The organism is Streptomyces griseoviridis, assembly GCF_005222485.1.
GTDB lineage: Bacteria > Actinomycetota > Actinomycetes > Streptomycetales > Streptomycetaceae > Streptomyces > Streptomyces hintoniae.
Map to the genome: position 1 here is coordinate 7530959 of NZ_CP029078.1, position 922746 is coordinate 8453704.

Here is a 922746-nt window from a genome sequence, read left to right on the forward strand (position 1 = left end):
GTCCCACCCAGCTCGGGGCGCCCAGTTCGACGGCGCTGTCGCGGTGGAAGAACCAGGCGCCGCCGTACCGCGGCACCAGCCAGTGGGCCAGCGCGAAGGCGCCCGCGAACACCGGCACCGCCAGCAGCCGCACCCGCCGCGTCCGCACCCTCCGGAAGTGCTCGGGCCGCAGACACAGCCCGAGCACGAAGTACGGCAGGAACTGCAGCAGCCGCTGCATGTCGAGGTCCTCGCCGATCGACGGTGACGTCGTCGCCAGCATCGCGACGACCAGCGCGACCGGCAGCGGCCACCGCAGGGCGCGCCACAGCGGGGTGGTCAGCCGCCACACGAACAGCGAGGCGAGGAACCAGGTCAGATAGAGCGGGTCCAGGAGGCTGATCGGCCGGTCGGGCGCGTGGTCCGTCCAGCGCGTGAACAGCGTGTACGCCGTCTCGAACACGATGTACGGGACGGCCACGCCGGTCACCAGGCGCCGGACGCGGCGCGGGCTGCCGTCGAAGCCGCGGGAGAAGTGGCCGGAGATCACGATGAAGGCCGGCATGTGGAAGGCGTAGACGACGGTGTACAGCGCGGTCACGGTCCGGCTGTCGTCGCGCAGCGGTTCCCAGGCGTGTCCGACGGCGACCAGCACGATCGCCAGGTACTTGGCGTTGTCGAAGAAGGCGTCTCGGGCGGGCGCCGGGGCCTGGGCCGTCGTCCGGCTCCCTGCCGCCGCGGCGGTCCGGGCCGTCGTCCGGGCCTGCGCCGCCGTGGTGGTACCGGCCGGCGCGGTCTCCGGTGCGGCTGCCGTCGGCCGGTCGGCCCGCGACGGGGGCGTCGTCCGGGCGGTCCGCGTGGTCTGGCTCACCACGCCTCCTGAACACCACGGGGAGGGCCCTCACGGTCGGATCCGGCTCTGGCGGGGTGCACGGCGGTGAGGTGGCGGAAGGACATCCCCGCCGCCTCACCGCTTTCCGGTGCCATAAACCGGAATGTGTGGGATCAGACGTTGACGCCGAAGTCGGCCGCGATCCCGGCGAGACCTGAGGCGTAGCCCTGGCCGACCGCGCGGAACTTCCACTCGGTGCCGTGCCGGTACAGCTCGCCGAAGACCATCGCGGTCTCCGTCGACGCGTCCTCGGACAGGTCGTAGCGCGCGATCTCCTGGTTGTTCGCCTGGTTGACGATCCGGATGAACGCGTTGCGGACCTGGCCGAAGCTCTGGCCCCGGTTGTCGGCGTCGTGGATCGAGACCGGGAAGGCGATCTTGTCGATCTCTGCCGGCACGGCGGCCAGGTTCACCTTGATCGACTCGTCGTCGCCCTCGCCCTCACCGGTGAGGTTGTCACCGGTGTGCTCGACCGAGCCGTCCGGGCTGGTGAGGTTGTTGTAGAAGACGAAGTGCCGGTCGGACGGGACCCGGCCGGACGACTCCAGCAGCAGCGCGGAGGCGTCGAGGTCGTAGTCGGTGCCCGTCGTGGTCCGCACGTCCCAGCCGAGGCCGACCAGGACGGCGGTCAGGCCGGGCGCTTCCTTGCTGAGCGAGACGTTGCCGCCTTTGGACAGGGAAACTCCCACGGTGCTCTCCTCCTGCTGCGGTCTGCGGGTAGCGCATCGGTCGATCTAGAATCTACAACACTGTAGAAGTTGGGCGGCGGGCGGGGACGGGCCACCTCACTACGATGGTCCGACGTCGAACGCGACGGCGATCGATCAGGGAGGCGGCGTGGAGCAGCGAGGCGGGAACCGGCGCGGGCAGGGCGAGCTGGAGGCCCAGGTGTTGACGGCACTGCGCGCCGCACAGGAGCCGGTACCGGCCGCCTGGGTCCTTCAACGGCTGGGCGGAACGCTCGCCTACACCACCGTCGTCACCATCCTGACCCGCCTGCACACCAAGGGCGTGGTCACCAGGCGGCGGGCCGGCCGGTCCTTCGAGTGGACGGCGGCCACCGGCGAGGCGGGCCTCGCGGCCCACCGGATGCGCCGGGTCCTGGACGGCGAGACCGACCGCGAGGCGGTCCTCGCGAGCTTCGTCTCCTCCCTGCCCCGCCAGGACGAGGAACTGCTGCGCAAGCTGCTCCTGGAAGCGGAGGGCGACGCGCCCGCGGCTGCCGAGAGCGGGGACATCTGAGCCATGGGCGTGTTCGTGTTCCTGCCGCTGGTGCTGCCCCTGACCGCCTGGCCCGTCGCCCGGCTGGCCGAGAACCGGCTGCATCCACGGGTGGCGACGCTGCTGCTCGCCGGCGTCGCCGGGGTGCTCGGCCTGTGCAGCGTCCTCTGCCTCGTGCTGCTGGCGATCGTCGGCACCGCCCAGCTCCCCGGCAATCCGCTCCCGGACGGCTGGGCCGACCCGGAGGTGCGGTCCGCGGTGCCGCACGACGAGGTCGTCGGCAAGACCGCCGTCGGCGCCCTGGCCGCGGCAGCCACCGCCTGCGCGGCGCTGCTGCTGCGCCACTACCGGGTGCGCAGGGCCACCGCCCGCGCGCTGCGCGGACTGCCTCCCACCCAGGTCGCCGTCCTCGACGACGAGGTGCCCTACGCCCACACCCTGCCGGGCGGCGGCCGGGCGGCCCGCATCCTCGTCTCCACCGGGATGCTGGCCGGCCTCACCTCCCGGGAGCGGCGCGTGCTGTTCGCCCACGAGCGGGCGCATCTCACCGGTCGTCACCACCGCTTCCTCCTGCTGGCGGGACTCGCCGCCCGCGCCAACCCGTTCCTGCGGCCGCTGCGGACGACCGTCGCTTACACGGTGGAGCGCTGGGCCGACGAGGAGGCCGCCCGCGCGGTCGGCGACCGGCGGCTGACCGCCCGTGCCGTCGCCAAGGCGGCGCTCGTCTCGCACCCGGCGCCCACGCCCACGATGGCCGCGGTCGGCGGCGAGCCGGGTCCCGTGCCGCGCCGGGTGGCGGCGCTGCTCGGCCCCGCCCCGATCGCCCGCACCTGGCCCCCGACCTTCACCACGGTCGGGATGGCCGTCTGGACCGCCGCCGCGGGCGCCGTCCTGTCCGCGATGTCGTCCGCGAACTCGGCGGTGACCATGTTCCTGATCCTGAAGACGGCCACCCCGCTGTGACCGGGGCGGTCCCTTCCTAGAGGTCGAACTCGTGCGGGGCCAGGTCGAGGGCGAAGCACGCCTCGCGGACGACGGCCTGCTCGGTCTTGTCGAAGTCGCCGTCGGCGCCGCCGATGACGATGCCGATCTGGACGACCGCGCGGGCCTCGGCCGGCTTCTTCTTCGCCTTGGCGATCTCCTGGAGGACGCTGACCTTCCCGAAGTCGAAGTCGGCGGTCAGCTTGTTCAGGTTCTCCTCGAAGCGTCGGCGCAGGTCGTCGGCCGGGAAGTTCTGGAGGACCTCGTTGCCCGCGATGAGCTGGGCGACGCGCTGCCGCTCGGCCGGGTCGATGGTGCCGTCGGCGGCGGCCACGAGGGCGCACATGGCCATGCTGGCGTCCCGGAACGCGCCGCTCTTGAGGTCGTTCTTCTTCGCGACGAGCTGGGTCTGCATCGTCGACGCGGAATCCTTGATGCGGTCCCACAGGGCCATGCGAATCTCCAGGTGTCCGGATCGGCAGTATCTACAACACCGTAGAAACTAGTGCGACGGGGGAGAAGTTCCCGCCGGTTCAGCGGTTCGGCGGTTCGGCGGTTCGGCTGAGCGCGGTGCGGGCGGACGCGCGGCGCAGGGGGCGGGAAACCCGGTGCGGCCGGTCGATCGCCGGCCGGGCAGAGCGCCGTTCCCGGTCCGCTTCAGGCCGGGAGAAGCGCCGGCCCGGTCCACCGTCCGGCGCGGGAGAAAATCCGGTGCCCGGTCCGGCCGGCGTCCGCCATACTCGCCAAGGACCGCGTGCCGCCCGGGAGTCGGGGGCGCGCCAGGAGACGAACGAGGGGGACCGGCCGTGCGCTACCGCACCGATGTCGTCGTCCCCCGCTCGCTCCACGAGGTGATCCTGGTGTCCTCGGCCGTCCGGTGCGCGCTGCGCGGCCCGCACCGGAAGCCCGCGACGACCCGCTGACCCCACCCCCGCCCCCGGCACCCGCACCACCGTGCCGGCGCGCGTCGGTGACCCCGCGGCCACGGAGCCGCCGTCGTCCGGGAATCGCGCCGTCCCGCGATCCGATCGCCGTCGTCCGGCCGATCCGATCGCCTTGGCTCAGCAGAGAGGCCGAACGGCCGTGCGCACCGAGACCGAATTCCTCGAAACCGTCCGCAACCTGGGCGTCCTCGCCCACGTCGACGCGGGCAAGACCACCGTCACCGAGCGGATCCTGTACGCCACCGGCACCACGCACCGGCGCGGCGAGGTCCACGACGGCACCACCGTCACCGACTTCGACCCGCAGGAGCGCGAGCGGGGCATCACCATCTTCGCCGCGGCCGTCAGCTGCGCCTGGGACGGACACCGGATCAACCTCATCGACACCCCGGGGCACGTCGACTTCGCCGACGAGGTGGAGCGCGCGCTGCGGGTGCTCGACGGCGCCGTAGCCGTGTTCGACGCGGTCGCGGGCGTCGAGCCGCAGAGTGAGTCGGTGTGGCGGCAGGCCGACCGGTACGGCGTGCCGAGGATCGCCTTCGTCAACAAGCTGGACCGGGCGGGCGCCGACCTCGACGCGGCCGTGGAGTCGATCAGGACCCGGCTGCACCCGGCGCCGCTGGTCGTCCAGTTGCCCATCGGCGCCGAGGACCGCTTCACCGGCGTCGTCGACCTGCCGCACCTGCGCGCGCTGATCTGGGACGACGGCGACGGCGACGGCGGTGACGGGGGCGGGGGCGACGGCGGCGGAACGGTCCGGCGGGTGCCGGTCCCCGACGAGCTGCGGGACGAGGCGCTGCGGCGCAGACGGCTCCTCGAAGAGGCGGTCGCCGCACTGCATCCGGCGGCCCTGGAGGAGTTCTGCGCCCGCTCGACGCTGTCGGCCGGGACGCTGACCGCCGCCCTGCGGGACCTGACGCACAGCGGTGACGGCGTGGTGGTGCTCTGCGGCTCCGCCTACCGCAACCGCGGCATCGAACCGCTGCTCGACGCCGTCGTCTCCTATCTGCCCTCGCCCCTCGACGTGCCCGCCGTGCGCGGCCTGCACGAGGGCGCCGAGCAGGAGCGCGCGGCCGACCCGGCGGCGCCGTTCGCGGCGCTCGCGTTCAAGGTGCAGGCCGGGGCGACCGGCCGGCTGACCTATCTGCGGGTGTACTCGGGAACCGTCAGGAAGGGGGACGTGGTGCGGGACGCGGGCACCGGACGCGGCGAGCGGATCGGGCGCATCCTGCGGGTGCGGGCCGACCGGCACACCCAGGTGGAACGGGCGGTCGCCGGGGACATCGTCGCCGTCGTCGGACTGAAGTGGACCCGCGCGGGCTCGACGCTGTGCGCGCCCGACGCGCCGCTGGTCCTCGAACCTCCGGGTGTCGCCGAGCCGGTGGTCTCGGTGGCGGTCGAGGCACGCCGGTCGACCGACACCGGGCGGCTGGCGTCGGCGCTCGCCCGGCTGACCGAGGAGGACCCGTCGCTGGTGGCGCGGACCGACCCCGAGACCGGGCAGACGGTGCTGGCCGGGAGGGGCGAACTGCACCTGGAGGTGGCGGCGCGGCAGCTCCGGGCCGTCCATGGAGTGGAGGTCAACGTGGGCCGTCCCAAGGTGAGTTACCGGGAGACCGTCGGACGGGGTGTCACCGGAGTGGTCTTCCGGCACGTCAAACAGGACGGCGGGGCGGGGCAGTTCGCCCATGTCGTCCTCGATGTCGAGCCGTGGGAGGGCGAGTTCGCGTTCCGCTCCACGGTCGTCGGCGGCCGGGTGCCGCAGGAGTACGTGCGTGCGGTGCGGGCCGGCTGCGAGGCCGCCCTCGCGGACGGGCCGCTCGGACACCAGGTGACCGGTCTGCGGGTCACCCTCACCGACGGGGCGACCCATGTGAAGGACTCCTCGGAGACCGCGTTCCGTACGGCGGGGCGGCTCGGACTCCGCGAGGCCCTGCGCGCCTGCGCGATGGTCCTCCTTGAGCCGGTCGCCGAGGTCACCGTCACGGCGCCCGAGGACGCGGTCGGCGTGGTCCTCGGGGACCTCGCGGCCCGCCGCGGCCGGATCTCGGGCTCGGCCGCGCGGGGCGGCGCGACGGTCGTCACGGCCACCGTGCCGCTGGCCGAACTCTTCGGCTACGCGACCAGGTTGCGCAGCCGCACCCAGGGCCGGGCCACCTTCACCACCCGCCCCACGGGCTACGCCCCGGCCCCGGCCACGGCCACGACTCCGGGAGCGGGAGCGGACCGCTGACGGGCGGGTCGGGGCGTGACGGGGTGGTGAGGGGAGGCGAGCGTGAGGGGGTGGTGAGCGGGTGGTGAACCGGGGCGGCGCGTGACGGCTGGCGAGCGGGGGCGGGGCGGGTGAGAAGCGTGACCCGCCCCGCTCACCACCCCACCCGAACCCGGCCCGCCCCGCGCCGCCCCCGTCCTCCCCTCCACCCCCAACCTCCCTGCGCCCCTCCTCCTCCACCTCCCCCTCCGCCCCTTCGGGAAGTGAACATCCACGTCCCCCGTGGGCCTCCGCCCCCCCTCGCGTGCCTCAACTGCTCGAACGCGGGCGGTCCGACATCCGCCCGGAGTGCCACGGGTGTTGCCGAAACCCTTGACGAGCGCATCTCTTGAGGTTTAACTCACGTCCTAAATTAAGTCATGAGTGCTATCCCCGAAGGGACACCGGGAGTCATGCGCAGCATCCGAGCCGCGGCCGTCGGCGCCGTCACCATGTCACTCGCCCTTGCCGCCTCGGCCTGCGGAGGCGGTTCGTCGACGGGAGGCGGGTCGAGCGACTCGCCCAAGACCCTCACGTACTGGGCCTCCAACCAGGGCGCGAGCATCGCCGTCGACAAGAAGGTCCTCCAGCCGGAACTCGACAAGTTCGAGAAGCAGACCGGCATCAAGGTGAAGCTGGAGGTGGTCCCCTGGTCGGACCTGCTCAACCGCATCCTCACCGCCACGACCTCGGGTCAGGGCCCCGACGTCCTCAACATAGGCAACACCTGGAGCGCCTCCCTCCAGGCCACCGGGGCGATGCTGCCCTGGAACGCGGAGAACTTCGCCAAGATCGGCGGCAAGGACCGCTTCGTCGACTCGGCGCTCGGCTCCACCGGCGCGGCCGACAAGGACCCGGCCGCGGTGCCGCTGTACTCGATGGCGTACGCGCTCTACTACAACAAGAAGATGTTCGCCGCGGCGGGCATCAGCAAGCCGCCGACGACCTGGGACGAGCTGATCGCCGACGGCAAGAAGCTGTCCAAGGACGGTAAGTGGGGCCTGGGCGCCGAGGGTTCGAACCCGTCAGAGAACATCCACCACGCCTTCGTCTTCGCCCGGCAGCACGGCGCCGAGTTCTTCACCGCCGACGGCAAGGCCGACTTCACCAACGACAAGGTCGTCGCCGCCGTCAAGCAGTACGTCGACCTGATGGCCAAGGACAAGATCATCGCGCCCGGCAACGCCGAGTACGCGCAGAACCAGTCCATCAGCGACTTCGCCAAGGGCAAGAACGCCATGCTGCTGTGGCAGTCCGCCGCCGCCAACCTCAAGTCCCAGGGCCTGAGCGAGGACGACTACGGCATCGCCCCGGTGCCCGTGCAGTCCGGCACCCCGGGCACCGGCGACCAGATCAACTCGATGGTCGCGGGCATCAACCTCGCCGTCTTCAAGAACACCCACAACGTCGACGGCGCGACGAAGTTCGTGAAGTTCCTGACCAGCGACGCCGAGCAGAAGATCCTCAACACCGCCTACACCTCGATCCCGCCGGTGAAGACGGCCCAGGAGGACCCGGCGTTCAACTCCCCGGCCAACGCGGTCCTCAAGGACACCCTCGCCAAGAGCGCCGCCGCGCTGCCGCAGGTCGCCGACGAGTCCCAGTTCGAGACGGCCGTGGGAACGGCGATCAAGGACCTGTTCGCCACCGCCGCGGCCGGCCGCGCGGTCTCCACGGACACCGTCAAGTCGGCGCTGCAGAAGGCCCAGCAGCAGATGCCCGCGAAGTGAGCCCGATGACCACCACCGCTCCCGCCGCGGCGGACGTGCGGAAGGACTCCCCCGGGGCGGCGGCGCATGAGCCGCGCCGCCGCCCCGGGCGGATCCGCCGCATCGGACTGCCGTACCTGCTGCTCCTGCCCGCCCTGATCCTCGAACTCCTCGTCCACCTCGTGCCGATGGTCATCGGCATCGTGATGAGCTTCAAGGAGCTGACCCAGTTCTACATCCGCGACTGGGGCACCGCGCCCTGGTCGAACCTGCGTAACTACCAGGTGTCGGTGGACTTCGACGCCCCGGTCGGCGAGGCCCTGCTCCACTCGTTCCTCGTCACCATCGCGTTCACCGTGCTGTCGGTCGGCCTGTGCTGGCTGATCGGCACCACCGCCGCCGTCTACATGCAGGACACCTTCCGCGGCCGTGGCCTGCTGCGGGCCCTGTTCCTGGTGCCGTACGCGCTGCCGGTCTACGCGGCCGTCATCACCTGGGTGTTCATGTTCCAGCACGACAACGGCCTGGTGAACCACGTCCTGCACGACCAGCTGCACCTCACCGACAAGCCGTCGTTCTGGCTGATCGGCGACAACAGCTTCTACGCCCTGCTCACCGTGTCGGTGTGGAAGGGCTGGCCGTTCGCGTTCCTCATCGTGATGGCCGGCCTCCAGAACATCCCCGGCGAGCTGTACGAGGCCGCCGCGCTCGACGGCGCGGGACGGTGGCAGCAGATCCGCCGGATCACCCTGCCGTCGCTGCGCCCGGTCAACCAGGTGCTCGTCCTGGTGCTGTTCCTGTGGACGTTCAACGACTTCAACACGCCGTACGTGCTGTTCGGCAAGACCGCCCCGGCGGCGGCCGACCTGATCTCCGTCCACATCTACCAGGCGTCCTTCGTCACCTGGAACTTCGGCACCGGATCCGCCATGTCCGTACTCCTGCTGCTGTTCCTGCTGGTGGTGACCGGCGTCTATCTCGTCCTCACCTCGCGCGGACGGAGGACCTCAGATGTCTAGCCAGTCGGCCTCCCCGATGGCGCCGCCGCGCTCCTTCCTCTGGTCCCGGCGGATCTTCCTGACCCTGCTCACCGGGTTCGTCCTGCTGCCGGTGTACGTCATGGTCTCCAGCTCCCTGAAGCCGCTCGCGGACGTCACCGGCAAGTTCCGCTGGCTGCCCAGCGGGCTGACCCTGCGCCCGTACATCGACATCTGGTCGACGGTCCCGCTCGCCCGCTACTTCGTGAACTCCCTGATCGTGGCGGGCGTCGCGACCGTCGCGTCGGTGGTGATCGCGGTGTTCTCCGCCTATGCGGTCAGCCGCTACGAGTTCCGCGGCAAGCGGGTCTTCACGGTCACCGTGCTGTCGACCCAGATGTTCCCCGGCATCCTCTTCCTGCTGCCGCTGTTCCTCATCTACGTCAACATCGGCAACGCCACCGGCATCGCCCTGTTCGGCTCCCGCGGCGGCCTGATCCTGACGTATCTGACGTTCTCGCTGCCGTTCTCGATCTGGATGCTCATCGGGTACTTCGACTCGGTGCCGCGCGACCTGGACGAGGCGGCCCTCGTGGACGGCTGCGGCCCGCTGGGCGCGCTGTTCCGGGTCGTCGTGCCCGCCGCCGTGCCCGGCATCGTCGCGGTCGCCGTCTACGCCTTCATGACCGCCTGGGGCGAGGTGCTGTTCGCGTCCGTCATGACCAACGACACCACCCGCACCCTCGCGGTCGGCCTCCAGGGCTACTCCACCCTCAACGACGTGTACTGGAACCAGATCATGGCCGCCTCGCTGGTCGTCAGCGTGCCCGTGGTCGCCGGCTTCCTGCTCCTCCAGCGCTATCTGGTCGCCGGACTGACGGCCGGAGCCGTCAAGTGACCGGCCCCGCTCATCCCGAAGGGACCTCCGTGACCATCGACCTCGCCGCACTCCCGCACGACTTCCTGTGGGGCACGGCCACCTCGGCCTACCAGATCGAGGGGGCCGTCGCCGAGGACGGCCGCTCCCCGTCGATCTGGGACACCTTCTCGCACACGCCGGGCAAGACCGCGGGCAACGACCACGGCGACGTCGCTTGCGACCACTACCACCGGTGGCGCGAGGACATCGCCCTGATGCGGCAACTCGGCGTCGACGCCTACCGGTTGTCCATCGCCTGGCCGCGCGTGATGCCCGGCGGCGACGGTCCGGTCAACCCCAAGGGCCTCGCCTTCTACGACGAGTTGATCGACGGCCTCCTGGAGGCGGGCATCACCCCGTCCGTCACCCTCTACCACTGGGACCTCCCGCAGGTCCTCCAGGACCGGGGCGGCTGGCCGGAGCGGGCGACCGCCGAACACTTCGCCGCGTACGCCGCCGTCGTCGCCGAACGGCTCGGCGACCGCGTCCACCACTGGGCCACCCTCAACGAGCCGCTCTGCTCGGCCTGGATCGGCCACCTCGAAGGCAGCATGGCCCCCGGTCTGACCGACCTGACGGCCGCCGTCCGGGCCTCCTACCATCTGCTGCTCGGCCACGGGCTCGCCGTCGACGCGATCCGCGCCAACGCGCCGGGCGCCCAGGTCGGCCTGGTCACCAACCTCTCCACGGTGCACGCGGCCACCGACCGCGAGGAGGACGTGCGGGCCGCCCGGCGGATGGACGGCCACACCAACCGCTGGTGGCTCGACCCGGTGCACGGCCGTGGCTTCCCGGCCGACATGCGCGAGGTCTACGGCGTCGAACTCCCGGAGCGCGAAGGCGACTTGAAGACCATCGCGGCCCCCATGGACTGGCTCGGCCTCAACTACTACATGCCGGCCACGGTCGCCGACGACCCCTCGGGCCCCGCGCCGCACGTCCGCGAGGTCCGCCGTATCGGCGTGCCGCGCACCGGCATGGACTGGGAGGTCGACGCGAGCGGCATCGAGACGCTGCTGCTGCGCCTGACCAACGAGTACGGCGCCCGCCGCCTGTACGTCACGGAGAACGGCTCGTCCTACCCGGACGTCGTCCGTCCCGACGGCACGATCGACGACCCCGAGCGCCAGGCGTACCTGGAGCAGCACCTCGCGGCCTGCGCCTCGGCGGCCCGCAAGGGGGCGCCGCTGGCCGGGTACTTCGCGTGGTCGCTGCTCGACAACTTCGAGTGGGCGTACGGCTACGAGAAGCGGTTCGGCCTGGTCCACGTGGACTACGAGACGCAGGTCCGCACCATCAAGGGCACCGGCCACCGGTACGCGGACATCGTCCGCGGCCACCGGGAACTGGCCCGCCGCGCGGCCTGACCTTCGAGGCGGCACGGCAAGACGCGGCGGCGAGGGCGGCGAGGGGCCGGGGAGACGGGCACGGGAGCCCGGGTCCCCGGCGCCGAGCCGCCGTCGCCCGCCGCACCGGGTGCCATCGGCGTGAACGCCTGGCCGCGGCGGGCGCGTTCAGAAATGTCATGAACACGCCAACATCAACACCGTCCGAACGCACGGAAACGCAGAACGCACGGAAGCGCACAGCGCACGGAAGCACGGAAGCACGGAACGCACGGAAGCACCGCACCCCACATCACCGCACCCCGCATCACCACGCCCCTTCCTGCTCCCTCCCTCCCTCCCTTCCCTCCCCGTCCTGACCCGAAGGAGAGCCGCATGCGGAACCGCATCCTCCTGGCGGCGCTGGCCACCCTGGCCACCGTCGCCGTACTGTCCCCGCCCCCGGCAGCGGCGGCGCCCGCCGCACGGGTGGCCGCCGCCCAGGCCGCCTGGGACACCGACCGCGCTGCCGCCGCCTACGCGCAGACACCGGCCGCCGTCACCGCCTCGGGCAGCGAGAACGCCGGCACCGCTCCCGGGCTCGCCTTCGACGGCGACGGCGGCACCCGCTGGTCGAGCAACTTCGCCGACGACGCGTGGCTGCGCGTCGACCTCGGCAGCACCATCCGCGTCGACCGGGTGGTCCTCGACTGGGAGGCCGCCTACGGCAAGCGGTACGTCCTGGAGGCGTCGAAGAACGGCACCGACTGGACGCCGTTCTACACGGAGACCGCCGGCACCGGGGGATCGGTCACCGCGAGCACGTACCCGCAGGAGGTCACCGGCCGCTACCTGCGGCTGCGCGGCCTCGAACGCGCCACGCCCTACGGGTACTCGCTGTGGAGCTTCAAGGTGTACGGAGGCGAGCCCGCGCCCGCCTCCACCACCCGCGCCAACCTGGCCCTGAACCACCCGGCCTACTCCAACTACTACCAACACGCGGGAAACACACCGGCGTTCGTCACCGACGGCGGCTACCCGGCCACCCTCAAGGGCGACTCCACCCGGTGGTCGAGCGACTGGAACGCGGACCGCTGGGTCGCCGTCGACCTCGGCGCGACGTCGACCATCGACACCGTCGACCTGTACTGGGAGGCGGCCTTCGCGGTCGACTACCAGCTCCAGGTCTCCGACGACAACCGCACCTGGCGCACGGTGTACCAGCCGACGGCGGCCGAGGTCGCCGCGCGCCGGGCGAACGTCGCGTCGCCGGCCGACGCGGCCGGACTGCACGACAGCGTGCGCCTGCCGCAGCCGGTCACCGGACGCTATGTCCGGATGCTCGGCAAGGAGCGCCGCTCCTTCTACAACCCGGCGCCCTACACGGCCCAGTTCGGCTACTCCCTGTACGAGTTCCAGGTCTGGGGGACCGGCGGCAGCGCGTCCGCCGCCTACCCGGCCCTGCCGGGCGAGCAGTCGGGCAGCTACCGCACCACCTTCTTCGACGACTTCACCGGCACCGCCCTCGACCGCTCCAAGTGGCGTGTGGTCAGGACGGGTTCGGAGATGGGGTCGGTCAACGGCGAGGCGCAGGCGTACGTCGACTCCACCGACAACATCCGCACCGAGAACGGCAGCCTGGTGCTGCGCGCCAAGTACTGCAAGGGCTGCACCAAGGCGGGCGGCGGCACCTACGACTTCACCTCGGGCCGCGTCGACACCAACACCAAGTTCGACTTCACCTACGGCCGGGTGAGCGCCCGCATGAAGCTGCCGGTCGGCGACGGCTACTGGCCCGCGTTCTGGCTGCTCGGCAGCAACGTCGACGACCCGTCGGTCTCCTGGCCCGCCTCGGGGGAGACCGACATCATGGAGAACATCGGCTACCGGGACTGGACCAGCACCGCCCTGCACGGCCCCGGCTACTCGGCGGACGGCAACATCGGCGCCCGCCAGACCTATCCGGGCGGCGCCACCGCCGACCAGTGGCACACCTACGCGGTGGAGTGGACGCCGACCGGCATGCGCTTCCTCGTCGACGACCGCCTGGTCCAGGAGACGACCCGCAACAAGGTGGAGTCGACGCGCGGCCAGTGGGTCTTCGACCACAACCAGTACGTGATCCTCAACCTCGCCCTCGGCGGCGCGTACCCGGCCGGCTGGAACCAGACGACCACCCCGTACTGGGGCCTGCCCCAGTCGAGCGTGGACCGGATCGCGGGCGGGGGAGTGCAGGCGGAGGTGGACTGGGTGCGGGTGGAGCAGAAGGGGTAGCGGGACCCGCCCCGTACCGGTACCGCGTACCGGTACCGCGTACCGGTACGGGGAACCGGTTCCGCGTACCCGTTCCGCGATACCCGTTCCCGGCAGGCGCGGCGCTCAGCCCCGGCCGCGCCCGCACCCGCGCCTGCACCCGCGCCCGCACCCCCATCCGCACCCTCCACCGTTTTGAAAACGAATGTCATCTAGGGATAGGTTGGCGACCGCCCCGGCGCCCGCGGCTCACCGTCGGCGCCGCCTTTCCGGCACCGCCGATCTTCCCTGGAGGCTTAATGCATATGATTCGCAAGTGCGCGACTACATCATCAGGCCCGCGGGCCAGGACGACCTCGGTGGGGCGCGAGCCGTGATGCTCGACACCGTGTACCGGGACTTCGGTACCGGCTACGTGCCGCGCTGGCACGCGGACATCGTCGACCCGGAGGCCGCCTACCTGGTCCCCGACCGGCACACCCTGCTGGTCGTCGCCGGTCCCGACGGGGAGATCGTCGGGACCGGCGCCCTGGACTCCCGGGGGCCCGCCCACCCGCCGAACCCGCCCGAGCTGGCCGCCCGCTACCCGTCAGGGCACACGGCGCAGCTGCGCCGCATCTACGTCCGCCCCGCGCACCGGCGGCACGGACTCGCCCGGCGGATGGTCGCCGAGCTGCTCGCCTTCGCCGAGGCGGACGGCGGCTACCGCTCCGTCTACCTGCACACGGACCCGGCCGTGCCGGGTGCCGAACCCTTCTGGCGGTCGCTCGGGAAGGTCGTGCTCGACGAGCGCGACACCCCCGGCGGCGGCCAGCGGATCGTCCACTTCGAGATACCCCTGGGGCACTGAAACCGATGCGCCGCCCGCACCACCTCCTGGCACTCCTGCTCGCCCCGGTCGTCACCGGCTGCTTCGCCTCCGGCGGCTCCGACGCCGCCTCCGGCGATGCGAAGTCCGGCTCCCGGCTCCGGGTCGCCCTCGCCTTCCCGCCCGCCGAGAACCTCTCCCCGTACGGCGCCGACGCCACCATCCTCAGCCGCCTCGGCGTCACCGAGGGGCTGACCTCCCTGGACGCCAACGGCACCGCCGCCCCCGCGCTCGCCGCCTCCTGGCGCCGCGACGGCGACAGCACCTGGCGCTTCACCCTGCGCGAGGCGACCTTCCAGGACGGCACCACGGTCACCCCGGCCGCCGTCGCCGCCGCCCTCACCCGCGCCGCCGCCGCGAAGCCCGCCCCCGCCGCCCTCTCCGGCGTCCACCTGAAGGCGACCGCCGCGGGCGGCACCGACGTGCGGATCACCACCGACCGGCCCGACCCGATCCTGCCGCTGCGCATGTCGAGCCCGGGGCTCGCCGTCCTGTCCGCCAAGGGGTACCGGCAGAAGGACCGCGTCGACCCCGTCGGAACCGGTACAGGACCGTTCAGGCTCACCAAGGTCACCGGCTCCACCGCCGCCACCCTCGACCGCTTCGACGACTACTGGGGCGGCCGCGCCCAGTCCTCCGGCATCGACGTCACCTTCGTCGCCGACGGCACCGCCCGCGCCGCCGCCCTGCGCACCGGACAGGCCGACCTCGCCGAGGCGATCCCGGTCGCGCAGGCCGCGGGACTCGACGCGGCCACCCGCAAGGAGACGGCCACCACCCGCACCACCAGCCTCCTGCTCAACTCCGCGTCCGGCCCCTTCAAGGACGCCGGGCTGCGCGCCGCCGCCCGCGAGGCCGTCGACACCGCCGCCCTCGCCAAGGGCGTCTACGAAGGCCACGCCGACGCCGGGGCCGGCGTCTACGGCCCCGCCGTCACCTGGGCCGAGGGCAAGCGCGAGCGGCCGGCCGGACGCGCCGGCGCCGGCACCCCCAAGGGCACCAGGATCACCCTCGCCACCTACGACAACCGGCCCGAACTCCCCGAGGTCGCACAGGTGTTGAAGCAGCAACTGGAGAAGGCGGGCTTCGACGTCCAGCTCAAGGTACGGGAGTACTCACGGCTGGAGAGCGACGCGCTCGACGGCGCCTTCGACGCCTTCGTGATGGCCCGCAACTCCCTCGTCGACACCGGCGACCCGGTCGCCGTCCTCGCCAGCGACTACACCTGCGACGGCGGCTACAACGTCGCCCAGCTCTGCGACAAGGACGTCGACCGGGCCGTCGCCACCGCCGAACGCACCGCCGACACCGGCGAACGCGAGGACGCCGCGATGGCCGCCGAGGCCGCCATCCTGCGCACCGACGCCGTCGTCCCGCTGGTCCACCAGCGCATCATCACCGGCGTCGGCAGCACCGTCCGCGGCGCCCTGCTCGACCCGTACGAGCGCACCCTCGTCGGCACCGGCACCCGGCGCTGACCCGTGCGGCAGACCACCACCGCGCTGCTGTGGCGGGCCGGCCTCGCGGTGGCCCTGGTGTGCGGCATCGGCCTGCTGCCCTGGCTCTCCCGCACCGACCCGGCGCTCACCGTCCTCAAGGCGCGCTCCGCCGACCGCGACCCCACCCCCGAGGTGCTCGCCGCCGTCCGCGACCAACTCGGGCTCGACGCGGGCCCCTTGACGCTCCTCGGGCGCTGGGCCGGCGGCCTGTTCCACGGTGACGCCGGACACTCCTGGATCTCGGGCGACGCCGTCACCCCCGCCGTCCTTGAGGCCCTCGGCGCCTCCCTGCTGCTGATGGCCGCCGCCCTCGCCGCCGCCGCCCTCACCGCCACCGCCGTCTGCGCCCGCACCCTCCGGCTCGGCGCCCGGCTGCGCCTCGACGCCGGGCGAACCGGCGGCAGCGGCGGATCCGCGATGCTCGCCGCGCTCCCCGAGTTCCTCACCGCGTCGGTCCTCGCCACCGTCGTCGGCGTCCAGCTCGGCTGGCTGCCCGCCCTCGGCTGGTACGGACCCCGCTGGACCGTGCTGCCGGGACTCGCCCTCGGGCTGCCCGCGGGCGCCGTCCTCGGACGGCTCCTCGACGACCTGCTGCCCAGCGCCTTCGCCGAACCCTGGGCGCGGGCCGCCGCCGCCCGCGGACTGTCCGGCCGCAGCATCGCCCGGCAGGCCGTACGCCGCTGCCTGCCCGCGCTGCTGCCCAACGCCGGACTCTTCGTCGTCGGCCTGACCGGCGGCGCCGTCGCCGTCGAGCAGATCTTCGACATCCCGGGACTCGGCCGCACCACCCTCCAGGCCGCCCTCGCCCAGGACCTGCCCGTCCTCCAGGCCGGCACCCTGGTCCTCCTGCTGCTGGCCGCCGTCTCCACCGGCGCCGCCCACCTCGCCGCCCGCCTCCTCATCGGCCCCGCCCTGCGCGACCGCGCCCTGCCCACCCTGCACCGCCGCCGGCCGCCCGCCCCCAGCCGCCTGCCCCTCCTCTACGGCGGCCTGCTGCTCGCCGTCGTCGCCGCCGGGCTGCCCCGCGACCCGCTCGCCCTCGACACCGACCAGCGCCTGCGACCCCCCTCCGCCACCCACCCGTTCGGCACCGACGCCCTCGGCCGCGACCTGCTCGCCCGGGTCTCCCACGGCGCCCTCGACACCCTGCTGCTCGCCTCGGGGATCAGCGCCGCCGCCCTCCTCGTCGGCGTCCTGCTCGGCCTGCTGCCCCGGCTCTCCGGGCCGCTCGTCGACACCGTCAACGCCGTGCCGCCCGTCCTCGGCGCCCTCCTCGTCACCGCCGTCGCCGGTGGCGGCACCGCCACGCCCGCGCTCGCCGTGGGCGTCGTCGCCTGGGCGCCGCTCGCCGCGCACACCTCCGCGCTGCTGCGCCAGGAACGCGCCGCCCTCCACCTCACCGCCACCGTCGCCCTCGGCGCGGGCCGCGGCCATCTGCTCCGCCACGAACTGCTGCCCGCCGTCGTGCCGCCGGTCGCCCGGCACGCGCTGCTCAGACTGCCCGGCACCGCCCTCGCGCTCGCCTCCCTCGCCTTCCTCGGACTCGGCGCGCAGCCGCCGTCGCCCGAGTGGGGGCTGCTGCTCGCCGAGAACCAGCCCTACGCCGAACGCGCCCCCTGGGCCGTCCTCGCCCCCGCCGCCGTCCTCGCCCTGCTCGGCGCGCTCGCGGTCGCCGCGTCCGGCGGAGTACGCCTGCCGAGAGGGCGGGGCCGCCGTCGCGCCACCGCCGAACAGACGTCCCCGGACAGTGAGTTGGTGACCGCCCGGTGAACCGCCTCACCCGCGCGCTGCCTCCTCGGCTCCGCCCGGCGGCCGGAGCCCGGCGCACCACGCCCCTGCTGCGGCTGCTGATCCTCACCCAACTCGCCTTCAACGTCGGGTTCTTCGCCGTCCTGCCGTTCCTCGCCGAACACCTCGGCACCGCCGTCGGCATGGCAGGCTGGCTCGTCGGGTTCGTCCTCGGCCTGCGCACCTTCAGCCAGCAGGGCCTGTTCGTGGTCGGCGGCGCGCTCACCGACCGCTACGGCGTCCGGCCCGTCGTCCTCGCCGGATGCGCCCTGCGCGTCGCCGGGTTCGGCTGGCTCGGCTACGCCGAGGGCACCGGCCCGGTCATCGGGGCGGTCCTGCTCATCGGGTTCGCCGCCGCGCTGTTCTCGCCCGCCGTCGAGTCCGAGGTCGCCCGGCAGGCCGTCGCCCTCGAAGAGGCGGGCGGCGGCCCCCGCACCCGCGTCCTCGCCCTGTTCACCGTCGCGGGGCAGGCGGGCGCGTTCATCGGACCGCTGCTGGGCGCCCTGCTGCTGGCCTCCGACTTCAGGACCGTGTGCCTCGCGGGCGCCGGGATCTTCGTCCTCGTCCTCGCCGGACACGCGTGGCTGCTGCCCCAGCACCTGCCGGGCCGCCGGCGCACCACCGCCAAGGGCGGCATCGGCCCGCTGCTGCGCAACCGCCGCTTCCTCGGCCTGTGTTGCGCCTACGGCGCCTATCTCCTCGCCTACAACCAGCTCTATCTCGCGCTGCCCGCCGAGGTGGAGCGCGCCACGGGCTCGCAGGCGCCGCTGGCCTGGCTGTTCGCGCTGTCGTCGCTGCTCGTCGTGACCACCCAGCTCCCGGTCACCCACTGGGCGGGCGCCCAGCTCACCGCGCGCCGCTCGATGGCGGCCGGCCTGCTGCTGATCTCGGCGGGCTTCGCGCTGGTCGCCGCCGCCCGCCCCGCCGAACGGACCGGCACGGCGGGGCTGTTGCCCGCCGCGGGGTTCGTCGTGCTGCTCACCGTCGGCCAGATGCTGGTCGCTCCGGTGGCCCGCGCCTGGGTGCCCGACCTCGCGGAGCCTGGCCGCCTCGGGCTCTACACCGGGGCGCTCTCCTCGGTCTCGGGTCTGATCGTGCTCGTGGGCAGCTCGGCGACCGGCACGCTCCTCGACCTGGGGCTCCCGCCCGCGGTGCCGTGGCTGGTGCTCGCGGCCGTCCCGGTCTCGGCGGTCTGGCTGCTGCCGCGCCGGCAGGCCGTCTGAAAGGCCGGCCAGGAGAGCGCGGGTGCGGCGGACCTCGCAGGCGCCCCGGCCCGCGGCTGGCTTCACGTGCCGTTCGCGGCGTCGGGCGGCCCGTTCAGGACGCCACCGGCTCCCGCGTCAGCTCCAGCATCAGCGCCACCTCGTCCGCCCGGCCCCGGCCGACGCCGTCCGCCACGGTCCTGGACGTCCCGCGCAGCCACAGCACATCGCGGCCGAACGACCAGACCAGGGCGGCCAGGGCGATCGACGTCACCGCGCACGTGGCCCAGAACGGCAGGCAGCCCGAGGCCGCGAGGAGCAGGAGGACGCCCTGGAGGGCCGCCACCGTCTTGCGGGCCGTGCTCGGCGGCAGCGGCGCGTTCAGCCAGGGCAGCACCCGCGCCGCGGCGACGAACGCGTACCGCATCCCGCCGATCAGCAGCACCCACGGCCCGAGCCTCGTCGACACGTACACGCTGAGCACCAGGATCAGGAACGCGTCGACCTCCATGTCGAACCGCGCGCCGAGCGGCGTCGAGGTGCCGGTGCGCCGGGCCACCTTGCCGTCCACGCCGTCCAGGATCAGCGCCACCGCCGTCAGACCGACGAACACCGTGACCGGCGGCGCGCTCTCGAAGGAGTCCGCGACCAGCGCCGTCACCCCGCCCACCAGGGTCGCCCGGCCGAGTGTCACCCGGTTGGCCGGGCCGAACGACCGCGGCCTGGTGCGGTGCAGCGCCCGGGAGAGCACCGCCCAGGTGGCGACGGCGAAGGCGACACCGGTCAGCCAGCCCGCGGGCCCCAGTCCGATCGCCGAGCCGAGCAGGGCGAGCAACAGGATCTGAACGCCCGCTCCCACCGCGGTCTCCTGCTGGACCAGCCTCGCGTCGTACGTGTTGTTCAGGGCCACCGCACATCCTCCGGCCGTATGACAGAGTCGATCAGCGCCGCGTACCGTCCGCGGCCTGTGCACACCTCGGTACGTGAACAACTTCCCGATCGTTCAGGAGGACGTCCGATGAAGCGGACCGCCCACGCGTTCTGGCTGGACCGTCCGGGCCAGGGCGCCCTACGCGCTGTCCAGCTGCCGCAGCCGGGCGCGGACGACGTCGTCGTGCGCGCGCTGTACTCCGGGGTCAGCCGCGGCACCGAGACCCTGGTGTTCCGCGGCGGCGTCCCGGCCAGCCAGCACGCGGCGATGCGCGCGCCCTTCCAGGAGGGCGAGTTCCCCGGCCCGGTGAAGTACGGCTACCTGAGCGTCGGCACGGTCGAGGAGGGCCCGGCGGCGCTCGTCGGCCGCACGGTGTTCTGCCTCTACCCGCACCAGACCCGGTACGTCGTCCCGGCCGCCGCCGTCACCGTCGTGCCGGACGACGTGCCCGCCGCGCGCGCCGTCCTCGCCGGGACCGTGGAGACCGCCGTCAACGCGCTCTGGGACGCCGCGCCGCTGATCGGCGACCGGATCACGGTGGTCGGCGGCGGCATGGTCGGCTGCTCGGTCGCCGCGCTGCTCGCCCGGTTCCCCGGCGTACGCGTCCAGTTGGTCGACGCCGACCCGGCCCGCGCCGCCGTCGCCGCCGCCCTGGGCGTCGACTTCGCGCTCCCCGCCGACGCCCTCGGCGAACGCGACCTCGTCGTGCACGCGAGCGCCACCGAACAGGGCCTCGCCCGCGCCCTCGAACTCCTCACGCCCGAGGGCACCGTCCTCGAACTGAGCTGGTACGGCGACCGCAAGGTCTCCCTGCCGCTCGGCGAGGCGTTCCACTCCCGCCGCCTGGTCATCCGCGGCAGCCAGGTCGGCACCGTCTCCCCGGCCCGCCCCGGCCGCAGTTACGCCGACCGGCTCGCGCTCGCCCTCGAACTCCTCGCCGACCCGGCGCTCGACGCCCTCATCACCGGCGAGTCCGCCTTCGAGGAGCTGCCCGAGGTACTCCCCAAGCTGGCGGACGGGGCCATTGCGGCCCTCTGTCACCTGATCCGGTACTCCTGACCTGAGAAAAGAGTGAGACCGGGCTGAACAAGGGGAACCCGACAGCCGTACTACACGGCACCCCCGGCACGGACCAGCAGGGGGACCAGAGGCTCCGCACCTGGAGGGTCGTCCGTTGTTCAGTGTCACCGTCCGCGATCACATCATGATCGCCCACAGCTTCCGCGGCGAGGTCTTCGGACCCGCGCAGCGCCTGCACGGAGCGACGTTCCTCGTGGACGCCACGTTCCGCCGCGAGCAGCTGGACGACGACGGCATCGTCGTCGACATCGGCCTGGCCACCCAGGAACTCGGCGCCGTCACGAGCGAGTTGAACTACCGGAACCTCGACAACGAACCCGAGTTCGCCGGCGTCAACACCTCGACCGAGTTCCTCGCCAAGGTCATCGCCGACCGGCTCGCCGAACGCGTCCACAAGGGCGCGCTCGGCGAGGGCGCCCGGGGCATCGCCGGGATCGCCGTCACCCTGCACGAATCGCACATCGCCTGGGCGAGCTACGAGCGTGCGCTGTGACCGACCTGACCGTGGACCGGGCCAGGCTCGGATACGTGCCCGCGCAGCACGCCCCCCTCAAGATCGCCGAGAGCGTACTCAGGATGTCCCTCAACTCCGTGCACTTCGTCCTGCCAGGCGGCGTCGACGACCCGGCGGTACCGAGCGGCGGCAACGCCTACGACCGCCGGATCTGCCTCGACCTCCCCGGCTTCGGCTGGCAGGTCCACAAGCACACCGTGGACGGCGCCTGGCCCCGCCCCGGAGCCGGCGCCCGCGCCGAACTGGCCCGCGTCCTCGCCGAGTTCCCCGACGACACCGTCGTCCTCATCGACGGCCTCGTCGCCTGCGGCGTCCCCGAGGTCGTCGTCCCCGAGGCGGCCCGGCTGCGGCTCGCCGTCCTCGTCCATCTGCCGCTCGCCGACGAGACGGGCCTCGACCCCGCCGTCGCGGCCGAGCTGGACGCCAGGGAACGCGACGTGCTGCGCGCCGCCCCCGCGGTCGTCGCCACCAGCGACTGGGCCGTCCGCAGGCTCGTCTCCCACCACGGCCTCGCCCCCGAACGTGTCCATGTCGCCGCCCCGGGCGCCGACATCGCGCCCCTCGCCTCGGGCACCGACGGCGTCTCGCGGCTGCTGTGCGTCGCCGCCGTCACCCCCCGCAAGGGCCAGCACCGGCTGGTCGAGGCTCTCGCCGCGGCGGCCGACCTGCCCTGGAGCTGCGTCTGCGTCGGCGCCCTCGGCCAGGACCCCGAGTACGTCGCCCATCTGCGCGAACTGATCCGCGCCCACGGCCTCGAGGACCGCATCCACCTGGCGGGAGCGCAGGCGGGCGCCGCACTGGACGCCAGCTACGCCGCCGCCGACCTGATGGTCCTCACCTCCTACGCGGAGACCTACGGCATGGCCGTCACCGAGGCCCTCGCACGCGGCATCCCGGTGCTCGCCACCGACGTCGGCGGACTGCCCGAGGCGGTCGGCCGCGCCCCCGACGGCGGCGTGCCCGGCATCCTCGTCCCGCCGGAGAACCCCGCCGCCCTCGCCAGCGAACTGCGCGGCTGGTTCGGCGAGGCCGACGTGCGGCGCCGGCTCAAGGCCGCGGCCCGCGGCCGGCGCGCCGCCCTCGACGGCTGGGCGACCACCGCCCGCAGCCTCGCCGGAGTGCTCGGCCGGCTACCGAGCGAACCCAGGAGGGCGGCATGAGGACGACAGCCGTGACAGAGCAGGCCGGCCTCCCCGGCCGGCCCACCGAGCAGGAGTTGGCGCAGCCGGCACCGGAGGCAGGAACCGGTGACGGCGTGATCCCGGGCGCGGGCCCCACACCGCGCCCGGGGGAGCGGGCCACGGTCAGGCTCCGCGAGGACGGGCCCGACGAACAGCCCAGGTACGCGCCCGAGTGGCTCCAACTGCGCGAGCCGGCCGACGCCGACGCCCGCGCCCACGAGCTGCTCGACCCGCTGCGCATCCGGCTCGCCAACCTGCCGGGACGCTCCGGACTCGTCGTCCACGACCTGGGCTGCGGCACCGGCTCCATGGGCCGCTGGCTGGCCCCGCGCCTGGACGGCCCCCAGCACTGGGTCCTGCACGACCGCGACCCCTACCTGCTGCACTTCGCGGCCGTCGCCTCCCCGAGGTCGGCCGCCGACGGCAGCCGGGTCACCGTCGAGACCCGGCGCGGCGACGTCGCCAGGCTCACCCCCGAGGCGCTGCTCGGCGCGTCCCTGGTGACGGCCTCCGCGCTGCTCGACGTCCTCACCCGCCCCGAGGCCGACACCCTCGCCGACGCCTGCGCCGGCGCCGGCTGCCCGGCCCTGCTCACCCTGTCGGTGGCGGGCCGCGTCGACATCGCGCCCGCCGACCCGCTGGACGCCGAGCTGGCCGAGGCGTTCAACGACCACCAGCGGCGCGGCGGACTGCTCGGCCCCGACGCGGTCACGGCCACCTGTGAGGCGTTCTCCGAACGCGGCGCGACCGTGCACGTCGTCCCGAGCGCCTGGCGGCTCGGGCCCGACGAGGCCGCGCTGACCGCGCAGTGGCTGCGCGGCTGGGTCGGCGCGGCCGTCGAGCAGCGGCCCGACCTGAAGGACCGTGCTGAACCGTATCTGCGGGCCCGTCTCGCGGCCTGCGAGGCAGGTGAACTCCGCGTCACGGTCCACCACAGCGACCTGCTCGCCCTCACCCGCCCCGGCGGTACGGCATGAGCGTGACGACGGTGACGGCGCGCGGCGTGCGCCGAGACGTACGGGCGGCGGGCCGCACGGCCGGCCTCCCGGTCGCGGCGAAGGCGACGCTGCCCGCGTCGACGGAGGACACCGCCGGCACCGACCCCACCCCCTCCGTCCCGCCCGCCCCCGCCGCCGTCGCCCCCGCCCGGATCGGTGTGGTCGTCGCCGCCGCGCGTCCCGGTGTCGCGCCCGGCGGGTCCCGCTCACGGACCGTGCTGCGCGGAGTGCTCGGCAAGCTCAACTCCCGCACCGTGCGCACCCACTTCGGGACCGTCGCCGGGGTCGTCATCCTCGCCGTGCTGCTGTGGCGGCTCGGCACCGGAGTCTTCCTCGACGGGCTGCGCCGGATCGACGCGCCGACCCTGCTGCTCGCCCTCGTCATCGGGCTCGCCACCACCGTGCTCAGCGCCTGGCGGTGGGCGCTCGTCGCGCGGGGGCTGCGCATCCGGCTGCCGTTCGGGACCGCCGTCGCCGACTACTACCGGGCCCTGTTCCTGAACGCGGCCCTGCCGGGCGGGGTGCTCGGCGACGTGCACCGGGCCGTCCGGCACGGGCGCAGCGAGGGCGACCTCGGACGGGGGGTGCGCACCGTCGTCCTCGAACGGGCCGCCGGGCAGGTCGCGTTGGCGGTCGTCGGGGTCGCCGTCCTGGTCACCCTGCCGTCCCCGGTGCTCACCGAGGCGCGTGACCTGGCGCCGCTGCTCGGCCTCGCGGCCGTCGGGGCGCTCGCGGTCGGACTCGCGCTGCGGATGAACGGGACGTCCTCGCGCCGGGGCCGGGCACTGCGCGCGACGCTCGCGGAGGCCCGCGAGGGACTGCTGTCCCGCCGCAACGGGCCCGGCGTCGTCGTCTCGTCGGTGCTGGTGCTCGTCGGCCATGTGGGGATGTTCGTGATCGCGGCCCGGGTCGCGGGATCGGGCGCCCCGGTCGCCGTGCTGCTGCCGATCGCCGTGCTCGCGCTGGTGGCGATGGGCCTGCCGCTGAACGTCGGCGGCTGGGGACCCCGGGAGGGCGTCACCGCCTGGGCGTTCGGGGCCGCGGGCCTCGGCGCGAGCAACGGCCTCGCCGTCGCCGTCGTCTACGGAGTGCTCAGCTTCGTGGCCGCGCTGCCGGGCGTCGCCGTCCTCGTCGCACGCTGGTGCGCCGCCCTGCGGACGGGTTCCGGGACGCCCGGGGCGCCGCCGGAACCCGCGGGCACTCACGCGCCGCGCGCGCTGCCCGCCTCCGGCTGCGAGAGCAGCGAGAAATACGCGCCGAAGGAATCCACCAGGCTCGCCAGGAGTTCCTTCCCCTTTTCCGCCGAACCGAGTGAAGGGCGCCCGATGACGCCCGAATCGGTATAGCCGGACATTCCGAGGGTCAAGAGATGACGACGGTCGTCCGCGACGAAATCGGAGGTCTCATATCCGGGTCGGAGAAATTCGGGATGGGCGTGCAGCAGGATGGAGGTCTCGATTTCCCCCGCGTGCATGTCGGTGAGCAGCGAGGTGACCACCCCCGCCCGCCCCCTGGCCGCCTCCCAGTCCTCCGCGGCGGGGAACAGCGCCATCCGCTCGCCGCGGGCCGAGGACTCCTGGACGACGTTGCCCAGCACGTAGTTCCCGCCGTGCCCGTTCACCACCACCAGGGCGTCGACGCCGGAGCGGCGGAGCGAGGCGGCTATGTCGCTCACCACCGCGTGCAGGGTCACCGCCGAGATGCTCACGGTGCCCGGCCAGCCGGCGTGCTCGTGCGAACAGGAGATGGTCACCGGAGGGAGGAGGTGCACCGGGAACGCCGCGGCGATCTCGCGGGCCACGGCACAGGCGACCAGGGTGTCGGTCGCCAGGGGAAGGAACGGACCGTGCTGCTCGAAACTCCCCACCGGAAGAACGGCGACCTGCGTTGAGACGCCCGCCGCCCTGGTCCGTACCTCTTCCGTGGTGTCCGCCGGCACCAGACCTTCCGCCGCCGTACGCGCGCCCGAACCACTCATTTCTTCACGGCCTTTCGTCTCTGTTTAGGAATCAGATCATGACAGAAAAAATCGGCGTACTCGTCAAGAAGTCAGCGCAGCGCACGGGCGTGGAACGGATCGTGAATGCGCCGCTGCCCACCGTGTACGGGGAATTCCGCGCGGTGGGGTACCTGGACCACGACCGCGGTGACGAGCAGGTGGCCCTGGTGCACGGCGACATCGGCGCGGAGGGCGTGCTGACCCGGCTGCACTCCGAGTGCCTGACGGGCGACGCGTTCGGGTCCCAGCACTGCGAGTGCGGTGACCAACTGGCGTCCGCGCTGCGGGCGGTGGTCGCCGAGGGGGCCGGCATCGTCGTCTATCTGCGCGGCCACGAGGGGCGCGGTATCGGTCTGCTCGGCAAGCTGCGGGCGATGGCCCTGCAGGCCGAGGGCCTGGACACCGTGGAGGCGAACCTGGCCCTCGGGCTGCCGGTCGACGCCCGGGACTACGGGGTGGCCGCCGGGATGCTCCACGACCTCGGGGTGAACTCGGTGCGGCTGATGTCCAACAACCCGCGCAAGCGGGAGGCGTTGGTGCGGCACGGCATCGAAGTGGCCGAGACCGTGCCGCTGTTGATAGCGCCGAGCGAGAACAACATCACCTATCTGCGCACCAAGCGGGAGCGGCTCGACCACCATCTGCCCCACCTGGACGCGGTCGCCCACCTGTCCTGACGGCGGCCGGGGCCCGGCGCCCCGGTCAGTCCAGGACGGCCTCGTGGACCAGCCGCTTGATGTCGGGGTAGAGCGTGTGCGACGACTTAGGCCGCACCTGCGTGTAGAACTGCACGCTCAGGTCGCGGCTCGGGTCGACCCAGAACGTCGTCGTCGCCACCCCGCTCCAGCCGTAGGTGCCCAGTCCGGTGGGCGCCTTGGTGCGGGACGGGTCGACGACCACGGAGACGCCGAGGCCGAAGCCGACGCCCTCGTTGCCGGGTTCGTCGTGGGCCGGCCGGCTGCCGAAGGCGCGCAGGTCGGCGCCGTCGGGCAGGTGGTTGCGGGTCATGAGGTCGACCGTTTCGGGGGCGAGCAGCCGGACGCCGTCGAGTTCGCCGCGGCGGCGCAGCATCTCGGAGAAGCGGTGGATGTCGTGCGCGGACGCGACCATCCCGCCGCTGCCCGACAGGAACCGGGGCCGCCCGTGCAGCGGGAGACCGGCGATCCGCTCGATGCCGCCCTCGTTGGTCTCGCCGTACAACTCCGAGAGTCTGGGCGCCTGTTCGGCGGAGACCTGGAAGCCCGCGTCGGTCATGCCGAGCGGCCCGAAGACCCGCTCGGCGAGGAACGTGTCGAGCGGCTGCCCGCTGATTACCTCAAGGACCCGGCCCAGCACATTGGTGGCGACCGAGTAGTTCCACTCGGTGCCGGGCTCGAACTGCAACGGCAGGCTCGCGTACGCGTCGACGGTCCCCGCGAGATCGGTGCCCGGCTTCACCGACGAATCGAGACCGGCCTCCCGGTAGCGGGCGTCCACCGGGTGCGTGTGGTAGAAGGCGAACGTCAGCCCCGCGGTGTGGGTCATCAGGTGCCGGATCAGGAGCGGTCCCGACGCCGGGCGGGTGCGCAGGTCCAAGCCCGAGCCGCCGACGTACACCCGTGGTTCGGCGAAGGCCGGGAGGTGGCGGTGGACCGGGTCGTCGAGGCTGAGGCGGCCCTCCTCGACGAGGGTGAGCGCGGCCACCGTGGTGACCGGCTTGGTCATCGAGTACATCCGCCACAGGGTGTCGGGCTCGACGGGCCGCCCGGCCGCGAGGTCCCGCCGGCCGTACGCGGTGAGGTGGGCGACGCGACCGCCGCGGGCCACGGCCACCAGGCTGCCGGGCAGGCGCCCCTCGTCGACCTGCACGGCCAGGTGCCGGTCGAGGCGGGCGAGCGCCTTCGCGTCCAGCCCGACCTCGTCCGGGTCGACCTCTTGTCGCAGCTGTGCCATCGCTCTCCTCCGAATGCGTCCGTCGAGGTCAGGTCCGGCTGCCCCGCCACACCCGCCTCAGACCTCATGGTCGCGCAGGAACAGCGGCCCGGTCCCCCGGTTGATCGGGTTTGATCGCCAGTTCGGAACGTTTCGGCAGAAGACGTCCGATCAGTGCGCCGACGACGGGCACCACGGCGAGGCCCGACAGCGCGACCGACGACGGCCACCACGGCGAGGCCCGACAGCGCGACCGACGACGGTCAGAGCGCCCCGGCCACACCGAGGACCGGCGGCTGACCGGTGTCGCGCAACCGCGGATGACCGCTCGCCGGCACGTCATGACGGAAATCAGCTCGTACATGCCCCGGTTCCCGGGCGCGCAGGCGTTGACCCTGCGGGAGATCGCCCGCCGGGCGGGCGTCTCGCACGGGGCACCCCGGCGCCACTCCCGCACCCAGCTGGAGCTGCTGTCCACGCGGGACCCCGGCGGCCACCGGCCGTACGCCGGGAATGCGGCCCCCGGCCGCGCGGGTTGAACCAGACATGACTGAGGACTCACTGCTCAAGCTGCTGTCGGCGGGCAACGGCGGGGTGCTGGTCACCCTGAAGCGCGACGGCCGCCCCCAGCTGTCGAACGTCAGCCACTTCTACGACCCGGACGAGCGGATCGTGCGGGTCTCCGTCACCGACGACCGGGCCAAGACCCGCAACCTGCGCCGCGACCCGCGCGTCTCCTACCACGTCACCGCCCCCGACCGCTGGTCCTACACGGTCGTCGAGGGCACCGCCGACCTCTCCCCGGTCGCCGCCGACCCGCACGACGACACGGTCGAGGAACTGATCCGGCTGTACCGCGCCGTCCTGGGCGAACACCCGGACTGGGACGAGTACCGCGCCGCGATGGTCCGCGACCGGCGCCTGGTGGTGCGCATCCCGGTCGAGCACGTCTACGGCATCCCCGCACGGTCCGACACCGACTGACGAGGTGACGGCGGCCCGTCTGCGAGCGGTCGGTGTCCGTCGTCGACCGAGGTCACGAGCGGATGCGCGCGGCCGGGAACCCATGGGACCGCGCCCCCGCCACCACGGCGAGCACCGGCACCAGCAGCACCGGCACGCTCCACGCCAGAGCCGTCGCGCCCAGCCGGTCGAGCAGCACGCCGCCCGCGATCCCGCCCCCGGCCATCGCCGCGTTCCACAGCGTCACCAGCATCGCCTGCGCCGCGTCCGCGCGGTCGCCGCCCGCCTCGGCGACCGCCGTCTGCAACAGCGTCGGCACCCCGCCTCAGCCGAGCCCCCAGAGCGCCGCCGCCGCGTACACCAGCGCGGGCAGGTCCGCGCGGGCCGCGAGTCCCGCCGCCGCGCATCCGACCAGCAGCACGGAGGCGACGGCCAGGGCGCGCGGGCGCCGGTCGATCCAGGCACCCGTGGCCCAGACGCCGAGCAGTGAAGCGCCTCCGAACACCAGCAGCACGGCCCCCGCCGAGCCGTCGAGGCCCGCGCGGTCGAGGAACGCGGTGATGTAGGCGTACAGGACGGTGTGGGCGAGGACGAACACCAGCGTCACGAACAGCACCGGCACCACCCCGGGGACCGTGAGCGCCGTCGCCATCGGAGCCCGGCCTCCCGCGTCCCGCGCGCCCCGGCCCGGCCGGTCGGGGACGAGCAGCGCGATCCAGCCGAGCAGGGCCGCCGTCACCGCCGTCATCAGGGCGAACGCGGCACGCCACCCCAGCGCCCCGCCGATGAAGGTGCCGGCCGGCACCCCCAGGGCGAGGGCCACCGGGACGCCCGTCATCGCGACGGCGACCGCCTTCCCGCGCAGCCCGGCCGGTGCCAGCGCGCGGGCGTACCCGGCGAGCAGCGCCCAGGCGAGCCCGGCGGCGACACCCGCCAGGAACCGGGCGGCCATGGTCAGCGGGTAGCTGCCGGACAGGGCGGTCACCGTGTTGGCGGCGGCGAACCCCGTCATCGCCGTCAGCAGCAGCCGTTTGCGCGGCCAGGCCGCCGTGGCCGCGGCGAGCGGGATCGCGGTGAGCGCCGTCCCGGCCGCGTAGACGGTCACCGCCTGCCCCGCCGCCGGTTCGCCGACCCCGAGGTCCGCGCTCATCCCCGGCAGCACCCCCGCCGGGAGCGTCTCGGTGAGGCTGGTGACGAAGACGGCGGTGGCGAGCGCGAGCAGCGCGGCCAGCGGGAGGCGGGCGGCCGTGGGTGTGGGTGTGGTGGACATGGCGAGCAGGGTCGGCCTTGACACCGGTGTCAGATTCAATGCGTCCGACGCCCCGTCCACCGTTCATCAACGCGAGGGTGCGCGCACGCGGCGGGCCCCCGGCGCCGTGGTGACCGGGGACGGGGGACCGGGGACTGGGAGCTGGGGACCTTGGACGTGGGACGGGGCGGCCGGGGGCCCGCCCGTGGTCAGGTCGTGGTGGTGACCGGCTCCCGGCGGGCCGCCGTGCGGGCCGCTTCCTCGCCGAGGTGCTCCGTCGGGACCGTGTGGGTCTCGCGTGCGGTGATCGCCGCGATCACCGGCGGCACGCAGAGGGCCGCCGTGAACAGCGCCACCGCCGACCAGCCCGTCCCGTCGGGCCCCGCTATCTCCGCCGCGAAGGTGACCGCGAAGCCCGCCACGGCGAAGCCGATCTGGGTGCCGATGGCCACGCCCGACAGCCGGACCCTGGTGGTGAACATCTCGCCGTAGAAGGAGGGCCACACGCCGTTCGCCGCGCTGTAGACGACCCCGAAGCTGACGACGCCCAGGAGCAGGATCAGCGGGTAGGAGCCGGTGGAGATGGCCCACAGGTAGAGGAACATCGTCACCGCGCTGCCGACCGCGCCGATCAGATACACCGGACGGCGCCCGACGCGGTCCGACAGCGTGGCCCACAGCGGGATCGCGGCGAGCGCCACGAGGTTGGCGAGCGCGCCGACCCACAGCATCGACGACCGGGACATGCCCACCGCGTCGCTGGTCGCGTACGCCAGCGCCCACACCGTGAAGATGGTGGAGACCGAGGCGATCAGCGCGCCCGCCACCACCCGCAGCACATCCCTCCAGTGCTCGCGCATCAGCACCACCAGCGGCAGCCTGACCACGCCCTCGGACGCGGCCTGCCGGGCGAAGGCCGGGGTCTCGTCGAGCCGGCGCCTGATCACGTACCCGACGACGGCGACCGCGATGCTCAGCCAGAACGGCACCCGCCAGCCCCAGGCCAGCAACTGGTCCTCGGGGAGCTGCGCGACCAGCAGGAAGACGAGGGTGGCGAGCAGCTGACCGCCCTGGGTGCCGCCGAGGGTGAAGCTGGTGAAGAAGCCGCGCCGGCCGGGCGGGGCGTGTTCGAGCGTCATGGAGCCGGCGCTCGCCTGCTCGCCCGCGGCCGAGATGCCCTGGAGCACCCGGCACAGGACCAGCAGCACCGGGGCGAGCGTGCCGACCTGGGCGCGGGTGGGCAGACAGCCGATGAGGAACGTCGACACGCCCATCAGGATCAGCGTGAAGACCATGATCTTCTTGCGGCCGACCCGGTCGCCGAAGTGGCCGAGGAAGAGCGCGCCGACCGGCCGCGCCGCGTACGCCACCCCGAACGTCGCCAGGGACAGCAGGGTCGCGGTCGCCGGATCGGACGCGTCGAAGAACACCTTCGGGAAGATCAGCGCGGCGGCGCTGCCGTAGATGAAGAAGTCGTAGTACTCCAGGGCGCTGCCGATCCAGGCGGCGGCCGCCGCCTTCCTCGGCTGGCCGGGCGGCGCCGCGGGGACGGCTGGCGTGGCGGGTTCGGACACGGCGGTACTCCTTCGAGGGCTCCGGCACGGGCGGAGTGAGCGGCGGGGAGGAGAGGAGGCCGGACCCCGGGGACGGCGGGACGGCGGGACGGCGAACCGGTGCGGACTAATGAACCCACTGGGTAGTTAGTCGCGATGGGTAGGGATGTTGCGCTCGCGTTTCCCCGCTGTCAAGAGGTCGTGCCGAAAGCCGTCCGGGGCCGGTCCAGGGCTCCGCGTCCGGGTCCGGAGGCAGGGACCTGAGGCCCGGTCAGGACGTCAGCTCCGGACGTCAGGTCCGGACGCAGGGACCTGAGGCCCGGTCAGGACGGCAGGTCAGGACGCCGGGTCAGGACGCCGGGTTCAGTCCGTCGCGCGGGCCGCCGCTCAGTCCGTCGCGCGGTCCGCGGTGAGGTAGGCGATCACCATGTCGCCCAGCATGGTCCGGTAGTGCTCGCGCTGGGCGGGGTCGACCAGGTCGCGGCCGAACAGCGCGCCGAAGGTGTGCCGGTTGGCGACCCGGAAGAAGCAGAACGAACTGATCATCGCGTGCAGGTCGACGGCGTCCACGTCGGCGGTGAACAGCCCGGACTCCTGCCCGGACGCCAGGATCCGGCGGATCACGTCGAGGGCCGGCGAGCCGATGCTGCCGAGCATCTCGGAGGCGGCGATGTGCTCGGCCTCGTGGATGTTCTCGATGCTGACCAGGCGGATGAAGTCGGGGTGGCGCTCATGGTGGTCGAAGGTCAGCTCCGCCAGCCGCCTGATCGCCGCGACCGGGTCCAGGTGCTCGACGTCCAGGCTCTGTTCGGCCTCCCTGATCACACCGTAGGACCGTTCGAGGACCGCGGTGAACAGCTGCTCCTTGCCGCCGAAGTAGTAGTAGATCATCCGCTTCGTGGTGCGGGTGCGGGCGGCGATGTCGTCGACCCGCGCCCCCGCGTAGCCGACCCGGGCGAACTCCCGCGTCGCCACGTCGAGGATCTCGGCCTTCGTGCGGACGGCGTCACGGATGCGGCCGTTCGGTCGTGCCGGTTCGTCGACGCTGGTCATCGGGTTCCTTCCGGCGCGGGGTGCGGTGCCGGTGATTGTAGAAGCCGGGCGCGGGGCCGCCCGTGGGGAGGGGCGGCCCGGCACGGGCCGCCGTCGCGCACGGGCTTCCCAAGCGGCGCCGTCGGCTGCTATCACTAACGTACTGGTTCGTACATTAGTCAGCCGCTGGGAGGGCCGCCGTGGCCAAGGACTCGTATCTCGTCGCACTGATCGGCTCCGGCATCGGCCCCTCGCTCACCCCCGCCCTGCACGAACGCGAGGCCGACCGGCAGGGGCTGCGCTATCTCTACCGGCTCCTCGACATCGACGCCCTCGGCGTGCCGCCCGAGGCGGTGGGCGACCTGCTGCGGGCCGCGCGCGACGTGGGCTTCGACGGACTGAACATCACCCACCCGTGCAAACAGCTCGTCATCGGCCACCTCGACGCGCTCGCCCCGCAGGCCGAGGCGCTCGGCGCCGTCAACACCGTCGTCTTCGAGGACGGCCGCGCCACCGGCCACAACACCGACGTCACCGGCTTCGCCGCCTCCTTCGCGCGCGGCCTGCCCGACGCACCCCTGGAACGGGTCGTCCAACTCGGCGCGGGCGGCGCGGGCGCGGCCGTCGCCCACGCCCTGCTCACCCTCGGCGCCGAACGGATCACCCTGGTCGACGAGCGACCCGAGCGGGCCACCGCCCTCGCCGACGCCCTCACCCCGCACTTCGGCACCGGCCGCGTCACCGCCGCCGCCCCCGACGCGCTGCCCGCGCTGACCGGCGCCGCCGACGGCATCGTGCACGCCACCCCCACCGGCATGGCCGCCCACCCGGGACTGCCCCTGCCCGCCCGGCTGCTGCACCCGGGACTGTGGGTCGCCGACGTCGTCTACCGCCCGCTGGAGACCGCGCTGCTGCGCACCGCCCGCGCCCTCGGCTGCCCGGTGCTCGACGGCGCGGGCATGGCCGCCTTCCAGGCCGTCGACGCGTTCCGCCTGATCACCGGGCGGGAACCCGACGCGGCCCGGATGCTCACGGACATCGGGGAACTGGCGGGCGCCGTGACCGCACCGAAGTGAAGCGAGGTAGACCATGCCCACCGCCAAGCCCGCCCCGCCGCGCACCTGCGTCGCCACCGTCTCCCTCAGCGGCTCCCTCACCGAGAAGCTGACCGCCGCCGCGCGGGCCGGCTTCGACGGCGTCGAGATCTTCGAGAACGACCTCCTCGCCAGCCCGCTCGACGCCACCGAGATCCGTGCCCGCTGCGCCGACCTCGGCCTCACCATCGACCTCTACCAGCCGATGCGCGACATCGAGGCGGTGCCCGCCGACCTCTTCGCCGCCAACCTGCGCCGCGCCCGGCACAAGTTCGAGCTGATGAACCGCCTCGGCACCGACACCGTCCTGGTCTGTTCGAGCGTCTCCCCGCACGCCGTCGACGACGACGCCCTCGCCGCCGGCCAGCTCGCCCGACTCGCCGACCTCGCCCAGGAGTTCGGCGTCCGGGTCGCCTACGAGGCGCTGGCCTGGGGCCGGCACGTCTCCACCTACGACCACGCCTGGCGCATCGTCGAGACGGCCGGCCACCCCGCGCTCGGCACCTGCCTGGACAGCTTCCACATCCTGTCCAGGGGATCGGACCCCCGGGGCATCGAGGACATCCCCGGCGAGAAGATCTTCTTCCTCCAGCTCGCCGACGCCCCGCCGCTCGCCATGGACGTCCTCCAGTGGAGCCGTCACTACCGCTGCTTCCCCGGCCAGGGCGGCTTCGACGTCGCCGGGCTGCTCCGGCACGTACTGCGCGCCGGATACACCGGACCGCTCTCCCTCGAAGTCTTCAACGACGTCGTCCGGCAGGCCGAGGCGGGACCCACCGCCGTCGACGCGCACCGCTCGCTGCTCGTCCTCCAAGAGGCCGTCGGCCGCGTCGAGTTGCCCGCGCCGGTGGTCCCCACCGGCATCGCCTTCGCCGAGCTCGTCACCCCCGACGCCGAACCCGTCACCGCCGTACTGGGCGCCCTCGGCTTCGCCCGCACCGCCCGGCACCGCGGCAAGCCCGTCGACCTCTGGCAGCGGGGCGAGGCCCGGATCCTGGTCAACACCGCGGGCGCGGCCCGCAGGGACGGCACCCAACTCGCCGCGATCGGCCTGGAGTTCCCCGACCCGGCAGGCGCCGCCCGCCGCGCCGAGGCCCTGCTCGCCCCGGTCCTGCCGCGCCGCCGCGCCCCTGGGGACACCCCGCTCGATGCGGTCGCGGCACCGGACGGCACGGAACTCTTCTTCTGCGCCACCGGCCACCCCGAACTCCCCGACTGGCGGACCGACTTCGAGGATCTCCCGGTGACCGGAGAGACCATCGGCCCTGACCGGAGCCCGGCCGCCGCACCGGGGGACACCTCGGCCGCCGTCCCGGGCCCGCTCCGGGTCGATCACCTCGCCCTCAGCCAGCCCTGGCACCAGTTCGACGAGGCCGTCCTCTTCCACCGCGGCGTCCTCGGGCTCGACGCGCGGGAGAGCGTCGACCTCGCAGACCCCTACGGACTGCTGCGCAGCCGCGCCGTGAGCGACCCGGCGGGGCGTGTACGGATCGCCCTGTCGGTGGGCCCCGGGCCCGCCGACGACACCGCGCACGCCCAGCACATCGCGCTGGCCACCGCCGATGTCGTCGCCGCGGCCCGCCGCTTCCGCGCGGCGGGCGGCCGGCTCCTCGCGATCCCGGCGAACTACTACGACGACCTCGCCGCCCGCTACGGCCTGCCGGACGACGAGTGCCGGACCTACCGCGACCTCGGCATCCTCTACGACCGTGACGGGCGGGGCGAGTTGAGGCACTGCTACACCCTGACCGTCGGCCGGGTCTTCTTCGAACTGGTGCAGCGGGACGGGGACCACCCGGGCTACGGCGCACCCGACGCCCCCGTCCGGCTGGCGGCCCAGCACGGCGCCCGCCACCTCGGCGGCTGACGCACCGGAGCCCGCCGGGCCGGGCCGGGCCGGGTCCGGCGCGGGCGCCCTACGCCCGCACGTTCCACTCCGCGATCACCGGGCGGTCGTGCTCCGTCGACAGCCGGCTCACCGTGCCGGTCGCGAGCTGGAACAACCGGCCCTCGGCGGGCGGGAGTCCGAGACGGCGCGCGGTCAGGACGCGCAGGAAGTGGGCGTGCGCCACCAGCACCACATCGCCCGTGGAGCCGGACAGCACCTCGTCCACCCGGGCCAGCACCCGGTCGGCGCGGGCGCCGACCTCGGCCGGTGACTCGCCGGGGTGGCCCTCGGGTCCCGGCGGCACACCGTCGCGCCACAGGTCCCAGTCGGGCCGGGTCCGGTGGATGTCGACGGTGGTGACGCCCTCGTAGCCGCCGTAGTCCCACTCGTGCAGGTCGGGCTCCGCCACCGCCCCGCCGAGGCCCGCGAGTTCGGCCGTGCGGACGGCCCTTTCCAGTGGGCTGGTCAGCACCAGCGCCCAGGTCCGCGACGAGAGGAGCGGAACGAGGGACTTGGCCTGTTCCTCACCGTGGGAGGTGAGGGGCAGGTCGGTCCAGCTGGTGTGCCGGCCCGACACGCTCCACTCCGTCTCGCCGTGGCGGACCAACAACAGGTCCCCCACGGTGTCTTACTCCTTCGACTCGACGGCGTGCCCGCCGAACTGGTTGCGCAGCGCCGCGACCATCTTCATCTGCGGCGAGTCGTCCTGGCGTGAGGCGAACCGCGCGAAGAGCGACGCGGTGATCGCGGGCAGCGGCACGGCGTTGTCGATGGCCGCCTCGACGGTCCAGCGGCCCTCACCCGAGTCCTCGGCGAAGCCCTTCAGCTTGTCGAGGTGCTCGTCGGCGTCCAGGGCGTGCACGGCCAGGTCGAGCAGCCAGGACCGGATGACCGTGCCGTCCTGCCAGGACCGGAAGACCTCGCGGACGTCGGTGACCGAGTCGACCTTCTCCAGCAGCTCCCAGCCCTCGGCGTAGGCCTGCATCATGGCGTACTCGATGCCGTTGTGGACCATCTTGGAGAAGTGCCCCGCGCCCACCTTGCCCGCGTGGACATAGCCGTACGGGCCTTCCGGCTTGAGCGCCTCGAAGATCGGCTGGAGCCGCTCGACGTGCTCCTTGTCGCCGCCGACCATCAGCGCGTAGCCGTTCTGGAGCCCCCACACACCGCCGGAGACACCGGCGTCGACGAAGCCGATGCCCTTGGCGCCGAGCTGCTCCGCGTGCTTCTCGTCGTCCGTCCAGCGGGAGTTGCCGCCGTCCACGACGACGTCGCCCGCTTCGAGGAGCCCGCCGAGTTCGTCGACGACCGACTGGGTGACCGGGCCCGCCGGGACCATCACCCAGACCACGCGCGGCGCTTGGAGCTTCTCGACGAGTTCGGCAAGGTCCTTCACATCGGTGACCTCGGGGTTGCGGTCGTAGCCGACGACGGTGTGGCCGGCGCGGCGGATCCGCTCGCGCATGTTGCCACCCATCTTGCCGAGACCGACCAGGCCCAGCTGCATGGCTGTCATGTCAGTTCACTTCCTTCAGGTCGCGGTAGGCGGCCACGAGAGCGCGGGTGGAGGGGTCGAGACCGGGGACGTCCACGCCGTCCGTGAGGGCGGGTTCGACGCGCTTGGCGAGGACCTTGCCCAGCTCGACGCCCCACTGGTCGAAGGAGTCGATGTGCCAGACGGCGCCCTGGACGAACACCTTGTGCTCGTAGAGGGCGATGAGCTGGCCCAGTACGGACGGGGTGAGTTCGCGGGCGAGGACGGTGGTGGTGGGGTGGCCGCCCTTGAACGTCTTGTGCGGGACGAGTTCCTCGGGGACGCCTTCGGCGCGGACCTCGTCGGGGGTCTTGCCGAAGGCGAGGGCCTGGGTCTGGGCGAAGAAGTTCGCCATCAACAGGTCGTGCTGCGCCTTCAGTTCACCGCTCAGCCCGGCCACCGGCTCGGCGAAGCCGATGAAGTCCGCCGGGATCAGCTTGGTGCCCTGATGGATCAGCTGGTAGTAGGCGTGCTGCCCGTTGGTGCCGGGCGTGCCCCACACCACGGGCCCGGTCTGCCACTGCACCGGCCGCCCGTCACGCTGCACCGACTTCCCGTTGGACTCCATGTCGAGCTGCTGGAGGTAGGCGGTGAACCTCGACAGGTAGTGGCTGTAGGGCAGCACCGCGTGCGACTGCGCGTCGTGGAAGTTGCCGTACCAGATCCCCAGCAGCCCCAGCAGCAGCGGCACGTTGGACTCGGCGGGCGCGGTCCTGAAGTGCTCGTCCACCAGGTGGAAGCCGTCGAGCAGCTCCCGGAACCGGTCCGGGCCCACCGCGATCATCAGCGAGAGACCGATGGCCGAGTCGAAGGAGTACCGGCCCCCGACCCAGTCCCAGAACGCGAACATGTTCTCCGGGTCGATCCCGAAACCGGTGACCTTCTCCTCGTTCGTCGACAGCGCCACGAAGTGCCGGGCGACGGCCTTCTCGTCCCCGCCGAGCCCCTCCAGGAGCCAGGCGCGGGCCGAGGTCGCGTTGGTGATCGTCTCGATCGTGGTGAACGTCTTGGACGCGACGACGAACAGCGTCTCCGCCGGGTCCAGATCCCGCGTCGCCTCGTGCAGGTCCGCCCCGTCCACGTTCGACACGAACCGGAACGTCAACTCCCGCGCCGTATAGGCCCGCAACGCCTCGTACGCCATCGCCGGGCCCAGGTCGGAACCGCCGATCCCGATGTTCACGACGTTCCTGATCCGCCGCCCGGTGTGGCCCGTCCAGGCGCCGGAACGCACCCGGTCCGCGAACGCGGCCATCCTGTCGAGGACCGCGTGCACGGCCGGCACCACGTTCTCCCCGTCCACCTCGACCACCGCGTCCCGCGGCGCCCGCAACGCGGTGTGCAGGACGGCCCGGTCCTCGGTCGTGTTGATCCTCTCCCCACGGAACATCGCGTCCCGCAGGTCGAACACCCCGGTGGCGGTGGCGAGTTCCTGGAGCAGGGCCAGGGTCGTGTCGGTGACCAGGTGCTTGGAGTAGTCGACGTACAGGTCGCCCACGCGCGCCACGTACCGCTGCGCGCGTTCGGGGTCGGCCGCGAACAGCTCCCGCAACCCCGGCTGGCCCTCGGCCCTGTGGTCCTCCAGGGCGGTCCACTCGGGGCGCCGGGTGAGCGTCGGGAAACCGGTCGGCGGATGGGACGGGCTGTCAGGCATGGGCGGGCGTCTCCTTGAAAGCCTCGCCCCGCAGGGCGACGGCGTACATCTCGTCGGCGTCCAGGCGCCGCAGTTCCTCCGCGATGAGTTCGGAGGTGGTGCGCACCTTGAGCGCCAGGGTGCGGGGCGGCTGCTTGGGCAGGGTGAGGGTGGCGAGCGGGCCCTCGGGGCGGTCGATGACGATCTCGCCGCCCGCGGTGCCCAGCCGTACGGCCGTCACCACGGGTCCTTCGGTGTCGACCCGGTCGACCTTCACCTTCAGCCGGGCCTCCAGCCAGCGGGCGAGCAGCTCCGCGGCCGGGTTGTCGGCCTCGCTCTCCACGGCCGCCGAGGTCACCGGCACCCGGGCCTGGTCGAGGGCCGCGGCCAGCATCGAGCGCCACGGGGTGAGCCGGGTCCAGGCCAGGTCGGTGTCGCCCGGCGTGTAGGCGTGGGCGCGGGCGTCGAGGGCCTCCAGCGGGCGTTCGACGGTGTACAGGTCGGTGATCCGGCGCTGGGCGAGCGCGCCGAGCGGGTCCTTGGCGGGCACCTCGGGGCCGTCGGCCGGCCACCACACCACGACCGGCGCGTCCGGCAGCAGCAGTGGCAGGACGACCGAGTCGGCGTGTTCGGAGACCTCGCCGTAGGTGCGCAGCACCACCGTCTCGCCGGTGCCCGCGTCGGCGCCGACCCGCACCTCGGCGTCCAGCCGGGACGTGGTGCGGTCGCGCGGGCTGCGGGCGTGCCGCTTGATGACGACCAGGGTCCGTGAGGGGTGTTCGTGCGACGCCTCCTCGGACGCCTTGATCGCGTCGTAGGCGTTCTCCTCGTCCGTGACGATGACCATCGTCAGGACCATGCCCACGGCGGGGGTGCCGATGGCGCGGCGACCCTCCACCAGCGCCTTGTTGATCTTGCTTGCCGTGGTGTCGGTCAGGTCGATCTTCATGGCCTGCGCCAGCTCCGTCCGTCTCGTGCGAGCATCTCGTCGGCTTCCTTCGGTCCCCAGGTTCCCGAGGGGTACTGCGCGGGTGTGCCGTTCCGTGCCCAGTACTCCTCGATCGGGTCGAGGATCTTCCAGGACTCTTCCACTTCCTCCACGCGCGGGAACAGGTTGGCGTCCCCGAGCAGCACATCGAGGATGAGCCGCTCGTACGCCTCCGGGCTGGACTCGGTGAAGGATTCGCCGTAGGCGAAGTCCATCGACACGTCCCTGATCTCGGTCGAGGTGCCGGGCACCTTGGAGCCGAACCGGACGGTCATGCCCTCGTCGGGCTGGACACGGAAGACGATCGCGTTCTCGCCCAGCTCCTCGGTGGCGGCGGCGTCGAAGGGGGAGTGCGGGGCCCGCTGGAAGACCACCGCGATCTCGGTGACCCTGCGGCCGAGCCGCTTGCCGGTGCGCAGGTAGAAGGGGACGCCCGCCCAGCGCCTGTTGTCCACCTCCAGCCTCACGGCCGCGTACGTGTCGGTCCGCGACGCGCGGTCGATGCCGGTCTCGTCCAGATAGCCGACGACCTTCTCGCCGCCCTGCCAGCCGGTCGCGTACTGGGCGAGCACGGTGTGCGCACCCAGGTCGTCCGGCAGCCGCACCGACCTGAGCACCTTCAGCTTCTCGGTGAGCAGCGACTCCGCGTCGAACGCGAGCGGCTCCTCCATGGCGGTGAGCGCGAGGAGCTGGAGCAGGTGGTTCTGGATGACGTCACGGGCGGCGCCGATGCCGTCGTAGTACCCGGCCCGGCCGCCGATGCCGATGTCCTCGGCCATCGTGATCTGGACGTGGTCGACGTACGACCGGTTCCAGATGGGCTCGTACATCTGGTTGGCGAAGCGGAGCGCCAGGATGTTCTGGACGGTCTCCTTGCCGAGGTAGTGGTCGATCCGGAAGACCTGGTCGGGCGCGAACACGTCGTGCACGAGCGCGTTCAGCTCGCGGGCGCTCTCCAGATCGCGGCCGAACGGCTTCTCGATGACCGCGCGCCGCCAGGAACCCTCGGGCGTGTCGGCGAGGCCGTGCCGCTTCAGCTGCTCGACGACCTTCGGGAAGAACTTCGGCGGGACCGAGAGGTAGAAGGCGTAGTTGCCGCTGGTGCCGCGGGCCGCGTCCAGTTCGTCGACGGTCTGCTTCAACAGCTTGAACGCGCTGTCGTCGTCGAAGTCGCCGGGGATGAACCGCATCCCCTCGGCCAGCTGCTGCCACACCTCCTCGCGGAACGGGGTGCGGGAGTGCTCGCGCACGGCGTCGTGGACGACCTGCGCGAAGTCCTGGTCGGCCCAGTCCCGGCGGGCGAAGCCGACCAGCGAGAAGCCGGGCGGCAGCAGTCCGCGGTTGGCGAGGTCGTAGACGGCCGGCATCAACTTCTTGCGGGACAGGTCGCCGGTGACGCCGAAGATGACGAGCCCGGAGGGGCCCGCGACATGCGGCAGCCGGCGGTCGCGCGGATCGCGCAGCGGGTTCTCCCACTCGGCGTCGGCGCTCACGGCCGCACCCGCGGTCCCGGAAACCCCAGGAGCAGTGGTCATTCCGGGTCGCCCCCCTTGTTCTCCAGTGATGTGCCGACGGCGGCCGGCGGCTCCTGCCCGGCCGTCCCGGACGGGGCGAGGCCCTCGTCCCGTCCGTCGGCGAGGCGCCCCCGTGCTCCCGCGGTCGCGGTTGCTTCGGTCACAGTGATCATCTTCTTTCCGGCGGTCGGGTCAACCACGCGCGACGGCGAGGGATTCCCGGGCCGCCTCGGCGACGTTCTCGGCGGTGAGGCCGAACTCGGTGAACAGGGTCTCGGCGTCGGCCCGACCCCGCTCGGCGGCCGAGGGAGACGGCGCGGACCGCGCCCCCTACGAACCGGTACCACGTCAGCGCCGCTCCCGCCTCGACGGCGACCCGCGCCCGCGCCCACGGCGGCGGAACCCGCGCGCGCCGCCTCCGGACGGCGCGCGTACCCCGGTACGCCCTGCCGGGTGAGCGCGAGGCCGTGCGGGGCCACGCCGTTCGGCTCGGCGGCCACCGCGAACTCGCGGACACCGCGGTGGACCGTTCGGCCGTACGGGTCGGCCCCGGGCAGCGGACCGCCCGCCGGCGCGACGGCACGCCGATCGAGTTCGATCCGTGCGAGGGCGTCGAGGGCGTCGAGGGCGTCGAGGGCGTCCAGGGCGTCCCGCCCCTGCGTGGTCATCTTCAAGAAATCCTCGATCGGGGCGGGACGGCGGGCCTTTTGTGTTCAACCTTAAAAGTCTGATTTTTCTGGGGGTAGGTCGGCGTGTGCCAGCCTGTGGTGAAAGTGGGACACCCACCCACCCCGGGCACGTGGACGAGGCGGCACGAGAAGGACATGGCGGACAGAACCATCCGAGGCGTGGACGGTGGCGGCGGAGCGGACGCCATCAGAACGTTCCCCTTCCCTGCCGAACTGAGCGTGTGCGGTGTCGGCATGCAGGTCGGACCCATGGGCGCGGACCGCACCTGGCACGCGGATGCCCCGTTGCACCGCGTCCACCGCATCGACTTCCATGTCGTGATGCTCTTCGACGGCGGCCCGGTCCGCCACATGATCGACTTCGCGGAGTACGAGGCCACGGCGGGCGACCTGCTGTGGATCCGCCCAGGACAGGTCCACCGCTTCTCCCGCACCAGCGAGTACCACGGCACCGTGCTCACCATGCAGCCCGGATTCCTGCCCCGCGCCACCGTCGAGGCCACCGGCCTCTACCGCTACGACCTGCCGCCGCTGCTCGGCCCCGACCCGGCGCAGCTCGCCGCCCTGCGCGCCGCCCTCGCCCAACTGCGCCGCGAGTACGAGGACGGCACGACCCTGCCGCTGAGCCTGCACACCTCGGTCCTGCGGCACACCCTCACCGCGTTCCTGCTGCGCCTCGCCCATCTCGCGGCCAGCTCGGCGGAGGCGGCCCGCCGGCAGGGCGACACCGTCTTCACCCTCTTCAGGGACGCCGTGGAACGGGACTTCGCCACCCGCCACAGCGTCAGCGGCTACGCCGACACGCTCGGCTGCTCCCGCCGCACCCTGGTCCGCGCGGTCCGCGCCGCCACCGGGGAGACACCCAAGGGCTTCATCGACAAACGCGTCGTCCTGGAGGCCAAGCGCCTCCTCGCCCACACCGAGCTGTCCATCGGCCGGGTCGGCGCGGCGGTCGGCTTCCCCGACCCGGCGAACTTCTCCCGGTTCTTCCAGCAGCACACCGAGCGGACGCCGGCCGGGTTCCGCGCCGAGCTGCGCTGACCGGGACCGTGCCGCCCACCCAACTCCCGTCCAACTCCCGTCCAAAGCAGGGGGAATTGCATCCTCGCCCGGTCGACCTCGTTGACGGAAAAGGAACCGGAGAAGGAACCGGAGAAGCGGAGAGCCCGCCGTCCCCTGGCATGTCACCAGGGAACGGCGGGCTCTGCCGCTACCGCGTCAGTGGCCGAAGTCGAACCAGTTGACGTTGACGAAGTCCGCCGACTGGCCGCTGGTGAAGGTGAGATACACGTCGTGGGTGCCCGTCACCGAGCTGATGTTCGCCGGGACGGTCCGCCAGGACTGCCAGCCGCCCGTGTTGGCCAGCGCGAAGCTGCCGACCGGGGTGGCCGTCCGGCTGTCGAGGCGGACCTCGACGAGACCGCTCACGTTCGCGCCCGCGCCGCTCGCGACCCGCGCGTAGAACTGGGTGGCCGCCGTGGAACCGAACTTGACGCCCTTGTAGAGCGCCCAGTCGCCGTTGGCGAGCGAGCCGATGTTCTGGCCGCCGCCGGTGTCCGTGGTGGTCTCCGTGGTGCTGCCCGACTGGCTGTCGTAGGACTCGGCCTGGATCGGGCTGTACGCGTCACGGTTGCCGGTCGGCGGCGGGGTGGTGCCGCCGCCGCTACCCGACTGGAGCACCTGGACGTAGTCGACCAGCATCGGGTGGCCCGGCTGGGTGTCGCCGTCGAGGCCGCCGCCGAACGCGTCGGGGAACCCGCCGCCCATCGCCACGTTCAGGATGATGAAGTACCCGTGGTTGGTGGCGTTCGCCCAGGTGGTCGCGTCGACCTGGGAGGCCGTCACCGTGTGGTAGTTGACGCCGTCGACGTAGAAGCGGAGCGCCTCGGGGCTGACCGAGCGGTCCCACTCCATGCTGTACGTGTGGAAGCCGGACTGGCAGGTGCTGCCGGGACACGCGGTGGAGTTGCCGATGCCGGTCGTCTCGTTGCACGGGCCGCCCGGGTTGGTGCCGCAGTGCAGCGTCGCCCAGACCTTGTTGAGGCCCTGGACGTTCTCCATGATGTCCAACTCGCCCACGCCGGGCCAGTTCTGGTAGTTGCCGCGGTACGGAGCGCCGAGCATCCAGAACGCCGGCCAGTAGCCCTCGGCCGCGACGCCGGTGACGTTGGGCATCTGGATGCGGGCCTCGACCCGCAGCTTGCCGCCGGCCGGCGGCTGGAAGTCGGTGCGGTTGGTCTCGATCCGGCCCGAGGTCCAGCGCCCGGCCGAGTCGCGCAGCGGGGTGATGCGCAGGTTGCCGCTGCCGTCCAGGGAGACGTTGTTGGTCGAGTTCGTCATCGTCTCGACCTCGCCCGTGCCCCAGTTGGCGGCGCCGCCGGGGTACGAGGTGCCGAGGTCGTACTGCCAGTTGCTGGTGGACACGCCGGTGCCCGCGGTGCCGTTGAAGTCGTCGAGGAACACCTGCGACCAGCCGCTGGGAGGCGTGGGCGCGGAGGCGTCGGCCGAGGGCGCGGAGACCGTGGCGGCGGCGGCCGCCAGCCCGAGGGTGGCGAACGCGGCGACGAGCACCCGTCGCAGCGGGCGCGGTCTGTGAGGGGTGACGGAGGTGTCACGCATGGGGGTGCCTCCTGGGTACGGAGTGGGTGCGCGGGTGCGGTCGAGAGCTTCGCCGAACGTCCTGAGAGCGCTCTCAAAGTGCCGCCAATGTGCTCTCCGGCACTGCCGTCGTCAAGAGGTAAAGCGAAGAAAACCCTTTTGTCGAGGGGGAGTTCACCCCATGAAGGGTATGAAGGGGGCGGAAGGCGCCCGACCGCGGGCCGGGCCCGCGCCCGGCGTCGAAGACGGGGCCCCGCCGATTCGACGGGACCCCGGTGAGGCGGCGGAGGGTGTGACGCCAGGCGTCGGAGTCGGGCACCGGACGCCGGACGTTGGGCGCCGAACGTCGGACGTCGGACGTCGGACGTCGGACGTCGAACGCCAGGCGCCTGACGCCACGCACTGGACGCCGGACGCCAGGCGCCTGACGCCACCCACCGGACGTCAGGACACCGAACGCCAGGGCATCGGCGCCTGGCGTGCCGCGTCAGATCGCGCTTCCCGCCTTCCAGCGTGCCCAGGAGAGGTTCCAGCCGTTGAGGCCGTTGGCCGGGTTCACGGTCCTGTCGCCCGAGTTCTTCACGATCACGACGTCGCCGAGCATCGAACTCTCGTAGAACTTGTAGCCGGCCACCGAGCTGTCGCCCGCCCCCTTGGTGTCGTGCAGGCCGACACAGCCGTGGCTGCTGTTGCGGCCGCCGAACACCGAGTCGGCCGCCCAGTAGTTGCCGTGGATGAAGGTGCCTGACGTGGTGAGGCGCTGGGCGTGCGGGACGTCGGCGATGTCGTACTCGTCGCCGAGCCCGACCGTCGAGGACTGCATACGGGTCTGCTCGAACCGCTCGCTGATCACCATGATCCCGGACCAGGTGGTGTGTGCGGAGTCGCCGCCGGTGACCGGGTAGGTGGCGGTCCGCGCGCCGTCGCGCCTGACCGTCATCTCCTTGCTGGAGAGGTCGACCGTGGAGATCTGCTCGCGCCCGATGCGGAAGGTGACGGTCTTGGACTGGACGCCGTAGACCCCGTCCGCGCCCTCGACGTCCTTCAGCCGCAGGGTGAGGGTGATCTCCGTGCCGGCCGCCCAGTACGTCTCGGGCCTGAAGTCCAGGCGGGTGTCGCTGAACCAGTGGCCGACCACCTCGACGGCCGGCTCCGCGGTCACCGTGATCGCCTTCTGGACGGCGGCCCGGTCCGCGACGGCGTGCGTGAAGTTCAGCGACACCGGCATGCCCACGCCCGAGGTCGAGCCCGCCTCGGGTGTGAAGTTCCCGACGAAGGTCGCGCCCGGCGCCTTGGTCGTGAAGGTCGAGGTGTGCGTGGCACCGCCGCTGACCTGGGCGGTCACGGTGTACTTGGTCCCGGAGTAGGGGTGCGCGGCCGACGTCCAGGTGGTCCCGGCGTCGTCGAGGGAGCCGGCCAGGGTGGAGCCGTCGTTGCCGGTCACCCGCACGGAGGCGAGGGTGCCGTGGGCGACGGTCACCTCGACGGGCCGGGTGAAGGCGGCCTTCCTGGTGCCGTCGGCGGGGGTGACCGTGAGGACCGGCTGCCGAGCCGCCGTGGCCTTCGCCGAAGCGGAGGGGGAGGCGGAGGCGGACGCGGACCCGGCCCCGGAAGCGGCCGCGGCACCGGGCGCCGTCGTCCCTGACGTCCCCTCGGCGGCACCGGCCGCGCCGGCGCACCCGGTGAGGACGGCGGCCGAGGACACGCCGAGCGCGGCCAGCACCCCGCGCCGGGACCACCTCTCCGGCTGCTCCTCGGACCGGCTGGATATGTGCGAGACGCCCACGGCAGACCTTTCTGGGATATTCCACCTGTCGTGGCTGCATCCTGCGCCCCGTACATGGGTCGAACCTGTGAATCCACCCCCGCCTCTCTGAGATTTCCGTGAGGACGGCCCGGGGGAGGCGCTGGGCACCGGCCCCGGGACGGTCGGGGCCGTGGGGGAGTGGGCGGCGCGGAGCCGTGCCGGCCGGTGGGTGGGGCGGGCCCCGCCGGGGTGCGGGCGTATCCGGAGCTGCTGCGGCTCGACCGGCCGGTGGGGACCTGGCTGCTGGTGGTCCCCTGGATCGCCGTGGCAGCGCTCGCGGGCCCCGGGGACGGGATCGTGCTCGGGCCGCTGCTCCTGGGGTACGGGGCGCTGTCCGGAGGGGCCGCCTGCGGGCTCAACGACGTGCCGGACGCGCGGTTCGACGCGCAGGTGCCGCGTACCGCCGGCAGGCCCGTCGCCTCCGGGCGGCTCGCGGCCGGGCGGGCGGTGGCGTTCTGTGGCGCGGTGAGGGCATTCGCTCCGCTGGTGATGGCGTTCCGGAGCGTGGAGGCCGGGGCGCCCGTCGCGGCGGTGTGTCCGTACCTGAAGCGGATCACCCACTGGCCGCACCTGTGGCTGTGGATCACCGTCAACTGGACGGCACCGCTGGTGTACGTCCTGCTCACCGGAGGGCTCGGGCCCGACGGCCGGGTGCGGTACGGGGCGCTGATCTGCTGGGCCGTGGGGACGGACGTGATCTACGCCTGCCAGGACCGGGAGGCCGATGTGCGGGCCGGGGTGCGGTCGGCCGCCGTGCTGCTCGGGTGGCGCAGCCGGTTACCGGTGGGTGTCGCGTACGCGCTCTGGGTGGCGCCGCTCGCCCGGTTCGGGGTGCCGGCCGGGCTCGGAGCGCTGTACTGGCCCGGACCGTGCCTGGTCGCGGGCCAGTTGGGCCGGCAGGTGCGGCGGGCCGTCCCCGTGGACGTCGCGGCCTGCGGGCGGGCGTTCGCCACCAGACCCCTCTGCGGGCTGCTCATCCTGGTCGCCGTGCCCGCCGGGCGGGTGGGTACCCTCGGCTGAGGGACACGGACCCTGGAGGTGCCGGTGGGGCTGCGGGACCGGATCGCGGCGGAACTCACGGCCGTCATACACGGCGGGGATCTCAAGCTGGAGCGGTACGCCGGGCCGCCGGGCGATCCCGGGCTGTTCGGGATCGCGCCGGGTGACCCGGTGTGGCGGGTGCACGGGCAGGCCACCGGGATGCTCACCGGCGGGTTCGCCGCGCTCATGCTCCAGTCGCTGCATCCGCTGGCCATGGCGGGCGTCGACGACCACTCCGACTTTCGCGCCGACCCGGTCGGGCGGCTGAACGGAACCGTACGGTTCATCACGACGACCACCTTCGGCTCCTCGGCCGCCGCCCGCGAGGTGATCGACCTCGTCCGGCTGATCCACACCCGGGTGCACGGCACCACCCCCGACGGCCGGCCCTACCGCGCCGACGACCCCGACCTGCTCACCTGGGTGCACACCGCGGAGGTGCGCAGCTTCCTGGCCGGCCACCAGAGCTACGCGCCGCGGGCGCTGCGGCTGACCCCCGCCGAGTGCGACGCCTACTACCGCCAAGTCGCTCCGGTGGCCGAGGCGTTGGGCGCGCGGGAGGTACCTCGCAGCTCCCGGGAGGTCGAGCGGTACCTGGCCCGGATGCGTCCCGGGCTCCGGGTCACTCCGGCCGCGTCGGACGCGCTGCTGTTCCTGCGCCGTTTCGGGCGCACCCGTCAGGAGCGGCTGGTCGTACGGCCGTTGATGAACGCCTCGGTGGGGCTCCTGCCCGACTGGGCCCGAGCCGAACTCGGCATCCACCGTCCGGCCGCCGTCAGGTCCTGCTGGGACCTGCCGGTGGCGACGGCGGTCGGACGCACCCTGGAGTGGGGCCTCGGGCCCTCCCGGATCCAGGCCGCCGCCCGCGGGCGGCTTGCGGGGGCGCGGCAGGGCTGACGTCGCGGCCCGATCGGAGTCTCAGGAGGTTCTGCTCAGGACGCGGATTCTCTGGAGGGCCGCGCTGACGGCTTCCTTCAGCTTGACGCGAGACTGTTCCTGCCGCATGGCGGTGGCCAGTTGGGCGGCGTGCTCGGTCGCCGCGACCCGGGTCGCTATGGGCGCGGGCGGCAGCATCGTGGCGAGGTACTGGTCGAACCGCTCGACGACGGACCGCAGTTCGGGGCGGATCGGCTCGGCGTCCGCCGCGGCGTCGTCGAGGAGGTGGCGCAGCCGGTGCAGCGGCGCGAACTCCGCCTCGCGGCAGGGTTTCTGGGCGCGCTCGCTGAGGTGCTCGGCGAGTTCCTTGAGATAGGTGGCCGGGTCTTCGAGGTCCTTGCCGACGTCGTCGCTCGCGCGCAGCCGCCTCGTCCAGGCCCACACCTGCCGGTGGTGGCGCAGGGTGAGGGTGGCGAGCACGATCCCGGCCAGCCCCGACAGCAGGCCCACGATCACGGGGCCCGGGGCGGCGCCGGACGCCAGAGGGGTCGAACTGAGCATCATCTGCGGTGATCCGTTCGTGAAACGCGCGTACAGCACCCGGCGGGTCGCCACCGTGGTGCGGGGACGGGAGAGGGCGGGAGGAGACGGGAGGGGGCGAGCGGGGGCGAGCGGTCGCCTGGGCGGTTCGGGCCGGCGGGGGCGTCCCGGTGGGTCGTGCCCCGCCGGTCCGGCTACTGGATCCTGGTGACGCGTTGCAGAGCGGGCAGGTCCGTGACCACGAACTGCCGGTACCTGCTGCGCAGTACACCGCCCGGGGGCAGGCCGCTGCCCTTGGCGGGGGTGCGCAGCCGCCGGATCGCGGCCTCCACGGTGGAGACGCCCATCAGGAGGGCCTCCGCGAGGTCGCGCTGGCTCAGGCCGAGGACGCTGATGTGGCCCGGCTGGGCCGGATCGGTCGTCCCGGCGATCCTGGCCAGATGCGCGAGCAGCCCGCCGACCCGCTCCATGGGGGTGCGGGTGACGGTGCCGTAGACCATCTCGTCGTCGCGGTTGCGGTCCTCCAGGCTGCGCAGCAGGGCGCGTTCGGAGTGCGGGTGGCGGGTGAGGAAGGCCATCATGCGGGTCGCCGAGCAGGACATGACCCAGGTGGTGGTCAGGCAGGTCGTCCTGACCGCCGCGTGCTCCTCGATCAGCTTGGCCTCGCCGAGGAGTTGGCCGACCCCGCGGAAGCGGGTGATCCGCGGGCCGCTCCCGCCGCCGTCGTCCGGGTCGTCGTCGGCGGCGAACGGGAAGCGGTCCTGGCGGACGCAGCCGCCCAGCACGATGTGCACGTCGCTGTCCCGCGGGCCGGTGGGCAGGGTCTCCTCGCGTTGGTAGACCCGGCTCACCGGTCCCCAGAAGCCGACGAGCAACGGCCACAGCTCGGGCGGGAGATGGGCGAGGAAGCTGCGCGCGGGCATGGTCTGGACGCCCTTGAGCACGTCACCGGTGCGGAACGCCCCGATGTCGGGGACCATCCCTCACTCCCCGGTGGTGGGCGGGGCAGGGCGACCGGACGCGCCTGCCGGGTGGCCGTCATGACGCGGAGTCAGGCCAGTGGTCATCGGTCTGAGGTCCTTCTGTTCGGAGGTACGGGATCCCGGGTGCGGCCGCCGGCTGGGGCGCGCACTCGGGCGACGGGTCCAGCGCCCTCTCCGTCGCGTTGTCGATCCGGGTGGTGAGTCCGGCTGCGAGGTGAAGACGTTCCGGGTGACGTTACTCCTTCGCCGGAGGAAATCGCCAGTCACGGATCGGGGAACGCCGACTTCGCGGTGCCGGTGGTGTGGACCACATCGGCCGCGCGGGTCATCAGGAAATTCCCTCGGATTTGTTCCTGGGGTTTCTCGGGGAAATTGCGGAGGCCGGTCCGCGATAAAAGGAGGCCCCGGGGGACCAACCCCGGAGCCTCCGGAAAGGGCCTGGACCCGTCGAGGCTCAGACCGAGAACCAGTAAACACCATGAGCGAGGAAAAGGTCACAGTGGGGTAGCGGTCGGTGCTTCCGACACCCTCACGGGAGGGGATTTTTCCCGTCATTGCTGTCGCCCGACGGCGGCGCACGGCGTATCGCGCGCTGTCTCGGCGACCTCGTTTGTCCCACTGGTTCGGTTTTGTTTCGGGACCTGTTTGATTCGGTCGCCGAGTGCGCCCCCTGTTGTCGCACTTCTGGGGGCGAATGTTCGATGTGTACGGCGCACGGGCGGTAGCGTGCATAAATCTACGCGCCCCCCGGCGGTGCTGATCACGGGCGGTACCGCAGCCGGGGCACACCGTGCCCGACCCTGTTTCCCGGCCCTTCACCCGTCCAGGAAAAGGCAGATCCGGCGAAATGCCGAATTGATTGCCCTTGGATTCTGGGGGTCCCTTCGGGGGTGCGCGACCGTGAAATGGGACCGGGGGGTGACGGCGGCCGTGCGCCGACTCGCGCACGGCCCGGCCGTGCGGGCCGCGGGAGACGGCGTGTCCGCAATCCGCGGCCGAACAACCCAGGGTAGCGATTCGGATACGGTGCACACACGCCGTCGAACCCCGCCGGTCACGGAATGTGGTTATTCGGATGACGTTGCGTCAGGAACCTTCGTCTCTCCGCCCGTCACCCGAAAACCGAACCGGACGGCCCAGGACGTCACAGCGCCCGTAGGGTCCAGCTCCAGCGGTGGACGCCGGTCGGCACCAGGTAGGAGGCGAAGGTGTCCGGGCCGCAGGACGCCGTCCCCAGACCCCGGTGCGCGGCGTCCAGATGCACCACGCACCCGGCGCGCGGCACCAGTTCGTCATGGTGGGTGACGGCGGTCAGGTCCGCGGCGCGGAACCGGGTCACCGACACCTGGCGCGGCGCGTCCAACTCCACCCTGAGCCCCGTCGCGTCCGGCGCCGACAGCGTGAACGCGCGCACCCCGTGCCGGCCGCCGCTCTCCTGCGGCCGCAGGTACGGCGTGAACAACGCGTCGACCGGCAGGGCGTGATGGCCCACCGCGGCGCCCGCCGCCCGGTCCGGATAGGACTCCCAGGGGCCCTGCCCGAACCACTCCAGCAGATCGAGCCCGGCCACCGTCTCGAAGACCGAGCCGACCCGGGCGACGTCGTCGAACCGCGCGGGCAGTTCCGCGCTCTCGTCGATCCGCAGCCCGCCCGCGACCGGCGTGAACACCTGCCGGTGCCGCACCACTTCGGCCTTCGCCGTGTACTCGGCGACCACGGTGACCCGTTCGCCGTCCCGCTCCACCGAGAGCAGCCTGCGCACCGGCGCGTCCAGCCCCCAGCTCCGCCAGCGCGCCGCCATCCCGCCCAGCTCGTCGTTGTCGGTGGGCGCCCGCCACAGGGACAGCACGGGCGCCGCCGTCAGCAGCGGATGGACCAGCAGACCGTCGTCGTCGAGCCGCACCGGGTCGCCGCCCGCGACCGGCGCGGCCGGCTCTCCCGCCGCGCGCAGCCGCACCCGCGGGGTGCACACCTCGGTGCCGCGCGGCGCCCACGGCTGGTCCTCGGCCGTCGTCACCCGCAGCGTCAGCCAGGCCTCGCCGCCGTCGTCGGGCAGTTCGAACGGCAGCGGCACCGCGGCCGTCTCACCCGGCCGCAGCGCGGGCAGCTGGGCCTCACCCGTCAGGGTCCTGCCGTCGGCGAGCGCCAACTCCCAGCGGGCCGCGAGCCATTCGAGACCCCGGAAGTGCTGGTGGTTGCCGAGGACGATGCCCTCGTGGCGGAAGCACTCGATGCGCAGCGGCGCGGCGATCTCCCGGTGCTCGAACAGCACCGGCTTGGGCGTGCGGTCGGGGAACACCACTCCGTCGGCGATGAACGCGCCGTCGTGGTCGGCCTCGCCGAAGTCGCCGCCGTACGCCCAGCGGTAGCCGGGCGCGGTCACCCCGTCCGCGTGGAGTCCGGTGCCCGCGGGCCCGGCCGGTCGTCCGTCGCTCACGCGTTGCAGGATCCCGTGGTCCCAGAACTCCCAGATGAATCCGCCCTGAAGGCCCGGGGTGGCCTCGATGGCGGCCCAGTGGTCGGCGAGCGTGCCGTTGCTGTTGCCCATGGCGTGCGAGTACTCGCACTGGATGAGCGGCTTGGTCTGGGACCCGGACAGGGCGTGCGCGAGGCACTCCTCCAGCGACGCGTACATCGGGCAGGCGATGTCGGACGCCACGTCCGGGTCGGCCCAGCCGCGTTTGGCGGCGCCCTCGTACTGGAGCGGACGGCTCGGGTCGTGGCGGCGCACCCAGCCGGCCGCCGCGTCGTGGTTGGCGCCGTAGTCGGACTCGTTGCCGAGCGACCAGATGATCACGGACGGATGGTTCTTGTCGCGCAGCACCATCCGCGCCACCCGGTCGACGAACGCCCCCAGGTAGCGCGGGTCGTCGGCGATCTCGTGCGCGTGGTCGTGCGACTCGATGTCCGCCTCGTCGACGACGTAGAGGCCGAGTTCGTCCGCGAGGTCGTAGAGGGCCGGGTCGTTCGGGTAGTGCGCGGTGCGGATCGCGTTGAAGCCGAACCGCTTGAGCAGCACCAGGTCGGCGCGCATGTCGTCGGCCGAGACGGTGCGCCCGGTCAGCGGGTGGAAGTCGTGCCGGTTGACGCCGCGCACGTACACTCGCTCGCCGTTGACCAGCAGATCCCGGCCGACGACCTCGACGTCCCGGAAGCCGACGCGCTGGCGCGCGGTGTCGGCGACCGTGCCGTCCGCGCGGTGCAGCCGCACGGTGAGCGTGTACAGCTCGGGCGTCTCGGCGTTCCAGGTCCGCACCTCCGGTACGACGGTCTCGATCCTGGCCTCGCCGAGGAAGTCGGAGACCCGCTCGTCCTCGGCGTTGACGCGGTCGAACTCCTTGTCCTGGGCGAGCGGCCGGCCGTCGAGGTCGCCGGTGACGTACCAGCCGGCGGGCAGCGCGCCGCGGGCGTCCCTGATCTGGCAGTCCACCCGCAGCCTGCCGTCGCGGCCGGCCCGCACCCCCATGTCGGCGAGGTGCAGCGGGTCGGTGGCGTACAGCAGCACCGAGCGGGTGATGCCGCCGTGCCACCACTGGTCCTGGTCCTCGATGTGCGAGGCGTCCGACCACTTCACCACCGTCAGCCGCAGGGTGCTCGGCGTGCCGGGGCGCACCAGGTGCGACAGATCGAACTCGGCGGCGAGGTGGGAGTCCTTGGAGATGCCGACCGGGTGCCCGTCCACGTGCACCAGGAGCACGCTCTCGGCGGCGCCGACCTGGAGCACGATCCGGCGTCCGGCCCACGCGGCCGGCACGTCGAACTCGCGCTCGTGGACGCCGGTCGGGTTCGCCGCCGGCGTGTGCGGCGGGAACTGCGCGAACGGCATCCGGACGTTGAGGTAGGCGGGCAGGTCGTCGGTGTCCCGCATGGTCCACACGCCCGGCACGGCCGACGTCGACCAGGTGTCCCGCGGCGGGACTTCGGGGGCGGGCAGCAGTTGGAAGCGCCAGTCGCCGTCCAGGGAGACGGCGCCGGTGCGCCGGTCGACGGCGTTCATCGGCAGCCGCCCCCAGGAGGTCACCTCCGGTGACTGCCAGGGGCGGAGCGCGAGCAGCGGGTCGGTCACTTGATGGCTCCCTTGGCGAGGTCGCCGATGATCTGGCGGGCGCCGATCGCGAACACGATGAGCAGGGGGATCAGGGCGAGCAGCGCGCCGGTCATGACCATTCCGTAGTCGGTGGTCCCGTGCGTCCCGTTGAGCTGGGAGAGCGCGACCTGGAGGGTCACGTTGTCCGGGTCGGTGAGGGCGATCAGGGGCCAGGCGTAGTCGTTCCACTGGCCCATGAAGGTGAAGATGCCGAGGAAGGCGAGGCCGGGCCTGACCACCGGGAGCGCGACGTGCCAGTACTGGCGCAGGAAGTGGGCGCCGTCGATGCGGGAGGCGTCGAGCAGTTCGTCATGGATGGCGCCCGTCATGTACTGGCGCATCCAGAAGATGCCGAACGCGTTGGCCGCCGCGGGCACGATCAGCGAGGTCATCGAGCCGATCCAGCCCAGCTTCGCCATGATCACGAACTGCGGGATGGCGGCGAGCTGGGCCGGCACCATGAAGATCAGCAGCAGCGTCGCGAACAGGGTCCGCTTGCCGGGGAAGTCGAACTTGGCGAAGACGAACGCCGCCAGCGAGTCGAACAGCAGCACAAGGAAGGTGACGCTCACGGCGACGAGCAGGGAGTTCCACATCGACCCGAAGAAGTCGATGGCGTCGAAGAGGCTGCGGAGGTTCTCCAGGAAGTGCGAGCCGGGCAGCAGGTTCGGCGGGTACGTGAAGATCTCCGACGACGTGTGCGTCGACATGATCACGGCCCAGTAGAACGGGAAGGCCGAGAGGAGCAGTCCGACGACGAGGACGGCGTGCAGGGCGACGCCCTTGCTGCGGGTTCCCTTGATGGATGTCATGGGGTCCGGGCCTTTCAGTCTTCGCCCCGGCGCTGCACCAGGCGCCAGTTGATGATCGAGAACAGCACGACGACGAGGAAGACGCCCCAGGCGACGGCCGCGCCGTAGCCGAAGTCGTTGTTGTCGAAGGTCTGTTGGAAGAAGTAGAGGACCATCGTCTGGCCCGCGTGTCCCGGACCGCCCGCGAACGTCGAGTCGTTGGAGGTGGTCTGGAGCAGCACCTGCGGTTCGGAGAAGCTCTGCAGCCCGGTGACGGTCGACACCACGAGCACGAACAGCAGCACCGGGCGCATCATCGGCAGGGTGATCCGGAAGAACGTCTGCACCGGTCCCGCGCCGTCCATGCGGGCCGCTTCGTACAGTTCGCCGGGAATGGTCTGGAGGCCCGCGAGGAAGATGATCGCGTTGTAGCCGGTCCACTGCCAGGTCATCAGCGTGGCGATGGCCGTCTTGATGCCCCACGGGGTGTTCAGCCAGGCCACCTGGTCCAGGCCGACCGCCTGCAACAGGGCGTTCACCAGGCCGAAGTTGGTGGAGAAGACCGAGCCGAAGATGATCGCGATGGCCACCACCGAGGTGACGTTCGGCAGGAAGTAGGCGAACCGGTAGAGGTTCTTGAAGCGGACCGCCGAGTTGAGCATCACGGCCGTGACCATCGCCAGGAAGATCATCGGGAAGGTGGCCAGCGCCCAGATGACGAGGGTGTTGCCGACGGCGGTCCAGAAGTCGGAGTCGCTCAGCAGGTACTGGTACTGGGAGAGGCCGGCCCACTCCATCGAGCCGAGGCCGTCCCAGCGGTGCAGCGAGACATAGAGCGAGAACCCGACCGGGATCAGGCCGAAACAGAGGAACAGCAGGTAGAACGGCGAGATCGCCGCGTACAGGTGCCAGTACTTGCGCACCCCGGTACGGGGCTTGCCGGCCGCAGGCGTCGTGACGGCGGGCGCCGGCTTCCGCAGGGTGGTAGCCATCAGTAGCTCACCCCCAGGTGCGCGGCGATGCGCCGGCATTTGCTCATCGCGTCGTTCCACGCCTTCTTCGGGTCCTTGCCGAGGACACCGACGTTCTTGATCTCGTCCTTGAGGGGCTGTCCGAGCGCCACGTCGAAGGGGCTGTTGTAGGCGATCTCGACCCGCTGCGCGGCCGGTCCGAAGATGTCCATCGTGACCTGCCCGCCGAAGAACGGGTCCGGTTCGCGCAGCGCGTCGAGGGCGTAGGAGGCGGGCGTGGACGGGAAGAGGCCCGCGTCGACGAAGCCCTGGGCCTGGTTGGCCGGGTCGAGCAGCCAGGTGATGATCTCGAAGGCCCGCTCGGGCTCACGGCACGCCTTGGTGATCGCCAGGAACGAACCGCCGTCGTTGGACGGCCGCACCGGCATCTGGGCGACCCGCCAGCGCCCCTTGGTCCTTGGCACCCCGCTCTTGATGTCGTTGGTCGCCCAGGAGGCGTTGAGCTGGCTGGGCAGCTTGCCGTCCTGGACCGCGGAGAGCTGGTCGGGCGTGCCGGTCACCAGGTCGGAGACGATCGCCCGCCGCTTGGCCTCGACGGCCAACGCCCAGGCGTCCCGCACGTGTTGCTCACCGCCGATGAAGTGGCGGTCCTTGTCGACGTACCGCTGGGCGCCCTGCCGCACCGCGTTCTCGAAGACCATGTTGACGTCCGAGAGGAGGTAGGTGCCCGGGATGCGCTTCTTGAGCTGCTCGCCCGCCGCGAAGAACTTCTCCCAGGTGTTCAACTCCGCCGACACGTCGTCGGGTTCGTGGGGGAGTCCGGCCTTCTGGAACACGGCGTACTGGTAGTAGTGCGCGACCGGGCCGCAGTCGATGGGGATGCCGACCACGGTGCCGTCGTCGGCGATGCCCTGGTCCCACTTCCAGGACAGGTAGCGGCTCTTGTAGCGGTCGGCGCCGAGGGTCCTGAGATCCACGAACTGGTTCGCGTTGGGCAGGTAGGACGCCATGTCCTCGCCCTTGAGGCCCACGATGTCGGGGATGTGGGACCGGCCGGTCAGCGTGGTCATCAGCTTCGACCGGTAGTAGCCGCCGATCTTGATGGCCCTGAGGTCGGTCGTGGCGCCGTAGCGGGCCTTGGCCTTCTTCAGGACCGTGTCGCCGAGACCGCCGTCCCAGTACCACAGGACCATGTTCCGGCCGGTCGAGCCGGTCGGAACGGCACAGCCGGTCGCCAGGCCGCCGAGCGTCGTGGCGGCCGTACCGGCCAGGCCGGCACGGAGCAGGCCTCTTCGTGAGAGCCGCACAGCTCCCACCGCCTTTCGGATCTGTTCGGGAGTTCGCAGGGGTGCGGGGGGTGAGTCAGTCGGTACCGCGATGCGGGGGGAGGCATCCAGAAACAAGCAGGGACAAGCAGGGACGAGCAGGGGTAGGTAGGGACAGGCAGGGACAGGGGTGGTGCGGAGCGGGGGGAGGGGGCGCGGGAGCGGGTGGCTCAGCGGGGCGGTGCCGGCGGGGTGACCGGGGCGTGCCGCACGGGTGGGCCGACGTCCGCCGGGATCCGGTCGGCCAGGAAGCCGTGGTCGCGCCTGAGCGCGGGGTCGGTGAGCGACCGCCACCAGCGGTCGACGCCGTACCAGCCGGGCGCGGCGAGCGCCCCGCCGTGGTGCCCGACCGAGAGGCCGGCCGCGAGCACCGCGAAGCGCAGCCGCTCCGCGAGCGGCCAGCCGCCCAGCGACGCCGTGACGAACGCGGCGCCGAACACGTCGCCCGCGCCGGTGGCGTCCAGGACGTCGACGTCGAGCGCCGGGACCTCGGCGTACTCGCCGGTCGTCTGGTCCACCGCCACCGCGCCGTCGCCGCCGCGGGTGATCACGGCGACCGGTACCAGCTCGGTGAGTGCGCCGAGCGCGGCGACCGCGGAGTCGGTGCGGGTGTACGCCATCGCCTCGGTCTCGTTGGGGAGGAAGGCGTGGCACAGGGCGAGCTGGTCGAGCAGGTCGCGGGACCACCGCTGGGTGGGGTCCCAGCCGACGTCGCCGTAGATCCGGGTGCCGTTCGCGGCGGCCTTGGCGAGCCAGGGCGCGGGCTCGGCCTCCAGGTGCACCAGGGCGGTCAGCGCGTCGGGCGGCTCGCCCATCAGCGCCTCCTGCGGATACGGGGGCTGCTGGCCGTGGGTGACCAGGGCCCGGTCGTCGCCGTGCGCGAGCGCGACGGTGACCGGGGTCGGCCAGCCTTCGGCGGTCCGCGAGAGGGTGAGGTCGACGCCCTCCTGCTCGGCGAGCACCTGGTGGCAGTGGGCGCCGTAGAAGTCGTCGCCGAAGACGGTGGCGAGCGAGGTGCGCAAACCGAAGCGGGACGCGGCCACCGCGAGGTTGGCGATCCCGCCGGGGCCGCAGCCCATACCGGCGGTCCAGATCTCCTCGCCCGGCGTCGGCGGCTTGCCGAGACCGGTCAGGACCAGGTCGTAGAAGAGCAGCCCGGTCAGCAGCACCTGGGGCCGGTCGTCGTCCACGCAAGCGTCCTCTCGTCAGAACGGTTCAATTCAGTGCACGGAATCGTGCGCCCTTGGACGAGATTGGTCAATAGTCGAACAGAACTGAGCATAGAAATGATTGAAGATGACGAGTAGTGTTCGCGTCGTGCTGGCAGAACGACGACATCAACTCATCCTGCGGGCCCTGCGCTCCGGTGGTCCCGCGGCAGTGACCGATCTCTCCGAACAACTGGGTGTGAGCCCGGCCACGGTCAGGCGCGACCTGGTGAAGCTGGAGGAGGACGGCCTGCTCACCCGCGTCCACGGCGGCGCCGTCGCGGAGGACGGCGACCAGCCGTTCGCCGAGGTCGCCGAGGTGCGCGTGGCCGAGAAGGACGCCATAGCGGAACACGCCGCGGGGCTGGTCCGCGACGGCCAGTCGGTGCTGCTCGACATCGGGACGACCGCCTACCGGCTGGCCAGGCAACTGCACGGCCGCCGCCTCACGGTGATCACCAGCAACCTGGTGGTCTACGAGGAACTCGCCGACGACGAGGGCATCGAACTGGTGCTGCTCGGCGGCATGCTGCGCCGCGAGTACCGCTCCCTCGTCGGCTTCCTCACCGAGGACAACCTCCGTCAGCTGCACGCCGACTGGGTCTTCCTCGGCACCAGCGGGGTGCGTCCCGGCGGCGAGGTGATGGACACGACGGTGGTCGAGGTGCCGGTCAAGCGCGCCATGATCAAGGCGGGCGAGAAGGTCGTCCTCCTCGCCGACCAGGCGAAGTTCCCGGGCACCGGGATGGCGAAGGTCTGCGGTCCCGAGGACCTGGACGTGGTGGTGACGAACGCGCCGGTCGACGCGGCGACCCGCTCCTCCCTCGAGGAAGCGGGCGTCGAAGTGGCCGTCGCAGGAAGGGTGAAGGCGTGAAGCTGACGATTCTGGGCGGCGGAGGATTCCGGGTACCGCTCGTGTACGGGGCGCTCCTGGGCGACCGGGCCGAGGGCCGGGTGACCCGCGTGGTCCTCCACGACCTCGACGCCGGACGGCTCTCCGCGGTGACCCGGGTGCTCGCCGAACAGGCCGCCGGGGTGCCCGGCGCCCCCGAGGTGAGCGTCACCACCGACCTCGACGAGGCGCTCACCGGCGCCGACTTCGTCTTCTCGGCGATCCGGGTCGGCGGCCTGGAGGGCCGCGCCCAGGACGAGCGGGTCGCCCTCGCCGAGGGTGTCCTCGGCCAGGAGACGGTCGGCGCGGGCGGCATCGCCTACGGGCTGCGCACCGTGCCGGTCGCCGTCGACATCGCCCGCCGGGTGGCGAGGCTCGCGCCGGACGCCTGGGTCATCAACTTCACCAACCCCGCGGGCCTGGTCACCGAGGCCATGTCCCGCCACCTCGGCGACCGCGTCATCGGCATCTGCGACTCACCTGTCGGCCTCGGCCGCCGGATCGCCCGGGTGCTCGGCGGCGACCCGAACGAGGCGTGGATCGACTACGTCGGCCTCAACCACCTCGGCTGGGTCCGCGGTCTGAGGATCGCCGGACGCGACGAACTGCCCCGGCTGCTCGCCGACCCCGACCTGCTCGGCTCCTTCGAGGAGGGCAAGCTGTTCGGCGCCGACTGGCTCCGCTCGCTCGGCGCGGTCCCCAACGAGTACCTGCACTACTACTACTTCAACCGCGAGACCGTGCGGGCCTACCAGCGGGCCGAGAAGACCCGCGGCGCCTTCCTCCGCGACCAGCAGGCGCGCTTCTACGAGGAGTTGCGCGACCCGGAGGCGGCCGCCCTGTCCGCCTGGGACCGCACCCGCGCCGAGCGCGAGGCGACCTACATGGCCGAGAACCGGGAGAGCGCGGGCGCGGGCGAACGCGACGCCGACGACCTCTCCGGCGGCTACGAGAAGGTCGCCCTCGCCCTGATGCGGGCCATCGCCCGCGACGAGCGCACCACCCTCATCCTCAACGTCCGCAACCACGGCACCCTCGCCGCCCTGGACGCGGACGCCGTCATCGAGGTGCCCTGCCTGGTCGACGCCAACGGCGCCCACCCGGTCACCGTGGCCCCGCTGCCCGACCACGCCACCGGCCTGGTCTGCGCGGTCAAGGGCGTCGAGCGCGAGGTGCTCACCGCCGCCGAGAACGGATCGAGGACCACCGCGGTGAAGGCCTTCGCGCTGCATCCGCTGGTCGACTCCGTGACCGTGGCCCGCCGGCTGGTGGAGGGCTACACGGCCGTCCACCCGGGCCTCTCGTACCTGAAGTAAGCTCCCGACGGAAAGCGCTTTCTCGCTCGGTGCTTCCCCGTCCCCACGCCGCTGACCTCTCCGCTTTCTCCCTGGAGACCTTCCATGCACGACGAACGCCGCCGGATCGAGGAGCGCGTAGCGCGCCTCCACACCCAGCGCATCAAGCCCGCGATCCACTCCGCCAGCGTCCCCTTCGAGGTGACCGCGTGGCAGGCACCGGGCGAGCCCGTCCCCTTCGACGAGGCCGCCGCCGCGACCTACACCCCCTTCGCCATGGACACCCCCTGGGGCCCGCCCTGGGGCACCACCTGGTTCCGGATGCGCGGCCAGGTGCCCGCCGCGTACGCGGGCCGCCGCGTCGAGGCCGTCATCGACCTCGGCTTCGTGGGCGACTGGCCGGGCAACCAGGCCGAGGCGCTCGTCCACCTCACCGACGGCACCCCGCTCAAGGCCGTCAACCCGCTCAACCAGTACGTGCCGATCGCCGACCCGGCCACCGGCGGTGAGCAGATCGACTACCTCGTCGAGGCCGCCTCCAACCCCGACATCCTCGCGGGCGACTTCGCCGCCCCGACCCCGCTCGGCGACGTCCGCACCGCTGGCGACCAGCCCCTGTACACCTTCAGGCGCGCCGACATCGCCGTCCTCGACGAGCAGGTCTTCCACCTCGACCTGGACATCCAGGTGCTGTACGAGCTGATGCTGGAACTGGGCGAGCACGACCCGCGCCGGCACGAGATCGCGCACGCCCTCGACCGCGCGATGGACCTCCTCGACCTCGACGACATCTCCGGCTCGGCCACCGCCGTCCGCGAGGCGCTCGCCCCGGCCCTGGCCAAGCCCGCCCACGCCAGCGCCCACGTCATCTCGGGCGTCGGCCACGCGCACATCGACTCCGCCTGGCTCTGGCCGATCCGCGAGACCAAGCGCAAGACCTCCCGCACCTTCTCCAACGTCACCTCGCTGGCCGAGGAGTACGAGGAGTTCGTCTTCGCCTGCTCGCAGGCCCAGCAGTACGAATGGGTCCGCGACCACTACCCCAAGGTCTGGGCCCGCATCCAGGAGTCCGTGAAGAAGGGCCAGTGGGCGCCGGTCGGCGGCATGTGGGTGGAGGCCGACGGCAACCTGCCGGGCGGCGAGGCGGTCGCCCGCCAGTTCATCCACGGCAAGCGCTTCTTCATCGAGCACTTCGGCATCGAGACCAAGGGAGTCTGGCTGCCCGACTCCTTCGGCTACAACGCGGCCTACCCCCAACTCGCCAAGCTCGCGGGCAACGAGTGGTTCCTCACCCAGAAGATCTCCTGGAACCAGACCAACAAGTTTCCCCACCACACCTTCTGGTGGGAGGGCATCGACGGCACCCGCATCTTCACCCACTTCCCGCCCGTCGACACCTACAACGCCCGCTTCAGCGGCGAGGAGATGTCCCGCGCGGTCCGCAACTACCAGGAGAAGGGCGGCGCCACCCGCTCGCTCGCCCCCTTCGGCTGGGGCGACGGCGGTGGCGGCCCGACCCGCGAGATCATGGAACGCGCCCGCCGCCTCAGGGACCTGGAGGGCTCACCGAAGGTCGAGGTCGAGCACCCCGACGCGTTCTTCGCCAAGGCCCGCGCCGAGTACGAGGACGCCCCCGTCTGGGTCGGCGAGCTGTACCTGGAGCTGCACCGCGCCACCTACACCTCCCAGGCCCGCACCAAGCAGGGCAACCGGCGCAGCGAACACAAGCTGCGCGAGGCCGAGTTGTGGGCGACGACGGCCGCCCTGCACGCCCCCGGCTACCAGTACCCGCACGCCCACCTCGACCGGCTCTGGAAGACGGTCCTGCTCCACCAGTTCCACGACATCCTGCCGGGCTCCTCGATCGCCTGGGTGCACCGCGAGGCGGAGGCCGAATACGCCCGCGTCGCCGAGGAGTTGGAGACCCTCACCACCGAGGCGGTGGCCGCGCTCGGCGACGGCGGCACCCGGGTGTTCAACACCAGCCCGTGCGACCGGGCCGAGGTGGTGCGCGGCCCCGGCGGCGAACTCGCCTACGTCGAGGTCCCGGCCGGCGGCAGCGCCCCGCTGGAGGACGCCCAGCCCGTCGAGCCGGTGACGGTGACCGGACGCGTCCTCGACAACGGCATCGTCCGCGTCGAGGTCGCCGAGGACGGCACCCTCGCCTCGGTGCGCGACCTGCGCGCCGACCGCGAGGTCCTCGCGGGGCCGGGCAACCTGCTGCGCCTGCACACCGACCTGCCCAACTACTGGGACGCCTGGGACGTCGACAAGCACTACAGGAACCGGTACACCGACCTCCTCGACGCCGACTCCGTCACGGTCGTCGACACCGATCCGCTGCTCGGCTCGGTCCGCGTCACCCGCTCCTTCGGCAAGGGCTCGACCGTCACCCAGACGATCACCGTCCGCGCGGGCAGCGCCCGGATCGACTTCGAGACGGACATCGACTGGCACGAGGCCGAGAAGTTCCTCAAGGCCGGATTCCCCGTCGACCTGCGCGCCGCGCACACCTCCGCCGAGATCGCCTACGGCCACGTCCAGCGGCCCACCCACACCAACACCAGCTGGGAGGCGGCCCGTTTCGAGGTCTCGGGACACCGCTGGGTGCACATCGCCGAACCCGGCTACGGCGTCGCCGTCCTCAACGACGCGACCTACGGCCACGACGTCACCCGCACGGTCCGCGAGGACGGCGGCACCACCACCACGGTCCGGCTCAGCCTGGTGCGCGCCCCGCGCGTCCCCGACCCCGGCGCCGACCAGGGCCGTCACCGCTTCACCTACGCCCTGCTGCCCGGCGCGAGCATCGAGGACGCGGTCGCCGAGGGCTACGCCCTCAACCTCCCGCTGCGGGTGGCCGACGCGGCCGGAGCCCCGCGCCCGGTGGTCTCCGTGGACGGCGACGGAGTGACCGTCGAGGCCGTCAAGCTCGCCGACGACGGCTCGGGCGACGTCGTCGTCCGGCTCTACGAGTCGCGCGGCGGCCGGGCCAGGGGCGTGCTGCGCACCGGCTTCGCGCTGGCCGGTGCCGAGGTCACCGACCTCCTCGAACGCCCCCTGGAGAGCGCCGACACCGGCGCCGACGGCGTCACCGTGGAGCTGCGGCCCTTCCAGATCCTCACCCTGCGGCTGCGGCGGGCCGAGGAGAGCTGAGGCGGGGCGAGGGCAGCCGCGGCGGACCGCGATTCCCCTCGCCCCGCGAAGAAGAAGGTGAGTTCCCAGGTCACGGCGGTGTTCCGGCCGCCGTGACCTGGGCCGGCGGAGTGCTAGCCGGTGAAGCCCGCCGTGATCCGGGTGAACTGCCAGGTGTCCTGGCTGATGCCGGAGCAGTTGTCCACCACACCACCGCCGGGGCACGGCCGGTCACGGTTGACGGCCCAGTACGCGAGCCGCGCGATGTGGTGGCTGTTGGACCAGTCGCGGATGCTCGTCCAGATCGCCGCGGTCGTGTTCTCCTGCTGGTCGGAGAGGCCGTTCATGCCGGAGATGCCGATGTGGGCGTACGCGGTGGCGTCGTCCCAGCCGAACGTCGACTTCAGCTTCGTCTTCAGACCCTCCGCCGCGTTCACGGTGTTGCCGTACATGTCGGAGCCGCCGCCGAAGTCGAACGGCATGATCGTGAAGACGTCGATGTTGGCGCCCAGCGACTGCGCCTGCTCGATCAGCCGGTTGCCGTAGTAGGTCGGACCGGTCGTCGAGGTGCCGAACGTGACGATCGTCCGCAGGCCGGGGTTGTTGGCCTTGACCGTCTTCAGCGCGGTGAGGATGCGCGCCTGCACGGCCTCGTTCTCGAACTCGTCGGTGTTCTCGATGTCCATGTCGATCGCCTTGAGCGAGTAGGCGTCGATCACCTTCTGCAACGCCCCGGCGAGCGCGCTCGCCGAGGAGCAGTTGGCGCCGAGCTTGCTGCCCTGCCAGCCGCCGAACGACGGCACGATGTCGCCGCCCGCCGAGCGGATCTGGTTGATCGCGGTCTGGTCGACCCCGCCGGTCAGCGGACGGCTGCCGTCCCACGACGGGTTGCAGCCGCCGGAGTCGAGCACGAACGCCATCGTGAACCACTTGACGCCGGTCGCGCTCATCACCGTCGTCGGGTTCGGCGGGTCGCCCCAGCCTTCGTACAGATAGGGGGCGGCCTGCTTGAAGGCGGTGCCGCCGCCGCTGCCCGCGTCCGTCGTGACGCTCACCGCGTTGGAGGCGCCGGACACGTTGCCCGCCGCGTCCCGCGCCTTGACGGTGAAGGTGTACGCGGTGCTGGGCGAGAGCCCGCTGACCGTGGCGCTGGTCGCGGAGACGCTGAGCAGCTGGGAGGACCCGCTGTAGATGTCGTACGCGGTGACGCCCACGTTGTCCGTGGCCGCGTTCCACGCCAGGGAGACGCTCGACGAGGTCTTGCCGGTCGAGGTGAGACCCGACGGCGTGCTGGGCGCCTGGGTGTCACCGCCGCCACCGCCGCCCGGACCGTCCAGGCTGATGTCGTCCGCGTAGTAGGTGCCCTGCGCGTACCAGCCGTGCACATAGATCTTGGCGCTGGTCTGCGCGGCGCCGGTGGTGAAGGAGACGCTGAGCTGGCTGTACGCCGACGGGGAGGTCGTCCACGTCGAGGCGCCGCCGTCCACGCCGAGGTAGACGTACGAGCCGCGCACCCAGCCGCTGAGGCTGTACGTGGTGTTCGGCTGCACCGCGACGGTCTGGCTGCACTGCGCGATGTCGCTCGAACTCGCCGCGCCCGCGAGGGCCTTGGAGCCGCCGTGCACGGGGGAGGAGACGATCGAACCGAGGGTGCCCGCGCAGGTCCACGGGGAGAGAGCACCCGACTCGAAGCCGGGGTTGGTGAGGACGTTGGCCGCCTGGGCGGTGCCCGGAAGGGCGACGGCGCCGGCGAGCGCGAGCGCCGCGGTGCCGAGGAACGCGAGAAGACGGCGTCTGTGCCGTCGGAGTGTGTTGCGCACGCGATCTCCCTGAAAGGAATGGGGTGTTCGGGAGTGCACGAAGGTGCGGGGAGTGCGGGGAGGTGCGCAACCAAGTTGGTATGGACCAATCCAGGTGTCAAGCGGAACGACGGGATTGGTCCATACCGGTGGACGAAGAAATGGACGAGGCGGTGGACGGGAGGCGGCTCAGAGGCGCAGCGCGCCTGCCGCCGACGACCCGGTCGAACCGACGGACTCGGCGACCGACGGCTCCACGGCCACCGCGGGCACCGACGGCAGCAGCGGCTCGGCCGGCTCCTCGATCCGCTGCGGCGGCAGCGTCACCGGGCGCAGCGGACGCGGGCCCGACACCACCGTGTAGTCCTGGCCGAGGAACGGCGGCGCCATCTCGCCCGGGTCCTCACCCAGCGCCAACTGCACAGCCGCCCAAGGGGCGTTGACCCCGCACAGCGACAGCTGGTGCAGCCCGCCCGCCGGGCGGGTGTTGACGTCCATCAGCACCGGGCGGTCGCCGAACATCCGGAACTGGATGTTGGACAGATAGTGCAGCCCGAACCCCTCGGCGATCAGCCGGGCCGGTTCCAGCCACTGCTCGTGCAGCGTGAACCCGCGCCGCCTGCCGTTCTTCGTGCGGCCCACGGCGAGCCTGATCAGGTTGTCGGGACCGGTCAGGCAGTCCACCGACACCTCCGGCTGCTCCAGCCGCGGCATGACCAGCCAGTCGACGCCGACGCCCGCGTCGGCCGACTCCAGCGCCTCGACCACCAGGTCGAGCGGAACGTACGGGCTCGGGAAGCCGCTCAGCTGGGTCATCGAGAACGGAGAGCGGGTGATCACCCGGAAGCCCACCCCGCCCGCGCCCGACGCCGGCTTGAAGCACGCCTTCTGGCCGTCCGCCTCCAGCGCCTCCACGGCCGTCACCAGTTCGGCCGCCGTCCGCACCCGCCACCACGGCGGCACCGGCACGCCGATCGCCTGGACCGCCTCGTACGCGATCACCTTGTCGTGGAAGACGGCCACGGCCTCGGGCGGCGGCGCCAGCAGCGCCGTGCCGAGAGCCTCGAACTCGGCGCGGTGCGCCACGATCGCCGACTGGTGCAGACGGGGCACGAACACGTCGATGCCGCGCCGCTGGCACTGGTCGAGCGCGAACTCGACGTACGCGGCCGGGGAGAGGCCCTCGGGCTCCAGCTCCGCGGTGTCGGCGGCGGCCAGTACGGGGGAGTCGGGGTCGCCGTGCGTGGCGTGGATCTCGACCGCGCGATCGCTGGGATTTCGCCGCAGCTGATCCATGAAGAACACGTTCTCCGCGTACGTGCGGTTGAGCCAGACGCGTACGCGAGAGACCATGCAGGCCGCCTTTCGGGTTCGCGGGCACGGCGAAGCAACCCGTGCCCGGGTAGAGAGAAGGGAGGGTCGCCAAACACCCCCGTGCGAAGGGAGTCAAGGCGGTGGTGTTGGGGCGATCATACGGCTTCGCCGGGGTACCCCGTGCAACGTGCGTGTTACGGAATTCCGGCCATTGTCCAGCCGGCCCGGGGCCCGCGTCGGACGGCCCCGCGCGGTGGGTCCCGCCGCGCCCGCCGCCCCGCCCGGCACCCGCCCGGTCCCTGCCCGGTGCCCGCCCGGTCCCTGCCCGTCCGTGGACGGGCGCGCTCCGGGTCGGGCCCGCCTTGTCCGGGAGCCCCTGGATGTGTTCTCTTGGTCGACGTCCAGAGTGCGCGGACGCGCGAGCTCGCGCGGGGGGTACGGAGGTGGCGGAAGGTGACGTCGAGGGCCGGTGGGGCCGGGCAGTTGCTCGCCATCAGCGATCTGCACATCGGCTACGCCGAGAACCGCGCGCTGGTCGAACGGATGCGCCCCGGTTCGGACGACGACTGGCTGCTGGTCGCCGGTGACGTCTCCGAGACCACGGAGGACATCCGCTGGGTCCTGAAGACCCTCGCGGGCCGCTTCCGCCAGGTCGTGTGGGTGCCGGGCAACCACGAGCTGTGGACCCACCCGAAGGACCCCGTGACGCTGCGCGGTGTCGCGCGCTACGAGCATCTCGTCGCCCTCTGCCGGGAACTGGGCGTCCTCACCCCCGAGGACCCGTACCCGGTGTGGGAGGGGCCCGGCGGGCCCGTCGTCGTCGCGCCGCTGTTCCTCCTCTACGACTACTCGTTCCTGCCGCCCGGCCGCACCACCAAGGAACAGGGCCTGGAGTACGCGCACGGCACCGGAGTCGTCTGCAACGACGAGTACCTGCTGCACCCCGACCCGTACCCGAGCCGGGAGGCGTGGTGCCGGGCCCGGGTCGCCGAGACCGAGCGCAGGCTCGCCGAACTGCCCGAGGACCTGCCCACCGTCCTCGTCAACCACTACCCGCTCGACCGGCACCCCACGGACGTCCTGTGGTACCCCGAGTTCGCCATGTGGTGCGGCACCCGCCTGACCGCCGACTGGCACCGCAGGTTCCGTGTCGAGGCGATGGTCTACGGCCATCTGCACATCCCGCGGACCACCTTCCACGAGGGCGTCCGCTTCGAAGAGGTGTCCGTCGGGTACCCCCGTGAGTGGCGCAAGCGGTCCGGGCCCCCCGGGCAGCTGCGCCGGATTCTGCCGAAGGAGGTCGGGACCGCGTGATCGAGGAGCTGCTGCCGGACGAGGTGGTGGCCGTGGAGGTGCACGGCGACGACGGCTCCGAGCCCGCGCCGCTGTACCCCGAGGAGGCCGAGGTCGTCGCGCGGGCCGTGGAGAAGCGGCGGCGCGAGTTCGCCCTGGTGCGGGCGTGCGCCCGCCGGGCCATGGAGAAGCTCGGCGTGGAGCCGGTGCCGCTGCTGCCCGGTGAACGCGGCGCCCCCGGCTGGCCGCCCGGCCTGGCGGGCAGCATGACGCACTGCGCCGGCTACTGCGCCGCCGCCCTGGTGCGCACCACCGACCTCGCCTCGGTCGGCATCGACGCCGAGCCGAACGGCCCGCTCCCCGACGGCGTCGAGGAGACCGTGGCGCTGCCGTCCGAGGTGGCCAGGCTGCGCGAGCTGGCGGCGCGGATCCCCGAGGTCCACTGGGACCGGCTGCTGTTCAGCGCGAAGGAGTCCGTCTACAAGGCGTGGTTCCCGCTGACCCGCCTCTGGCTCGACTTCTCCGAGGCCGACATCGACATCGCCCCCGACCCCGGCGAACGCACCCGCGGCACCTTCCGGGCCCGGCTGCTGGTCCCGGGCCCGGTCCTCGCGGGCCACCGCGTCACGCACTTCGACGGCCGCTGGAGCGCGCGGCAGGGCATCGTGGCGACGGCGATCGCGGTCCCGCACCCGCGGACCCACTGACGCTCCCGCGGGCCCGCGGGCGGGACGTCCCGGCGGCGCGGCCCGCCCGCGGTCGGCACCGGCGCCGGCGACGACCGCAGGAGTCCCCGACGCCGAACACCGTCGTCGTCACCTCCTCGCCCTCCGCGTCACGGGCCCGTGTGCCAGCTCCTCACGAGGTGGAAGAACTTCTCCTCGTTGCCCGTCAGGCCCGCCTCGTCGAGGGCCTGTTCCGCCTCGGCCAGGACCGAGGGCGGGATCACGGGCGGGCGCAAGGAGCCCGGTGGGCCGTCGAAGGCGGCTCTGACGGTGTGCAGCAGGCGCAGATACGCCTGGACGGCGGCGCGTTCGCGGTCGGTCAGTACGGCGGTGTGCATCGGTCGGCTCTCCCCGTCGTCGGCGTCGTCTCTCGCACGCCCGCCGCCTGGGACAGGGCGCGCTACCAGCTTGCCGCCCACCACTGACAATCGGTCCCGACCGCACTCGGGTTCGCCCGCTTAGCGGAGGCGAAACCCGCCCGCCGTCCCCCGGAAGAACCCCGCCGCAGGCCGGGCGGCGCCACCCGCGCGGCCCGCGGCGCAGGGCGGGCGGGCGCCGGTCGGGCCGGGGTCAGCCCTGCGGGCCGAGATAGCCGAGGGACGCCTCGATGCGGCCCGCGAGGTGGTCGCGCTGCACCGGGCCGCGCAGCGACGAACCCGCCAGCCACGTACGGCACTTGCTGGCCAGCAGCAGCCCGAAGGTCTCGGCCTCCTGCTCGTCGGCCAGGTCGAAGCTGCTGCGCGCGGCGACCCGCCGCACCGTGTCGCGCAGGGCGGTGTCGTCGACGTCGTCGAAGCCGTCACCGCCGCCCAGTAAGCGGGCCGCGACCTGCGCGCCCTCCACGTGGTGGCCGCAGTGCCCGGCGCTCATGTGCCACAGCTCGTGCCCCAGGATTACCAACTGGTGGTCGGGCGCGGTGCGTTCCTCGACGACGACGAGGTCGCGGTCGGCCATGTCGAGCCAGAGACCGCTGGCCGTGCCGGCCGGGAACGCCGACATCCGGAACTGCACGGGCCGCCCGCGCCGTCTGCTCATGGCCGCGCAGAGCGCGCCGTACAGCTCCGCCGGCGGTGCCGGGGCCGGGAGGGTCAGTTCCGCGACCAGTTCGCCGCACAGGCGGCGCATGTCCTTGCCGATGCCCACAGTTCTCCCCCGCATCACGACTCGGGCCGTTTGACGCTCTCCAGGAGCATGTCCAGCCACTCGGCGACCTTGTCGCGGTGCTGGTCGGTGGGGAGTTGGGCGGCCCGCCAGGCGATGCCGCGCACCCCGTGGTCCTGGAGCAGCCGCTCCAGCGGGTCGTCGAGGGCGGCCGCCGCCTCCCGTTCGGCGAGCTTCTGGAGCAGCTCCTGCTCGGTGGCCTGGAGGGCGCCGAGGAGCGCCTCCGGGTCCTCGGCGGTCAGGAACCCCGCGTGCACCCGGAAGAAGCGCTGGAGGGCGTCGCAGTGCTCCATGGTGGGCCGCCGGTCGCCGTTGATGAGGGCGCCCGCCTGCTGGCGGGACATGCCCGCGCCGTCGGCGATCTCCTGCTGGGTGTACTTGCGGCCGGTGGGTTTGAGCCGGGTGCGGCGCAACTGGCCGAGCCGTTGCAGGAACCGGGCCTGGACGTCGGGTTCGCCGGCCGGGCGGCCCCCGAGCAGGTCCTTGACGACGGGTTCGGGGACACCGGAGGCGGTGGACAGACGGCCGGTGTGGAAGACCTCCGCGAGCGGGACGCCGAGCCGGTCGGCGAGCGCGGTGACGCGAGCGACGACGGCCGGCAGGGCGGCGGTCGCCGTGGTGCCCGGACTCTCGAAGCCATCCGTCACCGACAGATCTCCTACTTTTCTCACAGGCCTCTCACAAGCCTTTGCCGTGAACCTGACGGACACTACCTGTTGGTACGAACTCGCATCCAGGTCTCGCCACAATTGTGGCCAATTCCAGCCGTGAACCGGCACGGAATGCCACGATAGTTGACATGGCTCAAGTCGGGGACGCAGGATCAGGGCGCCGCGTGAAGGCCGCAGAGGCAAGAGGGGTGACCTCCCGATGGCGTACCAGGCAGGAGGGCAGCGGCGGGCACCGCGGCCCGTCCCCGAGAGTCTTGAGGCCCAGGCGTACCTGCTGGACTACGCGTCCTTGCTGGAGGCCGTGCCCTTCCCGTCGGTGGTGCTCGACCACCGGTGGGACGTCGTCCTGTCCAACGACGCTTTCGCGTCACTTTTCCGTGACGTGGGCCCGCACCCGACCGCGATGCCCGGTGACAACCTGCTGCGGTTCGTCCTGTTCCACCCGGACGCCGACACCGTGCTGGGGCAGCACGAGTCGAGCTGGTTCCTGCCGACGCTCGCGCACTTCGCGGCGGCCGTCGAGCGGTACGCCCACGACCACGTGCTCCAGGCCGTGCGCCGGGACATCGCCCAGGACCCGATCATGGAAGCGGCCTACCGGCAGGGCCTGCCGCACTGGATCCGCGCGGTCGGCGAGCGGGCGGTCGCGCACGACGGCGCCGTCCGGCCGGTGCTGCACCCCGATCCGCGCTGGGGCGCGACGGACTGCCGGCTGGTGGACGAAACCCCGTCCACGCTCAGCGAGTTGGGGTACACCCGGCTGACGCTGGTGCTGCGCGAGTCCCGGCGCCCGCGCTCCCGCTCCGCCCGGCACTCGGCCGGCCATCTGCGGGTGGTACCCGCCCCCGGGTCCTGACGGGCACCGTCGGCGTTCAGGTCGCCGACGGCGCCTCGTCAGCGTCCGGGGCGGTCGGCCGGCCGCCCCGGACGCCGGTCCGGCCGGGAGCCCGGCCGCCGGCCCGGCCGCCGCCTTGATCCGCACCCTCCGGGCCTCCGGTCACCTGGCTGATCAACGCCCTTCACCACCATCAACGCAAGCCGTTTGCGTGTCTTGCGCTATTCTTGCGCTCATGACGCGACGACTTGCCGAGGTAGCGAAGAAGGTCGGGGTCTCCGAGGCCACGGTCAGCCGGGTGCTCAACGGCAAGCCCGGGGTCTCCGCCGCCACCCGGCAATCCGTGTTGAGCGCCCTCGACGTGCTCGGCTACGAGCGCCCCACCCAGCTGCGCGGCGAACGCGCCCGGCTCGTCGGCCTGGTCCTGCCCGAGCTGCAGAACCCGATCTTCCCCGCCTTCGCCGACGTCATCGGCGGCGCCCTCGCCCAGCTCGGCCTCACCCCGGTGCTCTGCACCCAGACCAAGGGCGGGATCTCCGAGGCCGACTACGTGACGCTCCTGCTCCAGCAGCAGGTCTCCGGCGTGATCTTCGCCGGCGGTCTCTTCGCGCAGGCGGACGCGCCCCACGACCACTACCGGCTGCTCGCCGAGCGCAACATCCCGGTGGTGCTGGTCAACGCGGCCATCGCCGACCTCGGCTTCCCGGCCGTCTCCTGCGACGACGCGGTGGCGGTCGAGCAGGCCTGGCGCCACCTCGCCTCGCTCGGCCACGAGCGGATCGGGCTGGTGCTCGGCCCCGCCGACCACGTGCCCTCGGCCCGCAAACTGGCCGCCGCGCGGGCCGTCGCGGGGGACATCCCCGACGACTGCGTGGTGCGCGCGATGTTCTCCATCGAGGGCGGTCACGCGGCGGCCGCCAAGCTCATCGACCGCGGTGTCACCGGGCTGATCTGCGCCAGCGACCCGCTCGCCCTCGGCGCGGTACGGGCCGCGCGCCGCAAGGGACTTGACGTCCCGTCACAGATCTCCGTGGTCGGCTACGACGACTCCGCGCTGATGAACTGCACCGAGCCCCCGCTGACCACCGTCAGGCAGCCCATCGAGTCCATGGGCAAGGCCGCCGTCGAGCTGCTCAACGCGCAGATCGCGGGCAGCGCCGTCGCCGCCGACGAACTCCTCTTCGAACCGGAGCTGGTGGTCCGCGGATCGACCGCGCAAGTGCCGCGTTACTGAGATCCACTCTTCTGTCAAACAATTACAGATTCTGCGCGACATCTTGCGAAGAGATGTCGTCGGTGCTTGAGTGTGCGGCGCCCACCGCTCCTGCCCAGAGGGGTCCACCGATGAGACACACCGGGATCCGCCGTACCGTCGTCGCGCTCAGCGTCTGTTCGCTCGCCCTCACCGCCGCAGGCTGCGGCTCGGGCGACGACTCGGCGAGCGGCAAGACCCGCATCACGGTCAACTGCATGCCGCCCAAGAGCGCCAAAGTCGACCGGAAGTTCTTCGAACAGGACATCGCGTCCTTCGAGAAGCAGAATCCGGACATCGACGTCGTCGCCCACGACGCGTTCCCCTGCCAGGACCCCAAGACGTTCGACGCCAAACTGGCAGGCGGCCAGATGGAGGACGTCTTCTACACGTACTTCACCGACGCCAAGCACGTCGTCGACATCAACCAGGCCGCCGATCTCACCTCCTACGTCAAGGAGTTGAAGAGTTACGACACCATCCAGCAGCAGCTGCGCGACATCTACACCGTGGACGGCAAGGTCTACGGCGTCCCGCGCACCGGCTACTCGATGGGCCTGATCTACAACCGCGCCCTCTTCGAGAAGGCGGGACTCGACCCCGACAAGCCCCCGACCACCTGGGAGGAGGTGCGCGCCGACGCCAAGAAGATCGCCGCGCTCGGCGGCGGCACCGTCGGCTACGCCGACTACAGCGCCCAGAACCAGGGGGGTTGGCACTTCACCGCCGAGATGTACTCCCAGGGCGGTGACGTCGTCAGCGCCGACGGCAAGAAGGCCACCGTCGACACCCCCGAGGGCAAGGCGGTCCTCCAGAACCTCCACGACATGCGCTGGAACGACGACTCGATGGGCAGCAAGCAGCTCCTCGTCATCAACGACGCCCAGCAGATGATGGGTTCGGGCAAGCTCGGCATGTACCTCTCCGCGCCGGACAACATCCCGATCCTGGTGAAGGAGAAGGGCGGCAACTACAAGGACCTGGCGCTCGCGCCGATGCCCGGCGGCAAGGGCACCCTCATCGGCGGCGACGGCTACATGTTCAACAAGCACGACACGCCCGCCCAGATCCGGGCCGGGCTGAAGTGGCTCGACCACATGTTCCTCAGCCCCGGCAAGGGCTTCCTCGGCGACTACGCCCGCGCCAAGGGCTCCGACGCGCCGGTCGGACTGCCCGAGCCGCGCCTGTTCACCGGCGCCGCAGACGCCAAGGACCAAGAGGTCAAGAAGGCCAACGCCAACGTCCCGGTGGAGAACTACCAGCCCTTCCTGGACGGCAACCAGAGCCTGGAGATGAAGATCGAGCCGCCCAACGCCCAGCAGATCTACTCCGTCCTCGACGGCACCGTCTCCGCCGTCCTCACCAAGAAGGACGCGAACATCGACCAGCTCCTCAAGGAAGCGTCCGGCAAGATCGACAGCATCCTGGCCCGGAGCTGACCCGACATGACGAAGACCACCGCAGCGCGGCGGCCCGTCGAGGCGGTCGCCGTGCGCCCGGTGAAGGCGCCGCCGCCGGCCGGGGGCCGGTGGCGGCGCCGCCTCGCCGAACAGGCCCGCGCCTACGCCTTCCTCGTCGGCGGACTGATCTGCTTCGCGCTGTTCTCCTGGTACCCGGCGATCCGCGCCGTCGTGATCGCCTTCCAGAAGTACACGCCGGGCTCGTCCCCCGAGTGGGTCGGCACCGCCAACTTCACCCGCGTCTGGCACGACCCCGAGTTCACCGCGGCCTGGCGCAACACCCTCACCTTCACGGTGCTCGCCCTGCTGCTCGGCTTCGCCGTCCCGTTCGTGCTGGCCCTGGTGCTGAACGAACTCCGGCACGCCAAGGCGTTCTTCCGGGTCGTCGTCTACCTGCCGGTGATGATCCCGCCGGTGGTCAGCGCCCTGCTCTGGAAGTGGTTCTACGATCCGGGGGCGGGCCTCGCCAACGAGGCGCTGCGCTTCCTGCACCTGCCCACCTCGAACTGGTCGAACGGCGCCGACACCGCCCTGGTCTCGCTGGTGATCGTGGCGACCTGGGCCAACATGGGCGGCACCGTGCTGATCTACCTCGCCGCCCTCCAGTCGATCCCCGGCGAGCTGTACGAGGCGGCCGAACTGGACGGCGCCAGCCTGCTCCAGCGGGTCCGCCATGTCACGGTCCCGCAGACCAGGTTCGTCATCCTGATGCTGATGCTCCTTCAGATCATCGCCACCATGCAGGTGTTCACCGAACCGTTCGTCATCACCGGCGGCGGACCGGAGAACGCCACGGTCACCGTGCTCTACCTGATCTACAAATACGCCTTCCTCTACAACGACTTCGGCGGCGCCTGCGCGCTCAGCGTGATGCTGCTCGTGCTGCTCGGCGCCTTCGCCGCCCTCTATCTGCGGCTCACCAGGTCCGGGGAGGACGTATGAGCACCCGTACCCTCGTCTCCCCGGCGACGCTGGCCCGCCCGCGCGGACGGGCCGTCTACTGGACGGTGTTCACCGGCATCGTCGTCCTCTTCGCGCTGGCCTTCCTCTTCCCGGTCTACTGGATGGTGTCCGGCGCGATGAAGTCGCCGGACGAGATCGCGCGGACCCCGCCGACCCTCGTCCCGCACGACTGGCACCTCGGCGGCTACACCGACGCCTGGGACCTGATGCAGCTCCCGGAGCACCTGTGGAACACGGTGGTCCAGGCGGCCGGAGCCTGGCTGTTCCAGCTGGTGCTGTGCACGGCCGCCGCCTACGCCCTGTCCAAGCTGCGGCCCGCGTTCGGCAAGGTGCTGCTCGGCGGCATCCTCGCCACCCTGATGGTCCCGGCGCAGGCCCTCGTCGTCCCCAAGTACCTGACCGTGGCGGACCTTCCGCTGATCCATGTCAGCCTGCTCAACGACCCGCTCGGCATCTGGCTGCCGGCCGTCGCGAACGCCTTCAACCTGTATCTCCTCAAGCGGTTCTTCGACCAGATCCCGCGCGATGTGCTGGAGGCCGCCGAGATCGACGGCGCCGGCCCGCTCCGGGTGCTGTGGTCGATCGTGCTGCCGATGTCACGGCCGGTGCTCGGGGTCGTCTCGATCTTCGCGCTGGTCGCCGTCTGGCAGGACTTCCTGTGGCCGCTGATGGTCTTCTCCGACACCGACAAGCAGCCGATCAGCGTCGCCCTCGTGCAGCTCTCGCAGAACATCCAACTGACCGTGCTGATCGCCGCGATGGTGATCGCCAGCATCCCCATGGTCGTGATGTTCCTGGTCTTCCAGCGGCACATCATCGCCGGGATCAGCGCGGGCAGCACCAAGGGCTGACGCGCCCTCCTTCCGAACAGAAAGGCAGGCACCGTGGGACAGCCCACCCATGCCAAGCCGGAGTGGTGGCGCTCCGCCGTCATCTACCAGGTCTACGTCCGCAGCTTCGCCGACGGCGACGGCGACGGCACCGGCGACCTCGCGGGCGTCCGGGCGCGACTGCCCTACCTCGCCGAACTCGGCGTGGACGCCCTGTGGTTCAACCCCTGGTACCTGTCCCCGCTCAAGGACGGCGGCTACGACGTCGCCGACTACCGCACCATCGACCCGGCGTTCGGCACCCTCGCCGAAGCCGAGAAACTGATCGCGGAGGCCCGCGAGCTGGGCATCCGCACGATCGTCGACATCGTCCCCAACCACGTCTCCGACCAGCACCCGTGGTTCAGGGCGGCGTTGGCGGCCGGTCCCGGCAGTCCCGAGCGGGACCTCTTCCACTTCAGGCCCGGTCGCGGGGAGCACGGCGAACTCCCGCCCAACGACTGGCCGTCGCAGTTCGTCGGCTCCACCGAGCCGGTGTGGACCCGGCTGCCCGACGGCGACTGGTACCTCCACCTGTTCACGCCCGAGCAGCCCGATCTCAACTGGGACCATCCGGCGGTCCGCCAGGAGCACGAGGACATCCTGCGGTTCTGGTTCGAACGCGGGGTCGCCGGCGTCCGCATCGACTCCGCCGCCCTGCTCGCCAAGGACCCCGACCTCCCGGACTTCGTCGAGGGCCGCGACCCGAACCCGTTCGTCGACCGCGACGAACTCCACGACATCTACCGCGCCTGGCGGGCGGTCGCCGACGAGCACGACGGCGTCTTCGTCGGCGAGGTCTGGCTGCCCGACACCGAGCGCTTCGCCCGCTACCTGCGCCCCGACGAACTCCACACCGCCTTCAACTTCGCCTTCCTGTCCTGTCCTTGGGACGCCGAGCGGCTGCGGACGTCGATCGACGCCACGCTCGCCGAGCACGCGCCGGTGGGCGCCCCCGCCACCTGGGTGCTCTGCAATCACGACGTCACCCGCACGGTGACCCGCTACGGCCGCGCCGACACCGGCTTCGACTTCGCGGCGAAGGCGTTCGGCACCCCGACCGACCTCGCCCTCGGCACCCGCAGGGCCCGCGCCGCCGCCCTGCTGTCGCTGGCCCTGCCCGGCGCCGTCTACGTCTACCAGGGCGAGGAGCTCGGCCTGCCGGAGGCGGACATCCCGCGCGACCGCATCGAGGACCCGATGTACTTCCGTTCCGGCGGCACCGACCCCGGACGCGACGGCTGCCGGGTCCCGCTGCCCTGGACGGCCGAGGCACCGCACGCGGGCTTCGGCGCGGGCGAGGAACCGTGGCTGCCGCAGCCGGCCGGCTGGGCGGCGTACGCGGCGGACCGGCAGGTCGCGGACCCGGACTCGATGCTAACCCTCTACCGCGAGGCGATCAGGCTGCGGCCCGCCCTCGGTGACGGACCGCTCGGCTGGCTCCCGGCCCCCGACGGCGTCCTCGCCTTCCGCCGCGCGGACGGCGCCGTCTGCGCGGTCAACCTGGCGGACGCCCCGGCCGACCTCCCCGCCCACACCGAACTCCTGCTCGGCAGCGGCCCCTTGGACGCCGAGGGACGGCTGCCGAAGGACACCGCGGTCTGGCTGCGCCCCTGACCTCGCGGCCGGACCGCGGCCACCTCGCGACGCCGTCGGCACCAGCCGGCGGCCCGCTTCCCCCGCACCCGACCACCCCACCCTCCCCGCACCCACCCAGCTATCCCCGCACCCCCCACGAAGGGATCAGCACATGCACAGGACTGTCAGGGGCATGCCCGCGGCGATGGTCGTCGCCCTCTCCGCCGGCCTGCTCACCGTGTCCGCCCCCGCCGCCCACGCCGCCGCGGGCGCCACCCTGCCCTTCACCTCCGTCGAGGCCGAGTCGGCGACCACCACCGGCACCAGGATCGGCCCCGACTACACCCAGGGCACCCTCGCCTCCGAGGCGTCCGGCCGCCAGGCGGTCCGTATCACCTCGGGCCAGCGCGTCGAGTTCACCGTGCCGCGCGCGGCCAACGCCGTGAACGTCTCCTACAGCGTCCCGGACGGCCAGTCCGGCTCCCTCGACGTGTACGTCAACGGCCAGAAGATCGCCAAGACCCTCGCCGTCACCTCCAAGTACTCCTACGTCGACACCAGTTGGATCGCCGGCGCCAAGACCCACCACTTCTTCGACAACGCCCGGCTGCTGCTCGGCCAGAACGTCCAGGCGGGCGACAAGGTCGCCTTCCAGTCGACCGGCACCCAGGTCACCGTCGACGTCGCCGACTTCGAGCAGGTCGCCGCAGCGACCGCGCAGCCCGCCGGATCGGTCTCCGTCACCTCCAAGGGCGCCGACCCCAGCGGCGGCGGCGACTCCACCCAGGCCTTCCGCGACGCCATCTCCGCCGCCCAGGGCGGGGTGGTGTGGATACCGCCGGGCGAGTACCGGCTCACCTCGTCGCTCAGCGGAGTGCAGAACGTGACGCTCCAGGGCGCGGGCAACTGGTACTCCGTCCTGCGCACCTCCCGCTTCATCGACCAGAGCAGCTCCGCGGGCGCCGTCCGAATCAAGGACTTCGCGGTCCTCGGCGAGGTCACCGAACGCGTCGACTCCAGCCCCGACAACTTCGTCAACGGCTCGCTCGGGCCGAACAGTTCGGTGTCGGGCATGTGGATCCAGCACCTCAAGGTCGGCCTCTGGCTGACCGGCAACAACGACAACCTGGTCGTCGAGAACAACCGCATCCTCGACACCACCGCCGACGGCCTCAACCTCAACGGCAACGCGCGCGGCGTCCGCGTCAGCAACAACTTCCTGCGCAACCAGGGCGACGACTCCCTCGCCATGTGGTCGCTGTACGCCGCCGACACCGACAGCAGCTTCGTCAACAACACCGTCTCGCAGCCCAACCTCGCCAACGGCATCGCCGTCTACGGCGGCACGAACATCTCCGTCAAGAACAACCTGATCTCCGACACCAACGCCCTCGGCAGCGGCATCGCCATCTCCAACCAGAAGTTCGCCGACCCGTTCTCGCCGCTCGCCGGCACCATCACCGTCGACGGCAACACCCTGGTGCGCACCGGCGCGATCAACCCCAACTGGGGCCACCCGATGGGCGCCCTGCGCGTCGACTCCTACGACAGCGCCATCAACGCCACCGTCAACATCACCAACACGACCGTCACCGACAGCCCGTACAGCGCCTTCGAGTTCGTCTCCGGCGGCGGCCAGGGCTACCCGGTCCGCAACGTCACCGTGGACGGCGCGACCGTGCGCAACACCGGGACCGTCGTCGTCCAGGCCGAGGCCCAGGGCGCGGCCACCGTGCGCAATGTCACCGCCACCTCGGTCGGTGCGGCGGGCGTCTACAACTGCCCTTACCCGAGCGGCACCTTCGCGCTCACCGACGGCGGCGGCAACTCCGGCTGGAGCAGCACCTGGTCGAACTGCTCCAGCTGGCCGCAGCCCGGCCAGAGCAACCCCGACCCGGACCCGGCCCGCAACCTCGCCAAGGGCCGCCCGGCCACCGCGACCGGCTCGCAGGACGTCTACACACCGGCCAGGGCGGTCGACGGCGACGCCACCTCCTACTGGGAGTCGGCCAACAACGCGTTCCCGCAGGCCCTGACGGTCGACCTGGGCTCCTCGTACGCGGTGCGCCGACTGGTCCTGAAGCTGCCCCCGGCCACGGCCTGGGGCGCCCGCACCCAGACCGTCACCGTCCTGGGCAGCACCGACGGCTCGACCTGGGCGACGGTCGTCGGCGCGACCGGCTACCGGTTCGATCCGGCCACCGGCAACACCGCCACCGTCACCCTGCCCGCGAGCACGAACCTGCGCCACCTGCGCCTGTCGGTGAGCGCCAACACCGCGTGGCCGGCGGCCCAGTTCAGCGAGGTGGAGGCGTATCTGACGTCGTGACGACGGGGACAGGGACCGGCGTCAGCCACCGGTCGAGCGCCGGACGGCCTCGACCACCCGCTCCGCCCCGTTCTCCGCCGCCGGAGCGGAAGGGGATCGGTTCGGTGGCGGCGCCGGAGCCGGCGAGCCGTCGCGCCCGGAACGGCCGCGGCCACTGGGCGAGAGCAGCCTGGCCCTGTCGTGAAGGACTCGTCCCGGGGGAGAGGGGTGTCGGGTCGGGCTCGACCGGTCGCGGCCGGAAAGCGGTGAATGGCCGAGAAGCTCCCGGACGCCGTCCGTGCGGGCACTGGTCCGGACCATGCGCTTCGCGCCAATATCATCCCCGCGCACCCCGCGGCGGACCGGCGCCCACCGCCCCGCGGGACCGACCCGTCGAACCTCGGTCACGTGCGGATATGGCGTCCCTTTCGGGCTTTCATCATTTCATTGCACGACCTTCACCCGGTGCGCACTTTCGGTCACGTGACGTGGTGGACATGTCACCGAGGGGAGACGGCCGGGTTCGCCGCTGCCTAGCCTCCCGGCCATGCGATCACCACTGATGAGACGTTTCGGCCTCGGTGCCGTCCTCGCCCTCGCCCTCGCCCTGTTCGGCCTGGCCCCGACCGCGAGCGCGGCCGACCCGGCCCCCGCCGAGCTGACCTTCGCCACCGACAGCGCCACCACCACGCCCGGCGGCACGGTGAACCTGTCGATGACCATCACCAACAACAAGACCTACGACATCTGGTTCGTCTACCAGACGATCGACCCGACGTACCTCACCACCCAGCGCCCCGACCTGAAGTACAGCTTCACCGGGTGCAGCCTCGCCACCGCCGCCGGCGCCACCCCCTGTTCCGGCACCGGCCCCGCCAACCTCGGCGGCAACTACGGCACGACCGTCCCGCCCGGCCAGAGCCGCACCGTCACCCTGAAGCTCACCGTCGCCGCCGACTCCGGCTGCAACGGCAACATCGGCTTCTACTCGTACTTCTACGCCGAGTTCAGCGACAGCTCGAACCTCAGCGGCGGCCCGGTCTACACCCCGGAGACGCGGGTCCTCTGCGCCTGACGGGCCGCCCGAAAGGGCTTCTGCCGTCAGCTGGTTGACCTGAAACGATCTATGAGCGGATCTTCGGCACGACCGGGACCGGCGACGCTCCCACCGGCGGGCCCCATGGGCCCGCCGGTGCGCCCCGCACGCCCCGGACCAGCGGGTGGACTCTCCAGGACATCGGACGACGTGCCGTGCCCCGGACGGAAAAATCAGCAATTGGGTTCCCTGCAAAGGCCGTTGGACACCTGCTCTTTTCCGTCATGTTTCGCGACATGACCATGAAAGCTACACACAGACACCACAATGTGACGCGACGGATGTGTCGACGACTGGCTTCTGAGGGGGCGCCGGCGTCGCGCCAGGGGGTGCGTCCGCTCTGCGGAGCCATGCTCACCCCTGCCCGGGGAGGGGACTTCACCGCATGAAGCGGACCATACGCACCGCCGTGCTCACGGTGGGCGCGCTCGTCGCCGCGCTGGGCCTGCCGGCCGGCACGGCCCACGCCGACACCGAACCCAGAGTCGACCTGAGGGTCCTCGTGGTGAGCGACGGCGGCCCGTCGACGGACGCGATAGCCGCCGAACTCACCACCGCCGGAACGCCGTTCACCAAGATCGACCTCACCCAGGCCGGACGGCAGACCATCGACGCCGGGTTCCTCGCGGACACCGTCGCCGGCCGGCCGCGCGCCAAGTTCCAGGCGGTCGTGCTGCCCAACGACAATCCGTTCGCGGCCGGTTCCACCGAGATGGCGGCCCTCGCCGCCTACGAGCAGACGTACTCCATACCGCAGGTCGACGCCTACACCTACGCGCGTCCCGAGGCCGGCCTCCAGTACCCGGTCTACGGCGGCTACTCGGGCAGCATCGACGGCGCCCAGGCGGCCGTGACCACCGCGGGCAAGGCCGGCCCGTTCGGCTACCTCGACGGGACCGTGCCCTTCGAGGACAACGACCCAGCCGTGAACGAGAGTTACGCCTACCTCTCGCAGCCGGTGGCCGGGGCCGACTTCACCCCCTACGTCGAGGCGACGATCCCCGGACAGACGGCCAAGGGCTCCCTGGTGGGCGAGTACCGGCACGACGGACGCCGCGAACTCGTCGTCACGTTCGTGTACAACCAGTACCAGCAGCAGTTCAGGCTGCTGGCCCGGGGCATCGTCGAGTGGATGACCGGCGGAGTGCACCTCGGCGCCTCCCGCAACTACTTCGCCGTCCACGTGGACGACGTGTTCGCCGCCGACGACCGCTGGAACAGCGACCTCAACTGCACACCGGGCGACGTCGACTGCACCGACCCGAACGCCACGCCCGACCCGATCCGGATGACCCCCGCCGACGTGGACCACGCCGTCGCGTGGGAGCAGGGCAAGAACTTCACCCTCGACTTCGCGTACAACGCCGTGGGCAGCGTCGACCAGCGCGAGGACAACGACGGCGTCGACCTCCTCGCCGACCGGCTGATCGCCAACCGCAACCAGTTCCGCTGGATCAACCACACCTACACGCACTCCTTCCTCGGCTGCGTGCAGAACACCGCCGTCGTCCCCTGGACGTGCGCCACCACCGCGGGCGGCGCCACCCAGTGGATCAGCCGCAGCGAGATCTCCGGCGAGATCTCCACCAACCGCGTCTGGGGCCAGGCCAACGGACTCCCGCTCCAGAACGACGAGTTGGTCACCGGCGAGCACTCCGGCATGCGGATCCTGCCGCAGCAGCCCGTCGACAACCCCAACCTGGCGCCCGCCCTCGCCGACAACGGCATCGGCTGGCTCGGCTCCGACAACTCCCGTGAGCCCGTCCAGCGCGCGGTCGGCCAGGCCACCACCGTGCCCCGGTACCCGATGAACGTCTTCTACAACGCGGGCAAGGCCGCCGAGCAGGTCGACGAGTACAACTGGATCTACACCAGCCGCGCCCAGGGCGGCAGCGGTGTCTGCGAGGACAACCCCGCGACCACCACCTGCCTGCCCGCGCCGCTCAGCACCAGCACCGGCTACGCCGACCACATCGTGCCGCTGGAGACCCGGATCGCCCTCGGGCACGTGCTGTCCAACGACCCCAAGCCGCACTTCATCCACCAGTCCAACCTGGCGGAGGAGCGCATCGCCTACCCCGTCCTCGACGGCGTCCTCGGCAGCTACCAGGACCTCTTCGCCACCAACACCCCGGTGGTGAACCTGCGGATGAGGGACATCGGCACCGAACTGAAGCGCCGCGCCGCCTGGCAGAGCGCCGTCCAGGCCGGACAGGTCACCGCCTACCGCATCGGCACCGCCGTCACCGTCAGCGCGCCCTCGGGCATCCAGGTCACGGCCACCCTGCCCACCGGGACCACCCTCGGCGGCACCGCGTTCGGCACCGCCTACGCGGGCGCCGTCTCCGGCTGGACCCCGTCCGCCGGCACCCCGCTCACCCTGACGCTGCCCGCCTCCGCCGCGGCCCCGGCCCCCACCGCGGCCCGCACCGCCCCGGCCACCGACCCCGCGCCCGGCACCCGGGTCCCCGCCGGGGTCGTCGAGCAGGTCCCCGCCACCGCGGACAACTGAGCCCCGCTCCACACCAGGGACCGCCACCGGCCCACCCGCGACCCGCCCAGCAGGGTCCGCGGCGACGCACCGGGGCGATCCGTGGTCCCGGCCGCCCACCAGGCGGCCGGGGCCGGCACGACCACCCACACCTCGGCCGTGGAGCACAGACGATGTCCCATCACCGCGGCGCGCGACGTACCGGAGCGACGCGCGTCACCCTGCTCACCGAAGGCACCTACCCGCACAGTCACGGCGGGGTCAGCGTCTGGTGCGACCAACTCGTGCAGGGCATGCCCGACGTCGAGTTCGACGTCGTGGCCGTCACCGGCACCGGCCGCGAACCCGTCGTCTGGGACCTGCCCGCCCATGTCTCGGGCGTGCGGTCCGTGCCGATGTGGGGCGCCCCGCCCGAAGGCAGCCTGCCGCGCGGCCGGGCCCGCCGCCAACTCACCACCGCCTACGAGCAGTTCCTCACCGCCCTGCTCGACCCGCGGGCCGAGGACGGTTTCGCCCCCGCCCTCTACGCCCTGGCGCGCGCCGCGTCCGACGACGCCCTGAGCCCCTTCCTCCGCTCCGACCAGGCCATCACCGTGCTGACCGGGCTGTGGAACCGGCCGGGACTCGCCGTCCGCGAGGCGGGGCCCACCCTGCACGACGCGCTCACCGCGACCGCCCTGCTCGAACACGCCCTGCGGCCACTGGCCGCCCCGCCGCCCGAGACCGGCGTCGCCCACGCGGTCAGCGGCGGGGTGGCCGCCCTGCCGGGGCTCGCCGCCCTCGAACGGCACGGCGTGCCGCTGCTGTTGACCGAACACGGCGTCTATCTGCGCGAGCGCTACCTCGGCTACCGCACCGCGCCCTACCGCTGGCCCGTCAAGGCCGTCGTCCTCGGGTTCTTCCGGCTGCTCGCCGGGGAGACCTACCGCAGGGCCGCCCTGATCACCCCGGGCAACCGCTACAACCGGCTCTGGGAGGAGGAGGGCGGCGCCGACCCCGAGGCCATCCGCACCGTGTACAACGGCGTCGACCCGGCCGCGTTCCCCGCCGCGGGACCCGAACCGCTCACCCCCACCCTCAGCTGGGCCGGCCGCGTCGACCCCATCAAGGACCTGGAGACCCTGATCCGGGCCTTCGCCCTGGTCCGTGCCGAACTCCCGGACGCCAGACTCCGGTTGTTCGGCGGCACCCCGCGCGGCGGCGAGGGCTACCGGGAACGCTGCGAGGCGCTCGCCGCACAGCTCGGCCACGCCGACGCCGTCACCTTCGAAGGCCGCGTCGACGACATCAAGGACGCCTACGCGGCCGGCAACGTCGTCATGCTCTCCAGCATCAGCGAGGGCTTCCCCTTCACCCTGATCGAAGCCATGTCGTGCGGACGGGCCACCGTCTCCACCGACGTCGGCGGGGTACGGGAGGCCGTCGGCGACACCGGACTCGTCGTCGCGCCGCGCGACCCGGCCGCGATGGCCGCCGCCGCCCTGCGCCTGCTCGCCGACGCCCCCCGCCGCAGGGCGATGGGCGAGGCGGCCCGGCTGAGGGTGATCGAGCAGTTCACCCTGCGCCAGACCATCGACACCTTCCGCGCCATCTACCTCGAACTGCCCCACCTCACACCGGAGAAGAAGACCGTGCCCGCACCGGCACCCCTGCCCGCCGCGACCGTCACCGGCACCGGGAGCCTCGCCCTATGAGCGGACCGATGTCCCTGGAGCCGGGCGGCGCCGAACAGGACACGCTCGCGCTGCGGCTGGCCGACGTCAGGCCACCGCGCCGAAGGCCGAGCTGGGCCCGCGGCGCCCTCGACGACACCACCCTCGCCATCCGGCTGCCCAGGCGGGGACCCGACGAGGCGGCGGTCAGCGAACTCGCCGCCGAACTCGCCGACCGCGTCGGACCCGCCGTCCACCCCTACGAAGTGGCCGCGCTCCTGGAGGCCGAGGGCCTCTCCGCCTCCCTGATCAAGGAGCGGTACGGCCACCCCAACCTGTTCTCGCTCGCCGCCGCCCTCTACGAACAGGTGCCCCGCACCTTCCCGCAGCCCGCGCCCGCGGCCGACCCCTGGCGCCCCGACACCGTCCGCTGCCTGCTGCGCGGTGTGCTGTTCGCGCTTCCCGGCCTCGCCTACCTGCTCACCGCACCCCTGTGGAACACCGGCTCGGACGTCCGCGCGCTGATCGTCGCGGGCCTCGTCTCCTGGGCGTGGGGCCAGGCCCTCGGCCACCGCGCCCACCTGCGGATGGCCACCGGACGCCGCGAGGCCGGCCGCACCCTGCTGGCGGGCGCCCCCGCCGGAGCCGCCCTGGCGACGGCCGCCGCCGCCCTCACCGCAGGCGGCGGCCCGGCGACCCTGGTCGCGGCGGCCCAGTCCGCCTACCTGGCCGCCGCAGGCGTCCTGCTGGTGCTGGCCCGGGAACGGCTGCTGCTGGCCGCGCTCACCCCGCTGATCGCGGGCGCCGCCGCCCTGCCCTGGTGGGAACCAGGCACCTTGATCAGGGCCGGCCTCCCGCTGCTCGCGCTGCTCGCCACCCTCGCCGTCACCGCCCACGTCCTGCGCACCGCCCTCGCCGTCCCGGCCGTCCCCGGCGCCACCCGGCCCCGCCCGCACTGGTCCCTGCCCTACGGCCTGTTCGGGCTCGCCGCCGCGACCATGGTGCTGCTCGAAGGGCGCCAGGAACCGTACGCGGTGATCGTGCTGACGGTCTCCATGGGACCGGCCGAGTGGCTCCTCTACCGCTACCGCGGACTGTCCGTCGCCGCGCTGCGCGCCACCGCCACCCCCGCCGCGTTCCTGCTGCGCTCGGCCGGCATCCTCGGCCTCTGCCTGCTCGGCTACCTCCTGCCGCTGCTGCCCGCCGCCCTGCTCACCGGCGCCGACCCGGTCACCCTGCTGCCGCTCGCCGCCACCCTGTGGACCGCGCTGCTGCTCCAGGCGTTCGGCGCCGCCTGGCCACCCGCCGTCATCAGCCTCGCCGCGGCGGCCTGCGCCACCGCCGCCCCGCTCCTCGGCCTGTCGGGCGACGCCGTCGCCCTCGCCCTGAGCTGCGGCGCCGCCACCGGCTGCCTGGTGGCATGCGCGCTGTGGCTGCTCGGCCGCCCCGCCCCGCACGCCTGACCGCGGCTGCCGCCGCACCCCTGCACCTCCGCGCACAACCGACCGGAAGGACACCGCAGTTGACCTCCGCACCGCTCGCCGCCGTCACCGGGGCCGAGGGCTTCATCGGCTCGCACCTCACCGAGGCCCTGGTCGCCTCGGGGCACCGGGTCAGGGCCATGGCCCAGTACAACTCCTTCTCGTCCTACGGGTGGTTGGAGACCCTGCACCCCGACGTCCTCGACCAGGTGGAGATCGTCCTCGGCGACGTCCGGGACCCCGGATCGGTCCGCGGCCTCCTTGAAGGCGCCGACACCGCCTACCACTTGGCCGCCCTGATCGCGATCCCGTACTCCTACCAGGCACCGCACAGCTACGTGGACACCAACATCACCGGCACCCTCAACGTCCTCGAAGCGGTCCGCGGCCTCGACACGCCCCGCCTGGTGCACACCTCCACCAGCGAGACCTACGGCACCGCCCAGACCGTGCCCATCACCGAGGACCACCCCATCAACACCCAGTCCCCGTACGCCGCTTCGAAGGCCGGCGGGGACCGGCTCGCCGACAGCTACCACGCCAGCTTCGACACCCCCGTCGTCACCCTGCGGCCCTTCAACACCTTCGGGCCGCGCCAGTCGATGCGCGCCGTGATCCCCACCGTCATCGGCCAGGTCGCGGCGGGGGAGCGCACCCTCACCCTCGGCGACCTGCGCCCCACCCGGGACTTCACCTTCGTCAAGGACACCGCGCGGGCCTTCCTCGCGGTGGGCACCGCACCCGCCGCCCAGGTCGTCGGACGCACCTTCAACGCCGGCACCGGCGGCGAGATCTCGGTCGGCGACCTGGTCGCGCTGATCGGCAAGGTCATGGACACCGCCCTCGACGTCCGCGAGGACGAGGCCCGCATCAGGCCCGCGGGCTCCGAGGTGATGCGCCTGGTCGCCGACGCGAGCCGGCTCACCGCCGCCACCGGCTGGCAGCCCGGCCACACCCTGGAGGAGGGCCTCGCGCACACCGTGGAGTTCTTCCGCGACCCGGCCAACCTCGCCCGCTACAAGACCGGCATCTACAACATCTGACCCGCCCGGCACGCCCGCGCGGATCCGGGCGGCTCCGCGAACGCCGTCCGCGGAGACCGCGCCCGTCCGCGCCTGTTCGCTCCCGTCTGTGCCCGTCAACGAAGGAGGGGCCCCATGCACGCAGTCATCCTGGCCGGAGGCAAGGGCGTCCGGCTGCGGCCGTACACCACCGCGCTGCCCAAGCCGCTCGTCCCCATCGGCGACCAGCACGCCATCCTGGAGATCGTGCTGCGCCAGCTCTCCACCGCCGGCTTCACCAGCTGCACCCTGGCCATCGGGCACCTCGGCGAGATCATCCGCGCCTACGTCGGCGACGGCTCCCAGTGGGGCCTGGCCGTCGACTACGCCACCGAGGAGAGCCCGCTGGGCACCATGGGCCCGCTGCTCAACCTGCGCCACCGACTCCCCGACACCTTCCTGGTGATGAACGGCGACGTCCTCACCGACCTCGACTACGCCGACGTCCTGAGCCGGCACAGATCAAGCGGCGCCCCGCTCACCATCGCCACCTACGCCCGCAAGGTGCACATCGACTTCGGGGTGCTGACCACCACCGACAGCAAGGTCGTCGCGTTCACCGAGAAACCCAGCGTCGACTACCGCGTCTCGATGGGCGTCTACGGCCTCTCCCGCGCCACCCTGGAGGCGTACACACCCGGACTGCCCCTGGGCTTCGACGAGCTGGTCCTCGACCTGCTCGCCGCCCAGACCCCTCCGCACGCCTACGACTTCGACGGATACTGGCTCGACATCGGACGCCCCGACGACTACGACCGGGCCAACGCCGAGTTCACCACCCGCAAGTCGCTTCTGCTCAAGGGAGCCTGAGCACGTCATGCGCATTCTCGTCCTGGGGTCCACCGGCTACCTGGGCGGCCATGTCGTCGAGCGACTGCGCGCCCTGACCGGCGCGCAGGTGCTCGGCGGCGGCCGCTCGGCCGACGCCGACCACCGCGTCGACCTCGCCACCGCGCGCCCGGAACAGCTGGCGAAGACCCTGGCCTCGGCCGCGCCCGACACCGTCGTCAACTGCGCGGGCGCGACCGGCGGCGACCCCGTCACCCTCGCCGAGGTCAACGCGCGCGGCCCCGCCGTGCTCTGCGCGGCCCTGCGCGACGCCGCCCCGGCCGCCCGCCTGGTCCACCTGGGCTCGGCCGCCGAGTACGGCCCCGGTGTCCCCGGCACCCCGGACACCGAGACGGCGCCCACCAGCCCGGTGGGCCCGTACGGCGCGACCAAGCTCGCGGGCACGGCCGCGGTCACCGCGTCCGGCCTCGACGCGGTGGTGCTGCGGATCGGCAACCCGGTCGGCCCCGGCGCACCGGCCGGCGGACTGCCCGGCCGGGTCGCCGCCCTGCTGCGCGCGGCGGGCCGCGACCCCCGGGCGGTGCTGCGCCTCGGCGACCTCTCCGCCCACCGCGACTTCGTCGACGTCCGGGACGTGGCCCGCGCGGTGGAACGCGCGGCCACCGCCCCGGGACCGCTGCCGCCCGTCCTCAACATCGGGGGCGGCGCCGCGGTGCCGGTGCGGGAGATGGTGCACGGCCTGGCCCGGCACGCCGGCTTCCCCGGCCGGATCGAGGAGTCCGCCGACGGCCCGGACGGCCCGGCCGGCTTGGCCGGCTCGGCCCGTTCGGCACGGGTGTCCTGGCAGTGCTCCGACATCACCGCCGCGGCCGACGCCCTCGGCTGGCGCCCCGAACACACCCTCGACGATGCGCTGGCCGCCCTCTGGGAAGGCGGCGGCACCCCGTGAGCCTGCTGGTCCCGCTCTACGTCCACCCCGCCGAGGACCCCGGCGCCTGGCACCGGCTGATCTCCGCCGCGACCCTCACCTACGGCGTCGTCCTCAACCCCGCGAACGGACCCGGCGAGCGGCCCGACCCCGCGTTCACCGCCGCGGCCGGGGCGCTGCGGGCGGCCGGCGCCCGGCTGCTCGGCTACGTCGACACCGACTACGGCATGCGCGCGGGCGCCGACATCGCCGAGGACCTGCGCAGACACCGGGAGTGGTACGGGGCCGACGGCTGTTTCCTGGACCGGGTGACCGCCACCCCGGAGGCGCTGCCCGCCTGCCGCCGGCTGGTGCGCGCCGTGCGCCGGTCGGGCACCGGGACCGTTGTCCTGAACCCCGGGGTCCACCCGGCGGCCGGCTACGCCCGCCTCGCCGACCTGACCGTCACCTTCGAGGGCCATTGGTCCACGTACGTCTCCGCGTTCAGCCGGCCCGCCTGGACCGCGCGGCAGCCGCCCGAGCGGCTGTGCCACCTCGTCTACGGGGTGCCCGAGGCGCTCGTCCCGCTCGCGGTGCGCACCGCGCACGAGCGGGGCGCGGCCGTCTGCGGCCCCGTCACCGGTGAACCCCCCAACCCCTGGGCCGAGTTGACGCCCGCCCTGACGGGAGCGCCACGATGAGGAAGACCGCACCACTGACCGCCCCGCTGATCGCCCTGCTGCTCGCCGCCGCCTTCCTCGCCGGATGCGCGCGGACCGGGGAGCGGGCGGCGCCCCGCCCGGCCGACGGGCTGTGGAGACCCGGGCCCGGCCTGGCCTGGCAGTGGCAACTGGACGGAAAGGTCACGCCGTCCGCGGACGTGCCCGTCTACGACATCGACGGTTTCGAGAACACGGCGGCCGACGTCGCCCGGCTGCACCGCGACGGCCGCAAGGTCATCTGCTACATCAATGTCGGCGCCTGGGAGAAGTTCCGCCCCGACCAGGCCGACTTCCCCGCCTCCGTGCTCGGCCGGACCAACGGCTGGGCGGGCGAGCGCTGGCTCGACATCCGCAGGCTCGACGTCCTGCGGCCCCTGATGGCGGCCCGCTTCGACATGTGCCGCGACAAGGGCTTCGACGCCGTCGAACCCGACCTCGTCGAGGGGTACGGCAACGACACCGGCTTCCCGCTGACCGCCGCCGACCAGCTCAGGTTCAACCGGATGATCGCGGACCTCGCCCACCGGCGGGGACTCTCCGTCGGCCTGAAGAACGACCTCCCGCAGATCCCCCAACTCCTCGCGCACTTCGACTTCGCGGTCAACGAGGAGTGCGCCCAGTACGGCGAGTGCGCGCGGCTCGCCCCGTTCATCGAGGCGGGCAAGGCGGTGTTCCACGTGGAGTACAAGGAGAAGCCCGCCGCGTTCTGCGCCGAGTCCCGCAGGCTCGGCCTCTCCTCGATGCAGAAGAGGCTGGACCTAGACGTCTGGCGCAAGCCCTGCTGACGGCGCGTCAGGATCGGCCGACCGGCGCCAGGTCACCTGCACCTGGAGGTGGCCCTGCGCGCCGGTGCGGGCCAGGACCGCGCCGACCTCCGCGTCCAGCTGGATGCCGAACTCCACGGTGATCTCGTCGGGCCGCTGCGGCAGTTCGCTCATCCGGCGCAGGGTCGCCGCCGCGGCCCCGCGCACACCCTCCAACGCCGACTCGAAGGAACCCGTCGCCCGCGCCAGCACGTCCGACACACCGGTCGCGTCCACCACACCGCCGTCGAAGGGGTCCATCCGCGCCACCACGGACCCCCCGTCCTCGAGATCGAACCGCAGCAACTCGCCCACGAGATACGCCCCCCGCCCGCTCAGCCGTCGTCCGGACGCGTTCTCTGTGCCCGGCGCCGGGCACCGCGAACCCTCCCCGGCCGCGCCCGCGGTGGCCCGAACCGGCCCTGTGGACGGCCCAGTTCCGGCCCGGGTGGCTGCCGGGTGCCCTTTCGGTGACGCAATCGAGGGGTCAGTATGAGAGGGAGCCCGCGGATGCGAGGCGACCTCTCCAACGCGCCGACTAGGGGGCAGCGGGACGTGACGACTACCGCGACCGAGTTCGAGTCCGATCTGGTCGATCTCAGCCGATGCGGGCTCCACGAGGTGATGACGCTCCACGACCCGCTGTTCGTGGACGCGTTGGACGTCCTGGTGCGGCATCTCGGCGAGAGGTCGGCGTTCCAGAGCGACAGCGGAGGCAGCAACAGCCCGTATCTGGCCGCGGACTGCGACGGCGCCGACCTCTAGCCCGGGATGACCGAGCCGCATGCGGACACCCGAACCGTGCTGGGCCGCCATCGCACGCCCGCGTCCGACCTGGACGACCTCGCCGCGGGCCGCGTCACGCCCGGCGCCGCCCGCCGGATCTGGGCCGTGGAGCGCAGCCGCCGGCTGCTGATGCTGCGCGCGGTGACGGATCTCGCCCGCCGCCGCGTGCCCGCGGGTCCGCTGCCGCCCGACTCCGCGATGGACCTGCTGCTGCGCGTGGACCGGGTCCGCCCCGACATCGTCGCCGAGCTGCTCGAACATCCCGGCACGGGCGTCTGGGCCGTCCGCACCCTGGAGCGGCTGAACTCCGCCGAGCGGCTCCCCGCGCCGGTGCCGCCGCTGTGGGCCGAGGTCGGGTACCTGCACTGCCTCGCCGCCGCCGGGGCGCTGCGCTCCGGCATCGGAGGAACGATTCGCTTACCGGTGCACGACACCCTGGTGACGCTGCCCACCCTGGGCCGCGTCCGCCTCCCCCGCACCCCGCCGCCAGGGCCGCCCGCCCTCGTCACCCTCCGCGTCCCGGCCCCCGGCACGGGCCCCGCGCTGCTGCTCACCGGTGACCGGCCGCTGGCCCTCCCCGCCGACCTGCGCCGCCCGCGCGGCCCGTGGGAGCCGCTGCACCGCATCGCCTGGAGCCCCCGCCCGCAGGACCCGCCGTTCACCCTGGAGGACGCCGACCCCTACCGCGGCTTCAGGGCGGGGCCCACGGCGACGGCCGCCCCCGCCCTGACCGGCCCCGAGACGCGCGGCTGGCACCTGCTGCTGCGCGCCGCGGGCGACCTCCTGCACACCCGCCACCCCCGGGCGGCCGGAATGCTCGCCGAGACGCTGCGGGTGCTGGTGCCGCTGCCCACCGCGCCCCGCTTCCGCACCGCGAGCGCCTCCTACAACGAGGCCGTCGGCAGCGCCCTGCTCTCGCTGCCACGCACCGCGCAGGACCTCGCGGTCACCCTGGTGCACGAGGCCAGGCACTCCGTGCTCAACGGCCTGCTCCACCAACTCGCCCTGATCGAGGGCGAGGAGCCGCTGCTGTACGCGCCGTGGCGCGGCGACCCGCGCCCGCTGTCCGGCCTGCTGCACGGCGCCTACGCGTTCGCGGGCGTCGCCGACTTCTGGCGCGTCGAGCGGCACGCACTGCGCGAACGGGCCGCGGAGCTCGCCCACTTCGAGTTCGCGGTGTGGCGGACGGCGGTCTCCGAGACCCTCGCCGTCCTGCTGACCGCGCCCGGACTGACCGACGTCGGACGGCTGTTCGTGACCCGCCTCACGGCGGAGGCCGCGACCTGGGACCAGGAGCCGGTGCCCGCCCGCCCCGCGGCCCTCGCCCGCGCCGAACTCGCCGACCTGCGCGCGGTGTGGCGGGTCAGGCATCTGCGGCCCGACCCCGCCCTGGCCGACGCCCTGGCCGCCGCCCGGCGCGGCGGCGCCGACCCGCGCACCGCCCCGACGGTCCGCTCCCTGACCCGGCCCGACCCGGGCGCCGTCGTCCCCGACCCGCGCGGCGAACTGCGCAGGCTGCTGCTGGCCGACCCCGACGCCCTGGACCGGCAGGCCAGGGCCGCCGGGTCCGCCGTCGGGCCCGGGGCGCCGGTCGCCGCGGACCTCCTGCTGCTGCGCGGCGCGGCCGCGGAGGCGGTCGACGCCTACCGGACGCTGCTCGCCGAGCACCCCGAGGCGGTGTCGGCGTGGGCCGGGCTCGGCCTCGCCCTGCGCGAGACGGGCGTCCGCACCGCGTCAGCCGCCCTCCTGGAGCGCCCGGAAGTGGTCAGGGCGCTGCACGCGCGGACGGCGCCCGGGGGAGACCCGGTGGAGACCGCCGACTGGGTCGGCAGGACCCCACGGGCACCCGAGCAGGTCTGAACCGCCCCCGCTACAACGGCATCGGGTCGATGTCGCAGTTCGCCACCCGGTGCGCCGCGGCAGCCGCCGTCGCCGGGTGGTCGGCGCCGAGCGTGCGGGTGTACCGGGCGACCGTGTCCGCGTGCAGGGCGTCGGCCTCCTCGGCGCGGCCCAGCAGCCGCAGCCCCGCCGCGAGGTTCACGGACGCGGCCAGGGAGGCCGGGTGGTCCTCGCCCAGCCGGCGGCGGCTGCGCTCCAGGGTGGCGGTGCTCAGCTCGACCGACGCCTGCACCTCGCCCAGTTCGTACAGGTCGGCCGCCAGATTCGTCGCGCAGGCCAGGGTGTTGGGGTGGTCCTCGCCGACCGCGTCGGAAAGGCCCGCGAGCAGCCGGTCGTTGAGCTGCCGCGCCTCCTCGCCGCGCCCGAGCAGCCGCAGGCAGACCGCGTGATTGACCTGCGCGCCCAGGGTGTGCGGGTGGGCGGCGCCGAACAGCCGCTGGTATCCCGCGCAGCCCTGCGCGCTCAGCTCCAGCGCACGCGGCAGGTCGCCGCTGTGCCGGACGTCGACGGAGTGGGCCAGCAACGCGGCCAGGGTGTCGGGGTAGTTGTCGCCGTAGCGGTTGCGGAACATCCGCAGGGCCTTCGCGGACAGCTCGATGGCCTCCGCGTGCCGGCCCGCCCGCCGCTCCGCCACCGCGAGGCCGCGGTACCCGGAGACCGTCGTCGGGTTCTTGGAGCCGTAGTTGTACTCGTAGCGCCCCACCACGTCCTGCTGCTGGTCGCGCGCCCCCATGTACTCGCCCGCCTCCTGCCGGTCGCGGACGACGCCCGCGAGGGTGCCGAGGGTCGACAGGGCGTTCTCGCCGAGCTCCTCCACCTTGCGGCGGTGGGTGTCCCGGTCCAGTTCGAGCGCCTCGCGGAAGTCGCCGGTGAGCCGGAGGTTCAGCGCCACCCGGTGGGCCACGATCAGGGTGGACAGGTCGTTGGGCCCGAACAGCCGCCGGCACGCGTCGAAGCACTGCCGGTCCAGTTCGGAGGCGGCCGTGAAGTCACCGCGCATCCGCAGGTCCCAGGCGAGCATCCCGGTGATCTCCAGGGTCATCTCGTGCTCGGGCCCGAGAGTCTCCGTCATCAGCTCCAGGGTGCGCTGGTCCAGCTCGTAGGCGACCCGGTAGTGGCCGAGGATGCGCAGCGCGTCGGTGTAGAGCTTCGCCGCCATCAGGACCGGCTCGGCCCGCTCGCCGTCGACCGCGTGCCAGGTCTCGTACGCCTGCTTGGCGAGGTCGAGGGAGCCCTGGTGGTCGCCCCAGGTGAACATGTACTGGATCTCGTTCAGGACGAGTTGGCGCACCCACGGGTCGGTGGACTCCACCGCGCGACTGCTGAGGACGTGCGGCAGCAGCTCGCCGTACTGCTGCCACTGGCCGGAGTCGGAGGGAGCGCCCGGGTCGCCCTTGGCGAGCAGCCGGTGGGCGCCGTTGCGCATCTGCTCCTTGAGGCTGTCCGGCATCTGGTTGATCAGCACCCGCTGCACCAGCCGGTGCAACTGGATCGTGTTGGTGGTGTGGTTGATCCGGGCGAGCGCGTACCGGTTGATCTCCCGGATGGCCCGGCCGAGCCGGATCGGGTCGCTCAGCGCGGCGGCGAGTTCGGGCGGCACCGGGGCGTCGCGGACGCCGGTCAGCAGCCGCCTGGAGATCGGCTCGGGCGCGAAGAAGGCGCACACCTGGAGGAGTTGGAGGGCCGCGGGGTGGTTCTTCTGGAGCCGGTCGAGGGAGACGTTCCACGCGGCGGCCACCGACAGGGGGTAGTCGGGGGGCGGGTCGCTGACCATCAGGTCGGCCGCCTGCCGTTCGAACAGGCGCAGGTACTCGTCGGCCGGCATGCCGGTCTCGGAGAGCCAGACCGCGGCCTGCTCGATGCCGAGCGGCAGGTCGCCGAGGGTCTCCGCCAGCCGGTTCGCGGTGTCGTCGTCGAGGTTGGGGGCGCGCAGCTGGAGCAGTTCGCGGCTCTCCTCGCGGGCGAACACATCGACCTCGAGCGGGCGGGCGGCGGTCGCCCACTGGGCATTGCGGGAAGTCACGAGAATGCGTCCTGGGCCGTTGGTGGGGAAGAACTCGCGAACGGCTTCGGGGACCTCCGCGTTGTCGAAGACGAGGAGCCAGTTCTTGTACGGCTCACCCACCCGCAGCGCCTCGATGACGGCGGGGACGGCGGTGTTGGCCTCGCCGGTGCCGACGTCGAGGCCCAGCCGCCTGGCCAGCTCCACCAGCACCTGCCGGATCTGCTGGGACTGCTCGGCGGGGATCCACCAGACCACCTGGTACTCGTGCAGATGGCGGTACACGTACTCGACCGCGAGCTGGGACTTGCCGACCCCGCCCATGCCCTGGAGGGCCTCGGGCAGGACGGCGGTGGTGCCTTCCTGGAGCCGCCTGTGCAGGTCTTCGAGCAACTGTTCGCGTCCGGTGAAGGCGCGGTTCCGTGGGGGCACATGGCCCCAGACGGGCGGCGGTTTCCGTGTCCCGTCGCCCCTTGTCGTCGCGGCATCGGACCGCACGCCCGTCACGGACACGTTCCCTCCATCGTCCTCGGGTGCTCCTGCCTCGCCCTCCACCGGCGGGCGAGTCGGGGTCTCGCCGAAGGGGAGGTCGGGGGTCGGAGCGCTGAAATCTTCGCCCTGTGTATCACTGTTGTGACGCTGAGTCTCCACCGGCGCGGGCGGCGGTACCGCTTCCTCCCCGTACCGCAGCCGCCGGTGCAGCAGGGTCGCGGCGGCGGTGTGCCGCCCGTCCAGCGCGGTCAGCGCGGGCAGCACCGGGGTCAGCCAGCTCCGGACGCCGTCCAGCGGGAGCCGCGCGGCACCGCCCGGATCGGTGACGAGGTCGCGTACCTGGCGCAGCGCGCCCCCGGTGGCACCCGGAACCGTGTTCGCCAGGTGGTCGAAGGCCACCCGCACAGCCCGCGCGGTCTCACCGCGGGTGCCCTCGGCCAGCAGCTCCTGCCGCAGCCCCGCCGTCGCGAACTCCAGGTCGACCCGGGCGGGGCCCGGCACCTCGGGGGCGTCCGGATCGCCGGGGGAGGGCAGCAGCAGCCCGCTCACCAGCAACTCGGCCAGATGCCACGGCCTGGCCTCGGGGAGCAGGGTGTGCCGCAGCAGCTGGAGGATGGTCAGGTTGAGCGGGATGGCGGCACCGAGCTGCGCCAAGTGATAGGCGGTGGGGCTCAGTTGGGCCCGCAGTCGACGGGCGTGGTCGGCCGCCGACAGCGGCTGCGGCGGGGACGGCGGCCGGGGCGGCAGCGTCGGGCCACCGGCGGACACCGGCAGCACCCGCATCGTGAACTCCGCGGGCCGCTCGTGCCGTACCAGCCGCGCCCACTGCCCCACCCCGTCGGGCGTCAGCTCGACCACCGGTACGGCGAGCCACGGCGGCTGCCGCTCCTCGGGGAACCCGGGCAGCGCGAAGTCGTCCGGACGGTGCCACCAGCGGGCGTTGGCGGCGGCCGGTCCTGGACTGCGCAGCCGGGTGCGCAACGGCACCGTGGGCAGCCGCGCCCACAGATGCTCGGGAAGCGTGCTGACGACGGCCGTGGGCATCGTCGCGGCCCAGCGGGCGAGCCGGTGGTGGGCGCTGCCGTCCCGCCAGTGGTGCGCGTACATGTCGGTGAGGACCAGCACCAGTTGCCGGTCGGACCGGCCCGGGACGCCGCCGCGCCGACCCCGGCCGGTCCCGTCGGCCCAGCGGCATACCCGGACGTCACGGAAGGCGCCCGAGCCGAGCAGCACCGCCTCGAACTGCCGCACCATCCGCGTCCACAGGCCCATCGAGAGGCCGCTGTCGACGACCAGCGTCAGGGACAGCCAGCGCTCCGGCGCCGGCCTGAAGCACGGCAGCCAACTGCCCTGCTCCGCGCGGGACTCGGCGGTCGCCTCCTCGTCCAGCAGCCGAACGCGCGCCGACGGCAGCCGCAGCCGCAGCGGACGCAGCGCCCGCTCGATCGGCCGGGACGCCTCCAGCGCGGGACGGGCGGCCGCCCTGGACCACAGGGGGCGCGCGACGGCGTCGAGCGCGACCCGCGCGGGCACCGGGGCGGGCGGCCCGACCGGCGCCGGCGCCCCGACGACCTCCTGCCCACCTCCGGGCTCAGGCCCGGACACCGCCGCCTCGGGCGGGAGTTCGACGGCGGGCGGCTCGGCGGCGGCGTCGAGGGCGGTGCCCGTGCCGTCGACGCTGCCCGTGCCGTCAGCGGTGTCGCTGCCGTCGGCGGTGGACGGACGCGCCGTGCGCGCGGCGCGGGTCCGTCGGTCGATCTGGGCGGCCAGCCAGACCACCTCGCCCGCGGCGTGCGCGGTCAGCCGCGCGCACACCTCCCCGCGCGAGGCGACAGCCGGCGCGCTGCCGTTGCTCGCCCTGCCGCGGCGGGAGGGCGGCAAGGTCATGCAGAACCAACTTCGTCGAGCCGTTGCCAAAGCGCGTGCAGGAGTCCGTTCAGCGCGCCCTCGCCCGGACCGCCGGGGGAGAGCCGCAGGTACTCGGCGTTCAGCAACTGGTCGGCCGCGAGGGTGCCGCCGGTCAGCGCCCGGGACAGGAAGTCCCGGATCATCAGCGCGCGTTCGTCGCCGTCGCCCTCGGTGAACTGCGCCGCCAGCATCTCCGCCAGCCGGTCCGCGTCCGGCGGCGGCATCTCCAGCGTCAGACAGCGCCGCAGGAACGCGGGCGGCAGCGAACGCTCGCCGTTGCTGGTGATCACCACGAACGGGAAGGCGCGGCAGCGCACCCGGCCGTGCCGCACCACATGGGTGTCGTCCGGGTCGTCGGTGTGCACCGCCACCTCGGGCAGCCGCGCCCGCACCCGGGACAGCTCGGGGATGCGGAACTCGCCGTCCTCGAAGGCGCCCAGCAGATCGTTGGCGAGATCGGTGTCGGCCTTGTCGAACTCGTCGACGAGCAGCACCCGGGGGGTCTCCCTCGGCAGCAACGCCGTTCCCAGCGGGCCCAGTTGGATGAAGTCACCGAGGGACGAGCCGTCCGCGCCCGGTCCGGGGCCCTCCGGCGGACCCGGGACGCCGAGCGCGTCACGGGCGGACGCCTCCTGCACCCGGCCGATCGCGTCGTAGCCGTACAGCCCCTCCTTGAGCGTGGACTTGCTGGTGATCGTCCAGCGCAGCACCCGCCCCAGGCCCAGTTCACGGCTGACCCGGTGCGCCAGGCTCGACTTGCCCACCCCGGGAGGGCCGGTGACCAGCAGCGGACGCCGCAGGAAGAGGGCCGCGTTGACCAGGTCGGTCTCCTCGGCCGACGAGGCGCGCACCCCGGCGCCGGGAGCGCCCAGACGGCGGCGGATCTCCGCGTCGTCACGGGGGACGGGCCCGGAGGCGAGGGGAGCGCCGTCGAAGTCCCGCCACGGCGGCGGGGGCGGCAACTGCTCGATGAGACGGCCGTCTCCGTCCGGTTCGCCGGTACCCCGGTAGATCCACCAGTCGTCGGCCCGGCCGGTGGGACAGGACGCGCCCTCGGCCACCCGCGGCTGCCGCGATTCGCCGCTCATAGCCACCCCCTCTCCCACAACCCTGGCGGGGTCCACTGGGCGGCCGCTCCCCGACCTCTCGGAACTGCCGCCGCGCACACTCAGGCAATTGGCTCCGGAATCTCCGGGAGCCGGTTCGGGTCGTCCCACAACACGGCGAGCCGGGGGCCGCAACCCCCGGCGTCATCGTCCCCCGGATGGGGAGCCGAGCGCAAGGACGTCAGCCTTCCCAGAACCTCCTCCAAGTCCCCCTGGAGCAAGCCCTCGTGGAGCGCGGCCGACGGCCCTGCCGCACCGCCCCCGCGGCTCCACAGCAGCAGCGGCAGACCCGCCTGGAGACCCACCAGCAGTTCCCTCCTGCCGTGCGGGTCGTCCGGCGCGGAACCCAGGGTCATCAGGACGATGTGCGGGGCACGGGCGAGATGCTCGTAGAGCGACTCGGCCCGCGCCCCGTCACCCCGGGCGCACTGGTGCGCGGTGGCCCGCGGCTCCGCCGCCGACAGCACGTCCCAGCGCTCGTTCCAGGTCCGGTGCAACTGCTGTGCGTCGATGCGCTCCTTGCTGCGCACCACCACCCGGTAGTCCACTCCGATCGGGGGCCCGCCGAGCCCGCCGCCCCACACCGAGTCCTCACCGAAGGCGCTGTGCCTCGACCACTGCTCGACGGGCTCGTTCATCATCGAGAGGGGCAGTATGAACTCCAGTACGAGACTGCCGCGATGGGTGCGCAGCCGGGCCTCCTCACGGTCGATCAGCGTCGCCACCCGGGCCCGCACCGAAGAGGCGGGCACCGAGGACTGCTCGCGTCTGCGCGGCTCCCAGGACGCCCCGCTGCTCGCCCAGCAGCTGATGTCGACCCGGTCGGGTGACGCCGTCGCCGGGGCGAGCCGGATCAGGAGATAGGCGGGGCGCACCGACTTGGACGCCGAACCGCCCGCGTGCGCACGGGAGTCGTCGAGTATCCGCTGCGCCTCCACGTGGTCCGCCGCCGTGCCGCGCACCTGGCGGCTGACCCAGGCGCGCAGCGCGTCCCCGCGGTCCGGCGTGAGGACCATCGCCAGCCCCTGCAGGAACCGCACGGTGCGTGGGGCGCCCTCGGCGGGGCGGTTGGTGTGGGTGAGCAGCTGGTGCGCGTCCCACGCGGTGTGCACGAACTCGGGCAGCGGGCCGAAGTGTTCGCCCGCGGCCTGCTGGTAGACGGCCGGGAGCTGCGGCACGCTCGTCCGGTCGAGCCCTTCGAGCAGCCGGTTGAGGCCGTCGAGCGCCGGGGCGTCGAGGACGGGCGGCAGCACCGGTTCGACGAGGGACAGCGCGTGCTGGGAGGGCAGGTCGTGGTGGGCGAGGTGGCCGACCGCCTCGGCGAGCCGCCGCCAGCCGTCGGGCACCGTGGCGAAGGCCCGCACCATCACCACGATGTGCATCTTCTTGTCGTCGAACTCCGGGACGGACAACCGCAGTCGGAGCCGGTCGAGGGCGTCGAGGACACAGAGTCTGCGCGCGTCGAGCGAGTCGAGGACCGAGACCCGCATCAGGGCGTCCGCGAGTCCGGCCGAGGCCCCCGGATCGGGGGCGGGGGGTTCAGTCATCGTCGGCCAGCCGGTCCGGCCAGGTCTTTCTGGCCTCCGCCGCGAACTCCGTCACGGCGAGGGTGTCCCCCTCCAGCCAGCGCACCGCCCTGACCAGCGCGGCCGGTCCGCGGGCGAACTCCCCGCAGCGGCCCACCAGATGGTAGAGCTGCACGCGCGGGTTGGCCGAGCGGGTGGTGCCCGCGGCTATCTCGGCGGGCAGTTGGCCGAGCAGCTGCGGGCCCGCGTCCAGCCGGAACGACTCCATGGCCAGCAGCCGGTCGACCAGCGGCCACAGCGCACTCGGCGGCGCCGCCGCCCAGTCATCGACGGCCCGCGGCGCGGTGGGCGGTGGGGCGGCCGGCAGCAGGGCCGGGTCGAGGACGTCGAGCGGGATCATCCAGGAGACCCGCGGGCCGCCGGGACCGTCCGTGCGCCGGGTGACCAGGACGGCGGCCAGCACCCCGACCACCCGCCCCTGTCCGAGGTCCCAGACCCCGGCGCCGCTGAAGCCCCGTTCCACCGGCGCGCCGACCGCGTCGAGGCCGTCGATCTGCCGCCACCGCGCGTGCGGGCCGCCCGCGCCCGCCACCCGGCCGCGCGTCCACACCCCGTCGGGGACGGCCGCCGGATGCCCGAACAGCGTGACCAGCGCCCCGGTCTCGGCGCCGCCCACCGCGACCGGCGCCGCCACCGCGGACGGCGGCGGTGGTTCCGCCAGTTCGAGTACCGCCAGATCCAGGGCGGGCGGCCGCCGCAGCCAGCCGCCCTCGACGACCCTGGCCGGCACCGCGCCGCCGTCCTCCGCGGCCGGGAAGTCCACCCGGACCGTGCCCTCGGGCGGCCGGTCCGCGTCCGGCAGGCGCAGGGCGGCCTCGACGACATGCGCGCAGGTCAGCACCGTGCGCTCGGTGAGCAGCAGGCCGGCTCCCGCGACGCCCGCGCCCTCGCGGCCGTGGATGCGGGCCCGCCAGCCGGCCGCGCCCGGCGGCACGGAGGCACCGGCATTCCGAGTCCCCACGTCGTCCCCCTCGTCAGCCGTGCGGAAAAATCAGGGTAAGCCGAAGCGAAGCCCTTGTGTACGGGTGAGTCGGGCGGGCGTCGCGTGATGCACTCCGAGGTGGAACGGGCGGCCGCCGGCCCCGCGCGCGCACCGCGCCACCGGCCGTCTGCCACCCCGCGCGCCCGCCGGACCAGGCCGGGCCGGGACGCGGGGTGCCGGGCGGCCCCGCGCACGCCCTCCTCGGCCGCCGGTCCCGCGCACCCCACCGCCGTCACCGACCCCCCGCGTACCGCCGACTTTCACATCGGCGCCACCCGGCCCTTCCCTGACGTTCGTTGCTCTTGCAACACTCGCTGCGCGCACCGTTCGTCATGATCCGACCATCCGCGCCCCCCAGGATGAGAGGCACCCACCCATGCCCGAGGTCAATCGGCGTCGTTTTCTCCAACTCGCGGGTGCGACAACGGCCTTCACGGCCCTGTCCGCCAGCATCGAACGCGCCGCCGCGCTCCCCGCGAACCATCGCACGGGGTCGATCGAGGACGTCGAGCACATCGTCGTGCTGATGCAGGAGAACCGTTCCTTCGACCACTACTTCGGTTCGCTGCGCGGAGTCCGCGGCTTCGGCGACCCGCGCCCGGTGACCAGGCCCGACGGCACATCGGTCTGGCACCAGTCCGACGGCGCGAAGGACATCCTGCCGTTCCACCCGGACGCCGACGACCTCGGCCTCGCCTTCATCCAGGACCTCCCGCACGGCTGGAACGACGGCCACGCCGCCTTCAACGGCGGCAGGTACGACCGCTGGGTGCCCGCCAAGGGGTCCACCACGATGGCGTACCTGACCCGTGACGACATCCCGTTCCACTACGCGCTCGCCGACTCCTTCACGATCTGCGACGCCTACCACTGCTCGTTCATCGGCTCCACCGACCCCAACCGCTACTATCTGTGGACGGGTCACACCGGCAACGACGGCCAGGGCGGCGGCCCGGTCCTCGGCAACGACGAGGCGGGCTACGGCTGGACGACCTACCCGGAGCGGCTGGAGGCGGCCGGCGTCTCCTGGAAGATCTACCAGGACGTCGGCGACGGGCTCGACGCGGCCGGCGGCTGGGGCTGGATCTCCGACGCCTACCGGGGCAACTACGGGGACAACTCGCTGCTCTACTTCAACCAGTACCGCGACGCGAAGCCCGGCGATCCGCTCTACGACAAGGCCCGCACCGGCACCGACGCCCGTACCGGCGAAGGCTACTTCGACCGGCTGAAGGCGGACGTCCGGGGCGGCACGCTGCCGCAGATCTCCTGGATCGTCGCGCCCGAGGCGTTCACCGAACACCCCAACTGGCCCGCGAACTACGGCGCCTGGTACATCTCCCAGGTCTTGGACGTCCTCACCTCCGACCCGAAGGTGTGGGCGAAGACCGCCCTGTTCATCACCTACGACGAGAACGACGGTTTCTTCGACCACCACGTCCCGCCGTTCCCGCCCGCCTCGGCCGCGCAAGGCCTCTCCACGGTCGACGCGGGACTCGACGTGTTCAAGGGCGCTGGCGGCACCGTCGCGGGACCGTACGGACTCGGCCAGCGGGTGCCCATGCTGGTCGTCTCGCCGTGGACCAAGGGCGGCCACGTCCTGTCCGAGACCCTCGACCACACCTCGATCATCCGGTTCATGGAGCGCCGCTTCGGCGTCCACGAGCCCCACATCTCGCCCTGGCGGCGCGCGGTCTGCGGCGACCTGACGGCGGCCTTCGACTTCTCCCGCGCGGACACCGGACGGGTCACGCTGCCCGCGACCGACGGTTACCGGCCGCCGGACCGCGACCGCCACCCCGACTACCGTCCGACCCCGCCTGCCAAGGGCGTCCTGCCCGTCCAGGAACCCGGCAGCCGGCCGGCCCGCGCCCTCAAGTACGCGCCGTACGTGGACGGTTCGGCCGACACAGGGGCCGGGAAGTTCACCCTCGCCCTCGCCTCGGGACCGCAGGCGGGAGCCGCCTTCCTGATCACCTCGGGCAACCGCGGTGACGGGCCGTGGACCTACACGACCGAGGCGGGCAAGACGCTCGCGGACACCTGGAACTCGGCCTACTCGGGCGGCTCCTACGACCTGACCGCCCACGGCCCCAACGGCTTCCTGCGCGTCTTCAAGGGACCCAACAAGGTCGCGGGTCCCGAGGTCACCGCCCGCCACCGCGGCGACGACCTCGAACTCACCCTCACCAACAAGGGCGCGGGCACCGCCACTCTGCGGCTCACCGGCGGCTACGGCCTGCCGGCCAGGACCTTCACGGTCCGTCCCGGCGCCACCGTCCGGCACACCGTGGTCCTCGCGGCGAGCCGGCGCTGGTACGACGTGAGCGTCACGTCCGACGCCGACCCTGGATACCTGCGGCGATTCGCCGGACATGTCGAGAACGGGCAGCCGGGCGTGAGCGATCCGGCGATCATCACACGGTAAAGGAGGATGAATACCGTATCTGCGGGGGTGGCCGGAAACCGATGCCGTCACGGTAGTGTGCGCCGGTGACCACGCAATCGAACACTCCCGCAGGCTGGTACGCGGACCCGCACGGTGCCGCGAAGACCCTGCGCTACTGGGACGGCTCCCAGTGGACCGAACACACCAGTCCGGACGGGCAGGGCACGGCCGCCCCGCAGGTCCCGCCGCAGCAGCCCGCCTCCGCCGACCCGCGCGTGCGGGGCCAGGTGCAGCGGCAGGCCGGGGTCGCGCCGAGCGGCCCCGGCGGCGGCACCGTCTTCACCGAACCGGTCCTGGTGGTCAACCAGAAGGCCAAACTGATCGAGCTGACCAACGAGTACAAGGTCATGGATCAGAACGGCAACCCGATCGGCTCGGTCACCGAGGTCGGCCAGAGCGCCCTGCGCAAGGTGCTGCGCTTCGTCTCGAGCCTCGACCAGTTCCTCACCCACCGCCTGGAGATCCGCGACGTCCACGGCGCCCCGCAACTGCTGCTGACCCGGCCCGCGAAGATCTTCAAGTCCCGGGTGGTCGTGGCCCGTCCGGACGGGACGCCGGTCGGTGAGATCGTCCAGCAGAACATGATCGGGAAGATCAACTTCGCGATGAACGTGGACGGCCGGCAGGTCGGCGCGATCAAGGCGGAGAACTGGCGTGCCTGGAACTTCGCGATCGTCGACCACGACGGCAACGAGGTCGCCCGGATCACCAAGACCTGGGAGGGCCTCGCCAAGACGATGTTCACGACCGCGGACAACTACGTCCTGCAGATCCACTACCAGCTCCCCGAGCCCCTGCTGAGCCTGGTCGTCGCCACGGCCCTGACCGTCGACACGGCCCTCAAGCAGGACTCACGCGGCTTCGGCTGAGCCAGGCGCGGCGGACCGGCGGCGACAACGCCGTGGCCCGGTGGGGCGGTCGGCCGCCCTGCCGGGCCTTTCCGTACGGGCCAGGGGCCCTACAGCGCTGTGAGATGCCCCGGTTCCTGGGGGCGGCGGGGGACCAGCGCCGGTTCCTGCGACGCCGAGTCCGGACGCAGCGCGAGGACGGCGGCCACCGGGTGCTCGTCGTCGTCCGCCGGGACCTCGGCGGGCGCCGGGGCCGCCCGGGTCAGCAGCAGCACGCCCCAGGTCGCGAGCCCCGCGCCCACCAGCGCGAGCAGGATGCCCGCCGCGCCGTCCCGCAGCCGCTCCCCGAGCAGCGTGAGCCCGATCACCGCGGCGGCGACCGGGTTGGCCAGCGTCACCACCGCGAGCGGGGCGCCGAGACCGCCCCGGTAGGCGGTCTGCGACAGCAGCAGCCCGCCGGTCGCGAACGCCGCCACCAGCAGCGCCACCCCGATCACCTGCCAGGTCAGCAGCGAGCCCGAGCGGTCCGTGGCGGCCACGGTCACCGTCTGGGTGAGCGCCGAGGCGACCCCGGAGGCGACCCCGGAACCGGTCGCGTGCCGCAGCCCCGGCCGCGCGCCCGGCCACGCCAGCATCCCGATCAGGGTCGCCGTCGCGCCCGCCAGGATCAGCGCCTCGGGCGTGCCGAGCACCTCGTCGGGGGCCGACCCGGACGCCGTCACGAGGATCGCGGCCAGCCCGACCAGCGTGAACGCGGTGCCCCGCCACTCCACGGCACTGACCCGCCGTCCGGCGATCCGCGCGCCCAGCGGCACGGCGGCGACCAGTGTCAGCGCGCCCAGCGGCTGCACCACGGTCAGCGGTCCGTACTTCAGCGCCACCACGTGCAGCAGCGCGGCCGAGCCGTTCAGCAGCACCGAACCCCACCAGGCGCCCGAGCCGAGCAGCGCGAGCAGCCCCGAGCCGGGGTTGCGGGAGGCGAGCCGCTCCTGGGCGACCGCGGCGGCCGCGTAGGCGACGGCGGAGCAGAGCGAGAGGGCGACGGCGACCAGGGTGGCACTCATCGTCCCGCTCCGGCCAGGACGTTCGCACCGGCCGGCGCGAGGTCGCCCGGGTCGCGTCCGGTGGTCCGGGTACGCGGCGGCGACGCCTTCCGGGGCTCCGCGCCCGTCGCCGTGGCACGCGGCGCGCGGATCACCGCGAGCGCCAGGCCGAGCAGCGCCGCCGCCGCGAGGCAGTCGAGCCAGTAGTGGTTGGCGGTGCCGACGATCACCAGCAGCGTCAGCAGCGGGTGCAGCAGCCACAGCAGGCGCAGCCGCGAGCGGGTCGCCACGATCAGGCCGATCGCGACCATCAGGGCCCAGCCGAAGTGCAGCGACGGCATCGCCGCGAACTGGTTGGAGAGGTGGTCGGTCCGCGGCGGACCGTAGACCGAGGGACCGAAGACCTTCCCGGTGTCGACCAGGCCGGTGGCCGCGAGCATCCGGGGCGGCGCGAGCGGGAACGTGAGATGCAGCACCAGGGCGGCGGCGGTGACGGCGGCCAGCACCCGGCGGGCCCAGACGTAGTGCGCCGGGCGGCGCAGGTAGAGCCAGACCAGGAAGGCCACGGTCGCGGGGAAGTGGACGGTGGCGTAGTAGACGTTCGCCGACTCCGTCAGCGTCTCGCCGTGCAGCAGCAGCGACTGGACCGTGCCCTCGCCCGGCAGCCGCAGCGTCCGCTCCAGGTCCCAGACGCGGCCCGCGTTGCGGAACGCCTCGGCGGTGTGGCCGGTGGCCAGCTGCCTGCCGAACTTGTAGACGAGGAACAGCCCTGCGACGAGCAGGAGTTCACGGACGAGCGGGGGCCGCGCTATCGCGCGTGACCCCGCTTCTCCAGGCTCGGTTCGGGCATTCATCCCCCGGCCCCTTCGCTGACGTGGTGCTGATGGTGGTGCGTGTCGTGCGGATGCGGCGTGTGCTGTGCGTGACGCATGTGCCGCATGTGCCGCATGTGTTGCGTGAGGTGCGCATGGTGCGTGGGATGCCTGGGGCAGGTCGCGCGCCATCGATACGACTTCGTTCCGATACGACAGTGTACCGATACGCAAGTGTACCGATACGATTCAGTACCGGTACACTTGCGTATCGATGGACTGACGGCAGACCAGCGCGGCGGGCCCCGGGCCCCGGACGACCGGTGAGGAGACGAGACGATGACGTCGCAGGCTGCGGACGGACCGGACACGGTCACCGCCACGCGCCGCTCCAAGATCACGCCGGAGCGTGAGCGGGAGTTCTTCGACGCCGTGCTCGAACAGGTCCGCGAATGCGGCTACGACTCCGTCACCATGGAGGGCGTCGCGGCCAGCACCAGGTGCAGCAAGTCGACGCTCTACCGGCAGTGGAAGACCAAGCCGCAGTTCGTCGCCGCCGCCCTGCGCTCGGCCAGGCAGGCGCGCTTCACCGGCATCGACACCGGCTCGCTCGCCGAGGACCTGCGGCGCGCGGCACGGGCCGCGGGGGAGTGGTCGGGCAAGGACACCCGGCTGCTCCAGGCGCTCGGCCACGCGGTCACCCAGGACCGCGAACTGCAGCAGGCGCTGCGCGAGGCCCTCGTCGACCCGGAGATCGCCGCGCTCAAGGCGATCCTGCGGCGCGGGGTGGAGCGCGGCGAGGTCGCCGCCGACCATCCGGCGCTCGAGTACGTGCCGGCGCAGATGTTCGGCGTACTGCGGGTCAGACCGGTCCTGGAGGGCGAGTACGCCGACCCGGACTATCTGGTCCGCTTCGTGGAGGCCGCCGTGCTACCGGCACTCGGCCTCACCTGAGACCCGGGTCGCCGTCCATGGGATGACTGGACGGTGGCCCGGCCGCGCCGCACCGTGGGGACGGGGGCGGCGCGCACCCCCCGGCCGGGTGGGGTTCCCCTTGAGCGGAGGGGCGCCCCACCCGGCCGACTGCTGTACGGGACGGGCCGGCCGGCTCAGACGGTCTGGCCGTCACCGCCGCCCGAGGACACCTTGATCCCCTTCGTGATCTCGTCGAGGACGCTCTGCTTCTCGCCGACGTCGACACCGAACCTGACCACCACGATCAACTGCGGGTTCGACGGCGCGGGGAAGGCGAGCGACTGGACGTAGCCGTCGTCGCCCTTGCTCGTGACGGCCTTCCAGCGGACCAGGTACCCCTTCTGCCCGGCCACCGTGACGGCCTTCGAGGCGAGCACGTCGTGCGAGGTGATCGAGCCGTACGTCTTGCCGCCGTAGGAGTCCTCGGCGTTCCCCGCGATGTCCGCCTTGGCGACCTCCTCGGCCGTCGAGCCCTTGGTGCCCAGCGCCTGGGCGGGCGCGGAGTAGGCGCCGCCCTTGGTGCAGGACTTGGAGGTGTCGCCCGGACACTTGTACGTGTCGTTGGAGGAGACCTGCGCGCCCACGCTCAGCTGCTGCCCGTACCAGCCGTCCGGGATCGGGATGCTGATGCCGCTGACGGAGTCGGTCACCGCGCCGCTCTCGATCTTCGGCGCCTCGGACTGGCCGGGGGCGGGCGACTCGCCGTCGCCCCCGCCGGAGCCGTCACCGCCGCCCGACCCACCACCCGGGCCCTGCCCGAACGGGCCGCCCTGGCCGCCCTCCGAACCGCCGGGCCCGCCGTTCTGCCCGCCGGGGCCGGGCCGCGAGGACGACGTGTTGTCGGACCCGCCGCCGTCGGTGAGGGCGTAGACGCCCACGCCTATGCAGGCCAGCACCACCACGGCCGCGCCGACGGCTGCGCCGACCCGCAGCCCGCGACGGGACGCGGCCGGCGGCTGCGCCGGGTACGCGGGGTAGGACGGGTAACCGGCGGGCGGGTACGCGCCGCCCGGATACCCGCCGGGGGCCTGCCCGGCCGCCGGGTAGCCGCCCGGGACCGGTCCGGCCGCCTGATACCCGTCGTGGGCCTGCCCGGCTGCCGGGTAGCCGCCCGGACCCTGCCCGGCTGCCGGGTAGCCGCCGCCCGGATAACCACCCGGCGCGTTCCCACCGCCCGGATGACCACCCGCGGGGTTCTCGCCGCCCGGATGTCCGTCCGCCGCGTTCCCTCCGCCCGGATGTCCGTCCGCGGGGTTCTCGGCCGTCGCGGGTCCGTCGCCGGGGTTGGCGTCCGTCGGGCCGGTGTCCTGCGGGTGCGGGCCGGTGGCCGGCGCCTGCGCGGGGGGACCCCCTACGGCGGCCGGACCCGCCTGCCGGGTCCGCTCCGTCCATGCCTTGCCGTCCCACCAGCGCTCGGTGGCGGGACCGTCATCCGTCTGCCCGGGGTCGGGATACCACCCGGAAGGAGTCTCCTGCGTCATGGCCCCACCGTATGAGGCGTCTGTGAAAGGGGGATGAGAGGCCCCCGGTTCAGGACAGCGGGCCCCGCCGGTCACGACGGGCGCCCATGTCCCGACGCGTCCCGGCACCGCGACGCCCGCTGTGCCTCACCGCCTCACCGCACCACCAGCCGCACCGGCGCCCGATCGGCCGGTGGCGGCAGCCGCAGCCCGGCCCGGCCGGGGGTGAGCGACCCCAGCACGCTCGCGTGCCGCGCCCCGGTGCTCACGGGCTCGGTGCCCGGCAGACCGTGGGCGGTCAGGAAGCCGAGGACGGCGAACGCGTACGCCTCCTTCGCGTCCGACGGCAGCCCCAACTCGTCGGAGGAGCGCACCGCGACCCCGGGCAGCAGTCCGGCCAGCGTGCGGAGGAGGACCGGGTTGCGGGTGCCGCCGCCCGAGGTGATCACCTCCGTCGCCCGCAGGTCCCGCATCGCGTCCGCGATCGTCACCGCCGTCAGCCGGGTCAGGGTGGCGAGGACGTCCTCGGGCGGCAGCGTCCCGCGACCGGCCAGCGCGGCGCGCAGATACCCGGCGTGGAACAGCTCCTTGCCGGTCGTCTTCGGCGCCGGGAGCCGGTAGTAGGGCTCCGCCAACAGCCTTTCCAGCAACGGCTGGTCGACCGCGCCGCGCGCCGCGAGCGCGCCCCCGTCGTCGTAGCCGAGCCGGCCGCCGCTGAAGGCCCGCGCCGCCGCGTCCGTCAGGGCGCAGCCGGGGCCGGTGTCGAAGGCGGTGCCGTCGGGGGCGGTGACGTTGGCGATGCCCCCGATGTTGAGGGCGACGGGGGTGCCTGGCCGGCCGCGCAGCCACAGCAGGTCGACGAGGCTCACCAGCGGGGCGCCCTGGCCGCCCGCGGCGATGTCCCGGGGCCGGAAGTCGGCGACCACCGGCAGCCCGGTCGCCTCCGCGATCCACGCGGGCTGCCCGAGCTGGAGCGTGCCGCGCACCTGCCCCGACTCCGCCCAGTGGAACACCGTCTGCCCGTGCGAGGCAACCAACTCGGCCCGCCCTGCGCACAGTTCGCGGTCGGCCCGGACGGCGGCCGCCGCGAACGCCTGCCCGATGAGGGTGTCGAGCCTGCACATCTCGGAGAGCGGGACCGACCCCGGGGGCAGCGCCGCCACGAGCGCCTCCCGCACCTCGTCGTCGTACTCCTCGCTCCGCGCGCCGAGCGGTTCGAGCACGAGGCTGTCCCCGACCAGCTCCAGATCGGCGGCGGCCGCGTCGACGGCGTCGTAGGACGTGCCGGACATCAGCCCGATCACCCGCATCGGCTCAACCCGCTTTCTGGCTCGACGACATGACCGCCCCCTGTCCGCCCGCGCGCTGTCAGCGATCGGCCACCGGTCGCTTTCCGCTCAACCCGCCCGGTACCGCTGCCAGTCACCGCCCGCCCTCCTCGACTCGCGCACCCTCCACGTCGGTCGACGGCAGCCGCCCTCCGTTCGCCCTTCGCGCGGTGGGGACCGCCAGGGCCGTCGCGCTCACCGCGCAGGCCGCCGCCGCGTAGTACGCCGGGATGTCCACGTTCCCCGTCCTGCGGACCGCTTCCGTGATGACGAGGCCCGCGCAGCCCGAGAAGACCGCGTTCGACAGGGCGTAGGCGAGCCCGAGTCCGGTGTGGCGCACGCTGGTCGGGAAGAGTTCCGCCAGCATCGCGGGGCCGGGCCCCGCCATCAGACCGACCACCGCGCCCGCCGCGCACACCGCCGCGCCCTTCGCCGCCGTCGAAGTCCCGCTGTCCTGGAGGAGGTTCAGCAGCGGAAGGGAGAGGACCACCACGCCGAGCGCCCCCGTCAGCATCACCGGCCTGCGCCCGTACCGGTCGCTGAGCGCGCCCGCCGGGACGATCGTCGCGGCGAACCCCAGGTTCGCCAGCACGGTCGCGACCAGCGCCTCACGGAAGCTCGCTCCCAGCGTGCTCTGGAGGTACCCGGGCAGCACGACCAGGAAGGTGTACCCGGCCGCCGCCCACCCCATGACCCGCCCGGCGCCCAGCGCGATCGCGCCCGCCACCGCGCGCCGCGACGGCCGCCGCGCCGCCGCCTCCCGCCGGAAGGCGGGCGTCTCGTCGAGCCGCAGCCGCAACCACAGCGCCACCAGCCCCATCGGCAGCGTCAGCAGGAACGGCACCCGCCAGCCCCACGCGCCCAGTTGGCCCTCGGAGAGGACCGTGGCGAGCAGCGCCGCCACCCCCGCGCCGCCGAGCAGCCCGAGCGCCACCGTGAACGACTGCCACGACCCGTACAGACCCCGCCTGCCCGGCGGCGCGAACTCCGTCATCACCGCCACCGCGCCCCCGAACTCGCCCCCGGCGGAGAGCCCTTGGACGATCCGCAGGAACGTCAACAGCCAGGGCGCCAGGGCGCCCGCCGTCGCGTAGGTCGGCAGCACGCCGATCAGCGTCGTCGCCGTCGTCATCAGCGCGATCACCAGGATCAGCACCGGACGCCGGCCGATCCGGTCGCCCAGCCGCCCGAACAGGGCCGCCCCGACGGGCCGGAAGAAGAACGCGAGCCCGAACGACGCGTACGTCCGCACCAGCGCCTCCGCCGCGTTCCCGCCGTCCGGCGTGAAGAAGCGCGCCGCGATCACCGTCGCGAAGTACCCGTAGACCCCGAACTCGTACCACTCGACGAAGTTGCCCACCGAACCCGCGGCCAGCGCCCGCACCGCGGGGGACCGCGCCCCGGTACGGCGTTGTCCGAAAATCAACGTCATCTCAGCGCCTTCTGACGGTACGTCACCCACGGCCAAACGGTCCGCGAGCGCGGGCGTCGACCGCCCTACACCGTCGTCACCCGTCACGGCAACAGGTACCCGGACCAGGCACCACATCGGCATTCGGGCGGCTACGCTCAAGGTCTGTACGTCGAACGGGCGACTTCGGGAGGTGACGGGATGACGGAGGTACGGCCCACGGAGGCCGCCCCGGGCTCCCTTTGGGAGCGCGACGACGAGGTCGCCGCCGTCGTACAGGCCATCGAGAACCTGTGCGCCGACAAGTCCACCTCCGGCGGTCTTCTGCTGATCCGCGGCGAGGCCGGAATCGGCAAGACGGCGCTCCTCGGCGCGGCCCGCAGGCTGGCCGAACGGCAGGGCTGCATGGTCTGGTCGGCCCGCGGCGGCGAGACGCTCAGGTCCGTCCCGTTCAACGTCGTACGCCAGTTGCTCCAGCCCGCGTTGATCTCGCTGATGCCGGAGGAGGCCCGCGAGTACTTCGGCGACTGGTACGACATCGCGGGACCCGCCCTCGGCATCGCCGACCCGGGAGACCGCAGCGCCGACCCGCAGGGCGTGTGCGACGGCCTGGTCGCCGCCGTCCGCAGACTCGCCCGGCGCGACTGGCCGCTGGTGCTGCTCATCGACGACGCGCAGTGGGCCGACGAGGAGACGCTGCGCTGGCTCGCCGCGTTCTGCGAGCGCCTCGACGACGTGTCCGTGCTGGTCGTGGTCGCCCGCAGGCCCGGAGAGATCACCGGCGAGGGAGCCCGTTACCTCGACTCCGTGGCCGCCGCGGCGGACGGCCCGACCACCGTCCTGAGCGCCCTCACCCCGGCCGCCACCGCCGGGCTCACCCGCGCCACCCTGGGCGACCACGCCGACGCGCCGTTCTGCCGCGAGGTGTGGGCCGTCACCGGCGGCAACCCGTACGACACCGTCGAACTCCTTGCCCGGGTCCGGGCCAGCGAACTCCAGCCGACCGAGAGCTCCGCCTGCGAACTGCGCGCCCTCAACCGCGCGGCCCGCGGCGGCGGACTCGTCGCCCGCCTCGAAGAACTCGGCATCGAGGCCACCCGGTTCGCCTGGGCCGCCGCCATCCTCGGCCACGGCATCTCCGTCGACCTCGTCGGCAAACTCGCCACCCTGGACGACGAGGACGCCGCACGGTGCTTCGAACTCCTGCGCAACGCCCGCATCCTGACCGAGGTCGCCGAATCCAGCCACCAACCCGCCAACGGCGAGCTGGAGTTCGTGCACCCGCTGATCGCCAGTGCCGTCTACAACTCCATACCGGACGCCCTGCGCACCGCGATGCACGGCATCGCCGCCCAGGTCGTCACCGACTCGGGGCTCGGCGCCGCGATGGCCTCACGGCACCTCCTCCAAGTGCATCCGGACGATGGGAACTCGTCGAGCAGTTGCGCGAGGCCGCCCGCGACCACCTCAAGGTCGGTGCTCCCGACGCGGCCCGCCGCTGCCTGGAACGCGCCCTGCTGGAACCGCCGTTGCAGCAGGTGCACGCCCGTGTCCTGTTCGAACTCGGCTGCGCCACCCTGCTCACCGCGCCCGCCAGGACCATCGGCCACCTCCAGACCGCGCTCACCATGCCGGGGCTCGACGCCGACACCCGGGTGGACGCCGTCGTCCGGCTCTCCCAGGCGCTGCTGCACAACGACCAGTTGGACGAGGCCGTCCGCACGGTCGAGGCGGAGGCCGCCCGGCACGAGGAGGGCTCGGCCCGGATGCGGCTCAAGGCCGTGCAGTACATGTGGGAAGGGCTGATCGCGGGCGACAACAGCACCCCGGGCCGCTCCGAGCGGCTCGCCGCGCTCGCCGACACCTGCACCGGTCGGGACAACTCCGAGCGCGCCCTGCTCATCCTGCGCGGCTTCGACGCCATGACCCACGGCGAGAACGCCGAGGAGGTCGTCGAACTGTGCGACCGCTCCCTCGTCAACGGCAGGCTCGCGCCAGGACTCGGCTGGACCGACGACGAGTGGGGCATCGAGCTGCTGATGATGCTCGCCAGCTCCTACGCCTACACCGACCGGCTCGACCGCGCCGAGGCCCTCTTCAACGAGAGCCTGCGCTCCTACGAGTCCGCGGGCTGGAGCGGCGGCCATCTCGCGCTCGCCCACGCCTACTTGGGCCTCGGCCACCGCAGACGCGGCCGGCTCAGGGAGGCCGAGGCGTCGCTGCGCGAGTCCCTGCGGCTCGCCGAGCGGGTCGGCCGCGGGCTGCCCCTGTACTGGTCGGCGACCTGCAACCTGGTCGATGTGCTGCTGGCCCGCGGCCAGGTCGACGAGGCCTGGACGATCGCCGAACGGTACGGCTTCGCACCGCCGTACCCGTCCACCATCGTGCTGCCCGACCCGCGTTCGGTGCGCGGCCGGCTGCTGCTCGCCGTCGGCAGGACCCAGGAGGCGGTCAACGAACTGGAGGCGGCGGAGAAGGCGGCCACCGCCCGTGGCCACCACAACCCGGTCCTCGTTCCGTGGGCCGCCGACCTCGCCAAGGCGCTGGCCGCCGTCGACCCGGTCCGTGCCGCCCGGCTCGTCACCGAACTGCGGGCCAGGGCCGAGCGGTTCGGCACCGACACCGCCATCGGGGAGGCCCTGCGCTGCGCCGCCGCGCTGGAGACCGGGCAGCGTGCGGTGCGGCTGGCCGCGCAGGCCGTCGCCTATCTGGAATCGTCACCGTGCCAGTACGAACACGCGGCGGCCCGCCTGGAGTACGGCATCGTCTCCCGCTCGGTCGCCGAGATCAACCGCGCCCTGACGCTGGCCCGTTCCTGCGGCGCGGACGGCCTGGTCGCCCAGGCACGCCAGTTGCTCGAGGACGGCGACGACCTGCGCTGACCACCGCGCACCGGTGACGACCTGCGCTGACCTCCCCGCCCCGGCGACGACCTGCGCTGATCTCCCCGCCCCGGCGACGGGCCGGGCTGCCGCGATCCCGGTCGCGGGCCGGTCCGCCGGGACACGCGCCCGCGTCAGCCTCCGTCGCCGTCCCGCCCCTCCCGTTCCTCCCGCTCCTCCCGTTCCTCCCGCCCCTCCCGTTCCTCCCGCCCCTCCCGTTCCTCCTCCGCCAGCACCCGCTGGGCCGTCGCGAACGCCGAGTTGGCCGCCGGGACACCGCAGTACACGGCCGTCTGGAGCAGGACGGCGCCGATCTCCTCCGGTGTGAGGCCGTTGCGGAGCGCGGCCCGTACATGCAGGGCCAGTTCGGCGTCATGGCCGTGCGCGACCAGCGCCGTCAGCGTGATCATGCTCCGCTCGCGGCGGGTCAGGGTGGGGTCGGCCCAGATCTCGCCCCAGGCGTAGCGGGAGATGAAGTCCTGGAACCGCGCGGTGAACGGCGTCTGCCGGGACAGCGCCCGGTCCACGTAGGGGTCGCCGAGCACCGCCCGCCGCACCTCCATGCCCCGCCCGTCCGGCCGGCCGAGCAGGCCACGCAGGGCGGCGACGACGGCCTCCGGCCGCTGCGCGGGCGCCAGGTGCGAGGCACCGGGGATCTCCAGCAGGGCCGCGCCCGGCACGGCGTCCGCGATCTCCCGCAGGTGGGCCGGCGGGGTCGCCGGGTCCTCGCGGCCCGCGATCAGCAGGGTCGGCGCCCGGATGGCGGAGAGCCGGGCGCGCAGGTCGAAGGCGGCGAGGGCGTCGCAGCAGGCCGCGTACCCGGCGGGGTCGGCCTCCGCGTGGTCGCGCAGCAGGCCGGGCACGGTGAAGTCACCGGCGAACCAGCGGGCCCCCGCGCTCTCCACCAGCCACCCGAGACCCTCCCGTCTGACCCGCTCGGCCCGCTCCCGCCAGGGCCGCTCGCCGCCGAAGTGGGCCGAGGAGCAGATCGCGGTGAGCGAGGCGACGCGCTTCGGGTGGTGCACGGCGAGATGCAGGCCCACCGCGCCGCCGAGTGACACCCCCGCGTATCCGAACCGTTCGATGCCGAGCGAGTCGGCGAGCGCGAGCACCAGCTCGGCCAGGTCGGCGACGGTCGCCCCCGGGCCGACCAGCGCGGCCGGGGAGCCGCCGTGGCCCGGCAGGTCCCAGCGCACCACCCGATGGGTGACGGACAGCTCGGGCGCCACCTCGTCCCACAGGGCGTACGAGGTGCCGAGCGAAGGGCCGAGCAGCAGCGGGGGCGCCGAGGCGGGGCCCTCCACGCGGTGGTTGAGGAGGCTCTCGGTCAACGTCGCTCCAGGGCACGGTCGGTGAGGGGGCCCGCGGCGCCGGTGTAGCGGGCGGGGTCGGTGACCTCGCTGAGGTCGACGTCCGTCAACTCGGGCTGTTCGGCGAGCAGCTCGGCCAGGGAGCGGTCCTCGGTGTGGGCGCGGGCCGCCAGTTCGGACAGCAGGGCCCTGGCACGGGCCCGACCGAGCACCGGGGCGAGGAAGGCGGAGAGCCGCTCCGACACGATCAACCCATGCGTGAGGGACAGGTGTTCGCGCATGGTGTCCGCGTTCACCCGCAGGTTCTCGACCAGTTCGGCGGCGTCTCGTGCCGCGCCGCCGACCAGTCGCAGCAGATCGCGCAACGGCTCCCACTCGGCGTGCCAGGCGCCCGCGGGCCGCTCGTCCTCGGCGGCCAGCGTCCCGTACAGGGTCGCGGCGAGCTGCGGTGCCCGCCGGGCGGCGGCCGCGACCAGGGTCGCCCTGACCGGGTTCGCCTTGTGCGGCATGGCGGAGGAGCCGCCGCCGCTGCCCTCGGCGACCTCGCCGATCTCGGTCCTGGCCAGGGTGAGCACGTCGACGGCCGTCTTGCCCAGCGCCCCCGCGGTGAAGGCCAGCGCGCCCGCGAGGTCGGCGACCGGGGTGCGCAGGGTGTGCCACGGCAGGGCGGGCTCCCGCAGCCCGACCTCCCGCGCGAAGGCCGCCACGAGGGCCCGCGGGTCCCCGGCGCCGTACGCCTCGAACGCGGCCAGAGTGCCCGCCGCGCCGCCGAGTTGGGCGGGCAGGGCGTCCCGTACCGCGGTGATCCGCTCGCGCGCGTCGAGCACCAGCGACCGCCACCCGGCCGCCTTGAGGCCGAACGTCGTCGGGACGGCGTGCTGGGTGAGCGTCCGGCCCGCGAGCACGGTGTCCCGGTGCGCCACGGCCAGCCGGGCGAGCGCCCGTTCGGCGCGGCCGAGGTCGGCCAGGACCGGTTCGAGGGCGCGGAGGGCGACCAGCATCGCCGCCGTGTCCATGATGTCCTGGCTGGTGGCGCCCCGGTGCACATAGGGACCGCACTCCGCGCCGACCGCCTCCGTCAGGTCCGCGACCAGCGGGATGACCGGGTTGCCCGCGGCCCGTGCGCGCAGGGCGATGGACGCGACGTCGAACCGTCCGGCGTCGGCCGCCCCGGTCACCGCCGTCGCGGCCTCGGCGGGGGCGAGCCCCAGCGCGGCCTGCGCGCGGGTCAGCGCGGCCTCCGCGTCGAGGAGCGCCTGGAGGTGGGCGGGGTCGCCGGTCGCGGCGGCGGCGGGCGAACCGGCCCAGCCGGGGGCGAGCAGGCCGGTGTCGGACGGGACAGCTCTCACGTGAACTCCAGGAAGACCGTCTCGCCTTCGCCCTGAAGGCGGATGTCGAAACGGTAGGTGCCGTCACCCCGCCGGGCCGCGACCAGCGTGTCGCGCCGTGCGCCGGGCAGCCGGGACAGCAGCGGATCGACGGCGAGCGCCGCCGCGTCGTCCGGCAGGTAGATCCGGGTGAACAGGTGCACGAGCAGGCCGCGCGCGAACACGCACACACTCAGGTGCGGCGCGCTCCGCCCGCGCCCGCCCGGCCGCAGCGTCCGCGCGTACCAGTGGCCGTCGGCGTCCGTCTGCACCCGGCCCCAGCCGGTGAACTCCACGCCGTTGCGGCCCAGATGGCCGCCGGTCGCCGGGTCGCGCCGCATCGAGCCGTCGACGTCCGGCACGTTCCCCTCCGGGTCGGGGCCCCACAGTTCGAGGAACGCGTCGGGCAGCGGGTCGCCAGCGCCGTCGTACACGTGCCCCTGGAGGGTGATCGTGTCCGGGTGCCCGACGGGCGCGATGTCACCGCCGCCGGGGAACGGCAGCGCGTACCCGTAGAACGGTCCCACGGTGTGCGACGGCGTCGGCGGCACCGATGGCGGGCCGCTGGTGTCGGTCCTCGTCATGGCGGATCAGCGTCCTTCCTCGATCCAGGTGGCGGCCGGGCCGTCCAGCACGATGTCCCAGCGGTAGCCGAGCGAGAACTCCGGCACCGACAGGCCGTGGTCGTAGGTCGCGACCAGCCGCCGCCTGGCCGCGTCGTCGGTCACCGACTGGAGGATCGGGTCGTGGCGGAACAACGGGTCGTTCGGGAAGTACATCTGCGTCACCAGGCGTTGCGTGAACGCCGCGCCGAACAGCGAGAAGTGGATGTGCGCGGGCCGCCAGGCACCGACGTGGTTGCGCCACGGGTAGGGTCCCGGCCGTACGGTCGTGAAGCGGTAGTGGCCGTCGGGGTCGGTGAGGGTGCGGCCGACGCCGGTGAAGTTCGGGTCGAGCGGCGCGTCGTGCTGCTCCCGCCGATGCGCGTAGCGGCCCGCCGCGTTCGCCTGCCAGATCTCCACCAACTGGCCGCGGACCGGGCGCCCTTGGCGGTCGAGGAGCCGGCCGGAGACGGTGATGCGCTCGCCGATCGGCTCGCCGTGGTGGTGCCGGGTGAGGTCGTTGTCGACGTCGGTGAGGTCGCGTTCGCCGAAGGCGGGGGAGCGCAGCTCGACCAGTTCCGGGTCCTGCCGTACGTCGATGGCCACCGGTGGCTGCCGCGGGTGGCGCAGGGCGGAGGAGCGGTAGGGGGCGTAGTCGCGGCGCGGATGGTGCTCGACGGGTGCGCCGTCGGCGACGCGCTGCTCGTAGGCGGCGCGGGCGGCCGCGATCTCCTGGTCGATGTCCCGCTGGGTGAGGGTCATGGCTGCGGGCTTCCTCCCGGTTCCTGCGCGGCGGACGGACGGGGTGCGGACGGCGCCGGCACGCCACGGGAGCACAACTCCCGTACGAGAAGTGGTGAGTTCACGGCGTCTGCTCCTCGGCGACCCGTATCTCGGCGGCCGTCTTCGCGGCGATCTCCGCGGCCGTGACGCCGGGCGCGGTCTCGACGAGGACCAGGCCGCCGTCGGTGACGTCGAGGACGCCGAGGTCGGTGATGACGCGGTCCACGCACGCCCTGCCGGTCAGCGGCAGCGTGCACCGGGTCAGGATCTTCGGAGAGCCGTCCTTGGCGGTGTGCGTCATCAGCACGATGACGGTGCGGGCCCCGTGCACCAGGTCCATCGCCCCGCCGATGCCGGTCACCAGCTTCCCCGGGACCGCCCAGTTCGCCAGGTCGCCGCGGGCGGAGACCTGCATGGCGCCGAGCACCGCCACATCGATGTGCCCGCCCCTGATCATCGAGAAGGAGAGCGCCGAGTCGAAGAACGACGCCCCCGGCACCACCGTGACGGTCTCCTTGCCGGCGTTGATCAGATCGGGGTCGACCTGATCCTCGGTCGGGTAGGGGCCGGTGCCCAGGATGCCGTTCTCCGATTCGAGGACCACCTGCACGCCGGGCGGGAGGTGGTTGGGGATCAGCGTCGGCAGCCCGATGCCGAGGTTGACGTAACTCCCGTCGCGCAGCTCGCGTGCCGCGCGGGCGGCCATCTCCTGCCGCGTCCAGGCCATCAGCTGCTCACCGTCCGCTGCTCGATCCTCTTGTCGGCGGCCTGCTCAGGGGTGAGACCCACCACCCGCTGCACGAAGATGCCTGGTAGATGAACCGCGTCCGGGTCGATCGCGCCGGGTTCGACCAGCTCCTCGACCTCGGCGATCGTGACCCGTCCGGCCATCGCCGCCAGGGGGTTGAAGTTGCGGGTCGACCTGTTGAAGACGAGGTTGCCGTGCCGGTCCCCGCGCGCCGCCCGCACCAGCGCGAAGTCGGTACGGATACCGCGCTCCAGCACGTGGTCGATGCCGTCGAACGCGCGGACCTCCTTCGGCGGCGACGACAGCGCGACCCCGCCCGCGCCGTCGTAGCGCAGCGGCAGCCCGCCCTCGGCGACGTGGGTGCCCACGCCCGCCGGGGTGTAGAAGGCGGGGATGCCCGAGCCGCCGGCCCGCAGCCGCTCGGCCAGCGTGCCCTGCGGGATCAGCTCAACCTCCAGCTCACCGGCCAGGTACTGGCGCGCGAACTCCTTGTTCGCCCCGATGTAGGACCCCGTCACCCGGGCGATCCGCCCGGCCGCCAGCAGCACCGCGAGGCCGGACTCCATCGCCCCGCAGTTGTTCGAGACCACCGCGAGGCCGCCGACGCCCCGCGCGTGCAGTGCCTCGATGAGCACGTTCGGCACCCCGCTCAGACCGAACCCGCCCACCGCCAGGGACGCGCCGTCGGGCACGTCGGCCACCGCCGCCTCGGCCGTGGCCACCACCTTGTCCATCCGCGAAGGCCCCTCTCGTACCCGAGCCCGGCCCGAAAACAGTCAGGGCACTGAGCATTTCGGTGAAGTTTCCTTCACGCTGCCATCGGGCGGGACGACCGTCAAGGTCCCAGGAAAAAGCGGGTACATGGCCACCGTCGAGCCGGAGACAGTCCGGCAGGAGCCAGGTATCGTTCAGTGCACCAACGAATTTCGACGCGTCGAACCCGGTGGCGCGCCACCCGCCGCGCCGGTGCCCGCCGGTGCCCCGACGCACACGACCTCGGGAGCGCACCATGGCCGCGGTGGATCTCACCACCCACCCCGGGCACCTGGCCCGGCGGCTCCAGCAGGCCCACTACCTGCTGTGGAACACGATGGTCTCGGAGGAGACCACCTCCCCGCAGTTCGCGGTCCTCAACGCCCTGGCCGCCGAGCCAGGACTCGACCAGCGGACCGTGGGGGAGCGGGTGGGGCTCGACCGGTCCACCGTCGCCGAGGTGATCAGCCGCCTCGGCCGCCGCGGACTCCTCGACAAGGTGCGCGACCCGGGTGACGGCCGCCGTTTCCTGCTCCGCCTCACCGACGACGGCCTGCGCGTCCACCGCAGACTGGCCGTACGCACCGCCCGCATGAACCAGATCTTCCTGGCCCCGCTCTCCGACGCCGAGCAGCAGACGTTCTTCGCGCTCATCCGCCGGGTCGCGGACGCGGCCGAGGGGCTCCGCAACCCCGCGGAACCCCTCGCCGCACCGCACTGAGCCCGGTCAGGACGCCTGCGCGAACACCACCCACACCTGGCCCTCGGCGAAGTTCACCGGCTGCCCGTCCGCCGTCGTGAAGTCCGTCCCGTCCGCCGGCTTCGCGCGCTTCCAGCGCGCCTCGTACATCCGGCCGTCCCGCAGCACGTCCGCCGTCCCCGACCCCACGGTCTCGGTGTACGGCGTGGTGTTGCCGAGGAAGTCGTGGAACCGCGACGCCCGCACCTTCACGTACTGCACCACCACGGTGGCCGGCGTGACCCGCTGCCCTTCGCTGGTCAGCGTCGGTGCGCCGTCCGTCGACAGCAGCCAGCGCCGCCGGTCGGCCGACCAGTCGAAGGTGAAGGAGGCGGACGGGTAGCGGACGGTCCGCGAGGTCTGCGGGGTGCCCCCGGCGGGCGCCGCGCCGAACCGGAACCCATTGGTCAGCGCGGTCGCGGTCGGCGCCGTCGGCATCAACCGGGCCGGACGCAGGAACAGGTTGTGCGGGGCGGCCTTGTCGGCGCCCCGGAAGAAGGCGCCCTCGACATTGCCGGGCTGCTCGGGACGGAGCGGCGCCTGTCCGATCAGCGGCAGCAGCTTGTGCTGCGCCCCCGAGAAGGCGAGCGTCGGCCGGTCGTACTGGCGCAGCAGTTCGAGATCCGACTCGCGGGCGCTGCGCACCGGTCCGACGACCTTCGGCAGCTTCGTCGCGAACACCGCCATCAGCCTGCTCAGACCGCCCTCGACCTGCTCGGCGTAGACGACGTCCGCGGCCCGCAGACCGGTCTGCGGGCGGGCCGCGCGGACATTGTCGATCTTCACGGCGAGCGGCGCGGAGGCGGCGGCCGTCCGCCGCGGGGGCGGTGTGTCCGACGGCGTCGCGGCCGGCGTCCCGACGGTCCTGCCCCGGCCGTCGTCCACCGGGGTGTGCGGTCCGCCCGCGCACCCCGCCGCCAGGGTGACCGTCACCGTCGCGGCCAGCAGCGCCGCCGTCGTCGTCACGCGTCGTGTGCGCGCCCTCTGTCCCATGCCCACCGTTGCCACCCAGTCCATGTTGTTCGATTGTGCGCTCATCACTTCATCGGTGGCCCTACCCCTGCCGTGCGGAGCGCGCGCGGCGAACACCGCCGAACGGGTGCACGAGTCCATCGAACGGCGCAAGAGCGCGCCGCCGGACGGACGACGGGTTGCCCCCAGGTTCCGGGGCAGGTCGGCGGGCCGCCGGACGAGTTGATCGGACGGTCCGTTGGTCGGACGGTCCGTTGGTCGGACGGTCAGATGGGCGGCTGTCCGGACCGTCGGCTGTTCAGCTTCAGGCGGGCCCGCGCGTCACTCCGCCGTTCCCAGGATCTCCGCGAGGTCGTAGCCGACCGGCTCCTCCAACTGCGCGTAGGTGCAGCTCTCCGGGGCGCGGTCCGGGCGCCAGCGGCGGAAGCGGGTGGTGTGCCTGAACCGCGCGCCGTTCTCCAGATGGTCGTACGCCACCTCGGCCACCCGCTCCGGTCTGAGCGGCACCCAGGACAGGTCCTTCTTGCCCGACCAGCGGCTCGGGGCGCCGGGCAGCCTGGCCGTCTCGTGCGCCGCCTCCTCGGACCAGGCCGCCCACGGATGCCCGCCGACGTCGTCCATGCGCAGCGGCTCCAGCTCCGCCACCAGCTCCGCGCGCCGCGCCATCGTGAACGCGGCCGACACCCCCACATGCTGGAGGACGCCCCGGTCGTCGTAGAGGCCGAGCAGCAGCGACCCCACCACCGGTCCGCTCTTGTGCGGCCGGTAGCCCGCCACCACGACGTCCGCCGTCCGCTCGTGCTTGACCTTGAACATGGCCCGCTGGTCCTGGAGATAGGGCAGGGCGAGCGGTTTGGCGACGACGCCGTCGAGGCCGGCGCCCTCGTACCGCTCGAACCAGCCCCGCGCGACGTCGATGTCGGTGGTCGCGGGTGCCAGATGCACCGGCGCCGACACCCCCGACAGCGCCCTGGCCAGCAGCGCCCGCCGGTCGGTCAGCGGCACGTCGAGGACCGAGGCGTCGGCCAGCGCCAGCAGGTCGAAGGCCACGAACGACGACGGGTTCCGCTCGGCGAGCGTCCGCACCCGGGAGTCCGCCGGGTGGATGCGCTCGGTCAGCGCGTCGAAGTCGAGCCGCCCCTCCCGGGCGATCACGATCTCGCCGTCCACCACGCAGCGCTCGGGCAGCCGCTCCCGCAAGGCCGCGACCAGCTCGGGAAAGTACCTGGTCAGGGGCTTGCCGGTGCGGCTGCCCAGGACGATGTCGGCGCCGTCGCGGAACACGATCGCCCGGAACCCGTCCCACTTCGCCTCGTACTGCATGCCCGGCGGGATCGTCGCCACCGACTTGGCGAGCATCGGCTTCACGGGCGGCATCACCGGGAGATCCATATATCGACTCTAGGAGCCGCCAGGTGCGGTTGCCTGTCGAGTACCGCCGCTCGGCGCTTGCCGCTTGCCGCCCGCCGCCGCCTGGCGCCTTCCGCCGCCCTTCGCACGTCGCCCGCCGCCGCGCACATGCGCCGTACCGCCGCCGGTCCTACCGTGGCCGCATGGGCGAAGCGGTGGAACTCGAAGCGGGCGGGCGCACCGTCCGGCTGTCCAGTCCGGGCAAGGTCTTCTTCCCCGAGCGCGGATTCACCAAGCTGGACCTCGCCCGGTACTACATCGCCGTCGGCCCCGGCATCCTGCGCGCCCTGCGCGAGCGCCCCACCACCCTGGAGCGGTACCCGGAGGGGGTCACCGGCGAGAACTTCTTCCAGAAGCGGGCGCCGAAGAACATGCCCGACTGGATCCCCACCGCCCACATCACCTTCCCCAGCGGACGCAGCGCCGACGAGATGTGCCCCACCGAGGAGGCCGCCGTCCTGTGGGCCGCCCAGTTCGGCACCCTCACCTTCCACCCGTGGCCGGTACGCCGAGGCGACGTCGACCACCCCGACGAACTGCGCATCGACCTCGACCCGCAGCCAGGCACCGACTACGACGACGCCGTCCGCGCCGCCCACGAACTCCGTTCCGTCCTGCACGAGTTCGGCGGTCTGCGCGGATGGCCCAAGACCTCGGGCGGCCGGGGCCTGCATGTCTTCGTGCCGATCGAGCCGCGCTGGACCTTCACCCAGGTGCGCCGCGCGGCCATCGCCGTGGCCCGGGAGCTGGAGCGCCGGATGCCGGACCGGGTGACGACCAAGTGGTGGAAGGAGGAACGCGGCGAGCGCATTTTCGTCGACTACAACCAGACCGCGAGGGACCGCACCATCGCCTCCGCCTACTCGGTGCGGCCGCGCCCGCACGCCCCGGTCTCGGCGCCGCTGCGCTGGGAGGAGGTCGGGGACGCCCGTCCCCGCGACTTCGACCTCGCGACGATGCCGGCGCGGTTCGCCGAACTCGGCGACGTGCACGCCGACATGGACGACCACGCCTTCTCGCTCGACGCCCTGCTCGACCTCGCCCGCCGCGACGAGCACGACCACGGCCTCGGCGACCTGCCGTACCCGCCCGAGTACCCCAAGATGCCGGGGGAACCCAAGCGGGTACAGCCGAGCCGCGCCAGGAAGGACAACTCCTAGCTCCGCTCCTACAGTTCCTTGACGCGGATGTCCCGGTACGACACCACGTCACCGACGCTGTGCACCTGGAGTCCGAGATAGCCGGAGGCGAAGCGGCGGCCGTCGGTGCCCGGGTCGTCGCCGCGCGGCGGGCTGAACTCCTGGCCGCCGCTGTTCTCGAACTCGTTGATCAGCACGCCGTTGCGGTAGACCGAGTAGTGCTGGTCGACCACCCGGATCTCGTAGTCGTTCCAGGTCCCCTTCTGGGTGACACCGGCCCCCGCGAGCCCCACCCGGTCGAAGCCGTAGATCGAACCCGTCTTGTACAGGTCGCCGTCGGGCCGGTCGAACACCTGAACCTCGTGCCCGTACTTGATGGCGACCCACTCGGGCCGCGACTCCTCGGGGTGCCCGTGCACCCACGGGAACCGGGTGAGCACACCGGAGTTGGCGTTGCCGTCGCCCGGGGCGTCGTCCCGCCACTGGAGCCGCAGCGAGAAGTCGCCGTACTTGCGCTGCGGGAACCAGAGCATGCCGAGGCCGTCGGAGGTGGTGCCGCTGGTCATCGAGCCGTCGCCGTTCAGCGCGAACGAACCGCCGCCCACCTGCTGCCAGTCGGCGAAGGACGCCGCGCTGCCGTCGAAGAGGGTGCGGTAGCCGTCGTTCTGGCCGGGCTTGCCGATGCCGGACTGCCTGGCCGCCTTCTGGACGGCGTCCGACTCACGCCGGTCGACCACGCCCTCCTTGAACAGCGCGTCGAGGACCGTCCCGACGTGCTTGAGGAACAGCGCGTGCGACGTCCACTCCTTCTCGTCCTCGATCAACTCGTTGATCCGGCACCGGTTGTTGGTCACCCGGTTCGGGACGCCCGTGTCGACCGTGCCGACGATCACCGTCAACCGCTCGTCGAACTCCGGGCAGTTGGGCGCGGGTACCCCGCCTCCGGCCACCACCGTGAAGCTCACGGTGCGCGGAGCGGAGGTGTTGCCCGCCTGGTCGCTCGCCCGGTAGGCCACCGTGTGCGGGCCGACCCGGTCGACGACCACGGGGGCGGAGTACGCCAGATAGGGGCCGCCGTCGAGCGAGTAGGTGATGCCCGCGACCCCCGAACCGCCCTCGTCGGTGGCGCTGACGGTGACCTTGGCGTTGCCCACGTACGCGCCGTCGGAGTTCCGGGTGCCGGTCACGCTGACGCCCGTCACCGGTGGCGTGGTGTCCTGCGCGGGCGGCGCGACGACGGTGAAGGTGACGCTCTTCTCCGCCGACACGTTGCCCGCCTTGTCGGTGGCCCGGTAGCGCACGGTGTGGACGCCGACCTGATGCACCATCACCGGCGCGGCGTACGGCTGCCAGCCGCCGGAACCGAGCGCGTACTCCACGGAGTTGACCCCGGACCCGGTGTCGGAGGCCGACACCGTGACCGTCGCCATGTCCAGGTACTCCCCGGCCGCGTTGCGCTCCCCGCTCACGGTCGCCGAGGTCTCCGGCGGCGCCGTGTCGTCGGACGGCGGGGCGACGACGGTGAAGGCGACGCTCTTCTCCGCCGACACGTTGCCCGCCCTGTCGGCCGCCCGGTAGCGGACCGTGTGGTCACCGACGGTGTCGACCAGGACCGGCGTGGTGTACGGCTGCCAGACGTCCGCGTCCCCGACGGCGTACTCGACGCGGTCGACGCCCGAGCCGCCCTCGTCGGTCGCGGTGATCGCCACGCTCGCCGAACCGACGTACTGGCCCTGCGCGTTCTGGTTGCCGCGCACCTCGGCTGAGGTCGCGGGCGCGGTGGTGTCCTCGCCGCCCGGCTCGGTCACCACCAGGACGCCCTGCATCTGCCCGTGGCCCGGGATCGTGCAGTGGTAGAAGTAGCGGCCCGGCGTGAGGGTGACCTCGGCGGTGTGCCGGCCGCCCAGGTCGTCGAACGGGTTGGCGAGGATGTTCAGTTGGACGTCGCCGTTGAACTCCGGGTCGGTCGTCGCGAACGTCAACGTGTGCGGCATACCGGTGGTGTTGCCGGTCGCCGTGCTGTTCTCGAAGACGATCGTGGCCCGGCCCGCGACCGCGGTCGTCGGCGCCGAACCGTACGTCGTGATGTCGTCGCCCGCCGTCCAGGTCAGCACCTGCTCGGCGGCCCGCGCCCCGCGCTCGGCCGGGCCCGCGCCCGCCGCGGCCGGCAGCCCGAGCACCATCAGCAGCGCCGCCAGCAGGGCGGTCAGGGCTCTGTGCCGTCCCATCACTGTCCTCCCCTCGCCAACTGGCCTGCGGCCGGGGTCGGTTCGCCGCCCCGGTAGGTGACGCGCCACAGCGCCGACTTGGCGTCCGAGTTGAAGAAGCCGCGTCCGTAGTCGAGGACGTACAGGGCGCCGTCAGGACCGAACTTCCAGTCCATGAGGTTCTTGATGCCGTCGTTGCCGATCGGCACGATCTTCTTCAGCGACTCCGAGTGGACCGGGAGTCCGCCGTCGCCCTGGGTCTTCGGGTCGGTGATCACCGCGTTGCGCGGCTGGTCGGCGTCGTAGAAGTCGCCGACGAACCACTTGCCGTCCCAGTAGGCGGGCCACTTGGCCGCACTCGTGCTCGCCTGGTCGTACCGGTAGACAGGCCCGTTCATCGCGGCCTGCCCGCCGCCCTTGAGCCACGGCAGCAGATAGCTGGCCTCCTCCTGCTTGTAGGAGGGCACGCCGGCCGCGTCGCGCGGGTAGTCGGGCGCTCCGCCCTGGGGCGAGTACCAGATGTTGTTGCCCGTCACCGGCGGCAGGTTCATCAGACCGTCGTTGTTCGGCGACTCGTTCTTCGGACGGTCGCAGTCGTACCAGCCGAGCGGCTTCGTCGGATCGGGCAGGTTGCGGTCGCGGTAGGGCTGCTTGTTGCCCATGCAGTACGGCCAACCCCGGTTGCTCGCCCTGGTGATGACGGCGAACGTGTCGTACTTGGCCGGACCCCAGGTCGTCGAGGGCGCCCCCGCGTCCGGTCCGACCCAGCCCGCGTAGAGGACGTCCGTGGTGCGGTCGACGAAGATGCGCGCCGGGTTGCGCACACCCATCACGTAGATCTCGCCACGGGTCTTGCCGCCGCCCTCGTCGGTCTCCCGGCCCGTGAACAGGTTCCCCTCCGGCAGGGTGTATGTGCCGTCGGGCTCCGGATGGACGCGCAGGATCTTCCCGTTGAGGTTGTTGGTGTTGCCCGCCGTGCGGCGCGCGTCGGCGAACGAGACGCCCTTGTAGTTCGGCGCCGGGTTGTTGCCCGAGTAACCGTCGCTGAAACCGCTGGAGTTGTTGTCGCCGGTCGCGATGTACAGGTTGCCCTTCGAGTCCCAGGCCATCCCGCCGCCCGCGTGGCAGCAACTGTGCACCTGCACGGGCCACTTCAGCAGCACCTTCTCGCTGCCCAGGTCCAGCTTGCCGGTGGCCCGGTCCAGCGTGAAGCGGGAGACGCGCCGCTCGGCGATCCGCCGGTCCCGGTCGAGACCCGCGTGCGGGGTGTAGTGCAGGTACACCCAGCCGTTCTGCTCGAAGCGCGGGTCCAGCTCGATCCCGAGCAACCCCTCCTCGACCTTGACGAGTTCGTCGCCGCCGCCCTTGTTGCCGAAGACGCTCAACTCGCCCGCGAGCGTCACCTTCCGGGTCCTCGGGTCCCAGATGTGGATCTGCCCCTTGCCCTTGCCGACGTCCGGGTCGTTCCAGTCGGTGACCACGGGCTGCGAGGAGTCGGCGCCGCCCCTGCCGATGTAGAGGACGCGTCCGTCGGGCGCGGTGACCAGCCCGTGCGGCTCCCCGATCTGGTCGTTGCGTCCTGGCTGGTTGGGCTCGGTCAGCCGCTCCGCCGCGTAGTTGCCGGTGATGGTGGCCTTGCAGTCGGCCCGCACCAGCCTGCTGGTCCACAGCAGCGCACCGCGCAGATGGGCCCGGAAGTCGGTCTCGTCGTAGGACGACACCGTGCCGCCCATCCCGGTGTAGAAGGACCGTCCGCCGTCGTAGTCACGACACCAACTCACCGGATGGTCGGCGCCGTTGGCGCTCGCGCCCGGCTGGTACGTCGACTCCCGCACCCGGGCCACCGTGTGCACGTCGCCCGACGGGTTCTTCACCCAGTTCGGCCACACGTCGGACCGCTTCCACTGCACCGGCAGATCCTTGGTCGCCGGATGCCGCCGGTCACCCACCTCGACGACCGCGCGCTGCGTGTTCGTCGGGCCTGACGCGGCGGGCCGGGCACCGATCAGACCGGTGAACCAGTCCGAGTACGGCTCCGCGCGCGCCGCGTCATGGACGCCGACGAACCCGCCGCCCGCCTCCATGTACGCCTCGAGACCGGCCTCCTGCTCCGGGTCGAGGACGTCCCCGCCACCGGTCAGGAACACGATCGCGTTGAACCGTCCGAGCCGTGTCGCGTCGGTGAAGACGGACGCGTCGCCGGTGGCCACCACGTCGAAACGCTGCTCGGCGGGCCCGCTCACCCCGATCCGCTCGATCGCCTCGATCCCGGCGTTCACCACCGGCGACTCCTCGCCGGCCGCGGCGGAGCCGTAGAAGATCAGCACCCGTACGTTCGCGCCGCCCGGCGGCGACTTGATGGACATCGTTGTCGACGACGGCAGCGGCGCGGGCCGCGCGCTCGCGGCCGGACCCGACAGCAGCCCCGCGGCCACGACCCCGGCCGTCACGGTGGCCGCCCAGATCCGTCGTCGCCCGGCTCTCCTCGTTCTCAACCCTCGTAAGTGCATGGGCACCTCCCCGGTCACAGCGAACGCAAAGGAAGCTAGACGGCTTTGCCCGGTCCGCCAATACCTATGACCGCGATGGCACGAACTTTGTCCTGAGTGTGGATAAACGATTGCGGTGCCGGTACCGTCGCACGGGTTCGTCACCGGCACGTCTGCGCAAAGTCCTTACCAGTGTGGGGAGTTACGCATGGACAGACGCGGCTTCAACCGACGGGTGCTGCTCGGCGGAGCGGCCGTCGCGACCTCGTTGTCCCTCGCGCCGGAGGCCGCCCGCGCGGCCGGACCGGTACGGACCGCACCGGCCGGGGGAGAGGTCCGACGCATCAGGCTGTACGCCGAGAAGCTCCCCGACGGGCAGTTGGGCTACGGCTTCGAGAAGGGCAGGGCCACCGTCCCCGGACCGCTCATCGAACTCAACGAGGGCGACACTCTGCACGTCGAGTTCGAGAACACCCTGGACACCGCCGTCAGCCTGCACGTCCACGGGCTCGACTACGAGATCACCAGCGACGGAACGAAGCTGAACAAGAGCGACGTGGAGCCGGGCGGCACCCGCGTCTACACCTGGCGCACCCATCTGTCGGGCCGCCGCGCCGACGGCACCTGGCGGGCGGGCAGCGCGGGCTACTGGCACTACCACGACCATGTCGTCGGCACCGAACACGGCACCGGCGGCATCCGCAAGGGCCTCTACGGAGCGGTGATCGTGCGCCGCAAGGGAGACGTCCTGCCGGACCGCACCCACACGGTCGTCTTCAACGACATGACGATCAACAACCGGCCCGCGCACTCGGGGCCCGACTTCGAGGCCACGGTCGGCGACCGCGTCGAGTTCGTGATGATCACTCACGGCGAGTACTACCACACCTTCCACCTGCACGGTCACCGCTGGGCCGACAACCGCACCGGCACACTGACCGGACCGGACGACCCCAGCCAGGTCGTGGACAACAAGATCGTCGGCCCGGCGGACTCGTTCGGCTTCCAGGTGATCGCGGGGGAGGGCGTCGGAGCCGGCGCCTGGATGTACCACTGCCATGTGCAGAGCCACTCCGACATGGGGATGGTCGGCCTCTTCCTGGTGAAGAAGCCGGACGGCACGATCCCGGGCTACGAACCCCACCACCCGCGGACCGCGCACGTGACGGGCGGGGACGGTGGGTCGGACGGGGCGGCCGGGTCGGACGGCGCGGAAAAGGTGGACGGTGCGGCTGTGGCGGGCAGTGCGGACGGGTCAGGTGGTGAAAGCGTGGCGGGCGGGACAGGCGGGTCCCACCACCACTGACGGAGCGGCCGGCCACGACCGACGAGCGGACCGGCCATCACGGGCGAGCGGACCGGCCACCACCGAGGAGCGGACCGGCCACCCCGCACGGTGGAACGGCCTCGGCCGACGGTGCACCGGCCGTCGCCGACGGCGGTTCCGGCCGCTCCCGACGGCGGGAGCAACCCACCCGTGCGCCACCGCTCGCGGCGCGGGACCCGCCACCGCCGACAGGTCCGAGACTCGCCGCCGCACCCGCCCGAGAGCGCTCTCACCTGCCCACTCGCCCGAGTTATCCTGATCGGCACCCCGCCGATGAGGAGACCCGAAGTGACCGACGCAGCGCCGCGCCCCACATTGGAGGCCGTGGCCGCCCGTGCCGGGGTGTCCCGGGCCACCGCCTCCCGAGTGGTCAACGGCGGGGACGGGGTCAGGGAACCCCTCGTGGAACGCGTCCGGCGCGCGGTCGAGGAACTCGGGTACGTGCCCAACCAGGCGGCCCGCAGTCTGGTGACCCGGCGCCACGACGCCGTCGCCGTGGTCATCGCCGAACCGGAGACCAGGGTCTTCGCCGACCCTTTCTTCGCCCTGCAACTGCGGGGCATCAGCAAGGAGTTGACCGCCCACGACAACCAGCTCGTGCTGCTGCTCACCGAGGGCCGCGACGACCACGCCCGGGTCGGCCGCTATCTCGCGGGCGGGCACGTCGACGGCGCGCTCGTCTTCTCGCTGCACCTCGACGACCCGCTGCCCGGCCTGATCCGGAGGGCCGGCGTACCGACGGTGTTCGGCGGCCGCCCGGACTGGAGCGACGACGACGCCGGCAGCGACGGAGACGGCGATGACCGGCTCCGGGTCCGCGCGGCCGAGGGCGAGGGCGTGAACGGCGCCGGCCGGATCGGCGGCCGGGAGGGCGGAGGCCGTCCGAGCGACCTCGGTGGCGTGATGTACGTCGACAGCGACAACCGCGACGGTGCCCGTACCGCCGTGCGCCATCTCGTCGGCCTCGGCCGCACCCGCGTCGCGCACATCACCGGGCCGCTGGACCAGACGTCGGCGGCGGACCGGCTCGACGGCTTCCGGGACGTCCGGGTCGACGTCGATCCACGGCTGATCGAGGAGAGCGACTTCACCCCGGCCGGGGGCGAGCGGGCCATGCGCGAGCTGCTCGACCGGCGTCCCGACCTGAACGCCGTCTTCGCCGCCAACGACCTCAGCGCGGCGGGCGCCCTGCGGGTACTGCGCGAGCGGGGGCTGCGGGTGCCGGAGGACGTGGCCGTGATCGGCTTCGACGACATGCTGCCGGTCGCCGACCAGACCGACCCGCCGCTGACGACGGTCCGCCAGGACATCGAGGAGATGGGCCGGCTGATGGCCCGGCTGCTGCTGAGCCGCCTCGACCAACGCGCCGCGCCCACGACCGCCACGGCCGCGGCGGACAAGGACGCGCCCACGGGCGTGGTCCTGCCGACGACACTGGTCCGCCGCGCGTCGGCATAGCGGGCGAGCCGCCGTCCGGCCACCCCGACGGCACGGTCAGGCGCACCCGCTCGGCAGGCCGGCCCCCGAAGCCGAAGCCGCAGCGGAAGCCGAAGCCGAAGCGGAACCGCAGCCGCAGCCTCAGCCGAACGTGCAGCCCCTAGCTGTACCCGTAGCCTCCTAGCCTCCTAGCCCCGTGTCCCCGCTCAGCCGCCCGGCCGCTCGCTCCTGATCACCGCGAACCTGGCGCCGTACGGATCGGCCAGCTTGGCGATGCGGCCCACGCCCGGGAGGTCCGTCGCGGGTGCTCTGACCGTCCCGCCCAGGTTCCGTGTGTCGGCGACGACGACGTCCGTGTCGGCGACCTCGAAGTACGGCAGCCAGTACGGGTGCGACCCGGCCTCCACCGGATCGGCGGCCAGCGGCACGATGCCGCCGAACATCGCCTCCTCACCGGCGCCCGCGGCGTTGACGCAGGTGTAGGTGCCGCCGGGGAACGGCACCGCGGCCGTCTCAAGACTCAGCACCGCGCGGTAGAACGCCGCGGCCGCCGCGATGTCCGGGGTGTACAGCTCGACCCAGGACAGCGCGCCCGGTTCGTTCGCCACGTCGAGCCCCTTGATCAGGCCGGGCTGCCAGATGCCGAACGGCACCCCCGCCTGGTCGGCGAGGACGGCCAGGTGGCCCTGGCCCATCACGTCCATGGGCGGGGCGAGGACCCGGCCGTGCGCCTCCTCGGCCGCCTTGGCCGTGGCCTCCGCGTCCGGGCTCTGGAAATAGACGGTCCAGGCGGGCGGCCCCTGCTCCGGGGTCGTCCCCATGGCTCCGGCCGCCGTCCTGCCGTCCAGCTGGAGGAAGCCGTAGCCGCCCGCGTCGGGTCCGGCGGACTGGAAGCGCCAGCCGAAGAGGGCGCCGTAGAAGGAAAGAGCGCCGTCGAGGTCGGTCGAGGTCACATCGAGCCAGTTCGGTGCGCCGTCGACGAAACGGGTGGTGAGCATGATCGCCCTCCTTCGGGAAGGTCCCGTCCTGTGCACTCACGAGTCTTCCACCGCCCACTGACAAGCGCGGCCCGAGCACCGCGCGCCGCCGTGCGCGCATGCCGTGCCCGGGGCACCATGCGGGTGGCCGGAGGCCCCGGAGGAGGGCGTTGATCGGGCGTTGATCGAACGTTTCGCGTCGCGCGGCACGATGAGGTCATGCAGCTCGAGACGATCACGCCGGCCGCGCCGGCCTGGCAGGCACAGGCCCTCTGCGCGCAGACCGGAGCGGAATTCTTCTTCCCCGAACCCGGCAGCTCGGTACGCGAGGCGAAGCGCATCTGCGGCATGTGCGAGATGCGGCCCGCCTGCCTCGACTACGCCCTCGCCCACGACGAACGCTTCGGCGTCTGGGGCGGGCTCTCCGAGAAGGAGAGACTGGAGATCCGGCGCACTTCCCGCTAGCACACGCCTGTGGGGCGTGCCGATGTCTCGGCACGCCCCACAGGCGTCGTACGGGGCCGGGTCAGGCGCGGCGTGCCGCCATCCGGGCCTTGCGGGCCGCGAGCTTCTCGTCGAACTTGGACGCCTCCGCGTCGAGGCCGCCCATGTACAGGCCGAGTTCCTCCTGCGCCTGGACGCCCTCGGGGCCGAGGCCGTCGATCTCCAGGACCTTCAGGAAGCGCAGGACCGGCTGGATGACGTCGTCGTGGTGGATGCGCAGGTTGTAGACCTCGCCGATCGCCATCTGCGCGGCGGCCCGCTCGAAGCCGGGCATGCCGTGGCCGGGCATCCGGAACTGCACGACGACGTCACGGACCGCCTGCATGGTGAGGTCGGGGGCCAGCTCGAACGCGGCCTTCAGGAGGTTGCGGTAGAAGACCATGTGGAGGTTCTCGTCGGTCGCGATCCGGGCCAGCATGCGGTCGCAGACCGGGTCGCCCGACTGGTGGCCGGTGTTGCGGTGCGAGATGCGGGTGGCCAGCTCCTGGAAGGCGACGTAGGCGACCGAGTGCAGCATCGAGTGCCGGTTGTCGGACTCGAAGCCCTCGCTCATGTGGGCCATCCGGAACTCTTCGAGCTTGTCCGGGTCCACCGCGCGCGTGGCGAGCAGGTAGTCGCGCATGACGATGCCGTGCCGGCCCTCCTCGGCCGTCCAGCGGTGCACCCAGGTGCCCCAGGCGCCGTCGCGCCCGAAGAGGGAGGCGATCTCGTGGTGGTAGCTCGGCAGGTTGTCCTCGGTGAGGAGGTTGACGACCAGGGCGATCTTGCCGATCTCGGTGACCGGGGACTGCTCCTTGCTCCAGGCCTCGCCGTCGTCGAAGAACTTGGGGAAGTTGCGGCCGTCGCTCCACGGCACGTAGTCGTGCGGCATCCAGTCCTTGGTGACCGCGAGGTGCCGGTTGAGTTCCTTCTCGACCACTTCTTCCAGGGCGTACAGAAGCCGGGCATCGGTCCAGCCGGCCGGACTGCCGAGGTGGGGAGAAGTTATCGTCACGGAAACTCCAGGGGGACGCGCAACAGCGGGGGAACGGGGATCACCGGCGAGCGGTGCCGGCAACCTACGGAATCGTAGGCTACGAAACCGTAGGTTACGTTGCCGTAGGTTAAGAGCGGTGTAAAGAGCCCTGATCAGCCCGGTTCCCCGGGCATGTCAAAAGTCCCGAGACCCGCAGGTCCTGGGACTGAAAGAGTGACGCGGTCACCCGTCAGGCGTACAGCTCCCTGACCCGCACCGAGAGGCACGTCACACAACCTTCGAGCTTCTCGAACTCGCTGATGTCGACGAGGACCGGCTCATGGCCGAGGCCCGCGAGCAGTTCCGCCGTCTTGGGTGCGCTCGCCGCCATCAGCAGCGCGCCGCCGCCCAGCAGCACCACATGCCCGCCGGACTCCTCGGGCACCGCAAGGAAGCGCGGGAACAGCGAGGGGTGGTCCACCACGCGCGGGTGCCCGACGACCGTCCCGTCGGGCAGCGCCGTCACCGCCGACTTCAGATGCAGCACCGTGCTCACCGGCACCGCCACCACCCGCGCCCCCAGCGGTTCGAACGCGGCCCGCAGCTGCTGCACCCCGGCCGCGTTGGTCCGCCCGCCGCGCCCCACGTACAGCGTGTCGCCGACCTTCAGGACGTCGCCGCCCTCCAGGGTGGCCGGCTTCCAGATCCAGTGGACCGAGCAGCCGAGGCCGGCCACCGCCTCCTCGACACCCGAGGTCTCCCCGCGCCGCGACCCGGCGCCCGGCCTGGCGATCAGCGCGACGTTCTTGTACATCACCACCGTGTCCTCGACGAACACGGCGTCGGGGCAGTCGTCCGCCGGATCGACCTCGACGGTCTCCCAGCCGTGCGCGCGCAGCGTCCCGACGTACGCCTCCCACTGCTCGACGGCCAGATCGACGTCGACGCTCGCGCGCTCGATGTGCGTGACCAGGCCGTCGGCGAGGCGCGGGCCTGGGCGGCGGACGAGAGCCTTCTTGCTGGGCACCAGGGGGTCTCCGTAACGGCGGGAGGGCGGCCCTGCGGCGCGGGGCGCGGGCCCGGTCCGCCATCATGCAGTGCCTTCCCCGGGCGGCAGAAGCCCCGTTGTCAGGCTGTGTCCGTCCTGGGACGCGTCATCCGATCTCCTCCGGGTCCGTCTCCACCAGCTCGCCGTCGAGCAGCAGCCAGCGGGTGACGCCGATCGACTCGAGGAACGGCACGTCGTGACTGGCCACGATCAGCGCACCCTGGTACGACTCCAGCGCCGTCGTCAGCTGCCGCACGCTCGCCATGTCGAGGTTGTTCGTCGGCTCGTCGAGCATCAGCAGCTGCGGCGCCGGTTCGGCCAGCATCAGCGACGCCAGCGTCGCCCGGAACCGTTCGCCGCCGGAGAGCGTGTCCGCCTTCTGGTCGGCCTTGGCGCCCCGGAACAGGAAGCGGGCGAGCCGCGCCCTGATCCGGTTGCCGGTGGCGTCCGGCGCGAACCTGGCCACGTTCTCGGCGACCGAGAGCGCGCCGTCGAGGACGTCGAGCCGCTGCGGCAGGAAACGCAGCGGCACGTGCGCGTGCGCCTCGCCCGAGACCGGTGCGAGGTCCCCGGCGATCGTCCGCAGCAGCGTCGTCTTGCCCGCGCCGTTGCGCCCGATCAGCGCGATCCGCTCCGGGCCGCGCAGTTCGAGTCCGCCCGCCACGCGCGCGCCGTGGGCGAGTTCCAGATCCTGGAGGGTCAGGACGGTCCGGCCCGGCGGCACCGCCGTGTACGGGAGGTCGACGCGGATCTCGTCGTCGTCCCGTACCGCCTCCACCGCGTCGTCGAGCCGCTCCTTGGCCTCGGCGAGCCTCTCCTGGTGCAGGATGCGGTGTTTGCCCGCCGACTCCTGGGCCGCGCGCTTGCGCGCCCCCATGACGATCTTCGGCTCGCGCTTCTGGTCCATCATCTTCTGCCCGTACCGCTTGCGGCGGGCCAGTTTGACCTGGGCGTCGGCCAGTTCGCGCTTCTGCTTGCGCAGATCGGACTCGGCGACCCGCACCATCCGCTCGGCCGCCTCCTGTTCGGTGGCGAGCGACTCCTCGTAGGCGGAGTGGTTGCCGCCGTACCAGTGGACCCTCCCCGCGCGCAGATCGGCGATCTGGTCGACGAGGTCGAGGAGTTCGCGGTCGTGGCTGACCACGACCAGGACACCGCTCCACGCGGTGACGGCCGCGTACAGGCGGCGGCGCGCGTACAGGTCGAGGTTGTTGGTCGGCTCGTCGAGGAGCAGCACGTCGGGGCGGCGCAGCAGCAGCGCGGCGAGCCGCAGCAGCACCGACTCACCGCCCGACACCTCGCCGACGGTGCGGTCCAACGTGAGGTGGCCGAGCCCGAGTTCGCCGAGGGTGGCGAGCGCGCGCTCCTCCACGTCCCAGTCGTCCCCGACGGTCTCGAAGTGCTCCTCGGCCGCGTCGCCCGCCTCGATGGCGTGCAGCGCGGCCCGCCGGGCGGCGATGCCGAGCGCCTCGTCGACGCGCAGCCGCGTGTCGAGAGTGACGTTCTGCGGGAGGTACCCGATGTCGCCCGCGACGCGCACGGACCCTTCGGCCGGTGCCAGTTCACCGGCGGCGAGTTTCAACAGGGTGGACTTCCCGGACCCGTTGACGCCGACGAGCCCGGTCCGGCCGGGGCCGAACGTCACGTCGAGGCCCTCGAAGACGGGGGTCCCGTCGGGCCAGGCGAAGAACAGGGACATACAGGTGAGGGAAGAAGACATACCGGCCTCGCGGTTGCTTGATGCGGTCAGGGGCAAACGCGTATCGAGACACCGGCGACCGACGGCTGGGGAGGAGGCCCTGGAGCAGGGGGTACGGAAAGGCTCCGCTGCTTCGGACGGCTCGAACGCCGAGGTCGCACGCTGCGCCCACACCCGTGGTGTGTGACGCGGTGGCTCAGGACCTCAGACGAGCAACGTCCTTCTCCGATCGACGGCAGCAGAAGCGTTCTCCAACGTACGAACGGGCCGGACCGCTGTCAACGCATTAACGTGATCACCGACCTCTCCGTGCGAAGGAGGCACCGTGTCCGACGGCTCGCTCTCGCTGCCCGCCCGGCTCTATCTGCTGGCCTGGGACGTCAGGAGGTCCGAGGTGACCGACGGCCCCCTGGTGCGGGCCGGCGCCCTCGTCGAGCTGTCCCGGCGCGGTCTGCTCGTCGACGACGACGGCATCGCCACCCCCGCCGACCTGGACACCGAGACCGGGGACGCGGTCCTCGACGGTCTCCTCGAACTGGTGCGCGAGTCACGTCCGCACCGCTGGCGGAGCTGGGTGACCCCGCACGCGCGCGTGACGCTCGACGCGGTGCGCGAGCAGCTCACCGCCGACGGCTTCGTCTCGGCGGAGCGCAAGCGGGTCCTCGGGGTCTTCCCCTCGGTCACGTACACGCTCGCGCGCCGGTCCGCGGTCACGGCGCTGAGCGAGGAGGCGGCCGAGCTGCTCACCGGGCCCGTGCCGGTGGCCGAGGTGTCCGACCGGGACGCCGCGCTGGTCGCCCTCGCGATGGCCGGGCAGTTGCTGCCCGCGGGCGAGCACGCGCGCGGGGAGGCGCTCACCGCGCGCGCCGGAGCGGCGGTGCCCGGCCTGCGGAGCGTCCTCGCCGAGCTGCGGCCGGCCATCGGGGCGTCGGCGACCTGAACCGGGACCCGGACCCGTCCGTAACGGTGTCCTAGCAGGCGTCCCGCATCAGTTCCGCCAAGTCATGGTCGAGGTCGAGGTGGAGGTGCTCGAACCCGGTGGGCACCAGTTCGGCGGTGGCCGCCAGGAACCGGCGGACCTCCTCCGAGCGGACGTGCACCACGGCGGTGCCCTCGGGCGCCCGGAACTCCAGGACGGTGCGGTCCCAGCCGTAGGGCCGCACCCGGACGTCGCCGTCCCCCTCGGCACCGCGCAGCCCGGCGGCGAGCAGCTCGCGCGCGAACGTCCAGCAGACGTCGACGCCCTCAAGGGTGGCCGGCGCGGGGAAGGTCATCCGGACGGCGAACGGGTCGCTCAGGTCGTAGTGCAGGGTGGCCGGGATGCTCGGCATGCGGGGCGCGGCCGCGACGAGGCGGGCCTCCACGGGCTGGTCGATGACAGTGGACAACGCCTTGCTCCCTCGTTCGCGACGACTGGACGTCCGTCCGGGCGGATGGGTCCGGGCACAGAGGAGGACGCAGGAATCGGCCCCCGCGTGCACACGAGATCCGAGTGACCTCCGTCACCGGCCGCCCGCCCGGCGCCGGTACGCCCGGACACCTGCCGGCCGCGCCCGCCGCGAGGCGCCGGGACGGCCGTCTCCGTCTGCGAACGGGACTGACGGCACGGCACACGCGACGGACGGCGTCACGCGCGGGGCGGACGCCCCGCCCGGCGGACGTACGGTCCCGCGGCCCGGCCGCCGTCAGCCGGGACAGCGCCCGCCACCGGCGGCGCGGCCCACGCGCGCGTGCCGCACTCGGTCGACCGGGGCCGGGTGGTCCGCCCGGCGCGCTGATACAACCCCGCGGGTCCCGGGTACCCGGGACGGAACGCGAAAGGAGTCACCCCATGCCACGCGGAGCGAGCCCCAAGCGGGAACGTCAGTACGAGCACATCAAGGAGAGCGCCCGGGAACGGGGCGAGAGCGCCGGGCGGGCCGAGGAGATCGCCGCGCGCACGGTCAACAAGGAACGCGCCAGGGCCGGTGAGTCGCGGACCGCGAGCCGGACCTCGACCGCGGACATCTCGTCCGGGCGGCGCGGCGGCCTGCGCTCGCACCGGGGCGCGGGCGGACCTACCTACGACCAGCTCTACCAGGAGGCCAGGCAGCGTGGTGTCCGCGGCCGTTCGGACATGAACAAGAGCCAACTGGAGCGCGCGCTGCGCCAGAAGTGACCCGGCCGCGGCGGCCTCGCGGGCGGACCGTACGCTCGTCGCCACCATGGAGAACGTGACGACCGTGACCGTACGGACCCCCGCCGGCTGGCCCACCACCGAGGACGAGGCCCGCGCCGTCCAGGACGAGCTGCGCGCCCGCGTGCGGGCGGGCGCGAGCGGCCCGCCGCCCGGCACCGGCGTGGTGACCGGCGTCGACGTCGCGTACGACGACGAGCGGGACCTTGTCGCCGCGGCGGCCGTCGTCCTCGACGCGGCCACCCTGGACGTCGTCGCCGAGGCCACGGCCGTCGGAGGGGTGGCGTTCCCGTACGTCCCCGGCCTGCTCGCCTTCCGCGAGATCCCCGCCGTACGGGCCGCCCTCGACGCCCTGCCGTGCCCGCCGGGGCTGGTGGTCTGCGACGGCTACGGACTCGCCCACCCGCGCCGCTTCGGCCTCGCCAGCCACCTCGGCGTCCTCACCGGGCTCGCCACCATCGGCGTCGCCAAGAACCCGTTCGTCTTCACCTACGACGATCCCGGCGCCCCGCGCGGCAGCGCGTCACCGCTCCTCGCGGGGACCGAGGAGGTCGGCCGCGCGCTGCGCACCCAGGACGGTGTCAAGCCGGTCTTCGTCTCCGTCGGCCACCGCACCGACCTCGACGACGCCTGCGCCCAGGTGCTGGCCCTGACCCCGCGCCACCGCCTCCCGGAGACCACCCGCAGGGCCGACGGTCTCTGCCGCAGGGCCCTTCAGGACGCGATCACCCGCCACTGACCCACCTCGCGGTACCCGGAGTCGTACACCGCCTCCCGGTCGCCGTCCCGGAGGGCGTAGTGGTGGACGTTGCCGCCCCAGTAGCGCAGGACGCGGCCCAGCTCGCCCGCACGGTCCTCGGCCGACGCGTCGTCGTCCAGGGTGACTTCGAGAAGGAATTTCATGCCTTCAAGTGTTTCATTGAACTCCTTGTTGGCACTTCTCGGTCGGCGGGCTGGGGGACATGGCGCCGGGAGCCGGAAAAGTCTCCAACCGGGTTCATCCGCAAGGGGGCTCAGGGGCGCCGGAATCCGGCCCGCGCGAACTGAGTATCCGTACGGATGCGTACATCGCCCGTTGTCGGCAAGGTGTTCGACATGACGACGCACCGCGCCCCCGAGTCCCTCGCCGCCCCGACCCGCCCCGTGACGGCCGCGCTGCTCCTGTCCGTGCTGGCGGGCGCCGGCTGGATCGCCGGAATGATCTACACGATGGCCGACTGGACCCTCTGACTCAGCGGACCGCCGCCACCCGGAACGTGATGCCCGCCGCGCACAGCCGTTCGGTCAGCGCGTCGCCCATCGCGACCGCCGTGGTGACCTGGCCCGCCGTCTCAGGGAGGTCGTCGAAGGCCAGGGACAGGGCGCCCTCGGCGAACATCTTGGCCGTCTCGCCGTAGCCCGGGTCGCCGCCGGAGACCTCCGTGTACACCCGCCTGCCGCCGCCCTCGCCCACGAAGCGGACCGAGAACCAGCTGCGGGCGCGCTTCTCGGCGCTCGGTCCCGCGCCGGGCCTGAGCCGGTCGCTCAGCCAGCGCCTGGCGGGCGGCAGTTGGGCCGCCGCGACGACCCCGCCGAGCGCCGCGACCCCGCCCGCCGCGACCGGCAGGTGCCGTACGGCCGCGTAGTGGCGGTAGCGGAAGTCGGGCCCGTACCGCTCCAGGGTCCGCGCCGACCTGCGCACGATCTGCGGGTCGATGGTCGGCAGCGGCAGCGCCCAGGCGCCGACCTCGGGGGCGAACCGGGGTGCGCCCGCGGGCGCCGTCGCCCGGCGGCCCACCAGCCGCGGTTCGTGCCGACGGCGGTCCCGCTCGGCGGCCCGCATCGCCCCTACGCGCGCGAACTGGGAGAGCGCGGACGCGAGGGTGCCGCCCGAGAAGGACGCGTCCGCCGAGACGAACCCGTCGACCGTCAGCGGCACCCCCTCCGGCAGCTGCCGCACCGTGAAGTACGCGCCCAGGTCGTGCGGCACCGAGTCGAAGCCGGCGGCGTGCACCAGCCGGGCGCCGGTCTCCCGCGCGCGTGCGTCGTGCCGGACGTACGCCAGGTCCACGAACTCGGGCTCGCCGCAGAGGTCGAGGTAGTCGGTGCCGAGGTCGGCGCAGGCGGCGACCAGCTCCTCGCCGTGGCGCACATAGGGGCCCACCGTGGTGGCCACCACGCGCGCGTGCCCGGCGAGTTCCCGCATCGACGCGGTGCTCGCCCCGTCGGCCCGCAGCACCCCGGGACGCGTCCCGCCCGGCAGCCGCTCGCGCAGCGCGTGCAGTCGCAGCTCGTCGCGCCCGGCGAGGGCCCACCGCAGCCCGTCGGGCGCGTGCGCGGCCAGGTACTCCGCGGTGAGCGTGCCGACGAAGCCGGTGGCCCCGAAGAGTACGAGGTCGTACGGACGATCGATTGTGTTCAGCCTGCTCATGACACCCCTCGGTCCGCGGCACGCGCCGTTGTCGGTGGCCGAGGCTAGCGTGAGGAGGGTGGGGTTCGGCGTCGGGCCCGGGGGTCGGTCACGGACGTGTCGAGCCGCCCGGGTGGGATCGGGTCGAGACCGAGCGGGATCGGGTCGAGGCTGGGTGAGATCGAGCGAGAATGGACTAAGCGCTTGCTCGTTCGGCTCTTGTGTTCACGGGAGCGGATTCTTAGCATCACTGGTGTTACATCAGTTGTGTCACAGGGCAGGGGGCAGCATGACGACGGCAACGACGCCGGGGCAGGGCCCGCTCACCGGCGTGCGCGTGATCGAGCTGGCCGGCATCGGGCCCGGCCCGTTCGCCGCCATGCTCCTGGCCGACCTGGGCGCCGACGTCGTCCGGGTGGACAGACCGGGCGGACCCGGCCTCGGGATCGACCCCGGCCACGACGTGACGAACCGCAACAAACGCTCCGTCGTCGTCGACCTCAAGGCACCGGACGGACCCGCCCGGGTGCTCGCTCTCGCCGCCCGCGCCGACATCCTCGTCGAGGGCTACCGGCCCGGGGTCGCCGAGCGGCTCGGCGTCGGCCCCGAGGCGTGCCACGCCCGCAACCCGCGGCTGGTCTACGGCCGGATGACCGGCTGGGGCCAGGACGGCCCGCTCGCCCCGCGCGCGGGCCACGACATCGCCTACATCGCCGTCACCGGCGCCCTCGGACTGATCGGCCGCCCCGGCGAACCACCGCCCGCCCCCGCCAACCTCCTCGGCGACTACGCGGGCGGCTCCCTCTACCTCGTCGTCGGTGTTCTGGCCGCGCTCCACCACGCGCGCGTGAGCGGCACCGGGCAGGTCGTGGACGCCGCCGTCGTGGACGGCACCGCGCACCTCGCGTCGATGATCCACGGCATGGCCGCGGCCGGCGCCTGGCAGGACAGGCGCGGCGCCAACCTCCTGGACGGCGGCTGCCCCTACTACGGCACCTACGAGACCGCCGACGGCGCGCACATGGCGGTCGGCGCCCTGGAACCCCGCTTCTACGACGAGTTCGTCACCCTCCTCGGCCTCCCCGAGCACGCCGGCGCCCGCACCGACCCGACCCGCTGGGACGCCCTGCGGGAGGCGGTCGCCGCCCGCTTCCGCACCCGCACCCGGGACGAGTGGACGGCCCTCTTCGACGGCACCGACGCGTGCGTGGCGCCCGTCCTGTCGCTGCGCGAGGCCCCGCACCACCCCCACCTCGCAGCCCGCGGCACCTTCACCGACCACGGCGGACTCCTCCAGCCCGCCCCCGCGCCCCGCTTCTCCGCCACCCCGACCGCCGTCCGCACCGGCCCCGCCCTGCCCGGCGCGGGCACCGCGGACGTCGCGCGCGACTGGGACGTACCCGAGCTGACGGAGGGCCAGGAATGAAACGGCGCGTCTTCACCCACGAGCACGAGGCGTTCCGGGCCACCGTGCGCAGCTTCCTCGCCAAGGAGGTGCTGCCTCACTACGAACAGTGGGAGAAGGACGGCATCACCTCACGCGAGGCCTGGCGCGCGGCCGGCCGGCAGGGCCTGCTCGGACTCGCCGTCCCCGAGGAGTACGGCGGCGGCGGCGTCCCCGACTTCCGCTACAGCGCCGTCCTCGCCGAGGAGTTCACGCGCGCGGGGGCGCCAGGGCTCGCCCTGGGGCTGCACAACGACATCATCGGCCCGTACCTGACCGGCCTGGCCACCGAGGAGCAGAAGCGGCGGTGGCTGCCCGGCTTCTGCGACGGCACGCTCATCACCGCCATCGCCATGACCGAACCGGGCGCCGGATCGGACCTCCAGGGCATCCGCACCCGCGCCGAGGACCGCGGCGACCACTGGCTGCTCAACGGCGCCAAGACGTTCATCTCCAACGGCATCCTCGCCGACCTGGTGATCGTGGTCGCGCGGACGACACCGGAGGGCGGCGCGCACGGGCTGTCGCTGCTCGTCGTCGAACGCGGCGCGGACGGCTTCGAACGGGGCCGCAACCTCGACAAGATCGGCCAGAAGGCGCAGGACACGGCCGAACTGTTCTTCACCGACGTACGCGTGCCCAAGGAGAACCTCCTCGGCGAACGCGACGGCGCCTTCCTGCACCTGATGACCAACCTCGCCCAGGAGCGCATGGGCATCGCCGTCGCCGGGATCGCCGCCGCCGAACACCTCCTGGAGATCACCACCGGGTACGTCAAGGAGCGCGAGGCGTTCGGCAGGCCGCTCGCGAAACACCAGCACATACGGTTCGAGATCGCCGAGATGGCCACCGAGTGCGCCGTCACGCGCGCGTTCCTCGACCGCTGCATCGAGGACCACGCGGACGGCACCCTCGACGCCGTCCACGCCTCCATGGCCAAGTGGTGGGCGACCGAGCTGCAGAAGCGGGTCGCCGACCGGTGCCTGCAACTGCACGGCGGCTACGGCTACATGGCCGAGTACCCCGTCGCCCGCGCCTTCACCGACGGCCGCATCCAGACCATCTACGGCGGGACCACCGAGATCATGAAGGAGATCATCGGCCGTTCCCTGCTCGGCTGACCCTCGTCCGAAAGGCTTACCAGTGAGCACCGAAGCGTACGTGTACGACGCGATCCGCACCCCGCGCGGACGCGGCAAGGCGAACGGCGCCCTGCACGGCACCAAGCCCATCGACCTGGTCGTCGGACTCATCCACGAACTCCGCGACCGGCACCGGGACCTCGACCCGGCCACCATCGACGACATCGTCCTCGGCGTCGTCGGACCGGTCGGTGACCAGGGCTCCGACATCGCCCGGATCGCCGCCCTCGCCGCCGGACTGCCCGACACGGTCGCGGGCGTGCAGGAGAACCGCTTCTGTGCCTCGGGCCTCGAAGCGGTGAACATGGCCGCGGCCAAGGTGCGTTCGGGCTTCGAGGACCTGGTGCTCGCGGGCGGCGTCGAGTCCATGTCCCGGGTCCCGATGGCCTCGGACGGCGGCGCCTGGTTCAACGACCCGATGACCAACCTGGCCGTTGACTTCGTGCCGCAGGGCATCGGCGCCGACCTGATCGCCACCGTCGAGGGCTTCTCCCGCCGGGACGTCGACGCCTACGCGGAACTGTCCCAGGAGCGGGCCGCCACCGCCTGGAAGGAAGGCCGCTTCGCCCGCTCCGTCGTCCCCGTCAAGGACCGCGCCGGGCTGGTCGTCCTCGACCGCGACGAGCACCTGCGCCCCGGCACCACCGCCGACTCCCTCGCCCGGCTCAAGCCGTCCTTCGCGGACATCGGCGACCTCGGCGGCTTCGACGCCGTCGCGCTGCAGAAGTACCACTGGATCGAGAAGATCGACCACGTCCACCACGCGGGCAACTCCTCCGGCATCGTCGACGGCGCCGCGCTCGTCGCGATCGGCAACCGCGAGGCGGGCGAGCGCGGCGGCCTCGTCCCGCGCGCGCGGATCGTCGCCGCCGCCGTCTCGGGATCCGAGCCCACCATCATGCTCACCGGCCCCGCGCCCGCCACCCGCAAGGCGCTCGCGAAGGCCGGACTGACCATCGACGACATCGACCTCGTCGAGATCAACGAGGCGTTCGCGGCCGTCGTGCTGCGCTTCGTGAAGGACATGGGCCTCTCCCTGGACAAGGTCAACGTCAACGGCGGCGCGATCGCCCTCGGCCACCCGCTCGGCGCCACCGGAGCCATGATCCTCGGCACCCTCGTCGACGAACTGGAGCGCCAGGACAAGCGGTACGGCCTCGCCACGCTCTGCGTCGGCGGCGGCATGGGCATCGCGACCATCGTCGAACGCATCTGACCCCCTCCCGACGGACCACACGGAGCGCCTCACCATGAGCACTGAGCCCACCACCATCCGCTGGGAGCGGGACGACACCGGCGTCGTCACCCTCGTCCTCGACGACCCCGACCAGTCCGCCAACACCATGAACGCGGCCTTCCGGGCCTCCCTCGCGGCCGTCACCGACCGCCTGGAGGCCGAGCGGGACTCGCTCAGGGGCGTCGTCCTCACCTCGGCCAAGAAGACCTTCTTCGCCGGCGGCGACCTGCGCGACCTCATCCGCGTCACCCCCGAGACCGCCCAGGAGCTGTACGACGGCGGACTCGCCATCAAGCGCGACCTGCGCCGCATCGAGACCCTCGGCGTGCCGGTCGTCGCCGCCATCAACGGCGCGGCCCTCGGCGGCGGTTACGAGATCGCCCTCGCCTGCCACCACCGGGTCGCCCTGGACACCCCCGGCACCAAGATCGGCTGCCCCGAGGTCACCCTCGGCCTGCTGCCGGGAGGCGGCGGTGTCGTCCGCACGGTACGGCTGCTCGGCATCGCCGACGCGCTCCTGAAGGTCCTCCTCCAGGGCACCCAGTACAACGCGCCGCGCGCCCTCGACAACGGCCTGATCCACGAGGTGGCCGCCACCCCCGACGAACTCCTCGCCAAGGCGCGGGCGTTCATCGACGCCCACCCCGAGTCGCGCCAGCCCTGGGACACGCCCGGCTACCGCATCCCGGGCGGCACCCCCGCCCACCCGAAGTTCGCCGCCAACCTGCCCGCCTTCCCGGCGAACCTGCGCAAGCAGACCGCGGGCGCCCCCTACCCGGCGCCGCGCGGCATCCTGGCCGCCGCCGTCGAGGGCGCCCAGGTCGACTTCGAGACCGCGCAGCTCATCGAGGCCCGCTACTTCGTCGAACTGGCCGCGGGCCAGACCTCGAAGAACATGATCCAGGCGTTCTTCTTCGACCTCCAGGCCGTCAACTCCGGCGCCAACCGCCCCCAGGGCATCCCCTCACGCCCGGTCCGCAGGGCCGCCGTGCTCGGCGCCGGGATGATGGGCGCGGGCATCGCCTACGCGTGCGCCCGCGCGGGCATCGACGTCGTCCTCAAGGACGTCACGGCCGAGGCCGCGCAGCGGGGCAAGGGCTACTCCGAGAAGCTGTGCGCCAAGGCCGTCTCCCGGGGCCGCACCACCCGGGAGAAGGCGGACGCGCTGCTCGCCCGGATCACGCCCACCGCCGACCCGGCCGACCTCGCGGGCTGCGACGCGGTCATCGAGGCCGTCTTCGAGGACACCGCGCTCAAGCACAAGGTGTTCCAGGAGATCCAGCACCTCGTCGCCCCCGACGCGCTGCTGTGCTCCAACACCTCCACCCTCCCCATCACTGCCCTCGCCGAAGGCGTCGAACGCCAGGACGACTTCATCGGCCTGCACTTCTTCTCGCCCGTCGACAAGATGCCGCTCGTCGAGATCATCAAGGGCGAGCGCACCGGCGACGAGGCGCTCGCCCGCGCCTTCGACCTGGTGCGGCAGATCAGGAAGACGCCGATCGTCGTCAACGACTCGCGCGGCTTCTTCACCTCCCGGGTGATCGGCCACTTCATCGACGAGGGCGTCGCCATGGTCGGCGAGGGCATCGAGCCCGCGTCGGTCGAACAGGCCGCGGCCCAGGCCGGCTACCCGGCCAAGGTGCTCTCCCTGATGGACGAGCTGACCCTCACCCTCCCGCGCAAGATCCGGGCCGAGTCCCGGCGGGCCGTCGAGGAGGCCGGCGGCACCTGGGCCGTCCACCCCGCCGAGGCCGTCGTCGACCGCATGGTCGACGAGTTCGGCCGCCCCGGCCGCAGCGGGGGAGCGGGCTTCTACACGTACGACGACGACGGCAGGCGGACCGGGCTCTGGCCCGGCCTGCGCGAGCACTTCACCCGGCCCGGGTACCGCATCCCCTTCCGCGACATGCAGGAGCGCATGCTGTTCGCGGAGGCCCTCGACACCGTCAGGCTCATCGAGGAGGGCGTCCTCACCTCCGTCGCCGACGCCAACATCGGCTCGATCTTCGGCATCGGCTTCCCCGGCTGGACCGGCGGCGTCCTCCAGTACATCAACGGCTACCAGGGCGGCCTGCCCGGCTTCGTGGCCCGCGCCCGCGAACTCGCCGACCGCTACGGCGAGCGCTTCACCCCGCCGCCGCTGCTGGTGGCGAAGGCGGAGAACGGCGAGACCTTCACGGACGCCTGACCGGGCCGCCCCGCCCCCGACGAACCCCTGACGGCGCGCCCCTGACGGCGCGCCCCGCCCGCGACCGGTCACCGGGCCCCGACGACGGACGGGCCCGGTGCCGGAAAGGTGGTGCCGGACGGGCCGGGTGCCGGAAGGGTGGTGTGCCGGGCGGGCCCGGCGCCGGAAGGGCGGTGCCAGGCCGCCGTCCCGCGCGTTCGCGTCCGTCACCCGGACTCGGGTGTCCCCGGCGACGGCCGCGTCCCGCCGTCCCTCGGCCACTCCCGCAGCTCCTCCCGCAGGGACCGCTGGAACGTCGTCAGCAGGGCCTGCACCACCAGCGGCTGCATCTGCGCCGTCAGCGACCGCACGTCCTGCGGCTCCCGGTCCGACACCGCGTCCCACAGCAGCCGCGTGAGTTCGCGCGCGGCCGCCCTGGAGTGGTCGCGGAGCACCTCGCGGGCGGCGAGGACCGTCTCCTCGGCCAGCGGGACGTCGAGCAGCCTGACCCCGAGCGGCAGCAGCCCGGTGTCGAGCCGGAACGCCTCACCCTCCCGCGTGACGACGTCCATCGCCGCGAGCCGCTCCACGGCCCCGTCGTCCAGCGGCCGTCCGGCCCGCCGCTCCAGCTCCGCCCGGTCCACGGTCTCGGTGGCCTCCGGTGTCCAGGACGCCACCACCGCCCGGTGGATCGCGAGGTCGTGCGCGCTCAGGTCGGCGGGCAGCCGCTCCAGATAGCGTTCGATCGCCGCGAGGGTCATGCCCTGGTGCTGGAGCTCCTCGATCAGCGCGAGCCGGGACAGGTGCGCGGGCCCGTAGCGCCCCACCCGGCGCGGGCCGATCACCGGCGGCGGGAGCAGCCCCCTGGTGCTGTAGAAGCGGACCGTGCGGACCGTGACGCCGGCCCGCGCGGCCAGTTCGTCGACCGTCAGGGTCGGCTCCTGGGCGTCGCTCGTCATGTGCAGCAGTATCGCTGTCTCACCAATGGTGTGAAACCCAGGGTGGACTTGTGCTGATCGTGTGAGATGTTCCGCTCTGTGAGGTGGGACACCGCGTGAGCGGTCGCGGTCAGGGGAAGGTGGCGCCTTGGTCTGTGCCGTCACCGAGCGTGCGGGCCGCGAACGTCCGGCAGACCCGAGCGCGCAGCCGCTCGGGCGCACCAGAGAGTGGAACACGCGTGAGCAAGGACGCCGTGCAGACGGCACAGACCGCGACCCCGACCGGCGCGGCCCAGGCACCCGTGGACGCGGGGGACGCCGGATACAGCAAGGGCCTCAAGGCCCGGCACGTCAACATGATCGCCATCGGCGGCGCGATCGGCACCGGCCTCTTCCTGGGCGCCGGAGGCAGACTGCACACGGCCGGCCCCGCGCTGGCCGTCGCCTACCTGGTCTGCGGCGTCTTCGCCTTCTTCGTGGTGCGCGCGCTGGGCGAGCTGGTCCTGTACCGCCCGTCCTCCGGGTCCTTCGTGTCGTACGCGCGCGAGTTCCTGGGCGAGAAGGGCGCCTACGTCGCCGGCTGGATGTACTTCCTGAACTGGTCGACGACCGGCATCGCCGACATCACCGCCATCGCGCTCTACACGCACTACTGGAGCATGTTCACGAGCATCCCCCAGTGGACGCTCGCGCTGATCGCCCTCGCGGTGGTCCTCGCCGTGAACCTGATCTCCGTGAAGATCTTCGGCGAGATGGAGTTCTGGTTCGCGATCGTCAAGGTCGCCACCCTCGTCGGCTTCATGCTGATCGGCATCTTCCTGCTCGCCACCCGGCACGAGGTCGGCGGCCACACCCCGGGCATCGGCGTGATCACCGACAACGGCGGCTTCCTCCCGCACGGTGTGATGCCGGTGGTCCTCGTGATGCAGGGCGTGATCTTCGCGTACGCCGCGCTCGAACTCGTCGGCGTCGCGGCGGGCGAGACCGCCGAGCCCGAGAAGGTCGTACCGCGCGCGGTGAACTCGATCATGTGGCGGGTCGCCCTCTTCTACGTCGGCTCCGTCGTCCTGCTGGCCCTGCTGCTGCCGGGGTCCGCCTACTCGGCGGGCCAGAGCCCGTTCGTCACCGTCCTGTCGAAGATCGGCGTCCCGGCGGCGGGCGACGTCATGAACCTGGTCGTCCTGACGGCCGCGATGTCCTCCCTGAACTCGGGCCTGTACTCCACCGGCCGCATCCTGCGCTCCATGGCCACGGCGGGCTCGGCCCCGAAGTTCACCGCCCGCATGAACCGCAGCCAGGTGCCCTACGGCGGCATCCTGCTGACCTGCGCGGTCTGCGTCCTCGGCGTCGGCCTCAACTATCTCGTGCCGAGCCAGGCGTTCGAGATCGTGCTGAATGTCGCCTCCCTCGGCATCATCAGCACCTGGGTGATCATCATGGTCTGCCACCTGGTCTTCGTCCGCAGGGCCAGGGAGGGCCTGGTCACCCGCCCGGCCTTCCGCCTCCGCGGCAGCCCGGTCACCGAGATCGCCACGATCGCCTTCCTGGTGGCCGTCCTCGGCCTGATGGGGAACGACCCCGAGGTCGGCCGCAAGACCCTGCTGCTGGTCCCGGTGATCGCCCTCATGCTCCTCGCGGGCTGGTTCGGCGTCCGCCGCAGGGTCACGGAGAACACCGCGCCCACACCACCGAACCCGCCGAAGTAGCAGGCGGAAGCCACTGTCAGTGGCAGCGCCTACGGTGGCGTCATGTCGGAGACTTCCGCCCCCGTCCACGACCACGGAGGCGGCGGAGCGGACACGCCCCGCCGCCCCCGGCCCGCGTCAGTGCCCGTGCTCGGCCGCGTGTACCGAGTTCGTCGCCTCGATCGTCTTCCACGACTTCGGCTGGCGCACCGGGCCCGCCGTCGCGCCGAGCGTCGCGCGGCCTCCGGTGGCGCCTGTGGAGGCGGGCTTGCCGGGCTGGAACAGCCAGGTGTCGAACAGCGTGTCCAGCGGCTTGCCCGAGATCCGCTCCGCGTACGCCCTGAAGTCGGCCACCGACGCGTTGCCGTACGCGTGCTCCTGCGGCCAGCCCTTCAGGATCGCGAAGAACGCGTCGTCCCCGACCGCCTCCCGCAGCGCCTGCACGGCCAGCGCGCCCCGGTCGTAGACGGCGATGTCGAACTGGTCGTCAGGACCGGGGTCACCCGGCGCGACCGTCCAGAACGGATCGTCCGCCGGATGCGACGCGTACACGTAGGCGGCCAGCTCCCGCGTGGTGCCCTCGCCCTCGTGCTCGGACCACAGCCACTGCGCGTACCGCGCGAAGCCCTCGTTGATCCAGATGTCCTTCCAGCCCTTCAGCGACACCGAGTCCCCGTACCACTGGTGCGCCAGCTCGTGCACGACCACCGACGCGTTGGAGCCGTTCGCGAACTGGCGCGGGCTGTAGTAGACGCGGGTCTGCGTCTCCAGCGCGTACCCGGTGGTGGTGTTCGGGACGTACCCGCCCGCCGACGCGAACGGGTACGGGCCGAACCAGCCGCTCAGCCAGTCGACCAGCTCCCCGGTCCGCTCCACGCTCGCCCGCGCCGCCCCGTCGTTGTCCCCGAGGTCGACGCTGTACGCGTTGACGACCGGGACGCCGCCCTCGGAGGTGCTCGTCGTGACGTCGAACTTCCCCACCGCGAGCGTGGTCAGGTACGTCGCCTGCGGCCGGTTCTGACGCCAGTTGTAGCGCGTCCAGCCCGCCTGCGAACTCGTCGACTGGAGCGTGCCGTTGGAGATCGCCTGGGTGCCGTTCGGCACCGCCACCGACACGTCGTAGGTGGCCTTGTCCAGCGGGTGGTCGTTGCTCGGGTACCACCACCAGGCCGCCTCGGGCTCGTCGGCGGCGACCGCGCCGTCCGGGGTGCGGTGCCAGGTGGAGAAGCCGTACGCGCTCTTCGTCGACGGCACCCCGCTGTAGCGGACCACCACCGTGACCGCCGTGCCCTTCGCCAGCGGCGTCCTCGGCGTGATCTCCAGCTCGTGCCGGCCCGAGGTCGCGAACTCCGCCCGCACCCCGTTGACCCGGACCTCGCTCACGTCCAGCAGGAAGTCCAGGTCGAACCGGGAGAGATCCTGCGTGGTGCGCGCCAGGATCGTCGCCGTGCCCTCCAACTCGTCCGTCGCCGGCTGGTACTTGAGGCGCAGATCGTAGTGGGACACGTCGTAGCCGCCGTTGCCGTACGCCGGGTAGTAGGGGTCGCCGATGCCCGGGGCGCCGGGGGAGTAGCTCGCGGCCGACGCCGGGATCGCCAGCATCAGGGAGGCCGCGGCGAGTGCGCCCGGCGCGAGGATTCTGCGGTGCACGGAAGCTCCAAGTCGTGGGGGATCGAAGGCTGTTCGAAGCCTATTGAGTCGCTGTGCCCGCGCCCTGTCCATCGCCCCCGCCGTCACACGATCGCCATTCGGCCGTCATGAGCCACCCCGTCCCGGAGCCCCGATCCGGCCACACCCGTCCCGTGCGCCGCCCCAACGCCCTCTTCTGCGCGGGAGTCGACCGGGGTACCGTCCCGCGCATGCCGACAACCCCGCGCTTCACGACCTGGAGAACGCTCGCGGCCGCGGCCGTCGCCCTCTTCCTGGCGGCCGTCCTCACCCCGACGGCGGCCCACGCGGCGCCCCGGGAGAGCAGCCCCGTCTACTCGTACGCGAACGCCGTCCGCGAGGCCGTATGGGTGGACACCGGACTCGACGCCGACGGCGACGGCAAGGCCGACCGGGTGGCCGTCGACATCGTCAGGCCGCGGGAGCCCGCCCAGCAGGGCCGCAGGATCCCCGTCATCATGGACGCCAGCCCCTACTACTCCTGCTGCGGACGCGGCAACGAGAGCCAGCTGAAGACCTACGACGCGGACGGCGCCGTCGTCCAGATGCCCCTCTTCTACGACAACTACTTCGTGCCGCGCGGCTACGCCTTCGTCGGCGTCGACCTGGCCGGCACCAACCGCTCCGACGGCTGCGTCGACGTCGGCGGGCGCTCCGACATCCAGTCCGCGAAGGCCGTGATCGACTGGCTGAACGGCCGGGCCCGCGCGTACACGACCAGGACCGGCACCACCACCGCCACCGCGGACTGGAGCAACGGCAGAACCGGCATGATCGGCAAGAGCTGGGACGGCACCATCGCCAACGGCGTCGCCGCCACCGGCGTCAAGGGCCTGCGGACGATCGTGCCGATCAGCGCCATCTCCTCCTGGTACGACTACTACTTCGCCCAGGGCGCCCCCCTCTACGGCTCGGGCCCCGACTGGCTCTCCGGATACGTCGAGAGCCCCGCCGCCCGCGCCAAGTGCGCCGCCGTGCAGCGCCAGTTGGTCGACGGAGCGCCCCGCACCGGCGACTGGACACCGCTGTGGACCGAGCGCGACTACGTCAAGGACGCCGCCAAGGTCAAGGCCAGCGTCTTCCTGACCCACGGCCTCCAGGACCTCAACGTCCGCACCAAGCACCTCGGCCAGTGGTGGGACGCCCTCGCGAAGAACGGCGTCCAGCGCAAGATCTGGCTCTCCCAGACCGGCCACGTCGACCCCTTCGACTTCCGCCGCGACGCCTGGGTCGACACCCTGCACCGCTGGTTCGACCACGAACTCCTCGGCTACGACAACGGCGTCGACCGCGAACCCATGGCCGACATCGAACGCCACCCCGACCAGTGGGTCACCTCCACCACCTGGCCCCCGCGCGACACCCGGGCCACCACCCTGCGCCCCGCCCAGGGCACCCTGCCGGGCGTCGGCACCCTCGGCGGCGCCCGCGGCCACGGGACCGAGACGTTCACCGACGACCCCGCGCTCGGCGAGACCGACTGGGCCGCCGCGATCGACACCCCGACCCCCGCCAAGGCCGGTTTCGTCACCGCGCCCCTCACCCGCGACCTGCGCCTCGCGGGCTCCTCGAAGGTCATCGTCACCGCGACCCCCAGCACCCCGACCGCCCACCTCTCCGCGGTCCTCGTCGACCTCGGCCCCGCCACCATCCGCGACTACGCCGACGGCGGCGAGGGCATCACCACCCTCACCGACCGCACCTGCGCGGGCGAGAGCACCCCGGGCGACAGCGCCTGCTACCGCACCACCCGGGCCAGGACCACCGACGTCGGGCAGACCGTGTTCAGCCGGGGCTGGGCCGACCTCGGCACCTGGGCCGACCCCGGCAAGGGCGCCCCGCTCACCCCGGGCAAGGCGTACACGATCACCGTCGACCTCGCCGCCACCGACCATGTCGTCCCGGCCGGACACCGGCTCGCGTTGATCGTCGCGGGCACCGACAAGGACCTCATCGACCCGCCGGCCGACACCCCCACCCTCACCGTGGACCTGGCCCGCACCTCCGCCGACGTCCCCCTCGTCGGAGGCGCCGCGGCCTTCGCGCGGGCGACCACGGGGACACCGCCCGCCGCGGTCGCGGACGGCGGGTTTGACGGGGTCCGCGCCCCGGCCACCGTCCACCGCGTCCCCTAGGGACTGACGGATCAGGCGGCCGGGAACACCAGCCCGGCCGCCTCCTCCGCGCACCCCCAGGCCACCGTCACGCCCGCGCCCCCGTGCCCGTAGTTGTGCACCAGCGACCGCCCGCGCGGCAGCACCTCCCGCTCCAGCCTGACCGCGTCCCTGACCGGCCGAAGACCCACCCGGTGCGCCAGCACCCGCGCCCCGGCGACCTCGGGCCGCAGCGCCGCGCACCGCCGCACGATCGCCTCGGCCACCGCCGGGTCCGGCTCCGTCGACCAGGCGTCCTCCTCGGCGGTGCCGCCCAGGACCAGGCGGTCCGGGTGCGGGAAGAGGTAGGCCATCTCGCCGTCCGGGGCGACCGCCGCGAGCCAGGTGGTGATCCCCGGGTTCTCCACGATCACCAACTGCCCGCGCACCGGCCGCACCGAGGCGTCCGGCACCAGCTCACGCGCCCCGAGGCCGGTGCAGTTGACCACCACGGGCGCCTCGGCCTCCGCCAGCGCCGCCACCGTCCGCTCCTCGACCACCCCGCCCGCCCGCGCCAACCGCGCGCGCAGCCACGGCAGATGAGTCGCCATGTCGATCAGCGGCAGCCGCGCCCACAGCCCCTCACCCGCGAACTCCTCGGCCGTGGAGGCCCGCAGCCCCGGCACCCGCGCCGCCCACGGCCCCAACTCGTCGAGCCGCGCCTGCCCCTTGACCCCCTCGACCAGCCGTACGCCCGTCTCGGCCGGCCGCCGCGCCAACTCCTCGTACACGGCGAGCGAGCGCAGCGACCACGCGCCGACCTTGGCCTCCGGCTCGATCCGGTAGGGCCACCACAGCGCCCCGGCGACCGCCGAGGTGGTCCGCTCGACGGCGTCCCTGGTCCACACCCGCACCCGCAGCCCGCGCTCCGCGAGGACGACGGCCGTCGTCAGGCCCACCACCCCGCCGCCTATCACGATCACATCGTCGTTCGGTTCGCTCTCCACCCCGTGGACGGTAGCGGAACCCGCCGGGCGGGCCGAGAGCGCGCAAGCGGCCACGGACCAGTCCGTGCCGGCGGGTCCCGGCGACGGCGCGGCGAGCGGCCCCGGGCACGCCGGTCCCGGCCGTCGGACGCCCCGCGGTCCGGCCGCCGGACGCCCCGGGCCCGGCCGCCGGGATCGCCCGGGGGCGCCCCGCGCCGGACGGTTAGGATCGGCGCCTGATGACTGCCACCCTCGTCGCCAAGAACCTCGCCGCCGGGCACGGCGACCGCTCCCTCTTCGCCGGACTCGACCTCGTCGTCGCGCCCGGGGACGTGATCGGTCTCGTCGGTGCCAACGGCGCGGGCAAGTCCACCCTGCTCCGGATGCTCGCCGGGCTCCTCGCACCGGAGTCGGGGGAGCTGGGGCTGTCCCCGCCGACCGCGACCGTCGGCCACCTCCCGCAGGAGCCGGACCGCCGGCCGGGCGAGACCGTCCGCGCCTTCCTGGCCCGCCGCACCGGGGTCGACGAGGCCCAGCGCACCATGGACGAGGCCACCCAGGCGCTCGTCGACGGCGCACCCGGCGCCGACGACGCCTACGCCACCAGCCTGGAGCGCTGGCTCGACCTGGGCGGCGCCGACCTGGACGAACGCGCCGAGGAGACCGCCGCCTCGCTGGGCCTGACCGTCGGCCTCGACCAGCCCATGACCGCCCTCTCCGGCGGCCAGGCCGCCCGCGCGGGCCTCGCCTCCCTGCTGCTCTCCCGCTACGACGTCTTCCTCCTCGACGAGCCCACCAACGACCTCGACCTCGACGGCCTCGAACGCCTCGAACGCTTTGTGAGCGGCCTGCGGGCCGGCACCGTCGTGGTCAGCCACGACCGGGAGTTCCTCACCCGCACTGTCACCAAGGTCCTCGAACTCGACCTGGCCCAGGGGCAGATCAACCTCTACGGCGGCGGCTACGCGGCCTATCTGGAGGAGCGCGAGGTGGCCCGCAGGCACGCCCGCGACGACTACGAGGAGTACGCCGACAAGCGCTCCGCCCTCCAGGACCGGGCGCAGACCCAGCGCTCCTGGATGGACAAGGGCGTCAAGAACGCCCGCCGCAAGGCCGCGAACGACAACGACAAGATCGGCCGCAAGTTCCGCAGCGAGGCCAGCGAGAAGCAGGCCGCGAAGGCCCGCCAGACCCAGCGGATGATCGAGCGCCTCGACGTCGTCGAGGAACCCCGCAAGGAGTGGGAGCTGCGCATGGAGATCGCGTCGGCGCCACGCTCGGGCGCCGTCGTGGCCACCCTGCGGGACGCCGAGGTGCGGCGCGGCGACTTCACGTTCGGACCGGTCTCGCTCCAGATCGACTGGGCGGACCGGGTCGCGGTCACCGGTGCCAACGGCGCGGGCAAGTCGACCCTGCTCGGCGCGCTCCTCGGCCGGATCCCGCTGGACGCGGGCGGCTGCGCGCTGGGCCCGGGTGTGCTGGTCGGCGAGGTCGACCAGGCCCGCCGGCTCTTCCACGGCACCGAGTCGCTGCTCGACGCGTTCGGCGCGGCCGTCCCGGACACCGAACCGGCCGAGGTCCGCACCCTGCTGGCGAAGTTCGGCCTGAAGTCCCACCATGTGCTGCGCCCGGCGAGCGGCCTCTCCCCGGGCGAGCGCACCCGCGCCGCCCTCGCGCTGCTCCAGGGCCGCGGCGTCAACCTGCTGGTCCTCGACGAGCCCACCAACCACCTCGACCTGCCGGCCATCGAGCAGTTGGAGTCCGCTCTCGACGCCTACGAGGGGACGCTGCTCCTCGTCACCCACGACCGCCGCATGCTGGACGCGGTCCAGGTGACCCGCCGCCTGGAGGTCGCCGACGGCAAGGTCACCGAGCGGTGACCCGCGACCGGCCGGTGGCGCACCGGCCGGTCCCCCGACCAGGGGCCCGGGGCGCGACGACCGTGTGCGCACCCCGGGCCCGCCGAGGTCAGCGGCGGCCGTTCTTCGGGTCGACGAGGCCCGCCCGGCGCAGGGCGTCCGCCATCGCGCTGTTGGCGGGCGGAGCCGCCTGCCGCTGGCCACCGCCCCGGCCACCGCGGTCGCCGCCCTTGCCACCGGCGCCCTTGGCGCCACCGCCGTTGCCGTTGCCGCCGCCACCGCCACCGCCCTGCTGCTGGCGCTGCCGCTGCTGGGGCGGGCGCCCGCCGCCGCGGCCACCGCGCTGCGGCCTGCCGTCGCCGCCGTCCTGCGGGGCCGCCTCGTCGTCGAGGCGCAGCGTCAGCGAGACGCGCTTGCGCGGGATGTCGACGTCCAGGACCTTCACCTTGACGATGTCACCCGGCTTCACCACGTCCCTGGGGTCCTTCACGAACGTCCTCGACATCGCGGAGACATGCACCAGGCCGTCCTGGTGGACACCGATGTCCACGAACGCCCCGAACGCGGCCACGTTGGTGACGACGCCTTCGAGGACCATCCCGGACTCGAGGTCGGAGAGCTTCTCGACGCCCTCCTTGAAGGTGGCCGTCCGGAACGCCGGACGCGGGTCGCGGCCGGGCTTCTCCAGCTCCTTGAGGATGTCGCTCACCGTCGGCAGACCGAACGTCTCGTCCACGAAGTCGTCCGGCTTCAGCGACCGCAGCACCGAGGTGTTGCCGATCAGCGCCCCGACCTCCTGGCCCGACGTCTTCACCATCCTGCGCACCACCGGATACGCCTCCGGGTGCACGCTCGACGCGTCCAGCGGGTCGCCGCCGCGGATCCGCAGGAACCCCGCGCACTGCTCGTACGCCTTCGGGCCGAGCCGCGAGACGTCCTTGAGCTGCCGGCGGCCGGTGAACGGGCCGTTGGCGTCCCGGTGCGCCACGATGTTCTCCGCCAGGCCCGAGGTGATGCCGGAGACCCGTGCGAGCAGCGGCGCGGAGGCCGTGTTGACGTCCACCCCCACGCCGTTCACGCAGTCCTCCACCACCGCGTCGAGCGAACGCGACAGCTTCACCTCGGACAGGTCGTGCTGGTACTGGCCGACCCCGATCGACTTGGGGTCGATCTTCACCAGTTCGGCCAGCGGGTCCTGGAGCCGGCGCGCGATGGAGACCGCGCCGCGCAGCGACACGTCCATGTCGGGCAGTTCCTGCGAGGCGAACGCGGAGGCCGAGTACACGGAGGCGCCCGCCTCCGACACCATCACCTTGGTGAGGTTCAACTCCGGGTGCCTGGTGATCAGTTCACCGGCGAGCTTGTCCGTCTCGCGGGACGCCGTGCCGTTGCCGATCGCGACCAGCTCGACCGCGTGCGCGGCGGCCAGCCGGGCCAGCTTGGCGATCGCCTCGTCCCACCGGTTGGCCGGGACGTGCGGGTGGATGACGTCGGTGGCGACGACCTTGCCCGTCGCGTCCACCACCGCCACCTTCACACCGGTGCGGAAACCGGGGTCGAGGCCGAGCGTCGCGCGGGTGCCGGCCGGGGCGGCGAGCAGCAGGTCGCGCAGGTTCGCCGCGAACACCTGGACGGCGTCGTCCTCGGCGGCGGTGCGCAGCCGCAGCCGCAGGTCGAGGCCGAGGTGCACCAGGATGCGGGTGCGCCAGGCCCAGCGGACCGTGTCCTGGAGCCACTTGTCACCGGGACGCCCGCGGTCCGCGACACCGAAGCGGTGCGCCACGACGCCCTCGTACGAGGACGGGCCCTCGGTCGCCTCCTCGGGCTCCAGGACGAGGTCGAGGACCTCCTCCTTCTCGCCGCGCAGCATCGCGAGGATCCGGTGCGAGGGCAGGTCGGTGAACGGCTCCGCGAAGTCGAAGTAGTCGGCGAACTTCGCGCCCGCCTCCTCCTTGCCCTCGCGCACCTTGGCGGCCAGCCGCCCGCGCACCCACATCCGCTCGCGCAACTCGCCGATCAGGTCGGCGTCCTCCGAGAACCGCTCGGTGAGGATGGCCCGCGCGCCGTCCAGGGCGGCCTGCGGATCGGCGACGCCCTTGTCGGCGTCCACGAAGGCGGCCGCCGCGGTCAGCGGCGTGACGGTCGGATCGCCGAGCAGCCCCTCCGCCAGCGGTTCGAGCCCGGCCTCCCGCGCGATCTGCGCCTTGGTGCGCCGCTTCGGCTTGAACGGCAGGTAGATGTCCTCCAGGCGCGCCTTGGTCTCGGCGCTCCGGATCCGCGCCTCCAGATCCTCGGTGAGCTTGCCCTGCTCGCGCACCGACTCCAGGATCGCCGTCCGGCGCTCCTCCAGCTCGCGCAGGTAGCGCAGCCGCTCCTCGAGCGTGCGCAGCTGCGCGTCGTCGAGCATCTCGGTCGCTTCCTTGCGGTAGCGGGCGATGAAGGGCACCGTCGAACCGCCGTCCAGCAGTTCCACGGCAGCCCTGACCTGCCGCTCCCGTACGCCGAGCTCCTCGGCGATCCTGCCTTCGATGGACCCTGTCTCCAGGGACCCGGGTGTCGTCACGATCCCGTACCGCCTTCTCACTGAGGTTGCGCCGCAATTGTGGCAGGTGGCACCGACAACCGTGGCTCAGGGCGCGGGGCTTCGCGGCGCGGGCCCGGCGGCCGCGGCCCCGCGCCCGCTCACCGTTTGCCGAGCAGGTCGCCGGGGAACGCGCCGGCCGCGGCCGCGGCCCGCGCGAACACCGTGCCCAGTTCGGTCAGCCGGGCCACCCCGTCGGCGCCGAGGTGTTCGTAGGGCGCCCGGTCCAGCCGGTCCGTCTCCGCCTCGACGCCGGCCCGCAGCGCGGCGCCCGCCTCGGTCAGTTCGCCTTCGCCGTCCAGCAGTCCGCGCCCGCGCAGCCGTCCGCTCGCCGCGTCCCAGTCGTCCTGGCGCCAACCGCGCGTGTTCAGGACCCACTTGGGGGTCATGCCGCGGCCGGTCGCGGTGTGCGTCACCACCGCCTCCAGGCCGTCGAGCCCGGCGGCGGTCAGCGCCGCGAGGTGTCCGTCGCCGCGGTGCTCGCGCAGCAGCGTCGCGGCGTGGAAGAGGGCGAGGTGCGCCTCCTCGGGGACCGGCAGGTCGGCGTGGGCGGCGTACAGCGGCCGTCCGGGGCGCCCGCACGCCTCGGTGGCGCGCAGCGCGAGGGCGGCGGCCTCCGCCAGCTCGGGCGAGGCGAGGGCGTCCACGCCGAGCAGCCGTCGCAGGGTCGCGTCGACGGCACGCGCGCGTGCGGCGAGGACCGCGTCGGGCCCCGCGATGTCCCAGACGGCGGGCACGTGCCGGGCGACCAGCTCGTACCGGTAGTTGTAGAAGGCCGCGGTGACGGTCCCGGCGCCGACCCGCCCCATCGCCGCGGCCCGGGTGGCGAAGTTGACCGCCCGGGGGTCGGTGATGCCGAGCGCCCCCATCTCCGTGGCCAGGTCGGGGGAGAAGAACAGGGTGGAGTGCAGGGTGTTCAGCGGGTTGTGACAGCGGCGGCCGGCGCGCGGCTCCAGAGCGGCGGTAGTCATGCCCCGCACGTTACCGACTGGTTGGTACGTCCAGAAGGGCCGGGTGCGAGAAGGGCGGAAGCCGGGCGGGCGATGGCAGAAAAGGTGGGGAACACGTCGTTGCGGACCTCCCGGGGCCCGCCGAGAATCGGGGCATGAGGCAGCGCACGGTTCTCGTCCTTCTCTTCGACGGCGTCCAGAGCCTGGACGTCACCGGTCCCGTGGAGGTCTTCGCCGGCGCCGAGACGGCCGTGCCGGGCAGCTACCGCATCCGCACCGCGTCCCTCGACGGCGCCCCCGTCCGCGCGTCGAGCGGCCTGACCCTGGTACCTGACGGCACCCTGGCAGCCCTCGGCGGTCCCGGCCGTCCCGACCCCGACGGCCGCCTCGGCCTCGGCGAGGAGGCCGCCCCGCACACCCTGCTGGTGCCGGGCGGCGTGGGCACCCGCGACCTCGACCCCCGCCTCGTGGAGTGGCTGCGCGTCCACGGCCCCCGCGCCGACCGCCTCGTCTCGGTCTGCACCGGAGCCATCGCGCTCGCCGCCGCGGGACTGCTGGACGGCCGCCGCGCCACCACCCACTGGGCGTACTGCGAGACCCTCGCCCGCGACCACCCGGCCGTCGAGGTCGACCCCGACCCGATCTATGTGCGGGACGGCCCGGTCGCCACCTCGGCGGGCGTCACCTCGGGCATCGACCTCGCGCTCGCGCTGGTGGAGGAGGACCTCGGCCGCCGGACGGCCCTGACCGTCGCCAGGCACCTGGTGGTGTTCCTGCGCAGGCCGGGCAACCAGGCCCAGTTCAGCGTCCAGCTCGCCGCCCAGACCGCCCGCCGCGAGCCGCTGCGCGAGGTCCAGCAGTGGATCACCGAGCACCCCGCCGACGACCTGAGCGTGGACGCCCTCGCCGCCCGCGCCGCCCTCTCGCCCCGGCACTTCGCCCGCGCCTTCGAGGCGGAGACCGGCGTCACCCCGGGCCGCTACGTCGACCAGGTCCGGGTCGAACACGCCCGCCGCCTCCTGGAGGACACCGGCGACGGTGTCGAGGAGATCTCCCGCGCCAGCGGCTACGGCACCCCCGAGGCGATGCGCCGCGCCTTCCTCAAGGCGCTCGGCACCCCGCCCGCCGAGTACCGCCGCCGCTTTCGTCCCGCACCCGCCCACCGTTAGGAAAGCCGATGCAGATCGCCGTCGTCCTCTTCGACCGCTTCACCGCCCTTGACGCGGTCGGACCCTACGAGACCCTCGGCCGGCTCCCGGACGCGCGGACCGTCTTCGTCGCCGAGGAGACCGGACCCGTCCGCACCGACACCGGGAACCTCGCGCTCGTCGCCGACCTGACCCTCGCCGAGGTGCCGCGCCCCGACATCGTGGTCGTCCCCGGCGGCCCGGGGCAGACCGCCCAGATGGACAACGAGGTCCTGCTGGAGTGGCTGCGCGCCGCCGACGCCACCAGCACCTGGACGACGTCGGTGTGCACCGGCTCCCTGCTGCTCGCCGCCGCCGGACTCCTCAGGGGCCGCCGCGCGACCTCGCACTGGCTGGCCCTCGACTCCCTGAGGCCGTTCGGCGCCGAGCCCACCGGCGAGCGGGTGGTGACGGACGGCAAGTACGTCACCGCGGCCGGTGTGTCGTCCGGCATCGACATGGGCCTGACCCTGCTCGGCCGGATCGCGGGCGACGAACACGCCCAGGCGGTGCAGCTGTTGACCGAGTACGACCCGCAACCGCCCTACGACGCCGGGTCCCCGCAGAAGGCGCCCGCGCACCTCGTGGAACGGGCCCGCGAGGCAAGCCGGTTCATCCCGTCGTAGTCCAGGTGAAGCGCGGGGCCCGGCGCTCAAGGAAGGCGCTGACGCCCTCCGCGGTCTCGCCGCTGCCGCGCGCCTGCTCCGTCCAGTGCGCGTCGCGGTCGGTGCGTCCGTCGGCGAACTCCTTCGCCGACGCCTGCGTCAGCTGCGACCGGGACGCCAGGATCGCGGTGAACTCCGCGACCCGCTTGGTGAGTTCGGCGTCGGGCAGCACCTCGTCGACCATCCCGGTGCGCAGCGCCCGCTCGGTGTCGATCAACTCGCCCGAGAACAGAAGGTACTTGGCGGCGGCGGGACCCACCAGCGCCACCAGCCTGCGCGTGGAGGAGGCCGCATAGACGATCCCGAGCTTCGCCGGGGTCACCCCGAACAGCGCGCCCCGCTCGGCGAACCGCAGATCGCAGGCGGCCGCCAACTGCGCTCCGCCGCCCACGCAGTGGCCGCGGATCACGGCCAGGGTCGGCTTGGGGAACGCGGCGAGCGCCTCCTCCGCCGCCACCGCGAGCCCCTGCGCGGTCGCCGAGGAGCCGCGCAGCGTCGAGATGTCGGCCCCGGCGCAGAACGTCCCGCCGGCCCCGGTGAGCACCAGGGCCCGTACGCCGGGATCGGCGGCGAGCCGGTCGAGCAGCGGCGGCAGCGCGGCCCACATCGCGGCCGTCATGGCGTTGCGCTTGGCGGGATGGTCGATGACGACGGTGGCGACCGCGTCGGTGACGTCGTGCAGCAACTGGGGCTCCATGTGCCGGATGCTAACCGCCCCCAGGGTGCGGTGATCAAGGAGGGGCGGGCGTCGGGAGCTGCCCGTTCGTTCCTGAAGGTGGTACGGGACGGACAGGAGCGGTCGTGCGGCCGACCACCTCTTGCGCGGGTGATCAGAAGTGTTCGATACCCGCTGACTTCTGTTCAGTCATCGGGAGCCGGGTCCGCCGTTGCCAACACTTCGACGTGTGGTGACAATCGAGCGCGAGGGCGGCGACCGGACGATGGAGAACCAGGGGCGCGGGTCCGGTCCACGCCCGGACCGGGGGGCGGAGGGGTTTCCGGGACCCGGAGCGCGCGATCCGCTGCCCTACGAAGGGGTCTGGCGGTTCACGGCGCCCGCCGTCGACGCGTCGGTCCCGCAGGCCAGGCACGCGGTGCGGGATCTGCTCCAGCGCCAGGGCGTGCCGGTCTCCGACGAGCTGACGCAGGGGCTGCTGCTGATCGTCTCCGAGCTGATCACCAACGTGGTCAAGCACGCGGCCCTGCTCTCGCCGACCCTCGCGGTGGAGGTCGCCGTCGGCCCGGAGTGGGTGCGGATCTCGGTGGAGGACAACCACCCCTACCGTCCGACCGCCCTGGAGGCCGACCACGGCAGGACCGGCGGGCGCGGGCTGCTGCTGGTCGGCGAGATCGCCCGGGAGGCGGGCGGGGTCTGCGACGTCGAGCACACCGCGGGCGGCGGCAAGGTGATCTGGGTCGCCCTGCCGCTCAAGCCCGGGGGATAGCCGTCACCAGCCGGCCGACGGGCCCGTCAGCTCCCTGACCGCGGGGCGGGCCGCGTCCAGGACCGTCATGAACCAGGCCGAGAAGGCGCCGGTCGCGTGCCGCTCGGCCAGCTCGGCCGGGGTCACGAACGCGGTCTCCCCGACCTCCTCCGGGTCCGGCCGCAGCTCGGCCTGGACCAGGCCGATGAATAGATGGTTGTACTCCTGCTCGACCAGGCCCGACGCCGGGTCCGGGTGGTTGTAGCGGACCGTGCCGGCCTCCGCGAGCAGCGACGGCGACACCCCCAGCTCCTCGTGGGTGCGCCGGGCCGCCGCCGCGAACGGCGCCTCACCGGGGTAGGGGTGGCCGCAGCAGGTGTTGGACCACACACCGGGGGAGTGGTACTTGCCGAGCGCCCGGCGCTGGAGGAGCAGCCGGCCGCGCTCGTCGAAGAGGAAGACGGAGAAGGCGCGGTGCAGCTGGCCCGGTGGCTGGTGGGCGGCGAGCTTCTCCGCGGTGCCGATCGTGACGCCGTCCTCGTCTACCAGTTCCAGCAAGATCGCGTCCGCGGTGCCGTTCGACGAACTGTGCGTCGCGGTGGCAGGAGTGATCGGCATACCCATCCTTCGCATCGGTCTTCGCGCCCCCAGTCTGCCGTACGAATCAGGCGCTCCCGGCACTTACCGGCGTGCCCGCATGTCCTGTGGGCGACCAAGGGTGGTGAAGGGCGAACCGCAGGCGCGCGTCAAGTGGAACGCGCGCCCCCGGTGGGCGCCGCCCTCTCAGTGGCAGAGCTTCGCCTCGTGTTCGGCGTGCCCGCGCGGCTCCAGCTGGAAGGTGCAGTGCTCGACGTCGAAGTGGTCGCCGACGCACTCCTGGAGTTCGTGCAGCATCTTCTCGTGGCCGATCGCGCTGAGCACGTCCGAGCGCACGACCACGTGCACGGAGAGCACCGGCATGCCGGAGGTGATCGTCCAGGCGTGCAGGTCGTGGACGTCCTCGACGCCGTCGAGGCCCAGCAGATGGGAGCGGACCTCCGCCATGTCGACGCCCTTGGGCGCCGTCTCCAGGAGCACGTCCAGGGTCTCGCGCAGCAGCTTCAACGTGCGCGGCACGATCATCAGACCGATGACCAGGGAGGCGATCGGGTCGGCCGCCTGCCAGCCCGTGGTCAGGATCACCACCGCGGAGATGATCACCGCGAGCGAGCCCAGCGCGTCCGCCGCCACCTCCAGGAACGCCCCGCGCACGTTCAGGCTCTCCCGCTGGCCGCGCACCAGCAGGGTCAGCGACACCATGTTGGCGACCAGGCCGATCGCGCCGAAGACGATCGTCAGCCCGCCCTCGGTGTCGGCCGGCGTGACGAACCGCTGGACCGCCTCCACCAGCACATAGCCGCCGACGCCGAGCAGCAGCAGGCAGTTGGCGAGCGCGGCCAGGATCTCCGCGCGGGCGAAGCCGAAGGTGCGGTTGCCGGTGGCCGGCCGGTTCGCGAAGTGGATCGCGAGCAGCGCCATGCCGAGTCCCAGGGCGTCCGTGGCCATGTGCGCCGCGTCCGCGACCAGCGCCAGCGAGTCGGCGAGCAGCCCGCCGACCACCTCGACCACCATCACCATGAGCGTGATCGACAGCGCTACCCGCAGCCGCCCGCGGTACGCGGCGGCCGCCGTCCCCGTGGTCGGCGCGTGCGTGTGCCCGTGCCCGTGGTCATGCCCAGCCCCCATGGCGGCAGCCCTCCTTCCCTGCGGTCTCCCTCGGTCCTGCGTCACAGTGAACTACGGGCAGGGGGTATCCGGCAACGCGGCACTGAACACCGTTGTCATATGCCCTGACCTGCGAAAACGAAGCGCAGGTCAGGGCAGCCTCAGTCCCCCGCGGGGCCCCTCGCGCCCACCTGCCCGCGAGGGCGGCGCGGCGCCCCGATGTCCCGGATGCCCGGTCTGGGAGCGCGGTTTGTCGACGGAGCCCCCGATCACCGATGATGATCTCGGCAAAGGCCGGTGAAGACGGTGCTGATCGGCCCGTGAACGGGCGGTGAACGGCCGTCCGCGGCGATCCGATAACCTCTGCCGACACGCCGCCCGCCTGGTGCAGCCAAGGGGCGTCCCCACATGCTCATGACCGGCGCCCGCGCGTCGGCACCCAGGGAGTGAGTCCGTTGTCGACCGCCATCCTCACCGGCCAGCCGGTGCCCGGATCGTCGATCGAGGGTGATCTGCGCTCCCTCGGCTTCGACGTCAAGGTCGCCGCGCACACCAGCGACGCGGAGACGCTGCTGGCGCAGGTGCCGGGCGAGGACCGGGTCGCCGTCGTCGACGCCCGCTTCGTCGGCCATGTGCACGCGCTGCGCCTCGGCCTCACCGATCCGCGGTTCCCGCTCGCCGCGATCCCCGGCGCCGTCACCGCGCAGCCCGCCGCCCGCAGGCAACTGGTCCGCGCGCTGGCCCGGGAGACCTCCGCGGGCGGCGCCACCGCCGTCGCCGTCGACAGCCTCCCCGACCGTGTCGTCACCGCCCTGGACGGCGACGGCGCCGAGGTGCGCCGCCCCGACCTCGGCAGCCTGGTCGCCGCCGTACCGGCCGACCCGCAGGCCCGCAACGAGATACGGCAGGCCGTGTCCGCCGTGGACGACGAGGCCGTCCGCCTGAAGTCGGCCGTGAAGGCCCGCGACGGCTTCTTCACCACCTTCTTCATCAGCCCCTACTCCCGCTACCTGGCCCGCTGGTGCGCCCGTCGCGGACTGACCCCCAACCAGGTCACCACCGCCTCCCTGCTCACCGCGCTGATCGCGGCGGGCTGCGCGGCCACCGGCACCCGCGCCGGCTTCGTCGCGGCGGGCGTGCTGCTGATCGCGTCCTTCGTGCTCGACTGCACCGACGGCCAGCTCGCCCGCTACTCCCTCCAGTACTCCACCCTCGGCGCCTGGCTCGACGCCACCTTCGACCGGGCCAAGGAGTACGCCTACTACGCGGGACTCGCGCTCGGCGCGGCCCGCGGCGGCGACGACGTCTGGGCCCTCGCGCTCGGCGCGATGATCCTCCAGACCTGCCGGCACGTGGTCGACTTCTCCTTCAACGAGGCGAACCACGACGCCAGTGCCAACACCAGCCCCACCGCCGCCCTCTCCGACAAGCTCGACAGCGTCGGCTGGACGGTCTGGGTGCGCCGGATGATCGTCCTGCCGATCGGCGAGCGCTGGGCGATGATCGCCGTCCTGACGGCGGTGACCACCCCGCGTCTCACCTTCTACGTCCTGCTCGTCGGCTGCGCCCTCGCCGCCGGCTACACCACCGCGGGCCGGGTGCTGCGGTCGGTGACCCGCAAGGCGCGGCGCACCGACCGGGCCGCCGAGGCGCTGGCCGACCTCGCCGACAGCGGCCCGCTCAGCACGCTCCTGGTACGGGCGGGCGCCGGCCGCCTCCGTCTCCCGGCCGCCGTCGCCGCGGCCCTCGCCGCCCTGCTCGTCGTCGTCCCGGCCCTGGTCTGGGGCGCCGCCTGGGCCACCGTCGGCTGCGCGGTGCTCTCCGTCCTCGCCTCCGCCGCGGCCGTCGCGCGCCCCCTCAAGGGCGCCCTCGACTGGCTGGTGCCCCCCTTCTTCCGGGCCGCCGAGTACGTCACCGTCCTGGTGCTCGCGGCCGAGGCGGACGTGAACGGAGCGCTTCCTGCGGCTTTCGGGCTGGTGGCCGCCGTCGCCTACCATCACTACGACACGGTGTACCGCATCCGCGGTGACGCCGGAGCGCCGCCGGCCTGGCTGGTGCGCGCCATCGGGGGGCACGAGGGCCGCACCCTGCTCGTCGTCGTCCTCGCCACCGTGCTCAGCGCCTCGCAGTTCACGGTCGCGCTCACGGTTCTCGCCGTGGCCGTGGCCCTGCTGGTGCTCGTCGAGAGCATCCGCTTCTGGGTGGCCTCCCACCTCGGGGGCGCGCCCGCCGTACACGATGAAGGAGAAACCGCATGATCGGCCTCGTGCTCGCGGCCGGCGCCGGACGGCGTCTGCGCCCCTACACCGACAGCCTGCCCAAGGCGCTGGTGCCGGTGGGGCCCGCGGGCATAGAGGACTCGATCACGGTCCTCGACCTGACCCTCGGCAACTTCGCCGAGATCGGTCTGACCGAGGTCGCCGTCATCGTCGGCTACCGCAAGGAAGCCGTCTACGCGCGCAAGGAGGAGCTGGAGGCGAAGTACGGCCTCACGCTCACCCTGATCGACAACGACAAGGCCGAGGAGTGGAACAACGCCTACTCCCTGTGGTGCGGCCGGGACGCCCTCAAGGACGGCGTGATCCTCGCCAACGGCGACACCGTGCACCCGGTCTCCGTGGAGCACACGCTGCTCGCGGCCCGCGGTGCGGGGCGGAAGATCATCCTCGCCGTCGACACGGTCAAGGACCTCGCCGACGAGGAGATGAAGGTCGTCGTCGACCCCGCCAAGGGCATGACGAAGATCACCAAGCTGATGGACCCCGCCGAGGCCACCGGCGAGTACATCGGCGTCACCCTCATCGAGGGCGACGCCGCCCCCGAACTGGCCCACGCCCTGAAGACCGTGTGGGAGAGCGACCCGCAGCAGTTCTACGAGCACGGCTACCAGGAGCTGGTCGACCGCGGCTTCCGCATCGACGTCGCGCCGATCGGCGACGTCCAGTGGGTGGAGATCGACAACCACGACGATCTCGCCCGCGGACGGGAGATCGCATGCCTGTACTGACCCGGCTGATCCCCTCGCCGCTCGTCGTGGACATCCGCCCCGGTGCCCTCGACGACCTCGCCGGTGTCCTCGCCGACGAGCGCATCTCGCACTCGGGCCGGCTCGCGGTCGCCGTCAGCGGCGGCTCGGGCGCCCGGCTGCGCGCCCGCCTCGCCCCCTCGCTGCCCGGCGCCACCTGGTACGAGGTCGGCGGCGGCACCCTCGACGACGCCGTCCGGCTGGCCGGCGACATAAAGGCGGGACACTACGACGCCGTCGTCGGGCTCGGCGGCGGCAAGATCATCGACTGCGCCAAGTTCGCCTCGGCCCGGGTCGGCCTGCCGCTGGTCGCCGTGCCCACCAACCTCGCGCACGACGGCCTCTGTTCACCGGTCGCCACCCTCGACAACGACGCGGGACGCGGCTCCTACGGAGTGCCCAACCCGATCGCCGTCGTGGTCGACCTGGACATCATCCGCGAGGCCCCGGCGCGGTTCGTGCGCGCCGGGATCGGCGACGCCATCTCCAACATCAACGCCATCGCGGACTGGGAGCTGGCCAACCGGGTCAAGGGCGAGAAGATCGACGGCCTCGCCGCCGCCATGGCCCGCCAGGCGGGCGAGGCGGTGTTCAGGCACCCGGGCGGCATCGGCGACAACGACTTCCTCCAGGTACTCGCCGAGGCCCTGGTCCTCACCGGCGTCGCCATGTCGATCTCGGGCGACTCACGCCCCGCCTCCGGCTCCTGCCACGAGATCAACCACGCCTTCGACCTGCTCTACCCCAAGCGCGCCGCCAGCCACGGCGAGCAGTGCGGCCTCGGCGCGGCCTTCGCGATGTATCTGCGCGGAGCCCACGACCAGGCCGCGGAGATGGCCCGGGTGCTGCGCGGGCACGGACTGCCGGTGCTCCCGGAGGAGATCGGCTTCACGGTCGCGGAGTTCGTGCGCGCCGTCGAGTTCGCCCCCGAGACCAGGCCCGGCCGCTACACCATCCTCGAACACCTCGACCTCAAGACCGACCAGATCAAGGACACCTACGCCGACTATGTCAAGGCCATCGGTAGCTGAACTCCGCCCGGTCGTCCACCCCGCGGGGGTGAAGGACCGGCGCAGCGGTGAGCACTGGATGGGGCGCCTCTACATGCGAGAGGTCTCCCTGCGCGTCGACCGCTACCTGGTGAACACCAGGGTCACGCCCAATCAGCTCACCTACCTGATGACCGTCTTCGGCGTCCTCGCCGCCCCGGCCCTCCTGGTGCCGGGGATCACCGGCGCCGTCCTCGGGGTGTTCTGCGTCCAGATGTACCTGCTGCTCGACTGCGTCGACGGCGAAGTCGCCCGCTGGAAGCAGCAGTTCTCGCTCGGCGGCGTCTACCTCGACCGGGTCGGCGCCTATCTGACCGACGCGGCCGTCCTGGTCGGCTTCGGGCTGCGCGCCGCCGACCTGTGGGGCAGCGGCCGCATCGACTGGCTGTGGGCCTTCCTCGGCACCCTGGCCGCCCTCGGCGCCATCCTGATCAAGGCCGAGACCGACCTGGTCGGCGTCGCCCGTCACCAGGGCGGTCTGCCGCCGGTCAAGGAGGCCGCCGCCGAGATGCGCTCCTCCGGCATGGCCCTGGCCCGCCGGGCCGCCGCCGCCTTCAAGTTCCACCGGCTGATCCTCGGCATCGAGGCGTCCCTGCTGATCCTGGCCCTGGCCGTCGTCGACCAGATCCGCGGCGACTTCTTCTTCTCCCGCCTCGGGGTCGCCGTGCTGGCCGGCATCGCCCTGCTCCAGACCCTGCTGCACCTGGTCTCCATCCTCGCGTCGAGCAGGCTGCGGTGACCGCCATGAAGGTCGGCGCCGTCATCATCACCATGGGCAACCGCCCCGAGGAGCTGCGCGCTCTGCTCGACTCGATCGCCAAGCAGGACGGCGACCCGGTGAGCACCGTCGTCGTCGGCAACGGCTCACCCGTCCCCGACGTCCCCGACAACGTCAGGACCGTCGAGCTGCCCGAGAACCTCGGCATCCCCGGCGGCCGCAACATCGGCATCGAGGCGTTCGGCCCCAGCGGCCGCGACGTCGACGTGCTCCTCTTCCTCGACGACGACGGACTGCTCGCCCAGCACGACACCGCCGAACTCTGCCGCCAGGCCTTCGCGGCCGACCCGAAGCTCGGCATCATCAGCTTCCGCATCGCCGACCCCGACACCGGGGCCACCCAGCGCAGGCACGTGCCGCGGCTGCGCGCCGCCGACCCGATGCGCTCCTCCCGGGTCACCACGTTCCTCGGCGGCGCCAACGCCGTCCGCACCCAGGTGTTCGCCGAGGCGGGCGCCCTGCCCGACGCGTTCTTCTACGCCCATGAGGAGACCGACCTCGCCTGGCGCGCGCTCGACGCCGGCTGGATGATCGACTACCGCTCCGACATGGTGCTGTACCACCCCACGACGGCTCCCTCCCGGCACGCGGTCTACCACCGCATGGTGGCCCGCAACCGGGTCTGGCTGGCCCGCCGCAACCTCCCCGCGCCCCTGGTCCCGGTCTACCTCGGCGTCTGGATGCTGCTCACGCTGCTGCGCCGGCCCTCGCGTCCCGCCCTGAAGGCGTGGTTCGGCGGGTTCAGGGAGGGCTGGAACACCCCCTGCGGACCCCGCAGGCCCATGAAGTGGCGTACGGTGTGGCGGCTGACCCGGCTGGGCCGACCCCCCGTCATCTGACAAGCTCGTCCCCGTGGGAGTCCGGCCCCGGTCCGGGGTCCGGACCCCATGTCATGTCCGCACCCGCTGCGCATTCCGAAGACGAAAGTGTTTCCCCTGGTGAGTGAGACAACGCACGACGGCACGGTCGCCCTCGGCACGCCCGTGTCGCCCGACGACGGCCTCACGTCGGCCCAGCTTGCCGACCGGTACGGGCTCACCGTGAGCGGCGCCCGGCCCTCGCTCGTCGAGTACGTCCGCCAGCTCTGGGACCGGCGCCACTTCATCCTCGCCTTCTCGCGGGCGAAGCTGACCGCCCAGTACAGCCAGGCGAAGCTCGGCCAGCTCTGGCAGGTGGCGACGCCGCTGCTCAACGCGGCCGTCTACTTCTTCATCTTCGGCCTGATCCTCAAGGCCGACCGGGGCATGTCCCGAGACGTGTACATCCCCTTCCTGGTCACCGGCGTCTTCGTGTTCACCTTCACGCAGTCCTCGGTGATGGCGGGCGTGCGCGCGATCTCCGGAAACCTCGGCCTGGTGCGGGCGCTGCACTTCCCGCGCGCCTCGCTGCCGATCTCGTTCTCGCTCCAGCAGCTCCAGCAGCTGATGTTCTCGATGATCGTGCTGTTCGCGGTCGCCATCGGCTTCGGCAGCATCCCCGACCTGTCCTGGCTGCTGATCGTGCCGGTGCTGGTGCTCCAGTTCCTCTTCAACACCGGCCTCGCCCTGATCATGGCGCGGGCCGGCGCGAAGACCCCCGACCTCGCGCAGCTGATGCCGTTCGTGATGCGGACGTGGATGTACGCGTCCGGCGTGATGTTCTCCATCCCGATCATGCTGGAGGACAAGCCGCGGTGGGTGGCGGACATCCTCCAGGTGAACCCGGCCTCCATCTACATGGACCTGATGCGCTTCGCGCTGATCGAGGACTACTCGGCCGCCAACCTCCCCGACCACGTCTGGGCGCTCGCCGGCGGCTGGGCCCTGCTGCTCGCCGTGGGCGGGTTCGTGTACTTCTGGAAGGCGGAGGAGAGGTACGGCCGTGGCTGAGCACCAGGAGACCGGGCGGACGGGTGCCCCCGTCCCGACGGTCATCGCCGACGAACTGCACATCGTCTACCGCGTCAACGGCGCCAAGACCGGCAAGGGCAGCGCCACCGCCGCCCTCAGCCGCATCATCAAGCGCGGCTCCGACGACACCGCCCGCGGCGTGCGCAAGGTGCACGCCGTCCGTGGCGTCTCCTTCGTCGCCTACCGGGGCGAGGCGATCGGCCTGATCGGCTCGAACGGCTCGGGCAAGTCGACCCTGCTGCGCGCCATCGCCGGGCTGCTGCCCGCCGAGCGCGGCAAGGTCTACACCGACGGCCAGCCCTCCCTGCTCGGTGTGAACGCGGCCCTGATGAACGATCTGACGGGCGAGCGGAACGTCATATTGGGCGGGCTCGCCATGGGCATGTCCCGCGAGCAGATCATGGCGCGCTACCAGGGCATCGTCGACTTCTCGGGCATCAACGAGAAGGGCGACTTCATCACCCTGCCGATGCGCACCTACTCCTCCGGCATGGCGGCCCGGCTGCGGTTCTCCATCGCCGCCGCCAAGGACCATGACGTCCTCATGATCGACGAGGCGCTCGCCACCGGCGACCGCAAGTTCCAGAAGCGCTCCGAGCAGCGCATCAGGGAACTGCGCAAGGAGGCCGGCACGGTCTTTTTGGTCAGCCACAACAACAAGTCCATCCGGGACACCTGCGACCGGGTGCTCTGGCTCGAACGCGGCGAACTGCGGATGGACGGACCCACCGACGAGGTCCTCAAGGAGTACGAGAAGTTCACGGGCAAGTAGCCCCCCGGACGACCGCAGCCCACGCGGGGCCCCGCCGGACTCCTCCGGCGGGGCCCCGCGTCTGCAAAGGAAGTGTCAACTCGGCCTCGGCGCAGGAATCTTGAGGCCAATCGGTGTGTTGTTGTGATGTGCGGGACACCCCGACGATCCTCGTTGCGTTGTACAACGTAAGCTGGTCCGGTGCTGAATCGCGGCAATCGGGGCGATAACGCGCGACACCCTCGATCGAGCAGGCCGCGCGCACGGTCGGGCGGCGTGTCCGAAATAGTGTGTATTGGGTCCGCAGTGTAGAACGGGAGATGTGACGGCAATGGCTACGGAAACTCCCCGGCTTCGCGCAGCACGTGCCGTCCCCGCCACGGGCGGCCGACGATGACCGGAACCCGCACGTCCCGCCCCGCGGACCCGGAGCGCGACACCCTCGACAAGGCGGCCGCCGAGAACTTCCCGGTGGCCCCCTTCTTCCTGCCCAGGGCCTGGCGCGACGACCTGATGGCCGTCTACGGCTTCGCCCGCCTCGTCGACGACATCGGCGACGGCGACCTGGCCCCCGGCGGCGCCGACGCCCGCCTCCTCGGTGTCGAGCCAGAGGACGCCGACGACCGGCTGCTGATGCTCGACGCGTTCGAGGCCGACCTCGGCCGTGTCTTCGACTCCACCCCGCGCCACCCCCTGCTGCGCCGCCTCCAGCCCACGGTCCGCCGCCGCGCCCTCACCCCCGAGCCGTTCCTCGGGCTGATCGCCGCGAACCGCCAGGACCAGCTGGTCACCCGCTACGAGACGTACGACGACCTGCTCGCCTACTGCGAGCTGTCCGCCAACCCCGTCGGCCGTCTCGTGCTCGCCGTGACCGGCACCTCGACCCCCGAGCGGATCCGCCTTTCGGACGCGATCTGCACCGCACTACAGATCGTCGAACACGTGCAGGATGTCGCCGAGGATCTCGGCCGTGACCGTATCTATCTGCCCGCCGAGGACATGAAGCGCTTCCACGTGCGGGAGAGCGATCTCGCCACCGACCACGCGGGCGCGTCGGTGCGCGCGCTGGTCGCATACGAAACAGAACGCGCCGTCGGCCTGCTGAATGAAGGCGCCCCCCTCGTGGGTAGCGTCCACGGCAGATTGAAGCTGCTGCTCGCGGGATTCGTGGCTGGGGGGAGAGCGGCGGTCCGCGCGATCGTCGCCGCCGAGTACGACGTACTTCCCGGCCCGCCCAGAGCCGGCAGGTTCCAGCTGCTGCGCGAGGCGGGCGTGACGCTGCGAGGAAAGGGGTGATCCGGACCGTGGAGTCGGAACAGCAGCTCGTGTCCGCACCGGTACTCGCCGCCTACCGGTACTGCGAGGCCGTCACAGGACAGCAGGCCCGCAACTTCGCGTACGGCATCAGGCTGCTGCCCACGCCGAAGCGGCGCGCGATGTCCGCGCTGTACGCGTTCTCCCGGCGCGTCGACGACATCGGTGACGGCGCGCTGCCGAACCCGGTGAAGGCGGAACGCCTGGAGGAGACCCGGGCGCTGCTCACCCGGGTGCGGGCCGGCGAGGTCGCCGAGGACGACACCGACCCGGTCGCGGTCGCCCTCGCCCACACCGCCGACGTCTTCCCGGTACCGCTCGGCGGCCTCGACGAGCTGATCGACGGCGTCCTGATGGACGTGCGCGGCGAGCGGTACGAGACCTGGGACGACCTGAAGGTCTACTGCCGGTGCGTGGCCGGCGCCATCGGGCGGCTGTCGCTCGGCGTGTTCGGCACCGAACCGGGCGCGCGAGGCGCCGAACGCGCGCCGGAGTACGCCGACACCCTCGGCCTCGCGCTCCAGCTCACCAACATCCTGCGGGACGTCCGCGAGGACGCCGAGGGCGGCCGCACCTACCTGCCCGCCGACGACCTCGCCAAATTCGGCTGCTCCGCCGGGTTCGACGGCCCCCTCCCCCCTGACGGCTCCGACTTCGCGGGCCTCGTCCACTTCGAGGTGCGGCGGGCCCGCGCCCTCTTCGCCGAGGGCTACCGGCTGCTGCCGATGCTCGACCGGCGCAGCGGCGCCTGCGTCGCCGCCATGGCCGGCATCTACCGCAGGCTGCTCGACCGCATCGAACGCGACCCGGAGGCCGTGCTGCGCGGCCGGGTCTCGCTGCCGGGACGCGAGAAGGCGTACGTCGCCGTCCGCGGCCTCTCGGGCCTCGACACCCGGCACGTGACGCGGCGGACCGTCAGGAGGCGTGCCTGATGCGCCACCCGCACGACGACACCCGCCCCGGCGCACGGCGGCGGGCAACCCCGCGCCCGCGCACCGCGTCCCTGACGGCGACGGCGGGCCCCGCCGCGTTCCCGAACGGCGGCCGGGCGGGGGAGGACGCGCGATGACCGACGGCAAGGCGTCAGGCGGACCGGGCACCGGGGCGCCCGCGGGCCACGGCAAGGACGCCGTCGTGATCGGCGGCGGGCTGGCCGGTGTCACTGCCGCCCTCGCCCTCGCCGACGCGGGGGTGCGGGTCACCCTCGTCGAGGGCCGCCCCCGGCTGGGCGGACTGGCCTTCTCCTTCCGGCGCGGCGAGCTGACCGTGGACAACGGACAGCACGTGTACATGCGCTGCTGCACCGCCTACCGCTGGTTCCTCGACCGGATCGGCGGGACGGCGCTCGCGCCGCTGCAGGATCGTCTCGACGTGCCCGTTCTCGACCTGGACCGCCCCGAGGGACGCCGGCTCGGCAGGCTCCGCCGCGACCCCCTGCCGGTCCCCCTGCACCTGGGGCGCAGCCTCGCCGCCTACCCGCACCTCTCGCTCGCCGACCGCGCGAAGGTCGGCAGGGCCGCGCTCGCCCTCAAAGGGCTCGACCTCACCGATCCGGCCCTCGACAGCCAGGACTTCGGCGGCTGGCTGACCGCCCACGGCCAGTCGGCGCGTGCCGTCGAGGCCCTGTGGGACCTGGTCGGCGTGGCCACCCTCAACGCCGTCGCGGGCGACTGCTCGCTCGCGCTCGCCGCGATGGTGTTCAAGACCGGCCTGCTCTCCGAGCCGGGCGCCGCCGACATCGGCTGGGCCAAGGTCCCGCTGGGCGACCTGCACGACCGGCTGGCCCGCGAGGCCCTCGACGCCGCGGGCGTGCGGACCGAGACCCGCACCCGCGTCAACGCCGTCTCCCGTGACGGGGACGGCCGGTGGAGCGTCCAGGTACCGGGCGAGCAACTGCGCACGGACGCCGTCGTGCTCGCCGTGCCGCAGCGCGAGGCGCACGACCTGCTGCCGCCCGGCGCCCTCGACGACCCCCAACGGCTCCTGGAGATCGGCACCGCGCCGATCCTGAACGTGCACGTCGTCTACGACCGCACCGTCCTCACCCGCCCCTTCTTCGCGGCCCTCGGCACCCCGGTGCAGTGGGTCTTCGACCGCACCGACGCCTCAGGACTCACCAGCGGCCAGTACCTCGCCGTCTCGCAGTCCGCCGCCCAGGACGACATCGACGCGCCCGTCGCCGCCCTGCGCGAGCGCTACCTGCCCGAACTGGAACGACTGCTGCCCGGTGCCCGCGGCGCCGAGGTGCGGGACTTCTTCGTCACCCGGGAGCGCACGGCGACGTTCGCCCCCACCCCCGGCGTCGGACGGCTGCGGCCCGGCGCCCGCACCAAGGCACCCGGCCTCTACCTGGCCGGAGCGTGGACCGCCACCGGGTGGCCCGCGACCATGGAGAGTGCGGTTCGCAGCGGTGTCAGCGCGGCCGACGCCGCGCTGAGCGCCCTGGGCCGGCCCCGCCCCCGTCGCCTCTTCGAAGTGGAGGAGGCGGCGTGACGCTCGACCAGCGCGCGGCAGGCCCCCGCACCCCCGGTACCGCAACAAGAGGAGAGACTGTGCCCACTGTGCCCCCGGCCTCGACCGCCGGCCAAGAGACCGCGGTGGACGTGACCGCGCTCCTGGAACGCGGCCGGACCCTGGCCACGCCGGTACTGCGGGCGGCCGTCGACCGCCTGGCCCCTCCCATGGACACCGTGGCCGCCTACCACTTCGGCTGGATCGACGCCGACGGCAACCCCGCCGACGGCGACGGCGGCAAGGCCGTGCGCCCCGCCCTCGCGGTGCTCTCCGCCGAGGTCACCGGCGCCGCCCCCGAGGCCGGGGTGCCCGGCGCGGTCGCCGTCGAACTCGTCCACAACTTCTCGCTCCTGCACGACGACCTGATGGACGGCGACGAGCAGCGCCGCCACCGCGACACCGTCTGGAAGGTGCACGGACCCGCCCAGGCCATCCTGGTCGGCGACGCCCTGTTCGCCCTCGGCAACGAGGTCCTCCTCGAACTGGGCACCGTCGAGGCCGGCCGCGCCACCCGCCGGCTGACCGCCGCCACCCGCGCCCTGATCGACGGCCAGGCCCAGGACATCTCCTACGAGCACCGCGACCGCGTCAGCGTCGAGGAGTGCCTGGAGATGGAGGGCAACAAGACCGGAGCCCTGCTCGCCTGCGCCTGCTCCATCGGCGCCGTCCTCGGCGGCGCCGACGACCGCACCGCCGACACCCTGGAGAGGTACGGCTACCACCTCGGCCTCGCCTTCCAGGCCGTCGACGACCTCCTCGGTATCTGGGGAGACCCGGGCGCCACCGGCAAGCAGACCTGGAGCGACCTGCGCCAGCGCAAGAAGTCCCTGCCGGTCGTGGCCGCGCTCGCGGCGGGCGGGGAAGCCTCCGAGCGGCTCGGCGAGATCCTCGCCGCAGACGCCAAGAGCAGTGACTTCGCGAACTTCTCCGAGGAGGAGTTCGCGGCCCGCGCCGCCCTCATCGAGGAAGCGGGCGGCCGGGAGTGGACCGCGCAAGAGGCCCGCCGCCAGCACACCATCGCCATCGAAGCCCTCGACGCCATCGACATGCCCGACCGGGTACGGGCCCAGTTCGTGGCGCTCGCCGACTTCGTCGTCGTACGAAAGAGATGATCACTATCGGCCGAATAATCCTCGCGTAGTCGCCGGCCGGTGTCCCGGGACACCCAGCACCGGCCGACGGCGGACCCACAGCAGCAGGTGACTTACACGACTGCACGAAGGGGAAGCCATGACAGCGACGACCGACGGAAGCACCGGGGCCATGCCTCCCCGAGCAGCCGCGGCCAGCGACACCGCAGGCACCACCCCCGAGACGGCCGGGGTGCACGAAGCCGCCGCACACGCCGTACAACGCGCCACCGACTTCCTCCTCGCCCAACAGGACCCCCAGGGCTGGTGGAAGGGCGACCTGGAGACCAACGTCACCATGGACGCCGAGGATCTGCTGCTCAGACAGTTCCTCGGCATCAGGGACGAGGCCACCACCCGCGCCAGCGCCCTCTTCATCCGCGGCGAACAGCGCCCGGACGGCACCTGGGCCACCTTCTACGGCGGACCGGGCGAACTCTCCGCCACCATCGAGGCGTACGTCGCGCTGCGGCTGGCCGGCGACCGGCCGGACGCACCGCACATGGCCCGCGCCTCGGCCTGGATCCGGGCCCGCGGCGGCATCGCCGCGGCGCGCGTCTTCACCCGGATCTGGCTCGCCCTGTTCGGCTGGTGGAGATGGGAGGACCTGCCCGAACTCCCGCCCGAACTCCTGTACTTCCCCAAGTGGTTCCCGCTCAACATCTACAACTTCGGCTGCTGGGCGCGGCAGACCATCGTGCCCCTCACCGTCGTCTCCGCGAAGCGCCCGGTGCGCCCGGCGCCGTTCCCGCTGGACGAGCTGCACACCGACAAGGACCGCCCCAACCCGCCCAAGCCCCTTGCCCCGCCCACCACATGGGACGGCCTCTTCCAGCGGCTCGACAAGGTCGTCCGCGGCTACCGCGCGGTCGCCGTGCGCGGACTCCGCACCGCCGCCCTGAACTCCGCCACCCGCTGGATCGTCGAACGCCAGGAGAACGACGGAGCCTGGGGCGGCATCCAGCCGCCCGCCGTCTACTCGGTCATCGCCCTGCACCTGATGGGATACGACCTCGACCACCCCGTGATGCGGGCCGGCCTCGAATCCCTCGACCGGTACGCCGTGTGGCGCGAGGACGGCGCCCGCATGATCGAGGCCTGCCAGTCACCGGTGTGGGACACCTGCCTCGCCGCCATCGCGCTCGTCGACGCCGGAGTCCCCGCCGACCACCCCAAACTCGTGCGGGCCGCCGACTGGATGCTCGGCGAGGAGATCGTCAGACCCGGCGACTGGGCCGTGCGACGCCCCCAACTCCCGCCCGGCGGATGGGCGTTCGAGTTCCACAACGACAACTACCCCGACATCGACGACACCGCGGAGGTCGCCCTCGCGCTGCGCCGGGTGCGCCACCACAACCCGGAGCGGGTGGACCGGGCCATCGGACGCGCGGTCCGCTGGAACCTCGGCATGCAGTCGAAGAACGGCGGCTGGGGCGCCTTCGACGTCGACAACACCAGCCCCTTCCCCAACCGGCTGCCGTTCTGCGACTTCGGGGAGGTCATCGACCCGCCGTCGGCCGACGTCACCGCGCACGTCGTCGAGATGCTCGCGGTCGAGGGCCTCTCCCACGACCCGCGCACCCGGCGCGGCATCGACTGGCTGCTCGCCGAACAGGAGCCCGACGGCTCGTGGTTCGGGCGCTGGGGCGTCAACTACATCTACGGCACCGGGTCCGTCGTCCCCGCCCTGACCGCGGCCGGGTTCCCCGGCTCGCACCCGGCGATCCGCCGCGCCGTCGGCTGGCTCGAATCCGTCCAGAACGAGGACGGCGGCTGGGGCGAGGACCTGCGCTCCTACCAGGACGCGGCCCGCTGGAGCGGCCGGGGCGCCTCCACCGCCTCACAGACCGGATGGGCGCTGATGGCGCTCCTCGCGGCCGGTGAGCGGGACTCCAAGGCCGTCGAGCGGGGCGTCGCCTGGCTCGCCGCGACCCAGCGGGACGACGGCTCCTGGGACGAGCCCTACTTCACCGGCACCGGCTTCCCGTGGGACTTCTCCATCAACTACCACCTCTACCGGCAGGTGTTCCCGCTCACCGCCCTCGGCCGCTACCTCCACGGGGAGCCCTTCGCGAAGAGGCCCTACCCCGAGGCCGAGGGGGGCTGATGAGCGCACAGCCCGACCCGGCCCCGCTGCTGATCGCCTGCGCGCTCGGCATCGAGCACCTCGCCCTGCGCGCCGGCGACCGCGGCGGCGCCGGCGGGCCGGTCACCGTGGTGCGCACCGGCATGGGACCCAAGGCGGCCGACCGCTCGGTCACCCGAATCCTCGCCGACCCGCACCTCGCCGACGCCGCCGTGCTGGCCACCGGGTTCTGCGCCGGGCTCGCCCCCGGCATGCACCCGGGCGACCTGGTCGTCGCCGAGGAGACCAGGGACCCGCGCGGGACCGTCCCGTGCGTCGGCACCGAACTGCTCGTCAAGGAACTGGCGCGGACACTGCCGGGACGCACCGTCCACACCGGGCCGCTGACCGGCTCCGACCACGTCGTGCGCGGACCCGAGCGGTCGGACCTGCTCGCGACCGGCGCGATCGCGGTGGACATGGAATCCGCCGCGACGCTTCTGAGCGCCGTCCGTACGGGACCGCGCCCCGTTGCGGCCGTCCGGGTGGTCGTGGACGCTCCAGAACATGAACTCGTCCGAATCGGCACGGTGCGCGGTGGAATATCAGCCTTCCGCGTCCTTCGTTCCGTCCTTCCCGCATTCTTCGAATGGCACCGATCCTTGTTGCTCCCCCGGAGGTGAGCCAGATGGCCATGCCGCTGCGCCAGTCCATCAAGGTCGCTACATACCTGGCAGAACAGAAGCTCCGCAAGCGTGACAAGTTCCCGCTGATCGTGGAGCTCGAACCCCTCTTCGCCTGCAACCTCGCCTGCGAGGGCTGCGGCAAGATCCAGCACCCGGCCGGGGTGCTCAAGCAGCGCATGCCGGTCGCCCAGGCCGTGGGCGCGGTCCTGGAGTCGGGGGCGCCGATGGTGTCCATCGCCGGCGGCGAGCCCCTGATGCACCCTCAGATCGACGAGATCGTGCGGCAGTTGGTGGCGAAGAAGAAGTACGTCTTCCTCTGCACCAACGCCATGCTGCTGCGCAAGAAGATGGACAAGTTCACGCCCTCGCCGTACTTCGCCTTCGCCGTCCACATCGACGGGCTGCGCGAGCGGCACGACGAGTCGGTCGCCAAGGAGGGCGTGTTCGACGAGGCGGTGGCCGCCATCAAGGAGGCCAAGCGGCGCGGCTTCCGGGTCACCACCAACTCGACCTTCTTCAACACCGACACCCCGCAGACCATCATCGAGGTCCTCGACTTCCTCAACGACGAGCTGCGGGTGGACGAGATGATGATCTCGCCCGCCTACGCCTACGAGAAGGCCCCCGACCAGGACCACTTCCTCGGCGTCACGCAGACCCGCGAGCTGTTCAAGAAGGCGTTCGCGGGCGGCAACCGGCTGCGCTGGCGGCTCAACCACTCCCCGCTCTTCCTGGACTTCCTGGAGGGCAAGGTCGACTTCCCGTGCACCGCGTGGGCGATCCCCAACTACTCGCTGTTCGGCTGGCAGCGCCCCTGCTACCTGATGAGCGACGGCTACGTGCCGACCTACCGCGAACTCATCGAGAAGACCGACTGGGACAAGTACGGACGCGGCAAGGACCCGCGCTGCGACAACTGCATGGCGCACTGCGGCTACGAGCCCACCGCCGTCCTCGCCACCATGGGATCGCTCAAGGAGTCGCTGCGCGCGATGCGCGAGACGGTCTCCGGGAACCGGGGGTGACCCCATGACCGCCGTCTCCCTCGGCGTGCCCCAGCTCCCGCCCCGGCCGATCGCCGAGCGCCGCCTCTCGCGGCGCATCGACGTCGGGCAGGTGCCGGTCGGCGGTGGCGCCCCGGTGTCGGTGCAGTCGATGACCACGACCCGCACCTCCGACATCGGCGCCACCCTCCAGCAGATCGCCGAACTCACCGCGTCGGGCTGCCAGATCGTGCGGGTGGCCTGTCCGACGCAGGACGACGCGGACGCCCTGTCGACGATCGCCCGCAAGTCGCAGATCCCGGTCATCGCCGACATCCACTTCCAGCCGAAGTACGTGTTCGCGGCGATCGAGGCGGGCTGCGCCGCCGTCCGCGTCAACCCGGGCAACATCAAGCAGTTCGACGACAAGGTCAAGGAGATCGCGGGCGCCGCCAAGGACCACGGCACGCCGATCCGCATCGGCGTCAACGCCGGCTCCCTCGACCGGCGCCTGCTCCAGAAGTACGGCAGGGCCACCCCGGAGGCGCTCGTCGAGTCGGCGCTGTGGGAGGCGTCCCTCTTCGAGGAGCACGGCTTCCGGGACATCAAGATCTCGGTGAAGCACAACGACCCGGTCATCATGATCGAGGCGTACAAGCAGCTCGCCGCCCAGTCCGACTACCCCCTCCACCTCGGCGTCACCGAGGCGGGCCCGGCCTTCCAGGGCACCATCAAGTCGGCCGTCGCCTTCGGCGCCCTGCTCTCCCAGGGCATCGGCGACACCATCCGCGTCTCCCTCTCGGCGCCGCCCGCCGAGGAGGTCAAGGTCGGCATCCAGATCCTGGAGTCCCTCAACCTCAAGCAGCGCGGCCTGGAGATCGTCTCCTGCCCGTCCTGCGGCCGCGCCCAGGTCGACGTCTACAAGCTCGCCGAAGAGGTCACCGCCGGCCTGACCGGCATGGAGGTCCCGCTCCGGGTCGCCGTCATGGGCTGCGTCGTCAACGGTCCGGGCGAGGCCCGCGAGGCCGACCTCGGCGTCGCCTCCGGCAACGGCAAGGGCCAGATCTTCGTCAAGGGCGAGGTCATCAAGACCGTCCCCGAGTCGAAGATCGTGGAGACCCTCATCGAGGAAGCGATGAAGATCGCCGCACAGATGGAGCAGGACGGCGTCGCGGCGGGGGAGCCGGCCGTCACCGTGAGCTGATCGAGCACGGACCGAAGGGGGCCCGAGCGTGACGATTCTGGAGACCATCCGGGGACCACGCGACCTGAAGGCGCTGTCCGAAGCGGACGTCGGTCGACTGACCGAGGAGATCAGAGAGTTCCTGGTGCAGGCGGTGGCCAGAACCGGCGGACACCTCGGGCCCAACCTGGGCGTGGTGGAACTGTCCGTCGCCCTGCACCGGGTCTTCGAGTCGCCGGTCGACCGCATCGTGTGGGACACCGGACACCAGAGCTACGTCCACAAGCTCCTGACGGGACGTCAGGACTTCTCCAAGCTGCGCGGCAAGGGCGGCCTCTCCGGCTACCCCTCGCGGGAGGAGTCCGAGCACGACATCGTCGAGAACAGCCACGCCTCCACCGCGCTCGGCTGGGCCGACGGACTCGCCAAGGCCCGCCAGGTCCGCGGCGAGAAGGGCCAGGTGGTCGCCGTCATCGGGGACGGCGCGCTGACCGGCGGCATGGCCTGGGAGGCGCTCAACAACATCGCCGCCGCCAAGGACCGCCCGCTGATCATCGTCGTCAACGACAACGAACGCTCCTACGCGCCCACCATCGGCGGCCTCGCCGACCACCTCGCCACCCTCCGCACCACCGACGGCTACGAACGCGTCCTCGCCTGGGGCAAGGACATGCTGCTGCGCACCCCGGTCGTCGGCGGCACCGTCTACGAGTCGCTGCACGGCGCGAAGAAGGGGTTCAAGGACGCCTTCGCGCCCCAGGGCATGTTCGAGGACCTGGGCCTGAAGTACATCGGCCCGATCGACGGGCACGACATCGGGGCCGTCGAGTCCGCGCTGCGCCGCGCGAAACGGTTCCACGGCCCCGTCCTCGTGCACTGCCTCACCGAGAAGGGCCGCGGCTACGGACCCGCCCTCGCGCACGAGGAGGACCACTTCCACACCGTCGGCGTGATGGACCCGCTCACCTGCGAGCCCCTCGTGCCGGCCGCCGCGCCCTCCTGGACCTCGGTGTTCGGCGAGGAGATCGCCGCCATCGGCGCCGAACGGGACGACGTCGTCGCGATCACGGCGGCCATGCTGCACCCCGTCGGACTCGGCCCGTTCGCCGCCCGGTTCCCCGACCGGGTCTGGGACGTCGGCATCGCCGAACAGCACGCCACCGTCTCCGCGGCCGGCCTCGCCACCGGCGGCGTCCACCCGGTCGTCGCCGTCTACGCCACCTTCCTCAACCGGGCCTTCGACCAGCTCCTGATGGATGTCGCGCTGCACCGCTGCGGCGTCACGTTCGTGCTGGACCGGGCCGGCGTCACCGGTGTCGACGGCGCCTCCCACAACGGCATGTGGGACCTCTCCATCCTCCAGGTCGTCCCAGGACTGCGGATCGCCGCCCCGCGCGACGCCGCCCAACTCCGCGCCCAGCTCCGCGAAGCCGTCGCCGTCGACGACGCCCCGACCCTGGTCCGCTTCCCGAAGGAGTCCGTGGGCCCCGACATCCCGGCCGTCGACCGGATCGGCGGACTCGACGTCCTGCGCCGCGACGAACGGCCCGACGTGCTCCTGGTCGCCGTCGGCGTGATGGCGCGGGTCTGCCTCCAGGCCGCCGAACTGCTCCAGGCCCGCGGCATCGGCTGCACGGTCGTGGACCCCCGCTGGGTCAAGCCCGTCGACCCCGCCCTGCCCGAACTCGCCTCCCACCACCGCCTGGTGGCCGTCGTCGAGGACAACAGCCGCGCCGCGGGCGTCGGTTCCGCCGTGGCACTCGCCCTCGGCGACGCCGACATCGACGTCCCCGTACGCCGGTTCGGCATCCCCGAGCAGTTCCTCGCGCACGCCAAACGCGCCGAGGTACTGGCCGACATCGGACTCACGCCCGTCGAGGTGGCCGGGCGGATCAGCGCGAGCCTGGCCGCCGGTCAACGGGCGGCAGGACCAGTCAAGGAGAAAGCTGAATGAGCAAGGAGTTCGACCTCGGCGCACTCTTGGCCGAGCGCGGAGCCGAGCGCTACGAGCTGCACGGCAAGTACCTCAACCACCAGCTCCCGCGCATGCTGCGCACCCTCGGCTTCGACAAGGTCTACGAGCGCGGCCAGGGCGCCTACTTCTGGGACGCCGACGGCCACGACTACCTCGACATGCTCGCCGGGTTCGGCGTGATGGGCCTCGGCCGCCACCACCCGGTCGTCCGCAAGGCGCTGCACGACGTCCTGGACGCCGACCTCGCCGACCTCACCCGCTTCGACTGCCAGCCGCTGCCCGGCCTGCTCGCCGAGAAGCTGCTCACCCACAGCCCGCACCTGGACCGGGTGTTCTTCGGCAACAGCGGCACCGAGGCGGTCGAGACCGCCCTCAAGTTCGCCCGGTACGCGACCGGCAGGCCCCGCGTCCTGTACTGCGACCACGCCTTCCACGGCCTGACCACCGGCTCCCTCTCGGTCAACGGCGAGTCCGGGTTCCGCGACGGCTTCGCCCCGCTGCTGCCCGACACCGCCGTACCGCTCGGTGATCTCGACGCCCTGGCACGGGAGTTGAAGAAGGACGACGTCGCCGCCCTGGTCGTCGAACCCGTCCAGGGCAAGGGCGTGCACGAGGCACCGCCCGGATACCTGCGCGCCGCCCAGGAGTTGCTGCACCGGCACAAGGCGCTCCTGATCGCCGACGAGGTGCAGACCGGCCTCGGCCGCACCGGTGACTTCTACGCCTACCAGCACGAGGACGGCGTCGAACCGGACCTGGTCTGCGTGGCCAAGGCGCTCTCCGGCGGCTATGTGCCGGTCGGCGCCACCCTCGGCAAGGACTGGATCTTCAAGAAGGTCTACTCGTCCATGGACCGGGTGCTCGTGCACTCGGCGAGCTTCGGCTCCAACGCCCAGGCGATGGCGGCCGGACTCGCCGTGCTGTCGGTCATGGAGAACGACCAGATCGTCGCGAACGCGCGGGCGACCGGCGAGCTGCTCAGGTCGAAGCTCGCCGCCCTCGTCGACACCTACGAGCTGCTCGCCGACGTGCGCGGCCGCGGGCTGATGATCGGCATCGAGTTCGGCCGGCCCAAGTCGCTGAAGCTGCGCAGCCGTTGGACGATGCTCCAGGCGGCCCGCAAGGGCCTGTTCGCGCAGATGGTCGTGGTCCCGCTGCTCCAGCGGCACCGGATCCTCACCCAGGTCTCCGGCGACCACCTGGAGGTGATCAAGCTGATCCCGCCGCTGATCGTGGGGGAGCGGGAGGTGGACCGGTTCGTCGAGGCGTTCACCGCGGTGATGGACGACGCGCACAGCGGCGGCGGGCTGATGTGGGACTTCAGCAAGACACTGGTGAAGCAGGCGGTCGCCAACCGGTAGGACGGACAGGAGCCGCCGGCCGGGAGCCGCGGCGGCGAGGGATCGGAGCCCCGCGGCCGGTGGCGGGGTGGGCGTGGGGCCTGGCGGCCGGTGGCCGGGTGGGCGTGGGTTCCGCGGTCCGGGTTTGCCTCTGAGGCAAGGAAATTGCCCCAGGGGCAAAACTGGGGCTGAATAGAGGGCATGAACGCCCCCGAGACCGACCCGGCGGGCGGGCCGGACGGTGAGGTCCTGCCCGTCGTCGCGCCGCACCTGCGCGAGCTGCGGCGCCGTGCCTCCCTGACCCTGGAGGCGGCGGCGCGCACCGCGGGCCTCTCACCGGCCCACCTCTCCCGGCTGGAGACCGGGCAGCGGCAACCGTCACTGCCGATGCTGCTCGCCCTGGCCCGCATCTACGGTACGACGGTCTCCGAGGTGCTCGGCGAGACATCCGCCGACCGGGACGCCATCGTACGGGCCGCCGACATGGAGCCGACCGCCGCGGGCGGCTGGACCTACTGGCAGGCCGGAGCCCCGGGGCGCGGCATGCAGGCGCTGCGCGTCCACGTGCCGCACGGCGCCCAGGGCGACATCGTCCGCGTCCACCCGGGCGAGGAGTGGCTGTACGTCCTCAGCGGTCGGCTCAGGCTCCGCCTCGGGGACTCCGCGCATCTGCTCGCGGCCGGGGACAGCGCGCACTTCGACTCGCTGACCCCGCACCGCATCGCCGCCCAGGACCCCGCCGGGGTCGAGCTGCTGTTCGTCCACACTCTGCTCCAGAGCCCCACGGCCACGCTGTGCCTGGGTCCCACCACCGGAGGTATGCCATGACCGACATGGAGGAGAAGTTCCCCCGCGCCCTGTGGGTACGGCTGATCATCTACATCGCCGTGGGCCATCTGTTCGCGGCCTTCATCTACCTGCTGTTCGAGGTGGGCGCCAAGTAGCGGCCGGCGGGGCGGTCAGTCGAGCAGCCGCTCGCGCAGCCGCTCCCGCGACCCCGCCGTGAGGCCGAGGCCGCGCTCCAGGTAGGTGTCGACGTCGCCCCAGGTCTCCTCGATCGTCTCGAAGGCCGCCGTCAGGTACTCCGCGCGGGCGTCGAAGAGGGGACTGAGCAGCTCCATCACCTCCGGCGTGTAGGCGGACTCGGCGCTGCCGCTGCGCCGCACCTTGTAGCGGCGGTGCTTCGCGTTCGACTCCAGGTAGTCGCGGACGATCGCCTCGCGCTCCACCCCGAGGGCGAGCAGCGTCACGGCTATGGACAGGCCCGCGCGGTCCTTGCCCGCCGCGCAGTGCATCAGCGCGGGCACGCTGTCGTCGGCGAGCGAGCGCAGTACGCGCGCGTGCTCCTCAGTGCGGTCCCTGATGATCGAGCGGTACGAGGCGATCATGCGCTGCGCGCCCTTGCCTTCGCCCAGGATCAGGCGAAGCTGCGCCAGGTCGCCGTCGCGGACCATCCGCCAGAACTCGGCGCCGTCGGCCGGGTCGGAGAGCGGCAGGTTCACGTTGCGCACGCCGGGCAGCTCGACGTCCGGGCCTTCGAGGCGCTGGTCGGCCTCGTTGCGGAAGTCGAAGACGGTGTGCAGGCCGAGGCTCGCGAGGAAGGCCGTGTCCTCGGCCGTCGCGTGCGCGAGGTGGCCGCTGCGGTACAGCACGCCGTGCCGCACCCGCCGGCCGTCCGTGGTGGGCAGTCCGCCCACGTCACGGAAGTTCCGTACCTGGGACAGCTCGGGCTCGGTCGACGGGATCTGCTGCGTCAAGGGGGCTCCCTCCCACTCGGCTCCGCCGGCGCGGCTCGATGGAATGGCCGGCGGGCCGATCCCGACGATACGACATACATACCGGCGTGCCATGAGTTGTCCGCAGGCGGTGCTCCACCGCCCGCCGTCGCTCGATGACGGCGTCGAGTGATCGCGTCTGTCGGGACATCGGGGCAACCTGCGGGGGCCCGGTGCCGGAGAGCCCGGCGCGAAGATCGCCCGGCTCTGTCGTATCTGAACCTTCTGTCCGCATTGCTCGTCTGGTTTGCGCTTCGGTCGGTTTCCTCACAACTCGCTCTGGAATGTGAGGGAGTGGAGAAGTGTCACGTGAGGAGCGTCATATTCGTGACCGTGCGTGGCTCATCATGTCCACGTAATTCGTGGGGTCCTCGCGGGAGTTAGGAAAAGAAGCGGCGGAATTTCTGCACACAGGGTCACGGTGAATTCAGGTAAAGGATCAAGGGAAACGGGACAGCGGGGAACCACGGCTTGTCCGTTCGCGTCTTCGTCGCTTACGTTCGCCACCAATCCGGACGGACGCCTAATCCTGCCGCCGACCGGAATCCCGGACCATTCACCCGTACTCGGCAGGAGCGGGGGACCCACAGGTACAACCGCCTGTTCCGGTCTCCGGAACGGCTCGGGGTAAAGCCGCGTCGCACGACGCGGCCGGGCATCTCCAGTCCGCACCCGACAGCTCACCTCGCAGGCGCCGGAGAGGAATTCGTCATGCCCGCGAAGGGTAAGCACCGCCGTCCGAAGGCCCTGCGCCTCACTCGTTCGATAGCCGTCGCCGGAACGGGTGGCGCCGCTCTCGCCCTCCCGCTCATGGGAGCCGCAGGCGCCCACGCCGCGACTCCGCAGTCCGTTTCCCAGTCGGTCTCCGAAAAGGCCGTCGCCTCCGCTCCGGCCGCCGGTGCGAAGTCGGCGACCGCGGAGAAGTCGTCCGCCACCACCCGGACCTATTCCGTGCGGGTCGGTGACTATCTCTCGAAGATCGCCGACGAGCAGAAGGTCAGCGGCGGCTGGCAGCGGCTCTACTCCGACAACCGGCAGGCGGTGGGCGGCGATCCGTCGCTGATCCACCCGGGACTCAAGCTCACGATCGGCGCGAAGGCGGCGACGACGGCCGACCAGTCGTCGAACAAGTCGTCGGACGCGCCGTCCTCCGCCGGTTCCTCGGACGCGGCGGGCTCGACGGGCTCCACCGGTTCGACCGGTTCCTCCAGTGCGTCGACCGCGCAGTCCTCCTCGGGCTCCTCGGACTCATCCGCCGCCACCGTTTCCACCGGCTTCACCCTCCCGGTCTCCGGTGCCTCCGTCGGCACCAGCTACCGCGCCTCCGGTTCCATGTGGTCGAGCGGCTACCACACCGGCGTCGACTTCGTGGTGCCGACCGGCACCGCCCTGAAGGCCGTGGGCGCGGGCAGCGTCGTCTCCGCCGGCTGGGGCGGCGCGTACGGCAACCAGGTCGTCATCCAGCTCGCCGACGGCCGCTACGCCCAGTACGCGCACCTCTCGCAGCTCTCCGTGTCGACGGGCCAGAGCGTGACCGCCGGACAGCAGATCGGCCTCTCCGGTGCCACCGGCAACGTGACCGGGCCGCACCTGCACTTCGAGATCCGCACCACGCCCGACTACGGCTCCGACGTGGACCCGCTCGCCTACCTCCGGGCCAAGGGCGTCACCGTCGGCTGACCCCGCCCCCCGTACGCGCCGAAGGCCGGACCCCGATCCCCGGGTCCGGCCTTCGGTGCGTGTGCCGCCATACGACGATTGCCGCCTCAACAGCCCTGCCCCACCTGTTATTCCTGGCTTGGGCAACACTTTAGGCGTGGCTTATCTCACCGTTCGTCAACCCTTTCCTACGGTCGCGTAGGACACATTCGAAGGTGTTCCATGGCGGGCGTGACAGACGATTCGAGGAGTGACGGCAGAACAGTGATCGGGTCGTACGTCGCGGTGGGGGACAGCTTCACCGAAGGCGTCGGCGATCCCGGCCCCGACGGAGCCTTCGTCGGCTGGGCGGACCGGTTCGCGGTCCTGCTCGCCGACCGGCGCCCCGAGGGCGATTTCACGTACGCGAACCTCGCCGTGCGAGGCAAGCTGCTCGACCAGGTGGTCGAGGACCAGCTTCCCAAGGCCGTCGAACTGGCCCCGGACCTGGTCTCCTTCTGCGCGGGCGGCAACGACATCATCCGGCCGGGCACCGACCCCGACGAGGTCGCGGAGCGGTTCGAGCGGGCCGTCGTCCGGCTCACCGAGGTGTGCGGCACCGTCATGGTGACCACCGGCTTCGACACCAGGGACGTCCCCGTGCTCAAGCGTCTGCGCGGGAAGATCGCCACCTACAACGGGCATGTGCGGGCCATCGCCGACCGGTACGGGTGCCCGGTGCTCGACCTGTGGTCGCTGCGGACCGTCCAGGACCGCCGCGCCTGGGACTCCGACCGGCTGCACCTGTCGGCCGACGGCCACACCCGGGTCGCGCTGCGGGCCGGACAGGTGCTCGGCCTCGACGTACCGGCCGACCCCGACCAGGCGTGGCCGCCGCTGCCGCCGCGCGGGACCCTCTCGGTCCGACGCGACGACGTGCACTGGGCCCGCGAGTACCTGGTGCCGTGGATCGGACGGCGGCTGCGGGGCGAGTCGTCGGGGGACCATGTGACGGCCAAGGGCGCGCTCTCCCCGGACGACATCAAGAGCCGGATCGCCCCGGTGGCCTGAGTGGCGGGGGCGTTCGGTTCACCCCTGCGCGGGCGGCTGCTCCAGTTCGCGGGTGAGGGCCGCGTCCGCCCAGCGCTGCGCCTGGGCGCGGGAGATCCCGCCCGGGTACGACGTCAGCTGCACGGCGAGGCCGTCGAGGAACGCGGTCAGCCGCAGCGCGGTGGCGGACGGGTCGGGACAGCGGAACTCGCCCGCCCGCACGCCCTCCTCGATCACCTCCGTGATGGCCGCCTTCCACCGCCGGTCCAGGTCCCGGGTCACCCGCTGGAGGGCCGGGTCGCGCAACGACGCCGCCCAGCCTTCGATCCACAGGCGCCAGCCCTTGGCCTGGCCGGTCGGCGCGTACCAGCGCACCGCGGAGCGCAGCCGGCGCAGCGCCGTCGTACGGCGGCCGAGCAGCGTGCGCAGATGGACCAGGTCGTCCTCGGCCGCGTGCGCGAACGCCGCCGCGACCAGGCGTTCCTTCGTGGAGAAGTGATAGAGCACCAGCGCGTTGCTCACACCGAGCGCCGAGGCGACGTCGGCGATCCGTACCGCCGCCACACCCCGCGCCTCGATCTGCTCGACGGCGGCCCGCAGCAACTCCGTACGCCGTTCCGCCACGCTCAACCGCACCCGTGCCACGCGGTCAGAGTATGCCGTTGTCGAATGCCGGGGCCGTGCGAGGTCGGTTCCCGGCCACCCTCCACCGACCGGACCCGGACCGGGACCGGCACCCGCGTCGACACCGGCCGCCGTCCGTCCTCGTCGGCCGCTGTCCTCCCGTGCCCGTGCCCGCGTCCGTGTCCCTGTCTGCGCCGGGTGTCCTCACCGGTACCAGCCGAAACGTTCCGCTATCACCGGCAACCGGTCCGCGACGAGGGCGTGGGCCGCGGCGCGCGGGGTGGTGCCGTCCGTCTCGGCGCGGGTCAGGGTCCGGTCGACCAGGGTCCGCATCGCGCGGCGGGTGTACGCGAACGCCTGCTCCGCGTCCGGGCCGATGTCGCCGAACAGGGTCCACCACCACCAGGCGTTGGTGCCGGAGTTGACCACCACGTCGGGCAGCACCGTCACCCCGCGCGCGGCCAGCGCCTCCTCCGCCTCCGGCAGCACGGGCATGTTGGCCGCCTCCACGATCCAGCGGGCCGTGACCGCCTCCTGGTTCGCCGCGTCGATCGCGTACGACACCGCGGCCGGAACCAGCACCTCCGCCTCGGCCGAGAGCCAGGCGTCGCCGGGCAGTTCGGCGTCGGAGGGGCGCAGCGCCGCCCGGTCGACGGTGCCGTACGCGTCGCGCGCCGCGAGCAGCGCCTCGACGTCCAGGCCGTCCGGGTTGGCGATCGTCCCCTTCACATCGGCGACGGCGACCACGGCGAGCCCGGCGCGGGAGAGGAAGCGGGCCGTCGCCCCGCCCATCGTGCCGAGCCCCTGCACCGCGACCCGGGCCTCCCGGTACGGCAGCTGGGCCCGGTCGAGGGCGGCGAGCGCCGACTCGGCGACCCCGCAGCCCCCGACCAGTTCGTCGAGGCCGATGCCGTCCACCTCGACGGCGAAGGCGTCCGCGAGCCGCCGTCGGGCGGCCGTCTCGTCGTCCAGGAGCGGGTACACGGCCTGGATCGACGAGACGAGTCCGGCCTCGGCCGCCGCGCGGTCCACCAGGTCCTGGGTGAGCCCGAGGTCCTCGCCCGTGGTCCAGACGTTCTCGACGGTCGGCCGCACGGCCCGCAGGAACCGCACCAGGACGCCGTACGCGGCGGGGTCGCGCGGGTCGCAGTCGATGCCGCCCTTCGCGCCGCCGAGCGGGATGTAGCGGCCCTGCGGGTCGTAGTGCAGCGCCTCCTTCATGGTCATGCCGCGGGCGAGCCCGATCACCTCGTCCAGGGTGCAGCCCGCCCGCATCCGCAGCCCGCCGCTGGCCACCCCGCGCACCAGCCGGTCGACGACCAGGAACCCCTGGCGGCCCGTGACGTGGTCGGTCCAGGTGATCGACATCAGGGGAGCGGGCGCGCAGGCGCTCGCGGAGGGCGTCGAAGGGGCGGTCACGGGGGCTCCTCGCTCGCGGTGGGCGGGGGGACCGGCCGACCGACGGTTACTGAATCGTCGGTCAGTATCAGAAGAGGGATCGCCCGCTGTCAACGGCGGTGGGCGCTCCCCGCGGGGCGGGCGCCCGTACGCGGGGCGTTCGACCGTCGTCACGCTCCGCCGTATCTTTGGGCTTTCCTTGGAAACCGCCCTGACAGCACCCGGCCGCCGGGTGGTGTCAGCGGGGGCGACCATAATGGAATGCCTCACCGACTCTCCATGGAGGTACCGTGTCCGGTTTCCGTTCCCTGAGCTCCGGGCTCAGCTCGCTGCAGCCCGCGGCCTTCGGCGCGGACCCGAGCGGCGAGCGGATGGCCCGCATCCGCAGATCACCGCACTTCAAGGACGGTGTCTTCCAGAACCCCGGAGGCACCGCGCGGACCCGGCCCTCCGGTTCGGCCAAGAGCCTGGCCAAGGTCTACATCGACAAGGAGACCCGGGCCCGCCGCGCACCCCAGGGCACCGTGCCGGTGCACGCCACCACGCTCGCCGACATCGCCGCGCCGCCCGCCGACGGGCTGCGGCTGACCTGGATGGGCCACTCCAGCGTGCTCGCCGAGATCGACGGGCAGCGGGTGCTGTTCGACCCGGTGTGGGGCGAGCGCTGCTCGCCGTTCCCGTTCGCCGGGCCCAAGCGGCTGCACCCGGTCCCGCTGCCGCTGGCCGCGCTCGGCCCGGTCGACGTCGTCGTGATCTCGCACGATCACTACGACCACCTCGACATGCCCACGATCAAGGCGCTGGCCGGCACGGACACGCTGTTCGCGGTCCCGCTCGGGGTCGGCGCCCACCTGGAGCACTGGGGTGTCTCCGCCGACCGGCTGCGCGAGCTGGACTGGCACGAGGCGACCCGGGTCGGCGACCTCACCCTGACCGCCACCCCGGCCCGGCACTTCTGCGGCCGCGGCCTGCGCAACACCCAGCACACCCTGTGGGCGTCCTGGGCCGTGGCCGGGCCCGAGCACCGGGTGTACCACAGCGGTGACACCGGGTACTTCGAGGGCTTCAAGGACATCGGCGCCGCGCACGGCCCGTTCGACGCGACGATGATCCAGATCGGCGCGTACAGCGACTTCTGGCCCGACATCCACATGACGCCCGAGGAGGGCATGCGGGCCCACCTGGACCTCCAGGGCGGCGAGCCGCGCGGTGTGATGCTGCCGATCCACTGGGGCACCTTCAACCTGGCCCCGCACCCGTGGGCCGAGCCCGGCGAGGGCACCCTCGCGGCGGCCCGCGCCACCGGCTCGCGCGTCGCGCTGCCCCACCCGGGCCAGCCCTTCGAGCCCACCTCCGAGACGGTCCCCGCCGACCCGTGGTGGCGCGGCGTCGCCCTGGCCCCCGCGGGCGGCTGGCCGGAGTCGGGCGCCGGGACGCCCGACGCGCTGACGGACACGGTGAGTGACGTCCAGGGGAAGAATTCCACGGGCACCGGAGAGCCCGAAACGGTCCAGGCGGGCTGACGACCGGACAGAAAACGGCAACCGGCGAGCGCCGGGTGAGGGCCGGGGAGCAGTCGCTCCCCGGCCCTCACGCATGTCCACAGACCGCTTCTGAGCAGCTCTGATCGATCCGATGCCGGAACCATCCGCTCGCGCGTCCGAAGTATCGATCGGCCGTACGACAGCTCATACCAGAGGGGGATGCTCGCGGGGGGAGTTTGCGAACTGCCCCGCGCGCCCGATCTGTTCGCAACTACTGTGAGTGCTCGTCGAGCGGGGGAAGGGCTTGACGTCGACGCGGCGACGCGTCGACCGGCCCGCGACCGCTCGACGACATCGCGATGGCACACACCCGGCCGCGCCCCACGCGCGTCCGGGCACCGACGGACCAGTTCGAGGAAACCGATGGCTCACCTCCGTGCACCGGCCCCCCGCGCAGACCGCCGCGACGGCGGGCGGCACGGGCGGCCGGTCGCCCGCACCGCGCCCGCGCTCCCCGAGGCCCACATACGTTCGCACCTGCGCAGGCTCGCCGTACTGCCGCCCACCGCGGTCGCCCTCAGCGCCTGCGCCGCCGTCCTGTTCACCGTCCGCTCCACCGGGGCGCACCTCGGGCCCACCCTGTGGGGCGTCCTCGCGGGCGCCTTCTCCGTGGCCCTCGCCGGCATCCTGATCGCCGCCGTGGCCGCCGACCGCGCCGCCCGTTTCCTCAGCGACCGCGTGCTCGCTCTGCGCCGGGGCAGCGCACGCGGCGAGGCCGACCTGCGCGCCCTGGTCGCGTCGCTGCGGCGCGGCGAGACCCCGCCCGCCCGCGCCCCCCGCGGCGGCCCGCCCGCCGACGCCGACGACTTCGACCTCCTCGCCTGCGACCTCGCCCGCGCGCACGACGGCGCCCTCACCGCCGTCGTCCAGGCCGCGCAGCTCTCCAGCCAGGCGGGCGACGAACAGAAACTGGAGGTATTCCTCAACCTCGCCAGGCGGCTCCAGTCGCTGGTGCACCGGGAGATCTCGGCCCTCGACGAACTGGAGAGCTCGATCGAGGACCCCGACCTCCTCAAGGGTCTCTTCCACGTCGACCACCTGGCCACCCGCATCCGCCGCCACGCCGAGAACCTCGCCGTGCTCGGCGGCGCCGTCTCCCGGCGGCAGTGGAGCAACCCCGTCCCCATGACCGAGGTGCTGCGCTCCGCCATCGCCGAGGTCGAGCAGTACAGCAGGGTCAGGCTGGTCCCCCCGGTCGCCGGCACCCTGCGCGGGCACGCTGTCGCCGACGTCATCCATCTGCTGGCCGAACTGGTCGAGAACGCCACGGTGTTCTCCGCCCCGCACACCGAGGTCCTGCTCCGCACCAACCTCGTCACCTCCGGACTCGCCGTCGAGGTCGAGGACCGGGGGCTCGGCATGCCCCTCGCCGAGCAGCGGAGGATGAACGCCCTGCTCGCCGACCCCGACCAGGTCAACGTCGGCCGGCTGCTCGCCGACGGGCGCATCGGCCTGTTCGTCGTCTCCCAACTGGCCCGCAGACACGGCATCGACGTCCGTCTCCAGAGCAACATCTACGGCGGCGTGCAGGCCGTGCTCGTCGTGCCGCAGGAACTGCTGGGCGCGGAACCGGGAGTGGGCACGGCGACGGCGGCCACGGCCTTCGGGCTCGGGACGGTCGTGGGGGCGGGGGCCGCCATGGCGCCGGGGGTGCGGGCGGGCGCGGGGGCGGAGGCTGGCATCGGCTTGGCGCCGGGCGCGGGCGCTGGCATGGCGCCGGGCGTGGGGGTCGGCTTGGCACCGGGCGCGGGCGCCGGTGTGAACGACGGCGCCGAGGCCGCGAGGTACCTGGTGGATGCCGGCGGTGCCAGGGCCGGGAACCACCGGGCGGACACCGTCCGGGAGGAGATCCCGGGCCATCCGGGTCACCCGGGCCACCCGGGCCACCAGGGCCACCAGGGCCACCAGGGCGACCCGGGTCACCTGGTGCACGCCGTCCACGCCGGACCCGTCCAGTCCGGACCCGTCCACGCCGGAACCGTCCCGGGCAGAGCTGACCAGGCCGAAGCCGCTCCGGCCGGGCCCGTCCAGGCCGGGCCCGTCCCGGCGGGCGCCGCTCCCGCGCACCGGCCGCCCCCGGCTCCCGCCGACCCCTCCGCCGTCGGCCCCCTCCCCGTCCGCGGCGCCCGTCAGGAGCGGGCCAACCCCGCCGAAGCCGTCCCCGGTGTCGGGCCCGATCACCGGCGGCTGCTCGCCGAGCGGCCCGTGGAACCCCTCACCCCCCGGGTCGGTGAAGCGCGCGGCACCCTGGACAAGCCGCAGCTGCCCCGGCGCCGCGCCCAGGAGCACCTGGTGCCCGAACTGCGCGGCGGGCCGCTGCCCCGCCCGTCCGACGAACCGCCCGTGGACCACGACCCGGGACTGATGGCCGCCTTCCGGCGCGGCGTCGGTCTCGCGGAGGCCAGGCAGCACCTGGAGGGCGACCGCCAGGACCCCGGCATCCTGCGGATGGAGTCCGCGTACACCGGCCCCGTCCACATGGACCGGGAGTCGCTGCTCGCCGGACACGCGCCGCTCGAGGTCCGGCCCGCCGACCCCGCCCGCCGCCACCCCGATCCGGCCCACGCCGGGAACGTCCCGCTCCCCGGGACGCCCCCCGCCGGATGACCACCCCAGCTCCCGCAGACCTTCGTACCCCAAGGAGACGATTCACCATGGCGAGCGATGCGCCGACCAGCCAGGTATCCGATCTCGACTGGCTGATGAGCGGCCTCGTGCAGCGCGTGCCCCACACCAACAGTGCGGTACTCCTCTCCTGCGACGGCCTCGTGAAGTCGGTCCACGGCCTCGACGCCGACAGCGCCGACCACATGGCGGCGCTGGCCTCGGGCCTCTACTCCCTCGGCCGCAGCGCCGGGGCCAGGTTCGGCGACAACGGCGACGTCCGCCAGGTCGTCGTCGAACTCGCCTCGACCCTGCTGTTCGTGACCACGGCCGGCTCCGGCACCTGTCTCGCCGTCCTCGCCGACCGGGAGGCCGACGCGGCCGTCCTCGGCTACGAGATGTCGATGCTGGTCAAGAGCGTCCGCCCGTACCTCACCACCGCGCCCCGCCGGCACGCCGTCGAACCACCGGCGATGAGGCCTTGAGCGTGGCGGCGGCCGGTGACGGGCCCTGGCTCGACGAGGCGGCCGGCCGGCTGGTGCGGCCCTTCACGGTCAGCAACGGCCGCACCCGGCCGACCATCGCCCTCGACCTCCTGTCGCAGGTGATGGTCACCGGAGCCACCCCCCTCGGCCATCTCGGCCCCGAGTACGCGCTGGCGCTCGACCTCTGCCGCGCGCCCGTCCCGGTCGCCGAGGTCGCCGCCCATCTGAAGCTGCCGGCGGCGGTCACCAAGGTGCTGCTGTCGGACCTCGTCGACTGCGGGGCGCTGACCACCAAGCCCCCCGTGTTCCACGACAACCCCACCGACCGGGCCCTTCTGGAGGCAGTGCTCGATGGACTACGACGACAGCTCTGACCCGTTCCCCACCGCGCTGAAGATCCTCGTCGCGGGCGGGTTCGGGGTGGGCAAGACGACCTTCGTCGGCGCGGTGAGCGAGATCGCGCCCCTCAGCACGGAGGAGCTCCTCACCACGGTCAGCGCCGCGACCGACCGGCTCGACGGGATCGAGAACAAGGTCGAGACGACGGTGGCCATGGACTTCGGCCGCATCACCCTCGACCCGCGACACGTCCTGTACCTCTTCGGCACACCCGGGCAGGAACGGTTCTGGTTCATGTGGGACGAGCTCTCCGAGGGCGCGCTCGGAGCGGTCGTCCTCGCCGACACCCGCCGGCTCCAGGAGTGCTTCGCCGCCATCGACTTCTTCGAACAGCGCGGTGTCGGCTTCATCGTCGCGATCAACGAGTTCGACGGCGCCCACCGCTACGACCCCGACGAGGTCCGCGCCGCCATGGACCTCGCCCCGGAGATCCCGGTGGTCCGCTGCGACGCCCGGATCTCCAGCTCGGGGGTCCAGACCCTGCTCACCCTCGTCCAGCACCTGATCGCCCACGCCCCGGCGCCCGCGCCGAGCCACGGCGTCCCCAGGTGAACCCCGCCCACCGCCAGGGAGCCAGGACATGAACCGCGTCCACCGCGACGGAGCCCGCCCATGACGTACGACCCGGCGTCGGGTCCGGCAGGCCGGCTGCTGCTCACCCCCGAGGACAAGGAGGCCCCGGCCAGGACTCGGCGGCTGCGCGGCCTCGGGCTCGGCGAGCGCCCCGACCCGTCCCTCGACGTGTACGCGGACCAGCTCGCGGAGCTGACCAGGGCGCCCTACGCCATGGTCAACTTCATCGACGACCGTGGCCAGTTCCTCGCGGGACTGCACATCCCGCCCCGGCCGCCCGCCGCCCCGGACGGCGACCGGGCCGCACCGGGCGCCTGCCGCAGGCTCGGCCGCGACCACGGGTTCTGCCCGCATGTGGTGGTCCGCGGCAGGGCGCTGGTCCTGGAGGACGTGCGCGACTACCCGCGCTTCGCCTGCAACCCGGTCGTCGACGGCTACGGCATCCGCTCCTACCTGGGCGCGCCCCTCATAGAGAGCACCGGCATGGTCCTGGGCACGGTGTCCGTCGCGGACGTACGGCCGAGGCCCTGGGGCAAGCCGGGTCTCGCGGCCATCAAGAAGTCGGCGGCGGAACTCGTCGCCAGACTGGAACACCGGGAGGAGGCACGGAGGCAGCAGCGGTGACGCCCGCCGTGCCGGGGCCAGAGACGGAGGGCCGACGCTCTCGATGCCCGTCCCACCGGAGCCGGGCGGAGTCGCCCGCCGTGCCGGGGCCGCATACGGAGGGCCCGCGCTCTCGACGCCCGTCCCACCGGAGCCGGGCGGAGTCGCCCGCCGTGCCGGGGCCGCATACGGAGGGGCCTCGCTCTCGATGCCCGTGCCACCGGAGCCGGGTGGAGACGCCTGCCGTGCCGGTCCCTACAGGCCGCGCCACACGTTCTCGTACGCCGCGTCCTCGACGGCCCGACGGCGCCGCACCCCCTCCAGCTCGGTCACCGCGCTGCCGACGGCCGCCAGCACCCGGTCGACCGGATCGTCCGGCTCCTCGGCGCCGGTCCCGTTCCCGTTCTCCGTCCCGGTCCCCTCCTCGGCCGCGGTCCCGGTCCTGGTCCCGGTCCCGTTCTCCGGCTCTGTTCCGGTCCCCAGCTCCACCGACTCTCCCGAGCCGCCGACCTCGCCCGTTCCCTCCGCCTCGTCCGTCGCCTCCGCGCCTTCCGTCCCCCTGGTCCCGTCCTCGGCCGGTGGCTCGTCGCGGATCCCGACCTCCACTGTCAGCGCCACCAGCACCCGCTCGCCGTCCGCGAGGCGCCGCTCGGCCCGCGACCGTTCCGGCGAGTCGACGAGCGCCGCCCTCCGGCCGCCCAACGAGATCCGGTGGTCCCGCTTCCGGGCGATCAGCCCGTCCCGCTCGAACTCCACGACGTAGGCCGACGAGAGACCGCGGCCCCGGCGCCACAGCCAGTCCTCGACCGTCTCGTACGGCTCCTGCCGCAGCAGCGCCCGCGCCGCCTCCGCCAGCAGCCGGTCAGCGGGCACGGTCTCCGCGCCGGGCACGATCAGATCGTCGTCCAGAGTGAGCGCGCCGGCCTCGGCGAGGTCGAGCAGTTCGGCGCCCGCCAGCGCGAGCGACAGATCGCCGGTCTCCACCGGACGGTCCTGCTCCCCGCCCATGGCGACGATCACGAGGTCCCTGGCGGTGTTCATGAGCGCCTCCACGTCAGCCGGCCGGGTGCGGGGCGACGGTGTCGGGACCGTCGTCCGGCGTCGGTTCCGGTCGCCGTCCGCCGTCCGTGTGCCGGGTGTCTTCCTGATGTCGTACTACGAGCATGTGGTGCGGGAAACCGATCCGCAGCACGGCCGCGGCCGACGCCGCCACCAGCACCACCCCCGCCGCCAGCAGCAGCGCGCCCCGGTAGCCGTGCTGGAGCAGCGGGGCCACCGCCAGCGGCCCGACGATCTGGCCGACGCTGTACCCGGCCGTCAACAGCGCGACCGAGCGGGGAAACCGCAGGTGGGCGCCTGTCTCCAGGGCGAGTGTGCTGATCCCGATGAAGGTGCCGCCGAACAGCACCGCCGAGACCAGCGCGGCGGCCGTGCCCCCGACGAGCGCGGGCAGCGCGATCCCCACCGCCTGCACCAGCAGCGCCGCGAGCAGCAGATCGGGCCGTGACCAGCGCCGCCCGAGCCACGCCCACACCGCCGCCGACGGCACGGCCGCGAGCCCGACGAGCACCCACGCGCCGTTGCCCACCCAGCCGGGGGAGTCCTGGCCGATCGCCGCCACCAGGAACGTCCCGGCGACGATGTAGCCGACGCCCTCCAGGCTGTAGGAGACCAACAGCGTCCCGAACCAGCGGTGGGTGCGGGGGCGGGGCCGCGCACGGACGGCCGCCGGCGCCTCGGGTGCGGCTTCCGGGCGCAGGTTCCAGGCCGCGCCGGCGAGGACGGCGGTGAGCGCGGCCGACGCCCACCACGCGGCCCGCCAGTCCGCGACCGACCGCAGGGCCAGCACCAGCAGACCGGACAGGGCGATCCCGGTACCGACCCCGCCGAACGCCGAGCCCGGCAGATGCGGAGGACGTTCGCGCAGGTGGTGCAGGACGGAACTGACGGCGACGACGAAGACCAGGGCGCTCGCCGCCCCGGCGACGAGGCGCAGCACCAGCCACCCGCCGACACCGTGGGTGAGGGGCATCGCGGCGAGGGTCGCCGTCAGCACCAGCAGCGAGCCGCGCAGCACGGCACGCGAGCGGACCAGGGCGGGAGCGAGGATGCCCGCGAGGGCTCCGACGAGGTAGCCGACGTAGTTGGCGGTCGCGAGATCCGCCCCCGCGGCGGCCGAAAGACCCGCCTGGGCGTGCATCAGCGGCAGGATCGCCGTGTAGACGAACCGGCCGACCCCCATCCCCGCCGCGAGCGCGGCCGCGGCCCGTAGGACATGGGGCCAGGGGGAGGGGACGGGGGTGGGTGAGTCGGGTGAGTCGGGTGACGGTATCGGGGTGCTCATGGGGGAGAGGCTCGGATTCCGTAGGAGGGGGGAGGGAGTGGGGGAGGGGAGGTGGGAGCAGGGGGCGTGGTGCGCGGGGCGTGCGGGGCGCCGGGTGGGCGTGCGCCGGGTCACGCGCCGGCGCGCTTCGCGTTCTCCGGGTGGGCCTCTTCGGGGTGCGGGTCATTGGGGTGGGAGGTGAGCGGGGTGACCTCGAAGGTCATCCAGTCGTGCAGCGGCAGGGTGCCGAGCACCTCCGCGTACAGCTCCTCCTCGTCGGCCGCCCGCCACAGGCCGACGCTGGCCGGCTCGCCCACCGGGCGCCACAGCCGTCCCAGACGCCCCGACGCGGCCAGTTCGGCCGCGCGGACCGCCTCGGCGGCCCGCCGTCGGTCGGCCTCCTCCTCGGAGACACCCTCCGGGACGGTCGTGGTGATCCGGACCAGGAACTCGCGCATGGCCTCTCCCGATGCTTCCGTGGGACGTCCCGACCCGTGCGAGGCCGGACGTCGCCGCCTCCCCTCATCGTGCCCCGGCCCCGGCGTCCCCGCCACGACCGGCTTCCTAGCTGCTGGGAGGCTCCGCCTACCAGGCGCCGTAGCATGGCGGGCGTGGAGCTGCGTCAGTTGCGATACTTCGTCGCGGTCGCCGATGAGCTGAACTTCGGGCGGGCCGCCGAGCGGCTGCTCATCGCCGGGCCGTCCCTCTCCCAGCAGATCAAGGTGCTCGAACGGGACCTGGGCGTCCGGTTGTTCGACCGCGACCGCCGTTCCGTCTCCCTGACCCCTGCGGGCGCCGCGCTCCTCCCGCACACCCGCGCGCTCCTCGACCGCGCCGACGACCTGCGCCGCAGGGCCCGGCGCCTGTCGGGTTCCGAACCGGTGCGGCTCGGTTACGTCAACTGGCTCCCGCCCGACCTGACCACCCGCGCCGCGGCCGTGGCCGAACTGCACGTCGACGCCTGGGTGGCGCCGTCCCACACCCAGGCCGCCCGGGTGGCCGCGGGCAGCCTCGACCTGTCGGTCTGCTGGGCGACCGGCGCCGACCTGCGGCGGCTCGGGCTGCGCTCCCGGCTCGTCGGCGCCGACCGCGTCCACGCCGTCGACATCGCCGTCGACGGCGGCTCCGACACCGACGGCCGCTCCCGCGCCGTGGCGGCCCGCGACACCGTCGTCCTCCTCGACGACGACGCGACCTCGTGGTCGTCGTGGAACGTGTACGGAGCGGATCTGGCCGCGTCGACCGGGGCCCGCGCGGTGCGGATCGGCGACGGCGGTGTGACCGGGCCCGCGTTCTTCGACCACGTGCGCCGACTGCGCTGTCCGGTCGTCAACTGCCCCAAGGGACAGACCAGTCCGCTCCCGCCCGACCTGGTCCGCCGTCCGATCCTGCCGCCCGAGGTGTACTGGACCTGGTCGCTCGTCTGGCGCGAGGCGGAGGAGCGGGCCGGTGTCCTCGGCGTCGTCGACGCGCTCTGCGACGGGGTCGGCGACCTCGGCGTGCACGCGCCGCAGGCGTGGCTGCCCGCCGACGACCCGTACGCGCTTCCGGGCTGACCACCGCGTCACGCGGTACCGGCCGTCTCCTGACGGGTCTGAAGTCGATCTACGACGGCGCTTAAGAAATCCTCGATGGACCTGGGGCGCCCGATACGGAAGATTGCACTGCGATTCCACCCCCCTCCCCGGTCGCGGGCCGCCTCGGCGTGCCCGCAGCGGGGTCTCACGCACGGGAGCCGCACAGTGAAGGCGCTGGTCAAGGAGAAGGCGGAGCCAGGGCTCCGGCTCGCGGACGTGCCGGAGCCCGCCGTCGGGACCGGTGACGTCCTGATCAAGGTGCTGCGGACCGGCATCTGCGGCACCGACCTGCACATCCGGGCCTGGGACGGCTGGGCGCAGCAGGCGATCCGCACCCCGCTCGTGGTCGGACACGAGTTCGTCGGCGAGGTCGTGGAGACCGGCCGGGACGTCACCGACGTCACCGTCGGCGACCTGGTCAGCGGCGAGGGCCACCTGGTCTGCGGCAAGTGCCGCAACTGCCTCGCCGGGCGCCGCCACCTGTGCCGGGCCACCGTCGGGCTCGGCGTCGGCCGCGACGGCGCGTTCGCCGAGTACGTCGCGCTGCCCGCGTCCAACGTGTGGGTGCACCGCGTCCCGGTGGACCTCGACGTGGCCGCGATCTTCGACCCGTTCGGCAACGCCGTGCACACCGCGCTCTCCTTCCCGCTGGTCGGCGAGGACGTCCTGATCACCGGCGCGGGACCGATCGGCCTGATGGCGGCGGCCGTCGCCCGGCACGCGGGCGCCCGCAACGTCGTCGTCACCGACGTCAGCGAGGAGCGCCTCGACCTCGCCCGCAAGATCGGCGCGAGCCTCACCCTGAACGTCTCCGACGCGACGATCGCCGACGGGCAGCGGGAGTTGGGGCTGCGCGAGGGCTTCGACATCGGCCTGGAGATGTCCGGACGGCCCGAGGCGCTGCGCGACATGATCGCCAACATGACGCACGGCGGCCGGATCGCCATGCTCGGCCTGCCCGCCGAGGAGTTCCCCGTCGACTGGGCGCGGATCGTCACGTCGATGATCACCCTCAAGGGCATCTACGGCCGCGAGATGTTCGAGACCTGGTACGCGATGTCCGTCCTGCTCGAGGGCGGCCTCGACCTCGCCCCGGTGATCACCGGGCGCTACGCACACGGTGACTACGAGGCGGCCTTCGCCGACGCGGCGAGCGGTCGCGGCGGCAAGGTCATCCTCGACTGGACCCTCTGACGAGACCCAAGGACTGATGATGTTCGACTCCGTGCGCGACGACCTGCGCGCCACCCTCGACGAGATCCGCGCCGCCGGCCTGCACAAGCCGGAGCGCGTGATCGGCACCCCGCAGTCGGCGACCGTCGCCGTCACCGCGGGGGGCCGGCCGGGCGAGGTCCTCAACTTCTGCGCCAACAACTACCTCGGCCTCGCCGACCACCCCGACGTCGTGGCCGCCGCCCACCAGGCCCTGGACCGCTGGGGCTACGGCATGGCCTCGGTCCGCTTCATCTGCGGCACCCAGGAGGTCCACAAGGAGCTGGAGTCGCGGCTCTCTGGCTTCCTCGGGCAGGAGGACACGATCCTCTACTCCTCCTGCTTCGACGCCAACGGCGGTGTCTTCGAGACCCTCCTCGGCCCCGAGGACGCGGTGATCTCCGACGCCCTCAACCACGCGTCGATCATCGACGGCATCCGCCTCTCCAAGGCCCGCCGCTTCCGCTACGTCAACCGCGACATGGCCGACCTGGAACGGCAGTTGAAGGAGGCGGCGGGCGCCAGGCGCAGGCTGATCGTCACCGACGGCGTCTTCTCCATGGACGGCTATGTGGCGCCGCTCGGCGAGATCTGCGACCTCGCCGACCGCTACGACGCGATGGTCATGGTCGACGACTCGCACGCCGTCGGCTTCGTCGGACCCGGCGGCCGCGGCACCCCCGAGCTGCACGGCGTCATGGACCGCGTCGACATCATCACCGGCACCCTCGGCAAGGCGCTCGGCGGCGCCTCGGGCGGCTATGTCGCCGCCCGCGCGGAGATCGTCGCCCTGCTGCGCCAGCGCTCCCGCCCCTACCTGTTCTCCAACACGCTCGCCCCGGTCATCGCGGCGGCCTCCCTCACCGTCCTCGACCTGTTGGAGTCCGCGGACGACCTGCGGGTCCGACTCGCCGAGAACACCGCGCTGTTCCGCCGCCGGATGACCGAGGAGGGCTTCGAGATCCTCCCCGGCGACCACGCCATCGCGCCCGTCATGATCGGCGACGCGTCGAAGGCGGGCAGGCTGGCCGAACTGCTCCTGGAGCGGGGCGTGTACGTGATCGGCTTCTCCTACCCGGTCGTCCCGCAGGGGCAGGCCCGGATCCGCGTCCAGCTGTCCGCGGCCCACTCCACGGACGACGTCGACCGCGCGGTCGACGCGTTCGTCGCGGCACGGGCCGAACTGGAGAGGGAGACGCGGCACGCGTCCCTGACGGGCGCGGGAGGCGCGGCGGGGGCGGCCGGCGGCGGCGAGGCCACCGGCGGCGGTGTGCGGGCGGAGCTGGACGGCTGACAGGCCCGGGACCGAGCAGCCCGGACATATTGCAATAATCGGCGCATGATCGAAGCGCGGCGGCTCCACATCCTCCGTGCGGTGGCTGACCACCGCACGGTCACCGCGGCAGCCGCCGCGCTTTACCTCACGCCCTCGGCCGTCTCCCAGCAGCTGACGGCCCTGGAGCAGGAGACCGGCCACCGCCTGGTGGAACGCGGCGCCAAGGGCGTACGGCTGACCCCGGCGGGCGAGATCCTGCTCGGGCACACCCACGCGGTCCTCGCCCAGCTGGAACGGGCCGAGGCGGAGCTGGCCGCCTACTCGTCCGGCGAGGCGGGCACGGTCACCGTCGCCTCCTTCGCGACCGGCATCGCCCAGGTCGTCGCGCCCGCCCTGATCCGCCTCGCCCGCTCCGCGCCCGGCATCCGCGTCCGGGTCAAGGACGCGGAGGGCGACGCCAGCCTGCCGATGGTCCTCGACCGGCTCGTCGACGTCGCGGTCGCCGTCGAGTACCGGGGCGCGCCGCCCGCCGACGACCCGCGCCTCACGCCGTTCCCGCTGTACGCCGAGCCGTTCGACGCGGTCGTGCCGGTCGACCACCGGCTCGCCGGAGCCGCCGAGGTGCCCCTCGCCGAACTGGCCAAGGACGCGTGGATCGGCCCGTACCCCGGCAACCCGTGCCACGACGTGGTCGTCCTGGCCTGCGAGAGCGCGGGGTTCCAGCCGCGCCTCGCACACTCGTCGGACGACTTCCGCGCCGTCGTCGCGCTCGCGTCCGCCGGGGCGGGCGTCGCCCTGGTCCCGCGCTCGGCGCTGCGCGGCATGGACCTCACCGGGGTGGTCGTGCGCCCGGTCGACGGGGTGGCGCCCACCCGGCGGGTCTTCGCGGCGGTCAGACGGGGAGCGGAGGGGCATCCGCTGATCAGGCCGGTGCTCGACGCGCTGGCGGAGGCGGGCCGCTGAGCCCCTCGTGCAGGCCGTCCCGGATCTGGGATACTCTCCCAGATATGAACAGTGAGGCGATCGGTGACGTCGACGCGGCCGAGGGCGTGGACGATGTCGGGGACATGACCGAAGGGCCCGACTCCGTCGACGCGCGGCTCGGTGCGAGGCTGGCCGAGCTGCGGGCCGAACGGGGCTGGTCGCTGGGGGAGTTGGCGGACCGCAGCGGCGTCAGCAGGTCCACCCTGTCCCGCGCCGAACGCGCGGAGACCAGCCCCACCGCCGCCCTCCTCAACCGCCTCTGCCATGTCTACGGCCGGACCATGTCCCAACTGCTCAGCGAGATCGAACCCGCGCCCGCCCTGCTCGTCCGCGCCCCCGACCAGCGGATCTGGCGGGACCGGACGGCCGGATTCGTGCGCAGATCCGTCTCCCCTCCGCACCCAGGACTCCGCGGCGAACTCGTCGAGGGCCGCCTCGCGGCAGGCGCCGACCTCGCGTACGACCGTCCGCCCGTGCCGGGACTCGAACAGCACATCTGGGTCCTGGAGGGCACGCTCGACGTGACGGCACAGGACACCGAGCACCACCTCGGCACCGGCGACTGCCTACGGCTGCGGGTGTGGGGACCGACCCGGTTCCGGTGCGCGGGCCCCGACGACGTGCGGTACGTCCTCGCGGTGGTGCTGCCGTGAGGGTGCGACGCGTCGGGAGCGCCGCACTGCACGCGCGCGTGGACGCGTTGGCGGAGCTGCTGGTGGACACCGTCGAGGGCGGCGCGTCCATCGGGTTCCTCGCGCCCCTCGACCGGCAGGCGGCGCTCGCCTGGTGGCGGGAGCGGGCCGAAGGGGTGGCCGCGGGACGGCTCGCGGTGTGGGTCGCGGAGGACGACGGGAACCGGGTGCTCGGCACGGTCGGGCTCGACTTCCCCGACAAGCCCAACAGCAGGCACCGCGCCGAGCTGGTCAAGCTGATGGTGCACCGCGACGCCCGGGGCCGCGGCCTCGGCCGCACCCTGCTGGCCGCGGCGGAGGAGTCGGCCGCGTCGACCGGCGTCACGCTCCTGCACCTGGACACCGAGACCGACAGCCCGGCGGAACGTTTCTACGACGCCGCGGGCTGGACCCGGATCGGCGCCATCCCCGACTACGCGGCGGCGCCCCACGGCGTGCTGCGACCGACGTCGATCTACTACAAGCGCGTCGGATCCACCCCTCCCACCTGCTGACTGTCAGTGGCAGCCGCTACCGTGCGGGGCATGCCGGATGCCGAAGATGTACGCCGTATCGCCCTCTCCCTGCCGGACACTACGGAGAAGATCGCCTGGAGCATGCCCACGTTCCGAGTGGCGGGGAAGATGTTCGTCACCCTCCCCGAGGAGGAGACCTCCATCGCCGTGCGCTGCCCCAAGGAGGAGCGCGACGAACTGGTCCTGGCCGAGCCGGGGAAGTTCTGGATCGCCGACCACGAGGCGCAGTTCGCGTGGGTGCGGGCCCGGATCGCCGCGCTGGACGGCGAGGACGAACTGCGGGACATCCTGGCCGACTCCTGGCGCCAGGCGGCCCCGCAGCGACTCCTCGACAGCTACCCCGAGTTGGGGCTTCCGGTCGCCGAGTGAAACCCCCTCGGCCGTTGTCAGTGGCGCGTGGCATGATCCGAAGGCGAGGTGAGGAGCCGGGGCGGGGGTCCCGGCGATCACCTGACGACGCGTGAGCGGTGCAGGAGCCGGGTCGGGGGCGGAACAGAGGTCGGGGCGGAGGCGTGCGCATGGGGATGCGGCGGGGGGACGAGGAGCGGTCCGACGACGGCCGAGAGGCCGGGGGCGGCTGGGAGGCCGGGGACGGCCGGGAGGCCGGGGATGACGGGATGGGGGGCGGGGGCAGGGGCGCGGGTTCAGGCGTGGGCTCAGCGGGCAGCGGTGCCGGCGGGGGCTCCCGCGGGCGCTCCCTGAGCGCAGAGTCGCAGGACGGGGGCTCCGAGGGCGGAGGGCCCCGGGGTGGAGGACCCCAGGACGGGGGCTCCGAGGGCGGAGGGTCGCAGGACGGGGGCTCCGAGGGCGGAGGGCCCCGGGGTGGAGGACCCCAGGACGGGGGCTCCGAGGGCGGAGGGTCGCAGGACGGGGGCGCCGAGGGCGGAGGGCCCCGGGGTGGAGGACCCCAGGACGGGGGCGCCGAGGGCGGCGAGCCGCAGGGCGGCAGTGGCTCGGAGGGCGGAGGGCCCATGGGCGGGGGCGCCGAGAGCGCGGGCGGGAAGGCCGCGGAGCCGCCTGAACCCCTCTTGCCCTCCGCGTCGACCATGGTGCCTGGGCCGCCGCCGGCCCTCTCGCCCACGTTCTCGCCACCCTCTCCCTCACCGCCCCCGGTCTGGTCACGGGACTTCGGGCTGTTCTTCGTCGCGCGGGCCGTCGCGCGGCTCGGTGACGCCATCCTGCCCGTGGCCCTCGCCGCCGGACTGCTCCAGCACGGGTACGGCGCCGGAGCCGTCGGCCTCGCGATGGCGGCGACGGCCGCCGCCTTCGCCGGGCTCGTCGTGTTCGGCGGGGTGATCGCCGACCGCTTCGACACCAGGAAGCTGATGATCGGCTCCGACCTGGTGCGCCTGGGCACGCAGTCCGTGCTCGCGGTCCTCTTCTTCACCGACCACGTGGTCCTCTGGGAGGTCTGCGCGATCGGCTTCGCCAACGGCGTGGCGGGCGCCGTGTTCCAGCCGGGTGTGGCCAGCACGGTTCCCCGGCTCGCCACCGACATCCAGGGCGCCAACGGCGCCATCCGGATAGCCGAGTCCGCCGCCCAACTCGTGGGCCCCGCCCTCGCGGGCGTCCTGGTCGGCCTCTCCTCACCGGGCGGTGTCTTCGTGGCGCACGCCGCCACCTACGCCGTCAGCGCCCTGTGCCTGCTGCTGCTCCGGCTGCCGCCCGCTCCCGTCCGGGTGTCGACGGGCAGGGCCGGTGCGGTGTTCAAGGCCGATCTGGTCGAAGGATGGCGGGAGTTCAGGGCCAGGACCTGGCTCTGGGGCGTGATAGCCGTCTGGTGCCTGTACATGATCGCCGTGTGGGGGCCGACGGTCCCGCTGGTGGCGACGGAGGTGGTGCAGCGGCACGGCGCCGGGGCCTACGGTCTGATCAACTCCGCGCTCGGCGCGGGCACGGTCGTCGGCGGCTTCCTCGCCCTGCGGCTGCGACCGCGCAGGATGCTGCGGGCGGGTGCGGCCTCTCTGTTCCTCTTCGCGGGGTTCCCAGCGACTGTCGGCGCGGGTCTTGGCGTCCCGGCGATGGCGGCGGGCGCGGCCGTCGCGGGGGCGGGCATGTCGTTCTGGGGGGTCATGTGGGCGACCAGCGTGCAGACGCAGGTGGCGCCCGACGTCCTCAACCGCATCCACGCGTACGACGTGGCGGGCTCCCTCGCGATGATGCCGGTCGGCCAGGCCCTCGCGGGCCCGGCCGCCCTGGCCCTCGGCGCCGACCACGTCCTGCTCGGCGCGGGCGTCATGAGCCTGATCGTGCCGGTGGCGCTGCTGTCGGTACCCGCGATACGTGACCTGGTCCGGGTGGACGGCACGAAGGTACGGGGCCCGGAGGAGATACCTGCGCGGGCCGAGCGGGCCGAGCGGGCCGAGCGGGTGAGGTGCGGGGAGGGCGAGCGAGCACCGTGAACGGGCGGTGCCCGGGGCCTCCGGGCTCCCAGGAGGGCCGTAGCTCATCGGGCGGGGTCGGCCCTCCGTGGGCAGGGGTGGCTCCCCGGGCGGGTTCGGCCCCCTGACAGGTCGCCGACGTCGGGCAGGGCAGCCCCCGGGCACCTCCCACGCGCCGGACGGATGCGGCTCAGGCCCCCGTGGACACCGTCCGCCGGGCCGTGACGAACGCCCCGATCCGCTCGCGCAGCGACCCCGCGTCCAGTCCGTGTGCGGTCACATGCTCCTCGACCGTGCCGTAGCGCCGCAGCTCCTGGCGTCCGACGCCCAGGCCGAGCACCCGGTGCGGCAGGTCGGCGAGGGCGTCGCCGACGGCGGCCGTCGACGTACCGGCCAGGTACGGCTCGACGAGGACGACGTCGGTCCCGGCCGACGCCGTGGCCCGGCGCAGGGCCGCCGCGTCGAAGGGCCGCACGGTCGTCGCGTACAGCACGGTCATGTCCAGCCCCTCGGTCGCCTCCAGCACGGCGTCCAGCATCGGCCCGACGGCGACGACCACCCCGGAACGGCCCTCGCGCACCGCGATCAGGCGGTGCCCGTCGACAGCACGCCCGGTCCGGTTGGCCTGGAGGGAGAGCCGGACGTACACCCGGTCGTCACCGGCGGCGACCGCGTGCCGCAGCAGGGTCTCGGCCTCGTCGGGGTGGCCGGGCACGTGCACGGTCCAGCCGTCGAGGGTGTCGAGCAGCGCCACGTCACCGGGCGCCATGTGGGTGAACCCGCCGGCCGGCCAGTCGAAGGACGCGGCGGCGCTGACCAGCACCGCGCCGACGCCCTGGTGCCCGAGATCCAGCTTGACCTGCTCGAAGGGACGCTCGACGAGGAAACTGGCGAAGGTGTGCAGGACCGGTCGCAGCCCGGTCAGGGCAAGACCCGCGCCGGCCCCGACGAGGAGCTGCTCGCGGATGCCGACGTTGACGACCCGGTCGGGATGGCGGCGCATCGTCTCCTGGAAGTCGGCGGCGCCGATCTCGGCGAGGACGACCGCGACGCGCGGATCCTCGTCCAGCAGCTGGGAGACGACGGGCGCGAAACGCTCGCGCATGGTGTCCATGACAGGCGGAACCTCTCTGAAGTGCGGTGCGGCAAAGGGGCGTTCAGGAGTTCTTCGGCTCCACGCGGGCGGACGACCAGGTGCGGCCTGCCCGGGTGCGCGAGGGTGAGGGCGTCGTACAGGGCGTCGTGGTCACGGCCGTCGACGGTGACCGTGGACCAGCCGGCCGCCTCGAACCGCGCGGCGATACCGCCGGGCCGGGCGTGACTGGCGGAGGCGTTGTCGACGACGACGGTGTGCAGCCGCTCGAGACCGGCGGGCCCGGCGAAGGCGATCGCCTCGTGGTTGCTGCCCTCGTCCAGCTCGGCGTCCCCGACCAGCACCCACACCCCGGGCTCCCTGAGCCCCTGGGCGCGCAGCCCCAGCGCCGTGCCGACCCCGATCGGCAGCCCGTGCCCGAGCGAGCCGCTGCCGATCTCGGCGCCGGGCACCAGCGTCCGGTCGGGATGGTGTCCGAGCGGCGAGTCGTAGGAGCCGAACCCCGGCAGCCAGTCGACGGGCAGGAACCCCTTCGCGGCGAGCACCGCGTAGTACGCCATCGGCCCGTGCCCCTTGGACAGCAGGAACCGGTCCCGCCCGGGATCGTCGGCCGTCTCGGGACGCACCCGCAGCACCCGGTCGTACAGCACCCACAGCACGTCGAGCGTGGACGTGGCGGCGGGCCCGTGCTTCTCGTCGCCGGTCATCATCCCCATGAGACGGGGCAGGTCCGCGTACCCGTAAGCCCGCCGCTCTTCCTCGGTGATCGTCGTCATGCCAATGATCGTGCTACCTCAACCGAACTTCAGGTCAAGACCGGTCGACCGGCCGACAGATCGTCGATAAAGGCGTGCGCGACCACCGACCCGAGTGCGGTATGGTTTCTGTGCACGTTCGGCCAGGGGAAACCCCAGGTCAGACGGGTTCGGGACGTGGCGCAGCTTGGTAGCGCACTTGACTGGGGGTCAAGGGGTCGCAGGTTCAAATCCTGTCGTCCCGACTGGAGACAGTCGTCACGGAGGGCCGGTCTCGGAGCAATCCGAGACCGGCCCTCGGTCATTTCTGGGGACCCGATGGGGACCAGCCTGCCTTGACCGGTGTCATCGGGTGAGGACAGCCGTCGCGGGAAGCGTGCGCGGGGCGCCTGACACGCTGAGGTGCGCGGAGAGTGCCGTGCCGACGGCTGTGATCTTGTGGATGACGGCAAGGTCTTTGACGGTCCGTGGAGGTCTCGGCGGGGACGACGCCGCGGTCCTCCGGTGAACAGGCTGCTCACGACCGGCGCAGCGCATCCTCCCGGCCGCTCCCGCCCCTGACCCACGTCTGTTCACCGGCCCGCGTGGAGGGCGCATCCGCACCGCAGTTCCGCGCGACGCGACCCACGTCCCTCCGTCTCCGCGCGACGGGACCGAAGAGGGCATCGCCGAGCCCTGGGCTCGGCTCAGCCCCGGCGCCCGCTGCACCTCGGGACCTGCGGAACCCCGGGCGGTGGGCGACGGCTGTCAGGTGCGCCAGCGGATGACCACCGCGCCGTCCGTTCCTGCTGCTCCGCCGCCACCCTTGAAGCTGCCGGCTCCCTCGGTACCGTTGTCCGCCCGGTGCCTTCTGCCTGCGCCGCCATTCCCGGTGTGGTCCTCAGTGCCTCTGGGCTTGGTGGCTCCGCCGCCCGCGCCACCGGGTCCGCCGGACCCGTAGAGGCCCCAGGTCGTGAGATGGCCGACACCCCCGGCACCCGGGCTCTTCGAGCGGCCCTCCTGACCACCGTCGCCACCAACCCCACTACGGTGGTGGGTGCCGTCGTCGCCGGGGCCTCCCGGTGTCCCCCCGCCGCCGTTGCCGCCCTTGTCTCCCGGCCGGCCGGGGGCGAAGCCGTGGCTCTTGATGTTCTTGCCCTGGCAGGTGGGTACATAGCGGGCGTCATTGGCGGCCACCGTGGTCGCCGTGCCGCCGGCGCCGCCCTCCGCGAGCGTGCCGCCCGCACCGCCGGCGCCGCCGTCCGCGTTCTTCTTCCCTCCGAGCCCCATGTGGCCGGGAGAGCCCTTCTTGCCGCCGGTGCTCCCGTCCGGGCCGCCGGGGGCGAAGACGAGCTGTCGGCCGCCGGTCAGAGTGACGGCGCTGCCGGCCTTGTCGAAGTCGGCCTGGGTGGCGGCAAGGACGGGCGCGGCCGTCCCGTCGACGCCCGGCGCCCCGTCAGAGCCGTTGCCGCCGTCCCCGTACGAGGAGACACCCTTGCCCCCGGCTCCTCCCTTGCCTCCGGCTCCGCCCGCGCCTCCTGCACGGCCGCCGCCCACGTGAAGGCGGAGTACCGAGCCCGCGGTGGCGGCTGTCAGCGTGCAGGACACGAATGAGCCACTGGCACCTCCCCCACCCGATCCGCCGGCGCCGCCCCCGCCGCCACCACCGCCGCCGTTGCGCTCGGAGATGCCGTTCCCGCCGCCGCCCCCGCCTCCCGCACCGCCTCCGCCAGCACCTCCGCCGCCCCCGGCACCGCTGCCCCACACCCACACATCGACCCTCTTGGTGCCCGCCGGGACCGTGAACTCGAAATCACCGGCTTTCGAGAATTTCTTGAAGCCCGAGGACGCCTGAGCGTCGGAGACGCCAGCCAGTGCGGGTGCCACCAGACCCGCCAGCGCCGTACCCGGCCGCCGTTTGGCCGACGGCACACTCCACGACAACGGCCTGCCGCCGCCCGCCCCACGCGTCCCGGCCGCTTCAGCGCGCCGCGACCTGCTCGGGAAGTTCATCCGCATCCCGCTACCACCTCTCCGCCCGCGCAGAACTCTGGATTGGTCACCATCAATCAGTAGAATGCCGCAGAAATAGGGCACTTGATTGGCCTGGCGCCCGTTACGGTGATTTCTGGACGAGGGGCGCGGAGTCTGCCGCCCTCGGGACCGGGTACACCCGGGCCGGGCTCGCGGGGGACCCCGCTCTCCCTGGGGCGGCTGGAGGATTCGTACCTTCACTGGCACGTCTTCCCCGCGCGCGTTCCGCAACCGTCCGCAGGCCGCGGCTCTGCTCGCCCGCGCCGCAGCCCTCAACCCCCGCCCCCGGCAGCGAACTTCATGAACCGGCAGGCCGGAGGCGGACGTTGGGCGCGGGGCTGAACCACCGGGCCGGGACGCGAGGTGGAGCTGGCGAAGCGCCGTCGGTCAGGCGCAGGTTCTGGTCCCTTCGGGGGGTCGGCCGTGGCCACGCGTCACTTGGAACGTCGCGTAGTCGGAGGTACTGCCCGGCTTCCTCCGGCCCACGTCCATGACCAGAATTTTGGTCCAGTCGCGGGAGGAAGCGGCGATGACGGTGGAGTCACCGACGGCTACGCCACTGGCTTTGCAGGTCTTGTTCGGGGTGTCGACGAAGAAGTCGGCCAGTCCGTTGGTGCTTGTTCCATGGGCGCTGTCACAGGTCAGAGAAACACTGCCGCCCACTTCGCCACCGCCGCCCCAACTGTCGCAGGTGCCGTTCAGCGCGGTGTTGCCGACGAGGCCGGTCAGCCGGATGGTGACGGTGTGATCAGCGGTCCGGCGCGTCTGCAACGTCGGGATCTTCAACTGCTCGGGCTCGGGGGTGAGCGTGGCGGACGCCGATGCCCTGACGGCATCCGTCTTTTCCGCGGAGGTTGGGGACGCCGAGGCGGGTGCCGACGCCGCGGGGCCTTTGGAAGCCGGATCTGGGGATTTCGACTGCTGGTTGAGCAGCAGCGGGAGGACCGCGGCGGTGGCGGCCGCGCCCACCGCCGTCACGAGGAGGGCCTTCCGCAGAGGCCGAAGCTGTGACCTCCTGGGGGCGGACGGGGCGGAGTGTTCCGTGGGCAGGGGTACCGGCCCCCGGGCCAGTCCGACGAGCGCGGTGTCCCCGGTGGACTGGCGCTGCGGTGGTGGCAGCACGAGATCGTGCAGTTCAGCCCGTACGTATTCGTAGATCCCGTCCATGGTCAGTGGTTCCGGAGCGCTGAGCGCGCGGAGCAGCGCGGCGGTGAAGACGCTGTGCGGTGCGCCCGGTTCGGCGCGGGACGGCTGGTCGGCCGCGGTGGAGGTCAGAGTGTAGGTACCGCTGGCGGGGAGCTGGCCGAATACGAGGCCGCGGCGCGTGGACATGACCGAGACGGCGAGGCCGGAGAAGCAGCAGTCCAGCAGCAGCACGCGGGCCCGCGCCCGGGACAGGGCGAGTTGACGCTTGATCGTGTTGATCGGAACGGCGGTGAAGCCGACCTGATCCGGATCGGTGTCCGTCACCGCGAGATGCAGCATGCCGTCGTCATCGAGCATCCCGTGCCCGGCGTAGTAGACGACCAACAGGTCCTTGGCACCGCGGGCCTGGGCGAGTGCGTTCCCGATACCGCCCGTGCTGACCGGTGCGCCGTCGAGGCCCAGCACCTTGACGTGCTCGCGGGGCAGGCCGGCGAGGAGGCCGCTTTCGGGGTGGGTGAAGGCGTTACGCAGATCCGCCACGTTGTTGTCGACGGCCGGCAGCGGAGAGATGTCCGGGTGCGTGAAGGTGCTCGCGCCGATGAGTACGGCCCGCGTCTCGGAGGCTCGGGGCAGCCAGGGCCGGTGCGGTGGCGGGCTATTCGTGGGGCTGGAGGGGGACAAGGCGCTCCGCCTCACGCATCACGGCCAGCGGGTCACTGGCCCTTGTCACGCTGATGCTGACCTCGCGGCCGTCCGTCGCCCGGATGGTGACCGTGACGTCCGAGCGGCGCTGGTTCAGCCAGGTGGACACCGATTGGACGAGGAGGGTGGCGGCACCGCCCGATCCCAGTGCGACGACGAGTACGTCGAGCCCGCCCCCCCATGTCACCTTCGGCGATGGGGCGTCGGCGCAGTTCCGTCTGTCCGCGGAACGCGTCGTTGTGGCCGAGCCATGCGCGCAGAGTACGGAGGAGTTGGTCACCGGAGGGACCGTGCGCGGATAACTCCACCATGGTTGCTGACTCTTCGTCGACAGTTTCCATGCGGCCAGTCTGCCAGCCGGACCGAGCCGCCACGGATCGTCAGGAGCGTTCTGCCGGCTCTTGGTAGGCTGGACGGATCTCGGTGGGACTTGGGCACTCACGCTTCCCACAGCGTCACCGCCCACGCGGCGCCGCGGCTTCTGCTCAGGATCAGGACGTGATCGCCGCTGCGCAGGCCGGCTGTGGTCAGGAGGCGGTCGAGGCTGAGGACGGCGCCCATCGGGCCGAGATTCCCCCGTTCGGCGAGTTGCTCCGCACAGATCGGGTGGATGGGCAGGCCGAGGGCCTGTTCGAAGAACGGGGACGCGTCTGCGGGGAGGTTCTGCAGCACCGCCGCGGCGACGTCATCCCTGGTGAGGCCCGCATCTGTGAGCGTCTCGTCGACGAGCTGGGCGAGCCGGGTGCGGCTTTCCATCGCCAGGTCGAAACCAAGGCGCTCCCGGACTGCGCGCTCCGCGCCCCATTCGTGCCAGGGCGCCTTCACGTAGTCGACGTGGACCCGGTCGTTGAAGCTGCCGTCCGCGCTCATCCGCGAGGCTTTGAGGGCCGGCCGGCCCTCGCGCACGATCGTCATCGCGAAGGCGCCGTCCCCCAGGACGGAGGCGGGGTAGCGGATGCGCTTGTCCTCGGCGGGCCTGGTGCCGAAGGCCAGCAGGATGCTGCGTCGCGCCGGGTCCGCCAGCAGCAGATCATGGGCCAGTGCCCACGCCGCGGACGGTCCCACACAGGCCAGACCGCCCACGGTGAACGGGACGGCTGATGTCAGCCCTGCCCCGGCCTGGACCCGGCAGGCGTCCGAGCCCGCGAGCCGCTCGGAGGCACGGGATTCGATGTGGATCAGGAAGTCCGGCTCATGCGGATGGTCGGCCAGGAGCTCCCGGCAGGCACGGATGGCCAGTTCGCAGGCGTCGGTGTCCGGGTGTATCGCCACCGTCCGGACCCCGCAGGCCTGGAGGGAGGCGAGCGCCTCCGCTTCGAGCCCGGCGCACGCCGGCAGGTCCGCGATCCGCACTCGCTTCTCTGGCGCAAGACAGTGAACAGCGCCGATCCCGATGCCCATCCGGTTCCCCAATCGCCTGGCCCACCGCAGTCGGCCGGCAGACCGCAATGACTTGCTTGTCGATCCCATCCGGCGCCCATGGGCATGCCCAGCACTCGATCGGGCGTCGCCCCCCGCCCGGCGGTGGTCCGTCGCTCCGGCACCCGTCCAGCCCCGGCGGGCCACCCTCAACTGGGCAATTTCACAACAAGCTTTGCAACGGGTACTTACCCCCTCATCTCTGGCAGCACACTCCCTGAACCGGCCAGGCCGTGAGCCACGTCGGACGAGGGCTGAGGGCGAAGGGGGATCCCTCCGGGCCTGAGCCGCCGGAGGGAAACCGGCCCGGCGTGCCCCGGCCCCGCGGCTGGTCGAGCCGCGGGGCCGGGCGAGCGTCGGATGCGGATGCGGATGCGGATGCGGGAGCGGGATGCAGGACGCGGGACGCGCGTGCTGGATCGTCGGACGTCGCCCGCGAAGTCCTCGCGGGCGTCCGGGTCAGCGTGGGGACATGGTCGGGAGCAGCTGCTTCCAGGCCAGTTCGCCGCCGGCCGCCTCCATCACCGACCAGGGGTTCCAGAAGTCGCGGAAGTGCGCGATCATGCCCTGCTCGTAGCGGACCACCGACAGGTACGTCTGGTGGTACTCACCCCCCGTGGCGACCAGCACGCAGTCGGCGGTGAAGCCCGCGACGACCAGGCCGTCCGCGGTGGCCGCGTAGAACTCGGGCTCGGAGAACTCGACCTTCAACTGGTCCCGGAACATCGTCATCTGGGTGAGCAGGGCCTCGCGGCCCTGCATCCGGGTGGGCAACCCCCAGGCCGGATAGGGGAATTCGAGGACGCCGTCCTCGGTGAAGCCGTCGATCCACTCCTCGATCCTGCCCTCCGACAGCAGATCGAGGCCGTGCCTGAACAGGTCCTTCAGCTCCTGGGGCGTGGTCATTGCGGTGCTCCTTGATCTCGCGGTTCTCGTGGTTCTTGCGCCTTTTGTGGTTCTTGCGGTGCTCGGGGCACTCGCCGTTATGGCATCGCCGGGCTCGCCAAGTTCGCCGGTCTCGTGGCCTGGTGGGTCAGGGGGTCCGGGTGACGATGCCGCCCAGGAGCCGGTCGATCGCACGGTCGGGCAGCAGCCTCCGCAGTACGCGGCTGCCTCTCGCGTCGCGGCCGACCGCGTACCGCGTCCTGGGCCGCTCGGTCACCAGGGCTCGGAAGATCACCCGGGCGACGTCGTCGGGGGTGGTGCGGCTGGTCAGCGCCGCGGTCTCGTTCGTGGCCATGAACCGGGGGAACGTGTGCCGGTACAGCTCCCGCACCTGCTCGGGGGCGCTCTCCAGGGCGCGGTCGCCGGCCTCGGACATCTTGCTCCACAGCGGAGTCAGCACGGCGCCCGGCTGAACGACCGTCACGGGCACGTTCTGCGGCGCGAGTTCACGGCGCAGCGCGTCGCTGAGCGCCTCCTTGGCGAACTGGGCGGCGGCGTAGGCGCCGAGGTAGGGGAGGGCGACGTTGCCGAGGCCCGAGGTCACGTTCACGATCCGCCCCGCGCCGGTCCGCAGCAGGGGCAGGAAGCCCTGGATCACCAGGAGTTGGCTCGTGACGTTGGTGTCGAGCTGGCGGCGCACGAGGTCGCCCGGCATGCACTCCAGCGGGGCGGTGACGGCGATGCCCGCGTTGTTGACCAGTCCCCGCAGTCCGGCCGCGCCGACCGACTCGGTGACCTCGTCGACGGCGGCCCGTACCGCCTTCTCGTCCGTGACGTCGAGGAGGACCGGGGTCAGCTGTCCGGTGGCGGCCGTGCGCAGCCGTTCGCCGTCCTCGGCGCGGCGGACCCCGGCGAAGACGTGGAAGCCGACCCGTGACAGCTGGAGCGCGCAGGCTTCCCCCAGCCCCGAGGAGGCCCCGGTGATGACGACGGCCCGGCCCGCGGGCGGCGTCGGACTCGACGGCTTCGGCAGCGACACGTGATTCCTCCGGGACGGGGTCGGCGGGGTGGCGGGAGCAGGGTGCGGCAGGTCCGCCGGTGGCCGGCGGCGGGCTCACAGTAGGGGGCGACGGCGGCCGGATCCGGGATGAACTCGCTTGTGGGGCTTGTCAGGTGAGGGTGGTGCGGCCGGAGAGGTGAAAAGCGGGACCAGTCGCACCCTGTGGGGTTGTGCTCACCGACCGATCATGGTCATGGTGTTCACGAAATCCCCACCTTCCGCCCCAAAGGAGGATGAATGACCGCTGCGGCGCAGGACGTCATCACCACGAAGCTCGAACGTACGTTCGACACGATGGACGCGAACCACGACGGCTACCTGGACTGGTCCGACTACCAGAAGCTCGCCGACCGCTACATCCAGGCGTACAAGCTCGACAAGAACGACCGCAGGGCCCGCGCGCTCGTCAACTTCTGCCAGATGTACTGGCTGGAGCTGCTGCGTCACTCGGGTGTGGACGGCGACCGGCTCACCAAGGACCAGTTCGTCACCGCCAACCGCCTCGCCGTCATCGACAGCAGCCGCCTCAACGTGACCGAGGGCGGCGGGCACGCGATCTTCGACGTCATCGACGTCAACGGCGACAACGAGATCAGCAAGGACGAGTTCGCCCGCTTCCTGCGGGACGTGTGGAAGTCCGACGCGCCCGACGCGATGGACATGTTCGCCAAGCTGGACACCGACGGGGACGGCGCGATCTCGCGCCAGGAGTTCATCCGCGTGGTGCGCGAGCACTTCCTCTCGAACGACCCGGACGCCCCGGGCAGCCTGTTCTTCGGGCACGTCTGAGCGGACCCGTCCGCACGGGTGCCACGGCCGCGTCCTGACGCGCGGTCGCGGCACCCCGTCGTGACGAGCGCGGCCCCGGCCGGTGAGCCGGGTCCGCGCCCCCGTTCCCTCCGTTCCCTCCGTTCCGTCCGTTCCCCTCGTCCCCGGCCGGGCCGGCCGTCGCGCGACCGCCGGTCGCCGTAGGCCCGCCGCCCGCGGGCGTGTGCGGCCCGCGCTCCCCGAACGACGCGGGAGCCAGGCCCGTCGAACCGTGAAAGGTCACCCCATGCTGACGCAACACCCCCACACGTCCGGTGAAGTGGGGACGTTCTACAACCGGCACACGGACATCTACGACCGTGCGCTCGGCGGCAACATCCACGTCGGCTACTGGGACGACGAGGCCGACGACAGCCCCATGCGGGCCGCGACCGACCGGCTGACCGACCTCGTCGCCGAACGCGTCGCCCCGGCCGCGGGGCAGCATCTGATCGACGTCGGCTGCGGGCACGGCAGCACCGCGGCGCGCATCGTCGCCCACCACGCCGTGCGGATCACCGGCGTCAGCGTCAGCGACTACCAGGTCGGCCTGGCCAACAGCCGCCCGCTCCCGGCCGACCTCCCCGGGCAGGCCACCTTCCAGCTCGCCGATGCGATGGAACTCCCCTTCCCCGACGGGTCGTTCGACGGCGCGTACGCCATCGAGTCGCTGATGCACATGAAGGACAAGCGGGCGGCCCTCGGCCACCTCGCGCGGGTCCTGCGGCCGGGCGGACGGCTCGTCATCGCCGAGCACCACCTCGAGGGCGAACTCGACGCCGAGGAGGCCGCCCGGATGGCCGACTCCTACGCCTTCTTCAAGATCGAGCTGACCACCGACCGGTACGGGGCGCTGCTGAGCGAGGCCGGGCTGAAGATCGTCGACCACACGGACATCACCGACAACGTCCGCCGCTCCTACGGCCCCATGGTCGAGGGCTGGCGGAACGCCGCACGCGCCGACTCCGACGCCGGGACCGCACGCGAATGGCAGACCGCGGCCGACCTCGGCCAGTGGTTCTTCGACGCCCCGCAACTCCGCTACGGACTCTTCACCGCCGTCCGCCCCTGAGCCCCACGAGCGCCGTCGAGGTCGTGAACATGTCCGCCCCGCCTTCCGACCACCGCTGCCCCTACCGCCTGGACGGCAGCGCCGCCGATCTGCACGGTGAAGCCGCGGCACTGCGGGCGCGGGGGCCCGCCGCCCGCGTCGAACTGCCCGGTGGGGTGCGGGCGTGGTCGGTGACCGACCCGGGCCTCGTCCGGCGGCTGCTGGCCCACCCCCGGGTCTCCAAGGACGCCCACCGGCACTGGCCCGCCTTCCTCGACGGCGACCTCCCCGCCGACTGGCCGCTGCGGGTGTGGGTCGACATCCGCACCGTCCAGACCGCCTACGGGGACGACCACCACCGGCTGCGCCGCCCGCTGGTCCCCGCCTTCGCCGCCCGCCGGGTACGCGGACTGGCGCCGTGGATCGAGGAGACCACCGGCACGCTGCTCGACGGCCTCGCGGCGGCGGCGGCCACCGCCCCCGACGGGGTCGTCGACCTGCGCGCGGGCTTCGCCACCCGGCTGCCGTGGCTGACGGTCTGCGCGCTGGTCGGCCTCCCGCGGGAGTTGCACGACGGCTTCCAGGCGGTCACCGACACGGTGTTCACCACCGATCTCACCGCCGAACAGGCCGCCGCCGTCACGGCCGGCGCCGGCAAACTCCTCGCGGACCTGCTCGCCCGCAAGACCGAGCACCCCGCCGACGACGTCGCCTGCACCCTGATCGACGCCCACCGCGCGGGCCTGCTCAGCGAACGCGAACTCGCCGACAGCGTCTGGATGATGATCGGCGCCGGATACGGCACCACGGCGAACCTCCTCGACCACGCCGTCGTCAACCTGCTCACCCACACCGGCCAGTTGGACCTGGTGCTGTCGGGGCGGGCGGGCTGGGACCAGGTCGTGGAGGAGACGCTGCGCCACCAGGCGCCGGTGGCCAACTTCATGATGCGGTTCCCCACCGAGGACCTGCACGACGAGCCGACCGGGCTGACGTTCGCCCGCGGCGACGCCCTCGTCATCAACTACGCGGCGGCCGGGCGCGATCCCGGGGTGCACGGACCGGACGCCGACGTCTTCGACATCACCCGCGCCACCGCCCGCGAGCACCTGGCGTTCAGCCCAGGACCCAACCACTGCCTGGGCGCCGAACTCGCCCGCCTCGAAGGGCGCATCGCGCTGTCCGCGCTGTTCGCCCGCTTCCCGCACCTCGAACTCGCCGTCGAAGCAGACCAGTTGACACCGCTGCCCTCCCTCATCTTCAACGGGCACCGGGAGATCCCCGTACGGCTCGAAGGAAACCCCCACAGGTGAACATGAACCAGCACGCGTCCTACCCGTTGACGGCGTACCAGCGGGACGTGTGGTCCGTCGGTTCCCGGGCGCCGGGGTCGCCGCAGTTCAACTGCGTGCTCCACGAACGGCTGCCGGGCGGGATCGACCGCGACCGGCTCGCCGACAGCGTGGAGCGGGCGCTGCACCGCCACGAAACGGTCCGGCTGCGGTTCGCCGACCGCGCGGGCGTGCCCTTCCAGCGGCTGACCGCGGAACGCGTCCCGGTCACCGTGCTCGACCTGTCGCGCACGTCCGAGCCCGCCGCGGCCTGCGCCGCGTGGATGCGCGACTCGCTGGCCCGCGCCCTGCCGCTCACCGGCGGCTGCCTCGTCGAGGCCACCGTCCTGCTGGAGAGCCGGGACGTCACGCATCTGCACCTCAAGGCGCACCACATCGTCGCCGACGGCTGGACCCTCGACCGGCTGAGCCACGAGATCCTCCAGGACTGTGCCCGCGACCCGCGCACCATCGCCCCCGCTGACATCCCCGAGGCGCCCTCCTACCTCGCGCTGGTCGAGGAGGACGCCGCCTACCGCGCCGGTCCGGACGGCGACCGCGACCGCGCCTTCTTCCGCGCGTACCTCGACGACCTCACTCCGGCCCTCTTCCCCCGCCCGGCGGACGCCCGTTGGACCGCGGACCGCGCGACGGACGCCCCGGTGGCCGACGGTGGTTCCCGGAACCGGGCCCGGCACTCCTTCGTGATCGACGGCGACCTCGTCGGCCGGGTCCGCGCGGCGGGCTTCTGGCCGTTCACCTACGTCGCGGCGATGCTCGGCACGTATCTGACACGGCTGCACCGGAGTGAGGAGGTCGTCCTCGGCGTCCCCTTCCTCAACCGGTCGGCGGCACGCAACGGTGACGTCCTCGGCCAGTTCGCCAACACCCTGCCGTTGCGGGTCGCGGCACCCGGCGGGCGCGGCGTCCGGGACCTGCTCACCGAGATCCAGCGCGCGACCGGCGTCCTGCGCCGCCACGAGCGGCTGGCGCTCGGTGACATCCTCCGCGAGGTACCCGCCCCGGCCGCGGGCCCGCGCCAACTCTTCGACGTCACACTCTCCTACGCCAACTGGACCAGGCGGCAAGGTGGTTCGGACCTCGTGCGGCGGCCCGTCCTGCTGGCACCCGCGCACGACCAGGACGCGCTCGGCGTCCTGGTCAACGCCTTCGACGACACGGACGACCTCCGCGTCGACCTCGACTGGGCCCAGGACGCCTTCGACGGCGACCTGACCGTCACCGCCCTGGCCGGTCATCTCACGGTCCTCCTGGAACACGGCCTCGACCTGCTGGACCGGCCGCTGTCCGAGGTGCCCCTGCTGACCCCGGCCGAACACCGCGACCTCACCGCCGGGCGCGCCCTCGGCCGGCAGGCGTCGTTCCCCGAACAGGCCACCCTGCACGGCCTGTTCGAGGAGCGGGCCGTCCGCACCCCGGACCGGACCGCGGTCGTCGCGCCGTCCGGGGAGACGCTGACCTACGCCGCACTCGACGAGCGCGCCAACCAGGTAGCGCGGGCGCTGCGCGCGGACGGCGTGGGGCCGGACGACCGGGTCGCGGTGCTGATGGAACGCGGGCCCCGGTTGCTGGTCGCGCTGCTCGGCATCCTCAAGTCCGGCGGCGCCTACGTCCCGGTGGACCCCGGGTACCCGGCCGAGCGGGTGGAGCTGCTGCTGTCCGACAGCCGCGCCAAGGTCGTGATCGTCGACGACGACGCGCCCGCCCACCCCCGCGGTGGCGCCCGCGTGCGGCCCGTCGGCTCCCTGCTGACCGGCAGCGCGGACCCGGTCGAGCCGCTGGCCACCTCCGGTGACCTGGCCTACGTCATCTACACCTCAGGGTCGACCGGGCGCCCCAAGGGCGTCATGGTCGAGCACCGCAGCGTGGTCAACCGGCTCGCCTGGATGCAGCACCGCTACCCGCTCGGCGCACACGACGTCCTCCTCCAGAAGACGCCGGTGTCCTTCGACGTGTCGGTGTGGGAGCTGTTCTGGTGGGCCGTCGAGGGCGCGGCCGTGGCCCTGCTGCCGCCCGGCGGGCACCGGGACCCGCGCGAGGTGGTGCGGGCGATCCGCGAACACCGGGTCACCGCCGTGCACTTCGTCCCCTCGATGCTCGGCCCGTTCCTCGATCTCCTTGAGGAGTCCGCCTCCGCCCGTGCCTCCGTCCGCACTCTGCGGCACGTCTTCACGAGCGGCGAGGTACTGCCCGCCGCCCGGGTCGCCCAGTTCCAGCGGCTCGCGGACCGATCCCGCGAAGAGAGCCAACTCCCGTACCGAGCTGAGCTGGTGAACCTGTACGGTCCGACCGAGGCCACCGTCGACGTGTCGTTCCACGAATGCCGCGACCGCCTCGACGCCCCCGCGCACGGCATCGCCCGGGTGCCCATCGGCCGGCCGATCGACAACACCAGGCTCTATGTGCTGGGCCCCGACGACCACCCGCAACCCGTCGGAGTCGTGGGCGAGTTGGCAATCGGCGGAGTCGGAGTCGCCCGAGGCTATCTCGACCGCCCGGAGCTGACCGCCGAGAGGTTCGGCGACGACCCCTTCGTGCCCGGCGGGCGCCTCTACCGCAGCGGCGACCTCGCCCGGTGGCGTACGGACGGCACCCTGGAGTTCCGCGGCCGGATCGACGACCAGGTCAAGATCCGTGGGCTGCGCGTCGAACCCGACGAGGTCGCCGCCGCCCTGCGCGCCGCACCAGGCGTCCTGGACGCCGTCGTGGTCGGTCGCACCGAGCCCGACCGGGGCACCGTCCTGGCCGGCTACTACATCGCCGCGGCCCCCCTCGACACCCGGTCGCTGCGCGAACGGCTCGGGCGGACCCTGCCCGCGTTCATGGTCCCGGCCTCCCTCACCCGGATCGACGCCATCCCGCTGACCCCCGGCGGCAAGGCCGACGCCCTGGCACTGCCCCCGCCCGGCGCACCGGCCGCCCCCGTCGACGGGCAGCCGCGCACCCGCGCCGAGACCGTCCTCGCCGAGATCTGGGCCGAGGTCCTCGGCCACCCGGCCGTGGGGATCCACGACGACTACTTCGCCCTCGGCGGCGACTCCATCCTGATGCTCAGAGTGCGCGCCGAGGCCGAGGCCCGCGGCCTGCGCTTCTCGCTCACCGACCTGCTGAACCACCCGACGGTGGCCGCCCTCGCCGCCCGCGCCGACGCGTGCGAGACGGGCGGGACCGGGACCGCCCCGGCGCCCTTCGCCCTGGTGACCGACGTCGACCGGGCCCGGGTGCGGGACGCCGAGGACGCCTTCCCGCTGACCAGGCTCCCCCTCGGCCTGCTCTACCACAGCCGCAGACACGAGACCTCGGCCACGTACCGGGACGTCTTCCGCTACACCCTCGACATGCCCTGGCAGGAGGCGAAGTTCCGGCGCTCCTTCGACCGGCTGACGGCCCGTCACCCGGCGCTGCGCTCCGCCTTCGACCTGGCGGGCGCCGAGCCCCTCCAGGTCGTCGCGGCCCAGGTGCGCGGCGGCCTGGAGATCGTCGATCTGCGCCCCCTCGACAGCGCGGCGGCCGAGACCGAGGTCCGCGCCCACATCGAACAACGACGCCTGCACCCCTACGTGTTCGAGCGGGCGCCGCTCTACCTGCTCCGCGCCCATGTGCGGTCCGACGCCGTCGACCTGGTGCTCAGCTTCCACCACGCGCTCCTCGACGGCGGCAGCGTCGCCACCCTGCTCAGGGAGCTGCTCCAGGACTACGCGCACGGCCTCGGCCTCGGCATCGGCCCGGTCGACGACACCGCGCCGCCCTCACCCGCCGCCCATGTCCCGCTGGAGCGCGCCGCGTTGGGATCGGCCGAGGCCCGGCAGCACTGGCGGCGGAAGCTGGCCGGCAGCGAGCCGCCGCCGGTCGAGGCGTTCACCCCGCACCTGCCGGCCACCGGCCACCGGCCGGCCTCGCGCCGGATCGACCTCGACGGTGATCTCCTCGCGCGCACACGGCACTTCGCCGCACGACACGCCCTGCCGCTCAAGTCGGTGCTCCTCGCCGCGCACGGCCTCACCCTCGCCATGCTGGCCGGCACCCATGAGGTGACCACCGGCCTGATCACGCACGGCCGCCCCGAACTCGCCGGTGCCGAGCGCACCGCCGGACTGTTCCTGAACACCGTCCCCGTCCGTCTGGACACCGCGCGCGACAGCTGGCTCGAGGTGGCACGGGAGAGCTTTCGCCAGGAACGGGAGAGCCACCCCCACCGCCGCTACCCGCTGAGCGCGATGCGGGAGGACCACGGCGGACCCGTCGTCGACACCGCCTTCAACTACGTCCACTTCCACCAGCTCGCGCCGGTCCTCGGCCTGCCGGGGCTGCGGCTGACGCGCTTCGACAGCTGGGAGGAGAACGACCTGCGGCTCATGGTGAACGCCGTCACCGAACCCGACGGCACCGGCATGTGGCTGCGCGTCGACTGCGACGGCACCACGTTCGCCGCCGAACAGGGCGACCTGTTCGCCGCCGGATTCCTCGGCATCCTGGACCGCATGGTCCAACAGCCCCACGAGCGACCGGACTTCGCCTTCCTCGCCCCCCGCCCGGCCATCGCGTCCCCGGTGGCGGGGACGACGGTCGTGGCGCTCATCGCCGACCGGGCCCGACGCACCCCGGACGCGACCGCCCTGGTCAAGGGCGACGAACGGTGGAGCTACGCCCGGCTGTTCGAGACCGCCGAGAACGTCGCCGGGCGACTGCACGCGCTCGGCGCCCCGGAGAACGCCCGGATCGGGATCGCCATGGACCGCTCCCCGCTGACCATCGCGGTGCTCCTCGGTGTCCTGCGGGCGGGCTGCGCGGTCGTCCCCATGGACGTCGGCTATCCGGCCGCCCGGCTGGCCTCGATGGTCGAACAGGCCCGGCCCTTCCGCGTCGTGGCCTCGGCCCGCCACGCGCGACTCGCCGGTGACCCGGAGCTGCTGCTGCCCGCCGAGACGGTGGCCGCACCGGCGCCCGCCTGCCCCGCGGACAGCGGACCCGACCCCGAGAGCACCGCGTACGTCCTGTTCACCTCGGGCTCCACCGGGGCACCCAAGGGCGTCGCCATGCCGCACCGCACCCTCGCGGCGCTGGCCCACTGGCAGGCCGGGGCGGCCAGCGCCGTCCCGGGCGGAGTGACCCTCCAGCACGCGCCGTTGAGCTTCGACATCTCCTTCCAGGAGATCTTCTGCACGCTCTCCTCCGGCGGCACCCTCTGCCTCGCCGACGACACCGAACGGCGCGACCCGCCCGCGCTGCTGCGCCTGCTGGAGCGCGAACGCGTCGAACAGGTCTACCTTCCCCCGGTCGCCCTCCAGCAACTGGCCGAGGCGGCAATCACGTTGGGCATCACGCCACGCACCCTGCGCTCGGTGATCAGCTGTGGTGAGCAACTGCGCGTCACCCCCGAGATCCGCGCGCTATGCGCCGCGCTGCCGGGCGTCGTGCTGGAGAACCAGTACGGCCCCACCGAGACCCACGTCGTCACCGCGTTCACCATGACGGGCGACCCGGCGGCCTTCCCCGCGCTGCCGCCGATCGGCCGCCCCATCGACGGGGCCGAGGTGCACGTCCTGGACGACCGGATGCGTCCGGTGCCGGTCGGCGCGCGCGGGCACCTCCACATCGGCGGCGGCTGCCTGGCCGACGGCTACGAGGGGCGCCCCGACCTGACCGAGGAGCGCTTCCTGCCGCACCCGTTCGCGGACGGGGACCGCAGGCTCTACCGCACCGGCGACCTCGCCATGGTGCTCCCCGGCGGCGACATCGTCTTCCTCGGACGCGACGACGCCCAGGTCAAGGTCCGCGGCTTCCGGGTGGAACCGGCGGAGGTGGAACTGGCCCTCACCGGCCTCGCGGACCGCTCGACCGGGCTGCGGGACGCCGCCGTCGTGGCCCGGCGCGGCCCGGACGGCGAGACCTGCCTCGCCGCGTTCCTGCTCGGCGAGGGCGACGAAGCGGACCTGGCCGCCGTCAAGGAGCGGCTGCGCGCCACCCTGCCCGACCACATGGTCCCCACGCACCTCCAATGGGTCACCCAGTGGCCGCTGACGCCCAGCGGCAAACGCGACGACGCCGCACTGCGCGAGGCTCCACTGACCGCCCCGCCCCGCACCCCCGACACCGGGCCGCGCGACGCCTACGAGCGGACCCTGACCGAGATGCTCGCGGACGTGCTGTCCCTGGAGCGGGTGGGCGTGCACGACAGCCTCTTCGACCTCGGCGGCACCTCCCTCAGCGCGATGCGCCTCGTGGTCCGCATCGAACAGCGCTACCAAGTCCGCATCCCGCTGGCCGAGTTCATCGCCACCCCCACCCCCGCGGGACTCGCCGCCCGGCTGCGCGACGGCGGGGCGGTCGCCGCCTGGGACCCGCTGGTGCCGATCCGTCCCGAGGGCAGCCGTCCGCCGCTGTTCATGGTCCACCCGATGGGCGGCAACGTCCTGTGCTACGTCGGTCTCTCCCGCCATCTCCCGCGAGAGCAGCCGCTGTTCGCGCTCCAGGCCGCCGGAGCCGACCCCGGCACCACTCCGCTGCACAGCGTGGAAGCCCTCGCGGCCGGCTACCTCACCGCGCTGCGCAGGGTGCGGCCGCACGGCCCGTACACCGTCGGCGGCTGGTCCTTCGGCGGGTTCGTCGCCTTCGAGATGGCCAGGCGGCTGCGGGCGGCGGGCGAGCACGTCACCCTGCTGGTGGTGGACACCACCGCCCTCGACCAGGGACCGCGACCCCCGCAGGACGACGACGGCCCGCTGGAATGGTTCTTCCACGAACTGCTCTGGACCCGGGACGGCGCCAACCCGCCCGAACCTCTCCTGCCCGCCGAACTGATCTCCACGGAAGCGAAGTTCGCCCACATGGCGCGGATCGCGAGCGAGCGGGGCGTCCTGCCGGCCGGCAGCTCCGCCGCCGTCGTCCGCCGCCTCTTCGGCGTCTACCGCGCCAACTGGCAGGCCACACTGGCCTATCGGCCTCCGTACGAGGAGCAGGACCTCACATTGCTCCGGGCCGCCGAGCCGCTGCCCGCCGTGCTGTCCGCCCTGCACGGCGCCGCCCGCACCCGCCACCAGGACCCGTGCAACGGCTGGACCGCAATGACCAGCGGCCGGATCCAGATCCTCGGCGTGCCCGGCGACCACCTGACGATCATGGAGGAACCGCAGGTCGCCCAGCTGGCCGGGACGCTCGCCGAACTGTGCGCCACCGCCGACCTCGCCCGCACCGCCCAGGAGAGCTGACGTCATGCCAACCGATGTTCCCCGCAAGGCCCTTGTCATCGGCGCCGGTATCGGCGGGCTGACCTGCGCGGTCGCGCTCCGGCGCCAAGGCATCGACGTCGAGGTGTACGAACGCGCCACCGAACTGCGCACCGCCGGCTCCGGTCTCTCGGTCATGAGCAACGCCGTCATCGCACTCGCCGGTCTGGGCATCGACCTCGGCCTCGGCAAACGCGGCCAGGCCGTCGAGTCGTTCAGGATCCTGGACCGGCGCGGCCGGCGCATCAGGGACCTGCCGTTCGCGGAGGCGTGCGCGCGGGCCGGCGCGCCCAGTTTCTGCCTGAGCCGCTCCGACCTCCAGGAAGCCCTGCTGGTGGAGGCGGCGGACTGTCCGATCCGGCTCGGAGCCACGGCCGTCGGCTTCGAGACCGGCGACGCGGGCGTTACCGTCCGCTTCAGGGACGGGAGTTCGGCGCGCGGGGACGTCCTGATCGGCGCCGACGGCTTCCACTCGGCCGTGCGACGCGCTCTCGTCGGACCCGAACAGGCCCAAGGCAGCGGCTATCTGATCCAGCTCGGCATCGTCCCCTTCCGCCACCCGCTGCTCACCACCGGCGCCGTGCGCCACTACTGGGGCGCGGGGCAGCGGTTCGGCCTCATCGACATCGGCCACGGCCGCTGCTACTGGTGGGCGGCCACGACCACCGCACCCGCCACGACCACTGCACCCGCCACCACCCCAGGAACCGCCACCGCCCGAGGACCCGCCGACGCCGCCGACCCCGCCCGCGTCAAGGAGACCCTCCTACAGGCCTACGCGGACTGGGCGCGGGAGGTGCCCGCGGTGATCGAGGCCACGCCACCGGCCGACATCCTCACCGTGCCCTCGCACGACCGGGCCTTCCTGGAACGCTGGGGCGAAGGCCCCGTCACCCTCCTCGGCGACGCCGCCCACCCCATGCTGACCACCCTCGCCCAGGGCGCGGGCACGGCCATCGAGGACGCCGTCGTTCTGGCCCGCGCCCTGGCCGGGCCCGCCGCGGCCGACGACCCGGCGGGCGCCCTGCGCCGCTACGAGGACCTGCGCCGCGACCGCACCAGGGCGATGGTGGCCGAGTCCCGCAGGATGAGCGACCTCACCCAGGGCGACAGCCCCCGCCGGCGGCTGCTGCGCGAGGGCTACCTCCGGTTGGTGCCCCGCTCCGTCCTCACCCGCCGGACCGCCGAGGCCCTCACCTTCCCGGCCGCCCACGCCGCCGAACCCGCCCGCGTGCGCCGCGAGTTGAGCCCGCTGGAGCGGCTGTACTGGATCGCCGACCGCACCTCGCCCCTCAACGTCGTCGCCCGCGTCCGCGTCCGCGCCGACGGAGCGTCCCTGCCGCTCTCCCTGCACCGCCGCGCCCTGGACGTCCTCCAGCTCCGGCACCCGCTGCTGCGCGTCGCGATCACCGACGACGGCACCGGAGCCCACCCCGCCTTCACCCCGCTCGACGGCACGCAGATCCCGCTCCGGCACGTCTCCCGCAACCCGCTCGACGCCGACGGCGACACCCGGTGGCAGCGCGAGATCGACGACCGCGAGCTGGCGGAGAGCGTCGACTGGCGGGCCGGGCCGCTGCTGCGCGCGCTGGTGGTCACCTCGGTGGGCGAGGGAGGCGAGGGCGGTGAGGGCGGTGAGGGCGGTGAGGACACCGTGCACGACCTGGTGCTGACGGCGGCGCACACCGTCGCCGACGGCAAGACCTGCCTGTCCCTGCTGCGGGAGTGGATCGAGATCGTCGCGCTCCTCGACACCGGCGCCGCCCCCGACGTCACGTCGCGGCGGGCGCTGCCCGCGACCGACGACCTGCTGCCGCGCCGCCACCGGGGCGCCGCCGGTGTCGCGGGGTTCGACGCGCTGATGCGGCGCGAACAGCGGGCGTCGGCCCGGCGGCCTGCCCGGCGGATCGCCGCCGACCGGCAGGTCCCGTTCGGGCAGCGGCGCACCCGCGTGGTCCACCGGACGCTCGACGCCGCGCAGTTGGAGTCGCTGGTGCGGGCGGCCGGGCGGCACGGCGCCTCGGTGCACGGCGCGCTGGCCGCCGCGCTGGTGACGGCGGTCGCCCGGGACGCGGGAACCACGTCGGGCGCGGACTTCTCGATCGGCTCGCCCGTCGACTTCCGCGACGACCTCAGGCCGCCCGTCGCCCTCGACGAGGTCGGCACCTATGTGGCCACCGTCCCCACCCGGGTCCGGTACGAGCCGGGCGGGTCGCTGTGGCCGATGGCCCGGGAGATCAGCCGGGACCTGGTGCGCCGCCGGGCCCGCCAGGACCACCTGGCGACGATCAGTCTGCCGCGCCGGACGGGCCCCGGGTCGCTGGCCGACAGCGCGTCCTTCATGCGGTTCATGGACGAGAAGGGCCCGGTCAACCTATGCCTATCCAACGTCGGTCGCTACCCGTTCCCCGACCGGGTGGGCCGGCTGCGGGTCGACGGCGCCCAGTTCCTCACCGGTGTCTCGGTGATGGGCGCGCTCGTGGCGGCCGTCACCACCTGCCACGGGCGGCTCGCCTGGAACTTCAGCCACATCGACGGGCTGATCCCGGCGGCCCGCGCACGGCGTGTCGCGGACGACGCCGTGCGCACGCTGCTGGCGGCCCTCGCCGAGTGACCCGCCGTCAGGCCGGCGCTTCCAGGTTGTCGCGCATCAGCCGGGCGATGTCGGCGAGGGTGTCCGCCCGGGTGAGGTCGTCGACGGCGATCGCGCACCCGGGGTCCTTCTCCAGCACGAGCGACAGCTCCACGAGGAACAGGGAGTCCAGGCCGAGGGAGGCGGGGGTGGCCTCGGGGGAGAGCAGTTCGGGCCGCACCTGGAAGCGGTCGGTCAGCAGCTCGGTCAGGACGTCGTACATGGCATCTCTCCGGAAGGGGGTCGGTGCGGGTGGGGGAGACGGGGCCACACCAGGGTGGTGGCGCCCCAGGTCAGTCCGCCGCCGAAGGCGGTGAGCAGGACGCGGTGGCCGGGGCGCAGGTCGCCTCGGCGCCACGCCTGGTCGAGCAGGAGCGGGATCGACGCGGCCGAGGTGTTGCCGACCTGTTCGATCCGGGCCAGCACGCGGTCCTCCGCGACACCGAGCCGCCGCGCCAGCATCGCGGTGATCCGCGCGTTCGCCTGGTGCGGGACGACCCGGTCCACGTCCCGCGGGCTCCACCCCGCGCTGTCCAGCGCGGTGCGGGAGACCTCGTCCAGGTGGAGCAGAGCCCGCAGGAACACCTCCTGCCCCACCAGTCGCAGATACGGGTCCGCGGGGACGTCGCCCGCCGCCGCACGTTCCTCGGAGCCGCCGCCGCGCACGGTGATCAGGTCCCGGCCGCCGCCGTCGCTGCCCAGCAGGCAGGGGCCGAGGGCCCCGGGTTCCTCCCGGTGCCCTCGGCGCAGGACGACGGCGCCCGCGCCGTCGCCGAAGAGCATGCGCGTCGGGTCGTCGGGGGCGACGCCGAGGGAGAGGGTGTCGGCGCCGATCACCAGGACGCCGTCCGCCGTGCCCGCGGCGATCAGTCCCTGCGCGACCGCGAGCCCATGGACGAACCCGGCGCAGACGGCCTGGACGTCCAGGGCGGCCGCGCCGGACAGCCCCAGCCGGGTGGCGACGTGCGGGGCGGTGCCCGGACAGGGCCGGTCGGGCGAGCTGGTGGCGACGACCACGGCGGAGACGGCGGTCGCCGACCGGTCGAGTGCCTCGCGGCCCGCCGCGACCGCGAGGTCCCCGGTGCTGGTGCCGGGGTCCACGACGTGCCGGGCGCGGATGCCGCACCGCTGGAACATCCACTCGGGCGACCGGCCCAGAGGCTCGGCCAGCTCCTCGTTGGCCACCCGGCGGGGCGGCAGCCATGACCCGAGTCCGGCCAGGACGGACGCCGGGACCCCTTGACTCCCCACTTCTGCACCCTCGGTCTCGGAGCGGCGACGCCACGGGCGTGATCGTCCCGCGCGGCCCAAGTGGTACCACGCCGGGCGGCGCCGCTCCGGGAGACGTGCCGGACACCCCCTAGGAGGTGACGTCCGCCCGTGCCCCCGCCGCGATCAGGAGCCCGGCCGCCTCGGTGTGGCCGCCCTTCCGCGCCCATTCGAGGGGGCTGTGGCCGGTGCCGTCGTCCTCGCGCAGGTCAGGGTCGGCGCCGTGGGCGAGGAGCAGCCGCACCACGTCCGTACGGCCCCAGGCGGCGGCCGCGCACAGGGCCGTCCCCTCGGTCTGGGCGCGGCTCTCGACGTCCGGGTCGGCGCCCGCGGCCAGCAGGCGGGCGACGGTCTCCGGGGTGCCGTCGAGCGCGGCGGCGTACAGCGGGGTTCCGCCGTCCCGGTCGGCGCCGTTCGGGTCGGCGCCCGCCCGCAGCAGCGCGCTCACCGCGCCGACGTCCCCGGAACCGGCCGCGCCGACCAGCCTCCGCGCCAGTCTCTTCCGTTCACGCCTGTTCATGGCGGCAGGGTCCCAGCCCCGGGCGCGGGTGCGCCGGCTCCGGGCGGGCGTCGACCGGCGCGGGCGTGGCGTCGACCGGCGCGGACGAAGCGTTGACTCTTTCGGCTAATCGAGTTAGCTTTTGGCTAAGGAAGTTAGCCGCACTGATCCGCAACCTCTCCGGGAGCTGTCATGACCGAGTACCTCGCCGTCGACGGCGGCACGATCGCGTACGAGGTGACGGGCTCGGGCCCGCTGATCGTCCTCGCGCACGGCATGGGCGACAGCCGGGACGCCTACCGCGCGGTGATCCCGCGGCTGGTCGCGGCGGGCCACCGGGTCGCCGCCGTCGACCTGCGCGGCTGCGGCGAGTCCAGCGTCGACTGGCCGGCCTGGAACCGCACCGCGCTCGCGGGCGACCTGCTCGCCGTGATCCGCCACCTCGGCGGCCCGGCCGTCCTCGTCGGCCACTCCGTCTCGGGCGGCGCCGCCACCATCGCCGCCGCGCGGGAACCGTCCCTGATCACCGGGGTCGTCGAGCTGGCGCCGTTCACCCGGAAGCAGTCGGTCCGCCTCGGTGACCTGCGGGTGAAGCGCTACCGGCAGGGCATGCTGCGGCTGCTCGGCACCGGCCTCCTCGGCAGCGTCCCGATGTGGCGCTCCTACCTCGACGTGGCCTACCCCGGCGTGAAGCCCGCCGACTGGACCGAGCGGCTCGGGCGCGTCGACGCCCTGCTGCGCGAGCCGGGCCGGATGAAGGCCGTCCAGAACATGGGCCGCCAGGCCCCCACCGACGCGGGCGCCCAACTGGGCAACGTCCGCTGCCCCGTCCTGGTCGTGATGGGCACCCTCGACCCCGACTGGGCCGACCCGCGGGCCGAGGGAACCGCGATCGTCGACGCGCTGCCGGCCGGACTCGGCCGCCTGGAGATGATCGAGGGCGCCGGACACTACCCGCACGACCAGTTCCCCGACCGGGTCGTCGAGTTGACGCTCGACTTCCTGCGCTCGGACGCCGCCCGTGCCTAGGGCGGGCCTCGACCCGGCCGCCGTCGTCGCGGCCGGCGCCGCCCTCGCCGACGAGGTCGGGATCGCGCACCTGACCATGGGATCGCTGGCCGAACGGCTGGGCGTGCGCACCCCGTCCCTGTACAAGCACGTCGGCGGCCAGGACGACCTCACCCGGCGGATCGCCGTCCTGGCGCTGACCGAGGCGGCCGACGCCGTCGGGCTCGCCGTCCAGGGGTACGCGGGCCGCGACGCCCTCGCCGCCGCGGCCCGCGCCTTCCGCGGCTTCGTCCTCGACCACCCCGGCCGGTACGCGGCGACGGTCGGCATGGAGTCGTCGGGCCCCGACGACCCGCTGGCCGCCGCTGGGAAGCGGCTGCTCAGCGCGTTCCTGGCGGTCCTGCGCGGCTACGACCTCCCCGACGCGGACGTCGACCACGCCCTGCGCACGCTGCGCAGCCTCTGCCACGGCTTCGCCACCTTGCAGTCGGCGGGCGGCTTCCAGTGGAGCGCCGACATCGACGAGAGCTTCGAGTGGCTGATCGCCTTCGCGGACCGGGGGCTGCGGGCCGCGGGGCGCGGGACGGCCGCGCGCTGACGCGGGCGCCCGGACGGCCGAGGCGGTTTTACGCCAAGTCGCGCCGCTGTTAAGGGAGTCGGCGATACGGTCGGCTCCCGGCCCCTCACCCGGAGGTGCCGGTGCGAGGGGGTGGGCTGTGGCGGAGATTTCCCGGCGGGCCGTGCTCGGCGCCGCGGGCACGGGCGCGGCGGCGGTTCTCACCGCGACGGGGGTCGCACCGCCGGCCGCCGCCGTCGGCACACGCGACGACATCCGACAGACGACGACTCGGGGGGCAGACACAACCATGGCCGTCACCACGGAGGAGAAGAAGTACCAGGCGTACGTGACCAACGAGGACAGCGAATGGGCGGCGCACGCCGTCTTCGACGCCTACTCCGACCCCGGTGACATGTGGGCCTTCGTGGACGCGGCCCTGCTCCGCCTGCGAGGCAGGTACCCGAGCATCACCTTCACCGGGCACGTCGAGCGCTTCGACGAGGTCATCACCGACATCGCGCATCCCTGAGCGCGACCGGCCGGGCCGTCGCGGGGTCCTCGGGGCGGCGGCCCGCCCGGGACCCCGTGCCCGGCTCGCCGTCAGCCGTAGACGGCCACGAGCCGCACGATGACCTCGCCGCGTTCGAGACGGCCGATGCCGTCGGCGATGTCGTCGAAGCCGATCGGGGTGGTGCGGGACGTGACCTTGCCCTCGGCCACCAGGTCGAGGACGGCCCGGCAGTCCTCGGCGGTGCCCGCCTGGGAGCCGATCAGGGAGACCTGGTTGAGGGTGAGCGTCTGGAGGTTGATCGTGCCCTCGCTCACCCCGAGCCCCACCTGCACCACCCGGCCGTCGCGCCGTACCGCCTCCACGGCGGCGGCCGTCGTGGTGCCGAAACCGGCGAAGTCCACGATCACGTCGAGGCCCAGCTCCGCGAACGCGCCGATTTCCGTGGCCACGCCCGCCACGCCCAGCTCGCGGGCGAAGGCGTGCACCTTCTCGTTCTTCTCCGCGACATGGACCTCCGCGCCGACCGCGAGCGCCACCTGCGCGCCCAGCGACCCGAGGCCGCCGAGGCCGATCACGCCGACCTTCGTGCCGGCGGTCACCCCGCCCTGCACGATCATCGCGTGGTACGAGGTGAGCCCCGCGTCCGTCGCCGCGGCGGCCTGGTCCCAGGCGATGCCGTCGGGCAGCGGGATCACCAGGTCCTCCCGTACCGCGACCCGCGGCTGGAAACCGCCGTTCGACGAGGTCCCCGGGCCCTCGATGGCCGCCGGGACGGCGACCCGGTCGCCGACCGCGAAACGGGTGGAGCCGGGCCCGGTGGCCGCGACGACGCCCGCGATCTCGTGTCCCAGGGTGATCGGGCGGAACGGCAGGAGCGAGGTGAGGGTGCCGTCCAGGAAGCCGACGTCACTGTGGCAGAGGCCGGCGGCCCGCACCGCGATGACGATCTCGCCGGGCCCCGCCTCGGGCTCCGGGACCTCGTTGCGGGTCAGCGGCTTGCCGACCTCGGTGAACTGCCATGCCTTCATCGCGTTCCGTCCTTCTGTACGGCCGCCCCCATGTCCGGCGGGCGCTGCCCGCGAGGACTGTTCGATTTCCCCGTAGCCGCTCGGCCGACGGACACTGTCGGCCTGCTGTGCCGCGCCGGCCGCGGGGTCGGCGCACAGAATAATGGTACTCGGTTCCGAAAATATTCGGCCAAGGAGGATCGGCCCGTATGAGCGAAGCCGGACGGGGGCGCGGACGGCCGCCCGTGTCGTCGCGTGAGGAGGTCGAGGCGGTGGCCGTCGACCTGTTCCTCGCACACGGGTACGCCGCGACCGGCATCTCCGCGATCACGGCGGCGGCCGGCGTCAGCAGGTCGACCTTCTTCCGCTACTTCCCGTCGAAGTCGGGCGTCATCTGGTCCGCGTTCGACGATCACACGGCACGGCTGCGCGGGCTGCTGGCCCGCGCGGAGGCGGACCGACCGGTGATGACGGTGGTCAGGACCTGCGTGGTGGAGGCGCTGCGCGCGTCGGTCGACGACCGGCGGATCTGGATGAAGCGTTTCGTCATCCTCGACGAGTCGCCCGAGCTGCGCGCGGAGGAGTCGGCGCAGTGGATCAGCTGGGCCGAGGCGGTCGCGGAGTACGTCGCGGACCGCCTGGGTGAGGACAGCGCGGGGCTGAGGCCCGCGAGCATCGGCGGCGCCGTCCAGGCCGCCTTCCTCGCCGCCCTGCGGAGCTGGAAGACCGCCACGGCCCCGGCGCCCGAACTCCTCCGCGAGCTGGACCGGGACCTGGTGCCGCTCTGCGACGTCCTCCAGGGGTGGATCGACCAGGAGTGAGCGGTGAGCAGACGAGCCGGGGGCGGGCGGGAGCGGGGGCGGGAACGCCGAACGGCCGGGCGGGCCACTGGGGCCGCCCGGCCGTCGGTCTGGTCGAACAGGTTGAACAGATTGAACAGGTCGGACAGGCCGAGACCGGCTTCCGACCGGACCGGCTGCCGACCTGACCGGATCAGATTCGATCCGGTCAGGTCCGGTCAGGTCCGGTCAGGTCGTGTCCGGTCAGATCCTGACGTGGATCAGACCAGGACGTGGATCAGACCAGGTCGAAACGGTCCAGGTCCATGACCTTCGTCCACGCCTGGGCGAAGTCCTTCACGAACTTCTCCTTGGCGTCGTCGCTCGCGTACACCTCGGCGACCGCGCGCAGCTCGGAGTTGGAGCCGAAGACCAGGTCGGCACGGGTGCCGGTCCAGGTGACGGCGCCCGAGGCGTCGCGCGCCTCGAACTCGTCCTGCGCCTCGGACGTGGACTTCCACGTGGTGCCCAGGTCGAGCAGGTTGGCGAAGAAGTCGTTCGTCAGCGTGCCGGGGCGGTCCGTGAGGACGCCGTGCTTCGATCCGCCGCTGTTGGCGCCCAGCACGCGCAGGCCGCCGACGAGGACCGTCAGCTCGGGCGCGGTCAGGGTGAGCAGGTTCGCCCGGTCGAGCAGCAGGTACTCGGCCGGCAGCCGGTTGCCCTTGCCGATGTAGTTGCGGAAGCCGTCGGAGGCCGGCTCCAGCGCGGCGAACGACTCGACGTCCGTCTGCTCCTGCGAGGCGTCCACCCGGCCGGGCGTGAAGGCCACCTCGACCTCGACGCCGCCGTCCTTCGCGGCCTTCTCGACGGCCGCGGTGCCCGCGAGCACGATCAGGTCGGCCAGCGAGACCTGCTTGGCGCCGGCCGCGTTGAAGGACGCCTGGACGCCTTCCAGGGTGCGCAGCACCTGGGCCAGGTCGTCCGGGTTGTTGACCTCCCAGGTGCGCTGCGGCTCCAGGCGGACCCGGGCGCCGTTGGCACCGCCGCGCTTGTCGCTGCCGCGGAAGGAGGACGCGGACGCCCAGGCCGCCGAGACCAGCTGGGAGACCGTCAGGCCGGAACCGAGGATCTGCTCCTTCAGGGAGGCGATGTCCGCGGCGTCGATCAGCTCGCCGGTGCGCTCGGGCAGCGGGTCCTGCCACAGCAGCACCTCGGACGGCACCTCGTCGCCGAGGTAGCGCACGACCGGGCCCATGTCACGGTGGGTGAGCTTGTACCAGGCACGCGCGAAGGCGTCCGCGAACTCCTCCGGGTTCTCGAAGAAGCGGCGCGAGATCGGCTCATAGATCGGGTCGAAGCGCAGCGACAGGTCGGTGGTGAGCATCGTCGGAAGCTGCTTCTTCGAAGCGTCGTGGGCGAGCGGGATGGTCGCCTCGGCGTCCTTCGCGACCCACTGGTTGGCGCCGGCCGGGCTCTGCGTCAGCTCCCACTCGAAGCCGAACAGGTTGGCGAAGAACTCGTTGCCCCACTGGGTCGGCGTGCTGGTCCAGGTGACCTCGAGGCCACTGGTGATCGCGTCGCCGCCCTTGCCGGTGCCGAAGGTGCTCCGCCAGCCGAGGCCCTGCTCCTCGATCGACGCGCCCTCGGGGTCGGGGCCGACGTGGTCGGCCGGGCCCGCGCCGTGGGTCTTGCCGAAGGTGTGGCCACCGGCGATGAGGGCGACGGTCTCCTCGTCGTTCATCGCCATCCGGCGGAACGTCTCACGGATGTCACGGGCCGCCGCGATCGGGTCCGGGTTGCCGTTGGGGCCCTCGGGGTTGACGTAGATGAGGCCCATCTGGACCGCGCCGAGGGGGCTCTCCAGCTCACGGTCGCCGGTGTAGCGCTGGTCGTCGAGCCAGACGGTCTCGGGACCCCAGTAGACGTCCTCCTCGGACTCCCACACGTCCTCGCGGCCGCCGGCGAAGCCGAAGGTCTTGAAGCCCATCGTCTCCAGGGCGACGTTGCCGGTGAGGATCATGAGGTCGGCCCAGGAGATGCTCTGGCCGTACTTCTTCTTGACGGGCCACAGCAGACGGCGGGCCTTGTCCAGGTTGCCGTTGTCGGGCCAGCTGTTCAGCGGCGCGAAGCGCTGCTGGCCGGCGCCGGCGCCGCCGCGGCCGTCGCTGATCCGGTAGGTGCCGGCGCTGTGCCAGGCCATCCGGATCATCAGCGGGCCGTAGTTGCCGAAGTCGGCGGGCCACCAGTCCTGCGAGGTGGTCAGGACCTCGGCGATGTCACGCTTGACGGCCGGCAGGTCGAGGGCGCCGAACGCCTCCGCGTAGTCGAAGTCCTCGCCCAGCGGGTTGGTCACCGCGGTGTTCTTGGCGAGGATCTTCAGGTTCAGACGGTCCGGCCACCACTGGCGGTTTCCGCCGCCCTGGGTCGGGTGAGGCGCGCGCCCGTGCGCGACGGGGCACTTCGCCTCTGCGGCGTCGTGGTTCTCAGACATGGGAATCCTTCCGGACTGGGCAGATCTGTGGTGCTCAGGTTGTGCGGCCGGTGGAGCAGTCGGGGCACAGGCCCCAGTAGGTGACCTCGGCCTCGTCGATCGAGAAGCCGTGGTCGTCGGAGGCGGTCAGGCACGGGGCCTCGCCGACCTCGCAGTCGACATCGGCGACGACACCGCACGACCGGCACACGACGTGGTGGTGGTTGTCGCCGACGCGACCCTCGAACCGGGCCGGATGCCCGGCCGGTTCGATACGGCGTATGAGTCCTGCGGCCGTGAGGGCGTGGAGCGCCTCGTACACGGCCTGGACGGAGATGTGGCCCACGCGGTCGCGCACCCCGGAGGCGAGGGCGTCGACCCCGAGGTGGTCTCCCGCCCTGACGGTCTCCAGCAGCGCGACGCGGGCTGCCGTCACCCGCAGGCCGGCACCGCGCAGCTCCTCGGCGGTGGTCGGGGTCTGGGGAGCGGTCATGGCGACCAACCTACCCTCATAAACACGAAGAGTTCAAGAAAACGAACGAGCCAAGACTTGGCTGAGATGTATGGGGTGATCTGTCCCGTTACGGGTCGTCCAGGGGGCGCCCGTCGGATGCCCATCGGGTGCCCTGGAGAAGGCGCCGGCCCCGCGGACGACGAACGGCCGGCGGGGCGCGGAACGGGTCCGCCGCCCTGCCGGCCGTCGGGCCGAGAGGTGGTGCCTGACTATGAGCGGGACGCGCGGCGGCGGGCCAGCAGCACCGTACCGGCGCCGAGTCCGACCACCGCGACCGCCGCGCCCGCGAGCGGCAGGGCGCTCCCCGCGCCGGTGCTCGCCAGGTCGCCCGTGCTGGTCGTGGACGCGTCGGAGCCGCCCGTGGTGGTGGCGGAACCACCCGTCGTGGAGCCGGTGGAGCCGGTGGAGCCCGTGGCACCGGTGGAGCCCGTGGAGCCGGTGGTGGTGGAGCCGGAACCGCCGGTGGTCGGGGAGGCGCCGGGCGACGGGGTCGCGGAACCGCCGGAGCCCGCGCCCGCGCCGGTCACGTCGAGCGAGATGGCGGCCTTGTCGTTGGCGGTCACCTTGTCGAACGGACGGGAGGCGCCCGCGAGGTTCACGGACCCTTCGGCGCCGGCCACCTTCTTGTCGATCCGCACCTTGAAGGTGTACGTCTCGCCGCCGTCCTCGTCGACCCACGACTGCGTGGTGCCGCACGAGTAGCGGCCCGCCGCCTCCTTGTCGCAGTAGCCGTTGCCCTTGGTGACCGTCGTGCCCTGGGGCAGGTCGATCAGCACCTCGGTCGCGGACTGGCCGATCGGGCGCAGCACCCAGCCGGGACCCGCGTTGGTGAACTTGACCTTCAGGTCGACGACATCGCCGACCGCGCCCTTCACCTGGGCGCCGGAGACCTGGAAGTCGGCGGTGTTGTCGGCCTTCACGGCGAGGTCGGCGACATCGAAGTCACCGTGACCGCCGGAGGTGGCCGGGGTGGCGTCCGGCTTCTCGACGAGCTTGAGGGCGGGGTCGGTGCCGCGCACCGGCTCCGCGCCGCTGTCGCCAGGGCCCGCGGGCTCGGTCGCCACGGACACCTGGAGCTGGTCCCACAGGGCGTGCTTCTCGGCCTTGAGCGTCCAGGTCCGCTCGGGCGCGTAGACGGTGCCCGGCTTGATGGTCTGGTCGAACTCGCAGACCACCTCGGAGTGGGTGGGCGACTCGTCGTACGAGGGGATCTCGTAGCGCAGGCAGTTGGAGGGCACCTCGGTGTGGCTCAGCCCGCGCGTCACCTCGTACGACAGGTACACCTTGTCGAGGGCCGCGCTGCCCGCGTTGGTGAAGGTGGCCGGTACCTCGAAGGTGCTGCCCGGCCGCACCCCTTCGAACGGTCCGAGCTTGCCGAGCACGAGACCGGGTGCGGAGTCGTCGTCGGCGGCGACGGCGGGGGCGGCACCCAGCGCCATCAGCGCGACGACGCCGACCGCGCCGGCGGTCTGGCGGAGCGTGCGGCGGCCGGAAGGGGTCTTGGGCATGTGGGGGTCCTCGGTGAAACATCGACAACAGGCGGGCGAACTGCGGGAGAACGACGCTCCCGGAAGTCAGACGACGACCACGTCCGATCGGTTGTACTCAGGAGCGGCCTCGTTCGGATTTCCTCGGTCATCGGGCCCGCCACCCGGCCCCCACCGGGCTTGCCACCGGGACAACTGCCGCCGTCGTGGACGGCACACCGTGCCGAAACCCGGCCGTGATAGAAGCGATCATGACCAACTCTCGCTCGCACCACGCCGGAACGGACGTCCGATGACCGCCGGCGTCGACACCCCCGACGGCCGCGGACGCACCGGCCTCGACCGCACGGGCCTCGACCTGACGGGCAACCCGCGCGTCAAGGTCAGGGACGTGACCCTGCTCTCCAGCCACTGGTACGTGGAACGCTCCACCACCTACGACCTCCAGCGCTCCGACGGCACCTGGAGCACCCAGCAGCGCGAGACGCACGACCGCGGCAACGGCGCCACCATGCTGCTCTACGACGCCGATCGCGAAACCGTCCTGCTCACCCGGCAGTTCCGCTACCCCGTCTATGTCAACGGCCACCCCGACGGCATGCTCGTCGAGACACCGGGCGGACTCCTCGACGACGAGCACGAGCACCCCGAACTCGCCGTCCGCCGCGAGGTGGTGGAGGAGACCGGGCACACCATCGGCGAGGTGCGGCACGTCTTCGACGTCTACATGAGCCCCGGTTCGGTCACCGAGCGGGTCAGCTTCTACGCCGCCGAGTACGGCGCGTCCACCCGCACCCACGAGGGTGGCGGACTCGACGAGGAGGGCGAGGACATCGAGATCGTCGAACTGCCCTTCCGCCGCGCCCTGGAGATGATCCGCACCGGCGAGATCGCCGACGCCAAGACCATCATGCTGCTCCAATGGGCGGCCCTGGAGGGGCCGTTCAGCGGCACGAGGCGCTGAACGGCCTTTCCGAGGTCGTCACCCCACGCACCCGGCGGGACCCACGCCGGTCAAGGCCCAGGCCCGCGGGCCTGACCGGCGGGCCGTGAACTCTCAGAGCACGCAGCCCACATGGGCCAGCGCCTGCTTGAGCAGCACACCGTGGCCGCCCGGCATCTCGCTCTCCACGGCGGGCGACAGCGCCTCCTGCGGGCTGAACCACACCAGGTCGAGGGCGTCCTGCCGGGGCCGGCAGTCACCGGTCACCGGCACCACGTAGGCGAGCGACACCGCGTGCTGACGCGGGTCGTGGTACGGCGTGACGCCCTGGGTCGGGAAGTACTCGGCGACCGTGAAGGGTTGCAGCGCGGCCGGGATGCGGGGCAGCGCCACCGGACCGAGGTCCTTCTCCAGATGGCGCAGCAGCGCGTCCCTGACCCGCTCGTGGTGCAGCACCCGGCCCGAGACCAGGGTGCGGCTGACCGTGCCGTCCGGTCCGATCCTCAGCAGCAGGCCGACGCTGGTGACTTCACCACTGTCGTCGACACGTACGGGCACGGCCTCGACGTACAGGATCGGCATGCGGGCGCGTGCCATCTCCAGTTCGTCGGAGCTGAGCCAGCCGGGCGTCGTTTCGGTCATGTCAGACATTGCTTGATCATACTTTCAGGAGGGGCCGGGGAGGCGGTGGACCCCGCGAACGTCGACGGCCGCCGGGCGGGTCACGGTTTCACGGCCACCGCGCCGTACTGCGGTACGACGGCGGGGGAGGCGTCGTCGGCACGCCACTGGGAGCACGACACCAGACCCGGCTCCAGGATGCGCAGGCCGTCGAGGAACGAGGCGATGTCGGCTCCGCTGCGGGCGGTGATCGGGGGAGTGGCGTTCTCGTTCCAGAACTTCATGGCGGGGATCTGGCCCTCGCCGCCGACCTCCGCGTCGAAGGTGGGGTGGGTGAGGACCAGGAAGCTGCCCGAGGGCATCACGTCCATGATCCGGCGGGCGACCTCGCGGGCCTCCCCGGTGTCCAGGACGAAGTTCAGGATGCCCAGCATCATCACGGCGACCGGCTGCCCGAAGTCCAGGGTGCGGCCCGCCTGTTCGAGGATGGCGTCGGGGTCGCGGACGTCCGCGTCGATGTAGTCGGTGGCGCCCTCGGCCGAGCCGGTCAGCAGGGTGCGGGCGTGCACGAGGACGATCGGGTCGTTGTCGACGTACACGATCCGCGCGTCCGGGGCCACCCGCTGGGCGATCTCGTGGGTGTTGTCGGCCGTCGGCAGGCCGGTGCCGATGTCGAGGAACTGGCGCACCCCGTGCTCCTCGGCCAGGAAGCGCACCGCCCGGCCGAGGAACCAGCGGTCGGCGCGGGCGATCTCCCGGATGACCGGGAACATCTCGGCGACCTGCTCGGCGACCTGCTGGTCGACCTCGTAGTTGTCCTTGCCGCCGATCCAGTAGTTCCAGACGCGCGCGTTGTGCGCCACACCGGTGTTCAGCCGCGACGATCCACTGGACGCGGTGTGGCTCTCACTCACTGCTCTGCTCCTTCTCGCACGGCCTGGGCCCTTCGCCGCCATTGTGCATCCCGGTGATCAGGGTGTCCCGGGAATCGGCCGATCAGGTGTGCGGAGGGGTGACGTCAGTCGAACTGTCCGGGGTTCGGGGCGGGTGTCTTGCCCGCGAGGACGTCCTTGAGGCGCTGGGTGCCCTGTTCGACGGCCTCCTTCACCGACTCCTGCTGGCCGCCGCCGAGGCCGCCCGCCGTCACGGTGATCGCGTCGTCCCCCACCCGCACGGCGGCGACGTCCAGGGTGAGCGTGGTCGGGGAGCCGTCGACGTTGCCCTGGACGGTGACCCGCAGCCCCTGCCGCGCGTCACCCTCGTTCGGCACCGACTCCTCGGTGACCCGCACCGCCCGCTTGCCGCCCTTGCCGGTCGCGGTGAACGACGCGCACTTGGCGGGCAGCGTGCGCATCCAGGTCAGCGCGGCGTCGAGGCGGGCCGGGTCGTAGGCGGCGACCTGGTAGAACAGCCGCGAGTCGCCGTCCTGGAAGCCGGTGACCGCGGACGGCCCGGACGGCTTGCCCAGCAGCGCGTCGCCGTACAGGGAGTCGAGCAGCTTCTGGCAGTCGGCCGCGTCGGTCTTCGCGGTCAGGAAGCCGGCCACGTCGACCTTGCCGACGAGCAGGCTCTCCCGCCATCTCCCGGCGCTCTTGACCTGCGTCCAGTCGTCCTCGATGTCACCTTCGGTGATCAGCGCGGTCCGCGCGCCCGCCGTGGTCAGCCGGTTCGACGGCGAGGCCGTGGGGGAGGCGGAGGGCGAGTCGGCGGCGACCGGTGAGGCGGCCGCCCCGGTGGCGTCCACGGCGTCGGAGGACCCGGAGGCACGGGAGGCGCCGCCGTCCGAACAGGCCGCGGTGGTCAGCAGCGCGCCCGCGGCCACGGCGGTCGCGAGCACACGGGCGGGACGGGACGGGCGACGGGCCATCGCGGATGCCTCCTCGGGACAGGGCGTGTCCTCAGCGCACCACCGGGAGGGGGGCGCCACCAGCGCACGGAGCCGTCCGGGTGAGGGGAGGGGGGCGAGGGGAGGGGCGACGGGAGGAGAGGGGCGAGGGGAGGGGTGGTGAGGCGGTCACCGCGCGCCCGCGACGCGAGGCGTCACGGCGGGCTCGCGCCGTCGTCGGGCCGGGAGTGGTGCGGGAGGTGCGGGTGGTGGGGGTGGTGAGGGTGCTGCGGGTGGTGGGGGAGATGAGGGCGGGGCGGGAGGTGGGGGCGGTGCGGGGGATGCTCAGGGTCCTCACGGTGTGCCCGGTCCTCACGGTGCGCCCGGTCCTCCTGGTGTGCCCGGTCCTCACGGTGCGCCCGGTCCTCCTGGTGTGCCCGGTCCTCACGGTGCGGCCGGTCCTCCTGGTGTGCCTGTTCGGCTCGTGCCTCGCGCTCCGCGCGGCCCGTCTCCAGGACCCGCACCCGGCGTCCGCCGCAGCGGGGGCAGACCGCGTCGGTGAGCGGTGAGCGCACGGAACGGCCCGCCTCGTCGACGTACTCCTGGGTGGCGCCGCCCGTCGGGGCCAGCGGGTCGGTGAAGAACAGCAGCCGGAACGTGGCCTCCCAGCTGTGCCCGCAGCTCCCGCAGACGAACGTGAAGGTCTCCGGCACCTCGTGGGGCTGCTCCGTCATGGGACCGACCTCCTGCTGGCGCGCGCCGACCCGGGCCCCCAGCGCACAACGGCGCACCCGGTTCGGCAACTCGAACGCCCCGCCCGGCATGCCCGCCGCCGCTCCCGCCACGACACTGGCCAGCAAGCCGACCCGAAGGAGTGACCATGCTGCCCGGATTCTTCACCAGGGCGGTCCAGTCGCTGCTCGCCCGCGAGGGCCGCTCCCTGCATGCCAAGGCGGCGGGCGCGACGACCGCCGCCCTGGTGGTGGTGCTGTTCCTCGGCGCCTGGGCGGTCGTCACCGTCGAACGGGGTGCCGCGCGCGCCAACCTGGAGACGTATCCGCAGGGCCTGTGGTGGTCGATCGAGACCGCGACGACCGTCGGATACGGCGACTTCTACCCCGTCACCCTCGGGGGCCGGCTGATCGGCACGGTCGTCATGATCATCGGGATCACCACGTACGGCATGGTCACCGCGGCCCTCGCCACCTGGTTCGTCGGCCGCGAACAGCGCAGACGGCACCGGATGTACGACGGGGCACGGGAGTTGGGTGAGGAGACGGCCCGCGCGCTGCACGAGCGGTTCGACCGGCTGGAGCGGATGATGGCGGGCAAGGGCGAGCGGGACTGAGGGGCCCAGGGGCCCAACAGGTCCTGATCGGTGTCCTGTTCGGGCCGGGCCCCGTCCTCGACGTCGTCACCCCGCGCCGTCTGCCGCCCGTCTGCCGACGCCATCCGATGGCGCCATCCTCCGATGGATGGCGTCCTTGACGGGGCGTCAGTTCGCGCGGCGTCAGCTCTCGTTCGGCCAGTCCTCCGCCGCGAACATCCAGCGCTGCTTCTCCAGTTCGGCGGTGAGGGAGATCAGCAGGTCCTGGGAGACCGGGTCGGGCCGGTCGGTCGCGGCGATCCGGGCGCGCAGCCGTCCGATGGCCGCCTCCAGCGTCTCCACCATCAGCCGCACCACGTCGGAGTCACGCAGCCAGCCGTCCTTCGGGCTCGGCAGCGTGAACGCGGCGGCGATCGTCTCGGGACGGCCGTCCGGCGTCACCCCGAGCGCGGCGGCGCGCTCCGCGACCGTGTCGGCGTAGGCGCGGGCGGTGTCCACCACCTCGTCCAGTTGCAGATGGACGGAGCGGAACCGCGGTCCGACGATGTTCCAGTGGGCCTGCTTGGCGATCAGCGAGAGCCCGAGCAGATCCACGAGGGTGCCCTGGAGGGCCTCCCCTGTGATGTCGCGGTCCGGGTCGGGCAGGGTGCTCTTCACCACGGTCATACGGGTGTCTCTCCTTCGGTGACAGGGCCCTTCGGCCATCGGGGCCCTCGCCGGCCGGGACCCTGGACGACCAGGGCCTTCGGCGGCGGGGGCTCTCCGAGCGCGGGTGCCCGGCGCGGACCGGCGCAAACACCCTCCCGGACGCGCCGAGGGCGCGCGGATCTTCCCAGCGGCCCGATGCGCGGTCTATAGTCCAAAACTAGCGGTGCTAATTTATTCGGAGGTGTCCCGAACGCTTCGCGGGCGTCGCTCGAAGCGTCGGGCACGGTCGGTCAGGAGTCCTGTCGTGCGTCCCGTCCACTTCGCGGCAGCGCGCCGCACCCCCATCGGCAAGCTCCGCGGCTCCCTGTCCACCGTGCGCCCCGACGACCTCGCGGCCGGCGTGATCCGCGGCCTGGTCGCCGACCTGCCCGGCCTCGACCCGGCCAGGATCGACGACGTCTACTGGGGCGCCGCCAACCAGGCGGGCGAGGACAACCGCAACGTCGCCCGGATGGCCGCCCTCCTCGCCGGCCTGCCCGAGACCGTGCCGGGCGCCACCGTCAACCGGCTCTGCGCCTCCGGCCTCGAAGCCGTCACCCTCGCCGCCCGCACCGTCGCCGCGGGCGAGGCCGACATCGTCCTCGCGGGCGGCTCCGAGTCGATGAGCCGCGCCCCCTTCGTGCTGCCCCGCCCCGACGAGGCGCTCCCGCACCGGATGGAGACCGCCGACACCCGCCTCGGCTGGCGGCTGGTCAACCCCGCGATGAAGGACCTGCACGGACTGCTCCCGATGGGCGGGACCGCCGAGGAGGTCGCCGAACGGTACGGCGTCACCCGCGAACGCCAGGACGAGTTCGCGCTGCGCAGCCACCGACGCGCCGCCGAGGCCCGCGAGAACGGCCACTTCGACGACGAACTCCTGCCCGTGGAACGCCCGGACGGTGTGGTCGTCGACACCGACGAATGCGTCCGCGAGGACACCTCGTACGAGAAGCTCGCCCGCCTCAAGCCGGTCTTCCGCGCCGGCGGCACGGTCACCGCGGGCAACGCCTCCCCGATGAACGACGGCGCCGCGGGACTCGTCCTGGTCAGCGAAGAGGCCCTGAACGAGCTGGGGTTGGAGTCGCTCGGCCGGTACGTGGCCGGCGCCTCGGCGGGCGTGCACCCCGACGTGATGGGCATCGGGCCGGTGCCCGCCACCCGCAAGGCGCTGGCCCGCGTGGGGTGGAGCGTCCAGGACGTCCAAGAGGCCGAGTTCAACGAGGCGTTCGCCGCCCAGGCTCTCGCCTGCGTCGACCAACTCGGCGTCGATCCCGACCTGGTCAACCCGAGCGGCGGCGCGATCGCCCTCGGCCACCCCCTGGGCTGTTCGGGCGCCCGCATCCTGACCACCCTCCTGCACCGCATGCGCCGCACGGGCGCGGACCGCGGCCTCGCCACGATGTGCGTGGGCGTGGGGCAGGGGAGCGCGGTGCTGGTGGAACGCCACTAGGGTCTGTTGTCGGGATCAAGCGGCGCCGGGGTCGGGCGATCGGTCGTCCCACCGTCGCGTCGTCCCACCGTCCCACCGTCCCACCGTCCCGTCGTCCCGTCGTCCCGCTGTCCCTTTGGATCGGGCGGGGGCCGGGGTCCTACGCGGGCCGTGTGGCGCTCGGAGTGAGGGCCGGCCGTACCGTGCTCGGGATGAGGGCCGTGCGGTGCTCGGGGTGAAGGGCGTGTGGTGCTCGGGGTGAGGGGCGGTCGCCGGGGCGGGACCCGGGCCCGGTGGTCATCTGCCGAGACGCTCCTTACGCGTCCGGTTGTATGGACATAGCATCGGTCTCCGCATGAACACGATGACCCTCTGGCACCTCACCGGCTGGGAGTTCGCGGCGCTCGCCTGCGCCGCGCTCCTCGTCGGCTTCTCCAAGACCGCCGTGAGCGGCGCCAACACGGTGAGCCTCGCCATCTTCGCGGCGATCCTGCCCGCCCGCGCCTCCACCGGCGTGCTGCTGCCGATCCTGATCGCGGGCGACGTCGTCGCCGTCCTCACCTACCGGCGGCACGCCCACTGGCCCACCCTGTGGCGGCTGTTCCCGGCCGTCGCCGCCGGCGTGCTGGCCGGCACGGTGTTCCTGATCTGGGCCGACGACGGCATGGTCCGCACCTCGATCGGCGCGATCCTGCTGCTCATGGCCGGGGTCACGGTGTGGCGCCGCCGCCGGGCCGCGGCCGACGAGGGGCCCGACTCGGTCGCCACCCGCTCCGGCCGCCTCAAGGCCCGTTCCTACGGCGTGCTCGGCGGCTTCACCACCATGGTCGCCAACGCGGGCGGCCCGGTGATGTCGCTGTATCTGCTCTCCGCGGGCTTCCGCAAACTCGGCTTCCTGGGCACCTCGGCGTTCTTCTTCCTGATCGTCAACGTCACCAAGGTGCCCTTCAGCGCGGGGCTCGGCCTGATCGACGGCACCTCGCTGCTGCTCGACGCCGCGCTCGTGCTGTTCGTCGTCCCCGGCGCCCTGCTGGGCAAGTGGGCGGTTGACCGCATCAACCAGCGGCTGTTCGAACAGCTCGTGATCGCGGCGACCGTCGTGGGCGGCCTGCAACTCCTGCTGCGCTGACCCGAGTCCGGGCCCGGTCGGTCACGGCGCGATGCCGACGCCGTCCACCCGGCTCCAGACGCGCTCCTCGGCCGCCGTCATGGCGGGCCAGTGCAGACCGCCGGTCCTGGGCCGCACCCGCGCGGCGAACGGCGCGGGCCGGTACCCCGGGTCGTAGAAGCAGCCGGTGCCGTACTCCCGGTCGAAGGCCGGGCAGGACGCCGCCACCGCGCGGGCCGTCGGCTTGCGCCCGGTGCGCACCCACGCGTCCAGCGCGGCGAGCGAGTTCGCGTACTCGGCGTCGCTCAGCGCGCTGTGCTCGGCCTCCGTGGTGAACGTCTGCACCAGATGCCGGTCCCGGCCCGCGCCGCGCAGCGTGGCCCGGTAGGCCGACTCGAACTCCACCAGCGCCGTCGGATCGTCCACCGCGTGCATCGTCAGCACCGGTACCGTCACCCCGCCGGTCAGATCACTGTCGTACGACAGGTCGCGCACGGCCGTCGGGTCGGCGGCGAAACGCTCCACGCCCGCGTTGAGCGCGGTGTCGTCGTGCGAGCCGGTGTAGCGCACCCCCAGGTTGGAGAACGGGTTCCGGTCGCCGAGCCGGTTGTGCACGATGTCCCGGAACGTGAACGTCGCGTACGCCAGATGCGACTCGAGGGTGCGCTCGGGCAGCCGCGTGACGGCCAGGATGTCGTCGAGGTTGCGCTGCTGGCCGACGGTCCGCTCGGCGGGCGGCGAGGCGTACCCGGTGCACTCCTGGAGCCGGGCGCGCAGCCCCGCGTGCGTCAGCGTCGAACCGGCCCGCAGCCCCTGCCACAGCGGGTACGACGGCTCCGTGGGCCGCGGATGGTTCTGACAGTAGTACTGGTAGACGACGCGTAGATCGACGCGCGCGTCGTACCCCCGGGAGCCGCCCGCCAGCAACCCGCTGGTCAGCAGTACACCGTCGTAGGGCCCCGACCGGCCACCGCGCCCGCCGGCCCCGCCGCGGGCGCCGTACGTCTCCGCGATCTTCGCCGCGACGTTCCCGCCCCAGGACTGCCCGTGCAGATAGGTCCGCCGCGGCTGCCCGAACTCCGTCACGAACAGGCGCCGCAGGTTCTCGGTGTCCTCGGCGGCCATCCGGGTGCCGTAACCGCCCCGCCGGTACGACGAACCCGCCCACGCGTACCCCTCGTCCACCATCACCGACCACCGCCCGAGGTCGTCCGCGCTGCGCGCCGGATCGGAGCCTTCGCCCAGGTCGGGCCCGCCGTGCGCGTGCACGACGAGGGAACCGTTCCAGTCGTCGGGGACGGCGATCGTGTACGCGGCGCCGTGCGCGCCCAGGCCGCTGTAGCAAGTGGCCTTCGCCGCCAGCCGTTCCGGACAGGCGGCGGGCTGCGCGGTGGCCGCGCGGGCGGGCGGGGCGCCGGTCAGCAGGGCGGCGACCGTGGCGGTCAGGGCGACCGACAGTCCGGCACGGCGACGCCGTCGGCCCCGCGGGTGGATGCGCGAGCGGTCCAAGAGCTGCTCCTCGTCCTCGGCGGCGCTCCGTCGCGCCGTCCGGCGGCGATGTTAGGGAGGAGCCCGGAGCGGTGACCATGGCCGGGACGTTCTGTTCATAGTGTTCTCCCAGGTGAGGGGTGGGAGGCCAGAGGCCAGAGGCCAGAGGCCAGTGCTGATGGGTGTGAGGTGAGAGTGACGCCCTCGCCGTGCTCCGCCCGGCGGTCACCTCGTACGCTCGCCTCATGTCCCCGCACGTCCTGATCCTCGGCGGTACCACCGAGGCCCGTGAACTGGCCGCCGCCCTCGTGGCCCGTGGCGGTGTGCGGGTCACGTCCTCGCTGGCCGGGCGGGTGAGCAGGCCCGGCGCGCTCGCCGGGGACGTGCGGATCGGCGGTTTCGGCGGGGCCGAGGGGCTGGCCGACTGGCTGCGCGAGCACCGCGTGGACGCCCTCGTCGACGCCACCCACCCCTTCGCCGGGACGATCACGGCCAACGCTGCTCGGGCCGCCGAGGCGACGGGCGTCCCCTCGCTGGTGCTGCGCCGCCCCGGCTGGACGTCCGTCCCGGGCGACCGCTGGCATCCGGTGCCGTCCCTGTCGGCCGCCGCCGATGTCCTTCCGGGACTCGGCCGCCGGGTGCTGCTCACCACCGGACGCCTCGGCCTCTCCGCCTTCGCGCGTCTCACCGGGGTGCACTTCGTCGTACGCTCCGTGGAGGCGCCCGAGCCGCCGATGCCCCCGCACACCGAAGTCCTGCTCGCCAAGGGCCCGTTCACCGTCGACGGAGAGACGGCGCTGCTGCGGGAGCACCGGATCGACGTCCTGGTGACCAAGGACAGCGGGGGAGCGGCGACCGCGCCCAAACTCACGGCGGCCCGCCGACTCGCCCTGCCCGTCGTCCTCGTGACCCGCCCCGCGACCCCTCCCGGCGTGCGGGTCGTCCCGGATGTCGCGGGCGCCCTCGACCTGCTTGGTCTCAGCGGGAGTTGACCACCGAGGCGCGCATCCGGTCGATCACGCGCAGCACTTCGGCACGGTTGCGGGCCGCCTTCATCCAGGCGGGCAGCCGCCCCACGGACGTCATCTTCGGACCGTGCGTGTACCAGGGGTCACGCTCGCGCAGGCCGGCCGCCACGAACCGCCGCAGCAGATCGAGGTGTTCGAGGTTGTACGCCCAGATCGTGCCGTGCCTGGTCCGCGCCGACAGCCACAGCACGGTCACCGGAACGGGTTCGCTCGGCGCGCGGTTCAGCCCGCAGGACCGGCAGACCAGCCGGAAGCCCGGCGGGCGTCCGCCGTGGCCGTCGAGGTCGCCGTGACCGTGGCCGTCGTGCGGGGCGGGCTGGCGCGTGCGGTGCGCGACGCGTGCGCAGCGCGGGCAGCGGACCAACTGCGAGCCGGCGAAGTGGTGCGCGGTGAGCCCCGGATCGTGGAAGCGGCGAACGGGCGAGGCGGACATGCGGGCAGTATCGCGCGGGCCCGCTCCCGCCCACACCTCGTTTTCCCTGCCTGCGGCATTCACGTGGCATCCAGGCGGCACCCACGCGGCCTCCTTGCGGAGGCCATCAAGGTGTACGCGGTCCTGGACGCGTCCCTCGCCGCCACAACCCCGCCGTTGCTACTGCCTCTGCCGCCTCGGTCGCCCCGAGCCCGTCCCCTCAGCTCGCGGTCAGTTCCGCCGTCCGCTGGGGCAGTCCCGTCGACAGGTCCTCGATCATCAGGCGGCGGGCGATCGAGTCCACCGCCGCGCGCAACTCCGCTCCGCTGGGGCGGCCCAGGTCCTCCTGGACGCGGTCCTTCAGCCAACTGCCCCACGCCCGGGTGATGACGGCGGCCTCGCGGGCGCCCGCCTCCGTGTGCGAGAGGAGAGAGCCGGTGCGGGTGAGATAGCCCTCCTGGACCATCCGGTCGAACACCGGGAACAGCACCTCGGGCGGCAGATGCCGACGCGCGGCTATCAGTCCGAGGCTGGCGTGCCCGACCAGCCTGGTGTGCAGCTCGACCTGCATCACGGCCCACGCCCCCGCGACATCAAGCCGGGTGTCGGACTCCACGATGATCCGGCGCGCGGTCTCCAGGTCGGTGCGCCCGATGATCTTGCCGACGGACGCTTCGAGCAGGCGCTGCGAGTTCGCGCCGTGCGGCGAGGCGAACCCCTCGCCCATGTCGGTCGAACCCATCCGCGCGCTGTCCCGCAACTGCACCTGCTTGAGGAACAGGGCGACCACGAAACCGACCGCCGCGACCGGGACCGTCCACAGGAACACCGTCTGGATCGTCTCCGCGTAGGCGTGGACGATCGGTGCCCGGGTCGCGGCCGGGAGCCGGTGCAGGCCCTCGGGACTGCTCGCCGCCTTGGTGATCACGGCCGGCGGTACGGCGCTGGTCGTCCGTACGGCCGCCGCGATGCCGTCCTTGAGGTTCGGCGCCAGGGAGTTGGCGTAGATCGTGCCGAACACGGCGGTGCCGAACGAACTGCCCAGCGTCCGGAAGAAGGTGACGCCCGAGGTCGCGGTGCCGAGGTCGGCGTAGTCGACGGTGTTCTGCACGGCGATCGTCAGCACCTGCATGGACAGGCCGATCCCGGTGCCGAGCACGAACATGTACAGCGACTCGAGCCACACCCCGCTGGACGGCCCCATCAGGGACATCAGATACAGGCCCGCGCCCATCACCAGCGACCCCGCGATCGGGAACCACCGGTACTTGCCGGTCCTGCTGACCACGGTGCCGCTGAACACCGACGCGATAAGCAGCCCGATCACCATCGGCAGCGTCCGCACACCTGAGACGGTGGCGGAGTCGCCGTCGACGTACTGGAGATAGGTCGGCAGATACGTCATCGCGCCGAGCATCGCGAAGCCCACGACGAAGCTGAGGACCGAGCAGACCCCGAACACCGGGTTGGAGAACAGCCGCATGGGCAGCATCGGTTCGCGGGCCCGGGTCTCCACCCAGCAGAACAGGCCGAGCGCCACCGCGCCGCCGACGAAGAGGCCGATGATGACGCCCGAGCCCCACGCGTACTCGTTGCCGCCGAGGCTCGTCGCGAGGATCAGCGCGCTCGCGCCGACCGCGACCAGCGCGATGCCCAGGTAGTCGATGACCGGCCGGGACGCCGACTTCACCACCGGGATGGTCCGGGCGGCGGCCAGCACCACGACGATCGCGATCGGCACGTTGACGTAGAACGCCCAGCGCCAGGTCAGATGGTCCGTGAACAGCCCGCCGAGCAGCGGCCCGATGACCGTCGCCACCCCGAACACCGCGCCGATCGCGCCCTGGTACTTGCCGCGTTCGCGCAGCGGGATGACGTCGGCGATCAGTGCCATGGCCGTCACCATCAGCCCGCCCGCGCCGATGCCCTGCATGCCCCGCCAGGCGATCAGGTACGACATGTTGGTGGCCAGACCGCACAGGAACGAGCCCGTGATGAAGACGATCGCCGAGACCTGGAAGACCACCTTGCGGCCGAACAGGTCGCCGAACTTCCCCACCAGGACCGTCGCCACGGTCTCCGCGAGCAGGTACGAGGTGACCACCCACGACATGTGGTCGGCGCCGCCGAGGTCCGACACGATCGTCGGCAGGGCGGTGCCGACGATCGTCTGGTCGAGGGCGGCCAGCAGCATGCCCAGCATGATCGTCACGAAGATGATGTTGCGGCGCCGTGAGTCCAGCACGGGTGGTTGCGAGGCGGCGGGCGGTGCGGTCTCCTCGGTCACAGTCACCTGGTCACGATCACACCGCCGGTCCTGGGCCGCATGCCGTACCGGTCCGCTCGGGTGGCGGGCCGCTCAGCCCCGCTCGGGGTTGCGGCGCAGCAGATACGTGTCCATGATCCAGCCCTTGCGCTCACGGGCCTCGGCCCGTATTCGCTCGATCCGCGGACCGGCCTCGGCGAGCGGCCCGGAGACGAGGATCTCGTCCGGCGTGCCGATGTAGGCGCCCCAGTAGATGTCGATGTCCTGGTCCGCGTACCGCCGGAACGCCTGGTGCGCGTCGAGCATCACCACCACGTCGTCGACGCCCTCGGGCAGCCCCTCGGCGAGCCGCCGCCCGGTGGTGATCTGCACCGGGCCCGCCACCCGGTTCAGGCCGGTACGGTGGCGGGCGACGAGCGCCGAGACACTGCTGATGCCCGGCACCACGTCGTAGGTGAAGGCGACGGCGCCGCGCGCGAGGATCTCGTCGAGGATGCCGAGCGTGCTGTCGTACAGCGCGGGGTCGCCCCAGACGAGGAAGGCACCGCTCTCCTCCTCGCCCAGCTCCTCGGAGATCAGCCGCTCGTAGATGTCCGCGCGCGCACTGCGCCAGTCCCCGACGGCCGGCGAGTACGCGGACCCGCCCGCGGCCCGGTCACGCTCCGGGTCACGGGCCTCGACGACCCGGTACGAGCCGGGCTCCACATGCGCGTCGAGCATGTCCCGGCGCGCGCGCACCAGGTCGGCCTTCACCTCGCCCTTGTCCAGGACGAAGAACACGTCCGTGCCGCGCAGCGCCCGCACCGCCTGGAGCGTCAGCTGCTCGGGGTCGCCCGCGCCGATACCGATGACATGAATCTTTCGCACGCGCCGAGTCTGCCGCACGCCACTGACAACGGGGGCACCGAGGGTGCCGGGTGAGTGGGCAGGGCGGGAGTTCGTGGGGCGGGAGGACGGGCGAGTGCGTGCGGGGGAGGTGGGTGAGTGCGGGGGAGGCGGTGGTGCGGAGGCGCCCTTCACCCTGCCGTCTCCGCGCGTGCAGGCGGGCCTGTCATCCCCGCAGTCTGGGTGCCCGCGCCGCCGCGTCGACGACGTCTCCGGTCGCCTCCACGTGGTCGGCCAGCGCCCTGGCCCACCGCGTCACGCCGCCCAGATCCATCCCGTGGGGCCTGGCCCGCCCGGAATCCCGAGCCCATTCCTCGACGCCCCCGGCGCCGCGCCGCAGCAGCCGGACCCCGCCGGTGAGGTTGCCGCGCGCGGCGTGGGTGAGCCCGACGGCGACCTGGGCGAGCGCCCGCCACAGCGCCCGCTCCTCCGCGGGTCCCGACTTCCAGGCGTCCTCGAACACCTCATGCGCGTGGAACGGCTTCCCCGCGTCCAACAGCGCCTGCGCCTCCACGACGGTCTGTTCCGGCGCCCGCACGATCCCCTCGGGCTGCCGGGCCACCCCCGCCGTGCCGTACGGCAGCGGCCGCCCGAGGCCGTCCCGGGGCCGCGCGTTCCGCGCCCGCCCGTCGCCGTCCCGGTCCCGCCCGTCACTACCGTCCCCGACGCCGCTCGTACCGCTCATACAGCCGATTGTGCCGTGCGGGGACCGTCTTCGGCGTGGCCTCGGACGTGGGGTAAAGTACTGTCCGCACGATCACGCGGTCGCACCGCGTGCGAGACACCGGGACGTGGCGCAGCTTGGTAGCGCACTTGACTGGGGGTCAAGGGGTCGCAGGTTCAAATCCTGTCGTCCCGACTGGAGACAGTCGCAGGTGAGGGGCGGTTTCGGAGTAATCCGAGACCGCCCCTCGGCCGTTCCTGGGGACCGGCACCCCTGACCGCACGCCGAACGTCCCGGCTGACGGGGCCGCCGGGGCGCCGGCGCAGGATCAGCCGGTGGCGGAGCTGCGGGCGGTAGCCGTCGCGGCGTCCGGGTAGAGGGCGAAGACCTGGTCCAGGCCGACGATGCCCAGGATGCGGGCGGTGTTGGCGGGAACCGCGGCCAGGGCTATCTGACCGCCGTGTTCGACGGCCACGCTCCGGGCCGACAGCAACGCGCTGATCCCGCTGGAGTCGCAGAAGTCCAGACCGGCCAGGTCCAGGACCAACACCTGCCCCGCGGCAACGGTCAGGCCGTCCACGGCCTCGCGCAGTTCGGGCGCTGTGTGGTGGTCGAGGTCACCGGTGATCTCCAGTACGGGACCGGTGCCGGCGTCTCGGGCGGTGATCGTGAGTGCTCTCATGTCAGATCTTCGCTCCCGGGGGTGGGAAGGGGCGCGGGCACGCCGAGGGCGAGCAGCGCGGTGTCGTCGTCGAGGCCGTCGCCGAAGGAGGCGAGCAGTTCGCTCAGGGCGGTGATCAGTGCCTTGGGGCCCGTCGGCGGGTGGGCGGCGATGAAGGCGCGCAGGGCGTCCTCCCCGTAGAGCTCGCGCCCGGTTCCGGTGCGCGCCTCGGTCAGGCCGTCGGTGTACAGGAGCAGGGTGTCGCCGGGCAGCAGGTCGGCGCGGGCGGCGGTGAACGGGGCCTGGGGCAGGACGCCGACGAGCAGCCCGCCCGGGGTGGGGAGGTAGTCGGCGCTGCCGTCCGCACGCTTGATCAGTGCGGAGGGATGGCCACCGGAAGCCAGGTGCAGCCCGACGTGGCCGTCGTCGGCCGGTTCGAGAACACCGAATATGGCGGTGCAGTACCGGCCCTCGCCGCTGGCGTACCGCTCGTGCAGCACCGTGTTCAACGTGGTCAGCGCGGTGACGGGGTCGGCGTCGTGCAGGGCGGCGGCACGCAGGGTGTAGCGGGCCAGCGAGGTGACCGCGGCGGCCTGGGGGCCCTTGCCGCACACGTCACCGAGGAAGAACGCCCACCGGCCGCCGTCCAGGGGGAACAGGTCGTAGAAGTCTCCGCCCAGCAGATCAGGGGAGGCCGTGTGGTAGTAGGAGCCGGCCTCCAGGCCAGGTACCGCGGGCAGCTCGGTGGGCAGCAGGCTCTGCTGGAGGGCGGCGAGAGCTTCCTGGAGCCGGGCGCGGTCGGCCTCGGACCGCCTGCGTGCTTCCTCCGCCGCCTTGCGGCCGCGCAGCAGCTCCGCCTCGTAGGCGCGGCGGTCGCGGGCGTCGAAGACGGTGGTGCGAATCAGCAGGGGCTCACCGTTCTCGCTGGTCTTCACCTTCGAGGTGACGAGCACCGGCATCCGCTGCTTGCCTGCGGCCTTGATGTCCAGGGCGATGCCGCTGATCTCCCCCTTCATCTGCAACAGCGGCGCGAAGTGCGTCTCGTGGTAGAGCTTGCCGCCCACGGTGAGCAGGTCGGTGAACCGCATCCGCCCCACCACCCGGGAACGGTCCAGGCCCAGCCATCCCAGCAGCGTGGCGTTGATCTTCGCGATGGTGCCGTCCATCAGCGTCGACAGATACCCGCACGGCGCCTGCTCGTACAGCTCCTCGGTACTGTCCTCCAACAGCGAGGTGAACACCGCGTCCGTGGCGGCTACGTCCTGCTCCTCACCCGGCTCCGGCCCCTGGTCGGTGCGGCACATCATCACGCCTGCCGTAGGAAGTCGGTGATCGCCCTCGCGGTGGCCTGTGGCGCGCTCAGCTGCGGGCAGTGCCCTGTCGCCTCCAAGGTCACCAGCCGACTGCCGGGAACCGTGTCGCGGACGTAGGCGCCGACCTCCGGGGGAGCGATCACGTCCTGCCGGCACTCCAGGATCAGCGTCGGCACCGCGACCGTCTTCAGGTCCTGGCGGCTGTCGGACAGGAACGTCGTGCGGGCGAAGACACCGGCCATGTGCGGGTCGGTCGCGCAGAACGAGGCGGTCAGCTCCTGGCCGAGTTCCGGCCGGTCCGCGTTCCCCATGATCACGGGGGCCATCGCCGCCGACCAGCCCAGGTAGTTGGACTCCAGCGACTCCAGCAGCTCGTCGATGTCCTCGGCGCTGAACCCGCCCCGGTAACCGTCGTCGTCGATGTAGCAGGGCGAGGGAGCGACCATCACCAGCCGGGACAGACGCTGCGGGGCCTTCGCCGCCGCGAGTACCCCGACCATCGCGCTGACCGAGTGCCCCACGAACGTCACGTCCCGCAGGTCCAGTTCCTCGCAGACCTCCAGTACGTCCTGCGCGTAGCCCTCCAGGGAGCTGTAACGCCGCTCGTCCCAGGCGGACGGGTCCGCCCGGCCCGAGCCCACGTAGTCGAGGAGCACCACCCGGTAGCTCTCGGCCAGCGTGGGAGCCACCAGGCGCCACATGTTCTGATCGCAGCCGAACCCGTGCGCCAGCAGGAGCACCGGCCCGTCCACACGGCCGGTGACGGTGACGTTGTTCCTGCGACGTATATCCATACCCACCAGCTTCGCATCTCCCGACGCGGGGGCCTGACGCCGGGATTCCCGGTGCCGTGGGCGGGGAGCGGGTGTCACGGGCGGGGAGCGGGTGTCGCGGGCTGTGGTCGCGTCCGTCCCGTGGGGCGAAGGCCTCGGGGGCGTCGGCGTCGGCGTTGGCGTCGGCGTCGGCGTCGGGCTCGGTCGCGCGCGTGCGGGAAGTAGTCGGCTCATGCGGCGATGTCAGGTCAGGACGAGTCCCGACGGAGCCGGGTGGCCGCGGCGTGGAGGTCGAAGTGTGGGTGGGGTGCGGAGTCCGACGCCCGGAACCAGGAGGGCCCAGGGTGCGCCGGTCCGTCCGCAGGGCATGCCGGTGTCATGCCTGTCACGGGCACCCCGTGTCGTCGGCTGACGGGGCCGGCCGGCGGTCGTGTTCAAGCTCTTCGAGGGAGCAGTTCACGCTGTCCCCGACGGGCGGGAGGGCCGCGGTGCGGCAGCCGTAGCGGCTGGGCCGGACCGTCACGGAAGGTCGAAGGGGGTGGGGGAGTGGCCTTCCCAGATCTGGCGGGATGCCTGTTCGGGGTAGGGGAGAGTCTTCGACTCGGTGTCCAGGACGCGGGTGAGGTGACCGTCGGGCCGGTGGGCGGGCCACCCCGCGTCGCCGGTGGTGACGAAGCGGACCCATGCCTCCTGGAGTTCGCGGGAGAGCGCGACGGCCTCGGGAGTCGGCTCTTCGCCGATGAGCTGGACACCGGCGGGGCTGTCCAGCGTGCCGAACGCCAGGGGCACGTCGAGGCTGTGGCAGGCGCCCAGGATGCCGTCGAGGGCCGGGGCGGCCCAACACAGTTCGAACAGGTACGAGGTGCCACCGGCTGCGGCGTTCGCCTCGGCCAGTCTCTGTGACGGCATGCGGAATAGGGCGTCGGAGTACACCGTCTCCACCAACTCCTCCGGGCCTGCCTGCGGGAACGCGGCACGGTAGGCCCGCGCGCCGTCCGGTCGCGGGGCGTGCCGGTTCAGGGCCGCGTGGGCGTCCTCCTCGGTGAAGGTGCCGTACCGTCCGCTCACGACGCTGAAGTACCGGAACTCGTCCCGGGTGTGGCCGACGAGCAGTTCGGTCCCGCTCGCGCGCGCTTCGGCCGGCGCGGGCCCGGGTGTTTCCGGGAGGACCTCGCCGTCGACGACGGGGCACAGCGCGGTGCCGGTGTCCGCGAGGCGTCCCCAGCTCTCCCGGTGCGCGGGGAGGCCGGCGTTGAAGGCGGTCAGCTCGGCGGCCAGGTGCCACGGGTCGAGGTCGCGCAGGGCCTCGGCGGTGGGGGCCGCCGCGCCGAGCCGGTCCGCGAACGCGGCGGTGACCTCCCGTGCCAGCGCGGGGGTGCTGCGCAGCCCCGGCACCGAATGGGCGATGGCCCGCCGGAACAGGCCGCGCGCGAACTTCATCGACAGCAGGGCGGCGACCGAGCCCGCCCCGGCCGACTGCCCGCCCACGGTGACCCGGCCGGGGTCGCCTCCGAAGCCGGCGATGTTGCGCTGCACCCACTCGAGCGCCGCGATCTGGTCGAGGAATCCGCGGTTGGGCGGCACGTCGTCGAGGAACGCGAATCCCTCCGCGCCCACGCGGCAGTTGAGGGTCACCACGACGACTCCCGCCTTCGCCAGAGCAGCCGGGTCGTACATCGGGTCGCTCGACGCCGCCGAGAGGTAGCCGCCCACGGGGATCCACACCAGCACCGGCAGTCCCGCCGCGCCCGGATCCGGAGTGCCGACGTTGAGCGTCAGCCAGTCGGTGCCCTGCGGGCGCACGTCGATCGGCAGGGACAGCGGCACCAGGGGGCCGAACTCGACCGCCTGCCTCGTCCCGTCCCAGCGGTGCGGCGGCGCGGGCGCGGCGAAGCGGAGCGCTCCGACCGGGGGCTGGGCGTAGGGGATGCCGCGGAACACCGCGTGCCCCTGCCGCCGGCGCCCCTGCACGACGCCTTCCGCGGTCCGTACCTTCGGCTGTCCCGACATGACGTGCCCTTCCGTCGCGTGGACTCCATGGTTCTGGGTCAGGCGTATTATGTCGACTGTATTGGAACGGTTCCCGGTCAGGAGGGAGGGGCCGGCGATGCCCAAACAGGTGGATCACCGCGGGCGCCGCGAAGCGATCGCCCGCGCGCTGTGGCGGGTGGTGGAGCGGCGCGGCGTCACCCAGCTGACGATGCGCGTGGTGGCGCGGGAGGCGGGTATGTCACTCGGGCAGTTGCAGCACTACTTCGCGTCCCGGACCGCCATGCTCTCGTTCGCCATGGATTTCGCGTCCGAGCAGACCTCGGCGCGCGTACACCAGGGGCTCGAAAAGCTCGGTGACCGTCCGCACCCCCGTGACGTGCTGCGACTGACGCTCGCGGAGATGCTCCCCCTGCACGCCGACGCCCGCGCGACAAGCCGGATGAGCGCCGCCTACGTCCTGGAGGCGCTGCACGACCGGGCCGTGCACGAGCAGGCGCGCCGCGGCCTCGTCCAAGGGCGGTCCCTTGTCGAGCAGTTGGTCCGCCAGGCGATCGCCGACGGGCACATCGACTCCGGCCGCGACCCGGCGACCGAGACCAACCTGCTCCTCGCCCTCACCGGCTTCACCTCCCTGATCGAACTCGACGTGATCGAGCCCGAGGACGCGCTCGCCGCGATCGACGTGCATCTGGACCGGCTGTTCAGCGTTCCTCAGCTTCGGAAGGGCGAGTAATGGCCGTGCACGTGACCGTGTGGGACGACCGCGAGAAGGCGGCGGGCAGCGGGGCCCGGACGGCTTCGACGGTCCCGGTGACCACGGTGGCCGCCGCCCCGGCGCTGTTCGTCCACAACATCTTCACCTGGGGCAGCGACTCCACGTACGGGTTCGCCGCGCAGCGCCCCCTCGCCGACAGCCGGCAACTCCTCCTGATGGACCGCCAGGGCTACGGCGACAGTCCCGACATCGCGCGCAGTGACGTCGACGTCGATGCCGAGGACGTTGTGGAGGTCCTCGGCAACGAGGCGCTCGCCGTGGGGCCTGGCGGCGCTCATCTCGTGGGGCACGGGAACGGCGCCGTCGCCGCGCTCATCGCCGCCGCGCGCCGGCCCGACCTCGTCCGTTCCCTCGCCCTCATCCAGCCCTCCGCCTTCTCTGCCGCGGCGCACCATCCCGTCGTCGCCGGCCTCCTCGACCGGGTGCGCGACGGTGCCCCGGGCATCCCGGAGGACGTCACGCCGGAGCAGTATCTCCGGGCGTCCACCGAAGGGCTGGGGATGGACATGCCCGAGCCCACGCCCCGCCGGCTCCGTGCCGTCGCCACATCCATGAGGGAGCGTCCCATCTGGGAGGCGGACATCCCGCTGGAGGCGATCCGGGGCGCCGCCCTGCCGGTCCTGGTGATCTGCGGGACCTGGGAGCACGCGCCGACCGCGTACCGCGAGCACGTGGGGCTGCCCCTCACCGCCGTGGCCGAGTCCCTCACCGGCTCGCTCGCCGGCCAGCTGCTGCGGGTCCCCGGGTACTACCCGCACACCCAGGAACCCGCCCTCGTCAACGCGGCCTTGCGGGAGTTCTGGGACTGAGCCGGTCTCCGCGTGGGCCGCCCGGTCCGCACGGCCACCCCCGGGCCGGCGCCCGTGCGACGTGAGGACGTCACCGGGGATCGTGTCGGATGAGCTGTGGGACCGCATGGAGCCGCTGCTGCCGCGGCGTGAGCGTCCCGCTGCGTGGCCGACTCCTCCCACGTCGGGGCGCTGAGGGGGAGCCGCGCGGGCCCCCGGCGGTCGACCGGGACCGGGGGTGATCCGCGCGGATCCGTCGACATATGAGCAGCCATGTTGTTCCGTTGCTGCTCGTCATCGAAGCGCTGCGAGTATTTCGGGCATTAGGACATAAACGCCGACCACGATCCATGCTCCAGGATCGAAGGAATCCCATTCCTGCGCAGAACACCGCGAATCCGCCTGTGCAGGCCGCGATCGATGGTGCCGTACTCGCGGTCAAGTCACCAAGCCCTTTTTGAGTGTGGTGTGGTTCTGGGTCTTACCGAGGCCGCTTTGATCTCCGGTTCGTTGTCGCCTGGCAGGTTGCCCTCGCCGTAGACGGTGGTCTGGCGTTGGGCGCGTGGTTGCCGACGGCGGCCCGCCACCGTGACGGGATCACGCACGCCCCAGGAGCACCCGCACCCCAAGTCCACCCGCACCCCAAGTCCCACCCGCACCCCCAATCACACCCCCACCCCCGATCACACCCCCCACCCCCTCCTCAGGGAAGACGCTCCGCCCCGTTCCCCGGTCGGTGATCGTGATGGCCTCCATCGGGCACGTGAACGCGGCGTCCAGTACGCGGTCTTCCGGGGTGACCGTGGGGGTGGTCGGTTGTGATCTGCCGGTGTTGTTCAGTGTGAAGCGGCCTGGGGCGGTGCTCGCGCACACGCCTGAGCCGATGCAGCGACGGGTGTCGACCTCGACCGTCCAGTCGTCCGCCATGTGCTTTCCCTTCGTCCACGCGCGCTGTGCCCCCCTTGCTCCCCTCCCCGCGGAATTCTCTTTCCAGAGGCATATGCAATTTCCGGCGACCGTGCCGGTGCAATGGTGAGAATGGTGACTGTGCGGCGCTGAGAGGGGTGTCGCCTCAAATTACCCGGCCCTTTTTTCGGGTGAAAGGCCGTCGCAATCAGCCATCTTCGACCCGGGCTGGAACCGGCTCCGTGGCCGGGACCGGTCCGCCGTTCGGCACCTCGTATGGATCGTGGCCGCCGCGTCGGCGCATGTTCTTTCTCCGCTTCTCAGTGCGCGGAGGTCGAGCCCGCGGGCGGGGCGGGGGCCGGCGGGTGGCGTCGGTGCTCGACATGATCCGCCGCGGTGTCGAGGAGCGCGTTCGGGACGATGTGCCGCTGTCCTGATACCCGCTGCTTTTCCCGCTCCGTTGTTGGCCTCGCCGGTTTCTCCCCTGACGATTCTCCTGCCGGTGAACCCGACCGAGCACGGTAGGGCCGGTGAGGTGAAAGGAATCCTCCATGAACGAGGAAATCGAGCAGCTCACGGACGAAGACCTTCCCGAGCTCGCGCTGATGGTCGACATTCCCTCGCGCGACGAGTCCTGACGGCACCCCCGCACATCGCACCTGCGCGGCGGGCCTTCCCGGGCCCGCCGCACGTCGCTGCCGAGAACCCGGAAGAGGGTGCATGCGCGTCGAACCGGATGCCCAGGAGGCCGTCCACGAGCGGACCCAGGTGCTGCGGCGCCTGCGGCGCGTACTGGAACGGGCGGAGCTGACGCCGCCCGAGCCCGACACGCTGCGCCATCCGGCGGCGGCCGAGGTCGCCCACCTCGCCCAACACGCCCTGCGGTCAGGCCCCTTGGCACCGGAGCGGCAGAGCCGTCTGGCCGCACGCCTCGGACAGGTGCCGCCCGCCGCCTTCGGCCCCGCCGACCCGCAGGACCATCTGAACCGGAGCGTGACCCGGGCGCTGCGCGCCATCCCGGAGCGCAAGGGCGCCGACGGGCAGCCGGTCACCGCCGTCCTCACCGTGTGGGACGAGCGCGAGCGCGCGGCGTTGACGTCGGCCCTCGGCCTGCTCGGCCGGGTCTGGCCCGAAGCCGCCGCCGAGGTGCGGGAGACGGTCACCGAGATCGCGCTGCTCGACGGCGAGGCCATCGACGGGTTCACCGACTTCACCGTCCACGGTGCCGTCCTGGTGCACCGGGCCCGGCTGACGGACAGTGCCGCCGGGCTCCCGGGTCCCGTGCGGTTCGCCGAGGCCCTGGTGCACGAGGGCACCCACACCCGGTGCAACGCCGCCGCCCTGACCGCCCCCTTCCTGACCCCCGACGACGCCCCCGGCGACGCCCACAGCGACCAGCCGCGGGACGCCGACGGCACCGGCCGCGTCCGGGAGTTGCTCGTCGAGACCCCGCTGCGGGCCGACCCCCGGCCGCTGACCGGCCTGTTCCAGCAGACCGTGGTGCTGGCCCGCAGCGTGGAGCTCTACCGGCGGCTCACCGGTCTCGGCCCCGCGGTCGACTCGCGGCGCGCCACCCTCCTGCGCGGAGCCCACCAGGCCGTGGACACCCTGGGCACGCACACCGGCCGGCTCACGGACCACGGGAAAGAGCTGCTCGCGGAGTGCGACGGGCTCATCGGAGCGGCCGCGTGACGCCCTGGACACCCCAGGTGTTCGCGCCCTACCCGGGCCGGCCCGACCTGCTGTTCGCGCGGGTGGCGGCCCGCTCCGCCGCGTTCGACGGCACCAGCGCCGCCGGGGGAGCGCCGGTCCTCGTCGGCAGCGCCGCGGGCCACGACCGCGACCAGGTCGCCGTCGGCGCGCGCGGTGAGCTGCTGGAGCGGCTCGGCAACGTGATGGCGGGGCGCGCGGCCGAAGCAGCCGCCGAACTGGTCGGCACCCGCGCGGAACTGCGCCGCACCGGGACACCCGTCCTCGAACCGCACCCGGGCGCCGACACCCGACGGCTCTGGGTGCGCGGCCGGACCGCGGGCGGCGCCGAGGTGTGCGTCCCGGCGGGCGCTGCCTTCCTCCAGCACCGGCCCCCGGCCGGCTGCGACGCCGCCAGGACGGCGGGCTCCACCGGCATCGCGGCCCACCCCGACCGGCGGGCAGCGGTACGCCACGCGGCATGGGAAGTACTCGAACGCGACCTCGTACGGCGCAGCTGGTACGGGCTCACGGACCGGCCACCGCACCTGATCCCGTTCGACGCCCCGCCGGTGCTCGCCGCCCACCTCGACGACAGCGCGCTCACCACGACGGCCTTCGCCCTCCCCGCCCCGCCCGCCACGGCCTGCGTCGTGGTGTGCCTGCACCGGCCTGACGGCACCGGCCAGGCGTTCGGGGCCCGCTGCGGACCGGCGGACACGCTCGCGGCGCTCACCGAGAAAGCCGCCTACGAGGCGCTCATGGTCCGGTGGAGCATCCGCACCCCGGTGGCCCGCACGACCTGGGCGCGCTGGCACGGGACGACGCCACCGACGACCGCCGTCCAGCACGCGCTGTGGGCCTTCCACCGCCAGGACAGCCTGGCGCTGTGGAACGTGGGTCCGTTCTCCGCCGCCGCCCCACCCACGTACGCCTCGACGTCGGAGCCGCCCGCGTACGCCTCGACGTCAGATCCGTTCGCGTACGGCGGGACATCCGACCCGCGCGCGCCCGGCGCGAAACCGAACCCGCGCGCGCCCGGCGCGAAACCGAACCCGCGCGCGCCCGGCGCGCCATCGGCGCCGTCCCCGCCATCACCCCCGCCCCCGCCCCGCCCCGCGCCGGACCCGCTCGACGTGCTCGCCGTTCACACCGGTCAGGACGTCGTCCTGATCGACAGCACCTCGGCCGCCGCCCGCGACGCCGGGGTCGAGGTGGTCCGCGTGCTCGCCCCCGGCACCCGCCCGCTGCCGTCCGGGACCGGACCCGGGCACCCCCACCCCTTCGGCTAGGAGCCCCATGCCATCCGACACCGCGCGGCCGAGCCCCGGCTACGCCGCCGACTTCGCCGACGACTACGACCGCTGGTTCGGCAAACCGGGGATCACCGGCGCGACCGTCGACGCGCTCGCCGCCCTCGCAGGTCACGGGCCGGTCCTCGAACTCGGCGTCGGCACCGGCCGCGTCGCCCTGCCGCTGCGGGCACGCGGTCTGGCGGTGCACGGCGTCGACGGGTCCGAGGCGATGGTGCGCAGGCTGCGGGCCAAGCCGGGCGGCGACGAGATCCCGGTGACCGTCGGCGACTTCGCCGAGGTGCCCGTCGACGGCAGCTTCAGCCTGGTCTACCTGGCCGGCGGCACCTTCGCGGAACTGCCCGACCAGGCGGCCCAGGTCCGCTGCTTCGGCAACGCGGCGGCGCGGCTGGCACCGGGCGGCCTGTTCGTGCTCGACGCCCATGTGCCCGAGGCGCTGGCGGCGGCCGGACCCGAGATCGTCGCCGAGGGCGAGGACCTCCTGGTGCTGTGCCACCGCAGGCTCGACACCGCGGCGCAGCGCTACCACTCGCACTACGTCGTCCACGAGGGCGGAGCCACCCGGCACCTGCGCGTCGCGTTCCGCTACGCGGGACACGGGGAGCTGGACCTGATGGCCGCTCAGGCGGGCCTGCGTCTCAAGGAGCGCTGGGGCGGCTGGACCGGGGCGCCCTTCACGGGCGACAGCGCCTACCACGTCTCCGTCTACGAACGCCCCTGACCCACCACCCGACCAGCGCGCCGACCAGGACGGCCACCCCTTGACGCGTCGACGGAGGCCCCGATGAACCAGCCGGAACAGCTCAGGGAGTTCCCCTTCCCGCACCGGGACGGCCTCGACCCCCTGCCCGAGTTCGCCGAACTGCGCCACAGCGCCCCGGTCGTCCGGGTCCGGATGCCGAGCGGGGACACCGCGTGGCTGGTCACCCGGCACGCGGACGTGCGCCGGGTGCTGGCCGACCCGTGCTTCAGCCGGGCACGGGCGACCCGGGGCTCGGGACCGCGGTACGCCCGCACGACCACGTTGCCCGACTCGATCCTCGCCGCCGACCCGCCCGACCACTCCCGGCTGCGCCGGCTGGTCGCGCCCGCCCTCGGCGGACGCCGGGCCGAGACGATGCGCGGCGCCATCGCGCTGCTGGCCGACGAACTGCTGACGGACCTGGAACGACGGCCCACGCCCGCCGACGCCGTCGCGGGCTTCACCCGGCCGCTGCCGCTGACCGTGATCTGCGACCTGCTGGGGACGCCCCGCGTCGACGGCGACCGGCTCGACGCGTGGAACGACGCGCTGCGCAGCCTCACCGCGATGCCGGACGCCGAGGTCACGGCGGCGGTCGACGACATGACCGGCTACCTGGCCCGGCTCGTCGCCGCCAAACGCGCCCACCCGGGCGACGACCTGCTCAGCGCGCTCATCGCCGCCCGGGACGCGGGCGACCGGCTGAGCCAGGACGAGCTGATCTCGTTCTGCGTCGTCCTGCTCGCCGGCGGCTACGGCACCACCGCCGACCGCCTCGCCGGCTTGATCCACCTGCTGCTCGACCAGCCGGACCGCTACGACCTGCTGGTCCGTGAACCGCGCCGGATCCCCGACGCCGTCGAGGAACTCCTGCGGTACGCGCAGGTCACCGTCGGGGCGAACCTGCGGGTGACCACCGGGACCGTGACGCTGAGCGGGGTGGAGATCGCGGAGGGCGAGGCGGTGATCGCGCTCACCTCGTCCGCCAACCACGACGAGGACGTCCATCCCGCACCCGACCTGCTCGACCTGACCCGGGCCGCCCCCGCCCACCTGGCCTTCGGGCACGGCGCCCACTTCTGCGTCGGGGCGCAACTCGCCCGGGTGCAGCTCCAGGAGGCGCTCGCGGCTCTGGCGCGGCGCCTCCCGACCCTGTGCGCGGCGGGCAGCCCGGAGTGGAAGCGCGGCCAGATCACCCGGTCCCCGCGGACCCTGCCGGTGCGCTGGTGAGCCGGGCGGCGGGCGCCAGGACGGCTCGCACCCGGCTCCAGGAGAACCCCGTGCCCCCACCGGGCCCGGTCCACCGGACCCCGGGCCGCGGCCGGCGCCCACGACCGGCCGCGTCAGCACCGGCCGACCGCGGGCGGCGCCCCCGACCGGCCGCGCCCACACCGGCCGACCGGATCGACGAGAGCGGAGAGCGGTAACCATGCGCATCGCGTACCTGCACGGCGGCAGCATCCCCTCCTTCTTCGCCAACGGCGTCCACGTCATGCGCATGTGCGACGCGTTCACCGGTGCCGGGCACGACGTCACCCTGTACTCCCTGCCCGGCACCTACACCGACCAGGACCCGTACACCTACTACGGCGTCAGGCACCGCTTCCCGATCCGGCTGGTCCCCGCCCCCGACTACACCCCGGACGGCTACCGCAGGCGCGGCGAGGACATCAGAGACCTGCTGACCGGTGACGCCGTCCCCGACCTCCTCTACGCCAGGGACCCGCACACCCTGGCCGTCACCGCCGACCTGGCCCCGTTCGTGTACGAGGTCCACCAACTGCGCAGGGATCTGCCCGACGGTGCGGAGAGGGCCCTGCTCAGCCATCCGCGGCTGGCGCGGATCGTGGTCGTCACCCACGCGCTCGCCCACGACCTCCGGGCGGCGTACCCGGACCTGGGCACGCTGCCGATCGAGGTCGCCCCCGACTGCGCCGACCCGCCGGACGCCGCCACCATGGCCGGACCGCCCCCGCTGCCCGGACGCCCCGACGCGCCGACGATCGGCTACGTCGGGCACCTCTACGACGGGCGCGGCATCGACCTGATCATCGAGCTCGCCGGGCTGCTGCCCGGCTTCGACTTCCATCTGGTCGGCGGCACCACCGAGGACCGGGCCCGCTGGGAGGAGTCCTGCCCGCACCCCAACCTGTACTTCCACGGGCACCGGCCGCCCTCCGAACTCCACCGGTACTTCCCGCTGTTCGACGTCGTCCTCGCCCCGCACCAGCCGAAGGTCTACACCTGGGGCAGGCTCGACGAGATCGGCCGCTGGACCTCCCCGATGAAGCTGTTCGAGTACATGGCGCACGGCCGCGCCATCGTCGCCTCCGACCTCCCGGTCCTGCGCGAGGTGCTCCAGGACCGCGTCAACTGCCTGCTGCGCCCGTCCGACGCGCCGCACGCGTGGGCCGACGCCCTCACCGCGCTGATCGCCGATCCGCGGCTGCGCGCCTCGCTCGGCGAGGAGGCCAGGCGGCAGTTCCTCGCGCGCTACACCTGGCGCCACCGCGCCGACCAGGTCCTCGCCGGCCTCGTACCGCTGGGCACAGGCGAACTCGGGGCGCCCGCCACCGGGGGCGCCGCCCTCTCGTCCGCCGGCCGCCACGCGGCGGACACCGCGGCCGTCAACGACTGATCCGATCCACGCGTCCAGGGGGTTCCGTGCGCCACGGCAGCGATCAGCGGCAGGCACCGAGCAGAGTCGTCGTCACCGGGGCCGCGGGCTTCATCGGCTCGCACCTCGTCGAGGCACTCCTCGCCGACGGGAACACCGTCGTCGGCGTGGACCGCCGCGCTCCCCACACCGACCCGGCGGCGGCGCTCCATCTGGAACGTGCCCTCACACACCCCCGCTTCTCCCTGGTCACCGCCGACCTGCGGACCTGCCCGCTCGCCGTCCTGTTCCGGCACTCCCGCGCGGTCTTCCACCTCGCCGCGCTGCCCGGGGTGCGCGGCTCGTGGGGCGAGCGGTTCGGCGAGTACGCGTCGAGCAACGTCTTCGCCACCGAACGCGTGGTGTCGGCCTGCGAGGAAGCCCGCGTTCCGCGCCTCGTCTACGCCTCCTCCTCCAGCGTCTACGGCAGCGGCGCGGGCGCCACCCAAGAGACGACCGCACCGCACCCCGAATCCCCCTACGCGGTCAGCAAACTCGCCGGGGAGCAGCTCTGCCTGGCCCACGCGGGCCAGGCCGGCGCCACGCTCACCGCGGTGGTGCTGCGGCTGTTCACCGTCTACGGTCCCCGCCAACGCCCCGACATGCTCATCGGCCGGGCCCTGGCGGCGGCCCTCGGCGGCCCTGAACTGACGCTGTACGGGGACGGCGGCCACTCCCGCGACTTCACCTTCGTCGGCGACGTCGTCCGCGCCGCCGTCGCCGCCGCGACCCGCCCCGCCGGCACGAGCGTCATCAACGTCGGGGCCGGCGTCAGCACCAGCGTGGCGGAGGTGCTGTCCACCGTCGAGGAGCTGACCGGCCACCCGGTGCCCGTCGTCCGCCTGCCCGCCCAGGCCGGCGACGTGGACGCCACGCTCGCCGACCGGTCGCGCGCGGCGGAGCTGCTGGGCTGGGCGCCGCGCACCACCCTCCGCCAGGGCGTCTCCCGGCAGCTCGCCCACCTCACCGCCGACGCGCTGCGCACCTGACCTCGCGCCCGCCCGGCGCCGTCAGGCGGAAGGGCGCGGGGCCGACGGCGGCGGAGGCGGCGGCAGCGGCGGGGCCGGCCGGCGCAGCGTCTTCGGCAGGACGAACCAGAGGCCGGTGAAGAGGAGCAGCGTCAGCGCGGTCACGACGCAGGCCGCGGTCCTGCCGAGGACCACGTCGATGATCAGCAGGACGGCCCCGTTCAACGCGAGGGCCAGGAAGAACAGGCCCATTTCGGCGAGCCGGGTGGAGAGTTCGACGATGCGGGTCTTGGCGCCCCGGTGGAAGAGGGCCCGGTGCAGGGCGACCGGGGTCGCGAGGACCGCCGAGGAGACGACCGTCAGGAGCAACGTGACGACGTAGGTGAGGCGTTCGAAGCGGTCGAGGGACGGGAACCGGGCGGTGAACGCCACCCCGAGCAGGAACGCGAAGACGATCTGCACACCGGTCTGCACGACCCGCAGCTCCTGCAGAAGCTCGACCAGGTTCCGGTCGGCCCGCTGCGCCGGTGTCTCCTGACCGGGGAAGAACTCGAGGCGGCCCAGGGGGTCGGGCGTATGCGACATGACGCCCATTGTGCTCGCGGGCGGCCGCGCCGACCCCCGCGACGTCCCGGACGGCGCGGGGGCACCGGAATCCCACACTCCCGGGGCGTCATGGACGACCCGCGTCCCCGCCTCTCGATCGGGTGAAGGAGGAGACCGGACGGCCGACCGGCGGAGGGCGGTCGTGAGGGGGCGCCGGTTGGGTGGTCGGTGGGCGTGCCCGCGGTGGTGCGGGTGCCGACACGGAGAGGGGGTGTGATGGGCGGACAGCGCATCGACACCCGGCTGCTGGAACAACTCACCGAGCGGTCACAGGACCTGAACAGCGACGCGTTGCGGATCACCGGCCGCGCCCTGGCCGACTTCGGCGAGGCGAACGAGCCCGACGCCCGGTGGTGGCGGCGCGGCGGCGTGCCGGCCGGGGCGCTCGGCGCGGCGGCGCTGTTCGGCTCGGGCCGGGCCGTGGCCGCGACGTCGAAGAACGACATCATGGCGCTCCAGACCGCCGCGTCGCTGGAGAACCTGGCGGTGAGCGTCTACCGGACGGCCGCGGGGCTGGCGTTCATCAAGGACGGCAACAGGACGGTGCTGGCCTTCCTCACCAAGACCATGCGGCAGCACGAGGAGCACGCCAAGGCGTTCAACGCGGCGGCCACCCAGGGCGGCGGCACGGCGCAGACCGGCACCGACCCGAAGTACGCGGCCGTCGTCAAGCAGACCCTGCCGACGCTCAAGGGCTCGGCGGACGTGGTGAGGCTGGCGATCTCCCTCGAGGACGTGGCCGCGCAGACCTACACCAAGAACGTCGGCCAGGTCGGCGACGCCCGGCTGCGCCGGCTGTTCGGCTCGGTGGCGCCCGTCGAGGCGCAGCACCGGGCGACGCTGCTCGCGGTGCAGGCGCTCCTGAAGGCCGGTGACGAGAGCCTCGTCGCGATCCCGACGGACGTCGCCGGACTCCCGGCCGACGTGGGCGGTGTCGGCTTCCCCGACGCGTTCTACCCCACCGGCAAGGCCTCCCCGATCACCGAAGGAGCCGTCACGTGAGTACCGCGCGCGGCGGCCGTGAACTGCCCGTCAGCGAGGAGCAGTTGACCCGGCTCACCCGGGAGACGGACGAGGCGCACCGGGCGACCCTGCCGGTGATGCGGCGGAGCGCGGCCGGGCTGGCCGAGCGGCTCAGGGACGAGGAGCGTGAGAGAGCCGCCCGCCCCGGCCGTCGCACGTTCCTGCTGGGCGCCACGGGCGTGGGCGCGGCGTTCGCGCTCGCGGCCTGCTCGGGCGGTGGGAACTCCGCCTCGGCGCCCGCGGGCATCGACGTGGCCGGCGATGTCGCGAGCAAGGCCGGCTACTCCGGTGACCTGCGGCTTGTCGCGCTGTCGGTGGCGCTGGAGAACCAGGCCGTGGGCGCCTACAAGGCGACGCTGGCCGCCGCGAAGGCGGGCAGGCTCGGCACCGTGCCCCCGGCGGTGTCGACGTTCGTGTCGACGGCGATGGCCCAGCACGCCGATCACGCCGAGACCTGGAACAGCGTGCTGACCGGCGCGGGCAAGCCGGCCGTCACCGATGTGCCGCTGTCGAACCAGAAGGAGGTGGCGGCGGCGCTCGGCAGGGCGACCAGCGTGAGCGACGCCGCCGAGCTGGCGCTCACGCTGGAGGACCAGGCCGCGCAGACGTACCTGTACGCGATGTCCCACGTGCGGAGCGCGTCCGGGATCGAGACGGCGGCCACCGTCGCGCCCGTCGAGGCGATGCACGCGGCGATCCTGCGCTTCGTCCTCGGGCGGTACCCGGTGCCGGACGCGTTCCTGCCGGTCGGCAAGGCCGCGAAGCCCAGCCTGCTGACGGTGTGACGGGCCGGCCCGTCCGCTCCCCGCACCGGCCGCCGGGGAGCGGCGGGGCCCGCCGTCAGCGCCGGTCCTCGGCGCGCGCCGTCGTCCCGTGCGGGACGGGCCCCTCACACTCCGGTGGGCCGGCCCGTGGTCGCGGTCTCTGCCGCGAGCAGGGCCGCGCCCAGCGCGCCCGCCCGGTCGCCCAGCAGCGCCCTGGTGATCACCGGGCGGCGGTGGAAGGTCAGACCGTCGGTCACCCGCCGGTTCAGCGGGTCGAGGAGCAGGTCACCGGCGGACGACAGGCCGCCGCCGATCACGACGGTGTGCGGGGCGAGGACGGCGGCCAGCCAGCAGACCGCCGCCGCCAGGGCGTCCACCGCCTCCCGCCACACCGCGACGGCGACCGGGTCACCGGCGGCGACCAGCGCCGCGACCTCCTTCGCGCCGTCGGCGGGCCGCCCTGACGCGCGCCGGTAGCGGCGTGCGACGGCCGCGGCCGACGCGACGGCCTCCAGGCAGCCGGTCAGACCGCAGACGCAGGGCTCGTCGGAGGCGACCCGGACGTGCCCGATCTCGCCCGCGGCCCCGCCCGCCGCGTACGGGCGGCCGTCGAGGAGCAGCGCGGCGGCGATCCCGGTGCCCAGCGGCAGGAAGACGACGGTGTCGCGGACCCCGGCGGCGGCGCCGAGACGGCTCTCCGCGAGGCCGCCGGCCCGTACGTCGTGGCCGAAGGCGACGGGCAGCCCGGTGCGGCGGGCGAACAGGTCGGCGAAGGGCACGTCGCGCCATCCGAGGTTCTCCGAGTGGACGGCCGTGCCGTGCCGTTCGTCCACGGTGCCGGGCACGACGAGACCCGCCGCCGCCAGGGGCGCGGGGCCGCGCACGCCGAGTTCCTCGGTGAGCCGCCCGGCCAGTTCGACGACGCGCTCGGCGACGCCGGGTCCCGGCCTCGGGGTGGGCCGGTGGGCCTCGGCGAGGACGGTGCCGGTGGCGTCGGTGAGGACGGCCTTGGTGAAGGTGCCGCCGACGTCGACGCCGACCACGGGCCCGGCGGGGACCGGGGCCGAGCCGGTGGCCGTGGCGGACGTCGACGCTCTCTCCGAGGTGGACACAGGACTCCCACGGTGCGCGTTGATGCAATATCCGACCGGTTATCGCGCACATTTAAGCATGCAGGGGGTGGTGGCGAGGCTCAGGGGCGGACCAGCAGCCGGAAGTCGAACGCGTACCGGGACGCCCGGTAGACATGGGTGCCGAACTCGACCGCGCGGCCGGTGTCGTCGTAGGCCGTGCGCTCCATGGTGAGCAGCGCCGCGCCCGGCCGCTCGTCGAGGCGCGCGGCCTCCTCGGGGGCGGCGGAGCGGGCGCCCACCGTCTGGCGGGCGCTGTGCAGGGTGATGCCGGCCGTGCGCATCATGCGGTAGAGGCCGGTCGCCTCCAGACGCGCGGTGTCCAGGTCGAGCAGGGTGGCGGGCAGGTAGTTGCACAGGTACGCCATCGGCTGGCCGTGCGTGCTGCGCAGCCGTTCCAGGGCGACGACCTCGGCGCCCTCCGCGATGCCGAGCGCGGCGGCCACCTCGGAGCGGGCCGCCTCGCGTTCGTTGCGCACCACCCGCGTGGTCGGGCCCTGGCCCGCCGCCTCCAGGTCGTCGTAGAGGCTGCTGAGTTCGAGCGGGCGCTTGACCTGGCTGTGCACGACCTGGGTGCCGACGCCCCTGCGGCGCACCAGCAGGCCCTTGTCGACCAGCGACTGGATGGCCTGCCTGACGGTGGGCCTGGACAGTCCGAGCCGGGTCGACAGGTCTATCTCGTTGCCGAGCAGGTTGCCGGGGGCGAGGACGCCGTGCTCGATCGCCGACTCCAGCTGCTGGGCGAGCTGGTAGTAGAGCGGCACGGGACTGCCCCGGTCCAGGGCGAAGTCCACGGAGTCGAGCGCGGGTGCGGACGCGGACCTGGTGGTGCCGCCGGTCTTCGCCATGGGGCGGGTCTCCCTCGGAAGCGGGGTCAGGAGCGGCTGGGGGAACCGGGCCGGGTCACAGGTGCCTGCGCCGCGCGGCGACCTGCCGTTCGTACTCCTCGCGGGCGCGCACGGCGGCCTCGCGGGACGCGGTCGCGGCGACCGGCACGTCCCACCACGCCTCGGCCGGGGGCGCGGTCGCGGTGGCGGTGTCGGTCTCGACGTACACGCAGGTCGGGCGGTCGGAGGCGCGGGCCGCGGCGAGGGCGTCGCGCAGCTCGCGGACCGTCGTGGCACGCAGCACGTCCATGCCGAGGCTGCCCGCGTTGGCCGCGAGGTCGACGGGCAGCGGGTCGCCGCTGAAGGTGCCGTCGGCGGCCCGGTAGCGGTACGCGGTGCCGAACCGTTCACCGCCGACGGACTCGGAGAGGCCGCCGATGGAGGCGTACCCGTGGTTCTGGATGAGCAGCAGGTTGACCGGCAGCCCCTCCTGGACGGCCGTGACGATCTCGGTCGGCATCATCAGATAGGTGCCGTCGCCGACCAGCGCCCAGACCGGGGTGTCCGGGGTCGCCTGCTGGACGCCGATCGCCGCCGGGATCTCGTAGCCCATGCAGGAGTAGCCGTACTCCAGGTGGTACTGGCGGCGACCGCGCGCCCGCCACAGCTTGTGCAGGTCGCCGGGGAGCGAGCCGGCCGCGTTGATCACCACGTCGTCGTCGCCGACCACCGCGTCCAGGGCGCCGAGGACCTGGGTCTGGGTGGGCACGGCGTCGTCGTCGCCCCGGTAGGCGGCCGCCACGACCCGCTCCCAGCGCTCCTTGCCCGCCCGGTACTCCGCCTCGTACCCGGCGTCGACCCGGTGCCCGGCGAGGGCCTCGGTGAGCGCGTCGAGGCCGGTGCGGGCGTCCGCGACCAGGCTCGACGCGGCCAGCTTGTGCGCGTCGAAGGCGGCGATGTTGAGGTTGACGAACCGGACGTCCGGGTTCTGGAAGAGGGTGTTCGAGGCGGTCGTGAAGTCCGTGTAGCGGGTGCCGACGCCGATCACCAGGTCCGCGGCGCGCGCGAGGTCGTCGCAGACCGCGGTGCCGGTGTGGCCGATGCCGCCGAGGTCGGCGGGGTGGTCGTGGCGCAGCGAGCCCTTGCCCGCCTGGGTGGAGGCGACCGGGATGCCGGTGGAGTCGACCAGCGCCCGCAGCGCGTCCTCCGCCCCGCTGTGGTGCACCCCGCCGCCCGCGACGATCAGCGGGCGCGCGGCCCGCTCGATCGCCCGTGCCGCCGCGGCCAGTTCGGCCGGGTCGGGCGCCGGGCGCCGCACCCGCCAGATCCGCTCGGCGAAGAACTCCTCGGGCCAGTCGTACGCCTCGGCCTGCACGTCCTGGGGGAGGGCGAGGGTGACCGCGCCGGTCTCGACCGGGTCGGCGAGCACCCGCATGGCGTGCAGCGCCGCCGGGATGAGCGCCTCGGGGCGGGTGACGCGGTCGAACCAGCGGGAGACCGGGCGCAGGGTGTCGTTGACCGTGAGGTCCGCCTCGACCGGGTGTTCGAGCTGCTGGAGCAGCGGGTCGGCGGCCCGGGTGGCGAAGGAGTCGCCCGGCAGCAGCAGCACCGGCAGCCGGTTGACGGTGGCCAGCGCGGCGCCGGTGACCAGGTTCGTGGCGCCCGGTCCGATGGACGTCGTCACCGCCATCGCGGAGAGCCGGTCGAGCTGGCGGGCGTAGCCGACCGCCGCGTGCACCATCGCCTGTTCGTTGCGGCCCTGGTGGTAGGGCATCGCGTCCTCGCCGGCCTCCAGGAGGGCCTGGCCGAGCCCGGCGACGTTGCCGTGGCCGAAGATGCCCCAGGTGCCGGCGATCAGCCGCTGCCTGACGCCGTCGCGCTCGGTGTACTGGACGGACAGGAAACGCACCAGGGCCTGAGCGACGGTCAGGCGGCGGGTGGGGCTGCTCATCAGGACTTCTCCGGTGCCGTGGGGAGGGGGAAGCGGGCGTCGACCGGCTGGTCGGGACGGGTGCCGCGGGTCCGGGCGTGATCCGGGTGGCCGCGGACCGGCCGGGCCCGCTGTGGCCCGGGGCCGGTCGCACGGCGCGGGGGCTTCTGGTTCCTCGGGGTCATGCGAGCCCCACCGCCCGGGGGTGCGCGGTGCTCGACAGCACCGTAGGTTTTCGGTCAAGTCCTGGCCGGGCGCCGTGCTGCGTCCGGGCGGGTGGTGTCGGCCCCGATGGGCGCGAGCGGGACGGGAGGCGGAGGTGAAGAGGGAAGTCGTCCGGTGTGCGGGCCGTGGGCGTGGCCGTCCGCGCCGTGGTGGCGGTCCGCGCGGTGAGAGCCGTCGGGATTGGCCGGAAATCGCCCGCCGTCACCTTCGACGCAGAACCGCCTTGGAATTCGCCGAAGGTCTCCACCTGGGCCAGTGGTGCGCGAGACTGCAAGGCGTAAAGATCGACTCCGACGCGTCCCATGGTGATCAGGTCGTAGGGCTGGGCTGACTCGGCCATGCGCGACGCTCCTAGAGCTGTGCCGGGAGGGCGGAATCCCAGGGGGCCGCCGCATCCCAGGTGTAGACCTCGGGGAGTGAGCCTGTCAATACTTTGTACTTACATTCGGACCTGTAAGTGAAATGATGTCTTAACAAAGTATTGACAGCGGGCGCGTCAGGGGATTTGATCCCGTCCCAGCGCAACAGCCGCGTTCGCGGCGACGGTCCGGACCTGAACACCAGACTCCGGGCCGGGAACCTCACGGTTGGCCGAGGTTCTCCCCGTCTCCCCCCGTCGCACAGTGAGGTGCAGGACAGATGGAACGCTCTTCTCGCTTTCGCTCCCGCCGTATCGCCCCGGTGATCGCCGTGGCCGCGGCAGCGGCCCTGACGCTCGCGGGCTGCTCCAGCAGCTCCGGCGGCAAGAAGTCCGAGGAAGGCGCTTCCAACGCTTCCGCGGGCAAGGCCAGTACGCCCCGCATGACCGTCGCCCTGGTCACCCACCAGGCGCCGGGCGACACCTTCTGGGACATCGTCCGCAAGGGCGCCGAGGCGGCCGCGGCCAAGGACAACATCAAGCTCGTCTACTCCGCCGACCCGAGCGCGGGCAACCAGGCCAACCTGGTGCAGAACGCGATCGACCAGAAGGTCGACGGCATCGCCATCACCCTCGCCAAGCCCGACGCCATGAAGGCCGTCGTGGCCAAGGCGACGGCGGCGAAGATACCGGTGGTCGGCCTCAACTCCGGTCTGAGCGACTGGAAGAAGCTCGGCCTGCTGGAGTTCTTCGGCCAGGACGAGACGGTGACGGGTGAGGCGCTCGGCAAGCGGCTGAACGAGGAGGGCTCCAAGCGGGCCGTCTGCGTCGTCCAGGAGCAGGGCAACGTCGGTCTGACCCAGCGCTGCGACGGCGTCAAGAAGACCTTCTCCGGCAAGCTGGACACGCTGTACGTCAACGGCACCGACATGCCGTCCGTGCAGTCGACCATCACCGCCAAGCTCAAGCAGGACAAGGCCATCGACTACGTCGTCGCGCTCGGCGCCCCGTTCGCGCTGACCTCGGTGCAGTCGGTGTCGGACGCCGGCAGCAAGGCGAAGATCGCGACCTTCGACCTCAACAGCCAGCTGACCGGCGCCATCAGCAAGGGCACCATCCAGTTCGCCGTCGACCAGCAGCCCTACCTCCAGGGCTACCTGGCCGTCGACTCGCTGTGGCTCTACAAGAACAACGGCAACTACAGCGGCGGTGGCGAGGCTCCCGTGCTGACCGGTCCCGCCTTCGTGGACAAGTCGAACGTGGAGAGCGTCGCCAAGTTCGCCGCGAAGGGCACCAGGTGATGACCATGACCCAGCAGGCTGAGCCGGCGGTGACCCGACCGCCGGCTCCCGGCCCCCGGGCCACCGACGGCCGCACCGCCCAACGCCCCCTGGTGCTCAGGCTGTTGGCCCGCCCCGAGGTCGGGGTCTTCCTCGGCGCCGTCGCCGTGTTCGTGTTCTTCCTGATCGCCGCCCCCGCGGTCAGGCAGGGCAGTTCGATGGCGACGGTGCTCTACCAGTCGTCCACCATCGGCATCATGGCGCTGCCGGTCGCGCTGCTGATGATCGGCGGCGAGTTCGACCTCTCCTCCGGTGTCGCCGTGGTCAGTTCGGCGCTCACCGCGAGCATGCTCAGCTACCAGCTCAGCATGAACATCTGGGTCGGCGTGGTCGTCGCCCTGCTGGTGTCCCTCGCGATCGGCGCGTTCAACGGCTGGATGGTGGTCAGGACAGGACTGCCCAGCTTCCTGGTCACCCTGGGCACCTTCCTGATCCTCCAGGGCGTCAACCTCGCCGTCACCAAGATGATCACCGGCAACGTGGCGACCGACGACATCAGCAACATGGACGGCTTCGACCAGGCCCGCGCCCTCTTCGCGTCGTCGTTCGACATCGGCGGCGTCCAGGTGAAGATCACCGTCTTCTACTGGCTGGTCTTCGCCGCGCTCGCGACCTGGATCCTGCTGCGCACCAAGTACGGCAACTGGATCTTCGCCGTCGGCGGCAACAAGGACTCCGCGCGGGCCGTCGGCGTCCCGGTGAAGTTCACCAAGATCACTCTGTTCATGGGCGTCGGCCTCGGCGCCTGGTTCATCGGCATGCACCAGCTGTTCTCCTTCAACACCGTGCAGTCGGGGGAGGGCGTCGGCCAGGAGCTGATCTACATCGCGGCGGCGGTCATCGGCGGCTGCCTGCTCACCGGCGGCTACGGCTCCGCGATCGGCCCGGTCTTCGGCGCCTTCATGTTCGGCATGGTCAACCAGGGCATCGTGTACGCCGGTTGGAACCCCGACTGGTTCAAGGCCTTCCTCGGCGTGATGCTGCTCGGCGCCGTGCTCATCAACTTGTGGGTCAGCCGCACGGCGACCCGGAGGTGACCCACCCCATGACGACATCCAAGGACCACGGCACCCACGGCGCCGTCCTCCAGGACACCGCGCCCGAGGGCGACCACCCGCTGGTCGAACTGCGCGGCGCGGGCAAGGCGTACGGCAACGTCCGCGCCCTGCACGGCGTCGACCTCACGGTCCGGCCGGCCCGGGTGACCTGCGTGCTCGGCGACAACGGCGCGGGCAAGTCCACCCTCATCAAGATCATCTCGGGTCTGCACCAGCACACCGAGGGCGACTTCCTCGTGGACGGCGCCCCGGTGCGCTTCTCCAGCCCGCGCGACGCGCTCGACAAGGGCATCGCCACCGTCTACCAGGACCTGGCCACCGTGCCGCTGATGCCGGTGTGGCGCAACTTCTTCCTCGGCTCCGAGATGACCAAGGGCCCCTGGCCCGTGCGCCGCCTCGACATCGCCCGCATGAAGGCGACCGCCGACGAGGAACTGCGCAACATGGGCATCGTCCTCGACGACCTCGAACAGCCCATCGGGACCCTCTCCGGCGGCCAGCGCCAGTGCGTCGCCATCGCCCGCGCCGTCTACTTCGGCGCCCGCGTCCTCATCCTCGACGAGCCCACCGCCGCCCTCGGCGTCAAGCAGTCCGGTGTGGTCCTCAAGTACATCGCCGCCGCCCGCGAGCGCGGCCTCGGCGTCATCTTCATCACCCACAACCCGCACCACGCCTACATGGTCGGCGACCACTTCAGCGTCCTGCGCCTCGGCACCCTCGAACTCTCCGCCGAACGCGCCGACATCACCCTGGAGGAACTCACCAACCACATGGCGGGCGGCGCCGAACTCGCCGCCCTCAAGCACGAGTTGGCGCAGGTCGGCGGAGTCGACACCCAGTAGCTCCCGGACGCCGCCACCCCGCGGGGCGCCACCCCCGCGCCGGCGTCGGCGTCTACGGATGACGCGCCGGCCTCCTCGCACAAGGACGCCTGAGACGCGGCCGGCCGGGCAGAGGTCCGCACCCGCGCCCTGCGCCCCCGCGGCGCCCGACGGCCCGGAGGGGAAGCGTGATCCCCTCCGGGCCGCGCGCCGGTCGCGGGCGGGGCTTGCCCGAGGCGTGTGTCTTTCCTGATAGTGGGTGGGGGCATGTGCGGACAATGGGGTGTACGGGGTGGGATGAGCCGCCGGCCGTCCGGTGGCGGCCGTTCGCACCTCCCGCGCTCGCTCCGGCCCCAGGGGCGGCGTACCGTCACCGGTGCAGTCGAGAGGAGCGCGGATGGGCACGGCACGCGACCTGATGATCGGCGTGATGGACCGGGCGCTCGGACGGCCCGTGGCACAGGGCGAGCTGTCGCTCGTGCTGGCCGGGGCGGAACTGCTCGACCTGCTCGGCGCCGGGGCGGTGACCCTGGACGGCGAGAACCTGGTGCCCGGCGACCGCCCCGAGCCTTGCGGCGACCCGCTCCTCGACGGCGCCCTCGCCGCCCTCGTGCCTGACGAGCCCCATGAGACGGTCGACGACTGGCTGTGGCGCCGGGGGCGCGGACTTGCCGGTGAGTATCTGACCGCGTTCGAGGCCGAGGGCCTGGTGGCCAGGCCGCGCGGCTCCTGGCTGCGGCTGCGCGGCGACCGCCCGCTGCCCGTCGACTCCCCGGCCCGGCTGCGCGCCGCGCACCGCTGGGCCGCCGACGAACCCGTCCTGGCGACCCTCGCGACCTTCCTGCGACTGCGCGACGACGTCCCCGACGACTGCCCGCCCCCCGAGGAGGCGGCCCGCACGGTCTTCGGCGCCGTGGTCGAGGCGCTGACCGAACTGGACGCCGTCCGCAGGCGCAGGGCCATCGAGAACGCGGCGTTCGCCAACGTCTGGCGGGGCGCCTGACCCCGCCGGACGCCGGCCGGCGGGACGTCAGACCGCCGCCCGCACCTCGGCGATCGTCACCGGGCGGTGCTCCTGGAGCGACAGCGTGCACGCGTCCGCGATCCAGCCCGCCTCCAAGGCGTCCTCGATCGTGCAGGGGGAGCGCCTGGTACCCGCGACGACCTCGGTGAACGCGGTGAGTTCGGCGCGGTAGGCGGCGGCGAACCGGTCCATGAAGAAGTCGTGCGGGGTGCCCGCCGGGAACGTCACGCCCGGCTCGACCGAGCGCAGCGGCAGCCTGTCCTCGAGACCCACCGCGATCGAGTCCTTGAAGCCGTGCACCTCCATGCGGACGTCGTGACCCCGGGCGTTGTGACGGGAGTTGGAGACCACCGCGATGGTGCCGTCGTCGAGGGTGAGGATCGCGCCCGTGGTGTCCGCGTCGCCCGCCTCCGCGATGTACTCGGCGCCCCGGTTGCCGCCGACCGCGTACACCTCCGTCACCTCGCGGCCGGTCACCCAGCGGATGATGTCGAAGTCGTGCACCGAACAGTCCCGGAAGATGCCCCCGGAGGCGGCGATGTACGCGGCGGGCGGCGGCGCCGGGTCGAGCGTCGTCGAGCGGACCGTGTGCAGCTCGCCCAGCTCACCCGCGCGCACGGCGGCCCGCGCGGCCACGAAACCGGCGTCGAAACGGCGGTTGTAGCCGATCTGGATCGGCACCCCGCTGTCCTTGACGGCCGCGAGGACCCGCACGCCCTCGCCCATGGTCCGCGCGACGGGCTTCTCGCAGAAGACCGGGATGCCCGCCTCGACGGCGGCGACGATCAGCGCCGGGTGGGCGTCGGTCGCGGCGGCCACCACGACGCCGTCCACGCCCGCCGCGAGCACCGCCTCGGGCGAGTCCGCGACCTCGCCGCCGAACCGCTCGGCGGCGGCCTTGGCGGCGTCCGCGAACGGGTCGGCGAGGACGAGCGAGTCGACGGCGTCGAGTCCGGAGAGGGTCTCGGCGTGGAAGGCGCCGATGCGGCCGAGGCCGAGGATTCCGATACGCATGGGGATGCTGCTCCTTCGGTGCGGGTCGTGCGGTCGTACGTGCGGGGGAGGAAGAGTCAGTCGAGGCCGCCGAGGACGTTCTGGTCCCAGTCGATCACCGATCCGGTGACCACGCCCGAGCGGTCGGACAGCAGGAACACCACGAAGTCGGCGATCTCGTCGGGCTGCCCGAGCTTGCCCATCGGCAGCCGGGCCGCCGCCTCCTCGCGCCAGTCGTCGCCCGCGCCGTGGAACGCCTTCTGCGTCGCGTCCTCGCCCTCGGTCGCCGTCCAGCCGATGTTCAGGCCGTTGACGCGGACCCGGTCGAAGCGGTGGGCGTGCGCCGCGTTGCGGGTCAGGCCGATCAGACCGGCCTTCGCGGCGACGTACGGCGCGAGGAAGGACTGCCCGCCGTGCGCCGAGGACGTGATGATGTTGACGACCGTGCCGGGCGCCTTGCGCGCGACCATGTCCGCGACCGCGGCCTGCATCGCGAAGAACGGCGCCCGCAGATTGATCGCGATGTGCTGGTCGAACAGGTCGGGCGTGGTGTCGAGCAGAGTGCCCCTGGTGGTGAGACCCGCCGAGTTGACCAGGCAGTCCACCCGCCCGTACGCGGCGATCACATCACCCACCACGGTGCCCGCCTGCCCCGCGTCCGCGAGGTCGGCGCGCACGAACATCGCCTTGCCGCCCTCCCGGGTCAGCTCGGTCACCAGCTCCTCGCCCGGCGCCGGACGGCGGCCCGACACCGCGACCACCGCGCCCTCCCGGACCGCGGCCCGCGCGATGGCGGCCCCCACGCCCTGGCTGCCGCCGTTGACGAGGACGACCTTGTCGTCGAGAAGTCCCATGTCGTGCTGGTCCTTTCAGCTTTCGCGGCGCTCGGCGGCGGCCCGCAGGCCGCGCCGCAGCGTCTCGGGGGTCCACGACTCGCGCAGCGCGCGCCGCACGATGTCCGCCTGGGACGGCGGCGCGAGGCCGTCGACCGGCGGGTCGCTGTCGAGGTTGGTGGGGAACGGGTACCCCTCCGCGCTCGCGGCGATCACGTTCTCCGCCCACCCCTGGCCTGCGCCCTCGGCGAGCCGGGCCCGCAGCACCGGGTAGACGGCGTTCACCACCGCCTCGCGGTCCACCGTCTCCATGGCCCGGCCGAACGCCGACGACACCTGGAGCAGGTTGGCCGTGCGCCGGACGTCCGCCGAGCGGTTGGTGCCCGCCGCGTGGAACACCGCGGGGTTGAAGAACGCCGCGTCGCCCTTGGCGAGCGGGAGTTGGACGTACCGCTCCTCGAAGTACGCCTGGAACGCGGGCAGTCGCCACGCCAGATAGCCGGGCGCGAACTTCTGCGAGTGCGGAAGGTACATCGTCGGGCCGGACTCGACCGGCATGTCGCAGTGCGCCACCGCCCCCTGGAGGGTGAGCACAGGGGAGAGCCGGTGCACATGGGCCGGGTACGCGGCGGCGGCCTCGGCGGAGAGGAACCCGAGGTGGTAGTCGCGGTGCGGACTCTGCGCGGCGCCGCCCGGGTTGACGACGTTGACCTGCGAGGTGACCTGGTAGCCGGGGCCGAGCCAGGCCGAGGAGACCAGTGCCAGCAGGTCGTTGGCGTAGTAGTCGGCGAACGCCTGAGGGTCGTGCAGCGCCGCCTTCTCCAGCGCGTTCCACACCCGGTCGTTGGCGCCGGGCTTCGCGAAGTGGTCGCCCGCGCCCGTGCCCGAGGCCCGCTGCTCGGCGATCAGCGCGGCGAAGACGTCGCCGAGCCGGTCGACGACCTCCGGGTCGGGGAAGGCGCCTTCGAGGACCACGATCCCGGGGCCCTCGGCGAAGGCGCGGACCAGCTCGGCCCTGACGGCGTCCTGGTCGCCGGCCGCGCGCAGCCCGGCGCTGTCGTAGACCAGGACGCCCCGCTCGACCGAGGACGCGTACGGGTAGTCCGCGAGATCGGTGTCCCGCTCGACCAGCTCGCGGAAGGCGGCGAGGTCGCAGTCCCGCTCGGACAGGCGGGCGCGGTGCGGTACGGACGTGAAGGACATCGTCGTCCCTTCGGGGGAGTGGGGTCGCACGGCCGTCGGTGACAGAACCGGGCCGCGCTGTCATTGTTGTCATGACAAAGCCCTCGAACAACTGGCAGCGGGCCATCAAAAACCCCTCAAGGAGCCGACCCATGGGCCACCCCTTCCCGATCCGGGAGATCGCCCGCCAGGCGGGGCTGAGCGAGGCCACCGTGGACCGGGTCCTGAACGCCAGGGGAGGGGTCCGCGAGAGCACCGAGCGTGAGGTCAGGCAGGCCATCGCCGATCTGGACCGGCAGCGCGCCCAGGTCCGCCTGGTCGGCCGCGCCTTCATGATCGACATAGTCATGCAGACACCGGAACGGTTCTCCACCGCCGTCCGGGCCGCCCTGGAGGCCGAGCTGCCCGCCCTGCACCCGGCCGTGGTCCGCTCCCGCTTCCACTTCAGGGAGACCGGTCCGGTCGCCGAGCTGACCCGCACCCTGGACCGGACGGCGCGGCGCGGCTCCCAGGGCGTCATCCTCAAGGCGCCCGACGTCCCCGAGATCACCGACGCGGTCGGCCGCCTCGCCGACGCGGGCATCCCCGTCGTCACCCTGGTGACCGACCTGCCCGCCACCGCCCGCCTCGCCTACGTCGGCAGCGACAACCGGGCCGCGGGCGCGACCGCCGCCTACCTCATGGGCCAGTGGCTCGGCGACCGCCCTGGCAACGTCCTCACCAGCCTCAGCAGCGGCTTCTTCCGCAACGAGGAGGAGCGCGAGATGGGCTTCCGCGCCGCCATGCGGGCCCGCCACCCGCACCGCGCCCTGGTCGAGATCGCCGGCGGCCAGGGCCTGGACGCCACCCAGTACGACCTGGTCAGGGCGGCCCTGGAACGCGACCCCGAGATCCGGGCCGTCTACTCCATGGGCGGCGGCAACATCGCCACCCTGCGCGCCTTCGCCGACCTCGGCCGCGCCTGCGCGGTGTTCGTCGCCCACGACCTCGACCACGACAACACCCGCCTGCTGCGCGAGCACCGGCTCTCCGCCGTGCTCCACCACGACCTGCGCCAGGACATGCGGGAGGCCTGCCAGGTCGTGATGCGCGCGCACGGCGCGCTGCCGCCCGCAGGACCCACCCTGCCGTCCGCGATCCAGGTCGTCACCCCCTACAACATGCCCCCGCAGACGACGGGTTGAGGAGCCGCGATGCCGAGGACCGAGCACCTTCAGATCGCGGGCGTCCCGATGCGCGCCGAGCTGACACCCGGCGGCCCGGTGGGCGTGCTCGCCCTGCACGCGAGCAACGAGGGCGGCACCGCCGAACTGGCCCGGATCGTCGCGGAGTCGACCGGCGCGACCTGCCTGGTCTTCACCCAGCCAGGTACCAGTCCGGTCCATGTCCCGTCCCCCGAGATGGCGGTGGCGCACTGCGCGGCGCTGCGGGAGTTCCTGGCCCGCGTCGAGATCACCGTCTCGCTCCACGGCCATCTGCGCCGGACCGCGCCCCGCTCCCTCTTCCTCGGCGGCGCCAACCGCCAGGCCGCACACCGGCTCGCCACCGGACTCGGCGTGCTGCGACCGGAGTTCGACCCGGTCACCGACCTCGACGCGATCCCGAGGGCGCTGCGCGGACTGCACCCCCGCAACCCGGTGAACCTGGCCCGCGACGGCGGGGTCCAGGTCGAACTCCCGCTCGCCGCCCGCACCGTGACCCCCCACGACCAGGACACCCCCGACACCCCGCCGGCCGCCGTCGCCGACGCCCTGGTGACGGGCGTGCGGCTGCTCACCGGACGCGCCCTCACCCCTCCTCGACGGTGACCCACGCGCCGGCGGCCGCCGAGCGGATCATCGCGTCCACCACGGCCGCGCTGCGCACCGCGTCCCGGAGCGAGGCGCCGACGGACCTCTTCTCGGCGATCGAGCGCAGGAACCGGTACGCCTCGATCACCTTGAGGTCGTCGTAGCCCATGGCGTTCGCCGCGCCCGGCTGGAACGCCCCGAACTCGCCGTCGGCCGGGCCGACATACACCGTGCTGACCGGCTGGTCCTGGTAGTCGGTGCCGACACTGACCGCCAACTCGTTCATCCTGCGGAAGTCCCAGGACACCGAGCCCTCGGTGCCGTGCACCTCGAAGCCGTAGTTGTTCTGCTCGCCGACCGAGACCCGGCACGCCTCTAGCACCCCGCGGGCACCGGAGGCGAAGCGCAGCAGACAGCTGACGTAGTCCTCGTTCTCGACCGGGCCGAACTCCCCGCCCGAGGCCCGGCTGTGACCGGCCGTCGCGCCGGTCGGGCGGGCCCGCTCGGGCACGAACACCGCGGTGTCGGCGGTGACGGACGTGATGTCCCCCAGCAGATGGCGGGCGAGGTCGGCGCCGTGCGAGGCGAGGTCGCCCAGCACCCCGCTGCCGCCGCGCTCCCGCTCGAACCGCCAGCTCAGCGCCCCCTCGGGATGCGCCGCGTAGTCGCTGAACAGCCGGACCCTGACATGGGTGACGGTCCCGATCCCACCGCCCGCGATCAGCTCGCGGGCCCGCTCGACGGCAGGCGCGTTGCGGTAGTTGAAGCCGACCGCGCCGCGCACTCCGGCGCGGGCGACCGCGCCCGCCACCGCCCGCGCGTCCGCCAGGTCGAGGCCCACCGGCTTCTCGATCCACAGGTGCTTGCCCGCCTCGGCGACGGCCACCCCGATCTCGCGGTGCAGGAAGTTCGGGGCGGTGACGCTGACCGCGTCCACCGCCGGGTCGTCCAGCACCGCACGCCACTCCCGGGTCGCCGTCGCGAACCCGTACCGCTCGGCGGCCTCCTCGGCACGTCCCGGCACCTCGTCGGCGACCGCCACCAGCTCGGGGCGGAGGCCGAGGAGCGGATAGTGGTGTGGGAGCCTGGCGTAGGCCTGGGTGTGCACCCGGCCCATCCAGCCGAACCCGATGACGGCGACACCCAGCGAATCCACCATGACAGCCCTTCGTTGGACCGGTCCATAACCTGTCCCGGCCACCCTGGGCGCACGCTCGCCCTGCTGTCAAGCCTTTCCGGACCGTTTGACAGGGCCACCGCATCCATGGAACGGTCCATCCATGAGAGCGCCAACGATCCGTGACGTGGCCGAGTCGGCCGGCGTCTCCAAGTCGCTCGTCTCCCTCGTGCTGCGCGGCTCCGACCAGGTGCGCCCCGAGAAGCGGGACGCCGTGCTGCGGGCCGTGCGCGAGCTGGGCTACCGGCCGAACGCCGCCGCCCGCAGCCTCAGCGAACAGCGCACCCGCACGGTCGGCGTCCTCCTCAACGACCTGCGCAACCCCTGGTTCGTCGACCTGCTCGACGGCCTGAACTCGCTGCTCCACGAGAACGGCCTGCACATGCTGCTGGCCGACGCCCGCCTCAACCGCCGCACCGGACAGGACCTCACGGGCCCCTTCCTCGACCAGCGCGCCGACGGCCTGGTGGTCATCGGCACGCTGCCCGACCCGGCCGCCCTCGACGCCGTCGCCGCCCGCATCCCGGTCGTCGTGGCCGGCGCCCACGACCCGGTGCCCGACGGCGTCGACGTCGTCGCGGGGGACGACGAGCGCGGCGCCAGGATCGCCACCGAGCACCTCGTCGGGCTCGGGCACCGGCGGATCGCGCACATCGCGGGGTACGGCGCGGTCGGCGCGCTGCGCGGGCGCGGCTTCGAGGAGACGACCCGGGCGCACGGGATCGCGGGGCAGTGCCCGGTCGAGCCGAGCGACATGACCGAGGAGGGCGGCTACCGCACCACCGTCCGGCTGCTCAGCCGCCCCGACCGGCCCACCGCCCTGTTCGCCGCCAACGACATCGCGTCGATCGGCGCGGTCTCCGCCGTCGAGGAACTCGGCCTGCGCGTCCCGCACGACGTGTCCGTCGTCGGCTACGACAACACCAGCATCTCCCGGCTCCGGCACGTCTGGCTGACCACCGTGGACAGCGCGGGCCACGAGATCGGCCGCCGCGCGGCCCGCTGCCTGCTCGACCGGATCGAGCACGCGGGCGGGCCGGGCGCACCCGGGCAGCGCCAGCTGACCGTGCCGTCGCTCCAGGTCAGAGGGACCACCGCGGCGCCGCTCACAGATTGATCGCGTACACCTTCCGCAACGTCTCGTGGACCGTCCAGGTGGTCCGCTCGCCCTCCCGCAGCACGGCCAGGTCGCCGGGGCCCACGGTGAGCGTCCGGCCGCCCTCGACCTCGATCGTCGCCGACCCGCTGACCACCACGAACAGCTCGTCCGCCTCCGTGTCGGTGACCACGCCGGGCGTGATCTGCCAGATTCCGCGCATCTGCCGGCCGTCGTCCGACTCCCACACCACCTTGCCGGTGACCTCGGGCGTCCCGGAGACGATCTGCGCGGGGTCGAGCGGCTCGGGTTCGAGGACGGCGTCGGGAACGTGGAGAGCGAAACTGTGCGTCATGGGGGGACCCTAACGAGCGCCTTCCCCGGCCGGGGACGGACAGAGTGTGCGGGCAAGCCGGGCACGGGCGGACACTCCGTCGCCCCGGACACTGCGTCGCCCCGGCGGGACGACGGGCATCCGGCTGTCCGGTTTGCTCGGCGGTCCGTCCGGCGTCCGGCTGTCCGGTTCGCTCGGGGGTCCGCCCGGCATTCGGCTGTCCGGTTCGCTCGGAGGTTCGTCCGGCGTCCGGTTGATCGGTCAGCTCGGCGGGACGACGGGCGTCCGGCTGTCCGGTTCGCTCGGGGGTCCGCCCGGCATTCGGCTGTCCGGTTCGCTCGGGGGTCCGCCCGGCATTCGGCTGTCCGGTTCGCTCGGGGGTCCGTCCGGCGTCCGGCTGTCCGGTTCGCTCGGCGGGACGACGGGCATTCGGCTGTCCGGTTCGCTCGGAGGTCCGTCCGGCGTCCGGTTGATCGGTTCGCTCGGCGGGACGACGGGCATCCGGCTGTCCGGTTCGCTCGGAGGTCCGTCCGGCGTCCGGCTGTCCGGTCCTCGCTGCGGGACGCCCGGCGTCCGGCCGTCCGACGCGCCGGCGGTCCGCCCGCCCGGCCGAGTCGCGCGCCGGCCTGCCGCGGGCGATGGTGGTGGACATGGCGGACTCCTCGGCGGCCGTCACCGAGCCGCGTCGCAACGACACCCGCGAGACCGTCCTGTTCGGCGGTGTGTACGGCTCCGTGCTGGCCTGTTCCATGGTCGCCGCCCTCACCCAGTACGGGCACGCCTCGCGCGGCAGCCGGCGCTACGACGCGGCCTGGCTGCTGGTCACCGCGTTCGCCTCCGCCCTCGCCCACGGGTACGCCCACTACATCGCCGAACGCGCCCCGCACCGCAGGGGCGACACACTGCGCGCGCTCGCCGCCGAGTGGCCGCTGATCACCGCCGTGCTGCCGACGGTGCTGATCCTGGCCGGCGCCGGCTGGGGCTGGTGGCCGCCCGCCGGGGTGGAGTACGCGGCGTTCGCGCTGAACATCGCGCTGCTGTTCGCCCTCGGCCTGGTCACCGCCCGCTGGTCGCGGCGGCCCTGGACGGTCGCCGTCGGCATCGGCGCGGCCGACGCGCTGCTCGGCGTGGTCGTCGTGGTGGCCAACGCGATCATCAAATAAGGCGCGTCCGCCCCCGCCCGGCTCCCGCGGGCGGGATGCTGGTCCCCGCGAGCAACACCCCCTGGGAGGAGTTCCGGCATGACCATCGACGCCACCGGCAGCACGGTCACGGACGAGGCGGTGCGCAGCCTCGACACCACCGCGGACCCGCGGCTGCGGGAACTGCTCACCGGTCTCGTCCGGCACCTGCACGCCTATGTCCGCGAGACCGGCCTCACCCAGAGGGAGTGGGAGCGGGCGATCGGATTCCTCACCGCGACCGGACAGGCCTGCACGGGCACCCGCCAGGAGTTCGTGATGCTCTCCGACGTGCTCGGGGTGTCCATGCTGGTCGAGGAGGTCAACAGCCCCGACGACCCGGCCGCCACCGCGTCGACGGTCCTCGGCCCCTTCCACGTCACCGAGTCGCCGGTCCGCGCGCCCGACGCCACCATCGACCTGGCCGGCGGCGGCGAACCGTGCGTGGTCGACTTGCGGGTGCGCTCCGCCGACGGCACCCCGCTGCCGGGCGCGACGGTCGACGTGTGGCAGGCCGACGGCAACGGCTTCTACGACGTCCAGCGTCCCGACGCGCAGCCGCCAGGCAACGGGCGCGGCCTGTTCACCGCCGACGCCGAGGGCCGCGTCCGGTTCCGCAGCTGCGTGCCGAGCGCCTACCCGATCCCGACGGACGGTCCGGTCGGCGTCCTGCTCAGGGCCGCCGGACGCCACCCCTACCGGCCCGCCCACATCCATTTCGTCGTCACGGCGAAGGGCCATGTCCCGCTCACCACGCACCTCTTCGTGGCGGGCGGCGACTACCTCGACTCGGACGCCGTCTTCGCCGTCAGGCCCAGCCTGGTCCGGGAGTTCGTCAGGACCGAGGACCCCGCTCTCGCCCGGACGTTCGGCCTGACCGGCGCCTTCCGCCTGACCCGCTTCGACCTGGTACTGGAGCGCACGTGAGCGACCACCTCGACTTCACCCATGAGACCCGTCCGGTCCGGGTCGTCTTCCGGCTGGGCGCCGCGACCGGCGCCGTGGCGACGGAGACCGCGCGGCTCGGGCTGCGCCGGCTGCTGGTGGTGTGCGGGGCGCGCGGCGCGGACACCGCGCGGGCGGTCGCCGACGCGCTCGGCCCCGCCTGCGCGGGCCTGCACGACGGGGCGCTGCCGCACGTCCCCGTGGAGGCGGCCGACCGGGTCGTCGCGGTGGCGCGGGCGGCGGGCGCCGACGGCTGCGTGGCGGTCGGCGGCGGCTCCGCGATCGGCCTCGGCAAGGCGCTCGCGCTGCGCACCGGGCTGCCGCTGATCGCCGTGCCCTCCACCTACGCGGGCTCGGAGGCGACCGCCGTCTGGGGGTTGACCGAGAACGGCGCCAAACGCACGGGCCAGGACGCCGTGGTGCAGCCCCGCGCGATCCTCTACGACCCCCAGCTGACCCACTCCCTGCCCGTGGCGCTCTCGGTCACCAGCGGCATCAACGCCATCGCGCACGCGGCCGAGGCCCTGTACGCCCCCGACCGCTCGCCGCTGATCGCGCTGATGGCCGAGGACGGCGTGCGGGCCATGGCGGGCGCCCTGCCCGAGGTGGCGGCCGACCCCGGCTCGCCGCGGGCGCGCGGGCGGGCGCTGTACGCGGCCTGGCTCTGCGGGTCCTGCCTGGGCGCCACGGCCATGGGCCTGCACCACAAGCTCTGCCATGTCCTGGGCGGCGGCTTCGGCCTCCCGCACGCCGAGACCCACACGGTGGTGCTGCCCCACGTCCTCGCCCACAACGCGCCGGCCGCCCCCGAGGCCCTCGCCGTCCTGGCCCGCGCCCTGGGCACCGGCGACGCCCCGCGCGCCCTGCACGACCTCGCGGCCCGCCTCGGCGCCCCCACCTCGCTGGCCGAACTCGGCCTGAAGGAAGGCGACTTGACGGCGGCGGCGGAGCAGGTGGCGGCCCAGACGTACCCCAACCCCCGTGAGGTCACCGTGCCCGGGGTGCTGGCCCTGCTGCGCGCGGCCCACGCGGGCGACCCGCCCTCGGGTTCCTGACGGCGCGACGGTCTCGTCCGTGGCGTGAGGGTCTCGTCCGTGGCGTGACGGTCTCCACAGCGCACCGGACGGCCGTCCCCGAGTGCCCGGGATATGGCGGACAAAATTGTTGACAATGTTGTCTGGCTAGATTTAGGTTCGACAGGCACTCACTCAGGGAGGGCACACATGCCGAAAGAAGCCCGTCCGAGCACCGGCGAACAGGCCAAACAGCACGCGCTCGGGCAGCTGCGGCAGGCGATCCTGCACGGCGAGATGGCACCGGCGCAGCGGCTGGTGGAGAACGAACTCGCCGAGCAGCTCGGTGTGACCCGGGCCAGCATCCGGGCGGCACTCATCGACCTGGAGGCCCAGGGCCTGGTCGAGCGGATCCGCAACCGCGGCTCGCGGGTGCGGGTGGTGACCGTGGAGGAAGCGGTCGCCATCACCGAGTGCCGGATGGCCCTCGAAGGACTCTGCGCGGCCAAGGCCGCCACCCTGGTCACCGACGAACAGATCGCCGAACTCACCGAGTTGGGCACCGCGATGACCAAGGCGGTCGCCGACGGCGAGCCGATGACGTACTCCGAGCTGAACCAGCGACTGCACGCCAGGGTCCGGGACTTCTCGGGCCAGCGCACCGCCGTCGACCTGCTGGAGCGGCTCAATGCCCAACTGGTGCGCCACCGCTTCCAGTTGGCGCTGCGGCCGGGGCGTCCGCAGCACTCCCTGAACGAGCACCTGGCGATGATCGACACGATCAGCGCCCGGGACCCGCAGGCGGCCGAGACGGCCGTCCGCGCCCACCTCACCAGCGTGATCGAGGCGCTGCGCGACTGATCACGTGCGAGGCGGGCGCACCCTCTGCCACAAGGAGAAGTGAGCATGACGCTTGGCAAGGCGCCCGCCGCGCCACCCCGATCCACCCTCGTCGTCACCGCCCACGCCGGGGACTTCGTCTGGCGGGCCGGCGGCGCCATCGCGCTGGCCGCCGCCCGCGGCGAGAAGGTCACCATCGCGTGTCTGACCTTCGGTGAGCGCGGGGAGTCCGCCAAGGCGTGGCGCGAAGGCCGCGAGCTGCACGAGATCAAGGCGATGAGACAGGACGAGGCCGAGCGCGCCGCCGCCGTCCTCGGCGCCGAGGTCCGCTTCTTCGACGCCGGTGACTACCCGCTCGTCGCCACCGCCGAGCTGACCGACCGGCTGGTCGCCGTCTACCGCGCCACCCAGCCGGACGTCGTCCTCACCCACCCGGTCGACGACCCGTACAACTGCGACCACCCGGCCGCCAACCGGATGGCCCTCGAAGCCCGCGTCCTCGCCCAGGCCATCGGGTATCCGGGGGAGGGCGACATCATCGGCGCCCCGCCGGTCTTCTACTTCGAGCCCCACCAGCCGGAGATGAGCGGCTTCAGGCCCGAGGTGCTGCTCGACATCACCGAGGTGTGGGAGACCAAGCGCGCCGCGATGGAGTGCCTCGGCGCCCAGCAGCACCTGTGGTCCTACTACACCGATCTCGCCGTGCGCCGCGGCGTCCAGCTCAGGCGCAACGCCGGACCGAACCTCGGTCTCGCGCACACCACCCTGGCCGAGGCTTTCATGCGGCCGTTCCCGCAGATCACGAAGGAGCTGGCATGAGCGGCGTCATCGTCACCCACCCGCCGAAGGCCGACCCGAAGGACGTCGAGGCGCTCGCCGGGTTCGGCGTGGCCACCGTCAGCGAGGCGATGGGCCGCACCGGACTGCTGGGGCCCGACATCCGCCCGGTCCAGCAGGGCGTGCGGGTCGCGGGCACCGCCGTCACCGTGCTCAGCTGGCCGGGCGACAACCTCATGATCCACGCGGCCGTCGAACAGTGCGGCGAGGGCGACATCCTGGTGGTCACCACCACCTCGCCGTCCACCGACGGCATGTTCGGCGAGCTGTTCGCCACCGCCCTCAAGCAGCGCGGGGTGCGCGCCGTCGTCACCGGCGCCGGGATCAGGGACACCCAGGAGCTACGCGAGATGGGCTTCGCGGCCTGGGCGCGGGCCGTCTCCTCGCAGGGCACCGTCAAGGCCACCGGCGGCTCGGTCAACGTACCGATCGCCCTGGACGGCCAGGTCGTCCGCCCCGGAGACGTGATCATCGCCGACGACGACGGCGTGGTCGTCGTCCCCCGCGAGAAGGCCCGCGAGACGGCCGAGCGCTCCGCGGCCCGCGAGGCCAAGGAGGCGGCCACCCGCGAGGCGTTCCTCGGCGGCCAACTCGGCCTCGACCGCTACGGGTTGCGTGAGACGCTTGAGCGGCTCGGGGTCTCCTACCGGACCTACGAGGCGTGGGAAGGGGAGCGGTCGTGACCGGTCCCGCCGAGGTGCGCTGCGCCCTGCTGCGCGGCGGCACCTCCAAAGGCGCCTACTTCCTGGCCGACGACCTGCCCGCCGACCCCGCCGTCCGGGACGACCTGCTGCTGCGGATCATGGGCAGCCCCGACCCGCGCCAGATCGACGGGATCGGCGGGGCGCACCCGCTCACCAGCAAGGTCGCCGTCGTCTCCGCCTCCGACGACCCCGGGGCCGACGTCGACTACCTGTTCCTCCAGGTGGCGGTGGACCGGCCCGAGGTCACCGACCGGCAGAACTGCGGCAACATCCTCGCCGGCGTGGGGCCGTTCGCCGTCGAACGCGGGCTGGTGGCCGCCGGCGGCAGCGAGACGTCGGTGCGGATCCGGATGCTCAACACGGGGGAGTCGGCCGTCGCCACCTTCCCCACGCCCGGCGGGCGCGTCGACTACACCGGCGCCGCCGAGATCTCCGGGGTGCCGGGGACGGCCGCCGCCGTGGTCATCGAGTTCCCGGCGGGCGCCACCCCGCTGCTGCCCACCGGCCACGTCCGCGACACCGTCGCGGGCGTCACCGTCACCCTCGTCGACAACGGCATGCCGACGGTGCTGATCCCGGCCGCCGCGCTCGGGGTCACCGGCTACGAGCGGCCCGGAGAACTGGAGTCGGACCCGGCGCTCGCCGACCGGCTGCGGGAGATCCGGCTCGCGGCCGGCCCGCTGATGGGCCTCGGCGACGTCACCTCCGCCACCGTGCCCAAGCTCAGCCTGCTCGCACCGCCGCGCGCCGGCGGCGCCGTCACCACCCGCACCTTCATCCCGGTGCGCTGCCACACCTCCATCGGCGTCCTGGGCGCCGCGAGCGTCGCGGCGGGGCTGCGGCTGCCGGGCGGGGTGGGGGAGGGCATCGCCCGGCTGCCGGAGACCGGCGACCGCGTCCGGGTCGAACACCCCACCGGGTTTCTCGACATCGACACGGACGTCGATCCCGGTTCCGGCACCGCGCCGCCCGCGGCCCGCCGCACGGCCGTCGTCCGCACCGCGCGCAAGATCTTCGACGGCACGGTCTTCCCCCGGCCCGCCACCACCCCGCCCGCACACCCCCTGGGAGGCAACGATGGCCCCGCCCCTCGGTGACATCGCGCACGTCGGCCACGCCCAGCTGTTCACCCCCGAGCTGGACGCCAGCGTCGCCTTCTGCACCGACTTCCTCGGTCTGACCGTCAACGGGCAGCAGGGCGACAGCGTCTTCCTGCGCACCTTCGACGACTACGAGCACCACAGCCTGGTCCTCACCGCCCGGGACCGACCGGGCCTCGGCAGAACGGCGTTGCGCACGTCGAGCGAGGAGGCGCTGCACCGGCGGGTGGCGGCCGTGGAGGCGACGGGCGCCACCGGGACCTGGGTCGAGGACGAACCGGGACTCGGCCGGCTGTACGTCACCACCGACCCGGACGGACACGAGCACGCCCTGTACTGGGAGAGCGAACACTACGTCGCGCCAACGGAGTTGCGGCCCGCGCTGAAGAACCAGCCGCAGGCCAAGCCCGATCGGGGCGTCGGGGTGCGCCGCCTCGACCACGTCAACTTCCTCGCCGCCGACGTGCTCGCCAACGCGGAGTTCCAGGAACAGGTCCTCGGCGCCCGGCCCACCGAGCAGATCCGGCTCGACTCCGGGCGGATCGCGGCCCGTTGGCTGACCTTCACGGACAAGTCCTACGACGTCGTCTACACGTCGGACTGGACCGGATCGAGCGGGCGGCTGCACCACATCGCCTTCGCCACCGACACCCGCGAGGACATCCTGCGCGCCGCCGATCTGGCCATCGACACCGGCGTGTTCATCGAGACGGGCCCGCACAAGCACGCCATCCAGCAGACGTTCTTCCTCTACGTCTACGAGCCGGGCGGCAACCGCATCGAGCTGTGCAACCCGCTCACCCGGCTGGTGCTCGCCCCCGACTGGCCGCTGATCACCTGGACCGAGGCGGAGCGCGCCAAGGGGCAGGCGTGGGGGCTCAAGACCATCGAATCCTTCCACACGCACGGGACCCCGCCGATCGTCTGACGGACCTCGCTGGGGAGCCGCCCCGACCTCGGATGAGATTGTTGACAAAAGCGTTGACACTCCTGGGGCGGCTCCCTACCGTCATCCGCACACCGGGTCGACCGCGCGAGCCGCAGAGCCCCGCCGCGTCGAAGCCCCTCCAGAGGGCGCCACCCTGGACGAGAGGAAAACAACGATGTCCTCCTCACCCCCGACGGCCTCCCGGGGCGGCAGACTGGCCCTCCTGGTGCTCGGCCTGTGCTGGCTCGCCGTCCTCTTCGACGGCCTCGACATGTTCATCTACGGCTCCGTCCTGCCGCACCTGCTGGAGACGAAGACCTTCGGGCTCACCGCCGACCGGGCGGGCGACCTCGGCAGCTACGCCACCTTCGGCATGCTGGTCGGCGCGCTCGCCGCGGGCACCGTCGCCGACCGGATCGGCCGCAAGAAGCTGATGGTCGGCTGCGTCACGCTGTTCTCGCTCGCCTCCGCGCTCTGCGCCGTCTCCGGCACCCTCGCCGTCTTCGGACTCGGCCGCACCCTCGCGGGCATCGGCCTCGGCGGACTGCTGCCCACCGCGATCAGCATGGTCTGCGACTACGCCCCGCGCGGCCGCGGCGCCCTCGTCATCGGCACCCTGATGACCGCCCACCACACCGGCGGCATCCTCTCCGCCTACGTCGCCAAGTGGCTGGTGGAACCGGTCGGTTGGCGGGCCGCGTTCTGGGTCTGCGTGCTGCCGCTGCTCTTCGCCCCGGTGCTCGCCAGGTTCCTGCCCGAGTCGCTGAGCTTCCTCGTCGCCAAGGGCCGCACCGAGGAGGCCCACGCCCTCGCCGCCCGCTACGACACCGAACCGCCCGCCGTCCAGGACCCGAAGCAGCGCCCCGCCGACCGCTGGAACGCGCTGCTGAACCTGTTCAGGGCCGGCGAGTGGAGCCAGACCCTGCTGTACTGGCTCGCCTCCTTCGGCGGGCTGCTCCTCGTCTACGGCGTCGCCACCTGGCTGCCCACCCTGATGCGCGGCGAAGGCTACGCGCTCGGCTCCGCCCTCAGCTTCGTCGTCGTCTTCAACCTCGGCGGTGTCGTCGGCATGCTGGTCGCGGGCCGCGCCGCCGACCGCTTCGGCGCCCCGCGCATCTCGGCGCTCTGGTTCGCCCTCACCGCCGTCGGCGTCTACCTGCTCAGCGTCCACCTGCCGATGGGCGTCACCATGGCCGTCGTCTTCCTCACCGGCGTCTTCCTCAACAGCGCCCAGACGATGATCTACGCGACCGTCTCGCTGCGCTCCACGCCGGGCAACCGCGCCACCGCCGTCGGCTGGACCTCGGGCATGGGCCGCTTCGGCGCCGTCTTCGGCCCCTGGCTCGGCGGCCAGCTGCTCGCCTCCGGCCACGGCGACCTCGGCTTCACCGCCTTCGCCCTCGCCGGAGTCTCCTCCATGGTCTTCATCGGCGCCGCCGCCCTGCGCACCTCCCGCCGCGGCACGGCCGACGAGGGGGGCGCCGAACTGGCCGCCGCGCACTGACCGGTACGCACCCCCCCGACGACCCTCGTCCGCCTCCGATCGGCAGCAGGCGCTCACGTAGCCCGCCCGCGCGGTCCGTCCGGTGCCCGATGCCGTGGTGCGGCGTCGGGCACCTGGCGTTCGCCGTACCGGCGTCCGGGGCGCCGGCCGCGGGACGTCAGCGGGCGGCCCGTACCCCGTCGAGGGCGATGGCGAGCACCCGGTCGCGCTGGGCGTCGTCGTTGAAGGTCGTTCCCGTGACTCCGGCCAGCAGCCGCAGCAGATCGCTGAAGTCCATGTCGGTGCGGGCCGCGCCCGCCGCCTGGGCTCTCTCGAACAGCGGGCCGCCCGCCGCGTACATCGACTCGCGGCAGGCCAGGAAGGTCGCCGAGTCGTCGTCGAGCGCCTCGCGCACCGCCCGCTTGGTCACCATGTACTCGGTGAACCGGCGCAGCCAGGTGGTGAGCGCCTCCCACGGCTCCAGCGGGGCGACCTCCTCGGCGACCCGCACCAGTTCGTCGACCTCGGCCGCGTACACGCTCTCGAAGAGATGGCGGCGGGTCGGGAAGTTCCGGTACAGGGTGCCGATGCCGACGCCCGCCCGGCGGGCGATGTCCTCGAGGGACGCCTCCGCGCCGTTCTCCGCGAACGCCGCGCGGGCCGCGACCAGCAGGGCGTCGTAGTTGCGGGCGGCGTCCTTACGGTGTGGGCGCTGCGCGGCCACGATCTCGGTCACGGGGTACGGCGTGGGGGTCATGGCGGCCTCCCGGGTCGGCTCACGGTTGAAGCGGAGGTATGCCTCCGCTACAGTGGAGGGGTACCTCCACTTTACCAGTGAGGGGCGCGTTCGCCGTGGTCCCGTGCGCCCGCACATGACGCCGACGCGCCACCGCCCCCCCCGTACCACCTCGCGCCCGCCCGCGGCGGGTGCCGCGCGCACCACCCGCAACCCCGGCCACCCACACCGTCCCGCGACTGCCCACGACGACCGTCCGCGTACCCGGCGATCCCGCACCGTCCCGCCGGACCCGCGCGACCGCCGTCCGGGGCCACGGCCGCGCCCGCTCCGGAGAGGCTCCCCATGCCCCGCACATCCACCCGTCTCACCTTCGCGGTCCTCGCGACCGGTGCCGGTGTGTTCTCCATGCTCCAGTCGCTGATCGCGCCGGCCCTGCCGACCGTCCAACACGCCCTGCACACCTCGCAGTCGACCGCGACCTGGGTGATGACCGCCTATCTGCTGTCGGCCTCCGTCTTCACGCCGATACTCGGCCGGGTCGGCGACCTGATCGGCAAGAAGCGCACCCTCGTCGCGGTCCTGCTGACGGTCGCGGCGGGCTGCCTGCTCGCCGCGCTCGCGCCGACCATCGGCGTGCTGATCGTCGCCCGGGTCGTGCAGGGCATCGGCGGCGCGCTGTTCCCGCTGTCGTTCGGCATCATCCGGGACGAGTTCGACGCCTCCGAGGTCACCGGCAGCATCGGCAACCTCTCCGCGGTCATCGCGGCGGGCGGCGGCGTCGGCATGGTCGCCGCCGGTCCCATCGTGACCGCCCTCGACTACCGCTGGCTGTTCTGGATACCGGTCGCGGTCGTCATCGCGGCCACCCTGATCGCCGTCCGCTACATACCCGAGTCACCCAACCGGGCCCAGGGCAAGGTCAGTTGGCTCGGCGCCGGACTGCTGTTGGGTTGGCTGGTCGCGCTGCTGCTGCCGCTCAGCCAGGCCGGCGTCTGGGGCTGGGGCTCCGGCCGGGTGATCGGCCTGCTCGGCGCCGCCGTCGTCCTGTTCGCGCTGTGGCTGCTGTCCGAGGCCCGCTCGGCGACCCCGCTGATCGACCTTCGGGTGATGCGGCTGCCCGCCGTCTGGACGACGAACACGGCCGCGCTCCTCTTCGGCGCGGGCATGTACGCGATCTGGTCGTTCCTGCCCGGCTTCGTCCAGACCCCCGCCTCGGCCGGATACGGCTTCGGCGCGAGCGTCACGGCCTCGGGCCTGCTGATGCTCCCGATGCTGATCGCGATGTTCGTCTCCGGCCTGCTCAGCGCCCGTCTGTCGCCGGTGCTCGGCGCGAAGACCCTGCTCACCACGGGCGCCGCCCTGGGCGCGGTCGCCTGCGGCATGCTGACCCTCTGGCACGCCGAACGCTGGCAGATCGGCCTGGTCGCCGGCGTCTTCGGCCTCGGCATCGGACTGGCCTTCGCGTCGATGGCCAACCTGATCGTCGGCAGCGTCCCGCCCTCCCAGACGGGCGCGGCCACCGGCATGAACGCCAACATCCGCACCATCGGCGGCTCCATCGGCGCGGCGCTCACGAGCGTCCTGGTCACCGGCAGGCTCCAGCCGTCGGGCCTCCCGCACGAGTCGGGCTACACCCACGGCTTCGCCCTCCTGACGGCACTCTGCCTGGCAGCGGCCCTGGCGGCCCTCCTGGTACCGACGGGACGCGGGGGACACGGGGGACGGGTGACGGGGGCGCCGCTGGCCGCGGGTTCGGCGAGCGGACCGGGCGCGGTGGAGACGGTGGCGACGGCGACGGTGGCGACGGGAGCGGTGGCGACGGAGGCGGTGGACGTGGCCGGGCCGACGGTGACGCGGGAGGCCACGGGGCCGGCCGGGGGGACCAGCCGGGTCTGACGGCCTGCTGGGACCAGCCGGGTCTGACGGTTTTCCGGGACCAGCTCAGGTCTGACGGCCTGCTGGGACCAGCCTGGTCTGACGTTCTGCCGGACCAGCCCGGGGCTGACGGTCTGCCGGCGCGGCCCACGTGTCGCCGCCCGCCGCCCCTCCGTCACCGGCCGCGCGGGAGGGGGCTCCGGATGCGATAAGGTCGACCAGCACGATCACGCGGACGCACCGCGTGGACGCGGCGGGACGTGGCGCAGCTTGGTAGCGCACTTGACTGGGGGTCAAGGGGTCGCAGGTTCAAATCCTGTCGTCCCGACTGGAGACAGTCGCAGGTGAGGGGCGGTTCCGGAGCAATCCGGGGCCGCCCCTCACCCCATTCTGGGGACCGGCCGCGGACCTGCCTCCCGCCCGTCCGGAGCAATCCAACTCCCCCCCCGACACTCGACTCCCGAAGACAGCGAGCCGGTGCCATTCCGGGCCAGCTGACGACCGGAGCAGCGCGCCGTCAGCATCCCGGCCGGGGGCGCCCCCGGCCAATGCAGTTGCTTTTGAGCTACAGAGATCGTTGCGCCGCGTGTGACGGGTTGGGGTGTGGGGCAACGGGTGCGGATCGGGATCCTGACGAAGGTGTTCACCGCCGAGCTGGTGGACGCAGCGATAGCCGCGCACGACCGGGCCGAGCAGCGCCGCCGTCTTCTGCCGGCTCGGCTGGTCGTGTACTTCGTCCTGGCCCTGTGCCTGTTCGCCCGGGATTCGTACGAGGAGGTGCTGCGGGTGCTGACCAGCGGTATCCCGGGCAGCCGGGCCCTTGTGCGGGTGAACCGGTCGTCGTTGTGCCGGGCTCGCACCCGTCTCGGCGAGGACGTCCTGGAGACCTTGTTCCTCCAGGTGGCTGGCCCGCTTGCGACCCCGGGCACGCCCGGTGCGTGGTGGCGGGGGCTGCGGCTCCTCGCCCTGGACGGCACCCAGTTTGATCTCCCGGATTCGACGAGTAACGGCGACACCTTTGACGGCCCCTCCACCACCGGCGGCGTCCCCTTCGGATTCCCCCAGGTCAGGGCGGTGGTCCTTGCGGAGATCGGAACGCACGGAGTCCTGGATGCCCGCCTCGGCGGCTACCGTGACGGCGAGCGCAGCCTCGCCTACCCGATGGCCGGCTCCACCGGCCCCGGCGACCTGGTCATCGCCGACCGCGGCTTCTGGTCGGTCGAGTTTACTCACGCCTTCACCGTGGTGGGCGCGGATCTGCTGGTCAGGCTCCAGTCCAACCACCTTGGAACCATCCAGGAAGAACTTCCGGACGGCTCGTACCTGTCGATGGCGCGACCGGGAAAGGATGTCCGGCTCCGAGCCGCGCGAGAGGGCCGAACGCTGCCCAAGCACGTGATCTACCGAGTCATTACCTTCGCCAAGGGCGACAAGGTCACCTACCTGGGCACGACCCTGCTGGATTCCGAGCAGTACCCGGCCGCCGAGCTGGTCGCGCTCTACCGGGAACGCTGGGAGATCGAGCTCGCCTTCGACGAGATCAAGAACCACCTCGGGCCGGGCGGCCCGATCAGGTCGCGGACACCGGAGGGCGTCCGGCAGGAACTGTGGGCCTACCTCGCGGTCCACCACGCGATCCGCCAGTTCGCCCACACAGCCGCCCTTGGACGACCGGCTGTGGACACCGACCGTATCTCCTACCTGAAGTGCGTCCGCATCGTCCGCCGCAGCGTTCCTTCCCAGCTCGGAGCTACCGCCACCAAGCTCGCCCGCTCCTTCGCCGAGGCCGGGCGGGAGGCACGTGCACGCCTCCTCCCGGCTCGGCGCAGCCGGGACTGCCCACGCGCGATCAAGAAGCCGAACCGCTGGCCCGTGCTGAGGACTCGCGCTAGACGCGGCACCGTGCAACCCGGCCGCTGGGCGCACAACCAGACCTCGAAGCCGAGGAGCACCCGCCGGGCCGGAAAACCAGCCATCAAGGGAACGTAAGCGCTGCACCGCTGCCTTCTGCTTGCCTGACGTCCGTAGGCGCCTCAGCTCAGCTCAGTTGCTGCGCTTGAACCTGTTGAGGTCGCAGACGTCTGGGTCGCCCCGGTACTCATAGAGGCGAGGGACTCGCCGACTTCCGTCGACATACAGCCCCGTGCCGTAATAGCCCCCCTCCTCCGAACTGTTCCAGTAGCCGCTGATTGTGTGGAACGTCAGCGAGATGGGGTAATCGACGCTGTCAGTGCTGGTCAGCTCCCACGTCCCGTTGCCCTCTCTCTCCTCTGGTGGGCCCTCTGTACCCTCAGGGTCCGTCGGCCACCCCGTAGTCGTGAACGTTCCATCACCCTTGAGGGTCACAGAACGGTCTGCTGCATCTTGATAGGTGCCGACCAGATCCTGACTGGCCAGCTCGTCCGGCCGCTGGCCCTCCCCTGGGCAGGGTGAGTATCGGGCGAAGCACCCTGTCGTGGTCGAAACAGCGACCAGAGTTAGTGCCCCCACAAGGCCGCCGAGTCTTCGATTCATGTTCTCCCCTGCACGATCGAGAATCTCCTTGAGACTGCGCCGGAGCAGCAGGTGCCGCCCGCTCGACTACGGCTTGCCCGGCACTATCCGCTCCATCATCGCCGTAACGGCCGCCAGCACAGTGGGCGGGCCAGTTGAGGTGACTTCTCATTTCTCGACCTCAGCGGCATGGTCGTTAACGCAACTGCATTGGCGCCCCCGGCCCCCGGCCGCCGTCACCCCCGTCCGGCCGGATCGGACGGTGAGACGACGAAGGGTCCTTGACGGGCGCCGCAGACTTGGACCGTGACCATTCTCCTCGTCTTGAACGCGGTTCTCGCCGCGGGTGGCCTCTGCTTCGCGATAGTCGCCGCGCTCCGTCCCTCGGCCCTCGTCACGGAGGACGCGGACGGAGCCGGCGTTCACTTCTACGCGCGGATGTACGCGGCCAAAGCCGTCCCGCTCTGCGTGCTCGCCGCCGTCGTCCCGTTTCTCGCCACGGGAGCCGTACCGGGCCTGTGCCTGCTGGGCGCAGCCCTCTCCCAGGTGACGGACGCGGCGATCGGGCTCGGGCGACGCGACCTGCGCCAGGTCGTCGGCGGCACCGTCGCGGCCGTCGTGCACACCCTGCTCGCCGTCCTGATCTGGTGACGAGCGCGATCAGGCCGCCCCTTTCGGGAGTGACGGGTCGGGTGGCCTCAGCTGAACGGTTCCCGAGTGAATGCACCTCTGTAGCGTCCGGGCGGCTCAACTCGCCTCGATACGGCGGCCCGTGAGCCGCACCGGGTCGATGCGTACCCACAGATCGCGGTCACCGCCCGCCCAGGGCTTGGTGTGCGCCTGGCGCTCGTACTCCTCGACGGCGCCGACGTCGGTGACCCGGCGGGCCGGTCCGACGGCGAGGACGCTCCACCCTTCGCTGCGGGCCTCGTCGACCTGGTCGACCTCGAACGCCGCCTCGACGCCGTCGCTCAGCGCTGCCGCCGACCCGTGGCCCGTTCGGAAGACGATCCCGCCGTCGACGACCGCGTAGTTGACCGGCAGGATCGCGGGCCCCTGTGTCGTGGTGACCGCGACGCGGCCGACGCCGTGCGTGGACATGAGCGCCTGGCACTGCTCGGGCGTGAGCTTGAGCAACGTCGGTCTGGCGGCCGCCACTCCGGTGCCTTCGGGCAGGTCGACGCCCCCTCCGCGCAGCCGGGACACCGACGTGTCGAGCGCGTCCGCGACCCGTTCGAGGAAGGTGAGCCCGGGGGCCGCGGTGGGTTGCGACTCGACGTAGCGCAGGTATCCGGCCGGGATGTCCGTGCGGTCGGCCACGTCCTCGACGCTCAGGCCCAACTCCTCACGACGGCTGACGAGCCTCCGTCCGATGTCTCCGGCGGGCATCGCCCTCACATCCTTTCGCTGTCGGTACTCCGCCGGACCCGGCCGGAGGGGGCAGGTTCAGTGACACAAGCGTGCCGCGGGCGCTCTGCGAGGGGCCATTGCACGTCGGCTACGCCCCGTGGACGGTCCTCTGCTCGGCGTTCCAGTCGCGGGGGCCGATGTGGTTCCAACGCGCGGAGCCCCAGCGGTCGGTGGAGGTGGGATCGACCAGCGCGCTCGCCGTGTGCAGGTCTCCCGGAAGGGACGCGGTTGCCATCATCGCGGCGGCGTGGCGGGGGTCAGTCTCAGGCGGTACGACGAGCAACTCCCGGTGGCCCGGCCCGTAGGAGAAGAGGTAGATCACGTGGGGGTCCTCCTCGGCGTCGAACCAGCCGAGCCGGACCGAGTGCGATCCCACCGTGACGTGCGGTGGAATGCTCGGCCACAGACGCCGGTTGACCGTCGCGTGCGTGACACGGCCCCACCGGTGATCGAGATCCCTTACCAGCGGCGGCAGTTCACGCTCGAAGTCACGTGACCGCGGCCACCAGGCTCCGTCCAGCCGCGACGTCGCGCCCGCCGGGGTCACGGTCAGCCGCAGCTCGTCACCGTCGCGCGTGGGCCCGGCCGTCCGTCGCGCCGGGGAATACAGTTCGCTGTCACCGATGGTCATCACGTGTCACCGCATCCGCCTGGGCCGTCACCTGTACGGAGGCCGCTCTCCCGACCCGGCCGACCCCGAGCGACGCTCCCTGCGCCGTCTTCTCAGAGTACGCCTTCCTGAACAAATCACCGCTGGGGCGGCGTCGCCCCGACCGACCGGCCGGGCGGTCGTCGGGGCTCCGCTCTCTGGTTCCACGGGCGCGAGGTCCCGCGCACGGGCTCGCGACCCGGTGATCCGGAAGGCGCTCGTCAGCTGGTCAGTGACTCCTCCGCCTCTTCGCGGGTGGGCCAGTTGTCCAGGCGTTCCCTGGCGACTTCCGCGCGGCTGCCGGCCGGGTCGGCGGGCGCCGGGAGGGAGGGCGTGCGGACCGGCGACGGGGTGCCGGGTTCCGGGATCACGGTGTCGACGGAGAACGCGGGGCGCTTGCCGGCGGGGCGTACGCGGCGATTGCCGGACGCCTCGTCGGTGCCGCCCACGTCGTCGGCGTTCCTGCCCTGGCGTTCGAAGAAGCGGAGCATCTCGACGGGGAACGGCATCACGAGGGTGCTGTTCTTCTCCGCCGAGACGTCCACCACCGTCTGGAGCAGCCGCAGTTGGAGCGCTCCGGGGGTGTCGGCCATGTTCGCCGCGGCGTCGGTCAGCCGCTGGGACGCCTGGAACTCTCCGTCGGCGGCGATGACCCTGGCCCGGCGTTCCCGCTCGGCCTCGGCCTGCTTGGACATGGAGCGCATCATCGAGTCAGGCAGCGCGATGTCCTTGATCTCCACGCGTTCGATGCGCAGGCCCCACGGCTCCTCGGTCGGAGCGTCCATCACCTTCTTCAGATCCGCGTTGATGTGGTCACGGTCGGAGAGCAGCGTGTCCAGGTCGGCCTTGCCGATGACGGAACGCAGTGAGGTCTGGGCGATCTGCGAGACGGCACTGGGGTAGTCGTTCACGTTCACCAGGGCCTTGACGGGGTCGACGACCCGGAAGTAGACGACCGCGTCGACGGTGAGGGTGACGTTGTCGGCGGTGATGGACCGCTGCGGCGGGATGCCGAGGACCTCGGTCTGCACGGAGACCTTCCGCATCCGGTCCCCGAACGGACGGATGAGGTGCAGGCCGGGCCCGCGGATGTGGGGCAGCAGCCGTCCGAAGCGGAACACCACGCCCTTCTCGTACTGCTGGACGTCGCGCACGCTCAGGGCCAGTGCGATGAGCACGGCCACGGCGAACACCGCCAGCACGGTGATCAGAACACCCACGGTTCTCACATTCCCTATGTTGGTGACGGCCTGGGACCGGATGGTCCCGGGAAGCTCAGGGCAGGGGAGGACCCCGGCCTGTCGGGTGCGGTACGGCGGCCGGGGTCCTGGGCTGCTGTCGAGATCGCGTGGTGCGTACGCCCGGGTCAGCCGGGCGCGGTGTGGAGCGTGCCGGTCCGTACCGGCCCGCGCACGCCGGTGACGGTGAGGATCTGCTCGGCCGACAGGGCGTTGCCGTCCCGCACCGCCATCTCCATCGCCGCGTGCGCGGGGCCCGGACGGGTGCCGGGCGGGATCACCAGGAACAGGAAGTGGTCCTGTTCGCCACGGGTGACGATCATGGTGTTGTCGCTCACGGCGGACCAGTCGACGCGGACCATGTGGTCGCCGACGTGTACATGGCCCGGCGTCTCGTCCCAGTCGCTCGCGTCGAGCCCCACCCTGGCCAGCGGGCCGAGCCTCGCCGTCAAGGCGTCGAGCAGCTCCGACAACTGGCTCGCGAGGTCGCGATTGCGTGGCCACCAGGCGCCGTCGAAGGCGCCGGTGCGCGTGGCTGTCGTCTCCCACCGCAGCACAGCGGTACCGGGAACGACGGGAACCCCGCAGGTGTCGGCGAGCAGCCTGACCGTGATCATGGCGACCTCGTTCGTCTCGCCACCGACGGCATCCTGCCGCGGCCGGGACGAGGAACGTTCTTCGCCGGGAGCGACACGGGCACGGGCGCCGATGTACGGAAGACCCTCGGTGCCTCCACCGTACTCCGCCGAGATCCCGAACCGCCTCGGTGCGCCCGCGGCGGGCGGCGGACCGTGCTCAGGCTCCCTCGCGTGCGGCGGCTCGACGATCACCGGTGACCTCCCGGTGCGGATCCTGGCCGGCGCCCGCACGTCCGTCGGACGGGGGTCCGGGCTCTCGCGGCCCGCACCCCCGCCCTTCTCCGTGCCGGGGCGCTACTTGGCATACGTCGGCGCTACTTGGCGTACATCAGGGTGCCGAAGCCGAGTTGGTCGAAGCCGCCGCTCGTCGAGCCGTAGTCGCCTCCGCCGCCTTCGGGGCGTACCGACTCCGCCATGGCCTGGATGTACGGGACGGAGAGTCCGCGGCGCTTCGCGTAGTGGTAGTACAGGATGTCCCACACCGGACGGAGTTGGCCGCGGCTGTCGGTGGCGATCACGGTCTGCGACTGCTGCGAGCAACTCTGCCCGGTGCCCCAGGTGTACGTGGTGAAGGGCACGTCCTGGCCGAGGTTGTACTTGGCGATGTACTGGGCGCACTTCATGACGCGGTTGTTGTCGTAGCCGTACAGGTCGTCGCCCTGGGACCAGGCCATCTCGCAGAACGTGGCGAGCTGGCCCATGCCCATCATGGTGTGGCCCTGGTCGCGTCCGCTCTCCTGGTACTGGGCGAGGCCCTGGTCGGCGTAGACGAACGGGATCGCGTGGGTGACGGAGCCGTTGCCCGCGCCGTTCTTGAAGTAGGTGACCGCCTGGTCGTACTTGGCCGCGTCGTCGCACAGGATCCCGATCGCGAGGATCGAGTTCATGGTGCAGAGGTCCCAGTTGGCCCAGTAGTTGGTGACGCAGGCGGTGTTGTGGTTGAGGAGGAAGTCGTTGTTGAGCGGATAGAAGACGTCGAGCATCATCGTCTTGAACCGGTCGAGGTCGAACCCGCTGTAGCCGCGCATCAGTTCAGCGGCGTTCGCGAACTGGTAGCCGTAGATCCCGGCCGCCAGGAACCGGTCGGCGTTGCCGGTCACGGTGGTCAGTTTCGCCGACCACGCGTTGAGGATCTTGACTGCCGTGTCCGCGTTGGCGGTGGTGCCGCCGATCTTCCAGCGCAGCGCGTTCTGGTAGGCCGCGTGGATGTCGTTGTACAGAATCCCGTAGTTCTCGCCGGTCCCGCCGCGGATGACGGTGGCCTGGGGGTTGGGCGTCCAGGAGCTGGCCGAATGCGCGTTGGCGACCAGCCGGTTCCAACCGGACAGCCAGGGCTCCTTGCCCGCGGCCACGTACACCTTGGCGCGGTTCAGTTCGCCGTAGGCGTGCAGCATGCCCGGGTGGGTGAACGTCGCCGGCGCGGCGCTCGCGGTGCCGCCGGTGAGCGCGGAGGCCGAGGCGCCGACGGCGAGCGCGGCGGAGACTCCGCCCACGGCCTTCAGCAGGCCCCGACGGCTCGGCCCGGCGTCCTGAGAACTGATGGGGGAATCGGTGCGGCTCATGAGGATGCGTCTCCCATGCGGTGGAGGGTCCAGGTGGGGGTGACGTGCGGTGGGGGTGACGTGAGGGGGGTGACGTGAGGGGGTGACGTGCGGTCAGGGTGACCTGTGGATAGGGCGTCGCCGAAGAGGGCGGGGCGGCCCGCGAGCTGGTCCGGTCGACTAGGAATCGGTTACTACGTCGAGTGAGCAGAGCTTCTTCCTGTCTCGAAAGCGCGTCAAGTCTCCTGACGTGCTTTCGAAAAGGACGGGTCACCTCATCGACATGAGTCGAGTCGCGGGAAGTCCGCCCCCAAGGTCCTGACGATTCGCTCAGCGGGAGGAGTTCTCCCAGCCCAGAGATGGGATGCTCTCGGCATCTCCTCGCCCCCGGGCCACCGGCGGGCGCGCTCCGAGCCGCAGGGTCGAGAGCCGCACGCGAGCAGCCCGATCGTCGGCGAGGACAGAGATCGTGTCCGAAATGTGGACCGTCCGGACGGAAAACGATTGCCGAACAGGCGTCAACCGACGCCGACAGGCACCGACATCGGCGGTTTCCAGGGCGGCGACGCGGACGCTCCCGCCCACCGTGAACTGCGGGTCGACCAGTCGACCGGTCCGTTTAATTCCCCTGCGGCACCCTCAGCCCCTCGCGCACACCCGCACGCGGGACCGTACGTCCGGCCACCCCACGCTCGGCACAGACCCGTTGGGCGGCCCCGCGGGGGCGTGGTCCTACGGCGAGGTGGTCCGCGCCGTCCTCACGGGGTCGGGCGGGTGGAGTGCCTGATGACCAGTTGGGTGCTGAGCACCACGTGGTCGTCCCCCGCGAGCCGTTCCGAGCGCCCGAGGGCCAGGCGTACGGCGGTCACGCCCAGTTCCTCGTACGGCACCCGCACCGTGGTGAGCGAGGGCGACAGGTCGGCCGCGAACGGCACGTCGTCGAAGCCCACGACCGACACGTCCCCCGGCACGTCGAGACCGGCCTCGCGGAGGGCCGCGAGCGCCCCCACGGCCACCATGTCGGTGCCCGCGAAGACCGCCGTGAACTCCAGTCCCGAGCGCAGCGCGTCCCGGGTCCGCTGATAGCCCGAGACGCGGGTGTACAGGCCCGCGAGGTCCAGTTCCTCGGCGTACGGCACGCCGTGCGCGCGCAACGCCTGCTGGTACCCGGCGCGGCGCTCCTCGGAACTGCTCTGCTGGGTCTCGCCGCCGAGGAAGAGGATGCGCCGGTGTCCCGCGGTGAGCAGATGGTCGGCGGCCTGGAAGGCGCCGCCCTTGTTGTCGTACTCCACGACCGTCACCGGGAGACCCCCTGGCAGCGGCGGACGCCCGCACAGCACCAGCCGGGAGCCGGCCGCGTCCAGGGCGGTCGCGTACTGCGCCATGCGCCGGTGGTAGGCGTCGTCCGGCACGATTCCGCCGACGAGGACGACCGCCGCCGCGTGCTGCTCACGCATGAGCTGCACCAGGTTGTCCTCGCGCCGGGTGTCACCGTGGGTGGCGCAGACCAGGCTCAGCCGACCCCGCGCGGCCGCCTCCTGCTCGACCCCGGCGGCGACATGGGCGAGCGAGGGCCCCGTGATGTCCTGGATGACCAGCGCGATGGGGCCCGCCACCTGGCCGGACAGCGCCTTGGCGTGCACGTTCACCACGTAGTGGAGTGACGTCACCGCCGCCATGACCCGGGCCCTGGTCTCCTCGGAGACCGGGTAGTTCCCGGCGAGCGTGCGGGAAACGGTTGCTACCGACACTCCCGCTTTCGCGGCGACGTCCCTGATCGTGCTGGGCTTGTCCTGCCCGGCACTGCCACCCCGACGCCTGCCGTTCCCTGTCCGTCGGCTCGTCGCGCGAGCTCCGGTCTCCTGATCCGTCACAGCTCGACGTTACTGCATCCGCAGCCGCTTGAGACGAGCGGCGGCGAGAACCCTCGGCGATGGGACGGCAAACGTATTCTCCTTGCGCCGACCAGGGACGTGCGCGGGTGGCGGCCCCGCATCGAGGCCGGGGCCGCCACCCGTTCCCATGGGCCGTTACCGGGGGAGCGAGGAGAACCGCAGCAGCTGGACCTCGGCGATGTTGGCGTTCCCGCCGTGCTCGTCCAGGACGCGCAGCATCGGGATCGACTGGTGCTCAGCCGGTGTGAACAGGTACCACTGCTGGTCGCTCGTCGCGCCCGAGACGGTGAGGAACGTCTTCCAGGTCGCGCCGCCGTCGGTGGAGCCCTGGAGGACCGTCCCGTTGGACCGGCTCGCGTACCCGGCACGGGGACGGACGCGTACGCCGTCGAAGTCGAGCGAGGAGCCGTCGGTCGGCTTCACCGTCACCCAGCCGTTGGCGGTGGTGGTGTCGGTGGCGGTGGTGACATCGCCGTCGAACATGCGCCAGCCGTTGGCGGCCGTCGTGCCCGTGCCCGGCCACGGCGGGGTGGACGCGTCGACCCACTCCCGCGCGACGCCGACCGTCACCACGTGGGTGTTCCACAGGTCGAGCGAGGACCCGTCGGTGGTCCCGGAGACCGTCGAGCAGACCTGCCCGCCGGTCGTCACACAGTCGGCGGTGAACCGCAGCGCGCGGCCGAAGGCCACGTCCTCCGGGAGCACCGCGGTCGCCTTCCAGTGGGTGTCGTCGGTGCGGGTGACGGTCGCGTCGACGCCTTCGACACGGACGTCGACCGCGGCCGGCGACCTGGCGGCCACGAGGTCGAGCGTCACGGTGTCACCGTTGACGGCCCGGCCCGCCACGGGGTTGTCGGACGAGAGCTTCACCGACGAGAAGACCTGCGCCGTCTCGAACCGCTCACCGTGGATCCGGAACTCGCTGAACGACGAGATCCCGGGGTAGCTCGGGTCGGTGGGGACGCCCGGGTGGTCCACCTGGATCTTGAAGAACCGGAACGACAGGTCCTTGACCGCCGCCCGGACCGGGATCGTCTCCATCGCGAACCCCGGGGTCGTGTCGGTGGTCTCGCGCGAGGTCAGCAGGGTCCAGCCCTGGCCGTCGTTCGAGCCGTAGACGTTCGCTCCCTGCGACCGGTTGCCGAAGTTGTACCGGGCCTGGAGCCCGAACGCCTCCGCCCGCACCCGGAATCCGGCCCCGAAGTCGACGCTGGACGGGGCCCGCAGATCGCCTGAGGTGGTGTTGATGTCACCGTCGACCAGATTGGCCACCGACGTCGCCGAGAGCGCCGACGTCACCAGCGAGGGGTAGTCGAGTGAACTGTCGTCTGCGAGGACGGGGTTGAGCGGGCGCAGCGCCTTGACCGCCTTCTGCACGGTCACCAGACCGTCCAGGAACGCACCGCTGTCGGCGGTGTCGATCGACGCCCGCACCGACGCGACGGCGGCGTCGAACGCGTCCCGGGTCTCCTCGACGTACGCCGTGCGGGAGTTGAAGCCCGACTGAGCAGCCGTCAGCGCGCGGGCCCGGTCGGGCGCGACGACCAGACCGACGTTCAGGACGGTGGTGGTGGTGCCGTCGTCGGCGACCACGGTCCGCTCGACCTCACCCTTCTGTGCGCGGGTGGGCTTCCAGCGGAACGCCCCGGTGGCCGTGTCGACCGTGGCGCCCCCCGGCAGCCCGTCGGCCTCGTAACTGACGCTCTCCGCACCGGAGTCGGCCGCCGCGAGCGACCGTTCGAGGGTCTCGCCCGCCACCCCGATGAGCGTGGTCTCCTGCCCCTGCGGGAACGTCGGCGGGGTGAGCTGCGCCTTCGCCCGGAGGTTGACGCTGTCGACGTCGACGCTCACCTTCGACGAGCCGACGACCGTGTAGTACGCCAGGTTCTCGCCGCCGGTGCTCCCGGGCACGAGCGCGTAGTCCATGTCGTAGGTGACGTACCGCCACTTCCCGTGCGTGTTAGGCAGGTTCACCGTTCGGTAGGGAGCGAGCGCCATGTTCTTGCGGATCTCAAGGGTCGCCTGGCCGCTCGTGCGGACCAGGACCCCGACCGGGCTGTACCCGTCGCGGCTGTCGTACATCAACGTGCGGACCGCGATGCTGGTGCCCTTCTTCGAGGCCCGCATCCGGACGACGTCACGTCCGTCGGCCACGTGGTCCTTGGAACGGCTGTCCAGGGCGATGCTGCGATCCGCCACCCGTACGGCCGAGTCGGCCGACAGCGCGGCCCGCGTCTGCCCCGCGACCTGCCGGGGCAGCGAGAGCCAGTAGTCCGGGTTGTAATCGGGGTTGCTGTTCCAGAAGTTGTAGGCCTTCGTGCCCCAGTAGAACTTCGGGCCGTCGGCCTGGTCGCGCATCCTGGCGACGTTGGGGGCCTCCTTGCGGACGTCGACGCCCAACTCGTACCTGTAGACGTCGTACAGCTCGTCGATCGGGTCGAACTGCCGCCCCCGGTAAGCCTCCGAGAGCTTGCCCGGACCGCCGGTGGTGTCGATCCACTTGATGGTCCTGCCCATCATGTAGGCGTAGAAGGTGTCCGCGCCCGCGAGCAGCCGGTTCTTGCCGAACGCGTAGGCGGAGACGGCGTTCCTCCTGGTCGACGGAGTGCCCTTGACCGGGTCCAGCTTGGTGCCCTGCACCGTGATGATGCGGGCGATCTCGGACAGGGCGTTGATGCCGTCCCAGGCGTGCGCCTGGTCGCGGCCCATCTCCTGCTCCTGGACGAACGCGCGACCATAGGGGTTCAACGGGTCCTTCTTGCCGATCTCACGGATCAGGGAGATCAAGGAGCCGTTGGTGTGGGGGTCCTTGTTGGTGGAGTTGACCGAGAACCACTCGACGCCCTCGTTGTAGCCGGCCCGGTCGTCCGTGAAGATGTAGCCCGCCAATTCGCCGACGATCGGGTACGTCTGCTGGTTCATGAAGAACGTGTTGCCGTACAGCAGGGTCCTGATGACCGGGGTGATCAGATGGCCGGCCAGGTTCTCGCTGTCCGCGGCGGTCCAGGACGTGTCATAGCCGTCGGTGCCCGCGTTCACGCTGGAGTAGCGGAAGATCTCGGCCGCGGCGAGCATCCGCATCAGGGGTACGCCCGCGTGGATGTGATCGTCCGGGTAGGGCGCGTACTTGGCGGGGTCCATGTGGGACCAGGTACGGATGATGTGCATGCCGTTGGCGCGGTAGGCGGGGTCACCGGTGATGTAGTACTGGATCGCCTGGGTGTAGGCGCCGAAGGCGTCCGTGATGAACTTCGCCTCGACTCCTTGGGAGTTGAACGCGTCCGTTGCCGGAACGTCGACCCCCGAGCCGCGGTTGACCGAAGTGAGCGACCTCGAAGCGTAGTTGGTCTCGATCATCGCCGCGTAGTACGAGGACCACGGCTCGACACCGCCGAGCACCTGCTGCCGGGCCCGCACCAGACTCGACGCGCTCACGGCGATCCCGGGATGCACGAACCCCGCGCTACTGGTGACCTGCTTCAGCGTGACGCCGGGGAAGGCGTCGGCTGCGGGATCGGGGGCCGCCGCTCCCGCCGGGGAAGCCGGGGAAGCCGGGGAAGCCGGGACGAGGATCGCCAGCAGAGCGAACAGCGCAACGACGGTCGCTGACCGCCGCGCGTGTCTGAACCTCTTCGATATGTGCCGCCACATGCAGCTCTCCTTTGGATTGCGGCGCCTCCGCCCACGGGCGCCGACGACGGCCGGCCAATCGGGGGACGCGCGGCGCGCATGAGGGCCCGCGCGATCGTCCGCAGGCCCGTGGCTGCCACCGGGTGCCACGCTCGGTGGGGCCTCGGCGGGATCCTTGCACAAGGTGAAGCGGATAGTAAGCGTTTACGCGGCGATAGTTTCGCCGGCGGTCGTTCGTGTGAACTGCGCGCGGCAAAAGGGGAGTTGGGGCGCTTCGGAGCGGGAGCGCCGGGGCGTGCCGGATTTGACGAGGGCAAGGCTGAGCAGGGCTGCTGACCAGGCCCGACGCTTGGATTTGGGTGGTCTGGCGGCGGCTGGTCCGAAGGGCGACAGGGTTGGGATGACGGGAGCGCTCGGGAGGCGGTGAGGGAGCGGGTAGGGGCGGGTAGGGGGCGGGCTTTGCTGGGGTCCGGGGAGGTGGGGAGCGTGAGCGTGCGCCGTGGGTCGCCCGTTTACTACGTCGCTGGACTGGTCCGTTGCTGCCCGCTTGCCCGCTTGCCTGCTGCTCCCCGCTGCCGCCCGTTCGCGCGTTCGCCCGTCTCGGATCGCGGTTCTGGCGGTCGTCCGTCCTGGGCCACCGTCCTGTCGGCTCGTCCGCCCTTGATCACCGTCCCGTCCGAGCGACGCACACCCGCCCTCGCTGCGGAGGCCGTCCAGAGGTCAAGCCGCCCGGGTGAGGTCCGCCGATCTGACCGCGTGCTGCGGCGGCAGGCCCGCCCTGTCCCGCTCCAGCTCCTCCACCACCGTGGAGCCGAGCCGGGAGAGTTCGTTGCCGAGGGAGCCCGCGATGTGCGGCGTGAGGAACACGTTGGGCAATCCGTACAACGGGGAGTCGGCGGGCAAAGGTTCGGGTTCGGTGACGTCCAGCACCGCACTCAGACGACGGCTGACCAGCTCGTCCGTCAACGCGTCGGGGTCGATCAGCGCACCGCGTGAGGTGTTGACGAGCACCCCGCCGTCGCGGATCAGGGCGAGCCGTCGCCGGTCGAGCATGCGGTACGTCTCCGGGATGTCAGGGGCGTGCAGGCTGACGATGTCGCTGCCCCGCAGCAACTCGTCGAGCGGCAGCGACACCGCGCCCAGCGCGAGCGCCTCGGCCTCGTCCACGTACGGGTCGTAGAGCGAGACGTCGAAGTCGAAGGGCCGCAGCAGCTCCAGGAGTCTGCGGCCGACCCGCGAGGCGCCGATGATGCCGAGGCGCCGGCCGAGGTTGCCCACGTCGGCGTAGTCCGCGGGCGGCGGGTAGACCGTCTCGACGCGAAACCGTTCGCGACGGACGAAGGCGTCCTTGCCCGCCAGCAGGATCGCGGCCAGGGCGTACTCGGCGACGGGAAGCGCGTTGGCGTACACCGCGCTGGAGACGGCGATGTCGCGCTCCCAGACGGCGGGGCCGAGCAGGCTCCTGACACTGCCGGCCGCGTGCAGCACGCGCCGCAGTCGGGGCATGGCGGCGAGCACGTCGGCGCCGATGTGCGGACAGCCCCAGCCGGTGATGAGGATCTCCACCTCTGCGAGGGAAGCCGCCGGCTGGTCGGCGAAGTCCCGCACGACGAGCCCGGGATCGATCCGGACGAGCTCCCGCAACCGCGCCAGCACAGGAGGGGGGAAGAGTGCGGGCAGATGTGCCGGATCCATGGCGAACAAGGCTGTCGGCAGTGGTGCGACGGGCATGGTTCTCCTGCTTCTGCGCGGTGGGAAGAGCGAGGGGAGGGGAGGGGGAGGGAAGGGGGAGGGAAGCGGGGAGTGGGGAGTAGAGAGTGAAGAGGCGAAGGGGTAAGTAAACGTATTCTAACGTAACCGTGGCTCCTTGCCCTGGTCAATGGGCGTGCGGGCGCTGCCGAGGGGAGGGGAGGGCTCAGGGGTGGCCGCCGGGAATTTCGGCTCGGCGGGTGGTAACCGGCCCTTGCCGTGCCGGTCGTCTGCGTTCTACCGTCCTACTGTCTTCGACAAACGGTTACCAGTCAGCAGTACCGAGCGCGTAGAACTGCCCTGGAGGGTCTGCCATGAGCCACTGGTCCGACGAGGAGCGGCGGCGTTGACCGGTCGTGTCGCGTTGTTCCACACCGTTCTCGGTCCGGTCGGCGCCCCCGCGATTCTGCTGGTCCACGGCTGGGGCGGCGACGGCCGGGAGTGGTCGCCGCACGCCGAGGCCCTGGCCGAACGGTTCCGTGTCGTCGTCCCCGACCTGCGCGGCCACGGCCGTTCCACGGTGCCGGCGCAGGGCAACACCCCGACGGAGATGGCCGATGACCTGGCCGTCCTGACGCGCGACCTCGCCGCCGGGCCGGTCATCGCCGTGGGGCACTCGATGGGGGGTCAGGTCGTCAACCTGCTCGCCGTCCGGCATCCGTACGCCGTCCGGTCGGTCGTCGCCCTCGATCCGGCGCACGGCGCGCACGGCGCGGAGGTCGACGGCATTCCCGCCAGGCTTGCGGAGTACCGGGCGGAAGGCGCCCGCGCGGCGGCCGCCTTCGTCGCCGGCGCCTTCGCGCCCGACGCCCCGGCCGGACTGCGTACGGCCCATGTCCGCACCATGCTCGGTACGCCTGACCATGTCGTCGCCCAGGCGTACGCGGGCATGTACACGGACCCGGGCGCCGTCGGCATCCGCCCGCACAGCGAGGCGTATCTGGGACGGCGCCCGCAACCGGCGCTGACCGTCTGGACGTCCGAGGAGGCCGCGGCCTGGGAGCGCGGCACCCTGCGCGTGCCCGGCTCCCGGGTGGAACACTGGGCCGGCACCGGCCACTACCTCCACGAGGAGCGGACAGAACACACGGTCCGACTCCTGACGGCCTGGGCGACGACGACGGGCTGAGCGCGGCGGGCGAGGCGCGGGCGCCCGTTACCGGCTTCCGCCGTGCGTCACCGGTCTCCGCCGTGCGTTACCGGCTTCCGCCGTGCGTCACCGGCTTCCGCCGCCCGTCACCTGCCTCCGCCGTGCGTTACCGGCTTCCGCCGCCCGTCACCTGCCTCCGTCGCCCGTCACCGCTCTCCGTCGTGCGGCGCGGGCCGCGGCGCGGTGCCGGTCGAACAAGGGTGCCCGTGCCCGTGAGCGGGCTCTGTCGTCTCCTCGGTCGTCCCGGTGTCCGGCGCCCGTCTAGGGTTGGCAGCAGCCGAGAGGGAGGTGCCGAGAGGATCTCTCGGACACCCGGAGGAGGCCACCCAGTGAGCCGTGCCGATGTTCTGGTCGCGACGGGATCCGACGCGCTGGTTCCATGGATGCGCGCCTGCGCGCGCGGCGACTCCGAGGCGTTCAGCGTGCTCTACACGGCGCTGTTCCCGCGCGTGCGGGCCACCGCCTGGGGCGTGCTGCGCGATGTGGCGCAGGCCGAGGAGGTCGCCCAGGAGGTGATAGCCGAAGTGTGGAGCAGCAGCGGCCGGTTCTGCGCGGAACGCGGCACCGTGGCGGGCTGGGTGGTCGCCATCGCGCACCGCCGTGCTGTGGACCGGGCGCGCTCACGGACCCGCGCCTCACGCCGCGAACAGCAGTACGCACAGCTGGCGACGACACCGGACTACGACAGCGTCGTCGAACAGGTGATGTACCGGCTGGACGCGGACGAGGTGCGGCAGTGTCTGGAGCGCCTGACTGACCTGCAACGTCAGGCGCTCACCCTGGTCTACCTGGACGGCACCACCCACGCCGACGGCGCCGCCCGCCTCGGCGTCCCCCTCGGCACCTTCAAGACCCGCGTCCGCGACGCGCTCGAACGGCTGCGCAGGGAACTGGACGACTGACCCGCCGCCCCGACGGCTACCGCGCCCCCGTCGCTCCTCGACCTGGAGCGGCAGCGTGCGGGGGCCGACGAGCCGGCCGACGCCGAACACTCCGACCCCGACCCCGAGGCCCGGCCCGAGGTGTTGGATGCCGCCCGGTTCACCGGTGACGCGGCAGGAGAAGCGGGAGAAGGCGACGGCCGAGTTCCCGTGGCCGGCCCCTTGCTCCGAGCGGTTCGGTCGATATTCGGACACGGCGCGAAATGTATTTCCGGCAATGGGAGACGGGTCTTTTCGGACGTGCCGGACGCGTTGTCTCTGTTGCGTCTGAGCAGTGCGGCAACGGCAGTTGGATCAGAGTCCGAAAGGTATTCCAGGGGTAATGTGATCGCCGATGTTGACGCTGATGAAAGGAATTCCTCGCTCCGTTCATCGATTTCCCCCGATGCCTGTACCGGGCAGCGGAGAGGCGGTTAGGCTCGCCCCCGGTCGCCACTGCTACCGGAGGGGTCCCTGCGTGCCCGTAGGTCAGTTCTTCACCCAGGCCACCAACTTCAGCAGTGCGGTGACGGGTGGCGTCGACGCCCGAACCGGACTCTTCACCGTCCGGATCGCACTGAGCAATCTCGTCGGAAATCGCAATCTCGGACCCTCGCTCCCGCTGGAGATGAGTTACTCGCCGCTCGACAGCACCGACGCGGGGTTCGGTCAGGGAATTTCTCTCGGACTGAGCACCTATGACACCACCGACCGATTACTCTCCTTGTCCACGGGCGAGCAGTACAAAGTGCAGGAGACCGGCACCCGGCTGATTCTGCGACAGAGCAAGCTCGACACCGTCCATTTCACCAAGGACAAGGATTCCTATCGGATCGTCCACAAGTCGGGCGACGTGGAGATCCTGACCGGCCCCCGAGGCGCCTCCGACCTCAAGGTGCCCACCGCCCTGCTGACACCCGCAGGGCACCGGCTGACCCTCTCGTGGAACTTCAACGGGCCCCGGCCGCGCCTGAGGGAGGTCAAGGACGAGACCGACACGCTCCTGACCGTCGACTACACCGGCACCTCCAAGACCACCCTGCGGGTCCTGCCCGGCAAGGCCGAGGGCCACGACATCGAACTGCGGCTCAAGAACGGCCGGTTGGGCGGAGTGCGGCACCTCGGACTCGGCGCGGACGCCCCCCTCGACTGGAGCTTCGACTACGACTCCATGGGCCGGCAGGGCGAATGGGGTTCCTGGCTGACCGGCGTCACCCTGCCCGGCGGCATGACCGAGACCGCCCACTACCGGGCCGACGGCCACCAGTTCCCGCGGTCCGCCGGGCTGCCCGCGCTGCCGTACGTGTACCGGTTCGTGCAGGCACCCGGCGCCGGACAGCCCCCGATCGAGGCGACGTTCACCTACACCGACAACAACTTCCTCGGCGGCCACTCCGGGGTGAGCTGGGACTCCGGCCGGGACAACCTCTACGAGGTGCTGACCGACTACACCTACGGCTCCACCGAGTCCAGGGTCTGCGGCGACCGCACCACGACCATCACCCGCGGCTACGACACCTACCACCTCCAGACATCGGAGGAGACCCGGCAGAACGGCTTCTCCCGCAGCGTCAGCACCGAGTACCACGCGGTCCGCGGAAGGCCCTTCGACGGGCAGCCCGCACAGTTCCAGCTGCCGAGGAAACGCACGGTGACCTGGACCGACAACGCGCGGCGCACACGCCAGGAGATCACCGAGACCTCCTTCGACGCGGCGGGCAACCCGCAGAGCCAGACGGAACCCGACGGCACCCGCACCGAGTGGACGTACTACCCGGCGAGCGGCAGCGGCGGCGACTGCCCGCCCGACCCGAACGGCTTCGCCCGGTTCCCCGCGAGCGTCACCACCACGCCGCCCGCCACCCGGTTCACCGCCCCCGTCCACCGCACCCGCCACCGCTACACCGCCTACCGGAACACCCCGGACCCACAAGTCGGCACCACCGTCCTGAAGTCAGAGGAACTGGCGTACGCCGACGGCACCCTCCTCAAGCGGACGGCCTTCGAACACGCCTTTGCCGGGCCGGAGTTCGGCCGGCTCACCCGCCTCACGGAGACCGAGTACCCGGACGGCGACGGCGGCGCCTCGTACACCGCGACCCAGACGTGCGGCTTCTCCACGGAGCGGGACACGCTGGTGCAGACCCACGCGCTCACCACCCACGACGGGCTCACCACCCAGCGCTCCAGGCGGCGTTCGCGGTTCACCGGACGGCTCTGGTCGAGCACCGACGCGCAGGGCAACGTCACCGAGACGACCTACGACGGCCTCGGCCGCCCCCTGACGCACACCACCCACCCGGGGACGCCCTACCAGGCCCGGGAGACGCACGCCTACACGCTGGGTGGCGCCCACCCGTTCGTCGAGACGGCCACCGACCCGCTCGGCAACCAGCGCCGCGAGAGCTCCGACGGCGCGGGCAGGCCCGTCAGGCGCGAACGCCGGGACGCCGGCGGGGACGGCGCGTGGCACACCGTCCAGACGCTGGAGTACGACGCGCAGGGCCGCGTCCACTCCATAGCGGCGCTCGACCAGGTCCGCGACGGCGGCCAGATCCAGTTGACCCAGACCTTCGCCTACGACGACTGGGGCCAGCTCGCGGCCACCGCCTACGACGACGGATCGACCGTCCTCAGCACCACCGACCCCGTCCAACAGACCACCACCGCACAACGGTTGGGCCGCGGCACCCCGGTGTCGGGCCGCGAGGTGACGACCCGGGACACCCGCGGCGAGCCGGTCAGCGTCGCACGGTACGACCTCCAGGGGGCGCCCGCGGGCATCCACACGCTGGAGCGCGACGGCTGGGGGAGGGTGCGGAGCGAGACCGACGCGCTGGGCAACACCACTCTCTACGACCGCGACCCGCGCGGCCGGCTCGTGCGCACCACCCTCCCGGACGGCACCGAGATCTCCCGTGGCCACGCGCCGTTCTCCTCCGCCGAGTTGGTCACCGAGATCGCCGTCGACGCGGTGCCCTACGGCACCCGGAGCTTCGACGGCCTCGGCCGCCCGACCGCGACCAGCTCGGGCGGACGGAGCTGGTCGCACCGGTACGCCGCCCCGGGCGACCCCTTCCCCACGCAGGTCACGGCGCCCGACGGCCAGGTCAGCTGCTACCGGTTCGTCCCCCAACTCGACAACGCCGTGGCGCGGATCGACGCGGGTCCCCTCACCGCGCGGTTCACCCACGACCCCGTCACCGGCGCCCTGACGAACGCCGAGGCCGACGGCGTCACCGTCGCCCGCGCTTACCACCCCTCGGGCCTCCTGGACACCGACACCACCCGGCTCCCCGGCCGGCCCGACCGCACCGCCACGTCCGGGTACACGGTGGGCGGGCTCGACCAGAGCTACCTGACCGTGGACGGCGCCTCCCAGGAGACCGCACGCGACGCCCACGGCCGCGTCTCGGCGGTCACCGACCCCGCCATGCGGACCTCGCTCAGCTACGACGGCGCCGACCGCCTGACCGGCTGGGTCGCCCGCGACCTGCTCTCGGACCACACCCTCACCACCGCGCTGACCCTGGACGACTTCGGCCGCGAGGTCCGCCGCACCCTCACCGACAACCAGGGGGTGAGCTGGACCCTCACCCAACTCTGGCAGCGGAACGACCTGTTGAGCCGCCGCACGTTCGCACGCGGCACCACCACCCTGCGCGACGAGACGTTCAGCTACAGCGCGCGCGGCCAACTCACCGGCTACACCTGCGAAGGAGCCGCACCACCGCTGGACGACCGGGGCAACGCGGTCACCGGGCAGACCCTGGCGTACGACGCCTACGGCAACGTCACCCGCTGCACGACCGCCTTCCGGGGCGGCACCGACACCGCCGACCACCTCTTCGAGAACCCGGCCGACCCCTGCCAGCTCACCGCCGTCCGCCACAGCCACCCGTCCTACCCGTCGCGGATCGAACTGCGCTACGACGCGGCCGGCCGGCTGACCACCGACGACGCCGGACGCCCCCTCGGCTACGACCCGTTGGGCCGGCTGACCGCCGTCGGATCGTCGAACCGCTACGGCTACGACCCCCTCGACCGGCTGCTCTCCCAGGAGACGGACGGCGCGACCAGTGTCCTCTACTACCGCGGCGAACGGCTCGCCTCGGTGGTCGAGGGCGACCGGCGCACCCGTCTGCTCCGGCTCGACCAGGGCTGTGTCGCCCAGCGCCGGGAGGGCGGACAGCCCGGCACCCGGCTGCTGGGGACCGACGCGAAACAGAGCGTGCTGGTGTCGGCCGGCGGCAGGCAGTACGAGGAGAGGGCCTACACCCCCTACGGGCACAGCCCACCGGACGCGTCGGGCAGTGTGCCCGGCTACGACGGCGAACGCGTCGACCCGGCGCTCGGCTGGTCGCACCTCGGCAACGGCTACCGCGCCTACCACCCCACCCTGATGCGGTTCATCGCGCCGGACAGCCTGAGCCCGTTCGGCGCGGGCGGCGTCAACCCGTACGTCTACTGCCTGGGCGACCCCGTCAACCGGGTTGATCCGAGCGGCCACTTGAGCTGGCAGGCCTGGCTGGGGATCGGCCTGGGCGTCGCGGGACTCGCCCTGACGGTGGTCACCGGCGGGCTCGCCATCGCCGCCGCCGGCGGAGTGCTCGCCGCCGTCACCGCGGCCTCCACGACGACACTCGTCGTCGGCGCCCTCGGCGTTGTGTCCGACGTGACGGCGATCGCGAGCGGGGCGCTGGAAGAGGCATCGCCGAAGGCGTCGTCGGTGCTGGGCTACGTCTCGCTCGGCACCGGGCTCGCCGGGCTCGGAGAGGCCGCCGTCGGCGCCACCCGGGGCATCTCCGCGCTGGCGAGGCGGACCCCAGAACTGGCCGCCGACCTCGACCGCGCGGGCGGGAGCCTGGCCGCTCCCGAGATCGAGCTGGTGGCGGACTCCGCGACCTACGACCGGCTGCGGAACTTCCGTTACGTGCGCAACAGTTCGGGGCGCCGGGTCTGGCTCACCGAATGGCGCACCCGCCAGGGGGTGTTCAGGCCGCGCGTCGAGAGCGCGCTGGAACGGGGCAGGAACGTCACCATCCTGTCAGGCACCCACGGCGACCGGTGGGGCGCGCTGAAACCGCACGAGGACTTCCTCTCGGCGGACCGGAGACTGGCCGACGAACTGATGGAGCGGTTCGGGCGCCCGGGGAGCGTACGCGTCGTCGACATGTCCGCCCTCAACTCCCCTGATCTCAGGGCCATTCTGGAAGGGAATTCGGAGGTGGTGGCCGCCTTCTGCTACAGCCGCAACAACGCGAACATCCGACGGATTCTCGGACTCGACGCCACGAGGTCGTACGTCAGACGCCTGTGAGAATCCGCGGGCGCCGCCCGACCGCACCGCCACCCGCCCTCGCGTACCCCGTCGCAGCAGTGGAGGAGAGAACCCATGTGGACGTCCGTGTCGAAGCTCTCGGTGACGATCGAGACCGGTGAGCAGAAGTGCACCATCTACGGAAACTCCCTGAACATGATCGGCGTCGTGGTCAGCGTCCAGCCGACCGACGACAACGGAGATCCGGTCCAGGTCGACAGCTCCACCCTGCTGGACAACACCTGGCTCATCGACTACGTCGACGGCTCGACCCTCAACTGGTACGGCTCCTCCGAGTGGAGCTACACGGACAGCCCGAACGAGTTCCACACCATCCCCGGCGGCAGCCGGGCCGCCGAGGTGGTGGCCGCCGACGACGGCACCCCGCAGGTCAAGTTCTACGTGTACTGCTCCGCCGCCGCGCGGCTGCGCACCAAGTCGATCGGCGTCCGGGTCCGCACCGCCTCGGGCGAGAGGATCTCCAGCTCGCAGAACGGCGACTTCCACAGCTCGGTGGTGCTGTCGGCTCTGGAGTCGTTCTTCTACGGACGCGGTGACATCAACTGGGAGTACGAGCGCGCCGAGACGTACTCCGGTGACGCGTCCGACGTCTACAACTTCTCCCTCACCTGCGCCAAGAACGGCTTCTACTTCAAGACGTTCTCGGTGCGGGGCTGCTGCACGGACTACGGCTACGACGGGCTGGCCGGCTGGATCCTCGCGAACTCCTGGAAGGACTTCTACGGCGCCTACGTCTGGTACCGGGAACCGCACCGGCGCACCCGCGAGACCATCATCAACTTCCCCGGCGACTGGTCCGACGACGTGACCGTCTACGACGACGACGCAGAGAAGAACAGCCGCGGTCTCGGATTCACCTGGGCCCACAACCACCATGGCGGCGGCGGGACGTGGGACATCCCGAACGGGCCGATGACGTACTGGTGGCAGTACTACGAGACCACCGTCGTCGCCTACGACCAGTACGGGAACTCGGGGAAGTTCTGGGTGGACACCCGCAACATCAACCCCGACTACTCGATCAGCGCCACCGACACGGTCACCGAGAACGCCCACGGCCGGTTCGACGTCCACACCGAGCCCGGCGGCACCGACGTGAACGCGTCGTGGTCGGGCCCGAGGCTGGACATCTACGACTACAACCCGAACTGAGCCACCAAGAGGCCCGGCAGCGCCCGGTGCCCCGCCGTGTCGCTGATGCGGTGGCCGGCGCCGGTCACCGGGTGAACTGGTCGCGCAGGTCGTCCGCGACCAGGTCGAGGCCGTCCTCCCGGGCCGCCACGGGCGGGATCGTGCGGTAGCGGTCGGGCAGCCCGCAGCGGGCCAAGTAGGCGGGCACGGAGGTGTGCCGCTCGACCCAGGCGGCCATCTCCGCCTCCGTGTCCGGGAGTTCGTCGAGAAGGCGGGTGAAGACGTCGCGGTGGTAGGCGACGGCCCGGCCGTCGGCGGCGTCGGTGACGGTCTCCAGGTGATGGCAGCCGTCCACCCGCGAGGCGGTCTCGGCGGCGCCGTCGAGATGGAGCACCGACCAGGGCCGCGCGCCGAGTTCGGCCAGCGCGCGCCGCAGCACCCAGAGCGCGCCGTCGAGGAGGACCGTGTCGTCCTCCAGGACCAGGACCGAGGTGAGGCCGTCGATCCTGGCCTCCCGGATCGCGGTCCGGTGGGCGAGGGCTCGGGCCGTGAGGGGGCCGGCGGACACCGTGACGGCGGGCTGGTGGTGCACACGGTCGGGGCGGACGCCCCACGCGTCGAGCCGGGCCCTGAGGCGGTCACGGCGTTCGGGCCGGTCCTCGACACAGACGCAGGTGACGGCGTCGAACGCGGAGAACGGATGCGCCCGTTCGGCCCGGTAGCGGGCGACGCCCTCGCGTACCGCGTCCTCCCCGAGGAACTCCGCGAAGTGGGCGAGCGCCTCGTCGGCGGGCAGGCCGAGTTCGTCATGGGCGATCAGGTAGTTGCGCAGCCGCTGGTACCAGGTCCGGGTGGCGGGGGCTGGGCGCGGGCCGTCGAAGCGATGGGTCCAGCGCAGCGCGGGCAGACAGCGGACGGAGTGGCCCGCGCGCCTGAACTTCTCGTGCAGGTAGCCCTCTTCGCCCCCGTGGCCGGTGAACGCCGGGTTCAGGCCCGGCCACGCCTTGGTCCGGCAGGCGAAGACACCGAGCCCCTGCATACCGATCTCGAACGCCGGGGCGCCGGGGTCGGCGCCGCGCGGGTCGGAGCCCCACTGCCCGTACATGCCCTGCCCCCACCGGGGTTCCCAGTGCGTCGACACGGTGTCCGCGTCCTCCGACACCAGCGGCCCCTGGACCAGGTCGCCGCTGTCGGGGTCTTCGTCGATATGGGCCAACAGGGCGTCCAGCGCCCCCGGATGGAGCTGCACGTGCGAGTCGACGCAGAGCGCCCACTCGGTGTCCGCCTCGCGGAAGACCCGGTCGCGCGCCGCGGTGCCCACCCGCCGGTCGTAGGGGACGTACCGCAGCCCCGGCACCGCCCGCGCCAGCCGTGCGAAGGCCGCCGCGTGCGGTCCCGACGGATGGTTGTCGACGAGCAGCAGACGGCAGCGCTGCATCGCCTCGGGGTGGTAGAGCAGCAGGCTCATCACCGTGAAGTACACGCCGTCGTAGTCGTCGTAGGTCGCCATCCCCACCGTGAGGGTGCCGTCCCGCCCGCTCTGCCCGTTCTCGGTGAGGACCTCCACCACCGGCTCCGCGCCGGTCACTTCGCCCCGTGCCCTGCCGGGCCGTTCCTTCGCCATGCGCGCTCCCTGAGCCACCCCACTGTGTGTAGTCGGGGACTCTCGCACAGTCGCCGACCGGCGGGGCGCGAACCGGGTCGCCTCCCTCTCTCCGGTCGATTCCTTCGTCCCCCTGTCCGAACCCGCCCGGCCGCTCGCGCCGGTGTACGGAGTCCGCGGCCCCCGATGGTCAACTCGGCTGCTGGGTAAGCCCCGTACGCGTGAAGGCGCCCCAACGTCCGGGCTCCGCGATCCCCGGCAGCGGTATCACTGAGGCACCCGGCGCGCGGACGTCCGCTCCGCGACGCACCCCCCGCTCCCGTCCTGGAGTCGATCGTGCTCTCACGCAAGCTGCTCACCTTCGCGGCGACCTTCGTCACCTCCCTCGGCGTGGGAGGCACCCAGACCGCGTCCGCGCTCGACCACGCCGAGGCGCCCACCGGCCCCAGCCACGCGACCCGGCTGACGGCGACCGAGGCCGCCGCGAACGTGCTGCCGCCCTCGATCCAGGGCCTGCACGCGGTGCTGTGGGACGCCGAGACCAACGAGCCGCTGCGGGGCAGGCAGATCGTCTTCACCAACACGGGAGGCAGGGAGCTGTGCCGCGCGGTCACCGACCCCCTCGGGGAGGCCGCCTGCAGCGCCCCGCTCGCCCTGAGCCTCAGCACACCCGACACCCTCATCAACGGCTACACGGCCTCCTACAGCGGCGACCGCGACCACCTGCCCGCCACCGCGCACGGCACGATCAACATCGACGTCGACTGCATGTCCACCCCGCCGCCCTCGGACCGCGCCCTGAAGGACGACGTCGTCATGGTGGTGTGGACCAGGTGAGCGGCCGACTGCGGGCCCTGACGGCCGTGTTCCGCCGCCCGGCACCGCGCGGGGCGCCCTCGGGCCGCCATCTGGCGTCCGCCGCCGCCGGGGGAGACGTCACCGGCGGGGAACCGGTCAACGGCTACCAACTCCTGGAGAAGGTCGCGGAGTTGCCGGTCAGCACCTGGCGCTACACCTGGGACCCGCCGGAGATCAGGCACTTGGGCCCGATGGCACAGGACTGGTGGGCGGCCTTCGGCGTCGGCATCGACGACAGGACGATCTGCTGCACCGACGCCAACGGCGTGGCCGTGGTCGCGATCCAGGCGCTGCACCGGCTGCTGGCCGAGACCCGGCGGGAGGTCGCGGAGCTGCGGGAGGCCCTCGACGGCCTGACGGCGCCGGCCGCGCCCGCCGCCGAACCCGCCCCGCCCGCCAGTCCCCTCGACGCGGCGGTCGACACCCTCGCCCCCTGACCGGGACCGCTCCGGCCCCGCACCCGCCGAACGGCGACGCGGGGCCCGAGCGAGCACCTGGCCCAGGGCGGGTTCCCTGCAACGATCCGCCTACAGCCAGTCGCCTGCGGTGACCTGCCTACAGCGAACCGCTGCTCCTACTTGCTGGCCGCGAACCGCATCAGCGCGTGCTCGTCGCCCTGCTTGATCTTGCCGGTCGTGTTGATCACTTCGAGCTTCCAACTGCCGCCCACCCGGACGGCCTTGGCGACGGCGCAGCCGTTGTCCTGGGTCAGCAGGCTCGGCCAGATGTCGGCGACCTGCTGCGAGGTGCCGCCGGTCGCGTCGTACACCTTGAAGCTGATGTTGCGCGCCTTCTGGAACGAACTCCCCTTCTTGTAGGCGGCGGCGACGAAGACGATGGAGGTGATGTTGGCCGGGATGCGCGCGAACTCGACGGTGACGGTCTCGTCGTCACCGTCCCCGCGCCCGGTCTGGTTGTCGCCGCTGTGCGCCAGCGATCCGTTGCCCATGGGGTCGAGGGAGTCGAGGCCGGCGAGCCGCACCGGGTCCCCGCCCTGCAGGGCTATGGCGATCAGGTCGAGGTCGGTGCCGGACTTGCGGCGCAGCATGCCCATCACTCCGCCGCTGCTGCCGGCGGTGGGGTCCCAGGACACCCCTATGGACAGATGGGTCACCCCGTCCAGATCCGCGGGGCCGTCTTCCTTCGTGAGCGTAATCATGCGTGGATCATCCTTTTGATGACGAAACCGATGTAGGCAAAGTGTGCCTGGCCTCGGCGCCGTCGCGTACGGGCGGGGTCGACCGGGGGACGGCACGGGCGCACGGCGCCGCCGCCGACGCGGTCGCCGCCCCTGCCGTCACCGCCGTCACGGCTGTCGCTTCCGCCGCCGTCCAGGAGCCGGTCCGGCGCTCCGCGCCGCCGTCGCCCCCACCGTCGGGATGATCTCTTTCCGCTGTGTTCCCGCTGGTCGCACCCGGATTCCCGGCAAGATCAGAATTACTCCGCACTATTCCAAGGCCATTGCTTAGCAAAATGTTTCCCGTCTTGAAATCTCTCCACCGTATTCTGTTGCGGAGTGGTACGGTGGAGCGTCGATCGTCCCCGAGATCCAAGTCGTTCTCGTGATCCGATGCGCTGGGGTGCGCTCGGGTCGCCAAGAATGAGGCGACGTCGAGAAGACACTTCTGTCACCTGTTCTCCGTCACGTCCGTCTTTTTGACGTCCGATTGTTCGAACGAATAGGTTCGAACGGGTGGAAATGAGGGGCGACGGTGCCGCACCGCGTTGTCACAGTCGGATTTCACCGATCACTCGCGAAAGGCGAAGTATGGCCGACGAAGCCGAAAAGCCCGCTGAGAACCCCACCGACTACGAGACATTCATGGCCTCCGTGATCTCCCTCGACGGAAAGTCGCTGATCGCGGATCTCCGCAAGGCCGAGACCGAGTTCCCCGAGCTGATCACCGCCTTCACCTATCTGAGCATCCACGCGGCGGCCTCCGTCATCGCCGGCAACACCTTCCGCCGCGGCAACCTCCTCGCCGACTGCGGCCCCGCCGTCGCCGAACTGGCGATCACCGCGGCGAACTCCGTGGTCAAGAGCCCCGACCTGGCCAAGAGCGCGATCTCCAGGATCAACGCGCACTACATCCAGGCGGCCATGGAGAAGTCCATGGAAGAGGGGCACGTCGTCACGCCCACGGTGGTCAAGGTCTCCGAGTTCTGAGCCGCCGACGGGACCGCAACGGAAACAGTGGGGTGACTGCTGTCATGAACCCGATCAACCTGGTCGACCTGTCCAGACTGTTCCAGGCGGGCGTCCTGGCCGAGCCCGCGAGATGGGCGGACATCCTCGACGGCGCGCCGCCGGCCGACCGCGCCCGCGTCGAGCACGTCCTCGCCGCGCTGCTCGCCGAACCCGAGGACGAACGCATGCTGCGGCTGCCGATGGCCGACACCGACATGGTCGACTTCGAGATCCCGGAAGAGGCCGATCACCGATGAACCCCTCGCCGAGCACCCGGTCGACGACCGGCGCCGCCACCCGCGACGACATCGTCTGGAACCTCGCCGAACACGCCGTGTCCTACCCGGCCTTCACCGAACACCCCGGCATCAGAGCCGAGTTCGTCCGCTCGCTGCACAAACGCACCCGGCTGTGGGAGCCGTTGCTCAGCCTGCTGGCCGCGGAGTTCGACCACCGCCCCTCCGAAGCCTCCGCCCGGGTCCTCAGCGGCTGGTTCACCATGGTCCACCTCTCCGCGCCGATCGACCAACTGGTCGACCGCGACCCGATGTCCGACCACTGGCGGCGGCTCGGCGGCGCCGGCGCCATCGAACTCGTCCTCGCCCTGAAGGACCAGGTCTTCCGCGCCCCGCTGCTGGCGCTCGACCCGGGGACCGACCCCGGCACCGCCCACGCCGTCACCCGGGCCACCGTCGAACTGGGCTCCGCCTGCCTCACCGCGTCCATCGGCGAGTACCTCGACGTCGTCGGCTACTCCGAACTCCGCTCCGAGCCACCGTTCCCGGCCCAGGCGGCCGCCCGAGTCGCCCTGTTCTACGAGCAGTTGGTCGGCTGGAAGTCGTCCGTCATCTACGAGTGCCTGCTGCGCTGCGCCGCCCTGACGATGGAGGCACCGGCCCCCGCGGTCGACGCGCTCGCCGCCTTCGGCCACCACATCGGGTTCGCGGTCCAGGTCCTCGACGACGCGGGAGGCGTCTGGGGCGGCGGCGACGACCTGGAGAAGGAACCCGTCAAAGTGACCTCCCCGCTCGCCTACGCCCTCACCGTCGACCACCCCCAGCGCGACGAACTGGTCGACCTGCTGCACACCCCGGCCGCCCGCCGCGACGTCAAGCGGACCCGCGAGATCCTCGACGACATCCAGGCCAGGGCGTTCCTCGAATTCCTCATCCGGGATCGGATCTCGCTGGCCGTCGGCGCCCTCACCGACGTCCTCCCCGGGCTCGTCGCGCCCCTGGAACGCTGGGCGGACGCCTACTTCCGGCGCACCTCGCAGGCCCCGCGGTGACCGAGGCCGCCGCACCGTCGGCGCCCGCCGCCCCGGGGCGGCCGGCGGCGATGCCGGGACTGCCGTACTTCGGCGGCATCGTCAGGATGAAGAAGGACCCCATCGCCTACCTGGGCGAAGCGAGCCGCAAGGGCCCGGTGGTGCTCCTCGGACGGCTCGGCAGGCGGGCCTTCTACCAGGTCAACGACCCCGACCTGGTGCGGTCGGTGATGACGGCGCCCCGCGCGGACGTCGGCATGACCCGCACGAGCGATGTCCTCGGCATCCTGTTCGGCGAGTCCGTCTTCACGATGCAGGACGAACCCTGGCGCAAGCGGCGCGACGAACTCCAGCCGGCGTTCAGGACCTCGAACCTGCCGGAGCTGTTCGGGTCGGCGGCGGGCGAGATCGAGCGGACCGTCGACCGGTTCCAGGCCGTCGCCGACGCCCGCGGCTCCGTCGACTGCAGCGCCGCGCTCCTCGACCTCCTCCAGCGCATGATCGTCCGGATGATGTTCGGGGTGGCCGTCCCGGAGACCGCCGAACACCTGACCCGCGCCTTCGACTACGGCCTGGAGTACCGGCAGCGGCGCCGGTGGTCCCTTGCGGGGCTGCCGCTGTGGTTCCCGACCCCGGCGAACCGCAGGTTCAACGACGGGGTCGCCCGGCTCAACGCGAGCATCGTCGAGATCATCGAGGACCACCGCGCCCACCCCCCGGAGCGGGCCGGCCTGCTCACGATGCTGATGGAGTGCCGGGACGAGAAGACGGGCGCCGGCTGGAGCGACGACGAACTGCTGGCCGAGGTGAAGACCACCTTCGTCGCCGGCTGGCTCACCACCACGACCGCCGCGACCTGGCTCTTCGACCTCCTCGGCCGCCACCCCGGGATCACCGACCGGGTGGTCGCCGAACTCGACGCGCTGCCCGCCGACCGCCCCCTCGGCTACGACGACCTGCACCGACTGGAGTACACGGAGGACACGATCCTGGAGGCGATGCGCCTCTTCCCGCCCGGCTGGCTGCTCAGCAGACGGGTGCGGCGCCCCTACACCCTGGGCGGTCTGCGACTCGACGACAACGCTGTCCTCCTGGTGTCGCCGTACGCGCTGCACCGGGACCCGGCGCACTGGAGGGAGCCGCAGCGCTTCGACCCCGACCGCTTCCGCGACAGCACCCACGGCGAGGCGCACAAGGCCGCGTTCCTGCCGTTCGGATACGGGCCACGGGTCTGTATCGGCCGGGGCGTGGCGATGATGGAGCTGAAGATGATCGTCGCGACCCTGCTGCGGCGCTTCCGCTTCACCCTCGCCGACCCCGCGCCCGCCACCCTCCAGCCCGTCTCCTTCCTGCGCCGCGCCGAACCGCTCGTCCTCGACATCGCCCCGCGCTGAAGCACCCGGGAGAACGGGGCGATCCCGAAGAAACCCGGGCGATCCCGGGAAACACCGGAAAACATCGGGGAACACTGGGAAACACCCGGCAATACGTAGAACACCGGGAAACACCCGGCAGCACCCGACAACACGGAGAACACCGGGAACACCGTGCACGCGGAAGGAACCGGAGTGAGCCCCGGCGATCCCGAGCGAGCCCTTTTCGGCCGGGTCCCGCCCGGCGCCCGCCCGAAAAGCCCACCGACATCGATTTCCGGCCCGGCCGACACCCGTCGGACACGGAGATCCGGGCCGCCCCTCACCGTGACGAGGTACGCAATGAGAAAAGTCTCGCTGAACTCACCCGCATCCGAACTGAACCCGCCCGAGCCGGAAGGAAACGCACCTGACGGCCGTCGAGCCGTCATCGACACCGAATACGAGCGCGAAGTCGCCCGGATGTACGACGAGAAACAGAACGATTTCAACCTGCTGCTCGGCAAAGAGACCAACCTCGTCCACCACCATTTCGGGATCGGCGACTTCGACCGGTCACCCGGCGCCCTCCAGGACGAATCCGCGATCCAGCGGCGGCTGCACGAACTGGAGAACGCCCAGACCGAGCGGCTGCTCGACCTGCTCGACGGACTCGGCCCCGAACACCGGATCTTCGACGGCGGCTCCGGACGCGGCGGAACGGCGTTCATGGCCCACGAACGCCTCGGCTGCTCCGTCGACGGCGCCACCATCTCCCAGTACCAGCGCGGGTTCGCCGAACGCAGCGCCCACGAGCGCGGCTGCGCCGACAAGGTGCGGTTCCACTTCATGAACATGCTGCGCACCGGACTGCCCACCGCGACCGTCGACGCCGCCCTCACCAACGAGGTCACCATGTACGTCAGTGACCTCACCGCGCTGTTCCGGGAGTTCGCCCGGATCGTCAAACCCGGCGGCCGCTACGTCTTCGCGACCTGGGCCGTCGACGAGAGCGGCTCGGGCGACGAGATCATCTCCGCGATCGACCGGCACTACGCCTGCACCATGCACACCCGGGGCGCCTATCTGCGGGCCCTGCTGGAGTCCGGGTTCGTGCCCTACCACGTCGCCCAGATGGACGAAGACGCGCTGCCCTACTGGGAGTTGCGCGGGCGCAGCGAACACAGCGACACCATCGAGAAGCTGTTCATCGACGGGTACGACACCTCGACGATCGCCTACCTCATGGTCGCCGCCGAACGGATCGGGCCATGAACCCCGACGCCTTACTCGACGAGTTCGACGACGAACTCTTCGCGTTCCTGCACCGCGAGCGGCCCCGCTCCGACACGTTCCGCCGGATGGTCAGCGACCACATGGACTGGCGCTCCTGGGACGACGGCACCCCGACCGCGCCGAACGCGCGGGGCAAACGGGTCAGGCCGCTGCTGTCGCTGCTGACCGCGCGGGCCATCGCGGGGGACCACCGCGGAGCGATACCGGCGGGCATCGCCGTACAGCTCGTCCACGACTTCAGCATCATCCTCGACGACATCATGGACCGCGACCGGACGCGCAGGAACCGCCCGGCGCTCTGGGTCAGTTACGGCACGGGCCACGCGATGACGGCCGCCGCCGGGATCTACGTCGTCGGACTCGACGCCCTCCAGGACTACCCCGCACAGGGCGGCTCCCACGCCGACACCCGCGACCTCACCAGAACGCTCCTCGAATCCTGCCTGGAGATGGCCGACGCCCAACACCTCGACCTGGACTGGGAACGACGGTTCGACCTCACGCTCGACGAGGTCAGAACCGTGGCCCTCGGCCGCTCCTGCCTGATCAGATGCGGGATCGAACTCGCTGCGGCGGTCAGCACCCCCGACCCCGCGATCCGCGCCGCCTTCCGCGAGTTCGGCGCGCTGGTCGCCACCGCCTTCTCGATCGTCGACGACCACCGCGGCCTGTGGGGCAGCGCGGAACGCAACGGCAAACCCCTGCTCAGCGACATCCGCGGGCACAAGAAGACCTACCCGATCGTCGTCGGACAGCTGCGCTGCGCCCCCGCGGACCGCCCCCGGCTGCGCGAGCTGCTCGCCCACCCGGAACCGGGCGACCCCGAGATCGCCGCGATCATGGAACTGCTCGACGGTGCCGACGCCGCGGGCGCCACCCTGCGGGAAGTGCGACGGCTCGCCACGCTCGCCGTGGAACGGCTGACCACACCGCCGCTGGCACGCTGCGCGGTCTCCGACCTCGTCGAGCTGACCCGGAACCTGTTCGCCGGTGCCCCCGCGTCCGCTCCCGGCACCGCACCCGCCCCCTCCTCGTCCCCCTCACTCGCTCCCGCTCCCGCCGAAAGGAGGACCCATGGCAACTCACCCTCAGCTGGGCGACGTTGAGCCGGCCGCGCCGCCGTTCGTCACGCTCCCCGCGCTCACCACGGCCCGGCTGCCCGAAGCCGCCCCCCGGATCAAGGAGGCCTGGCTGCGCCATCCGGTCCTGGTGTTCCACCAGTGCGATCTGACCCCCGAGGACCTCGTGCGGTTCGGCGCGATCTTCGGCACCCCGGTACCGGTGCCGGTCCAGGAGGACATCGTCGACACCACCGGGCTGCCGCCCGAGATCATGATCATCTCGAACATCGTGGAGAACGGCCGACGCGTCGGCCACCTCGGCGGCGGCGACCTGAGCTGGCACACCGACATGTGCTACGTGCCCGAACCCGCCCTCGCCAGCGCCCTCTACGCCGTCGAGACCCCCGAAGCGGCCGGCGACACCTGGTTCCTCGACATGACGGCCGTCCACGACAGCCTGCCCGCCGCCCTGCGCGCCCGGATCGCGACCCTGTCCTGCAAACACGACGACAGCCGCACCGCGGCGGGCGACCTGCGGCACGGCCGCGTCCCCGTCCTTGACGTCACCACCTCGTCGGGCGCCGTCCACCCCCTGGTCAGGGTCCGGCCCGAGACCGGGCGCAAGGCCCTCTACCTGGGGCGCCGCCTGAACGCCTACATCCCGGGGCTGCCGCTCGCCGAGTCCGACGCGCTCCTCGACGAACTCTGGGGGTACTGCGACGACCCCGCCCTGTCCTGGCCGCACCGCTGGCGGCCGGGCGACCTCGTGGTCTGGGACAACCGCGTCATGATGCACCGCCGCGACGCGATCCCGGACGGCTCCCGCCGGCTGATGCGCCGGATCCAGGCGAGGTGACCATGGACGCGCCCGCCCTCCCGGAGGGCACCCCCGCCCTCGACCCCGACGCGGTCCTCGACACGCTGCTCGCCCACGGCTACCGCGAACTCGCCGTCGTCCCGTGCAGCTACCTCAAACCCCTGCTGGAGCGCGCCGCCCAGCGGCCCGACATCGTCTACTTCCCCGCGACCTGCGAGGGCGAGGCGGTGTCGGTCGCCGCCGGCGCCTGGCTGGCCGGCCGGCGCGTCGTCGTCGCCCTGCAGAACTCCGGGCTCGGCGACGCCCTCAACCCGCTCGCCTCCCTCTGCCTGCCCTACGGCATCCCGGTGCTGCTGCTGGTGTCGGTCCGCGGCGAACCCGGCACCCGCGACGAACCCCACCACGACGTGATGGGACGCACCACGGCCAGGATCCTCGACGACGTCGGGATCCGCCACGCCTGGCTGCCCAGCGACCCCGACGGATTCGTCCGGGCGATCGAGGAGGCCGAGTGCGTCATGGAGACCACCCGCAGGCCCTACTGCCTGCTCACCCGCAAGGGCTCCTTCCGCGACGTCCCGGTACCCGTGCCGCTCGCCCGCACCGCACCGGACCGACTCCCGTCCACCGCACCGACGTTGAGCCGCGCCGACGCCATCAGATGGCTGCGCGCCCGGCTGCCCGAGGAACAGGTGGTCATCACGACGACCGGGCTGACCAGCCGCGAACTGTACGCGGCGGGCGACCGCCCGACCCACCTCTACCTCAGCGGCTCCATGGGCTGCGCCGGAGCCGTCGGCCTCGGCATGGCCCGCTCGGGACGGCGTCCCGTCGCGGTCTTCGACGGCGACGGAGCCGTCCTGATGCGGTTCGGCACCCTCGTCAGCGCGGCGGCCTCCGCGGGACCCGACTTCCTCCACGTCGTCTTCAACAACGGCTGCTACGACTCCACCGGAGGACAGCCGATCCAGGGCTCCGTACCGTTCGCCGCGACCGCCGAACTCCTCGGCTACGCCGCCACCGCGTGCTGCGACTCGCTCGCCGAACTCCCGCCCGCCTACGACAAGGTGACGGCCCAGCCGGGCCCCCGGCTGCTGGAGATCAAGGTGACGACCGACCCGGTGCCCGCACCCCGGGTCCCGCTCGCCCTCCCGGAGATCGCGACCCGGCTGCGCGCCCTGCTCGACCCGCCCGCCATCACCGCCCCGGCCTCATGACCGCCCCGGGACGGACCACGAGCAGGGCGGCGGCGCTCCGGCACCTCCTCGACCGCCCGGAGCTGAGCTTCCTGATGGAGGCGCACAACGGCCTGTCGGCGAAACTCGTCGAGCGGGCGGGGTTCGAGGGCATCTGGGCCAGCGGCCTGTCGATCGCGGCGGCCCTCGGGGTCCGCGACAGCAACGAGGCGAGCTGGACCCAGGTCCTTGAGGTCGCCGAGTTCATGAGCGACGCCACCAGGATCCCGATCCTGCTCGACGGCGACACCGGCTACGGCAACTTCAACTCGGTGCGGCGCCTGGTCCGCAAACTCGAACAACGCGGCGTCGCCGGCGTGTGCGTCGAGGACAAGCTGTTCCCGAAGATGAACAGCTTCGTCCGCGGCGGCGCCCAACCGCTCGCCGATGCCGAGGAGTTCGCCGGGAAGATCGGCGCCGCGAAGTCCGCCCAGCACGATCCCGACTTCGTCGTCGTGGCCAGGACCGAGGCGCTGATCGCCGGCCAGGGCCTCGCCGAGGCGCTGCGCAGGGCCGAGTTGTACCGGTGCGCGGGCGCCGACGCCATCCTCGTCCACTCGGCGCGCTCCGACGCGGACGAGGTCCGGGCGTTCAAGGCGGAGTGGGGGGACCGGCTGCCGGTCGTCATCGTGCCGACGAAGTACTACCGCACCCCCACCGAGGTCTTCGCCGAGGACGGCTTCTCCACCGTCGTCTGGGCCAACCACCTCATGCGCTCCGCGCTGCGCGCCATGCAGATCACCGCGTCGACGATCTTCGCCGAACAGCATCTGCGGAACGTGGAGGACGCCGTCGCGCCCCTGGCCGAGGTCTTCGAGATCCAGGGGGAGGACGAACTCGCCGAGGCGGAGCAGCGCTGGCTGCCGCAGCGGAACACACCGAGGCGCTGACGGGCGTGGTCGCGGTTGCCGCACACGGCCGCGATTCGGTACATAAGGACGCACGGGCGGCCCGACCCCCGGCCGCGCCGCGGTGAGGCCGCCGTGTCCCCCCGTCGCCCGCCACCCGTCCCCGAGAGGACCAAGGACCGTGAGCGCATCCGTCCCCGCCGCGTCCGACCTGCCGCTCCGGGCCCCCGAAGGACCCGGCCGCGAGCCACGCCACACCCTGGTGCTCGTCGTCGTCCTGGCCGCCGTCCTGATGGTGTCGATGGACAACTCCATCCTCAACGTGGCCCTGAAGACCCTCGCCGAGCCCGCGCCCGTCGGCCTGGGCGCCGACCACGGCCGGCTCCAGTGGGCCGTCGACTCCTACACCCTCGCCTACGCGGGCCTCCTGCTGGGCTCGGGGCTGCTGGGCGACCGGGTCGGCCACAAGAAGCTGCTCATCGCGGGCATCGCCCTCTTCGGCGTCGCCTCCGCCCTGTCGGCGAACGCGCGGACCCCGGACCAACTGATCGGCCTGCGCGCCCTCATGGGGGTCGCCGGGTCCCTCATCATGCCCGCGACCCTGGCCATCATCTCCGCGGTCTTCCCCGGCGAGCGGCGCACCAGGGCGCTGGGCATCTGGACCGCCGTGGTCGGCGTGGCCGTCGCCCTCGGACCGATCATCGGCGGCGCGCTGCTCGAACGGTTCTGGTGGGGCGCGGTGTTCCTGGTCAACGTTCCTGTCGTGCTCGTCACCCTCGTCGCGATGTTCTTCGTCCTGCCGGACACCCGGCGCTCCGGCACCGCCCCCGCCCGCCGGATGGACCTCCCGGGCATCGCGCTGTCGGGACTCGGCCTGCTCGGCGTGGTCTACGGGGTGATCAAGGCCGGTGAACTGAACGACTGGACGGGCCGGGACGCGGGAGTGCCGCTCGCCGCGGGCCTCGCGCTGCTCGTCACGTTCGTCCTGTGGGAGCGGCACGTGAGCCAACCGGCCCTGGACATGCGGTACTTCAGGGAGCGCGGCTTCGCGGCGGCGGCGACCTCGCTGGGCGTGCTCTACTTCACGCTGGTCGGCGGCACCTTCGTGATCACCTTCTATCTGCAGAGCGTGCGCGGCTACGGCCCGCTGGTCACCGGCGTCTGCGTGCTGCCGCTGGCGGCCTCGTTGATCATCTTCGCGCCGCGGGTGCCGAAGCTCGTCACCCGGTTCGGGGTGCGCGCCGTCTGCACCTCGGGGCTGGCGGTCATGGCGGCCGGTCTGATCGGACTGGCCACGGTCGACCGGGCCACCTCGATCTGGGTCTTCGAGGCGTATCTGTTCGTCTTCGGCGCCGGCACCGCGCATGTGCACCCGCCGTCGACCGGGACGATCGTGTCCGCGATGCCGGCCGAGGAGTCGGGCGCGGCCTCCGCGGTGAACAACACCTTCCGGCAGGTCGGGGCCTCGCTCGGGGCCGCCGTCCTCGGCTCCGTGCTCAACGCCGCCTACCACACCAGGATCGGCCCGGCGGTCGACGGCCTGGGGGAGGGCCGGGAGGGGCAGGCGAGCGGATCGGTCGCGGGCACCCTCCAGGTCGCCGACGACCTCGCGGCCCACGGCCGGGACCTCCAGGCGCACACGGTCGCGCAGGCCGCGTACGGCGGGTTCGTGCAGGCCATGCGGATCACCTGGGTGACGGCGGCCGTGGTGGTGCTGGTCACGACGGTGATCGTGTACCTGGTGATGCCGGGGCGGACGGCGGACGCCTGAGCCGACGCGCGGTGCCCGCCGTCGCGTGAACCCGCGCGGCTCTACCCGTCGGCCTCCCGGCCGCGCGCGTCGCGGGGAGCGCCGAACCACCGTGCCAGGGCGTCCTGGAGACCCGGCTGCCCCTCGTCACCCACCCACGCCACATGGCCGTCGGGCCGCAACAGCACGGCGGGGGCGTCCAGTTCCTCGCGGACGTCGAGGTCGTCGATGACATCGGCGACCAGATCGACCCGGTCGGCCCAGCCCGCCACCGAGAGCCGCCCGGTCTGGTCGAGGAGCAACCCCCGGCCCGCGTGCTGGAGTTCGTACAGACGGCCCTGCTTCAGCCGTACGTCACGGAGCCGCCGCCCGAGGAGTTCATGGCCTTCCCCGAGGTCGTAGCGGACCCCGACCGCGGTGATCATCCCGGTCACGTACGCGTTCGCCTCGTCGAAGTCCAGCAGCCGGGAGAGCAGCGCGCGCAGCGCGACCGCGCCCGGGTCCGAGCCCAACAGGGTCATCTGCGCACGGGTGTTGTCGAGGACGGCGGCGCCGACCGGGTGCCGCTCCGCGTGGTAGCTGTCGAGCAGGTCCCCCGGCGCCCAGCCGTTCACCTCGGCGGCCAGCTTCCAGCCGAGGTTGAACGCGTCCTGGACACCGAGGTTGAGGCCCTGACCGCCGGTCGGCGGGTGCACGTGCGCCGCGTCGCCCGCGAGCAGCACCCGGCCCACCCGGTAGCGCTCGACCAGCCGGGTGGCGTCACCGAACCGGGAGAGCCAGCGCGGCGACCTGGCCCCGAAGTCCGTGCCCGAGAAGGCCCGCAGCTGGCGCCGGAAGTCGTCGAGGGTGGGCGCCTCCTCCCGGTCCTCGGCCACCCCGTCGGCCGGTACGACGACCCGGTAGAAGCCGTCCCCGAGGGGCATGGCGCCGAACCGCAGCTGGGTCTTCCTGACCTCCTCGCCGACGGCGGCGATCGTCGCCGGGTCCTCGGTCAGCTCCATTTCGCCCAGCAGCGTCTCCACCCGGGCGGGCTCGCCGGGGAACCCGACGCCGAGCAGCCCCCGCACCCGGCTGCGGGCGCCGTCGCAGCCGACGGCGTAGCGGGAGCGCAGCGCCGTGCCGTCCGCCAGCTCGACGCGCACGCCGTCGTCGTCCTGGCTCAGCCCGACCACCTCGCGGCCGCGCCTGATGTCGGCGCCGAGTTCGACGGCGCGCTCCAGGAGCAGCCGCTCGGTGACCGGCTGCTGGGTGGCGAGGCCGTAGGGGTGGGCCGTGTCGAGCCGTTCGGGCCACGGCTTGTGGACGCCCCCGAAGAACCCGCCGACCTGGAACTTCTTGCTCACCGCGAGGAACCGGTCCAGCAGCCCGCGCTGGTCCATGATCTCGACACTGCGGGTGTGCAGACCCTGCCCGCGGGACTGCCCGGTCGGCTCGGTCAGCCGTTCGAGCACGACCACGTCCACACCGTGCAGCCGCAGCTCGGACGCCAGCATCAGGCCGGTCGGTCCGCCCCCGACCACGATCACGTCAATCATCGAAACGCCCATTCACCGAGATCCGGATGTCCGGCCGGCCACCGCGCACGTCCCGGCGTCACGGACGCCCGAAAGGCCACAGAGCGCGCAAAGTCCGCGCATCACCGATGTGCGCAGGTACCGGCTTCGAGCGGAGATTTTGCAGCACATGGGGGGCCTTGCCGCAAGGCCCCCCATGCGCTATATCTTGAGTATGGCGAGGAGCGGAAGAACTCCTTGCCTTTCTTTGTGTCCGGGTTTTTGGCTCGCCGCTCGCGCCCGCCGACGCCGATCACCGCCCGGCCCGCACACCGCCGCGGATCGCTCTCCCTCCGCCGCGCCGCCAAGCCGCCCCTCGAAGGTGTGGAACAGCATGCCGTGGCCGCTGTCCTCGCGCGGCAGCGGACGCCGCTGCTCCCCGGGCCGCGCAGGTCGCGGCTGCGGTGGACGGGTCTCCAAGTCGGCGACGACGAACGGGTCGTGCACGGGCATCCCGGGAGACCCAGCGGGTGCTCGGTCGGCTGTTCGCTCTCGGCCGCGCCGGAAGCCTTCGGCGGCCGTCCCCGGCGGGAGCCCGGCCAACCACTGGACGCCCCCTTGACGCCGTCTCCACCCGGGCCGACACTCCAGATGGGAATCCTAGTGAACAGGTAGGGAAACATGAGGCGCCTTGAGTCGGCCGTCGACGGTGTGAGCCGCACACCTCGGCCGTCGCCGCTGCTGACCTCCCGCCTGCACATCGATCTGCTGCGTGTGTGCAGCGCGATCGACCCCCTGGCCTGAGCCCCCGCCCACCCCCGCGCCCCCGCCGCCGCGGGCGCGGGTGGATCCGGCTCCGTTGTCCGACGTCGCTTCCGCGCGCGTACGTCCGCGCCCGCCCCCGGGGAGATCCATGACCGTCACACCGCTGTCCGCCCACGCCGCCACCCACGCCACCGCCAGGACCGCGCCCGCCTTCCGGGGCCGGATCGGGCGGGACGCGCGCAGCGGCCACTACGCCGTTCCCGGCCGCTACCGGCTGCACCTGTCGACCGCCTGTCCCGACGGCCTCCGCATCGCCGTCGTGCACAGCCTGCTCGGACTCGACACCGACTGTCCGGCCACCTTCCTGCCCGCCGTCCCCGCCGACCCCGAGCGCGGCCACGCCGTCCTGCGCCCGCTCTACGAGGCCAGCGCCCACCGCTACCCCGGGCCCGCCCTCGGACCCGTGCTCAGCGACTCCTGGTCCGGACGGATCGTCAGCACCCACACCCCCGACATCACGCGCGACCTCTCCCGCTTCGGCGGCGCGGGGCCCGCCCCCTACCCGTGCGGCGCCGAGTCGGAGATCGAGGCCGTCGAGCGGATGTGCCGGCAGGGCGTCGACGAGGCGGCGCAGCGGGCCGGGGCCGCCGAGGGCGGACAGGCCGAACGGGACGCGGCGCTCGGCACGTTGCTGGAGACGCTCGGCGCGCTCGACCGCTGGCTCGACGGGCGCGCGTACATGATCAGGGACCAGGTCACCGCCGCCGACGTCGAGGTCTGGACGACCCTCGTCCAGCTCGACACCGTGCACCGCCAGCACCTCGACGCCACCGCCGTCCACCGCATCGCCGACCACCCCGCGCTCTGGTCCTACGCCCGCGCGATCACCGCCCACCCGGCCTTCGGCGGCCACCTCGACCTGGCCGGCATCGAACGCCGCCACCGCGCCCGCTGCCAGGGCCTCGAGTCCGCGGGAGCCGCCGTCCAGATCCTCGACTGGACGGCGCACACCACCCGTCCGTAGCGCCGGTCCACCACCTGGACCGGCGTTGACATCCGTGCGGTCCCTGTCTTTACTTACGGCCCGGAACGGTCCCTGACGACGTTCTCGGTGAAGCGCGCGACCCCTCGGGGACCGCACAGTGACGGGTGGACGCCATGTACGCAGCTCCCAGGACGGCCGCACGCCGCTCCACGGGCTGCGTACGCCCGCACGCCGAACCCCTCGTCGCCGACCGCGCCGTCGATCTGCTCCGCGTCAACAGCGCACTGTGTACCGCACCGGGCCGCGCCCGCTGTCGGGGCTGACCACCGCCCTGCCCGCGCGCACCTGACGAACACCGGCTCCCCGGTGTCCCGTTCCCCTCCCGCCCCGGTCCCGTGCACCCGCGCCCGCCCGCGTCCCGCGGCCCCGCGCCACCGCCGCCGCCCGGGGCATCCGACTCCGCCGGAGCCCGCCATGAGTGAACCCCCAGGCGCCGCCGTGTCCCTCGCCGAGGCACCGGCGGCCGACACACCGTCAGAAACCCTCACCGCACAGCGCGTCGTACCGCTGCGCAGACCGGGACGCTGGATCGCCACCGCCGTCGTACTGGTCCTGGTGGCCCAGTTCGCGCACGGACTCGCCACCAACCCGTTCTACCAATGGGACCGCTTCGGCTACTGGTTCCTGCGGCCCACGATCCTCGACGGGCTCCTCATCACCCTCCAAGTCACCGCCTACAGCGCGGTGTTGGGACTCCTCGGCGGCATCCTGCTGGCCCTCGCCCGGCTGTCGCGGAGCCCGGTGCTGCGCGCCGTCAGCTGGACCTACGTCTGGGCCCTGCGCTCCATCCCGCTCATCGTCGTCCTGATCTTCCTCTACAACTTCAGTGCCCTGTACCGGACGTTGAGCATCGGCCTCCCCTTCGGACCCGCCTTCTTCTCCTTCGACGAGTCACGGCTCGCCACCGACATGGTCGTCGCCGTCATCGGACTCAGCCTCAACGAGGCCGCCTACGCCGCCGAGGTGGTGCGCGGCGGGATCCTCTCCGTCGACCAGGGACAGCACGAGGCGTCCTCCGCGCTCGGGCTCCCCAAGGGCTACCAGTTCACCAGGATCGTCCTGCCGCAGGCCCTGCGCTCCATCACCCCGAACTACGTCAACCAGCTGATCGGCCTGGTCAAGAGCACCTCGCTGGTCTTCTACGTCTCGCTCCTCGACCTGTTCGGGACCGTCCAGACGATGGGCTCCACCTACCCCGGCGACATCGTGCCGCTGCTCCTGGTGGTCACCGTCTGGTACCTGATCCTGACCAGCCTGGTCTCCGTCGTCCAGTTCTACGTCGAGCGGCACTACGCCAGGGGCGCCACCCGGTCGCTGCCGCCGACACCCGTACAGAAGATCCGCTCCGCCCTGCGGGACCTGCGGGAGCGCGCACGCCGGGAGGCCGCCGTATGAGCACGGGCACACCGACCGTGACCCCCGCCGCCGTCGAGGTGCACGGCGTGCACAAGTGGTACGGCGCGCTGCGCGTCCTGGACGGCGTCGACCTGACCGTGCGGCCGGGCGAGGTCACCGTGATCCTCGGACCGTCCGGCTCAGGGAAGTCCACCCTGCTGCGCGTCATCAACCATCTGGAGAAGCCGGAGATCGGATACGTCAGTGTCAACGGCGAGTTGATCGGCGTGCGCCGGCAGGGCGAGCGGCTGAAGGAGCTGAGCGAGCGCGCCATCCTGACCCAGCGCTCCCGGATCGGATTCGTCTTCCAGAACTTCAACCTCTTCCCGCACCTGACCGTCCTGGACAACGTCGCCGCCGCCCCGGTCGCCACCGGCAGGCTCGCCAAGCCCGAGGCGCTCGCGCTCGCCCGTGAACTCCTCGACCGGGTCGGCCTCGCGGACCGCACCGGCGCCTACCCGAGGCAGCTCTCCGGCGGCCAGCAGCAGCGCGTGGCCATCGCCCGCGCGCTCGCCCTGCGCCCCGGAGTCATCCTCTTCGACGAGCCGACCTCCGCCCTCGACCCCGAGCTGGTCGGTGAAGTCCTCGCCGTCATCAAGGACTTGGCGACCAGCGGCACCACCCTGGTGATCGTCACCCACGAGGTCGGGTTCGCCCGCGAGGTCGCCGACCGGGTCGTCTTCATCGACGGCGGCCGGATCGTCGAACAAGGCCCGCCGTCCGAGGTCCTCGACCGCCCGCGGCACGAACGGACCCGGGACTTCCTGAGCAAGGTCCTCTGAACACCGGCGCCCCCGTGCCCCGCAGCTCCGACGCCACCCCCGCTCACCCGCTCCGGAGAACGCCACCCGATGTCCACCGCACCCGCCCCGGCCACCGCACCCTCACCCGCCCCGGCCACCGCACCCGCACCCGCCGCACCCGGCTCCGACCTCCTCACCCCGGCCCCCTCCGACCTCCAGGACGACCCGGGCGACCCCTCCCACCCCCTCGACAACCCCGCCTGGGCCGCGCTCACCGGCCCGCACGCCCACTTCGCCGAACGCGTCGGCCGCGCCGCCCGCTACCCCGCCGACGTGGCCCCCTTCCACGCCGTCTCCGACCCCCGCGACCCCCGGGCCTGGGCCGACCTGGCGCGACTCGTCGGTCCCGGCGGCATCGCCTCCGTGCGCGGGGTGACCGGCGGCCCGGCCGGCTGGGAGACCGTGCGCACCGGGTACGGCGTCCAGCTCGTCGACACCGCGCTGCGCGCCGAGGACGACCCCGAGGCCGTCCGCCTCGGACCCGACGACGTGCCGGAGATCCTCGACCTCGTCGCCCGCACCGAACCCGGCCCCTACCTGCCCCGCACCGTCGAGCTGGGCACCTACCTCGGCATCCGGCGGCACGGCCGGCTGATCGCGCTGGCCGGGGAGCGGCTGCGGCCGGCCGGCTGGACCGAGATCAGCGCGGTCTGCACCGACCCGGCCCACCGCGGCCAGGGTCTCGCCACCCGCCTGGTCCGCGCGGTCGCCGCGGGCGTCAGGGCCCGCGGCGAGCAGCCGTTCCTGCACGCGGCGGCCGACAACACCGACGCGATCCGGCTCTACGAGTCGATCGGCTTCACGCTCCGCCGCCGGACCGTCTTCACCCGGGTCCGCCGCACGGCAGCCGCGGAGCCCGCCGGGACGTCCGCACCGTCCGAGCGACCGCGCGCGATCCGGGCCGCCGCGCAGGAAGAAACCGCGTAGCCGTGCGGTTGGCCCCAGAGACGACGGCCGAGCGGACGGAGGGACGGACCATGACCCGCGTGCTCTGTGTCCGCGCCCTGAACCCGCGCCGTCGCGTGCGCCTCACCTCCCGGCCGCACATCGACCTCCAGCGCGTGGCCGGCGCGCTCTGTTGCTCCTGACCCGTTGCCCCAGCCGCCGCGCGCCCGCTCATGCGGCCCGGTGATCTCGTACGGACCTCCAGGAAGGCACCCTCGTGTCCCCGACACCCTCGACGCACTCGACCAGTTCGACGTCGCCGTCCTCCCCTCTGCATCTCGCCGTCGCGCTCGACGGCACCGGCTGGCACCCCGCCTCCTGGCGTGAGCCGGTGGCCAGGCCCCGGGACCTGTTCACCGCCGGATACTGGGCCGACCTCGTCGCCGAGGCCGAGCGCGGACTGCTCGACTTCGTGACCATCGAGGACGGACTCGGCCTCCAGTCCTCCCGCTACGGCGAGCCGGACGGCCGCACCGACCAGGTCCGCGGCCGGCTCGACGCCGTTCTCATCGCGTCCCGGGTGGCGCCCCTGACCCGGCACATCGGCCTGGTGCCGACCGTGGTGACCACCCACACCGAGCCGTTCCACCTCTCCAAGGCGATCGCCACCCTCGACTACGTGAGCACCGGCCGCGCCGGGCTGCGCGTGCAGGTCACCGCGCGCCCCTTCGAGGCCGACCACTTCGGGCGCCGGGTGATCCCGCCCTTCGAGGACTACGACCGCCCCGCCGTCACCGAACTCTTCGAGGAGGCCGCCGACTACGTCGAGGTCGTGCGCCGGCTCTGGGACAGTTGGGAGGACGACGCGGAGATCAGGGACGTCGCCACCGGACGCTTCGTCGACCGCGCGAAACTCCACTACATCGACTTCGAGGGCGCGTACTTCAGCGTCAAGGGCCCCTCCATCACCCCGCGTCCGCCGCAGGGCCAGCCGCTCGTCACCGCCCTCGCCCACCAGAGCGCCCCCTACCGGCTCGTGGGCCGCCAGGCCGACGTCGGCTACGTCACCCCGCACGACACAGGACAGGCCCGCGCGATCGTCGCCGAGATCCGCGCCGAACAGGAGCGGGCCGGACGCGCGGGACAACCCCTGCACGTCTTCGGCGACCTGGTGGTCTTCCTCGACGACGAGCGGAGCGCGGCCGAGGACCGCCGCGACCGCCTCGACGCGCTGGCCGGCGAGCCGTACACCAGCGACGCCCTCGTCTTCGCCGGGACGGCGTCCCAACTGGCCGACCTGTTGCAGGAGTTCGCCGAGGCCGGGCTCAGCGGGTTCAGGCTGCGGCCGGCCGTCGCCGGACACGACCTGCCCGCCGTCACCCGGGCGCTGGTCCCCGAACTCCAGCGCCGGGGCGCCTTCCGCACCGCGTACCGGGCCGACACCCTGCGCGGGAACCTGGGCCTCGACCGGCCCGCCAACCGCTACGCCGCCGCCTGAGCCGGAAGGACCGCACCGACATGAGCAAGCCGCTGAAGCAGATCCATCTGGCCGCGCACTTCCCCGGCGTCAACAACACCACCGTGTGGAGCGACCCCGAGGCCGGCAGCCACATCGAGTTCTCGTCGTTCGCGCACTTCGCGCGCACCGCCGAACGCGCCAAGTTCGACTTCCTGTTCCTCGCCGAGGGGCTGAGGCTGCGCGAACAGGGCGGCGAGATCTACGATCTGGACGTCGTCGGCCGCCCCGACACCTTCACCGTGCTGGCCGCGCTCGCCGCCGTCACCGAGCGCCTCGGCCTCACCGGCACCATCAACTCCACCTTCAACGAGCCCTACGAGGTGGCCCGGCAGTTCGCCAGCCTCGACCACCTCTCCGACGGCCGCGCCGCCTGGAACGTCGTCACCTCCTGGGACGCCTTCACCGGCGAGAACTTCCGGCGCGGCGGCTTCCTCCCGCAGGAGCACCGGTACTCCCGCGCCAAGGAGTTCCTCGCCACCGTCACCGAACTCGTCGACTCCTGGCACGGCGACGAGATCCTCGCCGACCAGGCCACCGGTGCCTTCCTGCGGGACGCCAAGGCCGGTTCGTTCGTGCACACCGGACAGCACTTCGACATCCACGGGCAGTTCAACGTCCCGCGCTCCCCGCAGGGCCGCCCGGTGATCTTCCAGGCCGGCGACTCCGACGAGGGCCGCGAGTTCGCCGCGGCCGGCGCCGACGCCATCTTCAGCCGGTACGCCACCCTCGACGGAGGGCGGGAGTTCTACGCGGACGTGAAGAACCGGCTCGCCAAGTACGGCCGCAGGAAGGACCAGTTGCTGATCCTGCCCGCCGCCAGCTTCGTGCTCGCCGACACCGACGCCGAGGCGGAGGACCTCGCCAAGCAGGTGCGCAGGCAGCAGGTCAGCGGCGCCACCGCCCTCAAGCACCTGGAGTTCGTCTGGAACCGCGACCTGTCCGGCTACGACCCGGAGGGACCGCTGCCCGACATCGACCCGGACCTGGGGGAGAGCCACATCGCGCGCGGCCGGGCCCAGGTGCGCATGTACCGGGACCCGCTGGCCACCGCCCGCGAATGGCGCGAACTGGCCGCCGCCCGGGGCTGGTCGATCCGCGACCTGGTCATCGAGACCGGCAACCGGCAGAACTTCGTGGGCTCACCCGAGACCGTCGCCCGCACCATCAACGAGTACGTCCAGGCCGACGCGAGCGACGGCTTCATCCTCGTCCCGCACATCACCCCGACCGGCCTCGACGCCTTCGCCGACCAGGTCGTCCCACTCCTCCAGGAACAGGGCGTCTTCCGCGCCGACTACGAGGGCACCACCCTCCGCGACCACCTGGGCCTCGCCCACCCCGACAGCGCGGGACAGGACCAGCGCGCGGCCTCCTGAAACGGGCGCAACCCCGCAACGGGCCCGGTCGGGCCCCCTCGACCCGGCCGAGCCCCTGAAACGGCGAGACCGGAAGACGCTTCCCTCCCCCGAAGGCAACGTCTCCCGGTCTCTCCCCCCGTGCCGGACTGGTGGTCCAGCCGACCGCGTGGTGCGGTGCGTGTGCCGTTACCAGCACATCACCGCGGTCTCCCCCGGACCCCACGCGGAGTACAGACGGACGCGGACGTAGTAGCGGCGGCCCTTGACGAGCCGGGCGCTGATCGTCGCGTTGTGCCGGCTTCCCCCGTCGTCATGGCCCACGAGGTAACGAGCTTCCCCGTCCCGTTCCTCGAAGACCACCAGCACACCGTCGCTCGCCCCGAACGTGCCCACCGTGAAATCGCGCGTCTCCGGCGGCTCGACCACGAAGTCCGCCTGCTCCCCGGGGCCGAGGCCGAGCGGCACCGACCGGAAGGGCACCAGATCCGGCAGCCGCCCCGCGGCGGCCGACGGATACCAGCGCAGGGCGAACTCCTTGTCGGCCGGAGAGAGCGTCCCGGGCGGGTGGAGCCCCGCCCGCAACTGCTCCGGCTCAAGGATCAACCCCGCGGGAAACGGATACTCCATGATCGACTGCGAGTCCCAGACGGAGCCGTTGGCCTCGTCCGGGTCCAGCTTGCTCAGGATGTTCGCGAACGTCCGCTCCCGGCCCCAGTAGTTCGGCGGACCTGCCAGTTCGGCGTAGACGGCCTCGTCGTCCCAGTGGATGCCGGCGAACGGACTCTGGTGCTCGTGCAGCATGCCGAGCGCGTGTCCGATCTCGTGCAGGACGATCCCGCGCCCCCCAGGCACGGTCACGTCCCACCCGAGATTCATCGTGCGCTCGTGCACCCCCACCTGGAGGGCGTCCTTGCCGACCGCCGACCAGGAACCGTCACCGAGCTGGAAACCGATGCGCAGCTCCGCCTCCGAGCGGTCCCCGACCTCGACGAACGTGACGCCGATGCCGAGGTCCCCCCACTCACGGAAGCAGTCGCGCACCACCTCCCGCTGCTCCTTCGCCCCCACCCACGACACCCGCCGCACCGAGCCGGTCCCCGGTACGGGGATGGCCGACGCGTCGTTGTCGCCGTCGAAGAAGCAGTAGTGCAGCACGGTGCCGTTGACCCACATCCGGCTCCCGCCGATGAGCGCACCGCGCCGCTCAGCGGTCAGCCCCGGCGCGAACGCGGGGACCGACTGCTGCGCGAGAGAGCAGTAGCGTCCGGTCATGCGCACAGCCTGCCGCAGCGGCCACCCGGGCGCCTGAGTCGGGATCTACTCAAGTCACCCTGTATCAGGGATGAGTACTCGCGCTCATACTCCCGTGACGACTTTCGAACGCGATGCGAAGACCCTTGAACTGCCCTGGCCGTTCACCGCACGAGAGGACGAACTGGAGCTGGTCCGCCGGTCCCTGACCGCCGGCTCGCAGGGCATCCTGGTGACAGGCCCCGCGGGCTGCGGGAAGACCCGGCTGGCCACCGAGGCCGTGCGGGGCACCGACCGGGCCCGGGTGGCCGGCACACCCGAGACCCGCCACCTCCCCTTCGCCGCGTTCGCCCATCTCCTGCCCGAGACGCTCTCCCTGCACCGCGCGGTCCAACTCCTGTCCGCCGTGCGCCTGCTGGTGGTCGACGACGCCCACCTCCTCGACGACGCCTCGGCCGCCCTCGTCCACCAGCTCGCCGTCCACGGCCGCACCCGGCTGCTGGTCGTCGCGGCGGACGGCGCCCCGCTGCCCGGCGCCATCGCCCGGCTGTGGACCGGCGAACTGCTGCCCCGCCTCGCCCTGGAGCCGCTCTCCCGCGAGGACGTCGAGGAACTGCTCACGGCGGGCGTCGGCGCTCCCCCCGAGCCGCTCACCCTGAGCCGCCTGCACCGCCTCTCCCAGGGCGACCTGCGGCTGCTGCGCGACCTGGTGACCGCCGCCCGCGACCACGGCGGCCTCGACCGGCGGCCCGACACCGGCACCTGGACCCTCCGGGGACCGCTGCCGCTCACCGCGGCCGTCCGCGCGCACAGCGCGCGCGTGCTGGAGCGCACCGACCCCGACGACCGCGAGACCCTCGACCGCCTGGCGTTCGCCGAACCGCTGCCGCCGACCGCGGACGACTTCGACCTGCGGGTCCTGGAGCGCCTCGAGGCCGACGGCCTGATCCGCACCGACGACCGGGGCGCCGTCCACCTCGCCCACCCCCTGCACGGCCCCGCCCTGCGCGCGGCGGCGGGACGGCTGCGCGCGCGGCGGCTGGCCCGCACCCCCGGCAGCCACCGGCCGGCCCTGGAGGCGGAGACGGCGGCCCTGGAGCGGCGGATCGCCCACGGGGACCTCCGGGCCGCGGCGGCGCCCCTGGGGGAGTGGCTCGCCGAGGAGGGCGCGCGGGTGCCCGCCGGGCACGCGGCCGTACGCGCCAGGACCGCGCGGCTGCGGGGTGAGCTGCGGGAGGCGGCGGCCTGGGCGCGGGAGGGCCTGCGGCAGACACCGCAGGACGCCTCCTGCCGTACCGAACTCGTCCTGGCCGCCGCGCAGTCGGGGGACGCCACCGCCGCCGCCGAGGCGGTCGGACCCGGGCCCGTCCCGGCCGGCGCCGCGGTCTGGCTCACGGTCGTCGCGGGCGACACCGAGGACGCCCTGGAGATGATCTACGACGGCGGTCGCGAACCCCTCGCCCTCTACGACGCCGTACGCCTCGGGGTGCCCGAGAAGGTCGCCGACCGGCTGCCGCACGGCAGCCTGTTCGCGCTCCACGCCGACGCCCTGGCGCGCGGCGACGGACCCGCCCTCGACCGGGTCGCCGCCGCCCTGGAGGCGCGCGGACACCTGCTATTCGCGGCCGAGGCGCACGCCCAGGCGGTACCCGCGCACCGGGACCCGAGAGCCGCCCGCACCTCACGCACGCGTGCCGTCGCGCTGGCCCGCCGCTGCCAGGGCGCCCGCACCCCGGCCCTGTCAGGACTGGTCCTCGGCGAACTGACCGCGCGCCAGCGCCAGATCGTCACCCTCGCCGCCGCGGGGCTCAGCAACCGTCAGATCGCCGAACAGCTCACCCTGTCCATCCGCACCGTCGGCAACCACCTGTACAGCGCGTACGCACGGCTCGGCGCGAGCGACCGCGGCGCGCTGCCGTGGCTCGTCCAGCTCCCCGACGCCCGGTCCGCCTGAGCACCACCGCCCCAGGACCGGCGGTCTGACCCCCACACATCGGGGGAGGGGTCAGGCCGCCTCCCGCACGCCCGCGGCGCGCGGAGGCGGCCTCACACCGCGCCGAACGCCGTGAACGCCCAGCCCGTCGCCTGGTGCAGCGCGTCACCCGGCAGGGCGGCCCGCGCGTCACGCAGCGCCTCCGCGAGCGACAGACCCGTGCTGAGGCCCTTGTGCAGGGCGAGCATCAGGGGCACCACGGCCGCGTCGTTGACCGGCGCGCTGCTCGCCACCACGCCCGCCGTGCCCAGCGGCAGCAGCGCGGTCACCAGACCGAGCAGTTCGTCCGCGCCCACCGACGCGAGCCGCGCGGTGTCGCAGCTCGACAGGATGATCCGGTGCGGACTGCGGTCCAGGCGCTCGAAGTCGTGCACGATCAGCGGCCCGTCCGCCATCCGCAGCGACGAGAACAGCGGGCTGTCGGCGCGGAACGTACCGTGCGCGGCGATGTGCGCGAGCGCCGCCCCGTCCAGCTCCCGCAGCACCCGCGGCACGCGCGCGGCCTCGTGCTCGAGCAGCGTCGGACGGCCGTACCTGTCGGCGAGTTCCGGCACCTCGGCGCCACCCGACGCCAGCCCGGGACCGCGCACCAGCACCTGCCGGTCGTCCGGCGGCGGCTCCGTCTCCAGGGCCCGCAGCCAGCTGCTCGCCGACGGCGACACGCTCAGCACCCGCTCCCGCAGCGACGGCAGCAGCGCCCACGGCACCCGGTGCAGCCGCCCCGGCGGAACCACCACCACGGGACCCGAACCCAACTGCGCGGCGGCCGGCCCGAGCAGCAGCTCCTCCAGCCGCCGTCCCATCGCCTCGACCAGCGGCAGCCGCGCCTCCGCCCCCGGATGCGCCAGCCGCCGCAGCCCGGCCTGCACGTGCTCGGCCTCCACCTCGGCCTCCGCGAGGAGCCCGGCCTCGAACCGCCGCACCCGCCCGTCCCCGCACAGCAGCACCTGCACCCGGCCGTCGAGCACCGCCAGCTCCACCAGCCGCACCCCGTCGAGCCGCGCCAGCAGCCGGCCGACGTCGAACCGGTCGCCGTCGCCCGGGGTCTCGCCGCGGATGTGCAGCGTCCTGGAGCGGATCTCCCGCTCCAGGCGCCGCTGCTCACGGTCGAGGGCCGGCACCGGACGCCCGTCGCTGCGGGCCTCCTCCGCGCGCGCGGCGATCTCACGGAACGCCGTCAGGTCACCGAGCAGCGCCGGATCGGCCGGCGGCCTGGTCGGCGGCGCCGACAGCACCGTGGCCCGCCACCGCTCGCTCCACACCAGCAGCCGGCGCGGCCCGCCCGACTCCAGGCTCGCCTGCTGCGCCAGCGCCGCCAGCTCCGCGCCCTGCTCGGTGGCGCGGGCCCGCAGCTCCGAGGCGCCCAGCGTGGTCCGGTGGTCGTCCAGCACGTCGAGACCGCGTCTGCACGCCTCCAGGACACCCCGGCCCGAACCGGCGGACCTGGCCCGCAGCGCCTGCGCCGCCCAGCCCGTCATCCGGGCCAGCGGCGGCCCGCCGTGCCGGCTGCGGGCGGCGACCGCCAGATGCCGTTCCGCGTCGTCCGTCCAGCCGAGGCCGAGCGCGATCCGGCCGGCGAGCAGCGACGCCTCCGGGGCGGCCGGCGCCCCGAAGGAGGCCAGCTTCTCCGCGACCGCGGCGGCGTCCGCGACCAGCCGCCCCGAACCCCGCCCCGCCGCCACCCGCGCCTGGATCAGCACCAGCCTGGCGTGCGTCTCCCACCAGGGGCGTCGCTGCCCCGCGAACAGCCGCACCGCGAGCGCCGCGCGCGCTATCGCGGTGCCGGGATCGCCCGCCAGACGCGCCGCGCGGGCGGCCACCAGGAGCAGTTCGGCCTTGCGGGTCGACTGCCCGCCGATGCCGTCGAGCACCCCGATCGCCGCGTCCGCCTCGATGACCGCCTCGGAGGCCAGCCCGGCCGCCATCAGGACCTCGCAGCGCCTGATGTACAGCATGAACGAGGGGGTGCCGAGCTTCGCGTACCGCTCCTCCGCCTCGTCGAACAGCCGCAGCGCCACCGGGATGTCACCCGAACGGAACGCGGCGAGCCCCCGGCTCTCCACCGCGTCCGCCTTGTCGTGCTCCTGTCCCGTCGTGCCCCAGAGGGCCTCGGCCGCCGTGAAGTCGGCGTCCGCGCGGTCCACCGCGCCCACCGCCAGATGCACCGTCGCGCGCAGGGTCAGCGCCCGCGCCACCCAGATGACGTCGTCGACCTGGCGCAGCACCGGTATCGCCCGCCGCACGTCCTCCAGCGCCTCACGGTGCCTGCCGAGCACCCAGTGCGCGTAGGCCCGCCGGTACAGCACCCGCGCGCGGGTGTGCCCGCTGCCCCGCTCGACCCCGCGCTCCAGGGCGGCGAGACCCTGCTGGGTGCGCCCGGCGTGCACCAGCGCCACCCCGAGGGCGGCCAGCACGTCCGCCTCCCGTTCCGCGGACTCCGCGCGCGCGGCGAGGTCCCGGGCACGCCGAAGGTGACGCAGGGCGATCCGCATGTCGCCCCAGTCCCGCTGCCAGATCCCGATCACCTGATGCGCCACGGACGCGTGCAGAGGCGACGGGTCCGCGCCGAGCACACCTTCCGCCCGTGCCAGCGCGTCGTTCGGGGCGGCGAACACCATGGGCAGAAGTTCGAGTACCGATTCGCTTCCCCCTGTCACCCCACGGATGGTAGTCGTCCGGATTGCGCGGGACACCCGTTCGGCGCTGTATCAAACGACGGCCAGGTGGATCTGTATGACGACCGGCCGTCCCAGGGGGAGGACACACGATGGCACCACAGCGATTCCGGGAACAGTTCGACCAGATCCAACGCTCCCTGTCGGGCGTCGCCCTGGCCATGGGGCCTGACGACTCGGCGGAGTTCATCTACGAGAAGGGCGTCGTCCTCGCCCGCGACGGCGACGAGGCCCGCCTCGTCGAGGACACGGTCCGCACCCACTTCGCCGCCGCCCCCGACCTGGTCGCCGACCACGTGCGCAGGGCGAGCCCGGAGACCAACCGCTCCGGCATCACCCGCATCCGCGTCGGCGACCCAGGACAGGGCGACCGGCGCGGTGACCACACGGTGGCCGGCGCGCTGCGCGCGCTGCGCGAGCACGAGAACCGCCACGGCCGCCGGCTGGTCAGCCGCAACCACGTGGTGGGGATCGCCGTCAACTCCTGCCCGGGGGACGAACCGGTGCCCGTCGCGCGCGCCGAGGCACCCAACCCGGCCGCGGCCGACACCGAGCACGACCGGGACACCGCGGTCCAGGTCCTGGTCATCGACAACGGCCTCACCCACGACCACGCCGCCTACCCGCTGCTCGCCCACACCCGGGGCGACACCCAGGTGCGGGAGACCGACGACGCCGGGATCCTCCAGCAGTACGTCGGGCACGGCACGTTCATCGCCGGGCTGCTCGCCGCCGTCGCGCCCAACACCGACATCACCGTCCGCAACACCCTGAGCGACGCGGGCGCGGTCCTGGAGTCCGAGTTCGGGGAGCTGCTGTTCGACGCCGTCGAGGAGGGCGGCTGGCCGGACATCCTGAGCCTCTCCGCCGGCACGCCCAACGGCCGGGTGGACGGCCTGCTCGGCCTCGACGCGTTCATGCGGGCGCTGCGCGAGCGGCACACCCTGCTGGTCGCCGCCGCGGGCAACAACTCCAGCGCCACCCCGTTCTGGCCCGCCGCCTACGCGGCCCTGCCCGAGTACCGGGACGCCGTCCTGTCGGTCGGCGCGCTGCGCGGCGACGGCGAGTTCGGCGCCTGCTTCAGCAACCACGGCCCCTGGGTGCGGGCCTACGCCCCCGGCGAGCGGCTGACCAGCTCCCTCACCGGGTTCGACGGACCCGTCCCGTACGTCTACCAGCACAGCACCTACGAGGACTGCCGGTTCGGGTTCGGCTACCGCTGCACGTGCAGCCACCCGCGCCACGCGGGCGTGCTGAGCGACGAGGGCGCGATCGCCAAACCCGACCAGGTGATGTTCGACGGACTGGCCCAGTGGAGCGGCACCTCGTTCGCCACCCCCGTCGTCGCCGGCCTCGTCGCCTCCCACATGACGGCGGAGAAGGAGACCGACCCGCGCGAGGCCGCGCGGCAACTCCTCGCCCGCAACACGGAGTTCGCCGAGGTGCGCGGAGCGCACGTACCGGCGCTCAGGCCGGCCACCTGGCGCCCGGTCGAGGTGAGCACCGCGTGAACGTCCTGTCGGCCGGTACACGTGCCGGGACGGCCCCTCCCACGGCGTACGATGACATGCCGTACTCGAGGGGTGGGGCCGTGGACCGTTCAGATGTCGGCGCGCTTGTCCAGTCGGCGATCGACGGTGACGCGGCCGCGTGGAAAGCGCTGGTGGAAGGGCTGAGCCCGCTGGTGTGGTCGGTCGCGCGAGCGCACCGGCTCTCCGACGCCGACGCGCACGAGGTCTACCAGACCGTGTGGTTCCGTTTCGCCCAGCACCTGGGCCGGATCAGGGAACCGCAGAAGGCGGGCTCCTGGCTGGCGAGCACCGCCCGCCACGAGAGCCTGAAGGTGATCAAGAGCCTGCGGCGGCTCACCCCGACGGACGATCCCCAACTGCTCGACCGGGTCAGCGAGGACCGCACCCCCGAGCAGTCGCTGCTCGACTCGGAGGAGGCCGCCGCCGAGTCCGAGCGCATCCGCCACCTGTGGCAGGAGTTCGAGGAACTGGGCGACCGGTGCAGGCAGTTGCTGCGCGTCCTGATGGCGTCGCCGCCGCCCAGCTACCAGGAGGTGTCCGCGGCCCTCGGGATCGCCGTGGGCAGCATCGGACCGCTGCGCCAGCGGTGTCTGCGGCGCCTACGGGCGCGACTCGAAGCACGGGGAGCGGTGTGAACGACATGGATGACCTGAGCGGTACGGGCGGCCGGGACGGCGAGGACTCCTTCGCCGTCGAGGAACCCGCCCTCGGCCGGCTGGACGGCGAACTGCGCGGGGCCGCCGCGGTCCTCGACCCGGTGCCGACCGCCCTCGAGCAACTGGCCGTGGAGGCGTTCGCGCTGCACGACCTGGACGCCAGGATCGCCGAGCTGACCTTCGACTCGGTGACCGACGCGATCCCGGTCAGGGGCGCGGTGGAGGCACCGCGCATGCTGACGTTCCAGGCCGACGGGCTGACCGTCGACGTGGAGCTGACCGGGCACGGCCTGATGGGGCAGGTGCTGCCCCCGCAGACGGCGGCCATCGAGGTGCTGAGCGGCCCGCGCGCGGGCTCCTCGCTGACCACCGACCCGCTGGGCCGGTTCACCTCGCAGGAGCCCCCGTCCGGCCCGTTCGCGCTGCGGCTGCGCACCGGCGGGGGCGTCCTCGTCACCGACTGGCTGACGGCCTGACGGAGGCGGCGGGACCCGCGCTCACCAGGTGACGGGCAGGTTCCGCGGCCCCCGGATCATGGTCCGGCGCCGCCAGGCCACCTGGTCCGCGGGGACCGCGAGCCGCAGTCCCGGCAGCCGGTCGAGGAGCGTGTCCACGAGCAGTTCGGTCTGCGTGCGGGCCAGTACCGCGCCCGTGCAGTAGTGCGGCCCGTTCCCGAACGCCAGATGCGGGTTCGGGGCCCGCTCGACGTCGACGCGGTCCGGGTCGGGGAAGACCTCCGGGTCCCGGTTGGCGGCCAGGTAGGACACGTACACCGGCTCGCCCGCGGCGATCCGGTGGCCGGCCACCTCGACGTCCTCCAGGGCGATCCTGGCCAGGCCGACGGAGGAGCGGTGCGGGATGTACCGCAGCAGCTCGTCCAGGACCGGGCCCCGCGCGCCCGGCCCGAGCGCGCGGGTGGCGCGCAGCAGCTCCGGGTCGGTCAGCATCAGGAACAGCATCTGCCCGCAGTTGTGGGTGACGGCCTCGCCGCCGATCTGCAGCGGCCCGGCGAGCCCGACCGCCTCCTCCTCGCTGATCTCCCCGCGCCCCACGGCCGCGCCCAGCAGCGCGTACACGTCCTCGCCCGTGCCGCCCGCGCGGGCCCTGATGGTCTCCGCGATCCAGCCGTACAGGCCCTCCTTGGCCCGGCCCGCGGCCTCGGCTCCGGTGGTGGAGATGATCTCCCGGGTCCAGGAGTGCACCCGCTCCCGGTCCTCGGCCGGCACCCCCATCACCTCGCTGACCACGGCGAGCGGGAACGGTTCGAGGACCCGCTCGATCAGATCGGCCGGCGGCCCGTCCCGCACCACGCCGTCCACCAGGTCGTCGAGCAGCCGCTGCGCCCGGGGCCGCAGCCGTTTCATCGCGGCCACCGTGAACGCGCCCGCGACGGCCTTGCGCAGCCGGTTGTGGTCGGGCTGGTCGGCGAAGGCGAGCGAGCCGGGGCGCGGCTTGAAGTGCGGTGCCATCCGGGTGACCTGGCGCCGCGTCACCTCGGCGCGGCCGAAGCGCGGATCGTTGGTGACGGCGCGGACGTCGTCGTAGCGGGTGGCGAGCCACGCCCAGCCCTCGCCGTGCGGCAGCCGGATGCGGGTCAGCGGGCCCTCCCGCATCAGCTCCGCGAGCACCGGGTCGAAGTCGGCGCCGTCCAGGTCGAGGGCGGGCCACTCCCGCACGGGCGGGGCGGTCGTCGTGGTCAGGAGAGCGGGATCCTCGGTCATGCGTCCACCCTCACCGCGTCCGGGGCGGCTGTCGCGCCGGAGTGCGCCAGCCGGTGGTCACCGGCTCACCGCGTCGACCAGCGCGGACAGCGCCGCCGCGAGCCGCTCCAGCCCGGCTCCCGCGGGTCCGCCGGGCTCCGTCATGTAGGTGTCCCGGCGGATCTCCACCATCAGCGCGCTCACCCTCGGGTCGCTGCGGTGGAACGCCAGCGGCACATAAGTCCCGCCGAACGGGCTGTCCACGCCCGTCCCGCCGCACCCGGCGAACGCCTCCCGGGCCGCCGCCAGCAGGGCGGGCGGGGTGTGGAAGGCGTCGGTGCCCAGGCAGACCGGCGGGCGGGGACCGGTGCCGTGCAGCTCGTAGGGCAGGGCCCGGCTCGGGTAGGAGTGCACGTCCACGATCACGGCCCGTTCGGTGGCGGCCAGCCGGTCGGCGACCGCCTCGGCCATCGCCGCCGCGTAGGGGCGGAACCACCGGGCGAGCAGCGGCTCGGGGTCGGTGTCCTCGGCGCGCAGCGGCTCGCGGTGCGCGGTACGGGTGTAGACGGCGCCCATGCCGACGGCGCGCATCTCCTCCCGCTCGTCCGGGAACCGCTCCGGGTCGACGACCAGCCGCGAGAGCCCGTTCACGAACCGCCACGGGGTGACGGCGGACCGCGCGGCCGCCGCCTCGGCCAGCTCGGCGGTGTGCGCGTCGGTGAGGTGGTCGAGCTCCCGCTCCAGCGCCGCGTCGTCGAGCAGGATGCCCGCGCGCACCTCCGCCGGTACCGCCCGCGCCCCGTGCGGCACGTGCAGGACGACGGGGGAGCCGGCCGCGCCGGGCAGCAGGGCGAACGGCGGTGCGGCGGACGGCATGGCGGCTCCCGGGGGCGTTGTCAGTGGCGTGACGCATCATCAAGGTGTCACATCGGCGACCGCCCGCGAGGGCCGCTGGGGGAAGGGGGAGCGCCATGCGCGTCAGCCGTGCGGTGCGGCGGCCTGGAGGCCGCGGGCGGCGGGGCGCCCGCCTGTCGCCGCGCCGGTGGGGCCCGGCATGGCTCCGCCCCGGCGGCCGAGGGCACGCCGGGGCGGAGGTGACACGGTCGTCGGCCGTGGCCGGACGGGCGTCAGCCCAGGTCGGCCAGGGCGGAGTTCCACGTCGCCGAGGGACGCATCACGGCCGCGGCCTTCGCCGGGTCGGGCTGGTAGTAGCCGCCGATGTCGGCCGGCTCGCCCTGCACCGCGCCCAGCTCGTCCACGATGCGCTGCTCGTTGGCCGCCAGCGTCTCGGCGAGCGGACCGAACGCCTTCGCCAGCTCCGCGTCGTCGGTCTGCTTGGCCAGCTCCTGCGCCCAGTACAGGGACAGGAAGAAGTGGCTGCCGCGGTTGTCGATGCCGCCGACCCGGCGGGTCGGGGACTTGTCCTCGTTGAGGAAGGTCGCCGTGGCCCGGTCGAGGGTGTCGGCGAGCACCTTGGCGCGGGTGTTGCCGGTGGCCTCGGCGTACTGCTCGAGGGACGGCACCAGGGCGAAGAACTCGCCCAGCGAGTCCCAGCGCAGGTAGTTCTCCTTGACCAGCTGCTGGACGTGCTTGGGCGCGGAGCCGCCCGCGCCCGTCTCGAAGAGGCCGCCGCCCGCCATCAGCGGTACGACCGACAGCATCTTGGCGCTGGTGCCCAGCTCCAGGATCGGGAACAGGTCGGTGAGGTAGTCGCGCAGCACGTTGCCGGTCACCGAGATCGTGTTCTCGCCGCGCCGGATGCGCTCGACGGACAGCTTCGTCGCCTCGACCGGGGCGAGGACACGGATGTCGAGGCCCTCGGTGTCGTGCTCCGGCAGATAGGCGTTGATCTTGGCGATCAGGTTGGCGTCGTGCGCGCGGGTCTCGTCCAGCCAGAAGACGGCCGGGTCGCCGGTGGCGCGGGCGCGGGTGACGGCCAGCTTCACCCAGTCCTTGATCGGGGCGTCCTTGGTCTGGCAGGCGCGGAAGATGTCGCCGGCCGAGACGGTCTGCTCGATCACGACGTTCCCGGCCTGGTCGACGAGGCGGACCGTGCCGGTGGTCGGGATCTCGAAGGTCTTGTCGTGGGAGCCGTACTCCTCGGCCTTCTGCGCCATCAGGCCGACGTTCGGCACCGAGCCCATGGTGGACGGGTCGTAGGCGCCGTTGGCCCGGCAGTCGTCGACGACGGCCTGGTACACGCCGGAGTAGGAGGAGTCGGGCAGCACCGCGAGGGTGTCGGCCTCCTGGCCGTCCGGGCCCCACATGTGGCCGGAGGTGCGGATCATGGCGGGCATCGAGGCGTCCACGATCACGTCGGACGGCACGTGCAGGTTGGAGATGCCCTTGTCGGAGTCGACCATGGCGAGCGCGGGGCCCTGGGCCAGCTCGGCGTCGAAGGACGCCTTGATCTCGGCGCCCTCCGGGTGGGACTCGAGGCCCTTGTAGATGCCGCCGAGACCGTCGTTCGGGGAGAGACCCGCGGCGGCCAGCTTGTCGCCGTAGCGGGCGAAGGTCTCCGGGAAGAACGCGCGCACCACGTGACCGAAGATGATCGGGTCGGAGACCTTCATCATCGTGGCCTTCAGGTGCACGGAGAACAGCACGCCCTCCGCCTTGGCGCGGGCCACCTGCGCGGTGAGGAACTCACGCAGCGCCGCCACCCGCATCACGGAGGCGTCGACGACCTCGCCCGCGAGGACCGGTACCGACTCGCGCAGCACGGTGGTGGAGCCGTCGTCGCCGACCAGCTCGATGCGCAGCGCGCCGGCCTCGGAGATCACCGCGGACTTCTCGGTGGAGCGGAAGTCGTTCTCGCCCATGGTCGCGACATCGGTCTTGGACTCGGAGGTCCAGGCACCCATGCGGTGCGGGTGGGTCTTCGCGTAGTTCTTCACCGAGGCGGGGGCCCGCCGGTCGGAGTTGCCCTCGCGCAGGACCGGGTTGACCGCGGAGCCCTTGATCTTGTCGTAGCGGGACTGGATCTCCCGCTCCTCGTCGGTCTTCGGGTCGTCCGGGTAGTCAGGCAGCGCGTAGCCCTGCGCCTGGAGCTCCGCGACGGCGGCCTTCAGCTGCGGGATGGACGCCGAGATGTTCGGCAGCTTGATGATGTTGGCCTCGGGCGTCTTGGCCAGTTCGCCCAGCTCGTGCAGGGCGTCCGGAATCCGCTGGCCCGCTTCGAGGTACTCGGGGAAGACGGCGATGATGCGCCCGGCCAGCGAGATGTCACGCGTCTCCACGGTGACACCCGCCTGCGAGGCGTACGCCTTGACCACCGGCAGGAAGGAATACGTCGCCAGGGCCGGGGCCTCGTCAGTGTGCGTATAGATGATGGTCGAGTCAGTCACCGGGTGCTCCGCTCCACGTCTGCAACATTGCTCGACATCAAGATATCTCGTGACGGACCCCGACTCGACAGGGGTCCGGCCCTGCGGCCGGTTCAGGACCGCCCCGCCGGGGCGACCCGGACGCCACGGCGGTCCCGTGAGCCGGGCCGGACCCGGCGGTCGATCTTGGACGCGGGCGGAGGGCGGACGCCCGCCGGCGTCGGACTCCTGCGGAAGGCGGACAGCCGCCGGCCCGACGGTTCGCCGAACCGCCATCGCGACGGTTCACCGAACCGACATCGCGACGGCTCGCCGAACCGACATCGCGCCGGCTCGGCGACCCGCCGTCCCGACGGCTCAGCGAGCCGCCGGCCCCACGGCGCGGCGAACCGCCGGTCAGTCCAGGCGGGTGATCTGGGTGTCGCCCGCCTCCTGGGCGGTCCGCTGCTGCGGGATGACCACCGCGCCCTGGTGCAGCGCCACGGTCCTGGCCGGCGCCGGGATGCGGATGCCCTCCCGCTGGTAGCGCCGGTGCAGCCGCTTGATGAACTCGTGCTTGATCCGGTACTGGTCGCTGAACTCGCCGACGCCCAGGATGACCGTGAAACCGATCCGCGAGTCCCCGAACGTGTGGAAGCGCACGGCCGGTTCGTGCTCCGGGATCGCCCCCGTGATCTCCGTCATCACCTCGGCGACCACCTCCATGGTGACCCGCTCGACCTGTTCCAGATCACTGTCGTAGGCCACGCCCGCCTGCACCAGGATCGTCAACTGCTGCTCCGGGCGCATGTAGTTGGTCATGTTCGCCTTGGCGAGCTGGCCGTTGGGGATCACGACCAGGTTGTTGGAGAGCGCGCGCACCGTGGTCTGCCGCCAGTTGATGTCCTCGACATAGCCCTCCTCGCCGCTGCTCAGCCGGATGTAGTCGCCGGGCTGCACGGTCTTCGAGGCCAGGATGTGGATGCCCGCGAAGAGGTTCGCGAGAGTGTCCTGGAGGGCGAGCGCGACGGCGAGACCGCCGACCCCCAGGGCGGTCAGCATGGGCGCGATGGAGATGCCCAGGGTCTGGAGCACCACCAGGAAGCCGATGGCCAGCACCAGCACCCGGGTGATGTTCACGAAGATCGTGGCCGACCCCGCGACCCCGGAGCGGGACTGCGTCACCGTCTGCACCAGACCGGCGATCACCCGGGCCGCCGCCAGCGTGCACACGAAGATCAGCAGCACCGTCAGCGACTGGTTGACGTGCGTGTGGACCGTCCTGGTCAGCGGCAGCGTCGCCGCCGCCGACGCGGCGCCGGCCACCACGGCCGCCCACGGCACCACCCTGCGCAGCGCCTCCACGATGACGTCGTCACCGCTCCAGCGGGTGCGGTCGGCGTGCTTCGCCAGCCAGCGCAGCACGACGCGCGCGAGGAACGCCGCCAGCAGGCCGGCCGCCAGGGCGATCCCGGCGAACGCCAGATCGTCCACGGTCACCGCCCGGCTCACCGGCCCGCTCCGGGGGACATCGAGGGCCGGATGCGAAGAGTCGTCACGTTGCCACCTGCTCGGATTCGGGGAATGCGCTCGCTCATCCTGCCGTATCCGTACGGGAGTTCGTGCCGGTCGGTGCGCCGGCCCGGCGGCGCCCCGCCCCGGTGGACGGCCGGTGCTGCCGGGGTGGCGCGGGACCGCTCTCAGATCACCTTCCACCGCACCAGCGCGCCCAACGTCAGCGCGCCCGGCAGCAGCGGCAGCCACACCGTGATGACGCGGAACGCGAGGACCACCGCCGTCGCCACCGCGGCTGGGCCGCCCGCCGCCACCAGGGCCACCACGAGCGCCGCCTCGACGGAACCGAGGCCGCCCGGGGTCGGCACCAGCGCCACCGTCACCGTCGCCGCCAGATACGCCACGGCCATCCCCGCGGGCGACACCGGCAGGCCCAACGCCTGCCCCACCAGGACCAGTCCGGTCGCCTGGAGCGCGGGGAACGCGAACGAACCGCCCCACAGGGCGAGCGCGCGGGAGGGCCGGGCGTGCACCGAGCGCGCCTCGCCGAGGGCCGTCCGCAGGAAGGCCAGGACGGCCGTCCGCAGCCGTCGCACCGCGAGCAGCACGAGCGCCGCCACGACCACCGCACCGACCGCCGCCGCCAGCAGCGGTCCCGCCGCGGCCTCCGGGAGCAGCGCGCCAAGCCGCAGCGCGCCGGGGAACGCGAGCAGCAGCGCCGCCAGGAGCGTGAGCCTGGCCACGCACTCGGCCAGCAGATACAGGGCCAGCGCGGCCGACGAACGGGCCAGCGGAACCCCGCACACCGTCATGAACCGCAGGTTGACGGCGCTCGCGCCGAGGCCGGTCGGCAGCAGATGGTTGGCCGCGCCCGCAGCGAACTGGGTGGCGAGCAGCCGCCGTCTCGGCAGCCGTTCCACGACCGCGCCCTGCCGGGTGACGGCGGCCGCCACCCAGGTCAGACAGGTCGCGCCGACCGCCGCCAGCAGCCACGGCCACTCGGCGTGCTGAAGCTGCCCGAGGCCCTCCGCGAGCACGGACCTGTGCCGGACCGCGACCACGGCCACCAGCGCGAGCGGCACCAGGCACAGGACGCGCCGGACCGGGACGCGCCGGACCGGGACGCGGCCCGGGAGCCGACCCTCGGGGGAGCGCGGCGGCCCGGAGCGGGTGGGGAGTTCGGGGAGCTGCACGGCTGTCACACTCCGAAAGCCTCCGCGCCCCACGCCAACGGCGGGTTGCGGAGGCGTCGACAGCGGCTTACGCGCGGTCATCGGCTCCTTCGGCTCCTTCGGCTCCTTCGGGTCCTTCGAGTTCTTCGGGTTCTTCGGGATCTTCGGCAGCCGGGTGACGGGAGAGGGAGGCGAGGCAGCCGGCCGGGTGGGGGCGGAGGGCGTGGGGACGGCTGGCGCGGGACGCGGCCGTACGGCATTGACCTCAACGTCGCTCGAGGTCCTACCGTCACTGCCATGAGCATGGAGACCACGGCGTGGACACAGCTGCACAGTGTCATGAACGCCCGAGACGAGACCCGCCCCTTCGCCCGCGCCACCCTCCGCCGCATCGCCGCCTTCGCCCGTCCGCACCGCTCGCGCATCATCCGGTTCGTGGTCCTCGGGGTGGTGACCGCGCTGCTCGCCGTCGCGACCCCCGTCCTCGCCGGGCGGGTCGTCGACGCGATCGTGACGGGCGGCGACGAGCGCACCGTCGTCCACCTCGCCCTGCTCATCGCGCTCATCGCCGTCGCGGAGGCGGCACTCGGGCTGCTGGGCCGCAGGCTCTCGGCGGCGCTCGGCGAGGGACTCATCCTCGATCTCCGCACGGCTGTGTTCGATCATGTGCAGCGCATGCCGGTCGCGTTCTTCACACGTACGCGTACGGGGGCGCTCGTCAGTCGTCTCAACAACGATGTCATCGGCGCCCAACGCGCCTTCAGCAACACCCTGTCCGGAGTGGTGAGCAACCTGGTCACACTGGTGCTCACGCTCGCCGTGATGCTCACCCTGTCCTGGCAGATCACTCTGCTCGCGCTCGCCCTGCTGCCGGTGTTCGTGGTCCCCGCGCGCCGGATGGGCGGCCGGATGGCCCGGATGCAGCGCGAGGCGGCGACCCTCAACGCGGCCATGGGCACCCGGATGACCGAACGCTTCTCGGCGCCGGGCGCCACCCTCGTGAAACTCTTCGGGCGCCCGGCCCAGGAGTCCGAGGAGTTCGCGGCCCGCGCCCGCCGGGTGCGCGACATCGGGGTGCGCACCGCGACCGCCCAGACGGCGTTCATCACCTCCCTCACCCTGGTGTCGTCCCTGGCGCTCGCCCTCGTCTACGGCCTCGGCGGCTGGTTCGCGCTGCGCGGCACCCTGGAGCCCGGCGCCGTCGTCTCCCTCGCGCTGCTGCTGACCCGGCTGTACGCGCCGCTCACCGCGCTGGCGGGCGCCCGCGTCGAGGTGATGAGCGCCCTGGTCAGCTTCGAGCGGGTCTTCGAAGTGCTCGACCTGCGGCCGCTGATCGACGAGAAACCCGACGCGCGGGACGTCCCCGAGGGCCCCGTCGCCGTCGAGTTCGACAACGTGCGCTTCGGCTACCCGGCCGCCGACCAGGTCTCCCTCGCCTCCCTCGAAGAGGTCGCCGCCCTCGACACCCGGGGCGGGGACGAGGTCCTGCGCGGCATCTCCTTCCACGCCGCCCCCGGCAGCACCACCGCCCTGGTCGGCTCCTCCGGCGCCGGAAAGTCCACGATCGCCCAGCTCCTGCCGCGCCTGTACGACGTCGACGAGGGCGCCGTCCGGATCGGCGGCACCGATGTCCGCGACCTCACCGCCGACTCCCTGCGCGCCACCGTCGGCATGGTGACCCAGGACGGCCACCTCTTCCACGACACGGTCCGCGCCAATCTGCTGCTGTCCCGGCCGACGGCCACCGAACCCGAGGTCTGGGACGCCCTGCGCCGCGCCCGCCTCGACGACCTCGTACGCTCCCTGCCCGACGGCCTCGACACGGTCGTCGGCGAACGCGGCTACCGGCTCTCCGGTGGCGAACGGCAGCGCCTGACCATCGCCCGGCTGCTGCTCGCCCGGCAGCGTGTCGTCATCCTCGACGAGGCCACCGCCCACCTCGACAACACGTCGGAGGCGGCCGTCCAGGAGGCCCTGGCGGAGGCGCTGGAGGGGCGGACCGCGGTGGTCATCGCCCACCGCCTCTCCACGGTCCGCACGGCCGACCAGATCCTGGTCGTCGAGGCGGGCCAGATCGTGGAGCGGGGCCGGCACGACGAACTGCTCGCGGCGGGCGGCAGGTACGCCGAACTGCACAGGACGCAGTTCGCGGCGGGTGGGGAGGACGCGGAGGACATGGGGTACGCGGAGGATGCGGCGAGCGGGTATCCCGAAGGAGCCGACGGTACCCCCGGTACCCCCGGTTCCAGCGGTTCCCGTGGGTTCGACGGCAGTGAGGACGCCGTCGCCGTCTGAGCCGGACGCACCCGGTCCTCAGGGTCGCGCGCGACTTCCGGGGGCCGGGCCGCGACCGCTGCCCGCCGGGCCGTGGGCGGGGTCGTCGTGCGCGTCGTCTCCCGGACGGCTGGCCACGACCACAGGGCGTAACCGGAACCGGCCAATACCCGGCGTCCCGCGCGGAAGGCCGCACCGCCCCGCACGCGTCAGGCGGCCGTTTTCCCGGGCCACGGGACCGCTCGAAACCGGACAGCGGCCCGTCATCGCCCCCCGCCCGCACACGGCCTGCGGATATCGTTGTCAGGCCTTAACGCGCTGATCGAGGCTTTCGGGGAACGATGATCGAAGTGCGCCTGCTGGGGCCGGTCGAGGTGTGGGACGACGGCACCCGACGTCTGCGCCTGGGCGGGGCGAGACCGGTGGCGCTGCTGTCCGCGCTCGTCGTCCACCTCGGCGAGGTCCTCTCCACCCAACGCCTGGTCGACCTGGTCTGGGAGGAACGGGCACCGGCCACCGCCGGCGCCCTGGTCGCCTCGCACGTGGCCGCCGTGCGCCGCGCCCTGGCACCCGCGGGCGCGTCCTCGGCGATCCGCACCCGGGCCCCCGGCTACCTCGCCGATCTCCCGCCCGGCCAGGTCGACGCCCGCCGCTTCGAGCAACTGCTCTCCGCCGGGCGCCGCGCCGCCGCCGAGGGCCGTGACACCGACGCCCTCGACCTGTTCACCGCCTCCCTCGACCTGTGGCGCGGGCAGGACGCCCTCGAAGGCGTCGGCCAGTCCTTCGCCAGGATCGAGGCCGCCCGGCTGAAGGAACTGCGGCTCGTCACCCTGGAGCACCTCTACGATCTGCGGCTGCGGCTCGGCCACGACAGCGAGATCGTCGCCCCGCTCCTCTCCCACGTCGCCGCCCATCCGCTGCGCGAGCGACCGCGCGCCCAGCTGATGACCGCCCTGTTCCGGGTCGGCCGGGCCCCGGACGCGCTCCGGGTCTTCCAGGAGGGCCGCGACATCCTCCGCACCGACCTTGGCCTCGACCCCGGCCCCGAACTGCGCGCCCTGCACCTGGCGGTCCTGCGCAACGACCCCGCGCTCACGGCACCGGGACGCACCGGGAGCCCCAACGCCCCAGGCGGGGAAGGCGGTTCGCCTCGGTGGCCGCCGGCCGGTCGTGCCGGGGCCGGACCTGCTGAACCGGCGTCCCCGGCCGGGTCCACGCGTCCCGGCCCACCGCTTCCGCCGGGCGCCCCCGGCTCGGGCCCACCGTCTCCGCCGGGCGCCCCCGGCTCGGGCCCACCGTCTCCGCCGGGCGCCCCCGGCTCTGCCCCACCGTCTCCGCCGGGCGCCCCCGGCTCGGGCCCACCGTCTCCGCCGGGCGCCCCCGGCTCGGGCCCACCGTCTCCGCCGGGCGCCCCCGGCTCGGGCCCACCGTCTCCGCCGGGCGCCCCCGGCTCGGGCCCACCGCTTCCGCCGGGCGCCCCCGGCTCGGGCCCACCGCTTCCGCCGGGCGCCCCCGGCTCGGGCCCACCGCTTCCGCCGGGCGTCGTCAGCCCCGGCCCACCGTCTCCGCCGGGTGCGCTCCCAGCCGGTACGCCGCTCCCGCCCGGCTCTCCGCGCCCCGATCCGCCGCTCCTCCCCAGCCCTTCCCGACCGGCCGATCCCGACCCCGACCTCGCCACCGTGCCGTCCGTGCCGCCCGTGCCCGTGACGGTGCCCGCGGTCCTGCCGGTCCTGCCGCCCTCCCATCTGCCGCCGGACGTCGCCGACTTCGTCGGCAGGGCACGGCAGGTCGGCTGGGCGACCGGGCTGCTCGACCAGGCCCGTGAGCCCGCCAGGACCGCGCCGCCGATCGGGGTGATCTCCGGACGGCCCGGCATGGGCAAGACGGCCCTCGCCGTGCACGCGGCCCACCGCGCCGCCCACCTCTTCCCGGACGGCCGCCTCTTCCTCGACCTGCGCGCCTCGGACACCGCCCCGCTGGCCGTCGCCGACGCCCTCGCGCGGCTGCTGCGCGCCCTCGGCGTCGACCCCGAAGCCGCCCACGGCACCGACGACTTGATCGGCCTGTACCGGACCCGGGTGGCGGGCAGGCGCATCCTGCTGGTCCTCGACAACGCCCCGAGCGAGGCCCAGCTACGGCCGCTGCTGCCGCCCGGCCCCGGCTCGGCCGTCCTGGTCACCAGCCGTCGACGGCTGACGGCGCTCGAAGGCGCCGTCCGTCTCGATCTGTCGGTGCCAGGGACGGCCGAGGCGCTCGAGCTGCTGACCACGGTCGCCGGAAGGAACCGGGCGCCAGGACCCGCACCGACGACGGATTCCGCGCCTGCGGGAGATCCCGCGCCGGGAGCGGAGCCCGCGCCGGGAACGGTGGTCGGACCGGGAACGGTGGTCGGACCGGGAACGCCGGTCGGGCCGCGGACGACGCCCGCACCGCCGCAGGACCCCGCAACGCCCCTCGATCCCGCACCGCCCGTCGGCTCCGCACCATCCGTCGATCCCGCCCCCGGCGACCTCGCCGAGATCGTCGCCCTCTGCGGTCAACTCCCCCTCGCCCTGCGCATCGCGGGGGCCCGGCTGGCCGCGCGGCCGCACTGGGGTCCTGGACACCTCGCCGGACGGCTGCGGGACGAGCGCAGGCGCCTCAACGAACTGCGGGTGGGCGACCTGGAGGTGCGCACCAGCCTCGAACTCGGCTACGCGGAACTCGACCCGCCCGAACGCCGGGCGCTGCGCCGGCTCGCGCTGATGGACCTGCCCGACTTCGCCGCCTCGATCGCCGCGCCCCTCCTCGACATCGGCACCGAGGAGGCCGAGGAGGCGGTCGAACGGCTCGTCGACCGGCATCTCATCGAGGTGCTCGCCGCCGACGGGACCGGCGAGAACCGCTACCGCATCCACGACCTCGTCAGGGAGCACGCCCGTGAGCGCTGCCTGACCGAGGAGAGCCCCGCCGAACGCGCGGCGGCCGTACGCCGGTTGGTCGCCTGCTGGCTCACGCTCGCCGACCGCGCCGCCGTCCGGGGCCCCGGCGGTGTCTCCTGGCTGCTGCCCGCGCCCAAGGCGGAGTGCCCCCTCGAACCCGCCGTCCAGGAAAGGCTGTTGGCTCGGCCCGCCGCCTGGTTCGCCGCCGAACAGAACTGCCTGGTCGCGGCCGTCCACCACTGCGCGGCCCAGGGCATGACCCGGGCGGCACGCGAGCTGGCGGGCGCCCTGATAGCGAGTTCCGCCGCCCTGTACAACCAGTTCGACGTCTGGGCGCAGACCCACACCGTGGCCCTCGACGCGGTGCGCCGCGAGGGGGACGGCGAGGGCGAGGCCTGGCTGCTCGTCGGACTCGGCCAACTCCGTTACGAACAGGACAGGTTCGAGGACGCCCACGCCTGCCTGGTGCGCGCCCTGCGGCTGTTCGACGAGCAGAAGGCCGCTGCCCGGGACGACGCCGCCGTCCTCGACGCCCTGCGCGGGAGCGCCACGGCACTGGTCGGCATGGGCACCATCCGCCGCGAACAGGCCCGCTTCGCCGAGGCGTCCGCGACCCTCGCGGCCGCCCTCGAACGCTACGACACCCTGGGCGACGACGCGGGCCTGGCCAGGACGCTGTACGGGATCGGGTACGTCCACCGCGAACAGGGGCGCGCCGACGAGGCCAGGCGGGCGCTGACCCGGTCGCTCGCGCTGTTCAGCCGGGTCGGCGACCACCAGGGCGAGGCCCTCACCCTGCGCTCCCTCGCGCTCTGCGAACGGGCCCGCGGCGCGCTGGCTGAGGCGACGGACCTGCTCGCCGAGGCCCTGCGCGTCTTCACCGGACTCGGTGACACCTTCGGCCTGATGTACACCGAACAGGCGCTGGCCAAGGTGGAGTTGAGGCAGGGCCTGTTCGAGCGGGCGCGGGAGCGGCTCGGCCGCTGCCTCGAGGTGGCCAGGGAGCGCCAGGACGACTTCGGGGAGGCCCTGGTGCTGCGGACCCGGGGCGAGTGGCACCTGGCGGCGGGCGACCCGGTCGGCGCCGAGGGCCCGCTGCGGGCCGCGCTGGCGCTCTGGGAGAGCCTCGGCCTGCCGCTGTGGCGGGCCCGCACGCTCCGCGACCTGGCCGAGGTGCACGCCGCCCGGGGCGAGCACCGGGCCGCCGATGACGCCCGTCGGCAGGCGCACACGGCGTTCCACGCGCTGGGCAGCCGCGAGGCCTGGGAGGACCGCCCCTAGGGCAGGGCCAGGGGTGGGCGGGAGCACGCGCACGCGCGGGCCTGCAGGGCGTTTGCAGAGCTTTTGCAGAGGCGTCGGGGACGCTCGGTGCGTGACCGACATCATCACTCTCTCCGATCCCCGCGTCGCCGCCGTCGTCGTCGACGAGTGCGGTGAACCCCTGGTCGACGTACGGGACATACCTGAGCTGCGGCTCGATGCCAGGCAGGCGGCCGACGACGGCGCGTACGCCCTGCTCAGATCAGGGGTGCTCGGCCGGCTCCTGGAGGCGCAGCGGGCGCTCCCCGCGGGGCTGCGCTTCCTGGTCGTGGAGGGCTACCGGCCGCCCGGGTTGCAGCGCCGCTACTACGACACGTACGCGACCGCCCTGCGCGCCGCCCACCCCGACGCCTCGCCGGCCCGGGTCAGAGAGCTGGCCAGCGCCTACATCTCGCCGCCCGAGGTCGCCCCGCACGTCTGCGGCGGCGCGCTCGATCTGACCCTGTGCACCGAGGACGGCGCCGAACTGCCCCTCGGGACCGAGGTCAACGCCACCCCGGAGGAGAGCGCGGGCGCCTGCCGCACGGACGCGCCCGGCATCAGCGCCTCCGCCCGCGCCAACCGGGCCGTGATGCGGGAGGCGCTGACGTCCGCCGGATTCGTCAACTACCCCACGGAGTGGTGGCACTGGTCCTACGGGGACCGCTACTGGGCCCTGCTCTCCCACCGTCCCGCCGCCCTCTACGGGCCCGTGGACCCGCCTGCCTGAGCCCACCCGCACCCACGCGCGCCCACGCGTTCGAGCCCAAGCACCCTCGACCTCACGGGAGTTCAGCCCGCACGACCGGCCGGCGCAAGGGGCGCCGGCCGGGACCAGCACACACCTGGCGCCGCCCGACCAGCGGGACGCCGGGCACATGGGGGATACGTCAGATGAACAGAAGCGAGCCCTGCGACACCGTCCTCGACCGTCCGCTCGACCGCATGGACCCCGACGAGTTCGACGCGGTCTTCACCGAGGTCATGCCCCGGCTGCGCCGTCGGCTGCTGGCCCTGACCGGCAATCCGTACGACGCCGACGACCTGGTCCAGGACACCTACATGCGGCTCGCCCGGCGGGCCAGGGGCCGCGCCCTGGCCCCGCAGCAGCACCCGTACGCCTACGCCTCCGCCACCGCGCTCAACCTGCTGCGCGACTCCTGGACGCGCTCGTCCCGGCGCGAGACCTGCACCGACCGGCTGCCGGAACCCGGTTGGGACGGCGGCGTCGAACGCTGTGAGGCCCGGTGCGCGGCGCTCGCGCTGCTCGCCCTGCTGTCACCGAAGGAGGCCGCCGCCGTCATCCTCGTCGACCTGGAGGGGCTCAGCCACGACGCGGCCGGGGAACTGCTCGGCGCGCACCGGGGGACCGTGCAGCGCAACCGGATGCGAGGGCTCGCCAAGATGCGGGACGCGCTGGCCGACGCCAGGGCCCGCTGACGCCACCGCGCGGGGGAAGCGCCACGGAAACCCCTCTCGTGTGGCGCAGGTCACACGAGGTGAGGCATACCGGCACTTCCCCCGGGCGGTCTCCCAGGTGACACACCGTCAACAGAGGATGTGCTCCTTGAACACCACGATCAGGCCGCGCCGACCCGCGGGCCGAAGCCTCGCCGCCGTCGCCGTCGTCGCCCTCTCCGCCGCTCTGCCCGCCGCCCTGCCCGCGACGGCCCGAGCCGCCACCGCCACCGCGGAGGCGGCGAGCTGCGCCGTCCTCGCACCGGGCGCCTCGGCGACCGCCGAGGCCGCCGTCCGGGCCGCCTGCGGCCAACTCGGCGTCTGGTACAGCTGGGGCGGCGGCCACGGCGCCACCCCGGGCCCCACCTTCGGCTACTACGACGGCTCCGACCCCGACAGCCTGCACGACGGCGAGCGCAAGGGCTTCGACTGCTCGGGCCTGGCCCGCTACGCCTACGCCCAGGCCACCGGCAGGGACCTGCTCAACGGCACGGCGAACGACCAGTTCCACACCTCGCACGCGGCGGCCCGCTTCACGGCGGGACAGGGCACCGCGCCGCTGCTGCCGGGCGACCTGATGTTCTGGGGCAGCGGCCACATCCACCACGTCGCGCTCTACCTCGGCGCCGGGCAGATGGTGGAGGCGTACGAGTCGGGCACCCACATCCGGGTGGCGCCGGTGCGGACCGGCGGCGACTACGCGGGCGCCGTCCGCGTCGACGGCTCCGGCAGCGTGCCGCCCCCGCCCGCCAACGGCGGCACCACGTTCGAGACCTGGGGGACCCGGGTCCGCACCCACTCGTCGCCGAGCGTGAACGCGTCCGTCGTCGACACCTTCCCGGGCCCGAGCCAGGTGTCCGTGATGTGCCAGCAGCACGCGGAGACGGTCACCGCCGAGGGGTACACCAACGACATCTGGTCGAAGCTGTCCGACGGCTCCTGGCTGACGAACATCTACATCAAGGGCCCGGCCTCGCTGCCCGGAATCCCGGACTGCGGCGGCAGCCCCACCCCGCCGCCGAGCGGCGGCAGCAAGCCGTTCCAGACCTGGGGCACCGGCGTGCGCACCCACGCGTCGGCCGCCGTCGGCGCCGCCGTCGTCGACTACTTCCCGCAGCCGACCACCGTCAACGTCGTCTGCCAGGCCCACGCCCAGACGGTCACCGCCGAGGGCTACACCAACGACGCCTGGTCCCGCCTCACCGGCGGCTCCTGGATGACCAACATCTACATCAAGGGCCCGGAGTGGCTGCCCGGCGTCCCCACCTGCTGAACCCGGCCGCCCCGACGGTGCGGTGATCATCGTCGGTTACCCTCGGGCGACCGGCGTGACCCCCGCACCAGGAGCGTGCCCATGAGCGACATCGAGATCCGTGACGACCGGGCGGCGGGCCGCCTCGAGGCCGTCGTCGACGGCCAACCGGTCGGCCGCGTCGAGTACTTCGTCCTCACCGACCCGCGGCGCGCGCTGGTCCCCGTGCACACCGTCGTGGAGCCCGCCCACGAGGGCCGGGGCATCGCCGGTTCGCTCGCCCGCGAGCTGTACGCCGTCGCCGCCCGCGAGGACGTGCCGGTGGCGCCGCTGTGCCCGTACGTCACCCAGTGGATCGCCCGCCACCCCGACGTCGCCCCGGCCGGCGACCCCGAGCTGCTGGACGCGGCGAAGCAGTGGCTGCGGGACCACCCGGGCCGCTTCTGAGGCCGCCCAGGCCGGCCGGGAGCGGGGCGCGGGGGACGGCCGCCGGACGCCGCGCCGAGGACCGGACGTAGCAGAGGCGCCGTCCGCGCACCGCCGGGGTGATCCACCTGGCACGGACGGTCCTGCCCCGGGGTGAGTCAGAGCGACGGGGCTGGGTACGCGGGGGATAGTCCAGAGCGGACACGCAACCGAGAGGCCGGAGGTTCGGATGACCGACCCCTTCCCCGCACCCACCCCGCCGGGGCCCACCCCGGGTCCCGACCCTTACCCCGCCCCGGGCCCGGAGCCCGCGCCGCCCGGCCCCGCGCCGACGCCGCACCCGCCGCCCGCGCCCGCACCCACCCCGCCCACCCCCAAGCCCGCCCCGCCGGGCCCCGCCCCGACCCCGGAGCCGGTGCCCGACCCCGAGCCGGGCCCGCCGCTGTCCTGACCGGCCCCGCGCCGCGCCGGACGACGGGTTCGCCGGACCCGGCGGTTCCGCGCACGCAGGCCCTCCGCACACGACGACGGCGGTGGATGCCCCTTCCCGGGCACCCACCGCCGTCGTGTCGCGTCCGCCGTACGGTTACGCGGAGACCTCCGAGCGGTCACCGCCCCACAGCGTGTGGAACGAGCCGTCCTTGTCGGTGCGCCGGTAGGTGTGGGCACCGAAGAAGTCCCGCTGCCCCTGCGTCAGCGCGGCCGGCAGCCGCTCGGCGCGCAGCCCGTCGTAGTAGGCGAGCGCCGCCGCGAAGCCCGGCGTGGCCACACCCTGCCGGGTCGCGGCGATGACGACCTCGCGCCAGTCGTCCTGCGCGTCCGCGATCTCGCTCGCGAACGTCGCGTCGGACAGCAGGCTCGGCAGGTCGGGCCGGGCGTCGTAGGCGGCCCGGATGCGGTCGAGGAACGCGGCCCTGATGATGCAGCCGCCGCGCCAGATGGCGGAGACCGCGCCGAGGTCGATGTCCCAGTCGTACTCCTCGCTGCCCGCCGCGATCTCGTGGAAGCCCTGCGTGTACGACACGATCTTCGACGCGTACAGCGCCTGCTCGACCCGGTCCGCGAAGGCCGCCGCCTCCGCCTCGCCCAGCGCGGTGGGGGTCGGCCCCGCCAGGTCGCGGGACGCCTCGCGCAGCGCCGCGTGCCCGGAGAGCGAACGGGCGAACACCGCCTCCGCGATACCGGAGACCGGGACACCGAGGTCGAGGGCGATCTGGACGGTCCAGCGTCCGGTGCCCTTCTGCTCGGCCTGGTCGACCACCACGTCGACGAACGGCTTGCCGGTGTCCTCGTCCACGTGGGACAGCACCTCGGCGGTGATCTCGATCAGGTAGGAGTCGAGACGGCCGGTGTTCCAGGTGCGGAAGATCCCGGCGATCTGCGCGGGGGAGTACCCGGCCACGTCCCGCAGCAGCTGGTACGCCTCGCCGATCAGCTGCATGTCGGCGTACTCGATGCCGTTGTGCACCATCTTCACGAAGTGCCCGGCGCCGTCGGGACCCACATGGGTCACGCAGGGGGAGCCGTCGTCGGCCTTCGCGGAGATCTTCTCCAGCATCGGGCCCAGCGAGTCGTACGACTCGGCCGGGCCGCCCGGCATGATGCTCGGCCCGTTCAGCGCGCCCTCCTCGCCGCCCGAGACGCCCATGCCGACGAAGTGGATGCCCTGCTCGCGCAGTTCGCGCTCGCGGCGCCTGGTGTCCGCGAAGTGCGCGTTGCCGCCGTCGATGATCATGTCGCCGGGCTCCAGGAGCGGCGCGAACTCCTGGATCACCGCGTCGGTCGGGTCACCCGCCTTGACCATGACGACCAGCCGCCTGGGCCGCTCCAGTGCCGCGACGAACTCCTTGGCGGTCTCGGCCGCGACGAAGTCGCCCTCCTGCCCGAACTCCTCCACCAGCGCGTGCGTCTTCGAGGCCGTCCGGTTGTGCAGCGCCACCGTGTAGCCGTTGCGTGCGAAGTTCCGGGCCAGATTGCGGCCCATGACCGCGAGTCCTGTGACGCCGATCTGGGCTGACGTGCTCATGCGGTTGGCTCCTAGTGCGTCCGTGGTTCGGTGCTGCCGGTCCTGCCCGTAAGTATCGCCCCACCTGCCATCCTGACGTGCCGGTGTGCGGGGCGCATGTCCGGGGTGCGGGACCGGGCACCGCCTCATACGGGTGAGAGGCCCCGTGTGCCTCACCGGTTCCGCAACTCCGGTGCCCTCATGGTGTCTTGCCGGACGACAAGGCTGATTTGCCGTCTTGTCATGGCCTGTTCGCGGCCCTTACTTTTGGCCCTTCTGACGCATGTCGATGGGGGCTCCAGACATGGCCGTACGCGGCCGGCACCGCCGGTACCAGCCCAACAGGATCAACCGCGCCTCACTCACCGTCACGGCGGGCGGTGCCGGTATGGCGCTCCCGCTCATCGGCGCCGGCACCGCGCACGCGGCCGACGTCGCCACCTGGAACAAGGTCGCCGCCTGCGAATCCAGCGGCAACTGGAGCATCAACACCGAGAACGGCTTTTACGGCGGCCTCCAGTTCACCCGGTCGACCTGGGCGGCGTACGGCGGCACCGCCTACGCGCCGCGCGCCGACCAGGCCACCAAGAGCGAGCAGATCGCCGTCGCCGAGAAGGTCCTGGACGGACAGGGACCCGGCGCCTGGCCGGTCTGTTCGCAGCGGGCCGGACTGACCAGGGGCGGTCCCGCACCGGACCTCAGGCCGGCGGGCGCCACCACCGAGAAGGCCGCCGCGAAGACCCGCAAGACCTCGGCGAAGGACGTGCAGCCGCAGCGCACGCCCCAGTCGAGGGCGGGCACCGCCGAGATGTACACGGTGGTGCACGGCGACAGCCTCTCCCGGATCGCCGACACCGAGGACGTCGACGGCGGCTGGCAGCGCCTGTACGCAGGCAACCGCACGACCATCGGCGCCGACCCCGACCTGATCCTGCCCGGCCAGCGGCTCAACCTGCACGGCAGGGCCACCGCGGCGAAGGCGACGCCGAAAAAGGCCGAGAAGCCCGAGAAGGCGGCGGCCAAGGAGAAGAAGGCCACGCCGAAGACGGCTTCTTCCGGCCATTCGCGGGTGGCTCCGGTCGGCGGCTCCATCGGCACCGCCTACCACGCGTCGGGCTCCTCCTGGTCGAAGGGCTACCACACCGGCGTCGACTTCCCGGTGCCCACCGGCACCACCGTGAAAGCGGTCGGCGCGGGCACCGTCGTCACCGCGGGCTGGGGCGGCTCCTACGGCTACCAGGTGGTCATCCGGCACGCCGACGGCCGCTACTCGCAGTACGCCCACCTCTCGGCCATCTCCGTGAAGGCCGGGCAGGGCGTCGGTGAGGGGCAGCGGATCGGGCGGTCGGGCGCCACCGGGAACGCGACGGGCCCGCACCTGCACTTCGAGGTGCGGACAGGGCCTGACTTCGGGTCCGACGTCGATCCGCTCGCGTACCTGCGAGCCGGGGGCGTCACGATCTGACGCGCACCCGGTGCCGGTCGAGCGACGGCAGCGGAACGTACGTGCCGCCGTAGAACGGCCCGTAGAAGCGGTAGAGCCGGGGGTCCGGTGTCCCGTCGTCCGACGGCGGGGCACCGGACCCCTCGCGCACCCCCGCCCCCACGGCTTCGGTGGCGGCCGCCGACCCGGGGACGAGCGTCTCCGCCCCGCCCGTGGCCACCCGCACCGGCTCCTCCGTCCCGCGCTCGACGCCGGCCACCGGTACCAGGACCGCTGCCGCTGCCTTGTGCTCTGCGCCGGCTACCGGTACCAGGACCGCTGCCTCGTGCTCCGCCGTCGTCACCGGTGCCAGGGCCGCCGCGGGCACCGGCTCGCGGGCGGACGCGGGAGGCTCCTCCTCCGCCGTGATCCGCTCGTGCGCCCTGATCCCCTCCGGAGCCCAAGGACCCGACTGGGCCGGCAGCCCGGCCAGCGGCCGCCCACCGGCCCGCGCGGGAGTGTCAGCCGCCGGGACCCTGTCGTCAGCGCTGACGCTGTCATCGGCTCCGTCAGCTCCATCAGCTCCGTCGGCTTCATCGGCGCCGTCCGTGCCGGTGTGCTGGAGGCGTTCCGTCGTCAGCAGGATCAGGCCGCCCGCCGCCACCACACCGCAGCCCAGCGCGAGTACCGTGCCCAGGGTGCCGTGCCGGAACGTCTCGCCGAACATCGTGATGCCGACGGCGGCGGCCACCACCGGGTTCACCACCGTCAGCGTGGCCAGCGGCGCCGCCAGGCCCGCGCCCCGGTAGGACGCCTGCGACAGCAGCATGCCCGCCGTGGCGAAGACGGCGATCAGGGCCAGTGACGGCACATCGGAGGTGGCCACCCCGCCCGTCCAGTCGACCGCGACGGTCTTGGTGAACACCGACGACATGCCGAACGCGACACCGGCACCGGTCGCGAGCAGCATGCTGCGCACCGCCGGATGCCGGTGCGCGACCCGGGCCGCGAGCATCAGCGCGACGATCCCGGCACCGCTCACCACGGCCACCGCGACCCGCTGGGGCGTGCTCAGCGAATGCCCGTCGGACGCGCCGACCAGCGAGAGCAGACCCGCGAGACCCACCGTCGCCATCACCGCGCCGCGCCAGGCGGTCGCCCCGGCCCTGCGGCCCACGAACAGCGCGGCCATCGGCAGCGCGAACACGATCGTCAGAGCGCCCAGCGGCTGCACCAGGCTCAGCGGCCCGTAGGCGAGCGCCACCACGTGCAGCAGCCCGCCCAGGCCGTTCAGCGCCACCGCCGCCCACCAGGTGGGCCGCCGCAACGGCGCGTACTGTTCACCGGGTGAGGACACCGCGACGTGCTCCTGGACGATCGCCCCGCCCGCGTACGCGACGGCGGAGACGAACGACAGGAGCACGGACAACGCGAGGGCGCTCATGGGCGGCTCCTCTGCGTGAGACGGGGGCGGTGACCCCTGCGCGGCGAACGGTCGGCCTTCATGGGGAACACGATGCCCTCTCCCGGTGTTCCCGTCGTCGTCCCTGAGCAGGCAATCCGTCCTACTGCCGATGGAGTACGAATCGGGCACCGTCCTCCCCAAGACGGGTGACACGAGCCGCACTCCCCGTGCGGGTGCCCCCTGAGGGACTTGGTACTACTGCTGTTCGTGGACCTCGACCCCGAACTCGCCGCCCTCGCCCCGCTCGGCGGCTTCTTCCTCCTACACACGGGGGCACCCCCGGACCCCGCGCTCCCGACCCTCGCCGACGCCTACGCACCCCTGTCATCGGATGTTTACCCGGATCCGCTGACTTTCCGGATCCGCAAGGTCACCACCGCGCTGGGCGCCCCCGCACCGCGCGTCGCCGCCTCCCTCGCCCAGCAGGGGCTCGCCGCCCGCCTCTGGTCGGTGGCGCTCGGCAGCGCCGTCCGCTACGGCCGCCTGCCCGACCTCGACCCGCGGCTGCTGCGCTGGGACCCCGACGGCAGCGCCCCCGACGACCTGTGGCTCACCGAGGTGCGCCCGCTGCCCGCCGACCCGGGGAGCATCGCCGACGCCGTCCTCGGCGGCCACCTCGAACCGCTGGCCGCGGCCCTGCGCGCCCGCCACCGGATCGCCCCCGGCCTGCTGTGGGGCAACGCCGGTTCCGCGCTCGCCGGGACCGCCCGCCAGCTCGGCCAGTGGGCCCGCGCGCACGACCGGCCCGACGTCGCCGCCCGCACCCGCGACCTCACCGCGCGGCTGCTCAGCCACCCCCTGCTGGCCGGCACCGGCACCCTGACCGGCACCGCGTTCCGCCGCCGCAGCTGCTGCCTCTACTACCGGGTGCCCGGCGGCGGGGTCTGCGGGGACTGCTGCTTCCCACGACCCCCGCGCCCTTCCGCCCGCGGCACATCTGGGTGACCATGGGGAACCTGCCGCGGAGATCAGGGGGTAGCGGGTGCGAGTGGGACTGCTGACCCGGGAGTACCCGCCGGACGTGTACGGCGGAGCGGGCGTCCATGTCGAGTTCCTCGCCAGGGAGTTGACCTCACTGGTCGACCTGGAGGTGCACTCCTGGGGCGAGGGCCGCGGGGTCGGCGTCAGACGCCACCGCTCCTGGGCCGCCCTCGACACCGCCAACGACGCGCTGCGCACCTTCTCCGTGGACCTCGCGATGGCCGCCGGCCTGGAGAGCCGCGACCTCGTCCACTCCCACACCTGGTACGCCAACCTCGCAGGCCACCTCGGCAAGTTGCTGTACGGCATCCCGCACGTGATGACCGCGCACTCCCTGGAACCCCTGCGCCCCTGGAAGGCCGAGCAACTCGGCGGCGGGTACGCCCTGTCGAGCTGGGCCGAACGCACCGCCGTCGAGACCGCCGACGCGGTGATCGCCGTCTCCGGGGCCATGCGCGAGGACATCCTCGGCTGCTACCCGGCGCTCGACCCGGCCCGGGTGCGGGTCGTGCACAACGGCATCGACACCACCCTCTACCGCCCCGACCGCGCCACCGACGTCCTGGACCGCGTCGGCCTCGACCGGACCCGCCCGTACGTCCTCTTCGTCGGCCGCATCACCCGGCAGAAGGGCGTGCCCCATCTGCTGCGCGCGGTACGGGACATCGACCCGCGCGCCCAGGTCGTGCTCTGCGCGGGAGCCCCCGACACCCCGGAGATCGACCGGGAGTTCCGGGACCTCTTCCAGGAGTTGAGCCGGGTCCGCGAGGGTGTGCGCTGGATCCCGCAGATGCTGCCGCGCCTTGAGGTCATCCAACTCCTCACGCACGCCGCCGCGTTCGTCTGCCCGTCGGTCTACGAGCCGCTCGGCATCGTCAACCTGGAGGCGATGGCCTGCGGAACCCCGGTGGTGGCCTCCCGGGTCGGCGGCATCCCGGAGGTCGTCGACGACGGCAAGACGGGGCTGCTGGTGCCGATGGACGACGACCCCGAGATCTTCGAGGCCGGGCTCGCCCGCGCGCTCGACGCGGTCCTCGACGACCCGGAGGGCGCCCGGCGGATGGGCGAGGCGGGACGGGAGCGCGCGGTCGGCGAGTTCGGCTGGGACACCGTCGCCCGCCGCACGGTCCGGCTCTACGAGGAGATCGTCGCACAGGGGTAGGGGCGGCGGGCGAGCCCTCGAACAGGCTTACCCCGTGCGGCTCCAGGGCAAATGGTCACTCCAGGGTGACCAAGGAGAGGGGAGCGGCCATGCGCCGTGGCGGACCTTCGGTGCTCGGGATCGTACTGGCGGGCGGTGAGGGCAAACGGCTGATGCCCCTCACCGCCGACCGCGCGAAACCCGCGGTGACCTTCGGCGGCACGTACCGCCTCGTCGACTTCGTCCTGTCCAACCTCGTCAACGCCGACATCCTGCGCATCTGCGTGCTCACGCAGTACAAGTCGCACTCGCTCGACCGGCACATCACCACCACCTGGCGGATGTCGAGCCTGCTCGGCAACTACGTCACGCCGGTGCCCGCGCAGCAGCGGCTCGGCCCGCGCTGGTACCTGGGCAGCGCCGACGCGATCCTCCAGTCCCTGAACCTCGTCCACGACGAACAGCCCGAGTACGTCGCGGTGTTCGGCGCCGACCACGTCTACCGGATGGACCCGCGCCAGATGCTCACCCAGCATGTGGAGAGCGGCGCGGGGGTGACCGTCGCGGGCATCAGGGTGCCGCGCGCGGAGTCCTCGGCGTTCGGGGTGATCACCCCAGGCTCCGACGGGCAGACGGTGGAGCGGTTCCTGGAGAAGCCCGCCGACCCGCCGGGGCTGCCGGACGACCCGGAGTGCGTCTTCGCGTCGATGGGCAACTACCTCTTCACCACCAAGGTGCTCATCGAGGCGCTGCAACGGGACGCCGAGGACGAGCACTCCGTGCACGACATGGGCGGCTCGATCCTGCCCCAGCTCACCGACCGCGGCGAGGCCGGGCTGTACGACTTCAGCGCCAACCACGTGCCGGGCGAGACCAGCAGGGACCAGGGGTACTGGCGGGACGTCGGCACCCTCGACGCCTACTACGACGCCCACATGGACCTGATCGCCGAGCGGCCCGCGTTCAACCTCTACAACCGAAGCTGGCCCGTCTACACGCACTCCTACCAGCTCTCGCCCGCCCGCTTCAACGCGGGCGGCATCGCGGGGGAGTCCATCATCAGCGCGGGCTGCCTGATCCGCGGGCAGGTGACGCGGTCGGTGCTCTCGCCGGGTGTGGTGGTCGACCCCGGAGCGGTGGTGCAGGGGTCGGTCCTGCACGACAACGTCCACATCGGCCGGGGCGCCGTGGTGCGCGGGGCGATCCTGGACAAGAACGTCGAGGTACCGCCCGGCGCCACCATCGGCGTGAACCCGGAGCGGGACGCCGAGCTGTACACCGTCTCCCCGGGCGGGGTGATCGCCCTGGGCAAGGGCCAGATCGTCACCTAGCCGAAGCCGAAGCCGAAGCTGAAGCCGAAGCCGAAGCCGGCCCCTCACCCCGCCCCCCTCACCCCGCCCCGCTCACCCGGCCCCCTCACCCGGGCCGCCGGCCGTCGTTCACAGCACCCGGCGCCGGCGGCCCAGCCAGGTCTGCGCGATCACCACCACGGCCAGGAAGGCTCCGCTGACCACCTGCTGGTAGGCGGAGTCGAGGGACCCGATCTGGTTGATCACGTTCTGGATGACCTTCAGCAGCAGCACCCCCACGAGGGAGCCGCTGATGAAGCCGGAGCCGCCGGTCAGCAGGGTGCCGCCGATGACCACGGCGGAGATCGCCTCCAGCTCCATCCCGGTGCCGAGGATGGTCACCCCGGACGCCAGCCAGGCCGCGTTCAGCGCGCCCGCGAGCCCGGCGCAGAGCCCCGACAGCGTGTACACGGTGATCTTGGTGCGGGCGACCGGGGCACCCATCAGCGCGCCCGCGTCCTCGTTGCCGCCGACCGCGTACACGTACTGCCCGAACCGGGTGCGCCGCAGCGCCACCGCGCCCGCCGCGAACAGCGCCAGCGTGATCCACACCGGTACCCCGACGCCGAGCAGCGTGCCCTGGCCGAGGGTCGCGAGGAACGACTCCTTGTCGACCAGATACGTCCGCGACCCCTCGTCGGTGAGCGCGAGCAGCAGCCCGCGGGCGCCCAGCATGGCGGCCAGCGTGACGATGAAGGGGGCGAGCCTGACCCGGGCGATCAGCAACCCGTTGACCAGGCCGATCAGCCCGCACACGGCGAGCGGCAGCAGCAGCGCGACGACGGTCCCGTACCGCGAGCCCCAGGCCGCGAGCACCCCTCCGAGCGCGAACAGCGACCCCACCGACAGATCGATCCCGCCGGTGACGATCACGAACGTCATGCCGAGCGCGACCACGGCGAGGAACGCCGAGGAGAGCGCCATGTTCTCCAGGTTGTCGCCGGTCAGGAAGGTGTCGAAGCTCAGCGACGCGACGACCATGGCGATCACCAGGGTCACCAGCGCGCCGTGCTGCTGGGCCAGGGCGCTGAGCCGCTCGGAGCGGTCGGTGCGCGGGGGAGCGTCCCCGGCCGCCTCGACGGTGGGTGCCGGCACGCCGGCCTCCTCGGTGTGCGCGGTCATCGTCTGCCTCGTTCCCGGGCCGCGTAGACGGCGAGGACGATCACCGCGGCCTGGGCGATCTGGGTCCAGGACGGCGGCAGATCGTGCTTGATCAGGGTGGTGGTGAGCAACTGGATGAGCACCGCGCCGGCGACCGTGCCGCCGACGCGCACCCGCCCGCCGCTGAGCGGGGTGCCCCCGACGACGACGGCGGTGATCGCGGACAGCTCCATCAGGGTGCCGAGCGACGTCGGGTCGCTCGCCGAGAGCCGGGCCGTCGCGAGGACGCCCGCGACCGCGGCGAGGGCGCCGCAGCAGACGTAGACCACCACGAGGACGCGCCCGACCGGGAGCCCGGCGAGGCGGGCCGCGGGGCGGCTGTCGCCGATCGCGAGGACCTGCCGGCCGAAGGTGGTGCGGCGCACCACGAACGCCGTCAGCAGGGCTAGCCCGGCCGCGATCAGCACCAGGTACGGCACGCCCAGCACGGCACCCGAGCCGAGCGCCGCCATGCCCGGGTCGCGGACGTCCTTCAGCTGCGGCAGCAGCACCAGGGCCACCCCGCGCCCCGCGACCATCAGGGCGAGGGTGGCGACGATCGGCTGGACGCCCACGAACGCGATGAGCGCGCCGTTGGCGACGCCGACCACGATGCCGCCCGCCACCGCGATCAGCACGGCGATCCACGGCCCGTACCCGAGGTAGAGGGAGACCAGGGACGTCGACAGGGCCATCACCGAGCCCACCGACAGATCGACGCCCTCGGTGCCGATGGCCAGCGCCATGCCGAGCGCGACGACCAGCACGGGCGCGACCTGCACGGCCTGGGTGCGGAAGTTCTCCACGGACAGGAAGTGCGGGGTGAAGGCGACGTCGAACAGCAGCAGCACCAGGACGCCCGCGTAGACGCCGTACTCCTGGAGCAGCCGCAGCAGCCGCGCGCGGTCCAACGACGGTCGCGTGAAAGCCAGTTCAGTCATCGGGTCCTCCCGCCGGGACGGCGGCTATCGCGCGCATCAGCGCGTCCTCGGTCACCGCGGCTCCGGTCAACTCGCTCACCACCACACCCTCCTTGAGGACCACCACCCGGTCGCTGCCCTCGATCAGCTCCTCGGTGTCGGAGGAGATCAGCAGCACGGCGAGACCGTCGTCGGCGAGTTCGTCGATGAGGGCCTGCACCTCCGCCTTGGCGCCGACGTCGATGCCCCGGGTCGGCTCGTCGAGGAGCAGCACCTTCGGGTGCAGGGCGAGCCAGCGGGCCAGCAGCACCTTCTGCTGGTTGCCGCCCGACAGCTCGCCCACCTTCTGGTGCGGGCCCGCCGCCTTGATGCGCAGCCGCTTCATGAACGTCTCGACGATCCGGTCGATCCTGGCGTCGTCCACCAGGCCGAACCGGGAGAGCGAGGGCAGCGCGGCCAGCGCGATGTTCTCCCGCACCGAGAGTCCTGGCACGACGCCCTCGGCCTTGCGGTCCTCGGGCAGCAGACTGATCCCGGCCCTGATGGCGGCGGCGGTCGAGCCGGGGCGCACCGCCGTGCCGGCGACGCTCACCCGGCCCGCGTCGGTGGGCAGCGCACCGGCGATGGCCTTCGCGGTCTCGCTGCGGCCCGAGCCGAGCAGCCCGCCGAGCCCCACCACCTCACCGGGCCGCACCGAGAGCGACACCCCGCACAGCCGGTGACGTACCGTCAGATCCGTTGCGGTCAGGACGGGTTCGGCCGCGGTGTCGTGCGTACCGGAGAACTTGGTCAGGCCCTCCGCGCGCACCTCGCCGATCTCCCGGCCGAGCATCAGGGAGACCAGCCGCAGCCGGTCGAGCCCGGCCAGCGGCCCGGTGTGCACCACCCGGCCGTCCCGCAACACGGTGACCTCGTCGCAGATCTCGTACAGCTCGTCCATCCGGTGGCTGACGTAGACCACCGCCACGCCCTGCCCGCGCAGCATGCGGATCACCCCGAAGAGGGTGGCCACCTCGCGCGGTTCGAGTGAGGAGGTCGGCTCGTCCATCACGACCACCCGGGCGTCCACCGCCACGGCGCGGGCGAGGGCGACCATCTGCTGGGCGCCGACGCCGAGTTCGCGCAGCGGACGGCGGACGTCGACCCGCAGGCCGAGCCGGCCGAGCGCCTCCTCGGCCTCCCGGTGCATGCGCCGGAAGTCGATCAGACCGAGCCGGCCGCGCGGTTCACGGCCGAGGCAGAGGTTGCGGGCCACGCTCATCAGCGGGACGAGGTTCACCTCCTGGTAGATGGTGGAGATGCCCGCCCGCTGGGCCGCGAGCGGGGTGGCGAAGCGCACCGGCGCCCCGTCGTACACCACCTCGCCCGCGTCCGGCCGGTAGACCCCGGTGAGCACCTTGATGAGCGTCGACTTGCCCGCGCCGTTCTCCCCGACGAGCGCGTGCACCGTCCCGGCGCGCATGGTGAGGTCCACGTCGGACAGCGCCCGCACGCCGGGGAAGGACTTGCCGAGGCCGGTGACCGCGAGCACGTCAGTAGGCCTTGCCGAGGTCCGCGCGGGCGTTGCTCCCGGTGTAGGAGCTGTCCTCGATGACGATGTCCTGGCTCACCTTCTCGCCCCGGGTGAAGGTGTCGAGGGTCTGGAAGGCGAGCGGCCCGAAGCGCGGGTTGGACTCGATGACGCCCTGGATCCAGCCGTCCACGATGCCCTGGACGGCGTTGCGGGTGCCGTCGATGGTCACGATCTTGACCGCGCCCGGCTTCTTGCCCGCGCCCTTGAGGGCGTTGACGGCGCCGAGGCCCATCTCGTCGTTCTCGGCGTAGATCCCGGTGATGCCCGGCTTGGACTGGATGAGGTTCTCGGTGACCGACTGGCCCTTCTCGCGGGCGAAGTCGCCGGTCTGCCGGAACACGATCTTCAGGTCGGGCGCCTTCTCCTTGATCCGCTGCTCGAACCCCTTGGTGCGCTCGGTCGTCACGTTGTTGCCGGCCGCGCCGAGCAGGATCGCGATCTCGCCCTTGCCGCCGGTCGCCTCGATCATCTGGTCGGCGGCCCGCTTGCCCTGCTCGACGAAGTCGGAGCCGATGAAGCTCACGTAGTCCTTGCAGGCGGTGGCGTTGATCTTCCGGTCGATGGTCACGATCGGGATGTGCTTGGCGGAGGCGGCGCGCAGCACCGGTTCCCAGCCGTCGGAGTTGAGCGGTGCGATGACCAGCAGGTCGGCGCCCTTGGCGATGAGGTCCTGGACGTCGCTGATCTGCTTGGAGAACTGCGACTGGGCGTTGGCGGTGAGCAGTTTGACGCCCCGCTTGCCCGCCTCGGCCTTGAGGGAGGCCGTCTCCGCGATCCGGAACGGGTTGGCCTCCTTCTCGGACTGGGAGAAGCCCACGGTGGCGTTCTTCAGGTCGAGCTTCTCGCCGCCGTAGGCGTCGAGCGCGCAGCTGGGTCCCGATCCGGTGCTCGGTGAGGACACCACCTGGCCCGCGTCGTTCTGCGGGGAGGCGGAGTCGCCCTTGGCCGAGTCGTCCTCGGACTTGGTGCAGGCGCTGACGAGCGCGAGGCTCGCCACGAGGCCCACGGTGAGGAGGTGGCGTGCGGAGGTGCGACGGACGGATGCGGTCGGCTTCATGGGAGTCCCCAAACGCGCGGCCCCGGCGCGTGAGAGCGCTCTCGGGGAGGCTGGCTCTTGCGGTCAACTCGGTGTGCACGTCGTTCAGGGGAGGTTTTTACATCGTTGGAAGGACCGTGTAAACCCCTCCGTCCGAAATCTCGTCACCGCCGGCCCAGCGTGCTCTCCCGCTCCACCAGCCGGAAATCCGCGGTCAGTTCACGTCCGCCGGGCACCTCGCGCCCCGACAGACTGCGCAGCAGCGAGGCGACCGCCATCCGCGCGATGGCCTGCTTGTCGGGCGAGACCGTGGTCAGCGTGACGGCCCCGAACCGGCCCTCGGCGAGATCGTCGAAGCCGACCACCGCCACGTCCCACGGCACCCGCAGCCCCCGCTCGTGCAGCACCCGCATCGCCCCGATCGCGATCAGGTCGTTGAACGCGAAGACCGCGTCGGGACGCACCCCCGCGTCCAGGAGTTCGGCCATCGCGCGCGCCCCGTCGTCCCGGTCCCAGCCGCCCACCGGCACCACCAGGCTGTCCGGCGCCGGCACCCCGGCCTCGGCCAACTCCGCCCGCCAGCCGTCCAGTCGAAGATGCGCCGGCCGGTTCGCCGAGTCGGTGCGGGCGCCGAGGTAGGCGATCCTGGTCCGGCCCCGGTCGAGCAGATGGCGCACCGCGCACCGGGCCGCCGCCACGTTGTCGATCGCGATGTGGTCGTAGGGCACGTCGTACTCGCGCTCCCCGAGCAGCACCAGCGGCACGTCGTCCGCGCGGCCCCGCAGATCCTCCGCCTCAAGCTCCAGCGGCGAGAGGATCAGACCGTCGATCACCCGGGCCCGGTACCCCTGGCTGACCAGCACCTCCTGCTCGCGCTCGCCCCTGGTGTGGTCGAGCAGCACGGTGAACTCGTGCTCGGTCGCCGCGTCGATCACCGCCCCGGCCAGCTCCGCGAAGTACGGGTTGCCCAGCTCGGGCACGGCCAGCGCGATGATCCCGGTCCGCCCCTTGCGCAGATGGCGCGCGGTCAGATTGGGCCGGTAGCCCAGCTCGTCGATGGCCGCCTGCACCCGGGCCCGCATCGCCGGGGTGACGTGCGGATAGTTGTTCACCACGTTGGAGACGGTCTTGATCGAGACGCCGGCGCGTTCCGCCACGTCCTTCAGGCTCGCCCGCAAGGGTTCTCCTCAGCGTCGATGGATGGCCCGTCCTCGGAGCCTTTGTCATGACCCTGGACAGCGGCCCGGAGCCGTGCTCTCATGCCAACTGCCGTTCCTTCCGACGTTGTACAGACTGAAGCAGCGAGCCGCCACCCTTCCTCACCAAGGAGGATCCGTGCGCATCAGACCTCTCGGACGACGCCTCGCCCTGCTGCTCGCAGCAGCGCTCGGGGTCGCCGGACTCACCACGGCCCCCAGCGCCGACGCGGCGGACGACCCCGTCGAAGTCCACGGGCTCAAGGGGGAGTACTACACCCAGTCCGCCCCCGGCGCCTTCGATTTCCACCAGCTCAAGGCGACCGGATTCGACCCGAACCTGGACTTCGCCACCCTGGAGCCGCGTCTGGCCTTCGCCACCGGCCAGTCGGACGACGTCAACGTCCGCTGGACCGGCAAGATCGTGCCGGAGAAATCGGGACCGACCACCTTCTCGGTCATCGGCGACAACGGCTTCCGCCTCTGGGTCGGCGACCGGCTCGTCATCGACCACTGGGTCGACGACTGGGACCGCGAACAGACCGCCCAGCCCATCGAGTTGACCGCGGGACAGGCCTACGACTTCAAGGTCGAGTACTTCGAGCACTTCGGGGGCTCCAACCTCCATGTGCGCTGGACCCCGCCGGGCGGCGCCAAGACCGCCGTGCCCCAGTCCGCGTTCCGGCTGCCCGACGGCTTCGACTACGACGGAGCCATCGACACCACCGTCCGCGCCGACGGCCGCACCCTGAAGCTCGACTTCGCTCAGCCCCTCACCGCGCCCCCGGCCGGTCTCGCCGACCACCTCGACGCGGTGATCGGCGGCGCCACCTGGCCGCTGGGCACGGCCCGGCTCGACCCCGCCGACCCCACCTCGCTCCTGGTCACGCTGAAGGAGCCGGTCGTCGGCAACAAGACCGGCACCGCACCCGGCCTCGCCGACGTCCGCTACGACGGCGAAGGCGGCCTGAGCGGCAGGAACGGCAACGTTGTCAACGCCTTCTGGAGCAGCGGCGGCAACCGTTCCACCTACGAGCTGAGCACCCCCTGGGCCGACGACGTCTCCGCCCGCAACGCCCACCCGGAGTACCCGCGGCCCCAGTTGACCCGCGACGACTGGCAGAACCTCAACGGCTCCTGGCAGTTCGCCGCCGCCACCGCGGGTGAGCGGCCGCCGGTCGGCAAGAACCTCCGCGAGAAGATCCTCGTCCCGTACCCGGTCGAGTCCCAGCTGTCGGGCATCGAACGGCACGAGGACCGCATGTGGTACCGGCGCACCTTCACGGTCCCCGCCGACTGGCGGATCGGCTCGGCCAAGCGCCTCCAGCTGAACTTCGGCGCCGTCGACTGGCGGGCCGAGGTCTACGTCAACGGCACGAAGGTGACCGAACACCAGGGCGGCTACGACAAGTTCAGCGCCGACGTCACCGACGCCCTCAAGCCGGGCCGCACCCAGGAGCTGATCGTCGGCGTCTACGACCCGACCGACGCGGCCGACGGCGAGAACCCGCCGCTCGGCAAGCAGCGCCTCGACCCGAGCGGCATCTGGTACACGCCGTCCTCCGGGATCTGGCAGACCGTGTGGATGGAGCCGGTCGCGGCCGATCACGTCGACACGCTGAAGCTCACCCCCGACGCGGCCAAGGGCACCGTCACGATCGCACCGCAGGGCGTCCGCTCCGGCCTCCCGGTCACCGTCACCGCCTACGACGGCAAGCGCCGGGTGGCCGCGGTCACCGGGCGCAGCGGCACCCCGCTGACCCTGAAGATCCCGCGCGCCCACCTGTGGTCGCCCGACGACCCGTTCCTGTACGACCTGAAGGTGAGCGTCGGCAAGGACCGGGTCGGCAGCTACGTCGGGCTGCGCTCCATCGCCGTCGAGAAGGTGAACGGCGTGCCGCGCACGGTCCTCAACGGCAAGCCCGTCTTCCTGATGGCCACCCTCGACCAGGGCTTCTGGCCGGACGGCCTGCACACCGCGCCGACCGACGAGGCGCTCGCCTACGACCTCAAGCTGCACAAGCAGTTGGGCTTCAACTCGGTCCGCAAGCACATCAAGGTGGAGCCCGACCGCTGGTTCTACTGGGCCGACCGGCTCGGCCTGCTGGTCTGGCAGGACATGCCGGCGATGACCGCGGGGGTGAACCCGTCGGCCGCCGCCCGCGCCGAGTACGAGCGCGAGATGAAGCAGGTCATCGACGAGCACATCAGCAGCCCCTCGGTCGTCATGTGGGTCACCTTCAACGAGGGCTGGGGCCAGTACGACATGGCCAGGATCGCCGACCAGGCCAAGGCGTGGGACCCGAGCCGGCTGGTCAACAGCATGTCGGGCCTCAACCTCGGCGCCGACGGCGGCACCGGCGACATCATGGACGAACACGGCTACCCGAGCCCCGCCCTGCCGCCGCGTCCTGACGGCGTACGGGCCCAGGTCACCGGCGAGTACGGCGGCCTGGGACTCGCGGTGCCCGGACACGCCTGGTCGGTGCAGCAGTCGTACGTGGACGTCGACCCGTCGACCTACACGGACGACTACCTCGAGAAGCTCGACGAGGTGCACGCGCTGGCCTGCCAGGGCAGCAACGGCGCCGTCTACACGCAGATCTCGGACGTCGAGGGCGAGTTGAACGGCCTGGTGACGTACGACCGCAAGGTCGTCAAGCCCGACGTCAAGCGCGTGAAGGCGGCCCAGCGGGCGCTGATCGCCGACGCCTCCCGGGCGACACCGGCCGGCTGCGCCTGATCCGCGGACGGGCCGGCCACGCCTGACCACGGCACCGGCCGGCCCGCTCACGGCCCACGCCCCCCGGCGCACCAGGGGACGATCCGAACCGGTCGGGCCCGGCCGAGGCCCGGCCCTGAAGGACGGTGTCCTGACTCGGGGGAACGTTCCCGGCGCAGAGGGACGGTGTCCTGGCTCGGAAGGGCCGGGGCCCGACCGGAAGGGCTGTGTCCCGGCTCGGAGGAACGTGTCCCGGCTCGGAAGGGCCGAGGTCCGCTCCGCGGGGGTGGTGGCCGGCGGAAGACCTTTCTGCCGGACGCCCCTCCGCACCGCGCCGTCTCCGCCGCACGTCGCGTCGCACCGCGTCGCACCGCGCCGCCCCGCACCGCCCCGCACCGCCCCGCACCGCCCCGCTCCGCACCGCGCCGCCTCCGCCGCGCACCGCCCCGCACCGCGCACCGACGCCGTCCGCCCGCCGCCTCCCCGGCAGGCGGGCGGCACCCCGGGGTACCGTCCCCGACCGCACCTCCTCCCTCCTTCCCCACGCAGGACGACAGGAGAGCCGTATGCCGTTCGACCGGCGACACTTCCTGCGGACCGGCACGCTCGCCGCCGGTTCCCTGGCCGCGGGCGTCCCGCTCGCGACGGCGTCCGCCGCCGCGCCCGCCCCCGGCACCCTCGCCCCGCAAGGTCTCGCCCCCGACGCCTTCACCCGCCTGCCGCCGGGCAGCATCACCGCCCGCGGCTGGCTCGCGGGCCGGCTGCGCGCCCAACTGGCGGGCCTGTGCGGCCGGTTCGCCGAACGCTCGCACTTCCTCGACCCCGCGACCAGCGGCTGGACCCACCCGGAGAACGACGGCTGGGAGGAACTGCCCTACTGGCTGCGCGGATACGTCCCGCTCGCCATCGCCACCCGGGACGCCACCGCCCTCGACCGCTCCCGCCGCTGGATCGACGCGATCCTCGCCACCGAGCAGTCCGACGGGTTCTTCGGACCGCGCGCGCTGCGCACCGCCCTGAACGGCGGCCCCGACTTCTGGCCCTACCTGCCGCTGCTCCAAGCCCTGCGCGGCTACGAGGAGTTCACCCACGACGCGCGGATCGTGCCGTTCCTCGGCCGGTTCCTGCGGTTCATGAACGCCCAGGGGCGCGGCGCGTTCGACAGCAGCTGGGTCTCGCTGCGCTGGGGCGACGGCATGGACGTCGCGCTCTGGCTCCACCGGCGCACCGGGGAGGCGTTCCTGCTCGACCTCGTCGACCGGATGCACGCCTGGGGCGCCGACTGGACGGGACCGCTGCCCAGTCCGCACAACGTGAACATCGCCCAGGGCTTCCGCGAACCGGCCCAGTACGCCCAGCGGTCGGGCGACTTGGAGCTGACCCGGGCCGCCTACCGCACCTACGAGCAGGTCATCGGCGGCTACGGCCAGTTCCCCGGCGGCGGGTTCGCGGGCGACGAGAACATCAGGCCCGGCTTCGGCGACCCCCGGCAGGGCTTCGAGACCTGCGGCATCGTCGAGTTCATGGCCAGCCACGAACTGCTCACCCGGATCACCGGCGACCCGGTGTGGGCGGACAGGTGCGAGGAACTGGCGTTCAACCTGCTGCCCGCCGCCCTCGACCCGGAGGGCAAGAGCGTCCACTACGTCACCAGCGCCAACAGCGTCGACCTGGACAACGCCCCCAAGACGCAGGGCCAGTTCCAGAACGGCTTCGCCATGCAGTCGCTGCGGCCGGGCGTCGACCAGTACCGCTGCTGCCCGCACAACTACGGCATGGGCTGGCCCTGTTTCACCGAGGAACTCTGGCTCGCCACCCCCGACGGCGGACTGGCCGCCGCGATGTACGCGCCCGCCACCGTCCGCGCCACCGTCGGGCAGGGCACCGAGGTCACCCTCACCGAGGAGACCGACTACCCCTTCGACGGCACCGTCACCCTGACCCTCGCCACCCCGCGCCCGGTCGCCTTCCCGCTGCTGCTGCGGGTGCCCGGCTGGTGCCAGGGCCCGACCCTGCGGGTGAACGGCGCCCCCGTGGCGGCCGGCGACGGACCGTCGTTCGCGCGCGTCGAGCGCACCTGGCGGGACGGCGACCGGGTCACCCTGACGCTGCCCCAGCGCACCACCGTCCGCGCCTGGCCCGCGCAGCGCGACGCGGTGAGCGTCGTCCGCGGCCCGCTCACCTACGCGCTGCGGATCGGCGAGCGCTATGTCCGCACCGGCGGCGACGCCGACTTCCCCGAGTACGACGTGCACGCCACCACGCCCTGGAACTACGGCCTCGTCCCGGGCACCACCCCGGTGGCGCGACGCGTGCAAGGGCCGCTGCCCGCCGACCCGTTCACCCTCGCCACCACCCCGCTCACCCTCACCGCGCGGGCCCGCAAGATCCCGGAGTGGATCGCCGACGACGAGCACGTGGTCGCCCCGCTCCAGCAGAGCCCGGCCCGCGCGACCGGCGCCGTCGAGGAGGTCACGCTCGTCCCGATGGGCGCGGCCCGGCTGCGCGTCACGTCGTTCCCGACAGCGGCCCCCGACGGCAGGCCCTGGACTCCGGAACCGCCGTACCGGCGCGTGCAGAACAAGCACAGCCGGAAGGTGCTCGCGGTCGACGGGATGTCCACGGCGAACAGCGCCCGGGTCGTGCAGTACGACAACACCGGGACGGGCGACCACGCCTGGCAGCTGGTCGACCGGGGCGCGGGCTGGTTCCTGGTGCGCAACGGCCACAGCGGCAAGGTGCTCGGCGTCGACGGCATGTCGACCGCGAACAGCGCCGTCGTCGTCCAGTACGAGGACAACGGCACCGACGACCACCTGTGGACCCTGGACGAACGGGGCGGCGGCTGGTTCCTGGTGCGCAACCGGCACAGCGGCAAGGTCCTGGGGGTGGACGGCATGTCGACGGCGAACAGCGCGCAGGTCGTGCAGTTCGAGGACAACGGCACCGACGACCACCTCTGGCGGCTGCTCTGACCGCCGCCGGTCCTGCCCTCGCCCGGCCCGTCCCCTGGACCCCGACCGACACACCCCGCACAACCTTGACGAGTACACGTCCACGTCGAAGAATGAGCGCGGCTGTGACAACGTTGTCCGCGCGTTCGAGGAGGCACTTCCGCCCATGAGAAGGACCACATGGCTACGCGGCGCGCTGAGGGGGCTGACGGCGGCCGCGCTCCTCGGCGCCGCGCTCTCGGGCCCGTCGGCGCTCGCGGCCGACCGGGACGGTTTTCTCACCGACCTGGTCAACCCGTTCATCGGCACCCAGAACGAGGGCAACACCTACCCGGGCGCGGCCGTGCCCTTCGGGATGGTGCAGTTCTCGCCCGACACCGGCCACAACACCGGCTACGACTACGCCCAGGACCACATCCGCGGCTTCTCCCTCGTCCACCTCTCCGGCGTCGGCTGCGGCCTCGGCGGCGACCTGCCGGTACTGCCCACGACCGGCGAGGTGACACGGACCGACAACGCCGCCTACGCCGCCGGGTTCGGCCACGACGACGAGAGCGCGAGCCCCGGCTACTACCGGGTCGGCCTGGCGACCGGTATCGAGGCCGAACTCACCGCGACCGCCCGCACCGGCGTGCAGCGCTACACCTTCCCGGCCACCGACAAGGCCAACGTCCTGCTGAACGCGGCCCAGTCCCTGCACTCCGGGGTCTCGGCGAAGGTCGAGGTCCTGGACAGCAGGACCGTGCGCACCGCCATCACGGGGCGCGGCTTCTGCCAGGACACCGAGCCCTACACCGTCTACACCGTGACCCGCTTCGACCGGCCGTTCACCGCCCACGGCACCTGGGACGGCGCCACCGTGACGGCGGGCGCGCGCAGCGGCACCGGCGGCGCCTACGTCCGCTTCGACACCACGAAGGACCGGACCGTCGAGGCGACCACCGCGCTGTCCTACGTCGACGCGCACGGCGCCGCCGTCAACCTCCGCGCCGAGGGCGGCCGTTCGTTCGACAGCGTCCGCGACCGGGCCCGCCGGAGCTGGGAGGACCGGCTCGACGACGTCCGCGCCACGGGCGGCGGCGACAGCCTGCGCCGGACCTTCTACTCGTCCCTGTACCGGTCCTTCCTCGCCCCCAACATCGGCAGCGACGCCGACGGCCGCTACACCGGCTGGGACCAGCGGATCCACCGGGCGAAGGGCTTCACGTACTACCAGAACTGGTCCCTGTGGGACACCTACCGCACCCAGTCCCAACTGCTGTCCCTGCTCGCGCCGCGCGAGGCCAGGGACATGGCGGTCTCGGTGATCAGGATCTCCGAGGAGAGCGGCTGGCTGCCCAAGTGGGGCTACGGCACGGTCGAGACGAACATCATGACCGGCGACCCGGTCACCCCGTTCCTCACCAACGCCTACCAGCAAGGCCTGCTGCACGGCTACGAGGACCGGGCCTACCGGGCCCTGAAGCGCAACGCCGACGGCGTGCCGCCCGCGGACTCACCGGCCGTCGGCCGCGAGGCGAACCGCGAGTACCTCGCCGACGGCTACGCGCCCTACGTCAAGGGCCGTCCGCACGCCAAGCCGGGCGACTCCGACTACGACCACGGCGCCTCGGCCACCCTGGAGTACGCCCTGTCGGACGCGATGCTCGCGCGGATGGCCCGCGACCTCGGCCACCGCGCGGACGCCGAACGGTACGCGGCCCGCGCCCAGAACTACCGCAGCGTCTTCGACCCGACGACCGGCTTCTTCCGGGCCCGCGACGCCTCGGGCGCCTTCACGGGACCCGCCGACCCGGCGCGGAGCGAGGGCTTCCACGAGGGCACCTCCTGGCAGTACCAGTGGCTGGTGCCGCAGGACCTGCCCGGCATGATCGACCTGATCGGCGGCCGGCAGGCGGCCAACGACCGGCTCGACGCCTTCTTCGCCTACGACCGGCTGCTCGCCGACCCGGCGGGCACCGCCCGCGAGGTGTGGGTCAACGGCCCCTACGACTACTACAACGCCGACAAGTACAACCCGCAGAACGAACCCGACCTGATCGCCCCGTACACCTACCTGTCGACCGGGCAGCCCTGGAAGACCACCGACGTGGTGCACGCGGCCCTGACCCTCTTCACCGACACCCCGACCGGCATGACCGGCAACGACGACCTCGGCACCATGTCGGCCTGGAACGTGCTGTCGTCGCTCGGGATCTTCCCGGTGCAGCCGGGCGACGCCGTCTGGGGCCTGTCCACACCGGTCTTCGACCGGGTCGACCTGACCCTCGATCGCCGCTACTACCCGCACGGCGCCCTGACGATCACCGCCCGCGGCACCTCGGCCACCGACCGGTACGTCCAGTCGGCCCGCGCGGACGGCGCGGCCCTCGACCGCACGTATCTGACGACCGACGCGCTGCGCTCGCTGCACCGGCTCGACTTCACGGTCGGCCCGCGCCCGTCGGAGTGGGGTACGTCGCACCCGGCCGCGCCGCCGGCGCCGAAGTGACACCAGACGCCCCATGAGTCCCGCCCCTCCCCAGGGGCGGGACTTAATCTGCCGTTAACTGAGCGTAGCCTGATCGTACTTGACCGTAATCGTCGGATGGCGCTTGACTGCTTGTTCACCCTGTCCTCGACGCGAGGCAAGCAATTGACTTCCGACCCGCTCGCCCCTCTCGATCTGGCGTTCTGGAACATCGAGTCCGCCGCCCACCCCATGCACCTCGGCGCCCTCGGCGTCTTCGCGGCCCACGCGCCCACCGCGGGCGCCCACGCGGCCGACCTGCTCGCCGCGCGGGCCGCCGGGGTGCCTGGACTGCGCATGCGGATCAGGGACGTCTGGCAACCGCGGGCCCGCGCCCCGCTCGCGTTCGGCGGCGCCACCCGCGAGAGCGACCCGGACTTCGACCCCCTCGCCCACGTCAGGCTGCACGCCCCCACCCGCGACTTCCACGCCGACGCCGGCCGGCTCATGCAGCGCCCGCTGGAGCGCGGCAGGCCCCCGTGGGAGGCGCACGTCCTGCCCGCCGAGGACGGCGCCTCCTTCGCCGTCCTCTTCAAGTTCCACCACGCCCTCGCCGACGGACTGCGCGCCCTCGCCCTCGCCGCCGCCCTCCTCGACCCGATGGACCTGCCCGCGCCGAGAACGCGCCCCGAGGAGCCGCCGCGCGGCCTGCTGCCCGACGTGCGCAGGCTCCCGGAGCTGGTCAGGGGCGCCCTCTCCGACGTCGGCAGGGCCCTCGACATCGGCGCCTCCGTCGCCGTCTCAGGGCTGGGAGTGCGCTCCTCGGCCGCGCTCACCTCCGAGGCCACCGGCACCCGCCGCACCGCGGGCGTGATCATCGACCTCGACGACGTGCACCTGGTCCGCAAGACCGCGGGCGGCACCGTCAACGACGTCCTGATCGCCGTCGTCGCGGGCGCCCTGCGGCGCTGGCTCGACGAACGCGGCGACGGCAGCGAGGGCGTCGCGCCCCGCGCCCTGATCCCGGTGTCGAGGCGCCGCCCGCGCACCGCCCAGCCGCCGGGCAACCGGCTCTCCGGGTACGTCATGAGGCTCCCCGTGCACGACCCCGACCCGCTCGGCAGGCTCCGCGCCGTGCGGGCCGCCATGGACCGCAACAAGGACGCCGGACCCCACCGCGGCGCGGGCGCCGTCGCCCTGCTCGCCGACCATGTGCCGCCGCTCGCCCACCGGCTCGGCGGGCCCCTGGTCGGCCAGGCGGCCCGGCTCTGGTTCGACATCCTGGTGACCAGCGTGCCGCTGCCCAGCCTCGGTCTGAAGCTCGGCGGGCACCCGGTCACCGCCGTCTTCCCGTTCGCCCCGCTGGCCCGCGGCCAGTCCCTCGCGGTCGCCGTCTCCACCTACCGCGGCCGTGTCCACTACGGCCTGGTCGCCGACGCGGCGGCCGTCCCCGACCTGGACCGGCTGGCCGCCGCGCTCACCGACGAGGTGGCCGCGCTGCGCGCCGTCTGCGGCTCCTGAGGGGACCGGGTTTGGAGGACGGGCCGGGCGCTCCGTAAAATTCCCCGTTCGACAGCGGGCGCGACCGGAGCGCCGCGACGGCAGACCAGGGAACGGCAGCGGCCATGACGGTGACAGACAACGGCTCGACGACCACGGACGAGGTCGTCTTCGGGCCCGGCATCGACCCCGAGCGGCTCGCCGTCTGCCTCAGCGTGCTCGACGAACTCGACCGGCTCGACGTCGACCACCCCGACGCGATCGCCGTGCGCCGGGCCACCGCCGGGATCTACCGCACGGTCAAGCAGCGCCGCCGCCAGGAGCGCCGGGCCTCCAAGACCGCCCACGACAAGGCGGTCACCGAGGCCACCGCGACCGGCTCCGCCCAGCGCATCGACGACGAGACCGAGGGCATCCTGCCCTCCTCGGTCACCGAGCAGGGCCAGATCGCCGGGATACTCCAGCGGCCCCGCTCCTGCTACACCTGCAAGACCCGCTATGTCGAGGTCGACTACTTCTACCACCAGCTCTGCCAGAAGTGCGCCGCCGAGAACCGCGCCCGCCGCGAGGCCCGCGCCGACCTCACCGGCAAGCGCGCCCTGCTCACCGGCGGCCGGGCCAAGATCGGCATGTACATCGCGCTGCGGCTGCTGCGCGACGGCGCCCACACCACCATCACCACCCGCTTCCCGAGCGACGCGATCCGCCGGTTCAAGGCGCAGCCCGACAGCGCCGACTGGATCCACCGGCTGAAGATCGTCGGCATCGACCTGCGCGACCCGGCCCAGGTCGTCGCGCTCGCCGACTCGGTGGCCGCCGAGGGCCCGCTCGACATCCTGATCAACAACGCGGCGCAGACGGTGCGCCGCTCCCCACAGGCCTACAGCGAGCTGGTCACCGCCGAGTCCGCCCCGCTGCCCGCGGGCGAGCTGCCCGCCTCCGAGGTGATCGGCACCTTCGGCTCGGGCGCGGTCGCCGCCCTCCCGGTGGCCGGCGGCGGCGCCCTCACCGCGCACGACGTCACCGGCCTCGCGCTGGTCTCCGGGTCGGCCTCCCTGGAGCGCATCGCGGCGGGCACCGCCATCGACGCCGGTGGTCTGGTGCCCGACCTGCACGACACCAACAGCTGGATCCAGGCCGTGGAGGAGGTCACCCCGGTCGAGCTGCTCGAAGTGCAGCTGTGCAACTCGACGGCGCCGTTCATCCTGATCAGCAGGTTGCGCGCGGCGATGGCCGCCGCCGAGGCGCCCCGCACCTACATCGTCAACGTCTCCGCCATGGAGGGCGTCTTCAGCCGCGGCTACAAGGGCGCCGGACACCCGCACACCAACATGGCCAAGGCCGCCCTGAACATGCTCACCCGCACCAGCGCCCAGGAGATGTTCGAGAAGGACGGCATCCTGATGACGGCCGTCGACACCGGCTGGATCACGGACGAGCGCCCGCACCCCGACAAGATCAGGATGGCCGAGGCGGGCTTCCACGCCCCGCTCGACCTGATCGATGGGGCCGCCCGGGTATACGATCCTATTGTGCGTGGAGAGCAGGGCGAGGACCTGTACGGCGTCTTCATGAAGGACTACGCACCCGGCAAGTGGTGATCCGCCTGCCCCGTGCGCGACCCTGAGCCGGCCGGGAAACCGGCCCCGCGGAACATCCGCGCCGGGAGCAGTCATGGCAAGTCCGAGTCCACACATCGATCCGCGCGCCTTCGGGGACGCGCGGAACCACTACTCGACCGACGACCAGTTCTACGGCAGCGACCGGCCCGAGCGGCCCCTGCTGCCCGAGGACAGGCCGCGCGGCGGCGTCACGGGCGAGGTCGCCAGGCACCGGGGCACCTGGGCCACCGTGGGCCTGGTGGCGCTCATCGTCCTGATCGTCCTGATCGGGATCGCCCTCTTCCCGTGACGATCTGATCGGGGACGCGGCGATGCCGATCACGCTCTGATCGGGACCGCGCCGAAGTCGGGCCATGTCCTGATCGGGTCCGCGCCGACGCCGGGTCACGTCTTGATCGGGACCGCGCCGACACCGGGTCATGTCCTGATCGGGTCCGCGCCGACGCCGGGTCACGTCTTGATCGGGACCGCACCGAGCCGGATCGCGTCCTGATCGGGACCGGCGGTAGGTGTAGGTGCAGCTGCCGTTCCGATCGGGACCGACCCGACGGCGGAGGCCGTCGCCGCTCGCCGTCCTGAGCGGGATCGCCCTGAGCAGGATCGCCCTCGGCGGGATCGTCGACGGATCGCGGGGCCCGTATGCCCCTACCTCTACCTCCGTCGCGTCCGCGCGGTCGCGCACACGCGTGCATCCGCCGCCCGCTGGGCCCACTGCCCGCCCGATCCAGCGCGGCGCCCCGGTCACGATCGCCCGGCCCACCGTCGACCCCGTACGAGGGTGTCACCTCCGCGCCGGTTCGATGACGGCCCGTCAGTCCACGGCGCCCAGACGGGAGTTGCGGTCCGCGACCAGTTCCAGGACGGTCCGCCAGTCCTCCAGGACCCCGGCGTCGAAACCGCCGTGGCGGCTCTCCTCGTCCGCGTGCCGCAGCCGCAGCAGGTCGTCGTCGCTGTCGGGGCCCGCGCGGTGGTGGGAGCGCACCAGGCGGGCGACCCGTTCGCCGAGCAGCGCGCGCACCGCGTCCGCCGCGCGGTCGGGGTGCGCGTGCCCGGCGCCGGGCGACAGCAGCGGCCCGATGGCGTGCACCAGCCCCGCCACCTGCAACTCCTTGTCGGCCGGGCGCCCGCGACGCAGCAGTGCGGCGGTCCGCAGCGCGTGCTGGTGCAGGTCCGCGCGGCCGTCCGGCGGACCGGGGGAGTCCCACGAACCCCGGCACGCGTACAGCAGGTCCATCACCTCGTCGACACTGCGCAGCTCCATGCGCCGGTCCTCTCCGCCGGACGAGCCGTTGCCGCGCGCCAGCAGATCATGGCCGCCTTGCGAATCGGCCAACGGGACCTGAACTGCGCGCCGGCCGGAGCGCCCCCGACCGAGCCTGCTGTAGGCCGTTCGAGTGAACCTACATCGGGTCGTACCCGAGCAAATAGTGCCCTACCATGTCCATTGGGTGCGGGCGGACTTGGGGCATTTACACGTTGTTTCCACTCCCTATCGAGCGAGGCTCCGCTCATCTGGTTACTGTTGACCCGACGGACAGCAACAGGGTTCCACCCACACCCACGTCCGTCCCGGGGCAAGCCGGTGCACAGCGGCCTGCCCGTTCGAAAGACCGGCGCCACCGCGTCCGAACTGCTCGACCCACACCCGAGCGGGGTGTCCCAGATCGGTCCGGACGACCGGCCCGCCCCGAGGGTGACCCGACACATAAGGAGTGCGCGGTGACACCAGAAGAGACGACGACTCGCGTCGAACGCCCCAAGGAACCCATGAAGGCCGTCGGCCGTCGCAAGGGACAGCTCGGCAGCCTCGACGTGTGGGCCAGGTCCGCGCCGATCCGGCTGGCCGGCTACGAGGACGACCTCGCCGAGCCGCACATCCTGCCCAGCGTCGACTGAGCCGCCGACCCCGGCCCCCCGGGCCGCCGCCCGCGTGGGCGTGACAGACTCACGCCCATGCTCATCAGGGAAGCCGCAGCCGCCGACTGGCCGCAGATCTGGCCTTTCTGGCACCGGATCGTCGCCGCCGCCGAGACCTACGCCTGGGACCCGGACACCTCCGAGGAGGCCGCCCGGGTCCTGTGGATGAACCCGGCGAAGCGCGTCTTCGTCGTCGAGGACGAGACCGGGGCCGTCGTCGCCTCCGCCTACCTCACCCCGAACTACGCGGGCCCCGCCGACCGCATCGCCAACGCGGGCTTCATGGTCGACCCCGACCGCTCGGGCCACGGCTACGGCCGCGCCCTCGCCGAACACCTGCTGACGGCCGCCGCCGAGGACGGCTACCGGGGCATGGTCTTCAACGCCGTCGTCGAGACCAACCCGGCCGTCCGCCTCTGGACCTCCCTCGGCTTCACCGTTCTGGGCACCGTCCCGGACGCGTTCGAACACCCACGGCACGGCCTGGTAGGGCTGCACGTGATGTACAGGGCGCTGTAGTCCGCCGGCCGCCCGTCACCGGGCCTGCCGCGCCGCCCACGCCGCCAGCGTCGCGAAGTCGGCGTCCACGAGGCCGCGCCGCGGGTCGACGCGGTGCAGCAGGGCCGGGCCGCGATGGTGCTCCCGCACCCAGGCGCGGTCCGCCCCGGTGATCTCGTCGTCCACCCAGGCGAAGGCCCGGCCGCCGGCCCACGCGACGATCTGCGGGGTCTTCCAGAACACTCCCTCCGGAGCCTCGGGGCGCGGCGACGACCACCGCACACACGGCAGTTCGGGCAGGCCGAGGACCGGCGCGATGAACGTGTTCGCCTCCTCCTCCCAGGTGGTCGCCCACACCAGGTCGAAGGGGAGCGCGGCAAGTGCCGGGCCGTGCCCGGGATCGAGCCAGACCCGCAGCGGCCTCACCGGCCGGTCCGCGAGCCCCCACTCGGCGAGCCGGCGCCGCTCGGCCGCCGCCCAGCGGGGCGGCAGCATCCGGTACGTCCGGTAGCCCGCGGGACGGCGTTCCCGCTGGGCCGCGTACGGGTTCAGCGGTCCGTCGACATCCAGCAGCAGCAACGGGCGCACCGGCGCGGTCAGTCGAGCGGTGCGGTCCGCCGCCACGGGCGCAGCCTCTCGAACTCCGCGGCCACGTCCAGCAGTTCCTGCTCAGAGCCGGGCAGGCCGGCCAACTGCACGGCGCAGGGCGCACCCGAGGGCAGCACACCGAACGGGACCGACACCGCCGGCCAGCCGGTCAGGTTCCACGGCGGGGACAGCGGTGAACAGGCGCTGTTCACCGCCGCGTTGCGCAGCCAGCTCCGCTCGTGCCACGGCTCGGCAGCGGGGGAGCGGCGGGCCAGGGCCGGGGTGAGCAGAACGTCGTGCTCCGCGAAGAACGGCTCCAGGCGCCGGCGCAGCGTGTCCCTCGCGGTGCTCGCGCGGACCCCCTTCAGGAAACGGCGTCCGATGGCGGCCTGGGTGCGGGTGCGGCGGTCGAGAAGGCGTGGGTCGAGGCCCTCGGCGTCGACGGCGACGGCCGCCGTCCAGTGCGTGAGGGAGGTCGTGGCCAGGGACGCGGGGTACGGCGGATCGGCCCGCCTGACCTGGTGACCGGCCTTGATCAGCACCCCGGCCGCCTCCCGGACGGCGGCCCGGAACGGCGCGGTGACCGTGACGCCGAGCAGCGGACTGCGCAGCGAGACGGCGACCTTGCGCATCCCGGTCGGCGGCACCCGCGACGGCCACCGCCGCTCGGAGCCCGCGAGGAGCGCGCACATCAGCCGGGCGTCCGCGACCGTCGTCGCCAGCGGGCCGTTCTCCGACATCCCGAACCAGTCGCCTCCGCCGATCCCGGCGGGCAGCACCCCGTACCCCGGCTTCAGCGTGAGAAGACCGCAGTTGGCGGCCGGGATGCGCAGCGAGCCCATGCCGTCGTTGCCGAGGGCGATCGGCGCCATCCCGGCGGCGACCGCGGCCGCGCTGCCGCCCGAGGAGCCCCCTGCCGTCCTGGTGAGGTCCCAGGGGTTGCGGGTGATGCCGTGGACGCCGTCGGTGGTACCGAAGACACACAGCTCGGGCACGTTCGTGAGGCCGATCACCACCGCGCCCGCCGCCCGCAGCCTGGCCACCGTCACATGGTCCGCCGCCGCGGGCGTGTCAGGGGTCGCCGCCGAGCCGTTCCGCTTCGACTCGCCGCGCACGTCGAGATTGTCCTTGACGGCCAACGGGACCCCGGCGAGCGGGAGTTCGGCCAGGTCGTCGCGGGCGGCCAGCTCGTCGGCCTCGGCGAGCGCGGCCTCGGCCCTGACCCGCCGGAACGCCCCGACGCGCCCGTCGAGCCGCGCGATCCGGTCGAGGTGCTCGGCCACCACCTCCCGGGGAGTCGCCCGCTTCTCGCGGACGGCGGCGGCGATCTCGACGGCGCTCCGGCCGACCCAACTGGTCACTACGGCTCCTCGGGGTGCGATGCGGCGTTCGGGCGTGGTGCCCGGCTACTCGGGAGTACGAGACGCACTCTGCCCGGCCCGGCGCCGCACGTCGAGAGCGGCGGGCCGGGGAGGCGGTCCGGTGTCCTCGACCGGCCGTCGCGGGCGTCCGGCGCTCTCACGCGTACCCGGCCGGCCGACGCCCGCCCCCGTACGGCACGTGAGCGCGAACTGCCCGGGGGAGCGGCGGCCGTCCCTCACCGCCACCCGGACCGCGGAGTCCGGCCTGTACCGTTCCGGCGGCGACGGCCCGAGAGGCACCCGCCCGCTACCGTGCCGAACGGCGGGCCGCCGCCGTGCTGTCCCGCACGATCAGACGCGGTACCGGCACCCGGACGGTCCTGGCCGGGCCCGCGTCGAGCAGGGCCGTCAGCTCCCTCGCGGCCGTCCTGCCGAACTCCACGCTGTCCCGGGACAGCGCGGACAGCCAGGGCTTGACCATGCGGCAGAGCGCCGAGTCCTCCCAGGCCACCACCGACACATCGGCCGGCACCGCGAACCCGAGGTCGATGGCGGCGGCCACCCCGGCGACGGCCATCACGTCGTTGTCGTAGATCAGCGCCGTGGGGGCGGCGGCGGCCTCCAGGACCCGGCGGGTGACGGCGGCGCCCTGGGCGTCCGAGTAGTCCGTCGTCACCGACTCCACCCCGGTGAGACCGCGCCGCCCGGCCTCGGCGCGCAGCGCGCGGATCCGGCGTTCGGTGTGCGCGAGGCCCGGCAGCCCGGCGATGTGCACGATCCGGCGGTGGCCGAGCCGGTACAACTCGTCGACGACGGCGGCCATCGCGCCCGCGTCGTCCGCCCACACCGTCGAGAGGCCGGGGTGCCGTTCGTCGGGCTCGCCGCCGATCACCACGGCGGGCAGGCCGAGTTCGTCGAGCAGGCCGGTGCGCGGGTCGTCGGTGCGCGGATCGACCACCAGGACGCCGTCCACCCGGTGTTCGGCCCACCAGCGCCGGTAGACCGCGCACTCGTCGGTGACGTCCTCCACCACCTGGAACAGCAGGCCGAGATGGCGTTCGGCCAGCACCTCCTGGATACCGGAGACGAGTTGCAGGAAGAACGAGTCGACGCCGAGCGTGTCCGCGGGGCGCGCCAGCACGAAGCCGACCGTGGCCGCACCCTCACCGGAGAGCGCGCGGGCCGCCGTGCTGGGCCGCCAGCCGAGCTGCTCGGCGACCCGGCGGACCCGGTCGCGGGTCACCTCGGAGACTCCCGGGCGGTCGTTGAGCGCGAAGGAGACCGCGCTCTCGGAGACTCCGGCCCGCCGCGCGATGTCCTTCATCGTCGGCCGGCGGGCCGGGGACCGCTTCGCAGGCATGGTGCTTCCCGCTTTCTCGCTGATGACAGCTAATGCGCTTGAGTGCCAGCACCCTAAAGCGCATTAGTCATCCAGCGCAAGCTTTCGGCCATACGGCTCTGACCTGCACTAATGAGGATCGGATTTCTTTAGCGGCGCCGAATCCATTGACTTTGCCGGAAGGCCCCGGGCATGGTCCTGGCATCCTCGCCGCCGACGCCGTCAAGGGAGCCCTGTCACCGTGCCCAGAACCCGCGGAGCACTCGCAGCCGCCGCCGTAGCCGCCCTCCTCCTGCCGCTCAGCGCCTGCGGCTCCGCCGACTCGGGCGGCGGGTCGACCGACGCCTCGGGCAAGGTCGAGGGCGACATCACCTTCCAGACCTGGAACCTGCGGGCCAACTTCAAGCCCTACTTCGAGGGCGTGGTCGCCGACTTCGAGAAGAAGTACCCGGACACCGAGGTCAAGTGGATCGACCAGCCCGCCGAGGGCTACGCCGACAAGATCAGCGCCGACGCGGCCGGCGGCACCCTGCCCGACGTCGTCAACGTCTCCCCCGACCTGGTCGCCCCGCTCGCCAAGGCCGGCCTCGCGCTCGACCTGGACAAGGCCGCCGCCGACTACCGCAAGGAGTACCTGGACGGCGCCTGGGCCAGCCACCGGATCCCCGGCATGACCGGCACCTACGCCTTCCCCTGGTACCTCAACACCGGGCCGCTGTTCTACAACAAGACCCTCTTCACCGAGGCGGGACTCGACGCCGGCCATCCGCCGACGACCTACGACGACCTCTTCGCGCAGGCCCGCAAGCTCGCCCAGAAGACCCACGGCAAGGTCGCCACCCTCGCCAACGTGCCCACCATCGAGGACTTCGGCCGCTACGGCGTCGAGCTGATGAACAAGGAAGGCACCGCGTTCGCCTTCAACGACCCGAAGGGCGTCGAACTCCTCACCAAGTACAAGGAGTTGTACGACGCGAAGGCGCTCGACCCGCAGGCGCTCACCGCCACCCCCGAGTCCTCGGGCAAGAAGTTCCTCACCGGCGCCGTCGCCATGAACCCCGGCAGCGCCCTCGACCTCGGCAACTTCAAGAAGCAGGCGCCGAACCTGTACAAGAACATCGGCATCACCGACCAGATCACCAGCACCGGCCACGTCAACATGTACGTCATGGGCGTCATGGTCAACGCCAGGACCAAGCACACCGCCGCCTCCGTCGCCTTCGCGCACTTCGTGACCGACGCCCAGCGGCAGATGTCGTTCGCGAAGCAGGTCGCCATCTTCCCGAGCACCGCGGGCTCGCTCGACGACCCGTACTTCACCGAGGAGGACGGCACCGACGAGACCCGGGTCCGGGTCGCCGCCGCCAAGTCCCTTAAGAACGCCGTCAATTACACACCGGTGCTGTTCAGCGAGCAGATGAAGACCGCGCTGCGCAACGAGGTCGCCAAGGCCCTCCAGGGCAAGGAGAGCCCCAAGGCGGCCCTCGACAACGCTGTCAAGGCGTGCGACACCCTCCTCGCGCAGCAGGGCTGACCGTCATGGCGAGCCCCACTGCCCCGGCCACCACCCGCATCCGGCGTCAACTGCCGACCAGCCCCTGGCTGTTCGCGGCGCCCGGACTGCTGATCGTCGGCGTGTTCATCCTGTACCCGTTCCTCTCCACGCTGGTGAACTCCTTCACCGACCGGCGGACCCTGCTGCCCGGCCGCTTCGTGGGCCTCGCCAACTTCCGTGAACTGCTCCACGACGACATGTTCTGGATCGGACTGCGCAACAGTTGCCTCTACGTCCTCGGCGTGGTGCCCGCCCTGGTCGTCCTGCCGCTGCTGCTCGCGCTCCTGGTGCGCAAGAACATCCCCGGCATCACCTTCTTCCGCTCCGCCTTCTACACCCCGGTCGTCGCCTCCATCGTCGTGGTCGGCCTGATCTGGGTCTGGCTCCTCGACGAACGCGGCCTCGTCAACGCGCTGCTGGAGGCGGTCGGGGTGGGCCGGGTCGGCTTCCTCAGCGACCAGTGGCTGCTGCTGATGAGCGCCATGGCCGTCACGGTCTGGAAGGGCCTCGGCTACTACATGATCATCTATCTGGCCGCGCTGGCGAACGTGCCCCGCGAACTCCACGAGGCGGCCGCCGTGGACGGCGCGGGCGCCCTGCGCCGCTTCCTCTCCGTCACCGTGCCCGCCGTCCGCTCCACCATGGTGCTGGTCGGCGCGCTCTCCTCGGTCGCCGCCTTCAAGGTGTTCTCCGAGGTCTACTTGATGGCCGGCCCGAGCGGCGGCCCCGCGGGCGAGGACACCACCCTCGTCATGCTGGTCCAGCGCACCGGCACCGGCCTCACCGGCCGGGTCGGCTACGCCTCCGCCCTCTCCGTCGTCGTCTTCGCCGTCACCGTCGCCCTGATGCTGCTCGTGCTGCGCGCCGACCGGAAGGACGCGTCATGAGCGTCCTCGACCGGGCACGCCCCGCACCCGGGCGGGCCGCCGCCCGCACGCCGCGCGGGCCCCGCTTCGCCGACGAGCACGGCCGCCGGCTGCGCGGCTGGGAACTCGCCCTGCGCTACCTGCTGCTGCTCGCCGTCCTGGCGCTGACCGTCGGCCCGTTCCTGTGGCAGCTGTCCACCTCGCTCAAGGGCCCCACCGAGGACATCTACAGCTCCCCGCCGAGCTTCCTGCCCGGCCACCCCACCCTGCACAACTACGAACGGGTCGCGGAGACCATCCCGGTCTGGGACTACGCCCTCAACTCGCTGAAGGTCGCGGGCGCCAACGTCGTCACCAACTGCGTCGGTTCGGCGCTCGCCGGGTACGCGCTGGCCAGGCTCCGCTACCGGGGCCGCAAGGCCGCGACGCTCGTCTTCGTCCTGGCCATGCTGGTGCCGGTGGAGGGCATCATCATCGCCCAGTTCACCACCATGCGGGAGCTGGGCCTCAACAACACCCTGATCGGAGTCGTGCTGCCCGGCTGCGTCAGCGCGCTGAACGTCCTGCTGATGCGCAACGCCTTCCTCAGCCTCCCGCACGAGATCGACGAGGCCGCCTACGTCGACGGCGCCGACGTCTGGCAGCGGTTCCTGCGGATCGCGCTGCCGTCCGTGAAGGGCACCCTCGCCGTCGTCGCGATCTTCGCCTTCATGGGCGCCTGGGACGACTTCCTGTGGCCGCTGATCGTCCTCAGCGACCCGTCCCGCTTCACCCTGACCATCGGGCTCAACTACCTGCACGGCACCTTCGCCAACGACGAACGGCTCGTCGCCGCCGGCACGATCATCGCCGTCGCCCCGCTCATCGCCCTCTTCGCCTGCCTCCAGCGGTACTTCTTCCGCGGCGTCGGCGAAGGAGCCGTCAAGGGCTGAACCCGCCACCGGAACAGCGCCGTTCCGCTCCGACCGGCCGACACCACCTCGCCCCGCAAGGACACCGCATGCCTGCTGCCGTGCGCTTCGGCGTCAACTACACCCCCAGCCAGGGGTGGTTCCACCACTGGCTCGACTTCGACCTCGACGCGGTCAGGGCCGACCTCGACTCCATCGCCGCGCTCGGCCTCGACCACCTCCGGGTCTTCCCGCTCTGGCCCTACTTCCAGCCCAACCGCACCCTGATCCGCCCCCGCGCCGTCGAGCAGCTCCTCGCCCTCGTCGACGCGGCGGGCGAACGCGGCCTCGACGTCCAAGTGGACGCGTTGCAGGGACACTTGAGCAGCTTCGACTTCCTGCCCGCCTGGACCCGCAGCTGGCACCGCCGCAACCTCTTCACCGACCCCGACGTCCGCGACGGCCTCGCCACCTACCTGCACACCCTCGCCGCCGCCCTCGCCGACCGCCCCCACTTCCTCGGCATGACCCTCGGCAACGAGGTCAACCAGTTCTCCGCCGGACCCCACCCCGACCCCGACCCGGCCACCGAGGACCAGATCGACGCCTGGCTCGAACACCTGCTCGCCGCCTGCGAGCGGGGCGCCCCCGGCAGGCTCCATCTGCACGCCGAGTACGACGCGACCTGGTACCAGGACGACATGCCGTTCACCCCGGGCCAGGCCGCCAGGCGCGGCGCCCTGACCGCCGTCCACTCCTGGGTCTTCAACGGCACCGCCCAGCGCCACGGCCGCGCCTCCGTGCCCGCCGAGCACCACGCCGCCTACCTCGTGGAACTGAGCAAGGCGTGGGCCGAAGACCCGCGCCGCCCGGTCTGGCTCCAGGAGGTCGGCGCCCCCGCCCCGCTGGTCCCGCCCGAGCACGCCGCCGCCTTCACCGCCGCGACGATCGCCAACGCGCTCGACTGCCCCGACCTGTGGGGCATCACCTGGTGGTGCTCCCACGACGTCTCGCGCGACCTCGCCGACTTCCCCGAACTGGAATACGGGCTCGGCCTGTTGACCAACGACCGGCGGCCCAAGGACACCGCCCGCGCACTGGCCGAAGCGGCGGCCGCCGACCGGCACACCCCGCGGCCGCGCACCACCGCGCTCGTCGTCCCCGCCGACCCGGCCGCCCGCTCCGCCTGCGCGCCCGGCGGCCCGGTCTTCGACGCGTTCTTCTCGCTGACCGCCGACGGCGCCCGCCCCACCACCGTCCTCGACACCCGAAGCCGTGACGCCGCCCACCTCGCGGCCCGCGGCATCACCGACGTCGTCACTCCCGACCAGGTACTCCCCACCCCACCAGGAGGCACCCGCTCGTGAACCCCACCCGACGCACCGTCCTGATCGCGGGCGCCGCCGCGGCCCTGCTCCCCACCGCGCCCGCCGCCGCGGCCACCGGCGCGGCGAAGGCCGCCGCCGCGTCCCTCCAGCCGTACGCGTCCTACTGGTACCCCGACTCGCTGCCCGCCGGCACCCCGGGCGCCGGGATCACCTGGCGCGGCCTGAAGAACTGGAGCGCGGCCACCGACCCCGACCTCGCCTTCAACTCCGCCTCCGTGCCGCTCGCCGCGCGCTTCACCCCCACCCCGGCCAACGCCACCGCCCGCACCGACCAGGCCCGGATCCAGTCCCTGGTCTCCTTCGGACCGACCTCGTCCAACCCCTCCCAGGGCTCGGTCACCGCCGATCACTACGCCCTCACCCACTGGGCGTACCTCGACGAACTGGTGTTCTGGGGCGGCTCCTCGGGCGAGGGCCTGATCCTCGCCCCGAACGCCCCGGTCGTCGACGCCGCCCACCGGCACGGCGTCCGCGTCCTCGGCAACGTCTTCCTGCCGCCGGTCGCCTACGGCGGACAGCTCCAGTGGACCCGCGACCTGGTCCAGAAGGACTCCGCGGGTCACTACCCGCTCGCCGCCCAACTCGTCGCCGTGGCCGCCGCGTACGGCTTCGACGGCTGGTTCCTGAACGCCGAGACCGGCGGCGGCGACACCGCCCTCGGCACCGACATGCGGGGCTTCGTCGCCGAGTTGAGGTCCCTCGCGGCGGCCAGGGGGCAGCGGGTCACCTGGTACGACTCGATGACCGTGAGCGGCACGGTGAGCTGGCAGGGCGCCCTCAACGACCGCAACCAGGCGTTCTTCGAGGCCGCCGACGACCTGTTCGTCGACTTCCGCTGGAGCGCGAGCACCCTTGCGGCCTCCGGCACCAGGGCCGATCAACTCGGCCGCAGCCGCTACCAGTTGTGGGCCGGCGTCGACGTCGAGTCCCATGGCTCCAACACCTCGGTGAACTGGGACGCGATGGTCCCCACCAGCACGGCCCACCGCACGTCCGTCGGCTTCTACCGGCCCGAGTGGACCCGCAACCACCTCCCCGCAGGCCGCACCCCGGGCGACTTCCACGCCGCCGACGACCGCTTCTGGACCGGCCGTTCGCTCGACCCGTCGCACCCGGACCCCGCCGACCCCTGGCGGGCGCCCGCCGTGTCGGTCGCCGACCGCTCCACCGTCACCTCGCTGCCGTTCGCGAGCGTCTTCAACACCGGCCACGGACTGCGCTGGTACGAGGACGGCACGGTCGCCTCCACCGCCCCCTGGAACCACCTCGGCCTCCAGGACGTGCTGCCCGCCCGCCGCTGGGCCGTCCACACCGGCGGCGCCCGCCCCGCCGTCACCCTCGACTTCGCGGACGCCTGGCGCGGCGGCAGCAGCGTCCTGGTCACCGGCGCCCTCGACGCGCCCGCCACCGTCGAGCTGTACGCGACCCGGCTGCCCGTCACCGCGGAGACCGTCGTCGAACTCACCCACCGCACCGACGCGGGCGCCGTCCGCGTCGAACTGGCCGTCGCCACCGCCGAACCCGACGCCGCGGGCACCGCCCCGCCCTACACCTACCTCCCCGTCGAGGCGGGCGACGGCGGTTGGCGGACCTCGACCGTCCCGCTCACCGGCGTGTCGGGCACCGTGCGCGCCCTCGGCGTGCGGCTCACCGCCACCGGGGGAGCGGTCACCTGGCGGCTGGGCGGGATCGCCGTCCTGGACGCGCCCGCGGCCCCCGGCGCCCCCGCCGACGCACGCGTCACCGACGCCTCGGGCGGCGACCTGCGCCTCGCCTGGTCCGCCGCCCAGGGGCAGGTCCGCCACTACACCGTGCACCGCCTGCTGCCCGACGGCACCAGGCGCTTCCTCGGCGCCACCGGCCAGCGCGCCTTCTTCGCCGGCGCCCTCACCGCCGAACAGGGCGAGCGGACAGCACGGTTCGAAGTGCGCGCCGTAGGGGAGCTGTACACAGCGTCGGACCCCGTCACCGTGACCCACCCCTGGTAACCGTCACCCGAGTCTTGGAGCACCCCCCATGCATGACGACCGCAACCTGGTCGAGGCCCGTCTCAAGCGCGTCCTCGACGAGCGCATCCGCCCCGCCGTGTACCCGCACTCCGTCCCCCTCGACGTGGCGGTCTGGCACGCGCCCGACGAACCGGTGCCGGTCGCCGAGGGGCTGGCCGCCGAACCCGGGCCGATCGAGGTGGGCGCCCGCTGGGGCGCTCCCTGGGGCACCAGCTGGTTCCGGGTCACCGGAACCGTCCCCGAGGAGTGGGCGGGCCGGACCGTCGAGGCGATCCTCGACCTCGGCTTCGACGAGAACATGCCCGGCTTCCAGTGCGAGGGCCTCGTCTACCGGCCCGACGGCACCCCGGTGAAGGGCCTCAACCCGCGCAACCAGTGGGTGCGGATCGGCGCGCCGGTGGCCGGCGGCGAAGAGGTGCGCCTGCACATCGAGGCCGCCTCCAACCCCGTCATCCTCGACTACCACCCCTTCCTGCCCACCCAGTTGGGCGACAAGGAGACCGCGGGCAGCGAACCCCAGTACACCCTGACCCGGATGGACCTGGCCGTCCTCGACGAGACGGTCTGGCACCTGGTGATCGACCTGGAGGTGCTCGGCGAGCTGATGGCCGAGCTGCCCGTGGAGTCCGCGCGCCGCTGGGACATCCTGCGGGCCGTGGAACGGGCCCTTGACGCCGTCGACCTCCAGGACGTGGGCGGCACCGCCGAGGCGGCCCGCGCCCGGCTGACCGAGGTGCTCACCACCCCGGCCGCGCCCTCCGCGCACCGCGTCAGCGCCGTCGGGCACGCGCACATCGACTCGGCGTGGCTGTGGCCGCTGCGCGAGACGGTCCGCAAGGTGGCCCGCACCACCTCCAACATGACCGCGCTCCTCGACGACGAACCCGACTTCGTCTTCGCCATGTCCCAGGCCCAGCAGTGGGCCTGGGTGAAGGAGCACCGGCCCGAGGTGTGGGCCCGGGTGAAGAAGGCCGTCGCCGACGGACGGTTCGTGCCGGCCGGCGGCATGTGGGTCGAGTCGGACACCAACATGCCGGGCTCCGAGGCGATGGCCCGTCAGTTCGTGCACGGCAAGCGGTTCTTCCTCGACGAGTTCGGCATCGAGAACGACGAGGCGTGGCTGCCCGACACCTTCGGCTTCGCCGCGGGACTCCCGCAGATCATCAAGGCGGCCGGCTCCAAGTGGCTGCTCACGCAGAAGATCTCGTGGTCCCAGACCAACAAGTTCCCGCACCACACCTTCCAGTGGGAGGGCATCGACGGCACCCGGATCTTCACGCACTTCCCGCCCGTCGACACCTACAACTGCTCCATGAAGGGCTCCGAGATCGCCCACGCGGCGCGGAACTTCAAGGACAAGGGCGTCGCCCGGCACTCCCTCGCCCCCACCGGCTGGGGCGACGGCGGCGGAGGCACCACCCGCGAGATGGTCGCCAAGGCAGGGCGGCTGCGGGACCTGGAGGGCTCCGCGACCGTCGTCTGGGAGACCCCGCGCGCCTTCTTCGAGAAGGCGCAGGCCGCATACCCGCACCCGCCGGTGTGGGTGGGCGAGCTGTACCTCGAACTGCACCGCGCCACCCTCACCAGCCAGGCCAGGACCAAGCAGGGCAACCGGCGCAGCGAACATCTGCTGCGGGAGGCCGAGCTGTGGGCCGCCACGGCCGCCCTGCGCACCGGATTTCCTTACCCCTACGAGGAGTTGGACCGGATCTGGAAGACGGTCCTGCTGCACCAGTTCCACGACATCCTGCCCGGCTCCTCGATCGCCTGGGTGCACCGCGAGGCCCGCCGCACCTACGACCGGATCGCCGAGGAGCTGACCGCGATCGTCGAGGCCGCCCAGCAAGCCCTCGCGGGCGAGGGCGCCACCCCGCTCGTCTTCAACGCGGCCCCGCACCCGCGGGCCGGTGTCCCGGCGGGCGGCGCCGGCCTGCCCGCCGCCCAGGACGCCACGGCCGTCACCCCGCGCGAGGGCGGCGGACACGTCCTCGACAACGGCCTGCTGCGCGTCGAGATCGACGGCCACGGGCTCGTCGTCTCCGCCTACGACCTCGCGGCGGAGCGCGAGAGCGTCGCGCCGGGGAGGGCCGCCAACCTCCTCCAGCTCCACCCCGACTTCCCCAACATGTGGGACGCCTGGGACGTCGACGCGTTCTACCGCAACACCGTCACCGACCTGACCGACGCGGACGAGGTCACGGCCGCGGGCGACGCCTCGGTGCGGGTTGTGCGGACCTTCGGGACCTCGCGCGTGACCCAACTGCTCACCCTCGCACCGGGGGAGCGGCGGCTGCTGGTGGACACGGAGGTGGACTGGCACGAGACGGAGAAGTTCCTCAAGCTCGCCTTCCCGCTCGACGTGCACGCCGAACGGTACGCGTCCGAGACCCAGTTCGGGCACTTCCACCGGCCCACCCACACCAACACCAGTTGGGAGGCGGCCAAGTTCGAGGCGTGCAACCACCGGTTCGTGCACCTGGAGGAGCCGGGCTGGGGCGTGGCCGTCGTCAACGACTCGACGTACGGCCACGACGTCACCCGTACCGTCCGGGAGGACGGCGACCTCGGCACGACCACCACCGTGCGGGTCTCGCTGCTGCGCGCCCCGCGCTTCCCCGACCCCGAGACCGACCAGGGCGTCCACCGGTTCCGGCACGCGCTGGTGCCGGGCGCCGGCATCGGGGACGCGGTGCGCGAGGGCTGGCGGATCAACGTGCCCGAGCGGCGTACCAGCGGCGCGGGCGAGGTGGCGCCGCTGGTGACGGTCGACCAGGACGCCGTCGTCGTCACCGCCGTCAAACTGGCCGACGACGGCAGCGGCGACGTCGTCGTCCGCTTCCACGAGGCGCACGGCGGGCGGGCCCGCGCCACCCTGGCGCTCGGCTTCGAGGCCGCGTCGGTGACCGTCACCGACCTGCTGGAGCGTCCGCTGCCCGAGGCGCCGGCGCCCGCCCGCGACGGCGACCGGATCACCGTACGGCTGCGGCCCTTCGAGCTGGTGACCCTGCGGTTCGCGCGGGCCTGACCGCGCGGGGAGCACGGCCGGCCGGGTGCGCGGCCCGGCCGGCTTCCCCTCGCCGTCCCGCGCACCCGATGATGTGCCGATGAGACGCAGAGCGGTCGACGACCAGTCCTGGGAGAGCGCACCCGATCCCGTACTGGCCCTGGCGCGCCGGGACTTGGCGTTCTACACGCGCACCCGCGACTCCGCCAGGCGCACCCACTACGTCACCGAACTGGGCGCCATCGCCGCCACGTCCGCGACCGTCGTGGCGGCGGGCCTGCACGCACCGGCCTGGCTGACGGCGCTGATCGCGGGCGGCGCCGTCTTCTTCACCGGGGTGCGACAGATCTTCAACCCCGGCGCCCGCTGGGTCCTGGCCGCCCGCTCGGGTGAGACCCTGCGACGGGCCGTCGACCGCTACCTGCTCACCGCGCCCGCCGCCCGCGACGACGCCGCCCGCACGGCGCTGCGGACGGCGATCGAGGAGGTCGGCACGGACGAACTCCGCGAGTGGACCCAGACGCAGGGCCAGCGCCCCGAACCGGGACCGCCGGCCGCGGGCGCCTGACCCGCGCCCGCGCGACACCGCCTCCGCTACGGCCGCCGGTCCGCGAGCCGGGTCGGCGGCAGATACTCCCGCACACAGGTCCGCTCCCACCACGCGCCCGTCTCCCGCAGCTCGCGCCAGGTCGTGTACCGGTAGCGGAAGAGGCGGGCGCGGACGTAGCGGGGCGGCGCGTCGGGCGGGAAGGGGGAGCGGCGCAGCAGCCGCAGCGTGGCGCGGTCGTTCTCCAGGAGCCGTTCCACGAAGGTCCCGAACCACGGCTCGGCGTAGCCGGGGGAGAGCGCGGCGAACCACATCAGCCAGTCCAGGCGCAGATGGTAGGGCGCGAACTGGCGTGGTGCCCGCAGCGGATCACCCGGCTTGCCCTTGAAGTCGTACTCCCGCCAGTCGCCGTCCTCGCGCGGCACCGGGTCGGCGGTGCCCTCGACGACGATCTCGTGGCGGACCCGGCTCACCGTGCCGAACGCGCCGTAGGTGTTGACCAGATGGAGCGGGTCGAAGGAGCGGTTCATGACCTGGCGCCGGGAGAGCATGTTGCGCACCGGGCGGACACCGAGGCCGAGCAGCAGCGCGGCGACCGCGAGGACCAGGACCTCGTACCAGAGGGGGGCGGCCGGCGCGGGCCGCGCGCCGCCCGGGAACCGGACCGCCGACACGGCCAGCGTGACGGTGAGCCAGTTCAGCCAGGAGAAGTTGCCCGACAGGATCAGCCACAGCTGGGTCGCGATCATCAGGCAGGCGGCCACCGTGGCGACCGGCTGCGGGGTGAACAGCAGGAACGGCACGACGAGTTGGGTCACATGGTTGGCCGCGGCCTCCGCCCGGTGCAGCGGCCGGGGCAGCCGGTGGAAGAACCAGCTCAGCGGGCCGGGCATCGGCTGCGTCTCGTGGTGGTGGTAGAGGCAGGTGAGCCTGCGCCAGCACGTGTCGCCGCGCAGCTTGATCAGACCCGCGCCGAACTCCACCCGGAACAGCACCCAGCGCAGCAGGAACAGCACGACGACGGGGGGCGCCACCGTGTCGTTGCCGAGGAACACCGCGAGGAAGCCGACCTCCAGGAGCAGCGACTCCCAGCCGAACGCGTACCAGGTCTGCCCGACGTTGACGATCGACAGGTACAGCGCCCACGGCACCAGCCACAGCAGCATCCCCGCCCACAGCGGCAGCAGCGAGTCCGCCCCGGCGAGCAGCGCCGCCGCGACCGAGCACCCCGCCCAGGCGCAGAGCGCGAAGAACCGGTCGGAGTAGTGGAGCCGGAAGATCCCGGGCGCGTGCCGGAACGGCACCCGGGCCGTCAGCCGCTCCACCGGCAGCAGCCCGCGCGTCCCGATCAGCGCCCGGAACTGCAGCGCCGTCGTCAGGAACGCCACGAGGTACACACCGGCCAGCGCGCGCTGGAAGACCAGCCTGCTCCACCCGTACCCGGGCGCGGTGAACCACTCCACGGCTCGGCCGGCCTCCCTCCGCTGTCGTGTCGGTGCGACCGTGCCCCTCCGGGTGTCCGCGCTCCGGTTGCGCAACCCACGGGAGAGACGGCGACAATGCAGACCATAGTGATGAAACATCTCGAAACGTCGCAGGAGGACAAGGTGCGCAGTGCCACCGGAACCCTGGCAGCCCTCTGCGCGCTCGCGGCGGCGCTCCTCGTCGCCGTCTTCGGCGGTGGTGGTGACGGGGAACGGTCAGGGAGCCCGGGGACGGGCGGGGCGAGCGTCGTCGGACCGGCCGGGGCCCCCGACACCGGCAGCATCTTCGACAGCCCCACCGACTTCCTGAGCCGCTGACCCGACGGTCCGCCCGGACGAGTCGAATAATCTGACGAACCCTGGCAGGGTGGCCCCATGGCTGATCGGGGAGCGAGCGCCCCGTCACTCCCGGACGACTGGCCCGCCCACCCGGACCCGATCCTGGCGCTCAACCGCATGGGAAGCTTCGACTGGGACCTGGCGACCGGACTCTTCCACATGGACGCCCAAGCCCACGAGGTCTTCGACCTGCGCCCCGACGAGTACGACGGCCGGCCCGAGAGCCTCGCCGCCCGGATCCCGGCCGCCGAGGGCCGCCGCCTCGACACCGTCGTCGCCCAGGCCATCAAGGACGGCAGCGAGAACTACGGCGTCTACTTCCGCGCCCGCCGCCGCGACGGCACCCTGCGCTGGACCCACACCCAGGGCTACATCCGGCGCGACGACGACGGCAGGCCGCGCCGGATCATCGGCATCGTCAGGGACGCCACCCAGGAGCTGGGCGACAGCGCGGCCCGCCGCCTGCAGGACGCCCAGGACGCCGCCCGCCGGGAGCAGACCAACGTCGTCCAGCTCACCACGGCCGCGCTCGCGCACGCCAGGACCGTCCAGGACGTCATCGACGTCCTCAAGGACACCCACGGCCTCACCCACCTGGGTGCCACCAGCCTCGTCATGGGACTGGTCGAGGCGGGCCGGATCCGGCTGGTCGCGGAGGGCCCGGCCGGCAGCTTCGTGCCCGGCACCCTCGTCACCGGCATCGAGGAGCCCTACCCGATGAGCGAGGTGGTGCGAACCCTCACCCCGCGCTTCATCGAGTCGCCGGGGGAGTTCGCCGACTGCTACCCGATCCTCTGGCCGCACCTCGCCGACCTGCACATCACGGCCGCCGCCTACCTCCCGCTCATCGTGCAGGGCCGCCCGATCGGCGCCATGGGCCTGCTCTACAGCGACCGCGACCGCTTCGCGCCCGAGGAGCGCAACGTGCTCGTCGCGCTCGGCAGCAGCATCGCCCAGAGCATGCAGCGGGCCATGTTCTACGAGCAGGAGAAGGACCTCGCCAGCAGCCTCCAGCAGGCCATGCTGCCGCGCACCATCCCCAGCGTGCGCGGCGCCGACATCGCCGTCCGCTACCGGGCGGGCACCGCCGCCGGCTCGCTCGGCCGGGACATCGGCGGCGACTGGTACGACCTGATCCCGCTGCCGGGCGGCCGGGTCGGCGCCGTCATCGGCGACGTCCAGGGACACGACACGCACGCGGCGGCCGTCATGGGCCAGCTGCGGATCGTGCTGCGCGCCTATGCGGCCGAGGGCCACACCCCGGCCGCCGTGATGGCCCGCGCCTCCGTCTTCCTCCACGAACTCGACACCGACCGGTTCGCGACCTGCCTGTACGCGGAGGTCGACCTGAGCACGGGCGTCGTCCAGGTGGTCAGGGCCGGCCACATCGACCCGCTGGTGCGCGACGCCGACGGCGGCTGCGGCCGGGCCACCGTCGAGGGCGGGCTGCCGCTCGGGCTCTCCGCCGAGTTCGGCAGTCTCGACTACCCCGTCGGCATCGTCGAACTCGACCCGGGCGCCACCCTGCTGCTCTGCACCGACGGCCTGGTCGAACAGCCGGGCGCCGACCTCGACGACGGCATGCGGACCCTGACCGCCCTCATCGCGGACGGCCCCGACGACGTCCGCGACCTCGCCGACCGGCTGATAGAGATGGCCGAGGAACGCGGCGGCGACGACGATGTCGCCGTCCTCCTGCTGCGCCGCCGCGGCCTGGACACCCCGCACTCGGGCGGCCGGCTCCAGCAGCACGTGGCCCCGGGCGATCCCGAGGGCCTGCGGGCCGCCCGGCATCTGATCAGGACGGCCGTGCGGACCTGGGACGCGGGCGGGCGCGCCGACGAGATCGAACTGGTCGCCGACGAGCTGGTGACCAACGCCCTCGTGCACACGGAGGGCGCCGCCGTCGTCACGCTCAGGGTGCTGACCGGCGGTGACCGCAGGCTGCGGGTCGAGGTCGAGGACACCTCCAGCGCGCTGCCGCGCCGCCGCGACCCGGGTGAGGCGGGGGTATCGGGGCGCGGGCTGCTGCTGGTCGACCGGCTCACCGACGGCTGGGGCGTGGAGGCGCGGGGCGGCGGCAAGTGCGTGTGGTGCGAGTTCGTGGTGGCGGACGGCGACTGACCCCGGTGGCATCACCCGCCCCGGATGGCACTCTGGACGTATGCCGGAACTTCCCGAGGTGGAAGCGCTCAAGGACTTCCTCACCGAACACCTGGTCGGACACGAGATCGTCCGGGTGCTGCCCGTCGCGATCAGCGTCCTGAAGACGTACGACCCGCCGCTCACCGCCCTTGAGGGGCGCGAGGTGACCGCCGTGCACCGGTACGGCAAGTTCCTCGGCCTCCGGACGGCCGACGGCCCCTTCCTCGTCACCCATCTGGCCCGAGCGGGCTGGCTGCACTGGCGCGACCGCCTCCCGGACGGACCGCCGCGCCCCGGCAAGGGCCCGCTGGCGCTGCGGGTCGCCCTGGAGACCGGAGAGGGCTTCGACCTCACCGAGGCCGGCACCCAGAAGCGCCTCGCCGTGTACGTCGTCCAGGACCCCGCGCAGGTCCCGGGGATCGCCAGGCTCGGCCCCGACCCGCTCGCCGACGACTTCGACGAGGAGCGCTTCGCCGGGCTGCTCGCGGCCGAGCGCCGCCAGCTGAAGGGCGCCCTGCGCGACCAGAGCCTGATCGCCGGGGTCGGCAACGCCTACAGCGACGAGATCCTGCACGCGGCGAAGATGTCCCCGTTCAAACGGGCGGCCTCGCTCACCCCCGAGGAGACGAGCCGCCTCTACCTGGCCCTGCGCTCCACCCTCACCGAGGCCGTCGAGCGTTCCCGCGGGGTGGCGGCGGGGCGGCTGAAGGCCGAGAAGAAGAGCGGCCTGCGGGTGCACGGTCGTACCGGTGAGCCGTGCCCGGTCTGCGGTGACACCGTCCGCGAGGTCTCCTTCAGCGACTCCTCGCTCCAGTACTGCCCGACCTGCCAGACCGGCGGCAGGCCGCTGGCCGACCGACGCCTCTCCCGCCTGCTCAAGTAGCCCAACCGCGCGGCTGCAAGCGGCAGTTCGGGTCCGTCCGGGCAGGTCACCGGGGGTCGAGGACCACCAGCCGCTCGCCCCCGGAGGTGCGTACCTCGTAGCTGGCGATCTCGCCGGGGTGCAGATCGGCGCTGCCCCGCATGGTGTTGGCGCGGGCGTCCTGGCCTGGCACCGCCCAACTGGTCATGGTGTGCTCGGATCCGTCGTGTCCGACGGCGACGAGACGGCAGGAGCGGGGGCCCGCCGCGTCCTTGACCTCCAGCCTCACCTCGCTGCCGTACGCCTGGTCGGCGACGGTCAACCGGGCCCACACGCCGGTGTGTTCGTCGGTCGCGGTGACCTGCGCGGCGCCGCCCTCGCCCGCGTCCGCCCGCATCGCGACGGCGGGTCCGCCGACGGCGAGCACCGCCGAGGCGGCCACCGCGAACAGCAGCCTGCGGCGCCCGCTCCGGTGCCGGGACGCCACCTCCGACAGCAGCCGGTCGAGCAGGCCGGGGCCCGCGTTGGTCATGGGGTTCACGGAGCGCGGCGTGGCCCGCCGGAAGAGCATCAACTGCCGGGTGGCGGGCCCGAACTCGGTCACGTGTGCCGCACAGCGCGCGCACTCCATGAGGTGGTCCTCGAAGCGGAAGGCGTCCGCCTCGTCCAGCACGCCGAGCGCGTACGCGGCGACGTCGCGATGCCTCTCCAGGGACCTCATGCCGAATCCTCGTGCCTTTGGGTGCGGGTGGGGTTACTCGTTGCTCCCACCCGTACGCACCGGGCCGCCGAATCACTCAAGGCGTGTACCGAATCGCAACCTAGGGGTTCGGAGCGGTCCAGGACCCGGATTGGTCGTCGCGCGAATCCGGCTAGAAAAGGTGGATGGCCAGGTGCCCCAGGGGCAGGCCGAGTTGCCACGCCTTCGTCCAGACCTTGGGTCCCTCGTCCTCGCCGACCACCGGGGCGCCGCCGGGTACGGCGTTCAGATCGGGTGCCAGCAGCTCGGTCTCCTCCAGCCAGCGCCAGGCGTTCGCGGCCAGTTCGAGATCGGGCCCGTGGGTACCGGAGGCGAGCGCCTCGGCGGCCCGGCCCGCCATGCCCTCGCGGACCCAGTCCTGCCACGGCTGGTCGTACGCGGTCAGCGACAGCCAGGTCTCCAACTGCGTGACGACGCGGATGCCGGGGAGTTCGCCGTCGGTGTCGGAGAGGAAGATGGTCAGGGCCAGGGCGTCGCGCCCGGCCCGGAACTCGAAGGACGTCGGCGGCATCAGGTCGCCCGTCCGCAGCAGCTCGTCGGCGATGTACTCGGCGTACAACCAGGCCATGGGAACCGTGAGTTCGCCACCGCCGGTGCCGTCCGTGCTCTCGTGACCTCTGTGCAGCATCCCTTCCTGCCTTCCTCCGGTACCTGCGCGTCGCCCGACCCGGGGTCCCCGGTCCGGAACACGGATGAGGACAGCCGATTACCCAACAGGGGTCCGCAGCAAGGCGCTTTACCGAGGTTTGACCGAGGCTTCGGTTTCAGCGCAGGTCGGCCGCGTAACCGGGGAGCACCCGGCGCAGGGCGCGCAGCGCGTAGTACGCGCGCGACTTCACGGTACCGGCAGGGATGCCGAGGGCTTCGGCGGCCTCCGCCACACTCGCCCCGTGGAAGTACACGAGCACCAGGACTTCCCGGTGTTCGGGAGTGAGAGTCTTCACAGCCTCGCGCACATCGAGGGCGGCCGTGGCCCGTTCGGCGTGGTCGGCGATGACCCGGGCGTTCTCCAGGACGGCGTCGCCCACCTCGGGCGGCCTGGCCTGCCTGGCCCGCCTGGCGTCGATGGCGAGCCGTCTGCCGACGGTCATCAGCCAGGGCCGCACGGAGTCGAAGGCGTCGGCGCGCAGGGCCTCGGGGTGCTGCCAGGCCCGCACCAGCGTCTCCTGGACGAGGTCCTCGGCGCGTTGCCGGTCGCCGTCGCAGAGCCGGAGCAGCAGGGCGAAGAGGGGCCGGCCGTGCTCGCGCTGGAGTGCGACGAGCTCATGGTCGGCGGTCGTCCCGTTCGTGAGAGTGGTTCCGGCCGTCATGGCCGTTATGGCATCGCAGCGTGGTGATTTGTGACAGGGCGTACGCGAGGGTGTGCGGCGGACGGTCGATCGCGTCGACGAACGGTTCGACGAACGGTTCCGAACGCGCCTGCGCCCCGGCCGGGTGACGCTCCGTCAGGCGTGGCGGACGGGCTAATCGAGGGGCCCGGGTCGTTTGGGGAAGCCTCCACCTTCGTACCTATTTGTATGTAAATAGGATCACACAGGGGTGAGCTGATGATTGCACGCAGACGGCAGGTTGCCCTGGCCCTGACGGCGGTCCTCGCGGGAGGCGCCGCCTGCCAGGCCCAGCACCACGAGTCGTCCCTCCACGCCGGGCAACCCGCCCCGGGCGCCGCCCCCCGCGGCGGCTTCACACTCCTCGCCTCGGGCGACGTCCTGCCGCACGACTCGGTCATCGACCGCGCGGGCTTCGACGCGGGCGGCGAGGGCTACGACTTCCAGCCCATGCTCGCCGACGTCGAACCCCTCGTCTCCCGCGCCGACGTGGCGCTCTGCCACCTGGAGACGGTCTACGGCGCCAACGGCGACTACACCGGATACCCCACCTTCAAGTCCCCGCCCGAGGTGGCCCGCGGCCTCGCCGCCACCGGCTACGACGGCTGCTCCACCGCCTCCAACCACACCCTCGACGACGGCGCCGACGGAATCCGCCGCACCCTCGACGCCCTCGACCGGGCCGGCGTCAAACACGCCGGGTCCGCCCGCTCCGAGGGCGAGGCCCGCACCGTCACCGTGCTCCGCGCCGGCCCCGCCAAGGTCGCCCACCTCGCCTACACCTTCGACACCAACGGCATGCCCCTGCCGCCGGGACAGCCCTGGGCGGTCAACCTCATCAACGAGGGCAGGATCATCGCCGACGCCCGCGCGGCCCGCGCCGCCGGCGCCGACGTGGTCGCCGTCTCCGTGCACTGGGGCACCGAATGGCAGGACGAACCCGACCGGAGCCAGCTCGACCTGGCCCGCCGCCTCACCGCAGCGAGCAGCGGCGGCCGCCCCGACATCGACGTCCTGCTCGGCACCCACGCCCATGTCCCGCAGGCGTACGAGAAGGTCAACGGCACCTGGGTGGTCTACGGCATGGGCGACCAGATCGCCGGCGAGATGTACAACGACGACGGCGCCCACGACCCGCGCGGCAACCAGTCCACCCTGGCCCGCTTCACCTTCGCCCCACCGGCTCACCCCGGCGCCCGCTGGCAGGTCACCAGGGCCGAGTACATCCCGCAGCTCTACGACATCGACGCGGGCCGGGTCGTCGACCTCGACAAGGCCGTCAAGGACGGCGCCGACCTGGAGAGCGTCCGCGACCGCATCAGGGACGTGGTGCTCAGCAGGGGAGCGGCCAAGGACGGCCTGGTGATGGGGTCGTAGCCGGGCGACGCGGGGTGCCGGGTCGCCCGGGGACGGCTACGGCACCACCGTCACCGGCCAGCGGCCCGCCTTCACCAGCCGCACCGCCACCGAGCCGACGATGCGGTGGCCCGCCTGCTCCGACGCGCCCACCACCACCGCGTCCGCCGTCAGCTCGTCGGCCGCCTTGACCAGGCCGCCGTAGGGGTCGCCGCGGAAGGTGTGGAACTCCCAGCGCACATCGAATATCCCCCGCACCCGCTCGGTCGCCTCCCGGATCTGCGCCACCAGGCCCTCGGCGATCTCGTCCGTCGTCTCGGCGACCGGCGCCCCGAGCGCCGCGCCCGCCGCCAGCACCGGCTGCACGTACACCACCGCGAGCAGCGCGTGCTGGCGCCTGGCCAGGCCACCGGCGTACGCCGCCGCCCGCAGCGAGGACGCCGAGCCGTCCACGCCGACGACGATGACCTTCGGGCCGTCCGTACCCCGCTCGAACCGGTGCGCGTGCTGTTCCGTCACGGCCGTGAGGCTATCGGAAGCCGCAGGTCCCGCCGCCCGCCGGGTTCTCGACGGGCGCCGCCGCCACCGTCTTCCTAGAGTCGAAGCCATGACCGCCACCGCCGGGGCCGCGCAGCCCGAGCACACCACGGGCCCGGCCCGGCCGCGGGCGACCGGCCCGCTCGGCCGCGTCCCCGAAGGCATCGCCACCTTCTTCGGCGCCATGGGACTGCTCTGCCTGCTGCTCGCGCTCGTCCCCCCGCTGCGCACCCTGCTGCGCCCGGTGGTCCGCCTCCTCGACGCGCTGATCGTCCCGGTCAGCGCCAACCTCGCCTACGCCGTCTTCCTCTTCCTGCTCGCCGCCGCCACCGCGGCCCGCAAGAAGGTCGCCTGGTGGCTGGTCGTCGTCTATCTGGGCCTGCTGGCCCTCGCCGACGTCCTCGGCACGCTCGCCGGCCTCTACCTGGAGTCCGTCCCGTCCCTGGTGATCTGCGCGGGCGCCCTGGCGCTGCTGGTCGTCGCCCGCGGCGAGTTCTACGCCGCCTCCCGCCGGGCCGCCGTCCGCCGCGCCCTCGCCGTCCTGGCCGCGGGCCTCGTCCTCGGCATCCTGGTCGGCTGGGGCCTGGTCGCGCTGTTCCCCGGCACCCTCCCGGACACCCAGTGGCTCGGCTGGGCCGCCGACCGGGTCCTCGGCGGCCTGGTCCCGGCCCGCGCCTTCGCCGGACGCCCGCCCCACGCCCTGTTCTTCCTGCTCGGCCTCTTCGGCGCGCTCGCCCTGCTCAACGCGGCCGCCGCCCTCTTCCGCTCCCAGCGCATGGAAGGCGCCCTGCACGACGACGAGGAGACCCGCATCCGCGCCCTCCTCGGCGCCTACGGCGCCCAGGACTCCCTCGGCTACTTCGCCACCCGCCGCGACAAGGCCGTCGTCTTCTCGCCCAGCGGCAAGGCCGCCGTCACCTACCGCGTCGAGGCCGGCGTCTGCCTCGCCAGCGGCGACCCCGTCGGCGACCGCGAGGCCTGGCCGCACGCCATCGCCGCCTGGCTCGACGTCGCCCGCCGGCACGCCTGGGCACCCGCCGTGATGGGCGCCTCCGAGGACGGCGCCACCGCCTTCGCGCGGGCCGGACTCGGCGCCCTCCAACTCGGCGACGAGGCGATCCTGCGGGTACCGGGCTTCGACCTCGACGGCCGCGACATGCGGGTCACAAGACAGGCCGTGCACCGCGTCCGCCGCACCGGCGCCACCACCCGGGTGCGCCGCCACTCCACCCTCACCGAACAGGAGATGGAAGAGGTCGTCGACAAGGCCGACGCCTGGCGCGACACCGAGACCGAACGCGGCTTCTCCATGGCCCTCGACCGGCTCGGCGACCCCGCCGACGGCGACTGCCTGCTCGTCGAGGCACTCGCCGCCGACGGCAGCCTGCTCGCCCTGCTCTCCTTCGTGCCCTGGGGCCGCGACGGCGTCTCCCTCGACCTGATGCGCCGTGACCGCACCGCCCCCAACGGCGTCATGGAGTTCATGGTCGCCGAACTGTGCGACGCCGCCCCCCGACTCGGCATCCACCGGATCTCACTGAACTTCGCCGTCTTCCGCTCCGTCTTCGAGGAAGGCGCCCGGATCGGCGCCGGCCCGGTGCTGCGCCTGTGGCGCCGGCTGCTCGTCTTCTTCTCCCGCTGGTGGCAGCTCGAAGCCCTCTACCGCTCCAACGCCAAGTACCGACCCGCCTGGTACCCCCGCTTCATCTGCTACGCCGACACCGGCTCCCTGGCCCGCATCGGCCTCGCCTCCGGGATCGCCGAGGGGTTCGTCTCCGTGCCGTCCCTGCGCACCCTCTGGGGCAGGGGCCACACCCCCGCGACCGGGCGCCCCGCCACCACCGAGGGACTCCCCCCGCTCTCCGCCCTCGGCCTCGACACCGGCGCGCCCGGACCAGGCGCGCGACCCCCCGCCGCCGGCGACCAGGTCCTGGCCAGACACCGCACGCTCGAGCGGCTGCGCGCCGAAGGCGTCGACCCCTACCCGGTCGGCGGACCCGCCCGCACCCACACCCTCGCCGAGGCCGCCCGCGCCCCCGAGGGGACCGACGTCACCGTCGCCGGGCGGGTCATGCTGGTACGCGACTTCGGCGGCGTCGTCTTCGCCGTGCTGCGCGACTGGTCGGGCGACCACCAACTGGCCCTCACCCGCGACGGCTCGGGACCCGCCCTCGACCGGTTCACCGCCGGCACCGACATCGGCGACCACCTCACCGCCACCGGCCGCACCGGCCGCAGCGACCGGGGCGAACCCACCGTCTTCGTCACCTCCTGGCGGCTGCTCGGCAAGTGCCTGAACCCGCTGCCCGACAAACACCGCGGCCTGACCGACCCCGAGGCCAAGGCCCGCCGCAGACACCTCGACCTGATCTCCTCACCCGCCGCCCGCGACCTCGTCACCCGGCGCTCGCACGCCGTCCAGGCGCTCCGCGAGGGCCTGCTGCGACGCGGCTACCTGGAGGTCGAGACCCCGATCCTCCAGCAGACCCACGGCGGCGCCAACGCCCGCCCCTTCACCACCCACATCAACGCCTACGACCTCGACCTCTCCCTGCGCATCGCCCCCGAGCTGTACCTGAAGCGGCTCTGCGTCGGCGGCCTGGAGAAGGTCTTCGAGCTGGGCCGCACCTTCCGCAACGAAGGCGTCTCCCCCAAGCACAACCCCGAGTTCACGATGCTGGAGGCCTACCAGGCGTACGCCGACTACGACGTGATGCTCGACCTCGCCCGCGACCTCGTCCAGGGCGCCGCCACCGCCGCGCACGGCGCGCCCGTCGTCCACCGGGGCGGCGAGGAGCACGACATCTCCGGGCCCTGGCCGGTGCGGACCGTGTACGGCGCGCTCTCCGAGGCGCTGGGCGAGGAGATCGACGCGGACACCCCCACGGCGGCGCTGCGCGCGCTCTGCGACCGCGCTGACGTCCCGTACACCGCCGACGACGGCCACGGCGACATCGTCCTGGAGATGTACGAACGGCTCGTCGAGGAACGGACCCTGCTGCCCACCTTCTACAAGGACTTCCCGACCGAGGTCTCCCCGCTCACCCGCCAGCACCGCACGGACCCGCGCCTCGCCGAACGCTGGGACCTGGTCGCCTTCGGCACCGAACTCGGCACCGCCTACTCCGAGCTGACCGACCCCGTCGAACAGCGCCGCAGACTCACCGCCCAGTCCCTCCTCGCGGCGGGCGGCGACCCGGAGGCGATGGAACTCGACGAGGACTTCCTCGACGCCCTCGCCTGCGCGATGCCCCCCACCGGCGGCCTCGGCATCGGCGTGGACCGCCTGGTCATGTTCCTCACCGGACTCACCATCCGCGAGACCCTGCCGTTCCCCCTGGTGCGCCGCCGCTGACCCGCCCGGCTGCGCCGAGCGGGTGCTTTCCTGCCGCCGCACCGGTGTATCCGTGGTGCGGCGCGGCCGGTTCGGGCGACTGATGAGTCATGACGAAGGATCAGTTGCTCACGCGGCGCCGGGCCCTGCTCGCGGGCGCCGTCGCTCTCGGCGCGGCCGGCACCGCCGGCGCGCTGACGCTCGGCCCGGAGGACGGCCCCGCGCCCGTCACCGCGCCCGCCGCCGGCGCCCAGGCGGGCCGCCCCCTGAAGCCCTCCGCCTACCGCCTCCAGCCCCTCACCGGCTACGGCACGCCCCGCACCCGCGCCGCCCCCCTCGCGGTCCGCCACGAGCCCTTCCTGCGGGTCTCGGGACGCGGTCGCACCATGATGCTGACCTTCGACGACGGACCCGACCCGCGCTACACCCCGCACATCCTCGACACCCTCGCCGAACACGGCGTGCGCGCGATGTTCTTCGTGTGCGGGGAGATGGCCGTCGACAACAAGGAACTGCTGGCCAGGATGTCCGACGAGGGCCATGTCGTCGGCAACCACACGTGGACCCACCCGCTGCTGACCCAGATGAACCGCGGTCAGATCCGCTCCGAGATGGAACGCACCAGCGACGTCATCGAGGGCGCTTACGGCGCACGCCCGCAGTGGTTCCGCGCCCCCTACGGCGCCTGGAACCGGGCCGCCTTCCAACTCGGCGCCGAGATGAACATGGAGCCGATGGCCTGGACCGTCGACACCCTCGACTGGACCACCCCGGGCACCCGCTCCATCATCGGCCGGGTCGAGGACGGCGCCGCCCCCGGCGTCGTGGTGCTCTCCCACGACGCCGGGGGCGACCGCTCGCAGAGCGTCCGGGCCCTCCGCTCCTACCTGCCCGAACTCCTCGACGCCGGCTACCACTTGACGGTGCCGCCGCGCCGCCTCGCCTGACGGGCCGACGCCCGCCGGGCCGGGGTTCCGTCAGCGGACCTCGACCAGGCGGGCGAAGGCGACGACATTGCCGTCGTAGCCGTTCTGCTTGGAGAAACCGCCCCCGCAGGTGATGACCCGCAGCTCCGGCGTGCCCTTGGAGCCGTAGACGCGGTCGCCGGGGAAGTTGTTCTTCTCGAACACCTCGACGCCGTACACCTCGAAGACGGCCGTCTTCCCGTCCTTGCGGGCCACCTCGACCCGGTTGCCCTGCTTCATCGCGCCGAGCCCGTAGAAGACGGCGGGGCCCTGCCGGTTGTCGACATGGCCGACGACGACCGCGGTGCCCTTCTCGCCGGGCGAGACCGCGCCGGTGAACCAGCCCGCCAGATTCGGGTCCTCGGGCGGCGGCGCCCCGACCCAGCCGTCCGCGTCGAGACCGACCGGCATGACCGGCGCGTCCACCTGGATCGACGGGATCCGCACCCGGTCCGGCACGGAGTACGGCAGCGGCGCCGCCTTGACGAGGGCTCCCGGCAGCCGGCTGTCCCGCGCCGCCGCCGAGGCGGGCTGCGGCGGACCGACCTCGAACTCTCCCGAACCATTCCGAATGAGCGCGAGACCGGTCAGCAGAACCAGCGCTATCACGCCCCAAGGAGCACGCTTCTTGGGTTGCTGCTCCTCCTCTTCGGCCAGCTCGAACGCAGACATTCGCCTTCCCCTCTCGACACGGCCGTCGCCACGTCATTCGCGCATACCCGCACGCTAAGTCCGGGGCGCGCGACCGGCGACGGGGGAGAGGCGAACGGGTGGCCGCCGGACCGGTGGTGCGCCATCCGAGTCGCCGCCCGAAGTTATTTTCTGACGGTCCGTGACCTGCGGCGATGACACGTCGCGCGGCCCTCGCCCGGCGTGTCCGCTCACCAGGACGGACCATCGCCGACATGCGGGCGCGTCCGGTGCGTCTGAGGGTTCCCCTGGGAGGCGCTTTCTCGCCGATCGACCGGGGAACGGCCCCCGGGGGCGTCTTCCGCGGAGGATCACATGCGTAGCACTCGTGCCCTGGCGGCGTCTGCCGTCGCGGTCGCCGCCCTGGGGCTCGCCGCCCCCGCGGCCGTCGCGTGGGACAGCCCGAGCAACATCGTGGCACTGCCGAGCGTCATCGCCCGGGGCGGGCAGATGACGGTCACCGTCGACGGCTGCCCGCGCGGCGGCACCATGCGGTCGGAAGCCTTCCCGCGGACCTCGCTCTCGCACCTCAACGGGGCCAACGAGACCTCGAAGGGGACCGCCTACATCCGTGACGACATCAGCCCCGGCTCCTACGACATCACCGTCGACTGCTCCGGGCGCACCCTCACCCGCCCGGCCGCCTTCACCGTCATCGGCGGTGTCCGCGGCGGGCTCGGCGGCAGCAGCAGCGGCTCGGGCGCGACCCCCGCCGACATGGCCATCGGCGGTGGCCTGGTGGCCGCGGCCGTGATCGGCGGCGGGCTGTTCTGGATGCGCCGCAGGTCCGAGCGGCGCATCTGACCGACCGCCGCCAGGGGCCCGGCCTCCTCCCCCTTCGGGAGGCCGGCCCCTTCCGTCGGCCGGTACCCGGTCAGGGCCGCACAGCACCTCGCCCCGGTCACCCTTCCCAGGGTCCGGGGCGAGGTGCTGCACCGCGCGGGTCGGGGCGGCCGGTCAGCCGGTGTCCTCCCCCGAGCGACGGCGCGAGAAGTGGTACGCCGCGCCCACGGAGCCCGCGATGAGAGCCGCGCCGAGCCCCAGCTCCTTGAGGTCGAACCCGGCGACGCTGCCGCCCTCACCGGCGTGCACACCGCGGTTGTAGTAGGGATCACGGTAGTCGTCCCGGCCGTGGTCGCCCCGGTCGTGGTCACCTCGGCCGTAGTCGTCCCTGCCGTGGTCACCCCGGTCGTGGTCGCCCCGGTCGTGGTCGCCGCGGCCGCCCGCGATGGTCACCGCCGTGGACCCGTTCATGCCGTCACACATGAACGTGACCTGGTACTCCGCGTTCGCGCGGGCGTCCCAGTCGACCGTCGTCGTGACCGAGGACCGCCCCGGCTCGATGGTGACGGTGTCGAAGACGCCCGAGGAGACCCGTGCGGGCCCCTTGCAGCCCCCGCGGTCCCGGTCGAGACGGAGGGTGAGCTGACCGCCCGCCGCGATCGTCGAGGGCTGCACACCGAAGCCGAACGGGGCGGAGTGGTCGCCGCCGTTGGCGAGCGCGGCGGGCGCGGAGAGGGCGAGGGCGCCGACGCCAAACAGCGCGGCCGTAGCGACGCGTATCGCGCGCATGGTGGTTCCTCCAGGTCCCCGAGGAGCAGCCGCGGACCTTTTCCGCTCATGTCGTCAATGCACCTCGATGTCCGAAACGCTAGGAACACCTGTGCGTGCGCGCGATCCCGGCCGCGCGAATGGGGCAAGGGTGTGGGCCGCTCAGGGGACGGCCCGTCCCGCGGCCGGGGGACGCCGGCGGCGTGGCGGACGTCCCCCGCGGTCCCCTCGGGTGAGGAGCCGTCAGCCCATGATCTGCGGGAACAGCCGCAGGAACGGTTCGGCCGAGGCTGTGATGCCCCGGCTGTAGGGCGAGTCGAAGTCCCAGATCAGGAACAGCAGGAACGCGATCAGCGCCGAGAACAGCCCGGCGAGGACGATCTCCCGCCCGGTGCGCCTGATCTGGAGCGCGAAGACCATGCCGATCGTGATGACGGCCCCGGTCAGCAGGCCGAACCACACCACGTTCGGCATGGTCGCGCCCATCGAGTTGCCCCGGTCGGCGCGCGCCTCGGCCGCCGCCGCGATCTGGTCGAGGAGCGGCTGATAGGCCTGCGCCTCGAAGTCCGACTTCGGCTGGTAGTCGGTGACGTCGTCCCGCATCCGCTGGAACAGTTCGTTCCCGCGCGCGGTGAGCCGGTCGTGGTCGGCCATCGTCTTCCACTCGGTGTGGACGACCTGTCCGACATAGGCGTTGACATCGTCCCGAATGCGGTCCCGGGCGTCGGGCGGATAGACCCTGACCCGCTCCGAGATCTCGTGCAGCGCGACGGCCTCGGTCTGCACGTGGTCCTGGGCGGCGCCGCGCGCCTCCCAGACCCCGGCCATGGCCAGGCCGAGGACGATGGCGTACACGACGCCGATCCACATCGTCATGTACTCGATGACGTCGGGGGTCTCGCTGGTGTCCTCGTCGACGGCCGCGCGGCGGTTGCGCAGGAAGGTGATGGCGATCACCACGACACAGGCGCCCACCATCGCGAGGGTGAGAACAAGCCAATCCGGCAAGAGGTGCCTCCAGATTCAGCGCGGCCGCAGCGCGGCGACGGCGATCACGGCGGGCGCCGTGATGAGCAGGACGTAGGTGACCGGCGACGTGGTGCCCCGCACCGGCCGCTGAGGGGCCGGCTGCGCCCGGTAGCGCGGGTACGTCACCGGGGTGACGGACGGGCTCGGGGCGGGCTTCGCCGACGGGGTCGGGGTCGGGGTGGGCGTCGGAGTGGGGGTCGGAGTGGGCGTGGGCGTGGGCGTCGGGGTGGGCACCGGCACGGCCGGCGCGGGACGCGCGGCCGGCGGAGGCGGCGGGACGGGCTTCGGGGTCGGGGTCGGCCGGGGCGTCGGTGTCGGCCGCGGCGTCCTGGTCGGGGTGGGCCTCGGGGTCGGGGTCGGTGTCGGGGTCGGGGTGCAGGTCGGCGTGGGTTTCGGGGGCGGTGGCACGGGCGGCGGCGTGGGCTTCTTGCAGACCGGCGGCACGGGCCAGTGGAGATGCCCGGCGACCGCCACCGCGCCGGTGCCCTCCGGTCCGGTCGACGCGTACGCGCAGGCGTCGGCCCGCGCCGCGCCGGCCGGCGCCCCCACCAGCAGCCAGGTCAGTGCGACCAGCGCCAAGACCCGCGCGGCCAGGGCGGATTGGGTCGGTTCGGGTTGATGCACGACGGAGATGATGAAGGTTCCGGGGGCGCACCGTGCCGTGGCGCAGAAGGATTGCTTCGAATGGGGGAACCAGGCCGTCCCGCGGTTTGATCCGCTCCCTCCTGGCCGCGGCGACGATGCGCACGGCCGTGCGACCAAAGGGCCCGGCCGTGCGACCGGAGGGCCCCGGCCGTGCGACCGGAGGGGTCCCGGCCGTGCGATCGGAGGGGTCCCGGCCGTGCGTCCGAAAAGAAATGTTCGCCACGGTTGAACACAACGGCGGTCCCCGTGCGTACCCATGGTCGTGCGGCGGCGCAGCAGGGCGTTGCAACACCGTTGTGATGATGGGGAGTTGACGATGAAGACCACCTGGCGGAGCGCCTCACTCGCGGCAAGCGCCGTGGCGGTACTGGCGCTGACGACGGCGTGCGGTCAGGAGACCGCTCCCGCGGCGGGCAGCCAGAACGTGGGTGCCACGGCCGCCGCGGGCGGTGTCGTCGGCGTGGGCGCGAGCGCCAGCCCCAGCAACGGCTACGGCGCCGACGGGCAGCCGGGCGCCGCCGGCCAGTCGGCGGGCAAGCTGGCCGTCTCCCAGAACGCGGAGCTGGGCAAGACCCTCACCGACGGCACCGGCCGCACCCTCTACCGGTTCGACGCGGACACCGCGGAGCCGCCCAAGTCGAGCTGCGACGGCGACTGCGCCACCGCCTGGCCGCCGGTGCCCGCCGACGACGCCACGGCCGGCGCCGGCATCGACAAGGCCCTGCTCGGCGAGGTCACCAGGACCGATGGCTCCAAGCAGCTGACGGTCGGCGGCTGGCCCGCGTACCGCTACGCCAAGGACACCAAGGCGGGCGACATCGTCGGCCAGGGCGTGGGCGGCAAGTGGTTCGCGCTCGCCCCCGACGGCAAGAAGGCGACCCTCGCCGCAAAGCCGGGCCTCTCCACCCGCAACGACCCCAAGCTCGGCGAGATCGTCGTCGACAAGAACGGCATGACCGTCTACCGCTTCCTCAAGGACGAGGCGTGGCCCAAGCCGGTCTCCGCCTGCACCGGCACCTGCCTGGAGAAATGGCCGGCGGTCGCCCCGGTCGCCTCCGACGACACCAAGGGCGTGCAGAAGAAGGGGCTGATGAACTTCACCCGGCCCGACGGCGTCAAGCAGCAGACCATCAACTGCTGGCCGATCTACACCTTCTCGGGCGACGCGGCGGCGGGGGACACCAACGGGCAGGGCGTCGGCGGCACCTGGTACGCCGTCGCACCCGACGGAAAGCCGGTCGGGGCGCCGAAGCAGTAGCCCCGAGAATCCACACCGGCCACGCAGCACGACGACCGATCGGCCCGTCCCTTCCGCACAGCGCGGAAGGGACGGGCCGTTTTGCCGTCGTTCACGTGAATTCATCATCATTGAGCGGGGCCTCGCGGCTGGTTGAATTGGGCAAGTGCCGCAGGCAGTGACCGGGAACGGACGGTCAATTTCCGTTTCGACTCGCTCTGTTGGCAAGCGATCAGTAGCCTCAGCTCGAACACCGGATCGCCTACGCCTTGGAGAGCCAGATGGAGCGTCCCGCCTGGGCCCCGCGAAGCATCGACATCTCGGTGCCGAGCGTTGCGCGCATCTACGACTACTACCTGGGCGGTTCGCACAACTTCGAGGTCGACCGGGAAGCGGCCCGAAAGGCCATGGAGTTCCTGCCGGGACTTCCCAAGATCATGCAGGCGAACCGGGCGTTCATGCGCCGCGCGGTGCGGTTCGCGGCGGCCGAGGAGGGCATCACCCAGTTCCTCGACATCGGCTCGGGCATTCCGACGTTCGGCACCGTCCACGAGGTCGCCCAGGCCGCAAGGCCCGGCGCCCGCGTCGTGTACGTCGACCACGATCCGGTGGCCGTCGCGCACAGCCAGGCCGTCCTCGAAGGCGACGCCGACACCGCCGTCGTCGCCGCCGACCTGCGCAAGCCGCAGGAGATCCTGGCCAGCGAGGAGGTGCGCGGCCTGCTCGACCTGGGCCGTCCGGTGGCCCTGCTCCTCGTCGCCGTCCTGCACTTCGTGGAGGACGCGGACGAGCCGGGCGCCGCGGTGCGGGAGTTGAGCGAGGCGCTCGCACCGGGCAGCATGCTGGTGCTCACACACGCCTCGTACGAGGGAATTCCGCTGCCGACCGAACAGGCCGAGGGCGCCGTGGACGTGTACAAGGACATTCGCAACCCACTGATCATGCGCACGCGCGACGAGATCGCGCGGTTCTTCGAGGGGTACGAGATGGTGGAACCGGGACTGGTGCCGATGCCCGACTGGCGGCCGGACACCGCACCGGAGGACGAGGACCCCTTCGCCTACTCGGGGTTCGCCGGCGTCGGGCGCGCGGCGTGATCGCCGAGCCGGACGGGCCGGAGGACAGACTCCGCAGGTTCGCGACGATCTGGAGCCGGTCGGTGTTCCCGGCCACCTCCACCTCGCTGACCAGGCCGGAGTTCGAGGAGGTACTGCTGCCGCTGGCGAGGCGGCTGAGCGACGCCCTGCACACCAGGGCCCTGGACGCCGACGAGGGCCGCGCGGTGGGCGCCGCCCTGGTCGGGGCGCACTGCACCGACCCGGACGCGCTCAGCCGCACCCTCGACTGCGTCGACGCCTACCTCGTCCTGTACTGCGGACGCGACGGCGACCCCCAGGACCTGCGGGTGCGCGCCTCCCGCCTCCAGCACGCGATGGCCGCCGGGTTCGCGCAGGCGCTGCGCGAACGCACGCTCGCCGAGCAGGAGGCGATCTCGGCCGCCGCCCTCAAGGCACAGGGCGTGGTCGCCCAGGCCCTGCACGCGAGCGAGGCCCGCTTCCGCGCGGTCTTCGAGGGCGCGGCGATAGGGATCGGCATCGCCGACCTGGAGGGCAACATCCTCCAGACCAACAACGCCCTGATGCGCATGTTCGGCCTCACCGAGCAGGCCTTCCGCGGCCGCCGGGTCACCGAGTGGACACACCCCGAGGACGCCCCGCAGACCTGGACCCTCTACGACGAACTGGTCCGCGGCGAGCGCGAGCACTACCACGTCGAGAAGGCGTTCTCCCGCACCGACGGAACGGTCCTGTGGACCAACCTCACGGTCTCCCTGCTGCGGGACGCCGACGGCAACCCGCAGTACCAGCTGGCCCTGATGGAGGACACCACCGAGCGCCGGCTGCTCAACCTGCGGCTGCGCTACGAGGCCACCCACGACGCCCTCACCGGGCTGCCCAACAGGACCTTCTTCTTCGAACGCCTGGAGAAGGCGCTCGGCGCGGGCGACGGCCAGCGCTTCGGCCTCTGCTACCTCGACCTCGACGGCTTCAAGACCGTCAACGACAGCCTCGGCCACGCCGCGGGCGACCGGCTGCTCGTCGAGGTCGCCGACCGGCTCCAGGCGTGCGCGACCGCGCCGGGCGAGATGGTCGCCCGGCTCGGCGGCGACGAGTTCGTGGCGCTCACCACCGGCCCCGACACCGAGCGGGAAGTCGACGAGCTGGCGTCCCGCATCATGAACGCCATGGTCGCCCCGATCAGCGTCGACGGCCGTGAGCTGACCGTGCGCGGCAGCATCGGCATCGTCGAGGGACCCGCGGGGGAGCGCAGCCCCGCGGAGGTGCTGCGCAGCGCCGACATCACGATGTACCGGGCCAAGTCGGCGGGCGGCAACCGCTTCGAGCTGGCCGACCCGGAGGCCGACGCCCGCGCCATCACCCGGCACGGACTGACCACCGCGCTGCCGACGGCCCTCGACCGGGGCGAGTTCTTCATCGAGTACCAGCCCCTGGTCCACCTCGGCGACGGCCGGGTCCGCGGCGCCGAGGCCCTGGTCCGCTGGCTGCACCCGCAGCACGGGGTGCTCGGGCCCGACCGCTTCATCCCGCTCGCCGAGCACACCGGCCTGATCGTGCCGCTCGGCCGCTGGGTCCTCGAACAGTCGGTACGGCAGGCCCGCGAGTGGCGCGAACGGTACGCGCAGGCGGGGCCGTTGCGGATCAACGTCAACCTGTCGCCGTGCCAGCTCACCCATCCCCGGCTGGTGCAGGACACGGTGGAGATCCTGGAGCGCACCGGCGTCGATCCCGACGTGCTCTGCCTGGAGGTCACCGAGTCGGCGCTGATCGGCGCCGACGACGACCTCCTGAAGCCGCTGCGCCGGCTCGCCGAGATGGGCGTCGACATCGCCCTCGACGACTTCGGCACCGGCTACTCCAACCTCGCCAACCTGCGCAGGCTCCCGGTGAGCGTCCTCAAGCTGGACCGCTCGTTCACCCAGGGCATGCAGCAGTACCCGGCCGACCCGGTGGACCTGAAGATCGTCGAGGGCATCGTCTCGCTGGCCCACAGCCTTGACCTCGCGGTCACGGTCGAGGGAGTGGAGACGGGCGCCCAGGCGGAACAGCTCCGCATACTGGGCTGCGACACGGCCCAGGGCTGGTACTACGCGCGTCCGGGCCCCCCGGAACGCCTGCACGACCTGGCCCTGGTAGACGCAACAGGCTGACCGAAACCCCGCGCCCCAAAAAAAGGGGGCGCGGGGAACGGCGCGAGCAACCCCCCACTACCCGCACCAGACGACGGAGGGCGGCGACGTTTTTGGGGGCGCGGGGAACGGCGCGAGCAACCACCGACCACCCGCACCAGGCGACGGAGGGCCACGACGGCTTTGGGGGCGCGGGGAACGGCGCGAGCAACCCCCGACCACCCGCACCAGGCGACGGAGGGCCACGACGGCTTTGGGGGCGCGGGGAACGGCGCGAGCAACCCCCGACCACCCGCACCAGGCGACGGAGGGCCACGACGGCTTTGGGGGCGCGGGGAACGGCGCGAGCAACCCCCCACTACCCGCACGGGACGACGGACGGCCACGACCGCTTAGGGGCGCGGGGAACGGCGCGAGCAACCCCCACCACCCGCACCCGACAACGAACCGACCCCCCCCACCCCCCGGTCAAACCCCCCGTCACCGCTCCAGCAACATCCGCTGCAACTCCCGCGCCGCCCGAGGCGGAGCCACGTCACTGCGGTGCGCCAGCGCGATCGTCCGCGAGAGCCCCGGCCGGGCCAGCGGGGTGACCCGCAGCCCCCGCCCCGACCGCGTCGCGACCATCCGCGGCACCACCGCGACCCCGAGCCCCGCCCGCACGAACCCGAGCACCGCGTCCATCTCCCCGCCCTCGACGGCGAAGTCCGGTTCGAAGCCGGCCGACCGGCACGCCGCCACGGTCAGCTCCCGCAGGTCGTACCCGTGCCGGAACATCACGAGCCTTTCCCCCTCCAGGTCGGCGATCCGCACCGACCGCCGCCCGGGTCCGCCCGGCGCCTGCGCCTCGGGTGACGACACCACGACCAGGTCCTCCCGCAGCAGCTCCACCGTGGTCAGCGCGGGCGACGCCGGCGGCAGCGGCAGCACGATCAGCGCCAGGTCGAGCACCCCGCGCGCCAGCTCCCGCACCAGGTCGTGGGAGCCGCTCTCCTCGATCATCAGCCTGATCCCCGGGTACCGGTCGTGGAAGGCGCGCAGCACGTCGGGCAGCAGCCCCGTGCACAGGCTCGGCGTCGCCCCCAGCCGCACCCGCCCGCTGCGCAGCTGCACCAGTTCCTGCACCTCGTGCCGCGCGGTGTCCGCGTCGGCGAGGATGCGCCGGGCCAGCGGCAGCAGCGCCTCGCCCGCGTCGGTCAGCGCGATGTTGCCGCGGGCGCGCAGGAACAGGTCGGCGCCCAGCTCCCGCTCAAGCGCCTTGATCTGCTGAGACAGCGAGGGCTGGGCGACATGGACGAGTTCGGCGGCGCGGGTGAAGTGGCGGGTCTCGGCGACGGCCACGAAGTACTGGAGCTGCTGGAACTGCATCCCCCCAGCATAGTCTGCGGCTATCGAAACCAGCCGTACCATGTCTTGGACCGATGGGCATCGATCGCCGTACCGTCCTTCTCATGGCTCTGGCAACGCGGACGGACCGACGGCCGTCCTTGGCACGCACCGTGTGGGACAGCTCCGTCGGCAAGAAGACCGTGATGGCCGTCAGTGGTCTGATCATGCTGCTGTACCTGGTCGTCCACATGATCGGAAACCTGAAGATCTTCTTCGGGGCGAGCGAGTTCAACCACTACGCGCACTGGCTGCGGGTCGTCGGAGAACCGTTCATGCACTACGAGTGGACGCTCTGGCTGGTCCGGATCGTGCTTATCGTCGCCGTGGTCGCGCACGCCACCTCCGCCTACCAGCTGAGCCGCCGCGACCTCAAGGCCCGCCCCGTCAAGTACGTCCACAAGAAGGCGCGGGCCAGCTACGCGACCCGCACGATGCGCTGGGGCGGGATCATCCTCGGCCTCTTCATCGTCTGGCACGTCCTCGACCTGACGACCGGCACCGTGCACTCGGGCGGCTTCCAGCCCGGACACCCGTACCAGAACGTGATCGACACCTTCTCCACCTGGTACGGCAACGTCATCTACATCGTCGCGATGCTCGCGCTCGGCCTGCACGTGCGGCACGGCTTCTGGAGCGCGGCCCAGACCCTCGGCGCCGGCGGCCGCACCCGCGACCGCGCCCTCAAGGCCGTCGCCGACGTCCTCGCACTGCTGCTCACGCTCGGCTTCATCGCCGTCCCCGTGGGCGTCATGACCGGAGTGGTGAGCTGACCATGACCTACACCGACCACACGGTGGGCGAGCCGATCGCCGACACCAAGGCGCCCTCCGGGCCGATCCACGAGCGCTGGGACACCCGCCGCTTCGAGGCGAAGCTCGTCAACCCCGCCAACCGGCGCAAGCACACCGTGATCGTCGTCGGCACCGGCCTCGCGGGCGGCTCGGCCGGCGCCACCCTCGCCGAACAGGGCTACCACGTCGTCCAGTTCTGCTACCAGGACTCCCCGCGCCGCGCCCACTCCATCGCCGCCCAGGGCGGCATCAACGCGGCCAAGAACTACCGCAACGACGGCGACTCCGTGCACCGTCTCTTCTACGACACCGTCAAGGGCGGCGACTTCAGGGCCCGCGAGTCCAACGTGCACCGGCTGGCGCAGATCTCCGTCGAGATCATCGACCAGTGCGTCGCCCAGGGCGTGCCGTTCGCCCGCGAGTACGGCGGACTCCTCGACACCCGCTCCTTCGGCGGCGTCCAGGTCTCCCGCACCTTCTACGCCCGCGGCCAGACGGGACAGCAACTCCTGCTCGGCGCCTACCAGGCGCTGTCGCGGCAGATCGCCGCGGGGAACGTGGAGATGCACCCGCGCACCGAGATGCTCGACCTCATCGTGATCGACGGGAAGGCGCGCGGCATCGTCGCCCGCGACCTCGTCACCGGCCGGATCGACACATACTTCGCGGACGCCGTCGTCCTCGCCTCCGGCGGCTACGGCAACGTCTTCTACCTGTCGACCAACGCCATGAACTCCAACGCCACCGCGATCTGGCGGGCGCACCGGCGCGGCGCGTACTTCGCCAACCCCTGCTTCACCCAGATCCACCCCACCTGCATCCCGCGCACCGGCGACCACCAGTCCAAGCTGACCCTGATGAGCGAGTCGCTGCGCAACGACGGCCGGATCTGGGTGCCGAAGGCCAAGGGCGACGACCGGCCGCCGAACAAGATCCCCGAGGACGAGCGCGACTACTACCTGGAGCGCATCTACCCCTCCTTCGGCAACCTCGTCCCCCGCGACATCGCCTCCCGCGCCGCGAAGAACGTCTGCGACGAGGGCCGCGGTGTCGGCCCCGGCGGACAGGGCGTCTACCTGGACTTCGCCGACGCCATCACCCGGATGGGCCGCGCCGCCGTCGAGGCCAAGTACGGCAACCTCTTCGACATGTACCAGCGGATCACCGACGAGGACCCCTACCGGGTGCCGATGCGGATCTACCCCGCCGTGCACTACACGATGGGCGGACTGTGGGTCGACTACGACCTCCAGACCACCGTCCCCGGCCTCTTCGCGATCGGCGAGGCCAACTTCTCCGACCACGGCGCGAACCGGCTGGGCGCGTCCGCGCTCATGCAGGGCCTGGCCGACGGCTACTTCGTGCTCCCCGCGACCATCAACGACTACCTCGCCCGCAACCCCCACCAGGAGCCCGTCACCGCCCGGCACCCCGTCGTGGAAGAGGTCGTGGCGGACACCGAGGACCGGCTCAACCTGATCCTGTCGGTGGACGGCGACCGCACCCCCGACTCCTTCCACCGCGAACTGGGCGAACTCATGTGGGAGTTCTGCGGCATGGCCCGCACCGCCACCGGGCTGCGCAAGGCCCTCGAACGCATCCCGCAGATCCGCGAGGAGTTCTGGCGGCGCGTCAAGGTCCCCGGCAGCGGCGAGGAGTTCAACCAGTCCCTGGAGAAGGCCAACCGCGTCGTCGACTACCTCGAACTCGCCGAACTGATGTGCCTGGACGCGCTGGAGCGCGCCGAGTCCTGCGGCGGCCACTTCCGCGAGGAGTCCCAGACGCCCGACGGCGAGGCCGCCCGCCAGGACGACAGGTTCGGCTACGCGGCGGCCTGGGAGTTCACCGACACCGGTGACGCGCCCGTCCTGCACAAGGAAGACCTCGTCTTCGAGTACGTCCACCCCACCCAGCGGAGCTACGCATGAGGCTCACCCTGCGCGTCTGGCGGCAGCAGAACGCCGACGCCGAAGGCGCCATGTCCACGTACGAGGTGGACGGCATCTCCTCCGACATGTCGTTCCTCGAGATGCTCGACACCCTCAACGAGGAGCTGATCCTCAAGGGCGACGACCCGGTCGCCTTCGACCACGACTGCCGTGAGGGCATCTGCGGCGCGTGCAGCCTCGTCATCAACGGCGACGCGCACGGCCCCGAGCGCACCACCACCTGCCAGCTGCACATGCGGTCCTTCCAGGACGGCGACACCATCGACATCGAGCCCTGGCGGGCGGCGGCCTTCCCCGTCATCAAGGACCTCGTCGTCGACCGGTCCGCGTTCGACCGGATCATCCAGGCCGGCGGCTACATCACCGCGCCCACCGGAGCGGCCCCCGAGGCGCACGCCACGGCGGTCCCGAAACCCGACGCCGACTTCGCCTTCGAGCACGCCGAGTGCATCGGCTGCGGGGCGTGCGTGGCCGCCTGCCCGAACGGCGCGGCGATGCTGTTCACGTCCGCCAAGATCAACCACCTGAACGTGCTGCCCCAGGGCGCCCCCGAACGGGAGACCCGGGTCCTGGACATGGTCGCGACGATGGACGAGGAGGGCTTCGGCGGCTGCACCCTCGCGGGCGAGTGCGCGACCGCCTGCCCCAAGGGCATCCCCCTCGTCTCGATCACGAGCATGAACCGCGAGTGGCTGCGCGCCACCCGCAAGGCGGGCAAGCGGTAGCGGGCCCGCACGCACAGCGTTCGCCGTGAGCGCGGACGGGCGGGGCCGGGAGTGGTGCTCCCCGGCCCCGTCTCGCATGTCCACGACACGGCGAGGACACGGGCGCGGCCGGAGCATCGTATGGCCGTGACGTGAACGCGGACGGCTGTGCGAGCCGTTCAGCAACCTCACACCCGCGCTCTCCGCACCGGACACGCGACGGTCAGTCGGCATCGGAAGAACAGGGGCGGCAGGCCGAACGCCCCGCTCGGCCGCCCGCCTCGCCGAACCGGCCCGCGACCAGGAGAGAGCCATGACCGGCGTTTCCACGCTCGACCGCCCCCCGCAGCCCGCGGCACCCACCCGCTACACCGTCTCCCTCGCCCGCGACGAGGGAGACGTCCGTGCCGCGCAGCGGCTGCGGCACGACGTGTTCGCCGGCGAGATGGGCGCCCTGCTCACCACCCCGCAGCCCGGCCACGACATCGACGCCTTCGACGCCTACTGCGACCACCTGCTGGTCCGCGAGGAGACCACGGGCCAGGTCGTCGGGACCTACCGGCTGCTGCCCCCCGAGCGCGCGGCCGTCGCGGGACGCCTCTACTCGGAGGGCGAGTTCGACCTCACCGCCCTCGACGCGATCCGCCCCGGACTGGTCGAGGTCGGCCGCTCCTGCGTGCACCCCGACCACCGCGACGGCGCCGTCATCGGCCTGATCTGGGCCGGCATCGCCCGCTACATGGTCGACCGCGGCCACGAGTGGCTGGCGGGCTGCTGCTCCATCCCGCTGGCCGACGGCGGCGCCCTCGCCGCCGCCACCTGGGACCGGGTCAGCGCCAAGCACCTCGCCCCCGAGGAGTTCCAGGTCCGCCCGCTGCTGCCGTGGACCCCCGCCACCCCCGCGGCCCCCGCCGGCCGCGCCGAACTCCCGGCCCTGCTGCGCGGCTACCTCCGCCTCGGCGCCTGGGTCTGCGCCCCGCCCGCCCACGACCCGGACTTCGGGGTCGCCGACCTGTACGTGCTGCTGTCGATGCGCCGGGTCAACCCGCGCTACCTGCGGCACTTCCTCTCGCTCGTCCCGGCCTGATGAGCGGCTGGCTGCCCAGCGCGCCCTGCACCCCCCGGGCGTGCGTCGAACCGGCGGGGCCCGCCACGGCCCCGCCGCGCGCGGTCCTGCGGATGACCGCCGTCCTGCTGCTGCTCCTCGCGGGCGTCTGCCTGCTGCCCCTCGGCCGGGCGATACCCGCGCGGGCGATCCGCGCCTGGTGCCGCTCGATCGTGCGGGCGGCCGGGGTACGGGCGCGGATCACCGGGACCGCCGCACCCGACGGCGGGCTGCTGCTGGTCGCCAACCACATCTCCTGGCTGGACATCCCGCTGCTCGCCGCCGTCCGCCCGGCCCGCATGCTCGCCAAGGCGGAGATCCGCCGCTGGCCGGTGGCGGGCCCGCTGGTCGCACGGGCCGGTGTGCTGTTCATCGACCGGGACCGGCTGCGCGCCCTGCCCGCGACGGTCGCCCGCATGGCCGACGCGCTGCGCGCCGGGCAGGCCGTCGCCGTCTTCCCCGAGGGCAGCACCTGGTGCGGCCGGGCCCAGGGCACCTTCCGCCGCGCGGCGTTCCAGGCGGCGCTCGACGCCGGTGTCCCGGTCCAGCCGGTGAGCCTGAGCTACCTGGTCACCACCGGCGCCGACCGGGCCACCCCCAGCACGGCCCCCGCGTTCATCGGCGAGGAGTCACTGCTGACGTCGGTGTGGCGGGTGGTGTCGACCCGCGGCCTGGTGGCCGACGTGCGGCTGCGCCCCCCGCTGCCCCCGGGCACGCACCCCGACCGCCGCACCCTGGCCCACGCGTCCCGGCCCACGCCCACCCCCGACCACCAGGGAGGCCACCGCCCCCCGACGGCCCGGCTGCGGTGGTCGCCCCTGGCCCCGGCACCCGAACCGGCCGCCACCTCCCAGGACCCGGCGGCCCGGCCCGCCGTCGAGGTCCCGGTGACGGCGCGGGCCCGGGTCGTCGACGCGGTCGGCATGAGGGGCTTCAGGCGCCCCCGCACCTCAGCCGCGCGAGCGACCGGCTCCCCGGCCGCCGACGACTGACCTCGTCCCGTCCCCCGGCGGCCGGAGCCGGAGCCGGAGCCGGACCGCCGGGACTCCGGACCGCCGGGACGCCGGGACTCCGGACCGCCGGGACTCCCGGACTCCGGGACTCCGGTCACGACCGCCACCGTCCGCACGAACGACACGAACGAGACGCACAGCCTGCTCCGCGAACTGGTCGCCGAGCGCCGTCAGCCCACCTCCCGCGCGAGATACGGCGCCGTCCTGCTCCCCGGGGCGCGGGACACCTCCTCGGGCGGTCCCGTCGCGACGACGCGGCCGCCTGCCTCGCCGCCGCCGGGTCCCAGGTCGATCACCCAGTCCGCGGCGGCCACCACCGCCATGTCGTGCTCCACGACGACGACGGTGTGGCCCGCGTCGACCAGGCCGTGCAGCCGGGCCATCAGCACCTCGATGTCCGCCGGGTGCAGTCCGCTGGTCGGCTCGTCCAGCAGGTAGAGGGTGTCGCCGCGTCGGCCGCGCTGCAACTCGCTGGCCAGCTTGATGCGTTGGGCCTCACCGCCGGACAGTTCGGTGGCGGGCTGGCCGAGCCGCAGATAGCCGAGACCGACGTCGAGCAGGGTGTCGAGGCTGCGCGCCACGGCCGGGGTCCCGGCGAAGAACTCCGCCGCGCTCTCCACCGTCAGGTCGAGCACCTGCGCGATGTTCCGTCCCCGGTAGGCCACTTCGAGGGTCTCGGGGTTGTAGCGGGCCCCGCCGCAGTCGGGGCAGGGCGCGTAGGTGCTCGGCAGGAAGAGGAGTTCGACGCTGACGAACCCCTCGCCCTGGCAGGTCTCGCACCGCCCGCCCGGCACGTTGAAGGAGAACCGGCCCACCCCGTAACCCCGTTCACGCGCCTGGTCGGTGGCCGCGAACTCCTTGCGCACCACGTCGAACAGGCCCGTGTAGGTCGCCAGGTTGGAGCGCGGGGTGCGGCCGATCGGCCGCTGGTCGACATGGACCAGCCGCCGCACCCCGGGCAGCTCCTCGGTGATCTCGCCGATCAGCGTGGACTTCCCGGAACCGGAGACACCGGTGACGGCGGTGAGCACCCCGAGCGGGAACTCGGCCGTCACCCCGCGCAGGTTGTGCCGGGTGATCGGGCCCACCTTCAACCGGCCCTTCGGCTCGCGTACTTGGCGGGCCGGGACGGGGGAGCGGCCGAAGAGGAAGCGGGCCGTCGCCGACTCCCGCGCGTGCGCCAGGTCGGCGACCGGCCCGCTGTGCAGCACCCGTCCGCCGTGCTCACCGGCCCCGGGGCCCACGTCCACCAGCCAGTCGGCGCCCCTGACCACATCGAGGTGGTGCTCGACCACGAACACCGAGTTGCCCGCGGCCTTCAGCCGATCCAGGACGGTCAGCAGGGCCTCGGTGTCCGCCGGGTGCAGGCCCGCCGACGGTTCGTCGAGGACGTACACCACCCCGAACAGGCCCGACCGCAACTGGGTTGCCAGGCGCAGCCGTTGGAGTTCGCCCGCCGACAGGGTCGGGGTCGCCCGGTCCAGGCTGAGGTAGCCGAGGCCGAGTTCCACGACCGGGTCGATCCTGGAGCGCAGATCGTCGGTGAGGACCCGGGCCGCCTCCGAGCCGCCGCCGTCGCCGTCGAGTGCCGCGACCAGTTCGAGCAGCGGCAGAGCGGCGAGTTCGGCGACGTTGCGCCCCGCGAACGTCACCGCCAGCGCCTCGGGCCGCAGCCTGCCGCCGCCGCACACCGGGCACGGCGTACTGGTCAGGAACCGCTCGGCCTTCGCCCGCAGGGTCTGGCTCCGGGAGTCGGCGAACGTCTTCAGCACATACCGCTGGGCGCTCATGTACGTTCCCTGGTAGGGCCGTTGGATGCGGTCGGCGTCCCGCACCGGATGCACGGTGACCACCGGCTGCTCGTCGGTGAACAGGATCCACCGGCGCTGCTCGGCCGGCAGCTCCCGCCACGGCCGGTCCACCGGGTACCCGAGCGCGTCGAGGATGTCCCGCAGGTTCTTGCCCTGCCAGGCGCCGGGCCAGGCGGCGATCGCGCCGTCCCTGATCGACAGCGAGGGGTCGGGGACCAGCAGCTCCTCCGTCGTCCGGTGGACCCGCCCGAGCCCATGGCACTCGGGGCAGGCACCGGCCGCCGTGTTGGGCGAGAAGGCGTCCGAGTCGAGCCGTTCGGCGCCGGGCGGGTAGTCACCGGCCCGGGAGAGCAGCATCCGCAGCGAGTTCGACAGATTGGTGACCGTGCCGACCGAGGAGCGCGAGGACGGCGCCGAGCGGCGCTGCTGGAGCGACACGGCCGGCGGCAGCCCGCTGATCTCGCCCACCTTCGGCGCCCCGACCTGGTGGATCAGCCGGCGCGCGTAGGGCGCCACCGACTCGAAGTAGCGGCGCTGCGCCTCCGCGTAGATCGTCCCGAACGCCAGCGACGACTTCCCCGACCCGGACACCCCGGTGAAGACGGCCAGCACGTCACGCGGGATGTCGACGTCCACGTCCCGCAGGTTGTGCTCGGCGGCGCCGCGGACGCGGACGTACGGGTCGTGGCGGGTAGCGGGAGCGGGCTGAGCGGGCTGAGGGGGCTGAACGGGAGGCGTGGGGGGAGTGGGCATGGCGGGGCTCCGTGGGCGGTCGGCGGTCCTCGATCGTATGCGGGCCGCTCGCCGCTCGCCGCTCGCGCGGGTGCGGGGGGCCCGGCCCTGTGCCACGTTGGAAGGCGGGGACATCGGTCGTCGTCGTACGGAAGGGCTGTGGCATGACCACTCCAGGATTCGGATTCGGGCGCAGCCCCTTCGAGGAGTTCGACGAGCTGATGTCCCGCTTCTTCGGCCAGGGCGCGGGCGGGGGTGCCGCGCCGACCCGCAGGCCGCAGCGCGTCGACATCGGCAGCCTGCTGTCCGAACGCGCCCGCGAGCTGGTCGCCGAGGCGCGCGAGCTGGCCGCCGCCGAGGGCGCCGAGGACCTGGACGCCCGGCATCTGCTGGCCGCCGCCACCCGGCACGACTCCACCCGCAGACTGCTCACCGAGGCGGGCGTCGACCCCGACCGCATCAGGGACCGGCTCACCGTCGGGCCCGCCGGCGCCGAGCGCACCGAGCCCGCCACCCTCACCCCGGCCGCCAAACGGGCCCTCCTCGACGCCTACCAGCTCTCCCGCGCGGAGGGCTCCTCCTACATCGGCCCCGAACACCTGCTGCGGGCCCTGGCCGCCAACCCCGAGTCGGCCGCGGGACGCGCCCTCGACGACAGCGGCTGGGAGAGCGGCAGGCTGCCCGCCGCCGAGCCCGAGCGCAGAGCGGGCCCCAGCAGCACCCCCACGCTCGACGAGTACGGCCGCGACCTCACCGAGGACGCCAGGGCCGGCCGCCTCGACCCCGTCATCGGACGGGACGAGGAGGTCGAGCAGACCATCGAGGTGCTCTCCCGGCGCAGCAAGAACAACCCGGTCCTGATCGGCGACCCCGGCGTCGGCAAGACCGCCATCATCGAGGGCATCGCCCAGCGCATCGTCGCCGACGACGTCCCGCGCACCCTCGCGGGCAAGCGGCTGGTCTCCCTCGACCTGGCCGGTCTGGTGGCGGGCACCAAGTACCGGGGCGAGTTCGAGGAGCGCCTGAAGAAGGTGCTCGACGAGGTGCGCGAGCACGCCGACGGACTGGTCCTGTTCCTCGACGAGCTGCACACCGTCGTCGGCGCGGGCGGCGGCGGCGACGGCGCCCTCGACGCGGGCAACATGCTCAAGCCCGCGCTGGCCAGGGGCGAACTGCACCTGATCGGCGCGACCACCGTCGACGAGTACCGCAGGCACATCGAGAAGGACGCCGCCCTGGAGCGCCGGTTCGCGCCGATCCTGGTGGGCGAGCCGACCGTCGACGACACCATCGAGATCCTGCGCGGCCTGCGCGACCGCTACGAGGCCCACCACCAGGTCAGGATCACCGACGAGGCGGTGGTCGCGGCGTCCGAGCTGTCCGACCGGTACATCACCTCCCGGTTCCTGCCCGACAAGGCCATCGACCTGATGGACCAGGCCGCCGCCCGGGTCCGGCTGCGCGCCAGGACACCGCTCGCCGACACCCGGGAGATCGAGGACCGGCTCGCCGCCCTGAACCGGGAGAAGGACCAGGCCGTCGCGGACGAGGAGTACGAGCGGGCCCGGGAACTGCGTGACCGGATCACCGAGGCCGAGATCGAGCTGGCCGAGGCGGGGCAGGGCGAGGAGCGGACCCCGAGGGTGACCGCGGAGGACGTCGCCGAGGTCGTCTCCCGCACCACCGGCATCCCGGTCGCCCAGCTCACCGAGGAGGAGCGGGCCCGGCTGATGAAGCTGGAGGAGCACCTGCACGAGCGGGTCGTCGGCCAGGACGAGGCGATCACCGCCGTCGCCCGCTCCGTGCGCCGCGCGCGGGCCGGCATGAGCGACCCGGACCGGCCCGTCGGCAGCTTCCTCTTCCTCGGCCCCACCGGCGTCGGCAAGACCGAGCTGGCCCGCGCGCTCGCCGCCGCCCTCTTCGGCGACGAGAACCGCATGATCCGCCTCGACATGAGCGAGTTCCAGGAACGGCACACCGTCTCCCGGCTGGTCGGCGCCCCGCCCGGATACGTCGGCCACGAGGAGGCGGGACAGCTCACCGAGGCGGTCCGCCGGCAGCCGTACGCCGTACTGCTGCTCGACGAGGTCGAGAAGGCGCACCCGGACGTCTTCAACACCCTGCTGCAACTCCTCGACGACGGCCGCCTCACCGACTCCCAGGGCCGCACCGTCGACTTCAAGAACACCGTCGTCATCATGACGTCGAACATCGGCGCCGACCGCATCCTCGCGGCGGGCGTCGACGACTACGGCAAGGTGCGCGAGTCGGTGATGCCGGTCCTCAACCAGCACTTCCGACCCGAGTTCCTCAACCGGATCGACGAGATCATCGTCTTCCGCGGCTTGGACCGCGCCCAGTTGCGCGAGATCGTCGGGCTGCTGCTCGACCACACCAGGCGCCGGCTGCGCGCCCAGGACGTCACCCTCGAGGTCACCGACGCGGCTGCCGACCTGCTCGCCGACCTCGGCCACCAGCCCGACTTCGGCGCCCGCCCGCTGCGCCGCACCATCCAGCGCGAGGTCGACGACCGGCTCGCCGACCTGCTCCTCGCGGGCGATCTGCTGGCGGGCGACCAGGCCAGGGTGGACGCGGCCGACGGGACGCTGCTGGTCACCGCGCACCGGCCGGCGTCGGACCGGCCGAAGGCGGCGGACACCGGTGAGCCACCGCCCGAGTGAGCGGCGGCCGGTGGCCGGTGATCAGTGATCGGTCAGGCCGCGCCGCCGAAGATGTCGGCGAGCCCGCGGTAGGAGTCGAGCAGGGCCGTCCGGTCGTAGGTGCTGGTGGTGACCAGCACCTCCTGGGCGCCGGTCTCCTTCAGGACCGCCTCAAGCTCGGCCGCGACCTGCTCGGGGGTCCCGGCGAGCTGCCCGGCCAGGCCCGTCTCGTAGAACCCGCGCTCCCGTTCGGTCATGGCGAGGGCCTCGACGCGCTCGGCGGGGGCCAGTGGCGGGAAGCTGCCGTGGGTGCGGGAGTACGCCATCGACCAGGCCTCGGGGACGAGGATCCGCCGGGCCTTTGCGGCGTCGGCGGCGACCGCGACCGTCCCGGAGACGACGACGTACGGCTCGGCCGCCCAGGGGGAGGGACGGAAGCGGGCCCGGTAGGTGTCGACGCCGCGCCGCATCCGCTCCCGGTCCCGGAGGTCGCCGATCACCATCGGCAGGCCCGCGCGGGCCGCGATCTCGGCGCCCTCGCCCATGGCCAGCACGAACGGCGGCACGGTCAGCCCCTCCGACGGCCGGGCCCGCACGCCGGTCGGTGAGGTGCCGCGGAACCAGCCGAGCAGTTCGTCGAGCTGCCCGGCGAAGTCGTCGGCGTCGTCCTTGCCGTGCCCGAGGGCCTTGCGCACCCCGCCGGTGAAGCCCACGGACCGGCCGAGACCCATGTCGATCCGGCCCGGGAAGAGGGACTCCAGGACGCCGAACTGCTCGGCCACCACGAGCGGCCGGTGGTTGGGCAGCATGACCCCGCCGGTGCCGACCCGGATGGTCCCGGTGGCGGCCGCGACGGCGGCGGCCAGCACGGTCGGCGCCGAACCGGCCACCCCGGGCACCCCGTGGTGCTCGGACACCCAGAACCGGTGGTAGCCGAGCCGCTCCAGATCCTGGGCCAGCCGCACGGTGTCCCGCAGCGCCTGCGCGTCGGTGTGTCCCTCGCGGGTGCGGGACCGGTCGAGGACGGAGAAGCGGACGTCGCTGATCAGAGAACTCACACCGTGTTCAACACCTCCCGGGCCGGCAGATTCCCGTGCTCCAGGTCGCAGGTGTCGTCGATGCCGTGGGTCTCCCAGGCCGGGAAGGGGTCGGCCGTGGGCGGCGGGCTTCCCGGTGTGAGGAGACAGCGGGCCAGGGCCGCGCGCAGGGCGTCGGCGTCGAGGCCGGTGCCGATGAAGACCAGTTCCTGGGCGTAGGGCGCCTCCGCGTCGCGGGCGGCGGACGGCTCGAAGCGGGCCACCGAGCCGGCCTGCGACCACAGGCCCGTCACCTCGGGGCGGGTCGCGAGAGTGAAGAACCCCTTGGAGCGCAGCACCCGCCCGAAGCCGCCGCCGTCCAGCTCCTCGGTGACGAACCGCCACAACCGGGCCGGGTGGAAGGGGAGTTCGGAGCGGAACACGGTGGAGGAGATGCCGTACTCCTCCGTCTCCGGTACGTGTTCGCCGTTCAACTCCCGTACCCAGCCCGGTGCCTGCTGGGCGCGCTCCAGGTCGAACAGGCCGGTGCCGAGGACGTGTCGCAGCTCCACCCGGCCGTGCGTGGCCGTGACCGTCCGGGCCACGGGGTTGAGCCGGGCGAGCGCGGCCCGCAGCCGGTTCGCGGTGCGCGCGTCGACAAGGTCGAGCTTGTTGAGGACGACGACGTCCGCGAACTCGACCTGGTCGACGAGGAGATCGCTGACCGTGCGGTCGTCGTCCTCGAAGGGGGCGAGCCCGCGGGCGGCGAGTCCGTCGCCGCGTTCCAGTTCCGGCAGGAAGTGCGCGGCGTCCACGACGGTGACCATCGTGTCGAGCCTGGCGACGTCCCCGAGGGTCGCGCCGTCGTCCCGGGCGAAGGCGAACGTGGCGGCGACGGGCAGCGGTTCGGAGATGCCGGAGCTCTCGATCAGCAGATGGTCGAAGCGGCCCTCCCGGGCCAGCCGTTCCACCTCCACCAGCAGATCGTCCCGCAGGGTGCAGCAGATGCATCCGTTGGTCAGCTCGACCAGGCGTTCCTCGGTCCTTGAGAGGGCCGCGCCGCCGCCGCGCACCAGCGCCGCGTCGATGTTGACCTCGCTCATGTCGTTGACGATCACGGCGACCCTGAGCCCCTCGCGGTTGGCGAGGACATGGTTGAGCAGCGTGGTCTTGCCGGCCCTGAGGAAGCCGGACAGCACGGTGACGGGCAGGGCGGGGGCGGGCGGGCGTCGGTGCGGCATCCGTGGTCAGCCCTCGGGCCGCAGCAGCCCGCGCCGGTAGGCCCGGACCAGGTGCTGCGGGACCAGATGGCGGACGCCGTCGACGGTGACCGGGACCAGCGTGGGCGTGGCCGCCTTCCACTGGGCGCGGCGGTGGCGGGTGTTGCTGCGGGACATCTTCCGCTTGGGGACAGCCATGGGGAACCTCGTCGTCGGTGGGTGCTCGCCCCCAGGGGGAGAGGGCGAGCACCGCGGACGCTATATGAAAATGGTTCCCATGAGCAATATGGCCGGTGTCAGCGGCGGCCGGGCTTGCGTGTGCCGGGCCGTGGCGGCGCGATGAACTGCAGCTCCAGGGTGACCGGCGGCGCGGCGAGACCCGGGCCGCCGGCCGCCGCCCACCCGGCGATCTCCTCCGTGCAGTCCTCGTCCATCGCGAACCCGATCCAGACGGGCCGCCCGCCGGCCAGCCGCCCGGCCGCCGACGGCTGGACGACGATGACGTTCGCCTGGTCGCAGGGGCCCAGGCAGTCCGTCGTCCGCACCTGGAAGCCGTGCTCGGCCGCCGCCGCGCGCAGCCGTTCCAACTGCCGGACGTGGTCGGTGCCCGGGTGTTTGCGCGGATCGCCGCAGCAGCAGCCCCGGCAGACCACGAGGGTGCAGGGACGCCGGCGGGCCGCGCCGATCAGGGCGGCACGGGGGGAGGGGAGGGCGGAGGGTGGCATGGGAGAAGCATGATCCATACGGGTGACGGCCCGGAAGACCGGGTCGGTCGGGTCAGCCGGGGCCGGTCGGGTCGGACGGCGTGCGCGGCTGTCCTGGGCGGAGTGTGATCCGGAGAGGGCCGACAGGAATCTGCCCGGCGCGGGCGCCCGTCTGTCTAGGGTGGGCGCGTGACCGACAGCAGCGCGCCTCCCGTCGCCGTCTTCGACCTCGACAACACCCTCGCCGACACCGCGCACCGGCAGCGGTTCCTCGAAAGCAAGCCGCGCGACTGGAACGCCTTCTTCGCCGCCGCCCCGGACGATCCGCCGCTCGCCGAGGGCATCGCGCTGGCGCTGGCGAGCGCCGAGGAGTGCGAGGTCGTCTATCTGACCGGACGGCCCGAGCGCTGCCGCCGGGACACGCTCGCCTGGCTCGCCGCGCAGGGGCTGCCCGAGGGCCGGCTGCACATGCGGGACGACCAGGACCGCAGGCCCGCCCGCCACACCAAACTGGAGGTGCTGCGGCAGCTCGCCCGCACCCGCGAGATCCGGATGCTCGTCGACGACGACGAACTGGTCTGCGACGACGCCGAACGCGCCGGTCTCACCGTCGTACGGGCGCGCTGGACCGCGCCGTCGGAGGCGCTGGGCGAGGCACAGGAGCAGGACGGGCGCACCTGACGGCGGGGGCCGGGCGGACGGCTGCCGGGCGCTCGATGCCGGGCCGATGCCGGGTGGGCCGGTGTCGGGCGGGTGGGTCTCGGGCCAGGCTGCCGGTCGGTCCGTGGTTGCCAGGCCGGTCCGTGGGTGTCAGACCGGTCCGTGGGTGTCAGGCCGGGGCGTCCAGGCGGAAGCCGACCTTGAGGCCGACCTGCCAGTGCGCCACCTGCCCGTCCTCGATGTGGCCGCGCACCTGCGTCACCTCGAACCAGTCGAGGTTGCGCACGGTCTGCGAGGCGCGGGCGATGCCGTTGCGGACAGCCTGCTCGACGCTGTCGGGCGAGGTGCCGACGATCTCGGTGACCCGGTAGGTGTGATCGGACATGCCGGTGCTCCTCTCGGTGGGCCCGCGACGGCCGGAGCGTCACGGGGGTCACGCGTCACTCCACCGTGCCCCAAGCCGCCGTCCGGCGCGAGACATCGCGGGCGCACTTGACCTCCGCATTGGTCCATACCAAAATCCAGAACACCCGTACGAGTCCCAGGTACTCGTCCCCCACGTCGGGCCCCTTCCCCTGTCCAGCAGAGAGAACAGGACCCCTCGTGAGACGTCGAAGCCTCCTCGCCGCCTGCGCATCCGCCGGCCTCCTCGCCGGGTGCGGACTGCTCCCGGGCGGCGAGGATCGGCGCACGGTCACCGTGTGGTTGATGAAGGGCAGCGCGCCCGAGGAGTTCCTGCGGCGCTTCACCGAGGAGTTCGAGCGCAAGAACTCCGGGCTGCGCCTCGACATCCGCATCCAGGAGTGGACCGGCATCGGCGACAAGGTGCAGGCCGCCGTGGACACCGGCACCGAGGAAGGCCCCGACGTCATCGAGGTCGGCAACACCCAGGTCTCGCAGTACGTGGAGCGCGACCGGCTGCTCGACCTGACCCTGGAGGCCCGGCTGCACTGGGGCGGTGAGGACTGGCTGCCCGGCCTCGCCGAGCCAGGGCAGCTGATGTCCCACCAGTACGGTATCCCCTGGTACGCGGCCAACCGGGTGGTCATCTACCGCAAGGACCTCTTCGAACAGGCCGGCGTCACCGCGCCGCCGCGCGACCGGGACGCCTGGCTCGACGCCACCGAACAGCTCAACTCCGGCGGGAACCAGGGCATCTACCTCGCAGGGCAGGACTGGTACACGCTCGCCGGGTTCATCTGGGAGGAGGGCGGCGGCCTCGCCGACGACGGGGGCGGCGGTGGCTGGCACGGCACCCTGGACACCCCGGCCGCGCTCCGCGGCATGGACTTCTACCAGCGGTTGCAGGCGCTCGGCGAGGGTCCCGTCGGCGCCGACGAGGAACACCCGCCGCAGGCCCAGGTGTTCGCGCGGGGCCAGGTCGCGCAGATGGTGGCGGTGCCAGGACTCGCCCGCACGGTCGTGGAGCAGAACCCGCAGCTCAAGGGGAAGTTGGGCTTCTTCCCGGTGCCGGGACGGCTCGCCGGGCGGCCGGGAGCGGTCTTCATCGGCGGCTCCGACCTCGTCATCCCGAACAACTCCAGGGAACGGGACGGCGCGGTCGCGGTCGTCGCCGCGCTCACCGGCGCCCGCTGGGACACCGAGCTGGCCCGCACCATGAACTACGTCCCCAACAAGAAGTCCCTCGCCAAGGCCGTCGGCGACGAGGAAGGGGTCGCCGCGATGGCCGCGGGCGCGGCCAGGGGGCAGGCCACGCCCAACTCCCCGCAGTGGGGCAAGGTCGAGGCCGACAACCCGATCAAGGAGTACATGACGAAGGTGCTCAAGGGCGCCGACCCGGCCACCGAGGCCAAGCGCGCCTCCCGCCGGATCACCGAGACGCTGACCTCGGTGGGCTGAGACGGGACCGGCGTCCTGGGACATCCGGTGTCGGGACGGCGCCGGGGCCGCACGTTCCCGGCCCCGGCGCCGCCCGTCCGCCCACCGGTCAGCGGCAGGTGCTCAGGGACAGCGCGAACCGGCCCTCGGAGTCCGTCCACCAGTGGGCCAACTCAAGTCCGGCCGCGTCCAGTTCGGCGCTGACCCCGTCCTTCCTGAACTTCGCGGAGATCTCGGTGCGCAGCTCCTCACCGGCCGCGAACTCCACCGCCAGGCCGAGCGCCGGGACCTTCACGGTCTGGTCGGCGCGCGAGCGCAGCCGCATCTCGATCCATTCCCGGTCGGCGTCCCAGAGGGCGACGTGGTCGAACGCTTCGGGGTCGAAGTCGGCGCCCAACTCCCGGTTGACGACCGTCAGGACGTTCTTGTCGAAGGCGGCCGTCACCCCGGCCGCGTCGTCGTACGCCCGCACCAGCACCGCCTCGTCCTTGACCAGGTCGGTGCCGAGCAGCAGCGCGTCTCCGGGGGAGAGCAGGGCGCGGATCGAGGCGAGGAACGCGGCCCTCTCCACCGGCGGCAGGTTGCCGATCGTGCCGCCGAGGAACGCCACGAGGCGGGGCCCCGGTGTCGTCGGCAGCGCCAGGGCGGCCGTGAAGTCGGCGATGAGGGCGTGCACGTGGAGGCCGGGACGCTCCGCGATCAGCGCGTGCCCGGCCTGGGTGAGGGCGCTCTCGCTGACGTCGACCGGTACATAGGTGTGCAGGTCGGTGAGGGCGGCGATGAGGTGGCGGGTCTTCTCCGAGGAGCCCGAGCCGAGTTCGACGAGGGTGCGGGCGCGGGTGGCCTCGCGGATCTCGGCGGAGCGGTCGACCAGGATCTCCCGTTCGGCGCGCGTCGGGTAGTACTCGGGCAGCTCGGTGATCCGCTCGAACAGGTCGCTGCCGCGCGCGTCGTAGAACCACTTCGGCGGCAGCGTCTTCGGGGTGCCGGTGAGACCGCGCAGGACGTCGGCGCGCAGCGCCGCCTCCGTGGCGTCCTCGGGCAGGGTGCGGGTGAGAAGGAACGGGCTCACGTGCGGGGCTCCTTCGACGGTGCGGGTGCCGAGCCTGGGCTCGGCTCCTTGAGCTCGGTGAGCAGCAGGTCCGTGCGGCTCGCGGTGAGGAGGGTGCGGTCGGGGACCTCGCACCAGTGCGGATCGTCGTCGTACGGTTCGGACGCGACGACGGTGCCGCGGCCGGGACCGGCCAGGTACCAGAGGGTGTCGCCCCAGGCGGTCGCGGCGACGGTGTCCGGGCCGGCCAGGAGCAGGTTGAGCCGGGCGCCGGGGGCCGCCTCGGCGACCTCCGTGACGGTGGAGGCCAGGGCGCGGCCGGGATCGTCGCCCGCCCGCAGCCGGGCGAGCACCAGCGCCCACACGAACGCCGAGTCGTTGCGGGCGTCGAGGGAGAGCAGGTCCGCCGGGGGCAGCGCGGGCACCAGCGGGGCGAGCGAGCGCGGCCAGCCGGGCACCGAGCCGTTGTGGCTGAACAGCCAGGACCCGCCGGCGAACGGCGCCGCCGCGGCCTCCCCGTCGGCGCCGGGCAGCGTGGCGTCCCGGACGGCGCCGAGCAGCGACCCGGACCGTACGACCCGGGCCAGATCGGCGAACGTCAGGTCCCCCCAGATCGGCCCGGCCCGCCGGTACCTGGCCGGCACCGGATCGCCCTCCGCGTACCAACCGACGCCGAAACCGTCGGCGTTGACGGTCCCGTGCCGCTGCCTGCGGGGCTGCCACGACTGCCGCAGCAGGCTGTGCGGCGGCTCCGTCAGCAGGCTGCCGAGCGCCACCGGCGGCCCCAGGTAGGCGAGATGACGGCACATCAGACGGCCGCCGAGCGCGCGGTGCGGAACCCGGAGAAGATCTGCCGCCTGATCGGGTAGTCCCAGTTGCGGAACGTGCCACGGCAGGCCACCGCGTCCACGGCGAACGAACCGCCGCGCAGCACCTTGTGGTCGGGCCCGAAGAACACCTCGGAGTACTCCTTGTACGGGAACGCCCTGAACCCCGGGTAGGGCAGGAAGTCGCTCGACGTCCACTCCCACACGTCACCGATCAACTGCCGTACGCCGAGCGGCGACTCGCCCTCCGGGTAGCTGCCCGCCGGGGCCGGCCGCAGATGCCGCTGGCCGAGGTTGGCGTGCTCGGGCCCCGGGTCCGCGTCGCCCCACGGGTAGCGCGTCGAGCGGTCGCCCGCGGGGTCGTGCCGGGCGGCCTTCTCCCACTCGGCCTCGGTCGGCAGCCGCCGTCCGGCCCAGCGGGCGTACGCGTCGGCCTCGTACCAGCACACGTGCACCACCGGCTCGTTCGCGGGCACCACCTCGGTCACCCCGAACCTGCGGCGCAGCCACTGCTTGCCGTCCCGGCGCCAGAACAGCGGCGCGGTGATGGCGGCGCGGCGGATGTGCGCCCAGCCGTCCGGCGTCCACCAGCGTTCGTCGTCGTAGCCGCCGTCGTCGATGAACGCCTGGTAGGCGCCGTTGGTGACCGGGGCCGTGTCGATGTGGAACGGCGCCACCTCACGCCGGTGCGCGGGGCGTTCGTTGTCGAGCGCCCACGGCTCGTCGGAGGTGCCCATGGTGAACGGACCGCCGGGGACGAGGACTTCGGCCGGTCCCGTGTGCAGCGGCGCCGGTTCTGGATCGGGGGCCGTCAGCGCCGCGGGGCCGGTGCGGAGCTGGTGGGTGATCAGCATCGTCTCGTCGTGCTGCTGTTCGTGCTGGGCGATCATGCCGAAGGCGAAACCGGCCTCGGTCAGCCGGGTGCCGTGGAAGGCGGTGCCCTCCAGCACGTCGAGGGCCCGGCCGCGGACCTCCGCCGCGTAGGCGCGGGCCTCCGCGGGGGGCAGCAGCGGCAGCGAGGGGCGGGCCGAGCGCGGGTGCTCGAAGGCGTCGTAGATGCCGTCGATCTCGGGCCGTATCGCCTCCCGTCCCGCGACGGTCCGCAGCAGCCACTGCTCCTCCTGGTTGCCGATGTGCGCGAGGTCCCAGACCAGCGGCGACATCAGCGGGGAGTGCTGGGCGGTGAGGTCGGGGTCCTCGACGCAGCTGGTCAGCAGGGTGGTGCGGGCACGGGCGGTGGTGAGGGTGGCCACCGCCCGCTCCCGCAGCGCCTCGGCGTCGGGGGCGGGGCCGGTCATGTGGGGATGTCCTTCCCGTGAGCGCGCGCGGGGGTGCCGCGCAGCTGGTCGAGCAGTTCGTCGGCGGGGCAGCGGGCCCGCAGGACGTACCGGTCGAGGTGGGCCGCCACCGCGTCGACGACCTCGGTGGTGGCGCCGAGCCGGGGCAGCGCGCCGAGGGCCGCGGTGAAGCAGGCGACGGCGGCCTCGTGCAGCTCCGGGTCGGTCAGGGCGTACCTGGCCGCGTCGGTCCACAGCGGGTTGTGCGGCGCGGGCAGCCCGAGCGCCCGCTCCGAGAGGGGCTTCACCGCCCGGTAGGCGGTCTCGGCCGCCTCCGCGTCGTCGAACAGCGCGGCCGTGACGGCGAGCGGCACGATCCAGCCGTCGTCGCCCGGCTGTGCGTCGATCATCCGCAGTTCCAGGTGCCCGCGCGGTCTGACCGGCGGGAACAGGGTGGTGATGTGGTAGTCGAGATCCGCCCGGGTGGGCGTCCCCGATCTGGTCCACTCCCGGAAGGTGAGCCCTTCCGGGACCTCCCAGGGCCCGCTGTCGCGCCGGACGCACATCACCGGCGCGTCGAGCACATGCCGGGCCCACGCGCCCCGCGGGTCGCCGTTGAGCGGGGGCGCCCCGGCGCGGCCCGCGCCGATCTCCGCCCACAGCAGTTGCCGGGTGGAGCGCCAGCCGGTGGGCTCGTGCCCGGCCAGCGGTGAGTTCGCGAACGCGGCCACCAGGACCGGGCCCAACTGGTGGGCCAGCCACCAGCGCCGCCCGTGGCCGAGCGGCCCCGGTTCCTCGTGGCCCGCGTCCACCGACACCTGGACGGAGGCGGAGGCGCACATCATGGCGCGGCCGGCCGGACCGGTGCGGTCGAGGCAGGCTTCCATGGCGTCGTAGCGGGGTTCGCGCAGGAAACGGCGCGGTGTGTGCCAGGGGTCGTGGCCGAGACCCACGAGGCCGAGGTCCTGCCGGGCGAGAGCCGAGCGGACGGCGTCGAGGTCGGCCGAGACGGTGGTGACGCACTCCATCAGCGACGCCGCGGGCGGCGAGCTCAGCTCCAGCTGGCCGCCGGGTTCCACGGTGAGCGCCGACCCGAGGGGGACGGAGCGCAGTGCGGCGTAGGCCGCTTCGAGTCGTTCGGCCGTCACGGGACGCCGCGGTTCGCGCAGGTCGTGGACGAGCCATTCCACTTCCACCCCGAGGACGCGGGGTGGTCCCGTCTTGAAGCAGATGCCCCTGACCAGGGCCTCCACCTCGGCTTCGGTGACCGCGGTGCGCGGGGTACGGGGTGCCGTACAGTCGCCGGGGTCACTCAGTGCTTCGGACATGTCGGGATCCCTTCGGAGATTCCACCATGCCGCCGGTCCGGTTCGGCGGGGCGTCCGGGCGGCGACACTCGTCCAAGCCAAGACCTTCCCGCCGGTTCGCACAAGGGTGCGTACCCGGACGTTCCGGCTCGGTTCTGATCGCTTCCCGGCTGTTTCGTTTCGACTTTCCCAGTCGTTCCCGATTCTTCGCGCTTGTTGTCGCTTGTTTCCAGCCGTTATTGATCGTTCCTCGGTGTCCCCGATCGATCCGGGGCCGGGAAAACGCGTTGCGTCACGCGTCCAGCATCGCCCACGATGCGTGCGTGAGCACGACGGAGGAGACCGCGCGGGGGCGCGGGCACGGCGCCCACGGGGGTGGCGCCCTGAGCGCGCGCCTGCGCGGGATCGCCCGGTAGAGGGAACAGGCCGGGCAGGCCGGAAGGCCGCGGAGTGCCAGGCGCCCGCAGGCCGCACGGTGTCCTCGCGACGGCGACAGCGACGACGGCGAGGGCGACGGCGACGCGGGCCCCCGGACGCACCGGCCGGGCGCGGAGCCGCCCCCGGACCTCGGCGGACGGGCCTCGGCTGGACGGGTGGTCCGTCCGAACCGTCGAGCGGACGAGGCCCGCGGCCTTCGACCGCGGGCCAGGGCGGACCGTCCGGACCTGCGGTCGAGCGGGCCTTCCCGGGCGTCAGTTCCAGCCGTAGCGCTCCCGCAGCCGGTTGCGCACCAGGTTGAACCGGCCGCGGTCCAGGGCGCACGCCTCCCGGCGCATGCCGTCGTCGTGCAGCCGCAGCACCCGGTCCACGTCCACCCACGAGTCGCGCCCCGACCGGTCCCACGGACCCGAGCCGATCGGCACCCACTCGTGGTCGGCGTCGTGCCGCTTGCTGGACAGCTGCACGGCCAGCACGGTGCCGGCCGGCTCCCTGGCCACCACCAGGACCGGCCGGTCCTTGCCCCGCCCGTCGTTCTCCTCGAACGGCACCCACGTCCAGACGATCTCGCCGGGGTCCGGGTCGCCGTCGTGTTCGGGGGAGTACTCGGTACGGACCTGGCCGACCTCGCGGGGGTCGGCCTCGGTGGTCGCGGTGGGGCCGAAACGGCCCGGGACGTTCTCATCGGTAAACGCAGTCACGGGGGCACTGTATGAGGTGCCCCCGTGACCGCGTTCAGGCACCCGGCGGTCAGTCCTCCCGCACCGGTATCTTCTCCACCGCCGGCGGGACGACCCCGTTCAGCGGTGAAGTCCCGTTCGGCACCGGCTCGTTCTGGTCCATGGACGCCAACAGCTTCCGGGCCAGGCCGAGTCCGGTGCCGCCCATGGTGAGGGCCTTGGCCAGCAGCTCGGAGACGCCGTCGGCCCCGTTCAGCACCACCATGTTGTCGACCGAGCCGAACGCCGACGCCCCGGCCCGCACGATCTCCGGCCAGTTCTCGGCGAGTTGCTGGGCGACCACCGCCTCCTGGTTCTCGGCGAGCGCGGCGGCCCGCGCCTTGATGGCCTCCGCCTCCGCGAGGCCCCTGGCTCTCGTCGCCTCGGCGTTGGCGAGCCCCTTCGCCTGCGCGGCCGCGGCCTCCGCCTCACCGGTGGCCCGGGTCGCCGACGCGCCGGCCTCGCCCCGCGTCCTGGTGGCCTCCGCCTCGGCACTCGCGGCCTGTTTGACCCGCGTCGCCTCGGCGGCCGCGGCCAGTTCGGTCTCCCGGGCCCTCGCCTCCGCCGCCGAGATCCGCGCGTCCCGGTCGGCCTCGGCCAGCGTGCGCTTCTCGTAGGCCTGCGCGTCGGCCGGCTTGCGGACATCCACCTGGAGCTGCTGCTCCCGGCGCTGCGCCTCCAGTTCGGCGACCCGTGTCTCCTGGACGACGACCTCCTGCCTGGCCCCGGCGTCGGCGAGCGGCCCGGCCTGCCGCGCCTTCGCCGCCGCGTGGTCGCGCTCGGCCTGGTAACCGGCCTGGAGGATCTCGCTGTCCCGGGTGGCCTCCGCCATCCGCGCGAACGACTGCTGCTCCGCCTCGGTGGCGAGCCGGTTCGCCTCCGCCTGCGCGATCCGCGCGTCCCGCTGGACGGCCGCCGCGTGCGGCATCGCCAGGTTCTGGATGTACCCGGTCGGGTCCTCGATCTCGTGGATCTGCAACGAGTCGACGATCAGCCCCAGTTTCTCCATCTCGGTGCCGCACGCGGCCCGCGTCTGCCCGGTCAGCTTCTCCCGGTCGCGGATCATGTCCTCAACGGTCAACCCGCCCACGATGGACCGCAGATGACCGGCGAACACGTTGTGCACCCGCTCCGACATCAGCCGCTGCTGGTCGAGGAAGCGGCGGCCCGCGTTGGCGATCGACACGAAGTCGTCGCCGACCTTGAAGATGACCACGCCCCGCACCTTGAGCGGAATGCCCTGGTGGGTCACGCAGTCCACGTGCAACTCGGTCTCGTTCAGGTCCAGCGACAGCTTGCGCACCGCCTGCACGCCCGGCAGCACCATCGTGCCGCGCCCGGTGACGATGCGGAACCCCATCCCCTCCTCAAGACCCTCGGTGCGGTGCTTGGAACCGGAGATGATCAGCGCCTCGTTCGGCTCCGCGACCCGCCACATCATCTTGAACAGACCGATCAGAAAGGCGACGGCGGCAACCGCCGCGCCCGCTACGACGCCGACAAACATCGGCATACGCCCCCTTTGCCTGGTGCCCTTCCGGCACCGAACGAAGGGAGTGTGCTCCCGCGCGGGGCCGGGGAGAAGGCACCGGCCGACCCTTGTCGCAATCTTGACGCGGAAGTCCCTTGCTGTCCGCCTCACCTGGGCGGACGAGGGCTCAACTGTCGTACGCGGGCGAGACGTAGACGGTCCGCGGGGGCAGGTACTCCACCACCATGACCACGGTGCCCGACTCGATCCGCTCGGCGCCCTGGGCCGGGTACGCGAGGAAGTGCTCGGCCCCGCCCCGCACCCGGACGATCACCTCACCGACGAGCCCGGGACCCACCGTGCCGGTGACCCGCCCCATCAGCCCCACCATCGACGCGTCGCCCATGGCCACAGGGTAAGGGCAGCGCGGACGCCCGACACCGCACCGTTCCCACGGCACTGCGCCTGTCATGTCCAAACCATTGACGACCCCGCACCCCACGCCTACCTTCTGACCGACTTCCCGAACCGAGTTCGTCATCTCGAACACCGGACGACGAACAACGAGCCCCCCGCACCCCGCGACCCCCGCACCCCATGACACCCCCGCGCGACCCCCCGCACCCCCGCGACCCCCGCACCCCACGACGAAGCCGCACGCGATCACGCACGTGTTCAGATCACGCACGTGTTCAGATCACGCACGTGTCCAGATCACGCATGTGTCCAAGGGAGAGCCGCCCGTGACCCTGCCCCGCTCCGCACCGCCGTCCCGCCGCGCCCTGCTGCGCGCGCTGGCCGCCCTGCCCGCCTCGGCGCTCGTCCTGGGCGAGGCGCCAGGACTCCTCGGCACCGCCCGCGCCGCCGCGCCGCCGAGCGGCTCCGCCACCCGGTACACCATCGTGCCGTTCCTCAACAGCGACGACGGCACGGTGAACGTCTACCAGTCCGACGACGCCACCGACTTCCGGCTGCTCAAGTCCTCCGCGTACCGGCCGCCGAGCAACAGGATCAGGGACGCCAGCGTCCTCAAGCACACCGACGGCTTCTACTACGTCACCTACACCACGCACACCTGGCAGGACGTGAGCACCACCATCGGCTTCGCCCGCAGCGCCGACCGGCTCAACTGGACCTGGCTGTACGACCATCCGGTGCCGATCAGCGGCCTCTCCCGGGCCTGGGCGCCGGAGTGGTTCGTCGACAGCGACGGCAGCGTCGGCGTCGTCGTCTCCTGCTCGGTCACCAGCGACGAGTGGATCTTCACGCCGTATCTGCTGAAGGCCGCCGACCCGGCCCTCACCGCGTGGAGTTCACCGGTCGCCCTGTCCGGCATCGGCGCCAACCACATCGACACCTACCTCGTGAGGACCGGCTCGACCTACCACGCGTTCACCAAGAACGAGACGACCAAGTACATCGAGTACGCCACCGCGAGCCGCGCGACCGGCCCCTACACCCTGTCGCGGACCGGCGACTGGGCCGGCTGGGGCAGCTACCGCGAGGGCCCGTCCGTCATCCAGCTCGACAACGGCGCCTGGCGGATCTTCTTCGACGGCTACGGCGACGGCTCCTACTACTACAGCGACAGCTACGACACCTTCGCCACCTGGAGCGCCCCGAAGGCCCTGCCCGTCCTCTCCGGTACGGCACGGCACTTCACCGTCATCAAGGAGACGGTGTCCGGCGGACCGGCCGTCACCAAGAACGTCAAGGGGTCCCTCCAGTCCGTCAACTACCCCACCCGCTACTGGCAGGCGCAGTCCGGGCTGCTCAACCTCCCCGTGGTGACGGCGTCCAGCACCGCCGCCGAGAAGCAGGCGTCCGTCTTCACGGTCGTCGCGGGGCTGGCCGACCCGGGCGGCTTCTCGTTCGTCGCCCCGTCCGGCGCCTATCTGCGCCACTGGGACTTCCGGGGCCGCTTCGACGCCGACGACGGCACGTCGACGTTCGCCAAGGACGCGACGTTCGTCGCCCGCACCGGATCGGCCACCGGCTCGGTCAGGTTCGAGTCGTACAACTACCCCGGCTCCTACCTGCGCCACTACAACTACCAGCTCCGCGTGGACCGTTCTGACGGCACCGACACCTTCCGGCAGGACAGCTCGTTCAAGGTGACGACCGCCTGGGCGTGAGCCCGACGGACGGGGGCCGGCACCGGCGTGCGCGGGTACCGCGCCGAAACGCGCCTGGGGAGCCGTCAGTTGGGCATTCATCCCGCAGGGACGGACGGCGGGGGTCGGATGCAGTTCATCGAGGTGACCGAAGCGGCCGGGGTGCGCTCGGCCGTCACACGGTTTTGGCGGCCGGACTCGCGGGTGCGGTTCCTGCTCTGTCCGATGATCCATCTCGCCGAGCCCGCGTTCTACCGCGAGGTCACCGCACGCCTGCGGCGCGACTGCGACCTGGTGGTCGCGGAGGGCAGCGGCGACGCCGCCCCGGCCGCCGACGCGCTCGTCGCCTCCTACGCCCGGCTCGACGGCCGTGAAAGGCTCGGCCTCGTCGTCCAGGACATCGATCCGCGCACCCTCGGCGTGCCCGTGATCCACCCCGACCTGAACGGTCAGGAGCCTCAACGCGGCCACCGGGAACCGCCGTTGAGGGAACGCGTCACGCTGGCCGCGCTGGTGCCCGCCGTCCTGGCCGGCATGCGGCTGTTCGGCACCCGGCGCTACCTCGCCCGCCACCTCACCACCGAAGACCTCCTGAGCCGGACCGAGGGACGGGCCCAGGACGCCCCGCAAAACGACGACGACCGGGTCCTCGGCCGCCGCGACCGGCTGCTGACCGAGGCGCTGACCCGGCTGCACCACACCGCGACCGGCCCCCGCACCGTCGGCGTCCTGTACGGCGCCGCGCACATGCGCGCCGCCGCCACCGCGCTCACCGGCCTCGGCTACCACGCGGACGGCGCCGACTGGCTGACGGTCTTCACCCTCGACCCACCGGCCGGAAGCGACAGCCCCGGCTGACCCGCGCCCCGGCGGCTCTCGGCGTCCGCCGGGCGGGAGGATCTCGTACCGGCCACGGATCGGTTGCGGGCCGGACGCTCCACCGTCCGGGTGCGGCCGGACGCGGCAGCATCACCGCGTATGACGAGAGACCGCTGTGTCGACTTCCTGCGTGCGTGGGCGATCGTCTCGGTCGTGGCGGGCCACTGGCTGATCACCGCCCTGCGACACGGCTCCGACGGCGGGATCACCGCCCCCGAACTCCTCGCCGACGTCCCCTGGACGCGGTGGCTGACCCCGCTGTTCCAGATCATGCCGCTGTTCTTCCTCGCGGGCGGCCACGCGGCCGGCGGCTCCTGGGACCGGGCGCGGGCCGGCGGCGCCACCGTCACCGGCTGGGTGGGCCGCCGCGCCGTCCGGCTGCTGCTGCCGACCGCCGCGTACAGCGCCCCCGTGCTGCTCGCCGTCGCGGTGAGCGCCGCGCTCGGCGTCGACTCGGACACCCTCGCCCTCGTCGGCTGGGCGATGGCCATGCAGTTCTGGTTCCTGCCGGTGTATCTGCTGGTCAGCGCCCTGACGCCGGTCCTGTACGGGGCGCACGCGCGCTGGGGTCTCGCGGTCCCCGCCACGCTCGGGGCGCTCGCCGTGGCCGTCGGCACCCTCTCCCTGACCGCCGACCTGCCCCGTCTCGGACTCCTCAACCACCTCCTCGTCTGGGCCGTCGCCTACCAACTCGGCTTCTGCTGGCGCGACGGCAGGCTCGACGGCCACCGCCCCCTGGCCCTCGCGCTGGGCGGCGGCGCGGCCTTCGCGGCGCTGGTCGCGCTCGGCCCGTTCCCGCTCAGCCTGATCCTGGTGACAGGCGAGCCCGTCTCCAACACCGATCCGCCCTCGGTGGCGATGCTCGCCTGGGTCCTCGCGCAGTGCGGCCTCTGCCTGCTCGCCGTCCCCGGCCTGCGCCGCCTGCTCGCACCCGACGGCGTCCGGCGCCTGGTGGGCCCGGTCGGCGGGGTCAGCATGACCCTCTACCTCTGGCACATGCTGCCCGTCCTCGTCGTCGCCGCGGCCCTCTACCTGCCCGGCCTCGCCCCCGAACCCGCGGTGGGCTCCGCCGCCTGGTGGGCGCTGCGGGTGCCGTGGCTGCTGCTGCTCGCCGTCCTCCTGGCGGCGGTCACGGCCGTGGTGCGGCCGGTGGAGGGCGCGCTCGTCGACCGCTACGAGCAGGCCAGGCCCGACGGCGCCCGCTGCCGGCCCTGGCTGCTCTGGCCGGGACTCGCCGTGAGCGCCGTCGTGCTGACCCGCTTCGCCGCCCACGGGTTCGCCGAGGACGGCCGGTTCCCCGCCCTGCCCGCGCTGGGCCTCGCGGCGGGCACGGCGCTGGTGCTGCTGCACCGCAGGCGCGGAGCACCGCCCGCCGGGCGCCCGGCCCCGTCCGCGCTCGAAGAGGCGGCCTGAGCACGGGAGTTCACCGGGGCGACGGACCGAGACCGGTACGGGCCGGCTCCGGGCGGTGGACCCCGCGCGGCCGGCACCCGGGTTCCTCCCCCGCGCACCGGGTGGGGGAGCGGGGTGCCCAGCGGGTCGAGGGCGTAGCTGACGGAGAGGATGCGGTGGAGCGCCGCCCCGTCCTCTCCGTCGAAGCCGTCCTCCTCCGGCGTGGGCAGCGGCTCGCCCAGCTCCGGGACCAGACCGGAGTCCGAGTCCGAGTCCGGGTCCTGGGCCGACGCACGGCGCCGTAGGTGCTCCTCGGGCGTCAGGGTCTGTCGTCCGGATCAGGCGGCGCCGAGGTGCGGTGCCCTGTCGGCCCGCCCGAACGCTCGTTGTCAGTGCCCCGGCGTACGGTCCGCCGTATGCCTCGCCTACCGATCGGACCCCGCACCCTCGACGCCGCGTTCCTCGAAGTCCGGCGCGCGGAGCACGGCCGCGACGCCGCCCTCGCGTGGCTCGGGGCGCCCGGAGCGGCCCGCGAGGGGCCGTTGGGCTGCGAGGTGTGGGTCTTCGACCCGTCGCTGACCCAGGTGGTGCTGGTGAGGCACCGCGTGCGCGGCTGGGTCCCGCCGGGCGGCCAGGTGGAGGACGGCGAGACACTCCGGGAGGCCGCGCTGCGCGAGCTGGCCGAAGAGACCGGTCTGCGGGCCGAGTTGCTCGCAGCGCCCGCCGCCGCCACCCTGCGCGTGTACCGGCCCGAGGGGCAGCCCGTCATGAGCGTGTCCTTCGTGGCCGTCCTCGATCGGGTGATTCCGCTGCGGCCCGAGGCGGGCCAGCCGGCCCGGTGGTGGCCCCTCGACCTGCCGTGGACGGGGTGGTTCGCCGAGGACAGGCCCCGCATGACCGACCGCGCGGTCCGGCTCGCGGCGGCCCGGTCGGCGGGGCGGTCCTAGGGTGATCGCCGTGGACGACTGTGACGAAGGGCCCGCCGAGGCCGCCGCGCGGATCACCGGCCGCGGGGTCGGCGCGACCCACCGGCACTCCGACCTGCTCGCCGAAGTACGCCTGGACGACGGGCGGTCGGTGATGGTCAAACGCGCGGACGCGCCCGACGCCGTCCGGGCCGAGGCGGCGGGGCTGCGCTGGCTGGCCGACAGCGCCACGGTCCGCGTGCCGCTCGTGCACGGCGACGACCCGCGCTGGCTGGTCACCGAACTGGTGGCGACCGGACGCCCGACGACCCACTCCGCGCACCGCTTCGGACGGGACCTGGCCGCCCTGCACGCCTCGGGCGCACCGGAGTTCGGCGCCCCGCCGCCCGGCGGGCCCGTGGACGCCTACATCGGGCTCGCCCCGATGCGCAACATCCCGGGGGACAACTGGCCGCGCTGGTACGCCGAGCAGCGCGTCCTGCCCTATCTGCGGACGGCCGTCGACGGCGGTGTCGTCCTGCCCGCCGAGTCCGCCGACGTGGAGCGGGTCTGCGAGCGGCTGCCCGAACTGGCCGGGCCGGCCGAGCCGCCCGCCCGGCTGCACGGCGACCTGTGGCACGGCAACGTCGTCTGGGGCCGCGAGGGCACCGCCTGGCTGATCGACCCGGCCGCGCACGGCGGACACCGGGAGACCGATCTGGCGATGCTCAGCCTCTTCGGCTGCCCCTTCCTCGACGGCGTCCTCGACGGCTACCGGGCCGCGGCGCCGCTCGCCGACGGCTGGGAGGAACGGGTCGGGCTGCACCAGCTCTTCCCGCTGCTGGTGCACGCCGTGCTCTTCGGCAGGGGCTTCGCCGAACAGGCCGTGGCGGTGGCCAGGACGGCGCTGGCGCGGTAGTCCCGCCGGCCGCCCGCGGCGGGTCCTTCACGAGGGCGGCGAGGAAAGCGAACGAGCTGATTTCAGTAAGAGTCTGAGAAGGAAGTCCGTTCATGGCCTCGCCTGTGGAGAACCTAACAGTCAGGCCGGGATGATGTCGCGCAGATTTTCCGGCGTGATGACGACGGAGTCCGGGTGCAGCCCCTCGGGACGCGCCAGGCCGAGGTACGTCACGGGCCCGTCCGGCAGCGCCCCGCCGTCCAGTTCCGTCACCGTCGCACCGCGCGCCGCCATCAGGTCGACGAGGTACCCGACGGTCAGCGGACGGCGCTCCACGAGGGGCCGAAGCAGGTTCTCGACCGTGACCTTGTTCGCCTCGACCCGGTTGGCCGACGGCATCCCCCGCAGGTACAGGTGCAGCCAGAGCGCCGTCCACCGGCCGTCGCGCTCACGCCGGAACACCAGCGGCAGGGCGACCTTGCCGGGGCCGCGCAGCTCCGACTTCATACGGACGGTGCGCGGCTCGAACGGCCGGCCCCGCTGCTCGCCGTCGCGCAGCATGAAGCCGAAGAAGGACTCCTCCACCTCGTCGAAGCCCTCGCCCGCGAAGATGTCGACCTGCGGCACGATGAACGTGCAACGAGCCTTGCCCAGGCGGAGGTTGATGAACTCCGACGCGCCCTCGGGAGCGCTGGTGATGTCACCGGAGTGCTCGCCGTCGAGCGACGACAGCGCCGTGTACGACAGCCAGGAAACCGTCCTGTACGAGCCGTCGAGAAGGATCGCCGACAGATCGAAGTCGGTGGTCCGGCACGCCTCCTTCCAGTACACGAAGAACCGCAGCAGCTCGCCGTCCACCCGGGTCACCGAACCGCGCGGCAGCACGCCGAGCCCGGCCGTCGTCGCTCTTCCGCTGAGCGGCAGCGCCACGCCCAGGACGTCCGGATCGACCAACAGCCGCTCCGGGGTGGGGAGTCGGCGGCCGATCTCGGCGTCGAAGGCGGCGAGCAGCCGCTCGCGCTCCGGTGCGGGCAGCCGCCGCCGGCTGTCGGAGGCGACCCAGGCGCGGCCCGCCCGGTTGACGAACACCCGGCGCTTGCCGCTCGCCGCGGGCCGGTTGTGCAGGTGCTCGCGCACCGCGAGCACCACCCGCCCGGCGACCCGCGGCGCGGCCTCCTCGGCCGCGGCCGCCACGGCGTCCCGCTCCCGCGGTGTGCCGGCCGTCCGCAGCAGCCGGTCGAGGGAGCGCAGCAGCCGTCCGGGCGCCGACTCCAGCAGCCGCGCGGCCCCCACGACGTCGTCGGCGGCGAGGAGTTCCTCGACGCGGCTGTCGAACGTCCGCGCCTCCAGGTCGCCGCGGGCGACGGCGAACACGTCGGCCGCGTGCGGCCACCGCGGGTACTCGTGCGGGTGCAGCCGCTCACCGAGCCGCTTCCACTGCTCGCGGTGCGCGTGCACGTCGGCCAGCTTGGCGGGGGACGCCGCCACCACGGAGTCGAGGCCCGCGAGCAGCGCGCGCCGCACCGGGCGCGGCAACGTGGTGAAGCGGGTGGGCTCCTGGAGGGTCACCGTGCCGCCGGACAGCGCGCGGGCCAGCCGCAGCACGTCGGTGACGGTGTCCAGGAGCAGCGGCGCGCCCGCCGTCAGCCGGGCCTCGTTCACCAGTGCCCGGTTCTCCCTGACCGGGATCGCCGCGGGCTGCGGGCCGTCCACGCAGTGCGCGGCGAGCGCCCTCAGGTCGGGCAGCACGTCATCGCCGAGCGGTGTGCGGCTGCCGGCGAGCGCCAGGTACAGCGCGCGGATCTCCTCCTCGGCCGGGCCGCCGAGATGCAGCACGGTCACCCGGTCGCCCGCCGCCGCGATCAACTCGTCGTGCGCGGCCAGCAGTTCGGTGTACGTGTGCGGGTAGCGGCCGTACGAGGGGAGCGTCAGCAGGTTCACCACGCCGATGCTCAGCCGGTCGAGGGTGCGCTCGCGGGCCGCCGGGTCGGCGAGCGCCTCGATGACGCACTCCCGCCAGAAGTCGAGGGTGTCCGGCACGTTCGCGGGGAAGTCGACGAAGTAGGCGTTGTGCCGGACGTGGTCGCCGGCCATCTCCCTGACCGTGCGCAGGGTGCGGACCGCCGTGTGGACGACCGCCGCCTCGGACAGGCCGGACAGCGACTCCAGCAGCTCAGCGGAGAGCTTGAACCCGGCCGCCATCAGGGCGGCGTCGAACTGCCGTGCCGCGACCGCCCCTTGGCCGGGGGAACCGGCGGGGCGGGGGAGTCGGAGGGTGTGCCGGACGACCAACTGTGCGAGGCGCTGGGACATTCCGGCATGATCGCAGGGCCACGGGAGCACCCGCACCCGGGTTTTCCCGCGCCGGTCGAGGAGCGTCCCGATGCCGCAGAGCACCGCACCGTGCGATCCCGCCCGGCTGGCGGCCCACACCCGGGCGGGCGCGGCGCTCGCCCGGCTCGACGACCACCGGCTCGCCGACCTCGTGTCCCGCGCGCCCGCCCTGGGCACCGGCATCGGCGGCCGGGCGGCCACGCTGGAGGTGGCGGGCGTCCGGGTCTTCATCAAACGCGTCCCCCTGACCGACCTCGAACGGCGCCCGGAACACGTCCGTTCGACGGCCAACCTCTTCGGGCTGCCCCCGCACTACCAGTACGGCATCGGCTCGTCGGGCTTCGGCGCCTGGCGTGAGGTGGCCGCCCATCTCACGACCACCGCGTGGGTGCTGAGCGGCGCCTACCAGGGCTTCCCGCTGCTGCATCACTGGCGGGTGCTGCCCGACGGTCCGCCGACCGGGTTCGTCGACTTCCTGGGCGGGATCGACGGGGCGGTCGCGCACTGGGAGGGCTCGCCCGCGGTACGGCGGCGCCTGGAGGCCGTCGCCGGGGCCCGCGCGAGCCTGGTCCTGTTCCTGGAGTTCGTGCCGCACACCCTCGCCGACCGGCTCGCCGCGGACGCCGTCTCCCGCACCTGGGCGGAACGCGAACTGCTCCGGGGTACCGCGTTCATGAGCGGGCGCGGCTTCGTCCACTTCGACGCGCACTTCGCCAACCTGCTGACCGACGGCCGCCGTCTCTACTTCGCCGACCTCGGCCTCGCCCTCGACTCCCGCTTCGAACTCACCGCGAACGAAAGGGAGTTTCACGCCGAGCACCTGGTGTACGACCGTAGCCACAGCCTCACCCATCTGCTCCGCCACCATGTCCTCGACCGGGTGCGCGGCGGCCGGGACCTCGGTGCCTTCCTGCGGGCCTGGACCGAGGGCCGACGGCCCGACGACGTGCCCGCCGACCTCGCCGGGATCGTCGACCGGCACGCCGCGACCGCCCTGCTCTTCGACGCGTTCGCCCACCGCCTGCTCACCCGCGGCAGACGCACCCCGTTCCCCGGCGCCGCGCTGCGACGCTCCCTGTCCGCACCCGAGCCGGACACGGACCCCGAGCCGGACACCGAGCCCGGACCGCGCCGGGACCAGGGGCCGTCGACCTCGTCCACTCGTTGATTACTCAACGCGGTGTACCGTGAGCCCGTGGCTCTGCGCAACGCGGTGATGGCCGCGCTTCTGGACGGTGAGGCGTCCGGGTACGACCTCGCCAAGGGCTTCGCGGCCTCCGTCGCCAACTTCTGGATGGCCACCCCGCAGCAGATCTACCGCGAACTGGAACGCATGGAGGGCGACGGGCTGGTCGCGGCCCGCGTGGTGACCCAGCAACGGCGCCCCAACAAGCGGCTGTTCTCGCTGACCGAGGCGGGCCTCGCGGCCCTTCGCGGGTACGTCGAGGAGGCGCCCTCCAAGCCGCCGGCCATCCGGGACGAGCTGATGGTCAAGGTGCAGTGCGTCGACATCGGCGACCCGGCGCCGGTCCGCGCAGCCGTCGTCGAACGGATGGAGCGGGCCGCCGTCAGACTCGCCCGCTACGAACGGATGCGGGAGCGGCTCCTCGACGGCCGCGACGAGGACACCTACCTCACCGGAGCCGACCGTGTCGGCCCCTTTCTCACATTGCTCGGCGGCATGGCACTGGAGCGGGCCAACCTCCAGTGGGGGGAGAGCGTGCTGAAAAGGCTGGACTTGCGGCACGCCGCCGACGGCGCCGCGCCCGGCCCACCGTGAGCTGGTGCGACACTCCGTTCCTGGCGGCTGGCCGATAGCCGATGCGCGGGCGGGTGCGGCCCCCTAGAGTGCGGCGCCGTGACCTTCTCCTCGAACACCACCGAACTCTGGCGCGACAAACCCTTTCTCCTCCTCGCCTCCGCCCGGACGATCTCGATCCTGGGCAGCGGATTCGCCCGGATCGCCCTGGGCTTCGCGGTCCTCGAACTGCCCGGCGCGGGCCCCGGCAGGCTCTCCCTCGTCCTGGCGTGTCAGGCCGTGCCGCAGCTGGTGTTCATCCTCGTCGGAGGGGTCATCGCGGACCGGGTGTCGCGCTCGCGCCTCATGGTGGTGTCCGACGTGCTGGGCGCCGCCGCCTACACGGGCCTCGCGGTCCTGGTGTTCACCGGTCACGCCCCCCTGTACCTGCTCTGTTCGCTGGCCTTCGCGGCCGGGGCGGCGAGCGCGCTGTTCCTCCCGGCGATGGAGGGCCTGGTCCCGCTGCTGGTACCCGCCGACCGGTTGCAGCGCGCCAACGGGCTGCTGCGGATGGGCACCAACTCCTCGCTGCTGCTGGGCCTCGCCCTCTCCGGGATCACCGTCGCCTGGATCGGCGCGGGCTGGGCGCTGGCCCTGAACGCGGCGTCGTTCGTGGTGAGCGCCGTCCTCACGTTCCGGCTGCCGCGCTTCGTGCGCACCGCGAGAACGTCCACGGGATGGGCCGATCTCAAGGAGGGCTGGCGGGAGTTCTCCTCCCGGCAGTGGCTGTGGGCGGTCGTCGCCCAGTACGCGATCGTGGTCGCCGCCGTCAACGCCAACGTCGGCGTGCTGGGACCGCTGGTCGCCCACCGTGAACTGGGCGGCGCCAGGACCTGGTCGCTGATCGTGGCCGCGCAGGCGGTCGGCACCGTCGCGGGCGCGGGCCTGGCCGCCCGGGTGCGGGTCCGCCGCCCGATCCTGGTGGCGGTGCTCGCCACCTTCCCGGCCGCCGCGCCCATCGCGCTGCTCGCCGCGTCGGCCCCGATCTGGACGATCGTGGTGGCGATGTTCTTCGCGGGGGTCGCGGGAGACGTCTTCGGCGTCCTGTGGTCGACCACCATCCAACGGGAGATCCCCGAGGAGGCGCTCTCCCGGGTCAGCTCCTACGACCTGTTCGGCTCCCTCGCCTTCGCGCCGCTCGGGCTGCTGCTCGCCGGTCCCGTCGCCGCAGGCATCGGCCTCGACAACGCCCTCGCGGGCTGCGCCCTCCTCGTCGTCCTGGCCACGGCGGGGGCCCTCCTGGCACCCGAGGTCCGCTCGCTCACCGACCGTGAGGTGGCGGCGAAGACACCGGTCGCGGCCACGGCGGGCCCCGAACCGGAGGTGTCCTGACCGACGGCCCGCAGGGCGCCAGGGGCTGCCCGAGGCTCTGCCCCCTGGCACTCGGAGGCGCGCGTCCCGTCCGCTACCCGCGCAGGAGTCCGTGGGCGCAGAAGTCCCAGACCTCGTCGGCCGTGAGCGGGGCCTCCCCGTCCCGGCCGCCGGGCTGGGCGGCGAACAGCACGGTCCTGACGGTCAGCTCCGCGACCCGGCGCGGGTCGACTCCCGTACGCAGCAAGCCCGTTGGCTCCAGCTCCGCCGTCAGCGCGGCGAACACCGCGACCACCGGCGCGACGGCCGCCCCCGTCGCGCGCGGGTGCGACACCAGCAGCCGGGGCGCGAAGTCGGCGAACAGCGGACGCCGGGCCCCGGCCGGGGAGGGCCGGACGCTCTCGAACAACTCCCGCACCACGCACCGGAGTCGCTCCCGCGGATCGTGCTGCCCCGCGGCGGCGGTACGCAGCCGCACGGCGGTCGTGGCCATCGCGTCCTCGAAGAGGGCGAGCAGCAACTCGTGCTTGCCGTCGAAGTGTTGGTAGAAGCTCCGCAGCGACTGACGCGACCGGTCGACGACCTCCTGCACGGTGAAGTCGGTCGTGCCCTTCTCCGCGACCACCGCCCGCGCCGCGTCCAGGAACCGGTCCACCCGCTCCTCGGCCCGGCGCTTGGCCGCCTGCGTGGACCGTTCGACGGCGCGCCGCTTCCAGGCGGGCTCCTCGGCGGGGGTGTGCGGAGGCTGCTCCGACATCGATGCCATGGGGAGAACAGTACGGTCCGTCAACGGCGACCGGGGTCCGGCGCGGGCGCGGACGGCCCCCCGGTCACCCCACCAGGGACTGGGTGCCGAGGACAGCCAGCAGGTCGAGCCGCTCCGCGTCCTCGGTGCCCGGCTCGGCCGTGTAGATCAGCAGCGTCAGATCGTTGCCGGTGACGTGGAGGATGTCGCAGTCCAGGGTCAGCGCACCCACGTGCGGATGGTCGACGGTCTTGCGCGCACCCTCGTTCCGCACCACCGTGCCCTCCTCCCACAGCCCGGCGAACAGCGGGCTGTGCGAGCGCAACTCCGCTACCAGGCGCCGCAGTTCGGGGTCGGCCGGATAGCGCGCGGTGGCCGCACGCAGCTGCGACACCAGTCCCGTGCGGAAGTCCCGCAGCTCGTCCGGGGTGTGCCTGACCCGGCCGCCGGGTCCCAGGAAGGCGCGCCAGACGCTGTTGCGCTCGAAGCCGCTCCAGCCGGACGGGTCGCCCATCAGCGCCGCGTACATCGGGTTGGCCAGCAGCAGCGTCAACCCCGCGTCGTACACCCCCACCGGCACGTTCACCAGCCGGTCGAGCAGCCGCTGCACGCTCGGGGTGAGGTACGCCGGTACCCGCTCGGGACCCGGTGGCACCAGGCCGGCCAGCCGGAACAGCAGCGCCCGCTCGTCCCCCGACAGCCGCAGCGCCCGCGCCAGGGCCTCCACGACCTGCCCGGACGGGTGGGCCGCCCGGCCCTGTTCGAGGCGGGTGACGTAGTCGACGGAGATGCCCGCGAGCAGCGCCAGCTCCTCGCGCCGCAGCCCGGCCGCGCGCCGGCGCCCCCCGGCCGGGAGCCCGGCCGACGCCGGCTCGACCCGGTCGCGCCAGCGGCGCAGCGCCTGCCCAAGCTCCGTGACGGTCATGCCCCCAGTGAACACGGTCGCGGGCCCGGCTGCCTGGTACCCGCAGTCCCAGGAAAAAGGGTCTGCTGGCCCGCCCGGTGGCGCGGGCGCAGGGTGGAGGACATGACGACAACACTCATCACCGGAGCCAACAAGGGCATCGGCTTCGAGACCGCCCGCCGGCTCGTCGAAGCAGGCCACACCGTCTATGTGGGGGCCCGTGACAGCGAGCGCGGCCGGCAGGCCGCGGACCGGCTCGGCGCCAGGTTCGTGCAGCTCGACGTCACCGACGACACGTCCGTGCGGGCCGCCGTCGAGACCGTCGAGGCCGGCGGCGGACTCGACGTCCTCATCAACAACGCCGGCATCGAGGGCAGGGGCGAGGGCAACACCGTGACCGGCGCGGCGGCCGTCACCGCCGACGACGTGCGCACCACCTTCGACACCAACTTCTTCGGCGTCGTGCGGGTCACCCACGCCTTCCTCCCGCTGCTGCGGCGCTCCGCGTCCCCGGTCGTGGTCAACGTCAGCAGCGGCCTGGCCTCCCTCACCGCCCTCTCCGACCCCGACCACCCCGCGCACTTCTACCCGGGGATCGCCTACCCGGCGTCCAAGACGGCCGTGAACATGCTGACCGTGCAGTACGCGAAGGCGTTCCCGCAGCTGCGCGTCAACGCCGTCGAGCCCGGCTTCACCCGGACGGACCTCAACGGCAACACCGGGCACCAGACGGTCGCCGAGGGCGCGGAGATCATCGTCCGGATGGCCCAGATCGGTCCCGACGGACCGACCGGCGGCTTCTTCGACGTCAACGGACCACTGCCCTGGTGAACGGGGCCCGAGCGGCGGCCGGGGGCGGGCAGGACCACGCTCCCGGCCGCCGGGCGTTTCCCCGCCAGGTCAGGCCGCGCCGCGCCGCTCGTCCGTCCAGCAGGAGCCGTACCTGACGGCCAGCGCCTCGGACTCCTCCGGGGTCAGCAGCCGGCCCGCGCGCGGGCCGAGCAGGAGCAGCAGGGCCGAGACCTCCTCGATCTCCACGGCCGCCTCGGCGGCGGCCCCGAGCGTGCCGCCCGCGGTGACCGGGCCGTGGTTCTGCAACAGGGCCGCGCGGCACGGGAAGGGCAGCCTCTCCAGGGCCGCCGCCTGCGCGGGGTCGCCGGGAGCCGCGTAGGGCAGCAGCGGCGTCTGCCCCACCCGCATCACGAAGTAGGGGGTGAGCGGCGGTATCGCGCTGCGCTCGGACCACGCGGGCAGGCAGGACGCGGCGACGGCCTGCCGGGAGTGCAGGTGCACCACGGCCCGGTTGGCGGGCTCGCGCCGGTAGAACGCCAGGTGGAGCGGGAACTCCTTGGACGGGCGCGGGCCGTCGAGGTGGCTGCCGTCGAGGTCGAGCACGGAGAGCGCGCCCGGGTCGAGCGCGGCGAGATCGGCGCCGGTCGGGGTGAGCAGGACGCGGCCCGCGTCGTCGCGGACGCTGATGTTGCCGGACGAGCCGGGGCTCAGACCGAGCGCGGCGAGGTGGGCGGCCGTCCGGACGAGTTCGTCGCGAGGCGCGGTCATGCGAGCTGCTCCCAGGCCGTGGTGAAGATGTCGGTGGCGCCGAAGTTGCCGGACTTCAGCGCGAGGTCGATGGTTTCCGGGCGCCCGGAGGGGGCGACCTCGGCGCGGGCCCAGGTGACGCCGGGCGCGATGGGCGCGCCGATGGCCAGGGTGCGGGCGCGCAGCGCGGAGACGACGGCGCCCGAGGTCTCGCCGCCGGCCACCAGGAGCCGTCGGGCCCCGGCGTCGACGAGGTGGGACGCGCACCGGGCGAGGGCGCGTTCGACGAGGTCCGAGGCGGGTTCGGCGCCCGCGGGAGTCTCCTTCTCGACGTCCTCGGGGGTGGCGACGGCGTAGATCAGGGGCGGCCTGCCGGGGTCGGCGGCCCAGCTCCGCCGGGCGAAGGCGGTCAGCTCGGCGAGGGCGCCGTCGAAGTCGGCGCGCAGCGCGGCGAGGTCGAGGCGGCGGTGGGGGAGCAGGTCGAGGGCGTGGGCGACCTGGGCGCGGGTGGCGGCCGAGGCGCTGCCCGCGAGGACGACGGCGGGATCGCCCGGCCGGGAGGCGGGCGCGCTGCGGGCGGCGCCCCGGTGCGCTCCCTCGAACCCGACGGCGAGCCCCGCCGCGCCGGTGACCAGCGGGAAGTCCTCGGTGGCGGCGGCGATCACGGCCAGGTCCCGGTCGTCGACCGCGTCCACCACGGTGAGGGCGTCGGACCGCTCCGGCGCGTCGAGGGCCGCGCGGAGCGCCTCGGGACCTGAGCGGACGGTCTCCAGGCCGACGCGGGCGACGGGACGCCGGGTCTGCGGTTCCAGCAGGCGGTGCACGCGCGAGTCGAGCATCGGCGTCAGGGGGTGGCGGCGCATCGGGCTCTCGTCGAGCAGCTCGTCGTGGACGAAGAGCCGCCCCCGGTAGACGGTGCGTCCGGTCGCCGGGAACGACGGGACGACGACCGTCCGCCGCGCGTCCAGCGCGTCGAGGAGGGCGTCCGTGACCGGGCCGATGTTGCCCCGGGGCGTCGAGTCGAAGGTGGAGCAGTACTTGAGGTAGAACCGGCGGCAGCCGAGCGCCCGCAGCGCGTCGAGCGACCGGCGGGAGAGCGCGACGGCCTCGTCGACCGGGGCGGTCCTCGACTTCAGGGCCACGACGACGGCGTCGGCGTCCGTGAGCGCCGGGTCGGCGCCGTCGAGGGAGTCGGGTCCGACGGCGACCACGGTTCTGAATCCCCGTCCCACGAGCATCGTCGCGAGGTCGGTGGCTCCCGTGAAGTCGTCTGCGATGGCCCCGAGCGTCGGCATCAGTTCTCCTGCGTGCGGTCCTGACCACGACGGGCCCCAGCGGACCCCCGTGCTGATCTGTGAAATTATGTTAACAGACTTTACGCATATGAGATCTAGTGATACACGTTGTTAACCGCTGCTTCCGACGTGCGCCGCGGTGACCCCGGCAGGACCGCGAACGACTCCGCGCGCCCTGCGGCCCGTCACCCGCCGACCACACCGGAAGCCCCCTCAGCCAGTGCGCGCTCATCGAGGAGAGCCCATGAACCTGCACCACCTGTTCGCCGACAGCCCCGGCCGGACCGTGCGCTACGCGCTGTCCGGCGCCGGGGGCGGCTTCGCGCGGACCCTCCTCGCCCAGAGCCGCCTCATGCCGGGGCTGGCCCCGGCCGTCCTGTGCGACCGCGACCTGCCCCGGCTGCGCGCCCTGCTCGTCGAACTCGGCCACCACGACGACGAGCTGGCCGAGTGCCACGACACCGCCGCGGTCGCCGCCGCCGTCGACGCCGGACACCTCGCCCTGGTCGCCGACGCGTCCCTGCTGACGGCCGCCGCCTGGGACATCCTCGTGGAGGCCACCGGCAGCCCCGCCGACGGGCTCGCCATGGCCGAGCGGGCGCTGCGCGCGGGCCGCCACGTGGCGATGGTCAGCAAGGAGGTCGACTCCGTCGCCGGACTGCACCTCGCCGCCCTCGCCGAGGAACGGGGCCTGGTCTACACCACGGCCGACGGCGACCAGCCCGCCAACCTCATCGCCCTGATCACCTGGGCCGAACTGCTCGGCCTCGAGGTCGTCGCCGTCGGCAAGTCCACCGAGTACGACCTCGTCCTCGACCCGGACACCGGGCGGCTCACCCAGCTCGACACCACCGTCGACGCGCCGGACCTCGCCGGGCTGCTGGAACTCGGCGACGACGTGCCCGCCACGGTCGCCGCCCGCGCCCGCGCCGTCGCCGCCCTGCCCACCGGCGCGACCGCCGACTACTGCGAGATGGCCGTCGTCGCCACCAACACCGGCTACCGGCCCGACACCGAGCTGATGCACTACCCGGTCGCCAGGATCGCCGAACTCGCCGACGTGTACCGGCCCGTGGACGAGGGCGGCATCCTCACCCGCACCGGCGTCGTCGACGTCTTCAGCGCCCTGCGGCTGCCCGGCGAGGCGTCGTTCGCGGGCGGCGTCTTCGTCGTCGTCCGCACCGGCGACCCGGTCACCTGGGAACTGCTGCGCGCCAAGGGCCACGTGGTCAGCCGGGACGGCCGGTTCGCCGCCGTCTACCTGCCCTACCACCTCATGGGCGTCGAGGCGCCCGTGTCGCTGCTCTCCGCCGTCCTGCACGGCCGGCCCTCGGGCGGCACCGACGCGCGGGCCCACGCCGTGCTCGCCGGCCGCGCCCGCACCGACCTGCCCGCCGGGACCGTCCTCGGCATGGGCGGCCACCACCACGACGTGACCGGCGTACAGGCCGTGCTGCTGCGCGGCGAGGACGCCCCCGGCGACGTCGCCCCGCTCTACCTGGCCGCGCACACCACCCTCGCGCGCCCGGTGGCCGCCGGCGACCTGCTCCGCCTCGACGACCTCGCCGACGCCGACGCCCACCTCCTCGACGCCTGGACCGCGGGCCGCTCCGCCCGCCCCGCGCCGGAAGGGAGCGTCCAGGCGTGAACACCGATCTCCAGCACCTGCTCCTCGGGATCGGCGCCGTCGTCGTCCTCGTCCTGCTCATCACCAAGGCCAAGCTCCACCCGTTCCTCGCCCTCAGCCTCGCCGCCCTCGGACTCGGCGTCGCCGCCGGCATCGCTCCCGCCTCCGCCGTCGAGGCGTTCCAGGGCGGGTTCGGGGACGCCCTCGCCGGCGTCGGCCCGACCATCGGCCTCGGCACCCTGCTCGGCGGCATCCTGCTCGGCTCGGGCGGCGCCGACCGGATCGCCACCGTCTTCATCGGCGCCCGCCCCGTGCAGTGGATACCGGCCGCCATCACCGCCGCCGCCCTGCTGATCGGCATGCCCCACCTGTTCGACGTCAGCTTCGTCATGCTGGTGCCGCTGGTGTACACCGTCGCCAAGCGCACCGGCACCCACCTGCTCTACGTCGGCCTGCCGATGGCCGCCGGACTCTACGTCTCCCACGGCCTGCTGCCCCCGCACCCTTCCCCCACCCTCGCCGTGTCGGCGTACGACGCGAGCACCGGCCTGACCATCCTCTACGGCCTGATCATCGGCATCCCGATGGCCGTCCTCACCGGCCCCCTGCTGACCAGGGTGATCAGCCGCTGGTTCGGACCCGCGCCCGACCTCGACAAGGGCCCGGTGCAGGCCACGACCACCGAACCCGACCACCGCCGCAAGCCGGCCTCCTTCACCCTCGCCCTCATCACCGTCCTGCTGCCGCCCGGCCTCATGCTCATCGGCACCGTCGGCACCGCGAACACCGCCAAGGGCACCCTCCCGTACGACTTCTTCGCCGCCTGCGACTCCTCCGTGCTGTCGCTGCTCGCCGCCGTCGTCTTCGCGTTCTTCGCCCTCGGAGTCCGCTCCGGGTTCGGGCTCGGCCAGTTGCAGAAGATGGCGGCCAAGGGGCTCGGCCCGGTCGGCGGCATCATCCTCATCCTCGGCGCGGGCGGCGGCCTCAAGGCCATGCTGACCGAGACCGGCATCGACCAGCTGATCTCCGACTACGCGGTGGACTGGGCGATACCCCCGCTGCTCCTCGGCTGGCTGGTCGCCGCCCTCCTGCGGATCTGCCTCGGCTCGGCGACCGTCGCGACCGCCGCGGCCACCGCCATCGTCGCGCCGCTGCTCACCGCCTACCCGGGCACCTCGCCCGAGCTGATGGTGCTGGCCACCGCCTCGGGAGCGGTGATGCTCTCGCACGTCAACGACTCCGGATTCTGGCTGTTCAAGGAGTACTTCCAGCTCTCGGTCGCGCAGACCTTCCGCACCTGGACCCTGATGCTCTCCCTCCAGTCCCTGCTGAGCCTCGGCGGTGTGCTCCTGCTGAGCACCGTCGTGCACGGCTGACGTTGACCCGTCGGTGACGGCCCGTGCGCCGTCACCGACGTGATCATCGGTTAACGTCATCACCGTCGAGAGGAGACCCACCCACCATGGCCGAGGATCGCAAGCACCCGCCTCTCATCCCCGACCAGCGCCGCGAGCAACTGCTGCGCCATCTACGGCGGGACGGCGTGCTGAGCGTGCAGCAGATCACCCAACTGCTCGGCGTCTCCCACATGACGGTGCGCCGCGACATCGCCGAACTCGAACGCACCGGCCTGGTCTTCTCCGTCCCCGGCGGCGTCCGCATCGCCAGCACCATCAGCAGCGAACCCGGCTTCCACGACAAGACCGGGATGGAGCAGCCCCAGAAGGCCGCCATGGCCAAGGAGGCCGCCCGCCTGGTCCAGGACGGCATGACCGTCTACCTCGACGCGGGCACCACCCTGCTGGCCATGGCGCCCGTGCTGGCCCGGCTGAGCAGCCTCACCGTTATCACCAACGACTTCACCACCATGGGCCGGTTGATGTCCGCCGCGCACTTCGACCTCGTCCACACGGGCGGCCTGGTGGACGTCTCCAACCGGTCGAGCGTCGGCCGCCTCGCCGCGAACACCCTGCGCGACCTGGCGCTCGACATCGCCTTCATCAGCACCAGTTCCTGGGACCTGCTGCGCGGGGTCACCACCCCGTCCGAGATGAAGGTCGAGGTCAAACAGGCCGCCATGGCCTCCGCCGCGCACTCCGTGCTGGTCGCCGGGTCGTCGAAGTACGGCACCTTCGGCCGCTACCGGGTGGCACCACTGGCCTCGTACGACACGATCGTCACCGACGCCGACCTCACCGAGGCCGCCGCGGAGGGCATCCGCTCCGCGGGCACCACGCTGGTGCGGGCGGGGGAGTGAGGAAGGCCCCGGACGGCGTCCGTCCGGGGCGGCGGCCCGCGGTCAGCCCAGGGTGTCCGGGTCGGGGCCGGTGCGCAGCCCGCGGTCGAGCCCGGCGATCGACGTCATCTCCTCGTCGGTGAGGGCGAAGTCGAAGACGTCGATGTTCTCGCGGATCCGAACGGGCGTCACCGACTTGGGAATCACCACGTTGCCGAGCTGGAGGTGCCAGCGCAGCACCACCTGCGCGGGCGACTTGCCGTGCCGTCCGGCGATCCCTCTCAGTACCGGGTCACCGAGCACCGCGCCCTGCGCGAGCGGGCTCCACGCCTCGGTGACGATCCCCGACTCGGCGTGCAGGGCGCGCAGTTCACGCTGCTGGAGGCCGGGGTGCAGCTCGATCTGGTTGACGGCGGGCACCGGCGCGCCGTCGGCGGTGAGCCGACGCAGGTGCGCGGGCGGGAAGTTGGAGACACCGGCCGCCCTGATCCGCCCGTCGGCGGCCAGCTTCCCGATCGCCCGCCACGACTGGCGGTACAGGTCCTGGGCGGGCGCGGGCCAGTGGATCAGATACAGGTCGACGTAGTCGAGGCCGAGTTTGGCGAGGCTCGCGTCGAACGCGCGGAGGGTGGCGTCGTACCCCTGGTCGTCGTTCCACAGCTTGGTGGTGACGAAGAGGTCCTCGCGGGCGAGGCCGGAACCGGCCAGAGCGGCGCCGACGCCGTTCTCGTTGCCGTAGACGGCGGCCGTGTCGATGCTCCGGTAGCCGGCTTCGAGGGCGGCGGTGACGGCGGCCGTGGTCTCGGCGTCGGGCACCTGGAAGACACCGAAGCCGAGCTGGGGGATCTCGACGCCGCCGGTGAGCGTGACGGTGGGGACAGGGACGTTCATGTGGGGTGCTTTCCTCGTGGGGTGGATGAGAGGGGAGGAGGGGATGACGGGGGGCGGGTGGTGTCCGCCGGTCGGGCCGGTCAGCGCCTGGCGGTGACCGCGGTGGCCCGCGCCGCCGACGGTGGCCGCCCGGTCCCCGTCGCGGCGGAACCCGCCTGCCGGGTACGCCGGTTGAGGAAGGCGGCCAGGAACGCCAGCAGCAGCGCCGAACCGGAGAGCAGGGCGCCGACCCAGTTCGGGGCGGTGTAGCCGAGGCCGGCCGAGATGACGACCCCGCCCAGCCAGGCGGCCAGCGCGTTGCCGAGGTTGAAGGCGCCGATGTTCGCGGCGGACGCCAGGGTCGGGGCGGCCGACGCCTGGTCGAGCACCCACTTCTGGAGCGGCGGCACGGTGGCGAAGCCGAGGGCGCCGACCAGCGTCAGCGTGATCGCGGCGAGCACCTTGTGGTGCGCGGTGGCCGTGAACAGCAGCAGGGTCAGGGAGAGCGCGCCGAGCGCGGTGCACAGCATCGGCATCAGGGCGCGGTCGGCGAACCGCCCGCCCAGCAGGTTGCCGAGGAACATCCCGGTGCCGAACAGTACGAGCAGCCAGGTCACCGCGCCCGCCGAGTACCCGGCGACCTCGGTCATCATCGGCGTGATGTAGGTGACGGCGGCGAAGACACCGCCGTACCCGAGGACCGTCATCGCCATCGCCAGCCACACCTGGACGTTGCGGAAGGCGGCGAACTCGGCGCGGACGTCGGCGGATTCGGGCCGGCCCTCGTCGGGGACGAGCCGGGCCACGCCCAGCAGCCCGACCACGCCGAGCGCCGCGACGACGACGAACGTGACCCGCCACCCGGCGGCCTGCCCGATGTAGGTGCCGAGCGGGACGCCGACGATGTTGGCGACGGTCAGGCCCATGAACATCAGGGAGATGGCCGACGCCTTCCTGGCCGGTGCGACCAGGTTCGCGGCGACCACCGAGCCGATGCCGAAGAAGGCGCCGTGCGCGAGCGAGGCGATGACCCGGCCGATCAGCATGATGCCGAAGACGGGGGCGGCGGCGGAGAGCGCGTTGCCCACGATGAACAGGCCCATGAGGAACATGAGCATCTTCTTGCGGGAGACCCTGGTGCCCAGGACGGTCAGCACGGGCGCTCCGAGGACGACGCCGAGGGCGTAGCCGGAGACCAGCCACCCCGCGGTGGGGATGGAGACACCGAACCCGGCGGCGACCTCGGGCAGCACGCCCATGATCACGAACTCGGTGGTGCCGATCCCGAAGGCCCCGATGGCCAGGGCCAGAAGGGCGAGAGGCATGGGACGTACCTTCCAGGCGATTGCGTGTGATGCTTACGAGCGTCGACAATAGTTGCAGGCGCGGGATAATTGCAAGCGCGTGGAGTGGTGAAGGCGGGTAGTGGTCGCCTGCAAGTATCTGGACGCGGAGGTGCGCCGTGCGCCCAGGGCCGGGTGTGCGGGGCATGGAAAACCCCCGCCGACGTGCTCGGCGGGGGCGGTGTCGTCGCAGGTCAGGCGGGGACGCGCAGCTCCTCGACGGTGCGGACCAGGGGGGTCAGCTCGGGGTTCTCGGCGGCCTCGTCGAGCGCCTCGCGCAGCGCCGCCTCGTTGGTCGGGCGGGCCTCTTCGAGCAGCCGCAGGCCGGCGTCGGTGACGTTGGTGTAGATCCCGCGCCGGTCGGTGGGGCAGAGATAGCGGGTCAGCAGCCCCCGGTCCTCCAGGCGGGTGACCAGCCGGGTCGTCGCGCTCTGGCTGAGCACGACCGCGTCGGCGACCTGCTTCATCTGGAGGTGGCCGCCCTCGCCGTCGTGCTGCCTGCTGAGCACGTCGAGCAGCGAGTACTCCCGCACGCTCAGATCGTGTCCTGCCTGTAGGGCGCGCTCGATGTGCGCCTCGATCCGGCCGTGCAGCAGCGAGAGGGCGTGCCAGCCCTGGGCGAGGGCGGTGAGTGCCGGGTCCGTCGCGGTCATGGGCCTGTGTCCTCCGTCCCGAGGTGACTGGCGTCCAGGATAGGGCATCCGCGAAATTGTCGGCGTGAGCCGATTGACGGCGTATGCAAACAGTCCCGTGGGCGGCGGGCGCGGAGGCTCGACGGCGGCCGGTCGGGGGAGCGGCGGGTGCTCCGTGGCGCCCGTCCGCCGTCCGCTGATAGACACGGCGGGTGACTGACACCAGCAACTCCCGTGGATTCAGGCCGGGCCTGTCGGGGCTCGTCGTGCCGGTGCCCGAGGCTGACCCCGTGGTCGGCGCCGTGCGCGACCGGCTCGACCGGCACGCGCGGACCGGCGTCCCGGCACATGTCACGGTGCTCTTCCCGTTCCTCGACGCGAGCCTCCTCGACGACGGGACGCTCGCCGAGCTGGCGCGGACGTTCCGCGGACACCCGGCGTTCGACGCCCGCTTCGAGCGGTTCGGGCGCTTCCCCGGGCTCCTGCACCTGGCGCCTGAGCCCGACGCCCCGTTCCGCGCCCTCACCGCCGCGGTCACCGCCCGCTGGCCCGAAGTCCTGCCCTACGGAGGGAAGTTCGGCGACTCCGCGCCCCATCTCACGCTGGCGCAGGGCCAGAGCGACGCCGTCCTGGACGCGGCGGAGGCCGAGGTGCGCGACGGCCTTCCCGTCGTGACCCGGGTGGCCTCGGTGGATCTGGTGGTCCACGACGGCACCGCATGGCGCCACCACACCGCGTTCCCCCTCGAAGGGCCTACGGCCGGGCCAAGTGCCGCATGGTGAGGGCGAGATGGAGCCGGAGCCGGCCCTCGGGCGTGCGCAGCGGCCAGCCCAGCAGCTGCTCCGCGTGCGTCAACCGGTCCTGGAGCGTGGAGTGGTGGACGTTGACCGCGGCGGCAGCCGCCCGCTGACTCGTCGTCGACACCACCGCGTGCAGGGTCGCCATCAGCCAGGGCGCCGCGGTCGCCGCCGCTTCGAGGGCCCTCACATCGGGCGGCGGCCGCTCGCCGGGCGCGACCAGTCCGGCGAGCAGGGCGACCCCGCCCAACTCCTCGGCGTGCACCACGCGAGGACCGGGGTCCTGCGCGGTGCCGTCCGCCGTGAAGCGCAGGGCGGTGCGCGCGTCGGCCCAGGAGCGCGGCAGGTCGAGGACGGCGACGGCGGGGCCGACGCCCAGCCGTCCGGGCGGCAGCGCGGTCTCGGGCGGGGGCGCGTCCGGGTGGCCGAGCAGGACGCGGGGGCGGCCGTCGGCCGAGGCGAGCGCGCGTACCAGGGTGCCGGGGGCGGCGCGCAGCCTGCGGGCCGCGTGCGCCCGGGTCGGCTCCGGTACCGTCGCGTCGAGCAGCGTCTCCAGCAGCGCCGGATCGTCGGCGGGGGAGAGCGGGGCGCGGCCCCTGGTGCGGTCGAGGACGAGCCGGATCGCGGCGGCGGCCCGCTCCAGGATCACCGCGTCGACGACGCTCGGCCCGCTCGCCGTCCGCTCCAGCCACAGCGCGGGTCCGCCGCCGGGCTCCAGGACGGCGGCCGGCCAGCCGGCGTCGGCGGGCGGACCGTCGTCCACGCGGACCCCGTCGGGGCCGACCCGCACCCGCACTCCGCGCCCGGTGTCGACCAGCCGCGCCGGACACCCGGCGAGCACCGCCGCGCCGCGCACCAGCGACTCCAGGCCCGCCCGGCTCTCGGTGAGCCGGTCGAAGTAGGAGATGACCTGGACCGCGGCCCCGGCGTCGGGATCCACCGCGGTCAGCCGTCCGGCCAGCTCTCTCATACGTTCATGGTGCGGTATGCGGCAGGGGAGGGGCAGCCCGCGGCCGGCACCCGTACCGCGCGGGCCGCGGCCCCCGCCCGCCCCCGCGCCCTCACCCCTGGCCCAGCACCCGCCGCACCCACTCGGTCTGTGCGGCGCGGGACGCCCGGGACACCGCCGCCTGGGGCGCGAAGCCGTCGAAGCCGTGGAACCCGCCGGGCCAGACATGGAGTTCGGCGACCCCGCCCGCCTGCCAGATCCGCGACGCGTAGGCGACGACCTCGTCGCGGAAGGTCTCCGCCGAGCCGACGTCGAGGAAGGCGGGCGGCAGGCCGCTCAGATCCTCGGCGCGGGCCGCCGCCGCGTAGGGGGAGACGTCAGGGCCCCCGCGCCGGTCGCCGAGCAGGGCCGTCCAGCCGGTCTCGTTGGCGGTGCGGTCCCAGACGCCGAGGCCCGCCATCTGGCGGGCGGACGGAGTGTCGTTGCGGTCGTCCAGCATCGGGCAGAGCAGCACCTGTCCGAGCAGCCGCGGCCCCCCGCGGTCCCGGGCGAGGAGCGCGAGCGAGGCGCAGAGGCCGCCGCCCGCGCTGCCGCCGACGATCAGGACGCGGTCGGCGTCGGCGCCGATCTCCTCGGCGTGCCCCGCCGTCCAGAGCAGCCCGGCGTAGACGTCCTCGATCGGCGCCGGATGCGGGTGTTCGGGCGCCAGCCGGTACTCGACGGAGACGACGACCGCGTCCAGTTCCTTCGCCCACTCCAGCGGGCCGCTCATGCCGACCCGGTTGTTGCCGATGATCATTCCGCCGCCGTGCACGTGGTAGACGACCGGCAGCGGGCCCGGGGTGCGCGGTGCCTTGGGGCGGCAGATCAGCAGGGAGATCTCGGGATCGCCCGCCGCGCCAGGGACCGTGCGGTCCTCGACGTCGAAGTGGCCGTCGGCCGTCAGATCGAGCTGGGCCATGGTGTCGACGCCGGTGCTCTCCCGGAAGGCGTCGATCTCGTCGAGGGTGAGGCCGGGCGAGACGGTGTCCTTGATCAGTTCGAGGGCGGCGGCGAGTTCCGGGTCGAACGGGGGCGGTACGAGGGGCATGGCGTCTCCTCACGCGGGGCGGCGGCTCGTGACGGCCATGATCCGCGCCCGCCCGGCGCCCGGAGTGCCGCCGTCCGGCGGAACCTGCCCGCCGAACGGCGGGTGGCGGCCGGGGGAGCGCCGCCGCGGCGGGCGCGGGACCGGTAGTGCTGGTCACGTCGGCGCCGTCAGCGCCGTCAGCGCTGTCTGTCCACGTCCCGTCTGCCCCCGGAGCACCCCAGTGAACGAGTATCCGCAGTGAACGTCTCCACGGCCGTCTGGCTGCTGACCGTCGCGGTCCTGTGCGTGCTCGTCGCCGCTGACTTCTTCATCGGCCGCAAGCCGCACGACGTGTCGGTGAGGGAGGCCGGTGCCTGGACGGTCGTCTGGGTGGTCCTCGCCTGCCTCTTCGGGCTCGTGCTGTATCTGCGCGCGGGCGGCGGGCCGGCCGGTGAGTTCTTCGCGGGGTACATCACCGAGAAGTCGCTGAGCGTCGACAACCTCTTCGTCTTCGTCCTGATCATGGCGAAGTTCGCGGTGCCCTCCCAGTACCAGCAGCGGGTGCTGATGGTGGGCGTCCTGGTGGCCCTGGTGCTGCGGGCCGGTTTCATCGCGGCGGGCGCGGCGATCATCTCCACGTTCTCCTGGGTGTTCTACCTGTTCGGCGCCTTCCTGATCTGGACCGCGTGGAAACTGGTGCAGGACGCGCGCAGGCAGGGGCACGACGAGGAGTTCGAGGAGAACAAGCTCCTGAAGGCGGTGGAGAGACGGTTCGGGGTGGCCGACCGCTACCACGGCACCAAGCTGTGGATCGAGCAGGACGGCAAGCGGGTCATGACCCCGATGCTGGTGGTGATGCTCGCGATCGGCACCACCGACGTCCTGTTCGCGCTGGACTCGATCCCCGCCATCTACGGCCTCACCCAGGACCCGTACATCGTGTTCACGGCCAACGCGTTCGCGCTGATGGGCCTGCGGCAGCTGTACTTCCTCATCGGCGGGCTGCTCAAGCGGCTGGTCCACCTCAGCTACGGCCTGTCGATCATCCTCGGCTTCATCGGCGTCAAACTGGTGCTGCACGCGCTGCACGAGTCCGGCGTCCATGTCCCGCAGATCGGCATCCCGTTCTCGCTCGGCTTCATCGTCCTGGTCCTCCTGATCACCACCCTCACCAGCCTCTACGCGTCGCGGAAGGCGTAGCCCCGGCCGGGCACGGGCCGCGCCGCGACCGCCGGCCGGGCGAAAAGCCTTGACTTGGAGCGCGCTCCAAGATCTAGCGTCACAGGTGACGGTGATGGCCCGGACGGACGGAGTCGGAGATGCGGGTCGGCGTACACATCAACCAGTTCGGCAACCGCGGTGGAGCCCCCGCGCTCGGGGCCGAACTCGCCGCGGCGGGCCGGGCCGCCGAGGCGGCCGGGGTCAGCTGGCTCTCGGTCATGGACCACTACTTCCAGATGGAGTTCAACGGCGGCGCCGAGGAACCCATGCTGGAGGCCTACACCACCCTCGGCTATCTCGCGGGCCAGACCTCGACGGTCCAGCTCGGCGCCCTGGTGACCGGCGTGACCTACCGGCATCCCGGGCTGCTCGCCAAGATCGCCACCACCCTCGACGTCCTGTCCGGCGGACGGGCCACCCTCGGCATCGGGGCCGCCTGGTACGACCGTGAGCACGAGGGGCTCGGGGTGCCCTTCCCGCCGCTCGCCGAGCGGTTCGAGCGGCTCGACGAGGCGCTGCGGATCTGCCTCCAGATGTGGGACCCCGAGAACAACGGCCCCTTCGAGGGCCGGCACTACCGGCTCGCCGAGACGCTCTGCGTACCGGCCCCGGTCAGCGAGCCGCGCCCCGAGATCATGATCGGCGGCAGCGGCGAGAAGAAGACCCTGCGGCTGGTCGCCCGGCACGGCGACGCCTGCAACCTCTTCGCGACCTCGCCGGACGAGGTGCGGCACAAGATCGACGTGCTGCGCGGGCACTGCGACACCGAGGGGCGCGACTTCGGCGACATCCGGGTGACCATCACCCACATGGGGGAGGGCGACGTCGACACCGTCGTCCGCGGCCTGTCCGGGTACGCCAAGCTCGGCATCGACACCGTGATCTTCGGTCCGCGCACCGGTGACGTGGCCGCCTGGATCGAGGAGTTCGCGGCGCCCGCCGTGCCGCGGCTCGCGGAGCTGGACTGAGCACGGCCGGGGGCCGGGTCGGGTCGTCGCGACGACGACGCGGAGGGGGCCCGAGCCGTGGTGCGGCTCGGGCCCCCTCGTGCGGGCGGGTCGTCAGGCGGCGGCCGGCGCGCCCGCGTGGCCGTGCAGACGGGCGACCACCTCGGTCAGCTGCGCGGCGACCTCGGTGTCGTCGGCCGGGTGGGTGCCGGCGAAGCGGGTCAGCGAGCCGGGGATCGAGAGCTTGATGTCCTCGATGACCTTGCCACCGGCGATGCCGACGGCCTTGCGGGCCTCGTCCTGCGCCCACACGCCGCCGTACTGGCCGAACGCGGTGCCGACCACGGCGACCGGCTTGCCGCCGAAGGCGCCGGCGCCGTACGGGCGCGACAGCCAGTCGATGGCGTTCTTCAGGACGGCCGGGATGGTGCCGTTGTACTCGGGGGAGAACAGCAGGAACGCGTCGGCGGCCTGGGCGGCGGCGCGCAGCCTGGCGGCGGCGGCCGGGACCGAGCCCTCGACGTCGACGTCCTCGTTGTAGAAGGGGATCTCGGCCAGACCCTCGAACAGCTCGACGTCCGCGCCCTCCGGGGCCAGCTTGACGGCGGCCTCGGCGAGCTGACGGTTGTGCGAACCGGCGCGAAGGCTGCCGACGAGCGCAAGAATGCGAACAGACATGCGAACTCCAAGATGCTGAAACATTGCCGTAACGATCCGGACCGGGGTCCGTTTAAATTTCTACCACCCTAACCGGACCACGGTCCAGTTTCTTCCTGATGCTTTACGCTGTCTTCATGTCCGCCTCGCTGCCCCCCTTCCCGGAGCCTCAAGACGTCCTCGGCGAGCCCGAGTTGCTCCAGGTCGGCACGGTCGAGGACGAACCCTGCCTGCGCGCCGACGCGGCCCGCAACCGGGCCAGACTGCTGGAGGCCGCCGCCCGGCTGATCGCCGAGCACGGCGCGGCCGGGGTCACCATGGAGGCGGTCGCGGCCGCCGCCCGGGTGGGCAAGGGGACGGTCTTCCGACGGTTCGGCGACCGCACCGGGCTGCTCATGGCGCTGCTCGACCACTCGTCGAAGAAGCTCCAGGCCGACTTCCTCGGCGGCCCGCCGCCGCTGGGCCCCGGGGCGCCCCCGCTGGAGCGGCTGCGGGCGTTCGGGGTGGCCGTCCTCTACCGCTCGGCCGAACAGCTCGATCTGCAACTCGCCGCCCAGCCCGACCCGACCCGGAAGTTCGCCCACCCGTCGGTGGACGCGCTCACCACGCATGTCTGCGTCCTGCTGCGGCAGATCACGCCGGACGCCGACTGCGAGCTGCTGGCCAGGACCCTGATGGGCTACCTCGACCCCGCCCTCATCCACCATCTGACCAAGCAGCGCGGGATGTCCCTAGAGCGGCTGGAGATCGGCTGGGCCGACCTGGTCGCCCGCCTGACCCGGACCGAACCGCCCCGCTGACCCGCCGGGCCGGCGTGAGGTGACACGGCTCGGGTCGTCCGGGCCTGGCTCAGGCCGTCCGCGCCTCGTCGTGCGCGCCGAACATGTCCAGCAGCCCCTGCGGCGCGTCGGCGCGGAACAGCAACTCCCCGCTGTGCGCCGACGCGGACGCCGACGCCTCGGCGCGCGGGAACAGCTCCGCCTCGTACGCGGCGAGCGCGGCCTCCGTGTCACCCGGGTGCTCGACCAGCGCGAGCGCCAGTGCGGCGCCGTCGAGCAGCGCGAGGTTCGCGCCCTCGCCCGCGAACGGCGACATCAGGTGCGCCGCGTCGCCGAGCAGCGTGACACCCGGCACCCGCGCCCAGCGGTGACCGGTCGGCAGGGCGTACACGCGGCGCGGCACCAGCGGTCCGTCGGCGTCCGCGACCAGGGCGCGCAGGCTCGGGTCCCAGTCCGCGAACTCCGCGAGCACCGTCGACTTCGCCGCCCCGGTGTCGGTGAAGTCGATGGAGTCGAGCCACTCCTCGGGCGCCCTGACCGCCGCGTACACATGGAGGCTGCCGTCGCTCTCCCGGTGGGCGAGGAAGCCCCGGCCGTGGCCGAGCGCGAAGAAGAACCCGGAGCCGATCACCGCGCCCGACGCCGGGTGCCGGGTGTCCGCGTCGCGCAGGTCGGCCTCGACGAACGAGACGCCGGTGTAGACGGGTTCGGCGTCCGACAGCAGCGGGCGGATCCGCGACCAGGCGCCGTCCGCGCCGACCAGCAGCTCCGTGGTGAGGGCCGTGCCGTCGGCGAGGGTCACCTCGTGCCGGCCGCCGCCCAGCGGACGGGCCCCGGTGACCTTCACGCCCCAGTGGACCGTGCCGTCGGGCAGTGAGCCGAGCAGCAGGTCGCGCAGGTCGCCGCGGTCGATCTCGGGACGGTCGCCGGTGCCGTCGTCGGACTCCTCGCGGCGCACCACGGCCCGCTGGTCGAGGATGCGCAGGGCCTCGCCGCCCTGGTGGACGAGGGCGCGGAACTCCTCGTACAGCCCGGCGGCGCGCAGCGCCTCCTGCCCGGAGTCGCTGTGGATGTCGAGCATGCCGCCCTGGGTGCGGGCGGCGGGGGAGGCGTCCAGGTCCAGGACGGTCGCGGCGATCCCGTGCACGTGGAGCACCCGGGCGAGGGCGAGGCCGCCGAGTCCGGCGCCGACGATCAGAACGGGGTGGTGGGTGGTGGTCATGACGGTCTCCTCGAAGGTCGGTGTGGCGGTGTGGCCGTGCGGCCGTGCGGCCGTGTTGCCGTGCGGCCGTGTGACGGCGTGCCGGCCCGTCGGCGGGCGCGGGCCCGCCGACTTCGGCCGTGGCCCGTGGTTAGTGGCCCGTCGCCCCTGGCCCGTGGTCAGTGGGTGACGGCGGTCCGTTCGATGCCGGCGATCAGTGCCCGCAGCGCCCAGGAGAGCCGCTCGGCGGGCTCGCCCGACAGCAGCTCGCCTGCCAGCGCCGCGACGTGCGGATGGGTGCCCGCGTCGATGTCGCGCACGGCGCGGTGGACGGCGTCCCAGTCCTCGGCGGGCGCCTCGGCCGCGTGCTCGGCGGCCGTCGCGGTGGCGTGCTGGAGCAGCAGGTCGACGCCCCAGGCGGCCTGCGCCGACGGCACCCCGCCCTCGTCCAGCAGGGCCAGCAGCGTCTCGATGAGGTTCAGGTAGTGCGGCCCGCTGGGCCGGGCGGTGAGCGCGGAGCGGGCCAGCGTCGGGTGGTCGAAGAGCATCAGGGCGTACGCCGTGAGCACCCCTTCGAGCCGCTCGCGCCACGGGCCCTCGGCGGGTGCGGGCCCGATCGTCCCGAGCAGTTCGTCCAGGACGGCCGCGTGCAGTTCGGCGGTGTTGCGGACGTAGACGTAGAGCGAGGCGGGGCCGGTGTCCAGCTCCTGCGCCAGGCGCCGCATGGTCACCTTCGGCAGTCCTTCGGCACGCAGCACGGCGACGGCGGCGGCCACGATGCCCTCCCTGGTCAGGGCGGCCTTGGCGGGGCGCTCACGGCGGCTGCGCGGGGTGTCGGGTCGGTCGGTCATGGCTCCACCGTAACGAACATGTTCGCTGCGAACAAGTTCGTGACGAACATGTTCGTAAAGAAGTGGGCGGTGTCAGTTCCGAGAGTCATCAAGACTTGACGGCGAAGTTCCCCGACCCGAAACAAGCCGCACAGGTTCTGCAAAGATGCGGTACGTCATGGTGCAGATACCGAAAACGCCCGCGTCCTCGTCTCCCGCACCGCGCTCCGTCCCCACGAGCGCCGATGTGGCCCGACTGGCCGGAGTCTCGCGCGCGACCGTCTCCTACGTCCTCAACAACACCAGTGCCGTACGCATCAGCGAGCCCACCAGGCGCCGCGTCCACGACGCCGCCAAGGAACTCGGGTACGTGCCGCACGCCGCCGCCCGCAGCCTGCGCGCCGGGCAGAGCCGCCTGGTCGTGATGCCCGCCCCGGCCTTCCCGGTCGGCCCGCTGTACAGCCGGTTCATGACCGAACTCCAATGGGCGCTCGGCCGCCTCGACTACACCGTGGTCCAGTTCGGCACCGTCGGCCTGCACGGCGACGAGGCCGTGCGCGCCTGGGCCGAACTGCGCCCGGTCGCCGTCCTGGTGGCCGGCGCGCAACTCGACCCCCAGGGCGTCGCCGTGCTCAAGCGGGCGGGCGCCCGCGCCGTCGTCACCCTCGGCCCCGAGGCCGTCGAGGGCGCGCACGCCCTGCTCATGGACCACACCGCCGTCGGCCGGCGCGCGGGCCGCCACCTCCACGACGTCGGACGGCGCCGTATCGGCGTCGTCGTGCCCGCGGAGGCCGGCCTCGAAGCCTTCTCGCAGCCCCGGCTGCGGGGCGTGCGCGACGCCCTCGACGGCACCGGCGCCACCGTGACCGAACTGCCGCTCGCCTACGAGGAGGGGGCCGCGGCCCGGCTCGCCGCCCGCTGGCCCGACCTCGGCCTCGACGGCCTGTTCGCCTACAACGACGAGTACGCGATGCTGCTGATGCGGGCCCTCCAGGACCGGGGCGTGCGCGTCCCCCACGACACGGCGGTGATCGGCGCGGACGATCTGATGCTCGGACGGCTGTTACGGCCCCGGCTCAGCACCGTCCATCTCGAACTGCCCTCAGGGCGCGACCTCGCCGAACTGGTCGACCGCGCGGTCCGCACCCCTGGCCTGCCGACCGAACGGCACACCGTGCTCGGGGCCGAGGTCGTCCACCGCGAGTCGAGCTGAGGCCACCACCCCGACCGTGTGCACGACAGACGGCGGCCCGCCCCGCTCCGGGGCGGACCGCCGCTCGATCCCGTGCGCCGCGCGCGCGGACCGCTCTCACTGGCCGTTCTGCTCGGCCTGTCCCTGCGCCTGCTGCTCGGCGACCGACTTGCGGACCTCGTCCATGTCCAGCTTCCTGGCCTGCCCGATGACATCCGTCAGCGACGCCTCCGGCAGGGCGCCCGGCTGGGCGAAGACCGCGACCTGGTCGCGGACGATCATCAGCGTCGGGATCGACTGGATACCGAAGGCCGCCGCCAGCTCCGGCTGCGCCTCGGTGTCGACCTTGCCGAAGACCAGGTCCGGGTTCTCCTCGGCGGCCTTCTCGTAGACAGGCGCGAACTGACGGCACGGCCCGCACCACGACGCCCAGAAGTCGATCAGGACGAACTCGTTGTCCGTGACCGTCTGGTCGAAGTTCTCCTTGGTCAGCTCCACGGTGCTCATGGTGTGCATCCCTGCTTCCTCGTATCGGGCCTCGGGCCTGGCCTCGTGCCGGTGCGACGCCGTCCGCAGCAACGCGGTCGGCCGGTGACGTATTCCGCGCCCCTACCCGTGTGGCCCGACGGCACACCACCCACCAGACTGACCCCATGACGGAAACGGAAACCATCGCGTACGACGTCGTGGTGCTCGGGGCCGGGCCCGTGGGGGAGAACGTCGCCGACCGCACCCGCGCGGCCGGCCTCTCCACCGCGGTCGTGGAGAGCGAACTGGTCGGCGGCGAGTGCTCCTACTGGGCCTGCATGCCCAGCAAGGCCCTGCTGCGCCCGGTGATCGCCCAGGCCGACGCCCGCCGCCTGCCCGGCCTCGCCCAGGCCGTACAAGGCCCCCTCGACACGTCCGCGGTGCTCGCACGACGCGACGACTACACCTCCCACTGGAAGGACGACGGCCAGGTCCACTGGGTCGAAGGCATCGGAGCCGCGCTCCACCGCGGCCACGGCCGCCTCACCGGCGACCGCACGGTCACCGTGACCGGCCCCGACGGCACCCGCACGGTGCTCACCGCGCGGCACGCCGTCGCCGTGTGCACCGGCACCGGCGCCGTCCTGCCCGACCTGCCAGGACTCGCCGACGTACGGCCCTGGACCAGCCGCGAGGCCACCAGCGCGCGGACCGCGCCCGGACGGCTCCTGGTGGTCGGCGGCGGCGTCGTGGCCGTCGAGATGGCCACCGCCTGGCAGGCGCTCGGCTCCCGCGTCACCCTCCTGGTGCGCGGCAAGGGCCTGCTCAACCGGATGGAGCCGTTCGCGGGCGAACTGGTCGCCGACGCCCTCACCGAAGCCGGCGTCGACGTCCGCACCGGCACCTCGGTCACCGCGGTGACCAGGGAGAACGGCACGGTCGTCGCCACCACCGACACGGGCGGGCGGATCGAGGCCGACGAGATCCTCTTCGCGACCGGCCGCTCCCCGCGCACCGGGGACATCGGCCTGGAGACGGTCGGCCTCGAACCCGGCTCCTGGCTCACCGTCGACGACACCCTCCGTGTCACCGGCAACGAGTGGCTCTACGCGGTCGGCGACGTCAACCACCGCGCGCTCCTCACCCACCAGGGCAAGTACCAGGCGCGCATCGCGGGCGCGGCCATCGCGGCCCGCGCCGCGGGCGAGGACGTGGTCGCCGAGCCCTGGGGCGCGCACGCCGCGACCGCCGACCACGCGGCCGTCCCCCAGGTCGTCTTCACCGACCCGGAGGCGTCGTCCGTCGGCCTCTCCCTCGCCGAGGCCGAACAGGCCGGACACCGGGTGCGCGCCGTCGACGTCGACCTCTCCTCGGTCGCCGGGGCCGGCCTCTACGGCGACGGCTACCGGGGCCGCGCCCGGATGGTCGTCGACCTGGAACGGGAGACCGTGCTCGGCGTCACCTTCGTCGGACCCGGCGTCGGCGAACTGATCCACTCCGCGACGATCGCCGTCGTCGGAGAGGTCCCGCTCGCCCGCCTGTGGCACGCCGTCCCGTCCTACCCGACGATCAGCGAGGTCTGGCTGCGGCTGCTCGAGGCGTACCGGGACAACTGAGGCAGGAGCCGGGGAGCCGCGCCGACACCGGCGCGGCTCCCCGGCCGGGCTCACGGCAGCTCGAAGCCGAGCGCCTCGGCGGCCCGCCGCGGCGTCGGCTGGGCCCAGCGCGCGGCCACCGCCTCGTTCGACGACAGCGAGCGCGGCTCGGCACGGTCCAGGTACAGCGTGCCGTCGAGGTGATCCGTCTCGTGCTGCACGATCCGCGCGGGCCAGCCGGCGAAGACCTCGTCGACGGCCCGCCCGTGCTCGTCCTCGCAGCGCAGCCGCACCTCGGCCGCCCGGTCCACCACCGCCTGCCAGCCCGGCACGCTCAGACAGCCCTCGAAGAACGCGGCCCGCCGGTCACCGACCGGCTCGTACGACGGATTGACCAGCACCCGGAACGGCAGCGGCACCCGCCCGCGCGCCTCACGGACCTCGTCCGGGACCGGCGCCGGATCCTCGACCACCGCGATCCGCAGCGCCACCCCGACCTGCGGCGCGGCCACCCCCACCCCCGGCGCCGCGTGCATCGTGACGCGCAGCGCCTCGACGAAACGGGCCAGCAGCGCGGGGTCCAACTGCCCGGTGAACGGCGCCGCCGCCGACCTGAGCACCGGGTCACCGGCCGTGACGATGGGCAACGGGCCCTCGGTGGCGAGGAGTTCCTCGACCCGCTGGGCAAGGGGCACGGCAGCGTGGGGAGATGACATCGCCCCAGGATGACACGCGCCACCACCCCCCAACGACAACCGTGTGACGCAGGCCACTTCGCCGGACGGGAACTCAGGGCACTCCGTCACCGACTCCTGCACCGCAACCCCCGCCCGACATCCCCGTCCCCCGGAGACCGCCGATGCCCACCGCTTCCCCCACCACCACGGACGAGGCCCCCAGACCCGCGGCCCCGCCCCCGACCCCCGGCGTCTGGGCCCCGCTGCGCCCCCTGGTCCTGCGCCTGCACTTCTACGCGGGCGTGTTCGTCGCGCCCTTCCTGCTGATCGCCGCCGCCACCGGCTTCCTCTACGCGGGCGCCTTCCAGGTCGAGAAGTGGGTGTACGCCCACGAGTTGACCGTGCCGGCCGGCACCTCGGAGATACCGGTGTCGGAGCAGGTCGCGGCCGCCCGCACGGCGTACCCCGAGGGCACCGTCGCCGCCGTCAGGCCCGCCCCCGAGTCCGACGCCACCACCCGCGTCCTGCTCTCCGGCGTCAAGGGCGTCGCCGCCACCCACACGCTCGCCGTGTTCGTCGACCCGTACACCGGCGAGGTGCGCGGCGCACTCGAACAGTACGGTTCGTCCGGCGCGCTCCCGCTGCGCACCTGGATCGACGAGTTCCACCGCGATCTCCACCTCGGCGAAACCGGCCGCCTCTACAGCGAGTTCGCCGCGAGCTGGCTGTGGGTGATCGCGGGTGGCGGCCTGGTGCTGTGGTTCTCCCGCCGCCGCGCCCTGCGCCGGGTCCGCGGCACCACGGGCCGGCGCCGCACCCTCGGTCTGCACGGCACGGTCGGCGCCTGGGCCGCGGCCGGCTTCCTCTTCCTGTCCGCGACCGGACTCACCTGGTCCACGTACGCGGGCGCCCACATCGACGAACTGCGCACCTCGCTCGGCCAGTCCACCCCCTCGGTGGCGGCGACGGCGGGCGGCGACCACGCGGGCCACGGGGCCTCGGCCGCGGCCGGGAGCGCCGAGCGCGGCGTCGGCCTCGACCGGGTCCTCGCTGCGGCCCGCGCCGAGGGGCTGGGCGACCCGGTCGAGATCGTCCCGCCCGCCGACGAGACGTCCGCGTACGTCGTCCGGCAGATCCAGCGCAGTTGGCCCGAGAAACAGGACGCGGTCGCCGTCGACCCGACCACCGGCGAGGTCACCGACGTCGTGCGCTTCGACGACTACCCGGTGCTGGCCAAGCTGACCCGCTGGGGCATCGACCTGCACACGGGCGTCCTGTTCGGTGTGGTCAACCAACTCCTGCTGATGGCCCTCGCGTCGAGCCTGGTCCTGCTCATCGGGTGGGGCTACCTGATGTGGTGGCGGCGCGGCCGGGGCGGCGCCTTCGGCCGTCCGATCCCGCGCGGCGCCTGGCAGCAGGTGTCGCCACGGCTCCTCGTCCCGCTGGCCGCGGGGATCGCCGTGCTCGGCTACTTCGTCCCGCTCCTCGGGATACCGCTGGCCGGTTTCCTCGCCGTCGACGCGGCCCTCGGGGAGATCGCCCACCGCCGCGGACGCGCCGGACGCGCCGGACGCACGGGGACGACGGAGCCGAAGGAGACGCCAGCGGCCACGGAAGCGAAAGAGACAGCGGAGACGTAGGAGACGGCGGAGACGCCAGAGACGCCGGAGACGGTGAGGAAGGCGGAGACAGCCGAGGCGGCGGGGACGTGACCCGGCCCGGAGGTGCCGGGCCCGGTCGTCCCCGCCGCCGGGCGGAGGGCAGCCGCTGATCAGACCCCGGGGGCCGGCGCGGCGCCGTCCTCGAAGTCACCGGCGAGGGCGGCGGCGATCCGCAGCTGGGTCTCCGCCTCCTCGGCCCTTCCCTGCCGCTCCAGGGTCCGGCCGAGCATCAGCCGGGCGTAGTGCTCGACCGGGTCCCGCTCCACGATGGAGCGCAACTCGCGCTCCGCACGCCCCAGTTGGGCCGAGTGGTAGTAGGACCTGGCCAGCAGCAGCCGCGGCCCGGTCTGCTCGGGCACCTCCTCGACCAGACCGTCGAGGACGTGCGCGGCGGCCGTGTACTCCTTGGAGTCGAAGAACAGCCGGGCGCGCTCCCAACGCTCCGCGGGCGTCCCGTGGGCGTAGTAGGCCGAGTCGAATGTGGTGTTCACGGGTGACCTCCTTCGCGGGGCACAACCGATGCCGTTGGTTGAATATTCCACTACTCATGCCGGTGCACCCGCGCCGGTGTTCGAGGGGTGCCGCCGACCGGGGGACACGCTGACGGGGCGGCCCTGACGGGACTAGGTTGTGGCCCATGAGCAATCTTGATCGCGAGGCCGTGCCCGCCGTCTGCGGTGGCCGCGGCTTCGTCGTGGCGGAACCCGTACGGGAACTCCTCAGCCCGCGGCACGTCAAGCTCGGCGAGTCCACCGAGGTCCGCCGCCTGCTGCCCAACCTGGGCCGTCGCATGGTCGGAGCGTGGTGCTTCGTCGACCACTACGGTCCCGACGACATCGCCGACGAGCCCGGCATGCAGGTCCCGCCGCACCCGCACATGGGCCTGCAGACGGTGAGCTGGCTGCACGAGGGCGAGGTGCTGCACCGCGACTCGACCGGCAGCCTCCAGACCATCCGCCCACGGGAACTGGGCCTGATGACCTCCGGCCGGGCGATCAGCCACTCCGAGGAGAGCCCCAGGTCGCACGCCCGCTTCCTGCACGGCGCCCAGCTGTGGGTGGCGCTGCCGGACAGCGACCGGCACACCGACCCGCACTTCGAGCACCACGGCGACCTGCCGCTCGTCACCGCGCCCGGCCTGCGGGCCACCCTCATCCTGGGCTCCCTCGACGGAGCGACGTCACCGGGGACCACCTACACCCCGATCGTCGGCGCCGACCTCGCGCTCACGCGCGGCGCGGACGTACGCGTCCCGCTGGAACCGGACTTCGAGTACGCGGTCCTCGCCATGTCGGGCGAGGCCCACGTCGACGGTGTGCCGCTGCTGCCGGGTTCGATGCTCTACCTCGGCTGCGGCCGCACGGAGCTGCCGGTCCGGGCGGAGTCGGACGCGGGCCTGATGCTGCTGGGCGGCGAGCCGTTCGACGAGGAACTGATCATGTTCTGGAACTGGATCGGCCGGACCCAGGAGGAGATCGAACAGGCGCGGGCCGACTGGACGACGGGCACCCGGTTCGGCGAGGTGAAGGGCTACGACGGCACGCCGCTCCCGGCTCCGCCGCTGCCGCCGGGGCAACTGAAGCCGCGGGGGAGACTGCGCTGACCTGCTGAGACCCGCGACGGGGTCGCCCGGGAGCGGCGTCCGGGGACTCCCGTGCGCGGAGCCGTCCGGGGGGACTTCCGTGCGCGGAGCCGCCGGGCGGTCCTGGCCTCCGCGGCCGAGCCGACTACGCCCGCGCCCCCACCGTTCCCAGGCAGAGCAGGACGTGGCGGCGGGCGACCTCCTCCGCGCTGAGCGGGCCGTCGGCGCGGTACCAGTTGGCGACGCCCTGGCACATGATCAGGACCGCCCGTACCGCGTCCGCCGGGATGGGGGTGGTGAAGGCGCCCTCACTGACGCCGGTCCTGACGGTGTCGAGCAGCATGTGTTCGAGGTAGTCGCGCAGCGCGATGTAGCGGGCCCGGTTGTCCGGTTCGAGGCTGCGGATCTCGGTGTCGAGGAAGGCCAGGCCCTTGCGGTGGGCCATGTACAGCACGATCGACTCCACCATCGCGCAGAAGCGGGGGAGCGGTTCCTCGCCGGCCTCCTCGGCCGCCGCCCGGCACCGGTCGAGGACGTCCTTCATCGACGTCTCGAGCAACGTCGCCAGCAGGGCCTGCTTGTTGGCGTAGTGGTAGTACAGGGCCGGGACGGTGACGCCGACCCGCGCGGCGATCTCCCGCACCGAAGTGCCGTGGTAGCCCTGCTCGTTGAACGCCTCCATGGCGTGCAGCAGGATCGGGTGCAGATCGAGCCCGCCGTACGCGCGCCAGTGTCCGCGGGCGGTCTCCTGGCCGGTCCGGCCGCTCTGCGTGTTCATCGGGACTCCTCGCGATCCGCGGCCGGGACCACGGGCCGGGCTGGACGGCACCGCGCCGGACGGTACGGGCGTGGACGGACGGTACGTGCGCGGACGGTACGCGGCTGCGCTCGACTGGATCGCCGCCGCGGGACTTACCGATCGCTCGGTAAGTCTACGTGAGCCCCTCCTCAACTCGCCATCAAATCCTGCCGCTTGGCCCATTGACCCCTCTCCGTCCGGCGCTCTAGCGTCTTTAGCGAGCGCTAAGTAGGTGCCGTCGGGAGTGAACCCGACGGCAGCCGCGCCGATGCCCGGAAGGGGACCGATGAGCCCGACCGACGAACCTGTCCGCCCCTGCGCGCCGCCCGCCGCCGCGACGGTCAGACGGGCCGGACCGCTGGCGGGGGTCCGGGTGGTGGAACTCGCCGGGATCGGGCCCGCGCCGTTCGCGGCGATGCTGCTCGGCGATCTCGGGGCGGACGTCGTCCGCGTGGACCGGCCCGTCGCCTCCGAGTTGAGCGTCGAGCCCCGCTTCGACCTCACGGGCCGCAACAAGCGCTCCGTGCTCGTCGACCTCAAGGCCGCCGAAGGCCCCGCGACCGTGCTCGCCCTCGCCGCCCGCGCCGACATCCTCGTCGAGGGCTACCGCCCCGGCGTCGCCGAACGCCTCGGCGTCGGCCCCGAGGAGTGCCTCGCCGTCAACCCGGCGCTCGTGTACGGGCGGATGACCGGCTGGGGGCAGCAAGGACCGCTCGCCGCCCGCGCAGGACACGACATCGACTACCTCGCCACCTCGGGCCTGCTCGGCATGATCGGGCCCTTCGAAGGACCGCCGGCCATCCCCGCCAACCTGCTCGGCGACTACGCGGGCGGCTCGCTCTATCTCGTCGTCGGCGTCCTGTCCGCGCTGCTGATGGCGCGGGTGGCAGGCGCGGGGCAGGTCGTGGACGCCGCCATCGTGGACGGCGCCGCCCACCTCAGCTCCGTCGTCCGCGGCATGGCGGCCGCCGGCTCCTGGCAGGACGCGCGGGGGCGGAACCTCCTCGACGGCGGCTGCCCCTACTACACCGTGTACGAGACGGGCGACGGCGGCTGGATGGCGGTCGGCGCGCTGGAACCGAGGTTCTACGCCCTCTTCGTCTCCCTGCTCGGCCTCGCCGCCGACGGACTGCCCGACCGCACGGACCGCCGCAACTGGCCCGCGCTGCGGGACGCGTTCGCCCGCCGGTTCAAGACCGCGAGCCGGGACGCGTGGGCCGACGTCTTCGAGGGCACCGACGCCTGCGCCGCCCCCGTGCTCTCGCTGACCGAGGCCGCCCGCCATCCGCACCTCGCCGGGCGCGGCACGTTCACCGAGGTGGACGGCATCGTCCAGCCCGCCCCCGCGCCCCGCTTCTCCGCCACGTCGGGAGCGCTGCGCCGACCGCCCGCGACGCCCGGCGCCGACCACGCGGAGGTGGCCCGCGACTGGCAGGTGGACGCCCTGCGTCCGGCACCCGCGGGCGCGGGGCGCGCCGCCGAGGAAGGAAGCGGCTCGTGAAGCTCTCCACCACCCTGGAGTACGCCGCCGACCCGCGCGCCGCCGCCGACCGGGCCGCCGCCCTGGAACGCGCCGGACTCGACGCCGTCTGGGTCGCCGAGGCGTACGGCTTCGACTCACCGACGATCATGGGCTACCTGGCCGCCCGCACCGAGCGGATGCTGATCGGCTCGGCCGTCATCAACGTCTACTCGCGCACCCCCGCCCTCATCGCGCAGACCGCGGCCGGCCTCGACGCCCTGACCGGCGGACGCGCCGTCCTCGGCATCGGGGCCTCGGGACCGCAGGTCGTGGAGGGCTGGCACGGCCGCCGCTACGACCGGCCGCTCGGCCGCACCCGGGAGACCATCACCCTGGCCCGCCGCATCTGGCGGCGCGAGGTCATCGAGCACCACGGCATCACCGACCTGCCGCTGCCCCCGGAGAAGGGCGGCACCCTCGGCCGGCCGCTCAAGCTCCTCACCCACCCGGTGCGCCCCGCCATCCCGATCCAGGTCGCCGCCCTCGGCCCGGCCAACGTCCGGATGACCGCCGAACTCGCCGACGGCTGGCTGCCGTTCCTCTACGTCCCCGAACACGCGGCCAAGGTCTGGGGCGCCCCGCTCGCCGAAGGCACCGCCCGCCGCGACCCCGCCCTCGGGCCGCTCGACGTCGTCGCGGGCGGACCCCTCGCCATCGGCCCGGACGCCGAGGCCGTCCGCGACCGGCTGCGCCCGCTGATCGCCCTGTACGTCGGCGGCATGGGCGCACCCGGCCGCAACTTCTACCACGACCTGATGTGCGCCTACGGCTACGAGGCCGAGGCCCACGCCGTCCAGCGGCACTTCCTCGCCGGACGCAGACGGGACGCGGAATCCGCCGTTCCCGCCGAACTCTGCGCGCTCGCCAGCCTCGCAGGCCCGGAGGGGTACGTACGCGAACGCGTCGAGGCGTTCCGGGAGTCGGGCGTCACCGTCCTCGACGTCACGCCCGTGGGACCCGACCAGGAACGCCTCGTCGAACGGATCAAGGAGTGGCTGTGACCGCGACCAGGGACCTCTACACCCCCGACCACGAGGCGTTCCGGGACACCGTGCGCGCCTTCCTCGCCAAGGAGGTGCTGCCCCACCACGCCCGCTGGGAGCAGGAGGGCGTGGTCAGCCGCGAGGTGTGGCGGGCCGCCGGAGAGCGGGGCCTGCTCGGGCTCGCGGTGCCCGAGGAGTACGGCGGCGGAGGCACCGACGACTTCCGCTACAGCGCCGTCCTCATCGAGGAGTTCGCCCGCGCCGGGGCCTCGGGGCTCGCCATCAGCCTGCACAACGACATCGTCGGGCCCTACCTCACCACCCTGGCCACCGAGGAGCAGAAGCGCCGCTGGCTCCCCGGCCACACCTCCGGGCGACTCGTCACCGCCGTCGCCATGAGCGAACCGGGCGCCGGGTCCGACCTCCAGGGCATCAGGACCACCGCCACCGACGAGGGCGACCACTACCTGCTCAACGGCTCCAAGACCTTCATCTCCAACGGCATCCTGGCCGACCTGGTCGTGGTGGTGGCCCGCACCACCCCCGAGGGCGGCCGCGCGGGGCAGAGCCTGCTGGTGGTGGAGCGCGGCATGCCCGGCTTCGAGCGCGGCCGCAACCTCGACAAGATCGGCCAGAAGGCCCAGGACACCGCCGAGTTGTTCTTCCGGGACGTCCGGGTCCCCAAGGAGAACCTGCTCGGCGAGGAGAACCGCGCCTTCCCCGCCCTGATGGCCCACCTCGCCCAGGAGCGGCTGGCCATCGCGGTCGGCGCGGCGGCCACCGCCGAACACGTCCTAGGACTCACCCTCACCCACGTCAAGAACCGCGAGGCGTTCGGACATCCGCTCGCCCACCTCCAGCACGTCCGCTTCGAGGCCGCCGAGATGGCCACCGAGTGCGCCGTCACCCGCGGCTTCGTCGACCAGTGCGTCCTGGACCACTGCCGGGGCCAACTGGACGCCGTCCGCGCCGCGATGGCCAAGTGGTGGGCGACCGAACTCCAGAAGCGGATCGCCGACCGGTGCCTCCAACTCCACGGCGGATACGGCTACATGACGGAGTATCCGGTGGCCAGAGCCTTCCTGGACGGCCGCGTCCAGACGATCTACGGCGGCACCACCGAGATCATGAAGGAGATCATCGGCCGCTCCCTGCTGCGCTGAGCACCCGGCATCCCGCCCCCCGACCGGCTCCGCCCCACCCCAGCGACGGAAGGCTCCCGTGACCACCGAGGCGTACCTGTACGAGGCGATCCGCACCCCGCGCGGACGCGGCAAGGCCGGCGGTGCCCTGCACGGCACCAAACCCGTCGACCTGGTCGTCGGACTGATCGACGAGATCAGGCGCAGACTGCCGGGACTCGACCCGGCCGGCATCGACGACATCGTCCTGGGCGTCGTCAGCCCGGTCGGCGACCAGGGCGGCGACCTCGCCCGCACCGCCGCCCTCGCGGCCGGCCTGCCCGACACCGTCGCGGGCGTGCAGACGAACCGCTTCTGCGCCTCCGGCCTCGAAGCCGTCAACCTGGCCGCCGCCAAGGTCCGTTCGGGCTGGGAGGAGCTGGTCGTCGCGGGCGGCGTCGAGTCCATGTCCCGGGTCCCGATGGGCAGCGACGGCGGGGCCTGGTCGATGGACCCGCGCACCAACTTCGACACCGGATTCGTCCCCCAGGGCGTCGGCGCCGACCTGATCGCCACCCTGGAGGGGTTCACCCGCGAGGACGTGGACGCCTACGCGGCCACCTCGCAGGCCAGGGCCGCCGAGGCGTGGAAGCTCGGCCGGTTCGACCGCTCCGTCGTCCCGGTGCGCGACCGCGCCGGACTGACGGTCCTCGACCGGGACGAACACCTCAGGCCCGGCACCACCGTCACCTCGCTCGCCGCGCTGACACCGTCGTTCGCCGAGATCGGGACGCGCGGCGGCTTCGACGCCGTCGCCCTCCAGAAGTACCACTGGGTCGAACGGATCGACCACGTCCACCACGCGGGCAACTCCTCCGGCATCGTGGACGGCGCCGCCCTCACCCTCATCGGGTCCGCCGCCGCGGGGGAGCGGTACGGGCTGCGGCCCCGGGCCCGCGTCGTCTCCGCCGCCGTCTCGGGAGCCGACCCGACGATCATGCTGACCGGACCCGCGCCCGCCTCCCGCAAGGCCCTCGCCAAGGCCGGGCTGCGCACCCGCGACCTCGACCTCGTGGAGATCAACGAGGCGTTCGCCGCCGTCGTCCTGCGCTTCGCGCGCGAGATGGAACTCGACCAGGACCTCGTCAACGTCAACGGCGGAGCCATCGCCATGGGGCACCCGCTCGGCGCCACCGGCGCCATGATCCTCGGCACCCTCGTCGACGAACTGGAGGCCCGCGGCGGGCGCTACGGCCTCGCCACGCTGTGCGTCGGCGCCGGCATGGGGATCGCCACGGTCGTCGAACGCCTCTGACCCGGCGCCCTCCCCGCACCCCCACCGCCACCCGGACAGGCCCGCCCGCGCGACGAGAGAGGCACCCCGATGGACACGCCCGCCCCGAGCCGCACCATCCGCTGGGAGGGTGACGACGACCACGTCGTCACCCTCGTCCTCGACGACCCCGACCAGTCGGCCAACACCATGAACGCGGCGTTCATCGACTCCCTTGACGCCGTCGTCGACCGCCTCGCGACCCGCCGCGACACCCTGCGGGGCGTCATCGTCACCTCCGCCAAGAAGACCTTCTTCGCCGGCGGCGACCTGCGGGACCTGATCGCCGTCACCCCCGAGACCGCCGGGCGCTCCTTCGAGGCGGGACTGCGCGTCAAACGCGCGCTGCGCACGTTGGAGACCCTGGGCGTGCCCGTCGTCGCCGCCCTCGGCGGCGCGGCCCTCGGCGGGGGGTACGAGATCGCCCTCGCGTGCCACCACCGCGTCCTGCTCGACCGCCCCTCCGCCCGGGTCGGCCTCCCCGAGGTCACCTTCGGGCTGCTGCCCGCGGGCGGCGGAGTGACCCGCACCGTCCGCATGTTCGGCGTCACCGAAGCGCTGACCAAGGTGCTCCTTGACGGACGCCGGTACGCCCCCGCCGAGGCGCTGGCCGCGGGCCTGGTCGACGAGACCGCCGCCGACGCGTCCGAACTGACCGCACGGGCAAGGGCGTTCATCGACGCCCACCCCGACGCGCGGCAGCCCTGGGACGTCGCGGGGTTCCGCATCCCCGGCGGCACCCCCGACCGGCCCGAACTGGCCGCCACGCTCCCCGCCCTGCCCGCGCTGTTCCGCGAGAGGCTCGGCGGCGCCCCCTACCCGGCCCCGCGCGCCGTCCTCGCGGCCGCCGTCGAGGGCGCCCAGGTCGACCTCGACACCGCGTTCGTGATCGAGAGCCGCCACCTCACCGAACTGGTCCTGGGGCAGACCACCAAGAACATGATCCAGGGACACTTCTTCGACCTGAGGACCGTCGAGTCGGGGGCCGGACGGCCGCGCGGAGTGCCGTCGGGCACCGTCCGCAAGGTCGCCGTCCTGGGCGCCGGGATGATGGGCGCGGGCATCGCCCACGCCTGCGCCCGCGCGGGCATCGACGTGGTCCTGAAGGACACCACGCGGGAGGCCGCCGCCCGCGGCAGGGCCCACTCGGCGGGCATCCTGGAACGGGCCCTGCGCCAGGGCCGCACCACCGAGGCGGATCGGGACGCGCTGCTCGCCCGCATCACCCCCACCGCCGACCCCGAGGAACTGGCGGGCTGCGACGCGGTGATCGAGGCGGTCTTCGAGGACCCGGCCGTCAAGGGCGAGGCGTTCCGGGAGGCCGAGAAGCACGTCGCCGCCGACGCGCTGCTCTGCTCCAACACCTCCACCCTCCCCATCGCCGGCCTCGCCGAGGCCGTCCGGCGCCCCGACGACTTCATCGGCCTGCACTTCTTCTCCCCGGTGCACCGGATGCGGCTGGTCGAGATCGTCAAGGGGCCGCGGACCGGCCCCCTGGCCCTCGCCCGCGCCTTCGACCTGGTGCGGCAGATCGGCAAGACCCCGATCGTCGTCAACGACAGCCGGGGCTTCTTCACCTCACGCGTCATCGGCCGCTTCCTCGACGAGGGCGTGGCGATGCTCGCCGAGGGCCACGACCCGGCCACCGTCGAACAGGCGGCGGCGCGGGCCGGCTACCCCGCGAAGGTGCTCGCCCTGATGGACGAACTCACCCTCACCCTGCCCCGGCGCATCCGCGAGGAGAACCGCGCCGCCGTCGAGAAGGCCGGCGGGACCTGGCGACCGCACCCGGCGGACGCCGTCGTCGACCGCATGATCGACGAGTTCGGCCGCACCGGACGCGCCGCCGGAGCCGGTTTCTACGACTACCGGGACGGACGCCGCGGCGGACTCTGGCCCGGCCTGCGCGAACACTTCACCGACCCCGCCCTGAACGGCGCCGACCTCACCGGACTCGGCGAGCGGATGCTCTTCGTCGAGGCACTGGACGCGGTGCGCTGCCTGGCCGAGGGTGTCCTCGTCTCGGTCGCGGACGCCAACGTCGGCTCCCTGCTGGGCATCGGCTTCCCCGCCTGGACCGGCGGCGTCCTCACCTACGTCAACGGCTACCCCGGCGGCCTGCCGGGCTTCCTCACCCGCGCGCGGGAGCTGCGCGACCGCCACGGCGACCGCTTCGCCCCGCCCGACCTGCTCGTCCGCATGGCCGCGAACGGCGAGACCTTCACCGACCGCTGACCCGCAACACGGACCACGCCCCTCCGCACGGACCGTCCCACCCGCCCCGCACCGCGTACCACAGGAGGCCGCCATGGCACCCGAGCCGCCAGCCGCCGACGACGCGGCAGACCCGCCGACCCTGCCGCTGCTCGTGGCGCGCGACGCCCTGCTCCACCCCCACCTGCCGGCCCTGTCCTGGCGCACCCGGGACACCGACGGCTGGACCACCCTCACCTGGAGCCAGGTCGCCCAGCACACCACCCGCCTCGCCGCCGGATACGCCGCCCTCGGTGTCGGACCCGGCGACCACGTCCTGCTCATGATGGCCAACCGCCCCGAACACTGGCTCTCCGACCTGGCGTTGACGAGACTCGGCGCCGTCCCGGTCAGCGTCTACGGCACCTCGGCGCCCCCGCAGATCCGGCACATCGCCCGCAACTGCCGGGCCCCTCTCGTCGTCGTCGAGAACGCGACCCAGGTCAGGGCCTGGGCCCCGCTGCTCGACGACCCCGACACCCCGCTCGCCCGCCTGGTCGTGGCCGAACCGCACCAGGAGGGCATCCACCTGCCCTACGCCGCCCTGCTGCGCGAACCCGTGCCGGACGGCTTCGAGAAGAACCTCGACGGCGCCCGCCCCGACGATCCGCTGACCGTCGTCTACACCTCGGGCACCACCGGCGAACCCAAGGGCGTGGTGCTGACGCACCGCCAGGTGCTGGCCAACGCCCGTGCCCTGGACGCGGTGGTGGAGCTGCCGCCGCACGTCGAGCACATCTGCTACCTGCCGCTCGCCCACATCGCCGAACGCATGCTGGGCCTCTACCTGCCCTGCCACCGCGCCTCGCACGTGTACCTGTGCGCCGACCCGGCCGCCGTCCCCGCGGCGGTGCGCGAGGTACGGCCCCGCCAGTTCTTCGGCGTGCCGCGGATCTGGGAGAAGCTCGCCACGACCCTGCGGGCCGGGATCGCGCGCCTGCCCGAGGAGCGGCGCCGCGCCGTCGAGGAGGCGGCGCGGGTCGCCCGCGAGCACATCGCCCACCGCGAGCGCGGCGAGCACGTGCCGCCCGACCTCGAAACGGCGTACCGCACGGCCCGCGAAGAGGTGCTGGTCCCGCTGCTGTCGCTCGGCGGACTCGACCGGATCACCTGGGCGGCCAGCGCCTCCGCCCCGATGCCACCGGACGTCGTCGCGTTCTGGGCGGGGCTCGGGATCGTGGTCATGGATGCCTGGGGGCTGACCGAGACCACCGGGGTCGCGACCTCCAACAGCCCCCGCGCGGGCTTCCGCCTCGGCTCCGTCGGCCGGCCCGTCTCCTGCGCCGAGGTGCGCACCGCGGCGGACGGCGAACTCCAGGTCCGGGGCGCCTCGGTCTTCGCCGGCTATCTGCGCCCCGGAGGACCGCCGGACTCACCGCTGGACGCGGACGGCTGGCTGGCCACCGGTGACATCGGCCGCGTCGACGACGACGGCTTCGTCTGGATCACGGATCGGAAGAAGGAGATGATCGTCACCTCGACCGGCAAGAACGTCTCCCCGGCCCTCGTGGAGAACACCCTGAAGGAACACCCGCTGATCGGCCAGGCCCTCGTCCACGGCGACCGCCGCTCCTACGTGGTCGCCCTGCTGGTGCTCGACACCGAAGCGGCCCTGGCCTGGGCCGCCGACCGCGGGATCGACGCGGGCGCCGATCCCTCTGATCCCGCCGATCCCTCTGATCCCGCCGATCCCTCTGATCCCGCCGATCCCGCTGATCCCGTCAATCCCGCTGATTCCGCCTATCTCGTCGCGCTGGCCGCGCATCCGGCGCTGCGGGAGGAGATCGAGCACGCGGTCGCCGCGGCCAACAGCCGCCTCAACCGGACCGAACAGGTGAAGAGGTACCAGCTGCTGACCGACGAATGGGGCCCCGCCACCGGCGAGTTGACCCCGTCGCTCAAGCTGCGCCGCCGGGTCGTCCACGACCGCTACGCCGTCCAACTCGCCGCGCTCTACGAGGACTGAGCCGCCCAGGACGGCGCGCAGGGCCGGTCGCACCCCCTCCCGGGTGCGACCGGCCCTGCGCGCTGCCCCCGGTCAGAGTCCGTAGCTCTTGCCGATGATGTCCCGCTGGATCTCGCTGGTCCCGCCGTACACCGTGGAGACGACCGCGGCCCGCAGATGGCGCTCCATGCCGTACTCGGTGGCGTAGCCGTACCCGCCCATCATCTGCATGCACTCCAGCGCGACCCGCTTGGCGGTCTCGGTCGCCTTGAGCTTGGCCATCGACGCCTCCCGGGGGAAGAGCCGCTCCGGCTCCGCGTCGCAGTCCGCGGCCACCTCCCGCACCAGCAGCCGGGCGCACTCGATCTCGGTGGCCAGATCGGCGACCCGGTGCCGCAGGGCCTGGAACGAGCCGATCGGCCGCCCGAACTGCTCGCGTTCACGCAGGTAGGAGACCGCGTCGTCGAAGGCGCGGCGGGCCAGCCCCAGCATGTTCGCGGCGAGGAAGAGGCGTTCGTCGTTGAGCCCGGCCATCAGCTGCGGCCAGCCCTCGCCCACCGCGCCCACCACCGCGTCCGCGGGCAGCCGCACACCGGTCAGGAACACGTCGTTGACCTCACGGCCGCCCATCGTCTCGATGCCCCGCACCTCCACCCCCGGGGTGTCCATCGGGACGTGGAACATGGTCAGCCCGCGGTGCTTCTCCGGGCCGGTGCGGGCCACCAGCAGCATGCTGTCGGCGAGGTGCGCGTTGGAGATCCACGTCTTCTGCCCCTCGACCGACCAGTCCCCGTCGGGCCGTCGCTCGGCCCGGCAGCGCAGCGCTCCCACGTCCGAGCCGGCCGCCGGTTCCGACATCGCGATCGACAGCACCCGCCCGCGCACCGCGCTGCCCAGGACCTCCCGGCGCTGCTTCGCCGAGGCGAACCGGGCGAAGGCGCGGGCGGTGATGACGGTGGTGACGAACCCGCCGGCCGGGACCAGCCCGTAGGTGATCTCCTCCAGGAACACGCACGCGTCGGCGAGGCCGCCGCCCGCACCGCCGTACTCCTCGGGCAGGCACACCCCGAGCCACCCCAGGTCCGCCAGTTTCCGGTAGATCACCGCATCGTGCGGGGTGCGTGCGGCGCCGGCCTGACGGTCCTGGTCCGCGCACTCGCGTTTGGCGAAGTCGCGGACGGCGGCGGCGAGAGCGGCCTGTTCCTCGGTCAGTCGGCTTCCCATGGGGAATCTCCCTCGTGCGTCGTGATCCCCGGACCACCGGTGTGGCACAGGGATATGGTTGCTGTGTCCATGTCTCTCGGGGTGGGAGCGCCGGCCCATGACGACGGCTTCTGAGCACGACTCCGCGCTGGTCCGGGCGATGGCCAGGCCCGAGCCCGAGGAGAAGGTGGCGCGCCGCATCCTCGACGCGGCGCTCGAGCAGTTCACCACCTTCGGTCTGCGCAGGTCCTCGATGGACGACGTCGCCAAGCGCGCCGGGCTGTCCCGGGTGACGGTCTACCGCCGCTTCCGGAACAAGGACGGACTGGTCGAGGCCTGCCTGCTGCGGGAGGGCAGCCGGTTCTTCGCCCAGTTGGACGCCGCCGTGGCCGATCTGCCCTCCATGGAGGAGCGGGTCGTCGAGGGGTTCGTCGTCGCCCTGCGCCACTCCCGTGAACACCCCTTGTTCGGTGGGTTGTTGAGGCTGGAACCGGAGGTGGTGCTGCCCTACCTCACGGTCAAGGGCGGCCCCTACCTGTCGGCCACCACCGAGTACCTGAGCGGCCATCTCCGCCGGGCCCAGAGGGCCGAGGGCCGTCCGGACAGCGATACGGGGCCGCTGGCCGAGCTGATGGTCCGGGTCGCTGTCTCCTTCCTCCTCAACCCGGCCGGCCGCATCGACCTCGGCGACGAGGAGCGGACCCGGGCCTTCGCCCGCCGCTACCTCGCCCCCCTGATCGGCGTCTGACCGGCGGGACCGCGGCCGGTCAGCGGCGCCGATGCAGCCCCCGCACCAGCGCCACGGCCCGCGCCTTCGCGGCGGCCGGGGTGCGGAACGAGGTCAGGTCGACCGGCGCGGCGAACCTGCGGACGGTCACCGACTGCGGCGCGGTGAACGACAGCAGCCCCTCGGCGCCGTGCACCCGCCCGAACCCCGAATCCCCCGACCCGCCGAACGGCAGCGCCGGTACGGCGGCGAACCCCAGCACTGAGTTGACCGACACCGCCCCCGCCCGCAGCCGCGCGGCCAGCGCGGCGCCGGTACGCCGGCTGCCGCAGAACACGGCGGCGCCCAGCGCGTACCGGGAGGCGTCGGCCAGCCGCACCGCCTCGTCGACGTCGGTCACCGCGTTCACCACGACCACCGGCCCGAAGGTCTCCTCGGTCAGGGCGGGGCAGTCCTCGGGGACACCGGTGAGCACCACCGGCGCGACGACGTTCCCCGCGACCGAGTCCGTCCCGCCCCACAGGGCCTCGGCGCCGGCCGCCAGCGCCTCGGTGATGTGCCGTCGCACCACCTCCGCCTGGCCCGGCATGGTCATCGGGCCGTACGACGCGTCGGACCCGGCCCCTGGGCGCAGGTCGCGGGCCCGCTCCACGATCCGCCGGCACAGCTCCTCGTGGATCTCCCGCACGGCGTAGACGCGTTCGACGCCCGCGCAGGTCTGTCCCGCGTTGCCCATCGCCCCCCAGACGACGGCGTCCGCCGCCGCGTCCAGATCGGCGTCGGCCGCGACGATCACCGCGTCCTTGCCACCGCACTCCGCGAGGAGCGGGGTCAGCGACTCGGCGCACACCGCCATCACCCGGCGCGCGGTGCCGGGCGACCCGGTGAACGCCACCTTGTCGACGCCCGACCTGGCCAGCGCCTCACCGGTCGGTCCCGCGCCGGTGACCACGGTGAGCAGCCCGGCGGACTCCGGCACCGCCGCGTCGAACGCCTCGGCGAGGGCCGCCCCGGTGGCCGGGGTGTACTCCGACGGCTTGAACACCACGCCGTTGCCCGCCGCGAGCGCGTACCCGATCGACCCCATCGGGGTGTACACCGGGTAGTTCCACGGGCCGATCACCCCGATCACGCCGAGCGGCCTGTGCACCAGCGTCGCCGACTGGTTCGCGGCGAGCCAGCCCGAGCGCACCCGGCGGCGCCGCAGCAGCCGTCCGGCGTGCCGGGCCGCCCAGTCCAGGTGCACGAGCGTCAGCAGGAGTTCGAGTTCCGCGTCGGCGCGGGGTTTGCCGGTCTCGGCGGCCACGGTCGCCGCCACCGCGTCCAGGCGGGCGGCGAGTTCCCGCTTCCAGGTGAGCAGAGCGGAGCGGCGCTCCGCGGCGGGCAGCGCCGCCCAGCGCCCGGCGGCCTCGCGGCTGCGGCGTACCGCGTCCGCCACGTCGTCCGGGCCGTGCACCGGGTGGTCGGCGAGCACCCGCCCGGTGGCGGGGTCGCGGGAGGCGAAGGTGGTCGGCCCCGCCGGTGGCGGTGCGGCCGGTGTGGTGTGCGTCATCACTGCTCCTGGGAGGTTCTGTCGATCACCGGGATGCCGTTCCTCTGGACCTGCCGCGCCCGCGTGACCCGGGTCAGCCGTCCGCTTCCGGGCGCGGGCGCGCCGCCCGGCCCGGCGGCTGCTCGTCGGGCAGCGGCAGCAGGGGCCGCTCGGTGGCCCAGTGCGGGCCGAGGTCGTCCAGGGTCCAGCCGAAGGGGTAGCTGCGGGGCCGGGGGCGGTGCGGCCACCGGTCGGGCCGGGCGGGCAGCAGGCGTACCAGCCGGGCGCGGGCCCGCAGCGAGCGGTGCGCGACGGTGCGCAGCCACCGCGGCTGAACCGGCAGCCCGAGCGCGCTGAGCAGGGGTTCGTCGAGCACGGCCAGGGCGACGCGCGCCGCCAACGGGCGTACGGGGCGCGGGAAGACGTCGAGGACGGTGCGCAACGTCGCCGCTGCCACCCGCCGGTTGGCGGGGTCGAAGGCGAACATCGCGCGCTCGTAGGCGTCGTGGAGGCGTTCGAAGGCCGCGTAGTCCTCGGGGACGCCGCTGATGCCCATCCGCTCACCCATCCGCCGGCCCACCCGGGCCAGACTCTCCACCTCGGCGGGAATCAGCGGACGCCAGCCGTAGCGGTCGATCCAGCGCTTGGGGCCGACCACGGTGGTGGCCAGCACGTACAGATAGTCCTCGTTGGGGATGCGGTAGCGGTGGTGGATGCGGTTGAGACGGCGGACGGTGTCCCGCCCGTGCGCGGAGTCCATCCCCTCGCGGACCATCTCGTAGGCGATCAGCACGGTGTCGTCGTAGCGCTTGCGCCCGGCCCGCTCGAACTCCTGGGTGCGGTCGAGGAGTCGGGAGATCCGGGGCACGCCGTAGTCGCGCAGGAAGGCGACGGACACGCCCTGGAGGTAGTCCCAGGGGAACTCGTACTGGGTGAGCAGCCAGAAGATCCGCTCGTGGTCCCGCTCGGGATCGAGCCGTTCGATCTGGCGCAGCCGCCGGTAACGGCCCATGGACGGTGCCTCCTTGACCCCTCGGGGTGTCGGACGGAGGAGGAGGTGCGGGGGAGGGGCCGCCGAGGAGCGGGACCCCGTCGAGAGACTCGAAGATACAAAAACTATTCACTTGTTTCCGCCGGGACGTCAAGAGCGCGGACACGGCGGCCGGGTGACGGCGCCGAGGCCGCGGGCGCCGGGGCGAAACCGCTCGCGATCCGCCGCCCCGACGGGGTCGGTCAGGGCCATTGCCGACCGTGGTGCGGCTCGCTATGTTAATCAAAAATCACACGCCCTGAAACAATCCAGGACGTGTGCGTTGCACAACTCGCCAGTCAGAACGGCCCATTGCGCCGCCTGACCCATCAGGGAAGCGAGTAAGTCAATGGAGAATCTCAGCAGGCGCGGCATGCTGTCCCTCGGCGTCGCGCTCGGCCTCGTCGGCGCGACGGGACCCGGCAGGGCGTGGGCCGCACCGGGCGCGACGGCCCCGGCGGGCAGCGCCACCGGCCCCGAGTACGTCTGGGACGCGGCGGCCGATCCGCTGATGGCCTCGGTGATCGACAACGGCCAGGTCCCGGCGGTCAACGCCGCCTGGGCGTCCTGGGTGAACAACAACGACCCGCTGCCCAGCGGCCTGCCCGCCGACGTCACCGCCTACCTCACGACCGTCAACAAGCTGCCCACCTGGGCCGACCCCGCCAAACTGGCCCGCGCCGCCGACTTCAACCGCCGCAGGGACACCTACCTGTTCATGCTCTACGGCCTCGGCAGCGGCATCATGAGCACCGTGATCCCGCGCGAGGCCCGCAGCGTCTACTGGTCGGCGGGCGGCGCCAACATGCAGGACCGCGCGGCCAAGACGTTCACCTTCGGCTACGACCTCTCCCAGCTCGGCGCCTTCGCGCCGACGGGACAGTTCGTCGTCACCGCCAACAAGACACGCATGGTGCACGCCGCCGTACGCCATCTGCTGCCCCGGTCGCCGCACTGGACGGCGGTGGCCGACGAGTCCGTGCCGATCAGCGCCGCCGACATCCTGGTCACCTTCCACAGCCTCGGCACCTACGTCCGCCGCCGGATGCTCGACTGGGGCGTCCCCATGCCGGCCGCCGACCAGGAGGCGTTCCTGCACGCCTGGCAGGTCGCCATCCATCTGCTCGGCGTGCCGGACGAGCACATCCCGCAGAGCTGGGCCGCGGCCGAGGCGCAGTCGGCCCAGGTGCTCACCCCGATCCTCACCCCGACCCCCGAGGGCATCGAGCTGGCGGAGGACCTGCTCGGGCTGACCGCCCAGATCGACCTCGGCATCACCCGAGGCGTCCTCAACGAGTTCGTGCGCTACGTCCTCAGCGACCAGGTCGGCGACTGGCTCGGCCTGAAGCGCGACTACGCTGCGGCGACCCTCGTCCGCACCGGCTGGCCCGCGTTCATCCTCTTCCGCGAGGGGCTGTCACCCGTCCTGCCGGGCGCCTTCTACATGTTCGACCAACTCCTGCGCGCCCTCGCCATGTTGTTCCTCAACAAGGGCTCGTCCTCGACCACCACCCCCATCACCATCCCCACCGGGAACAGGGCGTAGCCGGACGGGACGGGACGACCGGCCCCCGCGACCCGAGGCCGGCCCGGCCGCAACCCCCTTGCCCGGCAGGCCCGTTCAGACGCCGAGGGCGCTCACGACCAGCGCGGTCACGGCGTCACGGTGGGCCGGCGTGTCCCGCCACCGCAGTTCGCGTCCGGCCTCCACCACCGCGCCGAACCCCGCGTGCACCAGCACCCGGGCCTGACGCGGGTCGAGTTCGGGACGGACCAGGCGCAACTGCTGCTCCCAGACGGCGATGTGCTCGCGCTGGGCGACCACCAGCGACCGCCGCAGGTCGGCCGGGAGCCCGGGGAGTTCGGCCTCCGCGACGCTGTTGAGGGCGGTGTGCTCGAAGCTGTAGGCGACATACGTCGCCGCCAGCGCGCCCACGGCGGCCCGCGGACCGGTCACCTCCCGCAGGCTCCGCTCCGCGCCCTGCGCCAGCAGCCCCGCGGCCTGGAGGCACGCCGCCACCAGGATGTCGACCTTGCCGGGGTAGTGCCGGTAAAGCGCGGACGGCGCGAGCCCCACGGCCTCCGCGATCTGCCCGTTGGTCACGTGGGCGAACCCGTCGCGCGCGAACAGCGGGACGGCCGCGGCGAGGATCTCCGCGCGCCGCGTCCGCGGCACCGGCAGGGCGGGCAGCTCGACGGGCCGGGCGCTGTCGCGGGCGGTGAACGGGTCGCTCGTCGCCACCCGCAGCGCGGACGCCAGGAGGAGTTCCTCGCACCGGCGTTGGGCGATCGACGTGTGGTGCATCGCGATGGACCCGATCACCCCGAGGGCCGCCACCGCCCGCAGCCGGCCGTCCGGCAGCGGCCGCCCGGCCCGCACGGCCTCGTCGACGCGCCCGACCACCTGGGCGAACTTCGCCCGCAGCCGCGGCCGGTCCTCGTCGTCGAGGTACCGGGCCTCCCACCGGTAGACGCCGCCCGAGGCGCGGTGCGCGACGCTCACCCGGGTGACGGACGCCAGCACCTCGGCCAGGTCGCCGTCGGGGGGCACCTCGGCGAGCGCGGCGACGAGCCGGTCCGCCATGACGTCGGCGCACTCGGCGAAGAGCGCGTACTTGTTGGGGAAGTGCCGGTACAGGGCCGCGGCGGTGATGCCCACGCCCGCGGCGATCTTCTCCATGGACGCGGCGTGGTAGCCGACGTCGCTGAAGGCTCGACCGGCCGCCTCGATGATGAGCTGCCTGCGGTTGCGGGGCCGGGCCGCCGAGGTCGGACCGGCGGTCACGGCCGGACAGGCGGATGCGGAGGCGGGGCCATGCGGTCAGTCAATCACACCTGATGCGGAGGTCAGAGGGCCATCCGAGAGGAGAACCGTTCCGGGGTGGGGCCGGAGTGCTGCCACCGGGTGGGGCCGCGGCCACCGCGCTCCGGCTCCGCCGCCGTCACCCGCAGCTGCCAGGCCCCGGGATACGCCGCCCCACCCCGCCCGGGTACGCGCCGTCGCCCCGCCGGCTCTGCTGACGCTCGCCCTGCCCGGCTGCTCTTCCTGGGTCTGCACCGACACGACGGCGGAGCGCGGTGAGGCCGGGGCCAGGGTGCGGGGCGTGGACACGGACGGGCAGCCTCTCGGCGTCACCGCCGTGGTCGTCGACCGGAGCCTTGACCCCCACCCGCAGGTGCCCACCGAAGCCGACCAGGTCCACTTCCGCTTCCGCTTCGACGGCACCGATGAACCTTCCGACCCCGCGGTGGACGCCTGCGCGGTCGACGAGGAGCGCGTGACGTCGGGGTGTCAGACGGCCCCCTCGTCCCGGGCGTCCGGCCCGGCCGACGATCCCCGCACGGGCGACACCTGGCTCGCCGTCGAGCACCCGAGCGGGTTGACGGAGTCCTGCTGATCCCTTCAGGGTGCCGACAGCGACGCCGTCCCGCGCGCCCCGGCCGGCCTGCTGCGGCTCACGAGCCTGAGCCGGCCGATCGCCGTGCCTCACGAGCGGCCGTGCGACGCTTCCGGTTCGCGCGGCGCCGTCCGGGCCCGGCGGGGGAGCAGGAGCGGGGTGGCCAGGATGAGCAGCCCCGCGACCGTGAGGGCGGTGCGCGGGCCGGTGGCGTCGGCGAGCACTCCGGTGAGCGCGGTGAGGACGGCGACGGACGCCTGCTGTCCGATCGACCAGGCCGACAGGGTGCGGGCGACGAGCTGGGCGGGGGTGTGTTCGAGCCGGTAGGTGGCGAGCACCGGGCTGTACAGGCTCATGTTGATGATGATCGCCAGCTCGACGGCCATCACGGTGACGAGGCCGACGACGCCGGGACGGACGAAGGCCAGGCCGATCAACCAGACGGCGCGCAGCGTGCCGACGGTCCGGAAGACCCGGTCCTGGCCGAAGCGGGCCACGACACGGCGGGCCAGCCGCGAGCCGATGAGCCCGCCGAGGCAGGGGACGGCGAAGGCGAGGCCGTACTGCCAGGGCGGGAACCCGAGCCGGCGCAGCAGGAGCACGGCCAGCAGCGGTTCGGTGGCCATGATCAGCCCGGCGACGAGCAGTTGGTTGAGGTAGAGCGACCGCAGACCGGGGTGGCCCATGATGTGCCGCCAGCCGTCGAGCAGCGCGCCCGCCCGCACCGGGCCCCTGCCGGCCGTGAGCGGCGCTTCCCGCGGTCCGCGCGGCGCCGGTTCCCGGCCGCGGATCGCCGTGAGGCACAGCGCCGAGAGCAGGTAGCTGAGAGCGTCGGCCACCACGGTGGTGACGGGCCCGAAGAGGCCGATCGCCGCCCCGCCGAGCGGTGGCCCCACCGCGATGGAGCTCCAGTTCGTGGACTCGAACCGCGCGTTGGCGACGAGCAGGTCGTCCGGTCGGACGAGGGCCTTGAGATGGGCGCCGCCGGCCGCGTTGAACGCGATCTTGGCCGCGGCGACCACCGCCGAGATCACCAGCAGCTGGACGAAACCGAGCCGGCCGAGGGCGTAGGCGACCGGGATCGTCGCCATGGCCGCGAACCTGGCCAGGTCCATCATGATCATGACCTGGCGCTTGCGCCGGAACTCCACCCACGGCGCGAGCGGCACCGCGATCAGCGCACCCATCGCGGGCCCCACCGCGGACAGCGCGGACACCTGCGCCGGCCCGGCGTGCACCACCAGCACGGCGATCAGCGGCAACGCCCCGAACCCGAGCCCCGACCCGTAGGCGCTCACCGCGTAGGACGCCCACAGCCAGCCGAACGGCCGGCCCAACCGGCTCCTGCCCACCATGCCCAGCGCACTCCCTCGACAGCCCGCCCGCACAAGCCGGCGTTGACCGGAGAGAGGTAAGCGGCCAGGGCCGTGCCAGGTCAAACAACGGACCCACCGGGAATCCACAACCATCGGTTGTTCCCTAAGGTGGGGCGGTCAACTGTTCCTGAGGTGGGCCGACGTGGATCTCGAAGCAGTACGCACCTTTGTCGCCGTCGCGGAAGCGGGCCGGTTCCAGCGAGCCGCCGTCGACCTGTCGATCACCCAGCAGGCCGTCTCCAAACGTGTCGCCGCGTTGGAGGGCGACCTCGGCGTGCGGCTGTTCACCCGTGCCCCGCGCGGCGCCGAACTCACCATCGACGGGCGGGCGTTCCTGCCCCACGCCCGCGAACTGCTGCGCGTCGCCGAGCGGGCCGGCGCCTCCGTGCGCCCCGGCAGCCGTCCGCTGCGCGTCGACGTGATCGCCTCGCGCAGCGCGCAGTCGGGCCTGATGCGCGGCTTCCACCGCGCACATCCCGGCATCGACCTCGACGTGATGATGCTGTTCGACATCGAGACGGCCGTCACCGCCCTGCGCTCCGGCGCGATCGACGCGTCCTTCCGCGCCGTCGCCGCGCCCGGCCGGCCCCTTCCCGAGGACATCGCGTCCGTCCGGGTGCTCGACGAGCCGCTCCAGCTCCTCACCGGCCCGGCCCACGCGCTGGCGGGCGCCCGGTCGGTGCCCCTCGCGCGGCTCACCGGGCACCGGATCTGGATGCCCGGCATCGCCCCCGGTACCGAGTGGGGCGCCTACTACGACGACCTGATCGCCGCGTTCGGCCTCACCATCGAGGTGACCGGCCCCAACTTCGGTTCCGACGCGCTCCTCGACACCATCGCCGACACCCCGGCCCTGGCCACCTTCATGGGCGAGCACAGCCGCCTCATCTGGCCCGCCGACCACGGCCTGCGCCGCATCCCGGTCACCGACCCGACGCCCGTCTACCCGCACTCGCTGCTCTGGCACCGCGACAACCCCCACCCGGCGCTGGCCACCCTCCGCGACCACCTCGCCGCCACGACACCGGGCCAAGGCGCCCCCGGGACCTGGGTACCGGACTGGGTCACCCGGCACCGACCGCCCCCGGACGACCGGAAACCCGACGTCCCGTGAGCGCCCGGCGGCCCGCCCCCTCCGAGGTCGGAGGAGGCGGGCGCCCGCGTGCCGTGGGTCACTTGGATTCGAGGCGTCCCAGCGGGTGCCCGTCCGCGAGGACCGTCCGCGCGGTGTCCCAGTCGCCGTGGTCGACGCCGGTGACGTGGCGCAGGTAGGCGAGGGTGACCTGCTGCACGAGAGCGACGCGCTCAGGGTCCTCGTCGGTGGTCTCCGCCACCCGGTAGCCGGAGATGCCGCCGAGAAAGTGCTCGCCGCCGTGGACGGTGAGCAGGCTCTTGTCGCCCCGGCTGAGGGTGTAGGGGTCGGTCGTCCAGGCCGGGCCCCGGGTGGAGAGCGGCAGATCGTCCTTGTCCCCGGCGACGACGAGACCGGGGGCGGTGATGTGGGAGAAGTCCTGATCGCGCAGCCAGGGAAGGTTCTCGCGGGCGAAGGGGGTCAGCTCGTCGCCGCCCCTGCCCGCGGTGGCGAGCTGGACGCTGGCCATGACCCGCGCGTCGGACAGGTCCTCGGCGATCCCGGTCTGCGGGTCCTTGACACGCAGGCCCACCAGGATGCCGGCGGTCTGGCCGCCGAAGGAGTGTCCGGCCGCGACGACGCGACGGTGGTCCACCCGGCCCGCGAGTCCCGGCACGGCCGCCTCCAGCGTGCCGAGGTGGTCCAGGACGCGCCGCACGTCCTGGACCCGGTGGCGCCACATCTCGGGCCTGCGGGGATCGTCCTCGGCGATGCCGAACCGCTTGGAGTCCAGGTGGGTGGCCTGGACGACGACGAAGCCACCGGACGCCCAGTGGTCGACCAGGGGTGCGTAGCCGTCCAGATCGGAGCCGAACCCGTGAGCGAACAGCACGACGGGCAGGCCGGTGCCGGTCACGGGGGCGGTGACGCGGACATGCAGGTCCGCGCCGCGCCCCGGCGCGCTCAGCACGAGGGGCCTGACCGACACGGTCGGGGTGGGGGCGGGGCCGGTGAGACCGGTCGTCCGGTGCGTGGTCATGCGTCTGTCTGCCTTTCGGGGGCGGCGGGGCGAGTGAGGTGGAGGAGGCGCTCGGCCTCGCCCCCGGCCGTGGTGGCGCGGTGTCCTCACTCACGGAACAGTCCATGGGGTTCGATTTATGTTCATGCGTGACCAACGGGACGAATCCCGCGGTGTCGATCACGTCGGCTACGCTAAAACTTGACGTCGACGTGAAAGGCAAGAGGCTGTGGCCCAGGTCACGGCAGAGGGAGTCGGACATGCGCATCGGGGAACTCGCCCGCCGCACGGGCGTCACCACCCGGGCCCTGCGGTACTACGAGGAGCAGGAGCTGCTCGCCCCCGAGCGCAGCGGCAGCGGCCAGCGCCACTACGCGGAGGACGCCGTCGACCGGATCCATCTGATCCGTCAGCTGTACGCCGCCGGCCTGTCGAGCAAGGTCATCGCCGCGCTCACGCCCTGCGTCATCGACGGCAGGGCCACCCCCGAGCTGCTGAAGCGCCTGGCCGAGGAACGCGATCACCTCGACCGGCACATCGCGGACCTCACCCACACCAGGGACCGGCTCGACTCGGTCATCGCGGGCGCCTCGTCCAACCTGCGCACCGGCGACCCCTGCCGACGGGACACGGCCACCTGAGCGGTGCCCCCGCGGCGACGCCGGCCACCGCCCCGGCAGCCCCCCACGCCCGGCCGGTTCAGCGGACGGTCCGGAAGTCCTGCGTCCCGATCGTCCGCAGCAGTTCGAGCTTCTCGCGGGCGTCCGTACCCTCCGTCGGGAAGAACGCCAGAACCCTGGTGTCCGCGTCGGGCGAGAGGATGATCTCGCAGGTCAGGTGAAGGAGGCCGACCTCGGGGTGCAGGAACCTCTTCCGGTCGAAGCGGTGCACCGCGACCTCGTGGCGCTCCCACAGGGCACGGAACTCCTCGCTGCGTCGCAGCAGGCCGTCGACCAGAGCGGTGACGTCCGCGTCGCTCCCGCGCCGTGCCGCGGTGGCCCGCAGATCGCTGACGTGTGCGCGGGAGTGCCGTGGCCGGTCCTCCTCAGGGAAACAGGTCCGCAGGGCCGGCTCGGTGAACCACCGCCACACGATGTTCGCGGCGCGGTCGCTCCGGTGCGCCACGGTCCACCCCAGGGTGATCGCGGCGACGGTGTTCTGCCACAGCACGTCGCCCAGGTCGCTGACGACACACGCCGGGACGTCGTCGAGTCGCTCCAGCAGACTCATCACCCCGGGCCGTACGTACCCGCCCGCACGCCGGGCAGGTGGCGTGAACCCGGCCAGGTGGTACAGGTGGTCGCGCTCGTCGGGATCGCAGCGCAGTGTGCGGGCCAGCGACGCCACGATGGTCTCGGAGGGGTTCGCGCCACGGCACTGCTCCAGCCGGGCGTAGTAGTCCGCGGAGATGTTCGCCAGCAGGGCCACCTCGTCGCGCCGCAGACCCGGCGTGCGGCGCCGCACGCCCTCGGGCAGACCTATGTCGACGGGGCGCAGCAGCTCCCGGCGGCGGCGGAGGAAGTCAGCGAGGCCAGGACGGTCGATCATGCGGCCAGTAGACCCCGGCGCCGTCCCCGCCGGGTAGTCGCCAGCCGGGGACAGCCTGTACCTGGCTGCGGCACCGCCGTTCGGTGATCCTGGTGCCGAGAGGGGAGACGCGGCCGTGGCGCCCCGGTGGCCGAGGCCACCGGACACGGGCGGGGCCGTCCCCTCCGTCGTTCGAGCCAGCCCCCCGCTCCGCCGTCGCGCCGTCGAACCATGCGGTGCGGACGTGCGGGTCCCGCACCCCGCCGGGGCGGCGGGCGGGGTGCGGGCTCCCGTCAGCAAGAACATGAATCCAGGAGGAACGGCCATGACCACGGTCCTGATCACCGGCGGCCACTCGGGCATCGGTCTCGCCGCGGCACGGACCCTCGCCGCGCGCCGCACCGACCTCGTTCTCGCCGGTCGCAGCGTGGAGCGCATGCGAGGGGTCGCCGACGAGCTGAGCGCGGAGCACGGTGTGTCCGTCACGACGCTGACGCTCGACACCTCGTCGCTCGCCTCGGTCAGAGCCGCCGCCACGCGGTTCCGTACGATGCTCGACTCCGGTGCGGTACCGGGGCTGGACGCGCTCCTCTGCAACGCGGGAGGCCGCTTCGACGGCGACATCTCCTACAGCCTCGACGGCTACGAGACGACGTTCGCGACCAACTGCCTGGGCCACTTCCTCCTCGTCGAGCTGCTTCTCCCGAGCCTCGCCGAGCACGGCCGCGTCGTCTACACGGCCAGCGGGACCCACGACCCGGACTCGATGGACGGCCGCCTGGTCGGTGCCGCGGTGGAGCCGGACGCCGTCGCGCTGGCCGCCGAAGGCAAGGACGGCGGCAAGGCGCTGTCCGCAGGCAAGCGCTACTCCACCTCCAAGCTGTGCACCGTGATGTACGCCTACGAGCTGGACCGGCGGCTGCGCAGGGCCCACAGCTCGGTGTCCTCGATCGCCTACGATCCGGGAGCCGTGCCGGGGACGGGATTCCTCCGCGACCTGCCGAAGCCGGTGCGGTGGCTCTCGAACACGGCCGCCATGGGATGGGTCTCGAAACGCGTCGGCGTCACCACGTCCGACGTGGAGTTCTCGGGCGCCTCGCTGGCCGCGCTCGCCACCGACCCCGGCTACGCGCAGGCGTCCGGCACGTACTTCCAGGCTCACGACGGGACCCTCTCGGCCGTCCGCTCCGCGCGGCTCTCCTACGACGAACGGCGCGCGGCACAGCTGTGGGACGACTCCAAGCGCCTCGTCCGCCTGACCGGCGACGAGGAGCCGGCCCAGCTCCGGTAGACGGCCTGCCCCGCCGGGGCGCGCACGGCCACTGCCGCACCGCCCCTGCCACCGGCGCCGGCCGCGCCGAGGACCGCCCGGAGCGCGAGCCCGAGCCCGAGCGCTCGACCCGGCGCACGCCGTGACGCCCGGATGCGCCATACTCCCCCGATGAGGTCACGCACGTCCCAGGGCAGCCCGCCGGTCACGATACGACGGGCCGTCGCACGGGACGCCAAGCGGCTCACGCGGCTCGTGCGGGGATCGAGCGCCTACACGGGGAAGTACGCGTCGGCGGTCGCCGGCTACCGGGTCGGTCCCGACTACATCGAGGCCCACCGCGCCTTCGTGGCCGTCGGCGCCGACGAGGACGAGGGCCGGGTCCTCGGGTTCTACTCCCTCGTCCTCGATCCGCCCGAGCTGGATCTGCTGTTCGTCGCCGACGAGGCCCAGGGGCGGGGTATCGGCCGGCTGCTCGTGGCGCACATGCGGTCCGAGGCCCGCGCCGCCGGGCTCGACCGTCTCACGGTCGTGTCGCACCTTCCCGCCGAGGACTTCTACCACCGCGTCGGCGCGGTCCGGACCGGAACCGTGTACGCGAACCCGCCGGCCGTGCCGTGGGACCGCCCCGAGTTCGAGTTCCGCATCTCCCCGGAGTGACAGGGCGCGCCGGTCCGGGGGCCGGCCCCACCACGCTCCCCGCCGACGCCCGGGGAGCCGGGTTCACGCCGTCGCCGGGAGGCTGGTGGCCTCCGACCAGGTGCGGCCCGCCGCCAGCGCCGCGCGCCAGGGGCGGACGGCTCTGGGCGGCATCCCGACGGCCAGGACTCCGCTGAGTCTGTCACCGGTCCGGTAGGCGGCGAGGAAGTGGAGGGAGTCCAGGTCTCCCTCGATGACGGCGACCTGCTGGTGGCCGCGCAGGTACCCGTACGCCTGGATCTTCAGGTCGTACTGGTCGGACCAGAAGTAGGGCACCGGGGCGAACGGCCGCGGGGTGCCGGCGTCGAGGATGTTGCGGGCCACGGCCAGACCGTGTTCGGCGGCGTGGGCGCGGTGTTCGACGCGCATGGGCCGGCCGAAGAGGGGGTTGAACCAGCGGGCCACGTCGCCCACGCCCCAGACGCGGGGAGCCGCGGCGCTGTACCGGTCGCAGAGCAGGCCGTCGTCGACGGGCAGTCCGCTGCCCTCGAGCCACTCGGTGTTCGGCAGCGAACCGATGCCGACCAGGACGTCGTCGGCGTGGACGGTGCTGCCGTCGGTCAGTTCGACGCCGGTCACCTGCCCGTGGGCGGGGTCGGTGAGGACGCGGGCGACCGCGGTCCCGGTGCGCAGGTCGACGCCGTGCTCCAGGTGGGCCCGGCTCAGCGCGGTGCCGATGGCGGAGCCCACCGCGTGGGCCAGCGGCACGGGCGCGGGCTCCACCATGGTGACCCGCACGCCGAGGCCGCGGCCGACGGCGGCGGCCTCCGCGCCGATGAATCCGGCGCCGACCACCACCAGCCGACGTCCCGGTGCCAGCCGCGCTCTGAGGCGCAGCGCGTCCTCCAGGGTGCGCAGCGTGTGCAGTCCGTCGAGCGGGGCCTCCGCGCCGGGCAGCCGGCGCGGCCGGACTCCGGTGGCGACGACGAGGTGGTCGTAGCCCAGGTGCTCCCCGTCCGCCAGGGACACGGTGCGGGTGCCCGGGTCGACGGCGGTGGCCGCGGTCGCCAGCAGCCACCGCGCGTCGAGGGCCCGCAGCTCCGCGGGCGGGCGCAGCGGCAGGCGGTCGGGCGCCCACGCCCCGGAGAGGATCTGCTTGGACAGCGGCGGCCGGTCGTACGGCGGGTGCGCCTCGTCACCGACGACGGTGAGCGCGCCGTCGTAGCCGAGTCGGCGCAGCCCCTCCGCGGTGGCCAGCCCGCCGGCCGAGGCGCCGACGACGACGGTGTGCATCAGCCCTCCTCGACGTGGATGGCGGCGGCGGGGCAGACCAGGGCCGACTCGCGTGCGGCGGCGTGGTGTTCGGCGGGCGGGTGCTCATTCAGCAGCACGACCATGCCGTCCTCGTCACGCTGGTCGAAGACGTCGGGAGCGACCAGTACACACTGTCCTGAGGCAACGCACTTGGGGACATCGACCTCTACGCGCACGGGAGTTCTTCCTTTCGTGGGGGGGGAGATGCTGGTTTCGGGCGGTCGTCCGCCGTCAGCGGGTGACCATCAGCTCAAGGACTCCGTAGTTGGTCCCGTGCTCGTCCATCGGGACCTGTTCCGCGGGGACCGCGAGGCGCAGCTCGGGGAAGCGGGCGAAGACGCGCGGCAGGACGGTCTTCAGCTCGGCGCGGGCGATGTTCTGTCCCAGGCACTGGTGGACGCCGTACCCGAACGCCAGATGGCGGATGATCTTCCGGTCGAAGTCCAGGGTGTCGGGGGCGTCGAACGTCCTCGGGTCGCGGTTGGCGGCGTTCATGCCGACCACCACGAGGTCGCCCTCGCGGATGTGCTGCCCGCCGAGTTCGAGGTCCTCCTTGGCGACCCGGCCGAGGCCGAACTGCACGATCGTCAGGTAGCGCATCAGCTCCTCGACCGCCGGGCCCGCGGTCCTGTCCGGGTCCGCGAGGAGCTTGCGCCTCTGCTCGGGGTGGGTGAGGAGGGTGAGCGTGGACAGGCCCATCATGGCGGCGGTGGTGTCGTGCCCGGCGAACAGCAGGAGCACCCCCATGCCGATGAGCTGCCGGTCGGTGACGATGGAGCCCTCGGCGTCGGCGATCCGGATCAGCTCGGCGATCAGCCCCTCGGTCGACTTGCTGCGCCGCTTGTCCGCCACGAGCTGGGTGATGTAGTCGATCAGCCACTTCGCGCCCCGGTCGCGTTCCTCACGGCTGCGGGACATGTCCATCATCGCCTGGGTCGCGTGGTGGAAGCCGTCCCGGTCCGCGTAGGGCACGCCGAGCAGTTCACAGATGACCAGGCAGGGGATGGGCAGCGCCATGGCCTCGACGAAGTCGAAGGTCTCGGGTCCCGCGGCGATGGCGTCGAGGTGCTCGTCGACGATCCGGTCCAGGTAGGGCTGGAGCCTGGCCGCCACGCTCTTGGGCGTGAAACGACCGGCCAGCAGACGGCGGTACGAGCTGTGATCGGGCTCGTCCATCATCACGAAGACCGGGTCGAACGGCGCGTCCTGCCCCGCCTCGGTGGCCTCGCCCGGCCGGGTGTCGTGGCGGGGGCGCATCGCGGACATGCGCGGGTCGGCGAAGACCTGGCTGCCCTCCTCGAAACGGGTGACGAGCCAGCCGGTCAGGCCGTTGGGGAACCGTACCCGGGTGACGGGCCGGTCCTCGCGCAGGCTGTCGTACTCGACGGGCGGGTCGAGCCGGGTGGCGCGCCTGACGGGCATCTGCGGGAGGGTCTCGGTCATCGGATGTCCTTCGTGGGGGAGACGTCGGCGATGGCGTCCGCGATGCCCTGCTGGGCCGCGGTGGCGTTGCACCAGCCGACGTAGTAGGCGAGGTGGAGAACGGCTTCGCGGAGCTGATCGGGGGTCAGCTCCCGGTTGTGCAGGGCTCCTCGGGCCTGGACGCGGATGAGGTCGGCGCGGCCCAGGGAGGCGCCGACCCCCAGGGTGAGCAGTCGGCGGTCGCGGACGGAGAGCCCGTCGCGGCTCCAGATGTCGGCGAAGAGGTGCTCGACGGTCTCGTCCAGATACGGTTCGGTCGCGTCCGGCAGGGTGGAGCTGAATCCCGGTCCGTAGACCTGGTCCATGAGGCGCAGGCCGCGTGCCCTGGCATCGCCCGCAGGCTCGGCCTGGTGGTCGAGGGTCCGCCGGTCGGCGGCCTGGTGGTCGAGGGTCCGCCGGTCGGCGGGCTGCCGGTCCGCGGGCTGTCGCTCGGCGGGCTGCCGGTCGAGGGTCTGGCGGGCGTGTGCGCGGGCGACGTCCACCAGCGGTACGGGGACGCCGAGTTCGGCGGCGAGGGCGCGGGCGGCGTCGAGGTCCTTCGCCATCAGCGGCTCGATCTTGTCCGCCAGGGCGTCGGGCAGCGCGCCCTCACCCGCGGTCCGCAGGCGCAGCAGTTGGAGCAGGGTCGTGCCGCCGGGGTCCGCGGTGTCGATCACCTCGGTGAGCCGGGCCGGGTCGACGCCCGCGGCCTCGACGAGGGCGACGGCCTCGGCGACGGTGCGCCAGCCGCCGTAGGTGACGACGTTGCGGGCGATCTTGGTGGCCATGCCGGCGCCGAGCGGCCCGCAGTGCACCACCTTCCTCGCCCAGCCGTCCAGCACCGGCAGCGCGCGGTCGACCACGTCCTGGTCGCCGCCGAGGATGGCGACCATGCCGTTCTCGGCCGCCCGGTCGCCGGGAGTGACCCCGCAGTCGAGGAAGCCGACGCCCGCGTCGGCGCAGGCCGCCGCCAACTCGCGGACGACCGGCAGTTCGACGGTGGCCAGCAGTACCAGGGTGAGGCCGGGCCGGGCGCCCTTCAGCAGTCCGTCCGCGCCGCCGATCACCTCCCGGGCCTGCGCCGCGTCGACCACCGCGACCATGACGACGTCGCTCGCCGCCGCCACCTCGGCGGGGGAGCCGAGCGGCGCGGGGACCCCGGGCAGGCCGTCCGCGGCGGTCGGCCTGATGTCGTACACGGCCGGGACGAGTCCGCTGGTGGCGAGGCTGACGGCGACGCCGCCGCCGATCATGCCGAGCCCGACCACTCCGGCACGGAGACTCCCGTCGGCCCGGTCCGCTCCGTGGCGGGGGTCGGCATCAGGGGGAACCCTCACAACGCCTCCAAACTGGTTGCCTCAGTCACCTAACTAAGTTCAGTGAGGGACGTTACTCCTCCGGGTCCGGCTCGTCCACGGGAGGAGAGAGGTGGGCCGAAAATCAACCTCGGCTAACGGCCTGCCTGTTCAGGGGTGTCGACGTCGGTGGCCGGCGCCTGCCCGGGGGCGGGGCCGAGCGCCGCGATGGACCGGATCCGCAGGGACACCGGATTCGCCGCGGCCGACGGCCACGCCCGGTCGGCGCCGGGGGCGGGGGCCACCAGCGCGTCGAGGAGCCCGTCGGCCACGTCGAGGAGCAGACCGTCGAGCGAGGAGTCGTCGAAGAGGCTGTGTGTCAGCGACACGCTGCCGTGCAGCCCGGCCCAGAGCGTGTGCGCGGCCTGCTCCACCGGCATCGCGAGCCCGTACCCCTCCTCGCGGCACCGCCCGAACGCCTCCCGGAGGTTGCCCGACACCTGGCGGGCCGGATGCCTGCTGATCCGGGCGGCGTCCACCTCCGGCTGGCGGACCTCGAACATCAGCCGGTAGTGGCCGGGGTGGGCCAGACCGAACCTGCAGTACGCGTGGGCCTGCGCCCGCAGCCGCTCCCTGGCTCCCCGCGAGGCGGCCGCGGCGTCATCGGCGGCCATCCGGGACGCGAGGTCCTCGTACCGGGAGGCGAGCGCCGCCCACAGCAGCTCCGTCTTGTCGGCGAAGTGCAGGTAGATGCTGGGCGCCGACACGCCCACCTCGGCCGCGACCGCGCGGACCGTCAGCTTCTCGATGCCGCCCCATTCGGCCAGCAGCCGGTGCACCGCCGCCAGGATGTCCCGGCGCAGGAGCTCGCCCTGGCCCCGCGGGCTGCGCCCCCGGCCCGTCCCCGTGCCGCCACCGTTCGATCCGGCCTTGACCACTGCCCATCACCTCACCGATGGAGCGTACGCGGCCGGGGCGCGGCCCTGGTCGCCCCGGCCGCGACGGATACCGCGCGCCAGGTGCGACCCCCGTCTTCGGAGTGCGACACGCGCCGCCGTCGCCGCCGAGCGGTTCAGGCGCGGGGCAGTGCGCCCAGGAGCGTCATGGTGAAGGAGATCCGCAGGGCGTCCCGCAGCTCCAGGTTGAGCGCGCCGAGTGCGGGTTCGTCCTCGTAGGCGGCGGCGAGGCTGGCCGGCGGTGGTGCGTACGCCGACAGGGCGCCCGCCGAGACCAGGCTCATCAGGCAGAACAGCTGCGCGTCGGCGCCGAGTTCGGGCAGGTGGCGGCTCATGAGCCCGGCCATGTCCGCGAGCCGGGTGAGGGAGGAGCGCTTGTGCCGCTTGACCACCTCGACCGAGACGTTGTGTTCGAGGACGCCGCCCTGGGCGCCGAAGAGGTCGCACAGCACCACCCGGCCGGCCAGTGACCGGCTGAGGACCTCGGCCACCTGCCTCGCGCGCACCTCCGGTGCCGCGTCCGCCTCGACGCCCGCGGCCAGCTCGTCCGCCAGCTCGGCGAGCCACCTGCCAAGGAAGACGTCCAGCAGTTCGAGCAGCACCGCCTCGCGCGACTCGAAGTACCGCAGGACGTTCGACTTGGCCAGGCCCACCCGACGGCTCAGCTCGTTGAGGCTCACCTCGGCCACCGGCATCTCGTCGAGCATCGCCGCCGCCGTGTCCAGGATCGCCCGGCGGCGGATCTCCCGCTGCTCCTCGCTTCGCGCCCGCTGGAATGTCACGACCTCAGCCTAGCTTAAAGACCGCCGGTCCCTTGACAGGAGACCGGCGGTCTCTTACGTTCTCTCTTAACAGACCGACGGTTTATTAGGAGTGGGCGATGAGTGGCGACTGGACCGAGCAGCACATCCCTGACCAGCACGGCCGAGTGGCGATCGTGACCGGCGCCAACACCGGGCTCGGCTTCGAGACCGCCCGGATGCTCGCCGGGCGCGGGGCGCGTGTGGTCCTCGCCGTCCGCGACATCGAGAAGGGCAGGCGGGCGGCGGCCCGCATCGCCGGCGACGTCACCGTCCAGGCACTCGACCTGACCTCCCTCGACTCGATCAGGTCCGCCGCGGCCGACCTGCGCGCCACCCACCCGCGCATCAACCTCCTGATCAACAACGCGGGGGTGATGTACACCCCGAAGCGGACCACCGCCGACGGCTTCGAGCTGCAGTTCGGCACCAACCACCTCGGCCACTTCGCCCTCACCGGACTGCTGCTCGACCGGCTCCTGCCCGTCCCCGGCTCCCGCGTCGTCACGGTCAGCAGCACCGGCCACCGCATCCGGGCCGCCATCCACTTCGACGACCTCCAGTGGGAGCGCTCGTACAGCCGCGTCGGCGCCTACGGACAGGCCAAACTGGCCAACCTGATGTTCACCTACGAACTGCAGCGCCGGCTCGCCCCGCACGGCACCACGGTCGCGGTGGCGGCCCACCCCGGCCTGTCCAACACCGAACTCGCCCGCAACACACCCGCCGCGCTCCGTCTGCCCGTCGGCTGGCTCGCGCCGCTGCTCACCCAGGACGCCGAGATGGGCGCCCTGCCCACCCTGCGCGCCGCCACCGACCCGGCCGTCACCGGCGGCCAGTACTACGGTCCCGGCAACCGGGGGGAGATCCGGGGATATCCGAAACTGGTCACCTCCAGCCCCGCATCCCACGACCAGGACACCCAGCGGCGCCTGTGGACCGTCTCCGAGGAACTCACCGGGGTGACCTTCCCCGCGCTGACCGCGCAGCGCGCGGATTCCTGAGACGCGACGGGGCGCCCGGGACGACGGGGTCCTGAGACGGCGGCGGGGCGTCCGGGGCAATGGGGTCCTGAGACCGCGGCGGGGCGCCCGGGGCGACGGGCCGCCCGGCTTCGTGGCCTGAAGGGGCCGCGCTGACCTGCGGGGACGCGGCGACGGCGATGCTGACGGCCGGTGTCGCAGCCCGCGGGAGCGGTAGATTGGGCGGGACCCAGAAGCACCCGCCCCTGACGCCCGCCGGCAGGTGGCCGCAGGTGGCCGCAGGTGGCGGACCAGCCGCGACGGGCCTCACGGCACTCTGGGCGGGAAGGACGGACAGGGATGTCGGGCAAGGGGCGCAACGAGAGACGTCAGCACGGCGAACTCGTCGCGGACGTGCTGGCGGTGCTGTGGGCGGCGGGCAGGCCGATGACCGCCCAGCAGGTGAACACCGCGCTGGACAAGGGGCTGGCCAGAACGACGATGGCCACGATCCTGAGCCGCCTCCACGAGAAGGGCACGCTGCGCCGGACACCGGTGACGCGCGGGTTCGCCTACGAGCCGGTGCAGGACGAGGCGGGGCTCGTCGCGGGCCGGATGCGGCGCGAACTGGAGAGCGATCCCCGCCGCGACCTGGTGCTGAAACGGTTCGTGTCGTCCTTGTCCGAGGACGACGAGGAGACCCTGCGGCGGCTGCTCCTGCAAGCCGGGGACGAGCCCGAGTGACGTACGCGCTGGTCCTGGTCGTGGTGACCCTGGCCTTCCCGTGGGGCGGGGTGGCCGTCGCGGGTCGTCTCGCCGACCGGCTGCCGCCTCGCTCGGCGTGCCGGGTGCTGACCGGCGCGGCCGTCCTGCTGGCGGCCGGGACGGTCTCCGCGCTGGTCGGCCTGGCCCACGTCCCGTTCCTCGCCGCGCTCGAGCGGTTGCCGTTGGCGCGGGTCCTCGACGTGTGGCCCGCGGCGGTGCCCCTCGCCGGTGCCGCCGGAGCGGTGCTGCTCGCGCACCTGGTGCTGCTGGCGCGGCGCTGGTCCCGGCACCGTTCACTGATCCGGCGTGCCTGGCTGTCGGTGGACGGGGGCGCCGGGGACGGGGACCTGCTGGTGATCCCCGGCCGTCACGTGGACGCCTTCGCGCTTCCCGGTCACCGGGGGCGCCCCGGCCGGGTCGTCGTGACGGCCGGGATGATGCGCGCGCTCACGGCGGGCGAGCGCGAGGTGCTGCTGGCCCACGAGCGGGCGCACCTGGCGAGGCGTCACCATCTGCTGTCGGCCGCGGTCGATCTCGCCGCGGTCGTGCACCCGGCGATCCGGGGGCTGCGGAAAGCGCTGGCCTTCCACGTGGAGCGGTGGGCCGACGAGGAGGCAGCCGCCGCCGTGGGCGACCGGCGCGCGGCCGCCGCGGCGATCGCCCGCGCCGCCCTGGCCGGGTCCGCGCACGGCCGGACGGCCGGGTATCCGGTGCTGTCGGCGACGAGCGGTCCCGTGCCCCGACGTGTCCAGGCCCTGCTCCTGCCCGAGCCCGCGGCTCCGCGCGGCGGCGCCCGCCGCGCCGGTGCCGTCGCCCTGGCCGCGACGGTGGTCGTGGCGGCGGTGGCGGCGCTCGCGTTCACCTACGGGCTGCACGAGTATGTCGAGTACGCGGCACGGCAGTTGACCACCGCGGCGTAGGGAAACTCCCGCACGCGGTCGTGAGGTGTCGGACCGCGATCCGCTCCCTCGGCAAGGCTCGCGCCGGGCCCACGGCGGCGGCACCTCACCGCCCTTCCGGAGCCGGGGCGAGCGGCCCGGAAGAGGACCTCCCCCTCCGCCCGCGCCAGGAGGTGAGCGACCGCCGGGACTTGGCAGGCGCGGTACCGGGGCGGGGTGCGGTGAGGCGGCGGCGGGCGACCAGTTCGAGGGTGACGGTGACCGCGACCGCCTGGACGGCCATGAGGGCGACGAGGACGAAGAACTGCACGGCCCCTGCGGTGAGCGCGTCGGCCCCGCCCAGGAGCATGCCGACGAAGGCGCCCGGCAGCGTGACCAGGCCGACGGTGCGGGTCTGGTCCAGCCCCGGGACGAGGGCGTCGGCGGCGGCGGGGCGGGCGATCTCGATCCGGGCGTCGCGTTCGGTCATGCCGAGGGCGAGGCCCGCCTCGACCTCGCCGTGCCGCCCGCCGAGGGCGGCCAGGCCCTGGCGTCCGGCCAGCACCGTCGCGGTGAGCGCGCCGCCGATCAGGATGCCGGTCACCGGAACGAGCGCGATGCCGCGCAGCGGAAGCAGCCCGGTGGACAGCAGAAGCGCGACGGCGGGGACCACCCCGGCCGCGATGGGCAGGGCGGCCCACCACCAGGTGCCGTCGGAGGTGATCCTGCGTCCCGCGGTCCGCACGGCGACGGCGTACATCAGCAGCAGGAACCCGAGCAGCGCCGCGCCATGGTGGACGACCCAGCCGATGACGGCGGAGACGGCGGCCAGTTGGACCGCCGCGCGCACCCCGGCCGTCAGCACCTCGCGGGCGCGGCCGAAGCCCTGCTCGGGCGAGAGCCGCGCCACGGCCGTCACCGTGACGGCGACCGCCAGCAGCACGGCGAGCACCCAGCCGAGCAGCGCGTTGACCGGCAGCAGGGTGGGGGAGGCGCTGCTCATGGGCGCTCACCGTCGAGCCAGGCCGCCCGGCCCGGCGCGCGCCGCGGGGCCGCCGGCCGCCGCGCGCCTCGGACGGCGGTGACCGCGGGGCCGTGCGCCGAGGTCATCCGGTGCTCGTCCGGCGCGCGGGCCGCTGCGCCCGGGGAGCCGGGCGGGCGCGGTCGGGGGCGAGGAAGAGGGCCATCACCGGGACGAGGTAGAGCAGCCAGACGACCACCTGGAGAACGGTCGGGTCGGGCTGGAAGTTGAGGGTGCCCTTCAGCAGCGTCCCGTACCAGGAGTCCGGCGGGACGGTGCCGCTGATGTCGAAGGCGAGGCTGCGCAGGCCGGGCAGGACGTCACCCTCCTGGAGGTCGTGGACGCCGTACGCGAGGACCCCGGCGGCGACCAGCACGAGCAGCGCGCCGGTCCAGCGGAAGAACCGGGCCAGGTCGATGCGCAGGGTGCCCTGGTAGAACAGCCAGCCGAGCACCACCGAGGTGGCGAGCCCGAGCAGGGCGCCGACGAGCGGGCGGACCCCGTCGCCGCTGGCCTGCACGGCGGTCCAGAGGAAGAGGGACGTCTCCAGTCCCTCGCGGCCGACGGCGAGGAAGGCGGTGAGCACCAGCGCGCCGGTGCCGAGCGCGAGGGCGGCGTCGAGCCTGCCGTGGAGTTCGCTCCTGAGGTGGCGCGCGGTGCGCCGCATCCAGAACACCATCCAGGTGACCAGGCCCACCGACAGGATGGACAGGGTGCCGCCCAGGATCTCCTGCGCCTGGAAGGTGAGGGTGGAGGACCCGAACTGCAGCAGCGCGCCGAAGGCGAGCGACAGGGCGACGGCGATGGCCACCCCCGCCCAGATGGGCGCCAGCCGGCTCTTGTTGCCGGTCTTGACGAGGTAGGCGATGAGGACGCAGACGACCAGGCTCGCCTCCAGACCCTCGCGCAGTCCGATCAGGTAGTTGCCGAACACGCCGGTTCCTTTCTCCGGTCGGCGCGGTGGGGCGCCGTGGTGCGGGCCGTTCACTCCGTCACGCCTCGGGCGGCGCGGGCGCGGCTGCCCGGCCGCAGCGGAGTCTACTCATATGTAGACAGTGAGGGAAGGCTGCCCTTAGTTCACCGTCGATGACGGATCCGGTCCCGCCCGTCGGGGAACCCTGCCCTCCCTCACGTCGTCTACAGTGATGTAGACCGACTACGGGCCTGTAGACGCACGAGGCCCTCCGTCCAGCCGCCCGCCGCCGTCGGCGGTCCGTCCCGTCGCCAGGCACGCCGCACGACCATCACCGAAGGGGCCAAGCGCCGATGACGCCCGCGCACCAAGCCGCACCCCCGCTCCAACTCGCCGTGAACCTCCTGGACGCGCAGTCCCTGCTCGCCACCTTCGGCACGATCGGCATCGCCGTCGTGCTGTTCGCCGAGACCGGCCTGCTCATCGGGTTCTTCCTGCCGGGCGACTCGCTCCTGTTCACGGCGGGACTCCTCTGCGCCACAGGCTCGGCGACCGCGCCAGGACACCTGTCCCTCCCCTGGGTGCTGGTCGCCGCCGCGGCGGGCGCGCTCGCCGGGGCCCAGACCGGCTTCCTGCTCGGACGCCGCGCGGGACCGGCGCTGCTCGCCCGCACCAGGTCCCGCAAGATCGCCGACGGCGCCGCCCGAGCCTCGGACATCCTGGAGCGGTACGGGCACGCCAAGGCGGTCGTGCTGGCCCGCTTCCTGCCTCTCGTGCGCACCGTGCTGAACCCGCTCGCGGGCGCGCTCGGCGTCCCCGTACGGACCTTCACCGTCTGGCAGGTGCTCGGCGGACTGGTGTGGACCGTGGGCCTGGTGCTCGCCGGCTACGCGCTGGGCGCCTCGGTGCCCGACGTCGACCGCTACCTCCTGCCCATCGTCGCCGTCATCGTCGTCGTGTCGCTGCTGCCCGTCGCCCTGGAGGCGGCGCGCTCCCGGCGCGCGCACCGCGCGGACGGAGGCGGGGCCTGATGGAGACCGCGACACAGCTGCTCATCGCGGGCGGACGGGACGGTTTTGGCCTCGACGGGACGGCGTACACGGAGGTGGTCGACGCCGCGCACCGCGCCCCGTCCTGGCTCGACGGCCTCGCCTCGGCGTACTCCACCTACGGGCTCGCCCTGTTCGCCGTCCTGATGGTGATCGGCTGGTGGCGGGCCCGCGACCAGGACGCGCGGCGTGCGGTGCTCGCGCTGGCGGCCCCGGCGCTGACCGTGATCGCCTTCGCCGTCAGCACCGGGCTGAAGCAGGTGGTGCGCGAGGACCGGCCGTGCCGGTCCCTGCGCGTGATCACGCTGGAGGCGTGCCCCGCGCCCGGTGACTGGTCCTTCCCCAGCAACCACGCGACCCTGGCCGCCGCCGCGGCCGTCGCCCTCTGGTTCGTCTCGGTCCGCCTCGGAGCGGTCGCGACCGTCGCCGCGCTGGCGATGGCGCTCTCCCGGGTGTGGGTCGGGGCCCACTATCCGCACGACAGCCTCGCCGGTCTCGCCGTCGGCGCCCTCGTCGCCCTGCCGCTGGCGCGCGCGGTGTCCCGGCACGCCCTGACGGCGGCCGGCTTCCTCGGCCGAACGACCCGGCTGCGCCCGCTGATCACCTCGTGAACCCCGCCGGCGCACCCCGGTCCCCGGCCGCCGTCGTCCCCTTTCGGCGCGGCCGGGCGGTGGGGTGGTGGCACGTGCTCGCCGGGGCCTGACCGGTCAGGCGAGTGCCATGTCCGGCAGGGGCGACCAGCTGACGGGAACGTTCCGCATGACCAGGGCGCAGTCCAGGGTCGCGCTGCCCGGCGGGAACCGGTCCGGGTCGTCGAAGAAGGTGGACGCGGCGGAGCGCACCCGGCCCGCCTCGATGTGCCAGGCGTCGGTGCGCAGCTCCATGCCGTCCAGGTGGTGGCCCGACCTGGTGTCCGAGAAGCCCTTCGTGCCGCTCTCGAAGAAGCGGGACGCCTCGTCGAGGTCGGCGAAGAGTTCGCTGTCGCGCAGTTCGTCGCAGACGTCGACGGTGGTGTCCACCCGGGTGCCACCGTCCCGCGTCGCGTAGGCGACCCGCACCCGCGCTGCCGTCTCCCGTACCTCGAAGTCGGCGCGGCCGTGTTCGCCGGGGAAGACCCGCCCTCCCGACCAGGCGTTGAGCCAGGAGCCCGTGTCGCGCCGCGGGATGTAGACGCCCATCTCCACGCCGTCGGGCCCGTCCCACTCGACGGCGATCCGGTGCGCCGCGTTCTCGCTCCGCAGGCCTAGGGCCCGGGGTGCCCAGTCGGGCCGCAGGGCGCCGAGCCGCAGCAGGCAGATGCCCGCGACCGCGTGGCCGCGCACCAGCCGCGGGCGCAGCGGCGCCGGGAGCAGGCGGGCCGCCGCGTCCGGCGCGACCCGGTAGTTCACCAGAAGCCGCCGCTCGACGACGCTGGACAGGTGTGGCTGTCTCATGACCCCTCGGCTCCCCCCACGGGCACCCGCGGGGTGGCGCGGACCGATCCGTCCGGGTGGACGGCGGTGCCCGCCTCGTGCCGGGATGCCCCTCATCGTCCATGTCTAGCACGTCGGACAAGTGCCCGACAGTGCCGGGTGATGTGAGGTGGACCGGTCTCAACGGGCCTGTACGGGAGGGGAGTCGAGGGTCGGGGTCTTCGGTCCGTCGTGGACCGCCGAGCGGTTACCCGACGACGCGTACCGCGCCCGACGGGCAGAGCACGGCCGCCTCGCGCGCCGCGGCCTTGTCCCCGTCGCCCGGGTCGGGGGCGAGGACGGTCACGAGTCCGTCGTCGTCCTGGTCGAAGACCTCCGGCGCCGTCAGCGCGCACAGGCCGGCTCCCACGCAGACCTCACGGTCGCCCGTCACCTTCATGGTCGCTCCTCTCGCCGCGGTCACCAGGTGACCGGAAGTTCGTTCACGCCCTGGATCGTGGTGCCCGGACGCAGGTCGAGCCGGTCGACGGGCACCGCGAGCCGCAGGCCGGGTAGCCGGTCGAGCAACGCCGTGAGGATGATGTCCAGTTCGAGGCGGGCCAGGTTCTGGCCGAGGCACTGGTGGACCCCGTAGCCGAAGGACAAGTGGTGGCGTGCCTCGCGGTGCACGTCGAAGGTGTCCGGGTCGGCGAAGGCCGAACTGTCGCGGTTGGTGATGGAGTTGGCGATGATGACGCCCTCGCCCGCCCGGATGTGCTGCCCGTCGATCTCGATGTCGGCCGTCACGGCGCGCGCCCCGACGACGTCGGCGATGGCCAGATAGCGCAGCAACTCCTCGACCGCGCCCGGGATCAGCGCCGGGTCGGCGCGCAACGCGGCCCACTGCTCGGGGTGTTCGAGCAGGGTGATCACGCTGAGCGACGTCATCGAGGCCGTCGTCTCATGGCCGGCGACCAGCAGCAGGATGGCCGTCGCCACCAGCTCCTCGCGGTCGATCGCCCCGGTCTCCAACTGCTCCGTGACGAGGGTGCTCAGCAGGCCGGGACGCGAGGTGCCGCGCAGCGAGTCGACGAGGCCGCCCAGGTAGCTCTCCAGGTCGTCACGGGCTGCGCCGGCCCCGGCCGCGTCGGTGGACTGGACCAGCCGTCGGCTGGCGTCCTGGAACAGGTCGTGGTCCTCGTAGGGCACGCCGAGCAGCCGGCAGATCACCAGGGACGGCACGGGCAGCGCGAACCGGCTGACGAGGTCGGCGGGCGGTCCCGCGGCGATCATGTCGTCCAGGAAGCCGTGCACGATCGACTCGATGTCGGGGCGCATGCCCTTGATGCGCCGCACGGTGAACTCGCCGATGGTCATGCGCCGCTTCGGGCCGTGCTCGGGCGGGTTGAGGCCGATGAACCCCGGTCGGCGCTGCCGGAAGCTCTCCACGCGCGGGGAGGTCGCGGGGAAGGCCGGGTCCGACCGGTCGGAGGACAGCCTGGGGTCGGCCAGTAACTTCCGTGCCGTCTCGTGCCCGGTCACCACCCACACCTGCCGGCCGTCGTAGAGGGTGACCCGTTGCAGGGACCCCTCACGTGCGCGGAGGTCGTCGTAGCGGTCGGGCAGGTGGTAGGGGCAGGTGCGGTCGCTGGGGAAGGCGGGGGCGTCGGATGGGGGCGTCGCAACGGTCTCGGTCATGGGTCCCTCGATGCGCTCGACACGTTAAAGAACGTTCCGTTCTCTAAAGAAAGGCTAGGCTGGCCCATCCGAGGCCCGCAATGGTGTGCCCGACGAATGGCCGGGAGTCATGCCTCCACCGCACGAGAACCTGACGGACAGTCCAGCGGGCGATCACCGCAGGAACCCCCGCCGCCGGGGCGAGGAGTTGGAGCGGGCGATCTTCGCGGCCACCCTCGCGGAACTCGCCGAGGTGGGTTACTCCGGACTGACGATGGAACGCGTCGCCGTGCGGGCCCGGACCGGCAAGGCCACCCTGTACCGCCGCTGGCCCGGCCGCGCCGAACTGGTCGTCGAGGCCTACACGTCGCACCATCTGATCGACGCCGAGCCCCCCGACACCGGCGATCTGCGCGCGGACGTCATCGCCACGCTCCAGCAGCTCTCGGCCAAGCTGACCACCTCGCACGGCGACATCCTCCGCGGCCTGCTGGCGGAGACGGCACGCAACCCCGACCTCGCCCGTGTGATCCGCGAACGCGTGCACACCGCGGGGCCCGGCCGGATCCGGGGCGTCCTGTGCCGCGCTGTCGCGCGCGGCGACATCGAGCCGTGGGTGCTCACCTCACGGCGCGCCTCCGTGGCGGTCGATCTGATCCGCGACCACTTCCTGCTGTACGGGGCCCCGATACCGGTGGACGTCATCACCGAGATCGTCGACGACGTCTACCTGCCTCTGCTCGTCGCACCACGCACCGGCGACTGAGCCGCGGCAGTGCGGGGTGGGTGAGCGGGGTGGGTGAGCGGGGTGGCTGAGCGGGGTGGCTGAGCGGGGGCGGCCCGTGAGACGGCCGCCCCCGCTCGGACATGCGCAGCGCTCCGGGGTGTCAGCCGCTCAGGCGTGTCCACCGACGCGGCTCACTTCACGGTCGCCTTCGTCGGCTTGCTCAGCGCCGTGGTGGTCAGTCCCGGTCGGGTGACGGTGAAGCCGCCGCGCTGGTACTCGCAGCACCGGGTGGACACGCTGACGTCCCAGCCGCCGGCGGCGACGTCGGTCAGGTCGAGCGTCGCGGTGACCGAGCGGTTGTCGGCGGCGACCGAGTCCGTGACGGCGGTGAGCGTCCTGCCGCTCTGCCGCAGCCGTACCTGGGTGTCCGGGCCGAGGGCCGTGCCGGTCACGGTCAGCTTCACCTTGGTGCCGGCGACCCCGGTGGCGGGGCTGACCGCGGTGACGGCCGCCTTCTCCGTGCCGCAGAGCGTCGACTGGCAGGTCAGCCGGGCGCTGTAGGCCGTGCTCGACGCCTTCTCGGGCAGACCGAGCAGGAACAGGGTCGGCTCGGCCGCGGACGACGAACCACCGGCCGCGCACAGCGCGCCCGACGTCGACTGCGTGCAGCCGTTGCTCCAGCGGCTGTTGTAGAGGGCGGGCACCGCGGTCGTGGTGGCGCCCGAGGTATCGGTGATCTCGGCGGCGAAGCGGTCGAACCCGGCGGTCGGCAGCACCGCGCACACCGCGCTGTGGCGCTCGTCGAGGGTGCCGGTGACCGGCCCGTACCCGTACGCCACCGACGGCACCCGGACGCACTCGGCCGCGGGACCGTCCGCGTCCGCGATCCGCAGGGCGTCGAGGTGGTACTCGGGCGCGGCCTTCAGGGTGGCCGGGGTCTGGACGAGGACCTGGTGGGTGGTGGACCCGGTGACCGCGCAGGAGCGGTTGGCGAAGGAGCACTCGGCGTCGCCCTCGGCACCGAACACCGCCAGGTTGGCGGTGCCCAGCGCGTCCCGTACGTCGACGTGGACGACGTCGGTGGCGGCCGCCGTGACCTGGTGGCACGTCAGGGTGCCCGGTTCACCGGCCGGGGCGGCGAGCGAAGGGCCGCCCACCGTCGTCGCGGCCGTTCGCGCGCAGCCCGCCGAGGAGGCGGTCCTGGTCACGTCACGGCGGGCCAGGGTGTAGCCGGCGGCCTGGGCCCGGCCGGTGACCAGCACCGTGTGGGCGAGCGACGGGGTCAGGTCGCACAGGGTCCAGCCGTTCGTGGTGGCGGCGCGGTCGCAGACCCGCTTCCCGGTGGTGTCCAGGACGGAGAACTTCGCCGGGACGCCACCGGAGGTGGCCGCCAACTGGAGGACCTCCGCGCCGCTGTGCGCGTCGGCCGGGATGCTGAAGCACCGGGAGAACGTGTCGGCGTCGGTGCCGAACACGGCCTCCGCGCCGTCGGCCGTGAAGCTCCCGGACGGCAGCACGGGGCAGTCGTTCGCCGCGTCGGTGCGGTGCAGGGCGAGGGCGTACGCGCCGATGGCCCTGGCGCCCTCGCTCTTGGAGTGCACCAGGAGGCGGAAGGGCGCGGTGCCGGTCAACGCGCAGTCGCCGGCGGCCAGTTCGGTCGCACCGCACTGCTGGGCGCCGGTCGCGTCGACGACCTCGGGGGCCGCGACCACACCGGAGGCGTTGATCGGGGTGAGCGCGGCGATCCTGGCGCCCTCCGGGGCGTTCAGCTCGACGCAGTCGTACTCGCCGACGGCGCTCAACTCGCCCCGGAACAGACCGGTCCCGGCGCTGACGCACCCGGCGCCGGAGGCGCGGTCGAGGACGACCAGGTCGTCGTCGTACTCCTCGAAGGGGTAGGTGCCGCGGCCCAGGACGGCGGTGTACGTGCCGCCGGCGGAGAGCCGGCAGAGGTCGTACTCCCGGCAGGCGATCCTGCCGTCCGCGTCGAACACGAGGACGGGGGCCGCCGAGTAGTCGTCGACCTGCTGGACCAGATGGGGTCCTGTCCTGCTCGCGGTGAAGGTGAAGCACGGGACGGAGCCGAAGTCGAGGCCGTCGAGGGTGCCGAAGGGCCGCACGGAGGTGGGCCGGCAGCCGCGCGGCGCGCTGAGCGAGCGCACCGTGACCGCGTACGCGGCGGGGAAGCCGCCCTCGGCGTTGCTCACCTGGGAGATCACCCGGTAGGGGCCGGTGCCCGGCAGCACGCAGCTGAGCGAGTCCTGGTCGTCCGGCGGGAAGTGCGGGCAGATCCGGGCGCCGCTCGCGTCGGTGATCCACGCGGTCATGCCGCCGTAGACCTTGGTGCCGTTGGTGAGCCTGACCAGTTCGCCCGGCTCACCCTCGAACGGCTGGCAGTCGACCTCCAGCGGTCCTGTCGAGGTCCGGCTCACGGCCGGCAGGTCCCAGCCGGTGCCGGTGCGCTCGAAGCAGCCGCGGGTGGCCTGGGTGAGCGGGACGACGGTGACGGTGGCGTCGGTGTCGGACCACTGGCCGTTCACCACCTTGACGGTGTAGGTGCCCGGCTCGGGCACCTGGCAGCGGCCGCTCTCGGAGAACGTCTCGTCGTAGCAGTCGACCTCGGTGCCGTCCGAGGCGTACATCTGCGCGTGGACGATGGACCTGGGCCCGACGGACACCAGGTGCAGGCCCGCCTCCTCGATCCGCACGGTGAAGCAGGCGCTGCCCTCGGACGGGAGGTTCGCCGTACCGACGGCGCCCCCGGGGTCACCGAAGGGCGCGAGCGCCAGGGGCGCGCATTCGGTGCCGGCGGCAGCGGCGGGGCCCGCCCCGGTCAGCGCCAGCAGCGACGCCAGCAAGGAGACGAGCGCGACGAGGACGGCGGCGGGCGTCGTCGCCCGCGTTCGTCCCGTAGGCGGACAGAAGGTGGCGACAGACAAGGCATCCCCCCGGATCGCGCGTAGTTGAGGCGATGATCGCACGGGGGTCTGACAGCGGGCACCCGAGATTCGGCCTGGATCCCCGTCCGCCGGCGGTCGACCGGTCTCGGTCGGCGAAGGCCGGCCGAAGGACCGGAGGGAGGTCAGTCGAAGAACGGGGCTGAGGCCGGGCGAAGGACCGGGGGAAGGTCAGTCGAAGGACGGGTCTGAGGCCGGGCGAAGGACCGGGTGGAGGTCAGTCGACGCAGAACTCGTTGCCCTCGATGTCCTGCATGGAGATGCACGAGTCGACGCCGTCGTAGAGCAGTTGCACGCGCACCGCGCCCAGCGCGACCAGGCGGGTGCACTCGGCCTCCAGCACCGCCAGCCGTTCCTCGCCCACGAGCCCGGTGCCGACCCGGACGTCGAGGTGGACCCGGTTCTTGGCCGCCTTGCCCTCGGGAACCCGCTGGAAGTACAGCCGCGGTCCGCCCTGGGACGGATCGACGCAGGCGAACCACGACCCCCGCTCCTCGGGCGGCTGCTCGCGCTCGTACGCGTCCCAGGTGTCGAACCCCTTCGGCGGTGGCGCGACGTACCCCAGCACCTCGCACCAGAAGCGACCCACGCGCTCCGGTTGCGCACAATCGAAGGTGACTTGGAACAGCTTGATCGACGACATCCGCGCACCCTAACAGCGCGCTTCGCGGAAAGTCCTGCCATTTTGTCCGGCGGATCGATCTTCCGGCCGCGGTCCCTCTCACCTCCCCACGGAAGGCACCGTTCGGCCACGCTGTGCGGAAACCCCTCGAATTTCAACGGAGTTATCAGTCCCGAATCCTCGATCTGATATTCCAAGGTGGTCAAGTTTCCCCCCACACACGGGAGTTCGCATGCGCCCAGCACGCGCACGCAGATCACTGACCTCGCTCCTCGCCGCGGCCGCCGCCGTCTGTCTCGCCGTCACCGCCGCCCCCACCGCGCTGGCCGCCGAGACGGGCGCCGCGGCGGCCGGCGCGTACGTCGCGCTCGGCGACTCGTACGCGGTCGGGCCCGGCACCCGCACCTACGACGACCCGAACGACGCGTGCAGGCGCGGGCCGTTGTCCTACCCCAGGCTGTGGGCCGCGCAGCACACCGGGTACTCCTTCGTCGAGGCGTCCTGCTCAGGGGCGACCACCGCGGACATCAAGACCCAGCAGGTGCCCCGGCTCACCGCCGGCACCACGCTGGTGACCGTGCAGGCGGGCGGGAACGACGTCGGCTTCGTCGCCGTCCTGCAGAACTGCATCCTCACGCTGGACGACAAGGACTGCGTGGCCGGGGTGGAGGCGGCGAAGGCGGCGGCGACCGGCGCGCTGCCCGGCGCGCTCGCCGACACCTACGCGGCCATCAGGCAGAGCGCGCCCAACGCCCGCGTGGTCGTGGTCGGTTACCCCCGGCTCTACAAGATCGGCGGCAACTGCGGCGTCTTCGGTCTGAGCGACACCGAGCGCACCGCGCTGAACTCGGCGGCCGACGTTCTCGACACCGTCCTCGCCCAGCAGGCCGCGAGCGCGGGCTTCACCTTCCTCGACCCGCGGACGGCCTTCGACGCGCACTCCATCTGCTCGGGCAACACGACCTGGGTGACCAGCCTGGAGTGGGACAAGATCAACGAGTCCTACCACCCGAACCAGGCGGGACACCGCGACGGTTACCTGCCCGCCCTGAACGCCATCACGGGCTGACGGCGGGAGCCGCGGGGCGCCACCCAACAGCCCGCGCGGGGCTCCGCCGAACACCCCGCGCGAAGCTCCACCGAACAGCCCGCCGGGCACTGCCCGAAGGCGCCCTGGGGCGGCACGCAGTCGCGTACCGCCCCAGGGCGCCGGGGATGTTGAAGTGCGCGGACGTCAAGTCCGCCGGTCACCTTGCCGGTTCGGCGCCCGCGTCGGCGTCGACGACGGAGGACGCCTCCGCCTCCGCGTCCCCAGCGGTTCCGGTGCCCGTGCCGGTCCGGACGCCGGGAGGACCGTCGTCCACGGCCGGTACGAGCATCTGGGACGCGGCGAGTTCGCGGTAGAGCGCGTCCGTGGCGACCAGGTCGTCGTGGGAGCCCGCGGCGCGGATCAGGCCGTCCTGGAGGACGATGATCTGCTCGGCGTCGGTGACCGTCGACAGGCGGTGCGCGATCAGGACGACCGTGCAGCGGCGTGCCGCCTGGTCGACCGCCTCCCGCAGGGCCTGTTCGTTGCTTGCGTCGAGCTGCGCGGTGGCCTCGTCGAGCAGCAGCACCTCGGGTTCGCGCAGCAACGCCCGTGCGATGGCGAGGCGTTGGCGCTCACCGCCGGAGAGGGTGACACCGCGGTTGCCGACCTCGGTGTCGAGACCCTCGGGCAACCGGGCGATCAGCGAGTCGAGACGGGTCAGGCGCAGCACGTCCGCGATGGCCTCGTCGCTCGCGCCGGTGGCGGCGTAGCGGAGGTTCTCGCGGAGCGTGCCCGCCATGACGGGGGACTCCTGCTCGACGTAGGCGATCCGGCGGCGGACCTCGGCGCGGGGCAGGGCGGCGATGTCCAGGCCGCCGATCCGGATGGTACCCGCGTCCGGCTCGTAGAAGCGCTGGAGCAGCGCGAACATGGTGGTCTTGCCCGCGCCGGAGAGGCCGACGAGCGCGGTCCTGGTGCCGCCGGGCACGGTGAACGCGACGCCGCGCAGCGCCGGCCCGCGCCCCGGGTACGCGAACTGGACGGCGTCGAACTCGACCGGCGGCGCGACGGGCCGTGCGCCACGTGAGCCGGCGGGGGCGGGGGCGGGGTCGCGGTCCGGGAGGTCCACGTCGTCCTCCGCAGGCAGCTTCTTCACCTGTTCGATGCGGACGATCGCGCCGAGCCCCTGCTGGAGCATGCCGAGGCCGCCGAGGAGCGAGGCGATCGGGCTGGCCAGGTAGAAGACGTAGAGCAGGAAGGCGATGAGCTGCGACGCGTCGAGGTCCCCGGCGGCCACCAGCGCGCCGCCCACGCCGAGCACCGCGAGGAAGGCGGCCTGGATGGCGACGCCGGACAGGACCTGGACCAGCGCGACGTACTTGGCGCCGGTCAGTCCCGCCTCGTACGCCTCCTGGACGGCGGCCTCGGCGCGGGCGGTCTCCCTGGTCTCGGCGCCGTTGGCCTTGACGGTGCGGGCCGCGCCGAGCGAGCGGTCGAGGGCGGCTCCGATGGCGCCCACGGAACGCTGGGCGCGGGCGACGGCCTCACGGATGCGCGGCAGGATCAGTCCGAGGACCGCGCCGGTGCCGCACAGCACCCCGAGGGTGACACCGAGCAGGCCGAGGTGGACCGTCCCCATCAGGGCGATCGCGCCCAGGACGGTCAGCAACCCGTTGGTGATCATGACGAGGCCCTGGGTGGCCGCGTTCTGCACCAGGGCGCTGTCGGAGGTGACCCGGGCGACGAGGTCGCCGGGGGGACGGCGGTCCAGCTCGGGGACCTTCAGGCGGATGAGGCGGAAGACCAGGTCGCGGCGGATGGAGCGGACCACCTGCTCGGAGGTCCGCTGCTGCCACCAGGACTGCAGGCCGGTCAGCAGGGCCCCCGCCACCACCAGCACACCGAGCAGGACCAGCGGTCCCGTGACGGTGACGCCGTCGGCCAGCGAGTCCAGGACCGACCGCGCCACCAGCGGCTGGACGAGCCCGCTGGCGCTGGCGGCGAGCGCGAGCAGCAGCGACCCGGACAGCGCGAGCCGGTAGGGGCGGGCCTGCCCCAACAGCGCCCGCAGCGGCCGGACTTCGGACGCCGTCGGTCCGTCGGGCGCGGCCGGGTCCGTGGGGGAGTGCGGCCCGCCGTGGCCTGGCGGCCCCGCGGCGGGCGGTTCGCCGGGCCCGGCGTTCGGCGCCGCTCGCGGCGGGATCGGGTGGGCTGTGGTCATGGGGTGCTCCGGGGTGGGGGATGCGCTCAACGGCGTACGGAGGCCGCCGGGTGGGCCGTGACGAACGGGGCGGGGGCGTGGGGTGTTCCGGAGGGGCTCGCTCAGCGGTCCGCGAGTGCCACGGGGTGCGCGGTGACGGGCGGTCGGGGATTTTGAGGTGGGACGCGTTCAGCGGCTCGCGGAGGCCACCGGGTGGGCCCTGACGAGTTGTTCGAGGTGGTCGGCCGCGGCCTGTCGGCCGCCCGCGGCGCGCAGTGACCGGCCGACCGCCTCCGCCGCCGTGCGGTGCCCTCCGGTGTCGTCGAGGACCGTGCGGAGCGCCTCGGCGAGTTTCGGCGCCGTCACCTTCCCGAAGCGCACCCGGACGCCCGCGCCCGCCTCGGCCACCTGCCTGGCCACGATCGGCTGGTCGTCGCGGATCGGTGCGAGCACCAGCGGCAGCCCGTGCCAGAGGGATTCGCAGACGGTGTTGTGGCCGCCGTGACTGACCACCGCCCGTGCCCGGCCCAGGAGTTCGAACTGCGGGACCCAGGGGCGCACCAGCACCCCGGGCGGCGGGTTCGTGAGCTGTCCGCCCGGGTCCGCGACGACGCCCTGCACCCGGTCGCCGAGCAGGCCGAGAGCGGTAGCGGCCTCGCCGAGGAAGCGCGCGCCCGCGTCGGTGTTGGCGGTGCCGAGCGAGACGAGGACCAGCTCACGGGCGGGGTCGAGGGCCGCCCACGGGAAGTCGGGGTCGCCCGGCCGGTCGGCGATGGCCGGGCCGACCAGGTGGATCCGCTCCCAGGGCAGGTCGGCCGCGTCGCCGAGGAGGTCCCCGCTGGTGAAGGCGAGGACGCCGTACGGTGAGAAGCGCGGGTCGCCGGTGGCGTCCGGGTCACCGATCGCCGCCCGCAGCGCGGCCAGCCGGTCGGTCAACCAGGCTGCCACCTTGGGCAGTTCGGCGAGCGGGTCGACGAGTTCGGCGGAGGTGCTGGCCGAGGTGAAGTACGGGACGCCGAGGCGTTCGCAGACCAGGGCGCCGGCCACCGCGTGCTGGTCGGTGACGACCGCGTCGGGGCGGAAGGCCCGCACCGCGTCGGTCACGGCGGGCGCCATGGCCTCGGCGAGCGGGATGAAGAAGTCCTCCCAGAGGAAGCGGAAGGCGGCCGGTCCCGTCAGGGTCGGCGGCCTGACCAGTTCGCTGGTCGCGGGCAGTGTGCACGGGTGGACGACGGCGCCCGGCCCGGTGGCGGCCAGGACCCGGTCGGGGTAGCCGCACCACTCCACCTCGTGGCCGCGCGCGGTCAGTTCGGCCGCGACCCCGACGAGCGGGTTGATGTGCCCGGTCAGCGGCGGGACCACCAGCAGGTAGCGGCTCATCCGAGGGCCCCGGCCGGGGCGCCGGTGCGGCGCGAGTGGTGGTCGCGGACCCACTCAAGGACCAGGTCCCGGGTCCTTGCGGGCTGTTCGACCAGGACCGAGTGGCCCTGGTCGGGCAGCACCACCGTGCGGCACCCGGCGACCTTGGCCTCCAGGTCGGGCACCTGGGCGCTGAGCCCGGAGTCGCCGCCGAAGACGGCGAACAGCGGGCAGCGCAGCGCGGACAGGTCGTCGTCGATGAGCCGCCCGGCCGGGACGTCCTCGGCCAGGGTGGTGGTCTGAAGGATGCGCGCGGCCCCACGGGAGAGCCGCGCGGTGTGCGCCCCGTACCGCTCCTTGATCCATTCGATGGCGTGGTCGTGCACCAGGTCGCGGCGCGCGTGCGCCAGGCCCTCCGCCATGTGCCCCGCCCAGGCGGCCACCGGCGGCTCGGACTCGATCATGGTGACGGTGGCGGTGCGCTCCGGGTGCCAGGCGGCGAACCCCGCGGCGACCGTGCCGCCGAAGGAGTTGCCGACCAGGTGCACCGGGCGGCGCTCGTCGAGGGCGTCGAGGAGCAGCGCCAGGTCCTCGACGAAGTCCTCCAGGCGGTAGCCGGTGGCAGGCCGGTCGGTGCGGCCGTGCCCGCGCAGGTCGTACATCACGGTGTCCATGCCCGCCGCGGACAGCGCGGGGCCGAGGGTGAAGTAGTAGCTGGCGAGGGAGTCGGTGAGCAGCCCGTGCACCAGGACGACGACCGGGGGCTCCCCGTCGGGCACCGTGCCGCCCGCCGCGCCCGCGGCCAGCCGCTGCACATGGGTGGTGATCTCGCCGGTGCGTGTCTTCGCCATCCGGTCAGCTCTCCTCGGTGGCGCGCAGCGACGCGACGACGTAGTCGGCGAGCCGGCCCACGGTCAGCTCGATGATCTCGTCGAGTTCCAGGTCGGCGACGAACAGCGCGAGGTTGACGCGGTCGCCGTACTCCTCGCGCAGCAGACCGGCGAGGGAGACCAGGTCGATGCTCTCCAGCTCCAGGTCGTCGTGGAAGAGGGTGTCGCGGCCGATCTCGGCGTCCTCGAGACCGGCGTCGGGCAGCTCGCGCAGCAGCGCGGCGATCCGCGCGAGGACGGTGCTCTCGTCGGCGACGGGCGTGGTGGGGGTGGTCGCCTCAGTGGTCATGCCGGCTCTCCTGACTGACTGGCTCGGCGCCGCCCGTGGTCCAGGCGACGACGTACATCCGTTCGGGCAGCCCCGCGGGGGCCGCCACCTGACCGCAGCGCACTTCCCAGGCGCTGCCCGCGTGTTCCACCCGCAGCAGGTCCTGGCGGGCCGCGGTGACCCGGAAGTCCCCCGGCCGTCCGCCGAGTCCGGTGCCGCGCTCCTTCGCGACGGCTTCCTTCGCCGCCCAGAACCGGGTGAACCACAACGCTTCGCTCTCGTCGCCCGCGGCGACGGTCCTGGCGAGGAGCGCGCGCTCCTCGGGTCCGCAGGCCGCGTCGACGGTGCCCGCGGGTCTGGCGGTGACCTCTTCGAGGTCGATGCCGCAGGGGCCGCGGCGGGCCAGCGCCACGGCGGCCTCGGCGCAGTGCGCGAGGGAGACGGTCAGCCCCTCGCCGAGGTCCCGTCCGTGCACGCCGGTCACCACGGGACGGCCGCTGTCGTCGTTGTGCAGCGCGATCTCGGCCGGGTAGACCTCGTCGGCGCCCTCCGCCCACAGCAGCCGGCGCACCGCGTCCTTGGCGGCGATCCGGCCGAGCAGATGACGGCGTCTGCGGGTCGGCGGCAGGGCCGCGTGGCGTTCGCGTTCGGCGCCGCCGAGCATGTTGCGCATGATCAGGTCGCGGGTGGCGAGATCCGGCCAGCGCTCGTGGACCACGCTCCAGCCCTCGGCGCGGGCCTCGGACAGGGTGTGCCGGCCGGGGAAGCGGTCCACGAGCCGGATGCCGGGGTCGGTGTCGAAGCGCCGGTCGGTCCAGCCCGTGCACTGCGCCCAGACCCGGCCCGCGTGGACGAGCTGCATGTCGGCGGTGAGCGTGGTCGGGGTGACCTCACGGACGCGGATGTGGCAGTCGAGGGCGGTACCGGCGGCCGGCTCGGGGCCGAAGTAGTCGATCCTGGCCATGCCGACCGGGAAGACGGTGGTGCGCTCGGTGAGGCTGCTCATGATCCAGTAGCCGAGGAGCTGGCCGACGTTGTCGAGGAGCGCGCCGGGCGGTCCCGGCGCGGTGAGCACCCCGCGCACGTGGTGGTCGCCGATCGCGGTGAGTTCGGTGACGCCCTGGAAGGCGGGGCCGTGGAACATCCACCGCTCGCTGTAGAGCTGTTCGGCGGTGAGTCCGGGCGTCCGCTCGGCGGCCGGGTCGACCGGCCAGAGGGCGGGCGGAGGCGCGGACGCGGTCTCCGGCGCGAGCTGGACGACGGCGCCGGCGAAACCGGTGAGCGTGACCTCCACCCGGTCGGCTCCCAGGCGCCGCACGGCGACCGGCACGTCGGAGGCGGGCATGGCCTCGATCCACCTCTGGAGCCGCACCTGGTGCACGGCCACCGTCCGCCGTCCCGGCAGGGCCTGTTCGGCGATCCGGGTCAGATGGTCGATGACGGTGGTCGCGGGCACGATCGGCCACCGGTCGGCCTGGTCGGGCCAGCCGGGCCGCTGCCGGAAGAAGCAGTGGTCGAGGAGGTAGGGCATCCGCTCGACGTCGACCCGCAGCACGTCGGGCACCGGCGCGAGCCCGTCCCCGCCGAGGGGGCGGTCGGGACCGGCGGTGCCGGCGGGCGCCCGGCGCGGCGCCGCGACAGCCGGACGGGGGGCGAAGGCCCTGGGGGCGGGGTGTGCCCGGATCGCGGCGAGGAGTTCCTCGGCGACGGCGGCGGTGTCGGTGAGCAGCGCGGAGAACTCGGCGGCGACGGAGCCCCGCCCACCGGCTAGGCCGAGCCGGCCGATCGGTCCGCCGGCTTGGCTTGTGCTGAGGGTGCCGTCTGTGTCGCTTGTGCGGAGGGTGCCGCCTGTGCTGACTGTGCCGCGTGCGTCGCGTGCGTCGCGTGCGTTGCGTGCGTCGCGTGCGTTGCGTGCGCTGCCTGTGCTGACTGTGCCGCCTGCGCCGGCCGAGCCGCCCGCGCCGCCCGCGCTGAGCGTGCCGGCCGAGCCGCTTGTTCCGCCCGTGCCACCCACGCTGGCCGAGTCGACTACGCCGCCTGTGCTGAGGGTGCCGGTCGAGCCGGCTGTGCCGCGTGCGTCGCGTGCGCTGACTATGCCGCCTGCGCCGCCTGCGCCGCCTGCGCCGCCTGTTCCGCCCGTGCCGCCCGTGCCGCCCGTGCTGAGCGTGCCGACCGGCGCGGATGTCCCGGGCCGGTCACGCGGCTCGACGCGGACGCCGGCGCGGACGTCGGTGAGGGCGACCGGCACGGCGGGCCGCGCGGCGCCCGGCGCCCGGTCGGCCGACGGGACGGCTGCCCCGGCCCGAGCCGCTGTCGGGACGGCCCGCGGGGCGTGATCCGCCGCCGGAACCGCTCGCGCGGCGTGATCGCCCATCGGAACCGCTCGCGGGGCGTGATCGCCCGCCGGAACCGCCCGCACGGAGTGACCCGCCGCCGGAACCGCCCGCGCGTGCCGTCCGCCGCGGTCGGGCCCCGATGCCGTCGCCCACCCGGCCCGGCCGGCGCTCGGGACGGCGACGGGTTCCGCTCCCGTCGTCCGGCCGCCCGCTGTCGCGAGCGTCCGCCGTGGCGCGAGAAGGCCGTGGTCCGTGGCCGGGAGGGAGACGAGGGCTCCACCGAGGTCGAGGCGCACCGGCGCGCGGCCGGCGGCCCGGGTCCGCCGGGCGCCCGAACTCGCCTTCGCCGCGGGCGGATCGAGCGGTCCGACGTCCGGTTCCGCGCCCTCCGTCCACAGCGCGGTCGCCACCCGGCGGAGTTGGGCGAGACTGTCGCGTGAGCCGACGTGGGCGGGCACCACCAGCCGGTCGCGGCCCGTGAGCGTGTCGTCGATGAGGGAGCCGAGCTGGCCCGCGCCCAGCGTCAGGAAGGCCCGGAAGCCCGCCCGGTACATCTCCAGGACGAGGGCGCGGAAGCGGACCGGTTCGAGGAGGTGGCGCACGAACAGCTCGCGGACCGCGTCCGGGTCGGCCGGGAAGGGGGCGGCGACGGTCGCGGACCACACGGGGGTGTGCGGCGGGTGCAGCCCGTACCGCTCGGCCGCGTCGCGGATCGGACCCAGGTAGGGCGCGAGCATCGGTGTGTGGAACCCGGAGCGGAACGGCAGCACCTGGGCGATGACGCCCTCGGCGCGGAAGCCGTCCACCAGCTCGGCGACGGCGTCCTCCGGGCCGCAGATCATCGACTGGCCGGGGGAGTTGTCGTGGCTGAGGACGACGTTCGCACGGCCGTCGAGCCGGCGCAGGACGCGGTCGGCCGCGGTGCCGACGACGGCGAAGGCCACTCCGGGCACCCGCAGCGCGTCCGGGTCGAAGCCGGCGAGGAAGGCGTCCACCTCCTCGGGCGCGTGCACCCCGGCCGCCGCCATCGCCGTCCACTCGCCCACGCTGTGGCCGGCGACGGCGTCGGGCCGCACGTCCAGGCGGCGCAGCGCGGTGTCGAGGAGCCGGCCCAACTGGAAGACGGCGGCGCCGTGCCGGCCGACGTCACCGACCTCGGCGGCCGGGCCGTGGGACCACTCCAGGCCGAGCCGGGCGGCGAGTTCGTCGACCCTGGGGGTGAACTCGGCCTCCAGGCCGGGGAAGACGAAGGCGGTGCGGCCACCCGCCGGGCCGAGGACCGGACGCGGGGTGAACCACACGTCGCTGCGGCCGCGCCACGGCTCGCCCTTGGCGACCGCCTTGCGGGCCAGTCCCAGGCGGCGCGCGGTGGGGTCGACGATGCCGAGCCGCACCGGGCCCGCGCCGGGCGCCCCGGTCTCGGGCAGGCTCGCGGCGAGCACCGCGCCGTCGTCCGCGTCGAGCAGGGCGGCCAGCTCCCCGGGGGTCGCGGCGGCCAGCCGCAGCACCCGCTCCGGCTCGCCGACGCTCACCCGCGGCCGCCGCGCCGGTGCCGCGGCGGGCTGTTCGAGGACGACATGGGCGTTGATGCCGCCGAAGCCGAAGGCGTTGACGGCGGCCCGGCGCGGGGCGCCGCCCGCGATCTCGTCCCAGGGGCGGGCGGCGGACAGGGTGGTGAACCGGGTCGCTTCGAGGGCCGGGTTGGGGTCGTCGCAGTGCAGGGTCGGCGGCAGCGTCCCGTGGTGCAGGGCCAGCGCCGCCTTGATCAGACCCGCCACGCCGGCGGCCGGCATGGTGTGCCCGATCTGCGACTTGACCGACCCGATGACCGCGCGGTGGCCGGTCGCTGGCCCGAATACCTCGGCCACGGTGGTGAGTTCGGCCCGGTCGCCGGCGGCGGTCGCGGTGCCGTGCGCCTCCAGGAGCTGGAGCGCGTCGGCGGCCCGCGGGTCGAGCCCCGCCGCCTCCCACGCCTGCCGGACGGCCCGGATCTGGCCGCCAGGGTCGGGGTTGAAGAGGCTCGCGGTGCGCCCGTCGCCCGCCACCCCGGTGCCGCGGATCACCGCGTAGACGCGGTCCCCGTCGCGCTGGGCGTCCGCGAGCCGCTTGAGGACGACGACGCCGGTGCCCTCGCCGATCAGGACGCCGTCCGCGTCCCGGTGCAGCGGGCGGATGCGCTCGCTCGGGGAGAGCGCGCCGAGCTGCGTGAAGACGCTCCACAGGGTGAGGTCGTGGCAGTGGTGGACACCGCCCGCCAGCATCACGTCGCAGCGCCGTGAGGTGAGTTCGCGCACCGCGTGGTCCACCGCGACGAGAGAGGACGCGCAGGCGGCGTCCACGGTGTAGGCGGGGCCGCGCAGATCGAGCCGGTTGGCGACCCGGGAGGCGACCAGGTTGGGCACCAGGCCGATCGCGGACTCCGGCTCCTCGGGTCCGAGCCGGTCGCAGAACCCGGCGCGGACCGCCTCCAGTTGGGCCTCGTCGAGCTGCGGGGCCAGCTCGCGCAGGGTGTGCACGAGCTGGTTGGCGGTGCGCACCCGCTGGTCGAGCCGGACCAGGCCCGGCGTGAGGTAGCCGCCCCTGCCGAGCACGATACCGGCGCGTTCACGCCGGTCGGGCAGGACCGACTCGCCGCCCGCGTCGGCCAGCGAGCGGTGCGCCACGTCGAGCGCGATGAGCTGGTCGGGTTCGGTGGCGGGCACCGAGTTCGGCATGATCCCGAAGCGGGTCGGATCGAACTCGGCGCCGTCCACGAACCCGCCGCGACGGCAGTAGAAGCGGTCGCTGCGGCGGTCGGGGGGCGGCCCCGACGGGTCGGCGGGCCGGTAGAAGAGCGGGTCCCAGCGGTCGGCGGGCACCTCGGAGATCGCGTCCGCGCCGCTGACGATGTTCTGCCAGTACGTGGCCAGATCGGGGGCGCCGGGCAGCAGCACCTCCATGCCGACGACGGCGACCGGTTCCGGCCGGGCCGCGGGTCCGCCGGTGGCCGCGGGGGTGGCCATCGCGCTCACCAGCCGGAGGCGGTGTAGACGACGGTGTGCTCGTCCGGCGCGCCGTAGGCGAGTTCGCGCAGCAGGCTGAGCGGGCCCTCCTCCAGGTCGATCAGTTTGATGCCGCGCGCCGCGTAGGAGCGCATCAGCTCGGGGCCGACCATCCCGCCGCCGGTCTCGGACGCGGCCCAGGGGCCCCAGTGCACGGTCAGGCCGCGCCGCTCGGCGCCCGACCAGCGGCGGCCCAGCTCCTCCAGGACGTCGTTGGCCGCCGCGTAGTCGCTCTGGCCGCGGTTGCCGAGGGCGGCGGCGATGGAGCCGAAGAGGACCGCGAAGCGCGGGCTCACCGGCAGCCGGTCGACCGCGTCGAGGACGGTGCGGGCGCCGTCCGCCTTGGTGGCGAAGACCCGCGCGAAGGACTCGGGGGACTTCTCGGCGATCAGCTTGTCCTCGATGAGCCCGGCGGCGTGCACCAGACCGTCGAGCCGTCCGTACTGGGCGTAGACCTGCTTGACGGCCGCGCCGACCGCCTCCGCGTCCCGCACGTCGACCCGCTGGTACTCGGCCTCGCCGCCCAGCTCGCGGACGGCGGCCAGGGTGGCGCGCACCTCGCGTTCGGCGAGGATCGCCGCGACCCGGCGTTCGGTCTCGGCGGGCGTGGTGGTGAGTCCCCCGGCGAGCAGCGCGCCCCGCAGCGCCGCCCGGTCCTGCGCGGTGGCGGTCAACTCCTCCTCGGAGGGCGCGGGTTCAGGGGTGCGGCCGAAGAGGACCAGACGGCAGCGGGACGCGGCGGCGAGGGTGCGGGCGAAGCGGGCGGTGATGCCACGGGCCCCGCCGACCAGGAGCACCACGCTGTCGCGGTCGAGCCCGACGGCCTCCGCCTCGGCGACGCCGTCTCCCGCGGGACCCGCGCCGCTGGTGGCGATCGCGCCGAGCGGGGTGGGCCGCAGGTGGAGGGCGCTGCGCCGGCCGCCCCGGTCGATGAGGACGACCGGTTCGCCCTCGGGGGCGGCGAGTTCGGCGAACAGCGCCTGGGCGGCCTCGGCGGGGCTCGCCGTGTCGTGGACCTCGGCCAGGGTGGCGCGGGTGCCGGGGTACTCGCGGGCCACCGTGCGGAAGAAGCCGCGCAGCCCGCTGGGCGTCCCGGTGCCGCGCCGGTCGGCGGCCAGCAGGCGGCGCGGCCCGGCGGCGAGCAGATGCTGATAGAGGGCGAACTCCGCAGGCAGGACGGGGCTTTCGGCGTCCAGCGGAGTGAGGTGTACGACGGTCTCGGCGCCGGTCGCGGGGAGGCCGCCCGCGGGGACCAGGTCGGCCGTGACGCCCGCCTCGGTCAGCAGCGCCGCCAGCGCGGTCGCAATCTCGCCGCCGCCGATCAGCAGCGCCCGGCCACCGGACTCGGGGCGGGCGGTGGCGGGTTCGAGGACACGTTCGGCGAACAGCAGCCGCTGCGGCGCGGTGATCTCCGGGCGCGGCCCGTCGGCGGCGGGCGCGACGGCGGGCGGGACCGCGGCGGGCGTGCTCGCGGGCGCGGTGCCGACGGCGGCTTCCAGAAGGGCGCTGAGCGCGCGGACGGTCCGGGCGCCGCCGAGCGCGTCGAGGTCCACCTCGGCGGTGTCGAGGCCGAGTCGGGCGCCGAGTTCACCGGCGATCTCGGTGCGTTTGATGGAGTCGACGCTGAGGTCGGCCTCCAGGTCGAGGTCCGCCTCCAGCATCTCCACCGGGTAGCCGGTGCGTTCGGCGACCACGGCGAGCACGGTGTCGAGGACCGGGAGTCCACGGGCCGGGGCGTCGCCCGTCCCGCCGGCCGGGGCGAGCGCGGCACCCGGGTCGGTGCCGAGCCGGGCGGCGAGCAGCCCGGCGATGCCCTCGGCGGTGCGGACCCCGCTCAGCTCCTCCAACTGCTCGGCCGCGTCGCCGCCGATGCCGAGCCGGACCGCCAACTCACCGGCGATCTCGGTGCGTTTGATGGAGTCGACGCTGAGGTCGGCCTCCAGGTCGAGGTCCGCCTCCAGCATCTCCACCGGGTACCCGGTGCGCTCAGCGATCACGCCGAGCACGGTGTCGAGGACCGAGGTGGCCGGTGCGCTGCCGGACGCGGTGACCGCCGTCGCGACGAGCGCGGTCGACGGGACGACGGCGGGCGCGGGCGCCGTGGCGAGGGACGGGACGGTCTCTGCGGGGGGCGGCGCCCACGCCGTCGCGGACGCGGGCTCGGGCGCTCCCAGGTAGGAGAGCAGGACGTCGCGCTGGGCGGAGACCATCTCCCGGCTGCTGCGGAGGAACTCCGCGATCAGCGCTTCGGGACCGGCGGCCGGCGCGGTGAGGGGACGCGGGTCTGACAAGGCGAACTCCGTCACGGGTCGGGCGGGGTGCAGGGCGTGCGGCGGGAGCGTGCCGTCGGCGCGGCGCAACAGGTGCCCGTCGACGGTGAATCCGGCCCGCCGCACGGAACCGGCGGTGGCGGGGTCGACGGTGTCGCGGCCGGTGAACAGCGGCCGGGCCCGCAACGCGACGCCGCTGACGGCGAGTTGGGCGAGCGCGGTGAGGAAGGCGGGGAGCCCGCCGTCGCGGACGCCCTCCAACGGGACGGCGCGGTGGGGGCGGTCGCCGAGCACGTCACCGACCAGACGGCTGAGCACCCGGCCCGGCCCGGCCTCCACGAAGACCCGCGCGCCCGCCTCGTACATCGCCTCGATCTGCTCGGCGAACCGGACCGGTGAGCCGAGTTGGGCCATCAGTTCGGCGCGGATGCCCGCGGCGCCCTCGGGGTAGGGGGCGGCGGTGCGGTTGGCCCAGACCGGGAAGGCCGGCGCGGGCAGGGCGAGTTCCCCGAGGTGGGCGCCGAAGTCGTCTCCCGCTCCGGCCAGCAGCGGGCTGTGGAAGGCGCAGGCCACCTTGAGCGGTTTTGCGGTGTGCCCGGCGTCCTTCAGATGGGCGACGGCGGCGGCGACGGCCTCGGTGGGGCCCGAAATTACCGTCTGGGTGGGGGAGTTGTGGTTGGCGGCCACCACGTCGGAGGCCAGCCCCGCCAGCCGTAGCACCTCCTCGACCTGGTCGGCCGTGGCGCCGACGGCCGCCATGGTGCCCGGGTCGTCGGCCGGTGTCCGGCCGAGGACGGCCTCGGCGCGGGCCGCGCTCGCGGCGAGGAGTTCGTCGGGCGTGAACACCCCGGCGGCGGCGAGCGCGGCGAGTTCGCCGTAGCTGTGGCCCGCGGCCATCGCGGGGCGCACCCCGAGCGAGGTGAGCAGTTCGGTGGCGGCGAGCGCGGTGATGCCGAGGGCGGGCTGCGCCACGGCCGTGTCGGTGATCCTGGCCTGGTCGCGGGCCGCGGCCCCGGCGTCGAGGGCGGCGGGCGGGAAGAGGGCGTCGGCCCAGCGGGCGCCCCGGTGCAGATGGTGGTGGAGCGTGGGGAAGGCGGTGAACAGCGCCGCGAGCATGCCGGGGCGCTGGCTGCCCTGACCGGGGAAGAGCAGGGCGAGCCGCCCTTCCTCGACCTCGGGCGGGACGGCGCGGGCGAGGTGGATGCCGTCGGCGGGGGCGTGTTCGCCGTCGGCGGCCCGGCGCAGCAGTTCGGGCAGCCGCTCCAGGGAGGGCGCGACGACGGCGACGCGCACCGGTTCGCCGCGCAGCGCGGCCTGGTCGCCGCGGACGGCGGCGTGGTGGGCGAGGTCGCGCAGCCGGCTGTGGCCGCCGTCCTGCTCGATCAGGGCGAGCAGCGCGCGGACCGCCTTGGCGGCGGCCTCCTCGTCGCGTCCCCGGAACAGGAACAGCTCGGCGGGCCAGGCGTCCAGGGCGTGCGCGGCGGGCGCCTGGTCGTAAGCGCGCAGCACCACATGGAAGTTGGTGCCGCCGAAGCCGAAGGCGCTGACGCCCGCGATCCGTTCGGCGGGTTCCGCGGCCCAGGGCACGGCGGAGGTGTGGAAGACGAACGGGCTGGTGTCCGCGTCCCACGCCGGGTTGGGCCGGGACAGGTGCAGGGTGGGCGGCTTCACGCCGTGGTGCAGCGCGAGGGTGGTCTTGACGAGTCCGGCGAGCCCGGCGGCGCACTTGGTGTGCCCGATCTGCGACTTGACCGAGCCGACGGCGCAGGAGCCGGGCGCCGCGCCGTGTACCGCGAACACCTCGGTGAGGGTGGCGAGTTCGGTGCGGTCGCCGACGACGGTCCCGGTGCCGTGCGCCTCGATCAGACCGACCTCGGCGGGGGAGACGCGGGCGTTGGCGTAGGCGCGGTCCAGGGCGGCGCGCTGGCCCTCGGGGCGGGGCGCGGTCAGCCCGAGGCCGCGGCCGTCGCTGGCGCTGCCGACGCCGTCGATCACGGCGTAGACGCGGTCGCCGTCGCGTTCGGCGTCGGCGAGCCGCTTGAGGGCGACGCAGGCGACGCCCTCGCCGAGGGCGATGCCGTCGGCGCTCGCGTCGAAGGTGGCCGAGCGGCCGGAGGGCGACAGCGCGTGCACCGAGGAGAAGAGGAGGTAGTCGTTGATGCCGTTGTGCAGGTCGGCGCCGCCGCAGAGCACCAGGTCGCTGGTGCCGGTGACGAGTTCCTTGCAGGCGGCGTCGACGGCGGTGAGCGAGGAGGCGCAGGCCGCGTCGACGGTGTAGTTGGCACCGCCGAGGTCGAGCCGGTTGGCGATGCGGCCCGCGATGACGTTGGCGAGCATGCCGGGGAAGGAGTCCTCGGTCAGCCGCGGCAGTTGCGCGTCGAGGCCGGGCGGCAGCGCGCCGACGTAGCCGGGCAGCACGGTGCGCAGGGTGGAGGCGTTGGCGAGGTCGCTGCCCGCCTCGGCGCCGAAGATCACCGAGGTGCGGCGGTGGTCGGCGTCCGCTCCCGCGTAGCCGGCGTCGGCGAGGGCGCGGCGGGCCGCCTCGAGGGCGAGCAGCTGCACCGGTTCGATGCTGGGCAGGGAGGCGGGCGGGATGCCGTAGCTCAGCGGGTCGAAGGGGATGCGCGGCAGGAACCCGCCCCAGCGGGAGGGGGTGCGTTCGCCGTCGCCGTCGGGGGCGTAGTACAGCTCGGGGTCCCAGCGCTCGGCGGGCACCTCGGTGACGCTGTCGGCGCCTGACACCACGTTGGCCCAGAACTCGCCGAGGTCGCGGGCGCCGGGGAACATCGCGGCCATGCCGACCACGGCGATCCGCAGCGGCGGGGGCGCCTGCCCGGCGGGCGGGGCGGCGACGGCGGCGGCGCGCTCGGCGAGCCAGGCCGCGGCGCCCTCGGTCACCTCGCGGTGCAGGGCGGCGACGGTGGTGACCGCGGAGCGCAGCACACTGACCTCGCCGGCCATGAACATCCCCTCGGCGCCCTGGCGTTCCTCGTCCACGGCGCGCAGGCCGTCGCCGACCCGCTCGACGCCCTTGGACGCGAGGCGCAGCCGGCCGACGTTGAACCGCTCGAGGCGCTCCCAGATCTCCCGGTCGGGGACGCCCTCGGCGGTGAGTCCGTCGCGCAGCGCGGCGAAGTCGCGGGTGACCTCGCTCGCGGCGCACCGGGTGGCGTGGCCGGGCGCGGTCTCCAGCAGGTCGGTGCGCTCGGCTGCGACGACCCGCCGCTGGAACAGCGGCCGGATGGCGCCCGCTTCGACCGCTTCGGCGGTGAACAGGTAGGCGGTGCCCATCAGGACGCCGAAGGCGGCGCCCGCCTCGGTGAGCGGGGCGGCGACGGTCGCGGCCATCGCGGCGGACCGCGCGTCGTGGATGCCGCCCGCGAACAGCACCGTCAACTCCGAGGCGGCGGCCGGGCCTTGCTCGGCGAGGAAGGCGCGCAGCACCTCGGTCTGCGCCTCCCAGAGCGGGAAGCTGTTGCGCGGTCCGATGTGGCCGCCGCACTCGGCGCCCTCGAAGACGAACTTGCGGGCGCCCGCCGCGAGGAACTGCCGCAGCAGCCCGGGTGAGGGCACGTGCAGGAAGGTCGATATGCCCTCCGCCTCCAGGGCGGCGGCCTGCGCGGGACGGCCGCCCGCGATGACGGCGTGGGTGGGTCTCAGCTCCTTGACGACGGCGAGCTGCTCCTCCTTGACCCGCTCGTCGGCGAAGCCGAGGATGCCGACGCCCCAGGCGGCGCCCTCGGGCAGGGTGTCCCGGGTGCGGCTGAGCAGGGCGCGGGTGCGGGTGGCGTCGGCGAGGGCCAGCGCGAGGAAGGGCAGCGCGCCCTCGGCGGCGACCGCCGCGGCGAAGTCGGGTTCGTCGCTGACCCGGGTCATCGGGCCCTGGGCGATGGGCAGTCGGGTGCCGAGCGCACGCGCTCCCGCGGACCCCTCGGCCAGCGCGGCGCCCGCCTCCCCGCGCGCGGTGGCCAGGCCGATCGCGTCGCGGACGGTGCGCACCGCTTCGGCGACGGTGGTGGAGCGGGCGGCGAAGGCGGCGGCGAGGTAGCCGTCCTGACCGACCGGCAGGAGCCTGCGGGCCGGATCGGCGGCGGCGAAGGCCCGTTCGGCGGCGGCGCGGTCGGCGGGCGGTTCGGGGGCCCGCGGTCCGCGCCGGCGCAGCAGCCGCACACCGTCGACGAGGACGCTCTCGGAGCCGTCGAGCGAGCCGAGGGCGTCGACGGTCTCGGCGTCGGGTTCGGCCTCGTCGAGCAGGGCGAGCTGGATGTCGAGGACGACCCCAGCGGCGCCGCCGGCCACCGCGGCGGCGGCGGTGCGCGGACCGATGCCGCCCCACGCCCAGACCGGGACGGTGATCCGCGGGTCGGCGAGCACGCCCTGGAGCAGCACGAAGGTGGAGAGTTCACCGGCCGGGCCGCCGCACTCGCCGCCGCGCAGCAGCAGCCCGTGGACGCCGGCCCGTACCGCGTCGGCGGCCTCGGCGAGCCCGGTGACCTCGGCGAGGACCCGGCGGCCGGGGAAGTCGGCGGCGGGCCGCGTGGGGTCGGCGAGGAGCACGGTGGTGACGCCGTCGGGGAGGTCCGCGGCGTCGAGGGGGCAGCCGGGCCGCAGCCGGACGCCGAAGGGGCGCCCGCCGGACCAGCGGGCGGTGCGGTGCAGGACCTCGACGGCGTCGCGGCGCGACTCGGGCAGTTCGAGCACGCCGAGGGCGCCCGCCCGGCCGCACGCCGCGGTGAGTCGGGGCGAGGGACGGTGCAGCGGGTTCACCGCGAGGACGGTGTCTGTCGGGGCCTCGGGCAGCGCGGGGGTGGCGAGCATCCGCATGGGAGTCTCCGGTGTGGGGGGTGGTGCGCGGTAGTCAACTGGGGGCCACGGCAGGCGGTCAACTGGTGACGGACGGTGACCGCTGCGGACGTCGGGCGTGGACCGCACCCTTTCGAATACCGAAAACCACGCACACCGATACCGTCCTGCGGCATTCACCGAAACGCCGTGCGGCGACGCGGTGCCGATGATGTGAATGCGCCACGCGTTGGCAACACGAATGTCGCAATAACCACACCGACGTGTGCGGCAGATCACTCCGAGTCTGTAAGGAAACACCTAACCGCGGGCCAGGGCGTGCACTCTCCGTAGCCTCCGACGGCAATTCCCCCACGTCCGACCATGTCCTTTTTCGGACCGAGAACAGCCGACCGAGGAGCGTTTCTCCCGTCCGCCCGCACCTCGTGACCACCGCGCTGACCTGCGGCGGGACGGCATCCATTCGGCGCGGCCCGAGGGCTGGACGGCACGTGCGGGCACCGCGCGCACGGTCCGCGCACCCCACCCCCACGGGGGCGCCACATTTCGAGAACGCTTTTCGGCCCACCCCCGATGGAATTCAGCCGGACGATATCCGGACCGACGGTCCGCCTCGCTCCGCCGCTTCCGGACACCGGCTCCGTACGGGCGATGCCCACCGGTCCTCGAAGGGATCATGTGCCCGTGACGCGAGGAGGGGCGGGACCGTGTCGCACGGCCCCGCCCCGGGTGGCCGGTGGCCACCCCGTTCCCGGAATTCCTAGCTCTTGCCCCAGTACACGGTGCACGTGTTGAGGAAGCTGCCGGTGAGGCTCGCCTTGGACGTGGCGCCCGCCGCCGCCGTCGCCGACTTGCTGACATCGCCCAGCTTCGCCGTCGACTTGTGCATCTCGGAGCCGTGGAAGTAGTACGAGTAGCAGAACTTGCCCTCGGCGGTGATCTCAGTGCCGTAGGTCCAGGTGCCCCCGCCGACTTCCTCGACCGTCTTCGGGGTCACGGCGGACGGATTGACGGTGATCTTCTTCATTCCCCACTCCGAGACCTTCCCCAACTCGGCGGGCGGCCGGGCGGTCTGCGCGCTGGCGGGCGACGCGAGAACACCGGCGCTCAGGGCGGCGCCCGCCGCGGCGAGAGCGAGAGCTTTTCCAAAAGACTTCATGGGTGTACGTCCTTACATGAGATCACCCGGTGGCAATTCCGGGCCGAACGTGAGTGGCAAGAGACTGCGAAGCAAGGCGAATGCGCGAGGAGTTGGGTCAGACTCTTTCCCTTCCGCTCCCGAGTGGCCTGATCCGCCGGTCGGATCTCCTCCACCACGCGGGTCGCGAGGCTCGTTGTGTCTTGAGGGGACAGAGGGTGTGTTGAGGGGAGAGAGGGTGTGTTGAGGGGACAGAGGGCACGTCGGCGCGACCGGGAGGGCCCGACGCGCCTCGGGCGCCGGCTAGTCGACCGGGCCGCGCTGCCGGACGACGACGGGCCCCGGCCGCAGCGCCTCGTAGCGGAGCCGGTAGGTCTCGACGTGCGGGGCCTCGCCCCCGGCACCCGGGCGGCACCGCATCGCGTAGAAGGAGTCGAAGTCGCCCGGCAGATCGCGGAGATGGTCGGCGCCGGTTCCCGCTCTGCCCAAGCACGCCATGATCCGCCTATGGCGCTGGACGTTGTCGAAGTCGATCCGCTCCATCTCCCGCCCGTAGTACCCCGCCGCCGTCATCCCCTCCCGCTCGGCCCACTCGTCGATGTAATCGGCGTAGCCCGGTTGCGTGTACTGCTCCCACCCCGCGCGCTCGCCCTCGGACGCGGCGTCGAGAATCCCGAACAGGGCGACCCCCGCCAGCCGGTCCTTGTCGTCCCTGACATCTCCGTGCAGCGGGTCGATGACCAGTTCACGGGTGACCGCGTTCCAATGAGCGACCGCACGCTCCCGTGCCGAACGGAAACGGACGGCGAGTTCTCCGGCCTCCATGAGCGCCTCGTGGAAATCCGGTACCCGGACGCCCGCTTCGGCGACCCGGTCGGCGATCCGGCTCATTCTGTCGGTGTGTTCCGTCGCCTCGAAGCAAATCCCTCCGACCTGGCTGCGATAGACAGCGTTGGAGGGATCGGAGGACGGCGATCCGTACGGCAGATCGGCCTGCTGCTCATCACTCACGGGTCGTCACCTTTCGGGTGTGCGTCCTGGCACGCGGCACACGCTCGCCCCGCGTTCATGGACCGTCATTCCTGCTGCAAGAGCCCTTGTCCGCACCGTTGGTTCACTCGGAGGGCACGGAATTCCCAGAACGCGACGAGCGGCCTCCCACGGGCCGGTCCCCGACCACCACCGCGGTGCCCCGCAGCCGGCCCCCGAAGGCCCGGATTGCCCTCCTGACCTGCGATGGGGCATACTCCGCCTTCCCCCACGACGCACCACAGGCAGCGGCCGGCACCCGGCCGGCTGTCCGACATGTTCCTGTTTCTCTCGGTCCGGTGGGGGATCTGCCCGATGGGCGCAACTCCGCGCGCGCTGCGCGCTGTCGTACTGCTCTGCGGCTTCTACCTGCTCAGCCTGCTGCTGCTGGCTCTGCTGGTCGGCCTCGACGTGTTGGCGCTCACCCGGCTGAACGGCCTGTCGGCCCTCAAGGTCGTCTTCGTCTCGGTCCTGCTGGCGATCCCCGTCGTGCAGGGCCTCCTCATGCTCCGCACACCTCGCGGCGAAGGCCCGGACGGGGTCCGCGCCACCGAGGCCGACGAGCCCCGACTCTGGGCGCTCGTCCGCGAACTCGCCGACGCCACCGGCACCCGCGCCCCCGACGAGATCCTGCTGACCGGCGACGTCAACGCCGCCGTCAGCGAACAGCCGCGGCTGCTCGGCCTGTTGCCAGGACCGCGCCGCCTCTACCTCGGCGTACCCCTGCTGACCGGGCTGAGCGAGGCCCAACTGCGCGCGGTGCTCGCCCACGAGTACGGCCACTTCACCGGCGGCGACACCCGCCTCTCCGCCCTGGTCGTCCGCGGCCGGACCCAACTCGCCCGTACCGTCGACCAGTTCCACGCCAAGGCCGACGACAGGACGGCGGCGGAGCGCGCCCGGCAGGAGCGGGCCGCCGCGAGACGGATCACCAGGGGCAAGAAGGCCAGGGAGGTCGACACCGCCGGAGCCGGCTTCACCTACCGCGCCATGGCCGCCCTCTACACCGCCTACGCCAAGCTCTATCTGCGCTCCACCCTCTCCACGGCGCGCGCCCAGGAGTTCGCGGCCGACCTCGCCGCGGCCCGGATCACCGGACGCGACACGACCGCGTCGGCGCTGCGCGAGATCCCGGTACTGGCCACCGCGCACGACTTCTACCTCGGCTCCTACGCCGTCCTCGGCGCACCGGCCCGACTGATGCCCCCGCGCGGCGAGTTCTTCGGCGGCTTCGGACGGATGCTGGCCGCCCGCGAGGAGAACCTGGACCGCCTGCGCCGACGGCTGCCGACCGAACCCGCCTCGCCCTACGACTCCCACCCTCCGATCGCCGAACGGGTGCGCAGGATCGAGGAGTTGCCCGCCGACGGCCGGACCGCACAGGCCGAGGGCGCCGCGCTGGACCTGCTCACCGACCCCGCGCGCACCCTGGCCGCGCTGGAGGAGGCCGTCCTCACCGACGAGGCGCGCGCCTTCCGCCGGGCCGCCGACTGGCAGGAACTCCTCGACACGGCGATGACCGAGAACCTGGCGGCACTCGACACCCCGCTCGGACGGGCCCTGGCCGCCTACAGCAAGGAGCCCGCGACCCTGCCCGCCCTGCTGACGGCGATCGACGACGGCCGGCTGTGGCAACTCGCCCACCGGCTGCCGCTGTCGGAGGAGGCGCTCGCGTCCAAGGGCCGGGCCTTCCGTGAGTTCGCCAGGCCCGTGCTGCGCGACTCACTGCGCAGCATGGTGCTGGCCGAGTTCAGCGCCCGCTCGCTGCTGCGCTGGGAGTTCTCCTGGGAGCACGCCGCGACGGCCCGGTTGCCCGGCGCGGCCGAGCCGGACGGCACACCGGACGCGAGCACCGAGGAGACGTTGAAGGCCGCACTCGACGCGGCGCTCGCCGACCGGCCCGACACGGCTCCCCTCCGAGCCCTGCTGCCCCCCGCACCACAGCCGGTCTGAGAGACACCACAGGACCGGGCCTGGGCCGGGCACCGGTCCCGGGCCGGACAGCCGCAGCCGGCCCCCGACCTCGACCGAACGCGACGCGACCCCGGGCCCACTCCCGGGCCCGAGAACGGAACACCCTCACCCCCATGACCATCCTGCTGTGGATCCTTGGCATCCTGGCCGTCCCCACGCTGCTGTTCGCGCTGTGGCTCGGCGGTGTGTTCCTCAAGGAGTTCTTCTCCCCGAGCCCCGACGACGGCACACAGGCCGCCGAAGCGGCCGCCGCGCTGGGCCTGTTGCCGGCCGAGCGGCAGAACACCGTCCACGCGGCGCCGCTCCCCGCCGACTGGCGGGCCGCGCTCGACGCGGTCCGCGCAGGCGACTGGAAGCCCGCCGCCGACCTGCTCTCCGCGATCGGCCGGGACTGGGAGGCGCGGTCCGCGTTCGCCTACCTGCTCGGCGAACTGGCCGGGGAGGAGGACGGCTGGCTGCTCGCCTGGGAGGCCGCGCGCGCCGACGACCCGGACGCGGCGCTGGTCCGCGCCCGCAGCACGGTGGTCCTCGCCTGGCAGGTCCGCGGCGCGAAGCGGGCCAGGTACACGACGGAGGAGCAGTTCGAAGGCTTCCACCGCACCCTGCGGACGGCCCGCGAGGACGTCGCGCGCGCCGCCGCCCTGAACCCCGACGACCCCACCCCCTACATCGCGGAGATCTGGGTCGCCCTCGGACTCGGCTACCCCAACTCCGAGATGGACAAGCTGTGGTCGCGGATCACGGACCGCGCCCCGCACCACTTCGAGGCGCACTTCTCGGCCCTCCAGTACTGGTCGGAGAAGTGGAGCGGCTCCGAGCGGCTCGCCTTCGCCTTCGCCGAACGGGCGGCGGCCGAGGCGCCGCCCGGCAGCCTGCTCACGGCGCTGCCGCTGATCGCGCACTTCGAGCACGACACGTCCGAGGACACCGAGGCCGACCGCACCCCGGAGATGATCGCGCGGGTCGACGCCGGGCTCGCCGACGCCGCCGCGGCCGACCCGGCGCACCCGCGCCTCCCCGAACTGCGCCACCTGCTGGCGTTCTACCTGTCGCTCCAGGGGCGCGACGAGGCGGCGCTCGAACAGTTCAAGCTGGTCGACGGCCACGTCAACGCGCTGCCCTGGCGCTACCGCGCGGACAGGGCCGCCTACTACTGCCAGGTCAGGGACGCGACGGTGGCCGCCGCGCGGGAGGCGGCCGAGGCGCGCGGGTCGTCGTCCGGGTGACGCCCGGCCCTGCCCGGGTGGAGGCCGGTCGTCACCAGGCGACCGGCAGCTCGTGGACCCCGTACACCACCATGTCCGTGCGGAAGGGGACCTCCTCCAGCGGGCGGTCAAGGCGCAGTCGGGGGAAGCGCCGGAGCAACGCCGGGTAGGCGAGCTGGAGTTCGACCCTGGCCAGGTTCTGGCCGAGGCACTGGTGGGGTCCCGAGCCGAAGGCGAGATGGCGGCGGGCCTCGCGGTCGACGCGCAGGGCGTCGGGCTCGTCGAAGACCTCGGGGTCGCGGTTGGCGAGGTCGTTGGCGCAGATCACCGCGTCCCCGGCCTTGATGGTCACACCGCCGATCTCGATGTCGGCGAGCGCGACCCGCCGTCGTCCCATGTGGGTGATGGTCAGATAGCGCAGCAGTTCCTCGACGGCGTTGGCGACCGACCGGGCGTCCCCGTCCCGTACGGCGGCGAGCTGTGCGGGGTGCTGGAGGAGCGCGCAGGTGCCCAGCGCGATCATGTTGGCGGTCGTCTCGTGTCCGGCGACGAGCAGCAGCCGGGCCTCGTTGGCGCACTCCTCCTTGGTGCTCCTGCCGGTGGCCAGGTACTCGGTCGCGAGCCGGCTCAGGAGGTCGTCGCCCGGCTCCGACACCTTGCGCTCGACGAGATCACCGAGGTAGGAGACCAGTTCGGTGGAGGCGGCCAGTGCCTGCTCCACCGTGCTGCGGGTGTCGACGATGCACGCGCTGGCCCGCTGGAAGAACGCGTGGTCCTCGTAGGGGACGCCGAGCAGTTCGCAGATGACCAGCGAGGGCAGCGGCAGCGCGAAGGACGTGACCAGGTCGGCCGGCGGTCCTGCCTTCTCCATGGCGTCCAGGAGTCCGTCGATGATCGCGCCGACGCGCGGGCGCAGCGCCTCCATGCGCCGGACGGTGAAGTCGCCGGTGAACTTGCGGCGCTGCTCGTTGTGTTCGGGCTCGTCCATGGTGATGAACGCGCGGTTGTGGGCGCGGGTGGCCTCCGAGGCGGCGCTGACGCTGGGGTAGGCGGGCCGCCGGTTGTCGGCGCTGATGCGTTCGTCGCGCAGCAGCGCCACCTGGTCGGCGTGGCGGGCTACGAGCCACGCGGCCCGGCCGTTCCACAGGGTCACCCGGGAGACCGGTTCCGCTCCGATGAGGGCGGAGCGGGCGGGGGGCGGGTCGAAGGGGCAGCCCGTCGCGCGGCGGGAGGTCCAGGCGGGAGGTGCGGCGGAGGTCTGGGTCATCGGGGTCCTTCCAGCGGGGTGCCGGCGGTGTGGGGGAGGGGAGCCGGGACGGGCGGGGCGGGTCAGGACAGGGCGATGGCCGCCGCCGGGCACAGCTGCGCGGCCTCCACGACGGCGGCGTGCCGGTCGGCGGGCGGCCGGTCGTCGAGGAGGACGACCACGCCGTCCTCGTCGCGCTGGTCGAAGACGTCGGGTGCGGCCAGGACGCACTGGCCGGCCGCGCAGCACCTGTCGCTCTCCACGGAGACACGCATGGTCGTCACTCCTCGCCCGGGACTCTCCAGTTACTTAACAAAAGCAAGCCATCGCGACGGAAAGTAGCACTCCGGTGACATGGCGCGGAAGGGTGATGTGTGTATGGGGCATCTTTTTGGTCAGGGGTGCGCGCCGCACGCCGGGAACGCGTCACGGAAGGGCTCACGGCCCGGCTGTGCGAGGGGAGTTGTGTGAGTCATCATCGGGACGTGACTTCCTCTTTGCCCGGCGCTCGCTCCGGATCTGTCGCCCCCTCCACGGCTGAGCTGTACAGATCGCTGTCCGACCTCGCGTACGCCGTGGCCAGCGCCCGCACCCACGCACGGCTGCGCGCGCAGTCGGGCGTGCCCATCGACCGCGCCTCGCTCGCCCTGCTGCGCGTCCTGGCGGCGGCTCCCGCCCCCTACCGGATGGGTGACCTCGCCGACGCCCTGCTGGTCCAGGCGTCCCACGTCACCCGCCAGACGCGGACCCTGGAGGAGGAAGGTCTCGTCACCACCGTCAAGGAGCCGGGCGACGACCACCGGGTGCGCAGGATCGGCATCACCGAGAATGGCCGAGACCTTGTGGCGCGCGCCGAGGCGACCGGCCAACTCTGGCTCGCCGACGCCCTGCACGACTTCACCCCCGACCAACTCCACGCCGCCGCGGCGGTGATCAAGCGCGTGACGGACGTCTACCGGGACGAGTGAGGCGGCGTGCCCCCTTGCCCGCGAAGGGAGTTGAGGCGGGCCGCCTGGCGGGTCAGATGGTCGCGCTCCGCGGTGTCGGTGGCCTGCCCGGCCGCCCGCGCGTACAGCAGGGCCGCCCTCGGCAGATCGCCGTCGCGCTCGTGGAGATAGGCCGCGACGGCGGTGTGGCGGGGCAGCGAGTCGTCCAGCGCGGCGAGCGCCGCCAGGCCCGCCCGCGGCCCGTCGGCCTCCCCGACGGCCACCGCGCGGTTGAGCCGCACGACGGGACTGCCGGTCAGCCGCACCAACTCGTCGTACCACTCGACGATCTGCACCCAGTCGGTCTCCTCGGCCCTCGGCGCGTCGGCGTGCAGCGCCGCGATGGCGGCCTGGGCCTGGAACTCGCCCAGCCGATCGCGGGCCAGGGCCGCCTGGAGGATGGCCACGCCCTCGGCGATCGCGTCGGTGTCCCACCGGCCGCGGTCCTGCGCGGCGAGCGGCACCAGGCTGCCGTCGGGCGCGGTCCGCGCGGCGCGCCGGGCGTGGTGCAGCAGCATGAGGGCGAGCAGCCCGGCCACCTCGGGGTGGTCGATCGCCGCCGCGAGCTGCCGGGTGAGCCGGATGGCCTCGGCGGCGAGGTCGACGTCGCCCGAGTAGCCCTCGTTGAAGACCAGGTACAGGACGCGCAGCACGGTGGCGACATCGCCGGGCCGGTCGAACCGCACCCCGGAGACGGTCCGCTTGGCGCGGCTGATGCGCTGCGCCATGGTCGCCTCGGGGACCAGGTACGCCCGCGCGATCTGGCGGGTGGTGAGGCCGCCGACGGCGCGCAGGGTGAGCGCGACGGCGGACGACGGCGTCAGCGACGGATGGGCGCACAGGAAGTAGAGGCGGAGGGTGTCGTCCGCGGCTGCCGCGGGGCCCGGCGCCGGTTCGTCCTCGACGAGGTCCTCGCGCCTGCGCCTGGCCGTGTCCGCGCGGGTCGCGTCGAGGAACCGCCGCCAGGCCGCCGTCACCAGCCAGCCCTTCGGGTCCCGTGGCGGGTCGGCCGGCCAGACGCGGACGGCGTCGACGAGGGCGTCCTGCACGGCGTCCTCGGCCGCCGCGAAGTCGGCTCCGCGGCGGACGAGGATTCCGAGGACGTGCGGTGTGAGGCTCCTGAGCAGGGCCTCGTCCATCGCCGGAGTCACTCCGTGATGGTGGGCGGCGCGGTCAGGAACGGGCGCAGTTCGAGCCACTCGTGGATCGGCCGGCCGCCCGCCCCGGGCGCCGCCGACAGCTCACCGGCCAGCTCGACGGCGCGCTCGTAGCTGTCGACGTCGATCACCATCCACCCGGCGATGAGGTCCTTGGTCTCGGCGAACGGGCCGTCGGTGACTGGCGGGCGCCCCTCACCGTCGTAGCGCACGAACGTCCCCTCGGGGGCGAGCGCCTGGCCGTCGACGAACTCCCCGGTCTTCTCCAGACGTGCCGCGAAGTCGTTCATGTACTGCACGTGGTCGGAGATCTCCTGGGGCGTCCACTGGGTCATCGGCACGTCGTTGACGGCGGCCGGGGCGCCCCGGTAGTGCTTGAGTAGCAGGTACTTGGCCATCGTGGTTCTCCTCGATGCTGGTGCGACCCCCATTGTGGTGGCGGGGGGGGGACGCGGTGGTGGCGTTCGAAGCGGGGACGGAGCCGGTCACGGGTTCTCGACATCGGCGGCGGAAGTCGGCGGAAGATTCTTTAAAACCCCTCGCCGCTCAGTCCGGGCCGCCGCCCGCGCCCCCGTGGGCCACCCGTTCCGGGTAGGACTTCGTGAACCTCAGCATCTGCACGATGATCCAGACGGGCAGGATCAGGCCGAAGATCACCTCGATCGCGTGGAAGCGCTCCAGGGACGCGGCGACGATCCGCGAGACGCCGAGGGCCACGATGGCGACGCCCCAGGCGGTACTGAGCACCCGGTTGACCCGGCGGAACGTCGGGGACCCCCAGGCGGAGCGCGGGACCTGCTCGCGGGCGAACTGCTCGGTGAAGGGCATGACCGGGACCAGGGCGAGGATGAGCAGCCCGAGAACGACGCCGACGCCGGCCCCGCCCCAGGTGGCGAGCCGCGCGTCGTCCTGCCGGCCGAGGGTGAGGCCCAGGGCCGCGATCACCGCGAACACCACCAGCGACAGCACGCTGATGATCTTCGGCGGCAGGATCGGGCGGCTGAGGAGGAGAGCGCCGAGCGCGAGCACCGCGGCGACCAGGCCGGCGACGCCGATCCCGTTCGAGGGGAGGACCCGCGCGAGCAACGAGAACACGATCAGGGGAAGGAAGTTGAGCACCAGCACGGACACCTTCATGACCTGGCCTCCAGAACCGGCCCCGGGAAGAAGGGGAGTTGGCGTCGACGGTCCCGAAGCGGGCGTCTCACGACGCCGGTCGGTCAGGGCCGACGTCCCCGGTCGCGCCGGGGGCTCCGCCGGGGAGAGCGCGGAACGTGCCGTCCCTCACGCCGTGAGCGCCACGGGCATGGGCGGACCGGCTTCTGGGACCGGCCGGGGCGTTGGCGTGCCCTTGACTCCCGAGGCCGCCGCTGACCGGCCCGGTGAGTGAGCCTCGGCCACCTCCGAGCATAGCCGCGCGACCACGGCGTCGCTCCTCGTGCGCCCGCCCGCAGGACGCGGCCGTCGGGCGGTCCGGGCGCCTCCGGGGCGGGTGGCGCGCGAGGCGTCTACGAAGCGCTATAGTAGATCTTGAGCGGGTCACCACAACTCCGGTTGTCCCGCACTGCGTCGGTGGTCCAAGGAAAGACGCCCCGCTTCCTGCGGGGAAATGCAGGTGCAAGGCCTGCCCGGCGCTCACAGTCGAGGCCCGTCCGCTTGTGCGGACGGGCCTCGTGTGTTTCCCGGGGCGGCCAGGCGGAGCCGTCCGCCCGGCGGCCGTGAATCCGCCGCACCGTCATCGGAGAAGTAGAGCGCCTCGATCAGTCGCATGCGCCGATCATGTGAACGCCGATCATGTGAACAGGGCGCCGGTGCCGGATAATTCACCGCGTAAATCCGACCCGATCAGTGCGGACCGGCCTCTAATCTCTTTATGGGCATTCCATGAACCGTGGAGTCGTCGGGGGCGGGCTCGTGCGGAATCACGGGCGGTGCGGCGGGACCGCGGTGGCGGACCGCTCCCCGGCACCGCATTTCTGGAGGTCGGAATTCCGGTCAATGACGGTTCTCCGCTGGTCGCGGCAGCCGCCGACCGGGCCGACGGAACCCGCGGGGGCGGGCCGCCCCAAGGCGTCCGGCGGCATCTCGGGAATCGGTTCGGTCGTGTGCGCGTGCAAGCGCGACGATCTCGGCGCCGGGGATGCGAGAGGTATTGGTGCTGTGCAGGAAATGGCAGGTTCCGTGGACAACCCGGTGCATCCCGCACCCGATCCGTAGGGTTAACGGGGTGCGGATCACTGGGGGAACATCGGTCGCACATGAGAACGGGGAGCGCTGTCGCGGGTATCGCCGCGGAGCCGTCGTGGACCGTTGTCCCCTCGTATCCGCATGTGTTCGAATATCTTTTGTACTGGGCACCATGGATATGCATCAGAGATATGTCAATGGCGCACGGCGGGGGACGGAGCGTGAGCGGGTGTCGACAGCGTGCCCGCGCACGGCGCTCCGCGCGTCCTTCTGCGCATCGATCACGGGCGCGGCACGGTGAGGCCGCGCCTCCGATCTGGGGGATCCATGTCAGTTGCAGACGACGCTCTGTCCGTACAACTCCTCGGTCCGCTACGCGTGTGGAGGGGAGAGGCGGAGGTGGTGGTGGGGCCACCGAAGCAGCGGGCCCTGCTCGCCCTGCTCGCCACTCAGCAGGGCTCGGTGGTCGGACCGGGGCAGATCATCGACGCGTTGTGGGGCCCTGACGCCCCCAACACCGCGCTGAACAGCGTGCACACGTATGTGGCGGGGCTGCGCAGGGCGCTCGACCCGGCCAGGCGGGGCCGGGAGTCGGACGGTGTGCTGCTCTCCCGGGCGGGCGGGTACGAGCTGTGTCTGCCGCCCGAAGCGGTGGACGCCGTCCTGTTCGTGCGGCAGTGCGAGGAGTCGAGGCGCCTGGGCGCGCGGGGTCATCAGCAGGCCGCCTTCGAGCAGTTGGGCCAGGCGCTGGGGCTCTGGCGCGGTGACGCGCTCGCCGGGGTGCCGGGCCCCTTCGCGGCGATCGAGCGCAGCAGGCTCCGGGAGATCCGCTTCTCCGCGGCGGAGGACTGGATCGCCGGCATGATCTCCGCTGGGCGCCGGGAGGAGGCGATCGTCGTGGTGGGCGAGGCCATCGCCCAGGAGCCGCTGCGGGAGAGGCTGCGCTATCTGCTGATGCTGGCGCTGTACCGCAGCGGCCGGCAGGCCCACGCCCTCCAGGCGTACGGCGACGCGCGCGCCCATCTGCGCGAGGAACTCGGCATCGAACCGGGGACCGAGCTGCGGGGGCTGCACGCCCGGATCCTGGCCGGCACGGTCGACGACGCCGTCCCGCGGTCGTCGGCCGCACCGGCCGCACCGGCCGCACCGTCGTCCGGGGCACGCCGCGACATGGCCGGCCGCGCGGAGGACGGCCGGCCCGTCATCCCCGGCAGCGGCCTGACCATGTGTCAATTCCCTTCTCGCGCACGTACGTTCGTGGGCCGGGAGGTCGAGATCGAGCAGGCCAGGGAGGTGCTCGCGCGGACCGGAACCGAGCGTGGCAGGGCCACCCCGATCTTCGTGATCGACGGTCCGCCCGGAGTGGGCAAGAGCGCCCTGGCCCTTGAGCTGGGCTACGAGTTACGCGCCCGCTTCCCCGACGGGCAGCTCTACGCGGACCTCGCGGGAACGGGTGACCGGCCCCGCACTCCGTTCGAGATCCTGGGGAAGCTGCTGGAGAGCCTGGGGGTGAGCCGGGCCGCCCTGCCCGTCGACCTGGACGGCAGGGCCACGCTGTACCGGAGTCTGCTGCACGAGAAGCGGGTGCTGATCCTGCTGGACGACGCGGTCGACACGGAGCAGATCAAGCCGCTGGTTCCGCAGGGCTCGGCCTGTCTGATCGTCACGGGCCGCCGCCCGCAGCGCGGCATGGTGGCCCGCTACGGCGCCCACCGCATCAGCCTCAAGCCGCTGGAGCCCGGTCCGGCCGCCGAACTGCTCGGTGAACTCCTCGGCCGCGAGGTCGTGTCGGGCAACGAGGACGCCGTCCGGCGCCTGGTCGAGCAGTGCGGTCGCATCCCGCTCGGCATCCGCATCACCGCCGCCGCGCTCCAGGAGGACGCGGACGCGTCGCCCGAGCGGCTGGCCGCGCTTTACGAGGACCCCGTCACCCGGCTCGACCTGCTCGCGGTCGCGGGCGAGGACGGGATGAGCGTCCGCTCCTCGCTGACCGCCAGCTACCGCGCCCTGCCCGCGACGACGGCCCATCTCTTCCGGCTGCTCAGCAGGACGGGCCTGGCGGTGGTCGAGGTACCGGAATCCGGCCAGTTGCTCGGGGTGAACCGCTCCGAGGTCCTGCGCCACCTCGAACTCCTCGCCGACCTGGGGCTGTTGGCGCGAGTCGGGGCAGGCAGCTACCGCTTCGACGATCTGACCCTCACCTACGCGGGGGAGTGCGCGGAGGCTGAGTGGGTGCTGTCCCAGCGGCTCGGACCCGCCCGGTTGAAGCAGGTCGTCGCCGACCAGGACGAGTTGCGCACCGGCTGATCCGACGTCCGGGCCGCCGCCGGTCCTGTCGAGCGACCCCCTGTTCACTCGACAGGCTGAATCCCGACCCCTAGGACGGAATCCGGGGGTGAGGGGCCGGTTCCTCCGTGTTTTGATACGAGTCAGTCTCGTATCAAAACTCCGAAAGGGGGAGCTGTGTCCGCAGTCGCAGTGTGGAACAGCCCTAAGCGCTGGTGGGCGTTAGCCGTCCTGGTGATGTGCGTGCTGGTCAACGGCCTGGACGCGACGATCCTCTACGTCGCCATGCCCGAGCTGGTCGATGCGCTGGGCGCCTCCAACTCCGACCTCCAGTGGTTCCACAACGCCTATCTGCTCGTGTTCGCCAGCCTGATGCTCCCGTTCGGCGTGCTCGCCGACCGAGTCGGCCGCAAGCGGCTGCTGCTGGCCGGACTCGCGGTCTTCGGCCTGGCCTCGGGCTTCGCCACGGTGGTGGACAGCTCCGGATCGCTGATCTTCGCCAGGGCGCTCATGGGACTCGGCGCGGCGATCGTCACCCCGGTGTCGCTGGCCATGCTGCCCGTGCTGTTCGCGCCCCGGGAACGGGCGAGGGCGCTCGCCGTCTGGTCCGCGGGAGTCGCCCTCGGCCTGCCGATCGGCCCGCTGGCCGGCGGCTGGCTGCTGGAGCACTTCTGGTGGGGCTCCGTCTTCCTCATCAACATCCCGATCCTGGTCGTCGCCATGGTGGCGGGCCTCTTCCTCTTCCCGGAACACAGGGGTGTGCGCGAGCACGCGTTCGACTGGCAGGGCGCCGTCCTGTCCGTCCTCGGGCTCGGCGCCCTCACCTTCGCCCTGACCCGGGCCCCCGAAGACGGCTGGCTGAGCGGCAGGACCCTGGGCGGGTCCGCGATCGGCCTGCTGCTGCTCGGCCTGTTCGTGCTGCGTGAACGGACCACCCCGCACCCCCTGTTGAACGTGCGGGCCTTCGGCGAGAGGCGCTTCGGGGCGTCCGTCCTCGCCCTGCTCCTGGTGCATTTCGCGATGACCGGCTTCCTGTTCATGCTGAGCCCCTACCTCCAGGCGGTCCTCGGCAACTCCTCCCTCGGCACCGGCGTACGGATGCTTCCCGTGGTGCTCGCCGTCATGATCGGAGCGGGCGCGGCCGAGCGGCTCGCGCCACGGGTCGGACCACGCGGCCCGGTGGTGACGGGGCTGCTGCTGATGTGCTCGGGGCTGCTGGTCTTCTCCACCACCGGAGTCGCGTCGAGCGAACTCGCCGTCGCCCTCTGCCAGGTGCCGCTGGGCATCGGCATCGGCCTGACCCTGGCCATCGCCATGCACACCGCGCTGGCCACCGCCTCCGACGACAAGTCGGGCGAGGCGTCCGGCATCACCAGCGCCTTCCGCCAGGTCGGCGGTGTGATCGGGGTGGCCGTGCTCGGCAGTGTCCTCAGCACCGGCTTCCGCGACGACATGAAGCCGCTCGTCGCCGGACTGCCCGCCGAGGCGGCCGACGTCGCCAAGGACACCGTCGGCGCCGCCCTGGCCGTCGCGGAGAAGCTCGGCCCCCAGGGCCGGGCGCTGGCCGAGGCCGCCCGCCGGGCCTACGTCGACAGCATGGACACCGCCCTGATCGGGGGCGCGGTGGTGGTCTTCGTCCTCGCCGCCGTCGTCTTCGGGTGGATGCCCCGAGGCGGCGCCACCCCCACCGCCGAGACCCCCGCCGACCCGTCCCGTCCCGTCACGGAGCACGTATGATGAACGTTCGGTGGCGTGCATGGTCTGAGACGGTGATACCGAGAGGTTGACTGCGTAGATGTACGAGACGCGAGAGAACCGGCAGACCGCATCCCGCCCCATAGGGCGGCCGCGCAGCCACCACGCGGACGCCGCCATCATCCAGGCCACGGTGACACTGCTGGGTGAGACCGGCTTCCAGGGGCTGACGATGGACCAGGTCGCCCGCCGGGCGGGCGTGGGACGGGCCACCGTGTACCGGCGCTGGAGCTCGAAGGAAGAGATGATCATCAGCGCGCTGGACACGCTGATGGCGGACTTCGACGTCGAGGCCACCGGCGACCTGCGCACGGACCTCCTCTCCATGACGCGCTGGCTCCGGGACGGACTCCTCAACGCACCCGAGGGACGGCTCCTGCCGCATCTCGCGGCTCAGGCCGTCAGCGACCCCAACTTCCCCTCCAGCCACATGGACACCTGGGTCTGTCCCTGGCGGGACGCCGTCGAGGCCGTCTTCGTCCGGGCCAGGGAGAAGGGCGAGGTCCGCGCGGACGTCGACCTCACCAACGTGGTCGACATGCTGGCCGGCGTGGTGATCCTGCGGCTCTTCCTCGGCCAAGGCAAGCCGCTGACCGACGGCCAGATCCACGACATGATCGAAACGGTCCTCGGCGGCGTCCTCGTATGAGGCCCGCCCGCACCTGAACGTCCGTGGCCGCGACCGGCCCTGCCCGACCCCCGCTCACCCAGTGTCCGAGGGAGGGGCGGGGCCGGCCGCCGTTCTCCCGACCGCTGGAGACCTCCGATGACCACTCCCGCCCGTCCGCCGCTGTCGCCACCGCGCCCCCTCGGGGAGCCGCGCGAGTGGCCGGCCTCCTTCGCCGACCGGCTCACCTCCCCGCTCCCCGGAGTGACCGACTTCGTCCGCCTCGCCCTGCGCGGCGAGCGGCTGCGCCCACCCGCGCACACCCTCGACCAACTCGCCCGACTGCCCGTCGACCCCGCCCCGGTACCCGACGTCGCGCCCGGCGACCTCTCCCTCACCTGGGTCGGACACGCCAGCTTCATCGTGCGGATCGGCGGCCTCACCGTCCTCACCGACCCGGTCTGGTCCCGCAAGATCGTCGGCACCCCGGAACGGGTCACCCCGGTCGGCGTCCCCTGGCCCGACGTCCCGCACATCGACGCCGTCGTCATCAGCCACAACCACTACGACCATCTCGACACCGCCACCCTGGACCGGCTGCCGCCCACCACCCCGTTACTGGTGCCCGCCGGGCTCGCCGACTGGATCAGACGGCACGGATTCACCCACGTGACCGAACTCGACTGGTGGGAAGCCGTCGAACTGCCCGGACCACTCGGCCCCGTCCGCTTCGACTTCGTCCCCTCCCACCACTGGAGCAGGCGCGGACTGACCGACACCTGCCGCACCCTGTGGGGCGGCTGGACACTCACCGCGCCCGAAGGACCCCGGGTCTACTTCGCGGGCGACACCGGATACGGCCACTGGTTCGGCGAGATCGGCCACCGCTACCCCGGCATCGACCTGGCGATCCTGCCGATCGGCGCCTACGCGCCACGCTGGATGCTGCACCCCGTGCACACCTCCCCCGAAGAAGCCGTACGGGCCTGCGAGGACCTCGGGGCGCGCATCCTGACGCCCATGCACTGGGCGACGTTCCTGCTCTCCGCCGAGCCGCCGCTCGAACCGCTGCGACGGGTGACCACCGCCTGGCAGACGGCCGGCCGGCCCCGCGACGACCTGTGGGACCTGGCGATCGGGGCCTCCAAGACCCTGCGCGCGGCACGGTGGCGGGCGTCCCTGTAGAAGTCGTCCAGGACGTATCCAGAACTGCTACAGACCTTCTGTAGACAACCCCCGGCACACTGTCGAAGCGCAATACGGCGACCCGTCGAATTCGCCGATTCCCGCGCGCTTCCACACCGCTTCAGGGTCTACGGGAAGGTCACAGCATGCCGTCAAGTCCTTACGGTATTTCCGCCGACTACGACGTCGTCATCATCGGAGGAGGCCCGGCCGGAGCTACGACGGCCGGCCTTCTCGCACAGAACGGCCACCGGGTACTGGTGCTCGACCGGGAGCGTTTTCCGCGCTACCACGTCGGTGAATCCCTCATTCCGGCCTTCATGAAGCCGATGGAGGAACTCGGCCTCACCGAACGCATGGACCAGCGCGGCTTCGAGCGGAAGTACGGCGGCAGCCTCGTCTGGGGCAACAACCAGGTGCCGTGGAAATTCGGCTTCCTCAAGGGCAAGTACCCGTACGCCTTCCACACCCGCCGCGCCGACCTCGACGCCCTGATCCTCGACCGGGCCCGCGAACTCGGCGCGCACATCATCGAGGACGCCACCGTCAAGGAGCCGATCGACGAGGACGGCCGGGTGGTCGGCGTCCGCTACGCCCTGCGCGGCATGGACGGCGTCCGCGAGGTGCGGGCCGGTCTCGTCATCGACGCCTCGGGACAGGCCCGGGTGCTCAGCCGCCGCTACACCGACGTGAAATGGCACGACGAGCTGCGCAACGTCGCCGTGTGGACGTACTACGACAACTGCGAGCGCCTCGAGGGCGACGAATACACCAACATCCTCATCGAGGGCCTGGACGGCGGCTGGTTCTGGGCCATCCCCATCGACAAGGGCACCATCAGCGTCGGGTACGTGACGCGGGTGGCGAGCGCCGGTGAGTCGGGCCAGTCGCTCGAAGACCTCTTCCACGCCCAGCGCGACCGCACCACCAAGCTCAAGAAGATGCTCGCCGGCGCCCGCCAGTCGGCCGGCTTCCGCACCGCCCGCGACTGGTCGTACCACTCCGACCGGTTCTACGGGGACGGCTGGGTCCTGGTCGGCGACACCGCCGCCTTCGTCGACCCGCTGTTCTCCACCGGCGTCGCCCTCGCCTGCATGGCGGGCAGCACCCTCGCCAAGATCGTCGACCAGATCATCAAGCACCCCGAGATCGAGGCGAAGGCCCTCGACCGGTACGCCACCGCGTATTCCGGATTCTTCGACGAGATCCGGGAGTTCGTCGAACGCTTCTACGACCAGACGAAATACAAGGAGTTCTACCACAGCCTCGCCCAGGAGATGATCGACCCGGAGCACGAGCGGAAGCCGGCCGACGACTTCGTCACCCTCATCTCCGGCCTCAGCGGAAATCATCCGCTGTTCCAGATCACGCTGGACGACCTGATCTCGGACCAGGAGTCGGGGACGGTCACTCCGTCGAACTGAGCGGATCTCCGGGGCGGCCGTCGCACCACGCGCCACGGCCGCCCCGGACCTTTTTCCACAGCGTCACACGTATGCGACAACGGCGGGGGTCCGGGGGAAATGAGCAGTCATCAGTTACAGGTCCTGTTCTTGGATCTGGCGATCATTCTTGTACTGGCGCGCGGGCTCGGACATCTCGCGTCCCGCATCCAACAACCGCCCGTCGTGGGCGAGATCCTCGCGGGCGTGCTGCTCGGTCCGACCCTGCTCGACGGCGCGTTGAGCGACACCCTCTTCCCCGCCGACGTACGGCCCGTGCTCTCGGGCGTGGCCAACCTCGGCGTCGCCCTCTTCATGTTCGTGGTCGGCCTCGAACTGGAGGCCACCACCATGAAAGGCCACGGCCGTGCGACCGTCGCCGCGGCCGTCGGCTCCACCGCCGTGCCCTTTCTGTGCGGCGTCGCCCTCGCCTTCGCGCTGCTGCCCGGCCACGAGGTCCGCGACCGCGCCACCTTCGTGGTGTTCGTCGGGCTCGCCGTCTCCGTGACCGCCTTCCCGGTCCTGGCCCGCATCCTCACCGAACGCGGCCTCAGCCGCACCGCCATCGGCGGCATCGCCCTGGCCACGGCGGCCTTCGTCGACGTGGTCGCCTGGTCCGCGCTGGCCGGGGTCAACGCGTCGGTCGGCGCGGGCGGAGACCACTGGCGGGTCCTGCTCATGGCGCCCTACCTGGCCGTCATGGTGGGCGTCGTCCGCCCGCTGCTGCGCCGCTGCCTCGTACCGCGCGACCGCCCCGCCGAGCCGGGACCGCTCAAGTTCGCCGTCGTCCTGATCGGCGCGCTGCTGTCCGCCGCGGCCACCGAGGCGATGGGCATGCACCACATCTTCGGCGCCTTCCTCTTCGGGTTGATCGTGCCCCGCGAGGGCGCCCGCGCCCTGCGCGCCGACGTCCACGACCGCACCAGCCACCTGACGTCGATCCTGCTGCCCGTGTACTTCGTGGTCGCCGGCTTCCAGGTCGACCTCGGCGGCGTCGGCGTCGCGGGACTGCGCGAACTGGGCCTCATCCTTCTGGTCGCCGTCGTCGGCAAGTTCGGCGGCACCTACCTGGGCGCCCGCGCCGCCAAACTCCCGCCCCGCTCCGCGGCCACCTTGGCGGCCCTGATGAACACCCGCGGCCTGACCGAACTGGTCATCCTCGGCATCGGACTCCAACTCGGGCTCCTGGACAACGCGTTGTACTCGCTGATGGTCGTCATGGCGGTGGTGACGACGGTCATGACCGGCCCGTTGCTCACCCGTATCGAGGCCGGCCGGCCGAAGCCGGACACCGACGCGGACACCGTGAGGGAACGGATCGGCGCCGCCCCCTGAGACGCGGCACCGCCTGCGAGGGAACCAGACGGCCGCACCGGACGGGACAGGGACCGAAAGGAATCAGGCATGCACTTGGTCGAGCGGGACCAGGAGCTCACCACACTCACCGACATGATCCAGCGCACCGCCCGCGGCGAGGGGCAGGTGGCGCTGATCACCGGCGGCATCGGCTGCGGCAAGACCGCCCTGCTCGCCGCCGTCGGCGACCGGGCCAGAGAACACGGCTTCGAAGTCCGGTGCGCGATCGCCTCGTTGGCCGAACGGCAGACCCCGGGTGCGGTCCTCGGCCAGCTCACCCGCGCCGGCGGCCCGGTACCGGCGGACCTGACCGATCCGCCCGGGACCGCGGCACACCAGGACCGCACCGGGCACGCCACCTCGGGCACCCTCGCCAGGCTCGGCCCCGAGAGCCTCGACTCGGGGGTGTCCCGTACCCTCCAGCGGCTCTGCGCCGCCGTCGAACGGCGGGCCAGGCGCACCCCGCTGCTGCTGTGCCTGGACGACGTCCAGTTCATGGACGAACTCTCCCTGCACTGGCTGCTGTTGCTGATCCGCGGGCTCTCCGACGCCCCCCTCGCGCTGGTGCTGACTGAACGCGGTCTCTCCCGTCCCGCCGACCCCAGGCTCCGTGCCGAACTGCGCCGCCGCCCCGAACACCGGCCCCTCGCCCTGCCCCGGCTGACCGTCGAAGGAGTCGCCGCCGTCCTCGCCCCGTACGTCGGCACGGACCTCGCGCCCGCGCTCGCCGCCGAGTGCCACGCCGTCAGCGGCGGCAACCCGCTGCTCGCCAGGGCGCTCGCCGAGGACAGCAGGCACGGCGCGACCGACACCCACCGCACCGCACCCCGGCTGGTCGTCGGTGACGCCTTCGCCGACGCCGTCACCGGCTCTCTGCACCGCGGCTGGCCCGCCCTGCTGCGGATCGCGCGGGCCCTCGCCGTCCTGCGCGAGGACACCCCCGCGGACCCGACCGTGGCGCGGGTCGCCGACGTGGAGGACACCGTCAGGGCCCGGGGGCTGCGCGCGCTGGAGGACGCGGGACTGCTCGCGGACGGCCGGCTGCGCCACCCGGCGACCGCGGCCGCCGCCCTGGTCGGCTGCACCGGGCAGGAGCGCGCCGTGCTGCACCGGCGCGCCGCCGAGCGGCTCTACGAGGAGGGCGCACCCGCCGTCCGCGTCGCCCACCATCTCGTCGCCGCCGGAGCGGGCCCCGCCCCGTGGGCCGTCCCCCAGCTGAGGGAGGCCGCCGAACGTCATCTGGCCGCCAGCCGTCCCGCGTCGGCCAGGCCCTGCCTCGAAGCCGCCCTGCGGCACTGCCGGGACGACGGCGAACGGCTGCGGCTCAAGGCGCTCCTCGCCGGCGCCACCTGGGTGCTCGACCCCACCATGGGGGCACGCCACCTCGTCGAACTCGCCGACGCCCTGCGGGACGGACGCCTTCCCGACCAGTACGCGCTGATGCTCGCCAAGTACCTACTGTGGCACGGCCGGTACGTCGAGGCGGCGGACGCCGTCGAGCGGATCGGGCGACGCGACGCCGCCGTCACCGATCCGCTGGCCGCCGCCGAGGCGCGGGCCACCCGTGAACTCCTCTCCGTCACCTACCCGGGCCTGGTGCCCGGTGGCCGGCCCGCCCCGGGACAGGTCGCCGCCGCCGGTGACCCGCGCACCCGGGGCGCGGCGGCGCTCTCCGACGTGCTGCGGCACGGACCGGGCCGGCAGGTCGTCGGGACCGCCGAGGCGGCCATGCGGGCGATGCGCCTGGGACGCACCACTCACGAGTGGCTGACCTGCGCCGTCTCCGCGCTGCTCTTCGCGGACCGGACCGCGTCGGCCGCCTCCTGGTGCGACCACTGGCTCGCCGAGGCACGGGCCCGCCGGGTCCCCCTGTGGATCGCCGAGTTCTCCTCGCTGCGTGCCGGGATCGCCCTGCGCCAGGGACGGCCGCACGAGGCCCGCGAACTGGCCGAGGACGCCCTCGCCCGGATCCCGGTGGAGAGCTGGGGCGTCTGCATCGGCGGCCCGCTGGCCAACCTGATCCAGGCCAACACCGACCTCGGCGACCACGAAGCGGCGGCCGAATATGTCGAAGTACCGCTCCCTGCCGGTCTGTTCGACAGCCGCTTCGGCCTCTACTACCTGCACGCCCGGGGGCACCACTACCTCGCCACCGAGCAACCCCGCGCCGCCCTTGACGACTTCGTCAACTGCGGTGTCCTGATGCGCAGGTGGCGCATGGACCAGCCGTCCCTCGTCCCGTGGCGCTCCGGCGCCGCCCACGCCCACCTCGCGCTGGGCGGCACCACCAGGGCACGGGCCCTCGCCGTCGAACAACTGCGCCTGTCCGGAGACGCGTTGACCCGCACCCGGGGCATCTCCCTGCGGGTCCTCGCCGCCGTCGGACGGCCCTCCCAGCGGGGCGCGCTGCTCAAGAGCGCCGTGCCGATCCTGGAGCGTTCGGGCGACCGCGTGCAGTACGCGGGCGCGCTGGCCGAGCTGGGCCTCACCCACCTGCGGGCGGGCCGCGCCGACACCGCAACCGAACTGGTCCGCCGAGCAGTTGAGTTGGCCGAGGAGTGCCGGGCGCCGGCGCTCGCCGCCCGCCTCGCGGAACTCCTGCCCGCCCACGACACCCCGTCGCCCGCCGAGGCGACGGAACGGCACCACAGCCTCGACCTGCTCAGCCCCGCCGAACAACGCGTCGCCTCGCTGACCGCCCAGGGCTTCAGCAACCGGGAGATCTCCGCACGGCTCGGCGTCACGGTCAGCACCGTCGAACAGCACCTGACCAAGGTCTTCCGCAAGCTCGGGGTCCGCGCCCGGGGCGATCTCCGGCAGGCCGGGGCGCTGGCCGGGTGACCCCCGGGCGCCCGGCGCCCGGCACGGGCGTCCACCACCACCCATCCCAGGAGGATCAGGAACCCTATGAAGCACACTGACCGATACGACGTGGCGATCCTCGGCAGCGGCATGGCCGGCGGGATGCTGGGCGCGGTCCTGGCCCGCAACGGCGTGAAGGTGCTGCTCCTCGACGCCGGCACGCACCCCCGGTTCGCGGTGGGGGAGTCCACCATCCCCTACACCTCCGGGATGACGCGGCTGATCGCCGACCGCTACCGAGTCCCCGAACTGCGGGCCCTGTCCAGCTTCAAGGGCATCCGCGAACACGTCTCGCGCAACTGCGGACAGAAGCAGAACTTCGGGTTCGTCTACCACCGCGAGGGCGTCCCCCAGGACCCGCGGGAGATCAACCAGCTGGTCGTGCCGTCCGTCCTGCGCACCGAGACCCATCTGTTCCGCCAGGACATCGACGCCTACCTCTTCCACGTGGCCGTGAAGTACGGCGCCCAGCCGCGGCTGAACACCAGGATCGTGGACATCGAGACCGACCCCGGCACCGGCGCCGTCCTGCGCACCGACGGCGGCGAGGAGTTCCGCGCCCAGTACGTCGTCGACGGCAGCGGGTTCCGCTCACCGCTCGCCGAGAAGTTCGCGCTGCGGGAGACACCCACCCGCGCCAGGACGCACTCCCGCTGCCTGTTCACCCACATGACCGGCGTCGAGCCCTTCGACAAGGCCCCCGCCGCCCGCCGCCACGACCAGCCCAACCCCTGGCACCACGGCACCCTGCACCACGTCTTCGAAGGCGGCTGGCTCTGGGTCATCCCGTTCGACAACCACGCCGACTCGCTCAACCCGCTGTGCAGCGTCGGCCTCACCCTCGACCCCCGCAAGCACCCCAAGGACGACCGCACCCCACAGGCGGAGTTCGACGCGTTCCTGGCCCGGTTCCCCGAGATCGCGCACCAGTTCCGCGAGGCGCGGGCGGTCCGCCCCTGGGTCTCCACCGGGCGGCTCCAGTACTCGGCGAAACAGGTGGTCGGCGAGCGGTTCTGCCTCACCTCGCACGCCGCGGGCTTCATCGACGCCCTGTACTCGCGCGGCCTCACCAACACCATGGAACTCGTCAACGCCCTCGGCTGGCGCCTCATCGCCGCCAGCCGCGACGGCGACTGGTCCATGGCCAGGTTCGGCTACCTGGAGGACCTCCAGCAGGGCCTGTTCGACTTCCACGACGACATCGTGCACAGCTCCTTCGTGGGCTTCCGCGACTACGAGCTGTGGAACGCCGTCAACCGCACCTGGATGCTCGGCACCATGCTCGGCAACGTCATGCTGGAGGACGCCTACTACCGGTTCGAACGCACCGGCGACGACCGCGTCTTCCGGGAGCTGGAGGAACACGGCAGCCCCGGCTCCCCGCTCCCCGTCAGCGCCGGCTTCACCCGGATGGGCCCGCTCACCAGGGAACTGTGCCAAGCCGTCGAGGAGGGCACCGAGAGCCCGGGGGAGGCGGCCCGCGCGATCCTCTCGTACATCCGGGACGCCGACTTCATCGCACCGTCCTTCCGGTTCGGCGAGCGGGACACCCGCTGCTTCGCGATGTCCCCGGCGAAGATGGCCATGAACGCCCGCTGGTGCCGCAGGGACGCGCCGCCTGAGATCGGCCCCCGCATGATCAACGCCAGCAAGGGCCTGGTCCGGATGCGGCTGCGGGCGGGCAGGTAGCGGTCCGCCACACGGCCGCGCGCGGGCAGGCAGGCGGGAGGCCGCCACCGGACCGGCGCGTCCGGCGAGGCCGCCACCGGACCGGCGCGTCCGGCGCGGCCGGCGAGCGGGTCACCCGCACCCGGGCCCGCGCCTCGCGCACACCCCCTATGCCCCGCTCAGGGGGTGCCGGGAGAACCCCCCGCCCCGGCGGGCAGGGGGTTCTCCCGGCTCAGCCGCCCTTCCTAGCCTGGGACCGCACCGGTTCACGGATATCCGGTCCCGCCCGGGACCGTCGAGGTCCGTGGCCACGGCGCCGTCGGCACCGCACTGAGACCCGGGCAGCGCCCGGTCACCCGCTCCCGGACGAAAAGGCAGCGAATGATGAACGCGCAGTCCACCCCCGACGCCGAGGAACCGATCGCCGTCGTCGGCATGGCCGGCCGCTTCCCCGGGGCACCCGACGTCGACAGCCTCTGGACCCTCCTGATGAACCGCCAGGAAGCCATCCGCGCGGTCCCCTCCGACCGCTGGGACGCCACCCTCCAGCACGACCCCCGGCTGCGCGTCCCGGCGGTCGGCGGCTTCCTCGACGACATCGACCTCTTCGACGCCGGGTTCTTCGGGATCTCCCCGCGCGAGGCCGCCGCCATGGACCCGCAGCAGCGGCTGCTCCTCGAGGTCGGCTGGCAGACCCTGGAGGACGCCGGACAGCGGGCGAGCGACCTCGCGGGCACCCGCACCGGGGTCTACGTCGCCACCGTCTGGCACGACTACGAACTGCTGCGCAGGGCACGGGGCGCCGGACACACCCAGCACACCCTCGTCGGCTCGGGGCGCGACATCCTCGCCAACCGGCTGTCGTACTTCATGAAGCTCCGCGGCCCGAGCCTCGCGGTCGACACCGGCTGCTCGTCAGGGCTGGTCGCCCTCGACCTCGCCGCCCGCGCCCTGCGCGCCCGCGACATCGAAGCGGCCGTCGTCGGCAGCACCAACCTGATGATGGACCCGCACGTCAGCGTCGGCCTCACCCACTTCGGCGGTCTCTCCCCCGACGGACGCTGCGCCTCCTTCGCCCGGTCCGCGAACGGCTTCGTCCGCGGCGAGGGCGTCGCCGCCGTCTACCTCAAGACGCTCAGCCGCGCCCTGCGCGACGGCGACCGGGTGCACGGCGTCCTGGTGAGCACCCTCACCAACAACGACGGCGGCGGCGCCAGCCTGGTCAGCCCCAGCCAGGAAGGCCAGGAGGACCTGCTGCGCCGCAGCTACGGCCCGCACACCGTGCCCGCCGCCGCCCTCTCCTACGTCGAGGCGCACGGCACCGGCACCAAGCGCGGCGACCCGACGGAGGCCGGCGCGCTCGGCGCCGTCCTCGGCCGCGCCCGCCCGGCCGGCGACCCGCTGCCGATCGGCTCGGTGAAGACCAACATCGGTCACCTGGAGGGAAGTTCGGGACTCGCCGGACTGATCAAGGTGCTCCTCTCGCTCCGCCACCGGCTGGTCCCGCCGTCCTTGCACGCCGAGGAGCTGAACCCGCGCATCCCGTTCGACGATCTCAACCTCAGCGTGGTCCGCGAACCGCTCGCCCTGCCCCCCGAGGGACCGGTCCACCTGGGCGTCAACTCCTTCGGCTGGGGCGGGAGCAACGCCCATGTCGTCGTCGCGTCCCCACCGCCCCCCGCACCGCCCGCGCCCGACCCCGACCGCACCCGCGACACCGCGCTGCCCCCGGTGATCACCCTGTCGGGACACCGCGCCCCCGTCCTGCCCCGCCGCGCGGCCCAGTTGCACGACGCGCTGCTCGCCGCCGAGCCGTCCGGCACCGCCGAACTGGCCGGCACCCTCGCCTGGCACCGTGACCACTTCCCCGAGCGGGCCGCGTTCGTCGCCGAGGACCTTCAGCGGACCGCCGCAGGACTCACCGCCCTCCAGGACCCCGCCACCCCCGACGACCCGGACACCGCCCTCGTCACCGGACGGGCCGTCCCGCACCGCCGCACCGCCTTCCTCTTCCCCGGGCAGGGCTCCCAGTGGCGCGAGATGGGCGTCGCCCTCTACCGCGACAGCCCGCGCTTCGCCGCTGTCGTCGACCGGTGCTCCAAAGCCCTCGCCCCGCACGTCGACTGGGACCTCACCGACGTGTTCGTCCCCGGCGCCGGGCCGCTCGGCGACACCTGGACCACCCGCACCGACGTGCTCCAACCCGCCCTGTGGGCCATGTCGTTGGGCCTGGCCGAACTGTGGGGCGCGGCCGGCGTCGTCCCCGACGTCGTCCTCGGCACCAGCCAGGGCGAGATCACCGCCGCCACCTTCGCGGGCGCCCTCTCCCTCGACGACGCCGCCCTCGTCCTCGCCCGGCGCGGCGCCCTGATCGCCGAGCGGGTGTCGGGGCGCGGGCTCATGCTCGCCGTCGACCTGGACCGCGAGGCCGCCCTGCGCGCCCTGGAGGGGTTCGAGGACGAGATCTCCTTCGCGGCCCACAACGGACCCCGCTCCTGCGTCCTGTCGGGCGACCACGACCACGTCCTCGCCCTGAAGGAACTCCTGGAGGCCGAGGGCACCTACTGCGCCCTGGTCGGCATCGACTACGCCTCCCACAGCGCCGGCATGGGCGTCCTGCGCGACGACCTCGCCACCGCGCTCGCCCCGATCCGGCCCACCGCGGGCACCGTCCCCGTGATGTCCACGGTCGAGGCGGCCGTCGTCGACGGCGGCGCCCTCGACCCCGGCTACTGGGTCCGCAACCTGTGCGAGCCCATCGAGTTCGCCGCCGCCATGGACGCCCTCTTCGACAGCGGCGTCACCCACGTCGTGGAGATCAGCCCCCATCCGGTCCTGCACCCCGCCCTCGAACAGCTGATCGCCGCGCGCGAAGAGCAGCTCGCCCCGCTCACCACGGTGCGCCGCGGCCACGCCGGTGTCCGCGACGTCGCCCAGGCCCTCGCCCGCGCCTACATCGCGGGCCTCGAACCCTTCGGCACCCTGCCCCGCCACGCGCGGGTTCCCGTGCCCCGCTACCCGATGGAGCGCGAGAGCTTCTGGCCCGCCGTCGACCACCGCCCGGCGGGCGGCGCAGTCCAGGGCCTTCAGGCTCCGCTCACCCCCGCCCCCGGACGGCCCGGAGTCTGGCACGGCAGCCTCGAACTGTCGCCCGCCACCCAGCCCTGGCTCACCGACCACCAGCTCTACGACACCGCCCTGCTGCCCGGCACCGGCATGCTGGCCATCGCCCTGCACACCGCGCTGGCCCGCACCGGCGCACCGGCCGCGCGCCTCACCGACGTCCGCTTCCGCAAGGAGGTCACGGTCGCGGCGGGCGCGGTCCGGTTCACCACCGAATGGCAGGACACCCCCGAGGGCGGCGCGTTCCGGCTGCTGTCACTGCCCGCGGGGGCCGCCGCCTGGGACGTCGTCGCGACCGCCGCCGTCGAGCACGGGTCACCCGCGCCCGAGACCCCCGCCTGCCCCGACTGGGACGACCGGGCCACCACCGAGGAGGACCCCGCCGAGTTCTACCGCCGCTGCACCGAGCGGGGGCAGGTCTACGGGCCCGCCTTCCGGACGGTGCGGAGCCTGCGGCGCCACCCGTCGGGCGACGAGGCACTCGCCGAGATCCGGCTGCCCGACGACCTCTGGGCCGGCCTGCGCCCCCAGGTCCCGCACCCCGTGCTGTGGGACGGCGCACTCCAGGTCGCCCTGCTGCTCGACGACTCCGCGCAGCCGCTGATGCCGGTGGCCGTCGACACCGTCCACCTCCTGCCCGCGGGCCCCGACCCCGTCACCGCGCTCCGCTCCCACGTCCTGCGCCGACCGGACGGCCGCGTCGACGTCCGGGTCTACGACGACGACCGCCGCCCCCTGCTGGTCATGGAGGGCCTCGTCCTGCGGTCCCTGCCCGGCTCCGAGCGGCACCGGCCCGACACCGGCCGACTGCACCACCTGCACTGGACCGACGTCACCGACACCGCCCCCGAGGACACCCCCGCCCACGACGGCGGGGCGGCCCCGGCCGGCCGCTGGATCGTCTGCGACAGCACCGGCGGTGGCGCCCGGGACCTGGTCGACGCGCTGCGCGGCGCGGGCGCCGAGGTCACCACCGTCGGCGACCTCGGCCGCCCCGAGGACATCGTGGCCCGCGCCGCCACCGCCGCCGACGCCATCGACGAGATCCTCTTCCTCGCACCCCGCGCCTGCGTCGGACCCGACGCCCAGCAGCGCGGACTCGCCCACCTCACCGCCCTGGTGCGGGTCTGCTCCGCGCTGCCCGCACTGCCCCGGCTCACCGTGGTCACCGACCGGGCGCAGAGCGCCACCGCCGACGACACACCCGACCCGGGCGCCGCCCTGTACTGGGGATACGGGCGGGTGCTGCAACGCGAGCACCCCGAACTGCGGCCCCGGCTCATCGACATCGACACCTCAGCCGCCGACTGGACCCGGGCCTGCTCCCTGGCCCTGCTCGCCACGGTCGACGACCAGCTCGCGCTGCGCGGCGACCGGCGGCTGGCCGCCCGGATCGTGCGGGCCGGTACGCACGAACCGGGCGGCCTGGACGGGACCCACCGCACCCCGGCGCGTCCCGCCCGGCGCACCTGCCCCCAGCCCTTCCGCCTCGGCGCCGCCCGCACCGGCCCGGCGGCCACCGCCGAGTTCCTCCCGCACACCCCGCCGCTGCCCGCCGAGGGTCAGGTGGTGGTGGCGACCACGGCGGCCGCCGTGACCCCCGCCGATCTGCGCGACCTCGCCGCCGTCCGGGCCGGCACCGCCCCCGGCACCCTGCCGCTGGGCCGCGCCTGCGCCGGCCGGATCAGCGCCCTGGGCCCCGGCGTCCACGGGCTCGAGGTCGGCGACCGGGTCGCCGCCGTGACCGCGGGCGCCCTGGCCGGACACGTCCTCGCCGACGCGGCCCAGGTGATCCGGCTGCCCGAAGGACACGGCGACGCCGAGGCCGCCGCGCTCACCCTGCCCGCCGTCACCGCCCGGTACGCCCTCACCCACGTCGGCCGCCTCGCCGAGGGCGACACCGTGCTGATCCACACGACCGCGCTGCCGGACGCGCTGGCCGCCGTCCGGGTCGCCCGAGCCGAGGGCGCCCTCCCGCTGGTCGTCGACGACGACGCACCGCGCCACACGGACGCCCTGCGCTCGGCGGGCGCCCACACGGTCCTCGACAGCGCCGACCCCGCATGGCCCTCGGCGTTCGACCTGGCCACCGACGGCCGGGGCGCCGACGTGGTCCTCGGCCCGCGCGGCGGCACGGCCGCAGGACACGCCTGGGCCCTGCTGGCACCGGACGGACGGTACGTCGAGGACGCCACCCGCGACGGGTCACGGCCCGCCCCCGACGACCGCCCCCTGCCCGTCGGCGTCACCTTCGGCTCCGTCGACCTGGACGCGCTGCGGCTGCGCCGCCCCGCCCTCTTCGCCCGCCTGCTGGCCGACGTCTGGGCATCCGACGACGACCACCTGCCCACCGCGCCACCCGTGCGCGCCCACGACTGCGCCGGCCTCACCGCGACCACCGTCGACCTCGACCACGCCCCGCAGGACGCCGGGCTCGTCCTCACCGGTCTCGACGGCGTGCGGCACATCGCGCCCGAACCCCTGCCCGACGGCAGGTTCCGCTCCGACGGCGCCTACCTGATCAGCGGCGGGCTCGGCGCCCTCGGCCTCTCCCTCGCGGAGTTCCTCGCCGCGAAGGGCGCGGGCACCCTCGTCCTCGTCGGCAGGTCCGCACCCACCGCGCAGGCCGCCGCCCGACTGGCGGAACTCCGCTCCCTGGGGACCGCCGTGCACGTCCTGCGCTGCGACGTCGCCGACCGCACCGCCGTCCGCCAGGCCCTCGACGGACTGCGCGCCCGGGGACTGCCCCCGCTGCGCGGCGTCGCGCACGCCGCCGGCGTCGTCTCGGACGCCACCATCGGACGGCTGACCCCACGCCGGCTCGCCAAGGTGCTCCACCCCAAGGTGGCGGGCACCGCCACCCTGGAGGCCGTCACCGCGCACGACCCGCTGGACTTCTTCCTCCTCTTCTCCTCCGCCGCGGCCCTCGTCGGCAACCCGGGCCAGGCCGCCTACGCCGCGGCCAACGCCTACCTCGACGCCACCGCCGAACTGCGCCGCCGCCGCGGACTGCCCGCGCTCAGCGTCCAGTGGGGCCCCTTCGCCGACATCGGCCTCGCCGCCCGCGACGACCGCGCGGGCGCCCGGCTCAGCGACCGCGGCATGGACGCCTTCCCCGCCAACGAGGCCTGGTCCGCGCTGACCCGGCTGCTCACGCGGGACCGCCCCGTCGTCGGCTACCTCCCGCTCGACCTGCGCCGCTGGTTCGAGGCCGCCCCCGACACGGTCGCCCTGAGCGCCTGGCACGACCTGCACGCGAGGCTCGGGGAGACCGGCGGACCAGAGACGGGCAGCGCCTTCGCCGCCGCCCTGCGCGCCGCACCCGAGGAGACCCGGCCCGCCCTGGTGGAGGCCAAGGTCCGCGAACTCGCCGCCCAGGTCCTGCGCCTCGCCCCCGAACGGCTGGAACGTGACGCGCTGTTCGAGTCCCTCGGCCTGGACTCGCTGATGAGCCTCGAACTCCGCAACCGCCTCGAAGCCGCCCTCGGCCTGCGCCTCTCGCCCACTCTCCTGTGGACGTACGGCACCCTGCGCACCCTCACCAGGGCCCTCACCGAGCAGGTCACCCATCCCCGGGAGCAGGCGTGAGCACCGACCCCGCCCGCCCGGCCACCGCCCCGCCACGACCGCAAGGAACCCCGATGCACGAGACGAACGCCCCCGAGGGAACCAGGCAGACACCCCTCACCCGGGCGCTGGGCACCATCCGCTCCCTGCGCAGGCAACTCGGCGAGCAGCAGGGCAACCAGCCCGTCGCGATCATCGGCGCGGGGCTGCGACTGCCCGGCGGCATCGACACCCTCGACGGCTACTGGACCGCCCTGGCCGAGGGCCGCGACCTCGTGCGCCCGATGCCCGAACACCGCAAGGGACCCTTCGCCGACGCCTGGCGGGGAGTGCCGCAGCGCGGCGGGTTCCTCGACGAAGTCCTCGACTTCGACGCCGAGTTCTTCGGCATCAGCCCCCGCGAGGCCCGCCACCTCGACCCGCAGCACAGGCTGCTCCTCGAGGTCGCCTGGGAGGCCATGGAACACGCGGCCGTCCCGGCGGACACGCTCGCCGAGGCCCGCGCCGGCCTCTACCTCGGCGTCATGTGGCAGGACTACCGCGAGTGGTGCCAGGGGGAGCCCGACGCCTACTGGGCCACCGGCAACGGACACAACTTCGCGGCCGGCCGGGTGGCCTACGCCCTCGGCCTCACCGGCCCGACGATGACCGTCGACACGGCCTGCTCGTCCTCCCTCGTCGCCGTCCACCTCGCGGTGCAGGCGCTGCGCCGCGGCGAGTGCGGACTCGCCTTCGCCGCGGGCGCCAACCTCATCATGTCGCCCGCGACCATGCGGCTGGTCCAGGAGACCCGCTCGCTGTCGCCCGACGGCCTCTGCAAGACCTTCGACTCCCGGGCCAACGGCTTCGCCCGCGGCGAGGGCGTCGGCGTGGTCCTGCTCAAACGCCTCGACCACGCCCTGCGCGACGGCGACCGGGTGCTCGGCGTGATCAGGGGGACGTCCGTCAACCAGGACGGCCGCTCCAGCGGATTCACGGCGCCCAACGTCCTCGCCCAGGTCTCCCTGATCGAGGCCGCCCTGGACGACGCGGGACTCGAACCGGCCGCCGTCGGCTACGCGGAGACCCACGGCACCGGCACCGCGCTCGGCGACCCGATCGAGATGGACGCGCTGGCGACCGCGCTGGGCCGCCGCAACGGCGGGGCTCCGCTGCCGGTCGGCGCGGTCAAGACCAACTTCGGCCACCTCGAAGGGACCGCGGGAGTGGCGGGGCTCATCAAGGCGGCCCTGTGCGTGTCCCGCCGCCAGGTGCCGCCCGTCGTCCACTTCCGGCATCTCAACCCCAGGATCGACCTGTCAGGCACCGGGATCACCGTGCCGGACCGCCTGGGGGAGTGGTCGCCGCTGTCCGGGGACTGCGCCTCGGTCAGCTCGTTCGGCATGAGCGGCACCAACGCCCACGCCGTCGTCGGTCCGCTGCTCCCCGAGGAGAGCGCCGACGCACCGCACGCCGACCGCGCCCCGGTGACCGTCAGCGGCTTCGAGATCTCGGCCAGGACCCCGCAGGCGCTGCGCGAGAGGGCCGACCGGTACGCCACCGCGCTGGCGGCGCTCGACCCCGCCGACTACCCGGCCTTCGCCCACACCATGACCGCGGGACGGACCCGGATGGAGGCCCGCGCGACCGTGACGGCGGCCGACCCCGGCACGGCGGCCAGGGCCCTGCGCGCCCTCGCGGAGGGCCGCACGGTCCCGGAGATCACCGGGTGCGGGGACGAGCCGCAGGGCGCCCGCGGCGTCCAGGACACGGCGGGACCGCTGCCGAGGAACGCCCTCGACCTGCCCCACTACCCCTGGCAGCGGCGCCGGTTCGCCCCCCGCGCGCTGTCCGCGGGCACGACGGACGCACCGGCCGGCCCCGAGCGGCCGCTCGTCCACGAAGTGACCTGGCGGACGTGGCGGGACCCGGCCGCCGTGGACCCGCGCCCGGTCGTCCTCGCGGGCGACGACACCGACCTGCTCGGCGCGCTCGCCGCGCGGGCCGCCGCGCTGGGCCTCACCGGAACCGTCCTCACCCCGTCCGCACCGGCCCTCCCCGACGGCTGGCGCGCCGCGCCGCTCCCGGCCGACGGCGCCGCCTGGGCCGCGGCCCTGACCACCGGGGCCCTGGACGCGGACGCACCGCTCGTCCTCGCCCTGCGCGCCACGAGGCTGCCCGACGCCGGCACGGGGCAGACCGCGGGCGCCGACCCGGCCGAAGCCACCGTCTCAGGACCGGACGGTCTCGGAGCCGGCCGGGCCGCGGACGCCGTCGGGCCCGGGGCGGCCCTGTGCGCGGCGGTGACGGCCGCCACCGCCGGGCTCGCCCGCGAGCGGGGCGGCGCCCGGGTGTTCGCCCTCAGCCGGGCCGCCTGCCGCACCCGGCCCCAGGACACGGTGGCCCCCACCGACCACGGCCTCCTCCACGGGCTCGCGCCGGTCCTCGGACTCGAACTCGGCGACGGCTGGGGCGGGGTCGTCGACCTGCCCGCCGACCCCGCCGCCGCCGATCTCGACGCGCTGCTGCGCTTCGTCGCGGCCGAGACCGCCGGCGCCCTCGCCCAGGAGCCGGCCGAGGACCGGGCCGCCGTCCGCGACGGATCGGTCCTGGTCGCCCGCCTCACCGAGACGGCCACCGGCACCGCACCCCTGACCGTCCGGCCCGACGCCACCTACCTCGTCACCGGCGGACTCGGCGGCGTGGGCCGTGAGCTGACCGCCGAACTGGTCGCCCGCGGCGCCCGCCACCTGCTGCTCGTCGGCCGCCGCCCACTGCGCGAACTCGCCCTCGAAGCGCGCGAGTTGCTCGGCCGACTGGACGCCGAGGGCGTTCAGGCCGTCTACCGGCCAGGTGGCTGCGACACCGCCGAGGCCCTCGCCGCCGTCCACCACGACCTGCACGGCATGCCGCCGGTGCGCGGGGTCCTGCACGCGGCCGGGACACTGGAGCGCGCCCCGGCCGCGGAGACCGGCCCGGCCGGCTTCGCCGCCTCGCTGCGCGGCAAGTTCGCGGGCGCCTGGCTGCTGCACCGCGCCTCCCTCGACTGGCCGTTGGACTTCTTCGTCACGGTCTCGTCGGTCTCCGCGGTCTGGGGCACCAACCGGTGCGCCGGCTACGCGGCGGCCAACGGCGGCCTCGACGCGCTCGCCGCCCACCGCGCGGGCCTCGGCCTGCCCGCGGCCAGCATCGCCTACGGGCCCTGGGACCTGGGCGGGTCCGGCATGGCCGACTCCGCCGCACGGGACGGCTTCGCCCGCATCGGCGTGGGCGCGCTCGACCCGGCCACGGGCCGTGCCGCCCTCGGCGCCTTCGACTCCCTCGCCGCCCATGTCGTCGTCTGCCCGCTGGACGGCGCGCGGTTCCGCTCGGTCATGTCGCGGTTCCGGGCGCGCGGCCTCCTCGCCCGGGACGGGACGGACGGCGCGGGCCGCACCGCTCACTTCGACGGCACGGACGGCCAGGTCCGCGCGGACCAGGGCCCCGCCGAGTCCGGCGAGGGACCCGTCGAGCCGTCCGTCGTGGCCGCGCTCGCCGCGCTGCCCGAGCGTGGCCGCCCCGCCGCGGCCCGCGCCCACGTGGCCCGGATCGTCGCCGCCCAACTCGGCTTCGACTCCGCGGACGCCGTCCGCCACGACGCCGGGTTCTTCGATCTCGGCCTTGACTCCATCATGGCCGTCGACCTGGTCGCCCGCCTCGGCCAGGCGTTCGGAGTCACCCTGCGCGCGGCCGACGTGTTCGACCACCCCAGCGTCACCCGCGTCACGGAGCACCTGCTCACCCTCGAACCCGAACCCGAACCCGGACTCGCACCCGAACCCGGACTCGCACCCGAACCCGGACTCGCACCCGAACCCGCCTCCCGACCGCGACCCGCCCCGGCCCCCGCACCCGGCCCCGCCCTCGCCGCCGCCCCGGCCCCCGCGGCATCCGAACCGGCCACGGCCGCCCACCCCGCCCCCGACCCGCACGAACCGATCGCCATCATCGGCATGGCCGGGCGGTTCCCGCAGGCCGACTCCGTCGAGGAGCTGTGGGACCTGCTGCGATCGGGCCGCGACGCCGTCGGCCCGGTCCCCGAAGGGCGCTACGACACCGCCGCCTTCCACCACGACGGCTCCGCACCCGGCCGGATCACCACGGACCAGGGCGGCTTCCTCAAGGACGTGGCCCGCTTCGACGCCGCCTTCTTCGGGATCCCCGCCCGCGAGGCGGAGAACCTCGACCCGCAGCAGCGCCTCCTGCTGGAGTCCGCCTGGCACGCCCTGGAGGACGGCGGCCTCGACCCGCACGCCCTGCGCTCCACCCGCACCGGCGTGTTCGTCGGCATCAGCTACGCGGACTACGCGCGCGTCCTGGCAGGACCAGGCGCCGACCGCCTCGACGCCTACTACAGCACCGGCACCTCGCTCAACGCGGCCGCCGGCCGGCTGGCGTACGTCCTCGGGCTCAACGGCCCCGCGCTGGCCGTCGACACCGCCTGCTCGTCCTCGCTCGTCGCCCTGCACCTCGCCGTGCGCTCACTGCGCGGCGGCGAGTCCGACACGGCCCTGGCCGGCGGGGTCAACGTCATCCTCGACCCGCTGGCGTCCGTCGCCGCCAGCCGCGCGCACATGCTGTCCCCCGACGGCCGCTGCCGCTCCTTCTCGGCCGACGCCAACGGGTTCGTGCGGGCCGAGGGCTGCGCCGTACTCGTCCTCAAGAGGCTCTCCGACGCCCGGCGGGACGGCGACCGGGTGCTCGCCGTGATCCGCGGCACCGCGGTCAACCAGGACGGCGCCTCCTCCGGGCTCACCGCGCCCAGCGGCACCGCCCAGCGCGACCTGCTCACCGACGCGCTCGCCGACGCCCGGGTCAGCGGCTGCCAGGTCTCCTACCTGGAGGCCCACGGAACCGGCACCGCCCTCGGTGACCCCGTCGAACTGGGCGCGGCCTGGCGGGTGTTCGGGCCGGAACGCAAACCCGGCGAGCCGCTGCACATCGGCTCGGTCAAGAGCAACATCGGTCACTGCGAGTCCGCCGCGGGCATGGCGGCCGTCGTCAAGACCGTGCTGGCGTTGAGACACGATCTCCTCCCGGCCAACCTCCACTTCGCGGCACCCAACCCGCATGTGGACTGGGCCGGCATGAACGTCAGGGTCGTGGACACCCCCACCCCCTGGCGTTCCGGCACGGCACCGCGCGTCGCGGGCGTCTCCGGATTCGGACTGTCCGGGACCAACGCCCACGTGGTGCTCGCCGATCCACCGGCCGGGACCACCGCCGCCACGAACGACGACCCGGCCGGCGCCCCGTACCTCGTCCCCCTGTCCGCACCCGACGCCCCCGGCCTCGAACGGCTCGGCGCCGCCTGGCGGGAGCGCCTGGCCGACGCCACCGAAGGCGAACTCGCGGGCCTGGCCGCCACCGCCACCACCGGCCGCGCCCATTTCCCGCACCGCCGCGCCCTGTTGGGCCGCACCCGGGACGAACTCCTCAGCCGGCTCGCGGCCCCGCTCCCGGACCGGGAGGGCGCAGGACGCCCCCGGATCGCCTTCCTCTTCTCCGGCCAGGGCAGCCAGCGGTTCGGCATGGGGCGCGAACTCTACGAGACCGAACCGGTGTTCAGAGACGTCTTCGACCGCTGCGACCGCGAACTCGCCCCCGTCCTCGGCGCGTCCCTCGTCGACCTCGTCCTCTACGGCACCGACCAGCAGGCCGTGCACGAGACCCGGGTCACCCAGCCCGCCCTCTTCGCCCTGGAGAGCGCGCTCGCCGCGCTGTGGGAGTCCTGGGGCGTCACCCCCGACGTGGTCATGGGGCACAGCGTCGGCGAGATCACCGCCGCCGTCCACGCGGGCGTCATGGACCTCTCCTCCGGGCTGCGGCTGATCGCCCGCAGGGCCGAGCTGATGCAGGGCACCCCGCGGGGCGCGATGCTCGCCGTGCGCACCGGTGAGGAGCGGCTGCGCGCCCTCCTCGGCGACACCGGCGCCCGTCTCGACGTGGCCGCCGTCAACACCGCCGACGCCACCGTGGTCGCGGGCCCGCCCGAGGAGATCGAGCGGTTCGCCGCCCGGCTCACCGAGCACGGGGTGCGCGCCGCGCGGCTCACCGTCTCGCACGCCTTCCACTCCCGGCTGCTCGACCCCGTCCTGCCCGCGCTGCGCGAGAGCGCGGCGACCCTGCGCTTCGACGACCCGCTGACCCCGCTGATCTCCAACCTCACCGGCGGCCTCGCCCTGCCCGGCACGTTCGACGCCGACTACTGGGTGCGGCACGCCCGCAACCCCGTGCGCTTCCACGACGGCGCGCGCCTGCTCGCCGAGCAGAAGGTGGACGTCTGCCTGGAGATCGGGCCCGACACCACCCTGGTGAACCTGGTGCGCGCGGCGGGCACCGTCCCGGCCGCGGGGCTGCTGCCGTCGCTGCGGCGCGGGAGCACCGATCACGCCGTGCTGGCCGACGCCGCCGGACGCCTCTACGAACTGGGCCACGACCTCGACTGGGCGGCCCGGGAAGCGCCGCGCCGCACCCCACGGGCGGCGGCACCGCTCTACCCGTTCGCCCCCACCACCTTCTGGCGCGGCGCCGGAACCGACACCGCGACCGCCGCCGACACCGCGGCGCCCCCGAGCTCCGGCGCGCCGGAGACGGCCGCCGCGAGCCGGGTCGCGCCGGGCGCTCCGCCCTGGGGCTCCCCGCTGCGTTCCCCGGCGGTCGAGGGCCGCGTGTTCGTCACCGAACGCAGCACCGTCTACCCGCCGCACCTGGACGACCACCGCCTGTTCGGCACCGTGCAGGTCGCGGGCGCGTCCCAGACCGCGACCGTGCTGTCCGCACTCAGCCAGGGCGGCGAACCGGTGGTCCTGGAGGACCTGCACTTCCCGCGCGCCCTGGTCCTGCACGACCACGAGCGCTACGAGCTGCAGATCATCGAACGGGACGGTCCGTCAGGGAGCCGCACGGTGAGCGTGCAGAGCCTCCTCGACCCCGAACGCGGCCGGTGGCAGGAGCACTTGACGGCCCGCCGGCCCGTGGGCGATCCGGTCGGCCACCGGCCCGCACCCGACCCGCGCGCGTTCGTCGCCGGTGCCGGACGCCGTCTCGGCGGCGAGGCGTTCTACCGCCATCTGAGGGGAATCGGCTATCTGCTCGGCCCCTCCTTCAGCTGGGTCAAGGACGCCTGGATCCGCGGCGACGAGGCACTCATCCGGTTCGAGCCTCCCGAGAAGATGAACGAGCCGGCCGAGGACTACGCGATCCACCCCGGCCTCCTCGACTCCTGCCTCCAGAGCTCCGTCTGCTTCGCCATCCACGAGGACGACGAGGAGCCCGCAGAGCAGGAGAGGGCCCTGGTCATCCCGTTCGCGGCGGCCCGGGTCGCCTTCCCCGGCCGCCCCGCCGCGGGCCGGTCCCTGTGGGGCCACGTCAAGGCCGACCTGCGCCCGGCATCGGGCGAGAGGTTCCACCAGGTGGAGACGGCCGACCTGCACCTCTTCGACGACACCGGCGCCACCGTCCTCGCCATGGACGGCTTCCGCTTCCGCTCCGCCTCCCGGTCCGTGCTGCGCGCCTCGCTCCGTGACTCCGCCCCGCACACCTGGGACCTGGTCTGGAACGACGTCCCCGCCGCCGACCCGGCACCCGCGTCCGCGACGGCGTCCAGGACCGTGGCCGTCGTCGGCGCCGCGACCCCGGCGGGACACCTGCTCGTCCGGGCCGTCGAGGAACACGGACACCGCGCCGTCCCGGTGGCCGACGCGGCATCGCTCCCGCACCCGTCCGCCGGCCTGTCCGCCGCCCAGGCCACGGACCTGATCGTCGACGCCCGCTTCCTCGCCGTCGCCGCACCGGCCGACCCCTCGGCCGCGTCCGAGGCCGTGCTCGCCCTCGCCGCCACCCTGCGCTCCGTCCCCGCGACCGTGCCGTACGCGGTCCTCGCGGGCGCCGGCCCGCTCGACGCGCCCCTGCGCGAGACCCTGTGGGGACTGACCGCGTCCGTGGAGGCCGAACAGAGCGAACGGCGGCTGCTGCGGGTGACGTTGGCGGACGGCTGGGACCCCGCCCGACTGCCGGCCGTACTGGACCGGCTCCTCGACGACGGACCGTTCGAGACCCGCGTCGAGTTCGGCCCCGACCGCACCCGCGTCGCCAGGCTCGTCCCCGCGGCACCCACCGACGCCCCGGCCGGTCCCCTCACGGGCGCGGCCCTCGTCACCGGCGGCCTCGGCGCGCTCGGCCTGAGCACCGCCGCGATCCTGGCCCGCAACGGCTGCACCGATCTCACCCTGATGGCCCGTTCCCGCCCGGACGCCGCGGCGCGCCGCGCCATCGAAGCGCTCACCGCGTCCGGCACCCGCGTCCGGGTCCTGAACGGCGACGTCACCGACCCGGCCGACTGCGCCCGCGCCGTCACCGAGGCGGGCAGGGACCAGCCGCTGCGCCGGGTCCTGCACCTCGCCGGGGTCACCGACGACCGGGCCTTCGACCGCGTCGACCGCGCCACGGCCGAGCGGGTCTTCGCCGCGAAGGCGCACGGCGCGGCCGTCCTCGCCGAGGCGGTGCGCGGCCAGGACCTGGACGCGTTCGTCCTCTTCTCGTCGGCCTCCAGCGTGCTCGGCTCGGCGGGACAGACGGTCTACGCCGCCGCCAACGGCTATCTGAACGGCCTCGCCGAGACGCTGCGGGCCGACGGCGTCGCCGCCACCAGCGTCGCCTGGGGGCCCTGGACACCCGACGGCAAGGGCGGCCTCGCCGCCGGCGAGACCGTGCGCCGCGCGACCACCCGGCTGGGCATCGGCTCCCTCACCGACGACACGGCCGAGCCCCTCCTGCTGTCCGCGCTCACCGCGCGCGGGGCCCGCGTGATCGCCGTCGACCTCACGCCCGACCGGTTCACCGCGGCCCTCGACGGCCATCCGCGGGCCCGCCTGCTGGACGCCGCCACCACCGGGGGCGCCGCGCGCGCGGACCGCCCGGACACCGCCGGGCCGCGCGGCTGGTTCGGCGCGCACCTCGACACCCTGGCCCCGGGCGAACACACCGCGGCACTGGCGGACTTCGTGCGGCGCAGCGCCGGGGACACCCTCGGGCAACCCGCGCCCCAGGGCGAGGACACCACCTTCGGCGACATGGGCCTGGACTCGATCATGGTGATCGACCTGCGCACCCGGCTCTCCCACGCCCTCGGGATCGACCTCCTGGCGACGGTCGCCCTCGACCACCCCACGGTCGCCCGCATCACGGACCACATCCAGGGCCTGCGCGACCCTGCACCCGCGAGCGCCCCCGACACCCCGTCCCACCCGCACGCGTCGGACCCATCAGCCCCGCCGGCCCCAAAGCCGCTCCCGGGCCCGTCCGATCCGACGGACCTCTCAGGGATGTCCTTCGACGAACTCGTCCGGGCCGTCCGCAGCGACGTGTCCCAGAAAGGAGACACACCGACATGAGTGAGGCCATGGACACCGCGGCGGTCCGCGCCCTGATGGAGGACCAACTCCGGCTCTCCCGACGGCTGCGCGCCCGCGTCGCCGAACTGGAGGACGCGGCCCACGCACCGGTGGCCGTCGTCGGCATGGGCCTCAGGCTGCCGCCCGCCATCAACTCGCCCGAGGCGTACTGGGAGTTCCTGCGCGGCACCGACTCCGCCCTCTCCGGCATCCCCGCCGACCGGCCAGGACTGCGCGCCGTGCACGACCCGTCCCCCGGACGGCTCGGCCGCTCCTACGTCGACCGGGCCGCGTTCCTCACCTCCATCGCCGACTTCGACGCCGGGTTCTTCGGGATCTCCCGGCGCGAGGCCCGGCTGCTCGACCCCCAGCAGCGGATGCTCCTGGAGACCAGCTGGGAGGCGCTGGAACGGGCCGGCATCGCGGTACGCCGCGCCGACCGCCTGGACGTCGGGATCTACCTCGGCATGATGACGTCCGAGTACAGCGAGCGGAACGAGGACCGCTCCGACACCTCCCGGATCGACCCGTACTACATCACCGGCGGCGGTCTCAGCTTCGGCGCCGGCCGCGTCAGCCACCTGCTGGGCTTCTCCGGTCCCGTCATGGGCGTGGAGACGGCCTGCTCCTCCTCCATGACCACCCTCCACCTCGCCGTCCAGGGGCTGCGCCGTCGCGAGTGCCGCTACGCGCTGGCCGCCGGCGCCAACCTGCTGCTGTCCGGGAGCCTGATGGTCTCGCTCTGCCAGACCCGGGCCCTGGCCCCCGACGGCCGCTCCAAGTCGTTCCTCGCCACCGCCGACGGCTACGGACGCGGCGAGGGCGTCGGGGTCGTCGCCCTGATGCGGCTGGACGCCGCCGAACGGGAGGGCCGCCCGGTCCTCGCCGTCATCCGGGGCACCGCCGTCAACCACGACGGCGCCGCGTCCGGCCTGACCGCCCCCAACGGACCGGCCCAGCAGGAGGTGATCCGGGCGGCCCTCGCCGACGCCCGGATCTCCCCGGCCGACATCGGCTACGTCGAGGCGCACGGCACCGGCACCGTGCTCGGCGACCCGATCGAGATCGGCGCGCTCGACGGCGTCCTCGGAGCGGCGGTCCGCCGCCGAGGCACCCCGCTGAGCATCGGCAGCGTCAAGTCCCGACTCGGGCACCTGGAGGGCGCCTCCGGCATCGCCTCGGTGATGAAGACCGTGCTGATGCTCGAACACGGCGTGATCCCGGCCGCCGCCGACCCGGCCGACGGCGACCTCAACCCGCACATCGACTGGGAGCGGCTGGCCTTCGACGTGCCCCGGCACCACGCCCCCTGGCCCGCCGAACTGCCCCGCAGGGTCGCCGGCGTCAACTCCTTCGGCATGAGCGGCACCAACGTCCACGCCGTCCTGGAGACGTACGAGCCGCCCGCCACCGCCACCGCGCCCGCGCCCGCGCGCCTGCGGCGTCCCGAACTCCTCGTCCTCAGCGCCAAGGACCCCTCAGCCCTCGACCACCTCGCCGACCGGATCGGAGCGCTGCTGCGCACGGCCGACGACGCGCGCATCGCCGACGTCTGCCACACCCTGCGCGCCGGACGCGCCCCCTTCCCGTACCGGCTGGCCGTCGTCGCGACCGGTGCGCGCGAACTCGCCGAGGCGCTCGCCGACCGCCGCGCCCAGATCCTGTCGACGGCCGCCGCGGGCGAGCCGCCCCGCCGGATCACCCTGCGCGCCGAGGGCCCGCCCGACGCCCTGGCCGCCGTCATCGCCGAACTCACCGCCGCGCACCCGCTGCTGCGCGACGGACAGGCCCCGCCGGCCGCGTCCCCTGGCCACCCCGCCGAGACCCTCCGGGCCCTGCTGACCCGCCTCGGCGTCCCGACCTCACCGAGCGACGGCCCTCGACCGGAGACGACCGGTGGCCCCGGACGGCAGACGGCAGACGGCCCCGGACGGCAGACGGCCGACCGCCCCGCCCAGGACACGGAGGACCAGCCCGCCCCGGACGCGGCGCACGGCGTCGCCCGTATCGAGCTGTCCTGGGAGGCGCACGGCCGCCGCACCACCCTCCCGCTGGCAGGCCCCCGTCCCCAGGACGCCCCTGAACTGCTGGCCACCGCGCTCGCCGCGCTGTTCACGGCCGGCGCCGACCCACGCCTCGCGCCGCTCGCCGCCCCCGGCGCCCACTTCGTCGCCGACCTGCCGACCTACCCCTTCCGCCCGACCCGGTACTGGATCGACGAACCCCGGGACACCGCGAGGACCGGCCCAGCCACCGGGACGGCGACCGGCGTCCCGCTCCCGGACTCGCTGGCCCCCGAACCCCTCACCCGCCACCTCTTCGACGTGCTCGGCGACGTCCTCCAGGCCGACGACCTCGACCCCGGCCTGTCCTTCCTGGACGTCGGCGGGGACTCCTTCCTCTCCACCCTGTTCATCACCCGGGTCGAGGAGCACTTCGAGGTCGGCATGACGGCCGGCGAACTCTCCCTCGACCTGCCCCTGCGCGACCTGCTGGGCAAGCTCGCCGAGAGCATCGCCGCCACCGCCGAGGCCGGACAGGAGGTGGGCGCGTGAGCACCGGCGCCGCCGCCTTCGTCAGGCCCCGCACCCTCACCCCGGCCGACCTGCGTCTCGTCGTCGTCCCGCACGCCGGCGGCTCGGGCGCCGTCTACCACCCCATGACCCGCTACCTGCCGCCGAGTTGGGAGCTGCTGCTGCTCGACCTGCCGGGCCGGGGCAAACGGCACGGCCTGCCGCCTCTCACCGACATGAAAGCGCTCGTCGCCCAGGTGACCGACGACGTCGCCGCCCTCGCCGACGGAACGCCGCTGGCCCTGTTCGGACACAGCTTCGGGGCGGTCGTCGCCGCCGAGACCGCCCGGTCCCTCGAGAGCCGCGGCACCGTGCCGCTCTGGGTGGGCGTCTCCGGACGGCAGGCGCCCGCCGTCCGGCCGGGCATCCGCCTCCTCGACCCCACCCTCTCCGAGGTGGAACTCGCCCGGCGCCTCACCCGCCTCGGCGGAATGCCGGACCGCCTCGACGAACTCCCCGAATTCCGCGCCCGGTTCCTCCAACTGATCAGGTCCGACCTCCGGGCCCTCGACTCCTACCGGCCCGCCGTCGGACGGCGGCCACTGACCGGCGACCTCACCGCCTTCGCCGCCACCGACGACGCGCTCGCCCCCGCAGCGGGCGCCGCCGCCTGGGCACCGGAGACCACCGGCGCGTTCCGGCGCCGGATCTTCCCCGGCGGACACTTCCACTTCCTCAAGGACGCCTTCCCCGCGTTCACCGCGGCCGTGGTCGCCGAGATCGAGGAGACCAGGGGACGCCTGTCCCCTTCGTCCGCGGCGGCCGGACGGGAGGAGACGGCATGAACCACGGCCACCCCGCCGACTTCCGCGCCCTGATGGCCGGCTTCCCCACCGGCGTGACCATCGTGACCACCACCGGCACCGGAGGCGACCCGTGGGGCATGACGCTCACCTCCCTGTGCAGCGTCTCCATGGAACCCCCCGTGCTGCTGGTGTGCATGCGCCGCGGCAGCCCGACGCTCGACGCGGCCCTGGCCCGCCGCTCGTTCGCGGTCAACCTCCTGCACCGGCGGGCGCGTTCCACCGCCGAACTCTTCGCCTCCGGAGCCCCCGACCGCTTCGACCGGGTGGCCTGGCACGCCCCGGCCGGCACCGGCGGCCCCCACCTGCTGGAGGCCGCCCACACCGTCGCCGACTGCGCGGTCACCACCGACCAGGTCGTGGGCGACCACGTCGTGATCATGGGCCGGGTCACCCGGGTGACCCGGCTGGCCGAGGAACAGCATCCGCTGCTCTACGGACTGCGCCGCTTCGCCACCTGGCCCGACACCGACGACCAGCTCTCCTACGACTTCATCTCCTGAAACGGCGGAGACCCGTGACCACCCAGCAACAGACCCGCCGCGTCGCCCCCGTCGCGGCCGAGCGGCCCACCGGCCCCGCCCCCGACACCCTCGACGAGGTGATCGCGCACACCGCGGGCCGCCACCCGAGCCGGGTCGCGATCCAGGACGGGCGGCACCGGCTCACCTACGCCCAGGCCGAACGCCAGGGCGGCACCCTGGCCTCCGCGCTCGTCCTCGGCGGGGTCCAGCTCGGCGACCCCCTCGTCGTCGACTGCGCCGACCACCGCCAGGCGCTCGTCGCCCAACTCGGCGTCCTGAAGGCCGGGGGCGTGTGCGTCCCGCCCCTCGACGGACCGGGCGGCGCCGTGGACGCGGCCCGGCACACCGGCGCCCGCGCCATCCTGTGCAGCCGCGCCACCTACGACCCGCGCGCCAGGGGCGTACCGTCGCTCGCCCTGGACGACCCGGCCACCTGGCGGAAGATCGCGGCGGTGCCACCGGAACGGGCCCTGCCGCGCTCCTCACCCGAGGGCGGCGCCCACCTCCTGCTCGACCCCCACGGCCCCGACCGCCTGATCGACCACCGCTCCTGGCTGCGCTCGGCCGCCGACCGCACCCGCCGCGTCGGAGCGCCGGCCGGCGCGGTGGCCGTCGACCAGGGACCCCTGTCCCGCCCCGCGCTGGCCGCCCTGTGGTGGGCGTTCAGCCGCGGCACGGCCTTGCACACCGCGCCCTGGGTCCCCGACCCCGACTGGCCGCTCGACGGCGCGGGGGACGACGTCGCGCTGCTCACCCCGGAGGCGTACGCCCGCCACCTCGACCGCGGACTGCCGCCCGCCGAACCCCACCGGACCGGGGCCGGCCCCTCCACCGTGGTGCTCATCGGCAGCCCCTGCCCGCGCGAGCTGGTCGCCCGCCACTTCGCCGCCCGTCCCGGCGTCCGGCTCTGGTCGGAGTTCGCCCCGACCGACGGCGCCGTGCCATGGACCGCGCACGAACTGCTCGCCCGGGACGCCGTGCGACCGCACGAACCCGGGGCGGGCAGCCCGGTGCCACCGGTCAGGCTCGCCGTGCGCGGAGCCCGCGGCGCGACCCTGCCCCGAGGGGAGAGTGGCACCATCGTCGCCCTCGGACCGCCCAGGTTCCCCGAGGACGCGCAGGACTCGGGCTGGCGTGGCCGCTGGACACCGGACCACACCCTGGACATCACCGCGCCGCCCGCCACCGCACGCGGCCCGCAGGCCCCGAGCGGCCGCCCCGAGAGGGAAGCGACATGACCGCACCCACCGACCACCGCCCGCCCGAAGCGTCGGCGACCGCCTTCACGGACGCCCTGAACGCCTTCACCGACCGCCCGCACGAACCACCGCCTCTGCAACTGATCGCTCCCGACGGGACGTTGACGCTGCCCCCCGAGCAGACCCCCGGCTACCGGCCCGCGTTGCTGCGCACCCTGTACCGCGACATGCGGATGTCCCGCGAACTCGACACCGAGGCGACCGCGTTGCAGCGGCAGGGCGAACTCGGCCTGTGGCCGCCCCTGCTGGGCCAGGAGGCGGCCCAGGTCGGCTCGGCGCACGCGCTGCGCCCCGACGACTACGTCTTCCCCAGCTACCGCGAACACGGCGTCGCCTGGTGCAGGGGAGTGGACCCCGTCGACGTGGTCAAGCTGTACCGCGGTGTCACCAACGGCGGTTGGGACCCGCGCGAGACCAACTTCCACCTCTACACACTGGTCGTGGGCGCGCACGTGCTGCACGCGACCGGGTACGCCATGAGCCTGGCCAAGCGGGGGAGCGACGCCGTGGCCGTCGCCTACTTCGGCGACGGAGCGAGCAGCGAGGGCGACGTGGCGGAGGCGTTCACCTTCGCCGCGGTCCACGACGCGCCCGTGCTGTTCTTCTGCCAGAACAACCAGTGGGCCATCTCCGAGCCCGTCACCCGCCAGACGAACAGCCCGCTGCACCGCAGGGCGCGGGGCTTCGGTTTCCCCGGCGTCCGGGTGGACGGCAACGACGCGCTCGCCGTGCACGCGGTCACCCGGCACGCCCTGGACCACATCAGGGGTGGGGGCGGGCCCTTCCTCGTCGAGGCGTTCACCTACCGCATGGGCGCCCACACCACCTCGGACGACCCGACGCGCTACCGGCCCCCCGCCGAGCTGGAGCAGTGGCGGGCCAAGGACCCCCTCGCCCGGCTGCGCACCCATCTGACCGCGGCCGGCCACGCGGCGCCGGACTTCTTCGACGAGGTCGAGCAGCAGGCCAGGGAACTGGCCCACCGGGTCCGGCACGCCGTGCGCACCATGCCCGACCCCGAGCGGCTCGGCGTCTTCGACCACGTCCACGCCGAGGGCCACGCCCTCGTGGACGAAGAACGCCGTGGCTTCGAGGAGTACGAACGATCCTTCACCGACCCGGAGAGGCCCTGACCATGCCGGCCGACACCATGACACTGGCCAAAGCGCTCAACCTGTCCCTGCGCACGGCACTGGAGGACGACCGCGATGTCCTGGTGATGGGGGAGGACGTCGGCAGGCTCGGCGGTGTCTTCCGGGTGACCGACGGCCTGCAGAAGGACTTCGGCGAGGACCGGGTGATGGACTCCCCGCTCGCCGAGTCGGGCATCGTCGGCACGGCCATCGGACTGGCCCTCGGCGGCTACCGACCCGTGGTCGAGATCCAGTTCGACGGATTCGTCTTCCCGGCGTACGACCAGATCGTCACCCAGCTGGCCAAGCTCCACGCCAGGTCCGGGGGCACCCTGCGGATGCCGGTGGTCATCCGCATCCCCTACGGCGGCGGCATCGGCGCCGTCGAGCACCACAGCGAGTCACCGGAGGCCCTCTTCGCCCACGTGGCCGGGCTGAAGGTCGTGTCGCCGTCGAATCCGTCGGACGCCTACTGGATGCTCAGGCAGGCCGTCCGCAGCGACGACCCGGTGATCTTCTTCGAGCCGAAGCGCCGGTACTGGGACACCGGCGCGGTGGACCCGGACGCGACGCCCCCGCCGCTGCACCGGGCACAGATCGTCCGGGCCGGCACCGATCTGACGCTCGTGGCGTACGGGCCCTCGGTGAAGCTGTGCGTCGAGGCGGCCGAGGCCGCGGCCGCCGACGGGCACTCCCTGGAGGTCGTCGACCTGCGGTCGGTGTCACCCGTCGACTTCGACACCGTGCAGACATCCGTGGAGAAGACCCACCGCCTGGTCGTCGTGCACGAGGCGCCCGTCTTCTTCGGGGCCGGCGCGGAGATCGCCGCCAGGATCACCACCCGGTGCTTCTACACCCTGGAGGCCCCCGTACTGCGGGTGGGCGGCCACCACGCCCCCTACCCGCCGGCCCGCCTCGAACGGCACTACCTGCCCGACCTCGACCGGGTGCTCGCCACCGTCGACCACTCACTGGCCTACTGAAGGATTCCCCGCCCCATGGCTGAGACCGCTGCCCGGCTGCGCGAGTTCCGGATGCCCGACGTGGGCGAGGGACTCACGGAGGCGGAACTCCTGACCTGGTACGTACGCCCCGGCGACACCGTCACCGACGGCCAGACCGTCTGCGAGATCGAGACCGCCAAGGCCGTGGTGGAGCTGCCGATCCCGTTCGACGGCACGGTCCGCGAACTGCGCTGCGCCGCGGGTCAGACGGTGGCCGTGGGCGCCGTCGTCATCACCGTCGAGGAGCCGCAGGCCGCGCCGAACCCCCGGCAGTCGGTGCTCGTCGGGTACGGCGTCGCCCCCGAGGCCGCCGGGCGCAGGCCGCGCATCGCGGCGGGCGCCACCGCCCGCCGGCCGGCACCGGGATCGGTGCTGGCCAAGCCGCCGGTCCGCAAGCTCGCCAGGGACCTCGGCGTCGACCTCGCCGCCCTGCGGCCCTCGGGCCCGGACGGCGTCATCACCCGGGACGAAGTCCGCGCGGCGGCCGGGGACCGATCCGACGCGGTCCCGCCCCGCACCGGCCCGGAACCGCCGCCCGCGCCCGCCGTCGACCCCAGGGAGACCCGGGTGCCGGTGTGCGGGGTCCGCAGGGCCACCGCCGCCGCGGTGACCGCCTCCGCGTTCACCGCCCCGCACGTCACCGAGTTCGTCACCGTCGACGTCACCCGGACGGTCAAGCTGGTCCGCGACCTCAGAGCGGAACCGGAGTTCGCCGGCCGCCGGGTCGGCCCGCTGCTCCTCGTGGCGAGGGCGCTGCTCGTCGCGATCGAGCGCCACCCGGAGATCAACGCCAGCTGGGACGAGGCGGCCCAGGAGATCGTGCGCAAGGACTACGTCAACCTGGGCATCGCCGCCGCCACCCCACGAGGACTGCTGGTTCCCACCATCAAGGACGCCCACACCCTGCCCCTGACCGCCCTCGCGGACGCGCTGGCGGAGTTGGTGGCCGCCGCGCGGGCCGGCCGGACCACCCCGGCCGCGCTGACCGGCGGGACCGTCACCCTCACCAACATCGGTGTCTTCGCGGTCGACAGCGGCACCCCCATCCTGCCTCCGGGCGAGGCGGCGATCCTCGCCGTGGGCGCGATCGGAAGCCGCCCCTGGGTCCACAAGAAACGCGTGACGCCCCGTCAGGTGGTCACGCTGTCACTCTCCTTCGACCACCGGCTGGTCGACGGTGAACTCGGCTCGAAGGTGCTCGCCGACGTGGCCGCGGTGCTGGAGCGCCCCCACCGTCTGATCGCGTGGCGATGAGTCCGTGGCGCCGCCATCCCCCTCGAACACGGGGCGCCGGTCCGCTTCGGCCGCGACCGGCACAAAGGCGTGGTCGGCGACCCCGCCATAGGCGCCCTCACCGTCGCCGACGTCACCCCCGGCCTCGCATCGGGACCGGTCCCGCGAGGCAGCGCCGCGTCCGGCTACGGGACCACCGAAGACGCCAACCCCAGCGAACCCAGTTGCCGAGCCTCCGTAGCCTCGATCCGGGCCGCCTGCGGCCCGGTGAGGACGTCGCACACCCAGTCCCAGTGCAGCGCCACCACGTCACCGGGGGAGAGCCCCGGCAGCAGTGACCGGCCGCCCGTCGACCAGCGCACGGACTCCCGGCGGGACGGCCCGCGCACCAGCTCGCCGCCGGTCCAGGCGAGGGGCCTGGACTCGACGGTCGCCGACTCGCCCTCGATCGAGCGGACCACACCGGTGCGGATGCGGCACCGGTCGAGGACGGAGACCGCCGTCGGATGGCCCGAGGTCCGCAGCAACTCCGCCCAGGGGTACACCTCGAAGACCTGGAAGGCGTGGTGGGCCAGGGCGCGCTCCGACGCGTCCTGCCAGGTGCCGCCCGTCTGGCCGTGGAAGCGCTCGCGGAGCCGGGCCAGCACCGCGGGCGAAGAGGCCAGCTCCAGAAGGTCGTTGCCGATCCAGTACGCCTCGACCACCCGCTCGTCGAGCGGGTCCGACAACCCGGCCGCCTCCGCGAGCAGTTCGAGGTAGCACCAGGCGCCCTCGAACCGGCGGGCGTGCCGCTCGATGCCCGCGGTCTCCTCCGGGCGCAGCAGCGCCGAGGCGTCGGCGGGCCCGCAGTAGCCGAGTTCGTTGGGCGGATAGGCGTACCGGGCGAAGAGGACCGCTCCGCGCGCGCTCATTCAGCAGATCCTCGGGAGCTGTTCGCCGACGGGGAGTCCGACCACCCGGGTGCCGCCCAGGCCGGTCCTGGCCACCACCATGCCGGGATGCCCGGGGACGACCGTGCCGATCCGGCGGGCACCGCCGCCCAGCGGATGCGCCGTCATGGCCGCGAGGACCTGGTCGGCCGACTCGCCGGGGACGACGGCGATCAGTTTCCCCTCGTTGGCGACCTGGAGGGGGTCGAGGCCCAGCAGGCTGCACGCGTCGCGCACCGACTCCGGTACCGGCAGGTCGCGTTCGACCAGTTCGACGCCGACCTCCGAGGCGGTGGCGATCTCGTTGAGGGAGGCCGCGACGCCTCCCCTGGTGGGGTCGCGCAGCACATGGACGTCGACGCCGGTGGCGAGCAGGGCGGCGACCAGGCCGTGCAGCGGGGCGGTGTCGCTCTCCACGGCGGTCCCGAACTCCAGGCCCTCACGGCAGCTCATCACCGCCACTCCGTGCACCCCGATGTCACCGCTGATCAGCACGGCGTCCCCGGGGCGCGCTCGGCGCGGGCCGATCCGCACCCCCTCGGGGACGACGCCGATCCCCGAGGTGTTCACGTACACGCCGTCCCCGCTGCCGCTGTCGACGACCTTGGTGTCCCCGGTGACGAGCCGGACCCCAGCCGCCCGCGCCGCCGCCCCCATGTCCTGGGCGATCCGGCCGAGTTCGGTGAGGACGGTGCCCTCCTGGAGGATGAACGCGCAGGACAGGTAGAGCGGTACGGCGCCCGACATCGCCAGGTCGTTGACCGTGCCGTTCACCGCGAGGTCCCCGATGGACCCGCCGGGGAAGAACATCGGCTTCACGACGAACGAGTCGGTGGAGAAGGCGAGTCGGGTGCCGGCGCCGAGGTCGAGCACGGCGGAGTCGCCCAGTTCGGGCGCTGCCGCGGAACCGTACGCCGGGAGGAAGAGGTGCTCGACCAGTTCGGCGGACATCGCTCCGCCGCCGCCGTGGCCCATCACGACGGTCGGGGTCTCGCGCAGCGGCACCGGGCAGACCCAGTTCTCGAAGTCCGGTGCGGTGGTGGGGGCTTGGTCCGTCGTCTCAGTCACTTCGCCTCGACCAGTTCCAGTCGGCGGTACGCGTGGTACGCGGCGCACGCGCCCTCGGAGGACACCATGGTGGCGCCCAGGGGATTCCTCGGAGTGCACTCCTTGCCGAACGCCGCGCACTCGTGCGGCTTGATGAGTCCCTGGAGCACCTCGCCCGAGCGGCAGAGCGAGGACTCGGCGGTGCGGATCGCCTCCACGTCGAACCGGTTCTCGGCGTCGAACTCCGCGTACTTTTGGGCCAGTCGCCATCCGCTGCGGGGGATCGTGCCGATGCCGCGCCAGGTCCTGTCGGTGACCTCGAAGACGTCCCGCAGCATCTCCTTGGCGGGCAGATTGCCCTCGTCGCGCACGGCGCGCGGGTAGGCGTTCTCCATCTCGTGGCGGCCCGCTTCGAGTTGGAGGACCGTGCGGCGGATCCCTTCGAGGATGTCGAGCGGCTCGAACCCCGTGACGACGATGGGCACCCGGTACTTCTCGGCGAGCGCCGGATACTCCGAGGTCCCCATCACGCTGCACACGTGCCCGGCGGCCAGGAACGCCTGCACCCGGCAGGTGGGGGACTCCATGATGGCCGCGATGGCGGGCGGCACCAGGACGTGCGAGACGAGCAGCGAGAAGTTGCGCACGCCGAGCCGCCGCGCCTGATGGACCGTCATGGCGTTGGCGGGGGCGGTCGTCTCGAAGCCGATGCCGAAGAACACGACCTCCTTGTCGGGGTTCTCCCGCGCGATCCTCAGGGCGTCGAGCGGGGAGTACACGACCCGGACGTCGCCGCCCGCGCTCTTGACGGAGAACAGGTCCTGCCCGCTGCCCGGCACCCGCAGCATGTCGCCGAAGGAGCAGAAGACGACGCCGGGGCGGGCGGCGATGGCGAGCGCCCGGTCGATGATCTCCAGCGGGGTCACACAGACGGGGCATCCCGGTCCGTGAATCAACTCGATCTGCTCGGGCAGGAGTTGGTCGATGCCGTGTCGGATGATCGAGTGGGTCTGGCCGCCGCAGACCTCCATCATCGCCATCGGCCGGGTGGTGGCCGCGTGGATCTGCTGGAGCAGGCGCTCGGCCAGCTGGGGGTCGCTGAACTCGTCCAGGTACTTCACCGTTCGGCTCCTTCCGGGGTGTCCAGCTGTCGGGCGGCCAGTGCGAAGCCGTCGCCGAACTCCTCTTCCAGGAGCCCGAGTCGCTCGAAGGTGGCGAGGGTCTCCCGCGCGGACGCCTCGTCGAGCCGCTGGATGGCGAAGCCGACGTGCACGACGACGTACTCGCCGACCGCCGCGTCGGGCACGTACTGGAGGCAGACCTCCTTGCGTACCCCGCCGAAGTCGACCTCGGCCATCAGCGCGCCGTCGACCTCGGCGGTCCGCAGGACCCGCCCGGGAACTGCCAGACACATGGTGCCTTCCTTCTCTACGGTCGTGGGTTGCCCGTGTCACACGGGTGGTTGCACGGGAGGCGGGCGCGGGGTGTCAGCCGCCGGCCGCCGCGATGAGCAGTTGCCCGAAGGCGAGGCCGCCGTCGTTGGGCGGCAGCAGGCGGGGCCGCAGGACGGTGAAACCCCCTGCTTCCAGGGCGTATTGGGTCTCTGTGAGGAGCTTCGCGTTCTGGAACACGCCGCCCCCGAGCACCACCACGTCGAGACCGCTCCGCTCCCGGCACAGACCGGCCAGGTCGACGGTGAGGCGGGCGACGGCGGTGTGGAAGCGCGCCGCGATCACCTCCCGCGCGGTACCGGCCCGTACGTCGGCGACCACCGCGCGGATCACAGGACCGGGGTCGGCGCGCACCGGATCACCGGGTCCCGGCCCGGTCAGGGTGCCGAAGGCGTACCCGTGCCCCGGGTCATCGGCGGGCGCCGACCTCGCCAGGTTCTCCAGCTCGATCGCGGCCTGCGCCTCGTACGCGACCTCGTGCCTGACCCCCGCGAGGGAGGCCACCGCGTCGAAGAGGCGGCCCATGCTCGACGTCGGCACACAGCCGAAGCCGGTCGCGAACTGGTGGGCCAGCACGTTCCGTTCGGTCTCCGGGCAGGCCGCCACCGGGGGCAGCTCCTCGTCCCAGCCGACCCCCGCGGCCCGCAGATGCGCGAGCGCCATCCGGTACGGCCGCAGCACGCTGGCGTCACCCCCGGCCAGCGGCACGTACGCCAGCTGGGCGGCGCGCCGGTACGACTTGTAGCCCGCGATCAGCGCCTCACCGCCCCACACCGCGCCGTCGGTGCCGTGTCCGGTGCCGTCGAAGGCGAAGCCGATGACGCTCTCACCGGGACCGAGCCCGTGCTCGCCCATGACCGACGCGATGTGCGCGTGATGGTGCTGCACCGTCCGCACCGCCCGCCCGCGGGCGTGGGTGCGGGCCCAGGTGCCCGACCGGTAACCGGGGTGCCGGTCGGCCACCAACTGCTCGGGCTCGACGCCGGTCAGCAGCGTGAGATGGTCCGCGGTCCGGGTGAGCGCCTCGACGGTGGAGAGGTCGTCCAGGTCGCCGATGTGCTGGCTGACCCAGGCGTAGCCACCCTCGCCCAGCGCGCAGGTGTTCTTCAGGTCGGCGCCCGCCGCGAGCAGCGGCGGCACCTCGAAGGGCAGCGCGAGGGGCAGCGGGGCGTGGCCGCGGGCGCGCCGGACCGGCAGTTCGGCGCCCGCGACGAACCGGCTGACGGAGTCGTCGCAGGGGATCCGGATCGCCCGGTCGTGCCGCAGCCAGGCGTCGACGAGCGGGGCGAGTTCGGTCAGCGCCTGCGCGTCGTCGATGACGATCGGCTCGCCCGAGCGGTTGCCCGACGTCATCACGAGGACGTCGGGGCCGGGTCGGTCGCCGTCGAGTCCGAAGAGGAGGACGTGCAGCGGGGTGTAGGGGAGCAGCATGCCGAGGTCCGGGCTGCCGGGCGCCACCGCGTCGGCAACTCGGGTGCTGCCGGGGCCTGTTCGGCGGGGGAGCAGCACGATCGGCTTCCTCGCGCCGGTGAGGAGCGCCTGCTCGTCCTCGGTCATGGTGACGAGTTCCCCGGCGACGTCGAGGTTCGCGGCCATCACGGCGAACGGCTTGCCGCCGCGCCGTTTGCGGCGCCGCAGCCGGGCGACGGCCGTCTCGTCGCGGGCGTCGCAGGCGAGGTGGTAGCCGCCGAGCCCCTTGACCGCGACGATCCCGCCGTCGGCGAGCAACTTCCGTGCGGCGCGCAGCGCTTCGTCCCCGTGCAGGGGCTCCTCGCTCACGGCGTCGATGAGTTCGAGGCGCGGGCCGCAGTCGTGACAGGCGATCGGCTGGGCGTGGAACCTGCGGTCGCGCGGGTCCTCGTACTCGGTGCGGCACGCGGCGCACATCGGGAACGCGGCCATCGTCGTCGCGGCGCGGTCGTAGGGCAGGCCGGTGACGATCGTGAACCGTGGCCCGCAGTGCGTGCAGGTGATGAAGGGGTGACGGTGGCGGCGGTCGCCGGGGTCGCGGAGTTCGGCCAGGCAGTCCTGGCAGGTCGCGGTGTCGGGGGAGACGAGGGTACGGGCCCGGCCGGTCGCCGCGGTGTCGGCGATGGTGAACCCGGCGTCACCCGCGAGCGGCAGGTCGGTCTCCGTCACGGACTCCACGGCCGCGAGCGGCGGCGGCCCGGTCCGCAGCCGGTGCCCGAACTCCGTCACCGCGTCGAGGTCACCCTCCACCTCGGCGAGGACCCCGGTGCCGGTGTTGGCGACCGAGCCGGTGAGGGCGAGCGCGGAGGCCGTGACATAGACGAACGGGCGGAAGCCCACGCCCTGTACCACCCCGCGCACCTCGAACCGCCGTCGGACCAGGGCCTGTCGGGCGGGCGGCACCTCCTCGTCGCAGCTGCCGGCGCCCATCATCCGAAGCCCCGACAGCGCCTGTTCGGCCTTCGTCTCGTCGATGATCTCCACCGCGAAGCCCATGTGGAGCAGGACCCAGTCGCCGGCCGCGGGGGGCGCGTCGAGCATGCCGACGTTGACGCGGCGCCCGGCGCCCTCCACGTCGACGAGCGCGAGCTGGTCCGCGTACCCCTCGACCAGCTCCACGACGCGACCCGGAATGCCGAGACACATGATCAGGACCTCCGGGTCCGTTCGGGCGCGGGTGTACGGGCGGGGTGCGGTGCGGGGCAGTGGCCGGCCGCGGTCAGCCGGGCGAGCAGCGCCCGTACCTCCGCGACCGCCGAGGGGACGGCCGCGGCGACCGCCTCGCTGAGACCGATGCCCTCGTCGACATCGGCGGGGGTGCAGCCCACGAGGTGGGTCAGCGGGAGCGTACCGCCAAGTTTGGTGAGATTTGCCAGCACTGCGACCGGATTCATGCCGTGTGCGTCGAATTCACCCGTACCGAGGTCGCCGGGACCGACCTTGAGCACGGTCAGCTCACCGGGCGGACCGCCACCCGCGTAGGCGTCCACCAGCACCAGCGCGTCGTACCCGGTGAGCAGGTCGTAGGCGAGGTGCATGCCCCGGATGCCGTAGTCGACGACGCGGACACCGGCGGGCAGCGGCTCGCCCGCACCGGCCCCGAGCCCGCGCACGACCTCGGGGCCGAAGCCGTCGTCGCCGAGGAAGATATTGCCGATGCCGGCGACGAGCACGCCGTTGGTCACGCTCACATGGAGCGCATTCTGACGTACCTGCGGATGTCGGGGATCGACCGCAGGCCGACCACGACGGCGACCGCCGCGACGGCGGCGGCCACACCCGTGGTGACCAGTCCCAGGATTCTCACGATGGGTTCTCCTTCCGCACCTGCGTTGCGTCGGTGCTGCCTTGACCGAAGTCGCCGGGCAGCGGCTCCAGTTCGTCGGGGGTGAAGTAGAAGTAGCGGCCGTACCAGTCGTGCAGGTCGGCCGCCGGGTCGTCGACGAGGACAAGGGCGACGTGCACGCCGCCGTCGACGTCCGAGAGCACGGCCGTCACCCGCGCGACCTGCCCGGCGAAGAACAGGTCCTGGGCGTCGGCGCGGCGCCGGGGACGGACCCGGACGAGGCTGCCCTTGGCGACGGCGACCCCGTCGACGAGGACGCTGTCGGACTCGGGTGACACGGACGCGTCGGCGGCCGGGTCCCACCACGGGGCGCCACCGGTGTCGAAGGCGTCCGGGCCCCGGCCCTGCGGGTCGCGCAACAGGCCGTGCAACTGCTGGAGTTCACCCGGGGCCATCGCGTCGCAGCGGTCGATGATCTCGCGGGCCCGGGGGTCGGTGGCCCGCGCCTCCGCCTTCTCCGCCTCCGTCATCGTCATCACCCGCAGCGTGAGGATCTCGTCGATCTCCGTGGAGTCGAAGAGGGCACCGGTGCTCTGCTCGGCGATCTCCGGGTGGTCGTAGAGGATGATCGGTGCCCCCAGCACGGTGTCCGTCGAGCCCTTCGGCCCGGCCAGCACCGGCCAGCACCGCCGCTGTTCGCAGCGCGCCGCGGCGGCCGCCGCCTGCCGCGGGGGTTCGCGCAGCGACACGAACGCGGCGCCCCGCGCCTGGAGGAGCAGATGGGTGCCGATGAGGGAGGCGTGGATCGCGGCGTCCTTGTCGGCGACGGCCCCGGCGTGCTCGTTGTCCACACGGACCGACAGCCGCAGCAGACCGTCGTCCTCCTCCACCCGGGTGCGGACCCGCACGGTCAGGGCGTCACGGCCGCGCACGATCCGGCCGACCGCGGAGCCGTCGGCGTCCGTGAGGATCTCGGTCTCCTCGCCACCGGCGACCGTACGGACCTGATCCGTGGACCCGGCCAACGGCAGCGCGCCCAGGTCGACTTCGCACTCCACGGCCTCGTCCCAGGTCAGCACCGAGCGACCGGCCACCACCAGTTCGGCGACGGCCGTCTCACCGCCGTCCGCGTCCCGGCGCAGCACCTGACGCACCTGGTGCTGGAGGAACCGCAGCAGGACCGTCACCTCGCCGGGGCCCGGCGCGTCCGCGGGCACCGCGAGCAGGCACTGCATCGCCATGCCCGGGTCCTCCGCGAAACTCGCGGGCGCCGCCGCGGGCGGTCCGAGCACCCCGAACTGCCAACGCGACTGGTTCTTGTGGGAGCTGGCCCGGTACGGGTACAGCAAGTACCCCTCGTACAGCACCGCGTCGGCGACCTCCCGCACCGGGTCGAGATCGATCGGAGTCACCGGGGTCACCGGACCACCTCATCGAGTTCGTCGGCGTCGGCACCGGCCGCGCCCGCCAGCAGAGTGCGCACCGTCTCGTCCCAGCTGATCAGGCCGTGCCGCTCACGGAACTCCGCGAAGCTGCTGAGCACGTCGTGCTCCAGCCTGATCCACCCGGACCGCGGGAAATGGAAGTCGATCACCTGCCGCCACACGGCGACCGGCAGCTCGTACCGCGCCTCGCAGTCCCAGGGCACCTGCCGCACCCCGAACCCCGAACCGCCGTCCCCGGTGCCCTTGGTGAAGACCGTGCCGGAGAACAGCAGGGAGACCGGGACGGTGCCGGCGCCGAGCGCGTGCAGATAGCGCGAGCCGACGACGTCGAAGTCATAGGTGCACGGCAGCGCGAGGTCGACCTCGGTGGTGCCGGTGAACCCCTGCACGGTGGTGTTGCACTGCATCCACAGGAACGGCCGCAGCGTGTCCGACCACCGCTCGCGCCCCCCGAACAGCCCTCGCAGACCTTCCTGTTCGGCCTGGTCGTAGGGGCGCCGCTGCGGTTCGATACGGACCTGGCAGCGCAGCACGATCGCGTGGATCCGCTCGCCCGAGCCGTCCTCGATCCGTACCCGCGCGGTCAGTTGAGGCGCCGCGCTGTACGGCTCGGCGACCACGTCCCGTACGGAGAAGGCGAGTTCCGAGGTGTCGGGCCCGGTCATGAGACATCGTCCACGGCGGTCGGGGAAGCGGTCGCTGAGGGCACGTCCGCCGGTCTGCTGCGCGCGCCGACCTGTTCGAAGAACGCGTCCATGGCGGCGTGCGCCTCCTGCCCGCCGTCGAAACCGCGCCACAGCGTCCGCAGCCTGCCGACGAGTTCGTAGCACGCGTCGATCGGGACCAGATGACACGACGTCACGCCCGCCCGCCCGCCGCACTCGGTACGCCGCACCAGCAGCGCCTCGACATCCGGGCGCACGGTGGCCAGTTCGGGACGCGCCTGGACGAGGGCGGTCCAGGCGGCGAGCGGCAGCTCCGACTCCGTCGCCCCGGCCGGCCCGGGATAGAACGCGACGACGCGTTCCTGGACGGAGTTGCGGAACAGGAAGGCGAGACCCACCGGGATCTCCAGCTCGTCCCAGGCCCGTGCGTCCAGGGGGAGTTGATCGAAGCTGAGATACCGGTCGGGCACCGCGCGGTAGCGCAGCCGTGCCCCGTCGTCCGTGAACAGCAGCCAGCAGGCCCGGCAGCAGCACATCAGAGTGCGGTTCTCCAGGGCGACCACATGCTGGTGCTCCGCGCCGACCGGCACGGCGCACATCTCGCAGCGCTCCTCGGTGGGAGGCGCGGGACGGTTGCGGCTGAGCCGCAGCAGCGCGGCGGCCGGCGACGCCGAGCGTCCGGCGGGCGCGGTCACGGCGCGGCCACCGGATCGGTCGGGACGGCGACCGCGACCGAGGCCCCGTCCGCCAGCACCGGCAGCGGGTCCAGATGGGCGCCGTCCGCGTCCGCGTCGAGACAGGCACCGGCCCGCCGCACGTCGTAGTGCGCGCGGCACGCGGAGCAGCTCAGCACCCCGTCGTTGGCGCCGCCGCCCAGCCGTCTGGCCAACGTCGCGCCCTGGAAAGGCCGTTCGCACCGGGCGCAGCGGTCACGGAAGGCGAACAGGTCGGGCCCGATCCGGCAGACCACCACGGGCAGCCCACCGACGGTCAGCCGCTCCACACCCCCGGACTCCAGGCCGAGCAGCGCGGGCACCCGCTGCCAGCCCGCCCCGGGCGCGGCCGGACCCTCGGCGCCCGCGCCGTCAGGGCCCGCCTCGTGCAGCCGGGAGAACAGCGAGTCCACCGGGACCAGCGCCGCCGGTTCCCCGGCCGCCGCCGCGTCCTCCACCTCGATCGTGGTGACCTCGGGCGCCGCCGCCTCGACCGCGCCCCGCACCGCGAGCGCCAGCGTCGCCGACGACGAGGGACAGCCGTCGCAACTGCCCAGCAGCCGCAGCCGCACCGTCCCGTCCTCCGTGACCGCGACCAGCTCGACGTCACCGCCGTGCGAGCCCAGATAGGGCCGGACGCTGTCCAGCGCCTTCTCGACGCGGGTCGCCACGCTGTACGGGTGCAGTCCATGCACCAGCAGCACGCTCGCCACCAGGTCGTCGTCGGCGAGAGCGGCCAGCACCTGATCGCCCAGCGCGCCGTGCTCGTGGACCAGGTCGAGCAGCCGCTCCAGGCCGGCACCATAGAAGTCCGTGACGAGCCGCACCAGTTCCTCGCTGCGCTCGCGCGCCACCTCACCGCCCGCCGCGCTCGCGGCGATGAGGGTGTCGATCCGTTCCCCGGTGGCCCGCCAGCTCTCGGCGGGCGACGGCTCGGGCGTCTCCTGCTCCGTCATGTCATTCACTGCCGGCGGACTGCGTCGGCGAGTGCAGCAGTTCGAGCTTCTTGCCCTCACCGAGGTACATGTGCACCCCGCACGGGAGGCAGGGGTCGAAGCTGCGCACCGTGCGCATGATGTCGATGCCCTTGAAGTTCTCCCGGTCGTTCTCCTCGAAGATCGGCTGGCCCTGCACCGCGTCCTCGTACGGTCCCGGCGTCCCGTAGCTGTCGCGCGGGCTCGCGTTCCACGGAGTGGGCGGATACGGGTGGTAATTGGCGATCTTGCCGTCCTTGATCACCATGTGGTGCGAGAGCACCCCGCGCACCGCCTCGGTGAAGCCGCAGCCGACGCCCTCCTCGGGCACCTCGAACTTCTCCCAGGTCTTGGTGCGCCCGGCCCGGATCTCCACCAGCGCCTTCTCCGCGAAGTGCAGCGCGCAGGCCGCCGCGTACGCCTGGAAGTAGCTGCGCGCCCGGTTGCGCTCGATGGTGTTGCTCCACTTCGGGACCCGCCACTCCAGCTCCACCGGGCCCCGGGTGGCGGTCTTCGGCAGGTTGATCTTCACGCTGCTGCCGGTGGCCTTGACGTAGCCGATGTCGACCAGGCCCGCCAGCGCCGTGACCCAGAGCCTCGCGAGCGGCCCGCCGCCGGTGTCGAGCGCGAGGTAGTCCTTGCCGTCGAACCAGCGCGGCGACATCACCCAGCTGTACTTGTCGTCCAGGTCCCGCTTCTGCGGCTTGGGGTTGGTGTGCTGGTTCCAGGGGTGCCTGCGGTCGACCGGGTTGCCCAGCGGATCGTGGGTCACGAAGGTCTCCTGCTCGTCCCAGTCGTTGTAGTACGACGAGCCGAGCAGGATGCGGATACCGAGGTTGATCTCCACCAGGTCGGTGGTGACGAGCTTGCCGTCGACGACGACGCCGGGGGTCACGTACATCTTCCGACCCCAGTCGGTCATGTCCTTGTACGCGAAGTTGCAGTGCTCCGGGTCCTGGAAGGAGCCCCAACAGCCCAGCAGGATACGGCGGTTGCCGACCTTCTCATAGCCGGGGAGCGCCTCGTAGAAGAAGTCGAAGAGGTCGTCGTGCATCGGCACGACCTTCTTCATGAACTCCACGTACCGCTGGAGGCGGGTGATGTAGTCCGTCATCAGCTGGATGGTCGCCACGGTGCCGACGCCGCCCGGGTAGAGCGTGGAGGGGTGCACATGGCGCCCCTCCATCAGGCAGAACATCTCCCGGGTCATCCGGCTGACCTGGAGGGCCTCGCGGTAGAACTCGCCGGTGAACGGGTTCAGCGAGCGCATGATGTCGCCGATGGTGCGGTACCCGTGGGCGTCGGCGTGCGGCGAGGGGGTGTTGTTGGCCTGTTCGAGGACGCCGGGGTTGGTCTCGGCGACCATCTTCTCGCAGTAGTCGACCCCGACCAGGTTCTCCTGGAAGATATTGTGGTCGAACATGTACTCGGCGGCCTCGCCGAGGTTCACGATCCACTCACCGATGTGCGGCGGCTTCACGCCGTACGCCATGTTCTGCGCGTAACAGGAACAGGTGGCGTGGTTGTCGCCGCAGATCCCGCAGATCCGACTGGTGATGAAGTGGGCGTCGCGCGGGTCCTTGCCCTTCATGAAGACCGAGTAGCCGCGGAAGATCGAGCTGGTGCTGTGGCACTCGGCGACGACCTTCTGCTTGAAATCGATCTTCGTGTAGATACCCAGGCTCCCGACGATTCGGGTGATGGGATCCCATGCCATCTCCACCAGTTGGTTCTTGCCCTGGCTCGTCGCTGTCATCAGGCTGCCTCTTCTTCCGTCTCAGTGCGTTACCAGGTGGTTCGGTGGAGGGGAATTGCGGTGGATCGGATCGCCGGTCTCGGTCACCAGGTGCGGGTGGCGCCGCTCGTCAGTTCCTTGCCGCGCTTGCGCCACTTGGGTTCGGTGTCGAGGGTGTGCGTGGTGATCTGCCGCAGCCGCCGCATCGTCGCTCCGTAGAGGCCGACGGCGTTGGTGGAGAGCTTTCCGCCGGGCGGCTCGTCCATGAACGGCATGAACTTGTCGGGGAATCCGGGCATCGTGCAGCCGATGCAGATCCCGCCGACATTGGGGCAGCCTCCGATGCCGTTCATCCAGCCGCGTTTGGGGACGTTGCATTTCACGGTCGGCCCCCAGCAGCCCAGCTTCACGATGCACTTGGGGGAGCCGTACTCGGTCGCGAAGTCGCCCTGCTCGTAGTAGCCGGCCCGGTCGCAGCCCTCGTGCACCGTGCGACCGAACAGCCAGGTCGGGCGCAGCTCGTCGTCGAGGGGGATCATCGGGGCCTGGTCGGTGGCCATGTAGAGCAGGTAGGTGAGCGTCTCGGAGAGGTTGTCCGGCTGGATGGGGCAGCCGGGGACGCAGACGATCGGGATGCCCGCCTTGGACTTCCAGTCCCAGCCCAGGTAGTCGGGCAGGCCCATGGCGCCGGTGGGGTTGCCCGACATGGCGTGGATGCCGCCGTAGGTGGCGCAGGTGCCGACCGCGACGATCGCCGTGGCCTTGGGCGCCAGCCGGTCGATCCACTCGCTGGTGGTCATCGGCTGCCCGGTCGCCGGGTCGTTGCCGAAGCCCGACCAGTAACCCTCGTTGTGCAGTTTCTCGTTGGGGATCGAACCCTCGACGACCAGGACGAACGGTTCGATCTCCCCCCGGTCCGCCTTGAAGAACCACTCCAGGAAATCGTCGGCGCCGCCGGTGGGGCCGCACTCGAAATCGATGAGCGGCCAGTGCATGGCGACCTGGGGAAGGCCGGGCAGCGCACCGAGCGCGATCTCTTCGACGCTCGGCTGGGTGGCGGCGGTCAGCGCGACCGAGTCGCCGTCACAGCTCAGACCCGCGTTGATCCACAGCACATGGATGAGGGTGTTCTCCGCTTTTATCGCTGCTTCTGTCGGCATGGCCCGCTGCCTTCCGGGATGTGAACCGCCCGATACCAGCGAGTGCGGTATCACTCGCATTGCTACCATCTAGAATCCGCCCGCTTGTTCTGTCAACACGAGATTCATTCGGGCGGCGGCCCCTTCGTGCGGCCGAATGCTTCCGTCCGGGTGAATACGAGAAGCCGGGAAGGCGCGTCCTGAATTGCATGAACTGTCAATCACCCAGAGCATTGTCGACGCCGTCTGCGAACGGGCCGACGGGCGGCCGGTGCGTACCGTACGGATCAGGGTGGGAATACTGACCGCCGTCGTTCCCGATTCCATGCGGTTCTGCTTCGATCTCACCACCGCGGGCACGGTCGCCGAAGGCGCGCAACTCGAAATCGACCAGCCGCCGGGAACAGCGCACTGCCGGGCGTGTGAGAAGGACTTCGCCCTCCCCGATCTTGTATTGCTGTGTCCGTGCGGCAGTGCCGACGTGGCCATCACGTCGGGGCAGGAGCTGCAGATCGTCTCGATGAGAGTGGGCTGACGACATGTGCGGTACCTGCGGTTGCTACGACGGACGTGGTGAGGGCGGCGGCGGTCCGAGGATCGCCGTGCCGCACGCGCACCCGCACGACCACGACCAGGTGCGGGACGCGCCGTCGGGCGGCGGGGAGACCATCACCCTGGAGCAGCGGGTCCTCGGCAAGAACGAGGAACTGGCCGCCCGCAACCGCTCCTGGCTCGCCGAGCGGGACATCGTGGCCGTCAATCTGATGAGTTCGCCGGGGGCGGGCAAGACCACCCTCCTCGAACGCACCGTCCGCGACCTCACCGGCCGGCGGCGTCCGGTCGCGGTCATCGAGGGCGACCAGGAGACGACGCTCGACGCGGAGCGGATCCGCCGGGCGGGCGGCGCCGTCGTCCAGGTCAACACCGGAGCCGGATGCCATCTCGACGCGGAGATGGTTCAGGGCGCGCTCACCACCCTTGCCCCCGACGGCGGCTCGCTCGTCCTGGTCGAGAACGTCGGCAACCTGGTCTGCCCGGCCCTCTTCGACCTCGGCGAACGGAGCCGCGCGGTGATCATCTCGGTCACCGAGGGCACCGACAAACCGCTCAAGTACCCGTACATGTTCGCCGTCGCCGACCTCGTGATCATCAACAAGGTCGACCTGCTGCCGTACGTCGACTTCGACACCGACCAGTGCGTGAGGTACGCCCGGTCGGTCAACCCGGACCTGCGGGTGCTGACCCTCTCCGCGACCACCGGGGAGGGCCTGGACGACTGGTACGACTGGCTGGACGCCCGCTCCTAGCGACCGCCCGTCGCGGCGCGGGCGCGGGCCGCCTCGAACAGGGCCGGGTCGTGCGAGCACACCACCATCAGCTCCTCCGTACCGGCCGCGCGGAGCGCCGCGACCCGTGCCTGACTGCTCCTCAACTCCCGTATGTCATGGGCCACCAGGCGTTCCTGCACGCGCAGCGACCACGGTACGGGCGTCCCGTCGAGGGTGCCGGGGTGGTAGAAGGTGTCCCCGCAGTGCAGCACCCAGTAGCCGCCCGCGTCGACCGCGACCGCCGCGTGCCCCCGGGTGTGGCCGGGCATCGACACCAGCACCACACCGTCGTCGACCGAGGTCAGTTGCCGTGCCGCCGCGAACCCGCGCCACCGCTCCCCGGTCGGCTCGTGCCGCACGAGCCGTGGCCGGTGCGACAGTTGGGTCCGCCGGTAGCGTCCACGCTCCAGCAGGGTGGCCGGGGAGAGCGCCCCGCGCGCCTCCGCCGCCGTCACATGGACCTGGGCCTCGGGGAAGTCCGCGAGCCCGCCGATGTGGTCGAGGTCGAAGTGGGTCGCCACGATGTGGGTGACGTCCTCGGCGCGGAACCCCAACTCCCTTATCTGGTGCAGCGCGGTCTCCCGCGGGTCGAACGCGGGGCGCACCACACGGCGCATCGCGCCTGTCCGGCGGGCGGGTTCGGCGATGTCCGCGGTCCCGAACCCGGTGTCCACGAGGAGCAGTCCGCCGCCGGTCTCCACGGCCAGGACGTGGCAGACCAGGCGGGCGCCAGGCAGCCGCATCGTCCCGCAGTTGAGGTGGTGGACCCTCACCCGAGGTCCTTGGGCGGGACGGTGGCCAGGAGCCGGGGGTCGGGGGCGCCGCCGGCCATCCCGAGGACGCCCCTGACGATCCGGGCGAGCTTCAGCAGACCGCTCGGCCTGCGCTTGTCGACACCGGCCACGAGCTGCTTGAGGATGCTCAACTGGTCGAAGTAGATCCGTTCGGTGACGAGGTTCTCGTCCTCGTCGAAGACGAAGTACGCGGTCATCCGGGTGCGGTGGGCGGCCCCGGTCGCGGGTATCGAGCCCAGCGGCCCCAGATGGGTGCCCGTCAGCCAGAACTCGACGATGACGGCGTCCGCGCTGTGCCGGAAGGCGATGATCTCGTGGTTCTGGTCGGGGAACGCCACCCGCGTGTCGTCGTAGTAGTCGCGCACCTCCGCGTCGCCGTCGTGGACCCGCATCATCGCGATCAACTCGTAGTGCGGGTGCGGGAAGGTGGAGAGGGTGGCGTCCCAGTCCTGGGCGACCTCGTCGTGGAAGTGGTCGAGGACGAGCTTCTCGCGGGCGCGCAGCACGGACTCGGACGGCAGGGCGAAGCGGTTCATGGTCGTGGCTCGCTAGCTCGTGTGGGTGATGGCGTGATGGCTGAACGTCGGCTTCGTACCGGGATTGGTCCAGGCGCCGGTCAACTCGCTCGACGGGAAGAACTGCAGGAAGCGCGGATCGGCCTGGCTCGGGTCGGCGAGGGTCTTCTCCAGGACGACGGAGTTGTACTGATCGGCCGTCGTCTCCAGGGAGTTGGCGTTGAGGACCACCTCCTGCCCCCATGTACCGCTCCACCGCGTGAGCCCGGGGAGCCGTGAGTGCTCCGGTGTCAGGCACTCGGCCGCGATGACGTTCTCGCTGCTGACCCAGACGCCCGTCGAGGTGTTGAGGACCAGGCTCTGGTTGCCGAACACGTGCCCAGGCGTCTTCACCACGCCGACACCGGGGCCGAGGAGCACCGAGCCCTCGATCGGCAGGAACGCCCCGGGCGGCACGTCACGGTAGGTGTCGGGCTGGTACCAGGGCCTCTGGAGCGGGTGCAGCACCGCCATGGCGGCGAGTTCGTCGCGCTGCACGACGACCTTGGCGTTCGGGAACAGCGCCTCGGGACGGCCGCCCAGGTCGTCCTGGTGGGCGGTGGTGCCCACCCAGCGGCGGAGGTCCTGTGTGTGCAGATGGTCGAACAGCAGATAGTCGACGTCCTCGGGCGCGATGCCGAGCCGGGCGAGATGACCGAGGACCGTCTCGTGCTCGGTCACCATCTGGCGGGCGACGACGTCGGGCGTCCGCCGCGCCAGCCGGTCGAAGTACGGTGTGTACTTGCCGAGTTCGACGTCGCTCGGCTCGAACAGCAGGGTCCGGGAGCGTCCGTCGGTCTCCCGCCACCGGATGACGAGCATGCGGTTGGTGATCGACAGGAACGGCGCGACGGCGCGCGAGGCCCGGAAGAGACCGAACCGCGTCGGGTAGGGCAGCGTGACCAGGTCGCAGGTGGTGACGGTGTCGGGCGTGCCCGTCGTCACGAACTCCCTTTTGAAGTCCGCCCCTTGGGAACGGGCCGCGGCCAGCCGGGCGCCGGGCCCGCCGGGTATGAGGGTCAGGTCGGTGAGCGTGTCGACGGGGGTGCCGGTCGTCGGCAGGTCGACCACGTCCGTCGCGCTCCACGGAAAGCTCGCCATCCAGGTCTCCGCTCGTTAATCCCACGCCGTGGATAATTCGGTGCCACGGTTATAGTCCACACCGTGGATTTTGACAAGGTTGAGGCATGATGGAGCGGTGACGACCAAGACGGAGCCCACCGGGAACGGGCCTGGAACCCCGGCCCGCCGAGGCCGACCCCGCAAGGGCGCCTCCACCCTGACCAGGGAGGCCATCGTCGAGGCCACCATCGCCCTGATCGACGACGACGGCGTCGAGGGCGTCGGCATGCGCACCGTCGCCCGGCGCCTCGGCGTGGACGCCAAGAGCCTCTACAACTACGTCGACGGCAAGGACGACCTGCTCGACGCCGTCGCCGAGCACATCCTGATCGGCCTGGCGTTCCCCGAACCCACGGGGTCGCTCGACGTCGATCTGCGCGCCGTGGGCCGGACGTTCCGCGCCAACACCCTCGCCCACCCCCGGGCCGGGGCGCTGATCCTCACCCGCCAACTCGACTCGGCTGCCGCCCTGTACCCGACCGAGAGATTGCTGTCGATGCTGCGTGCCGCGGGCTGCCGGCCGGCCGAGGCGGTGCGTCTGCTGCGGACCCTGCTGGCCACCGTCGTCGGCACCCTGCTGCGCGAGGTGACGGCGGGCCCCACCTTCGGCGAGGTCGGGCCCGCGAGGGAGGGCAGGCGGCGCGCGGACCTGGAGTCCTCGGGGATGCCGGCGCTGGTGGAGGCCGCGCCCCACCTCGCGCGGTTCGACCATGACGAGGAGTTCGAGTACACCCTCGACCTCGTCGTCACCGCGGTGACGACGAGGATCGAGAGGACCGGGCGGGGCGCCGCCGTCACAGACCCGTTGCCGCCTGGAGACTGAGACCGAGCCCGACCGCCAGGACAAGGCCCGCCGTCAGCAAGGGCGTTGCGCGGGCCAGCCGTCGGCGCAGGGCGTGGTGGCGGGTGGTGCGGCGGTCGAGGTGGTCCTGGATCCGCAGCAGCAGGAGCCCGGCGAGGGTGAGCGTGCCGGCCATCCCGAGCCCGTACCCGACGACCAGCAGCACACCGAAGGCGGTACGGCCCAGCGCCACCGCCCCCAGCAGCACGACCAGCGCGGACGGGCTGGGCACAAGCCCACCCGCGATCCCCATCCCGATGAGCCCCGCCTTCGACCGCCTCGCGGACGGCTTCGACGCCGGATGCGGATGGGGGGCAGTGGGTGCGGGTGCGGGTGCGGGTGCGGGGGACTGGGGCGGGACGACGGCGACGGCCACGGAGGTGCCGCCTGCCGTCGCCTGGCCGGTCCTGGTGGCCGGGGACGTCCGTGCCGCCGATCGGTCGCGGGGCAGGGGGTGTTGGTGACCCGCGGGGATGTCCCCGTGACCGTGATCCGCGTGGTCACCGTGACCGTGATGCCCGTGCCCATGCCCGTGCCCGCGCCAACGCCCATGTCCATGTCCATGTCCATGTCCATGGTGATGGTGATGGTGGTGACGCGTCGGCGTTTCTCCGCGGGCCGCGTCGCGCAGCAGGCGGAGGCCGATTCCGCTGATGAGGAGTCCGCTGGCCAGGCCGAGCCAGGTCAGGACCGTCTCGCCCGCGAGATGGGTGGCGAGCGGGAGGGCCAGGCCCAGGGCGAGGACGCCCGCGGTGTGGGTGACGGTGACCGTCGCGCCGACGGTCACCGCGTCCCGCCGGGTGCCGCGCCGGCCCGCCAGATAGGCGGCCATGAGGGTCTTGCCGTGCCCCGGCAGCACCGCGTGCGAGGCGCCCAGGACGACCGCGAGCAGCAGGGCGAGGAACCCGATGGGCAGCGTGAGCCGACGCGCCCCGACCAGCCGGTCGAAGTACCCGGACACCGTGTCCAGGACGGCCGTCACCGGGCCGACTCCCGTCGACGGGACACTCGTTGACACGGCCGACGTGTTCGCTCCCGGGGCCGTGGTGAGCCGCGCCGCGCGCTGGTCGAGCGGGGCGGCGAGCGGGTCGCGGGGATAGTGGCGCAACTCCTGGGTGCGGGACACGGACGGCACGTCCGACTCCGCCAGAGTGAGGCCGGCGCCTCGGGCGGTGATCTCGTGCCAGCCGATCCGGCGCATGTCGTACCCGGTGTCGAGGGTGATCGCGGCGCGCCGGGTGAGGTCGACCCGGGTGGTGAGATGGCAGGTCAGCAGGCTGGTACGGAGTCCGGCCTGGCCCGGCCGGTAGTCGAAGGCGCCGGATGTGTCGCGCCAGCGGAGCGGTACGCCGTCCGCGCGGGTCCGCAGCTCGTCGGCCAGCCGGTGGCAGGAGCGGGTGGCGTAGGCGGCGCGTTCCCCGGCGTCGACCTGTCCGTCGTGGTCGCTGTCGACGGCGTCCTGCTCCTGCGCGGCCGCGATCTCCGCGCGGTCCACGACGATCGTCGCGTCGATCCGGTCAGGGCGCAGGGTGAGGCTCGTGGCGTGGTTCACGGTGAAGTCGCCGAGCGGATGGGCGGCGGCGGGCCCGGCGCAGGCCAGGGCGGCGAGGGCCGGCAGCAGGAGCGTCGCGCTCCACGAGGCCGCGCGGCGACGGGAGACGGGGACCGTGGGTGTCATGGGGTGGCGTCGATTCGGGTGAGGGCGGCGCGGGTGCGAGGGGCGTGCAGGGGATGGAAGCGCGGGTCGAGGCGCAGGGCCGAGCCGAGGTCGGCGCGGGCGGCAGCCGGTTCGCCGAGGGCCTGGTGGATCATGCCGCGGTGGTACAGGAAGAGGGCGCTGCGGGTGCCGAGCGCGAGGGCCAGGTCGGCTTCCGCGAGGGCCTCGCGGTCGCGTCCGGCCCGGTGCAGGGCCCAGCCGTAGGCGTCGTGCACGGCGAGGAACGGCCGTGCCCGCACCGCCTGTCGGCCGAGCGCGACGGCGTCGGCGGGGCGGCCGTGGTCGGCCGCGAAGAGGATCTCGTCGACGTCCGCCGGTCTCCGCCCGGCGCGGCGCACCTGGTCCTGGGCGCGCAGCACGGCGTACTGCTGACGCGCCGCGCGCGTGTCGCCCAGCGACTCGCGCAGCTCCCCGAGGGCCAGGAGACGGCCGGGCAGCGGCGCGACGGCCACGGCGGCCGTGTAGTCGTCCAGGGCGCGCGCGGTGTGTCCGAGCCCCTGGTGGGCCCGGCCCCGCGCTTCCAACAGGGCAGCGTCACCCGGCAGTTCGCGCAGTCCGCGGTCGGCCTGGCGCAGGCCGGTACCGGGACGGCCGCTCTCGGTGGCCAGCAGGGACAAGTGGGCGCGGGCGAAGGCCCGTTCGGCGGGGGTGCCGGAGGCGTCGAGGGAGCGTTCCATCAGCGCGGTGGCCTGTCCGGTGTCGCCGCGCAGCTCGAAGGTGTAGGAGGCGCGGGCGAGGGCCGGCGCGTCCGGCTTCAGATCGCTCATGCGCTGCACCGCCGCGAACGCCTCCTCGTATCGCCCGAGTTGGGTGTACGCGTCGGCGAGGACCCCGTGGGCGAGGGAGCTGTAGGGCGCGTCCGAGACCGCCCGCCTGGCCCAGGCGAGCGAGGCCCCGAAGTCGTGGCGGGCGGCCTCAAGGGCGCCCATGCCGGTCTCGGCGTCGGTGTTCCCCTTCGGTTCCCTCTCCAGCGAGACGCGCAGGGCCTGTTCGGCCCGCCGGTAGGTGGCGGGGTCGGCGGTGACGCGGGCCTGCTGGACGTACGCCATCCCCAACGCGGCCCAGCCCGGGGCGTCCTGGGGCAGTCGGCGGACGTGTTCCTGGAGCGCCGCGACCGAACCCGCCTCGGCTCTCGCCGGCGACGGGCGGGCGCTTCCGTCCGGCGTCGAACCGCCGGGTCCCGGCGCGAGGCCCAGCGCGCCTGCGGTGAACATCGCGGTGCCGAGCCCCAGGACGACCAGGGTGCGGCGGGTACGGCGGCTCCGACCAGACCGGTCCTGGTCGGAGCCGGCCGAGGGCGAGGTACTGCGGGGAAGGTGCATGACGGGGTCCAGTTCCTGCGGCGCCGAGGGCGGCCGGGGGCGAGCCGGACGACGGCCGGGAGGTCCGTCACCCGACCCGCCCCGACCGCCGCCCTGCCGGCGTGGTGGTCGCGGATCAGTCGGCGCGCGTGGCCGTCAGGCCCGCTTGCGGCGGCGCAGACGCCATCCGCCCGCACCGAGCAGCAGGGCACCGGCACCACCGAAGGCGACGGAGGCGTTCGTCCGCGCGGACGACTGCTCGACGGCCCTGGAGCCCGCCGTGTTGACGTCCTTGACGTGCGGCAGCGCCAGGTACGGGAACGACCGCCCGAACGGCACGTCGTTGGCGTTCACCTTGTCGCCCTCGGCGAGCGCGGGCACCAACGTGCCGCTCTGCGCGGCGCCTTCGACGGCCTGGAGGGAGATGTCGAGCACGTCGTCCGTCAGGCGGCGGCCGTTGGGGAACCCGGCCAGGTCACCGGCGAGCACCCCGAGGCGGTTGGGGTGCGCGGCCGGGGGCACGGCCATGTTCAGGCGCAGTTCCTCGGCCGGCACGATCCGGCGCACGGCGGCGTCCTTGTTGAGACGCTGGGCGTTGAGGTCGGCCTTGATCGGCCCGCAGGCCTTGCAGATGCCGGTGAGGTAGATCTCCGCGAGGTCGTCGCGCGGTGTGGCGGGGGCCGGGATCCCGTACACCTTCTGGATGAGCTTCGGCAGGATCGGGTCGTACACCTTGTCCACGACCGGTTTCACGGTGTGGTCCTGGGACGGGTTGAGGGTGTTGAAGGCGTCCTTGTACTTCAGCGGTACGACGACCTCGTTGACCAGCGGGTTGCCCAGCCGGGACACCTGCCGCCAGCCGCGGGCCTTGCGCGAGTCGGAGACGTCGACGCCGTTCCGCTCGGTCGTCGACCAGACGCCGATCACCGGGTTGCGCGCCGTGTCGCCGCGCAGCGCCAGGAATTTCTTCGGCAACTGGAGGGCGACGGAGTTGACGTTGTAGCCGGCCAGCGTGTCCTGGCCGCGCTCGGAGAGGTTGCCGCCGTAGAGCAGGTCGAACACCCGCAGGTCGGCGAAGAACGAGTCGTCGGCCTGCCCGGCGAACGCCTTGCCGCCCCCCGCCACTTGCAGCGGGCGCACGGCCTGGCCGCGCAGCGTCGCGTAGTCGGGCATCGAGGCCACCCCGGTGCGCGAAGGGGCGACCGGGGCGTTGCGGGCCAGGACGGTGGTGCGGCCGTTCCTGGTGGCCGTGAGGTCGTACGACTGGCGGACGTTGAGGTTCGGGTCGTCGAGCGACCTGACGGGTCCGGTGTTGTACAGGAACTGGTTGGCCGCGTCCCGGACGGTGGTGCGGAACCGCCAGGTCAGCGTGGTGTCGGCGGTGCCGTCACCATCGTTGTCGATCTTGATGTGGTAGCGGGCGTCGTCCGCGAAGGAGTAGAAGTTCGGGCCGCCGTTGGGCTCCTCGAAGGGGATCCAGTTCGCCACCAGGGTCACGGTGTCGGACTTGTCGGGGCTGGTGAACGCGTAGACGTCCGTGTTGTCCGCCCGGGGGTCGCCCGCGATGAGCGGCGCCTCGCGGTGGCTGGAGGCGGAGCTGACGCCGGGGGCGAGCGTCACGGCGCCGAGGGCACCGGCCATCGCGGTGGCGCCCAGCACCAGCAGCGAGTGATCCAGGAGGCGCTTGGAACGCGCCGAGGACTTTTTCACGCTTTTCTTTCTCCTTGAGGTCGAGGGAAGGCAAGGGGAAGAGAAGCATGAGCCGGCCGGTATTTCCCAGCTTTTGGCGCGCCCGAAAAAATATCGCGACGATTCGACGGGCGGAATACGTGCAGGTCGGAATGGAGAAGAATGGTTTCTCCCTGGAGGGTGAACAGCTTCCCCCACGCCACTCGAACGGTGGAGTGTGGGTGGGAAATCCCTGCCCGAAGTGCCGTTCCGGAACGGCCGGGTCGCGCCGGAACGCCGTGATGTGGTCCGTCCGGACCACTTCTTCACCCACACGAGCGAACTGAGGGACGGCGGCCAATCCGCAATCGGCCATGTCACGGATAACGACTGACGAATTCTCATCCCATTCGAGAAGTCAAGAATTGCGGACCACTGGTGGGCGGGGTTGCGTGACACCGGCACACCCGCCCGATCCGCGCCCCACTCGCGCGCCGGGCCGTTCGGCGGACGCGCGACCAATCCGTTCGACGGGCCGCTACGGATCACCCGGTGACCGGTGATCGGAAGTCCGCGGGGAGCGGGCGCGCGGCGGAGAGGGGAACACGGATGGCACGGCATGAGCAGGCGTCGCCGACGGGGTCGGTCGGCGGACCCGGGACCGCGCTGGTGACCCGCCGGGCCCCGGCCGCGCCCCGGGCCGCCGTGCTGTTCCTGCACGGCGGCAGGGCCGACAGCCGGGCGCCCTCGCGCCCCTGGCATCTGGCGGCCCTGCGGATGCGGCCCTTCGTCCGGGCCGTCGCCGCCGTCGCCCCGGACGACGTCCTCCTCGGCGAGGTCCGCTACCGGCTGCGGGGCTGGAACGGCCGGGACGCCGATCCGCTGCACGACACCCGGCGGGCGCTGGCCGAGCTGGCAAGCCGGTACGGAGACGTCCCGACCGTGCTCGTCGGTCACTCGATGGGTGGCCGCGCGGCCCTGCGTGCCGCCGTCGCGCCCCAGGTCAGGGCCGTGATCACGCTGGCGCCCTGGTGTCCGGACGGCGAGCCGGTGGCGCATCTGCGGAACAAGGACGTCGTCGTCCTGCACGGCGACCGCGACCGGATCACCGACCCGCGTGCGTCGACGGCCTTCGCCGACCTGGCCCGCGCGGCCGGCGCGCGGGCCAGGTCCGAGCTGGTGGCGGGCGGTGACCACGCGATGCTGCGGCGCGGCGGCCACTGGCACCGCACCACGGGCGATGCCGTCGCGGCGCTCCTCGCGGCCCCGGCGGTCGGGCGGTAGTCCGGCGCCGGTGGCCGTGGCGTGCGCGGGAGCCGGGATGCGGCAGGGGAGAAACCTGGTCATCCTGGCAGGGACAGGCATTCGCGAGGAGGCTGGTTATGTCGATGCTCGACAAGCTCAAGGGCATGCTCAAGGGACACGAGGACCAGGCCCGCCAAGGGGTCGACAAGGCCGGTGACGCGTTCGACTCCAGGACGGGCAACAAGTACCAGAGCCAGGTCGACTCGGTGCAGCAGAAGCTCGACGACCAGATCGGCAACCGTCCGCCCACCGACGATCAGCGGTAGGACTCAGGACCGCCGTCCGGGCCCGTGGGGGTGCGATTCCCCACGGGCCCGGTCCTGTCACGGGCCTCGCTCCGGGCGGGCCGTGCTGCCGTGGAGGTGCCGCCCGGCGAGTACACCCGCGCGCCGGACCGGGACGCCCGGCCCGAGCGTCGAATTCCGGACCGACTTCCGCTGCCCGGACGGGAGTTGTCGCCCGTCCCGGCAGCCCGGCCGGACGGGCGACCGCCGCGGGCCCGACGCGGCTCGGCCACCGGCGCCCCTCGCTTTGACGCTTGCGCAACTCCCCAACTATTAGACTCGCGACTCCACCGCGGGCGTGGCGGCCGGTTCTCGGGCGGCAGGATCTTCAAGTGTCGGGGGACGACGGATGACGGATGCGGGCGGCGCGGAGGCGGAGTCCGGCGCGGTGTTCGAGCGGGCGCTCGACCGGGCGCTGGGCCTCGACCGGGTCACGGAGGCCCTCGCGCGGCGTCCGGGCACCGTCTGCCACGAGGAGTTGCGCAGCGGCGCGCGGCAGGCGCGCGGCGAGATCATGGCGGCGGTCCGCGCCGAACGCGCGGAGACCTCGCTCCTCGCGCCCCGGCTGTCGGCCCTGGCCGGGCTCGTCCTGCTGCTGTCGGGGTACGGCGTGCGCTCCCTCGGCGGCCGGCCCTACGTCGGCGACGGCCTGATCATGGCCGGGGTGCTCATCTGCGCGGTGGCCGTCGGCGCGGCCGTGGGCGACTTCATCTGGCTCCTGGTCGACGCGGGCACCCGCCGCGACGACGAGCCCGACCGGTCCGGAGCGGTCGCCGACCCGACGGCGGGACACCCGTCCGACAGTGAACCGGCGCTGCTGGAAGCGGCGTTGGAGTCCTTCCTGCTCCGCAGGATCGAGGGCCCGCCGCTGCCGGGCGACACCCCCCTCCCCGGTGACGAGGCACTCCCGCACGGAACCGTCGTTCGATAAGGGGGTTCTCGGCCACCCGCCGTTCCGTTCCGCTCTCCCGTCCCTCCCGTTACTTCTACAGTGTTGTAGATTTCAGCTCGGGTCCGTGGTCCGTCCGGAGCCCGTGTGCGGGCCGTGCCCCCGGTTCCGCACACGCCCAAGCACTCCACGGGAGTGCCGCATCGCGCGGAGGTCCGCGCAGGTCAGGAGGCGGGCTTGCCCACCACGTCCGGGATCTGGCCGCAGGATCGGGCCGACTTCGTCGACCTGCTGCACCGGGCCCTGGACGACAGGGACGTCCGGGACGCGCTGCGCGCCGATCCCAGCGGCGAGTCCGCTCTGCGGCTGCGGGCCCGCGCGCTGGCGGCGGCCGACGAGATAGCGGCGGCGGCCGACGAGGAGTACCGCGTCTACCTTGCCGTCCGTGCGACCGCGCGGGAACCGCGCTCGTCCGCCGGTTCCGCCGGTTCCGCCGGTTCCACCGGCTGGCTCCTGCTGGCCGTGCTCGCGCCGTCGGTGTCGGCCGCGGCCGGCGTCGTCCTGCTGCTGATCGGGTACGGGGTGGGCCTGTGGGGCCTGGCCCCCGAGTTCGCCGCCTCGGTCCGCACGGCGGGGTGGCTGCTGACCGGGTTCGCCGCGGTGACCGCCGCCGCCGGCCTGCTGGCGCTGCTGGTGACGGCCGTCCGCGGGCAGGGACCGCGTCGGCCGCGACGGTCGACCGTTGCCGACGCCGCCGACGCGGAGGCGGCCAGGCAGCGATGGCGGCGGGCGCTCCTCGAACGGGGCCTGCGGCCGTATCTGAGACGCCACCTGCCCGACACACCCGCTCCGGACCAGGACCCGCGTACCGTCGCGTGATCCGGACGACGGGCCCCGGCCGCACGGAGTGCGAGCTGAGAGAGCCAGTGAGAGCCGAAGTACGTCAGTGAGAGCCAGAGAACGCCAGAGAGAGGGAGACACCATGTCCGTCAACCTGAACAAGGGCCAGCAGATCAGCCTGAGCAAGTCCGACGGCGGTGAGCTGACCGCCGTCCGGATGGGGCTCGGCTGGCAGGCCGCGCAGCGCAAGGGCTTCCTGGCCAAGCTCGCGGGCCCCCGGGAGATCGACCTCGACGCCTCCGCGCTGCTCTTCGCGGGCGGGCAACTGGCCGACGTGGTCTTCTTCCAGCACCTGGTCAGCGACGACGGGTCGGTGCGGCACCTGGGCGACAACCTCACCGGCGGCGCGGGGGCGGGCGCGGACGACGAGGTCGTGCTCGTCGACCTCGGCCGGGTCCCCGCGCACATCGACCAGATCGTCTTCACCGTGAACTCGTTCACCGGGCAGACCTTCGCCGAGGTCCAGAACGCCTTCTGCCGGCTGGTCGACGAGACCAACGGGCAGGAACTGGCGCGCTACACGCTCAGCGGCGGCGGCACCTCCACCGCGCAGATCATGGCCAAGCTGTACCGGGCGGGCCGCGGATGGGAGTTGAAGGCCATCGGCGAACCCGCCTCGGGGCGGACCTTCCAGGACCTGCTGCCCGTCATCTCCGGCCACCTCTGACCGGGACGCGGTGACGAGCGGTTCAGTCGCGCGAGTTGCCGAACAGCACCCGGTACAGGACGAGCAGGACCAGCGAGCCGCCGATCGCCGCACCCCAGGTGTAGAGGTCGAAGAAGTTCTTCTCGAACGAGCGGTGGAAGAAGTGGGCGGAGAGCCAGCCGCCGACGAACGCGCCGGCTATGCCGATGAGGGTGGTGCCGATGAGGCCGCCCGGGTCGCGGCCGGGCAGCAGGATCTTCGCGATGGCCCCGGCGAGCAGTCCGAGGATGATCCAGCTGATGATGCCCACGTCGTTGTTCCTCCAGTCGGTTCGGGCCCGGCGCGGTCCCTGGGACCCCGCCGGGCCTCGTCTTGCTTGCTTGCGCAATTCTAGGAATATAGGGCCGGGTTGACGAGAGCCCGCCGCTTCTCGCGGGCGACCCGTTGAGGTTCTGTCACTCGATCGGGACATTCGACGAGGGCGCGGCGGACCCGGGGCGCGGGGTCCGACGGGTCGCGGGACCTGTGGGTTTCATGACATGTCTCACCTGTGAATCGAGGTCCCGGCACTGCTGCGCGGGCCATGGCCTTGTTAGATTGCGCAACTACGCAATCCGGCAGGAGCCCCCCGGTTCCGCCCGCCTGTGCACCGCCGTGCCCGCCCGGCCTCCCGTCGACGGACCGACCCGACAGGCCCGATCGTTTCGTGGGAGTGGGAGATGAGCGACCCGTGGGGCGGCCAGGGCACCCGTAGCCGCACCGACCGGACGCCGGCACAGCGCGGCGCCGGACCCGGCGCGGCCCGTCCGGGCGACCAGAGCCGGTCCGCAGGCGCGGCCCGGCCGCCGGGCGACGGCCGGTCGGGCTCAGGACCGCACGGCCGGCCGACGGCGAAGCGCGGGGGCGGACCGGGCCGCGGGCCGAGGCGGGTGCTGCGGATCATCAGCGTGTGCCTCGCGGTCCTGGTCCTGGGCACGGCGGGCGCAGGCTGGTGGTTCTACGAGCACCTGAACGGCAACATCCAGAGCTACTCCATCGACGGCAAGGGCGGCGCGGAGAAGGCGGACGCCTTCGGTCGCACCCCGATCAACATCCTGGTGATGGGCTCGGACGGCCGCACCAGCAAGGCCGACTGCGCCCTCGGCGGCGGCTGCTCGCGCACCGGCGTGCAGAGCGGCGGCAACGCGGACGTCGAGATGGTCGTGCACATCTCGGCCGACCGCTCCAACGCCACCGTCATGAGCATTCCGCGCGACACCATGACCGACATCCCCGCCTGCCGGGACACCGCCGACGGACTCTCCACGTCCGGCTACCACGGTCAGATCAACAGCGCGCTGCGGTACGGCCCCGCCTGCCAGGTGGCAACCGTCCACCAGCTCACCGGCATCCCCATCGACCACTTCGTGAAGCTCGACTTCGCGGGTGTGGTCAAGATGTCCGACGCGGTCGGCGGGGTCTCCGTGTGCGTCGACGACAACGTCTACGACACCTACTCGCACCTCAAGCTGTCCAAGGGCGCGCACACCCTGAAGGGGCAGGCGGCGCTGGAGTTCGTCCGCTCCCGGCACGGCTTCGGCGACGGCAGCGACCTCGGCCGCACGGTCTCGCAGCACATCTTCCTCAGCGCGATGATCCGCAAGTTCAAGAGCGCGGGCACGCTCACCGACCCCACCGCCGTCTACTCCCTCGCCGACGCCGCCACCAAGGCGCTGACCGTGGACGACGGTCTCGGCAGCGTGAAGAAGCTGATCTCGCTGGCGGCCGACGTGAACAAGGTCCCCACCAAGCGGATGACCTTCACCACCATGCAGACCGCCCCCGACCCGAGCGACAGCGACCGGGTGGTGGTCGGAGCGGGTGCGAAGACCCTCTTCTCCGCCATCGCCGAGGACCGGTCGCTGACCACCGGGTCGGGCAAGAAGGCCGCCGGGGCCACGCCGTCCGCGTCGCCCACCGCCTCGGCCGTGCCCGCCGCGCGGATCGCGGTGACGGTGCAGAACGGCACCGGCATCACCGGCCGGGCCGCCTCGGTCGCCACGGCCCTCGTCGGCCAGGGCTTCAACTCCGGCACGACCACGGGCAACGCGGCCGGCGCCGCGACCACGACCACCCTCGGCTACGGCACCGGCCAGAAGGGCGAGGCGCAGACCGTCGCCAAGGCGCTCGGGCTGCCCGCCTCGCACCTGAGGCAGGGCACCGGCACCGGTCTGACCCTGGTGATCGGCTCCGACTGGCCGAGCGGCTCGACCTATCCGGGCGGCGCCGGCGAGCCCGCGCCCGCCGACACCGGCGCCGCCGTCTCCAACGCCCACGCGCAGACCGCCGACCAGGACAAGACCTGCGCCGAGGTCAGCCCCTACCGGACGGTCGCGCTGGGCGGCGTCCCGATGACGCCCGCGCAGGCGTACGCGGCGTCGAGCGGCAAGCCCGATTCCGACGACTGACCGGCGCCCTCGGGACACCGGAGTTGTACAGTTGCGCAAGGCAGCAACAAAGACACCTGCGGCGACCTGTGGGAATCTGCGGCGGTGACCGCCCGCAGAGGCTGCGACAGAGGCATCCGTAGAGACCTGTTGGATACACCAGAGAGGGGTGCGGGATGCTCCGCAACGGACTGGAACCCTGGCACCTGCTGATCGTGGCCCTCGTGGTCATCGTGCTGTTCGGCTCGAAGAAGCTGCCCGAGGCGGCCCGCGGGCTGGGCAAGTCGATGCGCATCCTCAAGAGCGAGGCGAAGGCCATGAAGGAGGACGAAGCCCCCGCGCCGACCGCCGCCGGTGACCTCGCCGCGCAGACCGTCGAGGCCCAGGAGCCCCAGGGCGGGCCCGTCGCCGCCCGTCCGGCGGGCGAGGCCGCCCAGCCCGCCCGCTGACCGCCGGCCACCGGGAGGACCGGAGGGTCCGTCAGGGGCTCGCGATGTCGAACCCGTACCGCAGGGGCTCCTGGTTGACGGCGTAGTCGCGCCGGTAGACGAACACCGCCTCCACCCGCGGTCCGTCGGCCGCCGCCTCCGTCCGGCAGGGGTAGGTCACCTGAAGCACCCGCGGCCGGTCGGCGACCTTCATCCGCATCCCGTCCGCGGGTCCGCCGTCGAGCACGGCGGACTCCCATCCCGTCACATCCGCTGTCCGCACGGCGGACTCCCATCCCGTCGCATCGGTTGTCGTCACGCCCGACACTTTAGAGGTTGCGCAAGTGTTGACGGAAGTCGCCTTCGTGACGGCCGAGGCTCACCTGCCCCCGGCACCCTGCGGGAGCTGCTCCACCGCCTGCCGCCAGGCCCGGTGCACGGCGGCGCGCAGCTCGGCGGTCGCCGTCCGGACGTCTCCGCCCAGCCGGACGGGCTCGCCGAGATGGACATGCAGCGCGGGACGCCGCAGCGGCGCCGTGAACAGCCCGGCGAGCTGCTTCGCCCCGCCGCCCGAGGTGATCCGGCGGGCCCCGGCGTGCCCCAACGGCACCACCGGTGCGCCGGTGGCGAGGGCGAGCCGGGCGAGTCCCGTGCGGAACGCCTCCGGAGCGCGGTCGGCGGAATCCCGCCGTCCGGGCAGCCGTCCCTCGGGGTAGAGCACCACGACCCGGCCCGCGGCCAGCGCGTCCGCCGCGAGATCCAGCGCCCGCGCCGCCCGGCCGCTGCCCCGGTGCACCGGGACATGACCCTCACGGGTGAGGCACCGGCCGAGCACCGGCACCTTCCACAGCCCCGCCGCCGCGAGCACCACCGGCTCCACACCCGCCCCGCGCAGCGCGGCCAGCACCAGCCCCGGATCGACCAGCGAGGTGTGGTTCGCCGCGACGACACTGCCCGGCGCGACACCCCCGGCGCCGGAGGTCACCGTCAGCCGGCCGAGCACCGGGACGACCGTGCGGGCGAGGGCGCTGAGCATGCGCGAGGCTCCTTCGAGAGACCGGGGGAGCGGCGGCCGACGCCACCGCGGGGCCGACGGCCCGACCGCATCGTCGCCCCGGCGGGCACCCGGGGGCATGAGTACCGGTACTCAACCCGGCCCGTCCCCGGACACACGTCGGCGGTGCGCCGCCCTGGGAGGGACGGCGCACCGCCGGGTTCAGGCCCCCCGGTGCCGCCTCACGGCGGTCACCCGGGAATCGGGGCCGTGAGATCAGTGGCGACCGCCGTGGTGACGGCCCCAGGAGAAGGCGGAGACGACCCGCCGGTGGTCGTTGCGCAGGGTCACCGTGCCCGCGCGGTTGTCGAGCAGCTCACGGTGGCGGTCCTGGAAGAGGTCGCGCCGGGTGTCGTGGCCGCGGCCGGTGTGGACGCGGACGGTGGCGCGGCCGTCCAGACGGTAGTGGTGGAAGGTGTAGGTGTGGCCGGCGTTGTCGGAGAGGGTCCAGTCGTTCAGGTTGACCGCGCCGCGGGTGTTGTTGGTGATGTCCACCCACTCACGGTTGAGGGCGCGCGGCGAGTTGTCGTCACGGCCCGGCGCGTCGTGTTGGACGCCGCTGATCTCCACGGCCGCACGGTGCGGCTGGGCGTGGTCGGCCGCGGTCGCCGGCAGCGCCACCGCCCCGACGAGAGCGCCGGCCGCGAGCGCGGTGGCGGCCAGGCGACGGGCGCTGACAGAGGTGGAAACGGACACAGGTCCCCCTGTTGGTGCGGCACCTCCCGCCCGGGGGGCGGGGTGGTGCGGTGTGCGGGTGCGGCCGGTCGGTCGCAGGGCCAACCCTGCCCACCTGGTGAAGAAGCCACGGGTGATTCGTGAATGGTGTTACCGATCGTCCATATCACCGTGACTCTTACCTGCAACGTCCATTTATGTGCCGAATGCACAGGGTTGACGGCCGGCCCGCCCGGCCGCCGCCGCGGGCACCGGGCCGACCCGCCTCTGCGCCACCGCACGCCACCCCGACCAGGTCCCGATCTTCACCCGCAGGTGAGTAACGGCGACGCACCGGGCTGACGTCCGACGCCCCGGCTCAGTTCCCCACACCCAGGCCGGACATGAACGCCGACGGGTACCGGTCACCGCGCGCCGCACCCGCCGGCACCGCCTTCTCGATCATCGCGAGATCCGCCGCGCTCAACTCGACGTCCAGCGCGGGCAGCGCCTCCGCCAGCCGCTCCCGGGTCCTGGCACCGACCAGCGGCACGATGTCCGTGCCCCGCGCGGCCACCCACGCGATGGCCAGCTGGGCGACGGTGCATCCCTTCGCCTCTGCGACCCGGCGCAGCGCCTCCACCAGGGTGAGGTTGTGCTCCACGTTCCCCGCGGCGAACCGCGGGGTGAGAGCGCGGCCGTCGTCGGGTCCCGCCGTCCGGTCAGCCGACCAGTGTCCGGAGATCAGGCCACGGCTGAGGACGCCGTACGCGGTCAGGCCGATCCCCAGCTCCCGCAGCGTCGGCAGCACCTCCGCCTCCACCGCGCGGGAGATCAGCGAGTACTCGATCTGGAGGTCGGCGACCGGATGCACGGCGTGCGCCCGGCGGACGGTCGCCGCGTCCACCTCCGACAGGCCGAGATGGCGGACATACCCGGCGTCGATCATCTCCTTGATCGCGCCCACCGTCTCCTCGATCGGCACGGCCGGATCGAGCCTGGCCGGACGGTAGACGTCGATGTGGTCGGTGCCCAGCCGGGTCAGCGAGTACGCCAGGAAGTTCTTCACCGCCTCGGGACGGCAGTCCTGGCCGCCGAACCCCGGGCCGGGCCCCCGCAGCATCCCGAACTTGACGCTCAGCTGATAGCTGTCCCGGTCCCGGCCGCGCAGCGCCTCGGCGAGCAGCAGTTCGTTGTGGCCCATCGCGTAGAAGTCACCGGTGTCGATCAGCGTGACACCGGCCTCGAGCGCCGCGTGCACGGTGGCGATGCTCTCCGCGCGGTCCGCCGCGCCGTACGCGCCCGACATACCCATCGCGCCCAGGCCGAGCGCGGAGACGGCCGGCCCCTCCGTGCCCAGGGTTCGTGTCCGCATCATGTTCTCCTCCGTCGTCGTATCCCTGTCCAGCCTGGACCCGGGCGGCGCTTCTCGGCAGCGGAGCGTTCATCCAGGGAGCGGCGCTCCCTGGATCGGCCCGCCCGACCGGAGGGACCATGGCGGCATGCAACGTGACGAGCTGGCCGACTTCCTGCGCCGCCGCCGGGAGGCGATCCGCCCGGCCGAGGTCGGCATCTCCGACGGCCCGCGCCGCCGCACCAGCGGGCTGCGCAGGGAGGAGGTCGCGATGCTCGCGGGCATGTCGGTCGATTACGTCGTCCGCCTCGAACAGAGCCGCAGCAGCCAGCCGTCCCCGCAGCTCCTCGGCGCTCTCGCGCGGGCGCTCAGGCTCTCCGACGACGAGCGCGACCACCTGTTCCATCTGGCGGGCCACCGTCCGCCGCCCGCCGACGGGCCCGCGGGACAGGCCCGCGCGGGGCTGGTGCGGATGCTCGACCTGCTCGGCGACACCCCGGCCCTGGTCCTGTCCGACCTGGGCGAGACCCTCGCCCAGAACCGGATGTCCGTGCTGCTCGCGGGCGACCAGACCCGCTTCACCGGCGACCGCCGCTACCTCGCCCACCGCTGGTTCACCGAACCCGCGATCCGGGCCGGCTACCCGCCCGAGGAGCAGGCGCACCGTGACCGGCAGGTGGTGGCCGACCTGCGCGCGGTCGCCGGACGGCGGTCGGCCGACCCGGTGGTCGGCGGACTCGTCGACCGGCTGAGGGCCGCCAGCCCCGCCTTCCGGGCACTCTGGGCCGAGCACGAGGTGGCGGTCCGCCGCGCCGACCGCAAGGCCCTGCTGCACCCTCGGGTGGGCCGCCTGCTGATGGACTGCGAGACCCTCGTCACGCCCGACCAGCGCCAACTGCTCCTGGTCCTCACCCCGGCGGACGCCGAGGCCCGCGAACGCCTCGCGCTGCTGCGGGTCCTCGGCGTGGAGGAGTTCCCGACGGGGGCGTCCGGTGGCGGGGGGACGGCGGGGGCCTAGACGTGCGAGGTGACCGGCAGGGGATCTCTCTTCCGGCGGCCGGTCGGCGTGGTCATGCCCGGGGGTCGTCGTCCGGTTCGCGGGTCCGCTGTTCCTCGCGGACCGGGCCGGTCGCCGGAAGGCGCGGCTGCTCGGCGGGGTCGGGCGGTCCGGGTTCGCCGCGCCTGGCCCGGATACCCCGGCGGACGGCCCAGATCAGGCCGAGGACGACCAGCAGGCCCACGGCGAAGGGGACGACGGCGGCGGCCACCGTCGGGAAGGCGATCTGGGTCGCCGCGACGGGGGAGACGGCCCGGGGCGTCCCGAAGGGCGAGGCGGTCAGTGTCGTCGCGGCGGAGATGATCGGAGGAGTCATCCGGGTGGGGTACCCCCCGGCGCGCGTCTCAGACCACCGTTCCGCCGCCGCGATCTGACGTGGGGTCGGGTGACGCGGTCAGGACCGGGCCGTACGGCCCGGTCCGACGCGACCTGACGTGCCCGCCCGTCAGCTCGTCTTGGGCTCGGCCGGCTGGAGCGGGCTGCGCAGGGAGAACGGGTGGCCCGCCGGGTCGGAGTACTGGCGGTCGTCGGTACGGCCGTGGTCAGCGCGGGTCTCCAGGGGGCGTCCGCCGAGACCGACGATCCGGCGTTCCACCTCGTCCAGGTCCTCCGGCGCCGCCAGCAGCTCCAGATGGGCCTGCTGGGAGTCGTCGGGGCGCGGCCAGCTCGGCGCGACCGCGTTGAGATCCAGCCGGAAGGCGATCCTGGTGCCGTCCGTGCCGATCAGTTCGACCCGGTTGCCACCCGGGTCGGGCCGTACCTCCCCGTCGAGCAACTCGCGGTAGAACTCGGCCAGTTTCAGCGGCTCCGCACAATCCAGCACCAGCACCGCAGCCTGTACCAGGCCCATGGGCCCTCCTCAACCGACACTCGATCCCGGATCTGTGCCGCGCTGGTACCCCGTCAGGCCGAGATGAATCGAAACCTCTGCCGAATTCGGCCACGAGCCGCCGGGCGGGGGAGCGCGCGGAGCGGGTGGAGGGCGGCCCGACGCCCGAGGCGAGCCCGGGAGCGGGAACACATCACCCGATCGGGTTGGACGGTCTGTCCAGAAGCTGGACCCATCGTCTAGAGTGGGGGGTGGAGCGCGAGAGGACGGTGGGTGCGGTCATGGCCGACAAGGGCCTGGAAGCGGAGCGTGACGCGATCGTGGCGGCGCTGAAGCCGGTCGTCGACGGGATCGCGGCCACCTTCGGGCCGGTCTGCGAGGTGATCCTGCACGACTACCGGCGGCCGGAGGAGTCGGTCGTCGCGGTCGCCGGATCGGTGACCGGGCGGGAGGTCGGCGGAGCCATGAGCGAGATCGGCCTGCGCCTGCTGGCCCGCGGCGACGAGGCGGTCGACGATCTGAACTACGTCACCCGCACCCGCTCGGGCGGACTGGTCAAGTCGTCCACCATGATGCTGCGGGACTCGACGGGCGGGGTCTTCGGCGCCCTCTGCGTCAACGTCGACGTGACCGCCGTCGGCGAGGCACACGCCCTGCTCGGCGCGCTGGCCGGCCTCACCGGCGCCCCGGCCGAGACCCCCGTGACCACCTTCGGCAACGACATCGACGCCGTGGTGGACGCCGTCCTCGAGACCCACCCGCTCGGCACCCACCGCAGCTGGGCGGGGCTCGACCGGGCCGGCCGCGTCGACCTGTTCCGCAGCCTCGACGACCAGGGCGTCTTCGCCCTGCGCCGGGCCGCCGAACAGGTCGGCGCACGGCTCGGCATCTCCCGCGCCTCCGCCTACAGCTACCTCTCCCAGGCCCGCGCCACCGCGGACCCCGCATCGGACGGAGCACCCGCGTGACAACCCCCACCCCGCCGGTCACCCTCGACGACATCCATGACGCCGCCGCCCGCCTGAAAGGCGTCGCGCACCGCACCCCCGTCCTGCGCTCCCGCACCCTCGACGCCCGGGTCGGCGCCGAGGTCTTCCTCAAGTGCGAGAACCTCCAGCGCATCGGCGCCTTCAAGTTCCGCGGCGCCTACAACGCGGCCTCCCGGCTCACCCCCGAGCAGCTCTCCCGGGGCATCGCCGCCTACTCCTCGGGCAACCACGCGCAGGCCGTCGCCCTCTCCGCCCGTGAGCTGGGCACCACCGCCGTCATCGTGATGCCCGAGGACACCCCCCGTTCGAAGCTGGCGGCCACCGTCGGCTACGGCGCGCAGATCGTGACCTACGACCGCTACACCGAGAACCGCGCCGATGTCGCCGAAGCCCTCGCCGCCGAGCGCGGCCTGGTGCTCATCCCGCCCTACGAGCATCGCCACGTGATGGCGGGGCAGGGCACCGTCGCGCTCGAACTCCTAGAAGAAGTCGGGGAGTTGGACGCCCTGGTGGTACCGGTCGGCGGGGGCGGTCTGATCGCGGGGAGCGCCACGGCCGCCAAGGGGCTGTACCCGGGTGTCCGGGTGATCGGCGTGGAGCCCGAGGCGGGCGACGACACCCGGCGGTCCCTGGCGGCCGGCCGGCGCGTCAGCATCAGGGTGCCGCACACCATCGCCGACGGCCAGGCCGCGGAGACGCCGGGCGAGCTGACGTTCTCGGTGAACCGGCGGCTCGTCGACGACATCGTGCTGGTCTCCGACGACGAGATCCGGGACGCGATGCGCTTCGCCTTCGAGCGGCTGAAGACCGTCGTCGAACCGAGCGGCGCCACCCCGCTCGCCGCCCTGCTCAACGGCCGCACGGGCGCTCCGCCGCGCCGGATAGGCGTGATCCTGTCGGGCGGCAACATCGACACGGCCCGGTTCGCCGGGCTGCTGGGGGAGGGGGCGTAGGGCCCGGCCCGCCTTGCCTCTCGGAAACCGATCGGTTTACGCTGCTGTCAGTGGGAAACCGATCGGTTTCCCCGCCGTGTCGCGTCCCCGCGGGTGGAGGTCGCGGCCTGTCGAGTCAGGAGAGTCCCATGACAGCCATCGCAGGTTCCGTCGTCCTGGTCACCGGAGGCAGCCGAGGCGTCGGCAAGGCGCTGGTGAAGGCCCTGTACGAGCGGGGCGCGACGAAGGTGTACGCCACCGCCCGCGACCCGCGCACGGTCACCCACCCCGACGCCGTGCCGCTGGCCCTGGAGGTCAGCGATCCGGCCTCCGTGGCGGCCGTCGCCGAGCGGGCCCAGGACGTCACCGTCCTCATCAACAACGCGGGAGCGTCCGTCAACGCGAACTTCCTCGACTCGCCCGTCGACGACGTCCGCCGCGAATTCGAGACCAACTTCTACGGGCCGCTGCTGATGGCCCGCGCCTTCGTCCCGATCATCGAGCGCAACGGCGGCGGACACCTCCTCAACGTCCACTCCGTGCTGTCCTGGATCGCCTCCTACGGTTCCTACAGCGCCTCCAAGGCCGCCCTGTGGTCCCAGACCAACGCCCTGCGCCTCGACCTGAAGCCGCGCGGCATCGACGTCACCGGGCTGCACGTCGGCTACGTCGACACCGACATGGCCGCGGGCGTCGACGCCCCCAAGTCCACCCCGCGGAGCGTGGCCGAGCAGGCGCTCGACGGCATCGAGGCCGGCGCCTTCGAGGTGCTCGCCGACGAGCTGACCCGGCAGGTGAAGGCCGGTCTCGCGGGCGACCCGGCCGCACTGTACCCGCAGCTCGCCGCCTGACCGGCTCTGACCGGCTGACCGGCCGGCCGCCTGACCGGCTCTGACCGGCTGACCGGCCGGCCGCCTGACCGGCTCTGACCGCCTGACCGGCTGGCCGCCTGACTGGATGACCGGCTGACCGGCTGGCCGCCGGGCGATCCGGTGTTTGTGGACGCGCCCGGCCTCAGACCGGCAGCAGGCGGGAGATCAGCGCCCCGAGCTGCCGGGCGTCACGGCACTCGCGCATCTCGGCGGTCTCCGCGTAGGCGGGCGCCTCGGAGTCGCCCGTGCCCCACCGCTCGCGCGGCTCCGGGTTCAACCAGTAGACGCGGCGGGCCCGTTCGGTGATCCAGCGGAGCGCCGGAAGGTTCGGGTCGCTCCTGTTCGTCCGGGCGTCGCCCAGCACGAACACCGTGGTCCGCGGGCCGACCGCGTCGCCGTACCGCTCCACGAACTCGCCCAGCGCCGCGCCGTAGTCGCTGCTGCCGTGGTGGGAGGTGAGGGACGCCTCCGCGTCGATGCGGGCGCCGAGGCCCTCCGGGTCGGCCGCGCCGTGCACGAGGAGTCCGGTCACCTCGTCCACCCGGTTGACGAAGGCGAACACCCGCACCTTGCTGAACTGGTCGTGCAGCGCCTGCACCAGCAGCATCGTGAAGTCGGAGAACCCGGCCACCGAGCCCGACACATCGCAGAGCAGGACCAGTTCGGGCCGGGCCGGACGGCGGCGGCGCAGCACCGGCCTGACGGGCACCCCGCCCGTCGAGAGGGAGGCGCGCAGCGTGCGCCGCAGATCGATCGAGCCCCGGGCGGCCCGCCGTCGGCGCGCCGCCAGCCGGGTGGCGAGCTTGCGGGCCAGCGGCCGCACCGTCCTGCGCAGCTCGGCGAGTTGGGTCGCGCCGGCCGACAGGAAGTCCACCCGGTCCGCGGTGGGGGCGACCGCGCGCCGGGCGATCTCGTCCCGTCCGCGCCGCTCGGCGACCCGGCGCCGCGCCTCCGAGGCCACCAGGCCCCTGAACTCCGCGATGCGGCGCCTGACTTCGTCGCCGACGAGCCGTCCGTCGAACCCGGCGCCGCCGCCCCTGGCCCGGACGTCGTCCCGCACCCGCGCGAACAGCGTCTGCGGACGCAGCCGGTCGAGCGTCTGGTACGACGACCAGCCGTCCGTGCCGGACGGGGAGCCGTAGCCGCCGAACCCGTCGACGGCCTCCGCCGCCAGCCGTCCCAGCAGGGCGGTGTCGTTGTCGGCGAGCGCCGCCGCCAGCCTCTCCCGCAGGTCGTCCCGGTCGGCCGGGCGGGTGCCGGGTCCGCCGACGCCGGCCGGGAAGTACAGGTCGAAGACCGGGTCGAACACCGGCCGTTGGGCCTGGCCGTGCAGCAGCGTCGCCGCCAGCCCCTCGCGCAGCGTCTCGCGGTCGGTAAGACCCAGCGCGTCCACCGCGCGGGCCGCGTCCACCGTCTCGCCGGTCCCGATCCGCATCCCGTGCGCGCGCAGCGCCCCGACGAGCGAGGTCAGCCGCTCGGTGACTCCCGGGGCGGTCACACGGCGTCCAGGTCCAGCTTGGCGGTCGCCCTCAGGACGTCGTCCTGGTGTTTGAGCAGGACGCCGAGGGTGTCCCTGACCAGGGTCTCGTCCAGGGTGTCGGCGCCCAGCGCCAGCAGGGTGCGCGCCCAGTCGATGGTCTCCGACACCGACGGCACCTTGCGCAGCTCCATCGCCCGCAGCGCGCCCACCACCCGGACCACCGAGGCGGCCAGCGCCCCGTCGAGATCGGGCACCTTCAGGCGGACGATCGCGCGCTCCAACTCCTCGTCGGGGAAGCCGATGTGCAGGAAGAGGCAGCGGCGGCGCAGCGCCTCGGAGAGTTCCCTGCTGGCGTTGGAGGTGAGGACCACGAAGGGGCGCCGGGTCGCGGTGACCGTGCCGAGTTCGGGGACGGTCACCTGGAAGTCGCTGAGCACTTCGAGGAGCAGCCCCTCGACCTCGACGTCCGCCTTGTCGGTCTCGTCGATCAGCAGGACCTTGGGGTCGTCGCCGCGGATCGCGGTGAGCAGCGGGCGCGGGAGGAGGAACTCCTCGCTGAAGATGTCCGTGCGGGCGTCGTCCCACGTCTCGTCGCGTCCCGCGCTGATGCGCAGCAGCTGCTTGGCGTGGTTCCACTCGTACAGCGCCCGCGACTCGTCGACGCCCTCGTAGCACTGCAACCGCACCAGACGGGCCCCGGCCACCTCGGCGACGGCCTTCGCCAGCTCGGTCTTGCCGACCCCCGCGGGCCCCTCCACCAGCAGCGGCTTGCCCAGCCGGTCGGCGAGGAAGACCGTCGTCGCGACGGCGGGCGAGGCCAGATAGCCGGTCCCGGCGAGCCGCGCGGACACGTCGTCGACGGAGTGGAACAGCAACGGGTCCTCCTGCGGGTCGATGGGCACGTCGAGGGCTGGCCAAGCGCTTGGTCAGCCACTCTGCCACAGGCTCCCGCGCCGGTGCAGCCGGTATACCGATCGGTTTTCCCCATCGGCGCGACGGAGGTAGCCTCGCGGTATGGCCACGACAGACAAGGCGTCCACGCGGGACCGGCTGCTCGACGCGGCGACCGAACTCTTCTACCGCGACGGCGTCTCCATCGGCGTCGAGACGCTGTGCCGGACGGCGGGCGTCTCGAAACGCTCGATGTACCAGCTGTTCGCCGGCAAGGACGAGGTGCTCGCGGCGAGCCTGGAACGGCGCGCGCCCGGCTACGCGGCGCAGCTCGCGCCGGGGCCCGAGGACGCGGGCACCCCGCGCGAACGGATCCTGTACGTCTTCCAACGGGCCGAGGCGCTGTCGACCGCGCCCGGCTACCGGGGCTGCCCCTACCTGGCCGCCCTGGTCGAGCTGAAGGACCCCGCGCACCCGGCGAGCGCGGTCGCGCGCGAGGCCAAACAGCGCCTCCAGGACGCCTTCCGCGTCCAGGCGGAGCTGGGCGGCGCCGACGACCCCGCGTTCCTCGCCAGGCAGCTGATGCTGATCTTCGACGGCGCGAGCGCCCGCGCGGGCGCGGGCATCGAGACCCTGCCCGGCCTGACGGCGACGACGGCGGCGGCCCTGCTGGACGCGGGAGGCATGCGCCGGCCGACCGGGCAGGGGGAGCCGGGGGAGCCGCCGGCGTAACGGGTGGGGGAGCGGCCGGTGTAACGGGGGTGGGGGAGCGGCCGGTTCAGCGGTGAGACGGGGGGATTCGGACAGCGGCGGGGTGGGGCGGGCAGCCGTACAGCGGTGAGGCGGGCGGGCGGCCGTACAGCGACGAGGTGGGGCGTGCAGCCGTACAGCGGTGAGGCGCCCTGGCGGCCGTACAGCGGTGAGGCGGCCTGGCAGTAGTACAGCAGGGGGCGCGCGGGCAGCCGTACAACGGTGAGGCGGGCGGGCGGCCCTACAGCGACGAGGTGAGGCGGGCGGCCGTACAGCGGTGAGGCGCCCTGGCAGTCGTACAGCGGCGGGGTGGGGGGCAGGCAGCCGTACAGCGGAGCAGGGGCGAGCAGTCGTACGACGGTGGGGCGGGCGAGCAGTCGTACGACGGTGCTGCGGGGCGAGCAGTCGTAGAGCGGCGGCGCGCGGGCAGGGGCCGTTCGGGTGCCCGGCCCGGTGTGCCTCGCCGGTGTCGCCACCCGGGCTCCCGCGACCTCCCGCAGCCCCCCGCGGCCCCCCGCGCAACGCTCCGCCGCCCCTTCGTCAGACCCCCGTACGGGTCACCACAACGCGGCGTTCCCGGCGCGGGGACGGTGCAATGGACCCGTGACCGCGCCCCCGGACGACTGCCTCGCCCGCAATGACTGGATCTGTGGCGCGTACCTGACCACCCGCAAGCAGATCCTCCTCGACGCCGTCGTCCAGCACCTCCAGCTCACCGTGGCCGCCGTCCTCATCGGGCTCGCGCTCGCCCTCCCGCTCGCGGTGCTCGCGCGCCGCTGGCGCTGGGCGTCGGGGCCCGTGCTCGCCGTCACGACGATCCTCTACACGATCCCCTCCCTCGCGATGTTCTCGCTGCTCCTGCCCGTGTACGGGCTCTCCGCGAGCCTCGTCGTCGCCGGGCTCGTGCTGTACTCGCTGACCCTGCTGGTCCGCAACATCCTCGCCGGGCTGCGCGCCGTCCCCGAGGAGACCCGGCAGGCCGCCCGCGGCCTCGGCTACGGGCCCGTCCGGCTGCTGCTCACCGTCGAACTCCCGCTCGCCCTGCCCGCCGCCATGGCCGGACTGCGCATCGCCACCGTCTCCGCGGTCTCCCTGGTCACGGTCGGCGCGATCGTCGGATTCGGCGGCCTCGGCAACCTCATCTACGCCGGGATGAACACCTACTTCAAGGCGCAGGTGCTGACCGCGTCGGTGCTGTGCGTGGTCATCGCCGTCGTCGCCGACGTGCTGCTCCTCGGCGTGCAGCGGCTGCTCACCCCGTGGACGAGGGCGGCCCGCGGATGACGACCCTCACCGACGCCTGGCACTGGCTCACCGACCCCGCGAACTGGTCGGGCGACAACGGCATCGCGCACCGGCTCCTCCAGCACTTCGTCCTCACCGTCGTCTGCCTGGTCATCAGCTGCCTGATCGCGCTGCCCGTCGCGCTCGTCCTCGGCCACCTCGGCAAGGGCGGCGCCCTCGCGGTCAACCTCTCCAACATCGGCCGCGCGGTCCCCACCTTCGCCGTCCTGGTCCTCCTGCTGCTGACCCCGGTGGGGAGTTGGGGCGAGGGCCCGACCGTGGTCGCGCTGGTGCTGTTCGCCGTGCCGCCGCTGCTCACCAACGCCTACGTCGGCATGCGCGAGGTCGACCGGGACGTCGTCCAGGCCGCCCGGGGCATGGGCATGACCGGACGGCAGACGCTGCTGCGGGTGGAACTGCCCCTGGCCCTCCCGCTCATCATGAACGGCGTCCGGATCGCCGCCGTCCAACTCGTCGCGACGGCGACCATCGCCGCGCTGGCCGGCGGCGGCGGGCTCGGCCGGATCATCACGGCCGGGTTCAACCTCGCCAGCACCCCGCAGGTCGTGGCGGGCGCGGTGCTGGTCGCCGCGTTCGCCCTGGTCGTCGAGGCGGTCTTCGAGACGGTGGAGCGGCTCGCGCCGCGCTGGGCCAGGGCGGCGCGGTGAGACGGCTCCTCGCCGCCGCGGGCGCGCTGCTGCTCGCGGGCTGCTCCAGCGGCCCCTCGCTGGAAAGCCGCGGCGAGGTCACCGCCCCGCCCGGCGACAGCCACCACCTCGTCGTCGGCTCCGCCGGATTCACCGAGAGCGACCTGCTCGCCCAGATGTACGCCCAACTCCTCGACCACGCCGGGTACAAGACGTCCGTGCTGACCGTCGCCAACCGCGAACTGTACGAACCCGCCCTGGAATCTGGGCAGATCGACGTCGTCCCCGAATACGCGGCCACCTTCGCCGACTGGCTCAACGCCAAGGCCAACGGCGCCGACGCGCCCCCGGTCGGCTCGCCCGACCTCGCCACCACGATGACCGCCCTGCGTCGCCTGGCCACCCCGCGCGGCCTCACCGTCCTGCCGCCCGGCCGGGCCGTCGACCAGAACGCCTTCGCGGTGAGCGCCTCCTACGCCCGCCAACACCATCTCAAGACCCTGAGCGACCTCGGCCGCTCCGGGCTCGGGGTGCGGCTCGCCGCGGGTGACGAGTGCGTCCAACGGCCATACTGCGAGCCCGGGTTGAGGAAGACCTACGGCATCGACATCACCGCCGTCGACCCCAAGGGCGTCGGCACCACCCCGGCCAAACGGGCCGTCCAGAGCGGCCAGGACCAGATGGTCCTCACCACCACGACGGACGCCACCCTCTCCCAGTTCGGCCTGGTCATCCTCGCCGACGACAAGCACCTCCAGAACGCCGACTACGTCGTCCCCGTCGTCAACCGCTCCCGGGCCGGCGGCCCCGGCGCCACCAAGGCGCTCGGCAAGCTCAACGACGTCCTCACCACCGCCGACCTTGCCTCCCTCAACGAACAGGTCGACAGCTGGCGCCGACTGGCCCAGGACGTGGCCCGCACCTACCTGAAGGACAAGAAACTCATCGACTGAGCGGGGCCGTCAGGCGTCGGACACCGAGTCGAACGACACCTCGGTCCGCGGCACGCCCTGCGCGTCCGCGTCCACCGACCGGCGCAGCGCCTCGTGCAGCTTCGCCGGGGTCAGCACCCCCAGGAACCGGGCGTCGTCCAGCACCGCGACCCAACCGGCGTCGTGCTGGAGCATCACGCCGAACGCCTGCTTCAGCGGCGCCCCGACCGGCACCCACGCCTGCATCCGGTGCGCCAGGTCGCCGACCGTGCCGCCCGCGCCGAGGTCGTCGAGGCCGACCCAGCCGTGCAGATCGTCCCGTTCGTCCAGGACGACGGCCCAGCGCGCGCCCCCTGCCCGCAGCCTGCGGGCCGCGTCCGCGGCCGGCTCGGCGGGCCTGGCGACCGGCGGCTGCTCCAGGTCGTCCACCTCGATGTCCGTCACGGACAGCCGCTTCAGACCGCGGTCCGCGCCCACGAACCCGGCGACGTACGGCGTCGCCGGGGTGCCGAGCACCGCGCCCGGGGTGTCGAACTGCTCGATCCGGCCCTCCCCGTAGACGGCGATCCGGTCGCCGAGCCGGACGGCCTCCTCGATGTCGTGGGTGACCAGCAGCACCGTCTTGCGCACGGCGGCCTGCATCCGCAGGAACTCGTCCTGCAACTGCTCCCGCACCACCGGGTCCACCGCGCCGAACGGCTCGTCCATCAGCAGCACGGGCGGATCGGCGGCCAGCGCCCGCGCCACCCCCACCCGCTGCCGCTGGCCCCCCGACAGCTGGTCCGGGTAGCGCGGCCCGTACTGGTGGGGGTCGAGGCCCACCAGATCGAGCAGTTCGGCGGCGCGGGCACGGGCCTTGGCGCGCTTCCAGCCCAGCAGCGCGGGCACGGTCGCCGTGTTGTCCAGGACCGTGCGGTGCGGGAAGAGACCGACCTGCTGGATGACGTACCCGATGCGGCGGCGCAGCCGGACCGGGTCGACGGTGGCGATGTCCTCGCCGTCGACGAAGATCCGCCCCGAGGTGGGCTCGATGAGCCGGTTCACCATCATCATGGTGGTCGTCTTGCCGCAGCCGGACGGCCCGACGAGGGTGACCAGCTCGCCTTCGGCCACTTCGAGGCTCAGGTCGTCCACCGCCGTGGTGCCGTCCGGGTACCGCTTGGTGACCTGCTCGAACCGGATCATGCCTGTCACGCTAGTCGCGAGGCGGCCACCGCGCTCCTCAGCGGCCGTCGCCGCCCGGCGAATGGCTGACCCCGCCGACCAGCACCACCTCCAGGGTGCGCGGGCCGTGCACGCCCTCGACCCGGTCCAGCTCGATGTCGCTGGTCGCCGAAGGACCCGAGATCCAGGTCAACGGGCGGGTCGGGGTGAGCCGTTCGAGAGCCTGCGGCACCGACGCGACCACCTGGTCGGGCACCCGCACCACACACACATGGTGATCGGGGACCAGGGTGATCCGCCGTCTGCCCTGATCAGGGCCGCCGTCCAGGACGATCGTGCCGGTCTCCGCGACCGCCACGGCACAGCCCGTGACCACGCTGTCCACCCGGTCCAGCTCGTCCGGGGTGCTCGCGGCCAGGTCGGGCACCCGCTCGACGTCCGTCTCCGCGAGCCAGCCCGCGTCGAGACCGGGCGGCACCAGCACCGTCCGCGACCCTCGCTCGGCGAGCAACCTGCCGATGAGACAAGGGAGTTCGTCCGCCGTGCAGCGGTGCACGAGAGCCCGGTAGTCGGCCAGGTTCTCGGCCAGCAGCCCGACGGTCCGCTCCGCGTCGAGGTCGCCGTGCGCGCGGACGTAGCTCCGCTCGATCGCCCGCTCGTACGGGGAGTCGTCCGGCTCGACGTCCGCGAGGGCACGGCGCACCCGGCCCAGAATCCGCTCCCTGGCGCTCACTTGGCCTCCTCCCCGCCGTGGGTGCGCTGCCACCAGTCGCGGAACGGTTCCGCGGGCACCGCGGGCAGATCGCGGGTCGCGCTCCAGGCCCGGCCGGGACCGGGCAGGGTCCGCGGGTGCAGGCCGCGGGTACGGGAGGCGAGCCGCTGGCCCGCCCGCAGCGCCCCGGGCCGGGCGAACGCCCAGCGGGCCGCCCGCATCGCCGCCCGCTCGGCCGCGTGCCCCTTCGCGGGCCGCAGCACCACCCGGTTGCCGTCCCGCACGACCGGCCCGCCCTCCACCACCCGCTCCCGCAGCCGCACCAGCACCTCCGGGATGTCGATGGCCACCGGGCACACCTCGTAGCAGGCCCCGCACAGCGACGACGCGTACGGCAGCGAGGCGTCGATCTCGCTTGCCGTGCCCCGGAGTTGAGGGCTGAGGATGGCGCCGATCGGACCCGGGTAGACCGAGCCGTAGGCGTGCCCGCCGGCCCGCTCGTACACCGGGCAGACGTTGAGACAGGCCGAGCAGCGGATGCAGCGCAGCGCCTGCCGGCCGACCTCGTCGGCGAGGGTGTCGGTGCGGCCGTTGTCGAGCAGCACCAGATGGAAGGCGCGCGGGCCGTCCTCGTCGGTGGTGCCGGTCCACATGCTGGTGTACGGGTTCATCCGCTCGGCGGTCGAGGAGCGCGGCAGGGTCTGGAGGAACACCTCCAGGTCACGCCAGGTCGGCAGGATCTTCTCGATGCCGACGACCGAGATCAGCGTCTCGGGCAGGGTCAGGCACATCCGCCCGTTGCCCTCGGACTCGACGACCACCAGGGTGCCGGTCTCCGCGATCATGAAGTTGGCGCCCGACACCCCGACCTTGGCCCGCAGGAACTTCTCCCGCAGATGCACCCGGGCCGCCTCCGCCAGCTCGGCGGGCGTGTCGGTCAGGCCCTCGGGGGCCGGGCGGCCCCACTCGCTCATCTCCCGGCGGAAGATGTCCCGGATCTCACCGCGGTTGCGGTGGATCGCGGGCACCAGGATGTGCGACGGCCGGTCCTTGCCCAACTGCACGATCAGCTCGGCGAGATCGGTCTCGTAGGCGTGCACGCCCTCCGCTTCGAGGGCCTCGTTCAGACCGATCTCCTGCGTGGCCATCGACTTGACCTTGACGACCTCCGACTCACCGGTCTCCGCGACCAGCGCGGCCACGATCCGGTTGGCCTCCTCGGCGTCCGCCGCCCAGTGGACCGTACCGCCCGCCGCCGTGACCCGCTCCTCCAACTGCACGAGATAGCGGTCGAGATGACGGAGCGTATGGTCCTTGATCCGCTTGCCCGCCTCCCGCAGCTGATCCCAGTCCGACACCTCCGCGACGGCCTTCGCCCGCTTGGCCCGGATGGTGTGGGTGGCGTGCCGGAGGTTGCCGCGCAGGGTCTGGTCGCCCACGGCCGCGCGCGCCGCCTCCGGGAACGCCGGCATCCCCACGAACGTCCCGCTCATACCGCCGGTTCCTCCTCCGTGCTCGCCAGGATCTCCGCGATGTGCACCGGCCGCAGCTCCGTCTCGAGCCGGGCCATCGTGCCGCCGATGTGCATCAGACACGAGTTGTCGGCCGCGCACAGCACGTCCGCGCCCGTCGACTCGGCGTTGCGCACCTTGTCCGCGCCCATCGCCGCCGACACGTCGGGGTTCTTCAGCGCGAACGTGCCACCGAAGCCGCAGCACTCGTCGGCCCCGGGCAACTCCACCAGTTCGAGCCCCTTCACGGCGTCGAGCAGCCGCCGCGGCCGGTCGCCGAGCCCCAGGCTCCGCAACCCGTGACAGGTCGGGTGGTAGGTCACCTTGCGCGGGTAGTACGCGCCGACGTCCGTCACCCCGAGGACGTCCACCAGGAACTCCGTCAGCTCGTACGTCTTCGGCACCACCGGCGCCAGCGTCGCCGCCAGGGTGTCCCCGCGGCCCTCGGCGCGCGCCCGCTCACCCATCCGCGGGTACAGCTCCCGCACCATCGCCCCGCACGACCCGGACGGCGTCACGATCGCCTCGTACTCCCCGAAGACATCGGAGAAATGCCGGGCCAGCGGCTCCGCCTCATGCCGGTACCCGGTGTTGTAGTGGGCCTGCCCGCAGCAGGTCTGCGCCATCGGGAAATCCACCTCGACGCCCAGCCTGGTCAGCAGTTTCACCACCGCGCGCCCGGTGTCCGGATAGAGCGTGTCGTTGACGCAGGTCAGGAACAGGGCGACACGCATCGCGGCTCCTCGGGTTCGGTCATCGGATCAGTGCAGGGTAGTCGGGGGACGCGGGCCACGGGCAGATCCCGGTCACCCACCGGCGAGCCTGGCCCGCGCGGCCCGCCAGCGGACGGTGTCGCCGCGCGGCTCGTACCGGGTCAGCGGCTGGGTGCGCACCAGCAGCGCGCGCATCCCGGCGAGGTCGCCGACCAGCCCGTCCGCGCGGGCCTGCACCAGCACATTGCCCAGCGCGGACGCCTCCGTCGGGCCCGCCACCACCGGCAGCCCGCAGGCGTCGGCGGTCAGCTGGCAGAGCAGCGCGTTGCGGGTGCCGCCGCCCACCATGTGGACGACGTCCACCGGACGGTCGGCCAGCCGCTCGGCGTCCGCCACCGCCTCCCGGTGGGCCAGCGCGAGCGAGTCCAGGATGCAGCGGGTGATCTGCGCGGGCGACTCGGGCACCGGCTGCCCCGAGGCACGGCACGCCTCGGCGATCCGCTCCGGCATCCGGCCCGGCGCGAGGAACGCCGCGTCGCCCGCGTCCACCACCGAGCGCAGCGCAGGCACCTTCGCCGCGTCGAGCAGCAGCCCGCCGAGATCCGGGTCGCCCCAGGCCCGCACGGACTCCTGCAACAGCCACAGGCCCATGATGTTGCGCAGGTAGCGGACCGTGCCGTCGAGCCCCAGCTCGTTGGTGAAGTTGGCGGCCCTGCTCTCCTCGGTGAGCACCGGCTCGGTCAGTTCGAGACCGGCGAGCGACCAGGTGCCGGTGGAGATGTACGCGAACCGGTCGTCGGTCGCGGGCACGGCGGCCACCGCGGACGCCGTGTCGTGCGAACCCACCGTGGTCACCGGCACGGGACCGGTGAGGCCGGTCGCGTCGAGCACGTCGGGCGTCAGGAACCCGGCCGCCTCGCCCGGCCCGCGCAGCGGCGCGAACAGACCGAGGTCGATGCCCAGCCGGTCCGCCACCCCGTACGCCCAGTCCCGGGTGCGCGGATCGATCAGCTGGGTCGTCGACGCGTTGGTCAGCTCGGTGCCCTGCACACCGGTGAGCCAGTACGCCAGCAGATCAGGAATCAGCAACAGGCGCCTGGCATGCGCGAGTTGAGCGGTGGAGGCGGCGGCCGTCAACTGGTACAGGGTGTTGAACGGCGCGTACTGGAGCCCGGTAGCCGCGTACAGCTCGGCCGCGGGCAGGCTCGCCCACACCTTCTCCGCGACGCCCTCGGTGCGGGCGTCGCGGTAGTGCACCGGGTTGCCGAGGAGCGCCCCGTCGGCGTCCAGCAGGCCGTAGTCCACGGCCCAGCTGTCGATGCCGACCGAGTCGACCCGGCCCGCCGCCCGCAGCCCCTCCAGGACACCGTCGTACAGCGCGAGCACGTCCCAGCGCAGCCCCTCGGGCGTCCGCACCGGACGGTTCGGGAACCGGTGCGCCTCGGACAGCTCAAGGCTGTCCGGGTCGACGCGGCCGACCATGACGCGCCCGCTGGACGCGCCGAGGTCGACCGCCGCGTACGACCTCACCCGCGCGCTCATCGCAGGAAGGCGGCGGCGACGCCGGCGTCGACCGGGACGTGCAGCCCTGTGGTGTGCGTCAGATCGCCACCGGTCAGGGCGAAGACGGCGTTCGCCACGTGCTCGGGCAGCACCTCGCGCTTGAGGATGGTCCGCTGCGCGTAGAACTCGCCCAGCTTCTCCTCCGGCACCCCGTAGACGGCGGCGCGCTTGGCGCCCCAGCCGCCCGCGAAGATCCCGGAGCCGCGCACCACACCGTCCGGGTTGACCCCGTTGACCCGGATGCCGTGCTCACCCAACTCGGCCGCGAGCAGCCGTACTTGATGAGCCTGGTCGGCCTTGGTCGCGGAGTAGGCGATGTTGTTCGGACCGGCGAACACCGCGTTCTTCGACGCGATGTAGACGATGTCACCGCCGAGTCCCTGCGCGATCATCACCCGGGCCGCCTCCCGGGAGACCAGGAACGAACCGCGCGCCATGATGTCGTGCTGGAGGTCCCAGTCCCTGGCCGAAGTCTCCAGCAGCGGCTTCGAGATGGAGATACCGGCGTTGTTGACCACCAGGTCGACCCCGCCGAACGCCAGCGCCGCCGCCGCGAACGCCCCGGCGATCTGCTCCTCCGAGGTGACGTCGACCGGCACCGCGACAGCCTTGTCCGCACCGCCCAACTCGGCGGCCACGGCAGCCGCGTTGTCCGCGTCGAGGTCCGCGATCACCACACACGCGCCCTCGTCGACCAGCCGTCGCGCGATGGCCTTGCCGATCCCGCTGCCCGCGCCGGTCACCAGCGCCACCCGGGTCGCCAGCGGCTTGGGCTTCGGCATCCGCTGGAGCTTGGCCTCCTCCAACGCCCAGTACTCGATACGGAACTTCTCCGACTCCTCGATCGGCGCGTACCGCGACACCGCTTCGGCGCCCCGCATCACGTTGATCGCGTTGACGTAGAACTCGCCCGCCACCCGCGCGGTCTGCTTGTCCTTGCCGAACGAGAACATGCCGACGCCGGGCACCAGCACGATCGCCGGGTCGGCGCCGCGCATCGCGGGGGAGTCGGGCAGCGCGTGCCGCGCGTAGTACGCCGCGTACTCCTCGCGGTAGGCGGTGTGCAGCTCCTTGAGCCGGGCGATCACCTCGTCGAGGGGCGCGCTCGGCGGCAGGTCGAGGACCAGCGGACGCACCTTGGTGCGCAGGAAGTGGTCGGGGCAGGAGGTGCCCAGCGCGGCGAGCCTCGGGTGCTCGGCGCGCGCCGTGAAGTCGAGGACGACATCGCTGTCGGTGAAGTGCCCCACCTGCGGCCGGTCCTGGGAGGCGACGGCCCGCACATGGGGTGCCAGCGCCGCGGCCCGCTCCCGCCGCTCGGCCTCCGGCAGCGCCGCGTACCCGTCGAGCACCGGCCCGAACGGCTCGGCCCTGCCGCGCTCGACGAGGAACGCCTCGGCGGTGCGGATGATGTGCAGCGAGTTGCGCTCGCACTCCTCGGAGGTGTCACCCCAGGCGGTGATGCCGTGACCACCGAGCACACAGCCGATCGCCCGCGGGTTGTCCCTCTTCACCGCCGCGATGTCCAGGCCGAGTTGGAAGCCGGGGCGGCGCCACGGCACCCACACCACGGTGTCCCCGAAACACTCGGCGGTGAGCTTCTCGCCGTCGGCGGCGCAGGCCAGCGCGATGCCCGAGTCCGGGTGCAGATGGTCGACATGGGCGGCGTCGACCAGGCCGTGCATCGCCGTGTCGATGGAGGGGGCCGCGCCGCCCTTGCCGTGCAGGCAGTAGTCGAACGCGGCGACCATCTCGTCCTCGCGCTCCACCCCCGGGTACACGGCCTCCAGACCGCGCAGCCGGTCGATCCGCAGCGCGGCGAGCCCGGCCTCGGTGAGCGTGCCGAGGTCGCCGCCCGACCCCTTCACCCACATCAGTTCGACGTCGTCGCCGGTGGCGGGGTCGGTGCCGGCGCCCTTCGCGGAGGTGTTCCCGCCCGCGTAGTTGGTGTTGCGGGGATCTGCGCCGAGCCGGTGGGAGCGCGCCAGGAGGGCGGCGGCTTCGGGGTGGGGTGCCATGGTCGGTCTCTTCCTTGCGTCGACGGAACGGTGCGGGTGGGCGGCGCTGCGGGGAGTCAGGCTCCCCAGCCGGCCTGGGTGCCGCCGACCCGGGCGGCGGCGATGTGCTCCTGCCAGCCGGAACGGCGGTAGGCGGCGATCGGATCGGGTGCGAGCCCCATCCCTTCGCGGACTTCGGCGAGGAGCGGCCGGACGTCGGTGTTGTAGGCGTCCATGAGGACGGCGTTGGCGTCCAGCACGTCACCGGAGCGCTGGGCGGCGGCCAGGGCGTCCCGGTCGACCAACAGGGCCTTCGCGGTGGCTTCTTGGACGTTCATCACGGAGCGGATGATCGCGGGGATCTTGGCTTCGATGTTGTGGCACTGGTCGAGCATGAAGGCGATGTCGGGTGTGAGGCCGCCGCCGCGGACGACTTCGTACATGATGCGGAAGAGCTGGAAGGGGTCGGCGGCGCCGGCCATGAGGTCGTCGTCGGCGTAGAAGCGGGAGTTGAAGTCGAAGGCGCCGAGTTTTCCCTCGCGGAGCAGGGTGGCGACGATGAACTCGATGTTGGTGCCGGGCGCGTGGTGTCCGGTGTCGACCACCACCTGGGCCTTGTCGCCCAGTTTGAGGCAGTGGGCGTAGGCGGTGCCCCAGTCGGGGACGTCGGTCGAGTAGAAGGCGGGCTCGAAGAGTTTGTATTCGAGCAGCAGCCGCTGATCGCGGCCGAGCCGGTCGTAGACGGTGGACAGGGCCTCGGCGAGACGGTCCTGACGTTCGCGGATGTCGTCCTGGCCGGGGTAGTTGGTGCCGTCCGAGAACCACAGCTTCAGGTCCCGCGACCCGATGGCGTCCATGACGTCGACGCAGCCGAAGAGATGGTCGAGCGCCTTGCGGCGGACCGCGGCCTCGGGGTGGGTGACGCTGCCGAGCATGAAGGCGTCGTCCTGGAAGACGTTCGCGTTGACCGTGCCGAGCGCGATGCCGTGCTCCTCGGCGTACTTCGCGAGCGCCGCGTAGTCGTCGACCGTGTCCCAGGGGATGTGCAGCGCGACGCTCGGGGCGACGCCGGTGAACTCGTGGACCTTCGCCGCGTCCGCGATCTTCTCCCAGGGGTCGCGGGGCACGCCGGGCTGCGCGAACACCTTGAAGCGCGTGCCGGAGTTGCCGTAGCCCCAGGACGGGGTCTCGATCCGCTGGGTCGAGAGGGCCGTGCGCACGGCCGTCTGCACGGTCGCGTGCGCGGTGGACGGGTCGGTCATGACCACCCCTGAATATCGCAGGCCACGACGGGACCGCGGGGCGGACGCCGTGCCGGGGAACGGTGTGTGAGCTGGGTCGTGGTGTCGGTGCCGTGGTGCTTTCCGACGTGGGTTGAATCGTTTCAGAGAAGCTATCCGGGTGGGCGGAGTGAGTCAAGGCTGTCGGCGCGATCTGGCTGGGGCGATCATGAAGTTGGGGTGGTGGGTGGCCGGGGGTGGGGGTGAATTGGTTCGTGACCTGTTGGCGGTTGGGTGCTTGGCTTGGGCGAGGGGTGTGAATCGTTTCATGGATGTTTCATCCGGTATGGCAGTGCAGTTGGAGGGCGCCGCGCAGACCGCCTGCGCCCTCGCGCTGTGCTTCGACGGGCTGCCGAACGAGCGCCAACGGCGCCAATTTGGGGCCTGGTTGGGGCGGATCGTGCGTGCGGTGGGGTACCGGATCGCTATTGGGTTCATGGGGACGCCTCTGATCAGGTGATCTGCTGATCGGCGATGCGCTCTGCGGGGGCGGCGTCTAGCGGATGCGTCAAGGAAATCAGACTGCCTTCGGATGGCATGGCCGGGCAGCATGGCGGGATGCCGGATCTGCTGTGGGACGACGTCAAGGAGTTCTTCGACCCTGACCTGGTGGGGTCGCTGCCGGATGTGCGCGTCGCGGACACCTCGGTCGAGAACTGGCAGGTGGTGCTCGATCTGGTGCGGTCGCAGGGGTGGTCGTGCGAGTACTCCGAGGACGGTGCCGCGGTTCGGCTGCCGCGAGCTGCGGACATGCTGGCCCGCGGCGAGAGCGTCGACGCGCTGCTGCGGGTCCGGCCCGCCCCTGGATTCCTGGTGATCTTCCGAGCGTATGAGGCCGGCTCGATCGACTTCGATGTTGATCTGCGGGAGCTGCGGGACCAGGACGGCGTCAATCTGCTGTGCCGTCTGCTGCGGGCGATCGGGCGTCGGCTCGGCAAGCCGGTCACGTTGACTCCGGAGTCTGACCCGTTCCACCCGGTTCTGGGGTTCGATCCTGCGGCCGACTGCGTGGTGCTGCTTGCGGATTCGCATGTCAGCCACAGGGGGAACAGTCATGCCGGACCGGAGGCCGGGAGCCTGATTGCTAGGCCACGAAGAAGGTAACGGGGGCGGTGAGCTGCGGCTCGTGTACCGGATCGAATGCTCGTCGAGGAACGCTGCCCGCCTGGCTCGGTCCGGTGACCATGGGGGCGGCGACGGTGCGGGAGCGCTGGCGCTCGATGTTGCCGGGACGAGACCGTCAACCCGGGGGAGATGGCATCGTTCGACCACTACGCGCTCGGCGGCGGACGCCGACTGGCTGCACCGCACGCTCGCGCACCTGGCCGCCGTGGAGCCCGGCTGACGCCGACTACGGATCGCGCCCGTCCCCGACGGTGGCCGCACCTCCAAGAAGACGCCCACGAGACACCGTACGGCCGGGCGGAGGCGGGTGACGCGTCGAGGGCGACACCCTCGCGAGTGGACGTCCGCGTCCCGCCGAAGGCGACGGTGGAGGTGCAACTCCCGAGCGACAGCGAGCCGTTCGGTAGCGACGCGGGCACCCTCACGTTCCACCGCCCGCACTCCACTCCGCCCTCGCCGCCGACGGAGATCCGTCACCCGTCTGTCCTCAAGGGGGCGGAGGTGCCGTCCCGCTTCGGTACTTGTCGGCAGGCGTCGGCCGATGGGCCGTGCCAGGGCAGGCCGATCTACGAGGGAGGAGCGTTGGCCCGGCACCTCGATGACCGCGCCCCTGCGATATCCGGGTGAGCCCGTCGCCGCGTTGACCTACTGTGGCGCGGTGACTACTCAGGTGATCGTCCTCAACGGGGCATCCAGCTCGGGGAAGTCCGGGATTGTACGGTGCCTCCAGGCCGAACTGGCCGACCCTTGGCTCGCCTTCGGCGTCGACTCGCTCATCGAGGCGATGCCCGCCCGGATGCGGGCGTCGGAGACGGGTCTGGAGATCACCGCGGACGGCGCGGTGAGCGTCGGGGCGGCGTTCCGGGCGCTGGACGCGGCCTGGGCGGAAGGTATCGCGGCCATGGCCCGCGCAGGCGCCCGGATCGTCATCGACGACGTCTTCCTCGGCGGAGCCGCCTCTCGACAGCGATGGGAGAAGGCGCTTGACGGGCTGAACGTGCTGTGGGTCGGCGTCCGGTGCGACACCGCCGTCGCCGAGGGCCGGGAGATCGCGCGCGGTGACCGGCCAGTGGGGATGGCCGCTCTCCAGGCGGACGTGGTGCACGAGGGCGTGATCTACGACGTGGAGGTGGACACCACCCACACCGAGTCCCTGGAGTGCGCGCGCACGATCGCGGCCCACGTCGTGGGTGACGTCACGGTGCCTGGGGCCGTCGGCTGACGGGGCGCGCGGTCGTGGCTCGGACGCTTCGAGGGAAGCGTGTGTGCACAGGCCCCTTTCTCGTCTGGCTGGAGGCAGGTGGCGATTGGCGCCGAGTGATGCTCCGGGCTGCCGTTTCCTCATGGCCGGCCGTCTCGGCTGTGCAGATGTTCTCAGCTGCAAGTCCTGTTGAGCCTCCGAGGTCGCGTCGATGATCGGGGTCGTCCTTCGCCCGCACGCTCGACTGCACGCTGATGCCGGGGCTGAGGCTCTGGTCCAGTTGGTGCGGTCGGCTTACCGGCGCTGATGTCAGTGGCCTGTGCTGAGGTGGCTGGGCTCTATCGGTCGCCTGGTGGGAGATCTGTCAGATGTCTGTGTATCCGTCGCTGACCCGTCGGCTGGCGGAAGCCGTTGGCCGACGTTCTCTGGTTCACTGAAGGACCGATCTCTATTCGTAGAGCAGGAACCGCTGGCGAAGGACCTAAAGACCGTGTCCTATGTGGTGAGGCGGGCCAGGCGCTTGGAGCAGTGCAAGGCGGCTGTGAATTCGAAAAGAGCCAGGTGGTTGCGGGGATCGCGCTCGCGGCGAGGGCTTTGGCGTCGGTAGCCGGACAGTCAGGAAACCGTCCGCTCGATGCCCCAGCGCTGACCGCGCCCCGCATGAAGCGCTCGTCACCGCCGCTGTCGAGCGGAGAAACCCAGACGCTGAGAAAGTCAGACCTCGCCCTGCAAGAGGCTGGATCGCGGCCCAGACCTGGCTGTCTCTTTCGAGTCAAAGAGATCCACTTTGGCCGTAGAGGAGTACACGTCTGCCATCCTTTACGCGAGGTAACCTTGTGGCTACACAGGGCTACTCGGTTGGAGGGCTCCCGCCCTCCTTCCTTCCGCAAGGTCGCGGTAACGGCAGGGAGTGGCTCTGATGGTGAAGAAGGCTGTTCGCAGGCTCGGTGTCCTTAGCCTGGGGCTCGGAACGTTTGCTGGTGCGGCGCTGATCGGCGCCCCCGCCTCCAACGCCGGGGAGACGTGTCACCCCGGATGGTTCTGTCTCTACGAGAAGGCCAATTTCGAGGGGAAGCTCCAGACGGTCAGCAACCCGGCGGAAGGCACCTGCGTCTCGACGAACATGACGCAGGAAGACGGAACCGTCCGCCCCGCCAGATCCTTCTACAACGGGGCGAGCATGTCGCAGGTGTACTTCCCGAATGGCGACTGCTCCGGAAAGTCCTTCACGTTCTCCATCGATGCGGGAGCCAATCTCCCTGACGCAGCCAGGTCGTTCCGGCTTTTCACCTGCGAGAGCGGGAAGGTCTGCTTCTGGGAGGGTGACAGCTTCAACGGAACAAAGGCCACCCTGGAGTGGAGCAACGTCTGCACCGGCATCGGCTTCGGCGCCAACTCCGCATGGAACGTGAGCAGTATGGGCGTCACCACCTACGCGGGCTCCTACTGCCTCGGCGCGAACGCCGTGTCCGACCTCCCGGCCAACACTCAGCCTTACTCCCTGCCCCGGTCGGTCAACCGCTTCAAGGTCATGTAGTTCCGCAGGGCAGAACCGCTCCGGTCGCGCAGGTGCACGCACGCTCCGGCCGCCAGAGTCGGCGAGGAGGCGGGCGGCCGCGTGCAGGATGTGTCACCAGCATCCTGCACGCATCCGCGCCGGAAGCCAGAGTCGTGTCATCAGCCGTCGTGTACCTCCTCTCGAAGGACACGGGCCGTGGGCAGGCCGACTTGAACGGTCAAGACACGGCGAGGCCAGTCCGGCCGGGTGCATCGGACACTCCCGCTCGTCACCCGGTTCCGCGTCCCACCGTCCCGCGGCGGACACCTCACCCCTTCAAGCCCGCGCTGGTCAGCCAGATGTGTTCGCAGGTCTCCGATGCCTCTTGGAGTTTCTCGCGGGATTCCTGGGAGGCGTGGTAGAAGGTCCGCTCGATCATCCAGCACAGGGCGCGTGCCATCGCCGACGCCTGGTGCGGTGCGGTGCCGGCCTGGATGCCCGCGCGTTCCAGGACGGTGGTGATGGCCGCGATGAACAGGTCAGCCGTGTGGTTCCACAGCTCGCCGATCTCCGGCACGGTCAACGACAGGTCGATCGCCGTGCGCATGACCAGGCCGTGCTCGTTCCACAGCTCGACCGTGCGCCGCAGAGCCGCCGAGATGGCCTGACGCGGCTCGTCCGTCTCCGCGGTGACCCGGGACCGTTCCCACAGCTGCTCGACGGTCCTGGCCACGAGCGCCGTGACCACTTCCTGCTTGGAGCCGAAGTAGAAGTACAGGGCGCCGCGCGTGATACCGGCGCCCTGGGCCACGTCGCCGACAGTCATGGCGTCGTAGCCCTTGTGCGCCAGCAGCTCCTCGCAGGTGTCGAGGATGGCCCGCTCCCGGACATCCCCCTTGCGCTCGGCGGTGCGACGGCCGCGCGCGGAATGGTGGGCGGGCATCAGAGCTGAGCGCCCTCGGCGAAGTCGGTCGTGCGGGACAGCGCCTCCCACGCGCGGATGTCCTCGTCCACGGCTGTGCGCGCGGCGGTGACCAGTCGCAGCGCGTCCGAGCCGAGCACGAGGTGGGCCGGCGGCTGCTCGACCGACGTGATGTGCACCAGGGCGTCCCCGGCCTTGGCGGGATCGCCCAGCTGGTTGCCGCTGGCCTTCTGCCGGGCCTCTCGGATGGGGGTGAACAGCTCGTCGTAGTCGTCGATGGTCCGCGCGGCGCGTGTCATGGACCGCCCGGCCCAGTCGGTGCGGAAGGAGCCGGGCTCGATCGCCGTCACATGGATTCCGAACTGCGCGACTTCCTTGCCCAGCGCCTCCAGGATTCCCTCCAGGGCGAACTTGCTGCCGCAGTACGCGGACATGCCGGGCACGGCCATGAGTCCGCCCATGGAGGTGACGGCCATCAGGTGTCCGCGGCGGCGCCGGCGCATGTGAGGCAGCGCGGCCCGCAGGGTGGCCACCGCCCCGAACACGTTCACCTCGAACTGCCGGCGCACCTCGGACAGCGGGGTTTCCTCGAAGGTTCCCTCCACGCCGTAGCCGGCGTTGGCGACGACGACGTCCAGCGGGCCGACGCTCCGCTCGACCTCGGCGACCGTGTCGGCGACGGCGTCATCGTCCGTCACGTCCAGGATGCGGCCGTGAGCGTGTCCCGGCCGCAGTTCTTCGAAGGCCCGCAGATCCTTCTCGGAGCGGACGGTGCCGACGACGGTGTTCCCGGCGGCCAGGGCGGCTTCGGCGAAAGCGCGCCCCAGGCCCGTGCTGACGCCGGTGATGAGCCAGTTCCGCTTCTCCATCGTTCCTCCAGAGAGGTTTCGCGAGGAGCCGGATCGACCTCCTCCCAACAAAGTCTACACAGTGTCGATTTTTATCGTTGCTGCGTCGACTCTGATACCTTCCATGGGATGGAACTACAGGGCCCTGCGCCTGCGCCCGCGGCGCACCGGCCGGATCGGCATCGTCAAGGCGGCAGCGCATCCCGCGCCGCGAGTAACAGAACCGAGTCGACTCCCGCACGAGTCATGGGAACGGTGGGCACGACACCGGAGCCGGTGGGCGCGACACGGAGTGGTCGCACGTCTCTTGGTGAGGTGGCGTGCCGCTATCAGGCGGATGAGATCCGCCCGGAGGAACTGCCGATGATCGCCGCCGAAGCACTCGCTGCCGGGCTTGACACCCCGACATTGTGCGAGCTGGCCGGGCTGCCTCGCCACGCGGATACCCGCGAGATCCGCGATGCGTTCGAGCAGGCACTCTCCGAGGCCGGGATCGAGTTGCCTGATCCGGGCCTGGCACGGCGCCACGCGCTGCGTCGGCTGGCCGCGAGGCTGATCGCCGGCGAGATCGCCGCCGGCGACCTGGCGACGGACGACTGGTGGGAGACGGAGGCCGAAACCGCGGAGGAGCGGTCGTTCCTATCGCTGATCCAGTACTGCGCGTGCTGCGTCGAGTACACGTTGGGGCTTGACCAGCAGACCTGGACGGCCGAGCTGCGCAGTGCGGCGCTCACCCTGACATCGTCTCCGCCGACCGACCCCGCCTGCTGACTCTCCCCTGGTGGCATGCTCCGCCCATCAGGACATGTGCCGACCAAGACAGGTACCGGTCCAACACACCTGCCCACAGCTGCTGTTCGGCGGCTTCATCCAGCAGCATCACATCAGTGCGGAGTCCGTTCAGCGGACGGCGGTGCCCTCCGGTCTTCCCCGGTCTTCTCCGGTCTCCTCTTATCTTCTCGTCGTTGACGTTGACGTTGACGTTGACGAGGGCGAGGAGGCTAAGGCAAACCTGCGCCAGGTCGCCAGGTCGCCAGGTCGCCAGGTCGCCAGGTCGCCAGGTCGCCAGGTCGCCAGGTCGCCAGGTCGCCCCGCGCAGCCCCTCCCCCCAGGCCACCCCACCCTCACTCCGACGAAGGCGCGCCACACTCCCGTCGCGCGCCCCCGTGGTCAAGACGTGACGTCACGCCCCCCAGCCCGCCTGCTCCCCGCCCACCCGCTCGGCGACGATGCGTTCCGCCCAGCCCGAGCGTCGGTACGCGGCCATCGGGTCGGGGTCGAGCCCCGACTCTTCGCGGACCTCCGCGAGGAGCGGCCGTACGTCGGTGTTGTAGGCGTCCATCAGCACCGCGTTCGCGTCCAGCACGTCACCCGAGCGCTGCGCCCGCGCCAGCGCCTCCCGGTCGACCAACAGGGCTTTCGCGGTGGCCTCTTGGACGTTCATCACGGAGCGGATGATCGCGGGGATCTTGGCTTCGATGTTGTGGCACTGGTCGAGCATGAAGGCGATGTCGGGTGTGAGGCCGCCGCCGCGTACGACTTCGTACATGATGCGGAAGAGTTGGAAGGGGTCGGCGGCGCCGGCCATGAGGTCGTCGTCGGCGTAGAAGCGGGAGTTGAAGTCGAAGGCGCCGAGTTTTCCCTCGCGGAGCAGGGTGGCGACGATGAACTCGATGTTGGTGCCCGGTGCGTGGTGGCCGGTGTCGACCACCACCTGGGCCTTGTCGCCCAGTTTGAGGCAGTGCGCGTAGGCGGTGCCCCAGTCGGGGACGTCCGTCGAGTAGAAGGCGGGCTCGAAGAGTTTGTACTCCAGGAGCAGCCGTTGGTCGTCGCCCAGGCGGTCGTAGACCGCGGACAGGGCCTCCGCCAGACGGTCCTGGCGTTCGCGGATGTCGTCCTGGCCCGGGTAGTTGGTGCCGTCCGCGAGCCACACCTTCAGGTCCTTGGAACCCGTCGCGTCCATGACGTCGACGCACGCGAAGAGGTGATCGAGCGCCTTGCGGCGGACCGCCGCGTCCGGGTGGCAGACGCTGCCCAGCTTGTACGCGTCGTCCTGGAAGGTGTTGGAGTTGATCGTCCCCAGCCCCAGGCCCAGCTCCTCGGCGTACTTCGCGAGCGCCGCGTAGTCGTCGACCGTGTCCCAGGGGATGTGCAGCGCGACGGTCGGCGCGGCACCGGTGAACTCGTGGACCTTCGCCGCGTCCGCCAGCTTCTCCCGCGGATCGCGCGGCACGCCCTGCTGGGCGAACACCTTGAAGCGGGTGCCCGAGTTCCCGTACGCCCACGACGGCGTCTCTACGGCCTGGGTCTTGAGCGCGGCCTTCACCGCGTCGAGTTCGGTCACGTCAGGGCTCCTGTAAACAGCACGAGTGTGAATCGATTCAGTATCGGAAGCTAGGAGGCTGTCGACTGAGTGTCAAGCGTTCTGACAACGGTCGCCTCCCTTGTTCATACCGTGACCTTGGGGTCTGGTAAGCGTCTCGAAAACTTTTCGAGGTGGACCCATTGACGTGACCTGGCGCACGCGCCTAACGTCCCGGCAACCAAGTTGAAACCTTTCACGACGCTGTGCGGACGAGGTCCGAGCGTCGTCGAGGAGCCCCTCATGACCCACCCGTCCGACACGGGTCCGGCCCCGGTGCTCGCGCTGGAGGACATCTCGAAGTCCTTCGGAGCGGTGCGCGCCCTGCGGGACGTCTCCCTGCGGTTGTACCCCGGTGAGGTGCACGCGCTCGCCGGGGAGAACGGCGCGGGCAAATCGACCCTCATCAAGACGCTCGCCGGAGTCCACCGGCCCGACGCCGGCCGGGTGCTGCTCGACGGTGAGCCCGTCGTCTTCCACGGTCCGGGCGACGCCAGGGACGCCGGCATCGCCGTCATCTACCAGGAGCCCACGCTCTTTCCCGACCTGTCGATCGCCGAGAACATCTTCATGGGCCGTCAGCCCCGGCGCGCCCTCGGCAGGATCGACCACAAGGCCACCCACGCGGCGACGGCCGCCCTGATGAAGCGCCTCGGCGTCGAACTGGACCCGGACCGGCCCGCCCGCGGTCTGTCCATCGCCGACCAGCAGATCGTCGAGATCGCCAAGGCCCTCTCCTTCGAGGCCCGCGTCCTCATCATGGACGAGCCGACCGCCGCGCTCACCGGCAGCGAGGTCGCCCGGCTCTTCGGCGTCGTGCGCACCCTGCGCGACCAGGGCGCCGCCGTCCTGTTCATCTCCCACCGCCTTGAGGAGATCTTCCAGATCTGCCGACGGGTCACCACCCTGCGCGACGGCGGCCTCATCTCCAGCGAACCGCTCGACGGCATGACCGAGGACGACCTGGTGCGCCGCATGGTGGGCCGCGACCTCGACGAGCTGTATCCGAAGCAGGACGTCAAGCCGGGCGAAGTCGCCCTGAGCGTCAAGCGGTTGACCCGCGAGGGCGTCTTCACCGACATCTCCTTCGAGGTGCGGCGCGGCGAGATCGTCGGCCTCGCGGGACTGGTCGGCGCGGGCCGCACCGAGGTGGCGCGAGCCGTGTTCGGCATCGACCGCTGGGACGCGGGCGGCGTCGAGGTGGACGGCAAGGCGCTGACCAACGGCGCACCCTCCACGGCGATGGCCGCCGGGCTCGCCCTCGTCCCCGAGGACCGGCGGGCCCAGGGCCTGGTGATGGGCATGTCCATCGAGCGCAACATCGGCCTGACCGGACTGCGCACCACCGTCAGGGCCGGCCTGATGGACCGCGGCGCCGAACGCAGCCGCTCCCTCGACTGGGCGGTCAAGCTCCAGGTGAAGTACGCCCGGATCGCCGACACCGTCTCCACCCTGTCCGGCGGCAACCAGCAGAAGGTCGTGCTCGCCAAGTGGCTCGCCACCGGCCCCGAGGTGCTCATCGTCGACGAACCCACTCGCGGCATCGACGTCGGCACCAAGGCCGAAGTGCACCGGCTGCTCAGCCAGTTGGCCGCCGATGGCGTCGCCGTCCTGATGATCTCCTCCGACCTGCCCGAGATCCTCGGCATGGCCGACCGCGTGCTCGTGATGCACGAGGGCCGGCTGACCGCCGAGATCCCCCGCGCCGAAGCCACCGAGGAGACCGTGATGGCCGCGGCGACCGGGAGGGCCGCCGCATGACCGAACCCGTACGGAGGGCCGCCGCATGACGGTGACCGCACCCGAGTCCGCGACCACCGCCGAACTGCCGCCCTCCAGCGGCACCCGGCTGGTCGACCGGGTCTTCAAGATGCGCGAACTCGCCATCCTGGCCGTCTTCCTGGTGATGATCGCCATCACCCAGGCGGGCAACAGCGAGTTCCTGTCCGAGCAGGGCATCAAGGACCTGCTGCTGAACGCGACGATCCTGGTGCTGGTCGCCACCGGACAGTCACTGGTCGTCATCACCCGCAACGTCGACCTGTCCGTCGGCTCCACCCTCGGCATCACGGCGTTCGCCGCCGGCACCTATCTGCACGGCGGCGGGAACCCCGTCGTCGCGATCGTCCTCGCCGTCCTGCTCGGCATCGGCTGCGGGCTGCTCAACGGGCTGCTCGTCAGCCTCGGCCAGGTGCCCGCGCTGGTCGTCACCCTCGGCACGCTCTACATCATCCGCGGTGTCGACTCCATCTGGGTCGGCTCCCGGCAGATCACCGCGGCCGACCTGCCCGGCGGCTTCGTCGACTTCGGCTCCGGCGGCGTCTCGGCGGTCCCGTGGCTGGCGCTGATCGCCCTCGCCGTGCTGGTGGCGACCGCCTACTACCTCAAACACTTCGGCAGCGGGAGGGAGTTGTACGCCCTCGGCTCCAACCCGGAGGCCGCGCGGCTGGCCGGCATCCCGGTGCGCAAGCGGATCCTGGCCGCCTACACCTTCTGCGGGGCGCTCGCAGGACTGGCCGGCGCGATGTACCTCGCCCGCTTCGGCAACGTCGACTCCGGGACCGGCAACGGCTACGAACTCACCGTCGTCAGCGCCGTCGTGGTCGGCGGGGTGGTCTTCACCGGCGGCTCGGGCAGCGTCTACGGCGCCGCCCTCGGCGCGCTCCTGCTGACCAGCATCAACAGCGTGCTGCCCGCCCTCGGCGTCAGTTCGGTCTGGGTCCTCGCCATCAACGGCGTCCTGCTGCTGCTCGCCATCGCGGTCGACCGGATCGTCGCCCTGCGGGTGGCGTCCGCGCTCAAGAAGTCCACGGCGAAGAGGCCCGCCGACCACGGCACCCGGCGGCCCGCTCCGGAGAAGGGGAGCTCCCGCAATGCCTGAGTCCTTGTCGCGCGCCGTCCGCTGGGACACCGTCGTCGGCGCGCTCCTGATCGTCCTTCTGCTGCTCTCGTTCGGGTTCGTCGACGGGTTCGGCAACGCGCTCAACCTGTCGTTCCTGCTCGGCAACACCCTGCCGATCGCGCTGATCGCCCTGCCGATGACCCTGCTCGTGGTGTCGGGCGAGATCGACCTGTCGGTCGCCTCGACGGCCGGCCTGTCAGGGGCGGTGATGGGCAGGCTGTGGAACGAGGGCATGGCGATCGAGACGATCGTCCCGCTCTGCCTGCTGCTCGGTCTCTGCTGCGGGCTCGTCAACGGCCTGCTCGTCACCCGGCTCGGACTGCCCTCGCTGGCCGTCACCATCGGCACCCTGGCCGCCTACCGGGGCATCGCGCAGATCGTGCTCGGCTCCGACGCGGTCACCGACTTCCCCACCCAGTACCTGGACTTCGCCGCGGGCCGGATCGGCGACACCTTCCTGCCGCAGGCGTTCCTGCCCTTCCTGCTGCTCCTCGCCATCGCCGTGGTCGCCCTGCACGCCACGCCGTTCGGCCGGTCGCTGTTCGCGATCGGCGCCAGCGAGGAGGCCGCCCGGTTCGCCGGCATCCGGGTCAGGCGCCAGAAGCTCATCCTGTTCACCCTGACCGGCCTGATGGCCTCCCTCACCGGCGTGTTCTGGGCCCTGCACTACGCCAGCGCCCGCTACGACAACGCCACCGGACTCGAACTCTCTGTCGTCGCCGCCGTGTTGCTGGGCGGTATCGACTTCGACGGCGGCAAGGGCACGCTCGGCGGCGCGATCGCCGGGGTGTTCCTGCTGGGCGCGCTCCAGAACGTGATGAGCCTGCTCAACGTCTCCGCGCAGTCGCAGATCGTCGTCACCGGCGTCCTGCTCGTCGTCTCCGTGCTCGGCCCCCGGGTCGCCCGCCAGATCTCCGTCGCACGGGCGGGGCGCAGAGCCGCAGCCGCCCCGGCACCGACGCCGTAAGCCCGCTCACCCTCGTAAAGGATTCCCACGATGCGCACGTCATCCCTCCGCCGCGCCGGTGCGGCCCTCGCCGCCGCCACCTCGCTCGCCCTCGCCGTCACCGCCTGCGGCGGCACCACGAAGAACGACGTCAAGGACGACAGCTCCGCCGCCGCGAGCGCCGGAAAGGCCGACCCGAACGCCGAACTCAAGAAGGGCCTGACGGTCGGCTTCCTGCCCAAGCAGGTCAACAACCCGTACTTCACCTCCGCCGACAAGGGCGGCGAGAAGGCCCTCGCCGAACTGGGCGGGAAGTACAAGGAGGTGGGCCCCTCCAGCGCCACCGACACCTCGGGACAGGTGAGTTACGTCAACACGCTCACCCAGCAGCAGGTGAACGCGATCGCCGTCTCCGCGCAGGACCCGGGCGCCCTGTGCACCGCGCTCAAGCAGGCCATGAAGAACGACATCAAGATCGTCACCTATGACTCGGACACCAAGACCGACTGTCGCAACGCCTTCGTCTCGCAGGCCAGCGCCGAGGACCTGGGCCGCACCGAGGTGCAGCTGCTCGCCGAACAGATCGACTACAAGGGCGAGATCGCGATCCTGTCGGCCGCGCAGACCGCGACCAACCAGAACACCTGGATCGAGTTCATGAAGGACGAACTCAAGGACCCGAAGTACAAGGACATCAAGCTGGTGAAGGTCGCGTACGGCAACGACGACGCGCAGGCGTCCTTCCAGCAGACCCAGGGCCTGCTCCAGGAGTACCCGAACCTGAAGGGGATCATCTCCCCGACCACCGTCGGCATCAAGGCCGCCGCCCAGTACCTGTCCGGCTCGAAGTACAAGGGCAAGGTCAAGCTGACCGGCCTCGGCACCCCCAACGACATGCGCAAGTACGTCAAGAACGGCACCGTCGACGCGTTCGAGCTGTGGGACCCGGCGCAGCTCGGCGACCTCGCCGCCCGTACCGCCGTCGCCCTCGCCTCCGGCCAGATCACCGGCAAGGAGGGCGAGACCTTCAAGGCCGGCGACACCGAGTACACCATCGGCAAGGACGGCGTCATCAACCTCGGCAAGCCGACCGTGTTCGACGCCAAGAACATCGACCAGTTCAACTTCTGATCCGCCAAGGGGTGTTGATGCAGCGCGTGTGCTTCCTGCTGAAGGTCAGGCCGGACCGCCTCGACGAGTACCGCGAGCGGCACGCCACCGTGTGGCCCGAGATGCGCGCCGCGCTCTCGGCCACCGGCTGGCACAACTACTCGCTGTTCCTGCGCGAGGACGGCCTGCTCGTCGGCTACCTGGAGACCGAGGACTTCGCCGCGGCCCAGGCAGGCATGGAGGCCACCGGCGTCAACGCCCGCTGGCAGGCCGAGATGGCGCCGTTCTTCGAGTCACTGGACGGCGCCCGTCCCGACGAGGCGATGACGCCCCTCACCGAGGTCTTCCACCTCGCGTAGCAGGCAGGGCCCCCACCCCACCAGGAGCCGCAGCATGAGGAGACGTACCGTACTCACGACCGCCGTACTGGCGGTCGTGGCCGCCCCGGGCACCGCGCGGGCGGCCGACCCGGGACCGTCCGTGACCGCCAGGGGCACCACTCTGCTGGACGCGCGGGCGATCTACTTCGTGTCCTACGACGGGCTGGTCAACAACAACTCGTTCCAGAAGAACGGCCTGTTGACCTACCGGGGCTACCAGTACGCGGCCTGGTACACCGCCGCCCGCAACGCCGTCGTCGCCCGCCGGGCCCTGGGCGCCACCACCTGGTCGGCCGTCACCCTCGCCCACACCCTCAAGAGCGACGACTCCCACAACGTCATCTCCATGGGCGTCTCGAAGACCGACGGCCGCCTCCACCTCACCATGGACTCGCACAGCGACGGCTTCTTCTACGTGAGGTCGGTGGCCGGGCTGCTCGACAACCCGGCCACCACCGCGTGGAGTTCGTCGGTCTTCGGCGCCGTCCAGACCAGCCTGGACGGTCTCGCGCTCACCTCCCAGTTCACCTACCCGCAGTTCATCGCCACCCCCGAGGGCCGGCTCCAGCTCAGCTACCGGGCCGGGATCTCCGGCAACGGCCGCAACGCCCTCGCCGAGTACGACGGTTCGAGTTGGCGGGCGCTGGGGGAGTGGTCGGGCTCCACCGGCACCTACACCAGCGCCCACGGGTCGAGCACCGCCCGCAACATGTACCTGCACGGCATCGACTACGACGTGAACGGACGGCTGCACGCCTTCTTCACCTGGCGCGAGCAGAGCAACGCGGTGATGTGCAGCGGCGGCGGCATCACCAACCACGACACCGGCTACGTCTACTCCACCGACCGGGGCCGCACCTGGCGCAACGACGCGGGCACCGTCGTCGGCACCACGGGCACCGCCGACACCGTCTCCGTCACCGACAGCGGTCTCGTCGTCGATCCCCTCGACCCCGATCACTCGCTGATGAACCAGGAGAGCCAGGCCACCGACTCGGCGGGCCGGCCGCACGCGATCATCAGCTACGTGCCGGGCCGCTTCGGCCAGTGCACCACCGCCTACGTCGCCGACCGGGTCGCCAACGGGCGCGCCTTCCACGTCCGCAAGAACGCCGCGGGCGGCTGGCAGAAGACCGAGATCCCGGTCCCCCTGTCGTCGAGCCAGCGCACCCGCCTGGTCCTCGACCGGTACGACAACGCCTACGCCGTCCTGCCCTACGGCAGGATCGCCGCGGCCTCCAAGGGCTCCGGGTACACCGACTGGAGGCTGCTGTACGACGGCAGCGGTCTGAACGCCTTCGGGGAGGTCGTCGTCGACGAGTGGCGGGTGCGGGCCGACAACGTGCTGTCGTTCCTCTACCAGGAGAAGTCGACCGGCACGACCCCGTCGCCGCTGCGCGTCGCCGACTTCGCACTGCCCGCGTGAGCGGGCCCGATGTGCGCGATGACGACGGTAATGTGAGGGTCTTCTTCCCGCCGTCCCGCGTCACCCTGGAGGTCCCTGCCTGATGGCTCAGTCGGTGGGTATCAAGGACGTCGCCCGCGCCGCCGGAGTCTCCGTGGGCACGGTCTCGAACGTCATCAACCGTCCGGACTCCGTCGCCACCGAGACCCGGGCCCGGGTGCTGTCCGCCATCGACCGGCTCGGCTACGTGCGCAGCGAGTCGGCCCGTCAACTGCGCGCGGGCCGCAGCCGGATCATGGGGCTGCTGGTCCTCGACATGGGCAACCCGTTCTTCGTCGACGTGGCGCGCGGCGCCGAGCGCGCCGCGCGGGACGCCGGGCTCGGCGTGATGGTCTGCAACAGCGCGCAGAGCGCGGGCGAGGAGGCCGAGTACCTGTCCCTCTTCGCCGAGCAGCGGGTGCGGGGCGTCCTGCTGACGCCCGCCGACGCGACCGGCCGCAACATCGAGGTGTTCCGCCGCCACAACATCCCGTTCGTGCTCGTCGACCGGGTCGCCGAGGGCACCACCGAGTGCTCCGTCTCGGTGGACGACGTGGCGGGCGGCGCCCTCGCCGTCCGCCACCTGGTGGACGCGGGGCACCGCTCCCTCGCCTATGTCAGCGGCCCGCCCGGCCTCAACCAGGTCACCGACCGGCGCACCGGCGCCCTGAGCGCGCTCGCCGAGGCGGGCCTGAGCCCCGGCAGTCTGCGCGAACTGCCCACCGAGCGGCTGGACGTCGCCGCGGGACGGGACGCGGGCGCCCGGCTGCTCGGCCTCGCCGACCGGCCCACCGCCGTCTTCTGCGCCAACGACCTGCTCGCCCTCGGCGTCCTGCAGGCCATGTACGCGGCCGGCGTGGGCGTCCCCGACGACCTCGCGATCGTCGGCTACGACGACATCGAGTTCGCCGCCGCCGCGGCCGTCCCGCTCACCTCGGTCCGGCAGCCCGCCGTCACCATGGGCGCCCTCGCCGCCGAACTGCTCCTGGAGGAGACCGAGACGGAGGGCGGACCGCGGGGCCACGACCACCGGCGGGTCGTGCTCCAGCCCGAGCTGGTGGTGCGCAGGTCCAGCCTCGCGGCCCGCTGAACGCCGGTTCAGCAAGATTTCGTGATCCCGGGGGTCGGTGACCGGAGAACGTGTGCTGAACTGGACGGCGGCCCGTAGCCCGTCCGCCTCTGGAGTCCTGTTGAGCACCACGTACCGTCAGCCCGGCGTCGTCCTCACCGACCGCACCTTCACCGTGCCCCTCGACCACGCCGACCCCGAGGGGGAGACGATCGAGCTGTACGCCCGCGAGGTCGTCGCGAGCAAGGACGCGGACCGCGACCTGCCCTGGCTGGTCTATCTCCAGGGCGGCCCGGGGTTCGGGGCGAACCGTTTCATCGGCCGTCCCGCCTGGCTCGACCGGGCCCTGGACGAGTACCGCGTGCTCCTCCTCGACCAGCGCGGCACCGGCCGCTCCACCCCCGTCAACCGGCAGACCCTCCCGCTGCGCGGCGGCCCGCAGGCACAGGCCGACCACCTCGCCCACTTCCGCGGCGACTCGATCGTCCGGGACTGCGAGACGATCCGCCCCCTGGTCACCGGCGGCGCCACCTGGACCGTCCTCGGCCAGAGCTTCGGCGGCTTCTGCGCGGTCTCCTACCTCTCCATGGCCCCCGAGGGCCTCACCGCCGCCGTCATCACCGGCGGCCTGCCCTCCCTCGACGCGCACGCCGACGACGTCTACCGGGCCGCCTACCCGCGCATCGAACGCAAGGTCGCCGCCCACTACCGGCGCTACCCGCAGGACGTCGAACGCGCCCGCCGCATCGCCGACCACCTGCTCGCCCACGAGGTGACCCTGCCGAACGGCTACCGGCTCACCGTCGAGGCGTTCCAGTCCCTCGGCATCGTCCTCGGCGGCGGCGACGGCAGCCACCGGCTGCACTTCCTGCTGGAGAACGCCTTCGTCCGCACCCCCGGCGGTCCGGAACTCTCCGACGCCTTCCAGGAAGAGGTCCAGGCCCAGCTCTCCTTCGCCGGGCACCCCCTCTACGCCCTGATCCACGAGGCGATCTACGGCCAGGACGCCCGCCCCACCGACTGGTCGGCCGAACGGGTGCGCGCCGAGTTCCCGCAGTTCGACGCGGCCAAGGCGCTGGCCGGCGAGGGACCGCTGCTGTTCACCGGCGAAACGATCCACCCCTGGCTGTTCGACTGCGATCCCGCGCTGCGCCCGCTGCGCGAGACGGCCGAGCTCCTCGCCGCCCGCACCGACTGGACCCCCCTGTACGACCGCGCCCGCCTCGCCGAGAACGAGGTCCCGGTCGCCGCCGCCGTCTACCACGACGACATGTACGTCGACACCGCCCACGCGCTGGAGACCGCGCGCTCCATCCGCGGCCTGCGCACCTGGGTCACCGACGAGTTCGAGCACGACGGCGTCCGGGCCGGCGGCCCCCGCGTCCTCGACCGCCTCCTCGCCCTCACCCGCGACGAGGTGTGACACCCGTCTTGAGGAGTGAGCGCCCGCCCGGCACCCCGGGCGGGCGCGTTACTGTGCGGCCCTGGAGGTGGACGGCATGACGGAGGCGCTGCGCGCCGACTGCGGGCGGTGTTTCGGGCTCTGCTGCGTCGCCCTGCCGTTCACCGCGTCCGCCGACTTCGCGGTCGACAAGAAGGCGGGCACCCCCTGCCCGAACCTCGGCGGCGACCACCGGTGCGGCATCCACGCCCGGCTGCGCCAGGAGGGGTTCACCGGCTGCACGGTCTACGACTGCTTCGGCGCCGGCCAGCAGGTGTCGCAGGCCGTCTTCGGCGGACGCGACTGGCGCACGGGACCGCCCGAGCGGGCCCGGCAGATGTTCGACGTCTTCCCGGTCGTCCGCCAGCTCCACGAACTGCTCCGCTACCTCACCGAGGCGCTCACCCTGGCCCCGGCCCGCCCGCTGCACGCGGAGCTGCGCGCGCTGCTCACGGAGACCGAGGGCCTCACCGGCCGGCCGCCCGAGGAGCTGCTCGCGCTCGACGTGGCCGCGCACCGGCAGCGGGTCAACGTCCTGCTGCTGCGCGCCAGCGAACTGGCGCGGGCCGGCAACCGGGGGCGCGGGAAGAACCGGCGGGGCGCGGACCTGATGGGCGCCCGCCTCAAGGGCGCCGACCTGCGGGGCGCCGACCTGCGCGGGGCCTATCTGATCGCCGCCGACCTGACCGGGGCCGACCTGCGCGGCGCGGATCTCATCGGCGCCGACCTGCGCGACACCGACCTCACCGACGCCGATCTGACCGGCGCGGTCTTCCTCACCCAGCCCCAGCTCGACGCGGCCAGGGGCAGCGTGGGGACCCGGCTGCCCGCGTCAGTCACCCGCCCGGCGCACTGGACAGCGCGGCTCGGCTGACGGCGGCCCGGGGACGGCGGCGGACGCCCCGGTCCCGACGGGCGCCTGCCGCCGCTCCAGGCGCAGCCGCAGCTCCTCGGGCATCAGCGTCAGCCGCTCGGTGACCCGCAGCCGGTAGGCCGGGTCGGGCACCAGCGTGTACCGGCGCAGCAGCAGACCGAGCACCAGCGTCGCCTCGTGCAGCGCGAACTGCCGCCCGATGCAGGCCCGCGCGCCCGTCCCGAACGGCTTGAAGGTGTGCGGCGCCCGGGACCTCACCGCGCCAGGCTCGAAGCGGTCCGGGTCGAAGCGCTCGGCGTCCGCGCCCCACACCTCGGGGTCCCGGTGCAGCATCGCCGTCAGGACCAGCGCCCACGCGCCGCGCCGCATCGGGTGCTCACCGGCCAGCACGGTGTCCTCGACGGCCTCCCGCGCGTAGGCGGGCGCGGTCGGCCACAGCCGCAGCGACTCGTCCAACACCCGCCGCACATAGCGCAACTTGGCGACCTGGTCGTACCCGGGCGACTCCGCGTCCCCCCACACCGCGTCCACCTCGGCGCGGGCCCGCGCGGCGATCTCGGGGTGCCGGGAGAGGTAGTGCAGGGCGAAGGAGAGCGCGCCTGACGTCGTCTCGTGACCGGCGACCAGGAAGGTGATCACCTGGCGCCTGACGTTGCGCGCGGACAGCCGTTCGCCGGTGACCGGGTGCGCGGTCGCCAGCATCCGGTCGAGCAGATCGCCGTCGCCCGCCGCCGTCCGCCGCCGCGCGACCAGGTCGTCGACGGTGGAGTTCAGGTAGGCGATGTCGGCCGCGTTGCGCCGTGCGGCGCCCCGCAGCAGCAGGCGGGCGAGCGGGGCGGGGACCGTGTTGAGGCGCTGCGCGTAGCCGAGGGTGCCGACCATCGCGGTGACGAAGGGATGCGGGCGGGTCCTTTCGAAGGAGCCGAAGTCGTGCCCGAAGCCGGTGCGCGCGATCGTCTCCAGGGTCAGCTTCGTCATGTCCCCCGGCACGTCCACCGCGTGGCCCGCCGCGAGGGCGCGGTCCCAGTGGTCGGTCAGCCGCCCGGCCACCGCCAGCATCATCGGGTGGTAGCCGGCCATCGCCTCCCGGCTGAAGCCGGGCGCCAGCACGTCGTGCGCCAACTGCCAGTTGGGTTCCTGGTTGTACGCCGTGAACAGGCCGTCCCCGGCCACCGGGCGCAGATTGGCCACCCCGAGCCCGACGTGCTTGGCGAACCGGGCCTCGTCGGCCAGGTCGGCCACCTCGCGGGCGCCCCACACGAAGACGAACTCCTTGCCGAACGCCTTGCGCCGGAAGACCGGGCCGAGGGCGCGGGCGTGGCGCAGCGTGTCCTGGAGGGGGGTGTGCCTGCTCGCGCCGAGCACGTCGCCGAGGAAGGGCAGCCGGTGCGGCGGGTGCGGCAGGCGGGCCAGTTCGGGCCAGCCCTGTCCGGCGTCACGGAACCCCTTGGGCAGTCCGGTGGCCGTCGTCGTCTTGGCCATGGCGCGATCTCCCTCGCTCCTGCGGCAGGTTGCGCGTGTTGTACGTCGATTCAATAGTGGTCACCAGTCTGATCCGGCTGTTGAACTGACGTCAAGTACGCTGCGCCCGAGGTGGGTTGAGTACAGTGCGGGCATGGCCGCGAACCAGGGCGAGCGCACCCGCCGCAGGCTCAGCACGCAGGAGCGCCGTGAGCAACTCCTCGCGGTCGGCGCCCGGTTGTTCTCCGAGAGCCCGTACGACGACGTGTGGATCGAGCAGGTCGCCGAGATCGCCGGGGTCTCCCGCGGGCTGCTCTACCACTACTTCCCGACCAAACGGGACTTCTTCGCCGCGGTCGTCGAGCGCGAGAGCGAGCGGATGCTGCGGATGACGGAGGCGGTGCCCGGGGTGCCGGCCCGCGAACAGCTCGCCGCCGGGCTCGACACGTATCTGGAGTACGTCCACGCGCACGCCCACGGCTTCCGTGCCTTCCACCGCGCCGACGCGGCGGGCGACCAGGCCGTGCGGAAGGTCTACCAGCGGGCGCTGGCCGCCCAGGAGCGGCAGATCCTCGCCGCCCTCGCGGCGGACCCGGAGTTCGGCGCCGCCGTCCGCGACCGCCCCGACGCCGCGCTCGCGGTGCGCGGGTGGCTGGCCTTCACCACCGCCGTCTGCCTGGAGTGGCTGCGCGGTCCCGGGCTCTCCCGCGAGCAGGTCCGCGACCTGTGCGCGCGGGCGCTGCTGGGGGTCATCGCGTCCTGAAAGAGCGGTTCGGCCGCCGGTGTCGGCGGCCCGCGGTTGGCGTGCACCCCGATCTTCGGTAGGTTAGGCAAGGCTTACCTAATGAGGAGGTTCCAGGATGGGCGACAGCGACAGCTGGACGGCCGCGCCGGCGGCGGCGGAACGGGCCCGCTCGGTGCTCGCCGCCTCGTGGTCCTGCGCGGTGACCGCGGACGGCGGACGCGAGGAGTTCGTCGGAGCGCACACCGTGGCGGACGACGGCCGGGTGCTGCTCGAAGTACCCGAGGACAGCGCCCTGTTGACGGCCGCGATCTGCGCGCCGCGCGGTGAGCCGTCCGCCGTGCTGGAGTTCGCCGACGTCGCGCCCGTCCCGGTCCGCAGCCGGATCAGGGCCCGGCTCTGGCTCGCCGGGTTCTTCACCCTCGAGGAGGGCCGACTCGCCTTCCACGCCACCCGCGTGGTGCTGCGCCCGCCGTCCGGCGCGGTCGTCGTCGCCCTCGACGAGTTCGCCGCCGCGAGCCCCGACCCGCTCGCCACCGCCGAGGCCCGGCTGCTGACACACCTCGCCGACTGCCACGGCGACGCCGTCGAGCGGCTCACCCGGCTCGTCGACCGCGAGAGCCTGCACGGCACCGTCCGCGTCCAGCCCCTCGCCGTCGACCGGCACGGACTGACCCTGCGGATCGAGCGCATCAGCGGCCACGGCGACGTACGCCTGCCGTTCCACGCGCCCGCCGACGACGTCGGGCAGCTCACCGAGCGGATGCACGTCCTGCTCGGCCAGGCGAGCGCGGCCTCCTGCCCGCGCGCCCTACAGCGGCAGCGCACAGACCGCGACGGGTGACGCGAACGGAGCCCCCGCGAGCCGCAGTTCACCGCTGCCCGGGTCGACGTGGAAGACGCTGACGGTGCCGGAGCGCTGGTTCGCCGCGAACAGCAGCCGGCCGTCGGGCGAGAGGGCGATCTGCCGGGGGAAGTCCCCGGCCACCGGCACCGTGCCCAGCAGCCGCAACCGCGCGCCGTCGGCCTCCACCGCGTAGCGGGCCAGGCTGTTGTGGCCGCGGTTGGCCAGGAACGCGTACGCCCCGTCCGACGTCACCAGGATCTGCGCCGGGTAGTTGGTGCCCGCGCCCGAACCGGTCGGCTGCGGTGCGCCGATCGTCAACCGCCCGGTGTCGGGCGCGTACTCGCACACCGTCACCGTGTCGTCCAACTCGTTGGCCAGGTAGGCGTGGCGCCCGCCCGGGTGGAACGTCAGATGGCGCGGCCCGGCACCCGGCCGCGCGGCGGCCCGCGCCACCTCCGTGAGCCTGCCGGTGCGCGGATCGAGACGGTAGCTGTAGACCGTGTCCGTGCCGAGGTCGACGGCGAGGACATGGCCGCCGTCCGGGCTGGTCGTGAACTGGTGCGCGTGCGGCCCCTGTTGGCCGGGTCCTGGCGCCGGGCTGCGGTGCGTCACCAGGTCGGCGCGCTCGCCGAGGGCGCCCGAGGCGTCGATCGGGTGCACGGCCACGCTGCCGGATCCGTAGTTCGCGCTCAGCAGCCACCGTCCGCTCGGGTGCACGGACAGATGGCAGGGCGCGGACCCGCCGGTGCTCCGGCTTCCCAGCACCGCGCGGTCGGCGAGCCGCACGGCGGTCACCGCGCCGGCCTCCCGCTCGTCGACCGCGTACAGCGTCCGCCCGCCGGGACCCACCACCAGATACGAGGGATCGGGGACCCCGGTGAGGGTTCCGGCGCCGCTGATCCGGCCGGACACCGGGTCGTAGGCGGCGATCCCGATGCCCTTCCCGCCGCCCTCGGCCGAGGTGTAGGTACCGACGTAGAGCGGGCGCGGCCCGGTCGCCGAGGGCGCGGGGGAGGCCGCCGTCGGCCCGGGGCGCGTCGCGTGGTGGGTGACGGTGGCCTCGGCCGGGGCCTGGGCCCGTGAGCAGGCCGGCAGGGCGGCCGTCCCGGCGAGCGCCGCCACGAACCGCCGTCTGCTCACGCCGGGGTCCCCGGCCGCCGCCGCACTGCCCATGCCCGCACCTCGGATGATCGCCGTCCACGTGTCCCGGCCACCTTGACCCGGCCGACCCCGGGGACGCAAGAAACGGCTGGCGCCGCGCGGGTCGCACCAGGGGCCGGTCCCTCCGCGACCCCACGATCCGGCCTCTTCGTGTGGGGTCTCGGGTGTCATCGGTCGTCGTCTTCCGCCGGGCCGTAGCCACCGTTCCGGCCCTTCGCGCGGGGTCTCGGGTGTCACCGGTAGTCGTCCTCCGCCGGGCCGTAGCCACCGACCCGGCCCCTCCGTGCGAGGCCCCGGGTGTCACCGGTCGTCGTCCTCCACCGGGCCGTAGTCACCGATCCGGCCCTTCGCGCGGGGGCTCGGGTGTCACCGGTCGCCGTCTTCCACCGGGCCGTAGTCACCGATCCGGCCCCTCCGTGCGCGGCCCCGGGTGTCACCGGTCGCCGTCCTCCACCGGGCCGTAGTCACCGATCCGGCCCCTCCGTGCGCGGCCCCGGGTGTCAGCAGTCGCCGTCCTCCACCGGGCCGTAGCCACCGACCCGGCCCCTTCGCGCGCGGCCCCGGGTGTCAGCAGTCGCCGTCCTCCACCGGGCCGTAGCCACCGACCCGGCCCCTTCGCGCGCGGCCCCGGGTGTCAGCAGTCGCCGTCCTCCACCGGTCCGCAGCCACCGACCTGGCCCCTCCGTGCGGGGCCTCCGGTGTCACCAGTCGCCGTCCTCCACCGGCTTGCCCGCGGGGTCGCCCAGGGGTTTCACCTGGTGGTCCTCTGGTGGGGTCCAGGGCTCGTGGTCGTCGCCGAGCCAGGCGCCGACCGGCTCGACCGCCTCCAGGGCGGCCGTGGGGGCGAGATCGTCGGCGTCCTGGTCGTAGTAGTCGAACCAGGGCAGCCCCGCCCCGGTGTACGCGGCCCGGTCCACCGGTGACGGCGGCGGCGCCTCGCCGGTGATGCGGCGCCACTCAGGGGGCGTCACCAGATGGACGAAGACCCGGCCCGCGGGCTCCTCGGCCCAGTCCGTCACGGGCCGTTCGTCCGCGTAGACCTCCTGCCGCATCGAACCGCCCACCCCCAGGCCCATCGCCACGGCGGCCCGCGGCGCGCCCGCGCCCAGCGGCGCCGACGGCGCGGGCAGGGGTGCCGAGGCCGGCGGGCCGCCGAAGCCGGCGCCCGGCGGAACCCGCCTGCGCGCGCTCAGCAGGGCCCGCCGCCGCTCCGCCTCCCGCCACCTGGCCAGCGCCTCGGGGGCCAGCGGGAACGACCGCAGCTGCACGCCGCCCCACACCTCCTCCCCAGTGACCTGGCCCTCGACGGTCGCGCCGAGTCCCAGCGGCACCGCCACGAACTGGCGGACCGTGCCCGAGCCGGAGTTGATGCCGTCCAGCCAGGGCTGGCGGGGGAGCACCAGGTAGTTCTGCGGATCCCGGCTCAGCCGGTCGCTCCACGGCTCGCCCGACACCGCGCACACCTTGCCCACGCCGACCTGGAGGGCCGCCGGCCGCGCCGTCCCCGCAAAGCTCAGCCACATCGCCTCCCGCAGGTACACCGGCAGCATCACGCCACCCCGCGCCCGCCACGCCTCGGGCACGGTGTCGGGAAAGTCCGCGACCCGCCGCACCGGGAACTCGCCGAGCCCCGGCGGCAGCGGATGGGTGCCCGACTCGGGCAGCCGCAGGGTCCGTACGAACCGCACCGTCACCCCACCGGGCAGCCGCAGTGTGTTCCCCTCGACCCGCACGATCCCGTCCGTCATCGGCCCGCCCCCTCGCTCCCGGTGCCCGGAACGCCTGCCGCCTCCCGGTGCCCGTGTCAGGGAGAACGACGGGCGAGGGCTCGGAGGTTCCGGCGCAGGGCCCGCAGCGCCCCGGAGGCGCGCACGCCCTCCCGCAGCCGGTCCAGGCGCGGCAGCCGCGCGCGCTGCTCGCGCGAGACCCGGTCCAGCTCCTCGAAGAGGCGGCGGGTGCGGTGCTCGGTGTCCAGTTCGTCGAGGATGCGGTCGACCTCGGTCAGGACCGCGCCGTGCAGCTGCCACTGCCGCTCGTCGCGCCTGACCTCCTCCAGGAGGAGCTGCGCGAGCTTGTCCCGGGTCGCCGTCGCGGTCTGGAGCCCGGACGCCAGCCGCGCCTCGGCCGACTGCGCGTTGCGGCTGACGTCGCTGGTGACCAGCACCGCGAAGCTGACCACGGCGTCCGCGACCTCGCCGAGCAGCTGTTCGACGACGGCGCCGGTGCCCGGCCCGAACAGCGGCTCAGGGTCCCGCCGCTTGGCGAGGTCGGTGAAGGTGCGAGCGAGCACCCGCAGCACCACCGTGCAGATCTCCAGCGTGTCGAGACCGGTCCGCAGCACCACCCGGTGCAGCAGCCCCTCCCTGACCCGCGGATTGAGCCGCAGACTGTCCTCGGCCTGCCGCAGCGCCGCGTCCACCTCGACGATGTCGTGGTCGAGCCTGCGCGCCTCGTACAGCCGTTCGGTGGCCCGGTCGACGGGGGTGCGGCCCGCCGCCTCCTCGCCCATCCGCAGCATCAGCAGCCGCACCCGCCGGGCCAGCCCCTCGATCGACTCGCCCGCCTCGTCCACCCACACGGGCGGCGCGAGCAGCAGGTTGCAGGCGAGCCCGACGACCGCGCCGATCAACGTCTCCACCACCCGGTCCCAGGCGGTGTCGCCGACGGCGGTGACCCCGAGGACCAGCATCGCGCTGATCGCCACCTCGGGCACGTACTCGTGCACCCGCACCAGATGGCCGACCCCGAGTGAGGCCACGATGAGCAGCGCGAGGCTCCACCAGGTCAGGCCGACCAGCAGACTGAACCCGATGGCCACCAGCACGCCCGCGACCACGGCGTTCACCCGGCGGATGCCGTTGGTGAGGGTGGCGTAGAGGGTGACCTGCACGACGAGCAGCGCGGTGAGGGGCGCGGTGAGCGGCGCCGCCTCGGAGCTGATGCGCAGGGCGACGACGTACGCGACCGTCGCCGCGACGGCCGAACGCAGCGTCTGGACCACCACCGGGTCCCGGTGGCGGCCGAGAAGGTCCTTCAGGACCGCCGTCGCCTCACGTAGATCGCGCATCCTCGGGCTGTTCCCCGTCCGCGCGGGACTCGAACATGATCACGCGGAGAGAACGGCTGTCGGCCTCCGTACGGCGTCGCCCCCCGGCGTCGCCCCCCGGCCCCGGCCCCGCCCCCCGGCGTTGCCCCCGGCCCCGCCCGCCCGCCGCCTCGCCGTGTGGTCCGCCGCTCCCGTCAGCTCCGCACCTTGTCGAGGAAGGCGGAGAGATTGCCCGTGGTGCGGGCGATCTGCTCGGCCACCGTGAGGCTCTCCTCCATGCGCAGCCCGCTGTCCGGGATCTTCCGGCCGCGCACATAGAGCGAACAGGCCAGGTCCGTGCACATGTACACGCCGACGGAGTTGCCCTCGCGCCCCGCCGGGCCCGCCTTGCGCGCGGTCATCAGGGAGACTCCGCCGCCCGGGTGGGTGGTCAGGCACAGGGAGCACATGCTGCGGTGCAGGAACCCGCGCTGGGAGGGCGGGAACCGCAGGGTGACGCCGACGGGCCCGCCGTCCCGCTCGGCGACCAGATAGCTGCGGTCGGGGGCGCCGGGATCGCGCCAGCCGAGGAAGTCCAGATGCTCCCAGGGGCGCTCGTCGAGGTCACGGGGGACCGCGAGACGCTTGGCCTCGCCCTTCGAGCAGTTGACGAAGGAGGCGCGGATCTCCTGTTCGGTCAGCGATTTCATTAGGGAGACTCCTGTAGGTTGACGCCTGAAGCCTAGGGTTCCTAGGTTTTCTGCTCATCCAGCGTAGACGTGACCGGCGGGGGGAAGCCAATGGATTTAGGGAACCCGGGGAACGCCGGCGGTGAGCGCGCCCGGCGGGCACTGCGCCATGTGGCGGCCCGCTCGGCGGGACCGCCCCTCGCGCCCGGACTCCGCATCACCCTGAACTTCCACCCGGACAGGACGGCCGGCGGCCTGCCCATCCTGGACGCGCTCGCCAGGGACGGCGCCTACCACTCCCAGTTCGTCACCGGGACCAGCAACGGCGGCCTCACCGCGCACCCCGGCGGCGACCGGTGGCGCTGGGAGAGCCGGATCTTCGGCGGCGCCTACGACGACGCCGACCCGCACCAGCGGCCGGTGTACGGCGCTCTCGACTTCCGGCGCCAAGTCGTCGGCGCCGCACCGAGGTTCGGCTCCTGCCACTTCAGGCTCGCCCCCTCCGCGCTGACCCGCGCCACCTTCTGCTACCCGGACAGCGCGGCCGAGCCGACCGACTTCGGCACCGCCGCCGCCCACCGCCTGACCGCCCTCGCCGACGCCGACACCAGGGACGCCCTCGACGACTACATAGAGGCCCAGGTGCACGGCGGACTCCCGCTCGCCCGGGACGTCGAGGCGCTCGTCCTGGACGCCTGCTACCGGGGCACCGCCGTGGAGGCGGCGGCCCGCCGGCTGCCCTGCCCGGTCGCCTGGCACCCCGGCTACCGCCTCACCGTGCCCGAACTGCGCCGGCACGCCGGCTACCGGGGGCAGGAGTACGTCGACCTCGGTGCCCGGATCGCCAGGGACGGCGTCCTCGACCCGAGGGCCATCGGGGACGCCGCCCGCACCGGCCGCCACGAGGGCCAGGACCTCAAGAAGGTCTGGCACACGCTGGCCAGGTTCGGCGCCCCACCGGGCGCGGGCACCGCCCGGAGCCTCTGACCGTTCACGCCGTCGCTCGTCGCTCTCGCCTGTCGTGCGTTGCCCGTTGCCCGTTGCCCGTTGCCCGTTGCCCGTTGCTCGTCGTCCGTCGCCCGTCGTCCGTCGCCCGTCAGACGGTGAGGGGCGGACGGGCCCTACGCCCGCGGCGGCCACGTCCCCGGGGTCAGCACCCCCAACGCGTAGGCGCGGGCGACCAGTTCGGTACGGTTCGCGGCGCCCCACCGGGCCGTCAGCCGCCGCAGGTGGTAGGTGACGCCGTCCGTCGTCAGGCCGGTCTCACGGGCGGCCCGCGCGGTCGTCGCGCCGCCGGCCAGCAGCGCCAGGATCCGCGCCTCCGTCGGCGACACCCGCTCAACGGGCGGGTCGCGGGCCGGTTCCGGACCGCCGATCACCCGCAACGTCACCAGCAGCGCGGGCGTCTCCCCGACGGTGTCGCTCACCGGGTCGGCCGTCAACTCGCCGTACCGCTCGGCCTTGTCGGGACCCGGCCAGCTCACCGACACCTGGTAGCGCGAGCGGTGCCGCAGCCGCAGCGCCTCGACGACCCGCTCCACCTCGGTGGCCCGCAGCGGCCGGAACAGCTCCAGAATGTCCTGGCCGCGCAGCCGCATCGGCGTGGTGCCGCACTCGGCCGCCATCGCCGGGTTCGCCAACTGCACCCCGCCGTACACGTCGCACACCGCGACCGGCGACATCACGCGGTCGAACAGCGTGAGCGCCCGGTTGCGCCACACCACGGCGTCCTCGCTCTGCTGGTTCAGGTCCACGTCCGCCTCCTGCCACGCCGCCGCGTCCGGCGCAAGGGCGCCCCACGCTCGCGCACTACACAATCATGTAGTTCCGCGGCCCGCCGACGCGGCCTCGGCCGACCACGCTTGGGGAACAGGACTCCCGTACCGTGAAAGGCAGTTGTCGCGCCATGCCCCCCACCGCACCGCATCCCTACGCCGCCGAGACGCTCGCCGCCGTGCCCGTCGTCGACATCAGTGCCACCGGGCCGGGACGCGCCCCCGTCCAGCAGGTCATGGGCCTGATGCGCGAGCACGGCCCGGTGCTGGTGCGCCGACTGCACGGGCGGGACGCCCTGTTCGTCGCCGACCTCGACCTGGTGACCGAACTCGCCGACGAGACCCGGTTCGCCAAGCACGTCGGACCCGCCCTCCAGAACGTCCGCGAGTTCACCGCCGACGGACTCTTCACCGCCTACAACGACGAGCCCAACTGGGCCAAGGCGCACGACATCCTGATGCCCGCCTTCGCCCTCGGCTCCATGCGCACCTACCACCCGGTGATGCTGGAGGTGTCCCGCCGCCTGATCGGCGCCTGGGACCGCGCCGCCCACGCCGGACACCCCGTGAACGTGGCCGACGACATGACCCGGATGACCCTCGACACCATCGGACTCGCCGGATTCGGCTACGACTTCGGGTCCTTCGAACGCACCGAACCCCACCCGTTCGTCGAGTCCATGGTGCGCTGCCTCGAATGGAGCATGCACCGGCTCGGCCGTACCCCGGGCGCCGACCACACCGCCGCCGACACCGCCTTCCGCGCCGACGCCGACCATCTCGCCCGGGTCGTCGACGACGTCATCGCCGCCCGCGCGGGCACCGACCAGAGCGGCACCGACGACCTCCTCGGCCTGATGCTCGGCGCCACCCACCCCGCCGACGGCACCACCCTCGACACGGCCAACATCCGCAACCAGGTCATCACCTTCCTCATCGCAGGACACGAGACGACCTCGGGCGCCATGTCGTTCGCCCTCTACCACCTGGCCAAGGACCCCACCGCGCTGCGCCTGGTCCAACAGGAGGTCGACGCCCTGTGGGGCGAGCGGACCGACCTCGACCCGACGTACGACGAGATCGGCAGGCTGACTCGCACCCGGCAGGTCCTCAACGAGGCGCTGCGGCTGTGGCCGACGGCCGCCGCCTTCGGCCGGCACGCCCTGACCGACACCCTGCTCGGCGGCCGGATACCGCTGCGCGCGGGAGAGGCCGTCACCGTCCTCGCCCCGATGCTGCACCGCCAGCCCGTCTGGGGCGACAACCCCGAACTGTTCGACCCCGCCCGCTTCACCGCCGAGGCCGAGGCGAACCGCCCGGTGCACGCATTCAAGCCCTTCGGCACCGGCGAACGCGCCTGCATCGGACGGCAGTTCGCCCTCCACGAGGCGACGATGCTGCTGGCCATGCTCGTCCACCGCTACCGGCTCGGCGACCACGCCGACTACGCCCTTGAGGTGAAGGAGACCCTCACCCTCAAGCCCGAGGGCTTCACCCTGCTCCTCACCCCGCGCACCCCCGCCGACCGCGTCCGCCCGGCCGAACCGGCCCCCACCGCCCCGCGCGCCACCGACCCCCGCGCCCGGCCGGCCCGGGTCAGGCCCGGCACCGCCGCGCTGTTCCTGCACGGCAGCAACTACGGCACCTGCCGCGAGTTCGCCGCCCGCCTCGCCGACGAGGCCGCCGCGATCGGCTGCGCGACCGAGGTCGCACCCCTCGACGCCTACGCCCACGGACTGCCCACCGACCGCGCCGTCGTCATCACCGCCGCCTCCTACAACGGCCGCCCCACCGACGACGCCACCGCCTTCGCCGCCCGCCTCGACGAGACCCACGACCTGTCCGGCGTCACCTACGCCGTCCTCGGCGTCGGCGACCGCAACTGGGCCGCCACCTACCAGCAGGTCCCGACCCGCGTCGACGACCGCCTCGCCGCCCAGGGCGCCACCCGCCTCGTCGACCGCGCCGCCGCCGACGCCTCCGGCGATCTCACCGGCGCCGTAAGGGAGTTCACCGACCGGCTGCGCACAGCCCTGCTGACCAGGCACGGCGACCCCGACGCCCCGCACGACGCCCCGCACGACGCCGCGCCCGACGACGGCTACCAGGTCCGCGTCCTCACCGGCGGCCCCCTCGACGCGCTCGCCGACCGCCACCGACTCGTGCCCATGACCGTCACCGAGACCCGCGACCTCACCGCGCCCGGCCACCCGCGCCGCAAGCGCTTCGTCCGCGTCGCCCTCCCCGACGGCGTCACCTACCGCACCGCCGACCACCTCACCGTGCTCCCCGCCAACCCGCCGGCCCTCGTCGACCGCGCCGCCGCCGCCCTCGGCATCGACCCCGGCGCCGTCCTCGACATCCGCGCCGGCCGCCCCCGCCGCGACGGCCTCGCCGTGGACCGCCCGCTGACCGCACGCCAACTCCTCACCCATCACGTGGAGTTGCAGAGCCGCCCGACCGCCGCCCAACGGGCCGCCCTCGCCGCCGCCAACCCCTGCCCGCCGGAACGCGCCTGCCTGGTCGCCCTCACCGCCGACGACCCCCGCACCCTCGTCGAACTCGTCGAGGACCACCCCGCCCTGCGCGGCGCCCTCGACTGGCCCGGCATCCTCGACCTCCTCACCCCGCTGCGCCCCCGCCCCTACTCGATCTCCTCCTCGCCCGCCGTCGACCCACGCCACGCCGACCTGATGGTCTCCGTCCTCCAGGCACCCGCCCGCTCGGGCAGGGGAGTCCACCGGGGCATCGGCTCAGGGCACCTCGCCGGCCTCGCGCCGGGCGACACCGTCCTCGCCCGCGTCCAGCCCTGCCGCGACGCCTTCCGCCTCGACGCCACCGACACCGGCACACCCGTCGTCATGGTCGCGGCCGGCACCGGCCTCGCGCCCTTCCGAGGCGCCGTCGCCGACCGCCTCGCGGCCCTCGCGAACGGCGCCGAACTCGCCCCCGCGCTCTGCTACTTCGGCTGCGACGACCCCGACGCCGACTACCTCCACGCGGCCGAACTGCGCGCCGCCGAGAGCGCCGGGGCCGTCGCCCTGCGCCCCGCCTTCAGCGCCGCCCCCGAGAACGGCGCCCGGTACGTGCAGCACCGGATCGCCGCCGAGGCCGACGAGATCTGGACCCTCCTCGCCGCCGGGGCCCGGGTGTACGTCTGCGGTGACGGTTCCCGGATGGCACCGGGCGTACGGGACGCGTTCCGTACCCTGTACCGGGAGCGCACACCCGGCGCCGACGCCCAGGACGCCGACGGCTGGCTCGACACGCTGATGGCGCAAGGGCGTTACGTCGAGGACGTGTACGCGGGCGGCTGACCGGAGGGAAGAGGTGGGCGCGGGATGACGGACTCCTGGGCGCGGGCCCGGCAGATCCTGGCGGCGGCCGGCCTGGCGCCCGACGCCCTCACCCACCTCACCCCGCTGACCGGCGGCACCTACAACACCGTCGAGGAACTCCGCCTCACCGGCGGCGGGCGCTACGTCCTGAAGGTCGCCCCGGCCGCCGAGGGGCTGCGCCACGAACGCCGACTCCTCGTCAACGAGGCGGAGTTCGCCGCGGGCGCGGCCCGAGCCGGGGTGCCCGCGCCGCGCGTCCTGGTGCCCGGCGACCGGCTCCTGATGACCGCCCTGCCCGGCACCCCGTGGGACGACGACACTCTCACCGACGCCGAACGGAGGCTCCTGCGCGTGGAGTTGGGCCGTCTGGTGGCGCGCCTGCACCAGGTCACCGGGCCTGGCTTCGGCTACCCGTCCGGCGCCCTCGGCCCGCTCGCCCCCGACTGGCGCACCGCCTTCACCACCATGCTGGACGCCGTCCTCGCCGACGCCCGCGACCACCGCCCGTGGCTGCCGCGCCCCGTCGACGCCATCGCCGCGACCCTCGCCGCCGGGTACGACGCCCTCGACGCCGTCACCGTCCCGCGCCTCGTCCACTTCGACCTCTGGCCCGGCAACATCCTGGTCGACCGCTCCACCGGCACGCCCCGCGTCGGCGGACTCGTCGACGGGGAGCGGATGTTCTGGGGCGATCCGCTCGCCGACTTCGTCTCCCTCGCCCTGCTGGGCGACCTCCGGGGCGACGACGCCTTCCTCGCCGGATACCGGGAGGCGGGCGGCCGAGCCGCCTTCGACGCGCCCGAACGCCTGCGGCTCGCCCTCTACCGCGGCTACCTCTACCTGATCATGCTGACCGAGGTGGTCCCGCGCCGAGCGGACGCCGCACACCTCGACTGGGTGCGGCGAGCGGTCGCGCCGCACCTGGTCGCCGCCCTCGACGAGATCGACGCGCTGTCGCCCGTCTCTTAGCTCACAGCGTGAACTAAGGGTTGGAGGAAAGTCGCGCCGGGCCCGCTTCCGGGGGTATGTTGCAGGTCGAACAGGGTGCGAAGGGAGCCACATGGCGGGGCGGAACGGGCGCACGGTACGCGACCTCAGACGAGCCAACCGCACGGCCGTGCTGCAACGGCTCTACTTCGACGGACCCCTCAGCCGCTTCGAACTGGGACCGGCCACCGGCCTCAGCTCGGGATCGGTCAGCAACGTCGTCTCGGACCTCGTAACCGACGGACTGGTCGAGGAGGCGGGCAGCGTCGACTCCGACGGCGGCCGGCCGCGCACCCTGCTGCGGGTCGCGCCCGGCAGCGGCCACATGATCGGCGTGGACGTCGGCGAGACCCGGGTGCGGATCGAGCTGTTCGACCTCACCCTCACCGAACTCGCCCGCGCCGAACGCCCCTTGGCGCAGCGTCGCTACGAGGTCGAGGGCATCGTCGGCCACATCCGTGACGGCGTCGCGGAAGTGCTCGCCGAGGCCCGGATCGCCCCCGAGCAGCTCCTCGGCGTCGGCATCGGCGTCCCCGGCATCGTCGAACGCACCCCCGACCGGGGCGCCGTCGTGCACGGCCAGACCATCGGCTGGTACGACGTCCCGCTGGAGAGCCTGCTCCGCGCCACCTCCCAACTCCCCGAATCCGTGCCGTACTTCATTGACAACGGCGCCAAGACGCTCGGCCAGGCCGAGATGTGGTTCGGCGGCGGGCGCGGCGCCCGCAACGCGGTCGTCGTCCTCTTCGGCTCCGGCGTCGGCGCCTGCCTCGTCACCCCCGAGGTCGAGCACGGCCGCGCGGTCGAATGGGGGCATCTGACCGTCCGGGTCAGGGGGCGCCGCTGCCGGTGCGGGGCGCTCGGCTGCCTGGAGGCGTACGCGGGCGCCGAGTCGCTCATCGAACGCTGGCGCGAGGAGGGCGGCCGTCCGCCCGCCGACGAGGAGACCGCGCTGACCGCGCTGCTCGCCGCCGCCTACCCGCCCGAGGGCACCGAGGCCGACCCGGTGGCCCTCGCCGTCCTGGAGGAGACGGCGGAGTACCTGGGCGCGGGCCTGTCCGACCTGATCAACCTCTTCCAGCCCGAGCGCATCCTCATCGGCGGCTGGGCCGGCCTCCAGCTCGGCGCCCGCTTCCTGCCGTCGGTGCGCAGGTACGCCATGTCGTACGCGCTGCGCCACCCCGCCGAGAAGGTCACCGTCGACCTCGGCAGGCTCGGCCCTGACGCGGTCACCGTCGGCGCCGCGATCCTGCCGCTCGCGGACTTCTTCACCCGTGGCGGCCGACGCGCCGAGCCTGCCCCCGAGGGCCCGGCCCCCGCGTGGCGCACGGCGATGGAGGAGCGCACCCCGCACTGACCGCGTCCCCTCATGCGGCCTCGGCATGGCGCATGCGGAATCCGCATCGACTGCGGATAGGGTCGGATCATGGGACTGACCTTGGGAGACCGCGTGAGGTCGTCGGTGGCCGCGCTGATGCAGGCCACCGGCGCCTCCCAGGCGGAGATCGCCGCATCGCTCGGGGTCGGCCAGGCCCAGGTGAGCCGCCGCCAGTCGGGCAGCGCCGCCTGGACCCTCGCCGACTGCGACGCGCTCGCCGCCCACTTCGGCATCGACGTCCTCGACCTGCTCGCCGGACCGACCCGCGCGTGCGAGACCCTGCCCGCCCGGCGACGCCGGCCCGCGCGTGCGAGAGAGGTGACCCGATGACGGACTTCGAGGCGATCGACGCCCTGCTGGCCGCCGCCCGCGAGGAGGCGCCGCTGCCGACGCCCGAGGAGCGACGCGCGCTGCGCGAGGGACTGAACCTCTCCCGCGCCCAGGTCGCGCTGGCCCTCGGCGTGAGCCCGTCCACGGTCGGCGGCTGGGAGAGCGGACGCGACCCCGGCGGCGAGGTCCGCGACAAGTACGCGTACTTCCTACAGGGAGCCCGCACCAGACTGGCGGCCCGCACGGAGCCGCCCGCCGCGCCGCCGAACGCCTCGGCGGCCCCCCACACCCCCACCGCACCGACCGCACCGGACGTCCCGCACGGCCCAGGCTCCCCGCACACTCCTCACGCCGCGACCGCCCCGGCCCCCGCTGCCACCCCCGAGACCGCCGCGCACCCCACCACCGAAGCCGACGACGACGTCGAGCCGCTCGCCGTCCCGCGCCCCTGTGTGCTGTGCGGTGGCTCCGCCCGTCACCAGGTCGCCGGATTCCCGCAGCACCTGGACCCGGGGGAGTGCGGCACTCCCGCGCAGGAGCGACGACAGGAACCGGAGCCCGAGCCCGAATCCGGGAAGGCGCGGGCGCCGCGGGGAGCACGGGCCGGTGCCGCACCCGCGTCCGGCCCGGCCCCGGGAAAGCCGCGCGGCTCGGACCGGCCGGTACGGGTGGTCCCCGCGGGCCGGCGGATGCGGGCCGCCGACGCGGCCGAACCCGACCTGATCGCCGACGCCGTCACGGCCGCGCTCGCCGCGCACGACGGCGACGTCAAGGCCGCCACCGCCGCGCTGGTGAAGCGCGCCATCCCGGACGCGATGGCGCTGCTCGACCACAGCCGCAAGGGCGGCAGGTACGACGTCATCGCGCACCCCTGGATCCCGGAGGTGCTGCGCAAGCAGAGCGCGCGCGGCCCTGACCTGATCTGGGAGGCCCGCCCCAAGTGGGCGCGGCCCGAACTCCCCTCCGGCGTGCACGAGGTGACCGCGCTCGACATCAACGGCGCCTATCTGTCCGCCCTCAAGACCCACCTGCCGATCGGCCAGTTGGAACACTCCGCCGGACTCGGCCACGACCGCAGGCGAGCCGGCGTCCACCTGATCACCCCGGCCCGCTGGGAGCACGGCGACCACCTGCCCGACCCGATCGGCGACCGGGACGAGCCGGGCCCGCTCTGGGTCACCGAACCCACCCTGCGGCTCCTGCTGCGCCTGTCGGGGCCGAAGTACGGACTGTGCGAACCCCCCGAGATCCACGAGTCGTTCACCTCGGGCGCGACCGAAGGGCTTCTGGAGAAGTTCCGTGTCGCGCTGAAGGACGCCCGCGACCGGGCGATCACCGAGGACGACGAGGTGACGCTGGAGTACGTCAAGGCGATGTACTCCAAGTTCGTCTCCACGATGGGGGAGTCGAACTACAACCGTGAGCTGTACCGCCCGGACTGGATGCACCTGATCCGCTCCCAGGCCTTCGCCAACCTCTGGACCAAGGCGTTCAAGGCGTACGACGAGGGACTCACGGTGGTCCGCGCCATGGGCACCGACGAGCTCCATGTGATCGGCGACTGGCGCCAGGTGTTCCCCGAGGGCCGGGGCGTCGCCGAGGTGAAGGTCAAGGACGTCTACGAGGTGGGCGAGCGGGAGGAGTGAGAGCCCCGGCCAGGTCAGTCCGTGGCGAAGGCGTTCACGCCCGTCCGTCGTGCCGACAGCTCCCACAGGCGGGCCGCCTGGTCGGGGTCGACCGCCCACGCCTTCACGCCGAAGCCCGCGCCGTCCTCGGGGGCGGGTTCGGCGACGTCGCAGTCCTCCAGGTAGAGCCCGCCGAGGCCGTCAAGCGCGGGTGAGGTCGCCGCCCACACCTGGGTGGCCGCGCCCTGCGGCGGGGTCTTGAAGCCCTGCGGGTCGAGCGGTTCGCCGTTCTCGTCGATCCAGCCGCGCTCCACCATCTCCCGCTTGGGCAGGTGCCGTTGGAGCGGGGTGAGGATGCCGCCTGGGTGCAGCGCGAAGGCGCGGACACCGGAGTCGCGGCCCAACCGGTCGAGGTGGACGGCGAACAGCACGTTCGCGGTCTTGGCCTGCCCGTAGGCCTGCCACTTGTCGTAGCCGTCCTGCCAGTCGATGTCGTTCCAGCGGATGCCGGAGTTGTGGTGGCCGCGCGAGGAGACCGAGACGATCCGGGCGCCGCCGGGCGCGATGGCCGGCCAGAGCCGGTTGACGAGGGCGAAGTGGCCGAGGTGGTTGGTGGCGAACTGCGCCTCCCAGCCGGGCCCGACCCGGGTCTCGGGGCACGCCATGATCCCGGCGCTGTCGATGACGATGTCGATGGTGCGTCCGGAGGCGAGGAACCGCTCCGCGAAGGCGCGCACGCTCTCCAGGTCGCCGAGGTCCATCTCGTCCACCTCGACGCCGTCGAGTCCGGCGAGCGCCTCCTCGGCGGTGGCCCGGCGGCGGGCCGGGACGACGACGTGGGCGCCCGCCCTGACCAGCGCGCGGGTGGTCTCCAGGCCGATGCCGGAGTAGCCGCCGGTGACGATCGCGAGCTTGCCGGTGAGGTCGATGCCTTCCAGGACGTCGTCGGCCGTGCTGGTCGCGCCGAATCCCGAACCGATCTTGTGCTGTGCAGTGCTCATGCCCATGACGCTACGGATTGGAGTGCTCTCCAAGTCAAGCGGAGAGCGCCGGAGCGGACAGAGGAGAGCCCCGGCCGGACGGGGGAATCGCGGCCGGGGCGGTCACAGGGTGGGGGCGGACGGCGGTCGCCTCTCGGCGAAAGGCTCCACAGGGCTTCAGCCGAACGATCGTCCCTGTGGGCGGAGGGTGAGGCCCGGGGACACTGTTCCGTCCGCTCCCACGACTGGTTCAACGGAGGACCGCCCCTGGTTGTTCCTGACCCTCCCGCCGACCGCCGTGACCTGAGTCACCCCCTGTTGCTCCAGGTCAGCAGCCGGTCGACGGGCCAGGTCGTCACCACTCGTTCGGCGGGCACCCCGCACTCCTCGGCGCGGGCGCAGCCGTACCCCTGCCAGTCCAGCTGTCCCGGCGCGTGCGCGTCCGTGTCGATCGAGAAGAGGACCCCGGCGTCCACGGCCCGGCGCAGCAGCCTGCGGGGCGGGTCGAGCCGCTCGGGCCTGCTGTTGATCTCCACCGCCGTGCCGGTCTCCGCGCAGGCCGCGAAGACCTCGTCGGCGTCGAACTCCGACTCCGGCCGCCCGCGCCCGCCGATCAGCCGTCCGGTGCAGTGGCCGAGGATGTCGGAGCGCGGATCGCGGACGGCGGCCACCATCCGGCGGGTCATGGCGCGGGCGTCCATGCGCAGCTTGGAGTGGACGGAGACGACGACCACGTCGAGCTGGTCGAGCAGCTCGGGCTCCTGGTCGAGGCCGCCGTCGTCGAGGATGTCGCACTCGATGCCGGTGAGCAGCCTGAACGGTGCCCAGGAGGCGTTCAGGGCGGCCACCTCGGCGAGCTGCTCGCGGAGCCGTTCGGGTGACAGGCCGCGGGCCACGGTCAGCCGGGGGGAGTGGTCGGTGAGCACCGCCCACTCGTGCCCGAGGCGGGCCGCGGCCCGGCCCATCTCCTCGATCGGGCTGCCGCCGTCCGACCAGTCGGAGTGCAGATGGCAGTCGCCGCGCAGCAGCGCCCGCAGCCGCTCGCCGCCCTCGACGGGCGGTCCGGCCCGCGCGTCCTCGCGCTCCGCCGTGGTCAGATAGCCGGGTACCTGCCCCGCGAGGGCCTCCCGCACCACCTGCGCGGTCTTCGGGCCGACGCCCTTGAGGGACTCCAGGGAGCCGTCACCGGCCCGCTCGCGGACCTCTTCCGCCGACAGCGCCGACAGGACCCGGGCGGCGGTCCGGAAGGCGCGGACGCGGTAGGGCGGCGCCAGGGACCGTTCGAGCAGGAAGGCGATGCGCTCCAGCGCCTCGACGGGGTCCATGGCCGCCTCCTCCGGTCGGTCCCGGCGGGCGGGGACGGCATGCCGCCCCTGCCCGGATCGGTTAAAAACCGAACGAACCCGACCATTCGTGACGTCGCGATGCGTTCTAGGCTCTATTGCATGACCGAATTCGCGAGCCCGCACCTCTCCCGTCCGCGGATCATGGTGCTCGGGGTGCAGCCGGGCAGGCCGCCGTTCCGGATCGTCGAGATCGACGGCGAGGTGGTGGGCGAGGCGACGGCCCTCATCGACGTCCTCAGGGTCGCCGCCGTGCGCGGCATCGTCATCCACGACCTGGACGACCCCGACGTGGTGCGCTGGGTGGGCGGCGACAAGTTCACCTGGCAGCCGCGGTAGAGCCTGCCAGGAGCCGGTCGCCGCCCGAGGGCGCGGCCGTCGGCCTCAGCCGACCGTCCACTTCTGGTTGGCGGCGCCTGTGCAGGTCCAGATCTGCAACCGGGTGGAGTTGGCCGAGTTGTTGCCGGTCACGTCCAGGCACTTGTTCGCCTGCGGGTTGACGATGTCGTGCGCCCCGGTGACCGTCCACTTCTGGTTGGGGCTGCCCGCGCAGTCCCACAGCTGGACGGTCGAGCCGTCCGCGGTCCCGTTGCCCGTGACGTCCAGGCACTTGCCCAGCGCGCGGATCGTGCCGTCCGCGCCCACCGTCCACTGCTGGGCGCTGCTGCCGTTGCAGTCGTAGAGCTGGACGGGGGTGCCGTTGGCGGGGTTCGCGGCGGCCACGTCGACGCACTTGCCCGCGAGGCCGCGGATCGCGGCGGCGCCGGGCGCCGAGTCGCCGGTCGTCACCGACACCGAGTCCACCACCAGCTGCTGTGGGAAGGACGTCGATCCGTCCGGGTCGCCGGGCCAGTAGCCGCCGACCGCGAGGTTCAGGATCAGGAAGAACGGCTTGTTGAAGACCCAGCTGCGGCCGCCCAGGTCGGCGGGGGTGCGGCGCTGGTAGACGGTGCCGTCCACGGTCCAGGTGATCGAGTCGGGCGCCCAGTCCACCGCGAAGGTGTGGAAGGCGTCGGCGAAGGCCTGCCCGTTCGGCAGCGAGTAGCCGGCGCCGATGCCGCCCGAGCCGGAGTAGCCGGGCCCGTGGATGGTGCCGTGCACGGTCGACGGTTCGAAGCCGACGTTCTCCATGACGTCGATCTCGCCCGAGTCCGGCCAGTTGACCGGTGTGCCCAGCATCCAGAACGCCGGCCACATGCCCTGCCCGCGCGGGATCTTCATCCGCGCCTCGACGTGGCCGTACTGGGCGTTGAACTTGCCCGACGTGTTCAGCCGCGCCGAGGTGTACTGACACGTCCCGTACCAGCACTGGTAGTTGGACGGGTTCTCCCGGCGGGCCGTGATCACCAGATGGCCCTGGCCGTCGAGCGCCGCGTTCTTGTTGCCCGAGGTGTAGTACTGCCGTTCATGGTTGTTGACGTTGTCGCCGGTCTCGATCTGCCACTTCGACCCGTCGACGGCGGCACCCGCGGGCCCGTCGAAGGAGTCGGAGAAGGCCACCGCGGCGGCGGCCGAGGTGGTCGCGGTGGCCGCTGACGGGCGGGCCTCGGCGGCGGGTCCGGTCGCGACGGACGCGACGAGGACGGCGGGCAGGGCGGCGAACAGGCATCTGCGCAGCAGGCGTGGGGAAGCCACGGATGTTCCTTCCGGCGGGGTGGGGGGTGAAGGACGTCGCCTCTTGATTTAAGGAGTGAGATAAGGAACGCGTCAAGTCCCTGGTCCATACCAGGGACTTGACGCGTCCGGTTCCGCCGCGGTCAGGCGCTCTTGGTCCGCTTCAGGGACTTGGGGAGTTTCGAGCCCTTCGACGCCTGCGCTGTCTTCGACATCTTCGCCGTTTTCGACGTTCCCGCTGTCTTCGACGTCTTCGAGGCACCCGCGGCCTTCGCGTCCCGCGACGCCCACGCGGGCCGCGAGAACCTGCCGGACCTGGCCGCCTTGGCCGCCCCGCCCGACTTCGCGGGCCTCCTGGACGCCGTCGAGGCTTCGGCGGGTGCCGGACGCGGACGGCGCCTGCGCGCGTGCACCGCCCGCCCCATCCGCCGCCCCAGCAGCAGGTAACCGATCAGCGCGCCTGAGGTGTTGAGGATGACGTCGTCGATGTCGAAGGAGCGCCCGGTGATCAGCGCGCCCTGCGCGAACTCCACCGTCAGCATCACGATCGCGGTCAGCAGCAGCACCCGCAGCAGACCCCGGGCGCGCGGCGCGAGCACCGGCACCAGGATGCCGAACGGCACCCCCAGCACGACGTTGCCGCCGATCTGCTTCACCGCGTCCCGCATCTCCGGCTGGTCCAGATAGGCGCGCAGCGAACTGCCCGGGTGGAGGTTGGTGTGGATCAACGACACGGAGGCCGGCGACGGTTCCAGGGTCAGCTTGGCCAGCACCACCGCGAACGCCACCATGAACCCGAAGGCGATCAGCATCGCCAGGAGCCGGACCGGCAGGGGCAGCACGTGCCGCTCCCGCTCCACGGCCGACGGCTCCGGGCCGCCGTCCGGTCCCGAAGCGCGCCGGCGCCATCCGCCACGCGTCCTTGTCTCTGCCCGGGTCATGTCCGTCCTCCGGTGGTGGTGTCCTCAACGTCCCCGTGTCGCAAGGCGGTTACCCGCGAACCCGCCGAGGATGCGGCGCCCGCGACACGAGCCGCGCCCGGTCATGATCCGTAGCTGACGTGCACCTCCTTGAAGCCCAGCGAACGCAGCAGACCCTGGAGCATGTCGGTGGTGTTGGTCTCGGCGCGGGTCGTCAGACCGCTCTCCTTCGCCGCGTCCCCGATGTGCTTGACCGCGAGTTTCTGCACGGCCTGCTCGCTGTTCGGGTTGTCCGAGAAGAAGTCGCCGAGCCGGTCGAGCAGTCCGCGCTGCTTGGAGACCGCGTAGGAGCGGTCCGGGTTCAGGGCGGGCTTGCCGAGGGCCGCGTGCGGCAGCCGCAGGGTGGCCGAGGTGCGGTCGTCGTTGACCCGCACGTCGTCCTTGCCCAGCTTGCCGAGGTCGACATAGGCGTCCACGGTGCCCGCGCCCACGTACAGGACGCGTGAGCCGCGGATCGCGTCGGGCAGGTACTTGCTGTCCTTCTCCAGGTCGACGACGACCTGGAAGTTGCCGGACGCCGCGTCGTAGCGGCTCATGTCCTGGATGGACTGGAGCAGCGCGGGTCCCGTGCGGTCGTGCGTCTCGGTGCCGAAGAGGTTGTTGAGCCCTGGCAGCACGCTCAGCACTATTCCCGCGAACAGCAGCACGAGCACCAGCACGACGGCGCACACCGCCTTCGCCCAGCCGGGCATGCGCCCGGAAGCGCGCTTGATGGGAGTCGTCATGGTGACGGCCCTCCTTCCTACCGACCGGATGCCCCTCAAGCCCCTTGTCAGACCGCCCTGTTGCCGGATCGGAACACAGGCCGCCGGACTGTGACCGTGCCCGTCGCGACGCTCCTGGCCACTCCCGCCGGCCGGCGCCACCGCACGGTGTTCCGGGTGATCAGTAGCATGAGGGCGACCCGTTCATGATCACGCGAGGAGCAGATCGTGCGAGACATCTCCGTGTTCAGCGGCAGTGCCCACCCCGAACTGGCCGCCGAGGTCTGCGCGCACCTGGGGGTGCCGCTCAGCCCGACCCGGGTGAGCCGGTTCGCCAACGACTGTCTGGAGGTGCAGCTCCAGGCCAACTGCCGGGAACGGGACGTCTTCCTGATCCAGCCGCTGGTCAAGCCCGTCCAGGAACACCTGGTCGAGCTGCTGCTGATGTGCGACGCGGCCCGCGGGGCGTCGGCGGGGCGGATCACCGTCGTCATGCCGCACTACTCCTACGCGCGCTCCGACAAGAAGGACGCGCCCCGCATCTCGCTCGGCGGCCGGCTGGTCGCCGACCTGCTGGTGGCGGCGGGCGCGAGCCGGGTCCTCGCCATGACCCTGCACGCGCCGCAGGTGCACGGGTTCTTCTCGGTGCCGGTCGACCACCTGCACGCGCTGCGGGAGTTGGCGGCCCACTTCCGGCGCTACGACCTGAGCCGCACCACCGTCGTCTCGCCCGATCTCGGCAACGCCAAGGAGGCCGCCGCGTTCGCCCGGCTGATCGGCGCCCAGGTGGCGGCGGGCGCCAAACAGCGGTTCGCGGACGACCGGGTGTCCATCAGCTCGGTGATCGGCGAGGTCACCGACCGGGACGTCATCGTGCTGGACGACGAGATCGCCAAGGGCAGCACCGTCATCGAACTCCTGAAGCGGCTGCGGGAGTTGGGGCCGCGCTCGATCCGGATCGCCTGCACCCACGGGCTGTTCGCGGCCGGGGCGCTCAAGCGGCTCAGCGAGCAGGACGACGTGCTGGAGATCGTCTGCACCAACACCGTGCCGGTGCCCGCGGCGGAGCACACCGACAAGCTGCGCGTCCTGTCCATCGCGCCGGCCCTCGCCGAGGCGGTGCGGCGCATCCACAACGGGGAGTCGGTCAGCGCGCTGTTCGACGCGCCGAGGGACGCGTAGGGAGGCCGGTTGACGGCGCCCGCCGCCGTCACGCGGGTGCGCGTGACCACGGGCCACCGGGCCACGGGGTCACGAGGCCGCGGGGTCACAGCGTGCCCGAGGTGGCCCCGGGGCGCTCCAGGGCCGCGTCCAGCGTCGGGTAGGGCGGCAGCAGCCGGGCGAGGCCGGTGATGCGCAGGACCCGCAGGGTGAGCGGGTGGGCGCAGACGAGCCGGAGTTCGCCGTCCTGGTCGAGCACCCGGCTGCGGGCCCGGTACAGCAGCCGCAGCCCCGAGCAGTCGAAGAAGTCGACCCCGCCGAGGTCGATCACCAGCCGGACGTCGGGGCGGGCCGTGACCCGGTCCAGGTACGGGGATATCTCCGCCGCCGCGGCTATGTCGATGTCACCGCGCAACTCCAGCACCGTATGTCCCCTGTCCTGGTGGACGCGGACATGACGGGCCGGGCGCGCAGGGTCCTGCCGCACGACGACATCGCCTCCATCCAGCTCCGCGCGAGGCGGCCGCTCAGGTCACCGGGGTCCGGGGTGACGTCCTGTGCGGAGCCTACGAGCGGGGTCCTGTGCCCGGGGCGGGGCAAGCGCAGATCGGTTCCCCGCCCAGCAAGTTACCCCCGATGGAATGAATTTGAGCATGTTCGATTGACATATGTCGGTGAACTGGATCCGGCGATTCGTCAAAAGATCGTACAGACGCCTCGGGGACGGCCGCGGAACCCTGCCCCGGCCGCCCCACGCCGGCCCCCGGCAGTCCCGCGCCCGCCCCGGCCGCCCCACGCCGGTCCCCGGTCACCCCATGCCGGCCCCCAGCGGCCCGCGCCCGCCCCCAGCCGTCCCGCTCCCGGGTCAGTCCGCGGTCCGCGCGTACAGATCGCAGACCCGGTCCAGGAACGTGTCGGCCGACAGATGCGCCTCGGCCAGCGCCCGCACGCTCCTGCGGTCGCTCTGCAGGGCGTCGCGGACGTCCGCCATGACCAGCCCGGGGTCCCGGTCGCTGTACGCGCCGGTGAGGTTGTAGCGCATCAGCGGACCGATCGTCTCCTCGGTGATCGGTCCCGCGTAGCCGTACCCCGCGCAGAGCGTGGGCACCCCGGTGGCCATCGCCTCCATCGCCCCGCGCCCGAGCGAGACGGCGGCGTCCATCTCGCCCAGTAGATTCGGGATCGAGTGGCACGGCACATGGTTGATGAGGATGATCTCGCTGCCGAACCGGTCGCTGACGTCCCAGAACCCCGGTCCGTCGCCCGCCGCGTAGACCAGCAGCTCCCGGCGGTCGAGGTTCTCCAGGACCCGCGTCAGCAGCGCCTCGCGGCCCGAGTCCATCCGGCAGTACACCAGCACCTTCGGCCGCTCGCCCCGGCTCTTGAAGGGGATCGCGGGGAACCGCTCCAGGTCCACGCCCTGGTGGACGAGGACCGCGCGGCCGGCCGGCAGGTACTTCCGCTGAAGCTCCAGCGCGTTGCGCGTCATGCAGAGGAAGCGCGCGCAGCGCTCGACCAGGTACGCCGAGGAGCGGCGGCCCGCGTGATGGACGATCCGGAACGCGGGCACGTCCTCGGGGAAGACCTGGAGCATGGCGTCCGACGCCTCGTCGACCAGCAGGAGGTCCGTCTTCTCCGCCGGATCGGCCTCGTCCGTGACCCGGACGGCGGGCAGTTCCCTGAACGTCGAGGTGAACGCGAACCTCTGGAGGTCGTCGACGACGAGACGCACCTCGTGTCCCGCCTTGCTCATGACTCTGATCAGATCCAGCACGAAACTGTGCTGGCCGTAGGTGTGGTAACGGCCGCCCTGGCCGTGCTTTCCGTCGTAGATCGCGTTGCCGCCGGTGGCGAGCAGATAGGTGATGCGCACGCTGCCCTCAAGGGTCCCGGTCAAGGACCCGTCGATATCGGATGACGATGACTGCACCGCCCGGAGAACGTGACGCGTCGCCGCGCCCCTTTCTCTCAGACGGCAGCCTCGGAAGGCCCCTTCGGGTACTGCTCGAAACCGAAGCGCCGCTCGAATTCCGCCCGCCGATCGCCGTCGAAGAAATGAACCATCTTGACCATGGGACCCCACCGCTCGTCCAGGCTCATGCCCTCGAAGGTGAAGCCGTATTTGAGCTGGAGGATCATCGCGGACCGATTGTGCGGATGGTGCTGCGACGTCACCCGCTCGTAACCGAGATCGTCCAGGTACTCGAGGAACCGCGCGTAGACGACGGCGGCGATCCGCTGCGCGCGGTACTCGGGCAGCATTCCGCTGGTGCCCAGGTAGAAGGTGTTGGCGTCCTCCATCCGGCCCTTCAGCCACCCCACCACCTTGCCCTCGGCGTTTTCGATGAGCAGCCGCTCCACATGGCCGTGGGCGTACTCCTTCACCAGGTGCGCCGACTTCGGCCGGTACGGATAGGCGTCACGCTCCGGGAAGACGGAGGCGTAGATGTCCGTCACCGCCTCCCGGAAAGTCGCCTCGTCGACGCAGTACCCCGTTCCGCTCGCGCCGCCCGCGAGACGTACCGGAAAGAACTTTCGACGCTTCTCCTCGATCATCGCCTGAAATTCCATGACCCCCACCTGCGATCGATATACACATACGGATGTCGCCGACCTGAACTCGCCCTGACGCGGCGGGCGTCGGCCCGGCCGCCGCCCTGACAGACGGCCGATCGGGGAAAGGCGTTCCACCGATCACCGGAACTCCTCGTGGACGCAATCACCGTGGAGATCCGGTGACGAACTCCCCGCCGGCGGAACCGGATCACCGGTCCCGGAGAACGCGTACGGGCCGCGCGCGGTCTCTGGCTTCGCTCCGGCGCGGGCGGCGCACTTCGGGGCGGGCGGGCACGGGGAACGTCTCCTTCGGACTCCGCACGCCCTACCCGATGGTCATGGACGACCGTGATGATGAGCCGACCGCATGTGATCCAGGCGACTCCGCACCCCTGCCCCCGGGCAGCGGGCCGCGGGGAAGGAGCCCGCCTTGTTGCTTCTCATCTCTCCCGACGGCGTCGAGGAAGCCCTCGACTGCGCCAAGGCCGCCGAGCACCTCGACATCGTCGACGTCAAGAAACCCGACGAAGGCTCGCTCGGTGCGAACTACCCCTGGGTCATCCGCGCCATCAGGGACGCGGTCCCGGCCGGCAAACCGGTCTCCGCCACGGTCGGCGACGTCCCCTACAAGCCCGGCACCGTCGCACAGGCGGCGCTCGGCGCGGCCGTCTCGGGAGCCTCCTACATCAAGGTCGGCCTCTACGGCTGCACGACACCGGAGCAGGCCGTCGAGGTGATGCGCGGAGTCGTCCGGGCGGTGAAGGACCACAGCCCGGAGGCGTTCGTCGTCGCCTCCGGGTACGCGGACGCCCACCGGATCGGCTGCGTCAACCCGCTGGCGCTGCCCGACATCGCGCACCGCTCCGGCGCCGACGCCGCGATGCTGGACACCGCGATCAAGGACGGTACCCGGCTCTTCGACCACGTCCCGCCCGACGTCTGCGCCGAGTTCGTGCGGCTCAGCCACGCCTACGGGCTGCGGGCGGCCCTCGCGGGCAGCGTCAAGGCGCGTGACCTCGGTGAACTGACCCGGATCGGCACGGACATCGTGGGCGTGCGCGGCGCGGTCTGCGAGGGCGGCGACCGCGACACGGGCCGGATCGTCCCGGCGCTGGTCGCGGACTTCCGCGCCGAGATGGACCGCCACGCCAGGGAACACGCGACGCTGGCCCCCGCGGCGAGCTGACCGGACCCCACCACGGACGCCACCCGCGCGCCGCCGGGACGCCGGGGAACGCCTCCCCGGCGGAGGGCGCCGGCGCGCGGGTCGGGTCCGTGAGGTGTCGTCCGGGTGGGGCGGGGCGGGTCGGGGAACTGTCGGAGGTCCGGACGGCCGGGAGCCGTTTCGGTGGGCTGCAGGGGGAGTCGGAGTGGTGAAGGAGAGCGCCCGCGGCGGTGGGCGGTTCACGGTGGTCGATCCGGCCACCGGGGAGGCCGTCGCAGACGCCCCCGACCAGGGGCCGCGGGAGGTGGACGCCGCCGTCGCCCGCGCCCACGCGGCCTGGCCGGGGTGGCGGGCCGACCCCGCCGCCCGCAGCGCCGCCCTGCACGCGGCGGCCGACGCCGTCACGGCCGCCGGGGACGCACTGGCCCCGCTGCTCACCCGGGAGCAGGGCAAGCCGCTCGCCGAGTCGTACGCGGAGGTGGCCCGCACCGCCGCCAGGCTGCGCTACTTCGCGGACCTCGCGCCCGAGTCCCGGAGGATCGAGGACGGCCGTCCGGTACGCGGCGAGATCCACTGGCGCCCGCTCGGCCCCGTCGCCGCGATCGTGCCGTGGAACTTCCCGCTCCAGTTGGCGTCGGCGAAGTTCGCGCCCGCGCTCGCGGCCGGCAACACCGTGGTGCTCAAGCCCTCCCCGTTCACCCCGCTCGCCACCCGGCTGCTCGCCTCGGTGCTGGCCGCCGCCCTCCCCGAGGACGTGCTGACCGTCGTCACCGGCCGCGAACCCCTGGGCGCACGGCTCGTCGCGCACCCGGGAATCCGGCACGTGACGTTCACCGGCTCGCCCGCGACCGGCCGGGCCGTCGCCGCGGGCGCCGCCGCCTCACTGGCCCGGGTCACCCTGGAACTGGGCGGCAACGACGCCGCGATCCTGCTGGAGGACATCGACGTGGAGCGGATCGCGGACCGGCTGTTCTGGGCCGCGTTCCGCAACTGCGGGCAGATCTGCATGGCCGTCAAACGCGTCTACGCCCCGGCCGGGCGGTACTCCGAGGTGGTCGAGGCCCTCGCGGCCCGCGCGAAGGACGTCGTCGTCGGCCCGGGACTCGACCCGGCCACCCGGCTCGGCCCGCTGAACAACGCGCCGCAGCTGCGCCGCGTCGAGCGGTACACCGCCCAGGCCCTCGCGGCGGGCGCCCGCGCGGCGACCGGCGGCCACCGGCTGCCCGGCCCCGGCCACTTCTTCGCCCCGACGATCCTCGCCGACGTACCGCCCGACACCCCGGTGGTGACCGAGGAACAGTTCGGACCCGTGCTGCCCGTGCTGCCCTACGACCGCCTCGACGACGCCGTCGAGGCCGCCAACGGCACCGCCTACGGACTGGGCGGCTCGGTCTGGGGGAGCGACCTCGACCGGGCGGAGGCGGTGGCCGGGCGCCTGGAGTGCGGGACGGCGTGGATCAACCACCACGCCGAACTCTCCCTCGCCCAGCCCTTCGCGGGCCTCGGGAACAGCGGCGTCGGGATCGCGGGCGGCCCCTGGGCGTTCTACGGCAACCTCCAGCCGTTCGTCGTCCACCGCCCGCAACCGCACGCCGAGGGGCCGGCGGCATGAGGTTCCCCGCGGCGGTCCTGCGCGCCTACGACGGCCCGTTCACCGTCGAGGAGGTGGCCCTGGCGTCGGGGCCCGCCGACGGCGAGGTCCTGGTCAGGATCGCGGGCTGCGGACTGTGCCGGACGGATCTCGCCGTCCGCCGCTCGGCCGGCCGCTCCCCGCTGCCCGCGGTGCTCGGACACGAGGGAGCCGGTGTCGTCGAGGCGACCGGGGGCGCGGCCACCGGCCTGCGCGCGGGTGACCACGTCGTGCTGAGCTTCGACTCCTGCGGACAGTGCCGGGGCTGCCTGGACGCGGCCCCCGCCTACTGCGACTCCTTCGCCGCCCTCAACCTGTTCGGGGGCCGGGCCGAGCACGCGGCACGGTTCACCGACGCGGCCGGATCCGCGCTGGCGCCCCGCTGGTTCGGCCAGTCCTCGTTCGCCGGGTACGCGCTGGTCCCCGCCCGCAACGCGGTCCGTGTCGACCCCGCGCTGCCCCTCGCCCTCCTCGGCCCGCTCGGCTGCGGGTTCCTCACCGGCGCGGGCGCGGTCCTCAACTCCTTCCGCGTCGGCCCCGGTGACACCCTCGTCGTGCTGGGCGCCGGGGCGGTGGGCCTCGCGGCCGTGATGGCGGCCACCGCCGCCGGAGCGGTGACCGTGGCCGTCGACCGGCATCCCGAACGCCTCGCGCTGGCCGAGCGGTTCGGCGCGCTGCCGCTGCCCGCCACGGCGTCCGGCCTGCCCGAGCGCGTCGCACGGCTCACCGACGGCGGCGCCCGTTACGCGCTCGACACCACCGCGAGCGCCCCGCTCATCAACGACGCGCTCCGCTCGCTGCGCCCCACCGGCAGACTCGGCCTCGTGGCCCGCCTCGGCGCCGAACTGCCCCTGGAGACCGGGACGTTGGACCGAGGCCGCAGCATCTCCCACATCTGCGAGGGCGACGCGGTCCCCGGCCTGCTGATCCCCCGCCTGACCGCCCTGTGGCAGGCGGGCCGCTTCCCCTTCGACGCGCTGATCCGCACCTATCCGCTGACCGCCATCAACGAAGCCGAACACGACTGCGAGACCGGACGGGTGGTGAAACCGGTCCTGATTCCAGGGAGTTGAGGCACGCGCACTCCAGAAAGTCGAGGCACTCGCAGCGACACCCGACCGGGCGACCTGACCCTCCCGGACGGGGTGCGCGCGGGTGGCGCACAGCTCTCCGCCGTCTCATCCAACTGTCACTTCACGGGGGAACCATGAAGAATGTGTCACGCCTGGGCGGCTGCTGCGCCGCCCTGTTGGCCTTGGTGACGTTCGCGTCCACCGCCTCGGCGGCCGAGCCGTCCGACGACGGGCCGCGGATCGAGGTCGTGGACGTCGCGGGAGTCCAGGTCGCCCGGCAGGCATCGGCCGGGACGCGGCCGATCATCGCCTCGGCCCCGGCCGTCGCCGTGGCCGCCGCCGGCGTCTGCGGAGCGGGCTACACCATCTCCACCGGCGCCGCCCGCTACGGCAGGTACGGCACCGCGTACACCTGGACCAACGGCAGGACGACGGGCGGGCGGTACTACGACAAGCCCATCTGCGCGGTGTTCTTCAACGACACCGGCGCGGCGCACTCCATGGGGGTCCGCCTCAAGGACAACTACACGGCCACCCCCGACGTCGAGGACTTCGGGACGTACAGCTCCTACGCGGGGCCCGTCTACCAGAACAAGGGCTACTGCGGCCGCGCGTACTCCTACATGAAGGTCGGGAACGCCGTCGTCGTCGACAACTACCTCGCCGTGGGAACCTGCAACTGATCGCGTCGCGCCGGGCGCCGCGCTCCGTCTCCCGGAGCGCGGCACCTCTCCCCGCCGCAAGGCCACGGTTCCCCGCCGCGAGGCGACGGTCAGCCACAGTGAGGAGGCGACAGGCGGCTGAGGCGTCCGCGGCCGGTCGGCCTGCCGGTCGGGCGGCTCAGTCCACCAGCAGGACCAGCTTCCCCGCGGTCCGGCCGGTCTCGCCCGTCCGGTGCGCCTCGGCGGCGTCCGCCAGCGGGAAGGTGCCGGCGACCGCCGGTCGCAGCTCGCCCGCCTCCACCAGCTCCGCGATGGCCCGCATCCCGCTCCGCGAGGCGTCGACCAGCATCCGGACCGCCCGCACCCCGAGCCGCTCGGCCTCCTCGTACAGCGCGTCGGAGCCGACCGGGATGATCGACACCAGGGTGCCGCCGGGGCGCAGTACCCGCAGCGAGCGCAGCCCGGTGTCACCGCCGAGCGGGTCGAGCACCACGTCGACGTCCTTGACGGCCTCGGTGACGTCGGTCTCCCGGTAGTCCACCGCCTCGTCGACGCCGATCTCCCGCAGGAAGTCGTGCTTGCCCGCGCTCGCCGTGCCGATCACGTACGCGCCGCGCGCCTTGGCGATCTGGACGGCGACATGGCCGACCCCGCCGGCCGCCGCGTGGATCAGGACCCGCTGGCCCTGCCGCAGACCGGCGTTCTCGACCAGCGCCTGCCAGGCGGTGAGGGAGACCAGCGGCAGGGCGCCCGCCTCGGTGTGGTCGAGCGCGGCCGGCTTGTGCCAGAAGGCGCGGGCCGGCGCGGTCACGTACTCGGCGTGCGAGCCGTGGCCGAACGGGTAGGACAGCATGCCGAAGACCTCGTCGCCCGGCCGGAAGCCGGCGACCCCGACGCCGGTCGCCTCGACCACGCCGGAGACGTCCCAGCCGAGGACGAGCGGCGGCTCGCCCAGGAAGCCGCCGTTCGCGCGGTGCTTCCAGTCGGTCGGGTTGAGGCCGGCGGCGCGCACCCGCACCAGCACCTCGTTGGTGCGCGGCTCGGGGCGGGGGAGTTCCACTTCCTTCAGGACCTCGGGACCGCCGAGGACGTCCTGGCTGATGGCTCGCATCGTGTTCACAGTGCTCATGGTGGACCAGCCTGCCCGGGGCCGCCCGACGGGAAAATGGCACGATGGCCATCATTCGATAGGATCGTGCCATGCGTGAGACGAGAAGGCCGCAACGGGTCGTGGTGCTGGCCCTGGACGGCGTCTACCCCTTCGAGCTGGGCATCCCGAGCCGCGTCCTCGGCATGGCCGCCGACCGGTACGAGGTGCTGACCTGCGCGGTCGGTGCCGGACCCGTCCGCACCAACGCCGACTTCGCCGTCACCGTCGAGCACGGTCCCGAGATCCTCGCCACCGCCGACACGGCCGTCATCCCGCCCGTCGACCCGTCCCTGGTGGCCGCCGACCTCTCCGACGACGTGGCGGCGGCCCTCGCGCTGATCCGCCCGGACGCGCGCATCGTCTCCATCTGCACCGGCGCCTTTGTGCTCGCCGCCGCCGGCCTCCTCGACGGCCGCAGGGCGACCACCCACTGGCACCTCGCCGACCGGTTCAGGGCGCTGTTCCCGCACATCGACCTCGACCCCGACGTCCTCTTCGTCGACGACGGCCGCGTCCTCACCTCGGCGGGCGCGGCCTCCGGTGTCGACGTCTGCCTGCATCTCGTCCGCAAGGACCACGGCAGCGAACTCGCCAACACCGTCGCCCGGTTCTGCGTGGTCCCGCCGTTCCGGGACGGCGGCCAGGCGCAGTACATCGAACTGCCCGTCCCGCAGCAGGGCGCCGCGAGCACGGCGGCCACCCGGGCCTGGGCGATGGAGCACCTCGGCGAACCCCTCACCCTCGCCGACCTGGCCCGGCACGCCAGGATGAGCCTGCGCACCTTCGCCCGCCGCTTCGCCGACGAGGTCGGCATGAGCCCGGGACGCTGGCTGATCCAGCAACGGCTGGGCCACGCCCGCCGGTTGCTGGAGTCGAGCGACCTCTCGGTGGACCAGATCGCCGGACGCGTCGGCTTCGCCACCGGCGCCTCACTCCGCCAGCACCTGCACGCGGCGATCGGAGTGTCCCCGCAGGCGTACCGCCGCACCTTCCAGACCACGTCCCGCTGACTCGGCCGAGCACCGGAGGGGGAGCGGGCCCGGGTCAGCGGCTCGCGTGCAGCGCCACCAGCAACTGCCATACCTGGTCGGAGATCTCCCGCGGTGAGCCGGGCAGCAGACCGTGCAGCCAGTCCGCCAGGACCCCGGCGAACGTGGCCGCGACCGCCGTCGCGACCAGCGGGGCGTCCGCCGCGCCCGCCCGTTCGCGCTCGCGCAGGCTGTACGCCCGCAGATCGAGGTGGAGCAGCTTGCCGAGCGGACCGCCGCCGCCCGGGGCGAGCAGCGCCCGGTACAGATCGGTGTGCGGGGCGAGCGAGGTGAAGAACTCCACCAGCGCGGACGGCGCGTGGACGGGGTCGGGGCGGCCCGTCCAGGAGTGCAGGGCCTCCACCCCCTCCCGGACGACGTCCGCGCAGGCGTCGACCGCGAGCGCCTCGAGGCCGTCGTAGTGCACGTAGAAGGTGGCCCGGCCGACCCCGGCCCTGCGCACCAGCGACGCCACCCCCACCTCGCCGAGCGGGCGTTCGGCGCACTCCTCGAACAGCGCCGCCCGCAGCCGGGCCCGGGTGCGGGCGGCCCGCGGGTCCTCGGGCGGGAGCCGGTTCACCGGGCGGCGAGGACGGCGGCCAGCGCGAGCGCGCCGGGCAGCGCCTGGGCGAGCAGGATCCGCCGGTTGGCCGTGACGCCGCCGTACACCCCCGCGACCACCACACAGCTCAGGAAGAAGACCTGTGCGTGCGGGCCGGTCGGGTCGGCCGCGATCAGGCCCCAGACCAGGCCCGCCGCGAGAAACCCGTTGTAGAGGCCCTGGTTGGCGGCGAGGGGTGCGGTGGCCCGCGCCATCTCCGGGTCGAAGCCGGACAGTCCGCGCCCCGGGGCCCGCTGCCAGAGGAACATCTCCAGCACCAGGATGTAGACGTGCAGCAGGGCCACCAGCCCGACCAGTACGTCGGCGACCGTCTCCATAACGCTCCCTCTCATGGACAGGTGTCCACTATAACTGGACACCTGTCCACCACTGTTCACGGGGCGTCGTGACGGAATCCTCACTTCCGCCAATGGCCCGAGGTTGATCCTTTAGGGTTGGAACCCGATAAGCTCCCCATCGGCACTGCGAGTTACTGATCGCTTCTGGTCGTCTCGCTGTGCGTATGCATGAGTGCGATCCCCTATCTCCACCCCCCTTGTTCGATCGTGTTGCTTCGAAGGATGCAGATGGAACTCGCCACTCCGCCGCCGGCGGCGCGGCCCCCTGTCGCCTGGTACAGCTGGTGGCTGATGCCGCTTGCCTTAGGAGGCGGGACGGTTGCCACCACGTTCATGAGCTCGGAGCGAATAACCGCCGCCGTCGCGGGCGCCGCCGCGACGGCCGCCAGCGCCGTCTGTGTGAGGGTGCTGCTGCGCACCCGCGCCCAACTGCGCCGCTCCGAAGGCTCTTTCCGTACCTCACAGGCCGAGCACTCGCAGCAGTGGCAGCAGCATGTGACCGGCCTGGAAAGGAAGTTCAGCGCCGAGCGCGCCTCCCAGGAGGCCCGCCTCGGTGAGCAGGCCGGTATCTACGAGGCCCAGCTCGCCGACCAGGCCGCCGCCTTCGAGGCGCGGCTGAACGAGCAGGTCAAGGCCTACGAGGCACAACTCGCCGACCAGGCGGAGGTGTGGCAGGAGCAGCTGGCCCGCCAGCACTCCGCCGTCGCGACCCTGGCCACCGAGCAACTCCCCGACGCCCTGGCGCGGTTGCGTGCCGGTGACGCCGTGGACGACCTGCTGCCCCCGGCCAACCAGACCGCGAAGATCGACGCGGATCTCCAGGGCGAACTGCGCAAGGTGCTCAGAACGGCCCTGATCGGGGTCGAGGAGGAGTTCAACCGCTCCACCTCCGCCGAACAGGCCGTGATCGGCATCGGTAACCGCATCCACGTCCTGACCAGCAAGCTCCGTGGCCGACTGCACGAGATGCAGGGCGAGCACGGCCGGCTTCCCACCGTCGCCCGCGGGCTGATGGAGCTGGACCAGGAGATCGGCCCCGCCGACTGTCTCGCCGCGAGCATCGGTGTGCTCGGCGGCTCGGACCGGCCGGGACGCCAGTGGCAGGAGCCGCAGCGGCTGCTCAGCGTGGTCCGCGGCGGCATCGGCCGGATCAAGGACTTCCACCGCGTCGAGGTGCGCCAGCTGCCCGAACTCGGCGTCGACGGTGGTCTCGTGGACCACCTCACGCTGATCTTCGCCCACCTCCTCGACAACGCGGCCCGCTACTCGCCGCCGACCGAACCGGTGGTGGTCTCCGGCAAGGAGGTCCCCAACGGCGTCGGCATCGAGATCCAGGACTCGGGCAAGGGCCTGAGCGAGGAGAAGAAGCGCGAGGCCGAGGACGCCCTCACCGGCTCCGCGGCAGGCCCCGGCATCGGCGGGGTCTCCGAGGACGCCACCATCGGCCTGCGGGTCGTCGGCGCCCTCGCCCGCCGCTACGGCATCCGCGTCACCTTCGCGGACTCGCCGTGGCTCGGCACCTCGGTGGTGATCGTCGTCCCGCACAAGTACTTCAGCCAGTTGCCCACGGCCACCACGACGCCCGCGGCCCCGGCCGTCCAGGCGTCCACGGCGGCCCCGGTCCGTGAGCCGGCGGAGGCCGAACTCCCGGTCAAGGGCAGCGCGAGCGAGACCGAAGAAACGGTGGACACCACACCCGGCGGACTGCCGAGGCGCCGTAGCAAACGGAACGAACCGGACCAGGAACGGCTTGTCGAGCGGACGGAGGAGACCGCCCAGGTCGCCGCCGTCCCGCCCGACGCGTCCTTCGCCGGCCTGGCCGCCTTCGCCACCGCCGGCCGCGAGTCCACCGAGGAGGACCCGGCGTTCGACCTCCGGCTGTCCACCGAGCACCGCACTGAAGAGAGCGACTAGTCCCCATGACGCAACAGGGAACCGACGTGAGCTGGGCGCTCCGCGACCTGGTGGAGAGCATCCCGGAGATCCGCTTCGCCCTCGTGGCGTCGAGCGACGGCAAGGCCATCACTTCCTTCGGGGCCGAGGACCCCGACGACGTCGACCGGTTCGCGGCCGTCGTCGCGGGGCTCCAGGCCCTGGCCCAGCCGGTCGCCGAGCAGTTCCCCAAGTACGCGGGGCAGCTGCGACTGGCGATGATCGAGGTCGACGGAGGCCATCTCTTCGTCGTGCGCGCGGGTGTGGAGACGTATCTCGGCGTGCTGGCCCGCGAGGGTCTCGACCAGGGTCTGCTCGGACACCAGATGAGGGACCTGGCCCGCAGGATGGGTGAGCTCCTCGGCACCACTCCGCGCCTGGAGGAGCACTCTGGATGAGTGCTCCCCGCCGGCCAACGGACCCGTCCGGTCTCGAGCGTTACTACGTCCTCACCGGAGGACGTAGCGGACCGGGCGGTTCCGCGTCGAGTCTCGACGTGGCGACCCTCATCGTCTCCCTGACCGCCCCCGTACCGGGCACGCAGCACGAGCACGAGGAGATTCTCCGGCGTTGCCGCGATCCCCTGTCGGTGGCCGAACTCGGCGCCCACCTCGGATTGCCCTTCAACATTCTCGCGGTGCTGCTGGCCGATCTGCTCGAGGCAGGCCGTGTCGAAGCCCGTGACCCCATCCCGGCGCACGACGCCGGTCGCGGGCCCGACCTCGCGCTCCTTGAGGAGGTACTCAGTGGACTTCAAAGGCTTTGACCATCCCGGCCGGCCGGCCGCCGGGGGCACCCGCTCGGTGAAGGTGATGATCGCCGGCGGCTTCGGTACCGGAAAGACCACCATGGTCCGCTCGGTCAGCGACATCAAGCCGCTGACCACCGAGGAGACCCTCACCCAGGCCAGCGCCGACGTCGACCACCTGATCGGGGTCACCGACAAGACGCAGACCACGGTGAGCCTCGACTTCGGAAAGATCAGCCTCAACGAGAGCCTGATGCTGTACCTGTTCGGCACGCCCGGACAGGAACGCTTCTGGTTCCTGTGGAACGGCCTGTTCAAGGGCGCCCTCGGGGCGATCGTGCTCGTCGACACCCGGCGGCTGGCCTCCAGCTTCCGGGCGATCGAGGAGATGGAGCGGCTCGACGTCCCGTTCGTCATCGCGCTGAACGTCTTCCCGGACTCCACCAACCATCCGATCGACGAGATCCGGGACGCCCTGGATCTCTCCCCGCACACCCCCATCGTGGCCTGCGACGCTCGCGACCGGGCCTCCAGTCGTGATGTGCTCGTCGCACTGATCCATCATCTGAAGGAACGGTCGGACGTGGCACTGGAGACCCGATGACTGAACAGCCCTTAAACGATCCGGCGGCCGGGGGAGGCTGCCCCGTCGCCCACGGCGCCGGGGACCTCACCCGGCTGTTCGGGCCCGGAACCGAGTCCGACCAGGCCGGCATCTACGAGCGGCTGCGCAAGGAGCACGGCTCGGTGGCGCCGGTCCTCCTGGAGGGCGACGTGCCCGCCTGGCTGGTGCTCGGCTACCGCGACGCCCGGCGTGTCCTCGACAACCCCCGCCAGTTCAGCCGGGACGCGCGTACCTGGCGGGACTGGCAGGAGGGCCGGATCGAGGAGACGTCGCCGCTCATCCCGATGCTGGGATGGCGGCCCGACTGCGTGTCCCAGGACGGCGAGGCGCACCGCAGGCTGCGCGGGGCCGTCAACGACGGGCTGCTGGCCGCGTCCAGCCGGGGCGTCAAGCGGCACGCCACGTTCTTCGCCAACCAGCTGATCGGCTCGTTCGCCGACGTCGGCCGCGCCGACCTGGTCTCGGAGTACACCGAGTACCTGCCGATGCTGGTGCTGACCCGCATCCTCGGGCTGCCCGCGGCGGAGGGCCGCAGGCTGGCCGAGTCCAGCATCCTGGTGCTCAAGGGCGGTGAGGACGCGCTCGTCCACAACGGCCGCATCATGGAGATCCTCACGGAACTGGCCGAGCGCAAGAGCGTCGAGCCGGGCTCCGACTTCACCAGCGCGCTGCTCGCCCACCCGGCCGGGCTCGACCTGGACGAGGTGGTCAGCCATCTCCGTCTGGTGCTGATCGCCGGCTACAACACCACGAGCAACCTGCTGGCCCGGGTGCTGCAACTCGTCCTCACGGACACCGCGCGCCTCTCCGGCCTGGTCAGCGGCCAGCTGAACATCACCGCCGTGATGGAGCAGGCCATGTGGGACACCCCGCCGCTCGCGGTGCTGCCCGGCCGGTTCGCCGCGTCCGACACGGAGCTGGGCGGTCACCAGGTCCAGGAGGGCGACCTGCTGGTGCTCGGGCTGACCGCGGGCAACGTCGACCCGGAGATCCGCCCCGACCCGACCGTCTCCGTGCAGGGCAACCAGTCGCACCTGGCATTCAGCGCCGGGCCGCACGAGTGTCCTGGGCAGAACATCGGGCAGTCGATCATCGAGGTCGCCGTGGACGTGCTGCTGCACCGGCTGGTGGGGCTGCGGCTCGCCGTCCCGGCCGAGGAGCTGTCCTCGACGGCGTCCACCTGGGAGTCCCGACTGGACAGCCTGCCGGTCGAGTTCGCCATCTGAACCGCGGGACCTGGACGGCGTGACCGCGACGGTGGCAACGCCGGACCGGGACCGCCGCGCCCCCGCACCGCTGACCGCGGACGAGTTCAACCGCCGCATCGCCGAATCCCGGGACCCGCGTCTCCCGGTCCCCGGATCTCGGCAGACCCCTCGCCCGGCCGGCCACGATCCGGCCGGGCGAGGGCGTCAGGTCACACGGCCAGCAGGTCGTCCACCGAGCCGCGCCCGGCGAGTTCGGCCGTCGCCACGGGCCCTTCCTTGGCCGCCGCGTACCGCCCGGAGACCAGCGCCCACTCGTAGTTGCCGTTGATCCAGTGCTGGATGGCCTCCACGCCCATCCGCACCCGGGTCCGCTCGTCCTCGTCGAGGCGCAGCTCGTCGCACATCCGCGGGACCCGGGCCTCCAGCTCCAGATACTCCTGAAGGCACTCCGTGGTCATGCGGTACGCCTGCTGGGCCGCTTCCTGCCAGCTGCCGTGGCCCTCCCGGTGCAGCACGGCGATCAGGTTGTGGCCGTCGCCCCGGCGCCGCTCGCGCTCGAACGAGTGGATGTCGTTCATGAACCCGATGGTGTCGGCGGCCAGGTCCCGCATCCGCTCCATCAGCGGGTGCGCCATCGCCTGCGGGGGCACCTCGAAGCCGCGGCTGCGCTCGCCCGCGTCGATGCTGTGGTGGATGCCGACCGTGCGCCGCCTGAACAGCGCGTACTCCTCCAGGTCAAGGGTCCCGGCCAGGCCGCGGGCGGCGAGGTCGACCTCCTCGCAGTGGGCGACGAGGAACCGGCCCCAGGAGGCCGCGAACCGGGTCTGCCAGGTCAGGGACATGCCAGCCGAGAGGCTGTTCCAGACCTCCGCCCAGGCCAGCGTGATCGGGCAGACCACCCGCGGCCTGCTGCCCGCGGGACGCAGCGGGGTGACGATCAGCTCGCGCGCGACCTCCGCTATCCGGTCGGCGCGGTCCGGTTGGCCCGCGTCGAACTGATCGTCGAAGAGGAAGGCCAGCGAGAACCAGTTCATCAGGACGACCATGTCGTCCGCCGAGGCGTAGGGATACGTGCGGGCGGCCGCCAGCGGCAGGTCCCAGGACTTGTACTCCTCGAACCCTGCGGTGCTGCGGACCAGGCCCATGTCCCAGATCCAGCGCAGATGGCGGGCCCGCGCGTACTCCAGGTGCTCGCTGACGGGAGTGTCGAAGGGCAGGTCGAACGTGACGTCCTGTGGCATGTGTTTCCTTCTGGGAGACGGCGAAGCAGGCCCCCCGGCTCCTGCACCTGGGCGGTCTGGCGACCGCCCGCTCACTCGAACAGAGCTTTCCGGTCAGAAAGTTGAATCGAAAAGCGCTACCAGGCTGCCCAGAGCGTAAATGATCTACACCGTGACCCTGCCGTGATGTCGGTTACTGCTCAACCCATGTGACCTGCGTACACTTCCGCCCCCGGCCGAAAGCCGCCCCTTCGGAGATCCGGTGAAGGGTTCACCGCCCGCCGACACAGAATCCGCCAACTCCCCGTCCCGGCCGGGCCGCACGGGTTTGACCCGTGGCGGAACCCGGCCGAACAGGGGCGTGCCGGCTCCTGTCAGGTGCGGTCGCCGGTCGGCCAGACCCCCGTCGAGCGTTCGATCGCCTTCGCGCTGGCCCTGGACGCCACACTGCTCGCGACGGCGAACAGGGCCCCCTGGATCGCGGCGGCGAGCAGGATCTCGCCCCAGCCGCGGTCGCGGTCCAGCGGGTCGGGCGCGTCGTCCTCGTGGCGGATGACCTCCCAGGTCCTGCGGAACGCGAGACCCGCGAGCGCCCCGCCCGCCCAGCCCACCGCGAGACCGACCGGCTTGTAGGCGAGCGGGAGCTTGAGCTGCTTGTTCTTCTTCCTGGCCACGTCTTTCTCCTGTCGTCCTCGGACCGGGCTTCCCGTCCGACGGTGTCACGTATGCCCACGAGAGTCGAAAGGGTGTGAGCCGGGCCCGGAGGGGCAGTCGGCGGGCATGGAGCGGACAGGCGCGCAGCAGGACCCGGAGCAGGAACCAGAGCGGGAACCGGGTCAGGACCCGGGCAAGCAGGAGGACCGCAGCACGCGGGTCACCGTACTGGTGGCGCTCGCCGCCAACCTCGTCATCGCGGCGGCCAAGGCCGTCGGCGGTCTGGTCGCCGGGTCCCCGGCGCTGATGTCGGAGGCCGCGCACTCGGTCGCCGACAGCATGAACGAGGTGTTCCTGCTGGCGGCCCTGCGCCGCAGCAGGCGCCCCGCCGACCGGCGGCACCCCTTCGGCTACGGCAAGGAGCGCTTCTTCTGGTCGCTGCTCGCCGCCGTCGGCATCTTCGTGATGGGCGGCTGCTTCTCGTTCTTCCAGGGCTACGAGGCGCTCAGGAACGGCGCGGACGAGACGTTCGACGGCTATGTGATCGGCCTCGTGGTGCTCGGCGTGGCGTTCGTCGCCGAGGGCCTCTCGCTGCTGCGGGCGCTGCACCAGGCGCGGCAGCAGGGCGGCCTGAGCGGGCTGCGGGACCCGGCGCTGCGCACGGTGATCGCCGAGGACGGCACGGCGGTGCTCGGCGTCACGCTCGCCGCCGCCGGGATGGCGCTGCACATGGTGACCGGGGACGTGGTGTGGGAGGCGTCGGCGTCCTTCGGGATCGGCGCGCTGCTCGTCTTCGTCGCGTACCACCTCGGCAGCCAGGCCAGGGACCAGCTGATCGGCGAGGCGGCCGATCCGGAGGCCGACCGCCGGATCAGGGCGGTGCTGTCCGCGCAGCCCGAGATCGACAGCGTCGAGGCGCTGTTCACGATGAAGACCGGCCTGGACAGCGCCCTGGTGGCGGCGCGGGTCGACCTGGTGCCCGGGATGGACAGCGAACAGGTCGAGGAGGTCGCCGTCCGGATCAAGCGGTCACTGGCGAACACCGTCACGGAGGCGGATCAGATCTTCCTCGACATCACGGACCGGGCCGCCCAGGAGACGGCGGAGAGCCCCGCCGCGACGGGGGAACGCGGCGGGGCCTGACCGTCGGGTGCCCGAGCGCCACGGCTTCATGCGGCCCGGGACCGGATTTCTGCCCCGGGACGCTCCGCGACTGCGCCCGCCCCTCTCACCGGCACGGACGACAAGGCCGCCGGCCCCCGCTCACGGGGGCCGGCGGCCCGGTGTCCGCCCGCCGGTGCGGGCTCAGCGGCCCGACCGCTCCAGCACGAAGACCGGGATCGCGCGGTCCGTCTTCTCCTGGTACTCCGCGTACGGCGGGTACGCCGCGACCGCCCGGTCCCACCAGGCGTCCTTCTCCGCGCCGGTGACCTCGCGGGCCGTGAAGTCCTGCTTGACGGGGCCGTCCTGGAGCTCGACATGCGGGTCGGCCTTGATGTTGTGGTACCAGACCGGGTGGGTGGGCGCCCCGCCCTGGGAGGCGACCACGGCGTACTCGCCGTCGTGCTCGACCCGCATCAGGGGCGTCTTGCGGATCTTGCCGCTCTTGGCACCCCGCGTGGTCAGCAGGATGACCGGCAGTCCGGTGTCCATGAGGGTCGTGCCCCGGGTGCCGCCGGAGCTCTCGTACAGCTCCACCTGTTCGCGTACCCACTGCTGCGGGCTGGGTTCGTACTCGCCCTCAAGAGGCATGTGGCATCCGTCCCATCGTTGTGTGCTGTCACTGACACGCACCATGGTCAACCACCGGTGCGTGCCACATTCATCCCTACCGCGCTGCTACCCGCTTCCACACCCGATCACCTCCCGTGTCATCGCGCCACTCCCGCCCGCCCCGACACCGCCGGCACGGCGGACGGCCATGGCCGGTTCACGGCGTGCGCGGACGCCAGGACCGCCGGTTTTCGAATCCTGAGCGAGCGTCCCCGGCCAGATCGGCGGCGCCACCGATCTGGCCGAACTTCACATCGCCGCATAGGTGCCTCGGGCATCTAATAAAGATCTGCACGGCGCAACTCTTCCGTCTGCGAGGTCAGCCATGCCGGAAACGCAACCCGTCGCCTTCCCCCAGTCCCGGACCTGCCCCTACCAGCCGCCCACCGGCTACGACCCGCTGCGGAGCGACCGGCCGCTGGCCCGCGTCACCCTCTACGACGGCCGGGAGGTGTGGCTGGTCACCGGGCACGGACTCGCCCGCGAACTGCTCGCCGACCCGCGGCTCTCCACCGACCGCACCCACCCCGACTTCCCGGCGCTCACCGAGCGCTTCACCGCCGCCCGCGGGCGCACCGTCGCCCTGCTCGGCGTCGACGACCCGGTGCACCACACCCAGCGGCGCATGATGGTCCCCCGCTTCACCCTGCGCCGGGCCACCGAACTGCGCCCGCGCATCCAGGAGATCGTCGACGAGCGCATCGACGCGATGATCGCCCAGGGCCCGCCCGCCGACCTGGTGACCGCCTTCGCGCTGCCCGTCCCCTCCACGGTGATCTGCGCCCTGCTCGGTGTGCCCTACGCCGACCACGACTTCTTCGAGGGACAGTCCCGCCGGCTGCTGCGCGGCCCGACCGGCGCCGACCTGCTGGACGCGCGGGCGCGTCTCGACGCCTACTTCGAGGACCTGATCGACCAGAAGCTGAAGCAGCCCGAACCCGGCGACGGCGTCCTCGACGAACTCGTCCACGGCAGGCTCAGGACGGGCGGGATGAGCCGCGAGGAGGTCATCTCCTTCGCCACCATCCTGCTGATCGCCGGCCATGAGACGACGGCCAACATGATCTCCCTCGGCACCTACACGCTCCTGCAGAACCCGCGCAGGCTCGCCGAGTTGAAGGCCGACCCGGCCCTGCTGCCCGGCGTCGTCGAGGAGTTGCTGCGGATGCTGTCCATCGCGGACAGCCTGATGCGCCGGGCCGCCGAGGACATCGCGGTCGGCGACACCGTCATCCGGGCCGGCGACGGCGTCCTCTTCGCGACGTCCGTCATCAACCGCGACGAGGGCGTCTACCCCGAGCCCGACTCCCTCGACTGGCACCGGCCGACCCGCCACCACGTCGCGTTCGGCTTCGGCATCCACCAGTGCCTCGGCCAGAACCTCGCCAGGGCCGAGCTGGAGATCGCCCTGCACACGCTCTTCGCCCGGCTGCCCGGGTTGCGCCTCGCGGTGCCGGCCGAGGAGATCCCCTGCAAACCGGGCGACACCATCCAGGGGATGCTGGAACTCCCCGTGACCTGGTAAGAGGCTCAGGGCATGCGCATCGACATCGACACCGGCGTCTGCATCGGCGCGGGCCAGTGCGCCCTCACCGCCCCGGACGTCTTCACCCAGGACGACGACGGATACAGCGCCTTGCTGCCGGGCCGCGCGGACGACGGTGGGCCGCTGGTGCGGGAGGCGGCACGGGCCTGCCCGGTGCGGGCCATCTCCGTCACCGACGGCTGAACCCGCCGGGGGAGCGGCGGCCGGGCGCCTCGAACACGGGGGACCCTTTCCGGTTGGCCGACGCTCTCCTCCGCCTCGCGGCCGCACGCGTCCTGACCCGCTCGGATCGGGCGAGAGGCCGCCCCGCCTCGGCGCCGCCTGATCCACACGACGGGCCCTGGGCGTCCCGGTCGCCGTACCTCCCGTGACGGGCCGACGCGTCGGCCGTCCACCCCGGCTACCGGGACAGCCTGAACCGGCCGCGCGGAAGGGGCGTCCGACGCGGCGCGCCACTCCGGCGCACCCGAAACGGCGCGGCAGCGGCCGGAGTTCGGGTGGGAGCGGGCGTTCGAACTGGTTCGATGACCGGTGCACCCATCCCTACACTCGGCGCCATGGCTGGTGAGCGGAGTGCGGAATGGGACGGGGTCACCCGTCGGTCGACCTACAAGGAGAAGGTGGTGGCCGAGCGGGACCGGCTCGCCGACGCCGCCCGTGACGCGGACTGGGACACCGTCCTCGACATCCTCGACCGGGAGCGCGGATGGGTCAACTTCGGGCGGATCGAGGGCAAGAGCGGCTTCAGCCCGTTCCACCAGGCCGCCTGGCACGGCGCGCCCGTCGAGGTGGCGCAGTGGCTGATCGACCACGGCGCCTGGCGCACCTTCCGCACCCATGACGGACGCCGCGCCCTCGACCTCGCGACCGAGCGCGGCCACCACCACCTCACCGACCTGCTCGTGCCGCGCCCGCGGCAACCGCTGCCGCCCGAGGACCTGGAGCGGCTCCAGGACCATCTGCACCGGCTGATCCGCTTCCGCGCGGACGACGGCCGCGGCTCCGACATCCCCGCCTGGAACGCGCTGCGCCTGCCGGAACTCGAACCGCTGACCGAACTCGACCACCCGGTCTGCTGGTTCCCGGTCCCCGGCATGTACGGCGGTTTCCGCTTCGAGCTGCGGGACGGCGCACTCACCGTCGACAGCTGGATCCGCGTCGTCGGAGGCTCCGAACGCACGGACCGGGTCACCGTCGACGGCGTCGAACTGGAGGAGGGCGACCTGCTCTGAGGCGGCCGGGCCCGGCCGGACGGGCGTCCGCCCTTTCCCGCCGCCGCAGACGAGCGCCCGCGAGGCCCCCTTTTCGCGAGAGCCCCGCGGGCGGTCGGGCCGGCGCCCGGCCGGCCGTCGTTCAGTGGCCCAGCACGGCCCGCAACTCCGGCTGGAGCAGGTCCCCGTGGGCCCGGACCAGGTCGTCGCACAGGTCCCAGATCCGCTCCACCGGCAGCGCGGCGGCCGTCGCGGGGTCGGCCATCATCGCGTGCCTGATGTGCCGCGGGTCCCCGTCGGTGGCCGCCCTGACCACCAGGTCGGTGACCGAGACGTACGACCGGTTCAGGGCGGCGCACTGCGGAGGCAGGGCACCGATCCGGGTCGGCCGCACACCCGTCCCGTCGACCAGGCACGGCACCTCGACCGCGGCGTCCGCCGGGAGGTTCTCGATCAGACCGCGGTTGGGCACATTGCCGTAGACCGTGCGGGGCGTCCCGGTGGCGACGCTGTGGATGATCTGCGGGGCGTACTCCATGGTGCCCTCGACGGGCAGCGGGCGCCCCGCCGCGAGCGCGTCACGGGTCTCCTCGTAACTCGCCGCGTTCTCCTTGATGATGTCCAGATAGGCGCCGACCGGCAGCCGCAGCCGCTCGACCTCCTCCTCGTGGGACAGGTACCAGGGCACGTACTCCGAGGAGTGCTCGCTCGTCTCGGTCGGATAGTGCCCGAGCCTGCGGTACATGTCGACGCGGACCCGGCGCAGCAGCCCGGGGTCCCGCGCGATCACCTCGTCGAGCAGCGGGTACAGGTCCTTGCCCTCGCGTTCGAAACGCAGCACCCACGCCTGGTGGTTGACGCCCGCCGCGAGGTAGGTCACCTCGTCGAAGGGCACGCCCACCAGCCGGGACAGGTCGTGCATCGTCCAGTACACCGAGTGGCAGAGACCGGTCACCTTCAACTCGGGGGCGATCCGGCTCAGATAGAGCACGTTCATCGCCATCGGGTTGGTGTAGTTCAACAGGTGGGCGTCCGGGCAGAGTTCGGCCATGTCCTCGGCGATGCCCTTGAGGACGGGGAAGGTGCGCAGCGCCCGGAAGACACCGCCGACGCCGAGCGTGTCGCCGATCGTCTGGCGCACCCCGTAGCGGGCCGGGACGTCGAAGTCGGTCCTGGTGGCCGCGTCCATCCCGACCTGGACGATGTTGATGACGAAGTCGGCGTCGGCGAGCGCCGCCCGCCGGTCCAGGTGGGTGGTGATCTCCGGCTTCGCGCCCCGGTGTCCGGCGATGAACCGCGCGGCGCCCTCGGCCGTCGCGAGCCGCTCGGGGTCGATGTCGTGCAACGCGATCCGCGCGTTCCCGAGTTCGGGGAAGGCGAACAGGTCCGCCAGCAGGCCCTGCGTGAACACCACGCTGCCCGCTCCCACGAATGCGATCTTCATCGAGTTCCTTTCAGATCAGTGACGGCCCATGCCTCGTCCCACGTCGGCTGGGCCGCCGTACCACCGTGAGCGCGTGTCGAGAGCGATCCGCAGGCCGCGGCCATCGCCAGGGACGCGCGGAGATCGAGCCCGCGCAGCCGTGCCGCGACGAAACCGGCGTCGAAGCTGTCTCCCGCGCCCACCGCGTCCAACGGCTCCACCGGCACCGCGGCCGCCCGGAGCGCTTCGTCGCCGTGCTGGGCGTGGGCGCCGCGCGCGCCGTCCTTCACCACCACCGTCGGCCCGTAGCGGGCCAGGGCCAGGGCCGCGTCGGCGACCCGGGACTCGCCGGACAGGGCGAGCGCCTCGGCCGCGTTCGGCAGCAGCACGTCGGTCGCCTTGAGGACCGGGTCGAGCAGGGCGTGGTCCCAGCGGGTGGCGGGGTCGTCGTTGGTGTCGAGCGAGGTGGTCGCGCCGTGCGCCCGCGCCCGGTCGAACAGCGCGGCCAGCCCCTCGGCCAGCCGCGGCATCAGGAAGAACGACGCCGCGTGCACGTGCCGGGTCGCCGCCAGCAGGTCGGCGGGCACGTCCCACGGGCCGGTCGCGGTCAGGCAGCCGGGCGCGGTGAGCACCGCCCGGTCGCCGTCGGCGGTCGTGAGGATCGTGGTCAGCGGCGTGGGCAGACCGGGATCGACGGTGAGCCGGCTGACGTCCACCCCGCGCTCCGCGAGTTCCCCGCGCACGAAGACGCCCGCCGCGTCGTCGCCCACCCGTCCGGCGAACGCGACCCGCAGCCCGAGCCGCGCCGCCCCGCACGCCATGATCGCGGCGGACCCGCCGAGCACCAACCGCCCGTGGTCCACGAGCTGTTCGCGCTGCCCGAAGGCCAGGCCGGTCACCGGACCGACCACCACGTCGGGGTTGACGTCCCCGATCACCACCAGGTCATAGGTCATGCCGGTCACCCCTTGATTCCGCTCGACGTCAGAGACTGGATGAAGGTCCGCTGGGCCAGCAGGAACGCCACCAGCACCGGCAGGACCGTGATCACGTTCCCGGCCATCACCGCCGACCACTTGGTGTGGTGCTGGCCCTGGAAGGTGGTCAGCCCCAACTGGAGCGTGTACACGGTGTCGTGATTGATCGCGATCAGCGGCCACGACAGGTCGTTCCAGGCGGTGAGGAAGGTCAGCACGGCGACCGTGGCCAGCGCGGGCCGGGCCAGCGGCAGCACGATCGAGAACAGCACCCGCAGCCGCGAACACCCGTCGATCCAGGCGGCCTCCTCGATCTCCCGGGGCAGCGAGAGGAAGAACTGCCGGAACAGGAACACCGCGAACGGCGTCACCAGCGACGGCACGATCAGCGCGCCCAACGTGTCGATCAGACCGAGCCACTTCATCACCAGGAACGTCGGGATCATCGTCAGCTGGAACGGCACCACCATCGTCGCCAGCATCAGGGCGAGCAGCAGCCGGGAGCCGCCGAACCGCATCCGGGCGAACGCGTAGCCGCCGAGCGCCCCGAACAGCAGGTTCGAGGTGACCGCGACCACCGCCACGATCAGCGAGTTGGCGAACCAGCGCGGGAACAGCGCGTTGCCCATCACGTACCGGTAGCCGCTCAGATCGATGCCGTGCGGCCACAGGGCCGGCGGGAACCGGTTGATCTCGGCGTCCGACATGACCGAGCTGAGCACCAGCCACACCAGCGGCAGCGCGAACGCCAACGCCAGCGGCGCGAGCAGCAGATGCCAGCCGAGGGACGGTCTGCGCGGGGTCGACGGGTTCACGAGCGGCCTCCTTCCACACGGCCTTCACGGGCGCGCACCAGCCGCAGCACGCCGCCCGACACCAGCAGCGCGAGCGCCAGGACGTACGCGGCGGCGGCTCCGTAGCCGGCCGTGAACATCTGGAACGCCTGCTGCCAGACGAAGTAGACGACGACGGTCGTCGAACCGAGCGGCCCGCCCTTCGTCGTCACATAGATCAGGTCGAAGACCTGGAGCGCCGAGATCAGCTGCCACAGCAGCAGGAACACCGTGACCGGGGTGAGCGCGGGCAGCGTCACGTGCCGCAGCACCTGACGCAGGTTCGCGCCGTCCAGGCGGGCGGACTCGACGAGTTCGGGCGGCACGTCCTGGAGGGCGGCCAGATAGACCACGACACAGAAGCCGACGCCGCTCCACAGCGAGATCAGCACCAGCAGGAACATGGCCTGTCCCGGATCGGACAGGAAACCCTGGCGGGAGACGCCGAGATGGTGCAGCAGCGAGTTGGCGACGCCGAAGTCGGGGTCGAGGATGAAGGAGAACAGCACGCCCTGCGCCGTCGCCGACACCACGAACGGCACGAAGACCAGGGTGCGGTAGAGGCCGACGAAGCGGATGCGCCGATTGAGCGCGATGGCCAGGGCCAGGCCGCCGACCAGGCTCAGCGGCACGTACAGGGCCGCGTACTGGATTGTGTTGCCGACCGCTGTGCGGAAGTTGGGGTCCTGCGCCAGGGCGCGGTAGTTGTCGAGGCCGACCCAGCGGCCTGGCGTCACCAGGTCGTCCGCCCGGAAGGACAGCAGCAGCGACCAGACGACGGGCACGACGCTCAGGCCGAGGATCACGACGACCGAAGGGCTGATGAACGCCCAGGCGGTGGCGCGGTCCCGGCGCGACCGGCGGCGGGCGGCCCGGCGCGCCTCGGCCGGGGTCGTCCCGGTCCGTGGCGGCAGGGTGAGGGCGCGAGGCAGTGTGGACATGACGGGCTCCCGTACCGGGGAAGTCATCGGGGGATCCGCAGGGCCGCGTCGGCCTTCTCCGCGCACTTGTGGAGCGCGCGGGCGGGGGAGTCCTGGCCGAGCAGGACGGACACGATCGCCTCGCCGAGCGCCTGCGAGATCTGCGGGTACGCGGCGTGGACGGGGCGGACACGGGCGGTGCGCAGGGCGTCGGTGAAGACGTCGAGGCCGGGGGTGCGGTCGCTGTGCCGACGCCACTCGGGCCGCTCGGCGGCCGTGGTGGTGAGCGGCAGGCTGCCCGCCGATGAGTCCCAGCGCACGTCCTGGGCGGGCCGGGTCAGCCAGCGCACGAACTCCACCGCGGCCCGCGACCTGGCCGAGCCGTTGTCGAACACCGTCCAGGTGTCGGGACCCGAGATCGTCACCGGCTTGCCGCTGTAGGAGGGCAGCGGTACCACCGCGTAGTCGACCCGGGCGGCGCTGATGTCCGGGAGCTGCCACGGTCCGGTCGGCACCATCGCCATCCGTCCGCTGAGGAACACCTGGTACATCTGCTCGCCGCCCGGCTTGGGGTCGACGTAGACGCTTCGGTCGCGGGCCAGCGTCTCCAGCGTGCCCAGGGCCTTGACGCCCTGGTCGGCGAAGCCGATGCGGGCGCCGTCGGGGGCGACGACCTCTCCGCCGAGGTCCCAGAGCATCGGCCACAGCCGCCACACGGTGTCCTCGTCGCCGGTGCCTGGCCAGCCGGTCCCGAAGACGCCCTTGCCCGGGTCGGTCAGCCGCCGGGCGGCCTCGGTGAAGTCGTCCCAGGTCCAGCCCGCCTCGGGCAGCGGCACCCCGGCCCGCCTGAACAGCGTCCGGTTGCAGACCACGGCCAGCGAGTCGAGCAGCGCGGGCGCCGCCCTGACCTGTCCGTTGACGGTGATCGCGTCCCGTACCGGCTTCCAGTAGGCGCTCCACGGCGTGGGGCCCTCGCGCAGCGCCTTCGTCAGGTCGACCACGCGGGGACTGCGGGCCACGTTCGCCAGGTCGGAGCCGAAGATGTAGGCGATGTCCGGGTAGGAGCCGGCCGCGAGCGCGGCGGTCACCTTCTGGAGCATCGCGTCGGCCAGGACCCCGCCGCCGCCCGCGTTCACCCGGATCGACGGGTGGGTGCGGTTGAACTCGTCGACCAGCGCCTGGATCGCCTTGCGGCCGGTGTCGGACTGCCCGTGCCACAGCTCCACGGTCACCCGTCCGTCGGCCCCGACCCCGTCGGAGCCGCCCGTGCCGCAGCCGCTCAACGCGCCGAGCGCGGCGGCTCCCAGCAGTACCCGGCGCCTGGACATCCCGCTCGCCACGGCGCTCAGCCGACCTTGCGGACGTAGTCGGCGCTGCCCGGCTTCGAGACCATGACGTCGCGGCGCACGATGCTCAGCCGGTCGCCGTAGCCCGAGAGCGCCTTGCGCAGTCCGGCGTCCGTGTACTCGATGACCACGACCCGGTCGTCGAAGGCGTCGGCGTACGTCCCGCACTCGTCCCAGGCCCCGCACTCCTCCGCGACCGCGAAGTCCAGCCCCGCCTTCTCGCGCTGCCCGGTCAGCTCGGCCGTGTTCTTCTGGCCGATCGCCAGTCCGCGGGCGTGCGCGCGCTTCGACAGCAGGGCGATGAACGCGACGGCGTCGTTGGCGCTCAGCAGGTCGGAGGAGCGCGTGTAGCTGTCGTAGTTGTCGGGTTCGACGGCGTCGAAGCCCTTGTCGGCGCAGCCGTCGATCCACCGGCCGACCCGCTCGGCGACCCGCTCGCGCTTGGCGGCGGTGCGGATGTCGAGCAGCGGTTCGCCCCAGTCCTCGTCGACGACCTTCTCGCCGTCGCCGTCCCGCAGCAGCAGGTCGGACGGCCAGGAGGAGCTCTCGCCCGGCTGGGACTGGAAGGCGTTGACGTAGCAGATGTTGTACAGGCCGGGCGCGGGGGAGGCGGTCCGGTCCCGGCTGACGATCTTCACGCCGGCCGGCGGGGGGTAGGCGCCGCCGATCTGGTAGTCGAACCCGGCGTGCCTGGGCGGCAGCCGCACCGTCTTGGCGGCGGACGTGCCCTTCGACGGCGTGCCGGCCGTCGTCCGCGCCGTCGCGGTCGCCGAACCGACCGCCTCGGACGGGCCGGCGCTCGCACCGCCGTCCGCCTTCGGCGTGCCGGACACCGGCGTGTCGTGGCCGCCGGACGACGCCGTCGGCGTCGGGACCGACGATCCGGCGCGCTCGGAGGAATCGGGGGAAGGGCCGCAGCCGGTCGCTCCGAGGACGAGAGCCAGGCAAGCGCCCACGGCCGTCCCGAGACCTCCGACGCGGGATACACCCATGGCGGGCATGTTCCGCTCCATCAATCGCGGATACGTCCCCGCCTCGGACCCGCTGAAGGGGTTCCTGGCGACTTTGGCCGGACTTGGAGCATGTCCGCTACCGGCTGGGCGTACCTCTGGGTACCGCGCGAGTCGCGCCGGCACGTCCACGGATCAAACAGCCGGTGCCCGGCCGCCGTCAAGTGCCGACGGGTGGCGGAGCGCTTCCGCCCGGCCGCACGACGTACGCTCCACCCAAGACCTCTCCCGACGGCAGGAGCAGCAACGATGCAGTACGTGAAGCTCGGTTCGACGGGCCTGGACGTGTCCCGGATCAGTCTGGGCTGCATGACCTACGGCCGTCCCGACCGCGGCAATCACGAGTGGACCCTCGACGAGGAGGCCTCGCGCCCGCTGATCCGTCAGGCGATCGAGGCGGGGATCAACTTCCTCGACACCGCGAACGTCTACTCCGACGGCAGCAGCGAGGAGATCGTCGGCCGGGCGCTGCGCGACTTCGCCCAGCGGGACGAGATCGTGCTGGCGACGAAGGTGCACGGCCGCACCCGCCCGGGACCCAACGGCGCCGGTCTGTCCCGCAAGGCCATCCTCACGGAGATCGACCACAGCCTCACCCGCCTCGGCACCGACCATGTCGACCTCTACCAGATCCACCGCTTCGACCCGCACACCCCGGTCGAGGAGACGATGGAAGCGCTGCACGACGTGGTCAAGGCGGGCAAGGCCCGCTACATCGGGGCGAGTTCGATGTACGCGTGGCAGTTCTCCAAGATGCAGTACACGGCCGAGCGGTACGGCTGGACGCGGTTCGTCTCCATGCAGAACCACTACAACCTGCTCTACCGCGAGGAGGAGCGCGAGATGCTGCCGCTCTGCGCGGACCAGGGGGTGGGCACCCTGCCGTGGAGCCCGCTGGCCCGCGGCCGGCTCACCCGGGACTGGGACACCGTCACCGAGCGCAGCTCCACCGACGCCTTCGGCGGCCGGCTCTACCAGGAGGGCGACCGCACCGTCGTCGAGGCGGTCACCCGGATCGCGGAGCGGCGCGGGGTGTCCCGCGCGCAGATCGCCCTCGCCTGGCTGCTGCACCAGCCGACGGTGACCGCCCCGATCGTCGGCGCGGGCCGGCCCAGGCACCTGGAGGACGCGCTGGCCGCGGTGGAACTCACCCTCGACGAGGAGGAGTTGGCGGAGCTGGAGAGCCCCTACAGCCCGCACCCGGTCGCCGGCCACTGAACCGCGCGGCGACGGACCGGCCGCCCGCCGCCCGCGCGGCGGCCGGTCCAAAGGTTGCGGGCCGGGCCGGGCGGCCCGTCCGGGGGGTCGGGATGTGCGCGGAAAGGGCCGTCCAAAGGTTCGTGACCGCATTGGACAAAAGTCAGCCGCAGGCCGCGCCGACTTTTTGTCGATAAGGCGCGGCGGCCCGGACAATCGGTATTGACGATGTGTCGAACAAGGGCCTCCCGTACGTAATGCACAAAACCCGGGGCTGCCTTGTTGTGCCCAGTTGACCTGTGCAAAAGTGTGGGCTGTCGGCGCGCGGAACAAGCTGGGTCTTCTGCGCGCGCGAGGCGTCCCCTGTTCACCCCGGGCCCCAAAAGGGCCGAGTCGAGGGAGTGTTCGGGGTGCCGAACCCAGTACCAGAGGATCCCGTCGCATCGGACACCGGATCCCCATACCTACTGGTATGGACTTTATGCCGCATGCCCTTGAGAGGAATGCAGCCGTGAAAGACGCCGGCCTGTCGAATTCCCCCACGTCCGCTCCCCGGTTCGAGGTGACGGACGAACAACTCAGCGCCGAGCTGAAGAAATGGACGGGGACGACACCCGCGTTGCAGCCGGTCGGCGAACTCCTCGACCGGCACTGGGAAGCCGCCTTCGCGTACGCCCGGCTCTGCACCGCGGGACCGCGCGCCGCCGGCATGCTCACCACCGCCGCCTTCACCCGGCTCTTCGGCGAGTCCATCCGCCACACCGGCCCCTCCTCGGCCTGGCGGCCCCGGCTGCTCGTCACCGTCCGCAGGATCGCCGCCGAATGGGACACCGACCGCAGCCGCGAACTGCTCCACCCCGACCTGCTGACCGGCACCGGGGACAGCGGCCGGGTCGCGGCCCGGCTGCTGCCGCCCGCCGAACGACGGCTGCTGTCCGGCGCGTTCCAGCGGCTGCCCCAGGTCGCCCGCTGCCTGCTCTGGCACGTCGAGGTCGAGTCGGAACCGCTCCAGGCACCGGCCGCCCTGCTCGGCCTCGCCGAGCGCGACGCCCTCGTCGAACTGCGCAGGGGCCGCGAACGGCTGCGCGAGGAGTGCCTCCAGGTCCACCGCGAACTCGCCCCCGACCAGGAGTGCCACCGCTACCTGCGGATGCTCGACGTGACCTACCGGCGCGGCGCGGTCAAGGTCGACCCCGACCTCGCCACCCACCTCGCCCGCTGCAAGCACTGCAACCACACGGCGGGCCAGCTCTCCTGCTTCAACGACGGCCTCGGCGTCGCCCTCGCCGAAGCCGTGCTCGGCTGGGGCGCCCACGCCTACGTCGCCTCCCGGGCCGACCCGGCCGCACCCGCCGCCGAGGAGAAGCCGCCCACCGCGACGGCCGGCGAGTCCTTCGACGGACCCGGCGCCCCCGCACGCGCCCCCGGCCACCGCGCCGTCACCCGCCGCTCCGCCCACAAGGCCGCCCGACGCGCCGCCGCCCGCCGCCGCAACGTCGCCGCGGCCGCCCTGACGGTCGGCGCCCTCATCGTGCTCCCGCTGGTGCTCTGGTCCTCCCTCGGCGCAGGCGGCGACGCGACGGCCGACGGCGCCCACCCCTCGGGCCCGCCGGAGACCGGCCGCGGCACCTCCGACGGCGACGGCACCTGGGCCGGCACCAGCGCCACCGCCGACGCCGCCCTGGACGGCAGACTGCACAACCTCGACTCCGGGCTCTGCGTCGGCGTCGTCGGCGGCAGGACCGCCGAGGGCGCCGAGGCCGCGCTCCAGAAGTGCTCGTCGGCGGCCGGACAGCTGTGGGCGTACGAGACCGACGGACTGCTGCGCAGCGCCTCGGACCCCAACCTCTGCCTCGACTCCCACCTCGGCTACGCGGTCCGCCTCGCGCCCTGCACCGGCGCCGCCGAGCAGGGCGCCCGCAGCGTCCGCTACGACTTCACCCTCCAGGGCACCCTGGTCTCCCGCCGCGACCAGGACCTCGCGCTGGCCCCCGCCGCCACCGACGGCTCCGGCGCGCTGGTCCTCAAGACCCGCAGCGACAGCAGGACCCAGCGCTGGGTCTTCGACACCTCCAAGGCCGACCTCCAGATGGAGGCCGTCAACTGGGACGCCGAGACCGCCGCGACCACGGCGCCACCGGCCGCGCCCGCCCCGAGGTCGGCCCCGCGCCCCACCGCCACCCCGACCCCGACGGCCGGCGAGCCGTCCACCGCCCCGACCGCCACCCCCGGCGCCCCGGACCCGACCGGCTCCCTCTGCGCCACCTACCCCTACGCCTGCGGCCCGACCGGCGGCCACGGCGGCGGCTGGGGCGACGACGGCGGATACGGCGGCGGACCCGGCCGCGGGGGCGGCGGCCGGCACTAGGCGAGCGAGCCCTCCGCGCGGGCGCCCTCCGCGCGAACGCCCTCCGCGCGGGCGCCGGGTGGCGGCGGGCGTCCCTCAGACGCCGATCGCCCCGATCGCGAGCCACAGCGCCAGCACCGACGACAGCAGCGCGGCCGGCACCGTCAGCAGACCGAGTCGGGTGAACTCCCCGAGCGCCACCTCCTGGTCGTGCCGCTGCACGATGCGCCGCCACAGCAGCGTCGCCAGCGACCCCGCGTAGGTGAGGTTCGGGCCGATGTTCACGCCGAGCAGCACCGCGAGGACGGCGCCCGCGCCCGAGGGCGCCGTCAACGGCACCAGCACCAGCACCGCCGGCAGATTGTTGATCAGGTTCGCCAGCACCGCGGCCAGCACCGCGATCCCGATGAGCGCCACCAGCCCCCGACCGGACGGCAGCACCCGGTCCAGGGCGTCCGCGAGCCCGTTGTCGACCACCGCCCGCACCACCACGCCCAGCGCCAGCACGAACGCGAGGAACGCGGGCGACGCCGACCGCACCACCGACAGCGCCGTGTCCCGCCGTCGCACCAGGACCCGCACGGCCAGCACCAGGGCGCCCGCGCAGGCCACCCAGGCCGGTTCGATCCCGGCCGTGGACGCCACCACGAACCCGGCGAGCGTGCAGCCCACCGTGATCAGCGCGAACCTCGGCAGCTCGGGCGGCTCACCGGTCTCGGGGGCGTGCAGCGGGGCGGCCAGATCGGCGCGGAAGAAACGCCGGAACACCAGGTACTCGGCGCCGATCGCCACCACCCAGGGCAGCGCCATCAGCGCCGCGAACCGGGTGAAGCTCAGCCCGCTCGCCTCGAACGCCAGCAGATTGGTGAGGTTGGAGACCGGCAGCAGCAGCGACGCCGTGTTGGACAGGTGCGCGCACGCGTACAGGTGGGGCCTGGCCAGGACGCCCGCCCGAGCCGCGGTGGCGATCACCACCGGCGTCAGCAGCACCACCGTCGCGTCCAGGCTGAGCACCGCGGTGATCACCGAGGCCAGCACGAACACCGCCGTCAGCAGCCGGGTCGGCGAGCCCGCCGCGTGCCGGGCCATCCACCCGCCGCACGCCTGGAACAGGCCCTCCACGTCGCAGCAGTGGGCCAGCACCAGGACCGCCGCGAGGAAGCCCACCACCGGGCCGAGCCGCTCGACCTCCTCGCGCGCGTGGTCGAGCGTGATCGCCCCGGTCGCGATGACGATGCCCGCCGCCGGTACCGCGACCACCGCCTCGGGCAGCCCCTTGGGGCGCAGCACCGCCGCCGCGAGCACGGCGACGAGGAGGACTACGGACAGCGTTTCGGCGAGCGCGGTGTTCAGGGCGGGTTCCTAGCGGCGTGATCAGGGCGGGGAGCGCCATCCAAACAGGTCCGGGTAAGAACTCCGCGCAGATGTGTGCCGTCAGGCGCCCGTGCCCGGCGCGAACACCGTCAGGAAGACCGACGAGGAGTTCCCGGAGACCGGCACCTGGCCGCCCGGCCACTTCACCGTCAGCGCGTCCCGCTCGTCGGGCGGCGTCACCAGCAGCGACGCGGGGGTGGCCGCCTTCGCCTCGCTGACCTCCGGGTTGGAGAACGACAGCCCGGCCCAGGCACTGGCGCCCGGCGTCAGCGTCACCGTGTCGGGCGAGCCCGAGGAACGCTTGGGGTCGGGGCCGAGCTGCTTGCCCGCCGCGCTCCGGAAGGCGGCGCCCGGGTAGCCGCGCAGCGTGCAGCTGTGCGACGACGTGTTCGTCAGGACGATCGGGAAGTTCTCCTGCCCGGCCCCGGGGTTGTCGCGCCCGATGCTCGCGCGCAGCTCGGAGGTGTGGCAGCGGGTGCTGACGCTGCCGGAGGCGGAGACCGCCTCGGAGGGCGTGCCGCCCGAGGACGTCTCGGCGCCGGCCGTGCCGTCCGTCGCGCCGTCCGTCGGGGTCGCCGACGGCGCCGGGCTCGCGGACCCGCTCGCCGAACCACCGGTGGCCGGCGCGGCCGTCCCCGACAGGGTGCTGGGGCCGCCCGCCGAGTCACCGCCGCCACCGCAGGCGGTCAGCAGCCCGAGCAGGGCGACCGCGCTCACCGACCAGGCCGCGTGCCGGACGCGGGTGCAGTTGTTCGCCATCTTCCTCAACACTCCCGGATGTCTCCGCGCACCCCGGCAAGGGGGTACGTACGGCGCAGTGTGCCCCGTCATCCCTGTCCGATGCGGGCCGGGCCGGAAAAGTTCGCGCGACCGGGGGGCGGTCCGTGTCACTTCCCGACCCGTACGGAAGCGAGTATGCGACCGGCCCGCGGGGAACCGCCGCTCTGCCGGATCTGCACGTACACCTGCGGCCCAGCGCTGTCGGCCACCGGAGTGAGCGCGGCCTCCGTGACCGACCCCGCGCCGCCAGGACAGCCGCTCCAGGTGCGGACCCGGTCCCGCCACGGTCCGTCCCTGCGGGTGCGGGCGCCCTCGTAGTGGCAGCCGGGATGGGCGACTGCGTCCACCGCCGCCGTCAGATCGCCCGCCCCGCCCACGCCCACGAACACGCCGTTGACCTCCGCCGTCAGGTCCTGCCACCGCGCCAGGTCGTCCGCCACCGCGAACCCCGGCCGGTGGCCGTCCGCCAGTCCGAGCGCCGCCGGGTCCCAGCCCGAGACCCGCACCTGCCGGTCCCAGCCGCCCGGCACCTCGGCCGTGACCCGCCCGGTGCCGTCCGCGACCCGCACCGCCCCGGGACCGTCCCGTCCCTCCAGCAGCGCCACCCCCGCCCCGGCCGCCACCAGCACCGCCACCGCACCGGCCGCCACCAGCGCGGCACGGCGCCTGGGCGGCCGCACACCGGGGTCCGCCAGCCGCTCCAGCTCCTCGGCGAAGGACCGCGCGTCCGGCCAGCGCCGCTCCCGGTCCGGTGCGAGCGCCCGCAGCAGGGCCCGCCGCACCCGCGGGTCGAGCCCGGGGCGCAGCCGCTCGGGACCGACCACCCTGCCGGGCTCGCCCGGTATCTCCCCGGTGACCAGGTGGTAGCCGACCGCCCCGAGCCCGTACACATCGGCCCGCGCGTCGATCCCCGCGCCCGGCTCCGCCTGCTCGGGCGGCCGGTACCCGGCGGAACCCGCGGCCAGCGTCAGCCCCGACGCCCGCGCCAGACTCTTGGCGAGCCCCAGATCCGCGAGCAGCACCCGGGGAGCGGCACCGGGGGAGGAGCGCAGCAGCACATTGGACGGCTTGATGTCCCGGTGCACGATCCCCGCCTCGTGCAGCGCCTGCGCGCCCAGCGCCGCCCCCGCCGTCAGCCGCAGCGCCTCCGCCACCGGCAGCCGACCGCCGTCCAGCAGCTCGGCGAGGGTGCCGCCGGCGGCGTACTCCATGACGAAGTACGGCCGCCCGTCGTCGAGTTCACCGATGTCGTACACCTGCACCACCCGGTCGGAGCCGGCCTTGCGCAGCATCCGCGCCTCGGTCAGGAACCGCTCGCGCACATCGAGGCGGTGGCTCCAGTTGTCGGCGAGGACCTTGACGGCCACCGGCGCGTCGAGGTCGTCGTCATGGGCCAGCCAGACCGTGCCGAACGCGCCGGTGCCCAGACGCCTTTCGAGGCGGTAGCGGCCGATCCGCTCGAGAGAGTGCATACGGCTATCATGCCTGCGCCCGACAGACGTGGAAGGGAGCACCCCGTGCCCGACCCGGCACCCACCGAGGACCTCGCCCGCAGCGCCGCCGCCGGGGACGCGCGGGCCCTGGAGCTGCTGCTGCGCGAGATCGGGCCCGAGGTCCTGCGGCGCTGCGGCCGGTTCCTGCCCTGCCGGGAGGACGCGGAGGAGGCCGCCCAGGACGTCCTGCTCCAGGTCGCCCGCAGGATCGGCACCTTCGAGGGCCGCAGCCGCTTCAGCACCTGGCTCTACACGGTGGTCGCGAACTGCTCCCGGCAGAAGTACCGCGAGCTGCGCCGCCGGGCCGCCGAACAGCCCGCGCCCGCCGACCTCGACCAGCGCGCCGACCCGCGCACCACCAGTGTCATCGCCGGATCACGGCTCGATCTGCTGGAGGCCCTCGACCGACTGGAACGCGAACGCCCGCACCTGGTGGGCCCGTTGGTGTACCGGGACATCTGCGAACTGGACTACGCCGAGGCCGCCGAACGCGCGGGCGTCCCGCTCGGCACCCTCAAGTCCCGCCTGCACGAGGCCCGCAGACAGGTCAGGCCCTGGCTCGCGGACACTGCCTAGACGTCGGCCAGCAGGTCGATCTCCGCCCAGATCGTCTTGCCCTCCGAGGTGTGTCTGCTGCCCCAGCGCTGGGTGAGCTGGGCGACCAGCAGCAGCCCCCGGCCGCCCTCGTCCCAGGACTTGGCGCGGCGCAGGTGCGGGGCCGTGTGGCTGGTGTCGGACACCTCGCAGATCAGCGTCACGTCGTCGTGGATCAGCCGCAGTCTGATCGGGTGGGCGCCGTATCTGATCGCGTTGGTGACCAGCTCGCTCACCACCAGCTCCGCCGTGAACGCCGCCTCCTGGAGCCCCCAGGTCTCCAGCTGCTCGACGACCTGTTTGCGGATCGGGGCGACCAGCGCCGGGTCAGGCGGGATGTGCCAGGTCGTCACCTGGGAGGCGGGCAGCCCCCGGGTGCGGGCCAGCAGCAGCGCCACGTCGTCCGCGACCCCGCCGACCGGCAGCAGCGCGTGCAGCACCCGGTCGCAGGTCTCGTCCAGGGAGGCGTCGTGGTCGGCGGGAGCGACGGTCGCGGTGCCGTCGGCCGCCGCGGTCGTCGCGGAGCTGTCCGTGGGGGCGGTGCTCGCGGCGCCCGCGGTGCTTTCGGCGCTCGCCGTGCCTGCCGTGCCTGCCGTGCCTGCCGTGCTTGTCGTGCTTTCGGTGTATGTCGACAACGCGGCCAGCAGCAGCCGCCGCCCCGCCTCCGTGTCCCGTTCCTTGCTCTCGGTCAGGCCGTCCGTGTAGAAGGCGAGGACGCTGCCCTCTGGCAGCTCCAGCTCGGCGGACTCGAACGGCAGCCCGCCGACCCCGAGCGGCGGGCCGTTCGGCAGCGTGACCTGGTGGGCCGCGCCGCCGGGCTCCACCACCACCGGCGGCGGATGGCCGGCCCTGGCCAGCGTGCAGCGCCGCGACACCGGGTCGTACACCGCGTACAGACAGGTCGCGCCGACCTCGCCGGGACTGCCGTCACCGCCCGCCTCGGTGGAGAGCCTCACCACCAGGTCGTCCAGGTGGGTGAGGAGTTCGTCGGGTGCGAGGTCGATGTCGGCGAGGGTGCGCACGGCGGTGCGCAGCCTGCCCATGGTCGCGGACGCCTGCACGCCCTGGCCGACGACGTCGCCGACGACCAGCGCGACCCGCATCCCGGACAGCGGGATCACGTCGAACCAGTCGCCGCCCACCCCGGCCCGCGCCGCCGGCAGATACCGGGAGGCGGCGTCCACGGCGGCGGTGCGCGGCAGATGGCGGGGCAGCAGGCTGCGCTGGAGGGCGAGCGCGGTCTCCCGCTCCCGGGAGTAGCGGCGGGCGTTGTCGATGCAGACGGCGGCGCGCGCCGTGACCTCCTCGGCGAGGAGCACGTCGTCCGGGGTGAACGGGTCGGGGCGGCGGAACCTGCGCAGCACGGCCACCCCGAGGGTCAGCCCGCGCGCCTGGATCGGCACGGACATCGTGGAGTGGATGGCGAACTCGCGGACCCGGTCGCTGCGGACCGCGTCGGTCGCAAGCCACGCCTCGATCTCGGTGCCGGAGAGCGCGGCGACGATCGTGTGCCCGGCGATCAGCGAGTCGGTCTGCGGTGACCCCTCGGGGTAGGTCTCGTGGCGGCCCGGCTCGATCACGGCCTCGGGCGCGCTGGGGTTCACCGACCGGTGCGCCGACCGGCGCAGCCGCACCGGAGCGGTCAGCGGTGCGGGCGGTTCGCCGTGCTCCTGCGGGTCCAGCAGATCGACGCTGACGAAGTCGGCGAGCGCGGGCACGAAGACGTCCGCCAGCTCCTGCGCCGTTCGGGTGACGTCGAGGGTGGTGCCGATGCGGACGCTCGCCTCGTTGACGATCTGGAGCCGCTCCCTGGCGAGGAAGTTGTCGGTGACGTCGTGGGCGGCGAGGCAGACGCCCCGCACCCGGCCCTCGGGGTCGGTGACCGGCGCCATCCGGGCCAGCCAGGCGTGCGCCCGCTCCTCGCCGCCGGTGCGCAGGTACGTCTGCACGTCGGCGGGCTGCCCGGTGGTGAGCACCTGGAGCATCCGCCGCTCCAGCTCCTCGCTCTGCGGCCGGCCGCCGATCTCGGCGATCCGCATCCCCCGGATGTGCTCCTCGGGCAGCCCTATGACGTCGGCCATCGCCGCGTTGACGCGGCGCAGCCGCAGCCGGTCGTCGTAGACGGCGACCGCGCACGGCGACTGGATCAGGGCGGCGGTGGCCAGCGGATCGTCCTCGGGGGCGCGGGGGGTGCCGTTGTCGAGCGGGCTGAAGACCAGCCAGCGGCCGGGGCGGTCCTCGAACGGCCGACGGTGGTGGGCGACCAGCCAGAGCCGGACGTGCCGACCGTCGCGGTGACGCAGGGTCACTGTTCCGTGCCAGCGGATGCCGTCGGGCGGCCGCGGGGCGGCATCCGCCACCAGCAGCCTGGCCGCCGGTCTGCCGACGACCTCGGCGCCCGGCCAGCCGAGCAGGCGTTCCGCGCCCGCGTTCCACTCGACGAGCACGCCCGAGTCGTCGACGACGGCCCGTGCCGTCGCGGCTTCGTCGAACGGGTACTCCGGGCTCATCGTCGCCACTCCATCGCGCATACTCACAGTGAGCAACCGCGTCACTTGCGTTCCAGCCTAGTGCGTCAGGCCCGTCCGTGGACCCGAACCACAGGGGGCGCGGAACCCCGGGCAAGGGCACCGAACCGGCCGTTGTGACGCCCGGGACGGAAGACACGGCACGCACCCTTGACGGCCCGGTGCGGCCCCCCGCGAGAATCTGTTTGTTCACGATCAGTTGTGATTACTTCTGGGTCCTGATGAGGGAGAGCCGCCATGACGGTCACGCGCAGATCGGTCCTGCTCGCCTCCGCCGCCGCCCCGGCGGCCGGAGCGCTCCTCGGCACCGCTCGGGCCGGCGCCGCCGAGGCGGACCCGGCCGCCGGGGGAGCCGGCGGCCGGCGCACGGTCGCGCTGCGTGACGGCTGGCGGTTCGCGCTGGTCGACCCGGGCGGCCTCGCCGATCCGACCGGCGCCTACGCGCGCGCCGCCGACCCCGACTACGACGACTCGGCGTGGCGCGAGGTCGCGGTGCCACACGACTGGAGCATCGAGCAGACCCCGACCACCGAGCACGGCACCACCAGCGGGACCGGCTTCCTGCCCGGCGGCCTCGGCTGGTACCGGCTCGCCTTCACGCTGCCGCCCGGCGCCACCGGCCGCCGGATCTCGGTGGAGTTCGACGGCGTGTACATGGACTCCTACGTCTACTGCAACGGCCGCGAGGTCGGCCACCACCCCTACGGCTACACGGGTTTCGCCTTCGACATCACCGACGCGCTGCACACCGACGGCCGCACCGAGAACGTGATCGCCGTCAAGGTGCGGAACCAACTGCCCAGCAGCCGCTGGTACTCGGGCAGCGGCATCTACCGCGAGGCCCGCCTGGTCATCACCGACCCGGTGCACGTGGAGCGTTGGGGCACCTTCGTCACGACTCCCGAGGCAGGTCCCGAGCGGGCCGTGGTGCGGGTGCGGACCGCGGTGGCCAACGCGTCGGGCGGCGCGCGGCGGGTCGAGATCAGGTCGGCGGTCAAGGACCGGGGCGGCCGGACGGTGGCCCGCGCGACGAGCACCGCCGAGGTCGCGGACCGCGTCGAGGAGACCCACGAACTCGCCTTCGGGAAGCCGACGTTGTGGGACTTCGGCAACCCGTACCGCTACACCCTGGAGACCGAACTGCGGGTGGGCGGCAGGACCGTCGACACCTACCGCACGGTCTTCGGCGTCCGCACCTGCGCCTTCGACCCCGACGAGGGATTCCACCTCAACGGCGTCCACACCAAGATCAAGGGCGTCGACCTCCACCACGACCAGGGCGCCCTCGGCGCGGCGATCAGCAGGGACGCCGTCCTGCGCCAGATGACGATCATGAAGTCGATGGGCGTCAACGCCTTCCGCACCTCGCACAACCCGCCCTCCCCGGAGATGATCGACGTCTGCGAGGAGCTGGGCATCGTCATGATGGTGGAGGCGTTCGACTGCTGGCGCACCGGCAAGACGCGCTACGACTACGGGCGCTTCTTCGACGAGTGGTGCGAGCGGGACGCCACCGAGATGGTCCTCGCGGCCCGCAACTCGCCCGCGGTGGTGCTCTGGTCGATCGGCAACGAGATCCCCGACTCCACCTCGACCGCGGGGCTCGCGATGGCCGACCGGATCATCGGCGCGATCCGCGCCGCCGACGACACCCGCCCGCTGGTCATCGGCTCGGACAAGTACCGGGGCGTGCCCGCGAAGGGGTCGGCGGCCGATCTGATGCTCGGCCGGCTCGACGGCCTGGGCCTCAACTACAACACCGCCAGGTCGGTCGACGCCCTGCACGCCGCCTACCCGCACCTGTTCCTCTTCGAGTCCGAGTCGTCGTCGGAGACCTCGTCCCGGGGCGCCTACCAGGAGCCCGAACACCTCAACACCGGCGAGAACCACACGCCGGGCAGGCGGGCCACCTCCTCCTACGACAACAACCTCGCCTCCTGGACGATGAGCGGCGAGTACGGCCACAAGAAGGACCGCGACCGCAAGTGGTTCGCCGGGCAGTTCCTCTGGTCGGGCATCGACTACATCGGCGAGCCCACCCCGTACAACGTCTTCCCGGTCAAGGCGTCCTTCTTCGGCGCCGTCGACACGGCCGGATTCCCGAAGGACATGTACCACCTCTTCCGCAGCCAGTGGGTCGACGAGCCGATGGTCCATCTGGTGCCGATGAGCTGGAACCACGCGCACGGTGACACGGTCGAGGTCTGGGCCTACTCGACGGCTGACACCGTGGAGCTGTTCCTCGACGGAACGTCCCTCGGCACCCGCACGTTCGACACCAAGCGGACCACCGACGGCCGCGCCTACCTGGAGACCACCGAGGCCACCGGCGACGACAAGACCGTCACCACCGGCCCCTGGCCCGGCAGTTACACCAGCCCGAACGGCAGCGCGGGCAAGCTGCACCTGACCTGGAAAGTCCCTTTCAGGCCCGGCGAGTTGAAGGCGGTGGCGCGCAGGGGCGGCCGGGTGGTCGCCACCGATGTGCTGCGCACCGCGGGCGCCGCGCACGCCGTCCGCCTCACCGCCGACCGCACCTCCCTGCCGGCGGACGGGCGTTCGCTGGTGTTCGTGACCGCCGAGGTCGTCGACGCCCGGGGCGTGGTCCTGCCCGACGCCGAGGACCTGATCACCTTCGGGGTGCGCGGCGGCTCGCTCGCCGGGCTCGACAACGGGCGCCAGGAGAGCGCCGAGCGCTACCAGGCGACCACCAGGACCGCCTTCCACGGCAAGGCGCTCGCGATCGTCCGCTCCGGTGCGCGGCCGGGGACCCTCACGGTGACCGCCCGCGCGGACGGGCTGCGCACCGGCACGGTCACCGCCCGCACCACCCGGGCCGCTTCACCGGCCACCACCCGGGCCCCGGCCTTCGCGCCCGAACCGCCCGCGGTGCCCGAACTCCCGCACGCGGACGCCAGTTACTCCGGGCGCCCCGACACGCTGCCCGCCGCGATGCTCGACGGCGACCCGGCCACCGGCTGGTCCAACGGCTTCGCCAAGTCGGCCACCGCGCTGCTGCCCGCCTTCAGCGGGGCACGGCCCGAGGACTGGGTCGGCGTCGACTTCGGACGGGTGCGCACCTTCGACCAGGTCGAGGTCTCCTTCACCGTCGACGCCACCCACAGCCTGCCGTCCGCCGTGCGGGTCGAGGTCCTCGACGGCGCCCGCCGGGTACCGGTCACCGGGGCGCGCGTCGACTGGGCCACCGCCTCCGACGCCCCGACGGTCGTCACCTTCGACGCGGTGCGCGGCAGCGGGCTGCGGCTCACCCTGACCAGCGCGCGCCCGGGGGAGACCGCGGGCGCGATCCGCGTCAGCCGTCTGGAGGCACCGGCGGGCTGAGCCCGGTCGATGAGCACCGTCGACCGAGCCCGTCGACGGGGCCCCGTCGAACGAGCCGGTCGGCGGCTGCCAGGCCGACCGGCGGACGGGTGCCGGTCGGCGGGTGCCGAGGAACCGGGGCGGGCGGTGGCGGTCGACGCAGGCCGAGGAACGGCGGCCGGCGGTGGCTGTCCACGGGGGCCGTGCGGCGGCGTTTCGGCGCGCGGCGGCTGACGGCGGTTGCTGTCGGCGGGTGCCGGTGAACGGCGGTCGGCGGTGGCCTTCCACAGGGGGCCGTGCGGCGGCGGTTCGGCGCGCGGCGGCTGACGGCGGTTGTCGTCGGCGGGTGCCGAGGAACGGCGGCCGGCGGTGGCTGTCCACGGGGGGCCGTGCGGCGGCGGGTGCGGCGAGCGGTGGCTGACGGCGGTTGCTGTCGGCGGGTGCCGGTGAACGGTGGCCGTCGATGGGTCGCCGTGCGGCGGCGGTTCGGCGAGCGGTGGCTGCCGGAGGGCGGCGCCGGTCGTCGACGCGCGTGGATGCCCGTCGACCGGTCAGGGCGGGAAATCCCGTCCCGTCCTGACCGTTGACGGAGTGTCATGCGCCGAACAAGCATGGCTTGCGTCCGCATCTGGGAGCGCTCCCACGGCCCGTGTGAGCCGCGCGAGCGTCCCCCGCACCTCCCGCACGAGGAGCCCAGACGTGAAACGACGCAGAACCGCCCTGCTCACCCTGACGGCCCTGCTCGGCGCCGTGCTCACCGCCCTGCCGGCCGCACCCGCCCTCGCCGACGAGGTCGAGCAGCTGAAGAACGGCACCTTCGACACCACCACCGAGCCCTGGTGGTCGTCCCCGAACGTCACCGCGGGACTCTCCGACGGGCAGCTCTGCGCCCAGGTCCCCGGCGGCACCGCCAACCGTTGGGACGCGTCCGTCGGCCAGAACGACCTCACCCTGGTCGCGGGGGAGTCCTACCGCTTCTCCTTCCGCGCGAACGGCACGCCCGAGGGGCATGTGGTGCGGGCGATCGTGGGACTGTCGGCGGCGCCCTACGACACCTGGTTCGAGGTGAGCCCGCAGCTCAGCGTCTCCGGTGACGTCTACTCGTACACGTTCACCGCGCCCGTCGACACCACCCAGGGGCAGGTCGCCTTCCAGGCGGGCGGCAGCGCCGACCCCTGGCGGCTCTGCGTGGACGACGTGTCGCTCCTCGGCGGTGTCCCGCCCGAGGTGTACGAGCCCGACACCGGGCCGCGGGTGCGGGTCAACCAGGTCGCCTACCTGCCCTCGGGGCCGAAGAACGCCACGCTCGTCACCGACGCCACCACCCGGGTGCCCTGGCGGCTGCGCGACGCCGCCGGAACCACGGTCGCGCACGGCTGGACCCGGCCGCGCGGCACCGACGTCTCCTCGGGCCAGAACGTCCACTCCATCGACTTCGGCGGCTACCGGGGGCGGGGCCAGGGCCTCACCCTGGTCGCCGACGGCGAGACCAGCCGCCCGTTCGACATCGGCGCCGCCGCCTACGAGCGTCTGCGCCTCGACTCCCTGAAGTACTACTACATGCAGCGCAGCGGCATCGCGATCCGCGACGACCTGCGCCCCGGCTACGGCCGCGCGGCGGGCCACCTCGACGCCGCGCCCAACAAGGGCGACAGCGACGTCCCCTGCCAACCCGGCGTCTGCAACTACACGTTGGACGTGACGGGCGGCTGGTACGACGCGGGCGACCACGGCAAGTACGTCGTCAACGGCGGCATCACCACCTGGGAGCTGCTCAGCACCTACGAGCGTTCGCTGCTGGCCCGCACCGGTCACCCCGGCCGGCTCGGCGACGGCACGCTCGACCTCCCGGAGAGCGGCAACAAGGTCCCCGACATCCTCGACGAGGCCCGCTGGGAACTGGAGTTCCTGCTGAAGATGCAGGTGCCCGACGGGCAGCCGCTCGCGGGGATGGCCCACCACAAGATCCACGACGAGCAGTGGACCGGCCTGCCCCTGCTGCCCGCCGACGACCCCCAACGGCGGGAGCTGCACCCGCCGTCCACCCAGGCCACCCTGAACCTCGCCGCGACCGCCGCCCAGGCGGCCCGCCTCTACCGCCCCTACGACAAGGCGTTCGCCGCCCGTGCGCTGACGGCCGCCCGCAAGGCGTGGACCGCGGCCCTCGCCCACCCGGAGCTGTACGCCTCCGAGAGCGACGGTGTCGGCGGCGGCACCTACGCCGACGGCGACGCCACCGACGAGTTCTACTGGGCGGCGGCGGAGCTGTATCTCACCACCGGGGAACGGCAGTTCGCCGACCACGTGCGCCACTCGCCGCTGCACACCGCCGACCTCTTCGGCGGCCTCGGCTTCGACTGGGGCCGCACCGCCACGGCAGGCCGCCTCGACCTCGCCACCGTGCCGAACGCGTTGCCGGGACGCGACGCCGTGCGCCGCTCCGTCGTCAAGGGCGCCGACCGCTACCTCGCCACCCTCGACGCCCAGCCGTACGGCATGCCGTACGCGCCGCCCGGCAACCTCTACGACTGGGGCTCCAACGCCCAGGTGCTCAACAACGCCGTCGTCCTCGCCACCGCCTACGACCTCACCGGCGCCGCCAAGTACCGTGACGGCGCGGTGCAGAGCATGGACTACCTGCTCGGCCGCAACGCCCTGAACATGTCCTATGTCACCGGCTACGGCGAGGCCGCCGCGCACAACCAGCACAGCCGCTGGTACGCCCACGAGCTGGACCCGAGCCTGCCCGCGCCGCCGCCGGGAACCGTGGCGGGCGGCCCGAACTCCGGTATCCAGGACCCCTACGCGCAGGCCAGACTCCAGGGCTGCGTGGGCCAGTTCTGCTACATCGACGACATCCAGTCCTGGGCGACCAACGAGACCGCGATCAACTGGAACGCGGCCCTGGCCCGGATGGCGTCCTTCGTGGCGGACCAGGGCTGACCGACCCCGCGCCCCGCCCTCCACCGGGCGGAACCGGCGCCCCGGAGCCTGGTCGTCGGCACCCCCGTACTCGGCGACCAGGTCTCCGGGCGTCCGCCGCGCGCGGTCCTCCGCGGTGGCGGGTCACCGTGGTGACTCCGCGAGGGCCGCGGAATGTGACGGTGACGGACCGAAATGTGACCTACGTCTCACTGGCCCCGGGGGGAGTCGGGTGCGGGGCGGTCCCGCTGAGGGCCGGTCAGCTCCCCGGCGGCCTCCCGCCCGGCCTCGGCGGTGCGGCGCAGGAAGTCCGCGAGCAGGGCGAGCTGGTCCTCGTCGTAGTCGGCGCAGATCCGCTCCACCGACGAGTTCATCCCGGCGAAGAGGGCGAGCAGTTCGGCGTTGCGGTCGCGCAGGGCGTGGATCAGGTACGCGCGCCGGTCGGCCGGGTCGCGCTCCCGGGAGATCCAGCCTGCGCGTTCGAGGCGGTCGAGGATCCCGGTGGTGGTGGCGGCGTGCAGTCCGGCGCGCTGGGCCAGGGCGGTCGGGGCCAGCGGGCCGTGGGCGTTGATCAGGTCGAGGCAGTCCAGGTCGATGTCCCTGAGCCCGAGCCGCGCGCCGACCCTCCGGTTGAGCAGCGTCAGTTCGGCGCTCAGCGCGCGCAGCCCCTGCCCCACCTCGACCGTGGCTCGGCGTCTGCGGCGAGCCACGGCCCCAGGTCCTTCGGAATCCATAATGTACGCCTCTCAAAGCAATGTGCTATGGTTCTCGTACATTATGGCATCCGAAGCACATGCCGGACGTGAGGGGCTGGATCATGTTCGTGGTGACCGGAGCGACCGGAACCGTGGGACGCGAAGTGGTGCGCCTGCTGCTCGGCGCCGGCCGGGAGGTGGCGGCGGTCACCCGCCGCCCCGACCCCGGCCTGCCGGACGGAGCACAAGTGATCACGGGGGACCCGTCCGACCCCGCCGGACTCGCCGCCTGGCCGGAGGGCGGCGAGGCGGTCCTGCTCAGCCCGCGCGCCGTCGGCGGCGCCACCGACCGGCTGCTGTCGCTCGCCGCTGACCGCGGCGCCCGGCGGGTGGTCGTCCTCTCCTCCGCGACCGTGTCGCACCCGGCGGGACACCGCCGGTTCGCCGACGCGTTCAAGTCCGTCGAGGACGCCGTGCGCCGCTCGGGACTGTCGTGGACCTTCCTGCGCTGCGCCGACTTCGCGGGCAACGCCCTGGCCTGGGCCCCGCAGATCCGGGCGACCGGCACGGTGCGCGGCGCGTACGGCGGTGCGGCCACCTCGCCGATCCACGAGCACGACATCGCGGACGCGGCGATCCTGGCCCTGCTCGATCCCCGGCACGCCGCGCACGCCCCTCTCCTCACCGGCCCGCACTCGCTCGACCAGCGCGACAAGGTCCGCCTCATCGGCGCCGCCACCGGCCGGAACCTGACCTTCCAGGAGACCGCCCCCGACCAGGTGCGCCGGGCCATGCTCGCCCAGGGCCTCCCCGAGGACGTCCCCGACCGCCTCCTCGGCTCGCTCGCCGACCACGCGCACACCCCGGGGCCGACCACCGACACCGTGGCACGCCTCCTGGGCCGCCCCGCGCGCACCTTCGCCACCTGGGCCACGGAGAACGCCGCCGCGTTCACGCCGGCGGCCCCCGCCTGAACCCGCCCGCGCCAGCCGGGCGCCCGCTCAGGACGCCGTACGCCGGCGCGGCCCGCGGAACGCCGGCCGCAGCCGCTTCGTCGCACCGACCGACACGAGGGAGAACACCGTGCGGGAGATCGAACTGTCCTCGGGAACCATCGCCTACCACGACCGCGGCACGGACGGCCCCACCACGGTGCTGCTGCACGGACTCCTGATGGACGCCTCGCTCTGGGACGCCGTCGGCGCCGACCTCGCCACCGACCACCGGTGCGTGGTGCCCACCCTGCCGCTCGGCGCGCACCGGCACGCGATGCGCCCCGACGCCGACCTGTCCCTGACCGCGGTGGCGCGACTCGTCGCCGAACTCCTCGACCGGCTCGACCTCCAGGACGTGACCCTCGTCGGCAGCGACACCGGCGGCGCCCTCGTCCAACTCCTCATGGCCGACGGCACGCCCCGCGTCGGGCGGGCCGTCCTGGTCTCCTGCGACGCCTTCGACAACGTGCCGCCCGGCCTCACCGGCAAGACCCTCGTCCTCGCCGGGAAGCTCACGCCCCGGCTGTTCGGCCTGTTCATGCGGCAGATGCGGGTACGCGCGCTGCGCCGGCTGCCGATCGCCTTCGGCCGGCTGACCCGGCGCGGCGACGCCGTCACCGCCGGCTGGATCGAGCCGGTCACGACCAGGACCGACATCTGCCGGGACACCGTCCGGGTGCTGCGCGCCGTCGCGGCCGACCGCGGTGTCCTGCTGGCCGCGGCCGAACGCCTGCCCCGCTTCACCCGCCCCGCCCTCGTCGTGTGGGCGAGCGAGGACCGCGTCATGCCCCCCGCCCACGGCCGGCGTCTCGCCGCCCTCCTTCCCAACGCGCGGCTGGCCGAGATCCCGGACAGCCACACCCTCGTCCCACTGGACCAGCCGACCCGACTCGCCCGGCTCATCAGGGAGTTCACGCACACCTCCAGCCGCCCCTAGCGGCACGAAGGGAACACGAAGTGCGCACAGCGAGCAGATACCTCCTGTCCCTGTTCCTCTGTCTCGGCCTGCTCCTCGGCGCCGGATCGGCGCGGGCCGACCAGCCCGACGCGCAGAACTGGCCGCGGCCCCGGTTCCTCACCTACAACGTCTGCGGCGGGGTCTGCGCCATCTACCAGGGCTCCCGGACGGCCTGGCGCGACACCATGATCCACGCGATGGACTCCTGGGACGCGGACCTCCTGATGCTCCAGGAGATGTGCTACGGCCAGTGGACCCTGCTGCGCGACACCCTGGCCGGCCGCACCTCGGGCGGCCCCGCCTACGACTCGGTGTGGGGCGCGGCGCTCCCCGAGAGCGCGGGCTGCGCCAAGTGGGGCGCCGACACCCGCTACGGCCTGGCCATCTTCAGCAAGGGCCCGGCGGGCACCATCGACCAGAGCTCCCGCGCCGTCACCTTCCTGACGCAGCCCTCCGGCGGCGAGCAGCGGATCCTGCTCTGCGCCAGGACCGGCGTACGGGGGCGGACCGTCCGTGCCTGCGACACCCACATCGACTACCGGGGCGCGAACCCCCAGGCCCAGGTCGCCCAGGTCGCCGCGGTCACCCGCGGGTACGCGCTCGAAGGACCGGTCGTGCTGGCGGGGGACTTCAACCTGTTCCCCAAGGACACCCGCCTCGACCCGCTCTACGACCACGGCGGCGGCACCGGAATCTTCCAGGAGGTCGACGAGAACGACAAGTCCCACTTCACGGGGGTCGACTGCCCGCAGTCGGGCGACCGCTGCCGCAGCGGCGAGGAGACCGCCGAACCGGTCTGCTCACCGCGCGCCGACGGCCGAGGCAAGATCGACTACATCTTCCTGAGCGCCTACTGGTTCACCACCGTGCGCGGCGACGCCGCCGCCTGCACACCGGGCATGTCCGACCACCATCTGCTGCGCGGCGCCGCCGCCTGGGAGCACTGAGACACCGGACCGCACCGCTCGCACCACCCGCCCGGTACCGTCGGGCAGGCGGTGTGAGCAGGCACTATTTACGAGTAAGTACCTCAGAGGTACCGTGAGTGCATGCCAGCTCTGAATGTGGAGTTCAGCGACCGCGAGCTAGAGGACCTCCGGCAGATCGCCAAGGAACGCGGTACGTCGATGAAGGCGCTCGTGCGGGAGGCGGCCGCCGCCGACATAGCCAGGCACCGCGCCCTCCAGGAGGGCGCCGAGGCCTTCCGCCGGTTCTTCGCCTCGCACGCCGACGAGTTCGCCGCCGCCTTCCCCGACGACGAACCCCACGGCGGGAACGAGGGGCGGGCCGCCTGACCGATGGCACCCCTACCGGTCATCCACATCGACGTCCCCTGGCTGTTGCAGCGCCACGAAGAGGTGCTGCCCGACCAGCCCACCATCAACGACTTCTCCGCGCTGGTCGCCGCCGTCGCCCGGCACCGGGTCGACCCGCCACGCCTCGGCGTGGACTCCGACCCGGCCTGGCGGGCCGCCGCGCTGCTGCACACCCTGGCGCTGCTCAAACCGCTGCCCGCCGCCAACGCCCGCTTCGCCTGCGCCACCGCGGTGGCCTACATGTTCGTCAGCGACGTCGGCATGGACCCGCCCTACGGCGCCCTCGTCGACCTCGTCCGCGACCTGATCTCCGGCAGGACCGACGTCTTCGGCGCGGCCGACCGACTGCGCTCCTGGCAGATCTGAACTCCCGCTCCGGAGAAGGGAGTCCGCGCCCGGGGCCGCCGGCCGAGGGCGGGGGGAGAGCACGGCCGGCGGCCCGGTGCGGCGCGGGAGAGCCGCGTCCCGCGCGGGCCCCCGAGGAAGGGCCGGCTCCCAGTGCACCATTTTGGCGCCCGGACCGGCAGCGTGCGCAACTCCCGTGCTTGGGCGCCGCGTTCACACGGGGTGCGGACGCCACCGAGGGCGCCCCAGGTCAGGCGGTCGCCGCCGGACCCGGCGCGCGCCGTCCGGTACGGAGGTGGTCCGAGTGCCTTGTTGGCCGGGAGCGTGCTGTGCGAGGCTGCCGTCCGTGTACCGCCGCTCGGAAGGTACGCACTCGCCCTCCCCGGCGGACCGAACCCTGTGGGTCCCCTGCGTCCGGGAAGGAATCCGCTCCGTGCCCACCCCCCGCCCCCCCTCGCCCTCCGTACCCGCCGGCCGGCGCCGCCCCGGGTGCCCGCGACGAGGACCTCGCCGCCCGGCTGCGCGGCCGCCCAGGCCCCGAAACGGCCCCCGCCATCGCACTCCTGACGGCACGTCACTGGCGACGCTGCCACCAGTACGCGACCCTCTGCCTCACCGCCCCGACCGGCACCGCGCCCCCGACCGGCACCGCGTCCCCGGCCGACACCGCCGCCCTGGTCACCTCGGCCGCCTTCCACCAGGTCCTCGACCGGCTGGCGCTGGGCGAACCCGCGACCGCGCTGCGCCCCCGGCTGCTGGTCGCCGTCCGGGACACCGTCCGGGTCTGGTCCGCCGCCGACGGGATCCGTGACGTCCTGCCCGGCCTGCGCGGCCCCCTCGACGGCGGCGGCACCCGCGCCCTGTCCTCCCCGACCGGCGAACACCGCAGACTCGCCGAACGCTCCTTCCAGGGGCTGCCCGGCGCCGCCCGCTGCCTGCTCTGGCACACCGAGGTCGAGGCCGATCCGGTCGACGTCCCCGCCGCCCTGCTCGGCATGGACACCGCGACCGCGACCGCCGCCCTCGACCAGGCGCGGGAGATGTTCCGCGAGGGGTGCCTGCGCGCCCACCGGGAACTCGCGCCGACCCAGGACTGCCGGTTCCACAACCGGCTCCTGGACATCCCGATCCGCCGGGGCGGCGCCCTGCTCCCCGATGTCCACCAGCACCTCGCGGGCTGCCGGCACTGCCGCTTCGCCGCCGAGCAACTCGCCCACTTCGAGGCCGGGTTGGGCGTGCTGCTGGCGGAGTCGGTGCTCGGCTGGGGCGCCCGCGGCTATCTGGAGTCCCGCCCGCCTCGCACCCCCGTGCCGCCCCCGGCCCTCCCCTTCGCCCGCCGCCCCTCCTCGCGGCACGCCGGGTCCAGGCGCCGGGTGCTGCCGCGCCTCGCGCCGCCGTCAGGCCCCCGTCGGCCGCGCGCGACCCGCGCTCCGCGCGCCCTGCTGGCCGGGGCGGGTCTCGTCTCGGCGGGGCTGGTGGTGACCCTGGTGGCCGCCGGGATGTGGTCGCACGACGGCGATGCCGACCCCGCCGCCTCCACCGGCACCGGCACGGCACCGGCCGGCGGCGCGCGCTCCGCGCCCGGCACCGCGCGCCTGCCCGCCACCCCCGACCGGTCGCGGCTGCGCAACGAGGCCGCCGGCCTCTGCCTCGACATCAAGGGCACCCCGGAGCGCGGCGCCGGCACCGGGCTCGCGCCCTGCTCCACCGCGCCCACCCAGCGGTGGACGTACGAGAACGACGGCCTGCTGCGCAGCGAGGCCGAGCCCGGCCTCTGCCTCGACGCGCATCTCGACGCCGGTGTCGTCGTGCTCGGCGGCTGTGCGGCGGCGAAGGACGCACGCGCCGACGACGTGCGCTACGACCTCACCGTGCGGGGCGAGTTGCTGCCCCGCTGGGACGAACGCCTCGCCCTCGCCCCGGTCACGGGGGACGCGGGCGCCGCCGTCGTCGTCACGGTCAGGGACGGCTCCGCCGCCCAGCGCTGGTCCGCCGTCCCGGCCGGGCGAGCGGACCCCGGCTCCCTCACGGTGACGGCGGAGCCGGGGTCCGGGGCGGGCGCCGACGTCGTCAGCCGACCAGGTCCCTCGGCTCGCCCCCGGTGAGGAACTCCGACACGTTCCGCACCGCCGCCAGCGCGATCCGCACCAGGGTCTCCCGGGTGACGCCCGCGGTGTGCGGGGTGAGGACCACGTTCGGCGCCTTCAGCAGCCGCAGCTGCGAGGTCGGCGGCTCGGGGTCGAAGACGTCGAGCCCTGCCCCGGCCAGCGCGCCCTGCTGCAACGCGTCCGCCAGGGCGTCCTGGTCGATCAGCGCGCCCCGGGCGGTGTTGACGACGAACGCGGTCGGTTTCAGCAGCCCGAGCCGCCGCGCGTCCAGCAGATGCCGGGTCTCGTCGGTCAGCGGAGTGTGCAGGGTGACGTAGTCGCTGACCCGCAGCAGTTCGTCGAGCGGGAGACGGCGGGCGCCGCCGAGGCGCTCCTCCGTCTCGGCGGGCACCCGGTGCCTGCCCGCGTACACGACCGTCATGTCGAAGGCGACGGCGCGGCGCGCGACCTGCTGCCCGATGTGGCCGAGTCCGACGATGCCGAGGGTCTTGCAGGACAGCTCGGTGAGCGAGCCCTGAAGGCGCGGCTGCGCCCAGTCCGCCTCGACGAGCGCGGTGTGGGCCGGGATCAGCCGCTTGGCCAGCGCCAGCATCAGCGCGAAGGTCTGCTCGGCCACGTTCTGCCCCTCGGCGCCGCTGGAGGCGATGGTGCACACCCGCACCCCGCGTTCCCGGGCCGCCGCCAGGTCGACGTAGTCGAAGCCGTGGCTCGCGCACTGCACCAGCTCCAGATCGACGGCGGCCGCGAGGTGACCGGCCGTCACCGGCGCCAGCGCGGTGACGAGGGCGTGCGCCGAGCGCAGCGCCGCCGGGTCCTCGTCCGCGCTCTCCACGACGGTGACCCGCGTCCCGGCGGGGAACAGCGCGGCGAGTCCCGCCCCGGCGGCCCGGCCGCCGATGTGCGGCGGGATGACGGCGAGGACGTTCCTCGGGGCGCTCACGCGGACTCCTCGATCAGATCGCCGGCGCCGACCGAGCCGGGAGCGGCGTGGCCGGACAGCGCGAGGGTGAGGTCGAACTCGGCGAGCAGACAGCGGATCACATGCTCGACGCCCGCCTGTCCGTCGAGGCCGAGGCCGTAGGCGTAGGGCCGGCCGAGGAGCACGGCGCGCGCGCCGAGCGCGAGCGCCTTGAACACGTCGTCGCCGGTGCGCACCCCGCTGTCGAACAGGACGGTCAGCCGGTCGCCGACCGCCTCCGCGACCCGGGGCAGCGCGTCGGCCGCCGCCACCGAACCGGCGATCTGGCGGCCACCGTGGTTGGAGACGACCACGCCGTCCATCCCGGCGTCGGCGGCGAGCCGGGCGTCGTCGGGGTGCAGGACGCCCTTGAGGACGATCGGGCCGCTCCAGTTCTCCCGCAGGAACGCCAGGTCGGGCCAGGTCTTCGCGGGGTCGGCGAACAGGTTCACGAAGTGCAGCACGGCCGCGTTCGGGTCCTCGTGCACCGGTCTGGCGAGGCCCGCCGTGAAGGCCGGGTCGGTGAAGTAGTTGGCGGTGCCCACGCCGTGCAGGAACGGCAGGTACGCCTGGTCGAGGTCGCGCGGGCGCCAGGCGAGCAGCGGCGTGTCCAGGGTGACGAACAGGGCGGTGAACCCGGCGGTCCGGGCCCGGCCGAGGAAGCTCCGGGTCACCTCGCGGTCCTTGGACCAGTACAGCTGGAACCAGCGTTCCGCGTCGCCCATGGCCCGCGCGACGTCCTCCATCGGGGTGCTGGACGCCGACGAGAGGACGAACGGCACGCCCTGCGCGGCGGCGGCCCGAGCGGCGGCGGGCTCCGCGTCCGGGTGCATGATCGACAGCACTCCGACGGGAGCCAGGGCCAGCGGGGCGGGCAGTTCACGGCCCAGCACCTCGACCGACAGATCGCGCTCATGGACGTCCCGCAGCATGCGCGGCACGATCCGACGGCGTTCGAGGGCGGCCCGGTTGGCCCGCGCGGTGCTGCCGTCGCCCGCGCTGCCCGCCACATAGCCGACCGGCCCCGGACCGAGCCGTCGCGCCGTCAGCTCCTCCAGGCGGGTCAGATCGGTGGGCAGTCTGGGGACGGCCCCCGTCATGCCGTTGAGGTAGATCTCGTACTGGAAGTCCGCCCAGTGCTGAGCCATGGTCAGGTCCGCCCCTCGTCGCTGAGAACGCGCTGCACGCCGACGATACGGGCGGGCGGGGGCGGCCCGGGACGGCGGGGAGAGCGGCACCCCCGCCGTCCCGGGCCGCTCAGGCGACCGGGGTGCCGGTGGCCGGGACGCCGGCTCCCGTGACCGGCGTGACCGGCGCGCGGGGGCCGTGCGGGCGGGGCCGTCCGGCCGCGGGGTGTGCGGCGCCGCGGACGTCCTCCTCGGGGGACCAGCCGACGGCAGGGCGCGCGCGAGCCCTCCGACCCGCCGACGTCTCCTCCATTTTCGGCCCCTGACCTGGAGGAATCGGCCACCGTAGGTCCGGACCGGCGCGCGCGGGAGGACACCGGCCGGAATGTTTCAAGACTATTAAACAAGCGCTCAGAACCGGCCAAACGGCCGTTCCGGATGATCCAGATCCGCTCAGTTCCTGGCTTCGGACGTTCGAATTCCGTGACTTCGCGCCACTGATTCAATACACAAGGTTACTGAAACGCGTGGGGTCGAGATGAGATTCCGCGCAGGACTCGGCAGACTCACGCTCGCTGGTCCGGCACCGACCGAGTCGGCTCCGGCACACCCTCGAAACTCAGCGGAAGGATGCACACGATGCGGAACACCGCGCGCTGGGCAGCGGCCCTCACCCTCACGGCCGCCTCTGTCCTCGGCCCCCTGGCCGGGGCCGCCCTCGCCACCCCGCTCCCCACGCCCGCCTCGCTCTACGCCCCCTCGGACCTGGTGATGACCCTCGGCCACGGCGAGAGCGCCGCTCTCGTCACCCCGCAGCGCGCCGTCACCCTGACCTGCGCCCCGACCGCGTCGGGCACCCACCCGTCGGCCGCCGAGGCATGCGCCGAACTGCGCGCGGCCGGCGGCGACCTCAACGCCCTGACGGCCAGGTCGGGCGCCCTGTGCACCAAGGCGTACGACCCGGTCGTCGTCACCGTCAACGGCGTCTGGCAGGGCAAGCGCGTCGCCTACGAGCGCACCTTCTCCAACGAGTGCATGAAGGGCTCGTACGGGCGCAGCCTCTTCGCCTTCTGAGACCGGGATCGCACGGCCCCCGCGCGCAACCGGAGTGGCCCGCAGCTGGGGAGTGCGCGCCCTGCGCGGGGCCCGGCGATCTCGCGCCGGGGTGGCGGGCGGTGTGGGGCCGCCCGCCACCCCTGGCATCACCCCCGCCGCTCCCCGGGAATCCCGGGGAGCGGCGGGAAGCGCCGCAGCAGCCCGGCGCCGACCAGCAGTCGGCGCACCCGCGGGGCGTCCGAGACCAGGCGCAGCCGCCCGCCGTGCTCCCTGGCCCGGGTCTCGGCCCGGCACAGGACCCGCAGGCACGAGCAGTCGAGGAACGCCACCTGCCGCAGGTCCACCAGGACGTCGGGGGCCGGTGCGCGGGTCGCGGCGGTGAGGTGCTCGGCGACCAGCTCCGCGGTCGCGAGATCGATCTCGCCGGTGACCTCGACGACGGTGAACGCGCCGACCGCCCGGGTGCGGGCGTGCGCGTTCGGCGCGGGTGGTACGGGTACCGGCTCGTCCTGATCAGGGGGCATGGCCGCTCCACCTCGGCAGGGGCGCATTTGATCCCGGTAGTTACCCCGTGCCGACGTCGGCCACCCCCGACGCGCCGCAGACAAGATCTGGTTCACTCAACCTGGTGAATTGCGCTGGGGCGGCTTGACTTTCCGAGCGGTTGCTTAAAGACGTCTCATCCGGTGCCCGCGGTGACCGGCAGGCCCTTGCCCACCGCCCTGCCCGGCTTCTTCCCGAGTTTCTCGACCGACCGACCGGCCTTCGCCCCGCTACCGCCGTCCCGCCCCGCGTCGGAGTCCCTCGCCGACCGCTTGCCCGGCTTCTTCTCCTGCCCGGTCGTCCTCGGTTCCGCGGTCCTGGGCGGCGGCACCGGCTCGCTGCGGGCGCAGATCTCGCCCCACCAGTCGGGTCCGTCCTCTATGTGCCGCAGCAGAATCCCCTCGCGGATCGCCCAGGGGCAGATCGTCACCGCCTTGAGGCCGGTCAGCTTCATCGCCGTGTGCGCGACGACCGCGCCGGCCAGGCTCTGCACGGAGCGCGGCGCGGAGATCCCGGGGAGCCCGGCCCGCTCGGCGGCGGGCAGTCCGGCCAGCCGTTCCATCCCGGCCCGCAGATCAGGGCGGCGCAGCTCACGCTCCACGAACGGACCGTGCCGTCCGGGCGGCGCCCCGCAGAGCCGGCCCAACTGCTGGAAGGTCCTCGACGTCGCCACCGCCGTCCGCGGTCCCTCCCAGCGGATCCGGGCCGCGGCGTCCCGCAACTGGTGGCGGACCCGGCGGCGCAGCTCCCGCACCACCTCGGGGCCCGGCGGGTCGTCGGTCGTGAAGAACTCCTCGGTCAGCCGGCCCGCGCCCAGCGGCAGCGAGGCCACGAAGTCCGGCAGCCTGCCCCGGCCGAAGGCGACTTCGAGTGAGCCGCCGCCGATGTCCAGCATCGCCAGCGGCCCGGACCGCCAGCCCATCCAGCGCCGGGCCGCGAGGAAGGTCAGCTCGGCCTCCACCTCGCCGGGCATCGTGCACAGGTCGACGCCCGCCCCGCGGCGGACGGCCTCGAGCACCTCCCGGCGGTTGGTCGCGCCGCGCACCACGGTGGTCGCGAAGGAGAGCGGATCGGTGGCGCCCCAGCGGGACGCGGTCCGTCTCGCCTCGGCCACCGCGGCCACGATCCGCTCGACGGCCGGTTCGTCGATGGCGCCGTCCGGGGTCAGGTGCTCCGAGAGCCGCAACGGCCACTTCGCCGTGTGCACCGGCAACGCCACCCCGCCCTGGGCGTCGGCCACCACCAGCCGCACCGTCTTCGAGCCCACATCCACCACACTGATACGCATGACGGGCTCGCTACCCCGTTCCACGCGCGTCGACTCCTCACCGTGTCCGAGTCGTGACCGTGAGAAGGGGCCACCGTCTCCCTGCGGACGGTGGCCCCTCGGCTCTGCGCGGCTCACATCGGAGTGATCACATGTGATCGGGTCGATCACATGTGGACGACGGGGGCGGCGCCCGCGTCCTGGCGCTGCACTCCGCGGCGGAACAACAGGAAGGCGATCACCGCGCCGGCCGCGAAGAGTCCGGCGGACCAGGCGAACGCGGTGGTGTAGCTCTCGATCGTGGCCTGCGCCTGGACCAGCTTGTTCCGCGGGTCCTTGCCCGCCAGGTAGCCGGTGGCGGCGCTGGCGGCGAGCGTGTTCAGCAGCGCCGTACCGATCGAACCGCCCACCTGCTGCATGGCGTTGACGGTGGCGGAGGCGACGCCCGCGTCCTCGGCGGCCACCCCGCCGGTCGCCAGCTGCATCGCCGGCGGCATGACCATGCCGAGACCGAGGCCGATCACGATCAGCTGCGGCAGCACCGCGCTCGCGTAGTGCGAGCCGACGTCGATCCCGGTCAGCCAGGTCATCCCGACCGCGGCGATCGCGAAGCCCAGCGGCACGATGGCCTTCGGGCCGATGCGCGGCACCAGGACCGTGGTGCCCACCTGCGCGGCCACCATCAGCGCCCCGACCATCGGAAGGAACGCCACACCGGTCTTGGTCGGGCTGAAACCGAGGTTGAGCTGAAGGTAGTAGGTCAGGAAGAGGAACACACCGAACATTCCCGAACCGGAGATCAGCACGGCCAGGAACGAGGCGGCCCGGTTGCGGTCCAGCAGGATGCGCAGCGGCAGCAGCGGGTGCGCGGCCCGGGTCTGCCACCAGCCGAAGGCCGCGAGCAGCAGCCCGCCGGCGATCAGGAAGCCCCAGGTCAGCGGCGAACCCCAGTCGTGGGTCTCGGCGTTGGAGAAGCCGTAGACCACACCGAAGAGACCGCCCGCGACGAGCACCGTGCCCGGCACGTCCAGCTTGGAGCTGCCCGCGTCACGGTGGTTGGACAGCAGCAGCCAGCCGCCCGCGAAGGCGACGATCGCGATGACGACGTTCACGTAGAGGGTCCAGCGCCAGTCGAGCGCGTCCGTGAGGATGCCGCCGAGCAGCAGGCCCACCGCGCCGCCCGCGCCGGCGATGGCGCCGTAGACGCTGAACGCCCTGGCCTTCTCCCGGGCGTCGGTGAAGGTGGTGTTGAGGATCGAGAGCGCGGCGGGCGCGAGCAGCGCGCCGAACACGCCCTGGAGGGCGCGGGCCGTGACGAGCATGCCGAAGCCGTTGGCCGCGCCGCCCAGCGCGGAGACGGCGGCGAAGCCGACGACGCCGACGAGGAAGGCGGTCTTGCGGCCGAAGAGGTCGGCTATCCGGCCGCCGAGCAGCAGCAGCGAGGCGAAGGCCAGCGCGTAGGCGGTGACGATCCACTGCCGGTTGCCGTCGGAGAAGCCGAGGTCGGCCTGGGCGGAGGGCAGGGCGATGTTCACGATGGTGGCGTCGAGGACGACCATCAGCTGCGCGACGGCGACGACCGCGAGGATCCACCACCGGTTGGTGGCCGGCGCGGCGGGTTCGGCCGCGGCCAGGTCGCCCGGCAGGGCGTCCTCGGCCAGGGACTTGTGGGGCATGGGGAACCGTCCAGGGAAAGTCGTTCGGACCTTGAGGCAAAGAATCCGTAAACGAAACCGTTTCGTACACATGGAGACTAGCCCACGAAGTAGCGAAACGGCAACGTTTCGCTAGTTCGTGGGTCACGGCCGGGAGTGGAAGGGGGGAGGGGGCGCCGGTCCGGCTGGCGGCGGACCGGTCCGTGCGGCCGGCCGCGAGGGGCCGCGCGGGCGGACCTTCCTGTGCGAACCGGCCGTCCTGGGCGACGACCACCGGCCGCGGACACGGCGTCCAGGAGATGCGGTCCCTCGTCCGCGCATCCGAACGACAGCCGTCGCGTCTCGACCGCCGGTCGGCGCCCCGATCCGGTGCGCGCGCTCGGCACCTCGGGCGTCGGCGAGGACCGGACGGCTGACCAGAGGCATGTCGACGAGGACCGGACGGCTGAGCAGAGGTATGCCGACGCCGGTGCGGCCGAGCGCGGGTACCGAGGCGCCGGCGGGTGCCGGCGGCGACGATCGGACCGCCGTCTGCGAAGTTGCCCGTCGCGTCGTGCGAACGGCTGTCCGTGATGTGCCTGTCGGGTCGTGCGAACGGCTGTCCGCGAAGAGCCCGTCGCGTCGCGCGGGCCGCCGTCCGTGAAGTGCCCGTCGCGTCCTGCGGCCGGGCAGGAGGCGCGCCCCGCACCTCGTGTCCGCGGTCGGCCCTGGTGGAGTCCGCGCCGGGCTCGGGCGCGGCGCGGCCCCGGTGAAACCGTCGTCGAACTCCTTCCTGAGGACCCAACGGCCGCCCCGGTGCGAGTCGTTGACGGACTCCGTGGAAGTCAGGACCGTCATGACGTCGTCGGGTGCGCGCTGTGCGGATTCGCTGAAGCCGCCGCTTCGCCGCGCGATCGGCGTGGAGCGTCGCCGCCCGGTGGCGGAGGGGAATGGGGGTCCCGGGGGCGCGGGGTGCCGTCGACCGTCCGGATCCGGACATCGGAAGCGCCCGCTCCGCTCGTTCCGACGCCCCGGCGGGCGCGCGGCGGCCTCCCGGGCCCCGACCGCCGGCAGGCGCCTCGCGCGCCGGTCGCGGGCGTCCGCGCCCGGCGCCCGCCCGGCACCCCCGGGAGCCGGTCCCACCAGGGTGTTCGCTGACGCGACGGCATCGCGTGCGGACGGCGCCCTGGCCGGGGGCCGGGGGAGGGGGCCGGCGAGGCGATCCGGTCGGCCACGGCGGTCGTCATCGCCATATGGGGGATTGCTCCCCTGGCCCGCCGCCCGGCTCCGGGGCGTGGCCGATTCGCCCGCGCCGTACGTGAGTTGGCGAACGCGATTGAACGCGCCGTGCGACCCGTGCGTACCAACAGCCATCCAGGCGCCCCGAACAGCTGTCGCACGACAGCACGGACTCCGGTCCCCCAGGAGGTCGAGAAGTTTGAGTCACAAGCGAATTCCGAAGCGCAAGGCCGCGATAGCGGCGGGCGGCGTCGTGGCGCTCGGCGCGGCCGCGATCCTGCTGCCGAACGCGAACGCGTCCCAGGACGGCGGTTCCCCCGGCGCGGCCGCCCCCAAGACCCTCAGGGCGACGGACGCCTCGGACCTCGCCTCGCAGCTCCCGGGCCTGCTCGGCGACACCTTCGCCGGTTCGTACTACGACTCCGGCGCCAAGCGACTGGTCGTCAACGTCGTGAACGGCGACGACAACGCGGTCGCGCGGGTCCAGAAGGCGGGCGCGAAGGTCCGCGAGGTCGCCAACAGCCTCGCCGCCCTGAAGACCGGCGCCCAGACCCTGAAGGCCGACGCCACCATCCCCGGCACCGCCTGGGCCGTCGACCCCAGGACCAACAAGATCATCGTCACCGCCGACAGCACGGTCACCGGCTCCGCCTGGAACAGGCTGGAGTCCACGGTCGAAGGACTCGGCACCGCCAAGGCGACCCTGAAGAAGTCCGCGGGCACCTTCAAGACCTTCGTGTCGGGCGGCGACGCCATCTTCTCCCAGACCGAGGCCGGCGGTGTCCGCTGCTCCCTCGGCTTCAATGTCACCGCGGGCGACGGCACCCCCGCCTTCCTGACCGCGGGCCACTGCGGGGTCGCCGCGGCCCAGTGGTCCGACTCCCAGACCGGCCAGCCCCTCGCCACCGTCGACCAGGCCACCTTCCCCGGCGCGGGCGACTTCTCCCTGGTGAAGTACGACGACGCCGCCACCGAGGCGCCCAGCGAGGTCAACGTCGGCAACGGCCAGACCGTCCAGATCACCCAGGCCGAGGAAGCCACGGTCGGCACCCAGGTCTTCCGGATGGGCAGCACGACCGGCCTGAACGACGGCACGGTCACCGGCCTCGACGCCACCGTCAACTTCCAGAGCGAGACCGACCCCTCGGGCGTCGACACCGTCACCGGGCTGATCCAGACCGACGTCTGCGCCGAACCCGGCGACAGCGGCGGCTCCCTGTTCACCCGGGAGGGCGGCGCGATCGGCCTGACCTCCGGCGGCAGCGGCGACTGCACCCAGGGCGGCGAGACCTTCTTCCAGCCGGTCACCACCGCCCTCGCGGCCACCGGCGCCACTCTCGGCGCGGGTGACCAGGCGGGCGGCGGCGCGGGCGACCAGGCGGGCGGCGCTGAGCAGGGCGGCGACGAGATCGGCGGCGACCCGGGCGCCGGAGCCGTCGACCCGTCGGCGTCGGCGGGCGACGACCAGAGCGGAGCCGGCATGGACGCGGGCGCCGACCCGGGCGCCGACCCGAGTGCCGACACCGGCACCGGAACCGGCCACCACTCCTCCTCGGGACGCCGCCACTAGGGCCTGTCGTCGGCACCCCAAGGCCCGCGGGACCCCTGACCGGTCCCGCGCCACATCCACCGACCGGCCTCCTGCGGTTCCCGGTCGGCGGTGGACGGTCCGGCCCTCCGGCGGGAGGGCCGGACCTCACCCACGGGACGACCCGACCGGTCGGTCGACTCCCCGCGCCCACAGGTCACTTGCCACGCTCCCGGCTCTCAGCCGGTCGCCCGCAGCAGCAACAGGGCCACGTCGTCGGCCCGTTGGCGGGCGGCGGCGCTGTGCCGCACCAGTTCGTCGGCCAGCCGCTCCAGCGGCAGATGGCCGATTTCCCCGAGCAGCGACCCGAGTTCGACGAGCGAGTCCTCGATGTCGCCCCCGGGCGACTCCACCAGGCCGTCGGTGTACAGGACCAGCACCGAGCCGGGCGCCAGCGCCACCTCCGTCGTCGGATACGTCGCCGACGCGTCGATGCCGAGCAGCGGACCACCGGCCAGGTCGAGCACCCGCACCGTGCCGTCCGGCCGTCGCAGCAGCGGCGGCGGATGCCCCGCCCGCGCCATCACGGCCCGCCCGCGCGCCGGATCCAGCCGAAGATAGAGACAGCTCGCGAACAGATCCGCCCCGAGGTCGATCAGCAGCCGGTTGGTGCTGCGCATCACCTCCTGCGGCGCCTGCCCCACCGTGGTGTAGGCCCGCACCCCGGTCCTGACCTGCCCCATCAGACCGGCCGCCGTCACGTTGTGGCCCTGCACGTCGCCGATCACCGCCGCCGCCAGTGGCCGCGCGGGCACCAGGTCGTAGAAGTCGCCGCCGATCTCCATGCCGTGTGTCGCCGGCAGATAGCGGGCCGCCGACTCCAGGCCGGGCAGCACGGCGAGGGTGCGGGGCAGCAGCGCCTCCTGGAGGCCGTGCGCGAGCTGGTTCTTGGCGTCGTACAGCAGCGCACGCTCCAGGGCCTGCGCGATCAGGCCGCCCAGACTGGTCAGCACGGCCCGTTCGTCGGGCGCGAAGACCCGCTCCTCGGAGTAGGCGATGACGCAGGTGCCGACCGGCCGCCCGGACGCGATCAGCGGCACGTACGCCCAGGCCGCGTAGCCGTCCGGGGTCTCGTGCCGGTCCGGGTACAGCCGCTCCAGGTGCCGAGTGGAGTCGAAGAAGGCCGGCACACCGCTGTTCAGGGCGTGGGTGCCCGGGGTCCGCTGGGTCAGCGGCAGCCCGTCGAACCGCTCCACGATGTGCGGGTCGCGGTAGCCCCGGTGCCCCAGCACGTGCAGCCGCCCGCCCTGCGAGCCGAGCAGCACCACCGCCTGCGCGCCGACGGCCGGAACCACCTCGTCCGCCACCAGCTGCACCACGTCCTGCACCCCGGCCGCCTCGGTCAGCGCACCGGTCAGACTGAGCACCTGCGAGATCCCCACCAGCCGGTTGGGGCCGGTGCCCGCGCGGGGCGTCTCACCGGCCGCCCCGGCCACCTCGCGGGCCCGGCTGACCCGGACGCTCAGACCGTCCCGGCTCGGGTAGAGCCGGAACGACAGCCAGTCGCGCGGCGGTCTCAGCGCCACGAACGAGGTGATGTGCTGGCTGATCAGCGCCGCACGGTAGCGGTCCTCGTACATCGGGTCGTTCAGCCACGGCACCGACATCCACGGCGGTGTGCCCAGCAGCTCGTCCACCGGCCTGCCGAGCAGGTCGACGGCCGCGTCGTTGGCGTAGCTGACCCGCCCGTGCAGATCGAGCGAGAGCAGCCCGTACGGCAGCCGCGCCACCATCCGCGCCGCCTCGACCGTGCCCAGGGTGCCCGCGACCGCCACCACGGGCGTCGCCAGCAGATCCGCCTCCCGCACCGACGGCAGGCTCTCCTCGGTGGCCCGCCGCAGCCGTACCGCGAGACGGTCGCAGGCCGACATCAGCCGCTGCCGCTCCGCCGCGGGCAGTTCGGCGGGGTGCGATCCCGGCCAGGTCACGAACACCGCGCCGTAGACCCGTTCCGCCGTCGCCACCGGCACCGCGGCCAGCGCGAACGGATACGGCAGCACCACCGCGATGCGCGGAAAGCGGCGGGCCATCTCCTCCTCGCCGCCGACCCACACGACCCGCCGCTCGCGCGCCGCCACGGCCACCGGCACCGGCGCGCTCAGCCCCACCCGTTCCCAGGGCGCGGCGAAGGCCCGGGGCAGACCGGCCATCACGGCCATCTCGAGAACCGGCTCGTCGGCGTTGAGCAGATAGACCGCGCCCGAGTGCGCGTGGACCTCCTCCAGCATCGAGGCCAGGGCCAGGGACAGCAATGGCCGACCCGTGGGGGGTCCGGTGGCCGTCGATGGGCGCCCGTCGGACACGCCCGACCACCTCCTCCTACGGCCGCGCGGTCTCTCCGTCGGGGTCAAGACTCTCCCGAGGCGGCGTCCGGCGCACGGCGAGCGGTCCGCCGACCCGCCGGAAGGGGCCTCCTTACCCGTGTGACGTGCCCCCATACCCCCGCAATCGATGCGCGCGGCGATGTACGGGCGCCCGGTATGCGCCCCCGCGCATCGGTATGGCCGATTCTTCGCGTCCAAGACGGGGCGAAGCGCCCAACAATGAGGCACGCGCTCAAAACCGGGAACCGGAGTGGGGCGAGTACGACGAACACAAAAGGACGGGGTGGCAGTGATCCGGGTTCTTCTGGTCCATGACGCGTGTCTGGTGAGATCGGTGCTGGCGGAATGGCTGCGCCGGGAGCCGGGGCTCGGCGTGTACGACACGCCGTGGCACCAGGCGACGGCCCGGATGCGGTCGGTCGTTCCCGACGTGTGCGCGGCCGACCTCGACGGGTCCGACGCGCAGGGCGTGCCGACCCTCGCCGAGCTGCGCAAGTCCGACCCGCGCAGACCGTCGCCGCAGCTCGTGGTGCTGGCCAGCGCGAACCGGCCCGGTCTGTTGAAGCGGGCGGCCGAGGCGGGTGCCCTCGGGTACGTCGACAAGGAGGGGGCACCCGAGCGATTAGTGCGCGCCATCCATGCGGTGGCCGAGGGGGAACGTTTCGTCGATGACTCGCTCGGGTTCGGCTTCCTCAAGGCCGCCCAGATACCCCTGACCCGCCGGGAGCTGACCGTGCTGGGTCTCGCGGCCGGCGGCGCCTCGATCGCGGAGATCGCGGGCAGCCTGCACCTCTCTCACGGGACGGTGCGCAACTACATGGCGGCCATCACCCGCAAGACGGGTGCCCGCAACCGGATCGACGCGATCCGCATATCCCAGGGGGAAGGCTGGCTGTGACCCCGTGCCGGGGGCCCGCACGAGGTCCCCGTCGGGCTCCGCGCCGACCCCCGCACCAGGTCCCCCACCGGGCCCAGGCCCAGGTTCAGGCCCTGACCGGGGCACAGGGCGGCGCGGCCGTCCGACGGAGGACGGACCCACGGCCGCTCCCTGTGCCACCGGCGCCACGGCCGCTACCGACGTTCCGCGGGGACGGTCCAGCCGCCGACCAGCTCCTGATACGGCTCCGAGCTCCGCAGCAGCTCCTCGTGCGTGCCGTACGCGGTCCGAGGCCCGTCCATCACCAGCACCCGGTCGGCGCGGCACGCCGAGCTGATCCGGTGGGCGACGACCACCAGCGTGCCGCCCGGCCGGGCGGCGAAGGCCCGTTCGGCGCGCGCCTCGGCCTCCGGATCGAGATGGCAGGTCGCCTCGTCGAGCAGGGCGAGCGGCGCGGGGGACAGGTAGGCGCGAGTCAGCGCGATGAGCTGGCGCTGACCCGCGGAGAGCGCGGCGGGATCGACCCGCGCGCGCGGTCCGCCGAGGTCGGCCAGCAGAGGACCGAGCCCGACCGTCTCGGCGGCGGCGCACAGCTCACGCTCGGGCACCGGGTCGGGCCGCAGCCGGCCGAGGTTCTCGGCGAGGGTGCCGGAGTGGACGTACGCCTCTTGCGGGATCAGCACCCGCAGCGCGGCGGCGTCCGCCCCGGGCACCGGGTGCCCGCAGACCCTGATCGCCCCCCGCCCAGGTCGCAGCAGCCCCGCGACCAGGGCGGTGAGCGTCGACTTCCCGATCCCGCTGGCCCCGACGACGACCAGATGACCGCCGTCGGGGACGGTGAGGTCGAGGCCGTCGAGGACGGGGGTGGAGGCGGGTCCGTAGGCGAAGGAGACATCGGAGAGGGAGAGGGCGGGCGGAGTCTTCCGGGGGGTGCGGGCCGCGGGGACGGGCGTCCGGGGGGCGGCGTCGACGTCGGCGTCGGCGTCGTGTCGGGACAGGGCTTCTGACGTGGCAGTGGTCGGGATCGAGGCCGGGGTCGGGGTCGCCGTCGGTTCGGTGTCCGCCGGGGTTCTGGCCCGGAGGCGGCGCAGGACCACCGTCAGGCGTGAGCCGCCCGCGCCCAGGCCGTGGATCAGGTTCTGGAGTGCGGGGAGCAGCGACTGCGTCACATAGGCGAGCGCTCCCACCAGGGCGCCTGGTGTCACGCCGCGGGCGAGCAGCCAGGGCGCCGCCACGAGCAGCAGCACCACCGGCAGCTGGCCGCCGACCGCCAGGGCCGCCGTCCTCGGCACGGTCCAGCGTGCCAGTGCCCTGGCAGCGGCCAGCTCCCCGTCCACCCGTGTCCCGAGGTCCCGGGCGGCCCGCTCCTCGGCGCCGGTCGCCGTGATGTCCCGCAGCCCCTGGCCGATAGCGCCCCACTCCCGCGCGAGCGCCTCGTCCGCGACGAGGAACGCCTCCTGGCGCCTGGCCAGCGGGCGCAGGGTCGCCGCGAACAGCGCCACCCCGGCCAGCAGCGGCGGCCCGACGACGAGCAGGAGCGGCGGCGCGAGGGAGAACAGGCCGACGAGGGCGCCGGCCGCCGTGAACACGAACGAGCGGGAGACCATCACCAGACCGGCCAGCGCGTCCCTGGCGATCTCCACCTGCTGGGTGAGCCCGGACACCGCGCTGTCGTCCGCCTCCCGTACTCCGCGCGCGACGACGGTCTCGACCAGCCGGTCCCGCACCGGTTCGACCAGATCGGCGACGGCCCGGTAGACCCGTCCGGTGCCGTACGCCCCCACCGCCACGCCGAGCCCGGCGGCGGCCAGCCAGAGCAGCCCGGTCCTGGCGTCCCCGGCGAGGAACCCGGCGTCCAGCGCCCGCGCCAGCCCGTACCCGAGCAGAAAGGTCTGCCCGGCCTCAAGGGCCGACCAGCAGCCCAGCCGCACCAGCACCCGCCACCGCGCCCGCAGGGACCGCGCATACCGAGAGAGCCGCAGCCGCCGTGACGGTGCGAAGCGCCGCGCGGAGCCGGAGGGTTCCGTGGGCCCGGCGGAGTCCGGGGGCCTCGTGGGTCCGGCGGAGTCCGGAGGCTTCGTGGGTCCGGCGGAGTCCGGGGGTTGTTCCGTGGAACCCGTCGCCCCCGTAGGACCCGCAGGACCCGTCGCCCCCGTACCCCGCCCCGATCGTCGTCCGTTCGCCCCTGTCCGTCCCGTGCTCACCGTCGCGTCGTCTCCTCTCCGAACACCGCCCGGTACTCGGGGTCCCGCCACAGCACCTCGTGCGGGCCGACCGCCCTGACCCGGCCTTCCTCCAGCCAGGCGACGGTGTCGGCGCGGGCCGCCGTGGTCGCGCGGTGGGCTATCAGCAGGCGGGTGCGGGCGGTGCCGGGGGCGAACAGAGCCTCGGTGACGTGGTGTTCGGTGACCGTGTCGAGGCTGGAGAGCGCGTCGTCGAGGATCAGCAGCCGGCCGCCGTGCGCGAATGCCCGTGCCAGGCCGAGGCGTTGGGACTCGCCGCCGGAGCGCGGCGCGTCGGCGCACGGGGTGGCCCAGCCGTGCGGGAGCCGCTCGACGAAGCTGTCGGCGCGGGCCTCGCGGGCGGCGGAGCGCACCCGGGCGGGCGAGGGGGCGGCGGCGCCGTAGGACAGCGCGTCCTCGATCGTCGTCCCGAGGAGCGCGGGGCGGGCGAAGGCGAACGCGACCGCGCGGCGCAGGTCGTCGTGGCGCACCTGGCCCAACGGGACGCCGTCCAGGAGGACTTCGCCCGCGTCGGGGTCGGTGAGGCGGCCCGCGATCCGGGCGAGGAGCGATTTTCCGGTGCCGGAGCGGCCGACGACCGCGAGGGCGGTGCCGCCGGGCACCACCAGGTCGAGGCCGTCGAGGACGGTCCGGCCGCCGCGCCGTACCGTCACCTTGCGCAGTTCGAGGCGGCCGGGGCCGGACGGCAGCCCGCGGGTGCCGGGCGCCGGCGCGGGTTCGGCGAGGACCTCGGCGAGCCTGCGGGCCGCCGCCCGCGCCCTGGCCAGCGCCGCGAGCCGGCCGACCAGCACGCCGACCCCCGTCGCGAGGACCGCGTAGCGCGACGCGGCGAGCAGGTCGCCCACCGACACCTCGCCCCGGGTGAGCAGGAACCCGGCGAGGGCCACCACGCCCAGTTGCAGCAGCGGCGCGACCGTGACCGCCTGGGCCGCGGCCCGGCCCTGCACGTGCCACATCCGGTGCCCCGCACGGGAGAGTTCGGGCAGCGGGCGCAGGATCCTGGCCGTCTCCCGGTCCTGGATGCCGGCCGCCGCGATGGTGCGGAAGCCGCCGACGGCCTCCGCCAGGTCGGCCGCCATCCTGCCCTGCACCCGCTGGTAGTCGGCGACGCAGGCGGTGGTGGAGCGGGCCAGGGTGCGCAGCAGCAGCGCGAGCGGCGGCGCCCCGGCCAGCAGGAGCACGGCGAGCCGCCAGTCGATGATCCCGAGCGCGACCACGCCGCCGACGGGTCCCGCGAGGGCGGCGAGCAGCGCGGCGACGGCGGCGGGGGAGGTCCCGGCCTGGGCGGCGTTGCCCACCAGCCGGGCGGCCAGGTCGCCGGCGCCGAACCGGTCGCCCGCGCGCGGACCGAGCGCCAGCACATGTCCGGTGACCCGGCGGCGCAGCCAGGCGGCGGCCCGCCCGTCAGCGGTTCCCGAGACGACGCCCGCGCACGCGTCGAGCACGCCGAGCAGCACCACCAGGGCGGTGGCCGCGCCGACCCAGCGGGTCGCGGGCTCACCGGCGAGCAGCAGATCGAGGGCGCGGCCGAGGACCGCGGGCAGCAGCAGTCCGGCCGCGGTGGCGGCCAGGCTCACCAGGCACAGGGCCGCGCAGTGGGCGCCGCCGTGCCGCAGCGCGGCCCGTTCGAGGGCGCGGGCGAGCGGGGCGACGGGGTCGCGGCCCTGCGGGGCGACCGGATCGGGAGCGGCGTCGGAGACGGTCGTCATCGGTGCGGGCCTCGCGTCGGATCGGGCGAAGGCCCCGAGCGGCCCCTCCCGAAGGAGGAGGCCACCCGGAGCCGGTCATCCGCGGTGCGGATCAGAGACAGAGCAGAACGCTCGCCGCCGAGACGCAGGAGAGCAGGCTCGCCGTGCTCGCGCCGCCGGTGTACTCGTCCGACTCCATCGTCTGCAGGTCGAGAAGGGCCATGAAGTGTCCTTTCCTGGAACCGCACCGTGGTGACGGTCCCTTGTCTTCGTGGGGACGGGGTGGTGTCACGACTCCGTCAGGTGACGGTGCCGCGTAGTGGGGCCGCCGGTGGCGGCGGGAGGAACGGCAGGTGGGCGCCGCTGTCGGGTTCGAGGACCGACGCGAGGGCGAGCAGGCAGCCGGCCGTTCCGGTGGCCAGGTCCATGGACAGACGCATCATCTGGTGGCCGGGGAAGGCCAGTTGGCCCTGGTAGTCCATCGCGAGCCAGCCGAGCCCCGCGATCTGGTCGGCGGTGCGCGCGGGGTCAGCGTCCGGGGCGGTGGTGCGGCCCAGGTGCAGGACCATGCCGGCGCGGCCCTGGAGCAGGCCGGGCTGCGCGTAGAAGCGGGAGGTGGACGCCGTGAGGATCGCCGAGCGGGCGGCCTCGAACCGGCCGGTGTCGTCGGGGCCGTGGGCGAGCCAGTCGTCGAGGACCAGGCCGATGCCGGCGCTGCCGTCGCCCAGGTAGGGCAGGGTGCGCCAGCCCTCGTCGACCTCGAGGCCGCCGTCCCGTTCCACGCAGCGGTCCAGGTCGCGGCGGAGCGCCTCGCGGGCGGCGGCCAGGAACCGCGCGTCGCCGGTCTCCTCGAACCACCGCACCAGGAACAGCGCGGGCCCGCTCCAGCCCCGCATCAGCCCGGCCCGCCGCTTGGCGGCGGTGTCGGGCACCGGTTCGGCGAGCCGCTGGACGAGGATCTCGGCCGCCTCGGCGGCCCGTTCGGACAGTTCGTGTTCGCCCGTGGTGTGCGCGAGGTGGCCGAGGACCAGGCCGAGTCCGGAGAGGCCGCCGTGCAGGTCGGAGGAGAGTTTGCGCCAGTTCTCCCGCAGGATGCCGGCGGTCAGGTCGAGGGCGCGCTGCCGGTGGCCGAGCCGGTCCAGGACATGGGCGACGCCCGCGAGACCGTCGTACAGACCGAGCGGGGTGCCGGGCGCGGGCGGCGCGGTGCGGTCCAGGAGCCAGCGTTCGCCCTCGTCGTAGCGGTCGGCGCCGCTCTCCGCCAGCGCGTACAGCACACCGGCAGCGCCGTGCGCGAGGCCGAGGCCGCCGCCGTCGGAGAACTGCGCGATGTCGCCGGGGAAGAGCCGGTCGTCGCGTCGCGGGGTCGCGGAGGCGAGGATCGCCTTGACCATCGAGTCGCGGCTGTGCGGCCAGTCGCCCGGCCTGACGGGTCCCGCGGGGCCGAGGGACGGGCGGGCGCCCCGGGTGATCTCGGTGACCGCCTCGTCGAGGAAGGACCGCGGCACGTCGGGGAACTGCTCGGCGATGACGTCCGCGAGGTGCGCCGCCTTGCCCCGGTCCACCACGAACAGCGTGGTGACGGGCAGGAACAGGGCGAGCCGCAGACAGGCGAGCGCGTACCGGTCGACGTCGACGCCGCGCCGGTCGGGCGGCGCGAAGAAGCCGGGGTGGGCGACCGTCTGACGGCCGTTCTCCTCGACCGGGGCCGCCGCCTCGAAGTCGATGAGCGAGACCGACTCGTCGTCGGGCGCGACCATGATGTTGAAGACGTGCAGGTCGTTGAAGACGATGCCGTGCGCGTGCACCTTCTCCACCGCTTCCTCGACCGCCCGGTGCACCCGCAGCGCCCACGCGGTGTACGCGGCCACCTCGGCGGGGTCGGGGTCGGGTCCGAGCAGCGGATGCCGGTGCGCGAAGAAGGAGTTGAGGGGCTTGCCCTCGACGAAGTCCATGACCAGGAACCGGTGCTCGCCCAGCGTGAACCAGTCCCGCACCTCGGGCACCACCCCGGTCCCGGCGACCCGCAGCAGCGCGTCCCGTTCCCGTTCCAGGCGGGCGACCGCGTCGGCGCCGTCGGAGGCGAGCCCGGCGTGCGGTCGCGCCTCCTTGAGGACGACCCGGCGGCCGTCGCGGGTGTCGGTGCCCGCGTACACGCCCCCGCCGTTGGAGAAGTGCAGGGCCTTCTCGATCCGGTAGGGCAGGTCCCCGACGGTGGTCGCGGCCCGCGCGGCGAGCTGCGGGCGCAGGAACTCGGGGAGTGTCACCCACTCGGGGACCTGGAACGAGGGCGCTCTGCGGTCGGGAACGAGCACACCCTCGCCGTTCTCGACCGCCGGCACCAGCGTGCCCCGCTCGTCGACGACGTACCGGCGGGCGAACGCGCCGTAGCGGACGTGGAGCGGGCCGTCCTCCCACCGCAGGTCGGTGAGGATGTAGGGGCCCTCGCAGCCCTTGAGCTGGTCGCCCAGTTCGCGCAGCACGGTCTGGAGCTGCTCCTCGTCGACCGGGTAGAGGGTGACGAACTTGCCGCTGGTGTCCCGGCCCGCGTACTTGGCGTTGCGCAGATGCAGCAGGTGCGGTCCCGGCACGAACTTGAACGGGATGCCGCGCGGTACGCAGTAGTCCCAGACAGCCGCCGCGATCCGGTCCGCGTTCTCCCGGGTCGCCGTCGAGTGGATCTTCCATCCCTGGGCGGGGGAGGGCACCGGGGTGCCGTCCTCGTCGACCGGGGTGAACGTCAGCCAGTCGCCGCCGCGGGCCGCGTGCCAGCCCTCGGGGACCGGCCGCCGGGCCGTCGCGAACAGGGGCGCGGCCTGCTGGGTGCCCTCCGCGGCGAGCCGGTCGGGCGTGTCGTAGAAGTGCCCGTCGGCGAGCGCGTACACCTCGTACCGCTTGTCCATCCGCCTCCCCCTCCGTGGCTCGCCCCGAACATTTCCAGGCGGCCGGTGGTCGCGGACAGTCACGCCTGTCACGACCTGGCCGTGCGGAACGCATGCGTCAAGTCATGTTCGATCCCGTTTCGAGCACCTTCGTCGTCCCGGCCCCCGTCGGACCGGCCCGGGAACCGGTGCGGGGGCCGCACGGGGTGTGACGGCGGACGGCCCGCCGAGGGCAAGGCGCCGGGCGGGGCGCGCCGGACGCACCCCGCCCCGCGCACCCGCGCGCCCCGTCTCCTCCCTCCGATCCACCCGCTTCACCCGAACGGCCGCACGACGCCCGTGAGGACGCGCCCGCTCGCGCGTCCCGCCGCCACCAGCGGGGGCGGGCTCCAGCCATCCACCACCCATTCGTTCCGAAAAGGTCCTTGACAATCGCCACCCGTCACACTCGATCAATCGCGGCTAGGGTGAAGCGATGAAGGCTCTCGTGCTCTCCGGCGGTGCGGGTACGCGGCTGAGGCCGATCACGCACACCTCGGCGAAACAACTCGTGCCGGTGGCCAACAAGGCCGTCCTCTTCTACGGCCTGGAATCCATCGCGGCGGCCGGCATCACCGAGGTCGGCGTCATCGTCGGGGACACCGCCGCCGAGATCGAGGAGTCCGTCGGCGACGGCTCCAAGTTCGGCCTCGACGTCACCTACATCCCCCAGGAGCGCCCGCTCGGCCTCGCCCACGCGGTGATCATCGCCCGCGAGTGGCTCGGCGACGACGACTTCGTGATGTACCTCGGCGACAACTTCATCGTCGGCGGCATCACCGCCCTCGTCGACGCGTTCAGGCGCGACCGCCCCGACGCGCAGATCCTCCTCACCCAGGTGGCCGACCCGCGCGCCTTCGGCGTCGCGGAACTCGACGCGTCAGGGCAGGTCGTGGGCCTGGAGGAGAAACCGGAGCGCCCCAAGAGCGACCTAGCGCTGGTCGGCGTCTACCTGTTCACCCCCGCCGTCCACGAGGCGGTGCGCGCCATCCGCCCCTCCTGGCGCGGCGAACTGGAGATCACCCACGCCCTCCAGCACCTGATCGACGCCGGCGCCGACGTGCGCTGCACGGTCATCGAGGGCTACTGGAAGGACACCGGGAACGTCGTCGACATGCTGGAGGTCAACCGCACCGTCCTGGAGACACTCGAACAGCGGATCGACGGCGAGGTGGACGACGCGTCCGAGACCGTCGGCCGGGTCGTCATCGAGGAAGGCGCCAGGATCGTCAACTCCCGCGTCGTCGGACCCGTCGTGATCGGCGCCGGGACCGTCGTCGAGGACTCCTACGTCGGCCCCTTCACCTCCGTCGCGGAGAACTGCCGGATCGTCGACAGCGAACTGGAGTTCTCCATCGTGCTGCGCGACTCCTCCATCCTCGGCGTCGGCCGGATCGAGAACTCCCTGATCGGCCGGCACGTGGAGGTCACCCCGGCGCCGAGCGTGCCCAGCGCCCACCGTCTCGTCCTCGGCGACCACAGCAAGGTGCAGATCCACACATGAACCTCCTCGTCACCGGCGCCGCCGGCTTCATCGGCTCCCAGTACGTGCGCGCCCTGCTCGCCGCCGGCGGGCCCGACGCGCCGCGGATCACCGTCCTCGACAAGCTCACCTACGCGGGCAACCTCGACAACCTCGACCTCGACGACCCCCGCATCGAGTTCGTGCAGGGCGACATCCGCGACGCCGAACTCGTCGACAGACTGATCGCCGACGCCGACGAGATCGTCCACTTCGCCGCCGAGTCGCACGTGGACCGCTCGATCACCGGCGCGGGCGACTTCGTCCTCACCAACGTCGTCGGCACCCAGACCCTCCTGGAGGCCGCCCTCCGGCACGGCGTCGGCCCCTTCGTGCACGTCTCCACCGACGAGGTGTACGGCTCCGTCGAGACCGGTTCGAGCACCGAACAGGCACCGCTGAGCCCCAACTCCCCCTACTCCGCGTCCAAGGCCGCCTCCGACCTGCTCGCCCTCGCCTACCACCGCACCCACGGCCTCGACGTCCGCGTCACCCGCTGCTCCAACAACTACGGCCCCTACCAGTACCCCGAGAAGGTCGTCCCGCTGTTCGTGACCAACCTCCTCGACGGCAGGACCGTCCCCCTCTACGGCGACGGCGCGAACATCCGCGACTGGCTGCACGTCGACGACCACTGCCACGGCGTCGACCTGGCGCGCACCCGGGGACGGGCGGGCGAGGTCTACAACCTCGGCGGCGGCACCGAACTCACCAACCGCGACCTCACCGGACTCCTCCTCGACGCGTGCGGCGCCGGCTGGGACCGGGTCGAACACGTCGCCGACCGCAAGGGCCACGACCTGCGCTACAGCGTCGACTGGACGAAGGCCCGCGACGAACTCGGCTACCGGCCCCGCCGCGACTTCACGACCGGCCTCGCCGACACCGTCGCCTGGTACCGCGACCACCGCGACTGGTGGCAGCCCCTGAAACGGCGGTCCGCATGAGGTGGCTGGTCACCGGGGCCGGGGGGATGCTCGGCCGGGACACGGTCGCCGAACTCGCCCGGCGCGGCGCGGACGTGACCGGCCTCGACCGCGCCGCCCTCGACCTCACCCGCCCCGACGCCGTCGAGCGGGCGGTGGCCGCGCACCGCCCCGACCTCGTCGTCAACTGCGCCGCCTACACCGCCGTCGACGCCGCCGAGACCGACGAGGAGACCGCCCTGCGCGTCAACGGCGAAGGCCCCCGCCACCTCGCCCGCGCCTGCGCCGCGACCGGCGCCCGCCTCGTGCACGTCTCCACCGACTACGTCTTCCCCGGCGACGCCCGCGCCCCCTACCCGGAGGACCACCCCACGGGACCGCGCACCGCCTACGGCCGCACCAAACGCGCGGGCGAGCGCGCGGTCCTGACGGAACTCCCCGGGGCGAGCGCGATCGTCCGCACCGCCTGGCTCTACGGCGTCCACGGCCACAGCTTCGTCCGCACCATGATCGGCCTGGAGGCCGACCGGGACACCGTCGACGTCGTCGACGACCAGTACGGCCAGCCCACCTGGAGCGCGGACGTCGCCGCCCGGATCGCCGACCTCGGACCGCTCGTCGGACCCCGCGCCCACGGTGTCTTCCACGCCACCGCCCACGGCGTGACCACCTGGTACGACCTGGCCCGCGCGGTCTTCACCGGCCTCGGCGCCGACCCCGACCGGGTGCGCCCCGCCTCCAGTGACGCGTTCCCGAGGCCCGCGCCGCGCCCCGCGTACAGCGCCCTCGCGCACGGCCGCTGGCGGGACGTCGGACTGCCACCGCCGCGCCCCTGGCGCACCGCCCTCGACGAAGCACTTCCCCTGATCCGCAAGGAGTCCCCTCGTGAAACGCCATGAGTTCCTGCGAGGACTGCACCGGGCGAGCGCCAACCGCACCTACCTGGAGATCGGGGTCAACGACGGCCGCAGCCTCACCCTGTCCCGGGTCCCGAGCATCGCCGTCGACCCCGCGTTCAAGGTGGTCGCGGAGGTGCGCTGCGACGTCCACCTGGTGAAGGCCACCAGCGACGACTTCTTCGCCCGCGCCGACCCGCTCGGCCATCTGCGCGGCGGCCGGCACCCGGTGCGCAACCTGCGCCGCGGCAGGCACCCGCTCGGCCACTGGCGGCGCCCGGTCCTCGACCTGGCGTTCATCGACGGCATGCACCTGTTCGAGTACGCGCTGCGGGACTTCATCAACATCGAGAAGTACACCGGGTGGGGCTCCGTCGTCGTCCTGGACGACATGCTGCCCAGGAGTGTCGACGAGGCGGCCCGCGACCGGCACACCACCGCCTGGACCGGCGACGTCTACAAACTCACCGAGATCCTCGCCCGCTACCGCCCCGACCTGGTGACCGTCCTCGTCGACACGCGGCCCACCGGCCAGCTCGTGGTGTTCGGCGCCGACCACCGCAGCACCGTCCTCACCGACCGGTACGACGAGATCATCGCCGAGTACCTGCTGCCCGACCCGCAGAAGGTGCCCGAGTCGGTCCTCGAACGGGTCTCGGCGGTGTCGCCCGAGACGCTGCTCTCGGCCGGGTTCTGGCGCCCGCTGGTCAAGGCCCGCAACCGCGGTCTGAGCCGGGCGCGCGGCTGGGAACCGCTGCGCTGCGCGCTCGCCGGGATCAGCTCAGGCCGCTGACGCCCCGGCGCGCAGCCGCCGGTAGTGCGCCGCGCACTCCGCGTACGACGGCAGCAGCCCGGACCGCTCGGCCTCGGCGAGTGTCGGCGCCCCGGCGTCCTTCTCCGACAGCAGCGGCGTGATCCCGGCCGGCCACGCGATGCCAAGGCCGGGGTCGAGCGGATGCACGCCGTGCTCGCGGCCCGGCGCGTAGCCGCTCGACGTCAGGTACACCACCGTCGCGTCGTCGGTGAGCGCGAGGAACGCGTGCCCGAGCCCCTCCGCGAGGAACAGCGCGCGCCGGTCGGTGTCGTCCAGGCGCACCGCGTCCCAGCGGCGGTAGGTGGGGGAGCCGACCCGCAGGTCGACCACCACGTCGAGGACCGCGCCGCGCATGCACGACACCCACTTGGCCTGGCCGGGCGGCAGGTCGGAGAAGTGCACCCCGCGCAGCGCGCCGCGCCGGGAGACCGAGCAGTTGGCCTGCGCGAGCGGCAGGTCGTACCCGGTCGCCTCGCGGAACTCGGTGCCCCGGTACCACTCGTGGAAGGTGCCCCGGGCGTCGGGGAACACCGTCGGCTCCAGGACCCAGGCGTCGGCCACGTCCAGTGCGCGCATACGGTCACTTCCCTCGTCCCGTGGCCTTCTCCGGCGTCCTGCCCAGGAGCGCGGCGAGCGTCCGGCGCAGCCGGCGCGCGGACCGCCGCAGCCCGCCGGGGCGCGGGCGGCGCACCACCTCGACGCCGTGCGCGCCGGCGCGCAGCCTGAGCGGCAGCGGCTGGAAGCGCGGCACCCCGGCGCCGGGGACCGGGCAGAGCGCGGTCCGCCAGGTGGCACCGGCGAGTCCGGCGGCGGGCAGCCCGGCATCGAGCAGCGCGCCGTCCGGGGCGGGGGCGAGCGTCGCGGCCACGGTGAGCTGGTCCGCGTCGTCCCGTGCGGCCCCGTCGTGCGGGGCGTCCCCGCCCCGGCCGTCCCGGGTGAGCCGCAGCAGGACGTCCGTGACGCCGGTGACGTGCAGCGGCAGCGGTGCGCGCAGCCTGCCGGCCGTGACCTCGGCGGCCTCGGGGGCGAGCGCGTCGAGCCCGAGCCGCTTGCCCGCCCGGTCGACGTCCAGGGCGAGATGCCCGTGCCGGTCCGTCCAGTAGGGCAGCACCACCCGGCCCGCCGTCACGGCGGCGCGGGTCGCGGCGCGGGCCTTGCGGGGGCCGGGTCCGATCGGGCACTCCTTGGTCCAGCCGCCCAGCCTGACCCGCGCGTACAGGTCCCACAGCCCGCCGCGCAGCGGACCGCCGCCCGCCGCCGTGGCGGGGTCGACGTTCGCGGTGGCCCGCAGCACCAGGCGGACCTGCCCGCTCTCCTCGACCGGCACGATCTCCCGGGTGACCTCGACCGGCTGGAAGTACTGGGCGCCGCTGGAGCGTTCGCGCAGCAGCAGGTCCGCGGTGGCGGTGGCGAACCGGGCGACGGCGTCGGCGCCGACCCGGGCGACCGCGGCGGGCACGTCCGCGGGCGGGCCGTCCGGCGGGGCGCCCGCGCCGGAGAGGACCAGGGGAGTGCCGGCCGCCGTGAACTCGGCCGTGAAGTCGACGCTCAGCAGCCCCTCGCGCCAGTCGAGCCGCCCCGGTGCCGCCGCGAGGCCGATCCCGGCCTCCCACTCGGCGAAGGCGACGGCGTCGTCGTAGCGGTCGGCGGCGGCGAACCCGGCCACCACCTGCTGGACGGCCGGGAGGCCCGCGGCCACGCCGGGCCCGAACCGTTCGACGACCACCGTGTGGATCTCCTCGAACAGCTTCCTGCGGTAGTCCTCGGGCAGTCCGAGGAACCGTCGGCCGCGCAGCCGTTCCACCATCTCCACGCGCAGCCAGCGCCGGAACAGGCCGTCGCGCAGCGGTCCTGGCTCGGTGTACCGCTCGACGACGTCGAGGGCCTCCCGCAGGTTCTTGAAGTAGCCGACCGGCTCGAAGCGCTGGATGCCGGCGTTCGCCGCGTCGGCCCGCCTGATGTGGTAGTAGCAGACGTAGTCGCCGATGACGGAGACGTTGGCCGCCCGCAGATACGCCTCGGTGACGAAGACGTGGTCCTCCAGCCTGCGCCGCCCCTCGGGGAACCGCAGCCCGATCTCGTCGAGGAAGGCCCGCCGGAACATCTTGTGCGGGGTGAGGCTGTCGATCAGAGGGGCGTCCGCGACGGAGGCGCGCGGCCGGTTGGCGCGGAACAGCTCCACCGGCACCGACCGGCCGCGGCCCGCCATCTTGCCGACGACGACATCGGCGCCGTTGGCCACGCCGTAGCCGTACATCCGCTCCAGGGCCTCGTCGCCGAGATGGTCGTCGTTGTCGACGAACATGACGTACTCGCCGCGGGCGGCGGCGATGCCGACGTTGCGCGGCTTGCCCGACCAGCCGGAGTTCTCCTGGTGGACGACCCGGATCCGGTCCTCCGCGGCGGCGAGCGCGTCGAGGAGGGCCGGGGTGTCGTCGGTCGAGCCGTCGTCGACGAAGATCACTTCGTAGGCGTCGGCCGGCAGGGACTGGTCGAGGAGGGAGGCGACGCACTCCTCGATGTAGATCCCCGGGTTGTAGACGGGGACGATGACACTGACTTTGACCGGCATCGGGCTCTGAGCCCCCTCGGGTCGTTCGCCGTGGTGGTCGGTGGCCAGATGCTATCCCGGGTGGGCGTTTCGCCCCACTCGTCCCGGATGGACGTCAGTTGTCCCCTGGGTGACTCAGCCGTGTGCCGTGGCGAGCAGGGCGAGGATCTCCTCGGTCGTGCCGGTCTCGCCCAGCCGGGGGAACAGCTGCTCGACGCTGGCCCGGTGCGCCTCCGCGCTGCGGTCGGCCATCGCGTCGGTGGCGAGGGTGACGTGGTAGCCGTGCTCGTAGGCGGCGCGGGCGGTCGACTCGACGCCGATGCTGGTGGCGATGCCCGTCAGCACGATCTGGGTGATCCCGCGGCGGCGCAGCTGGACGTCGAGGTCGGTGCCGTGGAAGGCGCCCCAGTTGTGCTTGGTGACGGTGATGTCCTCCGGGTGCCCGGACAGCTCGTCGACGATCACGTCCCAGCCCTCCGGGAGGGCGTGCCCCGACCCGGCGACCTCGGTACGGCCGGTGGGGGCGTCCGAGCCGTCGGCGGCGAAGGAGACCCTGACCAGCACCACGGGCAGGCCGCGGGCGCGGAAGGCGTCGGCGAGTTCGGCCGAACGGGCGATGACGTCGGCGGCGGGGTACGGCTGGACGGGCAGGCCGGCGATGCCCGCCTGGAGGTCGATCACGACGAGGGCGGTGCGCGGGTCGAGGGCGGTGACGGTCATGGTTCAGGCCTTTCCTGAGGGGTGAGGGTGCTCAGTGAGCGGTCGGGGAGGGTGATCGCCAGCAGCAGGGCCGAGCCGGCGAGCATGAACAGGGCCAGTTCGTGCAGGCCCGGGGTGTCGGCGCGGTGCGGGAAGAAGGCCGCGGTGGCGGCCGACGCGCCCAGCGCGCCGAGGTAGCTGAAGGTGCGCAGCAGTCCCGCGGCCGAGGCGATCCGCGCGGGCTCGGCCTGCCGGTACAGCGCGTTCTGGGTGGCCAGTCCGATCAGCCCCTGCGGCACGCCCATCACGGCGCTCGCGGCCGGCAGCACCCACAGGGGGGTGCCGGCCCCGGCCAGCAGCAGCCCCGCGCAGACCGCCACCTGGACGGCCGAGCCGACCAGCAGCTTGCCCCGGGGCGCCTCACGGCGGCCGGTGAGCGCCGAGACCGCGAGCGCCGACGCCGACAGCGGCAGCAGCACCAGGCCGGCCGTCCCGGGGGAGAGCCCGCGCCCCTGCTCCAGCCACTGGGTGAAGCCGTAGAGGAAGGCGTACGCGGTGGTGTAGGCGAGGAGTTGCCGCAGATAGGTGACCAGCAGCGGCACGTTGCCGCCGAGCACCCGCAGATCCACGAACGGCTCCCGCACCCGCAGCTCCCGCGCCGTGAACCCGGCCGCGGCCAGCGCGGCGAGCACCGGCAGGTACCAGCGGTCGTACCGGGGCGCCATCAGGAAGAGCATCAGCGCCACCAGCAGCGCCGTGAACAGCGCCATGCCGGGCAGGTCGACGCCGCGCGCCCGGTCCGCCGAGCCCGGCCGGGCGCGCGGCAGCCACAGGGCGCCGAGGACCAGGCAGGCGGCGGAGAGCGGCACGTTGACGGTGAACACGGCGCGCCAGCCGCCGACGCCGATCAGCAGCCCGCCGAGCGCGGGCCCGATCACGGCGACCGTCTGGTTGGCGACGGCGAGCGCCGTCAGCACCCCGGCGGGACTGTCCTCGCCGGTGCGCTCGTTCTCCCGCCTGATGAGCTGCATGGCCGCCGGGTAGGCGGCCGAGGTGCCGAACCCGAGCAGCACCCGGGCGCCGATCAGCGCGCCGAGGGAGGGCGCGAGGGCGCCGAGCAGTCCGGCGACCCCCACCAGGCCGGTGCCGATCAGGTACAGCGTCCTGGGCCCGAACATGTCGACGAGCCGTCCGACGACGGGCTGTCCCACGGCCGTCGCCAGATAGAGCGCCGAGACCAGCCAGGCCGTCTCGGCGGGCGGTGCGCCGAAGGCCACGCCGATCGGTACCAGGGCGACGGCGATCATCGACGAGTTGATCGGGTTGAGGACCGACCCGATGAGCATGGGGGCGATCAGCCTGCGGTCGAACTCGGTGGGGGAGGGCGCCGCCCGGGTGGTGCGGCGGCGTTCGGCGCGGCGACGTATCACGGGCGGGTGAGCCGTTCCAGCAGCGCGAGCCCGTCGATCACGGCGCGCCGCTCCTCCTCCGTGCAGCGGTCCTGGAAGGCGCGGGCCAGCCACTCCTCGCGGGCCTGCCGGTCGCCCTCGACGCGCTCGCGTCCGGCGTCGGTCAGGGTGACCAGGAGCCGGCGGCCGTCGTCGGGGTCGGGGCTGCGGCGGATCAGCCCGGCGCGGTCGAGGGCGGCGAGGGTGGTGGCCATCGACTGCGGGCGCACCCCCTCGGCGGTGGCCAGCGCGCTCGCCGTGGCTGCGCCGTGCTTGGCGACCAGGGTGAGGGCGGAGACCTGCGGCGGGCTGAGCACGTCGTCCCCCGCGACCTCCCGGATACGGCGGCGCAGCCTGCTGAAGACCACCCGCACGTCCCGGGCGGCGCGGGCGGCGGAGCCGGAGATGGCCTCGGCGTTTCCGGTGTCCTCGGTGTTCTCAGCGGTCCCGGCGCTCTCGGCGCTCCCGGCAGGATCGGTGGCGTTCGCGTCCATGCCGCTCACGGTAGATCCGACAGTCGAAACTGTCCAGTTGAAACTGAGCAGTTTTACCTGTAGATCACCAAGGAGCCCCGCCGGGCCCGGAGACCGGGGATCGGCAGGAGGTGCGCCAGGCCAGGGGACGGGGGCCGCCACGAGGTGCGCCCGGCCCCGAAAACCGGTGGCGTCCCGCGCGCCCGCCCGCGGCGAGGCGGAGTGGGAGAGCGCCTTCGACCACTACGCCCCGGTCGGCGACGGCGCGACCCCGTCGAGGCCGCGCACCGACCACAACCCCTTCAACCGGAAGGAGTATCTGCTGAGCGTGGTGCGCCGGGTCACCGGATGACACCAACCACCCTTCTGTGCAACGGACTTACCTGTGAGTCAGAAGTGTTGACGAGGTCGGGGAACGGCCGGACTGTAGTGGACATGCCGAAAATACGCGCACGACTGCTCGCCGTGCTTGTGGTCCTCTGCGGATCGCTGACGGTGGCGGGTTCCACCCCCGCCACCGCCGCGGTCCCCGGCTCCCTCCCCTTCGACGGCACGGCCCTCACCGTGTCGAACGGCCGCTTCGTCGACGCGGGCGGCCGTGAGGTCGTGCTGCGCGGCTACAACGTCTCCGGCGAGAGCAAACTCGCGGAGAACTCCGGCCTGCCGTTCGCCTCCGTCGCCGACGCCCGCACCTCCGCCGCCGCGCTGCGCGCCCTCGGCGGCGGCAACTCCGTCCGCTTCCTGCTCTCCTGGGCCTACTCCGAACCCGTCCGCGGCCAGGTCGACACCGGCTACCTGGCCGCCGCCACCGCCCAGATGGGGGCCTTCCTCGACGCCGGAATCCGCGTCTACCCCGACTTCCACCAGGACCTCTACTCCCGGTACCTGTTCAACACCGGCAGCTGGTACACCGGCGACGGCGCCCCCGCCTGGGCCGTCCAACTGGGCGGCTACGCCCAGGAGTCGTGCGGCATCTGCCTCTTCTGGGGCCAGAACATCACTCAGAACAGCGCGGTGACGGCCGCCCAACGCGACTTCTGGCACAACGCCTACGGACTCCAGGACGCCTTCCTGGCCACCGCCCAGCAGACCATGACGTACCTTCGGCAGAACCTCAGCGCCGAGCAGTTCGCCGGCGTCGTCGGCTTCGACCCGTACAACGAGCCCTACGCGGGCACCTACGACTCAGGGCAGACCTCCCGGACCTGGGAACGGGACCTGCTGTGGCCGTTCTACGTGAAGTTCCGCGCCCGGATGGACACCGCGGGCTGGCAGGACAAGCCCGCCCTCGTCGAACCCGGCCTGTTCTGGAACTCCAACATCTCCACCCAGAAGCAGGAGGGCGGCCTGCTGGACGCGGGCACCCTCGGCTCCCGGTACGTCCTCAACACCCACTTCTACGACCAGAAGGCCATCTCCGGAATCCTGATGTGGGGCAACGCCTCCGACGGGCAGTACGCGGGAGACTTCGCCGCCGTCCGCGACCGGGCGGCCGCCGCCGGCACCACCGCCGTCGTCAGCGAGTTCGGACACCCGCTGTCGGGCACCGTCGCGGGCAAGGCGCCGACCGTCCTCAAGGCGATGTACCAGGCGCTCGACTCCCGTGTGCCCGGAGCGAGTTGGTGGACCTCACCGAGCGGCTCCGGGCCGGTGCTCTCCGGTTCGCAGTGGCAGTGGGACCTCTACAACGGCCGCCACCACGAGCCGATGAACGGCAACACCGGCAAGGTCAAGACCTCGGGCGACGCCTGGAACGACGAGGACCTCTCCGCCGTGCGGCTCGACGACAACGGCACCGTGACACTCCGTCAGGACGCCCGGCTCCTCGACCGCGTGTACCCGAGCGCCACCGCGGGCACCGCCCTCGCCTTCACCTACGAGGACCGCTCCCGCGACGGCTCCACCACCCTGACCTGGAACCCGGTGCCAAGCACCCTGCCGAACGTCGCCCAACTGGTCGGTTCGGGCCAGTACGGGTTGCTGGTGTGGCGTTCCGGCAGCGGCTCCGCCCCGACCGAACTGCATCTGCCCGCCTCCTTCCCGACGGCCGCCACCACCGTCGTCTCCGACCTCGGCACGGTCTTCGGGCCGCCCGCCTACCCGGCCGGCGCACCGGTCGCCGCGGCCCTCGAACCCGGCGGCACGGGCAGCCGCCGGCTGCTGCTCACCGACTCCGACTCCGGTGTCACCCACTACGCGCTGGTCACCAACGGGGCCACCGCGCCGTCCGCGAGCCTGCTGTCGGCGGCCCGCTCCGAACTGAACTCCTGGCTGGCCGCGCGCTTCTGAGCCCCGCGGCACCCGGAGGGTCCCCGGCCGTCCGCCGTGGACCCTCCGCGCACCGGCCGCCGTCGACCCTTCTCCCCGGGACTGTCCGCAGGTCACAATGGGTGGATCGGAAGACCAGGGAGGCCATCAGTGGCGGGCAGGCTCAAGGCGCCGACCGGCCGGTACGGCGGCAAGTCCGCCGTCGAGCGCCAGGCCGAGCGGCGCAGACGCTTCCTGGCGGCGGCCCTCGACCTGTTCGGCGGCACCCCCGGCTTCCGCGGCACCACGGTCGCCGCCCTCAGCGAGACCGCGGGCCTCTCCACCCGCCAGTTCTACGAGGAGTTCCGCACCCTGGAGGACGTGCTCGCGGCCCTGCACCTCCAGGTCAACGACTGGGCGGAGCAAGCCGTCCTGAGCGCCTACGCCACCGTCGGACACCTGCCGCTCGACGAGCGGGTCACCGCCCTCTTCCGCGCCTACGCCGACTACGTCGGCGGCGATCCGCGCCGGATACGCATCACCTTCGTCGAGGTCATCGGCGTCAGCCCCGGCATCGAGGAGCAGCGGCTGACCCGCCGCTCCCGCTGGGTCGACCTGATCTGCGCGGAGGCCGACGTGTCCGCCGCGCGCGGCGAGGCGGCCCCGCGCGACTACCGGGTCGCCGTGACCGCCTTCATCGGCGGCGTCAACGGACTGCTGCACGACTGGAACGCGGGCTGGGTGAACGCGACGCTCGACGAGGTCGTCGACGAACTGGTCGCCCAACTCCTGGGAATCCTGCGCCCGCGCGGCTGGCAACCACCGGACGGCTGACCGGCCGCCCCGATGCCTCAGCCCGCGCGGGAGCCGGTGGACGGGCCGAGGCGCTCCACCGCGCCCAGCACCGGGGCCACCCCGTCCTCCGCCCTGATCCGCGCGCCCAACTCCCGGGCCCGGCGGGCGAAGGCGGGGTCGCGGGTGGCGCGGACCAGCGCCAGGCGCAGCGACTCCTCGGTCAGCCGGCCGAGCGGCAGCGCGCCCGGCGCCACGCCGAGCCCGACCAGGCGCGACGCCCAGAACCCCTCGTCGAACTGGATCGGCGCGGGCACCGCGGGAACCCCCGCCCGCAGACCCGCCGCGGTGGTGCCCGCGCCCGCGTGATGGACGACGGCCGCCATGCGCGGGAACAGCAGTGAGTGCGGGGCCTCGCCGATCGTCAGCATGTCGTCGCCGTCCGCCGAGAGACCGCTCCAGCCTCGCTGGAACACCCCGCGCAGCCCCGCCCGCCGCAGCGCCCGCACCACCGCAGCGCTCAGCAGGTCGGGCCGGGGCACGGTCGCGCTGCCCAGGCCGACGAAGACCGGCGGCGGCCCCGCGTCGAGGAACTCCTCCACCTCCGCCGGCAGGTGGCGCTCGCCGTCATAGGGCCACCAGTAGCCGGTGACCTCGAGCCCCGGGCGCCAGTCCCGGGGGCGGGGCACCACGAGGCGGCTGAATCCGTGCAGTACCGGCGGCGCCGACCGCTCCCGGGCCCGCCGGCCGGCGAGGGCGCCGCGCCGGGGCAGCCCCAACTCCCTCCGCAGCGAGGGCAGGACGCCGGCGAAGACCTGTTCCACGGCGAGGGACATCGCCTGCCCCGCGACCCGGTTGCCGACCGCGCCCCAGGACCCCGCGCTCAGCATCGGCGGCGCGAACTCCCGTGTCGCGCTGAGGGGTTGCAGCGGGACGTCGAGGCACGGCAGCCCGAAACCCTCGGCGAGGGTGTGGCCGAGCGGACCCAGCGGCGCGGACAGCAGCAGCAGATCGCTCGACCGGGCCGCGGCCACCAGGTCGCCGGTCATCCGGTCGATCAGCGACCGGGCCAGCGCGGCCAGCCGCACCAGCTTGCCCGCGCCGGTGGTGCTGCGGTGCAGTCCGCGTCCGCGCGACGACTCCAGCTCCGCGCGCGGGTCGACCGGCAGCGGATGGAAGCGCACCCCGGAACCCGACACCAGCGGCTCGAAGGGGGCGTGCGTGACCAGGGTGACCTGGTGTCCGGCGCGGGCCAGCCCGTGCCCGAGTCCGGTGTAGGGGGCCACATCGCCCCGGGAGCCCGCCGTCATGATCGCTACCCGCACGTCGGCCAGTATGCCGCCGGGACCCGGACGCGGGCGAGAACGACGCGTCCAGGGCGGCTGCTTCACGCCTGTCGCACCCGTCGCTCCCGCGGAGGGCCCGCCCGCCGGCCCCCTCACCAACGTGGGCGGCTCTGCCCCGACGTCCACGGCGACACCACCGCGGGCGGCGGTCCGCCGCTGCCGTGGACCCGCGACCGGCAGAGCGGCCGGCGCCGGCCGCTCAACCGGCCGCCACCAGCGACACCGCGGCCGTCAGCAGCGCGCAGCCCAGCAGGAACACGGCGAGCAGCCGGCCGCGCAGCACGCGGTACCGCTCCTCGTACTCCGCGCGCAGCTCACGGCCGCGGGCCTCGGTCCGCTGCCACGAGGAGCGGACCAGCGCCAGGTACTCCGTCTCGAACCGCGCCTCCAGGTCGGCGCGTTGCGTCTCGGTCGGCCAGCCGAGCGAGTCGGCGAAACGGGCCGCCGCCGCGTGGCCGTCCCGCCGGGTCGCGGCGAGCAGCAGGTGTCCCTCGATGTCGTTGAGGAACGCCCCCAGGTCCACGGGGTGTTCGTCCATCGCCGTCACCGTGCCGTCAACTCCCTGACCGGGGAGTCCGGTTCGGCGTGGTGCAGGTCGAACGCCGGGGATTCGCTGCGGATCCGCGGCAGGGTGAGGAAGTTGTGGCGCGGCGGCGGGCAGGACGTCGCCCACTCCAGGGAGCGGCCGTAGCCCCACGGGTCGTCGGTCTCGACCGGCTTGCCGTACTTGGCCGTCTTCCACACGTTGTAGAGGAACGGCAGGATCGACAGACCGAGCAGGAAGGAGCTGATCGTCGAGACCGTGTTGAGCGTGGTCAGGCCCTCCACCGCCAGGTAGTCCGGGATCCGGCGCTGCATACCGTTCACGCCGAGCCAGTGCTGGACCAGGAAGGTGCCGTGGAAGCCGATGAACAGCGTCCAGAAGGTGATCTTGCCGAGCCGCTCGTCGAGCATCTTGCCGGTGAACTTCGGCCACCAGAAGTGGAAGCCCGAGAACATCGCGAAGACGACCGTCCCGAACACCACGTAGTGGAAGTGCGCCACCACGAAGTAGGAGTCGGAGACGGCGAAGTCCAGCGGCGCGGACGCGAGGATCACCCCGGTGAGACCGCCGAACACGAACGTGATGAGGAAGCCGATGGCCCAGAGCATCGGCGTCTCGAAACTCAGCGAACCCTTCCAGAGCGTGCCGATCCAGTTGAAGAACTTCACCCCCGTGGGCACCGCGATGAGCAGGGTCATGAAGGAGAAGAACGGCAGGAGGACACCGCCGGTGACGTACATGTGGTGCGCCCACACCGTCACGGACAGGCCCGCGATGGCGATGGTCGCGGCGATCAGACCCATGTAGCCGAACATCGGTTTGCGGGAGAAGACCGGGATGACCTCACTGATGATGCCGAAGAACGGCAGGGCGATGATGTACACCTCTGGATGCCCGAAGAACCAGAACAGGTGCTGCCAGAGCAACGCCCCGCCGTTCGCGGCGTCGAAGACGTGCGCGCCGAACTTGCGGTCCGCCTCCAGCGCGAAGAGGGCGGCGGCGAGCACCGGGAAGGCGAGCAGGACCAGCACCGCGGTCAGCAGCACGTTCCACACGAAGATCGGCATCCGGAACATCGTCATGCCGGGCGCGCGCATGCAGATGATCGTGGTGATGAAGTTGACCGAGCCGAGGATCGTACCGAAGCCGGAGAAGGCCAGACCCATGATCCACATATCCGCCCCGACGCCCGGCGAGCGGACCGCGTCGGAGAGCGGGCTGTAGGCGAACCAGCCGAAGTCGGCCGCGCCCTGCGGGGTGAGGAAGCCGCCCACCGCGATCAGCGAGCCGAACAGGTAGAGCCAGTACGCCAGCATGTTCAGCCGCGGGAACGCCACATCGGGCGCGCCGATCTGGAGCGGCATGATCCAGTTCGCGAACCCCGCGAACAGCGGCGTCGCGAACATCAGCAGCATGATCGTGCCGTGCATCGTGAACGCCTGGTTGAACTGCTCGTTCGACACGATCTGCAGCCCTGGACGGGCCAGCTCGGCGCGCATGACCAGCGCCATCACCCCGCCGAGCAGGAAGAACGCGAACGACGTCGCCAGATACAGCGTGCCGATCGTCTTGTGGTCCGTGGTCGTCAGCCACTTGATGTTGCTCATGCCCCGCCTGTGTCCGGTCGCGGCCCGCAGGTCACACTCGAAGGACGCGACGAGCATCACGGAGGAGGGTGTGACGATCCGGCCGGTGCCGGACACAGACGGAACATGAGCAACGACGAGATCTTCGCCGCTGCCTATCGCGAGCACTACTGGGCGGTCAGCCGCTATGTCGCGCGGCGACTGGACGGGCGTACCAGCGAGGTGGAGGAAGTGGTGGCGGAGGTGTTCACGGTCGCCTGGCGGCGCCGCGGCGACCTGCCGGGGGCGCCGCTGCCCTGGCTGTACGGGGTGGCCCGCAACTGCCTCGCGAACGCGATACGCGGCCACGGACGCAGGCGCCGTCTGCTGGACCGGCTGGGCAACGACGAGGCGGCGCACGGCAGGCAGGTCGTCGAGAGCCCCGACACCGAACCGCCGGGCGCCTGGGTGCACGACGCGCTCGACCGCCTCTCCGAGGGCGACCGCGAGGTGCTGCGCCTCACGGCGTGGGAGCAACTGGACGTCGAGGAGGTCGCCGTCGCGCTCGGCTGCGGACAGCGGGCCGCCGCGATGCGGCTGCACCGCGCCCGCCGCCGCCTCAGAGCGGAGATCGACCGCGTCCACCCGCCCGCGGCGACCCTCACCAAGGAGCACGGCCATGGCTGACGAACTGGAGATCCTGCGCCGGGCCGACCCGGTACCGCCCGACGGCCCCCGCTACGCCGACGGCCCCCTCGACCCGCGCGCCGAACACCGGCTGCACCTGCTCCTGCGCGAACCCCCCGCCCGCCGCCTCCGCCTGCCCGCGAAGAGCGCCCGGCGGCCGTCGACCGCGGGCCGTCGCGGCCCCCGGCTGCTGTGGAGCGCCGTCGCCCTCACCGTCGTCGTCGCGACCGCGCTGGCCCTGCTCCTCGGCGGGCCGAGCGCCACCCCCGCCATCGCCGCGCCGCGCCCGCTGGTCGTCAGGACCGACACCACCCCGGTCGGCCTCGCCGTGCTCGCCGCCCGCGCCGAGAACGCCGCCGACGGCGGGCCCACCCTGCGCAAGGGCACCCACGTGCAGACCTGGAGCCTCGGCATGAGCGACGACAAGCCGCCCATCACGCTCCCGCTGGAACGGATCGTCCGCTGGAAGGCCGACGCGCGCCACACCGAACTGGTGGTCGCCACCGACCCGCGCCACGCCGGCCGCCCCGTCCTCACCGACGAGAACGGCTCGCCGCGGCTCGTCGACGACGGCGAGGTCCTGGTCCGCAGGACCTATCCGCCGAGCTGGAGCGACGCCCCGCCCGAGGCGCCCCCGCCGCACGACCGCGCCGGACTGCTCGCCTATCTCACCGAGGCCGCCCACGAGCAGGGACCGCTGGACACACCCCGGCTCCTCGACGCCGTGGGGCTCCTCCTCGACAACTGGACGCTCGGCGCCCGCGAGTCGGCCGCGGTCGCCGGCCTGCTCTCCGAGGCGCGCGGGCTGCGCCCGGTGGGCCGGGTCACCGACCGGCTCGGCCGCGCGGGGCAGGCCTACGTGTACGACGGCACCACCGGGGTGCGGCGGATGCTCATCATGTCGGCCGACGACGGCGCCGTCCTCGGCATGGAGACCACGTACACCGCGCCGCAGCCCGAGTACGGGGTGCGGACCGGCGACGTCATGGAGTACAGCGCCTGGATGCGCTGACCCGCGGAGCGGAGCGGGCTCACCGGCGCCACGGCCGGCGGGCCCGGCAGGGCGCCGGCGCCGCGCCCGGCCGGTGGGCGCGGGCCGCGCCGAGCGCCCTGCGCAGCAGCGCCGTCGACACCAGTCGGCCCGCGGCGGCGGCCAGGACCGGCCGCCGCCGCCGGCCGACACTCGTGCGCGCCGAGAACGACCAGGTCAGCCGGGTCGACACCTGGACGCGCCCGATCCTTCTCGTCAGCCGGCCCATGACACGGCCCGCCCGTTCACGGCGATGGTCATCCGGTCCGCCTCCTTCGACAGGCTCACCTCCGAGGCTCCTCCGGGCCGCCGCGACCGGCAAGTGCGGGCCCGGCGCTCCGCCTGACGAGTGAGCGGCGGCCGGTGGCCGTGACCGGCGGGCGCGGTACGCCGTTGCTGAAGACATGATCTCAACACGTCGTATCGTCGCCGCCGTTGGCCTCGCCGCCGGGCTCACCGCGCTCGCCGCTCCGCTCGCGAACGCCGCCGAGCCGGCCGCCCAGGACTCCGGCAAGATCAACCCGATCGCGATGCTTGACTCGCTGACCACCAGCGAGATCCCCGCCGAGCACCAGGCGCTGCTGCCCCGGCCCTCGGCCCAGCTCAAGCAGCTCAACGGGCTCAACGACCTGAGCCAGCTGCACCAGATCACCGACATGGCCGCGCCCGTCACCGGACTGGTCGGAGCCTTCGAGTAGCCACGGACCCGCACCACACCGAGGGCCGCCCCGCGCACCGCCGGGCGGCCCTCGGCATGACCCGGGCCTGCGCGCGGCGCGTTCCCGGAGAGCGCGCGTGAAGCGGATTTCACCGCACGAACGGGAGTGCGGGGGACCTCGGGAGGGCGGGGGACCTCGGGAGTGCGGGGACCTCGGGAGTGTGGCGGGATGCGCACCGCGCCCGTCCGGCGGTCAGCGCCTCCCCGGCACACCCACCACCCCTTCCGCCGAAGGGAGTTCAGCCCGCCGTCGCCAGGAACTGGGTGGCCGCCAGCTCCGCGTAGAGCGGGTCGGCGGCCACGAGTTCGTGGTGGGTGCCCACCGCGCGGACCCGGCCCGCGTCCATCACCACGATCCGGTCCGCCGCCGTCACCGTCGACAGCCGGTGCGCGACGACCAGCACCGTTGTCTCCCGCGCCACCTCCGCGACGGTGTCCCGCAGCGCCGCCTCGTTCACCGCGTCCAACTGCGAGGTCGCCTCGTCGAGCAGCAGCAGCCGGGGCCGGCGCAGCAGGGCCCGCGCGATCGCCACCCGCTGCCGCTCACCGCCCGACAGCTTGGTGCCCCGGTGCCCCACCAGGGTGTCGAGTCCCTGCGGAAGGCGGGCCACCACCCCGTCGAGCCTGGTCGTGCGCACCACCCGGTCCAGCGCCTCCCCGCCCGCCTCCGGGTGACCGAGCAGCAGGTTGTCCCGCAGCGACCCGGACAGCACGGGCGCGTCCTGCTCGACGTACCCGATCGCCGACCTCAGCCGGGTCAACTCCCACTCCCCGAGCGGCCGTCCGTCGAGCGTGACGGTCCCCGACTCGGGGTCGTAGAACCGCTCGATGAGCGAGAACACGGTGGTCTTGCCCGCGCCCGACGGGCCGACGAACGCCGTCATGCCCCGGGCGGGCACCGCGAACGTCACCCCGTGGTGGACGTACGGCAGGTCGTCGGCGTAGCGGAAGCGGACGTCGTCGAAGGCGACGGCGGCCGGTTCGGCACCCGCACCGGGCAACGGCGCGGGCGGGGACGGCGGTTCGGCGGGCAGGGCCAGCGCCTCCTGGATCCGGGCGAGCGCGGCGGAGCCCGTCTGGTACTGCGTGACCGCACCGACCACCTGCTGGATCGGCGCCATCAGATAGAACACGTACAGCAGGAACGCGACCAGCGTGCCGATGTCGATCGCCCCGGTCGCCACCCGCGCCCCGCCCACCGCGAGCACCGTGATGAACGCGACCTGCATCGCGAGCCCCGCCGTGTTGCCCGCGGCGGCGGCCCACTTGGCGGCGCGCACGCTCTGCCGCCAGGACTCCTCGGCGGCGGCGTGCAGGGTCCGCTCCTCGCGGTCCTCGGCGCCGGACGCCTTGACCGTGCGCAGCGCGCCCAGGACCCGTTCCAGCGAGGCGCCCATCACCCCCACCGCGTCCTGCGCCCGCCGGCTCGCCCGGTTGATGTGCGGCACGATCGCGCCCAGCACCACGCCCGCGCCCACCACCACGGCGAGCGTGACGCCCAGCAGCACCGGGTCGACGAACCCCATCATCACGACGGTCGCCAGCAGCGTCAGACCGCCGGTGCCGAAACCCACCAGCGAGTCGGTGGTGACCTCGCGCAGCAGGGTGGTGTCCGAGGTGATCCGCGCCATCAGGTCGCCGGGCTCGCTGCGGTCCACGGCGGTGATCCGCAGCCGCAGCAGATACGACGACAGGGTCCGCCGCGCGCCCAGCACCACCGACTCGGCGGTGCGCCGCAGCACGTACGAACCCAGGCCGCCGAGCACCGCGTTGGCGACCACGAGCGCCGACATCGCCAGCAGCGCGCCGGTGATGGCGCGGTCCCGCGACAGGTCGTCGATCAGCCCCTTCGCCACCAGCGGCAGCAGCAGCGCCGCGCCGCCGGTGAGCAGCGAGAGGAACCCGCCCGCGGCCAACGCCCAGCGGTGCGGGCGCACATGGCTCAGCAGGAGGCGCCAGGCGGGCGGTGCGGGCGTGACGTCTGCGGGGCTCACGGCGCTCCTCGGGGTCGGCGGAGCCCAAGGCTACGTCCGGCCCGCACGGCACCCGGCGCCAGGGCCGGGTGCCCGCGGACGGCGGACGGCGGACGGCGGACGGCGGACGAGGTCGGGGCGCGGGCGGCGGGCGAGGACGTGAGGCGGGCGAGGACGTGAGGCGGGCGAGGGCGAGGGCGGGCGGCGGGCGGGCTTCCTGCGTGATCGGCGCGCCCCGGAGGTCCCCGGTCGTCCGAGTGGCCCGGCCCCGGAGCCGGGGAATGGGGGCGCTCGACCGGATCGTGCCTGCTCCCGGCGTCGGCACAGCTCGGGTGACGTCCGTGACCGGCCCGTCTCGCGTAGGGTCGGGGGAGGAGCACCGGCCGAGGGAAAGGGTTCAACACGATGGCGCAGGAAGTACGCGGCGTGATCGCACCGGGCAAGGACGAGCCGGTGCGGGTGGAGACGATCGTCGTGCCCGATCCCGGGCCCGGCGAGGCGGTCGTCAAGATCCAGGCGTGCGGGGTCTGCCACACCGACCTGCACTACAAGCAGGGCGGCATCAACGACGAGTTCCCCTTCCTGCTCGGCCATGAGGCCGCCGGCGTCGTCGAGTCCGTCGGCGCGGGCGTCACCGACGTCGCGCCCGGCGACTTCGTGATCCTCAACTGGCGTGCCGTGTGCGGCAACTGCCGGGCCTGTCTGCGCGGCCGCCCCTGGTACTGCTTCAACACGCACAACGCCCAGCAGAAGATGACCCTCACCGACGGCACCGAACTCTCCCCGGCGCTCGGCATCGGCGCCTTCGCCGAGAAGACCCTGGTCGCCGCGGGACAGTGCACCAAGGTCGACCCGTCGGTCGCCCCGCAGGTCGCGGGACTCCTCGGCTGCGGTGTGATGGCCGGCATCGGCGCCGCCATCAACACCGGCAACGTCGGCCGCGGTGACACCGTCGCCGTCATCGGCTGCGGCGGCGTCGGCGACGCGGCCATCGCCGGCGCGAGCCTCGCGGGCGCCGCGAAGGTCATCGCCGTCGACATCGACGACCGCAAGCTGGAGACCGCCCGCTCCATGGGCGCCACCCACACCGTCAACTCCCGCTCCACCGACCCGGTCGACGCCATCAGGGAACTCACCGGCGGCTTCGGCGCCGACGTCGTCATCGAGGCCGTCGGCCGCCCGGAGACCTACCGGCAGGCCTTCTACGCCCGCGACCTCGCCGGGACCGTCGTCCTGGTCGGCGTGCCCACCCCGGAGATGAAGCTGGAACTGCCGCTCCTCGACGTCTTCGGCCGCGGCGGCTCCCTCAAGTCCTCCTGGTACGGCGACTGCCTGCCCTCCCGCGACTTCCCGATGCTGATCGACCTCCACCTCCAGGGCCGCCTCGACCTCGGCGCGTTCGTGACGGAGACCATCGAACTCACCGACGTCGAGAAGGCGTTCGAGCGGATGCACCACGGTGACGTGCTGCGCTCGGTGGTGGTCCTCTGATGGCCCCGCGCATCGAACGCCTCGTCACCTCAGGGCAGTTCAGCCTCGACGGCGGCACCTGGGACGTCGACAACAACGTCTGGATCGTCGGCGACGACCACGAGGCCGTCGTCATCGACGCCGCCCATGACGCCGACGCCATCGCCGCGGCCGTCGGCGACCGGCGCCTGGTCGCCATCGTGTGCACCCACGCCCACAACGACCACATCGACGCGGCGCCCGCCCTCGCCGACCGCACCGGCGCCACGATCTGGCTGCACCCCGACGACCTGCCGCTGTGGAAGCAGACCCACCCCGACCGCGACCCCGACGCCCACCTCGTCGACGGCCAGGTCATCGAGGTGGCGGGCGCCGACCTCCAGGTGCTGCACACCCCCGGGCACGCGCCCGGCGCGGTCTGCCTCCACGACCCCGGGCTCGGCGCCGTCTTCACCGGCGACACCCTCTTCCAGGGCGGCCCCGGCGCCACCGGCCGCTCCTACTCGGACTTCCCGACCATCATCGACTCGATCCGCGACCGGCTGCTCGGCCTGCCGCCCGGGACGAAGGTCCTCACCGGCCACGGCGACCCCACCACCATCGGCGCCGAGGCCCCGCACCTCCAGGAGTGGATCGCCCGCGGCCACTGACCCCACCGGGGCCGCCGGAAAACCCGGTGTCCCGCGCCCGGGACACCGCTACCCTCACCGATCATGACCACCGACACGCTCGTGACCCTCCATGACGTCCCCGCCCTGCGCTGCGCCCCCGAAGGACCGGCGCTCGACGGCGAACAGGCCGCCCTCGACCTGATCGGGGACGCCATGGGGCAGGGCGCGGAGCTGGTCGTGGTGCCCGCCGAGCGGGTCGCCGAGGCGTTCTTCCGGCTCAGGACGGGCGTCGCGGGCGCGGTCGTGCAGAAGTTCGTCACCTACCGGGTGCGCCTGGTGGTGCTCGGCGACCTCTCCCGCCACCTCGCCGACAGCTCCGCGCTGCGCGACTTCGTCCACGAGACCAACCAGGGCGACCGCATCTGGTTCCTCCCCGACGACGCCGCGCTGGCCGAGCGGCTCGCCGCGCGGCCGTGAAGGACCGCGCGTTCCCCGCCGTCCGCGCCCGCCCCCTGCCCCGCTGATCGTCGGCGCAGTAGGTTGCCGCCCATGACCGACACACAGCGCTTCGCGGGATACGGGGTTCTCGTCACCGGAGGGGCCCGCGGCATCGGGGCCGCGGTCGCCCGCAGGCTCGCGGGGGAGGGGGCCGGGGTGCTGCTGGCCGACGCCGACGGACCCGAGGCCGAGCGGACCGCGCGGCGACTGCGCGCCGAGGGCCTCACCGCCGGGGCGACGGCGTGCGACGTGGGGGACCGGGCGGCCGTCGAGGCGGCCGTCGCGCACGCCCTCGACACCTTCGGCCGCCTCGACGTCCTCGTCAACTGCGCCGCCCACTGCAGCCCCGACACCCCGCTGTTCGAGGACGAGCCGGACGACGCCTGGGACCTCGACCTCGACATCACCCTGACCGGCGCCTACCGCTGCTGCCGCGCCGCCCTCCCGCACCTGGCCGCCTCGGGACGCGGCGCCGTCGTCACCATCGGCTCCGTCAACGGCCTCCAGGACTTCGGCAACCACGCCTACAGCGCCGCCAAGGCCGGCCTCGGCTCCCTCACCCGCACCCTCGCGGGACACGCGGCGGCGCGCGGGGTCCGCGTCAACCTCGTCCTGCCCGGCACGGTCCGCACCTCCGCGTGGCAGGGACGCGAGGACCGGCTCGCCGCGGTCGAGGGCCTCTACCCGCTCGGCCGGATCGGCGAGCCCGAGGACATCGCCGCCGCCGTGGCGTTCCTCGCCTCCCGCGACGCCGCCTGGATCACCGGCACCTCCCTCACCGTCGACGGCGGCCTGACCGCCGTCAACACCGGCTTCCTGTCGGCGATCGAGCGGGCGGGCGGCTGACGGCGGCGGACCGGTCCCGTGCGACGCGGCCGGGTCAGCCGGCGGACGGCAGGTCGGGGAGGGCCGCGACCTTCTCGGCGTGGTCGGCCGCGAGGCGCACGAGAGCCTCGTACTCGGCCCGGGTGAGGGCGACATCGGACGTGTGGATCGCACCGTGGTACTGGCCGCTGGTCGCCCCGGCGGGAACCGGGGGGCCGGTGGCGGTGCACGCCAGATCGACCGAGCTGCCCGGTTTGACCAGTACGGCGCCCGAGCAGTTGCGGCCGACCTTCACCGTCTTCCCGTCCCGCTCGATCACCCACGCGTAGTTCACCTGGACGTCCTTGGACGCCTGCGGCGCGGCGGAGGAGCCGAGGTAGGTGACGGTCGTCCGGGAGCGGAAGGTGCAGGCTGTCGGAGCGCACTTCCCCTTGTAGTCGTGGAGGATCTGGGTGGTCACGTCGATCTGGTCGTTGACCGCGTCCCGCGTCATGGGCACCTTCGACCGGAAGTCGTCGGAGAACCGCTTGATCTCCTGCCGTGACATCGACGCGAGGTCGAGCACGGGCGAGCCGCCGGGAAAGGTGACCCGGTCGACGAACCTGGCGCCGCCCTTCAGCCGTTCGCCCAGGCAGACGGTCCAGCCGCCGGCATGGACCGGGGTGCAGGTGCGACCGCCCGCGGTGACGGGGTCAGCCGCGGTGATCTTCTTGTCCGGGACGTCCTCGAAGCGCAGCGTCTTCGCCAGCGCCGGGGGCGCCAGAGCGGTGGCGGGGTCCTCGCTGAAGAAGACGCCGGGTGCCACCAGGCGCGGGCCCTCCGCGAGCACCTCGGACTTCTCGCCCATGCCGAACGACCGCCACGCCGCGGCCTTTCCGCGCAGGAACGACTTGCCGTCGGCCGCCACGTAGTCGAGTGCGGGACCGTCCGGGCTCGCCAGGGTGCCGAGCGCGTCGCCGGGGTTGTCCACGACCAGGTCGAGGCGGGTGTCCGCCTGCCCCTTGACCCTCATGGCGCCCGTGTAGTGGAGCGCGGGCGCACCGCGGAGCAGGGCCGCCGAGCGGTCGAGTTCGTCCCGCAGGGACGATCCGGAGCCGTCCGTGTTCCCGCGGCCGGGTCCGAGGAGCCACACGGACACACCGGCGACGACGACGAGGACGAGGGCGAGCAGCGCGATGAGCGGGCCGCGCCGCCGTGCTTTCTTCGGCGGGACGGAGCCCGCGGTCTCCTCGGTCATGGCCCCTCACTTCGTCTTGTCGCCGCGCGGAGTGAGACAGGTGACGGGAATGATCACGGGATATGTGTACGACTCCGCGGCCACCACCTTGCCGTCGATGGTGATGCGGCACGTGGTGATGCCCTTGCCCTCGATGTCGGCCGCGTCGGGAATGGTGCCGGTCGCGCAGGAGTCACCCCCGGTCGCCCGTCCGATGCAGCCGGTTCCGTTGGCCGAGAGATGGATCCACGGGTCCTTGCCGTTCACGGTGAGCGTGACCTTCCACGGTGACGCCGCGGACAGGTCCCCCTTGCCCTTCTCGCCGATGGTGGTCATGCCCTTCGGTCCGGTGGCCGTACCGAAGTAGTTGATCGCTATCGGCCGGCCGTAGTCGGAGGTGGCCTCCAGGACGACGGTGTGGTGTTCGGTCGGCTTCTTGTCCCCGGTGCCGGCGCTCTTGTCGCCGCTCCCGCAGGATGTCAGCGCGAGCGTCCCGGCCAGCACGGCTGCGGTGACGGGTGCGGCGACTGTGCCTGATCGTCGCCAACTCCCCCGCGCGGTATGCACTTTGGCGTTCCCCATGCACCGAAGGTAGCGGGCATCTCTACCGGACTGCCATGTGCCTGCCATATCACTTCATGGTCGACCGCAGAATGTTCACGGGTCCTTTACGCGGGTTTCTGCCGGATCGCGCCCGTCTCGGCGAGCCAGTAGATCATCGCGTCCGTCGCGTCGACGGCGTTCTGCCGGGCGGTCGTCGCGGCCTCGGCGGTGCCGGCTCCCGGCCGCTTCGTCAGCTCACGGCAGGCCGCGGCGAACTCCCGCTGGCGGGTCAGCAGGTCCGACCACATCCGCTGACCCGTCGGCTCGGGCACCGTGAAGTACCCGCGGGCGCTCCTCGTCACCCGGTCGAGGGTGGCGCACCGGGTGCTCAACCTGCCCATGGCCGTGGCGAATCCGGCTTCGGAGGTGGAGTTCCCCACGGCCTTCGAGGCGGCGGTGTAGCCGCGCTGAGCCGACATGAACGCGTTGAGATGGTCGAGCCCCCCGACCGCCGCCCACGCCTGGCCCTCCAGCCGGACCAGCGCCGCCGAAGGGGCGGGAGTCGACTGGTCCAGCATCAGCTCCGGTGACCGGGACGGGCGGGCGGCCGAGCCGGACGCCTGGACGGCGAAGACCGTCGTGCCGATCCCGGCCGCCACGACCACGACGGCCGCCACCCGGACACCCCGTTCCCAGACTCGCCGACGCGACCGCCGGGGACGGACCCGCGCCGCGGACCGCCGCCGCCCCAGCACCCCGGCCCCGCCGCCCACGAAGGCGGCCGCCCCCGCCAGCAGCGTCCCCAGGCTCCCCGTGTACGCCAGCTCGATCCGCAGCAGCCGGCCCGCCGCCCACGGGTGCCAACCGCACCCGCCCGCCACCGTGTCGAGCGGTCCCAGACAGCCGTCCGCGGCCATCAGCAGCCAGTTGCCGCCCGCGCCCAGCAGCGCCGCGCACCCCGCCGCGACCAGCCCGGCCGGCAGCCGGCCGGTGTCCGTCACCGCGGCGACGACGGCGGCCGTCAGGGCCATCGCGCAGCAGATCACCAGCACAGGCCCCATCAGCTGCGTGAGCTGGAACGGGCCCGTCGTCCCCACGGCAGCCGGACCGGGTCGGTGCAGGCGGGACCGGGCCAGAGCGAGACCGGCCCAGCAGACGAGGCCACCGGCGAGACCGGCGGCGAGCAGCCGCCCCAGACCCGGGCGGTTCCCGGCGTCGCCGACCTGGACCGACGGCCCCGCCGTCTGCGACAGCGCTCCGGTCAGCCACTTCGGGGGGCCCGACGACGGACGGAGCGCCGGGGCGAGCAGCGCGAGCAGCGGCACCAGCCACAGCAGCACCCCGGCCCACCAGAAGCTCTCCACCGACGCGTCGGTGCCGGGAAGGACACCCACCACCGCGACGACCTCGAGCAGCGGGCCGATGTGCGCGGGCGGCAGCCCCGGCAGCCCGTACGAGCCGAGCAGCCCGGCCGTCGTGTACGGCCACCCGTCGGTGAGGACCTGGCCGTCGCCGTACCACCACCACAGGACGGAGGCGAGCGCGAGCGCGGGCGCCGCGAGGCCCAGCAGCATCGCGGGGCCCAGGGAGCGGCCGCGCCATGACCCCAGCCACCAGGCGGCGTTCTGCGCGGTCCACGCCATCACCAGGACCAGCGCCGCCACCAGGATCAGCAGCGCCTCGGGATGCGGCGGCAGCCAGTGGTTGTAGGCCGCTCCCGGACCCGCCAACTCGCCCACGACCAGCCCGGCGCCCAGCCACAGGCCGACGGGCGCACCGGACGGCACCGGCCGCCCGGTGAGGCGCGCGTACAGCACCGCGCGCCACAGCGCGACGCCCCCGACGCCCACGACGAGCCCCGCGACGAGCACCGCCCGCACCGGAACGGACGCGTCCGGCAGGCTCCCGAGGTGCCAGACGAGGACGTCGGCGGCGAGCCCGGTGAGGAACAGCGGCAGGCGCTCCAGCGCGAACAGCGCCCTCGGGTCGGTCAGCGACGCCCGGCGCAGCGCCCAGGACGGATGGCTGCGCCACAGCTCGGCGAACCCGGTGAGCGGGCGCGGCCCCGCCCAGGGGGGCTGCCGGGCGTACGCCTCCCACAGCTCCCGGCTCGCGCCCCAACGCACCGCCATGAGGTCGGCGTAGATCTCACGGTGGCGCAGGATGCCGGCGCGCGTGAGGTGGACCGCCAGCACGATGGCGCAGCCGAGGACCAGTTCGTGCGTGTTGAACGGCGCGAACTGCCCCCGCACGCCCGGGGTTCCGGCGACGAGGAGGATGTCCACGCCCACCGCGGCCCACGGGAGCAGGACGAGGACGAGGAACACCCGCCACAGCGCGACGGTCGCGTAGGTGACAGGGGTGTCCCCGGCCCGCAGGTGCGCGAGTTCGTGGAGCACCACGGCACGGAACTGCTCACGGTGCGTGTCGCAGGTCGCGACCAGACCGCCGTCGAGGCGGATCGTGGGACCGCGCCGCCGGCCGAACGCGATGGCGCTCACCGTCGGCGCCGCCGGGTCGACGACGAACCGGGGCGGCCGGGTGACTCCCGCGACGGTCACGAGGTCGTCGAGCAGGGGCCGCAGCCCGCCGTGCACGTCCATCGCGTCCAGGGGCGCGACCCTGGAGCGCCGCGTCCGCCAGACCGGCAGCAGCCAGTACACGGCGACGGCCACCGCGACGGCCCCCGCGCCCACCGCGAGCGACACCCCGTCGAAATCCTGCTGGTACCGAGCCGTGCACGCCTTGAACGCCGCCGCGTTCCTGGTGAACTGGACGTAGCTCGCGTTCAGCGGCCCGCCGGTGTCGATGCCCGCCGCCAGCCAGCACCCCGCCTCCTTGTCGGCGAGCTGGGGCGAGGCGAGCAGATGCCGGACGACCCGGGGCACCATGGTGGCGCCCGCGGCCGCCAGCAGCAGCAGGAGCAGGACGAACCGCAGGGTGGTACCGGCCGCGAGAACCCGCTCGTCGATCCCGGCGGGGGCGGGCCGCCGCTTCGCACCGGACACCGTGGCGGCGGGGGAGCGGGGCATCACGCGGGACCGGTGGTGGGGCCCGCCGGGGGTTCGGTGGAGTCGTCGGGACCGGCCGGGCCGCCGCGACCGCCGCTCTCCGGTCCCGCCAGCGCCAGCCTGGCCACCACCGCGTCGGCGACGGCCCGAGCGCGCTCCTCGTCCAGGTGCAGCTCCGCGGCCACCTCCAGCACCAACTGCCGCACCATGGCCAGCTGTTCACGGCTGAGCGGCGGAACCGTGACGGTCTCGGGCGGCCTGCGCGACAGTCTGCGCAGCGCGTTTCTCGCCCTGCCCGCGGCGCCGTCGAGCGCGGCACCCACGACCCGCTGCGCCGTCTGGTTCACCGCAAGCCAGACCACCGGCGTCACCAGCGCGGCGACCTCGCCCAGCCCGAACCCCAGGGGTTCGTGGCGCCGGCCGCGGCCACTGAGCCTTCGCACCACCGTCGCGTCGTCGAACCGGAGCAGGCCCGCCACCAACGGCTGTTCCTCCGGGGCCACTTCGGCGACCACGTCGCGCACCACATCACGGACGCGGTGCCCGCCCGCCCCCGGTACCGGACCGTCCGACCGAGCCGCCGCAGAACCCATGTCACCCCCGTGATCATGTCCGGTGCGCGAAGGCCGACCGGCGCACCGCCTCCCACCCTGGCCGAACCCTGCCCCGGCGGCAAGACCGTCCGCGGCCCGGGACGGCTGGATCGGTCCGCGTGGTCATGACCCCCACCGGGCACACGGTAATGTCACCATTTGGTCGCAGCGCGCCCCGGCCCACAACCGAACACGTCGTACACCGGTCCTGTGAGTGGGGCTCGCCGACCAGCGAGACCAGCGACCACGAAGCACCACTCCACGCGAAAGGCGGGACGGCATGGGGGACATACGCAGACGGGGAGCCGTCGTCCTGGGGCTCACCGCACTGGTGGCACCGATCGGCCTCGCGCTCGGCACCGCGCCGGCGCAGGCCGCGACCGGCTGCACCACCCAGGCGGGGCCCTACCAGAAGAAGGTCGAGAAGTTCCTCGGCCGCCCGGTCGACGGCAAGCAGTCGAGCACCGACTGCAAGGCCATCAGGGCCTTCCAGACCAAGCACGGCATCACCCCGAACCAGGGCTACGCGGGTCCGGTCACCTGGGGCGTGATGGATCTGATGACCAAGCAGAAGGCCGTGGGCAACACGCCCAACAAGGCCGGTACCTGCCCCGTCAACAAGGGCCGGATCGCCTGCGTGAACCTCACGCTCCAGCTCAGCTGGGTGCAGGACGGCAAGAAGCTCGTCTACGGTCCCGTCCCGGTCCGCACCGGCCGCGACGGCTACGAGACCCGCACCGGGCTGAAGAAGGTCTACTGGCGTGACATCGACCACGTCTCGTCCCTCTACGACGTGCCCATGCCCTACAGCCAGTTCTTCGACGGCGGCCAGGCCTTCCACTCGGTCGGCCTCAGCATGTGGAACCCGCCCGGCTCGCACGGCTGCGTCAACATGACGCCCACCGTCGCCAAGAAGTACTGGTCGCTGCTGAAGAACGGCGACGACGTCTTCGTCTACGGCCGCAAGCCGGGCACCTGATCCCACCGGGCGCCCGGCCCGCGGACGCCGTCACTCCCGCGGCGCGTCCCCGAAGTCCGGGATCGCGAGGCGGGCCCCGCCCTGCCGCGCCGACTCGTGCGCGACGATGCCCGGCAGGGTGTAGCGGGCCGCCACCCACGCGTTCACCGACGGCAGCGACCGGGTGTTCACGGCGGTCACGAAGTCGTCCACCAGGAAGTGGTGGCTGCCCTCGTGGCCGTTGTGCAGATGGTCGAACTCCCGGGGCAGCCTGGCCCGGTCGTGCACCGGCGCCGAGCCCGAGGTGAACGCGGCCCGCAACTCCGGCGCGATGTGCTGGAGCGACGGGTCGTCGGGGGACATCGTGGGCTTGGGTTCGAGGAGTTCACTGATGTCCTTCACCCCCTTCTTGTCCTGCCAGAGCGCGACCGTCGCCAACTGCTCCATGCTCGCCTCGGTGCCGAAGAAGCGGAAACGGGACTCCCGGATGTGTGACGGATAGCCCACCCGCCGGAACTCGTTGGTGCGGAACGACCCGCCGCCCGCCACCTCGAACAGCGCGGTCGCGTTGGAGACGTCGTTGTCGAACTGGCTGACCGAGCGGTCGAAGACGCCGTCGCCCCGCTCGTCCACCACGCCCAGCGCCGACACGCTCACCGCGTGCGTCTGCCAGGCGCCGAGCACCCCGCCCACCGCGTGCGTCGGGTACAGCAGCGGCGGATAGCTCGCGGTGGCCTTCCAGTTGTCGCCGCCGCTGTAGCGGTAGGCGTCGTAGAACCCGAGGTCCATGTCGTGGACGTAGTCGCCCTCGGCGTAGAAGATCCGGCCGAAGGCGCCTTCGGCGATCTGGTTGCGGGCGTGCACGGTCGCCGGGTTGTACTGGCTGGTCTCGCCCATCATGTAGGTCAGGCCGGTCACCTTGACCGCCTCGATGATGGCCGCGATCTCCTCGGTGGTGATCGCCATGGGGACCGCCGAGTACACGTGCTTGCCCGCGTCGAGGCCCTGGAGGACCAGCGGGCCGTGCGTCCAGCGCTGCGTGAAGATCGCGACCGCGTCGACGGCGGGCGACTCCAGCATCGCCTCGTAGGACGGGAAGGTGCCGGTGAGCCCTTCGTCGGCGACGAGCCGCTCGGCCCGCTCGGGCAGCAGGTCGGTGACATGAATGTCGGAGACGCCCGGATGGGCCAGGAACAGCTTGGCGAACTGGCCGGAGAACTGGCCGGCACCGACGATGCCGAGGGAGAACGTCATGGATGGCGTGCCCTTCAAGGGTCGAGTGGACGGTCGGATCACTGGTCGAGGATCCGGTTGATCTGGGTGTTGGTCGTGTCGAGGCCGGCCACGGAGCCGCCGCTGCCGTAGACGTCCTGCATGGCGGGGTGCATCAGCGCGTACACGTCGGCCGCGTACGCGGTGATCGGGAACGAGAAGGTCGCGGAGTGCGCGGTGTCGGTGAGCGGCTCGGTGAACGCCGACACGTCCACGCCCTTCGCGCGGTAGGCGTCGACGGCGGCGGCCGTGCCGTCGGGGGTGGCGGGGAAGACGACGCCGTGCGCGCCCACCGTCCGCTGGCAGTCGTCGGACGCGAGATAGCGCACCCACTTCAGCGCGCCCGCCTTGTGCGGGGCGTCGCGGGTGACGGAGTCGGCGAGGCCGTTCATCATGGTGGCCCGCTTGCCGGTCGGCCCGATCGGGGTGACGGCGGCGCCGGTGCCGACGCCCTTCAGGCCCGCGTACGTCGAGATCATCCAGGCGCCGTCGAAGGCGGTGGCCGCCTTCCCCGAGGCGACCTGCGCGTTGGCCGGGTTGGACTGGGAGTTGAAGGCGGAGAACGGCGGCATGTACCCCTTCTTCACCAGCCCGAAGTACCAGGTGAGCACGGACGCGAAGGTCGGGTCGTCGTAGTGGTAGGTGGTGCCCCAGCGCTTCTTGTCGGTGTAGGTCCAGCCCGCGGAGGCGGCGAAGTTGCTCCACTGGGTCTGGCCGTCGCCGTCCCCGCCGCCGTTGCTCGCCAGGCCGTAGACCGCGACGTGCTTCGGGTCGAAGCCCGGCTCGTCCCCGCGCCTGCCGTCGCGGTCCACGCTGAGGCGGGCGATGGCCTTCTCGAAGGTACCGCCGTCCTCGGGGTTCCAGGAGAGGGAGTTGAGCCGGCCGGCGTCGAGACCGGCGGACCTCGCCATCTTCTCGTTGTAGAACAGCGCGACGGTGTCCCAGTCCTTGGGGGCGCCGTAGCGGTGGCCGTCCTGGCCGACCCAGTTGTCGGCGAGGCCCGCCTGGTAGCGGGACGGGTCGATGCCGAGGCCGTCGAGCGGTTCGAGCACCTTCAGGTCGGCGAACTGGCCGAACTTCTGGATGTGGTCGGTGAACACGTCGGGCTGGGTGCCGGCGATGAAGCTCGCCGTCAGCTTCGTCCAGTAGTCGTCCCAGCCCATCTGGGTGATCCGCACCCGCAGACCCGGGTTCTCCTTCTGGAACCCCTTCGCGCACGCCTGGTAGGCGGGCAGCTGGTTGGCGTCCCACAGCCAGTACGACACCGTGTCCGACGACGGGACCGCCGCCCCGCCGGCGCAGCCGCTGACCAGGGCCAGGGCCAGCGCCCCGGACAGCGCCGCACTCCCGCGCAGCCGAATTCGCATGTCCGTCCCCTTACTTGATGCCGGTGAAGCCGATGGAGCCGACGACGCGGCGGGCGAAGAAGCCGAACAGCGCGAGCATCGGCAGGGCGGCGACGAGCGTGGCCGCCATCAGGCCCGACCAGTCGACGCCGGACTGCGGGGTCTGCGCCCGGAAGATCGCCAGGGCCACGGTCAGGACGCGTGAACTGTCGCTGTAGGACACCATCAGCGGCCAGAAGTAGTCGTTCCACGAGGTGATGTACGTCAGCACGGCCAGCGTCAGGACGGGCGTCGAGGCCATCGGCAGCAGCACCCGGAAGAAGATCCGCACCTTCCCCGCGCCGTCCAGCAGGGCCGCCTCCTCGACCTCGCCCGGCACGTTCAGGAAGAACTGGCGCAGGAAGAACACCGCGAACGGCGTCATGAACATCGTCGGCAGCGCGATCCCCAACAGCGATTCGATCAGGCCGAGTTGCTTGATCAGGACGAAGTTGGGCAGCAGCGTGAAGATCGCCGGGACCATCAGTCCCGCCAGGAACAGGCCGAACACGGTGTCCCTGCCGCGCCAGCGCAGCCGGGCGAAGGCGTAGGCGGCCATCGCGGAGAAGAAGATCTGGCAGCCGGTGATCAGCGTCGACACGACGACCGAGTTGAGCAGATAGCGCCAGAACCGCAGCCCGCCGCCCGAACCGCCCTGGGCGATCGCCTCCTCGGTGGACTGCAGGCCGAGCGCCCGCGCGAAGCCGCCGGTGGTCGCTTTGACCGGCAGCGGGTCGGCCGGGTCGACGGCCAGGGCCGCGTTGCCGGACAGGGCGGTGCGCAGGATCCAGTAGAAGGGCAGCAGGGTGACGAGCACGATCGCGCCCATCACCGCCCAGGCGGCGATGCGGCCAAGGGAGGGTCTGCGGGCGCGGCTCCCGGGGCGGGCCGGCGCCGTGGTCACGGCGGTGGGACCGGTCATGTCGCGGTTCTCCTTCCCCGTCAGCCGAGGTCGCTCCGGCCGGCCCGGGTGAGCCGGTACTGCAGGACGGTGATCGCGCTCAGCACCACGAGCAGGGCGACCGACATCGCCGACGCGTAGCCGAACTGGAAGCGGCCGAAGGCGGCGCCGTAGATGTAGTACTGGAGGACGTTGGTGGCGTTGCCCGGCCCGCCCGCGGTCGTCACGGCGACCGTGTCGAAGACCTGGAACGAGCCGATCACCGTCATGATCAGCACCACCGCGAGGACCGGCCGCAGCAGCGGCAGCGTGATCCGCCAGAACATCCGCCACTCGCCCGCGCCGTCCACCTTCGCCGCCTCGTACATCTCGTCGGGGATGGCCTGGAGCCCGGCGAACAGCAGCAGCGCCGTGTAGCCGACGTGCCGCCACACGTTGATCAGCGCGATCGTCGGGATGGCCCAGGTCTCGTCGGCGAGGAACGGGATGCGGTCGAAGCCGAGCCCCGCGACGATCTCGTTGCCGATGCCGAGCTGGGTGTCCAGGATCCACAGCCAGACGATGCCGGCCACCACGTTGGACATCAGGTAGGGGGTGAGCACGATCCCGCGCAGCAGCGCCGAGCCGGTCAGGCGTTGCAGCAGGACGGCGATGGCGAGCGCCGACACCGTCTGCACACCGATGTTGACGAGCACGTAGCCGACGGTGACCCGCAGCGCGTCCCAGAAGATGGGGTCGTGGACCATCCGTACGTAGTTGTCGAGGCCCACCCACTCGGCCGGGGTCAGCAGGTTGAACCGGGTGAAGCTCAGATACACGCCCCGCAGGGTCGGCCAGAGCAGGAAGACGACGAAGCCCAGCAGCGCCGGCGCGATGAAGACGGCGGCGAGCCGCCCGTCACCTCCGGGCGCCGGACGGCGCGTCGGAGGACTGCTGGAGGCCATGGTCATCGGGAGACTCCCTTGTCTGCGGCGGCTCGTCCTCGGCACTTACTTTTGAGGCGAAAGAATCCAGCCGTCAAGAGGTCGGTACGGATTGTTTCCCCCGGCCTCCGTCGTCAGTAGAGTGCAGCCATTGATTCCGTCCCGAAAGAAAACAGGAGGAGTCCGCCCGTCATGACCGCAGTCTCCGCCAGCTGGCTCCCGCTCAGCCCCGGTGAACGGGCCGTGGCGATCGAGGTGCTCATCGGCGGCCCGCTCTCCCGCACCGAGCTGGCCACCCGCCTCGGCCTCTCCGCAGGCAGCCTCACCCGGCTGACCAAGCCGCTCCTCGGATCGGGCCTGCTCGTCGAGGCGGACGCCCCCGCCGGGAGCCGTCAGGGCCGCCCCTCGCAGCCGCTGGACATCGTCGCCGAGTCCCGCTCGTTCCTCGGCTTCAAGATCACCGCCGACATGGTCTACGGCGTCGTCACCACCCTCAGAAGCGACATCGTCGACCGCCACGACCGCCCGCTCACCAGCCACGACCCCGCCGAGGCCGCCGACCTGGTCGCGGAGATGACCGCCGAACTGGCCCGCGCCCACCCGCGCGCGGCCGGTATCGGCATCGGGGTCGGCGGGCTGGTCAGGGACCGGGCGGTGGTGGGGGAGTCACCGTTCCTCGGCTGGCGCGACATCCCGTTCGCCGCGCTCGTCGAGGAGCGCACCGGGCTGCCCGTCGTCGTGGAGAACGACGTGGCCGCCCTGGTCGAGGCCGAGACCTGGTTCGGCGCCGGGCGGGGCCTGGAGCGGTTCGTGGTCCTCACCATCGGCGCGGGCATCGGCTACGGGCTGGTCCTGGGCGGCAGGCGGGTGCGCACCGGGCAGGAGGACCGCGGCTTCGGACGGCACTGGATCCTCGACCCCGCGGGACCGCTCACCCCGGACGGCGAGCGCGGCAGCGCCGTCGCCCTGCTGTCGATCCCCAGCATCCGCCGCCAGGTCATGGCCGCCACCGGCCGCGACCACGGCTACGAGGAGATCCTCGCGCTCGCCGACGCGGGCGACCCGATGGCCGCCCGGGTGATCGGGGAGGCGGCCCGCGGCCTCGGCATCCTGGTCGCCAGGATCGCCGACTTCGCGATGCCGCAGAAGATCCTGCTCGCGGGCGAGGGCGTCGGACTGATGGATGTGGCGGGGAACACGGTGCGCGACACCGTCACCGGACTGCGCCATCCCCTGGCCGAGCCGGTCGACCTGGAGACCAAGGTGTCCGATTTCCACGACTGGGCACGTGGGGCCGCGGTTCTGGCCATCCAGGTGCTGGTCCTGGGCGCCGCGGACGGCTGACGGACACCCCTCGCGGGTGAACTGGGCGATGGTTGACGAGAGATGACGTGATCAGTAACACGGTCCGATTTGTCGGCTTCACTCCCGATTACTCACAGCGCCTTCACGGCCGGGACCGTATGCTTCACACCATGTCCACCACTGTTGAGCCCGGCCCCGAGCGATCGGCGGACGAGGTCAACGAGGAGATCCGGGCCCTGTGGCGCCGGTCGGGCGGGACACTGAGTGTCGAGCAGCGCGAGGAGTACCAGCGGCTCGTCCTGGAGTGGGCCTCCGCGGTCCCGCAACCGGCGGAAGCGGCCTGACCCGCGCGTCCCACAGGGCCCCGAGCCTCGAAGACCTCCCGCCTCCACCAGGGCACCCGTCGACCGGGTGCCCTTTTTTCTTCCCCCTCCCGAGTGCCCCTTCCTCTTCCCCCTCGGGTGGCCGAGGCCACCGCCGTGACGGTGCTCACCCCCAGGTCGCCGAGTAGTGCCGCTGGTACGCCTTGCGGTCCTGCTCCGAGCGGAAGTACCGGGTCGCCACCAGCGCGATCAGACTCCCGCCGATCACCAGCAGCCCGGGGCCGACGTTCCTGGGGTCCGTGAGCCGGGCCAGCGGCGACGGACCGCCCGCCGCACCCGTCGAAGGCGCCGAGGAACCCGGCGAGGCCGCGCCGGAAGCGATCGCGCTGTGCGTGGCCGTGGCGGACGGCTCGGCCGAGGGCGCCGCGCTCTGCCCCGCCGCCCCCGCCGCCACGATCATCCGGACCTTCAGCGCCGCCATCGCCGCCGTCACCGGCTGGAAGAACGTCGTACCGCCGGCCGCGCAGTCGCCGCTGCCGCCCGAGGTCACGCCGAGCGCGACGCCCTCCGAGAACATCGGGCCGCCGCTGTCGCCCGGTTCGGCGCACACGTTCGTCTCGATCAGGCCGGTCACCGTGCCCTCCGGGTAGTTCACCGTGGCGTTGAGGCCGGTGACCTGGCCGTCGTGCAGCCCGCTGGTGCTGCCGCTGCGGAACACCCGCTGCCCCACCGTCGGATCGGCGACGCCGGTGATCCGCACGCCGTTGCCGCCGCCGATCGCCACCACCTCCGCGCCCGCGCCCGCCTTGCCGCTCGCGTACCGCACCAGGGAGAAGTCGCTGCCGGGGAAGTCCTGTTGGACCGTCGTGCCCAGTTGCTGGGTGCCCTGGCTGTTGGCGAACCAGACCGATCCCTTCGGGCCGCAGTGACCGGCGGTCAGGATGAAGTCGGCCTTCCCGTCGGTCACGTTGAACCCGGCCGAGCAGCGCCCGCCGGTCGACAGGATCGGCTGCGCCCCGTTGAGCCGGGTGGTGAACGTGCCGCCCGCGCGCTCCGCCCGGACGAAACCGCCGAGGCCCTCCGCGACCCGCGTCATCCGCGACCAGTCCGCCGCCGAGACCGTGCTGTCGCCGCGCACCACCACCCGGTTGGCGCGGTAGTCCATCACCCAGGCGGTGCCGGGCACCCGGGGCGCCGCGCGCAGCGCCTTCGCGGCCTGCTCGAACTCGTTCATGCTGTGCGACACCACCTTGGCCACCGCCCCGGCCCGCCGCACCTCGGCCGCCGCCCGCTCGTCGGTCACCGCGACCACCGGACGCCCCTCGCTATCCACCCAGTTGCCGGCCGTGCGGGAGGCGCCGAGGGTGGCGACCAGCGCGCCGCCCGGGTCGGCGGCCGACGCGCCGAACGGGACGGCGGAGGTGCGCGCGGGCTCGCTCGCCATGGCCGCCTGCGTCACCATCGCCCCTCCGAGGAGAAGTCCGCCGACCGCCGCCCATCGCGTCGCCCGCCGGACCATCCGTCGTCGTGCGTGCCTCATGCCTGGCTCCCGAACCCCGACCACACGGCGTCAACACCGCCGGGTCCTCCGGTCGTTGAGGACCCTCCCTCCATACGCGCCCGGCCGACGGAGCGTTCAGCGCGCGCGGGATCCCCTCAGCCCTTGCGGCCCACCCCGCCGTACATCGCCACCTCGCGCGGCTCCTCGCCCCCGGTGCGCTCGGCCCGCCACCGCGAGCACGTCACCACCCCTGGCTCCAGCACGTCGAGGCCGTCGAAGAACCGCGCCACGCCCTCCGGGGTGCGCTGGGTCAGCTCCGGTGTCCCGCGCTCGTTCCAGAACCGCACCGCCTCGTCCACCTCCGGCAGCCGCGGCGAGGTGATGGTGTGCGACAGCACCAGATGGCTGCCCGCCGGGAGCGCGTCCATCAGCTTCCCGACGGCGCCGTACGCCTCCTCGTCCTCGTGGACGAACATGACCACCCCGAGCAGCAGCAGCGCCACAGGACGGCTGAAGTCCAGTGTGGCGGCGGCCCGTTCGAGGATGGCGTCGGTGTTGCGCAGGTCCTCGTCGAGATGGTCGGTGCGGCCGGGCGGCGCGCTCGTCAGCAGGGCGCGGGCGTGCGCCAGGACCAGCGGGTCGTTGTCCACGTAGACGACCCGGGCGTCCGGGGCGTGCCGCTGGGCGACCTCGTGGGTGTTGTCGGCCGTCGGCAGCCCGGTGCCGATGTCGAGGAACTGCCGTATCCCCGCCTCGGCGGCCAGATGGCGCACCGCGCGGCCCAGGAACAGCCGGTCGGCGCGGGCGTACTCGCCTATCTCCGGGTGGAGTTCACGGATGCGGTCGCCCGCCACCCGGTCCACCTCGTAGTAGTCCCCGCCGCCGAGCCAGTAGTTCCAGATGCGGGCCGCGTGCGGACGCAGGGTGTCGATGCGCTTGCGCAGCAGGGCGGCGGGATCGTCGATGGCCGCCGGGTTCTCCGTCACGGTGGTGCTCCTGCGGTGCCTCGGGTGGGGGGTGCGAATTGAGTCAACCGGCAATCTAGACGGCCGAATTGACATCTGCCGAGAGGGTTGCGCACTCTTCTCGTCCCTCGGACGCGACCGGTCCGCGACGGCCGTGTCGGCGCGCTGCGGTCCGAGCGCCGCGCGGATGCCTAGACTCCCCGTCATGGACGACACGAGACTCGAACGCCTGGCCGCAGGGAAGTACCTGCTCGTCACCACCTACCGGAAGAACGGCACCGCGGTCCCGACCCCGGTGTGGGTGGTGCGCGACGAGGACGCGCTCGGGGTGTGGACGGTCGCCGACTCCTGGAAGGTGAAGCGCATCAGGGCACGCCCCGACGTCCTCGTCGGCCCCTGTGACGTGCGCGGCAACCCGACCGGCGAGCAGGTTCCCGGCACCGCCGAGATCACCGACGACGCGACGGCCGGCCGCTACCGCGCGCTGATCGCCCGCAAGTACGGCGTCCTCGGCCGGCTCACCCTGCTGGGCAGCCGGCTGCGCCGGGGCCAGGCGGGGACCGTCGGCATCCGCGTCACCCTCGGCGCCCCCGCCTGACGCGGCGCGCGGCCCTCCGGTACGGAGAGCCGCGCGGTCTGTCGCCAGGTCACTCGGAGTCGAGCACCGTCCCCGTCACCTCGGGGCCGCCCTCCAGCGGCTCGCCGTACTCGTCGGCGAGCCGCAGCCGCACCTGCTCCGGGCCCTCCTTCACCTGGTCCTTCACGGTGGGGACGGTCAGCACCGTGCTGAGCCCCCCGGCGGGCACGTCCACCCACGGGGTCAGGTACTCCACCGTCGACAGCGCGCGTTCCGGGTCGGGCTCCGCACCGGAGTTGAGGGAGAGCCACTCCGCGGTGACGTCCTTCGTGGACAGCTCGGTCCCGTCGGTGACCGGCACCACCCGGAACACCGAACCCAGGTCCACGGCCGCCGCCTCCGACAGGGACACCTTCCACTTCAGCGGCTGCCCCTCGGTCACCCGGTCCGCGAGCGGCGTCACCGTCACCTCGGGCCTCGGATCGTCGTCCAGGACGGTGACCCCGCCCCGGTGCGCGCCCACGACGGCGCCCCGCACGGCCTTCACGACCACGTCGTTGCGGCTGCCGTAGGAGTAGCGCGTGTCACCCTTCACCGTCACCGGCAGGTCGATGTCCTGGGCGCCGGGACGCACCGTCACCAGCCGCTGGGTGGCGGCGCCGGTCGTCGGGTCGATGACGTACATCCGCACCTGTCCGCTGCCGTGCCCCGACACCCGCACCGGGACCCGGTAGGTCCTGACGCCCGAGTCGCCCTCCTGGACGGTCAGCCGGCCGAGGTCGACGCGGGTGAGTGACGCCTCCCGCACCGCCGGGGTGCCGGGACGCCAGCCCCACGCGTCCATCAGCCAGGCCCTGCCCTTCGTCGAGCGGGGCGTCAGGTCGAGGGCGGCGAGGTGCTTGAGGTCGAGCCCGGCCCTGGTCGCCGCGGAGAGCGGCACCCGCACCTCGCGCGCCCAGTAGGACGCGGTGCGTTCGGTGCCCGGCAGCCCGTCGACGGTGGTCCGGCCGAGCACGGCGCGCTTGCCGCGGCTGTCGGTGACGGCCACGTCGAAGCGGGTGCCGGTCGAACCGGGCGGCACGATCACCCGCAGCGTCAGGGCCTCGGCGCCGTCGAGCCGTACCGGCGCGGCGGGCCGTACGCGCGCGGGTGAGCCGGGCGCCGACCACTTCAGCGCGACCGCGCCGCGGCCGGTCTCGCTCGGGATCTCCCAGGACGCGAAGTGCGGCGAGCCGCCCTCGGTCGAGGAGCCGAGGCAGGCCTTGCGGTCGTCCGGGTCGACGGCGGAGCACAGCCGGGCGTCGGTCACCGTGACCTTGCCGTCGGGGCTGTCGGGCAGGAAGCCGCCGCCGCGCCGGGCACCGACCGCGTGGGTGAGGACCCGCGCCGGGTCGGCCGAGGGCGCCCGCTTGCCCGAGCCGTCGAGCAGCGGCCTGACCCGGTCGTCACCGGCGACGAAGAGACGCGCGGCGGCGGCGATGTAGGTGCTGCCCGCCCGGTGCTGCTGGTCGGCCGTGAGCCGGGTCGCGGTGCCGGGCGAGCACACCGCGTCCTTCTGCTCGGGGTCCTCGTAGAAGTCGTCCTCGGCCGGCGCCTCGGCCGTGCCCGGGGTCCACTCCGAGTTGAAGAAGTTGTGGTCGGCGCCCACCATGTACACCGCGCTGTGCAGGGCGGTGCCGTTGCTCACCCCGCGGGTGCCGTCGACGTAGACCTGGCCCTGGAGGTCGGACACGTCACCGTCGCACCCAGGCAGGATCGTCGCCGACGGGACGTCGGGGACCGGGTTCTGGCCGAAGATCGTGGGGCCGATCAGGACGGTGCCGCGGATGTGCCAGCGGACCGCGCCGCGGTAGCCGTCGTCGGCCGCGGCCGTCGGGTACAGGCTGTCCGTCGCGGCCCGGTTGACGCCCTCGCCACCGCGCGAGTGGCCGACGAGCAGCACCCGGCCGAGATCAGCCTTCGGAGCCTTCCGCACCACCTCGGGGGCCGACGCGGGGTGCGCCGACCACCCCGCCCACCGGGCCAGATGGTGCCTGACGAGCGCGGAGCGGGCCAGCGCGCCGCCGTCATCGGCCTGCCAGTCCTGGCCGTTGACACCGTTGGCCGAGATCGACACCGTCACATAGCCCTGCGAGGCCAGCAGGCGCTGGTCGCTCAGGTAACCCCGGTAGCTCGGGACCGGCTTGGTGCCCGGCTTGCAGGGCCAGTCGCCCGACACCTCGTCGCCCGCGTAGCAGGTGACATGCCTGCCGTGCAGGAACAGTGCCAGCGGACGCTTGCCGGGGGCGCCCTTCGGCGCGACCACCACCGCCCGCATCTCGACGGGCTCGGCGAACCCGGGCAGCCGCACCGGGTTCAGCCGGTACTCGCCGGTGCCCGTGCGGTACGTCCCTGGCTTGCCCGGGTCGACGGAGTTCGCCGGGAGCCGCGCCGGAGGCACGGCGGCAGCGGCGCCTGCCGTGCCGGTGTCCGAGGCATGGGCGCGGCCCGCAGCGTCCAACACCCGTCCCCCGGAACGGACCTGAAGGTCCGTCAACACCCCTGCCCGCTGTTGCCGCTTGAGGTCGAGACCGAAGGTCCGGCCGTCCCTGCCCGGCTCCGGAGTGCCGATCAGCCGGTCACCGGCGTAGAAGTCGACCCGCGCGTCCCCCATCGGCACCGGCGCGGTCGACCGCCAGACCAGCCGGCGGCCGGCGCCCTCCCCGGTCACCTTCCACCCCGGGGGCAGCCCGCTGTCGGTGGCCGCCCTCACCGGGCCGGCCCCGGGCGGCCCCGCCGCCTGGGCCACCCCGGGCACTCCTCCCGCCATGGCGAGGACCGCGGTCGCGGTCACCCATATTCGCCGGGCACGAATCAACGTCGTCCTCCTCGGACTCGGTGCTCAGGCACCCCACCCTGCACAGGGGCCACTCGCGCCACGGAGGACGGTCCGCAGGCCCTGTGGGTTGCCTGTGCGCCGCGAATCGGCCAGGACGACGCCGTGATCGGGCCGCCCGCGGGCTCCCGAAGGCCCCGACCACCGCGGGGAAGGGCACCCCGACGACGCCAACTCCCCTACGTGCGGCGGTCGTCGGCACCGGCCACCGCGCCCGGCTGTTCACCCGCGGCCTCGCCGCCAGACCGGGCCACCGGGTCGTCGCGCTCTGCGACCCGAACCCGACCCGGATGGCCTTCCACAACCGGCTGCTGACCGAGGCGGGCGAACCCGCCGCCACCACCTGGTCACCCGAGCGCCGGCTGGAGTCGGAGGTCGAGGAGAACCGTTGGCGGCCACCCGCCCCCGACGCCGTCCCGGGCGACACCCGGCTCACGCTGCGCCCCCTGTGGCGGCCCCCGGTCGACGTCCCCCTCGACCTCGCCCGCGAGGCGCACGGCGCGGGTGACCCGCGGCTGCTCGACGCGCTGTTCGGCACGGTCGAAGGCCGGCCCGTCGAAGGGCGACCGCCCACGGCGAGCGCCCGCGACGGCGCCCTCGCGCTGGGCGTGGGGCTCGCCGCCAACCACTGTTTCGAGACCGGACGGCCGGTCAGGGTGCGGGAGTTGGTGCCCGGCGCGTGGGAGCGGTGGGACCGGGGACCGTCAGGTCCAGGCCCTGAACGGCTCGTCGACCAACTGGAACACCGGCTCGCCGCGGACCGCGTCCTTCGTCGACGACAACCGGACCCGGCCGCCGTCGTGGATGCCGATCAGCGGGCCCATGACCCGGCCCCTGACGACGAAACCCTCGGCCATCTCGACCAGGGAGACGTTGCGCGCGGCGGGGGAGTTGCGGTGCACGACCGTGGAGTGCCGGATCGTGCCCGTGCCCTCGCTGCGCTCGGTGCGCAGGTCACTGCCCTGGCAGACCGGGCAGAGCAGCCGCTGGTACATGGCGGTGCCGCACCAGGTGCAGCGCTGGAAGAGGAGGGGGTCGTGACCGTCCGCCGCCCGGGGGTCGAGCGTCCCCGCCGCGGAGCCGCCTGCCGGTCGGGCCACGCTTCCTGAAAGGTGGTACACGCTGCTCAACTCCCTGCGCTCGGCCGGAATCCCGCGTGCCGGGACGACCGCGCACGCGCGTGCGCGGCCCTTCGCGCGGCCCCGCACGGCGTCAGCGTATGGCACTGAGTGTCACTCGTAAAGACACTCCGTTCCCTGAAATCACCAGGTTCCGGCGGCCCCCGGATCGCCGCCGAGCGCCGACTCGACCTGCTGGACCACCCGCCACAGCGGCGCCCCGCGCCGGGCGACGACCACCACGACGTCCTGCCCGCCCTCCGCCGAGGCGATGGCGGGCGCGACCGGTGAGGTGATCGGGGTCGGCGGCGCGGGAGACGCGGGCGGCTCGTGCGGTGCGGGAGGGGAGCCGAAGGCGGTCTGGACGTGCCGCAGCGCGTGGTCCACCGTCGCGTTCGCGTCCCCCTCGCCGTCCGAACGCAGCCAGCCGCGCAGCGCGTTGTTGTGCGCCGCGACCACCGCCGCCGCGATCACGTCGGCCCGCAGCGTGCCGTCGGGGCCGTCCGCGAACCGGGTGCGCAGATACCCGGCGAGGGCGCGCTCATAGCGCCACACCACCGCCAACTCGTAGGCGCGCAGCCCCGGCACCTTCTTGGTGAGGTGGTAGCGCTGCACGGAGAAGGCCGGGTTCTCGGCGTACATCCGCAGCACCGTGCGGGCCGCGTCGCACACCCGGCGCACCGGGTCGGCGTCCCGCGCGCCGGCGTCGAGGAAGGCGGTCATCTCGGCCAGGCACCGCTCGTGGTCGGGGAAGACCACGCCCTCCTTGGCGGGGAAGTAGCGGAAGAACGACCGCCGTCCGACGCCCGCGAGCGCCACGATGTCGTCGATCGTGGTCTGCTCGTAGCCGCGCTCCAGGAACAGCCGGAAGGCCGCCGCGACCAGCGCGTCCCGCATGGGGGGCTTCTCGACCGTCACGTCACCGGAGCTCATGGTGGGGAACGTAGCACCGGCGTCGGGATCATGGCACTCAGTGCAGCGGGGGGAGGGAACTGAGTGCAGGGGAGGGGAGCAGAGAAGAGGGGAGGGGTCTCCCTGCGCGGCTCGCTGGGATCGAGTGCGGAGCCGGTCCGGGACCGAGCGCGCCGCCCGGCTGGGGTCGGCCGGGATCGTGCGGGGTCGGACTGGGGCGCATGCCTGGCAGCACGGGGCTCGGTTGCCTGGCCGCACGGGGATCGGATGCCCGGCTGCACGGGGCTCGGATGCCTGGCCGCGCGGGGCTCGGATGACTGGCTGCGCCGACCCGAGTGCGGAACTGGTCCGGAACCGAGCAGGGAGCCGGTCCCGCCCCGGGCGCGGGAAGCTCCCGGCCGGGGCCCCGAAACGTCGTCCCCCATCGGAGAAGTAACCTTTCCGCACTCGTCGTCCCAGCTCAGCGTCTGGAGCCCGCCGCATGGCCGCCGCTCGTCCCCGTCTCCTCTATGTCACCGACCTGGCGTACCCGGCGCGCGGGCGCCGCTACGGCGACGAGGACGTGTTCCTCACCTCCCGGCTCCGCGAGGAAGCCGACCTGGCGCTCTGTCACCCGCGCGACGCCGCCGCGCTGCTGGACGCCTTCGACGCCGTCGTCGTCCGCAACAGCGGTCCGGTCCTCGCCCACCAGGAGGCGTACGAGGCGTTCCGGGACCGTGCCGTCCGGCACGGCACGCCCGTCTACAACCCGCTGCACGGGCGCGCGGACATGGCGGGCAAGCAGTATCTGCTTGACCTCTTCGCCGAGGGCCACCCCGTCATCCCCACCGTCGACAGCGCGGCCGACCTGCACCTGCTGCCGGAGGCGGACGCCTACGTCGTCAAGCCGAAGCTGGGCGCCGACTCGCTCGGCCTGGCGATCGTCCCGGCCGACCGGCTGCCCGACCTGGCCGACGGCCGCACGCTGGTGCAGCCGCGCATCGACTTCGCCCACGAGATCTCCTTCTACTACGTCGACCACGACTTCCAGTACGCCCTGTACGCGCCCGACCCGGAGCGGCGCTGGGAGCTGACGCCCTATCAGCCGACCGTCTCCGAGCTGGAGTTCGCGCAGGGGTTCATCGACTGGAACACCCTCGACCACGGCATCCAGCGGGTCGACGCCTGCCGTGCCCCCGACGGCGGGCTCCTCCTCGTCGAGTTGGAGGACCTGAACCCCTATCTCTCCCTCGACGCCCTGGACGAGCCGGTGCGGGACGCGTTCGTCGACGCCCTGAAGCGCTCCCTGCGCCACTTCCTCGCCACGACCGGCTGACCGGTGCCGTCGCCCCACCCCCGAGGCGACGCCCTGACACGCCGAACGCCGACCGCTGAACTTGGCGGCCGGTCGCCGCGTATCTCTCCTCGGGGCCTGCGGAGCCCCGCCGCGGGACGGAAGGGGAGTGCTGTGTCCACATCGCCCGGGTCCGGATCGCCGGACGACCGGCCGCCGTTGGAGCCCGTCCGGGTCATGCGGCTGCGGCGCACCGACGCCCTGGCCGAGCTGATCAGGGAGATGCAGGACGGCCGCGACTTCGAGTCCGTGACGCTGCCCGGCGCCCCGGCGGGCGCGGCGGCCGAGGACGACACCGAGGAACTCCCGCAGGTCCCCGGCGCGGGGCGGCGCGCCCGTTCCGGCGGCACGGAACGGGTCGGTGAGGCGTGGCCCGTCTCCGGCGGGCGCGCCGACGCCGGGCCGGGCACCGACCGGCTGGTCACCGACCGCCGGTCCGGTCAGCGGCCGTCCCGTCAGCGGCCGTCCGGTGAGCGGTGGTCCGGGGCGCGGCCGGGGCTCGGGCGGGGCCAGCGGCGGGCCGCGGCGGTGATCGCCGTCGGCGCGGCGGCCGTCATCGGGTTCGGGTGCGCGCTGCTGCTGCCCGGCCGCACCGACGCGGCGACGGCGCCGTCGCCCGGAACGTCGGCCGGCGCGGAGCCCACCCCCGTGGCCACCCCCACCGGCTCCTCGCCGGTCGACCCGGACGGCGCCGGCACGCTGCGCGAGGGCGACAGCGGTCCCGAGGTGACCGACCTCCAGCGTCGGCTGCTGAGGATTCCGAACGTCTACGAGAACGGCTCGACCGCCGGCACCTATGACGCGACGCTCACCGAGGCGGTGGCCCGTTTCCAGCTCTGGTACGGCGTGCGCGGCGACGAGAACGGCGTCTACGGCGACGACACCCGGCACTCCCTGGAGTCCCGCACTCCGTAGGGGCCGGGTCAGCGCCCGTTGTCGACCAGGGCCCCGGTGACGGCGCGGACGCTGCGCGCGATGTGCTGGAGCTGGAGCACCTCCGCCGCGTACAGCTTGATGGTGTGCTCGATGACCGACTCGGGAAGGCCCAGCGCGGGGAGGTCGGCGCGGGCGGTCTGCAAGGCGGTGCGGGCGACCCGGATCTCGTGCTGGACCTGGATCTGCGCGTGCCGGGCGAGCAGCACGGGGTGGCGGATGAGGGCCGGGTAACTGGCGTAGCGGGCCGGCACGAGTTCGCGCAGCCACTTGGCCGCCGAGCGCTCCCAGTCGTAGGAGCCGGGCGTCTTGACCTGGCACGGCCAGTCCGGGCTGATGCGCGTCGTCGTCAGTTGCATGATCATCGCTTCCGGGGGTGCGGCGTCGTGTGGGGTGGTCCGACGGGGGCGGGCGGCCCCGGCCCAGGGGATGGCCGGGGCCGCCGAGGGCGCTCGCCGAGGCGAGGCCCGACCGGAGACCTCCGGGTGCCGACGCGGGTAGGAGACGGCGGCCGGGGGTGTCCGTGCAGGGGCCCGGAGACAGGGCGGACGACGATGCCGGCGCTGCGGGGACGGTGCGGGCGCATGGGCGGATCGTCGGCTTTCTGCGGGCGGGCGCGGCGGCGTTGGGGATGGGGGTGCAGGATCACGTCCCGGAGCCGGCCGGTGCGAGATCCGTGAGCAGTATTTATATATGCCGATCGCTTTGCAAGGCGTATGAAAACATTCATACGTGCTTTGTTGGGATTGATCCGCCTTTGGCGTCCCAGGTGGGGGAGATCCACCGGGCCACCGGGTTCCACGGGTTCCGCCGGGCCACCGGGTTCCGCCGGGCCACCGGGCCACCGGGCTCTACGGGGTCTAAGGGTTCCGCCGTCCGGCCCGCGACCCGCCGCGTGATCCGCCGCGCGATCCGAACGCCAGACCTAGTCGCGCAGGAAGAACTGATGCTGGTCGGAGACCTGTTCGTACTCCTCCAAGCGGGCCTGCGTCCGCTCCGGGTCGGCGTCCGTCATCGCCTGGAGCAGCGCGGCGGCCATCACACCGGGCGCCGCGTAGGAGTCGAAGACCAGCCGGGAGCCGGTGCCCGAGGTGAAGGTGACATCGGCCTCGTCCGCCACGGGGCCGAGCGCGAGATCGGTGACGAGCGCCACCCGCAGCCCGGCGCTGCGCGCGACCCGCACGGCGGTGAGGGTCTCCTGCGCGTGCCGGGGCATCGAGAACGCCAGCAGCCAGGTCCCGCCCGCCTCCCGCGACTGGAGCAGCGCGTCGTAGGCGACGCTGCCGCTGCGCGTCACCAGCCGTACATCGGGGTGGATACGGCGTGCGGCGTACGCGAAGTACTCGGCGAGGGACGCCGAGATGCGCAGCCCGAGGACGGTCAGCGGGGTCGACGCGGACAGCTCGCGCCCCACCGCGATGAGCCGGTCCGGGTCGGCGAAGTCGCGCCGCAGGTTCTCCAGGTTCTCGATCTCCGCGTCCACGGCCGCCTGGAGTTCGTTGCCGCCGCTCTCCTCCGCGCCAGGACCGCCGGCCAGCGCGCCCAGCGCGATCGCCTGGAGCCGCTCACGCAACGCGGGGTAGCCGCTGAACCCGACCGCGCCCGCGAAACGCGTCACCGACGGCTGGCTGACCCCGACCCGTTCGGCGAGATCGGTGATCGACAGGAACGCGGCCTCGGTGAGGTGCTCGATCAGGTACTGGGCGATGCGCCGCTGCCCGGGGGACAGCTGCGGCCGGTCGAAAAGGGCCCTGAGCCGTGAGGTCGGGGACGGCTCGGCCTCCGGCGCGGTCTTGCCCGACGTGATCGCGTACGCCTGCGCCCGAGCCTGTTGCTGCGATGACACCGGTGCGCTTTCTTTGTCTCCCACAGTGCCTCAACATAGCTCACACACCGTGCCCGACAGGGTGGCTCCCGGACCTTCCGCCGGCCGCCAGGACCCCTCTCACCTGCGGTAGACGGTGATCGAGTGGCCGACGTCGTCGACCGGCCTGCTGCTGTCGAGCAGCTCCGCGAGGCGCCCGCGCGCCTTCGCCGCGGCCGAGTCCGACACCACCAGGAGACCCCGCACCTCGCGCGCCGGGACCGTGCGCGGATCGGCGGCGTCGATGCCGTAGTACGACGGGACCCCGCTGCCCTTGTAGACCAGCCAGACCCGCTCGCCCGGGTACCGCTCGCGCAGCCGGTCGGCGAGCCGGCCCAGGTCCTGCCCCCAGTCCACGTTGGAGTCGTGCAGCCGCAGCCGGGTCTCGGCGGGGCCGCCGAACGCCTCGTTGGAGTACGGCAGGTAGTAGGGGTACGTCCGCGCCGAACTCACCGCCGTGCACAGCACCAGCGCCCCGGCTGCCACCGCCGCCCACCGCGCCCGCACCACGCGCACAGAGCCCGCCGCGACGGCCAGGAACATCGGCACGAACAGCGCGTACCGGGTCCCGAAGTCCCGCGCCCCCTGCATCGCCGCCACCAGCAGCACGGCGGCGGGCACCAGCACATAGGGCGCGGCCGGCCGCAGCCGTCCGGACCGCAGCAGCACGACGGCCCCCGCCGCCCACAGCGCCAGCATGCCGAGCGGCGTCTTCACCAGCAGCGCGGCCGGCAGGTAGTACCAGAGCGACCCCGTGTACAGCCGTCCGAACAGGAACCCCTGCCACGGATGGTTCTCCAGCCCGAACTGCACCCGCATGCCGTCCCGGTACGCCTCGGGGAACGGCATCAGACCGACCAGCACCCCCTTCAGACCGCGCACGGCGGGCACCTGTCCGTCGGGCGACCACCGCAGCAGGGGGTCGACCGCCAGATACGACAGCCAGACGACGGCGACGGCGGCCACCGCCACGACGGCCGCGCCCCGCGCCGCCCGCCACAGCGCGGCCCGCCGACCGTGCGAGCCTGCGCGCCACACCGACCACCCGGCCAGCGCGAGGACCACGGGGAACGCGGGAAGCACGCTCATCTTGGTGGCCATGGCCGCCCCGAACGCGGCCCCCGCGAGCGGCAGCCACAGCCGGGGCCGCCGGTGCCGAGCCCGCCACAGCAGCCACACCGACGTCAGCGTGAAGCCGGCCGCGGGGACGTCGAGCGTGGCCAGCGAGCCGTGCGCGATCAGGTCGGGGGAGAAGGCGTAGAGGGCGAGCGCCACCGCGCCCGCCCAGCCGCCCGCGACCTCCCGGGCGAACGCGAACACCGCGAGGCCGAACAGCAGGGTCAGCGCGATCACCGGGAGCCTGGCCCAGAGCATCAGCCGCCAGGGGTCGTTGCCCGACGCGTACAGCAGACGCCGTCCGAACGCGCCCTGGTCGCCCTGGAACGACGTGTCGACCCGCGGATCGGCCACCGCGACCCCGGCCGCGATCACCAGCTTGCCCAGCGGCGGGTGCTCGGGGTTGCGGCGCAGCCGGTGTTCGCGCAGGTAGTCGGCGGCCGTGCCGACGTACACGGGCTCGTCGATGGTGGGCGTCTGCGCCCTCGCCGTCGTCACCATCGCCACCGCCATCTGCGCGAGCAGCGCGGCCACCAGGAGCGGCAGCAGCAGCCGGCGCGGGGAGCGGCGCGGTCGCGGGGCGGGCGGGTGGTCCTCGTCGTCGCGGGTCCCGGTGCCGGTGTCCAGGACCGCTCGCTGTTCGTGCGCCATCATCCGCCCCGCGGTGCCGCCTGCCGCGGGGCGGCGGGAGCGATCCTGACCCTGTGCATGGGGTCACTGTCGCACCGGCTCCCGCCGCCTGGGGCGCTACCGCCTCACGAGTCGTACCGACAGACCGTCCGCCGTGTAGACGGGTACGGCCCGCAGCCGGTCGGAGTTCACCTCGATCCGCGCGAACCGGCCGCGCAGCGCGGGCGCGGACAGCACCCGCACCACCGTGCCGGGCGCGGGCGGCCGGTCGCCGTCGAGCCGCAGCGCCAGGACGGCGTCGGCGCCGAGCACCACCCGCCGGGTCACCTCGACGGCCGGCCCGCGGCCCGCCCCCGCCGTCGTCACGTCGAGGGTGGCCGACTCCTGCGCGTACACACCCCGCACCCGCACCGGCCCGACGGTCCTCAACACGCCGCCCGCCACCAGGACATCGCCGTCGCCGAGAGCGTGCGCGCCGTCCGCGACGAGGGTCCCGGCCCGTACGGTGGTGGCGCCGGTGTACGTGTTGCGGCCGCTCAGCGTCAGCGTGCCGGTGCCCCGCTTGGTGAGACCGCCGGGGCCGTCGATGTCGTTGCGCCAGACGTCGGCCGCGCCGAAGCCACCGGCGGCTGCGTCCAGGGCGACCGTCACGTCGGACGCGAAGGAGCCGTAGCCGTCCGCCGCCGTGAACAGGTCGAGCCTGCCCCACTCCTCGAAGCCGTCCAGGAGGAGGTATCCGGAGGGCAGCGCCGTGGAGCGCAGCACCTCGCGGCGCTGGGCCGCGCTCAGGTACGGCTGCCTGGTCTCCAGGAGCACCTCGGCGCCCTTCGGCACGGTCAGCGGCCTGGCGCGGCCTTGCCGGGTCTGTACGTACGTCAGCCGGGGCCGGTTCGCGCGGGCGTTGGCCGCGCGGTCGGCGTACCGGTCGGTGCCGGGGCCCGCCGAGTGGGCGTAGGCGTCGAGGGTGTCGGCGGTGGCCCTGGTGTGCTCCTCGAAAAAGGCGAGCGCCTGGGCGCGGGCGGCGGACTTGAGCGCGGCGTTGGCCGGGTCGGCGAGGGCGGCGGCGGCCAGCGCGGTGGCCATGATCCGGCCGCTCACCACGTCGAGGGCGGAGTGCATGCCCGCCACGATCCGGGTGTGGCTCAGCTCAAGGGCGCGCGTCACCAGCTCCTGGAAGCGCTCGGGCACCGCGTACGCGTAGGCGAGCGCCGCCAGATGGAAGGCGTTGGTGTGCCCGCTGGGGAAACCGCCGTCGTCGGCGGGCGAGGTGCCGCGCTGGCGCAGCAACTGGGGCGCGACGACGACCTTCGAGGCGTAGACGGGGTAGCCGAGCGGGTCCGTCCGCCCGGTGTCGACGACCCGGCTGTTCTCGTCGAGCCGCCATGGCCGCGGGTACTGGAACGCGTACTTGGCGGGGTTGCCCGAGGCGTACGGGCCGCGCACGGTGTCGACCAGTTCGGCGACCTTGCCGAGCGCCGAGTCGTGCGCGCCCGCGCCGAGCGCGGAGCCGGCGGGCGCGCCGGCGGGCACCGCGTCGCTGACGGTGGTCGCGGGTGTCCCCTCCGGCGCCTCGGTGATCGACGTGACGGCCAGCGAACCGGCCTTGTAGAGGGCGGCCAGCGGGCCGAGCCCGGCGATCATCGCGTAGCTCTGGTGCTGGCGGTCGTAGACGAACGACTCCTTCGCCTGCGCCGGGGTGCGGGAGGTCGTGACCCGCACCGAGTAGCGCACGTTGGCCCGCAGCAGCTCGCGGTCGCGCGCGGTGCCCGTGTTCCACTCCGCGCCCGTCTTCCACGCCTCGGCCATCCCGCCGAGGACGCGGACGACCGCGTTGGTCTCGGGCGTGAGGTTGGTGAGGACGTTGCTGCGGTAGTCGTCGACGAAGGCCGCGGGCACCGGACGGGCGGCGGCCTGGGCGCCGGTGGCGGCTGGCCAGGTCACGAGGGCGGGCGCGGCCAGCACCCCGGCCGACGCGCCGAGGGAGGTGGTGAGGAACCCCCGCCGGCCGACACCGGGGCGAGCGGCCGGCGCGGCGGAACGGGACCGAGCGGATGACGACATGCGAAAACCTCTCGTGGATACGGCGCCCGGCGACGGACGACCGGGCGAGGACGCCTGAGCGAGACAGGCGGCGGTGCGTGACACGAACGGGTGACGGCACCCGATGGCACGGGGGAGTCGAGGCGGGTGCGGCTGGTGGTGCGGGAGCGGGGGCGGGGGTGACCGGTGGTGCGGGAGTGATGGTGGGTGCGGCCGGTGATGCGGGAGCGGGAGGGGCGGTGTGACCCGTGGTGCGGGAGTGGGGGACCCGTGGCGCCCGGAGCAGCCCGAGCCGCAGCCCACGCCCGAGCCCGAGCCCGAGCCGGAGCCCGCGCCACCTGACCCGCCCAGGACCGGAGCCGGCCCCGCCCGAACAGGACCTGACCACGCCACGGAGGTGTCCTGTGGTGTCCCGCGGGTCCCGCTGGTCCCGTGGCGTACCGCGCGGTCCCGTGGCGCCCCGCGACGGCCGACGCGGATCTACCCCCGGGCTCCGACCCGCCCGCGCGGCCCCGGCGGCCCCGGCGGGCGGGACAGGCCGGGCGGACGAACCCGGCCCGATCCGTTCACAGGATCGAGCGGGCCAGCGCCAGCGCGCCCTCGACCGGTGGCACCCGCAGGGGCCGCGTCCGGGCCGAAGGCACCGACCGGGCCAGGGCGTCGGTGAACGCCGTGTACAGCGGCGGCTGCGCGAGCACGGTGCTGCCCGCCACCACCACGTCGTCCACCACGACCCCGCGCGCGGCGAGCCGTTCGACCAGCGCGGCCAGCGCGCGGCCCGCGTCGGCGATGACGGTCCTGGCGAGGAGGGAGCCGGCCTCGGCGGCGGCGAACACCATCGGGGCGTGCCGTCCCCAGGCGGCGGAGACGTCCTCCGCGCTCTCGAGGGCGTCACCGAGCGCCGGAACCTCGGCGACCGAGAACGCCTCGACGAGACGGCGGGCGAGCGCGTCGGGGGCCTCGCCGCGGTCGTGGGCGGCCCACACCGCCCGCGCGGCCTCCCGGACCAGACCGGCCGCGCCGCCCTCGTCGCCGAGCACCGCGCCCCAGCCGCCGACCTGGACCCGGCCGCCGTCGGGCAGCAGGCCCACGGCGACCGAACCGGTGCCCGCCACCAGGCCGACACCCCGGTCGAGACCGGCCGCGGGGACGAGGAGTTCGGCGTCGCCCACGACCAGCGTGGGCACGTCGAGGCGCCGTCGCAGGGCGGTGCGGATTTCTTCGCACTGGCGCGGGGTCTCGCAGGCGTGACCGCCGACGGCCAGCGCGGCCGGGCGGACGCCCGCGGGCAGCGCCTCGGCGACCAGACCCGCGAGCCAGTCGGCTGCGGCCACCGGATCGTGCGGCCGCCAGCCCGCGCTCGGGCGGACCAGGTCGGCGACGGCGGCGTCCGCCGTCCCCGCGCGCAGGTGTGTCTTGGTGCCGCCCACGTCGATCCCGACCACGAGCGGACGCCCGGGTGAAGTGTCCTGCACGGATCCTCTTTCGTCGTCGCGCACAGCTGCGAACGGTGGCGAACCGTGCCTGGCGGAACGGGAGTCGGGGAAGTAGGGAAGCCCCGGGACGGGCCTCGTGCGGACCACGGCTGACGCGTACCGTGGAGTTCGTTAGGAAGTTAACTAACGAAGTACAGTGCGTCAAGAGTCGTCGCACACCTGCCCACCGGAACGACCTTCCGGGCCGCCCTGACGGGCGTCCGCGACGCGAGGGCATCCCGTCGCCGCGTCCCGCGACCACCAGGGAACGCGGCCCCTGACCCATGGGGGAACTGTGGAACACGTCGTGGCGGAGGCCCCCCGCCTCACCGAGAGCGCCAGCGCGGTCTTCGCCGTACTGGCCGCGGCGGGCAGCGCGACCCGGCCGAGGCTCGCGAGCCTCGCGGGCCTGTCCAAGCCGACCGTGTCGTCCGCGGTCGCCGAACTGGAGGGCGCCGGGCTCGCCGCCTGTTCAGGCACCGCGTCCAGCGGCACCGGACGCTCCGCCGCCGTCTACGCGCTCGGCCCGGCCGCGGGCGCCGTCCTCGCCGTCGATCTCGGCCCGCACCGCACCCTGGTGCGCGGCTGCGCCCTGGACGGCACCCTCCTCGCCGACGTCACCGGCACCCGCGACCTGGCCGCCGACGCCGTCCGGGAGGCCCTCGCCGCGCTGCCACCCGGCACCCCGCTGCGCAGCATCGTGGTGGCCGTCGGCGACGTCACCGCCCCCGACCTGGCCGGTACCGGCATGCGCCCGGCGACCGCGAAGGGCGGACCCGTCTTCGACGCGGTGTCCGTCGTGCTGCCGCCCGGCGTCCCCGTGCACCTGGAGAACAACGTCAACTGCGCGGCCCTCGCCGAACTCCACGAGGGCGCCGCCCAGGGCAGGCGCAGCTTCGGCTATCTGCGCATCGGCGTCGGCATCGGTCTCGGCATCGTCATCGACGGCCGGGTGCTGCGCGGCGCGAACGGCGCAGCGGGCGAGCTGGCCAGACTGCCCTACCCGTGGGACGAGGGCCGCAGACCCCGCCAGGAGGCGCTGGAGGAGTACGTCGGCGCGCACTCCCTGCTGCGCCGCGCCCGGCAGGCGTGGCCGCAGAGCGACGGCCCGCGGCCGGGCAGCGTGGAGCGCCTCTTCGCGCTGGCCGCCGAGGGCAGGCGGGCGGCCCGCGCGGCCGTCGAGGGGCACGCCGCCGACGTCGGCCGGCTGGCCGCGGCCGTCACCGCCGTACTGGACCCGGGGCTGCTGGTGCTGGGCGGCAGCACCGGCGCCGACCCGCAGCTGCTGCCCGGGGTGCGGGCCGAGCTGGACCGGCTGAGCTGGCCCACCGAGGTGGTCAGCAGCCAGGTCGGGGACAGCGGCACGGTGGTCGGCGCGGCCAGGCTCGCCGTGGCCAGGGGAGTCCAAAACGTGACCGAAGGCGCGCAGGCGAAGGATTGACGCCCTCGGACTCGGTCTGCCAATGTCCGGACAAGCGCTTTCTAAGTCGGCCGGGACGCCGACTCGGAGTGAGCGTCCCGCCGGTACGCGACAGCCGTACGGCGACCCCGCGAGGGCGTGCTCGCGAGGCAGCGGCCGACGAAGGCCGGGGACCCCACCCGACAGGGCGACACGGTCCGGGCGAGGCCGTTCCCCCGGAGAGCCACATCGAGCAGACCGCACCCGAGCCGCATTCCGACCGGCCGGGACCCGTCACGCACATTCAGGGAGGACCCGGTGGGTCACCACATCTCGCGCAGAACCCTCTTCCGCACCGCGAGCGGTCTCGCCGTCGCCGGCGCGCTCGGCAGCGCGCTCACGGCCTGCGGCGGAGGCACCGGCGCCGGCTCCACCAACGACAAGCTCACGATGACCTGGTGGGGCAGCGACGAACGGCACGCCGCCTACAAGAAGGTGCTCGCCGCCTTCCAGAAGAAGAACTCCTCGATCGAGATCGAGGAGCGCTACTCCGGATACGACGGCTACTTCGACAAGTTCAACACCAACGTCGCCGGCGGCAGCGCCCCCGACCTGCTCCAGATGGACACCGCGCTGGTCGCCCAGTACGCCCGCAAGGGCGTCCTCGCGCCGCTCGACTCCTACGTCGGCAAGAGCCTCGACCTCACCGGGTTCTCCAAGACGCTGCTGGCCGCCGGCACCGTCGACGGCAAGCTGTACGGCGTCCCGTCCGGCATCGGCGTCAACCAGCTCACCATCAACCGCAGCGGCCTGGAGAAGCTCGGGGTGGCGTACCCCGACCCCGAGTGGACCTGGGCCGACCTGAAGAAGGTGTCCGTCGAGATCCACAAGAAGAGCGGCGGGAAGCTCTACGGCACCGACGACGTCGGCGGCGGCACCCTCCAGGCCTTCGAGATCTTCGCCAGGGAGAAGGGCCAGCAACTCTTCAGCACCGACGGCAAGAAGCTCGGCTTCACCTCGGACACCCTCCAGGAGTGGTGGGAGTACTGGGCCGACATGCGCAAGGCGGGCGCCTGCCCGCCGCCGGCCATCACCTCCGCCGCGCACAACGACCTCACCAAGAACGCGATCGTCATCGGCAAGGCCCTGTTCACCTTCGACACCGGCGTCTACGGCGCCGGCGGCTCGATCACCGACGCCACCCTCGACTTCCTGCCCACCCCGCGGGGCGACTGGTCGGGCGCCCGCGAGGGCAACTACGTCAACGGCGGCGTCCTGCTCAGCGCCACCAAGGCGAGCAAGCGCGTCGCCGACTCGGTGAAGATCGTCTCCTTCCTCGCCCAGGACCCGACGGCGATCAAGGACATGCAGCTGCTGCGCGGCATCCCGCCGACGGAGAAGGCCCGCGACCTCATCAAGGCCGGTCTGAACGACACCGACAAGCGCAACCTGGCGATGGCCGACTACATCTCCAACCGCGTCGCCAAGGCCACCGACGTGCTGGAGGCGCCGCAGCCGCCGCCGCAGGGCGCCGACCAGATCTGGGACCTGCTGTTCCAGTCCAACCTGTCGATCGCCTTCGGCAAGACGACGGTCAAGTCGCAGCTCGGAAAGTTCTTCGACCAGGCTGCGGGCATCCTGAGCGCCTAGCCGGCGCCGCACCACCGAACCACCGGGAGAGGGCCAGGGAGATGAGTATGACCACCGCGCAGACCGACGAGGTCGTGAAGGAGCCGCCGGCCGCGGCGACCCCGTCCGACGAGCGGGAACGCGAACGCATGCGGCGCCGGCTCGCCAGAAAGCGAGGTGGCGGCTGGTGGCCGTACGTCTTCCTGGCCCCCTGGTTCGTCGGCCTGTTCGGGCTCACGATCTATCCGATGCTCGACTCGCTGTACCTGTCGTTCACCAAGTTCGACCTGCTGACCTCCCCTGAGTGGATCGGCGGCGACAACTACGACCGGATGTTCACCGACGACCCCGTCTTCTGGGACTCGGTGCACGCCACCCTGCTGTACGTCGTCGTCTCCGTCCCGCTGAAGCTCGCCCTCGCGCTCGGCGTGGCGATCCTGCTCAACCGGCCGCTGCGGGGCATCGGCCTGTACCGGGCCGCCTTCTACCTGCCGTCCCTGCTCGGCGGCGCGGTCGCCGTCGCCATCGTGTGGCGCCAGGTCTTCGGCGGCGACGGACTCTTCAACGACGTCCTCGGCTGGTTCGGCATCACCGGCCAGGACTGGATATCGAGCCCCGACACCGCCCTCTACACCCTGGTCCTGCTGGCCGTCTGGCAGTTCGGCACCCCGATGGTCATCTTCCTCGCCGGACTCAAGCAACTGCCCAAGGACGTCTACGAGGCGGCGGCCATCGACGGGGCGAGCCCCGTCACCCGCTTCTTCAAGATCACCCTGCCGCTGCTCACCCCGATCGTCTTCTTCAACGTCGTCCTCCAGATCATCGACGCCTTCAAGACGTTCACCCCCGCCTTCGTCGTCAGCAACGGCACCGGCGGACCGCTCAACTCGACGATGCTGTACTCCCTCTACCTGTACAAGAAGGGCTTCACCGACCTTCAGATGGGGTACGCCTCCGCGCTGGCCTGGGTCCTCTTCCTGGTCATCGCCGGCTTCACGGCGGTCAACTTCGTCGCCAGCCGCTACTGGGTCCACTACGACGACTGACCGAACGACCGCCGAAACGCCCGAGCGTCTGTGAGGAGTTGGACACCCCATGTCCGCCACCACCCCGAACGCGTCGCCGCTGACCAAGCTGCGCGCGCTGACCGGACCCCGCCGCATCCTGATCCACACGCTGCTCATCGGCGTCGCGATCGTCATGCTCTACCCGCTGCTGTGGATGCTCAGCAGCTCCCTCAAGCCCGACACCGAGATCTTCACCCACCCCGGGCTGATCCCCAACGCCCTCAACCCCGCCAACTACTCCGAGGGCTGGAGCGGTTCGGGCAACTCCTTCTCCCTCTACATCACCAACTCGCTGATCGTGTCGATCGGCGCGGTCGTCGGCAACGTCATCTCCTGCTCGCTCGCCGCCTACGCCTTCGCCCGCTTCGAGTTCCGCGGCAAGAAGATCTGGTTCGGCGTCATGCTCGGCACCCTGATGCTGCCCATGCAGGCCACCCTGATCCCGCAGTACACGATCTTCTACAACCTGACGTGGATCAACACGTTCATGCCGCTGATCGTGCCCAAGTTCCTCGCCACGGACGCCTTCTTCATCTTCCTGATGGTCCAGTTCATCCGCTCCATCCCGCGCGAACTCGACCAGGCGGCCATGATGGACGGCGCCAACCCCCTGCAGATCTACTGGAAGATCATCCTGCCGCTGATGCGTCCGGCCCTGATCACCACCACCATCTTCACCTTCATCTGGACCTACGACGACTTCCTGAGCCAGCTCGTCTACCTCCAGCAGAACGCCCGCTTCACCGTGCCCCTCGGCCTGACCCTGTTCCTCGACAAGACCAGCGGCTCCTCCTACGGCGCGATGTTCGCCATGTCGACCCTCGCGCTGCTGCCCACCCTCATCTGCTTCCTCATCTTCCAGAAGCGCCTGGTCGAAGGACTCGCCACCTCCGGAATGAAGGGCTGAGCACCCGTGTACCTCCCGCACCAGCGCGGCCCGTTGCACGACCTCCCCGACACCCCCGAGGCGTACGACGCCGTCCTCGCCGACGTCACCGAACAGGCCCTGGCCAGGATCACCCCGGCCGGCAGCCTCGAACACCCCGACGCCCTCGACGACGTCGGCGACACCTCCCTCGGCGTCACCTCGCTGCTCGCCCTCGCCTGGCAGCGCTCCGCCGACCCCCGGCTGCCCGACGCGGTCCGCCGCAGCCTCGCCTTCCACCTGCGCGAGCGGGTCTACCGGGACGACAACCCCGGCTACCCGAACCTGCGGGTCCGCGACTCGGGCGCCCCGTACGCCCGCTACGTGCCGGCGGCGGGCGAACACCCCATCGGCGACTGGCCGTCCACCGTGTGGGCCCTGCTCCAGCTCGTCAACCTCCTGGACACCGCCGAAGGGCTCGTCGACGACGAACAGCGCGCCGAACTCGTCGCGTTGGGCCGCGGCTACTGGAACTGGCTCACCGAGACGACCTTCTTCAACCCGCAGGAGGCGGGCAACCAGGCCATCGGCTGCGTGGTCGGCGGCCTCATGCTGGCCGGCCATCTCCCGCCCGCCGAGGGCGAGTCGGTGCGCACCCGCGCCATGGACCTCTACACCCGGAAGATCCGCGCCCACCGGATCGGCGACCGGGGCGCCCTGCTGCCGCCCGAGCACGGCGGCGCCTACGACAACAACTACGGCCCGATCTCCCTCTCCTTCCTCGCCCAGGCCCACCGGGTCAGCGGCGCCGACGTCTTCGCGGAGGACGGCGACGCCCTCGCCCGCTACCTCGACGCCCGCCTCACCGTCGGCGGCTTCGACAACGGCGGCCCCCGCTACAGCGAGCAGCACTCCGGCTTCGAATCGGTCCTGGGCCTGCGCTACTTCGGCGCCCGCGTCGGCGCCGACCTCGGCCGCTACCGGGGCGACACCCGCTGGGGCCGGCACGCCGTCAAACCGGACGGCGGGGTCGACGGCCACTTCGCCTGGATGCTCGTCTGGCAGATCCAGGACCCCACCCGCTGGCACCGCACCCCGGCCACCGCGCCCACCCGCCACCAACTGCGGTCCGGCACGGTCTCGGTGGCCTTCGACGACCGGATGACCCCGGCCCTCGTCGAGGCGGCGGGCACCTACTACCTGCCCGCCGCGACCAACCGCCAGCACGGCTTCGGACCCGTCCTCGACGGCTTCCTCCTCAGCCGCCCGATGGGCGAGGTCAGGGTCCGCGACCTGCGCGCCGACGGCCTCACCGGCAAACTGGTCACCAAGCCTGTCGTCGGTCGCGACCAGGTGCTGCGCCACGTACGGTCGTTGTACGTCACCGACGGCACCCTGCTGTGGACGACGGTCGCCGTGCAGCGGCTGCCGGGCTCCCCGTACCTGCTGGCCGGGATGGCCTACGCGGCCGACGACGGTGACCGGGTCCGCCGGGTCGCCGAGGGCGCCGTCGCCGCCGCGGGCGCGCTGCGCGTGACCCACCCGGGCACCGAGGGCGCCGACCACTTCGACGCCCGCGGCGAACAGACCCAGGAACAGGCCGCGTTCGCGCTCGCCGCCGACCCGCGCGGCTACGGCAACCCGGACGAGGGCTGGCGCCACCTGGTCTCCTCGACGGCCATCGAGGCCGAGCCCGTCCCCGGCGGCCCCGACGACCTGCACGTGTTCGCGGTCCGCTACGGATCGGCCGACCCGCTGACGGTCGCCGTCACCTCGGACGCCGACGGGATCACCGTCCGCACCGACGCCTTCACCGCCGTCATCGGACCGGTGGCGGGCGACGACCGCGGGGAGCCCGAACTGACCCTGCGCCGCTGAGCGGCAGGACCGCTCAGGGCCCGGAGACCACCAGGTCGGCCTGGTGCCTGGTGGCAGCCACCAGGTCGGCGTTGCGCTGGTCGGTGCCGAGCGCCCAGGCGAGCGCCGCCCAGTGGTCCTTGCCGAACTCCTCGTGCCTGGCCACCAGACGGCGGATCCGCTCCGGCTCGTCGAGGGCGCAGAACCACACCTCGTCGAGCTGGTCGCGGACGCGCCGCCAGCCGCCCGTGTCCAGCAGCAGGTAGTTCCCCTCCGTGACGATCAGCCGGGCGCTCGGGGGCACCGGCACCGCGCCCGCGAGCGGCTGTTCGAGCACCCGCTCGAAGCCGGGCGCGTACACGATCCCGTCATCGGCATCGCTGTCGGTGCCGTCGCCCGCCGGTTCCTCCCGCAGCCTGCGCAGCAGTGCCGCGTACCCCGCCGCGTCGAACGTGTCGGGTGCGCCCTTGCGGTCCCGGCGGCCCAGCCGGTCGAGCTCGACGTCGGCCAGATGGAAACCGTCCATCGGCACCCACGCCACCCACGGCTCCCGGTCCGCGTTCAGCTCCCGCACCAGCCGCTCGGCGAGCGTCGACTTGCCCGCGCCGGGGCTGCCGGTGATCCCCAGGACGGCACGCGGTCCGTCCGGGCGGGTGAGCGAGCGGGCGCGGACGAGGAGTTCGGCGAAAGTCGGCGGCACCCGGCAGAGTCTGCCAGCCCTCACCCGTTCGGCCGCCCCCACCAGAACCCTATGTCCCGTATCGGGGTAGTTTGTGTCTGACTTTATCCAGGTTCTTACGGCGAGTTCCGCAACGAATTCCCGGATTCCCCCCTTTACCTCTACGGGCGGTCAGGGGGTGAGGGACGGATGATGACCGACAGCGCAGACGTCAGGCTCGCCGCGGTGCGGCGCTCCGCACCCGACGCCGGAGCCGGCCAGGCCGGCCACGGACGCGGCGATCTCCTCCTCGCCACCGTGGCCGCACTCTTCACCCTCGCCCAACTCCTGCTGGTACGGCCCGGCATGGGGCTCGGCTGGGACGAGACCGTGTACGTCAGCCAGGTCGGCGACCACGCGCCGGCCGCGTTCTTCAGCGCGCCACGGGCCCGGGGCATCTCCCTGCTGGTCGCGCCGGTCGCCTCCTGGTCCTCGTCCACCGCCCTGCTCAGGATCTATCTCGCGGTCCTCTCGGGGCTGGCCCTCTACCTCTCCCTGCGCACCTGGCGCTCCCTCTTCCCGAAGCGGGTCGTCGCGCTCGGCGGCGCCCTCTTCGCCACCCTGTGGGTCACCCTCTTCTACGCCCCGCAGGCCATGCCGAACTACTGGGTCGCCGTCGGCGCCCTCGCCGCCGTCGCCTGCTTCCTGCGGGCCCGCGCCGACCGCGCCGACCGGAGGGCGCTGTGGGGACTGGCCGCCGGCGTCTCCCTGATGGCCTGGATGCGCCCCACCGACGCCGTCTGGACGGTCCTGCCGCTGATCGGCGCCGCCCTCCTGCGGCGCTGGTGGCGCCCGCTCGCCGCGCTCGCCGTCGGCCTGGTGAGCGGGTCGGCCGAGTGGATCGTCGAGGCGTACGTCCGCTACGGCGGCCTCGTCCGCCGCCTCGCCGACGGCTCCAGCATCCAGGGCGGCCTCGGCTGGCACACCGCCGTCGTCGACCAGCTCCGCAGCCTCGGCGGCCGGGCCCTGTGCCGCCCCTGCACCGGCAGCCTGCCCGCCGTGGCCGTCACCCTCTGGTGGTACGCCCTGCCGCTGCTCGCCGCCCTCGCTCTCGCCGCCGCCGTCCGGGCCCGCCGCACCGTCCCCACCCTCACCCCGCTCGCCTGCGCGGCCACCGCCGCCTTCCCCTACCTCTTCCTCATCGGCTACGCCGCCCCCCGCTTCCTGCTGCCCGCCTACGCGCTGCTGGCCGTCCCGATCGCCGACCTGCTCCTGACCGCGGTGGGCCGGGCCACCGGAGGGTGGCGGCCGCTCGCGGCGACGCTCGTCGCCCTCGCGCTGGCCGGACACCTCGCCGTCCAGTACGAGGTGCTGCGGCACACCGTCCGGCGCACCACCGCCGCCCACCGCGACTGGTCCGCCGTCGCCGCCGAACTGCACCGGCTCGGGGTGCGCCCGCCCTGCCTGCTCGCCGGACCCGAGGCCATCCCCATCGCCTACTACGCCCGCTGCTCGTCGGCGGCGACCCGGGGCCACAACGCCAACATCACCCGCGCCGCCATCGAGGACGCCGTCCACCGGGTGCCCGTCGCCGCCCTCACCGCGCCGGACGCACCCCGCCCCGACTACGCCCGCGGCTGGAGCGCCCACCGCGTCGCCGGCGTACGCCTGTACGTCGCTCCGTCCCCGGGCCGGGGCGGGACGGGGTGAGCGCCCCGCAGACCGCCGCCGCCCCGGCCGCCGGCCGCCGACGCGTCTACTGGCAGACCGGGCTCGCCGTCACGCTGCTGGTGGGCGCCGTCTGCCTGGCCCGCAGGCACTGGCCCGCCGTCGCGGACGGCGCGAGCCGGCTCGCGGGCGCCGACCACGGCTGGCTGCTGGTCGCCGCCGTCGCCGCGCTCGGCACCTGGGCCGCGGCGGCGCTCGCCCAACAGGGCGCGGTGCCCGAGCCCCTGCCGGTACGCCGGCTGCTCGCCGCCCAGTTCGCCGCGTCGAGCGCCAACCACCTGCTGCCGGTCGGACTCGGCGCCGGCGCGGTGAACCTCCGCTTCCTGATGCGCTGCGGACTGACCACCGGCCGCTCCGCGACCGCGCTCGCCGTCAAGACGACCGCGAGCGCGGTGGTGCGCTGCGCCCTGATCGCCGTCCTCGCCCTGGCCCGCCCCGGCGTCCTGCGGATGCCGCACGTGCCCGGCGCCGTCCTCGCCGCGCTGCTCGGCTGCGCCGCGCTGCTCGCCGTCGTGCCGCGCACCCGGCTGTGGCCCCGCTGCCTGCGCGCCCTGACGGCGGTGTCGGCCGACGTCAGGGCCGTGCACGCGCGTCCGCGCCGGGCGACCGCGCTGTGGGGCGGCTCGCTCGCCTTCGTGCTGCTGCACTCCCTGGTGCTGATCTGTGTGACCCAGGCGGTGGAGCTGCCGCTCGGCCCGGTGCGGGTGACGCTGCTGTACCTCGCCGCGAGCAGCGCCGCCGCGCTGCTGCCCACGCCGGGCGGCTTCGGCTCGCTGGACGCCGCGCTCGCCTTCGCCCTCACCCTCGGCGGCGCGTCGGCGGCGGGCGCGGCCTCCGTGGTTCTGGGGTACCGGCTGCTGACGGTGTGGCTTCCGTTGCTGCCGGGCCTGGCGGTGCTGGGGGTGTTGGTGCGGCGCCGGGCGCTGTAGTCGGGACGGCGCCGCGCGTGGCGGTGGCGGTGGCGGTGGCGGGGGAGCGGTCCGGCGCGTGCGGGGTCCTACGTGTGACGGGTCCTGCGATGACGGGTCCTGCGTGTGACGGGTCCTGCGTGTGACGGGTTCGGCGCGTGACTTTCCCTGCCCATGGGAGAGGGCTGCCGTTTCCATGGGGAAGGTCTGCCGTCCCCTTTACTGCACATCATGTGCAGGTGCGGGAGGATGGCATCAGGTCGCCGACGGCCGCCGCCCCACCCGCACCACCACCGAAGGAACCGCCTCCCCATGACGGCCGCCCCTGACCCCGCTCCTTCCCTCCCCGGCCGGGCCGAGCCGGAGCGCTCGGTCTGGCGTCGCGTCCGGCGCTCCATGACGCGGCAGGAGTGGGTCAGGGTCGGCGGGATGGCCGCCTTCGTCATCGCCCTGCACGTCATCGGCTGGTTCACGCTCGTCGCGATCGTCGCGCCGCACCACTACAGCATCGGCGAGAAGTCCTTCGGCATCGGCATCGGGGTCACCGCCTACACGCTGGGCATGCGGCACGCCTTCGACGCCGACCACATCGCCGCGATCGACAACACCACCCGCAAGCTGATGGGGGAGGGGCAGCGCCCGCTCTCCGTCGGGTTCTGGTTCTCGCTCGGGCACTCCAGCATCGTCTTCGGCCTCGCGCTGCTGCTCTCCCTCGGCGTGCGCACCCTCGCGGGACCCGTCCGCGACGACGGCTCCGCGCTCCACGACGTCACCGGGCTGATCGGCACCACGGTCTCCGGCACCTTCCTCTACGTGATCGCCGGCATCAACCTCGTCATCCTGGCCGGGATCTGGAAGGTCTTCCGCCGGATGCGCTCGGGCCACTTCGACGAGGCGGCCCTGGAGGAGCAGCTCGACAACCGCGGCCTGATGAACCGCATCCTGGGCCGCTTCATGAAGTCGATCACCAAGTCGTGGCAGATGTACCCGCTCGGCCTGCTGTTCGGCCTCGGCTTCGACACCGCCACCGAGATCGCGCTGCTGGTGCTGGCGGGGTCCGGGGCCGCTTCCGGGCTGCCCTGGTACGCGATCCTGTGCCTGCCCGTCCTGTTCGCCGCCGGCATGTCCCTGCTGGACACCATCGACGGCTCGTTCATGAACTTCGCCTACGGCTGGGCGTTCTCCAAACCGGTCCGCAAGGTCTACTACAACCTCACCATCACGGGCCTGTCCGTCGCCGTCGCGCTGATCATCGGCACGGTCGAACTCCTCGGCCTGCTCGTCGACCGGCTCGACCTGCACGGCCCGTTCTGGGACTGGATCGGCGGCCTCGACCTCAACATCGTCGGCTTCGTCATCGTCGGCCTGTTCTTCGCCACCTGGGTGATCGCCCTGCTGGTCTGGAAGTTCGGCAGGATCGAGGAGAAGTGGTCCGCGGGCCTCGCCGGGCCCGCGAACCACTCCGCAGAGCAGAACGCCTGACCGGCTCAGTCGCCGATGTGGGCGATCTGCCGGAGCTTGTTGGTGGCGTCCAGGGCGGCGATCTTGTAAGACTCCGCGAGCGTCGGGTAGTTGAAGACGGCGTCCACCAGATAGTCGACGGTGCCGCCGCAGCCCATCACGGACTGGCCGATGTGGATCAGCTCGGTGGCGCCGGTGCCGAAGCAGTGCACCCCGAGCAGGGTGCGGTCCTCCGGGGACACCAGCAGCTTCAGCATGCCGTGCGAGTCACCGATGATCTGGCCCCTCGCCAGTTCCCGGTAGCGGGAGATGCCCACCTCGAACGGCACGCTGTCCTCGGTGAGTTGGTCCTCCGTCCGGCCGACGAAGCTGATCTCCGGGATCGTGTAGATGCCGATGGGCTGGAGGTGGCTCATCTCGCCCACCGGCTCCCCGCAGGCGTGGTAGGCCGCCGCCCGGCCCTGTTCCATCGACGTCGCGGCCAACGCCGGGAAACCGATCACGTCGCCCACCGCGTAGATGTGCTCCACCTCGGTCCTGTACCGGTCGTCGACCTTGATCCGGCCGCGCGCGTCGGCCGACAACCCGGCCTTCCCCAGGTCGAGTTCATCGGTCATACCCTGCCGGCCCGCCGAGTACATCACGGCGTCCGCCGGTATCTTCTTGCCGCTCTCCAGCACCGTGAGGGTGCCGCGCGGATGCCGCTCGACAGCGGCCACCGTCTCACCGAACCGGAACGTCACGGCGAGGTCCCGCAGGTGGTACTTGAGCGACTCGATGACCTCGACGTCACACATGTCGAGCATCCCGGCCCGCTTCTCGACGACCGTCACCTTGCTGCCGAGCGCCGCGAACATCGAGGCGTACTCCATGCCGATCACACCCGCGCCCACGATCACCATGGAGCGCGGGACGCGTTCGACGGAGAGGACGTTGTCGGAGTCCATGACGGTGCGCCCGTCGAACGCGACGCTGTCCGGGCGGGCCGGCCGGGTGCCGGTGGCGATGACGATGTTCTCGGCGCTCAACAGCCGTTCGTCACCGCCCGCTTCCTGGAGCGCCACGGTGTGCGGATCGACGAAACGGCCGGTCCCGGCGTACAGGGCCACCCGGTTGCGGGAGAGCTGACTGCGGATCACGTCGACCTCGCGGCTGACGACGTGCTGGGTCCTGGCGGTGAGATCCGCGACGGTGATGTCCTCCTTCAGCCGGTAGCTCTGCCCGTACAGATCACGCTGGGTGAGCCCGGTGAGGTAGAGCACCGCCTCGCGGAGGGTCTTGGAGGGGATGGTGCCGGTATGGATGGAGACGCCGCCGACCATGTCGGGACGGTCGACGACGGCGACCCGGCGGCCGAGTTTCGCCGCGGCGATGGCGGCCTTCTGGCCACCCGGTCCGGATCCGATGACGAGCATGTCGAAGTCGTAGTCAGCCACCTTCAGGAGTCTGTCAGGAGTGACGGGATGACCGCCACCAGCTTGCCGCCCAACTCCGGGATGGCATCGGTGAACAGACTGTCGGCACCCTTGGCGATGCAGGAGACGCCGGTCAACTCGCCGGCGTAGGGCGCGGGCCTTTTGCTCAGGGCTTCGCGGACCAGCGCGACGTGGCGTCGGCCAGGTTCAGGTGTCCGGTCGCGGCGATGGTGGAGCGATCCCCCTTCCTGGTCAGGCGGTAGAGCAGATCGCGTAGGCGACGACGCGGCCGGAGTGGAATTTGGCGCCCCAGCGTTGTCCGTCGCTGGTGGGGGTGTTGGCCTCGACCATGTCGTAAGCGGTGCCGCCGTTGGCGAAGGCTCCGTTGCCCTGGTAGCCGCCGCCGATGACCTTGCTGCCGGAGGGGCACTTGGCGACCGCTTCCCCGCCCGGCGCGGAGGTGGCGCTCTTCACCACCATGATGGGAGCTCCGGGCTTGCAGATCGCGTAGGCGACGACGCGGCCGGAGTGGAATTTGGCGCCCCAGCGTTGTCCGTCGCTGGTGGGGGTGTTGGCCTCGACCATGTCGTAGACGGTGCCGCCGTTGGCGAAGGCTCCGTTGCCCTGGTAGCCGCCGCCGATGACCTTGCTGCCGGAGGGGCACTTGGCGACCGCTTCCCCGCCCGGCGCGGAGATGGCGCTCTTCACCACCGTGATGTCCGGGGCAGCGGCGTGCACAGTGGCGGCGCTCGCCGCCACTCCGCCCAGCACGAGGCCGGCAGCCGTCCAGATGAGCCGGTTCTTCGTGTTCATGGGTACCTCTCGTTCAACGCTGGCGCCAAGATCGGCAATTACCGATTAATTACACCAGGTCATCAAGCGATCACATAGAGTGTTCGAAGAGAGCGGGTCAGCGTCGGCTGTCCCAGATCGACGGACTGCGCGTGGTCGAGGTCAGCGCGACAAGGGGAACGCCGCCCGCTCGACAAGGCCGAGACTGGCCGTGCCGTCCACCTGGAGAAACGGTTTCGCCGGCGGATCGTTCGATCATTCGCTCGCCAAGGGCGACTCCGTGCTGCGCGGCACCGAGAGTTTCCAGGCTTGATTCGGTGAGGTGGGGCACGGCCCCAGCACCGTCGGCGCCATGCCTCGGCACCACGACGGGCACGACCGGGTTGTGTTCTCCCCCGACGGCAGTACGGGGCTTTCCGGCACGGCTGGACGGACCTGTCCGGTGTGCTCCCGGCGGCGGTGCCGCTGTTCTCGACGGACATGTCCGGCTACGCGGCGGCGATTCTCGGCACCAGCCAGTCCGGCCGGTACGAGATCGGAGGCTTCAGCGACGTGCCCTTCACCGTGATCGATCTGCTGTCGTGAAGCCGTGGCGCCGGAGGGCCAGGGGGGGGCGGAACGGATCACCTCTGGTGTGGAGTAGCGCTTTTCTTCCCCCGTAGGCTCCGCAGCGTGATGGAGACCGTTGTGTTCGACGTCGGCGAGACCCTCACCCGTGACGACCGGTACTGGGCATTCTGGGCTGACTGGCTCGACATCCCCCGTCACACGTTGTCCGCGCTCGTCGGTGCCGTCGTGGCTCAGGGGATGGACAACTCAGAGGCGCTGCGGCTCATCCGCCCTGGCATCGACATCGCTGCCGAGTACCGGGCACGGGCCGCTGCCGGGTACGGCGAGTTCCTCGACGAGACCGACCTGTACGACGACGTGCGCCAGGCGCTCGGCGAGCTACGGGGCATGGGGTGCGCGTCGTGGTGGCCGGTAACCAGACCGCGCGGGCGGGGCAGCTCCTCCGGGCCCTGGAGATCCCGGCTGACCTGATCGTCACCTCGGAGGAGTGGGGCGCCGCGAAGCCGCAGGCGGCGTTCTTCGAACGGGTGCTGGACGTGGCCGAGGCACCGGCCGACCGGACCCTGTACGTGGGGGACCACCCTGCGAACGACGTCGTACCGGCCAAGCGCGCGGGATTGAAGGCGGCCCACCTGCGACGCGGTCCGTGGGGTTACCTCTGGGCAACCGATCCCGAGGTTGCCGCTGTGGCCGACTGGCACGTCGACAGCCTGTTGGAGATCTTGGACATCGTGGCACGGTGACGTCACCGGAACGGGCCCACCGAAGCGGCGGGGCTGGCTACGGTGCGCGTGCCGGTGGGGCACGGCCCCAGCACCGTCGGCGCCATGCCTCGGCACTACGACGGGCACGACCGGGCCGTGATCTCCCACGACGGCAGTACGGGGCTTTCCGGCACGGCTGGACGGACCTGTCTGGTGCGCTCCCGGTGGCGGTGCCGCTGTTCTCGGCGGACATGTCCGGCTACGCGGCGGCGATTCTCGGCACCAGCCAGTCCGGCCGGTACGAGATCGGAGGGTTCAGCGACGCGGCCTTCACCATGATCGATCTGCTGTCCCGCGGTCATGACGCAGGCTGGCCCTGGGAGCAGTCCGGACACTGAACGATAGGGCTCCACTGCCCAGAGGGGGGAGCCCTATCGATCTGGTGCAGGGGGCAGTGATCAGCCCCTCGCCGCGCCTTCGGGCCATACCACGTCGATCGGCATCCCCGCCGCGCGCGCCTCGACGAGGGTGTCCGCTGTGCCGCCCCCCTTGCCCGTCGGGGGTTCGCCGTTCCAGACAGCGACCAGCCGATCGGCGCGGTCAAGGAGCATGCGGTTCGCGTCCTCGTAGGCGGCGCGGCTGGCCGACTCGTGTTCCAGGACGACGACGTCGGTCGCGAGCGACGTGAGGCGGTCGAAGGTAGCTGCGTGGTCGGGCCGCACCTTGTTTTCCCGGTAGTCGCGTGACGGGATGACGGCCACCAGACTGCCGCCCAACTCCAGGACGACATCGGCGAATAGGCTGTCGGAGCCCTTGGCGATGCACGAGAGGCCGGTCAAGTTGCCGGTGTAGGGCGCGAGCGTCTCACGCAGTGCTTCGCGAACCAGCGGCACGCTGTCGCTGGTCAGATCCATGTGTCCGGTCACGGCGATGATGGTCACGTTGCTCCTCAGCTCGACAACAGCTCGCGGATCATAGACCGCGCCTCGGCTACAGCCTGCGATGCCTGTCGTCCTACCGTGTACGGGTACAGCACGCCGAGCTGGGTGCGGACGCGGCTGGACTGCGTCCGGGCAGCGGCTTCGCACGCACCGCGGGTGTGCGTGACGGCGCCCGTGATGTCACCCATGAGGAAGTGGCACTCAGCGAGGCCGATCATGTCGAGGGCATGGCTACGGAACGCCGCCGGGCCACGCTTCGCAAGTGCTTCGTGGATGGAGTTCGCTGCGTTCTCGGCGTGGATCTCGGGGTTCCTCCGGGCCATGTCGAGCATGCGGCCACCAGTGACGCCGGCGAGTTCAGCCTCGTCGAAGTATGCGATCCAATAGTGCTCTTGGTTTTCGTCGGAGGTCGCTTCGGCGAGAGCTTCTGTCGCCTCGTCAGTGGCCCGGCGGAAGGCCGCAGTGCGATCCATCGCCGCGTACGCCCAAGCCTCGCGGGTGTTGAGCATCGCACGTACTCGGGGGCCGGCGGCTCGGCGGGCACCCTTCTGGGCGAGATGGACGAGTTCGAGAGCGTCCCGTGGGCGGTCCTGGTATAGCATCTGGCGCGCCATTCCTGCGAGCACGTTGGCCCCGAAGGCCGGATCGCTTCCCGCGTGCGCCGCGCGCAATGCCAGACGGTAGTAGTTCTGCGCCTGCTTCTGCATGCCCGAGTCCCAGGCCATGGTGGCGGCGGTGCCGCCGAGATGAGCCATGACGCGGAACAGGCCGCGCTCGATGGGCGGTGCCTGGTGCTCGTCGAGGTGGCTCGCCACCTCGTTGAGTTGACCGAGTACAGCCTTGCGGCGCAGGCCGCCACCTAACTTGTGGTCCCAGGCGCGGAACGCCTGGGCGGTTGCTTCCAGTTCACCGAGTTCCGCGCGCCCGATGCGGCCACGGCTGGGTGTTCCCCTATCAGGGAGGGCCGGCTGAAGCCAGCCCTCCACAGAGTCGAGGAGTGCGGCTCCGGTGAGAGCGGCGCCTGTGAGGGCGCGCGCTGCCGCTCGTCGATCAAGCACGAGGTCGCTCCTGGTCAGGTCTGCGGCCAGGTCTACGGTCGCAGCCGGTTGCCATGAAGCGTCGTCCGATGGCTGCGGGGCCGTGGGTGCTGGCGAGTCGAGGCGGTCGGCCTGCCTCTCCCACGGTCGGTCAGCCAGGCCAAGTAGGCGGCCGGGGATGCGCAGGCCGTCGGAGATGCGGCGCACGACATCGAAGCTGGTGACCTGGTGCCGTCCGCTGATGATCGTGGAGACCTTGCCCGGGGTGAGGTGGCAGGCCGACGCGATGCGGTTCTGCGACAGCCCACCCCACTTTTTGAAGAGGATGAACGCCGCCGCGAAGTCGTGTTCTTCCAAGGCTCGGCGGACATCTTCTCGGCCCAGAACCTCGGGGGTGAGCAGGCCAGGGGTTGAGGTTTCCATGGGGCCAACTTCCCAGGGTGATCGTACGCACGACGGGACACCGCGCCGACTCCTCAACGAGTGTATTACCGCCTCGGTAACACCCGGCGGTTATCCCGAAATTGCGCCGATCAGGAGAGTCTCGACGTAACAGCCCACAGACCCCGGCGGCCGCGGGAACGGCCCCGGGGCGGTGGCCAACGCTCACACCCGTGAGGGAGCGTCGACATGACCAACGGTACAGCTCGGGCACCGGGTTACCGAGGAGAGGACCCGGCCGCCGAGGAGTATGAGCCGAAGATCGGCGAGACCGTGATGGACACCAGCACGCAGAGGATCGGCAAGGTGATGGGCGCTGTCGGCCCGTACGTGCAGCTCCGGCCGGTCGAGGGCGGTAGGGAGTGGGACGCCGACCCGACGAAGGTGCGCCCGGTGCCGGTCGGGGATGCCCTCAGCGCGGCGGTCGCCACCGCCAACGCCCGCTCGACGGGAATGCTCTAGTGCTGGGCACGGCGGACCTGGAGGAGGAGGCCGCGGTACTGGTGGTGCTGGGCGTCTGGCTGCGGTCGCTGCGGCACGCCGGGCGGCTGCGGCTGACGGACGTGGCGCGGCCCGGCGTCTCGGCGCCGACGCTGCACCGCTGGGAGACGGGGCGGGCCGCTGATCCGTCCCTCGTGCGTGAGCTGCTCGCCTCGTACGGGGTGGCCGACGAGGAGATCGAGTGGATGATCTCGCAGCTCCCCCCGCGTGACCCGGGGAGCAGGGAGCGGGCCGCGCGCAGGTCGTACCAGATGTTCTGCGACTGGGGCGGGAAGCTCGCGCGCGCTCGCTACGAGGCGGTGAACAGGGCCGCGTCGGAAGTAATCGAGTTCGGGTCGGTGCTGCTTCCCGCGAGTATCCGCACGCCGGGGTACGACGCCGTCGTGGCGGGTCCGGGCGTTTGCCGGGAGAGCGGGCCCATGACCGGGTTCCCGGGGCAGCGGCGCGTCGTCCTGGTGGACGAGGCCGTGCTGTACCGGCCGGTGGCCGCCGATCACTCCGTCCTGTACCGCCAGCTCTCGCACCTCCTCGCTCTCCTCGACCGCGAGCACCCGCACCCCGACGTACGCGGCGGATTACGGGTGCGGGTGGTACCCATGGACGCGGCGCCGCGTCCGTTCCAGGACGTGGGGCCGCTCGTCCGGATGACGCTCCTGGGGAGGGAGCTGCTGTGCCGACCGGGACAGGCGCCGTCCTACCTGGTGGGTGAAGCACTGGAGGCGGAGCACGCGGAGTCCCTCAAGGGAGCCGCGCGCAGCCTCGGCCGTCAGGCCAGCCAAGCTGCTGTCGCCCGCGCGAAGGCGCATCTACTGTCCGTCCATGGCGGGCTCCCCGCCTCTGCGGGAGAGGCGGCGGGGGGTGCGCCGCGATGATCGTGGCCGGCCTGCTGCTGACGGCGGCCGGGGAGGTGGACTCCCAGGTCGCGCGGCTGCTGATCTACGAGGTGCCTCCGTCTCAGGTCCTGACCCGGCTCCAGAACCACGGTCAGGCGTGCGTCTGGTGCGGAGAGCGAGGGCGTCTGGAGCCGCTCGGCGGCACGCTGAGCTGGGAGCCGGCCGGGTGCTCGCGATGCGGGCCGCTGCGGCTCCGGTATGTGCGCGCCTACCTCATGTGGGCGCGGCACGCCGTGCAGTGCACGGCATGCGCGGGCGCGCACTGCACGGCCGGTGAGCCCTTCGCGTTCCGGCACCGGGTGGCGTACGAGGGCACGGGCAGGCGGCGGCCCGTCATCTGCGCGTGCGGCTGCGCGGTCGGCCTGGAGTCGCCCCTGCTGCGGCCCTGCACCGCGGGCATCGTCACTCTGCGCTACTCCTACACCGGCGCCTGCCGCGCGCCCGAGAGGGGGCGGGCGTGATCTGCGATCACTGCGACCAGCCGATCCTGCCGGAGGAGGGCACCACCACCATCCCGGTGGACTCGCTCAGCGCGGCTGTCCCTGACGTCGTGGTCCACACGTACCCGTGCGTGCGGACGACGCCGACTCCCCTCTACCGCTGAGCAGAACCGGCAACCCCCATGAACTCCCGCAGCCCCGTGGAACGGAAGCCACGAGGCGCGGGTGACCAGTCCTGTCGGTTCTCCGGAAGAGACCGACGGGACCGGGTTCCTTCCCGGCACCGCCAGGAAGGGCAACGAGGAACAATGAACAACAAGGAGCAGAAATGGACCTGTTGATGAACGCCGGCGGAGGCGACGGCGGCGAGGGCGACGGTCTGCCGGGCGAGCCCTGGCCCGGTCCGGAGGAGCCCCCGTCCCCCGACGGTGGCCCCCGGTACGCCGGCTGATGCGGCGCCACGGCATGACGGAGGAACGGTCCGTTCTGGGCCGCTCGCTCCTGGAGAGCGAGGCCCTGACGGGGGAGTGGCGGGACGCCTTCGAGGCGGTACCGCGGGCCGCGTTCCTGCCGGATGTCGTCTGGGCTTTCGACATGGACACGGGTGCGGCCGTCGAGGTCGACCGGCGCACGGATCCCACGACCTGGCAGCGGTACGTCGATCAGGACGTGCCGATCGTCACCCAGTGGGACGACGGGGCCGGTGAGAACCCGGGAGGTGAGGCGACCTCGTCGGCGTCGATGCCGTCGGTGGTCTTCCGGATGCTGGCCGACCTCGACGCGCACCCCGGCGACCGGGTCCTGGAGATCGGCACGGGGACCGGGTGGAACGCGGGCCTCATGACCCACCGGCTGGGGCACCGCGCGGTGACCAGCATCGAGGTCGACAGCGAGGTGGCCACCGCCGCCCGCGGTCGCCTCGGCGCGCAGGGCCTGCTCGGGACCGTCCTCACCCGGGACGGCGCGCTCGGTGATCCGGAGGGGACGCCGTACACGCGCCTCATCTCCACGGCCGGCCTGCGCCGGGTTCCGCCGGTGTGGCTTGGGCAGGTGAGTCCGGGCGGGCTGATCGTGGCGCCGTGGGGCACTCACTACAGCAACGGTGACGCCGTGGTCCGCCTGCGCGTGGCCGGCGACAGGGCGTCCGCCTCCGGGCACTTCACCCGGCCCGTGGAGTTCATGAAACTGCGCGCCCAGCGGCGGCACTTCGACGGACACAAGGCGTACCTGCCCGACGGCCTCGGCGGTGCCGACCGGTCCACGACGGAGGTGACCGAGAACGGGTTGCTCGGCGAGGGCCGGTACGACGTACGGACGTTCGCGATCGGGCTCCGCGTCCCCGACTGCTACCAGGTGCCGGCCGCCGCGCGGGACGGGCACCGGCCGGTCTGGTTCTACGGTCTCGACGACCGTTCATGGGCGTGCGTGATGTTCCACGAGGGGCGCAAGGCGGACGTGTGGCAGTCCGGCCCCCGGCGCCTGTGGGACGAGGTCGCGAGCGCACTGCACTGGTGGCAGGAGAAGGGCGAACCGGGGTACGAGCGGTTCGGCCTGACGGTCACCGGCGACGGCGAGCACCGTGCCTGGCTGGACAGCCCCGAGGACGCCTGGCCCGTGTAGCCTCCCGAACGGCCCCGCCCGTCCGCCCACCCCCGTGGCGGACGGGCGGGGCTCTCCGCCAGGTGGCTCCAGGCGCCCACCGCTCCCGCACAGACCATGGCGGTCATCCTCCGGGGAGGACGTCGCCGATCGCGTCGCGGATCGCGGTCCTCACGACGTGCACCGGTTCGGCCGGCCGCGCGGGCAGCGGGATCGCCCCCGGTTCCCCGCCCCCACACACCGTTGAGCAACGGAGCGTGACCGATCAGCCCGGCGTCAGGTTGAGTACGTATGAACCTCATCCGCAAGCCGCGCTTCGCTGCCGCGGCCGCTCTCCTGGTGACCGCACTCGCCGTCCCCGGAGCCTCGTCCGCCGTCGCGGGAACCCCCGCCGCTCCCGCCACCCCCGCCCACGTTGCCGTCGTGCCGGCCGCCGACGTCATCGACCCGCCCCTGCCCGTCGAGATGTTCCCCGGGCAGGTGAAGGAGGCTTGCGGGATCTGGAAGGAACTCGACTGGCCGCAGGCCAACCGGCCCACCGACTATCCCGTGGTGAACACGCGACTCGTGATCCGGGGCAGCAACGTCTACGGAAACCGTTCAGGGGATCTGCCCTCGGACGGCACGTACCGCGAGTACGACGTCAACCCCCGTACCCCCGGCGCCCATCGCGACGCGGAACGCCTCGTCCGCGACCCCCACACCCACACCGTCTGGTACACCGGCGACCACTACAACAACTTCCAGGAGATCGCCTCCGGTTGCTCCTGACCTGACCCTCTGACACCACGGACCGGTCCCGGCCCCGGGAGATCAGGCACATCCCCGGGCCGGCTGTCCCGGGGCCTGACCAGTGCGCGGTCGTCACCCAACCCCGTGTCGGGATCTGAGGACGGCCCACTACATCCCGCCGCCGCGCTCCACGAGCGGACCTCGTCAGCCGTCCGTCGAGGCCGGAGGCGGCGGCGGTTGCGCCCTGAGGTGGTGGGTGAGGCGGGCGCCGAGGTCGGGGGTGAGGGGGCCCGTGTGGTCGAAGCCGAGCTGTGCGGCCAGGTCGGGGGTGTGGAGGCGGGCGGCGACGTCGAGGAGGCGCGCGTAGGCGTCCACGCAACCGCGGGTGCGGTTCCTGGCCGCCGTCGCCAGGACCAGGGCCACCGGGGCGGCCGGCCACCACCAGCCCGCGAGCGGCACGTAGAGCACCGCCCAGCCGGCCAGGGTCGTGGCGCGGGTCAGTGCCGCTCGGGACTCGGTGACCCGGGCGGCCAGGGCGTCGGGGAGGACGGGTTCCAGGTAGGGCCACAGGACGGCGAGGTCAAGACGGTGGTCACGGTCGAGGCGCAGGGCGACGGCCTGGACGCGGTCCCCGCTCCAGGTCGGGCGCTCGGGCCGTTCCAGGGCGATGCGCGTGCGCCTCGCGAGAGCCGCCCGCCCCACCGCCGGGTCGGGTCGCTCGGCGGGGTCGGGCGCGCGGCTGAGCCGCTGCTGCTCGTGGTGGAGCCTGTGGGCGTCGTCCCAGCGGCGCTGCTTGCGCCGCACCCACCGGTCGGCCGGCACGGACAGCCCGAGCGGCCAGGTCCGCCAGCCGACCGCCAGGACCAGGCGTTCGATCAGCGCGCCCGCCGCCTCGGCGACCAGCCCGGCCGCGGCCGAGGCGATCAGGATCGCGCCCACCAGGACGATCTGCCCACCGAGTTGCGTGACGGCCGGCTGCCCGGCGACGGCCGTCACCTCCCGGATCAGCCTCGCCGCGTCCAGGGCGTGCCGCTGGCCCAGGGTGTGCGCGGCGGCGGCGACGGCCAGGTAGAGCACCCCGGGCAGCACCAGCACGGAGAGCCACCGGTCGGCGAGCTTCCTGCCCAACTCGCCCCAGAGGCCGCCCACCTCAGACCAGCCGTTCCCGGACGAGTTCCCGTCGGCTGATCGAGCAGACCGGCCGGGCGACCGCCACCTCGCTGCCGGGCCGGCCCGTGCACCGGCGCAGCGGACACCGGAAGACGATCTCCAGCGGTTCCAGACCGCTCAGGTCTCCGCCACGGCCCTGACCGGCGCCGTGGATGCTCGCGAAGTCGTCGGTCGCGGCCCTGAGCGCCGCGTCGATCTCACCCAACAGCCCTGCGGTCGACGCCGCTTCGGCGCCTCGGGCCGCGCGCAGCCGCTCCAACGGCGTCGACGGATCGAGGCCGTCGTCGCCGAGCAGCTCCCGCAACTCCTCGAAATGGGCGCACACATACGCCAGTCCCGCCGCGTCCCTGCCGGACAATCCGGCCGTCTCGTCGCCCACGTGAGCATGCTCCCACCGAACTGGCCACCGGACGCCATCAATTGACAATGCGCGCCCTCGCCCCGCAGCCGTCTGGCTAGCCTGATACGCACCGCGCGGGCGCGCGGGACGGGGGAGGGAACGGTGGAGAGCGAACAGGGCATCACCGAGGGATTATCGAACGACGACTCCGCGGCGTCCGTCGGACTGCTGCATCACTGCGTACAGGCGTGCCTCGGCACCGGAGACCCCGAAATCGCGCTCGCCGCAGCGCCGTTGTGCGCCGCGGGCTCGCTGATCCGCCAGATCGGTGAGCGGCTGTACGGGGATTCCGTGACCGAGGACGACGTGTCGATCCTCCGCCTGGTCGGTCTCCTCCTCGACATCCGGCTCCAGGCGCTCGGCGAGGAGCAGCAGACCCCCTTCGACCACCACGCGTGGCTGTCCGTGTTCGGCCTCCTGCACGCGGTCGCGCCGACGGCCGTTCCCGAGGCTCTCGCCGACGCGTTCGCCGACGCGCCACCCCCGGTGCCGCAGCCGCACACGCTGCTGAGCGCGCTCGGCACGCTGCTGCTGCGCGAGAGCGGACGGACCGACGACCCGGAGGTCTCCGGCACCGCCATCGCCTTGTTCGATGCCGCGTCGCGGACCGCGCCCGCAGGGGAGCGGCCTGCGATCCGGTTCAACCTGGGCAGCTCCTGGAAGCAACTGGCCGAGGCCGTCGAGCTGCCCGACGGCCTCAAGATCGCCGCCCACCACATGGACGAGGCGGCGAGCGCGGCCGAAGACGGTCCGGACAGGCGGCGGATGTGGGACAGCCTCGCGGACGTCCGGGACGCGCTGTTCGACCACCACCACGACATCGCCGACCTCGACCGCGCGATCACCGCCCGTCGCGCCATGGTCAACGACGAGCGTGTCGAAGCCGGTTGGTGGTTCCAGCTCGGGGTCCTGCTGTGGAAGCGGTACCAGTACACCCGCGTCGGCAGGTATCTGGACGAGGCCGTCGACGCGGTCCGCCACGAGACCGGCGTCATGCCCGAGTCGCACCCGAGCCTGCCCGGAGTCCTCGGCAGCCTCGGGAACATGCTGCTCGCGCGCTACGTCACCACCGCCGACCTCGGTGATCTGGAGGCCGCTCTGGTCGCCACGGCCGAGGGCGAGAGCCTGGTGCCGCCGGGTGATCCGCGACGCGCGGCGCTGCACCAGAACACCCATGCCCTGCGGGAGCGGTACACGCTGGCCCTGACCGGCCAACCGCCTTCCCCGGCCGCCGGGTTGGACATCGAGCCGCCGGAACCGGACGTCCTCGTCGCCCTCGCCACGAGTCTGCTCGGCCAGTTCGTCCGGCTCGGCGACCCGCAGGACGCGGAGGCCGCGCTGAGGCTGTCCCGGCAGGCGCTCGCCGCGCTGCCCGGACACGCCCCCGCCCTGTCCGCGCAGTCCGCCGCGCTGTTCCACCGCTTCCTTCGCGGGGCCGAACCCGCCGATCTGGCCGAGGCGTTCGACTCCGCGTCCGCCGCGCTCGCGGCCACCCCCGACGACGACCCCGCCCGCGTCGACCGTTTGGTCGCCCTCGCGTCCGTCCTGCGCGTCCGGTTCGAGACCGTGGGCGACCTGGAGGACCTCACCGCCGCGATCGACGCCGCCGAGACCGCCGTCGGCCTGGCCGAACGCCGGGGTGCCACCGAGCACACCGCGCCGGCCGTCCTCAGCGGCCTCCTGCTGGCCCGGTTCGTCACGCTGCGCCGGCGCGGGGACATCGACCGTGCCGTCGCCGTCGCCCGCACGGCGGTGGACGCCGCGCCGCCCGGCGCGGAGACCGGCCGCGCGCTGACCCACCTGGCCGCCGCCCTGAACGCCCGCTACGACGTCCTCGGCACGGGCGAGGACCTGGACGGCGCGATCGACGCTCTCCGGACGGCGACCGGCGCCACCCCGGCCACGCACGTCGACCACCCGGTCATGCGGCTCAAACTCGCCGTCGCCCTGCGCGACCGCGGCGACCCGGAGGACCTGGACGCCTCTCTCACCATCCTCCGCCGCACGGCCCGGGAGGTCGCCGCCCGCGCTCCCGGCGACCTCCACCTCGGCCATCTGTGGTCGGAACTCGGACTGACCCTGCTGAGGCGGCCGTCCGAGGACGGCGAACCCGCCGACACCCTGGGCGAGGCGTTGGCGGCCTTCCGCGCCTCCACCGCGAGCGTGACCGCCTCGACCCGGACCCGGCTGTTCTCGGCCTTCTCCTCGGGCAGGCTGGGCCTGCTGACCGGCGACGCCGCCGGTGCGCTCGCCGACTACCGCACAGCGGTCGAACAGCTGCTGCCCCGGCTGGCGGACCGCGGTATCCCCCGGGCGTCCCGGCTCGCGCAGATCGCCCAACTGCCCCTGCTGGCGGGCGATGCCGCGGCGGCCGCGATCACGATGGGCGAACTGCGTTCCGCCGTACGGCTGTTGGAGCAGGGGCGATCCGTCATCTGGTCCCAGCTCATGCAGACCCGCACCGACCGGAGCAGGCTGCGTGCCGAACATCCCGCGCCGGCAGCGGAGTTCGACGCGATCTGCGCCGACCTGGAGGGCGGCGGACTCGGTCCGGGCGGCGAACGCGCCGAGGGGTCGGGGGACCGGTCGCGGCGCTGGGGGCTCAGCGAGCGGTTCGACGACATCCTGGCCAGGATCCGCGGTCTCGACGACTTCACCGACTTCCTCCGGCCGCCGTCCTTCCAGTACCTGCGCGGCGCGGCCGACGGCGGACCGGTCGCGATCGTCAACATCAGCGGCCACCGCTGCGACGCCCTCCTGCTCACCCCCACCCCGGGCGAGGAGCCGGTCGTCCTGGTCGAGCTGCCCACCGTCACCGCCGAGGACGTCGAGCGGCACGCCGCGGACTTCCTCGACGCCGTCGGCCGATTGAACGACCCCGCACTCGCCGTCGGCCCCCTCGAAGCCCGCGCGCTGGGGCGACGGATCACCGACACGCTGCACTGGCTCGGGGAGAACATCACCGGGCCCGTCCTCACCGCGCTCGGCCTCGACCAGCCGGGTGAGGCCCTGCCCCGCCTGTGGTGGTGCCCCACAGGACCGCTGGCCCTGCTTCCCCTGCACGCCGCCGGGCCGAGGAACGGCGCGCGGGTCATCGACCGGGTGATCTCCTCCTACACCCCCACCCTCGGCTCACTCATCAGGGCCAGAACGCCCCGCACCCCCCGACGGCCGCGCCTGCTCGCCGTGGGGGTCGCCGACGCACGGGAGAACGGCACGGGCACCGCGCCCCCGGCCGGCCTGCCCGGCGTCCGGAGCGAACTGTCCACGCTGGCCGGGATCTTCGGCGACGAGCACACCGTCAAGGCCGGGGCAGAGGCCGTCGTGCCCGCCGTGCTGTCCGCTCTGCCCTCGCACCCCTGGGTCCACTTCGCCTGCCACGGCACGCACGACCCGGACGACCCCGCCCACAGCCACCTGGTCCTGCACGACGGGCCCCTCACCGTGTCGCGCGTCGCCGACCAGGACCTCTCCGGCGCGGAACTCGCCTTCCTCTCCGCCTGCCACACCGCCCGCGGCACCGGCGCCCTCGCCGACGAGGCGGTCCATCTCGCCGCCGCCTTCCAGCTCGCCGGCTTCCAGCACGTCGTCGGCACCCTCTGGAGGCTCGCCGACGGTCCCGCGCCCGACCTCACACGCGCCTTCTACCGAACCCTGCGAGCCTCGGACGACGGCACGGGCGGCAGCGCCCGCGCCCTCCACGATGCCGTCCAGCACCTCCGCCACGACCCCGCGCACGCCGGACGCCTGAACTGGGCCTGCTACGTCCACGTGGGCCCGTAGCGCGGGCGCGCGCCGGAGCCCGTCGTCACGGCAGGAGCTTGTCCAGGGCCGCCGGGCCCTCCTCGGCCAGTTTGCGGCGGGCCCACTCCAGGTTCTCCGGGGTGACGTCGCGGCCCGCCGCCAGGACCAGGTCCTCGGGGGACACCTCGGCGCCGGGGCGGGTGTGCAGCTGGTCGTCCGGGGTGACGCCGTCCTCGGACGAACCGGACGCGTCGGGCTGTGACATCGGCATGATCTGTGCTCCTCGGCTCCGGATCGCTGGCGTGGGCCCGAAGGCCCGTTAACACCATTCATCGCGGACGCCCGCCGTGCATCCGGAAGGACCGCCGGCGCCCGGTCCGAGATGCCCGGCGGCCGGGCCCGACGTCTAATGGGTCCTCCAGCGGATCGGCCGCACGGAGGACCAGGTCCATGGCATCCACAGACACCGGTCCCGCGGGCGACCGGGCACCCTCCCGAGGGCTGCTGCGGCGGCTCGGCGAAGGGTGCGCCCGGCACTACGCCGTCGTCATCGTCGGCTGGCTGATCGCCCTGGTGGTGCTCCAGTTCCTCAACCGCTCCCTCGGCGGCACCTACTCCGACGACTTCGCGCTGCCCGGCGCGCAGTCGCAGCAGGGCCTGGCCGTACTGAAGGAGCACGATCCGGCGGCCGGCGGCTACGGCAGCCAGATCGTCCTGCACGACACGGACCAGCCGCTCGCCGCCCTCGCCACCCAGATGTCGAGCACCGTCGCCGACCTGGCGAAACTCCCGCACGTGCAGTCCGTGCAGAACCCGCTCACCGAGCCCGCCTCCCCGGTCGGACCGCTCTCCACCGACGGCCGCACGGCCTACATCGCGGTCCGGTTCGACGTCCAGCCCGCCACCCTCGGCGCCGGCTACCTCACGGGCGTCGACCAGGCCGTGCGGCCCCTGCGCTCGGCCGGCGCCCAGGTCGAGTACGGCGGACCGCTCGGCGAACTGGCCCGACCCGCCACGAACGACCGGCTGAGCGAGCTGATCGGGTTCGCCGTCGCGATCGTCGTCCTGCTGATCGGCTTCGGCAGCGTCATCGCCGCCGGCATCCCCCTGCTGACCGCCCTGATCGGCGTGTTCGGCGGCCTCGCCTGCCTCGGGCTGCTCGCCACCGCGTTCACCTTCGCGACCGTCTCACCCACCCTCGCCACGATGATCGGCCTCGGCGTCGGCATCGACTACGCCCTCTTCCTCCTCACCCGGCACCGGCAGAGCCTCATGGACGGCGTCCACCCGGTGCGCGCCGCCGGGCACGCCAACGCCACCAGCGGACGCGCCGTCCTGGTCTCCGGCTGCACGGTGATCATCGCCCTGGCCGGCCTGTACGCGTCCGGCGTGAGCTTCATCGGCAAGCTCGGCCTCGCCGCCGCCGTCACCGTCGTCTCGGCCGTCGTCGGCGCCCTCACCCTGGTCCCCGCGCTCCTCGGACTCCTCGGCACCCGCGTCGACCGCTACCGGGTCCGCCGCCTTGTCGCCGAGACCGACGCCGCCCCGGGCGCCGTCCCGCACGGCACCTGGCACCGGTACGCGCAGCGCGTCGAGCACCGGCCCTGGCGGTTCCTCGCGGCGGGCGTCGCGATCGTCGTCGTCCTCGCGATCCCGGTGTTCTCGATCCAGCTCGGACACATCGGCGACGGCGCCGACCCCATCTCCTTCACCGACCGGCGGGCCTACGACCTGATGACCGACGCCTTCGGGCCAGGCTCCAACGGCCCCCTCACCGTCGTCGTCGACCAGAGCCACGTACCGGCCGACCAGCGCGCCGCGCTCTCCGCGCAGGCCCAGAAGACCCTGGACGGGGTGCCGGGCGCCGCCACCGTCACCCCGCTGACGCCCACCGCGGACGGCGACGTCCTCACCGGCACCGTCTACCCCCAGCAGTCACCGCAGGCCGCCGCCACCACCGCCCTCGCCAACCGGCTGGTCCACGACACCCTGCCCGCCGCCGTCGCGGGCACCGGCGCCCAGGGGTACGTCACCGGCACCACCGCCGCCCAGGTCGACTTCCGCGACCTCGTGGCCGGCCGGCTGCCCCTGATCATCGGGGTCGTCGTCGCGCTGGCCTTCCTGATCATCCTCGCCGTCTTCCGCGGCCTCCTCGTCGCCGTCAAGGCCGCCGTCCTCAACGTGCTGTCGATCGCCGCCTCCTACGGCGTCGTCGTCGCCGTCTTCCAGTGGGGCTGGGGCGGGCCCGCGCTCGGCGTGTCAGGGCGGGTGCCCATCGAGAGCTACGTCCCGATGATGATGTTCGCCATCATCTTCGGACTCAGCATGGACTACGAGATCTTCCTGCTCTCCCGGGTCCACGAGGCCTGGCTGCGCACCGGCGACGCCAGGGCCTCCGTCGCCCACGCGCTGGAGATCACCGCCCGGGTCATCACCTGCGCGGCCCTGATCATGGTGAGCGTCTTCGCGGCGTTCGTCCTGAGCGACAACATCGTCGTCAAGATGCTCGGCCTCGGGCTCGCCGTCAGCGTCCTCATCGACGCCACGGTGGTGAGGCTGCTCATGGTGCCCGCCGTGATGACCCTGCTGGGCCGCCGCGCCTGGTGGACCCCGGCGGTTCTCGACAGGCTGCTGCCGCACATCGACACCGAGGGCGACCGCGGACCGGCCGCGGGCGTCAGCGGCCGTCAGGCACCACCGGGGTGAGCACCAGCATCGTCACGTCGTCGAGGATCTCCCGGCAGTACCGGAACAGGTCCGTCCACACCTGGTCCGCCAGCTTCCCCGGATCACCGCCCGCCCCCGCCGCGAGCCCCGTCAGCCGCTCCACCAGCGGATAGAAGACCCCCGCGTCGTCGCGGCCCTCGGAGACCCCGTCCGACGCAAGGAACAGCGTGTCGCCCGGATCGAGCCGCACGCTCACCCCCGTCGGCGAGAGTCCGTCCGACAGCCCGAGACCGAGCGGCGTCCCCGCGGGCAGCCCCAGCTCCACCGCACGGCCGCCCTGCACGAGCACCGGCGCCGGATGCCCGCACGACAGCACCCGCACCGTCCGCCCGTCCGGCGCGAACTCCAGCAGCACCGCCGTCGCGAACAGCTCGGGGAACCGGGCCGACGCCGAGTCCACCACCAGCCGCCGGTCGAGACGCGCCGCCACCGACTCCAGGTCGGGCAGATCGAGCACCGCCTCCCGGAACGCGCCCAGCAGCGAAGCGACCGTCGCGACCGCCGAGAGCCCGTGCCCCTGCACGTCCCCCATCACCGCCCGCACCCCGAACGGCCCCTCCCGCACGTCGAAGAAGTCGCCGCCGACCAGGGTGCCGCGCTCCGCCGCCCGGTACAGACCCGCGCACCGCACCTGCCCCACCCGGTCGGGCACCGGCGGCACCAGCGCCCGCTGCGCCGCCTCCGCGACCGTCCGCTCCAGGTCGAGCTGCGCGTCACGGCGGCGGCTGACGTAGGAGACGAAGACGCTCAGCAGCGCGACGAAGCAGATGGTCAGGACGTCCGTGTTGCCTGGTTCGTTCAGCCGGAACGCCGGGGCCTGGAGGATGGCGATCACGGCGGCCCCCAGCGCGGCCGTCGCCAGCGGCCCGTACGACAGGACCGCGAGCGGCGGGATCGCCCCCAGCAGGAAGCCGATGTCGAGGGGGGAGGGGCTCACCAGGGTCGCGACGCACACCCCGACGGCCAGGAGCACCGGCAGCACCCGCACCCAGCGCGGCGGCGGGGCGCCGTGCAGCCAGCTCCGCCGGTCGTGCGCCCTTCGGGAGAACGCGAGACGCGTCCGACGCACCTGATTCACACCACCACGCTCCTCCACCCCACGCCCGCCCGCACGCCGGGAGCCGGGCGGAGCCGGGTCAAGCCGGGCGGGGCCGGTTGTCAGTGCCGGGTGGCAGGCTGACCTTGGCGTGATCGACCACGGGACGGCGGAGGCGGGATGGGATTCCAGGGCGAGGTCTGGACGGTGCGGGGCGTGGCCGACGGGACGGCGCATTCAGCAGGAGGGGCGGGGAGAGGGGCGGATGCGGGGGAGGTGATCGGGGAGATCCTGATCGACGACGCCGACTTCCCCTGGCTGTCCGGCACCTTCACGCCAGGCCCCGGCTTCGACGCCGTCCGCGACCTCTTCGCCCGTGAACTCGCCCTGGCGCAGAGCGCGGAGGAGCGCTGGGAGGAGTGGGAGAAGGTCTACGCCGAGATCGAACGCCAGGTCTCCCTCTCCTCCCCGGACGGCCCGGTCCCCGAGTTCCTGCTGCACATCGACGGGGGCAAGGCATGGTTCCGGTGGAGCGACGAACCGTTCGGCGACGACGAGGAGGAGTGACGGCCGAGGAGCCGTGACAGGAAGCGGAGGCGCGCACCGGCGCCGGCACCGCTGTTCGCCGGAACCGGCCCCGGCGCGTGACGGCACCGGCCCCGGCGCGCGCCGGAACCGGCCCCGGTGCCCGCAGGCTCGGCGGTCGGCGAGTCGGCGGCCCGGCTCCGCTCAGCCGGTGTTCTTGTCCAGCAGCAGTTCCGCCTCCGCCAGGATCTCCGTCACCCGCAGGCCGAACGCCGCGTCGCACGGGTGCGGGGTGCCGGTGCGGGCGGCGCCGAGCAGGGCGTCGGCCGCCCGCACCAAGGACGGGACCGCGCCCTCCGTGCTCTCCGGCAGGTCCGCCACGCCCGACGCGCCGCGCAGCTGCACCTCGGCGCCCGACGCGGCCGGCGGCGCCGTGAGGCTCAGCGTCAGGGTGCTGGACGCGCCGCCCTCGTGGTCCAGGACCAGCTGCGCGGTGTCCCCCGGTCCAGGCACCGCCGCCGCGACCCGCCGTACGTCGCCCAGCACCGGCAGCAGCACCGACAGGGCGTGCGGGCCGACGTCCCACAGGGCGCCCTTCTCCTTGCGCCACGGGGTCGCGAACGGGTGGCCCGCGTCGGAGAAGACCGCGCCGAGCCACTGCGCCCGCGCCGTGAACCAGCCGCCGGTCGCCGCCTGTTCGGTGATCCAGGCCGCGCTGCCCGGCACGAACCGGGTGGTGAAGAAGACCACCGAGGCGACCTCGGCCGCCCGCACCGCCGCCACCACCTCCCGCGCCTGCTCGGCGGTGGTCGCGACCGGTTTGTCCAGCAGCAGATGGCAGCCGGCGGACGCGGCCCGCACCGCGAGGCCGGCCTGCACGGACGGCGGCAGCGCGACGGCGACCGCGTCCACGTCGGCCAGCAGGGCGTCCACGTCCTGGTAGGCGCGGGTGCCGTGGCGGCCGGCGAGTTCCTCGGCGGCCTCGGGGCGCCGCCCCCACACACCGACGAAGTCCAGGTCGGGGTGGTCCTGGAGGGCGGGGGCGTGCGCCGCCGTCGCCCAGGGGCCGGTACCGAGCAGTCCGATGCGCATCCGCGCCGCCTCTCCACGCTGTCGTCCCAGGTGACGGCCGCCGCTCGGGCCGCCGTCCGGGACCGAGCCTCGCACAGGTGCCCGACCGGCGGGCACACCCGGTCGCCGAAAAGATCGGGCACTCCCGGCCGCCGAAAAGATCGGGCACTCCCGGTCGCCGAAAAGATCCGGACAGAACCGGGGCCTGACCGCGAGACCGGTGACTTCGCCGGTGCGCAGAGCCCCCGCGCCGCCCGACAGTGGGCCCGTCGAACGCACCGCCCCCGCCCCCACCGAGAGGACGACTCGGCATGCAGCACCACACCCTCACCCCGCACGGCACCGCCTCCCCACGGCCCTCGCGCCGTCGCGCCTCCCGCTTCACCGGTGCCGCGGCGGCCGTCGCCGCGGTCGTCGCGCTCACCACCCTGACCGGACCCGGCGCGCATGCGGCCGACAACCCCTACGAGCGGGGACCCGCCCCCACCACCGCGAGCATCGAGGCCGCCAGGGGCTCCTACGCCGTCTCCCAGACGACGGTCTCCTCGCTCCTGGTCAGCGACTTCGGCGGCGGCACGATCTACTACCCCACCAGCACCAGTGACGGCACCTTCGGCGCCGTCGCCGTCTCGCCCGGCTACACCGGGACCCAGTCGTCCATCTCCTGGCTCGGGCCCCGGCTCGCCTCGCAGGGCTTCGTCGTCTTCACCATCGACACCCTCACCACCCTCGACCAGCCCGACTCCCGGGGCCGCCAACTCCTCGCGGCCCTCGACTACCTGACCCAGCGCAGCAGCGTCCGCACCCGCGTCGACAGCGACCGGCTCGGGGTGATCGGGCACTCGATGGGCGGCGGCGGCACGCTGGAGGCCGCCAAGACCCGGCCCTCGCTGCGGGCGGCGATCCCGCTGACGCCCTGGAACCTCGACAAGACCTGGCCCGAGGTCCGCACACCCACCCTCGTCGTGGGGGCCGACGGCGACACCATCGCGCCCGTCGCCACCCACGCCGAGCCGTTCTACACCAGCCTGCCGTCCTCGCTCGACCGGGCCTATCTGGAGCTGAACGGAGCCACCCACTTCACGCCCAACTCGTCGAACACGACGATCGCGAAGTACAGCGTCTCCTGGCTCAAGCGGTTCATCGACAAGGACACCCGCTACGAGCAGTTCCTGTGCCCGCTGCCCCAGCCGAGCCTGACCATCGAGGAGTACCGGGGCAACTGCCCCCACACCTCCTGACGTCCGCACACTGTGCCGGTGCACCGGCCCCGCGCCACGGGGTTGGGCACCGGCACACGCCGTCCGCGCCACCGGAAGCCGAAACGCGCAGATGGCGGCCCCGAAGGACGCTCCCCGCCGGGCGGACGACGGGCTTCCGCCTCGCGTTACGCGTAAGTAACGTCCAGGGAATGAGCGGACGCGGAACGCGGGGAACGGCCATGGCGGGAGCGGAGCCGAGCGGGTCACCGCGCGGCCGCACCGCACTCGCCCGAGCGGTGCGGGAGGCACGGGACGGACCCGTGGGCGACGCCTGCGCGTCCTTCCTGCTCGCCGCCTCACTCCTGGCCCCCGAGGACCCGCACGCCGCGCGGGCCGCCGTCCTCGCCGCCGCCGACGCGGCCTGGACGGCGGGCGACGCGGCCACCTGCCTGACCCTGCTGCGCGACCACCCACCCCGCTCCGGTCGGGGCACGGCCGCACCCGACCCGGTCGACGGTCGGGGCACGGCCGCACCCGACCCGGTCGACGGTCGGGGCACGGCCGCACCCGACCCGGTCGACGACTACCGCCTCGGTATACGGGCCGTCCTCGAGGCCCGCTTCGACCGGGCCGCCGCACCCCTGCGCCGCGTCGCGCACGCCACCGGAGGCGACGACACCCCCGAACCGCTGCTGCGCTCGGCCGCCGCCGGCCTGCTCCTCGGGGACCTCGCCGCCGCCCGGCAGGCCGGGGCGCGGGCCCTGGCCGCCGCCCGCAACCGCGGCGCCTTCGCCCTCGAACCCCGCGCCCTCGAGTACCTCGCCTACGCCGAACTGCGGGCGGGCCGGCACGCGCAGGCCAGGAGCCACGCCGAGGACGGCCTCCGCGCCGCCCGCGCGACGGGCCAGCGCAACTACGCCGCCCAGCACCACGCCGTCCTCGCGCTGGCCGCCTCCATCGAGGGCGAACCCCAGCTCGTCGACGCCCATGTCAGCGCCGCGCTGACGACCGCGCGCAGGCACGGACTCGCCCAGACCGCGACCCTCGCCCACTGGGCGGCGGCCCGCGCCGCCCTCGGGCGCGGACTGCCCGAGGACGCCGCCGACCGGCTCGCACCCCTGATCCGGCCGGGCCCGGGGCGCGGACACTTCGCGGTGTGGATGCTCGCCGTCCCGTGCTTCGTGGAGGCCGCCGTCCTGGCCGGCAGGCCCGCCGATGCGCGTCCGGCCGTCGCCGAGTTCGCCCGCTGGGAGGCCTGCGGCGCCGACCCGCACGCCTCCGCCCAACTCGCCCGCTGCCAAGCCCTGTTGGCGCCCTCCGAACAGGCCCACGCTCTCTACGTCCGGGCACTGGCCCGGCACGACGAGACCGGCGGCGACTTCGAACGGGCCCGCACCGCACTCCTCTTCGGGCGCTGGCTGCGCCGCAGACGCCGGCTGCGCGAGGCCCGCGACCGGCTGAGCGCCGCCCTCGTCGGCTTCGACCACTGCGGCGCCCGGGTCTGGGCCGAGCAGACCCGCGCCGAGCTGCGCGCCCACGGCGCCGTCTCCCGCGCCGCGGCACCGGCCGCGCTGACCCGGCTCACCCCGCAGCAACTGCGCATCGCCCACCGGGTCGCCGACGGCGCCACCAACCGGGAGATCGCCCAGAGCCTCGCCGTCAGCACCCGGACCGTCGACTACCACCTCCGCAACGTCTACTCCGTTCTCGGCGTGCGCTCCCGCGTCGAGCTGGCGCGTCTGGTCGAGCAGGGCGAAAAGACCGCTGCACACCCCTAGGGACCGACCGGACGGTATGTCATCCTCGGTCCACGGACGAGTCAGGTGGCGGCAGCCGCCGCACGGGCGACACGGCCGGCCGGACACCGTGGGACGCCCGCCGCGGACAGGTGCCGCCGGCGGGCCGAGGTTGGGGGAGTACCGCGATGCATCCTGCCGCACGGCCGCGCTCGGTGGTCCGACCCGGCCCGGTGCCGCTGCCACGGCCGCGCGCCCGGCGCGGGCGCTCCCTCATCGACGCCGACGCGCTGCGGGTCCTGCACCGCGCGGCCCGGGTCCTCCTCGACGACCTGCCCGATCTCACCGACCGGCTCACCGCCGTCCTCGAGGAACAGGAACCCGCCTACCGGGCCGCCCTGTTGACCGACCCGGACGGCATCTGGCAGGAGGCGCACCGCTCGCTGCGGCACAGCGTGACCTCGCTGCTCGACCCGGGCCCGGCCCGGGACGCCGCCCGCCGCTGCTCCTGGAAGATCGGCGCGACTCGCGCCGAACAGGGCCTGCCCCTCGACGCGTTGCTGCACGCCTTCAGGCTCGGCGGCTCCCTGGTGTGGCAGGGGCTCGTCGAGGAGACGTCCCGCAGCGCGCCCGAGGACGTCCGGCTGCTCGTCCATGTCGCCGCCGACGTCTGGAACTTCGTCGACGAGCACTGTGCGCTGGTCGCCGACGCCTACCGGCAGGTGGAACGGCAGCTGACCTGGCGCCGCGAGAACCGGGTCAGGGTACTGGCCGGCGCCCTGCTCGACGGCGCCAGCCGGATCGCCGACCTGCCCGAGACGGCGGCGGCGCTCGGCATGCCGGTCGACGGCCGCTATGTCGTGGTCGCCGTCGCGGGCGGCCGTCCGGCGGGCTGCGCGGCCGCCCGCGAGGCCCTCGTACCGCCCGGCGCCCGCGCCCACTGGCACACCGGCGTGGACGTCGACCACGGCATCGTGCTCATCGAGGACGACGCCATCGGCACCGCCATCGGCACAGCGGAGGCGGCGACGGTCGGCACGGGCACCGGCGACGGCACCGGGGGAGCCGGTGGCGCGAGCCGCGCCGGAAGTGCCCCCGCGGTCCGGGGCGTTCGAGGTGTCCGGGACGCAGGGCCGGTCGCACGCGGCAGTGCCGGGCGCCCGGGACCGCGGGAGCGGACCCCGGGGCCCGCCGGGGCCGCAGGGGTGCGGATCGGGGTCGGCAGCGCCGTCAACGGGCTCGCCGCCGTCGGGGACGCGCGGCGGTTCGCCGACCTCGCGCTCAGCGTCTGCCCCGCCGCGGGCGGCACCGTCCGCCTGGAGGACGAGGTGCCCGCCGCCCTCGTGGTCTCCAGCCCCGACCTCGGCAGGACCCTCGCCGCCCGCGTCCTCGGCCCGCTGCTGCGCCTCGACCCCGCCGACCGTGACGTCCTGCTCGACACCCTCGCCACCTGGCTCGACTGCGACGGCTCCGCCCAGCGCGCGGGCGAACGGCTCTACTGCCACCGCAACACCGTCCTGAACCGGCTGCGCCGCTGCGAACAGCTCACAGGACGCACCCTCACCCGGCCCGGCGACCTCGTCGAGATCAGCCTCGCCCTCACCGCGAGGCGCCTCCTCCCGGCCTGACCGGCCGCCCGCCCTGGGCGGCCGCACAACCACCGCCGCCCGGCGCTGGGACCGTGCAGCGACCCGGCGTCCACGCCTGTACCGGCCCCGCGCCCCCGTGCTGTCGTGAGCTCCCCTTCCCCAGACCCGTGCCGCACGGCCACGGACCCGAGGAGCCGCGATGCCCGCACCACCCCAGGACCAGGAACCCGCCCTGCGCGTCACCGACGTCGACGTGCTGTACGGGAGCGCGGTGTCCGCGCTGCGCGCCGTCTCGCTCACCGTCCCGCCCGGCGGGGTCGTGGCCCTGCTCGGCGCGAACGGCGCCGGGAAGTCCACGCTCCTGCGGGCCGTCTCGGGCACCCTGCGGCTGCACAGGGGCGCCGTCACCGCGGGCCTGGTCCGCTACGGCGACACCGTCCTCGACGGCCGCGACCCGGTCGCCGCCGTGCGCGCCGGGGTGGTCCAAGTACCCGAGGGCAGAAGGGTGTTCGCCGGGCTCACGGTCGACGAGAACCTGCGCACCGGCGGCCTCGGCCTCGGCCGCCGCGCCCCCGCCCAGGTGGCACAGGCCAGGGAACGGGTCCTCACCCTCTTCCCGAGGCTCGCCGAACGCACCCGGCAGGCCGCCGGACTGCTCTCCGGCGGGGAGCAGCAGATGCTCGCCATCGGCCGCGCCCTGATGGCGTCCCCGCGGCTGCTCCTCCTGGACGAACCGTCCCTCGGTCTCGCCCCGCGCATGGTGGACCGCATCGCCGAGGTGATCCGCGAGATCAACGCCCAGGGGACGGCCGTCCTGCTGGTCGAGCAGAACGCCGGCATGGCGCTCTCGCTCGCCGACCACGCCTACGTCCTCGACGTGGGGGAGATCCGACTCTCGGGCCCGGCCGGCGAACTCGCCCGCACGGACGCCGTACGCCGTCTCTACCTGGGCGAACAGCCCGCCGCCGACGATCTGGGCGCCGCGTGAGCGCCCGGACGGCGCGCCCCGGGCGGCGCGCCCGCCCGCCAGGCGCGCGGGCCGCCGTCCCGCCGGTGCTCGCCGTGCGGGACGTCACCGTCCGCTTCGCCGGGCTCACCGCGCTCGACGCCGTCTCCTTCACCGTGGCGCCCGGCTCGGTGCACGCCCTCATCGGGCCGAACGGCGCGGGCAAGTCGACCTGCTTCAACGTCCTCTCGGGCCTGTGCCGGCCGGACGCGGGGACGGTACGGCTCGGGGACGCCGACCTCACCCGGATCGCCCCGCACCACATCGCCCGGCTCGGCGTGGCCCGCACCTTCCAGAACATCGTCACCACCGAGGGCAGCGTCGCCGACAACCTGATGCTCGGCCGGCACGCCCTGACCCGCGCCGGGTTCGCGGCCAGCGCGCTGCGACTGCCCGGCGCGGTGCGCGAACAGCGCGTCCACCGCGACCGGGTCCGGGAGATCGCCGAACTCGTCGGCCTCGAAGCCCACTTCGACACCCCGGTGACGGAACTCTCCTACGGCGACCGCAAACGCGTCGAGTTCGCCCGCGCCCTCTGCCTCGAACCCGACGTACTGCTCCTCGACGAACCCGTCGCGGGCATGAACGCGGCCGAACGCGCCCGCACCGCACGGGTGATCGGGGAGGTACGGGCCCGCCTGGGCCTCTCCGTCGTCCTGGTGGAGCACGACATGGGCCTCGTCATGCGGCTCGCCGACGAGGTGACCGTCCTCGACTTCGGCCGCCCCCTCACCCACGGCACCCCCGACGAGGTCCGCCGCCACCCCGAGGTGCTGCGCGCCTACCTCGGCGCCCCGACCGCCCCCGAGGAGACCCCGTGACGACCACCCGCCCCGAGGAGACGTCATGACCGTCCTCCTCTCCACCGTCCTCGACGGCCTCGCCCTCGGCGCCGTCTACGCCCTCGTCGCCCTCGGCTTCGTGATCGTCTTCAAGGCGTCGGGCGTCCTCGACTTCGCGCACGGATCGCTGCTGCTCCTCGGCGGCTACCTCGTCGCCGTCCTGCACGCCTCGCTCGGCTTCGCCGCCGCCCTCGCCGTCGCCGTGCTCGCCACGGCCGCCGTCGCCGGGGCCGTCGACCGGCTGCTGCTGCGGCGCGTCGCCCGCGACCCGCACGCCGCGACCGTGCAGACCATCGTGACCATCGGCGTCGACATCGTGCTGCTGACCGACCTGTCCCGGCGCATCGGCGGCGATCTGCTGAGCCTCGGCGACCCCTGGCGGGACTCGGTGAGCCGGATCGGCCCGGTGCCGGTCGCCGACAGCAGGCTGGCCGCCGTCGCGGTGTCGGCCGCCGTCATCGGCGCCGTCTTCGCCCTGTTCCGGTTCACCGCCTGGGGGCTGTCCCTGCGGGCCGCCGCCGAGGACCCGGAGGCGGCCGCCCTCCAGGGCATCAGGACGGCGCGGGTGCGCACCCTCGCCTGGTGCCTCGCCGGCGCGCTCGCCGCCGTCGCCGCCGTCTTCCTCGCCGCGTTCCCCGCCCCTGGACTGGACAGCGGCACGGGGCAGATCGCCCTGAAGGCGTTCCCGGCCGCGATCCTCGGCGGCCTGACCTCCCCGCCAGGCGCCCTCGCGGGCAGCCTGCTGATCGGCCTGACCGAGGCGCTCGCGGCCGGCTACCAGTCCGAACTCCACGTCCTGGGCGACGGGTTCGCGGACGTGGCGCCCTACGCCGTGATGGTGCTCGTCCTGCTGATCAGGCCGGCCGGACTCTTCGCCGCGAAGGGAGCGGCCCGTGTCTGACCCCCGGACCGGGACCAGGGCGCGGGCGCTCCTCGCGACCGTCGTGCTCTGCGCGCTCCCCTTCTACCTGGACGCCTTCTGGCTGCGCGTTGGCCTGTTCGCCATGGCCGCCGCGGTCGGCGCCGTCGGCCTCGGCCTGCTCACCGGCTCGGCGGGTCAACTCTCCCTCGGCCACGCCTTCTTCCTCGCGGTGGGCGCCTACGGCTACGTCTGGCTCGCCGGTGAACCCGGTCCAGGGCTGCCGCCCGCCCTCGCGCTCGTCCTCGCGGTCCTGCTGGCAGGCGCGGCGGGCGGCCTCTTCAGCCCGGTCGCGGGCCGGGTGCGCGGCATCTACCTCGGGGTGGCCACCCTCGCCCTGGTCTTCCTCGGCCACCACGTCCTGCTCACCGCGGACTCCGTCACCGGCGGCTTCAACGGCCGCTCCGTGCCCCCGCTCACCCTCGGCGGCTTCGGCTTCACCGCGGACGACCCCGAACTCGCCGTCCTGGGCGTGCCGTTCGGCGCCGAGGAACGCCTCTGGTACCTCGGCCTCGCGCTGCTCGCCGTCACCTGCTGGACCGCCCGCGGCATCCTGCGCGGCCGTCCCGGGCGCGCCCTGCTGGCCCTGCGCGACAGCGAGACCGCCGCCGCCGTGATGGGCGTGCACCTCGCCGGGTACCGGTCCGCCGCGTTCGTCGTCTCCTCCATGTACGCGGGGCTCGCCGGGGTCCTGCTCGCGCTGGCCTTCCGCCGGGTCGTGCCGGACTACTTCGCGCTCGCCCTCTCCGTCGACTACCTCGCCATGATCGTCATCGGCGGCCTCGGCTCGGTCGCGGGAGCGGTGGCGGGCGCGGTCTTCGTCACCGCGCTGCCGCTGCTGATGACCCGCTACGCCGACCACCTCCCGCTCGTCGCCGCGCCCGGCACCGCCGGAGGACCGGTCGGCCCGACCGAGGCCGCCCGCTACCTCTACGGCGCGGCCATCGTGCTGATCCTGCTGTTCGCGCCCGACGGACTGCGCGGCCTGGCCCGCCGCGCCCGCGCCCGCCCGCGCCGCCGCCCGGCCACCACCCCGCCCGCGGACCCCGCACCCGACCAGGCCGCACGAGTCAAGGAGCACACCCCGTGAACCTCACGCCCCCCAGGCCCCGCACCACCGCGCTCGCCCTCGCCGCGGCCCTGCTGCTCGCGGCCACCGGATGCAGCTCCAAGGCCGACGCCGGCGGCCCCGACAGCAAGGGCGGCGACGGCGTCAGAACCGGGCCGGGCGTCACCGCGACGACCGTCAGGCTCGGCGCCCTCACCGACCTGACCGGCCCGTACGCCACCCTCGGCAAGAGCATCGTGCAGGCCCAGAAGATGTGGGCCGACCGGCTCAACGCGGACGGCGGTGTCTGCGGCCGGCGCGTCGAGATCGTCGTCAAGGACCACGGCTACGACGTCCAGCGGGCGGTCACCGCCTACGCCGACCTCGCACCCGACGTCCTCGCGCTGCCGCAGGTGATCGGCTCGCCCGTGGTCGCCGCGCTGCTCGACGACATCCAGCGCGACCACCTGCTGACCTTCCCGCAGGCGTGGGCCGCCGACCTGCTCGGCAAGGAGTCCGTGCAGGTCCTCGGCACCACCTACGACATCGACATGATCGCCGCCGTCGACCACCTGGTGCGCACCGCGGGACTGCGCGCGGGCGACACCGTGGGACACGTCTACTTCGAGGGCGACTACGGGGCCAACGCGCTGGCGGGTTCCCGGTGGGCGGCCGGACGGGCCGGGCTCAAGGTGGCGGGACAGAAGATCAAGGCCACCGACACCGACCTGTCCGCGCAGGTGTCGGCGCTGCGGAAGGCGGGCGTGAAGGCGATCCTGGTCAGCGCCGGACCCGCGCAGACCGCGTCGCTTGTCGGGGTCGCCGCCTCCAGGGGACTGCGGGTGCCCGTGGTCAGCAGCGCCCCCGGCTTCGCGCCGCAGCTGATGAAGACGCCCGCCGCCCCGGCGCTCGCCGCGATGCTGAAGGTGGTGAGCGCCGCGCCCGCCGTCAGCTCCGACCTGCCGGGGGTGCGGAAGATGGTCGCCGACTACCGGAAGAAGTACCCCGGTTCCCCGGTCGACTCGGGCGTCCTCTCCGGCTACAACGCGGCCGAACTCCTGGGCGCCGACCTGAAGAAGGCGTGCGCGGCCGGCGGCCTCACCCGCCAGGACCTGGTGAAGGCGCACCGCTCCCGCAGCGACGCCGACACCGGACTCGGCACCCCGCAGGACTTCTCCGACGTCTCGCGCCCCGCGAGCCTTTCCACCTACGTCCTGCGCCCCGACGCCTCGGCGGTCGGCGGTCTGGTCGGCGTCGAGGACGCGCACCGCGCGCCCGGCGTCGAGGAGTACCTCAAGTCCCGCACCCACTAGCCCGGTTGAGGACCGGACGGATTCAGCGGCCGGGCTGCTGAATCCGTTCGGTTTCCTCTATTGGACTCCGGCCGTGACCGGCCGCACGCTGGACGCCGGTTCGCAGCGCCCCCAGCCGGAAGAGGTCGAGGACCCATGCACACCCGCCGTATCGGTGACACCGACGTCCGCGCGATCGGCCTGGGCGGTATGCCCATGTCGATCGAGGGACGGCCCGACGAGGCCCGCTCCCTGGCCACCCTGCACGCCGCCCTCGACGCCGGCGTGACCCTGATCGACACCGCGGACGCCTACCACCGGGACGCCGACGAGGTCGGCCACAACGAGACCCTGATCGCCAAGGCCCTGGCCGGCCACGACCGCGGCGGCGACGTCCTGGTCGCCACCAAGGGCGGCCATCTGCGCCCCGGCGACGGCAGTTGGACCCTCGACGGCAGCCCCCGCCACCTCAGGGAGGCCTGCGAGGCGTCCCTGCGCAGGCTCGGCGTCGAGGCCATCGGGCTCTACCAGTTCCACCGCCCCGACCCCAAGGTGCCCTACGCCGAGTCCGTCGGCGCGCTGCGCGACCTGCTCGACGAGGGCAAGATCCGGCTGGCCGGCGTCTCCAACGCGGACCCCGCCCAGATCCGCGAGGCGAACGACATCCTCGGCGGCCGGCTCGTCTCCGTGCAGAACCAGTTCTCCCCCGCCTTCCGCTCCAGCGAGCCCGAACTGCGGCTCTGCGACGAGCTGGGCATCGCCTTCCTGCCCTGGAGCCCGCTCGGCGGCATCTCCCGCGCCGGTGAACTGGGCTCCCGCTTCGCGCCGTTCGCGCGGATCGCCGAACGGCACGGGGTGAGCCCGCAGCGGGTCTGCCTCGCCTGGATGCTCGCGAAGTCACCCGTCGTCGTCCCGATCCCCGGCGCCAGCCGCCCCGAGACCATCCGCGACTCCGTCGCCGCGGCCGAACTCGCCCTGACCGCCGAGGAGATCGCGGACCTGGACGCCGTCTGAGCAGTTCCCGGCCCCGGCGGCGTGCAGACGCCGTCCTGGCCGGGCAGTAATCGCCTGCCGCACGCCGGGGGTCGCGCGGCGACGCCCCGCGCCGCCGCCGCGGGGCCGACCGTCCGGTCACTGGGGAGGGACACCGACGATGGCATCGTCCACGGAGAGACCGCTCGACCACCGCTACCGGGACGAACACCCGGTCCGCACACTCACCTACCTGTTCCGCGCCGACCGCCGCCGACTGGCCGCGGCCGCCGCCGTGTTCACCGTCAAGCACAGCCCCGTCTGGCTGCTGCCGCTGATCACCGCGTCCATCATCGACACCGTCGTCCAGCACCGCGACATCGGCCGGCTCTGGCTCAGCACCGGTGTCATCATGTTCATCCTGGTGGTCAACTTCCCGCTCCACCTGCTCTACGTACGGCTCCTGTACGGCAGCATCCGCCGCATGGGCACCAGCCTGCGCTCCGCGCTCTGCACCCGGATGCAGCAGCTCTCCATCGGCTACCACTCACGGGTCAGCGCGGGCGTCCTGCAGGCCAAGGTGGTCCGGGACGTCGAGACGGTCGAGCAGATGGTCCAGCAGACCGCCGAGACCGGCCTCGGCGCCATCACCGTGCTCATCGGCGGCCTCGTCATCATCGCCGTCCGCACACCGGAGTTCGTGCCCGTCTTCCTCGTCGTGGTGCCCGCCGCCGCGCTCGTCGTCGCCCGGCTGCGGGCCCGACTGCGCACCCACAACGAGCACTTCAGGCACGAGGTCGAGACCCTCTCCTCCCGGGTCACCGAGATGACCCGGCTGATACCGGTCACCCGCGCCCACGGCCTCGAGGGCAAGGCCCTGCACCGCATGGACGGCACCCTGAGCCGGCTGCTCACCTCGGGCAACCGCCTCGACCTCGTCAACGGCCGCTTCGGATCGCTCTCCTGGGTGGTCCTCAACGTGGTCGGCGTCCTCGTCCTCGCGGGCGCCGCCCTGGTCTCCTACTACGGCGTGTGGGGCGTCACCCCCGGCGACGTCGTCATGCTGAGCGCCTTTTTGACCACGCTCACCGGCTCCGTCACCACCCTCGCGGGACTCGCCCCGGTCATCACCAAGGGCCTGGAGTCGGTCCGTTCGGTCGGCGAGGTGCTCCAGGCGCCCGAACTGGAGGACAACGAGGGCAAGAAGGAGCTGACCGCGCTGCGCGGCGCCGTCGCCTTCGAGAACGTCGGCCTCGCCTACGAGGACGCCGAGCGGCCCGCCGTACGGGACTTCACCCTCTCCGTCGCACCCGGCGAGACCATCGCCCTGGTCGGCGCGTCCGGCGCGGGCAAGTCGACCGTCCTCAACCTCGTCATCGGCTTCATCCGGCCCACCTCGGGCCGGCTGCTGCTCGACGGCACCGACATGAACACCCTCGACCTGCGCACCTACCGGCGGTTCCTCTCGGTGGTGCCGCAGGAGTCGATCCTCTTCGACGGCACCGTCCGGGAGAACGTCGTCTACGGCATGGACGACGCCGACGAGGAGACGGTGCGCGCGGCGCTGCGGGACGCCAACGCGCTGGAGTTCGTCGACCGGCTCCCGCAGGGACTCGACACCCTGGTGGGGGAGCGCGGCGCCCGGCTCTCCGGCGGCCAGCGCCAGCGCCTCGCCATCGCCCGCGCCCTGATCCGCGACCCCAAGGTGCTCGTCCTCGACGAGGCGACCTCGGCGCTCGACACCCGCTCCGAGGCCCTCGTCCAGGAGGCGCTGGCCCGGCTGCTGCGCGGCAGGACCACCTTCGTCGTCGCCCACCGGCTCTCCACCGTGCGCGGCGCCGACCGGATCGTCGTGATGGGCGAGGGCGGCATCCTGGAGGTCGGCCGCCACGAGGAACTGCTCGGCGCGGGCGGCGCCTACAGCGCCCTGCACAGCGGGCAGGCCGTCGCCTCCTGACCGCCCGCACGCCCCGCGCGCGGCGGCGCCACCGGTCAGGCGGCGCTGCTGCGCGGCACCCGGTGCGGACACGCCGCGTCGTGGTCGGTGCCCAGGCTGGTCCACCAGCGCTCGCAGCAGGCGGCTTCGAGCGACGCCCGCACGATGTCCTCGGCGGCCCGGAATACCCGCCGGTCACTGAGGGCGGCGGCCCGCAACAGGTCCTCGATCACCGTCTCGCGCACCACGGCGATGACCGGGACGACGCTGGCGGCCGTGAACAGGAAGCCGGCCCACAGCGGGCCGTGGCGGAACTCCTGGACCGCCGTCAGGGCGAGTCCGGCGGCGGTGGCGAGATGGAGGGCGCAGAGGAGACGTCCGGTACGGTTCATGTGTGGTCACCGTTCGTGCTGGGATCGTTGCTCTGTGTTCAACGTCTCGCGGCGCGCGGGGAATCGGGTCGAGGGCTGTTTTGCGTCACATGTGGTCTCTGGCGCGGAAGAGGTGGTTGATCCGGCTGGTTCGGGGAACACGAGGCGGAAACCGAGAGAGGGGCGCTTTTCGTGCTGGTTCAGGACCCGAAGGCCGTCAGAACACTGCTCACCAGGTACGCGACGCTGCGGATCGCGCAGGCGCGGCGGGAGTCACCCGGTGCGACCCGGGAGCTGGCGGAGGTGGGTCAGGCGCTGTGCGCGCTGACCGGAGCCACGACCGTCGAGGACGCGGTCGCCGCGGCCGACGCGCTGCTCGACGCGGCCACCGCGCCGAGCGGGGACGACGAGGGGCTGCCGCTCGCGGTCTGAGGGGCGCCCGCGGCGCCCTCGCCCGACCTGCCGCGGAACGCCGCCCGGTACGCCCGCGGGCTGGTGCCCACCACCTGGCGGAACCGCTCACGGAACGCGGTCGGCGAGCCGAACCCGGCCTGCCGCGCGACGCGTTCGACCGGCTGGTCGCCGCTCTCCAGCAGATACTGCGCCCGGCGCACCCGGGCCGCCAGCAGCCACCGCAGGGGCGTGGTCCCCGTCTGCTCGCGGAACCGCCGGCTGAAGGTGCGCTCGCTCATGCCCGCGCGGGCCGCGAGGGCGCCCAGGGTGATCTCGTCGGCGAGATGGTCGCCGATCCACTCGAGCACCGGTTCGAGGGCGGAGCCGCGCGGCACCGGCGGACGGTCGTGCACGATGAACTGCGCCTGCCCGCCCTCCCGTTCGAGGGGGACGACGGCCCGACGCGCCGAGTCGGCCGCGACCGCCGAGCCGTGGTCGCGCCGCACCAGGTGCAGGCACATGTCGAGTGAGGCCGCCGCCCCCGCCGAGGTGAGGATCTGCCCGTTGTCGACGTACAGGACGTCGGGCCGCACGTCGATCTCCGGGTAAAGGCGGGCCAGTTCGGCGGCGGCCGCCCAGTGCGTGGTCGCGGGCAGCCCCGCCAGCAGCCCCGCCGCGGCCAGGACGAAGGCCCCGGAGCAGACCGAGGCGATCCTGGTCCCGGCGGCGGCCGCCGCGCGCAGGGCGTCCAGCGCGGCGGGCGAGATCGGTCCTGTCGCCGGATTGCAGCCGGGCACGATGACCGTATCGGCGGTGCGCAGCGCGTCGAGGCCCCGGTCCACCCGCAGGACCACTCCGTCGCCCCGCACCTCGGGCGTCTCGGCGCACACCCGTACCCGGTAGGGGCGGCGGCCGTCGGGCAGCCGCACCCAGTCGAAGACCTGGAGGGGCGCCGCCAGATCGAACGGCACCACGTCGTCGAGCGCGAGGATCTCCACAGCGTGCATGAACGCCACGATAGGCGGATTCCCGCCGCCGCCGTGACCTGGGCTCGAGCGGAGAAGCCCAGCCGGGAGGGGTTGGCGGGAATCCGTTGATGACTGTCGTTCCGGCCTCTGGGGAGAGGGCCCGCGACTCCGTAGCGTGAGCCGGGTACGGCCCCACGCACCCCGGAAGGCGTCCGATGACCCACGTCCTGCTGATCCTGCACGTCCTCGCGGCCATCCTGGCCATAGGACCTGTCACGGTCGCCGCGAGCATGTTCCCGCCGGCCGCGCGCCGCGCCCTGAGCGGACCTGACGGGGTGGGGACGGTACGGCTGCTGCACCGCGTCTGCCGCGTCTACTCCGGGATGGGCGTCGCGGTACCGGTCCTCGGCATCGCCACCGCCGCGGCGATGGGGGTCCTCGGCAGCGGCTGGCTCATCGCCTCCCTCGTCCTGACCGCCGTCGCGGCGGGAGTGCTGATCGCCTTCGTCCTGCCCCGCCAGGACGAACTGCTCGAACAGGTCGGTTCGGGCCGGGCCGTGGAGCGCGCGCACACCGTCCAACTGGCCATGACCACGGGCGTCTTCAACCTGCTGTGGGCCACCGTCACGGTCCTGATGATCGTCCGTCCCGGCTCGACGACCGGCGTCTGACCAGCCGGGAGGTGTCGTCCACGGCACACCGCCGACCGTCAAGCGCTCCGGGGTGATTCACACCCCGGTGTGCCCGTACGCATACACTCGGCAGCCGTGCCCGCGCGCGTGGGCCAGACAGGAAAGGCGTGTTGACGGGTGTTCCAGGATTCCCCCATCTACGACCGACTCGTCGCCGAGCGCGGCGACATCCCCGCTCAGACACGCAGGGAGGCCGAGCGCGTGAGCCGGGAACTGGAGTACGTCATGCGACCGTTCCAGTCCTCCCTGGGACACGCGCCCGGCGCCGAACGCCCCGCCCAGCAGGGCGCCGGCTGGCAGCGCTCGGCCCTGCTGCCCGGCTCGCTGCCGCACTGACCCTCCCTCAGCACACCGTCCGGTCCGAGTCGTCGAGCCGCGTGCGCGGTTCGGGCCCCGGGCGCGCCAGCCACTCGGCGATGGTCCTGGCGATGGGCTGGCCCGTCTCCACCTCGACGAACCCGAACTGGCCCGACTGGTTGCATTCGAGGAACCACCAGGTGCCGTCCGCGTCCTCCGCGAAGTCGAAAGCGCCGTACGCCAGTTCGGCCTCCCGCAGATACCCGTGCACCCCGCTCGCCACCCGCGGCGGCACCGCCACGGCGCACCACGGCACCTCCGAGGACGCGAACCGCACGTCCACCTCGTCCGGGTCCGCGTCCCGCGCGGTGGCCTTGCGGGCGGCGAGCAACTCCCCGCCCACCGCGGTCAGTCGGATGTCGGCCCGCTTGGCGACCCGGCGTTGCAGCAGCGTCGGCCCGAACGCCACCGCGGAGAAGTCGGCGTCGGGCGCGACCCTGCTGGTCGGCACCGCACGCGGCGGATCCTGCGGGTGCGCCCCGGAGACCGGCTTGACGACCAGGTCCGGATAGCGCTCCGCGAACTCCCGCGCGGCCTGCGGGAACGTCGTGATCAGCGTGGCGGGCACGGGCAGCCCGCAGCGCTGGGCCAGCCGCAGCTGCCAGGGCTTGTGGCGGGCCCTGCGGGCCGCCTCGGGGTGGTTCATCCAGCGGGCGTCGGTGCCCCGCAGCATGCCGTACAGGGCCTGCGAGGCCTCCTCGGTGAGCCAGGCCGAGGGCACGGCCGCGCGGGCGGCGGGCGAGCCGGGCCTGCGGACCCAGACGGACCGCAGACCCGAGAGGCTCACCAGCCGCCCGGCGGACTGGAGATGGCCGCGGAACCGGCCGTGCACGTACTCACCGGAGAGCGCCACGCCCCCGGTCAGATCGGCCGGATCGAGGCGGACCACGGGGACCCCCGAGGCGTTGAGGTGCACGACCACCATGTCGGCCGTCACATCCTCTTCAGAGGTCAGGATCAGCACGGTCATCGTCTGCGGTTCCGCGTTCAGTCGTCGAAGTGTGTCTTGGAGCCCGCGGTGGACGTCGTCGTCCCCACCTCCCTCAGCAGGGCGAGGTCCCGTGCGGCGACCCGGCCGTCGAAGAGAACGTTCAACTGCAGCCCGGTGTCGTAGACATACGGCACGGTGGTCTCCAACTCCACCGCCGGACGTGCGTAGTTGAGCGCGAACGGTTGCATCGAATCTCCCCTGTCGGTGCTGCGCCGATCGAGCGGTCCCGCACTGCGGCCCCGCCCCATCCGCCGACTGCCTTGCCCTATCAGTCACTTATACGAATCGAACGGGTGAATGGTTTCCTTACTCTCCGTAGTCACGGGGAGGATTCATGACCATTCGCCTGTCGGGAGTGGAGCGCAGGGTGCGCAGCGCCAGGAGCAGGACGCCGATGTCGTCCAGGTACACGGGGTCCGGCACCAGGTCGGTCGGCAGAACGAAATAGAGCACCGCACCCCAGAAAACCCAACGTGGGCCGGTGGGGAGCCCCGCGCGGCGCAGCTCCTTGCGCGTCCGCACCAGACGCACCATCAGCACCACCGCCACCGCGAGAACGAGTGCGGCGAGGACCCCGGCGACCACCGCCGCCATTGTGATCGGTTTCACGTTTCCTCCCATGCCGTCGGCCGCCGCACCACGACCCGTCTTCCCGGTTTCCCGCAATCCGCGTTCCTACGTCCGACCACCCGTCAGCGTGAGGTACCTCTCACACCGCTGGGTCACCCGAGTGGCAGTGGGCTCGGGCGGAGCTTAGAAATGGTCAACGAAACCCCGCGTGGCGCGTGTCGGGGGACGCGGGCCCGCAGACCTCTCCTATGGAGCCGAGCATGAGCTTCCGCTCGTCAGCACCCGATCCGAACGATGCCCCCATAACCACCCAGGACGCCGACCCGATCACCGCCGTCGTCCATGCTGCTGTGGCTGACCGTCCACTGGAGGAGGTCGCCCATCTCATCACCCTGTTGGAGCAGTCCCCGCAGTACGCGCAGGCGACCGTCGACGCCCTGCGCGCCATCGGCACCAGCCGTTCCGTCGAGGACGTCACCCGTCTGGTGGCGCTGCTGACCCGGCCGCCGCGCGACCCCGACAGCGCGGACGAGGCCATCAGGGCCGCGGCCGAGTTCCGCCCGGTGGAGGAGGTGACCCGGCTGATGTCACTGCTGAGCCGGACACCGCTGGAACCGCACGCGGGACGGGAGGCGGCCCGGGTCGCCGCCACCGCACGTCCGGTCGAGGACCTCGTGGAACTGATCGGCCGGATGAGCATCGAGCGCGACGCCCCGCTCCCGCCCGAGGCGCCGCAGGACCCGGAGGCGCCGGCCGCGCAGCAGGTCGGCGCGGCGGAGGCGGCGCCGCCGGCGGCCGCCGCGCCCCCGGCCGCACCACCCCCGCCCGCCGCGCAGCCGTTCGCCCCGCAGCCGGTCGGCGCCCAGCCGTTCGGCGAGCAGCCGTTCGACGCGGAACCGGGCGACGTCGAGTCCGTGCCCCCGCTCGAAGTGATCGAGGGCCGCACGCCCCGACGGCTGCCCCGCTCCGCCGACCGCCCACCGGCCCGGCGCCAACTGGCCTGGCCGAGCCTGGCCGCGGCGGGCGTGCTGCTGCTCTGCGCGCTGCTCTGGTTCCCGCCGCACGGGGACGGCGTCCCGATGCGGGCCTACGGCTTCGCGCTGGGCGTCTTCGTGCTCTGCGCGCTGCTGTCGGTGGCGCTCACCGTGCGGCCGGCGCTGCCGGTCCTCGCGGGCGCGGTGGTGGTGCCGGCGCTGCTGGCCGCGGCCCAGGTCTTCGAGGGCCGCTTCCACTCGGCGCAGCTCTCCCAGGGGCTGTCCCTCGCGCTGGCGCCGAGCTGGGTCGCCGGTCTCGCCGCCGTCTTCGCGTCGCTGACGGCACTGGTCGCCCTGCTGGTGCGGCTGACCTGGCAGCCGCCGGTCCTGGAGACGGCCCCGCCCCGGCAGTTGGCCGGGGCCGGCTCCGCCGAGGACTGACGGCTCAGTCGCCGTCCCGGTCGGGACGGCCCGAGGGATCCTCGCCCCCGCTTCCGCGGTCCGCCGCGGGCGCGGGGCGCTGGCCCTTGCCCGCGTCCTTGAACCAGCCCAGCCTGCGCGTCAGTTGCCGCAACGGCGTCGCGGCCGTCGCGTCGGCGGACGGCGCCCTCGGGGCGGGCTCGCCGCCCGTCTCGCGGTACACCGCGAGCGCCTCGTGCGCCCGCTCGGCGGCCTCCCGGTACAGGTCCCGGGACTGCGTCATGGCGTCCAACGCCTCGGCGTACATGGCGACCAGCGCCCGCTGGCGGACCAACTCCTCTTCGAGGGTGGTCAGATGCCAGTCGTCGCGCAGCGCGGTGAGCGTCAGGCCCGCGCCCTCGGGGAGCGGCTTGGTGATGAGGCCCGCGTACCGGGTCACCGCGGCGACCAGGTCCTCGGGCCGCGAGCCGTCGAGGAAGACGGTGCGCACGGCCAGGTCCTGCGCCTCCTCCCGCGACACGTCCACCGGCAGGACGACGGCCCCGCCCCGCGGGATCTCCACACCGAAGTCGCGCAGCGCGAAGTTCACCACCCGCAACTGGTCGGGCGCGGCGCGGTGCTCCACCACCCGGTGCCTGAGCCCTGGCGGCAGATGCCGGTGCAGCGGGAGCTGCCCCTGCCCGTCCGGAGTCATCGCCTCGTGGACGACGATCCCGATGGTCCAGCCGCCCCGCACCGAGCTCCGCAGCAGGGTGCGGATGTCCTTGTCCTCCTCGGGCAGCCGGTGGGCCGTGCGCAGCCGCAACCCGGTGACCTGCTCGTGGTCCCACGCCTCCGCGGGGTCGTCCGGCCAGAACATCGTCGCCGGTGAGGGCCACTCCTGGTCCCAGGCGCGTTCGGCCTCGGCCGCCAGCACCCAGTCCCTGCCGTCCGCGCCGTCCCTGGCCAGGGAGAGCCTGGCGCGCACGATCACGCCGTCCGCGACCTGCCAGCGGGCCTCGAAGACGTACTCCGAGATCGTGGCGGCCTCGGGCGGCTCCATGTGGTCGTCGATGACCCCGTCGTGCTTGTGCCGTTCCAGGGTCCGCCGGACGACGGCGGCCGGGTCGGGGCCGACGTACCGGCCGCGGGACAGCCACAGGGTCGGCGGGTGGGTGGGGCGGGCGCTGGTCGAGGTGGCCATGGGTCCTTGCCGGGGCGGGGACGGGTGCGTCCCCCAGTATGGTCACCGCGGGCCACGGGCGGACCCCGGGGGTGTGCGCGCACAGCGAACACCTGGGACGTCCGCCCCGCGCACGGGGGTGCGCGCCGCGTCCCTGGGCCGCCGTGCCGCCCCGCGCGTGCGGCCGTCGCACCGGACGGGACGGGGGACGCCGGCTCTCCGCGCCGGTGCGGGTCTCGTCACCGTTGCGTACACATACCCGCAGGGTCACCCCCGGGTGCGCCGGGTTGCCACGCCACCGGGCCGCGGTCGGACGCCGGTACCCGCGCCGAGGACGGCGAAGGGCCCGGGATCGCTCTCCCGGGCCCTGTGCCGTACTCGGCCGCTCGGCCGGTGGGCCGCTCGTGCTCACTGCCCGGCAGGAGTCACCGGCCGGGCGTTCGTCCGTGCCGGACGGTCAGGCGCCGCTCTCGCGGAGCATGTCCTCGCGCTCGACCAGCTTGACCCGCTCGCGGCCCTGGGGTTCGCCGAGCGCCTTCTCCGCCGCGTCGAGCCGGTACCAGCCGTCCCACGTGGTGTAGCGGACGCCGCGCTCGCCGAGGAACGCGTCGACGGCCTCGGGCGCGGGCGCCGTCGGCTCCTGGAGCCGGCCGGCCGCGAAGTCCTCGAGGAGGTTGGACACCGTCTCGTTGGCGTCGCCCTTGGTGTGGCCGATCAGGCCCACGGGGCCGCGCCGGATCCAGCCGGTGACGTACGTCGAACTGAGGTGGCCGCCGGTCTCCTGGAGAACCCGGCCGCCCTCGTCGGGGACGGTGCCGGAGTCGAGGTCCCAGGGCAGCTTCGGGAGCTTGTCGGAGAGGTAGCCGACCGCCCGGTACACCGCGGTGACGTCCCACTCCTTGAACGCGCCGGTGCCCTTGACGTTGCCGGTGCCGTCGAGCGCGGTGCGCTCGGTGCGCAGGCCGACGACCTTGCCGTCCTCGCCGAGGATCTCGGTGGGCGACTCGAAGAAGTGCAGGAACAGCTTGTGCGGGCGCTCGCCGACGTCGCGGATCGCCCAGTTCTCCAGGGTCTTGGCGACCATGTCGGCCTGCTTGTTGCCGCGCCTGGTCTCGATCGAGCCCGCGTCGTAGTCGATGTCCTCGGGGTCGACGATGACCTCGATGGTGGGGGAGTGGTCGAGCTCCCGCAGTTCGAGCGGGGAGAACTTCGCCTGCGCGGGGCCGCGCCGTCCGAAGACGTGCACCTCCAGCGCCTTGTTGGCCTTGAGGCCCTCGTGGACGTTGGGCGGGATCTCCGTCGGCAGCAGCTCCTCGGCGGTCTTGGCGAGGATGCGCGCCACGTCGAGCGCCACGTTGCCGACACCGAGGACGGCGACCTTCTCGGCCTCCAGCGGCCAGGTGCGCGGCACGTCCGGGTGGCCGTCGTACCAGGAGACGAAGTCGGCGGCGCCGTACGAGCCGTCGAGTTCGATGCCCGGGATCGACAGCTCGCGGTCGGCCGTCGCGCCGGTGGAGAAGATCACCGCGTCGTAGAACGCGCGCAGGTCGTCCAGGCTGATGTCGGTGGGGTAGTCGACGTTGCCGAACAGGCGGATCTGCGGCTTGTCGAGCACCTGGTGGAGGGCGGTGATGATGCCCTTGATGCGGGGGTGGTCGGGGGCGACGCCGTAGCGGATCAGGCCGAACGGGGCCGGCATGCGCTCGAAGATGTCGATGGACACACCGGGCTCGGTGGCCACGTCGGACTTGAGCAACGCGTCGGCGGCGTAGATCCCGGCGGGGCCGGCTCCGACGATGGCTACCCGCAGGGGGCGGGGCATGATCAGGTTCCCTTCGAGCGGCGACAGATCGACTCGACGGAAGCCTAAGCTAAGGCAAGCCTTACCGGTACACCGGTCCGGTCTATGGGCTCATAACCCGACTTTATGAGCGGGGACCGCCGGTGAAGAGGGTACAGCAACGGGCCGCGGCACCCCGCCGAGAGCGGTGCCGCGGCCCGTTTCCGGTCAGCCGATGTGGAAGCCGTCTCCGTACACCGCCCAGTCGAGAGGCGTGTTCAGGCACAGGTTCCCGTTCCGCAGGAACACCCGCTGGGCGGTGTCCACCCGGCTGGTGTCGCTGTGCGCCTCCTCCTGCCGCATCGCCCAGACCCGGGCGTCCAGGAACGCGTTCAGCCAGGTCACCTCCGAGCCGCCCTGGGCCGGCGGCTTCGCGGACCGCAGGGCCCGCGCCCGGATGTTGTGGAAGCCGGTCGCGTCGCCGCCGTCGCCGTGCATGACGATGGCGTCGTAGTACGCGAACTGGCCCAGCGTCCCGACCTGGTCCGCCTTGCCCTGCTGGACGGCCGGCGTGAAGTACACCCGGTCCCGCTCGTCGTTCTGCGCCTGCTGGAAGGCGGGGTCCTGGGCCGCCGTGCGCCAGTCGCGCGGGAAGTTCGGGTCGAGCCCCGTGTGCGCGTCGGTGCCGTTGACCCGGCGCAGCGCCGGGAGGTACTTCGCCAGCACGTTGCCGGGCTTGCGGTCGGCGTAGAGCTGGACCAGATCGAGCATGTCGCCGGTGCCCGAGCAGAAGCCGATGATGCCGGCCGTGTAGCCGCGGCCGTCGCCGATGTCCTCGATGTAGCGGTACTGCGCCTTCCAGTCGAGCGAGGAGTTCTCCGCGCTCGACACCAGCTTCATGGCGATCTCCTTCTTCGCCGGGTCGTCGAGGGGGATGCAGGCCGCCGCCGTCGCCGCGTCCGCGGCGGAGGGCCGCAGCAGCGGAACGGCGGCCAGGGTGGCGCCGCCGACCAGGGCGAGCAGGGTGCGGCGGGACGGGGCGAGGGCCCGGACGGGCTCGGGCACGCCGTCGGACGGATTCGTCACGGGGGCTCCAAGGGAGTGGGGGGTGGGTACTTGGCCGTGCGTGACACTGATAGGAAGGTTTCCTATCAGATGCTGTTCGCGCCGCACACCCGCCGCGAGAAAAGTTCGTAGGGACCTACGAAGGGGACCGGCGAAAGGGGCCTGCGGAGGGACCTACGAGGGGGCCTGCGGAGGGACCTACGAGGGGGCCTACGGCGGGACCTAGGGAGGAGGGCCTATGAAGGGGGTGCCGGGCGGCGGGGGCGTGGGGAGGTGATGGGGGGCGCGCGGACCGACGGAGGGAAGCGGGGGCGCGGAGTCGGGCGTGAGCGGTTGTATGCCCCGCCGGTCTGCGCGCCTCCAGTACGCCCCACTCCCCGGGTGAACCGTCGTGCGCCCCGGCGGTCAGGGCAGTTGCTGCTCCGCCCAGATGACCTTGCCGTCCGGTGTGTACCGGGTGCCCCAGCGTTCGGCCAGCTGTGAGACCAGGAAGAGGCCGCGGCCGCCCTCGTCCGTCATCGCCGCGTACCGCAGATGCGGCGAGGTGCTGCTGCCGTCGTACACCTCGCAGATCAGCGTGCGGTCGAACAGCATCCGCACCCCGATCGGCTCCGCGCCGTAGCGGATGGCGTTGGTGACCAGTTCGCTGAGGATCAGCTCCGTGGTGAACGCCAGCTCGTCCAGGCCCCATTCGGAGAGCCGGCGGGCGACGGAGGCGCGGACCTCGCCGACGGACGCCGGGTCGGACGGCACCTCCCACTGCGCCACCCGGTCGGCGGCGAGCGCCCGGGTGCGGGCGACGATCAGCGCGACGTCGTCGGTCTGCCTGGCCGGAACGCGCGCGTCGAGCACCGCCCGGCAGGTGTCCTCGGGCGACTGCCCGGCCCGTTCGAGCGACCCGCGCAGCAGGTCGAGACCCTCGTCGATGTCCCGCTCGCGGTCCTCGACGAGCCCGTCCGTGTACAGCACCAGGCGGCTGCCCTCGGGCAGTTCGAGCTCGGCCGTCTCGAACGGCAGCCCGCCGAGGCCGAGCGGCGGACCGGCCGGCACCTCGGGGAAGTCGACGGTGCCGTCGGGCCGCACCACGGCGGGCGGCGGATGCCCGGCCCGCGCGATGACGCACCGCCGGGACACCGGGTCGTAGACCGCGTAGACGCAGGTCGCGCCGGTGACCGGCGCGGTGCCGTCCTCCGTCTCCTCGTCCTGGTCGATCCGGCTGACCAACTCGTCGAGCAGCGCGAGGAGTTCCTCGGGCGGCAGATCGAGCGCGGTGAAGTTGTGCACCGCCGTGCGCAGCCGCCCCATGGTGGCCGCCGCGTGCAGCCCGTGCCCGACGACGTCCCCGACCACCAGTGCCACCCGGGCACCGGACAGCGGCAGCACGTCGAACCAATCGCCGCCCACCCCGGCCTGTGCGGGCAGATAGCGGTAGGCGATCTCCAGCGCCGACTGCTCGGGCAGCCGCCGCGGCAGCAGACTGCGCTGGAGCGTGACGGCCATGCTGTGCTCGCGGGTGTACCTGCGGGCGTTGTCGATGGAGACCGCGGCCCGCGCCACCAGCTCCTCGGCGAGGGCCAGTTCGTCGTCGTCGAAGGGGCCGGGCCGCTCGGAGCGCCAGAAGCTGACCACGCCGAGCACCAGCGACCCGGTGCGCAGCGGCACCGTGATCAGCGAGTGGATGCCGTACTCCACCACCTGGGCGCTGCGTTCGAGGTCCTGCTCCTTCCAGCCGGGCGCGGACGGCAGTTCGGCTTCGAGCACGGCCTTGCCGGTGCGCAGACTGCGGGCCTGCGGCGCCGACTCGACGTACATGATCTGCTGGGTCACCGGGTACAGCGGCGCGTCCCCGCGGACGCCGCTGACCGCGACCCGGCGCAGCGGTGTCACCGCCTCGGGGGTGCCGCCCGCGAGCACCGAGTCGAAGAGGTCGACGGTGGCGAAGTCGGCGAACCTGGGCACCGCCAGGTCCGTCAACTCCTGCGCGGTGCGCGTCACATCGAGACTGGTGCCGATGCCGACCCCGGCGTCGTACAGCATGTCGAGGCGCTCGCGGGCCGCCTCGGCCCGGCCGGACAGCGCGCGCAGCTCCGTCGAGTCGCGGACCGTGGCGACGGTACCCGGCGGGCCGCCCCTGACGTTCGTGGAACGCTGATTGACCGCGAGGAGACGGTCCTTGACCCGGTGCACCTCGTCGGTCGCGTCCCGCCCGGACGCCAACAGGTCGGCGGTGTCGGGGGCGAGACCCAGATCGCGCGCGTGCCGGCCCTCCGCGTCCTGCGGCAGGTCGAGCAGCCGCTGCGCCTCGTCGTTGGCGAGCAGCAGGGTGCCCTCGCCGCTGACGATGATCACGCCCTCCCGGACGGCGTGCAGCACCGCGTCGTGGTGTTCGTACATCCGCGTCATCTCGTGCGGTCCGAGGCCGTGGGTCTGGCGCAGCAGCCGTCGGCTGACCAGCGCGGTGCCCGCGGTGGCGAGGGCCAGCGCGGCGGCCGCGGCCAGCAGGACGAGCGGGAGCTGGCGGTCGGCGGCGCCGCCCACGTTGTCGGTGGTGATGCCGGCCGACACCAGGCCGACGACCTTGCCGCCCGGCGCCTCGACCGGGACGACCGCCTGGACGAGCCGCCCGATGGTGCCGTCGACGTCCTCGGTGGAGGCGTGTCCCGCCAGCGCGGGCGCGATGTCCCCGACGAACTTCTTGCCGATACGGTCCCGTTCGGGGTGGGTGTAGCGGATGCCGTCGGTGTTCATGACGACGATGAAGTCCACGCCGGTCGCCTTGCGGGCGGCCTCGGCGCGGGGCTGGAGGACCGCCGTCGGGTCGGGGGCGCGCAGCGCGTCGAGGGTGCCGGGGGCGTTGGCGAAGGACTCGGCGACGGCCAGTGAGCGGTTGCGGGACTCGTCGGTGCTGTCGTGGCGGACCTGGAGCACCAGTGCGACGACCGCGGCGACCACCAGCAGCAGCACGATGAAGACCTGGAGCAGGAAGACCTGTCCGGCGAGGCTCCCCGCGCTCAGTGAGGAGCGCAGCGAGGCGGCACGTTTCCGCAGCGTCCTGACGGGCCGTGCGGCGTTCTGGAGGCGGCCGGGCGCGCCGTCCTGGGGACGCTCGCGCCGGTCGCTTTCGGCAGGCGCGCTCCCCGGCGCACGCCGGGGGCGTGCGTCCTTGGCGGGTGGTGTCGCCCGACCCGTGGAGCGACCCGGAAGTCGGACCATGTGCCCATGTCTACACTGCCGGGGCCCACGAGGCGAGAGCCATCACGGAGAGTGAGGGCGCGGGGCCGCTCGGAAGCGCGGGAGATCGAGCCCCTCGCCCACCCGGGAGGCGAGCAGCAGCGCGATGTCGTCCGGGCGGTCGGTGGTGTGACGGGCCGTCGCCGTGAGCCGGTCGGCGAGCGCGGGAAGCGAGGGCCGCTCGCTCGCCACGGCCGCCTCCGCGAGGGCCGCCCGCAGCCACTCGACGCCGACGTCGATGTCCACGCCCGGCCGCTCCACCAGGCCGTCGGTGTACAGGGCCAGCACCGCACCGGCGTCGAGACGCAGCTCGGTGACCGGGTACCGGGCCCGCGGATCGACCCCGAGCACCACCCCGCCGGGCAGGTCGAGGACCTCGGTGCGCCCGTCGGGGCGGCGCAGCAGCGGCGGCAGATGTCCTGCCCGCGCGGCGCGCACGGCGCCCGAGACCGGGTCGAGGCGCAGACAGCAGCAGCTCGCGAAGAGGCCGGGGTCGAGGTCGATCAGCAGATGGTTGGTGCCGCTGAGCACCTCGTCGGGCGGCCGGTCGCCAAGCGCGAACGCCCTTACCGCGGTCCGGAGTTGGCCCATGGTGGCGGCTGCCTGCACCCCGTGCCCCTGGACGTCCCCGATGACCAGCGCGAGGCCGTCGCCCGACTCGACGACGTCGTACCAGTCGCCGCCCACCTCCATGCCCTGGGTGCCCGGCAGATACCGTCCGGTGGTCTCGACCCGGGGGTGCGAGGAGAGCCGCCGGGGCAGCAGCGCCTGTTGCAGGCCGCGGGCGAGCGCGGCCTCGCTCTCGTAGCGCTGAGCCTTCTCCAGGGCGTGCGCGATCAGTCCCGCGAGCGCCGTGAGCGCCGCGCGCTCCTGGGAGCTGAAGCGCCGGGGCAGGTCGAAGCCCAGGATGCAGGAGCCGACCGGGCGCCCGGAGGCGATCAGCGGCAGGAAGGCGCGTGAACCCCGGGTCGCGTCCAGCGCGATGCCCGGATAGGCGGCCGTCAGCCGCTCCATCGAGTCGAAGAACAGCGGACGCCCGGACGTCAGGGTGTGCACGCCCGGCAGCTCCGCGTCGAGGCCCACCCCCTCGAACGGATCGAGGAACCCGGCGGGGAAGCCGTTCTCCCAGGCCAGGTAGAGGCGCCGGTCCTGGAGCAGGTAGATCGCCAGCCGGCGGCCGCCGAACGCGGGCAGCAGCTCCCGCATGACCACCGCCGACACCTGCCGCGCGGTCACCGCCTCGGAGAGCGCGATGGCCAGCGCGATCGGCCGGTACAGCGGCGCCACCGACGGCGCGTCGGGGACGTCGGCGCCCTCCTCGTCGGGCTCGGGCGCGGGCTCGGGCACCCGGTGCGCGGGCCGGAACGTGCAGGTCAGCGTGGACGGGCCGGGATGGATCGCCACGTCGAGCCAGGTCCCGTCCGCCCCGGAGCCGTCGAGTGCGCTCGCGTGCGCGCCGGGTTCGCCCGGCAGTCCCGCGTGGAAGCGGATCGGGCCGGGGGAGAGCAGCGCGGCCCGCAGGTGGTCCTCGCCGACCGGCCCGCCCAGCCAGGGCACCGCCTCCCACAGCGGACGCCCCAGCAGCTCGGCCGGCGCGCGGCGCAGCAGCTGTCCGGCGCGCGGGTTGGCGTACCTGACCAGGCCGAGCCGGTCCAGGCACAGGACACCCTCGGGCAGCAGATCGGCCGCCGCGTCCGCCGCCGCGCCGGTACCCGGCTCCACGACCAGCCCATGGACCCGACGGGGCTCGGGGGACGGCCCGCCCGCGCCGTCGTTCCACAGTTCGAGGAGCCGCAGCGTGCCGTCACCGGAGCGCGCGTAGAGCGGCAGGGGCGGCGGCCGGCCCGCCGCCGTCTCGCGCAGGGCGGCCAGCGTGCGGGGCGCGTCACCCGGCGTGACGGCGTCCGCGAGCGCCGCCGACGAGCCGCTGATCCGGCCGGCCGGGGCGCCCAGGAGCGCGGGCAGCCCGGCGTCGGCGGTCACGGTGTCCCCCACCGGGTCCCAGGTGAACCCGCCGGCCCGCCCCTGCGCCCGGCGCGCGACCGGCGGCGGCACGCACACCGGCTCGTCGTCCCAGGTGACGACGGCCGCACCGGCGTCCCCTGCTGCGGCTTCACCGGCGGCCTCACTGGCGTCACCTGCTGCGGCTTCACCGGCGGCCTCACCGGTGTCACCTGCCGCGTCCCCGCCGGCGGCCCCCGGGGCGGCGAGCCGCAGCAGCCGGGCGCCGAGCCGTCCGGCGATGTCCGCCACCCGCTCGCGCTCCGCGAGCACCGCGGTGGCGTCGGCGGCGGACGGGCGCAGCACGGTCAGCACGCCGAACGTCGTCGTACCGCCCACCACCGGCACGTACAGCGACCCGAACGGGAACGGCAGCCCGGCCGCGAACTGCGGGTAGCGGCGCATCGCCTCGGTGGCGTTCGCGAGCACCACCTCGGCGCCGAGACGGTAGGCGTCGGCCACTGGGAAAGGCCGGTCCACGTGCAGCCGCCACCAGGGCTTGAACAGCGGCCCAGGCAGCCCGGCGAGCACCGCGAGCCGCAGCAGCCCGGCCGCGCCCGACCGCAGATAGACGCCGCCGACCTGCCCGCCCGACACGCGGACCGCCTCCGTCGACGCGTCGATCAGCAGCGCGGTCAGCCGGGCCGGCGGCCGGCCCGCGCCCGGAGCGCTCCCCGTCATCGGCTCACCTCGTCCGTGCCCGCCGAGTGGGTGACACAGCAAGAATGCGCCATCCGGGTGCTGTGTCGCACCTGGGGACGGACCCAGCGCGGAGCTGCGACGACGGCTCCCGGGCCGCGATCCGGCGCGGTCCGGCGCGGGCGCGGGGGCGTGGATGCCGGACCGGGCGCCGGTCCATGTACTGACCAACCGTTTCCCAACCTGCGGCAACGGGCCGGCAACGCCCCGCTGACGTCGGTCATGGCTTGGCCAACCGCATTCCGCACGTTGGCCACAAGTTCACCGTCAAAACCTGACGCCGCGCGTTGAACCCGGCGGAGAGTTCTCGGCGGCCCGCTCCGCACCGCGGGCCGGCGTACTCCGCAGGGCTCATCACGCTCAAGAAGGGGCAATCATGGCCGAGCTGACACGCCGTAGACTTCTGGGTTCCGCCGCGAGCACGCTGAGCGGGGCCGCGGCGCTCTCCCTCCTGCCGCCGAGTGTCCAGAAGGCGGTCGCCGCCGGACCACCCGCACGCGGCTCGCTGCGCGACATCGAACACGTCGTCATGCTGATGCAGGAGAACCGGTCCTTCGACCACTACTTCGGCACGCTGAAGGGGGTCCGCGGCTTCGCCGACCCGCGCGCGCTCACCCTCGACGACGGGCGGTCCGTCTTCTACCAGCCCGACACCGTCAACCCGAAGGGCTATCTGCTGCCCTTCCACCTCGACACCCGCACCACCAGCGCCCAGGCCATCCCCTCCACCAGTCACGCCTGGTCGGTGCAGCACGAGGCATGGAACGGCGGCAAGATGGACCGGTGGCTGCCGGCCCACCGCAAGGCCGACGGCGTCAACGGCCCCTATGTGATGGGGTATTACACCCGCGAGGACATCCCGTTCCAGTTCGCGCTCGCCGAGACCTTCACCGTCTGCGACCACTACCACTGCTCGGTCCTCGGACCGACCTGGCCCAACCGCCTGATGTGGATGACCGGCACGATCGACCCCGGCGGCACCGAGGGCGGCCCGATCATCAGCAACGTCGCGCCGACGCCGTACCGTTGGACGACGTACGCCGAGCGGCTCCAGGAGGCCAAGGTCAGCTGGAAGGTGTACCAGCAGACCGACGACTACGGCTGCAACCTGCTGGAGCAGTTCGCCGCCTTCAAGAACGCGCAGCCGGGCTCCGAGCTGTACGAGCGGGGCGTGCGCGCCCAGCCCGAGGGCACCTTCGAGGACGACGCCCGCAACGACCGGCTGCCGGCGGTGTCCTGGATCATGCCGACCAGCTACCAGTCGGAGCACCCCGACTACCTCCCGGCCGCGGGCGCCGACTTCGTCGCGTCGAAGATCGAGGCCATCGCGTCCAACCCGAAGGTGTGGCGCAAGACGGCGTTCATCCTCAACTACGACGAGAACGACGGCCTGTTCGACCACGTACCCCCGCCGACCGCGCCCGCGGGCACCGCCGACGAGTACATCCAGGGACTGCCCATCGGCGGCGGCTTCCGAGTGCCCGCGATCATCATCTCGCCCTGGACCGTGGGCGGTTGGGTCGCCACGGAGAGCTTCGACCACACCTCGGCGCTCCAGTTCCTCGAGCGGTTCACCGGAGTCGCCGAGCCCAACATCAGCCGCTGGCGCCGCGACACGTTCGGCGACCTCACCAGCGCCTTCCGCTTCGAGTCGACCCGCCCGACCGCGCCCGCACTCCCCGACGACACGGCGGAGCAGCTCGAGAAGGCCAAGGAGGAGGTGGCCACCCTGCCGAAACCGACGCTCCCCGGCGCCGACCAGCACTTCCCGACCCAGGAGCGGGGCCGCCGCCCGCACGTGTGAGGTGCCGGGTCCGGGAACCCCGCCCAGGCGTTCCCGGACCTTCCCGCGGTCTCAGACTCAGACCCAGGTGTCGAGCCACATCCGGGCCCGCCACTCCACGGTCGGAATCGTGGTACCGGTGTAGAGCGGGAAGAAGTACACGAAGTTCCAGGCCACTAGGAGCACCAGCAGCCCCACCCCCACCACGCCCAGATCCCGCCGCCGCCCGCTTGACTCCGCCCGGCCGAGCAGAGCGCCCGCCATCATCGCCACGGCCAGACACAGGTACGGCACGAACACGACCGCGTAGAAGCTGAAGACCGTCCGGTCCTGGTAGAGGAACCACGGCAGACAGCCCGCCGCCACCGCGCACAGCACCGCGCCCGCCCGCCAGTCGCGGCGCAGCGCCCACCGGAAGAGGAGATACCCGAGCGCCGCGCACGCCGCCCACCAGAGCACCGGCGTGCCCAGCGCCAGGATCTCCCGCGAACAGCCGCCCGCCGCCCGGCAGCCCTCCTGCCCCGCCGGGGACGACTCGTAGAAGAACGACACCGGACGCCCCTGCACCAGCCAGCTCCACGGGTTGGACTGGTAGCGGTGCGGGGTGTGCAGACCGACGTTGAACTCGTAGACCGCGTACTGGTAGTGCCACAGCGACCGCAGCGGCGCCGGAATCCACGACCAGGCGCCGCCCCGGCCGTCCGCCCAGTGCCGGTAGTACCCCTGGCCGGACGCGAACCAGCCGCTCCAGGTCAGCAGATACGTCAGCGCGGCGACCGGCACGAGCGACAGCACCGACCACCCCGCGTCCTTGCGCAGCGCCGTCCGGTACGGCCGGCGGGCACCGGCGACACGCCGTGAGCCGACGTCCCACAGCAGGGCCAGGACGGTGAACAGGGCGAGGAAGTACAGGCCGTTCCACTTGCTCGCCGCCGCCAGCCCCAGCAGCACCCCCGCGGCCGGCCGCCACGGACGCACCCCGGTCCCGGCCCGCTCCGCCGCCCGCGCGTCGGGGCCCGCCCGTCCGTCCGCGCCCACCGGCAGCGCGGCGGCCAGCCGGGCGCGCGCCCGGTCCCGGTCGACCAGCAGACAGCCGAACGCGGCCAGCGTGAAGAACATGACGACCAGGTCGAGCAGCGCGGTACGGCTCATCACGAAGTGCAGCCCGTCCAGCGCCATCAGCGTCCCCGCCAGACAGCCGAGGAACGTCGAACGCAGCAGCCGCCGCCCGATCCGGCACAGCATCAGCACCGACACCGTGCCGAGCAGCGCCGTCATGAACCGCCAGCCGAACGGGTCGAACCCGAACAGCCCCTCGCCGAGCGCGATCACCCACTTGCCCATCGGCGGATGCGCCACGAAGCTGCCCGCGTCGGAGAGCGGGATCACCTGCGGGTGCGCCAGGATCTCCGGGTCGGCGACCTTGCGGTCGGTCCAACTGCCCTCGTAGCCGAGCCTGAGCATCGACCAGGCGTCCTTGGCGTAGTACGTCTCGTCGAAGACCACGGCCCGCGGTGAGCCGAGCCGCCAGAACCGCACCGCACCCGCCAGCAGCGCGACGAGGAGCGGACCCGCCCAGCCGGTCGCCCGCGCGAGCCGCCCGGCCTCCCGGGGCGCGACACCGAGCGCCGCCCAGAGCCGGGTGCCGGGCTCGGGGAACGGCGGGACCAGCAGATCCCGGGTGTCGGCGCGGGGGAGCGGGGTGTGCCCGAACCGGCGCAGCCGCCGCGCCCAGGTGCCCGACTCACCGCTCGGGGCGCCCTGTTCGGCTGTTCGGTCCTGGGCCCGGGTGTCACTGGTCACCGGGTCATCGTAGGGAGGCCGTGCGCGCGGACCGCGGGGCGGTCCGCCGGCCGGGCGTCAGGCGGCGCGCAGGGTGCGCTTCGCCAGATCGAACGCCGGGGTCATGGCCGTGAACTCGGCCTCGTCCAGGCCGCCGAGGTGCAGCACGACCGGTCCGCGCGCGGTGCTGACGGCCAGGGCGCGTTCCGGCTTCGTCTCCTCCAGCAGCTCGCTGGTGTACCGGTACTCCACCTCCACACCGGTCAGCGGGCCCGAAGTGAAGGCGCGGTAGCGGGCGTTGCTGGTGTTCTCCTGCGCGGCGACGAACGCCTTGAGGACGGTCCGGGGGTCGTCGTCGCCGGGTTCGCCGGTCCACACGCGCAGGAAGCCGAGGTGGCCGGCCGGTTTGGCGTCCACCTCGCAGGCGGCGCCGACCGGACCCTGCCGCAGGATCGCGTCGAGGAGTTCGGGGTCGACGGCGTCCCCGGTGCCGCCGGTTGCGTCCGCGCCGCCCGCCTTCTCCCCGGCGCCGACGGGCTCCGCCGTCCAGCGCTCCGCGAGCGCGAAGGTCACCGGCAGTTCGCAGGCGGACCCAGGGCCGCCGATCGTCGCATCCCGAGCGACGGCGTCCCGGCCCGAGCCGGAGGCATCGGAGGCATCTGAGGAAGGAGCGGCATCAGAGGAAGGGGAGGAAGCGGCAACCGACGCCTTCGCCCCGGCGGGCTCTTCGGTCGCCTGCGCGCACCCGCTCAACAGCGCTGCCAGCAAGGCCACTTGAAGCATCCCGCGCAGGCCGCCCGCGTCCCGTCTCTCCCGTGGTCCGCCCGTCGTCCTCCGCATGACGTCCCCCATGTCTTCCCCCACGATGTCCCTCCCGGCGTCCGGCCGATCCCCGGCCGATCGCGTCGCCGGTGTCCTGCCGATCCTCGGCCCACCCCGGGCGATCTTCTCCGGGACGGCCGGGACACAGTAACCGAGTTCGGCCGCCGCGCCCTCGGAGAGCAACGCGGCCCGGCCGAGGGCCTGTTCCTTCGGAGCCACTGCGGCCCGGCTGAGGGCCTGTTCCGTCGGAGCGCACCGCGGCCCGGCCGAGGTCCTGTTCCTTCGGAGCGCACCGCGGCGACCACCGCCCCGGGTGCTGAACCGATCGAGGCGTCGAACATTGGCTGAGAGAATCCGATGAATTTCCGATGAGCCTGAACACGCGTGCGCCGCCGTCCGTATGAGACCGGGGGATTTCCATGCCCATCAGTCCACGAGGCGCAGGAGAACATCCGTGGGACGCACAACGCGCAGACGCCCGACAGGCGCACGCCGCGCGAGCTTCGCAGCAGTCGCGCTGATGCTGGGAGGAGGAGGCCTGGTCGCCGCCAACGTCTACGCGTCGGCGACCGAAGGCGGAAGCGGCGCGCAGACCACGCGCACGGAGAGCGCCGGCGGCGCCACCACGGTGGACTGCCCCGACGTCGGCGCGGAGTTGACCGACGTGCCGGAGCCGGCCCGTGCCCGCGTCGACCAGGAACTGGCCGCCATGGACGCGCAGATCGCCGAGACCTACCAGCGGATGCGCGGCGACGGCTCCGACGACGTGATGGCCGCGCTGAAGCAGAAGCGGTCCGAGTCGCTCGGGCGGATCGGCGACGCGATCGAGGAGGCGGGGGAGCGCCCGGAGGGCCTCGACGACCTCGCCGGCTGCTCCTGGAGCCGCCCCGAGGAGCAGCAGCCCGGTGACCAGGGCCAGGACCAAGGCCAGGGGCAGGGGCAGGGCGGCGACCAGGGCCAGGAGCCTGCCGGTGAGCAGCCCGGCGGCCAGGGCGGCAACGGGCCGGTCGCCGCCGACTACGCCGACATCAACTCCGTCCAGCCCAACGCGCCCGCCCCCGACCTGAGTTCGTTCCGCTCCAAGGGCACCTTCACCACGAGCTGCGGTGTGAACGAGAACGGGCTGTTCAACTCGGACAACGTGATCGTCGCCCCCGGCGTCTCCAACGGCGCCCACCACTTCCACGACTACGTCGGCAACCAGTCCAACACCGCCTTCGCGAGCGACGACGACCTGTCGGGCGCCGACACCAGCTGTGTCGACAAGGGGGACAAGTCGTCCTACTTCTGGCCCGTGCTGCGGTTGCAGAACGGCACCCAGGAGCGCGACGCGGGAGCGCCGGGCGGCGGCACCGAGGGCAACGCGGGTGAGATCGTCACCGCCAAGCAGGCCACGATGACGTTCATCGGCAACCCGCGCAGCGAGGTCAAGGCCATTCCGCGGCTGATGCGGATCATCACCGGTGACGCCAAGGCGTTCGTCAACGGTCCGGGCAACGCCAACGCGTCCTGGAGCTGCACCGGGTTCGAGGACCGGCAGCTCAAGGACAAGTACCCGCTCTGCCCGCAGGGCAGCGACGTGGTCCGCACCTTCCGCTTCCAGAGCTGCTGGGACGGCCGCAACACCGACAGCGCCAACCACCGCACCCATGTGGCGTTCGCGGACGCGGCGGGCAACTGCCCGAACGACTTCGTCGCCATCCCGCAGTTGGTGCAGCGGATCGTCTACGACGTGGACGCCCCGAGCCTCGCCGACGGCGGCCGCACCACCCCGCTGTTCGCGGTCGACTCGTTCCCCGAGCAGCTGCACAAGCCGGTCACCGACCACGGCGACTTCATCAACGTCTTCGACGAGAAGCTGATGGACGAGGTCGTCAGCTGCGTCAACGACGGCAAGCAGTGCGGCGCGGGCACCGGTGGCGGCAACGGCGGTGGCGGCGACAACGGTGGCAACGGCGGCGGCGCGGGCGAGGAGCCCTCGGAGCAGCCCACCCAGCAGCCGTCGGAGCAGCCCACCCAGCAGCCTGCCGAGACCCCCGGCAACGGTGGCAACGGCGGCAACGGCGGCAAGGGTGACAACGGCGGGAAGGGTGACGGCGGCGGCAAGGGCGACGGCGGTGGCGCTCAGCAGACCGCCGCGCCCACGGCCTCCGCTCCCGCCGGCGACCGGGCCGACGACGAGCCGGCCGGTGACACCCCCGCCCAGGCGAACCCCAGTGAGCCCAAGGTGCTCGCCTCGGCCTCGGCCGAGCCCTCCGAGGCAGCCGGCGCGGCGGACGCCTCCGGCGGCTCGGGCGGCGACCAGTCCCCGCGGCAGCCGCAGGGCGAGCCGACGGGCGAGGGCGTCCCGATCGCCGGCGGCCAGAGCGAGCCGCAGGCGGTGCAGGGCGACCTCGCCGAGACGGGCACCACGCTGTGGCCCGCCGCGGCCGGCACCGTGCTGCTGATCGGCGGTCTCGTCCTGTTGACCCGCACCAGGCGCCAGTACGCGCGCTGACACGGCGGGCCAGGATCAGCGAGGGGCGTCCGCACCGGTTCTCCGGTGCGGACGCCCCTCGCGCGTGCCGGGGCCACCCCGCCGTACGGCCCGGTGGCGTGTCCCCGGCCACCCTGCCGCACGGCCCGGTCGGGGCCCGGGAGACCATGGGGGCGACGAGCCCCGGCCGGTCCGCGTGACGGCCCTGCCCGAAGGAGCACGATGAACCCCGCAACCACGGCTCCGGTCGCGGTCCGCGCGCCGCTGCTTGAGGACTTCTCCCTGGAGATGACGGCCAAGGACGGGCCCCGCCTCGAAGAGGCCCGCGCCCTCGTCCCCGCGGGCACCCGCGTCAACGTGACCTTCCTCGGCAACGAGGACCTGGAGCTCCGCCTCGCCGCCGCCCGCACCGTCAAGCGGCTCGGGTTCGTGCCCGTGCCGCACGTCTCCGCACGGCGCCTGGAGTCGAGGGAGGAGCTGGAGAAGCTCCTCGCCGGACTCCGCGCCGACGGCACGGGCGACCACCTGCTCGTCGTCGGCGGCGACCCCGCCACCCCGCACGGCCCGTACGAGGACGCCCTCGCGGTCCTGCGCACAGGGCTGCTCGCCGAGTACGGCGTACGGCACGTCGAGGTCGCCGGCTACCCGGAGGGGCACCCGGCGATCGAGGAGCGGACGCTCTGGTCGGCGCTGGCCGACAAGCGCGCGGCGCTGACCGGGCAGGGTCTGACGACCGGCGTGATCACCCAGTTCGGGTTCGACGTCGACCCCGTCCTCGCCTGGATCGAGCGGATCAGGGAGCAGGGCGTCCTGATACCGGTCAGGGTCGGCGTCCCCGGTCCCGCCGGAGCCCGTCGGCTGGTGGCGTACGCGGCCCGGTTCGGCGTCGGCACCAGCGCCTCCATCGCCCGCAAGTACGGCTTCTCGCTGACCAACCTGATGGGCATGGCGGGCCCCGACCGCTTCCTGCACGCCCTCGCCGAGCGCTACGACGCCGGCCGGCACGGCGACGTGAAGGTGCACTTCTACACGTTCGGCGGGCTCAGGGCGACGTCGGAGTGGATCGCCGCGTTCCGGCCCTGACCGCGCGGGCCCGGCGCGGCCCACCGACGTACGGCCGAAGCCGCGGGTGGCGGCCTGCCGCTACCGGCCGGCGTCGACGGGGGCCGAGGCGAGCGCGGGCGTGTCGCGGACGCCGAGACGCAGGTGCTCCACGTGGTAGAGGGCCTGGTCGAGGAGTTCGGCGACGTGGTTGTCGTACAGGGCGTAGACGATCGAGCGTCCGTGGCGCTCGCCGGTGACCAGGCCGAGGTTGCGCAGCAGCCGCAGTTGATGCGAGCAGGCGGATGCCTCCATGCCGACCGCCTCGGCGAGATCGCCCACCGCGCACGGGCCTTCCTGGAGCCGGGCCAGGATGTGCAGCCGGGACGGGGTGGCGAGGGCCTGGAGCGTCGCGGCGACATCGGCGGTGCCCACGGCGTCGAGGCGCTCGCGGGTGGTGGCGTTGCTGCTGGCGGTGCCGCTTCCGTGACCCATGGCCCCATCATACGGATGACATCTGAAGAACTGTTCAGGTATTCCTGTATGGTGGTGGCGTCACCCCGGTTCGCCCGCGAAGGGTTGCTTTGTCATGTCTTCTGTCCTGGAACAGCGGTCCGCTCCGCCCGCCGCCACGCGGCCGACGGCGCCACCGCGCAGGACGCGGCTTCTCGCGCTGCCCGAGGCCCGGTGGGCGCTCGCCGCGCTCGCCCTGTTCCTCCTCGCCCTGCCCGTCCACCTGCTCGGCGGCCCGGCGTGGCTGTGGGGGACGCTGTTCGCCGCCACCTACGCCACCGGCGGCTGGGAGCCCGGGTGGGAGGGCCTGAAAGCCCTGAAGGACAGGACCCTTGACGTCGACCTGCTGATGGTGGTGGCCGCGCTCGGCGCCGCCGCGATCGGACAGCTCCTCGACGGCGCGCTGCTCATCGTCATCTTCGCCACCTCCGGCGCCCTGGAGGCCGTCGCCACCGCCAGGACCGCCGACTCCGTGCGCGGCCTGCTCGACCTCGCGCCCACCACCGCAACCCGGCTGCTGCCCGACGGCGCCGAGGAGAGCGTCGCCACCGCGTCCCTCGCCGTCGGCGACACCGTCCTGGTCCGCCCGGGTGAGCGGGTCGGCGCCGACGGCCGGGTGGTCGACGGCGCGAGCGACGTCGACCAGGCCACCATCACCGGCGAGCCCCTGCCCGTCGCCAAGCGGCCAGGGGACGAGGTGTTCGCCGGCACCGTCAACGGCACCGGCGCCCTGCGGGTGCGCGTCGAGCGCGATCCGACGGACTCGGTGATCGCCCGGATCGTGAAGATGGTCGAGGAGGCATCCTCGACCAAGGCCCCCACCCAGCTGTTCATCGAGAAGGTCGAGCAGCGGTACTCGATCGGCATGGTCCTGGCGACCCTCGCCGTCTTCGCCGTCCCGCTGGCCCTCGGCGGCGACCTGCGGCCCGCGCTGCTGCGCGCCATGACGTTCATGATCGTCGCCTCGCCGTGCGCGGTCGTGCTCTCCACCATGCCGCCGCTGCTGTCCGCGATCGCCAACGCCGGACGGCACGGCGTGCTGGCCAAGTCGGCCGTCGTCATGGAACGCCTCGGCCGGATCGACACCGTCGCCCTCGACAAGACCGGCACCCTCACCGAAGGCACCCCGCGGGTCACCGACGTCCGCCCGCTGCCCGGCACGGACCTCGACGAGGACGCCCTGCTCGCGCTGGCCGCGGCGGCCGAGCGCCCCAGCGAACACCCCCTTGCGCGGGCCGTCGTGGACGCCGCCCGCGAGCGCGGCCTGCCCCTGCCCGACGCCGTCGGCTTCTCCTCCGTCCCCGGCGCGGGCGTCACCGCCACGGTGCGGGGCCGCACCGTCCAGGTCGGCTCTCCCGCACGGCTGTCGACGACCTCGGCCGAGGAGCCGCACCACGGGCCGGTGGCCGATCTCGAGAGCGCGGGACGCACCGCCGTGACGGTGCTGAGGGACGGCGCGGTCGTGGGCGTGCTCGGGATCGCCGACCGGCCGCGCCCCGACGCGCGGGCGACCGTCGCCGCGCTCACCCGGCTGACCGGCCGCGCCCCCGTCCTGCTCACCGGCGACAACGAACGCGCCGCCCGCCACCTGGCCGCCGAGGTCGGCATCACCGACGTCCGCGCGGGACTGCTGCCCGAGGACAAGGTCGCGGCGGTGCGGGGATGGGAGGCCGAGGGGCTCAAGGTGCTGGTGGTCGGCGACGGCGTCAACGACGCGCCCGCGCTGGCCGCCGCCCACTGCGGGATCGCGATGGGCCGGGCCGGCTCCGACCTCGCCCTGGAGACCGCGGACGCCGTCGTCGTCCGCGACGAACTCGCCACCGTCCCCGCGGTCGTCAGGCTCTCCCGCACCGCGCGCCGCCTGGTGGTCCAGAACCTCGTCGTCGCCGGGGTGTTCGTCACCGTCCTGGTCGCCTGGGACCTGATCGGCACCCTTCCGCTGCCGCTCGGCGTCGCCGGCCACGAGGGCTCCACCGTCATCGTCGGCCTCAACGGCCTGCGCCTGCTGCGCGAGGCCGCCTGGCCCCGGGCCGTTCCGCCGACTCCCCGAACGGCCGTATCCGACCCACTGTGACCTGGGACTTCGCCCCGAAGGTCGGCGGACTGGTGGATTTACTAGGACGTCCAACTATATAGTCGGGGAAAGGTCCGCGGTGCAGGGAAGCCGGTGTGAGTCCGGCACGGTCCCGCCACTGTGACCGGGGAGCACGCCGTCGAGCGACACGCCACTGACGAGCACGAGGTCGGGAAGGCGGGCGGCGCGCGCAGATCCGGGAGTCAGGATACCGGCCGCGGAACGTTCCGTGTTGTCCACGAGGATGGAGCTGACACGCATGGCACCGGTACGCATCCACGCCTTCGGCGGGACCGCCCGACGGCACCGCCCGCACGGCGGATCAGCCCGCACCTGACGTCGTCACGTCGCACGCGCCCACGCCACCCGCGTCTCGCGCGCCCCCACGCACGCACCGGCACCCCCTCGCGCCCGCGTGCCGGGACCGCGCGCCATCCCCGGATCACCTGACGAGAGCAGGCACCGATGATCCGTAGCAACGACCCGCGTCCGGTACGCGAGTTGACCCACTTCGTCGCAGGCCGGCACACCCCGGGCACCTCGGGATCCTTCGGCGACGTCCACGACCCCAACACCGGCGAGGTCCAGGCGCGGGTCCCGCTGGCGGACCGCGCCGAGACCGAGGCCGCGATCACCGACGCCGCCCGAGCCCAGCGCGAGTGGGGCGAGTGGAACCCGCAGCGCCGCGCCCGCGTCCTGCTGCGCTTCCTCCAACTGGTGGAGAAGGAGAAGGACTCACTCGCCCGGCTGCTCTCCAGCGAGCACGGCAAGACCGTCGCGGACGCCCACGGCGACCTCCAACGCGGCCTCGACGTCGTGGAGTTCGCGGCCGGCATCCCGCACCTGCTCAAGGGCGAGTTCACCGACAACGCGGGCACCGGCATCGACGTCCACTCGCTGCGCTCGCCGCTCGGCGTCGTCGCCGGCATCACCCCGTTCAACTTCCCCGCGATGATCCCCCTCTGGAAGGCCGCCCCCGCCCTGGCCTGCGGCAACGCCTTCCTCCTCAAGCCCTCCGAACGCGACCCCTCGGTGCCGCTGCGGCTCGCCGAACTCTTCCTCGACGCGGGCCTGCCACCGGGCGTCCTCAACGTCGTCAACGGCGGCAAGGAGGCCGTCGACACCCTGCTGGAGGACCCGCGCGTCGCCGCCCTCGGCTTCGTCGGCTCCACGCCCGTCGCCGCGCACGTCTACGCCACCGCCGCCGCCCACGGCAAACGCGCCCAGTGCTTCGGCGGCGCCAAGAACCACCTGATCGTCATGCCCGACGCCGACCTCGACCAGGCCGTCGACGCGCTGATCGGCGCGGGGTACGGCTCCGCGGGCGAGCGCTGCATGGCCATCTCCGTCGCCGTCCCCGTCGGCGAGGCCACCGCCGACGCCCTCGTCGCCCGTCTGCGCGACCGCATCGCCGCCCTGCGCATCGGCCGCAGCGACGACCCCGAGGCCGACTTCGGCCCGCTGGTCGGCCGGGACGCCGTCGACCGGGTCCGCTCCTACGTAGACCTCGGCGTCGAGGAGGGCGCCGAACTCGTCGTCGACGGAAGGGACTTCACCCTCCCAGGGCACGAGAACGGGTTCTTCGCCGGAGCCTCGCTCTTCGACCGGGTCACCCCGGCCATGCGCATCCACCAGGAGGAGATCTTCGGCCCCGTCCTCTGCGTCGTCCGCGCCGCCGACTACGAGGAGGCCCTGCGGCTGCCCAGCGAACACGTCTACGGCAACGGCGTCGCCCTCTTCACCCGGGACGGCGACACCGCCCGCGACTTCACCCGCCGCGTCGACACCGGCATGGTCGGCGTCAACGTGCCCATCCCGGTACCGGTCGCCTACCACACCTTCGGCGGCTGGAAGCGCTCCGGCTTCGGCGACCTCAACCAGCACGGCCCCGACGCCGTCCGCTTCTACACCCGCACCAAGACCGTCACCTCCCGCTGGCCCGCCGCCGGAGTGCGCGAGGGCGCCGGCTTCACCCTCCCCACGATGGGCTGACGACCATGACCGGCACCCTCCTCACCGAGGACCAGCAGGCTCTCGTCGAGACCACCCTCGACTTCACCCACGACCACATCACCCCGCACGCCCTCGCCTGGGACCGCGACAGCCACTTCCCCGTCGACGTCCTGCGCAAGGCCGCGGGGCTCGGACTCGGCGGCGTCCACGTCCGCGAGGAGTCCGGCGGTTCCGGCCTCAGCCGCGCCGACGGCGTCCTCGTCTACGAGACCCTCGCCTCCGGCTGCCCCTGCCTCGCCGCCTACCTCTCCATCCACAACATGGTCGCCTGGATGGTCGACCACTACGGCGACCCGGCCCAGCGCGCGCACCTGCTGCCCCGCCTGTGCGCCATGGACGACCTCGCCAGCTACTGCCTCACCGAACCCGGCGCGGGCTCCGACGCCGCCGCCCTGACCACCCGCGCCGTCCGCGACGGCGACCACTGGACCCTCACCGGCACCAAGCAGTTCATCTCCGGCGCGGGCGCCGCCCAGCTCTACCTCGTCATGGCCCGCACCGGCGGTGCGGGACCCGAGGGCATCTCCGCGTTCCTCGTCGACAAGGACGACCCCGGCGTCTCCTTCGGCCCCGACGAACGCAAGATGGGCTGGCACGCCCAGCCCACCCGGCAGGTCGTCCTGGACGGCGTCCGGGTGCCCGCCGACCGGCTCCTCGGCCGCGAGGGCCAGGGCTTCGGGATCGCGATGAACGGCCTCAACGGCGGCCGCCTCGGCATCGCCGCCTGCTCGCTCGGCGGCGCCCGCAGCGCCCTCGACCGCAGCCTCACCCACCTCGCCGACCGGCAGGCGTTCGGCACCCGCCTCCTCGACGCGCAGGCCCTGCGCTTCCGCCTCGCCGACATGGCCACCGAACTCGCCGCCGCCCGCGCCCTCGTCCAGCAGGCCGCCCAGGCCCTCGACCGGCACGACCCGCAGGCACCGTACCTGTGCGCGATGGCGAAGCGGTTCGCCACCGACACCGGATACTCGGTCGCGGACCGCGCCCTCCAATTGCACGGCGGGTACGGGTACCTCAGCGAGTACGGCATCGAGAAGATCGTCCGTGACCTGCGTGTCCACCAGATCCTGGAAGGAACCAACGAGATCATGCGCGTCATCGTGGCCCGCGGCCTGACGGAGGCGTTCGGATGACCGACGCCGAGAAGACCGAGCGATCCGTCCTGGTGAGCGTCACCGGCCGGGCCGGCCGGCTCACCCTCAACCGGCCCCGGGCCCTCAACGCCCTCGACCACACCATGGTCCGCCGCGTCGACGACGCCCTGGCGGCCTGGGAACACGACCCGTCCGTGCGGACGATCGTCCTCACCGGAGCTGGCGAACGCGGCCTGTGCGCCGGCGGCGACATCCGCGCCGTGCACGACGACGCCCGCGACGGCGACGGCACCGCGTCGGCCGCCTTCTGGTGCGACGAGTACCACCTCAACGCCCGCATCGCCCGCTACCCCAAGCCCTACGTGGCCGTCATGGACGGCATCGTCATGGGCGGCGGCGTCGGCGTCTCCGCGCACGGCGGGGTCAGGATCGTCACCGAACGCTCCCGGATCGCCATGCCGGAGACCGGCATCGGCTTCGTCCCCGACGTCGGCGGCACCTACCTCCTCTCCCGTGCCCCCGGCGAACTCGGCACCCATCTCGCCCTGACCGGCGCCCACTTCGGGGCGGGCGACGCCGTACTCTGCGGACTCGCCGACCACTTCGTGCCGTCCGCCGCGCTCGACATCCTCCTCGACGACCTCGCCGCCCTGCCCGTCGACGAAGCCCTCGCCCGGCACGTGCGGCCGCTGCCCGAGGGCGAGTTGGCCGCGAGGCGGGAGTGGATCGACGCCTGCTACCGGGCCGACACGGTCGAGGAGATCGTCCGACGGCTCCTCGCGCACGGCGATCCCGCGGCCAAGGAAACCGCCGAGACCCTGCTCTCCAAGTCGCCGACCGCCCTCAAGGTCACCCTGGCCGCGATGCGCCGCGCCCGCCGGCTCGCCACCCTCGAAGAGGTCCTGGAGCAGGAGTACCGCGTCTCCTGCCACGCCCTCACCGCGCCCGACCTCGTCGAGGGCGTCCGCGCCCAGATCATCGACAAGGACCGCGACCCGCACTGGTCCCCGGCCCGCCTCGACGATGTCCACGACGCCGACGTGGCCCGCTTCTTCGCCCCGCTCGGCACCCGCGAACTGGGCCTCGCCCGGCCAGGACCGGCCCCGGAGGAGACCCGGTGAACCGCACCGTCGCGTTCATCGGACTCGGGCACATGGGCGCCCCGATGGCCGCCAACCTCGTGCGGGCCGGCCACCGGGTGGTCGGCCACGACCTGGTGCCGGCCGCCCTGGAGAGCGCCGTCGCGGCCGGCGTGCTCCCCGCCCCCTCGGCGGCCGAGGCCGTCACCGGGGCCGACCTCGTGCTGAGCATGCTCCCGGCGGGACGGCACGTCCTCGGCCTCTACGACGAGATCCTCCCCGCCGCCCGCCCCGGCACCCTCTTCGTCGACTGCTCCACCATCGACGTCGCCGACGCCCGCACCGCCCACGGACGCGCCACCGCCGCCGGCATGCGGAGCCTGGACGCGCCCGTCTCCGGCGGGGTCGTCGGCGCCGAGGCCGGCACGCTCACCTTCATGGCGGGCGGGGGAGAGGCCGAGTTCGCCGAGGCGCTGCCGCTGCTCGACGCGATGGGCGGGAAGGCCGTCCACTGCGGGGACGCCGGCGCCGGACAGGTCGCGAAGATCTGCAACAACATGATCCTCGGCGTCTCCATGATCGCCGTCAGCGAGGCCTTCGTCCTCGCCGAGAGCCTCGGCCTCTCCCACCAGGCCCTCTACGACGTCGCCTCCACCGCCTCCGGACAGTGCTGGGCGCTCAGCGTCAACTGCCCGGTGCCGGGCCCGGTTCCGGCCAGCCCCGCCAACCGCGACTACCGCCCGGGATTCGCCGCCTCCCTCATGGCGAAGGATCTGGGGCTCGCCGCCAACGCCCTGCGCGCGGGCGGCATCCACGCCGAACTCGGCCTGCGGGCAGCGGAGTTGTACGAGCGGTACGCCGAACGCGCGGGCTCCGCGGAGGACTTCTCCGGCATCGTGCGCACCATCAGGGAACGGAGCACGGAACGCCCATGACCACGAAGCCCGACGACATCGATTCGCAGGGAACGGACGCCAACGGCACGGACGCCAACGGCACGGACGCCCAGGGCGCGGACGCCCACGGCACGAAGTCCGGTGGCGCGCTCTCCGACGACGCCTATGAGACCGTCGTCGTCGAGCGCAGGGGTCGCACCGCCCTGCTCACCCTCAACCGGCCCGCCGCGCTCAACGCACTCAACCTCCAGGTCATGAACGAGGTGGTGGCCGCCACCGAGGCGCTCGACCGGGACCCGGAGTGCGGGTGCATCGTCATCACCGGCTCGCCGAAGGCGTTCGCGGCCGGCGCCGACATCAAGGAGATGCGGCCGCAGGGGTACCTCGACATGTACCTCGCCGACTGGTTCGCCGCCTGGGACCGGCTCGGACAGCTCCGCACCCCGACCGTCGCCGCCGTCTCCGGGTACGCGCTCGGCGGCGGCTGCGAACTCGCCATGCTCTGCGACATCCTGCTCGCCGCCGACACCGCCGTCTTCGGCCAGCCCGAGATCAGGCTCGGCGTGATCCCCGGCATCGGCGGCTCCCAGCGGCTGACCCGGGCCGTCGGCAAGGCCAAGGCCATGGAACTCGTCCTGACCGGCCGCACCATGGACGCCACCGAGGCCGAACGCGCCGGACTCGTCTCCCGGGTGGTGCCGGCCGACGACCTCGTCCCCGAGGCGCTCGCCGTCGCCGAGACCGTCGCCGGCATGTCGCTGCCCGTCGCGATGATGGCGAAGGAGGCGGTCGCCCGCGCCTTCGAGACGACCCTCGCCGAAGGCGTCCGCTTCGAACGGCGCCTGTTCCACGCGGTGTTCGCCACCGCCGACCAGAAGGAGGGCATGAGCGCCTTCACCGAGAAGCGCCCCGCCGCGTTCCGCCACCGCTGACCCGACCCGCGCGCGAGAGGGCCCGGGGAACCCGCCGGGCCCTCTCGCGTCCGCTGCCCTCCACCGGCCGACGCGGCACCACGGACCCCGCCCACCGGCCCCGCCCACCGGCCTCGCCCTCCCGGAGCCCGTGTCCGTGCCCGTGCCCTCAGCGGGGCCCCCGCTCCGCCCGGCTCTCCACCGGATACGGGACGTACGACCGGCGGTCCGGGTCGATCGCCAGGCGTCCGCCCGCCGGGGGCCTGGCCCGCTGGGCGCAGTCACGGCGTTCGCAGATCCGGCAGCCGAGGCCGATCGGCGTCGCCGCGCGGGGATCGTCGAGGGCGACGCCCTGCGCGTACACCAGCCGTGGCGCGTGCCGCAGTTGGCAGCCCAGCGCGACGGCGAACTCGGCGCGCGGCGCGTGATGGCCGAAGCCGCCCCGGGTGACCGTGCGCGCGATCCAGAAGTACCGCTTCCCGTCCGGCATCTCGGCGACCTGCGTCAGTATCCGGCCCGGCGCCGAGAACGCCTCGTACACCGTCCACAGCGGGCAGGTGCCGCCCAGCCGGGAGAAGTGGAAGTCGGTCGCGGACTGCCGCTTGGAGATGTTGCCCGCGCGGTCGACCCGCAGGAAGGAGAACGGCACGCCCCGGCGGCCGGTGCGCTGGAGGGTGCTCAGCCGGTGGCAGACGGTCTCGAAGCCGACGCCGAACCGCGCCGACAGCAACTCGATGTCGTAGCCCACCTCCTCGGCGGCCGAGTGGAACGCCGTGTACGGCATCAGGAGGGCGCCCGCGAAGTAGTTCGCCAGGCCGATCCGGGCCAGCGCCGCCGACTCCTCCGTCGTCAACTCCGTCGCCGTGGCGGCGAGTTCGTCGAGGAGCGGGCCGTGCTCCAGCAGGGCGAGCTGGGTGGCGAGCTGGAAGGCGCGCTGGCCGTCGCTGAGCCACGACGACAGGAAGAGCAGTCCGGCCACCGGGTCGAAGCGGCGGGCGTCGGACGCGCGGCCCGGCACCACCCGCACACCGTGCCGCTCGGCGAGCCGCGCCGCCAGCGGGTCGGCGAAGCGGCCCGGCCGCGGCCGGATCGCCTCCGCCAGCCGCTCCGCCTCGGTGTCCAGCGGCTCGAAGTGGTTGTGGTGGGCGTAGAAGAAGTCCCGCACCTCGTCGTGCGGTTCACCCGCGGGCAGCAGGGCGTCCCCGGCGCCGGGGGAGCCGAGCGCGGCGGCCTGCTCGGCGGTGTCGCGGTAGCGGCGGTGCAGGGCGACCAGCGCGCGGGCCACCTCCGGATGGTCCCGTGCGGCCTCGGCGATGTCCTCGGCCGCGGGCGGCGCCACCCCGCACGCCTCGTCGGCGAGGGCTGCCCGAAGGTCCGCCGCCAGCCGGTCGCCCTCGGCCTCGGAGAAGAACTCCGCGTCGACGCCGAAGACCTCCGCGATCCGCAGCAGTACCGGCGCCGTCAGTGGGCGCTGGCCCTTCTCCAACTGGTTCGCGTAGCTGGTGGAGATGGCGAGGGCGCGGGCCAGCTCGACCTGGTTCATCCCGTGCTCGCGGCGCAGCCGGCGCAGCTTGGCGGGAGCGTAGACCTTGCGGTCGGCAGGACGTGGGGCCATCGCGCGCCTCCTCGCGGGGCCGCCGGGCGACGGTGCCGCGGCGGCTGACGTTGCGAACCTAGCATTCGCAGAATCCGCATCTTCCGCAGATCCACAGCCGGTCGCTGTACGGAATCCGCAGGCGGGACGGGTGGCAGTGGGCCGGGACAGGGGGCAGGCTCGACCACCAGGGGACGCGGCGCCCGCCCGCACGGAGATCCACAGCGCGGACGGGCACGGCGGCTCCGCGAGCCGAAGTCCGCCGCCCCGCCTCCCCCCGGGGGGTGTCTGTCCCTTCCCGTCTGCCGCACGACGCCACGTACGCACTCCCGCCGCACCGACCCCGGACCGTCCCGCACGAGGGCCAGGGGAGGGCACGCCGAGAGCACGCGCCTGACGTCGCGCGGGCGCCCTGCGGCGACGACGGGAAAGGGTCGGACACCCGCCGGCCCAGTTCCCGCCCAGCGAGGAGTCCCGTGATCGAGCACCACGTCCGCGTCCACCCCAGCGCCGACCACCTCCCGCGCGAGGACCAGCTCGCCTGGAAGCTCGCGTCCGTGGCCACCGCCACCGAGGAACTGGACGCCGACAGCGCCACCATGGCCGTCAACCGGGTCATCGACAACGCGTCGGTCGCCGTCGCCTCGCTGCTGCGCCGCCCGGTCGCGGTGGCCCGCGCCCAGGCCACCGCGCACCGCGCGAGCACCCCGGGCGCCGCCGTCTTCGGCACCCGCGCCCGGGTCTCCCCGGAGTGGGCCGCGTGGGCGAACGGCACCGCCGTCAGGGAACTCGACTTCCACGACACCTACCTCGCCGCCGACTACTCCCACCCGGGCGACTCCATCCCGCCGCTCCTCGCGGTCGCCCAGCACACCGGCCGCACCGGCGCCGACCTGCTGCGCGCCACCGTCGCCGCGTACGAGATCCACGTCGCCCTGGTGAAGGCGATCTGCCTGCACGAACACCGCGTCGACCATGTCGCGCACCTCAGCGCGGCCACCGCCTGCGGCCTCGGCGCGCTGCTGCGGCTGCCGACCGAGACGGTGTTCCAGGCGGTGCAGCAGGCCGTGCACACCACGACCGCCACCCGGCAGTCCCGCAAGGGCGAGATCTCCAGCTGGAAGGCGTTCGCGCCGGCCTTCGCGGGCAAGGCCGCCATCGAGGCCGTCGACCGGGCGATGCGCGGCGAGACCTCGCCCTCGCCGATCTACGAGGGCGAGGACGGGTTCCTGGCCTGGATGCTGGACGGCCCGAGGTCCGACTACACCGTCCTGCTCCCGGAACCCGGCGAGCCCCGCCGGGCGATCCTCGACACCTACACCAAGGAGCACTCCGCCGAGTACCAGGCGCAGGCCGTCATCGACCTGGCGCGGCGGCTGCGGGAGAAGACCGGACCGCTCGACCGGGTGCGCTCGGTCGTGCTGCACACCAGCCACCACACCCACCACGTCATCGGCTCGGGCGCGAACGACCCGCAGAAGTACGACCCGGCGGCCAGCCGCGAGACCCTCGACCACTCGGTGCCGTACATCCTCGCCGTCGCCCTGGAGGACGGCACCTGGCACCACGAGCGGTCCTACGCGCCCGAGCGGGCCCGCCGCCCGCGGACCGTGGCGCTGTGGCGCAGGATCTCGACCGTCGAGGACCCGGAGTGGACCCGCCGCTACCACGACCCCGACCCGGACCGCCGCGCCTTCGGCGGCCGGGCCGTCGTCACCCTGGACGACGGCTCGGTCGTCGAGGACGAACTCGCCGTCGCCGACGCCCACCCGGCCGGCGCCCGCCCCTTCGACCGGCCCGCCTACGCGGGCAAGTTCCGCACCCTGACCGAGGGCATCGTCACCGCGGCCGACCAGGACCGGTTCCTCGCCGTCGCCGAGCACCTCTCCGACCTGCCTGCGGGCGGCCTCGACGGACTCTTCCCGGTTGTGGACACCGACGCCGTCGCCGCGTACGACGCCCGGCTCCCGAAGGGCCTGTTCTGATGCCGCAGCACACCCGCACCACGCCCGCCGAGCGCCGCCGCGCCTTCCGCGAACAGCTCGCCTCCGGACGGCTGTTGAGGATGCCGGGCGCCATCAACCCGCTCACGGCACGGCTGATCCAGGACACCGGGTTCGACGCCGTCTACCTCTCCGGAGCGGTCCTCGCCGCCGACCTCGGGCTCCCCGACATCGGCCTCACCACCTCCACCGAGATCGCCGCCCGCGCCCAGCAGACGACCCGGGTGACCGACCTGCCCGTCCTCGTCGACGCGGACACCGGGTTCGGCGAGCCCATGAACGCGGCCCGAACCGTCCAACTCCTGGAGGACGCGGGGGTGGCGGGACTGCACCTGGAGGACCAGGTCAACCCCAAGCGCTGCGGCCACCTCGACGGCAAGACGGTCACCGCGCGCGAGGAGATGGTCCGCCGGATCAGGGCAGCGGTCGACGCCCGCCGCGACCCGGACCTCCTCCTGATGGCCCGCACCGACGCCCGCTCGATCGAGGGCCTCGACGCGGCGATCGACCGGGCGAAGGCGTACGTCGACGCGGGCGCCGACGCGATCTTCCCCGAGGCGCTCGCCGGCGCCGCCGAGTACGAGGCGTTCCGCGAAGCCGTCGACGTACCGCTGCTCGCCAACATGACGGAGTTCGGCAAGTCCCCGCTGCTGGACGCCCGGACGCTGGAGAGCCTCGGCTACAACATCGCGCTCTACCCGGTCACGCTGCTGCGGATCGCCATGGGCGCCGTCGAGGACGGCCTGCGCACCCTCGCCGCCGAGGGCACCCAGGAGTCCCTGCTGCCCCGCATGCAGACCCGCTCCCGCCTGTACGAACTCCTCGGCTACCAGGAGTACACGGCCTTCGACTCGGCCGTCTTCGACTTCACCCTTCCGCCCGGCACCTGACGCACCGGAGGCACCGATGTCCACCACCGCACCCGCGATCCACCGGGGTCTGGCCGGTGTCGTCGTCGACACCACCGAGATCTCCACGGTCGTCCAGGACACCAACTCCCTGACCTACCGCGGCTATCCGGTCCAGGAACTGGCCGCGCGACGCTCCTTCGAGGAAGTCTCCTACCTGCTCTGGAACGGCGAACTCCCCGACGCGGCACAGCTCGCCGACTTCCAGGCCCGCGAGCGCGCGCTGCGCCCCCTGGACCGCACCACCACCGAACTGCTCGCCCGGCTGCCCGAGACCTGCCACCCGATGGACGTGCTGCGCACCGCCGTCAGCTTCTTCGGCGCGCAGGACGTCACCGAGGACGACGGCAGCCCGGCCGCGCACCGAGCCAAGTCCCTGAACCTGCTGGCGAAGCTGCCGACGGTGGTCGCCGCCGACCAGCGCCGCCGCCGCGGACTCGCCCCGATCCCGCCGGACCCCGGCCTCTCCTACGCGGAGAACTTCTTCCACATGTGCTTCGGCGCGGTGCCCGACCAGGACGTGGTGCGCTGCTTCGAGATCTCCCTGGTCCTGTACGCCGAACACAGCTTCAACGCCTCGACGTTCACCGCGCGGGTGGTCACCTCCACCCTCTCCGACCTGTACAGCGCGGTCACCGCGGCGATCGGCGCCCTCAAGGGCCCGCTGCACGGCGGCGCCAACGAGGCGGTGATGCGCATGCTGGAGGAGATCGGCGACCCGCGGACGGTGGAACCCTGGCTTGACGAGGCCCTGGCGTCACGCCGCACGGTCATGGGTTTCGGCCACCGCGTCTACAAGCACGGCGACTCCCGGGTCCCGATCATGCAGGAGGCGCTCGACCGGCTGGTGTCCCGCGCGGCGGACCCGGAGACGACCCGCCTGGCCACCCTGCACGCGGCCCTGCGCCACGCGATGCTCACCCGCAGGTCCCTCCACCCCAACCTGGACTACCCGGCGGGCCTCGCCTACCACCTGATGGGCTTCGACACCCCGGCCTTCACCCCGATCTTCGTGATGAGCCGCATCACGGGCTGGACGGCCCACATCACGGAACAACTGACCCACAACGCCCTGATCAGACCGCTGGCCTCGTACGACGGGCGGGGGGAGCGGGCGGTGCCGGTGGGGAGGTGAACTGCCCTGACAGGAAGCGGCGTTGCCCTGGTAGGCGCCGGGGATCCGCCAGCGGTGCGCCCTGATCGAACGGTTCGTCGCCGAGCGACGCGTCCCCGGAACGGGTCGGTCCGGCCATCGCAGTCCCACCCCTCAACTCGGTGTGATTCCCGCGCGGTTGAACTCGACCCGAGTCACTGACGATCATCGCAAAGTGACGAAAGTGCTTCCAGGATGTTCCGGGTCGGCATACCCTGCGTGAATTACCGCACGTCGGACCGCAGCGGTTTGACGTGCGGCGGAGGTGTCATGGGTGGGGACCCGTATGTATCAGCAACGGTTGACGAACCAGGGGGACCGGACGCGGCATCGCCGCTCCGGGGCGGGGCGGGGGTGCCTGATCCGTACGGTGACCAGGTTCTGCTGACCTCTGCCATGACGAAAGGTCATGACGCCGTGCCCGTCGAGGCACGGGAGCGGGTGCGGCGCTATCTCGAAGCCGTTGTCGAGGCTCGGTCGGCGCCCGTGCATACGACGGTCGCCTTCAACGCCCTGTACTTCGGGTACGACCTTGGTGGCGACGGCTACGGCGCGAGCCCGCTCTGCCTCGACGACTTTCCCGTGATCACCTTCGGAGAGTGCGCGCCGGTGCTCCCGGTCGGGGCGATGGTCTGTGTCGCCACGGGATCGGAACCGCTGTACGCCGAGATCGTCTATCGGGAGGGCGCCCACCCGGAGGCGGCCGCTGAGGGCGGCGTCGAGGTACCGGCCTGGGTGTCGGGGGCGCCCGCGGGCGCCGAGGGGCCGGGGCGGCCGGGCGACGGCACCGCACCGTGGCGAAGGGAACTCCTGGTCCCGGATCTCCACGCCTTCGGCCCGGCCCTGAGCCTCTCATCGGCCCAGCTGCACCGGCTGCGCACGCGCCGGCGCTGGCTCAACGAGGACGGGCATGTCGTCGTCGATGTCCGCTATCCGTCCCCGGAGGCGGCTCGACGCGACGACCTGACGGCCTACGCGGACCACCTTCTGACGACGGCACGGCAGCAGCTGCTCAGCCCGTTCGTTCCCGTGTCTCTCGCCGCGCTGGTGGGCAGCACGCACGACGAGGACCTGCGGACCGGGCTGCTCGGTCTCCTCGACACGGTGCGAGGAGTGCTCAACTCCAGCGCGTCCCTGCGTACATGGGGTGACTACGCGATGACCCGGACCTCGCTCGCGGAGTGCTGGCGGGACACCGGGCCGCTGGGAGGCGACGACCTCACCTCGCTTGCCTCGGCGGTCGAACGCGTGGCCATACCGCCGAAACGGCGCCACGGTCTCACCAAGCCGGTCACCGTCTACACGGCCGTCGGACCGCGGCTTCGAGGGTTCCCGGGAGCGACACAGCTGCTCAGGGGAGTCGCGTACGCGGCGGCGGTGTGCCGGGCGAACCTGGCGCTCGCCGACGTCGTCCAAGGGGAGAGCGACCAGGGCCTGTTCGAGAACGGCTCGCGGGTCACGCTCGATGACGCCTTCGAGAGCGGTGGGGTGTGGCGGTCCCACCATCCCGGTGCCGCGGAACCACCCGGAGACCCCCTGGCCGCGGCGGGACGCGGCTGGACGTCCACGCTCCCCGCGCCGTCGGAGCCGGAGCCCGAACCGGAAACAGATCGGGACCCGGTCGATCAGCCACTGGCCGACGACGCCTCGCTCGGCACGGGCGATCTCCTGCGGAGCGACGAGCGGGAGATCGTCTGGCGGGCCCCCCTTCGGCTCGCTCACCTCATCGACGGCTGGTTCCCCCTGCACCCGTACGTCGTCGAGGAACTCCGCGGGTCTCACGGGGCATGGCCCGTGCTTCAGCTCGAACTCGACCACCGTGGCACGGAGTTGAAGGAGAGCGAAGCCGTCCAGAAGGCGACCGTCGAACTCGGCGACGAAACGGGCCGGTTGACCGGAATCGACTGGCCCGGTGACTTCTTCCCCGGCCTGGTGCTTGAGCTGCGCAGGCACTACGGCAGCCCGATGATCCGCCTTGCCACCGTACGCCTCCAGGAACCGGTGCGGGTCGGCGACCGCGAGACCGGGCACTGCTACGACCCGCGGGTGCTCATCAGGGAGGACACTCCGGGAAGCGACCGCCATGGCGACACCGCCGTAGGGCTCGGCCCCCGGGAACTGGTCGTGCGCACCGTGCGCCGTTGCGGCCTGCTCACCCTCGACGGCCACGCCCTGCTGGACCGTGCGGCCCTGCCGAGCGCGGCCTACGGGTTCCAGCCGACCCGCGCACAGACCGCCGCCCTGGAATCCGCCGTCGAGGAACTCCTCACGGAGAGGTTCCTCGCATCGGCCCTCGGCAGCCGGGACGCCTGGGGGCAGCCGCATTTCCCGCCGTGCGAAGGGCAGCCGACCATTCCCCTCGTCGGCTACTGCCCCACGCACCCGCGCGTGATACGTCCCTGGGGCGGCGCCGAACCGGCGGATGACGTGCTGCGGGACGTCCAGTTCGTCCCCGGACATCTGCGCCGTCTGCGCCCCGGCTGCTCGCCCAGCGACATGCAGCGCGTGGCCTTTCGCGAGCACTGCCGAAGGCTCGGCAAGGCGGACGGCTGGGAGCTTCCCCACGGATACACGTTCGTCACCGAGCACACGCGCGGCCACTGAGCCGCCGCGACCTTCCGCACGGCCCCGATCCGGGCCGTTGCTCTGTCTCCTTCCCAGCATCCACCGAAACGGAGTACGCGTACATGCAGGACCGCTACCACGTCGTCGCGGGCAACAGGTCGAGCACCTCGCCCCAGGGCCTCACGGACCTGGCCGACGCGCTCAACGCCTTGGACCACCCGGCCGTCGCCGCCCTGAACGACCTCACGGTCGACATGGTGGAGCTCGCCTTCAACTCCCTGCGGCCGAAGGACCGACAAGCGCTGCTCGGCAATCTGGGCATCCGTATCGCGGCACCTCGCCGGGTGAGCAGCGCTCTGTGCCAGGACGTACTCGCCAGGCTTCGACGTGAGGCGCGGCAGCACACCTGCACATGCGGGATCAAAGGGCTCACCGTCACCGTGAAGAACCAGGTGGGGGGCCTGGTCTTCGGAGCGGGCGCCGAGCCGGTTCCCGACCCCGTCACCAGGTGGGGTACGACGCTCGTCCGGGCCGCGGTGTTCGCGTGGTGCAACGCGTCCGTCGCCGACGCCCACGTTCTCGCCTGGGCCGCGGACCAAGACTGGTTCACCATGTCGGCGGACCGCGAGCAGAGCGGGCAGCTCGCCGCCGTCGGCGCCGCGGCGCGGTCGGTCGTGGAGGCGAACCCGGACTTCGTCCTCGGAGCCCCCGAAGGCGACGAGCCGCCGCTCACCAGCGACACAGAGCCGGTGAGCGCTGGTGCCGTCGACCGGCCGGGCACGGACACCGCCGACCCCGTGAGTGCGGTACCCGCCCCAGGCACCTCGGACGCGGGTACCACGACGTCCGCCCGCGACCGGCCCGACGAGGGGACGGACCCGGAGGCGGCCGGCCGGCAACTGGAGTCGGCCGTGGCCCAAGCACGGCGGTCGTTGGAGAAGGTGACCGGTGCCGTCACGGACGGCCGTCCTCCCTCGGACGAGGACCTGGCTCCGCTGACCGCCCTCGGTGCTGTCTTCGACCGTGTCGACGCGGTGCTCCGCGACGCGGGGATCGAGGGTGTGCCGCGTCGCCTCGACGAGGTGACGCGCGCCGTACGCGCGCACCGTGCGGAGCAGGAGCGTGACCTCCAGGCACGTGAGCCGCTGCGCGAACTGCTGGGTGTCTCCTCCCGTCCGGGAAGCTCCGCCCCGGCCGCCTCGGCCGCGGAGGCCGTGCGGGAGGTGGCCCGCAATCTGCTGAACACACCGGTGTGGGAGCAGTCGCAGCAGGAGGAGAGCGTCGCTCTGGCCGCACTGGCCCGGCTCATCAGGCTGGGGCGGCACCCGGATGCGGCGGCGGAGATCCTGGCGCTGCAGGGCCAGGTCGTTCCGGTGCTGCCCGGGTGCACCATGGCGGTGTTCACGGCCCACGAGCTGACGTTGCCTCAGCCGGAGGTCCCCGACGGCGGGCCGGCCGGGGCTGGGACGGACATCGGCACCGAGCGCGACGCCGAGAGGCCCTTGCCGAGCGAGGCCGAACAACCGGCCGAAGAGATGGAGGAGATCGCCTACCTCTCCGCAGGGAAGGCCGTGCCTCACCAGGACCGCGAACAGGAAGCCGCCGAGCCCGCCGGCACGGCGGCCCCTGAGCCGGTCCTCGTCACGGAGGAACGGGCCGTGCCCGCTGCCGACAGCGCCCCGGCATCCCGCCCGGTCCCGGACGGGTCCGTCCCCGCGCCGGCCGAGCCGCCGATCCGTCCCAGGAAGGACGCCCCCACCCGGGAAGAGGCACCCTCCGAAAACGACGGCACCGACGAGCCGGAGGCCGTGCGTGCCCTGGCGCAGCTGATCGCGGCTCGACGCTTCGGGCTCGCTCACCATCTGGCGAGGGCCGCCGGTCACCCCGAGCCGCAGGTGGCGGCGCTCCGTCTCGCGGGTGCCGCCGAGCTGCTCACCACCGGTGACAGCCAGAGCGCCCGACTGACAGCGGACCTGCTCCGGGAGTACGGCGGTTACGCGGGCCAGGACACCGAGGGCAGTGAACTCCTCATGCTGCCCGCCCTGCTGCGTACCGCACTGATCACCGGCGATCACTCCGCCGGCGCTCAGCTCAAGGCGCTGGTGCCCCGGCTCCCGGACCGGCTGGGGGAGGCGGCGACCGCCGTCGCCGACCGTGCCCTCAGCGGTGCCCTGATGATGGCGTCGCCCCTGGTCGCCGACGCGTCCGAGAGCGAGCTGCGGCTGCGCGAGTTGCGCGATCAGAGCCGTGCCCTGCTCGCGCCGCAGAGGCTGCGGTTCGCGCGGGCCACGGAGATCGCCAAGCGCTGGCGGGACCCTGCGGACGGGATGCTCGGATCGCTGCTCATGCCCGTCGTCGGCGACCAGCGCAACGCGCTGCGGCAGGTGCGTGAGCAGGCCGAACGGCTCTCCAAGCTGACGGAGATCAACACCGAGATCGACCGGATGGACCGTAAGCACCGCTCGTCCAGCGGCAAGCCGCTGCAAGGCTCCGGACGGCGGGACCTGGTGCATCTCGTGGAGCGAGCCGTCGACCTCGTCAAGGAGTGGTGCCTGACGGTCGACAGAATTCCCCGCACGGACCGCTCCGACGGCAATCGCGCGGCCAAGGAGATCTCCTCCCTGCGCCAGTCCCTGCTGGACGGCAGGGAGGCGGCGCTCGGTGATCTGGAGCAGCTGGCCCGCCGCTCGGACGCCTTCTCCGCCGCGGCGGCCTGGGCGGCGCACGCCTCGATGGAGGACCTGTTCGCTCTGCTGGCAGGTGACACCGTGACCTCACGCTCCGGCGGCCAGGTCGACCCGGAACGGGTACTGAACGCGGAACTCCTGAAGGTGTGCGACACCCTCGACGAGCGGCCGTCGCTCGAGGCGCTTCTCACCGCGGTCGACCGTAGCTGGCAGGACGCCTTCGACGAACGGCTCTCCCGCGACGCCTTCACCTCGGCCCGTACCATCGTCGAGCTGGCCGGGTGGGGGCTGCTCCCCGCCGCTCGGACCGGAGGGTTCGAACCGCCCACGGACACCCGGATCGACGACCACGAGGCCGTCCGGCGCGCACAGCTGCGCGGCACACACGGCGAACTCCTCGCCGAGCTGCACCGCGCGCAGGCGGACGGCGCCGTGACCGAGGACCAGGATCTGGGCCTTCAGGAGCTGCTGGCCGACGCCCACGACCGCCTCGAAAGCCCCGACCTGCACGACCTGCTGGACGTGCGTCGGGCGCTCGACACGGTACGACGTGACCTGCCCGCCTTCCGACGCCAGGCGGCCGACCGCATCCGCGCCCGGCTCGACGCCCTGGAACCCGGCTCGGACGAACGAGCCCAGGTCCTGCGGCGCCTGGAGACGAACGACCTCGCCACCGCGGCCGACCTCGTCTATTTCCTGGAGATCGGTGAGCCCGTCCCGGAGATCGAGGGAGGCGAGTCCCACCTGCCGGACTTCTTCCCCGCGGTGCCCGACGGCCTGCCCGGAGGCATCGACCGCGCCCTCGTCGACCTGGTCAGGTCCGGGGGCAAGCATCCGACGCTCCCCGTCCTCGAGTACGGAGCCCTGTCCACCGACGAGGCGGCGCTCGCGGCCGACGCCCTCGAGGAGTGGCGCGCCCTGGGCGCCGCCGAGCGCAAGGACCGACTCCAGGTCGCTCCGACCCGCCAGGTGCCACCGCTCCTCAAGCTCCTCGGCTATGACGCGAAGAGCGCCAGGGCACTCGACGACCGGTCCCAGCACCGTCGTGAGTACCGTCTCTTCGAGGCAACCGGAGTGGAGATCAACGGCAGGGCGAAGGCGCCCGCGTTCGGTTCGGAGATCCGGGAGCAGGGCGGCAACCTGCGGGTCATGATGGTCTGGGGCAGACCCCCGGCCAAGGTCGTCATGAGCTGGGCGGAGCGCGACACCAGCGACGCGAGTCTCCTCGTCGTCTACTTCGGCACGCTGAGCCGTGAGGCCCGCGTCGAACTCGCCGTCGGTTCGGGCCGGTTGCAGCCGCTGCTGGTCGTGGACGACGCGGCCCTCGCCTATCTCGCCGCCCGCGGCAACCGCCAGGTCAGCACCGCCACGCAGACACTGCTGCCCTTCTCGGGCGTCAACCCGTACATCAGAGAGAAGCGCGGCCGGATCGGCGGTGAGATGTTCTACGGGCGTGACGCCGAACGCAAGAGCATCCTCGACCCGCGCGGCACCCAGGTCATCTACGGTGGCCGGGGACTCGGCAAGTCGGCGCTGCTCGCCGACGCGGGGGAGCGGTTCACGGAGCAACGCCCCGGCTATCACCAGGCGGTGTACGTCAACCTCGACCAGGAGAACATCGGCAAGGGCAGCTCGTTCGGGCCGGAGGCGCTGTGGAGCGTCCTGGAGCGGGAGCTGACCGAGGCGCACGTACTCGACGACCGGCAGCAGCCGCGCAGGAAACGGCTGGAGATCTCCGAGCGGGTCCGCACCGGCATCCGGACCTGGCTGGACGGCGACTCGCGCCGCCGTCTGCTGATCCTGCTCGACGAGTGCGACCAGTTCTTCGAGGCGGACGCCCCCCGCTTCGACCAGACCAAGAAGCTCAAGGGCCTCGGATCCGACACCAAGGACCGCGCCAAGGTCGTCTTCGCCGGACTGCACTCCGTGCAGCGCTTCTCCAAGCTCGCGAGCAACGGGCCGTTCGGTCACCTGGCACAGACCCCGAAGGTGATCGGCCCGCTGGCTCCGCAGTCCGCGGCCGAGCTGCTGGTCGAGCCCATGCGGGCGCTCGGCTTCGAGTTCAAGGACCTGGATCTCGTCAACCGCGTGCTCGGCTACTGCTCCTACCAGCCCTTCCTGCTCCAGATGTTCGGGCACCGCTTGGTCGAGCTGATGCACCGCAAGCGGGCCCGGCGCGGAGCGGAGGGACCCAGCTACGAGGTGGAGGTGACCGACATCGAGGTCGTGGAGTCGGACGCTGCCCTGAGAGCCGGCATCTCGGCGGCCTTCAAGGACACGCTGAGCCTCGACCACCGCTACGACGTGATCGCCAACGTGCTGGCGTACCACGCCCGCCACCACGGCCTCGAGGTGCGGCTGAGCGACACCGAGCTGCGCGAGGAGTGCGAGACGTACTGGCGCGAGGGGTTCGAGCAGCTCGACACCGAGGGCTTCCGCGCCTACCTCTCCGAGATGGTCGGTCTCGGTATCCTCGCGCCCAACCACGACGGACTGGGCTGGCATCTGCGCGGCCCGAACGCCCTGCGCATGATCGGTACCTCCCACGAGGTGGAGGCTCGCCTGCTCAGGGCCGAACAGGACTGCAGACTCCAGGAGAGCATCGTGCAGGAGGGCCGCCCCGAGCTGCCCGACGGACAGCCGGCTCCGCTGACCAACACACAGCTCGACGACCTGCTCGGGGAGCGGTCCAGCCGGACCAGGGTCGTCCTCGGCACGTCCGCCACCGGAGTCACCGACGTCGCCAGGACCTTGCGTACGATCGCCGGGCAGATCGACGGCTGGACGCTGCCGCCTGTCGGCAAGCCCAGTGTCTACAAGCAGGAGCTCACCGGCGGACGTCCTCGTGAACGGCGCGTCGTCATCAGTGACTTCGCCAACTACCGCGATCCGGTGCGGCCCGAGACCTGCCGAGAGGCCGTCGACCTGGCGGAGACGCTGCTCCCCGCCACCCCTGGGGTCACTCGCGCCGTCGTCCTCATCACCGACACCACCCAACTGGAGCTGTGGCACAGCCTGCTGACGGGGACCGAGCCCACCTCGGCCGCTCCGGTCGTGCTGCGCCGTCACGACCGCCGCAGCCTGCGCGGCTGGGCTCAGCGGGTCGACATGTTTCCCACGGAGGGCCGTCTCGACCGCCTCCACGAGTTGACCGGGGGCTGGCCGCTCCTGGTGAGCCGGGCGCATGGCCTGCACACCGAACTGGGAGACCCCGATGAGGTGTTGCGCCGACTCGCGGGCCTCCGGGTGAACCGCTCGGAGGCCGGTGCGTTCGCTGAGGCGACCGGTGTGTACGCGAACCCCCAGCTTGCCGCCGGGTACCGGGCCCTCGACGACGAGTTCAAGGACGCCGCGTTCGATGTGGAGGGCGCGGTGACCGCGGTGGCGCTGAAGATCGAGGACGAGGACGAGGCACGGTGGGTCGTCAACTGCCTCGACGCCCTCCAGGTCTTCGATCGCGAGGGCGTCCACCTGCGCCTCGAACCGCTGTTGCGCGAGTGCGTGACACCCCGTAGGTGACGGAGCGTCAGCCGTGACTCCGGCCGCCCGTATCGCTCGGGCGGCCGGAGCGGAGGGCCGGGAACGGGGCGTCACCGCCCCGCCCCCGCCCCCACCCCTACGCCAGCAGTTCCGCCCGTACCCTCCGCGCCGCCGTGACCAGGTTCTCCAGGGACGACCTCGTCTCCGGCCAGCCGCGGGTCTTCAGGCCGCAGTCCGGGTTGACCCAGAGGCGTTTGGCGGGGATCGCCGCGAGGCCCGTGCGCAGGAGTTGGGCGGCTTCCTCCGTGCTCGGGACCCGGGGCGAGTGGATGTCGTACACGCCGGGTCCCGCCTCGCGCGGGTAGCCGTGGGCGGCCAGTTCGCGGGCCACCTGCATGTGGGAGCGGGCCGCCTCCAGGCTGATGACGTCCGCGTCGAGGTCGTCGATGGCCTGGACGATGTCGCCGAACTCCGCGTAGCACATGTGGGTGTGGATCTGGGTGTCCGGGCGGACCCCGGCCGTGGTGAGGCGGAACGCCTCCGTCGCCCAGGCCAGGTACCCCGGGCGGTCGGCGGCGCGCAGCGGCAGCGTCTCGCGCAGGGCGGGCTCGTCGACCTGGATGACCGAAGTCCCGGCCGCCTCCAGGTCGTTCACCTCGTCGCGCAGGGCGAGGGCGACCTGGCGGGCCGTCTCGCCGAGCGGCTGGTCGTCGCGGACGAAGGACCAGGCGAGCATGGTGACGGGCCCGGTCAGCATGCCCTTGACCGGGCGGTCGGTGAGCGACTGCGCGTACGTCGTCCAGCGCACCGTCATCGGCTCGGGCCGTGAGATGTCGCCGGCCAGCACCGGCGGGCGGACGTAACGGGTGCCGTACGACTGCACCCAGCCGTGCCGGGTGGCGAGGTAGCCGGTCAGCTGTTCGGCGAAGTACTGCACCATGTCGTTGCGTTCGGGCTCGCCGTGCACGAGGACGTCGATGCCGGTCTTCTCCTGGAAGGAGACGACCTCCTGGATCTCCGCCTTGACGCGCTCCTCGTAACCCGCCGTGTCGATCCGCCCGGCCCGCAACGCGGCGCGCGCGGTGCGCAGTTCGCCGGTCTGCGGGAACGATCCGATGGTCGTCGTCGGCAGCAGCGGCAGTCCGAGGTGGGCGCGCTGGGCGGCGGTCCGCTCGGGGTAGGTCTGCGAGCGGCGCGCGTCGGCGTCGGTGACGGCCGCGGCCCGTGCCCGCACCGCCGGATCGCGGGTGATCGGGGACGTCGCGCGGGACGCCAGGTCGGCGCGGTTCGCGGCGAGTTCGGCGGAGACGGCGTCGGTGCCGTGCCTGAGCCCCCTGGCGAGGGTGACGACCTCGGCGGTCTTCTGCCGGGCGAACGCCAGCCAGCGCAGGATCTGCGGCTCGATGTCCCGCTCGACCGACGCGTCCAGCGGCACGTGCAGCAGCGAGCAGGACGCCGCGACGTCGACCCGGTCGGCCAGGCCCAGCAGGGTGCCGAGCGTGGCCAGGGAGGCGCCGAGGTCGTTGACCCAGATGTTGCGGCCGCTCACGACACCGGCGACCAGCCGCTTGCCGGGCAGTCCGCCGACGGCGGCGAGCGCGTCGAGGTTGCCGGCGGCGGCATCCGTGAAGTCCAGCGCGAGGCCCTCGACGCGCGCTTTGGCGAGGACGGGCAGGGCGTCGCCGAGCCGGTCGAAGTAGGACGCCACCAGCAGCTTCGGCCGGTCGGTGAGGCAACCGAGGTCGCGGTAGGCGCGGCCGGCGGCGTTCAGCTCGGCCGGGGTGCGGTCCTGGACCAGGGCGGGCTCGTCGACCTGCACCCACTCGGCGCCGGCCGCGCGCAGGTCGGCGAGGACCTGCGCGTACACCGGCAGCAGCCGGTCGAGCAGGGTGAGCGGCTCGAAGTCGGCGGCCACCCCGGGCGCCGGCTTGGCCAGCAGCAGATAGGTGACCGGGCCGACCAGCACCGGACGGGCCGTCAGGCCCAGCGCGAGCGCCTCCCGCAACTCCGCCACCTGCTTGGCCGAGTCGGCGACGAACTCGGTCTCCGGGCCCAACTCGGGCACCAGGTAGTGGTAGTTGGTGTCGAACCACTTCGTCATCTCCAGCGGCGCGACCTCCTGGGTGCCGCGCGCCATCGCGAAGTAGCCGGCCAGCGGATCTGCGGCGACGGCCTCCCGGTGCCGTTCGGGGATCGCGCCGACCATGACGGTGGTGTCCAGGACGTGGTCGTAGTACGAGAAGTCACCCGTGGGGACCTCGTCGATGCCCGCCTCGGCGAGCTGGTGCCAGTTGGTACGGCGCAGATCGGCGGCGGTGGCCCGGAGGGCGTCGGCGTCGACGCGGCCCTTCCAGTAGCCCTCGATCGCCTTCTTGAGTTCCCGGTCCTGTCCCTGGCGGGGGTAGCCGTACACGGTGGCCCGTGCTGCCGCGGCTGCGGGCTTGGTGGTCACGGAGATCTCCTTCGCGAGATGAATCCCTGAGATCCCGGCGACGGGACGCGGACGCGAAGGGTGGCTCACCGGACGGCTCCGACCTCGCGCGGCACAGCGCTGTCGTCCGTTCGGTATGCGCGCCGACCCGCCCACGAGGTCACCGGAATGTCCGCGCGCGAGTCGTCACGCACGGGCAGTGGCAGGTCTTCGGACTCACGGGCACGCCCTCTCGAAGGAGGACACCTACTGGCCGTCGCTTCCCAGACCCGGGCGGGCCCAGTGCGTATGACGGCGGTCGTTCCCGCTCACCGCTGCGGGGCAGTCCCGGATTCCCACCGGGTTCCCTCTTGCGACGCATCCCGCCTGGCGGACGGGGCGAACCAGCTGCGTGGACCAGCCTAGACGCCCGGTCCCCGGCGCGGTGCGCGCCGTCCACGATACGGATGGTGAGGTGACCCACGCGGCCCGGGGGAGTGAAGGGCGACGGGAGCGGGAAGCACCGTGCGCGCGTCCCGTGCCCGCGTGCACGCCGGTGTCCGGGCACGCCGGTTTCCGGGCCCGCCGTCCCGCCTCGACGCCCGGCACCCGCGTCGACCGACTCAAGCGCGACGGCGTCGGAGCCGGCGCCCGATCC

756 protein-coding genes, 3 tRNA genes, 13 pseudogenes and 3 riboswitches (1 of these 775 running past the window's edge) are annotated in these 922746 nt (G+C 73.1%); of the genes and pseudogenes, 426 read left to right on the forward strand and 346 right to left on the reverse strand.

Annotated elements, in window-relative coordinates; all coding sequences use genetic code 11:
• Both DDJ31_RS32645 and DDJ31_RS32650 read right to left on the reverse strand, forming a co-directional pair.
• On the reverse strand, nt 1-850 hold the 5' portion of the coding sequence (locus DDJ31_RS32645; RefSeq protein WP_127176813.1) for an acyltransferase family protein. It extends 371 nt beyond the left edge of the window; 850 of the gene's 1221 nt are visible here — the first part of the coding sequence; its start codon is at nt 848-850; its stop codon lies off the left edge, out of view.
• Between the two features lie 134 nt (nt 851-984).
• Nucleotides 985-1560, reverse strand: a complete 576-nt coding sequence (locus tag DDJ31_RS32650) for a TerD family protein (RefSeq protein WP_127176812.1) — start codon at nt 1558-1560, stop codon at nt 985-987.
• A 148-nt stretch (nt 1561-1708) separates the two neighbouring features.
• Between DDJ31_RS32650 and DDJ31_RS32655 the strand changes: the two genes are divergently transcribed.
• Both DDJ31_RS32655 and DDJ31_RS32660 read left to right on the forward strand, forming a co-directional pair.
• On the forward strand, nt 1709-2113 hold the full coding sequence (locus DDJ31_RS32655; protein ID WP_127176811.1) for a BlaI/MecI/CopY family transcriptional regulator: 405 nt from the start codon (nt 1709-1711) through the stop codon (nt 2111-2113).
• 3 nt (nt 2114-2116) lie between these two features.
• Entirely contained in the window at nt 2117-3055 is a 939-nt protein-coding gene (locus DDJ31_RS32660) for a M56 family metallopeptidase (protein WP_127176810.1), read from the forward strand.
• 16 nt (nt 3056-3071) lie between these two features.
• Here the strand turns inward: DDJ31_RS32660 and DDJ31_RS32665 are convergent, their stop codons facing one another.
• Nucleotides 3072-3527 carry a tellurite resistance TerB family protein gene (locus tag DDJ31_RS32665; RefSeq protein ID WP_127176809.1) on the reverse strand — a complete coding sequence of 152 codons (456 nt, stop codon included), beginning with the start codon at nt 3525-3527 and terminating at the stop codon, nt 3072-3074.
• 629 nt (nt 3528-4156) lie between these two features.
• Here DDJ31_RS32665 and fusA point away from each other — a divergent pair.
• From fusA to DDJ31_RS32715, 10 genes are all read left to right on the forward strand, one after another.
• On the forward strand, nt 4157-6250 hold the full coding sequence (gene fusA, locus DDJ31_RS32670; RefSeq protein WP_127176808.1) for an elongation factor G: 2094 nt from the start codon (nt 4157-4159) through the stop codon (nt 6248-6250).
• 431 nt (nt 6251-6681) lie between these two features.
• A complete protein-coding gene (locus DDJ31_RS32675; protein WP_127176807.1) occupies nt 6682-7998 on the forward strand; it encodes an ABC transporter substrate-binding protein in 1317 nt (438 codons plus the stop codon).
• 5 nt (nt 7999-8003) lie between these two features.
• Nucleotides 8004-8996 (forward strand): carbohydrate ABC transporter permease, encoded by a 993-nt coding sequence (locus DDJ31_RS32680; RefSeq protein ID WP_127176806.1) that lies wholly within the window; start codon nt 8004-8006, stop codon nt 8994-8996.
• Nucleotides 8997-9012: 16 nt separating this feature from the next.
• On the forward strand, nt 9013-9852 hold the full coding sequence (locus DDJ31_RS32685; protein WP_127182493.1) for a carbohydrate ABC transporter permease: 840 nt from the start codon (nt 9013-9015) through the stop codon (nt 9850-9852).
• A 29-nt stretch (nt 9853-9881) separates the two neighbouring features.
• The gene (locus tag DDJ31_RS32690) at nt 9882-11240 is read left to right on the forward strand and encodes a GH1 family beta-glucosidase (protein WP_127176805.1); all 1359 of its coding nucleotides are present in this window, start codon (nt 9882-9884) and stop codon (nt 11238-11240) included.
• A 354-nt stretch (nt 11241-11594) separates the two neighbouring features.
• Entirely contained in the window at nt 11595-13472 is a 1878-nt protein-coding gene (locus DDJ31_RS32695) for a discoidin domain-containing protein (RefSeq protein ID WP_127176804.1), read from the forward strand.
• A 295-nt stretch (nt 13473-13767) separates the two neighbouring features.
• Nucleotides 13768-14301 (forward strand): GNAT family N-acetyltransferase, encoded by a 534-nt coding sequence (locus DDJ31_RS32700; protein ID WP_240677988.1) that lies wholly within the window; start codon nt 13768-13770, stop codon nt 14299-14301.
• 5 nt (nt 14302-14306) lie between these two features.
• Nucleotides 14307-15797, forward strand: coding sequence for an ABC transporter substrate-binding protein (locus DDJ31_RS32705; protein WP_127176802.1), 1491 nt, complete (start codon nt 14307-14309; stop codon nt 15795-15797).
• A gap of 3 nt (nt 15798-15800) precedes the next feature.
• Nucleotides 15801-17588 carry an ABC transporter permease subunit gene (locus DDJ31_RS32710; RefSeq protein ID WP_127176801.1) on the forward strand — a complete coding sequence of 596 codons (1788 nt, stop codon included), beginning with the start codon at nt 15801-15803 and terminating at the stop codon, nt 17586-17588.
• Nucleotides 17589-17605: 17 nt separating this feature from the next.
• Entirely contained in the window at nt 17606-18829 is a 1224-nt protein-coding gene (locus DDJ31_RS32715; RefSeq protein ID WP_171481020.1) for an MDR family MFS transporter, read from the forward strand.
• A 94-nt stretch (nt 18830-18923) separates the two neighbouring features.
• Here the strand turns inward: DDJ31_RS32715 and DDJ31_RS32720 are convergent, their stop codons facing one another.
• The gene (locus DDJ31_RS32720) at nt 18924-19718 is read right to left on the reverse strand and encodes a CDP-alcohol phosphatidyltransferase family protein (RefSeq protein ID WP_127176799.1); all 795 of its coding nucleotides are present in this window, start codon (nt 19716-19718) and stop codon (nt 18924-18926) included.
• 108 nt (nt 19719-19826) lie between these two features.
• On the opposite strand from DDJ31_RS32720, the gene DDJ31_RS32725 reads away from it, so the two are divergent.
• The 5 genes and pseudogenes from DDJ31_RS32725 to DDJ31_RS39485 all read left to right on the forward strand — a co-directional run.
• On the forward strand, nt 19827-20798 hold the full coding sequence (locus tag DDJ31_RS32725; RefSeq protein ID WP_127176798.1) for a zinc-dependent alcohol dehydrogenase: 972 nt from the start codon (nt 19827-19829) through the stop codon (nt 20796-20798).
• Nucleotides 20799-20913: 115 nt separating this feature from the next.
• Nucleotides 20914-21312 (forward strand): 6-pyruvoyl trahydropterin synthase family protein, encoded by a 399-nt coding sequence (locus DDJ31_RS32730; protein ID WP_127176797.1) that lies wholly within the window; start codon nt 20914-20916, stop codon nt 21310-21312.
• Complete coding sequence (locus DDJ31_RS32735) at nt 21309-22493, forward strand: glycosyltransferase family 4 protein (RefSeq protein ID WP_127176796.1); 1185 nt, start codon at nt 21309-21311, stop codon at nt 22491-22493. Before DDJ31_RS32730 ends, DDJ31_RS32735 begins: the two co-directional genes overlap by 4 nt.
• Complete coding sequence (locus tag DDJ31_RS32740; protein WP_127176795.1) at nt 22490-23491, forward strand: class I SAM-dependent methyltransferase; 1002 nt, start codon at nt 22490-22492, stop codon at nt 23489-23491. The genes DDJ31_RS32735 and DDJ31_RS32740 overlap by 4 nt, the downstream gene beginning before the upstream one ends.
• Nucleotides 23488-24570, forward strand: a pseudogene (locus DDJ31_RS39485) (lysylphosphatidylglycerol synthase transmembrane domain-containing protein); the annotation flags it as partial. The gene DDJ31_RS32740 and the pseudogene DDJ31_RS39485, both read left to right, overlap by 4 nt.
• Nucleotides 24571-24713: 143 nt before the next feature.
• Here the strand turns inward: DDJ31_RS39485 and DDJ31_RS32745 are convergent.
• Nucleotides 24714-25490: a creatininase family protein gene (locus tag DDJ31_RS32745; RefSeq protein ID WP_127176793.1), complete on the reverse strand. Its 777-nt coding sequence runs from the start codon at nt 25488-25490 to the stop codon at nt 24714-24716.
• Between the two features lie 38 nt (nt 25491-25528).
• On the opposite strand from DDJ31_RS32745, the gene ribA reads away from it, so the two are divergent.
• Complete coding sequence (gene ribA / locus DDJ31_RS32750) at nt 25529-26188, forward strand: GTP cyclohydrolase II (RefSeq protein ID WP_127176792.1); 660 nt, start codon at nt 25529-25531, stop codon at nt 26186-26188.
• A gap of 25 nt (nt 26189-26213) precedes the next feature.
• Here ribA and DDJ31_RS32755 read toward each other — a convergent pair whose 3' ends face one another.
• Nucleotides 26214-27443, reverse strand: a complete 1230-nt coding sequence (locus DDJ31_RS32755; RefSeq protein WP_127176791.1) for a serine hydrolase domain-containing protein — start codon at nt 27441-27443, stop codon at nt 26214-26216.
• 320 nt (nt 27444-27763) lie between these two features.
• Here DDJ31_RS32755 and DDJ31_RS32760 point away from each other — a divergent pair.
• Together DDJ31_RS32760 and DDJ31_RS32765 are read left to right on the forward strand one after the other, a co-directional pair.
• Nucleotides 27764-27898 (forward strand): annotated as a pseudogene (locus DDJ31_RS32760) (TetR/AcrR family transcriptional regulator); the annotation flags it as partial.
• Nucleotides 27899-27968: 70 nt separating this feature from the next.
• Nucleotides 27969-28406, forward strand: a complete 438-nt coding sequence (locus DDJ31_RS32765; RefSeq protein WP_171480933.1) for a PPOX class F420-dependent oxidoreductase — start codon at nt 27969-27971, stop codon at nt 28404-28406.
• A 52-nt stretch (nt 28407-28458) separates the two neighbouring features.
• Here the strand turns inward: DDJ31_RS32765 and DDJ31_RS32770 are convergent.
• From DDJ31_RS32770 to DDJ31_RS32780, 3 genes and pseudogenes are all read right to left on the reverse strand, one after another.
• Nucleotides 28459-29655: pseudogene (locus DDJ31_RS32770) on the reverse strand (MFS transporter).
• Between the two features lie 188 nt (nt 29656-29843).
• Nucleotides 29844-31208 (reverse strand): MFS transporter, encoded by a 1365-nt coding sequence (locus tag DDJ31_RS32775; RefSeq protein WP_127176789.1) that lies wholly within the window; start codon nt 31206-31208, stop codon nt 29844-29846.
• Between the two features lie 366 nt (nt 31209-31574).
• Nucleotides 31575-32240, reverse strand: coding sequence for a TetR/AcrR family transcriptional regulator (locus DDJ31_RS32780; RefSeq protein WP_127176788.1), 666 nt, complete (start codon nt 32238-32240; stop codon nt 31575-31577).
• 179 nt (nt 32241-32419) lie between these two features.
• Between DDJ31_RS32780 and DDJ31_RS32785 the strand changes: the two genes are divergently transcribed.
• Both DDJ31_RS32785 and DDJ31_RS32790 read left to right on the forward strand, forming a co-directional pair.
• Nucleotides 32420-33295 (forward strand): shikimate dehydrogenase, encoded by an 876-nt coding sequence (locus DDJ31_RS32785; RefSeq protein WP_127176787.1) that lies wholly within the window; start codon nt 32420-32422, stop codon nt 33293-33295.
• A 13-nt stretch (nt 33296-33308) separates the two neighbouring features.
• Complete coding sequence (locus tag DDJ31_RS32790; RefSeq protein ID WP_127176786.1) at nt 33309-35180, forward strand: sugar phosphate isomerase/epimerase and 4-hydroxyphenylpyruvate domain-containing protein; 1872 nt, start codon at nt 33309-33311, stop codon at nt 35178-35180.
• 49 nt (nt 35181-35229) lie between these two features.
• On the opposite strand, the gene DDJ31_RS32795 is transcribed toward DDJ31_RS32790, so the two are convergent.
• From DDJ31_RS32795 to DDJ31_RS39490, 7 genes and pseudogenes are all read right to left on the reverse strand, one after another.
• Nucleotides 35230-35823 (reverse strand): histidine phosphatase family protein, encoded by a 594-nt coding sequence (locus tag DDJ31_RS32795; protein WP_127176785.1) that lies wholly within the window; start codon nt 35821-35823, stop codon nt 35230-35232.
• A 6-nt stretch (nt 35824-35829) separates the two neighbouring features.
• A complete protein-coding gene (gnd, locus tag DDJ31_RS32800) occupies nt 35830-36708 on the reverse strand; it encodes a phosphogluconate dehydrogenase (NAD(+)-dependent, decarboxylating) (RefSeq protein ID WP_127182492.1) in 879 nt (292 codons plus the stop codon).
• Nucleotides 36709-36718: 10 nt separating this feature from the next.
• A complete protein-coding gene (gene pgi / locus DDJ31_RS32805) occupies nt 36719-38389 on the reverse strand; it encodes a glucose-6-phosphate isomerase (protein ID WP_127176784.1) in 1671 nt (556 codons plus the stop codon).
• On the reverse strand, nt 38382-39317 hold the full coding sequence (gene opcA / locus DDJ31_RS32810; RefSeq protein ID WP_127176783.1) for a glucose-6-phosphate dehydrogenase assembly protein OpcA: 936 nt from the start codon (nt 39315-39317) through the stop codon (nt 38382-38384). The genes pgi and opcA overlap by 8 nt, the downstream gene beginning before the upstream one ends.
• The gene (gene zwf, locus DDJ31_RS32815) at nt 39314-40891 is read right to left on the reverse strand and encodes a glucose-6-phosphate dehydrogenase (RefSeq protein WP_171480934.1); all 1578 of its coding nucleotides are present in this window, start codon (nt 40889-40891) and stop codon (nt 39314-39316) included. Before zwf ends, opcA begins: the two co-directional genes overlap by 4 nt.
• The gene (locus tag DDJ31_RS32820) at nt 40888-41034 is read right to left on the reverse strand and encodes a hypothetical protein (RefSeq protein WP_164784850.1); all 147 of its coding nucleotides are present in this window, start codon (nt 41032-41034) and stop codon (nt 40888-40890) included. The genes zwf and DDJ31_RS32820 overlap by 4 nt, the downstream gene beginning before the upstream one ends.
• Nucleotides 41035-41062: 28 nt before the next feature.
• A pseudogene (locus DDJ31_RS39490) lies at nt 41063-41442 on the reverse strand (hypothetical protein); the annotation flags it as partial.
• Here DDJ31_RS39490 and DDJ31_RS40115 point away from each other — a divergent pair.
• Nucleotides 41338-41601 carry a hypothetical protein gene (locus DDJ31_RS40115; RefSeq protein WP_164784794.1) on the forward strand — a complete coding sequence of 88 codons (264 nt, stop codon included), beginning with the start codon at nt 41338-41340 and terminating at the stop codon, nt 41599-41601. The pseudogene DDJ31_RS39490 and the gene DDJ31_RS40115 sit on opposite strands and share 105 nt — an antisense overlap.
• Nucleotides 41602-41694: 93 nt before the next feature.
• Nucleotides 41695-42600 (forward strand): helix-turn-helix domain-containing protein, encoded by a 906-nt coding sequence (locus DDJ31_RS32830; protein ID WP_127176781.1) that lies wholly within the window; start codon nt 41695-41697, stop codon nt 42598-42600.
• A gap of 177 nt (nt 42601-42777) precedes the next feature.
• Here the strand turns inward: DDJ31_RS32830 and DDJ31_RS32835 are convergent, their stop codons facing one another.
• Both DDJ31_RS32835 and DDJ31_RS32840 read right to left on the reverse strand, forming a co-directional pair.
• Entirely contained in the window at nt 42778-44178 is a 1401-nt protein-coding gene (locus DDJ31_RS32835; protein ID WP_127176780.1) for a glycoside hydrolase family 16 protein, read from the reverse strand.
• Nucleotides 44179-44644: 466 nt separating this feature from the next.
• Nucleotides 44645-45943 carry a L,D-transpeptidase gene (locus tag DDJ31_RS32840; protein WP_127176779.1) on the reverse strand — a complete coding sequence of 433 codons (1299 nt, stop codon included), beginning with the start codon at nt 45941-45943 and terminating at the stop codon, nt 44645-44647.
• A 186-nt stretch (nt 45944-46129) separates the two neighbouring features.
• Between DDJ31_RS32840 and DDJ31_RS32845 the strand changes: the two genes are divergently transcribed.
• Together DDJ31_RS32845 and DDJ31_RS32850 are read left to right on the forward strand one after the other, a co-directional pair.
• The gene (locus DDJ31_RS32845; protein WP_164784849.1) at nt 46130-46984 is read left to right on the forward strand and encodes a 4-hydroxybenzoate octaprenyltransferase; all 855 of its coding nucleotides are present in this window, start codon (nt 46130-46132) and stop codon (nt 46982-46984) included.
• Between the two features lie 24 nt (nt 46985-47008).
• On the forward strand, nt 47009-47902 hold the full coding sequence (locus DDJ31_RS32850) for an oxygenase MpaB family protein (protein WP_431026785.1): 894 nt from the start codon (nt 47009-47011) through the stop codon (nt 47900-47902).
• 21 nt (nt 47903-47923) lie between these two features.
• On the opposite strand, the gene DDJ31_RS32855 is transcribed toward DDJ31_RS32850, so the two are convergent.
• The 7 genes from DDJ31_RS32855 to DDJ31_RS32885 all read right to left on the reverse strand — a co-directional run bounded on the left by DDJ31_RS32855 (nt 47924) and on the right by DDJ31_RS32885 (nt 57768).
• The gene (locus DDJ31_RS32855; protein WP_127176776.1) at nt 47924-48445 is read right to left on the reverse strand and encodes a hypothetical protein; all 522 of its coding nucleotides are present in this window, start codon (nt 48443-48445) and stop codon (nt 47924-47926) included.
• Between the two features lie 170 nt (nt 48446-48615).
• Nucleotides 48616-49401, reverse strand: a complete 786-nt coding sequence (locus tag DDJ31_RS32860) for a Crp/Fnr family transcriptional regulator (protein WP_127176775.1) — start codon at nt 49399-49401, stop codon at nt 48616-48618.
• Nucleotides 49402-50548: 1147 nt separating this feature from the next.
• Entirely contained in the window at nt 50549-53470 is a 2922-nt protein-coding gene (locus DDJ31_RS32865; RefSeq protein ID WP_127176774.1) for a glycoside hydrolase family 2 TIM barrel-domain containing protein, read from the reverse strand.
• Nucleotides 53467-54303: a carbohydrate ABC transporter permease gene (locus tag DDJ31_RS32870; RefSeq protein ID WP_127176773.1), complete on the reverse strand. Its 837-nt coding sequence runs from the start codon at nt 54301-54303 to the stop codon at nt 53467-53469. The genes DDJ31_RS32865 and DDJ31_RS32870 overlap by 4 nt, the downstream gene beginning before the upstream one ends.
• A 14-nt stretch (nt 54304-54317) precedes the next feature.
• Complete coding sequence (locus DDJ31_RS32875; protein ID WP_127176772.1) at nt 54318-55274, reverse strand: carbohydrate ABC transporter permease; 957 nt, start codon at nt 55272-55274, stop codon at nt 54318-54320.
• Nucleotides 55274-56560: an ABC transporter substrate-binding protein gene (locus DDJ31_RS32880; RefSeq protein ID WP_127176771.1), complete on the reverse strand. Its 1287-nt coding sequence runs from the start codon at nt 56558-56560 to the stop codon at nt 55274-55276. Before DDJ31_RS32880 ends, DDJ31_RS32875 begins: the two co-directional genes overlap by 1 nt.
• 188 nt (nt 56561-56748) lie before the next feature.
• On the reverse strand, nt 56749-57768 hold the full coding sequence (locus DDJ31_RS32885) for a carbohydrate kinase family protein (protein ID WP_127176770.1): 1020 nt from the start codon (nt 57766-57768) through the stop codon (nt 56749-56751).
• 127 nt (nt 57769-57895) lie between these two features.
• Between DDJ31_RS32885 and DDJ31_RS32890 the strand changes: the two genes are divergently transcribed.
• From DDJ31_RS32890 to DDJ31_RS32900, 3 genes are all read left to right on the forward strand, one after another.
• Nucleotides 57896-58660: a DeoR/GlpR family DNA-binding transcription regulator gene (locus DDJ31_RS32890; protein WP_127182491.1), complete on the forward strand. Its 765-nt coding sequence runs from the start codon at nt 57896-57898 to the stop codon at nt 58658-58660.
• On the forward strand, nt 58657-59994 hold the full coding sequence (locus DDJ31_RS32895; RefSeq protein WP_127176769.1) for a 6-phospho-beta-glucosidase: 1338 nt from the start codon (nt 58657-58659) through the stop codon (nt 59992-59994). Before DDJ31_RS32890 ends, DDJ31_RS32895 begins: the two co-directional genes overlap by 4 nt.
• Nucleotides 59995-60078: 84 nt before the next feature.
• Nucleotides 60079-63129 (forward strand): alpha-mannosidase, encoded by a 3051-nt coding sequence (locus DDJ31_RS32900; protein WP_127176768.1) that lies wholly within the window; start codon nt 60079-60081, stop codon nt 63127-63129.
• Between the two features lie 113 nt (nt 63130-63242).
• On the opposite strand, the gene DDJ31_RS32905 is transcribed toward DDJ31_RS32900, so the two are convergent.
• Together DDJ31_RS32905 and DDJ31_RS32910 are read right to left on the reverse strand one after the other, a co-directional pair.
• Nucleotides 63243-64928, reverse strand: a complete 1686-nt coding sequence (locus DDJ31_RS32905) for a carbohydrate binding domain-containing protein (RefSeq protein WP_127176767.1) — start codon at nt 64926-64928, stop codon at nt 63243-63245.
• Nucleotides 64929-65096: 168 nt separating this feature from the next.
• Complete coding sequence (locus tag DDJ31_RS32910; RefSeq protein WP_127176766.1) at nt 65097-66260, reverse strand: ATP-grasp domain-containing protein; 1164 nt, start codon at nt 66258-66260, stop codon at nt 65097-65099.
• A gap of 414 nt (nt 66261-66674) precedes the next feature.
• Here DDJ31_RS32910 and DDJ31_RS32915 point away from each other — a divergent pair, with 414 nt between their 5' ends.
• Together DDJ31_RS32915 and DDJ31_RS32920 are read left to right on the forward strand one after the other, a co-directional pair.
• On the forward strand, nt 66675-67535 hold the full coding sequence (locus DDJ31_RS32915; RefSeq protein WP_093833890.1) for a metallophosphoesterase family protein: 861 nt from the start codon (nt 66675-66677) through the stop codon (nt 67533-67535).
• On the forward strand, nt 67532-68221 hold the full coding sequence (locus DDJ31_RS32920; protein ID WP_127176765.1) for a 4'-phosphopantetheinyl transferase family protein: 690 nt from the start codon (nt 67532-67534) through the stop codon (nt 68219-68221). Before DDJ31_RS32915 ends, DDJ31_RS32920 begins: the two co-directional genes overlap by 4 nt.
• Before the next feature lie 128 nt (nt 68222-68349).
• Here DDJ31_RS32920 and DDJ31_RS32925 read toward each other — a convergent pair whose 3' ends face one another.
• The 3 genes from DDJ31_RS32925 to DDJ31_RS32935 all read right to left on the reverse strand — a co-directional run bounded on the left by DDJ31_RS32925 (nt 68350) and on the right by DDJ31_RS32935 (nt 70047).
• Nucleotides 68350-68577: a hypothetical protein gene (locus DDJ31_RS32925; protein ID WP_127176764.1), complete on the reverse strand. Its 228-nt coding sequence runs from the start codon at nt 68575-68577 to the stop codon at nt 68350-68352.
• A 232-nt stretch (nt 68578-68809) separates the two neighbouring features.
• Nucleotides 68810-69364, reverse strand: coding sequence for a toxin-antitoxin system, toxin component (locus DDJ31_RS32930; protein WP_127182490.1), 555 nt, complete (start codon nt 69362-69364; stop codon nt 68810-68812).
• Between the two features lie 32 nt (nt 69365-69396).
• Nucleotides 69397-70047, reverse strand: coding sequence for a helix-turn-helix domain-containing protein (locus DDJ31_RS32935; RefSeq protein WP_127176763.1), 651 nt, complete (start codon nt 70045-70047; stop codon nt 69397-69399).
• A gap of 223 nt (nt 70048-70270) precedes the next feature.
• Here DDJ31_RS32935 and DDJ31_RS32940 point away from each other — a divergent pair, with 223 nt between their 5' ends.
• The 16 genes from DDJ31_RS32940 to DDJ31_RS33015 all read left to right on the forward strand — a co-directional run bounded on the left by DDJ31_RS32940 (nt 70271) and on the right by DDJ31_RS33015 (nt 90320).
• Nucleotides 70271-70927 (forward strand): MmyB family transcriptional regulator, encoded by a 657-nt coding sequence (locus DDJ31_RS32940; RefSeq protein ID WP_164784848.1) that lies wholly within the window; start codon nt 70271-70273, stop codon nt 70925-70927.
• A 214-nt stretch (nt 70928-71141) separates the two neighbouring features.
• The gene (locus tag DDJ31_RS32945) at nt 71142-72140 is read left to right on the forward strand and encodes a LacI family DNA-binding transcriptional regulator (RefSeq protein WP_127176761.1); all 999 of its coding nucleotides are present in this window, start codon (nt 71142-71144) and stop codon (nt 72138-72140) included.
• Between the two features lie 110 nt (nt 72141-72250).
• Complete coding sequence (locus DDJ31_RS32950; RefSeq protein ID WP_127176760.1) at nt 72251-73597, forward strand: ABC transporter substrate-binding protein; 1347 nt, start codon at nt 72251-72253, stop codon at nt 73595-73597.
• 6 nt (nt 73598-73603) lie between these two features.
• On the forward strand, nt 73604-74560 hold the full coding sequence (locus DDJ31_RS32955; protein ID WP_127176759.1) for a carbohydrate ABC transporter permease: 957 nt from the start codon (nt 73604-73606) through the stop codon (nt 74558-74560).
• Nucleotides 74557-75432, forward strand: a complete 876-nt coding sequence (locus DDJ31_RS32960; RefSeq protein ID WP_127176758.1) for a carbohydrate ABC transporter permease — start codon at nt 74557-74559, stop codon at nt 75430-75432. Before DDJ31_RS32955 ends, DDJ31_RS32960 begins: the two co-directional genes overlap by 4 nt.
• Nucleotides 75433-75465: 33 nt before the next feature.
• Nucleotides 75466-77067, forward strand: a complete 1602-nt coding sequence (locus tag DDJ31_RS32965) for a glycoside hydrolase family 13 protein (protein WP_127176757.1) — start codon at nt 75466-75468, stop codon at nt 77065-77067.
• A gap of 133 nt (nt 77068-77200) precedes the next feature.
• Nucleotides 77201-79357: a galactose-binding domain-containing protein gene (locus tag DDJ31_RS32970; RefSeq protein WP_127176756.1), complete on the forward strand. Its 2157-nt coding sequence runs from the start codon at nt 77201-77203 to the stop codon at nt 79355-79357.
• Nucleotides 79358-79883: 526 nt separating this feature from the next.
• Nucleotides 79884-80411: a hypothetical protein gene (locus DDJ31_RS32975; protein WP_127176755.1), complete on the forward strand. Its 528-nt coding sequence runs from the start codon at nt 79884-79886 to the stop codon at nt 80409-80411.
• Nucleotides 80412-80817: 406 nt separating this feature from the next.
• On the forward strand, nt 80818-82944 hold the full coding sequence (locus tag DDJ31_RS32980) for a hypothetical protein (protein ID WP_127176754.1): 2127 nt from the start codon (nt 80818-80820) through the stop codon (nt 82942-82944).
• A gap of 152 nt (nt 82945-83096) precedes the next feature.
• Nucleotides 83097-84617 (forward strand): GT4 family glycosyltransferase PelF, encoded by a 1521-nt coding sequence (gene pelF / locus DDJ31_RS32985; protein ID WP_127176753.1) that lies wholly within the window; start codon nt 83097-83099, stop codon nt 84615-84617.
• Nucleotides 84614-86038, forward strand: coding sequence for a hypothetical protein (locus DDJ31_RS32990; RefSeq protein ID WP_127176752.1), 1425 nt, complete (start codon nt 84614-84616; stop codon nt 86036-86038). The genes pelF and DDJ31_RS32990 overlap by 4 nt, the downstream gene beginning before the upstream one ends.
• A 59-nt stretch (nt 86039-86097) precedes the next feature.
• The gene (locus DDJ31_RS32995; RefSeq protein ID WP_127176751.1) at nt 86098-87099 is read left to right on the forward strand and encodes a GDP-mannose 4,6-dehydratase; all 1002 of its coding nucleotides are present in this window, start codon (nt 86098-86100) and stop codon (nt 87097-87099) included.
• Between the two features lie 114 nt (nt 87100-87213).
• Nucleotides 87214-87927 (forward strand): nucleotidyltransferase family protein, encoded by a 714-nt coding sequence (locus DDJ31_RS33000; RefSeq protein WP_127176750.1) that lies wholly within the window; start codon nt 87214-87216, stop codon nt 87925-87927.
• Nucleotides 87928-87934: 7 nt separating this feature from the next.
• Complete coding sequence (locus DDJ31_RS33005; protein WP_127176749.1) at nt 87935-88855, forward strand: NAD-dependent epimerase/dehydratase family protein; 921 nt, start codon at nt 87935-87937, stop codon at nt 88853-88855.
• Nucleotides 88852-89514, forward strand: coding sequence for a spherulation-specific family 4 protein (locus DDJ31_RS33010; protein WP_127176748.1), 663 nt, complete (start codon nt 88852-88854; stop codon nt 89512-89514). Before DDJ31_RS33005 ends, DDJ31_RS33010 begins: the two co-directional genes overlap by 4 nt.
• Complete coding sequence (locus DDJ31_RS33015) at nt 89511-90320, forward strand: endo alpha-1,4 polygalactosaminidase (RefSeq protein WP_127176747.1); 810 nt, start codon at nt 89511-89513, stop codon at nt 90318-90320. The genes DDJ31_RS33010 and DDJ31_RS33015 overlap by 4 nt, the downstream gene beginning before the upstream one ends.
• On the opposite strand, the gene DDJ31_RS33020 is transcribed toward DDJ31_RS33015, so the two are convergent.
• On the reverse strand, nt 90294-90653 hold the full coding sequence (locus tag DDJ31_RS33020) for a CU044_2847 family protein (protein WP_127176746.1): 360 nt from the start codon (nt 90651-90653) through the stop codon (nt 90294-90296). The genes DDJ31_RS33015 and DDJ31_RS33020 overlap by 27 nt on opposite strands.
• Before the next feature lie 240 nt (nt 90654-90893).
• On the opposite strand from DDJ31_RS33020, the gene DDJ31_RS33025 reads away from it, so the two are divergent.
• Both DDJ31_RS33025 and DDJ31_RS33030 read left to right on the forward strand, forming a co-directional pair.
• Nucleotides 90894-91103: a hypothetical protein gene (locus tag DDJ31_RS33025; RefSeq protein ID WP_127176745.1), complete on the forward strand. Its 210-nt coding sequence runs from the start codon at nt 90894-90896 to the stop codon at nt 91101-91103.
• Nucleotides 91104-91109: 6 nt separating this feature from the next.
• Nucleotides 91110-92984 carry an HEXXH motif domain-containing protein gene (locus tag DDJ31_RS33030; RefSeq protein WP_127176744.1) on the forward strand — a complete coding sequence of 625 codons (1875 nt, stop codon included), beginning with the start codon at nt 91110-91112 and terminating at the stop codon, nt 92982-92984.
• Between the two features lie 10 nt (nt 92985-92994).
• On the opposite strand, the gene fxsT is transcribed toward DDJ31_RS33030, so the two are convergent.
• The 4 genes from fxsT to DDJ31_RS33050 form a co-directional block, all read right to left on the reverse strand.
• Entirely contained in the window at nt 92995-97404 is a 4410-nt protein-coding gene (gene fxsT, locus DDJ31_RS33035) for an FxSxx-COOH system tetratricopeptide repeat protein (protein WP_127176743.1), read from the reverse strand.
• Nucleotides 97401-98513: an AAA family ATPase gene (locus DDJ31_RS33040; protein ID WP_127176742.1), complete on the reverse strand. Its 1113-nt coding sequence runs from the start codon at nt 98511-98513 to the stop codon at nt 97401-97403. Before DDJ31_RS33040 ends, fxsT begins: the two co-directional genes overlap by 4 nt.
• An 80-nt stretch (nt 98514-98593) precedes the next feature.
• Nucleotides 98594-100078 (reverse strand): effector-associated domain 2-containing protein, encoded by a 1485-nt coding sequence (locus DDJ31_RS33045; protein ID WP_127176741.1) that lies wholly within the window; start codon nt 100076-100078, stop codon nt 98594-98596.
• The gene (locus DDJ31_RS33050; RefSeq protein WP_127176740.1) at nt 100071-101078 is read right to left on the reverse strand and encodes a trypsin-like peptidase domain-containing protein; all 1008 of its coding nucleotides are present in this window, start codon (nt 101076-101078) and stop codon (nt 100071-100073) included. Before DDJ31_RS33050 ends, DDJ31_RS33045 begins: the two co-directional genes overlap by 8 nt.
• Before the next feature lie 397 nt (nt 101079-101475).
• Between DDJ31_RS33050 and DDJ31_RS33055 the strand changes: the two genes are divergently transcribed.
• Together DDJ31_RS33055 and DDJ31_RS33060 are read left to right on the forward strand one after the other, a co-directional pair.
• Entirely contained in the window at nt 101476-103527 is a 2052-nt protein-coding gene (locus DDJ31_RS33055) for a phosphocholine-specific phospholipase C (protein WP_127176739.1), read from the forward strand.
• A gap of 65 nt (nt 103528-103592) precedes the next feature.
• Nucleotides 103593-104417, forward strand: coding sequence for a phospholipid scramblase-related protein (locus DDJ31_RS33060; protein WP_127176738.1), 825 nt, complete (start codon nt 103593-103595; stop codon nt 104415-104417).
• Nucleotides 104418-104506: 89 nt separating this feature from the next.
• Here the strand turns inward: DDJ31_RS33060 and DDJ31_RS33065 are convergent, their stop codons facing one another.
• Nucleotides 104507-105460, reverse strand: a complete 954-nt coding sequence (locus DDJ31_RS33065) for a hypothetical protein (RefSeq protein WP_127176737.1) — start codon at nt 105458-105460, stop codon at nt 104507-104509.
• Entirely contained in the window at nt 105457-106293 is an 837-nt protein-coding gene (locus DDJ31_RS33070) for a phosphatase PAP2 family protein (protein WP_127176736.1), read from the reverse strand. The genes DDJ31_RS33065 and DDJ31_RS33070 overlap by 4 nt, the downstream gene beginning before the upstream one ends.
• 297 nt (nt 106294-106590) lie before the next feature.
• Here DDJ31_RS33070 and DDJ31_RS33075 point away from each other — a divergent pair, with 297 nt between their 5' ends.
• Nucleotides 106591-107205 (forward strand): TetR/AcrR family transcriptional regulator, encoded by a 615-nt coding sequence (locus tag DDJ31_RS33075; protein WP_127176735.1) that lies wholly within the window; start codon nt 106591-106593, stop codon nt 107203-107205.
• A gap of 155 nt (nt 107206-107360) precedes the next feature.
• Here the strand turns inward: DDJ31_RS33075 and DDJ31_RS33080 are convergent, their stop codons facing one another.
• From DDJ31_RS33080 to DDJ31_RS33090, 3 genes are all read right to left on the reverse strand, one after another.
• The gene (locus DDJ31_RS33080) at nt 107361-108707 is read right to left on the reverse strand and encodes a DUF2510 domain-containing protein (RefSeq protein ID WP_127176734.1); all 1347 of its coding nucleotides are present in this window, start codon (nt 108705-108707) and stop codon (nt 107361-107363) included.
• A gap of 134 nt (nt 108708-108841) precedes the next feature.
• Complete coding sequence (locus tag DDJ31_RS33085) at nt 108842-109996, reverse strand: anhydro-N-acetylmuramic acid kinase (RefSeq protein WP_127176733.1); 1155 nt, start codon at nt 109994-109996, stop codon at nt 108842-108844.
• A gap of 112 nt (nt 109997-110108) precedes the next feature.
• Nucleotides 110109-111446: an MFS transporter gene (locus DDJ31_RS33090; protein ID WP_127176732.1), complete on the reverse strand. Its 1338-nt coding sequence runs from the start codon at nt 111444-111446 to the stop codon at nt 110109-110111.
• A 180-nt stretch (nt 111447-111626) separates the two neighbouring features.
• Between DDJ31_RS33090 and DDJ31_RS33095 the strand changes: the two are divergent.
• A pseudogene (locus tag DDJ31_RS33095) lies at nt 111627-114307 on the forward strand (ATP-binding protein).
• A gap of 134 nt (nt 114308-114441) precedes the next feature.
• Here DDJ31_RS33095 and pcaDC read toward each other — a convergent pair.
• The 6 genes from pcaDC to DDJ31_RS33125 all read right to left on the reverse strand — a co-directional run bounded on the left by pcaDC (nt 114442) and on the right by DDJ31_RS33125 (nt 119851).
• Nucleotides 114442-115638, reverse strand: a complete 1197-nt coding sequence (pcaDC, locus tag DDJ31_RS33100; RefSeq protein WP_127176731.1) for a bifunctional 3-oxoadipate enol-lactonase/4-carboxymuconolactone decarboxylase PcaDC — start codon at nt 115636-115638, stop codon at nt 114442-114444.
• Entirely contained in the window at nt 115635-116966 is a 1332-nt protein-coding gene (gene pcaB / locus DDJ31_RS33105; RefSeq protein ID WP_127176730.1) for a 3-carboxy-cis,cis-muconate cycloisomerase, read from the reverse strand. The genes pcaDC and pcaB overlap by 4 nt, the downstream gene beginning before the upstream one ends.
• On the reverse strand, nt 116963-117568 hold the full coding sequence (gene pcaG / locus DDJ31_RS33110) for a protocatechuate 3,4-dioxygenase subunit alpha (protein ID WP_127176729.1): 606 nt from the start codon (nt 117566-117568) through the stop codon (nt 116963-116965). The genes pcaB and pcaG overlap by 4 nt, the downstream gene beginning before the upstream one ends.
• Nucleotides 117569-117574: 6 nt before the next feature.
• Nucleotides 117575-118348: a protocatechuate 3,4-dioxygenase subunit beta gene (gene pcaH / locus DDJ31_RS33115; protein ID WP_127176728.1), complete on the reverse strand. Its 774-nt coding sequence runs from the start codon at nt 118346-118348 to the stop codon at nt 117575-117577.
• Nucleotides 118349-118448: 100 nt separating this feature from the next.
• Complete coding sequence (locus DDJ31_RS33120; RefSeq protein ID WP_127176727.1) at nt 118449-119096, reverse strand: CoA transferase subunit B; 648 nt, start codon at nt 119094-119096, stop codon at nt 118449-118451.
• A complete protein-coding gene (locus DDJ31_RS33125; protein ID WP_127176726.1) occupies nt 119096-119851 on the reverse strand; it encodes a CoA transferase subunit A in 756 nt (251 codons plus the stop codon). The genes DDJ31_RS33120 and DDJ31_RS33125 overlap by 1 nt, the downstream gene beginning before the upstream one ends.
• A gap of 275 nt (nt 119852-120126) precedes the next feature.
• Here DDJ31_RS33125 and DDJ31_RS33130 point away from each other — a divergent pair, with 275 nt between their 5' ends.
• Nucleotides 120127-120591 carry a MarR family winged helix-turn-helix transcriptional regulator gene (locus DDJ31_RS33130; protein ID WP_127176725.1) on the forward strand — a complete coding sequence of 155 codons (465 nt, stop codon included), beginning with the start codon at nt 120127-120129 and terminating at the stop codon, nt 120589-120591.
• Nucleotides 120592-120597: 6 nt separating this feature from the next.
• Here the strand turns inward: DDJ31_RS33130 and DDJ31_RS33135 are convergent, their stop codons facing one another.
• Both DDJ31_RS33135 and DDJ31_RS33140 read right to left on the reverse strand, forming a co-directional pair.
• Entirely contained in the window at nt 120598-121647 is a 1050-nt protein-coding gene (locus tag DDJ31_RS33135; RefSeq protein ID WP_240677987.1) for a DUF3048 domain-containing protein, read from the reverse strand.
• Nucleotides 121648-121902: 255 nt separating this feature from the next.
• Nucleotides 121903-122973, reverse strand: a complete 1071-nt coding sequence (locus DDJ31_RS33140) for an ATP-dependent DNA ligase (protein ID WP_127176724.1) — start codon at nt 122971-122973, stop codon at nt 121903-121905.
• A gap of 161 nt (nt 122974-123134) precedes the next feature.
• On the opposite strand from DDJ31_RS33140, the gene ligD reads away from it, so the two are divergent.
• Nucleotides 123135-124151: a non-homologous end-joining DNA ligase gene (gene ligD / locus DDJ31_RS33145; protein ID WP_127176723.1), complete on the forward strand. Its 1017-nt coding sequence runs from the start codon at nt 123135-123137 to the stop codon at nt 124149-124151.
• 8 nt (nt 124152-124159) lie between these two features.
• On the opposite strand, the gene DDJ31_RS33150 is transcribed toward ligD, so the two are convergent.
• Both DDJ31_RS33150 and DDJ31_RS33155 read right to left on the reverse strand, forming a co-directional pair.
• Nucleotides 124160-126358 carry an OmpL47-type beta-barrel domain-containing protein gene (locus tag DDJ31_RS33150; RefSeq protein ID WP_127176722.1) on the reverse strand — a complete coding sequence of 733 codons (2199 nt, stop codon included), beginning with the start codon at nt 126356-126358 and terminating at the stop codon, nt 124160-124162.
• On the reverse strand, nt 126358-128847 hold the full coding sequence (locus DDJ31_RS33155) for a ThuA domain-containing protein (protein ID WP_171480935.1): 2490 nt from the start codon (nt 128845-128847) through the stop codon (nt 126358-126360). The genes DDJ31_RS33150 and DDJ31_RS33155 overlap by 1 nt, the downstream gene beginning before the upstream one ends.
• Nucleotides 128848-129034: 187 nt before the next feature.
• Here DDJ31_RS33155 and DDJ31_RS33160 point away from each other — a divergent pair, with 187 nt between their 5' ends.
• Both DDJ31_RS33160 and DDJ31_RS33165 read left to right on the forward strand, forming a co-directional pair.
• A complete protein-coding gene (locus DDJ31_RS33160) occupies nt 129035-130132 on the forward strand; it encodes a multicopper oxidase domain-containing protein (RefSeq protein WP_127176721.1) in 1098 nt (365 codons plus the stop codon).
• Between the two features lie 309 nt (nt 130133-130441).
• Entirely contained in the window at nt 130442-131611 is a 1170-nt protein-coding gene (locus DDJ31_RS33165) for a LacI family DNA-binding transcriptional regulator (RefSeq protein ID WP_127176720.1), read from the forward strand.
• Between the two features lie 185 nt (nt 131612-131796).
• Here DDJ31_RS33165 and DDJ31_RS33170 read toward each other — a convergent pair whose 3' ends face one another.
• Nucleotides 131797-132588 (reverse strand): VOC family protein, encoded by a 792-nt coding sequence (locus DDJ31_RS33170; protein WP_127176719.1) that lies wholly within the window; start codon nt 132586-132588, stop codon nt 131797-131799.
• A 198-nt stretch (nt 132589-132786) separates the two neighbouring features.
• Between DDJ31_RS33170 and DDJ31_RS33175 the strand changes: the two genes are divergently transcribed.
• Nucleotides 132787-133032 carry a WhiB family transcriptional regulator gene (locus DDJ31_RS33175; protein WP_127176718.1) on the forward strand — a complete coding sequence of 82 codons (246 nt, stop codon included), beginning with the start codon at nt 132787-132789 and terminating at the stop codon, nt 133030-133032.
• Nucleotides 133033-133093: 61 nt separating this feature from the next.
• Here the strand turns inward: DDJ31_RS33175 and DDJ31_RS33180 are convergent, their stop codons facing one another.
• The 3 genes from DDJ31_RS33180 to DDJ31_RS33190 all read right to left on the reverse strand — a co-directional run bounded on the left by DDJ31_RS33180 (nt 133094) and on the right by DDJ31_RS33190 (nt 136794).
• On the reverse strand, nt 133094-134065 hold the full coding sequence (locus DDJ31_RS33180; protein WP_127176717.1) for an acyl-ACP desaturase: 972 nt from the start codon (nt 134063-134065) through the stop codon (nt 133094-133096).
• A gap of 211 nt (nt 134066-134276) precedes the next feature.
• Nucleotides 134277-135053, reverse strand: coding sequence for a dimethylargininase (gene ddaH / locus DDJ31_RS33185; protein ID WP_127176716.1), 777 nt, complete (start codon nt 135051-135053; stop codon nt 134277-134279).
• 127 nt (nt 135054-135180) lie between these two features.
• Nucleotides 135181-136794 carry an ABC-F family ATP-binding cassette domain-containing protein gene (locus DDJ31_RS33190; protein WP_127176715.1) on the reverse strand — a complete coding sequence of 538 codons (1614 nt, stop codon included), beginning with the start codon at nt 136792-136794 and terminating at the stop codon, nt 135181-135183.
• A gap of 304 nt (nt 136795-137098) precedes the next feature.
• Between DDJ31_RS33190 and DDJ31_RS33195 the strand changes: the two genes are divergently transcribed.
• Nucleotides 137099-137713: a GOLPH3/VPS74 family protein gene (locus DDJ31_RS33195; RefSeq protein WP_127176714.1), complete on the forward strand. Its 615-nt coding sequence runs from the start codon at nt 137099-137101 to the stop codon at nt 137711-137713.
• 31 nt (nt 137714-137744) lie between these two features.
• Here the strand turns inward: DDJ31_RS33195 and DDJ31_RS33200 are convergent, their stop codons facing one another.
• Entirely contained in the window at nt 137745-138161 is a 417-nt protein-coding gene (locus DDJ31_RS33200; RefSeq protein ID WP_127176713.1) for an SsgA family sporulation/cell division regulator, read from the reverse strand.
• 443 nt (nt 138162-138604) lie between these two features.
• Between DDJ31_RS33200 and DDJ31_RS33205 the strand changes: the two genes are divergently transcribed.
• Together DDJ31_RS33205 and DDJ31_RS33210 are read left to right on the forward strand one after the other, a co-directional pair.
• Complete coding sequence (locus tag DDJ31_RS33205) at nt 138605-138931, forward strand: plasmid stabilization protein (RefSeq protein ID WP_127176712.1); 327 nt, start codon at nt 138605-138607, stop codon at nt 138929-138931.
• Between the two features lie 46 nt (nt 138932-138977).
• Nucleotides 138978-139688: an endonuclease V gene (locus tag DDJ31_RS33210; protein ID WP_164784847.1), complete on the forward strand. Its 711-nt coding sequence runs from the start codon at nt 138978-138980 to the stop codon at nt 139686-139688.
• On the opposite strand, the gene DDJ31_RS33215 is transcribed toward DDJ31_RS33210, so the two are convergent.
• Nucleotides 139664-139852, reverse strand: a complete 189-nt coding sequence (locus DDJ31_RS33215; RefSeq protein ID WP_127176710.1) for a hypothetical protein — start codon at nt 139850-139852, stop codon at nt 139664-139666. The genes DDJ31_RS33210 and DDJ31_RS33215 overlap by 25 nt on opposite strands.
• Before the next feature lie 192 nt (nt 139853-140044).
• On the opposite strand from DDJ31_RS33215, the gene mmpA reads away from it, so the two are divergent.
• Nucleotides 140045-140179 carry a morphogenic membrane protein MmpA gene (gene mmpA, locus DDJ31_RS39745; protein WP_276319298.1) on the forward strand — a complete coding sequence of 45 codons (135 nt, stop codon included), beginning with the start codon at nt 140045-140047 and terminating at the stop codon, nt 140177-140179.
• A 1-nt stretch (nt 140180) separates the two neighbouring features.
• Here the strand turns inward: mmpA and DDJ31_RS33220 are convergent, their stop codons facing one another.
• Nucleotides 140181-141359 carry a saccharopine dehydrogenase family protein gene (locus DDJ31_RS33220; protein WP_127176709.1) on the reverse strand — a complete coding sequence of 393 codons (1179 nt, stop codon included), beginning with the start codon at nt 141357-141359 and terminating at the stop codon, nt 140181-140183.
• 268 nt (nt 141360-141627) lie between these two features.
• On the opposite strand from DDJ31_RS33220, the gene DDJ31_RS33225 reads away from it, so the two are divergent.
• From DDJ31_RS33225 to DDJ31_RS33240, 4 genes are read left to right on the forward strand one after another with little or no spacing between them, the layout of a single operon-like run.
• Complete coding sequence (locus DDJ31_RS33225; protein ID WP_127176708.1) at nt 141628-142764, forward strand: CaiB/BaiF CoA transferase family protein; 1137 nt, start codon at nt 141628-141630, stop codon at nt 142762-142764.
• Nucleotides 142761-143903 (forward strand): acyl-CoA dehydrogenase family protein, encoded by a 1143-nt coding sequence (locus DDJ31_RS33230; RefSeq protein WP_127176707.1) that lies wholly within the window; start codon nt 142761-142763, stop codon nt 143901-143903. Before DDJ31_RS33225 ends, DDJ31_RS33230 begins: the two co-directional genes overlap by 4 nt.
• A gap of 22 nt (nt 143904-143925) precedes the next feature.
• On the forward strand, nt 143926-145140 hold the full coding sequence (locus DDJ31_RS33235; protein WP_127176706.1) for an acetyl-CoA C-acetyltransferase: 1215 nt from the start codon (nt 143926-143928) through the stop codon (nt 145138-145140).
• A gap of 34 nt (nt 145141-145174) precedes the next feature.
• The gene (locus tag DDJ31_RS33240; RefSeq protein WP_127176705.1) at nt 145175-147352 is read left to right on the forward strand and encodes a 3-hydroxyacyl-CoA dehydrogenase NAD-binding domain-containing protein; all 2178 of its coding nucleotides are present in this window, start codon (nt 145175-145177) and stop codon (nt 147350-147352) included.
• 206 nt (nt 147353-147558) lie between these two features.
• Here the strand turns inward: DDJ31_RS33240 and DDJ31_RS33245 are convergent, their stop codons facing one another.
• Entirely contained in the window at nt 147559-148290 is a 732-nt protein-coding gene (locus DDJ31_RS33245; RefSeq protein WP_127176704.1) for a MerR family transcriptional regulator, read from the reverse strand.
• A 218-nt stretch (nt 148291-148508) separates the two neighbouring features.
• Here DDJ31_RS33245 and DDJ31_RS33250 point away from each other — a divergent pair, with 218 nt between their 5' ends.
• Nucleotides 148509-149975, forward strand: a complete 1467-nt coding sequence (locus tag DDJ31_RS33250) for an amino acid permease (protein ID WP_127176703.1) — start codon at nt 148509-148511, stop codon at nt 149973-149975.
• A gap of 117 nt (nt 149976-150092) precedes the next feature.
• Here the strand turns inward: DDJ31_RS33250 and DDJ31_RS33255 are convergent, their stop codons facing one another.
• Entirely contained in the window at nt 150093-151604 is a 1512-nt protein-coding gene (locus tag DDJ31_RS33255; protein WP_127176702.1) for a M1 family metallopeptidase, read from the reverse strand.
• Nucleotides 151605-151813: 209 nt separating this feature from the next.
• Here DDJ31_RS33255 and DDJ31_RS33260 point away from each other — a divergent pair, with 209 nt between their 5' ends.
• Nucleotides 151814-153757 carry a Xaa-Pro dipeptidyl-peptidase gene (locus tag DDJ31_RS33260; protein WP_127176701.1) on the forward strand — a complete coding sequence of 648 codons (1944 nt, stop codon included), beginning with the start codon at nt 151814-151816 and terminating at the stop codon, nt 153755-153757.
• Nucleotides 153758-153768: 11 nt separating this feature from the next.
• Here DDJ31_RS33260 and DDJ31_RS33265 read toward each other — a convergent pair whose 3' ends face one another.
• Nucleotides 153769-154722 carry an FAD-dependent oxidoreductase gene (locus DDJ31_RS33265; RefSeq protein ID WP_127176700.1) on the reverse strand — a complete coding sequence of 318 codons (954 nt, stop codon included), beginning with the start codon at nt 154720-154722 and terminating at the stop codon, nt 153769-153771.
• 218 nt (nt 154723-154940) lie between these two features.
• On the opposite strand from DDJ31_RS33265, the gene DDJ31_RS33270 reads away from it, so the two are divergent.
• A complete protein-coding gene (locus tag DDJ31_RS33270; RefSeq protein WP_127176699.1) occupies nt 154941-156581 on the forward strand; it encodes an ABC-F family ATP-binding cassette domain-containing protein in 1641 nt (546 codons plus the stop codon).
• Nucleotides 156582-156669: 88 nt separating this feature from the next.
• Here the strand turns inward: DDJ31_RS33270 and DDJ31_RS33275 are convergent, their stop codons facing one another.
• Nucleotides 156670-159123 carry a Tex family protein gene (locus DDJ31_RS33275; RefSeq protein ID WP_127176698.1) on the reverse strand — a complete coding sequence of 818 codons (2454 nt, stop codon included), beginning with the start codon at nt 159121-159123 and terminating at the stop codon, nt 156670-156672.
• 119 nt (nt 159124-159242) lie between these two features.
• Nucleotides 159243-160112 carry an SCO6745 family protein gene (locus tag DDJ31_RS33280; RefSeq protein WP_127176697.1) on the reverse strand — a complete coding sequence of 290 codons (870 nt, stop codon included), beginning with the start codon at nt 160110-160112 and terminating at the stop codon, nt 159243-159245.
• 134 nt (nt 160113-160246) lie between these two features.
• On the opposite strand from DDJ31_RS33280, the gene DDJ31_RS33285 reads away from it, so the two are divergent.
• On the forward strand, nt 160247-161260 hold the full coding sequence (locus DDJ31_RS33285) for a GlxA family transcriptional regulator (protein WP_127176696.1): 1014 nt from the start codon (nt 160247-160249) through the stop codon (nt 161258-161260).
• An 8-nt stretch (nt 161261-161268) separates the two neighbouring features.
• Nucleotides 161269-161904 carry a DJ-1/PfpI family protein gene (locus DDJ31_RS33290; RefSeq protein ID WP_127176695.1) on the forward strand — a complete coding sequence of 212 codons (636 nt, stop codon included), beginning with the start codon at nt 161269-161271 and terminating at the stop codon, nt 161902-161904.
• Here the strand turns inward: DDJ31_RS33290 and DDJ31_RS33295 are convergent.
• A complete protein-coding gene (locus DDJ31_RS33295) occupies nt 161891-162640 on the reverse strand; it encodes an enoyl-CoA hydratase/isomerase family protein (protein ID WP_127176694.1) in 750 nt (249 codons plus the stop codon). The two genes, DDJ31_RS33290 and DDJ31_RS33295, sit on opposite strands and share 14 nt — an antisense overlap.
• Before the next feature lie 244 nt (nt 162641-162884).
• Here DDJ31_RS33295 and DDJ31_RS33300 point away from each other — a divergent pair, with 244 nt between their 5' ends.
• Nucleotides 162885-163388 carry an ATP-binding protein gene (locus tag DDJ31_RS33300; protein ID WP_127182487.1) on the forward strand — a complete coding sequence of 168 codons (504 nt, stop codon included), beginning with the start codon at nt 162885-162887 and terminating at the stop codon, nt 163386-163388.
• A 3-nt stretch (nt 163389-163391) separates the two neighbouring features.
• On the opposite strand, the gene idi is transcribed toward DDJ31_RS33300, so the two are convergent.
• Together idi and DDJ31_RS33310 are read right to left on the reverse strand one after the other, a co-directional pair.
• Nucleotides 163392-163985, reverse strand: coding sequence for an isopentenyl-diphosphate Delta-isomerase (gene idi / locus DDJ31_RS33305; protein WP_127176693.1), 594 nt, complete (start codon nt 163983-163985; stop codon nt 163392-163394).
• A gap of 165 nt (nt 163986-164150) precedes the next feature.
• Complete coding sequence (locus DDJ31_RS33310; protein WP_127176692.1) at nt 164151-165092, reverse strand: cation diffusion facilitator family transporter; 942 nt, start codon at nt 165090-165092, stop codon at nt 164151-164153.
• A 434-nt stretch (nt 165093-165526) separates the two neighbouring features.
• Here DDJ31_RS33310 and DDJ31_RS33315 point away from each other — a divergent pair, with 434 nt between their 5' ends.
• From DDJ31_RS33315 to DDJ31_RS33410, 20 genes are all read left to right on the forward strand, one after another.
• Nucleotides 165527-167329 (forward strand): DUF5941 domain-containing protein, encoded by a 1803-nt coding sequence (locus DDJ31_RS33315; protein WP_127176691.1) that lies wholly within the window; start codon nt 165527-165529, stop codon nt 167327-167329.
• Nucleotides 167326-168078, forward strand: coding sequence for a sugar phosphate nucleotidyltransferase (locus DDJ31_RS33320; RefSeq protein ID WP_127176690.1), 753 nt, complete (start codon nt 167326-167328; stop codon nt 168076-168078). Before DDJ31_RS33315 ends, DDJ31_RS33320 begins: the two co-directional genes overlap by 4 nt.
• Nucleotides 168066-169127, forward strand: a complete 1062-nt coding sequence (locus tag DDJ31_RS33325; protein ID WP_127176689.1) for an iron-containing alcohol dehydrogenase family protein — start codon at nt 168066-168068, stop codon at nt 169125-169127. Before DDJ31_RS33320 ends, DDJ31_RS33325 begins: the two co-directional genes overlap by 13 nt.
• Complete coding sequence (locus tag DDJ31_RS33330; protein WP_127176688.1) at nt 169105-169884, forward strand: CDP-alcohol phosphatidyltransferase family protein; 780 nt, start codon at nt 169105-169107, stop codon at nt 169882-169884. Before DDJ31_RS33325 ends, DDJ31_RS33330 begins: the two co-directional genes overlap by 23 nt.
• 5 nt (nt 169885-169889) lie before the next feature.
• Complete coding sequence (locus DDJ31_RS33335) at nt 169890-170762, forward strand: glycosyltransferase family 2 protein (RefSeq protein ID WP_127182486.1); 873 nt, start codon at nt 169890-169892, stop codon at nt 170760-170762.
• A 99-nt stretch (nt 170763-170861) separates the two neighbouring features.
• A complete protein-coding gene (locus DDJ31_RS33340) occupies nt 170862-171791 on the forward strand; it encodes an ABC transporter permease (RefSeq protein ID WP_127176687.1) in 930 nt (309 codons plus the stop codon).
• Nucleotides 171784-172584 carry an ABC transporter ATP-binding protein gene (locus DDJ31_RS33345; protein ID WP_127176686.1) on the forward strand — a complete coding sequence of 267 codons (801 nt, stop codon included), beginning with the start codon at nt 171784-171786 and terminating at the stop codon, nt 172582-172584. Before DDJ31_RS33340 ends, DDJ31_RS33345 begins: the two co-directional genes overlap by 8 nt.
• A gap of 372 nt (nt 172585-172956) precedes the next feature.
• Nucleotides 172957-173859: a squalene synthase HpnC gene (gene hpnC, locus DDJ31_RS33350; protein ID WP_127176685.1), complete on the forward strand. Its 903-nt coding sequence runs from the start codon at nt 172957-172959 to the stop codon at nt 173857-173859.
• On the forward strand, nt 173856-174809 hold the full coding sequence (hpnD, locus tag DDJ31_RS33355; RefSeq protein ID WP_171480936.1) for a presqualene diphosphate synthase HpnD: 954 nt from the start codon (nt 173856-173858) through the stop codon (nt 174807-174809). Before hpnC ends, hpnD begins: the two co-directional genes overlap by 4 nt.
• Complete coding sequence (locus tag DDJ31_RS33360; protein ID WP_164784846.1) at nt 174809-174946, forward strand: DUF6380 family protein; 138 nt, start codon at nt 174809-174811, stop codon at nt 174944-174946. The genes hpnD and DDJ31_RS33360 overlap by 1 nt, the downstream gene beginning before the upstream one ends.
• Nucleotides 174943-176370 carry a hydroxysqualene dehydroxylase HpnE gene (gene hpnE, locus DDJ31_RS33365; protein WP_127176684.1) on the forward strand — a complete coding sequence of 476 codons (1428 nt, stop codon included), beginning with the start codon at nt 174943-174945 and terminating at the stop codon, nt 176368-176370. Before DDJ31_RS33360 ends, hpnE begins: the two co-directional genes overlap by 4 nt.
• A gap of 68 nt (nt 176371-176438) precedes the next feature.
• Nucleotides 176439-177503, forward strand: coding sequence for a polyprenyl synthetase family protein (locus tag DDJ31_RS33370; protein ID WP_164785097.1), 1065 nt, complete (start codon nt 176439-176441; stop codon nt 177501-177503).
• A gap of 118 nt (nt 177504-177621) precedes the next feature.
• Complete coding sequence (gene shc, locus DDJ31_RS33375) at nt 177622-179628, forward strand: squalene--hopene cyclase (RefSeq protein ID WP_127176682.1); 2007 nt, start codon at nt 177622-177624, stop codon at nt 179626-179628.
• Nucleotides 179628-180269: a phosphorylase family protein gene (locus DDJ31_RS33380; RefSeq protein ID WP_127176681.1), complete on the forward strand. Its 642-nt coding sequence runs from the start codon at nt 179628-179630 to the stop codon at nt 180267-180269. Before shc ends, DDJ31_RS33380 begins: the two co-directional genes overlap by 1 nt.
• A gap of 5 nt (nt 180270-180274) precedes the next feature.
• Entirely contained in the window at nt 180275-181297 is a 1023-nt protein-coding gene (gene hpnH / locus DDJ31_RS33385) for an adenosyl-hopene transferase HpnH (RefSeq protein ID WP_127176680.1), read from the forward strand.
• 4 nt (nt 181298-181301) lie between these two features.
• Nucleotides 181302-182459 (forward strand): flavodoxin-dependent (E)-4-hydroxy-3-methylbut-2-enyl-diphosphate synthase, encoded by a 1158-nt coding sequence (ispG, locus tag DDJ31_RS33390; protein ID WP_127176679.1) that lies wholly within the window; start codon nt 181302-181304, stop codon nt 182457-182459.
• A 28-nt stretch (nt 182460-182487) separates the two neighbouring features.
• Nucleotides 182488-184392 carry a 1-deoxy-D-xylulose-5-phosphate synthase gene (gene dxs / locus DDJ31_RS33395; protein WP_127176678.1) on the forward strand — a complete coding sequence of 635 codons (1905 nt, stop codon included), beginning with the start codon at nt 182488-182490 and terminating at the stop codon, nt 184390-184392.
• The gene (locus DDJ31_RS33400) at nt 184389-185774 is read left to right on the forward strand and encodes an aspartate aminotransferase family protein (protein ID WP_127176677.1); all 1386 of its coding nucleotides are present in this window, start codon (nt 184389-184391) and stop codon (nt 185772-185774) included. The genes dxs and DDJ31_RS33400 overlap by 4 nt, the downstream gene beginning before the upstream one ends.
• Nucleotides 185775-185954: 180 nt before the next feature.
• On the forward strand, nt 185955-186581 hold the full coding sequence (locus DDJ31_RS33405; RefSeq protein WP_127176676.1) for a helix-turn-helix domain-containing protein: 627 nt from the start codon (nt 185955-185957) through the stop codon (nt 186579-186581).
• On the forward strand, nt 186578-186697 hold the full coding sequence (locus DDJ31_RS33410; protein ID WP_093833982.1) for a DUF6126 family protein: 120 nt from the start codon (nt 186578-186580) through the stop codon (nt 186695-186697). Before DDJ31_RS33405 ends, DDJ31_RS33410 begins: the two co-directional genes overlap by 4 nt.
• Nucleotides 186698-186712: 15 nt before the next feature.
• Here DDJ31_RS33410 and DDJ31_RS33415 read toward each other — a convergent pair whose 3' ends face one another.
• Nucleotides 186713-187510 (reverse strand): tyrosine-protein phosphatase, encoded by a 798-nt coding sequence (locus DDJ31_RS33415; protein ID WP_127176675.1) that lies wholly within the window; start codon nt 187508-187510, stop codon nt 186713-186715.
• Nucleotides 187511-188075: 565 nt separating this feature from the next.
• Nucleotides 188076-188235: riboswitch (cyclic di-AMP (ydaO/yuaA leader) on the forward strand.
• Nucleotides 188236-188239: 4 nt separating this feature from the next.
• On the opposite strand from DDJ31_RS33415, the gene DDJ31_RS33420 reads away from it, so the two are divergent.
• Both DDJ31_RS33420 and DDJ31_RS33425 read left to right on the forward strand, forming a co-directional pair.
• Nucleotides 188240-189208: a M23 family metallopeptidase gene (locus DDJ31_RS33420; protein WP_127176674.1), complete on the forward strand. Its 969-nt coding sequence runs from the start codon at nt 188240-188242 to the stop codon at nt 189206-189208.
• Between the two features lie 243 nt (nt 189209-189451).
• Nucleotides 189452-190237, forward strand: coding sequence for an SGNH/GDSL hydrolase family protein (locus tag DDJ31_RS33425; protein WP_127182485.1), 786 nt, complete (start codon nt 189452-189454; stop codon nt 190235-190237).
• An 18-nt stretch (nt 190238-190255) separates the two neighbouring features.
• On the opposite strand, the gene DDJ31_RS33430 is transcribed toward DDJ31_RS33425, so the two are convergent.
• Nucleotides 190256-190861, reverse strand: coding sequence for a TetR family transcriptional regulator C-terminal domain-containing protein (locus DDJ31_RS33430; RefSeq protein WP_127176673.1), 606 nt, complete (start codon nt 190859-190861; stop codon nt 190256-190258).
• 183 nt (nt 190862-191044) lie between these two features.
• Nucleotides 191045-192208: a Glu/Leu/Phe/Val dehydrogenase dimerization domain-containing protein gene (locus DDJ31_RS33435; protein WP_127182484.1), complete on the reverse strand. Its 1164-nt coding sequence runs from the start codon at nt 192206-192208 to the stop codon at nt 191045-191047.
• A gap of 320 nt (nt 192209-192528) precedes the next feature.
• Here DDJ31_RS33435 and DDJ31_RS33440 point away from each other — a divergent pair, with 320 nt between their 5' ends.
• The 6 genes from DDJ31_RS33440 (at nt 192529) to DDJ31_RS33465 (ending at nt 198467) form a co-directional block, all read left to right on the forward strand.
• Nucleotides 192529-193761, forward strand: coding sequence for an MBL fold metallo-hydrolase (locus DDJ31_RS33440; RefSeq protein WP_127176672.1), 1233 nt, complete (start codon nt 192529-192531; stop codon nt 193759-193761).
• A 384-nt stretch (nt 193762-194145) separates the two neighbouring features.
• Entirely contained in the window at nt 194146-196389 is a 2244-nt protein-coding gene (locus DDJ31_RS39495) for a sensor histidine kinase (RefSeq protein ID WP_240677986.1), read from the forward strand.
• Nucleotides 196390-196436: 47 nt separating this feature from the next.
• On the forward strand, nt 196437-196871 hold the full coding sequence (locus DDJ31_RS33450; RefSeq protein ID WP_127176671.1) for a roadblock/LC7 domain-containing protein: 435 nt from the start codon (nt 196437-196439) through the stop codon (nt 196869-196871).
• A 2-nt stretch (nt 196872-196873) separates the two neighbouring features.
• Nucleotides 196874-197245 (forward strand): DUF742 domain-containing protein, encoded by a 372-nt coding sequence (locus DDJ31_RS33455; RefSeq protein ID WP_127176670.1) that lies wholly within the window; start codon nt 196874-196876, stop codon nt 197243-197245.
• Complete coding sequence (locus tag DDJ31_RS33460; RefSeq protein WP_127176669.1) at nt 197223-197822, forward strand: GTP-binding protein; 600 nt, start codon at nt 197223-197225, stop codon at nt 197820-197822. The genes DDJ31_RS33455 and DDJ31_RS33460 overlap by 23 nt, the downstream gene beginning before the upstream one ends.
• A gap of 60 nt (nt 197823-197882) precedes the next feature.
• Nucleotides 197883-198467, forward strand: a complete 585-nt coding sequence (locus tag DDJ31_RS33465; protein ID WP_127176668.1) for a GAF domain-containing protein — start codon at nt 197883-197885, stop codon at nt 198465-198467.
• A gap of 234 nt (nt 198468-198701) precedes the next feature.
• Here DDJ31_RS33465 and DDJ31_RS33470 read toward each other — a convergent pair whose 3' ends face one another.
• From DDJ31_RS33470 to DDJ31_RS33480, 3 genes are all read right to left on the reverse strand, one after another.
• Nucleotides 198702-199487: a GPP34 family phosphoprotein gene (locus DDJ31_RS33470; protein ID WP_127176667.1), complete on the reverse strand. Its 786-nt coding sequence runs from the start codon at nt 199485-199487 to the stop codon at nt 198702-198704.
• Nucleotides 199488-199500: 13 nt separating this feature from the next.
• Complete coding sequence (locus DDJ31_RS33475; RefSeq protein ID WP_171480937.1) at nt 199501-200790, reverse strand: YbfB/YjiJ family MFS transporter; 1290 nt, start codon at nt 200788-200790, stop codon at nt 199501-199503.
• Between the two features lie 110 nt (nt 200791-200900).
• Entirely contained in the window at nt 200901-201227 is a 327-nt protein-coding gene (locus DDJ31_RS33480) for a muconolactone Delta-isomerase family protein (RefSeq protein WP_127176666.1), read from the reverse strand.
• 144 nt (nt 201228-201371) lie between these two features.
• Here DDJ31_RS33480 and DDJ31_RS33485 point away from each other — a divergent pair, with 144 nt between their 5' ends.
• From DDJ31_RS33485 to DDJ31_RS33520, 8 genes are all read left to right on the forward strand, one after another.
• Nucleotides 201372-202325: a LysR family transcriptional regulator gene (locus DDJ31_RS33485; protein WP_127176665.1), complete on the forward strand. Its 954-nt coding sequence runs from the start codon at nt 201372-201374 to the stop codon at nt 202323-202325.
• A gap of 186 nt (nt 202326-202511) precedes the next feature.
• Nucleotides 202512-203540, forward strand: a complete 1029-nt coding sequence (gene tdh, locus DDJ31_RS33490; protein WP_127176664.1) for an L-threonine 3-dehydrogenase — start codon at nt 202512-202514, stop codon at nt 203538-203540.
• Between the two features lie 19 nt (nt 203541-203559).
• Nucleotides 203560-204852 (forward strand): glycine C-acetyltransferase, encoded by a 1293-nt coding sequence (locus tag DDJ31_RS33495; protein WP_253302971.1) that lies wholly within the window; start codon nt 203560-203562, stop codon nt 204850-204852.
• 45 nt (nt 204853-204897) lie between these two features.
• Nucleotides 204898-205797 carry a LysR family transcriptional regulator gene (locus tag DDJ31_RS33500; RefSeq protein ID WP_127176663.1) on the forward strand — a complete coding sequence of 300 codons (900 nt, stop codon included), beginning with the start codon at nt 204898-204900 and terminating at the stop codon, nt 205795-205797.
• Nucleotides 205798-205901: 104 nt separating this feature from the next.
• Nucleotides 205902-206471 carry a helix-turn-helix domain-containing protein gene (locus DDJ31_RS33505; RefSeq protein ID WP_127182482.1) on the forward strand — a complete coding sequence of 190 codons (570 nt, stop codon included), beginning with the start codon at nt 205902-205904 and terminating at the stop codon, nt 206469-206471.
• Nucleotides 206468-207004, forward strand: coding sequence for a GNAT family N-acetyltransferase (locus tag DDJ31_RS33510; protein ID WP_164784845.1), 537 nt, complete (start codon nt 206468-206470; stop codon nt 207002-207004). The genes DDJ31_RS33505 and DDJ31_RS33510 overlap by 4 nt, the downstream gene beginning before the upstream one ends.
• A gap of 30 nt (nt 207005-207034) precedes the next feature.
• The gene (locus DDJ31_RS33515; protein WP_164784844.1) at nt 207035-207394 is read left to right on the forward strand and encodes an MmcQ/YjbR family DNA-binding protein; all 360 of its coding nucleotides are present in this window, start codon (nt 207035-207037) and stop codon (nt 207392-207394) included.
• Nucleotides 207395-208071: 677 nt separating this feature from the next.
• On the forward strand, nt 208072-209427 hold the full coding sequence (locus tag DDJ31_RS33520; protein WP_127182481.1) for an MFS transporter: 1356 nt from the start codon (nt 208072-208074) through the stop codon (nt 209425-209427).
• 169 nt (nt 209428-209596) lie between these two features.
• Here the strand turns inward: DDJ31_RS33520 and DDJ31_RS33525 are convergent, their stop codons facing one another.
• Nucleotides 209597-210520: a transketolase family protein gene (locus DDJ31_RS33525; RefSeq protein ID WP_127176660.1), complete on the reverse strand. Its 924-nt coding sequence runs from the start codon at nt 210518-210520 to the stop codon at nt 209597-209599.
• A gap of 43 nt (nt 210521-210563) precedes the next feature.
• Nucleotides 210564-211275, reverse strand: a pseudogene (locus tag DDJ31_RS33530) (transketolase).
• A gap of 150 nt (nt 211276-211425) precedes the next feature.
• Here DDJ31_RS33530 and DDJ31_RS33535 point away from each other — a divergent pair.
• Nucleotides 211426-211499 (forward strand) — tRNA-Pro (locus DDJ31_RS33535).
• A gap of 502 nt (nt 211500-212001) precedes the next feature.
• Here DDJ31_RS33535 and DDJ31_RS39750 read toward each other — a convergent pair.
• The 6 genes from DDJ31_RS39750 to DDJ31_RS33565 form a co-directional block, all read right to left on the reverse strand.
• Nucleotides 212002-212790, reverse strand: a complete 789-nt coding sequence (locus DDJ31_RS39750) for a hypothetical protein (RefSeq protein WP_164784793.1) — start codon at nt 212788-212790, stop codon at nt 212002-212004.
• Between the two features lie 864 nt (nt 212791-213654).
• Nucleotides 213655-215109, reverse strand: a complete 1455-nt coding sequence (locus DDJ31_RS33545; RefSeq protein ID WP_127176659.1) for a caspase family protein — start codon at nt 215107-215109, stop codon at nt 213655-213657.
• Entirely contained in the window at nt 215069-215581 is a 513-nt protein-coding gene (locus tag DDJ31_RS39935; RefSeq protein ID WP_367396714.1) for an effector-associated constant component EACC1, read from the reverse strand. Before DDJ31_RS39935 ends, DDJ31_RS33545 begins: the two co-directional genes overlap by 41 nt.
• Nucleotides 215554-216516 (reverse strand): 3-oxoacyl-[acyl-carrier-protein] synthase III C-terminal domain-containing protein, encoded by a 963-nt coding sequence (locus DDJ31_RS33555; RefSeq protein WP_127176657.1) that lies wholly within the window; start codon nt 216514-216516, stop codon nt 215554-215556. Before DDJ31_RS33555 ends, DDJ31_RS39935 begins: the two co-directional genes overlap by 28 nt.
• A 477-nt stretch (nt 216517-216993) precedes the next feature.
• The gene (locus tag DDJ31_RS33560) at nt 216994-217440 is read right to left on the reverse strand and encodes a nuclear transport factor 2 family protein (RefSeq protein WP_127176656.1); all 447 of its coding nucleotides are present in this window, start codon (nt 217438-217440) and stop codon (nt 216994-216996) included.
• Nucleotides 217441-217567: 127 nt separating this feature from the next.
• Complete coding sequence (locus DDJ31_RS33565) at nt 217568-218458, reverse strand: SDR family oxidoreductase (RefSeq protein WP_240677983.1); 891 nt, start codon at nt 218456-218458, stop codon at nt 217568-217570.
• 258 nt (nt 218459-218716) lie between these two features.
• Here DDJ31_RS33565 and DDJ31_RS33570 point away from each other — a divergent pair, with 258 nt between their 5' ends.
• The 5 genes from DDJ31_RS33570 to DDJ31_RS33590 all read left to right on the forward strand — a co-directional run bounded on the left by DDJ31_RS33570 (nt 218717) and on the right by DDJ31_RS33590 (nt 231529).
• On the forward strand, nt 218717-219268 hold the full coding sequence (locus DDJ31_RS33570) for an EF-hand domain-containing protein (protein ID WP_127176655.1): 552 nt from the start codon (nt 218717-218719) through the stop codon (nt 219266-219268).
• A gap of 265 nt (nt 219269-219533) precedes the next feature.
• Nucleotides 219534-220358, forward strand: coding sequence for a methyltransferase domain-containing protein (locus DDJ31_RS33575; RefSeq protein WP_127176654.1), 825 nt, complete (start codon nt 219534-219536; stop codon nt 220356-220358).
• A 29-nt stretch (nt 220359-220387) separates the two neighbouring features.
• Nucleotides 220388-221650 carry a cytochrome P450 family protein gene (locus tag DDJ31_RS33580; protein ID WP_127176653.1) on the forward strand — a complete coding sequence of 421 codons (1263 nt, stop codon included), beginning with the start codon at nt 220388-220390 and terminating at the stop codon, nt 221648-221650.
• A gap of 2 nt (nt 221651-221652) precedes the next feature.
• Nucleotides 221653-228897, forward strand: coding sequence for an amino acid adenylation domain-containing protein (locus DDJ31_RS33585; protein ID WP_127182479.1), 7245 nt, complete (start codon nt 221653-221655; stop codon nt 228895-228897).
• 4 nt (nt 228898-228901) lie between these two features.
• Nucleotides 228902-231529 carry an FAD-dependent monooxygenase gene (locus DDJ31_RS33590; protein ID WP_127176652.1) on the forward strand — a complete coding sequence of 876 codons (2628 nt, stop codon included), beginning with the start codon at nt 228902-228904 and terminating at the stop codon, nt 231527-231529.
• A 7-nt stretch (nt 231530-231536) separates the two neighbouring features.
• Here the strand turns inward: DDJ31_RS33590 and DDJ31_RS33595 are convergent, their stop codons facing one another.
• The 3 genes from DDJ31_RS33595 to DDJ31_RS33605 all read right to left on the reverse strand — a co-directional run bounded on the left by DDJ31_RS33595 (nt 231537) and on the right by DDJ31_RS33605 (nt 233336).
• Nucleotides 231537-231770: an acyl carrier protein gene (locus tag DDJ31_RS33595; RefSeq protein ID WP_127176651.1), complete on the reverse strand. Its 234-nt coding sequence runs from the start codon at nt 231768-231770 to the stop codon at nt 231537-231539.
• A complete protein-coding gene (locus tag DDJ31_RS33600; RefSeq protein WP_127176650.1) occupies nt 231755-232798 on the reverse strand; it encodes a 3-oxoacyl-ACP synthase III family protein in 1044 nt (347 codons plus the stop codon). The genes DDJ31_RS33595 and DDJ31_RS33600 overlap by 16 nt, the downstream gene beginning before the upstream one ends.
• 109 nt (nt 232799-232907) lie before the next feature.
• Nucleotides 232908-233336, reverse strand: a complete 429-nt coding sequence (locus DDJ31_RS33605) for an ankyrin repeat domain-containing protein (protein WP_127176649.1) — start codon at nt 233334-233336, stop codon at nt 232908-232910.
• A 171-nt stretch (nt 233337-233507) separates the two neighbouring features.
• Between DDJ31_RS33605 and DDJ31_RS33610 the strand changes: the two genes are divergently transcribed.
• From DDJ31_RS33610 to DDJ31_RS33620, 3 genes are all read left to right on the forward strand, one after another.
• Complete coding sequence (locus DDJ31_RS33610; protein ID WP_127176648.1) at nt 233508-234344, forward strand: alpha/beta fold hydrolase; 837 nt, start codon at nt 233508-233510, stop codon at nt 234342-234344.
• A 76-nt stretch (nt 234345-234420) separates the two neighbouring features.
• Nucleotides 234421-234921 carry a WHG domain-containing protein gene (locus DDJ31_RS33615; RefSeq protein WP_240678372.1) on the forward strand — a complete coding sequence of 167 codons (501 nt, stop codon included), beginning with the start codon at nt 234421-234423 and terminating at the stop codon, nt 234919-234921.
• A 268-nt stretch (nt 234922-235189) separates the two neighbouring features.
• A complete protein-coding gene (locus DDJ31_RS33620; RefSeq protein ID WP_127176646.1) occupies nt 235190-235411 on the forward strand; it encodes a hypothetical protein in 222 nt (73 codons plus the stop codon).
• Nucleotides 235412-235482: 71 nt separating this feature from the next.
• On the opposite strand, the gene DDJ31_RS33625 is transcribed toward DDJ31_RS33620, so the two are convergent.
• Nucleotides 235483-236421 (reverse strand): zinc-binding dehydrogenase, encoded by a 939-nt coding sequence (locus DDJ31_RS33625; protein WP_127176645.1) that lies wholly within the window; start codon nt 236419-236421, stop codon nt 235483-235485.
• Between the two features lie 188 nt (nt 236422-236609).
• On the opposite strand from DDJ31_RS33625, the gene DDJ31_RS33630 reads away from it, so the two are divergent.
• Nucleotides 236610-237221 (forward strand): acyl-CoA-like ligand-binding transcription factor, encoded by a 612-nt coding sequence (locus DDJ31_RS33630; protein WP_127176644.1) that lies wholly within the window; start codon nt 236610-236612, stop codon nt 237219-237221.
• Between the two features lie 256 nt (nt 237222-237477).
• Here DDJ31_RS33630 and katG read toward each other — a convergent pair whose 3' ends face one another.
• From katG to DDJ31_RS33645, 3 genes are all read right to left on the reverse strand, one after another.
• Nucleotides 237478-239670, reverse strand: a complete 2193-nt coding sequence (gene katG, locus DDJ31_RS33635; RefSeq protein WP_127176643.1) for a catalase/peroxidase HPI — start codon at nt 239668-239670, stop codon at nt 237478-237480.
• Nucleotides 239671-239704: 34 nt separating this feature from the next.
• Nucleotides 239705-240142 (reverse strand): Fur family transcriptional regulator, encoded by a 438-nt coding sequence (locus DDJ31_RS33640; protein ID WP_127176642.1) that lies wholly within the window; start codon nt 240140-240142, stop codon nt 239705-239707.
• 230 nt (nt 240143-240372) lie between these two features.
• The gene (locus DDJ31_RS33645) at nt 240373-241671 is read right to left on the reverse strand and encodes a hypothetical protein (protein ID WP_171480938.1); all 1299 of its coding nucleotides are present in this window, start codon (nt 241669-241671) and stop codon (nt 240373-240375) included.
• A gap of 271 nt (nt 241672-241942) precedes the next feature.
• Between DDJ31_RS33645 and DDJ31_RS33650 the strand changes: the two genes are divergently transcribed.
• Nucleotides 241943-242614 (forward strand): NUDIX domain-containing protein, encoded by a 672-nt coding sequence (locus DDJ31_RS33650; protein ID WP_127176641.1) that lies wholly within the window; start codon nt 241943-241945, stop codon nt 242612-242614.
• Between the two features lie 93 nt (nt 242615-242707).
• On the opposite strand, the gene DDJ31_RS33655 is transcribed toward DDJ31_RS33650, so the two are convergent.
• The 4 genes from DDJ31_RS33655 to DDJ31_RS33670 all read right to left on the reverse strand — a co-directional run bounded on the left by DDJ31_RS33655 (nt 242708) and on the right by DDJ31_RS33670 (nt 245773).
• Complete coding sequence (locus DDJ31_RS33655) at nt 242708-243235, reverse strand: NUDIX hydrolase family protein (RefSeq protein ID WP_164785096.1); 528 nt, start codon at nt 243233-243235, stop codon at nt 242708-242710.
• Nucleotides 243236-243315: 80 nt separating this feature from the next.
• Nucleotides 243316-244128, reverse strand: coding sequence for an SAM-dependent methyltransferase (locus DDJ31_RS33660; RefSeq protein ID WP_127176639.1), 813 nt, complete (start codon nt 244126-244128; stop codon nt 243316-243318).
• Between the two features lie 104 nt (nt 244129-244232).
• Nucleotides 244233-245081 carry a hypothetical protein gene (locus DDJ31_RS33665; RefSeq protein ID WP_127176638.1) on the reverse strand — a complete coding sequence of 283 codons (849 nt, stop codon included), beginning with the start codon at nt 245079-245081 and terminating at the stop codon, nt 244233-244235.
• Nucleotides 245082-245254: 173 nt separating this feature from the next.
• Nucleotides 245255-245773 (reverse strand): hypothetical protein, encoded by a 519-nt coding sequence (locus DDJ31_RS33670; protein ID WP_127176637.1) that lies wholly within the window; start codon nt 245771-245773, stop codon nt 245255-245257.
• A 146-nt stretch (nt 245774-245919) separates the two neighbouring features.
• On the opposite strand from DDJ31_RS33670, the gene DDJ31_RS33675 reads away from it, so the two are divergent.
• Nucleotides 245920-246387 carry a potassium channel family protein gene (locus DDJ31_RS33675; RefSeq protein ID WP_127176636.1) on the forward strand — a complete coding sequence of 156 codons (468 nt, stop codon included), beginning with the start codon at nt 245920-245922 and terminating at the stop codon, nt 246385-246387.
• Nucleotides 246388-246549: 162 nt separating this feature from the next.
• Here DDJ31_RS33675 and DDJ31_RS33680 read toward each other — a convergent pair whose 3' ends face one another.
• Entirely contained in the window at nt 246550-247032 is a 483-nt protein-coding gene (locus DDJ31_RS33680) for a Dps family protein (RefSeq protein ID WP_127176635.1), read from the reverse strand.
• Between the two features lie 286 nt (nt 247033-247318).
• Here DDJ31_RS33680 and DDJ31_RS33685 point away from each other — a divergent pair, with 286 nt between their 5' ends.
• A complete protein-coding gene (locus DDJ31_RS33685; RefSeq protein ID WP_127176634.1) occupies nt 247319-248506 on the forward strand; it encodes a thiolase family protein in 1188 nt (395 codons plus the stop codon).
• 334 nt (nt 248507-248840) lie between these two features.
• The gene (locus DDJ31_RS33690) at nt 248841-249614 is read left to right on the forward strand and encodes a sulfite exporter TauE/SafE family protein (RefSeq protein WP_127176633.1); all 774 of its coding nucleotides are present in this window, start codon (nt 248841-248843) and stop codon (nt 249612-249614) included.
• Nucleotides 249615-249635: 21 nt separating this feature from the next.
• On the opposite strand, the gene DDJ31_RS33695 is transcribed toward DDJ31_RS33690, so the two are convergent.
• Entirely contained in the window at nt 249636-251051 is a 1416-nt protein-coding gene (locus tag DDJ31_RS33695) for a hypothetical protein (protein WP_431029134.1), read from the reverse strand.
• Between the two features lie 275 nt (nt 251052-251326).
• Here DDJ31_RS33695 and DDJ31_RS33700 point away from each other — a divergent pair, with 275 nt between their 5' ends.
• Nucleotides 251327-252073, forward strand: a complete 747-nt coding sequence (locus tag DDJ31_RS33700) for a cobalt-precorrin-6A reductase (protein ID WP_127176631.1) — start codon at nt 251327-251329, stop codon at nt 252071-252073.
• On the opposite strand, the gene DDJ31_RS33705 is transcribed toward DDJ31_RS33700, so the two are convergent.
• From DDJ31_RS33705 to DDJ31_RS33720, 4 genes are all read right to left on the reverse strand, one after another.
• Nucleotides 252060-252542, reverse strand: coding sequence for a hypothetical protein (locus DDJ31_RS33705; protein ID WP_127176630.1), 483 nt, complete (start codon nt 252540-252542; stop codon nt 252060-252062). The genes DDJ31_RS33700 and DDJ31_RS33705 overlap by 14 nt on opposite strands.
• 199 nt (nt 252543-252741) lie before the next feature.
• Nucleotides 252742-254814, reverse strand: a complete 2073-nt coding sequence (locus DDJ31_RS33710; RefSeq protein WP_127176629.1) for an MDR family MFS transporter — start codon at nt 254812-254814, stop codon at nt 252742-252744.
• A gap of 66 nt (nt 254815-254880) precedes the next feature.
• A complete protein-coding gene (gene cobF, locus DDJ31_RS33715) occupies nt 254881-255654 on the reverse strand; it encodes a precorrin-6A synthase (deacetylating) (protein WP_127176628.1) in 774 nt (257 codons plus the stop codon).
• A 184-nt stretch (nt 255655-255838) separates the two neighbouring features.
• On the reverse strand, nt 255839-256357 hold the full coding sequence (locus DDJ31_RS33720; RefSeq protein ID WP_127176627.1) for a DUF309 domain-containing protein: 519 nt from the start codon (nt 256355-256357) through the stop codon (nt 255839-255841).
• A gap of 100 nt (nt 256358-256457) precedes the next feature.
• On the opposite strand from DDJ31_RS33720, the gene DDJ31_RS33725 reads away from it, so the two are divergent.
• A tRNA-Pro gene (locus tag DDJ31_RS33725) sits at nt 256458-256531 on the forward strand.
• A 133-nt stretch (nt 256532-256664) separates the two neighbouring features.
• Here DDJ31_RS33725 and DDJ31_RS33730 read toward each other — a convergent pair.
• The 4 genes from DDJ31_RS33730 to DDJ31_RS33745 form a co-directional block, all read right to left on the reverse strand.
• The gene (locus DDJ31_RS33730; RefSeq protein ID WP_127176626.1) at nt 256665-257018 is read right to left on the reverse strand and encodes an STAS domain-containing protein; all 354 of its coding nucleotides are present in this window, start codon (nt 257016-257018) and stop codon (nt 256665-256667) included.
• Nucleotides 257015-258301: a PP2C family protein-serine/threonine phosphatase gene (locus DDJ31_RS33735; RefSeq protein ID WP_127182478.1), complete on the reverse strand. Its 1287-nt coding sequence runs from the start codon at nt 258299-258301 to the stop codon at nt 257015-257017. The genes DDJ31_RS33730 and DDJ31_RS33735 overlap by 4 nt, the downstream gene beginning before the upstream one ends.
• A gap of 2 nt (nt 258302-258303) precedes the next feature.
• Complete coding sequence (locus tag DDJ31_RS33740) at nt 258304-259104, reverse strand: alpha/beta fold hydrolase (protein WP_127176625.1); 801 nt, start codon at nt 259102-259104, stop codon at nt 258304-258306.
• A 498-nt stretch (nt 259105-259602) separates the two neighbouring features.
• Nucleotides 259603-261093: a carboxylesterase/lipase family protein gene (locus DDJ31_RS33745; protein ID WP_127176624.1), complete on the reverse strand. Its 1491-nt coding sequence runs from the start codon at nt 261091-261093 to the stop codon at nt 259603-259605.
• Nucleotides 261094-261190: 97 nt separating this feature from the next.
• Here DDJ31_RS33745 and DDJ31_RS33750 point away from each other — a divergent pair, with 97 nt between their 5' ends.
• The 3 genes and pseudogenes from DDJ31_RS33750 to DDJ31_RS40120 form a co-directional block, all read left to right on the forward strand.
• Nucleotides 261191-261808, forward strand: a complete 618-nt coding sequence (locus DDJ31_RS33750; RefSeq protein WP_127176623.1) for a TetR/AcrR family transcriptional regulator — start codon at nt 261191-261193, stop codon at nt 261806-261808.
• A complete protein-coding gene (locus DDJ31_RS33755; protein ID WP_127176622.1) occupies nt 261808-262659 on the forward strand; it encodes an alpha/beta fold hydrolase in 852 nt (283 codons plus the stop codon). Before DDJ31_RS33750 ends, DDJ31_RS33755 begins: the two co-directional genes overlap by 1 nt.
• Before the next feature lie 61 nt (nt 262660-262720).
• Nucleotides 262721-262816, forward strand: a pseudogene (locus DDJ31_RS40120) (IS5/IS1182 family transposase); the annotation flags it as partial.
• Between the two features lie 419 nt (nt 262817-263235).
• On the opposite strand, the gene DDJ31_RS33760 reads toward DDJ31_RS40120, so the two are convergent.
• Nucleotides 263236-263565 (reverse strand): ferredoxin, encoded by a 330-nt coding sequence (locus DDJ31_RS33760; protein WP_127176621.1) that lies wholly within the window; start codon nt 263563-263565, stop codon nt 263236-263238.
• A gap of 699 nt (nt 263566-264264) precedes the next feature.
• Between DDJ31_RS33760 and DDJ31_RS33765 the strand changes: the two genes are divergently transcribed.
• From DDJ31_RS33765 to DDJ31_RS33790, 6 genes are all read left to right on the forward strand, one after another.
• Nucleotides 264265-265236 carry an aKG-HExxH-type peptide beta-hydroxylase gene (locus DDJ31_RS33765; protein WP_127176620.1) on the forward strand — a complete coding sequence of 324 codons (972 nt, stop codon included), beginning with the start codon at nt 264265-264267 and terminating at the stop codon, nt 265234-265236.
• On the forward strand, nt 265233-266525 hold the full coding sequence (locus tag DDJ31_RS33770) for a YcaO-like family protein (protein WP_164784842.1): 1293 nt from the start codon (nt 265233-265235) through the stop codon (nt 266523-266525). The genes DDJ31_RS33765 and DDJ31_RS33770 overlap by 4 nt, the downstream gene beginning before the upstream one ends.
• Nucleotides 266526-266532: 7 nt before the next feature.
• Entirely contained in the window at nt 266533-267267 is a 735-nt protein-coding gene (locus DDJ31_RS33775) for a class I SAM-dependent DNA methyltransferase (protein ID WP_127176618.1), read from the forward strand.
• Nucleotides 267268-267330: 63 nt separating this feature from the next.
• Nucleotides 267331-268518: a cytochrome P450 gene (locus DDJ31_RS33780; RefSeq protein WP_127176617.1), complete on the forward strand. Its 1188-nt coding sequence runs from the start codon at nt 267331-267333 to the stop codon at nt 268516-268518.
• Nucleotides 268519-268717: 199 nt separating this feature from the next.
• A complete protein-coding gene (locus DDJ31_RS33785; protein WP_127176616.1) occupies nt 268718-269926 on the forward strand; it encodes a glycosyltransferase family 4 protein in 1209 nt (402 codons plus the stop codon).
• Between the two features lie 26 nt (nt 269927-269952).
• Nucleotides 269953-270933 carry an NAD-dependent epimerase/dehydratase family protein gene (locus DDJ31_RS33790; RefSeq protein ID WP_127176615.1) on the forward strand — a complete coding sequence of 327 codons (981 nt, stop codon included), beginning with the start codon at nt 269953-269955 and terminating at the stop codon, nt 270931-270933.
• Nucleotides 270934-270954: 21 nt separating this feature from the next.
• Here the strand turns inward: DDJ31_RS33790 and DDJ31_RS33795 are convergent, their stop codons facing one another.
• Entirely contained in the window at nt 270955-271497 is a 543-nt protein-coding gene (locus DDJ31_RS33795) for a DUF6328 family protein (RefSeq protein WP_127176614.1), read from the reverse strand.
• Between the two features lie 237 nt (nt 271498-271734).
• Between DDJ31_RS33795 and DDJ31_RS33800 the strand changes: the two genes are divergently transcribed.
• Nucleotides 271735-272520, forward strand: a complete 786-nt coding sequence (locus DDJ31_RS33800) for a ferritin-like domain-containing protein (protein ID WP_127176613.1) — start codon at nt 271735-271737, stop codon at nt 272518-272520.
• Nucleotides 272517-273326, forward strand: a complete 810-nt coding sequence (locus tag DDJ31_RS33805) for a ferritin-like domain-containing protein (protein ID WP_164784841.1) — start codon at nt 272517-272519, stop codon at nt 273324-273326. Before DDJ31_RS33800 ends, DDJ31_RS33805 begins: the two co-directional genes overlap by 4 nt.
• Before the next feature lie 104 nt (nt 273327-273430).
• On the opposite strand, the gene DDJ31_RS33810 is transcribed toward DDJ31_RS33805, so the two are convergent.
• From DDJ31_RS33810 to iolD, 3 genes are all read right to left on the reverse strand, one after another.
• A complete protein-coding gene (locus tag DDJ31_RS33810; protein ID WP_240677982.1) occupies nt 273431-274417 on the reverse strand; it encodes an ROK family protein in 987 nt (328 codons plus the stop codon).
• An 80-nt stretch (nt 274418-274497) separates the two neighbouring features.
• Entirely contained in the window at nt 274498-275283 is a 786-nt protein-coding gene (locus DDJ31_RS33815) for a GntR family transcriptional regulator (protein WP_127176612.1), read from the reverse strand.
• Nucleotides 275284-275338: 55 nt separating this feature from the next.
• On the reverse strand, nt 275339-277213 hold the full coding sequence (gene iolD / locus DDJ31_RS33820; RefSeq protein WP_127176611.1) for a 3D-(3,5/4)-trihydroxycyclohexane-1,2-dione acylhydrolase (decyclizing): 1875 nt from the start codon (nt 277211-277213) through the stop codon (nt 275339-275341).
• 843 nt (nt 277214-278056) lie between these two features.
• Here iolD and DDJ31_RS33825 point away from each other — a divergent pair.
• The 4 genes and pseudogenes from DDJ31_RS33825 (at nt 278057) to DDJ31_RS33840 (ending at nt 281997) form a co-directional block, all read left to right on the forward strand.
• Complete coding sequence (locus DDJ31_RS33825; RefSeq protein ID WP_127176610.1) at nt 278057-279076, forward strand: substrate-binding domain-containing protein; 1020 nt, start codon at nt 278057-278059, stop codon at nt 279074-279076.
• Nucleotides 279076-280152, forward strand: coding sequence for an ABC transporter permease (locus tag DDJ31_RS33830; RefSeq protein WP_127176609.1), 1077 nt, complete (start codon nt 279076-279078; stop codon nt 280150-280152). Before DDJ31_RS33825 ends, DDJ31_RS33830 begins: the two co-directional genes overlap by 1 nt.
• An 8-nt stretch (nt 280153-280160) precedes the next feature.
• Nucleotides 280161-281012: pseudogene (locus tag DDJ31_RS33835) on the forward strand (ATP-binding cassette domain-containing protein); the annotation flags it as partial.
• A 379-nt stretch (nt 281013-281391) separates the two neighbouring features.
• Nucleotides 281392-281997: a GOLPH3/VPS74 family protein gene (locus DDJ31_RS33840; protein ID WP_127176607.1), complete on the forward strand. Its 606-nt coding sequence runs from the start codon at nt 281392-281394 to the stop codon at nt 281995-281997.
• 27 nt (nt 281998-282024) lie between these two features.
• Here DDJ31_RS33840 and DDJ31_RS33845 read toward each other — a convergent pair whose 3' ends face one another.
• Genes DDJ31_RS33845 through DDJ31_RS33855 form a run of 3 tightly spaced genes read right to left on the reverse strand, consistent with a single transcriptional unit; the run spans nt 282025 to nt 285047 of the window.
• Entirely contained in the window at nt 282025-283032 is a 1008-nt protein-coding gene (locus DDJ31_RS33845) for a Gfo/Idh/MocA family protein (protein ID WP_127176606.1), read from the reverse strand.
• Nucleotides 283033-283088: 56 nt separating this feature from the next.
• Nucleotides 283089-283865 carry an SDR family oxidoreductase gene (locus DDJ31_RS33850; protein WP_127176605.1) on the reverse strand — a complete coding sequence of 259 codons (777 nt, stop codon included), beginning with the start codon at nt 283863-283865 and terminating at the stop codon, nt 283089-283091.
• Between the two features lie 15 nt (nt 283866-283880).
• A complete protein-coding gene (locus DDJ31_RS33855; RefSeq protein ID WP_127176604.1) occupies nt 283881-285047 on the reverse strand; it encodes a phytanoyl-CoA dioxygenase family protein in 1167 nt (388 codons plus the stop codon).
• A 131-nt stretch (nt 285048-285178) separates the two neighbouring features.
• On the opposite strand from DDJ31_RS33855, the gene DDJ31_RS33860 reads away from it, so the two are divergent.
• Nucleotides 285179-286210, forward strand: a complete 1032-nt coding sequence (locus DDJ31_RS33860; RefSeq protein ID WP_127176603.1) for a LacI family DNA-binding transcriptional regulator — start codon at nt 285179-285181, stop codon at nt 286208-286210.
• A gap of 9 nt (nt 286211-286219) precedes the next feature.
• Nucleotides 286220-286834 (forward strand): poly-gamma-glutamate hydrolase family protein, encoded by a 615-nt coding sequence (locus DDJ31_RS33865; RefSeq protein ID WP_171480939.1) that lies wholly within the window; start codon nt 286220-286222, stop codon nt 286832-286834.
• On the opposite strand, the gene DDJ31_RS33870 is transcribed toward DDJ31_RS33865, so the two are convergent.
• A complete protein-coding gene (locus DDJ31_RS33870; protein ID WP_127176601.1) occupies nt 286815-287975 on the reverse strand; it encodes a Gfo/Idh/MocA family protein in 1161 nt (386 codons plus the stop codon). The two genes, DDJ31_RS33865 and DDJ31_RS33870, sit on opposite strands and share 20 nt — an antisense overlap.
• Nucleotides 287976-288096: 121 nt before the next feature.
• Between DDJ31_RS33870 and DDJ31_RS33875 the strand changes: the two genes are divergently transcribed.
• Nucleotides 288097-289110 (forward strand): LacI family DNA-binding transcriptional regulator, encoded by a 1014-nt coding sequence (locus tag DDJ31_RS33875; protein WP_127176600.1) that lies wholly within the window; start codon nt 288097-288099, stop codon nt 289108-289110.
• Here DDJ31_RS33875 and DDJ31_RS33880 read toward each other — a convergent pair.
• Complete coding sequence (locus DDJ31_RS33880) at nt 289100-289444, reverse strand: cupin domain-containing protein (protein ID WP_127176599.1); 345 nt, start codon at nt 289442-289444, stop codon at nt 289100-289102. The two genes, DDJ31_RS33875 and DDJ31_RS33880, sit on opposite strands and share 11 nt — an antisense overlap.
• A 629-nt stretch (nt 289445-290073) precedes the next feature.
• Here DDJ31_RS33880 and DDJ31_RS33885 point away from each other — a divergent pair.
• The 9 genes from DDJ31_RS33885 (at nt 290074) to DDJ31_RS33925 (ending at nt 298475) form a co-directional block, all read left to right on the forward strand.
• On the forward strand, nt 290074-290586 hold the full coding sequence (locus DDJ31_RS33885) for a hypothetical protein (RefSeq protein ID WP_127176598.1): 513 nt from the start codon (nt 290074-290076) through the stop codon (nt 290584-290586).
• A gap of 78 nt (nt 290587-290664) precedes the next feature.
• Complete coding sequence (locus tag DDJ31_RS33890; protein WP_127176597.1) at nt 290665-291531, forward strand: dioxygenase; 867 nt, start codon at nt 290665-290667, stop codon at nt 291529-291531.
• A complete protein-coding gene (locus tag DDJ31_RS33895; RefSeq protein ID WP_127176596.1) occupies nt 291528-292604 on the forward strand; it encodes a maleylacetate reductase in 1077 nt (358 codons plus the stop codon). Before DDJ31_RS33890 ends, DDJ31_RS33895 begins: the two co-directional genes overlap by 4 nt.
• Nucleotides 292605-292772: 168 nt before the next feature.
• Nucleotides 292773-293423 carry a GntR family transcriptional regulator gene (locus tag DDJ31_RS33900; protein ID WP_127176595.1) on the forward strand — a complete coding sequence of 217 codons (651 nt, stop codon included), beginning with the start codon at nt 292773-292775 and terminating at the stop codon, nt 293421-293423.
• Between the two features lie 45 nt (nt 293424-293468).
• On the forward strand, nt 293469-294221 hold the full coding sequence (locus tag DDJ31_RS33905; protein WP_127176594.1) for a PIG-L deacetylase family protein: 753 nt from the start codon (nt 293469-293471) through the stop codon (nt 294219-294221).
• Nucleotides 294218-294922 (forward strand): 4-carboxy-4-hydroxy-2-oxoadipate aldolase/oxaloacetate decarboxylase, encoded by a 705-nt coding sequence (locus DDJ31_RS33910; RefSeq protein WP_127176593.1) that lies wholly within the window; start codon nt 294218-294220, stop codon nt 294920-294922. Before DDJ31_RS33905 ends, DDJ31_RS33910 begins: the two co-directional genes overlap by 4 nt.
• A complete protein-coding gene (locus tag DDJ31_RS33915) occupies nt 294919-296040 on the forward strand; it encodes a 4-oxalomesaconate tautomerase (protein ID WP_127176592.1) in 1122 nt (373 codons plus the stop codon). Before DDJ31_RS33910 ends, DDJ31_RS33915 begins: the two co-directional genes overlap by 4 nt.
• On the forward strand, nt 296021-296971 hold the full coding sequence (locus tag DDJ31_RS33920) for a VOC family protein (RefSeq protein ID WP_127176591.1): 951 nt from the start codon (nt 296021-296023) through the stop codon (nt 296969-296971). The genes DDJ31_RS33915 and DDJ31_RS33920 overlap by 20 nt, the downstream gene beginning before the upstream one ends.
• A 175-nt stretch (nt 296972-297146) precedes the next feature.
• A complete protein-coding gene (locus DDJ31_RS33925; RefSeq protein WP_127176590.1) occupies nt 297147-298475 on the forward strand; it encodes an MFS transporter in 1329 nt (442 codons plus the stop codon).
• Nucleotides 298476-298632: 157 nt separating this feature from the next.
• On the opposite strand, the gene DDJ31_RS33930 is transcribed toward DDJ31_RS33925, so the two are convergent.
• A complete protein-coding gene (locus tag DDJ31_RS33930) occupies nt 298633-299211 on the reverse strand; it encodes a TetR/AcrR family transcriptional regulator (protein WP_127182475.1) in 579 nt (192 codons plus the stop codon).
• Between the two features lie 324 nt (nt 299212-299535).
• Here DDJ31_RS33930 and DDJ31_RS33935 point away from each other — a divergent pair, with 324 nt between their 5' ends.
• The 3 genes from DDJ31_RS33935 (at nt 299536) to DDJ31_RS33945 (ending at nt 303057) form a co-directional block, all read left to right on the forward strand.
• Complete coding sequence (locus DDJ31_RS33935; RefSeq protein WP_127176589.1) at nt 299536-301089, forward strand: MFS transporter; 1554 nt, start codon at nt 299536-299538, stop codon at nt 301087-301089.
• Nucleotides 301090-301322: 233 nt separating this feature from the next.
• A tRNA-Pro gene (locus tag DDJ31_RS33940) sits at nt 301323-301396 on the forward strand.
• A gap of 287 nt (nt 301397-301683) precedes the next feature.
• On the forward strand, nt 301684-303057 hold the full coding sequence (locus DDJ31_RS33945) for an IS4 family transposase (RefSeq protein ID WP_276319297.1): 1374 nt from the start codon (nt 301684-301686) through the stop codon (nt 303055-303057).
• 54 nt (nt 303058-303111) lie between these two features.
• On the opposite strand, the gene DDJ31_RS33950 is transcribed toward DDJ31_RS33945, so the two are convergent.
• Nucleotides 303112-303582, reverse strand: coding sequence for a hypothetical protein (locus DDJ31_RS33950; RefSeq protein ID WP_127176587.1), 471 nt, complete (start codon nt 303580-303582; stop codon nt 303112-303114).
• 285 nt (nt 303583-303867) lie between these two features.
• On the opposite strand from DDJ31_RS33950, the gene DDJ31_RS33955 reads away from it, so the two are divergent.
• Entirely contained in the window at nt 303868-304212 is a 345-nt protein-coding gene (locus tag DDJ31_RS33955) for a hypothetical protein (RefSeq protein WP_127176586.1), read from the forward strand.
• Nucleotides 304213-304308: 96 nt separating this feature from the next.
• Here the strand turns inward: DDJ31_RS33955 and DDJ31_RS33960 are convergent, their stop codons facing one another.
• The 8 genes from DDJ31_RS33960 to DDJ31_RS33995 all read right to left on the reverse strand — a co-directional run bounded on the left by DDJ31_RS33960 (nt 304309) and on the right by DDJ31_RS33995 (nt 316293).
• Nucleotides 304309-304950: a helix-turn-helix domain-containing protein gene (locus DDJ31_RS33960; RefSeq protein WP_127176585.1), complete on the reverse strand. Its 642-nt coding sequence runs from the start codon at nt 304948-304950 to the stop codon at nt 304309-304311.
• 109 nt (nt 304951-305059) lie between these two features.
• Complete coding sequence (locus tag DDJ31_RS33965; RefSeq protein WP_127176584.1) at nt 305060-305602, reverse strand: DUF5994 family protein; 543 nt, start codon at nt 305600-305602, stop codon at nt 305060-305062.
• 239 nt (nt 305603-305841) lie between these two features.
• On the reverse strand, nt 305842-306831 hold the full coding sequence (locus DDJ31_RS33970; RefSeq protein ID WP_431029132.1) for an SPFH domain-containing protein: 990 nt from the start codon (nt 306829-306831) through the stop codon (nt 305842-305844).
• A gap of 155 nt (nt 306832-306986) precedes the next feature.
• Nucleotides 306987-307475, reverse strand: a complete 489-nt coding sequence (locus DDJ31_RS33975; protein WP_127176583.1) for a DUF5994 family protein — start codon at nt 307473-307475, stop codon at nt 306987-306989.
• 335 nt (nt 307476-307810) lie between these two features.
• The gene (locus DDJ31_RS33980) at nt 307811-309058 is read right to left on the reverse strand and encodes an alginate lyase family protein (RefSeq protein ID WP_127176582.1); all 1248 of its coding nucleotides are present in this window, start codon (nt 309056-309058) and stop codon (nt 307811-307813) included.
• A 737-nt stretch (nt 309059-309795) separates the two neighbouring features.
• Nucleotides 309796-310911 carry a LacI family DNA-binding transcriptional regulator gene (locus tag DDJ31_RS33985; RefSeq protein WP_127176581.1) on the reverse strand — a complete coding sequence of 372 codons (1116 nt, stop codon included), beginning with the start codon at nt 310909-310911 and terminating at the stop codon, nt 309796-309798.
• 156 nt (nt 310912-311067) lie between these two features.
• Nucleotides 311068-314367 (reverse strand): putative Ig domain-containing protein, encoded by a 3300-nt coding sequence (locus DDJ31_RS33990; protein WP_127176580.1) that lies wholly within the window; start codon nt 314365-314367, stop codon nt 311068-311070.
• A 915-nt stretch (nt 314368-315282) separates the two neighbouring features.
• The gene (locus DDJ31_RS33995; protein ID WP_171480940.1) at nt 315283-316293 is read right to left on the reverse strand and encodes a hydroxyacid dehydrogenase; all 1011 of its coding nucleotides are present in this window, start codon (nt 316291-316293) and stop codon (nt 315283-315285) included.
• 364 nt (nt 316294-316657) lie between these two features.
• Between DDJ31_RS33995 and DDJ31_RS34000 the strand changes: the two genes are divergently transcribed.
• The 4 genes from DDJ31_RS34000 (at nt 316658) to DDJ31_RS34015 (ending at nt 324874) form a co-directional block, all read left to right on the forward strand.
• Nucleotides 316658-317440, forward strand: coding sequence for an alpha/beta fold hydrolase (locus tag DDJ31_RS34000; protein WP_127176579.1), 783 nt, complete (start codon nt 316658-316660; stop codon nt 317438-317440).
• 350 nt (nt 317441-317790) lie between these two features.
• Complete coding sequence (locus DDJ31_RS34005; RefSeq protein WP_311635236.1) at nt 317791-318363, forward strand: sigma-70 family RNA polymerase sigma factor; 573 nt, start codon at nt 317791-317793, stop codon at nt 318361-318363.
• Between the two features lie 496 nt (nt 318364-318859).
• Nucleotides 318860-323701 carry an RHS repeat-associated core domain-containing protein gene (locus DDJ31_RS34010; protein ID WP_127176578.1) on the forward strand — a complete coding sequence of 1614 codons (4842 nt, stop codon included), beginning with the start codon at nt 318860-318862 and terminating at the stop codon, nt 323699-323701.
• Between the two features lie 75 nt (nt 323702-323776).
• Nucleotides 323777-324874, forward strand: coding sequence for a hypothetical protein (locus DDJ31_RS34015; protein WP_127176577.1), 1098 nt, complete (start codon nt 323777-323779; stop codon nt 324872-324874).
• Nucleotides 324875-324938: 64 nt separating this feature from the next.
• Here the strand turns inward: DDJ31_RS34015 and DDJ31_RS34020 are convergent, their stop codons facing one another.
• Entirely contained in the window at nt 324939-326477 is a 1539-nt protein-coding gene (locus DDJ31_RS34020; protein WP_127176576.1) for a glycosyltransferase, read from the reverse strand.
• 315 nt (nt 326478-326792) lie between these two features.
• Here DDJ31_RS34020 and DDJ31_RS34025 point away from each other — a divergent pair, with 315 nt between their 5' ends.
• Together DDJ31_RS34025 and DDJ31_RS34030 are read left to right on the forward strand one after the other, a co-directional pair.
• Nucleotides 326793-327293, forward strand: a complete 501-nt coding sequence (locus DDJ31_RS34025; protein ID WP_127176575.1) for a hypothetical protein — start codon at nt 326793-326795, stop codon at nt 327291-327293.
• Nucleotides 327281-327751, forward strand: a complete 471-nt coding sequence (locus DDJ31_RS34030) for a tail fiber domain-containing protein (protein WP_206280628.1) — start codon at nt 327281-327283, stop codon at nt 327749-327751. The genes DDJ31_RS34025 and DDJ31_RS34030 overlap by 13 nt, the downstream gene beginning before the upstream one ends.
• Before the next feature lie 137 nt (nt 327752-327888).
• Here DDJ31_RS34030 and DDJ31_RS34035 read toward each other — a convergent pair whose 3' ends face one another.
• Nucleotides 327889-328473: a TerD family protein gene (locus DDJ31_RS34035; protein WP_127176574.1), complete on the reverse strand. Its 585-nt coding sequence runs from the start codon at nt 328471-328473 to the stop codon at nt 327889-327891.
• 609 nt (nt 328474-329082) lie between these two features.
• Here DDJ31_RS34035 and DDJ31_RS34040 point away from each other — a divergent pair.
• From DDJ31_RS34040 to DDJ31_RS34085, 10 genes are all read left to right on the forward strand, one after another.
• Complete coding sequence (locus DDJ31_RS34040) at nt 329083-329481, forward strand: hypothetical protein (RefSeq protein ID WP_127176573.1); 399 nt, start codon at nt 329083-329085, stop codon at nt 329479-329481.
• Between the two features lie 44 nt (nt 329482-329525).
• Entirely contained in the window at nt 329526-329759 is a 234-nt protein-coding gene (locus tag DDJ31_RS34045; protein ID WP_164784839.1) for a hypothetical protein, read from the forward strand.
• Nucleotides 329756-330790: a polyprenyl synthetase family protein gene (locus tag DDJ31_RS34050; RefSeq protein WP_164784838.1), complete on the forward strand. Its 1035-nt coding sequence runs from the start codon at nt 329756-329758 to the stop codon at nt 330788-330790. Before DDJ31_RS34045 ends, DDJ31_RS34050 begins: the two co-directional genes overlap by 4 nt.
• The gene (locus DDJ31_RS34055; protein WP_127176571.1) at nt 330787-332163 is read left to right on the forward strand and encodes a cytochrome P450; all 1377 of its coding nucleotides are present in this window, start codon (nt 330787-330789) and stop codon (nt 332161-332163) included. The genes DDJ31_RS34050 and DDJ31_RS34055 overlap by 4 nt, the downstream gene beginning before the upstream one ends.
• 441 nt (nt 332164-332604) lie before the next feature.
• Nucleotides 332605-333396, forward strand: coding sequence for an SAM-dependent methyltransferase (locus DDJ31_RS34060; protein ID WP_164784837.1), 792 nt, complete (start codon nt 332605-332607; stop codon nt 333394-333396).
• Complete coding sequence (locus DDJ31_RS34065; protein ID WP_127176569.1) at nt 333393-334523, forward strand: polyprenyl synthetase family protein; 1131 nt, start codon at nt 333393-333395, stop codon at nt 334521-334523. The genes DDJ31_RS34060 and DDJ31_RS34065 overlap by 4 nt, the downstream gene beginning before the upstream one ends.
• Complete coding sequence (locus DDJ31_RS34070) at nt 334492-335334, forward strand: TauD/TfdA dioxygenase family protein (RefSeq protein ID WP_127176568.1); 843 nt, start codon at nt 334492-334494, stop codon at nt 335332-335334. The genes DDJ31_RS34065 and DDJ31_RS34070 overlap by 32 nt, the downstream gene beginning before the upstream one ends.
• Before the next feature lie 2 nt (nt 335335-335336).
• The gene (locus DDJ31_RS34075; RefSeq protein WP_127176567.1) at nt 335337-336512 is read left to right on the forward strand and encodes a thiamine pyrophosphate-dependent enzyme; all 1176 of its coding nucleotides are present in this window, start codon (nt 335337-335339) and stop codon (nt 336510-336512) included.
• Nucleotides 336509-337420 carry a phosphoenolpyruvate mutase gene (aepX, locus tag DDJ31_RS34080; RefSeq protein ID WP_127176566.1) on the forward strand — a complete coding sequence of 304 codons (912 nt, stop codon included), beginning with the start codon at nt 336509-336511 and terminating at the stop codon, nt 337418-337420. The genes DDJ31_RS34075 and aepX overlap by 4 nt, the downstream gene beginning before the upstream one ends.
• Nucleotides 337421-337559: 139 nt before the next feature.
• On the forward strand, nt 337560-339149 hold the full coding sequence (locus tag DDJ31_RS34085) for an MFS transporter (protein ID WP_127176565.1): 1590 nt from the start codon (nt 337560-337562) through the stop codon (nt 339147-339149).
• 41 nt (nt 339150-339190) lie between these two features.
• Here DDJ31_RS34085 and rox read toward each other — a convergent pair whose 3' ends face one another.
• A complete protein-coding gene (gene rox, locus DDJ31_RS34090) occupies nt 339191-340663 on the reverse strand; it encodes a rifampin monooxygenase (protein WP_127176564.1) in 1473 nt (490 codons plus the stop codon).
• Between the two features lie 639 nt (nt 340664-341302).
• Between rox and DDJ31_RS39755 the strand changes: the two genes are divergently transcribed.
• From DDJ31_RS39755 to DDJ31_RS34120, 8 genes are all read left to right on the forward strand, one after another.
• The gene (locus DDJ31_RS39755; protein WP_276319296.1) at nt 341303-341425 is read left to right on the forward strand and encodes a putative leader peptide; all 123 of its coding nucleotides are present in this window, start codon (nt 341303-341305) and stop codon (nt 341423-341425) included.
• Nucleotides 341426-341534: 109 nt separating this feature from the next.
• Complete coding sequence (locus DDJ31_RS34095) at nt 341535-342410, forward strand: glutathione S-transferase C-terminal domain-containing protein (RefSeq protein WP_127176562.1); 876 nt, start codon at nt 341535-341537, stop codon at nt 342408-342410.
• Between the two features lie 435 nt (nt 342411-342845).
• Nucleotides 342846-343826, forward strand: a complete 981-nt coding sequence (locus tag DDJ31_RS34100) for an amino acid ABC transporter permease (protein ID WP_127176561.1) — start codon at nt 342846-342848, stop codon at nt 343824-343826.
• Complete coding sequence (locus DDJ31_RS34105; protein WP_127176560.1) at nt 343823-344608, forward strand: amino acid ABC transporter ATP-binding protein; 786 nt, start codon at nt 343823-343825, stop codon at nt 344606-344608. The genes DDJ31_RS34100 and DDJ31_RS34105 overlap by 4 nt, the downstream gene beginning before the upstream one ends.
• A 69-nt stretch (nt 344609-344677) precedes the next feature.
• Nucleotides 344678-345556: a GNAT family N-acetyltransferase gene (locus DDJ31_RS34110; protein ID WP_127176559.1), complete on the forward strand. Its 879-nt coding sequence runs from the start codon at nt 344678-344680 to the stop codon at nt 345554-345556.
• A gap of 50 nt (nt 345557-345606) precedes the next feature.
• A complete protein-coding gene (locus DDJ31_RS39940) occupies nt 345607-345717 on the forward strand; it encodes a putative leader peptide (RefSeq protein ID WP_348542060.1) in 111 nt (36 codons plus the stop codon).
• 74 nt (nt 345718-345791) lie between these two features.
• Nucleotides 345792-347012: an LLM class flavin-dependent oxidoreductase gene (locus tag DDJ31_RS34115; RefSeq protein WP_127176558.1), complete on the forward strand. Its 1221-nt coding sequence runs from the start codon at nt 345792-345794 to the stop codon at nt 347010-347012.
• A 20-nt stretch (nt 347013-347032) separates the two neighbouring features.
• Nucleotides 347033-348409: an NtaA/DmoA family FMN-dependent monooxygenase gene (locus tag DDJ31_RS34120; RefSeq protein ID WP_127176557.1), complete on the forward strand. Its 1377-nt coding sequence runs from the start codon at nt 347033-347035 to the stop codon at nt 348407-348409.
• Between the two features lie 168 nt (nt 348410-348577).
• Here the strand turns inward: DDJ31_RS34120 and absR1 are convergent, their stop codons facing one another.
• Nucleotides 348578-349663: a beta-glucuronidase AbsR1 gene (absR1, locus tag DDJ31_RS34125; protein ID WP_127176556.1), complete on the reverse strand. Its 1086-nt coding sequence runs from the start codon at nt 349661-349663 to the stop codon at nt 348578-348580.
• Nucleotides 349664-349733: 70 nt separating this feature from the next.
• On the opposite strand from absR1, the gene DDJ31_RS34130 reads away from it, so the two are divergent.
• Nucleotides 349734-351596, forward strand: coding sequence for a LuxR family transcriptional regulator AbsR2 (locus tag DDJ31_RS34130; protein WP_127176555.1), 1863 nt, complete (start codon nt 349734-349736; stop codon nt 351594-351596).
• 92 nt (nt 351597-351688) lie between these two features.
• Here the strand turns inward: DDJ31_RS34130 and DDJ31_RS34135 are convergent, their stop codons facing one another.
• Nucleotides 351689-354253, reverse strand: coding sequence for a CHAT domain-containing protein (locus DDJ31_RS34135; RefSeq protein ID WP_127182471.1), 2565 nt, complete (start codon nt 354251-354253; stop codon nt 351689-351691).
• A gap of 149 nt (nt 354254-354402) precedes the next feature.
• Between DDJ31_RS34135 and DDJ31_RS34140 the strand changes: the two genes are divergently transcribed.
• From DDJ31_RS34140 to DDJ31_RS34150, 3 genes are all read left to right on the forward strand, one after another.
• Entirely contained in the window at nt 354403-355821 is a 1419-nt protein-coding gene (locus tag DDJ31_RS34140; RefSeq protein ID WP_127176554.1) for a S8/S53 family peptidase, read from the forward strand.
• An 80-nt stretch (nt 355822-355901) separates the two neighbouring features.
• A complete protein-coding gene (locus DDJ31_RS34145; RefSeq protein WP_127176553.1) occupies nt 355902-356477 on the forward strand; it encodes an RNA polymerase sigma factor in 576 nt (191 codons plus the stop codon).
• A 5-nt stretch (nt 356478-356482) separates the two neighbouring features.
• Entirely contained in the window at nt 356483-356974 is a 492-nt protein-coding gene (locus DDJ31_RS34150; protein WP_127182470.1) for a hypothetical protein, read from the forward strand.
• 21 nt (nt 356975-356995) lie between these two features.
• Here DDJ31_RS34150 and DDJ31_RS34155 read toward each other — a convergent pair whose 3' ends face one another.
• The 5 genes from DDJ31_RS34155 to DDJ31_RS34175 all read right to left on the reverse strand — a co-directional run bounded on the left by DDJ31_RS34155 (nt 356996) and on the right by DDJ31_RS34175 (nt 364220).
• Entirely contained in the window at nt 356996-358219 is a 1224-nt protein-coding gene (locus DDJ31_RS34155; RefSeq protein ID WP_127176552.1) for a cytochrome P450, read from the reverse strand.
• Between the two features lie 57 nt (nt 358220-358276).
• A complete protein-coding gene (locus DDJ31_RS34160; RefSeq protein WP_127176551.1) occupies nt 358277-359074 on the reverse strand; it encodes an N-formylglutamate amidohydrolase in 798 nt (265 codons plus the stop codon).
• A 251-nt stretch (nt 359075-359325) separates the two neighbouring features.
• Nucleotides 359326-361545, reverse strand: coding sequence for an NADP-dependent isocitrate dehydrogenase (locus tag DDJ31_RS34165; RefSeq protein WP_127176550.1), 2220 nt, complete (start codon nt 361543-361545; stop codon nt 359326-359328).
• Between the two features lie 375 nt (nt 361546-361920).
• Entirely contained in the window at nt 361921-363015 is a 1095-nt protein-coding gene (locus DDJ31_RS34170) for a mechanosensitive ion channel family protein (RefSeq protein WP_127176549.1), read from the reverse strand.
• Between the two features lie 188 nt (nt 363016-363203).
• Entirely contained in the window at nt 363204-364220 is a 1017-nt protein-coding gene (locus tag DDJ31_RS34175) for a lysylphosphatidylglycerol synthase transmembrane domain-containing protein (protein WP_431026693.1), read from the reverse strand.
• 273 nt (nt 364221-364493) lie between these two features.
• Here DDJ31_RS34175 and DDJ31_RS34180 point away from each other — a divergent pair, with 273 nt between their 5' ends.
• The 7 genes from DDJ31_RS34180 (at nt 364494) to DDJ31_RS34210 (ending at nt 374271) form a co-directional block, all read left to right on the forward strand.
• Nucleotides 364494-366485, forward strand: coding sequence for an ABC transporter ATP-binding protein (locus DDJ31_RS34180; RefSeq protein ID WP_171481022.1), 1992 nt, complete (start codon nt 364494-364496; stop codon nt 366483-366485).
• 320 nt (nt 366486-366805) lie between these two features.
• On the forward strand, nt 366806-370666 hold the full coding sequence (locus DDJ31_RS34185) for an AfsR/SARP family transcriptional regulator (protein ID WP_127176546.1): 3861 nt from the start codon (nt 366806-366808) through the stop codon (nt 370664-370666).
• A 91-nt stretch (nt 370667-370757) separates the two neighbouring features.
• Nucleotides 370758-371414 (forward strand): M15 family metallopeptidase, encoded by a 657-nt coding sequence (locus tag DDJ31_RS34190; RefSeq protein ID WP_127176545.1) that lies wholly within the window; start codon nt 370758-370760, stop codon nt 371412-371414.
• A gap of 164 nt (nt 371415-371578) precedes the next feature.
• Nucleotides 371579-372124: an RNA polymerase sigma factor gene (locus DDJ31_RS34195; protein WP_127176544.1), complete on the forward strand. Its 546-nt coding sequence runs from the start codon at nt 371579-371581 to the stop codon at nt 372122-372124.
• A gap of 118 nt (nt 372125-372242) precedes the next feature.
• Nucleotides 372243-373415 carry a C40 family peptidase gene (locus DDJ31_RS34200; RefSeq protein WP_127176543.1) on the forward strand — a complete coding sequence of 391 codons (1173 nt, stop codon included), beginning with the start codon at nt 372243-372245 and terminating at the stop codon, nt 373413-373415.
• An 81-nt stretch (nt 373416-373496) separates the two neighbouring features.
• Nucleotides 373497-373841, forward strand: coding sequence for a GNAT family N-acetyltransferase (locus DDJ31_RS34205; RefSeq protein WP_127176542.1), 345 nt, complete (start codon nt 373497-373499; stop codon nt 373839-373841).
• A gap of 208 nt (nt 373842-374049) precedes the next feature.
• A complete protein-coding gene (locus DDJ31_RS34210; RefSeq protein ID WP_127176541.1) occupies nt 374050-374271 on the forward strand; it encodes a hypothetical protein in 222 nt (73 codons plus the stop codon).
• A 135-nt stretch (nt 374272-374406) separates the two neighbouring features.
• Here the strand turns inward: DDJ31_RS34210 and gndA are convergent, their stop codons facing one another.
• A complete protein-coding gene (gene gndA, locus DDJ31_RS34215) occupies nt 374407-375846 on the reverse strand; it encodes an NADP-dependent phosphogluconate dehydrogenase (RefSeq protein WP_127176540.1) in 1440 nt (479 codons plus the stop codon).
• Between the two features lie 283 nt (nt 375847-376129).
• On the opposite strand from gndA, the gene DDJ31_RS34220 reads away from it, so the two are divergent.
• Entirely contained in the window at nt 376130-377290 is a 1161-nt protein-coding gene (locus DDJ31_RS34220) for a transglycosylase family protein (RefSeq protein ID WP_127176539.1), read from the forward strand.
• On the opposite strand, the gene DDJ31_RS34225 is transcribed toward DDJ31_RS34220, so the two are convergent.
• Entirely contained in the window at nt 377280-378692 is a 1413-nt protein-coding gene (locus tag DDJ31_RS34225) for a DMT family transporter (protein WP_127176538.1), read from the reverse strand. The genes DDJ31_RS34220 and DDJ31_RS34225 overlap by 11 nt on opposite strands.
• Nucleotides 378693-378902: 210 nt before the next feature.
• Between DDJ31_RS34225 and DDJ31_RS34230 the strand changes: the two genes are divergently transcribed.
• From DDJ31_RS34230 to glgC, 3 genes are all read left to right on the forward strand, one after another.
• On the forward strand, nt 378903-379658 hold the full coding sequence (locus DDJ31_RS34230; protein ID WP_127176537.1) for a (2Fe-2S)-binding protein: 756 nt from the start codon (nt 378903-378905) through the stop codon (nt 379656-379658).
• 37 nt (nt 379659-379695) lie between these two features.
• Nucleotides 379696-380856 carry a glycogen synthase gene (gene glgA, locus DDJ31_RS34235; RefSeq protein WP_127176536.1) on the forward strand — a complete coding sequence of 387 codons (1161 nt, stop codon included), beginning with the start codon at nt 379696-379698 and terminating at the stop codon, nt 380854-380856.
• An 89-nt stretch (nt 380857-380945) separates the two neighbouring features.
• A complete protein-coding gene (glgC, locus tag DDJ31_RS34240; RefSeq protein WP_127176535.1) occupies nt 380946-382166 on the forward strand; it encodes a glucose-1-phosphate adenylyltransferase in 1221 nt (406 codons plus the stop codon).
• 108 nt (nt 382167-382274) lie between these two features.
• Here glgC and DDJ31_RS34245 read toward each other — a convergent pair whose 3' ends face one another.
• The 5 genes from DDJ31_RS34245 to DDJ31_RS34265 form a co-directional block, all read right to left on the reverse strand.
• On the reverse strand, nt 382275-383306 hold the full coding sequence (locus DDJ31_RS34245; protein WP_127176534.1) for an ABC transporter permease: 1032 nt from the start codon (nt 383304-383306) through the stop codon (nt 382275-382277).
• Nucleotides 383303-384265, reverse strand: coding sequence for an ABC transporter permease (locus DDJ31_RS34250; protein ID WP_127176533.1), 963 nt, complete (start codon nt 384263-384265; stop codon nt 383303-383305). Before DDJ31_RS34250 ends, DDJ31_RS34245 begins: the two co-directional genes overlap by 4 nt.
• Complete coding sequence (locus tag DDJ31_RS34255) at nt 384258-385775, reverse strand: sugar ABC transporter ATP-binding protein (RefSeq protein ID WP_127176532.1); 1518 nt, start codon at nt 385773-385775, stop codon at nt 384258-384260. Before DDJ31_RS34255 ends, DDJ31_RS34250 begins: the two co-directional genes overlap by 8 nt.
• Before the next feature lies 1 nt (nt 385776).
• On the reverse strand, nt 385777-386874 hold the full coding sequence (locus DDJ31_RS34260; protein ID WP_127176531.1) for an ABC transporter substrate-binding protein: 1098 nt from the start codon (nt 386872-386874) through the stop codon (nt 385777-385779).
• 143 nt (nt 386875-387017) lie between these two features.
• Nucleotides 387018-388031: a LacI family DNA-binding transcriptional regulator gene (locus tag DDJ31_RS34265; RefSeq protein WP_127176530.1), complete on the reverse strand. Its 1014-nt coding sequence runs from the start codon at nt 388029-388031 to the stop codon at nt 387018-387020.
• 157 nt (nt 388032-388188) lie between these two features.
• Between DDJ31_RS34265 and DDJ31_RS34270 the strand changes: the two genes are divergently transcribed.
• The 6 genes from DDJ31_RS34270 (at nt 388189) to DDJ31_RS34295 (ending at nt 399585) form a co-directional block, all read left to right on the forward strand.
• Entirely contained in the window at nt 388189-390792 is a 2604-nt protein-coding gene (locus tag DDJ31_RS34270) for a PA14 domain-containing protein (RefSeq protein ID WP_127176529.1), read from the forward strand.
• Between the two features lie 545 nt (nt 390793-391337).
• Nucleotides 391338-393746 (forward strand): RICIN domain-containing protein, encoded by a 2409-nt coding sequence (locus DDJ31_RS34275; RefSeq protein WP_127176528.1) that lies wholly within the window; start codon nt 391338-391340, stop codon nt 393744-393746.
• A 145-nt stretch (nt 393747-393891) separates the two neighbouring features.
• The gene (locus DDJ31_RS34280) at nt 393892-396216 is read left to right on the forward strand and encodes a GH92 family glycosyl hydrolase (protein WP_127176527.1); all 2325 of its coding nucleotides are present in this window, start codon (nt 393892-393894) and stop codon (nt 396214-396216) included.
• Nucleotides 396217-396360: 144 nt separating this feature from the next.
• Nucleotides 396361-397695, forward strand: coding sequence for a wax ester/triacylglycerol synthase family O-acyltransferase (locus DDJ31_RS34285; RefSeq protein WP_127176526.1), 1335 nt, complete (start codon nt 396361-396363; stop codon nt 397693-397695).
• Nucleotides 397696-397799: 104 nt separating this feature from the next.
• Nucleotides 397800-399275, forward strand: coding sequence for an SDR family NAD(P)-dependent oxidoreductase (locus tag DDJ31_RS34290; RefSeq protein WP_127176525.1), 1476 nt, complete (start codon nt 397800-397802; stop codon nt 399273-399275).
• A gap of 73 nt (nt 399276-399348) precedes the next feature.
• Nucleotides 399349-399585: a hypothetical protein gene (locus tag DDJ31_RS34295; RefSeq protein ID WP_127176524.1), complete on the forward strand. Its 237-nt coding sequence runs from the start codon at nt 399349-399351 to the stop codon at nt 399583-399585.
• Nucleotides 399586-400107: 522 nt separating this feature from the next.
• Here DDJ31_RS34295 and DDJ31_RS34300 read toward each other — a convergent pair.
• Nucleotides 400108-400557, reverse strand: coding sequence for a hypothetical protein (locus DDJ31_RS34300; RefSeq protein WP_127176523.1), 450 nt, complete (start codon nt 400555-400557; stop codon nt 400108-400110).
• Between the two features lie 458 nt (nt 400558-401015).
• Between DDJ31_RS34300 and DDJ31_RS34305 the strand changes: the two genes are divergently transcribed.
• Together DDJ31_RS34305 and DDJ31_RS34310 are read left to right on the forward strand one after the other, a co-directional pair.
• On the forward strand, nt 401016-401192 hold the full coding sequence (locus DDJ31_RS34305) for a hypothetical protein (protein ID WP_127176522.1): 177 nt from the start codon (nt 401016-401018) through the stop codon (nt 401190-401192).
• A gap of 57 nt (nt 401193-401249) precedes the next feature.
• Entirely contained in the window at nt 401250-401732 is a 483-nt protein-coding gene (locus DDJ31_RS34310; protein WP_127176521.1) for a GNAT family N-acetyltransferase, read from the forward strand.
• 15 nt (nt 401733-401747) lie between these two features.
• On the opposite strand, the gene DDJ31_RS34315 is transcribed toward DDJ31_RS34310, so the two are convergent.
• The 3 genes from DDJ31_RS34315 to DDJ31_RS34325 all read right to left on the reverse strand — a co-directional run bounded on the left by DDJ31_RS34315 (nt 401748) and on the right by DDJ31_RS34325 (nt 405020).
• Complete coding sequence (locus tag DDJ31_RS34315; protein ID WP_127182469.1) at nt 401748-402290, reverse strand: hypothetical protein; 543 nt, start codon at nt 402288-402290, stop codon at nt 401748-401750.
• A gap of 17 nt (nt 402291-402307) precedes the next feature.
• Complete coding sequence (locus tag DDJ31_RS34320) at nt 402308-403660, reverse strand: amidase (protein WP_127176520.1); 1353 nt, start codon at nt 403658-403660, stop codon at nt 402308-402310.
• A gap of 307 nt (nt 403661-403967) precedes the next feature.
• Entirely contained in the window at nt 403968-405020 is a 1053-nt protein-coding gene (locus DDJ31_RS34325) for a LacI family DNA-binding transcriptional regulator (RefSeq protein WP_127176519.1), read from the reverse strand.
• Nucleotides 405021-405240: 220 nt separating this feature from the next.
• Here DDJ31_RS34325 and DDJ31_RS34330 point away from each other — a divergent pair, with 220 nt between their 5' ends.
• The 7 genes from DDJ31_RS34330 (at nt 405241) to DDJ31_RS34360 (ending at nt 415279) form a co-directional block, all read left to right on the forward strand.
• A complete protein-coding gene (locus tag DDJ31_RS34330; RefSeq protein ID WP_127176518.1) occupies nt 405241-406533 on the forward strand; it encodes an ABC transporter substrate-binding protein in 1293 nt (430 codons plus the stop codon).
• Between the two features lie 5 nt (nt 406534-406538).
• Nucleotides 406539-407441 (forward strand): carbohydrate ABC transporter permease, encoded by a 903-nt coding sequence (locus tag DDJ31_RS34335; RefSeq protein ID WP_127176517.1) that lies wholly within the window; start codon nt 406539-406541, stop codon nt 407439-407441.
• Nucleotides 407438-408352 carry a carbohydrate ABC transporter permease gene (locus tag DDJ31_RS34340; protein WP_127176516.1) on the forward strand — a complete coding sequence of 305 codons (915 nt, stop codon included), beginning with the start codon at nt 407438-407440 and terminating at the stop codon, nt 408350-408352. Before DDJ31_RS34335 ends, DDJ31_RS34340 begins: the two co-directional genes overlap by 4 nt.
• Before the next feature lie 68 nt (nt 408353-408420).
• Nucleotides 408421-409677: a glycoside hydrolase 5 family protein gene (locus DDJ31_RS34345; protein WP_127176515.1), complete on the forward strand. Its 1257-nt coding sequence runs from the start codon at nt 408421-408423 to the stop codon at nt 409675-409677.
• Nucleotides 409674-411686, forward strand: coding sequence for an endo-beta-N-acetylglucosaminidase (locus DDJ31_RS34350; RefSeq protein WP_127176514.1), 2013 nt, complete (start codon nt 409674-409676; stop codon nt 411684-411686). The genes DDJ31_RS34345 and DDJ31_RS34350 overlap by 4 nt, the downstream gene beginning before the upstream one ends.
• Before the next feature lie 28 nt (nt 411687-411714).
• A complete protein-coding gene (locus DDJ31_RS34355) occupies nt 411715-414732 on the forward strand; it encodes an alpha-mannosidase (RefSeq protein WP_127176513.1) in 3018 nt (1005 codons plus the stop codon).
• Between the two features lie 79 nt (nt 414733-414811).
• Nucleotides 414812-415279: a DUF4231 domain-containing protein gene (locus DDJ31_RS34360; protein ID WP_127176512.1), complete on the forward strand. Its 468-nt coding sequence runs from the start codon at nt 414812-414814 to the stop codon at nt 415277-415279.
• A gap of 26 nt (nt 415280-415305) precedes the next feature.
• Here the strand turns inward: DDJ31_RS34360 and DDJ31_RS34365 are convergent, their stop codons facing one another.
• Nucleotides 415306-416721: a lipase maturation factor family protein gene (locus DDJ31_RS34365; protein WP_127176511.1), complete on the reverse strand. Its 1416-nt coding sequence runs from the start codon at nt 416719-416721 to the stop codon at nt 415306-415308.
• A 111-nt stretch (nt 416722-416832) separates the two neighbouring features.
• On the opposite strand from DDJ31_RS34365, the gene DDJ31_RS34370 reads away from it, so the two are divergent.
• Genes DDJ31_RS34370 through DDJ31_RS34380 form a run of 3 tightly spaced genes read left to right on the forward strand, consistent with a single transcriptional unit; the run spans nt 416833 to nt 420109 of the window.
• Nucleotides 416833-417060 (forward strand): hypothetical protein, encoded by a 228-nt coding sequence (locus DDJ31_RS34370; RefSeq protein WP_127176510.1) that lies wholly within the window; start codon nt 416833-416835, stop codon nt 417058-417060.
• A 57-nt stretch (nt 417061-417117) separates the two neighbouring features.
• Nucleotides 417118-419205, forward strand: coding sequence for a SpoIIE family protein phosphatase (locus DDJ31_RS34375; protein ID WP_127176509.1), 2088 nt, complete (start codon nt 417118-417120; stop codon nt 419203-419205).
• A gap of 40 nt (nt 419206-419245) precedes the next feature.
• Nucleotides 419246-420109 carry an Fpg/Nei family DNA glycosylase gene (locus DDJ31_RS34380; RefSeq protein WP_127176508.1) on the forward strand — a complete coding sequence of 288 codons (864 nt, stop codon included), beginning with the start codon at nt 419246-419248 and terminating at the stop codon, nt 420107-420109.
• A 46-nt stretch (nt 420110-420155) separates the two neighbouring features.
• Here the strand turns inward: DDJ31_RS34380 and DDJ31_RS34385 are convergent, their stop codons facing one another.
• The 3 genes from DDJ31_RS34385 to DDJ31_RS34395 form a co-directional block, all read right to left on the reverse strand.
• Nucleotides 420156-420809 (reverse strand): zf-HC2 domain-containing protein, encoded by a 654-nt coding sequence (locus DDJ31_RS34385; RefSeq protein ID WP_127176507.1) that lies wholly within the window; start codon nt 420807-420809, stop codon nt 420156-420158.
• Between the two features lie 151 nt (nt 420810-420960).
• A complete protein-coding gene (locus DDJ31_RS34390; RefSeq protein ID WP_127176506.1) occupies nt 420961-421476 on the reverse strand; it encodes a hypothetical protein in 516 nt (171 codons plus the stop codon).
• 136 nt (nt 421477-421612) lie between these two features.
• Nucleotides 421613-422158, reverse strand: coding sequence for a sigma-70 family RNA polymerase sigma factor (locus DDJ31_RS34395; protein WP_127176505.1), 546 nt, complete (start codon nt 422156-422158; stop codon nt 421613-421615).
• Nucleotides 422159-422395: 237 nt separating this feature from the next.
• Here DDJ31_RS34395 and DDJ31_RS34400 point away from each other — a divergent pair, with 237 nt between their 5' ends.
• Complete coding sequence (locus DDJ31_RS34400; RefSeq protein WP_127176504.1) at nt 422396-423553, forward strand: CapA family protein; 1158 nt, start codon at nt 422396-422398, stop codon at nt 423551-423553.
• Between the two features lie 36 nt (nt 423554-423589).
• On the opposite strand, the gene DDJ31_RS34405 is transcribed toward DDJ31_RS34400, so the two are convergent.
• Complete coding sequence (locus DDJ31_RS34405; RefSeq protein ID WP_127176503.1) at nt 423590-424051, reverse strand: universal stress protein; 462 nt, start codon at nt 424049-424051, stop codon at nt 423590-423592.
• Between the two features lie 88 nt (nt 424052-424139).
• Here DDJ31_RS34405 and lysX point away from each other — a divergent pair, with 88 nt between their 5' ends.
• Together lysX and DDJ31_RS34415 are read left to right on the forward strand one after the other, a co-directional pair.
• Nucleotides 424140-427424, forward strand: a complete 3285-nt coding sequence (gene lysX, locus DDJ31_RS34410; protein WP_127176502.1) for a bifunctional lysylphosphatidylglycerol synthetase/lysine--tRNA ligase LysX — start codon at nt 424140-424142, stop codon at nt 427422-427424.
• A gap of 89 nt (nt 427425-427513) precedes the next feature.
• Nucleotides 427514-428350, forward strand: a complete 837-nt coding sequence (locus DDJ31_RS34415; protein ID WP_127176501.1) for a polysaccharide deacetylase family protein — start codon at nt 427514-427516, stop codon at nt 428348-428350.
• A gap of 30 nt (nt 428351-428380) precedes the next feature.
• Here DDJ31_RS34415 and DDJ31_RS34420 read toward each other — a convergent pair whose 3' ends face one another.
• The gene (locus tag DDJ31_RS34420) at nt 428381-429040 is read right to left on the reverse strand and encodes a class F sortase (RefSeq protein WP_127176500.1); all 660 of its coding nucleotides are present in this window, start codon (nt 429038-429040) and stop codon (nt 428381-428383) included.
• Between the two features lie 333 nt (nt 429041-429373).
• Between DDJ31_RS34420 and DDJ31_RS34425 the strand changes: the two genes are divergently transcribed.
• Entirely contained in the window at nt 429374-429862 is a 489-nt protein-coding gene (locus DDJ31_RS34425; protein WP_127176499.1) for a hypothetical protein, read from the forward strand.
• A gap of 153 nt (nt 429863-430015) precedes the next feature.
• Here DDJ31_RS34425 and DDJ31_RS34430 read toward each other — a convergent pair whose 3' ends face one another.
• The 3 genes from DDJ31_RS34430 to DDJ31_RS39760 all read right to left on the reverse strand — a co-directional run bounded on the left by DDJ31_RS34430 (nt 430016) and on the right by DDJ31_RS39760 (nt 431764).
• Entirely contained in the window at nt 430016-430630 is a 615-nt protein-coding gene (locus DDJ31_RS34430; protein ID WP_127176498.1) for a hypothetical protein, read from the reverse strand.
• 222 nt (nt 430631-430852) lie between these two features.
• Nucleotides 430853-431617: a DUF4239 domain-containing protein gene (locus DDJ31_RS34435; protein ID WP_127176497.1), complete on the reverse strand. Its 765-nt coding sequence runs from the start codon at nt 431615-431617 to the stop codon at nt 430853-430855.
• 15 nt (nt 431618-431632) lie between these two features.
• On the reverse strand, nt 431633-431764 hold the full coding sequence (locus DDJ31_RS39760) for a hypothetical protein (RefSeq protein ID WP_276319295.1): 132 nt from the start codon (nt 431762-431764) through the stop codon (nt 431633-431635).
• A gap of 4 nt (nt 431765-431768) precedes the next feature.
• On the opposite strand from DDJ31_RS39760, the gene DDJ31_RS38795 reads away from it, so the two are divergent.
• The 4 genes from DDJ31_RS38795 (at nt 431769) to DDJ31_RS34455 (ending at nt 436749) form a co-directional block, all read left to right on the forward strand.
• Nucleotides 431769-432257 (forward strand): hypothetical protein, encoded by a 489-nt coding sequence (locus tag DDJ31_RS38795; protein WP_206280625.1) that lies wholly within the window; start codon nt 431769-431771, stop codon nt 432255-432257.
• A 342-nt stretch (nt 432258-432599) separates the two neighbouring features.
• Nucleotides 432600-433541 carry an SCO0930 family lipoprotein gene (locus tag DDJ31_RS34445; protein WP_127176495.1) on the forward strand — a complete coding sequence of 314 codons (942 nt, stop codon included), beginning with the start codon at nt 432600-432602 and terminating at the stop codon, nt 433539-433541.
• 260 nt (nt 433542-433801) lie between these two features.
• Nucleotides 433802-434617: an SAM-dependent methyltransferase gene (locus DDJ31_RS34450; RefSeq protein ID WP_127176494.1), complete on the forward strand. Its 816-nt coding sequence runs from the start codon at nt 433802-433804 to the stop codon at nt 434615-434617.
• The gene (locus DDJ31_RS34455) at nt 434614-436749 is read left to right on the forward strand and encodes a putative bifunctional diguanylate cyclase/phosphodiesterase (protein ID WP_127176493.1); all 2136 of its coding nucleotides are present in this window, start codon (nt 434614-434616) and stop codon (nt 436747-436749) included. The genes DDJ31_RS34450 and DDJ31_RS34455 overlap by 4 nt, the downstream gene beginning before the upstream one ends.
• Nucleotides 436750-437208: 459 nt before the next feature.
• Here DDJ31_RS34455 and DDJ31_RS34460 read toward each other — a convergent pair whose 3' ends face one another.
• Entirely contained in the window at nt 437209-438096 is an 888-nt protein-coding gene (locus tag DDJ31_RS34460) for a LysR family transcriptional regulator (RefSeq protein WP_127176492.1), read from the reverse strand.
• Nucleotides 438097-438215: 119 nt separating this feature from the next.
• Between DDJ31_RS34460 and DDJ31_RS34465 the strand changes: the two genes are divergently transcribed.
• The 5 genes from DDJ31_RS34465 (at nt 438216) to DDJ31_RS34485 (ending at nt 443658) form a co-directional block, all read left to right on the forward strand.
• Complete coding sequence (locus tag DDJ31_RS34465) at nt 438216-438887, forward strand: succinate dehydrogenase (protein ID WP_127182468.1); 672 nt, start codon at nt 438216-438218, stop codon at nt 438885-438887.
• A 2-nt stretch (nt 438888-438889) separates the two neighbouring features.
• On the forward strand, nt 438890-440836 hold the full coding sequence (locus DDJ31_RS34470) for a fumarate reductase/succinate dehydrogenase flavoprotein subunit (protein ID WP_127176491.1): 1947 nt from the start codon (nt 438890-438892) through the stop codon (nt 440834-440836).
• Nucleotides 440833-441582 carry a succinate dehydrogenase/fumarate reductase iron-sulfur subunit gene (locus DDJ31_RS34475; RefSeq protein WP_127176490.1) on the forward strand — a complete coding sequence of 250 codons (750 nt, stop codon included), beginning with the start codon at nt 440833-440835 and terminating at the stop codon, nt 441580-441582. Before DDJ31_RS34470 ends, DDJ31_RS34475 begins: the two co-directional genes overlap by 4 nt.
• 292 nt (nt 441583-441874) lie before the next feature.
• Nucleotides 441875-442648, forward strand: coding sequence for a GNAT family N-acetyltransferase (locus tag DDJ31_RS34480; RefSeq protein WP_127176489.1), 774 nt, complete (start codon nt 441875-441877; stop codon nt 442646-442648).
• On the forward strand, nt 442648-443658 hold the full coding sequence (locus DDJ31_RS34485; protein ID WP_127176488.1) for a lysophospholipid acyltransferase family protein: 1011 nt from the start codon (nt 442648-442650) through the stop codon (nt 443656-443658). Before DDJ31_RS34480 ends, DDJ31_RS34485 begins: the two co-directional genes overlap by 1 nt.
• 191 nt (nt 443659-443849) lie before the next feature.
• Here DDJ31_RS34485 and DDJ31_RS34490 read toward each other — a convergent pair whose 3' ends face one another.
• Nucleotides 443850-446243 (reverse strand): ATP-binding cassette domain-containing protein, encoded by a 2394-nt coding sequence (locus DDJ31_RS34490; RefSeq protein ID WP_127176487.1) that lies wholly within the window; start codon nt 446241-446243, stop codon nt 443850-443852.
• A gap of 143 nt (nt 446244-446386) precedes the next feature.
• On the opposite strand from DDJ31_RS34490, the gene DDJ31_RS34495 reads away from it, so the two are divergent.
• On the forward strand, nt 446387-448903 hold the full coding sequence (locus DDJ31_RS34495; RefSeq protein ID WP_127176486.1) for an ATP-dependent Clp protease ATP-binding subunit: 2517 nt from the start codon (nt 446387-446389) through the stop codon (nt 448901-448903).
• Nucleotides 448904-448935: 32 nt separating this feature from the next.
• Here the strand turns inward: DDJ31_RS34495 and DDJ31_RS34500 are convergent, their stop codons facing one another.
• From DDJ31_RS34500 to DDJ31_RS34515, 4 genes are all read right to left on the reverse strand, one after another.
• The gene (locus DDJ31_RS34500; RefSeq protein WP_127176485.1) at nt 448936-449940 is read right to left on the reverse strand and encodes an LLM class flavin-dependent oxidoreductase; all 1005 of its coding nucleotides are present in this window, start codon (nt 449938-449940) and stop codon (nt 448936-448938) included.
• Nucleotides 449937-451139, reverse strand: a complete 1203-nt coding sequence (locus DDJ31_RS34505) for a GTP-binding protein (RefSeq protein ID WP_127176484.1) — start codon at nt 451137-451139, stop codon at nt 449937-449939. Before DDJ31_RS34505 ends, DDJ31_RS34500 begins: the two co-directional genes overlap by 4 nt.
• A gap of 6 nt (nt 451140-451145) precedes the next feature.
• Entirely contained in the window at nt 451146-451316 is a 171-nt protein-coding gene (rpmF, locus tag DDJ31_RS34510) for a 50S ribosomal protein L32 (RefSeq protein WP_127176483.1), read from the reverse strand.
• Nucleotides 451317-451414: 98 nt separating this feature from the next.
• Nucleotides 451415-451843 carry a (2Fe-2S) ferredoxin domain-containing protein gene (locus DDJ31_RS34515; RefSeq protein WP_127176482.1) on the reverse strand — a complete coding sequence of 143 codons (429 nt, stop codon included), beginning with the start codon at nt 451841-451843 and terminating at the stop codon, nt 451415-451417.
• A 168-nt stretch (nt 451844-452011) separates the two neighbouring features.
• Between DDJ31_RS34515 and DDJ31_RS34520 the strand changes: the two genes are divergently transcribed.
• Complete coding sequence (locus DDJ31_RS34520; RefSeq protein ID WP_127176481.1) at nt 452012-452503, forward strand: LNS2 domain-containing protein; 492 nt, start codon at nt 452012-452014, stop codon at nt 452501-452503.
• Between the two features lie 148 nt (nt 452504-452651).
• Here DDJ31_RS34520 and DDJ31_RS34525 read toward each other — a convergent pair whose 3' ends face one another.
• Nucleotides 452652-452867 (reverse strand): dodecin, encoded by a 216-nt coding sequence (locus DDJ31_RS34525; protein ID WP_127176480.1) that lies wholly within the window; start codon nt 452865-452867, stop codon nt 452652-452654.
• A 218-nt stretch (nt 452868-453085) separates the two neighbouring features.
• Here DDJ31_RS34525 and DDJ31_RS34530 point away from each other — a divergent pair, with 218 nt between their 5' ends.
• Nucleotides 453086-454342 carry an extracellular solute-binding protein gene (locus tag DDJ31_RS34530; RefSeq protein ID WP_127176479.1) on the forward strand — a complete coding sequence of 419 codons (1257 nt, stop codon included), beginning with the start codon at nt 453086-453088 and terminating at the stop codon, nt 454340-454342.
• 88 nt (nt 454343-454430) lie between these two features.
• Here DDJ31_RS34530 and egtD read toward each other — a convergent pair whose 3' ends face one another.
• The 7 genes from egtD to DDJ31_RS34565 form a co-directional block, all read right to left on the reverse strand.
• A complete protein-coding gene (gene egtD, locus DDJ31_RS34535; RefSeq protein WP_127176478.1) occupies nt 454431-455393 on the reverse strand; it encodes an L-histidine N(alpha)-methyltransferase in 963 nt (320 codons plus the stop codon).
• A complete protein-coding gene (gene egtC / locus DDJ31_RS34540; protein WP_127176477.1) occupies nt 455390-456181 on the reverse strand; it encodes an ergothioneine biosynthesis protein EgtC in 792 nt (263 codons plus the stop codon). The genes egtD and egtC overlap by 4 nt, the downstream gene beginning before the upstream one ends.
• A complete protein-coding gene (gene egtB / locus DDJ31_RS34545) occupies nt 456181-457497 on the reverse strand; it encodes an ergothioneine biosynthesis protein EgtB (RefSeq protein ID WP_127176476.1) in 1317 nt (438 codons plus the stop codon). Before egtB ends, egtC begins: the two co-directional genes overlap by 1 nt.
• Complete coding sequence (gene egtA / locus DDJ31_RS34550) at nt 457494-458804, reverse strand: ergothioneine biosynthesis glutamate--cysteine ligase EgtA (RefSeq protein ID WP_127176475.1); 1311 nt, start codon at nt 458802-458804, stop codon at nt 457494-457496. The genes egtB and egtA overlap by 4 nt, the downstream gene beginning before the upstream one ends.
• Before the next feature lie 671 nt (nt 458805-459475).
• Entirely contained in the window at nt 459476-459922 is a 447-nt protein-coding gene (locus DDJ31_RS34555) for a type II toxin-antitoxin system PemK/MazF family toxin (RefSeq protein ID WP_127176474.1), read from the reverse strand.
• 49 nt (nt 459923-459971) lie between these two features.
• Nucleotides 459972-461453 (reverse strand): flotillin family protein, encoded by a 1482-nt coding sequence (locus tag DDJ31_RS34560; protein WP_127176473.1) that lies wholly within the window; start codon nt 461451-461453, stop codon nt 459972-459974.
• Nucleotides 461454-461598: 145 nt separating this feature from the next.
• Complete coding sequence (locus tag DDJ31_RS34565) at nt 461599-461817, reverse strand: hypothetical protein (RefSeq protein ID WP_240677977.1); 219 nt, start codon at nt 461815-461817, stop codon at nt 461599-461601.
• Between the two features lie 337 nt (nt 461818-462154).
• Between DDJ31_RS34565 and DDJ31_RS34570 the strand changes: the two genes are divergently transcribed.
• From DDJ31_RS34570 to DDJ31_RS34590, 5 genes are all read left to right on the forward strand, one after another.
• Nucleotides 462155-463546, forward strand: a complete 1392-nt coding sequence (locus tag DDJ31_RS34570; RefSeq protein ID WP_431026691.1) for an AbfB domain-containing protein — start codon at nt 462155-462157, stop codon at nt 463544-463546.
• Nucleotides 463547-463654: 108 nt separating this feature from the next.
• Nucleotides 463655-464383 (forward strand): hypothetical protein, encoded by a 729-nt coding sequence (locus tag DDJ31_RS34575; protein ID WP_164784836.1) that lies wholly within the window; start codon nt 463655-463657, stop codon nt 464381-464383.
• A gap of 120 nt (nt 464384-464503) precedes the next feature.
• Nucleotides 464504-465817 carry an acyltransferase family protein gene (locus DDJ31_RS34580; protein ID WP_127176470.1) on the forward strand — a complete coding sequence of 438 codons (1314 nt, stop codon included), beginning with the start codon at nt 464504-464506 and terminating at the stop codon, nt 465815-465817.
• A 395-nt stretch (nt 465818-466212) separates the two neighbouring features.
• Nucleotides 466213-466743 (forward strand): NUDIX domain-containing protein, encoded by a 531-nt coding sequence (locus DDJ31_RS34585; protein ID WP_127176469.1) that lies wholly within the window; start codon nt 466213-466215, stop codon nt 466741-466743.
• 10 nt (nt 466744-466753) lie between these two features.
• On the forward strand, nt 466754-467620 hold the full coding sequence (locus tag DDJ31_RS34590; protein ID WP_240677976.1) for a fructosamine kinase family protein: 867 nt from the start codon (nt 466754-466756) through the stop codon (nt 467618-467620).
• 120 nt (nt 467621-467740) lie between these two features.
• Here DDJ31_RS34590 and DDJ31_RS34595 read toward each other — a convergent pair whose 3' ends face one another.
• Nucleotides 467741-469912, reverse strand: a complete 2172-nt coding sequence (locus tag DDJ31_RS34595) for a TerD family protein (RefSeq protein WP_127176468.1) — start codon at nt 469910-469912, stop codon at nt 467741-467743.
• Nucleotides 469913-469982: 70 nt separating this feature from the next.
• Here DDJ31_RS34595 and DDJ31_RS34600 point away from each other — a divergent pair, with 70 nt between their 5' ends.
• The 3 genes from DDJ31_RS34600 to DDJ31_RS34610 all read left to right on the forward strand — a co-directional run bounded on the left by DDJ31_RS34600 (nt 469983) and on the right by DDJ31_RS34610 (nt 473063).
• Complete coding sequence (locus DDJ31_RS34600; RefSeq protein WP_240677975.1) at nt 469983-471101, forward strand: protein kinase family protein; 1119 nt, start codon at nt 469983-469985, stop codon at nt 471099-471101.
• 27 nt (nt 471102-471128) lie between these two features.
• Nucleotides 471129-471713, forward strand: a complete 585-nt coding sequence (locus DDJ31_RS34605; protein ID WP_127176467.1) for a PadR family transcriptional regulator — start codon at nt 471129-471131, stop codon at nt 471711-471713.
• A 78-nt stretch (nt 471714-471791) separates the two neighbouring features.
• Nucleotides 471792-473063, forward strand: coding sequence for an MFS transporter (locus tag DDJ31_RS34610; RefSeq protein ID WP_164784835.1), 1272 nt, complete (start codon nt 471792-471794; stop codon nt 473061-473063).
• A gap of 73 nt (nt 473064-473136) precedes the next feature.
• On the opposite strand, the gene DDJ31_RS34615 is transcribed toward DDJ31_RS34610, so the two are convergent.
• Nucleotides 473137-473808 carry a TetR/AcrR family transcriptional regulator gene (locus DDJ31_RS34615; protein WP_127176465.1) on the reverse strand — a complete coding sequence of 224 codons (672 nt, stop codon included), beginning with the start codon at nt 473806-473808 and terminating at the stop codon, nt 473137-473139.
• A gap of 64 nt (nt 473809-473872) precedes the next feature.
• Nucleotides 473873-474712: a helix-turn-helix transcriptional regulator gene (locus DDJ31_RS34620; RefSeq protein ID WP_127176464.1), complete on the reverse strand. Its 840-nt coding sequence runs from the start codon at nt 474710-474712 to the stop codon at nt 473873-473875.
• Between the two features lie 102 nt (nt 474713-474814).
• On the opposite strand from DDJ31_RS34620, the gene DDJ31_RS34625 reads away from it, so the two are divergent.
• Nucleotides 474815-475522, forward strand: coding sequence for an SDR family oxidoreductase (locus DDJ31_RS34625; RefSeq protein ID WP_127176463.1), 708 nt, complete (start codon nt 474815-474817; stop codon nt 475520-475522).
• Nucleotides 475523-475591: 69 nt separating this feature from the next.
• On the opposite strand, the gene DDJ31_RS34630 is transcribed toward DDJ31_RS34625, so the two are convergent.
• Entirely contained in the window at nt 475592-476251 is a 660-nt protein-coding gene (locus tag DDJ31_RS34630; protein WP_127176462.1) for a class II aldolase/adducin family protein, read from the reverse strand.
• A complete protein-coding gene (gene otnK, locus DDJ31_RS34635) occupies nt 476248-477525 on the reverse strand; it encodes a 3-oxo-tetronate kinase (RefSeq protein ID WP_127176461.1) in 1278 nt (425 codons plus the stop codon). Before otnK ends, DDJ31_RS34630 begins: the two co-directional genes overlap by 4 nt.
• 244 nt (nt 477526-477769) lie before the next feature.
• On the opposite strand from otnK, the gene DDJ31_RS34640 reads away from it, so the two are divergent.
• The 3 genes from DDJ31_RS34640 to DDJ31_RS34650 all read left to right on the forward strand — a co-directional run bounded on the left by DDJ31_RS34640 (nt 477770) and on the right by DDJ31_RS34650 (nt 481409).
• Entirely contained in the window at nt 477770-479173 is a 1404-nt protein-coding gene (locus DDJ31_RS34640; RefSeq protein WP_127176460.1) for a homoserine dehydrogenase, read from the forward strand.
• Nucleotides 479170-480528: a GntT/GntP/DsdX family permease gene (locus tag DDJ31_RS34645; protein ID WP_127176459.1), complete on the forward strand. Its 1359-nt coding sequence runs from the start codon at nt 479170-479172 to the stop codon at nt 480526-480528. Before DDJ31_RS34640 ends, DDJ31_RS34645 begins: the two co-directional genes overlap by 4 nt.
• Nucleotides 480529-480614: 86 nt before the next feature.
• Entirely contained in the window at nt 480615-481409 is a 795-nt protein-coding gene (locus DDJ31_RS34650; RefSeq protein WP_127176458.1) for a DeoR/GlpR family DNA-binding transcription regulator, read from the forward strand.
• A 42-nt stretch (nt 481410-481451) separates the two neighbouring features.
• On the opposite strand, the gene DDJ31_RS34655 is transcribed toward DDJ31_RS34650, so the two are convergent.
• From DDJ31_RS34655 to DDJ31_RS34665, 3 genes are all read right to left on the reverse strand, one after another.
• A complete protein-coding gene (locus tag DDJ31_RS34655; RefSeq protein WP_127176457.1) occupies nt 481452-482279 on the reverse strand; it encodes an aldo/keto reductase in 828 nt (275 codons plus the stop codon).
• 80 nt (nt 482280-482359) lie between these two features.
• Nucleotides 482360-483583, reverse strand: coding sequence for an MFS transporter (locus tag DDJ31_RS34660; RefSeq protein WP_127176456.1), 1224 nt, complete (start codon nt 483581-483583; stop codon nt 482360-482362).
• Between the two features lie 212 nt (nt 483584-483795).
• The gene (locus DDJ31_RS34665) at nt 483796-484254 is read right to left on the reverse strand and encodes a MarR family winged helix-turn-helix transcriptional regulator (protein WP_127176455.1); all 459 of its coding nucleotides are present in this window, start codon (nt 484252-484254) and stop codon (nt 483796-483798) included.
• Between the two features lie 191 nt (nt 484255-484445).
• Between DDJ31_RS34665 and DDJ31_RS34670 the strand changes: the two genes are divergently transcribed.
• Nucleotides 484446-485015 carry a 2'-5' RNA ligase family protein gene (locus DDJ31_RS34670; protein ID WP_240677974.1) on the forward strand — a complete coding sequence of 190 codons (570 nt, stop codon included), beginning with the start codon at nt 484446-484448 and terminating at the stop codon, nt 485013-485015.
• Here DDJ31_RS34670 and DDJ31_RS34675 read toward each other — a convergent pair.
• Together DDJ31_RS34675 and DDJ31_RS34680 are read right to left on the reverse strand one after the other, a co-directional pair.
• A complete protein-coding gene (locus DDJ31_RS34675) occupies nt 484987-486000 on the reverse strand; it encodes a helix-turn-helix domain-containing protein (protein ID WP_127176454.1) in 1014 nt (337 codons plus the stop codon). The two genes, DDJ31_RS34670 and DDJ31_RS34675, sit on opposite strands and share 29 nt — an antisense overlap.
• A 91-nt stretch (nt 486001-486091) precedes the next feature.
• The gene (locus DDJ31_RS34680) at nt 486092-487069 is read right to left on the reverse strand and encodes an alpha/beta hydrolase (protein ID WP_127176453.1); all 978 of its coding nucleotides are present in this window, start codon (nt 487067-487069) and stop codon (nt 486092-486094) included.
• 237 nt (nt 487070-487306) lie between these two features.
• On the opposite strand from DDJ31_RS34680, the gene DDJ31_RS34685 reads away from it, so the two are divergent.
• The gene (locus DDJ31_RS34685; protein ID WP_127176452.1) at nt 487307-488248 is read left to right on the forward strand and encodes a TerC family protein; all 942 of its coding nucleotides are present in this window, start codon (nt 487307-487309) and stop codon (nt 488246-488248) included.
• 119 nt (nt 488249-488367) lie between these two features.
• Nucleotides 488368-489237: an LLM class F420-dependent oxidoreductase gene (locus tag DDJ31_RS34690; RefSeq protein WP_127176451.1), complete on the forward strand. Its 870-nt coding sequence runs from the start codon at nt 488368-488370 to the stop codon at nt 489235-489237.
• 93 nt (nt 489238-489330) lie between these two features.
• On the opposite strand, the gene DDJ31_RS34695 is transcribed toward DDJ31_RS34690, so the two are convergent.
• Nucleotides 489331-489894 carry an NAD(P)H-dependent oxidoreductase gene (locus DDJ31_RS34695; protein ID WP_127176450.1) on the reverse strand — a complete coding sequence of 188 codons (564 nt, stop codon included), beginning with the start codon at nt 489892-489894 and terminating at the stop codon, nt 489331-489333.
• A gap of 98 nt (nt 489895-489992) precedes the next feature.
• Between DDJ31_RS34695 and DDJ31_RS34700 the strand changes: the two genes are divergently transcribed.
• Nucleotides 489993-490673, forward strand: coding sequence for a TetR/AcrR family transcriptional regulator (locus DDJ31_RS34700; RefSeq protein WP_171480942.1), 681 nt, complete (start codon nt 489993-489995; stop codon nt 490671-490673).
• A 49-nt stretch (nt 490674-490722) separates the two neighbouring features.
• Here DDJ31_RS34700 and DDJ31_RS34705 read toward each other — a convergent pair whose 3' ends face one another.
• The gene (locus DDJ31_RS34705) at nt 490723-491874 is read right to left on the reverse strand and encodes an FAD-dependent oxidoreductase (RefSeq protein WP_127176449.1); all 1152 of its coding nucleotides are present in this window, start codon (nt 491872-491874) and stop codon (nt 490723-490725) included.
• 158 nt (nt 491875-492032) lie between these two features.
• Nucleotides 492033-492704 (reverse strand): TetR/AcrR family transcriptional regulator, encoded by a 672-nt coding sequence (locus DDJ31_RS34710; RefSeq protein WP_127176448.1) that lies wholly within the window; start codon nt 492702-492704, stop codon nt 492033-492035.
• A gap of 157 nt (nt 492705-492861) precedes the next feature.
• On the opposite strand from DDJ31_RS34710, the gene DDJ31_RS34715 reads away from it, so the two are divergent.
• Nucleotides 492862-493896 carry a LacI family DNA-binding transcriptional regulator gene (locus tag DDJ31_RS34715; RefSeq protein WP_431026690.1) on the forward strand — a complete coding sequence of 345 codons (1035 nt, stop codon included), beginning with the start codon at nt 492862-492864 and terminating at the stop codon, nt 493894-493896.
• Nucleotides 493897-493992: 96 nt separating this feature from the next.
• On the opposite strand, the gene trxA is transcribed toward DDJ31_RS34715, so the two are convergent.
• Nucleotides 493993-494391 (reverse strand): thioredoxin, encoded by a 399-nt coding sequence (trxA, locus tag DDJ31_RS34720; RefSeq protein WP_127176446.1) that lies wholly within the window; start codon nt 494389-494391, stop codon nt 493993-493995.
• Between the two features lie 137 nt (nt 494392-494528).
• Between trxA and DDJ31_RS34725 the strand changes: the two genes are divergently transcribed.
• Complete coding sequence (locus tag DDJ31_RS34725) at nt 494529-495959, forward strand: dihydrolipoyl dehydrogenase family protein (RefSeq protein ID WP_127176445.1); 1431 nt, start codon at nt 494529-494531, stop codon at nt 495957-495959.
• Between the two features lie 50 nt (nt 495960-496009).
• Here the strand turns inward: DDJ31_RS34725 and DDJ31_RS34730 are convergent, their stop codons facing one another.
• Nucleotides 496010-496654, reverse strand: coding sequence for a peptide deformylase (locus tag DDJ31_RS34730; RefSeq protein ID WP_127176444.1), 645 nt, complete (start codon nt 496652-496654; stop codon nt 496010-496012).
• Nucleotides 496655-496797: 143 nt separating this feature from the next.
• Here DDJ31_RS34730 and DDJ31_RS34735 point away from each other — a divergent pair, with 143 nt between their 5' ends.
• Nucleotides 496798-498255 (forward strand): PepSY-associated TM helix domain-containing protein, encoded by a 1458-nt coding sequence (locus DDJ31_RS34735; protein WP_127176443.1) that lies wholly within the window; start codon nt 496798-496800, stop codon nt 498253-498255.
• A 131-nt stretch (nt 498256-498386) separates the two neighbouring features.
• On the opposite strand, the gene DDJ31_RS34740 is transcribed toward DDJ31_RS34735, so the two are convergent.
• Nucleotides 498387-498767, reverse strand: coding sequence for a tetratricopeptide repeat protein (locus DDJ31_RS34740; RefSeq protein ID WP_127176442.1), 381 nt, complete (start codon nt 498765-498767; stop codon nt 498387-498389).
• Between the two features lie 146 nt (nt 498768-498913).
• On the opposite strand from DDJ31_RS34740, the gene DDJ31_RS34745 reads away from it, so the two are divergent.
• The gene (locus DDJ31_RS34745; protein ID WP_127176441.1) at nt 498914-499879 is read left to right on the forward strand and encodes a pirin family protein; all 966 of its coding nucleotides are present in this window, start codon (nt 498914-498916) and stop codon (nt 499877-499879) included.
• A 124-nt stretch (nt 499880-500003) separates the two neighbouring features.
• Here DDJ31_RS34745 and DDJ31_RS34750 read toward each other — a convergent pair whose 3' ends face one another.
• Nucleotides 500004-500636: a TetR/AcrR family transcriptional regulator gene (locus DDJ31_RS34750; protein WP_127176440.1), complete on the reverse strand. Its 633-nt coding sequence runs from the start codon at nt 500634-500636 to the stop codon at nt 500004-500006.
• A gap of 307 nt (nt 500637-500943) precedes the next feature.
• Between DDJ31_RS34750 and DDJ31_RS34755 the strand changes: the two genes are divergently transcribed.
• The 6 genes from DDJ31_RS34755 (at nt 500944) to DDJ31_RS34780 (ending at nt 509835) form a co-directional block, all read left to right on the forward strand.
• Nucleotides 500944-502158 (forward strand): CaiB/BaiF CoA transferase family protein, encoded by a 1215-nt coding sequence (locus tag DDJ31_RS34755; RefSeq protein ID WP_127176439.1) that lies wholly within the window; start codon nt 500944-500946, stop codon nt 502156-502158.
• Nucleotides 502155-503180 carry an LLM class F420-dependent oxidoreductase gene (locus DDJ31_RS34760; RefSeq protein WP_127176438.1) on the forward strand — a complete coding sequence of 342 codons (1026 nt, stop codon included), beginning with the start codon at nt 502155-502157 and terminating at the stop codon, nt 503178-503180. Before DDJ31_RS34755 ends, DDJ31_RS34760 begins: the two co-directional genes overlap by 4 nt.
• On the forward strand, nt 503177-504325 hold the full coding sequence (locus tag DDJ31_RS34765) for an acyl-CoA dehydrogenase family protein (RefSeq protein ID WP_127176437.1): 1149 nt from the start codon (nt 503177-503179) through the stop codon (nt 504323-504325). Before DDJ31_RS34760 ends, DDJ31_RS34765 begins: the two co-directional genes overlap by 4 nt.
• Nucleotides 504326-504383: 58 nt before the next feature.
• Nucleotides 504384-505598: an acetyl-CoA C-acetyltransferase gene (locus tag DDJ31_RS34770; protein WP_127176436.1), complete on the forward strand. Its 1215-nt coding sequence runs from the start codon at nt 504384-504386 to the stop codon at nt 505596-505598.
• Between the two features lie 69 nt (nt 505599-505667).
• Nucleotides 505668-507851, forward strand: coding sequence for a 3-hydroxyacyl-CoA dehydrogenase NAD-binding domain-containing protein (locus tag DDJ31_RS34775; RefSeq protein ID WP_127176435.1), 2184 nt, complete (start codon nt 505668-505670; stop codon nt 507849-507851).
• Between the two features lie 73 nt (nt 507852-507924).
• Nucleotides 507925-509835: an AMP-dependent synthetase/ligase gene (locus DDJ31_RS34780; RefSeq protein WP_127176434.1), complete on the forward strand. Its 1911-nt coding sequence runs from the start codon at nt 507925-507927 to the stop codon at nt 509833-509835.
• A 72-nt stretch (nt 509836-509907) separates the two neighbouring features.
• Here the strand turns inward: DDJ31_RS34780 and DDJ31_RS34785 are convergent, their stop codons facing one another.
• Nucleotides 509908-511038, reverse strand: a complete 1131-nt coding sequence (locus tag DDJ31_RS34785) for an acyl-CoA dehydrogenase family protein (RefSeq protein ID WP_127176433.1) — start codon at nt 511036-511038, stop codon at nt 509908-509910.
• 97 nt (nt 511039-511135) lie between these two features.
• Here DDJ31_RS34785 and DDJ31_RS34790 point away from each other — a divergent pair, with 97 nt between their 5' ends.
• Nucleotides 511136-511765: a TetR/AcrR family transcriptional regulator gene (locus DDJ31_RS34790; protein ID WP_127176432.1), complete on the forward strand. Its 630-nt coding sequence runs from the start codon at nt 511136-511138 to the stop codon at nt 511763-511765.
• 19 nt (nt 511766-511784) lie between these two features.
• Here the strand turns inward: DDJ31_RS34790 and DDJ31_RS34795 are convergent, their stop codons facing one another.
• Both DDJ31_RS34795 and DDJ31_RS34800 read right to left on the reverse strand, forming a co-directional pair.
• Nucleotides 511785-513296, reverse strand: coding sequence for an aldehyde dehydrogenase family protein (locus DDJ31_RS34795; RefSeq protein WP_127176431.1), 1512 nt, complete (start codon nt 513294-513296; stop codon nt 511785-511787).
• Between the two features lie 73 nt (nt 513297-513369).
• Nucleotides 513370-514287 (reverse strand): oxygenase MpaB family protein, encoded by a 918-nt coding sequence (locus DDJ31_RS34800; protein ID WP_127176430.1) that lies wholly within the window; start codon nt 514285-514287, stop codon nt 513370-513372.
• A 367-nt stretch (nt 514288-514654) separates the two neighbouring features.
• On the opposite strand from DDJ31_RS34800, the gene DDJ31_RS34805 reads away from it, so the two are divergent.
• Nucleotides 514655-515851 carry an oxygenase MpaB family protein gene (locus DDJ31_RS34805; RefSeq protein WP_127176429.1) on the forward strand — a complete coding sequence of 399 codons (1197 nt, stop codon included), beginning with the start codon at nt 514655-514657 and terminating at the stop codon, nt 515849-515851.
• A gap of 75 nt (nt 515852-515926) precedes the next feature.
• On the opposite strand, the gene DDJ31_RS34810 is transcribed toward DDJ31_RS34805, so the two are convergent.
• Nucleotides 515927-517090, reverse strand: a complete 1164-nt coding sequence (locus tag DDJ31_RS34810; protein ID WP_127176428.1) for a TetR/AcrR family transcriptional regulator — start codon at nt 517088-517090, stop codon at nt 515927-515929.
• 319 nt (nt 517091-517409) lie between these two features.
• Here DDJ31_RS34810 and DDJ31_RS34815 point away from each other — a divergent pair, with 319 nt between their 5' ends.
• Nucleotides 517410-517703 carry a hypothetical protein gene (locus DDJ31_RS34815; protein ID WP_346656264.1) on the forward strand — a complete coding sequence of 98 codons (294 nt, stop codon included), beginning with the start codon at nt 517410-517412 and terminating at the stop codon, nt 517701-517703.
• Between the two features lie 89 nt (nt 517704-517792).
• On the opposite strand, the gene DDJ31_RS34820 is transcribed toward DDJ31_RS34815, so the two are convergent.
• Entirely contained in the window at nt 517793-519058 is a 1266-nt protein-coding gene (locus DDJ31_RS34820; RefSeq protein ID WP_127176427.1) for an MFS transporter, read from the reverse strand.
• 163 nt (nt 519059-519221) lie between these two features.
• On the opposite strand from DDJ31_RS34820, the gene DDJ31_RS34825 reads away from it, so the two are divergent.
• A complete protein-coding gene (locus DDJ31_RS34825; protein ID WP_127176426.1) occupies nt 519222-520193 on the forward strand; it encodes a LysR family transcriptional regulator in 972 nt (323 codons plus the stop codon).
• Between the two features lie 58 nt (nt 520194-520251).
• Here the strand turns inward: DDJ31_RS34825 and DDJ31_RS34830 are convergent, their stop codons facing one another.
• A complete protein-coding gene (locus DDJ31_RS34830) occupies nt 520252-521190 on the reverse strand; it encodes an alpha/beta hydrolase family protein (protein WP_127176425.1) in 939 nt (312 codons plus the stop codon).
• 239 nt (nt 521191-521429) lie between these two features.
• On the opposite strand from DDJ31_RS34830, the gene DDJ31_RS34835 reads away from it, so the two are divergent.
• On the forward strand, nt 521430-521810 hold the full coding sequence (locus DDJ31_RS34835; protein WP_127176424.1) for a MerR family transcriptional regulator: 381 nt from the start codon (nt 521430-521432) through the stop codon (nt 521808-521810).
• Between the two features lie 58 nt (nt 521811-521868).
• Here the strand turns inward: DDJ31_RS34835 and DDJ31_RS34840 are convergent, their stop codons facing one another.
• Entirely contained in the window at nt 521869-522717 is an 849-nt protein-coding gene (locus DDJ31_RS34840) for a helix-turn-helix transcriptional regulator (RefSeq protein WP_206280622.1), read from the reverse strand.
• Nucleotides 522718-523021: 304 nt separating this feature from the next.
• On the opposite strand from DDJ31_RS34840, the gene DDJ31_RS34845 reads away from it, so the two are divergent.
• The gene (locus DDJ31_RS34845; RefSeq protein WP_164784834.1) at nt 523022-523987 is read left to right on the forward strand and encodes an SDR family NAD(P)-dependent oxidoreductase; all 966 of its coding nucleotides are present in this window, start codon (nt 523022-523024) and stop codon (nt 523985-523987) included.
• 150 nt (nt 523988-524137) lie between these two features.
• Nucleotides 524138-524626 carry a GNAT family N-acetyltransferase gene (locus DDJ31_RS34850; RefSeq protein WP_127176422.1) on the forward strand — a complete coding sequence of 163 codons (489 nt, stop codon included), beginning with the start codon at nt 524138-524140 and terminating at the stop codon, nt 524624-524626.
• A 63-nt stretch (nt 524627-524689) separates the two neighbouring features.
• Here the strand turns inward: DDJ31_RS34850 and DDJ31_RS34855 are convergent, their stop codons facing one another.
• The 6 genes from DDJ31_RS34855 to DDJ31_RS34880 all read right to left on the reverse strand — a co-directional run bounded on the left by DDJ31_RS34855 (nt 524690) and on the right by DDJ31_RS34880 (nt 530413).
• Nucleotides 524690-525901: an NAD(P)/FAD-dependent oxidoreductase gene (locus tag DDJ31_RS34855; RefSeq protein WP_171481024.1), complete on the reverse strand. Its 1212-nt coding sequence runs from the start codon at nt 525899-525901 to the stop codon at nt 524690-524692.
• Nucleotides 525898-526095: a ferredoxin gene (locus DDJ31_RS34860; RefSeq protein ID WP_127176420.1), complete on the reverse strand. Its 198-nt coding sequence runs from the start codon at nt 526093-526095 to the stop codon at nt 525898-525900. Before DDJ31_RS34860 ends, DDJ31_RS34855 begins: the two co-directional genes overlap by 4 nt.
• A gap of 55 nt (nt 526096-526150) precedes the next feature.
• Nucleotides 526151-527362 (reverse strand): cytochrome P450, encoded by a 1212-nt coding sequence (locus DDJ31_RS34865; RefSeq protein ID WP_127176419.1) that lies wholly within the window; start codon nt 527360-527362, stop codon nt 526151-526153.
• The gene (locus DDJ31_RS34870; RefSeq protein ID WP_240677973.1) at nt 527359-528648 is read right to left on the reverse strand and encodes an NAD(P)-binding domain-containing protein; all 1290 of its coding nucleotides are present in this window, start codon (nt 528646-528648) and stop codon (nt 527359-527361) included. Before DDJ31_RS34870 ends, DDJ31_RS34865 begins: the two co-directional genes overlap by 4 nt.
• A gap of 182 nt (nt 528649-528830) precedes the next feature.
• Nucleotides 528831-529613, reverse strand: a complete 783-nt coding sequence (locus DDJ31_RS34875; RefSeq protein ID WP_240677972.1) for a TetR/AcrR family transcriptional regulator — start codon at nt 529611-529613, stop codon at nt 528831-528833.
• A 134-nt stretch (nt 529614-529747) separates the two neighbouring features.
• Complete coding sequence (locus DDJ31_RS34880; RefSeq protein ID WP_127176418.1) at nt 529748-530413, reverse strand: TetR family transcriptional regulator; 666 nt, start codon at nt 530411-530413, stop codon at nt 529748-529750.
• 98 nt (nt 530414-530511) lie between these two features.
• On the opposite strand from DDJ31_RS34880, the gene DDJ31_RS34885 reads away from it, so the two are divergent.
• From DDJ31_RS34885 to DDJ31_RS34895, 3 genes are all read left to right on the forward strand, one after another.
• On the forward strand, nt 530512-531435 hold the full coding sequence (locus DDJ31_RS34885) for an SDR family NAD(P)-dependent oxidoreductase (protein ID WP_127176417.1): 924 nt from the start codon (nt 530512-530514) through the stop codon (nt 531433-531435).
• 318 nt (nt 531436-531753) lie between these two features.
• Nucleotides 531754-532137 (forward strand): BlaI/MecI/CopY family transcriptional regulator, encoded by a 384-nt coding sequence (locus DDJ31_RS34890; protein ID WP_127176416.1) that lies wholly within the window; start codon nt 531754-531756, stop codon nt 532135-532137.
• Nucleotides 532134-533078, forward strand: coding sequence for a M48 family metalloprotease (locus DDJ31_RS34895; protein WP_127176415.1), 945 nt, complete (start codon nt 532134-532136; stop codon nt 533076-533078). Before DDJ31_RS34890 ends, DDJ31_RS34895 begins: the two co-directional genes overlap by 4 nt.
• Nucleotides 533079-533163: 85 nt before the next feature.
• Here the strand turns inward: DDJ31_RS34895 and DDJ31_RS34900 are convergent, their stop codons facing one another.
• Both DDJ31_RS34900 and efeU read right to left on the reverse strand, forming a co-directional pair.
• The gene (locus DDJ31_RS34900) at nt 533164-534039 is read right to left on the reverse strand and encodes an ABC transporter permease (RefSeq protein WP_127176414.1); all 876 of its coding nucleotides are present in this window, start codon (nt 534037-534039) and stop codon (nt 533164-533166) included.
• Nucleotides 534040-534142: 103 nt separating this feature from the next.
• On the reverse strand, nt 534143-534991 hold the full coding sequence (gene efeU / locus DDJ31_RS34905) for an iron uptake transporter permease EfeU (protein ID WP_127176413.1): 849 nt from the start codon (nt 534989-534991) through the stop codon (nt 534143-534145).
• Between the two features lie 332 nt (nt 534992-535323).
• Here efeU and DDJ31_RS34910 point away from each other — a divergent pair, with 332 nt between their 5' ends.
• Together DDJ31_RS34910 and DDJ31_RS34915 are read left to right on the forward strand one after the other, a co-directional pair.
• Nucleotides 535324-536001 carry a DedA family protein gene (locus DDJ31_RS34910; RefSeq protein ID WP_127176412.1) on the forward strand — a complete coding sequence of 226 codons (678 nt, stop codon included), beginning with the start codon at nt 535324-535326 and terminating at the stop codon, nt 535999-536001.
• Entirely contained in the window at nt 536001-536630 is a 630-nt protein-coding gene (locus DDJ31_RS34915; protein ID WP_127176411.1) for a phosphatase PAP2 family protein, read from the forward strand. Before DDJ31_RS34910 ends, DDJ31_RS34915 begins: the two co-directional genes overlap by 1 nt.
• A gap of 96 nt (nt 536631-536726) precedes the next feature.
• On the opposite strand, the gene DDJ31_RS34920 is transcribed toward DDJ31_RS34915, so the two are convergent.
• From DDJ31_RS34920 to DDJ31_RS34930, 3 genes are all read right to left on the reverse strand, one after another.
• A complete protein-coding gene (locus tag DDJ31_RS34920) occupies nt 536727-537452 on the reverse strand; it encodes a DUF2071 domain-containing protein (RefSeq protein ID WP_164784833.1) in 726 nt (241 codons plus the stop codon).
• A gap of 226 nt (nt 537453-537678) precedes the next feature.
• On the reverse strand, nt 537679-537870 hold the full coding sequence (locus DDJ31_RS34925) for a ferredoxin (RefSeq protein WP_127176410.1): 192 nt from the start codon (nt 537868-537870) through the stop codon (nt 537679-537681).
• A 20-nt stretch (nt 537871-537890) separates the two neighbouring features.
• The gene (locus DDJ31_RS34930) at nt 537891-539108 is read right to left on the reverse strand and encodes a cytochrome P450 (RefSeq protein ID WP_127176409.1); all 1218 of its coding nucleotides are present in this window, start codon (nt 539106-539108) and stop codon (nt 537891-537893) included.
• A gap of 109 nt (nt 539109-539217) precedes the next feature.
• Between DDJ31_RS34930 and DDJ31_RS34935 the strand changes: the two genes are divergently transcribed.
• Nucleotides 539218-539853, forward strand: a complete 636-nt coding sequence (locus tag DDJ31_RS34935; RefSeq protein ID WP_127176408.1) for a TetR/AcrR family transcriptional regulator — start codon at nt 539218-539220, stop codon at nt 539851-539853.
• A 152-nt stretch (nt 539854-540005) separates the two neighbouring features.
• Here the strand turns inward: DDJ31_RS34935 and DDJ31_RS34940 are convergent, their stop codons facing one another.
• Both DDJ31_RS34940 and DDJ31_RS34945 read right to left on the reverse strand, forming a co-directional pair.
• Entirely contained in the window at nt 540006-542753 is a 2748-nt protein-coding gene (locus DDJ31_RS34940) for a Tat pathway signal protein (protein ID WP_127176407.1), read from the reverse strand.
• A gap of 235 nt (nt 542754-542988) precedes the next feature.
• On the reverse strand, nt 542989-543414 hold the full coding sequence (locus DDJ31_RS34945) for a VOC family protein (protein WP_127176406.1): 426 nt from the start codon (nt 543412-543414) through the stop codon (nt 542989-542991).
• 211 nt (nt 543415-543625) lie between these two features.
• On the opposite strand from DDJ31_RS34945, the gene DDJ31_RS34950 reads away from it, so the two are divergent.
• The gene (locus tag DDJ31_RS34950) at nt 543626-544462 is read left to right on the forward strand and encodes an SGNH/GDSL hydrolase family protein (protein ID WP_127176405.1); all 837 of its coding nucleotides are present in this window, start codon (nt 543626-543628) and stop codon (nt 544460-544462) included.
• 178 nt (nt 544463-544640) lie between these two features.
• Here DDJ31_RS34950 and DDJ31_RS34955 read toward each other — a convergent pair whose 3' ends face one another.
• The 8 genes from DDJ31_RS34955 to DDJ31_RS34995 all read right to left on the reverse strand — a co-directional run bounded on the left by DDJ31_RS34955 (nt 544641) and on the right by DDJ31_RS34995 (nt 563739).
• Nucleotides 544641-546644 (reverse strand): ABC transporter ATP-binding protein, encoded by a 2004-nt coding sequence (locus DDJ31_RS34955; protein ID WP_127176404.1) that lies wholly within the window; start codon nt 546642-546644, stop codon nt 544641-544643.
• A gap of 168 nt (nt 546645-546812) precedes the next feature.
• Nucleotides 546813-548003: a glycosyltransferase gene (locus tag DDJ31_RS34960; protein ID WP_127176403.1), complete on the reverse strand. Its 1191-nt coding sequence runs from the start codon at nt 548001-548003 to the stop codon at nt 546813-546815.
• Complete coding sequence (locus DDJ31_RS34965; protein WP_127176402.1) at nt 548000-548833, reverse strand: alpha/beta fold hydrolase; 834 nt, start codon at nt 548831-548833, stop codon at nt 548000-548002. Before DDJ31_RS34965 ends, DDJ31_RS34960 begins: the two co-directional genes overlap by 4 nt.
• Nucleotides 548834-548837: 4 nt before the next feature.
• Nucleotides 548838-549161 carry an acyl carrier protein gene (locus DDJ31_RS34970; protein ID WP_127176401.1) on the reverse strand — a complete coding sequence of 108 codons (324 nt, stop codon included), beginning with the start codon at nt 549159-549161 and terminating at the stop codon, nt 548838-548840.
• Nucleotides 549151-554478, reverse strand: coding sequence for a type I polyketide synthase (locus DDJ31_RS39515; protein WP_240677971.1), 5328 nt, complete (start codon nt 554476-554478; stop codon nt 549151-549153). Before DDJ31_RS39515 ends, DDJ31_RS34970 begins: the two co-directional genes overlap by 11 nt.
• Before the next feature lie 5 nt (nt 554479-554483).
• Nucleotides 554484-561611 carry a type I polyketide synthase gene (locus DDJ31_RS34985; protein WP_127176400.1) on the reverse strand — a complete coding sequence of 2376 codons (7128 nt, stop codon included), beginning with the start codon at nt 561609-561611 and terminating at the stop codon, nt 554484-554486.
• Nucleotides 561612-562350: 739 nt separating this feature from the next.
• Nucleotides 562351-562749 carry a lactococcin 972 family bacteriocin gene (locus DDJ31_RS34990; protein WP_127176399.1) on the reverse strand — a complete coding sequence of 133 codons (399 nt, stop codon included), beginning with the start codon at nt 562747-562749 and terminating at the stop codon, nt 562351-562353.
• Between the two features lie 282 nt (nt 562750-563031).
• A complete protein-coding gene (locus DDJ31_RS34995; RefSeq protein ID WP_127176397.1) occupies nt 563032-563739 on the reverse strand; it encodes a hypothetical protein in 708 nt (235 codons plus the stop codon).
• 333 nt (nt 563740-564072) lie between these two features.
• Between DDJ31_RS34995 and DDJ31_RS35000 the strand changes: the two genes are divergently transcribed.
• Together DDJ31_RS35000 and DDJ31_RS35005 are read left to right on the forward strand one after the other, a co-directional pair.
• Nucleotides 564073-565710, forward strand: a complete 1638-nt coding sequence (locus DDJ31_RS35000) for a M48 family metalloprotease (protein ID WP_127176396.1) — start codon at nt 564073-564075, stop codon at nt 565708-565710.
• A 134-nt stretch (nt 565711-565844) separates the two neighbouring features.
• Entirely contained in the window at nt 565845-566957 is a 1113-nt protein-coding gene (locus DDJ31_RS35005; RefSeq protein WP_127176395.1) for a hypothetical protein, read from the forward strand.
• A 31-nt stretch (nt 566958-566988) separates the two neighbouring features.
• On the opposite strand, the gene DDJ31_RS35010 is transcribed toward DDJ31_RS35005, so the two are convergent.
• Both DDJ31_RS35010 and DDJ31_RS35015 read right to left on the reverse strand, forming a co-directional pair.
• Nucleotides 566989-568203 (reverse strand): cytochrome P450, encoded by a 1215-nt coding sequence (locus DDJ31_RS35010; RefSeq protein WP_127176394.1) that lies wholly within the window; start codon nt 568201-568203, stop codon nt 566989-566991.
• A gap of 62 nt (nt 568204-568265) precedes the next feature.
• Entirely contained in the window at nt 568266-568457 is a 192-nt protein-coding gene (locus tag DDJ31_RS35015; protein WP_127176393.1) for a ferredoxin, read from the reverse strand.
• Between the two features lie 210 nt (nt 568458-568667).
• Here DDJ31_RS35015 and DDJ31_RS35020 point away from each other — a divergent pair, with 210 nt between their 5' ends.
• A complete protein-coding gene (locus DDJ31_RS35020) occupies nt 568668-569150 on the forward strand; it encodes a MarR family winged helix-turn-helix transcriptional regulator (RefSeq protein ID WP_164784832.1) in 483 nt (160 codons plus the stop codon).
• Here the strand turns inward: DDJ31_RS35020 and DDJ31_RS35025 are convergent.
• The 3 genes from DDJ31_RS35025 to DDJ31_RS35035 form a co-directional block, all read right to left on the reverse strand.
• Nucleotides 569135-570307 carry an RNA polymerase sigma factor gene (locus tag DDJ31_RS35025; protein ID WP_127182458.1) on the reverse strand — a complete coding sequence of 391 codons (1173 nt, stop codon included), beginning with the start codon at nt 570305-570307 and terminating at the stop codon, nt 569135-569137. The genes DDJ31_RS35020 and DDJ31_RS35025 overlap by 16 nt on opposite strands.
• A gap of 8 nt (nt 570308-570315) precedes the next feature.
• Entirely contained in the window at nt 570316-570723 is a 408-nt protein-coding gene (locus DDJ31_RS35030) for a YciI family protein (RefSeq protein ID WP_127176391.1), read from the reverse strand.
• 148 nt (nt 570724-570871) lie between these two features.
• Complete coding sequence (locus DDJ31_RS35035; protein ID WP_127176390.1) at nt 570872-571462, reverse strand: hypothetical protein; 591 nt, start codon at nt 571460-571462, stop codon at nt 570872-570874.
• A gap of 1452 nt (nt 571463-572914) precedes the next feature.
• Between DDJ31_RS35035 and DDJ31_RS35040 the strand changes: the two genes are divergently transcribed.
• The 17 genes from DDJ31_RS35040 (at nt 572915) to DDJ31_RS35120 (ending at nt 610326) form a co-directional block, all read left to right on the forward strand.
• Nucleotides 572915-574819: an AfsR/SARP family transcriptional regulator gene (locus DDJ31_RS35040; RefSeq protein WP_164784831.1), complete on the forward strand. Its 1905-nt coding sequence runs from the start codon at nt 572915-572917 to the stop codon at nt 574817-574819.
• A gap of 156 nt (nt 574820-574975) precedes the next feature.
• Nucleotides 574976-576535: an MFS transporter gene (locus DDJ31_RS35045; RefSeq protein ID WP_164784830.1), complete on the forward strand. Its 1560-nt coding sequence runs from the start codon at nt 574976-574978 to the stop codon at nt 576533-576535.
• A 58-nt stretch (nt 576536-576593) separates the two neighbouring features.
• Nucleotides 576594-577202: a TetR/AcrR family transcriptional regulator gene (locus DDJ31_RS35050; protein WP_127176387.1), complete on the forward strand. Its 609-nt coding sequence runs from the start codon at nt 576594-576596 to the stop codon at nt 577200-577202.
• Nucleotides 577203-577319: 117 nt separating this feature from the next.
• Nucleotides 577320-578345 carry an MBL fold metallo-hydrolase gene (locus DDJ31_RS35055; protein WP_127176386.1) on the forward strand — a complete coding sequence of 342 codons (1026 nt, stop codon included), beginning with the start codon at nt 577320-577322 and terminating at the stop codon, nt 578343-578345.
• A gap of 146 nt (nt 578346-578491) precedes the next feature.
• Nucleotides 578492-579769, forward strand: a complete 1278-nt coding sequence (locus tag DDJ31_RS35060) for an NAD(P)/FAD-dependent oxidoreductase (RefSeq protein WP_127176385.1) — start codon at nt 578492-578494, stop codon at nt 579767-579769.
• Nucleotides 579770-579868: 99 nt separating this feature from the next.
• Nucleotides 579869-581122, forward strand: coding sequence for a cation:proton antiporter domain-containing protein (locus tag DDJ31_RS35065; RefSeq protein ID WP_127176384.1), 1254 nt, complete (start codon nt 579869-579871; stop codon nt 581120-581122).
• 69 nt (nt 581123-581191) lie between these two features.
• Entirely contained in the window at nt 581192-583984 is a 2793-nt protein-coding gene (locus DDJ31_RS35070; protein WP_127176383.1) for an AAA family ATPase, read from the forward strand.
• A gap of 66 nt (nt 583985-584050) precedes the next feature.
• Entirely contained in the window at nt 584051-585694 is a 1644-nt protein-coding gene (locus DDJ31_RS35075; protein ID WP_127176382.1) for an NAD(P)/FAD-dependent oxidoreductase, read from the forward strand.
• 360 nt (nt 585695-586054) lie between these two features.
• On the forward strand, nt 586055-592384 hold the full coding sequence (locus DDJ31_RS35080; RefSeq protein WP_206280620.1) for a type I polyketide synthase: 6330 nt from the start codon (nt 586055-586057) through the stop codon (nt 592382-592384).
• A 53-nt stretch (nt 592385-592437) separates the two neighbouring features.
• On the forward strand, nt 592438-601776 hold the full coding sequence (locus DDJ31_RS35085; RefSeq protein WP_127176380.1) for a type I polyketide synthase: 9339 nt from the start codon (nt 592438-592440) through the stop codon (nt 601774-601776).
• A complete protein-coding gene (locus DDJ31_RS35090; RefSeq protein ID WP_206280615.1) occupies nt 601773-604331 on the forward strand; it encodes a type I polyketide synthase in 2559 nt (852 codons plus the stop codon). The genes DDJ31_RS35085 and DDJ31_RS35090 overlap by 4 nt, the downstream gene beginning before the upstream one ends.
• Nucleotides 604328-605134, forward strand: coding sequence for a thioesterase II family protein (locus DDJ31_RS35095; protein ID WP_127176379.1), 807 nt, complete (start codon nt 604328-604330; stop codon nt 605132-605134). The genes DDJ31_RS35090 and DDJ31_RS35095 overlap by 4 nt, the downstream gene beginning before the upstream one ends.
• A complete protein-coding gene (locus DDJ31_RS35100) occupies nt 605131-605655 on the forward strand; it encodes a flavin reductase family protein (RefSeq protein WP_127176378.1) in 525 nt (174 codons plus the stop codon). Before DDJ31_RS35095 ends, DDJ31_RS35100 begins: the two co-directional genes overlap by 4 nt.
• A gap of 14 nt (nt 605656-605669) precedes the next feature.
• Nucleotides 605670-606914 (forward strand): AMP-binding protein, encoded by a 1245-nt coding sequence (locus DDJ31_RS35105; protein WP_164784829.1) that lies wholly within the window; start codon nt 605670-605672, stop codon nt 606912-606914.
• Nucleotides 606911-608068, forward strand: coding sequence for a pyruvate dehydrogenase (acetyl-transferring) E1 component subunit alpha (gene pdhA / locus DDJ31_RS35110; protein WP_127176376.1), 1158 nt, complete (start codon nt 606911-606913; stop codon nt 608066-608068). The genes DDJ31_RS35105 and pdhA overlap by 4 nt, the downstream gene beginning before the upstream one ends.
• A 17-nt stretch (nt 608069-608085) precedes the next feature.
• Nucleotides 608086-609051, forward strand: a complete 966-nt coding sequence (locus tag DDJ31_RS35115; RefSeq protein ID WP_164785091.1) for an alpha-ketoacid dehydrogenase subunit beta — start codon at nt 608086-608088, stop codon at nt 609049-609051.
• A 15-nt stretch (nt 609052-609066) separates the two neighbouring features.
• Nucleotides 609067-610326 carry a dihydrolipoamide acetyltransferase family protein gene (locus DDJ31_RS35120; protein WP_127176374.1) on the forward strand — a complete coding sequence of 420 codons (1260 nt, stop codon included), beginning with the start codon at nt 609067-609069 and terminating at the stop codon, nt 610324-610326.
• Between the two features lie 164 nt (nt 610327-610490).
• Here the strand turns inward: DDJ31_RS35120 and DDJ31_RS35125 are convergent, their stop codons facing one another.
• From DDJ31_RS35125 to DDJ31_RS35180, 13 genes are all read right to left on the reverse strand, one after another.
• On the reverse strand, nt 610491-611216 hold the full coding sequence (locus DDJ31_RS35125) for a DUF6390 family protein (RefSeq protein ID WP_127176373.1): 726 nt from the start codon (nt 611214-611216) through the stop codon (nt 610491-610493).
• Nucleotides 611217-612302 carry a hydrogenase expression/formation protein HypE gene (gene hypE, locus DDJ31_RS35130; RefSeq protein WP_431026689.1) on the reverse strand — a complete coding sequence of 362 codons (1086 nt, stop codon included), beginning with the start codon at nt 612300-612302 and terminating at the stop codon, nt 611217-611219.
• Nucleotides 612299-613402 carry a hydrogenase formation protein HypD gene (gene hypD / locus DDJ31_RS35135; protein ID WP_127176372.1) on the reverse strand — a complete coding sequence of 368 codons (1104 nt, stop codon included), beginning with the start codon at nt 613400-613402 and terminating at the stop codon, nt 612299-612301. Before hypD ends, hypE begins: the two co-directional genes overlap by 4 nt.
• Complete coding sequence (locus tag DDJ31_RS35140; RefSeq protein ID WP_127176371.1) at nt 613399-613695, reverse strand: HypC/HybG/HupF family hydrogenase formation chaperone; 297 nt, start codon at nt 613693-613695, stop codon at nt 613399-613401. The genes hypD and DDJ31_RS35140 overlap by 4 nt, the downstream gene beginning before the upstream one ends.
• Before the next feature lie 73 nt (nt 613696-613768).
• On the reverse strand, nt 613769-616348 hold the full coding sequence (gene hypF / locus DDJ31_RS35145) for a carbamoyltransferase HypF (protein WP_127176370.1): 2580 nt from the start codon (nt 616346-616348) through the stop codon (nt 613769-613771).
• A 2-nt stretch (nt 616349-616350) separates the two neighbouring features.
• On the reverse strand, nt 616351-616887 hold the full coding sequence (locus DDJ31_RS35150) for a hydrogenase maturation protease (protein WP_127182455.1): 537 nt from the start codon (nt 616885-616887) through the stop codon (nt 616351-616353).
• A 2-nt stretch (nt 616888-616889) separates the two neighbouring features.
• Nucleotides 616890-617009 carry a DUF6893 family small protein gene (locus DDJ31_RS40125; protein ID WP_431026688.1) on the reverse strand — a complete coding sequence of 40 codons (120 nt, stop codon included), beginning with the start codon at nt 617007-617009 and terminating at the stop codon, nt 616890-616892.
• Complete coding sequence (locus tag DDJ31_RS35155; RefSeq protein WP_127182454.1) at nt 617006-618400, reverse strand: hypothetical protein; 1395 nt, start codon at nt 618398-618400, stop codon at nt 617006-617008. The genes DDJ31_RS40125 and DDJ31_RS35155 overlap by 4 nt, the downstream gene beginning before the upstream one ends.
• Nucleotides 618401-618405: 5 nt before the next feature.
• Nucleotides 618406-619098, reverse strand: coding sequence for a DUF6084 family protein (locus tag DDJ31_RS35160; protein WP_127176369.1), 693 nt, complete (start codon nt 619096-619098; stop codon nt 618406-618408).
• Nucleotides 619095-619793 (reverse strand): DUF5947 family protein, encoded by a 699-nt coding sequence (locus DDJ31_RS35165; protein ID WP_171480943.1) that lies wholly within the window; start codon nt 619791-619793, stop codon nt 619095-619097. Before DDJ31_RS35165 ends, DDJ31_RS35160 begins: the two co-directional genes overlap by 4 nt.
• Entirely contained in the window at nt 619790-620767 is a 978-nt protein-coding gene (locus DDJ31_RS35170; RefSeq protein WP_127176368.1) for a NifU family protein, read from the reverse strand. The genes DDJ31_RS35165 and DDJ31_RS35170 overlap by 4 nt, the downstream gene beginning before the upstream one ends.
• A 1-nt stretch (nt 620768) precedes the next feature.
• Nucleotides 620769-622541 (reverse strand): nickel-dependent hydrogenase large subunit, encoded by a 1773-nt coding sequence (locus DDJ31_RS35175; RefSeq protein WP_127176367.1) that lies wholly within the window; start codon nt 622539-622541, stop codon nt 620769-620771.
• Nucleotides 622542-622624: 83 nt separating this feature from the next.
• The gene (locus tag DDJ31_RS35180) at nt 622625-623680 is read right to left on the reverse strand and encodes a hydrogenase expression protein HypE (protein ID WP_127176366.1); all 1056 of its coding nucleotides are present in this window, start codon (nt 623678-623680) and stop codon (nt 622625-622627) included.
• A 184-nt stretch (nt 623681-623864) separates the two neighbouring features.
• On the opposite strand from DDJ31_RS35180, the gene DDJ31_RS35185 reads away from it, so the two are divergent.
• Together DDJ31_RS35185 and hypB are read left to right on the forward strand one after the other, a co-directional pair.
• Nucleotides 623865-624194 carry a hydrogenase maturation nickel metallochaperone HypA/HybF gene (locus tag DDJ31_RS35185; protein ID WP_127176365.1) on the forward strand — a complete coding sequence of 110 codons (330 nt, stop codon included), beginning with the start codon at nt 623865-623867 and terminating at the stop codon, nt 624192-624194.
• A gap of 67 nt (nt 624195-624261) precedes the next feature.
• Nucleotides 624262-624966, forward strand: a complete 705-nt coding sequence (hypB, locus tag DDJ31_RS35190) for a hydrogenase nickel incorporation protein HypB (protein ID WP_240677969.1) — start codon at nt 624262-624264, stop codon at nt 624964-624966.
• Here the strand turns inward: hypB and DDJ31_RS35195 are convergent.
• The 3 genes from DDJ31_RS35195 to DDJ31_RS35205 are packed head-to-tail and all read right to left on the reverse strand — an operon-like array spanning nt 624963 to nt 627436.
• A complete protein-coding gene (locus DDJ31_RS35195; RefSeq protein WP_127176363.1) occupies nt 624963-625760 on the reverse strand; it encodes an MBL fold metallo-hydrolase in 798 nt (265 codons plus the stop codon). The two genes, hypB and DDJ31_RS35195, sit on opposite strands and share 4 nt — an antisense overlap.
• Nucleotides 625757-626317: an ester cyclase gene (locus tag DDJ31_RS35200; RefSeq protein WP_127176362.1), complete on the reverse strand. Its 561-nt coding sequence runs from the start codon at nt 626315-626317 to the stop codon at nt 625757-625759. Before DDJ31_RS35200 ends, DDJ31_RS35195 begins: the two co-directional genes overlap by 4 nt.
• 12 nt (nt 626318-626329) lie before the next feature.
• Complete coding sequence (locus DDJ31_RS35205) at nt 626330-627436, reverse strand: hypothetical protein (RefSeq protein WP_127176361.1); 1107 nt, start codon at nt 627434-627436, stop codon at nt 626330-626332.
• A 97-nt stretch (nt 627437-627533) separates the two neighbouring features.
• Between DDJ31_RS35205 and DDJ31_RS35210 the strand changes: the two genes are divergently transcribed.
• A complete protein-coding gene (locus DDJ31_RS35210) occupies nt 627534-628280 on the forward strand; it encodes a TetR/AcrR family transcriptional regulator (RefSeq protein ID WP_164784827.1) in 747 nt (248 codons plus the stop codon).
• Here the strand turns inward: DDJ31_RS35210 and DDJ31_RS35215 are convergent.
• From DDJ31_RS35215 to DDJ31_RS35225, 3 genes are all read right to left on the reverse strand, one after another.
• Nucleotides 628252-629976, reverse strand: coding sequence for a nickel transporter (locus DDJ31_RS35215; protein ID WP_171480944.1), 1725 nt, complete (start codon nt 629974-629976; stop codon nt 628252-628254). The two genes, DDJ31_RS35210 and DDJ31_RS35215, sit on opposite strands and share 29 nt — an antisense overlap.
• A complete protein-coding gene (locus tag DDJ31_RS35220; RefSeq protein ID WP_127176359.1) occupies nt 629973-631337 on the reverse strand; it encodes a tetratricopeptide repeat protein in 1365 nt (454 codons plus the stop codon). The genes DDJ31_RS35215 and DDJ31_RS35220 overlap by 4 nt, the downstream gene beginning before the upstream one ends.
• 135 nt (nt 631338-631472) lie before the next feature.
• Entirely contained in the window at nt 631473-633026 is a 1554-nt protein-coding gene (locus DDJ31_RS35225; protein ID WP_431026687.1) for a DUF4331 domain-containing protein, read from the reverse strand.
• Nucleotides 633027-633593: 567 nt separating this feature from the next.
• Between DDJ31_RS35225 and DDJ31_RS35230 the strand changes: the two genes are divergently transcribed.
• The 5 genes from DDJ31_RS35230 to DDJ31_RS35250 all read left to right on the forward strand — a co-directional run bounded on the left by DDJ31_RS35230 (nt 633594) and on the right by DDJ31_RS35250 (nt 637029).
• Entirely contained in the window at nt 633594-634268 is a 675-nt protein-coding gene (locus tag DDJ31_RS35230) for an alpha/beta hydrolase (protein ID WP_127176358.1), read from the forward strand.
• Nucleotides 634269-634366: 98 nt separating this feature from the next.
• Nucleotides 634367-634555 (forward strand): antitoxin, encoded by a 189-nt coding sequence (locus DDJ31_RS35235; RefSeq protein WP_127176357.1) that lies wholly within the window; start codon nt 634367-634369, stop codon nt 634553-634555.
• A gap of 367 nt (nt 634556-634922) precedes the next feature.
• On the forward strand, nt 634923-635504 hold the full coding sequence (locus DDJ31_RS35240) for a hypothetical protein (protein ID WP_127176356.1): 582 nt from the start codon (nt 634923-634925) through the stop codon (nt 635502-635504).
• Between the two features lie 195 nt (nt 635505-635699).
• Nucleotides 635700-636341 (forward strand): hypothetical protein, encoded by a 642-nt coding sequence (locus tag DDJ31_RS35245; RefSeq protein WP_127176355.1) that lies wholly within the window; start codon nt 635700-635702, stop codon nt 636339-636341.
• A gap of 103 nt (nt 636342-636444) precedes the next feature.
• The gene (locus DDJ31_RS35250) at nt 636445-637029 is read left to right on the forward strand and encodes a TerD family protein (RefSeq protein ID WP_127176354.1); all 585 of its coding nucleotides are present in this window, start codon (nt 636445-636447) and stop codon (nt 637027-637029) included.
• Nucleotides 637030-637051: 22 nt separating this feature from the next.
• On the opposite strand, the gene DDJ31_RS35255 is transcribed toward DDJ31_RS35250, so the two are convergent.
• Nucleotides 637052-637318 carry a GlsB/YeaQ/YmgE family stress response membrane protein gene (locus tag DDJ31_RS35255; RefSeq protein ID WP_127176353.1) on the reverse strand — a complete coding sequence of 89 codons (267 nt, stop codon included), beginning with the start codon at nt 637316-637318 and terminating at the stop codon, nt 637052-637054.
• 409 nt (nt 637319-637727) lie between these two features.
• Here DDJ31_RS35255 and DDJ31_RS35260 point away from each other — a divergent pair, with 409 nt between their 5' ends.
• Together DDJ31_RS35260 and tatA are read left to right on the forward strand one after the other, a co-directional pair.
• On the forward strand, nt 637728-639455 hold the full coding sequence (locus DDJ31_RS35260; RefSeq protein WP_240677968.1) for an LCP family protein: 1728 nt from the start codon (nt 637728-637730) through the stop codon (nt 639453-639455).
• A gap of 155 nt (nt 639456-639610) precedes the next feature.
• Nucleotides 639611-639883 (forward strand): Sec-independent protein translocase subunit TatA, encoded by a 273-nt coding sequence (gene tatA / locus DDJ31_RS38800; RefSeq protein WP_206280613.1) that lies wholly within the window; start codon nt 639611-639613, stop codon nt 639881-639883.
• Nucleotides 639884-639914: 31 nt separating this feature from the next.
• On the opposite strand, the gene DDJ31_RS35270 is transcribed toward tatA, so the two are convergent.
• The 4 genes from DDJ31_RS35270 to DDJ31_RS35285 form a co-directional block, all read right to left on the reverse strand.
• A complete protein-coding gene (locus DDJ31_RS35270; protein WP_240678369.1) occupies nt 639915-640145 on the reverse strand; it encodes a hypothetical protein in 231 nt (76 codons plus the stop codon).
• Nucleotides 640146-640241: 96 nt separating this feature from the next.
• A complete protein-coding gene (locus DDJ31_RS35275) occupies nt 640242-640898 on the reverse strand; it encodes a lysophospholipid acyltransferase family protein (protein ID WP_127176352.1) in 657 nt (218 codons plus the stop codon).
• Between the two features lie 234 nt (nt 640899-641132).
• The gene (locus DDJ31_RS35280; RefSeq protein ID WP_127176351.1) at nt 641133-641612 is read right to left on the reverse strand and encodes a lamin tail domain-containing protein; all 480 of its coding nucleotides are present in this window, start codon (nt 641610-641612) and stop codon (nt 641133-641135) included.
• Between the two features lie 337 nt (nt 641613-641949).
• Nucleotides 641950-642945 (reverse strand): aldo/keto reductase, encoded by a 996-nt coding sequence (locus DDJ31_RS35285; RefSeq protein WP_127182448.1) that lies wholly within the window; start codon nt 642943-642945, stop codon nt 641950-641952.
• Nucleotides 642946-643072: 127 nt separating this feature from the next.
• Between DDJ31_RS35285 and DDJ31_RS35290 the strand changes: the two genes are divergently transcribed.
• Nucleotides 643073-643942 (forward strand): helix-turn-helix transcriptional regulator, encoded by an 870-nt coding sequence (locus DDJ31_RS35290; RefSeq protein ID WP_127176350.1) that lies wholly within the window; start codon nt 643073-643075, stop codon nt 643940-643942.
• 52 nt (nt 643943-643994) lie between these two features.
• Here the strand turns inward: DDJ31_RS35290 and DDJ31_RS35295 are convergent, their stop codons facing one another.
• Together DDJ31_RS35295 and DDJ31_RS35300 are read right to left on the reverse strand one after the other, a co-directional pair.
• Nucleotides 643995-644297: a DUF6479 family protein gene (locus tag DDJ31_RS35295; RefSeq protein WP_127176349.1), complete on the reverse strand. Its 303-nt coding sequence runs from the start codon at nt 644295-644297 to the stop codon at nt 643995-643997.
• A 129-nt stretch (nt 644298-644426) separates the two neighbouring features.
• Nucleotides 644427-644831 carry a VOC family protein gene (locus DDJ31_RS35300; protein WP_127176348.1) on the reverse strand — a complete coding sequence of 135 codons (405 nt, stop codon included), beginning with the start codon at nt 644829-644831 and terminating at the stop codon, nt 644427-644429.
• 260 nt (nt 644832-645091) lie between these two features.
• Here DDJ31_RS35300 and DDJ31_RS35305 point away from each other — a divergent pair, with 260 nt between their 5' ends.
• From DDJ31_RS35305 to DDJ31_RS35315, 3 genes are all read left to right on the forward strand, one after another.
• Nucleotides 645092-645778, forward strand: a complete 687-nt coding sequence (locus DDJ31_RS35305; protein WP_127176347.1) for a helix-turn-helix transcriptional regulator — start codon at nt 645092-645094, stop codon at nt 645776-645778.
• A complete protein-coding gene (locus DDJ31_RS35310; RefSeq protein WP_127176346.1) occupies nt 645775-646752 on the forward strand; it encodes a threo-3-hydroxy-L-aspartate ammonia-lyase in 978 nt (325 codons plus the stop codon). Before DDJ31_RS35305 ends, DDJ31_RS35310 begins: the two co-directional genes overlap by 4 nt.
• A 128-nt stretch (nt 646753-646880) precedes the next feature.
• Nucleotides 646881-647582: an SDR family oxidoreductase gene (locus tag DDJ31_RS35315; protein WP_127176345.1), complete on the forward strand. Its 702-nt coding sequence runs from the start codon at nt 646881-646883 to the stop codon at nt 647580-647582.
• A gap of 163 nt (nt 647583-647745) precedes the next feature.
• Here the strand turns inward: DDJ31_RS35315 and DDJ31_RS35320 are convergent, their stop codons facing one another.
• Together DDJ31_RS35320 and DDJ31_RS35325 are read right to left on the reverse strand one after the other, a co-directional pair.
• On the reverse strand, nt 647746-649038 hold the full coding sequence (locus DDJ31_RS35320; RefSeq protein WP_127182447.1) for a VWA domain-containing protein: 1293 nt from the start codon (nt 649036-649038) through the stop codon (nt 647746-647748).
• A gap of 59 nt (nt 649039-649097) precedes the next feature.
• A complete protein-coding gene (locus DDJ31_RS35325) occupies nt 649098-649955 on the reverse strand; it encodes an AAA family ATPase (RefSeq protein ID WP_127182446.1) in 858 nt (285 codons plus the stop codon).
• Between the two features lie 142 nt (nt 649956-650097).
• On the opposite strand from DDJ31_RS35325, the gene DDJ31_RS35330 reads away from it, so the two are divergent.
• The 4 genes from DDJ31_RS35330 (at nt 650098) to DDJ31_RS35345 (ending at nt 653608) form a co-directional block, all read left to right on the forward strand.
• On the forward strand, nt 650098-650706 hold the full coding sequence (locus DDJ31_RS35330) for a TetR/AcrR family transcriptional regulator (protein ID WP_127176344.1): 609 nt from the start codon (nt 650098-650100) through the stop codon (nt 650704-650706).
• A gap of 621 nt (nt 650707-651327) precedes the next feature.
• Entirely contained in the window at nt 651328-652008 is a 681-nt protein-coding gene (locus tag DDJ31_RS35335) for an ABC transporter permease (RefSeq protein WP_127176343.1), read from the forward strand.
• Entirely contained in the window at nt 652005-652676 is a 672-nt protein-coding gene (locus DDJ31_RS35340) for an ABC transporter permease (protein WP_127176342.1), read from the forward strand. The genes DDJ31_RS35335 and DDJ31_RS35340 overlap by 4 nt, the downstream gene beginning before the upstream one ends.
• Complete coding sequence (locus tag DDJ31_RS35345) at nt 652673-653608, forward strand: ABC transporter substrate-binding protein (RefSeq protein ID WP_127176341.1); 936 nt, start codon at nt 652673-652675, stop codon at nt 653606-653608. The genes DDJ31_RS35340 and DDJ31_RS35345 overlap by 4 nt, the downstream gene beginning before the upstream one ends.
• 9 nt (nt 653609-653617) lie before the next feature.
• Here the strand turns inward: DDJ31_RS35345 and DDJ31_RS35350 are convergent, their stop codons facing one another.
• The 7 genes from DDJ31_RS35350 to rhaI (DDJ31_RS35380) all read right to left on the reverse strand — a co-directional run bounded on the left by DDJ31_RS35350 (nt 653618) and on the right by rhaI (DDJ31_RS35380) (nt 662506).
• Entirely contained in the window at nt 653618-654772 is a 1155-nt protein-coding gene (locus DDJ31_RS35350) for an ABC transporter ATP-binding protein (protein ID WP_127176340.1), read from the reverse strand.
• A gap of 37 nt (nt 654773-654809) precedes the next feature.
• The gene (locus DDJ31_RS35355) at nt 654810-655484 is read right to left on the reverse strand and encodes a LutC/YkgG family protein (protein WP_127176339.1); all 675 of its coding nucleotides are present in this window, start codon (nt 655482-655484) and stop codon (nt 654810-654812) included.
• Nucleotides 655481-656956 carry a LutB/LldF family L-lactate oxidation iron-sulfur protein gene (locus DDJ31_RS35360; RefSeq protein WP_127176338.1) on the reverse strand — a complete coding sequence of 492 codons (1476 nt, stop codon included), beginning with the start codon at nt 656954-656956 and terminating at the stop codon, nt 655481-655483. Before DDJ31_RS35360 ends, DDJ31_RS35355 begins: the two co-directional genes overlap by 4 nt.
• A complete protein-coding gene (locus tag DDJ31_RS35365) occupies nt 656953-657708 on the reverse strand; it encodes a (Fe-S)-binding protein (RefSeq protein WP_127176337.1) in 756 nt (251 codons plus the stop codon). The genes DDJ31_RS35360 and DDJ31_RS35365 overlap by 4 nt, the downstream gene beginning before the upstream one ends.
• Before the next feature lie 72 nt (nt 657709-657780).
• The gene (locus DDJ31_RS35370; protein WP_127176336.1) at nt 657781-659229 is read right to left on the reverse strand and encodes a rhamnulokinase; all 1449 of its coding nucleotides are present in this window, start codon (nt 659227-659229) and stop codon (nt 657781-657783) included.
• Nucleotides 659226-661265: a bifunctional aldolase/short-chain dehydrogenase gene (locus DDJ31_RS35375; protein ID WP_127176335.1), complete on the reverse strand. Its 2040-nt coding sequence runs from the start codon at nt 661263-661265 to the stop codon at nt 659226-659228. The genes DDJ31_RS35370 and DDJ31_RS35375 overlap by 4 nt, the downstream gene beginning before the upstream one ends.
• Before the next feature lie 56 nt (nt 661266-661321).
• On the reverse strand, nt 661322-662506 hold the full coding sequence (gene rhaI / locus DDJ31_RS35380) for an L-rhamnose isomerase (protein WP_127176334.1): 1185 nt from the start codon (nt 662504-662506) through the stop codon (nt 661322-661324).
• Nucleotides 662507-663082: 576 nt separating this feature from the next.
• Between rhaI (DDJ31_RS35380) and DDJ31_RS35385 the strand changes: the two genes are divergently transcribed.
• From DDJ31_RS35385 to DDJ31_RS35395, 3 genes are all read left to right on the forward strand, one after another.
• The gene (locus tag DDJ31_RS35385; RefSeq protein WP_240677967.1) at nt 663083-663628 is read left to right on the forward strand and encodes a hypothetical protein; all 546 of its coding nucleotides are present in this window, start codon (nt 663083-663085) and stop codon (nt 663626-663628) included.
• Between the two features lie 679 nt (nt 663629-664307).
• On the forward strand, nt 664308-664871 hold the full coding sequence (gene cpt / locus DDJ31_RS35390; RefSeq protein WP_127176333.1) for a chloramphenicol phosphotransferase CPT: 564 nt from the start codon (nt 664308-664310) through the stop codon (nt 664869-664871).
• An 898-nt stretch (nt 664872-665769) separates the two neighbouring features.
• Nucleotides 665770-666387 (forward strand): peptidase inhibitor family I36 protein, encoded by a 618-nt coding sequence (locus DDJ31_RS35395; protein ID WP_127176332.1) that lies wholly within the window; start codon nt 665770-665772, stop codon nt 666385-666387.
• A 289-nt stretch (nt 666388-666676) separates the two neighbouring features.
• Here DDJ31_RS35395 and DDJ31_RS35400 read toward each other — a convergent pair whose 3' ends face one another.
• Both DDJ31_RS35400 and DDJ31_RS35405 read right to left on the reverse strand, forming a co-directional pair.
• Nucleotides 666677-667291 carry a TetR/AcrR family transcriptional regulator gene (locus DDJ31_RS35400; protein ID WP_127176331.1) on the reverse strand — a complete coding sequence of 205 codons (615 nt, stop codon included), beginning with the start codon at nt 667289-667291 and terminating at the stop codon, nt 666677-666679.
• A complete protein-coding gene (locus DDJ31_RS35405) occupies nt 667291-668139 on the reverse strand; it encodes an oxidoreductase (protein ID WP_127176330.1) in 849 nt (282 codons plus the stop codon). Before DDJ31_RS35405 ends, DDJ31_RS35400 begins: the two co-directional genes overlap by 1 nt.
• A 342-nt stretch (nt 668140-668481) precedes the next feature.
• On the opposite strand from DDJ31_RS35405, the gene DDJ31_RS38805 reads away from it, so the two are divergent.
• Nucleotides 668482-668889 (forward strand): hypothetical protein, encoded by a 408-nt coding sequence (locus DDJ31_RS38805; RefSeq protein WP_206280612.1) that lies wholly within the window; start codon nt 668482-668484, stop codon nt 668887-668889.
• 412 nt (nt 668890-669301) lie between these two features.
• Here DDJ31_RS38805 and rhaI (DDJ31_RS35415) read toward each other — a convergent pair whose 3' ends face one another.
• Nucleotides 669302-670462: an L-rhamnose isomerase gene (rhaI, locus tag DDJ31_RS35415; protein WP_127176329.1), complete on the reverse strand. Its 1161-nt coding sequence runs from the start codon at nt 670460-670462 to the stop codon at nt 669302-669304.
• Nucleotides 670463-670723: 261 nt separating this feature from the next.
• Here rhaI (DDJ31_RS35415) and DDJ31_RS35420 point away from each other — a divergent pair, with 261 nt between their 5' ends.
• The 9 genes from DDJ31_RS35420 (at nt 670724) to DDJ31_RS35460 (ending at nt 680646) form a co-directional block, all read left to right on the forward strand.
• Nucleotides 670724-672241: a sugar ABC transporter ATP-binding protein gene (locus DDJ31_RS35420; RefSeq protein WP_127176328.1), complete on the forward strand. Its 1518-nt coding sequence runs from the start codon at nt 670724-670726 to the stop codon at nt 672239-672241.
• A 25-nt stretch (nt 672242-672266) separates the two neighbouring features.
• Nucleotides 672267-673361, forward strand: coding sequence for an ABC transporter permease (locus DDJ31_RS35425; RefSeq protein WP_240677966.1), 1095 nt, complete (start codon nt 672267-672269; stop codon nt 673359-673361).
• The gene (locus tag DDJ31_RS35430; RefSeq protein ID WP_127176327.1) at nt 673354-674349 is read left to right on the forward strand and encodes an ABC transporter permease; all 996 of its coding nucleotides are present in this window, start codon (nt 673354-673356) and stop codon (nt 674347-674349) included. The genes DDJ31_RS35425 and DDJ31_RS35430 overlap by 8 nt, the downstream gene beginning before the upstream one ends.
• A 30-nt stretch (nt 674350-674379) precedes the next feature.
• Nucleotides 674380-675459: a rhamnose ABC transporter substrate-binding protein gene (gene rhaS / locus DDJ31_RS35435; protein WP_127176326.1), complete on the forward strand. Its 1080-nt coding sequence runs from the start codon at nt 674380-674382 to the stop codon at nt 675457-675459.
• Between the two features lie 17 nt (nt 675460-675476).
• Nucleotides 675477-675797 (forward strand): L-rhamnose mutarotase, encoded by a 321-nt coding sequence (locus DDJ31_RS35440; protein WP_127176325.1) that lies wholly within the window; start codon nt 675477-675479, stop codon nt 675795-675797.
• A 34-nt stretch (nt 675798-675831) separates the two neighbouring features.
• Nucleotides 675832-677244, forward strand: a complete 1413-nt coding sequence (locus DDJ31_RS35445) for a BNR repeat-containing protein (protein ID WP_127176324.1) — start codon at nt 675832-675834, stop codon at nt 677242-677244.
• 82 nt (nt 677245-677326) lie between these two features.
• Nucleotides 677327-678352: a LacI family DNA-binding transcriptional regulator gene (locus tag DDJ31_RS35450; protein ID WP_127176323.1), complete on the forward strand. Its 1026-nt coding sequence runs from the start codon at nt 677327-677329 to the stop codon at nt 678350-678352.
• Between the two features lie 100 nt (nt 678353-678452).
• Nucleotides 678453-679754 (forward strand): alpha/beta fold hydrolase, encoded by a 1302-nt coding sequence (locus DDJ31_RS35455; RefSeq protein WP_127176322.1) that lies wholly within the window; start codon nt 678453-678455, stop codon nt 679752-679754.
• A gap of 76 nt (nt 679755-679830) precedes the next feature.
• Nucleotides 679831-680646: a pentapeptide repeat-containing protein gene (locus tag DDJ31_RS35460; RefSeq protein WP_127176321.1), complete on the forward strand. Its 816-nt coding sequence runs from the start codon at nt 679831-679833 to the stop codon at nt 680644-680646.
• Here the strand turns inward: DDJ31_RS35460 and DDJ31_RS35465 are convergent.
• Nucleotides 680605-682128 carry a cytochrome P450 gene (locus DDJ31_RS35465; RefSeq protein ID WP_127176320.1) on the reverse strand — a complete coding sequence of 508 codons (1524 nt, stop codon included), beginning with the start codon at nt 682126-682128 and terminating at the stop codon, nt 680605-680607. The two genes, DDJ31_RS35460 and DDJ31_RS35465, sit on opposite strands and share 42 nt — an antisense overlap.
• Before the next feature lie 133 nt (nt 682129-682261).
• On the opposite strand from DDJ31_RS35465, the gene DDJ31_RS35470 reads away from it, so the two are divergent.
• Together DDJ31_RS35470 and DDJ31_RS35475 are read left to right on the forward strand one after the other, a co-directional pair.
• Nucleotides 682262-682870, forward strand: coding sequence for a TetR/AcrR family transcriptional regulator (locus DDJ31_RS35470; protein ID WP_127176319.1), 609 nt, complete (start codon nt 682262-682264; stop codon nt 682868-682870).
• A 97-nt stretch (nt 682871-682967) separates the two neighbouring features.
• Nucleotides 682968-683693, forward strand: a complete 726-nt coding sequence (locus tag DDJ31_RS35475; RefSeq protein ID WP_127176318.1) for a DUF2470 domain-containing protein — start codon at nt 682968-682970, stop codon at nt 683691-683693.
• Here the strand turns inward: DDJ31_RS35475 and DDJ31_RS35480 are convergent.
• From DDJ31_RS35480 to DDJ31_RS35495, 4 genes are all read right to left on the reverse strand, one after another.
• The gene (locus DDJ31_RS35480; RefSeq protein WP_127176317.1) at nt 683661-684869 is read right to left on the reverse strand and encodes a lactonase family protein; all 1209 of its coding nucleotides are present in this window, start codon (nt 684867-684869) and stop codon (nt 683661-683663) included. The genes DDJ31_RS35475 and DDJ31_RS35480 overlap by 33 nt on opposite strands.
• A 689-nt stretch (nt 684870-685558) precedes the next feature.
• Nucleotides 685559-686605, reverse strand: coding sequence for a hypothetical protein (locus DDJ31_RS35485; protein WP_127176316.1), 1047 nt, complete (start codon nt 686603-686605; stop codon nt 685559-685561).
• A gap of 56 nt (nt 686606-686661) precedes the next feature.
• Nucleotides 686662-687924, reverse strand: coding sequence for an FUSC family protein (locus DDJ31_RS35490; RefSeq protein WP_127176315.1), 1263 nt, complete (start codon nt 687922-687924; stop codon nt 686662-686664).
• Nucleotides 687925-688097: 173 nt separating this feature from the next.
• On the reverse strand, nt 688098-688592 hold the full coding sequence (locus DDJ31_RS35495) for an FBP domain-containing protein (RefSeq protein ID WP_127176314.1): 495 nt from the start codon (nt 688590-688592) through the stop codon (nt 688098-688100).
• 90 nt (nt 688593-688682) lie between these two features.
• Between DDJ31_RS35495 and DDJ31_RS35500 the strand changes: the two genes are divergently transcribed.
• Nucleotides 688683-689558, forward strand: coding sequence for a DUF3626 domain-containing protein (locus DDJ31_RS35500; RefSeq protein ID WP_127176313.1), 876 nt, complete (start codon nt 688683-688685; stop codon nt 689556-689558).
• A gap of 134 nt (nt 689559-689692) precedes the next feature.
• On the opposite strand, the gene DDJ31_RS35505 is transcribed toward DDJ31_RS35500, so the two are convergent.
• Complete coding sequence (locus DDJ31_RS35505; RefSeq protein WP_127182445.1) at nt 689693-690253, reverse strand: PAS domain-containing protein; 561 nt, start codon at nt 690251-690253, stop codon at nt 689693-689695.
• 224 nt (nt 690254-690477) lie between these two features.
• On the opposite strand from DDJ31_RS35505, the gene DDJ31_RS35510 reads away from it, so the two are divergent.
• The 5 genes from DDJ31_RS35510 to DDJ31_RS35530 all read left to right on the forward strand — a co-directional run bounded on the left by DDJ31_RS35510 (nt 690478) and on the right by DDJ31_RS35530 (nt 698025).
• The gene (locus tag DDJ31_RS35510) at nt 690478-693663 is read left to right on the forward strand and encodes a bifunctional cytochrome P450/NADPH--P450 reductase (protein ID WP_127176312.1); all 3186 of its coding nucleotides are present in this window, start codon (nt 690478-690480) and stop codon (nt 693661-693663) included.
• Between the two features lie 24 nt (nt 693664-693687).
• Nucleotides 693688-694653: a phosphotransferase family protein gene (locus tag DDJ31_RS35515; protein ID WP_127176311.1), complete on the forward strand. Its 966-nt coding sequence runs from the start codon at nt 693688-693690 to the stop codon at nt 694651-694653.
• Between the two features lie 91 nt (nt 694654-694744).
• On the forward strand, nt 694745-696028 hold the full coding sequence (locus tag DDJ31_RS35520) for an ROK family protein (RefSeq protein ID WP_127176310.1): 1284 nt from the start codon (nt 694745-694747) through the stop codon (nt 696026-696028).
• Nucleotides 696029-696097: 69 nt separating this feature from the next.
• A complete protein-coding gene (locus DDJ31_RS35525) occupies nt 696098-696379 on the forward strand; it encodes a helix-turn-helix domain-containing protein (RefSeq protein ID WP_171480945.1) in 282 nt (93 codons plus the stop codon).
• Nucleotides 696376-698025, forward strand: coding sequence for a helix-turn-helix domain-containing protein (locus DDJ31_RS35530; protein WP_127176309.1), 1650 nt, complete (start codon nt 696376-696378; stop codon nt 698023-698025). The genes DDJ31_RS35525 and DDJ31_RS35530 overlap by 4 nt, the downstream gene beginning before the upstream one ends.
• Nucleotides 698026-698039: 14 nt before the next feature.
• Here the strand turns inward: DDJ31_RS35530 and DDJ31_RS35535 are convergent, their stop codons facing one another.
• Complete coding sequence (locus tag DDJ31_RS35535) at nt 698040-699005, reverse strand: SDR family NAD(P)-dependent oxidoreductase (protein ID WP_127176308.1); 966 nt, start codon at nt 699003-699005, stop codon at nt 698040-698042.
• 287 nt (nt 699006-699292) lie between these two features.
• Nucleotides 699293-700309 carry a PHP domain-containing protein gene (locus DDJ31_RS35540; protein ID WP_127176307.1) on the reverse strand — a complete coding sequence of 339 codons (1017 nt, stop codon included), beginning with the start codon at nt 700307-700309 and terminating at the stop codon, nt 699293-699295.
• A 120-nt stretch (nt 700310-700429) separates the two neighbouring features.
• Here DDJ31_RS35540 and DDJ31_RS35545 point away from each other — a divergent pair, with 120 nt between their 5' ends.
• The gene (locus DDJ31_RS35545; protein WP_127176306.1) at nt 700430-700666 is read left to right on the forward strand and encodes a hypothetical protein; all 237 of its coding nucleotides are present in this window, start codon (nt 700430-700432) and stop codon (nt 700664-700666) included.
• Nucleotides 700667-700711: 45 nt separating this feature from the next.
• Here DDJ31_RS35545 and DDJ31_RS35550 read toward each other — a convergent pair whose 3' ends face one another.
• The 3 genes and pseudogenes from DDJ31_RS35550 to DDJ31_RS35560 all read right to left on the reverse strand — a co-directional run bounded on the left by DDJ31_RS35550 (nt 700712) and on the right by DDJ31_RS35560 (nt 703646).
• Nucleotides 700712-701962, reverse strand: coding sequence for an RICIN domain-containing protein (locus DDJ31_RS35550; protein ID WP_127176305.1), 1251 nt, complete (start codon nt 701960-701962; stop codon nt 700712-700714).
• A gap of 371 nt (nt 701963-702333) precedes the next feature.
• Nucleotides 702334-702882 (reverse strand): annotated as a pseudogene (locus DDJ31_RS35555) (VanZ family protein); the annotation flags it as partial.
• Between the two features lie 101 nt (nt 702883-702983).
• A complete protein-coding gene (locus DDJ31_RS35560; RefSeq protein ID WP_127176303.1) occupies nt 702984-703646 on the reverse strand; it encodes a DUF4230 domain-containing protein in 663 nt (220 codons plus the stop codon).
• 207 nt (nt 703647-703853) lie between these two features.
• Here DDJ31_RS35560 and DDJ31_RS35565 point away from each other — a divergent pair, with 207 nt between their 5' ends.
• Nucleotides 703854-704807 (forward strand): ribose-phosphate diphosphokinase, encoded by a 954-nt coding sequence (locus DDJ31_RS35565; RefSeq protein ID WP_127176302.1) that lies wholly within the window; start codon nt 703854-703856, stop codon nt 704805-704807.
• Between the two features lie 85 nt (nt 704808-704892).
• Here DDJ31_RS35565 and DDJ31_RS35570 read toward each other — a convergent pair whose 3' ends face one another.
• From DDJ31_RS35570 to DDJ31_RS35580, 3 genes are all read right to left on the reverse strand, one after another.
• Nucleotides 704893-705273 (reverse strand): anti-sigma factor antagonist, encoded by a 381-nt coding sequence (locus DDJ31_RS35570; RefSeq protein ID WP_127176301.1) that lies wholly within the window; start codon nt 705271-705273, stop codon nt 704893-704895.
• A 378-nt stretch (nt 705274-705651) separates the two neighbouring features.
• Nucleotides 705652-706683 carry a hypothetical protein gene (locus tag DDJ31_RS35575; RefSeq protein WP_240677965.1) on the reverse strand — a complete coding sequence of 344 codons (1032 nt, stop codon included), beginning with the start codon at nt 706681-706683 and terminating at the stop codon, nt 705652-705654.
• A 71-nt stretch (nt 706684-706754) separates the two neighbouring features.
• On the reverse strand, nt 706755-707357 hold the full coding sequence (locus DDJ31_RS35580) for a GNAT family N-acetyltransferase (protein ID WP_127176300.1): 603 nt from the start codon (nt 707355-707357) through the stop codon (nt 706755-706757).
• A 418-nt stretch (nt 707358-707775) separates the two neighbouring features.
• Between DDJ31_RS35580 and DDJ31_RS35585 the strand changes: the two genes are divergently transcribed.
• From DDJ31_RS35585 to DDJ31_RS35600, 4 genes are all read left to right on the forward strand, one after another.
• Nucleotides 707776-708528, forward strand: coding sequence for a (5-formylfuran-3-yl)methyl phosphate synthase (locus DDJ31_RS35585; protein WP_127182442.1), 753 nt, complete (start codon nt 707776-707778; stop codon nt 708526-708528).
• A gap of 184 nt (nt 708529-708712) precedes the next feature.
• Nucleotides 708713-710119: an aldehyde dehydrogenase family protein gene (locus DDJ31_RS35590; RefSeq protein WP_240677964.1), complete on the forward strand. Its 1407-nt coding sequence runs from the start codon at nt 708713-708715 to the stop codon at nt 710117-710119.
• Nucleotides 710116-711210 carry an NAD(P)-dependent alcohol dehydrogenase gene (locus DDJ31_RS35595; RefSeq protein WP_127176299.1) on the forward strand — a complete coding sequence of 365 codons (1095 nt, stop codon included), beginning with the start codon at nt 710116-710118 and terminating at the stop codon, nt 711208-711210. Before DDJ31_RS35590 ends, DDJ31_RS35595 begins: the two co-directional genes overlap by 4 nt.
• 134 nt (nt 711211-711344) lie before the next feature.
• The gene (locus tag DDJ31_RS35600; RefSeq protein ID WP_240677963.1) at nt 711345-711893 is read left to right on the forward strand and encodes a hypothetical protein; all 549 of its coding nucleotides are present in this window, start codon (nt 711345-711347) and stop codon (nt 711891-711893) included.
• A 157-nt stretch (nt 711894-712050) separates the two neighbouring features.
• On the opposite strand, the gene DDJ31_RS35605 is transcribed toward DDJ31_RS35600, so the two are convergent.
• The gene (locus tag DDJ31_RS35605; protein ID WP_127176298.1) at nt 712051-713001 is read right to left on the reverse strand and encodes an NADP-dependent oxidoreductase; all 951 of its coding nucleotides are present in this window, start codon (nt 712999-713001) and stop codon (nt 712051-712053) included.
• A 71-nt stretch (nt 713002-713072) separates the two neighbouring features.
• On the opposite strand from DDJ31_RS35605, the gene DDJ31_RS35610 reads away from it, so the two are divergent.
• Nucleotides 713073-714032 (forward strand): GlxA family transcriptional regulator, encoded by a 960-nt coding sequence (locus DDJ31_RS35610; RefSeq protein ID WP_127176297.1) that lies wholly within the window; start codon nt 713073-713075, stop codon nt 714030-714032.
• A gap of 34 nt (nt 714033-714066) precedes the next feature.
• On the opposite strand, the gene DDJ31_RS35615 is transcribed toward DDJ31_RS35610, so the two are convergent.
• Nucleotides 714067-714630: a TetR/AcrR family transcriptional regulator gene (locus DDJ31_RS35615; protein WP_127176296.1), complete on the reverse strand. Its 564-nt coding sequence runs from the start codon at nt 714628-714630 to the stop codon at nt 714067-714069.
• Nucleotides 714627-714989, reverse strand: a complete 363-nt coding sequence (locus DDJ31_RS35620; RefSeq protein WP_127182439.1) for a DUF1304 domain-containing protein — start codon at nt 714987-714989, stop codon at nt 714627-714629. The genes DDJ31_RS35615 and DDJ31_RS35620 overlap by 4 nt, the downstream gene beginning before the upstream one ends.
• Before the next feature lie 249 nt (nt 714990-715238).
• On the opposite strand from DDJ31_RS35620, the gene DDJ31_RS35625 reads away from it, so the two are divergent.
• The 5 genes from DDJ31_RS35625 to DDJ31_RS35645 are packed head-to-tail and all read left to right on the forward strand — an operon-like array spanning nt 715239 to nt 719541.
• A complete protein-coding gene (locus DDJ31_RS35625) occupies nt 715239-716924 on the forward strand; it encodes a sensor histidine kinase (RefSeq protein ID WP_127176295.1) in 1686 nt (561 codons plus the stop codon).
• A 5-nt stretch (nt 716925-716929) separates the two neighbouring features.
• Nucleotides 716930-717340 (forward strand): roadblock/LC7 domain-containing protein, encoded by a 411-nt coding sequence (locus DDJ31_RS35630; RefSeq protein WP_030043913.1) that lies wholly within the window; start codon nt 716930-716932, stop codon nt 717338-717340.
• Nucleotides 717337-717708, forward strand: a complete 372-nt coding sequence (locus tag DDJ31_RS35635) for a DUF742 domain-containing protein (protein ID WP_127176294.1) — start codon at nt 717337-717339, stop codon at nt 717706-717708. Before DDJ31_RS35630 ends, DDJ31_RS35635 begins: the two co-directional genes overlap by 4 nt.
• The gene (locus DDJ31_RS35640) at nt 717689-718294 is read left to right on the forward strand and encodes a GTP-binding protein (protein WP_127176293.1); all 606 of its coding nucleotides are present in this window, start codon (nt 717689-717691) and stop codon (nt 718292-718294) included. The genes DDJ31_RS35635 and DDJ31_RS35640 overlap by 20 nt, the downstream gene beginning before the upstream one ends.
• Nucleotides 718291-719541 carry a cytochrome P450 gene (locus tag DDJ31_RS35645; RefSeq protein WP_127176292.1) on the forward strand — a complete coding sequence of 417 codons (1251 nt, stop codon included), beginning with the start codon at nt 718291-718293 and terminating at the stop codon, nt 719539-719541. The genes DDJ31_RS35640 and DDJ31_RS35645 overlap by 4 nt, the downstream gene beginning before the upstream one ends.
• Nucleotides 719542-719732: 191 nt before the next feature.
• Here DDJ31_RS35645 and DDJ31_RS35650 read toward each other — a convergent pair whose 3' ends face one another.
• Together DDJ31_RS35650 and DDJ31_RS35655 are read right to left on the reverse strand one after the other, a co-directional pair.
• Nucleotides 719733-720764 (reverse strand): 7-epi-alpha-eudesmol synthase, encoded by a 1032-nt coding sequence (locus DDJ31_RS35650; protein WP_127176291.1) that lies wholly within the window; start codon nt 720762-720764, stop codon nt 719733-719735.
• Nucleotides 720765-721117: 353 nt separating this feature from the next.
• Nucleotides 721118-721417 (reverse strand): DUF4235 domain-containing protein, encoded by a 300-nt coding sequence (locus DDJ31_RS35655; RefSeq protein WP_127176290.1) that lies wholly within the window; start codon nt 721415-721417, stop codon nt 721118-721120.
• A gap of 106 nt (nt 721418-721523) precedes the next feature.
• Between DDJ31_RS35655 and DDJ31_RS35660 the strand changes: the two genes are divergently transcribed.
• Complete coding sequence (locus tag DDJ31_RS35660) at nt 721524-722540, forward strand: cation diffusion facilitator family transporter (RefSeq protein WP_127176289.1); 1017 nt, start codon at nt 721524-721526, stop codon at nt 722538-722540.
• 162 nt (nt 722541-722702) lie between these two features.
• Here the strand turns inward: DDJ31_RS35660 and DDJ31_RS35665 are convergent, their stop codons facing one another.
• The gene (locus DDJ31_RS35665; protein ID WP_127176288.1) at nt 722703-723149 is read right to left on the reverse strand and encodes a nitroreductase family deazaflavin-dependent oxidoreductase; all 447 of its coding nucleotides are present in this window, start codon (nt 723147-723149) and stop codon (nt 722703-722705) included.
• Between the two features lie 346 nt (nt 723150-723495).
• On the opposite strand from DDJ31_RS35665, the gene DDJ31_RS35670 reads away from it, so the two are divergent.
• The 3 genes from DDJ31_RS35670 (at nt 723496) to DDJ31_RS35680 (ending at nt 725948) form a co-directional block, all read left to right on the forward strand.
• The gene (locus DDJ31_RS35670) at nt 723496-724695 is read left to right on the forward strand and encodes a cytochrome P450 (RefSeq protein ID WP_127176287.1); all 1200 of its coding nucleotides are present in this window, start codon (nt 723496-723498) and stop codon (nt 724693-724695) included.
• A 12-nt stretch (nt 724696-724707) separates the two neighbouring features.
• The gene (locus DDJ31_RS35675) at nt 724708-724899 is read left to right on the forward strand and encodes a ferredoxin (RefSeq protein ID WP_127176286.1); all 192 of its coding nucleotides are present in this window, start codon (nt 724708-724710) and stop codon (nt 724897-724899) included.
• Nucleotides 724900-725273: 374 nt separating this feature from the next.
• Entirely contained in the window at nt 725274-725948 is a 675-nt protein-coding gene (locus DDJ31_RS35680; protein ID WP_206280609.1) for an ankyrin repeat domain-containing protein, read from the forward strand.
• 121 nt (nt 725949-726069) lie between these two features.
• Here DDJ31_RS35680 and DDJ31_RS35685 read toward each other — a convergent pair whose 3' ends face one another.
• The 6 genes from DDJ31_RS35685 to DDJ31_RS35710 are packed head-to-tail and all read right to left on the reverse strand — an operon-like array spanning nt 726070 to nt 732259.
• Complete coding sequence (locus DDJ31_RS35685; RefSeq protein WP_127176285.1) at nt 726070-727371, reverse strand: alpha-glucosidase/alpha-galactosidase; 1302 nt, start codon at nt 727369-727371, stop codon at nt 726070-726072.
• Complete coding sequence (locus DDJ31_RS35690; RefSeq protein WP_127176284.1) at nt 727368-728306, reverse strand: carbohydrate kinase family protein; 939 nt, start codon at nt 728304-728306, stop codon at nt 727368-727370. The genes DDJ31_RS35685 and DDJ31_RS35690 overlap by 4 nt, the downstream gene beginning before the upstream one ends.
• Nucleotides 728307-728311: 5 nt before the next feature.
• Nucleotides 728312-729142, reverse strand: a complete 831-nt coding sequence (locus DDJ31_RS35695) for a carbohydrate ABC transporter permease (protein ID WP_240677962.1) — start codon at nt 729140-729142, stop codon at nt 728312-728314.
• Nucleotides 729139-730101: a carbohydrate ABC transporter permease gene (locus tag DDJ31_RS35700; protein WP_127176283.1), complete on the reverse strand. Its 963-nt coding sequence runs from the start codon at nt 730099-730101 to the stop codon at nt 729139-729141. The genes DDJ31_RS35695 and DDJ31_RS35700 overlap by 4 nt, the downstream gene beginning before the upstream one ends.
• 23 nt (nt 730102-730124) lie before the next feature.
• The gene (locus tag DDJ31_RS35705) at nt 730125-731408 is read right to left on the reverse strand and encodes an ABC transporter substrate-binding protein (protein WP_127176282.1); all 1284 of its coding nucleotides are present in this window, start codon (nt 731406-731408) and stop codon (nt 730125-730127) included.
• A gap of 17 nt (nt 731409-731425) precedes the next feature.
• Complete coding sequence (locus DDJ31_RS35710) at nt 731426-732259, reverse strand: endo alpha-1,4 polygalactosaminidase (RefSeq protein ID WP_431026686.1); 834 nt, start codon at nt 732257-732259, stop codon at nt 731426-731428.
• A gap of 426 nt (nt 732260-732685) precedes the next feature.
• On the opposite strand from DDJ31_RS35710, the gene DDJ31_RS35715 reads away from it, so the two are divergent.
• Nucleotides 732686-733654: an aldo/keto reductase gene (locus DDJ31_RS35715; RefSeq protein ID WP_127176280.1), complete on the forward strand. Its 969-nt coding sequence runs from the start codon at nt 732686-732688 to the stop codon at nt 733652-733654.
• Between the two features lie 490 nt (nt 733655-734144).
• On the forward strand, nt 734145-736001 hold the full coding sequence (locus DDJ31_RS35720) for an RICIN domain-containing protein (RefSeq protein WP_127176279.1): 1857 nt from the start codon (nt 734145-734147) through the stop codon (nt 735999-736001).
• A gap of 75 nt (nt 736002-736076) precedes the next feature.
• On the opposite strand, the gene DDJ31_RS35725 is transcribed toward DDJ31_RS35720, so the two are convergent.
• The 3 genes from DDJ31_RS35725 to DDJ31_RS35735 all read right to left on the reverse strand — a co-directional run bounded on the left by DDJ31_RS35725 (nt 736077) and on the right by DDJ31_RS35735 (nt 739606).
• Nucleotides 736077-737333: an arsenic transporter gene (locus tag DDJ31_RS35725; RefSeq protein ID WP_127176278.1), complete on the reverse strand. Its 1257-nt coding sequence runs from the start codon at nt 737331-737333 to the stop codon at nt 736077-736079.
• 81 nt (nt 737334-737414) lie between these two features.
• Nucleotides 737415-738113: a DUF4232 domain-containing protein gene (locus DDJ31_RS35730; protein ID WP_127176277.1), complete on the reverse strand. Its 699-nt coding sequence runs from the start codon at nt 738111-738113 to the stop codon at nt 737415-737417.
• Nucleotides 738114-738241: 128 nt separating this feature from the next.
• Entirely contained in the window at nt 738242-739606 is a 1365-nt protein-coding gene (locus DDJ31_RS35735; RefSeq protein ID WP_127176276.1) for a serine/threonine-protein kinase, read from the reverse strand.
• Nucleotides 739607-739651: 45 nt separating this feature from the next.
• Between DDJ31_RS35735 and DDJ31_RS35740 the strand changes: the two genes are divergently transcribed.
• Nucleotides 739652-740203 (forward strand): RNA polymerase sigma factor, encoded by a 552-nt coding sequence (locus DDJ31_RS35740; protein WP_127176275.1) that lies wholly within the window; start codon nt 739652-739654, stop codon nt 740201-740203.
• On the opposite strand, the gene DDJ31_RS35745 is transcribed toward DDJ31_RS35740, so the two are convergent.
• Nucleotides 740200-742731, reverse strand: coding sequence for a SpoIIE family protein phosphatase (locus tag DDJ31_RS35745; RefSeq protein WP_127176274.1), 2532 nt, complete (start codon nt 742729-742731; stop codon nt 740200-740202). The genes DDJ31_RS35740 and DDJ31_RS35745 overlap by 4 nt on opposite strands.
• Before the next feature lie 255 nt (nt 742732-742986).
• On the opposite strand from DDJ31_RS35745, the gene DDJ31_RS35750 reads away from it, so the two are divergent.
• Together DDJ31_RS35750 and DDJ31_RS35755 are read left to right on the forward strand one after the other, a co-directional pair.
• Nucleotides 742987-746091: a glycoside hydrolase family 2 TIM barrel-domain containing protein gene (locus DDJ31_RS35750; RefSeq protein ID WP_127176273.1), complete on the forward strand. Its 3105-nt coding sequence runs from the start codon at nt 742987-742989 to the stop codon at nt 746089-746091.
• A 678-nt stretch (nt 746092-746769) separates the two neighbouring features.
• Nucleotides 746770-749013, forward strand: coding sequence for a glycoside hydrolase family 9 protein (locus tag DDJ31_RS35755; RefSeq protein ID WP_127176272.1), 2244 nt, complete (start codon nt 746770-746772; stop codon nt 749011-749013).
• 188 nt (nt 749014-749201) lie between these two features.
• On the opposite strand, the gene DDJ31_RS35760 is transcribed toward DDJ31_RS35755, so the two are convergent.
• Entirely contained in the window at nt 749202-749702 is a 501-nt protein-coding gene (locus DDJ31_RS35760) for a MarR family winged helix-turn-helix transcriptional regulator (protein WP_240677961.1), read from the reverse strand.
• 83 nt (nt 749703-749785) lie between these two features.
• On the opposite strand from DDJ31_RS35760, the gene DDJ31_RS35765 reads away from it, so the two are divergent.
• From DDJ31_RS35765 to DDJ31_RS35790, 6 genes are all read left to right on the forward strand, one after another.
• Nucleotides 749786-750661 carry an NAD(P)H-binding protein gene (locus DDJ31_RS35765; protein WP_240677960.1) on the forward strand — a complete coding sequence of 292 codons (876 nt, stop codon included), beginning with the start codon at nt 749786-749788 and terminating at the stop codon, nt 750659-750661.
• Between the two features lie 109 nt (nt 750662-750770).
• Complete coding sequence (locus DDJ31_RS35770) at nt 750771-751619, forward strand: alpha/beta fold hydrolase (protein ID WP_127176269.1); 849 nt, start codon at nt 750771-750773, stop codon at nt 751617-751619.
• A gap of 20 nt (nt 751620-751639) precedes the next feature.
• Entirely contained in the window at nt 751640-752587 is a 948-nt protein-coding gene (locus tag DDJ31_RS35775; RefSeq protein WP_127176268.1) for an endonuclease/exonuclease/phosphatase family protein, read from the forward strand.
• Nucleotides 752588-752689: 102 nt separating this feature from the next.
• The gene (locus tag DDJ31_RS35780; protein WP_093836028.1) at nt 752690-752935 is read left to right on the forward strand and encodes a hypothetical protein; all 246 of its coding nucleotides are present in this window, start codon (nt 752690-752692) and stop codon (nt 752933-752935) included.
• A 3-nt stretch (nt 752936-752938) separates the two neighbouring features.
• Entirely contained in the window at nt 752939-753322 is a 384-nt protein-coding gene (locus tag DDJ31_RS35785; RefSeq protein WP_127176267.1) for a toxin Doc, read from the forward strand.
• 308 nt (nt 753323-753630) lie between these two features.
• Nucleotides 753631-755406 (forward strand): RICIN domain-containing protein, encoded by a 1776-nt coding sequence (locus DDJ31_RS35790; protein WP_127176266.1) that lies wholly within the window; start codon nt 753631-753633, stop codon nt 755404-755406.
• Here the strand turns inward: DDJ31_RS35790 and DDJ31_RS35795 are convergent.
• Nucleotides 755372-756349, reverse strand: a complete 978-nt coding sequence (locus DDJ31_RS35795) for a 2-hydroxyacid dehydrogenase (RefSeq protein WP_127176265.1) — start codon at nt 756347-756349, stop codon at nt 755372-755374. The genes DDJ31_RS35790 and DDJ31_RS35795 overlap by 35 nt on opposite strands.
• A complete protein-coding gene (locus tag DDJ31_RS35800; RefSeq protein ID WP_127176264.1) occupies nt 756346-757515 on the reverse strand; it encodes a lactate 2-monooxygenase in 1170 nt (389 codons plus the stop codon). The genes DDJ31_RS35795 and DDJ31_RS35800 overlap by 4 nt, the downstream gene beginning before the upstream one ends.
• Before the next feature lie 618 nt (nt 757516-758133).
• Between DDJ31_RS35800 and DDJ31_RS35805 the strand changes: the two genes are divergently transcribed.
• Nucleotides 758134-758568, forward strand: a complete 435-nt coding sequence (locus tag DDJ31_RS35805; RefSeq protein WP_127176263.1) for a protease inhibitor — start codon at nt 758134-758136, stop codon at nt 758566-758568.
• 128 nt (nt 758569-758696) lie between these two features.
• Here the strand turns inward: DDJ31_RS35805 and DDJ31_RS35810 are convergent, their stop codons facing one another.
• The 3 genes and pseudogenes from DDJ31_RS35810 to DDJ31_RS35820 form a co-directional block, all read right to left on the reverse strand.
• A complete protein-coding gene (locus tag DDJ31_RS35810) occupies nt 758697-759074 on the reverse strand; it encodes an STAS domain-containing protein (RefSeq protein ID WP_127176262.1) in 378 nt (125 codons plus the stop codon).
• 338 nt (nt 759075-759412) lie between these two features.
• A pseudogene (locus tag DDJ31_RS35815) lies at nt 759413-760381 on the reverse strand (Ppx/GppA phosphatase family protein); the annotation flags it as partial.
• 146 nt (nt 760382-760527) lie between these two features.
• Nucleotides 760528-762036 carry an MFS transporter gene (locus DDJ31_RS35820; RefSeq protein WP_127176261.1) on the reverse strand — a complete coding sequence of 503 codons (1509 nt, stop codon included), beginning with the start codon at nt 762034-762036 and terminating at the stop codon, nt 760528-760530.
• Between the two features lie 1396 nt (nt 762037-763432).
• On the opposite strand from DDJ31_RS35820, the gene DDJ31_RS35825 reads away from it, so the two are divergent.
• Nucleotides 763433-764803: a S1 family peptidase gene (locus DDJ31_RS35825; protein ID WP_171480947.1), complete on the forward strand. Its 1371-nt coding sequence runs from the start codon at nt 763433-763435 to the stop codon at nt 764801-764803.
• A 197-nt stretch (nt 764804-765000) separates the two neighbouring features.
• Here DDJ31_RS35825 and DDJ31_RS35830 read toward each other — a convergent pair whose 3' ends face one another.
• A complete protein-coding gene (locus tag DDJ31_RS35830) occupies nt 765001-767049 on the reverse strand; it encodes a SpoIIE family protein phosphatase (protein ID WP_240677959.1) in 2049 nt (682 codons plus the stop codon).
• A gap of 385 nt (nt 767050-767434) precedes the next feature.
• Here DDJ31_RS35830 and DDJ31_RS35835 point away from each other — a divergent pair, with 385 nt between their 5' ends.
• Nucleotides 767435-768043: a response regulator transcription factor gene (locus DDJ31_RS35835; RefSeq protein ID WP_127176259.1), complete on the forward strand. Its 609-nt coding sequence runs from the start codon at nt 767435-767437 to the stop codon at nt 768041-768043.
• Between the two features lie 173 nt (nt 768044-768216).
• Here DDJ31_RS35835 and DDJ31_RS35840 read toward each other — a convergent pair whose 3' ends face one another.
• From DDJ31_RS35840 to lanKC, 4 genes are all read right to left on the reverse strand, one after another.
• A complete protein-coding gene (locus DDJ31_RS35840) occupies nt 768217-769959 on the reverse strand; it encodes an ATP-binding cassette domain-containing protein (protein WP_127176258.1) in 1743 nt (580 codons plus the stop codon).
• A gap of 263 nt (nt 769960-770222) precedes the next feature.
• On the reverse strand, nt 770223-771974 hold the full coding sequence (locus tag DDJ31_RS35845) for an ABC transporter transmembrane domain-containing protein (protein ID WP_127176257.1): 1752 nt from the start codon (nt 771972-771974) through the stop codon (nt 770223-770225).
• A 91-nt stretch (nt 771975-772065) separates the two neighbouring features.
• Nucleotides 772066-772176, reverse strand: a complete 111-nt coding sequence (locus DDJ31_RS35850; RefSeq protein ID WP_093833627.1) for a SapB/AmfS family lanthipeptide — start codon at nt 772174-772176, stop codon at nt 772066-772068.
• 76 nt (nt 772177-772252) lie between these two features.
• Nucleotides 772253-774856, reverse strand: coding sequence for a class III lanthionine synthetase LanKC (lanKC, locus tag DDJ31_RS35855; protein ID WP_127176256.1), 2604 nt, complete (start codon nt 774854-774856; stop codon nt 772253-772255).
• Between the two features lie 454 nt (nt 774857-775310).
• Here lanKC and DDJ31_RS35860 point away from each other — a divergent pair, with 454 nt between their 5' ends.
• From DDJ31_RS35860 to DDJ31_RS35875, 4 genes are read left to right on the forward strand one after another with little or no spacing between them, the layout of a single operon-like run.
• Nucleotides 775311-776378, forward strand: coding sequence for a glucose-1-phosphate thymidylyltransferase (locus DDJ31_RS35860; RefSeq protein WP_127176255.1), 1068 nt, complete (start codon nt 775311-775313; stop codon nt 776376-776378).
• The gene (gene rfbB, locus DDJ31_RS35865; protein ID WP_127176254.1) at nt 776375-777343 is read left to right on the forward strand and encodes a dTDP-glucose 4,6-dehydratase; all 969 of its coding nucleotides are present in this window, start codon (nt 776375-776377) and stop codon (nt 777341-777343) included. The genes DDJ31_RS35860 and rfbB overlap by 4 nt, the downstream gene beginning before the upstream one ends.
• Nucleotides 777340-778221 carry a dTDP-4-dehydrorhamnose reductase gene (rfbD, locus tag DDJ31_RS35870; RefSeq protein WP_127176253.1) on the forward strand — a complete coding sequence of 294 codons (882 nt, stop codon included), beginning with the start codon at nt 777340-777342 and terminating at the stop codon, nt 778219-778221. Before rfbB ends, rfbD begins: the two co-directional genes overlap by 4 nt.
• The gene (locus DDJ31_RS35875; protein WP_127176252.1) at nt 778208-779011 is read left to right on the forward strand and encodes a class I SAM-dependent methyltransferase; all 804 of its coding nucleotides are present in this window, start codon (nt 778208-778210) and stop codon (nt 779009-779011) included. The genes rfbD and DDJ31_RS35875 overlap by 14 nt, the downstream gene beginning before the upstream one ends.
• On the opposite strand, the gene rfbC is transcribed toward DDJ31_RS35875, so the two are convergent.
• The 5 genes from rfbC to DDJ31_RS35900 all read right to left on the reverse strand — a co-directional run bounded on the left by rfbC (nt 779000) and on the right by DDJ31_RS35900 (nt 784224).
• A complete protein-coding gene (rfbC, locus tag DDJ31_RS35880; protein ID WP_127176251.1) occupies nt 779000-779608 on the reverse strand; it encodes a dTDP-4-dehydrorhamnose 3,5-epimerase in 609 nt (202 codons plus the stop codon). The genes DDJ31_RS35875 and rfbC overlap by 12 nt on opposite strands.
• A gap of 4 nt (nt 779609-779612) precedes the next feature.
• Nucleotides 779613-781604 (reverse strand): glycosyltransferase family 2 protein, encoded by a 1992-nt coding sequence (locus tag DDJ31_RS35885; protein WP_127176250.1) that lies wholly within the window; start codon nt 781602-781604, stop codon nt 779613-779615.
• Between the two features lie 114 nt (nt 781605-781718).
• Nucleotides 781719-782303 carry a hydrolase gene (locus DDJ31_RS35890; protein WP_127176249.1) on the reverse strand — a complete coding sequence of 195 codons (585 nt, stop codon included), beginning with the start codon at nt 782301-782303 and terminating at the stop codon, nt 781719-781721.
• Nucleotides 782300-783709: an MFS transporter gene (locus DDJ31_RS35895; protein ID WP_431029124.1), complete on the reverse strand. Its 1410-nt coding sequence runs from the start codon at nt 783707-783709 to the stop codon at nt 782300-782302. Before DDJ31_RS35895 ends, DDJ31_RS35890 begins: the two co-directional genes overlap by 4 nt.
• The gene (locus DDJ31_RS35900) at nt 783709-784224 is read right to left on the reverse strand and encodes a MarR family winged helix-turn-helix transcriptional regulator (RefSeq protein ID WP_127176247.1); all 516 of its coding nucleotides are present in this window, start codon (nt 784222-784224) and stop codon (nt 783709-783711) included. The genes DDJ31_RS35895 and DDJ31_RS35900 overlap by 1 nt, the downstream gene beginning before the upstream one ends.
• 166 nt (nt 784225-784390) lie before the next feature.
• Between DDJ31_RS35900 and DDJ31_RS35905 the strand changes: the two genes are divergently transcribed.
• From DDJ31_RS35905 to DDJ31_RS35915, 3 genes are all read left to right on the forward strand, one after another.
• Entirely contained in the window at nt 784391-784555 is a 165-nt protein-coding gene (locus DDJ31_RS35905) for a hypothetical protein (RefSeq protein ID WP_164784792.1), read from the forward strand.
• Between the two features lie 83 nt (nt 784556-784638).
• A complete protein-coding gene (locus DDJ31_RS35910; protein ID WP_127176246.1) occupies nt 784639-786492 on the forward strand; it encodes a cellulase family glycosylhydrolase in 1854 nt (617 codons plus the stop codon).
• A gap of 129 nt (nt 786493-786621) precedes the next feature.
• Entirely contained in the window at nt 786622-787284 is a 663-nt protein-coding gene (locus DDJ31_RS35915; RefSeq protein ID WP_127176245.1) for a TetR/AcrR family transcriptional regulator, read from the forward strand.
• A 17-nt stretch (nt 787285-787301) separates the two neighbouring features.
• Here the strand turns inward: DDJ31_RS35915 and DDJ31_RS35920 are convergent, their stop codons facing one another.
• The 3 genes from DDJ31_RS35920 to ctaD all read right to left on the reverse strand — a co-directional run bounded on the left by DDJ31_RS35920 (nt 787302) and on the right by ctaD (nt 790739).
• On the reverse strand, nt 787302-788552 hold the full coding sequence (locus tag DDJ31_RS35920) for a glycosyltransferase (RefSeq protein ID WP_127182434.1): 1251 nt from the start codon (nt 788550-788552) through the stop codon (nt 787302-787304).
• Nucleotides 788553-788787: 235 nt separating this feature from the next.
• Nucleotides 788788-789126: a hypothetical protein gene (locus tag DDJ31_RS35925; RefSeq protein ID WP_311634642.1), complete on the reverse strand. Its 339-nt coding sequence runs from the start codon at nt 789124-789126 to the stop codon at nt 788788-788790.
• A gap of 5 nt (nt 789127-789131) precedes the next feature.
• The gene (ctaD, locus tag DDJ31_RS35930) at nt 789132-790739 is read right to left on the reverse strand and encodes an aa3-type cytochrome oxidase subunit I (protein ID WP_127176243.1); all 1608 of its coding nucleotides are present in this window, start codon (nt 790737-790739) and stop codon (nt 789132-789134) included.
• 105 nt (nt 790740-790844) lie between these two features.
• Between ctaD and DDJ31_RS35935 the strand changes: the two genes are divergently transcribed.
• Nucleotides 790845-791384 carry an RNA polymerase sigma factor gene (locus DDJ31_RS35935; RefSeq protein ID WP_127176242.1) on the forward strand — a complete coding sequence of 180 codons (540 nt, stop codon included), beginning with the start codon at nt 790845-790847 and terminating at the stop codon, nt 791382-791384.
• Entirely contained in the window at nt 791377-792396 is a 1020-nt protein-coding gene (locus DDJ31_RS35940; RefSeq protein WP_127176241.1) for a CU044_5270 family protein, read from the forward strand. Before DDJ31_RS35935 ends, DDJ31_RS35940 begins: the two co-directional genes overlap by 8 nt.
• 19 nt (nt 792397-792415) lie before the next feature.
• On the opposite strand, the gene DDJ31_RS35945 is transcribed toward DDJ31_RS35940, so the two are convergent.
• Nucleotides 792416-792607: a hypothetical protein gene (locus tag DDJ31_RS35945; protein WP_127176240.1), complete on the reverse strand. Its 192-nt coding sequence runs from the start codon at nt 792605-792607 to the stop codon at nt 792416-792418.
• Nucleotides 792608-792818: 211 nt separating this feature from the next.
• Here DDJ31_RS35945 and DDJ31_RS35950 point away from each other — a divergent pair, with 211 nt between their 5' ends.
• Nucleotides 792819-793112 carry a hypothetical protein gene (locus tag DDJ31_RS35950; RefSeq protein ID WP_127176239.1) on the forward strand — a complete coding sequence of 98 codons (294 nt, stop codon included), beginning with the start codon at nt 792819-792821 and terminating at the stop codon, nt 793110-793112.
• 259 nt (nt 793113-793371) lie between these two features.
• Here the strand turns inward: DDJ31_RS35950 and DDJ31_RS35955 are convergent, their stop codons facing one another.
• Nucleotides 793372-795126, reverse strand: a complete 1755-nt coding sequence (locus tag DDJ31_RS35955; protein ID WP_127176238.1) for an ABC transporter ATP-binding protein — start codon at nt 795124-795126, stop codon at nt 793372-793374.
• A gap of 384 nt (nt 795127-795510) precedes the next feature.
• Here DDJ31_RS35955 and DDJ31_RS35960 point away from each other — a divergent pair, with 384 nt between their 5' ends.
• The 4 genes from DDJ31_RS35960 to DDJ31_RS35975 all read left to right on the forward strand — a co-directional run bounded on the left by DDJ31_RS35960 (nt 795511) and on the right by DDJ31_RS35975 (nt 798530).
• Nucleotides 795511-796596 (forward strand): S-(hydroxymethyl)mycothiol dehydrogenase, encoded by a 1086-nt coding sequence (locus tag DDJ31_RS35960; RefSeq protein WP_127176237.1) that lies wholly within the window; start codon nt 795511-795513, stop codon nt 796594-796596.
• Entirely contained in the window at nt 796596-797225 is a 630-nt protein-coding gene (locus DDJ31_RS35965) for an MBL fold metallo-hydrolase (protein ID WP_127176236.1), read from the forward strand. Before DDJ31_RS35960 ends, DDJ31_RS35965 begins: the two co-directional genes overlap by 1 nt.
• 63 nt (nt 797226-797288) lie before the next feature.
• On the forward strand, nt 797289-797663 hold the full coding sequence (locus tag DDJ31_RS35970) for a DUF4180 domain-containing protein (protein WP_127176235.1): 375 nt from the start codon (nt 797289-797291) through the stop codon (nt 797661-797663).
• Between the two features lie 72 nt (nt 797664-797735).
• Entirely contained in the window at nt 797736-798530 is a 795-nt protein-coding gene (locus DDJ31_RS35975) for an SDR family NAD(P)-dependent oxidoreductase (RefSeq protein WP_127176234.1), read from the forward strand.
• A gap of 34 nt (nt 798531-798564) precedes the next feature.
• Here the strand turns inward: DDJ31_RS35975 and DDJ31_RS35980 are convergent, their stop codons facing one another.
• The 4 genes from DDJ31_RS35980 to DDJ31_RS39535 form a co-directional block, all read right to left on the reverse strand.
• Nucleotides 798565-799746 carry a hypothetical protein gene (locus DDJ31_RS35980; RefSeq protein ID WP_127176233.1) on the reverse strand — a complete coding sequence of 394 codons (1182 nt, stop codon included), beginning with the start codon at nt 799744-799746 and terminating at the stop codon, nt 798565-798567.
• Between the two features lie 6 nt (nt 799747-799752).
• On the reverse strand, nt 799753-800307 hold the full coding sequence (locus DDJ31_RS35985) for a hypothetical protein (protein ID WP_164784825.1): 555 nt from the start codon (nt 800305-800307) through the stop codon (nt 799753-799755).
• Nucleotides 800308-800393: 86 nt separating this feature from the next.
• Nucleotides 800394-803300, reverse strand: a complete 2907-nt coding sequence (locus tag DDJ31_RS35990; protein WP_127176232.1) for a M56 family metallopeptidase — start codon at nt 803298-803300, stop codon at nt 800394-800396.
• The gene (locus DDJ31_RS39535; RefSeq protein ID WP_240677958.1) at nt 803300-803794 is read right to left on the reverse strand and encodes a hypothetical protein; all 495 of its coding nucleotides are present in this window, start codon (nt 803792-803794) and stop codon (nt 803300-803302) included. Before DDJ31_RS39535 ends, DDJ31_RS35990 begins: the two co-directional genes overlap by 1 nt.
• A 358-nt stretch (nt 803795-804152) precedes the next feature.
• Here DDJ31_RS39535 and DDJ31_RS36000 point away from each other — a divergent pair, with 358 nt between their 5' ends.
• Nucleotides 804153-804851, forward strand: coding sequence for a L,D-transpeptidase family protein (locus DDJ31_RS36000; RefSeq protein WP_127176231.1), 699 nt, complete (start codon nt 804153-804155; stop codon nt 804849-804851).
• A gap of 30 nt (nt 804852-804881) precedes the next feature.
• Here the strand turns inward: DDJ31_RS36000 and DDJ31_RS36005 are convergent, their stop codons facing one another.
• Genes DDJ31_RS36005 through DDJ31_RS36020 form a run of 4 tightly spaced genes read right to left on the reverse strand, consistent with a single transcriptional unit; the run spans nt 804882 to nt 809338 of the window.
• Nucleotides 804882-806084 (reverse strand): Gfo/Idh/MocA family protein, encoded by a 1203-nt coding sequence (locus DDJ31_RS36005; protein WP_127176230.1) that lies wholly within the window; start codon nt 806082-806084, stop codon nt 804882-804884.
• 38 nt (nt 806085-806122) lie between these two features.
• Nucleotides 806123-807469 (reverse strand): ABC transporter substrate-binding protein, encoded by a 1347-nt coding sequence (locus tag DDJ31_RS36010; protein ID WP_127176229.1) that lies wholly within the window; start codon nt 807467-807469, stop codon nt 806123-806125.
• Nucleotides 807470-807479: 10 nt separating this feature from the next.
• The gene (locus tag DDJ31_RS36015) at nt 807480-808409 is read right to left on the reverse strand and encodes a carbohydrate ABC transporter permease (protein ID WP_127176228.1); all 930 of its coding nucleotides are present in this window, start codon (nt 808407-808409) and stop codon (nt 807480-807482) included.
• A gap of 20 nt (nt 808410-808429) precedes the next feature.
• Nucleotides 808430-809338, reverse strand: a complete 909-nt coding sequence (locus tag DDJ31_RS36020; protein ID WP_127176227.1) for a carbohydrate ABC transporter permease — start codon at nt 809336-809338, stop codon at nt 808430-808432.
• A gap of 165 nt (nt 809339-809503) precedes the next feature.
• On the opposite strand from DDJ31_RS36020, the gene DDJ31_RS36025 reads away from it, so the two are divergent.
• Together DDJ31_RS36025 and DDJ31_RS36030 are read left to right on the forward strand one after the other, a co-directional pair.
• Nucleotides 809504-810655, forward strand: a complete 1152-nt coding sequence (locus DDJ31_RS36025; RefSeq protein ID WP_127176226.1) for an ROK family transcriptional regulator — start codon at nt 809504-809506, stop codon at nt 810653-810655.
• 119 nt (nt 810656-810774) lie between these two features.
• Nucleotides 810775-810960 carry a hypothetical protein gene (locus tag DDJ31_RS36030; protein ID WP_127176225.1) on the forward strand — a complete coding sequence of 62 codons (186 nt, stop codon included), beginning with the start codon at nt 810775-810777 and terminating at the stop codon, nt 810958-810960.
• Between the two features lie 145 nt (nt 810961-811105).
• On the opposite strand, the gene DDJ31_RS36035 is transcribed toward DDJ31_RS36030, so the two are convergent.
• Nucleotides 811106-812479 (reverse strand): S1 family peptidase, encoded by a 1374-nt coding sequence (locus DDJ31_RS36035; RefSeq protein WP_127176224.1) that lies wholly within the window; start codon nt 812477-812479, stop codon nt 811106-811108.
• A gap of 116 nt (nt 812480-812595) precedes the next feature.
• Nucleotides 812596-813426, reverse strand: coding sequence for an SAM-dependent methyltransferase (locus DDJ31_RS36040; RefSeq protein WP_127176223.1), 831 nt, complete (start codon nt 813424-813426; stop codon nt 812596-812598).
• Between the two features lie 184 nt (nt 813427-813610).
• Between DDJ31_RS36040 and DDJ31_RS36045 the strand changes: the two genes are divergently transcribed.
• Nucleotides 813611-814003 (forward strand): PPOX class F420-dependent oxidoreductase, encoded by a 393-nt coding sequence (locus DDJ31_RS36045; RefSeq protein ID WP_127176222.1) that lies wholly within the window; start codon nt 813611-813613, stop codon nt 814001-814003.
• Nucleotides 814004-814052: 49 nt separating this feature from the next.
• On the opposite strand, the gene DDJ31_RS36050 is transcribed toward DDJ31_RS36045, so the two are convergent.
• The 3 genes from DDJ31_RS36050 to DDJ31_RS36060 form a co-directional block, all read right to left on the reverse strand.
• A complete protein-coding gene (locus DDJ31_RS36050) occupies nt 814053-816839 on the reverse strand; it encodes an alpha/beta hydrolase family protein (protein WP_127176221.1) in 2787 nt (928 codons plus the stop codon).
• 722 nt (nt 816840-817561) lie between these two features.
• Nucleotides 817562-817978 carry a Zn-ribbon domain-containing OB-fold protein gene (locus tag DDJ31_RS36055; RefSeq protein WP_127176220.1) on the reverse strand — a complete coding sequence of 139 codons (417 nt, stop codon included), beginning with the start codon at nt 817976-817978 and terminating at the stop codon, nt 817562-817564.
• 141 nt (nt 817979-818119) lie between these two features.
• On the reverse strand, nt 818120-818872 hold the full coding sequence (locus DDJ31_RS36060) for a TetR family transcriptional regulator (protein ID WP_171481027.1): 753 nt from the start codon (nt 818870-818872) through the stop codon (nt 818120-818122).
• A 496-nt stretch (nt 818873-819368) separates the two neighbouring features.
• Between DDJ31_RS36060 and DDJ31_RS36065 the strand changes: the two genes are divergently transcribed.
• Together DDJ31_RS36065 and DDJ31_RS36070 are read left to right on the forward strand one after the other, a co-directional pair.
• Nucleotides 819369-820202, forward strand: coding sequence for a hypothetical protein (locus tag DDJ31_RS36065; RefSeq protein WP_127176218.1), 834 nt, complete (start codon nt 819369-819371; stop codon nt 820200-820202).
• A 132-nt stretch (nt 820203-820334) separates the two neighbouring features.
• A complete protein-coding gene (locus tag DDJ31_RS36070; protein ID WP_240677957.1) occupies nt 820335-821135 on the forward strand; it encodes a peptidoglycan-binding domain-containing protein in 801 nt (266 codons plus the stop codon).
• A gap of 8 nt (nt 821136-821143) precedes the next feature.
• On the opposite strand, the gene DDJ31_RS36075 is transcribed toward DDJ31_RS36070, so the two are convergent.
• From DDJ31_RS36075 to DDJ31_RS36095, 5 genes are all read right to left on the reverse strand, one after another.
• Complete coding sequence (locus tag DDJ31_RS36075; protein WP_171480948.1) at nt 821144-821518, reverse strand: hypothetical protein; 375 nt, start codon at nt 821516-821518, stop codon at nt 821144-821146.
• 560 nt (nt 821519-822078) lie between these two features.
• A complete protein-coding gene (locus DDJ31_RS36080) occupies nt 822079-822999 on the reverse strand; it encodes a MurR/RpiR family transcriptional regulator (RefSeq protein ID WP_164784824.1) in 921 nt (306 codons plus the stop codon).
• A gap of 99 nt (nt 823000-823098) precedes the next feature.
• A complete protein-coding gene (locus tag DDJ31_RS36085; RefSeq protein ID WP_127176216.1) occupies nt 823099-824787 on the reverse strand; it encodes a phospholipid carrier-dependent glycosyltransferase in 1689 nt (562 codons plus the stop codon).
• 93 nt (nt 824788-824880) lie between these two features.
• Nucleotides 824881-826824 (reverse strand): phosphatase PAP2 family protein, encoded by a 1944-nt coding sequence (locus tag DDJ31_RS36090; RefSeq protein ID WP_127176215.1) that lies wholly within the window; start codon nt 826822-826824, stop codon nt 824881-824883.
• Between the two features lie 545 nt (nt 826825-827369).
• The gene (locus tag DDJ31_RS36095) at nt 827370-828278 is read right to left on the reverse strand and encodes an N-acetylglucosamine kinase (protein ID WP_127176214.1); all 909 of its coding nucleotides are present in this window, start codon (nt 828276-828278) and stop codon (nt 827370-827372) included.
• A 307-nt stretch (nt 828279-828585) separates the two neighbouring features.
• Between DDJ31_RS36095 and DDJ31_RS36100 the strand changes: the two genes are divergently transcribed.
• The 5 genes from DDJ31_RS36100 to DDJ31_RS36120 all read left to right on the forward strand — a co-directional run bounded on the left by DDJ31_RS36100 (nt 828586) and on the right by DDJ31_RS36120 (nt 835116).
• Nucleotides 828586-829719 (forward strand): ROK family transcriptional regulator, encoded by a 1134-nt coding sequence (locus DDJ31_RS36100; RefSeq protein ID WP_240677956.1) that lies wholly within the window; start codon nt 828586-828588, stop codon nt 829717-829719.
• A 276-nt stretch (nt 829720-829995) separates the two neighbouring features.
• Nucleotides 829996-831327, forward strand: coding sequence for an ABC transporter substrate-binding protein (locus DDJ31_RS36105; protein ID WP_127176212.1), 1332 nt, complete (start codon nt 829996-829998; stop codon nt 831325-831327).
• Nucleotides 831328-831374: 47 nt separating this feature from the next.
• A complete protein-coding gene (locus tag DDJ31_RS36110; RefSeq protein ID WP_127176211.1) occupies nt 831375-832352 on the forward strand; it encodes a carbohydrate ABC transporter permease in 978 nt (325 codons plus the stop codon).
• A gap of 49 nt (nt 832353-832401) precedes the next feature.
• Nucleotides 832402-833280, forward strand: a complete 879-nt coding sequence (locus DDJ31_RS36115) for a carbohydrate ABC transporter permease (RefSeq protein ID WP_127176210.1) — start codon at nt 832402-832404, stop codon at nt 833278-833280.
• Between the two features lie 6 nt (nt 833281-833286).
• Nucleotides 833287-835116, forward strand: coding sequence for a hypothetical protein (locus tag DDJ31_RS36120; RefSeq protein WP_127176209.1), 1830 nt, complete (start codon nt 833287-833289; stop codon nt 835114-835116).
• 13 nt (nt 835117-835129) lie between these two features.
• On the opposite strand, the gene DDJ31_RS36125 is transcribed toward DDJ31_RS36120, so the two are convergent.
• Complete coding sequence (locus DDJ31_RS36125) at nt 835130-835795, reverse strand: nucleoside/nucleotide kinase family protein (protein WP_127176208.1); 666 nt, start codon at nt 835793-835795, stop codon at nt 835130-835132.
• A 171-nt stretch (nt 835796-835966) separates the two neighbouring features.
• Here DDJ31_RS36125 and DDJ31_RS36130 point away from each other — a divergent pair, with 171 nt between their 5' ends.
• From DDJ31_RS36130 to DDJ31_RS36140, 3 genes are all read left to right on the forward strand, one after another.
• Nucleotides 835967-837463, forward strand: a complete 1497-nt coding sequence (locus DDJ31_RS36130; protein WP_127176207.1) for a hypothetical protein — start codon at nt 835967-835969, stop codon at nt 837461-837463.
• Nucleotides 837460-838410: a lysylphosphatidylglycerol synthase transmembrane domain-containing protein gene (locus DDJ31_RS36135; protein WP_127176206.1), complete on the forward strand. Its 951-nt coding sequence runs from the start codon at nt 837460-837462 to the stop codon at nt 838408-838410. Before DDJ31_RS36130 ends, DDJ31_RS36135 begins: the two co-directional genes overlap by 4 nt.
• Nucleotides 838411-838701: 291 nt before the next feature.
• Entirely contained in the window at nt 838702-839871 is a 1170-nt protein-coding gene (locus DDJ31_RS36140) for a HoxN/HupN/NixA family nickel/cobalt transporter (RefSeq protein ID WP_171480949.1), read from the forward strand.
• A 5-nt stretch (nt 839872-839876) separates the two neighbouring features.
• On the opposite strand, the gene sthA is transcribed toward DDJ31_RS36140, so the two are convergent.
• Nucleotides 839877-841286 carry a Si-specific NAD(P)(+) transhydrogenase gene (gene sthA / locus DDJ31_RS36145; RefSeq protein WP_276319294.1) on the reverse strand — a complete coding sequence of 470 codons (1410 nt, stop codon included), beginning with the start codon at nt 841284-841286 and terminating at the stop codon, nt 839877-839879.
• 231 nt (nt 841287-841517) lie between these two features.
• Nucleotides 841518-842078 (reverse strand): hypothetical protein, encoded by a 561-nt coding sequence (locus tag DDJ31_RS36150; RefSeq protein WP_127176205.1) that lies wholly within the window; start codon nt 842076-842078, stop codon nt 841518-841520.
• Between the two features lie 438 nt (nt 842079-842516).
• Between DDJ31_RS36150 and DDJ31_RS39765 the strand changes: the two genes are divergently transcribed.
• From DDJ31_RS39765 to DDJ31_RS36160, 3 genes and pseudogenes are all read left to right on the forward strand, one after another.
• Nucleotides 842517-842642 carry a hypothetical protein gene (locus tag DDJ31_RS39765; protein ID WP_276319293.1) on the forward strand — a complete coding sequence of 42 codons (126 nt, stop codon included), beginning with the start codon at nt 842517-842519 and terminating at the stop codon, nt 842640-842642.
• Between the two features lie 90 nt (nt 842643-842732).
• Nucleotides 842733-843370, forward strand: a pseudogene (locus DDJ31_RS36155) (HAD family hydrolase).
• Between the two features lie 185 nt (nt 843371-843555).
• Nucleotides 843556-843729 carry a hypothetical protein gene (locus DDJ31_RS36160; protein WP_164784823.1) on the forward strand — a complete coding sequence of 58 codons (174 nt, stop codon included), beginning with the start codon at nt 843556-843558 and terminating at the stop codon, nt 843727-843729.
• Between the two features lie 60 nt (nt 843730-843789).
• On the opposite strand, the gene DDJ31_RS36165 is transcribed toward DDJ31_RS36160, so the two are convergent.
• Together DDJ31_RS36165 and DDJ31_RS36170 are read right to left on the reverse strand one after the other, a co-directional pair.
• Entirely contained in the window at nt 843790-844272 is a 483-nt protein-coding gene (locus DDJ31_RS36165) for a hypothetical protein (RefSeq protein WP_127176204.1), read from the reverse strand.
• A gap of 8 nt (nt 844273-844280) precedes the next feature.
• Nucleotides 844281-845732, reverse strand: coding sequence for a helix-turn-helix domain-containing protein (locus DDJ31_RS36170; protein WP_127176203.1), 1452 nt, complete (start codon nt 845730-845732; stop codon nt 844281-844283).
• Nucleotides 845733-845939: 207 nt separating this feature from the next.
• Between DDJ31_RS36170 and DDJ31_RS36175 the strand changes: the two genes are divergently transcribed.
• The 7 genes from DDJ31_RS36175 to DDJ31_RS36200 all read left to right on the forward strand — a co-directional run bounded on the left by DDJ31_RS36175 (nt 845940) and on the right by DDJ31_RS36200 (nt 849954).
• Nucleotides 845940-846212, forward strand: a complete 273-nt coding sequence (locus DDJ31_RS36175; RefSeq protein ID WP_240678488.1) for a hypothetical protein — start codon at nt 845940-845942, stop codon at nt 846210-846212.
• Entirely contained in the window at nt 846212-847123 is a 912-nt protein-coding gene (locus DDJ31_RS36180) for a Scr1 family TA system antitoxin-like transcriptional regulator (protein ID WP_164784822.1), read from the forward strand. Before DDJ31_RS36175 ends, DDJ31_RS36180 begins: the two co-directional genes overlap by 1 nt.
• Entirely contained in the window at nt 847120-847605 is a 486-nt protein-coding gene (locus DDJ31_RS36185) for a hypothetical protein (protein WP_127176201.1), read from the forward strand. The genes DDJ31_RS36180 and DDJ31_RS36185 overlap by 4 nt, the downstream gene beginning before the upstream one ends.
• Complete coding sequence (locus DDJ31_RS36190; RefSeq protein WP_164784821.1) at nt 847602-847748, forward strand: hypothetical protein; 147 nt, start codon at nt 847602-847604, stop codon at nt 847746-847748. Before DDJ31_RS36185 ends, DDJ31_RS36190 begins: the two co-directional genes overlap by 4 nt.
• Before the next feature lie 164 nt (nt 847749-847912).
• Entirely contained in the window at nt 847913-848035 is a 123-nt protein-coding gene (locus tag DDJ31_RS39770) for a hypothetical protein (RefSeq protein ID WP_276319292.1), read from the forward strand.
• Nucleotides 848036-848049: 14 nt separating this feature from the next.
• Nucleotides 848050-849204 carry a protein-L-isoaspartate(D-aspartate) O-methyltransferase gene (locus tag DDJ31_RS36195; protein WP_240677955.1) on the forward strand — a complete coding sequence of 385 codons (1155 nt, stop codon included), beginning with the start codon at nt 848050-848052 and terminating at the stop codon, nt 849202-849204.
• A gap of 270 nt (nt 849205-849474) precedes the next feature.
• Nucleotides 849475-849954, forward strand: a complete 480-nt coding sequence (locus DDJ31_RS36200; RefSeq protein ID WP_127176199.1) for a ribonuclease domain-containing protein — start codon at nt 849475-849477, stop codon at nt 849952-849954.
• Nucleotides 849955-850119: 165 nt separating this feature from the next.
• On the opposite strand, the gene DDJ31_RS36205 is transcribed toward DDJ31_RS36200, so the two are convergent.
• Nucleotides 850120-851064, reverse strand: coding sequence for a hypothetical protein (locus DDJ31_RS36205; protein ID WP_127176198.1), 945 nt, complete (start codon nt 851062-851064; stop codon nt 850120-850122).
• Nucleotide 851065: 1 nt separating this feature from the next.
• Nucleotides 851066-851464: a hypothetical protein gene (locus DDJ31_RS36210; RefSeq protein WP_127176197.1), complete on the reverse strand. Its 399-nt coding sequence runs from the start codon at nt 851462-851464 to the stop codon at nt 851066-851068.
• A 123-nt stretch (nt 851465-851587) separates the two neighbouring features.
• Here DDJ31_RS36210 and DDJ31_RS36215 point away from each other — a divergent pair, with 123 nt between their 5' ends.
• The gene (locus DDJ31_RS36215) at nt 851588-855268 is read left to right on the forward strand and encodes a CHAT domain-containing protein (RefSeq protein WP_127176196.1); all 3681 of its coding nucleotides are present in this window, start codon (nt 851588-851590) and stop codon (nt 855266-855268) included.
• Nucleotides 855269-855293: 25 nt separating this feature from the next.
• Here the strand turns inward: DDJ31_RS36215 and DDJ31_RS36220 are convergent, their stop codons facing one another.
• Entirely contained in the window at nt 855294-855500 is a 207-nt protein-coding gene (locus DDJ31_RS36220; protein WP_127176195.1) for a hypothetical protein, read from the reverse strand.
• A 179-nt stretch (nt 855501-855679) separates the two neighbouring features.
• On the opposite strand from DDJ31_RS36220, the gene DDJ31_RS36225 reads away from it, so the two are divergent.
• Nucleotides 855680-857935: an MMPL family transporter gene (locus tag DDJ31_RS36225; protein WP_127176194.1), complete on the forward strand. Its 2256-nt coding sequence runs from the start codon at nt 855680-855682 to the stop codon at nt 857933-857935.
• Here DDJ31_RS36225 and DDJ31_RS36230 read toward each other — a convergent pair.
• Entirely contained in the window at nt 857907-859025 is a 1119-nt protein-coding gene (locus DDJ31_RS36230) for a PP2C family protein-serine/threonine phosphatase (RefSeq protein ID WP_431029121.1), read from the reverse strand. The genes DDJ31_RS36225 and DDJ31_RS36230 overlap by 29 nt on opposite strands.
• Before the next feature lie 147 nt (nt 859026-859172).
• Here DDJ31_RS36230 and DDJ31_RS36235 point away from each other — a divergent pair, with 147 nt between their 5' ends.
• Nucleotides 859173-859559 carry a hypothetical protein gene (locus DDJ31_RS36235; RefSeq protein WP_127176192.1) on the forward strand — a complete coding sequence of 129 codons (387 nt, stop codon included), beginning with the start codon at nt 859173-859175 and terminating at the stop codon, nt 859557-859559.
• Between the two features lie 162 nt (nt 859560-859721).
• On the opposite strand, the gene DDJ31_RS36240 is transcribed toward DDJ31_RS36235, so the two are convergent.
• Complete coding sequence (locus tag DDJ31_RS36240) at nt 859722-860609, reverse strand: Gfo/Idh/MocA family protein (RefSeq protein WP_127176191.1); 888 nt, start codon at nt 860607-860609, stop codon at nt 859722-859724.
• Nucleotides 860610-860899: 290 nt separating this feature from the next.
• On the opposite strand from DDJ31_RS36240, the gene bdeA reads away from it, so the two are divergent.
• From bdeA to DDJ31_RS36290, 10 genes and pseudogenes are all read left to right on the forward strand, one after another.
• Nucleotides 860900-861829 (forward strand): bis(hydroxyethyl) terephthalate hydrolase, encoded by a 930-nt coding sequence (gene bdeA, locus DDJ31_RS36245; RefSeq protein ID WP_127176190.1) that lies wholly within the window; start codon nt 860900-860902, stop codon nt 861827-861829.
• A 230-nt stretch (nt 861830-862059) separates the two neighbouring features.
• Nucleotides 862060-863568 (forward strand): annotated as a pseudogene (locus DDJ31_RS36250) (helix-turn-helix transcriptional regulator); the annotation flags it as partial.
• Between the two features lie 146 nt (nt 863569-863714).
• Nucleotides 863715-865154 (forward strand): PucR family transcriptional regulator, encoded by a 1440-nt coding sequence (locus DDJ31_RS36255; protein WP_127176188.1) that lies wholly within the window; start codon nt 863715-863717, stop codon nt 865152-865154.
• A gap of 160 nt (nt 865155-865314) precedes the next feature.
• Nucleotides 865315-866103, forward strand: a complete 789-nt coding sequence (locus DDJ31_RS36260) for an ABC transporter ATP-binding protein (RefSeq protein WP_127176187.1) — start codon at nt 865315-865317, stop codon at nt 866101-866103.
• Nucleotides 866100-866942 (forward strand): ABC transporter ATP-binding protein, encoded by an 843-nt coding sequence (locus DDJ31_RS36265; protein ID WP_127176186.1) that lies wholly within the window; start codon nt 866100-866102, stop codon nt 866940-866942. The genes DDJ31_RS36260 and DDJ31_RS36265 overlap by 4 nt, the downstream gene beginning before the upstream one ends.
• A 25-nt stretch (nt 866943-866967) precedes the next feature.
• A complete protein-coding gene (locus DDJ31_RS36270) occupies nt 866968-867864 on the forward strand; it encodes a branched-chain amino acid ABC transporter permease (RefSeq protein ID WP_127176185.1) in 897 nt (298 codons plus the stop codon).
• Nucleotides 867857-868972, forward strand: coding sequence for a branched-chain amino acid ABC transporter permease (locus DDJ31_RS36275; RefSeq protein WP_127176184.1), 1116 nt, complete (start codon nt 867857-867859; stop codon nt 868970-868972). The genes DDJ31_RS36270 and DDJ31_RS36275 overlap by 8 nt, the downstream gene beginning before the upstream one ends.
• Complete coding sequence (locus DDJ31_RS36280; RefSeq protein WP_127176183.1) at nt 868969-870243, forward strand: ABC transporter substrate-binding protein; 1275 nt, start codon at nt 868969-868971, stop codon at nt 870241-870243. Before DDJ31_RS36275 ends, DDJ31_RS36280 begins: the two co-directional genes overlap by 4 nt.
• A gap of 135 nt (nt 870244-870378) precedes the next feature.
• Nucleotides 870379-871236 carry an aldo/keto reductase gene (locus tag DDJ31_RS36285; protein ID WP_127176182.1) on the forward strand — a complete coding sequence of 286 codons (858 nt, stop codon included), beginning with the start codon at nt 870379-870381 and terminating at the stop codon, nt 871234-871236.
• 139 nt (nt 871237-871375) lie between these two features.
• On the forward strand, nt 871376-873151 hold the full coding sequence (locus DDJ31_RS36290) for an ABC transporter ATP-binding protein (protein ID WP_127176181.1): 1776 nt from the start codon (nt 871376-871378) through the stop codon (nt 873149-873151).
• 35 nt (nt 873152-873186) lie between these two features.
• Here DDJ31_RS36290 and DDJ31_RS36295 read toward each other — a convergent pair whose 3' ends face one another.
• Entirely contained in the window at nt 873187-873522 is a 336-nt protein-coding gene (locus DDJ31_RS36295; RefSeq protein ID WP_127176180.1) for a hypothetical protein, read from the reverse strand.
• Between the two features lie 171 nt (nt 873523-873693).
• On the opposite strand from DDJ31_RS36295, the pseudogene DDJ31_RS39540 reads away from it, so the two are divergent.
• Nucleotides 873694-873825, forward strand: a pseudogene (locus DDJ31_RS39540) (DUF5133 domain-containing protein); the annotation flags it as partial.
• Here the strand turns inward: DDJ31_RS39540 and DDJ31_RS36300 are convergent.
• Nucleotides 873810-874901: a GlxA family transcriptional regulator gene (locus DDJ31_RS36300; protein WP_127176178.1), complete on the reverse strand. Its 1092-nt coding sequence runs from the start codon at nt 874899-874901 to the stop codon at nt 873810-873812. The pseudogene DDJ31_RS39540 and the gene DDJ31_RS36300 sit on opposite strands and share 16 nt — an antisense overlap.
• Nucleotides 874902-875077: 176 nt before the next feature.
• Between DDJ31_RS36300 and DDJ31_RS36305 the strand changes: the two genes are divergently transcribed.
• Nucleotides 875078-875533: a hypothetical protein gene (locus DDJ31_RS36305; protein ID WP_127176177.1), complete on the forward strand. Its 456-nt coding sequence runs from the start codon at nt 875078-875080 to the stop codon at nt 875531-875533.
• 138 nt (nt 875534-875671) lie between these two features.
• A complete protein-coding gene (locus DDJ31_RS36310; protein WP_127176176.1) occupies nt 875672-875890 on the forward strand; it encodes a hypothetical protein in 219 nt (72 codons plus the stop codon).
• A gap of 7 nt (nt 875891-875897) precedes the next feature.
• Here DDJ31_RS36310 and tgmB read toward each other — a convergent pair whose 3' ends face one another.
• From tgmB to DDJ31_RS36325, 3 genes are all read right to left on the reverse strand, one after another.
• On the reverse strand, nt 875898-876881 hold the full coding sequence (gene tgmB, locus DDJ31_RS36315) for an ATP-grasp ribosomal peptide maturase (RefSeq protein WP_127176175.1): 984 nt from the start codon (nt 876879-876881) through the stop codon (nt 875898-875900).
• Between the two features lie 17 nt (nt 876882-876898).
• Nucleotides 876899-877090, reverse strand: a complete 192-nt coding sequence (gene tgmA / locus DDJ31_RS36320) for a putative ATP-grasp-modified RiPP (protein WP_127176174.1) — start codon at nt 877088-877090, stop codon at nt 876899-876901.
• A gap of 118 nt (nt 877091-877208) precedes the next feature.
• On the reverse strand, nt 877209-877496 hold the full coding sequence (locus tag DDJ31_RS36325; protein WP_164785089.1) for a YkvA family protein: 288 nt from the start codon (nt 877494-877496) through the stop codon (nt 877209-877211).
• A gap of 236 nt (nt 877497-877732) precedes the next feature.
• On the opposite strand from DDJ31_RS36325, the gene DDJ31_RS36330 reads away from it, so the two are divergent.
• Nucleotides 877733-878887: a hypothetical protein gene (locus tag DDJ31_RS36330; protein WP_164784820.1), complete on the forward strand. Its 1155-nt coding sequence runs from the start codon at nt 877733-877735 to the stop codon at nt 878885-878887.
• Between the two features lie 4 nt (nt 878888-878891).
• On the opposite strand, the gene DDJ31_RS36335 is transcribed toward DDJ31_RS36330, so the two are convergent.
• The 5 genes from DDJ31_RS36335 to DDJ31_RS36355 form a co-directional block, all read right to left on the reverse strand.
• Nucleotides 878892-880049, reverse strand: a complete 1158-nt coding sequence (locus DDJ31_RS36335; protein ID WP_127176173.1) for a hypothetical protein — start codon at nt 880047-880049, stop codon at nt 878892-878894.
• Nucleotides 880050-880485: 436 nt separating this feature from the next.
• Nucleotides 880486-881850: an FAD-dependent oxidoreductase gene (locus DDJ31_RS36340; RefSeq protein ID WP_127176172.1), complete on the reverse strand. Its 1365-nt coding sequence runs from the start codon at nt 881848-881850 to the stop codon at nt 880486-880488.
• Nucleotides 881851-882036: 186 nt separating this feature from the next.
• Entirely contained in the window at nt 882037-882894 is an 858-nt protein-coding gene (locus DDJ31_RS36345; protein WP_127176171.1) for a chitosanase, read from the reverse strand.
• A gap of 384 nt (nt 882895-883278) precedes the next feature.
• Entirely contained in the window at nt 883279-886086 is a 2808-nt protein-coding gene (locus tag DDJ31_RS36350; RefSeq protein ID WP_127176170.1) for a SpoIIE family protein phosphatase, read from the reverse strand.
• Nucleotides 886087-886128: 42 nt separating this feature from the next.
• Nucleotides 886129-888786, reverse strand: coding sequence for a SpoIIE family protein phosphatase (locus DDJ31_RS36355; protein ID WP_127176169.1), 2658 nt, complete (start codon nt 888784-888786; stop codon nt 886129-886131).
• 394 nt (nt 888787-889180) lie between these two features.
• Here DDJ31_RS36355 and DDJ31_RS36360 point away from each other — a divergent pair, with 394 nt between their 5' ends.
• Complete coding sequence (locus DDJ31_RS36360; protein WP_127176168.1) at nt 889181-890608, forward strand: alkaline phosphatase family protein; 1428 nt, start codon at nt 889181-889183, stop codon at nt 890606-890608.
• Between the two features lie 57 nt (nt 890609-890665).
• Here the strand turns inward: DDJ31_RS36360 and DDJ31_RS36365 are convergent, their stop codons facing one another.
• Entirely contained in the window at nt 890666-892390 is a 1725-nt protein-coding gene (locus DDJ31_RS36365; RefSeq protein ID WP_127176167.1) for a dolichyl-phosphate-mannose--protein mannosyltransferase, read from the reverse strand.
• 57 nt (nt 892391-892447) lie between these two features.
• Nucleotides 892448-893221 carry a lipoprotein gene (locus DDJ31_RS36370; protein ID WP_366500466.1) on the reverse strand — a complete coding sequence of 258 codons (774 nt, stop codon included), beginning with the start codon at nt 893219-893221 and terminating at the stop codon, nt 892448-892450.
• Nucleotides 893222-893711: 490 nt separating this feature from the next.
• On the opposite strand from DDJ31_RS36370, the gene DDJ31_RS36375 reads away from it, so the two are divergent.
• Together DDJ31_RS36375 and DDJ31_RS36380 are read left to right on the forward strand one after the other, a co-directional pair.
• The gene (locus DDJ31_RS36375; protein WP_240677953.1) at nt 893712-895688 is read left to right on the forward strand and encodes a DUF1996 domain-containing protein; all 1977 of its coding nucleotides are present in this window, start codon (nt 893712-893714) and stop codon (nt 895686-895688) included.
• A gap of 201 nt (nt 895689-895889) precedes the next feature.
• A complete protein-coding gene (locus DDJ31_RS36380) occupies nt 895890-896750 on the forward strand; it encodes a methylenetetrahydrofolate reductase (protein WP_127176164.1) in 861 nt (286 codons plus the stop codon).
• 60 nt (nt 896751-896810) lie between these two features.
• Here DDJ31_RS36380 and DDJ31_RS36385 read toward each other — a convergent pair whose 3' ends face one another.
• Nucleotides 896811-897203, reverse strand: a complete 393-nt coding sequence (locus tag DDJ31_RS36385) for an ArsR/SmtB family transcription factor (RefSeq protein WP_127176163.1) — start codon at nt 897201-897203, stop codon at nt 896811-896813.
• Between the two features lie 94 nt (nt 897204-897297).
• Here DDJ31_RS36385 and DDJ31_RS36390 point away from each other — a divergent pair, with 94 nt between their 5' ends.
• From DDJ31_RS36390 to DDJ31_RS36415, 6 genes are all read left to right on the forward strand, one after another.
• Nucleotides 897298-899295, forward strand: coding sequence for a heavy metal translocating P-type ATPase (locus DDJ31_RS36390; RefSeq protein ID WP_127176162.1), 1998 nt, complete (start codon nt 897298-897300; stop codon nt 899293-899295).
• A 60-nt stretch (nt 899296-899355) separates the two neighbouring features.
• A riboswitch (cobalamin riboswitch) is annotated at nt 899356-899529 on the forward strand.
• Nucleotides 899530-899760: 231 nt separating this feature from the next.
• A complete protein-coding gene (locus tag DDJ31_RS36395; protein ID WP_127176161.1) occupies nt 899761-901287 on the forward strand; it encodes a CoA-acylating methylmalonate-semialdehyde dehydrogenase in 1527 nt (508 codons plus the stop codon).
• Nucleotides 901288-901292: 5 nt separating this feature from the next.
• A complete protein-coding gene (locus DDJ31_RS36400; RefSeq protein ID WP_127176160.1) occupies nt 901293-902441 on the forward strand; it encodes an acyl-CoA dehydrogenase family protein in 1149 nt (382 codons plus the stop codon).
• On the forward strand, nt 902438-903523 hold the full coding sequence (locus DDJ31_RS36405; RefSeq protein WP_127176159.1) for an enoyl-CoA hydratase/isomerase family protein: 1086 nt from the start codon (nt 902438-902440) through the stop codon (nt 903521-903523). Before DDJ31_RS36400 ends, DDJ31_RS36405 begins: the two co-directional genes overlap by 4 nt.
• The gene (gene mmsB / locus DDJ31_RS36410; protein ID WP_127176158.1) at nt 903520-904416 is read left to right on the forward strand and encodes a 3-hydroxyisobutyrate dehydrogenase; all 897 of its coding nucleotides are present in this window, start codon (nt 903520-903522) and stop codon (nt 904414-904416) included. Before DDJ31_RS36405 ends, mmsB begins: the two co-directional genes overlap by 4 nt.
• On the forward strand, nt 904413-905309 hold the full coding sequence (locus DDJ31_RS36415; protein ID WP_240677952.1) for an enoyl-CoA hydratase: 897 nt from the start codon (nt 904413-904415) through the stop codon (nt 905307-905309). The genes mmsB and DDJ31_RS36415 overlap by 4 nt, the downstream gene beginning before the upstream one ends.
• 148 nt (nt 905310-905457) lie before the next feature.
• Here DDJ31_RS36415 and DDJ31_RS36420 read toward each other — a convergent pair whose 3' ends face one another.
• Nucleotides 905458-906903: a short-chain fatty acyl-CoA regulator family protein gene (locus DDJ31_RS36420; RefSeq protein WP_127176157.1), complete on the reverse strand. Its 1446-nt coding sequence runs from the start codon at nt 906901-906903 to the stop codon at nt 905458-905460.
• Between the two features lie 455 nt (nt 906904-907358).
• Between DDJ31_RS36420 and DDJ31_RS36425 the strand changes: the two genes are divergently transcribed.
• The 5 genes from DDJ31_RS36425 (at nt 907359) to DDJ31_RS36445 (ending at nt 919717) form a co-directional block, all read left to right on the forward strand.
• On the forward strand, nt 907359-908867 hold the full coding sequence (locus DDJ31_RS36425) for an MmgE/PrpD family protein (protein ID WP_127176156.1): 1509 nt from the start codon (nt 907359-907361) through the stop codon (nt 908865-908867).
• Nucleotides 908867-909775, forward strand: a complete 909-nt coding sequence (prpB, locus tag DDJ31_RS36430) for a methylisocitrate lyase (RefSeq protein WP_127176155.1) — start codon at nt 908867-908869, stop codon at nt 909773-909775. Before DDJ31_RS36425 ends, prpB begins: the two co-directional genes overlap by 1 nt.
• Nucleotides 909776-909791: 16 nt before the next feature.
• A complete protein-coding gene (locus tag DDJ31_RS36435) occupies nt 909792-910928 on the forward strand; it encodes a bifunctional 2-methylcitrate synthase/citrate synthase (RefSeq protein ID WP_127176154.1) in 1137 nt (378 codons plus the stop codon).
• Between the two features lie 414 nt (nt 910929-911342).
• Nucleotides 911343-913550 carry a hypothetical protein gene (locus DDJ31_RS36440; protein WP_240677951.1) on the forward strand — a complete coding sequence of 736 codons (2208 nt, stop codon included), beginning with the start codon at nt 911343-911345 and terminating at the stop codon, nt 913548-913550.
• Between the two features lie 83 nt (nt 913551-913633).
• The gene (locus DDJ31_RS36445) at nt 913634-919717 is read left to right on the forward strand and encodes a hypothetical protein (protein WP_127176152.1); all 6084 of its coding nucleotides are present in this window, start codon (nt 913634-913636) and stop codon (nt 919715-919717) included.
• A gap of 97 nt (nt 919718-919814) precedes the next feature.
• Here DDJ31_RS36445 and metE read toward each other — a convergent pair whose 3' ends face one another.
• Nucleotides 919815-922130, reverse strand: a complete 2316-nt coding sequence (gene metE, locus DDJ31_RS36450) for a 5-methyltetrahydropteroyltriglutamate--homocysteine S-methyltransferase (RefSeq protein WP_127176151.1) — start codon at nt 922128-922130, stop codon at nt 919815-919817.
• 163 nt (nt 922131-922293) lie between these two features.
• Nucleotides 922294-922513: riboswitch (cobalamin riboswitch) on the reverse strand.
• Nucleotides 922514-922746: the final 233 nt, after the last annotated feature.

Coding starts and splice junctions, on each gene's coding strand:
- opcA (WP_127176783.1), bottom strand. CDS start 39,317: ATGAAGATCGACCTGACCGACACCACGGCAAGCAAGATCAACAAGGCG.
- DDJ31_RS34755 (WP_127176439.1), top strand. CDS start 500,944: ATGAGCCCGACCGACGAACCTGTCCGCCCCTGCGCGCCGCCCGCCGCC.
- DDJ31_RS33190 (WP_127176715.1), bottom strand. CDS start 136,794: ATGTCTTCTTCCCTCACCTGTATGTCCCTGTTCTTCGCCTGGCCCGAC.
- DDJ31_RS36030 (WP_127176225.1), top strand. CDS start 810,775: ATGCTTCACACCATGTCCACCACTGTTGAGCCCGGCCCCGAGCGATCG.
- DDJ31_RS33160 (WP_127176721.1), top strand. CDS start 129,035: ATGGACAGACGCGGCTTCAACCGACGGGTGCTGCTCGGCGGAGCGGCC.
- DDJ31_RS35090 (WP_206280615.1), top strand. CDS start 601,773: ATGAGTGAGGCCATGGACACCGCGGCGGTCCGCGCCCTGATGGAGGAC.
- DDJ31_RS33655 (WP_164785096.1), bottom strand. CDS start 243,235: ATGACCGAAACGACGCCCGGCTGGCTCAGCTCCGACGAACTGGAGATG.
- DDJ31_RS35535 (WP_127176308.1), bottom strand. CDS start 699,005: ATGAGCACTGCACAGCACAAGATCGGTTCGGGATTCGGCGCGACCAGC.
- DDJ31_RS33460 (WP_127176669.1), top strand. CDS start 197,223: ATGGACTACGACGACAGCTCTGACCCGTTCCCCACCGCGCTGAAGATC.
- DDJ31_RS35100 (WP_127176378.1), top strand. CDS start 605,131: ATGAACCACGGCCACCCCGCCGACTTCCGCGCCCTGATGGCCGGCTTC.
- DDJ31_RS33930 (WP_127182475.1), bottom strand. CDS start 299,211: ATGACCCCCACGCCGTACCCCGTGACCGAGATCGTGGCCGCGCAGCGC.
- DDJ31_RS35205 (WP_127176361.1), bottom strand. CDS start 627,436: ATGGCGAGCTTTCCGTGGAGCGCGACGGACGTGGTCGACCTGCCGACG.
- DDJ31_RS36200 (WP_127176199.1), top strand. CDS start 849,475: ATGAACCTCATCCGCAAGCCGCGCTTCGCTGCCGCGGCCGCTCTCCTG.
- DDJ31_RS33380 (WP_127176681.1), top strand. CDS start 179,628: ATGAGCGCACAGCCCGACCCGGCCCCGCTGCTGATCGCCTGCGCGCTC.
- ctaD (WP_127176243.1), bottom strand. CDS start 790,739: ATGAGCAACATCAAGTGGCTGACGACCACGGACCACAAGACGATCGGC.
- DDJ31_RS33285 (WP_127176696.1), top strand. CDS start 160,247: ATGAGGCAGCGCACGGTTCTCGTCCTTCTCTTCGACGGCGTCCAGAGC.
- DDJ31_RS33700 (WP_127176631.1), top strand. CDS start 251,327: ATGTCCCCGCACGTCCTGATCCTCGGCGGTACCACCGAGGCCCGTGAA.
- DDJ31_RS32950 (WP_127176760.1), top strand. CDS start 72,251: ATGAGACACACCGGGATCCGCCGTACCGTCGTCGCGCTCAGCGTCTGT.
- DDJ31_RS35375 (WP_127176335.1), bottom strand. CDS start 661,265: ATGGCACCCCACCCCGAAGCCGCCGCCCTCCTGGCGCGCTCCCACCGG.
- DDJ31_RS33070 (WP_127176736.1), bottom strand. CDS start 106,293: ATGAATGCCCGAACCGAGCCTGGAGAAGCGGGGTCACGCGCGATAGCG.
- DDJ31_RS34845 (WP_164784834.1), top strand. CDS start 523,022: ATGACCACGGTCCTGATCACCGGCGGCCACTCGGGCATCGGTCTCGCC.
- DDJ31_RS33135 (WP_240677987.1), bottom strand. CDS start 121,647: ATGAGCGCACAATCGAACAACATGGACTGGGTGGCAACGGTGGGCATG.
- DDJ31_RS34300 (WP_127176523.1), bottom strand. CDS start 400,557: ATGGAGCTGCGCAGTGTCGACGAGGTGATGGACCTGCTGTACGCGTGC.
- DDJ31_RS36025 (WP_127176226.1), top strand. CDS start 809,504: ATGACCGCAGTCTCCGCCAGCTGGCTCCCGCTCAGCCCCGGTGAACGG.
- DDJ31_RS36405 (WP_127176159.1), top strand. CDS start 902,438: ATGACCGACGCCGAGAAGACCGAGCGATCCGTCCTGGTGAGCGTCACC.
- DDJ31_RS33645 (WP_171480938.1), bottom strand. CDS start 241,671: ATGCCCAAGACCCCTTCCGGCCGCCGCACGCTCCGCCAGACCGCCGGC.
- DDJ31_RS33775 (WP_127176618.1), top strand. CDS start 266,533: ATGCCATCCGACACCGCGCGGCCGAGCCCCGGCTACGCCGCCGACTTC.
- rhaS (WP_127176326.1), top strand. CDS start 674,380: ATGCGCACGTCATCCCTCCGCCGCGCCGGTGCGGCCCTCGCCGCCGCC.
- DDJ31_RS33040 (WP_127176742.1), bottom strand. CDS start 98,513: ATGAGCGGCGAATCGCGGCAGCCGCGGGTGGCCGAGGGCGCGTCCTGT.
- DDJ31_RS35180 (WP_127176366.1), bottom strand. CDS start 623,680: ATGCCGACAGAAGCAGCGATAAAAGCGGAGAACACCCTCATCCATGTG.
- DDJ31_RS35240 (WP_127176356.1), top strand. CDS start 634,923: ATGACGGATGCGGGCGGCGCGGAGGCGGAGTCCGGCGCGGTGTTCGAG.
- DDJ31_RS34155 (WP_127176552.1), bottom strand. CDS start 358,219: ATGACCGAGGATCCCGCTCTCCTGACCACGACGACCGCCCCGCCCGTG.
- DDJ31_RS34790 (WP_127176432.1), top strand. CDS start 511,136: ATGACGACGGCTTCTGAGCACGACTCCGCGCTGGTCCGGGCGATGGCC.
- fxsT (WP_127176743.1), bottom strand. CDS start 97,404: ATGACCTTGCCGCCCTCCCGCCGCGGCAGGGCGAGCAACGGCAGCGCG.
- DDJ31_RS35660 (WP_127176289.1), top strand. CDS start 721,524: ATGGAGCGGACAGGCGCGCAGCAGGACCCGGAGCAGGAACCAGAGCGG.
- DDJ31_RS33400 (WP_127176677.1), top strand. CDS start 184,389: ATGAGCAAGGAGTTCGACCTCGGCGCACTCTTGGCCGAGCGCGGAGCC.
- DDJ31_RS34120 (WP_127176557.1), top strand. CDS start 347,033: ATGAGCAAGCCGCTGAAGCAGATCCATCTGGCCGCGCACTTCCCCGGC.
- DDJ31_RS35175 (WP_127176367.1), bottom strand. CDS start 622,541: ATGACAGCGACGAGCCAGGGCAAGAACCAACTGGTGGAGATGGCATGG.
- DDJ31_RS34650 (WP_127176458.1), top strand. CDS start 480,615: ATGGCCGAGGATCGCAAGCACCCGCCTCTCATCCCCGACCAGCGCCGC.
- DDJ31_RS34430 (WP_127176498.1), bottom strand. CDS start 430,630: ATGCGCGCGATACGCGTCGCTACGGCCGCGCTGTTTGGCGTCGGCGCC.
- DDJ31_RS33270 (WP_127176699.1), top strand. CDS start 154,941: ATGACTGCCACCCTCGTCGCCAAGAACCTCGCCGCCGGGCACGGCGAC.
- DDJ31_RS35530 (WP_127176309.1), top strand. CDS start 696,376: ATGACGGACTTCGAGGCGATCGACGCCCTGCTGGCCGCCGCCCGCGAG.
- DDJ31_RS34780 (WP_127176434.1), top strand. CDS start 507,925: ATGGCACCCGAGCCGCCAGCCGCCGACGACGCGGCAGACCCGCCGACC.
- DDJ31_RS34290 (WP_127176525.1), top strand. CDS start 397,800: ATGACGGTGACAGACAACGGCTCGACGACCACGGACGAGGTCGTCTTC.
- DDJ31_RS35750 (WP_127176273.1), top strand. CDS start 742,987: ATGACGGTCACGCGCAGATCGGTCCTGCTCGCCTCCGCCGCCGCCCCG.
- DDJ31_RS33720 (WP_127176627.1), bottom strand. CDS start 256,357: ATGAGCGGTACGAGCGGCGTCGGGGACGGTAGTGACGGGCGGGACCGG.
- gnd (WP_127182492.1), bottom strand. CDS start 36,708: ATGCAGCTGGGCCTGGTCGGTCTCGGCAAGATGGGTGGCAACATGCGC.
- DDJ31_RS32695 (WP_127176804.1), top strand. CDS start 11,595: ATGCGGAACCGCATCCTCCTGGCGGCGCTGGCCACCCTGGCCACCGTC.
- DDJ31_RS39940 (WP_348542060.1), top strand. CDS start 345,607: ATGACCCGCGTGCTCTGTGTCCGCGCCCTGAACCCGCGCCGTCGCGTG.
- DDJ31_RS34395 (WP_127176505.1), bottom strand. CDS start 422,158: ATGACGGCCGGAACCACTCTCACGAACGGGACGACCGCCGACCATGAG.
- DDJ31_RS35925 (WP_311634642.1), bottom strand. CDS start 789,126: ATGGACGAACACCCCGTGGACCTGGGGGCGTTCCTCAACGACATCGAG.
- DDJ31_RS33475 (WP_171480937.1), bottom strand. CDS start 200,790: ATGAGCACCCCGATACCGTCACCCGACTCACCCGACTCACCCACCCCC.
- DDJ31_RS36185 (WP_127176201.1), top strand. CDS start 847,120: ATGATCGTGGCCGGCCTGCTGCTGACGGCGGCCGGGGAGGTGGACTCC.
- DDJ31_RS36330 (WP_164784820.1), top strand. CDS start 877,733: ATGAGCTTCCGCTCGTCAGCACCCGATCCGAACGATGCCCCCATAACC.
- DDJ31_RS36225 (WP_127176194.1), top strand. CDS start 855,680: ATGGCATCCACAGACACCGGTCCCGCGGGCGACCGGGCACCCTCCCGA.
- DDJ31_RS33885 (WP_127176598.1), top strand. CDS start 290,074: ATGGCGGACTCCTCGGCGGCCGTCACCGAGCCGCGTCGCAACGACACC.
- DDJ31_RS34070 (WP_127176568.1), top strand. CDS start 334,492: ATGGCAACTCACCCTCAGCTGGGCGACGTTGAGCCGGCCGCGCCGCCG.
- DDJ31_RS35635 (WP_127176294.1), top strand. CDS start 717,337: ATGAGTGCTCCCCGCCGGCCAACGGACCCGTCCGGTCTCGAGCGTTAC.
- DDJ31_RS36175 (WP_240678488.1), top strand. CDS start 845,940: ATGACCAACGGTACAGCTCGGGCACCGGGTTACCGAGGAGAGGACCCG.
- DDJ31_RS35000 (WP_127176396.1), top strand. CDS start 564,073: ATGGGCGCAACTCCGCGCGCGCTGCGCGCTGTCGTACTGCTCTGCGGC.
- DDJ31_RS34735 (WP_127176443.1), top strand. CDS start 496,798: ATGCCCACCGCTTCCCCCACCACCACGGACGAGGCCCCCAGACCCGCG.
- DDJ31_RS35215 (WP_171480944.1), bottom strand. CDS start 629,976: ATGACACCCACGGTCCCCGTCTCCCGTCGCCGCGCGGCCTCGTGGAGC.
- DDJ31_RS35460 (WP_127176321.1), top strand. CDS start 679,831: ATGACGGAGGCGCTGCGCGCCGACTGCGGGCGGTGTTTCGGGCTCTGC.
- DDJ31_RS35690 (WP_127176284.1), bottom strand. CDS start 728,306: ATGACCTATGACCTGGTGGTGATCGGGGACGTCAACCCCGACGTGGTG.
- DDJ31_RS34695 (WP_127176450.1), bottom strand. CDS start 489,894: ATGTCTGTTCGCATTCTTGCGCTCGTCGGCAGCCTTCGCGCCGGTTCG.
- DDJ31_RS35500 (WP_127176313.1), top strand. CDS start 688,683: ATGGATTTAGGGAACCCGGGGAACGCCGGCGGTGAGCGCGCCCGGCGG.
- DDJ31_RS34565 (WP_240677977.1), bottom strand. CDS start 461,817: ATGGGCGACGCGTCGATGGTGGGGCTGATGGGGCGGGTCACCGGCACG.
- DDJ31_RS35975 (WP_127176234.1), top strand. CDS start 797,736: ATGACCGACACACAGCGCTTCGCGGGATACGGGGTTCTCGTCACCGGA.
- DDJ31_RS34110 (WP_127176559.1), top strand. CDS start 344,678: ATGTCCACCGCACCCGCCCCGGCCACCGCACCCTCACCCGCCCCGGCC.
- DDJ31_RS33615 (WP_240678372.1), top strand. CDS start 234,421: ATGGGATCGCTGGCCGAACGGCTGGGCGTGCGCACCCCGTCCCTGTAC.
- DDJ31_RS34805 (WP_127176429.1), top strand. CDS start 514,655: ATGGAGAATCTCAGCAGGCGCGGCATGCTGTCCCTCGGCGTCGCGCTC.
- DDJ31_RS33495 (WP_253302971.1), top strand. CDS start 203,560: ATGTTCGACTCCGTGCGCGACGACCTGCGCGCCACCCTCGACGAGATC.
- DDJ31_RS32990 (WP_127176752.1), top strand. CDS start 84,614: ATGAGCGGACCGATGTCCCTGGAGCCGGGCGGCGCCGAACAGGACACG.
- DDJ31_RS36400 (WP_127176160.1), top strand. CDS start 901,293: ATGACCGGCACCCTCCTCACCGAGGACCAGCAGGCTCTCGTCGAGACC.
- DDJ31_RS33980 (WP_127176582.1), bottom strand. CDS start 309,058: ATGAGCCGCACCGATTCCCCCATCAGTTCTCAGGACGCCGGGCCGAGC.
- DDJ31_RS34850 (WP_127176422.1), top strand. CDS start 524,138: ATGAGGTCACGCACGTCCCAGGGCAGCCCGCCGGTCACGATACGACGG.
- DDJ31_RS33560 (WP_127176656.1), bottom strand. CDS start 217,440: ATGACCACGCCCCAGGAGCTGAAGGACCTGTTCAGGCACGGCCTCGAT.
- DDJ31_RS35735 (WP_127176276.1), bottom strand. CDS start 739,606: ATGCACTCTCTCGAGCGGATCGGCCGCTACCGCCTCGAAAGGCGTCTG.
- DDJ31_RS34970 (WP_127176401.1), bottom strand. CDS start 549,161: ATGACCACTGAGGCGACCACCCCCACCACGCCCGTCGCCGACGAGAGC.
- DDJ31_RS34035 (WP_127176574.1), bottom strand. CDS start 328,473: ATGATTACGCTCACGAAGGAAGACGGCCCCGCGGATCTGGACGGGGTG.
- DDJ31_RS36130 (WP_127176207.1), top strand. CDS start 835,967: ATGACCGACAGCGCAGACGTCAGGCTCGCCGCGGTGCGGCGCTCCGCA.
- zwf (WP_171480934.1), bottom strand. CDS start 40,891: ATGACCACTGCTCCTGGGGTTTCCGGGACCGCGGGTGCGGCCGTGAGC.
- DDJ31_RS33950 (WP_127176587.1), bottom strand. CDS start 303,582: ATGAATCGAAGACTCGGCGGCCTTGTGGGGGCACTAACTCTGGTCGCT.
- DDJ31_RS33465 (WP_127176668.1), top strand. CDS start 197,883: ATGACGTACGACCCGGCGTCGGGTCCGGCAGGCCGGCTGCTGCTCACC.
- DDJ31_RS32725 (WP_127176798.1), top strand. CDS start 19,827: ATGAAGCGGACCGCCCACGCGTTCTGGCTGGACCGTCCGGGCCAGGGC.
- DDJ31_RS34445 (WP_127176495.1), top strand. CDS start 432,600: ATGAAGACCACCTGGCGGAGCGCCTCACTCGCGGCAAGCGCCGTGGCG.
- DDJ31_RS33740 (WP_127176625.1), bottom strand. CDS start 259,104: ATGGATATACGTCGCAGGAACAACGTCACCGTCACCGGCCGTGTGGAC.
- DDJ31_RS33890 (WP_127176597.1), top strand. CDS start 290,665: ATGACCATCGACGCCACCGGCAGCACGGTCACGGACGAGGCGGTGCGC.
- DDJ31_RS35845 (WP_127176257.1), bottom strand. CDS start 771,974: ATGACGACCGTCTCCGACGCCGCTCCCGATCCGGTCGCCCCGCAGGGC.
- DDJ31_RS35440 (WP_127176325.1), top strand. CDS start 675,477: ATGCAGCGCGTGTGCTTCCTGCTGAAGGTCAGGCCGGACCGCCTCGAC.
- DDJ31_RS33850 (WP_127176605.1), bottom strand. CDS start 283,865: ATGGGACTTCTCGACGACAAGGTCGTCCTCGTCAACGGCGGCAGCCAG.
- DDJ31_RS34210 (WP_127176541.1), top strand. CDS start 374,050: ATGACCGACCCCTTCCCCGCACCCACCCCGCCGGGGCCCACCCCGGGT.
- DDJ31_RS32685 (WP_127182493.1), top strand. CDS start 9,013: ATGGCGCCGCCGCGCTCCTTCCTCTGGTCCCGGCGGATCTTCCTGACC.
- DDJ31_RS34625 (WP_127176463.1), top strand. CDS start 474,815: ATGACGACAACACTCATCACCGGAGCCAACAAGGGCATCGGCTTCGAG.
- DDJ31_RS32940 (WP_164784848.1), top strand. CDS start 70,271: ATGGCGTACCAGGCAGGAGGGCAGCGGCGGGCACCGCGGCCCGTCCCC.
- DDJ31_RS35850 (WP_093833627.1), bottom strand. CDS start 772,176: ATGGCCCTTCTCGACCTGCAGACGATGGAGTCGGACGAGTACACCGGC.
- DDJ31_RS35035 (WP_127176390.1), bottom strand. CDS start 571,462: ATGAAGGTGTCCGTGCTGGTGCTCAACTTCCTTCCCCTGATCGTGTTC.
- DDJ31_RS33220 (WP_127176709.1), bottom strand. CDS start 141,359: ATGAGCAGGCTGAACACAATCGATCGTCCGTACGACCTCGTACTCTTC.
- DDJ31_RS34785 (WP_127176433.1), bottom strand. CDS start 511,038: ATGGGAAGCCGACTGACCGAGGAACAGGCCGCTCTCGCCGCCGCCGTC.
- DDJ31_RS34310 (WP_127176521.1), top strand. CDS start 401,250: ATGCTCATCAGGGAAGCCGCAGCCGCCGACTGGCCGCAGATCTGGCCT.
- DDJ31_RS35430 (WP_127176327.1), top strand. CDS start 673,354: ATGCCTGAGTCCTTGTCGCGCGCCGTCCGCTGGGACACCGTCGTCGGC.
- DDJ31_RS35230 (WP_127176358.1), top strand. CDS start 633,594: ATGGCACGGCATGAGCAGGCGTCGCCGACGGGGTCGGTCGGCGGACCC.
- DDJ31_RS35385 (WP_240677967.1), top strand. CDS start 663,083: ATGCCGGATCTGCTGTGGGACGACGTCAAGGAGTTCTTCGACCCTGAC.
- DDJ31_RS35960 (WP_127176237.1), top strand. CDS start 795,511: ATGGCGCAGGAAGTACGCGGCGTGATCGCACCGGGCAAGGACGAGCCG.
- DDJ31_RS36420 (WP_127176157.1), bottom strand. CDS start 906,903: ATGGCCCCACGTCCTGCCGACCGCAAGGTCTACGCTCCCGCCAAGCTG.
- DDJ31_RS36035 (WP_127176224.1), bottom strand. CDS start 812,479: ATGAGGCACGCACGACGACGGATGGTCCGGCGGGCGACGCGATGGGCG.
- DDJ31_RS35360 (WP_127176338.1), bottom strand. CDS start 656,956: ATGAGCGGGACGTTCGTGGGGATGCCGGCGTTCCCGGAGGCGGCGCGC.
- DDJ31_RS35685 (WP_127176285.1), bottom strand. CDS start 727,371: ATGAAGATCGCATTCGTGGGAGCGGGCAGCGTGGTGTTCACGCAGGGC.
- DDJ31_RS36195 (WP_240677955.1), top strand. CDS start 848,050: ATGACGGAGGAACGGTCCGTTCTGGGCCGCTCGCTCCTGGAGAGCGAG.
- rhaI (WP_127176334.1), bottom strand. CDS start 662,506: ATGACCGACCCGTCCACCGCGCACGCGACCGTGCAGACGGCCGTGCGC.
- DDJ31_RS33470 (WP_127176667.1), bottom strand. CDS start 199,487: ATGAACACCGCCAGGGACCTCGTGATCGTCGCCATGGGCGGGGAGCAG.
- DDJ31_RS32705 (WP_127176802.1), top strand. CDS start 14,307: ATGCGCCGCCCGCACCACCTCCTGGCACTCCTGCTCGCCCCGGTCGTC.
- rfbD (WP_127176253.1), top strand. CDS start 777,340: ATGAGGTGGCTGGTCACCGGGGCCGGGGGGATGCTCGGCCGGGACACG.
- DDJ31_RS32910 (WP_127176766.1), bottom strand. CDS start 66,260: ATGGTCTCTCGCGTACGCGTCTGGCTCAACCGCACGTACGCGGAGAAC.
- DDJ31_RS34700 (WP_171480942.1), top strand. CDS start 489,993: ATGCTTTACGCTGTCTTCATGTCCGCCTCGCTGCCCCCCTTCCCGGAG.
- DDJ31_RS36350 (WP_127176170.1), bottom strand. CDS start 886,086: ATGGTCCGACTTCCGGGTCGCTCCACGGGTCGGGCGACACCACCCGCC.
- DDJ31_RS35070 (WP_127176383.1), top strand. CDS start 581,192: ATGCACTTGGTCGAGCGGGACCAGGAGCTCACCACACTCACCGACATG.
- trxA (WP_127176446.1), bottom strand. CDS start 494,391: ATGCACACCATGAGCACCGTGGAGCTGACCAAGGAGAACTTCGACCAG.
- DDJ31_RS35705 (WP_127176282.1), bottom strand. CDS start 731,408: ATGTCCAGGCGCCGGGTACTGCTGGGAGCCGCCGCGCTCGGCGCGTTG.
- DDJ31_RS35860 (WP_127176255.1), top strand. CDS start 775,311: ATGAAGGCTCTCGTGCTCTCCGGCGGTGCGGGTACGCGGCTGAGGCCG.
- DDJ31_RS33435 (WP_127182484.1), bottom strand. CDS start 192,208: ATGTCGATCACCTGGACCGACCACGTCACGGGCCGCCAGGGGTTCCTG.
- DDJ31_RS33875 (WP_127176600.1), top strand. CDS start 288,097: ATGAGAGCGCCAACGATCCGTGACGTGGCCGAGTCGGCCGGCGTCTCC.
- DDJ31_RS34630 (WP_127176462.1), bottom strand. CDS start 476,251: ATGACCGCGCCTCGCGACGAACTCGTCCGGACGGCCGCCCACCTCGCC.
- otnK (WP_127176461.1), bottom strand. CDS start 477,525: ATGCCGACGCTCGGGGCCATCGCAGACGACTTCACGGGAGCCACCGAC.
- DDJ31_RS33525 (WP_127176660.1), bottom strand. CDS start 210,520: ATGGACACCATGCGCGAGCGTTTCGCGCCCGTCGTCTCCCAGCTGCTG.
- DDJ31_RS34060 (WP_164784837.1), top strand. CDS start 332,605: ATGTACGACGAGAAACAGAACGATTTCAACCTGCTGCTCGGCAAAGAG.
- egtC (WP_127176477.1), bottom strand. CDS start 456,181: ATGTGCCGTCATCTCGCCTACCTGGGGCCGCCGGTGGCGCTCGGCAGC.
- DDJ31_RS34655 (WP_127176457.1), bottom strand. CDS start 482,279: ATGAACGTCCCTGTCCCCACCGTCACGCTCACCGGCGGCGTCGAGATC.
- DDJ31_RS35630 (WP_030043913.1), top strand. CDS start 716,930: ATGACGCAACAGGGAACCGACGTGAGCTGGGCGCTCCGCGACCTGGTG.
- DDJ31_RS33300 (WP_127182487.1), top strand. CDS start 162,885: ATGGAGAACCAGGGGCGCGGGTCCGGTCCACGCCCGGACCGGGGGGCG.
- glgC (WP_127176535.1), top strand. CDS start 380,946: ATGCGCCGTGGCGGACCTTCGGTGCTCGGGATCGTACTGGCGGGCGGT.
- DDJ31_RS34600 (WP_240677975.1), top strand. CDS start 469,983: ATGCCGCAGAGCACCGCACCGTGCGATCCCGCCCGGCTGGCGGCCCAC.
- DDJ31_RS34380 (WP_127176508.1), top strand. CDS start 419,246: ATGCCGGAACTTCCCGAGGTGGAAGCGCTCAAGGACTTCCTCACCGAA.
- DDJ31_RS34390 (WP_127176506.1), bottom strand. CDS start 421,476: ATGCTGCACAGAGGTCACGAGAGCACGGACGGCACCGGCGGTGGCGAA.
- DDJ31_RS33780 (WP_127176617.1), top strand. CDS start 267,331: ATGAACCAGCCGGAACAGCTCAGGGAGTTCCCCTTCCCGCACCGGGAC.
- DDJ31_RS34495 (WP_127176486.1), top strand. CDS start 446,387: ATGACCACTCCAGGATTCGGATTCGGGCGCAGCCCCTTCGAGGAGTTC.
- DDJ31_RS34575 (WP_164784836.1), top strand. CDS start 463,655: ATGCAGTTCATCGAGGTGACCGAAGCGGCCGGGGTGCGCTCGGCCGTC.
- DDJ31_RS32945 (WP_127176761.1), top strand. CDS start 71,142: ATGACGCGACGACTTGCCGAGGTAGCGAAGAAGGTCGGGGTCTCCGAG.
- DDJ31_RS33405 (WP_127176676.1), top strand. CDS start 185,955: ATGAACGCCCCCGAGACCGACCCGGCGGGCGGGCCGGACGGTGAGGTC.
- DDJ31_RS34220 (WP_127176539.1), top strand. CDS start 376,130: ATGGCCGTACGCGGCCGGCACCGCCGGTACCAGCCCAACAGGATCAAC.
- DDJ31_RS33325 (WP_127176689.1), top strand. CDS start 168,066: ATGCCTGTACTGACCCGGCTGATCCCCTCGCCGCTCGTCGTGGACATC.
- lysX (WP_127176502.1), top strand. CDS start 424,140: ATGACCGCCACCGCCGGGGCCGCGCAGCCCGAGCACACCACGGGCCCG.
- DDJ31_RS33065 (WP_127176737.1), bottom strand. CDS start 105,460: ATGAGTGCCACCCTGGTCGCCGTCGCCCTCTCGCTCTGCTCCGCCGTC.
- DDJ31_RS35730 (WP_127176277.1), bottom strand. CDS start 738,113: ATGGCGAACAACTGCACCCGCGTCCGGCACGCGGCCTGGTCGGTGAGC.
- DDJ31_RS34275 (WP_127176528.1), top strand. CDS start 391,338: ATGCCGTTCGACCGGCGACACTTCCTGCGGACCGGCACGCTCGCCGCC.
- DDJ31_RS35605 (WP_127176298.1), bottom strand. CDS start 713,001: ATGAGCACTGTGAACACGATGCGAGCCATCAGCCAGGACGTCCTCGGC.
- DDJ31_RS36220 (WP_127176195.1), bottom strand. CDS start 855,500: ATGCCGATGTCACAGCCCGACGCGTCCGGTTCGTCCGAGGACGGCGTC.
- ligD (WP_127176723.1), top strand. CDS start 123,135: ATGGGCGAAGCGGTGGAACTCGAAGCGGGCGGGCGCACCGTCCGGCTG.
- DDJ31_RS35055 (WP_127176386.1), top strand. CDS start 577,320: ATGACCACTCCCGCCCGTCCGCCGCTGTCGCCACCGCGCCCCCTCGGG.
- DDJ31_RS36045 (WP_127176222.1), top strand. CDS start 813,611: ATGGACGACACGAGACTCGAACGCCTGGCCGCAGGGAAGTACCTGCTC.
- DDJ31_RS34865 (WP_127176419.1), bottom strand. CDS start 527,362: ATGACCGAGACCCTCCCGCAGATGCCCGTCAGGCGCGCCACCCGGCTC.
- DDJ31_RS35650 (WP_127176291.1), bottom strand. CDS start 720,764: ATGCCACAGGACGTCACGTTCGACCTGCCCTTCGACACTCCCGTCAGC.
- DDJ31_RS36285 (WP_127176182.1), top strand. CDS start 870,379: ATGCACACCCGCCGTATCGGTGACACCGACGTCCGCGCGATCGGCCTG.
- DDJ31_RS34890 (WP_127176416.1), top strand. CDS start 531,754: ATGTCGGGCAAGGGGCGCAACGAGAGACGTCAGCACGGCGAACTCGTC.
- DDJ31_RS32835 (WP_127176780.1), bottom strand. CDS start 44,178: ATGCGTGACACCTCCGTCACCCCTCACAGACCGCGCCCGCTGCGACGG.
- DDJ31_RS33290 (WP_127176695.1), top strand. CDS start 161,269: ATGCAGATCGCCGTCGTCCTCTTCGACCGCTTCACCGCCCTTGACGCG.
- DDJ31_RS32925 (WP_127176764.1), bottom strand. CDS start 68,577: ATGCACACCGCCGTACTGACCGACCGCGAACGCGCCGCCGTCCAGGCG.
- DDJ31_RS33320 (WP_127176690.1), top strand. CDS start 167,326: ATGATCGGCCTCGTGCTCGCGGCCGGCGCCGGACGGCGTCTGCGCCCC.
- DDJ31_RS35620 (WP_127182439.1), bottom strand. CDS start 714,989: ATGGAGACGGTCGCCGACGTACTGGTCGGGCTGGTGGCCCTGCTGCAC.
- DDJ31_RS36010 (WP_127176229.1), bottom strand. CDS start 807,469: ATGCGAATTCGGCTGCGCGGGAGTGCGGCGCTGTCCGGGGCGCTGGCC.
- tgmB (WP_127176175.1), bottom strand. CDS start 876,881: ATGACCGTGCTGATCCTGACCTCTGAAGAGGATGTGACGGCCGACATG.
- DDJ31_RS33005 (WP_127176749.1), top strand. CDS start 87,935: ATGCGCATTCTCGTCCTGGGGTCCACCGGCTACCTGGGCGGCCATGTC.
- DDJ31_RS33870 (WP_127176601.1), bottom strand. CDS start 287,975: ATGGTGGATTCGCTGGGTGTCGCCGTCATCGGGTTCGGCTGGATGGGC.
- DDJ31_RS33120 (WP_127176727.1), bottom strand. CDS start 119,096: ATGGCCTGGACGCGGCAGGAGATGGCCGCCCGCGCGGCACGCGAGCTG.
- DDJ31_RS35940 (WP_127176241.1), top strand. CDS start 791,377: ATGGCTGACGAACTGGAGATCCTGCGCCGGGCCGACCCGGTACCGCCC.
- pgi (WP_127176784.1), bottom strand. CDS start 38,389: ATGCCTGACAGCCCGTCCCATCCGCCGACCGGTTTCCCGACGCTCACC.
- DDJ31_RS35140 (WP_127176371.1), bottom strand. CDS start 613,695: ATGTGTCTGGCAGTTCCCGGGCGGGTCCTGCGGACCGCCGAGGTCGAC.
- DDJ31_RS35765 (WP_240677960.1), top strand. CDS start 749,786: ATGCCGGACGTGAGGGGCTGGATCATGTTCGTGGTGACCGGAGCGACC.
- DDJ31_RS33045 (WP_127176741.1), bottom strand. CDS start 100,078: ATGACTGAACCCCCCGCCCCCGATCCGGGGGCCTCGGCCGGACTCGCG.
- DDJ31_RS34580 (WP_127176470.1), top strand. CDS start 464,504: ATGACGAGAGACCGCTGTGTCGACTTCCTGCGTGCGTGGGCGATCGTC.
- DDJ31_RS33500 (WP_127176663.1), top strand. CDS start 204,898: ATGATCGAAGCGCGGCGGCTCCACATCCTCCGTGCGGTGGCTGACCAC.
- DDJ31_RS35450 (WP_127176323.1), top strand. CDS start 677,327: ATGGCTCAGTCGGTGGGTATCAAGGACGTCGCCCGCGCCGCCGGAGTC.
- DDJ31_RS36380 (WP_127176164.1), top strand. CDS start 895,890: ATGAACCCCGCAACCACGGCTCCGGTCGCGGTCCGCGCGCCGCTGCTT.
- DDJ31_RS35425 (WP_240677966.1), top strand. CDS start 672,267: ATGACGGTGACCGCACCCGAGTCCGCGACCACCGCCGAACTGCCGCCC.
- DDJ31_RS33080 (WP_127176734.1), bottom strand. CDS start 108,707: ATGACGCAGGAGACTCCTTCCGGGTGGTATCCCGACCCCGGGCAGACG.
- bdeA (WP_127176190.1), top strand. CDS start 860,900: ATGCAGCACCACACCCTCACCCCGCACGGCACCGCCTCCCCACGGCCC.
- DDJ31_RS32970 (WP_127176756.1), top strand. CDS start 77,201: ATGCACAGGACTGTCAGGGGCATGCCCGCGGCGATGGTCGTCGCCCTC.
- DDJ31_RS35990 (WP_127176232.1), bottom strand. CDS start 803,300: ATGCCCCGCTCCCCCGCCGCCACGGTGTCCGGTGCGAAGCGGCGGCCC.
- DDJ31_RS34490 (WP_127176487.1), bottom strand. CDS start 446,243: ATGCCCACTCCCCCCACGCCTCCCGTTCAGCCCCCTCAGCCCGCTCAG.
- DDJ31_RS33760 (WP_127176621.1), bottom strand. CDS start 263,565: ATGGCGGACGACTGGACGGTCGAGGTCGACACCCGTCGCTGCATCGGC.
- DDJ31_RS35600 (WP_240677963.1), top strand. CDS start 711,345: ATGAAGAATGTGTCACGCCTGGGCGGCTGCTGCGCCGCCCTGTTGGCC.
- DDJ31_RS33860 (WP_127176603.1), top strand. CDS start 285,179: ATGGGCCACCCCTTCCCGATCCGGGAGATCGCCCGCCAGGCGGGGCTG.
- iolD (WP_127176611.1), bottom strand. CDS start 277,213: ATGAGCAGCCCCACCCGCCGCCTGACCGTCGCTCAGGCCCTGGTGCGT.
- DDJ31_RS35285 (WP_127182448.1), bottom strand. CDS start 642,945: ATGCGGACACGAACCCTGGGCACGGAGGGGCCGGCCGTCTCCGCGCTC.
- DDJ31_RS34420 (WP_127176500.1), bottom strand. CDS start 429,040: ATGTCTGCGTTCGAGCTGGCCGAAGAGGAGGAGCAGCAACCCAAGAAG.
- DDJ31_RS34795 (WP_127176431.1), bottom strand. CDS start 513,296: ATGACGCACACCACACCGGCCGCACCGCCACCGGCGGGGCCGACCACC.
- DDJ31_RS33210 (WP_164784847.1), top strand. CDS start 138,978: ATGGAGAACGTGACGACCGTGACCGTACGGACCCCCGCCGGCTGGCCC.
- DDJ31_RS33960 (WP_127176585.1), bottom strand. CDS start 304,950: ATGCCCGCCGGAGACATCGGACGGAGGCTCGTCAGCCGTCGTGAGGAG.
- DDJ31_RS34370 (WP_127176510.1), top strand. CDS start 416,833: ATGAAACATCTCGAAACGTCGCAGGAGGACAAGGTGCGCAGTGCCACC.
- DDJ31_RS35885 (WP_127176250.1), bottom strand. CDS start 781,604: ATGCCGGTCAAAGTCAGTGTCATCGTCCCCGTCTACAACCCGGGGATC.
- DDJ31_RS35560 (WP_127176303.1), bottom strand. CDS start 703,646: ATGACGACTCCCATCAAGCGCGCTTCCGGGCGCATGCCCGGCTGGGCG.
- DDJ31_RS34450 (WP_127176494.1), top strand. CDS start 433,802: ATGGAGCGTCCCGCCTGGGCCCCGCGAAGCATCGACATCTCGGTGCCG.
- DDJ31_RS35625 (WP_127176295.1), top strand. CDS start 715,239: ATGGAACTCGCCACTCCGCCGCCGGCGGCGCGGCCCCCTGTCGCCTGG.
- DDJ31_RS34345 (WP_127176515.1), top strand. CDS start 408,421: ATGCCTGCTGCCGTGCGCTTCGGCGTCAACTACACCCCCAGCCAGGGG.
- hpnH (WP_127176680.1), top strand. CDS start 180,275: ATGGCCATGCCGCTGCGCCAGTCCATCAAGGTCGCTACATACCTGGCA.
- DDJ31_RS36015 (WP_127176228.1), bottom strand. CDS start 808,409: ATGACCGGTCCCACCGCCGTGACCACGGCGCCGGCCCGCCCCGGGAGC.
- DDJ31_RS32790 (WP_127176786.1), top strand. CDS start 33,309: ATGCCCACCGCCAAGCCCGCCCCGCCGCGCACCTGCGTCGCCACCGTC.
- DDJ31_RS35060 (WP_127176385.1), top strand. CDS start 578,492: ATGCCGTCAAGTCCTTACGGTATTTCCGCCGACTACGACGTCGTCATC.
- pdhA (WP_127176376.1), top strand. CDS start 606,911: ATGACCGCACCCACCGACCACCGCCCGCCCGAAGCGTCGGCGACCGCC.
- DDJ31_RS33690 (WP_127176633.1), top strand. CDS start 248,841: ATGAACACGATGACCCTCTGGCACCTCACCGGCTGGGAGTTCGCGGCG.
- DDJ31_RS35370 (WP_127176336.1), bottom strand. CDS start 659,229: ATGAGCGCGCGGGTGAGGTCGTACGCGGCGGTCGACCTCGGCGCGTCC.
- DDJ31_RS33055 (WP_127176739.1), top strand. CDS start 101,476: ATGCCCGAGGTCAATCGGCGTCGTTTTCTCCAACTCGCGGGTGCGACA.
- pcaG (WP_127176729.1), bottom strand. CDS start 117,568: ATGACGAGGACCGACACCAGCGGCCCGCCATCGGTGCCGCCGACGCCG.
- DDJ31_RS36115 (WP_127176210.1), top strand. CDS start 832,402: ATGTCCGCCACCACCCCGAACGCGTCGCCGCTGACCAAGCTGCGCGCG.
- DDJ31_RS34185 (WP_127176546.1), top strand. CDS start 366,806: ATGATCGAAGTGCGCCTGCTGGGGCCGGTCGAGGTGTGGGACGACGGC.
- pcaH (WP_127176728.1), bottom strand. CDS start 118,348: ATGACCCTCACCCAGCGGGACATCGACCAGGAGATCGCGGCCGCCCGC.
- DDJ31_RS33975 (WP_127176583.1), bottom strand. CDS start 307,475: ATGATCACGGTCAGGCTGCTCGCCGACACCTGCGGGGTTCCCGTCGTT.
- DDJ31_RS33825 (WP_127176610.1), top strand. CDS start 278,057: ATGGAACGCTCTTCTCGCTTTCGCTCCCGCCGTATCGCCCCGGTGATC.
- DDJ31_RS34560 (WP_127176473.1), bottom strand. CDS start 461,453: ATGCCGATGTTTGTCGGCGTCGTAGCGGGCGCGGCGGTTGCCGCCGTC.
- DDJ31_RS34295 (WP_127176524.1), top strand. CDS start 399,349: ATGGCAAGTCCGAGTCCACACATCGATCCGCGCGCCTTCGGGGACGCG.
- DDJ31_RS35495 (WP_127176314.1), bottom strand. CDS start 688,592: ATGAAATCGCTGACCGAACAGGAGATCCGCGCCTCCTTCGTCAACTGC.
- DDJ31_RS34830 (WP_127176425.1), bottom strand. CDS start 521,190: ATGACCACGCACCGGACGACCGGTCTCACCGGCCCCGCCCCCACCCCG.
- DDJ31_RS32975 (WP_127176755.1), top strand. CDS start 79,884: ATGCGATCACCACTGATGAGACGTTTCGGCCTCGGTGCCGTCCTCGCC.
- DDJ31_RS34595 (WP_127176468.1), bottom strand. CDS start 469,912: ATGTCCCAGCGCCTCGCACAGTTGGTCGTCCGGCACACCCTCCGACTC.
- DDJ31_RS32955 (WP_127176759.1), top strand. CDS start 73,604: ATGACGAAGACCACCGCAGCGCGGCGGCCCGTCGAGGCGGTCGCCGTG.
- DDJ31_RS35320 (WP_127182447.1), bottom strand. CDS start 649,038: ATGCGGATCGGGACCGGCGAGACGGTGGACGCGGCCCGCGCGGTGGAC.
- DDJ31_RS36270 (WP_127176185.1), top strand. CDS start 866,968: ATGACCGTCCTCCTCTCCACCGTCCTCGACGGCCTCGCCCTCGGCGCC.
- DDJ31_RS33125 (WP_127176726.1), bottom strand. CDS start 119,851: ATGGACAAGGTGGTGGCCACGGCCGAGGCGGCGGTGGCCGACGTGCCC.
- DDJ31_RS33630 (WP_127176644.1), top strand. CDS start 236,610: ATGAGCGAAGCCGGACGGGGGCGCGGACGGCCGCCCGTGTCGTCGCGT.
- DDJ31_RS33240 (WP_127176705.1), top strand. CDS start 145,175: ATGAGCACTGAGCCCACCACCATCCGCTGGGAGCGGGACGACACCGGC.
- DDJ31_RS36340 (WP_127176172.1), bottom strand. CDS start 881,850: ATGCCCCGCCCCCTGCGGGTAGCCATCGTCGGAGCCGGCCCCGCCGGG.
- DDJ31_RS33295 (WP_127176694.1), bottom strand. CDS start 162,640: ATGGAGCCCCAGTTGCTGCACGACGTCACCGACGCGGTCGCCACCGTC.
- DDJ31_RS34675 (WP_127176454.1), bottom strand. CDS start 486,000: ATGAGAGAGCTGGCCGGACGGCTGACCGCGGTGGATCCCGACGCCGGG.
- DDJ31_RS34515 (WP_127176482.1), bottom strand. CDS start 451,843: ATGCCACCCTCCGCCCTCCCCTCCCCCCGTGCCGCCCTGATCGGCGCG.
- DDJ31_RS34705 (WP_127176449.1), bottom strand. CDS start 491,874: ATGACCACCACCCACCACCCCGTTCTGATCGTCGGCGCCGGACTCGGC.
- ispG (WP_127176679.1), top strand. CDS start 181,302: ATGACCGCCGTCTCCCTCGGCGTGCCCCAGCTCCCGCCCCGGCCGATC.
- DDJ31_RS35970 (WP_127176235.1), top strand. CDS start 797,289: ATGACCACCGACACGCTCGTGACCCTCCATGACGTCCCCGCCCTGCGC.
- DDJ31_RS33965 (WP_127176584.1), bottom strand. CDS start 305,602: ATGACCATCGGTGACAGCGAACTGTATTCCCCGGCGCGACGGACGGCC.
- DDJ31_RS34900 (WP_127176414.1), bottom strand. CDS start 534,039: ATGAGCAGCGCCTCCCCCACCCTGCTGCCGGTCAACGCGCTGCTCGGC.
- DDJ31_RS33090 (WP_127176732.1), bottom strand. CDS start 111,446: ATGACGTTGATTTTCGGACAACGCCGTACCGGGGCGCGGTCCCCCGCG.
- DDJ31_RS34325 (WP_127176519.1), bottom strand. CDS start 405,020: ATGCCTGCGAAGCGGTCCCCGGCCCGCCGGCCGACGATGAAGGACATC.
- DDJ31_RS33880 (WP_127176599.1), bottom strand. CDS start 289,444: ATGACGCACAGTTTCGCTCTCCACGTTCCCGACGCCGTCCTCGAACCC.
- DDJ31_RS36375 (WP_240677953.1), top strand. CDS start 893,712: ATGCTGGGAGGAGGAGGCCTGGTCGCCGCCAACGTCTACGCGTCGGCG.
- DDJ31_RS33910 (WP_127176593.1), top strand. CDS start 294,218: ATGAGCGGCGTCATCGTCACCCACCCGCCGAAGGCCGACCCGAAGGAC.
- DDJ31_RS34360 (WP_127176512.1), top strand. CDS start 414,812: ATGAGACGCAGAGCGGTCGACGACCAGTCCTGGGAGAGCGCACCCGAT.
- DDJ31_RS33330 (WP_127176688.1), top strand. CDS start 169,105: ATGTCAAGGCCATCGGTAGCTGAACTCCGCCCGGTCGTCCACCCCGCG.
- DDJ31_RS34250 (WP_127176533.1), bottom strand. CDS start 384,265: ATGACTGAACTGGCTTTCACGCGACCGTCGTTGGACCGCGCGCGGCTG.
- DDJ31_RS33755 (WP_127176622.1), top strand. CDS start 261,808: ATGGCCGTGCACGTGACCGTGTGGGACGACCGCGAGAAGGCGGCGGGC.
- DDJ31_RS33830 (WP_127176609.1), top strand. CDS start 279,076: ATGACCATGACCCAGCAGGCTGAGCCGGCGGTGACCCGACCGCCGGCT.
- DDJ31_RS36440 (WP_240677951.1), top strand. CDS start 911,343: ATGACGAAAGGTCATGACGCCGTGCCCGTCGAGGCACGGGAGCGGGTG.
- DDJ31_RS33750 (WP_127176623.1), top strand. CDS start 261,191: ATGCCCAAACAGGTGGATCACCGCGGGCGCCGCGAAGCGATCGCCCGC.
- DDJ31_RS33855 (WP_127176604.1), bottom strand. CDS start 285,047: ATGTCCTTCACGTCCGTACCGCACCGCGCCCGCCTGTCCGAGCGGGAC.
- DDJ31_RS33420 (WP_127176674.1), top strand. CDS start 188,240: ATGCCCGCGAAGGGTAAGCACCGCCGTCCGAAGGCCCTGCGCCTCACT.
- DDJ31_RS32745 (WP_127176793.1), bottom strand. CDS start 25,490: ATGAGTGGTTCGGGCGCGCGTACGGCGGCGGAAGGTCTGGTGCCGGCG.
- DDJ31_RS36385 (WP_127176163.1), bottom strand. CDS start 897,203: ATGGGTCACGGAAGCGGCACCGCCAGCAGCAACGCCACCACCCGCGAG.
- DDJ31_RS34460 (WP_127176492.1), bottom strand. CDS start 438,096: ATGCAGTTCCAGCAGCTCCAGTACTTCGTGGCCGTCGCCGAGACCCGC.
- DDJ31_RS33905 (WP_127176594.1), top strand. CDS start 293,469: ATGACGCTTGGCAAGGCGCCCGCCGCGCCACCCCGATCCACCCTCGTC.
- DDJ31_RS35170 (WP_127176368.1), bottom strand. CDS start 620,767: ATGACGGAGCAGGAGACGCCCGAGCCGTCGCCCGCCGAGAGCTGGCGG.
- shc (WP_127176682.1), top strand. CDS start 177,622: ATGACAGCGACGACCGACGGAAGCACCGGGGCCATGCCTCCCCGAGCA.
- DDJ31_RS34135 (WP_127182471.1), bottom strand. CDS start 354,253: ATGGTGTTCGCCGCCCCGAACGACGCGCTGGCACGGGCGGAAGGTGTG.
- DDJ31_RS34280 (WP_127176527.1), top strand. CDS start 393,892: ATGAGAAGGACCACATGGCTACGCGGCGCGCTGAGGGGGCTGACGGCG.
- DDJ31_RS36370 (WP_366500466.1), bottom strand. CDS start 893,221: ATGGGGGACGTCATGCGGAGGACGACGGGCGGACCACGGGAGAGACGG.
- DDJ31_RS36300 (WP_127176178.1), bottom strand. CDS start 874,901: ATGCACGCTGTGGAGATCCTCGCGCTCGACGACGTGGTGCCGTTCGAT.
- DDJ31_RS35890 (WP_127176249.1), bottom strand. CDS start 782,303: ATGACCGTCACCGCCCTCGACCCGCGCACCGCCCTCGTCGTGATCGAC.
- hpnE (WP_127176684.1), top strand. CDS start 174,943: ATGACCGACGGCAAGGCGTCAGGCGGACCGGGCACCGGGGCGCCCGCG.
- DDJ31_RS35910 (WP_127176246.1), top strand. CDS start 784,639: ATGCCGAAAATACGCGCACGACTGCTCGCCGTGCTTGTGGTCCTCTGC.
- DDJ31_RS33625 (WP_127176645.1), bottom strand. CDS start 236,421: ATGAAGGCATGGCAGTTCACCGAGGTCGGCAAGCCGCTGACCCGCAAC.
- DDJ31_RS33215 (WP_127176710.1), bottom strand. CDS start 139,852: ATGAAATTCCTTCTCGAAGTCACCCTGGACGACGACGCGTCGGCCGAG.
- DDJ31_RS36335 (WP_127176173.1), bottom strand. CDS start 880,049: ATGGCCACCTCGACCAGCGCCCGCCCCACCCACCCGCCGACCCTGTGG.
- DDJ31_RS35805 (WP_127176263.1), top strand. CDS start 758,134: ATGCGGAACACCGCGCGCTGGGCAGCGGCCCTCACCCTCACGGCCGCC.
- DDJ31_RS33150 (WP_127176722.1), bottom strand. CDS start 126,358: ATGGGACGGCACAGAGCCCTGACCGCCCTGCTGGCGGCGCTGCTGATG.
- hypF (WP_127176370.1), bottom strand. CDS start 616,348: ATGTGTCTCGGCATTCCGGGTCGCGTCGTGGAGCTGGTCGAGGGGTAC.
- DDJ31_RS35800 (WP_127176264.1), bottom strand. CDS start 757,515: ATGGCTCAGCACTGGGCGGACTTCCAGTACGAGATCTACCTCAACGGC.
- DDJ31_RS36140 (WP_171480949.1), top strand. CDS start 838,702: ATGACGGCCGCCCCTGACCCCGCTCCTTCCCTCCCCGGCCGGGCCGAG.
- DDJ31_RS34045 (WP_164784839.1), top strand. CDS start 329,526: ATGAACCCGATCAACCTGGTCGACCTGTCCAGACTGTTCCAGGCGGGC.
- DDJ31_RS36005 (WP_127176230.1), bottom strand. CDS start 806,084: ATGACGTTCTCCCTCGGCATCGTCGGTGCCGGCCAGTTCTCCGGCCAG.
- DDJ31_RS32855 (WP_127176776.1), bottom strand. CDS start 48,445: ATGATGCTCAGTTCGACCCCTCTGGCGTCCGGCGCCGCCCCGGGCCCC.
- DDJ31_RS33680 (WP_127176635.1), bottom strand. CDS start 247,032: ATGACCGTGGTGAAGAGCACCCTGCCCGACCCGGACCGCGACATCACA.
- absR1 (WP_127176556.1), bottom strand. CDS start 349,663: ATGACCGGACGCTACTGCTCTCTCGCGCAGCAGTCGGTCCCCGCGTTC.
- DDJ31_RS33665 (WP_127176638.1), bottom strand. CDS start 245,081: ATGGCCCGTCGCCCGTCCCGTCCCGCCCGTGTGCTCGCGACCGCCGTG.
- DDJ31_RS34340 (WP_127176516.1), top strand. CDS start 407,438: ATGAGCGTCCTCGACCGGGCACGCCCCGCACCCGGGCGGGCCGCCGCC.
- DDJ31_RS36110 (WP_127176211.1), top strand. CDS start 831,375: ATGACCACCGCGCAGACCGACGAGGTCGTGAAGGAGCCGCCGGCCGCG.
- ribA (WP_127176792.1), top strand. CDS start 25,529: ATGACAGAAAAAATCGGCGTACTCGTCAAGAAGTCAGCGCAGCGCACG.
- DDJ31_RS35395 (WP_127176332.1), top strand. CDS start 665,770: ATGGTGAAGAAGGCTGTTCGCAGGCTCGGTGTCCTTAGCCTGGGGCTC.
- DDJ31_RS35965 (WP_127176236.1), top strand. CDS start 796,596: ATGGCCCCGCGCATCGAACGCCTCGTCACCTCAGGGCAGTTCAGCCTC.
- DDJ31_RS35985 (WP_164784825.1), bottom strand. CDS start 800,307: ATGGGGAACGCCAAAGTGCATACCGCGCGGGGGAGTTGGCGACGATCA.
- DDJ31_RS34960 (WP_127176403.1), bottom strand. CDS start 548,003: ATGAGCCGCTACCTGCTGGTGGTCCCGCCGCTGACCGGGCACATCAAC.
- DDJ31_RS34965 (WP_127176402.1), bottom strand. CDS start 548,833: ATGGCGAAGACACGCACCGGCGAGATCACCACCCATGTGCAGCGGCTG.
- DDJ31_RS34680 (WP_127176453.1), bottom strand. CDS start 487,069: ATGCCCCTCGTACCGCCCCCGTTCGACCCGGAACTCGCCGCCGCCCTC.
- DDJ31_RS33640 (WP_127176642.1), bottom strand. CDS start 240,142: ATGACCGCTCCCCAGACCCCGACCACCGCCGAGGAGCTGCGCGGTGCC.
- DDJ31_RS34725 (WP_127176445.1), top strand. CDS start 494,529: ATGACGGAAACGGAAACCATCGCGTACGACGTCGTGGTGCTCGGGGCC.
- DDJ31_RS35580 (WP_127176300.1), bottom strand. CDS start 707,357: ATGGAATTTCAGGCGATGATCGAGGAGAAGCGTCGAAAGTTCTTTCCG.
- DDJ31_RS33815 (WP_127176612.1), bottom strand. CDS start 275,283: ATGGCGAAGACCGGCGGCACCACCAGGTCCGCGTCCGCACCCGCGCTC.
- DDJ31_RS33225 (WP_127176708.1), top strand. CDS start 141,628: ATGACGACGGCAACGACGCCGGGGCAGGGCCCGCTCACCGGCGTGCGC.
- DDJ31_RS33585 (WP_127182479.1), top strand. CDS start 221,653: ATGAACCAGCACGCGTCCTACCCGTTGACGGCGTACCAGCGGGACGTG.
- tatA (WP_206280613.1), top strand. CDS start 639,611: ATGCTCCGCAACGGACTGGAACCCTGGCACCTGCTGATCGTGGCCCTC.
- DDJ31_RS35300 (WP_127176348.1), bottom strand. CDS start 644,831: ATGGGCCTGGTACAGGCTGCGGTGCTGGTGCTGGATTGTGCGGAGCCG.
- DDJ31_RS33620 (WP_127176646.1), top strand. CDS start 235,190: ATGGCCGTCACCACGGAGGAGAAGAAGTACCAGGCGTACGTGACCAAC.
- DDJ31_RS34050 (WP_164784838.1), top strand. CDS start 329,756: ATGAACCCCTCGCCGAGCACCCGGTCGACGACCGGCGCCGCCACCCGC.
- DDJ31_RS35665 (WP_127176288.1), bottom strand. CDS start 723,149: ATGCCTCTTGAGGGCGAGTACGAACCCAGCCCGCAGCAGTGGGTACGC.
- DDJ31_RS33410 (WP_093833982.1), top strand. CDS start 186,578: ATGACCGACATGGAGGAGAAGTTCCCCCGCGCCCTGTGGGTACGGCTG.
- DDJ31_RS39770 (WP_276319292.1), top strand. CDS start 847,913: ATGGACCTGTTGATGAACGCCGGCGGAGGCGACGGCGGCGAGGGCGAC.
- DDJ31_RS34075 (WP_127176567.1), top strand. CDS start 335,337: ATGGACGCGCCCGCCCTCCCGGAGGGCACCCCCGCCCTCGACCCCGAC.
- DDJ31_RS34985 (WP_127176400.1), bottom strand. CDS start 561,611: ATGCGGATGCTCGCCACCCCCGCGCTGCCCGAGGCCCCGACAGACACC.
- DDJ31_RS35340 (WP_127176342.1), top strand. CDS start 652,005: ATGACGACCCTCACCGACGCCTGGCACTGGCTCACCGACCCCGCGAAC.
- tgmA (WP_127176174.1), bottom strand. CDS start 877,090: ATGCAACCGTTCGCGCTCAACTACGCACGTCCGGCGGTGGAGTTGGAG.
- DDJ31_RS36240 (WP_127176191.1), bottom strand. CDS start 860,609: ATGCGCATCGGACTGCTCGGTACCGGCCCCTGGGCGACGGCGGCGCAC.
- DDJ31_RS36295 (WP_127176180.1), bottom strand. CDS start 873,522: ATGAACCGTACCGGACGTCTCCTCTGCGCCCTCCATCTCGCCACCGCC.
- prpB (WP_127176155.1), top strand. CDS start 908,867: ATGCCGCAGCACACCCGCACCACGCCCGCCGAGCGCCGCCGCGCCTTC.
- DDJ31_RS32765 (WP_171480933.1), top strand. CDS start 27,969: ATGACTGAGGACTCACTGCTCAAGCTGCTGTCGGCGGGCAACGGCGGG.
- DDJ31_RS32780 (WP_127176788.1), bottom strand. CDS start 32,240: ATGACCAGCGTCGACGAACCGGCACGACCGAACGGCCGCATCCGTGAC.
- DDJ31_RS32900 (WP_127176768.1), top strand. CDS start 60,079: ATGCACGACGAACGCCGCCGGATCGAGGAGCGCGTAGCGCGCCTCCAC.
- DDJ31_RS34200 (WP_127176543.1), top strand. CDS start 372,243: ATGTGCTCCTTGAACACCACGATCAGGCCGCGCCGACCCGCGGGCCGA.
- DDJ31_RS35935 (WP_127176242.1), top strand. CDS start 790,845: ATGAGCAACGACGAGATCTTCGCCGCTGCCTATCGCGAGCACTACTGG.
- DDJ31_RS34105 (WP_127176560.1), top strand. CDS start 343,823: ATGAGCACGGGCACACCGACCGTGACCCCCGCCGCCGTCGAGGTGCAC.
- DDJ31_RS35420 (WP_127176328.1), top strand. CDS start 670,724: ATGACCCACCCGTCCGACACGGGTCCGGCCCCGGTGCTCGCGCTGGAG.
- katG (WP_127176643.1), bottom strand. CDS start 239,670: ATGTCTGAGAACCACGACGCCGCAGAGGCGAAGTGCCCCGTCGCGCAC.
- DDJ31_RS35470 (WP_127176319.1), top strand. CDS start 682,262: ATGGCCGCGAACCAGGGCGAGCGCACCCGCCGCAGGCTCAGCACGCAG.
- DDJ31_RS35465 (WP_127176320.1), bottom strand. CDS start 682,128: ATGGCCAAGACGACGACGGCCACCGGACTGCCCAAGGGGTTCCGTGAC.
- DDJ31_RS33450 (WP_127176671.1), top strand. CDS start 196,437: ATGGCGAGCGATGCGCCGACCAGCCAGGTATCCGATCTCGACTGGCTG.
- DDJ31_RS35715 (WP_127176280.1), top strand. CDS start 732,686: ATGCAGTACGTGAAGCTCGGTTCGACGGGCCTGGACGTGTCCCGGATC.
- DDJ31_RS33155 (WP_171480935.1), bottom strand. CDS start 128,847: ATGCACTTACGAGGGTTGAGAACGAGGAGAGCCGGGCGACGACGGATC.
- DDJ31_RS33785 (WP_127176616.1), top strand. CDS start 268,718: ATGCGCATCGCGTACCTGCACGGCGGCAGCATCCCCTCCTTCTTCGCC.
- DDJ31_RS35005 (WP_127176395.1), top strand. CDS start 565,845: ATGACCATCCTGCTGTGGATCCTTGGCATCCTGGCCGTCCCCACGCTG.
- DDJ31_RS35830 (WP_240677959.1), bottom strand. CDS start 767,049: ATGCTGGAGGAGGTCCACGCGCACTCGGGCGCGGTCTATCTGCTCAAC.
- DDJ31_RS34400 (WP_127176504.1), top strand. CDS start 422,396: ATGATTGCACGCAGACGGCAGGTTGCCCTGGCCCTGACGGCGGTCCTC.
- hpnC (WP_127176685.1), top strand. CDS start 172,957: ATGACCGGAACCCGCACGTCCCGCCCCGCGGACCCGGAGCGCGACACC.
- DDJ31_RS35480 (WP_127176317.1), bottom strand. CDS start 684,869: ATGGGCAGTGCGGCGGCGGCCGGGGACCCCGGCGTGAGCAGACGGCGG.
- DDJ31_RS33505 (WP_127182482.1), top strand. CDS start 205,902: ATGACCGAAGGGCCCGACTCCGTCGACGCGCGGCTCGGTGCGAGGCTG.
- DDJ31_RS36360 (WP_127176168.1), top strand. CDS start 889,181: ATGGCCGAGCTGACACGCCGTAGACTTCTGGGTTCCGCCGCGAGCACG.
- DDJ31_RS34040 (WP_127176573.1), top strand. CDS start 329,083: ATGGCCGACGAAGCCGAAAAGCCCGCTGAGAACCCCACCGACTACGAG.
- DDJ31_RS33840 (WP_127176607.1), top strand. CDS start 281,392: ATGGGCACGGCACGCGACCTGATGATCGGCGTGATGGACCGGGCGCTC.
- idi (WP_127176693.1), bottom strand. CDS start 163,985: ATGCCGATCACTCCTGCCACCGCGACGCACAGTTCGTCGAACGGCACC.
- DDJ31_RS33920 (WP_127176591.1), top strand. CDS start 296,021: ATGGCCCCGCCCCTCGGTGACATCGCGCACGTCGGCCACGCCCAGCTG.
- DDJ31_RS33845 (WP_127176606.1), bottom strand. CDS start 283,032: ATGCGTATCGGAATCCTCGGCCTCGGCCGCATCGGCGCCTTCCACGCC.
- DDJ31_RS34800 (WP_127176430.1), bottom strand. CDS start 514,287: ATGGGCCGTTACCGGCGGCTGCGCCAGATCGAACGGCTCGATCCCGAG.
- DDJ31_RS35260 (WP_240677968.1), top strand. CDS start 637,728: ATGAGCGACCCGTGGGGCGGCCAGGGCACCCGTAGCCGCACCGACCGG.
- DDJ31_RS34195 (WP_127176544.1), top strand. CDS start 371,579: ATGAACAGAAGCGAGCCCTGCGACACCGTCCTCGACCGTCCGCTCGAC.
- DDJ31_RS33765 (WP_127176620.1), top strand. CDS start 264,265: ATGCGCGTCGAACCGGATGCCCAGGAGGCCGTCCACGAGCGGACCCAG.
- DDJ31_RS34385 (WP_127176507.1), bottom strand. CDS start 420,809: ATGAGGTCCCTGGAGAGGCATCGCGACGTCGCCGCGTACGCGCTCGGC.
- DDJ31_RS34470 (WP_127176491.1), top strand. CDS start 438,890: ATGACCTACACCGACCACACGGTGGGCGAGCCGATCGCCGACACCAAG.
- DDJ31_RS33900 (WP_127176595.1), top strand. CDS start 292,773: ATGCCGAAAGAAGCCCGTCCGAGCACCGGCGAACAGGCCAAACAGCAC.
- DDJ31_RS33140 (WP_127176724.1), bottom strand. CDS start 122,973: ATGGATCTCCCGGTGATGCCGCCCGTGAAGCCGATGCTCGCCAAGTCG.
- DDJ31_RS36065 (WP_127176218.1), top strand. CDS start 819,369: ATGGCCGCCGCTCGTCCCCGTCTCCTCTATGTCACCGACCTGGCGTAC.
- DDJ31_RS36085 (WP_127176216.1), bottom strand. CDS start 824,787: ATGATGGCGCACGAACAGCGAGCGGTCCTGGACACCGGCACCGGGACC.
- DDJ31_RS34615 (WP_127176465.1), bottom strand. CDS start 473,808: ATGGCATCGATGTCGGAGCAGCCTCCGCACACCCCCGCCGAGGAGCCC.
- DDJ31_RS33205 (WP_127176712.1), top strand. CDS start 138,605: ATGCCACGCGGAGCGAGCCCCAAGCGGGAACGTCAGTACGAGCACATC.
- DDJ31_RS33515 (WP_164784844.1), top strand. CDS start 207,035: ATGCCGGATGCCGAAGATGTACGCCGTATCGCCCTCTCCCTGCCGGAC.
- DDJ31_RS34585 (WP_127176469.1), top strand. CDS start 466,213: ATGCCTCGCCTACCGATCGGACCCCGCACCCTCGACGCCGCGTTCCTC.
- DDJ31_RS34225 (WP_127176538.1), bottom strand. CDS start 378,692: ATGAGCGCCCTCGCGTTGTCCGTGCTCCTGTCGTTCGTCTCCGCCGTC.
- DDJ31_RS32870 (WP_127176773.1), bottom strand. CDS start 54,303: ATGACATCCATCAAGGGAACCCGCAGCAAGGGCGTCGCCCTGCACGCC.
- DDJ31_RS34180 (WP_171481022.1), top strand. CDS start 364,494: ATGGAGACCACGGCGTGGACACAGCTGCACAGTGTCATGAACGCCCGA.
- DDJ31_RS33170 (WP_127176719.1), bottom strand. CDS start 132,588: ATGCTCACCACCCGTTTCGTCGACGGCGCACCGAACTGGCTCGATGTG.
- rpmF (WP_127176483.1), bottom strand. CDS start 451,316: ATGGCTGTCCCCAAGCGGAAGATGTCCCGCAGCAACACCCGCCACCGC.
- DDJ31_RS34920 (WP_164784833.1), bottom strand. CDS start 537,452: ATGAGACAGCCACACCTGTCCAGCGTCGTCGAGCGGCGGCTTCTGGTG.
- DDJ31_RS34505 (WP_127176484.1), bottom strand. CDS start 451,139: ATGCCGCACCGACGCCCGCCCGCCCCCGCCCTGCCCGTCACCGTGCTG.
- DDJ31_RS32830 (WP_127176781.1), top strand. CDS start 41,695: ATGGCGGACAGAACCATCCGAGGCGTGGACGGTGGCGGCGGAGCGGAC.
- rfbB (WP_127176254.1), top strand. CDS start 776,375: ATGAACCTCCTCGTCACCGGCGCCGCCGGCTTCATCGGCTCCCAGTAC.
- DDJ31_RS33745 (WP_127176624.1), bottom strand. CDS start 261,093: ATGTCGGGACAGCCGAAGGTACGGACCGCGGAAGGCGTCGTGCAGGGG.
- DDJ31_RS34130 (WP_127176555.1), top strand. CDS start 349,734: ATGAGTACTCGCGCTCATACTCCCGTGACGACTTTCGAACGCGATGCG.
- DDJ31_RS36325 (WP_164785089.1), bottom strand. CDS start 877,496: ATGGCGGCGGTGGTCGCCGGGGTCCTCGCCGCACTCGTTCTCGCGGTG.
- DDJ31_RS34885 (WP_127176417.1), top strand. CDS start 530,512: ATGAGTGGCGACTGGACCGAGCAGCACATCCCTGACCAGCACGGCCGA.
- DDJ31_RS35290 (WP_127176350.1), top strand. CDS start 643,073: ATGCAACGTGACGAGCTGGCCGACTTCCTGCGCCGCCGCCGGGAGGCG.
- DDJ31_RS33230 (WP_127176707.1), top strand. CDS start 142,761: ATGAAACGGCGCGTCTTCACCCACGAGCACGAGGCGTTCCGGGCCACC.
- DDJ31_RS35115 (WP_164785091.1), top strand. CDS start 608,086: ATGACACTGGCCAAAGCGCTCAACCTGTCCCTGCGCACGGCACTGGAG.
- DDJ31_RS36260 (WP_127176187.1), top strand. CDS start 865,315: ATGCCCGCACCACCCCAGGACCAGGAACCCGCCCTGCGCGTCACCGAC.
- DDJ31_RS35050 (WP_127176387.1), top strand. CDS start 576,594: ATGTACGAGACGCGAGAGAACCGGCAGACCGCATCCCGCCCCATAGGG.
- DDJ31_RS34475 (WP_127176490.1), top strand. CDS start 440,833: ATGAGGCTCACCCTGCGCGTCTGGCGGCAGCAGAACGCCGACGCCGAA.
- DDJ31_RS33480 (WP_127176666.1), bottom strand. CDS start 201,227: ATGCGCGAGTTCCTGGTCCGGATCACCACGACCGTCCCGGAGGGTGTC.
- DDJ31_RS35670 (WP_127176287.1), top strand. CDS start 723,496: ATGCCGGAAACGCAACCCGTCGCCTTCCCCCAGTCCCGGACCTGCCCC.
- DDJ31_RS33605 (WP_127176649.1), bottom strand. CDS start 233,336: ATGAACAGGCGTGAACGGAAGAGACTGGCGCGGAGGCTGGTCGGCGCG.
- DDJ31_RS35540 (WP_127176307.1), bottom strand. CDS start 700,309: ATGGACCCCGTCGAGGCGCTGGAGCGCATCGCCTTCCTGCTCGAACGG.
- DDJ31_RS32675 (WP_127176807.1), top strand. CDS start 6,682: ATGCGCAGCATCCGAGCCGCGGCCGTCGGCGCCGTCACCATGTCACTC.
- DDJ31_RS34150 (WP_127182470.1), top strand. CDS start 356,483: ATGGATGACCTGAGCGGTACGGGCGGCCGGGACGGCGAGGACTCCTTC.
- DDJ31_RS33075 (WP_127176735.1), top strand. CDS start 106,591: ATGACGTCGCAGGCTGCGGACGGACCGGACACGGTCACCGCCACGCGC.
- DDJ31_RS34355 (WP_127176513.1), top strand. CDS start 411,715: ATGCATGACGACCGCAACCTGGTCGAGGCCCGTCTCAAGCGCGTCCTC.
- DDJ31_RS35295 (WP_127176349.1), bottom strand. CDS start 644,297: ATGACTCCTCCGATCATCTCCGCCGCGACGACACTGACCGCCTCGCCC.
- DDJ31_RS34690 (WP_127176451.1), top strand. CDS start 488,368: ATGCGGGTCGGCGTACACATCAACCAGTTCGGCAACCGCGGTGGAGCC.
- DDJ31_RS35490 (WP_127176315.1), bottom strand. CDS start 687,924: ATGCGCGATCTACGTGAGGCGACGGCGGTCCTGAAGGACCTTCTCGGC.
- DDJ31_RS33865 (WP_171480939.1), top strand. CDS start 286,220: ATGCCGAGGACCGAGCACCTTCAGATCGCGGGCGTCCCGATGCGCGCC.
- DDJ31_RS36060 (WP_171481027.1), bottom strand. CDS start 818,872: ATGCGGGACGCGCTGGTCGCGGCGGCCTTCCGGCTGTTCCTGGAGCGC.
- DDJ31_RS35700 (WP_127176283.1), bottom strand. CDS start 730,101: ATGTCCACACTGCCTCGCGCCCTCACCCTGCCGCCACGGACCGGGACG.
- DDJ31_RS33360 (WP_164784846.1), top strand. CDS start 174,809: ATGCGCCACCCGCACGACGACACCCGCCCCGGCGCACGGCGGCGGGCA.
- DDJ31_RS39755 (WP_276319296.1), top strand. CDS start 341,303: ATGAGGCGCCTTGAGTCGGCCGTCGACGGTGTGAGCCGCACACCTCGG.
- DDJ31_RS35330 (WP_127176344.1), top strand. CDS start 650,098: ATGGCCACGACAGACAAGGCGTCCACGCGGGACCGGCTGCTCGACGCG.
- DDJ31_RS33800 (WP_127176613.1), top strand. CDS start 271,735: ATGGGCGGACAGCGCATCGACACCCGGCTGCTGGAACAACTCACCGAG.
- DDJ31_RS35510 (WP_127176312.1), top strand. CDS start 690,478: ATGCCCCCCACCGCACCGCATCCCTACGCCGCCGAGACGCTCGCCGCC.
- DDJ31_RS33310 (WP_127176692.1), bottom strand. CDS start 165,092: ATGGGGGCTGGGCATGACCACGGGCACGGGCACACGCACGCGCCGACC.
- DDJ31_RS33520 (WP_127182481.1), top strand. CDS start 208,072: ATGGTGCCTGGGCCGCCGCCGGCCCTCTCGCCCACGTTCTCGCCACCC.
- DDJ31_RS35785 (WP_127176267.1), top strand. CDS start 752,939: ATGGCACCCCTACCGGTCATCCACATCGACGTCCCCTGGCTGTTGCAG.
- DDJ31_RS34480 (WP_127176489.1), top strand. CDS start 441,875: ATGACCGGCGTTTCCACGCTCGACCGCCCCCCGCAGCCCGCGGCACCC.
- DDJ31_RS34260 (WP_127176531.1), bottom strand. CDS start 386,874: ATGAAGCCGACCGCATCCGTCCGTCGCACCTCCGCACGCCACCTCCTC.
- DDJ31_RS34160 (WP_127176551.1), bottom strand. CDS start 359,074: ATGCCGTCCGCCGCACCGCCGTTCGCCCTGCTGCCCGGCGCGGCCGGC.
- DDJ31_RS34750 (WP_127176440.1), bottom strand. CDS start 500,636: ATGAACACGCAGAGCGGCCGGACCGGCCAGGAGACCGCCCGCGGACAC.
- DDJ31_RS34910 (WP_127176412.1), top strand. CDS start 535,324: ATGACGCCCGCGCACCAAGCCGCACCCCCGCTCCAACTCGCCGTGAAC.
- DDJ31_RS35400 (WP_127176331.1), bottom strand. CDS start 667,291: ATGCCCGCCCACCATTCCGCGCGCGGCCGTCGCACCGCCGAGCGCAAG.
- DDJ31_RS33130 (WP_127176725.1), top strand. CDS start 120,127: ATGGCCGCGGTGGATCTCACCACCCACCCCGGGCACCTGGCCCGGCGG.
- DDJ31_RS35950 (WP_127176239.1), top strand. CDS start 792,819: ATGATCTCAACACGTCGTATCGTCGCCGCCGTTGGCCTCGCCGCCGGG.
- DDJ31_RS35780 (WP_093836028.1), top strand. CDS start 752,690: ATGCCAGCTCTGAATGTGGAGTTCAGCGACCGCGAGCTAGAGGACCTC.
- DDJ31_RS34205 (WP_127176542.1), top strand. CDS start 373,497: ATGAGCGACATCGAGATCCGTGACGACCGGGCGGCGGGCCGCCTCGAG.
- DDJ31_RS32665 (WP_127176809.1), bottom strand. CDS start 3,527: ATGGCCCTGTGGGACCGCATCAAGGATTCCGCGTCGACGATGCAGACC.
- DDJ31_RS34525 (WP_127176480.1), bottom strand. CDS start 452,867: ATGTCCGATCACACCTACCGGGTCACCGAGATCGTCGGCACCTCGCCC.
- DDJ31_RS32740 (WP_127176795.1), top strand. CDS start 22,490: ATGAGGACGACAGCCGTGACAGAGCAGGCCGGCCTCCCCGGCCGGCCC.
- DDJ31_RS35485 (WP_127176316.1), bottom strand. CDS start 686,605: ATGACGGACGGGATCGTGCGGGTCGAGGGGAACACACTGCGGCTGCCC.
- DDJ31_RS33000 (WP_127176750.1), top strand. CDS start 87,214: ATGCACGCAGTCATCCTGGCCGGAGGCAAGGGCGTCCGGCTGCGGCCG.
- DDJ31_RS36170 (WP_127176203.1), bottom strand. CDS start 845,732: ATGGAAACCTCAACCCCTGGCCTGCTCACCCCCGAGGTTCTGGGCCGA.
- DDJ31_RS34715 (WP_431026690.1), top strand. CDS start 492,862: ATGGTGCAGATACCGAAAACGCCCGCGTCCTCGTCTCCCGCACCGCGC.
- DDJ31_RS33015 (WP_127176747.1), top strand. CDS start 89,511: ATGAGGAAGACCGCACCACTGACCGCCCCGCTGATCGCCCTGCTGCTC.
- lanKC (WP_127176256.1), bottom strand. CDS start 774,856: ATGGACAAGCGGTACGAGGTGTACGCGCTCGCCGACGGGCACTTCTAC.
- DDJ31_RS32960 (WP_127176758.1), top strand. CDS start 74,557: ATGAGCACCCGTACCCTCGTCTCCCCGGCGACGCTGGCCCGCCCGCGC.
- DDJ31_RS36090 (WP_127176215.1), bottom strand. CDS start 826,824: ATGTCGTCATCCGCTCGGTCCCGTTCCGCCGCGCCGGCCGCTCGCCCC.
- DDJ31_RS35745 (WP_127176274.1), bottom strand. CDS start 742,731: ATGAGCCCGGAGTACCCGTTCGACGAAGCCGCGACGGCACGGGCCGTC.
- DDJ31_RS33925 (WP_127176590.1), top strand. CDS start 297,147: ATGTCCTCCTCACCCCCGACGGCCTCCCGGGGCGGCAGACTGGCCCTC.
- DDJ31_RS34945 (WP_127176406.1), bottom strand. CDS start 543,414: ATGTCGTCGATCAAGCTGTTCCAAGTCACCTTCGATTGTGCGCAACCG.
- DDJ31_RS35030 (WP_127176391.1), bottom strand. CDS start 570,723: ATGGCCAAGTACCTGCTACTCAAGCACTACCGGGGCGCCCCGGCCGCC.
- DDJ31_RS34425 (WP_127176499.1), top strand. CDS start 429,374: ATGCGTAGCACTCGTGCCCTGGCGGCGTCTGCCGTCGCGGTCGCCGCC.
- DDJ31_RS34775 (WP_127176435.1), top strand. CDS start 505,668: ATGGACACGCCCGCCCCGAGCCGCACCATCCGCTGGGAGGGTGACGAC.
- DDJ31_RS34020 (WP_127176576.1), bottom strand. CDS start 326,477: ATGGCGAAGGAACGGCCCGGCAGGGCACGGGGCGAAGTGACCGGCGCG.
- DDJ31_RS32930 (WP_127182490.1), bottom strand. CDS start 69,364: ATGCGCCGCCTGTGCGGCGAACTGGTCGCGGAACTGACCCTCCCGGCC.
- DDJ31_RS33280 (WP_127176697.1), bottom strand. CDS start 160,112: ATGACTACCGCCGCTCTGGAGCCGCGCGCCGGCCGCCGCTGTCACAAC.
- DDJ31_RS36290 (WP_127176181.1), top strand. CDS start 871,376: ATGGCATCGTCCACGGAGAGACCGCTCGACCACCGCTACCGGGACGAA.
- DDJ31_RS34730 (WP_127176444.1), bottom strand. CDS start 496,654: ATGTCATCTCCCCACGCTGCCGTGCCCCTTGCCCAGCGGGTCGAGGAA.
- DDJ31_RS35810 (WP_127176262.1), bottom strand. CDS start 759,074: ATGCCCCCTGATCAGGACGAGCCGGTACCCGTACCACCCGCGCCGAAC.
- DDJ31_RS35525 (WP_171480945.1), top strand. CDS start 696,098: ATGGGACTGACCTTGGGAGACCGCGTGAGGTCGTCGGTGGCCGCGCTG.
- DDJ31_RS35220 (WP_127176359.1), bottom strand. CDS start 631,337: ATGCACCTTCCCCGCAGTACCTCGCCCTCGGCCGGCTCCGACCAGGAC.
- gndA (WP_127176540.1), bottom strand. CDS start 375,846: ATGAGCACGTCAGCCCAGATCGGCGTCACAGGACTCGCGGTCATGGGC.
- egtA (WP_127176475.1), bottom strand. CDS start 458,804: ATGTCCGAAGCACTGAGTGACCCCGGCGACTGTACGGCACCCCGTACC.
- DDJ31_RS34710 (WP_127176448.1), bottom strand. CDS start 492,704: ATGACCGACCGACCCGACACCCCGCGCAGCCGCCGTGAGCGCCCCGCC.
- DDJ31_RS34245 (WP_127176534.1), bottom strand. CDS start 383,306: ATGACCGCGCACACCGAGGAGGCCGGCGTGCCGGCACCCACCGTCGAG.
- DDJ31_RS34100 (WP_127176561.1), top strand. CDS start 342,846: ATGAGTGAACCCCCAGGCGCCGCCGTGTCCCTCGCCGAGGCACCGGCG.
- DDJ31_RS36150 (WP_127176205.1), bottom strand. CDS start 842,078: ATGAACACGAAGAACCGGCTCATCTGGACGGCTGCCGGCCTCGTGCTG.
- DDJ31_RS35235 (WP_127176357.1), top strand. CDS start 634,367: ATGTCGATGCTCGACAAGCTCAAGGGCATGCTCAAGGGACACGAGGAC.
- DDJ31_RS36075 (WP_171480948.1), bottom strand. CDS start 821,518: ATGATCATGCAACTGACGACGACGCGCATCAGCCCGGACTGGCCGTGC.
- DDJ31_RS34415 (WP_127176501.1), top strand. CDS start 427,514: ATGACGAAGGATCAGTTGCTCACGCGGCGCCGGGCCCTGCTCGCGGGC.
- DDJ31_RS32660 (WP_127176810.1), top strand. CDS start 2,117: ATGGGCGTGTTCGTGTTCCTGCCGCTGGTGCTGCCCCTGACCGCCTGG.
- egtB (WP_127176476.1), bottom strand. CDS start 457,497: ATGACCGGCCCCGCCCCCGACGCCGAGGCGCTGCGGGAGCGGGCGGTG.
- DDJ31_RS34335 (WP_127176517.1), top strand. CDS start 406,539: ATGGCGAGCCCCACTGCCCCGGCCACCACCCGCATCCGGCGTCAACTG.
- DDJ31_RS33670 (WP_127176637.1), bottom strand. CDS start 245,773: ATGACGGAGCAGCCCCACGAGGTGCCGGAGACCTTCACGTTCGTCTGC.
- DDJ31_RS33675 (WP_127176636.1), top strand. CDS start 245,920: ATGCTGCCCGGATTCTTCACCAGGGCGGTCCAGTCGCTGCTCGCCCGC.
- DDJ31_RS34915 (WP_127176411.1), top strand. CDS start 536,001: ATGGAGACCGCGACACAGCTGCTCATCGCGGGCGGACGGGACGGTTTT.
- DDJ31_RS35365 (WP_127176337.1), bottom strand. CDS start 657,708: ATGCGTGTCGCCCTGTTCCTGACCTGCGTCAACGACACGCTCTATCCG.
- mmpA (WP_276319298.1), top strand. CDS start 140,045: ATGACGACGCACCGCGCCCCCGAGTCCCTCGCCGCCCCGACCCGCCCC.
- DDJ31_RS35980 (WP_127176233.1), bottom strand. CDS start 799,746: ATGACCGAGGAGACCGCGGGCTCCGTCCCGCCGAAGAAAGCACGGCGG.
- DDJ31_RS32860 (WP_127176775.1), bottom strand. CDS start 49,401: ATGGTCCCCGACATCGGGGCGTTCCGCACCGGTGACGTGCTCAAGGGC.
- DDJ31_RS36020 (WP_127176227.1), bottom strand. CDS start 809,338: ATGACCATGGCCTCCAGCAGTCCTCCGACGCGCCGTCCGGCGCCCGGA.
- DDJ31_RS33485 (WP_127176665.1), top strand. CDS start 201,372: ATGGCGGGCGTGGAGCTGCGTCAGTTGCGATACTTCGTCGCGGTCGCC.
- DDJ31_RS35920 (WP_127182434.1), bottom strand. CDS start 788,552: ATGACGGCGGGCTCCCGGGGCGATGTGGCCCCCTACACCGGACTCGGG.
- DDJ31_RS36390 (WP_127176162.1), top strand. CDS start 897,298: ATGTCTTCTGTCCTGGAACAGCGGTCCGCTCCGCCCGCCGCCACGCGG.
- DDJ31_RS36415 (WP_240677952.1), top strand. CDS start 904,413: ATGACCACGAAGCCCGACGACATCGATTCGCAGGGAACGGACGCCAAC.
- DDJ31_RS35350 (WP_127176340.1), bottom strand. CDS start 654,772: ATGATCCGGTTCGAGCAGGTCACCAAGCGGTACCCGGACGGCACCACG.
- DDJ31_RS35445 (WP_127176324.1), top strand. CDS start 675,832: ATGAGGAGACGTACCGTACTCACGACCGCCGTACTGGCGGTCGTGGCC.
- DDJ31_RS36235 (WP_127176192.1), top strand. CDS start 859,173: ATGGGATTCCAGGGCGAGGTCTGGACGGTGCGGGGCGTGGCCGACGGG.
- DDJ31_RS35250 (WP_127176354.1), top strand. CDS start 636,445: ATGTCCGTCAACCTGAACAAGGGCCAGCAGATCAGCCTGAGCAAGTCC.
- DDJ31_RS35160 (WP_127176369.1), bottom strand. CDS start 619,098: ATGACCGGGCCCGACACCTCGGAACTCGCCTTCTCCGTACGGGACGTG.
- DDJ31_RS36445 (WP_127176152.1), top strand. CDS start 913,634: ATGCAGGACCGCTACCACGTCGTCGCGGGCAACAGGTCGAGCACCTCG.
- DDJ31_RS33795 (WP_127176614.1), bottom strand. CDS start 271,497: ATGTCGCATACGCCCGACCCCCTGGGCCGCCTCGAGTTCTTCCCCGGT.
- DDJ31_RS35820 (WP_127176261.1), bottom strand. CDS start 762,036: ATGCCCCACAAGTCCCTGGCCGAGGACGCCCTGCCGGGCGACCTGGCC.
- DDJ31_RS33030 (WP_127176744.1), top strand. CDS start 91,110: ATGACCGAGCCGCATGCGGACACCCGAACCGTGCTGGGCCGCCATCGC.
- DDJ31_RS35075 (WP_127176382.1), top strand. CDS start 584,051: ATGAAGCACACTGACCGATACGACGTGGCGATCCTCGGCAGCGGCATG.
- DDJ31_RS33085 (WP_127176733.1), bottom strand. CDS start 109,996: ATGCGGGTGATCGGGCTGATGTCCGGCACGTCCTACGACGCCGTCGAC.
- DDJ31_RS34745 (WP_127176441.1), top strand. CDS start 498,914: ATGAGCAATCTTGATCGCGAGGCCGTGCCCGCCGTCTGCGGTGGCCGC.
- DDJ31_RS34925 (WP_127176410.1), bottom strand. CDS start 537,870: ATGAAGGTGACGGGCGACCGTGAGGTCTGCGTGGGAGCCGGCCTGTGC.
- DDJ31_RS35305 (WP_127176347.1), top strand. CDS start 645,092: ATGGCCGACAAGGGCCTGGAAGCGGAGCGTGACGCGATCGTGGCGGCG.
- DDJ31_RS35275 (WP_127176352.1), bottom strand. CDS start 640,898: ATGCTCAGCGCCCTCGCCCGCACGGTCGTCCCGGTGCTCGGCCGGCTG.
- DDJ31_RS36355 (WP_127176169.1), bottom strand. CDS start 888,786: ATGACGGGGAGCGCTCCGGGCGCGGGCCGGCCGCCGGCCCGGCTGACC.
- DDJ31_RS33335 (WP_127182486.1), top strand. CDS start 169,890: ATGAAGGTCGGCGCCGTCATCATCACCATGGGCAACCGCCCCGAGGAG.
- DDJ31_RS33245 (WP_127176704.1), bottom strand. CDS start 148,290: ATGACGAGCGACGCCCAGGAGCCGACCCTGACGGTCGACGAACTGGCC.
- DDJ31_RS34935 (WP_127176408.1), top strand. CDS start 539,218: ATGCCTCCACCGCACGAGAACCTGACGGACAGTCCAGCGGGCGATCAC.
- DDJ31_RS33650 (WP_127176641.1), top strand. CDS start 241,943: ATGACCGCCGGCGTCGACACCCCCGACGGCCGCGGACGCACCGGCCTC.
- DDJ31_RS35900 (WP_127176247.1), bottom strand. CDS start 784,224: ATGGACGCGAACGCCACCGATCCTGCCGGGAGCGCCGAGAGCGCCGGG.
- DDJ31_RS34950 (WP_127176405.1), top strand. CDS start 543,626: ATGCGCCCAGCACGCGCACGCAGATCACTGACCTCGCTCCTCGCCGCG.
- DDJ31_RS32875 (WP_127176772.1), bottom strand. CDS start 55,274: ATGGCTACCACCCTGCGGAAGCCGGCGCCCGCCGTCACGACGCCTGCG.
- DDJ31_RS35475 (WP_127176318.1), top strand. CDS start 682,968: ATGGGCGACAGCGACAGCTGGACGGCCGCGCCGGCGGCGGCGGAACGG.
- DDJ31_RS35010 (WP_127176394.1), bottom strand. CDS start 568,203: ATGACCCAGACCTCCGCCGCACCTCCCGCCTGGACCTCCCGCCGCGCG.
- DDJ31_RS35200 (WP_127176362.1), bottom strand. CDS start 626,317: ATGAACCGCTTCGCCCTGCCGTCCGAGTCCGTGCTGCGCGCCCGCGAG.
- DDJ31_RS35405 (WP_127176330.1), bottom strand. CDS start 668,139: ATGGAGAAGCGGAACTGGCTCATCACCGGCGTCAGCACGGGCCTGGGG.
- DDJ31_RS36000 (WP_127176231.1), top strand. CDS start 804,153: ATGGGGGACATACGCAGACGGGGAGCCGTCGTCCTGGGGCTCACCGCA.
- DDJ31_RS33260 (WP_127176701.1), top strand. CDS start 151,814: ATGCCGACAACCCCGCGCTTCACGACCTGGAGAACGCTCGCGGCCGCG.
- DDJ31_RS32680 (WP_127176806.1), top strand. CDS start 8,004: ATGACCACCACCGCTCCCGCCGCGGCGGACGTGCGGAAGGACTCCCCC.
- DDJ31_RS34660 (WP_127176456.1), bottom strand. CDS start 483,583: ATGCCTCTCGCCCTTCTGGCCCTGGCCATCGGGGCCTTCGGGATCGGC.
- DDJ31_RS34820 (WP_127176427.1), bottom strand. CDS start 519,058: ATGGTGGGCAGGAGCCGGTTGGGCCGGCCGTTCGGCTGGCTGTGGGCG.
- DDJ31_RS32755 (WP_127176791.1), bottom strand. CDS start 27,443: ATGGCACAGCTGCGACAAGAGGTCGACCCGGACGAGGTCGGGCTGGAC.
- DDJ31_RS35610 (WP_127176297.1), top strand. CDS start 713,073: ATGCGTGAGACGAGAAGGCCGCAACGGGTCGTGGTGCTGGCCCTGGAC.
- DDJ31_RS33575 (WP_127176654.1), top strand. CDS start 219,534: ATGCTGACGCAACACCCCCACACGTCCGGTGAAGTGGGGACGTTCTAC.
- DDJ31_RS35645 (WP_127176292.1), top strand. CDS start 718,291: ATGACTGAACAGCCCTTAAACGATCCGGCGGCCGGGGGAGGCTGCCCC.
- DDJ31_RS35120 (WP_127176374.1), top strand. CDS start 609,067: ATGGCTGAGACCGCTGCCCGGCTGCGCGAGTTCCGGATGCCCGACGTG.
- DDJ31_RS34620 (WP_127176464.1), bottom strand. CDS start 474,712: ATGACCGTCACGGAGCTTGGGCAGGCGCTGCGCCGCTGGCGCGACCGG.
- DDJ31_RS35080 (WP_206280620.1), top strand. CDS start 586,055: ATGATGAACGCGCAGTCCACCCCCGACGCCGAGGAACCGATCGCCGTC.
- DDJ31_RS33590 (WP_127176652.1), top strand. CDS start 228,902: ATGCCAACCGATGTTCCCCGCAAGGCCCTTGTCATCGGCGCCGGTATC.
- DDJ31_RS34640 (WP_127176460.1), top strand. CDS start 477,770: ATGAACCTGCACCACCTGTTCGCCGACAGCCCCGGCCGGACCGTGCGC.
- DDJ31_RS35025 (WP_127182458.1), bottom strand. CDS start 570,307: ATGGACGAGGCCCTGCTCAGGAGCCTCACACCGCACGTCCTCGGAATC.
- DDJ31_RS35515 (WP_127176311.1), top strand. CDS start 693,688: ATGACGGACTCCTGGGCGCGGGCCCGGCAGATCCTGGCGGCGGCCGGC.
- DDJ31_RS33570 (WP_127176655.1), top strand. CDS start 218,717: ATGACCGCTGCGGCGCAGGACGTCATCACCACGAAGCTCGAACGTACG.
- DDJ31_RS35015 (WP_127176393.1), bottom strand. CDS start 568,457: ATGCGTGTCTCCGTGGAGAGCGACAGGTGCTGCGCGGCCGGCCAGTGC.
- DDJ31_RS33705 (WP_127176630.1), bottom strand. CDS start 252,542: ATGTCCGCCTCGCCCGTTCGCCGCTTCCACGATCCGGGGCTCACCGCG.
- DDJ31_RS36395 (WP_127176161.1), top strand. CDS start 899,761: ATGATCCGTAGCAACGACCCGCGTCCGGTACGCGAGTTGACCCACTTC.
- DDJ31_RS34955 (WP_127176404.1), bottom strand. CDS start 546,644: ATGACCACAGCCCACCCGATCCCGCCGCGAGCGGCGCCGAACGCCGGG.
- DDJ31_RS34140 (WP_127176554.1), top strand. CDS start 354,403: ATGGCACCACAGCGATTCCGGGAACAGTTCGACCAGATCCAACGCTCC.
- DDJ31_RS34015 (WP_127176577.1), top strand. CDS start 323,777: ATGTGGACGTCCGTGTCGAAGCTCTCGGTGACGATCGAGACCGGTGAG.
- DDJ31_RS33580 (WP_127176653.1), top strand. CDS start 220,388: ATGTCCGCCCCGCCTTCCGACCACCGCTGCCCCTACCGCCTGGACGGC.
- DDJ31_RS35065 (WP_127176384.1), top strand. CDS start 579,869: ATGAGCAGTCATCAGTTACAGGTCCTGTTCTTGGATCTGGCGATCATT.
- DDJ31_RS35505 (WP_127182445.1), bottom strand. CDS start 690,253: ATGTCGCCGGTCGCGGTGTGCGACGTGTACGGCGGGGTGCAGTTGGCG.
- DDJ31_RS39495 (WP_240677986.1), top strand. CDS start 194,146: ATGGCTCACCTCCGTGCACCGGCCCCCCGCGCAGACCGCCGCGACGGC.
- rox (WP_127176564.1), bottom strand. CDS start 340,663: ATGATTGACGTGATCGTGGTCGGGGGCGGACCGACCGGCCTGATGCTG.
- DDJ31_RS35315 (WP_127176345.1), top strand. CDS start 646,881: ATGACAGCCATCGCAGGTTCCGTCGTCCTGGTCACCGGAGGCAGCCGA.
- DDJ31_RS36435 (WP_127176154.1), top strand. CDS start 909,792: ATGTCCACCACCGCACCCGCGATCCACCGGGGTCTGGCCGGTGTCGTC.
- DDJ31_RS34485 (WP_127176488.1), top strand. CDS start 442,648: ATGAGCGGCTGGCTGCCCAGCGCGCCCTGCACCCCCCGGGCGTGCGTC.
- pelF (WP_127176753.1), top strand. CDS start 83,097: ATGTCCCATCACCGCGGCGCGCGACGTACCGGAGCGACGCGCGTCACC.
- DDJ31_RS38805 (WP_206280612.1), top strand. CDS start 668,482: ATGATCGCCGCCGAAGCACTCGCTGCCGGGCTTGACACCCCGACATTG.
- DDJ31_RS35680 (WP_206280609.1), top strand. CDS start 725,274: ATGGCTGGTGAGCGGAGTGCGGAATGGGACGGGGTCACCCGTCGGTCG.
- DDJ31_RS34065 (WP_127176569.1), top strand. CDS start 333,393: ATGAACCCCGACGCCTTACTCGACGAGTTCGACGACGAACTCTTCGCG.
- DDJ31_RS33935 (WP_127176589.1), top strand. CDS start 299,536: ATGCCCCGCACATCCACCCGTCTCACCTTCGCGGTCCTCGCGACCGGT.
- DDJ31_RS33610 (WP_127176648.1), top strand. CDS start 233,508: ATGACCGAGTACCTCGCCGTCGACGGCGGCACGATCGCGTACGAGGTG.
- rfbC (WP_127176251.1), bottom strand. CDS start 779,608: ATGCGCGCACTGGACGTGGCCGACGCCTGGGTCCTGGAGCCGACGGTG.
- DDJ31_RS35675 (WP_127176286.1), top strand. CDS start 724,708: ATGCGCATCGACATCGACACCGGCGTCTGCATCGGCGCGGGCCAGTGC.
- DDJ31_RS33175 (WP_127176718.1), top strand. CDS start 132,787: ATGCAGCTCGAGACGATCACGCCGGCCGCGCCGGCCTGGCAGGCACAG.
- DDJ31_RS33735 (WP_127182478.1), bottom strand. CDS start 258,301: ATGTGCCGCACCGACCAGGGGCCGGAGCCGGGTGAGGAGCAGGACGTA.
- DDJ31_RS34665 (WP_127176455.1), bottom strand. CDS start 484,254: ATGACCGCGACGGACCCGGCACTCACCGCCCTCGCCCAGGGCTGGCAC.
- DDJ31_RS33595 (WP_127176651.1), bottom strand. CDS start 231,770: ATGTACGACGTCCTGACCGAGCTGCTGACCGACCGCTTCCAGGTGCGG.
- DDJ31_RS33995 (WP_171480940.1), bottom strand. CDS start 316,293: ATGCCCGTCGCACCACTGCCGACAGCCTTGTTCGCCATGGATCCGGCA.
- DDJ31_RS34990 (WP_127176399.1), bottom strand. CDS start 562,749: ATGAAGTCTTTTGGAAAAGCTCTCGCTCTCGCCGCGGCGGGCGCCGCC.
- DDJ31_RS35545 (WP_127176306.1), top strand. CDS start 700,430: ATGACCGAATTCGCGAGCCCGCACCTCTCCCGTCCGCGGATCATGGTG.
- DDJ31_RS32980 (WP_127176754.1), top strand. CDS start 80,818: ATGAAGCGGACCATACGCACCGCCGTGCTCACGGTGGGCGCGCTCGTC.
- aepX (WP_127176566.1), top strand. CDS start 336,509: ATGACCGCCCCGGGACGGACCACGAGCAGGGCGGCGGCGCTCCGGCAC.
- DDJ31_RS35520 (WP_127176310.1), top strand. CDS start 694,745: ATGGCGGGGCGGAACGGGCGCACGGTACGCGACCTCAGACGAGCCAAC.
- DDJ31_RS35125 (WP_127176373.1), bottom strand. CDS start 611,216: ATGAGCGCGCGCGGAGCGGTCCTCTTCGCCCGGTACGCCTATCCGCCC.
- DDJ31_RS35595 (WP_127176299.1), top strand. CDS start 710,116: ATGAGGTTCCCCGCGGCGGTCCTGCGCGCCTACGACGGCCCGTTCACC.
- DDJ31_RS36305 (WP_127176177.1), top strand. CDS start 875,078: ATGACCCACGTCCTGCTGATCCTGCACGTCCTCGCGGCCATCCTGGCC.
- DDJ31_RS34835 (WP_127176424.1), top strand. CDS start 521,430: ATGCGCATCGGGGAACTCGCCCGCCGCACGGGCGTCACCACCCGGGCC.
- DDJ31_RS39515 (WP_240677971.1), bottom strand. CDS start 554,478: ATGGCCACCCCCGCGGCCACCGGCGGACCCGCGGCCCGGCCGGAACCG.
- DDJ31_RS35085 (WP_127176380.1), top strand. CDS start 592,438: ATGCACGAGACGAACGCCCCCGAGGGAACCAGGCAGACACCCCTCACC.
- DDJ31_RS33555 (WP_127176657.1), bottom strand. CDS start 216,516: ATGGGCATCGGGATCGGCGCTGTTCACTGTCTTGCGCCAGAGAAGCGA.
- DDJ31_RS34840 (WP_206280622.1), bottom strand. CDS start 522,717: ATGATCGACCGTCCTGGCCTCGCTGACTTCCTCCGCCGCCGCCGGGAG.
- DDJ31_RS36255 (WP_127176188.1), top strand. CDS start 863,715: ATGCATCCTGCCGCACGGCCGCGCTCGGTGGTCCGACCCGGCCCGGTG.
- DDJ31_RS34375 (WP_127176509.1), top strand. CDS start 417,118: ATGGCTGATCGGGGAGCGAGCGCCCCGTCACTCCCGGACGACTGGCCC.
- DDJ31_RS34095 (WP_127176562.1), top strand. CDS start 341,535: ATGACCGTCACACCGCTGTCCGCCCACGCCGCCACCCACGCCACCGCC.
- DDJ31_RS34930 (WP_127176409.1), bottom strand. CDS start 539,108: ATGACCGAGACCGTTGCGACGCCCCCATCCGACGCCCCCGCCTTCCCC.
- DDJ31_RS33730 (WP_127176626.1), bottom strand. CDS start 257,018: ATGAGAGCACTCACGATCACCGCCCGAGACGCCGGCACCGGTCCCGTA.